Source organism: Nocardia heshunensis (assembly GCF_054782115.1).
In genome coordinates, this window is record NZ_BAAGTC010000005.1 from 57,672 (window position 1) to 912,375 (window position 854,704).

The window sequence follows — 854,704 nt, forward strand, 5'->3', positions numbered from 1 at the left end:
GCCGCCGCGGGCGACACCGTCGAGGCCGACCCGCTGGTTCCCGCCGGTCCGGTCGCGCCCGTGCGGGTGGGCCGCAACTCCGCCACCGGCGTGCGGGACATCCCCAATTCGGCTCTCGCGCCGGTGGATCAGAGCAAGCTGCACCAGCCCGATCCGCTGTCCGCACCCGAGGTCGCGCCCATCGCCGCGCCCGAGGGCAAGCTGCGCTTCGGTGACACCCAGATCGACATTCCGACCTGGATGACGCCCGATCAGGCCGCGGAGGTCAATGCGGTCGCCGCGGGTGCGGAAGCCGATCTGGCCCGCACCTACGACTCGGCCGGTTTCGAGCCGAGCCGTTCGGACCGCATGGCCGCGCAGACCGTCGGCACCGCTGCCGTCGGCGCCGCGGTGGGCGTGGGCGTCGCCGCTCCGCTCGAGATCGCGGGCGGGGTCATGGGCGGATTCATCGGCGCGATGGCGGGCACGCCGTTCGCTCCGGCGGGCTGGGTCTTCGGCCCGGCCGTGGGCGCGACCGCGGCCGCCAGCCTGATCGCGGTGCCGGCAGCGACCGCCGGAGCCGTCATCGGCGGCGCGGTGGGCGCGGTGAACGGGTATCTCGCACCGGCCGCACCGGTCGGACAGGTCGATGCCCCGGCTCCGGCCGACGCGCCGGTTGCCGATGCGGTAGCTACCGAAGGCTGATGGTTGCGCTAGCGAGGCCGGAATCCCTCACCAGGGATTCCGGCCTCTTCGGCGTTGACCTACCGACGAGTTAGCTAATTTTCAGTTATGGCAACGATTTTCATCGGTCCGTTTCCTCACCAATCCGGGTGACCGGTGGGTTCGAATGTCGAGCGTCCGATGTTCACCTACAGAAAGGTCCTCATGGCCGCAGGTAAGCACCGAGCACTGAACCCCCATCGCAACAAGGTCGGCAATGTGGTGGCGGCAGGCGCGGTTCCGCTAGTTTTGGCGATCGTCGGATCGGGCGCAGCCAATGCCGCCCCGGCCGAGGTCGCTCCGGTGGCGCAGCACGACGATGCGCCCAAGCCCCAGTGGCCCGCCGCCGATTCCCCGAATGTCAATCCCTATGAGGGCCTGCACATTCCGGGCGACACCAAGAGCTCCATCCAGTGGTCGCGGCAGGCTCCGGACAAGAGCTACCTGGCCCCCGTCGGCGTGCTGCACCCGCCCGCCCCGGTTCCGGCCGTGCCTCCGATCGCGCCGCCCCCGGGCATGTTCCGGTTCGGCGACGTGCAGGTCCCGGCTCCCGACTGGATCGACAAAGAACAAGCGATCCAGATCAACGACAACTCCGCTCAGGTCGAGGCGAATCTCGCCACCTTCCTCGACTCGATCGGTATGGAGCGCAGCCGCTCCGACCGGATCGCGGGGCAGACCATCGGCACCGCCGCCATGGGCGCTGTCGCCGGAGCCGCCACCGCCGCCCCGATCGAGCTCAGTTCCGCCGCCGTCGGCGGTGTGCTGGGTCTGGTCGTCGGCGCCGGACTGTTCCCGGTCGGTCTGGTCGCCGGTCCCGCCCTCGGCGCTGCCGCGGGTGCCGCGGTGATCGCCGTTCCCGCGGCCGTCGCGGGTGCCGCGGTCGGTGCCGCGGTGGGTGCGGTCAACGCGTTCAACGCACCACCTCGCGTCGTCGGCGACTGATAGCCCCTCTTGTAATTCCTACGACGACAGCCGCTTCAGCCAGCAGATGTGCGCTCGCGGCGGGAACCGGCGGTGAGGTCCGTTCCCGCCGCGCACGCGATCGGCGTGCGCGGCGGAGTCCGGTTCGGGGCCGCCGAGCGAAGGCTTGCCAAAGATGTGCTGGGAGCACAATTTGTGATCCCGAGGCGGCGGCAGTCAGCCATTGACGTGATGCAGAACCGATGGTAATCAGGACATTTGTCCGTTCAGCGCAAGACATTTGCTCCGTAATGTCCACAGCATGGACATACCTTCCGCGAACCGTAAAGGGCTGAGTCTCTTCGCCCTGATCATGATTGGCATTGGTTCGATCTTCGGATCGGGCTGGCTGTTCGGCGCCGGGCAGGCGGCGCAAGTCGCCGGACCCGCCGCGATCCTGGCCTGGGTGATCGGCGCGGTGTTCATAGGCTTGATCGCCATGTCGTACGCGGAAGTGGGCGCGGCCTATCCGTTCCCCGGATCCATGGCCCGCTTCGGCGCCATCTCGCACGGCCCGGTGCTCGGCTTCATTACCGGCTGGGCGGTCTGGGTCGCCGTCGCCGCCCTGATTCCCATCGAATCCATTGCCAGTACGCAGTACATGTCGTCGTGGAGCTTCTCCTGGGCACAGGGTCTGATGAAGGACGGCTCGCTGACCCTCGCGGGCATGGGCATGGCGTTCGTGCTGACCGTGGCGCTCTGGCTGTGCTGCTACTGGTCCGTGGGCCTGCTCGCCAAGATGAACAACCTGCTGACCGCGGTCAAGTTCGGCATTCCGGTGCTGGCCGTCGTCGCCCTCATCGCGTCGGGCTTCCACACCGAAAACTTCACCGGCTACGGCGGTTTCGCGCCGAACGGCTGGTCCGCGGTGCTGACCGCGGTGAGTACCTGCGGTGTCGTGTTCGCCTTCAACGGTTTCCAGGCCGTGGTCAATCTCGGTGGCGCGGCGAAGAACCCGGGCAAGGCCATTCCGGCCGCACTCGTCGGCGCCCTGTCGATCGGCCTGGTCATCTACATGCTGCTGCAGATCGCCTTCATCGGCGCGGTCCCGCCGGAGCAGCTCGCCGAACACGGCTGGGTCGGAATCAATTTCAACTCGCCGTTCGTCGATATCGCCAAGCTCCTCATGCTCGGCTGGCTGGTGATCATGCTCCAGTTCGGCGCCTTCATCTCGCCGTCCGGCGCGAACATCGCGAACGTCGCCTCGGCGTCGTACATGGTGCAGAACCTGGCCGAGTCCGGCTTCTTCCCGAAGAAGCTGCGCGAGTCGCACCCCGTCTACGGCACTGCGCGCCCTGCGATGTGGCTGAATCTCATCTTCTCGCTGATCCTGCTGGTGACCGTCGGGCACAGCTGGCACGCACTGTCCGGGATCGTCTCCGCGGCCATGGTCATTTCCTATCTGATCGGCCCCATCGCGGTGGGCGTCTTCCGCAAGACCAAGCCCGAACTGCCGCGGCCCTTCCGGCTCCCGGCCGCCAATGTGATCACCCCGCTCGCCTTCACCCTCGCCGGTTGCGCGTTGTTCTGGACGCACTGGCCCAACACCGGCCGCATCGTGTTCATCACGCTGCTGTCCGTGCCGATCGCGGTGGCCGTGCTCTGGCGTCGTGGTGACCGCAGCATGGCTGCGCAGCTCGCACCGGCCTGGTGGATGATCGCCTTCCTGATCTTCATGGCGACCGTGTCCGCCCTGGGTTCGACCGAATTCGGTGGCAGCGGCCTGATTCCGGGCGGCGTCGATATCGCGCTCGTGGCCGTGGGCGCGCTGGCCACCTACTACTGGGCCGTGCGTGCCGGTGTGAAGGCACACGAGTCGGGCCTGCCCGGCCCGGATCCGGTGCTGGACGCCGAGCCCGAGAGCGAGACCGTGCCGGGTGACGACATCATCGGCACCGAGCGCGACCGCAATCTGCAGCACGCCTGAGTAATTCACCCTTCCCGCCCGAGCAGTCAAAGGTCTGGTCATGGCACTCTCTGTCTTCGATTTCTTCTCCATCGGTATCGGCCCCTCCTCCTCCCATACCGTCGGCCCGATGCGCGCGGCACAGTTCTTCGCCAACCGCTTGAAGGAAGACGGCCTGCTGAGCCAGACCGCCTCGGTCCGCGTCGAACTGTTCGGTTCGCTCGGCGCGACCGGCCGCGGGCACGCCACGCCCAAGGCGGTCCTGCTCGGGCTGGAGGGACACTCCCCCGCCACCATCGACCCGGATGTCGCCGAGACCGATGTGGCCCGCATCCGGCGCACCAAGAAGCTGCGGCTACTGGGCACGGAAATCGGTGACACCCACGAGATTCCGTTCGATGAGCCGACCCAGCTCATCCTGCACATGCGTCGGGCGCTGCCATACCACGCCAACGCCATGACGCTGTTCGCCTACGACCGCGACGGGGTGCCGTTGCTGGAGAAGACGTACTACTCGGTCGGTGGCGGGTTCGTCGTCGACGAGGATTCAGTGTGCGCCGATCCCGACAACGACGACACCACCCAGCTCGCCTACCCGTTCCACAGCGGGGCGCAGCTGCTGAAGTTCGCTCGGGAGACCGGGCTTTCGATCTCCTCGCTGATGCTGGAGAACGAGAAGGCGTGGCGCACCGAGGAGGAGATCCGCACCGGTCTGCTCGAGATCTGGAAGGTCATGCAGGAGTGCGTGAATCGCGGGCTGAATCGTGAGGGGATTCTGCCCGGCGGACTCGAGGTACGCCGTCGCGCCGCCACCTCGGCCCGGCAGTTGCGCGCCGAGGGCGACCCGATGATGCACCGCACCGAGTGGACCACCATCTACGCGATGGCCGTCAACGAGGAGAACGCCGCGGGCGGGCGCGTCGTCACCGCACCCACCAACGGCGCGGCGGGTGTCCTACCCGCGGTGCTGAGCCACTACGTGAACTTCGTGCCCGGCGCCAACGAGGAGGGCATCATCCGATTCCTGCTCACCGCGGGGGCGATCGGCATGCTCATCAAGGAGAACGCCTCGCTGTCCGGCGCCGAGGTGGGCTGCCAGGGCGAGGTCGGCTCCGCGTGCTCGATGGCCGCGGGCGCCTTCGCCGAGGCCATCGGCGGCACCCCCGAACAGGTCGAGAACGCCGCCGAGATCGGCATGGAACACAACCTCGGCCTGACCTGCGACCCGGTCGGCGGCCTGGTCCAGATCCCGTGCATCGAACGCAACGGCATGGCCGCCGTCAAGGCCGTCACCGCCGCCCGCATGTCCATGCGCGGCGACGGCAGCCACAAGGTCTCCCTCGACGACGTCATCAAGACCATGAAGGAGACCGGCGCGGACATGAGCGTCAAGTACAAGGAAACAGCACGCGGCGGACTCGCGGTGAACCTCACCGAGTGCTGAGCATCCTTCGGCGCTGAGAGCCCTTGCGACTCAGGCCATCAACAAGCGGGCGGTACGCGTGAACAGCGTGCCGCCCGCGGCCAGTGGCAGCGGTGGCGGTCAGCGGCCGAGCCCGGGCGGCAACCCGTCGCCCGTACCGACGATGGAATCGATCTCGGCGCGAACCGCGTGCACCGCGATTCGCACACGGTCCTGAAACTCATTCCATTCTCGGTCGTCGATGCCGGATCGACCCGGCTCCGACAGGATTCGGTCCACGTATTCGGTGACTTCGAACATCGCGTGTCGTGACTCGCGACCGAAGACCCAAAGTCGCACGGCCCGTGCCTCGCTCTCGATGACTGCCGGAAGGACGGTGTCTCGCCACCGCGTGGGATCGTCCAGCTTGAATGCCTGAGACAGCCGAATCAGCGCTTGAACCGCGTCGATCGTGGAATCGATGTCCAGCATTCGCCGCTGCTTGGCGAATTCCGTTGCCCGGTACCACCGTTGACTCCAGATAGCGCTGATCAGGGCAATGACGCTGGCAGCGATCGCGATCGATGGTGTCATGCGGGCCTCCACAATATTTCCTCGAACTCGAGATCGGGAAACGGACCGGTGGCCGATACTGCCGCACCGCCACCGGAGATCAAGTGCACCCAGGCCAGATTGCCCTTCGGCGTGAGCACGCACCACGCGGAGATACCGGGCTGCAGACGGCCGACCGCGGTCTTCCCATTGCCCCCTGTCCGCGCATCGTTCTCGCATGTCCCGGGAGTCGGGACCTTCCTGTCGCTCGTGCCGAACGCCTGGTCCGCGGGTGTCTTGTGGCCCTTGCCGTTGTCGTACCCCGACGCACGGTCGACGCCGTCCCGATCGTATTTCAAGCCGCTACCAGGCTGTATCCCTCGGCCGAAGGAGAAGGTATCCAAGTCAGCCGTGGACAACTGGCTTTCGGCGTTGGGACCCAACAAGGTGAGGTCCGTGGGATCGGTGCGCACCTGCACCCATCGCACGGACTGCCCCTGGGGCCACGCGAGCCAGACCACGAAAGCGATGACAGCCACAATGACGACACCCGCCGTCAGTGCCGACAGTAATTTCTTCCAGGAGAAGTGATTCCGCGACGGACCACCTCCAGAACCACCAGAATTCGGTTGTTGCAGCAAACTCGGTGTCGACCTGTTCATTTCACCGCTCCGGCATGGTGGGTGGTCATGACAACTCGTGGATACCGGCGCCACTGCCAGGCCACAGATCGAAAGGCATATCGGGTGAATCCTATTCAGAGCCGCGGCATCAGGCTATGAAATTTCCCCGAGATATCGAATGTCGCTCGCCGCCTCGTGAACTGCAGAAACGCGTGCCCACAACCCGAAATGCCGTCAAACAGGCAGACACGATGAGCCCACGCGCGCACATGTCAGCATTGCGCGGAAGCTGTTGGCGTTCAGCAGGTCAGTAGACGCGCGGTACGCGTGAACAGCGTGCCGCCCGCGGCCAGTGGCAGCAGGGCCGCGTCCAGGCCGGTGACCTCGACGGTGCGGGCGTCGGGGTAGGTGAGGACGCTTTCGGCGGCGCGTGGGACGGTGAGGGCGTCGTCGGTGACGGCGTCGGCGCCGAGTTCGAGGCGGTGGCGCAGCAGCGGTGTCTCGCCGACGTCGGCAGTAAGCTCACCGCTCCAGTAGCCGTGGTCTTCGCCGGTGCGGCCGATCTGGACGCGCTCCCGAAGTCGCAGGCGTGCACCCTGTTCCAGACTCACCGTGGTGAAGGTCTCGTGTTCCGCGCCGCCTGCGACGACGGTCGGTTCCGGATCGAAATCCAGTTCGCCGCCCGCGGCCACTTCGAAGCGCCAGTGCGCCACGGACTTGCGGGTTTCGCGGCCCGGGAGGGCGATGGTGGCGGCTACCGAACGGACGGCCAGGCGTGCGCCTTCCCCCACGGAGACAACGATATCCAGCACGTCGCCGCCCAAAGGGGTGGCGGCGGTGCCGATCAGATGCACCGTGTCGACGCCGGTGTGGCGCGCCGCCAGGCCGCCGACCGCATGAATGTGCGGCAGCGTCCCGACGGTCGCGGTGATGCGGAGCTCAGTGCGAATGGGCACTGCCCGCCGTATTCGAAGCCGAATCGTGTTCGGCCGCCAGCCGCAGCTGCTCGCGCACCCAGGTCAGCACCGGGGTCGCGGCCGGATCCTCGGTGAGGGAGGTGAAGACGAACGGGCGGCCTTCGCGCACCTTGGTCGAATCCCGGTCCATCACCGACAGATCCGCGCCGACCATCGGGGCCAGGTCGGTCTTGTTGATGACCAGCAGGTCCGACCAGGTCACGCCGGGACCGCCCTTGCGCGGCACCTTGTCGCCACCGGCCACGTCGACGACGAAGATCTGCGCGTCGATCAGGCCCGAGGAGAAGGTGGCGGTGAGATTGTCGCCGCCGGATTCGACCAGGATCAGATCCAGCGGCGGGTTCGCCTCGATCAGATCGTCGATCGCATCCAGGTTTGCGGTGATGTCGTCGCGGATCGCGGTGTGCGGGCAACCGCCGGTCTGCACGGCGGTGATCCGCTCGTCCGGCAGCACCGCGTGGCGGCGCAGGAAGTCCGCGTCCTCGGTGGTGTAGATGTCGTTGGTCAGTACGGCCAAGGACAGTTCGTCGCGCAACTGTCGGCACAGTGCCGCGGTCAGAGCAGTCTTCCCCGATCCGACCGGTCCCCCGATCCCGATTCGCAGCGGCTCGCCGGGCGTGCGCTCGCGCTTGGGACGGTCATGGCTGTGGTCGTGCGGTTCACCATCAATGAGGTGCGGTGGCATGTTCGGCTCCTTTCACCCCCATCCTTGCCCAGCGGTGTAAACCGAGTGTTACTCGCCCCGTGACCGGCTAGGACGCGAACAGTGGTAGCTCGCGGCGCAGATGGCGTTCGGCGAGCACGTCCTGCAATGGGTCCGAGAGGGCCGCAAGGGATTTCACGGCCTCGAGGGCGGTCGCATCACATACCGGGGCGAGCCGGATGGTGCAGGCGGCGATCGCGGCGGGGTCCAGGGCCAGCAAGCGCTGAGCGGCCGTGGCCGCGCCGGTCATGGTGGTGTAGACGATCACCGAGGCGATGTCCCCGGGCGAGGCGTCAGCGGCGATGGCGACCAGCCCGAAGACCGTGGACAGATGCGGGCGGGCGCCCACCGCACGCCAATCGGCCTGCGGCCAGACCTGTTTGGCCAGGCGCAGCAGTCCGCGGCCCTGGGCACGGGAGGCTACGCGGGCCGACGGGGACGGGGTACGGGCGTCGGCCTCGAGTTCGGCTCGGCCGGGGTCGAGTGTCCCGGCGGCGACGGCCGCGGCGAGCGAGGCCGCCACCAGACCGGAGGTGCGCACGCGCCGACGCAGATACAGCTCCACCGACGGCACATCGCGCAGCAGCCCGGAGGCGACGGCCTCCTCGACCCCACCGGAATGCACGTGCCCGCCGATCGGCAGGCGCGAGTCGGCGAGCGTGAGCAGGGTGGCCAGGCTCATCGGCGTCCCTCCGCGTTCCACATGGCCCCGATCCTAGGGCCCGGGGTAGGCACGCCGTGCCCAGGCACCGCGCGGCCCTGGGTAGGGCGGCACGCTCGCCGCAGGATTGATCCCGTCACCGATTGTTTGGTCGATCACGAAGGACGAAACACCATGTACCACATCGCTGTCAGCTTCGATGTTCCCGCCGAGCGTCGCGACGAGTTCATCGCCGCGGCCCTCGAGGACGGCCGCAACTCCGCCGCCGACGAGCCCGGCACCCGCCGCTTCGAGCTGATCACCGACGCCGACAACCCGAATCGCTTTTACCTCAACGAGGCCTACGACGACGAGGCCGCCTTCGACATCCATGCCAAGGGCCCGCACTTCGCGGCCTTCTTCGCCATCATCGAATCCTTCGCCGACGGCCCGACCTGGCTGATCAAGGGCACCCGGGTCGAGGATCCGCACGCCTGACCTTTCCGCTCTGATCGCCGCGCGCCGGGGCCGATCCGGCTACGGTGGAACCCGTTCGAACTGGAACGTGTTTCAGTGCGGGTCGCGGATGGAATGGAGACAGGTATGGCTGACGAGGCCGGGCGGTTCGGTGGACGGGTGGCCGTGGTCACCGGAGCGTCCTCGGGGCTGGGGCGCGCCGTGGTGGACTCACTGCGGGCGGGCGGGGCGAAGGTGTTCGGGGTCGGGCGAGACAAGGCCCGGCTGGCCGAGGTCCTCGACGGGTCCGAAACCGGTTGGCTGGCCGCCGATCTCACCGATCCGGCCGCGTCCGACGCGGTGGTGCGGGCCTGCGTCGAGCAGTTCGGCGGCGTCGACATCCTCGTCAATGCGGCCGGAGCGCACACCATGCGCCACACCGCCGACGTCACCGACGCCGACTGGCAGCACGAACTGGCCGTGAATCTGAGTGCGCCGTTCTTCTTGTCACGAGCCGCGCTGCCGTCGCTGCTCGAGCGCGGCGGGTGCATCGTGAACGTCTCCTCGATCGCGGGGCTGGAGGGGCAGGCGTATTCGGCCGGATACTGTGCGGCCAAGCACGGTCTGATCGGGCTCACCCGGGCCATGGCGCTCGAATTCGACAGCCGCGGAATCCGGATCAACGCGGTCTGCCCCGGCGGCATGACCACGCCGATGGTGCAGAACTTCACCTTCCCCGAGGACCCCGACTACACGCTGATCATGAAGATCGCGGCCGCACGCGGGCTGATGGAACCGGCCCAGGTCGCGAATGTCATCGCGTTCCTGTGTTCCGACGACGCCTCCGCGGTGCACGGCGCGATCTACAGCGTGGACAACGGCAAGATGGCCTGACCCGGACCTACACCGAACCCGGTGCGGCTCAGGAGTTTCCGGCCCATGCCAGCAGCTTGTCCACCGGCCAGGTGTTGACGACCCGGTCGGCGGGCACGCCGCAATCCAGGGCCCGTTGCGCGCCGTAGCCGAGGAAGTCGAGCTGGCCGGGAGCGTGGGCGTCGGTGTCGATGGAGAAATCGCAGCCGATGTCGAGGGCCAACTTCAGCAGGCGGGTCGGCGGGTCGCGGCGCTCCGGGCGGGAGTTGATCTCGACGGCGGTGCCGTGGTCGCGGCAGGCGGTGAAGACCTGCTCGGCGTCGAAGCGGGATTCGGCGCGGGTGCCGCGATTGCCTTCGACGAGGCGGCCTGTGCAGTGGCCGAGCACGTCGGCGCGACCGTCGGACACCGCGCGAATCATGCGCCGGGTCATGGCAGCCGAGTCCATGGCCAGCTTGGAGTGGACGCTCGCCACCACGATGTCGAGGCGGTCGAGCAGTTCAGGCTCCTGATCGAGGGAGCCGTCGTCGAGGATGTCGACCTCGATGCCGGTGAGGATCCGCATGGGCGCGAACCGGTCGCGCAGTTCGTCGATGACGTCGAGTTGTTCGCGCAGGCGATCGGGCGAGAGGCCGTTGGCGACCGTCAGCCGGGGCGAGTGGTCGGTGAGAGCGCAGTATTCATGGCCCAGCGCGGCCGCGGCTCCCATCATCTCCGCGATCGGTGCCACCCCGTCCGACCAGTTCGAGTGCACGTGCAGGTCGCCGCGCAGCGCGGCCCGCAATTCGCCGCCGCCCAGGTCTTTCGCGGCGGTCCGCAGTGCGACCAGCGCGTCCGGTTCGCGACCCGCCCAGGCCTGCGCGATCACCGCGGCGGTCTTCGGGCCGATACCGGGCAGCGACTGCCAGCCGTTCGAGCGGCCCAGCTGTGCGCGCTGCGCGTCGTCGAGGCGTTCGAGAATGTCGGCGGCATTGCGGTAGGCCATCACCCGCCGGGTGTCCTCGCGGGCGCGGTCCTTGTAGTACGCGATCTGGCGCAGAGCGGCGACAGGATCCATGCCTCCAGTCTGCCTCGGCCGCCGCCCGCTACCCCATCGATTTGCGGATCGACCACAGCACCGCCGCCAGGCCCGCCACGATCAGCAGGCCGTAGTGCCCGGCGGATCGCGAGTAGTCGTAGGTCGATACCGCGACGACGATCGCGATCACTAGGAACAGTAGGCGTTTCAACGTTGACTCCTGCGGGCTCGATCACACCGTAGAAGATCGAATTCACCTGCGCTACAGGCGAATAGGTGACTGGCAGCACAGTGGCGACGAGACGGCCGCAATGGTAATGCGCCGGCGGCTGTTACCTTTTCGCGCTCTCCCGCGTCATATCAGCGACGGCCGAAAACTGCGGTCGCCGACAGCGGCGAATGGAGGACAGCATGCTGACCGATGTCATGTACGTGACGGTGTACGTCACCGACCAGGATCGGGCGTTGACGTTCTATACCGAAGGGCTCGGGCTCGAGAAGCACATCGACTACGCCGGACCGGATGGCCGCTTCCTCACCCTCAAGGCGCCCGGCAATGCCTTCGAGATCATTCTCTGGCCGCATCCCCCGGCCGCCGGCCAGCCCGCCGAGGCCGAGAATGTGCCCGCGCCGGGTCCACTGATTCTCGAATCCGATAATTTGCGAAAGGATTTCGAGGTGCTCCGGGACCGGGGTGTGCCGTTCCTCGACGACGCACCCGAGGAGTACGCGTTCGGGATGCGCATCGAGGCGGTGGATCCGGACGGCAATCGGATCTCGTTGCGCCAGCAGCGGCCGCGGGAGGCGAGGTGATGCGGACCATGCCGGAGAGCCCGGTGGCCACGCAGTTCGAGGCGCAGCGGGACAGGTTGCGCATGCTCGCCTTCCGGATGCTCGGGTCGTATGCCGATGCCGAGGACGTGGTCCAGGAGGCGTGGATGCGGCTGGCGCACCAGGACCCGGCCGATATCGAGAACCTGGCCGGTTGGCTCACCACGGTCGTGGGGCGGATCAGTCTGGACCTGTTGCGGTCTCGCAGCGCGCGGCCCGAACAGTCCTATGACGACGGCAGGTCCGAGATCGTGGTCACGGATGACACGTTGGAACCCGAGGAATGTGCCGCACTCGCCGATGCGGTCGGGCTGGCCCTGCTCGTCGTGCTGGATTCGCTGGGTCCGAGTGAGCGGCTGGCGTTCGTCCTGCACGACATGTTCGCGGTGCCGTTCACCGAAATCGGCCAGATCCTGGGTAAATCCGCCGATGCCACCAAGATGATCGCCAGCCGCGCCCGCCGCAAGGTGCAGTCCACCCAGCCCCCGACACCTGCCGCGCGGGCGCAGCGCGCCGTCGCCGAAGCCTTCCGCACCGCCGCGGTCGAGGGTGATTTCGAGGCACTGCTGCGCGTGCTGGACCCGAATGTCAGTCTCACCGTGGACACTCCCGGCGGCACCTTCGTCACCCTCGGGGCGACCGAGGTGGCGGCCCGCGCGCGGACGTTCTCCGGTGCGGTCGCCCGTCACCAGCGGGTGTTGGTCGACGCGCTGCCGGGCTATATCTCCTGGCGCGAGGACGCGACCCCGCTATCGGTCATGTCGTTCACCATGGCCGACAACCGGATCCTGGCCATCCACATGATCGCCGATGCCGCACGGCTCGCGGCGATGGAACTGCCCGGCCGCACCCTGCAGCCTTACCGGCAGATGCCCTGATGCAGCTGACTGACCTGGGGGCATCTACTCGTTTCCCGCTCAGAGCGCGACGAATTCCACCCAGTTCGGATTGCGGCCGACCGGGCGGCGGTCCACGGCGGTCAGGGCACCGGTCTCCGGGTCGATGGCGTAGGCGGTGACGGCGTGCGACTGCTCGCCAGCGGCCAGGAGATAGCGGCCCGTGGGGTCGATTCCCATTCCGCGCGGGCAGTTTTCGGTTGCGGTGTGGCCGAGTGGAGTCAGCGCGCCGGTGCCGGGATCGACCCGGAATCCCGCGATGGTGCTGGATCGGCGCTCGGATACGTACAGCAGGCGGCCGTCGGGAGTGAGTTTCAGCTCGGCCGTCCACGGGTCGCCGATGCCTTCGGGCAGGACCGAAACGATGTCGAGGGGGGTGAGATGGCCGGTGCTGGAATCGAACTCGTAGCTGCCGACGGTGCCGTCCAGTTCGTTTGCGACATACACGAAGTGGCCCTGTGGATGGAACATCAGGTGCCGCGGCCCCGCGCCGGGCTTGGTGGCGACGAACGCCGGGCTGTTCGGGACCACCCGCCCGGTCCGTGGATCGAATAGGTACTGCAACAACGCATCCCCGCCCAGGGCCGCCGCGAACAGATACCTGTCGGAGGGATCGGTGATGATCGAATGCGCGTGCGGCGGTGTGGCCAGCACCGCGGTCGGGTCGGCGACCACGATGCCGTCCGCGCCGATCGCGTTGATCGAGATCGCGTTGCCGGTGTAGGACGCGGCGAGCAGGTAGCGCCCGCCGTGGTCGGTGGACAGGTACGCCGTGTTCTCCGGCAGCGGCACCGTCGACTGGCGACGCAATTCGCCCGTGCTGGAATCGATCTCGAAGCAGACCACCGACCACGGGGCCGAGCGGACCGACGCGTAGAGGTGGCGGCGGCCGGGCCCGACCGTCAGCGGCATCACCGTGCCGCCGACGGCCGCGGTCTGCACGGACGACAGCGTGCCGTCCGCGCTCAACCGCAGTACGGAGATGTCACCGCTGCCTGCATTGGACACGTACGTGACGACGGTCATGCCATCCGCCCCGCGCGCGCCCGCAGGTCCAGTTCGATCTCTTCCAGGCTGCGCCCCTTGGTCTCCGGCACGTACCGCCGCACCAGCACGAACAGCACCACACTCACCGACGCGAAGATCCAAGCCGAATAAGCGAGGCCCAGATGATTCGGATCGCTCATGACCGGGAACAGGAAGGTGATGGCGAAGGTGGCCGCCCACAACACCGTCGACGCGGTGGCCGTTCCGATGCCGCGCACCCGCAGCGGGAAGATCTCCGCGATCATGACCCATACGACCGCGCCCCAGCCGAGCTCGTAACCGACCCAGTAGAGGTTGAGCACGATGAGACTGACAATGCCGGTGCCCGTGCCCTTTCCCATGGTGAGCACGGTGAGGCCGAGCAGGAACAGCGACAGCGCCATGATCACATTGCCCAGCAGCAGCAACGGCTTTCGGCCCCAGCGGTCGACCATCAGGAACACCCAGGCGGTGAAGATCAGCTTGACCGTGCCCATGATGGTGGAGGCGAACAGCGCGTTCTGAGTGCCGAAACCCAACTGCTTGAACATATCCGGCGCGTACAGGTTCACCGCGTTGGTGCCCGCGAACTGCTGGCCGACCGCCAGGATGAGCGCCACCACCAGCGCCGGGCGGGCCCAGCGAGTGGTCAGGTCGCGCAATCGGCCGCGTTGCTCGCCGTCGAGGCGCAGCACGTCGCGGATGCTGTCGAGCGCGGCGTCGGGGTCCTCGTCGCGGTGCGTCTGTTCCAGCACCAGGCGGGCCTCCTCGTCACGACCGGCCTTGACCAGCCAACGCGGGGTTTCCGGCAGCGTGAACAGGCCGAAGAACAGGATCACCGCGGGCACGGCGGCCAGACCGAACATGAGCCGCCAATTCCCGGAGCCACTCAGCGCCCAGTCGACGATGTAGGCGATCAGAATGCCCGACACGATCATCAGCTGGTTCAGCGTGGACAGGGCGCCGCGCACCCGGGTCGGCGCCAACTCGGACAGATACATCGGCACCGTCGCCGATGAACAGCCCACCGCGATGCCGGTAATGAACCTGGCCACCACCATGATCGGGTAACTCGGCGCGAAAGCGCACGCCAGCACGGCGGCGGTGAAGATCACCGCGGCCACCATGATGGTGGGGCGACGGCCGTAGCGGTCGGCGAGCCGACCGGCCATCATGGCGCCGAACACCGCGCCCGCCGCCAGCGAGCCGCCGATCACGCCCTTGGCGAAAGAGTCCAGATGCCAAGGCTTCACGATGAACAGCAGGACCCCGGAGATGACGCCGAGGTCGTAGCCGAACAGGATGCCGCCGAGCGCTCCGAAGAAGTACAGGGAGGAGACGTTGATCCGCCGTCGCTGGGCGGGCGTCGTGGCCGATTGCTGCATGGGTGATGCTTCCTTTACTGCCAATCGAGTGTGCCCAGGCTCACATACTCGATGGGCGAACACCATACAGATTCCGATGCATGTTCGGTATCAGCTCATGCGTTCACGAATGTGAATGATCAGAGCGGGTTCGCTTGTCCCAGCGGGGTTTCCAGGAAGCCGCCTCCGATGTGTTCGGGCAGCTCACCCGGCGGCACCCGGTCCGCGAAACGCTCGGCGTCGTCGAGGCTGCGATAGCCGATGGCCTCCGCCTCCCGCAGTGACACCACGGACCGAGTGTTCGCCGAAACACCCCACATCACGCGGTATCCGGGCTCCGCGGTGGCCAGGCAGGCTTCCAGCAGCCGGGCGCAGTCGTCCGGCGACATCCACAGCGACAGCTGTCGCACGTCGGCGGGTTCGTCGAAGCAGCTGCCGATCCGCAAGCAGGACACGTCGATTCCGAAGCGCTCGTGGTACAGGCTGCCCAGCGCCTCCAGCGCGGCCTTGCTCACGCCGTAGTAGGTGTCCGGCCGCGGCGTGCTCTCGCCGGGCAGACCGTCGGGCCCGGCCTCCCCGATCCGGCGATAGCCGACGGCGTGATTACTGGAGGCCAGCACCACTTTCGGCACCCCGGCTGCACGGGCGGCCTCGAGCACGGTGTGCGTGCCGTCGATATTGACCTCGAGGATGCGGGCCCAGTCGTCCTCGCGACTGATCCCACCCAGGTGAATGATGGCGTCGACACCCACACAGGCCGCGGCCATCACCTCCGGGTCGTTGAGCGAACCGGTGACCAGTTCGACGTGCTCTCCGGGCACGGGCGGATCCAGCGGCGCGAGATCCAGTAGCCGCAGCACCCGGTCCGGGCGGGCCAGGCGCGGGCGCATGAGCCGCCCGAGATTGCCCGCGGCGCCGGTGATGAGGACGCGGTGAATCGACATGTGAACTCCTCGGTCAGGGGAAAGATGTTCGTGATCAGCGGATTCCGGCCTGCCGCAGGTGGCGGGCCAGCAGTCCGGCGGCGTCGTGCACCAGCGCGCCGACGCGGTGTTGCTCGGCTTCGGTGGTGCGGCTCAATGGCATCGAGCAACTCAGGGCGTCGGTGGCCGGAAGTCGGTAGGGCACCGCGGCGGCCGCGCACGCCACCCCGGCGGTGCCCTCCTGCCATTCGGTCGCGTAGCCGCGGTCGCGAATCACCGTGAGCTCCGAGAACAGCACTTCACGGTCGGTCACGGTGTGTTCGGTGCGTGCCGGCAGCGTGGCAGGCAGCAGGTCGGTCAGCTCGCCGTCGGACAGTTCGGCCAGCAGCACCTTGCCCAGCGCGGTGGCGTGGGCGGGCAGGCTGCGGCCGACCCGCGAGATGAGATGGTCGGAGCTGCGCGATTCCCGGGTCTCCAGGTAGACCACCTCGCTGCCCGCCAGCCGGGCGTAGTGCACGGTGAATCCGGTTTCCTCGCGCAGCTTTTCGAGGGTTTCGGTGGCGTACGGGATGACCGGATCGCGGTCGAGGTAGGCGGTGCCGCAGACCAGCGCCCGCATGCCGAGCCGGAATCGGGTACCGGTGTCGTCGGTGTCGATCCAGCCCGCGTCGCGCAGGGTGCGCAGCAGGCCGTGCAGGCTCGAGCGCGGAAACCCGGTGGCCTCGTGCATTTCGGCCAGCGACAGCCACGACGTTCGGGCCGCGAACACCTCGAGCACCGCGATCGCCCGGCGCGCGGACTTCACTCCGTTGGCCGTCTCGTCGCGGTCGGTTCGTTCCGCGGGACCACGACCTTGCATGACACTCCTGAATTCACTCGGCATTCCGCTTCCCGATCGTATTCAGATACATGAACTTTCGTCCGATGCTTTCTCGGCATCACTTGATGCTCAACAGATGTTGGACGGGTATCAGACGCAGGCCCTAGCCTGCTGGAAACACGATCCGCGACAGCGGGGTACAGGAGAGCCCATCCGATGACCGGCGACGGCAGACTGACGGCCTTGTTGTCCCTGGAACAGGTGCGCGGATTCGTGGTGGTCGCCGAGGAGGGCAGCTTCCGCCGCGCGGCCGATCGACTGCAGATGACCCAGCCGCCGCTGAGCCGCCAGATCCAGAAGCTCGAACGCGATATCGGTGTGCTGCTGCTGGATCGGACCCAGCGGCAGGTGGAGCTGACCCCCGCCGGCACGGTGTTCCTCGCCGAGGCCCGGCGACTGCTGGCCCTCGCCGAGGCGGCCCCCGCCACCGCGCGCCTGGTGGCCGACGGGCAGACCGGCACGGTGCGCATCGGATTCACCGCCACCGCGGGTTTCGGCTTCCTGGGCGGCTTCCTCAATCAGCTCTCGCTCGCGCTGCCCGCGGTCGAGCTGGTGCTCAGTGAACTGGTCAGCGCCCTGCAGTTCGACGAATTGTCCAGCGGCAAGCTGGATCTGGCGATCGCCCGCCCGCCCTTCGACCGGGTGGAATTCGACGGTCGGCCGGTGCATCGCGATCCGCTGGTGCTGGCCGTGCCCGCCGGGCACCGGTTGGCCGCGGGCGGTCCGCTCGCGGTGCGCGAGCTGGAGGGCGAGCGGATGCTCATGTACGCGCCCGGGCCGGCCCGCTATTTCGCCGAGCTGATGAACCGGGTGCTGGCGGGCGTCTCCTACGACCCTGCGGACCGGGTCACCCAGGTGCACACCATGCTCGCGCTGGTCGCGGCGGGCCGTGGGGTGGCGCTGGTCCCGGAGGCGGCGAGCCATCTGCACCCAGACGGCGTGCGCTACCGGCACCTGTCGGGCGTGAGCGAGCGCGCCGAACTGTACGCGGTCTGGCGGCGGCATCCGGCCAATCCGGCCCTGCGCCGCGTGATCGACCTCTTGGAGACCTGGCCGGACGCCTGAGTAAGGAGAGAGCACTGTGCCCCCGATGTCACCAGACACCATGGCGCCCCGAGACCTTGGACCGGTTTTGGGTCGTGGCCTGTTGTCGTTCCCCGTCACCCACTTCGACGCCGAGTTGAATATCGACGAGGCCGCCTGCCGCGAGCACATCGCCTGGCTCGCCCAGTACGACGTGGCCGGGCTGTTCGCGGCGGGCGGCACCGGCGAGGGTTTCTCGCTGACCACCGCCGAGATCGACCGGGTGGTGCGCGCCGCGGTGGCCGAGACCGCCGGGCGGGTGCCGGTGCTGGCCCCCGCCACCGCCGGGACCGCCGTGGCCGTCGAGCAGGCGCGCAATGCCGAAGCGGGCGGGGCGCAAGGAATTCTGTTGCTGCCGCCGTATCTCACCGAGTCGGGGCCCGAGGGTCTGCTCGAGCATGTGGCGGCGGTGTGCGCGGCCACCTCGCTGGGGGTGATCTTCTACAGCCGCGCCAATGCCCGCGTCGATGACGTGACCGTGGCCCGGATGGCCGAGCGCTGCCCGAATCTGATCGGATTCAAGGACGGCGTGGGCGATATCGAGACCATGACCCGGATCTACGCCCGCCTGGGCGACCGGCTCACCTATATCGGCGGGCTGCCGACGGCGGAGACGTTCGCACTGCCGTACACCGAAATGGGTGTCACCACTTACTCGTCGGCGATCTTCAACTTCGCCCCCGAGTTCGCGCTGGCCTTCTACAAGGCGGTGCGGGCGCACGACCGCGAGACGGTGTACGCGCACCTGCGCAACTTCGTCCTCCCCTACCTCGACATTCGCGACCGCACACCGGGATACGCGGTGTCGATCATCAAGGCCGGGCTGACCGCGGTGGGCCGCCCGTCGAGCCGGGTCCGCCCGCCGCTGACCGATCTGGACGCCACCGAACTGGCCGAACTCACCGCGCTGGTGGAAAGGATTGCCTGACATGGCCTCTCCCGCCGTGCTGGACCGCATCACCGGGGTGCGGATCTCCTCGGTGACACTGCCGCTGCCGGGCGGCATCAGCGACGCCAAGGTGCTGACCGGTCGGCAGCGCCCGATGACCGAGGTGGCCGTGCTGTTCGCCGAGATCACCACGGCCGCCGGGCTGGAAGGCATCGGCATCGGCTACTCCAAGCGCGCCGGTGGTCCGGGCCAGTTCGCACACGCCCGAGAGCTCGCGCCGCTGCTGTTGGGCGAAGATCCCAGCGATATCGCCCGGCTCTGGGACAAACTCATGTGGGCGGGCGCTTCGGTGGGCCGCAGCGGCCTGTCGGTGCAGGCGATCGCCGCCTTCGATGTGGCGCTGTGGGATCTCAAGGCCAAGCGAGCGGGGTTGCCGCTGGCCAAATTGCTGGGTGCGCACCGGGATTCGGTGCGCTGCTACAACACCTCCGGCGGGTTCCTGCACGCCCCGATCGAGGAGGTGCTGGATCGGGCGACGGCATCGCTGGAGTCGGGCCTCGGCGGCATCAAGATCAAGGTCGGGCATCCGGACCCGAGCGTGGATCTGGCCCGGGTCACGGCCGTGCGCGAGAAGATCGGCGATGGCGTGCCGCTCATGGTGGACGCGAACCAGCAATGGGATCGACCGACCGCGCAGCGCCTGTGCCGCGCCCTCGAACCGCTGCAACTGACCTGGATCGAAGAGCCGTTGGACGCTTACGATTTCACCGGGCACGCGCGCCTCGCGCAGACCTTCGACACCCCGATCGCCACCGGCGAGATGCTGACCAGCGTCGCCGAGCACGGCGAATTGATCAGGGCGGGAGTCGATATCGTGCAGCCGGACGCGCCCCGTGTCGGTGGCATCACCCGCTTCCTCGACGTCATGGCGCACGCGAGCCGCGAACAGCTGCAACTGGCACCGCATTTCGTGATGGAGGTACATGTGCACCTGGCCGCCGCGTACCCGCTGGAGCCGTGGGTGGAGCATTTCGAATGGTTCGATCCGCTCTTCGAGGAGCGGCTCGAGATCCGCGAGGGGCGCATGCACCTGTCGGGGCGGCCGGGCCTGGGTGTGACGCTCAGCGGCCAGGCGCGGGCCTGGACCGTCGCCGAGTACGAGGTCCGGGCGTGACGGCCCGCCCGCCGACGTATCAATCCAATGCTGTGATGTGGAGGACCCGATGATCGCGGACACGCCCCTCGACCGGATCGACGACATCGTCGCGGCCGCGACCCGGGCCGCCGGGCAGCTGGCGGAATCCACTCCGGCACAACGTGCGGCCTGGCTGCACGCTGCCGCGGACGGACTCGACAAGGCCGGTGACGAGCTGATCGCACTGGCCGTCAAGGAAACACACCTGCCCGAGCAACCACGCCTGCGATCCGAACTGGCGCGGACGGTCTTTCAACTGCGCTTGTTCGCCGAGGTGCTGGACGACGGCGAATTCCTGCGCGCCACCATCGATCACGCCGACCCGGCCTGGCCGATGGGACCGCGCCCGGACATCCGGCGCACGGTGGTGCCGCTCGGGCCGGTGTTGGTGTTCACCGCCAGCAATTTCCCGCTGGCGCTCAGCGTGGCCGGGCACGACACCGCCGCCGCGCTGGCGGCGGGCTGCCCGGTGATCGTGAAAGCCCATCCCGGACACCCGGAGTTGTCCGCGCGCACCCGCGATGTGCTGGTGGCAGCGCTCGCCGCGGCCGGTGCGCCGGAGGGTGTGTTCGAGAACATCTACGGCGTCGACGCGGGGACGACCGCGCTGCGGCATCCCGACATCCAGGCCGCGGCCTTCACCGGATCGGTGCCCGGCGGGCGGGCCCTGTTCGATATCGCCAATGCCCGACCGCGCCCGATTCCCTTCTACGGTGAACTCGGCAGCTTGAATCCCGTGGTGGTGACCGCGGGTGCGGTGGCCGCGCGCGGCGCGGAGATCGCGCGGGGCTTCGTCGGATCCTTCACCCTCGGAGCGGGACAGTTCTGCACCAAGCCCGGACTGTTGCTGTTGCCGGTCGGGCACGGGCTCGAACAGAACCTCGTGGATGCCATTGCGGCGGTGCCCGGACAGCCAATGCTCAACGACCGGATCGCGGCGGGTTACCGGGCCGGGGTCGCGGAACTGCGCGAGCAGTCAGCGGTCGAGCGGCTCTCACCGGACCCCGCGTCCGACGATGACTCCGGTTTCCGGCCCACGCTCCTGCGCGTCCGCGCCAGCGACTTCCTCACCGACCGTGAGATTCTGGACCGCGAATGCTTCGGCCCGGAGTCTCTGATCATCGAATACGACGGCGAGGAAGAACTGCTCGCCGTGCTCAACGCACTGGAGCCCGGTCTCACCGCCACCGTGCACGCGGAGGAATCCGAGTACGAACAGGTCCGGGCGCTGCTGCCGCTGCTGACCCGGCTGGCCGGACGGCTGCTGTGGAACGGCTGGCCCACCGGCATCACGCTGTCGTGGGCCCAGCAGCACGGCGGACCCTATCCGGCCACCACCAGCCCGCAGTTCACCTCCATGGGCGCGGCGGCCATCGAGCGCTTCCTGCGCCCGGTCGCCTGGCAGGACTTCCCCGACGCGCTGCTGCCCGCCCCACTGAGAGAGGCCAATCCGTGGCGACTGCCCCGCCGCGTCGACGGAAAACGCTGACTCCCCTACCGATTCCGGCACTCCGACAGGACCCCGTAGCGATGACCACCGCCCTCCCGACCATCACCGATGTCCGGCTCACCCCCATCCTCATCTCAGACCCGCCCCTGCTGAATCTGTCCGGCGTGCACCAGCCGTACACGCCGCGGCTGATCGTCGAGATCATCGCCGACGGCGGGATCGTCGGCGTCGGCGAAACCTACGGGGACAGTGCGTATCTGGTGCGGGCGCGCGAACTCGCGCGGGACTTGGTCGGGCTGCCGGTAGGTGCAATCAACACCATCGCCGGGCTGGGCCGGACCGAGAGCACGCTCATCGACGCCGCACCGGCCGCCAGCGGGCTGCGCGGCGCACTGACCACCGACAAGATCCGGCTTTCGGTGGTGTCGGCGTTCGAGGTCGCGGCGCTCGACGCGCTGGGCAAGCAGCTCGGCGTCCCCGTACACACCTTGCTCGGCGGCAAAGTACGTGACCGCGTGGAGTATTCGGCCTACCTGTTCTACAAGTGGGCCGAGCACCCCGACGACGACGTCCCGGCCGATCGGTGGGGTGCCGCCCTCGATCCCGACGGCATCGTGGAGCTGGCCCGGAAGTTTCTGGTGCACGGCGGTTTCCGCTCGTTCAAGCTCAAGGGCGGCGTCTTCGCACCGGAGGAGGAGATCGCCGCGATCAAGGCGCTGGCACAAGCCTTCCCCGGTGCACCGCTGCGGCTGGATCCCAATGGCGGCTGGTCACTGGACACGGCGCTGCACGTGGCCGAGGAACTCGCCGGCGTCGTCGAATACCTCGAGGATCCCACCGCCACCATCGCGGACATGGCCGAGGTGCACCGGCGCAGCGGAATCCCGTTGGCCACCAATATGATCGTCACCTCCCTGGCCGAGGTGAAACCCGCCTTCGACCTGGACGCGGTGCAGATCGTGCTGTCCGATCACCACTTCTGGGGCGGCCTGCTGGCCACCCGCGACCTCGCCGCCGTCTGCCGCGCCTACGGCAAGGGCCTGTCGATGCACAGCAATACGCACCTGGGCATCAGCCTGGCCGCCATGACCCACGTGGCCGCCACCGTCCCGGACCTGGCCTACGCCTGCGACACCCACTACCCGTGGCAGTCGGAGGACGTCATCACCGAACGCTTCGCGTTCACGGCCGGCGCCCTCGATGTGCCCGAAAAGCCCGGCCTCGGTGTGGATCTGGACCGCGACGCCCTCGCCCGCCTGCACGAACGCTGGAACACCATGCCCGCGATGCGTGAGCGCGACGATATGGCCGCTATGCGCCGGGCCCGTCAATCGACGACGCGGTGAAGGTTGGCCTCCTCGAAGACGGTCATCCATTCCGCGCCGACCGCCCGGTAGTGGACCTGGGGCCCATGGCCGGCAATGGGGCCCGAAATGCCCCGATCGCTGTCCCAGGAATTGTATGCGGCAGCGGCGGTTCGCGGGATTTGACCTCAACCAATAGTGAGGTTGCAAGGTGGAGTCGAACGGAGATCTCTAAGAGAGGAGTTGTCGTGCGAGCCATTCGACTTCACGAGTTCGGAGCGGCGGAGAACCTGCGGTACGAGAGCGTCACGGACCCGGAGCCCGGCCCCGGGCAGGTGCGCATCGTCGTCGAGGCGGCGGGGGTGCATCTGCTGGATACCTCGCTGCGGCAAGGGATCGTCAGCGGGCCGATGCCCTTGCCGCAGCTGCCGACCATCCCGGGGCGTGAGGTGGCAGGCACGGTCGACCGGGTCGGGCAGGGCGTCGAGCAGAGCTGGATCGGGCGGCGGGTGGTCGCTCACATCGGGCAGGTACCGGGCGGGTATGCCGAACTGACGGTGACCGAAGCCGAACGGCTGCACGAGATCCCAGCGGGTCTGAGCGCGGGTGCGGCCGTGGCCATGATCGGCACCGGGCGCACTGCCCTGGGCATTCTGGGATTCGCCGATATCGGCCCGGAGACGGTCGCGCTGGTGCCGTCGGCGGCGGGCGGGATCGGCACACTGCTGGTGCAGTACTTGGTGGCGGCGGGCGCGACGGTGATCGGGCTCGCGGGCGGCAAGACCAAGGCGGATCAGGCGTACGAGAACGGCGCGGATCTGGCGCTGGACTACCGGGATCCGGCGTGGCCGGAGGCGGTGCGCGCCCGCTACGGGGAGCGACCCGCCACGCTGTTGTTCGACGGTGTCGGCGGCGAGGTCGCACGGGCCGGAGTCGATCTACTGGGCAAGGGCGGCGTGCGGCTGGTGTTCGGATGGTCGGGCGGACAGGTCGAGTTCGACGAGCAAGCATTGGCCGAACAGGGCGTGACCTCGCAGATGGTGCTCGGTCCGCCGATGCTGGCGCGCGGTGGCGGGTTGCGCGCCTTGGAGACTCGGGCGCTGGCGGAGGCCGCGGCGGGCAGGCTGCGGCCCGCGGTGCACAGCTTCCCGCTGGCCGAGGCCGCGCGGGCACATCGGGCGCTCGAGCAGCGGGAGACCACAGGAAAGGTGGTGCTGATCCCCTGAGCGGTTCGCGCCGATCGTGAGCGCCCCGCGCTGAGCGCAGCCCGGGGCGGCGTTATTCGCCTGCGCGGCGGCCCAATCCGCGTTCCATGAAGCGTTGCGCGGCCCCGCGCCGCAGATCCGACAGGGCCTGGACCGGGCCCGTCCACCAGGGCGAGATCTCCAGGGGCCGCGCGACCACGGCATGGCAGATGAGGTTGGCGGCCTCGTCGGCGGTGAGGCCGGGCACGCCGGAGAAGTCGGTCGGTGCGCTCATCCGGGTGTGGACCAGCGGCATGTACACCGAGGTGGTCGTGACGCCGTCCGCGGCGATCTCCGTTGCGACCGTCCGCAACCAGATATCGAAGGCCCCCTTGGACGCACCGTAAGCCGACCAGCGCGGGGCGGGCGGCATGCGCAGCCCCCAGGTGGAGATGTTGACGATGTGCCCGCTGCCGCGTTCGCGCATGCTCGGCAGCAAGGTCAGTAGCAGCCGGACCGGACCGAGGTAATTGACGTCGATGGTCCGGGTGAAATCGTGGAAGCGCTCATAGGATTCGTCGAGCGGCCGCCGAATCGAGCGGCCCGCGTTGTTGATCACCACATCGACGTGCCCGTGCTCGGCCAGCAGCGCCTGCCCCAACTCCGCCACGGCCTCGAATTCGGTGATGTCGGAGACGTAGACGTGCGCGATGCCGCCCGCCGCGCGAATATCGGCGGCCACCGCCTCCAGATCCTCGGCGGAGCGCGCGATCAGCAGCATGGTCGCGCCCGCCGCACCGAGCTTCTTGGCCGCGGCCTTCCCGATGCCGTGGGAGGCGCCGGTCACCAGGATGACCGTCTCGGAAACGGCCTCGCGCAAGGCTTTCTCGCGTGGTCGTGAGGTCGGATAGAAGATGCGGGTCGCCACGCGTTCGGCGAGCGGGCGGCCGTTGGACCCGGATTCGTTCGTACCGTTCGGAGCATCGTGCTCAGCCACGACTCCGAGCGTAACCGGAAGCCCGGTATGGGAACGGGAACTGAGTGGAAATACCCTGGCCGCGAGGCCGATTCCCCGGCGAGGATGGGAGCCGGTACTCGGGGGAAGGACATCATGACGACGCAAGCGCCGGAACGGGCGACGCCGCAGCACGTTTCGATCTGGGGGTGGATCGCGCGGGGACTGGTCCTGGTGATCTTCGTCCCGCCGCGGCTGGTGTGGGAGGCGATGAAGGCGATACCCCGCCTGATCGCCGCGGCATTCCGGCTGTTCACCGAGCATCTCGCCAAACCGTTGGCGATCTTGTTCCGGGACTGGGTGTTCCGGCCACTGCGCAACTTCGTGCGCAACTACCTGTGGCATCTGCTGATCCAGCAACTGCTCTTCGGCGTGATCCTCACCCCGCTGGGTGCGTTCCTGCTCGCCTACCTGCTGCGCCCGATCCAGCATGCGATCGAGGACTGGCTGTGGCGGCGAGTGCTGAAACCGGGCAGCCGGTGGGTCTTCCGCCACCTCATCCTCCCGATCGCGGTCGGGATCGTGCGGATCGTGACACTGGCCTGGACGTACGTGATCGAACCGATCGGCATCGCGATCACGTTCCTCGGCCGCTGGCTGATCGTCTGGCCGCTGCGGCAACTGTGGCGCTGGATCCTACGTCCACCGTTGCTCGCGCTGGTCGCGGTCGTGGTGTTCGGCTGGCGGGTCGCCACCACCGTGGTGGCCGTGACGGTGGTGGCGCCCTGCCGCTGGATCTATCGCACTGTCCTGCAACCGCTGTTCGCGGCGATCGCCCGCGCCTGGCGGGCCCTGATCGCGCCGGTGCGCTGGGCCTACCGGAATGTGGTCATGCCGTGGCGGTCTCGTGCGGCCGAGGTGTGGACGCTGATCTTCGGCCGCTGAAGAACGCGATCGCCGCCATGGTGGCCAGCAGGGCCGCGCCCGCCGTGGTGGCGACGTGCATGCCGTTGACGAAGGATTCGCGTGCCGCATCGATCTTGGCGGTGTCGCCTGCGGCCTCGGTGAGGGTTTCGCCGAGGGTCGGGCCGAAGTCGCCGCCGGAGCGGAACACCAGCGCCGCCAGCGATCCCAGCAGGGCCAGGCCCAGCCCGTTGCCGAGCTCGAAGCTGGTCTCGGAGATGCCGACCGCGGATCCGGCTCGCTCGGGCGGGACCGAGGACACCGAGACCTCCGACACCAGCGTGAACGCGATGCCGAAGCCCGCGCCCGCCACCACGGAACCCGCGATGTACCAGCCGATTCCGCCGTCCACACCGACCCCGAGCAGCATCAGGTTGCCCAGTGCGGCGGTGCTCAGCGCGAGCACGAAGGTGGTCTTGGTACCCAGGGCCCGCCCGATCCGCGCGCCGCTCATGGAGAACACGAACACCACCACGGCACTGGGAATCCCGAGCAGCGCGGATTGCAGTGCGTCACGGCCGGTCACCGACTGCAGGTACACGCTGGTCAGGTAGCTCATACCGGCCAGCGACAGCATGCCGACGGTGCTCGAGCCGATGGCCACCGAGAACAGTCCGCGCCGGAACAGACTCAGATCCAGCAGCGGTTCGGCCAGGTGCCGTTGCCGCCGGATGAAGGCGGTCAGCAGCAGCACGCCGAGGATTCCGATACCGATGGACGGCAGGTCGATGCCCTCGGCCGCGCAATGTTTGATGGCGTAGACGATCGGCAGGATGCCGCCGATGGACAACAGCACGCTGACCCAGTCGAGGGGTCCGCGCCCGGCCTCGCGATGTTCGGGCAGCAGCAGCGGCCCGAAGACGAGCAGCACCAGCAGCACCGGAGTGTTGATCAGAAATACCGAACCCCACCAGAAGTGGTGCAGCAGCACGCCGCCGATGATCGGGCCGACCGCCGACCCGCCCGCGAAGAACGCGGTCCACACGCCGATGGCGGTCGCGCGGGCCCGGTCGTTGGGGAACAGGGTGGAGATCAAGGCCAGGCTCGAGGGCAACAGCGTCGCGCCGCCCATGCCCATGAGCGCGCGGGCAGCGATGAGCACGCTCGCGCTCGGCGCGAAGGCCGCGAGCACCGAGGCGATGCCGAACACGGTGGCGCCGGCCAGCAGAATATTGCGACGCCCGATCCGATCTCCCACATTGCCCATGGTGATGAGCAGACCGGCGATCATGAAGCCGTAGATGTCGAGGATCCAGAGCTGTTGCGTGGCAGAGGGATCCAGGCTCTGGGTCAGCGTCGGCATGGCCAGATACAGCACCGACATGTCCATCGACACCAGCAGGACCGGCAGCAGCAGCACGGCCAGTCCGGCCCAGGCGCGGCGCGGCGTCTTCGCGTCGGGGCGCGCGAGGGTACTCGTCATGACCTATCCTTCGGCTGATTTGGTGCGGACAATTGCTTGACTTGGTGCGGACAATGCTTCGTTCGTCTCACGGGCCGCGCGTACGGCGTACGCGCGACAACGGGTACAGTGTACGCATACCGGTGCGGGAAGGAAACAATTCGTCCGATGACCGAGGCCAAGCTCACCCGGGCCGCCATTGTCGACACCGCCATCACCCTGGCCGACGAGTCCGGGCTCGACGCCCTGTCCATGCGACGCATCGCCGAACGCATGAACGCCGGGGCCATGTCGCTCTACCGGCACATCCCCAACAAGGACACCCTGCTCGCGGCCATGACCGATGAGGTCTCGCGACGCAATCCCTACCCCGACGCCACCGGCCAGGACTGGACCTGGCGCGATCGGGTGCGCATTGCCGCCGAGGTGGATTGGCGGCTCTACCAGGAACATCCGTGGGTGCTGTTCACCTTCGCGGTACCGCGCTACAACTTCGGCGAGCACAGCCTCATCGTGCTGAACTGGCTGGTCGAGGGCTTTCTGGAACTGGGGGTCGACGCCCGCGAGGCCACCCGTATGTCGCTGTCGGTGTGGAGTTACATCGCCGGGGTCGCCCTGCAGGAGGTGAGTGTGCGGCTGCTGCAAGGGCGCGACGCCCAGGCCGAGGAGCGCTCGGGTCTGACCGCGCTGCTCGACGGCGACCCACACTGGCCGACCCCGCCCGCGCTGGCCGCGCTCGAGGGCACCGGCGACACCTCGCTGCTGAATCCGGAACACCTGCTCGACACCGGGCTGGCCGCCCTCTGCGACGGCTTCGAGGTCCGCACCCGGCGCTGATCCGGGCGGCGGCCTCCGCCGATCAGATCGATCACTCCCCCGAATCCCGCCCGCGGGCACCGATGAATCCGCCGACGCGGCGTCGTCTGCATCTTTGCAGCGGCTGTAACCCTGCGGCGTCTGCGCACGTGCACCGAGAGTTCTGGACGAGGAGACCGTATGCCCGCCGACCCCATCCCCGGCACGCCCCGCTGGTTCGACGTCAGCGCCCCCGACATCGCCGCCACCGCCGATTTCTACACCGCGCTGTTCGGCTGGACCGCAACCGATCTCGGCCCCGAGGCGGGCCACTACACCGTGCTGTCGCAGGACGACGCGCAGGTGGCGGGCATCGTGTCCGCCGAAAACCCCGACGGCACGGTCAAACCCGCGGTGTGGCTGCCGTACTTCGCTGTCCCCGACACCAAGTCGACGGTGACCGCCGCCGTCGAAGCGGGGGCACAGGTGTTCGTGCCGCCGACGGATGTGTTCGGCCGCTTGGAGTTCGCCATTCTCACCGACCCGGACGGCGCGCCCTACGGCGTCTCACAGCCGTTCACCGATCCCGGCACCGAGCGCTGGGCGCAGGTCAACAACCCGACCTGGGTCCAGTACGCGGCGGTGCGCACTCCCGCAGACGCCATGGCCCACTACGCGGAAGTGCTGGGCCTGACCTACCGCAATGCCGCGTGGGAGACCGCGACCGAGAACGCCTATCAGGCGTTGTCCGCGCCCGGCACCGGCGAATTCGGTGGCGCGCACCGCGCCGCACCGGGCGAACCCGCCCCGTTCTGGTCGCTGGTCATCCGGGTGGCCGACGCGGACGCCATCGCCGAACGCGCGGTCACGTTGGGCGGCAAGATCGTGCAGGAACCGCACGACAATCCCGGACCGTCCCGCCTGGCCGTGCTCGCGGATCCCGCGGGCGCGGTCTTCTCGATCATGTACGTGGGCTGATCAGTCCTCGATATCCCCGTCGAGGTACACCCACGCGCCGTGGTCGCGGCGGAATCGGCTGCGCTCGTGCAGCTCTCCCGCCGCGCCCCCGGCGCGATAATGCGCCCGGAATTCCACCCTGCCCTCGGTATGGAACGGCCCGCCGGTGGCGCTGAGGATCTCGAGCCGGTCCCAGCGCAGGGCCGGATCGAATTCCACGTCGGCGGGCCGGGTTTCGGGGTCCCAGCTGCGCAGCAGGTACGCCTCGTCGTGAACAGCGAAGGCGCTGAACCGCGAGCGCATGAGCTGTTCGGCGGTACTCGCCGCCGCCTCACCCCGGTGCAGCCGCCCGCAGCAGTCCGTGTAGGTCGCGGGCAGCCCACACGGGCAGTCCGCGGGCAGCGGCGGTGGGACGGGGCGGCGGGCGGCGGCATTGCGGCGCTTGGACATGGGCTCAAGCGTAGAAGCTGCGCCCGACGAGCCCGCCGGACACCGACCACACCTCGATGATCTGCCCGTTCTCGAACTTCAGGATGTCGGTGCCGCTGAGGTCGCGCGCCACCGCGCCGTCCGCGCCGACGATCCGGGCCCCGTAGGGCCGGGCGATGAATCCGGTTCGGGCGTCGGTCATCTCGACGACCGGCTCGCCCTGGGAGCGGAACTCCAGGCCGGGCACCTCGCCCCGAAACTTGTCGATCTGAGCCGCGAATGCGGCCGGGGTGTGGATGTCGTCGTAGATTTCCGCGCCCGGCTGGGCGTAGCGCAGGGTGAATTCTCCGGCCATGATCTCGTCAGCCAGGGCGAGGTCGCCGTTCCACAGGGCCGTCCAGCGCTCGAACAGGTCGATGGCGTAGTCGCGCATCCCAACTCCAATAGTCTCATTGATACCGTCTGACGGAGACCAATGTATAGTCTCAGCGATATGGTGTCAACCGGATGTCGATCGAAAGGGGTTGCCGGATGGCCGAACTCGGGCCGCAGGACCACATCGTGCTGGGTCTCATCGCCCGACACGGCCCGCTGACGCCCTACGACCTCAAGGTTCGCCTGGAGGAGAGCGTCGACATGTTCTGGCCGATCCCGCACGCGCAGCTGTATCGCGTGCCGCCGCGGCTGGCCGAGCAAGGACTGCTACGCGAGGAGGCCGAGGAGGGTGGGCGTCGCCGCCGCGTCTTCCACCTCACCGACGCCGGCCGCGCCGAACTCGGCCGCTGGCTGGGCAATCCGGCCGCGCCGCAGCCGGAGACCCGCGATCCCGCACAGTTGAAACTGTTCTTCGCCGACCTGGGCGCACCCGGGGACGTGGCGGCGCTGGCCCGCAATCAGGCTGCCGAGCACCGGCATTGGCTGGAGAAGTATCGCGAGCTGTACGAGGAGATCGATCCGGAGGACCGGGTGCGCGCGGTCTCGCGGGCGCGGTTGCTGCGCCTGGGCATCATGCACGAGCAGGCGTACGTGGACTACTGGGAGGAACTGGCCGCCGACCCCGGGAGGGGACCCGGAACACCGTAGGTCGAGACATTCGCCCGCTGGTCGGAGTCGGAATCGATAGGTCGCGGATGTTCGCCGCGATAGATGACGACCGCGAGCACACCGACCATGACGACCAGTCCGGCGACCGGGGCGACCACGAAGGCACCGCGCCGCAATCGCGTAAGCAAACCCGGGGTCGGGGTCGGCGCGGCTTCCTGCGGGGCCATAAAGGAGGGCGGCGGGAAGGTCGGGCCGTACGGATCGCTCATCTGTACGACCGTATTGTTCGGCCCGACCGATGCCAAGCAACCTTTTGGCAATCAGAGCGGTATCGGGTGAGCCGGGCGGTATCCGCCCAGCTCATCCCCAGTGAGTGAGCTCCGACTCAGTCGTCGTCCCCCAGCACGACCGCGTACGCGAGCCCGTCCCAGCCCTTTCCGCCAACCGTCTGCAACACCGTCCCGTCCAGGCGCGGTTCGGCCCCGATCAATTCGATGACCTCGCGGCTGGCCCGCACCGCCGAATCCGCCGAATCCGCGTTAGCGATGCCGCCGTTGCGGACCACATTGTCGACGATGATCACCGAGCCCGGCCGGGTCAGCCGCAACGCCCAGCGCACGTAATTGGAGTTGTTGACCTTGTCGGCGTCGATGAACACCAGGTCGAACGGCTCGGGCTGCTCGTCGGCCAGCACCGGCAGCGAATCCAGCGCCGCCCCGACCCGGATCTCCACCCGCTCCCCCACACCAGACCGATCCAGATTCCCCCGCGCCACCTGGGCGTGCTTCGGCTCGAATTCGAGCGTCACGACCTGACCGGACTTCCCGACGGCCCGCGCCAGCCACGTGGTGCTGTACCCACCGAGCGTTCCGATCTCCAGCACGCGCCGCGCCCGCACCGACTTCGCGATCAGATACAGGAACTTGCCCTGCGGCGGCGACACATCGATGGCGGGCAGCCCCGCCGCGGCGTTCGCCGCAAAGGTCTCCGAATCCCCGTCCCCCACCAGGGTTTCCACGAGATAGCGGTCAACATCGGCCCACTCGGAACTCGTCATGACCCCACTCTGCCACCGCGCACGACACACTCCCAGCGTTGTACTCGAGCCGAGAGATTTCGCACTCAGGAGTTGACCGCGTCGGCCAGCCGGGGCAGTTGCCGCAGCGGATTGTGGTGTTCGACCTCCATGCGTGCGTCGGCGTCCAAGATGTCGCTGAGCCCGGGGGCCGGATCATGGGAACCGGTCTGCGGCAGGGTGAGCGCGCTGAAGGGCCAGTCCGAGCCGAAGACAATATGGTCGCGTCCGGTCACCTGCAACACGCTCGCCATCGCGGCGGCCGAACCGCTCAGCGCGGTGTCGTAGTAGAAGCGCGAGATCTGATTCTTGGTGTCCAGGACCGACGGTTTGGGCAGATCGTCCGGCCACAGCTGGCCGAGCACCGACTGCGACGCGAGAGAGATCCGGTGCGACAGGAACGGCACGGTGCCGCCCGCGTGTGCGAGCTGGAAGCGAATGTCCGGGTACCGCTGGGTCATTCCGGTCACCATCATCATGGTGGCCGCGCGGGTGGTGTCGAAGGTGAACTCCTCCAGGAAGTCTGGCAGCGGGAGTCCGGGTTTGGCGTTGTCGGGGATGGCGGCCGGGTGCACGAACACGTAGGCGCGACGTTGGTTCAGGGCGATCATCAGCGGTTCGAAGCGCGGGTCGCCGAGGTAGACGCCGTTGTATGCCGACAACAGGATGACGCCGTCCAGGTGCAGTTCGTCGAGGGCGTAGAGCGCCTCGGTGATCGAGGCCGCGATATCGGGCATGGGCAGCACCGCGAAGGCGCCGAAGCGCTTCGGGTTCGAGGTGAACAGTCCGGCGGCGTAGGTGTTGCAGTAGCGGGCCATGTCGGTGGCGTCCTTGCCTCCGAGGAACGACACACCCGGGTCCGACACCGAAAGCGCCTGTGCCTGAATGCCGTAGTAGTCCATGAACGCCAGCGCCTGCTCCGGCGACCAGTCCGGGGTGGGATAGCCGCCGATGGTGAGGTGGCCGTGTTCGAGCAGGGCGGCCCGGTAGTCCGGCGGCAGGAAGTGCGCGTGCAGGTCGATGCGGTAGGTGCCGGTCGGCGCGGGCTGCTGGGCTCGGGCGGGCGCGGTGGGGCCGACCGGCAACGCGGACGCGGCCAGGCCGAGCGCCCCGGCCAGGCCGCCGCCCAGGGCACTGCGGCGGTTGACGACGGTGCGGGAACCGGGGCGGAAGTGGGTCACGGCGTTCGCCTTTCGATCATGATCGAAATCGCTTCTGATACTTTCGTCAGAGACGATTTCGGTGACGGTTTCGAGGGAGTGAGGAGCCGATGGCGGCAGAGGTGGGAGCGGCTGGATCCGGGACCCGGACCGACCGCCGACGCGAACGCACCCGCAACGCACTGCTCGGCGCAGCGCGGAAGTTCCTGTCGGAAGGGCGTTCCGCGGTGAGCATCCAGGAGATCACCGACGCCGCCGATGTCGGATTCGGGTCGTTCTACAACCACTTCAAGTCCAAGGACGAGCTGTTCGACGAGGTCGTGCGCTCGACGCTGGGCATCTACAGCGAGCTGCGCGACGGCATCGTGGCCCGCTACAGCGATCCGGCCGAGGTGTTCGCGGTCAGCTTCCGGATGACCGGGCGGCTGCAACGGCAACTGCCCGAAGCGGTCCGGGTGATCCTGAACTCGGGCACCTCCATCCTGCTGCGGGACGAGGGCCTGGCCCCGCGCGCCCGCCACGACATCGTGGCCGCGCAGGAATCCGGTCGCTTCGAACCGATGGACCCGGACATGGCGGTGATGGCGGCCGGCGGTGCGCTGCTCGGGCTGCTCCAATTGCTCGACGCGCGACCGGAAGCGGACGCGGATGCGCTCACCGACGAGATGACCTTCCACGTGCTGCGCATGTTCGGCATGAGCAAAGCGGCCGCCGAGAAGCTCACCAGCGGCGAGTTGCCGCCGCAGCCGCAGCTGTGAGGCGCTCATCGACCCGCGGCCACGAGGTCGAGGGCGATATCGGTGAGCAGGTCCTCCTGGCCGCCGACCAGTCGGCGGCGTCCGGCCTCGACCAGTAGCGTGCGCACGTCGACTCCGTAGGTGGCGGAAGCCTTTTCGGCGTGGCGCAGGAAGCTCGAGTACACGCCCGCGTAGCCGAGGGTGAGGGTCTCGCGGTCCACTTGGACCGGGCGTTCGAGCAGCGGCCGGATCAGGTCGTCGGCGGCGTCGGTGAGGGCGTCGAGATCCGCGGTGTGCTGCCAGCCGGTCAGATTCGCGACTGCCACGAAGGCTTCGAGGGGTGTATTGCCGGCTCCCGCACCGAGCCCCGCCAGCGAGGCGTCCACGCGGGTCACGCCTTCCTCGACCGCGACCACGCTGTTGGCCACCGCGAGGGAGAGATTCTGGTGGGCGTGGATGCCGATCTCGGTGTCGTCGCCGAGCACCGAACGGTAGGCGCGCACCCGGTCGCGAACACCGGCCATGGTGAGACGTCCGCCGGAGTCGGTGACGTAGACGCAGTGCGCGCCATACGATTCCATGCGCCGTGCCTGCTCGGCGAGCCCGTCGGGGCTGTTGCGGTGGCTCATCATGAGAAACCCGGAGACATCCATCCCCAGCTCACGGGCGCACGCGATGTGCTGGGCGGCGATATCGGCCTCGGTGCAATGGGTGGCGATCCGCACCGAACGCACGCCCAGGTCGTGGGCGCGGCGCAGATCGGCGATCGTGCCGATGCCGGGGAGCACCAGCGTGGTCAGGCGGGCATCGGTGAGCGCGCCCGCGGCGGCTTCGAGCCATTCCCAATCGGTATGGCTGCCAGGGCCGTAGGTGAGACTGCCGCCGTGCAGGCCGTCGCCGTGGGCGACCTCGATCGCGTCCACCCCGGCCGTGTCCAAGGCTCTCGTGATGGTGGCGACCATGTCCGGGGTGATGCGGTGCCGGAGTGCGTGCATGCCGTCGCGCAGGGTCACGTCCTGGAGGAATACGCGGGTCATCGGGCGGGCTCCGGGGTCGGGGCGGGCGGGATCACGGTTGGGATCGCTGCCGCGGCAAGGCATTCGGCCACTCGCAGCGCGGCCGAGGTCATGATGTCGAGGTTTCCGGCATAGGCCGGGAGGTAGTGGGCCGCGCCCTCCACCTCCAGGAACACCGACACCTGATGAGTGACCGGCGCATCCCCGGTCAGAGTGTGCAGGGCCGCGTCCGGGGCGAGCGGAGTGATCTGCACGTCCTGTTTGAGCCGGTACCCGGGCACGTACGCGGCCACCTCGGCGACCATGACGTGGATAGATTCCCGAACGGCCGCTTCATGTTCGGAGTCCGGGTCGTTGATCAGCACCAGCACGGTGTCGCGCATGACGAGCGGTGGTTCAGCGGGATTGAGCACGATGATCGCCCGTCCCCGCGCCGCCCCGCCGACGACTTCGAGGGCACGCGAGGTGGTTTCGGTGAACTCGTCGATATTCGCGCGAGTGCCCGGACCGGCGGACTTCGACGCGATCGAGGCCACGATCTCGGCGTAGCGCACCGCGGTGACCCGGGTAATGGCGGCGACGATCGGGATCGTGGCCTGCCCGCCACACGTCACCATATTCACGTCGACGGCATCGAGGTGAGCGTCCAGGTTCACTGCCGGGACCACGAACGGTCCGACAGCGGCAGGCGTCAGATCGATCAGCCGCTTGCCGTAGGCCGCCAGCGCGGCCGAATTGGCGTGGTGTGCACCGGCGGAGGTCGCGTCGAACACGATGTCGATCTCGCCGAAATGCGGCATGGCGATCAAGCCGTCCACCCCGTCGGCCGTGATCGGCACCCCCAGCCGGGCTGCCCGCGCCAGCCCGTCGGAGCCCGCATCGATGCCCACCATGGCGGCCATCTCCAGCGTCTCCGACAGCCGCAACACCTTGATCATCAGATCGGTGCCGATATTGCCCGACCCGATCACCGCCACCTTCGTGCGGCTCATTGTTCCTCCAGCATGAATTCGACGGCTCCGAGAAGCCCGGCACCATAGGACAATTCGGATCGCACCCGGCAGCCCGGACGCAACGCCACCATCGGCCCGAGCGCGCCGGACAGCACGATCTCCCCCGCCCGCAGCGGCTCCCCCAGCTCCCGCACGGTCCGTGCCAGCCAGGCCAGCGCCTCGAGCGGATCTCCCAGACAGTCGGCCCCCGTTCCGGCGGAAACGATCTCCCCGTCCACCGTCATCACCATCGCGATTTCCCGCGGCTCGAACTCCCCGAGCGAAAGCCGCTCGTCCCCCAGCACGAACCACCCGCTCGACGCGTTGTCGGCGACAGTGTCCGCAAAGCTGATGTCCCAGTCCACGATCCGGCTGTCCACGATCTCCAGCGCGGCCACCGCGTAGTCGACGGCCCCGCGCACGCTGATCGCGTCCAGCCGCTCACCATCGAGATCGGCCCCCAGCACGAGGGCCAGCTCGGCTTCGATCTTCGGCTGCAACAACCGGGGCCGCCGCTGTGCCGGTGTCGACGTGACATTCATATCGTCGAACAACACCCCGAAGTCCGGCCGGTCGACGCGGAGCTGGCGCTGCACAGCCGGGGATGTCAACCCGATCTTGCGACCCACCAGGCAGGCTCCGGCCGCCAGCCGCGCCTGAACTCCGATGCGCTGCACCGCATAAGCCACCGCCGCATCGCCTGCTCCGATCAGATCCCGCACCGGTGCCACCGGCTCACCCCGCCCCACCGCCCCGGCCAACCGCTCCGCCGCCACCCGCACCACCGGTGAATCAACCGCGTTCGACGTCATCACGCCTCCTCACCATCTCGATACCCATCCCTCGAGCCGTCCGCCCCAACAAGCGACCCCGACTCCACGCCCCGCCCCACGTCGGATTCTTTCGACGGCCCGACATCTGCGACGGCCGATGGAGCTCGGAGCAGCCCGCGCGATGCCGCCGGTCCGTGGAGTTGGGTGCGGAGCGCATTGATCAGGTGTGCGGTGTGTTCCGGTGTGCTGCTGCCGAATACGAACCGGTCGGGGCGGAGCAGGGTCAGGCTGCCGGCACGTACGCCGCCCTTGGCCAGCCACTTGGTCAGGACACCCGTGTGGTCCTCGACGTCGAAGACTTCGTCATCGTTGCCGGCTTCGTGCGAGCGGCGCTGTGGTCGCCCGCCGAGCGGGAAGACCGTGACGAAGCGGGCGTTCAGGGCGCGCAGGGTTGCCAGGTCTTCGGCGGAGAGTCCGGCGCGGGGGTCGACCGTGTGGCCGAGCAGTGTGAAGTTCAGGCCGAGGGCATCATCCAGGCGGAGGGTGCGGCCGTCGTGGGTGCGGACTTCCGGTTGCGGCGCAAGTGTTCCTTCGAGGCCGCGCCAGCCGTGACGCGGGAGGCCCAGGTAGGCACCGCGGCGGAAGCGTGGGGACGGTTTCATTTTCGCGGCGCGGATCCAGGCGCCCAGGCCGGGGAGGCGCACGGCGGCGGCGAGGCCGAGGTCGCGGGCGGTGGCCAAGAGTGGGTTGGCGAGGGAGACCAGGTGTTTGTTGAACACCGAGAGGTCGATCATGGCCTTGGTGTGGGGGCGGCGTTCGGACTCGTAGGTGTCCAGGATGGTCTGGGCGGCAGCGTATTTCAGGATGGCGGTGAGTTTCCAGGAGAGGTTGTCGGCGTCGCGGACGCCGGAGTTCATGCCCTGGCCGATGAATTGGGGGGTCATGTGGGCGGCGTCGCCCGCGAGCAGGACGCGGCCGTCACGCCAGCGGTCGGCGATGACGGCGTTGAAGGTGTACACGAGTTTGCGTAATACCTCGACTTGGTCGGGGTCGACGAAGCGGGAGATGTGGCGGCGCACGGTGTCCGGGTCCTCCATCTCGGCCTTGGTCTGGGTGTCGGTCAGCATGAATTCGAAGCGGTGGTGTCCGCCGGGCTGCGGGCAGGACACGATGGGCAGGTCCGGGTCGCAGACGAAGTCGAAGTAGGGCAGGTGCCGGAAGGCGTCCGCATCGGGGCGGGATTTCAGGTCCACCACCAGCCAGCGTTCGGGGAAGCTGGTGCCGCTCATGCCGATTCCGAGTTTGGTGCGCACCATGCTGCGGCCGCCGTCGCAGCCGACCAGGAATCGTGCCCGCACCCGTTCGGTACCGGCGGGATCGGTGTCCGTGTCGCCGCTGCCGTAGCCGGTGCCGAGGCACCGTGCGTGCTCGACGGTGACGCCGTCGGCGTCCTGGGTGAAATCCAGGACCTCGCGACCGCGTCGCACGGTGACATGCGGATACCGTTCGAGCGCGCGCTCGAGACCCGTTTCCAGGTACGGCTGGTACAGGAAGTTCACGACCGGCCAGCCGAACGGCCGTGCGGTGCTGTGGAACTGGACCAGCACCCGCCCGTCTCCGCGCACCCATTGCACGGTCGAGTCGACGTTCATGTCGGCGGCGAGTTCGTCGGCGGCACCGGCGGTTTGGAAGATCCGCATGCCTTCGTCGTCGGTGTAGACGGCGCGGGCCAGGCCGTAGAACTCGGGTTCGCGTTCGAGCACGAGCACCCGGACGCCACGACGCCCGAGCAGGTTGGCCAGGGTGAGGCCGGTGGGGCCGAGGCCGACGATCACGACCTCGTAGTCGGTGGTCACGATGGTCCTCCGGTGAGCTGTGGAACGGTGATTTCCGGGGTGCCCGCGCTGCGCAGGGCTTGACGGAACTGCCCGAACTTGGTCAGCACCGACTCCCCCACCGCGCTGTGCCCCCACACGCTGATCCCCCGATACGTCGATGGCTCCCAGGTGGATTCGAGTTCCGGGCCGATCACCACGGGGTTCCAGCCGACCTCGAGTTCGAAGCCGGACGGGGTGACGCAGTAGAACGACAGTTCCCGGTCATTGGTGTGCTGCCCGACCGACCACTGCATGCGGAACCCCTGCTCGGTGACCCGTCCGAATGCCGCGAGCATGTCGTCGAGGGTCGCGGACTGGATATTGATGTGCTGTACCCGGGTGCGCAGCGGATCGATCGGGATGCCGCGAATATTGGCGATGGCGATCGAGTGGTGCCGCTCGTTGACCCGCAGGAACCGGATCTTCATCCGCAGCCCGGAGATGTTCTCGTCGATGTAGTCGGTGAGGCGGGAGTCGAAGACGGTCCGGTAGTAGTCACGCATCGCCTCCGGTGCGCGCGACACGATCGCCACGTGCCCCAGCCCGGCCTCGCCGGTGACCCAGCCGGTACTGAGCATGCGCAGCGGCTGCGCAGTGGTGACAGGCCTGGTGAAGATCTCCTGCGCAATGCCTTTCGGCCCGGCGAACCGCCACAGCCGCTCCACCCCGCGCAGCGCGGCGTCCTCGGCACTGCCCTCGGCGACCGGGACTCGGCGCGAGGTGACCCGGGCCAGGATGCGGTCGAAGGTCTCGTGATCGTCGACCTGCCAGCCCAGCGCGGTCACGTCCTCGGCGGATCCGCGCTGGATGAGGAATCGGCAGGCGTGGTCGTCGAGCCGGAAACGCAGTGCACCGCCGTCGATCTCGTCGACATGCAGGCCGACGGCGTCCGCGCCGAAGCGCCGCCACTCGGCCCGGCGATTCGACTGCACCACCACGTATCCCAGATGCACCGCACCGAAAACCGATGTGGCCCCTGGTCGAAGGGACTCGGTCACGTCTCAGCCCTCGAGGAAGGCGGTGGCCAGGGCGTTGAACAGCTCGGCGCGTTCCCACTGCACCCAGTGCCCGGTATTGGCGGCCACATACAGATCGCAGTCGGGCATGACGCGGGTCAGCATCGGCCCGCCGTCGGGCCGGTTGACCTTGTCGTCGGCACCCCAGATCACCAGGGTGGGGTGGGAAACCTTGCGCAGCTGCGGATCCCGGGTGAAGTCCGTCCGCCACAGGGTGCGCAGCGCCAGCGGCCCGGAGGGTCGACGCAGCGGCGGATTCGCGATCACCGCCGGGTCGATGCTGGCTTGAAACCGCTGCTCGACAAGTTCCTCGGGCACACTCGCACCGTCGAAAACCAGGTAGTCCCGGATGAACCGGCGGATCTTCTCCCGGCTCGGCCCCTCACCCCGGTAGTAGTCCAGCAGCCCATTGAGCCCGGCCGTCGGCAGCGCCCGCGTGGTCCCGATCCCGCCCGGACCCATCAGCACCATCCGCCCGACCCGCGCGGGCTGCTCGATGGCCAGCCGCAGCGCGGCCGCGCCACCCAACGAATTGCCGACCAGATGCGCGGACTCGACTCCGAGTTCGTCCAGCATTCCGGCCATCGATCGCGCGAGATACCCGAACGGATCGGACTGATCGATCCACTTCTCCGACCGCCCGTACCCCGGCATGTCCGGCACGATCACGCGGAATCGCCGCGCGAGCGGACCGACATTGCGCGTGTAGTTCGACATCCCGCTCGCGCCCGGCCCACCGCCGTGCAACAGCACGACCGCCGGACCCGATCCGGTTTCGCTGACGTGGATCTCGCGCCCGCCGACTCGAACCGTCCGCGCGGTCACGCTCTCCTCGATGCTCGTCACAGCCACCTCCATGCCCGTTATTGATGAAATCATCAATTACGATCACTTCCCTTGTCAAGGCGTAAATGATGAAACCATCAGAAATGGGGTCGGCTTGCGGGCACACGAAAAACGCCGATGCCCTGCTGGGGCACCGGCGTTATCGGGACTGGGTCAGGTCAGAACAGGAAGTAGCGCTGCGCCATCGGCAGTTCGGTGGCGGGCTGTTCGGCCCAGACCTCGCCGTCGATGCGGACGGTGAAGGTGTCGGGGTCGACCTCGATGCGGGGCATGGCGTCGTTGTTGGGCATATCGGCCTTGGTACGACGGCGAACATTGGCCACCGGCACCAGTTTCCGGTTCACGCGCAGCCGGTTGGCCAGGCCGTCCTCGATGGCCTGCTCGGACACGAAGTGCAGCGAGGTGCCCGCCGCGACGGTCGGGGCGGCCCCGAACATGGGTCGCGGCAGCACCGGCTGCGGGGTCGGGATGGAGGCGTTGGCATCGCCCATCGCGGCCCAGGCGATGGCACCACCCTTGAGGACCGCGTGCGGGCGGACCCCGAAGAAGGCGGGCTCCCACAGCACCAGGTCGGCCAGCTTGCCGACCTCGATCGAGCCGATCTCGTGGTCGATGCCGTTGGCGACCGCCGGGCAGATGGTGTATTTCGCGACGTAGCGCTGTACGCGGTTGTTGTCGGCGGCCCCGTCGCCGGGCAGGGCGCCGCGGCGCCGCTTCATGACGTGCGCGGTCTGCCAGGTGCGCATCACCACTTCACCGATGCGGCCCATGGCCTGGGCGTCGGAGCCGATCATGGAGATCGCACCCAGATCGTGCAACAGGTCCTCCGCCGCGATGGTGGAGGGGCGAATCCGGCTCTCCGCGAAGGCCAGATCCTCCGGGATGGACGGGCTCAGGTGGTGGCACACCATGAGCATGTCCAGGTGCTCGTCGAGGGTGTTGACGGTGTGCGGGCGGGTCGGATTGGTGGAGCTGGGCAGCACATTGAGATACGAAGCGACGGTGATGATGTCGGGTGCGTGGCCGCCGCCCGCACCCTCGGTGTGATACGAGTGGATGGCCCGGCCGCGAATCGCGGCCAGGGTGTCCTCCACGAATCCGGCCTCGTTCAACGTGTCCGAGTGCAACGCCACCTGCACGCCCGAGGCGTCGGCGACATTGAGGCAGTGATCGATCGCGGCCGGGGTTGTCCCCCAGTCCTCGTGCAGCTTGAAACCGCCCGCGCCGCCGCGCAACTGCTCCCACAGCGCATCCTCGCGCACGGTATTGCCCTTGCCCAGCAAGAGAATATTGACCGGCCACCCGTCGGTGGCTTCCAGCATGCGGGCTAGATGCCAGGAACCGGGCGTGACGGTGGTGGCCTTGGAGCCTTCCGCCGGACCGGTGCCACCGCCGACGAGCGTGGTGATGCCACCCGCCATGGCCTCGTCGAGGATCTGCGGGCAGATGAAGTGCACGTGGCAGTCGATCGCGCCCGCGGTGACGATGCGGCCGTTGCCCGCGATGATCTCCGTCGAGGGCCCGACCACCAGGTCCGGGTGCACCCCGCTCATGGTGTCCGGGTTACCGGCCTTGCCGATGGCGGTGATGCGGCCGTCGCGAATACCGATGTCGGCCTTGATGATTCCCCAGTAGTCGACGATCACCACACCGGTGATGACGGTGTCCGGGGTGCCCTCGGCGCGGGTGGCACGGGCCTGACCCATGGATTCACGCAGCACCTTGCCGCCACCGAAGACGGCCTCGTCACCGGCGAGACCCGGTCCGCCACTGCGGTCCTCGGTGATCTCGATGAGTAGATCGGTGTCCGCCAGCCGGATTCGGTCGCCGACGGTGGGCCCGAACAGTTCGGCGTAGCGGGCGCGGGATAGTTCGGCCATCAGGCATCCAGCTTTCCGGGTGGGGTGAGGCTGATTCCGTGCACTTCGCGGTCGCCGCCGATCGGGACCAGCGAAATCCGCTGTCCCAGGCCCGGTTCGAAGCGGACGGCGGTACCGGCGGGGATATCGAGGCGGCGGCCGTGGGCGGCCTTGCGATCGAAGTCCAGGGCGGAGTTGGCCTGCGGGAAGTGGACATGCGAGCCGACCTGCACGGGACGGTCGCCGGTGTTCACCACATCCAGTTCGATGCGGTCGGCACCGGCGTTGAGCTCGATAGTGCCCTCGGCACAGAGGTATTCACCAGGAATCACGTCGTCATCCGATCGGGTGGTGGACGGTGACGAGCTTGGTGCCGTCCGGGAACGTGGCCTCGATCTGGACGTCGTGGATCATCTCCGGGATGCCGTCCATGACGTCGGCACGGGTGAGCACGGTGCGGCCGGAAGCCATCAACTCCGCGACGGTCCGCCCGTCGCGCGCCCCCTCGAGCACGTGATCGGTGATGATCGCGATGGCTTCGGGGTGATTGAGTTTGAGTCCACGGGCCTGTCGCCGCCGGGCCAACTCGGCCGCGTAACTCAGCAGCAGGCGCTCCTGCTCGTGCGGCGACAGTCGCATTCGGACTCCTCGTCGAATCGCGGGGACGGATCGTCGGTCATTTTGGCACGACCCGCGTTACCAGCATGTTTCGGCGACATCGGGCCTGCGCGCCCGCGCGGGTTCAGTTCTGCGCGTACAGGTTCTGCAACCGCACCTGGCCGCGCGCCACCGTGCGCCCCTGCTCGTCGGTGATCACCACGACCCACAGCTGCTGCGAGCGCCCCCGGTGGATCGGGGTCGAAACGCCCGTCAGCTTGCCCTCACGCACCGCGCGCAGGAAGTCGGTGTTGTTGTTGACCCCGACCACCGACCCCCGATCCCCCAGCCAGGCCCCGGCCGCCACACTGGCGAGAGTCTCGATGACCGTGCAGTACACACCACCGTTGACGATCCCGGCCGGCTGGAACTGCTGCGGGGTGACCACCCATTCGGCCGTCACGCCCTCACCACTGAGCTCGGTGAACTTCAGCCCGAGCAGATCGGTGAAGGTGCCCTCGCTGAGCTTGTTCATCAGGTCCGGGGTGATATCGGCCATGGACTTGACCGAGGAGAAGGCATCACTCATGCCTCCACGTTCGCACGTGTGATCACGATACGAAGCGGCGGGCTCCCCCAAACTCGGGGAAGCCCGCCGCGGCAGTGGACCGGGGATCACGGCAGCCCTCCGGATCATCGCTCGGCCCTGACGCCGATCACGAGTGTAGGTCAGGCTTACCTAACAAAGCAAGTCCTTCCCTCGACTCCGCGAGTGGATGAGCCTAAGCCGAATCGGCGACCCAGTCGATCACCGTCTGCGCGTAGAGCTTCGGGTCGGTGGAGTGCATGGCGTGGGAGGCTTCGGGGAAGGAGCGGTAGGTGATCGGTTGGCCTGCGGCGGTGACGAGGTCGCGGACGCGGGCGGCTTGGAGGTCGGACATCGCACCCAGGAGGCGGCCGGTGGATTCGTCGATATGGCGGACGTGGTGGGTCAGGAGGACCGGGACCTTGACGTGGGCGAGCATGTTGGCGTGGTCGCAGGCTGCGGTGGCGGTGCCGGTGGCGAAGGCGCGGCCCCATTCGGGGTCGTATTCGCGCAGGGATTGGAAGGCTTCGGGTGGGGGTGCGCCCTCGGTGTCGCGGGGCATCATGCGGGCCAGGCCGGCGAGCAGTTCCGGGGGCAGGTCGCGGGGCATGGCCTGCATCAGGCCCTCGACATTGCCGATGGACCATTGGTCGCCGAGCCATTTGTTCCAGAGCAGGAACATCGGGGCCAGGCCCTGGCGGATCGATTGGCCGACGGCCGGATTCGCCTCGGAGGCGAACAGGGGCGGGTCCTCGTAGATCGCGGCGCGGATCTGGCCGGGTTCGGCGAAGGCCGAGAGCCAGGCGGCGATGGTGCCGCCGGAGGAGAGGCCGCTCACGATCGTGGGCCGTGCGATGACCGTGCGGATGAAACGGACCAGGTCATTGCCGAAGTTGTCGAGGGTGTAGCGGCCCGGGGTCCAGGTGGAGCGGCCCTGGCCACGCAGGTCGACGGCGAAGACCTGGAAGTGCTCGGCCAGCAGGGGCATTGCCTGTTCGTAGCCCCACCAGGATTCGGACTGCGCCGGAATCAGCAGCAGGGCAGGGAGATTCGGGTCGCCGGTGACGGCGTAGTTCATGCGGATCTCGCCGAGGTCGACGGTCCGTTCCGGAAAGGCATGCGGCACAAAGATGTCCGCGCGATCTTCGGCTTCGAAGTATTTCATGATGCCACCCAATTCGATGGGACTTGGTCCCATCACTGTAGCAGCGTGATGGGACCAAGTCCCGTGACTTATCCTTCTCTCTATGGGTCGATGGGAGCCGGACGGGCGGCAGCGATTGGTGCGGGCGGCACTGGACCTGTTCGGCGAGCAGGGCTACGACAACACCACGGTGATCGAGATCGCCGAACGCGCCGGACTCACCAAGAGCACCTTCTTTCGCCACTTCCCCGACAAACGGGAAGTGCTGTTCGTCGGCCAGAACACCCTGTGCGAGCTGCTCACGGTGGGAATCGCCGAAGCACCCGAGACCGCGACACCGCTCGAGGCGATCGCCTTCGGCTTCGACTCCGCCGCATCCGCTTTCACCCCCGAACGACGCGGCTTCGGCCCCCGGATGGTCGCGATCATCGCCGACCACCCCGAGCTCCAAGAACGCGACGCCCTCAAGCGCCGCGCGTTCGCCGTGGCCATGACGCAGGCCCTGCACGCCCGCGGCGTGCCGGATCCATCCGCCCGCCTCGCCGCAGAACTCGGCGTTCTCGCCTTCGGCGACGCTCACACCCGCTGGCTGGAACCGGCCAATCGGCGCGAGTTCAACGAACTCGCCCGTACGGCACTGCACGAATTGCGAGAGGCGACAGCGGAACTGCGCTGATCCCGCGCTACCGCTACCGGGGCAGCGGCCCGGAGGTGCGTGCGCCCGTGGCGGGTTCGAGGGCGGTGAGCGCCTGCGCGTAGAGGTCCGCGATGTCGGCGCGGCCGTCGGAGGCGACCCAGGCGTGGGTGGCGGCGTCGACGGTGGCGAAAACGGTGGCGACCAGCGCGCGAGGCCGGGGATCGACCGGGTCGGAGACGGCCATCCGGCGAGCGATCAGCGGGACCAGATCCTCTTGCCAGCGCAGCCTTTTGGTCACGTAGGCCGCATACAGCGAAGGTGTGCCGACGATCAATCGGGTCAGCCGCAGGGCCTCCGCCGCCGAATGGTTCGCGGTCAGGATCGCGGTGAATCCGGCTTCCAGCGCACCCCGGGGCGAGACGTCGTCCGGCTGGGATTCGACGGTTTCGCGCAGCAAGCGGCCGAGCGCCTCCTGATCACCGCAGACCAGGTCCTCCTTGGTGCCGAAGTACCGGAACAGCGAGCGCTCGGAAACGCCTGCCTCCCTGGCGATCTGAGCGATCGTGGTGACCTCGTAGCCCTGTTCCTCGAACAATCGGACCGCGGTGTCGAGGATCTCCCGCACGGCCAGTTGCCGCGAACGCTCCCACAGGGTCGGTTCCTTGATCCGCTTGCTCACCCCCTCAGGATAGTCGGAAGCTGCCCACTTGGCAGAGATAACATATCTGGCAGTCACTGACAGATTGACGTAGCCTGACGGGAGACATTCCGGCACAGGAGGATTCGATGACCGCACTCGACTACCACGGACGCACCACCCTGATCACCGGCGCGAGCGCCGGCATCGGCGCGGAGTTCGCACGTCAACTCGCCGCGCGCGGCTCGGACCTGGTCCTGGTGGCACGCCGCGGCGAACGCCTGGCAGCCCTGGCGGCGGAACTCGCGGCCGCACACGGCATCGCCGCGCACGCACTGCCTTTCGATCTGGCCCGGCCCGGTGTCGGTCCCGAGTTGGCCGAGGCGATCGAGCACCTCGGACTGCCGGTCGACGGGGTGATCAACAATGCCGGATTCGGCACCTTCGGTCCATTCCACACCGAGGACCTGGACCGGGTCCGCGCGGAGATCGCGCTCGATATCACCGCCGTCGTCGAAATCAGCCACGCATTCCTGCCGCGCTTGCGTGCGGCCGGCGGCGTGCTGGTCAATGTCGCCAGCATGGCCGCCTATCAGCCCACCCCCCGCATGGCGGTCTACGGCGCGGCGAAGGCGTTCGTGCTCAACTTCACCGAGGCGCTGTGGGCCGAGTCGCGCGGCACTGACCTCCGCGTACTGGCCGTCTCCCCCGGCGCGACCGAGACCGAGTTCTTCGACGTCGCGGGCACCCGGGCGGCCGCGGGCGGCACCCGACCCGAGTCTGCCGAGAGCGTGGTCGCGACCGCCCTCGCCGCCCTCGACCGCCGGAATCCGCCGCCGAGCGTGGTGTCGGGCCGCCGCAATCGAATCGCCGTCGCCATCTCGCGACGCCTCGCCACCCGCCGCCAGCTCGTCACGGTGATGGACCGCATGACCGCGAATTCCGCTGCGGCCGAGACGGAAACCGTCACCGCATAGCCACGGTGCCCGCGTCGAGAGGCCGCACCGCCAGATCGATATTGTCCTCGACCCAGTTGCGCAGGTGGTTGAGCGGCACCGCGGCGCTGTGGCCGAGCGGCGTGAGCGCGTATTCGACATGCAGGGGTACCGCCGGGTAGACCGTCCGATCGACCAGTCCGAAATCCTCCAGGCGGCGCAGGGTTTGGGTCAGCACCTTCGGGCTGACGCCCTGCAGCAGGCGTTGCAGTTCGCCGAATCGTTGCGGACCGTCCTCCAACACCCCGATGGCGAGGGCCGACCATTTGTTGGCCAGCAGATCCAGCATCGCCCGGCACGGGCACTGCGCGGCGTACACGTCATGGTGGGCGTGCTGGCCGGTCGGACAGCTGGTCGTCATTCGCGATCTCCTGACCAGCGCACTTTCCCCGAGGAAAGTTGGCGCTCTTGATGGTAACCACCCCTGCGGGGCTAGCTTCCTCTCCGTCAACAGGGAGACCGGTCCCGGTCTTCCGGATACGGAGAGGTGGAAAACATGTCCACGGTCACGATGCGCGCTGTGACGCAGGAAGTTTTCGGCGGTCCCGACGTGCTGCGGGTCCGCGAGGTGGCCCGGCCGGAGCCGTTGCCGACCGAGGTGCTGGTGCGAGTCCACGCGGCCGGGGTCAATCCGGTGGATTGGAAGACCCGGGCCGAGGCCGGCATGGCGGGCGTTCTGGGGAAGCCACCGTTCATCCTGGGCTGGGATGTCTCCGGCGTGATCGAGGCGGTCGGATTCGGCGTCACCACACTGCAACCCGGCGATGAGGTGTACGGGATGCCGTGGTTCCCGCGCGCGGCAGGCGGTTACGGCGAGTACGTGACCGCTCCGGCACGTCAGTTCGCGCACAAGCCGCGCAGTCTCGACCACGTGCACGCGGCGGCGGTGCCGCTGGCCGCGCTCACCGCCTGGCAGGCCCTCGTCGACACCGCCCGGGTCGAGGCCGGGCAGCGGGTGCTTGTGCATGCCGCCGCCGGTGGGGTCGGGCATTTCGCGGTGCAGATCGCGAAACACCTGGGCGCGCAGGTGATCGCGACAGCGAGCGGGCGAAATCACGAGTGGCTCACCGAGATCGGCGCCGATCAGGTCATCGACTACACCGCCGGCCCGTTCGAGCAACAGGTCACCGATGTGGACGTGGTGATCGACCTGGTCGGCGACGGCCACCGGCAGACCTCGACCCGCTCGTTGGAGGCGTTGCGCCCGGGTGGGCTGCTGGTGGCGATCCCGGCCGGGGTCTCCCCCGAGCTGGCGGCCGCCGCCGAGCGGCACGGGGTGCGGGTCAGTCCGTTCCTCGTCGAACCCGACGGCCCGGCGTTGACCCGCATCGCCGAGCTCATCGACGACGGCCACATCGAGGTAACTGTGGCCGAGGTCTTCCCGCTGGAGCAGGCCGCCGAGGCCCACGCGCAGGGCGAAAAGGGCCGTACGCGCGGCAAACTCGTGCTCCGCGTGGCCTGACCTCCACCTATTCACCAGCCAGAGAACGGACTACCCGTGTTCTACGAGATCCGCCGCTACCAGACCAGGCCCGAGCGCCGCGCCGACTGGGTCCGCTACATGGAGGAGGTGGTCGTGCCCTTCCAGTCCGGACTCGGCATGCACGTCATCGCCTCCTTCGTCGACGAGGACGACGCCGACGGCTACGTCTGGATCCGCCGCTTCGAAAACGAAGACGAACGCGCCGAGCTATACCGCGCCGTCTACGAAAACGACCGCTGGACCGGCGAAATCGGCCCGGTCGTGCGCACGCTGCTGCTCACCGAGCAGTCCGTCGTCACCCGGGTCGTCCCGACCCCGGCTTCCCCGCTGCAGTAACTCACTCCAGGAGACCGTTCCCATGACCACTCGCACCCAGCTGTCGGCCCCCGCCCCGTCCATCACCCGCACCGCGGCCGCGACGCTCATCGCCGCCGTGCACACCGCCGCCGCGGAGCTCGGCTTCGACGCCGCGGTCGCCGTCACCGACACCGGCGGGCATCTCAAGGCGTTCGAGCGTCCCGACGACACCCCGTTCCTGGCCGCCGAGGTGGCCGTCGACAAGGCATGGACCGCAGCGTCTTTCCGGCTGCCCACGCATGTCTGGAACGATTACGTCACGGGTCCGCAGGTCGCGCCGCTGGCGCACCATCCGCGGCTGATGGCCGTGGGCGGCGGCTTCCCGATCGTGGAGAACGGCCGCTGTATCGGCGGTCTGGGCATCTCGGGCGGCACCGCCGAGCAGGATCGGCGCGCCGCCGAGATCGCCCTGACCGTAGTGGGTTTCGACGGCCCGGCATGATCCGGGCCGTCGCTCGACCACGTCCCCGGTTCAGGCGGCCGTCAGCGCCGGGGACGTGGTCAGGTGCAGGCTCGGCAGCCCGCGCCGCCGGATCATGAACTCCGCGACCACCAGATTCGGCAGCCAGCACAGGAACGGCAGTGGCGCATAGGCAGTGGCGGTGATGGCGGACATATCGGCGGAGCCGTGCACGAAGGGCAGTTGCACCAGGATCAGCGCCCCGAACTCCAGGCGCAAGGTGACGGCGGCGTAGGTGAGCGCGAAACAGCGGATCATCCAGGCCTGATGCGAGGCGATATCGCGCTCACGGATGGCGCGGTAGGCGCGCCACCCGGTCCACATCCAGCAGGCCGCGAGGGCGCTGAATCCGAAGAAGCCGATCATGGCGACGGAACTGAACGGCGCCATGATCAGCGCGGCGATCCCGCCGATCAGCACGGCGAGCAGGTAGGCCCGCCCCACCGTGCGGTGTATGCCGAGGTGCCGCAGGCGAATCCGCCGGGAGAACTGCCACGGACCGAGCGCCAGTGCGAGTCCGGCGAAGACGATGTGGAAGTAGAAGGCGACCTGGATCGGCCAGGGTCGCGCGGCATAGGTCGGCGCGAGGCCGGTATGCGAGTGCGCGAGCGATTCCAGGGAGCCCTGCGCGTACTGGCCCACGAAATACGCGGCGATCGCCACGGCGGAGAAGGTCATCCAGGCCCAGCTCCAGCGGGATCGGGCGGCGCGGGTGCGCGGTGGACGGGGCGCGGCAGTTGTCATGGCAGCCATCGGATTTCCTCGACTCAAAGGATGTAAGTAGTTCTAACATAGCAGGATGTTAGAGTCACTTACATGCCGAAGGCGACATATCACCACGGAGCGCTCCGTCAGGCGCTCATCGACGGGGCCCGAGAGATCCTCGCCGAACGCGGCCATGACCGGTTCAGCCTCAACGAGGTTGCCCGCCGGGTCGGAGTCAGCACCGCCGCGCCCTACCGGCATTTCGCCACGCGGGAGGAGCTACTCGGCGCGGTCGCCGTCGAAGGCTATGGCCTGCTGTACGACACGCTGCGCGCCGCCGCGGCGGAAACCGACGAACCCCGCGCGCGACTGCTCCGCATGAGCGGCGCGTATGTCCGCTTCGCCCATGACCATCCGGACCTGTTCCTGACGATGTTCCACGACCAGCGCGGCGACGAACCGATCGGCATGGAATCGTTCGATCTGCTGACCAGCGCGGTGGCGGCCGCGCAGCAGGCGGAAGTGCTGTCCCCCAAGGCTTCCGAGACGATCATGGCCCGCTCCATCTGGGCGGCCCTGCACGGCATCACCGAACTCATGCTGCGCCGGCCGCACCCGAGCTTCGGCCTGGACGCGCCACCGGAGGAACTGGCCGTCACCACGGTGTCCACCCTGCTCGGACTCGAATGACACTGGGTGCATTGAAGATTCGCCCCAGAAAATTTCGGGCATAGAGACCGAACCGGGTGAGTCGGGTTGACCGCCGAGGCACCGGCGAGCAACCATGGTTCATGCCATCAACCGATGAGGTCAGACAGCTCGAGGAACTGACCGACCGGCTCGCAACCCGGTTCCCGGCAATCACCACTTGGACCATCACCACGATCGTGCGCGAGATCCACCGCGGCTTCGATGGCCGCCCGGTCCGCGAATTCGTCCCGCTACTGGTCGAGCGGGGTGCCGCGCGAAAGCTGGTGTCGGCCATTCGCTGATCGGAGTGTCCCGCGGGGCACACCGGGCGTCCCGCGGGCACACCGCCGCTTTCAGCGATCTCTCAGCGACCGGATGCCAGACTCCCCCATGCCAGCTCAGCCGCCCATGGAAAGGGATTCGCGCATGACCTCCGCGCCGCCGCGCAGCGACTACAAGCTTCCTCAGGTCACCGTACTGTTCTGGATTCTGAAGATCGCCGCGACGACGCTCGGCGAGACCGGCGGCGATCTGCTCGCCCAAACCCTGCACCTCGGCTATGCCGCCGCGTCGATCCTGTTCCTCACCCTCTTCGTCGTGAGCTTGCTCGCCCAGCTCAAGGCCCGTCGCTTCCATCCGGCCCTGTACTGGACGGTCATCGCGGCCACTTCCACCGCGGGCACGACGATCTCCGATCTGATCAATCGCGGCCCGGGATCGGGGACTTCCACCGATGGTGGGCTCGGTTACGGCGCGGGCGCCGCCCTGCTCATCACCGGCCTGGCCCTGGTCTTCGCGATCTGGAAGGGCACCGGCCAGAGCTACGACGTCACCACCATCACCAACTTCCGTGCCGAAATCCTGTACTGGACAGCGATTCTGCTGTCCAACACCCTCGGCACCAGCCTCGGCGACTATCTCTCCGACAGCTCCGGTCTCGGTTACGGCGGCAGCGCGATCCTGATCGGGGCGTTGATGATCGCCCTGCTCGCCGCGCACTACCTCACCAAGATCTCGGGTGTCCTGTTGTTCTGGCTGGCCTTCATCCTCACCCGCCCGCTCGGCGCGACGGTCGGTGACCTGCTGTCCAAATCCCACGCCAAGGGCGGTCTCGGATTCGGCACCTACGGCACCACGGCCGCGCTGCTGTTGATCCTGGTGGCCGGAATCGCCTACAGCCACACCGTCACCCAGCGCCGCACCACGCCCACCGAACGCCAGACCGTATTGGACAACGCCTGACCGGCGGTATCTTCCTTGCATGGCTACCGAGATCACACTGTCCGATGGCGATGTCACGGTGCGTCTTTCGCCCGAGAACGGCGGCCGGATCGCGGGGCTCACGATCGGCGGGACCGAATTCCTCCGGCAGGGTGACCATTACGGGTGCTTCCCGATGGCACCGTGGTGCGGCCGGTTGCGTGACGGCCGGTTCACGGTGGACGGGGTCGATTATCAGATGCCGTTGACCGCGCCGCCGCACGCGATCCACGGCATCGCGCGCGACGGCGCATGGGATGTCGAGGAGAGCTCGCCGACGCATGCCGTCATCAGCCGGGCCCTGGTCGCGCCGTGGCCCTTCCCGGGCCGGGTGACCCAGCATTTCCGGTTGTCGCGCGACCAGCTGGCGATCGGCATGACGGTGTCCTCGGACGCGGATCGCTTTCCCGCCCAGGCGGGTTGGCATCCCTGGTTCCGGCGGCAGCCCACCCCCGACACCACCGCGCAGGTGAGCTTCCACCCGGCTTGGCAGGAGCTGCGCGGACCGGATTATCTGCCGACCGGTGAGCACATCGCCCCGACGCCGGGCCCGTGGGACGACTGCTTCGGCATGCCCGACGGCGTGGACGCCACCGTCGAGTGGCCGGGCCTGCTGCGCTTGCGGGTGCGCAGCCCCCAGCAGTGGGTCGTGGTCTACGACATGGACCCCGAAGCGGTCTGTGTGGAGGCGCAGTCGGGGCCGCCCGACGGGCTCAACACTCTGCCGGTCCTCGTCACGCCCGCAGCGCCGCTGCGGATCGAGGCGGTGTGGAGCTGGGAACGGTTGCTCTGAGATCACAAGATCGGCGAGCCAGCACATCGGCAGCTATCTTCCGTGTTGTACTCGGACCCTGTGCTCATTCAGCGGATGCTGCTGGTGAAAGGGGTTGCGGAGGATGGGCGGGACTAACGGGGCCGGACCCGGGGAAACGGGAGCGCTACTACTTCGCTCGGCACGCTATTTCCGTCCCGGCAAACCCTCGGCCGACCTGCACAGTGAGGAGATCGTCGGCGGTCGCTCCGGCGATGTCTTCTATCGCGACCGCTGGAGTCACGACAAGATCGTCCACTCCACCCACGGGGTCAACTGCACCGGATCGTGCCGGTGGAAGGTGTATGTCAAGGACGGGATCATCACCTGGGAGACCCAGGCCACCGACTATCCGTCGGTAGGACCCGATCGCCCCGAATACGAGCCGCGCGGATGCCCGCGCGGCGCTTCTTTTTCCTGGTACACCTACTCCCCGACCCGAGTGCGCTACCCGTATGTGCGCGGCGTGCTGCTGGAGATGTACCGCGAGGCCCGCCACCGCCTGGGCGATCCGGTGCTGGCGTGGGCCGACATCCAGGCCGACCCGGAGCGCCGCCGCCGTTATCAGCAGGCCCGCGGCAAGGGCGGGCTGGTGCGCTCGACCTGGGACGAGGCGATCGAGATCGCCGCCGCCGCGCATGTGCACGCGATCAAAAACTATGGGCCCGACCGGATTGCGGGCTTCTCGCCCATTCCCGCCATGTCGATGGTGTCGCATGCCGCGGGTGCCCGGTTCATGGGTTTGATCGGCGCGCCGATGCTGTCGTTCTACGACTGGTACGCCGACCTGCCCGTCGCCTCCCCGCAGGTCTTCGGCGATCAGACCGATGTGCCGGAGTCCGGGGACTGGTGGGACGCGGCCTATCTGATCATGTGGGGTTCGAACGTTCCGGTGACCCGCACCCCGGATGCGCACTGGATGACCGAATCCCGGTATCGCGGGCAGAAAGTCGTGGTCGTGGCCCCCGACTACGCCGACAATGCCAAGTTCGCCGACGAATGGCTGCACCCGCATCCGGGCACCGATGCCGCGCTGGCCATGGCGTTGGGGCACGTGGTGCTCAAGGAATGCTTCGTCGACAAGCAGGTGCCGTTCTTCACCGACTACGTCAAGCGGTTCACCGATCTGCCGTTCCTGGTGACGCTGACCGAACGCGACGGCGCGTATGTGCCGGACAAGTTCGTGCGCTCGGCCGATATCGGCGATACCGGGGAGGGCGCGGCCTGGAAGACGGTGCTGCTGGACGAGAAGACCGGCGCGGCCGTGGTGCCCAATGGTTCGCTCGGGTTCCGCTGGACCGAATCCGGTGCGGGCCGTTGGAATCTGGACCTGGGCGAGATCGAACCGACCTTGACGCTGCACGGGCAGGGCATGGGTGTCGAGGTGGAGTTGCCGCGCTTCGACACCGAGGGCGGCGAGCACGGCCAGGGTCGCGGCGAAACGGTGCGCCGCGGTGTCCCGGCCCGGCAACTGGGCGACAACGGCCCGATGGTGACCACGGTCTTCGATCTGCTGCTGGCCCAATACGGTGTCGCGCGAGACGGTTTGCCCGGACAGTGGCCGGACTCGTACGCCGACACCGACACTCCCGGCACGCCGGCGTGGGCCGAGCAGATCACCTCGGTCCCGGCCGCGCGCACGATCAAGATCGCTCGCGAATTCGCTTCGGTGGCAGAGGAATCCAAGGGACGCTGCATGATCCTGATGGGCGCGGGCACCAACCACTGGTTCCACTCCGAGACGATCTACCGCGCCTTCCTGTCGCTGTTGCTGCTCACCGGCTGTCAGGGCCGCAACGGCGGCGGCTGGGCGCACTACGTCGGGCAGGAGAAGTGCCGCCCGGTGACCGGGTGGGCGACGCTGGCCTCGGCCAACGACTGGTCGCGGCCGCCGCGTCAGATGATCGGCACCGCATGGTTCTTCCTCAATACCGACCAGTGGCGCTACGACCAGTTCAGCGCGGATGTGATGGCCTCGCCGCTGGGCACGGGCCGCTTCGAGGGCATGACCGGGGCCGATGTGCTGGCTCAGTCCGCGCGCCTGGGCTGGATGCCGTCCTACCCGACCTTCGACCGCAATCCCCTCGACATCGTCGATGAGGCGAAGGCCGCGGGCAAGGAGCCTGCCGCGTACGTCGTGGACGAATTGCGCAGTGGCCGTCTGCGTTTCGCCAACGAGGATCCCGACGCCCCGCAGAACTGGCCGCGCGTGATGACCCTGTGGCGGTCGAATCTGTTCGGTTCCTCGGCCAAGGGCGCGGAGTACTTCAGCAGGCATCTGCTGGGCACTCATTCCTCGCTGCGTGCGAAAGAGGCCGAGTCGCAGGTGCGTCCGCGTGACGTGGTCTGGCGAGAGGAGGCTCCCGAGGGCAAGCTCGACCTGCTGCTGACCCTCGATTTCCGCATGACGTCCTCGACCATGCTCTCGGATGTCGTGCTCCCTGCGGCGACCTGGTACGAGAAGCACGACCTGTCCTCCACCGACATGCACCCGTATGTGCACTCCTTCGCCCCGGCGGTGGATCCGCCGTGGCAGGCGCGCACCGACCACGAGGCGTTCTACGATCTGGCCTCGCGCTTCAGTCAATTGGCGGCCGGGCATCTCGACACCCGCCATGACCTGGTGGCGACCGCGCTGCAGCACGACACCGCCGCCGAGACCGCGCAACCGGGCGGCATCGTGCTGGATTGGCGTGCGGGAGAATGCGATCCGATTCCGGGCCAGACCATGCCGGGCCTGGCGGTGGTGGAACGCGACTACACCGCGATCGCCACCAAGTTCGCGTCGCTGGGTCCGCTGGCCGACAAGCTCGGGTTGCCGTGCAAGGGCATCATGCTGCACCCGGACGAGGAGATCGACTACCTGCGCGGCATCAACGGCGTAGTGGCCGAGGGCATCGCCGAGGGACGTCCGGCGCTGGACACCGCGATCAAGGCCGCCAACACCATCCTGGCGCTGTCGGGAACGACCAACGGCCGCTTGGCGGTTCAGGGTTTCGAAACCCTCGAACGGCGCACCGGGCAGCACATGGCGCACCTGGCCTCGGAGAAGGAAGGGGTGCGGATCACCTACGCCGACACCCAGGCCGCCCCGCAGCCGGTCATCACCTCGCCGGAGTGGTCGGGCAGCGAGTCGGGCGGCCGCCGGTACGCACCGTTCACGCTCAATACCGAGCATCTCAAGCCCTGGCACACCCTCACCGGCCGTCAGCATTTCTTCGTCGACCACGACTGGATGCACGAGCTGGGTGAGGCGATGCCGGTGTATCGCCCGCCGCTGGATATGAAGCGGCTCTTCGGCGAACCGGCGCTCGGGCCCAACGGGCAGCAGGAAGTGACGGTCCGCTACCTGACCCCGCACAACAAGTGGTCGATTCACTCCGAGTACCAGGACAACCTGTTCATGCTGTCGCTTTCCCGTGGCGGACAGGCGATCTGGATGTCGGTGGAGGACGCCGAGTCGATCGGGGTCGCCGACAACGACTGGATCGAGGCGGTCAACCGCAACGGCGTGGTGGTGGCCCGCGCCATCGTCTCGCCGCGCATGCCGCGCGGGACGGTGTACATGAACCACGCGCAGGAACGCACCGTCAACGTGCCGAAGTCCGAGACCGACGGCCGCCGCGGCGGCATCCACAATTCGCTCACCCGGGTCCTGCTCAAGCCCACGCATCTGATCGGCGGTTACGCCCAGTTGTCGTGGGCTTTCAACTATTTCGGCCCGACGGGCAATCAGCGTGACGAAGTCACGGTGATCCGCCGCCGCGCCCAGGAGGTGACGTACTGATGCGCGTGATGGCTCAGATCGCGATGGTCATGAATCTCGACAAATGCATTGGCTGCCATACCTGTTCGGTCACCTGCAAGCAGACCTGGACCAATCGCCAAGGCATGGAATACGTCTGGTTCAACAATGTCGAGACCCGCCCCGGCCTCGGCTACCCGCGCCAGTACGAGGACCAGGACAAGTGGAAGGGCGGCTGGGAGCTGACCCGCCGCGGCAAACTGCGTCTCAAGCAGGGGTCGCGCGCGTTCAAGCTGGCCAGCATCTTCTCCAACCCGGTGATGCCGACTTTGCGCGACTACTACGAGCCGTGGACCTACGACTACCGCAACCTCACCGACGCGCCGCTGGGTGACGACTATCCGGTCGCGCCGCCGCGCTCGCTCATCACCGACAAACCGATGCAGGTGGAATGGTCGTCGAACTGGGACGACAACCTCGGTGGCGCAGCCGAATTCGGGCCCGAGGACCCGAACGTGGTGAAGATGCGCGAGGAGGTGGGCGAGCGGATCCGCTTCAGCTACGAGCAGAGCTTCATGTTCTATCTGCCGCGCATCTGCGAGCACTGCCTCAACCCGGCCTGTGTGGCGGCCTGCCCGTCCGGGGCGATCTACAAGCGCGCCGAGGACGGCATCGTGCTGGTCGATCAGGATCAGTGCCGCGGCTGGCGGCAGTGCGTGACCGGCTGCCCGTACAAGAAGATCTACTTCAACCATCAGACCGGCAAGGCCGAGAAGTGCACGTTCTGCTATCCGCGCGTGGAGGTCGGGCTGCCGACCGTGTGCTCGGAAACCTGCGTGGGACGGCTGCGGTATCTCGGCGTCATGCTCTACGACGCCGACAAGGTCACCAAGGCCGCGCAGACCAAGGACGAAAAGCAGCTCTACCAGGCGCAATTGGAGGTCTTCCTCGATCCGGAGGACCCGGAGGTGGTCCGCGCGGCCGAACGTGCAGGCATTCCCCACGATTGGGTCGAGGCCGCCAAGCGCTCACCGGTGTACGCGCTGATCAGCAAGTACCAGGTGGCGTTGCCGCTGCATCCGGAATATCGCACCATGCCGATGGTCTGGTACATCCCGCCGCTGTCCCCCGTCGTCGATGCGGTCGCCGACGCGGGGTACGACGGTGAGAGTGCGGGCAATCTCTTCGGCGCGATCGACGCCCTGCGGATCCCGGTGGAGTATCTGGCCGAACTGTTCACAGCCGGTGACCCCGAACCGGTGCGCGCGAGCCTGGAAAAGCTCGCCGCCATGCGTTCCCACATGGCCGACATCAACCTCGAGCGCGTCGTCGGCGAGGAGACCGCGACCGCGGTGGGCATGACCGCCAAGGAACTCGAGGATATGTTCCATCTGCTGGCCATCGCGAAATACGAAGACCGGTACGTGATTCCGACCGCCGCCATGGCGGATGCGCAGCGGCTCGAGGAGTCGGCGCTGCCCAGCGAATGCAGCCTCGACTACGACGGCGGGCCCGGCATGGGCGCGGACGGTCCGCTCGGCGGCGGATCCGGGCGCAAGTCGCTGCCGCTGGTCACCATCGAAAGTTTCCACGCCATGCGCAAGCAGCAGACCGCCGACGAGGTCGAGGAGCCCACCCGATGACGCCGATCAGCGACGAGATCGCGGTCGTGTATCGCATCGCGGCGGCCTGCCTGGCCTACCCGGGGGACGAATTCAACGAATCCCTGCAAGGTTTCGACACCATCGCCGCTGCGTTGCGCCATCCAGCGAGCGGACCGCTGCGTGAATTCCTCACCTGGACAACGCGACTGTCCGAGGCCGCCCACACCACCGCCTACGTGGAGACCTTCGATTTCACCAACCGGCACAGCCTGTACCTGACCTGGTGGACCGATGGCGACACCCGCAATCGCGGCATGGGACTGGTGCGGTTCAAGGAGCACTACCGCGCGCACGGTTTCGACTTCGACGACTCCGAACTGCCCGACTTCCTGCCCGCCGTCCTGGAATTCAGTGCGCTCTCCCGCACCAACACGCTGTTGAGCGAGCATCGGCCCGCCCTCGAGCTGCTCCGAATCGCCTTGGCGGAGAAGAACAACGAGTACGCGCTCGTGCTCGCGGCGGTGTGCGCCACCCTGCCCGGGGCCTCGCCCAAGGATCGCGCGCAGGCCAAGGCCATGGCGCGCAGCGGCCCGCCTCGCGAAACCGTGGGCCTCGAGCCCTACGGCCACCTCGGAATGCTTCCCCTGCTGACTGGAGACCGTCGATGAGCATCTTTCTGTGGGGCGCACTGCCATACGTCGTGATCGGGCTGCTCGCCAGCGGGCTGGCGTGGCGCTACCGCTACGACAAGTTCGGCTGGACCACCCGCTCCTCGGAACTACACGAGTCCCGGCTGCTCAATATCGCCTCGCCGATGTTCCACTACGGCATCCTGTTCGTGTTCCTCGGCCACATCATGGGCCTGTTCATCCCGCAGGAGTGGACCGACGCGGTCGGCCTGAACGAGCATGCCTACCATCTGATGTCGCTGTTCGCGGGCACCGCGGCGGGCATCCTGGCGATCGTCGGCATCGCCATGCTGATCTATCGCCGCCGCACCAATGCCGGGGTCTTCCACGCCACCACCACCAATGACAAGGTCATGTACGTGGTGCTGGTCGGCGCGATCTTCATGGGCCTGTGGGCCAAGCTCGCGCACGCGAACATCCACGAGGGCTACAACTATCGCGACACCATCGCGCCGTGGGCGCGCAGCATCTTCCTGCTGCGGCCGCGCGTCTCGCTCATGGAGTCGGTGCCGGTGCTGTTCCAGGTTCACGCCGTCATCGGCATGGCGCTGCTGGCACTGATTCCCTTCACGCGGCTGGTCCACATGTTCAGTGCCCCGGTGCAATACCTGTTCCGGCCCTACATCGTCTACCGCAGCCGCGACCCCAAGCAGCTGTCGGAGCGCCCGGCGCGGCGCGGTTGGGAACGCATCGACGCCGGGCGCTGACCGGTCGCACTCAGTCTTGACCGGTCGTACTCAGTGCGGCCAGCTCCAATTCGCGACCTCGGGGATGTCCTCGCCGTGTTCACGGGTCCAGGTGCGGGCGGTCCAGCGGGCGTCCACCATGTCCTGACGCAGTGCCGCGGCTTGCTGACGCAGGCCCGGGACGCGGTCGATGACATCCATGACCAGGTGGTAGCGGTCGATGTCGTTGAGCATCACCATGTCGAAAGGCGTTGTGGTGGTGCCCTTCTCCTTGTAGCCGCGCACGTGCAGACCGGCGTGGTTGGTGCGCCGGTAGGCGAGGCGGTGGATGAGCCACGGGTAGCCGTGGAAGGCGAAGATGATAGGGCGGTCGGTGGTGAACATGGTGTCGAAGACACGGTCGGACAGGCCGTGCGGGTGCTCGCCCTCCGGCTGCAGGCGCATCAGGTCGACCACGTTGATGACGCGAATCCGCAACTGCGGCAGCCGTTCCCGCAGGATCGAAGCGGCTGCCAAGGTCTCCAGTGTGGGCACGTCACCCGCGCAGGCCAGCACCACATCCGGGGTGGTGCCGGGATCGTCGTTGTGCCCGGCCCATTCCCAGATCCCCGCGCCGCGCGCGCAGTGCACCGCAGCCTGCTCGACCGTGAGCCAATCCTCCTGCGGCTGTTTGCCCGCCACCACCACATTCACGTAATGGCGTGAGCGCAGGCAGTGATCGTAGGTCGAGAGCAGAGTGTTGGCGTCCGGCGGCAGGTAGACGCGCACGATCTCGGGCGACTTGTTGAGCACCACATCCAGGAATCCGGGGTCTTGATGGGTGAAGCCATTGTGGTCCTGCCGCCAGACATGCGACGACAGCAGGTAATTCAGGCTCGGAATCGGCAGCCGCCACGGCACCGCCGAGCTGGCGTCGAGCCATTTGGCGTGCTGGTTGAACATGGCGTCGACAATGTGGATGAACGCCTCGTAGCAGGTGAACACGCCGTGGCGGCCGGTCAGCAGATAGCCCTCCAGCAGACCCTGGCACATGTGCTCCGACAGCACCTCGATGACGCGACCGGTGCGATCCAATTTCACGTCGTACTCACCGATTTCGGCCTGCCAGTCGCGGCCGGTCACGGAGAGGATGTCCTGCAGCCGGTTGCTGGCCAGCTCGTCGGGGGCGAAGGTGAGGAAGTTCTCGGGGTTGGCGGCGGTGACATCGCGCAGCCAGGCGCCCAGCACCCGGGTCGCCTCGTGCTTGGACGCGCCGGGGCTCGCGACCTCGACTCCGTACGTCCGCCAGTCCGGTAGGCGCAGATCGCGCACCAGCGTCCCGCCATTGCTGACCGGGTTGGCACTCATCCGCCGAGTGCCGACCGGCACCAGCTTCAACAGCTCCGGTACCGGTTGCCCCGCCGCGTCGAACAGCTCCTCCGGACGGTAGGAGGCCAGCCATTGTTCCAGCACCGCACGGTGTTCCGCGTTGGTGCGGGCCCCGGGCAGCGGCACCTGGTGGGCGCGGAAGGTGCCCTCGACCGGTTCCCCGTCGACCACCGGCGGACACGTCCAGCCCTTGGGGGTGCGCAGCACGATCATCGGCCAGCTCGGGTGCGCGCCGTCGGTGCCCTCACGCGCGGCGCGCTGGATTCCGGCGATCCGGTCCAGGCAGCGGTCCAGCGCGGCGGCCATCTCCTGATGCACCGCCGCCGGGTCGTTCCCGGAGACGATGACCGGGTCGTAGCCGTACCCGCGGAACAGCGACAGCAGCTCGGATTCCGGAATGCGCGCCAGCAGCGTCGGATTCGCGATCTTGTATTCGTTGAGCGCGAGAATCGGCAGCACCGCGCCGTCCCGCACCGGGCTGAGGAATTTGTTCGAATGCCAACTGCCCGCCAGCGGACCGGTCTCGGCTTCACCGTCGCCGACCACGCAGAAGACGGTCAGGTCCGGATTGTCCAGGGCCGCACCGAAAGCGTGCAGCAGCGAATAGCCGAGCTCGCCACCCTCGTGGAAGGAACCGGGCGTCTCGGGCGCGCAATGGCTCGGGACACCGCCGGGGTAGGAGAACTGCGCGAACAATGCGGCCATGCCCTCCGCGTCGCGGGGAATGTGGCTGTAGAGCTCGGAATAGGTGCCCTCCAACCAGGCGCAGGCGTTCGGTCCGGGCCCGCCGTGGCCGGGCCCGGCGACGAAGACGGCGTCCAAGTCCCTCGCCAGAATCGCGCGATTGGCATGCGCCCACACCAGATTCAGGCCGGGGACGGTGCCGAAATGGCCGAGCAGACGCGGTTTGATCTGTTCAGGGGCCAGCGGCATGCGCAGCAAGGGATTCGACCGCAGATAGATCTGCCCGACCGCCAGGTAGTTCGCGGCCCGCCACCACGCGTCGATGGTGGCCAATTCGTCCCGGTCCAGCGGGCCCGCGCTGTCGTCCAGCCGATACGGGCGCGGTGGGAGCGTTTGCCCGCCGGAGCCGCCCACATTGTCGGCAGAGGTGTCTTCCGCACTGGTCAACCGGGTCATCGGCCGCTTCTCCTCACGTTTCGGGACATCGCTTCGCGGGACCTTCGACTGTGGAGCCGACGCCCACGCTACCCGTGCCGCCGAACCGCTTCGAGACCGAGCGGTACGGGTTTAGGCTGGCAAATACTTCGTAACCACAATCCAGCGGACCCGGACGGAGCGTTATGGGATACCGACGGGGTGTAGGGGTGGTGTGCGCGGCCGTGGTGTTGACGGTTGCGATGGGGTGCGGGTCATCGACCTCCGATAAATCGCAGGAGCCCGCCTACGCGGCGACGTTGCGGCCCATCATCGAGAAATTGATGAAAGACAACGTGATTCCGGGCGCTGTAGTGGTGGTGAAATCACCCAAGGACGGAAATTGGACCGCCACGTTCGGAACCGGGACGATCGGCAAGGACGTCCCGATAACCGTGGACGACCACTTCCGATTCGGCAGCAATACCAAGACCATGACCGTCACGGTGCTGATGCAGCTCGCGCAGGAAGGCAAGCTCGCCCTCGACGATCCGATCGCCAAGTATTGGCCGGGCGTGCCCAACGGCGACCGCATCACGCTGGCCGAGCTCGCCGAAATGCGCAGCGGCCTGTTCAGCTACACCTTCGACGAGCCGTTCAACGCCTCTCTCGACAATGACCCGCAACGGGTGTGGACCCCGCAGCAACTGCTGGACATCGCGTTCTCGCATCCGGTCAACTTCGCACCCGGCGCACAGTTCGAATACTCCAACACCAATACGATCCTGCTCGGGCTCGTCATCGAGAAGGTCACCGGCAAGCCGGTCGCCGACAGCTTCAAACAGCGCATCTTCGACCCGCTCGGGTTGACGCACACGTCCTTCCCGGCGGCCACGGACAACTCGATTCCGGATCCGCACCCGCAGGGCTACGCCTTCGGCACCAATATCTCCACGCTCAAGACTTTCGCGTTGCCACCAGATCAGCAGGCCGCGGCGCTGGCAGGCACGTTGCTGCCGAGCGACCAGACCACCTCCAGTCCGTCGTGGACCTGGACCGCTGGCAGCATGATCTCGACGGTCGACGACATGACCACCTACGTCCAAGCCATGGTCGACGGCAAACTCCTCGACCCGCAAATGCAGAAGACCCGCATCGACAGCATCCAGCCGATCGACCCCGCCAACCCGGCCATGGCCGGATACGGCCTCGGCATAGTCCGTTTCGGCGCCCACCTCCTCGGCCACGACGGCCAGATGCCGGGCTTCATGACCTTCATGGGCACCGACCCCGACTCCGGCCTCACCATCGTGGTCGCCACCAACCTGGCCACCGTCCCCAGCGGCGAAGGCTCAGCCCTGGTCCTGGTCAAGGGCATGCTCCCAACCTTCTACGGCGCCAACGCCGTTCCCGGCGAGGACCCGGCCCAGCGAGCCACCACCGAAACGCCCGCGCCCACGCCGACGAGTTAGGCGCTACCGGGTGTGGCGCTGTTCAGTAACCGGTGCAGGGTGGCCCGGTCGGATGTGGACAGGGTGCCGAGGGTGTCGGCCAGGATGTCGTCCATGATCCGACCACCCGCGCGAAAACCCTGCTCCCCCTCGGCCGTCAGGCGGTGACGGATTGCGCGGCCCGGCCCGGGCGCGCGTTCGAGGAGGCCGCGGTCGATCATGCGCGTGGCCAGGGTGCCCATGGATTGGTCGGTCTGAAAGGTCAACTGCGCCAGCTCGTGTAGTGAAGCGTCGGGGTGATCGTGCAGGTTGCGGAGGACGTCCCATTGGGCGAGGGACAGGCCGGTCTCGGCGAGGCGGCGGTTGGCTTCGCGGTGGTGATGCCATTGCAGGCGCTTGACCGCCTGGCCGAGTTGCCGGAGGGAAGGTTCCACGGCGCCAGCATAGCTCCAAGAATCATCTTCCTTATATAAGGTTCCTGATATAAGGTTGCTTACATAGCGGGAGCTCTTCCAGCTCCCGCGGATTCGGAGATTTCGATGACTCCCACCCACTCCCCCGTCGTTTCCGGCGAGCGCGTCGCACTGACCGTGGACGACCGCGGTGCCGGGCGTCCGATCCTGCTGCTGCACGGCGGCGCGGGACCGGTATCCGTCGGCGGGCTCGCCGACGCGCTGACCGACCGCTTCCGCGTGCTCACCCCGACCCACCCCGGCTTCGAGGGCACGCCCCGACCCGAAACACTCACGGACATGGCCGATCTGGCCCGCCTCTACACCGCGCTGCTCGACGACCTGGACCTGACCGACGTCACGGTGGTCGGCAATTCGATCGGCGGCTGGATCGCCGCCGAACTCGCCGTTCTCGGCAGCCCCCGGATCACCGGCGTCGTGATCGCCAACGCGGCGGGCCTGGATCTCCCCGAGACCCCGATCGCGGACTTCTTCTCCCTGACCCTCGACCAGGTCACCGACCTGAGCTACTGCAACCCCGACAACTTCCGCATCGACCCCACCACCATTCCCCCGCAACGCCTTTCGACCATCGCAGGCAACCGCGCCGCACTACAGATCTACGGCGGCACCACCATGACCGACCCGACCCTCCTCGACCGCCTCCCGACGGTCGCCATCCCAACCCTCGTGGTCTGGGGTGCCTGCGACCGCATGATCCCCGTCGAACACGGCCACGCCTACGCCACCGCAATCCCCGGCGCCCGCTTCGAACTCATCGAAAAGGCCGGGCACCTCCCGCAATTGGAGACACCCGACCTCTTTGCCCGGCTTATCGCGGACCTGGCCGAAACTCGCTGAGACGCGATCAGACGCCGAGTGCCTCGATCACGAGTCACGCAGCCGCGGCACTGGAGTATTCGCGGGCCATCCGTCATCCCTGTGCTCACGGCAGAAAGTGGACAACCTCCCAGAGGTGACCGTCGGGGTCGCTGAAGTAGCCGGAGTAGATCCCCCAAGGTCGCTCGTGGGGCGGGCCCGGGATCGTCGCACCGGCGCGGGCGGCGGTATCGAGAATGCCGTCCACCTCCTCGCGGCTGTCGACCGTCCAGCCGAGACTCATGGCCGAACCGCCCAGTTGCTCGGGCACGAGGTCGGCGTCCTTCGCGAGTTCGGTGCGCGGATAGAGGGAGAGCACGAGGCCGTCGTCGAGCGTGAACATGGCGACCGCACCCGCGGGAGTCGTGTCCCCGCCGGGAAATTCGGTGCCGATGATCCCCGGCGACGACAGCCCGAGACCCCGATAGAAACGCAGCGCACGCTCCAGATCACTCACCGCGAGCGTCACCACATTGATACGGGCTTTCACCTTCGATCTCCCTTGTTCGGTATTCGCCACGGGCGGCAGCACCTGCCACCCATTCCACCGTGCCGAGAACGAGAAGTCTTGAATGAATCGGACAGTATTCGAAGCCGTGGCCCTAGGTTTGTTGCCGACGGCACACGCCGCTATGACGCAGATCACCAAATCGCGGAGGATTCCCCGGTGGGCGCGTGCGATCCCGGCAGCGGAGAGGGGACCTCCGGGTGGCTAATTGGTCATATGTCCAGTTAAGGTTGGGTTACCGAACTCGGGCGAGACGCCGCGAGGACGATTCACCGCCGAGGCTCCGCCACGCGAGATCTGCCAGAAGGGGCTGCTGACATGAGAATTCCGCGCATCGCGACCGCATCGATCCTGGCGGTGTCCCTGATCACCCTGGGACACACCGGCATTCGCGCCGCCGCGGAAACTCCAGCCGAATCCTCGGAGCTGCAGCGCTGGCTCGATTCGCTGGTCCCCGCCCCACGATGGGGAGACGCGGCGACCGGCCCGGGTGCACCGAGCGGCCTGACGCCCGAGCTCGCGCAATTGTGGCGCGCCGTGCAGCCCACTCCGTCCGGAGACCCGTTCTTCGACACCTGGCCTTCCGACCTGGACCGGATGATGCCGGGCGCGGTCATCCAAGCCCGTGATGTCACCGAAACCGCTGCACCCCAGGCGATCACCCCGATCCAGCGCGCGGTGCAACTGAAGTACCGGACCACCGATGCCGCCGGACTACCCTCGTTCGCGACCGCCACCCTGCTGGTGCCCGCCGCCGAATGGACCGGAGACGGTGCGCGTCCCGTACTGGCCAACGCCCTGCCGATCAACTCGCTCGGCATCAGTTGCACGCCCGGTTACGCCATGGCACACGGTGATTCGGGCCAGCTCAACGGGCTGGGATTGATTCCGCCGACCAACAGCGTGGCCCTGGCGCGCGGTTACGCCGTGCTGGTGCCCGACCACGAGGGCCCGCGGATGGCCTACGCCGAACCCACGGTCGCCGGGCACGCCGTCCTCGACTCGGTGCGCGCGGTCCGTGCACACTTCGGAACCGAGTTCGGCGAGAGCCGATACGCGATCAGCGGTTATTCCGGTGGTGCCATCGCGGCGGTGGGAGCCGCCAAGCTCGTCGACGAGTACGCACCCGACCTGAAGTCCGCCATCGTCGGCGCGGCGGTCGGCGGCCTGATCAACGACTTCCGGGAGATCGCCGCATCCTTCGACGGCGGCATCGAATCGGGGATCCTGCTGTCGGTGGTGTTGGCCTACGCCCGCGAACATCCCGAGATCCTGGGCGCGATGAACAATCTCGCACAGCACGTCGCGGCCTCTCCGCTCAAGGACATCTGCGGATCCAGCCAGGGCATTCTCGGCGCGATCGGCATTCCCTTGGAAATCGGTGCCACGCTGGCGAATCCGCTCGATACACCGATCGCCGACACGATCTTCGAGCGAGTCGACCTGCGGGACAAGACCTCCGGTGTCCCGCTCTACATCTACCACGCGACCCACGACCTATGGATCCCCGCCGAAGGCGCCCGGGACCTGCACCGCGAGCAGTGCTCGCGCGGTGTGCCGTCGGTGCTGCGACTCGACCCGGGCGAGCACGTGACCGGACTGATCACCACCTTCCCCGGCGCGATGAGCTGGCTCGACGAACGCCTGCAGGGCCACGCCGCGCCCAGCGACTGCTGACCTAAGTCGCCGCCGCCTCGTACGGGATGGTCCGGCCGACCCCGTCGGCGGGTGACCAGGGCAGCACCTTGCCGAAGCGGACCAGTTCGCCGTACTGAGCCGGGTCGAGAGGCGCGTCGACGAGGTCGAGAAGGGCGGTCGCCGCGTGGGCGGGGGTCGGGGCGTCGGCGACGTTCCACCACAGGGCCGAGGTGGGGGTGTTGATCATGCCGGGACAGACGGCGGCCAGGAGGATGCCGCGGGCGAGGTCGGTGTCGCGGCGCTGGGCGGCGAGCGTGCGGACAGCGGCGACCTGGGCGATCTTGGAGGGGATGTTGACGAAGCCGGGCCAGGCACCGGAGCGGGCACTGCCGTCGGCGACGGCGTCCCGCCAGAGCGCTACCTGATGGTCGACCTCGGCTAAGGAGTCCAGGGCGTCGAAGTGGTTGTGCAACACCGGGGCCAGTTGGTGCAGGGTGCCCAGGGAGCTGGCGACGATGAGCAGGCGGGCGTTGTCGCGCAGGAGCGGGGCGAAGGCGCGCAGCAGGCGGGTGGTGCCGAAGTTGTTGACCTCTACGTAGTCTCGGACGATCTGGCGCGGGTCGTCGTCGGGGCCGACGCGCATCACGGCGTTGCCGATCACGATGTCGATGCCGCCGTGGCGGGATTGCAGTTGCGCGGCAAGGCGTTCGGCGGCCGTCGGGTCGGCGACGTCGAGGAGTTCGCCGCGCACACGCGCACCACCGGCGGGCATGGCCTCGACCGCCTCGTGCACACGATCCAGATTCCGGCCGGTCAGATACACGGTGTCCGCGGGGCCCAGCCGCTGGGCCAAGCCTTCGACGAGAGCCAGACCGAGCCCCTGGGTCGCTCCGGTGACGAGTGCGACTCTGTTCGTTTCGCTCATCCCCTCACGCTAGGAGCCGCGAGCCCATGACGGCAGCGAAAGATACTCACATCTGGTATGCGTAAATGTCATGACCTTCAGTGATGCGTCGCTGACCGCACTGCGCGTGTTCCGCGAAGTGGCCGAGCGGGGCACGCTCACCGCGGCCGCCGCCGCGCTCGGCTACACCCAGTCGGCGGTGTCGCGGCAGATCGCGACCCTGGAACGTGCCGCCGGCACCCCGCTGCTGCAACGCCGCCACGACGGAGTGGAGCTCACCCCCGCCGGGCGCGTGGTGGCCCGGCGGGCAGCGGCGGTCGTCGACCAGATCGACGCCACCGCAAGGGAATTGGCGGGTCTGCCCGACGAGCGGGCCACGGTGCGGCTGGGCTGGTTCGCCAGTGCCGGTGCGGCCGTGGTGCCGTCGGGCCTGGCGCGTCTGCGGCGCACCCATCCCGGCATCACCGTCGTCGGCCGCGAGGGCAGCACGCCCGCGCTGGTGCGGGCGCTGCGGGCGGGCACCCTGGACCTCGCGCTGGTCGCCTCCGCCCCGCCCTACCGGCCGCTGGACGCGGAGACGCCCGCACTGCAGGTGCAGATCCTCACCGACCGTAGTCTGCGGGTCGCAGTCCCGGCCGATCATCCGCTGGCACGCGGCGAGCACATCGATGTCGCCGATCTGCGCGGGCAGGCGTGGATCGCGAGTCCAGGCGAGGATCACGCGATGGGCGTCTGGCCCGGCCTCGACGAACGGCCCGTGATCGCCCACACCGTCCGCGACTGGCTGGCCAAACTGCAACTGGTCGCCGCGGGCTGTGGTCTCACCACCCTCCCTGCGAGCCTCGCACCGGCCTGCCCGCCCGGAGTCCGAGTCCTGCCGGTCCACGGCGGGCCCAGCGAACAACGCCGCCTCCTGCTCGCCCGCCTGCCCGGCCCGGTCTCGGAACCGGTTGCACGCGTGGCCGAATCCCTGCGCGCCGTAGCGATCGAATCCGCGCGACCGCGATGATCGAGCCCGCGACAGGTGAGCACCGCGCCCGCTGACTAAAAACCCGGCGACGCTGCGCACGGCGTTTGCGAGGATGGCGCGATGACCGCGACCGCACCCCCGACCTTCCACGGCGACTTCGAGGCACACCTGACCGTGCGCGCCGAGGATGCCGCCGGGCTCGAACGGTACGCCGCCGCAGCGGGATTGAAGTTCGTGCACATCGTGCTCGACCGCGGCCGAACCCCCGTGCAGCCGATGCTCACCATCCGGGAGACGGGAGCGTTTCCCGCCGTGCGTGATTCGATCGCCGCACTCACCGCCCGGCTGGAGCAGGCCGGATTCCCGGTGGTGCGCGCCAAGATCGAGGCCACCCCGTGGGCGGCCGGTGTGCCCACGACCGACGCCGAGGCCCTCGCGCTGGGCCCGCACTACTACTTCGAGCACCACATCAAGCTGCTGCTCGCCCCGGACAGTGGGGTACCCGCCTTGACCGATCTCGCGATCGCGCACGATGCGCACCTGTCCGCCAATGCCCGCCGCACCCGTGCCGACGGTCGCAGCGAGCGCTTCGTCACCCAGCGCTGCCGCCACGTCGGCGACGCGACCGCCGCCGCACGACACGCTGGGCTGCTGAACGCGTTGCGCACGGCCGAGTTCGAAATCCTCTCCGCCGAGCGGGAATTCGTCGTCCTCGACAGCGACGAGTCCATCGACGCCGGGTGGATCACCGAGAAGGAGCGATCATGACCCCGACACCGTGGCGCAGACTCGGTCGCGGCCCATGGAAATCCACGGCGGTGGTGCCCCAGTCGGTGCCGACGGATCAGGAGCGCGCGGCCGACGGCCTGCCGCCGACCCTGCGACCGGTGGTGAGCGAGGGCGTGCTGCAACGCCCGGTCTTCGATCCGGCGACGGCCGAACACCGCATGGGAATGCGGTTGAGCGAGCCGCATTTCGAGGATGCGCGACTGGCCGCCGCCTGGTTCTACGCCCGGCGCGCGGCCATGGACGTGGTGCTCGCGGCGATCGCCGACTCACCGTGGCGCGACGAATTGATGCTGCGCGGCAGCGTCCTGCTCAGCACCTGGTTCGGCGAGGCCGCAAGGGAACCCGGTGACCTGGACTTCATTGTGCTGGACCAGGACTGGGAGTTCCACAGCGAGCGAACAGATACCTTCCTGGCCGATGTCGCCACACGGGTGGCGAAGGCCGCCCAGGATTCACCGACGGTCGACTTCCGCGCGTCGGACGCGGTGGACGACGACATCTGGACCTACGATCGCGTCCCCGGCCGCCGCCTGATGCTGCCCTGGACCGCCACGGATCCCCGAATCCCGTCCGGCACCGTGCAACTCGACTTCGTCTTCAATGAGACCCCGCAGCAGCCGCCGATCTGGACCGAGATCGCCCGCCGAGGCAGCGCCGGTCCCCCAGCCTGCCTTCTGGCCGCGACTCCTGAACTGTCACTGGCATGGAAGCTGTTGTGGCTCAGCACCGACCGCTTCCCCGAGGGCAAGGACCTCTACGACGCGGTACTGCTGGCCGAGCACTGTTCCCCTACTCCTGAACTGTTGCAGGAGGTCAGCCCGGAGGCGTGGTTCTTCCGATTGCCGTCGCTCGGGCTCGATGCCGACTGGGAGGAATTCGTCAAGGATCGCCCGGATCTGGCCGACCAGGTCGACAGCCTCGCCTGGCGGCTCACCGTGGCACTCGCTCCGGCCTATCCCGACGGCGTACGCACCTTCTGCGCCGACATCGCGGGGCGCGTCGAAAGTACGAGGAAGCGGGCCGATGACAGCCGGGACATATCCCGGGACCTTCCGGTCGAGGACCGCATCGAGCGAGTGTCCTACTCGCTGACCGTCTATCGACTGTTGGCCGTGCAAGGCGACTACGGGTGCTCGCTGTCGAAGGCCGCCGATCTCACGATGGCGGCACGGCGGCGGAACCCCGACGTCCCGGGCATTGCCGAGCGCGTGGACCCGTATGCGGTGGCCGAGGTCCTGCAAAGCTGGTGCGACTCGCCGAACGGGGGCTGAGGCTCCCGGGTCGTCGTCGACTCGGCAGATAATGCAAGGCGGTCCATCGTGTTGCTGAATCCAGCCGAAGGAGCAGTGTGCGAGCAGGAATTGCCCTCCCGATTTTGGCGGTCGCCCTCCTCACAGCATGCGGCAGCTCCGACGAACCGGCCGCCACTAAGCCTGCTTCGCCCGGCGCCTTGATGAGCAAACGGCCGCTCGAGCATCTCGATCCGGCGCTGTCGGCGGCGGCCGGGTCCTCGACCTATATCCGCTACGAATCGACCTCGCCCGCAGGCAAACCGATCGAGGTGTCGGGCGCGGTGTTCCTGCCGCCCGGCGACGCCCCCGCGGGCGGCTGGCCCGTGGTGGCGTTCGCGCACGGCACCTCCGGCGTCGTGAATCGGTGCGCCCCCACCAATTCGCCGACCCTGTTCGGTTCCGCCCCGGCGGTCGAGCAGTTCCTGGCCGGACATCGAGCGGTCGTCATGACCAACTATCAGGGCCTCGACGGCCCCGGCGACGCACCGTATTTGGACACCCCGTCCTCGGGTTACGACGTACTGAACTCGGTGCGAGCGGCCCACTCGGCCGGTCTGCCCCTGTCCTCGGACATGGTGCTCGTCGGCGCCTCACAAGGCGGGCGCGCAGCGGAATCGGCGGCCGAAACCGCGAAATCCTATGCGCCGGAACTGAAAATCCACGGCGTCGTGCTGATGTCCCCCGCCCTGGAGCTGCGATTCCTCGACGCGGTCCACGACCGCGCCCTCAATGCCCCCGACCAGTACCTGGTCCTGCCGTATCTCGTTGCGGCCGTGCGCTACAACCAGCCCGACTACCGCTACGACCAGGTCGCGCACGGCAAACTGCTCGATATCGCACCGCAATTGGAAGCCCAGTGCACCGGCGAAACGACGCCCGACGAGCTCGCCATCGCCTCGGCGGGCACCCCCGACGAGGTGAGTTACGTCGACGACGCGGCCGCACAACCGTTCGCGGACCTGCAATCCCGCACCAATCTCCCCAAATCAGCCACCACCCTGCACACCTACATCGTGCGCGGTGACGCCGACAAACTGGTCGACACGGCCTGGTCCAGCGCCGCGATCACCGAAATGTGCACCCTCGGCACCCCGGTCCACGATCTGGTGGTCCCCGGCGGCCACGATGCCCCGGCCGCCGTCGCCGATCAGTGGCTCGGCTGGATCTCGGACCTGTTCGCCGACAAGCCCTTCAGCCAGACCTGCCCGCACTGACCCGCGCCGGTCGAGACCGGGGACGGTCTCGACCGATGCGACGTCGAACGGCCTAGCGGGTGACGCAGACCCGGCGGACCGGTAGACCCCGGTCCTCGAAGGCGGCCAGCAAGGCTTGACCGCGGCGGGCCCCATCGGAGGACGAGGTGCGGGCCAGCACCGGAACGTAAGTGGCCGCTCCCACAATGGATTCGGCGACCAGTGACCAGAAGCGGCGGCTGCCCAGTCCGGCGCAGCGCGCCATCGCCTCCTGGATCAGGCCCAGCGCGGGAATGCAGCGATGCGCCAGCCAGACATAAAGCGCCGCCTCGCACGGGAGCGCGACGATGCCGTCCTGCCCGGTCAGCAGATCGCCGTCGACCACCCGAATCGTGGTGTCGGACAATCCCGCCCAGTCGATGCCACCGTCATTGTCGGTGTGGATCCACAGATTCTCCAGGCCCGGATCCCAGGCCCGGCCCTCCGACACCACCATGGCCATCACCCGGCCCACCACCGCGTGGATCAGCGCGGTGGCCACCACCTCGGCGGCGATATCGGCATTGCTCATCTCGGCCGCGTGGCGGCGGTACATCAATTCGATGCGGCCCTCACGGATCCCGTCGGACAGCCGCCACCAGCGACGCTTGCCCTGATCGGCCATGGCCGCGACGGCGTACACGCGGGGGTGTTCGGGTTGCAGCGCGCGCAGGCGGTTGCCGGCCAGCCCGAAGGCCAGGCGGGAATCGCGCGGCGGGCACACGGTTACGGGTTCGAGCATCGAACCTCCTCATTCATCGACTATTCGGCCAATGCGAGAACTGCATGGACAACGAGAACGGAAAGATAGGTTAGGCTTACCAGACTTGTCGAGCAATGAAAGCGTCAGGAGTAGTTCGTCACCGTGCCCGCCGTAGTCACCACCAGACGGCGACGTCTGTCCGGACTTCTCGTTCTCGCCGTGATTCTGCTGTGCGCAGTAGCGGCGAGTGTCGCTCTCGGATCCCGGAATCTGAGCCTCGGCACCGTCTATGACGCCCTCGTCTGCCCTGGTGGACTGCCACTTTCGTGCCCGGCCGACGGCTCGGCCGCGCAGATCGTGCGCGAATTGCGGCTCCCGAGAACCGGACTCGCCCTGCTGACCGGACTCGCGCTCGGCATGGCCGGGGCGCTGATCCAGGGCTACACCCGAAACCCGCTGGCAGACGCTGGATTACTCGGTATCAACGCGGGCGCGGCCTTCCTGGCGGCGTTGAGCATCCATCTGCTCGCGCTCACGACACCCGCGCAATACATCTGGTTCGCCTTCGCGGGTGCACTGCTCGCGGGACTGGTCGTCTTCGGCGTCTCGGCCCTCGGCGGCGGCAAGGCAAGTCCATTGAGCCTCGTCCTCGCGGGCGCGGCCGTCACGGCGTTTCTGCAGGCCATGACCAATATCGTTGTACTGCTGGATGGCACCGCCCTCAACACCTACCGGTACTGGGTGGTCGGCGACGTGGCCGGACATGACGCCTCGGTCCTCGGCCAGATCCTGCCGTTCCTATTCGTGGGCGCAATCCTGGCCCTGGCCGCCGCACCCGGCCTCAACCTCCTCGGACTCGGCGACGATGTGGCCCGCGGCCTCGGCGTGAACCTCACCCGCAGCCGCATCCTCGGCCTGGCGGCCGTGGTCCTCCTCGCGGGCGCGGCCACCGCCGCCGTCGGCCCGATCGCCTTCCTCGGCCTGATCGTCCCCCACCTCGCCCGCGCCGTCACCGGCCCCGATTACCGCTGGCTGCTGCCCTATTCGGCCCTCATCGGCGCGATCGTCCTCCTGCTGGCCGACACCGCCGGCCGCCTCATCGCCCGCCCCGGCGAACTCCAGGCAGGCATCACCCTCGCCGCGCTCGGCGCCCCCTTCTTCATCCTGTTGGTCCGCCGCCGAAAGCTGGTGACCCTGTGACTCTTCCGACACCTCCCACGGGAACCCGCACCCTGACACGCCCCGGCGACACGATGGCAAACCCCTCCGGCACCACAGATTCGATCGTCGGGCGGCGAGTGGTTCGGGTGGCCGGGTTCTCGGCGCAGGTGCGGATCGGGGCGCTGGTCGCCGTTATCGTGCTCGCGGCCTTGCTGTTCGGGTTGTTCGCGCTCGATATCGCAGTGGGCGAGTTCCACATTCCACTCGGGCGGGTCCTGGATGTGCTGGGCGGCGGGGGAACTCGGGCGCAGCGGTTCGTGATCATGGATTCGCGGTTGCCGCGGGCGTTGACGGCCGTAGTGGTCGGGGCGGCGTTGGGGCTGGCAGGGGCGGTGACGCAGTCGATTCTGCACAATCCGCTGGCCAGTCCGGATCTGCTGGGGATCACGTCGGGGGCGAGCTGCGGGGCGGTCGCGGTGATCGTCGGGATGGGCGGGATCGGCACCGGTACGGCTGCGGCGCTCGGGGTTTCGGCGGCGGCACTGGCGGGCGGGCTGCTGACGGCGGTGCTGATCTATCTACTCGCCTGGGGGCGCACCACCACCGGGGACAGCGGAGTCATGGGATTTCGCCTGGTACTCATCGGCGTCGGGGTGAATGCCGCACTCCTGTCGGTCGTGAGCTGGCTGCTCACCCGCGCCACCCTCACCGACGCTTCGCACGCGCAGCAGTGGCTCACGGGATCGCTCAATGCCGCCGACTGGTCGGCACTCATCCCCGCCGCGCTCGGACTGGGTGTCGCACTGCTGGTCACAGTGATGTCGTCACGGTCGTTGGCGGCCCTGCGTTTCGGCACCGACACCACCCGCATGCTCGGCGTGCGCATCCAGACCCAGCAGGCGATTCTCCTGGCCGCCGCGGTGGGTTGCGCTGCACTGGCCACGGCCGCGGTCGGCCCGCTCGGCTTCGTCGGCCTGGCCGCACCCCAGATCGCGCGGCGACTGCTACGCACGCCCGGAGAACCGCTCGTCGCCTCCGCGCTGGTCGGGGCAATCGCCGTCGTCGGCGCGGACCTGCTCGCGCGCACCGTCTTTCCCGTCTCCCTGCCGGTCGGTGTGGTCACCGCGGCGGTCGGCGGCCCGTTCCTGCTGTTCTTGCTCGTGCGCACCAACCGGAAGGCGACCCTGTGACTCTCGCTGCGGACAACATCACCCTCGGCTACGGCGACCGGGTCATCGTGGACGGGCTGTCGGTCGCCATCGAACCCGGCCTGATCACCACGGTCATCGGACCCAACGGCTGCGGCAAATCGACACTGCTGCGTTCACTGGGACGGCTATTGCGCCCCAAGTCCGGTCGAGTCCTGTTGGACGGCAAGGCCATCTCCACCATGAAGACCAAGGACATCGCCCGCATCGTCGGCATGCTCCCGCAGACCCCGATCGCACCCGAGGGCCTGACCGTCACCGATCTGGTTGCGCGCGGTCGGCATCCGCATCAGTCGTGGCTGCGGCAGTGGTCGGCCGACGACGAGACCGAGGTGGCCGCGGCACTCGAACAGACCGGCATCGCCGATCTCGCGGGCCGCACCCTCGACGAACTCTCCGGCGGACAGCGGCAGCGGGCCTGGATTTCCATGGCCCTGGCTCAGGGCACCGACATCCTGCTGCTCGACGAGCCCACTACCTACCTGGATCTGGCCCACTCCCTCGAAGTCCTCGATCTCGTCGATCGGCTGCACGACGAGTTCGGCCGGACCGTGGTCATGGTGCTGCACGATCTGAATCTGGCCATCCGCTACAGCGATCGGCTCATCGTCATGCACGCCGGACGGATCGTCGCCCAGGGCCGTCCCGCCGACATCATCGACACCGATCTCTTGCGCGACGTTTTCGGGCTGCGCGCGGAGGTTCTCGAGGATCCGGTGTCCGGCCGACCCATGATCGTGCCCATCGGCCTGCGACATGTGCACCCGTCCGCACTCGAAGATATGCCGGTCGACGCGGGGGTATGACGAATCCCACACCAGCTACCACCCGGTTACGACGACCTGTAGTACGCATTCCTGTCGTTGTCTCCGTAAACTTGTGGGATGGCAGGTCTTGGTGAACTCGAGAAAGCGGTCATGGACCAGTTGTGGTCGGCCGACGAACCGCAAACGGTCCGGCAGGTCCATGAAGCACTCGCTGAGCGTCGTGAACTCGCGTACACCACGGTGATGACCGTTCTGCAGCGCTTGGCGAAGAAGAATCTGGTGGTCCAGCAGCGTGACGACCGCGCGCATCGCTACGCCCCCGTGCACACGCGCGACGAACTCGTCGCCAGCCTGATGTTCGATGCGTTGCAGCAGGCCGACGAGGTCGGCAGCCGGCGAGCGGCCTTGGTGCACTTCGTCGAACAAGTCGGTGCGGACGAGGCTGCCGCATTGCGCGACGCACTCGCTAAGCTCGAAGCCACCGAGGTCGCGCGCAAGGACAAACCCGAGTCCAAGTAGCTGTAACCTCGGCCCGAGCCCCACAACGCAGTGAGCTGAGGTCATGGACTGGACAGCGCCGGTATTCGCCGGTCTCGCCTTGTTATTGGCGGGACCGGTACCAGCGCTGCTCGGACGCGCCACCTGGCCCTATCGCAGTCCCCGTGCCGCACTGGTGCTTTGGCAGGCCATCGCGCTCGCGGCCGTGCTCAGCGCCTTCGGTTCCGGACTCGCCATCGCCTCGCGATTACTGGTGCCCGGCGCGGACGGCCGCCCGACCACCACGCCTTCCAAAGAGATCGCCGCGCTCGGGCTGCCGCTGTGGCTGGCCCTGGTGCTGGTCTTCGCGCTGACCCTGCTGGTCGGGGCGCGGCTGATCTGGTCGGTGATCCGCGTCGGCATTCACACCCGTCGCCGCCGGGCCCGCCATCGCATGCTGGTCGACCTGCTCGATCAGTCCAGCGTGCAACGGCAGGCGGCCGATATTCGCGTGCTGGCCGCGGCCGAGCCGATCGCCTACTGCCTGCCCGGCATCCGCCAGCGCGTGGTCCTGAGTCAGGGCACCGTGACCAACCTGTCCGACGAGGAACTGACCGCGATCGTCAGCCATGAGCGCTCGCACCTGCGGGCGCGGCACGACCTGGTGCTCGAGGCGTTCACCGCGGCGCACGAGGCGTTCCCGCGGGTGGTGCGCTCCAAATCCGCGCTGGACTCGGTGAAGCTGCTCATCGAACTGCTCGCCGACGACTCCGCGGTCAAGGTCACCGGCCCCACTCCCCTGGCCCGCGCCCTGGTGGCCTGCTCCAATTCCCCTGCCCCGCAAGGCGCGATGGCCGTCGGCGGACCCACCACCCTGATCCGCATCCAACGCCTGGCCGGACCCATCGGCGACCTGCGCATTGCCGTCGCCGCCTACCTGGTGGCCGCCGCCATCCTCGTGGTCCCCACCCTCGCCGTCGCCATCCCGTGGCTCGTCGAGGTCAGCCGCCTGGTCAGCCGTGCCTGATCCGCACCCGCCCGTCCCCGAATCCGACTCGGGCGCGGCGGGTTCCGCCATGCCCGCACACCCAGCCCAGGAGGCCACCATCCACACCGCCCCGTCGCCCGATTCCTCGTCGCTCACGGGCCAGGTGCGCTTCGGCGATCTGGGGCTGCCGCCGGTGCTGGCGCAAGCCTTGCGACGCAGCGGGATCGACAAGCCGTTCCCGATTCAGGCGGCGGTGATTCCGGACATTCTGGCCGGGCGGGATGTGCTGGGGCGGGCGGCGACGGGATCCGGGAAGACCCTGGCGTTCGGGCTGCCGATGTTGGTGCGGTTGTTCGGTGCGCCGAGTGCGCCGAAGCGGCCGCGCGGGCTGATTCTCGCGCCGACCCGGGAATTGGCTCTGCAGATCGAGACCGCGTTGGACGAGCCCGCGCTCTCGCTCGGATTGCGGCTGGCCACGGCGGTCGGCGGGCTGCCGATCAAGAAGCAGGAGGAGCGGCTGGCGCGCGGGGTGGACGTGGTCATCGCGACGCCCGGGCGGTTGACCGATCTGCTCGGCCGGAAAGCGGTACAGCTGGCCGATATTCGCGTGGTGACCGTCGACGAGGCCGATCACATGGCCGAACTCGGATTCCTGCCGCAGCTGACAGCCCTGCTCAACAAGGTTCCGAAGGACGCGCAGCAGCTGCTGTTCTCGGCCACCCTCGACGAGACGATCGACGGTCTGGTGCAGCGGTATCTGCGCGACCCGATCCGGCACACGGTCGGTAATGCCGCCGAAGAAGCCGCGGCCGCAGATCGGGAATCCGGTGCGTCGGGCGCGGAGGTCGCCGAACCGGCCCTCGATTCCCCTGGTAATGCCACGGATTCGAGCCCCTCGGTAGCCGAGGCCGGGCAGCGTCGGGCTGCGGCGGTGCCCGATATCGCGCATTACGCGCTGCATGTCCGGCGCACCGACAAGCGCCTGGTCGTCACCGAGATCGCGGCGCGCGCCGGGCGCACCCTGCTGTTCGTGAAGACCCAGTACGGCGCGGACAAGCTGGCCCGCAAACTGCGGGAAGAGGGCGTCGGCGCGGTCGCCTTGCACGGCGGCAAGGCGCAGAGCCAGCGCACCCGGACCCTGGCCTCGTTCGCCGACGGCACCGCGCCGGTGCTGGTGGCGACCGATATCGCCGCGCGCGGGCTGCACATCGACGACGTCTCGCTGGTCGTGCACGTGGACCCGCCCGCCGACCCGAAGGACTACCTGCACCGCACCGGCCGCACCGCCCGCGCGGGCGCTTCGGGGACCGTGGTCACCATCGTCACCCCCGACAACCGCGACGAGGCCGCTCAGCTGGCCCGGCTCGCCGGTGTCACGCCCACCGATGTGGAGGTGCGGCCGGGTGATCAGCGGCTCACCGAGATCACCGGTGCACGTCGACCTTCCGGCCGCCCGCTCCCAGACCCGTCGACTCCCCCGGCCGCCCAGGCCGATTCGCGGGAGCAGCCGCGAGTGTGGACGCGCCCCATGGGCGAAAGCCGCCCCCACAACAAGAAGCGCAAGCCGGGCGCGGCCAAGCGTTCGGCGCGCTGACGCCGACACGTTTGGATGTTCCTACGGACACGCGCGGGAATCTGCCCGCAATTTCCGGCAATTCGGACGAGATCGAGTTAACTCGAAGCCCCTTCCGGACGATAGCAATCGTCTAGCAACCGATGTTGGGAGTCTCTATTCCCTGCACATCGCCGTCGGACCCACCATTCCCCGCAGGGAATCGCGGGTCCGTCCGGGCTCGACGAATATCGACCTCATGATCAACCCAAACATCCTGCGCTACACCGTGATCGAAGCCACCGAGGACGGCGATTCGATCTTCGTCGATGCCGAGATCCCTTTGACGGAACGAATTCTCGCGACCGGCGTGCCCGCGATGTCGGTCGGCGGGCTACCCTCGGCCGCGGGAGTGTCGTACCTGCGCAGCACCGAATTCGACAGTGCCCCACACCCGGCCCCCGCCAGACAGTGGGTTGTCATGCTGCGCGGCACGATCGAGGTGACCACCTCCGACGGCGAGCGCCGCCGCTTCGTCCCCGGCGATCTCGTGCTGGCCGCCGACACCGACGGCCGCGGCCACACCACCGTCGCCGTGGGCCACCCGCCCTTCGAGGCACTGTTCATTCCGACCACATCCTGACCGTCGCGAATTCACACCAATCGCCCCAATGCGCCGCGAACTCTCAGCATTCAGCTACCATGGGACAACGTGCAGTTTCTTCCCGGGCAGACTCCGCCCTACGACCTGACCTACGACGACGTCTTCCTCGTCCCCCGCCGGACGGATGTGGCGTCCCGGTTCGATGTCGATCTCTCCTCCACGGATGGGACCGGCACGACCATTCCGCTCGTGGTCGCCAATATGACAGCCGTCGCCGGCCGCCGCATGGCCGAGACCGTCGCCCGCCGGGGCGGCATCGTGGTGCTGCCGCAGGATCTTCCGATCCCCGCGGCCGCCGACACCATCGCCTTCGTCAAGAGCCGCTCGCTCACGGCCGACACCCCCGTGGTGCTGGATCCGGAGCAGTCGGTCTCCGACGCGCTGGCCCTCATCCACAAGCGCGCCCATGGCGCGGTCGTGGTGGTCGAGAACGGGAAGCCGGTCGGTGTGGTCACCGAGGCGTCCTGCTCGGATGTCGACCGCTTCGCCCGCCTGAGCACCGTCGTCGACACCGACTTCGTCTCGGCCCCGGCCGACGCCTCGCCGCGTGAGGTCTTCGGCCTGCTCGAGGCCGGTCACCGCAACGTCGCCGTGCTGGTCAACCCCGACGGCAGCCTCGCGGGCGTGATGACCCGTACCGGCGCGATCCGCACCGGCATCTACGCCCCGGCCGTCGATGCCAACGGTCAGCTGCGCATCGCCGCGGCCGTCGGCATCAACGGTGACGTGCCGGCCAAGGCCAAGGCCCTGGTCGACGCGGGCGCGGACGTGCTGGTGATGGACACCGCGCACGGCCACCAGCTCAAGATGCTGGAGGCGCTGCGCTCGGTGGCCAGCCTGGATCTGGGTGTGCCGCTGGTCGCGGGCAATGTCGTGGCCGCCGAGGGCGTGCGCGATCTGATCGAGGCCGGCGCGGACATCATCAAGGTCGGTGTCGGGCCCGGCGCCATGTGCACCACCCGCATGATGACCGGTGTGGGCCGCCCGCAGTTCTCGGCCGTGACCGAATGTGCCGCGGCCGCCAAGGAATTCGGCAAGCACGTGTGGGCCGACGGCGGCGTGCGCCACCCGCGCGACGTGGCCCTGGCCCTCGCGGCCGGCGCCTCGAACGTGATGATCGGTTCCTGGTTCGCCGGCACCTACGAGTCGCCCGGTGACCTGCGCACCGACCGCGACGGCAACCGCTACAAGGAGTCCTTCGGCATGGCCTCCAAGCGTGCGGTGGCCGCCCGTACCGCCACCGATTCGGCGTTCGACCGGGCCCGCAAGGCCCTGTTCGAGGAGGGCATCTCGTCCTCGCGCATGCGCCTGGATCCCGAGCGTCCGGGTGTCGAGGACCTGATCGACCACATCACCTCCGGTGTGCGCAGCTCCTGCACCTACGCCGGGGCCCGCACGCTCGCGGAGTTCCACGAGCGCGCCACCCTGGGCGTGCAGTCGGCCGCCGGCTTCGCCGAGGGCCGTCCGCTGCCGTCCGGTTGGTGATCGACCACTAGTACTGCACAACCCGAAACCCGGCGGGTCCGCCTCGGATCCGCCGGGTTTCGCATGTGCCGGTGTGATTCGGCCGGACCCCGCGATGTGATGCGGCCCCGCCGTTCGGAATCCGTAAAAGCCAGCCGGTAATATGACGTGACCGGACCCTGGAGATGGGTATCCGAAGCGAACATCCGCTAGCAACCCCTGCGAAAGGAACCAGTTGTCACCCGCGTCCGAGGGCGCTTCACAGGAGGGCTCCTCTACCGAGCCGGGTGACAAACCCGGCGCCCACGCAATACCGGCATCGCGAACGGCCAGGTGGTACTGACCGTGTCGGCGTTGTTCACCGTTCTCAGTCTGCTCGGATTCATCGCATTGACCGCCGGCACGGCCTTGTTCGTCGCCGCCGAGTTCTCGCTCACCGCCCTGGAACGTTCGACCGTGGAGGCCCACGCCCGTGAGGGCGATCGCCGGGCCCGCCAGGTGCGCCACGCGCATCGCACGCTCTCGTTCCAATTGTCCGGGGCGCAGCTGGGCATCACCATCACCACCCTGATCACCGGTTATATCGCCGAGCCCGTGCTGGCCCGGCTGCTGGAGCCGATCTTCCACGCCTTCGGCGTGAGTGCCGGTACCACGCACGGGATTTCGCTGGCGCTGGCTCTGATCATCGCGACCTCGCTGTCGATGATCTACGGCGAGCTGGTGCCCAAGAACATCGCCATCGCCGCACCGCTGTCCACCGCGCGACTGACCGCCGGGCCGATGATCGCCTTCTCCACCACCTTCAAGTGGATGATCAGGTTCTTGAACGGTGCCGCCAACTGGGCGGTGCGCCGGGTGGGCATCGAACCGGCCGAGGAGCTGCGTTCGGCGCGCTCACCGCAGGAATTGGGTTCGCTGGTGCGGACTTCCGCGCTGCACGGGGCGCTGGATCAGCGCACGGCGCAGGTGGTGGATCGTTCACTCGAGTTCGGTGAGCGCACCGCGGAGGAGCTCATGACTCCGCGCATGACCATCGAAACCCTCGATCAGGACTGCACTCTCGCCGATCTCATCGACGCCGCCCGGGAAACCGGATTCTCGCGTTTCCCCGTCATCGAAGGCGACCTCGACAACACGCTCGGGTTCGTGCACGTCAAGCAGGTGTTCGTGTATCCGGCCAAGGACCGCCGCAATATCAAGCTGGAGTCCATCGCCAAGCCGGTGCCGATCGTGCCCGCGTCCCTCGACGGTGACGAGGTGCTCGAGCGGGTGCGCCGCGACGGCATGCAGGTGGCGCTGGTGGTCGACGAATACGGCGGCACCGCGGGCATCGTCACCATGGAGGACCTGATCGAGGAGATCCTCGGTGACGTCCGCGACGAGCACGACGAAGAGGAAGTCGATGTGCGCCGCACCCCGAACGGCTGGAACTGTTCGGGTCTGCTGCGCGTCGACGAGGTCTCCCGCGCCACCGGATACGACGCCCCCGAGGGCGAATACGAGACGCTCGGCGGCCTGGTACTGACCCGGCTGGGCCGGATTCCCGAGACCGGCGACGAGGTGCTGCTGCCGCAACCGGGCAATCATCAGCTCGAGCAGACCCCCTCCAAGGGCGGCTGGATCGCCAAGGTGGAGCGGATGGACGGCCGCCGCATCGACCGGGTGCTGATCCGCCCCGTAGACGCCGAGGAACTCGCGATCTGGGAGCACGACCATGGGTGACCTCTACGCCGTCCTGCTCACGCTGGTGTTGTTGTTGGGCAACGCGTTCTTCGTGGGCGCGGAGTTCGCGCTCATCTCCGCGCGCCGTGATCGGCTGGAAGCGCTTGCCGCGCAGGGCAAGCGCAGCGCCAATACGGTGATCGAGGCGGGCCAGAACCTGTCGATGATGCTGGCGGCCGCACAGCTGGGCATCACCATCTGCTCGATCCTGCTGGGTCGCGTGGGTGAGCCTGCGGTGGCGCATCTGCTCGAGCAGCCGTTCGATCTGCTGGGTGTCCCCGATTCGCTGTTGCACCCGATCTCGTTCGCGCTGGCACTGACCATCGTGGTGATCCTGCACATCCTGCTGGGCGAGATGATCCCCAAGAACATCGCGCTGGCCGGGCCGGAACGCTCGGCGCTGCTGCTGGTTCCGCTGCATCTGGCGTGGCTGCGGCTGGCCAAGCCGTTGATCGCGATCTACAACTTCGCAGCCAATATCACCTTGCGGGCGTTGCGGATCGAGCCGAAGGACGAGCTGGATTCCACCGTGTCGTCGGTGGAGCTGGCGGAGATGTTCGGTGAATCCCGTTCGGAGGGACTGCTCGACGAGGAGGAGCACCGCCGTCTGACGCAGGCGCTGGGTTCCAGTGACCGTATCGTCGCCGATGTGATGGTGCCGCTGGCTTCGACCCGGTCGGTGCCGCTGCGTGGTGACGGCACCACGCTCGGCGATATCGAATCCGCCGTCGCCGAAACGGGTTTCTCGCGGTATCCGGTGCGTGCGGCCGACGGTTCGCTGGTCGGCTACCTGCACGTGAAGGATGTGCTGGACCTGACCGCCGACGACGACGCGGGCCCGGGGACACCGATCCCCCGCACCGATATTCGCCCGCTGCCGACGCTGAGCATGGGCACGACCCTGTTCGAGGCGCTGGCCCGGTTGCGGCGCACCAATTCGCATCTGGGTCGCGTGGTCGACAGTCGCGGCAATACCGTCGGCATCGTGGCCCTGGAAGACCTGGTGGAGGAGTTCGTGGGCACCGTCCGCGACGCCACCCACCGTCTCGCCGAATGATGAACGTGCGCACCGAGTCCACCGTGCTGTCCGGCCCCGCTTGGCGGGGCCGGGCGGCCGCGCACCGCGACCGGGTGGACGCCCTGGTCGGCCCATATCTCGAACGACGGGCCGCAGGGTCGAAGCATCCCGTGGTCGATTTCTTGTTCACGTACTACGGTCACAAGCCCGCCCAGCTCAAGCGCTGGCATCCCGGGTACGGCGTGGTGCTGGCCGAGGCCGAGGGCTACGCGGGATTCCGTGGGTACCACCGGGTTTCGGTCGATGACGACAACGCGGGCTGGACCGCCGACCCGGAGTTCCTCGAAAAGCGGCGCGACACTGTCGAATTCGTGGCCCGCCTGCTCGCCGCCACCGCCACCCGACCGGCCCAGCTGTCCTGTTTCGGCCTGCACGAATGGGCGATGGTCTACCGCACCGACGATGTCCGCCACCAGCAGGTCCCGCTGCGGCTGGGCAACCAGGGCACCGACGAGGTGGTGGAGTCGATGCAGTTGCGCTGCAGCCACTTCGACGCGTTCCGCTTCTTCACCCCCGAGGCGGTCCCCCGCAATATCGAGCCGCTCACCCGCGAGCTACAGGTCGACCGCGAGCAGCCCGGCTGCTTGCACGCCAATATGGACATCTACAAGTGGGGTTTCAAACTCACCCCGCTCATTGGCTCCGACCTGCTGTTCGACGCCTTCGAGTTGGCGTGCGCCGCCCGCGAACTCGATATGAAGGCCAGCCCGTACGACCTGCGCGACTTCGGCTACGAGCCGATCCGGATCGAAACCCCTTCCGGCCGCGCCGAATACGTGCGCGGGCAGGCCGAGATCGCCGAACGCGCGGCCGTCCTGCGCACCCGGCTGCTGGACGACTGCCGCGCACTGCTCGCGCTGTAGCTCACTCCTTGCGGGTGGGTCGGCTGACCGGCAGTGAATTGCCGGTCTCCAGGAGCGATTTCAGGTCGCTGAGCATGAACGGGTAGCCGCCGCCGAAGCCTTCGGATTCCAGGTCGCCGGAGATGATGACCGCGATGAGCGGGGCGCCGGCCACCTCGTGGATGACGGTCAGGGCGCAGGTCTCGTCGCCGCGGTCGCGAATCTCGTAGCGCAGGTAGGTCTCCGGTTCGGCGGCGAGGTTCTCGTCGCCGAGGAAGCGGATGCGCGCGCCCAGGAGTCGCGGCGGGTCGTAGTCGGTGACGGTGCCCTGGATGATGATCGGCGCTTCGCTGTCGATCGGCCGCGGGCCCGAAGGCGCGAAGACCGTGAATGCGCCGCCCACCCGGGGTTCGATTACGCTGCGGCCGCCGAAGCCGTAGCGCACGGTCCACTCGGGATCGGTGACCGCCGCCCAGATCCGGGCGGCAGGGGCGGCGATGATCACGCGATGGATCTGCCGCGACTCCGGGCGAGCCTGCGCGCGGATACCGTCGAGGCTCACGATTCCAGGTCCTTCTTCAGGTCGGTCAGGGCGGTGAGCCGCTGTTCGGTGAACTTGTCGATCCAGCGATCGTGGATCTGCCGGATCGGCACGGCATTGAGGTAGTGCAGCTTCTTGCGGCCGTCCCGGACGGTGGTCACCAGACCCGCGTCCTCGAGCAGACGCAGGTGTTTGCCGATCCCGAAACGGGTCATCTCCAGGCCTGATTCCAGCTCGGTCAGGGTCTGACCGTCCCGAACGAACAGTGCGTCGAGCAGATATCGCCGGGTGGGATCGGCCAGCGCCTTGAACACCGCATCCTCGTCCACGCCCCCACCTTATACGAGACCAGAAGGTCACATGACCGTTGACATGTGACCATTTGGTCACCTATTGTCGGCGGCATGAACCGATACATCGTTCTCTACCTCGCACCCCTGTCCGTCGCCGAACGATTCGCCCAGGCCACGCCCGCCGAAGCCGCGAAAGGCATGCAGTTGTGGGCAGATTGGAGCAACCGCCTCGGCAGCGGCCTCATCGACGGCGGCAAGCCGCTGGGTAACGCGCGCCGCATCACGCCGACGGGCATCACCGAAACCGACAGCGGCATCATCGGAATGTCGATCCTGCAGGCGACTTCCATGGACGAGGCCCTGAAGATGGTCGACGATCACCACCATCTGCACTGGGCCGAACAGTGCGAGATCGTCGTTCTGGAAGAGCAGCCGATCCCCGAATTGCAGCGGTAGACCCAGGCCGAGCCGGACTGTCACAGACAATTCCGCCCCAACCCCTACCGGCCAGTCAGTTTATGGGTTAGCGTTTCGAGACGTAACCGTGACCACATCGGACAACCTGCTGTGCGGTGGGTCACCGAGCTTGTGTTTCGAACGAAGACGGGGGTACCGCGATGAGGCGGTTCACGCGAGTGCGCCGGTCCAGGCCGGTGACGGTGCTGGCGGTGGCGCTGCTGGGGGCAGCCGTACTGCCGATGCACGGGGCGGGCGCGGATCTAGGGTCCGATCTCGCCAATCAGGTGCAGCAGTTCCTGGACGTGGGGCGGACCTCCGTGCCGCGGGCGGACTGCGGGGACGACGCGCTGCCGGAAACCGGTATCCAGGGCGATGTTTCGGCCGACGATCGCAACAGCGGGCGCAGCACACTGGGGTATCGCTGCAATCTGTCGTTCGTCGGCGGGTATGTCGGCAAGGGCGCGGGCATCACCTCCACGACCTACGACCACTGCTCCTACACCGGGTCGCTGTTCCCGGGCAATGTCCTCGGGCCCGCACAGGGTGTGCAGGTGCTCGATGTCTCCGATCCGGCGAATCCGGTGGTCACCGGCAGCCTCACCGAACCGGCCATGCTGGCGGGCACGTGGGAGTCGCTCAAGGTCAATGCCGAGCGGAAACTGCTGGTGGGCACCGGTGTTCCGGTCGGCGAGGGCGCGGGCTACCTGTCGGTCTACGACATCTCCGACTGTGCACACCCGCGACTGCTGAACACGGGCGCGGGCACGAATCTGCTGATGCCCCTACCGATCACGACCCACGAGGGCGGGTTCTCGCCGGACGGCCGCACCTATTGGGCCTCTGGCATCGCGCCCGGCTTCGTGAGCGCGGTCGATCTGACCGATCCGGCGAATCCGCACGTGATCTGGCAGGGCCTGACCGGCATCGAGGCGCACGGGTTCGGTATCAGCCCCGACGGCAATCGCATGTATCTCTCGGCGCTGGCCGGATTCACGGTGCTGGATATCAGCGCGGTACAGCGGCGCGACCCGAGTCCGCAGGTGAACCATCTGGGACGGGTGTTCTGGACGGACGGCATCGCAACCCAGCACAGCATTCCGGTCACCTACGACGGCAAGCCCTATCTGTTCACCGTGGACGAGGGCGGCGCGGGCGGCGTGAAGCTCATCGATATCTCCGACGAGACCAACCCGAGCGTCGCCGCCAAGATCAAGCTGGAGATCAACCTGCCGGAGAACCAGGATTCGGCAATGGCCTCGGCCATGGGCGGCTCGGTGTTCTCCTACGATGCGCACTACTGCGCCGCCGACCGCCCGACCAACCCGACCGCGCTGGCCTGCGGCTGGGAGGAGTCCGGCATCCGGGTGTTCGATGTGCGGGATCCGTTCCACGCCAAGGAGATCGCCTACTTCAACCCGCCCGCGCGCAAGGGCCGCAATCTGGAATTGTGGAACTCCCCGCACGCGCTGGCTTCCCTGATCGGTGTGCCGCTCATGGAGTTCCCGTCGGCCGCCCGCGCGGTCCTGGAGGGCAAGTTCGATCCAAACCAGGCGCTGTCGTCTCGGACGGGCATGGTGGCCTTCGGCGACCTGTCCACCGACTGGTGCTTCTCACCGCCGGAGTGGCACGGCAGCCAGCTGTGGGCCACCTGCAATGACAACGGGTTCATGGTGTTGCAGCTCGCCGACAATGTGTACACGCCGCCGGCCGATCAGCAGTCCGTGGTGGGCTCGTGACGGCAGGCAACCTGCGTAATCGCCTGCGCGCGGCCGGATATCGCTGGCGACGACCGGCCGGGTTCGCGGTGCTGATGCTGACCGTGTTCACGGCGGGATTCCTGGTGCGGCCCTTGGCGATCAGTTATGGGAGCTCCACTGCTTCGGTGCTGAATTCCGTCGAGATCGGCTTCAGTCAAGACATGACCTCCCACCACGAGCAGGCCCTGATCATGGTGCTGCGCTTGGATTCCGGCGTGGATCCGACCGTGCGGCGGTTGGCCCAGCAGATCGGCGACAGCCAGCGCATGGAGATCGGCACCATGCTCGGCTGGCTACGGCTGGCCAATGCCGCACCGGACTCGCGGCATCCGATGGCGTGGATGAACACCGCCGCCGCGCAGCAGCATTCCATGACCGGAATGTCGACCATGACCAGCGCGAACGGCACCAGCATGCCGGGCATGGCCACTCAGGCCGAGCTGGACGCCCTCGCCACCGCCCGCGGCCAGGACGCGGAAGTGCTGTTCCTGCAACTCATGCTGCGTCATCACCGCGGTGGCGTGGCCATGGCGAAGGCGGCCGATGAGCTGCTGGCTTCGGGCCCGGTGAAGGAGGCGGCGCGGGGCATGATCACCGCCCAGTCGCAGGAGGCAGGCCTGATGACGGTCATGCTCGCGCAGCGGGGCGCGCAACCGCTGTCGTGAGGCACCCGGTTCCCGCGGTGTGAAATCTCACGGGAACCGAGGTCACGGCCCTGGGTATGGTCGAAAGGTCGATCGGCCATGGCGGCCGGGAAAGGCTGACCTCCACCATGACCCAGGCGGAAGCGCTCACCATCCCCGCGCACATCCACGGCTATCCGGAGCTTGCGTTCGGCGGACACCTCGCGGGGCTGCTGGCGGGGCGGCTCGACGCCGACACCGTGCGCGTGGATTTCCGGCGCCCGGTCACCGTCGACACCCCGATACTGCTGTCGCGTCCCGAGTCCGGCCGCGCCACCCTCACCACCGTCGAGGACACCCTGCTGGTCGAGGCGAGCCCGGCCGCGCTCACCCTCGACCCGATCCCCGCGCCCTCCTGGTCCGAGGCGAAGTCCGCGCTCGATGCGGCCCTGGCCTCCCCGTCGCGCCGCATCACCGACTGCTACGGCTGCGGCGCGGCCTGCCCGCCGGGGCGCGGCCTGCGCCTGTTCCCGTGGCGGGTGCCCGGCACCGAGATCATGGCCACGGCCTGGACCCCCGATCCGGGCTTGGCCGACGAAACCGGCGAACTGCCACCGGAAGTCGTGTGGTCGGCCCTCGACTGCCCCGGCGGCCTGGCCGGTTTCGTCTTCTCGAGGATGGGTCAGGGCACGTTCACCGCCGCCCTCACCGCGACCCAGCATGCGCCGGTCTTCGCCGGAGCCGACTACATCTCGCACGCCTGGGTGATCGCTCGCGACGGCCGCAAACACACTGTCGGCGTGGCCCTTTCCACTCCCGACGGTGACCTGTGCGCGCTGGCTGAGGCCCTCTGGATCGAGCCGCGCGAGTCCTGAGCGGGATGCCGCCGATCATGACAAACTGACCGCGTGGCCGAATCGCCCTCGCCGAGCACCGGGCCGAACCCCTCGCCCGACACCGCATCGAACCCGTCATCCAAGCCCGAGACGAGCCCGCCCGTCGCTGCACCGAATCCGCCATCCCCACCCGTCAATCGGGCGGGACGGTCGTCGCCGACGGCTCAGACCGACGCGATGGCCGCGGTCATCGACTGGGCGGCGGTAGGCCCTGCGCTGCACAGCTTCTGGTCGAGCACCTACGGCCCCGAGGTCGCCAACACCGACCGTCTGACCGGCAGATTCCGCAGTTGGGGTCAGTTCCTGCGGTTCATCGCGCTCGCCGCCAGCGCGATCGTCACCGGCCTGGCGGGTTTCGAAGGCTCCCTCATCCGGGCCGCCACCGCCCTGGCGGGCGGCATCGCCGTCGTCGCCACCGGCAGCCCCAGCATCTTCCGCACCGACCAGCGCGTGGCCACCAACCGAGCCGCCCAACAGTCCCTGCTGACCGAAGGCTGGCAATTCGTCTCCGGCGCAGGCACCTACAAGGTCCCCCCAACCCAGGAAACCGCCACCGCCTTCATCACCAACGTCGAACAAATCCTCGTCTCGTACACCAACACCTACATCAAGACGATCGACGAACCCGCCCCCACCACCAACCCCAACTAGCCATCGAGTGGCACATCGTGGAGGGGATTCGTCCGAATCCTCCGCCAGGATGTGCCACTCGACGCGGTTTCAGAGGTTGGCGATGGTGTGTTCGAGGCGGTCGGCGACGAGTTGGCGGGCCTGCTCGCGGAGGGCGGGGCGGTAGCCGGACGGGTATACCGGATCGGCTGGGGCGTAGGACTTCAGGACTTCCTTGGCCAAGGTGATCTTGTGAACCTCGGTGGGGCCGTCCGCGATTGCCATGATCTGGGCGTAGGTCATCATGTCGGTGAAGGGGAGGTCGGTGCTGACGCCGATTGCGCCGTGCAGGTGCATGGCGCGTTGGGCGATGTCATGCATGACCTTCGGCATGGCTACCTTGATGGCGGCGATGTCGTGGCGGACCTTGCGGTAGTCCTGTTCCTGGTCGATGCGCCACGCGGTGCGCAGGACGAGTAGGCGGAACTGTTCCATTTCGATCCAGGAGTCGGCGATCTTCTCCTGGGTGAGCTGCTTGCCGCCGAGCACGCCCTTGCCCATCGGGCGGGAGACGGCGCGTTCGCACATCATGTCGAAGGCCTTGCGCACCAAGGCGACCGTGCGCATGGCGTGATGGACGCGACCACCGCCGAGGCGGGTCTGGGCGACGATGAAGCCGAGGCCCTCCGCGCCGAGGAGCGAGTCGGCGGGGATGCGGACGTCGGTGAAGCGCAGGTGGCCTTCGTGTTCGCTGAAGCCGGGGACGGTGAAGTTCTTCACCACCTCGAGGCCGGGGGTGTCGGCGGGGACGATGAACATCGAAAGGCGCTGGTGCGGGGGCGCTTCCGGATCGGTGACGGCCATCACGATGTGGAAGGTGGCGAATTCGGCGGCGGAGTTGAACCACTTCTCGCCGTTGATGACCCAGGAGTCGCCGTCGCGGACCGCACGGGTCTGGAAGGCGGTCGGGTCCGAGCCACCGGTGGGTTCGGTCATGACGTAGCAGGAGCCGATCTCGCCATCGAGCAAGGGCTGCAGGTACTTCGCCTTCTGTTCGGGGGTGCCGAAGTGGGCGAGGATCTCGGCATTGCCGGAATCCGGTGCCTGGCAGCCGAACACGAGCGGGGCCCACATGGAGGTGCCGAGCACCTCGTTGAGCAGCGCGAGTTTCAGCTGCCCGTAGCCGGGTCCGCCGAGTTCGGGGCCGAGGTGGCACGCCCACAGCTGCTGGTCTTTCACCTGCTGCTGCAGCGGTTTCATCAGGGCCCGGATCTCCGGGTTCTGGCGGTCGTAGGGGTTGGGGTAGAGCAGGTCGAGGGGTTCCACCTCGGTCCTGACGAACTCCGCGACCCAGTCGAGTTTCTTCTGGTAGTCCGGATCGGTGCCGAAATCCCAAGCCATGATCAGCCTTTCGTGCTCTTGCGGGGTTGGATGAGTCCGTCCAGGACGGTGGTGCCGAGAATGTCGGCGATTTCGTCGGGGGTGTGCTTGCCTTCGGCGCGGTACCAGAAGGTGACCGAATTGAGCATGCCGAGAATGCTGTTGGTGACGACGTGGTCGGCGGTGCGCAGGACGCCGGAGGTCTTGCCCGCGTCGATCACCTGCTGCCAGATCTGTTGGATGCGGTCGCGCAGTTGCTGTAGTTCGCCCGCGCGTTCACCGGTGAGCGCGGCTCCGTCACGCAGTTGGATGGCGACGGCGGCGCGGTTCTCGATGATCAGCCGCACATGGCTGTGGATCAGCTTGCGCAGCTTGGTGACCGGGTAGTCGGTGCCGCCCGCGATCTGTTCGGCCTCGGTGAGCATGAGGCGGGTGTAGTCGCCGAGGATCTCCCACAGCAGTTCCTCTTTGGAGCCGATGTGGTAGTACAGCGCGCCGCGCTGCACGTCGGCGCGGTCCCCGATCTCGGCGACGCCGGTGCCGTGGAAGCCCTTCTCCGCGAACAGTTCCAGGGCCGCGCGCACGATCCGCTCGCGGGTCTCCCCCGGTGCGGCGGCGGACGCCGGCGGGCGGCCGCGGCGGCGGGCGGGGACCTCGGCAGTCACCGGAATCCACCGTCCAGGGCCAGGGTCGAGCCGGTGCAGAAGGCCGAGGCGTCGGAGGCGAAGAACAGCGCGGCCCCGACGATGTCGGCGGGTGCGCCGATGCGGCCGAGTGCGGTGTGCCGGGCCAGTTCGGCGGCGAGTCCCTCGGGCCATGCCTTGGAGATGTCGGTGGCGAAGGGGCCACAGCGGATGGTGTTCACTCGCACGCCCGGCCCGTAGGTGTGCGCCAATCCCACGGTCAGTGCCTCCAGACCGGCCTTGGCGGCGGCGTACGGGACGGCCATCGGTTCGGGGTGCGCGGCCTCGATCGAAGATATATTCACGATCGATCCGCCGCCCGCCGCGGCCATGCGGGTGCCGATGAGCGCCGAGAGCCGGAACGGCCCCTTGAGGTTGGTGGCGATCACCTTGTCGAACATGGCCTCGGAAACCTGGTCCAAGCTGGGGTAGAGCAGTGACATCCCGGCATTGTTGATCAGTACGTCGACCGTGCCGAACTCGCCGTAGGCCGCCTCGACGAGCGTCTCGCACTGCGCCCAATCCCCCACGTTGCAGGCCACCGCGAGGGCCCGTCGCCCGGTCTTGGCGCGCACGTCGGAGGCTAGTTCCTCACACGCGTCGAGCTTGCGGCTGGCGATGACGACGTCGGATCCGGCCTCGGCGAGGGCGAGGACCATCTCCCGGCCCAGCCCGCGACTGCCGCCCGTTACCACAGACACCTTGCCCGACAAGGGATTTCCCATGAACTGCACCTTCGTGACGACCCGGCGGAAAATGTTCCACCCAGTACATTAAATGTACCGATCGATACAATCAAGACCCATCACCCGAGGCCCCAACCCCCGGGCCGGGAAATACCGCCCGGTAACCGCGAGTAATATGACGCGCGTACTTTTTCCACCCGGCTTCTCGAAATGAGGCAGTAGATGACAGAGCGGATTCAGGTCGGCGGGCTGCAGGTTGCCAAGGTTCTCCACGATTTCGTGGAGAACGAGGCCCTCCCCGGCACCGGTGTTGATTCCGCCGCGTTCTGGTCGGGTGCCGAGGGCGTCATCAATGACCTCGGTCCCCGCAACCGCGCACTGCTGGCGGAACGCGACGACATCCAAGCCAAGATCGACGAGTGGCACCGCGCCAACCCCGGCGCCGGCTACGACAAGGCTGCCTACAAGCAGTTCCTGACCGAGATCGGCTATCTCCGTCCCGAACCGGCCGATTTCCAGATCGGTACCGAGAACGTGGACGCCGAAATCGCCACCCAGGCGGGACCGCAGCTGGTCGTGCCGGTGATGAACGCCCGCTTCGCCATCAATGCGGCGAACGCGCGCTGGGGCTCGCTGTACGACGCCCTGTACGGCACCGACGCCATCTCCGAGGCCAATGGCGCGGAGAAGGGTAAGGGTTACAACAAGGTCCGCGGTGACAAGGTCATCGAGTGGGCGCGCAACTTCCTCGATGACGCGGTGCCGCTGATCACCGGCTCGCACGTCGGGTCCACCAAGTACTCGATCGAGGACGGCGAACTGGTCGTCGGGCTCGAGGACGGCACCGAGATCGGCCTGGCCGACAACACCGCGCTGGTCGGTTACCTGGGCGACCCGGCTGCGCCGACCTCGATCCTGCTGAAGCACAACGGCTTGCACATCGAGATCCAGATCGACCCGTCCTCGCCGGTCGGCTCGACCGACACCGCCGGTGTCAAGGATCTGGTGCTGGAGTCCGCGGTCACCACGATCATGGACTTCGAGGATTCGGTCGCCGCGGTGGACGCCGAGGACAAGGTCCTCTGCTACCACAACTGGCTGGGCCTGATGAAGGGCGATCTGGCCGAGACGGTCACCAAGGTCGGCAAGACCTTCACCCGCACCATGAACCCGGACCGCGTCTACACCGCGCTCGACGGCAGTGAGCTTGTGCTGCACGGCCGTTCGCTGCTGTTCGTGCGCAACGTGGGTCACCTGATGACCTCCGACGCGATCATCGACGCCGCGGGCAACGAGGTCGGCGAGGGCATCATGGACGGTCTGGTCACCGTCCTGATCGCCAAGCACGCCCTCAACGGCGACACCGCTCTGAAGAACACCCGCACCGGCTCGATCTACATCGTGAAGCCGAAGATGCACGGCCCGGACGAGGTGGCCTTCACCAACGAGCTGTTCGGCCGCATCGAGCAGGTCGTGGACCTGCCGGTCAACACCCTCAAGGTCGGCATCATGGACGAGGAACGCCGCACCACGGTGAACCTGAAGGCGTCCATCCACGCCGCCAAGGACCGGGTCGTGTTCATCAACACCGGCTTCCTGGACCGCACCGGCGACGAGATCCACACCTCCATGGAGGCCGGGCCCATGGTCCGCAAGGCCGAGATGAAGGCGCAGCAGTGGATCAAGTCCTACGAGGACTGGAACGTCGACACCGGTCTGGCCACCGGCCTGCCCGGCAAGGCGCAGATCGGTAAGGGCATGTGGGCCATGCCCGACCTGATGGCCGACATGCTGGTGCAGAAGATCGCCCAGCCGAAGTCCGGCGCGAACACCGCCTGGGTGCCGTCCCCGACCGCCGCCACCCTGCACGCCACCCACTACCACCTGGTGGACGTGTTCAAGCGGCAGTCCGAGATCGCCAAGGGCGGCCCCCGCGCCACCGTCGACGAGATCCTCGAGATCCCGCTCGCCCCCGACACCAACTGGTCCGCCGAGGAGATCCAGCAGGAGCTGGACAACAACTCGCAGGGCATGCTCGGTTACGTGGTGCGCTGGATCGACCAGGGCGTCGGCTGTTCGAAGGTGCCGGATATCAAGGACATCGGCCTCATGGAGGACCGCGCCACCCTGCGCATCTCCTCCCAGCTGATGGCCAACTGGCTCCGCCACGGCATCGTCTCCGAAGCCGACGTCATCGCCTCCCTCGAGCGCATGGCCCCCGTCGTAGACCGCCAGAACGCCGGCGACGCGTCCTACTTCCCCATGTCCCCGGACTTCAACGCCTCCATCGCCTTCCAGGCGGCCAAGGAACTGGTCCTCGAAGGCACCAAGCAGCCCAACGGCTACACCGAGCCCATCCTCCACCGCCGCCGCCGCGAGGCCAAGGCCTTCAACAAGTCGGTGTAGGACACATCCGCTCCACCTCGTGAAACGAATCCCCGGTCGACGCTTGTCGATCGGGGATTCGCTTTAGACTGGCGAACGTTCCCGGACGAAAGGACAGGAGCTGGTGAGTGCCGCCATCGAGGACGGATACGGCTTCGGGCCGTACACCGTGGAAGATCTGCACGGCCTTCCCGACGAGGGCAAGGCGCACGAACTCGTCGATGGCTGGCTGATCGAGTTGTCCCCCAGCACCCGCCACGATTATTTGGCCAAGTCCTTGGCACGCATCCTGGAGCGTGCGGCCGAAGACTCCGGGGCCAGCGTCTATGTTCAAGCGCCCATGGATATTTCGACGCCGTCCGGTGCCCGAAAGCCAGATGTCGCAGTCATGAGCGCAACAGCCGCCCGTAGTGCCCGCGATCTGGGACTTTCGCTGTACCCCGGCCACGATGTGCAGCTTGCCATCGAGGTCGTTTCGCGCGGCTCAGGCAGCGAGCGAGAAGACCGCCACCGCAAGGTGATCGAGTACGCTCGCACCGGCATCGAACAGTACTGGCTGATCGATTTCGATCCCCGCCCGCGAATCCAGATTCGCACCCTGAACGGTGCCGCCTACGGTGATCCGATCATCCTCGAGGAGTCGGATGTCCTCGACGTCTCCGCTCCCTTCCCGATCTCGTTCCCCCTGTCCCGCTTGGCCGACTTCTCCTGATCGCGACGGCCATACGGCTCCAATGAGCACCGATGAGTTTCGATGCTGGAGGAGGTCTAGAGGTTATGAGGACATTGATTTATGGGCTCGGTGTGTCTGTGGACGGCTACATCAATGACCGCGACGGCGGCATCAACTGGACTGTTCCGGACGAAGAGTTGCATCAGTTCCACAACGACAGGTTCCGGGGGCTCGAGCTCGCGCTCAATGGGCGCCGGGTGTACGAGCTGATGGCTGCCCACTGGCCGTACGTTCCGGAGGACGCGTCGCCGATCGAGCGGGAGTTCAGCAGCCTCTGGATGGCGAAACCCAAGGTTGTCTTCTCTCGAACTCTTACCGAGGTCGGGTGGAACAGCACGCTGGTGGGTGCGAACGCCGTGGAGGAAGTCCGGAGACTCAAATCCGAAGGCGACGGCCTCATGGAGGTCGGCGGCGCGATCCTCGCCGCCTCTCTGATCCCCCACAACCTGATCGACGAATACCACCTCTACGTCTCCCCCGTGATTCTCGGCGGCGGCACTCCGTTCTTCCCCGACCTGGAGAAACGCATCCGGCTCCGCCTCACGGAGACAAGGCAATTCAACACCGCAACGATGCTCCGCTACCGCGTCGACTGATGCCCAGGCTCGAAGTCATGTCACCTCATGGGGATTGGGCATCGAGGGCTTCGAGGGCGGCGGTTTGGGTGGCGAAGTTCGGGGGGTCGTCGGGTTGTGGGAGGGGTTGCCAGCGGAAGCCGTATTCGTCGTCCACACCGGTCAGGGCGTTCGCTTGACGGTCCAGGAATTCGGCGGTGGCGACGTGGGAGTGGCCGGTGTTCAACAGTTCTCGGTAGGAGAGGGCGAGGACGCCCTTGAAGACTTCGGCGTCGTGGCAGGCGGGACCGGGGCAGTCGGTGGCGGCGGGCTCCCAGAGCACCCCGTCTCGGAGGAATGGGGAGCCGGGGGCCGTGGCTGACGCCGCGATCGTATCGGCGGCGGTGACGAGTTCGCGGGTTCCGGTGGCTCGGTACAGGGCTACCAGTGCGCTGATCATGACGCCTTGGTCGTAAGTCCACCGGGTATCGCGATCGGCGATAGCGCAACTGTTGTCGGCTGCGTTGGTATCGAGGTGGTCGTCGATCAGGCCGGAGGGGTCGAGGAGCGGGTGGCCGGACCGGTGGGTGAACCATTGCCAGACCTGAGCGGCACGGGTGAGATAGCCGGGGCGGCTCGGTGATTCGACCCTGGTGCTCAGTAGGGCCGTGACCGTCATGTACAGCGCGTTGGTGATCGTGTTGATCTGGGTCCACGGGTGGAGTTGTGGGTCGATTCCGGTGCGGGCCCAGCGCACGCCGCCATCGCAGGAGGCGGCGCGCTGCGTGTCGGCTCGGTCGGCGATGGCACGCGCGGCATCGAGATAGCGGTGCTCGCCGGTGAGGTCGAAGGCTCGGATCCAGGTCCAGGCCCACCACAGTTCGTCGTCGTTGTAGCCGGTGTCCTTGGGAACGCCTGTGCGCGAGACTGTTCCGTGTCGGTAGGTCACGTCGAGATAGCCGAGATACTGCCGGTCGCCGGTGCGAGCCATGTAATCGACCACCGCGCCCAGCGCATCGGCGCTCCGCCAGGTACTGGCGTCGTTCTCCCACAGTCCGGTCGCGTGGTCGTAGCGATCCAGTAGCCGTTCCAGCGCCCGCATTCGACGGTCCGGCGGTGCGTCCTGCGCGTCGCTCCAGCGTGAACACCGAATCTCGGGCCGGTCGGCGACTTTTCCGCACGCACGCAACGCACTGCCCGCGTACGAGTGTGGCGGCGTGTTCGCCGCTGTCGCGCCCGGTGCCACCGTGACGGTTTCGAGCTTCACCGCGGTGCCGTCGAGATCACTGCGGCGGTCGAGCCAGACGCTGTCGCCGGGTCCGCCGTTGCCGATTGTCGCTGTCGCCATGCCCTCCACGGCGTTCAGCGCGATCACCCGCGACCATTGCCGAACCTGCGGCGTCATGGTCACCGCGGCATCCACCGTCCTTGCCGAAAACGGCTGCAGCACGAGCAGACTCGCCGACACCACGAGAACGAGGCCGACGACGCCCCACCTCACCCGCCCGCGTCTGCCCACGACCGACACCCTAACCGCCCGAGAGGCCAACGAGGTGTGGTGGTCAGGCTGAGGAGTAGGCCGCAGGTGGTGAGTGCGGCGGCGGCTAGGTAGAGGAGGGGGAGGCCGGCGCTGGAGTCGGTGACGAAACCGCCGAGCAGGCCTGCGCAGGCTGCGGCTACTTGGTAGGCGGAGGCGTTGACTGCCATGGACAGGGTCGGGGCTTCGGAGGCGGCGCTCATCACGCGTGCCTGCATGCCGGGGATTATCGCGAAACCGAGTCCGCCGATCACCACGATCGCTACGGCGGCCGGTAGCGGGGAGCGGGCTGCCGGCCAGCTCGCCGCCAGGACGAGCACGAGCAGGCCGAGCAGCGCGGGTTGCGAGGTGCGGGGGTTCCTGTCGTACAGCGCGCCACCGATGAGATTGCCTACCGTGGCGCCAATTCCGTAGCCGACCAGCAGTATCGGCAATCGGGTGCTCGGATGGCCCGCAAGCGTGGTGAGCAGGGGGGCAATGTAGGTGAAGACCATCAGTACGCCGATATTGCCGATCGCGGTGGCGGCCAGCGCCAGCAGCACCGGTCGTCGCCGGATGACGCGCAGTTCGGCCATCGCCGATCCGCGCGATTCCTCCGGTGGTGACGTGATCAGCCCGGCCACCAGTGCCAGGCAGACCAGACACGCGAGACCGACGGCCAGAAACGCTGCCCGCCAACCCCATTGATGGCCGATCGCCGTGCCCACGGGTGCGCCGACGATCATGGCGAGGTTCATTCCGAACGCCAGCCGGGCCACGGTGGTGCCCGCCCGTCCGGGCGGTGCGGAGCGAACCGCGACCACGATGGCTTGGGCGAAGAACGTCGATGTCACCAGTGCCGTCACGACACGCGCACCGAGCAACGGCACGAACCCGGAGGCGAATCCGGAGAGCACATTGCCGATCACGGCGACCGCGAGCAGCGCCAGCATCAACCGCTTCCGGTCGATGCCCGCCGTCACGGCGGTGAGAATCGGGCCCCCGACGATCATGCCGACGGCGTATGCCGTCACGACCAACCCCGCGGTTCCTACCGGCACCCCGAGACTTCCGGCCACCTCGGGCAGGATGCCCGCGACCACGAATTCACCTGTGGTGATGCTGAATACGCAAGCCATCAAGATTACTAATCGAAGCATCCCGCTACGCTAAAGTCTGACACCGGTGTGAGAGTCAAGCAGCGATGTGCAGGAGATGTCGATGAAGATCGGTGAGCTGTCGACCCGAACCGGCGTCAGCATCCGCGCGCTGCGCTACTACCAGGAGAAGGGTGCGCTGCCCGCGAATCGGACGCCCGCCGGATACCGAATCTTCGATGACACCGCCGTCGACACCGTCGCCCACATCCAAACCCTGCTGTCCGCCGGTCTCGGCATGGACCTCATCGCGGAGATCCTCACCTGCCGATCAACCGGCTCGCCGCTGCTCGACGGCTGCCGGGAACGCCTCCTGCACGAGCGTGGCCGCATGACCACCGACATCGATCGAATCACCACGGCACGAACGATTCTCGACCACCTGCTGGCCGACTCCGCTCGGTGAGAACGGCAACGAACCCGCGTCGCGATTGCTGCGGCGCGGGTTCGTCGAGGTTGACAGTCAGAGGCTGGTGGAAGCCGTGGCGAATTCGCCCGCGGTGGCCAGGGCCGCGTCTTCCTCGACCTCGTGGGCGGTCAGTCGACGGCCCGACGAAGTCAGCCCGAAGGCTGCCAGCAGCGCCGCGACGGCGAAGAAGGCTGCGCCGGTGATGAATGCGATGCGGTAAGCACCCTCGGCGGGAAGCGCGATGACCGCGCCGGTGGGGAGCTTGTGGGCGAGGGTGTCGCTGGTGAGGATGGTGACCACCAGCGCGCTGCCGATGGCACCGCCCACGGTCCGCATGATCGAGTTGATGGAGTTGGCGATCCCGGTTTCATGGGGCGCCACGTTCGCGACCAGCAGGGCGGGCATGGCGGCGTAGGCGATGGCGATCGCGGAGTTCGCGACGATCAGGGCCGCAACGACTTCGGCACTGGAGGTGTGCAGCACGGCCAGGGAGGTCAACGCGCACAGGCCGATGACGCTGGCCAGCAGCAACACATAGCGAGCCCCGATCCGGCCGACCAGGCGACCGGCGATCGGACCCATCAGGACCGAGGCCACCGCGCCGGGCAGCATGAACGCGACGCTGGTGCGCAGCACGGAAGCGTCGAAGCCGAACCCGGCCAGCGCACGCGGCGTCGCCACGAAGTAGGTGGCGCCGAGGAACACGCTGAACATGGCGAAGCCGACGCAGAAGCTCGCCAGATTGGTGACCGCGACGGGCCGATGCGCGAGCAGCGAGGTGGACACCAGCGGCGAGCGCAGCTTGGACTGCAACACCAGGAACCCGGCGAGCACGACGACCGAAGCGATGAACAGTCCGATCACCTTGGCGCTGCCCCAACCCCATTCGTGGCCCTGCGAGATCGGCAGCAGCAGGCAGACCAGCCCGAGCCCGAGCACCGCCGCGCCCAGGTAGTCGACGCGACCGCCCTGTCCGGCCCGCCGCGGCAGCGTGAAGAACGCCAGCGCCAGCACGACCACGGTCAACACGACGCACAGCCAGAAGATGCGACGGTAGTCCGCGCCGCCCTGCGTCAGCAGACCGGTCGCCACCAGCGCGACACCGCTACCCACGCCGAGCGTCGACGCGGTGACGGCCAACGCCCCGGTCAGCCGCTCGGTGGGCAGCTCGTGCCGCAGCACGCTGATCGCCAGCGGGAACAGTCCGAAACTGGCTCCCTGCAGGGCCCGTCCGACGATGAGCAGGTCGATGCTGTGTGCCGAGGCGGCGAGCAGGCTGCCGGCCAGGGTCACGACCAGCGTCGCGAGGATGACGGGCTTGTGCCCGTAGACGTCACCGAGTCGCCCGAGCAGCGGCGTCAGTGCGGAGGCGGCCAGCATGGTCGCGGTGGTCACCCAGCCGACGGTCGTCGCGGAGACGCCGAGCTGCAGACCGATCTGGGGAAGCGCGGGCACGGGCAGTGTCTGCGCCATGGCCAGGAGGAACACGGTGCTGGCCATGGTCAGCACGATCGCGGTCGGCGACGCGGTACGCCGATGCTCGAGCGGGGAGGTCATTGCTGGGACTCTACGACGGAATCGACACAGTGTCGATTATGATAGACGCCACGTCCACAGCGGGAATGGAAAGCGCTCTATGGTGAGGTCATGGCACAGAACGGCGGACCCAAGGTGAACCAGGCCCGAGGCACGACCGAGGGAGTCCGACGCCGCGGCGCCATGTCCAAGGGCGATCAACGTGAGAGCCAGATCCTGGACGCGACCCGCCACCTGCTGACCAAGAAGTCGATGGCGCACCTGACGGTCGACGACATCACCAGTGCGACAGGCATTTCGCGCACGAGCTTCTACTTCTATTTCCCGTCCAAGCAGGCGGTGCTGGCGCGGCTGATGGAGGACGTGAGCGACCGCTACGCCGAGACCCACGTCTGGCTGCCCTCCGCGGGTCCGCAGCGGGACCTGCTGCGCGCCCAGCTCACCGGAGCGGCGGAAGTCTGGCACGACAACAACGCGATCCTGGTCTGTTCCCTCGAGGGCTACGACAGCAGCTACCCGCCCCTGACGGAATTCATCGCCGCCATCCAAACCCGGTTCACCAGCGGCCTGGCCGCCAAGATCGAGCGCGACCGCGCGGCAGGCTTGGCCCCGGAAGGAATCGACTCCGCCACGCTGGCCGCCCTGGTCACCCTGATGCGCGACGGCCGCCTCTCCCAGCTGTCCGCGGCGCCCCGCGAGGACATGGCCGCCGATGTCGACGACCTCACCGAAGCGATCCTGCGCCTGATCTACGGCCGCCTGGACTGATCCGAGATGTCGGCGTACCGCCGGGCCATCCCCGCGATTTCGGCGGCGACGCGACGGCGAAGTTCCTCGGGGGCAAGAACTTCCGCGCCCGCGCCGAGCCGCAGGATGTCGGGGACCGCGCGATCCAGGGATTCGATGGGCATGCGCACCTCGAACGACCCGTCACCGGCCGGGTCGGTGACCGAGTCCTGCGCGGCCTGGGCGGCGGCCGCGTCGAGGAGTTCGGGCAGCCGGTCGAAGGTTTCCGCGGTCAGGCGCAGGACGGCCCAATCACGGTGGCGGCGGCGGTCGAAGGAGTCGAGGTAACCGGCCCAATAGGCGGCCAGATCGAAGTCCGGTGGCCGGGTGACGGGCGTGTCGAGAACCTGGAGCTCCATGATGCGCGAGATCCGGTAGGTGCGCAGCTGTGTGTCGCGGTGTCCGACCAGATACCAGTTGCCGGATTTCAGGATCAGCCCGAGCGGCTCGGTGGTCCGGGTCACCAGATGCGGTGTGGCCCAGCGAATGTAGTTGAAGCGCAGGGCGCGCTCGTTCCAGACCGCGTCGGCGACGGTGGTCAGGTAGGGCGTCGGCTCGGCCGCGCTGTACCAGCCCGGCGCGTCGAGGTGGAAGCGTTCGGCGACCCGGCCCGCACGGTCGCGCAGTTCGGGCGGGAGCGCGGTCATCACCTTCAGGTTGGCGGCGGTGACGATCGAACCAAGCCCCAGATCGGCTGCGGCACTCGGCAATCCGGACAGGAACAGCGACTCGGCCTCGTCGGCGGTGAGCAGGTTGAGGCGGGCGCGGAAGCCGTCGAGCAGCCGGTAGCCGCCGTCGTGGCCCGGGTCGCCGTAGACGGGGATGCCCGCCACGGACAGCTGTTCCATATCCCGGTAGATGGTCCGCACCGAGACTTCCAGCTGCTGCGCCAGCTCCTGCGCGGTCACCCGATCGCGCGTCTGCAACAGCAGCAGGATCGACATCAGACGGCTGGCGCGCATGAATCCGATTCTCCCGCAATCCACTGACACTAGATGTCAGTGAAGCGCCCTTACCTTTCTCCGCGTTCCGAACACCACGAATGAGGAGTCACCGCAATGCCTTTCATCGAAACTCGCACCGGCACGTCGCTGTTCTACCGGGATTGGGGCACCGGTCGGCCGGTGCTGTTCCTGGCCGCCGCCGGAATGGACAGCATCGAAGCGCGGGGCGTCATGGCCGATCTGGTCGCCAACGGGATGCGGGCCATCGCGCTGGACCGGCGCGGCCACGGCCGCTCGGATGATCCGGGGCTGGGCTACGACTACGACACCCTGGCCGACGATCTCGCGGACCTGATCGAGCATTTGAATCTGCACGGACTGGTGCTGGTCGGCCATTCCATGGGCGGCGGCGAGGCCGTGCGCTACCTTTCCCGCTACGGCAGCGACCGGATCGAACGCGTCGTGTTGATCGCCGCGGCACTGCCGTTCCTGCTGGCGACTCCCGACAATCCGGACGGTGTGCCGGTGGAGGCGGCCGACGCGCTGCGGGATTCGTGGCGGCATCACCAGGATGTCTGGCTGCGCGCGAACACCGACGCGTATCTCGGTGTGGGCCTGCCGGGTTGCGCGGTCGACCAGATCGCGCGTGATCGGGTGCAGGCGTCGATCGCCTACGACACCTCGTTGCAGGCCATCCTCGAATGCAATCGCGCGGTGGTGGAGACCGACTTCCGCGCCGAACTCCGCACGATCGACGTACCGACCCTGATCATCCACGGCGACGCCGACGCCTCGATCTCCCTGGACGTCGGTGGCCGCCGCCAGGCCGCGCTCATCCCCGGCAGTGAACTGGTCGTCTATGAGAACGCCCCGCACGGCATCTATCTCACCCACGGCCCGCGCCTGACCGCCGATCTGCTGGCATTCCTCGACAATTCCCAGGTGGAAGCATCCGAATATGCTGTGCTCCAGAGGAATTCCTCAGGATCCTGAGCCGCCGCCACGCTAGGTTGGTGGGCGTGTCAGAGATTATCGACCCGGCGGCGACCACCGGCGGGACCACTGAGCGCTCCGGCGAGGCCGCCACCCTGCCTCGCCGGAGACGCCGGAAGCGCCAACGCAAGAAACGGCCGTTCTGGCAGGAGTTGCCAGCCCTGATCGTGATCGCCGCGGTGGCGGTGGCGCTGGTAGTCAACTTCATCGGCCGCCCGTACGTGATCCCGTCGCAGTCGATGGAGCCGACCCTGCACGGCTGCCCGGGTTGCACCGGCGACCGAATCTATGTGGAGAAGCTCAGCTTCGACTTCGGCGACCCGCAGCCCGGCGATGTGATCGTGTTCAAGGGTCCGACCTCGTCCTGGGATCACACCTGGACCTCGCACCGGTCGGGCAATGCGGCCGTGCGGGGGCTCGAGAACGCGATCGCCTTCTTCGGTCTGCTGCCGCCGGACGAGAACGATCTGGTCAAGCGCGTCATCGCGGTAGGCGGTCAGACCGTGCAGTGCTGTGATGCGCAGGGCCGGGTGCTGGTCGACGGCAAACCCCTGGATGAGCCGTACGCCCATTACCTCCTGCCGTACCGGCCGGGCCTGGCGTACACCGGAAGTGCCGGTACCGGACGCGAATTCGGTCCGATCAAGGTGCCGGACGGCAATGTGTGGGTGATGGGCGACAACCGCAACGAGTCCGCCGATTCGCGCGCCCATGTGGAGGACGCGTATCAGGGCACTGTCCCGCTGTCCGACATCCGGGGCAAGGCGGTGTTCAAGATCTGGCCGCCGGGCCGCATCGGCCCGATCCACTCGCAGAAGCCGTGATCCGGTTCAGCTCACCACGATGACGGACTTGCCCCGGGAATGCCCGGCGGCGAGGTGGTCGATGGCCGTGGCAGCGTCGGGCAGCGCGAAGGTGCGGGTCACGCGCGGGGCCAGGGCGCCCGCCGTCGCGAGTTCGGTGACGGCGCGCAGGCTTTCGGGCGTGGGCAGCGACAGCAGCGCCCGCAAGCGCTGACGCACGAAGGGCGAGAGCAGTTGCGCGGAAGCGGATCTGCCGAGCCCGCCGAACCAGCGGCCGCCGTTCTCACCGCCGCCGAGGACGAGCGCGCCGGTCTCGGTCAGCAGGGCGCGCAACACCGGTAGCGGCCGGTTACCGGCCATGTCGAGGATGAGATCGTAACGGCCGCTGAGCTCTTCGCTCGTGTAGTCGATGACGTGGTCCGCACCCAGGTCGCGGACGAACGCGACGGATCCGCCGGAACACACGGCGGTGACCTCGGTGCCGAAATGCTTGGCGAGCTGCACGGCCAGGTGCCCGACCCCGCCTGCCGCGCCGATGATCAGGACTCGCTGCCCGGATTCGATGTGCCCGGCGTCGCGCAGCCCGATGAGCGCGGTCATGCCCGAGATCGGCAGGGCCGCCGCCTGTTCGAAACTCAGGTTGACGGGCTTGCGCTGCAGTTTCCCCGCGGGCGCGCAGGCGAATTCGGCGAAGCTGCCGGGTGCGGTGCCGAAAACTTCGTCGCCGGGCCGGAATTCGGTGACCTGCGGGCCGACTGCCTCGACAATGCCCGCGACATCCCAGCCGCGCACTCGTTCCCGGGGTTTGCGCGGGCCCAGCGCCAGGCGGGCAATGCGGGGTTCGCCGGTCATGAAGTGCCAGACGCTGGGGTCCACCCCGGCGGCCCGCACTCGGAGCAGCACCCCGTCCTGGCCGACTTCGGGGGTGGGAACGTCACGGTAGGAGAGCATTTCGGTGGTGCCGTAGGCGTCTTGCGCAATAGCCTTCATGGCTGGTCTTCTTCCGGATATTCGAAGATCTCGTCCAGCGGTGCACGGAACACCCGGGCGATCTGGAATGCCATCTCCAATGATGGCGAGTACTTGCCCTGTTCGATGGCGTTGACGGTCTGCCGGGTCACGCCGAGCCGATCGGCCAGGTCGGCCTGGGTCATCTCGCCGTGGGTGAACCGCAGGGCGCGAATATTGTTGGTGACCCGGGTTGGTTTCACCATGGCCACATCCCCTGCCGGTAGGCGACGAGTTTGGCGGCCGCGCCCACCACCGCGGACAGCGTGAAGCCGAGGTAGATGACGTTGGCGATCCAGAATCGGTCGCCGTCCGCCATGGCCAGCGCCAGCGCCGCGACCGCGCCGAGCACGACGAAGCCGTTGCCGACCAGGGTTCCGCGCCGGTCGATTTCGCGGTCGCGCTGATCGCGCCGATCACGGTCGCGCGATCCGATCGAGACGGCGATGCTGGCCATGATCGAGACGACGATGGACCCGCCGACTGCCCACAGCAGCGGCCCTACATACGCAACGTCCGGTAGGGCGGTGTGCCGGGACCGGGTCAGCACGACGATCAGGTAGATCGCATACGAGACACCGGACGCGACCGCCAGGATCCAGGTTCGCTTCTCCTCGTAGGACACGAGTTCAGTGTAAAGAATTTTCGACATGATGTGAAGAATCTTTTACATTCAAAATCGGGACAGCAACCCCGTCGTACCATTCGTCCCGCGAATTGCCCTGTCTCCCAGCCGGTTCCCTTCTCTCTTCGGACCCGATAGCGTCGAAGGCATGGCCGATCTCGAAGCTCCGGACCGTATCGAATCCCTGGGAGCGGATTTCTTCGCCGACCCGCACGCCCATTACCGCCGCTGGCGGGCGGACGGCGCGGTCCGCCAGGTCCGATTCCCCGACGGCGTGGTGCGCTGGGTGGTGCTCGGTTACGCCGAAGGCCGTGCCGCCCTGAATGATCCGCGGCTGCGCAAGAACGCCGAGCACGCCACCGCGCTGCTCAATGACAAACGCGGCCTGCCGCCCGCCACGGCCGGTCATATGGCGCTGCTGACCAACATGCTCAATACCGATCCCCCGCACCACACCCGGCTGCGCAAGCTGGCGACCCGCGCCTTCACCCCGCGCCGGGTGGCGGCGCTGCGCCCGCGCATCGAGGAGATCACCGCCGGTCTGCTCGACGCCATGGCCGCCCGCGCCGAGGCCGATCTGCTGCGCGATTTCGCGGAACCGCTGCCGATCACGGTGATCTGCGAACTGCTCGGCGTTCCCTTCGAGGATCGTGCCGACTTCCAGCGGTGGACCCGCGCCATCGTCAGCGTCTCCGGCGAGAACGACGACGCCTACGCGCAGTCGACCGCCGACATGGGCGCGTACCTGTCGCGCCTGGTCGCGGCCAAGCGCGCACAGCCCACCGCGGATTTGCTCTCCGCGCTGGCGGATCCCGCCGACGACGGCGACGCCCTCACCGATCGGGAACTCGTCGGCATGGGGTTCCTGTTGTTGGTCGCCGGTCACGACACCACCGTGAATCTGATCGCCAATGGCACGCTCGCCCTGCTGCGCGATCCGGATCGGCTGCACGCCCTGCAGTCGCACCCGGAGGCGATTCCGGACGCGGTGGAGGAGTTCCTGCGCTACGACGGCCCGGTCAATATGTCGACCCTGCGCTACACGGCGGAACCGGTCACCATCGCCGGGACCGTGATCCCGGCGGACGAATTCGTGCTCATCGCCCTGTCATCCGCCAACCGTGACCCCGAACGCTATCCCGAACCCGAGTCCCTGGACCCCGATCGCGACGCGACCGGTCACGTGGCCTTCGGTCATGGCATCCACTTCTGCGTCGGCGCGCCCCTGGCCCGCTTGGAAGCCCAGACGGCGTTCGCGGCCCTGCTGTCCCGCTTCCCGAACCTGCGCCTCTCCCCCGCCGCCGACACCCTGACCTACCATGCCAGCACCCTGATGCGCGGCCTGACCGCGCTGCCCGTGCTCCTCGAGTGAGGCCGCTACCGGCGGCTGAGCGCGACGGGAAGGGCGTTGGGCGACAACACGAAATCGCGGTTGGAGGCGCGCACCCGATGCCCGGGCGTCGGGGTCAGCCGCCAGCGTGAGAGCAGGGCCGCCGAGGCGAGCGCGATCTCGAGCAGCGCGAAGTGATCGCCCAGGCAGCGCCGCCGACCCACACCGAAGGAGATCATGGCCTTCTTGGCGGTGTCGGCGGCGTTCTCCGCGTCCCAGCGGTCCGGATCGAAGGTCTCCGGGTGGGTGAACCAGCGGGGATCGTGCTGAACCATGTAGGGGCTGAACATGATCGCGGCCCCCGCCGGAATGGTGACGTCCCCGATCGGCAGGTCGGCGCTGGCATTGGCGGCGCTGATCCACGGCCCCCAGAAGCGGATGGTCTCCGACACCACCTGCTTGAGGTACGGCATCGAGGCCAGGTGGTGCGGGCGCACGTCGCCGGTGCCGACCACGGAATCCAGTTCCGCGTACAGCTTTTCGAGGATGACCGGGCGCAGGCTCACCTCGTGCCACAGCCAGCCGGTCAGTGACGCCATGGATCCGACGCCACCGGCCAGCATGAGAATGGCCTCGTCGATGATGTGGTCATCGGACAGTCGTGCGCCGGTCTCGGCGTCGGTGTGGCGGATGAGCGCGGACACCACATCGTTGAAATCCTCGTCGCGCCTGCGGTATTCGCTGACGACCGCGCCGACCGCGGCCCGCAGGTGCCGGGATTTACTGCGCCACCGGTAGTTCGCGATCACCCGCAGGCGCCGCAACTGCGGCGGCAGCGCCGTGCGCACGATGACCTGGCTGAGCAGCCACGGCACGCTGTCGCGGATCTCACGGCGCGCGCTGTCGCCGAACTCGGCAGTGAACAGGGTCGCGGAGACGGTATCGAGCACCAGGCCGTGCGCCTCGTCCATCAGATCGACGCGGGTATCGGCCGGGAGCCCGTCCGCCCAGGCATTGGCGATATCGGCAGCGGCTTCGGCATATTCGGCCAGCCGGGTCTGCCGCAGCGCGGGCGAGATCATCCGGCGGCGCAACCGATGTTCGGAGCCACGCAGCACATTGACCGCGCCACCCGCGATATCGGCGATGGCTTCGCGCAGATCCTCACGTTCGAATTCGGCGTCGCTCAGGTTGACTTCACGCAGCAGGTCGGGGGTGGTGAGCACATAGCCGGTCTGGCGGCCGAAGTGCACGCGCACGATCGGTCCGAGGGCGGGCAGCGAGGTGACGAAGCCGGGCGCGTCGGTGAGGGCGCGCAGGCTGTGCCCGAGCACGGGAACGCTGCCCGGTGCGGTCGGGATGTCGGCGAGAGTGCGCGGCATGGGCGAGGGCAGCGCGCTGGCCACTGCCGCACCGGCGTCCCGGTACACCTCCACTAGCTGTGCGATCTGCCGGGATTGGCGCACGGTGTCGGCCTGCCCGGCGAGCTTCGCGCGCAGTTCGGTCAGCATCGAACGATCGGCCACCAGTTTGGCGAGGGTCTCGGCCATGGCCTCGATCGACGGGTCCTCGGTGCGGATGCCCGCGGGGACCGATTCGGCGAGGTCTGGATCGCAGTAGATCACCGGCAGTCCCACGGCAGTGGCTTCCAGCAGCACCATGCCTTGGGTGTCGAATCCCATGGACGGGAACAGCAGTGCGTCGGCGGCGGCCATGGCGTCCAGGACGGCGGCTTGAGTGACCCTGCCGTGCAATCGAACCCGGTCGCCGAGGCGGCGTTCGACGATGCGTCCGACGGCCGCGCCGTAGAGGTCACCGTCGCCGTAGACGTCTAGCACGCAGCCTTCGGTGCGCCGCACCGCTTCCAGGGATTCCAGCAGCCGCTTCTCCCCCGACAGCCGCCCGCACCAGACCAGCCGCAGCGGGCCACCGTCCGGGCGCGGCACCTCGGTGTCGGCGTCGAGTAGCTCGGTGCGCCCGTCGAGGAGAGCGTCGTCGACGCCGTTGGAGATGACGCTCACCGGTCGCGTCATCCCGTGTGCGAGTAGCAGATCCGCGAAGTGCCGGGTCGGCGCGATCACCCGGTCGGCGGCCTGCGCCTGTCCGGTGATGGTCTGCCACGCCTGCCGGGCCGCCGCCGATTCCCCGGGCCGGCGCGAGGATCGGGTGTGCGGGACGTAGCGCCCGTGCAGCAGTCGCAGTGCCAGCGCGGTGGGATACGGGGCGGGCGAGGTGTGTTCGATGAAGGCGTCGTCGCGGCTCTGTGCGGTGTGCACCAGGGGAATGCGGTGGCGCCGAGCGGCTTTCATTCCGGCGATGGCGACGCCGTAGGTGGTGTGGGTGTGCACCAGGTCGATCGGCCCGCGCGCGGCGAATTCGGCGTCGATGAGCGCGGCATTGCGGCGGGTCGGCGCGACCACCGCGAAACCGTTCACGGCGGGGATCGACAGTGGCTGCAGGGCAACGACATCCGGGTCGGACGTGGTGGCTCGAGCTGCGGCGTCCGGGTCGGGCGCGACGAACAGGGTGACCCGGTGACCGGCGTGTTCGAGCCCGCGGCGCAGCGCGGTGACCGCGGTCTGCACCCCGCCGAGCGAGGCCGGGTGATAGTCCACGAACATCGCGATGTGCATCGGTGGAACCCTAGTCCCCACAGCCCCGCTGTGAAATGCCCACATTTCTTCGGTCTGGACGGCGGTGGCCCTATCGCCCAGTGTCTACTGTTCCCACCATCTGTGTCGAAAGAGGCCGCATGCGCATCGCGATACCGCTGACCGGAACCCGAGGCGACGTCCACCCGGTCGTCGGTCTCGCGGTCGAGTTGCGGCGGCGCGGTCACGAGGTGTTATTGGGCGCGCCGCCGAATCTGGTCGACTTCGTCACCGCCGCAGGACTTCCCGCGCAGCCCTGCGGACCGGATGTGCAGCAGCTCTACAGCTCCGAGGAGGGGCAGCGGGCGCTGGCGGCCGGGAATACGCTGCGGCTGATGCAGTTGGTGGGTCAGCAGATGGCCGAGTACGGCGAGCGGATGAACCGCGAGGTCATCGAGGTGTGCTCGAAGGCGGAGCTGATCGTGTCGAGCACGGTCACCGAGGACCGCGCGTCCTCCGTCGCCGAGGCCATGGGGGTACCACTGGTCAGCCTGCACTATTTCCCGTGCCGAATGAACAGCGCCTACCCGTTCCCGGGATTGCTTCCGGCGCATTGGAATCCGCCGGGCCTGGTCAATCGGGCGACCTGGGCGGTGGCGGAGAATCTGCGTCGCGTGGTGTTCCTGCGCTACCTCAACCAGTTGCGCGGCACGCTCGGGCTGCCGAGGTCCTACACCGGTCCGGCCGCGGCGCTGGCACGCGCACGGGTCCCGGAGATCCAGATCTATGATCCGGCACTGGTTCCCGGCCTGCCCGAGCAGTGGGACGAGCGTCGCCCCTTCACCGGTTTCCTCACGCTGGATCGGGCCACCCGGGCCGCGGTGGGCGAGCTTTCCGGCAATCACGACGAGCTGCTGGCCTGGATCGGTTCCGGTGCGCCGCCGGTGTTCTTCGGCTTCGGCAGCATGCCGATCCAGGATGCCGCCGCCGTATTCGCCATGGTGGAGCAGGTGTCCACTCGGCTCGGTGTCCGTGCCCTCGTGCATGCAGGCTGGAGCGATCTGGATGTTGCCAATACCGTGACCGGCGATCGAATCAAGCTGGTCAGCACCGACTTCGCCTATGACCAGATCTTCCCGCTCTGCGCGGCGGCCGTGCACCACGGCGGGATCGGCACGCTGTTCGAGGGCCTGCGGGCGGGCCTGCCGACCGTGGTGTGCTCGGTGACATTCGAGCAGCCCATGTGGGGCGGCCAGGTCGAGAAGCTGGGCGTGGGCGCGCATCTGCCGTTCACCACGCTGACGGCCGAGCGGCTGGAACACAAGCTCGCCCCGCTGCTGACCGACGAATGCCGCTCCCGGGTCAAGGCTTTCGCCGCCACCCTGCGGACCACCGGCACCGTCGAACGCGCGGCCGATCTCATCGAGGCCGCCGCCCGGTGACCGCTCCCGTCCGCTATCTGGTCCCCGACACCCTGGTCATGTTCCGTCGGTCTGCCCGCCGCACGCTGCGCAGCACCGACACCTTGGTGATCTCGCTGTCCATGCCGATCCTGATGATGCTGCTGTTCACCTACGTCTTCGGTGGCGCGATCGAGGTCGGCGGCTCCTACCTGAACTATGTAGTGCCCGGAATCATGCTGTTGTGCACGGGTTTCGGCGCGTCCATCACGGCCGCGAGCGTCTGCACCGATATGACCCGGGGCAGTATCGACCGTTTCCGCACGCTGCCGATGTTCCGTCAGGCGCTGGCCGCCGGTCACCTGACGGAGGGGTTCGTCCGCACCATGGCCGCCATCGCGATTGCGGTGGGTGTGGCCGTGACACTAGGTTATCGCCCCGGTTCTGGCCCGCTCGGCTGGCTGGCCGCCACCGCGGTCATCGCCCTGTTCGTCATCGCGATCACCGCGATATCCGTGGCGTTGGGCATGGCCGCCAGCAATCCCGAGGCCGCCGGCGGGCTCACCTACGCGATCACGTTCATCCCCTACATCAGCAGCGCGTTCGTCCCGACCCACACCATGCCGAGTTGGCTGCGTCCCTTCGCCGATAATCAGCCCGCGACGCCGGTCGTGGATGCCATCCGCAGCCTGCTCGACGGCACCGGACCCGCCAGCACCCTGTCCGCGGTGCTGTGGTGCGCGGTGCTCGCCGCCATCGGATTTCTCAGTGCGGCAGTCTCTTTCCGCCGCCTGTCCTTCCGCTGAGGTCAGCCGCGGGTCGCCACCACCGCCTGGGCGATGAGCGTCAGATAGAGGGTGAGAACGAACAGGACAGCGGGCAGAATCGGGTAGTCCTCGTCACTGGAGCGCAGGAAGCGGGCCGTGCCGACGGCCGGAATGATCGTCAGCGCCACTGGGATCCAGCCGACTACCGCGGCCGCGCCGTGGCGGGTCCACGGCTCGGCCAGTACCGTCTCGCACCCGGCTGCGGCCACTGCCAGGAGCACGATCGCGACGGCGCTGCCGGTGTAGCCGAGCGCGTTCGAGTAGTACATCTCCCCCGGCCGGGTGAGACGTGATGTCTTGCGGGCGAATTCGAATTGCAGGAAGGCCCCCGCGAAGACCACCGCCGCCCACGCCACCCGGCCGTGCGCGGCGGCCTCACCGGTGTCGATGGCCGACAGCACCACGTAGAGGGTTACCAGCAGCTGTACCGGGTAGGTGACCAGCAGGTTCAGCAGGATATTGGTGCGGACGGTTTCGGAGAGCTGTTCCAGGCCCCACAGGATCAGCCCGTAGGCCAGCACCGCGGCGATCGCGAGTGCCGAACGAATCGACAGCGCAAGACTTCCCACGATCGCCACGACCGCGATCACCGTCATCGCGCCGCGCAGTTCGAGGGCGCTCACCGCCCCGGTGACCAGTGGTCGGTCCGGATTGTGCACGCGGTCGTAGTCGAGGTCCTTCTGCTCGTCGACCATGCGCAGGTAGAGCAACACGATGGCGACGACGCCGATGCGGGCCGCCGTCGCGCCGGTGGGATGCCAGGCGTGGCCGGGTGCGGTGAGCAGCGCGGCGGTGCCTTCGAGGGCGAACACCCAGAGGATGCCGTAGAGCAGATAGTGCGGCTTGTACATCACCTTGGTGAAGTGGGCGATCCTCCCGGCCGAGGTGAGAAGCCCGGCGCGGACCGGGCTTTCGGCGAGATCGGTCATCGGGGCGCACCGTCCGGTTCGGCCGAGGTGGCCCACCCGTCCCAGCCGGTCACGTCGGCAGCGGGTGTCCGGCGCACGGCCCGATCGGAGCCGGGCAGCAGGTGCGCGACCGGGAGCATGGCCACCTGGGTGACCTCGTCGAACGGGATGCCGAGCAGCTCGGCGATCTCCCGCTCGTAGGCCAGGTGCGCGGTCGTCAGCGTCGTGCCGAGACCCTTTGCCCGCAAGGCCAATTGCAGACTCCAGACCGCCGGATAGATCGACCCGTAGAAGCTGGCCAGCCGCAGCGCCGACGGTTCGGCGGGCGGGCGGCCCAGTGAGCACACTACGATCAGCGCCGGCACCTGCCCGAGATGGTCGGCCAGGTGCTGCCCCGAGGCCAGATCGGCGAGCTGATCGGGCCGCGGAGTGCGGCCGGAGAGGTTGGCGGCGAACGCCTTGCGGTAGTACTCGCCGATCCGCGCCTTGAGTTCTGGGTCGCGGACCACCACGAACCGCCACGGCTGCCGGTTCGAGCCGCTGGGCGCGTGTACCGCGATATCCAGGCAGTCGCGAATGTCCTGCTCGTCCACCGGCCGGGTCAGGTCGAGGCGTTTGCGGACCGCGCGGGTGCCGGTCAGCAGGTCGGTGTTCATCGGTCCTCCGGTGTCGCCGCGGCGAATTCGAGGTCGATGCGGGCGGCCACGCCCCCGGCCTGCCGGATCTCACAGCGCACCACGGTGGCGTCGACCTCGGATTCGGTGCGTTCGGCAACGCACACGCTCGGCAGGTCCAGTTCCACGAACTGGTCGAAAGCGCTGGTCACACTGACCAATCGGCGCGGATCGGCGCCCAGGGTGGTGAGGGCGGTCTGGCGGCACGCCTCGATGAGCAGGTTGCCGGGCACGTGATCGAGCTGATGGTCGAACAGGATCGGGTGGGTGGTGTCGGCGATGACCGCGGCCCGGGCCCGGCCACCCGTGATCTCCGGGACGCCGATCACGACATTGCGGGGGTTCTCGCGGCCGACCAGCGCGGCCGCGGCGCGCGGTCCGGCCGAGGCCGGGGTCTCGAAGGGCCCGAGCCCCAAGTGTTTACGGTATCCGCCGCGGATCCCCGCCCACTGCCGCGGGCTGACCCAGGAGAACGAGCCGTCGACGGTTCCCATGGTGACCCCGGCACTGGAGATGTCGAGCACCAGATCCAGTCCCTCGAGCGCCGTGCCCCGCCGATGCGCGCGCAGCGCCCGCACCCGCAGTTCCAGGTCGGCGGGCGCGGACCCGATTTCCCAGGCGAGACTGTCGATTCCGGTGCCATTGAAGGTCCGCACCAGGAACGCGCTGTCGGTGGGCACGTCGTAGAACTCGTGGGTGACCGCGATCGAGGCTTGCCGCGCGGCCTCCATCACCGCGATCAGGTCGTGGTACTCGGCCAACACCCCGGCGTGGTCGCCGTAGTGGCCGTGCATGCGGGGCAGTTGCGCCCCCACCACGAAGCTGTCGTCGGACTCGGCGTCCAGGGAGGTGACGAAGACCTCCGCGACCGCATGCCGGTGCGCGAGGGCGCGCGGCACGGTGCGGACGTGGCTGGCGCGCACGCCCGTTCGCACGGGTGCGGCCGGTGGCACCGGCTGGGTGATTCTGAGGGGCTGTGTGGTGGTCACGGTCTTGCCTCCAGCCATTCGGTCGCGCCCACGGGCCGCAGCGTCTGTGCTCCGGATCCGGTGCGCATGGGTAGAACGTAGGAACCCAGCACGATCAGCGACCACGGATCGAGCGGGCGGCCCGCGGACCAGGCCGCCTCGAGCAGCGCGGCGTGGGCGGCGTCGGGTGCGGCGGTGGAGGTGCTGTGATCCAGCGCTTCCGTTGCCGCCGCACCCAATTCGGCGCACAGCCGGGCGACGGCGTCGGCGCGCTCGAAGCTGCGGGCGGGGGTTTCGGCATAGAGCTCGCGGCCCAGTGCGGCGGCATGCTCGCGGCGGTCGTCACCCGCGAGGGCGCGGGCGAAAACCTCGGCGCGAGTGGGCTCGTCGAAGTAGATGGCGAGTTCGCGCAGCACATCGGCCGGGTCGTCGGGCGAGTGCACGAGGTTGAGCAGATAGTTGTGACGGCCCAGCAGGTAGCGCAGGTCGCCGGGCTGCCGCTTGCGCGGGTCGGTCGCGCCCTTGGCTTCGGCCAGCCGCACCGGCGTCGGCAGCAGCGCCGCGGGGCCGCGCACGACCAGCACCAGTACGTCCGAGATGCCGACCAGCAGGTCCGCGAGGCGTCGGCGTTCGGGGGAGGCGATATTCCAGGCGAAGTACCACAGTGCGCGCGCCACATGCCGATCCACGACGACGCGGCGGGCATCGACGACCTGGAAGTCGTTCTCTGCCAGCCAGGTCAGGGTCGGTTCGACCGCGCGCGCGACGATGGCGTCGGGTTTGAGCAGCAGCAGGGAGTGTTCGTAGGCGAAGTTCTCGGGGTCGATGCCGAGCCGGGTCGCCTGATCGACGGTCTCGAGCACGTAGGTGTCGGCGAGGTACGCGTCGACCTTGGCCTTGGACGGGGTCAGCTCGTCGAGCAGGCCGCGCAGGGTGTCATCGGTCACGGCCGTGCCCCCGTTCCGCCGATGGCGGTGCGCGCCAGCATTTCCTCGATGGAGGGCAGTGGTGCGCCCAGGTAGCCCGATTCCAGGCAGTGGTCCAGCAGCAGGCGCAGGTAGTCCTTGCCGGTGCGGGGTGGCAGGCGGTCCAGCAGGCGGTCGGCGGTGCTGGTGTCGAAGCTCAGGCGACGCTGGAAGTAGCTGGTGTAGAGGACGCCGATGCGTTCGTAGTACTCGCGCTCGATCGCATCCAGATCGCTTGTGCGGAAGGAGGATTCCGGCACGAACGTAGCGACCTCGAAGGACGGGTACTCGGCCAGCACGTCGGAGACCTCGCGCAGCGACAGCGTGTCGCGGCCGACCGCGTGCAGGGTGGATCCGGCCACCTTGTCGAAATCCGTGACCGCAGCGGCGATCACGTCGGCCACGTGATCGACCGGTGCCAGCGCGAGGGTCGCGTCGTAGCGGCCGGGCAGGGTGCGCAGCTTGCCCTCCACCATGAGTTTCACGACGGTGTAGAGGTTCTTGTATTCGCGGATCGCGCCGTCGGTCAGTGCGCCGGTGACGATGCCGGGACGCACGATCGCCCACCGCAGGCCTCGCTCTCCGGCCGCGTGAACGAGCTGTTCGGCGCGCAATTTGCTCTGCTCGTAGCCGTTTCCGAAGGATTGACCCGCGTCCAGCTCGTCCTCGCGGATGACGCCGTGCCGCAGGCCGCACACGTAGGCGGTGCTCACGTGCACCAGCGGCACATTCCAGGCCAGAGCCAGCTCGATCGCGTTTCGCGCTCCGGCCACATTGAGTTCGTCGTAGGTTTCCGGTGCCGCGTCGAAGGCGGTGGTGGCCGCGCAGTGCACGATCAGGCCGACCTGACCGGCAAGTCCGGCATCGGAGTCGATGCCGAATCCCGGCTGCCGGATGTCACCGGTCACCCGCAGGTCCGCCTCGTACGGGGTGCCGTCGTTGCGTCGGATCTCCGAATTGCTGTGCAGCACAGCCGCTACGGGCCTCCCGTTGGCGGTGAGCCGGGCGGCGACCTCCGCGCCCACCAGCCCGCTGGCCCCGGTCAACAGCACGGTGTCGCTCATGCGCTCACCTCCAGGGTCCGGGTGATCAGCTCGACGACCTGGCCGACGCGCAGTACGCCCAGGAGTTGTTCGGGCCGGTAGCGCGGCAGTTCGAAGGCGCGCTCGAGGACGACGGTCAGTTCCATCAGCCGCAGCGAGTCGTAGCCGAGGTCCTCGATGAGCCGCAGCTCGTCGGTGAGGGTGCCGGCCGGTCGCGGCGCCATGGCGGTGACGAGCTGCCGGATACGCTGCGCCACGGTGTCTTCGGTGGTCATGACTGCTCGCTCTCTCGCAGATGGGGCTGCTGGCCGCCGCTGGCCAGCAGATCGCGGGCCTCGTCCAGCGGCAGCGTGGCGTCGAGATAGCCCGCCAGCCGCAGCCAGTCGTAGCCGAGGGTGAGGGTGCGCTGCCACTGCTCCCGGGAATCGAAGGAGGCGGGGAACTCCGGGCCCGCATCCGCGGCCACCCGCCGCACCGCGGTGACGAGGGCATCGACGATAGAAAGATCGTCGAGCGCATCGCCACCGTTTCGCAGGGTCACCGAGAACCGCACGCGGCCAGCGGTTTCCAACGCGGCAAGCAACGCTTCCCGCTCCGTCGCCTGCCGCGGCACCAGCCGGGCGACGGTCCCGACCGCATCCACATCGGCGGGCAACGGGTGAATGCCGTACGCGCTCAAAAGCACTCGCACACTCATGGCGACCAGGCGATGCGCCGCGATATCCGCGACCTCCCCCTGCCCGTCCTTGATCGCCCCGACGAGATCCTCCCGGGCGTTCTCCAACACCACGTTCGACCACACCAGATTCAGCCCGGCCCCGATGAACCGCGCCGCGGGCAGCGCCGACAGCGTGGCGATCCCACCGTCCCGCGCCGCCCCGGTCACCCCGAGCGCGGGCACCGCCACCACCGGCACCGGCGTATACGCCTGCACCGCCTTACACATGGCCAACGCCGGTTCCAGCACCTCTCCCCCACGCCACTGCAACCCGACAAACCCCAACCGCACGAACTCAGCCAACTCGGCCCCGATATCAGTCGCGGCCCGCGCCAACACATCCCGCACCGACTGCCGGAACACCACCGACCGCCACGCCACCGCCCCCGCATCCGACAGCACGAAAACCTCACTGTCCGAACGCAACACATGCAACCGCCCGGCCAGCGGCCAGGTCGTGACCGCCGGACGGCGAGTGAAGATCAACGAGTGTGGATCATCAGCGACCCCATCCACCCCCAGGTCGGCTGCCAGCGCCAGCAACGCCTTCCACCGGGCATCGGGATCGGCCGTCGAATCCGCGGTCACCGCGCCCGGCACGCTCACCGCCGGAATCCGCACCGCCTGATCCGACCCGTGCGGGTCGCCGGTGGTGTCGCTGAGCGCACGGAAGCGGTCGATCAGATCGTCGGCTCCGACCCGATCCAATTGGTGGGGAAGCCATTTGGTCTCGAGGTAGGTCTCACCGCGCGAGGCGAGCCAGCCCTTCATCCCCTGGACGAGGCCATCCTCTGCCCAAGCCATCGCTTCGTGGTCAGCGCCGAAGGCGCGTAGTGCGACCGCGTAGCGCAGCGCATGGCGGGCACGCCCGGTCCACCACTGCGCAACCTGGTTCGCGAAGGCGTCAGCGGCCAGCACGCCGCGCAACTCGTCGAGATCCACATCCCCAGTGCGGATCACGCTCGCATGCAGGAAGCGCTGGCAGCGGTTGAGGACATCCTCATCGGGCGCGGAAACGGCCTGTTCGAGCTGCCGCCGCACCTGCGCGACCGATCGGGTGCGCACCTCCACGCGTCGTCCGTCGACGAACAGCACGGTGGGCAGCGTGGGCAGTTCATCCGCTCCGGGAGCCACCACGAGAAAGTCGATATCGGAACCCGCATTGCCGAAACCTTCGGCCAGCGAGCCCTCGAAGAGCACCGCGGCTTCTGCCGGAACCGACACCGCCCCCAGTGCGGCGTCCAGCAATTGCCGCACCCGATCCAGCGGCATCGCCTCAACTCCAGCCGGACTCGCCTCGGCTCCTGCCGGACTCACCTCGGCGGTGGACGGCTTTGTCACGGTGTCGGCGACTTCGTGCAGTACCGCCCCCGCCAAGGCCCCGTCACGCAGGAGCTGCCACATGTGGCGGCGGCGGGGTTTGCCGCTGGAGGTGCGTCGGATCAGGCCGCGGGGTCCGGTGACGATGTGGACCGACTGGGCCGGTCCGAGGTGTCCGCGGATGATCGCTCGCGCCTCGGTCATCCAGTCGCCGGGGGCGGTTTCGGCGAAGAGGGCGACGCCCTGGACGCCCGCTTCCACGATGCCGACGGCGGCGAGTTTGCCCTTGGTGAGGCCGGTTTCCTGGGCTACCCGGGATTCGATGTCCTCCATGAAGACCGAGCGGCCGCGCACCTTGATGCTGGTGCCCATCCGGCCGAGCACGAAAACCTCACCGCGGTAGAGGAATCCGGCGTCGCCGGTGTACAGGGTGCCGTTCTCCAGGCGGGTCGAGGAGCCAGTCGTGGGGTTGCCGGAGTAGCCGAGGGCCACCGAATCGCCGGTGACGACCATTTCGCCCAGGACGCCGTCGGGCAGCAGGCGGCCCTCGTCGTCGATGACGGTGACGGTGGATTCGGGGGTGGAGAAGCCCAACCCGGTGATCCAGCCCGCACCTTCGACCCGGTGGGTGTCGTCGAGGATGGCTTCCTCGAGCACCGGAACGGGTTCCCCGAAGCGCAGTTTCGGGTTGTCCAGCCGCAGCGCCGTGATCGGCCGCCGGGTGGGCGAGGAGGTCACCATCAGCGTCGCCTCGGCCAGGCCGTAGGCAAGGGTGAACGACCCCATCGAGAAGCCTTGCGGCCCGGTCAGTTCCGCGAAGGACTGCAGATCCGCCACCTCGACCGGCTCGGAGCCGATGGCCAGGGTCCGCCAGCCGGACAGATCCAGGTCGGCGATGTCCTCCGGCCGCACCCGGTGCGCCACATACCCGAGCGCGAACGACGGCGACGGCGAGTGCTGGGCGTGGGTCATGGCCCGCAACCAGCGGATCGGGTCGCGCACGAACTGATCGGGGCGCATGAGATACAGCTCGGCCTGATTGGTGACGCCATTGAGGAACGCGCCCACCAGACCCATATCGTGGTAGAGCGGCAGCCACGACACCATGGTCTCGCCCGGCTGCCAATCGATGAGCGTGGAGATCATCCGGATGTTGTTGGCCAGGTTGTGCCAGCTCACCTGCACGCCGCGCGGTGCACCGGAGGATCCCGAGGTGAATTGCAGCAGCGCCACTTCCGCGGCCTCGGCGAATTCGCGATAGACGGGTGCGGCGGGCAGGGTAGCGGCGTTCACGACCAGCGGCTCGTCGGTCCGCCCGGCCGCCACCGCCGCCGCGCGCACGAACGTCTCGAATTCCGGGGAGGTCACCACCAGCTTGGGCGCGGCCTGCTCGAGAATGCCCGCAATGTGCGCCACGATCTGCTCGAGATCACCGAACATGGGCGGCGCGACCGGCGTGAACACCCCGCCGCACGCCCACACCGCATAGAACGCCGCGAAACATGGGAACCCGGTCGGCATGATCACGCACGCCCCGTCCCCGCTGCTCAGCCCACCCGCCCGCAACAGCGCGCTGATCGACCAAACCTGCTCGGCCAGTTCGCGATAACTGCGGTACTCCCACCCATCGGCCTCGTCGGCCAAATGGATGCCGGTATCCGCGGACGGCACCAACAGCCAATGCCGAACGGCCGCTTCATCGTTCACAGGTGCGTTCACTGTTCTCCTCCGGGCGACACGCCCTGGTCGTTCTCGGGCGGCACGCTTCGGTCGCCGGGCAGCAAGCTCTGGTCGTCATCCGGCAGCACCGTGACGGTGCCGGCGGCGCCGTCGACGCGCAGGCGCATGCCGGTGCGCAGGCGGCGGGTGAGGTCGGGGATCTGCACCACGGTCGGCACGCCGAGTTCGCGCGCCACGATGGCGACATGGGTGAGCGGGCTGCCCCGCTCGATCACCAGGGCCGATGCCGACGGCAGGGCCGCCACCCAGCCCGGGTCGGTGCGGTAGGCGATGAGGATGCCGCCGGCGACATCGCGGGGCTCGTCCACGATCACTGCCGCGCCCTCGACAATGCCTGCGGCGGAAGGTGTTCCGGTCAGGACGGTGCCGGGTGCGGCCGCATCGGTCGCGGTGATGGGTACCCAGCCCTGGGCGGCCAGTTCGGCATTGCCCAATCGCGGACCGACAGTCGCGAACCGTGCCGGGGCGACCAGCGTGGAGTCCTTGGCGCGCAAGGACTTCCGACCGGCCACCACCTCGCGAAGCACGCCGGTGTCGGCGCCCTCGTAGCAGCCGCGCAGTTCCTCGACGGTCAACTGGAACACGTCGTCGAACTCGTCGAGCACCCCGCGTGCCACCAGATCCCGGCCCATCACCCGGATCATGCGCTTGACCATGCCGAAGGCCCGGGTACGGCAGAAGCGCAGCCGTTCCCGGTGCGCGGCACAGCGATTCACCTTGGCGCGCAATCGTTCGTACACGCGTCGCCGCAGCCCGTGCCCGAGATGTTCATCGAGGTAGGCGTCAGCCTCGCCGCCCCGATCCGCGGTGACGGTGTCACCGACCCGACCGACCGCGCTGCGCAGCATGACGAACAGGTTGGCCGGGTTCTCCCGCAGGTCCGGGGTCTCCAGCTTCAGTTCGTCGAGGCTGCGGTAGCCGTAGCGGTCGAGATAGTCGTCCACGGCCGCCAGGAATTCGGTGCGTCCCGCATCGCGCAGCGCGTCGTGGATCTTCTCCGGCGCGGTCGAATTCACGAGTTCGTTCAATTCCGGATCGGCGCGCACGAGTCGCGCCAGCTCGGTCATGGCGCGCGCAGGTTCCGCGGATTCCACGTCCGCGCCCGGCCCGACCACGGCGTAGAGGAACCATTCCGGCGCCTTGGGCAGGAACAGCTTGGTGAGCAGGAACATCAGGCCGGTGGTGGTCAGCAGGATGGCGTCGAGCACCATCAGCGGACCCCAGCGCTCCACCAGGTCGCGGTCCACGGTCCGGTAGTTGCGGTAGGCCTGCTCGCCGGTGAGGGTGCGGTAGTCGAGGGTGTCGTATTCGTCGTAGACGCGATAGAACTCCGCGCTGAAGCGCTCCATCATGTCGTCGATGCCCAGCAGCCGTCGCACATAGACCGCGGTGGTCAAAGCCCGGGAACGCAGCCGTGCCACCGGACTGTCGAATTCGAAGGGCCGCAGGGTTTTCGCGATCTCATCCGGCAGCGGTTCGGCCACCCCGAGCGCGGCCTCGAGCACCCGCCGATTGAGCGGGTAGCCGGGCGCGATGCCGACCATGCGATACCAGTGCAGCAGGTTGTAGTAGACGCGACCGTGGAAGGCGCCCAACAGCACCGGCGTCCACGCGTCGGTTTGCCGCAGCTGGTGCGGCGGGACCCGCAGGGAGGCGGCATAGCCGCGGTACACGCGGCCGTAGATGTCGGCGGCGGTGGTGAAGGTGAGCGGGGAGGTGATGCCGCTGAAGCTCTCGATGATGTTCGAGTTGTCCCAGATCCGCTGCTCGTCCGCGCCGACCTGTTCGCCCGCGCCACGCAGTTCGACCGAGCGGGCGGGCGCGGCCGCGGTGGCGGTGATCGGGCGGGTCTGTAGCAGCCACACGCCCGTGTCGTCGATGGCCCATTCGATGTCCTGCGGTGCGCCGCTCGCGCTTTCGATCGTGCGCGCCAGCTCCGCGAGCTCGGCGACCTCGGCGTCCGTCAGCACCCGGGCCGTGCGCAGGGCGTCGTCCACGGGGACCGTCTCACAGCCTTGATCATCCCCCGCGTCGACGCGAATATCCTTGTCCCCCACGGTGATATCCAGCAGCGCGCCCGTGTGCTTGTCCAGGATCAGCGAGTCGGCGTCGACCGCGCCGGACACCAGCCCCTCCCCCAGCCCGTAGACGGCGCTGATCACCAGCTCGTCCTCCGCGCCGGTCATCGGATTGCGTGTGAACACCACGCCACTTGATCGCGCGACGATCAATCGCTGCAACACCACCGCCGGTGCGAAGCTGCGAGAAATCCCGTGCGCGAACGCGTATCGCACCGCTCGCTCGGAGTATGCCGAGGTCCAGCAGTCGCGCACCCGTTGCGTGGCCGCATCCGCACCATGCACATTGAGGTGCGAGTCGAACTGTCCGGCGAAGGAGTGTTCCGCGCCGTCCTCGGCCGACATGGACGACCGCACCGCGATCGCGTCCGGCCCCAACCGTTCCCACGCCTGCGCGATCTCCGCCTGTGCGGTCTCCGGCACCGGGGCGGCCGCCACTGCGGCGCGCAACCGCTCGGCCGCCGTCACCGCCGCCTCCACGTCGCTCAGCGCGGCGAACTCCACGAGCGACGCCGTCAGACCCGCCGCGGCCGCGAACTCCTCGAAGACCCCCGTCCCCAGCACCACCCACTCCGGTACCCGAACCCCCGACTCCCCCAGCGCGTGCAACCCCCGAGCTTTCCCGCCTCCGTACGCGGCGACATCTGCCGAATCCGACCAAGGGCCGAGCAACTGCACAACCTCTCCCATCCCCCTGAGGCCAGTCACATCCCAGCGGACGCCGGAGCAAGATCAGGGGTGTTACTTTGGATAACCCACGTTTCAAACACGCACCAGCCCAAGCTTCTTGGGTCTGCCCTACCCCGGCCCGGTCGTAGAGTATCTGCGAGGCGAAACACGCACCGTGCTATTCACATTTCGAATGGCGCACGGCATGACATGGGGAAATCCCTTGCGGCCCGGACTACTCGGGCGGCGGCTCCCAGCCCAGCACCGAATCCAGGGCGCGCAGCATCGCCGAGGACGGCGAGAGCCGGATCACGCTGTCGCGCACCATCGTTGCCGGAGCCCACGACCATTGCGCCACCGCGCCGATCAATCGTGAGCGCCGCACGATGGCGGCGGTGCGTGGCCGCCGCAGCCGATCGTAGGCCGTCAACGCCGCTGGCACCGGTGTCGCATCGAGCACGGCAGCCAGCGTGACCGCATCCTCGAGCGCTTGATTCGCGCCCTGCCCGAGGTTCGGGGTCATGGCGTGTGCGGCATCGCCGAGCAGCGCCACCCGACCGCGGGCGAAGGAGTCCAACCTCGGCAGGTCGTAGATGTCGTGGTGCAGGACGGTCGCGGGGTCGACCCGGTTCAAGACCTGCGGGATCGGTGCGGGCCAGTTCCCGAATCGGCGCTGAACCTCCGCGAACTCGCCGTCGGGATGCCGCTGCCCGGCCTTCGCGTCGGCCACGGCGAACAGGTACGCGCAGCCGTCCGGGAGCGGGACGACGCCGAAACGCTCACCGCGGCCCCATATTTCGCCGCCGTCCGGCGCGAAATCCAGCGGCCCGGTGATCATCCGCCAGGCGGTGTATCCGGCGTACCGAGGGGCTGTGGCGTCCGGCCACAGCAGGTCTCGGATCGTGCTGCGGATGCCGTCCGCGCCGATCACCAGATCGGCCTCCGAGACACCTGCGGTATGGGTGACCTTCACCCCCTCCCCCAGATCCTCGACCCCGGTCACCGCGACGCCCGGACGCAGCACCTGCACCGGGAGCGCCTGCGCCAGAATCGAGAACAGGTCGGCCCGCCGGATCGCGACCAGCGGCCCGTGACGTCGCGCCAACTCCGCGGTATCGGTTCTCGACAGCCAGCGCCCACGCCGATCGCGAATGCCGCCCTCGGCCTCCACCAGCCCGGCCGCGCGCACCGCCGCACCCGAACCCAGCGTATCCAATGCTCGAATACCGTTGGCCCACAGTGAGATACCGGAGCCGGCCTCGCCGACTTCGGCCGCCCGTTCGAGCACTTCCACCTGCCATCCGCGGCGATACAACGCAATGGCGGCCGCCAGCCCGCCGATACCACCGCCGACCACGATCGCTTTCCCTGGAACGTCCACGATGACCTCCACTACAGCTGTAGTACTGTTCGACTACAGTTGTAGTCCCACCCGCCGAGGAACGGAAGACATGGTGACCGAGACCGCAGACCGCCGCACCCGACTGGCCGACGCCGCCATCGACACCCTCGCCGGAGCCGGCCTGCGCGGACTGACCCACCGGGCCGTCGACCAGGCCGCGGGCCTGCCGGAGGGATCCTGCTCCAATCACTTCCGAACCCGCGAAGCCCTGCTCGCGGCCGCCGTCGAGCGCCTCGCCGAACGCGATGCCCTGGAATTGACGCTGGCCCTGCCCGAGTCCGCCGACCCCGACGAGCTGGCCCGCCTACTCACCGATGTAGTGATCACGCAGACCACCGTCAACCGTGCCGCACTGCTCGCCCGCTACGAACTCTCACTGGAGTCGACCCGCCGCCCGGCCCTACGGAAGGCGCTGCGCCAGAGCGGACTTCGATTCCGCGTCAGGGCCGCCGAGCTGCTGGCCGGCCTGGGCGTCGACAAACCCGAACTGTGCGCCGACGCCTTCGTCGCCTGCCTGGACGGTCTCATGTTCGACCGCGTGGCGGGTGCCGGTGAACCCGACACCCGCCAGATCCAGCGAACCCTGCGAATCCTGTTGGGCGGCTATCTGTCCTGATCGGCGGCAGGCAGCAGATGCCGTTCGAAGCGCCGATATCAGTCGCGGGGACGGACCTCGAGCAGCCCTTGCGCGAGGGCCGCGGTGACGGCGGCGGTCCTATCGGTGACATCGAGCTTGCCGAACGCGCGTTGTAGATGTGTCTTCACCGTCGCCTCGCTGATGTGCAGGAGCTGGCCGATCTCGGTGTTGGTCAGTCCCTGCGCGACCTGCCCGAGCACCTCGGCTTCCCGCGCCGACAGCTGCACCTGCGGGTCGCGGCGGCGACGATGCAGCCGGGCGCTCACGGAGGGCGCGAGGACGGTCTCACCCCGGGCGGCGGCGCGGACAGCGGCGGCGAGTTCGGTGCGGGAGCTGTCCTTGAGCAGGTAGCCGCAGGCCCCGGCCTCGACGGCGCGCAGGATGTCGGTGTCGGTCTCGTAGGTGGTGACCACGACGACCCGGGTGCCGGGGCAGACGGCCAGGATGCGTTCGGTGGCGGTCGCGCCGTCCACGTCGGGCATGCGCAGGTCCATCAGCACCACGTCGGGTCGCAGCGCGGTGGCGACCGTGACGGCTTCGGCGCCGCCCGCCGCTTCGGCGAGCACGGTGAGATCCGGTTCGCGCGAGAGCATTCCGCGCATGCCCTCCCGCACCACGGGATGGTCGTCGACGAGCAGGACGGTGATCATGCGGGCACCTCGATCTCCACCCGGGTGCCCGTGCCGGGGCCGGTCGTCACGGCGACCGTCGCACCGATCTCACGGGCGCGGCTGCGCAGTCCGGCCAGGCCGAAGCCGTCGACGCCGTCCGCGTCGAAGCCGATCCCGTTGTCCGCCACCGAGAGCCGGACACCGTCGGGTGTTCGGGTGAGGTCGACGCGCACGCTGTCGGCGCGGGAATGCCTGCGCACATTCGCCAATGTCTCCTGCGCGGCCCGCAGCAGGACGACCTCGGTTCCAGTATCCAACGGTGGCACAGTCGAATCCACGTGCACGGCCACGTCGATGCCGGTCTCGTCGGTGAGGCGGCGGCAGCGGCGGCGCACCGAATCGGCCAGTGAGCCGCCGCTCAGGTCCGGCGGGGTCAGGGTCTCCACCATGGTGCGGGCCTCGATGAGGTTCTCGCGCGCGGTGGCCTCGATCAGCGCGAGGTGGCGGCGAGCGGCGGCAGGGTCGGCGTCGAATTCGGAGTCGACCGCCTGCGCCAGACCGGCAATGCCCGCGAATCCCTGGGTCAGCGTGTCGTGGATTTCCCGGGCCAGCCGCGTGCGTTCGGCCGCCGATCCCGCCTCCCGCGACAGCCGTTCGACATCGGCACGACTGCGTTCCAATTCCTCCAGAAGGACGGCCAGCTGTTCACCCCGGTCGATGGCGAGGGTGATGGTCGACCCGATCGCCGGGTTGAACACGAGCGCAACCAGCGACATAACCACTCCGAGAGCCACATCCGTGTGCGTCACCAGCGCAGCGAGCAGCGGCGCGAAGCTGACCGGAGCGGCGACCAGGATCGCCGCCCGCACCGGTAGCGACATGTAGATGAGCGCGTACACGACCAGGATCGCCGTGACGGCCGACTGCGACCACCAGATGGCCGCCAGGAAGAACACCAGCGCACCGGTCACGAAGGTCACCGATGTCCGGTTCACCGAGCGGCGGAAGAACGCGTCCGGATTGCTCAGTCGCGGCGCCAATTGCGCACACCACAGCAGCAGACAGCCCAGTGCCGCCGAGGCCGCCCACACATCGGCGCGATCCTGGCGGCGCATCACGATCACCAGCACCTCGGTCGCGACGCAGCCGCCGATCACATAGGCGCACCAGATCCGGTACCAGAAGACCCACCGTTCGGGCGCGGAGGCAGGCGACAGCATGCTCCGACGATAGCCCCCGAGCGCGGTCACGCTGTCCCCCGAACGGTTGACGCGACCCCCCGCCCACCGTGCCTACGCTGCAACAAAAGGCCACGCGAACAAGGGGATTCGCCATGACGACCACTTCGGTCACACCCGATTCGACCCTCTATCCGCCCCGCTGGCAGCCCGCGCCGCTGCGCTGGCACCGCACGCGGGTGTCGTGGTGGCAGTCCTGGAAGCTCGCGGCCGGGGTGATACCGCGCATGCGGGACAGCACCATCGCCGAGTACTACGGCACGCTGCTCCCCGGCCAGGACGACATCATGGTGGCACGAATGCCCTTGCTGCGCTTCGTGCTCGTGCGCAGCCCGGAGCTGGCGCGGCACGTGCTGGTCACCAATCAGGACAACTATCCCAAGAGCGCGGAGTACGAGATGCTGGCCGTAGCATTCGGGCGGGGGCTGGTCACCGAGCTCGACGAGCAACGCTGGCAACGGAATCGACGCCTGGTCGCGCCGGTGTTCAGCAAGCGCAATATCGCCACGCTCGCGGGTCCGATCACCGACGCGGCCCGCGACTGCGCGCAGCGGCTGGCCGCGCTCGGCGCCGACGGCACACCCGTGGATGTGAGCGCGGAAATGAACCGGCTCACGCTGGATGTGGTGGCCCGCACCATGTTCGGGGTCGATCTGAGCGGGCCGATGGCAGAGGTGACATTGTCGCGGATGCTGCGCTTCTTCGGCGTCGGCTTCGTCAGCGGAACCTCCCGCCCGCTGCGCACGATCGCCGACCTCACCCACCGCCGCGGTCTGCCACCCGCTGTTCTACGTGCGACCAGCTGGATCCTCGCACCCCGCATGATGACCGACCTGCGGCACGTGGAGGACATCGTCGACCGTCTCATCGCCGACCACCGCAACGGTGTGATCACCCGAGGCGACAATCTGCTCGCCCTGCTCATGGAGGCCCGCGACCCAGAAACCGGCCACCGCTACACCGACGCCGAAATCCACGACGAGCTGATGACATTCCTCGGCGCAGGCATGGAAACCACCGCCACCACCCTGGCCTGGACCTGGAAACTCCTCGCCGAACACCACGAAGTCCGCGACCGCCTCCACACCGAACTCGACGAGGTCCTCGCCGGCCGCACCCCCACCCCCGCCGACCTCGACCACCTCCCCTGGACGAAAGCCATTGTCGCCGAAACCATGCGCCTCTACCCACCCATCGCCGGCCTCGCCCGCGTAGCGAAATCCTCCGACCTCCTCGGCGACTACCCCATCCCCGCCGGCACCACCGTCTCCATCAGCCTCCACGCCCTCCACCACCACCCCGAAATCTGGCCCGACCCCACCGCCTTCAACCCCACCCGCTTCCTCCCCAACACCCTCACCCCCACCCAACGCCACTCCGCCCTCCCCTTCGGCGCCGGCAAACGCATGTGCGTAGCCCACACCTTCGCCAACACCGAAGCCACCCTCGCCCTGGCCACCCTCGCCCAATCCCTGACCCTCACCCTCGCCACCAAAACCCCCATCCACCCCCAGTTCTCCTTCACCGGCGGCCCCAAAGGCCCCCTCCCCATGCACATAACGCCCAGAACCCCCACCCGAGCGCACTGATCAGTTGTTGGCGCGTTGGATGGAGCGGCGGACCAGGGTGCGGAGGCCGGGGAGTTGGATGGCGCGGAGGGCTAGTTCGGCGGCCCAGACGTGGGTGCGGGTGGGTGGGGCGAAGCGGCTGATTCCTTTGCGGGCCAGGGCTTGTCGTTTGGCTACTTCGGGGCGCAGGGATGTTTCCCAGGTGGCGAGGGCGGCGGGGAGGTCGGCGTCGTGTGCCGCCAGTGTGGTGCCGAGGCGGTCGGCGCCGTCCAGGGCGAGAGCGGCGCCGTAGCCGGCGAATACCGTGACGCACCAGGCTGCGTCGCCGAGGAGGACGACTCGGTCGCGACTCCAGCGGTCCATCACGATCTGGCCGACCGAGTCGAAATAAGCGGTGGCGGGGTCGAGTTGACGGAGGGCTTCGGCGACGCCGCCGTCTAGGTCGCCGAAGGCTCGGGTGAGGGCGGATTCGGCGCCGAGGCTCAGTTCCGCGGCCGGGTCGGGGCAGCGGTAGGTGAAGAACGCCGAGGAGCGTTGTGGACCGAGGTTCATGACCGCTGCGGTGCGGCCGGGGGCGATGTGGGTGGCGCCGATGCCTTCGGGGATCTGTTCGGGAACAGTGTGCAGCGGGAATGCGCCGACCATGTGGCCCAGGTCCACGAAATATTCGGGCTCGGGGCCGAAGACGAGTTCGCGAACTCGGGAGTGCACACCGTCGGCGCCGACGAGAAGTTCGGCGTGCAAACGGGTGCCGTCGCCGAGGGTGACTTCGACTCGCCCGGGGGTCTGGACGATCGCCTGCGGCGTGGTCCCGAAACGGATATCGGCGAAGTCGGCGACGGCGTCGTACAGCACCGACTCCAAGTCGCCACGGAACAAGGTCAGCGCCCTTTTCCCCACCGCAGCCTCGGTGACATCGGATGGGAGCCTGAACTTTTCGCGGCCATCCGCGTGCACGAGTACCGACGTGAAGAACCCGATATCACGCTTGGAGAGCTCCGGGATCAGCCCGAGCCGCTCGGCGGCGGCATATCCGGGTCCGTGCAGGTTCAGCAGGTAACCGCTACTGCGTCGACTCGGCGCGCGTTCGAGTACGACCACGTCCCAGCCTTGCTGATGCAGTCGCAACGCGGCAGCCAGACCGGCGATCCCGGCACCGACGATCAGTGCCCTCCGGCCCGATGCCTCGGAATTCTGATGTGCAGCGCTCTCGAAAGCTTCCATTGCGACTCCTGGATCGATGTGTTGTCGGCGAAGGCCATCCACGAACCATCACCACATCGTCAACTAGTAGTTGACTCGAAGCCATTCGTCAACTGCAAGTTGACGCAGGGTCGGCTATTCCGCGTCCGTTAACGTTTCCTGCCCCTGCGCGGATTCACCTCTCGATCTTGTTGTTTCGACGTTCGATGGGAAACCCGCAGTGAGAGTGGTTGTTTCAACGTTTGCCGCAGTACTGGCCGGCACCGTGGTCCTGCTGACCGCCGGGTGCAACGACCAAGGAAACGGGGCGCAGCCGGTTTCACCGGGGCCGACCTCGGTTCCGATTGCGAGCAACGCGCCCGCCCCGAGCGTTGCGCCGACTCCCAGCAGCGCACCGACCCCCAGCACCACTCCCGCGCAACCGATTTCCGGCGGCGGATCGGATTCCGGCGGCGATACGACCGTGCCTCCGACACCGACCGTCGCACCGATCTCGGAATGCGCGAACGGCCAGATTCGAGTCCGCGCCGAAGACATGCCGCCCACGACCTTGAACTACACCGGCACCCGACTGATCTTCGAACTGACCGGCGACACCCCGTGCTGGCTGAACGGCTACCCCGGCGTCGACATGTGGGCCCCCGGCGACAAGTGGGTGCACGCCTACCGCCTCGACGCCAGCGCCGCCTACAGCACCAACCCCGACCACAGCCTGCCCGGCCCGCAGCAGATCACCATCAAACCCGGCCAGCCCGCCCACGCCATCGTCGAAAACCTCATCAACGACAACGGCCACCCCTGCGCCGTCTCCCACACCCTCAAAGTCACCCCACCCGATATGACCGCCATGCAAGAGGTGGAAACCGGTGTGATGCACCCCTGCTCGGTCAACGTCCACGCCATCACCCAGTAGACAGCCGGTCGATCCGGCAGACACGAACCTGTGAGTTCGAGCATCGACGTGCGAAAGGTACGGCCATGAACTAGTTTCAGTCGACTGCAGGGGGCAGTCATCTCGAACTCCGGGGGGAGCGAGCGTGCTCGAGCTCGATCAATTCAGCCATGGGTGGGTCACACCGACACTGGCGTACGCGATGTCGGTCATCGGATCGATGTTGGGGCTGCGGTGCGCCGCCCATGCGCGGACGTCCCCGAAACCGGACGCGTGGCTCGCCACGGGAGCAGTGGCGCTCGGCGGAGCAGGCATCTGGGTCATGCATTTCACCGCCATGCTCGGGTTCTCCATTCACGGCGCCACTATTCGATATGACGGCGTGGTGACACTGCTCAGCGCGGCGATGTCGATTGTGGTGGTGTGGATCGGGTTGTCGATCGCCGTGCGCGGCACACGCAAGGCGGTCGCCCTCCCACTCGGCGGGCTGGTGACAGGGACAGGCGTAGCCGTCATGCACTACCTGGGCATGTACGCGATGCACGCCACCGCGCACATCGAATACCGATTCCCTTTGGTAGCACTGTCTTTCGTCATCGCGGTGGTGGCGGCGACGGCAGCACTGTGGTTCGCCGTCACAGTTCGCGGCCTGCGCGCAAGCTTCGGCGCCGCGCTCGTCATGGGGCTGGCGGTGTGCGGGATGCACTACACCGGAATATCGGCGATGCAGGCCCACATGTCCGAAGACATGTCGCCGCCGGAAGGCTCACAGGCAGTGCAGTTGGTAACGCCGCTGTTCGTCACGGTCATCGTGGTCACCATGACACTGATGCTGGTCGTGGGTCTGGCCGAAGTCGATGAGCGCAGCAAGTCAGAAGGGTGAGCCGACCAGACCAAGGCCGCGAGTTCCAATGGGCCGCTTGGGATTTCATCACGTCCAAGGTGCATTGTTGCGGTGGGGCGAGAACCCCGCACATCACGGAAGCAGGTCCGGCGGCGATGGTCGCGCGGGATGAAAACTCTGCGGCCAACGGCGGTGCGCAGGTGACGTTCGACGTCCGCAGAGGTGTTATGTCCAGGTGGACGGGGCTGTAGGACAGCACATTGACGTCGGAGCCATCCGAATGATTCATCTTTCAGATAGCGCGAGGCTGGGTAGGCTGCTCGACCCAGGCACGGTCGAGTTCAGACTCCAGCCGGCCAGCCGGGCACCGGTGGCAGCGCAGGAAGTGGCTGGTCCAATGTTTGGGGAGTAGTGGTCCGCAGCTCCGCAGGAACAGGGTTCTCCGGCGACGCCGAACACCGGTCGACGAATTGTTGATCGGCGCGTCCGACGGCATTGAAGCTCCAGCCGCCGAAGACATCCGTCGAGGGGTACCGCGCTGGCCCCGCACCCACTGACGTTTGTTGTGCGCCAGCGTTTGTCGGCACCCGCAACTCGATCCAGTCAGCTCGAGGAATCAAGCTCGCGGCACCGTCACTGGTCGTATAGCGGTCGCCCTTGGGGTAGCTGAGACCGTTGTCCCAGGAGCACACCGTGATGCGCCGAACATCGTTCTTCGGCTCGACGTCCATGACCCGCCAGTAATAGGTCCCGTACGCAGTCACCATCTGTTTCGGGCTGTCGTAGTAGAAGAGCGATGCAGGCATGGTGTTGTCCGGGGAACGAATAAGCGATGACAGTTTCGCTTCATACCCAGGATAGGCAGCACCGGTCCCCGCCTGCATCGAAATATCCCACGACTCGAAGAATGCTCGCGCGACAACAACTTCGGGCGAGGTCAGTGCGAAACCATCACTCGCCGACCACACATAGTTGTACCGAATTCCTTCAGGCAGTGAATATTTCGTTGCCCCACTGTCACCACGAGAGCAGCCGGGCAGCGCAAAAGCAACCAATGCGGCGATCACACCAAGAGCAAGAACAGCACCTCGACGCATTCTCGTTGCCTCACCAGTTCGATCGAGTTGGATTGGTAGCCTGCTGCCACAGATCGTCATACTTCGTGAGACCTTGACCGATCACCGCACTGTTCAGCAGGTCTCGCTTGAACCTGGGGTACAAGCCCACCGGATTCGACCCACCGATCGCATCGAACGACTTGACTCCGCCATCCGGCGTCAGGTACGGCTGCAGCGAGGGATCGGCAAGTACGCTCGCGCGCTCCGGGCTATCGGTCAGTCCTCGGAGGATGTTCCAGTACTGACTTGCCCCCGAGGTATGCGGATCGGCCGCCCCGCCATAACCACCCGGCAGTGCCATCTCGACCAACTGCCGCTGCAACTGCACCTTCCCCTCGGACCACCCGGCATCGAGCCCCTGCGTCAGCAACTTCGTGAACTTGGCACCGGGCAACTCTTCGATGCCCGCTTTCACCAGCGGCTTCAACGAGTCGAAGAAGGCCCCGGTACCTTCCTTGAACTTTGTCTTGTCGAAATCACCGCCGAGAGCGTCATCCATCCCGTACTGCGCGGCCCAGTCTATGCGGGAAGCGAACTCACCGAGCTCCAGCTCTTTTGCCCCACCCAGCCCGAACTCGTAGTCCAGTTGCCCTACCGCCGAATAGGCGGCCTTGTTGAAGTAGACAGCCGCATCATGATCGGTGTCGATTACCGCGAAGACATTCCGAGCCTGCCTGCTCGAAAGCGGATCGAATCCGCCGGTATTCAGGCCGCCGTCGAATCCGACCATGCTCGGAATGTAGTTTCCGATGGTGTGGCTCAGCGCCCTCGCGATTTCCGGGTTGGCCTCGCCGAGAGAACTTTTCGGGAAATCACCGAGCGGCCCCTGCGAGCCGCTCAGGCTGAAGAGCTTGCCCTTGTGGTCGCCGAGGTACTGCGCGAGGGCGTGCGCCGATTCGCCCGCCTGAACCTTCTGGAACTGGTTGGTGGACGCGGCATCCTGACCGGCTGCCTCGATGAAGGAGACGACACCCTTGTCGTGGCCGACGTAGTAGCGGTCGAGGAGATTGCCGATGTGGTCGGTCGGGTCGTAGTGATGTCCCGAATTGACTGTCACATCCATGTTTTGGCCCGTCAGGGCGTCGTGCACGGCGATGTGGTCACTCTTCGCGACATCGAGGATATTGCTCACGATGTCTCCGGCGGACCGGATCGTGATGGTGTTCGAGTCGAGGCTGGTGCCGTCCTGCCGTGTCGTCGTGAGCCGCGGATCCTTGGTGGCTCCGGCGATTTCGGATGCCTGTTTGATCAAACCCCGGTTCAGGTCCGAGCCTTGGGCCACGCCCTGGTCGCCATTGCCCAGCAAACGGGTCAGGGCCTCCATATCGGCCGAGCGTCCGAAATATGCTCCGCCCCAAGGGCCTTCGCGGACCAGTTTATCGGTGAGGAGGCTTTGAACGGAGGTCGGAAGGGCCGCCATTCCGCCGTGGGTTCCGTCGATCGGGGCACCGTCGACGGTGGCGGCGTGGACATTCGGGTCGGAGATGATGCGCAGTGCGTCGGCGATGCCGCCGGTCACCGCATCGCGTTGGCCGCCGGCGAGTTTCGAGCCGATGCCGGCGATGTCCTGGACACCCATATCCTTCATGCCGTCCATGAGCCCACCGAGATAACCGTATTGCGGGAGGGCGGCCGTCTTGCCACCGGCGAGGTCGGTGCGGTCCTCATCGGCCAGGTCGGTGGCCAGGCGCAGTCGAGCCAGCGCTTCGGGGCTCGCCGTCCCATCGCGCCAGTCCGCAAGATCCTTTCGTGCACGGTCGGGGGTCAATTCCGCAAATGGGGATTTGTCCAGATGAGCAGCGAGGATGGAGGCGACCGCCGACTCGGGTGCGAATGTTCGAAGATCGCCGATTGCTTTGCTCATCGCGGCGGCGAACTTGTCGTCGTCGGCGCCGAGGGTGGTGGCCAGACCTTGTAGACGCGCCGTCTCGTTGGCCGCTCGCTCGGCCTCCGCGGCATCGACGTGCTTGACGGTGAAGTCTTCGCCGACGGTGAATCCGTCTTTGTGCAGAAGACCGACGCCGGTCCGGATATCCGTGACTACGTGGTCCATGCTGTCGAAGGCTTGCCTGCAGGCATTCCCGAGCTGGTCGTACGCGCCGGCAAGGGTACGAACCTGGGTGCGTTCACGATCGGCTCGGTCGGTGGCCGCGTTCGCCGCCAGGCCCGACCAGTCCAGATTGTGGATGGTCCGATTCATACTCTCCGCGGTCGCATCGACCGCGGTCACGATCGTGCCGCAATCGGTGGCGATGTCGGCAAGCGCTTGCAGATTCCACCGCATGACCTGGGACAACGTGGGTGTCGGCATCGGCTACCGCACCGAGTTCAGGTCGCCGAGACCGTGCAGGGCTTCGGCCACCTCCACGTCGCTGTCGTGATATGTCTTGGCGGCGTTGAACAATAGGTTGGCCATCGCGTCGTAGCGGATATGCAGGACCTTCTTGGCCTGGGTACTCGCGTCGTCCGCTGTCGCCAGCGCGGCAGCGATGGCGGAACCGCTGACACCGTCGACCCCCCGAGCTGCTCCCAGGTGAGGTACTCGCTCGGTGTCGTTGATATCTTCTCCGGCTCGCCCCAATTGAGTTGCCGCGTCGACCAGCGATTGTGGCGTTACTTTCATCGTTCAGGCCCCCTTACCGGCCGAAATCCCACTCCCAGCTACCGCACAGGCACTATATCGGCTGGTGCGGAGGAATCGGCATTGCCACGGCCATCGCCCACAGACGGAACGAACGCAATACGATGCCCGGGCTCTGGAGATCGATGTGTTCTAGCGGGCAGCTTCCAGGAGCAGCTCGCCGAGTTCGACGGGCATGGTGATCATGCAGTCGTGCCCGGTCGGCAACTCCCGGACCCGTGCGGGAGAACCGTTGGGCTGGATCGCTGCGACCGGCCGTCTGGCGATGCCCTGCGGTTTCGCGCCGACGCAGTGAATGTGCGTGCGCGCCACGGCGTCTGCCGCCTGGTTGTCGAGGTGGACCGGTTGTTGCAGGCAGCGCACCGGATGATCCGACAGCATCGTGCGCATCCACGCGATGTCGGCCGGGTCGGTGACTCCGAACAGGCCCAACGGCGCCGGGAGTTCGGGTAGCGGCGGGATCCGCCAGCCGATGCCGGTGTCGGCGGCGGCGTCGATCAGCTGCTGGGTGAAGGGTTGGACATCGACGGCGGTCTCGCCGTCGCGCGGGACCATCGCGTCGAGATAGACCAAGTGCGTGATCCGTTGCGGAATCTCGTTGGCCACCGAAGAGATGACCAGGCCCGCATAGCTGTGTCCCACCAGGACGACGTCGGTGAGATCCTCGTCCTTGATCAGCTCGACGATGTCGGCGACGTGGGTGTCCAGGCCCACGTCGGGTCCGAGCAGATGTGCCTTGTCGCCGTAGCCGCTCAGCGAGGGCGCGTACACCCGATGCCCGGCCGCCTCCAGTAGTGGGACCACTCGATCCCAGCATCGGCCACTGTGCCAAGCGCCGTGGACCAGCAGAAATACAGACATGTTCACCCCTTGTCGATCTGTGCCGAGGCGCCCCAGCCGAGCCGGTTACTTTTGATGCCTCGGTACACTTCAGGAACCACTGCCAGTGTGGTGCGCTCGATCCGAATCGGGCAATACGGCACATTCGTGTGCCTCGGTTCCCCGGAGGTAACCATGAACGTCGAGCCCGGCGAGTTGCCGCAGAGCGCGGGCGACGCGTGCCGGACACGGGAAGTCCTCGACATCGTGGGCGACAAATGGTCGCTGCTGGTCGTACGCCACCTCAGCCAGGGATCTCGTCGCTTCACCGAACTCAAACGCGATATCGACGGCATCAGTCAGCGCATGCTCACCGTCACCCTGCGCACCCTGGAACGCGACGGCATCCTGACCCGCACCGTGCGCAGCGTCATGCCGCCCCACGTCAGCTACGCCCTCACCCCGATGGGCACGAGCCTGCGCACCGCGACATTGCCACTGCTGGAGTGGAGCATCGCGCACGTGCCCGACATCGACGCCGCCCGAGCACAATTCGATACCCGCACCGAACCCGGCACCTAGCCTCACGGCGGACGCCCGGATGAAGAACACGTCGTCGCGACCTACCGATCGATGTCAGCCGGGGCCGGGCGCTATGTCCGCGGGGCGTCGCCGCTGATGATGCGGTGGGTCGCCAGGGTGAGCATGTCGATCCGCTGGGAGATGTCCTCGGCCGGCGCGAGCGATCAGGCCTGTCGCGCGGCAGTGACGAGCGCACACAGCAGTCGCAGGTGGTCGGCATCGGCTTGACGGGGGAGCAGGAAGCGGCGGCGGAGGAAGGCGTAGGACAGCTCGTGGCGTGGGTCGACCAACGCCTGTTGTCCGCCTGCTCCGCTGTGGCCGAACGCGCCGGCACCGAGGACCGGGTAGATCTCCGACGACGCGTGGAATCCGACTGCCCATGACTTGGGCTGTTGCAGGACCAAGTCGAAGCCGTTGGACTGGATCTGGCCGAACGACGACGCGGTGGCCGGTTCGAGCAGTGGGTCGACGCCGTCGACCGGTGACACGAGCGCCGAGTACAGCTTGGCGAGGCTGCGGGCGGTGCCGATGCCCCCGAACGAGGCTGGTCCGCGGGAGCGGACGACCGCAAGGTTGGGCAGTTCCCACACCTCCCGGTTGCGCGGATGGTGGCGGTTGAAGGCGATGCCGCTGAGACTGTCCGGGGAGGCCGCGGTCGCGGCGAGTTCGCGCAGCCGTTCCGGGGTCGCGGTCATCGGTTGCGCGCTGAGGAACCGGTCGTCCTGGCTCGCGGGCAGGCCCAGGTGCAGGTCGAGCTTCAGCGGAGCCTGAAGTCGTGTGGCGAAGTGTTCCTGGGCGGTGCGGCCGGTGGCGCGGCGCACGAGTTCTGCACTCAGCGCGGCCATCACCAACGCGTGGTATCCAGTTGCCCTGCCTGGTCGCCAGAACGCGCGCTGCGCGCCTAGTCGTTCGGCCACGAGCTGGTCGTCGGCAAGTTCCTCCATCGTGAACCCGTGCGTGGCACCGACCAGACCGGCCTGGTGGGCGAGTAATTCGCGCACCAGGAGGTCCTGTTTGCCCTCGACCGCGAACCCAGGCCAGTAGTGGCTTACCTTCTGGTCCAGGTCCATCACGCCGTCCTGGACCAGCAGCGCCACCACCAGGTGGGTGACTCCCTTGCTCGCCGAATAGATCCCCATGATCGAGTCGGCGCTCGTATCCGGCCCGGCCCACAGGTCGACCACCTTTTCCCCGCGGTGATAGGCCGCCACTTGGACGTCGAGTTCGCTACCCTCCGCGGCCAGCAGTGCGGCGAACTGCTCGCGCACAGCCTCGAATCCCGGCGCGACCGCGCCTTGGATGCCGACCGTGTCCTCGGTTGGTTCTCTCATGGTGCCTCCTGCTGTCTCGGTGACGGCCGATCTGTCGAGCACGACCAAGCCTAACCGATTAGTGACCATTGGTCACTAATAGTGGCGGGGTGCTGGTGCCGGCGTTTGTCGCACATGGCGGCCCACGACGGTGCCGCGTCCTGGCTATCGTCTGATTCATGACCGACGAAGTGGCCGAGCGGCGACGTCCGGGCCGTCCCGCCCAAATCAGCCGGGACAAGATCGTCGAAGCGGTGTCGCTGGCCGACAACATCGACACGCTGACCATGCGCGAGCTCGCGGCTCGCCTCGGCGTCGGCCACAGCGCGCTCTACCGGTGGGTCAAGAACCGCGACGAGCTCTTCGATCTCCTCAGCGAGGTCGTCGTCGAGCGAATCCTGCTGCGGGCCGACGCCGGGGACCTGGAATGGCGAACCTGGCTCGCCCGGCTCGCGTGGGCGATGCATGACGAATTCCTTGCCCTGCCAGGCTATGCCACGCGCCTGTCCCGGCCACACGAGCACAACGCACACGCCCTCGACCGGCTCAAAGGTGGGGTCGGCGCCGTTCTTCGCCGGTCTGGCGTCACCGACGAGATGGCCGAGCACAGCTGGCAGATCTTCATGACCTGTATCGTCGGCTGGCTGGCGGCAACCGAGAATCCCCTTCACCTCGGCGCAGCTGTACCGAGATTCGACCTGTTCCTCGACACGCTATTGCGTGGCCTGCCCGCCCGTGAGCCCGGCACCGTACGACCGTGAACCGTGTTCGCGTGACGGTTGACCGGGTTGTCAGGTTTCGAAGCGCAGCTAGTCGCCGAGGAAGGCGTGCAGTGTGTCGAGAAGTTCGGTGACGCGTTGCGGCCCAATGGAATCGAGACGCCGACGCAGTTCCGGTCGAATACGCCCTGCGATCAGCTCGGCGATCCGAAGTCCTTCGTCGGTCGGGGTCACCGTCAAGCGCCGTGCATCGGACGCGGCGCTGGAGCGCTGTAGCAGGCCGGCGCGCACGAGGCGGGTGATGGTGCGGCTGGTCGCGCTCGGGTGAGTGCTCAGTTGCTGCGTCAGTTCCGCCGGTGAGATCGCTGCCTGGGAGGCGGCGCGCAGCACCATGAACTCGCTTACGTCCAGATCCGAGACCTCGGCAATGTGCTGGCGGGCGTCATCGACGATCAGCCGATTCACCCGATACAGCACCTCGAGGAAATCGAGCACCGGACCATCCGTCACCATGCGGAGTATGTTATCAGGTGTCAATAATTAACAAGTGCAAAGTATCGGAGTGATCATGCAACGATTCGATGTGCATGCGCATGCGGTCGTGTCGGGAATCGATGCCGCATCCCAGGCGGCAGCCCAGGCCCTGATGAAGGACGAAGGTTTCGCCGGCAGCGTCCCGGGTGCTGGTTGGAGTGTCGAGGGGGCGCTGCGCTTCATGGACGAGCAGGGCATCGGGTTGCAATTGCTGTCGATGCCGGGCGCACTGGATGCGGAACCGGCGAGGAGGTGGAACGAGTATGCCGCCGGTGTAGTGGCGGCGCATCGCGATCGGTTCGGGCTGCTGGCTGCACTACCGATGTCCGAGCCCGACCGTGCCGTCGCCGAGATCCGGTATGCGACCGAACATCTGCACGCCGACGGGTTCGCTCTCGCAACCAATTACGGCGGCGCGTATTTCGGCAACAACCGTTTCGACGCGGTATTCGCCGAACTCGACCGACATCGGCTGCCAGTGTTCGTGCACCCCGCGCTGCCACCGGGCTTCGACCGATTGGGGCTCGGCCGACCCGGCCCGCTGATCGAGTACCCCATGGACACTGCCCGCACCATCGTCGACGCCATCTTCGCCGGAGTGCTGCTGCGATACCCGAACCTCCGGTTCGTCCTCGCCCACGCCGGCGGCGTACTCCCGGCCCTGCAGAACCGCATCGCCCTGCTCGCAGGCGAGTCCTGGGTCGCCAACCCGCTGGAGCTGACCTCCGGGCAATTGACCGAACAACTCCGCAGCCTCTATCTGGACACCGCAATCGGCGGAGGGCCCGCCGACATCGTTCCCGCCCTCGAGATGGTGGGCGTGGACCACCTGGTGTTCGGCACCGACTATCCACCGGCAGGCGCCGCGACGATCGCCGCGACGTCCGAAAACCTCCGCACCACCCTCGACCGCGCCGCGCAAGAGCAACTCAGCGCCACCTTCGCCGGCCTGTTCCCGAACGCGGCCGCCCGCGCGATTGCCCCGGACGCGGTCCCGACCACGTCGGCGGGCCGAGATCGGCTGGCATGAAGGAGAATTCCGCACTGCCGCCTGCCACTCCGACCCAACGACGAAGACCCCGCCCGGATCATCGGATCCGGACGGGGTCGTGTCCCCCGGGCGAGCGGGTCGCCGGGTCTCTCACCCCTACTTGGCGGGGGTGAAAGGCTGGTTGATGGTGGTGAAGTATTGGATGGCGGCGGCTATCGCGATGGGGGCGGTGACGAAGAGTTGGCCGGCGATGGTGCCCATGAAGCCGACGGTGGAGGCGCCGATGAGGCAGCCTGCGACGGGGCCGATGCCGAACATGGTGGCGAGAGGGGCTGTGGCGGCGGCGAATACGACGCCGCCGATCACGCAGCCGAGGGCAGCGCCGCCGAGGCCGCCGACCAGGGTGCCGAGGGCGGCGCCCACGGAGATGGTGTCGCGGAGGCGGCCCCAGGCGGCCTGTTCGCGGTCGTAGGGGGTCTTCCAGGGGGCCTGGTCCTCGTAGGGCAGGGCGACCGGCTGGTAGACGGCGTGGGTTTCGTCGAATTGGGGGGTGAGGGTGGCGGTGTGGCCGGCGATGTCGGCGGCGATGGGGAAGACGAAATCGTCGACGCGGAAGGACAATTCGGTGCCCGCCAGGGTGGTGCCGTCGGCCGCCTTGATCTTGAAGACGCCGTTCTCGACGCTGAGCGAGCCCGCGTCGGTGCGGATGATGGCGGCGGTGTCGGTGGAGTCGGCGGTGTAGTTCACGGGGGCGGGGGTGTCGGCGCTCGCCGGGCCGGTGACTGCGGCACCGAGGCTCAGCGACGCGGTGAGCAGCACGGATGCTGCGGCGGTTTTCCTCATCCTGGTTTTCTGCCTGATTCTTTCGATCCGGTGGGATGATCGCCCGCTGATCGCCGGGCGTCGCGATCACCGTGTCCGACGCCCTCGCCGCGAGCGCGGCCACGCGCGGTTCTCGATTCGTGCGATAGGCATTGCCGATCGCCACGCCATCGACCCCGCTCCCCCGCCGAGACTGAGCTCAGTCCGGCGGAAGGAGAGCAGTGGCCCGGCTGCAGATCGATGCGGTGTCGAAACGATTCGGCCCCGACCACGCGGTGCGCGAGGTGAGCCTCGACATCGCCGATGGCGAATTCCTGGTGCTGCTCGGCCCGAGCGGCTGCGGCAAATCCACCCTGCTGCGCATGATCGCGGGCCTGGAGGAACCCAGCGACGGCCGAATCTTGCTGGACGGCATCGATATCACCGACTCCGCACCGCAGCAGCGCAACCTGGCCATGGTCTTCCAGAGCTATGCCCTGTACCCGCATCTGACGGTCGCGAAGAACATCGGCTTCCCGCTGCGCAGTAGACGTCACCGGCGCGCGGAGATCGCGGCTCGGGTCGCGGAAGTCGCGGCCACCCTGGAGCTGTCAGCGTTGCTCAACCGCCGCCCGGCCGCGCTGTCGGGCGGTCAGCGGCAGCGAGTCGCGTTGGCGCGCGCCATGGTTCGCGATCCGGGCGCGTTCCTCATGGACGAACCGCTGTCGAATCTGGACGCCAAACTGCGCAGCGCCACCCGCGCCGAACTCATCGCCCTGCACCGCCGCCTGGGCGCGACCTTCCTGTACGTGACCCACGATCAGGTGGAGGCCATGACCATGGCGACCCGCATCGCCCTGCTCAACGCCGGCCGCGTCGAACAGGTCGGCACCCCCGAAGATCTCTACGACCGGCCCAGCACCGCCTTCGTCGCCGGATTCCTGGGCGCGCCGCCCATGAATCTGTTTCCGGCCGAAGTGGTTTCGCGTGACGGCGGCCTGCGGGTGCAAGCGGAGGGAATCGACGTGCCACTGGGCATCGACGCCGAATCCCATTCCGGCACCACAGTTCTCGCCGGAATTCGCCCCGAACGCCTGCGCATCGACGCCGACGCCACCGCGGTGCGCGGCCGCGTGAGCATGGTGGAGAACCTCGGCAGCGAGGAACTCATCCACCTGGACACCGCCGGATGCTGCGTCCGCGCCGCCCGCCCCACCGGTGTGCGAGCCGGTGATGATCTGCGACTTCGTTTCGCCCCCAACGACATTCACCTTTTCGACCCCGATTCCGGTCGCCGCCTCGTCTGGCAGGAGCCTGAAATCACCCCCGAGTTCCGCGACGACGCGGCCGTGTCCGTCGCCTGACCCCCGAGGAGAATTCCCGTGAAACGCACCGTGCCCCGACTGGGCCTGGTGTTCGCCGCCGCCCTGGCCCTGTCCAGTTGCGGTCTGGGCGGCACCGTCACCGACAGCCCCGCCTCCGCCGGCCAGGTCCCGGAATTGGCTCCCGACCAGAAGGTTTCGATCGTTTTCGAGTCCTACAACTACGGTCTCGCGGGCGCCTGGACCGACACTTTCAACACCCTGATCGACGGCTTCACCAAGAAGTTCCCGAATATCAAGGTCACCGCGCAGAAGCCGCAGGGCAACAGCCCGAACCCGGCGACGGACACCATCTCCAGCATCCAGAACCAGATGGTGGCCGGTCACCCGCCGGATATCGCCCAATTGGGTTTCAGCGACCTGGATTTCACCATCCACCAGTTGCAGGCGAAACCCCTCGACGAGTTGTTCGGCAAGCAGGCCGTGCAGGCGAACTTCGACGGCACCCGCTTCCACTATCACCCGCGCGCCCGCACCCTCGACGACTGGGACGGCCACACCTACGGCGTCCCGTTCGTCTTCTCCACCCCTGTCTTGTACTACAACGCAAGCCTTTTCAACGCCGCCGGACTCGACCCGGCCAAGCCGCCGGTGACCTGGCAGCAGGTCGCCGACGACGCCAAGGCCATCAACGCCAAGACCGGTCAGGGTGGCGTCTACATCGACTGCCTCACCAAGTCGGCGAAGGACTGGTGCTTCCAGTCCCTGGTCCGCTCCGATGGCGGCCGCGTCATCTCGGAGGACCGCCGCAGCCTGACCTACGCCGACGCCCCGGCCGTCGAGGTCACCAAGCTCGCGCAAGACCTGGTCACCACCGGAGCCATGCCCAAGCTCGCGCAGAAGCAGGGTTATGAAGCCTTCGCCCGCGGCGAGGTCGGCATGATCCTGGAAACCAGTGCTATCCAGGGCACGTTCGTGACCGGCGCCAAGGACAAGTGGGATCTGCGTGCGGCCCCCATGCCCCGCTACGGCGACAAGCCCGCCGTCCCCACCAATTCCGGTGCGGGCCTGCACATCCTGACCAGCGATCCGGCCAAGCAGCGTGCCGCCTGGGAGCTGATCAAGTACCTCACCAGTGAGCAGTCCTACGTCAAGATCTCCCAGAACATCGGCTACCTGCCGCTGCGCTCGGAAATGATGACCGACCCGGCCGTCCTCGGCTCCTGGGCCGCCGAAAACCCGCTGCTGGCACCGAATGTCGCGCAACTGGCCACCATGGAACCCTGGGTCTCCCTGCCCGGCAACGACTATCTGCAGATCCGCGACGGCATGATGGACGCCGTCGAATCCATCGTCTTCCAGGGCAAGGATCCCCAGTCCACGCTGACCGCCGCCCGCGCCGAAGGCGCCAAACTCCTTCCCGCGTCATGACTCCCACGACCGACCTGACCCTGGTCCAGATCACCGATACCCACCTGCGCCCCAAGGGCGAACACGTCCTCGGCGCGGTCGACACCCACGCCGTACTGACCCACATCCTCGACAAGCTGCGCACCGGCGGCCGCCGCATCGACGCCCTCATCCTCTCCGGCGACCTGGCCGACACGGCTGCTCCCGAGGCATACCAGCGTCTGCGCGCCGCCGTGGAGCCGGTCGCCGCCGAACTCGGCGCGCAGGTGCTCTACGTCATGGGCAACCACGACGAGCGCGCATCCTTCGGCATCGAATTGTTCGGCCGCAGCCCCGATTCCGCCGCCATCGCACCGTACGACCAGGTCCTCGACGTCGACGGCCTGCGCATCATCGGCCTGGACTCCACCACCCCCGGACGCCACGACGGCTACCTGGAAGCCGAGCAACTGACCTGGCTGGCCGATCAACTCCGCGACCCCGCACCCCGCGGCAGCCTACTGGTCCTGCATCACCCGCCCCTCCCCTCGGCCATCCCCGCCGCCGAATACCTCAAGCTACGCAATGCCGATGAGCTCGCCGCGGTCCTCTCCGGCACCGACGTCCGCATGATCCTGTGCGGCCACAACCACATGACCGCCGCCTCCGCCTGCGCATCCATCCCGGTCTGGGTCGGCCCGGCCCTCGCCTACCGCATTGACGCCATGGCACCCAGCGGCCGCCAATACGGCCTCGCCGGATCGGGTTTCACCCGCATCGATGTCCTGGAGACGGCCATCATCGCCACCGCGGTCGAGACCACCCCCACAACCCGCCTCTACGACAAATCCGAGAACGAGGTCCAAGAACGCCTCGAAGCCCTCGCCGCGGAACAGAGGTAACGATGTTCGTCCTCGCCACCGCACAGAGCGACCCGCCCGAACCCGTCCGGCAGGAACCGAATTCGGCTCCGGGTGAGCCGACCTCGGCGAGGACGAACACCGTTGCCGGCCTCGAGCAGTTTCCGGACGGTCATGACCCCGAGCCGCAGCCGAATCATCGCGGCCCCGAGCGCCTTTTGGGCCGTCGCCTGCTGCGCCGCCTGGGCCGCAAGGCGGTCCCGTACCTGTATCTCGCGCCCGCCTTGTTCCTGCTGGTGGTGTGGACGTATCAGCCGTTGGTGCAGGCGGCGCAATTGTCGACGCTGTCCTGGAATCTGCTGCCGACCTCGCCGATGCGGTCGGTGGGTGGGGCGAATTATGAGCGGCTCGTGCATCTTCCGGCGTTCTGGTCCTCGCTGGGGCGGACCGGGGTCCTCATCGTCGGACTGCTGCCGTTCACCGTCGGGCTGCCGGTGCTGATCGCACTGGCCAGCCGACGGGTTCGGCCGCGAGCCCGGACCCTCTATCACGCACTGATTTTCGCGCCGTTTCTCATCGCGCCGGTCGCCGCCGCCGCGGTGTGGCGGTGGCTGCTGCATCCACGCACGGGATTCATGGATCGCCTCCTGGGGTCGGATCGCAACTGGGTTTATGACGCCGGTACCGCCCACGCCGTCATCATCGGGGTAACCGGCTGGCAGTTGCTGGGGTTCGCGACGTTGGTGGTGTGGGCCGGATTGGCCGGTATCAGTGGTGATTACGACGAGGCGGCCCGGGTGGACGGTGCGTCGCCGGGGCAGATCCGCCGGTGGATCACGTTGCCACTCTTGTCGCCAACCCTGCTGTTCCTGGTGCTGACCACCGTGCTGCTCTCCCCCACCCTCACTTTCCCGCTCATCGACACCATGACCCAGGGCGGTCCCGCGCAGTCCACCACGAACATCTATTACCTGCTGTGGGAGTACGGCTTCCACACCTTCGATGCCGGGCTCAGCGCCGCCGCGGGCATCCTGCTGTTCGTCGGCTTCGGCTCGGTGGCCGCCTTGCTGGTCTGGATCTCGGAAAAGGTTGCCTTCCATGACGACTGACGCCCCGCCGCATCACGTGCGTTCGTCCCTGAGCGATCGTCTCGGCGACGTGGGCAGCCGGGTGCTCCTCACCGCCACCGCGCTCGTCTGTGTCTTCCCGATCTACTGGCTCTTCGCCACCGCCCTGCGCCGCCCCGAGGACGTCGCCTCCCTGTCCCCCATCCCCTGGCCGCTGTCGCTGCGCAACTTCTCCGACGCCGCGCACGAGGTCGACATCCCCGGCCTGATCGCCAATACCTTTGTGGTCGCGGCACTCTCGGCGATCGGCCAGCTGCTCATCGCACTGCTGGCCGCCTACGCCTTCGCCGTCTACACCTTCCCGCTGCAACGACTGCTGTACCTGGCGTTCGTCGGCACCTGGTTGGTCCCCTTCCAGGTCACCATGCTGCCCAACTACATCCTGCTGACCCGTCTCGGCCTGCTCGACACCCTGGTCGGCGTGGTGCTGCCGACCCTGTGCTCGGCGCTGGCGATCCTGCTGCTGCGCCAGCATCTGGCCGCGTTCCCCAAGGAGCTCATCGCCGCCGCCCGCATCGACGGCCGCTCCTCCTGGTCGATCCTGTGGACGGTCGTGGTCCCCAACCTGCGCCCGGCGCTGGCGGCCCTGGGCATCCTGCTGTTCATCAACGAGTGGAACGAATACTTCTGGCCCGCAGTGGTTCTGCGCCGCTCCAATGCCGTCCTGCAGCTGGGTCTGCGCAGTTTCATGGGAACCGAGGGCGACCAGTGGGGTCCCATGATGGCCGTGGCCGGCCTGGCGTGCCTGCCGGTGCTGGTGCTCTACCTGCTGCTGCAGCGCCACATCGTGAACGCCTTCGTCCGCTCGGGCCTCAAATGATCACAGCCCGAACACCCGTCGCGCATTGCCTTCCAGATACAGCTCCGTCGTCTCGGCATCCAACCCCAGCTTGTCGAGCCCGTCGAGAGCATGCTGCGGCAGGATCATCGGATAGTTGGTGCCGAACAACACCTTCCGCCGCCCACTGCCGGTCTTCATGTACGACACCAGTTCCGCCGGAATCCGTTTGGTCGTGTACGCGGAGGTATCGATGACGACATTCGGATGCTTGCGCGCGACCGCGATCATCTCCTGCGTCCAGGGGTAACCGATATGCCCGCACACGATCGTCAACTCCGGGAAGTCCAGTGCAATCCGGTCGATGTAGGGAATCGGCCGCCCCGGCTCCGACGGCCGCAACGGCCCGGTGTGCCCGACCTGCGTGCAGAACGGAATCCCCAGATCCACGCACGCCGCATACAGCGGATAGAACCGCGCGTCCGTCGGCGGCACCTCCCACAGCCACGGCAGCACCCGCAACCCCTTGAACCCCTCGTCCCGCACCCGCCCGCGCAATTCCCGCACCGACTGCATCGGCCGCCGCAGATCCACCGAGGCGATCCCGATCAGCCGCTCCGGCTCCTGCGCGACCCACTGCGCCACTTCGTCATTGGAGATGAGCACCCCCTCCGGCGCACACCACGCCGACAGCAGCGCCCGATCCACCCCGCCCGCGTCCATGGCGGCCAGCGTCGCCTTCAGCGGAATCTCGTCGCTCGGAATGACATTCCCCGTCCACCGCCGCAGCGAGTCGAAGATGTCACGCTCGAGAAAGCGACCCGTCGGATGCTGTGCCCAGACGTCGATCGTCATAGTTGACTGCCCCTTCGCTGTCCGGACCGTCCAGACATTCCAGGAACGCGGTCACCGCCGGATTGGTCTCCTCGCTGCGCCACACCGCGTACAGATCCAGTGTGGGCACCGGATCCACGATTTTCACCGCAACCGACATACTGCCCGGACCACCCATCCCCATCGAGATGGCGCGCGGCAGCGAAGCGAACCCGACCAGCGGCCGCACCGACACCATGTGCGCGGTCGCCCCCGGATCATCGGCATACTGGGTGACGTTCAACGCGATCCGGGTCTGCGCCGCCGCCCGGAAGATGTTGTCGTACATGGCCGGACACTGCTCGCGCGCGAACAGCACACACTCCTGCCCCTGCAGTTCCGCGAACGGCACGCCCGCCCGATCCGCCCATCGATGCCGCTTGCCCACCACCGCCACCAGCGGCACCCGGTGCAGCAGCCGCCGATACCGGAATTCCGGGGTGCTCGGATGCCCGTACACCATGGCCACATCCAGCGCGCCCTCCGTCAGCGCCGTCAACTGCGGACCGGTCCGCTTCTCCCACAGCGACACCTCGATATCGGGATACCGCTCCGCCATCCGATGCAGCGTGTCGGGCAGCACGTGGCGGCTCGCGGGCAGGTTGTAGCCGACATTCACCGTCCCGACCCGCCCCTCGGCCAGTGCCCGCGCCGACCGTGCCGCCCGGTCGAGCTGCGCGACGATCTGCCGTGCCTGCACCTCGAATTCGCGCCCGGCCGGAGTGAGCCGCACCTCATGGGAATTGCGTGCGACCAGCGTCACCCCGATCGATTTCTCCAGCTTCTGCAACTGTGCGCTCAGACTCGGCTGCGTCAGATGCAAACGCTGCGCCGCCCGCCCGAAGTGCAGTTCCTCGGCGAGCGTGATGAACGAGACCAGATGCCGCAACTCCATGACCGCCTCCTTCCGGGTAACAACCACGCTAGCCACGGCGAATAACCGGTGATGAATTCCGGCGCACCCCGGAACAAATCCTCGATGGCCTTCGTTGTACAACCAGCGCTCCGACTCCGCACGCCGGCGGGACTCCGGGGCCGGGGGCGAGATTAATCCCGTCGCGTACGGCACCAGCGTTGTGCCACCATATGTTTCACCGAGATCAGCCGACCGTTTGCCGGTCGTGACCAGCAGGAAGGAGGAGACGGCAATGAATCCGACGGTCCCCGAACAGCATCCGAGTTCGATGGGACAGCGCACCCTACTCGTGCGCATCGGCAAGCGCAGCCTGCGCAGCGATGACCGGTCCATCGGCCGTCTCCAGGCCCGCGCGTAAAGCCCGCCCTTCTCTTCCTCTGTTCGATTCTGTTCATTGAAACAGCCCAGTATGAAACATGGTGACCCCCATGCTGTTCCGTCATGCCGAAGACCCGGAGATAACCACCGACAACTGGATACACGCGGGAGTGCTGCTGCTCAATGCCTCCTACGAGGCGCTGACCACGATCCGTGCCGACCGCGCCGTGGTGCTGCTGCTCAGCGGTGCCGCCGCGACCGTCACCGACCGGCAGCCGCACTTCCCGATCCGTTCGAAGCACCTGGAACTGATGCTGCCGGAGACCATCCGGCTCGAGCGCTACATCTACCTCGAGCACCGGATCCTCGTGCACGACGACAACAGCCGCGCCACCCTGCCCGCGATCCTGCGCCGTGACCGCTACCGCTGCGGTTACTGCAACGGCTGGGCTCGCACCGTCGACCACATCCGCCCGCGTTCCCGCGGTGGGCCCAATACCTGGGCCAACCTCATCGCCGCGTGCGGTCCCTGCAATTCGACCAAGGCGGACCGGACTCCGGAGGAGGCCGGGATGCCCCTGCTGTGGGAGCCCAAGGCGCCCAATGACAGAGAGCGCGCGCAGCGTCAGGTCTGGAAGGAACTGGCCGCTTCGTGAACTCCCCCATCGATTGAACAGAAGTCATCCATCACGCGTGATCGGACATGAAAGGAGCGAGATCCGATGACGAACACTGCACTTCGGGAGCAGACCCTGGCTGATCTGCTCCCCATCTCCGACTCGAAGGACTACTGGCAGCACGCCGCCTGCAAGGGTGACCCGAACCACGAAGCGTGGTTCCCGTACCCCTCGCAGGACTTCGACTACGCCCGCGGCATCTGCACCGGATGCCCGATCCGCCGCGAATGCGGCGCCTTCGCCTCCCGCACCGGCCAGTCCGGCGTCTGGGGCGGGCACGAGTACGACCGCGGCAAGCTGATCCGCGATTGACCGGATGCGGCGGCGACCTCCTCCAGGGGTCGCCGCCGTTTTCGTGCCGGTCGGATTGCGCGTAACCGCCTGGAACAGGTGGCTATCTGGTCGTCAACATAGACTGGTCGATCGTGGGTACTCATCGCGCCGCGGGCGGGTCACGAGGTGTCAGCAAGGGACCAGTTATCGCAATTGCCGCGGTGATCGTGCTAGCGCTGGCCGTTGTCGGCTGGGCTTGGTTGTCGGATCGGTCCAAGGAGCGCGACAGTCGCGCGGCCGCCTCCTGTGTGGAGGGCACCGCCGCCTTGAATGTGACGGTCGATCCGGACATTCTCACCCCGGTGAAGGCGGCGGCCGACCGGTTCAATGCCACCAAACCGCACGTCCGCGACCACTGCGCGCAGGTGAACGTGACCGCGCAGCCGTCGGCGGCGATGGTCGCGGCGTTCACCGCGAACAAGCCATGGGATCCCGCGCTGGGTCCGCAGCCCGCGCTCTGGATCCCGGAATCGTCCCGGTCGGTCGAGCAGATGCGGGTGCCGGGTCTGATCGCCGGAACCCCCGCGCCCATCGCGGTCAGCCCCATCTCCCTGGCCGTACCCGATGCGCTGCGCGCCGCACTGGAGACCGGCAAGGTGCACTGGGCGGATCTGCCGAAGCTGCAACAGGGTTCGCTCGCCGACATCGGCCTCGCGCCGTGGGGCAAGCTGCGCCTGGCCATGCCGTCCGGTGACGCCTCCCTCGCCATCGCGACCGCGGTCGGCTCGGGGGTGTCGGGCACCGACCCGCTCGATGACAAGGCGGTCGCCACCGGGCAGGTCATCTCCGCCGTCTCGCTGCTGGCCGCGGGCGCACCGGCGGCCAAGGATGTCGCAGGCGCTCTCACCGACCTGGCCGCCGCCACCGATCCCAATGCGCCGATACACGCGGTCGCCGCCACCGAACAGCAGATCCGGGCCCGCAACGGGCTGACCGCCTTCCGTCCCGACGGCGCCGGACCCGTCGCCGACTTCCCGGCCGCCCAGCTCACCGGATCCTGGGTCGACCCGACCCAGAACCTGGTCGGCAGCCTGTTCGCCGACTTCCTGCGCGCACCCGACCAGTCGAAACTGTTCACCGACAACGGTTTCGGCGCGGCTCCCCCGGCCGCAACCCCGGTCCCGGCGAAGGCCGTGCTGGACAAGGTGACCGGGATCCTCGCCCACCCGGTGCTCGGCGTGCAGGCCACCGTGCTGCTCGACGTCTCCTCCTCGATGTCCGCGCCCGAGGGTTACGGCACCCGGCTCGCGAATGCCGTTGCGGCACTGGAGTCCACGATGGGCGTGATGCCGCCCGACTTCGGGCTGGGCGTCTGGGAGTACTCCAAGAACCTCGACGGCAACAACCCCTACAAGGTGCTCACGCCGACCGCGCCGCTGACCGATGCGCAGCGCACCGCGCTGAGCCAGTCACTCACCACCGTCACCGCGAGCCCCTCCAAGCCGGACCGCACCTATCCCACGCTGGAGGCGGCCTACAAGAACACGCTCGCCAACTACGCGACGGCCCGCACCAATTCGATCCTGCTGATCACCGACGGCCCCGAGGACGACTCCAATGTCACCGGCGACCAGCTGCTCGCCGATATCGCGGCCGCCAACGACCCGGCCCATCCGGTGCGCATCGACGTCGTCGTGATCGGCGGCGCGGGAACGCAAACCCTGCAAACCCTCAGCCAGCGCACCGGCGGCACCTACACCAAGGTGAGCACCACCGCGGATCTCCCGTTCGGCACCGCGGTCTCGCAGGCGCTGACCACCCCCTGACAACACGAACCCGCCGCTTTCCCGATTCAACAGCAAACCCGTGGCATATTCGGCAAATGGCACACAGTACTGGTCCTGAAGCGACCTTGAAGCAGGGCTTGGCAGCCGGAACCTCGATCGCGGCGGGCATCCTGCTGATCGTGATCGGCGTACTGTCGATCCTGCAGGGCATCTCCGCCGTCGCCGCCGACGACCTGCTCGTCGTCGGCTACGACTACATCTACAAACTCAACACCACCGGTTGGGGCTGGATCCACATCGTCCTCGGCGCCATCGAGATCGGCGTGGCCATCGGCCTCCTCAAGGGCACCACCTGGGGCCGCACCGCCGCCATGCTCCTGGCCGCCCTCTCCATCGTCGAGAACTTCCTCTGGATCCCCTACTACCCCGCCTGGTCCCTGCTCATCATCGCCCTCGACGTCGTAGTCATCTGGGCCATCGCCACCTACAAGCCCGCCACGGCGTAAGCCACCAGCGCCCCACCGGTCACCCAGACCGCTGGGGCGCTCGTCTGCCAACGAGCAGGCGCTCCGATCAATCGGCAGTCAGGGCGGTGAACGCGGTGGGCCAGTCGGCGGCGGTGGTGGCGTCGTACAGTTCGAAGGTTTTGCCTTGGGATTCGGGGTGCAGGAGAGCCGCTACCGCTGTGCGAGCGACGGTTTCGCGGCTGACCTGGCCGTCGCCGTGGTCGCCCTGTTCGAGGCGGACGCCGGTCGCCGGGGAGTTGGTGAGCCAGCTGGGGCGGAGGATGGCGTAGGGGGTGCCGCTGTTGCGCAGGGCCTGTTCACCGGCGCCGCGGGCCCGGATGATGCCCGCCATGTCAGGGTGTTCGGCGGCGCGGGTGATGTAGATCTGCGAGACCAGGACGATCGGAACCTTCTGCGCGGCAGCCAGTTCGGCGAGCCTGCCTACCCCGATGTGCATGACCGCGTCGGACGCCGCATCGTCCACGGGCGGCTCGACCGAGACGATGACGCCGTCGATGCCGGTCAGCAGGCGGGGGTCGAGGGTGGTCGCCAGGTCGACGGCGATGCTCCGGTCGTCGCGGGGATGGCGGGTGCCGACCACGACCTCGTGGCCTACCTCGCGCAGCAGGTCGACGGCTTGGCGGCCGGTGCGGCCGGTGCCTCCGATGACCAGGTACTTCATGACTCTCCTCTGGTGCGGATGTTCGTCACCACGGCAGGGGGTTGCCGTCGCGGAAGAAGCCGCCGGTGGGGCCGGAATCGGGCAGCGTTGCGGCCCAGACGATTCCGGCCGCGCCCTCGGCGACGGGGCGGCCGCCGGGGCCGCCCATGTCGGTGGCCACCCAGCCCGGGCAGATCGAGTTGACCAGGATGCGATCGGAGCGCAGTTCGGCGGCCAGCATGCGGGTCAGCGCGTTGAGGGCCACCTTGGTCGTGGTGTAGGCGGGAGTCCCGCCGCCCATCCCGGTGAGGGAGGCGGCTTCGCTCGAGACGTTCACGATGCGGGGATGAGAGCTCCTGCGCAGCAACGGCAGGAAGGCTTGGACCATCCGCCAAGGGCCGTAGAGATTGGTTTCCGCGGCCTCACGCACGACCGCCAGGTCCGCGGTCTCGGCGCGCTGCCAGGTGTCGTAAGTGATTGCGGCACTGTTGATCAGGACGTCCAGACGTCCGTGCAGGTCCGCCACTGCCGCGGCGGCCGCCACGACACTCGCATCGTCGGCGACGTCCAGCAGCAACGGAAGCGCCCCCACTGCTGCGGCCGCGGCCTGCCCGGCTTCCTCCGATCGCGCCCCCAGCAACACGGTGAAGCCGCGTTGCACCAGTTGCCTGCATACTTCGCGGCCGATCCCTCGGTTGCCGCCGGTGACCAACGCGATGTCGCTCATGATCATCGATCTTGCCGTCGAATCGCCGAGTCGTCGAGTCGCTGAACCGGCGGGCGCCTGCGTGTTCGGGGTCAGACCGGCGGCATCAGGTCGCTCGCGCTGATGGTGTAGGACAGCGGCGGGCAGACGAAGTCTGTTTCGCGGTTCTCGCGGCGGCGCAGTCGGTAGAACTCGCCCTGCTGCTCCTCGTCGGCCGCAGTGAGGCACGCGCCGTCCGGGAGGTACGCGCGGCCGTCGCGATACCGGAGAGAGGTCTTCGAGGTCCGGAAGGTCACGCCCAGCCACTCGTTGTCGGCCGCCCCGGCGGGCGCGTCCAGGACGATCTTGTGTTTCAGCAGCCGATTCGACGCGACGGAGAACACGACGAAACCGTGGTGGGCGAGCGGGATTTCGAACTTCTCGCCGGACTCCTTCGCCTCGAAGATCAGCTTCCTGGGCGGGACCGCTTCCAGATCCCGGTAACAGGAGAAGACGGCGATGCACGACTCGTCGGCCAGATCGAGGGCTTGATCGGAATGAAAACCCATGGTGGCGTACGCATTCGAGTAGATCTCAATGAGCGCGTTGTCGAAGCCGAGCGAGAGTCCCGCCCGCTCCTGAATCCGCTCCGCCAGCCGATCGTGCACCGCCCGAAAATGCTGTGCCGGACAACCGTATCGAGTGGTAGTGCGGACGAGCGGAACACCGCCCGCGGCATCGGTCTTGGTGAGCGTGGCGCCGCGTCGGCCTTTGCCCAGTTCTTCCCACAGCACCGACGCGGAAAGCTCCGCGAAGAGATCATCCTCGCCCGGCAGGTCGTAGGTGACCACCTCATTCGAAATGTCAGGCACGAGGGGCAATGTAGTCCCCCGTGTTCATGCTGAAGGGAAAGCGGTCACCGTAGTCGATGTAGGACGAGGTTCGGTTCTCCTCGGCGTAGAGCCGACGCAACTCGTCCATGCCGTCCTGCGTGGGCGGCCCCAATTTCACCAGGCCACCGGCCTTTTCGAGAAATGTCTGCCCGTCCTTGTGCACGGCTTCGGCGCTCGAACAACGCACCACGTACCCCAGGCGGGTCGGCAGCAACTCGGCGTCCAGCATCGAGGCCCGGATCTCGTGGGTGTAGAGCCGGTTGGCCGTCAGCGGCATGAAGAAGACGGAGCCGGGATACAGGGTCAGGCTGAACTGCGCGGGGAATCCGTCACTCGGTTCGACCGAATCCTTCAGGCGGAAGCGGAGTTTGGTCAGCCCGCTGACGTTCTTCAGGCCGTAGTCGAAGCCATCGCCGGTCAGCGGCCGCAGCTTGTCGAGCCCGTCATAGAAGGTGCAGAAGGCCATGACGCCGTTGCGCGGCATGTCCTTTGTCTTGTCCGCATGGGCGGAGATCTTGGCCTTCGCCTGCTTGCGCTCGGCCGCGGCCGGCGTGTTGTGATAGATCTGGGCCAGCACATGATTCAGCGGCGCCCGATCCCGGAACACGGTGTCAGCCTCACGATTCAGAGCCTCGACGATGCTCGTATCGGTCGCCCGGAAGTTCTCGGTCGGCCCCGAGAGGTTCGTGGAGCAACGCAGCAGGCGGAAACGCAACTCCTCACCGGTGCGCGTGACGGGCGTCAGATAGATCCCGCTGCGATGCGCCGACCCCGGTTTGGTCGACTCGGTCAACGACTGGAACGTATGCTCCGCGCGAATCCGCCCGAAATGGTCATCGCCGAGCCCGAAGAACCGGCGGTAGTACACCCCGATCCCGTGCACACGAACGGGAACCCGCCCGAGTTCGATGAGGGTCCACGGTCCCTCGCCGTCCTCGTCGTAGCCGTGCGACAACTCCTGGATGACGAACGCCCGGGCAGCCGCCCGCAACAGTCCCGCATCGATCGCCGACACCTCACCACCGAGGAAGACGTGTTTGCCCGCAAGGTCGAGCGAACCGGACCGAAACTCCTCCGGCGTGACCGTGATCCCGAAGAAGTCCCTGATCAACTCGGCATCCCGCAACCCCGCAGGCACCACCAGGACATTGCTCGTGTCGTCGATGCGGGCGTCGATGCTGTCCATCAGGGTTGGGCTTTCGGTCGGGAGGCAGGAAACAGACGCTCGACAGCGGTGACGATCGCGGCTCTGCGCGTCGCGAGAAGGGACGCACGCTCGCGCGGATCGTCCGGCAGGAACAGTTCTGGTTGCCCGGCCCAGGTCATGGCGAGCTGATTGACGAACATCAAAACGTCGACCGGCTCCCAGGACGGGTCGAGGTGACCGTCCGCTTGCGCCTGACGGAGTTGCTCGGTCTTGCGACGCATTATCTCGACGGCCGGGTTTTCGGCACTGCCCCCGCCCAATTCGAGTTGCCCCCAGCTCATCAGCCTGGATCGATCGGGGTGAGCGATGAAGTAGTCGTGGATCCGGCCCGCGTAGCCGGGGAGGTCGGTGGGGTCGATGCGAGTGGCCTCCGCGATCGCCGCCAACTCCTCGGCGGCGACGATGCCGTAGAGGTTCTCCTTGCTCCGGAAGTACGCGTACACGCGTTCCTTGCTGGTCCTGGCGTTCTTGGCGATGCGATCGACCCGCGCGCCCGCGATGCCGTAGCCGGAGAACTCGGCCTTGGCGGCGGCGAGGATTCGATCACGGGTCGAGTCGGCGCGAGGTTGGGAAGCCACCCCGACAGCCTACCAAACCAAACTGTTTGGTTTGACGAGCGAGATACCCGGGCGTAGCGTCAAACCAAACAGTTCGGTTTGACCCGGAAGGGATAGCGATGCAGCACAGAACGCTCGGCAACCAAGGACTGACCACCTCGGCCATCGGATACGGGTCGATGGGGATCTCCATGGCCTACGGCCCCGGCGATGCGCAGGAGGGCATCGCCACGATCCAGCGCGCGTACGACCTGGGCGTCACCCACATCGACACCGCCGAGCTCTACGGGTGGGGCGAGAACGAGAAGATCGTCGGCCGGGCCGTGGCGGGATTTCGCGACAAGGTCGTGATCGCCACCAAGTTCGGGTTCACCCGCGACTACGGCACCGACAGCCACCCCGGGCATATTCGCGAGGTCGTCGACAACAGCCTGCGCAACCTCGGCGTGGATCACCTGGACCTGCTCTACCAGCATCGCGTGGACCCGGCCGTCCCGATCGAGGACGTCGCGGGCACCGTGGCAGAGCTCGTCGAGCAGGGCAAGGTCACCTATTTCGGCCTGAGCGAGGCTGGGCCGCAAACGATTCGGCGCGCCCACGCTGTGCTGCCGGTGTCGGTGTTGCAGACCGAGTACTCCCTGTTCGAACGCGATGTCGAGCAACTGTTCCCGACCCTGGACGAGCTGGGCATCGGCTTCGTCGCCTACTCTCCCTTGGGCCGCGGATTCATCACCGGCGCCGCCAAGCCCGCGGGCGAATACGACCCCACCGACATGCGCAATGTCGACCCGCGTTGGCAGCCCGGCAATTTCGAGAAGAACGTCGACGCCGTCCACCGCCTGGGCGAGCTCGCGAGGGCCAAGGGAATCACCGTGTCCCAGCTCGCTCTGGCGTGGCTGCTCACTCGCGGCGAGCACATCGTGCCCATCCCGGGCACCCGCAACTCACGGCGCGTCGAGGAGAACATTCTCGCCACCGAGGTGGTCCTCACGGCGACCGATCTCACCGCGATCGATCAGATACTGCCGAACGGCGGGTTCGGCTCCCGCTACGCCGAACACGCACTGCCGAACTGGATCTGAACCGAGCCGCACCCGCCGAAACGACGAGCGCTCCAACGATTCGAGAATCGTTGGAGCGCTCGATATTCGGACTGTCAGGTGCCGATCACTCCGCGTAGGCCTCCAGCGGCGGGCAGGAGCAGACCAGGTTGCGGTCGCCGTAGGCGCCGTCGATGCGGCGCACGGACGGCCACACCTTGGCGCGGCCGTGCTTGACGCCCTGCGGGTAGACGGCCTTTTCGCGGCTGTAGGGGTGATCCCACTCGCCGACAAGGCATTCCGCGGTGTGCGGGGCACCGCGCAGCGGGTTGTCCTCGACGGGCCAGACGCCCGCGGCGACCTGGTCGATCTCGCCCTTGATGGCGATCATGGCGTCGATGAAAGCGTCCAGCTCTTCGAGGTTCTCGCTCTCGGTGGGCTCCACCATGAGGGTGCCCGCGACCGGGAAGCTCATGGTCGGAGCGTGGAAGCCGTAGTCGGCCAGGCGCTTTGCCACATCGTCGACGGTGACGCCGGTCTGCTTGGTGATCTCACGCAGATCGAGGATGCACTCGTGCGCGACCATGCCGTTGTCGCCGGTGTAGAGGACCGGGAAGTGCGGATCCAGCTTGCGGGCAATGTAATTGGCCGAGGCGATCGCGGTCAGGGTGGCGCGGCGCAGGCCGTCGGCGCCCATCATGCGGATGTAGGCCCAGGTGATCGGCAGGATCGAGGCCGAACCGTACTTGGCCGCCGATACCGCGTGCGAACCCTTCTCCATCGGATCGCCCGGCAGGTACTGCGCCAGGTGCTCACGCACCGCGACCGGACCCACGCCGGGACCGCCACCGCCGTGCGGGATGCAGAAGGTCTTGTGCAGGTTCAGGTGGCTGACATCGCCACCGAACTTGCCCGGACGTGCCAGTCCGACAAGGGCATTGAGGTTCGCGCCGTCCACGTACACCTGGCCGCCCGCCTCGTGCACCAGCCCGCACAGCTCGGCCACCTCGTGCTCGTACACGCCGTGCGTGGACGGGTAGGTGATCATGATGCAGGCCAGCCGCTCAGCGTGATCGGCGATCTTGGCGCGCAGGTCGTCGAGATCGATATCGCCGTTGGGCCGGGTCTTGACGACCTCCACCCGCATGCCGACCATGGCGGCCGAGGCCGCGTTGGTGCCGTGCGCGCTGGACGGGATCAGGCAGGTATCGCGGTGCGAGTCACCACGATCCAGGTGGTAGCGGCGGATCGCGAGCAGGCCCGCGTACTCGCCCTGGCTACCGGCGTTGGGCTGCAACGAAACCCGGTCGTAGCCGGTGACCGCACACAGCCAGCCCTCGAGATCCTCGATCAGCTTGATCAGGCCCGGCGCGTCCTCGACCGGCGCGTACGGGTGCACTCGGTTGAAGCCGGGCCAGGTGATCGCCTCCATCTCCGCGGCCGCGTTCAGCTTCATGGTGCAGGAGCCGAGCGGAATCATGCTGCGGTCCAAGGCAATATCCTTGTCCGACAGCGCGCGCAGGTAGCGCAGCATGGCGGTCTCGGTGCGGTACTTGGTGAACGCCGGGGCGGTCAGGTACTCCGAGGTGCGGACCTCGATGTGCGGGCGCTGCTTGCCGTGGAACAGCGCACCCTCGGGCCCGACCGGGATCTCCGCGCCGAAGCAGTCCAGCACCGCGACCACGTGGGTATCGGTGGTCACCTCGTCGCAGGCGATGGCGACGTGATCGGCGTCGACGAGCCGCAGGTTGATCCCGTGCCCCTTCGCCTTGGTCACAATGGCTTCCGCACCGCCGGGCACATTCACCAGCACGGTGTCGAAGAAGGTCTGGTGCACGACCGCATCGCCGAGCCCGGCGGCCAGCCACTGCGCATGCCCGTGCACGCGGCGCGCGAGCGAACGCAGCCCGTCCGCGCCGTGGTACGAGGCGTACATCCCGGCCAGGATGGCCAGCAGCACCTGCGCGGTGCAGATGTTCGAGGTCGCCTTCTCCCGGCGAATGTGCTGCTCACGCGTCTGCAGCGCGAGCCGGTAGGCCAGATTCCCGTCCGCGTCCACGGACACACCGACCAGTCGGCCCGGCAGCTGCCGCGCATGCGCCGAATGCACCGCGAGGTACCCCGCGTGCGGCCCGCCGAAGCCCAGCGGCACACCGAAGCGCTGCGTGGTCCCGAAGCACGCGTCCGCGCCCTGCTCACCCGGCGGCGTGATCAGCGTCAGCGCAAGCAGATCCGCGCCCACCGCGACCAGCGCGCCCCGCGCGTGCGCGGCCTCGATGACCGGAGCCCAGTCGACGATCCGCCCCGACGCACCCGGCTGCTGCACGATCACGCCGAAGAAGTCGCCCTCCGGGAGCGCCTCGTCGGCCAGGTTCGCCTCGACGATCTCGATGCCCATCGGCTCGGCGCGCGTGTACAGCAGCGTCCGGGTCTGCGGGAACAGATCGGAGTCGATGAGCAGCCGCACCGACTTGCTCTTGCGGTTGGCCCGCTGCAGCAGCGTCATGGCCTCGGCCGCCGCGGTCGCCTCGTCCAGCATGGACGCGTTGGCGACCTCCATCGCGGTCAGATCCGCGACCATGGTCTGGAAGTTGAGCAGCGCCTCGAGCCGTCCCTGGCTGATCTCCGGCTGGTACGGCGTGTACGCGGTGTACCAGGCCGGGTTCTCGACGAGGTTGCGCAGCAGCACCGGCGGCGTGTGGGTGTCGTAGTAGCCCAGCCCGATCATGGAGGTGGCCACGGTGTTCGAATTCGCCAGCGCCGCAAGCTCGGCCAGCGCCTCGTGCTCCGACAGCGCCGGGGGCAGCGCATCGAGGCCATTGCCCGCGGGCGCGTCCAGAATGCTGGCGGGCACGGCCTTGGTGGCGAGTTCGTCCAGCGACTCGACGCCGACGGTCTCCAGAATGCGGCCGGTTTCGCCGCTGTCGGGGCCGATGTGGCGGTCGGCGAAGGATCGAGTCCAGATCACGTCTGCTCCAGGGGGTGGGCGGGGGCCGGTCCGGGACCGACACTGCTACTGCCCTCCCCCTCTGTCCTCGATGCCTGAGAGATTCGGGCCACGACCTTGCGGCCGTTGCCCTTTCACCATGGGCGGGCGACGCGAGGTCACCACTTTCCAGAGGCGTCGAAACTCCGCACGGTCCCTTGTGCCTGAGAGATTGACGGGGAGGTGCTGCTCCTTCGGCGTCCGAGGCTACCCCCGGAACTCTCCCGCACGGCTGCGACGCACTCGCTAGTTTAAGCGGCGCCACGTTACAGATATGTTGCCTGGGCTCCGTTTCACATCACGGGCCGAGACGGGCAACGAAAATGCGCGCCACCCAACGGGTGACGCGCATCGTGAAAAGACTGTCTAACCGGTCTTGCTCATCCGGGCCTTGCGGCGGAAGGAGAGCTCATCCTCGGGACGCTCGGACGTGCTGCCGCTCTCGGCGCGCTCGGCCGGGAAGTTGGCGATGGCCCCGGTCAATTCGCGCATCGCGCCGCTGACGGCGATGCCGAACACGCCCTGACCACCCTGCAGTAAATCGACCACCTCCTCGGCGGAGGAGCACTCGTAGACGGTGGTGCCGTCGGAGAACAAGGTGATCCCGGCGAGGTCTTCGACGCCGCGGCTGCGCAGGTGATCCACGGCGATGCGGATGTTCTGCAGCGAGATGCCCGCATCGAGCAGACGCTTGACGATCTTCAGGACGAGGATGTCCTTGAACGAGTAGAGGCGCTGGCTGCCGGAGCCGGTGGCACTGCGGATGGACGGGACGACCAGTCCGGTGCGAGCCCAGTAATCGAGCTGGCGGTACGTGATGCCAGCCACCTGGCAAGCGCTGGGCACGCGGTAGCCGACGAGTTCGTCCGGCACCGTGTCATCGGGGAACAGCCCTGGCTGCACCACATCCTGAGGTTGCGGTTGATCTCCCACTGACTACTCCCTTACTGCTTGCCTATCAGGGCTGGGCTCGTGTCTCGAGGACGTCTGGAGCGTTGGCCTATCAATCGAGGCTACTCCCCTGATTGTTGCCGGAGAATCGGCACCGTCCAAGCATGAACGGGCGCGTGTTTTTAACCCTAAACCTGAGGTAGAGACACTGTTTTGTCTCTTTTGGAAATCAACCCGGAATCATCGCCAGGTCAGGAACTGGTCAGCTGTCCGTGGCCTTGAAGTCATCCGGAGATACCGATTCGAGAAACTCCTTGAACTTCTCGACCTCGTCCTCGCGCTCGTCCGGCATGACCAGCCCGGCCTCCTCGAGCACCGGCTCCTCGGCATAGATCGGGCAGCCCACCCGCAGCGCGATGGCCACCGAATCCGACGGCCGCGCGGAAATCCGCAGATCGTTCTCGAAGACCAGATCGGCGTAGAAGGTGCCCTCCTGCAGATCCACGATCCGCACTTCCTTGAGGGTGTGGCCGAGCTCCTTGATCAGAATCTTGATCAGATCGTGGGTGAGCGGACGGATGGGCGTCACGCCCTCCTGCTCCAGCACGATCGCGGTGGCCTCGGCCTGCCCGATCCAGATCGGTAGATATCGATCCCCGGAAACCTCTCGAAGCAACAGCACGGGCTGATTCTGTGGCTGTTCGACACGGATGCCGATCACTCGCATTTCGCTCATCGCACTGCCTCCCAAATCCCACACCGGCCGCCAGCCCCCGGCTGTAATACCGAGTCTAGGCGAAGATTTCAGCCCCCGAGGGAAGCGCGCACAGAGGTCTTCACCAGGCAGGTGTGCAGCGTCAGCGACAGTGCCGCCAACTCCCGGACCGTCTCCTCGGCACGCGCGCGGGCGTCCGCGTCACGGCTCTTGGCGATCGGGGCGGCGATCTGCGCGACCATGGCGGCCTCGCGATCGGCGGCCAGCTTGAAGGCACGCAGATGCCTTGCCTCCAAACCGAATTCGCTCAGCGCCTTGGCGGTGCGCGCCAGCGTGACGGCATCGCCGTCGAAATAGCCTGCCGCGCCGGGGGTAATGAGATTGGCGCGGATCAATTCGGTCAAAAACTTCTCGTCGATGCCCGCCTGTTCGAGCAGATCCGCCCGGGTGATCCGGATTTCGTGATCGAACCGGAGCTCCTCGGGCGACACCTCACCGGGCACCGCGTTCAACCTGCGCAGGCGGCCGCCGCCGTTGGCGGCGAGACCCTCTGTCGAATCGGGCATGGCCCCGACCCCTCCCACGGCGTTCGCCCGGGCCCGGGCCTCCCGGACCCCGAGCGTCGCCGCCCCACTGTCGATCGCTTCGAGCTGTTCCTTGATCACCTTCAACGGCAGGTACTGATCCCGCTGTGCGGTCAGCACGAAGCGCAGGCGCTCGACGTCCGCCACATGAAAACGGCGGTACCCCGAGGGCGTGCGCTCCGGGCTGATCAGACCCTCCGATTCCAGGAATCGGATCTTGGAGATGGTGATATCCGGAAAATCCGGACGCAGGAGATCCAGCACGGAGCCGATCGACATGCCTCCGCGCGTCCACTGCGCTGCGCCAGTCATTCCGCTCGGCCCTATAGCGCCGAATCGGTTGCGGCAGACTTGGGACCGGTCAGGAAGACGAGGCGGAACTTGCCGATCTGCACCTCGTCACCGTTCTGCAGCTCCGAAGAGTCCACCGGCTCCCGATTGACGTAGGTGCCGTTGAGGCTGCCCACATCGACCACCTGGAAGGTGTCGTCGTCCTGACGGAACTCCGCGTGGCGACGGCTGACGGTGACATCGTCCAAGAAGATGTCGCTATCGGGGTGGCGACCCGCCGAGGTGGTCGGCTGGTCGAGCAGGAAGCGCGAACCGGCATTCGGACCACGCTTGACCACCAGCAGGGCCGCGCCCGTCGGCAGCCCCTCCACTCCCGCTACCGGCTGCTCGCCTGTCTGCTCGGGGCGCGACGTGTCGACCTCGTTCAGGAAGTCGGCGCGGAACACCGAAGTGGTCTCTGCTGCCGTTTCCTGGTAACCCGGGTCCTTGTTCTCGCTCACCCTTGCTCTCCTCCTCGAACCGAATAATCCATGCAAGCAGTTGATGCCCTCAGCGATGCGGCACTCCGGCCGCTCCCCGCTTCGGGTAGGTCCGGAAAATCCGGGCACCGGCTGCGCGCACTTCTGTTGGCATTGACCGTACCCTGCCAGGGCGTACCCGTGCAGGTAGAACTGTGAAGGCTGCTTCAGCCTCCGATAACTCCTTGATAACCTGCGGCATCCAGGAGCTTTCCGAGTGCGGCGTCGAGGGCTTCGGCGGACTCCGCCTCGACCTCGAAGAGCCATCCGTCACCGTAGGCGTCGGAGTTGACCGTCTCCGGTGCGCCGTCCAGAAGATCGTTCACCGCAACGACTTTGCCCGCCAGCGGAGCGTAGATGTCGGACACGCTCTTGGTGGATTCGATCTCGGCGATGCTGTCGCCGTTGGCCACATCGGCGTCCACCGCGGGCAACTGCACGAACACGACGTCACCCAGCTGCGATTGCGCGTAATCGGTGATGCCCACCCGCACGCGGGTCGGACCGATCTTGCTCACCCACTCGTGCTCTTCGGAGTAGCGCAAATCATCGGGTACTGCGGTCACTGGCAGTGTCCTTTCAACGGGCGTTCCTCTCGGGATCGTCGTCGATCCGTCGGCCACACCCTATCGGGAGTGATCATGGTGTGGCACGGGCGGTATCGCTCGGGACACTGCGATGGCCTTGCCGAGATAGAGGATTCCGGTCCAGACGTAGGTCGCCGTGCCCCAGATCAAGAATGCCCCACCGAAGGCCCGGCCGAAACCCGCGGCGGCCCAGTCCATCTGCCCGGCCAGCAGCCACGGCAGCGCGGCCATGAGCGCGAAGGTGGCCGCCTTGCCCAGGTAGATGACGTCGGGCGGAGGTAGGTCGCGGCGGCGGTAGACGCGCAGCGTGAGCGTCAGGATGGCGTCGCGGCCGATCAGGATGACCACCACCCACCACGGCAGGATGCCGCGAATCAGGAAGCCGCCCAGGGTCGCCAGCAGATAGAGACGGTCCACCAGCGGGTCGAGGATCGCGCCCAGTTTGGACGACTGGTCCAGCAGCCTTGCCAGCTTGCCGTCGAGGAAGTCGGTGAAACCACTGACCACCAGCAGGGTGAAGGCCCAGCCGTCGGCCTTCTCGGCCAGCAGCAGCCACAGGAACACCGGGACGCCGATCAACCGGATCACGCTGAGCACATTGGGCACCGTGAGGATACGGTCGCTGTAGACCGGTTCGGCGTTCTGCTCGGTTGTCACCACTCGATCCAACCCCAATCGCTCGCGCATCTCCATCCGGGCACGCCAGCTACTGCGTGAGAGAGTTCTGTGCAATCCTTCTCAATAGGTGGTTGAGCAGCGAGAGGAAACACCATGCCCGACTTCGACTATGACGTCGTCGTTATCGGTTCCGGGTTCGGGGGGAGCGTCAGTGCGCTGCGCCTGAGCGAGAAGGGCTACCGGGTGGCCGTGCTGGAGTCCGGGCGGCGCTGGAACGCCGAGGACATCCCGAATACCAACTGGAATGTGCGCAAGGCGATCTGGGCGCCGCGGCTGGGACTGACCGGTACGCAGCGCATCAGCATTCTCGGCAAGTGCGCGGTGTTCTCGGCCGCGGGCGTGGGCGGTGGGTCGCTGATCTACGGCAATACCCTCTACGAGCCGCTGCCGGCCTTCTACACCGACAAGCAGTGGGCGCACATCACCGACTGGCGGGCCGAGCTCGCGCCCTATTACGACCAGGCGCAGCGCATGCTCGGGGTCGCGCCGAATCCGCGCATGACCCCCGCCGACGACGTGATCCGTTCGGTGGCAGCCGATCTGGGCGTGGCCGACACCTTCCACGCCACCAATGTGGGCGTGTTCTTCAACGAGTCCGCGCCGGGCGAGGAGGTCGACGACCCGTACTTCGGCGGGGCGGGACCCAAGCGCAATGGCTGCATCCACTGCGCGCGCTGCTTCACCGGCTGCCCGCACAACGCCAAGAACACCACCCCGAAGAACTACCTGTACCTGGCCGAGCAGGCGGGTGCGCACGTGTTCGCGCTGACCACCGCCGACAAGGTACGGCCGATGACCGGCGGCGGCTATGCCATCGAGACCTCTCGATCGGAGCGCTGGGTTCGCAAGGGGCGCAAGGTGTTCACCGCCGAGCAGGTGGTGTTCGCCGCGGCCGCGCTGGGCACCCAGAAGCTGCTGCACAAGATGAAGGACGAGGGTGTGCTGCCGCAGCTCTCGCCGCGCCTGGGCGAGCTGACCCGGTCGAATTCCGAGGCGATTCTGAACGTGGTGAGCAAGGCCCGCGACGACTTCGCCGAGGGCATCGCCATCACCTCCTCGATCCATCCCGAACCCGACACCCACGTCGAGGTGTGCCACTACGGCAAGGGGCAGAACGGTCTGTTCCCGCTGTCGGTGCCGCTGGTGGACGGCGGCGCGTTCCGATTCCTGCGGTTCCTGCTGGCCATGGTGCTGCATCCGGTGGTGTTCGCGCGCAGCCTCAATGCGCATCGGGCCTCGGAGAAGTCGGTGATCCTGCTGGTCATGCAGTCGCTGGACAATTCGCTGACCTCGTTCCGGCGCTGGGGGCAGCTCAAGACCAAACAGGGCACGGGCAAACCGAATCCGACCTGGATTCCGCTCGCCCACGATGTCGGGCGGCGCTTCGGGTCGAAGGTCGACGGCGATGTGCAGATGCTGGCCATGGACGTGTTCAACATTCCGGCCACGGCGCACTACATCGGCGGCTGCGTGATCGGCGAGGGGCCGGAAAGCGGTGTGGTGGACCCGTATCAGCGCGTGTTCGGGCATCCGGGGCTGCACATCGCCGACGGTTCGGCGGTGACCGCGAATCTCGGCGTGAACCCGTCGCTGACCATCACCGCACAGGCCGAGCGCGCAATGGCGTTCTGGCCCAACCGAAACGAGGCCGATCCGCGTCCGGCGCTGGGTTCGGCGTATCGCCGCATCACTCCGGTCGCACCCAAGCACGCGGCGGTGCCGGACTTCGCGCCGGGCGCGTTGCGGCTGCCCATCTTCCCGACCGACTACCCGACCGATCCGGCGCTGCCCGCCAACCACTGAGCCACACCCCGCAATCGATCCCCGGACCCGCCGCACAATTGCGCGCAGCGGCGTGCCCGGCGGTAGTTTGGGCCTTGTGCCCGTACCATTCCCGGTATCGATTCGACGAGGAAGGTGAGAGCCGATGCTCGTCCGAGTGCAGAACGCCGCCGGCACCCACGCCGAGAAGGTGCTCATCGACTGGCTGCGCACCTGGAAGGGGTCGACCGACCCCAAGGGCGTCGCGACCGTGAATTGCAGTCTCTTCCACGGTGATCGGCTGTATCCGTTCGACGCCGTGGTGTGGACGCCGACCAGCTGCGTGGTGATCGAGGCCGAGGCGCTCTCGGAGAAGATGAGCGGCGAGCTGGAGATCCCCGTCAACGGGCCCTGGCGCGTCGGCGACAAGATCCTCAACTTCGACGGCGGCGACAAGCGCAATCCGCTCGACAAGTCCCGCGATCACACCTTCGCACTGCAGAACTGGCTGGCCGAACGCGGTTTGGGGCAGCGGGTCATCCACGGCGTCGTGCTGGTGGTGCCGCCGCCCGGCTCGGATCTGCGAGTGACGCAGCTGTGGAACGATCCGAGCTTCCAGGTGCTGCTGGGCGACGAGCGGGGCCTGCGCGACCATTTCACCGCGCTGCTCTCGCGCGGGCGGCCGCAGTGGTCGGCCAACGATGTGGCCTGGGCGTTCCGCGGGCTGGGCATCCTGCCGTACCTGCCGGGACCGCAGGACCTGATCAACGAGGGTTTCCTCGGGCCGGTGGATGTCACGCTGTGGCACGGTGGCCCGCAGCAGGCGCAGGCCGAGGCGTTCGCCGAGGAGCAGGCCCGACTCGAGGCCGAGCACGGGTCGGCGGGGCGCGGACTGTCGATTCCGGCACCGTGGTTCGCGCCGTGGAAGTTGTATCCGCGCCGCAGCGACCGGCTCGAGCTGCGTCGCGGCTTCATGCGGGTGATGCTGAGTCTGGGCTTCCTGGTGGCGGCGCTGTGGGGATTCTGGTTCATGGCCGCCGTGATCTTTTCGTACTGAGCGGCCGATCGCAGCGCGCTATCCGCGTGTTGCCGTGAAGTAGCGGAACGGCAGATAGAGGGCGGAAACGAGCGCGATCGCGGCCGCGGTACCGCCGAGCACATCGGTCGGATGGTGGTATCCGAAGCCGACCATGCCGATCATGACGGCCGGGAGAACGACCGCCATCACGATCACCGACACCGTCCGCACACGCTTCGATTCGCTCACCAACGCGAAAGCCGTGACGACCGCGACCAATTGGACCGTGTGGCCGCTCGGGTAGGCCAGGTAGTGGTCCAGCTTGCGATCCCAGAACGGTTTGAGCGCATAGGTATTGATCGCCACCACCAGTTCGGGGGCGATCAGCGCGAAACCGGCTGCCCACCACTGCCTTCGGTAGGCGTACCAGGCGGCGAACACGACCAGCATCGGCAGCACCACGTAGCTGTTGCTCGGGAACACCAGCACCCGATACACCCAGGTGTGCGCGTCGAACGCGCTGTGAATGCGGTGTTCCAGGCTCGAATCCACGCTCGTGGACCCGCCGTCGGGCGGAAACGACAGGGGCACAAGCACGGTCACGATCACCCCGGCCAGGATGATCACGGGCAGGGCCGCCCGGCGGATCCACGGATCCGGTCGGGTCGGGGCGGGAGTGGTCGCAGTGCTCACGCCTGCACGATAGTCACTCGCGCAGGCCGACCCGTTCGAGCAGGGGGCGCGATCGGGTCGGGGCCCACCAGTTGGCGGTACCCAGGAGGCGCATGAAGGCGGGCACCAGGATCATGCGGACCAGGGTGGCGTCCATCAGGACGGCGACCGCCAGGCCGACACCGAGCATGCGGTTCATGGTGACGCCGCTGGCGGCGATGCCCGCGAACACGACCGCCATGAGCAGGGCGGCGGCGGTGACGATGCGGCCGGAACGGGCGATACCGAAGGCGACCGCGGTGTCGTTGTCTTCACGGGTGCGGTCGGAGCGTTCCCATTCCTCGGTGAACCGGGCCAGTAGGAACACCTCGTAGTCCATCGAGAGACCGAAGGAGACGCAGAACAGTAGGACCGGCAGCGTGCCGATGGTGTATCCGGTCGCGGTGGTGCCGAATCCGCCGAGGTGGCCGTCCTGGAAGATCCACACCAACGCGCCGAAGGTGGCCGACAGTGAAAGCACGTTGAGGACAAGGGCTTTCAAAGGCAGCACCACGCTGCCGGTGAGCAGGAGCAGCAGCACGAAGGTGGTGATCGCGATCCAGGCCACGGTTTTCGGGAAACCTTGCGCGATGCCGAGCTGGGCGTCGGCGGTCTGCTGGGCCTGGCCGCCGAACAGGACCGGGGCGGGCGTGTCCACCGCCCGCAAGGCGTCCAATTGTCGTTGTGCCGCCGCCGAATACGGGTCGAGACGGGTGGCGACGGCCAAGTGGACGCTGTCGGGTCCGGCCGCCGTGGGGTCCGCCGGACCTGCCAAGTGACCGTCGACGAAGGTTCCAGTCGGGCCGACGACCGCGTCCACGTCGGGCACCTGGGACAGGGCGGCGGCATAGTCGGTCGGGTCCGTACCTGGCGCGCGCACGATGAGGTGCACGGTCCCGGTGGCCTTGTCGTCGAACCGATCTCGCAGCAGGTCGCCGACCTGCCGCGACTCCAGCCCGGCGGGCAGCACCCGATCGTCGGGCAGCCCCAGCTTCAGCTGGAGGATGGGCGAACCCAGCACCAGCAGCAGCGCCAGCACCGGCAGCGCCCACACCGCGGGCCGTCGCTGAACGGCGCGCGCGACGCGGTAGAGCACACTGTGCTCGACCGGTGCGGCCTCACGCAGCGGTTTGCGGTTGATGCGGTCGCCCAGTAGTAGAAGCAGGGCGGGCACCATGGTCAGGGCCAGCAGGATCGACAGCGCCACCACGGCCAGCCCCGCCGAGGCCAGGGAACGCAGGAATGCCATGGGGAAGAACAGCATTCCGATCAGCGCGATGCCGACGGTGAGACCGGAGAAGGCGACCGCGCGGCCGCCGCGCCGCATGGCGATGGTCAGAGCTTCGGTGCGTTCGCGGCCGCGGGCGATCTCCTCGCGATAGCGCCCGATGATCAGCAACGAGTAGTCGATCGCCAGGGCCAAGCCGATAGCAGTGGTGATATTGAGCGCGAAGATCGACAGGTCGACGACGAAACTCAGCAGATACAGCACCGCGCTGGCCCCCGCGATGGCGACGACCCCGGTCACGAACGGAATGAGCGCCGCGACCAGGCTGCGCAGGAACCACACCAGCAGCAGGAACGTCAACGGCAGTGCGATGGCCTCGGCGATGGTGAGATCCCGCTGCGTCTGCTGCCCGGTCTCGTACCAGACCATGGCCTGTCCCCCGGCATGCACGCTGACACCGTCACGGCTGCCGCTGAATTCGCTCGCCAGCTCATGGGCGATACCGGGCGCGGAGTTCTCATCCCCGCGCACACTCGCGACGATCAGGCCGATCTTCCCGTCCCGGCTGCGCAGAGCACCGGCAAGCTGCGGGTCGGTCCACAGTGAAACGGTCTTCGACAGCCGCGGGTCGGTGCGCAGCTGCTGGGCGATCTCCTTGCCCCGGGCAGCGGCCGCCGCATCCTGTGCGCCGCCGGACGATTCGACGGTGAGCACCAGCTGCATGCCTGAAATGCCGTAGTCGCGATCGAGGATGTCGGCGACGCGGGCGGACTCCGAGTCGGTCGCGACGAAGCCTCCGTTGGACAGTCGCGCCGCCGCCTGCGAACCGGCCGCCCCGCACAGCAGAAACGCGATCCCGACGAGGATCAGCAGCAGTTTCGGCGTGCGCAGCGCCGGCGCTATCAGTTTGTCGATCATCGCGGTGCCTCGTCGTCGTGCGGTCGATGATCCGCCCGCCCGGGCGGATCTCGGTCACATCTTGGGGTCCGACGGTGTGTAGTAGAGGTGGGTGTGTGCAACCTCTCAACGATGCACGGAGGCAATAGGGTTCAGTGTGCGCGATGTCCCGGGTCAGTCGAGCATGGCGGCGCGCAGGACGCCTTCCGGGACGCCGAGTCCCTCGATGAGGGTGAGCGCCTGTGGGCGGAGGCGGTCGACGAGTTCGTTGACGCCGCGGCGGACCGCCTTGGCGCGTTCCACCGACATGAACCGGTGCATGATGTACCAGGCCTGGTTCTGTTCCAGAGTCCAGTAGACGTAGAGGTCGCAGACGGTGTCGGCGAGGGCTCGCGCCTCCGGGTCGGCGATGTCGGCGATGCCGTCGATGAAGGCCTCCAGCACCATTCGCTCGATATGGGCGGTACCGGCGGCGAGGATGTGGTCCTGGGCGTTGTTGAACGCTTCGAACGGACCGGTCTCCTTGGCGCGGGCGCGCAGCCGGTGGGCGGCGGTGCGGACCATGTAGTCCTCGCGGTCGGCGAAGAGTTGCAGTTGCACCGAGCGCCGGGACAGGTCGCCCTCGTCCACACTGTCGTCGCCGCGGTCACGCAGGCGCTGGATCATCTGGCGCACGCCGGAACGCTCACGCACCACATCGCGGGCGGTGGTGGCGGCGAAACGCACCCAGCCGAGCGCGTCGAGGTCCCGCACTTCTTCGGCATAGGCGGTGAGCAAGTCCTTGGCCACCAGCTGGGTGAGCACCACGTTGTCGCCCTCGAACGTGGTGAACACATCGGTGTCGGCCTTCAGCGTGACCAGGCGGTTCTCGGTCAGATAGCCCGCGCCGCCGCAGGCTTCGCGGCACTCCTGGATAGCCCCCGTCGCATGCCGGGTCTGGGCCACCTTGAGACCGGCCGCGCGATTTTCCAGCGCACGCTGAGCGCGCGGGTCGAGATCCTGGCCGGTCTGCACCAGGTGCATGCGGCGCACCAGCTCGTTCTGCGCGAAAGCCAGTGCGTAGGAACGGGCTACGAGCGGCAGCAGGCGACGCTGATGGCTGCGGTAGTCCAGCAGCAGCGTCTCCTCGCCGGTGTCCGGGTCGGAGAACTGGCGGCGCTGCTCGGCGTAGCGCACCGCGATACTGAGTGCGACCCGCGCCGCGGCGGCGGCCGCGCCACCGACGCTGACCCGCCCGCGCACCAGGGTGCCCAGCGTGGTGAAGAAGCGGCGGCTCGGGTTCTCGATCTCGGAGGCGTAGGTGCCGTCCGGGTCGACGTCGGCGTAGCGGTTGAGCAGGTTCTCGCGCGGAATTCGCACCTGGTCGAACAGGATTCGACCGTTGTCGACGCCGGGCAGGCCGCCCTTGATGCCGCAGTCGGAGGTGGTGACGCCGGGCAGATCGCTGCCCGCCTCGTCGCGGATGGGCACCAGGAAGCAGTGCACGCCCTTGCTCTCGCCGCCGGTGATCAACTGCGCGAAAACCGCTGCCATGCGGGCGTGTTCGGCCGCGCCGCCGATGTAGTCCTTGCGCGAGGACGGAGTCGGGCTGTGCACCACGAACTCTTGGGTGGCCGGGTCGTAGGTGGCGGTGGTCTCCAGGTTGGCGACGTCGCTGCCGTGGCCGGTCTCGGTCATGGCGAAGCAGCCGAGCAGGCGCAGCGAGACCAGGGCGTCGATGTAGGCGCGATGCCTCTCTGTGCCGAGGTTCTCGACTGCGCCACCGAAAAGTCCCCACTGCACACCGCTTTTCACCCACAGTGACAGATCGGTGTAGGCGAGCATCTCCAGGGCGACGACCGCGCCGCCCGGATCGCTGGGCTTGCCGTCCACGTGCCGGAAGCCGCGCGCCACCCAGCCGTAGGACTCGACCAGGTGCATTTGTTCCAGGACCCGGGCCCGCGCCGCCTTGATATCGAGGGCGGGGTCACCGAAGAGGCGGTCGTCGTCCAGACTGCCGCGGGCCTCTTCGCGCACCTCCCGCCAAGGACCGTCGAGTGCCGCGCGTAGCTCTTCCGCAATCGAAACGCCGCTCGTCGCCATACTCCAAAACACTACTGCCCTCACACCACTCACCCCGGTGATCCAGCCCACCCGTGTACGTTTGCCGTGTGACCGACCAGTTGGCTACCGACGAGCAAGCAGGAGCTCGCGCCGGGCTGCGCGCCCGCTGGCAGCGGCTGCTGACCGGCACGATGGACCGGGTCACGGCCGACCATCGTGCCACCGCCGACACCGTGGTGGATATGCCCGCGCCGGTGCGGCCCATCGATCTCACCGATGACGCGGCGGTGACCGAGGTGCTGGATCTGGCCGAGCGGGTGGGCGAGGTGGTGCTCGCGTCGGGAACCGCGGTCATGGATACCACCACCCAGGTCGAATTCATCGCCGCCACCTACGGATTGTCGAAATGCGATATCGACGTCACCTACAACTCGATTCGCATCTCCGCCGACCGCGGCCCGCGACTACCGCCCGCCAGCACGATGCGCGTGGTGCACTATCGCTCCCTGGATTTCACCCGCCTGGCCGCCGTCGATCGGTTGACCCGGCGCATCCGCACCGAACTAGTGCCGCCGGACGAGGCGCTCGCGGCGCTCGACGAGATCACCTCCGCGCCACACCCGTACCCGCGCTGGTCGGCGACGGCCGGCTGGGCGCTGATGGCCGCGGGCGTGGCGCTGCTGCTCAACGGCGGCTGGCTCGTCGCGCTGCTGAGCTTCGGCACCACCATGCTCATCGACCGCACCAACCGGCTGCTGAATCGGCGCGGGCTGCCGTTCTTCTTCCAGCACATGATGGGCGGGGTCATCGCGGCCACGCCCGCGGTGCTGGTCTCGACCTACGGCGAGGGCCTGCATCTGGATCCCGCGTTGATCATCGCCGCGGGAATCGCGGTGCTGCTGGCCGGTTTACAGCTGGTCGGCGCGGTCGAGGACGCCATCACCGGGGCACCGATCACCGCCTCGGCCCGCATGCTCGAGGTGATCATGATGACCGGCGGCATCATCGCCGGTATCGCGCTCACGCTGCGGGTGGCCGAGGTGTTCGAGGCGTCGGTGCCGACCGTCGATATGACCAATGCCCGCGACCTGACCAATCTGCCGTTGAAGCTGCTCGCCGGTGCCGTCGTCTCGACGGCGTTCGCGCTGGCCTGTTATGCAGAGCAGCGGGCGCTGGCCGCGGCGGCGTTCAGTGGTGCGGCGGCGACCGTGGTCTATCTGGTGGTTCAGCACTTCGGGTTCGGGCCGATCGTGGCGTCGGGTGGCGCGGCGACGGTGGTGGGTCTGGCCGGTGGTCTGCTCGCGCGCCGGGCGCTGACCCCGCCGTTGGTGGTGGCGGTCGCGGGCATCACTCCCCTGCTGCCGGGTCTGCGGGTCTATCGCGGGCTGTACGCGTTGCTCAATGACGAGATGCTGATCGGTTTCAATCAGCTCTCCGGTGCGTTCGGTGTGGGTCTGGCGCTGGCGGCCGGTGTCACGCTCGGCGAGTGGATCGCCCGCGACCTGCGGCGACCCCGGATCGTGAAGCGGATCGGCGATATCCGCAAGCCACGGTTCGTCTCCAGTTGAACATCGTCGCGTTCGTCGGCTACCGTTCGGTCCGCTCGACCGAAGTTGGGGGCAGATGTACAGCGAGAACGAGGACCTCTCGAACCATCCGGATCTGATGGGGTCCGAATGGGCGAACCGGATCGCCCGCATAGAGAAGCAGCATTCGCGGCGGCAGCGGTGGTCGGGGCGGAACCGGCAGGTGCGCAGGTGGTTACCGGTGGGCGCGGTGCTGGTGGTGGTGCTCGGCGGGTGGATTGCGTTCAATCATCCGAATTTCGGGGGCACGGTGGCGGTGCAGAAGTCGGCGGCACCGACGACGACCGCGACGCAGCGTGCGGCCGAGACCGCTCGGGTGAATCTCAATATGCCGTTTCTGAACACTCCGGCGGCGGGGTGGGCGGACGGTGCGGGCGGATTCGTGGCTCCTGCGGCCGCGCCCGTCGGGGGTTATGATGCGGACACGGTCGCCTCGGCGTATGAGCGCACGCGGCAGTTGCTGATCACGCAGCGGGTGGATCGCGCGGCGATCACCGGCAACGACACCTCTCGGGTGTTGAGTCAATTGGCGCCCAAGATGCGGGAATTCGCGGAGGGGGAACTTCGCGACAAGCCGGATTCGACCACCGGTTTCTACGTGACCGCGATCGCCCCGGGCCAGGTGTTGCTGCCCGCGCAGCCGAAAGTCTTCGGCAGCATGCAGGCTCAGCTCAATGAAGAGGGCGAGTTGGCGATCCACACCAACTATGTGGTCGCGTACGCCTTCGATCCCGGCGATCCGCAGCGGGTGCACCGGGCCATGGACATGATCGTGGTGCAGCGCTGGGAAGTGGACTACACGTTCGCCAATGCCACCGACGCCAACGGGCGGCGCTGGGTCGAGGGCACCCAGGGAATCTGGTTGCGCAACGCCAAGGCGCACACGTATTCGGGGGAATGCTCGTGGGGCAACAAGGGATTCCTGGCTCCCGCCTTCGCCAAGAACCAGAGTCTCGGTGGCGCGCCGCCGGAACACGATGCCGATTACTACTTCGATCCCAGCCATCCCATCCCGACCGGCGACAATTGCCACTGATTCAGAAATAGCCGAATTGCATTGCCATGCAACGCTTTTCATTCATTCCGACCGAGACTGATACCGTGCATTATGACCAGCCGCCCGCGTGACCGCGATGTCTTCGCGCTATGGGGAAAACTCGTAGCCCACCACCGCTTTCTCGTCCTCGGTTTGGTCGCGGCCGGGCTGCTGGCGCTCGGCGGCTACGCCTGGGGATTCGAAGGGCGTCTCAGCGCGGGCGGGCTGGACGATCCGGGTTCGGAATCCTCACAGGCGGCGAATCTGGCGGCGGCGGCGTTCGGTGCGGATCATTCCGCGGATGTGGCGGTGCTGTACACGGCGCCCGAGGGGATGACGGTCGACGATCCCGATCTCGCGGCGGCGGTGGCCGAGAATCTGAACGGGCTCACGCAGCGGTTCCCGAACGAGATCACGGGGGTGAACGCGGCGTACTGGTCTGCCGTGCACACCACGAAGGGCAATTCGGCGAAGCTGGCCACGGATGACCGGTCGCATGCGCTCGCGTTGATCGCGCTCAAGGACTATGGGGCGCAGGACTATACGACGGTCAAGGACGCGTTCGCGGTGCCCGGGGTCAAGGTGCAGGTGGGTGGGTTGCAGCCGGTGTCGGTCGCACTGACCGACACCATTGCCGCCGATACCCATCGCATGGAGTTGCTGGCCATTCCGGCGGTGGCGATTCTGCTGTTCTTCATTTTCGGTGGTGTGGTCGCCGCATCGCTGCCGCTGCTCATGGGTGTGCTGACCGTGCTGGGCGCGAACGGGATCGTGCGGTGGATCACCAACTTCACCGAGGTGAATTCGTTCGTGGCCCCGGTGGTTTCGATGATCGGGCTGGGGTTGGCGATCGACTACGCGCTGTTCATCGTGAGCCGGTTCCGGGAGGAGGTGGCGGCCGGATACGACACGTCGACGGCCGTGCGCCGGACAGTGACGACCGCGGGTCGCACGGTGTTGTTCTCGGCCACCATGATCGTGGCGAGTCTCGGCGGGATGCTGTTGTTCCCGCAGGGGTTTCTGAAGTCGATCGCCTACGGTGCGATCGCGACCGTCACGCTGGCCGCATTGACCGCGGTCACCATTCTGCCCGCGATGCTGGCGATTCTGGGGCCGCGGGTGGATGCGCTGGGTATCAAGCGATTCCGGCGCGCCGATTCGGCTCGTGATGTGGAGAACGGTTTCTGGGGTCGGTCGACGTCCTGGGTGATGCGGCATCCGCGGAAGATCACGGCGGTGCTGATTCTCGGGCTGCTGGTGTTGATCGTGCCGGTGCGCAATATCGCCTTCGGCGGGTTCAGCGAGAAGTATCTGCCGCCGGACAATGCGATTCGGGTGGCGCAGCAGCAGATCGACGCGAACTTCCCGTACCGCAAGTCCGACCCGATCGAGTTGATCATCGTGTCGAAGGACAGCACGCAGGTCGGGCCGCTCATCGCGCAGGCGAGTCAGGCGCCCGGCATCCTGCCCGCCGGTTTCGAGATCCCGAGCCGGTCGCAGCTGCAGCCGGACGTGTTCCGCACCGCCGCGTATCTGGTCGATTCCACCAAGTACGACAAGACGATCGACTGGCTGCGGCAGCTGCCGGTGCCCGACGGGGTGACCATGATGGTCGGCGGGGTGCCGACGGTGCAGCACGACGCCATCTCCGCGCTGCTCGATCGACTACCGCTGATGATCCTGCTGGTGCTGGCGTTCACCACCCTGCTGATGTTCCTCACCTTCGGTTCCCTGGTGCTGCCGCTGAAGGCCGCGTTCATGAGCGTGCTCGGGCTCGGCTCCACGCTCGGCATCCTCACCTGGATCTTCACCGAGGGCCACGGTTCGGGCCTGCTCGACTTCACCCCGCAGCCGATCCAGGCCAACATCCTGTTCCTCATCATCGCCATCATCTACGGGCTGTCGACGGACTATGAGGTATTCCTGTTGTCCCGCATGGTCGAAGCCCGCGCCGCCGGGGCGACCACCGAGGAGGCCATCCGCTCCGGGACGGCCCACACCGGGCGGATCATCACCGCTGCCGCTCTCATCCTCCTTGTCGTGACGGGCGCGTTCGCGTTCTCCGACCTGGTCCTCATGCAGTACATCGCCTACGGCATGATCTCCGCCCTGATCATCGACGCCACCGTCCTGCGCATGCTCCTCGTCCCCGCCACCATGAAACTCCTCGGCGACTACGTCTGGTGGGCCCCCCGCTGGATGAAACGCATCCAACGCCGAATCGGCCTGAGCGAACCCACCCTCACCGAAGAACCCGAAAACCTCCGCACCCCCGAATTAGCCGAAGCCCGAAGCTGATTCGACTGTCACTGGACTCCGGTGCCCCGTCGTGAGTGTCGGTAGGCTCGCGGTATGGAGACTGTCGATGGAGTGGCCAGCGAAACCGTCAGGCGTTCGGTTGTTCTCGCCGGGGGCGGCGTTGTTGGGACCGCGTGGATGTCGGGGCTCGCCGCCGAATTACGCCGCCGAGGAATCGATTTGGGAGCGGCCGAGTCGATCGTCGGCACGTCCGCAGGCGCGATCGTCGGTGCCGCGCTCGTAGTCGGCAGAGATTTGGACTCCTTCGCCGACGATCCCCGGCCCCCGGGCTATGCCGGACCTACCGGGCAGGGCGGAACCACCCTCCGGGCTGAACCTGGAGTTGCTCGGGGCCGTCTCCGCGGTAGTGGCGGACCGGACACTGGATCGGGATACAGTGCTGCGCACGGTCGGCCGGATGGCGATGGCCGAGGAGCCTGCCCCACCGTCGGACATCGCCGAGCTGGAGTGGCTTGTCGGCGGCAACGAGTGGCCGGATCACCGGCTACGCGTGGTCGTGGTGGACGCGGAAGTCGGCCAACGTCTGGTGTGGGACAACAGCTCCGGCGTGCCCTTGGCGGCCGCTGTCGCCGCGAGCCGCTCCTTCCCGGGAGCCTGGCAGCCGGTCGTCATCGGAGATCGCTACTACATCGACGGCGGAATCTGGTCCGCCGCCAACGCGGACGTAGCCGCACCGTCGAACATCCTGCTGGTCGTCGAACCGCTGGCACACAGATTCCCACCCGAACGGCTACAAGCCGAACTCGCGACAACCGCCGCCGACACGGTCGTACACTTCCACCCCGACGCCGCGACCATCGACATATTCACCACGTTCGCAACCAACCCGAACCCCCTCGCGAGCTGGCCCCACGCCTTCCGCGCCGGCGTCCGCCAAGCAGAGGACCTGGCAAAACAATTGATCGACGCAGGCTGGTAGCCACCGCACCACCTGACAGCCCGTATCGATCTACTACGGCGGCAGCCGAGGCTGGGATGCAAGGATTCGAACCTCGATCGACGCAGCCAGAGTGCGTAGTCCTGCCGTTGGACGACATCCCAATAGTGCACTGGGGCAGGAGGACTCGAACCTCCACCGACCGCTTCCAAAGAGCGGTGTCCTACCGTTAGACCATGCCCCACCATGCGTGATCACAGTGCCACTCACGCTGCACTCACCGCAACGGATTAACCGGTCGGCGAACCGGGCGATCGCCGCCGCGGCGTCACCGATCAGAAAGCATTCACGCCTTGTCGAGGGTGCGCCTTCCGATGGCTGCGCTCAGCGCGTCGAGTTCTGCCAGTACATCGGTGGCTGCCCAGATTTGGTTGCGCTTGCTCTCGGAGAGGAGTTCGAGGATCCCGGCCTCGGTCAGTCGCCCCAATGCCCGATAGGTGCTGCCGTCTGTGGTTCCGGCGATGCGTTGCGCGGTGTCGGCGTTGAAGATCGGGGTTTCGAGGAGGGCGGCGAGGAGAGCTTCGTCCGCCGAGTTCGCCCGCGGGCGAACAATGTCACGCCAGCGTCTGGGCAGGTCGGCAAGTACCAGGGCAGAGTCCTGTGCGGCCTCGCTCGCATTGATCGCGCCGAGGGCAAGGTATTCGACGAAAGCGTCGACATCGCCACTGCGAAATCGGTTGAGGTGCAGGAAGTATCGGCCGGTATCGGCCAGCATGACCGATGCCAGAGGTACCGTCACTCGATGAGTCAGGCCGCGGCGGCGCAGGACCGCGCTGATCAGCGCCCGCCCGACGCGGCCGTTCCCGTCGGTGAACGGGTGAATGGACTCGAACTGGGCATGCGCGATGGCGGCTTGCGCAAGAATCGGCAAATCGTCGCGATTGACGAATACCAGTAGGTCATCGATCAATTCGGCGACAAACTCGGGGGGCGGTGGCACATGTGAGGCATTGATCGGCGTGTAGTCGCTGCCACCGATCCAGTTCTGAACATCCCGCAGTTGCCCCGCATCCAGCGCGGTGTAGAAATCGACGTTCATCAATAGCCGATGCGCTTCGAGAAAGTCATCCAGCCCGATACTGCCCGAACCGGCCGCGTCGACCATCGCGATCAGAGCCTTGACCGCTGCTAACTGTGATTTCGCCTCGTCACTGGCCTTACCTCCAGCAACAGCCTTGCCGAAAGCCCGCCAGCCCGCATCGATGTGTTCGATCTTCGATGATGCGACCGACTCGCTGCGGAGCAAGAAGTCCGCCAGCGGGGCCAGATGCTCGCCGAACCCTGCTTCGAGACGGGCAATAGCGATCACAGCCGCTTCGTGGGCGCGGGCCACGGGTCCGGTCGGATCGTAAGAGAGCTCGCCGATTCTGGGCGGAATCGCAACAGTGATGCGCTCGAGCATCCGGTCCGCGCGCGAGCCTTGTCGCTGACGCGGGCTCCAGCTGCGCTCTTCAGTTCGGTGTGATGGCCAGTTCACGCGGACTTCTCCAGGTAAAGTCGACTAACGCTCCGGTTAGCTTACTTTATACCCACAAAACACAGTTAAGGTTGGGGTTGGCGTACTTTTCTACCCTTCGGGCTCGTCGCTCCTGGTCCCGGGAGAACCGAGCCAGCTAGCCGGGGACCAGGCCGATGCTGCGGCCGATGTCGGCGAGGGTGGAGTCGAAGAGGACGTCGGGGTGGGAGATCTGGATGGGGTAGTTGTTGAAGACTTCCAGGGTTACGTGGCCGTAGAGGCGGGCCCAGAATTGGATCATTACGTAGCTGACGCCCAGGTCGAGCTTCTCCGCCGGGAACTTCTGGCCTGAATCTGCAAGGACGGCAAGGAGTTCCGTTTGGAACTTGATGAGGTCGTCGCGGAGCTCCGGCGGGATGAGATCCAGTGGGGGCGTGACTACTTGGTATTCCGTCAGAAGGCGGCCTGCGGCGCCGAGGAAGATGCGGCCTACCGGTTCGCCGAATTGCTGCATGGCGCTGGTGATTCCGGCGGTGACCGGGGAGGCGAAGACCAGAGTGAATTCGCGGGAGTGGGTCAGCGCCCAGTGGCGGAAGCCGCGGCAGATCGCGAAGAAGCGCAGGCCGGCGTCGTCGGGGAGGTCGGCGATGGCGGCTTCGAGGTCTTTGGCGAGGTCGGCGCACACGTCGGTGCGGACGGTGGCGAGCAGGTTGTCGCGGGAGTCGTAGTAGCGGTAGAGCGCGGGAGCGGTGATGCCCAGCTCCCGCGCGATGGCCCGCAACGTCATGGCGTCGGGGCCCTGATCGACCAGCAGTGAGCGCGCGACGCGGCGGATGTCGGCGTCGTTGACCGCGGGCATCCGGCCTCGTCGGCGAGGTTCACTCATGCTGATCGATTCACTCCGCATCCGTGTCGAATGATTGGGGCCCTAGGTGGTTATGGCAAGTTACCGCCTTCGGGCCCGAATCGCTCACTCGTACGCGACCTGCCAGCTCTTGATGCCGTTGAGCCAGCCGGAACGCAGGCGCACCGGCTCGGAAACCTGGTGCAGGTTCGGCATCACGTCGGCGATGGCGTTGAAGATCAGATCCAGCTGCAGGCGAGCCAGATTCGCGCCCACGCAGTAGTGGGTGCCGGTGCCGCCGAAGCCGACGTGCGGGTTGGGGTTGCGCAGCACGTTGAACTTGTACGGGTCTTCGAAGTAGTTCTCGTCGAAGTTGGCGGCACTGTAGAACATGCCGACACGCTGGCCCTTCTGGATCAGCTGGCCCGACAGCTCGACGTCCTCGACCGCGGTGCGCTGGAAGGCGATGACCGGGGTGGCCCAGCGGACGATCTCGTCGGGCGCGGTGCGCGGACGCTGCTCCTTGAACAGTTCCCACTGGTCCGGGTTGTCGACGAACGCCTTCATGCCGTGCGTGGTGGCGTTGCGGGTGGTCTCGTTGCCGGCGACCGACAGCAGGATCACGAACCAGGCGAATTCGTCGGAAGCCAGTGCGTCGCCGTCGATGTCGGCGTGCAGCAGGGTGGAGGCGATGTCGTCCATCGGGCAGGCGCGACGCTGTTCGGCGAGGTTCCAGGAGTAGCCCATGACCTCGGCGGTGGCGACCTTGTGGTCACCGTTGAACTCCGGGTCGTCGTAGCCGATCATCTGGTTGGACCAGTCGAAGATCTTGCCGCGGTCTTCCTGCGGGATACCGATCAGCTCGGCGATGGCCTGCAGCGGCAGCTCGGCCGCGACCTGCTCGACGAAGTTGCCTCCGCCGTTCTTCTTGGCCTCGTGCACGATTCGCTCGGCACGGTCACGCAGGGCGTTGCGCAGCGACTCGATCGCGCGCGGCGTGAAGCCCTTGGAGATGATCCGGCGCAGCTTGGTGTGCCGCGGCGGGTCCATGTTGAGCAGCAGGTACCGCTGTACCTCGATCTCTTCGCGGGCGATGTCGCCGTAGAAGCGGATGACGGCGGTGTTCTCCTCGGCGGAGTACTGCTCCGGGCTCTTCGAGATCTCCTTGATGTCATCCATCTTGGAGACGGCCCAGTAGCCGCCATCGTCGAAGCCGGTGAGGCCGTTGGCCTGCGGCACCCAGAAGGGCTTGGCCTGCGTGCGGAGAGCTGCGAATTCCTCGACGGGCAGACGCTGGGCCAGCAGGTCGGGATCGGTGAAGTCGAAACCGGTGGGGATGGACGGCGCGGACACGGAACCTCCTTTGGAACACGTTCCGCTCGAGTGTGCCACGCCACACCCCGGTTTGTGAACACCTATTACTAAATAGCGTTCATTTGATGGGTGCCAGCACGCGGGATAGCTTCTGCCCCATGGGGGTCGAGGCGGAAAACCCGCAGGCCGGGGCCGGAGTCGGTGGGTACCGATGCGAAGTCGCTGCTGGACTCGGACTGGCCCGATCCCTCCACGACACTGTTCAGCGCCGGGTCGGCGAAGTAGGTCGGCAAAGGCGCTCCGGCGGCTCGCGGACGCGAAGAAGAGGGAGGACTTCGCGACCGAAGCTCGCCTACAGCCAGAGGCGCAGGGAAGGTGCGCGGAGGAGGTAGCGGAGGTAGCGGCGGCGGTGTTGGCGCATGATTTTTCGGGAGTCGCTGCCGTGGAGGGCGGCGATTTGTTCCCAGCCCCAGCCGGTGGTGCCGAGGGCGTCGACCAGTGTCAATTCGACGAGGTCTACTGCCATTCGGTGTTCGTGTAGTAGTTGGAGTGCGGCGGCCACGTCCAGGCGGGGGACGTCGCCGCCGGTGGGCATTCCATCTCGCAGCCAGGAGTCGGAGGAATTCGTCTCGACGGCCGCGGCTACGGCGGCGATATGGTCCCAATCGCTCTCGATGCGGTCATCGAGTAGGTATCGGGTGAGCTGATCGTGGATCGGGGTACGCGAGGAGTTCTCCTGCATGAATCTGAAACGTAGGCGCTTAACGCGGCGGAGTCGCGTCGCCACGCCGGTCCGCGGCCAACTCCGCGCGTAGCGCCTCGTCTGCGATGTCGGACAGCAGTTGCGGGTCGAAGCGGGCGACGACATCGAGGCCTGAGTACCACGGCCCGATGCTCCACATCTCGGCGAGCAGTCGGCGTATTTCGCTGCGAGCGGCATCCTGGCTCGCGGGCGGGAGGTCGACCGCGGCCCGCACGTGGGTATCCGCGATTCGGGCCAGTGCCCTCGCACGCCGCTCCCCCTCGATGCCGTGGGCCAGGTCGAGCGCGTATTCGATCTCGCCGATGGTGAGTGCCACCTCGACCAGCTCGGCGGTGGCACGGTCGCGGGCATCGACGTGTGGGATCGCCTCCAGCACCGCGACCGCCGCATGCAGTGTCGTGCGGGCAGCCGCCACGCCGGCGTTGTCCGCCACGGCGGGAACGGCCGTGGCCAGCGCGCGAATTCGCTCGTCGGCCAGGGGAATTCGATCGGCGAAGGCCACCGCACGCGACTCCTGCCCCGCGCGCACGAGCGCGGCGACCACCTCCCGGTAGGCGACGGATCGTTCGTACTCGTCCGAGACGGCCCCGGCGATCATGGCCGCCTCACCGAGCGGTCCGGTCCGGGCGCGTGCGGTGGCGAGCACCGAATACACGTGTTGCGGGTCGAGTTCGAGCGGTGAGAGCCCGTCGACCAGCCTGCCGATTCGGTCGGCATCGCCGAGTGCCGCTGCCAGCAGCACCAGATCCACCCGATCCTGCAGCGTGTCACGGTAATTGGCGGCGACGACGGCCTTCTCGATGTCGTCGAGCAGCGGTTGCACGATCGGCGCGGCGAGCGCGATGCCCGCCTCCTCGACCGTGCACCGCATGACCGTCAGGCGGTGCCCGCGCCCGGCGACCGCCTCGAAAACGCCGAGCACGCAGTCGGTCTGGCCCAGAAGCGCGAATGCGGCTGCCAGCCGGCCCAATTCGTGATCGAGCAGTTCGAGGGGCTGCGACCAACTCGAATACAGGAAGGTGAACCGCCCGGCCAGCCCGGCCGCGCTGTCGATCGCGCCCGTCGAGACCAGGCCGCGGGCCAGCTTCGCCAGTGGAGCCGGTGCCGCGCCGTCGTATTCCGGGCGGGCCGCGGGGAACAGTGCCCGGGTGAATTCCCAGGACGCCTTGTCGTCACCGCTGCGCACCCGGTCGAGCAGCGCGCCGAGCGTGCTCACGGCGCGGGCGAGGAAAGCCGAGGCATGCTCGGCTGTTTCGACGTCCCGGGTGCCGAGGTGGGTGTAGGCGAGGAACCGGCAGCCGGTGTCCTCGATGCGTTCGGCCAGTGCGCGCGCCTTCGGCAGGTCCGCGGCGATGACGAGTGCGCGCAGCACCGAGTACAGCGCGAAGCCGCGCTCGTACGGATCGGTCGTCTGATAGGAGGTCCGCTCGATCTCGCCCGCGAGCCGTCGGGCGGTGGCGATCCGATCCGCCCGGATCAAGACCGGCAGCACGCTGGTCAGGATGTCGAGTCCCGCTGTCCCCGTGGCGAATCGCCGTCCGAGAGCGAGCGCGCGATCGGCGTCCCCGAGTTCGACCAGGCATTCGACCAGCCGCTCGACGACCGGCACTCGGGCGAGCCGCGGATATCCGGCGAGACGCGCCTCGACCGTGTCGACCGCTTCGCGAAGTTCGGCGCGGAATCCACCGGCCACCAGGTCCGGGGCGATCCGTGCCAGCAGCCCGGACCAGTCGGCCAAGTCGGCGTGCCCCTGGGCGATCGCCAGCGCCGACCCCACGCACATGGCGGCGGGCTCGGGCTCTCCCTGCAGCGCCATGGCCCGGGCGATACGGGCCAGCGCCACGGCCTGGAAATCATGACCTTCGAGCATGCGGCCCCGCGCGAACGCCTCCTCGAAGTCGCCGACGTCCGCGAAAGCGCCGATGGCGCAACACACCATCTCGTCGCGGTGCGGAGACCCTTTGACCAGCAGCGCGTGCCGGTTGATCTCGGTGAGCGCGTCGTCGACCGCCGTGCGCGGCCCTGATTCGCACCACGCCGAAACCAGGCGCGCGAGCACGTGGACCCGTTCGCGGGGCATGGTGATTTCCTTCGCGAGTTCCGCCGCGCTCTCGCTGTCCCCGGCCCCGATGAGGGCGACGACCAGTCGGCGGCGGTCGTCATCGGTCAGGGTGCGTGGTGTCGATTCGCGCAGCCCGTCGATGAGCGAGCGATTGTGCTGCGGATCGCCCGCCGCGAATTGCACCGAGACCAGGGCGATCTGAGCGCGCAACCGGCGGCCCGACCGCAGGATGCCGTCGGCCAGACTGCGCGCTCGCGACAGATCGCCCAGCAGCGCCATCGCGGCGGGCAATCGCACCGGAATGTTGGTGCCGCGCTGGGTCAGCCGCCGACGCCGCATGGCGAGCTTGCACACGGCAAGCAGATTCGGATCCGACCGCCCCCGCCAGAGTTCGGTGACCGTGGCGATCTCGGTCCGCGCTATCCCGTCGCCGCCGGTCAGATCCAGCAGTCGATCGTGCCGCGCGGTGTCGAGCGCCAGGTCGGTCATGCGTGCGACGTCGTCGAGGCGGCGCAGCATCGAGAAGTATCGGGTGAGCAGGTAGGTCGGGGTCCAGGTCGGCCAGCCTTGCTCGCGATAGTGCAGAGCCCAGATATGGATGCGATGGCGGTACTCGCCCAGCAGGATTCGCCCCAGGGCGGCCTCTGCCTCCTGTTGCAGCGTTTCGTGGGCGAGCAGGTTGATCTGATCGGCGGCATACCGGCTGGAGTAGGTCCGGAAGGTACGCCCGGTGACGCCCGACAGGATGGTGTCGATCCGGAAGGGCGGCTGACCGGTGAGATCCTCGAGCTCGCTGCCGGTGAGACCGTGTGCGGCCGTGACCAGTCCGAGCACTTCTTGATCGACGACGGAGCGGTCGAGCAGTCCCCGCAGCTCCAGCCGCGCCGCCCGGCGGATGTCGAAGGCCGTTGCGGCGGGGGTCAGTTCCCGCCGTCGGCAGTCGTGGAGCGGATGTACCGGGACGACATCCAATGGCAGCCCGGGGGTTCCGCGCCCGGCGACGATGACGCGCAGCCCCGGCCCGGGCCGCTTCGGCAGCAGCGAGGCGATGCTGGGTCTGCCCCGATCCTCGTCGAGCCCGTCCACCAGCAGCACGATCCGTCCACCGCTCTCGGCGGCCCGCTGCGCGGCGAGTTCGAGCAGGTGCATCCGGACCGAGTCGCGGTTGCCCGTGGCATGCGCTGCCGCGGCGGCCTGATCGGGCAGCAGGGCCGAGAGTTGTTCCAGCACAGCGTCGGTGAAGGCGTGGTGGTCGTCCTGGGCGGCCAGCCGCGAGGTGATGAAGAACGACACCAGTCGCACGCCCGGCGGTGGGTGCAGGGCGAACCAGGACATCAGCGCGGTCTTGCCCGCCCAGGGTCCGGCCTGCCACCAGACGTACGGCTCGTCGCCGACGCAGAATTCGGCGAGTTCGACCAGTTCGGCGGCACGGTCGATGAGCCCGTGTTCCGGTGCCAGGTCGCGGATCTGCGTCGTGTAGGCGGTGTCGACGGCGGTCGGCAGTACCGCGGACGGAGTGCGGCCGGAGCGTCCGGCATTCTCCGCCAGCGCCACCCGGCCCGCCGTACCACGTTCCAGCGCTTTGGGTTTGGGTAGTGCGGCGGCGGGCAGGCGGTCCCGCAGTTCGCGGTAGAGCATCGACATGGTCAGGTATCGATCCTCGGTCGCGACCCCGGTCCCCAGGACGTCGAGCATCATCCCCGTGAACGCGGTGCGGCCGCCATTGCCCTGGGCAACAGCGAATTTCGACTTCTCGTCGGTGGCCGTCAGCACGAAGGCGCCGTCGATGTCGGTGGCTTCCCTCAGCACCTCACCGTCCGGTGCCAGCACGCCGCCGCCGAAGGCTTTACCGCTGTGGCAGCAGTCCAGAATCATCACGACCGCACCGCGCGCATCCCGCTTGATCCGCGAGCGGAGGACCGAGTAGGGCAGCGCCGTCACATCCGCGTCGTCGGCCCGAGATCCGCTGTGCGTCAGGTGCAGTTGGTTGTCGACGACGGTCCCGTGCCCGACGTAGTAGACCAGCAGCAGCCCGCGTGCCGCCCGCGCGGCCGCGGTGATGGTGGCCGCCACCCTGGTGCCGTCCGAGGGATCGAGCACCACGTCGATGTGCCGATCCGGGATGCCGGTCGTGGTCCGCAGGAATTCGGCGAAATCTCGCAGGCTGCGCTCGACTTCCGGGAACGAGTCGAAACCCGAATCCTCGGCGTAATGGGCGGTGCCGATGAGGACGGCGCGGGTGGCTTCCGGATCAGGAAGCGTCATCCCGGGTCCCACGTACCCGATCGATAATGTCGAGAATTTGCACCTGCTCGACGGCTTGCGTTCCCGTGGCGTCGATTTCGGCGGTGGCACCGTCGGGGCCGGTGAAGGTCATGCGGAGTTTGGGCCGTCGCATGCGCAGCCAGGCGACCACACAGGTCGACAGCGCGGTGCAGAGCGCCGCGGAATCCACGACTATGCGGATGACTTCCTCCGCACCGAGCGTCCCGCCTCGCTCGCCCCCGGCGGCAAGTGATTTCCGGGCGACCCTGAGCTCGTCGTCCTCGACCAACGCCTCGAACAGCGAATGCAGTTCCTCGACATCATCCTCGGATGCCTCGACGGCGAGCACCAGTTCCACAGTCGTCCTTCCCCCGTACGGCGTATTCGGAGCAGTCTGCCACGCAACCAGAACCCGTGACACACCAACCGCTGCCCTCGACTGCAGGGCGGTCAGCACCGAACGATCATGTCAGCCTTCAGCTTTCCGATACTCGTCGCGGGCCACGCATCTCCCTTTTGCCTATTGCGAGGCCGGGGGCAGGAGTCGGCCGCTGAGAACGGGACGATCGTTGAGGTCCGCCACAGGCAACCCGGCGCCGAGATTCTCCGCGAGCCTGTAGAACATTCCGAGGGACGACCTCGACGGGCCGTATTCACATTCTTCGGGTCGAGCGCCGAAGGCCTGCATCTCGGTGTCGAAGCGATGCGGCTCGATGCCCGTCCGCGCGAAGCCGTCCGTGGTGCTGAGTTCCGTGACGAGGCGACCGTTCTCGGCATACCGGAACACCGCCCCCGGCTTCTCGTTGGAATGCAACGCCAATGCCGCGGTGCCGATCGAAGCACGCAACACCAGCCTCCGGTCCTCCAAGCCTTTCCAACTACCGTGCTCCCACGCCCAAGCCCAGCTCCGGTAATGACCGGCACTGACCACATATCCATCGGCTGCGTAGAGGAGACCACCCAGCTCATCCCGGAATTCATCCGGCCCGCGCACGGCCACGGTATTTCGGTCGACACCCATCCGCTCCAACAACTCCCGAGCGTTGATCTGCCGCGCGAAGGTGATATTGACCAACGGCAGATCCCTGCCATACATCCACCCCAGGCCACCATTCACGGTGTTCCCGTCATCAGCTGAACCAGTCACAGCGCCGACACTGCCACGTGTCACCGACATCCATCGTCGAGCCCAGCTCCAGGCATGATATTCGCAGCGGTGCGGCCATTTGCCTGGAACCTGGGGGCGCCCGCCGAATGCACTGAACTGTCGAATTGAGTGTGTTCAGCGGATGTTTCAGCCTTCTTGCGCTGCCAGTACCGCGGTCGTCAGGGTGAGGTGTCGAATCAGGATGTCGGCGGCGGTGTCCGGGTCGCGGGCCAGTGTCGCCTCCTCCAATCGGCGGTGCTCGTCAATGCCGTCGCGTTCCGGGTTGCGCTGTGTCGACCAGCGGCGGGCCAGCTCGCTCGCGACCCACAGTCGGTCGAAGGCTTCCAGTAATACCGGGTTGCCGCAGCCTTCCAGGAGGGTGCGATGGAAGACCCGGTGGGCCTCGGCCCATTCTTCGCTGTAGTACTCGCCGTCCTGCTGGGTGAATGCCGGTGTGCGCGCCAAGCGGTGGTGGGCAGCTCGCACGTCGCCTTCCCAGTGGACGTCACCACGTTCGATCGACATGCGCAGCAGGACCGGTTCGAGGGTCCGGCGGGCCTCCCCGACCTGTTGCCAGCGCTGAGCGGACACGGCCGGGACGGCGAAGCCGCGATTGGTGAGGCGTTCGGCCAGGCCCTCGCCGACCAGCCGCACGAGTGCCTCGCGCACCACGGCCAGGCTGACACCGTGTTGCCTGGCTAGATCCTGCGGCTTGAGCGCGTCGCTGGGCGCGTACTCGCCGCGCATGATCGCGTTCCGCAACAGCGCGTAGACCTGCTCGGAAAGCATCTGTTTCGCGGGCTGGGCTGGGGTGGGGGTCGTCCGAGTCACCACCAGATCATAGATGATTCGACAAATAATCGATTATTAGTGCTATCGTCGATTCTGCACGCTCGGTACGACTCGAAAGGCACGACACGATGAGCGCAAACGATCCCTTCGCCCGCCTCCCCGAGGCAGCCGCGTTCACACTGACCAGCACCACCGTGAGCGACGGCGCCGCCTGGCCGCCCGCGCAGTGGTCCTCCGGTGCCCCCGGCGGCAAAGACGTTTCCCCGCAATTGAGTTGGAGCGGCGCACCGGCAGGCACCAAGAGCTATGCCGTGACCGTGTACGACCCCGATGCCCCCACCGGCTCCGGGTTCTGGCACTGGGCCGTCGCCAATATCCCGGCCACCACCATGACCCTGCCCGAGGGCGTCGGAGACGACGCGGGCAGCGGCCTGCCGGTCGGCTCCTTCCAATTGCCGAACGACGCGCGCCTACCTCGATACATCGGCGCGGCGCCGCCGGCCGGACACGGAGAGCACCGATACTTCGTCACCGTCCACGCTCTGGACGTGGATGACATCGGCATCGCCTCCGACTCCACGCCGGCTCTGCTCGGGTTCACGATCGCCGGACACATCCTGGGCCGAGCCACGCTCGTCGCCACGGCGGAGACAAGGCAGTGAATTCGATTCGAATCGCCGGTTCCGCCGCGAACGCCGACTCGGCGTGGATGCCCGAGTCTTTCCCCTGCGATGTCGAGATCGTTCGCCACGCACGGCGCGACGGCGACTCCATCGCCCGCTGGGTCGAGGTCATCGTGAACGGCATGCCGATGTCGGCCAGCGGCGAGCCACGGGTCGTACACACGCCCCTCGGTACGCATGTCGCGCTCGACCTGACCGCCACTTCGGTCAGAATCCGAACCGAGGACGGGACATGAGAATTCAAGGAAATGCTATGAGCGACAACGATATCGACCGTATGGACGATCGAACCGTGTTGATCACGGGTGCGACGGACGGACTCGGCCGCGAACTCGCGGTGCGGCTCGGCGCAGCGGGGGCCCGGCTGATCCTGCACGGCCGCAACCCTGATCGGGCCGCAGCGGTCGCCGACGAGGTAACCGCCGCGAGCGGACACGCTCCGCTGATCATCCTGGCCGACCTGTCGCGACTGACGGAGGTGGACCGGTTGGCTGACGAGATCATCACCCGCACTTCGCGATTGGACGTACTCGTAAACAATGCCGGCACCGGCGGCCGGTCCGACAGGAAACGCGGACTCAGCGCCGACGGCAACGAATTACTGTGGGCGGTCAACCATTTGGCCCCGTACCGGCTGACGCAGCGGCTGCTTCCGCTGCTACGAGCCTCGGCTCCGGCGCGGGTGGTGAACGTAGCCTCCGCCGGCCAGCAGGAGATCGACCTCGACAATCCAACCCCCGAGCACGACTACAACGCGTACACGGCTTACTGCCGATCCAAGCTGGCGATGATCATGGCGACCATCGAGTGCGCCCGCGAACTCGACGGAACCGGCGTCACCGTGAACGCCCTACACCCGGCCACCCTCATGGCGACAACCATGGTGCGCGAATCCGGCGCCACCCCGATCAGCACCATCGCCGAAGGCGCCGACGCAACCCTCCGACTGATCTCCGATCCGAGCCTGTCACAGACAACAGGCCAGTATTTCAACGGCACCAGAAACAGCCATCCGCACGCACAAGCCGCCGATCCGAAGGCACGCCGCCGCCTACTCGAAATCAGCGACACCGCAGTAATTTCGACGGTGGGCCGATAGGCCACGTGGGTCGGTAGGTGCGCGCCACGCGACCTATCGGCCCACCACCAGAATCAGCAACGCACGAACACCCGCTACTGCCGCGTGGGGGCGAATCCGTTGATCTGGCGCAGCGGAAGATCAACGGGCCCAAGTCATCTCGGCCCACGAAACGCACCGAAATGCCGAGTTGTGTGCGTCCAGCTGCGGAGTCACCGCAATAATTCGTTGGCGGACGACTGCGACCATTGCTACCTTTCCGGTGGCCGTGCCGGAGAACGAGGAGGTGGTACCCGTGAACGCAGTATCGACGTGGGTGCTCCCCTCCGGGGTCACGGTCGGGCGATAGGGGTCGTCCGGGAGCGCCGTTTGAGCACTCCCGAAAGGCACTACCGTGCAAATCATTACCGAACAGCGCCTCGACAACGACATCCTCGAGCGCGAATTCATCCTCGGCGAGATCCCCGGCATCCTGTGGACACCCGCGTCCGCCTCCATACCGATGCCGCTGATCCTGGTCAGTCCCCCTCCCTTCGGGCTGCGCAAGGCGTACCCGCGACTGCTGACGCGGGCCCGGCACTCGGTAGCAGAGGGTTACGCCGTGGCAACCATCGAGCTCCCGTGGAGCGGTGACCGACCCCGTTCGGCCGCTGCCGATCAGGCCGTCGCCGACCTGCATCGGGCGCTGGCGGCGGGTGGGCCGGTTGACGACGAGATCGTCGACCGGCTGGTCCTCCCTCTGGTCGACAAGGCGGTCCCGGAATGGCAGACCGCTCTGGACGCCCTTCTCGCGCTGCCCGAAATCGGCGGCCCGGTCGGCTACTCGGGCGGGGTGATCTCGATCGGCACCCGGCTGGCGAGGGTCGAGCCACGCATCTCGGCCGCCGTTCTGTTCGCCGGGAGCTTCGTTCCCCGCAGCATCATCGAGGAGGCCCGACAGGTCACCATTCCGCTGCATGTTCTGTTGCAGTGGGACGACGAAGGAAACGACCGGCAGATGGCCCTGGATCTGTTCGACGCCTTCGGCTCCAAAGAGAAGACGCTGCACGCCAATATGGGCGGGCACACCGGCGTCCCGCAGCACGCCGGCGAGGAGGCGAACCGGTTCTTCACCCGGCACCTGAGGTGAGGCCGGACCGCCGGGCCGGTTACCGACAATAGAGCCGTTGGCCGGTGCGCCGCTATCGAGGAAGGTTCCGGCCCTCCTCGATAGCGGTGGTCGCCGCCGACGCACTGTCCTGCCGCTGATCGCTCGGCTCGAAACGGCCAGCCGTTGAAGATCAACAGGCTGAGGTCATCTCGGATGCCAGCCGGTCTGACGGGTATGCGGAAGCTCCGCACAATCACGGCCCGGCCTCACCGGCCAGCCGGGAGGAATAGTGCAGCAATCGAATAACCACCGTCCGCCAGGCGAACAGGCGGAAATAGCTGTGAGAGAAGCGAACTCGGCCCTATCGACCACCCGACACCATCGACATCGAAGCCGACGGGCCGTGTGCGGAGAAGCGCACGCTTTTGCCGACCCGAAGCAGTCCGTTCGAGCTCGGGGTCGTCTCCGGCTACGGCTCGGCACATAGGTAGCTCGAATGGAGCTTTCGAACGTGCCGGGACTGTCCTCGTCAGAGGTATTTCTTGATGCTGTCCATGACGTAGTTCTTCTCCAGTTCGCTCGGGTCCGTGGCGTTGAGATGGATACCCACACCGACGAGGACTCGTTTGATCGCCTCCTTGCTGGAGGCGTACAGCATCTTGCTTTTGATCTTGGCCGTGTCCGGAGACCAGCTGATGAACACAATCTTCGAGCTCGGACGGCCGTCGCTCGTGGGGACTTCCAGGTCGATCAACGCGTATCGGCATTCGTGCTTGATCGCCGCGAGGGTCTCGTAGAACTTTTCGTAGTTCGCCTCGAGCGGTGCGGTGGACTCGATCACGATCTGCGAGTCGTTCTCGATCTTGTAGATGAAGTAGCGGTAGTTGCGCGGGGGCCGCTTTAGCTTGAAGTCGTTGAACTGGGTGACGACGTCATCGTGCACTGCGACACCTGATGCCACGAGGCCATCCTTTCGAGGCGGCATCGCACCAACCCGACCGTCGGACGGATCGACGCGGCTACCGGGATACATTGTCGTAGAAATCATTTCACGCCCCGCTGTCCGCTGTGGCCGGAAAAGAGCCAACTCTCACGAGTCCCCGATAGCATCCGCGGTATGCCTTACCGGCTCGGTACCGACCGCACTCTGCTCGATATCGAGACTGTGTGGGCGCACCTGTCGACCGGTACCTATTGGGGCGGGTCACGGACCCGCGATGAGGTCGAAGACGAATTCGCTGCGGCTTGGCGCGTGGTCACCGCGCACGATGGTGTCACCGGTGCGCTGGTCGGGTTCGCCAGGGCGATGTCCGATGGCTCGAGCCATGCCCGCACCTCAGGGTTTGCAGGCCGGGCGATTCTGCCCGCAGCACTGATCGAATATTATTGTGGTGCTGTCGAGTTCGCCTGTTCACCTGGCGCACGGTTACGCCCTGTCATGCCGAGTGCCGAGTGGCACATCCTGGAGGACAGATCAGGAATTCACCTCCAGAATGTGCCACTCGGCGGCGAGATGTGTTCTGGTGCTCGTGATTACGACGTTGGTATTGGTGGGGGCGGGGTGGGGGCGGGGGGCCAATGCTCGAGCATCCGGAACTGCCGCATCCCGCGCGGTCGGTGACGGCCAGGGCGATCTGGCTGTGGTGTCTCATGAGGTTGGTTCCGTGGCTGTAGGTTCGAAGCAAAGGAGGGAGATGCCGATGCGGAGAACACTTCTCGTCGCGATGGCGCTGGTGGCTGCCACCGGCGGGCTCACCGCGGTTGCCGGTACGGCGGGCGCGGTCGAGGATAAGGCGACCTGCGCCGCCGTCGACTCGGCGTGGACCGATTTGGTTACGCGCATCGGAGCACTCGGCGGCAGGGGATCGATAGCGGACCTGCGGCCGATATATACCGACGCCGCAGCGGGATTCGACGCAGCCGCGGCCGTCGCGGACCGGGGCGCGCTGAAGGACGCACTCGATATCGCTGCGGTACAGCTGAATCGACTCGCAACGACGGAGGACCTCGACGATTTCGACAAGGTGACGCGGGACACCGTCTTCACCGCGGCCATACACGCGGTCGGCGACTCCTGCGGATTCTGACCTCGCCGTCGAGATCACCACCACGGCATCAACCTCATGAGATCGGCGGAAGATCAACCGGCCGTGGTTGTCCGGGGCCTGCGGAGCATCCGCTGCTGCCGATTTGGATCTGTACCGATGGTGTGAGCTCGCTGATCGGCCGCCCGTTTCCGGTGTCGGCCGATGCGGCGTGTTGGGTGCGTCTAGTTCTTCACTGTGTAGCGCAGTTGTGCGAAGCCGCCGCCGAGGTCGGCGGCGGAGTCCAGGTGTAGCGAAACGTCTTCGGGTAGTTCACCGAAGAGGCGGAAGCCGGTTCCGATCAGGACCGGAGCGACGCTGATGATGAACCGGTCGACGCGGCCGGCGCGGAGGAAGGTTTGGATGAGGCGGCCGCCGTCGGGGTAGACGTGGGTGATTCCGCGTGCCTCGAGATCGGTGATGACGCTGTCGATGTCGCGGTAGACGGTGATGCGAGGGTCGGCGTCCGCGGGCAGGGTGGTGCTGAGCACGCCGACGTGGCGGTTGCCGTAGTGCCAGTTCTCCTCGCCGAAGCCGATGACCTTGTCGTAGGTGCTGCGGCCCATGATCACGGCATCGACCGAGTCGAGGAACTCGAAGAAGCCGAGATCCCCGGCGTTCTCGCCGCGTGAGGTCAGCCATTCGATGTCGTTGTCCGGTCGGGCGATGTAGCCGTCGAGGCTGGTGCCGATGAATACGGTGGCCGAGAAGGTCATTCGGTTCTCCTGGGTACGGCGGGTCACGGTCGGGTGAGCAGGTGGTCGAGGTCGTCGCGTAGCAGCACGGCGGGATCGCCGTCTCCGGTGAGGGCCCACCGCAACAGCGAACCGTCCATGGTGATCTTGACGGCGCGCGCGAGCCGCGGGACGTCGGTATCGGATGGAAGTTCGCCTCGCGCAACGGCTTCGGTGATCAACTCCTGCAATGCGACGTCGATCGCCCGGGTGTGGGTGGCGGCGTGCGCGCGGAAGTCGGGATCGGACAGGTCGAGCTGGAGCATGCCCAGCTGATTGGCCATCACCTCGGGAGTGGGTATGAGACGGGCGAACTCGTCGGCGACGATGTACAGCGCCGCCAGCGGTGAGTCACTCGTTTCGCGCGCTCGTCGATAGGGGTCCGCAGCGGTTTCGGCAGCGTCCGCGGCGAAGGCCAGCAGTAGCCCGCGCTTGGAGCCGAAACGCTGCGACAGCGTGGCCGGAGAAACTCCCGCTTCGGCGCCGACGTGAGCGAGGGTGAGCTTTCCGGGACCGTGAGCGCCGATGGCGCGTCCGGTCGCGGCGAGGATGTCGGTGTCGCTGGTGGTGCGTGGTCGGGGCATGAGGTCCTCCTCTCTTGATCGGCACGTTTATAAATGACTGTTCATTTATAAACGGGAGGGTGTCCAAAGTCAACCGTCGGGTGGGGCGTCAGTGACAAAGTCAGGGAGCACTCAGCGAGGGGCACGTTCGCCGAACGTACGCCACGGCGCTCGGCGGGAGGTGTCGGTGCGGCGCGATAGCGTGCACTTCGTTGGATGAAGACTGCGGGGAGGTCGTGATGGGGTTTACGTCGAATTGGCTGTTGTTCCGAGGGGTTACGCCGGAGGCGGTGTATCGGGGGTTGAACGTGCAGCCGAGTGGGATTCGGACGGATTGGCCGCAGGAGCCGTTGGCGGGGGCCAGGTTTGCGGATGGTTCGGTTCTGGTAGTGGAGAGCTCGGCCGAGGAAAGTCCGGAGGGGACTTGGGATTTGGCGGTGTTGTCGCGGGGCTGTGAGGTTATTGCCGCTGGGGAGATCGATGGGGCGGGGCACAGTGAGGTGGGGGTGTGGCGGGACGGGCGGAAGGTTTGGAGTGTCACTTCACCGTGTGATGAGGACGCGCCCACGCTGGTCGGTGATGTGCCTGCCGATGTCGTTGCGGGGTTGCACTACGTACTGACGGAGACCATGGCCGATGAGGACTGGGATCCGGACGACGGCGTCGACTACTTCAACGCGATCTTGAATCTGGCCGAGCATCTGACGGGGTACGTCTGCGGGAACGGGGCGCGGAGTGCGGGATTGGAGCACTTCGAGGTTCTCGAATCGACGGGTGAGGCATACATCGCGGCGATGTTTCCGGGCGCATTGACGGCAGCGTTGGCTGCCAAGGGTTTTCGGCTGGAGTACCCGGCCGAGGATCGCAAGACGGGCTACGTCGTCGATGTCTACACCACGGAAGGCATGCTTGCGGGGCTGACGAACGCCGTGAGGATAACCGTGGAGCGCGGGCGATACGGAGGCATCGTGGTCGGCGGTGGGGTGTCGATCCGGTCGGCAGCGGCGGCCGAGTTCAACGCGGGACTGCCCGAGGAGGCGTTGGCCGAGGGGTGGGAGGACGCCGACCGTGGGGAGATCGAGACGTCGCCCTTCGATCGGTCTCCGCATCCGGCCTATTGGGATACCTACTGCATGCGAGGGGCCGAAGACATCGACCATGGGGTGCAGTGGGTTGTGAAGTATCTCGACGGGCCGATGGCGAAATGGTTCGCCGAGCACGACAGCGTCGGCAAGCTCGCCGTCCAAGCGAGGCAACCGCATTGGATCAGCAAGCGGTTCCATCCGGTCAAATTCCGCGCCACCGTCGCATACCTCGCGACGCACGGTCACTTCGAGCACGCCGCGGAACTCGTCGCGTGGTACCGGAGGCTCGGCGAGTACAACTCTGATTCGATCGAGCGCGTCACGGCATTCGACGCAGCACTGCGCGAACGCTTTCCGGATTACGCGGCGCAACGCCGGGACTAGCCGAGGCCGCCGGGGGCGCTCACTCACTCCAAGCTCTGGAGAACCTGGCCATACCTGGCGCTAAACCTCGGGAATCAGGCTGACCTCTCGAGCATTCCGCCCGCCACGCCTGCAGTGAACGCATCCCACTCCCCCGCCGTGAAGACGAGCGCGGGGCCGGTCGGGTTCTTCGAGTCGCGGACGCCCACGTTGCCTGTGGCGAGGAAGGCCACCTCGACGCATTGGGAACCGGTTTCGCTGTAGCTGCTCTTGAACCACTCTGCTCCGGTCAGGTCAACGGTCACGGTCGAACTCCCTTGCTGCCTGGCGGATCAGGTCTCGCGTTCGTACTTCGTCGAGGGTTTCGGCTCGAATGGCCTCGGCCAGTTCACTGTAACGCTGCACGTCTTCATGTCTCTCTACGTACAGGTCACTGGTCAGTCGGCCTTCTACGTAGACGACCGGTGGCTCGATCGCGTGGTTTCGCGGGTCGGTGCCGAAATCGAGCAGTACGAACGGGCCGTGCTGGAAGCCCCATGTGTAGCCGGCCGCGAAGGGCTGAACTCGCACGGTCACGTTGGGGGTGGTGCTCAGATCGGCGAGCCGTTTGAGTTGTGCGGACATCACGCGCCTGCTGCCGACGACCCGATGCAGTGCCGCCTCGTGCAGGAGCACGTCGATCATCAGTGGGTTGGCTTTACGGGTCACGATCGCTTGACGCTTGAGCCGGATGTCAACGCGCCGTTGGATGTCCTCGTCGTTCTCGAAGCCCGGGAAGCAGCGGTACACGGCACGGGCGTAGTCCGCGGTCTGCAGGAGCCCGGGTATCTGCTCTTGGTAGGTGGTCAGGCGGCGGGCGGAGCGTTCCATGCCGACGTACATGTTGAACGCGTCGCTGAAAAGCCCTCCGAGGGAGAAGATCCCATCCTCGTCCTTGGCGGTCGCAGCGCGGTAGGCCAGGCCGACCGCCTTCTCGGTGTCGTCAGTGGCGACCTCGTAGAGCATGCACAACTCCCGGACGTCCTGCCGTCGCGGCTTGACGGTTCGTCCGGCCTCGAGCCGCTGTAATGCGTTGAAGCTGAGCTGGACTTGGACGGCTGCCTGTTCGAGAGTCAGGCCGGTCGCCTGGCGTCGTTCGCGCAGGAACCTTCCCAGTTGCCGCCGCAGCAGGGTCGGCGACTCGTCCGCTGCCATCGATGCTCTCCCCTGAAAGTGAATCCACTCGAGAACAGAATCTGAATGTTGTGTCACGGCGGATTTGAGTCTCACCGTGGGCTTTCAGACTAGCTGATCTGAATATTCAGATTGCTGCTATTCACAAATCGAGTCGGTGATGTGCTGGGGCGACAGCGATTTCACGGAGGTGAACGATGTCCAGCAGCAACCAGTGGTCGGTGCAGGCGATCATCGACCGGGTCGAACGGGAGAAGACGCAGGTTGGGAACGCAGAGTTGTGGTGGTGTTGCACTGATCCGCGTAGAGAACCGAGCTGTTCGGTACGGAGATCGCGGCGGTCGGTGTTCACTGCGGTTGGGATGGCCGTTTCCCGTTGGGGTGCAGGGATCTTCGGGGGTCGACATGTCTTGCGATGATGCGGATTCGATCGAGATTCAGGTTGTTCAGGACATTCTCGAGGTGGTCGAGGCGCGGCTGCGGGAGTGGGAGGGGTGTGGGTGGTGGTTGAGCGTGCCGCGGTGGCGGGTCTTTGCTGTTGTGCTGCATGCGGTGATCGTCAGTGCGCGGGAAACTCATGGCTGCCGAGCCACACTCGATCGCGCCCAGGTTCTGGATGCGATCTTCGACGGGGTTGAGTCACCGAATGGGGCGAATGTTGCGAACCCGGTCGACTGCGTGATTCGTCGCCACGGGGTGAACGCGAACTGACGAGGTCAGTAGGCGGTTTCGCCTCGGGTGATGGTGCCGATGGTTTTGGCGATGAGGAGGAGATCCAGGACCATGGACCAGTTTTCGACGTAGGAGAGGTCGAGGCGGGTGGCGTCTTCGGGGGTGGGGGTGGTGCGGCCGCGGACTTGCCAGAGGCCGGTGATGCCGGGTTTCACCAGGAGGCGGCGGCGGGTTACGCCGTCGTAGGTGTCGACTTCGCGCTGGATGCGGGGGCGGGGGCCGACGATGCTCATGTCGCCGCGCAGGACGTTGAGGAACTGTGGCAGCTCGTCGAGGGAGTATTTGCGGATCAGCTTGCCTACCGGGGTGATTCGGGGGTCGGCGCGGATCTCGAGGGTGTCGCCTTCGATGAGGGCGGTGAGATGGGTGTCGGTGTCGTCGTACATGCTGCGGAACTTGAGCATGCGGAACGGACGGCCGTCGCGGCCGATGCGTTCGGAGGAATAGAGGACGGGACCGGGGCTGGTGAGCTTGACCGTGAGGGCGAGCAGGGCCAGGGCGGGGGCGATGGCCAGCAGGGCGGTCAACGCGAAGCAGAAGTCGAAGACGTCCTTGCGAACGGATTTGGCGCTGTCGTATTGCGGCTTCTCGACGTGCAGCATGGGCATGTCGGCGACCACGCGGTGCGTGAGGCGGGTGCCCGCGATATCGACGAGGCCGGGAGTCACGATGAGTTCTGCGCCCAACTCGTCCAGTTCCCAGGCCATGCGCCGGAAGTCGGCGGGTCCGAGGTTGTCGGTGGCGGTGACCGCGACGGTGTCGGCCCCGGTGCGGCGCACGGCGTCGATCACGCCGTGATCGCTTGCGACAATGGGGATTTCGCGACCCCCTACCTCCAGGAAGCGTTCGGCGACCGACTCCTCGTCCCGGGTGCACACCCCGATCACCTGGTAGCCGGAGTCACGGTCGCGAGAGAAGGCTGCCACCATGGCGCGCGCCGCCGCGGGACTGCCGACCACCAGCATGGCGATGCGATAGCCACCGTGGGCGCGGCGGGTGGCCACCCAGCGTCGCCACAGCCGCCGTTCGGCCATCAACCCGGCCATGCCCAGCGGCAATGCGATAGCCAGATATCCGCGGGCGATGTCGATCCGCAGCAGCAGCGACACGATGGCGATGCCACCGAACAGTCGCAGTGACGCCACCACCACGCGCCGGTATTCCTCTGTACCGCAGCCGATTACCCGAGGCGAGCGGGTACCACTGAGCGTGAGCGTGGCCGACCAGGCCAGCACCAGCACCGCCGACACCACGGTGTAGCGAACTTCCATCGGTAGCTGGGCGGTCAGTGGCGACGCCGCGCCGGTGCTGCCGAACCGAACAAATTGCGCAACCGCGACGCAAATTCCCAGCACGAATAGGTCGCTGACAAATAACCGACGCGCGTAATCCGCTTGCCAGCGTTCACGATCCGAACGCGGCTCCGGCTTCGGTGTCCGGTTCCCGCGCACGGGACGACCGGCGGAAATGGGGTAACTCATGAAACGAACGCACCTCCCCCACGGGAGAACTTGGTTCCGATCCCCGCTGATCAGTTCCACGAACGGGCAGACGCCGGTTTCCCAAGGGCTTTCATGGCCATGACAACCGATCTGACCGCCGCGTTTTTCGGCGGACAGATGCCGAATGTTACACACCGGAGGTGGCGTTCAGGCTGTATCCCGCACGCGCTCAACGTTTCCGGAAAGTAACGGGTTCGAAGGCAACCGGTCGGCCTCCTCAACCCCCTAATTTTCCCCTATTCGCAAAATCGCAGGTCGCGCACCCGCGACACACCGTGTGAGCTGGGCGAAACCCTTGTGCCGCAAGGCTCGAGCGGTTGCCGACCGGACGCCCCGTTCTGCGAGTCGCAGAAATCCAGTTGTTTTGGCACTATCCGTCACCGGATCGACCCGGTGGCGGCGCTCAATCCTGTTGTAACGTAAGGCCGGACCGAGCCGACCACAGGTCATCCGATGCTGCGAGGGGCAGCCGGGCTCGGTGAAAGGTGGGGAAGTTTCGTGGAATGTCGTCTATGTGATTCGCGGAGTTTGATCTCCGTTCTCGACCTGGGTGCCACACCGCCGTGCGAAAAGTTTCTCACCGCGGCGGAGTTGGACCTGCCGGAACCGACATATCCCCTGAATCTGCGCCTGTGCGAAAACTGCTTGCTGCTGCAGATTCCGGCCCTGATCACTCCGGAAGAAACCTTCACGGAATACGCCTATTTTTCGTCATTTTCGGATAGCTGGGTTCAGCATGCAAAACTCTTCCTGGATGACGCGATCACCCGGCTCGATCTGAACGACAGCAGTTTCATTGTCGAGGTGGCCAGCAACGACGGCTACCTGCTGCAGCACGCCGTGGCCGCGGGCGTGCCCTGCCTGGGCATCGAGCCCTCGGTGAATGTCGGTGCGGCAGCACGGGACAAGGACGTCCCCACCGAGACCGCCTTCCTCGACGAGGAGCTCGCAGCCCGCGTGCGAGCCGAGCACGGCCCAGCAAATCTGTTGGTGGCCAACAATGTATACGCCCATATACCCGATCTGCGCGGCTTCACCCGCTCGCTGCGGACCCTGCTGGCCGACGACGGCTGGCTGTCCATCGAGGTGCACCACGCGCTGAACCTGGTGGCGCTGGCTCAGTTCGACACCATCTATCACGAGCACTTCCAGTACTACACACTGTTGTCCGCGCAACGCGCCCTCGCCACCGCGGGTCTCGAGGTCGTCGACTGCGAGATGATCGGCACCCACGGCGGTTCACTGCGCGTCTGGGCGCGCCCCGAAGGCGTGGGCACACCGACCGCGCGTGTGGCCGAGGTACTGAAGCTCGAGGCCGACGCCGGTCTGCACGAGGTGGCGGGCTATCTCGACCTGCGCCCCGACACCGAACGCGTCCGCCAGGATCTGCTGCGATTCCTGTTGGAGGCCAAGGCATCCGGCAAGCGCGTGGTCGGCTACGGCGCACCGGGCAAGGGCAATACCCTGCTCAACTACTGCGGCATCCGCACCGACCTGCTCGAGTACACCGTCGACCGCAATCCCTACAAGCACGGCCGATTCACACCCGGCACCCGGATTCCGATACACGAACCGGAGCGCATCGACGCCGATCGCCCCGATGTGGTGCTGGTGCTGCCCTGGAATCTGGAGCGCGAGATCACCGCGCAGCTGAGCCATCTGCTCGCTCGGGGGACCGAGCTGGTCTATCCCCTCCCCCACCTCCACCATGCGACGTTCGACGATGCCGCCGCACCCGATCATGCGGAAAGGCAAGCGAAGTGAAGGTTGTACTGTTCTGCGGCGGCTACGGCATGCGGATGCGCAACGGCACCGACGACGCCATCCCCAAGCCCATGCAGATGGTGGGCCCGCGCCCGCTGATCTGGCACGTCATGCGCTACTACGCGCACTACGGGCACAAGGACTTCGTGCTGTGCCTGGGCTACGGGGCCACCCACATCAAGAATTTCTTCCTGACCTATCAGGAGTCGGTGTCCAACGACTTCGTCATCCACGACGGCAAGGTCGAACTGCTGCAGTCCGATATCAGCGACTGGACCATCACCTTCGTCGACACCGGGGTGGAGTCGCCCATCGGTGAGCGGTTGCGCCGGGTGCGCGGCCACCTCGAGGGTGAGCCGTACTTCCTGGCCAACTACGCCGACGTGCTCACCGACGCCCCGCTCGACGAGATGATCGGCAAGTTCCAGACCTCCGGGGCCGCGGCGTCGATGATGATCGTGCCGCCCGCCTCCACCTTCCACTGCGTGAATGTGAACTCCGCCGGGGAGGTCAAGACCATCACCCCGGTCACCGAGCTGCCGCTGTGGATGAACGGCGGCTATTTCGTGCTGACCCCGGAGATCTTCGACCACATTCCGCCCGGCGGTGACCTGGTGGCCGACGGCTGCGGCGCGCTGGCCGAGCAGGGCCGGTTGTTCGGCTATCAGCATCACGGATTCTGGAAGCCCGCCGACACGTTCAAGGAGCGCGCCGAGCTCGATTCCGGCTATCAGCAGGGTGATCGGCCCTGGATGGTGTGGGAGCGTACCGGCGTGCGTGGCGCATGATCCGACTCGACACCGCCGCGGTCACCGAGATCGCACTGCTGGCCGCCCATTGCGATGATCTCGCCATCGGGATGGGCGGGACACTGCTCACGCTGGCGAATACCGTTCCGGGACTGCGGGTCCGGGCGCTGGTGCTCTCCGGCGCGGGCACCGAGCGGGCCGCGGAGGAGCGGGCTGCGCTCGAATCCTTCTGCCCCGGAGCGGAACTGGATCTGCGCATTCTCGACGTGCCGGACGGTTACGCGCCCGCGCACTGGGGCCGGGTCAAGGACGCCGTTGCCGCACTCCGTGACGGCAGCGCCGCGGACCTGGTGTTCTGCACCCAGCGCGGGGACGCCCACCAGGATCATCGACTGCTGGCGGAGTTGGCCCCCACCGTGTTTCGCGACCACCTGATCCTCGGCTACGAGATCCTCAAGTGGGAGACCGACACCCCGCAGCCCACGGTGTTCCACCCGCTGCCGACCGACCTCGCGCAGCGCAAGGCCGAGCTACTGATGAAACATTATCCATCCCAACGGGATCGGGACTGGTTCGACGAGGAGTCCTTCCTGGCCCTGACCCGGCTGCGCGGCGTGCAGTGCCGTGCCCGCCACGCCGAGGCCTTCCTGCTCGACAAGGCCACCATCACTTTCGGAGGTGCATAGTCATGCGCGTGCTCGTCACGGGGCATCAGGGGTATCTGGGCACCGTCATGGTGCCGTGGCTGCAACAGGCCGGTCACGACGTCACCGGTTTGGACATCGGCTATTTCGCCGAATGCGTGCTCGGTGACGCACCGCCCGCGCCACCGACCATCAGCGTGGACCTGCGCGATGTGACCGCCGAGCAGCTGGCCGGATTCGACGCGGTCGTGCACCTGGCGGCGCTGTCGAACGATCCGCTCGGCGCGCTGGCCCCGGAGATCACCTACGACATCAATCATCACGCCTCGGTGCGGCTGGCCCGGCTGGCCAAGCAGGCCGGGGTGCGCCGATTCCTCTACGCCTCCACGTGTTCGGTGTACGGGGCGGCCGGGGACGGCCTGGTGGCCGAGGGCGCGCCGCTGCGCCCGCTCACCCCCTACGCCGAATCCAAGGTGCGGGTCGAGGACGATATCGTCGCCCTCGCCGACTCCGGCTTCTCCCCGGTCTCGCTGCGCAATGCCACCGCGTTCGGCTTCTCGCCGCGGCTGCGCGCCGACATCGTGCTCAACAACCTGGTCGGCTACGCGGTGCTCACCGGCGAGGTGAAGGTGCTCTCCGACGGCACGCCGTGGCGGCCGCTGGTGCACGCCCAGGACATCGCGGCGGCCTTCGCCACCTGTCTGGAGGCTCCCCTCGAGGCGATTCACTGCCGGGCGTACAACATCGGCACCGAAGCCAACAATCTGACCGTGGCGCAGATCGCGCAGGCGGTGGTCGACGCGGTCCCGGAATCCACGTTGCTCATCACCGGCGAGAGCGGCGCGGATCCGCGATCGTATCGGGTCGATTTCTCCTACGCCCGAAAGGAACTCGGCTTCGAGGCGCAGTGGAGCATTCCCGACGGCGCGGCCGAGCTGTACAAGGAGTACATCGCGCGCGACCTCACCGCCGACGCCTTCTTCCAGCGCTTCACCCGGCTGGCGCACCTGACGTCGCTGAAGGAGGCCGGGGTGCTCGACGACGAGCTGCGCCGCCTCGGGACCGGGGCGTGACCTCGGTGCGCATCGAGACGACCGACCTCGCGGATGTGCTGCTGCTGACCCCGCAGCCGCATCGTGACGACCGCGGCCTGTTCACCAGGACCTTCGACGCCGAGGAGTTCGACGCCCACCTCGGCACGCCCGGGACGTCCGCGAGCTTCGTGCAGGATTCGCAGTCGCGCTCCGGGCGCGGGGTGGTGCGCGGCATGCACGGGCGGTCGGGGCGCGGGGAGGCGAAGCTGGTGCGCTGCGCGCACGGCGCGGTGCACGATGTGCTCGTCGACATCCGCCCGGAGTCGCCGACCTTCGGGGTGCAGCAGGCATTCCTGTTGGACGACACCGATTTCCGGCATCTCTACGTCCCGCCGGGGTTCCTGCACGGCTTCCAGGCGCTGACCGAGGTCGCCGATGTCTGCTACCGCATCGACCGCCCGCACGACCCGGCCGAGGACCTGGGCGTGGCCTACGACGATCCGGAGCTGGCCATCGCCTGGCCGCAGCCGGTGACCGTGGTGTCGGCGCGGGACGCGGGCGCGGGGTCGTGGCGCGAGTTGCGCGCCGCGCTGGGGGCCTCCGCCTTATGAGCGGCGAACCGCTGTACGGGTGCCGCGGCTGCGGGCTGGGACCGCTGGTGCGGGTGCTGGACCTCGGGAAAATGCCTGCGGCGGACCACTTTCCGCCGTTGAAATCGGTTGATTCGGGTACCGAGTCGACGCATCCGCTGGCCATGGATCTGTGCGCCATGTGCGGGCTGGCGCAGCTCGCCCAGGACGACACCGTCACCGCCGAACCGCGCGGGGTGGAGCCGCAGGCGCTGCGGGACCAGGCCGCGGACGCGGTGTCGCGGGTGGCCGCGGCGGGCTGGCTGCCCGGCGAGGGCACGGTGCGCGAATTCGGCAGCCCGCACGGCGGCAGTTGGCTGCCGCTGCTGACCGAGCGCGGCTACACCGCGACCGCCCGGCCCGCCGACGTGGTGATCGACTGCTTCGGGATCATGCACGAACCCCATCAGCGGGTGGCCTTCGCACAGCGGGCGGCGGCCACCGCGCCGGGCGGGGTACTGCTGCTGCAGTTCCATTCGTTACACGCCATCGTGCGGCACGGACAGTGGAATGCGTTGCGGCACGGACATTTCGCCTACTACTCGCTCGACGCGCTGCAAGCCCTGTTGCGCTCGGCGGGGATGGTGGCGGTGACCGCGTGGGAGTTCGGGCTCTACGGCGGCACCGTGCTGGTGGCGGCCGTGCACGCACCCGCCGAATCCGATCCGGTGATCGCGCGCATCCGCGCGACCGAGGCCGCGGTCGCCGACCCGGCCGTGGTGCGCGGGCTGCAGGAGGCCGCGGATCGGCAGGCGCGGGCGCTGCGGAGTTGGCTCGAGTCCGAAAACGCCTCCGGCCACCGGGTTTACGCGTACGGTGCGGCATCACGGGCGGTGGCGCTGCTGCATCTGGCGGGCGCGCACCGGGGCCTGCTGGCCGGGGTGGCGGACGCCTCCCCCGGTAAACAGGGCCGCCGCATGCCGGGCACCGACATTCCGATCATGTCACCGGCCGAACTCGTTGCGGCGCAGCCGGATCGAGTGCTGCTGACGCTACCGGACCTATTGCCCGAGGTCGCCGCGCGGTGGCCCGAACTCGAAGGGAGGTGGATAATCGACGTGCCCGAATCACTATGAGAGCCAGCAGATTTGACCTGGCACACGCATGATCGAGCCGGGTATGCGGATTCATCGGCCTGTGATTGCGATCATGCGATTGCGCTCACACCCAGGACAATCGAGTGGGATAGTCTCAGCGTGGGGCCGATTATCGGCCGAGGGGGACGTATACCCACGTTCCAGCACCAACTGGGGAATCATCAAACACGCGTAGGCAATACGCTGCAACACCTGATGAGGGAATGGGATTCATCATGCGCAACACCAAGACCGCGCTTTCGCGCACCGCGGCAGTCGCCGCCGCCGGCACCGTCGGACTCGTGCTCAGCGGTGGCACCGGCGCCGCCGCGGTAGACGCCACCAACCAGATCGTCGATCAGCAGGGGCGGACCGTCGAGGCCATCTCGGCGGATACCAGGATCGATTGGGTGCCGCCGCTGGACGGCAATCCGCTCACCCGGGAGTGGTTCCACAACGGCAAGGCGTGCTTCCACGTCGACGCCCCGGCCGACACCCCGTGGAACGGCCACATCACCATCGGTTACCAGGTCGGCTATCCGGCAACGCTGTCGGGCAAGATCTCCTTCCAGTACCAGACCCCGGGCCTGGAACTCGAGCTCGGCGCCAACCACGCCCAGGCCGACGTCTTCAATCTCATTCCGACCCTGGGCATTCAGCTCGATGTCGGCTTCGGTCCCGGCATCCAGTCCGTGGACGCCGCCGGTGGCGACGTCTCCGGCACCGACGGCTGCATCACCATGTCGGGCTTCCACGGCACCGTGACCGGTGTCCTGGGCACCACCACCATCCGCCCGTTCGTGCGGCTGGTGAGCGGCAGCGGCGATACCGTCGTCGCCTACGGTCCGCTGTCGAGCATCTGAGCATCGGGTCCGCGCGGGCGCGTTCAGGCGCCCGCCGGACCCGCTCAGCGCCTACCGGATCGGCTCAGGCAGGTTCCGCGAGAACGGTTGGGGCACTGCGCCCCCGGAGAGTGACGGTGTCCGCATCCCGCCACCGCCGGGCTTCCTGCGAATCGGCGGCCAGCACCGCCTCGGTCGCGGCGAGCACCCGCCCGGCCCGGGATTTGGCCAGATCCGACAGTCGCGCCGACTGATTCACCGCATCACCGATCACGGTGTACTCATACCGTGCTTCCGCGCCGATATTGCCCGCGAACACCGGGCCGTGCGCGACACCGATCCCGAAGTCCAGCATGCCGGGCACCTCGTCGAGCGCTGACCGCAGCTCCCGGGCCGCCCGCAGCGCCGCCCCCGCCGGATCCAGATGCCCGACCGGCGCACCGAAGATCGCCAGCGCCGCATCGCCTTCGAACTTGTTGATGAAGCCGCCGCACTCGTGCACGGCGGTGACCACGAGGCGGAAGAAGTCGTTGAGCATGCCCGCCACCAACTCCGGCTCGTGGGTGGCCGCGAAGCTCGTCGAACCGGCCAGATCGATGAACAGCACCGCGACCGTGCGCACTTCACCGGTCAGCCCGCTGTCGTCACGCAGTGCCCGGCTGGCCACCTCCCGCCCGACATGCTTGCCGAACAGATCGTGCAGCCGCTCGCGCTCCTCGACCGCTGCGGCCATGGCATTGAATCCGGCCTGCAGCACTCCGGTTTCGGCGGTGTCGTAAACCTCCACCCGAGTGTTGAGCCGCCCCGCTGCGATGGCGGCCATCGCCTTGGTGACCTCACGCAGTGGGTCCGAAACGGACCGCGCCGCCAAGGTACTGCCGAACGCGCCCGCATACAGCCCCAGCACCGCTGCGGCGAGCACCGGACCACGCACATCCCGCACAACGATCAGGTGCGATCCGAGATACTGATCGACCACCAGCACCACGATCAGAATGTACGAGGAAGCCCCGAACAGAAACCAGCTGACCAGCATTCGATTCGCGACCCCGTGCCGCGGCACCGGCAGCGCCGGCTGCCCAGCCAACGCCACCGCCCGAATCGGCCGCATGATCCGCTCCCCCACGAGGTAACTCGCCAGGCTGGACACGGCCCCACCACTCACCGCGGCCACTACGATCAGATACTGCATCCGCCACGACGAATCATGCTGCAGCACAACCAACACCAGCCCGAGCACCGCCCACGCGAGCGCCTGCAACATGGCGACCTGCGCAGGCAACCGCATCGCCTGCAACCGTTGCCGTGCATTCGGCTCGGCTGCGGCCGTGAACCATTGCCAGGTCGGCCGAATCACCAGCACCGTCAGCACGACCTCCGCGACAGCCGCCACCGCAACCACGACGGAGGCCGCCACCACTCGGAACTCCGGACCGCCGAGCAGCCGTATCACCACGACGGCAGCAGGCATCCGCAACAGTGCAGTGCTGCCTACATAGCCGGGCCAGAGCACCGCGCTCCCGGGACGGAGCAGCACACTCCGGCGGCTCCTTGTCGCCTCCGCTCCCGGCTCACCGGAGGTTTCGACGCGTGGCTCGCTGGTCATCGGCGTGCGCGCCCCGTCGGGATCCCGGTCTGTTCGGTCCGTTCAGGCCCGAAAGTCCTTGTGGTCATGGGCCTGTTGCCGGTCAGTGCAGGGGTGCGGGGCGGCGGAGGGCGGTGGTCAGGGTGCGGACGCTGACTCGTTCGGCGGCGGCGCGGGCGAGGCGGAGGTCGCCGCTGAGGACTGTGGCGCGGCCTACGTATTGGGGGTATTCGGCGGCGAGGCGGTGGTATAGGCGGAGCAGGTCGGTCAGTTTGGGGGCGGTGAGAGGGTCGCCGGTTGGCGCGGCGGTGGGATCTCGGTGGGCGGCGAGGGTTTCGGGCATGCCGTAGAAGGCACCGAGGAGGCAGAGGCGGGCGATGAGGTCTGCGTTCATCGGGTAGCCGGGGTCGCCGCGGAAACCGCCGACGCGGTCGAAGTCCTGGCGGCGGAAGACCGTAGCGGCGGTGGGGCCGAAGTCGGCGGGGCCGCGTTGGACGAGGGCGCGGAGCACGGCGCGGGCGTCGCGGCGGCCCAGGAGGTTGGGCAGGCCGAGATCGGTCTGCCGCACGTGGCCGCTTGCATCGAGGACCTGGTATTTCGCGGTGCACAGCGCAATGCTGTTGTCGCCCAGGACTTCCAGCTGTCGCTCCAGTGCCCCGGGGAGCAGGGTGTCACCGGGGCAGACGACCTTCACGAAGCGGCCGGTGGTCAGCGAGACCGCCTTGTTCCAGTGCTCGCCGACGGGCAGGGCTTCGACATTGCGGTGCACGTGCACGCGGGGGTCGTCGAAGGCGTGCGTAAGGGCGGCGGTGTCGTCGGTGCTCGCATTGTCGAGGACGATCACCTCGACGTCGGTGTCCTGCTCGAGGAGCGAGCGTAGTGTCGTGGCCAGTGTCGGCCCCGCGTTGTCGGCCGGGACGCACACCGAGATGTTCTTCATTCATGCCCCCTGAACTGGTTCGGCGATCTTGCCGGGCAGGCGCTCACCTCCCGCCACGAGCCCGTACACCCGATCCAGACCCGCGCGCCCGACATCGATCTGCTCAACTGCCCTCTGCTGCAGCGTATCCCGCAATTCCGGTGCGGATTCCCACAACTGCCGAATCGCCCGTGTCAATTCGGTGTCGAGGTTGTCCGCATCCAGGTGCACGATCCGCAGACCGGCCGCGTCGGCGTCGGCGCCGAACATGTCAGCCAATCCATAGAATTTGTCGTCGTAGTACTGGGAGGCCGTTACAGCGACGGCCGGAATGCCCTGGGAGAGCGCGAATACCGCGAGGTGGTAGGCGCTGGTCACCAGCACCCGGCAGCGCGAGACCTGCCGCACCACCTCCTGGGCGGTGCCCGCGCGGCCGATGGCGGGCCGGGTGCGGGCCGCGCCGCTCACCAGCGGCAGGGTGTGGCGGCGGTCCTCGTCGTCGTGTTCGGAGACGATCAGCGGGGCCAGCGCGCTGTCGAGGGCGGCGGCTTCGCGGCGCAGCACCGTGCCGAGGGTGTCGCGGGCCGAATCGCTCACCTTGGTGCTGTCCGAGATGCGCAGGGACACACCGAGATCGGTGCCGATGCCGGGGCGGCGCAGCCGGTAGGCGAATTCGACCGCGTCGTCGCCGGTGATCATGATCCGGTCGTCGGGCACGCCGAGTTCGGCCAGCAGACGCGGCCCGTTCCGGCGCTCGCGCACGGCGATCAGGTCCGCGCCCGGCAGCACCTCCGCGGCGCGACGCCGCAGTCTCGGATCGCCCATCGGGCCCAGGCCCTGGCCGATCAGCACATTCGGAATGCCCCGGCGCTGAGCGGCTTCCAGCAGTTCGAGGGTGCGGTGCGCCTGGTGGCGGTTGCCGTCGTTCAGGTAGCCGCCGCCCAGGGCGAGCACCAGATCCGCGTCGGCGACCGCGCCGGGCACCGGCGGCAGGGCGGTGGGCTCGGGTTCCGCGGTGGCGAACCGGCGCACCTCCTTGCGCGCCCAGTCCGTGACGCCGCGCAGACGGCGCATTGGGACCTCGGTTGCGGCACGCCATTGCGTGGCGGCCGGGCCGAGCAGGTGGATACCGGCCTGCTCGTCCAGCAGGCCCGCCAATCCGCTTCTGCCCCAATGCCCGCCGGTGTTCGCGACCACCGGTTCGGCGTGCGGCACCACCCCGCGTAGCAGGTGTGGCGCGTCGGTGAGCAGGCCGACGCGAGCCTGCGGCCAGTATGCGCGCAGGCGTTCGACCGTCATCACCATCATCGCGATGTCCCCGCGATTGCGGAGTCCGTACTCGCCGTTGTCGACGAGCACTCGCACTGTCCCGGCACCGTCCCCCGCGCCAGAGTTCCCCACGCTCGATTCCTTCCGATGGGCGGCCCGAGCAATTCCGAGCGAATGTATCGCACGACCAGCAGGGAGCGCTACACGAGTGCGGACCGCCCGCTACGCGAAATCGGTTCGTTCACACACTGATCCGAGGACGGCGCTCAGCCCGTCAGACCCGGAACGGAGATCTTGCTGCACAGCCAGTGGCCGTCCACGTAATCCATGGCCATCGGAATGGTCTGGGTGCGCTGGTTGGCGTCCTTGCCGTTGACCGTGTCCACCAGGTCGAAGACGCCGCTGAGTTCGTAGTGGGTGCCGCTGCCGCTCGTCACGGTGCATTTGCCGCTGGGTGAGCGGGTGGGCGTGCCGGATTCCACCAGCAGTCGCAGGACCGGTAGGTAGGTCTGCGCCTGGCTCTTCCACGCGCCGGTGGCGCCGTCCTCGACCTTGGTCTGCCAGGCGTCACCGTTGCTGTAGTCGTAGGTGTTGAGCAGTTCGCCGTAGGCGCAGGCCGCCTTGGTGGCGGCGTCCTGGGAGGCGTCCGCGGGGATGGGGGCGCTTCCGCTGCCCGGTGCGGCGGCGCCCGGCTGTGGGGTGGCGCCGAAGCGGAGATTGATTGCGCCGGTGCCGAATCCGATGCCGAGCCCGCCGGCGACCACGATCAGGGTGACGAAGGCCGCGATGAGCGCGGTGCGCCGACGGCGGGGCCGGGCGGCCGGGGCGGGGCTCGGCGGCGTGAACCGGTCCGGCGCGGCATCCACCGGATGGGGTCCGCTACCGGCCGGGCCCGGAAACGTCGCGGCGGGGACGTCCGGCTGCGAGAAGTACTGCCACAGCGGGCCGATCTGGCCCGGCTGCGTGGTGAACTTTCCCCCCGACGCATCGGACGGGCCCGGCTGAGATACGAATTGTCCCGGCTGGGAATTGATCTGTGTCGGCAGCACACCGGACGGACCGGTCACGATGTCGGGTCTCCGGGTGCCGGGCCCGCTCGGTAGACCCGTTTGGATGGGGACGCTGGGTCTGGTGATCTCACCGGTGAATTCGCTGGGGTTCAAGCCCGGGTGCGAGGCGGGTGCGGCGAGATTCATCGGTCCGGTGATCGGCCGGGCGGGTGTCTCGCCGCGCCCCCACGGGCCCGCGGTGCCAGGCGCGGCGGTAAGGGCCCGCGCGGCCGCGACCGCGAGTTCGCCGCAGCTGCCGAAGCGCTGATCGCGATCCTTGGCCAGCGCGTTGCGGATGACATCGTCGAAGGCGGCGGGCACAGCCGGATTGATTCGACTCGGCCGTGGGATCTCCGCACCCAGGTGGGCGGCCACCAGTTGCGCCGTGGTCTCCCCCGGATAGGGCAGCTGCGCGGTCAGCATGTGAAACAGCGTGCAGCCCAGGGCGTACACGTCGGCGCGCTGATCGACGTCGGTGCGTAGCTCGAACTGTTCGGGCGCGGCGTACTGGAAGCTCGCGTACATCTCACCGGTGCGGGTCAGCGCGCTGGTGTGGTCCACCGCCTTGGCGATCCCGAAGTCCGCCAGGTACACATGCTGATCCGGCCCCCACTCCAGCAGGATGTTCGCCGGTTTCACATCCCGGTGCAGCACGCCCGCCCGATGCGCGTGATCGAGTGCCCGCGCGGTCTCGCCGATGATGCGCACCGCGTGATCCGCCCGGAGCGGCCCGTCGCGCAGCACCGCGGACACATCGGTGCCCTCGACGTATTGCATGGACATCCACAGCCGGTGCTCGTCGTCGCCGCGGGCATACACCGCAACGATATTCGGGTGCGAGAGCCGGGCCGCGGTATCGGCCTCGCGCAGGAACCGGGCGCGCACCTCCGGATCGTCGGCCTTCCCCACGCCCAGCAGCTTCAACGCGACCGGCCGCGGCAGATCCCGGTCCCGGGCGAGGTACACCTCGCCCATTCCGCCCACGCCCAGCAGCCGTTCCACGGTGTACCCCGCGAATACCTGCCCCTGCGCGAGTGTCCGCCCCACTGCCTACCCTCCGACCACGTCCTGGTGCCGCTCACCGTAACGCAGATCCCCGGAGACGGTAGTTCCGTTAACCGGCCCCCTCCACGGCGAACCGTAGATCGGTGATCTGCCCCGGATCATCGCAGCGAATCTTGCGCAGCCGCACCCGCATATCGCCGTCGAACAAGCGCACGCCCTGCCCGAGCAGCACCGGCACCAGGTGCACCACGATCTCGTCGATCAATCCCTTCGCCAGACACTGCCCCGCCAGATTCGCCCCGAACACCCCGACTTCCCGATCCCCGGCCGCCTGCCCGGCGATCTCGACCGCTTCGGCCACCCCGCACGACAGGAACGTGACGGCCGGATCCTCCGGCACGTCCTCGATCCGATGCGTCAGCACGAACACCGGACCGGACCACATGCCGCCGTACGTCTTCCGTTCCCCACCGTCCGGCTTGTTCCCCAGGTCGTAACCGCGTCGCCCGGACAACACGGCCCCGGTCCGCTCCATCGTCTCGACGCCGAGCGGCCCCGCCGCCCCATGCCCGAACATCCACTCCACCGAATCATCCTCCGGCGCAATGAACCCATCCAACGACATCGTGATATGCCACAGCACTTTCGTCATACCTGAACAGACGGACAATCCATGCCGAAATCATCGGCCGACAGGCGAATCGCGGACATTGTGTCGCGTATTTCACGCTGACCGACTATGCATGGAATCCGAAGGGATTCGAGCACAGTGGAACAGGGTGAGGCAGTGGGTGGTGGCGGGGCCGGTGGGGCTTTGGTGACCGGCGGGGCGGGGGATGTCGGGCGGGCGGTGGCGCGCCGGCTGGTGGCGGCGGGGCAGCCGGTGTGGGTCGCCGATGTCGACGCCGAATCCGCGCGGGACTACGCGCAGGAACTGGCGGCGTACGGCGCGGAGCTCGGGGTGCGCACTGCCGCACTGGAACTGGATCTGACCCGCGAGGACAGCATCGAGGCGGCCGTGCGGGCGGTGGGCGGGCAGGTGTCGACGGTCGTGCACTGCGCCGGGGTGGCGGTGGTGGAACCGTTCCTGGACAGCGGAACCCTGGCCTGGGATCTCATGTTCCAGGTGAACCTGCGCGGGCCGATGCGGCTGACCCAGCTGCTGCTGCCCGGCATGCTGGATGTCGAGTCCGCGCGCATCGTGTTCGTCGCCTCCGACGGCGCTCGCGCCGGGGCGTCCGGTGAAACCGTCTACGCCGCCTCGAAATCCGGACTGTTCGGTTTTGCCAAGTCGCTGGCGCGCGAAGTGGCCCGCCACCGCATTACCGTCAACGTGGTGTGCCCCGGTCCGCTCGAGGGTCGAATGGTCGCCCGCGCCATGGCCGATCATCGTGACACGCTCGCCGCGCTCGAGAAAGCCATCCCCCTCAAACGCCTCGGTCGACCGGACGAAGTAGCCTCCCTCATCGCATGGCTCGCAAGCCCGGAAGCCAGCTATGTCACCGGCCAGCTGATCAGCGTCAGCGGCGGCATCACCATGCAATAGGAGTTGCAGACATGCCCACCGTGCCCATCGTCGACGCCCACATGCACCTGTGGGACACCGGCTCTCACGCCTGGTATCCGGGCCTGGCCCGGTTCGTCGACGCCGGAAAACCCGAGATCGCACGCAATTTCCTCCTGGCGGACTTCGATCGGGGGGTGGGCGAGGTCGAGGTGGGCGGGCTCGTGCACGTGTCGGCGACCACCGCGCCACAGGCGTATCTGGACGAAACCCGTTGGGTGGACGGCATTGCCGAGACCGACCCGCGGCCGTTCGCGATCGTCGGCGCGGTCGACGCGCGGCTGCCGCGGGCGGAGATGCTCGACCATCTCGAACAGCAGGCACGCACCGAACGATTCCGCGGGGTGCGGGTTTTCGAGGGACTGGCGCCGAATACGCCTGCGGCCGAGACCATCGCGAGCTGGCTGCAGGAACGCGACGGTGTCTTCGATCTGGTGGCCAAGCCGGAGGAGATCCTCGACTGGATCGACTTCCTGGCGGGGTATCCGCAATTGCGCGTCGTGCTCGAACATCTCGGGTTTCCGCAGGGCCGCTCCTCGGAGAAGCGGGCAGTGTGGCACAACGCGGTCTCGTTGGCGGCCAAGGAGACCCAGTGGCTGTGCAAGCTGTCGGGGTTCGGGCTGATCTGCCCGGATCTGGCGTGGCCGACGCTGGAGTACTGGCTGGAATCCAGTGTGTCGCTGTGGGGGTGGCGGCGGTTGATGTTCGCGTCGAACATGCCGGTGGATTCCATGGCCGGGACCTACACCGAGTTGGTGTCGGCGATCGACCACATCGTGGGCACCGATGCCACCGATCAGGAGGCGGAGTTCTTCTACTCCACCAACGCGATCGACACGTATCGATTGGGGTAGCCGCATCGGCGACCGGCTGGGTGCCGGTCGCCGATGCAGCGGGTCGTCAGTTGCGGTAGCGGAACAGGATTCGGCCCCTGGTCAGGTCATAGGGGCTCAGTTCCACCAGGACCCGGTCCTCCGGCATGATCTTGATGTAGTTCTTCCGGATCTTGCCGCTGATGTGTGCGAGCACCTGATGACCGTTCGGCAGCTGCACCGTGAAGGTGGCGTTGCGCAGGCAGTCCACCACGGTGCCCTCGATCTCGATTCCCTTGCCTTTCTTGCCATCCGTCATCGCAGCACCAGTTCCAGGTTGCTGCGCACGGCTCGCGCGCCGATGCCCTCGAACAGGGCGGTGGCGGCGAGATTGGAGTCCTTGACCTCGGCCGTCGCGGTATCGATGCCGCGGTCGTGCAGGACGCCCAGGGTGTGGGCCAGCAGGGCGCGGGCGATGCCGCGACGATGCCGATCCGCTTGGACGGCAAGTAAGCCGAGGCGTGGCATTCGGCTCACCTGCACCACGCGCAGCAGACCCACGTAGCGATCCGACTCGGCGGCCGCCACGTATTTCGACGGGTCCACGATGGTGTCGCCGGGGCCGCCGAGGATTTCGACGGGCATGTCCTGCCAGCCCGGGCCCGCCTCCACCTCGTCGCGGATGATGCGGTCCACCGCACGCAGCGGGCCTTCCGCGGCTCGACCGGCGGGGACGATCGTGACGCCCGGCGGGGGTTGCACCGCGTGCAATCCGGTGATGGCGGGATCGGTGGGTACCAAGTACTCCCATTCACGTCGGCGCGTCACGAAACCGGCTCGCTGCCAACACGACAGCAGGTCGGTGTCGTCCGCGTCGACGACGGTGTGCAGTGGCCTGCGCAGGGTGGCGAGCATGGCGGCCGCGATCCGGTCGAAGACCGCGTCGTGCCAGGCGTCGATGCTGACGAACAGGCGTCCGTCGGGCCGGTGGGAGACGTCGCCGTTGCCGACCACGCGATCGTGGTCCACGGCCTGCCAGTGGGTCAGTGCGACCCGGGTGACCTGCACGGCGGAATCGTCCGTGTGCGAGGTGATATCCGAAGTGTTCATTGTCGTCGCCTTTCGGGATGCCTTGTCAGGCAGTGGCTCCCGGCGACGGTGCGATCGTGCGCCTACCCGTGACGGCGAGAGGGAGCCCCAAACATCGGTGCTGTGTACATGGGTCTCACCTCCTTGCGGTGTGTCACGGTCGGGCAGCAGGCTAACAGACCTTCCGGATGTCGCGACAATTGTTTTTTGACCAGGGGTTTCACTGGCTACCGTCGGTAGTAGGCGACGCGGACCGGAGCGGCAGGCCATTTCGTGCCGGTCGCGCCCGGGGTGGGCTGCGGAGTGCCGGTGGTCAGTTCCAGGTCGAAGGCCGCGAGCACCCGGCACAGGATGACCAGCATCTCCGCCTCGGCGAACGGCTTGCCCAGGCAGCGATGTGTGCCCGCACCGAAACCGAAGAGCGAGTTCAGGTTCGCCTTGCCATCCTCCCCGAGGAAGCGGTCGGGGGCGTAGCCGAACGGGCAGTTGAGGCCGTCGGTCATGCGGTGGGTCTGCGCGGGTGCGGCCAGCACCAGCGTGCCCTCGGGAATCAGGTACTCGCCGACCTGGATGTCGGCGGTGACGCGGCGGGCCAACATCGGGGCGATCGAATGCTGATTCTCGCTCTCCTTCATGCAGGCGGTCAGCACGGTCATCCGATCCAGTGCGGCGCGATCGAGCCTGCCGTCCTTGACGATCCGGTCGGCTTCCTCGCGGGCACGGGCCAGGGTTCCGGCCTCGAGCAGCAGGTCGGTGAGGGTCCAGGCGAGCTGACCGGCGGTCGTCTCGTAGCCCGCCCAGGCCAGCAGCAGCACCATATCGACCAGGATTTCGTCCGGGACCGGGGTGCCGTCCTCGTAGCGCTGGGTGACCAACTGCTGCAGGAAGTCCGGTTCCGCCAGCGGGCGGGTGCGGCGGCGCTCGATCATCGCTCCCAAGGCGGCCTTGAGTCGGACCGCGGCGCGCTGGCTGCGCACATTGCGCGGAGTCTTCACCCAACGCGGCACGAAGGTCATGCCGTCGGAGAAGTTGCGGAACTCGCGGTAGAAGTCGGCGCCCATCTCCTGGGCCACCTGTTCGCCGAGGAAGCAGGTGGAGGCGATCCGGAAGACCAGGGGGCCGAACTCGGCCGTGAGATCGAATTCGCCCTCGTCCCCGAGGGATTCGAGGAAGGCGTCGGTTACCGCCTCGATGGTCGGGATGAACCCGGTGATCTGGGCGCGCTGGAACAGCGGGATCAGCACGCGCTGCTGACGGCGGTACTCGGATTCGGGAGCGAGGCTGTAGAAGCTCGGTGAGAACATCTTCTCGAAGAATGGTGTCGCACCCTGGGTGGAAAAATTCTTGCTGTGGAAGAAGATCCACGAATTCTCCGCCCCGAGCATCACCACCGTCTCATTGCCGAACATACGCATGCGAAAGGTCTGCCCGTGTTCGTCGAGCCCGCGCTGAAAAACTCGCTCCGGGTTTCGCATGAACTCGGGTCCGAGTCCGACCAGGGGCAGACCACCGGAAACCATGGGCGGCAAGGCATTCACAACTGTCATGGATCAACGCTAGAAATCCCGCCCCCAAACCTCCATCCCCCACCCTCGGAGGTCGATCATCCCCGCCGGTCACAGCCCCACACCGGATTTCCGGTCCGGAAATCCCACTGATCACCGATTGACGACTCCGCCACCGGCTGGCAATGTCGCGGGCGACGAACGGATTCGAGAGGGGTAATCGATGCCGAAAAACGTCGAATCAACTGTCGCCGCCGGAGCGAACAGAATCTCCACTGTGCTGGGCCCACGCACGATGCGCCGCCTCGCACGCTTCAACAAGCGAGTCACCAACCCGATCCAACTATTGTGGGCCACCCGCTTCTCCCACTACAGCGTCCTCGAACACGTAGGCCGCAAATCCGGCACCCCCGACACCTATGCCCTGACCGGCACACTGACACCGGTACATGCACCCAACCCCTGAGATCCCCACAATCAGCGGTCTGGTCCGGGGTAGCCATGAGCACGGTCTCGCGGTATTCCGTGGGATTCCCTACGCCGAGCCCCCATTCGGTCCACGACGCTTCCGCGTGCCGATACCGGCGAGGCCATGGAACGGCGTCCGCGAAGCCCTGACGTTCGGTCCCGCCGTACCGCAACGAGCACACCCCGGCGCGGTCATGACCGCCGAATCCGGCTGCCCCACCGACGGTTCCGACAACTGTCTCACCCTCAACATCTGGTCACCGGATCTCACCGCCCGGCTGCCGGTGATGGTGTGGATTCACGGCGGCGCGTACCTGGAGGGTTCCGCCGCCAATCCACACTACGACGGTGCCGCGCTTGCGAGCTGCGGCGTCGTGATGGTCAGCCTCAACTACCGCACGGGGTTCGAAGGATTTGCCCATATCTCCGGTGCGCCCGACAATCGCGGCATTCTCGACCAGATCGCTGCCTTGCGCTGGATACGCGACAATATCGCCGCATTCGGTGGCGACCCCGAAACCGTCACGGTGTTCGGTCAATCCGCGGGCGCGGGATGCATCGCGGCTCTACTCGCTATGCCCATGGCCCAGGGCCTGTTTCGACGCGCGATCATTCAGAGCCTGCCCGGGACCTACTTCTCGCCCGAACTGGCCGCCGCGATCTCGGAGACCATTGCCGACGAAGTCGGTACCCGTCCGACCCTCGACGATCTATCCCCCGTTCCCCCGCGCGCACTCCTCGACGCGACCTACGCGGTCATCGACCGCATGCCCGGGCTCGTCGACCTCTGGGGCCCGATGGCCCTGACCCCGACCCCCTTCTCCCCCATCGTCGACGGCACCGTCCTCCCCCAATCCCCCTGGCGCGCACTCGACAGCGGCGCTGCCCGCGGAATCGACCTCCTGATCGGCCACACCCGGGACGAATACCGGCTCATCGCAACCCATTGCGGCACCGAAGTCACCGACGCGAATCTCAACCAATCCCTTCACCATCTCGCCCCCATTCCACACGGTGCGACCGCCTATCGAGCTGCCCACCCCACGCTGTCCCCCGCCCTACTCCACGAACTCCTGCACGCCGACTGGCTCTTCCGCATGCCCACTCTCCACTTGGCCGTAGCCCACCACCCCTCGCCCACCTGGCTCTACGAGCTCACCTGGTCCTTCAACGAAACCGAGGGCGCATCCCACAGCCTCGACTTTCTCCTCCTCTTCAACACCCTCACCCCCGCCGACATTGGAAAACACCTCACTGCCCACGCCTCGGCACCCGCCGAGTTCGCCCACCTCGCCCGCGAAATCCGCACCGCCTGGACCGCTTTCGCTACAACCGGAAACCCCGGATGGCAACACCACACGCCCACCGACCCGCTTACTCGCGTCTACTCGGCCACCCCCACCACCGCCCTCTACCCAGAGGCCCGCTCCCACGACATCTGGAAAGCGCACCGCTTCGACACCCTCCCGCTCCCGCCTTCGCATGGAGACGCGGCGATAGGCTGAGCAGGTCGGTGGTGACGGCGCGCGAACGGGAGGGCTGCTGTGGAGCTTGGAACGGTGCGGCGGGGATTGCGGATGGCTTCGGTGCTCGCGGTGGGGGCGCTGGTTGTGGGTGGGTGTTCGGGTGGGTCGACGACTACCGCGACTACGACTGGGCAGGCGGGTGGGACTACTGCTGTGACTGTGACGGCGGGGCCTCAGCCGACTGGGGCGCAGGGGAATTCGAGTTCGGCTGCGCCGGGTGTGACCACTTCCGCGCCCGCTGCCATGTCTGGGTGTAGGACTGCGGATTTGACCGTGGCGTTGGGGCGGGGGGATGGGGCGGCGGGGAGTACTTATGTGCCGATCGTGTTTACCAATAATGGGGCGCGGGCGTGTTCGCTGACCGGGTATCCGGGGGTGTCTTATACGCAGGGGGCGGAGGGGGAGCCGGTGGGGCCGCCTGCTTCGCGGGAGGCGTTCGGGGGGAATGATGGGACCGAAGTGGTGGTGCTCGCGCCGGGTGGGCGGGGTGCGGCCACCTTGCGGACCGTTAATGATGTGGGGGTTTACCCCGCTGATAAGTGTGATCCTGTGGCCGTGGCGGGGTTGCGGATTTATCCGCCGGACAATACCGAGTCGGTCTTTATTGCTATGGCGCGTCAAACCTGCAGCAAGATAGGGATTTTGACGATTCGGGAAGTGGTCGCATACAACGGTTGAGCCGCGCGCCGCGGATGGATTGTCCGCGGCGCGGGGCATGGGGGTCCGCTATTCGGCAGCGGCGCGGATGATTTCGGCTACGGCGGTGGGCTGGGAGACGTAGATGGCGTGGCTGCCGGGGGTTTCGTGGACCTTGGCGCCGATGCGTTCGGCCATGGACTGCTGGGCGGCCGGGGGGATCATGCGGTCCTCGGTGACGTGCAGGTACCAGCTGGGCTTGACGCGCCAGGCGGCCTCGGTGATGGGGCCGGCCAAAGCTTCTACGCCCCAGGGGACTTGGGAGTCGGCGAGGAAGGCGCCGTCGGCGGGCGAGAGGTCGCCGGCGAAGGAGGCGTGGAACTTGGCGCGGTCGAGGAAGAGGTAGCCGTCGACGGGCGGCAGGATGGGCGGCTGGGGGCCGTCCTGGGGGAAGGTGGCGAGCAGGCTGTTCACCGATTCACCCTGGTCGGGGGCGAAGGCGGTGATGTAGACGAGGGCGGTGACGGACTCGTGCAGACCGGCCTCGGTGATGACCGCGCCGCCGTAGGAGTGGCCGACCAGCACCACGGGGCCGTCGATCTCGTCGAGGATGGCCTTGGTGGTGGCGGCGTCGTCGGCCAGCGACTTGGTGGCGTTCTGCACGACGCGGACGCGGAAGCCGTCGCGGGTCAGTTCGTCGTAGACGGCTCGCCAGCCGGAACCGTCCACGAAACCGCCGTGGACGAGGACGACGGTCTTATCGGTTGCGGGCATGTCATTGCTCCTTCGAGTCGACGCTGGTCTGACACGAATGAACCTAGGCACGCTGCGGCCGTACGTAATCCGTCAGATGACGTACATCAGCCCTGCCGCTCCAAGGCGTCGCGTAGTGCGCCACGGCGGGTGATGCCGAGCTTGTGGAAGATCCGCTGGAGGTGGGTGGACACCGTTCGCGCCGAGACGAACAGTTGAGCGCCGATCTGCTTGTTGGTCAGCCCCGCGGCCGCCAGGTCGGCGACGGCTCGCTCCTGCGCGGTCAGCGGCGACGGCCCGGACCCGCTCGCCGCTCCCCCGGCGGCCCGCAGTTCGGCCTGCGCCCGCCGGGTCCAGGGATCGGCTCTCAGCTCGGCGAAAACTGTTGCGGCCGAAGTCAGATGAACTCGAGCCGCCGCGGTGGCGCGGTCGCGGCGCAGTTGTTCGCCGTAGAGCAGTTCGATGCGAGCTCGGTCGAAAATCCACCGCTCGGTGCCGGGCGTGGCCAGCGCCACCTCGAACAGCGATACCGCGTCCTCCGGATGCGCGAGCGCCCGTGCGGCCGCGGTGACCATGGCCAGTCGTGGCGAGAACTCTTCCAGCGCAGCCGCTTCGGCCGCATCGGCGTGGGCCCGCGCCTCGGCGAGTCGTCCGGTGCGCGCCGCCGCCTCGGTGAGGTCGAGCACCGTCCACAGCGCCTGCGGGGTGTGCCGCAGGAAGGTTCCGGGCGGGTTGATGGCCGCGGCGTGGCGGTAGGCGTCGGCGAAAGCGGAGGTGGCCAGGGCGTGCGCGCAACGAATGTGGGAGGCGTACTGGGCCAGCGCGAGCAGATTGCGTGGCGCGGCGAACATCAGCAACTGCTCGCTGATCCGCTCCATGGTGTCGATGTCACCCCGCGCCGCCGCGACCATGCCGCGCAGGAACTTCCCGGGCCCCGCGGTGGTCAGGTAGCCGAGGTCATCGCACAACCGCAGGCCCTCCTCGGTCACCTCGAGCAGGTGATCCCAACGGCCGCAGAAGTAGTCGTCGTTGCCGAGCAGGAACAGCGCATCGATGCCGCGGGCCACGGCACCCCCGTCACGACCATCGTCGATCACCCGCTGTAGCGGTTCCCGCACCCGCCAGATCCGATCCAGGTACGCGCCCGCCGTCGCGACCCGCACGATGTGCACCGGGTCGGCGGAGAACCGCAGCCCGTCCAGCGCGGAGTCCAAGTCCCCCAGCACCTTCGGACCGGTGTACACCGGATCCACGAACGGACCGCTCAGCAGCGTGAGGGTATCCGTCGGTTCCGGCATGACCGGTTCCATCGCGGCCGTGATCGCGGGCCACAGTTCCGCCCGCCCGCTGTAGAAGCCGATGTAGAGCAGCGTGTGCAACGCCTCCACCACGGTCTCCGGATCATCCTGCGCCGCATCGTCGTCGCGCAACGCTGCCAGCAGCAGGCGGCTCGCGGTCGCGACATCGCCTTCGGCATTGAGCAACTGGAACGCGGCGGCCAACGCCACCGCGAGTGACCGGCCTCCGGTCACGGATTCCGTTGTGGCACGTAGCAATCGGCCGGTATCGGAGAGATCGCCGGTCAGCAGCGAACCCAGATACGCCGCCCGCGCAGTCCGGCGCGCCCGGTCGGCGGCCGCCGGGGAGAGTTCGGCGGCCCGCAGCATGGTCGCGGCGGCGCGCACGCTGTCGCCGTCGTGCAACATCCGCTGCGACACCGCCTCGAGCAGACCCGCCACATCCTCGTCGACGCCGGTGGCCGCCTGCCCCAGATGCCAGGCCCGCCGCTGCGGTGACCGCGCGAACTTGTCGGCCAGCAGCAGATGCGCGGCCCGCCGCTCCGCACTCGTCGACAGCTCCACCACGGCCGACCGGATCAGCGGATGCCGGAACTCCAGGCGGCCCGTACCCGGATTGACCCGCACGATCCCCGCCCGTTCGGCAGGTGCCAGCGCGTCACCCCCGGCAGCGACCGGACCGGCATCCGCTCCGGCATGCTCATCCCCCACTCCGAGCGCGGTCGGATGCTGCGCCAACCCGTTCGAACTGTGTTCTGCGCCTGCGAGAACGAGGAGCAGCAGGGTTCGGCGGGTCTCTTCGGGCAGGGCCTCGAGGCGGGCCGCGAACAAGCGCTGGAGGCGTCGGGTCAGCGGCAGGACCTCCGGCAGACGGCCACCGGGACCGGGTGTTTCGAGGGCGATGGGTAGTTCGAGGAGGGCGAGGGGGTTGCCGCGCGCATCGGCGCGCAGGCGGCGTCGGATGGTGTCGGGCAGCGCGGGAAACTGGGATTCCAGGAGTTGTTCGGCGCTGTGGTCGTCGAGGGCCGCGACCTCGTGCACGCGGAATCCGCTGCGGGTGAACGCATCACCGGAGTCCGGGCGCACCGCGGCCAGGAGTCGGATGGGTGTGTCGTCCAGGCGGCGCAGCGCGAAGATCAGCGCCATGCTGCTGGACAGGTCGAGCCATTGGACATCGTCCATGACCAGCAGCACCGGAGTGCCCTGTGCGCGGGCCCAGATCCGTAGCAGCGCAAGCGTTGCCGCGCCCGCCAACAGGGTCGACGGCAGGCTGCCAGGCTCCGACCCCATGATCACCCGCATGGCCGCACGCCGGGGTGCGTCGAGTTCGTCGACGAAGCCGGTCATCGGCTGCAGGAGTTGATTGAGCGCCCCGAACTGCAGGTCGGCCTCGAATTCCAAGGCGGCGGCACGTAATACCCGCCACCCCCGCCCGTGCGCGGTCTCCGCCGCCGCATCCAGCAGCGCGGTCTTGCCGACCCCCGCCTCACCGCTCAACACCAGGACGGTCTCCGCGCCGCCCGCGAGGAACGCGGACATCACCTCGACCTCCACCGCACGCCCGAAAAGCATCCACCACCGCATTCGTCCCGACCCACACATCCTCGCGGTTCATTCTCACCACGCCGCGAATCCCGATGCGTCCGAAATGCCGAACTTCCGCGGAAGAGACGCCCGCCACTCCCATGCCCGACACGCACGAATGTGACGTTCGTCCAGTTCAACGACGGTATACCAATTGGTATATTAGAAATGTTTGCCGGGCGGGCCCGGACGTCCCGTCCACTCTCGATCGGCCCTGGCTGGACTACCTGGAGGGACGATGAACCACTTTCGAACGATGGTTGCCGGTGTGCTCGCGGGCGCGGCCCTGACCGTGCCCGCCGCCGCTGTGGGCGCGGGCGTCGCCGTCGCCGATATCCCCGATGCGTCGCAGTGCCAGACCGGTCAGCGGATGCCCACCGGCGACCCGCACACCTATGACTCCTGCATTCACGACGAATGGGGCAATCTCCGCCAGTGCCCCGCCTTCACCGTGGTGATCCAGGCCCCGGACGGCGACGTCCGCTGCATCCCGCAGTAACACCACCCGCTCAGCGCGGGCATGCCGACGGCAGGTCCCGGCCCGGATAGCGGGCGGCGAGCTGCGCATCGACGGTCTGGCGGGTCAACCGGCAGATGCGATCCAGCGCGTGATCTGGATTCAGATCCCAGATCCGCAGCACCCGTTGTCCCCCGCACCGACCAGGTATCCGCCACCCGGGCGATAGGCCAGATGCCATACCGCCGACACCGGCGGCGTGATGGACAGCCCCTCCTGCACCGGGCGCGCAGGATCGGTGAAGGCCCACAGCCGGACCGTGGCATCGGTGCCGCCGGTGGCGAGTTGCCCGCCGTCGGGGCTGATATCGACCGAGGACACCGACACGCTGCTCGCGGCGACCGGATCCCCCAGGGGCGCTATGTGTTTCGGGTCCGAGATGTCGAAGACCCGGATGGCGCCGGCCTCCCAGCCCGCGACGACGGTATGCCGATCGGGGGCGGCCGCCAGCCCCATGGCCGAGTAGTCCGCGCGGTCGGCGGCCACCTCACCGACGGGGCTGTGCGGGCCGTCGAGGGTACTGAAATCCCAGACGGCCAAGCGGTCGGTCAGGACGGTCAGCAGTTCCGAGCCGTGCACGGGCGCGATCTGGACACCGGAGGCGGACAGGTGATGCGAGGTGTCCGCAAGCGCGGGCCCACCGCGACGAACCGGGTCGGCAGGATTCGAATAGTCCCACAGCGTCATCGCGGGCGACGGCAACGGCGTCAGCGCGCCCAGCACCGAGCGCATGGAATCGAACGTGACCGCCGCGACACCCGGAAACTGGTGTACCGCAACCGGGTTGGCCGCATCGGTGATATCCAGCAGCGTCATGACGCCGTGCAGGATCAGCGCCACATAGCGGCCGTCGTGGCTGATGGCCGGAAATCCGGTGATCGGCACCGAGATCAGCGCGACATCGGGTTTGTCGATCCGGCCGATCGGGCGGGCCGCCTCCGGATCACTGATATCCCAGATGCGGGCGTCCGCGCCCGGCGACAGGGTGACCATGCGCTTGCCGTCGGCGCTGATCGCATTGCCCAGCGATTCGATCTGCCCGGCCTGCCCGGCCAGCACGGCACCCGGAAGCTCCCACTGCTGAATCACGCTGCCGGTCAACAGGATCGAAAGGTAGCGATGGTCGGGACTGAAGCGCAGCGCGGTCGGCACGGCCGTGCACTGCACATCGGCGGGGCAGCCGACCGAGCTGCCCGCCAGCGGCGAACCCAGCACCGACGGGTGCGCCGGATCCGCGAGATTCCACAGGGTGGTCCCGGAATTGGTGCTGGTGGCCAGGATCGTGCCGTCGGCGCTGAGCGCAACCCCTTGCAGGTAGAACACCGACCCGACCGGCAGCGGCGGCGCGACGGTCTGCGGCTGACCGCTGGAATCGACACGCAGGAAACGGATCTCGCTGTCCACGGGTCCCGACACGCCCTGCACCGTATTGTCGCCGAGCACCACCAGATCGTCGGTGGTGGTGAGCTTCATGTAGCCCGGCGACCGCGCCATTTCGGCATTGCGCCCGGTGCCGACGTCCCAGGCCAGCACGGTGTCCTCGGAGGCGAAGGTGTCGATCGTCTTGCGGGTCACCGTGACGAGGGTGTGGCCGTGGGCGGTGAAGGCCAGCGACTGCAGGCCACCGTCGAGCGGGATCCGGGTCGAAAGCAGCTTGGGCGCTGCATGATCCGTCAAATCCCACAGGGTCGCCTCCCCCGCATGCCCGACCGCGAGGGTGCGGCCGTCGGTCGAGAGCGCCAGGTGCGTGATCGGTGCACCGGTATCGACCTTCGCCACCGTCGCCGGGTGCTTCGGATCGGTGACCTCGTGGATGCGCAGCAAGTGATCGGAACCGCCCGACACCAGCAGCGCTCCGGCTCCGGTCAGCGCGGTCACCGGTCCGGCCGGTAGGGCGACGGCGGCCTGCGATCCCATACCGGTGGGGGTGTCGGCGGACCACAGCCGGATGGTGTGGTCGTCACCGGCGGTGGCCAGGACCCCGCCGTCGAAGTAGACGGCCCCGAGCACCGCGCCGCGATGATCGGTGAATGTCGCTGCCAGCGCGAGGTTTTGACTGCTCAGCAGCCGGGAGGCAACCCCGGCGTCGTCCGGGTGCATGCGATGCGCCAGCGCGGTCAGTTCCGCCGACAGGGTGGGGTCACTGTTCTGCAGCCGGTCGGCGTCGGTCAGCACCGATGCGAAGAACTGCTCGTCGCGCTGACGGTGTGCGGCATTGCTGGAGACGTAGCCGGTGAACGCGGCCACCAGCAGCACCACCAGCCCGATCGCCACCGCCGCCTGCACCACCAACAGCCGCTGCCGCGCCCGCACCGATTCGGAGACGAATTCGTCTGCGGCCGTGGCGAGCCCGCGCCGATGTTCCCGCGCCCGCGCCAGCCGCGTGCCTCGATACAGCAGTGCGGTACTGCGATCGGCGGCCACCCACTCCGCGGCATCGGCGGTGACGCGCTGGCGGGTGAGGTGGCCGTCGCGATCGGCGTCGATCCATTCGCGCAGCCGCGGCCAGACATCGATCACCACCTCGTGGGCCAGGGCGGCCCGGTCGGCGTCGAGGGTGATCAGCCGGGCGTGCGCGAGGATTTCCAGCGCCGTCACCGTCGCATCGGGATCGGTGGCGGCGGAAAGCAGTTCGTCCCGCGACACCTCGCGACGCGTGTCCCGGGTGCCCTGCCCGACCACCACCATCGCCAGCAGCAGCTCACGCGCCGCCGCCTGCTCCGCATCGTCCAAGCGCTGCCACGCGGCCTCGGCGGTAGCGGCGACCGACCCCGCCACCCCGCCCGCCTCCCGATACCCGGCCAGGGTGAGCCGAGCGCCGTCGCGGCGCGCCCAAACCTGTTGCAGCACATGGGAGAGCAGCGGCAGGTTCCCCGCACCCTCCGGCCCGGCCGGCCCACCGAGCCCGATCAACTCGGCGATGATCACCTCGACCAGCCCGCTCTCGGTCCGCAGCCCGGCCCGCCGCGCCGGTTCGAGCACCACGTCGGTGAGCTCGTCGCCCCGCATCGGCCCCAGCACATAGCTGCGCCTGGTGCACGGCTCGGCCAGCACCGGATGCTCGAGGCAGCGCGAGAAGAAGTCGGCGCGCACCCCTATCACCACGGTCGCACCCGCCTCGGCAGACCGCTGCAGCCGCTGCGGAAGCTCTTCCCGCCCAGCCGATTCCCCCGGCACGGCCGGTTCCCCCGAAGTCCCGGATCCAGCCTCGGCCCGGGCGAACCATTCCTCGAACTGATCCACGATCACCAACCGCCGCCTCCCGGATTCGGGGGTGGGCTGCGACGAATCCGGTACGGGCTGAACCGAATCGAGGATTGGTTCGGATGGGTAGTGGGATGGGGTGCCTCGTTCGATGTGCCAGTCTGCGCCGAGGGCTGGGACCAGTCCGGCTGCCAATAATGAGGACTTGCCCGCACCGGACGCTCCTACCAGGACGACGATTCCGCCACCGTCCGCGGCAGTGCGGCGCACCAGGTCGGCCAGTTCGGCGGTGGCTCGGGCGCGACCGAAGAAGCGGTCGGCGTCGGTGCTGGCGTAGGGGGCCAAGCCCAGGTAGGGACAGTGGGTGTCGGTGTCGGGGGTCCAGGCGGCGGTGTCGAGCCAGAGGTTCTGCCAGTACCGGACGGTGAGGAGCGGGCCGGTTCGGCCGTCGGCGTTGCGGGCCAGGTCGATGAGGGCGAGGACGACCGGGCGCAGGGATTCGAAGTGGGCGGGGATATTGTCGCCGCGCCGCCAGGCGCTGATGCGCTGCACGGTGATGGTGCCGCCGCGCTTGCCCGCGGCGCGTTCGCCGCGTACCTCACGCACGTGCTGGTTGGCCAGCCGCGCCACCCTTTCCAGGGTCGGATTGCCCGCGTGCGACCACAATTCACGCAGGGCGTCGGCGAAGGCCGCACGCGGCGTGGCCGCGCGATCTCGATCCACCACGTCCCCGGACATCGGACCTCCCCCGTGTCTTCGACACCGGCACAACACAATCCGGCCAAGACGATGATCCCGCGTCGGGCTCAGTTCGGGGTGAGTTCGGAGACCAGGCGACTGCCGGTGAGTTTGTAGTCCTCACCCACGAGCTCGTACATGCTGACGAACCCGTCGAGGTCGTCGCTGTCGTGATCGCCGCGCACGATCCAGAAGTGCGGGATGCCGAGCATTGAGTACACGCGCAGTTTGTCGATGGTCTCGCGCACCTGATCGGGCTGCCAGACGGCTTCGATCACCGCGAACAGCGCGGCGGGCGCGTGCGTGGTGCTGTGTTTGTCGGGCCGGTGGCCGGGCTGGAACACCACGCCGTCGGCAATGAAATTGTGCTGGCCGATATCGCCGCGTGCGAATCCGCTGTCGGCCACGTATTGGTCGCCCGCGATTTCGTAACCGTGCCCGCGCCAGAAGTCGAGCACCTGGAACACGATCCGGGAATACCAGAACGTGACGGGCATGAGGCTGAGCTCCAATCGGCCGGATCGCAATTCCCAGGCCCAGCCGCGCGGGACCGCCGGCAGGGTGTCGAATTCGGCCCGGGTGCGCACGCCGCTGCGGGGCAGGTCGAGCTGGTGGATGGCCGACCCCTTCCACGGTCCGGTGCCGATAAGACTGGAACACCCTAACCTCACTTCGCGCGCACGAGGCGTTCACCAGCACCTTTGCCGCTCAACCGGGCGATTCGGACAGAAAGGACATGGGGATCGGGCGGGCAAACATCGAGAGATCAAACAAGTGAGCGCACGCTCAGGGCAATTGACCAGTAGCTGATGAATTGCCAAGTGCGCCCGATGGTTACACCAAACCCCTTGTCACACATATCAACTCGGATAGCCCCGAGGTGACCAGTCACACAGCGCCGAAATACCCGTTCTGGTTGAACGGCCAACTCGCGGTCCGTAAAGTTACTCACTAGTTAGGCACGAAGGTGTTCCTACCTCGGCCCGACATTCTGCTAGGGGGCTAGCAATCACCGTCCGCATCCACCGACGCATGTCGGACGAACACCGTTGGGTACCAACAGGTTCGTTATTAAGGAGGGGACGATGGTTTCGTACATCGTCACGGGTGGCACCGGTTTCCTGGGCCGCCGCGTCGTCGCGGCACTGCTGCAGCGCGACCCGGAAGCCGTTGTCCACGCACTGACCCGCGAGGCGTCGGTCGCCAAGCTGCGCGAGATGGCCGACGGCTGGGGCGCCGCGGACCGGGTGTTCCCGCTGGTCGGCGATCTCGCCGCACCGGGATTGGGTCTCACCGGCGGCTACGCCGAGGCCCCGCGCGCCGATCACGTCATCCACCTGGGCGCGGTCTACGACATGACCGCCGACGAGGACGTCACCTACGCCGCCAATGTGGCGGGCACCCGCGCGGTCATCGACCTGGCGCTCGAACTCGGCGCGGTGCTGCACCACGTGTCCTCGGTCGCGGTCGCGGGCGATCACAAGGGCAAGTTCTTCGAGGACGATTTCGATCTGGGCCAGGGCCTGCACTCGCCCTACCACCGCACCAAGTTCGAGGCCGAGAAGATGGTGCGCGAGGCCACGGGCCTGCGCTGGCGGGTCTACCGCCCGGCCATCGTGGTCGGCGATTCCCGCACCGGCGAGATGGACAAGATCGACGGTCCCTACTACTTCTTCCCTGCCATCGCCGGGCTGGCGGCGCTGCCGTCGGAGCTGCCCATGCCGATCCCGGACCTGGGCGCCACCAATGTGGTTCCGGTCAACTTCGTGGTCGACGCCATGGTCGAGTTGATCGGCCGGCCGGGCCTGATTGGGCGGACCTTCCACCTGACCAATCCGACACCGCAGCCGTTCGCCGAGATCTACAACGCGCTGGCCCGCGCGGCCGGTGCACCGACCGCGATCGGCACCGTGCCGGGCTCGCACACCGCGCTGCACGCCCTGGGCGGGCTGCCGGGCGTCCCCGCGGTGCGCGATTTCCTGTTGGAGCGCTTCGGGATTCCGGCCGAGGTCGCCCCGCACACCTCGTTCGAATCGACCTTCGTCTCGGAGTCGACGCAGGCGCAGTTGCGCGGCACCGGCATCGAGGTTCCGGCGTTCGAGGATTACGCCGAGACGCTGTGGAACTACTGGCGGGCGAACCTGGATCCCGACCGCGCTCGTCGCAACGAAGGCGAACAGCTCGAGGGCCGCATCGTGCTGATCACCGGAGCGTCCACGGGCATCGGGCTGGCCACCGCGCACGCCGTGGCCCGCCGCGGCGCGACCGTGCTCATGGTGGCCCGCACCGAGGAGGACCTCGAGGCCGCAGCCGCCCAGGTGCGGGCGGAAAGCGGTGCCGCGCAGGCGTACGTCTGCGACATCACCGATGAGAAGTCGGTGGAGCTGCTGGTCAAGCAGGTGCTGGCCGATCACGGGCACGTCGACTACGTGGTCAACAACGCGGGCCGTTCGATCCGGCGTTCGGTGCTCAACTCCACCGACCGCATGCACGATTTCGAGCGGACCATGGCGGTCAACTACTTCGGCGCGGTGCGGTTGATCCTGGCGCTGCTGCCGTCCATGCGGGAGCGTCGCTTCGGGCACTTCGTGAACATCTCGTCGATCGCCGTGCAGACCAAGGTGCCGCGCTTCGCGGCGTACGTGGCCAGCAAATCGGCGCTGGACAACTTCAGCGAGATCGCCGCGGTCGAGAACGCCGACGCCGGAATCACGTTCACCTCGGTGCGTATGCCGCTGGTGCGCACCGCGATGATCGCGCCGACGGATCTGTACAAGTCGATCCCGGTGCACAGCACGGAGCAGGCCGCCGACATCGTGGTGCGGGCGCTCGAGCACCGGCCCAGCCGCATCGACACCCCGATCGGCACCTTCGCGCAGTTCGTGGACACGGTCATGCCGTCGGTGAAGCGGGCCATCCTGCACCAGGGCTTCCGCATGTTCGGTGAGTCCAAGGCCGCGCGCCCCGAGCACCCGGCTGCCGCCGAAACCGCTGCCGCCGAACCTGTTTCGGCCAAGGCGGAGTCCCGTAGCGCCCTGATGGCACTGGCCCCGATCGTGCAGCCCCTGATGGGCCTGCCCGCCCCGGCGGCGCGTTTCACCAACCGGATCCCCGGCCTGCACTGGTAATCCCCTCCCCCGCAACACAGTTCGGCCCGGCGTGGGACAGCACGCCGGGCCGAACCCGTTCGATACCCGCGGCCGGGGTGGGCAGGGGCCCCAAGTGCCCTGACGCCTGACGCCCCTTCCGGCCGCGAGTACCCGGACCCCGCCCTGGGGTTTCGGATGTGTCCGTTCGAAACCGCCCGAGGGCCGGGCCCTTTCCCCTCCCCGGGGTCAGAGGTGATCCGCGGCGAAGTTGGCCGCATCCACCAGGTCGCTGCCGTAGGCCACGTGGGCGTTGGCATCGACACCGGAGCCGCAGACGGGATCGCCTCCGGTGCACCAGTCTCCGGTGCGGCCGAGGAACTGGCCGGGGACCGTCCAGCCGAGGCCGCGCACGGGATCACCGAAGAGCAGGACCGCGGCGACGCGGCCGTCGATCCAGTCGGGCAGCTGCACGCGGCCCGGGTACCAGGACACCGCGCCGGTGCCGAGCGCCGCCTGCACGACCGCCGCGCCCTGCGAGTAGCCGACCAGCACGAACTGCTGGCCGGGGCAGGCGGCGGCCTGGGCGACCATGTGCCCCACCAGATCCGCGGTGCCCGCGCCGACATTGAAGCTGTAGTCGGCCGGGTAGTTCACGCGGTACGCGGTGGTCGACAGTGGTAACCGGTCCTGCAACATGCCGAATAATGGGTCGCCTATCTCGTCGCCGAGCCAGCCGGGTTCGCCTGTGCCCCTTGCCACTACGACGTCCACGGCGGAGCATCCGTCCGCGTGGGCCGTCGATGGTGGAATGAACACCGTCGCCGCGATGGTCACCATCGCCGCGAGACCCCATGCCGTACGCCATTTTCCAGGCAGCAGTACCTTCCGGTCGCCCATTGTCCTCACCTCACGTCGTTGTGAGAAGCCCGGTGACTCTTGTCATTGACTAGAGACTGATCACCGGGCTATGTGACCCAAGGTAGGAATGGTCCGGGCGGGCGGCAACGAATTCTACTGGAGAGTCACCTAATTGGTACCCAACCGTTTCATCATGAAACTTGTTATCTACGTGCAATTTTGGGGCTACGAAATGGCATCGGACGGGATTCGAAGCACACCGCGAACGCCGCGCAAAATGGAACTAGTTCTCATAGTGTGTTGGTATGGAACGACTTACCGGGCTCGACGCGAGCTTCCTCTATCTCGAAACAGACACCCAGCTGCTGCACGTCTGCGCAATGCTGATACTCGATCCCGCCGCCGAGGGGGTGAGCTACGAACACGAGGCCTTCAAGGCCGAGCTCGGGCGGCGACTGCACCTCATCCCCGTCATGACGCGGCGGCTACACAGCGTGCCGCTCAACCTCGATCATCCGGTGTGGGTGCGGGATTCGAACTTCGATCTCGACTACCACGTCCGGCGGCTGGCGCTGCCGCCCGGGGCGGGCGACGCGGGCCTGGCCGAATTGGCCGCTGACATCGCCGGACGTCCCCTCGACCGGAACCGGCCGCTGTGGGAGATGTGGGTCATCGAGGGCCTGCCGCACGGCAAGGTGGCGGTGGTCTCCAAGTACCACCACGCCATCGTGGACGGCATCACCGGCACCAACATGATGATGCACCTGTGCGATATGGCGCCCGGGGTCTCCTACATCCCGCCCGCACCCGAAACCGAGACGGCCGAAACCGAACCCAATGATCTTCAGCTCGCCGGTGAGGCGCTGCTGAAACTGCCGGGTCGGCTGGGAATGGTCGGCATGGTGCCCAAGACCGTCGGCATTCTGGGCGGTCTGGTGCAGCGGCGGCGCGAGAACGGCAGCCGCGGCATGCCCTTGCCGTTCACCGCGCCGCGCACCCCGTTCAATCGAGCTATCACCCCGCATCGCGCCATCTCCTTCGTGCAGACCGAGCTGTCGGATATCAAGGAGATAAAGACCGCCTTCGGCGTGAAGGTCAACGACGTGGTGCTGGCCGTGGTCGGCGGGGCGCTGCGCAGCTACCTCGAACTGCACGACGAGTTGCCCGAAAGCTCACTGGTGGCCTCGGTTCCGGTGTCCACGCACGAGACCTCGCGGCACGAGGAGGGCACCAACAAGGTGTCGACCATCTTCGCGCGGCTCTACACCGATATCGAGAATCCGGTGGCGCGGATGCTGGCCGTCGCCGAGGACAATCGCGGGGCCAAGGAGGAGCACAACCTGATCGGTGCGGACTTCCTGCAGGATTGGGCACAGTACGCCCCGCCCAACACCTTCCAACTGGCCGCGCGGGCGTACTCCTCGCTCAAGCTCGCCGAGCACCACCCGGTGGTGCACAACCTGGTGGTGTCGAACGTGCCGGGACCCAACTTCCCCATGTATTTCCTGGGGGTGCGGGTGGCGTCGATGTATCCATTCGGGCCGGTGTTCCACGGCGCGGGCCTGACCGCCACCGTCATCTCCAACAACGGCCACCTGGATTTCGGCTTCATCGCCTGCCGGGAACTGGTGCCGGATGTGGGCGCGATCGCCGACGCCGTCCCCGAGGTGATCACCGAACTGCTCAAGGCCGCCCGCGAAAAGGGCTGAGCTACAAGCGCTCCACCACCGATTGAACGGCCTCGAGGAACACCGGGACAAAGACGTCCGCCTCGAGTGCGCAGGCCGCGTGACCGGCCTTGGCGAGGAAGATCTCCGCTCCCGGAATCGCTTTCGCCATTTCCAGCTGACGGAAGACGGGCAATGCCCGATCCCGCGTGGTGATCACCACCGCCGTCGGCACTTTCAACGTCGAGATCCATTCCGACGAATCGAATTGCCCCAGCACCACGAGCGCCTGCGCGAGCGCCCAGCCACTGGTGGCCCGCAATTCCGCCATCGCCCAGCGATCCATCCGGCCCACCGGCCACGAGGATTCCGGCAGGGTGGGGAGTTTGTCGCGGCGCAGTTCCGCACGACGGAAAGACCATTCGGAGAACAGCGTTGCGGTGGCCGCCCAGCTGCGGTGGAAAGCCCGCTCGCGCCACTTCTCCTGGAAGCGGTAGGTGGTAGCGGCCAGCACCAGCCCGCCCACCCGTTCCGGATTGCGGTGCGCGACCAGTTGCGCGACCACGCCGCCCATGGAATAGCCCGCCAGGATGGGCCGTTCGACGCCCACCGCGTCGGCGACCACGACCACGTCATCGGCCAGATCGTCGAGATCGAAATGCTCGGAACGGATTCCGTGGCCGTGCCAGCGCTGGTCGAACAGCACCACCCGGTAGCGCTCGTTGAGTTCTTTCAGCGACGGGAACCAGTTGAGCATGGCGGTGGTGGCCATGCCGTGCAGCAGGAACACCACCGGTGCGTCCGGGGACGGGCCCGCCAGATCCACCACGTAGGTGCTGCCGCGACCGGGTAGCTCCACCATGTGCCCCTGCGGCACCTCGGTCAGTCGCGAGATGCGCGGGGACAGGCGTCGGCCGCGGCTGGGTGCGGCGGTGGGCGCGGTCGGATTCCAGCTGGGGTTCGTCATCGAAAGGCCTCCCGGCACACCGCTGCGGCGGTCGAAAATGGAACACGTTTCACTTGATGATGCCATACCGGGCCGGGAGGGGCCGGTTACGGCTTGCAGGGGGCAGGGGCAGCGACCACCGTGGTGACGACCACCGGCGCGGTCGGCGGGGGCGGGGTGGCGGGCGGCTCGGCCGGGATCTCGTAGAGGCGAATTCCGGTGTGGCGCAATTGACCCGGGGTGATGGTGACGCCGGAGATGAAGGCGGCGTGGCCGTAGACGTCGGTCACCTCGGCGGTGAAGGGTCCGGGGCCTGCGCCGGAAATGCTCCAGTAGTTGTCGTTGCCGCGCCGCAGCGGCAGGTAGTCGCCGCCGGAATCCGGCTTCAAGGAGACTTGCGCAATGGGATTCCCGGTGCCGGAGAACAGGATTCCGATCCAGCTTACCGAGGAGCTCGGCTCCACACGGTACACCAGTTCCGGGGCCGGATTGGGGTCGCGGACCGCGCCGATGCGGACCTGCGCGACACCGTCGGTGGTGTTGGCGATCGCCTCGAAAGCCGAACGGCTCAAATCGTATTGGTTGGGGCCGCAGCCGGGGCAGCGGTCGACAACCTCGGCGCGGACGCTGCCGAGTGGGCCGTCGATGTCGACGTAGGAGCCACACGGGGCGGAACCGTTGTATTGACCGGTCGGGACGCCGACGTAGTAGCCGTCCAGCGGCAGATCCGGCAGCGAGCAGGCCACGCCCTGACTGAAGGCGTAGAAGCGGGCCTCGCCCGGTTGGGGCGCGGGTTGCGACTCCGGGGGCTGAATCTGCTGGGGAGTAACCGAACTCGGGGCCGGTGCGGCGGGAAGCGTGATAACGGTTGTGCTGGGTGTGGCGGCATTGCAGCTGAGTGACTGCGGGCGGATCCACCAGGTGGCCAGCCCCACCACCACCGCTCCCGCTAGGATCGTCCACAACCACGGCCTGCCAGAATGGATCTCTTCGAGCCCCGTGCGGTGCATGGCTGCTCCCCAACCCTCCGAATTGTGTTTGCTGAAGCGATGCTGCCCGTCACATCAGGAAAGCAGTCGCCGCCGTTACGGCGGGCTCGAATCGGAAACTCGGACTGAAAAACACGGCGTGTTGGCGGTGTGTCATGGATGTAGAACCGGCGGCGGCTCCGCCTCGTATGTCCTGGTGTCCACCCCTATCGCGCCCGCGGATGTCGGCCCGCCCCAGGAGAGTTCCGCCATGGCCCAGCTCGCACCCTTCTACCGGCAGGTGCAATCGCACTACGACCTGTCCGACGATTTCTACGCCCTGTTCCTCGACCCCTCCATGACCTACAGTTGCGCGTTCTTCGAGCGCGCGAGCATGAGCCTGGAGGAGGCGCAGCAGGCCAAGATCGACCTGGCACTCGGCAAACTCGGGCTGGAGCCGGGGATGACGCTGCTCGATGTCGGCTGCGGCTGGGGGTCGACCATGATCCGCGCGGTGCTCACCTACGGAGTACGTGTCATCGGACTCACCTTGAGCCGCAACCAGTTCGACCATGTCAACCGTCAGCTGCGGGAGCTCGGCGTCACCGAAGCCGAAGTGCGCCTACAGGGTTGGGAGGAATTCGACGGCACCGCCGACCGCATCGTGAGCATCGGCGCGTTCGAGCACTTCCGCAAGGAACGCTATCCGGCGTTCTTCGCCCGCTGCCACCGTCTGCTGCCGTCCGACGGGCGCATGCTGCTGCACTCCATCATCGGCCGCACCCTGGCCGAGTTGCGCGCCAACGACATTCCCGTCACCCGCGCGGACGCGCTGTTCCACATCTTCATGAAGCGCGAGATCTTCCCCGGCGGCCAACTCCCCCAGCCCGACACCGTCACCGGCAATGCCGAACCCGCCGGATTCCGCACCACCCGCATCCAATCCCTGCGCCCCCACTACGCCCGCACCCTCGACCTGTGGGCCGAGGCCCTGCAAGCCCATCACACCGAAGCCGTCCGCCTCACCTCCGAGGAGGTCTACCAGCGCTACCTGAAGTACCTCACCGGGTGCGCCCACTACTTCCGCGCCGGGCACCTCGACGTCATGCAGTTCACGCTGCAGAAGTAGGCACCGGGGCCGAGACGATCATTGGGCTCGCTCGAAGACGAAGAGGTCGCGGCCGCCGAAAGGCAGTGGTAGTCGATCCGGCTCGAAGGCGATCTCGCGCAAGCCCGCCGCCTGTGCAGCGGTGCGTACGTCGTCGCGGGTCAGGACCCGGCGCGCGTGCAAGGCCACGCCCGTCGCCATGCCCGAGTCGATGAGCCCGACCAGCCGCGAGGCCTGGAATGCCAAGCGGCCGAGCACGAATCCGCGCACCACGAGTGCCGCGCGGCCGAGCGCTCCGCCGGTGGTGGACTGCAACACGAGCACCCGCGGCGCGACCCGTGCCGCCTCGGCGAGAACGGCCGTCGGATCGGCCGGGAACTGCAGCACGTGCAGGACCACCGCCGCGCCGAACGCGTTATCCGCGAACGGCAGTACTCCGTCCGCACACAACATCGGTCCGACTCCGACCACGTGCATATCCACAACGTCGGTCTCGACCACCTCCACCCCGGCGACGCGGCGTAGCGCGTCGGCATTGTGACCGGTCCCCGACCCCACGTCCAGCACCCGGCCGCCATCCGGCAGATGCCGCCGAATCCGCCCCGCGATCCGAAGCGCCCGCTCCCACGCCGATCGCCCTCCCATCGCCCGAACATAGCACCGCCCGGCGACCGTCCAGTCCACCCGCGGAGCCTCGCGAACTCGGTGAGATCTGCCACTGAACGGCCCCGGAGATCTGTGGTACGGAAATGTTCCGGCTTTGTATCTACACAATGTGGGGCGCGGTTCCAAATCGTCACCGGTGGAAGTCGATTCCGATCGTCGATCACGTCGTGTAGCTGCGCCCGCGATACCATTCGCACCCTTATCTCGGCCACTGACATCTTGTGCCAATGCCGTTTACGCAACCGTCCACGCTCGTTAACTGGAAAGGAACACGAGCGCAGGTCAGCGGGTCAGGGACGGCTTCCGGAGATCCTTCGATGGGTGACGAAACACACTGAGCTGCACAGTTGTTCGACACCGATCCAGATTGACACCGCGCCCCCGCGACGCTAGCGTGTCGCCATAACGTTGCCGGTCAGATGACCAGCAGCGCAGAAGGGTCGGGAAAGTTTCTCGTGAACGGTTTTTCCACACGGCCAGCGTTTTCCAAGGCCGATATCACTTCATTCGACAGCAAGGCAATTCCGTCGGTAATTGCCGCCGTCGTAATCGATGAACTCATTCGCAATGGCGTGAAATGGTTTGTCTATTGCCCGGGTTCGCGCAACGGTCCCTTGGGATTCGAACTCGCGCGTCGTGCGCGGTCCGGTGAAATCAATTTCCAGGTCCGGCTCGACGAGCGTTCGGCGGCCTTCGTGGCACTGGGTATCACCAAGGCGAGCGGGCAGCCCGCGGCGGTCGTGACAACCTCCGGCACCGCGGTCTCCAACCTGCTGCCCGCCGTCACCGAGGCGAACTACTCCGATCTGCCGCTGGTGCTCGTCACCGCCAATCGGCCGCCCGAGGTGCTCGGCACCGGGGCATCGCAGACCGTCGAGCAGACCGCGCTGCTCACCTCGCAGACCCGGCACGTGCAGCAGGTCTGGTCCGGCGAGTCGTTCGGGCCCGAGGCGAACGGCATCCTCCGCTCGCAGGTGTGCCGCGCCCTGGGCATCGGGACCGGGCGGCTGCTCGGGCGTCCCGGCCCGGTGCAGCTCGACGTCCCGCTGTCGTCCGGCCTGCCGCCGAGCGGCGAAATCGATTGTCCCGCCGGGCGATCCGACAATGCCCCGTGGATCCGCATGCCCGATGTGGCGCGTTCACGCACGAGCGGCACCGAGACGATCGACCTGCGCCGCCCGACCCTGATCATCGCCGGTGACGGCACCGATCCCGCCGCCCTGCCGCCGCGGCTGCCCGTCATGGCCGAGCCGACCGTCGACCTCGGTGACCGCAAGCGCCTGCACCCCTGGGTGCTCGACTACGTCGACCCCGAGCAGGTCGTGATTTACGGCCGCCCGACCCTGCACCGCAATGTCGGACGGCTGCTGGCCCGCGACGGCGTGCGCGCCGTACTGGCCGGTGGCCCCGGCGACTGGGTGTACGCCGCGCCCGATATCGAAGTGCTGTCCGGCAATCCGCAGTTCCACGGCGAAGCCGTCCCGGCATGGACCGAGGAACTAGAGCTCGCCGACGGCATCGTGCGCGGGCAGTGGACCCGGGTCATGAACGAGACCGCCGATCGTCGCATCGGCCTCGGGGTCGCCCGCGCGGTACTCGCCGGGCTGCAGTCCGGTGATGTGTTGTGGCTGGGTGCGTCCAATCCGATCCGCGATGTGTCGCTGGCGGGTGTGGTGCCCGCCGGTGTGCGGGTGCTGTCCAATCGTGGCGTCGCCGGGATCGACGGGAATGTGAGCGCCGCGATCGGCGCCGCGCTCTCCGCGCCCGATCGCACGGTGGTCGCACTGCTGGGCGATCTGACCTTCGCCTACGACGCCTCGGGATTGCAGAGCGGCCGGCTCGAGCAGGTGCCCGACAATCTGATCCTGGTGGTGTCCAACGATTCCGGCGGCGGCATCTTCGAACTGCTCGAGCAGGGCGACGCCCGCTATCGGCAGGAGCCGTACGGCGACACCTTCGAACGGATCTACGGAACCCCGCAGCGCGTCGACATCGCGCAGCTGTGTGGTGCTTACGGTGTCGCGCACCGCCGCGTCGAGCTCGGCGATCTCGGGATCGCGCTGCGGCAGGAGCGCTTCGCGCAACGCCTGTCCGTGCTCGAAATCCCGGTCGCGCGAACGTCTTTACGCGATGTGCACGCCACCGCTCGGCAGGCGGTCGACGCCGCCTTCGCCTCGACCTCGTTCGAGACCACCGACACCGCCGACGCCGCCCTCGAACTGGAATTGCAGTCCCCAGAACTCTCCGGAAACCTCGAATACTCCTGATGCCGAACACCATGACTTCGATTCCGCTGACGCCGCTGCTCGTCCCGGACGAGCCGGACGTCGCCGTCGCGACCCTGCAAGACGCCCTCGAGGCGGTCCACCGCGGCGATCGCGCCATTGCCCCGATCACCGAGCCCGGCCAGGCGGCCGGGCTGCCCGAGCAGGTTCCGGCCGGGACCGCCGCGGTGCTGTCGACCTCCGGTTCCAGCGGCGTACCGAAGCGAACCGTATTGTCCCGCAGAGCCTTACGCGCCTCGGCCACGGCCACCTCGGAGCGGCTCGGCGGCGCGGGCGACTGGCTGCTGTGCCTGCCCGCCGGATTCGTGGCGGGCTTCCAGGTGATCTCGCGGGCGGTGCTCGGCGGCACCCGGGTCGCGACGCTGCGCGGCGGCCACTTCGATCCGGCCGGGTTCGCCGCCGCCGCGCGGCGCATGCCCGCCGGCCGCCGCTACACCTCGCTGGTGCCGACCCAGGTCTCGCGCCTGCTCGCCGACCCCGAATCCCGTGACGCGCTGGCGCTTTTCGACACCGTGCTGATCGGCGGGGCGCGCCTGGACGAGGCGACCGATCGCCGCCTGCGGGAGGTGACCGACGCCGTGGTGACCTACGGGATGACCGAGACGTGCGGCGGCTGCGTCTACGACGGGGTCCCACTGCGCGGGGTCGAGGTGCGCATCGTGGACGACATCATCCACATCGGTGGTGAGGTGGTCGCCGACGGTTATCTGGAATCGCCTGCCGACCAACCCTTCTACGCCGAAGGCGATGCCCGCTGGTACCGCACCGCCGACCGGGGACGGTTCACCGACGGCGTACTGGTACCGACCGGCCGCATCGACGACCTGATCAACACCGGCGGGGTCAAGGTCTCCGCGGTCGCGATCGAAGCGGCCCTCGCCGAGGAACCCGGCATCGCGTCCGTTGTGGTCATGGGTGTCCCCGACCCCGAATGGGGCGAACTCGTCGGCGCATATGTCGTTCCGCGGCACGGTGTTCCGCTACCGGACCAGGAGCTGCTGCGCGAGCGCGTGCGCCAGCGGCTGGGCCGCGCCGCGGTCCCCAAGCGCTTCATTCTCGGCAGCGAACTGCCGCTGCTGCCCAACGCCAAAATCGATCGCCGCGCCGTCCACGCCCGGCTGACAACCGGAACGGAGCATGCGCATGCGTGAACCCGTGCGATTTCGCCTCAGCGGCGCCAACGGCCCGGTGGGCCTCGAGGGCCCGCTGATCTGCTACCACAGCCTCGCCGAAGCCGAGGCCGCGGTTCGCGCGGGCAACTACGGCAATGTCGTCGCCGGGTCCATCCCGTTCGACGACGACGGTGCCAATCATTCGCTGTACCTGGGCTGGCGCACCGCCGACCGGCACGGCGGCGACGCGAAGGCCAACGCGGCCGCCCGTTTTCGCGCCGACATCGACTTCAACGACACCTCGATCGCGAACTATCTGCGGCTGATCGACGACGCCCTGTCGCTGCTGCGGTCACCGGACGCGGCGCTCGAGAAGATCGTCATCGCGCGCTCGGAGCGCTACTTCTACGACGGCGCGGTGGACCCGGTCGGGCTCTTCGAGCGGATCGCGGCGCTGTACCCGAACGCGCGCAGCTACTTCGTCGAACATCTCGAGCATCCGGGCATCTACACGATGGGCGCGAGCCCGGAGTTGTTCCTGCGCAAGACCGGCTACACGATCACCATGACGCCCTTGGCCGGTACCGTCGCACGCGACACCCGGCTGCCCGAATCCGAGGATCGGGCGCGCGCCAAGGCGTTGATGTTCGACGAGAAGTACCTGGCCGAGCATCGGCATCTGGTCGACTTCATGGTCAAGGGTCTGGCCCCGTTCTGCGCGGACCTCGACTACCCGGACGAGCCCGAGCTGGTGACCGCGCCTGGCCTGTGGCACCTGGGCACCCCCATCACCGCGCGGCTGCTCGATCACGAAACGCCGGTCGCTGACCTGGTCGCGACGCTGCATCCCTCCCCCGCCGTCTGCGGCGTCCCGCAGGAGGAGGCCCGGCGCATGATCGCGAGCTACGAATCGGCGCGGGAGTACTACGGCGGACTGGTCGGCTGGCTCGACGCCGAGGGCGACTGCGAATTCCATATGGCGCTGCGCGGTCTCGAACTCGATTCGCACCGTGGGCATCTGACGCTACGGGCAGGCGGCGGCGTGGTCTCGCGCAGCCGCATCGACACCGAGTTCGCCGAGACCTCCGCCAAACTCGCCACCATGCGCCGGGTGCTGGGGATCCCCCGATGAGCCCGCGCGACGCGGTCATCGTCGCGGCGGTGCGCACTCCGGTCGGACGCGGCAAGCCGGGCGGCGCGCTCGACGGCGTGCACCCGGTGGATCTGATGGCACACAGTCTGCGCGCGGTCGTGGCCGAGGCGGGCATCGAACCCGGGCTCGTCGACGAGGTGATCGGCGGCGTGGTCAGCCAGGTGGGTGAGCAGGCCACCAATGTCACCCGGCGCGCGGCGTTGGCGGCCGGACTACCGGAGTCGGTGCCCGCCAGCACCATCGACCGTCAGTGCAGCGCGAGTCAGCAGGCGTTGCGCTTCGCCGCGCACGCGGTGATCGCGGGCGACTGTGAGCTGGTGATCGCGGCCGGGGTGGAATCGGTGAGCCGGATTCCCATGGGCACCAGCCTGCTCGACGCCGACAACCTCACCGGCTCGGCGTTCCTGGAACGGTATCCGCAGGGCGTGCCCTGGCAGGGCATCAGCGCCGAACTCATCACCGCGCGTTGGGGATTCAGCCGAGCCCAGCTCGACGATTACGCGCTGGAGAGTCACCGCCGCGCCGCCGAGGCCACCAAGAACGGCCTGTTCGACGCCGAACTGACGCCGCCGATCAATCAGCTCGCCCTCGACGAGGCCATCCGATTCGACGCCAGCGCAACGGGTCTCGGCGCGCTTCCCGCCGCCTTCCGCAACGAGGCGATCGCGGCCCGCTTCCCCGAGATCCGATGGCACATCACGGCGGGCAATGCCAGCCAGCTCGGTGACGGCAGCGCCGCGGTCATGGTGACCACCAGCGAGAACGCCCGGCGGCTCGGCTTGACGCCGCTGGCCCGCATCCGCAGCCACATCGCTGTCGGCGACGACCCGTTCCTCATGCTGACCGCGGTCATCCCCGCGACCGAGAAGGTGTTGAAGCACAGTGGACTTCAACTCTCCGACATCGATCTGCTCGAGGTCAACGAGGCGTACTCCAGCGTCGTGCTGGCCTGGGCGAAGGAAACCGGGGCCGACCTGAGCAAGGTCAATGTGCACGGCGGCGCGATTTCCCTGGGTCACCCCCTCGGCGCGAGCGGCGTCCGCATCACCGCCACCCTGCTGCACGCCATGCGGGAACGTGGAGCCCGCTACGGCCTGCAGACCATGTGCGAATCCGGCGGCCAGGCCAATGCGATGATCCTGGAGACACTCTGACATTCAGGTCGGAGCGAGGGCGGTGCGTAGGAACGCGACGGACTGTTCGCGGACGCGGTCCTGGGTGAGTCCGTCGGAGCCCGCACGCAGGGCCGACAGCAGGGCCGAGACCAGCACCGAGAGCAGCACTTCGCCCGCGATATGCGGGTCCAGGTCGGGGGCGAGGTAGCCCGCGGCGATGCCGTGCCGGATGCGTTGCACCGACTGCGCGCCGTAGTCGCGGGCATTGTGCATGCAGCGCTGCAACACTCGATCGTCGATGGCGGAGGCTTCCAGCAGGAAGAAGTTCACCAGGCCGGGCTCGGTGGCGACCAGGTCGTAGCAGCGGTCGATGACGCGGCCGTAGCGGGCGCAGAAGGCTTCGAGGGAGGCGGGCGGATCGTCGCCCTCCGGGCCCAGCACCCGGTCACGCAGCAGGGTGAAGGAGTGGTCGATGACGGCGTCGAGGATGTCGCGTTTGTTGGTGAAGTAGTTGTAGAAGGTGCCGTGGCTGACCCCGGCTGCGGTGGCGATATCGTCCACGCCGATACCGCGGAAGCCGCGGGTCATCACCAATTCGTAGGCCGCCGCGATCAATTCGTCGCGGCGGCGCTCGGTGCGGGTCCGGCCGCCAGCGGCCGCAGCGTCTTCTCCACCAGATCGAACGCCACGGTCATGCTGCGCGCGCGGATGGCCGGAGTGCCCGCGCCCAGCAGCTCCCGCATGATCCACGGACCGACCAGGGTGAGGATGATGTGCCCCAGCACCTCCGGGTCGATATCGGGACGGATCCAACCTTCCTCCATGCCACGTGTCAGTTCCCCCGTGATCAACAATGCCGTCATCGCCTCCAGTCCGAAGAGACGATGCGAGAGTTCGGGATCGATGGCCCCCGCCTCCACCACCAGCAGCCGCAACACCCGCGGCTCCCGCTCCAGCAGCACGTAGAGCCGCTCCACCGCCCCACGCACCGCCGCCACCAGCTCACCGACGTCGCCCGAGGCCCCGAACACCCGGTGCAACTCCATGGCGTCGGTGACCTTGCCGACACCGAGATCGATGACGTGGTCCAGGATTTCGCGCTTACTGCCGAAATACCGGTAGACGGTGCCCTGGCCGATGCCCGCGCGGGCGGCGACCTGGGAGATGGCGGTGGCCTCGTAGCCGTTGGCGGTGAAAACCTCGAAGGCCGCTTCGATGATCTGCTGCCGCCGCCGCGACGGCAGCTCGGCCTGGCGCGGACGCCCGATCCGTCCCGAGCTTATTTCGCGGCCCCGCTCTTCGCGCCGACATCCTTGGGACCGTAATCGGTGACCACCCAGTCGCCGCCGTCCTTGGCCACCGTCAGCACCAGCAGGTTGGGCACCGTCGCCGGATCCTGCTGCTGCACGTTCTGGGTCTTCTGGGTGGCGTAGACGGTGACCGTGTACTGGTCGTTGCCCTTGGCCTCCACCGAGGTGCCGACCACGTCACCGGTCGCCACCACCTGGGCATCGGTCATGATCTTGGCGAGGGTGTCGTGGACCTGGGTGTAGCGGCCGCGCAAGGCATCCGAGGTGCCGCGCTGCACGCCGTCGAAGAAGGCCGGCAGGTTGCGGTAGTCGTAGGTCAGCGAGCGCAGGGTGTACTCCTTGGCGATCTCGGCGGCCCGATCCCGGTCGGACTGACTGGATTTCAGGGCGTCGTAGTCGCCGGACGAGTTGTGCCAGAACACCCCGAACACCACGGCCACGATCGCGAACAGCGCGGCGGCAGCGGCGGCGAACGGGAAGGCACGCTCGCCGAAGCTCTTGGCGGGCAACGGCTTCGGGACCACTATCGGCCCGGCGTCGAACTTCGGGACGGCAACTGGCTCGGCGTCGGATTTCGGGGCCGCGATCGGCTCGGCATCGACGTAGGCCGCCGGCTCGGCCGGCACCGGCGGCTGCGGGATCGCTTCGGTGACCTGCTCGATGGTGTCGGTCTCACTCATGACGGTCTCACTCATGAAATGCCTTCTCTCTAGCGAGGAGTTTCGATGGCCACATGGGCGGCGCCGTCGCCGGGGAACACCGTGGCCAGCAGGTCCACGATCGATCCGGCGTCGACCCGCAGCGGCTTGATGGCGGTGGTGGCGGGCTTCAGCACCGTGGCGATATGGCTCAGATCCGGCCCGATCAGCTTCAGGTAGTCGTTGATCTTGTCGACCAGCGGTCCGATCGGGTCGTCGAAGATCTGCTGGCCCACATACGAGTAGTTCTGGAACGCCCCGATGATGTGCAGCAGCTCCGGCAGCGCGGAGTCGATGTCGCCCGCGGAGGCGCTGAGGGTCGGCGCGCGCCCGTCGAACTTGTCGCCCAGGTTCTGCACGTTCGAGTACAGCCGTGCGATGGCATCGTGCTTGTCGCGCAACAGGTTCGCGGTATCGATCAGGGTGGTGGTCAACTTCGCCACGTCGCCGTCGCGGCCCTCGAATCCGGCCGCCACCGTGGACGCCAGATTCTGCAGCTTGGCCGGATCCAGTTGCGCGGTCAGCGCATCCAGCTTGGCCAGCGCGTCACCGACGGTGGTGGCGATCTTGACCAGCCGGTTGGGGACGATGCTGCCGTCGCGCAGGTACGGGCCCGCGGTGCCGCTGGGCCGGAAGTCCACGAACTGCTCACCGGCCGCCGACAGGTTGCCGATCTGCACCACGCTGTCGACCGGGATCTTGTACTTGGCGTCGTATTCCAGCGTCACCGACAACCCGCGCCCGGTCGCGCCGATATCGCGCACCTTGCCGATTGGCAACCCGCGCAAGGTCACCTGGGAGGTCTTCATCAGACCGCCGGAGCTGTCCAGCAGCACGGTCACGGTGTTGTTCTGGCGGCGCGGGTCCAGGTTGAGCACCCCGACCGCCATGTAGCTGCCGCAGACCAGCGTCAGGATCAGCAGCAGCACCAGCGAAACCGGCCCGGAGAGTGAGAGTTTCATCTAGGGCACCATTCCGATCGAGCGCAGGGTGGTGATCAACTGGTCGGCCTGCACATCGGCGGAGATCTTCTGCACCTTCACATCCGGCGACTGCAGGAAGGGAATGATCTTGTCCCGCAGCAGGGCGTGCAGGGCGTCGAGATCCGAGCCCAGGGTGAGGTCGGCATACCCGGCGGTCACCGCGGTGGGCGCGAGAATCGCGACGATGGAACGGAAGTCGCCGACGTGCGGCAGCAGCAGGTTGCCCGCGTTGCCGGCCAGCGCACCGCCGCTGATGATCAGATTGACCACCGCCAGCAGCACATCCGATAGGCCCGCGGCCCGATCCGGGCCGACGGTGAGGATCCGGTCCAGCGAACCGCGCCCGGCCCCCAGCTTGGCGGTGATCGCCTGCGCCGAGGTGAGGATACGGTTCAAATCGTCGGTGTGCGCGGCCATGTCGCGCAGGGCCGCGCGTCCGGCATTGTTGATCCGGTCCAGCTCGGCCGGATCCGACGGGAACGCCGCGTTCACGTCCACGACCATCTTCTGGATATCGGTCCAGCGCCCGCCGGTGATGATGTTGGACAGCGCCCGCAGAATGTCCTCCACATTCGTGGCGGGAATGGTCTGCGACGCCGGGATCACATCACCGTTGCCCAGGAACGCGGCATCGGAGTTCTTCGGGGCCTCGAGGGCGATGTGGATATCGCCGAGGATGGTGTCCTGCCGCAATTCCGCCGTGGTGGTCTTGGGCAGTTTGGCGTCGGTGTGCAGTTTCACCGTGGCCACCGCGGTGGTGCCGATCAGGTCGATGTGGTCGAGCATGCCGATCTCGACGCCGTCGGCGATCACCTTGGCGCGGTCGGGCAGGTTGAGCACCGAACCGAATTCGATACGCACCGTGTAGGTGTCACCGCTGGGGTAGGTGCCCGGGATCGGAATGTCGGTCGCCTTCACGCCGCACCCGGTCAGCACCAGCGTCGCCGCCGTGATAATCGGTAGCAGTCGGATTACCGTACGTCTCATTTCGCACCCACCTGCGGTAGCTGGGCGGCCAGCGGCGGCAGCGCCGCCAGCAGCGAATCGATATCGCCCTGATGCTGCTGGATCAGCGTGTGCGCCTGCGGCAGTACCGAATCCAGCAGTCCGTAGATCTGACTGTCGTACTTGCCGACATTGCGGGCGATCACCGGCAGGAATTCCACCGCGATATCCACCGCACCGGCGAACTCGGCCGAGAAGTCCCCGATCAACTTCAAGCCGTTGCGCAGATTGTCGAGCACCTGCGCCATATCGGGCCAGTTGGTCACGAACATGGTGGTGAGCTGATCCAGATTGTCGACCAGCCGCCGGAACACGGCGTCCTTCTGGGTGGGATCGCCGATGGCGGCAGAAAGCCGCTGTAGCAATTGATTCCACTGCTGACCGGTACCGTCGATCGCATTGTTGGCGGCGGTCAGTGTGTCGTCGAGCAGCGTGTCCGGCTTACCGCCCGGACCCGTGCCGCCGGTCAGATCCCCCGCCAGTTTGCCCATGGCGTCGAGGGCCTCGCTGATGCCGATCGGCGTCTTGGTGTGGTCGAGCGGAATGCATTTCGACGTGTCGTAGCGCGCCCCGCCGGTGTACGGCTTGGTGAGCTCCACATGCCGATCGGTCACAATGGAACTCGACATGGTGACGGCCTGGATATCGGCCGGGAGTTTCACCGAATCCTTGACGTGCATGGTGACCCGCATACGGTCACCGAGTGCCTCGATCTTCGATACGGTGCCGATCTCGACACCGAGCATGGTCACACTGTTGCCCTCGTAAAGCCCTACGGTGTCGGTGAATTCGGCGCACAGGCTCTGCTTCGGATCGCGGGCGGTGTTCGCCCACGCCACCCCCACCGCACCGGCGGCCACCACCGCGACGGCGACCCCGGCGGCGAGTGCTGTTCTACCCCATCTCATTCAGCACGCCTTGCCTTCGTAGGGAATGCACAACTGGACGCCGGCGGCCGGTGCATCGACCTTCACCTGGTTGCCCAGCAGGCCGTTGAGCTTGGTGATCACATCGCGCAGGCCGTTGATCACGGTGTCGATCTTGTTCGGGTCGTCGACGAGCTTGGAGAACAGCTGCTCGGCCTGGGTGACCGACGGTTCGATGCTGTCGCCGTAGGCCATGATCGGCCGGTCCAGCACCACCAGCAGCCGCTTGACCAGGTTGAACAGGCCCACAATGTCGTTGCGGCGGTTGCCCAGCCGATCGGCGACCCCGCCGAGCTGCTTGACGAAATCCGCCAGCACGGTCTTGTCACCCGCAATGGCGGCGATGTATTCGTCGGAGACGTTGAGCGCGGTATTGAGCTGATCGGTGCGCTGCGCGAGCATGCCGGTCAGGTCGTTGGCATTGCCGATCACGCTGCGCAGCGCGTCCGGCTGGCCCTGCAGGGCCGTGTTCAGCTGCCCGATGGTGTCGCGCATGGTGGAGGCGTCCACCTGGCCGAAGATCGGGGTGCCCTTGTCGAGAATGTCGCTCAGCTCGAACGGCGTGGCGGTGCGGTCGGGGGGAATGTGGCCCGCGCCCAGGTTCTTGTCACCGGCCGGGGCCAGCGCCAGGTAGTGGCCGCCGATCGGGGTCAGCATCTTGACCTCGACCGCCGACCGATCCCCTACCCGCACATCCTGATTCACGGTGAAGGCGACCTCCACGTGATCGCCGACCAGGTCCACGCTGCGGATCTTGCCGACATTGATGCCCGCCACCCGCACCTCGTCACCCGAGCGAGCCCCGCCCGAGATCTTGAAATCGGCGGTGTAGGTGCGCTGCCCGAACGGGATGACATACAGCGCCCCGGCCACCGCCAACGCGATGACGCACACCACGACACCGGCCATGCCCCAACGCAATTGGGTGTTCTGGTCGCCGCGCCCGGCGACGATGTCGCGAATCAGCTCGCCGACATAGGTGATCAAACCTCGCATCAGTTGCACACCACCAGGTTCTGGCTGGACAGGACGGCGCCGACCACCGCGGGCAGCGTCGCCTCACCGTTGGAGCAGGCGATCCGCGGCTTGTAGCCCTGGCCGGGGGTCGACTGGTTGAGGCCGGTCACCAATTGCGGTGTGAGGGCCAGGATCTGGGTGAGCTGATCGGTCTGCGGCACGATGCGCCGCAACAGCCCGTCGATCGGGCCGTAGCCCTGGTCGTAGGCGTCGCGGGTCTGTTCGAGCAGCGGGATCAGCGGGCCCAGCACCGAATTGGCGGTGTCGACCGCGTTGAGCATGGTGTCGGTCTTGGAGGTGAACTGGTGCAGGATGCCCGCGAGCTGTTGCACCAGATCGCCGACGGCTTGGGATTTGCCGCCGATGGCGTCGGCGACTACGCCCAGATTGCGGATCAGCAGCACGATCACCGCCTCGCTGTTCTTGGCATGCCGGGTGAGCGTGTCGACATCGGCGAGCACCGGGCCGATGCCGGAACCGTCGCCCTGGATGACGCGCAGCAGATTGGTGCCCAGCTGGTTGAGCTCGGCGGGATCCAAGGTGTCGAACATCGGCTTGAAACCGTTGAACAGCTTGGACACGTCGAAGCTGGGGATGGTGCGCTCCACCGGAATGGTCGCTCCCGCAGCCAGTTTCGCGCCGCCCGGACCGTCGGTGAGCAATTCCACGTAGCGCTGCCCGATGAGGTTCTGATAGCGCACCGCGGCCTTGGTGTTGTCGTAGACCGGTCGGGTCTTGTCGACGGTGAAGTGCACGCGCGCCTTGGTGCCGCCGTCCAGGTTCACCGCCTCGACCTTGCCGACCGCGACCCCGGACATGCGCACCGAGTCACCGGTGAAAAGCCCGGAGACATCGGTGAACACGGCGTCGTAGGTGACCTTGTCGCCGGGGATCGGGGTGCGCAGCGCGGTCACGATGAACGTCGTGCACGCCGCCACGATCAGCAAGAACACGGTGAGTTTGACGGCGGACTTGGTGATATCGCTCATTTCGTCCCTCCCGCCAGCGAATCCGCCAGGTACGGCATGGTTTTGGCGATCAGCTCGAGTTGCAGCTGCACGTGGCCGTCCACCACCGGCATCGCGTCGTTCATGGCGGCCAGCAGATTCGGGATCCGGTTGTAGGCCGGGGCCACCGAACCGATCGAGACGCTCAGCGGCACCGCCAGATCCAGCACGCCGTCGAGAATCTTCTCCAGGTCGGGGTTGTTCTGCTGCAACAGATTCGAGATCCCGATCAGCACCGCCTGATCCACGCCGGTCGTGGCCTTGTTGGTGCGCGCCCGGTTGTCCGCATCACCGAAGTAGGCGCTCTGCTCGAGCACCGCCAGGATGGCGTGCCCGGCCGAGGGGGTCAGGTCCCGGAACGCGCCGGTCAGGTCCCCGCCGATGCGCAGGTAGTGCGAGAGCGTGTTCTGCTGGCCGTCGGCCAGGGTCTTGGCGGTCTCGAAGAACGACTGCAGCACCGGGCCCAGGCTGGCGGTGTTGTCCAGCAGCAGATCGAAGAGCCGATGCACCGACGCCGAATCCAGCACCTGGGTCAGGCGCGCGGCCCGGCGGAAGACACCGGCCACGGTCGCGTTGGTGGCGTTCTCGCCGATCTGCAGGATGGCGTGTTCCTTCAGCTTGCGACCACCGGTGCCCGGCACCAATTCGATGGCGCTGGAACCGAAGACGTTGGACGAGGTGAAGCGCGCGGTGATGTCGTCGGTGAGCGCGTCGGCCTGCCGCCGCTCGATCTGCAGCGAAATGCGCTGATGCCCATAGCCGATGGTCTGCACCTTCTGGACGGTGCCGATGGCGTAGCCGCGGAACTTCACCTCCGCGCCCGGCGCGAGCCCCTCACCCAGCGTCGACGCGTCCACGGTGACCTCGAAGCGGTCCGCGAAACTCCCACGCGCATAGGAACTCACCACGATCGCCACGACGACCAGCACGACGGCCAGTACCAGTCCACGCACCCGCAGCATCCACGGCCCGGCGCTACGCCCGGAATGATCCTTGAAAATGGCCATGATTCACCCCGAGATCCGGATGCCGACATCCAGGCCCCAGATCACGATCGTCAGGATCATGTCCAGGATGACCACCAGCACCAGGCTGGCGCGAATGGCGCGGCCCGAGGCCCGGCCCACGCCCTCCGGGCCGCCCGAGGCGTAGAAGCCCTGGTAGCCGTGGATGAGAATGATGGCGACCACGAAGATCGTCGCCTTGATCAGTGAGGCGACCACGTCGCCGGGTTGCAGGAAGGCGTCGAAGTAGTGGTAGTAGGTGCCCGAGGACTGCCCGTGCAGCACATTCACCACGGTCGCGCACGACAGGTACGACAGGATCAGGGTCAGCAGGTGCAGCGGCACGATGGTGATGACGCCCGCGATGACACGGGTGGTCACCACGAACGGCATCGGCCGAATGCCGATGGCCTCGAGCGCGTCGATCTCCTCGGCGATGCGCATGGCCCCGATCTCGGCGGTCATGCGGCAACCCGCCTGTGCCGCAAAGCCGATCGCGGCCACCATCGGCGCCATTTCGCGGGTGTTGGCGTAGGCGGAGACGAACCCGGTGAGCGGGCCCATGCCGACCATGTTCAGTGCGGTGAAACCCTCCACGCCGATCGACCCGCCGACCGCGATACCCAGGAACGCCAGCACCGCGACGGTGCCGCCGCCGACGATGATCGCGCCGGAGCCCCAGGTGATGTCGGAGAGGATGAGCATGGTCTGACGCCGGTAGTACTTCAGCGTGTGCGGGATGGCGGCGAGCACGTCGATCACGAAAGTCGCCTGGTGGCCCAGGGATTCGAAGACGGTCATGGGCGCTTGCGCGGTCTGCCCGATTACCCGGCCCGCATGGCCCAGCGGTGTGTATCTGGCCGGTACCTGAGTCATCAGCCCACCTGCGTCGGTATGAACATCGAAACCAGCTGCGTGATAACCAGATTCACGCCGAAGGCCGCGATCACGCCGATCACCACCGCCGCGTTCACGGCATTGGCGACGCCGCGCGGACCGGCCGTGGCCTCGAGGCCGCGCTGACACGACACGATGAGCACGATGATGCCGAAGATGACGGCCTTCACGATGGCCACCCACAGGTCGCTCATCTTGGCGAAGGCCGCGAACGCCGACAGGTAGGAACCCGGTGTGACGCCCTGGAATCCGACCGCGATCACGTAGCCGGTGAACACGCCCATGAAGATGATCAGCATGCACAGCAGCGGCGTGAGCACGATCATGGCCGCCAGCCGCGGGGCCACCAATCGGCGTACGGGATCGATTCCCATGACGCGCAAGGCATCCACCTCGTCGCGAATGGTGCGCGCCCCCAGATCCGAGGCGATGGCCGAACCGGCCGCGCCGCCCAGCAGCAGCGCGGTCACCATCGGCGCGCCCTGGCGGATCACGCCCAAACCGCCGGCCGCACCCGAGACCGAGCTCGCGCCGACCTGCTGGGTCAGGCTCCCCACCTGGACCGCCACGATGACGCCGAACGGAACCGACACCAGCACAGCGGGTATCGCGGTCACGCTGACGATGAACCAGCCCTGCTGTAGCGTGTCACGCCACGGATGGCGCAGCTTGACGATGTCGACGATCAGGTATCGGAACGCGGCGATCGCCAGCTGAATCGTCCGCCCGAATGTCCGCAGTCCCGAAAGTACGAATTCGACGGCCTGTCTCACTAATGGATCCGGCCCTCGAACAGCCTTGTCGACCAATGTTCACCACCCCACAGCCCCACTGATTTGGTCGATGCCGACCGGTCCCTCTGTTGACCGGTTCCGACTGACCGAGACAGTAATACACATTTCGGACTGACGTGTCAGTCTTCACGGAAATATCTGCGGGCTTGACAAGGGTCGTCGATGCGGTGAAAGATGCGCGCGCCGCGCAGATAGCACCTTCTACCAGCGGTTTTCAGCAATGCGTCGGCAAATGCGAAAAGCCGCCAGACCAGTTGGTAGGTCTAGCGGCTTTTCAGATTTAGCGGGCGGTTAGCTCAACTGCTGGCGCGTGACCTCACGACTGTCCGGACAGTTCGAGCAGTGCGGCCAGCGGCCGCGACTCATCGGCGCACACGACCCGATCCACCAGCGCGGCACGGCCGATCAGGTCCCGGGCCGCTCGGAACTCCGCCGGGCGCGCAATGCTCACCACCCCGGTCGCCACACCCTCGCGCACGGCCAGCACGGTCGCATCACCCTCCTCGACGCGACCCCGCACCACCAGCTCGTCCGAGCTCTGAATAGTGCCAGCGAACTGGATGTTTCGGCCATACTGCAGCGACCAGCCCCACGGCACCTCGCCCGGCACCGGCGGCAGTCCGAGCATGGAACGAGCGGCCCCGGCCCCCTGCGCCTGAGCGCTGTTCCAATGCTCGTCCCGCCGGTACTCCCCCGCCACCGCGTCGAATCGGCTCGCCGCGTCCCCGGCCGCGTATACCCCAGCGGCCGAGGTGCGGTAGCCCGAATCCACCCGGATACCGTCCGAAACAGCCAGTCCCGCGGCCTCGGCGAGCCGAGTGTCCGGGACAGATCCGATCGCGACCAGCGCAACGGCCGCATCCCAGCGGGATCCGTCGGCCGCGACCGCGACGACCCCCTCGCCGTCCTGCGCGAGATGACTCAGCCGGACGCCGGTGTGGATGGCGACTCCGTGCTCCGCGTGCAGCGTCCGCACGTACTCGCCCACCACCCCGGGCGCGACCCGCTCCACCGGGACGGCCGCGGCATCGAGCACCGTCACCTCCGCACCGAGTCCCCGAGCGGTTGCCGCGACCTCGCACCCGATGAGCCCCGCCCCGACGATCAACAACGACCCACCGGCTTCGAGCGCCGCGCGCAGCGCCTCGGCATCCGCCCGGCCACGCAGGGCGTGAATGCGCCCGTCGGCACCCATATCACCGAAACCGCCACGAACCGTGGCACTTCCGCCGCCTTGGGCGAGACTCAGCGTGCGCGGGCAGGCGCCCGGGGCGAGCAGCAGACTGTCGTAGCCGATGGCGGTGCCGTCGGCGAGCCAGACCAGGCCGGAGACCGGGTCGATGGCGTCCGCCATCGTGCCCGGCCGCAGGTCGATGTTGTTGGCGTCCCAGAAATCACTGGGCTGCAACAGGGTTCGGCGGTCCTCGACCGAGCCCGCGAGAATCTCCTTGGACACCATCGGGCGGCGGTACGGGAGAACGGGTTCCGCGCCGAGCAGGACGATGTCGCCGGTGTAGCCCTCGGCACGCAGGGTGCGGGCGGCGGTCGCGCCCGCGACGCCCGCGCCGACGATGACGATGCGGCCGGTCACGCGCGGCTGACCTCGACCATGTCGAAGTCGCTCTTGGCGGCACCGCAATCCGGGCAGGACCAGTCCTCGGGGATGTCGGCCCAGCGGGTGCCCGGCGCGATGCCGTCCTCGGGCCAGCCCAGGGCCTCGTCGTATTCGAAGCCGCACTGCACGCACTGGAAGAGTTTGTAGTCGGTGGTCATGGCAGGTCCTGTCTAGGTGGTTTCGAAGTCGAGTTTTTCGCGGACGCCGCAGTCGGGGCAGCACCAGTCGTCGGGGACGGCGGTCCAGGCGGTGCCGGGCGGAAATCCTTCGCGGGGAGCGCCTTTCGACTCGTCGTAGACGTAGTCGCAGACCGGGCAGCGGTAGGCGGCCATCACGCCACCCCGTACTTCGCCAGCACGCGCGCACGCTTGCGGGGCTGGATGTTCACGCGGGTGATGTCGCCCGAATAGTGCTCCAGCACGCGGTGATCCATCACCCGGCGCCACAGTGGCGGGAAGTACGCCAGCGAGATCATGCTCGCGTAGCCGCTCGGGAGGTTCGGCGCGCCGTCCATGCTGCGCAGGATCTGGTAGCGGCGTGTGGGATTCGCGTGATGATCGCTGTGCCGCTGCAAGTGGTAGAGGAAGATGTTCGTGACGATGTGGTCGGAGTTCCAGCTGTGCTCCGGTGTGCAGCGCTCGTAGCGGCCGGTGGCGGTCTTCTGCCGCATCAGCCCGTAGTGCTCGAGGTAGTTGACCGTCTCGAGGAGGGTGAAACCGTAGATCGCCTGGATCACCAGCCACGGCAGGATCGACGGGCCGAACGCCGCGACCAGCGCGCCCCACAGCACCAGCGTCATCAGCCACGCGTTGAGGACGTCATTGCGAATCGTCCACGGCCGCTTGCCGAGTCGCTCGAGCCGCTTGGCCTCGAGCTCCCACGACGAGCGCAGGCTGCCCCACACGCTGCGCGGCAGGAATGCCCAGAAGGTCTCGGCGAAGCGGGCGCTGGCCGGGTCCTCGGGGGTGGCGACGCGCACGTGGTGGCCGCGGTTGTGCTCGATGTAGAAGTGCCCGTAGAACGTCTGGGCCAGCGTGATTTTCGAGAGCCAGCGCTCCAGTTCGTCCTTCTTGTGGCCGAGTTCGTGCGCGGTATTGATGCCGACGCCGCCCATCACGCCCATGCTCAGCGCCAGCCCGAGCTTGGAGACGACGCCCAGGCCGCCGTCGATGCCCAGCCAAGACAGGTCGCTCGCCGTCCACAGGTAGCAGGCCGCGGTGAGGCTCAGCAGCTGGAAGGGGATGTAGGCGTAGGTGCAGTAGCGGTAGTACTTGTCGTTCTCGAGGTACTCCATCACCTCGTCGGGCGGGTTCTGCCCGTCGGGTCCGAAGAACCGGTCGAGAACCGGCAGCAGGCCGTAGACCAGCAGCGGGCCGATCCACCACCAGACCGGAGCGACCGCCGAGAGGCCGAGTTCGTTGAATGCCCAGATCAGGGCGACGGCCAGGAACAGGGCGGTCGGCGGGATCAGGCCGAACAACCACAGATACCGCTTGCGATCACGCCACGGCGCGGCCGGTACCTCTCCGCTGCGTATGACCCGGGAACGAGACGTCGTCATTGCCGTACTCCTAGCATTTACACTTTCCGAAGAACTGTATTCATTAGATACACAGTGACGTAGTCTGTCAATGACGGGACGAAAGGCGAGCTCATGTACGATCGGGGCGTGGTTGAAGCGCCGAACTTCCAGAACGAGATGCGGCAACTGTTGCGCGAGCGGATCGTCGACGCCGGACGCCGCATCGTTGTCACCGAAGGCTGGGGCGCGGTGAACATGTCCCGGCTGGCCAAAGAGGTGGGCGTAAGCCGCCCGGTGCTCTACAAGGAGTTCGGCAACAAGCACGAGCTGGCCGAAGTGGTGATCCGCCAGGAGGTCGACACGTTCCTGGGCGGCGTCGCCGAGAGCCTGGCCGCCCATCCGGCGGATGCGGTAGCGGGCTTTACAGCGGCGGTGGAATTCACGCTGCGAACGGGCGCCGACAACACTTTGCTCAAGGCGGTGCTGGCCGGGCGGTCGGCGACCGACACCGCCCTGCTGCCGGTGCTGATGACCGAGACCGAGCCCGTGCTCGGGCGCGCGATCAGCGCCCTGACCGCCGCCATTCGCGCGCAGTACGGGCTCGCCGAGCTGGACGATGCCGGACTGGCCTCGATGACCGAGGTGCTGGTCCGGCTCGCCCTGAGTCATCTGTTCCAGCCGACCGGGCCCGTGGATCGGGCGGTCGAGCAGATCCGGCTGGTGATCTCGGCGACGTTCGGCGCGGCCCTGGGGTCGATATCAGCCGCGCCGCAACGGGATTAGCTCACTGCAGTCTGGCGGCGAGCCGGGTCGCGTTCATGTAGGCGATGGCCTCGATGCTGATCATCGGGTTCACGCCCGAGGCGGTCGGGAAGCAGGAGCCGTCGGCCACCACGATATTCGGCACATCCCAGGTGACACCGTCGGGATTGGTCGCCGAATCCGCAGCCGAGCCGCCCATGCGCGCGGAGCCCATGATGTGCAACGCGCCCATGGAACACCGGCCCGGCGCGTACCCGGCCTCGGCGGCCCGCTGCGCGAATTCCTCGTGCGATCCGCTCACGCCCGGCTCGTAACCGACCCCGGCCTGATGACCGGAGAAGATCTTCTGCGCGCCCGCCGCCTCCAGAATGCTTGCGGCATTGACGATTCCGGTATGCATGTGGGCGGCGTCGCGGGCGGCGAGGCGATAATGCACCACGGCCTCCCCCACCCGATCGGTCTCCACCGAACCATGGTCGCGGTCACGGGTGATGACGCCGACGGCGACGGTGTTGGCCAGCCTCAGCATCTGATCGCGGTGCGCCGCACCGCCGGTCCACGCCTGGAAGCCCACCGACATGCCCGGGGTCATGGGCCCGGTCTCGTAGATGACGCCGTACCCGTTGCCGTCCAGATCCCGGTCCTGCTTGGAGTAGCGGGTCTGCATGCCGCCCTCCCACGGGCGGATGTCCTCGTCGAAGACGCCGAAAACCGCGGTGGCCGGGTGCAATCGGAGGAAGTCGCCGATATTGCGATTGCTCAGACCCGAGCGGCGCAGCAGAGCGGGGGTCTGCACCGCACCGGCCGCGACGACCACCGCACGGGCGCGCACCCACACCGAATGTCCGTCCGCGGTCACGGCTTCCACGCCGGTGGCGCTGCCATTGCTGACCACGATGCGGCGCACGTCGGTGCCCACCAGCAGTCGGGCGCCCGCCTCGGCGGCGTCGGCCAACCAGGTCTTGACCACCGACTGCTTGGCGCCGACGCGGCAGCCGAAACCGCAGCGACCGCATTCGATTCCGGCATCGCAGGCGGCCCCGACGTTGCGCGGCAGCGGTTCGACATGCCAATCCAGTTTGCGCAGACCGCGTTCGAGGATCTCATCGCGATGCGAGGCCGGTGAGTGCTCCTGGTTCACCCCGAGGCGTGCGACGACGGCGTCCAGCGCGTCGGTGTACTCCTGTTCGGCGAACTGCCCGGCACCGAGTCCGGCCCATTCCGCGCGCACGTCGTCGGGGGTGCGGAAGGATGTGGTCCAGTTGACGACGGTGCCGCCGCCGAGCGCGGTCCCCGCCACGAGTCCGAGTTGTCCCTCGGCGGTGGTCGCGGGCCCGGGCGCGTAGAGCCGCAGGAAGCCGTCCTTCTCACCGGTGCCGAAATCCGGGTCGTCGTAGTAGTTCCCGCGTTCCAGCACAACGACTTCCAGCCCGGCCTTGGCGAGGACCGCGGCGGCCGTGCCGCCGCCCGCGCCCGAGCCGATGACGACGACATCGCAGACCACCGTGGTGTCGGCGTCGGGCCGTTCCGGGGTCAGTCCGCGGGACGCGCCCTCGACCGGGCCGAAGGCAGGCGGGATGCCCATCCGATCCCATACCGGGTTGGCGCCGGTCGGTCCGGGCGTCAGATAGTAGGAGGTGACCGCCGCGCCCTTGAGCGCCTGGAACAGTGCCCGCTTCTTCTCCAGCCGGGAGTTGGCCATCCCCAGCAGCCACCGCTCGCGCTGTTCGGGGGTTAAGCGCGAGAACTTCTTGAACCCCGCCCCGTTCAGCGCACCGAAGAGCCGGGTGTCCCAGATCCGCATGAGCAGTTCGAACTGCCGACGTTCCGCCGCGCGGGGATTGCGCCCGAGCAATTCGGTCACGGTATCGACGACGCCCAGCTCGGAGGCAGTCGCGAGGTCACCGCCGTCCCCCGGCGTGAAGCTGTCACAAATCATTCCGAGTGCGGCACGCCCCGCCGCGTTTGAAGCCATGCCGTCATCATGCGCCACACCCTCGACCCTGTCCCACCGATTGCGGTACACCGCCCTCACTTGGTTGCGCGGCAGTGTCCGAGCGAAGGCCGCGATGGGGGTCGAAAGTCCTTCGCAGGTTGGCACAATTCGGCACTTCTCTCGGGGCGTCGTCCGTGCGACAGTGTCTCGGCGACAAGCGCGGCGTTCGGCGGTGTGAGGTGTGGGCATGATGATCACGGTGTGGGTGGTGTTGCCCTATGCGGCCGTGGCGGCGTGCCTCGCGGGCCACGTCTGGCGGTATCGGCACGACGGCTTCCTGGGGTACCTGTACGGCCCGCACATCGATCGGGTGCAGCGGGTCGGGATTCGGGCGGTGCGCGCCGGACTGCCGGTGGTGTTCGTGGTGCGGCTGGTGGAAATGCTTGCCTCCGGACCGCATTCGCGTCCCGAGCACGGTATTCAGGTGCTGCTGGCGGTGGTCCAGGTGATCGCGGTGCCGATCACCATCGCCGGGGTGGCGCTGATCCTGATCCCGCCGCTGATCGCCGCCGACGTCCGGCACCGGGTGACGCCGCTGGATCGCCTCACCCTGCCGTTGACGGCCGCCGCCCTGCTGTCGGCGGTCCTGGTCACCTTCGACGGCGGTTCCACCGACACCCGATTCCGCACCGCCGAAACGCTTTTCGCCTGGGTTCGTTCCCTGGTGGCCATGCATCCCGATCCGCACGTCATGGCGCACGCCCCGGCGGTCTACCAGTTGCGCGGGCTGATCCTGGTCGCGCTGATCGCGCTGTGGCCCTACACCCGGCTGGCCGGGATAATCACCGTCCCGGCCGTGCGGCTACTGCGGCAACTGGTCCCCGCTCCCTATCGGTCCGTGCCGACCGGGTAGCGGCGGGGCAGTAGGGCGGGTCCACCGCTGGTACGGGCACGGCCCGGCCGAACACCGTCGCCTGCACCAGCGCAAAAGGGCCGCGCTCCACTAGAGTCGGTGACCGATTGGTTCGTCCAACACATCCCCTTCGGATGGGAGCCACCGTCATGCACGATGATCGCCGTTTGATCGAGGATCGGCTCGGGCGGGTGCTCGGCGGCCGCATCGTTCCCGCCATCTATCCCGAATCGGTGCCGCTGCGGGCGTCGATGTGGGTGGCGCCGGATGAACCTGTCAGTGTCGCAACGGGTTTGGCCGCGCCACGCACGCCGGTGGAGCCGGGGACCCGGTGGGGTGCGCCGTGGGGCACCAGCTGGCTCACCGTCGAGGGGACGGTGCCGGAGTCGTGGGCGGGCAAGATCGTCGAGGCGATCATCGACCTCGGCTTCGACAGCGGCATGACCGGGTTCCAGTGTGAGGGGCTGGTGTATCGGGCCGACGGGTCACCGGTGAAGGGCCTGCATCCGCAGAACCGGTGGGTGCGGGTGGCCGCCCCCGCGGTCGGCGGTGAGCAGGTGCTGTTGCATGTCGAGGCGGCATCCAATCCGCAGATCCCGTTCTTCGGGCCGACCATGCTCGGCGACAAGACGACGGCGGGCAGCGATCCCCAATACCGTTTGGGCCGCATGGATCTCGTCGTCTTCGACGAGCAGGTGTGGCAGCTGGTGCAGGATCTCGAGGTGCTGGGCGAGCTCATGCACGAGATGCCGGAGGATCCCGCGCGCCGCTACGACATCGTGCGCGCCATCGAACGTGCCCTGGACACCGTCGACCTGAAGAATGTGAACGGGACCGCCGCGGCTGCGCGCGAGTGCCTGACCGAGGTGCTGGCGCGACCGGCCATCGGATCGGCACACCGCATCTCCGCCGTCGGTCACGCGCACATCGACACGGCGTGGCTGTGGCCGCTGCGCGAGACGGTCCGCAAGGTGGCGCGCACCGCCGCCAATATGACCGCGCTGCTGGATGACGAGCCGGACTTCATCTACACCATGTCGCAGGCGGCGCAGTTCGATTTCATCAAACAGCATCGGCCCGAGGTGTATTCGCGGGTCAAGGAGGCGGTTGCGGCGGGCCGTTTCGTCCCGGCGGGCGGCATGTGGGTGGAAGCGGACACCAATATGCCGGGCTCGGAGGCGATGGCGCGGCAGTTCGTGCACGGCAAGCGGTTCTTCCTCGAGGAATTCGGCATCGACAACGAGGAGGCGTGGCTGCCCGACACCTTCGGGTTCGCGGCCGGACTGCCGCAGATCATCAAGGCGGCCGGGTCGAAATGGCTGCTGACGCAGAAGATCTCCTGGAGTCAGACCAATACGTTCCCGCATCACACCTTCCTGTGGGAGGGCATCGACGGCACCCGGATCTTCACCCACTTCCCACCCGTCGACACCTACAACTGCTCCATGCAGGGGCGCGAGATCGCCCATGCGGCACGCAATTTCAAGGAGAAGGGGCGGGCGTCGCGCTCGCTCGCGCCGACCGGGTGGGGTGACGGCGGCGGCGGGACGACCCGCGAGATGGTCGCCAAGGCCGCCCGCATGCGCGACCTGGAGGGCTCCCCGAAGGTGGTGTGGGAGCGGCCCGCCGACTTCTTCCGCGCCGCCGAGGCCGAGTATCCGCAGCCCGCGGTGTGGGTGGGCGAACTGTATCTGGAGTTGCATCGCGCGACCCTGACCAGCCAGGCGCGGACCAAGAACGGCAATCGGCGCAGTGAGCATCTGCTGCGCGAGGCCGAGCTGTGGGCGGCGACCGCGACGGTGCGGACCGGGCTGGAGTACCCGTACGCGGATCTGGACCGGCTGTGGAAAACCGTGCTGCTGCACCAGTTTCACGACATTCTGCCCGGATCATCGATCGCCTGGGTGCATCGGGAAGCCGCTACGACCTACGCGACGGTGGCTGCCGAGTTGTCCTCGCTCATCGAGCGCGCGCAATGGATGCTCGGCGGGCGGGAATCCGGGCCGCACGTGTTCAACCCAGCCCCGCACGCGTGGCGCGGCATCCCCGCCGGGGGCGCGGGACCGGAGGCCGCCGGGCAGCGGTGCTCGGTCACCGAGCGCGCGGGCGGCGGTTTCGTGCTCGCCAACGAACTGCTGCGGGTCGAGGTGGACGGGCGGGGTCTGGTGGTCTCCCTGACGGATCTGGTGCACAACCGTGAGACGCTGCCGCCGGGCGCGGCCGCGAATCTGCTGCAACTGCACCCGGATCTGCCGAACTCGTGGGACGCCTGGGATGTCGACCGGTTCTACCGCAATCGCGTGAACGATCTGACCGACCTGGATTTCCTTGCCGCGGAATCGGATTCACCGGCGGTGGCAGTGCGGCTGACGCGCTCCTTCGGGTCCTCCACCGTCGAGCAGACCCTCACCCTGCGGCCCGGCTCGCCTGCCCTCGAGATCGCGACCACCGTCGACTGGCACGAGACCGAGAAATTCCTCAAACTTGCCTTCCCCCTGGATATTCACGCCGACCGCTACGCCGCCGAAACCCAGTTCGGCCATCTGTATCGGCCGACCCACACCAATACCAGCTGGGAGTGGGCGAAATTCGAGGCGTGCAATCACCGTTTCGTGCATCTGGCCGAGCCCGGCTGGGGCGTGGCCCTCACCAATGACTCGACCTACGGCCACGACCTCACCCGCACCGTCCGCCCCGACGGCGGCACCACCACGACCGTGCGTGCCTCCCTGCTGCGCGCCCCACAATTCCCCGATCCCGACACCGACCACGGCACCCACCGGTTCCACCACGCCCTGATCCCCGGCGCCAGCATCACCGACGCCGTCCGCGAGGGCTACCGCATCAACCTGCCGTCCTTCACCCCCGGCGTCGCCACTCCCGTCGAACCGCTGTTCACCCTCGACAACGACGACATCGTCACCAGCGCGGTCAAACTCGCCGACGACGGCTCCGGCGACGTCATCATCCGCGTCTACGAGGCCGCCGGTGCCCGCACCACCGGCCTGCTAACCCCCGCATTCGACACCACCGCCCACCACACCTGCGACCTGCTGGAGCGCCCGTCCCCCACCGACGCCGCCACCCCCGAAGGCCACCGAATCCGCCTACGCCTCCGCCCTTTCCAACTCCTCACCCTCCGCTTCACCCGCCCCGGCCAGTAGCTCTTCGTAGCGGGTTTCCTTCTCCACCAACATGGCTCGGGCCTGCTGCAGGTGCGCGATGTTCGCATCCAGCACCGCGAGATACTCGCGAATCGTGGCCAGCCGCTCGGGCACGGTGTCCGGGCCCTGACGGGCCAGGTCGGCGAAGCGTTTGATGTCGGCGATCGGCATGCCGGTATCGCGCAGGCACCGCAGCAGGCGCAACCACAGCACCGCCTCCTCGGTATACCGGCGGTGGCCGTGCACGTCCCGCAGGACGGTGTCGCCGAGCAGCCCTTCGGACTCGTAGTAGCGCAGGGTGTGGGCCGTGATGCCGAGGCGCTCGGCGACCTGACTCACGGTGAGCGCCTCAGTCATTGATCGCCCGCAGCTGCCGGTAGGTGTCCTCGCCGAAGACGTAGGCGTCCGGGTCGGCGAGCGGGTTGGCCCGGCGCTGCTCGTCGAGGGCGTCGATCGCGCGCATGTCGGCGATGCTGAGCTCGAAGTCGAACAGGTCGGCGTTCGCGCGCATGTGGGCGGGGGTGGTCGAGCGGGGGATCACCCGCAGGCCGTGCTGCAGGTGCCAGCGCAGGATGATCTGCGCCGGGGTCCGGTCGTGTGCCTGCGCCAGGTCGGTGAGGACCGGGTGGCCCAGCAGCTCGCCGCCTTGCATGAGCGGACTCCAGGACTCGATCTGAATGTCCTGCGCTGCACAGTATTCCCGCATTCCGGCCTGGCTCAACCGGGGGTGCAGCTCGACCTGATTCACCTGCGGGCGCACCCGCGCGCCCGTCAGCAGCTTCTCCAGGCGGGCCTGCGAGAAGTTCGAGACGCCGATGGCGCGCACCAGGCCCGCATCGTACAGATCCTCGAAGGCGCGCCAGGTCTCGGCGATCGACTCGTCGAAGGGCCAGTGGATCAGATACAGGTCCAGATACTCCAGGCCGAGCCGGTCCAGGCTGGCCCGGCAGCTGTCGACGGCGTCCGAATAGCCTTCGCGGCTCACCAGTTTCGTCGTCACGAACAGTTCCGAGCGGTCGAGTCCCGAATCGCGGACGGCCCGGCCGACCCCACGCTCGTTGCCGTACGCGGCGGCGGTGTCCACGCTGCGGTAGCCCGCCGCAAACGCCTCCCCCGCCGCCCGCTCGGCAACCTCGTCCCTCAGCTGCCAAGTCCCGAAACCCAGGGCAGGAAAGGCGATTCCATTGTTCAGAGTCAGCATGCGATCTGTCATCTCGAACCCTCTCGTCGTAACCGCAGCCGACGTTAGAGGTTCGAGTGGACTCTAAGGCAAGTCAGTTGCGTGGATCAGGCCCCGCGGCATCGCCGGTCTGTTCGCCGAGGCGAGCATGGAGCCGGTCGCGGACCTGTTCCGGGGTGTAGGCGCGGCGTTTGCGTTCCGACCGCACGATGACCACTCCGGTCGCGGCGACACCCGCGGCCCCTGCCAAGCCGAGCACCTTCCACCATCGCATGCGCCTAGGCTAGTCCTCGTGCCCCACGAAGCCCTCTCGAGCATCACTCTGGACAAGGCGGTCGAGCTCACCCGCACCGGCGACCTGTGGTTGTTCCGAGGACATTCCGGTGCCGATCGCGCCATCCGCGGCCTCACCAACAGCCCCGTCAACCACGTCGGCATGGCCCTGGTGATCGACGACCTCCCGGCCCTGATCTTCCACGCCGAACTCGGCAAGGCCCTCCCCGACGTGTGGTCGGGCAACCATCATCGCGGCGCCCAACTCCACGACCTCCGAGCCGCCGCCCTACGCTGGGCCAACACCTACGGCCAGCAAGCGTGGCTACGCCAACTGAACCGTCCGGTCACCCCCGAGATGGAGAACGCCGCCCTCCGCGCAGTAGCCCGCCTCGACGGCATGCCCTTCCCCTCCACCAGCGCCCTCGCCGGACGCTGGTTGCGAGGCCGCGTTCCGCTGCCCAACCGACCGAAAGCCCTTCCGACCGAAGCGGATCTGGAAACCGCCTACTGCGCCGAAATCGTCGCCATGACCTACCAGTCCATGGGCCTCCTCCCCCAGAAACGCCTGAACCACTACGACCCCGGCAGCTTCTGGAGCGGCGACCACCTCCGCCTCCTCGACGGCTACGAACTCGGCGGGGAAATCGAGGTCCAGATCCCCGCCGCCTGATCGATCACGCGACTATCTCGAACTTGTCGAGCATCTCGCGGTCGAAGTCGATGCCCAGGCCCGGGCGGTCGGGGATGTGGACGTGGTTGTCGGCGTAGTGGAGTCGGGATTCCGGGGTGAGGAGGAGTTCGAAGTTGTAGATGCCCTTTTCGAGGGCGAAATACTCGACTACCAAGGCGTTGGGGATGGCGCCGCACAGGTGGACGTGGAGGTTGTGGTGCCAGTGGGGGGCCATCTGGAGGCCGAAGGTGGCGGCGGTGTTGGCGATACGGAGCCATTCGGTGACGCCGCCCGCTACTCCGGCGTCGCATTGCAGGACCGGGATGCCCGCTTCGATGAGAGGGCGGAATTCCCAGCGGGTTTGGTGGATCTCGCCGGTGGCGACGGGGGTTCGGATGGTGCGGGAGAGTTCGGCGTGACCGGCGATCGCTTCGGGTGAGAGGGGCTCCTCGAACCACCACAGGGGACGGTCGCCCGCGGCGCGTTCGAAAGCCTCGATGGCGGTGCGGGCTTCGGCGACCGAGCGGTAGGCGTTGTTGGCGTCCAAGGACAGTCGGCCGGTGTCGCCGATCGCGGCGACGGCGGCGGCTACGCGGCGGGCGTCCTCGGCGACCGGCAGGCCACCCACTTTGATCTTGTGGTCGGTGAAGCCCTGCGAGGCGTTGAAATCGATCTCGCGCATCACCGCGTCGGTCCAGGAACCCTCGTCGGGACGGTAGTAGCCGCCGGAGGCGTAGGACGGCAGCGGGTCGGTCGAGCCGCCGAGCAGGCTCACCAGTGGCAGGCTCGCCCGCTTGGCACGCAGGTCCCACAATGCGATATCCAGCGCCGACAGCGCGCGAATAACCGTGCCGCGCCGCCCTTCCAACAGCGTCTCCTGGTACGCCCGCTCCCACAGGCTCGACACGTCGTTCTCGTCCGCGCCCAGATACACCGGCGCGAGCAGACTGTCGGCGGCCAGCTTGGCCAGTGGCCCCGCACCTGTCCCGGCGTAGGTGTAGCCGACACCGGTGTGCCCGTCGGCTTCCACCTCCACCAGCAGGTAGTGGCGAACATTCAACTCGCGGTTGGACATCCGGGTCGGCTTGTCGACGGGGACGGCGACCGCGCGGGTGCGGATCTTGGTGATGCTCACGGGTGGCTCCTCGAGGTCGCGGCGCAGCGCACCGTCTGAACGTTGGCGAATTCGGTGACGCCGTAATGGGATAGCTCGCGGCCATAGCCGCTGGCCTTGACGCCGCCGACGGGCAGGCGCGGATCGGATTCGGAAATGCGGTTCACGAACACCGAACCGGTGTGCAGGCGGCGGGCAATGCGGTCGATGGTGTCGCGGTCGGCGCCCCACAGCGAGCAGCTCAGCCCGTACACCGAGTCCTCGGCCGCGGCGACGGCCGCCTCCTCGGAACTCACCGCGAGCACCGCGCCCAGCGGACCGAACGTCTCCTCCCGGAAGGCGGTCGCGTCGGTGTCGCGCACCTGCACCAGGGTGGGCGGGAACCACGCCCCCGGCCGGTGATCGGCCTTGCCGCCGAACAGGATTCGCGCCCCCGAGGACACCGTCGTATCCAGCTGACGGCGCAATTCGTTGCGCAGGTCGACGCGCGCCATCGGCCCCACATCGGTGCCGGACTCGGTGGGCGCGCCGTACACCAACTTGCCCAGCTCGGTCACCATCGCCTCGACGAAATCGCCGAAGACCCCCCGCTGCACGATGATTCGCTTGGCGGCGATGCAACTCTGCCCGGCATTCAGGAACCGGGAACGCACGGCGGCGGCCGCGGCGGCGGACACATCGGCATCGTCGAGCACGATGAACGGATCCGATCCGCCCAGCTCCAGCACCGACTTCTTCACGGCCCGACCGGCGGTCGCGGCCACCAGCGCACCCACCCGATTGCTGCCGGTGAACGCCACACCCGCGATCACCGGATGCTCGATCAGCGGGGCGACCCGATGCGGCGGCAGCACCACATGGGTGAGCACCCCGTAACCGAAGGTCTCGTCGAACAGCGACTGCAGCACCTTCGCGCACCCGGTGACATTGTCGGCATGCTTGAGCACCACCGCATTGCCGACCGCGATGGCGGGCAGCATCGCCCGAATCACCTGCCAGAACGGGTAATTCCACGGCATGATCGCCAGCAGCACACCCAGCGGGCGCAACCGCACCTCCGCGACATCGGGTGCGACGTCCACCCGTTGCGGGGCGAGCAGTTCGGCCATGGTGTCGGCGTAGAAGTCACACGCCAGCGCGCACTTGTCGATCTCCGCCCAGGACTGGCTGATCGGCTTACCCATCTCCACGGTCATCAGCAGCCCGAGATCTTCGCGGCGCTCCCGCAGCAGCTGCGCGAGGATCCGGAACTCCGCGATCCGATCATCGATCGGGCGTTCGGCATTCATGCGCACCGCGGAGTCGGCACGCCGCAGCCGCAGTTCCAGCTCGCGGTCGGAGGTGAAACGGTAGGTGTCCAGGGTGCGTCCGGTGGTCGGATCGACGGTCCCGATCACAGCAGCACCTCCGCCGCCGCGGTGAGCTGAGCGCCTTCCTGTGTGGAGACGCGATTGCTCAGCCAGTCCTGGAAACGGCGGCCGATGATCACCGGATCCTCCAGCAGCTTGGGCACATTCGTCGCGTTCCCGGCCTCGAGGTGGACGTGCAGCAGCACCGGTCCGGGCAGCTGCGTCACCTCGCGCATCACGGAGTGCAACTCGTCGGGGTCGGCGGCGCGCCGCACCGTCCACCCGCTCGCCTCGGCCAGCAACCCCAGATCGATGTCCTCGGCATAGGTGGGCAGATTCGCGGTGGCCCCGTAGACGGCATTGTCCAGCAGCACCATCACCAGCTTGTCCGGCCGCAGAAACCCGCCCGTGGCAAGCACATTCGGGTTCATCAGTAGTGAGCCGTCGCCTTCGATGACGAGCACCTTCGCCACCGGGGTGTCGTCGAGAGCCATCGCAATGCCGGTCGCGACCGAACCCGCCAGCCCCATGGAGTCCAGCAGATACAGGTGATTGGGCCGGTCCGCCACGGCCGCCAACTCCCGGCTGGAGGCCGCGCAGGTGACCACCACGGGCAGTTCGGCGCTGTGGTCGGCCAGTATTCGCAGGGCGTCGATGCGCTTCACGCTCAGGCCGCCTTTCCGTCGGTGTTCCAGAAGTGGGCCAGCACGATCGCGGGCCGGAAGGTCATGCGCGCGTGCACGCCCGCCTCGGTGACCACCTCTTCCCAGTCCGAAGCCGCACTGCGCCGGTCGATTTCGAAGACCGGCAGCCCGATCTCGCGCAGCAGCGCGGGCGCGTACTGACTGAACGTGTGAATCATCGAGTTGTATTCGCCCAGGCCGCCCCGGGTGTTGGCCACGATCAGCAGCGGCAGATGGTAGGCGATGTTGAAGGTGGTGAGGGCGGTCAGCGCATTGCCGAAACCGTTGTCCTGCATGACGATCGCGCCGAACTTCCCGGCCAGCGGGAGCGCGCCGAGCACGCCCGCCGCCTCCTCCTCGCGGGAGAGCGGGAAGACGGTGCGCGAGCGGCCGGCGCTGCCGCCGCTGGTATCCACGAGCGCGGAGATGACGGGGGCGACGCTGACCGAGGGAACGTATCCGACCAGATCGACCTGCGCCGCCCAGATCCCCCGCGCGATCGATGCCGCATATGAATTGGGGTCCACAGCATGTCCTTTCACAGGGACCAACTGCCGAGTGGCAGTTCAATAACCACTCACAACATACTAATTAGGGTGAGTAGCATGCAACTGATTGATAAAAGTTAACTGAATCCGGCCGAACCTGGCTTGCCGGAGACGCGGTCAGTAGGTGGAGCGCTAGTAGGTGATCTGCTCGCCCTCGGGCACCGAGACCGACACCCAGCGCCGCCATTCGGCCACCAGGCCGCGATCGTTCTCGCTGCTGTGCGCGACCAGCAGATCACCCGAGCGCACCAGATGCTTGCGCATGGCCCGCTCAGCGGCCGCGCCGTCGCGTTTACGCAGCGCGTCGATGATGTCCCAGTGATCGCGCAACGCGGTCTCGACCGGCTGATAGCGCGGAACGCTATGTCGTCCGTCCAGGGTCAGCGTCTGACGCAATTCGCGAACGGTCTTGGCCAGCCGCAGATTTCCGCTCGCGGCCAGGATCAGCTCGTGCAGCCGTTCGTCGGCGGCGAAGTACTCCGCGCCACCGTCGGCCGTGCGCTCCATGATCTGGTACTCGGTCAGCATGGCCTCGTCGTCGCGGCCGGTCATGACCGCGGCCGCACTGCGACACGCGGGCGGCTCCAACAGCACTCGCATGCTGCACAGCTCCACGATGCCGCGCCCGTCCTGCCCGACCACCCGCGCCCCGCGATTGCGCTCGATGCGCACCAGGCCCAGATCGGCAAGCTTGAGCAGCGCCTCGCGCACGGGAGTCCTTGACGCGCCGAACATTTCGCCCAGCTCACGCGAGGAATAGAGCAAACCGCGCTGCAGCCGGCCCTGCCGGATGGCGTCGCGGATCTCCTCGGCGATCACCTCGGCTTTGCTGTCAGCCGGCACATCCTGCGACACGAGACCTCTTCGGGGAGCGAGCAACGACGGACCGCCCGCGGCAGCTGCCACGGGCGATTGCCCAGCTTAGTAGGTGCCCGGTCGAACTCTTACGCGCCCACGCCGGGCGCCGGCTCGGGCAGCGGGGCCCGCCGGGTCCGGGCGCGGCTCGCCAACGCGGCCAGTACCAGGAGTGCACCGATATTCGCGAAGATCATCACGCCCATGGACAGTCCGGTGTCGCCGTGCGTGGCGTCCTGGATCCAGCCGAAGGCGTACGGGCTCACGAAGCCCGCGGCATTGCCCATCGAGTTGATCAGCGCGATACCGCTGGCCGCGCCGACCCCGGCCAGATACGAGGTCGGCACGGCCCAGAACAGCGGTTTCGCGGTCTGCGCGGCCATGGTCGCGACGGTGATGGCCGCGAATGCGATGGTGGGAACGGACAACTCGACCGCGGTCACCACGAACGCCACCACCGAGACCGCCAGCGCGATCAGCACCGGCATCGAGGAGCGCTCATTGCGAATCGCACGGCCGGTCAGGTACATGCACACGGCCGCGAGCAGGAACGGGACCGCCGAGAGCCAGCCGACTTGAAAACTGCTCAGCCCGTGCCCGGCCTTCTTGATCACCGACGGCATCCAGTAGGTCAGCGGATACGCCCCGCACAGCAGCAGGAAGTACGCGACGCACAGGGCGATGACGCGGCGATCCTTGAGCGCGGCCCGGTGCCCGGTCGGCGCGGCGACGGCGCGCTCGGCGTCCTCGGCCGCCAAAAGTCCCGTCAGCCAGGCTTTTTCGCTGTCGTTGAGCCAGCGCGCCTTCTGCGGCGTATCGGTGAGGGTCAAGAAGAACAGCACGCCCAGCACGATGGCGGGCACCCCGCCGACCACGAACACCCACCGCCAGCCCGCCAGCCCCAGCGCCCCGTCGAAGGAATCCAGGATCCAGCCGTTGAGCGGCCCGCCGAGCACGCTGGCCAGTGGGATCGCCACCATGACCGTCGAAATCACCTTGGTGCGCTGGGCATTCGGATACCAGCGGGTCAGATAGACGATGATGCCGGGGAAGAACCCGGCCTCGGCCACGCCGAGCAGGAACCGCAGCACGCACACCGTGGTGAAGTTGGGCGCGAAGGCGGTGGCGGCGGCAATGATGCCCCAGGTCACCAGGATTCGACTCAGCCAGACCCGGGCGCCGACCTTGGTCATGGCGATATTGCTGGGCACCTCGGCCAGGATGTAGCCGACGAAGAAGATGCCCGCCACGAACCCGTACTGGGTCGCACTGAGGCCGAAGGCCTTGTCCATCCCGAACTTCGCGAAGCCGATATTGATCCGGTCGACGTAGCTGACGATGTACCCGATCACCAGTAGCGGCACCAACCGCACGGTGACTTTGCGTAGGACGCTCGAGCCGAACGGCGAATCTTCCGGTCGGACTGCGACTTTGTCCATCTTTCCTCCACATGGACCTCGAACCGGCATGCCCGCTCAGATGTGTGGCATGCCGTAAAGAACGAGTAGCATGCTACTCATTCTGTGACGCGGACCACAAGGGTTTCGAAGAGATGAAGCGGCGCGGACCTGACAATCCGCGCCGCCCCTGGAACTCAACCCCGAGCCGCTGCCAACATGCGTTCCTTGCCGGCTAGGACATGCGCTTCCATCAGCTCGCCCGCGCGCTCGACGTCACCGGCCGCGAGGCAATCCAGGATCTCGGCGTGCTGCGTGTTCGAGATATGCCGGGCTGCAGCGGTTTCCAGGCCGTGGCGGCGGAACAGGTGCAGCTCCTTGGACACCGCGTCGTAGAGCTCGGCCAGGCGCGGATTTCCGGCCAGTGCCATGAGATCCCGATGCAGGTCGACATTGCCGGGGTAGTACTCATCGGTGCTCGCTTCGGCGGCCGTCAGCGCGGCCACCTTGTCCCGCAAGCGGGTCAGATCCGCGGTATCCACCCGGGCGGCGGCCAGCTTGCCCGCCAGCCGGAACAGACCGGCCCGGATGTCGTAGAGCTGCGCGGCTTCCTCGACCGAGATCTCGCGTACGAACATGCCCCGGTTGGTGCGGAATTCGACCAGGCGACTGCGCTCGAGCTGGCGGCACGCCTCGCGCACCGGCCCCCGGCTCACCCCGAGCCGCAGCGCCAGCGAGGACTCGTTGATCCGGTCGCCGCCGGTCAGCACGCCGGAGATGATCATCCGTTCCAGCTCTTCGACGATCAGTTGGGGCAGCGAGTTCGCCTGCCGCTCGGCCAGCCGTTGCTGCAGAGCCGACATCGCCTCGGGTTCCTGAGCCATGACGCCGCAGTATCCCGGATCGAATTGTCAATTGCAAATCGTTGACAGTTGACAATCGAGCCGCGCACACTCGGTCCACCGGACAGCCGGAGCCACCGGCGACCGGAGCCGAGGGAGGCATTGCCATGAGGATCAAGGACATTCGCGCCAGCGTGCACACCACCTCGATCGAGGTGCCGCTGCTGGACGGACGGGTCCGCGGCTACGGGCGGGAGGAGCAGAAGGACTTCGTGTTCTGCGAGGTCGAGACCGACGAGGGCCACACTGGCGTCGCGGTGACCGGCCACTTCCTCGCCCACGCCGTCGTGGTCGCCCTCGAGAAACACTTCCTACCCGCCGTCCTCGACCTCGACCCGCGCGAAATCGAGGCCGTGCACCAGCGGGTGTGGCAGCGACTCAACCCGCGCACCATGACCGGGGTGGTGTCGAGCGCGCTGTCGTTGCTGGACATCGCGCTGTGGGACATCAAGGGCAAGGATGTCGGGCGCTCGGTCGCCAGCCTGCTCGGCGGCGCCCGCACCGAGGTGCCGGTGTACGTGACCTTCGGCTTCCCGCAGTACGACCGCGAAACCCTCGCCGCCGCGGCCCGCCTGCACGTCGACCAGGGCTTCACCGCCCTGAAATCCGTTGTGGCCGTGGACCCGAAAGGCTGGCGCGAGGACGCCGCCCGGGTGCACGCCATCCGTGCCGCAGTCGGCGACGACATCGACCTGATGATCGACGCCAATTACCTGTTCACCCCCACCGAGGCCGCCATGCTCTGCCGCGAAATCGAGGACGACCACCTCACCTGGTTCGAGGAACCGTTGCAGCAGAACGACGCCCGCGCCCTCGCCGACCTCCGCAACCACACCCGAATCCCCATCGCCGCAGGCCAAATGGAAGGCCACCGCTGGCGTCTACGCGAACTCGTCGAACACCGAGCCGTCGACATCCTCCAACCCAACGCCTGCTACTGCGGCGGCTTCACCGAACAACGCAAGGCGGCCTACCTCGCCCAGACCTACAACCTCCCCCTGGCCCACGGCGGCGGCTGGCCCCTCTTCAACCTCCACGCCCTGGCCGGCCTCATGAACGGCTGGCTCCTGGAATGGCACGTAGGCATGGCCCAAGTCGGGCAGTTGTTGTTCCCCGACTCCCCCCGCCCCATCAACGGCCGCCTCACCGTCCCCGACCGCCCCGGCCTCGGCCTAACCGTGGACCGAGACGCCTTGCGCGACACCCTCGTTCCGCAGCGATGAAGGTACGGCGAGTGACATGGACACCCAAGGGCCTGCGGGCCTGCCCGCCGCCGAGACACCCGCGCGGCACACTGAAACATCCTCCGGACATACCCAACCGCCCAACTCACACGGCGGAACCGCGGCCCCATCACCCGGCACCGACGGCTCGGCCTTCAGCACGGCTGAGCCACCAACCGGGAGCACTACGACACCGTCAGACATCGCCACACCACGCCCCGACTCCACCGAGCGCCGATCCGGCACCACCCAGCAGACAGTCGATCCTGTCGAGCCGAAGCCGCGGTGGCGGCGGCTGATCGCGAGTACCAGCCTTCAGGTGCTGGTCGCGGCCGTGGCTGCGGCCGTATTCGGCATAGCCGCACCGCATTACGCGGCTGGGATGCAGCCGTTGGCGAATATTTTCATCTCGCTGGTGCAGGTGGCTATCGCGCCGATCGTGTTTCTGGTGATCGTTACCGGGATCATGACTGCCGGGGAGTTGAAATCGGTGGGGCGGGTGGCGCTCAAGGCGCTGGTGTACTTCGAGGTTGTCACCACTGTCGGGATGCTGCTCGGGCTGGTGGCGGTGAATCTGCTGCGGCCGGGTAGCGGGGTGCCGACGCCGAAGCATGCCTCCGATCAGCTTTCCAGTTACATCAGCGCCGATCAGCACAACACGTCGTTGACCTCGTTTCTGTCGAAGTTGGTGCCCAGCAACGCTGTCGGCGCGTTCGCTACCGGCGGGGTGTTGCAGGTGTTGATCTTCGCGGTGTTGTTCGCGCTCACGCTGTTGGCGCTGCCGAGGACGATCTCCGCGCCTGTTACCGCGGCGTGCGCCACGTTGAGCACCGTCTTCTTCAAGATGATCGCGCTCATCATGCTGCTCGCACCGATCGGCACCTTCGGGGCGGTGGCCGCGACCGTCGGCAAGTACGGGCCCGAAACCCTCACCGCGCTGGTCAAATTGGTGCTGGTCTCGATCCTGGCGCTGGTTGTGTTCGTCCTGCTGGTGCTCGGGGTGGTGGCGCGGCTGGCGGGTTTCCGGCTGTTGCGGCTGATTCGGGTGCTGCGCAAGGAACTGCTCGTCGTGCTGGGCACCGCCTCTTCCGAAGCGGTACTGCCCCAGCTCATGGAGCGGCTCGAGACGGTCGGCTGCCGCCGCAAGGTGATCGGCCTGGTGGTGCCCGCCGGGTTCTCGTTCAACCTCGACGGTGTCGCGGTGGTGGTGCCGATCTGCGTGGTGTTCATCGGGCAGGTCTACGGCGTTCCACTGTCCGCGGGCCATCAACTCACCCTGTTCGCCGTCTTCCTGCTGCTGTCCAAAGGCACTGCGGGCGTGTCCGGTTCGGCGTTCGTAACCCTCGCCAACACTGTCGCCGCCACCGCGCTGGTGCCCATCGCCGGCCTGGCACTGGTGCTTTCGGTGGACCGCTTCCTGTCCATGGCCCGCGCGGCCACCAATGTCCTCGGCAATGCCGTGGCCACGGTGGTGGTGGCGCGCTTCGAACCCGACGGCCTCGACCGGGTGGTAGCGGCCCGCGAGATCGGTATGACACCCGCCAAAACCCATGTCCCCCAACCCGAACAACTCTGAGGAGCTCACCGTGCCCCGCATACTCGCCATCCACGAAGGCGCCGTCCCGATCAGCTCGTCCATGAGCAATGCCTTCATCGACTTCAGCGCCATGGACTGCTCCATCGTCGCCGTGGTCAGCGACGTGATCCGCGACGGGCGGCCCGTCGTCGGCTACGGCTTCAACTCCAACGGCCGCTACAGCGCCGGGGAGATCCTGCGCCGCCGCGTCATCCCCCGACTGCTCGCCGCCGACCCGGACGCCCTGCTCACCGCCGACGGCCTCGCGGTGGATCCGGTGAAAGCCTGGGATGTCATGACCCGCAACGAGAAACCGGGCGGCCACGGTGAGCGTTCGGTCGCCGTCGGCGTGGTCGATATGGCCCTCTACGACCTGGCCGCGAAGCTCGCGGGTGTCCCCCTCTACCGCTGGCTGTCGCAGCAGTACGACCTCGGCGACCCCGACCCGGACGTGTTCGTCTACGCGGCAGGCGGCTACTACGCCCCCGGCAAGAGCTTGCACCAGCTCCAGGACGAGATGCGCGCCTTCCTCGATCAGGGCTACGACGTGGTCAAGATGAAGATCGGCGGCGCGGACCTGGCCGAGGACGTCAAACGCGTGGAGGCCGTCCTGGACGTGCTCGGCGGCGACGGGTCCCGGCTGGCCGTGGACGCCAACGGCCGCTTCGACCTCGACACCGCCCTCGACTACGGTCGCGCCCTCGCCCCCTACGACCTGCGCTGGTACGAGGAGCCCGGCGACCCCCTGGATTTCGCGCTGCACGCCACCCTGGCCGAACGCTATCCCGGCGCGCTGGCCACCGGCGAGAACCTCTTCTCCCGCATGGACGCGCGAAATCTGTTGCGCTACGCGGGTATGCGACCCGATCGCGACATCCTGCAGTTCGATCCGGTGCTCGGCTATGGGCTGGTGGAATACCTCCGCATTCACGACATCCTGCGGCAGCAGGGCTGGTCGTCACGCCGCTGCATTCCGCACGGCGGGCACCAGTTCGCGTTGCATATCGCCGCTGCCCTGCATCTGGGCGGCAATGAGTCCTATCCGGGAGAATTCCAGCCCACGGGCGGGTTCGCCGACAGTGCCGTCATCGAGCACAGCCGAATTCGATTGTCGGACACGCCCGGTATCGGATTCGAGGACAAGGCCTTGCTGTACAACGTCTTCCGAGCCCTGCACGACTGACCAGTACTGCACGGATATCTAGTGGTTCACGAAAACCCATGTCCCCCATCGAGCATGGGTTTTCACTTCGTCCGCACATAGCTGAAGCGCGCACTGTTCTCATCCAGAGAGCGGAAGCTCGCAACCTGCGTTCCGGGCGCCGGACATACGAACGTCACGCTCTTGACCATCGACGTCGCGGCACCACCCCCGGTCATGCGCATGGCCGCCGAGAATCCACCTGACGGAATGACGGCGTAAATACCCTCACCCGCGCCCGAGCGCGCGCTACGGAATGCGATACCGCCCGCACCGTCGAATGCCAGCACATTCGCCGAATCCTCGGCCGCGGTGAATTCACCCTGATAGTCCCCCAGCGCCGAACCACATCCCCCGATCGCGTCCGCGAAGGGCGCCTGCACCGTCACCGCGGCACAAACCGCCAGCGTAAGGGCCCCACCCGCGGCGATCCTCGAACCCGGTCCAGCGCTCATCCGACTCCCTCCCGATGCGTTCGTTCCCGGGTAGTCGACCGCAGAACCGGACGAAAGGGTCGCAGACACGCCCTTTCGTTACCGAAACGTGTGCTGGCACAGTGCATAACACAATAATCTGAAACGGCTTTATCCGACCGATTGGTTTGGTTGCGCCGCAAGCGAATTCGCGCACCTGTACAGGCGATCAGCAGGTCGCGACATTCCGGGCAGACACGCATCCCACGAATTACGTTGAGCTGGTTGTACCGTCGTACTCCATGACACGAAAGAAAGTCATCGGCCTGCTCGTCGGTGCATTCGTTTGTGCCGCCGTACTCACCCTCAACCCGTCCTCGGCCTGGGGCTCCGGCGAAATTACGCCGCCCGCCGCCCCCGGCGCTCCACGGGCCTCCACGCCCGCGGGCAGTGGACCGGGAGCCGGGGCACCGGTGGCCCCGGAAAGGATTGTTCCCGTGCCACCCCCCAGCGGCGGATTCCTCTGCCCCACCCCGTGACAATTTCCGTCGACGAAGCCGGAATTACTAACTCCCAGAATGCGAACTGCGATGCTCAGGCCGCGAGCACGGACGACAATCCGTGCAACACGGTCTGGGCATCCTCTACATCGACCACAATGCGGGTGATATCCGACCCCGCCAGATCGATCAGCACGGCCTGACCGTCGAATCGCGTATCCCAGAATTCCTTACGGCCCTTACCCCGGAAGATGCCCGCCGCGATCACGCCCGGAAAGAACGTGCCCGGCGCCCGCACCCACGGCGGCCGCAGATCCACCGGCGCGGGACCCAGCCGCTTGACCTGCGAGAGATCGAAGCTCACATGATCCCGCAGCGCGAGGAATCGATGCGACCCGGTGACCCGCACGGTCACAGTGGTTCCGGTGACGTCCAATTCGACCATTCCGCACCTCACACGCTCGCCCGACACTGTCTCCTGCTCTCCACAGTGCCGGGCGATTCTGGCCGTAGCCTGAAAATTTCCTGGCCGTACTCTCAGGCTTTCGCCCGCAGGTCGGCGGCGAGCCGGGCGGCTTGCTCGCGGAGGTCGGCGCGCAGCTGGGCGGCCTGGGACTTGGCCTCGGCGCGCAGCTGCTTGATCTCGGCCTTGCTCAGGTGCTCCGGGGTGGTGCGCTCGGCGGCCTTCTCGTGAGCCTTCGCCACCTGGGCGTGGGCCTTCACCGCCGCCGCACGCATGATGCGTTCGGATTGGGCGCGGGCCTTGTCGGTGTGGGTGGTGATCAGGTCGGCGAGGACGTTGTAGTTCGACATCGTTCTTCTCCTTGTGCTGGACCGGAGTGGTTTCCGGCTGTGAGAAGAACGATGACGGCCGCCGCCGACAGCGCACCGATAGTGCACCGACAGCGACGGCCGCGAACCCTGTCAGTCGACCGGCAGGGTGACGCCGTTCTCGGCGGCCTTGGCGGCCACCTCGGCGGGGAAGATATTGCGGAACAGGTAGAGGTCGCGGCCGAGTTTCCAGCCGGGGGCCAGGGCGACGGCGTAGCGCTCGAAGTAACCGAGCTGCTTGCCCATCAGCACCAGCTGCTGCGGGCCCGACGCCCCACGACGCTTGCCGAATTCGAGCAGCCGCGCCGAGACCACGCCCAGATCGAGCTTGTCCAGGCTGCCGGAGAGCACCGGGCCCAACGCGACCGCGAGCTGGCGGCCGATGGTGGCGTCGTCACCGCTGTCGTCGGAGACCAGGTCCAGCTTGCGCAGCGCACGAGCGACCGGACGGAAGTCGTTGTCGATGGAACTCGCGAAGAACAGCGCGCGCACGAAGTCCCGCCATTCGCTCTCCATACGACCGACGATGCCGAAGTCGAGCATGGCCACCCGGCCGTCGTCGAGCAGCCAGAGATTGCCCGCGTGCACATCACCGTGGAAGAGACCGTGCACCGCAACCGATTCCATCCACGCCTTGACCAACCGGCGGATCAGCATCTCGGGTTCGGGATGCACGGAGCGGATGTCGTCGAAGCGGTCCAGCGGCATACCCCGCATGCGCTCCATACACAGCACGCGCGGCGCGCAATACTCCCAATACACGTCCGGCACAGCCACATTGGTGTTGTCGCCGAACGCCGCCAGGTGCTCGCGGGCGCGGGTCTGGTTGTCGGCCTCGATGAGGAAGTTCAGTTCGGCGACCGTGGCCTCGTACAGATCCCGCACCACCGCTTGAGTATTGGCGACGCGGGCGTTCTCCGAACGCTTCTCCAGCGTGCGCGCCAGCCGCATGGCCGCACGCAGATCCACGATCATCCGCCGCGCGATCTCGGGCCGCTGCACCTTCACCACGGCGGGCCGCCCGTCGGCGAGCACGCACGCGTGCACCTGCGCGATGGACGCCGCCGAGAGCGGCTCATCGTCGAATTCGCGGAACAGCTCCGAGATCGGCTTGCCCAGATCGGCTTCGATGATGGCGCGGGCATCCGCCGCCGGGAACGGCGGCACATCGTCGAGGCAGCGCAGGCAGGCGTCGGCCAGTTCCCGCGGGAACGCGCCCGGCGAGGATGCGATGAGCTGGCCCAGTTTCACGAACATCGGGCCCAGCGTCTCGAAGCCGTCGACCACGCCCTCGGCCGCCGCGCGCTTGCGCTTGGACGGGCGCAACCCGCCACGCACCACGCTCTTCACGACCGATCCGCCCAGCACCACACCGACCATGGCGGTCCGCCGCCACTCCGAGAACCCGAAGGTGTCGAGGTCCGGCCGGATCACCTCGGGCGTCCCCGCTCGCACAGTCATAGGTGAGCTCACCCGCGGCAGTGTATCCCCGACCTTGCTAACACCGCGGCACAGGTTACCGACACGTTCAGTGGTTCGGGTTCGAGGCCGCACGGTACCGTGGGCGGTTCGAGTCGCGATCCGGCTCGGCACGGGCGCGTCGAGCCCCGACTCGATGAAGGCGAAAGGCAAGACCGAGGTAATGACGGGTACAGCGGAAAAGCTGGCGGAACTGCGCAAGCTCCTGGAGATCGCCGAAGAACCCACCGGTGAGAAGGGTATCCAGAAGCGTCTGGCCAAAGGCGTAGCCAGTGCCCGAGAACGCGTCGACATGCTGGTGGACCCGGGCAGCTTCGTCGAGATGGGCGCGCTCATGCGCTCTCCCGGAAACCGCAACGCCCTCTACGGCGACGGCGTGGTCACCGGTCGCGGCAGTATCGACGGTCGCCCGGTCGTGGTCATCTCGCACGACTCGGGCGTGCAGGGCGGCTCGGTCGGTGAGACCTTCGGTCGTCGCGTGCGCATCGCCATGGAGTTCGCGTACAACAACGCCTGCCCGGTCGTGGTCATCAACGACTCCGGCGGCGCGCGCATCCAGGAGGGCGTGACCGCGCTGGCCTGGTACGCCACCATGTGCCGCCTACAGGAAGACCTGTCCGGCTACGTGCCGATGGTCGCGGTCATGTTCGGCAAGTGCGCGGCAGGTTCGGTGTACGGCCCGGTCAATATGGACGTGATGATCGCGACCGACGACTCGTACATGTTCGTCACCGGTCCCGAGGTCATCAAGGGCATCACCGGCGAGGACATCAGCGCCGAGGAGCTGGGCGGCGCGGCCGTGCAGGCCCGCAACGGCCTGCTGCACCATGTGGCCAGGACCGAGCGCGACGCCCTGCAGTGGGCGCGCGAGTACCTCAGCTATCTGCCCAGCAGCTGCCTCGAGCAGCCGCCGATCGTGAACCCGGGCCTCGAGCCCGAGATCACCGACTCCGATCGCGAACTGGACCGGATCATTCCGGACTCCGATCGGCAGGGCTACGACATGCACGAAGTGCTGCTCCGCATCTTCGACGACGGCGCGTTCCTCGAAATGGGTGAGGCCGCCGCGCAGAACCTGATCACCGGCTTCGCCCGCGTCGACGGCCGACCGGTCGGTGTCATCGCCAATCAGCCGATGCAACTCGGCGGCGCGCTGGACGCGGCCTGCTCGGACAAGGGCGCGTACTTCATCCGGCTGTGCGACGCCTTCAACATTCCGCTTGTTTATGTCGTCGACACCCCGGGCGTGTTGCCGGGCGTCGAGGAGGAGCGCAACGGCGTCATCAAGCGCGGCGGCCGCATGTTCCGCGCGCTCATCGAGGCGACGGTTCCGATCGTCACCATCGTGACGCGTAAGGCGTACGGCGGCGGCTACGCGGTCATGGGCTGCAAGGAACTCGGAGTCGATATCAACTTCGCCTGGCCGACCGCGCGCATCGCGGTCATCGGCGCGGAGGGCATGGTCACCGTCACCGGTAAGAAGACCCTGGCCGCAACCCCACCCGAGCAGCGCGAGACCGTGCGTAAGCAGATGGTGGACTTCTACAACGCGCTGCTGGACAACCCGTGGGTGGCGGCCGAGCGCGGCTACATCGACGCGGTCATCGAGCCGTCGTCGACCCGCCTCGAGATCCGCAAGGCGCTCAAGCTGCTGCGCGACAAGGACGCGGTGCGCAAGCACAACCCGCGCAAGCACAACCTCTTCCCCATCTAGTTCGGGATCTTGTTGCCCGCGTTCAACATTCGTTGGGCGCGGGCACGCCCCGCAGTCGCTGATCCAACCAGTCCAGCGACTCCGGATACCCGGTGACCGCCGCGACGAAGTGTTCGCCGAACACGCTGCGGTACACGGCTTTCACCCCGAGCGAGCATTGCTCGGCGTACAGGTTCTTGGCCCCGGCCGCCGGGACCCAGAACTCCTGTTCGCCGTTGAAGATGAACAGCGGTACAGGCGACTTCTTGCCGTCCATCCGCGTGATGGCGTAGATCTCGTGTGCCAGATCGCTGTTGAGCGGGTCCGGGATATTGGCGGCCAGGTCGATGGGCAGTTGCAGCAACCCCGGCACCGAGAACACCTCACTGCACTGACTGTTGAGCACCGACACCGCCGCCCAGTCGGCCAGATGGTTCATGTGCGCCAGGATCTCCGGCCGTTCGCGGCCGATGCCGAACACGGCCCCCAGGAACACCCCCGAGGCCAGATTGGCGTTCATGGATTTCGCCAGCAGGCTGAAATCCGCGGGCACCCCGCCCAGCGCCGCCCCGACGACCACGTCGGACAGCTCCGGCGCGTACTCCGACATCAGCTTCACCGCACCATTGGTAGCGATGGCCCCGCCGGAGTAGCCGATCATCCCGAACTTGCTGTCCCCCAGCTCATCCGGCAGCTGATTGCGCACCGCGCGGATGGCGTCGAGGATGGCGTGCCCGGCCACGATCGGCTCGGCGTACGCCATGCGCGGGCCCTCGTGATCGGTGATCAGCACCGCGTAGCCGCGCAGCAGCGCCAGCTGGGTAGTGGGCAGGATGTAGCCGGTGAAGTTCGAGGCCCGCGAGAAGCCGTGCGCCATGGTGTAACTGGGGTTGCAGTCGCGGCCCAACGCGTCGATCGGCAGATTGTTGACCACCACCGGCCGCTCCCCCGGCCCGGGCCAATCGCCCACCGGCAGTACCAGACTGGCGATGCCGTAGGAGGCTTCGTCGTGAGAGTCGTTGGTGCGGTACTTGACCTGCAGCACCTGCCGCACCGGCACGATCAGCGTGGGTGCGGCGGTGGCGGTCACGTCCCGCACGGACACGATCGCGCCCGGGTCGTAGCCGTCGAGCCCGTCGGGCCAGTCGTCGACGAAGGAGTCACCGATGGCCGCGGGCATGGCGGCGGCCCGCAGGGCCGCCAAATCCGGTGGCAGCTCCGCGGTGTCGACCAGGGGCGAATCCGCCTGCGCCGGTGTGAGAGCCGGTGCGGGGATCACCTGGTCGATCCAGCGCTGAATGTCGGGCAACGAAATCCCGGGTGGCCCCGGCGGAATCGACGGCCCACTGTCCGGTGGTTGCGCGAATGCCGGTGCGGCACCGTATCCGACGATCGCAGCGCATCCGATCATCAAGGCACCGGCGATATTTCGCAGGCGACGCAGCACAACACCCCCACGGATCAGTTTTGTCGGCGGTCGGGCAGCTCCTCATCTCTCGCGCGCCCGAGCCTACTGGGACACCCCGATCCGACACTCCGGACTCGACGGTTCGAAGCCACATCGAGACCGGGTCGTGTCCTGCCGGGTGCCGCTCACTGCCGGCGGCGCATCACCATGTCCAGCTGGGCATTGCTGATCTGCCGTCCGGCGTTGGACAGCGAGGTCACCATGCAGCTGCCGAAGGATCCGTCGCGGTCGAAGAGGGTGGCCACGCCGACCGCCATGCCGCGCTCGCTGAAGTGGCTGTCGGCCTCGACCCCGATCTCGGTGCCGACCGGCAGCCGCGAAAGGCCCAGCGTCATATCCGTATTGATGAAGCCGATGCCCTTGTCGCCCCAATTGGTCATCATGCTGGTCGCCTCGGCCACGAGCGCGACCCGGACGAACGGGGTGAGCTCCTCGCCGGTGATCACCCGAATGGGGTTCTGCCAGGTCCGCTTCCGGGAGTTGTTCTCGTGATCGGTGGGCACCGAGTTCCAGTGCGAAGGGTCCTCGTTGCTGTTGAACAGCGGCACCAGGGGCAGCGCCGAGGGCGGGGCGAGTTCCAGCGACGGCGGCTGCGGCTCCCGCTCGCGGTGCCACAGCTCGCCGGGCGGCTGCTCCGAAGGCTGCAGCAGCACCGCCGAGGCGCGCGCGGCCACCGTGCCGCCCTGCACGACGCTGACGTCGGCGACGCGGATGCGGCGGCCGTCGCGCACCCGCACGCTCGGGGTCAGGGTGTGCTCGAAACGGGCCGCGCTGAACAGATCCACCGTCAGGCGCACCGGCACGAATCCGTCGGTGGCGTGCTCGCGTTCGAGCTCGCGGGCCAGCAGACCGGTCAGCGCCGGGCCGACCAGCTGCGCCTTGGACCATTCGCTGGCCGCGTGCGGAGTCGGTGCGAACCCGCCGTCCACCTCATCGAAATACGCGGGTACTTCCACCACGACACCGGCTCCCGTCCACTCAGGTTGATAGATCCACCGTTTCCATGGCTAACACAACCGCGAAACCCGTTTCAATTCAGGGTCCGGTAGTCGGGTCGTATTCTGACCGCATGTTCGAGGTGACCAGTGATACCACCGCGGACCCGGTCCGCGCCTGGACCGCCCTCATGACCGTCGCCGACTGGCCCCGCTGGACCGAGTCGATGACGGCCGTGCAAGCCCTGGACCCCGGCCCGCTCGCCCCCGGCAGCCGGGTGCGCATCACCCAGCCCGGGATGCCCCCGCTGGTGTGGACCGTCACCGACTTCCAGGAGGGCGTCGAATTCACCTGGGCCGCAGCCTCGGCCGGGGTGCGCACCCTGGCCCGCCACCGCCTCGACGCGACTCCCGGCGGCACCCGCATCACGCTCGGCATCGAGCAGAGCGGAGTTCTCGCCCCGGTGGTGCGCGCGCTGCTGGGCCGCCGCACCGAACGCTACGTGCGGATGGAGGCCGCCGGTCTGGCGGCCGCCGCGGAACAGGCGCGCGCCTAGCCGGTCGCTCGAACAGCCGCTCGTGCAGATAGCCGATCGTGCGCACCGCGGGTCGTGCACGGCCCGCGGACCCGGCGGTTCGCACCGAGCCCACACGGGTACGCCATCGGTATGGTCCCCGCGATCGACCGCCTGCTGGGCACCCTCACCCTGGCCGTGCAGGTGCTGCGGGACAACGAAATTCCCTGCGCCGTCACCGGCGACTGCGCGGTGTACGCCCGCGGCGGCCCGATCTTCGACGGGTACTCCGAGGTGGATCTGCTGGTGCGGCCCGCCGACGCGGCCCACGGTTGCGGCGCGCTGAGCGCCGCAGGAATGCGGCCGCCACTGCCGGTCATCGATGCCGAGCGAACTACCCTCTACGACCACGACATTCGCCTCGATCTGGTGTTCGCGCCCAACTACCGGCCCGTCACCGACGAATTGCTCGCCCGCGCCGAGACGCTGCCCATCGGCGCCATCGTCGCGCCGGTGGTCACCATCGCCGATCTGCTGGTGGCCGAGCTCGCCGTGGCCGACCCGCACCGGGTGGATTTCACCCGGCTGCTGCACATCGCACGGGAATTGCGGGCTCAGGTCGATTGGGCGCGCGTGCGGGCCGAAACGGCGGCCTCACCCTACGCGCGCGCGTTTCTGGGCCTGCTGGACGATCTGGGCATCACTGACGGCCCCCGCGATCGCGGCTCCAGGACATCACTGTGAACACGGCTCTACAGCAGTGTGATTCGTGTGTACCCGCGCGGGTATCCGACTGATATAGGTTCTGCATTACCCCCGGAGAAAGGCCAGCGATGATGCCTGTCGCTCCGAACGCCGCCGATGAGGTGCGCAACTTACCCGGCCCGATTCTGGCCGCCGCCGGAATCGTCGCGTGCGCATTGACTTTGACCGCCGTCGGCTACGGCTCGCTCACCTGGAGTGGCCTCGGCGCGCTCGCGAGTGTGCTCTGTCTGCGTTTCGGAATCGGCCTCATGGTCGTCGAACATCGCCGGGTCAAAGCCGCGAAGTGGGCGGATTCCGCCCGTCACGGCGGTATTTGATCTTCCTTTGCGGCCGAGTTTGATCTTCCGCTAATTCCTGGATAAAGCGGCGCGGTCCGAGCGTCTCCGTAGTTTCGTTCGGAAATACCTAGACAGGTCCGTTCGCGTGGATTGCAACCTTTTGCCAACCCTTGTTTCGCAAACTCATAGCATCCCGAAAAGTGCTCTGACGCTGGGAATTCGATGTTGCAGATGTACTTGCATCTGCGCAATGCACGGTCATAGACTCGTCGTGCAAGGCACCAATAAGGGGACAACCAGAGAGCCGAGCGGTGAATCACCGGCGATTCTTCGCCCACGGTTAGCCGTCGGCCTGGCGTCAGGGGCGTTCGAATGAACCAGCCAATCAACCTCAGCCGACTCGGGTTTGCCGACAGAAGTCAGCCGGAGCAAACCTATTCACGTGAGACGGCAACCGCTTTCGTTATCCGCCAGGTCGAATCCACTGGAGCGGCCACTCGGTACGATTTCGACATCGAGCGGATCGTCACCACGGCGCATGCCATGGTGAACGATTGGGATCTGCACACCATGCAACCGGAGGCATTTTGGCGTATCGCCTCCAGTTTCATCAGGCAGTAATCCGACTCCGGCCGTGCCACAGGCCGACTCGTCCGACCCAAGGCACGCTGATAGGGGCCCCGTGAGGGGCCCCTTATCCGTATGCGGGGACCTCTAGTCGAGGTCCGCAGCTATCCGCGCCAGCTCTTTGCGGGACCGCTCCGGCGGCTCCGCCTGCACGCTCAGCTGATCCATGACCTGGCGGTAGAGCTCCAGATCCTGGCGGCGATCCAGATACAGCGCGCTCGTCAACTGCTCCAGATACACGATGTCGGGAAGTTCGGGCTCGGCGAAGCGCAGCATGGTGAACGAACTGCCCGCTGCCGCATGGCCGCCCGCGGCGTAGGGCAGCACCTGAATGGTGACGTTCGGCAGTCGGGACATCTCGATAAGGTGCTCGATCTGACCACGTAGCACTCCCGGCCCACCGACCGGTCGGTGTAGCACCGCCTCGTCGAGCACGGCCCAGAAGCTCGGCGCACCGTCGCGGGTCAGTAGCTCCTGACGCCGCCGACGCAGCGAGACGCGGCGCTCTCCATCCGCGTCGTGCCCGAGGGCCACGACCGAGCGGGCATAGTCGGGGGTTTGCAGCAACCCCGGGACCAGTTGCCCCTCATAGGTGCGAATGGATTTCGCCGCGTGCTCGAGTCCGAGATAGGTTTCGAACCAGGGTGGCAGCAGATCGCTGTAGCGATGCCACCAGCCGGGCTGATTCGCCCTGCGAACCAACTCGAGGAACTGCTCGCGCTCGCCGGGATCGTCAACGCCGTACAGCGCCAACAGATCCCGGATGTCGCGCTCCTTGAATCCGGTCCGCCCGAGTTCCAGGCGACTGATCTTGGCGTGGGAACCCCGGATGTGATCGCCCGCGGCTTCCCGTGTGATACCGCTGAGTTCCCTCAGCTTGCGTAGCTGGCTACCGACCGCGATACGCAGTGCAGTCGGGCCACGTTCGGCGACAGCGGAATCCGCCCGATCGTGGGCAACGGGTTCTGCGATCATGGGGTCCACTCCGATGCTCGGGTTTGCCGGCAGTGGACTCACAACCGTCTGTCGCGAACCACCGCGCCGATTGCCAATGCTACCGCTCAGCGCGCGAGGTCGTCGAATTCTCCGCTCTTCGCGCCGCGCAGGAAGGCATCGATCTCCGGCCGCGTGTACACGATCAGCGAACCTTCGGGGTCGCGCGAGTTGCGTACCGCCACCTGCCCGTCGGCGAGCGGGGCCATCTCCACGCAGTTACCACTGGGATTGCTGAAGGTGCTCTTGCGCCACAACAGATTAGAGCGATCGAAAGGGGTTGCCGAGATGTCCGTCATTTCAGACTCCTTGCCAGTACCGCCCGCAGACGGTGGTCCCAGTACTTGCAAATGTTCGATCAGGTGTACTTACAGTTGCAACCGCAAGCACGACGATAGCACGCAGATTGCCCGGTATCGATGGCTCGAAGCTGGCACATCGTTTGCAACACAACAGGTTTGATCTTGATCAGGCGAAAGCCCAAGCGAAGTTGCGAAGTATTTCGGACAATCCCGGCCCGTCGGTCCCATACGCCCGATACGTCCTGGACTACCCGCCCGAAAAGTCACGTGACACCGAAATGTCCGATCCGAACCTCTCGGCTATCTCTGCGGCCGACCGGAATTCGCGCCGCGCCACCCGGTGCATCCGCTCAGCGACACCGGACGCGAGCGTGCAGATGTGCTTGCATCTGCACGATCCGTCGCCCTAAACTCGGTGCACCATTCCCCATCGGCCAGAGGCATCCCATGACGCAGATGCTCGTCCGTTCCACTCATTCCCCGGTCGCCAGTGCCGGCAATCGGGCAGGTACCGCCGGCGATCGGCCGGAGAATGCCGGCGACTGCGAGGTCGAGCCCCGCGCTCTCACCTATCGCCAGGCCCGCGCCATCCTCCGCGCCCACGATCAGCACTTCGCCTGTCGGCAGTACCTGGCGGCCGTAGCGTACCTGTCGGCCGACAACGACGTGGACTGACCGCGCCCATCGTGCGCATGATTGCGTTCGCGCCCCGCACGTAAGGCGGCTTGCGCGATACGCGGTTTCCCTTGTGCACCAAGCCCTTGCGTGCCGACGGGTGCGGCGGGTACTCCGGAAGGAGAACAGCCGACACGCGGAAGAGCGCAGAGATGCTGACAGTCACGCACGAGCTGCTGACCCAGATCCAGCACGCCCAGATCTTCAATCCGACGCCCGAGACCCCGCCGGTGGCCGACAAGCTGCTGCGGCTGGTCCGCTACTTCACCTGGTTCGTCCTGCTCTCCGGGGTATTGGCGATCACCTACGCGGGCGGCCGGTTCGCCTGGGAGAAGTGGAGCGGCAGCGGGGTGCAGGCACCCAAGCAGGTGGCCGGCGCGCTCATCGGAGGGATCCTCGCGACGAGCGCGGGCACCATCATGAATGCCGTGATCGGACAGTAGATTCCGTCAAGTGGGGTTGTCTGAGACGAAACCGAATAGTCGGATTTGAAACAGACGTGAACGCCCCACCGCGGTCGCTAGGCCGTCGCGGCATGCCCCGTGATCTCGGCCGCGGACTCCGCCGGAGCCGCTCCGACCAGTTCCTCGAAGCGCGCCACCACCTTCTGGTGGTACATGCCGAACAGATCCTCGAACAACGCCAGCTGCGCCTGACTCGGCCCGCCGTCGGACTCCCACACCGCCACCAACGCCCGCCACACCAGCACGTGCAGGTCCGGTGAGACCGCGAAGTACGCCTCGACCGCCTCCGGCACCTCCAGCACCATCTCGCCGATGGAGTTGAGCACCGCCCGCTGCACCGTGTGCCCGAGCGCGGTCAGCAGCCGCCGCAGCAGCCCCAGTTCCAGGCTCAGCATCCGGTGCGGATCCGGATCCGCACCGCGCGCAAGGGTTTCCAAGGCGTCGATATCGTCCTTGAGGACGGCCGGATCCAGGCCGCGCTCACTGCCGGTGTACTCGAGCAGCGCCTCGAGCGCGATGCCGCGCTCCTCGTCCACGATGTGGCCGAACATGTCCGCGGCAAGCTCCGGATCCGGCATGGACAGCCGGAACAGCCGCCGGTACACGTCCACACCACCCTCCGCGCGCACATCGCGGATGACGAATCCCTTGCCCCGGTAGGCGTCCACGAAGCCGTAGGACTCCAGCCGGCCCAGAATCAATTGCGCCGTGGCGCGATTGAGGTCGAATTCGTCGGCGACCTGGCGGACGGACGGCATCAGACCACCGGGCTCGTACTCCCCGGATGCCACGCGGCGTGCCAATTCATCGGCAACGTCGGCGACGACCGTCCGGTCTCCCATCGTGTCACCTCTCCTCAAATTTCATGGTCTACGTCCCAGACAGTCTAGGTGGTTGTTGGATCAACTGCACAAGTCTCGAGAGCTGCAATGAGAAGCACCGAACTCTTAGGTATCTTTACGAAATCCATACGGCATGTGGTCCGGATTCATACGGTTTTCGCCCATAGGCTCCCGAACGTGGTTTCACCGATCGACGTCGCCAAACGACTGGTACTCGGGCGTCCGTTTCGCAGCGATCGGCTCGGCGAGACGCTGCTGCCCAAACGACTCGCGCTGCCCATCTTCGCCAGTGACCCATTGTCGTCGGTCGCCTATGCCACGCAAGAGATTCTGCTCATTCTCACCCTCGGCGGGCTGACCTACCTGCACTTCACGCCCGTGGTGGCGGGCGGTGTGGTGGTGCTGCTGGCGGTGGTGGCGCTGTCGTATCGGCAGGTGGTGCAGGCCTATCCGTCCGGCGGCGGGTCGTATGAGGTGGTCGCGGAGAATCTCGGGGCGCTGCCCGGGCTGGTGGTGGCCGCGGCGCTGCTGGTCGACTACGTCATGACCGTCGCGGTGTCGGTGGCCGCGGGCGTGGACAACATCATCTCCGCGATTCCGGAACTGAATCCGTATCGGGTGGCGGTCAATCTCGTCTTCATCGTCTTCCTGACGGCCATGAATCTGCGCGGGGTGCGGGAATCGGGGCGGGCGTTCGCGATTCCGACCTACGGCTTCATTCTCGGGGTCTTCGCGTTGATCGCGGTCGGGCTGGGCCAGACACTGCTCGGGCACACGCCGGTGGCCGAGAGCGCGCATTACGAGATCCACGCCGAACAGGTCGGGCTGTCCACCGCCGGCGTGGCGTTCCTGCTGCTGCGGGCCTTCTCCTCCGGCTGTACGGCACTGACCGGCGCGGAGGCGATTTCCAACGGCGTGCCCGCCTTCCGCAAACCCAAGGCGCTCAATGCCGCCCGCACCATGACCGCGATGGGCGTCATCGCCATCGTCATGTTCTCCGGGGTCACCGCACTGGCCATGATCACCAAGACGCGGGTGGTCGAGAACGCCTGCGATTTGATCGGATTCCAGGGCGACTGCCACAACGACGCGCAGAAGACGGTCATCGCGCAGATCTCTGCGGCGGTGTTCGGCGGGCACAGCCCGGCCTTCTACTACTTGATGGTGACCACGGCGCTGATCCTCATCCTGGCCGCCAATACCGCCTACAACGGCTTCCCGCTGCTGAATTCGATTCTCGCGCAACGCCGCTACATGCCGCGGCAGCTGCACACCCGCGGTGACCGGCTGGCCTTCTCCAACGGCATCATCCTGCTGGCGGTGGTCGCGGGCGTGCTGATCTACGCCTTCCACGGGTCCACCACGCGGCTCATCCAGCTCTACATCCTGGGTGTGTTCACCTCGTTCACGTTGTGCCAGATCGGCATGGTGCGGCATTGGAATCGCGAATTGCGCACCGCCGACAACACTTCGGATCGGCTGCGCATCCATCGGGCGCGGCTGATCAATGCCTTCGGCGCCTGCTTCACCGGGGTGGTGCTGGTGGTCGTCATGATCACCAAGTTCACCCACGGCGCGTACCTGGTGGTGATCGCGATCCCGGTGCTGGTGGCGCTGATGTGGCTGATCCACCGCCACTATTCGTCGGTGCGGGCGGAGCTGACCATCGATCCCGACGATGTCGAGACGCTGCCGGGGCGGGTGCACGCGCTGGTGCTGGTGTCGGGGTGGCACAAGGCGACTCAGCAGGCCGTCCAGTTCGCGCGCGCCACCCGACCGGACACGCTGACCGCGGTGACAGTGAACGTGGATGACGACGACACCCGACAGCTCGCGCGCGACTGGGACAAATTCCACGTCGGCATTCCGCTGAAGGTGATCGAATCGCCCTACCGCGAAATCACCCGGCCGGTCCTGGAAGAGATCAAACGCCAACGCAAATCGCGCCCCCGCGACGTGGTGAGCGTCTTCATCCCCGAATACGTCGTCGGCCGCTGGTGGGAAAACCTCCTGCACAACCAGAGCTCCCTACGCCTGAAAGCCCGTCTCCTGTTCGAGCCGAGCGTCATGGTCACCAGCGTCCCCTGGCAACTCCGCTCCTCCCACTCCCGCAACCCCCTCCGCATCGAACACTCCCCCGGCGAAGTCCGCCGCGGCATCACCGGCTCCGGCGACGCCGCCTGACCTTTTCCAGCAAGTCCTACGAGTCGTCCGATTCCGCGGCGTGCTCGAGGTTGCCCGCCCAGCGTTCGGACCATTGCCATACCGGTTCCAAAACGTGGCCCAATTCGATTCCGGCAGTGGTCAATTCGTAGGACTTGTCCGGCTTCTTGTCCACCACGCCGGCTTCCGCGAGGCGTTGCAGGCGGACCGAGAGCATGCTCGAGGAGCAGTTGCCCATGCGGCGGCGCAGTTCCAGGAAGCCGAGGGGGCCGGGTTCGAGTTCCCAGATCACGCGCAGCATCCAACGCTGACCGAGTAGGTCCATGGCGGCCAGTAGCGGGGTCGCCGAGGCGTCGGCGCGGCTGTTGGCGGGCGGGGGCTGGCTTGCGCTTCTCATTTCGAACCACCATATTGGTTCTAAATCAGAAGCACTCGATCGGGCCGGAGGAACGGGTATGACAGCAACGACGGACAGCGGCGCACCGGGCGGGCAGCGGCGAATCGTGCTCATCACCGGGGCGTCCCGCGGCATCGGCGCGGAGACCGCGCGGGTGCTGGCGGCCCGCGGCGACCACGTGGTCATCAACTATCGCGAGAAACGCACCCGCGCACAGACCCTCGCCGCCGAGATCGTGGCCGCGGGCGGCAGCGCGTCGATCGCGGGCGCGGACATCTCCGACCCCGACAGCGCGCGTGCGCTCATCGACACCGTCATCGCCGAGCAGGGCCGCCTCGACGTGCTGATCCTCAACGCCTCCGGCGGCCTGGAACGCGACGCCGCCCCCGACTACGCCATGCTCCTCAACCGCGACGCCCAAACCCGCCTCACGCGACTAGCGCTGCCCCACCTCCCGGTCGGTGGCCGCCTCGTCTTCGTCACCAGCCACCAGGCCCACTTCTCCCCCACCCGTGAGGTCCCGCCCGGCTACGAACCCATCGCCGCCAGCAAGCGTGCCGGTGAGGACGCGTTGCGCGCGATGACCGACGAATTCGCCACCCGCGGAATCGGTTTCACCATCGTCTCCGGCGACATGATCGACGGCACCATCATCGTCCGCCTCCTGGAACGCCGCGACCCCGACGCCGTCACCGCCCGCCGCGACCACGGCGACCTCCCCACCGTCGAAGACTTCGCCACCGCCGTCGCCGACGCCACCACGGTCGACGCCCCGCTCGGCCACACCATTTACGTTGGCGGACAGGACTATTTGGCCGACACCGCAACGGCTTCGGGGTCACGAGACCGCTGAACCGAAACACCCGGGCCGAATCCGCGGCCCGGCCCGGATACCGGACCGGCAACGGAGGCCTGTCTGCTCGCCGAGAGCCCCGGCACGCAATTCGCTGTGCCGCCGCGACATTCGTCGACACATCGGATTCTGGGCGGGTATTCGGTTCCTTGGAGCGTCGCCGAACTCGATGTGCCACCGCGCGGGCCGCGTGTTTCTTCTGAACACGCCGGGAGGGGTGCGAAGTCGCGGCGACTAGGGAATTCCGCTGGCCGGGTGTGGTGAGCGCGTGTCAGCATCGGGGGATGCCGCATTGGATTCAGGTTCTGCCCGCATTCACCCTCGCGTGCCTGATCTTGGCCGCGATTCCGGGTCCGGCTACGGCGCTGTTTCTGCAGCGGTCGGTGCGGGATGGGCGCGCGGCGGGGCTGGCGGCGGTGGCGGGGAATGAGATCGGGGTGTTCGGGTGGACGCTGGCGGGTGGGGCGGGGTTGTCGGCGCTGCTGGTGGCCAACCGCGCTCTGAACCTCGGGATTCATCTGCTCGGTGCGGTTGTGCTGGTGTGGCTGGGAATTCAAGCGTGGCGGGGCGCGCGGGGCGACGATGCGTTCGGGTCGGCCCTCACTGCTGCGCTGCCGGGCGGCCGCACCCCGGCCGCAGCGTTCCGCGCATCCCTGATCTCGATCGCCGCCAACCCGAAGGCGGCCGTCTTCGGCCTGACCATCCTGCCGCAATTCCTGCCCACCAGCGGCCCGGTCCTACCGACATTTCTGATTCTGGCCCCGATCCAGCTCGTCATCGACACCGCCTGGTGCGTGGGCGTGGTGCTGGCCGCCGACCGGGCCGGAACCTGGCTGCGCCGCACCGGCATTCGGCGCCGTATCGAGCGCACCCTCGCCGCGATCCTGGTCGCCCTGGGCCTCGGCCTAGCCGCCGACGCGCGCTGACCCGGTCGGCGCCGATATCGCGGTACGGGGCTGCGGCGTGGCGGTGGGCCGGATACGCGACGACCATGGTGGTATCGGTTCGAGCCGGACGGCAGCGATGAGGTGTGCGCATGGTGAACGACGTGGAGAAGCGGTGGAACGATCCGTCGATGCTGCGCCACGCCACCCAGTACGTGCTGGCGGTGTTGGGTGTGACCGCCGTCGGTGCCGTTATCTCCGTGGTGTGGGCTTCGGCGCGGCCTCGGTGCTTGAACGCCGATTCGATGCTGTGTGATGCCACCTCCCGGGTGGTGGTCGGACTGGTTCCGGGCGGATTGCTGCTGCTCGGCGGGATCGGCGCGTTGGTACTGGCTTTCCGCGCGTGGCGGGATGAGCGAGCCTGGCCGATCTGGCAGGGCGTGGGCTGGTTCCTGTTCACGCTCATGGTCGTGTACTTGAGCATTGTCGGAACCCAGGGCTGACCGGTCAGATCGGGCAGCGTGGGGTGTCGGCGGGTGCGGTGGCAGAGGTGTCGTGGTGGTCGAACGGGGTGCCGCGGATACCGACTTTCGCCGCGAGGTAGCGCGCGATGCGGGTGTTGCGGTCCCACATGGGGTCGATGTGGCGGGCGCGGCGGATCATGCGGGTGCGGGCGCCGGGGAGGCGATCGTCGAGGGCGCGGACTCGGACCTCCGTGGTGGCGGCCAAGCCGACGAGGCGGGAGTACGGGCGTAGGGGAACCGATTTCAGCGGGGTGTCGGCCAGGAGGGTGCGGACGAGTGGCTCGCTGCTGTAGTAGGCGAGGGCGCCGAAGAGGGGTGCGGTGGCGGCGATGCGGAGGCGACCGGTCGGTGTGGCGTCGTTGAAAGAGCGGGTGGCGGCACCGGCCATGGTCGCCGTCCACTGCGGGGCCACACCGGCGGTGGCCACCATATAGTCGGCCTGTTCCATTCCTTCGGCGGCCGAGCGCGGGATCAGTTCCTCGGCTACGCCGAAGACATATGCGATGTAGGCCCAGTAGTGCATGACCGCGTCGAGTTGCGCGGTGGTACAGCGGCGTCCGTGGACGTGGTCGAAGCACATGGGCGAGAGACCGAAGGTGACGGCCGCGCCCATGGTGGTCGCGTTGGAAATGGGATTGCCGTGCAGAGCGAAATGTTCGTCACCCCAGGTGCGGCGCAGCATCGCCCGCACCTGGGCGTGCATGAGTCTGACCCGGATGGTGTCGTGGAAGATCGGGTTGGTGCGTTCCAACGCCCGCGGCGCGGTGACGCTGCGGAACCAGACCGACGATTCCAGGTTGCGGCGGTAGGGATCTCGCACGAATCGCCCGGTCTGCCCGACGGCGGAGGCGACCTCCGCGCCGACGAAGGTGCCCATGAAATCCTGCACGCCCATCGCCATCTTCCCGGCGAGCGAGACGTTGATCCAGAGCCGCCGCCCGTTTTCCCACAGGTCGGGGTCGTACCACTCCGGTGGATTGTCCAGCCGCGCGAACAGATTCACCATCTCCGGCAGCGGATCGTCGAGGCTGTCGATGCCATGCGCCAGTGCCTGGTTCAGCATGCGCCGCCCGCTCGGGGAGCCGAGTCGCCGGAATGCCGCGACCAGTTCGTCCATGGGTTCGTCACCCTGCCACAAATGGTCGGCCATGAGCCGGGTGCGTGGTGTGTCGATGGGCTCGCGGCGCACGTCGATCCACGGTCCCAGCATGGCTTTTCGCGGTTCGAACCACAGGTCCGAGGCCACGGCGCGCGGAGGTGGCGGGCGCAGCGGCAGGCCGGGGCGGTAGTAGTAGTCGTAGGGGTGCGGCCGGGTGGCTTCGAGTTCCTGCGTCATGGCGTCAAAACCCTGTCAGCTGGCGGAATCTGGTGATCGAGTCGGTGCCGCGGTCGGCGTGGACCGGGCAGTAGTGCTTGTTCTCGGCGCGGTGTTCGCCTACCGGCCACAGCATTTCGGGCGCTTCCGGCGGGGCCAGCCGGGCGGGCCGCCGACCGGTGACGCGGCGGCGGGCGGCGTGGATGCGCGGGAAGAAGTATTTGATCCCGTCGGGTGTCACCCGATTCATCGCCGACAGCGTCCGGCACAGGCGGTCGAAGCGACGCTGATCGCGGGCGGTCCAGGTGAAGCCCATGGTGCGGCGGATCTCCGGGTCGCACATCCCGATGGTGACGAACTGGTAGAACTGGCCTCCGGCGGGCCGGATCAGGTTCTCCCACAGGGGTTTCGGCAGCTGCCGTACCAGCGGGAACGGCGGCACCGGCACGGTGTCGACGAGGTGGAAGACGTCGCGGGCCGCCCGGGTCGCCTCCAGGGTGTCACGGCACATGACCTGCCAATAGCGTTGGAAGGCCGCCCAACTCGGCGGCACGACCCGCATGCTCATGCCGTACATCTCGTACCACTGGTAGTGCTCGCGCCAAAGTTGTTCGCGCTCGGCCTCGTCGAGCCCGCCCATGAACAGGTCCGCAGCCCGCAGGTTCTGCATGAAGAACACCGCGTGCGCCCAGTAGAAGGTGCCGGGATCGAGGGCGTGATAGCGGCGGCCCTGCGCGTCGACGCCCTTGATGTCGCGGTGGTATCCGACGATGTCGCGGGCCGTCTGCTGCGCCCGGTCGCCGTCGAACACAACGCCGTAGATCGGGTACAGCGAGCGCAGAATCCGTGGATAGAACTCGTCCTGCAGCTCGGAGTGGAATTCCACCCCCGCCCCGAGTCCCGGGTGCATGTTCTGCACCATGCCGACGAACAGGGCGCTGGGCAGAAAGTAGAGGGATCCGAAGGTTTTCCAGGTCAGCGACTCCGGTCCCAGTGGCACCGGATCGTGGTGGAGGTCGCGCGCCGTTGCGCTGTGTGTCACCATGAATCCCACGCTGACACGAATATTTGCTCGCATTCAATTCGCATCCCGAATCTGGTCCGAATCGCCATGACATCGAAACGCCGCACCCCGAAACCCGCTGCCGCGCCGCCCCGCCGGACCCCGCAGCAGGATCGTTCGCGGGCCATGGTGGTCCGCATTCTCGACGCCGGGCAGCGGGTGCTCATCGCCCACGGCTACGACGGGGCGTCGACCAATCGCATTGCCGCGGCGGCGGATATCAGTCCGGGATCGCTGTATCAGTACTTCCCGAACAAGGACGCGATCGTGGCCGCGGTGATCGAGCGCTACACCCGCGAGGTGACCGAGCGGGTGCGCGCTCGGGTGTTGACGTATGTCGGCACGCCGCCCGAAATCGCCGTGCGGGAATCGATTTCGTATCTCATGGATGCGCTGGGCAACGATCGCGAGCTCCTCCGCGCGGTGGTCGAGCAGACCCCGCGGCTGGCCGCCGACGGTCCGGCGGCCGCCTTCGAGCAGCAGATCGGCGAGCTGGCGAGGGTCGCACTGTCCATGCGCAAGTATCCGACTCCCGCCGATATGGACGCCGATGCCGCGGCCTGGATGCTGGTGCGCACGGTCGAGCACCTGACCATCCGCTACCTGCTCGACGGCCCACCCATCCCGCGGGAACGCTTCCTGACCGACATCACGCGGCTCATCCTCAACTTCTTCCGCGAGCCTGCCGCGCGAGCAGAACGCGAATAGTTCGACCGGTCGGTCAAACTGACGACGCAGCCCGGTCTGTCAGTGGCTCACAGTCGAGTGATTGGCGCTCGGCTGTACTGCGGGCAGGGCCAGTAGGAGGTCGACGGCGCGCGCCGCGCTCTGGGTCGCGCTCTCCATCGTGGCCGACCAGTCGGTGCGGGTCCAGTCGCCGGCCAGTACCAGGGTGGGCACGGATGTCCGTTGTGGAGGTCGCAGGCTGTCGGTGCCGACGACCTGGGAGAAGGTCGCGCGGGGCATCGGAACCACCTGCGCGTGCAGGACTTTCGCATCTTGGGCCGCCGGGTAGTATTCGCGCAGCAGGGCCATCTGCTCGTCGACCACCGCGTGGTGCGGCTTGTGGATCTGCTCGTACGCGCCACTGGTGGTCAGGCAGTAGAGCCAGCCGTTGAGGGTGCCGCGGCCGTGCATGCGCTGGCGGTCGAAGACCTCGTCGATGACGCCCGCGCCGCCGATGAGGGCCTCCATCGCGGCCTGCGTGCCGAGGGGGCGATCGAGGTAGAGGTTGGTGCTGACGATCGGGGTGTAGCCGAGTTTGTCGGCGGCGGAATAGATCTCGTCGTGCTCGGGTAGCTCGTCGAGGAGTCCGCCGATGTAGGAGTTCGGGACTGCGCACACCACCGCGTCGGCGGGCTCGACCACGCCGTCGGCGAGTTCGACACCGGTGACGGCACCGTCCGCGACGCGGATGCGCCGGGCCACCGCGCGGTGTTTGACCGTCACCCCGTGCCGCTCGAATACCCGCTGCGCGCCCGAGACCAACAACGTGTCCAGGTCGGTGGTCGGGTAGCCGATGGTGACCGGGCGCAATCGCTTGACGCCCAACCGGATTCCGGTGGCCATCACGTCGGCGAAGACTTTGGCCGATTCCTGCCGCACCGGTTCGGCGGCAATGCCCAGGGCCAGCCAATCCCACAGTGCTTCGCGGGCCAGATCGGGCATGCCCACGCGGCGCAGCCATTGATCGGTGGTGAGGTCGGCGAGGTCGCCGGGCTGGCGCAGGCACTGCCAGCCCAGGCGCAGGGTGGCCGTCGCGGCCCGCATGCGGTCGGCGGCGGTGGCGTCCGGATGGGCCCCGAACAGTGCGCGCACCGCGGGAAATCCCTTGGTGCCCATGGTGACCGTGCGCCCGCCCGGCCAGCGCAGCACGCCACGCTGCGGGAAACTCACGTACTGGCGGGTGCCGACGCTGGTCAAATACCGGAACAGATGCTCATATCCGCTGGCGATCACATGCTGCCCGTTGTCGGGCACGTCCCGCAGCGGCGCGACTTCCAAAGCGTGGGTGCGACCGCCCAACCGGCCGCGCCGTTCCAGCAGTATCACCTGTTTGCCCGCCTCGGCCAGCCAGACCGCGGACGCCAGTCCGGCCAGTCCGCCGCCGATCACCACATACCGTCGCGGATCGTTCATGTGCGCCCCTCGAACCAGTGCCTGCATCAAGCAAGCTACGCTCGCCGCGCCCGTCACAGGCGCGAATGCGGTTACCGCACACAGGGAATGCCGCCGGTGTCCATTTGAGACAGGTCGGTGGCGGCGGGCGCGTTCGCGCCGGGGGCGGTGGCCGAGACCGGCGCGGGCGGGGTGGTCGAGCTGGTCGGGGCGGTGGTCTTGGCGGCCGAGGTGCTCGGATCGGATTGGTCGGCCACCAGATTCGCGATGGGGCCGGTGCGTGCGTCGGCGCCGAGGGTCAGCTGCACGGTCTGCTCCTCCACAGAGGTCGACTTGGTGGCGGTGAGACCGAGCTGCTCGGCCAATGCGGTGGCGGCAGCATCCGCGCCGGTGCCGTAGGTCAGGGTGGTGGTGTCGCGGGCCGCCCCGGTGCCGGTGGTGCCGCGCGTGAAACCACGGGTGGCCAGGGCGGTTTGGACCTGCGCGGCTAGGCCGTTCATGCCGGAACTGTTGACTACGTTGAGCACAATGCCCGAGGCGGCCGGGATGGCGGTGGTCGTGGTCGGCGGTGTCGTGGTCGTGGCGCCCGCATCACCCCCGAGCAGGTTCGCCACGATGCCGTGGATCTCGCCGGTGTCGACGATATTGATCGATTCCCCGGCGTCGTCGGTGCCGAAGTCCTTGACCGGCAGCGTATACAGCGAGACACCCTCGCTGAACAGCGCCGATGCCCGCTGTGCGAACGCCAGCGGATCCAGATCCTTGTCGATGGCGGTGTTCTGCTTGGTGATGTCGAGCAGGGCCCGCAGCTTGCTGGGACTGTTGAGCGTGCCGCCGTCCTGCAGCTGCCGCAGCAGCGACACGATGAACGCCTGCTGCCGACGGGTCCGATCCAGATCGGTGAACAACGGCTGATCCGGGTCCCGGCGCTGGCGCACGAACGCCATCGCCTGCGACGCGTCGATCTGCTGCTTGCCCTTCTTGAAATCGGCCCCCGAATAGCTGTCCTTCGTGTCCTCGTTGAGGCACACCGTGATCGGCTGCACCGCCTGCGCGATCTGGAAGAACGCGGCGAGGGTCACCTCGACGAAGTGATCGACCGGAACATCGCCCAGAAACTTGCCCACCGTATTGCTCTCCGCCAGCCGCCCCGCATCCCGCGACTGCTGATCCAGCGTCAGCGCGTCCTTGACCCCCGACGCGGTGAGCTTGTCCTTCTCCCGCGCATACGCAAACCCGTAGGCCTGCTTGATCTTTCCTTTGCACGGCGAGGTAGCGCACGACGCCGGATCGAGCGTGACATAGTCGTCGCGCGGAATGGATATAGCCGTAGATTTCGAGCCGTCCCCCGGAATGTGCACGAGAATCAGCACATTCGAATTGAACCCACCCTCACTGTCATCCCCCGCATGCAACGCGTCATACATCTCCTGCGGCAACGGATTCCCATGCTCATCCAGCCGACTGTCCAACCCCATGATCAGAATATTCTGCGTCTTCCCACTCGATTTCGGCCCACCCGGACTCACCCCCGAAATCGTCAACCCACTCAACTCACGCTGATACTGCCGCCACGCCGTCCCCGTAGCCACCAACACCCCAACCGCCACCAACGCCATCACCGCCCGCCCCGCCACCATCGCCCTTCCCGCCCTCGGTGGGCGCTCCCGAGGACGTCTGGCAACGGGCGGGCGGGGTCTGGACTGCCGCTGCGGCCGCTCCGCCCGTAACGGCACCGTCTCAGGATCAAACCCGCCCGAACCCCTCCCCCGACGATCCCGAGCATGCGTCATGCCCACCGAGCCTAGCCGCGCACCCCCACGGGCAACACCAGAAACCGTGGCGCATCAAGACAATCGAGGGATTGACCTGGCACCAGACCACTATTCGGATCGAGGATCGCAACCTCATCTACCAGGTTGAATGTCCAACCCAATTCATCCGAGCTGCACAACATCCCATAGGAGGACATCCCCCGATAATTCCGCCGCCGCATCTTCTTCCGCCCCGGTAGTCGAGCACCCGGCGGAGCCGCCGGGACCAACTCACCCTCCATGTCCGGCCGCTGACCACCGTAAACAACCTGATGCTTGGAACCATCGCCTAGGTCGACAGTGGCCAACCAGATGCGCTCAGCATTTGGATGCGGCCGTACTTCCAAGACACGCGCGACGACAACGCCGCGCGTAAGTTCTTCGCAGGTTGGGTCGTTCATTCACCGGTGACTTTCTTTGCTTTGCGGGTCAGTCGATCAAATGTCGCCGACGCGAGGGCGCGATGGCGTTTGTTCATCAGCGAGACTCCAACATAGTCCGAGTTCGGCGACTCGGTGAAACCGATCCAGCCGTCACTGCCGATGTATTCTTCGACGTACTGATACAGGATCGGACTCTGTTTGCGCAGCTGTTCGACATCGAGTTTGAACAGGCAGAATCCCGCATAGAAGCCTTCAGCTGCAACACTGAAAGTGCATCGATCGATCTTCGACTGGCTCAACCCCTGCTGTTCGAGCAGGGCTCGGAACTGTTCCACATAATATTGCTGCTCCGGCATCTCATACGAAAGCACGAACTGATAATGGCGATCCCGGGCCAGATTCTCCGCGACGACTTTCAGAAAATTGCCCGCCGCCACACCCTGCTCGATGCCGCCTTCTACCGTGACGAGATCCTCCGCAAGATCCATTGCGGCAATGAGACTCAGCTCGCTGAATTGCTCCAATTCGAGAGCTTGATAATGATCGAGCATCCCAGCGAACGTGAGCGAACGCTTCGCCGCGTCCTGCGCCGCCATCCCGATGCGCTGAGCGAGGATCGTGCCGATCTTCGCGACAAAAGCAGACTGCACGGCCGCATCGGCGCGAGCCGAAGCGAGACTTGCCTCCATGTAGCGGGCTATCGGTCCGTAATCGAGTGTCCCACCTGCTCCCGCAACGCTGTCCTCGCCGAACATCAAGTAGTCCAACGACACTCCGAACAGCTCGGCGATCGCGACCAGCTTGTCCACACTGGGGTTGTTCTGCCCCTTCAGGTACTGAGACAGTGCGGCTGTCGTAATCCCAAGATCGATACTGAGCTGCTTCCGGTTTCCGCTGTAGTCGCCGGCCTCGATGAGATGCTTAAGTGTCGCTGCAAATTTGATCTCGCGCATGGCCACCTCTCCCCGGTCCCCCATGATAGCTGCCACGCTGGTAGCAAGGATATTTCGCGTGAACCGCGTTCAGCGTGCACCGGCAGAGAATCGCCCGAAGACTTAAGCAATACTTTCTCATAACGAATTTATTGCCAAGTCCGGCTTGATGATTCAAGCGTTACTTGACAAGATGCACCCTCCGCGCCAATCTCAATTGCATCGGCAACAACTGAAAGACCGTCATGCCATACGACATTCGACACTGCCCACAGTGCGGCAGCCCACTCACAGCGGAGCCATTCCCGACAACCATTCGCTCGATGCCCATTCCGCCGACTCCCGCCGAGCGCGAATGGAAATCGGGGCGCGGTTCGATCACTGGCCGGGTGGTCGGGACGCCTGATCGCATCATAATGCCAGCCCTGCAGCCCGTTTGGTTCACGCTGCTTGCACTCACACTGATGTGCGAGCAATCGCTCATTCCCGGTTCGGTGTTGCCGACCCTTGGAGCGATGATCGTTGCGGCCGGAGCGCAACACCGGCTCGTCCACAGTCGATACCGCAAGGCAGCACGGTTCTTTCGGTGGATTTATCCAGTGGAATACCGGCAGGGAATGCTTTTGCGGCTTGTCGACGACGACGGCAGGAAATGGCAATCGAAGTTCATGCCGGTCATGGCAATGGAAGTGTTGGCGAACGACCTGGTTTTCACAGAGGGACGAGTCACTCGACGTGGGGACCTGTCGATCTGGGGCCTCACGAATATTCGGACCGGGACGCATCGCACCAGCCGCATGCTGGCGGTTTGGCCGATTGTCGTTGTCAGCGTGGCGATCATCGCCTGCACGGCTGTCGCGGTGTTGTGAGGGCCGATGAAACGCCGATGGTGTAATCGCCGCTGGGGGGTGACGATTACACCATCGGTTTATCCGGAGGGGAGAAAACCGCTGCTAGGCAGCGGTTTTCGTATGCTTACGGGAGAGCAGGGGGTAGCCGGCGCAGACCAGGACGCCCCAGGCGACGCCTACCGCGAGGGCACTGCGGCCGTCTTCGGTGAAGAAGAGGAGGACTACGACCAAGGCGAGGAAGGCCAGGGCGAGAGCCGTGGTGAAGGGGGCTCCGGGAAGGCGGTAGTCGCTGGCGGGGAGTTCGCCGCGGTTGACTCGGAGGCGGTAGAGGAGGTGGCAGACCAGGATCATGCCCCAGACGAAGATGATGCCCATGGTGGAGACCGAAGTGATGTAGCCGAAGGCCTTCTCGGGGGAGAAGTAGTTGACGGCTACGCCGATCACCATGACTGCCGCGGAGACGGCGATGCCGACGGCCGGGACCGAGCGGGGGCTCAGGGCGCCGAGGGCGGCGGGGGCCTCCTCGCGTTGGGAGAGGCTGCGCAGCATGCGGCCGGTGGAGTAGATGCCGGAGTTGCAGGACGACAGGGCCGCGGTCAGCAGGACGAAGTTGATGATGCCCGCCGCGCCGGGGATGCCGATCTGTTCGAAGACTTCCACGAACGGGCTGCGGCCCGCGTGGAAGGTGCGCCAGCTCGACACCGACATGATGACGATGAGCGCGCCGATGTAGAACAGGCCGATGCGGAAGGGCAGGGTGTTGATGGCCTTGCGCAGGGTGCGTTTCGGGTCGCGGGCCTCACCGGCGGTGACGCCCACCAATTCCACACCGACATAGGCGAATACCACGATCTGCAGCGCGAGCAGCGCCTGTCCGACACCGTTGGGGAAGACGCCGCCGTCGTTCCACAGGTTGGTGACGGTCGGGTTGGTGGCGTGGCCGAAGTGGAAGATGAGCACGCCGATGCCGATCACGATCATCGCGACGATGGCGGTCACCTTGATGGCGGAGAACCAGAATTCGCCCTCGCCGAACAGTCGCACCGACACCAGGTTGGCGATGAACATGATGCCCAGCACCACCAGCGCGGTGACCCACTGCGGGATGTTGAACCAGTACTGGACGTACTTGCCGGCCACGGTGATCTCGGCCATGCAGGTCGCGACCCACACCGCCCAGTAGGTCCAGCCGGTGGCGAAACCCGCGAAGCGGCCCAGGAATTCGTTCGCGTATTCGGCGAAGCTGCCGGTGACCGGGCGGTAGGTGAGCAGTTCGCCCAGCGCCCGCATGATCACGAAGATGGCCAGGCCCGCGGCCAGGTAGCAGAGGATGAGGGCGGGTCCGGCCTTCTGGATGGCGCCGCCCGCGCCGTAGAACAGGCCGGTGCCGATCGCGCCGCCGATGGCGATCATCTGGATGGTGCGCGGCGACAGGCCGCGCGAGTACCCCTCGTCGTCCGTGGGGTTCGTACCGGTGTCCGGTAGTTGCCTTTCCGAGGCTGTCAAATGCGGTTCCTCTCACGTGCGTGCGGCCGGAACCCCAGCATTGGTGATCGGGAGATGCCGGCCGCACCGAGCTTGCCGACGGATTGCCGTGCTCGGTCCAACGGCGTGTCACGCTACCTGAGAGGTATTCGGCGTCACAGTCACCGGCGCACGTGGCGAGCTTCGAGGTTGCGGCTGGAATTGCCGGGGATGTGCCCCGACCTCGCGCCGAGTGCTCAGCCCGCGGCTTCGTCGATGAGTTCGAGGCCGGTGACGACCTCGGCCTCGATGCGGATGACATGATCCATCGGCAGATTGATCCACGGATCCAGCAGCGTCTCGTAGCGCTGCACCTGTTCGGGATCCATGACCACCCGCGCGACCCCGGTGACGATGACACTCCAGCCCTGACGGGTGTGCTCGTCGAAGGAGTCGGCCTCGTAGGCCACCACCTGGCCGTCACCCCGCAACAGGCTTGCGCCCAGATGCGCGCGCACCACGACGACGTCCTCTTCGACGATGTGATTGACCGGTCTGATGATCGGAAGTCCACGGCGCGAGTACACAATTCGCCCGTATTGCGCGCCCGCCAGCCGTTTCAGTGCATCGGCAGCCGAGAGCTCGCGCAGCTTTCGTGCCCCTACGCCGCCCATGATTTCGATTGTGGTCCTTCCGCCGCGAATACGCCAATTGCCTTGTCGTGTGCCATGGTTCATGGTCAGCATCGACCCGGCCGTGCGGGAGCATCAGCGCAGCGGCGGCACCGCAACCACGGCGGGCGGTTTATCGGTGCGCAACCCCTTCCAGCTGGGCATGCGCAGTCTCTCGCCGGAGAATTCGCGGTATTCCACGTCCCCGACCAGGATCGGCTCGACCCAGTGCCAGCCGCCCGCACCGGCTTCGGGCGGGGACTGCTCGAAAGGGCTTGCGGAGACTTCGATCTCGTCGAGCGCGCCGCGCAGGATCCGCCGCGTGGCATGGGTGAACCCGGTGCCGACATTGCCGATGAAAACCAGTCTCCCGGTGTCGTCGTGCGCGCCCAGCACCAGGGATCCGAAACTCGCGCCGAACGCGCCGGAGCCGGGTGTCCAGCCCGCCACCACCACCTCGGTGCGTTGCCGCAGCGGCGTCTTGATCCAGGCGGGTGAGCGCCGGCCCGGCAGATACACCGAATCCGTCCGCTTCGACACGATGCCTTCGATGTGATGCTCGCGCGCCACCTCCAGCAACCTGTCGGCATCCATGTCGACCCAGTGCGGCGGCACCGACAACGGCGCAGGCAACTCCAATTCCGCCAGCCGCGCCCGCCGCTCGAGATACGACTCCCGCATGATGTCGACCCCGTCGACGGTCAGCAGATCGAACACGAAGAACCGCACCGGCACCTCCCCCATCAACTGCTCGGCAGGCCGCGCCACATGCATCCGCCGCTGCAACAGCCCGAACGACGGCGCCCCATCCCGATCCAGGGCCACGATCTCCCCATCGATAACCAGAGATTCCTTGCCCGGCAACGCTTTCAGCGCGGCCACCACTTCCGGATACGCGGCACTCACATCGTTCCCATTGCGACTGAACAACTGCCCCTCCCCACCACCCGCAATCGCGATGATGCGAACCCCATCCCACTTCATCTCGAACGCCCACCCCGGCCCATCGGGCGGCCGACCCCCGGTCGCCAACATGGGCGACGGGCCACGACGCACGGACGCGGCCACCGAGGCCGCTACCCGCGCCGACTATCCGGCATTACGGACATGCCCTGAAGTTTGCTATCAGATAGCCATCATTCGAACGTGGCGCGCCGATCACCCACGAAACCGCCAAGCTCACCGACCAAACCGGTACACAAGCTGACAGTCTGTCGGCGCAAACTCGACAACGGCGACGGCCCCTGGACCCCAACCACGGGAGGTCGCCAGCTGTCCAGATGACCGAAACCCGATAGGCCACAAACCGCCGCAGCAGAGTTCAGCCCGAGTCGCGGTCGCAACCATGGACCGCTAAAGAGACGGCCCTACTTGCCAAGTTGCTTGCGAGCAACGGCCGCCAATTTGCTCACCCCGTCAGGTGTCCCGTACCTGGCTTCAACCGCCGCGATTCCCCTCTGCCAATCATGAAAAACGATCGGCACGTACCCTCTGTTAGATGCGGCTGACCCGCGAACGTGCCAGGAAACTTTGTACCTGGTACGGGTGCTGTATCCGTGCGAGCCCTTACCAAACCCCCATACAGTTCTGCTCTTGCCGACCTTCGAACTGTGTGTGGCCACCGCTCCAATCTCTGGAACGTAGAAGTCGTCGTCAGCGAGAGGCCACCCGTAGCCAACAATCTGATACGAGATCGTTTGGTAGGTCTTTCTCTTGTTGAACAACGCAGTGCGCCGGTCGATGATCTCCTCGACCACTACTCTGCTCGGAACGTGATGCTTCTGCATTAGTTCAATGAACTCGCGAATCACTGGCTGCGCTTTGCTTCGAAGGGCGGCCTGCTCCGCGGCCCTCTGTGCCTGGTCGGCCTGTCGTCGCGATTGAGCCGCAGCATCGTGTGCTTCCGCCCGCCGGATCGCATCGTCAAGATCGCCCATGATCAACTCTTTCTGGCCACATCGGCCACGCGTTAGCTGGGTACCGTAGCTCGCCGCCGGACGGACCAATTGTCGCGCACCCCAGTGACCTCGGTGAGCGTTTCGCATCTGTCGGTTGTCGTACAAGCATCCGCAATCTGCTCGAGAATCGCCGTCGAAGCGAAGGGTGAGGATCCCCAGGCACGACAAGAGCTTTCCGACCTCGTTTCCGAGATCGCGGCGCGGCAAGAGGCTCAAGGCCCCGGAGGATGTTCTGGCTCAGGAGATTCAACGCATCGAAGTCCAGGAGCGCCGCTGGCAGATGCGCAAGTCGTTGCTGGACCGTGAACCTGCCGCCGTATTGATCGGCGGGCTCCTCCTGTTCACCCTGAGCGTTGGCCTCATGATCGCCATGTTCACCCACACCTGCCTCAGAGGGTGCTGACGAGCGCGTTCCTGCTGATCTTGGGGTTTTTTTTCGGCCAAACCACCAGTAGCAAGCCCGCAAGTACCGGGGCAAGGGATTCGATGAGAACCAGGCGCGGGATGTCATGCATCAAACCTGGTTTCGGTACAAATGCATTGACGTCATCTGTAGCGCCGAACTCCGCACTGCCGCCTTGGCATACACGACCCGGCTGAACGAAGTGGTCTGGGGTTACTCACAAGAATGCCAGACGGCCTGGGACCTTATGAAGGAACTTCGTGAACCGTTCTTAGATGCCGCGAGAGCAGAGCTCGATGCCTCAGATCTGGGTATCGTCCGCAAGCGACTGAGATTTCTCCGTCGTAGCGCACTCACTTCAATCGCGTTGCCCGGCCCACCGTAGTGCCCAGGTCTGTCGACTCGATCAGCGTCGACCAAACCACCAGCAACCATCGCGAATCCGGAGATACTGAGCGATGTCGTGAGTAGCTTCCCACAGCTGGGGAGGCCTTACTGATGCTGTCCTCCAGGTGATCGCTACCTTGTAAGCCGGGTCGCTGCGACTGTCTATGACCCTCACTAACCTCGTACTGATTTGGTCTCAAAGCGCTTCATTAGTTGAGGATCAGCGCAATTCAGCAGGGGTACCTTCCGTCGGGGTTCGCTTCTAGCGCGCCGATACCGACAAGTACCTCCCTGACATGCGATCCGTCATATGGGGTGTCGGACCCGACGTCGCTCGACGACGTTCCGCTGTAGAGGTTGAACTCGGCCTTGTCTGCGTTCCTCCATGTGGGGTTGATGCTCGCCACTATTTTGGCGAGGGTGTCGGAGTGATACTCGATGCTCTTGCAGGTGCCGTTCGAAACCTTTGACCAGTCCGGGTTCTGGCCTTGAACCTGTCGGAGTTCGTTTGAGTCGTCGGGGAGGAGTTGGAGCGCCGCTCGGGTCGCAGTGTTCGCATCAACGGGGGTAGCGAAGTGGAGGTGACCATTGATGAGGTGGCCCTGCCACGTTGTGACGGAGTTTGGGTCGAACGCACAGAACAGAACGCTGGGCGTAATCCACCACCCGACACCGGATCCCAGGTTGTCTTCACCCTGGTCAAGACAGTCGCCTTTGGTGGCCTTGGTAAACCTTTGGTCCCAGTATGCAGTCACCGACATGATGCCGCGGGTACCGTCCCGCGCCGGGGGCGAAGGCTCGGGCGTTGGCGTGGCCGTCGAGATGAGTGTCGTAGTGGTTGGTGGATCCGTCGTCACGGTCGGTTGCGGCGTAGTGACGGTCGGTTGCACAGCGACCGCGGTCATTGTGACGGTGGCTGATTTCGCTTCGGTTTTCGGAACTGGATGGGTGACAGCCCATGCCGTGAATGCGACAGCGCCGACGGTGGCAATCGCTCCGGTGACCACCCCTCCCGTGGCCGCTCCGGCTGGGGCGCCGGCCAGCTTTGCCTGCGACCGGCCGAGGAGACCCACGATGATGGCGGCGACTCCGAAGACGATGCCGCCCAATACTGTCCAGAATGACAGCAAAGCACCGATGCCGAGGAAGAGCGCGACTAGCGACATCTTGCTCTGGGGCGGCTTTGACTGGGAAGGCTGCACAAATGGCGGCATCGTCATTTCACAATCGTATGGTTAGGTTCGATCGGGCGCGGCCGATCGACCATCAGCGGTATAGCCTCTCAGGCAATGGATTTCGTGACGCTCGGCGTCGCAGTCTCCCGTCGCCGGAGGTCGGATGTGACGAAGGCCTGGCTTTTTGGATCTGCCCAAGTGGACCTCGGTCGCGGCGTAGCACTCCTGCTACTTGTTCTTGCGACACAAGAGGTCGACTTCGGTGTCGTAGGAGACTGTCGAACCCGGAGTGAGATTCATTCCGATAACTGTCCAATGCGACTCCATGATCACCATCTTGCCGCCCTCACCGACAGGCATTCGGTGATCGAAGCCCGCCTGACAGAGGGCATCCATGGCGTCGCTCGCGTTCCAGCCGACGATATCGGGAACGGTCCGCAGTGAAGTATCCCCCTTCGAACAGGTCGCCAGCGCGGTTGTGGTCTTGGCGGTTGTGGTTAGCGGGACCTCTGTTGTGGGCGCTACCGCCGGGATGGTTGTTGCGGCTGGCGGGACAGCAAACGGCTGCTGCGTCGTGACGGTCGCAGAGTAGGCCGTAGTCGATGAGGACGATTTGCTGCTGGCGCCGACCGCTATTCCGCCGAGCCCACAGACCACAGCCACACCGATGATCACAAATATCAAAGGGTTCGGGCTGTTCTTCTTCGGTGGCGGCGCCTGGAACCCGATCGGCGGAATCCCTCGAGGGCCATGGGCTGAGTGTGGGCCGTGCGAAGGGTACTGCGGGTACGTCACGAACTTCCCCCGGTTGTTTTGAACGGAATGCACGCGGTCGGGCTGCTTCCCCTGCTGCGGCCAAGCGAAGCTAGCACTGCCTGCCAACGCCATCCAATGACACAGCGTGCCAGATAATTTCGCCTGGCTCGGGATCTCACCGCGAGAGGAAGGGGCGATTCGTTCTGCAGTTCAGGAGATGTTCGATTTGGCGATGCGTCCTGCGGCTGCCGCAAAGGCCGTCTCGTACGTGTGGCGGCTGCGAGGTGCCCTGGGGCCTGATCTGACCGCCCTGAGTGGTCATCCGCCGCCGTTATTTACCTCAGCCGATACTCAGATGCTATTGCCTGGCCGAATCCTAACTTGGACAAGCTATTTGGCTTATTCAGCGCGAGTAGTTGCCTGGCGGTGGCGGAGGTGGCGCAACTTGAACATGCTGTGTCCATTGGATGCCATCCCACCACCGGAGCTGCCCCGGATAGCCAGGGTCGACATACCAGCCGGGTGGAGTGGGGCTCGGGCGCATTGCCTCGCGGACATTCGCGTGATCGAGTGCAGCGAGCTGCTTACGCTGCATCTCAAGCTGCATTGCGTTCTGAGCAACCTGAGCCCGCGCGGCATTACGCGTTTGCCGCGCATATTTGGCAGCCCGCTCTCCAGGCTTGCTCCAGCTCACGAGCCCCATTGTGGAAAGGCTCGCCGTCTTCCTGATCAGCCCCATCGAACTCCCACTCTCATCGTCGCCAGGGGGCGCCTGGCAGGGTGCACGCTAACACGGCATCCACGAAACATGCTCGCGTACAAACAATTTGGCCACATCATCTTTAGACCGTCAGGTTTCATTCAACCTGCGATACACGCCTCGCTGTGTTCATTCTGCAATCTCCCAAATGCGTGCGATTCAATTCGGTGGAGACAATTCGCTCGATAGTCGCGGACAGCAGCGCGCTCGATGTGGACCTCCGCGCCGCCGAAGCGGCACGTCGCGCTTCGACCCGATTGGCGAAGCCCGCAGACTACGGGCCAGGAAACGGAGCCATCATTCGAAGGCGGCGCGCCGAACGTCCACGAACCCGCCGAGACTCACCGGCAACCCGCCGTTGCGTGGGTTTGGGCCGGGGAGCAGGGGGCATGTCCGGGATATGTTGACAATCATCGGGCTCATCGCTCTGTTGGGTGCTGTGACGGTGGGGGTGGCCGGCGTGCAGGCCAACAGCGGTGGCAGCCATAACCTGGCCAATGGGTTCACCGTTTTCGATCACACCTATGGGGGATCCACCGGATTGTTGTTCGCCTACGGGATTCTGGTCGGGGCGATCGGCACGGCGGGGTTCATCCTGGTGCTGGCCGGTGTCTGGACCACCTCCCGCCGGGGTGTGGTGGCGCGGCGCGAGCTGCGGCATTCGAGGCGTGAAATGGCCGCGGCACGAAAGGAACTCGCAAAACCGGGACCTGCGGCCAAGCCTGCGCGTAGCGTGGATTCGCCCCGGCAGCCGGTGGTTCCCATGACCAAGACGCCGCAACGCCGCTTCACGTTGCCGACCTGGTCTGCCAACCTCTTCCGCAAGAGCCCGGGCACACCCGCCAAAACCGAATCCGCCGCCAAATAGGACCCCAGGGTCCGTCAGAGGACACCGCATGCTCGCCGTGCTCGGCCTCGCATTACTCGATGCCGGCTGGCTGCTCGCCACCCCGGCCTGCACCTCGCTCGGAATCATCGTGCTGACCGTGGCTTTCATCCGTTGGCTGCTCGGCGCGCCCGCCCGGTATCTGGCCCATCCCCGCTATTGACTCCCGACCGCGCCGACCGGCCTTCGACCGGTCGGCTAGCGTCGAAGTCATGACGGTGACGGTGCTGGTTCCCGACGAACACGGTTTCGCGGCGGTCTCGCGGCTGGAAGGTGCGCGGGCGCTGCGCTATACGCTCGGCGAGCCGCTGCCCGCCGGAGCCGACGAGGCGGAAGTCTTCGTGCCTACTTTCCTGGCCGCCCGCCCTGAGACGGTGGCGCTGGCGCGCTCGCTGCCGAAACTGCGCCTGGTGCAACTGCTCACGGCGGGGGCCGAGATGTGGGTGGGCAAGCTGCCCGCCGAGGTGATGATCTCCACCGGCCGCGGTGCGCACGGCGCGAGCACCGCCGAATGGGCGATTACCGGATTGCTCACGGTCTATCGGGAATTCACCGAGTTCGCGGTGGCCCAGCGTGAGCACCGGTGGACGCAGCATCGCACCGATACGTTGCACGGCAAGCGAATCCTGATCATCGGCGCGGGCGATCTGGCCGTCGAGCTGCGGCGGATGCTGGCGCCCTTCGACACCACCGTCGAACTGGTCGGTACTCGTGCCCGGGATGGCGTGCACGGCGTCGACGAAATCCCGCAGCTACTCCCCCATTTCGACGCGGTCGTGCTCATGGTGCCGGTCACCTCGGACACCGTCGGCATGGTCGACGCCGAGTTCCTGTCCCGGATGCCCGATCACGCCATCCTGGTGAATGCCGCCCGCGGCCCCGTCGTGCGCACCGACGACCTGCTGCGCGAGCTGGAATCCGGCCGCCTGCGCGCCATTCTTGACGTCACCGACCCCGAACCGCTGCCCGCCGAGCATCCGCTCTGGGACGCTCCCGGCCTGCTGCTCACCCCGCATGTCGGCGGCAGCAGCAATGGCAACCTGAACCGCGGCTGGAGCATCGCCACCGCCGAGATCGCGCGCTACGTGGCGGGCGACCCGCCCCTCAACCTCATCCGCGGCGAATACTGAACTGCCGCTCCGGAGTAGCTATAAATCCTTGCCGATCGGCCGGTTGATGCCCCGCCATTCGCGTTCCCAGCGCGCATAACGCCGGGCATCGAACACCGTCCCGGTGAACCACACCGACGCCGCCGCCGCGCACCAGGTTTCGACGAGCACGGCGAGCCCCGTCCCGATCCCTTCCGCGGCCGCGGCCCCCGGCCGGGACGGCGCCAGCGTCGGCTGCCCGTCCTTGACCCATAACGCCACCGTGGCCCCCGTGGCCTGCGGGCCCGGCACATCCACCGTGGCCGTGGCGGTCTTACCGTCGATAACCCATTGCACCGGAGCCTGATACCGCTCCGGATGCCCGGCATACCGGTCGGAATCCGGCACCTGCACAGCATCCGCAGTCTCGGTCGCGCTGACCCGCGCCTTCCCCGCATCCTGCGCCGCGATCCGAGCCTGCGCCCCCGTATAACTCACCGTCCCGATCGCCCCCGAGACCGGCACCGCGGCAGCCACCACAACCACCGCCACCGCCCGCAACACCACCTCGACCCGATCCGAGACGCGCATCAGCGAATTCGTGTTCCACGGCCGCACGCGCCACAACCGCGTCGGCAAAGGGGGACGCATCGACACCTGGACCGCCTCTCTCCACGCGTCGTCTTACCGACTACATCGGTAGCTGTACCCACTCTGATACGCCACTAACAGGGGGAACGTCAAGGTCACAGCGTTGCGTCTTCATTACGCGGCCTCCAGATTCACACTTTGCTCACGTTTTGAGGGTCGCAGCGGCTCCATCGCCACCACGTTGTCGACCGCTGGACGGGTGTATCCCTCGGGGTCGATGTAGTGCACGGTCGCGATCGTGGACGCTTCCCGGTGCCCCAGTTGGGCACTGGCCCGCAGCGGATCGTTCGTCTTGCCCGTCACGTGCGTCGCGGCGGTGTCCCGGAGGTTGCCGTACTGCACCCATTCCAGGGCAGTGCCCCGAACCACCTTCTGCAGCAGCTGATCCGCGGCGGCTGTGGACACCAGGCAACCCCGCTTGCTCACCAGAACATGAGTGGTCTCGTCGACATCACCGGCCTGCCGCCGCCATTCACGCAGCTCGACCGTGAGCCACCTGGGCAGTGTCAGGTAGTAGAACCTCCCGTTGTTCTTACGCTTCTCCTGGCGTACGTAGCCGCGGTCGGCCTTGATGACAGTGCCGCAGACATGGATGACCGCGCACTCGTCGCCAGCCCGCAGATCGACGTCCATCCAGCGCAATGCGAGTGCCTCACCGATCCGCAGACCGGTCCCCAGCAGGAGCAGGAACAGCATCACGCGATACGTCGTGCGCTGGGCACGAGCGATGAAAAGCTCATACAGCGCTTCACGTTCGGCCAGCCTCAGCGCCCGCTGCTGCCCTCCGCGTGCCGAGGGGTTGGCTACGGGCAGCATCGGGCTGTACTTGTACGGCCCGCTGAGGACGAGCCGCTTGAAGATCGCCGAGAGGATCGTGTAGTGCTGATGCGCTATGCCCGGTGCGACAGTGACGATGTCGTCCAAATAGTCGGCGAGGTAGGCCGAATCCCCTACTTCCCTCAGCGTCAGATCACCCATCTCGGTCTCCAGCCGGATCGCGTCGTCCTTGGATCTCGGCCCGTCGGAAACGTAGATCATCCGGCGGTAGATCTTGACCGTCTGCTGCTTGATCTCACCCTTCGCCACGCGTTTCTCACACAGGTCGATAAACCAGTCGAAGACATCGATCATCTTGTCATCGAGGGTAAATCGTCTCGAGGCAGTGTTGTTGCGGCGCTGCCGAACCGAGCCCTTTTTTCGGTTGATCTCGAATCGTTCCTCCCAGTCTTCGAGACACTCGTCGCGTGTATACCCAGACCCGCTCGTGGTGGTGTAGCCGCCGTTGAATGTCCGATGCCGAATGCGATCCAATCGCCAAACACCATCAGGCCCCTTCTTGGGGGTCAGCTGAGCCTTTGTCGGCCGACCTCCCGGTACCAGCCTGTCCCTGGACAAGGCAGTTACTCCCTTCTCTGCGCTACGGTTCGATTTGTGTCCGCTCCCACGCGAAGTAGTCCTCGCTGGGATACCGGACTCGCCCACCTGCGAGCCGAATGCACCTCGGGCCCTTACCGATTGACGCCCAGTTCGCCAGCGTCTTCGGGGCCAGCTGCAACCGGTGCGCCACTTGCGCCCGGGTCAGATACGCATCGATGGTGGACATGTCGAATCTCCTTGCCGAAGTCCGGGAGTTCAAGATCACCAAAGTTTGCCCAGCGATAGCCGGGTTTGAACTCGGGATCCGGTTCGTCTTGCCTGCTCACGGAGGCACAGATCTTCTGGAATACGCGTTGGTCCATGCGCTGCTCGCCCACGAACATTTCGCGTCATCAGGGCTGCCAACACAGACCCTGGCTATCGGGTCGATGACTATCCGACTTACTGCGGATCGCATCGAGTAAACGTCAGAGTATGCCGCGGTTCACATCCAGGCAATACGCCTTGTCGATATACAGCGAACGGACGAATGTTGTGACAGACCATTGAAATTCAGGGTGAAAACAACATTCGGCCCACCCTTGCGGATGGGCCGAGATCGATGACCTACGAGCGAGGGCGACCACCGGACGCGTCTTCGCGGATCACGAGCAATCGCGGACGTTGACAACCGTCGGCAGCCGCGGGAGCGAAGTATTCACCGGTATCGGCATCGACGACCTGCGTCCACTTGAGCAGCTCGCGGACTTCCTCTGCAGCCAGGTGCTCGCGACTGGGTATGACCAGGATGTCGGCGCGCTCGTTGTAGACGAGGTTCATCAGACGGACCAGCAGAGTGTCACGGTCCTCATCGGCTCCCCCGTACTTCACCAACGTCACGACACCACCAAGACGCTCAGCGACAGCGACGATTTGCACGTAATCGTCGAGTTCGTGGTTCCCCGAGATCTCCCGCCGCAGGAACGCGACCACGGTCCGCTTCATGAGGTGACCTCCACATCGAGGACGGCCCGGCCGCGCTGAGTGGTCGTGTACCGAATGCCGCTGTGCGTCAACATCCAGACGTTTCTGCGCGGGCCGATGCCGCCGACTGCAAAGCCTCGTCGCTTGAGCGCCTTGGCATTGGTCCGCACACTGCGGACCGAAATGCGGGCGTCCCGAGCGATCTGCTCGACGGTGAGCTCTCCACCAGGCGCGAGAACCCGGAGTATCCGCGCTTCGGTCAGGGTCACAGCCATGGAAGTCCCTCTCGAATCCTCGTGCGGTGAACAGCTTTCAGTGGCTGACCACCGCCGACGGACGAGGGCACGAGCGCGATCGGCGGCGGCCAGCCGCCCCTATGGGGCGCCGCTCCATCAGGAGCTATCAATACAATCCCACCAACGAGTGGCCGGAAGTGGGCCATTCAATCGGCCATATACCGGCCAAATTTTGGCCGATCACGTTGTTTGCGTCCGGTATCGCGCTAGCCTCGTAGGCATGACGTCCACCGACAACTCCCTACGGTCGGCCCGGATTCAGCGCGGTTACAACTCGCAGGCCGCACTTGCCGCCGCCCTCACCGACGCCGCGCGCAAATCAGGTCTACGCATCTCCATCAGCGAACGGACTGTGCGCCGCTGGGAGTCGGACACGCCGACCTGGCCGCGGTCCGAACACGTCAACGTGCTCCAGGACTTCTTTCAAATGCCGCTCACCGAACTGGGATTCAGCGCTGCTCGTCGCCCCGCCGACAAGCTGTCGCAGACGCCACCTGTCGGCGGACGCCGCGAGACGTGGGCCTCGAGGCATTCCGGTTCGGGAGTGGCCGAGCTGCCTGCGTCGCTGGCGACCGACTTCATGTCGCTGACCTCAGCTCACCGCCGCATGTATTGGTCAGTCCCACCGGCACGTCTGCATCCCACGGTCGCCGACCATGCCGCCCTGGGCTGGGATCTACTCCCTCATGTGCCCGGATCGGCGAAACAGTCGATGGCGCGGGCGGTCGCCGAGTCCGCGCTCATTGCCGGGCGGCTGGAGTTCTTCGATCTGCAACAGCCCGAGTTGGCGAGGCCGAGCTTGATGCTCTCGCTCCAAGCCGCGAGCATCGCCGACGATTCCCTGCTCGGTGCGGCAGCACTCGCGCACATGGCCTTCGCGCCCGCGTTCGCATATGACGGCGACCCGAAGCGCGCCGAGGACGCGCGCGACAAGCTCCGTGGCGCATGGACATTCGCGCGGCGCGGTGGCGCGAACGCAGAAATGCAGGCATGGCTCCTTGCGGTCGAGGCCGAGGTGGAAACCCGCCTTGGCGAGACGGGCCGCGCGCTCGAGCTGATCGAACAAGCCGAGACCGCCTACCACGAGTTCGACCCGGATCTGGATCCGAGTCCGCTGTGGATGGACTGGTTCTCTCCAGCGCGTCTTGCTGGATTCAAGGGCAACACCCTTACCGCCGCTGGCCGAGGAACGGAGGCCAGGAAAACCCTGCAGCAGGTGCTCTCGGATCTCCCTGCCGAAGCAATCAAGCAGCGTGCGGTCGTTCTCGCTGATCTAGCCGCAGCGGCAGTCCTCGAGCATGAACCAGAGCAGGCATGCGACCTCCTGGACGAGGCGCTTCAATTGCTCGGCGAGCATTGGTACGCCACTGCCATGGACCGCGTGAAGTCAGTCAGGCAGTCGCTACGCGAATGGGATTCGCTGCCGCAGGTGCGCGCGCTCGACAATCAGCTCTACAGCTGGCACACGATGATCAAGTCGCTGACGGTCTAACCGTTCTCTGCCGCAGCGATTTCCGGCAGCTCATTGAGGTCGTGGATCTTCCAATCGGACAGCTCGGCGACCTCTGGACTATCCCGCTGGATCCAGCCCCAAGGACCTCGCTGGATATAGGCGGTTCGCATACCAACTGCTTTCGCCGGTGCGATGTCGTTCTCGATGCGGTCACCCACGTACACGATCTCGTTAACCGCACAGGGCGCCACCTCGACCACCTTCTCGAAGAACGCGGTCGACGGCTTCTCCACACCCCAATCGTCCGACGTCGCAATGAAGTCGGTCGGTAGTTCGAGGCTGCGGAGGATCTTGCCGGAGCGCACCGTCTGGTTGCCGACGATCCCCACCCACACGCCCATGCCCTGAAGCTTCGAAAGCGCCTGCCGTACGTCGGGGTAGAGGTCCGCCTCGCCGTAGCTCTCCGGCTGGCCAGCGTCCGCACGCGCCTCACGTTCCTTGGCGAGGTCGAAGCCGGGCCGAAACACCTGGAAAGCTTCGCGGTAGTCCTTGCCCTGCGCGATCGTGGCCCCGAAGACCGAGACGAACGTATGCCGCGGCACGCCAAGCCAATCCGCCCACGTTCCGTACTCGCGCGTCTCGTCCACCAGCGTTTCGCCGACATCGAACACAACAGCCCCGATCATGCAGCACACGCTACCTGGCGATTCGAAAGGCATTCCGGCCCGTCAACCGGAGAAGATCGTCACGGCAGGACCGGAGGAGCAGGTTCGCATGAAATTCGCGTGCAACGACAGCGACGTCCTGATTCTGTGGGATGTCGACGACACGCTCATCGAGACCCGCGGCGTCGGCCGCGCCACCTTCGCCGAGGCGTTCGCATAGGTGACAGATCAGCGGCTGGAGCAGATGCCACACATCACTGGCCGCACCGAACCTGACATCTACGTCGCCGCCGCGGCCTGGCACGGGATCACAGCAGAACGGGCACTCGCACGAAGCTCGAAACGTTCAGGCTGCTCCTGCATCTCGATCTGGGGATAGGTGCGTACGGTGACGACAACCACCACCGCCCAGCCCTGGTTGACATAGCCCAACATCGCGCTGCCGACGTCGGCCCCAGGACTGTCGACCAACAGCGCACCGTGCTGATCGCCGACAGTCCCGCAGACATCGACACCACCGGGTGCCGTGGCGCTCGAGTCAACGCGGTCGCGGCGGCCGGGACGTCGCCGGAGGAGTTGACGGACGCAGGTCTGCTCGATCTGTGTGACACCGGATTCCTGACGCACACCAACCGCGCGCTCGCGAATGCTCAGCAATGCTTTCTTGCCTCCTATCTTCCACCCCTGGCACGCCATTCCCGCGAGTTCCCGTTACTTCCCGCGAAAAGCCTTGTGCCCATACACACCTCATGCACTATTGTGAATTTTCGGTCACAGCCATTTCCCGCGTGCATGTTTCGCACCTACCGTTGATCTTGTGATGACCATCCACGCGATCCATGCAGGCGATGGCTACACCTACCTCACGCGGCAGGTCGCCACCGGCGACCGCATCTGTGCCGCCGACAAATCGTTCACCGATTACTACACAGCAACCGGCACTCCCCCAGGCCGTTGGTGGGGTCGCGGCGCGGAGATTCTCGGCGTGAACGAGGAAGTCTCCCAGGACCAGATGCGGGCGCTGTACGGCGAAGGCATGCACCCGGATGCCGACCGGATCATCATCGACGCGCTCGCCGTCGGCAAGACCGACCGTGAAGCCCTCACTACCGCCGCACTCGGCAGCGGGCTGCACGCGCGAGGTCACGGCACAAGCGAGATCCAGGCCATCTACCAGCGCGACAGAACCGCCATGCTGGCCACCCTGGGCCGGGCGCTGACCCAAGAAGAATGGGCCCAACTCCGCGTCGGTGCCGCCCATCAGCACCTCAGCAGCGAGTTGGGTCGCGAACCGTCCGCCGTCGAGATCGAGGGTGCACTGGCGGAGGAGAAACGGCGGTTGAGCAAGTCGGTCGCCGCCTACGACTGCGTCTTCACCCCGCAGAAGTCGGTGTCGATCCTGTGGGGTTTGGGCGATGACGCGCTGCGCGCCGAGATCGCGCAATGCCACCGCGAAGCGGTCGAGGAGACCTTGGGCCGGATGCAGTCGGAGTTCGCACTCGCCCGCCGCGGCGCGGGTGGCGTGCGCCAGATCGACGCGGACGGAATGACGTTCGCGCTCTACGACCATTGGGACAATAGGACCGGCGATCCGAACCTCCACACGCATGCTGTGGTGTCCGCGCGGGTGCTGGGTGCGGATGGGAAGTGGTGCGCGCTGGATGCGCGATCGCTGTATGCGGCAACGGTTTCGCTGTCGTGCCAGTACAACGCCGCGATCACCGGCAAGCTCAAAAGACACCTCGGACTACGGTTCGAACCCCGCTACCGCGGCGGGCTGGGCAAGGCACCGGTCTACGAAATCGCCGACGTCCCAGAAACCTTGATCACCCACTTCTCGCGGCGCCCGAACATCGTGCGTGCCACCGAGAAACTGGTCGCAGAGTATCGCGCCAAGCACGGCCGAAACCCCAGCAAAGCCGTGCAGATCCGCCTCGCCCAAGCGGCCACCCTCGCCACCCGTGGCGCCAAGCCGCTACCGCGCACGCTGCGCGAAATGGTCGAGGAATGGGCCGCCGACACCGAACACTTCCTCGGCGACGGCCGCACCGCGGCGCAGTTGGTCGAGCACGTCCTGGCGCTGTCCCTCAACCCGAATGCGCTGCGCGACTACGACGCCCAGCACGCTGCCCTCGCCGCCGCGGTCGTGCTCGCCACCAGGGTGGCGGAACTCGCCGATTCCACGCCGGGGCAGCGGGCCGCCGCCGTGCGGCAGGCCCTGCAGCGCTACGAGTTCGGTACCGAGAGCGACCGGTCCATGGCCGCCGACGAGGTGGAACAACTGCTGGATCCCGAGCACGACAACAACCTCCTGGACCTCGCACACCGGATGGTCGGGCATATCGGCCGTGAGGTCTACGACCGCGATCGGATTGCCGCCCAAGTCGCCGACACGGTGTCCCGCCGCCGTGCGACCTGGACCGAAGTGCACCTCCGTGCCGCCGCCGAAGACCACGTATCGGCCTGCGACTTCGCCAGCGACGCTGAGCAGGCGGCAGCGGTCGCCGAGATCGTAGAAGCGGTGCGCGCAGCCAGTATTCAGCTGACCATCGATCCCGAACCAGTGCCCGAAGCACTGGCTCGAAAGAGTGGACAGAGCGTGTTCTCCACCTGCGCGGCCACCACTGTCCGCTTCACCAACCAGGCCGTCCTCGACGCCGAAACCGCGCTACTCGACGCCGCGCACGCGCCGACTGCCGAGTTCGTCACCACCCGCGTGGTCACCGCCGCGGTCGCGGCGGTCGAGGCCGAGACTGGTAAGACTCTCAATGCCGGGCAGGTGCGGATCGTGCGGCATCTGTGCACCTCCGGGACGAGGTTGGCGGTCGCGATCGGGCCCGCCGGCACCGGGAAAACCACCGCCATGCGCGCCGCCGCGCGCGCCTGGATCGACGACGGGCGAGAGGTGCTGGCGCTGGCGCCGCAGAAGTCCTCCGCCCGGGTACTCGGTGACGACATCGGGGTCCCGGCGCGCACGATCGAGGCCCTGCTCACCCGCGCCCGCAAGACCGGCGACCCAGGTATCGAGCCCGGCACCATGCTGCTGGTCGACGAGGCAGGCATGGCGGCCACCGCGAATCTCGCCGAGCTCCAAACCCTCGCCGACGCCCACGGTGCGGTGGTGCGATGGATCGGCGATCCCGCCCAACTCTCCGCCGTCGAGGCTGGCGGTTGCTTGCGCCTGGTCGCCGCCGACACTAGCGCGCCGGAGCTCGATACCGTGGTCCGATTCGCTGATCCGGAGGAAGCCGAGGCGTCGCTGCGGGTGCGCGACGGCGACGCTCCCGGGGCGTGGGAATTCTACGATTCTGCGGGTCGGATCGTGTCCGGGATGGTCGACGAACTACGCGAGCAAATCCTCACCGCGCATCTGGCCGACCTCGACGCTGGTGTGCCGAGTCTGATGATGGCCGCCACCCTCGAGGACGTCCATCTGCTCAACGGCGCAGCCCAGGCCGCGCACGCGCAGGCCGGACACGTCGTCACCAGCGGGCCCGGCGCGGCACTCGCCGACGCGCATACCGCGTATGTCGGGGACATCGTGGTCACGCGTCGCAACACCAACCGGATCCGTATCACCGGCGGCATGCGGGCCGGGGATCCGATCGACAACGGCGAGCAATGGCGCGTCCGCAAAGTTCACGCCGACGGGGCACTCACGATCGTCGGGATCACTCACCGCGGGCACGTTCTGCTGCCCGCTCGCTACGTCGCCGACAACACCGAACTCGGGTACGCCAGCACCGTTCATCGTGCGCAGGGAATGACCGTGCAGCGGGCCTACCTGCTAATGGGCGCGGCTTTGGGTCGTTCGTTGGCGTATGTCGGGCTCACCCGGGGCAGCGACTACAACGGCATCTTCCTGGCCACGGACACCCTGCCCGACCCCGCCCTCGACCACGCTCCCGCCGAAGCCCGCACCGATTTCGAGGTGTGGTGTCGCGAGCTCGCCCGCGAGGACGACAACGTCACCGCGACCGAGATTCTGCGTCAAGAGCTGGCGGCCGCCGACGATCCCGAGCGGCTGCGCGAGATCTACGACCATGCCCGCGGCCTGCTCGTGCACGACCGCATCGACACCCTCCTCGCCCACGCCCTGCCTGCCAGCTTGTATCAGCAGGTCGTGGCGTCGCCGCACTACGAGACCTTGGTCGAGACCCTCGATCGCACCGAGCAGTTCGGCCTGGATCTGACCACCCTGGTCGGACTCGTGGCCACCGACCGGTGGCGTGCCACCGCTGATCCGATCGAGGACACCGACGACCCGGCCGCGGTCCTGCGCTCTCGCGCCGACCGCCACATCGCCCGCCAACTCGGCCTGCCCGCCCAAGGCACCGAAGGCAAGTTCCTTGCGATGCGTGATCTGCCCGCCCCGGAACTGGCGACGTTGCCGCCGCGGTTCGCGGGAATCGATGCCGAGCTCGCCGATTACGCCAGGAACCTCTACGCCCGGCTGAACGACGTCGACCAAGCGGCTGTGGTCGCCGAGGGGGGCGCCGAGATCGATGCGTTCGCCGAGGGCCTCCACAGCCCCAAAGGGGCCGAACTGCCTGTACGGCTGGCACGCATCCGCGCCGACTACGAACACACCGTCAAAGCCCTGGGCCGCGACTGGGCACGCCACCAACTCGGGCAGCATCTGCCGTCCGGGCTGCGCCGCCATATCGAAGACGGCCGCGACTACGAGTACGTGCTCGACCTGGTCACCGAAGCGCACACCGCCGGCCTGGACGCGCGCGAGTTCATCGCCGAAATCACCCGTACCGACCAGCCGCCGATGACCCGCACGGCCGCCGCCTCCAGCGTGCTCGCCGCCCGCGCCGAAGCCGCCCTCGACTGCCACCGCCATGCCCCCACCAAATCACTGCACCCCGAACCAACACCGCTGCCGCCCTCGCATCCCGACATGGACCGCGACCTCGCGACACACGCCACCGCGTTGCGCGAGCAACTCCATGCCCTGCACGACCTCGAGCTCGTGGCCGAGCTGCAGGCTGATCCGCTACGGGGTCTCGACGGCCGTGACCTCGACGCCCGCATCCGTGCCCTACGCGCCACCCTCAATCGACCAAAACTGTTGGCAGCTAACGAACCTGGTGTCACCGTTGCGGCCGTCGAAGCCGAGCACATCCAGCTCCGCGCCCAAGCCGACCTCGTCCGCACCGCCCTAGCCGCCCAAACCGACGCCGACACTGTCGAATCCGAGTTCGAGGCCGCAGCCACTACGCTCATCCACACCCAACAGAAACTCAATTCGGTACCCGCCTATCGGGTCGGCACCCGCCGCGAAAACGAGGCCGAATGTGTTGCGGCACAGCAGAAACAATCCATCCTGCGCACGCAAGCCCACCACGCCCGCCAACTCGCCGACGCCGCCCGCGTGGAAGCCGTCACCGCCGGAGCCGCACCTCAGCACTGGTCGGCCATCCTCCACCGCGACGCTGACACCGATGGCCAGCGCGCCGAACTCGCTGCCGCCCACCGCGCCGACACCCGCACCGCCGACCTACAGGCCCGACAGGTCAAAGCACACACCAAGACCTCGACCAGCCTCGAAAAGGCCATAGCCGAACGTAACCGCCGTCGCAATCTCTCCCCCGCCGCTGCGGCCAGCGAACAACGGCTACGCGCCCAACACACCGCAGCATCGGCTGCTGAATACGGACCAAATCACGACCCGCAACTCCCTGAAACCAGCCCTACCGCCGAGCACAACCTAGGCGCTGAGCCATGCTGACCCTCTCCTTCTTCATCATTTCGTAGAACACCCCAGATCGCGCGCTGACCTGGCAGGCTCACCGAAACCGGCGGAACAAGCGCAGGTCACCACACAAACCGCAGGTCCTCGTCGACCAGCTCGAACGCGCCGGATTCGTGCAGCGGGTCCCGGACCCCACCGACGCGCGAGCACGACTGGTGCGCCTCACCGATCGCGGCCTCGGCATGGCGCGATACGCCAACAGCGTCTCCACCGCAGTCGAATCCGAGTGGTCCACCCCAGCATCGACCCCCGGCGTTTCCTCGTATGCCTATCGAAAGTCAACCGCTCGTGGCACGAACCTGTGCAGACCTGAGAGGCGAACCCGACGAGGCAGCCTGCGCGCACCCCGTCGGCCGTCGCCGTCACTATCCACATCGGACTGTCGGAATGCGTCATGACAGCGTCGAACATGCGCGGAATGCCTCGGGAAACACCAGACACAGACACCTCCGATGACGATTTGAGAACTCGGCGTTGGCTCGCCGCCGTGCAGGCTGCGAAATCGCCTGCTGCCGAACGGGGTTCATCGCGTTTCATGCTCTGCGGTCCGGGTACCGCCGTGGGACAGTCGAGGCCGATGCCCGAGGAGGTCCCCGTGTCCAGGTTGCAAGTGTCCGCGGCCGATCTGCCACTGTCGCATCGCGACCATCCCGTCCCGATAGGCACCGTGATGCGGGGCACCGTCGTGTGGTTCGACGCCCCCAAGGGTTTCGGATTCATCACGCCCGACGGGCAACCGGAACGTGCCGTCTTCGTCGAGCATTCCTGTATCGACGAACCCGGCTACCGCACTCTCCTCGAGCATCAGGCTGTCATCTTCACGTTCGAGCGAGACGCGCGTGGCGCGCAAGCCACGTGGGTCCGCCCCCGATAGCCCGCTCTCCGAACCCGAGCCTCGCTGCTAGCGGCGCACCTGGACTCGCAAGTGCAGGAGCAGAAGTAATCGGCCGCGCATGGATCATCGCCCCTGCGGAAGGCGGGAATCACCATCCTCATTCGCGGCACAACCGTTTCCGGTCCCATCCGTAGGGTAGTCGCTTCCGGAACGCCTCCCACGAGGAACGCAGGATCCGCAGGAGGCGTTCGGCAAGCCATGCGTTGGGCTCGCGACCACTGCGCTGCGCCGACCCGGCACCCACACCTGCTCACCGTTGAGCCGAATGGGTGATTTGCCCGAAAACAGTACAGCACCAACAAGATTACGCCCGGCCACGCGGTCCAGGAGCCCACAGACGCGCTCTGTCAACGGCACGGAAAAGGTTCCCGGATCGGCGCGGGGAGCGCAGCGACCCGTCAGCGGTCGCCGTGGCTGTGGTGACCACCCTCTGCTTTCGCTTCGGTCGGCTGCGCCTTGGCACCCTTACGACCGGCTTCGTGCGGGTCGGCCGAATTGGGCTCGCCGAAGCTGCCGCTACTGGCCTTGCCGCCCTTACTGGCCTGCTCCTTGGTGTCCGGGCGGTTACCGAACTGACCGGGGTTCTTCGGATCGGGCATGACGAAACGTCCTTCCGGTATGACTTCATTTCGAATGCGGGCGATCTTCCGCCGCCCACGTTTCCGCGATACCCACACGGCCGATCACTATTCACCGGCACGTTGCTCTATACGGGATACGTGTTACCGTGCCGCCGAATTCACGGGTACGACGGCGCCTTCCATAAACCGGAAACGCGGGCGTACGGGGGGGAGCCCAACGGCATCGGCGATCAGAAGTCCTGACCGAGCATCAGATCGCCGGGCATACTCCGACGCTGGCCGGTGGCCAGCACCGCCCACACCACTTTGCCGGTCGGCCACCGCGGTGCGCATCCCCAACTGCGCGCCAGCCGGGCGACGAGATGCAGCCCGTAGTGCCGAGAGCCGCCCGCACCGGGTTCGCGCAACAGGGCTTCGTGCGGGTCGTCGTCACCGACCGCGATGGTGAACAGCTGGTTGCGCAATTCCAGGCGCAACTGCATATCACCATCCACGGCGCTGTGCAGGAACGAATTCTCGACCAGCTCAGTGGCAATCAGCAGAGCATCACCGCGCGCTTCCGCTACGTGCCAGCGTTCACATGTCGCGTCGACGAATCGACGCGCCCGCTGCCCGCAGCTGGCGGCGCGCACCAAATTCACGATGGCGCGCCGGCGAGGCGGCTGGTCGGCCAGCCCACGCATCGCCTCGGGGACGTCGGCGCAGACGGGAATGAAGCGATGTATCGCGCTGGCATGCAGCAGCTCTCGGCGCGACTCGGTGCTTACGACCAGCCGGATCGGTACCCCCGGCCAGTCGCCCACGCGCATCCACGCACTGGCGAAAGCGGTGTAGAGCGGCTCGGACTCCACCCGCAGCTCATCGACGACCACAACCAGGGCGCGCGGCTCTTCCACCGCGAATTTCACCAGGCTGTCGGTGAAGTCACGGTAGGACATCGGGGTCAGATCACCCTGCGGATATACCACCGAACAGCCCTGCCGCTCGGCTATACCCCACTGTATCTCGGTGCCGCCCAGCACTTTCCATCACCTCTCTAGTCACGCACAGTCCTCCGGGAACCGTGCCACCAATCCCAGCAGGACAGCCATGCCCAGCACCTGCACCGGCTTGGTCACCATCGGGTGCGCTGCCACCGAGACCAGACCGACATCGCGCGCGGTGCAGCGTTCACACGCTCGGAGCAATCCATTCAGTCCTGCCGCGCCGAGAAACTCGACCTTTTCCAGATCCACTATCAATCGGGCACCCGGCTCGGTGATCTCGGTTGCCGCCCGCAACGCGGTGTCGAACTGGTCCGCGGTGGACAGATCGATCTCTCCCGCAACCTGGACGACCACATCATCGCCCAGCGAATCCCAGCTCACACGTAGCGGAGATCCGGTACAGCCGAGAACCTCACGGTCTCGCTGATTCATGCGAATCACGGTAGATGAATACCCGGATCCGCGAATCGAAATCACGATGTCGATCACCCATCAAATTGAGTGAAATCGCAACTAGTACAATGCGTTTCACGGGCGTACCCGTCCACGGGTACGCCCGCTACCGACTTGTTCCAACATCCGGCGGCGACACTTCGAGCATGGTCGGATACAGCGCATTCTTGCGTTTGACACCCGTGGCTGCGTGCCTACCCCGCTCGCATCCCCCTCAGCCAGGTCCGCCGAACCATCGTCTTGACGCCTGCGGCCGATACCGCTGCGGGACCAGTGGCGTTGCAGTGACGGACGGGATCGACCTGATAGAGCGCATAGGCCGCGCGGATGACCAAGGCGTAGATGTCACGGGGTTTCGCCACGCAGGGTGTCGGGCACCGGGAAGTAGTGGGTGATGGCTAGCCGGAGTCGGAGTGCAGGCCGCCCAGGGCGTTTCACAGGGACTCTACGAGAGTCGTTGTGCGCCTGAAGCACTCGCGCATCAGTTGTTCGCCGAATGCGCTACCGGAATGCCCCGTGAAACCGCCGCCGAAGCCGAAGGTGCCAGCGAACACTCGCCCACGTCGACCGTGACGGTTGACCCTTCGTGCACGAGAACGCCTCGTTCACACTGTGTTTCGGCGATCCGTTCGGACACGTCGCCGTGGTGGTCGTGATTGCCGAGAACGGCCATCACCGGGACGTCGAGGCCGCCGAACTCCTCCGCGCATCCGCGCGCTCGGCCAAGATCCGCCAGTGCCAGGCGGAACAGGCCCTGCGATTCGGTGCTGAGGTGGATGTCTCCGACGGCCGCGATCCTCATTCGCCCAGGGTTTCCACGACCCGCGGCCGGGTCGGCGGCAGCACCTGGATCTCGTTGTGTACCGCGAAGCCCGGCAGCGCCTCGCGGACCACCGCTTCAATGTGGCCGCGGCTCTCGGCGCTGCTGACCCGTCCGGTCAGCGAGACGACCAGCCCGCTGACCATCACCTCGATGCCCGATCCGGCGGTGTGGGCGTCCTGGTGCAGGACTCGGCGCAATCGGGCGATGAGGTATTTGCCGCCGTCGTTCATGCTGTCTCCTCGATCACGTGCAGATCAGCCGGCAGGCCGAGAATGGCTCGCGCATAGCGCGGGTGAGCGCGTGCAACTGTTCGTCGATCGTGGCGGCCATCGGGTTGCGCCTACCTTCCGCCGGGATAGCGCTGCCGGGTCAGCAGTTGAGCCAGGTGTGCGGTGTTGCGGGCCAGCGTGTCGATCGTGCGGGCCACCGGTGCGGGCTGCTCCGGCAGGTCAAGGTAGTCGGTATCCCCCATCGCCTGGCCGTTCCAGTAGGCACAGCCCTGGGCCGGGATGGTGAAACCAATGTCGTTGAGCCCTTGGAAGAGATCGGCGACGATCTTGTGCGCGCCATCCTCGTTACCCACGACAGCGACGATGGCCACCTTGCCGGTCATGGCCGGGCGTCCCGCGGCATCGCGGTGCGAGAGTTCGGCGTCGAGGCGTTCGAGCGCCCGCTGCGCGACAGAGGACATGTGGCCCAACCAAGTCGGTGTCGCGATCAACAGGATCTCCGAGGCGAGAATCTCCTGCCGGATCGCCGGCCACTGATCGCCGTCGCCCTCGTCGGCGCGCACGCCCGGTCGAATATCGTGGTCCACCAAGCGAATCGACTCGCCACCGATGCCATGCACCGAGAGGCGATCCAGGATCTGCAGCGCGAGCAGGTCGCTGCTGGAATCCGCGGGCGAGGATTGCAGCGTGCACACCAGTGCGACGGCATTGAGTTCCGCCATGATCGTCCATGCCTTCCGATATCAGTCCTTGCCGCCGCGATACCCGGCGCGACCAGAGGCAAACACGCCCTCACTTCACTGCGTGGGAGCCACGGGCGGTGGCTCACGATATGCCGCGGCCGTGGCCGCCAGCCGCATGCCGTGGCCGTGCGGGTCGGCCGCATTCCCGTTGCCGCGCGGCGCGATCCGGCCGTCGTCGACCTTCGGTGCGCCATCCACCAGCAGGGATTCCAGGCGGGCATGATCGGCGAACCATTCGACGTGCCGCAGCCGCCGCACCGAGGCCGCCACGCTCGCGTGCAGGGCGGGCGCACAGTGCGCGGAGATGTCGCGGTGATGGGCGGCAGCCAGCGTGGCGGCGCGCAGAAATCCGGTGTACCCGCCGCATCGAGTGACGTCGAGTTGCAGGCAGTCGACGGAGCCGATGAGTCGCAGGGCGTCGGTCTCGGTGCAGATGTATTCGCCCGCCGCGACATCGCAGCGCACCGCTTCACGCACCGACTGCAGACCGGCGGGGTCGTCGCTGGTGACCGGTTCCTCGAACCAGGTGACGCCGAGCCTGTCGAGTTCGTGGCCCATGCGCCGTGCCTCGCCCGGGCTGTATGCGCCATTCGCGTCCACCATGATACGCGTGTCCGTACCAACCAGCTTGTCCACCAGCGTGATTCGCTCGAGATCGCGCCGCTGATCGATACCGATCTTGATCTTCACCGCGGTGCAGCCCTCTGACTGCCAGCCCAGCACCTGCTCGGCCAGTTGATCATCGGTGAGATTGACGAAGCCGCCGGACCCGTAGACCGCCGTCGCCTCTCGCACCTTCCCGAACAGCGTGGGCAAGGTCAGCCTCAACAGGCGCGCCTTCAGATCCCACAGGGCGATATCGACCGCACTGATGGCGTGTGCGGCCACGCCGGACGTGCCGATATTGCGGCACGCCTTGTGCATTCGCCCCCAGGCGTCGGTGACATCCTCCGGGCAACAGCCCAGCAGAACGGGAGCGAGATGCCGCTCGACGACGGTGGCTGCGGCCGGGGAGCCGTAAGTCCAGCCCAGTCCGTATTCGTCCCCAGCCGACACGGTCACCACCACGGCGGTGGTGGCGTCCCAGGTCAAGGTCCCGTCAGCCTCGGGTTGCGGGTTGGGGAATCGGTAGACCTCGACCGAGACGCCGTCGATGGTGGGGATGCTCATGGGGTACCGCCTCTGAGGGCTTCGGCCAGAACTTCGGCCGTGTGTCGCGGCCGGATCCTGGGCAGGAGATGACCGATCTGCATGCGGACAGTCACGGCTCCGCTGCCGCGCGGGTACCCGCTTGCCCGCGACCTACGCATCAATTCGCGACGTCCTCGCCGAACATGCAGTGCTGCGGCTGTTTCGACCTCGACCGCGCGGGTAGGTCCGAGGCGTCCCGCACATCGCTACAGGAGGTACATCCCCATGGCTGACCAGAACGGCACCGACGTCATCGATCTGCTGCTCGCGCAGCACGGTCAGATCAAGCACGCCCTCGAGTTGGTGCGCACCTCCAGCGGACCCGAGAAGCAGCGCGGCTTCGCGGATCTGGTGCGACTGCTAGCGATCCACGAGGCCGCCGAAGAGGAGGTCGTGCATCCCGCGGCCCGCCGCCACGCGGTCAGCGACGAGATCGTCGACACCCGCCTGCGCGAGGAGAACGAGGCCAAACACACGCTGGCCCGGCTCGCCGAGCTCGGTGTCGACCACGCGGACTTCGACACCGGATTCCGCACCTTCGCCGAAAAGGTGGTCGACCACGCGGAACTGGAGGAGAAGGAGGAATTCGCGCAGTTGCTCATCCACGCGTCCCCGGAGGAACGCGTGCGCCTCGCACGGGTGGTCCACTTCGCCGAGACCCTCGCCCCCACCCGCCCCCATCCGGGTGTCGGCGAGTCCGCGACGGCCAACCTGCTCATCGGCCCGCCGCTGGCGGTCTTCGACCGCATCCGCGATGCCATCCGGGACTGGCGTCGCCAGAGCGGCGACGCCTGAGAGTCGAACGGGCCGGTCGTCGATGACGTCACCGGCCCTTCCGAATCGATCGACTTCATTACATGGGCATGGACGGGAACAGCATGTTCCACACGTCGCGCAGCATCTCCATCGTCTGCATCCACATGGGTGACATCGCGATTCTCACCTCCTGACCTTCTGCTCGCGGGGACTCATCCGCTGTACCCACAAGAAGGAATCTCACGACACCGCAAACCCACGGATCCGAATGCTTCGCCCGACAGCTGAATACCTCGGCGGGGGCCGGGTAAAGCCGTTCGGCGGGGGAACGAATAGGAGGACAGCGATGACGATCGCAGGAGATCACCCACACACCGGAAGTCAGAGCGGGACAACCGCTCGCGACATCATGACGCCCGACTGCCAGTGTGCACGAGCCAGCGACTCCGTGCTCACGGCCGCGCGCCAGATGGTCGACCTGGAGGTCGGCGCGCTGCCGATCTGCGGGGAGGACGGCAAGCTCAAAGGCATGCTGACCGATCGGGACATAGTGGTGAAAGTTGTTGCGCAACGCCAGGATCCGAACGGGGTGAAGGTCAGCGACCTGGCCGAGGGAATACCTGTCGTCGTGCAGGCCGACGATGACGTGCGGCGAGTGATGGAGCTGATGGCGGCCCACCGGGTACGCAGACTACCGGTGATCGACCAGAACCGGTTGGTGGGCATCATCGCGCAGGCCGATATCGCACGCCTCTTGGAATACCGGGCCTCCGGTGAAGTCGTGGAAGCGATTTCGCAGAAGTAATCCGGTGTTCCGCGGTTACGGGTGCGACCGGTACTCGGTCCGGCCGCACCCGCGCGGCATGCGTTTCGAGGCGCGGCGGCCGGGTAGGCGGTCGACAACGGGAGTGCCGCACAACAGGAGTGTCATCATGGCGACGATCAATCCGATTCAGCTGCAGAAGTTTCTGCGCGGAGCCGACTATCCGGCCAACCGCGACGACCTGGTCCGCCTCGCCGGGAAGAACGGGGCAGACACCACCATCCTCGACCACCTGCGTCAACTCCCCGACCGCGAGTATGAGGGACCGCACGCCGTGAGCCGGGCTGTAGCCCGCTGACATGGCACATCGTATGGCGGAGCTGGGCTTGCCGGACGCTATCGCTGCAGCATTGTTCGATCTCGACGGAGTGCTGACCGGTACCGCGGCCCTGCACGAGCGCGCCTGGAAGCAGGTCTTCGACGAATTCCTGGCCGCGCGGTGCGGTGCGGGATTCGAGCCATTCTCCCTCCGTGACTACGAAGCACATGTCGACGGGCTGCCTCGGCTGGATGGTGTGCGCGAGTTCCTCAGATCACGGAATATCACTGTGCCGGAGGGAAACAGCGATGGCGCCGGCGACCGTTGGACGGTGCGCGGGATCGGGGACCGCAAGGATCGACTGCTGAAGTCCATGATCGACCACGACGGCGTACGCGCCTATCCCGGATCGGCGGAGTACCTGTCTGCCGTACACGCGGCCGGATTGCGGATCGGGGTGGTGTCCTCTTCGGCGAATGCGGCAGCGGTACTCGGGGCCGCGGGACTGTCCGGATTCATCGAGGTACGCGTCGACGGGAATACCCTCGCCGAGCGGAATCTGCCCGGCAAGCCCGCACCGGACGGGTTTCTCGCCGCCGCGGCGGCGCTCCACGTATCGCCCTCGCACGCGGCGGTTTTCGAGGATGCGGTGGCCGGAGTTGAGGCCGGGCGCGCGGGCGCGTTCGGATTCGTGGTCGGTATCGAGCACGCAGGTGATCAACGGCAGATCACCGCGCTACGGAACGCGGGCGCGGATATCGTCGTATCCTCCTTCTCCGACTTGAGCCGCTCATGAACGGTGATAACGGATTCCGGATCGAACCCTGGGAATTACGCTGGTGCGGAGTGGATCTGGACGACCTGCATCGGACCGAATCGATCTTCGCGTTGTCCAACGGCCACCTCGGATTGCGCGGCACCCTCGAGGAAGGGGAACCGGTCGGCCTGCCCGGCACCTATCTCAACGGCTTCTACGAAACTCGGCCGCTTCCCTACGCCGAAGCCGGATTCGGCTATCCGGAGCTGGGACAGACCGTGGTGAACGTGACCGACGGCAAGATCATCCGCTTGCTCGTGGAGGACGAGCCGATGGATCTGCGCTACGGGCACACCGAGGCGCACGAACGGGTGCTGGACTTCCGGTCCGGCACCCTGCGCCGCCAGACCGTGTGGACCTCACCGACTGGCCGGCGTGTCAGGATTCGGTCGGAACGGCTGGTATCGTTCACCGAGCGAGCGGTGGCCGCGATCCGATACCGTGTCGAACCCGTCGACGAGGACCTCGCGCTCGTCGTGCAATCGGATCTGCTTACGAACGAGCCCATTTCGCCGCCCGGGGGTGATCCCCGGCGGGCCGCCGCCCTGGACCGACCGCTGGTCGCCGAGCATCGCGGCGCGGGTGAGCTCGGCGCGGTGCTCGTTCATCACACTCGGCACTCCAGGCTGCGGATGGCGGCCGGCATGAACCACGAACTCGAGGTCGGAGACGAACCCAGCTGCACAGTGCATGTCGAGGACGACCTGGCCCGAGTGACCATCGCCGCCGATGTGGCGCGCGGAAACGACCTGTGCCTGACCAAGTTCCTCGCCTACGGCTGGTCCGGGCGGCGTTCCGGGCCCGCGCTGCGCGCGCAGGTGGAGGCCGCGCTGGCGGTGGGCAGGGAGATCGGCTGGGCCGGTCTGCTGCAGCGGCAGCGCGCCTACCTCGACGAGTATTGGGCGCACGCCGATGTCGAGCTCGCCGGTGATCCCGAACTCCAGCAGGCGGTGCGGTTCGCGATGTTCCACGTTCTGCAGGCGGGTGCTCGCGGTGAGGCGCGGGCGATTCCCGCCAAAGGCTTGACCGGGCCCGGCTACGACGGCCATGCGTTCTGGGACACCGAAACCTATGTGCTGCCGGTGCTCACTTACACGATGCCGCGGGCCGCCGCCGACGCGCTGCGCTGGCGACACGCCACCCTGGACCAGGCCCGGCGACGGGCGACCGAACTCGGACAGGCGGGGGCGATGTTCCCGTGGCGGTCCATCAACGGCGACGAAGCCTCCGGCTACTGGCCCACCGCCACCGCCGCCGTCCACGTCAACGCCGACATCGCCGACGCGACCGCACGCTATCTCACCGCGACCCGCGACGAGCAGTTCGAAACCGATTGCGGTGTAGAGCTTCTCGTCGAGACTGCACGACTGTGGCCGAGTCTGGGGCACCACGAATCCGACGGTTTCCGCATCGACGGCGTCACCGGACCCGACGAGTACTCCGCACTCGCCGACAACAACCTCTACACCAATCTGCTGGCCCAGCGGAATCTGCGGGAGGCCGCGGCGGCCTGCCGACGCCGCCCCGACGTGGCCCGGCGGCTGGCAGTGGACGCGGGCGAGATCACCCGTTGGTGTGAGTGCGCCGACGCCATGATGCTGCCGTTCAACAGCGAGCTCGGTGTGCACGAGCAGGCCGAGGGCTTCACCCGCTACGACAGCTGGGATTTCGACGCCACACCGCCGGAGAAGTATCCGCTGCTGCTGCACTATCCCTACTTCGACCTCTACCGATTGCAGGTCGTCAAACAGGCCGATCTGGTGCTGGCGATGTACCTGTGCCCCGATGCCTTCGACCCCGGACAGAAGGCCCGCGACTTCACCTATTACGAGGGCCTCACCGTTCGCGACTCCTCGCTGTCGGCCTGCGTCCAATCCGTGGTGGCCGCCGAGATCGGCGATCTCGACCTGGCAGCCGACTACTTCGCCGAAGCCGCGCTCACCGACCTGCACGACCTGTACGGCAATGTCGACGCCGGACTGCACATCGCCGCCCTCGCCGGTACCTGGCTCAGCTGCGTAGGTGGCTTCGGAGGCTTTCGCGACCACGACGACCATCCCGCCTTCGCACCCCGCCTACCCGTATCGATCGACCGACTTTCCTTCCGAATCCGCTGGCGCACAACCGATATCGCCATCGATATCACAGGACCGGCCACCACCTACCGCCTGCTGTCGGGCGACCCGCTGCCACTCACCCACCACGGCACCGTGCACAAGCTCACCGACACCCCGCTCAGCCTCGCCAACCCACCTCCGCCGCCTCGGCCGGCGATCACACAACCGCGAGGGCGCGCGCCCCGGCCGCGCCTGCCGCATTTCGAATGAAAGTTCCAGCCCTCATGCAGGACGACCAAGGGAAATTCGATCTCGGTTCTGCTGCTGCACAACGTCGATGGCGCGCCTTCGTCGTGAGGTCCCATAAGCCATGCGTCTCACCGAAGCATCGAAATCGTTTGCAGCGCAAGGTTTCGAACTCTGGTTCGGGGTAGTCGAACGGTGGTGCAGCGTTGCGCCGATCCATCGCAACCCGTCGAAGGACGATAACCATGAGCACACGTGACACCACATCCCTGCTGACGCAACTGCGTGCGGTCCGCGACCTGACCAATACCGAGATACAGGTCGCAGAGGCTCGAATCGCGCAGGCACGCACGGACGCAGTGCGCCGCGAGCTATCGGAGAACGCCGCCAACGGCCGCGCCCGCGCCGAGGTCATCGAATCCGCCATCCGCACACTCGGTGGCGTACCGGCGGTCGTCGGCCCCTTCCTTGGGCGGGTCATCGCCGCGTTCAAGGTGTTGGGCGAACAGGGCCGGCCGTTCGAGGAAGCCCTACTCGGTGACCTGTCCCTCGAGCACCAACTGCTCGACCGGTCCCGCTACATCAAGGCGCTCGCCACCGACGGGAAGCAATCCGATGTGGCGGCCCTGGCCGAACGGCTGATCAAGGCGCATACCGCGACCGTGGACTGGCTGACCACGGTGCTGGCCGAGGACGCGCTCGGCGGTCCGGCAGCGTTGCGTCGCACACCGCTTCAGGTCGTCACCGGCACCGCGATGAAGGTGGCCAATATCCCGATGTCGTGGTCCGCCCACGGCATCGACCGGGTCCTCGATACCTTCCGTGCCGCGCCTCCCGCGCTCGAAGAGCTGCTGGCCCGGGGCGCGCACGCCCGGGATATCGCGGCCAAGACCCTCGGTGCCTCCCGGGACGCCGCGCTGCAGACCGCCGAACAGGTCACTCGACGGGAAGGAGCCGAAGCGACGGCCGACATGTTGCGTTCGGTCCGCACCGCGACCGGCGTTCTGGAACCCAGCGAACTGCCCATCGAGGACTACGACGAGCTGAACGTGTCCCAAACCGTCTCAGCGATCAAGGAATTGGATACCCCCGCCGAACTCCGCGCGATTCTCGCCTACGAGGAGGCGAACAAGAACCGGCACGGCGTCGTATCGGCCTCCCAGACCCGCCTCGCCGCGATCGCGCCGGAAATCACGGGACTGAATTGACCCCCGATGCACGGAGATCCGACAGCGGCCTGATTCGTGGGCGTAGTTGCGGGTAGCCGGAGAACGTCGGTGCCCGACGGAGCATGGACCGAAGGTGCCGATGTGATGCATTGCCCGCCCACCCCGGCATGGTGCGCCGTCCCTTCGCGCACTACAGGGCGGGCAATGCCCACCTCCACCGGCGATCGCTGATCGGACGCTAGGAGAATCTCTTGAACTCTGCCGAAAGAAACCTTTTCGCTTCGGCTTTCGCAGCCCTCGTGCTCCTCGGCCGGATGGTTGACGGCGAGACATCAGCGGACGCGGAGGATGGACTGCCGGTCGATATCCAGTCCACTCTGACGCGTCTCGAGCTCGCGCTGATAGATCTACGCGGCCGCCTCGCGGCCGGCCCCGACGATATCGAGGCGGAATTCCACCTGAACAACCGAAACTGCCGAGCGCTGGACTCTTTTCCCGTGTCGCCCGCGGTAATCCGCTCCCTGCGCGTAGGTGGAAGCGGAAGGCACCCCCGAAGAAGGCGCGACACCCGCCGCCCCCCACATGGCCGCCCGATCTCCGCGCCGCCGCGGCCATAGCGCGCCGAACCTGCATCGGATTCGGGCGCTGACAATCCCACCGGCGTGGCTGCGGCGCTCGGAAATACGGCCGCCGTGGTGCGCGCGTCCTGCGTCGATCCCCGGGTGGTCCGGGCGGAAGTAACCCGCCCGCCGAACGTTTCAGGGCGGATCGTTCGGTTACTCGACCGACTGCCGACGATCCGATCGGCGCACAGGACAGCGGAAGGAAATCCCATGCTGATGCTCACTCCCACTGCCGCAGCGGCGGTTCGCGATATCACCACCGGTGCGGGCGCACCGCCGCAGGCAGGTCTGCGGATCACCACCACGAACGATGCCGAGAGCTTCCACCTCGCGGTAGCGGCCGCACCGTCCGAGGACGACGAGGTGTTCAACGCCGAAGGCGCGCGGGTCTTCCTCGACCAGAAGTCCGCCGCCTACTTCGACGACAAGATTCTCGACACCGGTCTCAACCCCAAGGGCGACCCCACGTTCGTGGTCGGACCACAGGCCCTCACCGAATAGACGCGGTCGGGACATGTCCATGAATCTCGCCCGCACTCTGATCACTTCGCATCTGGTGTCCGGCACGATGACGCCGGGTGCGGAAATCGCGCGCAGGATCGATCAGACGCTGCCCCAGGACGCCACCGGCACCTTGGTGATGCAGGAACTGGAGGCGCTAACCTCGATCGCGCCCGGACCGAGGTGAGCGCCCAATACGTCGATCACAATCTGCTCCAGACCGACGAGCGCAACGCCGAGGATCACGAGTACCTGCGGACCGCGGCCCAGCGCTTCGGACTGTGGTTCTCGAAGGCGGGCAATGGCGTGTCCCATCCGACCCACATGCAGCACTTCGGCATCCCAGGCAAGTTGTTGGCCGCTTCCGATTCGCACACCTGCGCGGCGGGCGCGCTGAGCATGCTGGCCATCGGCGTGGGCGGACTGGAAGTGGCGCTGGCGATTCCGGGCGACCCTTGCATATCCGGATGCCCCAGGTATGGGGCATCCGGCTGGAAGGCGAACTGCCGCACTGGTGTTCCGCCAAGGACGTGATACTCGATGCTGCGCCGCCACGGTGTCAGCGGCGGGATCAACCGCATCATCGAGTATCACGGCCCGGGTCTGGCGTGCTTGTCGGCGATGGACCGACATGTGGTCGCGAATATGGGCGCCGAACTCGGCGCCACCACCACGGATTCGACTGTCGTCTCGGCAGGTACAAGACGCGCTGGCGGGCGGTCTCATACCTCGCGTGGCTCAGCAGGGTTTCGCCTCGTCCCGAGAGGTTATAGCCAGAGCATGACACCGGTCTGGAAGATCGATACCCCGGCCCGGCTGCGGGTGACATCGGGACTGCGCTACGACGTGGTGGTCATCGGCGGCGGCCTCACCGGCTTGGTCACCGCATTGCTGTTGGCCGAGAACGGGATCGAGGTTGCGGTACTGGAAGGCCGCCGTATCGGCGATGGCACCACCGGCGCGAGCACCGCCAAAATCAGTCTGTTGCAGGGCATCAGGGGCCAGCGCATCAGGCATCGCCACGGCGCTTCCACGCTGCGTACCTACCTCGACGCCAGCCGGGCCGGACAGCAGTGGCTGCTGGAGTACTGCGCTGGTCACGGTATCCCCCACCAGGTTGCCGACGCCTTCACCTACGCGCAATCCGAGCGCGAACTTGCCTTCGTCAGACGGGAATTGCGTGCATTGCGGGAGGCGGGGCTCCCGGTCGAATTCACCCGCGACGTCGATGCGCCCTTTCCAGCGCTGAGCGGGGTGCGGCTCGCACAACAGGCTCAGGTGAATCCGATGTCGTTGTTGCAGAACCTCGCCGCCGACGTGGAATCGCACACAATACCCATCTACGAATCGAGTCTCGTGGAAGGCGTGAGCGTCGCGGCCACGGGCGACCATCTCATCGCCACCGAGCACGGCACGGTGCGCGCGGGCACGATCATCCTTGCGACGGGGACGCCGATTCTGGATCGGGGCGGATTCTTCACACGGCTGGTTCCGCTCCGGTCGTATCTCACGGCTTATCGACTGCCGCACCCGGTTTCGCAGGCCATGTACATCACCGCCGGTGAGCCGACGAGGTCCATCCGCACCGTGCCCGATCCAGATGGTGACGTCTTGCTCGTCGGCGGCAACGGCCACGTGGTCGGGCGCGAGGATCACACCGACGACCAGGTCGCCGAGCTGCGCGGCTGGACCGCACGCTGGTTTCCCGCAGCGACGCATCTGGCCAGTTGGTCCGCACAGGACTATCTGCCGATCGGCGAACTTCCCTACGCGGGGCCGTTGCTCCCGGGCCAGGACGGAATCCTGCTCGCCACCGGATACGCAAAATGGGGCTTCACCAATGCGGTGGCGGCCGCGCACGTTCTGGTCGGGCGGATCACCGGCAAGTCACCGGACTGGGCCGACGTGTTCGCCACCTGGCGGCCGGACGAACTGCGATCCCTGCCCGCCGCCGTCCGCACGAACGCGGCCGTCGCCCTGGAATTCTGCGCCGGCTGGTGGCATCTGACCCGCCCCGCGACCGATCCATTGCGCACGCCCGAGGGAACCGGACGCGTCGAACGCCGCTTCGCCCGCCCGACCGCAACCTGCACCAAGGGCGGCACGACCACCTCGGTCTCCGCGATCTGCCCACATCTGGGCGGCATCGTCCGCTGGAATCCGGCCGAAAAGTCTTGGGACTGCCCGCTGCACGGCTCTCGCTTCGCGGCCGACGGAACACGCCTGGAGGGTCCCACCACACATTCCCTGACACCGCTGTCGACAACCATTACCGGACAGGAGACACCACCATGACATTGATTCAGCCGAACCAACCCGAGCCCGATTCTGCGGCCTATGAACTGGCCGGCATCGTCGCAATCGTGACAGGAGCCGACACGGATCTCGGCCGCACCGTCGCCATCCTCCTCGCCCGCGCCGGAGCCGACGTCGTGCTGGCGTACCAGGGTGATCGCCAGGAGGCCGAGCAGACACGGAAACAATTACTCGAGCGCGGCCGACGAGTTGTGCTCGTGCACGGCGACCCGACCGACGCCAGCGCGACGATCGATGCGGCGTTCCAGCAATTGGGTCGGATCGATGTAATCGCGTCTACGATCCCGAGCCAGCACTGACCGGAGAGAAGTCCCCCATGACGACCGATCCGAATGAAGTGGAGCGAACAACCGGCCGCACAGGTGCTGCGCCGCCAACCGGATGGCGAAGGTTACGCCGACGGCATGCTGGAGAGGGAATCGAGGACGGTGTCAACGTGCTCGGGGCCGTGCTGTGTGGACTGGGTATCGTCGCACTGGCTTTGGCGCTGGTCGCCGGTGGATATGGATTCGGTATCTGGTCCGCGGTGGCCGGTGTCGTCTGTGTGGTGCTGTTGGCCGCAGGAGCCACGGTGATCGTTTGGGAATGGCGACGTCGGCGCACTCGAGACCCAGCGGGAGCCGCTGTGCGACAAGGCCATTGACTCCGCGATGTCTGATTCATCGGCGGCGGAACCCCGAACGGACGACAGCGGCCGGCGCGAAACGGAAGCCGAACGGCTGGACCGCAATTGGACCAGCCTGATGCAGGAGCTCCGTGTCGTCGAGACCGGCGTTCAGCTGTTGACCGGCTTTCTGCTGACCTTGCCGTTCCAGAACCGCTTCGCCGACTCGTCGCATGCCCTGCGAATGCTGTACCTGCTGATCGTCACCGCGTCGATCAGCGCGACGGTGTGCCTGATCGCGCCGGTGGCGGCGCATCGAATGTTGTTCCGCCGCCATCGGATTGCGAGCGTGGTGGTCACGGCGCACCGTTACGCCATCGCCGGGCTGGCGCTGCTGGGCATCGCGCTCACCGGCGTCGCGATTCTGATCTTCGATACCGTCGCGGGTCCGCTGCCCGCCGGCGTGGCAGGCGTGTGCTTCGGGCTGTTCTTCGCCGCGGTCTGGGTCATTCACCCGTGGCGGCAACGTCGGGGGCTGGGCTCGCGGCAGTGATACACATGCTCGGTCTCAGGCAGGGACGGTGGCGGTCAGTCGATCCCACACCCGATGCTGGGCAAGCAATTCCGCGAACGATTCCAGGAAGTGGTCGAGCACTCCGCCACCCGCGGCGGCGGTGAAGAGCACACCGTGACGCTGGACGAATTCACTGTCGGCCGGGACATCGGGCAGCACACCGGCGATCCGCAGCAGAATGACTCCGGCGCCGAAGCCGCCGATCGGCTTGGCATGCTTGAACGCCTCGAGGACGAAATGCAGGACGGCGCCGTCGGCCGCCAACGTATCCGCCGCGCCTGGTCCTCCTGCGACGAGTACCCCGTCGTAGAGCACCGATGACACTGTCGCCAGCGCATGGTCGACCTCCAGCGGTTCTCTCTCCGCGATGTCCGCACGGACCGAACCCCCGTGCGGAGCAATGATTTCGACGATCACTCCCTGGTCCGACAACCAGGATCGCAGTCGGCGCACGCCGATCGAGTCGACACCGTCGGCAACCAGAATGGCGACCTTGCGCGTGACGATCATGTCGGTACGGGCGGGCACGATCGACAGCGCAGGCGAGACTCCGACCTCGGGAGCGTCCGATTCACGTGCTATGACCCGCATGCCAAGCTCCTCGGCGACGCGGATCGCGAGATCCGGATCGACGCCAGTGAGGTGGTCGAGAACGCGCGCGCGAATCGCGGGACGCTGCACCTTGCCCAACTCGAATCCGTAGGCCGCCACGATGTGGTCGCGCTCGGGGGCTGACATGCTGTTCCAGAACATGCGGGGCTGCCGGTAGTACTCGCGGAACGCATCGCCCCGCCGTCGAGCGGGTACCCCGTATAGCGGCTCGGGGTAATGCCCGAGGGCGCCGTCGCCGCCGAGGGCCGGACAGCCGCCGCCGATGGTGTTCTTCGTATACGCGGCCTCGCCCGTGGGAATGGTGTGCTGTGCGAGACCGTCCTGTTGATGGTTGCGCACCTCGGCCAATGGCCGATTGATGGGCAGTTGAGCGAAGTTCGGGCCACCAAGCCGGGTCAGCTGGGTATCGAGGTAAGAGAAGTTGCGCATTTGGAGCAGCGGATCATCGGTGAAGTCGATGCCCGGCACCAGGTTCGCGGTATGGAACGCCACCTGCTCGGTTTCGGCGAAGAAGTTGTCCGGATTGCGATCGAGCACCATCGAGCCGACCGGGATCACGGGGATCTGTTCCTCCGGAACGAGTTTCGTCGGATCGAGCAGGTCGAAGTCGAACGCGAATTCGTTCTCCTCCGGGATCAACTGCACGCCGAGTTCCCACTCCGGGTACTGACCGGCGGCTATACAGTCCCACAGGTCTCGCCGGTGGAAGTCGGGGTCCTGGCCCGCAATCTGCTGGCACTCGTCCCACAGCAGGGAGTGCACGCCCAGCTTCGGCTTCCAATGGAACTTCACGAAAGTCCCCAGCCCGTCGGCGTTCACGAGCCGGAAGGTGTGCACGCCGAACCCCTGCATCATGCGGTAGCTGCGCGGCAGTGCGCGGTCCGACATCAGCCACATGATGGCGTGCAGGGTTTCCGGCTGCTGCCCGACGAAGTCCCACAGGGTGTCGTGGGCGGAGGCGGCCTGCGGAATCTCGTTGTGCGGCTCGGGCTTGACCGCGTGCACGAAGTCGGGGAACTTGATGCCGTCCTGGATGAAGAACACCGGAAAGTTGTTCCCGACCAGATCGTAGTTGCCCTCGGCGGTATAGAATTTGGTCGCGAATCCGCGCACGTCCCGGACGGTATCCGCGGAGCCTCTGGACCCCGCGACGGTCGAGAATCGCACGAACACCGGGGTTTCCACGGCCGGGTCGGTGAGGAAGTGAGCCACCGTGTGCTCGGCGAGCCACTCGTCGTAGGGCCGGAAGTGCCCGTAAGCCCCCGCACCTCGCGCGTGCACCACACGCTCGGGAATGCGTTCGTGGTCGAAGTGCGTGATCTTCTCTCTGGCGTGGAAGTCCTGGAGCAGCGTCGGACCGCGCTCGCCGACCTTCACCGAGTCGTCGGTGTTGTCGACCCGGACACCTTGCTGGGTCGTCAGAAAGCCGCGTTCGCGATCGACGCGATAAGCGTCCAGTTGCCGTTGCTTCTCGTCGAATACGTCATCCATCAGTGCTGCCTCTCGGATCTGCGGGTGAACGTGGTCGAGAGTGAACCCACCACGTCTCGCAGCTACCCGCAGCGGAGGGGCGCAAACCCGCTTCGCGCATGGATGCAGCGACCCGATCGGTAGTGTCGATGAGGTGAGCGGCGGGTTGCGGCACAAGTTCTACCGGATCGGGCGTTTCGATCGGGCAGTGACCGCCGCGGTCGCGAAACTGCCGGACACCAGGACAGACCGGGAGCTTATCCGCCTCACCCGAAGCGCGGACTTCAGCGTGTTGTGGCTGCTCCTGGCCGCTGTCCTGGGTACCCGCAAGGGGACATCGCGACGCGCGGCTGTGCGCGGCGTGGCGTCCGTGGCCGGCACGAGCCTCCTCGTCAATGCCGGGCTCAAGACGCTCATCGCACGCCGGAGACCAGCCGCCGAACTGCTGCCGGTCCATCGCAGACTGGTTCCGGCACCCACCTCGTCGTCATTCCCCTCCGGGCACAGCGCTGCCGCGGCCGCGTTCCTGACCGGCGTGGCACTCGAAAGTCCGCGCTCCGCACTGGTTCTCGCCCCGCTCGCGGCGACGGTGGCCTATTCGCGGGTGCATACCGGCGTGCACTGGGGCAGCGATGTCCTCGCCGGTGCGGCCATCGGGACCGGTGTCGCCATTGCGACTCGGCGCTGGTGGCCGGTCCGCACGACCGACGAAGCCGAGGCCCGGCTCGTCCGGGACGCACCAGCCCTGATCCGGGGCAAAGGGCTGCTGGCACTGGTCAATCCGGCCGCCGGAAACCCGGGCCACGACCCCACCGCCGATATCGCCGCCGCGTTGCCCGACGCCACTCTGGTGCGCTGTGATCCGGATGTCGAGGTGACCGAACAGCTCGAACGCGCACTGTCCGACCACGCCGGACCGGTGCTGGCGCTGGGCGTCGCGGGCGGCGACGGCACCGTGGCCGCCGCCGCGGCGGTGGCCCTGCACCACGATCTGCCTCTGGTTGTCATACCCTGCGGCACCCTCAACCACTTCGCCCGCGATCTCGGCGTGTACGACCTGCGCGAAGTCCTCGACGCCACCGGCACCGGCGAAGCCGTCGCCGTCGATATCGCGGCCGTCGAATACCACGACGAACAGGGCCTGCGCACAAGGCAATTCATCAACACGGCCAGCCTCGGCAGCTACTCCGACATGGTGCGGCAGCGTAATCGATGGCGGCCGCACCGAGGTCGATGGCTCGCATTCGCGGCCGCCGCCGTGACCACGCTAAGGCGCGCCGAGCCGATCGAGATCCGCATGAACGGCCGCCGACAGCGAGTCTGGTTCCTGTTCATCGGCAATGGCGCCTATCAACCGCTCGGCGCGGTACCCGCGTTTCGTGACCGGCTCGACACCGGCCTGCTCGATATTCGATGGCTGCGCGCCGACCTGCGCTGGTCTCGGACCCGCGCGGTGATTGCCCTGTTGCTGACCGCAGTCGGCCACAGCAAGGTCTACGGCGAACGCCTGGCCACCGAACTGACCGTCGAGCTACCCATTCGCGAACCGCTGGCCGCCGACGGCGAAATCGTGGGCTCCGCCCACACCGTCCGCTTCCACATCGCAGGCCGCCTCACCGCCTATCGGCGCGACGAATCCAACGACCTCTGGATCAACCGCACCCGCCCACACCATCGCGGGTAGGCCGCAACCCGGTTACAGGCCCAGGGAACTTGGATTCCGGCGGCGAGTGAACTGCACGATCACTCGATATCCGGGAAGTTCGCCGTCGAACGCTTCGCAGACCGACTCGATCGAGTCGGTCAGGGTGTACAACAACCCGCGACCGAAGCCGTCCTCGGCCAACGCCACCCGTACATCGGCAACCACATCGAGAGTGAAATCCGCTGTCAGCAAAACGGTTTCGGCCACCGCACGCAACATCGGCAGGCGGGCCGGTTCGGCGGATCCGCGCGCGTACCTCGGCGTTGCGGTGCCGTCGTCAGTGACGTGCGCGTGGGTCACAGCCCTACGACCCGGGCACGAGCTCCGGACCGGGCGTTGTAGTCGGACACTCGTCGCGTACCCCGACCGGCAGCAGCCAACCGGATTCACTACGGCATCAGCGAACTTCGACGAACGCGCCGCGAATGGTGCGGCTTACGATGGCAGTTCGGCCGGGTGCCGGTGACAACCCTCCAGTGTGGCGTTCGTCAATTCGGTAACCACATCGCCGACCTCTCGATGCCTGCGGAAGGCGTCGAGTTGTCGGCGTGCGCCGTTGCCGCGGGTGAGGACGGCCTGGATCGCGTCAGTGACGAATGCGCGGTCTCCCAACTCCTCGAGGGCTGCCCCGACATGATCGACCAGTTCGGCCAGCAGAGCGGGCACCGGTAAGACACGGCCATCCACCGGGTGCACACCGCTGCCGTCGATCCCTGTTCGCGCGGCCTTCCAGTAGGCCGCGCGCAGCATCTCGTCCTGGACCTGTGGTGCGATATGCCCTTGCTCCAACGACATTCGCGCGGTCATGACGGTGGCCCGCACCAGAGTGGCCAGCAGCGCGGTCTCCTCGACAGTGGCCGGGACATCGCTGACCCGAATCTCTACGGTGGGATAGTTCATCGACGGGCGGACATCCCAGTACACCATCGTCTCGTCGAGGATGCTGCCGCTGGACACCATCATGGCGACCAATGCGTCGTATTGCTCGGTCGAGGCGAAATAGGGTGGCGGGCCCGCGCTCGGCCAGCGTCGCCACAGGATGCTCCGCCAGCTGGCGAACCCGCTGTCGGCGCTACGGTAGATAGCGGAATTCGTGGTCAGCGCCAGGAACAGCGGCAGCCAAGGCCGAAGATAATTGCTGACCTGCAGCGCGGTTTCGCGATCCGGCACCGCGACGTGGACGTGAGCGCCGCAGAGGCCCTGCTCGTGTGCGAGCATGCCGAACCCCTCGGCGATGCGCCGATAACGTGCCGTGTCGGTGACCGGGAACTTGTGCGGGACCGTCGGTGGAATCGCCACCGCGAGCAGGCGAGCGCCGTTCTGCTCAGCGCAGGACGCCACACCGAGACGCAACGCGCGTAGCTCCGCCAGCAGATCCGCGGTGTTCGAGTGCACGCGGGTATTCGTCTCGACCTGGCATCTGGTCAGTTCCAGCTGCAGATCGATCCCGCCCGCTGCGGCGGTTCGCGCCACCTCGGCGTTCTTCGCGGCCGGCGCTCCCGTCACCGGGTCCGCAAGCAGGAACTCTTCCTCAACGCCGACGGTCGACGAGGCCGCGTCCATTGCTCTGAGGCTACTCGCCGAGTGGTCGGACAAGCCCACAACGCCCCTCCCCCGCAGCCCGACACGCGGTCCGGAAGGACCGTTTGAGCATGGATGCACAGGGAACTGCGGGACTGTCGAACACGGCCAGGCCAAGGCTATCGAAGGAGCCTCCACCATGACCCACAACGGTATTCGTCGAATCCTCGCACTGGCTTCCGCCACCGCGGCGGCCGTGCTGGTACTCGGCGCCTGCGACCAGGCGCAGGAAGTCGTGAACAAGGGGGGCGATACGCCGTGCAGCGAATTCACCACCCAGGACCAGAACAAACAGCGGATCACGGTCCGCAAATACCTCGACCAGGACACCAAGGTCACGCCGACGGCGAACCCGGACACCGTCGACGCGTCCATCGCGGCCATCACCGTGATGTGCCAGGCGCAGCTGAATCCCGACACCCCGATCCGTGATGCCGACCTGACCGGCATTCTCGTACCGAAGAAGTAGCGGCTCGGACCAACGTTCCTCGAAAGCGTTGCTTACCCAGCTGAATTCGACGCCACCAAGGACCATGCCAGAGCCTTCGAAGGCGGGAGATCGCCGATCCGCAGCGGCATATGGATCCGCCGCGGACCAGACGGTCACCCACCGATCAACAGGTACTTCGGCTGGCCAGCCGGTCTCGGCGGCCGATCGATGTGCCGCCGGACCCGGTCGGTTCAGCATCTTGGTCGAGGGCCTGTTCCCGCAGCCGCTCGAGCGTTCTGGACAGGATTCGCGATATCTGCATCTGCGAGACACCGAAGCGCTCGGCGATCTGAGACTGCGTCTGCGATTCGAAGTAGCGCAGAATCAGAATCTGCCGCTCACGGGCGGGCAGCTGAGCGATCAACGGCCGCACGGTCATCGCGTCCACGGTGAGCTGGTAGCAGGGTTCGTCAGCGCCCAGAGTATCGAGGACCGCGGAGGGCGTGCTCTGTTCGTCGGCCTGCGAGAGCCGATCGAGCGATTCGGCACGAAAGGCGTTGCGCGCGACCAGCGCCTGGGTCACGGTGCGCAGGTCGACCTCCAGTTCCGCGGCTAGCTCGCGCGCGGTCGGCAAGCGCCCGAGCCGCTGCGACAGCGCCTCGGTCGCGGGTCCGAGCCTCCCGTGAATCTCCTTGAGACCGCGAGGAACTCGCACCGCCCAGGCGTGATCGCGGAAGTGGCGGCGCACCTCTCCCATGACAGTCGGTACCGCGAAGGCCAGGAACGTACTGCCACGGCCGACGTCGAACCGATCTACGGCCTGAATCAACCCGAGCCGTGCGACCTGCTGCAGGTCGTCGTACTCCTCGCCACGGCCGGCGAACCGGCGGGCGATATGGTCGGCCAGCGGCATACACAACTGCAGGATCGTGTCCCGCAGGGCGCGCCTGCGGGGATCACCGCACGCCAATCCGGCGAGTTCACCGAACCGTGGCTCGATATTGTCGTAGCTGTCGGAAGTGGTCGATTTCGGTTTCGTCCGCTCTGAAAGAGCTGCTGTCGAGCTCATCGGGCAACCTCGATTGTGAATTCGACTCGGGCGCAAACCGATTGCCCGAGTGATCAAATCGTGACTCTGCCGCTTGCTGGACAAGTCGCCACGGCTATCGCTGATCACGCTCCCTTCCGGGATGCGATCTCGAGGCGCACCGACGACCTAGTCGGACCGGCTGATTACCCGGCTCCACGCAGCTCGTGTTCGGTCGCGCACCTTCCGGCAGCGATATCCGACCGATAACAATGATGTACCCGTTTCGTGCCGTGCTAACCATTCGGCCCGAACACCGCAGGTCAGACCGCTAACGCTCGTCGAGCGAGGGCAGCACGGTCTCCCGGATGACCAGCAGCACCGCAGCGGCGACGGGGATCGACAGCAGTGCCCCGACGATGCCGAGCAGGGCACCGCCGAGCAGCACCGACACCACGGTCACCAGCGCTGGCACCTCAACGGTTCTGCCGATGATCCGAGGCACCAGGACGTAGTCCTCGACCAGGCGCAACACAATGAAAAAGACGATCGTGGCGATGGTGACCGGCACCGACACCGTGAGCGCCACCAGCGCGACGATGATCCCGGCCAGGCTGGAGCCCACCACCGGAATCAAGTCCAGCAGGGCCACCAGGACGGCGAGCAACAGCGGGTAGGGCACCCCGAACGCAATCAGCCACACGAACGTCAGCACCGCCGTGATCACCGAGATCAGCAGGTTCCCGAGGATGTATCCGCCGACCTTGGCGAAGATCTCGTCACCGATCAGGATGGCGCGCGGCCGGCGCGAGCGCGGGAACAGGCGGTAGAGGGCCGCTCGGACATGAACGAAATTGGCCATGAAATAGCCGGTCAGCACCGCGACGATCACGGTTCCACTCACGACGCTGAAGACCCGCCGACCCGCCGTCACGATCCCGCCGGCCAGGCTCCCCTGACCCGAGTTGAGCGAGCTCACTACTTTGTCCCGCAGGTGGAATCGATTGTCCAGAGCGCCGATTGCCGGATATCGCTGTGTGAGGTGGTCGGCATACGCCGGGGCATTATGGAGAAGGGCTCCGCCTTGCGTGACCAGCGGTGGGATCGCGGCAGCGAGGAAACCGGCGAACAATCCGATCGCCACCAGGAACACGACCGTCACCGCCGCCCAGCGGGGAAACCATGGACGTACCAACCAGGACACGGCCGGTTCGAGACCGATCGCCAAGAACAACGCGATGACGATCAGAATCAGCACCTGCCCCACCGCGATCACCGCTTGGATGGCACCGTAGGTCACCGCCACGCCCGCCGCCCCGGCCATCCCGATCATGAACGGTGAGCGTCGGTCGAACCGTCGGCCGGGAATGCCGAGCGGATGCTGCGCGGTACTGGCCTGCGCCGCAGCGGCTTCGGCGGCGAGCATCGGACCGCCTTCCTCGCCACCGTGCGGCTGAGCTACCGCCGCCTTGTGACCGGAATCCGGTGCGAGAGGAGGGTTCTCGCCCGCATTCGAAGTGTCATGGCGCATCGCGCGAACCATACGCAGCATTCCCATCAGACCACTCGTTTCGACCGCAGAGTATGTCGGAGCCATACCCTGTCTCGGGCGAAATACCCACGCACCGATCTTGGAAGGAACGGTTTCGCGCTGCGGCTGATGCGGGCATTCGGATGGTGGGACAATCCACGAGTGCGGGAGCCATCGAAGAACTCACCACCCGACCAGGGTGCGGCGAGCGCCGCGGGCAAGTCGCCGGAGCGGCAAACCCAAGTGGTCGGCGGCTTCCGCTTCTGGTTCGTGGGCCAACGCTGGGAGTGGTCCGACGAGGTGGCCCGGATGCACGGGTACCAGCCGGGGACAGTGGAACCCACCACCGAACTGCTGATGTCGCACAAACATCCCGACGATCGAGCGCACGTGCAGGACATCCTGGACTACGCGCTGCACTCGGGTGACTCCTTCTCCAGTCGGCATCGTTTTCTCGACACAACCGGGGCGATCCACAGCGTGCTCGTCGTCGCGGATCGGATGTTCGACGAGTCCGGCGCGGTGGTCGGAACCTCCGGCTACTACATCGATCTCACCGACACCATCGCGGAATCCACGCAGGAAATGCTCGATGAGACCCTGCTGGAACTGTATGAGGCCCGCGCTCTGATCGAGCAAGCCAAGGGCGCACTCATGCTGGTGTACCGGATCAGTGCGAATCAGGCATTCCAGGTCCTGCGGTGGCGCTCGCAGGAAACGAACACGAAACTACGCGCATTGGCCGGGCAGTTGGTCGCCGAGCTGGAAACGATTTCGTTCACCTCCCCCGCCGCCCAGAATCGCTTCGACCATGTGCTGCTCACGGTGCACGAACGCGTACCACCGGACCCGCCGGCCGGTGACAGCCCGACTACGGACCCGCCCCACCGGGCACACAAAGCTCCCCGGCGCCCAGAGGGCCGTCGGTGAAATCAGTTATGAACCATGAGATTTCGGTACGGATCTGCGGATGAATCGACTGCTGGTCGACCGCGGCCGCCCATCCCGCGCGGCTGCTCGTCGTCGACCTGCGACGGGTCGCCTACGGCAGCGCCGGATTGAATGCCGTGCTCGATTGCCATGCTCAGGGCGCGGCCGTGGGAACATCGGTGCGGTTGGTCTCGCCGACCAGCGCCACCAGGCCGGTCGGCGCTTTCCTCCGAAACGGCTCTAGCGCAGCCGATTTCGCGGCCAGCCCCTAAGGGTGCGTTTACGGGCTGGGTTGCGGTGCGTTGACGTGGCAATCGGCGACCTTCGGGTTCACGCCAAGATAGTTCAGCGGGCCCGCGATGATGGTGACCGCGACGGTCGACGTGCTCGCGCAGTTGGTCGGCGCACTGTCGTAGTAGTGCCGCTGCCCAGCGGCAACCGCGCCGACGAGCAGCCACACGATCAGCAGCACCGCGACGATGCCGCCGATCCCCACCGACGATCGCCGGGCGCCGCGTGTTCTCCACTTGTCGTTCGTGTACATTTTCTGATTCCAATCTTCAGTTGAATTATGCAGTGCTGGTTCAGCTTTGGTCGGCATGCTCGACTCCCGAGCCGATGCCCGACCGGGTCAGTCCGCCGCGATACCGCCTTCCCGGATCACTGCGAGCACCTCGTTGTAGGTGAGAGTCGCTGTTACCGTGACGGTTTCGGAAGGCATATCGACATCCACGTATTCGATCCCATTGAGCCCTTTCAATCGCTGCTCAACCGCCGTTGCGGCTTCACGCGTCACGTTGGGCAGGGTGATGGTGTAGGTCATGTCCAGCGCGTAGCACCGCAGCGCAGGTTCAAACATGGATCCAGCAAGGGGTTTGAACGGACGTCGGCGAGGCATTGCCGAGGAGACCCGACTGGCTCGTCGAAGGAGGTTCGGGTGTCTACTACAGGTTGGACGATTGTTGTTGTGGCAGTGTTGATTTTGATCGCGGCTACCATTGTGTTCTTGCGGCCGATGCTGCGCAGGCGACGCCTGCGCGACAGGTTCGGACCCGAGTACGACCGCGTCGTCGAGGATTCCGATCACCGGCGAAACGCGGAACGTGAGCTGACCGACCGCGAGCGCAGGCACGCCGATTTCGACCTGCGTGCGCTTTCTCCCGATCGGCAAGCGCATTACCGCGCTCAGTGGGCCGGCATACAAGAACAGTTCGTCGACAATCCAGCCGATGCCACCCAAGACGCGGATCGCCTGGTGACCACGGTCATGGCCGAACGTGGATACCCAACCGACAACTACGACCAGCAGCTCGCCGACCTGTCCGTGGAACATGCGACGACCCTCGGCCACTACCGCGCCGCCCACGGCATCGCGACGCGCCCGGCCGGCACGGCCGTGTCCACCGAGGACAGGAGAACGGCGCTCGTGCACTATCGGGCGCTGTTCCGGGACCTGCTCGATGGCGATTCCCCCCACCAGCACAAGTAAGGAAACACAATCTCATGAGTACCGAACACGACCGGTCAGCCCATCGAAGCGTGAACGCCGAAGTGCCCGTGAACGACCCGGACTTCTCGACGGGCGATTTGGAAGGCCAGCCGATCGACAGTCGACGGGAATCGATGCACGCGGATGAGCCAGCCCACACGGGCATCGACCGCGAGGAGGGCACACCGCTGCTCGACCAGCACGACCTCGACCGCTTCCGCACACAGTGGCAAGAATTGCAGGGCGCTTTCGTCGACGACCCCAAAGAGGCCGTCACGAAGGCGGATTCATTGGTCAGCGAAACCCTCGAACAGCTCACCACCACCTTCGCCCAGCGCAAGAAGAAGCTGGACGAACAATGGTCGCGCGGCGAGGACGGTGACACCGAGGACCTGCGCCACGCTTTGCGCGGCTACCGCGACTACTTCGACCGATTGCTGACAATCTGAACCCACCGAGGGTATTTCGGCCCGCCACCACCGTTCACCGGTGGTGGCGGGCCGAAATCCGAATCCGTCTCACTGGTCGCGTGCGGGAAGCATTTCTTGGACTTTGGTTTTCGCGCCCTGCGTGATCAGGTGCCAGCCGCCGGGGTCGCCCCGCAGGATCGCTTCGGCGGTGTCCTTCATCTGTTCCCAGGTGGCGTGCGGCGGGATCGGCGGCACCTCGGGATCGGTGCGGATGTCGAGGAGGAAGGGGCGGTCGGCTGCCAGGGCTGCCTCCCAGGCAGGGCCGACGTCATCCGCGGAGTCGACAGCGATGGCGGCCAGGCCAGCGGAACGCGCGACATCCGCGTACGAGATGTCCGGAAGGGTTTGGGATTCCTCGAATTTCGGAGCACCACCCATGGCGCGCAGTTCCCAGGTGACCTGGTTGAGATCGTTGTTATGGAAGACGCACACGATCAAACGAGGATCGCTCCAGCGATCCTGGTAGCGAGCGATGGTCAGCAGTTCGGCCAGGCCGTTCATCTGCATAGCGCCATCGCCGACCAGAGCGATGGCGGGGCGGTCCGGGTGGGCGAATTTCGCGCCGATGGCATAAGGAACGGCCGGGCCCATGCTCGCGAGCGTTCCGGACAGTGAGCCGCGAATGTCGCCGCGCATCCGCAGGCATCGCGCGTACCAGTTGGTGGACGACCCCGAATCTGCGGTGACGATGGCGTTGTCCGGTATGCGCTGCGACAGCTCCCAGACGACCCGCATGGGGTTAACCGGCTTCGCCTCGAGCATGGACTGCCGTTCGATCGTCTGCCACCACCGGACGACATTCTCTGCGATCTCGAGCGGCCAGGCCCGATCCGGTTTCGCATGTACCAGCGGAATCAGTTCTGCCAGAGTGGCTTTGGCATCACCCACCAGATTCACCTCGGTCGGGTAACGCATGCCGATCATGGTGGGGTCGATGTCGATCTGAACAGCGCGCGCCTGTCCGAACTTCGGCATGAACTGCGCATAGGGGAAATTGGATCCGATGATCAGCAGTGTGTCGCAGTCACGCATCAGTTCATAACTGGGGCGAGTACCGAGCAGCCCGATAGAACCTGTGACATAGGGCAATTCGTCCGAGAGAACGTCCTTGCCGAGCAGTGCTTTCGCCACGCCTGCCCCGGTAAGATCCGCCAGGCGCTGAACCTCCAGCGCCGCGCCGCGCGCACCCTGACCGATGAGAATCGCCACGCGCGAACCCGCGTTCAATATCTCTGCGGCACAATCGATCTGATCCTGCGATGCACGGACCATCGGTGCGGCCACAGGCCCCGGAGAGCTCGACGGCACCTGCTTGAAGTCATGAGTCGGCGCATCGTACGGCTCCTCCTGCAAGTCGGATGGGATGATCACTGCGGTCGGCGCGCGCCGGGCGGCGGCGATGCGAAAGGCTCGGTCCAAGGCGTTGGGCAACTGACTGGACACGTTCACCTCCACCAGATAGTCAGAGGCGACATCCTTGTACAGACTCTGCAGGTCCACCTCCTGCTGGTAGCTGCCGCCCATCGCGCTGCGCGCTGTCTGACCGACGATCGCCACTACCGGCACGTGATCGAGTTTGGCGTCGTAGAGCCCGTTGAGCAGATGGATCGCGCCCGGGCCGGAGGTCGCGAGACAGACTCCCACCTTGCCGCTGAATTTCGCGTAGCCCGTTGCCGCGAACGCCGCCATCTCCTCGTGCCGGACCTGGATGAAGGCGGGATGATTGGCGGCGCGGCCGAAAGCCGCGATCAGGCCGTTGATCCCGTCCCCGGGATAGCCGAAGACCTGATCCACCCCCCAATCGCGAAGTCGCTCCACCACATGATCACCGACTTGTCGCGTCATGTTCGCTCCTGTTCTCCAGCCCGGTACTTGTCGGCCGCCGGATACCCGCAACGGCTCCCGGCAATCACGTCGTTTGCCGGGTGATGCCTCGGGTACCGCACGAATGTGCTGTCAGCACTGCCATTCCGGGCGCGTCAGTTCGCGCCCCGTTCACGTCAGGAGGAACCATGCCCAAGGAATGGACCAGCAAGCAGGAACGCCAGTACGAACACATCAAGGACTCGGCCGAGGACCGCGGCGCGAACACGAAACGGGCGAAAGAGATCGCGGCCCGCACCGTCAACAAGAACCGCGCCCGGGCCGGGCAGACGAAAACCGCCAGCCCCACCTCGTTGCAAGGCAAGTCCCCACAGCAACGCGGCGGGCAGCGCTCCGGACGGAACGGACCCAAGGGGCTGACCCGCGACCAGCTGTACAACGAGGCCCGGCAACGAAACATCAAGGGCCGCTCGACCATGACCAAGGCACAGCTCGCCGAGGCACTCGGCAAGAACTGAGACTCCACTGCTGCGCTGTTTGGCTCGTCCGCCCGGTGGTACCGCTGCGCTACCCGGTTCACGACCCCAGGAGTCTCCGATGAACTCTGCCGAATCCCGTCTGGCGGCCTCCGCCCTCCTCACCGTTCAGCTGCTGCGGCAAGCCATGGAGCGCGAGATGACTTGCAGCGCTCTGGATTTCGCCGGAGGAGACGAGACAATACGTCCGGACACCCGCCTGATCTTCATCAACCTCGAGAACGCGATGACCGACCTGCGTGTCCACTTCGATCTGCACCCGGACGACATCGACCTGGATTTTCACACGGGCGTCCTGCCGCACCCGCCGGTGGAGCCTCCTGAACCGGTGCCCCCTCGGCCGCCACTCGAACCCGTGCCGGTGCCGCCTTCACCGCTGCCGCCCGTACCTGAACCCCCGCAGCCCTTTCCGACTCCGCCGTTGCCCGGCAAACCCGATCCGGAGCCCGGACCCACGCCGATCCCTCAGATCGCGGGGCGGCTCGGCTGACAGCGGTACGAGACGGCTGGGACCGGTCGGGTGGACCATCGCAGGCACCGCCTCGATACTCGCGACCGGCATGAACGCGCTCATCTCTTAACGGTGGAGATAATGATCAGACGAAGAATCGACCGGCCTGCAGAGTTGTTCTGGAGAGGCTGGTTCGAGGCCGCGAGAAGGGTTTTCGCGACCGTTTGGTCGAATCGCCTTACCGACTGGGCCGCAGCACTCACCTATTACAGTGTGCTGTCGTTGTTTCCGGGCCTGCTCGCGCTGACGGCCGGCCTCGCACTGTTGGATCCGGCGGCGATCGATTCGCTGGTCTCGACCATCCGCGACCTCGGACCGAGTAACGGCACCGGCCTGCTGATCGACAGCCTCGGCCAATTGCGTGGTGCGCATGCGTATTCCGGGCCGCTAGCGGCAGTGGGTCTGGCGAGCGCGGTATGGACGTCCTCGGGCTATATCGGTGCTTTCATCCGGGCCTCCAACGCGCTGTACGGCGTCGAAGAAGGACGTGCGGTGTGGAAAACGCTGCCGCTGCGCCTGGGACTCACCATCGCGGTCGGGTCTGCGGTCGCGGTCTGCGCGATCGGCTTGGTCGTCACCGGCGGTATCGCGAACCGGGTGGGTCGCTGGATCGGCGGCGGCAATGCCACCGTGTCCATCTGGAACATCGTCAAATGGCCGGTGCTGGCGCTGCTGGTGAGCCTGGTGTGCGCACTGCTGTACTGGGCAGCACCCAATGTCCGCCAACGCGGGTTCCGCTGGCTGACTCCGGGAAGCTTCCTGGCGGTACTGATCTGGGCGGCCGCCTCGGCCGGATTCACGGTATACGCGGGCCATTTCAGTTCCTTCAACAAGGTGTACGGCTCACTCGGCGGCGCCGTCGTCTTTCTCGTCTGGCTCTGGCTCACCAACCTGGCAGTGCTGCTGGGCGCCGCGTTCGATGCCGAATTGGCACGCGGCGCCCTGATCGCCGAAGGGCACTCACCGACCGAGGAGCCTGTCCTGCCACCCCGCGATGCACCCGGCTGAGCGGCTCACCAGCGGTACCACCGCCCGCGACCACCGGCGGCATCAGCGCCGCGGAACACGAACCCGAGCACCCAAATCACCAACACCGCGATGGCGACCCACCACAGGACCTTCACCAGGAAACCCAGCCCGGCGAACACAACGGCGAGCAGTAGCACCAAAAGTAATACGGCCATTTCGATCAACCTCCTGCCCACCGCTTACCCGCATCACTCCAGCTGTAACGCACACGAGCCACACCGTTTCGAGGGCGAACGGCCGGGCATCCGCGGGTTATGACACCTCGTCGAATCCGCCGCGCCTCCACTGTGAGTCGACTCGCCGGACTGCAAGTAGCGATCATCACCACGAACGTGGGCGTAGAGCACGACGAACTTGTCATTCCGCGGGATGGGCTGCGCGAACGCGGGGCTTCGGTGCTACACGCCTCGTCGAAAGCCGAACCCGTGCTGACCTATCGGCACGACCTCGAGCCAGCCGAAATCATCGATCCCGACACCACCCTCGACAGCCTCGACCCAACCGAGATCGACGTTCTCATCATCCCGGGAGGCACGGTCAACGCGGACCGACTCCGCACGAACCCGCACGCCCGCGCCCTCGTGCAGGCCCTCGCGACCGTGGGCGTGCCGATCGCCGCCATCTGCCACGGGCCATGGCTGCTGGTCGACGCCGAGGTGATCGCGGGCAAGACGCTCACCTCGTACCCGTCGCTGCGCACCGATATCGGCAATGCGGGCGGCTGGTGGGTCGACGAGGCAGTCGTCCGCAGCGACGAGAACGGCTGGCCCTTGATCACTTCCCGGACTCCGGCAGACCTGGCCGCCTTCGTGGACACCATCACCGCGGCCTTGACCGACCGAGCTTGAGAGCAGGAAGCCCGTGCGCCGACCACTGCTCGCCATACCACTGTGCGCCCTTGCCCTCGCAGTCCCCGCGTGCGACTACACCAACGGCGGCACCACATTCCCGGGCACGAGCACGATCAGCCGACCCTCGGACTCACCCTCCGAAACCACCAAAGACCTCGTGCCCCCGCAGAATTCACGATCGGTATCGGTGCCCGCAGCCATCTCGCCCGCCGAACTGCGGCGAAAGACATGCGCAGACCTCGTGCCCAAGCTGAACAAGATCCGCCAGGACTCCGGGCAACAGGAGGTGGACCGCACCGTCGACACCACCATCTCCGGCTACCCTTCCTCACCCGATTGGGCGGTGCTCACCGACGAGCAGCGCCAGGCAGCCATCGACGGCACCCGTGATGCCGCCACCGGCCGGTGCCCGGCGGGCTGACGCGATCGACCTGGTTCGGCGCTACCGTCTCGGAATATGCAGGCGCCCAGCAATTTCCGGCAGCTCATGTCTCCGATGCGTACAGATGTCGATCCTTGCGACCAGAGTTGTTTGGCCACTGCCAACCAGGGAACAGCGGATTTACCAGATCCATCTACATCGAGGAATTGACATGATCATCTTCGGGCTCATCCTGCTCATCGCCGGAATCCTGCTCGGCATACCCATTCTGACCACCATCGGGGTCATCCTGCTCATTGTGGGAGCGATCCTGCTGGTCCTGGGGCAGGTGGGCCGGCCGGTAGGCGGCCGAAGTCACTACTTCTGATCACCGCTTCCAATCCGATTATGTGGGTGCGGCCGAACAGCCGCACCCACATCCATAACAGGAGCAGATCGGTTTAGAGACGTCGACGTTGGAAACCCTAGGGGGGACGCACAATCCGAGGAGGTCGAGATGCAACAACTGAGATTGCGTCTGAAGTCCGCCGCTGCCACGGCGGAACGACCGTTGAACCTCGAGAACGCAAACAGCCTGCGGCGGCGGGTGCGAGCGTTGTCGGTTGAATTCGACAGAAGTCGTCTTCCCGAGACGGAACATTCCGAGCTGGGACGGCTGCGCAACGAGGCTGTCCGGAAGGCCGAACTGGCTGTTCAACGCGCCGACGACACCCGACCGGGAATCCCACCCAGATAATCACGGTTTGATAACGCCCCGGATGGGTAACTCCATAGTCATGGCAACAACACGGAAGCACCATTTCCAGTTGGCCGAAACAGACCGCGGCACCGCACTTTTAGCGGGTTCGATCTGCGCGATCCTTATCAGCGGCGTAGCAATCATGACGCATTCCGTCATCGCATCCGCCGCCGCTGGCGCGGTCCTTCTGATCGGCCTGGCTGTAGCGCGGAGCATGCTCCCCGATCACTAGCGCGCCGAAACAGCCCTGCAATTGACCGCCGTCTCAGCCGTCGCCCCCTTTGACATCGACCAATCCGTCAAACAGCTCACCCACGCCCGCCGAGGGCGACCGCCCTGGAAGACGTAGCTGATCAGACTGGAATGCCGCCGTAGGTCCGGCGCCAGCGTGCCTCGAGGAATGAGAAGCCGCCGAAGGCGATCAATCCCAGGGCGACCAGGATGAGAAGCCATGGCCCGAAGGCGGTCTGCGCGAATTCACGCAACACGGCATCGACGCCCTTGGCTTGGGCCGGGTCGTAAGTGAGAGCTGCTACCAGAGCGGCGATTCCGATCCCGACGACGACAACGGCGCGCGCGACATAGCCGATGCGGCCGAGCCACACCACCAGGTCCTGCGTGGATCGTGTCATCCACCCCATGCGCAGGTTATCGGTGAACTCGATCCGCAGACCGCGCCGCGCCAGCACGATCCCGGCGGCGACGATAGCGAGGCCGATCAGCGCGAGGACCACCTGCCCGCCGTCCCAGCTGAGCACTCGGGCGGTGAGGTCGTGGGCGGTGGCGTCGCCGGAGTCGGGCGTACGACCGTGCACGACGAACATGAGAGTGCTGAAAAAGATGATGGCGTAGCCAATTCCGGCGGCCAACGCATAGAGCCGATGTCCGTTCGACTGATGCAGCCGCGCGGTGGCTGCCTGGGTCAAGCGCCAAATGGCCAGCCCCGCGAAGCCGATGACCAGAATCCACAGCAGCAGGTAGCCCAGCGGCTTGGTTGCGATCGCCTGCAGGGCTCCGGAGCGTTCGGGCTCGTGCCGGGCGACGCCGAACGCCAGCATCAGTCCGATGATGCCGATCACGATGTAGGCGATTCCCCGAGCGATGAAGCCGATCCGCGCGAGATTCTCCAGCCCGCTCGATCCGCCGACTCTGCGTGTGAGTGAAGGACTTTGGCGCCGAGTCCACGTCGGGCGTCTACCCCATCGTGACCGTCGTCCTCGTGTGGCCTCCGTGCTGTAGCGGTTCCGGCGCCGGTATCTGTTTCGTATGAGGCTCATCGGCCTGCTCCCACTTGCTTGTCTTCGGTGAACGAATCATTCACCGGTGGTGCGAGTTTCGGTGTCGGCATCGATCGGGCATCAGATCGGCTTTGGCCTGATCGGCTTTGCCCCGGTCACAGTGTCGGTCCACTCCCCGCATATCCCGATGAGCAACAACCAAACAACCGGCCGATGCCGGCTTCAGCCTCAGCAGTCCCGCCCCGATGCTGCGCAGAACGCGAACTGACGTCCCTCGAGGTCCTATCAGAATTGGCGTCCACCGCGAAGGGGGCGCGGCCGCCCATCCGGATCGTAGATCCTCTGATAGACCGGAGTGGCCCAGGCCCGGGTCGCCCAACCGAGACGAGGCGGGGCATGCGGGCGCAGGCGGCCCGGCGGTCGCGGTCCCTGTCGGCCGTCGGTGTGCCAGGCCTGCAAGGTCTTTGCGCCAGCGGCGAATGCGGCGAATGCGGAGCGGGGATCGAGGAGGTCGGCATCATCGCCGGGCGCGCGATCGAGGTGCTCGCGCCCCAGGGCAAGTCGCAGTTCCCGGGCGAACACGCGGGCACCGTCATCGAGGCAATCCACCGATCGGGGGTCACGACGATCGCGCACTTCGTCGATGACTGCGCAGGACAACTCGGAGTCGTACGTCCAGGATCTGCGATTGACGTTGTCCGATCCGACGGAGGCCCACACATCGTCGATCACACAGACCTTGGCGTGGACGTAAATCGGTGTCCCCGCTCGGTTTTCGATACCGTAGATCGCGACGCGATCACCGCCCGCCGCGTGCAGGCGATCGAGTGCCTGCTCTGCGCCGACCAGATTGGGCGGCAGCGAGAACCTTCCGTCCTGATCCGGATGGTGTGGCAGCACCGCGATCAAACGCAGTTCCGGAGACTCGCGTAGCGCGTCGGCAAAGCACTCGGCCACCTCCGCCGACCACAGGTACTGGTCTTCCAGGTAGATCAGGTTCCTGGCCAGTGCCAGGACCTTCCGGTAGGCACGAGCGATGCTCCGTTCCCCATCGGGTGCGAACGGGTATCCGGGACGCCGCATCGGGTACGTACGCAGCACCTGCACGAGCTGGGAGCCTCTCGGGTCCGGGTCCGGCAGCTGTTCCGGCAGCGGGTCGGCGCTGGTGTCCTCCTTCCGAAGGGAATCGATGACGCGGTCGAAGGGATTGCGGCTCAATGGTGTCGGATCTTCCCAGCGCTCCCGGAACACGGTTTCGACATCGCCGACAGCGGGTCCGCGTATCGCCAACTGGATGTCATGCCAGGGCGGGTGAGAGCCGTACACCGCGGCCATCGCCTGCGGCTGAGGGTCACCGCGGTGGTCACTATCGTCGCGCCGGCTATGACACAGGTCGATGCCGCCGACGAACGCGACATCGAGCCGCGGCCGATCGGGATGACGGAGCACGATGAACTTCTGATGGTGGGACCCGCACGCACGCACCCGCATATCACGCAGACATTCACCTCCCGCGGCTCCGACATCCTCACCGAGGTGGCGGTTCTCCTGCTCACTGAAGGTGAATATGTCCAGGTGCGAACGCCACACCAGCCCCTTCACCACGACGCCACGGGCCGCGGCCGAACAGAACATTCGGGAAACCTCGAGGCCGTCCTCGTCCATCGCCTGGTCTGGATCGCCCCGCCAGTCCGTGAACAACAGCAGATCACCGCTCCGCATCGCACCCACACAACTGCGCAGCTCGGCGAAATATGTCACCCCGTGCACGAGCGCGCGTACTTCATTGCCGGCAGACCAGGCCAGCCCGTTCCTGTGCCGTCGGTCCAGCCGGGTCGCGGGATTGCCGCGCTCACCGACGCTCAACAGCCAGTCCGGAACACTCATCACAACCTCGATGCACCCTCAACGGAAGGATAGGTCCCGGAGGATTGCGATGTCTGGCGGCCAGAATAACTTCATCTCTGCCGCAACCGATTTCGGCACCGCAACGCTGCCACTGACAGCGCGAGGCTGGTTATTCCGTAGATGGAGCAGCAGTTTCGCCGTCGCCAGCCACCGGCGACCGCCCTGCGTGCATGACCCGATCCCACCATTCGCTCAGTGGACTCGGATCCGGCCACACCGCGACGATTTCGGCGGCTTCAGGTCTGGATCCGCGGAGACCGCGTTTGCTGGATATCATCACGCTCAGGTACTACCCAAGAGTTGTTCATCGAATCCCCCACCACACGGGGTTGAAGTCCGAGCACCGGGTAACCGTCGGGCATGGAACAGTTGGTGATTCTCGCGCTGGTGGCTTTGCCGCTGGCAATCTTATTGCTCATTGCGCGTGGTCTGCTGCGCGGTCCCTCCGACTCCGTTCCCCCGCAGGATCCGCCCGAACCGACCACGCCCGGATCTGATCACGGCTGGTATCTGGATCAGCTCTTTTCCGACCGCCGCCCGCCGCGGTGAGCGACGCCGATCAGTCCGCGCGCAAAAAAGTACGAAAGATCCTGCAGCACAACCAATCATGCCGTAAGCGGCAGATAATCACGGCCGCGCCGAGCTCAACCTCGTTTGCTGGCACTCAGCAGGGGTAGGCGGAGAAGACAGTCACGAACCATAAACCCGAAGGTCTGCAGTCATGAACATCGAACGAGGCACCCGTTTGGTGCCCATTCACGACAACACGGTCACTGCGTCGATTCTCGTCAAAGCGGTGAGACACCAACCGATTTCGTACGCCGAGATCCAGCCCTTCGGCGGCGGCCGACGTCGAGTCGTATCGCTGAATGATCTCGAGAGGGACTTTCTCATCGTGCGCGAGGGAGCTTCGGTCACGCCGCACGTCGCCCGGCCTCCCCGTGCACGGGTACCGGAGGGCATCAGGTCAACAGGGAAATGAACGACCCAGTTCGGGTCAGCGATTCCCGGCTCGACCTGGAACCGCGAGGGGCTGTTGGCATCCCTCGGGAGCCGGCTGGACCGGTGCCGCTCGGCGACCGTGTCTCCCCCGGATGTCCGCACCCGGGGGCTCGTCGGTGTTCATCAGTGAGGCTGTCCGAACCAGTGGCCCAACGCCGATTCCAACCCCTCGGTGTCGTGTCCGGTGCGAGCGGTCCAGCACAGGTAGCCGTCGGGGCGGATGAGCATCGGTTCGATCGGGTCGCCCTCGCCTGCGTGGTCGACGCGATCCGTGTAGGGGGCGGCGATTTCGGCGAGAGCGCCGGACGGGTCGAGCAGGACGCCACGACCGGTGCGCAGCAGTTCGTGGAGCCGGGTCGCGCCGACCTTGATATCCGGTGCCGGGAGACCGACGAGGGGCTGGTCGTCGCTGCCGGGCATCGGGTAGCGAATTCCCATCCCCGACAACATGTCGTCGAGGTGGTATTGCACCTCCGGCAGTTGAGCCAGGGACGCGAACAGGTCCCTGGCTGCGCTCACGTCGGGGTCGCGGGTGCCTTCCCAATCCATCAGCAGACTCTGCGCCTGCACATTGCGCAGGACGGCGGCCGCCACCGGATACCGTTCGGTGTGGTAGGTGTCCAGCAGCTGCTCGGGAGCCCAATCATGTACGGCGGCAGCGAGTTTCCAGCCGAGGTTGAGCGCATCCCCGATTCCGGTGTTCATGCCCTGCGCGCCGATGGGCAGGTGGGTGTGGGCGGCATCGCCCGCCAGGAACACCCGCCCGTGCCGGTATCGGGCAGCTTGACGGGCCGCGTTGGTGATGCGGCGGGCATACCGCAGTTCGAGCAGTCGCACCCGGGAGCCGAACACGCTGGCCAAGCCGGCGCGGATCTCGTCCTCGGTGACCGGGACGTCCCTGGACAGGGACCGGCCCGGTCCACCGAGAGCGAGTCGGTGCAGTGGCCGGCCCTGCGGGTCGGTGCCGAGTGGGAATACCTGCGCCCAATGGCCGTCTTCACTCCAGCTGTGGCTCAGCGCGGGGGCGTCGCCGTCCAACCGCACGTCGGCAGCAACAATGGTTACCGTTCCCGGACGGCCGGGGAATTCGGCGCGCAGCAGTGACCGCACCGTGCTGTGGGCGCCGTCGGCGGCCACAACGTATGCGGCCTCGATGGTGACATCATCGGCGAAAGTCGCGGTCACCCCGCGCTCATGCTGAGTCAGGTCGATGAGTTCGTGGTCGCGCCGGACGTGGATGTCGTGTGCGGCCAGGTGCTGTTCGAGGCAGCCCTCGATGACCACCTGCGGTATGGACCGCCACGGCTGAGGGTGCCGGTCGCGGGTGAGCGGGAGCGGGATACCGGCGAAGTGCGCGGTGCTGATCTGGTGGTTTCCGGTGGCCAGCAACGGTTCCAGCAGACCACGCTGATCGAAGGCCTCCTGGGCGCGCGACTGCAGACCGCCGGCCTTGGACAACTGGCTGCGCTGCGAGAGCTTGTCGACCAGTACGGCCGACACCCCCGCGACCCGCAGCTCGTTGGCCAGGGTCATCCCGGTCGGGCCGGCGCCGACGATCAGTACCTCGGTGTCCATCGGTTTCTCCTTCTGCCGCAATGGTTTCGGTCGTTTCGACCGGACACGGCAACAATGCGGGCCGTCGGCACCACCGGACCAGTAACCGGGCACATTGTGTCGATATCCGACATTGACTACCGTTCGATCGGTGGGATTCGACTTCGACGAGCTGGATCGTTGCCTCGTACACGCCTTGCAGATCGACGGCCGGGCCGCTTTCAGCACCATCGCCGAGGTTCTCGGTGTGTCGGATCGCACCATCGCCCGCCGCTACGCCCGACTACGGTCGGCGGGGGCGGTGCGGGTGATCGGCGGCGTCGACCCGGCAGCGCTCGGCGCCGCGACCTGGTTCCTGCGGATCCGCTGCTCACCCGCCGCGGCGGTCCCGGTCGCCGAGGCGCTGGCCCGGCGACCGGACACCTCATGGGTGAGCCTGTGCTCCGGCGGCACCGAGATCACCTGCGCGGTCGGTATCGAGAACGACGCCGACAGCGAGGCACTGCTGCTGGACAAACTCCCCCGCACCTCCCGCGTGGAGGGAGTCACCGCGCATGCGGTGCTGCACGTCTTCTACGGCGGCTCGGACAGCCTGATCACCAAGCTCGGCGTGCTGAGCGACGAAGAGATCGCAGTGCTGCGCCCACCCCCGACACCGCATCGGCCGGGGCCGGTGCACCTCGACGACGGCGACCGGAGACTGCTTGCCGCTCTCGCCGAGGACGGGCGCACCAGCGTCGAGCAGCTGGCCGTGGTCACCGGCTGGTCGCCGACGACGGTCCGGCGGCGCATGACCGAACTCCGCGAACGTCGGGTGCTGTATCTCGATCTCGACATCGACTGGCGTCAACTCGGGCTCGGCACTCGCACCCTGCTCTGGCTCAGGGTCGCCCCCGCACACCTGCAAGAGACCGGAGCCGCACTGGCCCGTCACCCCGAAATCGCTTTCGCCGCAGCGACTACCGGGCCGACGAACCTCTACGCGACCGCCGTGTGCGCCGGTCACAGCGAGCTGTACCGGTACCTCACCACGCAGGTCGCGGCGCTCCCCGCTGTCACGCATCTGGAAACCGCGCCGGTGATCAAAACCATCAAACAGGCCGCGAACCAGCCATGACGGCGGCGTCCAATCACACGGCATCCGAACCGCTGATGGCATTGAATGCAGTGCTCGGCGCTCACGCCGCTCAGGTGTCGAGGAACGCAGGGATGAAGATGTCCTTGCTGGTCAGCAGGTGCTTGGAGAGGCCTTGTTCGTGGTGGTAGCGCAGGAACGTGTCGATGGCCTTGTGGTTCGCGCCGACCCCGTAGGGCCACCAGTCTTCGCCGAGCAATGTCCGGTTCTGTTCGAAGTGGCTGCTGAACCAGGGGGTGACCAGGCCCATATGCTGCTTCGTCGCGCCGTGGCGGTACTTCTGCTGGGCGAGGTCCTTGGCCTCGGCGAACGCACGGTAGATCGAGGTCAGGACGTCGGTGTGGTCGACCAGTTCCCTGCGGACCGCGACGATGTGCATCTGCGGGAAGATCCCGGTACGCCGGTAGTAGTCGCGTTCCACCGTCTCGTAGTCAGGGAAGAGCCGGGCGATCTTCGTCGAGCCGTTCAGCAGAGCCTGAGGAACGTCGACAGAGAGGAGCGCGTCGATCTCACCGGCTTCGAGCATCGTGCCCAGGGTCTCGCCGTCCGCGGCGTGGCGCACGTCCACCCCGTCCGGCACCGGCTGCGGGATCCACTCGAACGCGGGAATGGGATGGTCGGTGCCGCCGATGACCCAGCGGGACTGGTCGGGGGTCAGGCCGTACTCGTCGGCGAGGATGCCCTTGAGCCACACCCCCGGATCGTGGCCGTACAAAGCGAATTCACCGATCGTCTTGCCCGCGAGATCCTGCGGCTTCTCGATACCCGTCGCAGTGTTCACGAACATCGCCGAGTGCCGGAAGTTGCGGTTCGGGAAGATCGGCAACGCCAGGAACGGGGCGGCCGCAGAGTTGAAATCGGCGATGCCGGAATCTGCGGCGTCGAGACAGCGCAGGAAGTAGGTCAGGCCGAACTCCGCGACGTCGTAGCGGCCTTCGACCATGCCGCGGAAGATATCCGAGACCAGCGACGCCGACTCGAGGGTGGCGTCCACCCCGTCTATGGTGACGCGGCCGTCGAACAGTGCCTCGGTGTGTTCGTAGGTATACGTGGCGATACGCAAGTTCATCGTGCGTCCTCGTTTCCGTGAATGACCTTTCACTATTAGAGTGAGCTCCACGACGGCTGCTCGTCAAGATGAATGGCTATTTACGTTGAAGGAGCTTGTTATGCCACGCATCACGCCCGAGCATCGCGAGGCCAAGCGAGCGCACATCGTGGCCGCGGCGCGGCGCTGCTTCTCCCGCAACGGTTTCCACCAGACCTCGATGCCCGATATCGCCGCCGAGGCCGGAGTCTCGGCCGGGGCGCCCTACCGCTACTTCGCGAGCAAGGAGGAGATCATCCTTGCCATCGCCGGCGACGCCTTCCGTCTGATTTTCGAACCGGTCCAGCGGCTGGCCGCCGACAGCGACGCCGCCTCCGTCGCCGATCTGGTGGCCGCATCACTCGACGCTTTCAACGCCGAGACCGTCACCGATGCCGCAGGCAACCCGGTGCCCGTCGAGGAGCTATTGCGTTGCGCGGTGCAGACCTGGTCGGAGCTGCTGCGCAACGACGCCGTGCGCACTCGCGCGATGGAAGGATTCCAGTCCGTGCACCGCAGCATCGCCGATGCGCTCCGCCGCGGCCAAGCTGCAGGCGCGGTAGCGCCCGAGCACGGCGCAAGGATGGTGATGGGCCTGTTGCACGGGTTGCTGCTGCAACGGGTGGCCTTCGATCTGACTGACGCGGCCGGATTCACCGACGATATGCGGGTACTGCTCGCGGGCCCGGGATATTAGGAAACGCGCTTCATGGGTGCCGGTCGACAGCCGACGCTCTCTGAGTCCCGGCGACGAGATCGCGCTCGATTCGGCTCATCCCCGGTCGAAAGCGACTCGCATGCAGAGCAATTCGACCGCCGTGCGGTATCCGGAACAACTTCCGTCGAAGGGCAGCCGCACCGCGTGCACCGTGTCCGTCAAGTCCTGTACGACAGGCCAGCACAGGTTCCGCTGCGCCAGTGCGTCTTCCGATCGGGTCACCGCGGAGATCTGGACGATCATGCAGCGATCGTCGTAGGCGAACCGGCAGTCCACGATAGCGCCGGGCACCGCATCCAAGATCAGCCCGGTAGCGATCTCGTCGAGCGCCATCCGCACGTCGGTCATCTCGCCGATCCCGAAGTCGGCAATCAACCCAACAGTGTCGGCCAGCGCGCGCAGCATGGTCAGCTCCGATAGCTCGGCCGAGACCTGGACTCCGACCTCGGTGCGGCTAGGCATCGAGCGCCGCCCGCATCGAGTCGTACCAGCGGAAGAACGACCGGATCCCCGTAACCTCCAGTGCGCGTTCGACTCCCCGATGGCCGGCGACGACTCGCAGATCCCCGCCGTGGAGGAGCGCGTAGTCACGGGCCGCGCCCAGCGCGATCGCGGTGCGAACGCTCATGAAAACGGTCTCACGCAGATCCAGGACCACCGCATGGCTCGGTGTTCGCATCGCCCGTGCGAGCAACTCATCGAACTCGGGGTACGCCGCCGCGTCGAGTTCACCCTGCACCCGCAGCACCACACAATGATGGCGGCGGTCTACTCGATGAGCCCAGAGGCGATGGCGACGGTTCACCCTCGGCTCGCTGTTCGGCATTGCGTGCGTGCTGTATTCCGATACGGGTCCAATGGACATGACCCAACCTCCCAGGACAAGCGAAATCTCTTGCTTCACTGCGCCTTCAAGCGCTGCGACAGGCCTCCGCTGGTCATTGCGGCGAGTTGACAAGACGCGACGGCTATCGCTGATCGCACATCTTCCGACAGCGATATCCGACCGATACCCATGGCGTACCCGTTTCGTGCCGGAGCAACCGTTCGGCCCGAACATCGCAGGTCAGACCGCCCCCACTCCCAGGGAGTGAGGGCGGTGACAAACCAGGCGGTACCGCGTCAGTGGCGGAAGGCGTCCTTCACCTTTTCCGCAGCGTCCTTGACGTTCGCCTTGGCCTGGTCGACCTTGCCTTCGTTCTCCTTGCCCGGATTGTCGGTCGCCTGGCCGAACTTCTCCTTCGCCTTGCCGGCGAGATCGTCGGCCTTGTTCCTGGCCTTGTCCGTGGCGCTCATAAGCGATCCTTCCGTTGTGGTCGACGTCGGATACAGCCGACCCATTCACGGCATATCCCGTTGTGCCACAACCAAACTCACCCACCAACCCAATTCTGGTTCAGTACCGGGGCGGGCCGGCGGAAGGCCAAACGATCGGCTCGTCGAGATCGGTCCGCACGATCGTTCGTCCATGACGTTCGAGAGCGATCAAGAGCGTTCCGCCTAGGACGGCAACGGCTGCAACCACCGTGGCGACCAGCCCGAGGCTCGACTGATTCAGCCACAGCGCGATGAACGCGACGGCAGTGGCGAGTACGCCGAAGAACAGCAACCCATATCCCACCCAGTTCTTGCTGTCCGCCAGCACTTCTCCCGGCTGTGCCGGTGTCGAGCGGGAGAAGTCCGCGGCGCCGTCGAGTGGTGGAATCTCCGACGCCTGTCCCGTGGTCATTGTCATTACCTCACATCTGGCCGGGTGATCTACCCGATGCCTGCTGTTCGATGGGTACCCGCCGCCGTGGAATCAAACGGGCACGGCGCGAGCATGAACAGGACAGACCGGGGTAAGCGGCAGAAAAGTGATCCGATCAAACCAAAGGAACATCATGATCGTCATCATCGGACTCGTCATCCTGATCGCCGCGGTGGTCGTCGGACTCGCGGGCGTGCTTGCCAACGGCGGCAGCACCCACGCTCTGACCGACAACTTCGCCGTGTTCGGCTACCACGTCACCGGGTCGACCGGCCTGCTGTTCCTCTACGGCATCGTGGTCGGCGGTATCGGATTGGCCGGACTGTTCATCCTGCTGGCCGGTGCGCGCGCCACCGCGCGGCGCGGGGCCGGCGCTCGGCGCGAACTCGAGGCATCACGCCGCGAACTCGAGGCTTCGCGGCAGCATGCGGCAGTCACCAATCCCCGTCTGGCCGCACCGATTCCGGCGGGAACTCCGCCGCCGGGCGTGCCCACGCAGTACACCGGGACCACCGATGCCGCAGTCGGCGAACCTGTCACCTTCAGCCCGCCGGTGGTTGACGGCCCTGGCCGCTCCGCCGGTCCCATGTCGACCGGCCGCCCCCAGAGCGACAGCCGTCGATAGCCGAAGCGCGCGGTGGGACGCCTTCGGATCCGCGGTTTCGGCACTCGAGAACGGAGGACCGAACCGTGGCCTCGCACCCGAAAGCGGCAGCGGCGCTGCCTGATTCGCTGGGCTACCGACTGAAGCGCCGACTACTCGGGCCACCGCTGGTCACCGGGAAACTCAGCGATCAAAAGCTGTCCAAACCGATCGCGCTGGGTGTGCTGTCCCCGGATTGCATCTCCTCCTCCGCCTATGGCACCGAGGAGATGCTGCTGGAACTGCTTCCCGTGTTCGGTCTGCTGTCGTTCACCATCGTGCTGCCGATCACCGGGGTCGTCCTGCTGATCCTGATCCTGGTCACCCTGTCCTATCGCGAGATCGTGCAGGTCTACACGAAGGCGGGCGGATCGTATGTGGTGGCCAGGGAGAACTTCGGTCCCCGCGTCGCCCAGATCGCTGCGGTGGCACTGCTCATCGACTATGTCGTGACCGTCGCCGTGCAGGCTGCGGCGGGAACCGTGGCAGTCGCCTCCGCTATCCCGGCGCTGGGGCCATACAGCGTCGTGATCACCGTCGGAGTCGTCATTGCGATCGCCTACGGCAACCTGCGCGGCCTGCGAGAAGCCGGGCGCGCCTTCGCGTTTCCCACCTATTTCTTCATCGCCGCCATGACAGCGGTGATCATCGTCGGCGTCACCCGAGGGCTGCTCGGTACCCTGCCGACCTACGATCCGACCGCGACGACCGGAACCGTGCCGGTCCACCAAGTCTCCGGTCTCGCCCTCGGTGTGCTGGCCCTGACCTTGCTTCGTTCGTTTGCCAACGGCGGGTCCTCACTGACCGGATTGGAGTCGATATCCAACGGAGTCAGCTCGTTTCGCGCACCGGCAGGGACCAACGCCCGCATCGTCCTGGTCACCATGGCCGCCATCCTGGGCTTCCTCGTCGCCGGGGTGTCCTGGCTGGCTCACCTCACCCGCGCGGCCCCACACCTGAGCGGATACCCCTCGGTGATCTCGCAGGAGGCGCGCGCAGTCTTCGGGCACGGAGTGATCGGGAATATGCTCTATGTCGTCGTGCAGGCGGCCTCCGCGCTGATCCTCTACACGGGGGCGAACACCAGCTTCAACGGATTCCCGTACCTGGCGAATTTCGTTGCGGGCGACTCGTTTCTGCCCCGTCAATTGACCAAACGCGGCCATCGACTCGTCTTCTCCAACGGAATCATCGTGCTCGCCGTGACTTCGGTGGCACTGCTGCTGGTCACCGGAGCGAAAGTCAATGCCCTGGTGCCGTTCTACGCCATCGGCGTGTTCACCGGCTTCACCATGGCCGGCTTCGGGATGGCCAAATACCATCGCGCACAACGAGAGCCCGGCTGGCGGCGAAAGCTGGTCGTGAATGCGACAGCCGGGGCGCTCTCGCTGTTGGTCGTAGCGATCTTCGCGATCGTGAAGTTCACCGAAGGTGCCTGGCTGGTGGTCGTGCTGTTCCCGATCCTCGTGGTCATCCTGATCAGGGTCAATCGCCGATACCGCGACGAGGAGGCCGCACTGGCGGTACATGCACCGGTCCGCGGTACCAACCCCGGCCATGAACGGCACACCGTGCTCTTGTTCGTCGGCGACTTCGACCTGGCCACCCTGCGGGGCTTGCGCTACGCCCGCGATCTGACGCCGGACAGTTTGCGTGCCGTGCACTTCGTCCTCGACGACGCCCATGCCCGGCGACTGGCCGCCGCGTGGAAGACCATCGAGCACAGCGACATTCAACTCGAACTAATCCCATGCCCCGACCGTCGCCTACGCCACGCCGCAGTGCAGCTGGCCACCGGCGCGGCCACCGGTCCCGACACCGACGTCACCATAGTGCTGCCACGCCGCGCCTACGGCCCCGTCTTCGGACGACTTCTGCACGACCACACCGCCGATCATCTTGCCGCAGCGATCAGCGGCCTCCCCAATGCCGCGGCGACCATCGTGCCGTTCGACGTCGAACGGTCCGTCAAGCTGCTCATCCACGACCACGAAGGCCCGTAGGACATGACACGGCGCCCGCAGCTTGAACACCGCGGGCGCCGTCGTGCCACCTCGGCTCATCGACTACCGGTCCTCGAACCTGTCGGCTACGCGTCGGCGAATCAGTCCGGCCCATTCGCCGCCGTTCTGTTTGACCGTCTCAGCGATGTCACCGGCGTGTTCCTTTGCCGTGCCGGTGATTTCGGCCGCATGTTCTCGAGCCGCGACGGCGAGCTCGGTGGCGTGATCCATGGCCGTCTCGGCGAATTCGCCGCCCCGGACCTGAGCCGTCTCGGCAAGTTCGGCGCCCTTGGTGGCCGCCGTCGCCGAGAGCGCCCGCATCTGCTCGACCGCGTCGTGCGCCCGCTCACGCAGCACGTCGCTCGAACCCGCCGACGCGCCGATCGGCAACGCGGCCGAGATGGTGGCCCCGGCACGACGCGCGGCACGGCGGCCGCGCCAGCTCAGTGATGGCCGGCCCGCTGTGTCACCGCTGGCGATGAGCAGACCGCCCAGCAGGCCCACATCCTTGAGGAACGCGATCCGCTTGGCCGCCTTGCGGTCCGGATCCGGTTCTGCCCAGAAGTCCTGTTCGGTGACGGCCGTGGGGATCACGGTCACCGCGAGTACGAACGCGGCCGACCGTGGCGCCTTTCCGAATATGAGCAAGGTCCCGGCCAGCACCTGGGCACCGGCGTTGACCCGCACCACGGTCTCGGGATCGACGTTCAACTTGCCCGCGGCCGAGTCCGGCAACCTACGCCGGCCCTGTTGCACCAGCGCATCCGCCGCCTTCAGGCGTGGACCCGGATCCATGCAGGCGGTGACCCCGTCTACAACGAACGGCGCGGCCAGTAGTGGGCGCGCGATCCGACGCATCAGCATGACAACTCCCTTTCCTCGGTTCTCAGCGGGCGGATGCCCGCAGCCTCGGTGATGAAACGTCGGAATCTCAGGTGACCAAACCTTCGTGGCGTCCTCTCGCCGTTGAGGGGTCGTCGCCGTTGACGTTGCCAGTGGGGCCTACACATTGGCGATACCCCACCGGAAGCGGACAAACCCGGAATTGCGTTGTCTGCCAATGGGCAGACCGCTGCGGTTCGGAATTACTCGATGGCGGGAAGACCGATGCAGGCCGCGTCCGCGCGGCGACGGACCATATCCGCGGTCGTGCGGAAATGGGCATAGAGCGAATCCTGCTCCGCGCCGGCGGCCGAATCGCTGTACCCGGCCCTGCACAACCGCGCGGCAGAGTTGCGCACGAAGTGCGCGAAAGGTGCGGGCCAGCTCGTATGACGCACCGCCCGGACAACTCCGGTATTGCCGTCGACGAGGGTGATCCGCAGCATCAGACGCCCATCGGCGGCACAGGTTCCGCCGCTGCCGTCGACGGCGGCTTCGAGGTTCGGCGTGTAGGGAGCGTCCGACCAGTCGAGGCCGTCGTCGAAACGAAAGGCCAGCAGCGCCACGCGCTCGCTGTCCACCCACGCGAACCGAACTCTGCCCGATTCCACCGCACTGATCTCGATTTCAAGCGGCCCTGGAAGAACCAACAGCAATTCGCCGTGGCAGCCATCCGATTCGAGGCACAGCTGTGCCATCTCCGGCCACAACGATCGGCCTGACTGATAAATGGTTCCCACGGTGCATCCACTCGGCCGCCGGACATCGGCGCTATTACTGGGCATACCTCCCGCGTTCCCCCACTCCGGCAAACAAAACGCATCAGGACCGATGCCGTGGTCGGCATCGGTCCTGATCACAGTGTGCGGATTGCTCCGCCGGTGTCAGCGGTTCTGGTGCGACCGCTGACGCTGCTCATCCAGCTCGGCGGCGACGCGCTCCTTCTCGGCCTGCGCTTCCTTCTTCGCGGCCTCACGTTGCGCCTCGGCCTTGTCCTGCTGGGCCCGGCCCTCGCCGCGCAGGTTCTCGTCACCGACGACCGCGCCCGCGACCTCCTTGGCCTTGCCCTTCACGCCTTCCGCCGCGCCTTCCAAACCCTCTCGAATGCCACTCTTCTCATGCTCGGACATGCGATGCTCCTCCAAATCGGAATCAACAGGGACATCCCTGACCTACCCGGGCTTTCTTGCCCGAAACAGCCTGAGCCTCAATGTGATTCAGGTCTCTACTCGCCATTGACGTGGCAGTAGCGGACACGCTTTACCGGCGATTTCCGCAACGCTGTCGCCCGGCTATCGCATAGCGTTCGCCGCCGTCACCACGCGCGCGATCCGGCTGCACCGGATCGCCTTCCCCCGGGCGGCCCACTTCGGAACCAGGACCGCTACCGCATCCTCAGCTGGAAATTACATCTCTGCATCTGGCTCCTCGTCGGTGACCACGCGGCGCTCGAGTGACATCTCCACCGGCTCGTCATCGGAATCCGGGATGTCTACTTCGGTGGGCTGCCAGGCGTCGGCAAAGCCCGGGCCGTCCTCGAGGAGGTCCGGAGTCAACGATTCTCCATCGCGGTGCCTGGATACCTGCGAGACGTCGTCGGATTCGGACTGACCGGTCGGTGAATCTCGGTAAGGGTTCACACTCGCCCGAGTTGCCCCGTCAAGACGGTTCAAACAGTCCCTGCACGATGTTCTCCGATCGACTGCCGACTACACCAGGGACACGTGCATGTGCAGGGTGGTTCCGGCATCATCCGTATGAACGCGCACCAGGTCCGCAAGCTGATTGACCAACAGCAAGCCGCGGCCGCCGGGAATGTGCGGGGGCGCGGGAAGATGACCCGCGAGCGGACTGTCGAAATGCCCCGAATCCCGGACTTGGCAACACAACTGCGCGTCGTCCCGCCACAATGCGAGAGTTCCGCTGCCACCACCGTGCACCACCGAGTTCGTGGTGGTCTCGCCGATGATCAGTGCGAGATCTGCGATGCGCTCGGACGTCATACCCGCGAGCCTGGCGTAGTCCGTCGCACGGTGCCGGGTAGACCGTAGTGTCGCGGTATCGAATGCGAGCACTACAGCGGTCGTCGGCGGATCCGCAGGCGGCAGGTTGTAGGCCGCCACCATCAAATCGGGATCATAGGCGGGACTCACACTTTCGCTGTCGCCATCGATCACCACCGGGTGCGTGCCGTAGGCGTCGGCCACCGCGACGAGACCTAGCTCGGCCTTGTTGTACGGACACAGAATGGTGACCTCACGACCGCTGAAGGCCGCGTTGATCAACGCTTCATGCTGCACACAAGCGGCGTATTCCAGCTCTGACCGACCCGCCCAGATCGGCTCGCCGATGATGCGTACCCGTCCGACCGGGTGGGCATCGGCGAACGCCCGCAACACCCCCGGAATGATCCGGCCGGGATTGCGGCCCTCGACCGTCATGTCCATGAGGCGGATCGTGTCCGCATCCGACCCCAGCTCGGCACGCAGCAATGCCAGGTTCGCGGTAGGAACAACGACCGCCACCGGCTCCCCGGCTGCCAAGCCTCCTCGTATGAATCCGATTGTGCCGCTCAGATATTCAGCGCTGTCACGATACAACAGCGCTTGGTGCGCAAAAGGGTTCGCGCCACCGCCTGCCACGTCGACACTCGTCATCGCTGCGCCTCTTCAATCGCCGCGGAACCACAGTCACCCACGTCCATGAGGCCCTCCTGACCCTGTGTCCACCATTCGTCGCGAGCAGTACCCACAAGTTCACGGCTGAATCAGCGAATTTCGCACGGCGACCGTTGATCATGGCGGCGCGTCCGTCCGGCCCAGGTGGATGCCGATAACGCAGGCGTCGTCGTCGGTATCGGCGTCGCTGTTGTCCAGTAGGTAATCCAGCCGATCGTCGAGGTTTCCGGCGAAACCGGCCGAGAGCGTCAGCAGTCGTTGTGTGCAATCGTCGAGGCTGCGGCTGCGGCGCTCGATGAGGCCGTCGGTGTACAGGAGCAGGACGTCATCCGACTCCAGCTGCAGGTCGGCCTCCTCGTACCGAGTCTCGGACACGGCACCCAGGAGAATGCCGCCGAGTTCCGGCAATGCCGATGCGGACCCGGCACGAACCAGTACCGGTGGCGGATGACCGGCCCGCGCCCAGCACAGGACACCGGTTTCCGGGTCGTAGACACCACAGATCGCGGTGGCGAAGATCGTGTCGGCAGGGTTGTGGGCGACCAGGTTCAGCCAGGTGAGCATCTGTCCCGGTCCGGCACCGGTTGCGGCCAGGCCGCGCAAGGCGTTGCGCAAGACCACCATTCCGGTCGCGGCTGCGATCCCGTGGCCCGCGATGTCGCCGATCGACACCAGAATCTTCTTGGACGGCAGCACGACCACGTCGTACCAGTCCCCACCCACCAGGTGATCCTGCTCGGTCGGCCGATATCGCACCGCCATCCGCAAACCGAACGCCTCGATCGGCGGCTGGGCGGCGGGCATGATGGCCTGCTGCAGTTGCCGAGCCAGCAGGCTTTGCTCGGCGGTTCGCTCCTCGGAATGGGTCAGCCGGTCGTGCGTGGCCGACAAGGCGATCTCGGTCCAGTGCTGTTTCGAGGCATCCTGGTAGACGCCGCGTACCGCGAGCAGGTTCCCCGCGACGTCGAGTACCGGTTCGGCGACGACCCGAACGTGGCGAACGGTTCCGTCGGGTCGAATCAGCCGGAAAGCCGCCGAAGCCACTCGCCGATAACGCAGGACGGTTCGCAGAAAGCCTTGCGCGGCTTGCGATTCGGACTCGTGGACATGTAGGGGCAGCTGCGCGAGAGGGATCGGGACCGCGGCCGACGCCAATCCGTGCACCGTGAAGAGCTGACTGGTCCAAGTGATCTCGCCGGTCGCGGCATTCTCTTCGAAGGCTCCGACGCCACCGAGACGGTGCGCGTGCTGCAGCAGCGCCGCCATGCGAGCTGCTTCGTCGTGCACCCGCCACACCAGGAGTACGGCGTCACCGTGGCGGCTGATGGCGAGTGCGGCTGAAACGGGCGGCAATGCTTGACCGATCAGTTCGGTCAGTATCACCGGGTCGGCCCGGTAGCTCTCGCCGGTGGCGAGAACCTGCTCGACCCGTTCGAACAGGCGGCCCTGGCCCACCGACATCGGGTACGCCTCGAGGAGCGATGCGCCCTGGATCTGTTCGCGAGTCCGACCCGCCGGGTCCGCGAAGCAGGGATTCACGTGGTCGATGCGGAAATCCGCGAGCCCGCCGTCGGCGTCCAGGTGAGGCAGCAACAGCAGGGCCGAGTCGAACAGGTTGTCGGCCAGTCGTTTCAGCTCGGCGGAGCTCATCTCGCCCGAGCTCGATTCCGAGGCCGGATCCGACTCCAGGGTGTGCGCGCAGATGTCTGCCAGCACCTCGAACTGCCGTCGCACCTGGGGCGGTTGCGCCTCGATGGGTTGCGGCCAGCACACCTCGAGGACACCGAGCAGCTTGCCGCCGCTACCGATCGGGATCGCCGCCCGTCCGCCGGCCGGGCCCGCGATCGACGGCAGGCCCAGGGCGCTCAGATCTGTGATCCACAGCGAATCACGTTGTGCCAGAGCCTGTCCGGCGAGCGTCGCCACACCCGGCGGGACGTGATGCCACCGCTCGGCCTCGCACCGGCCGATGCCAGCGAAGCCGCGCAGTGACAATGTTCCGTCGTGGCCCGTGGACCAGACCGCGACCACCGTCGCACCCAAGGGCGCGACCGCGTGCTCGAGCACCGACTGCGCCACCCGGTGTGTGTCTCCGGCCGCCAGCATTCCGCTCTCCGCGACGCGCGGACCGACGAACACCGCGTTGTCCTGCGGGTCCGTCGCGTTCCGCAGGGTCTCCCCGACTGCCACGCTGAGTTCGTCCCGGGCAGCTTGGTTCACCAGGTCCGCGGCGAACTCCAGACTGGTCAGGCCGACCCGCTTCGACAGCGCATCCAGCTGCTGCGCAGCCTGCGCCGGTCCGCATCCGAGCCTTTCGACGAGCACTCCCTTGGCCAGCTCGATCAGCGCTCGCCGGTCGGCGGTGGCATGCGCGTGCTGGATCTCGCCTCGTAACCTCTCGACCGTGGCTGCGAGACGGGTGATGTCGGGCCCGCTCGCCGAGACGCCTTGCGCCGGAGTCGGTTCAGCCATGGAATCCGCCATCAAACACGCAGCCAATGCTGGATGCTGGCAAGCAGCACGTCCGCATCGACCGGCTTGGTGACGTAGTCGTTCGCACCCGCCGCGAGGCTCTTGTCCCGGTCCCCGAGCATCGCTTTGGCCGTCACGGCGATAATCGGCAACTCCGCGTAGCGCGGGATCGCCCTGATCGTCTCGGTCGCGGCATACCCGTCGAGCTCTGGCATCATCACGTCCATCAGCACCAGGTCGACCTCCGGATGACCGACCAGCTTGTCGATACCTTCGCGGCCGTTCTCGGCATGGACGACGCTGATCCCGTGCAGTTCGAGAATGCTGCTGAGCGCGAACAGGTTTCGAGCGTCATCATCGACGATGAGTACCGTGCGTCCGGCCAGCTCGTCATTGGGCGGCTGGGCCGCCGAGACCGGAGCCTCCTCACGGCGCACCAAAGGCAGTACATCCCCGGGTGCCTCCGCCGTGACATGCAGCGCGATCCGTTCACGCAACTCGTCGAGGCTGGACAGCAGCTCGAGCGAGGTCCGAGCGACCCGCCGCTGCACTGCCTGCTCCTGCTCGCTGTCGAGGCGTCGGTTGTGCACCAGGACAGGTACAACACTGAATGTCGGGTCCCCGTCCATGATTTCGAGGAACCGCAGGGCGTTGTCGCCGGGCATGTCGAGTTCCAGCACTACGCAGTGGAACGTCTCGGAGGCCATGGCGGCCGCCGCTTCCTGCGCCTCGACCGCGCTCACGACCTGCACCGGCCCCCGGGGATCGTTGCGGTCGGCCAGATCGGCGACCGCGCTCTGGGCGACCATCGACAGCAAACCCTGGGAACGTTCTTCCAGAACCAACAACCGGCGCGGAGGCTGCGGCACAGCGGAATTGGTGCGCTGTTCGATTCTGCTTCCACCGGGTGCGTCATCGCGGTCGGCCTGCGGCGCGTCTTGAAAGTCCGGGCGCGCGACCGGAAGGTACAGGGTGAAGGTGCTTCCCTCATCGATCACGCTTTCAGCGGTGATGGCACCACCGAGCAGGTAGGCGATTTCGCGGCTGATCGACAGTCCCAGCCCGGTGCCGCCGTACTTGCGGCTGGTGGTGCCGTCTGCCTGCTGGAAGGCCCCGAAGATCGATTCGAGCTGATGCCCGGCGATTCCGATCCCGGTATCGACCACCCGGAAAGCGACGGCCGGGCCGTGACGGCGGACGGCTGCGGGCAGTTCCTGCGTGTTCGCCGGGCCGATCCGCAGTTCGACGGACCCGGTTTCGGTGAATTTCACCGCGTTGGACAGCAGATTTCGCAGGACCTGCCGCAGCCGGGAGTCGTCGGTGAGCAGCTCCCCCGGCACGCCCTCCCGGGTCGTGATCCGGAATCCGAGGCTTTTCTGCGTGGTCAACGGCCGGAAAGTGGCGTCGACGTAGTCCAGCAATTTCTGCAGTGGAACCCGCTCCGGGGCGATATCCATCTTCCCGGCCTCGACCTTCGACAGGTCGAGGATGTCATTGATCAGCTGCAGCAGATCCGAACCCGCGGAGTGGATGATGCCCGCGTACTCGACCTGCTTGGGAGTGAGGTTCCGATTCGGATTCTGCGCCAGCAGCTGCGCCAGGATCAGCAGGCTGTTGAGCGGCGTGCGCAGCTCATGGCTCATATTGGCGAGGAACTCCGACTTGTACTTCGACGTGAGCGAAAGTTCCTGTGCCCGGGTCTCCAGTTCCTGCCGCGCCTGCTCGATCTCGAGGTTCTTGGCCTCGATATCGCGGTTCTGCATGGCCAGCAGAGCCGCCTTCTCCTCCATCTCGGTGTTGTTGCGCTGCAACTCTTCCTGCCGCACCTGCAGTTCCTGGGAGCGAGCCTGCAGCTCAGAGGTGAGCCGCTGCGATTCGACCAGCAGTTCATCGGTACGGGCGTTGGCGATGATGGTGCTGACGTTGACGCCAACCGTCTCCATCAACTGGTCCAGGAAGTCACGGTGGATGCGCGTGAAGCGGTGCAGCGACGCCAATTCGATGACTCCGAGCACCTGATCCTCGACCGCAATCGGCAGTATCAGCAGGTTGAGCGGAGCCGTCTGCCCGAGGCCGGAGGAGATGGTCACGTAGGTGCCGGGGACATCGTCGACGGCGATCGTGCGGCGACTGCGGGCGGCCTGCCCGACCAGCGACTGACCGAACGTGAATTTCGTTGTGCCGCCGGATGATTCCGGGCTGCCGTAGGCGCTCAGCAATCGCAGCTCCGGCGGCTGGGCGGTCTCGTCGGCCAGGTAGAACGCGCCGTATTGCGCAGATACCAGCGGAACCAGCTCGTCCATGATCAATTCGGCGACCACGTGCAAGTCCCGCTGCCCCTGCATGAGACTCGAGATGCGGGCCAGATTGGTCTTGAGCCAGTCCTGATCCTGGTTGGCGCTGGTGGTCTCGCGCAGCGATTCCACCATCGAATTGATGTTGTCCTTGAGGTCGGCGACCTCGCCGGACGCCTCCACGGTGATGGAGCGGGTCAGGTCGCCCTCGGCGACCGCACTGGTGACTTCGGCGATGGCGCGCACCTGGCGGGTGAGGTTGCCCGCGAGTTCATTCACGTTCTCCGTCAGTCGTTTCCACGTGCCCGAGACTCCCTCGACCTCCGCTTGGCCACCGAGCCTGCCTTCGGATCCGACCTCCCGGGCGACGCGGGTGACCTCGGCGGCGAACGCCGAGAGTTGGTCGACCATCGTATTGATCGTGGTCTTGAGTTCGAGGATCTCGCCGCGGGCGTCGACGTCGATCTTGCTGGTCAGATCGCCCTGCGCCACCGCGGTGGTGACCTGAGCGATATTGCGCACCTGGTTGGTCAGGTTGTTCGCCATCGAATTCACATTGTCGGTCAAGTCTTTCCAGGTGCCCGCCACGTTCGATACCCGGGCCTGGCCGCCGAGCATGCCCTCGGTGCCGACCTCGCGGGCGACCCGGGTTACCTCGTCGGCAAACGCGGACAGGGTGTCGACCATCGTGTTGATCACGCCGGCCAGTGCCGCGACTTCGCCCTTGGCCTCGACCGTGATCTTCTGACTCAGGTCTCCGCGCGCGACCGCGGTGGCGACCTGAGCGATCGACCGCACCTGACCGGTCAGGTTCGATGCCATGACATTCACGTTGTCGGTCAGGTCTTTCCAGGTTCCCGACGCTCCCCGCACGGTCGCCTGTCCGCCCAGATTGCCCTCGGTGCCGACTTCGCGGGCTACGCGAGTCACTTCGTCGGCGAAGGACGACAGCTGATCGACCATCGTATTGATGGTCTCCTTGAGCTCGAGGATCTCCCCGCGCGCGTCCACCCGGATCTTCTGGGTCAGATCACCGTCGGCTACCGCCGTGGTGACCTGCGCGATCGAGCGCACCTGAGCGGTGAGGTTGTCGGCCATGACGTTCACCGACTCGGTGAGGTCCTTCCAGGTTCCGGAGACCCCCTTGACGTCGGCCTGTCCCCCCAGTCGACCGTCGGTGCCGACCTCGCGCGACACCCGGGTCACCTCGTCGGCGAAGGACGAAAGCTGTTCGACCATCGTGTTGATGGTGTTCTTGAGCTCCAGGATTTCCCCGCGCGCGTTCACGGTGATCTTCTGGGTCAGATCTCCCCGCGCGACAGCGGTCGCGACCTGGGCGATCGAACGCACCTGCGCCGTGAGGTTACCGGCCATGAAGTTCACCGAATCGGTCAGATCACGCCAGGTCCCCGAGACGCCTTTCACATCGGCCTGCCCGCCGAGCGCACCCTCGGTGCCGACTTCACGCGAGACGCGGGTGACTTCGTCGGCGAACGACGACAGCTGATCGACCATCGTATTGATGGTGTTCTTGAGCTCCTGGATCTCCCCGCGCGCGGTCACGGTGATCTTCTGGCTCAGGTCACCTCGTGCGACGGCCGTCGTCACCTGGGCGATATTGCGGACCTGGGCGGTGAGGTTGCCCGCCATCGCGTTCACCGAATCGGTCAGGTCCTTCCAGGTCCCGGAAACGCCGGGAACCTCGGCCTGGCCGCCCAACTGCCCTTCCGAGCCCACCTCGCGTGCGACGCGGGTTACCTCGGAGGTGAACAGCGACAACTGGTCGACCATCCCGTTGAAGACCGTCGCGATCTCGCCGAGCAATCCCTCGGTGTCGGTCGGCAGTCGGGTGCCGAAATCGCCGTCCCGCACCGCGGTCAATCCTGCCAGCAGTTGTCGCAGCTCGACCTGGCCAGCCGCTCCATCGAGCGGCTTCGCTGGACGGCGTGGTGCCGCCGCATCCGTCATTGCACCCTCACTCTGACCGCTCGATCACAGGCGCGATGCACCGAAGCGAGCTGGACGTAACCCTGAACGACGCCGGATAGAACCGGGTCATGAACGGGCGGTGAGGTGCTGGTTTGTGAACACCCGACCGTTACTGACTCTACGGGCCGCCGTGTCGGGACGTCAGCCTATCCGCCGCCGCTGTGCGCGTCGGCAGGCCGATGATCATTTCGGGGGCTGCGAGATCGCGTCTTCCAGGGTGTCGAACAGGGCCAGCACGTTGTCCAGGCCGGTCATCTCGATCGGTCGTCGCACCTGAGGCGACGCCACGACGCGTACCTGCTGAGAGTCTGCCGTGTCTGTGGCGACCAATAGTGTTGTCAGCCCTACGGATCCGATGAAATCGACCCCGGACAAATCAATGATCAGCCTCGGGGCGGTCGGCACCGCCGCTTCGAGCGCTTCGCGCAGCTGCCCGGCCGAGTTGATGTCGATTTCCCCGGTAGCCGACACCACGATGGTCTCACCCACCCGGCTCTGTGACACTGTCAGCAACGGAGGAATCCCGCTCTCGGTCACACTCGCTCCTAGACGATCTGTGGTTGCCACCTGGTCAGACGAGCGGCGAATCGAGTCTACGACAACCCGGGTTACCATCTCGGCGTTGTAGAGATCGACCGACGAATCGCCCCGGAATGTGTCCTGCCGGTCACCATCCCAGATCACTGGTTCGGCGACGATCGAACTGCACAACCATCCGGTATGCATCCTGATTCTCGTCGGCACGGTAGTCGATACTCAGCGCGTCGACCATCGACTCCAGTAAATGTCGGCTCAAGCTGTTCTTCGGCAGGACGTCAGCGGTTCGGGTGGGTGCGGACATCCGGACCTCGACCCGACGTCCGTCGTATTGAAGAGCGCAGGCAACTTCGTCTCCCACCTCAGCCCCCACCACCAGCGCGGTCACGACCTCGTCGATCGCCACTCGAACGTCGGCGACTACATCCAACGTGAAATCCGCTGTCAGCAAGACAGTTTCGACAACCGATCGCAACATGGGCAGCATGTCGGCCCGGGCGGCGACCGTCACCCCGATCGCTCCCGTGTGCGAGTCCGCCGACCCCTCCGAACCGTTGCCCGAGATGGCGGACCTGCCATTGAGCGGTAGACCGAAATCCGGGATCCAGTCATCCGCACCGTTTTCGCGTGGCCTTCCGTGCATCGTGCTCCGCCCTCCTGCCACGCGCGTGAAGCCTGCCGCTACCGCTTCCCACTGATTAACCCACAGAGGGCGGGACTAACACACTGCCGCGGACCGAATTGCCTGCGCCTCAACACGAGGACGCTACTCAGGCAGTACCACTCCAACGCACAATCAATCCATGTCCTGGTCCGGGATGCGGTCATGCAGGGTGAGCAGGATGTGGTCGAAAGCCAAGACGGTCGACCGCGGCGGGGCAGGAATCGTCGGGAGCTCGTCGATCAACTGCTGGGCCAGCGACCGCAATTTCACGTTCGTCTCCTGCGAACGCCAGATGAGTACCTTGAAGGCTTGATCGGCGTTGATGCGGTACATGCGCATCAACACGCCTTTCGCCTGCTCGATAACGGCGCGCGCCTGTACCAGTTCGGGTAGCCGCTGCTCCAAGGTGTCGCGTTCGGCGGCGGCAAGAGTGCCCGAAAGGTCGATATAGAACCCGGCCGTGCCGACCACACGGCCCGCCTCGTCGAGGATGCGATCCGCGACCACCATGACCTGATGCTCCTCGCCGACGGTATCGATGAATCGATGCCGGCTCGAGAACGGCTCGCCCTGGTCGATGGACCGAGCGATGGCTTCGGCGACATGCTCCCGATCGTCGGGATGCTTGTGCGCGAGCAGCAATTCGGTGGTCGGCTCGATCTCACCAGGAAGGTAGCCGTGCATGCGGTACACCTCGGGAGACCACTCCCACCGTCGGCTCTCGAACCAGAAGCGAAAACTTCCGGTGGCGGGGCCGCTGGTGGCAGCGGCCAACTCGATCGGCTCGTCATCATCATCGCGGGCCGGAGGCAGTTCATCAAAGGAACGAGAGTTCATGTCGGCAGCCTGGGTCATGACTAGTGGTGGACAATTCCCATCGACCGGCTGAGAAAATCTCTGCCTAGTGACTGAGATTAGATGTACCAGTGTCTACCAGTGATCGCAAGCACACTGAACAGGTAATCTAAGGCAGTTACCAGCGAGGAGAAGGATGAAACCTGATCCGGACCACCACCTGCCCGAATCGGACCACGCGGTGTACACCATCTCGGTGGCCGCCGAGTTGGCAGGGATCGGCGCACACACTCTCCGCCTGTACGAGCAGCATCGCCTGATCACTCCCGCCCGGAGTGCAGGCGGTACCCGCCGCTACAGCGGTGATGACCTCGCACGGCTACGCCGCATCGCGGCCCTCGCCGGGCAAGGGGTCAACCTCACGGCCATTGGGCGCATCCTGGAACTCGAAGACGCCAACGCCGCCCTGCGCGACACCAACACCGCACTCACAGCCGAGCGTGACGCCCTGAGCGCACCGCAGGCTCGGCAGCGAAAAGGGCTGCGCTCCTGAGTGATTCCCACATTGGCCGAGCCATCGGGTGGTGCGATGTTTCGGGCCGCACCTAGTTCGCTGCTGACCAATCGAGCCCCGGACCGTCTGCAACGGTTCAGGGCTCGCTGGGGATAATCGCCCACGTTGATCGCTCAGCATGTTTGACGAATCAGGACTCTACAAATCTCAACGATTGCCTGTGCGCTAGCTATGCCTTGAAGGAATGCGGCCTTCCCAGCGGCTTCCCTTGGCGCACTCCGCCTGCCGCACTCCGACGCACGGAAAGCAGATATGAGACGTTCTGCTGGGACATGCCCGAGAGGTCAGCCAAGCGGTCTTGCGTGTAGTAATCAGGATCAGCGGCACGGAGTCTTCGAAGCAAGCTCAGGCGGGCCTCCTTCGCTTTCTCAGCGGCAACGATCAGCCGGTTGTACTCCTGGAAGTGCGCGCGGATCAGTGAGTCGCGGTCGTCGTCATTCATCGCGCCGCCGCTCACCAACAGTTTGTACAAGGCGTTCAGGCCAGCGGTGCGTGAGAGACCAGGACCCGAACCACACAGCACCCCTTGTACAAACGATTTGTAGACCACCACCATCCACCGGCTCGAGCTGGTCCGGGCCGACGGCCAGACGCCGCAGACCCGAACCCGACGATCCGCAGTTGCCAGCGAAGGTCGTCGTTTGCCACCAGTTTGCCGACTCGGAAATCCCGTCGGCTGGTCGTGATTCAACACGCCGATCACCTGCTGGCGAAGAGCATTGGCGATCGTAGCCACTAGCAGCGACGGCTGCGTTGTGGAAGGCGGACGCCCCACTCCCGAAACCCTTGCCTCCGGCCCGGTCCCGCTGCGCAACAGCGCGGGAACAGCTGGGAATCCGACTCCAGTTTTCGCTCCATGTTTCGCAGCCAGAATCCAGGAATCCCCAGGAAAGCGCGGGAACTCCGGGGACATCGTCACAGGACGAAACCTGCAGGGCCAGAGGTAATTCCAGCCTCTGACGGCTCTTCCAAGAACAAGATCGATGTACCCAGGTTGATACGCCTTGAACCCGGGGAACGTCAAGGTCACAGCGTTGCGAGTGCATTACGCAGCCGCCGGACTCACACTTTGCTCACGTTTTGAGGGTCGCAGCGACTCCATCGCCACGACGTTGTCCACTGCTGGACGCGTGTATCCCTCGGGGTCGATGTAGTGCACGGTGGCGATCGTGGAATGCCGTAATCGCCTGGTGCGATTCGTGACTGGAAGATCGCCAGCCGGTCGGCGTTCGAGGCCCCCGGCTCAGACCGAGGGCCTCGAATCAGGATGGGCCGCAGCCGAGCACGGGCTGCGCGGTCCACCTTTCCTGCTGTGCGCCGTACTCGATGTCGACGACCGACAGCGGCTCGACGTCGATGATTTCGGTGAGGAATCCGGCGGCCTCCAGCGCGTCGAGATCGTGCCGGGCGACTGTGAGGAGATCCTCGACGGTGATCGGAGGCCCGATCCATCCGTCCTCGGCGACCGGTGCCCACGAGCCGTCCTCGTATTGCAGCCAGGCGGCCGGTCGCTCGCCGTTCAGGACCGCCAGCACCCCTTGAATGGACATCGCACGCCCTCAGCTCGGCCGCGGAGTCCGAGCCGTCGTGCTGCCAGGCGACACCGTGATCACGGTCGCGACCGCAAGTAGATCGGCTGGTATGTCGTGACCGTCGAAATGCGCAGTGCTGGGCACGATTACGGCATCGACGCCCAGCCGGTCGATCGCAACACGCAAACGGTGCGCCCGGTCTTCGGTGCGGTCGCTGAATACGAGCGTCTTGCGCAAGTCGTAGCCAGTCCGTTTGGCAGCTCGCATGATCTGCAGTTCGTCGCGCGGCTGGTTCAAGCCGGACACATCACTGCGCAAGAACCCGACAGCGGAAGGGAGCAGGCCCATCGTCACCACCCCCGGCTGATCGGAACATAGTTATGGGCTGGCTCGGCGGCAAGCCGTTGCTGTATGTCGTGAACCGTCGGCCGTCGGTGTTCGTCGTGACGTTGCAAGCCGGGCAACGCGATTCGCGCGGTGCACAGGAGTACTAGCGCGGCGAGGGTGAGAGCAACGATGATTTCCATGTCGGGTGTTCTCCATGTCCGTGCAAGGTGTTGGAGGGCACCCGACGCCGAGACCTCGGCTAGCGTCCCGACGTCGTGTGCAACTTCAACGTTCCTGCTCAGGAGCCCTCGAAAGAAGTGACCGGCCGGGTACTGCGCGGGTACTCTCGGTGCACTTACCGGCACAAGGGAACCGATGTGAGCATTTGCCCGCGGTGGACAGGCGCCGAAACGAAGGCTCTCCGTGACGCGCTGCGCATGACCAAAGAAGAGTTCGCAGCCCATATCGGCGTCTCGTACGACGCCGTGAAGAAGTGGGAACGCCGACTCGAAGACATCACGCTCACGCCCCACTACGCCGAGCGCCTGGACCAGAAGCTCGGCACTGCGGATGTAGCTGCGGTACAGCGATTCTGGGCGATCCGAAATGCGCCTGCCCCTGTCGAATCCGACGTGCAGCCGACTGTCAGTCGGGGGCCCGGATCCGGTGTCGACAAGGACGATTGCGTGATCGTGTCTGCCCGTACGCTCACCGGGGAGGTGGTGTTGGTGGCCGTGTCACGCCGCAGTCTCGTCCTCGGAATCGGTGCCGGGGTGCTCGGATCCGCAGCGACCTCAACGCTCGCCATCGGCCGAAACGCCTCCGGCAGTATGGCCTTGGCCTCGATGTTTGCCAACACCTCGATCGATCATCTCGTGCATTTCGACACGATGCGGATGTCGCTGATCGAATCCGACAACCTCTATGGCGCGGCCCGGACCTTGCCGCATGTCCTCGACAGTCTGGCTCTGCTCGGTGAGCTGCGGCGAGGCAAGGTCGGCGACGCTCGCGGGATGCTCCGGATGCAGGCCATGTTCGCCGAAACCGCTGCGTGGCAATACCAAGACCAACGTGACTTCGTGAACGCCCAGCATTGGGCCGCGAAGGCTCTGCAGTGGTCCCATCAGCTCGCGGACGACTACTACATCGGACTGTCGCTGGTTCGCATGAGCCAGCTCGCCTGCGACCAGGGCGATGCGAGCGAGGCAGAGGAACTCGCCGACGCCGCACACCGCAGCGCGCCACACGACTCGCTGTTCTCCGCCGCCGCCCTGACATTCCGGGCCCATGCTCAGGCACTGGACGGAGGTTCACCAGAAAGCGCTCGCACCTATGATGCCGCGCGGGCGATCGTGGCGATCGCCACCGATGACCCGAAATGGGGCATGTTCCTCGACGACTCCTACATCGACGCCTACCAGGCACACACCTTCGCCGAGACGGGCGAACACTCCCGAGCCACACGACAATTCACCGATGCATTGACTCGGATGCAGCCGGGATACCCACGCGACAGGGGCGTCTACCTCGCCCGCACCGCGGTCTCCCACATGGCAGCCGGCGAGATCGAGCCAGCAGCCGTGGCGGGGCGATCCGCCCTGGAGATCGGTATCGGCACCAGGTCGGCTCGCATCCTCCACAAGGTCCGCGAACTGTCGGGCATGATCGATCCCGACAGCAAGCAAACCGGCGTCGCCGAGTTCCGCGACGCCTTCACCGCTTGGAAGGCGGAAGGTTGGCTCGACCATACGTAATGCTCTCCGTCGCCGTCAGCCTCGACGGCTACATCGACGACACCATCCCCGAACGCCTCTACCTGTCCAACGATCGGGATTTCGACGGCGTCGACGCCCTGCGGGCCGAATGCGACGCCATCCTCATCGGAGCCGAAACAGTACGCCGCGACAACCCACGGCTGTGGCTGCGCAGCGAGGAACGCCGCGCCACACGGGTCTCCGCGGGCAAGCCCGCCAATCTGCTGAAGGTGACCGTCACCCGATCCGGCGATCTCGACCCGGCGGCACGCATGTTCCATCACCACACCGAGGCTGGAAAACCGTTGGTGTACACCACCATCGAAGGCGCAGAGAAGATCGGTAACCAACTGAGCGACGTCGCCCAAGTCGTCGCGATCACGGAACCGGAATTCTGGCCAGCTGTGCTCGACGATCTCGGCCGACGCGGGATCGAGCGCCTGATCGTCGAAGGCGGGACACACATCCACACAGCCTTCCTCTCCGAAGGGCTCGCCGACGAGCTGCGCTACGCGGTAGCGCCACTGCTAATCGGTCAAGCGGACGCACCGCGATTCGTCAACCCCGCCCAGTTCCCCGGCGGCACTCGACGACGCCTGGAATTCGTCGACGCCACAGTGCTCGACGACGTCGTGGTCCTGCAATATCGCCCGAAAGCAACCAGTACAACCGAGCCTGGTCATTAGAAAAATGAGCATGACTCGTATCGGTATTACGGGGAGGTCGATGCCGTCCTGGCGGGCCGCGCGGCCACCTACGACGACCTCCCCAAGCTCGAACTCACCGGCCGGATCCTCACCGAAACACTCCGCATCACCTCACCGGGTTGGATCTTCACCCGCACCACGACCGCGGACACCGAAATGCACGGCCACTCCATCCTCACCGGCACGACAATCGTCTACAGCCCCTACCTCATTCACCACCGACGCGATCTCTATCCAGACCCCGACCGGTTCGACTCCGATCGATGGACACCCGAGCGGGCCACCGCACCAGCCCGCGCCGCGCTCATCCCGTTCGCCGGTGGACCTCGCAAGTGCATCGGCGACACCTTCGCGATGACAGAAGCAACACTCGCACTGGCCACCATCGCCAGTAGATGGCGACTGAAAGCGCTGCCCGGCAACAATGTACGTACCGCCCTGGCCACTGAATTGCGACCCCGCAGTCTGCGGCTGCGTGCCGTCACGCGAGCATAGAAGCCAACCAGCCCGATGTCACCAGCCGAACGAATGCCCCCGGGTGAACACCACCCCTGCCGCACCCCGCATGCGGCCGTGCCCAGCCCCGATGTGTCACAGCGTGTGTCATTGAGCCGTGTCCCCGATCAGAGTGATTCCTGAGCTGGACTCGGTCATCCAGGTCGTGGACGGGCTCTGAACAGTGTTGCGGTGATAGCGAATTCGCTGATCGGACCGGATCACTGATCGTTGTGTTGATCCCATGACATATTCGGGAGTGGTGAAGGTCGGCGGCCCGGCAGACGTGCAGGAGCTGACCGATGTGGTGATCTCGAAAGTGGCGGTGGGCCCGATGGACAACAACGCCTACCTACTGCACTGCCGCACGACCGACGAACAATTGCTCATCGATGCTGCGGCGGAACCACACACCCTGCTGACCCTCATCGGAGACAGCGGTATCGCGTCGGTGGTGACCACCCATCGGCATCCCGACCATTGGGGTGCGCTGCGCGAGGTGGTCGACGCGACCGGTGCGCGCACCTATGCCGGACGCTACGACAGCGACGGCATCCCGGTCCCGACCGACGTACCGGTGGAAGACGGCGACAGCATCACCGTCGGACGAATCGAGCTGACCGTGCGGCGGCTGGTCGGCCACACCCCCGGCCGCATCGCCTTGATCTACGACGACCCGCACGGCCACGGCCACGTCTTCACCGGCGACTGCCTGTTTCCCGGGGGCATCGGCAATACCAACAATGACCCAAAGGCGTTCGCCAGCTTGCTCGGTGACGTCGAGACCAAACTCTTCGGCCAGCTGGCCGACGACACCTCGGTCTATCCCGGCCACGGCGCGGACACGACCCTGAGCGCTGAGCGTCCGCATCTCGAGGAATGGCGAAAGCGCGGTTGGTAACCGCCGTCCGCCACTAACCCAATTGACAAGCCCGGCCAGGCCCGCTTCCGCCGCTAGGCGCGCGGGCCTTGGCCGTCTCCCGACCTGGTCGGAGACCGTGAGGCACACGCACGTGGATCTTTCAGCACCCCGCGTCGGACGCTTCGGCCAACGCGGGAAGCGGCTAGTTAGAGACTGGTGTCAGGCTTGGATCCCGGCCAGGATTTGATCCAGGTGCCCGGTGGGGTGCTCCCTATATGCGGCTGCCCAGAGGGGTGCCAGATGAGGACGTTCGCCAGCCTCAGCGGTTTGGGCTTTCCAAGCGCATCAAATAGCCAAGCCGCGAGATCCCCGAAGCGAACATGCCAGCACCAGCGATGAGGCCGAACGACACCCACCACGGGATGACCCGAACTGCCGAGAGCACGAACGCGGGGACCAAAATCGCTGCGTAGGTGGCCGTAAAGAGCCTCCACGAGAAGGGGGCTCCGATGCGGACGAACAAGTCGTAGGGCCTGACCTGACCCAAACGTGAGTGCACACCCGAGCGGGCACGAGCCACCCTGATCGCGATCCAGAAGCCGACGACGCATAGCAGCGGCAGAACGACTATCAAGAGGAGCGCTCCGACTGTGTTGTCCATAGTCAGCTTCCTGATCGGCGAGGTTCACGGGATAGCGCGAACGTGACGTTAGGGCCAACCGACTGGCTCTCGTCCTAACAACACGCCAATGGCTTTCCCCTCCCCGGAAACGTGCGGTAGGCACATCCCGAACGGCTGGCCGCGCCGTTCGGGATGCTCTGCATTCGACAGTTCAGTGTGTTCGTCGACGGCGGATCGTCACGGCCACTTGATCTTCCGCCCAAGCCGCGCTGGCCGATTCGGATAGCGCGGCGGGGCGTCCGATTCCTGGTCGTCCACCTGGCGCACAGGTTCGGCGAATCCGTGCACCCTCGCGATCACAACCTCAGCCGCCGCGCCGGATCAATGCCTTCCGCCACCGAGACGCGTCGCTGGTCGAACGGTCGCGACTGCCCGCGCCATTGCGGGTCATACGGGACGGAATCCGGTGCCGACCCCACCGGCGGCATCGATGGCCGCCAGGATCTGGTCAATGGGCCGGAACCGTTCCGGCTGATGCACCGGCATCGCGGCGTCCACACAGGGCAGGTCCACTCGGACTTGTCCGTATCCGGTCAGCCGTCCCAGGTTCACGCCGACCAGCTGATCCCCCACCGTCACCGGGCCGCCTGAATCACCTGGCATCGAGCAGGATTGAGTGAGCACCTGCCCGTCCATCGAGCCCCATACGACTCCGCAGTCGAATCCGCTCGAGCGGCCGTTGGCGCACACCGTCCCCCCGGACCCGGTGTCGCTCCGATCCCCGCGATGGTCGTCGCACCCACGCTGCGCACGGGCGTCACCCTCGCCGCGTCGAACTCCACGACCGCGTAGTCCAGGTTGGTGCCACGATCGGACATCGCGACAGTGCCGACCACCCCGACCCCGAGGCCCTGCTCGGCACGCACCTCGGTACCCTCGGACGCGCAATGTCCCGCGGTGAGCCCGACCAGGCGACCGGCTCCGTCATAGCCGATCGCGGCCAGCGAACATCCCGACGAGGCACCGAGCACAATGCCCGAACTGCCGCCCAGCAGTGCGGTCTCCGGCGCGGCATGCCCAACGGCGATCCCTGCCCCGATCAGACCGGCGGCGAGGATGGTGGTGAGTGCGATTCGTATGGTGATCATGTCTTCACCTGTTCCTTCGTGAAGTAAGGCGTCTGTTCCTTCGTGAAGTAAGGCGTCGGATTTCTGCAGTGTTGTGAACCTGACGATGACCGGGACGCGGAGTCGACCGAACCCGGCCGCGGGGCTGATCCCCACAGCCCTGAGGCTGTGCTCGGTACGACCGCTTGCTGTGGGTCGCACGATCGTTCGATCGGACGTCTGTTCTCCTGCGCCGGGATTCAGTACTGGCGCATTTGGACGACGGTGCCATTGTATTGGCCGGGGTCGGTGAGCCAGAGGTCTACCGAACCGTCAGGGTGAGTGGCCGCTTCACGCCATAGCTGGGCGAAGGAGTAGCCGCTGTACCAATTGCCGTACGAGTCCTGGAATAACGGGCTCGTCGAATACCAGGCAGGGTCGGCGAATTGATGCTGTGGCGTGGAGGTCTGATCGATCCAGTCGGGAATTCCGGTGTTCGAGAGGAAGGCGGTTTCGTTGTGGTCGAGGGCGATATACACATAACCGTCGTCGGGATTCACCGACCATTCGGCCGCTGACGCCGACCCTGCACCGAGCACCGCGGCGGTCATTGCGATCGCTACTCCGCCACCGATGGTCCACTGTCGTACGTTCATTTCGATACCGCCTTTCCGGCTCGTTTCCAGAGCTTGCTGTGGGTACCGATAACTAGAGCTGGAACACCACTGGCAACGGAAGCGGTGTGCCTGTCATACCGGATCGCCAACCCTTGTCACACGAGGGTTGCCACCGGTCACAGCCACGAGAACAAGCTGAGCCCACCCACGTGTGCTGCGTCACTCCGGGATGCGAGACGGGGGCAGGAGTGGGCCTGATACAGGCTCGTGACCAGCGTGATGACCAAAGGAGTGTGAGTCCGGCAGCCATCAAAGGGGTGACAGCGCCGGAAGGTGACCGATGGCGAGAACCCCTCAATCACGAGCCGCAACAGACCTGCCCACACCCCGCCGCCGGCCAGCAGTAACCCCGGCTCGCTGCCTGGACAATCGACGCGCCCGATTCAAGATCCTTCACAACCCGATCCCGGTGCACCCCGAATCTGGGGGTCAGTGTGACGTTGGGGTGCACCCCACTTCGGGATCGAGTTCTGGAATATTCGAGTGGACAGTGGGCTGTTATCGTTGGGAAAGAAGCCAATCGAGGAGGATCACCGCGCCGTAGACGGGGATGATTGCCATTCCGGCGAGAAATCGGATGGTGCCGTGGCTGACCCGTTGAGGACGATTTCGTAATTTCACCACAACAACAATCACCGTATACAAACCCAACGCGATAATTGGTCCGATCGCGGTGGCGGCGGTGAACAGCAATGGGGCCGCGGCGAGCACGCTGACCACTGTCAAGATCGCGCCGGCACATATGCCGAGTAGCAGTTGAGCGCCGTCGCGAAGCCACTTTTTGACGATCACATTCTCACTTCGCCCATCGATCACCGTAGTGTGCCTCCAGCCCGTAGATGACCAGGTTGTTCATAAATCGCTGCCAGGGAAAGGTGCTGATGAGGTTGTAGAGGGTGCGGGCGGGGCCTCCGCCGAGCGAGCCCAAGCCTCCGACGATTTTCCCGATGACCTCTAGTGATAGTTCGCCATTGCCGTTCTTGAAGATCCGAAAGTGGATAGTCGAACCGTACCCATCGGGATGCCCTTCACCCAGGGTCATGTATTCGATGTTGATCTCTTTGCCGTCGTAGTCCATCTGGGTGACCTCGACCGGAAAGGGCTGGTTCATGGGGGCGTGCCCACCCGCTCCAACACTCAAGTCGAGCCGATCGCCGACCTTGGGCATCTGCTGCGGCGCACCGCCGATCGGGAAAACACAACTGTAGCAACGCTGTAACGCGGCCCATGCGTCAGCGACCGTGACGATCTGCGACGCCTTGCCGACCGCCGTGGACGATGCCTGCGCACCGGGCTGAGAGAAATACTTACCCGTAGACGGATCCCAGAGCACATATGTGTTCGCGAGATCGCCATTCACGGTGTAGGTGTCGTCGTAAACCCACGGTTCGGATCCGCCCGGAATGTCGCTGACCTGCTGTAGCCCCGGCCGGAATCGTAGCGCGGGAGCAAGGAACGCTGCCGCGCCGACCAGCAGTAGCAGCGGCACTCGAGGATCCGGCCCGGGCTCGTGGGACCCGGATGGAGCCGTTGATTGAACGGTAGGCGCCGCAGGGGCAAAGGGCACCACCGATACCGGATTCTGTGGTTGGGGAGTTACGCTCGGCGCAGGAGCATCGACCGGTGGGGGCACCAGCGCTGGGTCCGGCGCAGGCGTTACTGGGATCTGTTGCGGAGCGGCCGGAGCCGGAGCCTGATTTCCGGGTTGCGCGGGGGTCTGTGCACCCGGCACCGGCACTATCGGCGTTCCGTTGCCCGGGGGGATCGGTGGCGGCGTGAGCGCGCCTGCCCCGACGCCGCCTCCGCTGCCTTGCTGGGAGGGCATGCCCGGAGCCTGCGAAGGCAGCGGAGGTGGGGTGGAAACCGTCGGCGGGCCGCCCGGCGGCACGGTCGGGGTGTCGATGCAGGGCCAGCCCGGGTGCATGGCCTGCCACTGCTCACAAGGCACATATCCCTGCGCAGTCGCCTTGGGCGACCCGGCAAAGACTGCGGCTCCAACCCCGAGGCTGAGCGCACCCAGGGCCAGAACGAGCGCTGTGCGCTGCACGAGCCCCGCCCTCATCGCCGCTCCCGGCGGGCCTTGATCTGTTCCCGCAGGCTGTCGATAGCCCACCAGGTCAGTCGTCCGGCGATGGACATATAGAGGAAGAACGCCAGGTACACCAGGACTGCGCCGTAGTCGTCGGCCCAGCCGGGCATCCGGTTCAGGTTCGCGAACGCAACGATCAGCAACAACAGACCCAGCGCGACGGAGCCGGCCGCGATGGCGGTCGGGTTGAGGGGTTGTGGTGCGGATGCAGGCCGCTGGTTGGTGGTGGCGTGGGTCATAGTCGATACTCCTTGGTTCCGAAGGACCGGTGGTGTCTCGGGATTCATGGAAAGCACCGGTATAGAGCTGGGGTCAGAGCCAGATGGGGTCGCCGTAGACGGTGACGGTGTTGTCCGCGGTCGGCGTGGAGATGCGGGCGGTGGCGTAGGAACGCAGGGTGACTGGGCCCATGCAGGCGTCGATTTTGACTTCGACCTGGTCGGCGGTGATCGAGGCGCGGTTGGTGGCCAGGGGTTTGGAGCCGAAGTCGATGGTGGCGATGGAGCCGGGGCGCAGGGTGGTGGAGATGTTGGGGTTGATCGAGGCCTGCCCACCGACGGTGACGCCGGGGAACTGGGAGATGGTGACCGAGGCGTTGGGGCCGATGGACAATCCCATGCCCAGGGTGAGGCCGCTCGAGACGTCGACCTGACAGCCGATCTGATAGCCCAGGGTCACGGTGCCCGCGGTGATCGGTTGCGTCCCGGTACCTCTGATCTCGGCCACCGCTTTCAAGGCAACGAAACCTTCGCGGGTGAACATGGTGGCGGCCAGGTTCGGATAACGGTCGAGGTTCTCGCTGGTTTTGGTGATGGACAGTTGCCAGCCGTCGTCGGTGTCGACCACACGATTCTTGTCCGGCACCGTGTCGGCCGAGCCTGTGCCCGCAGTCAGGGCCAGCAGGGCTGCGGCGGCCGAGGCGGTGAGCGCGGTGGCGAGTGTGGTGTGCGAGGTGACCATGTTTGCTCCCTGCCCCTTCCTGGAGTTGCGGGTCGATGGCTTCGATGCGGCAACTAGAGCTGGAAACTCACTGTCAACGGAATCGGCGCACCTGTCACACCCGGATGTAAACGCCTGTCACACCCAGGGTTTCCACAGGTCAAAACACACAAATGGACCAAGAATCGCCGCAGTGATCCGCGCCACCGTGACAGCGCGGCCCCTAGAATTCACACTCGTGAACCACCGCGAGCAGGGCCGTGAAGCGTTGGCGCAACGCCTTAAGCAATTGCGTGGCGAACATTCGGCGTTGAGTTTGCGGACGATCGGGCAGCGTGCGCAGGTCAGTCACACCACGGTCTCGCGGGCGTTCTCGACCGAGGGCAAACTGCCCTCCTGGGGTTCGATCGCCGCGATCACCCGGGTGCTCGGTGGCACCGGCAGCGAGGTCGAACCGCTGTGGCTGTGGGCATCGACCGGCGCACTACCCGCCGTACCCGGAACCGACGAGCGCGTCTATGAAGCCGACGCGACGAGCACCATGCATCGCTGGTTCATTCCCGTATGCGCGGTCGCGACCATCGGGCTGATCATTCTGGCAATCGCGCACAACGCGATTCCAGCGCAATCGAGTGCCGACCGTTGGCTCGGTGACGTCATTCAAACCGTGTTCGCCGCCGCAGCCACCATCGCCTTCGGCATTCGCGCGCGGCGTATGACCGGGAGCGAACGCCGGTGGTTGTGGTTGGCCTGCCTGGCCTGCGGTTGCTGGACCGTGGCCATGATGTGCTGGATCGTCGTGCACGAAATCGAAGGCAGCCACCATCGTGGGGTAGTTCTTGCCGAGGCCGGCTTCCACGGCTACTCGCTGCTCATGCTCGCCGCGCTGTGGCTGCGTAACCTGACCCCGACCCGAGTTCCCCGAGCGAGCGTCGTGCAGACCGTCGCGCTCATCGCCGTGACCGCACTCTCGGTACCCGCCTCGGTGTGGATTCTCACCGTCCTGATCGACACCGACCGCACCGACACCGACACCACCCTGATCCGGCTGACCTACCTGTATCCCATCGCGGACGGCGCCATGCTCGCCATGGCCGTGTTCGCCTCGCTGAGCGGCGTCCGCATCATCCAATCACGCTTGCTCGCAACCGCATTCGGTGCCCACGCGATCGGCGGCATCCTCGCCACCACCTACCGCAGCGCCAGCGCCTCCGCCGACCTGGTCGCCAGCGCGGAATTCGCCTTCACCACCTTCGCCGTGCTGCTGGCCCTGGCCGCCCTCGCGCCCACCGACCACCGCACCCGGCCCGCGTGGCACCTTCACATCGTCATCCGCGTCCTGCAAGCGGTGGGCTTGATCGCGATCACGATCTACACCCTCACCCTCGCCACCGGCAACCTTCCTCCGGCCATCACCCCCTACACCGCCGCTGCTCTCGTACTCCTGCTGATCGCGGCCCTCATCGCCAGCCTCCCCCATTCGACCGAAGCCCGGCGAGATTCTCACCAACGGGATGATGTAGTTGGCAAGAACTAGGCCCGATCATGCGGTGCCCAAACCATTCCCGGGCGACGACTGCGACCCAGAAATTGCCGTCGACTTCACGGTCTTTCTTGTGCCGCTGTCAAGTAGAGGATCACCGGGGTTTGAAGGTTGTTGCGCTGCCGGTGTCGGTTTGGCCGAGGCTGTCGGCGGCGGATTTTTGGCCCTTCGTGAAGCCGGCGAAGGTGTCGGCCATGGATTGGGTGCCTTTGAGGAGGTTGTCTCGCATGGTGAGGTACCCAGGCTTACTATCGGCGTCGTCAGCGAATTTGTGGCCGTAGTTGTCGTTGCCCCACGGGGAGTTTCGGCTGTCGAGGTGTGCTTTCAGGGTGGCGAGGGCGGTGGTGATCTTTTGTTCGATCGCCGCGGTGCGGGCGGCCGCCTTGCGTAGCTGCCCAGGGTCTACTTCAAGTCTGTCGGTCATCGGTACTCCTGTTCGGCGTCCAGGGTGCGGAGGATGTGGTTGAGGTGGTGGTCGATGCGGAGGGCGAGGGCGGTGGTGGTGGTGCTCGTGGCGGTGGGGTGGTCGTCGAGTTCGATGACGTAGCGACCGTCGCCTGCCAGGTCGCGCCACAGTAGTCGGGACTCGGTGATGCCGCGGGGGCCGAAGCATGACCAGCCCTGGCGGACAGTGATCATGCCCTCCCATTCCGCTGGCGTGGAAGCGAAACTGCGGCATCGGGTTTCGGGGGTCTCGTCGTCATCCTCGTCGAAGAACATGGAGTTGGTGCCGCGCCGGCTTTCTTGCGTCTCCCCATCGCCGATGAGCGGAATGTCGGGTCCGGCACCGGCGGCGGCATTCGGCAGATGCCTTGTCAAGGACATCGATAGGTCGTGGGGATCGCATTCGGTGAGGATGAATCCGCCGCTGTGCCAGGGTGATTCACCCGGCAACTGGGTCATGAGGCAGGCGCGCGCACCCCGGCGTGCGCCGTGGAGGCGAACGTGTTCGGCCGGGTCGTTCGGGGCGGCGGACCAGCCGTGCACGGTCACGAATACATCTGGCCTGGCCACGGTTTCGAATATCGACGTGAACGCAGGATCCAGGCGATTTCCCAATTGTTCACGGGTATCGCGCAGTTCGCGCTCGAAGTCATCCTGGTATTCGGTCTCGCTGGTGAAGGTGAAAGGTTCCGGTAGCACGCCGTCGGAATGCCAGTCGCACAGCACCTTGAGCTCGACATCGGTGAAGGTCCAGTTCACGGCTCGATCACCGGCCTCGTCTTGGCGGGCGATGAACCCAGGGCCTCGCCCAGATGCGATGCGGAATCCAGGTACTTCGCCCGCCGATACTCGCCCTTCGACCCGCCCGCAGCGCCGCCGCCCATCGGGCCGCCCATGGGGGCTCCCGCCATGCCGCCCGATCCGGCGGAATCCACTCCCGCACGGGGGAACAGGCGCGAGTTACCAGTTGCGGCCGAACCATTCTCGCTATCCGATGCGACATTCGCGAGCGCCGTCTGAGGCTGCGGGGCCGCAGCCGGAGTGCCCGCGGCCGGTACCCCGCCGCTCGGGACTCCGCCACCGGGTGCTCCGGCGCCGGGCCGGTCCGGTGTCCCGGCAGACGAGTCCGCTCCGAGCAGTTGCGCCAGCTCGTCGAGCTTGTCCGGTGACCGTTGAATACGGGACAACGCCTGGTCCACCGTGTCTTTCGGAAGTCCCAGCAGCTGCGCGAGTTTGGTCGAATCACCCGTCTGCAAGGCGGAATCCAGCTGCTCCAGCACCGACGACAATTGTCCGGTGCCACTCGCGCTCGACCCCAGCAGCGTGCTCAGGGTCGTACCCCCGGTGGTGGAATTGGTGGTGGGCGTACTGGATCCACCGGCTCCGCCGAGCAGGGAGCTCAACAGACTGCTCAGCGGCGAAGTGGCGCCGCTGTTGGATACGGCCGAACCGGTTCCGGTGGAGCTGCTCAGTGGTGTGTACACCGGACTGGTCGAGTTGGGTGCCGACGCCGAGCCGGTGCCCGACGAGCTCGGCGCGGCAACCGGTCCCGGATCGCCCACCGGAGTCGAGGAGGCGCTGAACGACGGCATCGACGGCGCGGGCATCGGCCGGGCGGCCGGGCCTGCGGGCGGCACGGATGCCGGTGGCGGTGCTGTCGGCTGCGGCGAGGGCAGCTGCGCTGAGGTCGGCTGTCCGGGAACAGGATTCGGTGGCGCCCCCGAATCAGGGCTCGATGCCGGCGGTGCCGCGTTCGGTCCCGGCGGCGTCGGCGGCTGTACCGTCGGCCCCGGCACCACCGGCATCACGGACACCGAATTCTTCACTCCGGCCGCGTAATACTTGTCGTAGTACCCGCGGTACTTCTCCAACTCCGCCACGCTGTCGACGCCCGCGACGACCGCCATACCAGGCATGAAACTGGACGGCTTGTCCTGCGGCGGGTCGGCGCGATTCGGCATCATGTGCGCGGTGTCGTACATCCACTCCGAGGTGTAGGTGAGGTTCGCGCCGATCACCTTCATGGTGTCGATCAGCGGCTGTACATCGCCCGCGTACTTCTTGACCGCGTCCGCCGCCGCGGACGCGCCCGATCCCGTCCAGGCGTCACCGAAGGACGACGCCGTATTGGCGAAGGCGCCCAACCGATCCGAGAGCTGACCGGCCATCCACGTCCATACCGCGCCCGCCTCGGCGACCGGGTCGGGTCGCATGGCCTGCCCGAGGTCATAGAGTTGCCCCCACAGCCGCGACTCCTTGCTCTCCACCGAGATGGTCACGGTCTCCTTGCTGCCCGCGAAGTTCTTCACCGAGTCCGGGAAGTCCTTGCCGCCCGATGCTTTCGTATCCGCCGGAGCCGCACCGACATCCGAGGGCTGCTTCGGAACGGTGATCGAATCCAGTTTGTCGAACTCGGCTTTCGACGCGTGGTCCGTCTCCAGATACCGTTTGCCCGCGGCACGGAAGGTGTCGGCCATGTCGGTCAGCACATTGATGTGGATGTCGAGCACATCCCGCATAGCGCCACCGCGATGAGTGAACGCCTGCGCGAGCAGCAGCCCGGACGTCTGGCTGCCAATCTGATCCATGTGGTCGAACTTGTTGTCCACCAATATCTTTCGATAGGCACGCAGCGCCCCCACCAGATCCGCAGCGGCCTGCGCACCCTGCTGAGCCGCATCCGGCGTGAATTTCAACGTCCCGAGCTGAGCCTGTTCCTTCAGGTCCGGCCAGCCGGTGCGATCGGCGGTCGGATCGTCGGGCTTGGCATCGTCAGTTGCCATCGGTACCTCCCGATGCGCCGGATGACCTGGGCGAATCGTTGGTCATGGTGAATGGTTTGTCGACACTCCCAGGCCGCCAGATACCCTCGTCCGGAGCCGCCGCGGCCTCGAACTCGTTCGGCCACTCGGGGTTCAGCCACAACTGCTTCGGCCTGGTCTTGCCCTTCATGTCCTCTGGCTTGCCCAGGAACGGCGGATCGGAACGCTGACCATCGGCGGCAGGTGCCGATACGGGGCCCGGGCTGGATGCGGTCGCCGGAGCTGACGCGGGCACCGAGGCCGGCTCCGGTGGAATTCCGGCCGCACCCACGCTGCCTCCCACCGATCCCGGTCGCGATGGCGCGGGCGACACACTGCCCGCCGCCGGACCGCCGTGATTACCCGCCGAAGTTCCCGAATTACTCGATGCTGCAGGCGCATTCGATGCCGCCCCGGCCGCTGGCGGAGATACAGGGCGCGAGGAAGCGGCCGCTGGTTCGGCCTGGCCGGTCTGGGAACCGCCCGCCGCAGGTTGAGCCGAATGAGCACTGCCGCCGCCGGGCTCGGAACTACCCGAACCGCCGCCACTCGAGTGGACGGAAGGCGTTGTGTGCGAACTATTGCCGGCAGCATTGGCGCGCACCGCTTCTCCGTCGACCGAGGACGCCCACGAGGTGTGTGCCGGTGAACTCGTCTGGGCTTGGGGCGTTCCTGCCCGGCTCGGCGCGGACGCGGAGCCGCCGCGGTTGGAGGCCGGTGCGCCACCCTCGATCGTGTGCATGCTGTGGGCTGAACCGGCGGCCCCGGGCTCGCCGGTCGGCCACCGCCCCTTGGTAAACGGCCGCGATCCGCCGCTGGGCACCTGGTCGAGTCGGAATTGGCCGCGTGCGGCGCCCGCGATGCCGCCGCGCGCCAGACCACCGACCCAGCTCTCCGGCTTGCTCAAATCGATCTTGTGGGTCACGATCGCGGCGCCGAGCGTGCTGGTGACATTGCTGACGAGACCCGCACCCGCACCGATCAGAAAACCGCGCCCGGCTGCGCCGACGGGCATCTTCGCGAACGCGGACCCGGCCAGTTTGTCGAGGCCACGGCCCGCCCATTTCGCGAATTCCCGGCCGAACGGCGTGGAGACTACCGACCCCATCACGGACGCGCCGAATTCGGTGCCGTTGAAGCCACGGCGTTCTCCGGCAATGATCTGCCCGGCCTGCACGCCACCGTCCATCGCCATCGAGATCAGCGCCGCCTCACCCATCTTCACCGCATAGGTTCCGATGAAGTCGGCGACTCCGGCGTGTAGCCCCCATTGCGCCAGTCTCGACCCGATGGCCTTGGTCAGCCGATCTTCGATCACTCGCAGGATCGATTTGGTCGTCGCGATGGCGGCTTCCTCGGCGAAGGCCGCCGTCGCCGGGAAGACCCATGCCCACATGATCTCGATGGCGAGCGCTGCGACGGAAGCGATAGCCGAAGCCTTGGTGGCCTGGATATCGGTGGCGGTGTCGAACACGCTGGTCGATACCGCATCTATGGCGTCGATCAGCGCCTGCAGCGAATGGTCACCGGTCCGGACCTCATCGAAGGCCGCCGTGATGGCCTCGATGCCCTGTCCGGACGGATAGGCCGCCAGCGCAGCGGCTTTGGCGTCATCGATCTCGGTCAGCAGTGCATGCAAGGCGGTCGATGCGTCCTTCCAGTCGTCGGACATGAAGAACATGTGCTGTTCGTCGCCGTCGGGCCAACTGGTGCCCACGATCCACCACAGCCAGCGCAGCGCGGGTGGCCACTGCATCGTCGGTGTATATGACATGACGAGGTCCGCTCACCAATCCTCGTCGGACACAAGGGAGCCCGAGCGTTCACCCGCAGACGTCAGATCGGGGGCGACCACTCGCGCTTCCGTCCGCGCGAGCGGCGGAGGCGGCACCAGGAAGCCGAAATCCGGTGCACCCTCGACGATTTCCGACAGCTTGGGCAGCTGCGCGCGCTCCGTGCGCAACGGCGCGAGCAATTCTTCGGTCCGCTTTCGGACCTCGATCGCCGCGGCCTGAACCGCCGCGGTCATGGCCGAGGCGATCTCCGAATACGGGACATCGGCGATGTCGTCGGCGAACTCGGTGGCAATCAGCAGCCCATCGGCATTGACCGTCACCCGAATCCGCTTGTCGCAGGCCGTCACCGAGGCCGTCAACTCGGCCCGCCGTCGCTGAGCCTCGGCAAGACCCAGCAACTGCCGCTTGAATCCGTCGAGCATTGTCGCCGCGTCGCCGCGTGGCCCGTCGTTGACCACAGTCACCTCCACTGTTCGCTGTCGCGAGAGCCAGCACAGCCCGGGTCGGTGAACGTCAGGAGAACAAGGTTCCGGATCGAATCAAGAACCCATCACGTCGAGATCTATCGCGCTTCCCTGCGATCGCCGACATGCTTCGGATCGGTGCCACCGGCCCTGTTGCGTCGAGGTCACGACCGCGCGGCCGGGCCGGGTCGGGCCCAGATGGCGGCTGCGGGTGTGGTGATGTCAGTTGCGGAGTTGGCGGAAGAAGGCTCGGATGTCGTCGACGAACAGGTTGGGGACTTCGAAGGCGGGGAAGTGGCCGCCTTCGGGGTGGTCGCGGAAGAAGGCGATGGTGTCGCCGGCCCCGAGGACCCTGCGGACGAATGGGTCGCTGTAGAACAGGGATTGGCCTTGGGGGACGGTTGAGGTGTCGCCCCAGCCGGGGTTTTGGGCGTGGGTGAGTTCCCAGTAGAAGTCGGCGGCGGCGGGGCCGGTGCGGGTGAACCAGTAGAGGCTGGCGGTGATCAGGACGTTGTCGCGGCTGATCGGGGTTGCGGGGTTGGCCCATTCGACGAATTTTTCCGCGATCCAGGCCAGTTGCAGGATCGGGGAGTCGGCCAGGCCCGCCGACAGGGCGTTGGGCTCGGTCGAGTGCAATACCTTGTAGCCCTTCATCTGTGACCAGGTGTATTGCGCTTGCTCGAGTTGCTTCAGTTCGTCGGGGTCCAGGTCGGCGGGAACCGGTAGGTCCTCGCCGACCATGCCGACCTGAAGGCGGTCGCCGTGGGTGTGGGCGCCGATCACGCGCTCGGGCAGCAGCGTTGCCACCCGGCCGGTGACCCCCGCGCCGAGGTCGCCGCCTTCGACGCCGAATCGCTCGTAGCCGAGCCGGGTCATCAGCTCCCCGAACGCGAGCGCGGTGCGTTCCATGTTCCAGCCGCGCGCGGAGAGCGGGCTGGAGAAGGCGAAGCCGGGCAGTGACGGGATGACGAGGTGGAAAGCGTCGGCCGGGTCGCCGCCGTGGGCGCGCGGATCGGTCAAAGGTCCGCTCGCGGCGAGGAATTCGACGAACGAGGTCGGGTAGCTGTGGTTGAGCAGCAACGGCGTCGCATTCGGTTCGGGCGAGCGCAGGTGCAGGAAATGGATGGTCTGCCCGTCGATCTCGGTCACGAACTGCGGGTAGCGGTTCAACTCGGCTTCCTGGGCGCGCCAATCGAACCCGTCCGCCCAGTAGGCGGCCAACTCGCGCAGGTAATCCGGGGCGATGCCGTGGTCCCAATCCGAGCCGGTACCGGGGATCGGGTGCGGTGAGCGGGTGCGGGCCAGGCGGTCACGCAGATCATCGAGCTCAACCTGCGGGATCTGGATCCGGAAGGGAATGATGTCAGCGTTCATGCCGATCAATCTAGGATCTGGGCAGGTCAGAGTCTGTCCTAGTTCACACGTCCGCGGTCGTGTCGCCCGCCATACCGCACCATAGGGAAGACTTTCTCGCATGAGTCTGGCAGCACATCTGGAGCAGATCGGTCGTCCCTTGGTCGATGAGCAACTCGCGCACCCGACCGTAGTGGGGATCGCGAAGGGCGACCTCGCCGAGCCGGTGTTCCGGTCCTGGCTGGAACAGGACTATCTGTTCCTGCTCGACTATGTCCGCGTGTTCTCCCGCCTCGCCTGGCAGGCGCCCGCCGCCCACCTCGGCGACCTGGTCGACCTCGCGCACGCCACCTTCCACGACGAAATCTCGCTGCACCGCGGCCTGGCCGCGGAGTTCGGCGCCGATCTCGACGGCGCGGTCAAGGGCGAGCCGTGCACGAAATACACTGCGTTCCTGCTGGATTCGGCCGCGAATTACGCCGACGGTCTGGCGGCCCTCTACCCCTGCATGTGGGGCTATTCGACGCTCGGCGCCATCCTCGCGCAAAACCCACCCGCCGACCCCCGCTACCAGCGCTGGATCGACACCTACGCCGACCCCGGCTTCGCGGCCCTCACCGCCCGCTGCGCCCAGATGCTCGACGAGGCGGGCGGTGACCACGCGGAGGAACTGTTCCTGACCGGCATGCGTCACGAACTCGCGTTCTGGGATGTGCCGCTCGGCCGCAGGTGAAGCGGTGGGTACCGGGGAGCACGGCTTGGGCCACCGGTAGCGATCAGCTGGTTTCGATGGACTCGCGCAGTGCGCGGAATTCCGTGGCGAGGGCGTCGAGGGTGTAGTGGGCGTTGAGCCCGCTGGGGTTGGGCAGCACCCAGATCGCGGTGTCACCGATCCGCTCGGGTTGCGGTCCGATCGTGCTGCGCGGCCGACCGAAGGCCGTGCGGTAGGCGCCGATCCCGAGCACGGCCAATACCCTCGGCCGATACTGCTCGACGCGCTCGACCAGGGCGCGTCCCCCGACACGCAGTTCCTCGGAAGTCAGTTCCTCGGCCTTGGCGGTCGTCCGTGCGGCCACATTCGTGATCCCCAAACCCATCCCGAGCAGCTCCCGCTGTTCCTCGGGCCGCAGTTGACGCGGCGTGAACCCGGACCGATGCAGTGCGGGCCAGAACCGATTCCCCGGACGAGCGAAGTGCATTCCGGTAGCCCCGGACCACAGACCCGGATTGATTCCGCAGAACAGCACCCGCAAGCCATCCCCGATCAGATCGGGGATGGTCTTGTCCTGCGCTGCAGCCAGATCCGCTGGCGACGGCCGAGTTGACGAACCAGAACCCATGCCCTCAGTCTGCCGGGTACTGGGCCGCCCCCATGCGCACGGGTACCGACAGGAGCAGAAGTATCCGGAACGGGCTGCGGTGGTTGTGGCTATCCCAGGCTGCGGGCGAGGAAGTCGGCGATGGTGGTGCTGACGATTTCGGGGTGGTCGCCGACCTGCCGGGTGGCGGCGATGTTGACGTCGGTGTGGGTGTAGTTGTCCAGGTAGACGGTGTCGGCGGGGAAGATGGATTTGGCGACGCCGATCCAGGATTTGGTGCCGACGGTGGTCAGGACGGGGCGGTTGCCGATACGGTCGCCGTATCGGATGGGGGCCAGGTCCCCGATTCTGGTGCCCGTGAAGGCGGATTGGATGTCGATGAGAAACCGTGGGGCGAAGTAGGGGTCGAGGAAGCCGACCGACTCTCCGGGCGCGGCGGCCAGGGCACGGGCGAGGTCACGGATGCTGACCACTTCCGATCCTGGTGCGGCGTAGTCGATTCCGTCGAGTTGGTCGTAGTCACGCCAGGTGTACAACGCCTTCTTGTCGGTGGGAACCACGCGCGGGCCCCGGCCGGTGACGGAGCTCAGCGGCGAGGCCGGGTCGTCTGGCCAGGGCACGGTCTTTTCCTGTACCGGGCCGCCGTCCAGAGCTCCGATCCCGAATTGCATCGGTCCGACGTTGAGGGTGTGGTCGCCCAGCAGCATGCCGAGCAGAGCGGCATTGGTGAAGCGGTAGTCGCGCAACGAGTTTCCGCCGCCGAGCAGATCGGCGTAGGTCCCCGCGAAGGCGAGGCGGGTGGATGCCTCGGCGATCAAGTCGGCGGGCAGGCGGCGATGCAGGTCGGTCTCCTCGTCCGGGGCGTACTCGGCGGCTGCGCCCAGCACCGCGAGCAGCGTGTAGAAACGTGGTTCCACATAAGGGATTCCGGTGAAACTCGCCGGGAGGATCCCCGCGTGCATGGCTGCGATCTGAGCCGAGTACGACAGGCCGCTGCCGATCCCGGCCAGTTCGCGAACCGCCGGAACCGCTTGCAGTGCAAGTGGATCGGTGGAGATCAGCGAATCGATGCCCAGGAACCCCGCGCACTGCTTGTATCCGGCGGCCTCGTCATCACCGCCGAAATCCCAGGCCGCGAACGCCCCCGCGATCAGGCCGCCGTCGGAGGTGCCGCCGCAGAATGCCTTCGCGCGCCGCACATTCGGGTCGGGCAGTTCGCGGGTGAGTACGGTGTGCATGTCCTGCACGTAGCGGGCGAGACCGATGTCGGCGAGCCAGCCCAGTTCGGCGTTCGAGGGGAATCCGGCGAAGCGGTGCCCGTCGACGGTCTTGTCGCCGTAGTAGTAGTCGAAGGCGACGCGGCCATCGCGCGCGTCGGCCGCGGCACGTAGGCCGGTATCGTCGAACAGGCACGTGGTGCGCCGCGGCTGCGACCACCATTCGACGTGCTTGCCGCGGTCGCCGAGCGCATGGATCGTGTTGCGCGCCACCAGGTCCATCGAGCTGGCTCCCAGCCAAGCGCCGACCTGCGACAGGATCACTGCGTCCGCCTGCTGTGGGTCGGCGGGCCCGGAAGAGGGCCGGTAGCGCAGGTATTCGACCCAGTCGCAGGCGGCCGGATGTGGCGCGGTGCCGGCGGGCAGCGGATCGTAAAGCCGGACATGGCTGACGGTGAGATCCGCGTCCGCCTCCACGACCGTCTCGGTGCGCGCCGGGTCGGCGACCGGCGCGGCGGTCGCATGGATCGGCAGCAGCGACGCGCACAACGCGGGCATCGCCCAGCGCGCGAATCGTCTCTTTCGGATGACCATGGTTCCTTCACTGTCTTGCTCAGCGGTGGGTCAGTTCGACCAGCGCATCGGCGGGGGTGGGACTGCCGTCGTTGGAGGGGGCGCCGCTGAACGGGAAATCGAGGTGCCGGTAGTCGGCGAGATAGGTGGTCGGCTCGGCGTCGATGCCGAAGATCGAGGCGAGTTGCCAAATGCCGCTGGCCAGCCGGACATACGGCACCTGGGACAGATACTCGGGATGTTTCAACCCGGCAAGATCCCCGGTGTTGGTGCCGAGCAGGGCGTAGGCGATATCGACCGCCGTGCGCACCGTGTCGTACGGCGAGCCCACGGCGAGTTCGCTGCCGCCGAAGTAGTAGGCGAGCTGCTCGATATCGGCGACCTTCTCCTGCGGTGTGGCGAACGGTTGACCGGAGGCGTCCGGGGCTGCCGGATCGCTTGCGAGAGTGTCGTAATTTCGCCAGCCGTTGAGCCGTCCGGCCGGATCCGCGGGCACCACCTGCGGCCGCACGATCGGCTTCACCTGCGGGCCGATCATCGGCAGATCGGTGAACAGCGAAAGTGGCACGGGCATAGTGCGTTCGACGACCGGGCCGTCGTAGCTGCCGAGACCGGCGGAGAACGGTGTCGGATTGGTGTTGCTGTCGATCAGCGACGCCAGCATCGCCTCGTTGGTGAGCCGCCAGGTGCGGAAGTCCGGGTTGACCGGCTGCAACAGATCCCGGGAGTACAAGGCGGACAATCCGATATCCCATCCCAGGGCTCGGGGAAGGTTCCGTGGCACGTCACTCTCCGCCTTCGGCTCGAATCGGGCGGCGATGCCCGCGATGCTCACCAGTTGGAACAGGGTGTTCGTTTCGAGCCCGACCAGACCGAGGTTCACGGCGTACGGCAGCAGGCCGGAACCCAGCAGATCCGTGACGGCTTGATAGGTCATCCCCGTGGTGCGGTCGACGATCCATTTCAGCGCGGGCACTCGGGCGAGGTCGGCGACATCGAGCTGCATCGGCGCGTCCAGCACCCACATGCCCGCGATCTCGTCGTATCCCGCGTGCCCGTCGAAATCCCAGGCCGCGAAGTACGCGGTGAGCGGGCCACCCAGGGAGTGTCCGCCGAGGTAGATCTTCCGTTTACGCATTGCGGCATCCGGGATCTCCCGGGCATTGATGTACTGCCAGTCCTCCACAATGGATTTGACGCCGAGGTCCTTCAGGAAAGCCTGCTGGCCGACCGGCACGACACCGTCGTATCGGTGTCCGTCGACGGTGCCGCCGTGGAAGTAGTAGTCCAGTGCGACCCGGTAGTCCTGTCGATCGACGGCGGCGACCATCCCGCTCCGATCGTCCAGACAGCTGGGGCGGCGCTGCATCGACCAGAATTCCCCGTGCTTCCCGGTCCGGGCCAGCGCACGCAAGGTGTTCTCGGCGATCGGTCCCAGTGATCGAGGGCCGCCGATGTAGCCGGGCTGGCCGGAGTAGATGACATCCGCGTCGGCCGGGTCGGTCGGCCCGTCGGCCATTCTGAGCCGCAGATACGACAGGGTGTCGCAGCGCGCCGGATGCGGCCCGGCCGACGCCGGAAGCGGTGCGGCCCAGGTCACTTCGCTGATGGCGATGTCACCGCGCCGATCCAGGACGGTCTCCTGGCGGTCCGGCGACCGTTCGGGTTGCGCCTGTGCCACGGACAGGGCGGAGGCTGTCATGCTCGCGACGAGAAAAACGATCGCAACGGTTGCGCGCATCTGTGTCCCCTTCTCTCAGTGCCCGCCCGAGCCGGAACTACGCCCGTCGTCGGAGCTGCCGGTGACGCCGAGCGGCAAGAGATTCGGCGGATCGGAGCTGCCGAACGCCGGTGGCGCCCCGCTCCCCCGTTCCTGCCCGGGCGGGGTATTCACCATGTCGGTGATGTAGCCGGTGATCCGGGAGCTGTACGGATCGGGTTGACCGTTGTTCTGTACCGGTGCGGCACTGCCGATGTCGTAATGCACCGGGCCCTCGACGAAGACGGTGTTGTTCGGAAACAGCGGCGACAGCAGCGCACCTTCGAGGCTGTCGCGGGACCAGATGGTCAGCGACGGCATGGCATTCGCCTCGTCGACGTGTTTGACATCCGACAGGTCCTGGCTGCGCGCGCCGAACCAGATCATGATCTGATCCGCGGCCGTCCACTGCAGCGCCATGTACGGGTTGGCCCAGCCGAGCGGACTGCCGACCTGCCGCGCGAAGTAGTCGATGTCGACGAAATGCTTGGATGGATCGGCATACGGCAGACCGTCCAGCTCGTTGAAGCGACGCCAGGTGTAGAGCACGGAGTGGTCGGTCGGGCCGACGCGGTTGGTGGTGCTCGTAATGGTGGCCAGGTACTTACCGAGCACCGGAATGTTCGGCAGCACGTCACCGGGCAGGGGTGCTTGTTTGGGGACGACCGGCCCACCGTCCAGCACGCCGAGACTGTACGGCGGGTAGGGAATGTTCACGGCCGTGTTGCCCACCAGCTCACCGAGGAAGGCCCGGTTGGTGAAGCGGAACGTGTCGATTCCGTTGGTGCCCAACAGGATATCAACCCAGTTGTTGGGGAAGTTGACGCGCAGGCTGATGTTCAGGAATATGTCGCGCATCGCCAGCTTGTTCAGGTCGGTCTCCGCGTCCGGCTGGTAGGTGGCCGCGATTCCGGCGATCGAGACCAGCGTCCACCAGCGCGGGCTGAACATGAAGCCCAACGTCGGCGTCGTCGGGAACAACGCGAGTCGATCGCCACCGGGCAGATCGACGCCCAGGTGGAACAACGCCCGGAAGACGGTGTAGGTCACGGTCGCGACCGCGCCCACGATCTCGCGGGCGACCGGAATCTGTTGCAGCCCGGTCGGATCGACGGTGGGCAGGGCTTCGGGGGTGATCAGCGCCCGACACTGCTGGTAACCGGGGTCGCCGTCGAAGTCCCAGGCGGCGAACGCGGCCTGCCACAACCCGCCGTCCGAGGTGCCCAGGCAGAAGGCGCGGTCCTTGCGGAAGGCGGGATCCGGCAGGTCCCGGGTCATGATCGTGTACTGGTCCCGAACCGTCTGGGCGAGCGCCATATCGGAGACCTCGGGCATGTCCCAGTCGGCCTTGAAGCCACCGAACTTCTTGCCGTCGATCTCCTTGCCCTCGAAGTAGTAGTCCCAGGCGACGTGGTAGTCGTGGGCGTCGTTGGCGGCCTGCAGCCCGGCCCGATCGAACATGCAGATGGTGCGGGGGTGGATGGCCCAGAACTCGGCCTTCTTTCCGGTGTCGCGCAACTGGTGTATGAGGTTGCGCGCCAAGCCATCCAGGCTGTATCCGGCCATCAATGCGGCCGGCTGGCCGATGATCACCGTATCGGCCTGCTGCGGATCGTCGGGTCCGTCCGCGAGTCGGTACCGCAGGTAGCTGATGTAGTCGCAAGCCGCGGCATGCGGTGCCGCGTCGGGCGGCAACGGTGAATACCGCGTCACCTCACTGACGATCAGCCCCTCACCGGTCTGCACCACCCGCTCGGTGCGCTCCGGCGGATCCGACTTCGCCTGCGCCGCCGTGATCGGCAGCAGCACCGCCGCAAGCAGCAGGATGGAGAACTTCCGCATCGATTCCTCCGGGGCGACAAAGCGTTCGACAGTCGCTGTGGGACAACAGCAGTCAGGCGAGTGGCCGGACAGCCGGTGCAATGACCGTAGAAGGTGCACTCGTCTGCAGGGTTGTCGAGCACGGCCAGAAGGTCGACCTTTTCCGACACACAGAGCTGGTTTGCGGCGATAATGGGACCGAGCTCTTCTCCGCAGGCCGATGACCCATAAGGAGATCTCTGATGAATTTCCTCGAATCGGATCACGCGTGCACCACCGAATACAATGTTGCCGCGCATCGGCAATGGACCATGGCGCTGTGGCATGCCAGCAGAGTGGGTAAGAGTTCGGCGCTTCCGATCGAGTCGGAGGCATTCCGCTATGTGCCACAGGATGAACGGGATTTCCTGGATGAATTCTTCGAACGGTACGACCGGCGATTTCTGTCCGCATGGCCGCACGACAAGAGCACGCTGAAGGATCAGACCTACCTGACGATCCTGGCCTTCCCGGAGGTGCGGGATTTTCAGCAGCTGAGCACCATCAACCACGGCATGCTCTTGATCTTCTACGTCGACGACCATCGGCGGGAGCTACGACTGGACAGGTTGCTCGACGACACCGATGCCGACAGTGGCGTCCAGATCCTCACCCATCACATCGAACGCGAAATACCGGATAGTTACGACCACTTTCGAGAGTTGTTTCGCGAGTTCTGCACCGCCAGCCTGCTTCAGGGCAAGGTGCGGACCAGCAAGTCGCTGTACTTCAGGGTCAAATCGAAAACCATGGGCATTGTGCCGGTGCATTTCCTGCTGTGGGCGTTGCGCGGGCTGCCGCCGGAAAAGTTCGGCAGCATGGAAATGTACGACTACGAACACTAATCGTACAAAACGATGATCGACGAGAACTACGGCCGCCTCATCCGAATAGCGCGGTGAGGCGGCCGCTCCGATCACGATCGCCGGCGATGCGGCGCTCCCTCCGTCAGACGTACCAGTGAACGGTCCGCAGTCCCTCGTACACCCGGTCGAAAAACCGGGTGTGCCGGGCGCGGAAGCCGTGGATCATGCGGTCGGGCACGCCGAATCGCGCGGCGGTCGGCAGCACTACGTGGTCGCGCACACCCATGTGGGCGGTCTGGATGCCCGTGATGCCCGCGCTGGCGGTGTGGTGCAATCCGTCCACCAGGCGCCAGAGCTGACGGATCGGTGCGGGTAGGCGTTCCATTCGTTCGGTAATCTGCTGGCGGAACAGCGGTTTCGGCATGTGTAGTCTCGTCTTCTCTCAGTGCGCGACGCGATCGAGCGCGTCGACATTGGCGGATTCCGGATCCGGGGATGCCGACATCCGGCCGAGGAGGGCTGTGGTCTGGCGAATCCGCTTGTGGCTCATGGTGAGACCCGCCAGACCCCGAATCAGGCCGGGTGACAGGCGGGAGCCGAAGTAGATCAGCCAGGATTCGGGGCGGACCGGAACGATCGCCCAGTTGTAGCGGACCGAGCGCACGATGGCCTCGGCGATGTGGTTCGGACCGAAACCCATTGTGGGCCCTATGGTTTCGACCATTCGCGAGATGCGGTCACGCCACTGATCCATGTGCGGCTGGTCGGCGTCGCCGACCAGCGCGGTGCCGCCGACGATGCCGGTGGCCACCGCGCCCGGGCAGATCACCGTGACGCCTATGCCCTCGCCGGCGAGCTCGATGCGTAAGACCTCCGACAGCATCTTCACCGCGGCCTTCGACACCGAGTAGGAGGGAATGAATGCCATCGGCAGGTAGCTGCCCACGGAGGAGATGTTCACGATGTGCCCGCCCTGACCACGGCGCACCATCTGTCTCCCGATGATCCGGCAGCCGTGGATGACACCCCACAGGTTCACGCCGAGCTGACGCTCCCAATCGGATGCCGATTGCTCGAGCACGGTGCCGACGATGGCGATACCGGCATTGTTGACCAGGACGTCCGGCGTTCCGTACAACTCGGCCACCAACTCCGAAAGCTGCTCCCACGCAGCAGGCTCCGAGACATCCAGGCGGTAGCCGTGTGCGGTCCCGCCGTTGTCGATGATCCGCTGCGCGGTATCCACAGCCGTCGACTCGTCGATATCGGTCACGATCACCGTCGCACCCAACTCGGCGAATCGCAGGCAGGTGGCCCGGCCGATCCCCCGGCCTCCGCCGGTGACCAGTACCAGGTGCGGATTCTTCAATCCTCTGAACATGATTCGGCCTCAGGCATTCAGCTGCGCTTGGACTCGGGGGCGGATCGCATTCGCCAATCGCGCCAGCCCGGAACCGATCCCGGTCACTATGGCGGTTTTCATCGCCTACCGTCCCGCTCGCGCCTTGGCGAAGTCGATCCAGCGCTGGGGAATGCGGTCCCCTACGAGGGCGGCACCGCGTTCCACGCGTTCGGGCGCCAGCAGCGCCGCGCCCGAACGCAGCAGGCCCGGGGCGAGCCGGTGCAGTCCGTACATCAGCCACGACTCCGGCCGCACAGGCACGACGCCCCAGTTGTGCCGTGCCGCACGGACTATGCCGCGCGCGATGTAGTCCGGCGAGGTGAGCAGCGGGCCGTATTTCTCGGCGAGCGCGCCGAGCACGCCGCGCAGTTCGTCCTTGTTCGACTCGTCGAGTCCGTCGATGTCGGCGACCAGCCGACCATTGCTCAGCAGCTTGGTGCCGCCCACCATGCCGGGGCAGATCACCGTCACGCCAACGCCTTTCGGGGCGAGCTCGCTGCGCAGGCATTCGCTGAACATCCGTACCGCGGCCTTGGAGGTGCAGTAGGAGGGTGTCATCGCCAAGGGGATGTAACCCAGTCCGGAGGAAATATTGACAATCTGGCCGCTGCCGCGTTCCGCCATGAGCGGGGCGAAGGCCCGGCAGCCGTTGACCACGCCGTCCAGATTCACGGCCAGTTGCCGGTCCCAGTCGGCCTTGGTGTGGTCGAGAAACCCGCCCGCGATACCGAATCCGGCATTGTTCACGAGAAGGTCGGGCACACCGTGGTTTTCGGCGACCTGAGCGGCCAATTCCTGCCAGGCATCATCGTCGGTGACGTCGAGGACGTACACCTCCGCGCGACCGTGCCGGGCGCGAATCATGTCCGCGGTGGCCTGTGCGGTCGCACCGTCGATATCGGTGACGATCACGGTCGCACCCATACCCGCGTAGCGCAGGGCGGTGGCGCGGCCGATCCCGCTGCCCGCGCCGGTGATCAGGGCCAGACGCGGGTCGGAATTGGTTGCAGTGAACATCAGAGTGCCGCCCCCACAGTAGATTTCGTAATGTTCGGGGCGGTCTTACCGGCCGAGTAGTGGTAGACGTCGTGCGGGAAGAATCGGCTCTGCCACCACATGGTTGCGTGGGATTCCGGCCGGATCAGCGCCACATCGCCCTGGTAGTTGATGTAGTAGGTGTTCGAGCCCGAACACAGGTCGACGTATCCGATCCGGTCCACCTTGTCGCGGCACTTGCGGGTATAGGCGTCGTGCGCTTCCCGCGTCACCTCGCAGACTTGCGCACCGCGGCGCATCGTCTCCTTGATCGCGCGGGCGGTGTGCGCGGCGGTCGCTTCCACGAAGCAGTGGTAGGAACTCGGCGCGTACCCGTAGGGGCCGACGATGGTGAACAGATTCGGGAATTCGGGAACACTGACACCCTGGTAGGAGGAGAAACGGTTCTCGTGCCAGAACCGGCCCAGCTCGAGGCCGCCGCGCCCGAAGGTCGGGAACGCGGGGGTGGTGCCCTCACCCATGACCGCGAAGCCGGTGGCACAGACGATGGCGTCGAAATCGCGGGCGGTGCCGTTGCGTGTGGTCAGCCCGGTCTCGGTGCCCCGGTCGATGAGATCGGTCTCGAGCGTGACGTTCGGGCGGGTGAACGTCTTGAAGTACGTGTTCGACATCGATGGGCGTTTGCAGCCGAAAGGGTAATCCGGGGTGAGCTTTTCGCGCAGCTCGGGATCGGGGATCTGAGTGCGCATCCACACGCGCAGCGCGGCCTCGGCGACCTTGAGCGCCGGTAGCGCCCGCTGCCCGGCAATGAGCGCACCACCGGTTCCCGCAGAGACACCCACACCGACCGCCGCACGCACCGGAGCGCGAAACAGCTTGTTGCGCAGGAGCGCCTGGGTCAACGGCCCGGCTTTCCAGTCCGGTTTCGGCGCGATCCAGATGGCGCGGCGCTGAAAGACCGTCAAATGGTCAACTGCGTCGGCGATCGTCGGAATGAGCTGCAGCGCAGACGCTCCCGTGCCGATCACCGCGACCCGCTTACCGGTCAGGTCGTAGTCGTGGTCCCACTGCGAGGTGTGCATGACCTTGCCGGTGAACGATTCCAGCCCCGGGATATCGGGCAGCTTCGGTACCTCGATGCCGCCCAACGCAGGCACCAGGAACCGCGCCGTGTACACGTCGCCCCTGTCGGTGGACACCCGCCAAAGACTGTTCGCCTCATCCCATTCGGCCTCGGTCACCGCGGTACCCAGCCGCACCTTGTCGCGCAGGCCGTGCCGGTCCACCACCTCGTTGGCGTAGCGCTTCAGGTCCGCGCCCGGCGCGAACACCCGCGACCAGTCCGAGCGCTGATCGAAGGAGAAGCTGTAGACCATCGACGGAATGTCCACCTGCACACCGGGATACGAGTTGGCGTGCCAGGTCCCGCCGACGCCGTCGTGCTTGTCGATCATCACGAACTCGGTGACACCGATCCGCTGCAGCGCCACCGCCGCCGCGATGCCACCGAATCCGCATCCGACGATCACCGCCTGAAAGTCCGGCTCCGTGAGGGTCTTTGCGGCGGCCTTGCGCGCGCTCGAACGGGCCATGATCCGTCTCCATCCACATCGTCGCTGATGCATCTCCGCTTCGAGATCCAGCGGGTAAGAGAACCGTATAGCGGCGCTATATGAAAAGCAAGTGGTGTCTGGGACGGTTGCCGCATGGCAAACTTACCGATACATACCGCCTAGCGAGAAGGACGATCCGACCAGTGAGGTCAGCCCGAGCCCAGAGCCAGGCGCAGACACAGGAAGCCGTACTCGACGCCGCCGAGGAACTCTTCCTGACCCAGGGCTTCAACCGAACGACCATGGCCCAGATCGCCACTCGCGTCGGCCGATCCCAGGGCTCGATCTACGGCAACTTCCCCGGCAAGGAAGCCCTGTGCCAAGCCGTGCTGGAACGCCACTACGCGCGCACGTTCACCGAGATCCTCACCATGGGCACCGGCCCCGACACCACCGTCGAGGACCGCATCGGCGCGGTGACGACCTGGTGGCGGCAGCTGGGAAGCGACGACCGGCTCACCATCCTGCTCGCCGAATACACCCTGGCCGCCCGCCACAAACCCGAACGCCTCGCCGAACAGGTGACCCTGCTGACGGTCGTCCGGCAGATGCTCCACGCATTCGCTGCCGAGCTGGCCACCCCGGCAGCCGACGACACCGACCCCCTCGTCGACGAGGCCACCATGGGCGTACTCGCGACCGGAACGGGCCTGGCCATCGCCCACGCCATCGGCATGGTCGACATCGACCTGTCCGCAAAGATTCTCAACGAGACGATGCACCAGTGGGCGAATCGCCTGCGATCGCGCTAACCGGCGAATCCCCTGCCCAGGGCTCGTAGTGCGAGATCCAAGTAGGCGGTGAGGTCGCCGTCCGGGTCGATGACCCAGCGGTCGAAGGCGGCACGGCAGACTGCGAGGGTGGCGCGGCCGATTGCCAAGGGGTACAGGGCATCTGCCGGCTCACCCAATTTGCGGGCGGCGAATTCGCTGACGGTTCGTTCCCAGGCGTCGTAGTGGGGGCCGGTGGCGGCCTGGGCGCCGGGGGCCGTGCCGAGCAGGTGCATGCGGGCACGTAGTTGGGGGGCGTCCTGTGCGAGATAGACGTTGGCGGCCACTACGACCTGGCGGATGGCGTCCATGAGGTCGACGTCGTCGGGCACCTGGGTGAATGCCTCGCGCAGGCGCGCTACTTCGCCGTCGAACTGGTACCAGAGCACGGCGGATTTGGATTCGAAGTAGCGGAAGAACGTGCGGCGGCTGATTCCGGCCTCGGCGGCGATCTCTTCGACGGTCGTCTCGTCGAAGCCCTGTTCGGCGAACAGGCGGATCGCGATCAGCTCTACGGCGCGGGCCGTCGTGCCCGGCGGTCGGCCGCGGCGCGCCTGTGCGGGGTCCTGCTCGTCGAGGGTCACTGGGAGTCCTTTTCCGGTGGGGGTCTTGATTCTGTCACACGGTGTCGTTAATCTTCGAAACCATATTTGTCACACAGTGTCGAAAATGGCACGGAACTCGAAGGAGTTGACAGTTGATCGACGAATCCAGTTACGGGACAACAGTTCCCAGCAATGAGTCCACCGAGGACGTCATCGTCGAAGAAGTCCTGGTCGAAGAGGTCTCCATCGATGGCATGTGCGGTGTCTACTGACGCCGCGCCGGCGGGGTTCGACCTGGACGGCCGCTGGGGGCTGCACGCCAAGGTGTCGATCCGGCCGGAGCGATTCGGCGCGCTGCTGTATCACTTCGACACCCGGCGGCTGTCGTTCCTGCGCAGCCCCACGCTGCTGCGGGTCGTCGAGCACCTCGGCACCGAGCCCAGCGCCCGTGCGGCCTGCGCCGCCGCCGGTGTCGCACCGCGGCAGCTGAGCGCGTACACCAATGCTCTTGCCGCGCTGGCCGATTCGACGATGATCTGCCCACGATGATGAAAGGCCGACAGCCATGACCTTGGCCGCGGACCCCACCGGATCGCTTGTCGATCACTTCCACTTCGGCCTCACCGCCCCCATCTGCCTGACCTGGGAATTGACCTACGCCTGCAATCTCTCCTGCGTGCACTGTCTTTCCAGCTCGGGGCGGCGGGATCCGCGCGAGCTGAGCACCGCGCAGTGCAAGGCCGTCATCGACGAGCTCGAACGCATGCAGGTCTTCTACGTCAATATCGGCGGCGGCGAACCCACTGTGCGCCAGGACTTCTGGGAGCTGGTCGACTACGCCACGGCACACCACGTCGGAGTGAAGTTCTCCACCAATGGAATCAAGCTCTCGCCGGAGGTGGCGCGGCGCCTCGCGGACAGCGACTACGTCGATGTGCAGATCTCGCTCGACGGCGCTACCGCCGAGGTCAATGACGCGGTGCGCGGACCGGGCTCGTACGCCACCGCATTGCGCGCCATGGGGAATCTCGCCGCTGCCGGATTCCGCGGGTTCAAGATCTCGGTGGTGATGACCAGGCAGAATATCGGCCAGCTCGATGCCTTCAAAGCCCTCGCCGACCGGTTCGACGCGCAATTGCGGATCACCCGCCTGCGGCCGTCGGGCCGAGGCGCGGACGTTTGGGACGAACTGCATCCGACCGCCGATCAGCAGCGGGAACTCTACGACTGGCTGCTCGCGCACGGCGAACAGGTGCTGACCGGAGACTCCTTCTTCCATCTGGCCGGGTACGGCGAAGCACTGCCGGGACTCAACCTGTGCGGCGCGGGTCGAGTGGTCTGCCTGATCGACCCGGTCGGTGACGTGTACGCCTGTCCGTTCGCAATCCACCAGAACTTCCTGGCGGGCAATGTGCTCGATGCCGGTGGCTTCGAAACGGTGTGGCAGAGTTCGGATCTGTTCACCGAACTGCGCGGGCCGCAGACCGGGGGCGCGTGCACCTCGTGCTCGGCCTTCGACGCCTGCCAGGGCGGGTGCATGGCCGCGAAGTTCTTCACCGGGCTGCCCCTGGACGGCCCGGATCCGGAGTGCGTCAAGGGTTTCGGTGTGACCGCATTGTCGATGCCGAGCCTCCCTGATCGGCCGCGGCCGTCGCTGGATCATTCGCACCGAACTCGTAAAAGCGTTCCGGTACAACTCGGTTGGGGACCGCCGGAGCACAGCATCCCGGATCGTGCCTGTGACGAAAGCCCGCTCGCCGGTTTCACCCCGCCCCCAGTTGCGCAGGGCGGCCGGTGATGGCCCGGCTCGCCGCGCTGACGTGGCCGGAAATCGAAGCGCGCGCGGCTGATTCGGTGCTCGCCGTCCCGATCGGATCAACCGAACAGCACGGCCCGCATCTGCCGCTGTCGACCGATACCGATATCGCCGTGGCCCTGTGCGAACGACTCGCCGCCGCCCGTGACGGCGTGCTGGTCGCACCGGCCCTGGCCTACGGCTCGTCCGGTGAGCACGCCGGATTCCCCGGCACCCTCTCGATCGGCCAGGCCGCGGTGGAACTGCTCGTCGTGGAGCTGTGCCGCTCCGCCTTCGACACGTTCGACCGGGTACTGCTGGTCTCCGCGCACGGCGGCAATCACGAGCCCCTCACCCGCGCCATGCGCCTGCTGCGCGCGGAATCGCGTGCGGTGCAACTGTTCTGCCCGAGCTGGGACGGCGACCCGCACGCCGGTCATCACGAGACATCGATGATGCTGGCACTCACCCCCGAGCACGTGCGCATGGAGCGCGCGGTGCCCGGTGATCTGCGCCCGCTCGCCGAGATCATGCCCATGCTCCGCACCGGCGGTGTCCGCGCCGTCACCGACACGGGCATCCTCGGCGACCCCACCCACGCCGACCCGGCGATCGGCCGGCAGTTGCTCGAATCCCTCGGTGCCGCACTCTTGCACGAGTTCACCACCTGGCTGCCCTCGGAGCCATCGTGACCGCCCCGGTGGCGGTGGTCACCGGGGCGGCACGCGGTATCGGCGCGGCCACGGTGCGGGCGCTGATCGCGGACGGCTGGTCGGTGTTGGCCGTCGACTGTGTCACCGACGACCCGGCGTTGCCGTATGCGATGGCAGCACCGGCCGATCTCGCCGAGGTCGTCGCGCAGAGCAGGGTGTTCGGCAGGGACCGAATTCACCCCTACCGCGCGGACGTTCGTGATCCTGATGCCGTCGAGGCCGCAGTCGCCGAGGCGCAGCGCAGGTGGGGCCGGGTCGATGCCGGAATCGCCTGCGCCGGTGTCGTCGCGGGCGGCGTGCCCTTGTGGGAGATGTCGCGAGTCCGCCAGCAGGCGGTGCTCGACATCAATCTGGGCGGAGTGATCACGCTGGCCCGAGCGGTGATTCCGGCCCTGCTCGAGCAGCCCGAACCGCGCTGCGGCCGGTTCCTGGCCGTGGCCTCGGCCGCCGCGACCAGAGGATTGCCCATGCTGGCGGCATACTGCGCGGCGAAAGCGGGTGTCGCGGGACTGATTCGGGCGCTGGCCGTGGAGCTGGGCGGCACCGGAATCACCGCGAACGCGGTCAGTCCGGGATCGACCGACACACCGATCCTCGCCGAGAGCGCCCGCCTCTACGACCTCTCGGGACCCACCGACTTCGCGGCGCAACAGCCACTCGGGCGGCTGTTGGAGCCACGAGAGATCGCCGCCGCGCTGGCCTTTCTGGCCTCCCCCACTGCCAGCGGGATCACCGGTGCGGTGCTCCCCGTCGACGGAGGGCTCGCGCTGTGACTCTCGCACTGCCACAAGGCTTTCGCATCGCGATCGATAGACATACCGTGCAGGTCGATCCCAGCACCCTGCGGGGTGGTTCGCCTGCCAGAGTGCTGCGGCTGTCGTCGGCCGGACGCGTCGCCTGGACCGAATTGCGCAGTGGGCCGGTCTGTTCCGCCGCGGGCGGAGCGTTGGCGCGACGACTCACGGATGCGGGCTTGGCGCATCCCCGGCCCCCGGCACCGACCGCCCGGCCCGAGGTCACGGTGGTCATCCCGGTCAAGGACCGGGCGGACCTACTCGGACGATGCCTGCGCTCACTGGGCGGCAGCCATCCCACCGTGGTGGTCGACGACGGCTCGCGTGATCGAGAGGCGCTGGCGGACATCGCCGCTCAGCACTCCGCCACCCTGCTGCGGCGTCCGCGCTGCGGCGGTCCTGCGGCCGCCCGCAATACCGGCCTGACCGTGGTGGAGACCGACCTGGTCGCCTTCCTCGACAGTGATTGCCTCGCCACGCCGCACTGGCTCGACGAACTGCTCCCCCACTTCGCCGACCCACTGGTGGCGGCCGTCGCGCCACGCATCGTCACGCTCGCCGGGACGAGCTCAGCCGGGCGCTACGGGGAGGTCGCGGGGAGCCTGGACATGGGTGCGGTCGAAGGCCTGGTAGCTCCCGGCACGCGGATCTCCTACCTACCCTCCGCCGCGCTCGTCGTGCGCCGGGATGCCTTGCGCGCCATCGGAGTATTCGACGAGGGCCTGCGCTACGGCGAGGATGTCGACCTGATCTGGCGGCTGCATGAGGCCGGTCTGCGCATCCGGTACGAGCCCGCGGCGCGGGTGTACCACCGGGAGCCGCAGGGCTGGCCGGAGTTGCTGGCGCGGCGCTACCGCTATGGAACGTCGGCAGCCCCACTGGCACAACGACATCCGTCGGCTGCGACTCCACTGGTCGTGCATCGATGGCAGGCGGCGACCGTGCTCCTCGCACTGGCGGGGCATCCCGCTGTGGCCGCACTGACGTTCGGGCTGTCGGCGTTGGACATGAGACGGACGCTGCGCGGGGTCGCGTTGCCGACCACCGACACGCTCACCCACGTCACCTCTGGGCTGTGGCAGACCTGGCTCGGTCTGGGCCGCTTCATGATTCAGTTCGCCGGTCCCCTGCTCGTGGTGCTGCTACTCGCCCGCGCGGGCCGCCCGACGCGACGCCGAGTTCGCCGCGTCTCCGCCGCCTCACTGCTGTTGGGAACGCCGGTGACCACCTACTTCCGGGTGCACCCAAGGCTGGACCCGATTCGATTCGTGCTCGGCCAACTCGCCGACCACACCGCCTACGGCGCCGGGGTCTGGGCGGGTGTACTGCGCCATCGCACCGCTGCCCCGATCACCCCGAAGTTCGCCCGGCGGCCGTCATCTTCATCGAAAGGATCCGAGTAATGGCCAACCCCTGGTTCGAGACGGTGGCCGAGGCGCAACGCCGCGCCGAACGCCGCTTGCCGAAATCGGTCTACGGCGCATTGATCGCCGGTTCAGAAGCCGGAGTGACCTTGCAGGACAACATCGCCGCCTTCGGCGAACTGGGCTTCGCGCCACATCTGGTCGGTCAGACCGCTGACCGTGACCTGTCGACCACGGTCATGGGACAGCGAATCGGCCTGCCCGTCCTGATTTCTCCGGTCGGTGCCCAGGCAATTCACCCCGACGGCGAGGTGGCCGTTGCGCGGGCGGCGGCGGCCCGCGACACCCTGGTGGGGCTCAGTTCGTTCGCGGGGAAGTCGGTGGAGGAGGTCGCCGCCGCGAATCCCCGTACGCTGCTGCAGATCTACTGGTCCGGCAGTAAGGATCAGCTGATCCAGCGCATGGAGCGCGCACGGGACGCCGGTGTCGTCGGGTTGATCGTCACCCTGGATTGGTCGTTCAGTCACGGCCGCGATTGGGGCAGTCCCGCCATCCCGGAGCGGATCAACCTCGAAGCGCTGATCCGTTACGGCCCCCAGGCGCTCACCCATCCACGATGGCTGGCGAGCTTCGTCAGGTCGGGGCGCATCCCGGATCTCACGGTCCCCAATATGGGCGTCCCGGGCCAACCTGCACCGACGTTCTTCGAGGCGTACGGGGAATGGATGCAGACCCCGCCGCCGACCTGGGACGACCTGCGCTGGCTGGTCGAGCAGTGGGGTGGCCCGGTCATGCTCAAGGGCGTCATGCGGGTCGACGACGCCAGGCGCGCGGTCGACACAGGCGCCACCGCTCTCTCCGTTTCCAATCACGGCGGCAACAACCTCGACACCACACCAGCATCCATTCGCGCACTGGCGGCGGTCGCCGAGGCAGTGGGCGATCAGATCGAGGTCGTGCTGGACGGCGGCATCCGCCGGGGCGGTGACGTGGTGAAGGCCCTCGCGCTCGGTGCTCGCGCCGTCATGATCGGCCGCGCGTACCTCTGGGGTCTGGCGGCCGCAGGTCAGCCGGGAGTCGAGAACGTGCTCGACATCCTCAGCGGCGGTATCGATTCCGCGCTGCGCGGTCTCGGCCGCGGCAGCGTACGGGAGTTGACGCGAGCAGACCTGGTCATACCGCCCGGATTCGGGCGAGAACTCACCACATCGACATAAGGATCGACAAACGCATGGCCAGAGCACATTTCGAGGTCGCGATCATCGGGGCCGGACCCGGTGGCATCACCGCCGCCCATTACCTGCAGCGGGCGGGCATCACCGACTTCGTCATCCTGGAGCGGGCCGACGATTTCGGCGGCAGCTGGCGGGACAACTTCTATCCCGGACTCGCCGTCGACGTACCGACCCTGTTCTATCAATTCCCGTTCGCGCGAAAACCGGACTGGTCCAGGCTGTTTCCCGACGGTCCCGAGATTCAGCGGTACAACCGGGATGTCGCGCAGCAACTCGGGCTTTACGCCCACTTCCGTGGCGGTTCCGAAGTACAGCGCGAGGTCTGGGACGAGGCGGACCAAGTCTGGGTGCTGGATATCGCAGGCCGGGAATCGGTGACCGCTCGCTTCGTCATCAACGCAGTGGGCGGCTATATCAACCCCAAACCCACCAAGATACCTGGGACCGCGGAATTCACCGGCACCATACTGCGGCCCAACGCCTGGGATCCCGAATACCGCTGCGCCGGAAAACGAGTCGCGCTGATCGGCACCGGATCGAGTTCGGTGCAGATACTCTCCGCGATCGCCGACGAGGCCGCGAGCGTCGATGTCTATCAGCGGACACCGGCCTGGATCCTGCCCAAGCCGGACGCCGCGCTCTCGCCCCGGGTGCACCGGGTGCTGGCGCTGCCGGGCGTCGTCGCGGCACTCAACGGCACGGTGCTGGCGCTGATGGAATTGCCCTTGCAGCTCATTTGCACTGTGCTGCCCAGACTTCCGCGATCGGTACTCGCGGCGATCCTGCCGCAGTACGACAAGATTTGGCGGGCACTGTATCGACTACTGCTGCGCAGACAAGTTTCGAACCCGGCCGACCGGGCCGCACTCGTCCCCGGTTACGGGATCCTCGCGAAGCGCCCCATCCTCAGCAGCGGCTTCTTCCCGGCACTCGAATCACCCACGGTGTCGCTGATCACCGACCCGATCCAGCAGGTCACCGCCGACGGAATCCGGACCGAGGACGGGGTCGAACGGCCCTACGACCTGATCGTCATGGCCACCGGCTACGAACTGTTCACCGACCCCGAGACTTACCGGCTCGGGCGCATCGTGGGCGAGTCCGGACAGGATCTGGCCGCGGATTACCACCGAAATGGCTTGCGCAGCTACGGCGGTAGCGCGCATCCCGGATTCCCCAACCGATGGTCGCTGGTGGGTCCGCAGGGCTATGTCGGTGTCGCCTGGCACACCTTCATCGACCTGACCGCCCGCCACGCCGTCCGCCTCATCGCCGAAACCACCCGGCGCAACGCCACGGTCGCGCAGGTGCGCCCAGCGGCCTTCGACCGCTGGGTCAGCCGAATGCGCCGCAACGAGAAGCTCATTCGGACCTACACCGTCGACTGCAACCCGGGACTGCGCACCTATTTCGTCAACTCACAGGGCGATGCGCTCTACTACCGTCCCCAAACCATCAGCGGCGCCTGGTGGTTCAGCCGGTATTCACCGCTCGGCGACTACGAATTCGCACGTGACAGCCGAAAGCCCTCCCCCACAACGCAAACCGATCGACACGAGAACGAGGCAAGTGCATGACCGAGAAGACACTGACCGGCAAGGTCGCCTATATCACCGGCGCGGCCCGCGGACAGGGCCGATCCCACGCCCTCGCCCTGGCCGCAGCCGGGGCCGACATCGTCGCCGTCGACGCCTGCGCGAACACGAAATTCAGCGGATACGCGATGGCCGAACCGGAGGATCTCGCGGAGACCGCTCGTCTCGTCGAGGCCGCGGGCGGCAAGGTCCTGACCGCGCAGGTCGATGTCCGCGATCTCGAGGGGCAGCAGCGCGCGGTGGCCGAGGCCGTCGACCGATTCGGGCGGCTCGACATCGTGGTCGCCAATGCGGGCGTGTGCAATTGGGGCCGGCTCTGGGAGATCTCGGCCGAGCAGTTCGCCGAGACCATCGACGTCAATCTGACGGGCGTCTGGAACACCATCAGGGCAACGGTTCCCGCCATGATCGAGGCCGGGAACGGTGGCTCGATCATGACCATCAGCTCGTCGGCCGGGGTCAAGGCACCGCCCGGCTGCGGGCACTACGCCGCGAGCAAGTTCGGCGTGGTGGGCCTGACGAAGTCGCTGGCGATCGAACTCGGCGAATACGGTATCCGGGTCAATACCCTGCTCCCGTACGGAACCAATACCCCGCTCGGGAACGACACCTCGATGTACAAGATGTTCGAGGAGCACCCGGACTACGTCTACAGCTACACCCCGACCCTGCTGAAGACCGACGGGCTCGTAGAGCCGGAAGAGATCTCGGATGTCGTGGTATGGCTGGCGGGGGCCGGAGCCGGGGTCATCACCGGCGCGCAGATTCCGGTCGAGAAGGGTTTCCTCGCCCGATGAAAGTCCCACGCCCGCAGGCGATCCGGAACTTCGACGTGGTGATCGACGGCCAGACCCTGGATCCCGGCCTGCGGCGGGCCATGGCGCTGTTCAGCCTGATGGATCGAAAGCCCATGCACGACATACCTCTTCGCTATTCGAGGGCGGCGATGAACCTCGCCGGCCGCCTGCTCGGTCGCGCGATACCGCAACGCCGGATCGAGGACCTGGAGATCCCCGGCGACGGGGGTCCGATCCCCGCCCGGCGGTACGACCCGAAGACGTCGACCGACTCCGGCGCACTGATCGTGTTCTTCCACGGCGGCGGTTGGACGGTCGGCAGCATCGACGCTTGCGACAACGTGTGCCGCTTCCTCGCCGATCGCTCCGGAATCCCGGTGCTCTCGGTCGGATATCGACTCGCGCCGGAGCATCCGTTCCCCGCCGCGGTTGACGACGCGATGGCGGCCTACCGATTTGCCCGTAGCAACGCCGAGCGACTGGGCGGGCGGCCCGACCGCATCGTCGTCGCGGGCGAGAGCGCGGGCGGCAATCTGGCTGCCGTCATCGCCCAGCAAGCAACCGCCGCAGGCATTCCGCCGGCCTTCCAACTGCTGTTCTGTCCCATCACCGACCTGTCCCGAAAACGCCGCTCCTACAAGCTGTTCTCCGACGGCTACGTACTGACCGAGGCCCACATGGACTGGTTCCGCGACAACTACCTCGCGAACCCGGCCCAAGCCACCGACCCCCGGGCCTCCCCGCTGCTGGCATCCAGCTTCACCGACCTGCCCCCGGCCTACATCGCGGTATCCGGATTCGATCCACTTCGCGACGAAGGAGAAGAGTACGCACACCAACTCCAACAGGCAGGCGTCCCCGCAACTCTGCGCCGCCACGCCACACTGATCCACGGCATCATCTACGCCACCGCCTTCGGCAACTCGGCCCGCATCGTCCTGCTGGATGCCGTCAGCGCGCTACACGTCGCGTTGGCACAGCACGGCGTGCGTCAGCTGTAGCGGCGGCTCACGAAACCGTCGGGGCGGACCAGGACCGTCCCGTACGGCCAGCCGTCCACGATGTGCACCGGAACATCGGCCGCTACCTCGGGATCGGCTGTGAATACGCACCATTGGGATCCGACGAGGTCCAGCGTGGATACCCCGTCGGCCACCCACATGTGCGGGAGGCGGGATCCCGGTGACCCGTCGAGGTTCAGGGCGACGTCTTCGGTGGAGGGCAGTTCCGCGCCGCCGTAGCGGTAGCCGAGATGCACCACTGGCGCGTTGATGGCCCCGGCTGCTTTGCGCGCCTCTTCCCTGTCCTTGCCCCAGTGCAGAGATGGATCGTTGAATCGCAAGCGCGCCTGCTCCATGGTCATGAGGGCCACCGGATGTCGTTCTGCGTGATAGGTCTCCAGCAGTTCGGGTCCGGCCTCACCGCGCAGTACGTGCGCGAGCTTCCATGCCAGATTGTGCGCGTCGGCGATGCCGATGTTCAGCCCGAACGCGCCCAGCGGCGGAATCGCGTGCGCCGCATCGCCGACCAGGAAGACGCGCCCGACGGAGAGCCGATCGGCCACCTGGCCACGCCCCCGGAACTTCTGGACACTGCGGATCTGCACCTCGATCGACGGGTCGCCGAGCGCGGTGCGAAGGAGGTCGGGCGTGGGCTCGGTGTCGACACGGGTGAGGAACACCCACTCGCGTACACCGTCGATGGTCACCAGCAGGCCGGTCGCGTCCGGGTGCTCGATATTGCACATGGCGAACGGCTCACGCGGACGCAGCTCCGCATCGAACAGCACACTCGTCGTCTCCCCGCCCATCGGTCCGGGACCGGTGACACCGATGCCGAGGAGCTGTCGAACCCGGCTGCGCACACCGTCGGCCGCCACCAGGTAGCGCGCTCGCACGGTTCGCCCGTCGGACAGGGTCGCGGTGACGCCGCCGGAATCCTGTTCGAACGAGTCGAGCGCCACGCCGAACTCCACCTCACCGGCCCTGGTGATGGTCACGCGGTCGAGCCGGTTCTGCGCGCAGGTGCCGCGGATCCGGGCCGGTGTGTAGGTCGGCTCGGTTTTCGCTTGCCACTCGGCGCTTTCCGCGAAGTCGGCCTCGGCGAGCGTGCGCCCCCTGATCTTGCCCGCCCGCAGGTCGACCGCGGCCTCGTTGACCGCTTGCTCCAGACCGACTTCGCGCAGAATCTCCACCGACCGCGCCCCGATACCGGTGGCCCTGGGGTGGGGCGAGAGCTCCGACTTCTCCTCGACGACAAGGGATTTGACGCCGTGGTGACGCAACAGCACCGCGAGCATCAACCCGACGGATCCGCCGCCGACGATCAAGACATCAGTGGGAACAGTGTGCCCGTTCATGGGAACACTGTACCCAGATCGGTAGACTGCCGTCCATGTCGCTGATCTGGGACCGTGACCCGTACCGGCCGAAAGGCCAGGGCCTGAGCGTGGAACGCATCGTGGACGCGTCCGTCGCCATCGCCGACGCCGAGGGGCTCGACGCGCTGTCGATGCGCCGCGTCGCCGCCGAACTCTCGACCGGCACCACCACGCTCTACCGCTACGTGGACAGCCGCGACGACCTGCTCGACCTGATGGCCGATGCGGTCCAGGACGCCCATGCCCCGCTGACGGGAGACTGGCGCACCGACCTCGAATCCTACGCCCACCACGAGCGCGCACTGTGGCTACGACACCCCTGGCTCGCCCCGCTACTGGCCACCCGGCCATCACTCGGCCCGAACTGGTTGCGCGGCTTGGAACACGCCCTCACCGCAGCCGCCCCACTCACCCCCGACATCACCGAAGCCGCGTCGGCCGTCGGCCTGATCCGAGACTTCGTGCGCGGCGCGGTCATGCGCGAACTCGCCGAGAAAGAGACCCAGCGCCGCACCGGCCAAACCGAAGACGAGTGGCGCGCCGCCGTCGCCCCCTATCTGCGCAAGGTCATCGACAGCGGCGCCTTCCCCCACGTTGCACTCTTCACCGAATCCGCCGATCAGACTGCGGCCGAACAGTTCTCGAACGGCCTACACCGCATCCTCACCGGAATCGCGGACTCTCAGCGAACAGCGACCTAACCGCCGGGCTGTCGCCGATGGTCCATGCAATGGCGACCACGGTCATGGGGAGGCGGGTGCTCGGTTCTTACGGTTGATGAACCCGCGCGATGTCGCATGGGTAATCCGACACGGGGGTATCGATGAAGAGCATGCGCCGCGTATTCGTCCGGATGACTACCGCCGCCGTAACGATGGTGTTGGCGTTCGGCGTGGTGAATCCTGCTGCCGCCGAACCCTATCCGGCGCCGCAACCACCTGACCCCACTTATCCGTTCGCCGAGGTCTTGCAGCTGTTGACCGGCACCGAGCACGACCTGTCCATGCCGGGTGCGTTGGACTATTGGCTCCGGTCGGCCGCACTCGTGAATCTGGCAAATGCCGGTTTGCCGTTCCAGGATCTGCTGCAGCCGGAGACCTGGTCGGGACCCGATGCCGCACAACGACAATTGGTGGCGGCGCAGAAGATCATCGACGGGGTGTTGCACCTGCCACCCCTCGGGCTGGCCGCGCCGGTGAACCCGGCGTACGTCCCGAATTGGAGCCACGACGGCAACTTCACCAACAATGTCACCGACGCGGTCCTCGAGGACGACTACGAGAACCCCGCGGCGCAAGAAGCGAAGTTCCGCTATCCGTGCGTCCAGCCCAATGCTGATGTGCTGTTCGAGAACACCGATGGCGTGTGCGTGCCGGGTACCGAACCCGGCCAGGTTTTCAAACTCGGGACGGTCAAGAAATTCCAGTTCGTCAACAATCGCGGCATCAAGCTGGGCGCGAAGATCTTCTTCCCCGAGGGCGCCGAGGACTCGACCACGAAATTCCCGGTCACCGTGATGCTCCCGGGCGCGGCCGAAAAGCAGTCCGACGTCAACAGATACACGCTGAGCGCGGTGCGTAAAGGCTTCATCGGAATCTCACTCGCCTACTCGGGCAACGCCGCCGGCACCGGAGGCACGATCGCCGATGTCTATCTGCCGCAGCTGAAGAATCCGCACCTGAACTTCCCCGGCTCGGCCCGCGACGTCCAGGACTTCATCCGCTGGCTCAACCGGGCCCCGATCACGCCGATCGTCGATCTGAACGGCGACGAACTCGGCAATCTGGAACGCGGTGAGATACCGAGACTCCAGCGCTACAACCCCGCCTACGCACCGGCGGGCGACAACCAACTCAACCCGTGGGCCGACCTGATGGACCTCGACCACGTCAACCTGTGGGGTCAGTCCTTCGGCTCGGGCGGAATCACCAGCTACGGCTTCTGGCAGGGCCTCGGCCAAGGTTTCGACGGCAACCCTCTACCCAAGGTGAGCTCGATCGTCGGAATGTCCGGATTCTCCTACACCACAGCCGATATCCCGATCCAGCTGCAAACCGCCGACTTCGACATCCCGGTACCCAACGGCTACCTGATCACCCCGCAACCCAACGGCCTCGCCGACGTCACCGACGGCCCGATCGGGGTCAAGGAGTACTACGACAACATCCGCCGCGAGGCCCACGGCAACAGCCCGTTGATGTTCCTCACCTACGAGGGCGGCTTCCACACCGACTCCTTCAACCTCCTCGGCGTCCCCTACAACGTGAAATCGGCCTACCTATCAACCACTTCGGCGCTCAACTGGTTCCAGTGCTACGGCCGCGCCGACACCGACGAAAGTGCATGCGCAGCCCTACGCGAACCGATCGCCGGAATGTCCCGAGCCTTCGCCACCGAATACTCCCCCGACGGCCCCACCGGCCCGAACCTGTGCGTCACCATCCCCGACCGCGCAACCCTGATCCAAGCGGTCTACCGCCCCGACGACTTCCGCCAGAACAACTGGGGCCCCGCCAAATACGACTGCACACCACAGCAGAGCTAGCACTATCGCTCTCTGTGTGACTCGCCGAAGGTGGTGAGCGCCTCGTGGATCAGCGCGCGGGCCTGGTCGCCGTAGGCTGCCTGGTCCGCCAGTGCCGCGAATGCTCGTTCGTACAAGACAAGTTCGCGCGGTTGCCTGATGGACAACTCGGCACTGATCGTCTCCACCTGCACGAGCTTCGTGTCATAGAACAAGAAATTCGTTGTCTCGTAGAAGAACTCAGCAGTGTTGGGCACTACTCCGACGATGAGGCGGGACAGGCGCATCAAGTCGAGAAGGTGGTGGAGTTGCGCTTGCCGAATCTGGTCGTCGCCGACCGACGTGTACAGCGCTGACTCGCCGATGAGGAAGTGGAAGCGGTGCACTCCCTCGCGAAGGACGCGCTGACGTTCCATACGCATTTCCAGGGCTTCGCCGATGTCGTCGGGGCCGCCGAGGAATCGAATGCACCGGGTGAGTACGGCTTCGGCATAGTCGCGGGTTTGCAGCAGGCCCGGCAGGAGCAGGCAGTCATACCCGCGAACAAGACTCGACGCACCCTCGGTCTGGATGCTCTGCCGCTGCCGTCGCGCGTGACCGGTCGCCGCGATCCGCCGCCACTCCAGGTAGGCGGCGTTCACGTTCCGCAGGGTGGCAGCCAAATCCGGTAGGGCCAGGTTGTTGTCCGTGATGCGACACCAAGCGGTGAGGTCGTCCTCGGACGGCAACTGTTTGCCATGCTCGATCTTCGAGACCTTCGACGGCTCCCACCCAGCCTCTCGAGCCAAGGCCCGACCGGTAATACGGGCCGACACTCGGAGCTCGCGCAGGCGAATTCCGAGTGCCAGCCGCGCATCATCAACCTTGGTCACGGAGATACGTTTCGAACTCAATGCCCAGGGGCCACAGCCGATCTCGGACTTGCACGCAGCGGCCTACCAGTGCGGAATCCTCGGTGATCGCGCCGCCTGCCCACTCGCCGTCAGGCGTGAAGATCGAGAAGGCCAGCACGGCGTCATCGAACAGCCACCAGTCATCGACCGTGTAGGCGTCGCTACTGACGTTCTGGCGTGGCAGGTAGCGCACGTGCTCTCCGGCCGCGACATTGCGGTCGGTGTGGTGCAGCAGGAATCGCGTGTAATCGCTGTGTGGTTCGGTCACGACCCGAAGACGCTGGATGCTGGTCCCGGCGTCGGTCACTTCCTTCACGAACGCGTCCCACTGCTGCCAATCCTCGGGATAAGTCGTCGGTTCGCCCGCGAGGAAGCGTTGCAACTGTTCGTTCTCGGACGCTACACCGTAGGAGTCCTGGACTTCGAGATGAAAGGCGCGCGTGTAGGTGCGGTACAGGTCATCGAACTTGGGCCGATAGAGCATGCGGGTAGCTCGCTTTCACAACATCGACTTCGATCGCGGTTTCGTGTGGCGGAATTGCCATGGTGGCCAGCACATTCGGGTCGGTGACCGGTCGGCCCGCGAGAGTGAAAGTACCCCTACCGGAGTCACGGAGCGCCGCGTCCAGGAAAGTGCCCAGCTCGAGATAGCCGAGTAGCTGGTGCGGGATTTCCACGTGGCCAGGTTCGCCGGTCGGCCATCCCTGGATGAGGTCGGTGCCGTGGTCGGTCGCCCAGACACGAGGTGAGCCATTGCCCCCTGTAGGTCCGCCAAGTAGCTGAATCTTCATAGGAATTCATCCCTTGCCGAGTGTAGCTATCAGACAGTCCAAGTATCGCAGCTCAGAAGCTATTTCAAACCTGCCTTCAAGCAATCTGAAGCAACTTCGTCGCGCTCGAAACATCCCGTACCTTAGCGTCGGTGGTGACGTTCGGGGTCGGTCCGGTCATCCCGGTCCCGGATCGCCTCACCAGCGAGGAAGGGGCAGCCATGACCGACGAACCAGACGCAACGCAGGCCACATCACGCAGACAGCTGTTCCAATTCCCCGGCGGCGTACTCGAACTCCAGAACACTGGTCGAGACCCCTCCGAGGACGACGGCGGCTTCTACCTCCAATTCCACGACTCCGTGGCCATCGACGGCCACGACGATCAAAGGGCGGTCATGCGGTACACACCCACCGCGCTCGGTTATCTGCGCACCGATGTCTCCGGGGTCTCCCAACAATGGGACGAGAGCGAGATCCGCAGGCTCGCAGCGCGATACGGCTACGATCTGGCTGAAATTGTGGTCTACGACCCCTGCAGTGGTCGGCCACCGTTTGCGCGGTTGAAGACGCAGGCCACGCGACTGGATGCCGAGGCGGTGTTTGTGCCGTCGCTCGAGCATTTCGAGAACGGCGACGTACCAAGTTTGTTGGTGCGGCGACTGGATGTGGTGACCGTGCATCCGGAATCGACGTATTCACGGGGGACGGTGCTACCACTGGTGCTCACGTAGTTCGGAGTCGCTGCGACGCGGCGTCCAGTAGATGCCGGTTGGGGCTCCACAGGAGTGCTGTCTCCCGGCGATGCGGTAGGTCTATGAGCAGGGTGACACCGATACCGCGCATCGCCGCTCGGCGTGGTCGGCCTTCCTTGGTGCTGAGCGCGAGGTGCGACGGAGGTTCGGTCGGTACTTGCCATGCGTAGAGCCAGCCCTGGTCGCTTTCGTCCAACTGTGGTCCGGCTTCGATCAGTTCCTTTGGGCTCAGGCAAATGTCGAAGCGGATTCGCCGAATTGTTCTGGTTCGGATCGACTCCGGGTTGCCAGTCAATGCCATCGGAAGGATGTGCCATCCCGGGGTGACCGGAGAATGGCCTTCGATCACAACGTATGGCAGTTCGGGGTCGAAGGCTCGGACCAGATCGGAGGGTCGGGCACCGTGGACGGCGACCGACCAACTCCCATCCGGTTGTTCCGAGGGCGAATCAATGTGCACACGCACAATTTACCGAGGGCGATTCGGTCAGCTGTGCCATGCGGTATTACAGGTCCGCGAAGAAACTCCTCGCACGACCGTTTTCGACGATGTAGGCGCCACTGGTGATGGGGGCGTGGCCGTAGGAATCGTCCTCGTAGGTGGCCCGGACCAGGTGCTGGAAAAGCATGATCTGTTGCGGGTCGAGGTCGAAAGGAACTGCCATCAGGCAGGTTCGGCGCGGGACGGCGACCAGGAGTTTGTCCGTGCCCAAAGCCTGATGGGCCCGGAGCATGTGCTGCGGGTCGAGCACCTTCTCGGCCGAGAAGTCCTCACCGGAGGATGTGGCGATCGGGAGGCTGTGGAGCTCCGAGACCTCCCAGTCGTATTCCAGGGCAGCGAGATTCGCCATTGCTTCGGCCAGCAGCGCATCGCTGTCGACGTCGTCGCCGAAACCCTCCACTTGGTAGCCGGAGTCGGTGTCGACGGCGAGCACGATGATCGGGACGGTGCCCGCCGTGGTGGCCCAATGGGTGATCCCGTGACGGTGTTCCCAGTCGGCGGGCTTCAGCAACGGGTACCACGGCCCTTCCGGCGTCTCCGACTCGTCGGCGACGGTGGCGGGCGGATACGTCGCGACCTGGCAGTCCCAGTCCTCGTCGACGATCATGCGCACGTACTGAACCCGAATTCGCCCCGACGCCGCGCCTTCCTGCAGGTCGGGCCGTCGGGCGGCAAGATCGGGATCAGCCTCGACCACGGCGAACAGCTGGTCGTGTCCCATCTCGGCGGCATCGACCTGCAACGACGGATAGTCCGCCGTTGCCTCGATGTCGAGATAGACGTCGATCACCACCAGCAGATCGGGTTCGGCGAGGGCGATGATGTCGGCGGTCCGGTCGCGCACCGGCCAGATGTTGTCACCGCCGGACAGCACCTTGTACCCCTGGTGGTTGCAGTAGCGCAGGGCTGCGTCCATCCGCGCTTCGTGCGCCTGCTTCGCGAACGCGACCTTGGCGGCGATGTCCGCACGGCGCGCCTGCAGGAACTCGCTGATTCGTTGCGGCCCTTGCTTGTTCAGATCTTCGCGATTGAGCAAGCCCGCCAGTCCGCCGGTGTCGAGCTCTTCATCGGTACCGTCGACCCAGCCCACGGCCGCGGTTTCGACGGCGAGCCCCAATCCGAATTCGCTGCGGAGCACCGCCGCCACGACGTTCACCAGGCTGTTGTATGCGTCGTGTCGGATCGGCCACGACAAGACCTGGAGCCAGGTCTCGGGGTGATCGGCCGCCGGGTCCGTCCAACCGTTCGCCCGGAGGAAATCGCAGCCCTGGGGCGAGAATTGACGCGAGCCGCTGACCAGTTCACATCGAAAACCGTCGTGACCCCAGCCGAACAGGGCATATCGGACGCCGGTGCCGTCCAATGCCACCCGTCCGGAAGGCGGCGTCGTGAAGAACAGCCACGTCAGTTCCTCGGCGAACCACTGCCACGACTCTGCGGCCACACTCGGCCACATCTCCGGCGCGTCGCGCGCCATGCTCCGCTGTCCCCGCCACCCGTCGCCAATCCCCATGCCACGCTCCAAACAACTCATGCGAACACCGAAATCTACATGATCATCTCGAGATTCCCTGGACCCATGGCGCGGTCAGTCTTCGAACTTCGCAGTCCTGCAGTCTTTTCGGGCGCGTATGGCTTCGTCGAAATTGTCGGTAGTGAGGAACCAGGTCCCACTATCCATCGGAAGGGGGACCGACGGACCACAGCCGTAGTATTGATCCTGGCTACCGTGGCGTGGCCGAATGAGCGGACGGTGGAGGCGAAGCATGACCGACGAGGAGATCATCGTCGCGTTTGCCCTGACCAGACTGGATAACGCGAACAGCGAACTCGATCTGGAAGATGTTGCCGCCCTGGTGGTGCGCCGCCTGACCCCCGATCAGATGCTCGACCTCGCCACCCGCAACCTCGCCACACGAAATGAGCTGCGGGGAGCGCTGTTCGAGTCCGCGGTCGAGCACGTGCTCAGGATCGTCCTGACGGCCCGAGGGCCTGTCGACTGACGAATCGACGCAACAGCCAGTAGCGACCCCATCCCACTCGTATGCCGGGGGCGAGGACTACACGCGCTCGCCGAGCGTGGCGACCAGAGTCGAGTCTCCGGCCCGGGTGTACAGGCCGGCGATGCCCTTCGCAGTGATCTCCGACGCCGGAACGACCCGCGGGTCGACGAGCTTGTAACGCTTGCCGCCCCGCTGAATCTCGCCGCCACCCGCAGCCAGCAGGTTCTTGACCCAATGGCTCTGCGGCCCATAAAGAATCGGGATCGCGAAGCCCTCCGGAGTATTGAACCCCACCACCGGCGTCCGGAACGCGCGGCCCGATGACCGGCCCGTGTGATGCACGACCGCCCACGGCGGGAGCACCCACGCCCAAAGACCCTGTATGTGGTTGGTGACGTACTTGTTGAACGTCGCGATCGAACGACGGAGCCGCATGGCGCTGACACTACCGCCGACAAAGCACCACTGCCGGGGACAGCCGCAACTATCCCCGACGCACCTTCGGCGCGATGGCCCGGACTACCGGGAGTCCGCTACAGGCTGCCGCTTGTAGAAGGACTCCTCCAGGTAGGCGGCCTCGTGCGGCTGATAGGGCTCCTCCAAGTAGGCGGCCTCGTCGTCGTCGAGTTCGACGTCCACCGCGGCGACCGCGTCGAACAGTTGGGCCGGCTTGGTGACCCCGACGATCGGCGAGGTCACCGCCGGGTTGCGCATGGTCCAGGCCAGGGCAACCTGGGCCGCGGACAACCACGCCTGCCCGCGATCTCGTGGACGCGCTCGACCACCGCCCGGTCCCCGTCGCGGTAGAGGATCGTGCCGCCCGCGTCGGTCTCGGCACGCGCCGTGGCCGTGTCCCAGGCCCGCGTCAGCCTGCCCCGCGCCAGCGGACTCCACGGGATCACGCCGACGCCCTGGTCGGCGCACAGCGGGATCATCTCCCGCTCTGCTTCCCGGTGAATGAGGTTGGAGTGCTCCTGCATCGACACGAACCGAATCCAGCCGTTCAGGTCAGCCAGGAACAAGGCCTTGGCGAACTGCCAGGCGTACATGGAAGAGGCTCCGATGTAGCGGACCTTCCCGGATTTGACCCCGTCGTGCAGCGCCTCGAGGGTTGCGCTCACCACCCCGATCCGGCTCGCCGAAACTCATACAGCCCAACGTAATTGCCGAGACTTCCAATCCGGTCGTTCCGAGCTTGACGTATCGGATACGCCCGAACCTACGAGTTGGAGTGCGCTCCAACACAAATGCGTCCCGGTCCGGAATTCAGACGCGTATGGCATGTGCCGACACTGCGACGGCCCCGAGATGGCCCGGGGCCGTTGACCTTCAGGCAGGTCGCATGACCACCAAGCGATCAGCGGCAGTTCCGGATGCTCGAGCATTGGCCCCCCGCCCCCACCCCTCCCACTAATACCAACGTCGTAATCACGAGCACCAGAACATATCTCGCCGCCGAGTGGCACATTCTGGAGGTGAATTCCTGATCTGTCCTCCAGGATGTGCCACTCGGCACTCGGCAATTCAGTGCGTTCGCGGGCCGAGATGACACCGGGCCGTTGATCTTCCGATGCGCCAAACCGAACCGTCCCTCACGCCGCGATGTAGTGCGCTCGGTGCGAGCGTTCCGGTGGCTGACTTGCCATGAACTCGTGGTTGTTTCGGGGCGCTGGGGTGTCGGTGGGCGGGGTTAGGGTGCGTCGTGTTGTTGCGGAAGGACTGAGGATCGGTCATGGGCTATTCGTCGAATTGGATTGCGTTTCACGGTCTCGCAACCGAGGAGGTGCACCAGCGGTTGGGATTGGCGTCGACCGATCTCTGGGTGGGTTCTCCGGTCGAGGCGTTTGTCGGAAGGTCGTTGTCGCACGGGCGATACCTGGTCGTCGAGGACAGATCCGAGGAGGAGGTCGCTGATACTTGGGATCTCGGGGAACTCTCGCGTGGTGGTGGCCTGTGGGCGGTTACGGAGGTCGACGGCGCCGGCTACGCCTATCTGTCGGGTTGGCGCGACGGTGAGCAGCAGTGTCAGGTGTCCAGCCTGGATGGTGAGTGGTCGCAGGAGGGGGAACTGCCCGCGGCGTTCGATACCGAGGTAGACGAGTTGCGGGCCGCGGAGGCTGCCGGCGCGGAGATCGATGCGATGAATCTGATTCTGTCGATCGCCGAACGCCTGACCGAATATCAGTGTGGCACCGGCTCCTTGGACGAGCGGCCCTTCGAGCTGCTGGCGCCGACACAACAGGCAACCGTCATCCACCACTTCCGGGCCGCGGTCACCGATGCGCTCGGTATCCGCGGGTTCGCCCCGATCGAACCCAACGGCGGCATCTGCTCGCTCTGGTTCGTAGCACCAACGCCTCTCACCGGCGTGCAGGTCGCACTCGAGGTGGACGTGGACGTGGCGGTCTCGGCCGGCGTTCGATTCTCTTGGAAGGCTTACCTTTTGTCGCAGTCGGTCACGGAGTTTCTGCGAGCCTTGCCTGCGACGGTCGAACTGCTCGACCCTGATCGGTACTCACGGGTGGTGTCGATCGCGGAATTGCGCGCCTACCCGGACCAGTCCCTCGTCATCGTCGATCCGAATCAGATCGCTGACGGTGTAGGGCAATTCATCGAGTTCGTCGACGGCCCCCTCGCAGACTGGCGTGCCTCCCGGACGACGCGCGCCGAACTGGTCGCTGCGGCGAAACAACCCCAGGGGCGGCCGTGGGGAATGGGTATCAACTCGCGGCTGGCGCAATCCGTCGCAGTGCTGTGCGCACTGCAAGGCGACAGCGCCATCGCCGCCGACCTGATGGCATGGTTCCTCACCACCTACGAATTCAGCAACGACCGAATGCGGCACGAGGCAGAAAACTTCGACCAAGCTGTCCGCGAACGAATCCCCGCCTACCGAGCCGCACGCACCTAAGCGACTGCGCTCCAACACGATCGATTCGGACCACCCCGGGAATTTTTATCGAGTTCTAGGCGCCGGGGGCAGGCCCGCTGGCGAGCGCGCGAACGGCGGAGGAGACGGCTTCGCGGAGCTGTTCCGGCGTGTAGTCGGGACCGAGGATCATGCGGCGCAGCTGTGGCATGGCCAGGCTCCAGCCGACGATACCGAGGGTGAAGAACAACAGGGCATGCGGATCGTCGCGTCCCTCCGTTGCGGTTTCGGCGGCGCTGATTTTGTCGAGGTAGTGCTGGGTGCGAGCTTGTTCGTCCGGCACCGGGCCCTCACCCATTTCGAGCGCTTCCCACAACAGCAATCGCAAGGCTTCGGGATGGGCGCGGTGGTAGTCGAATAGGGCTGCGGCGTAGGCGCCCAGGTCGGCATCGTCCCCGGGTGGCACCGCTGCGGCCAAGTCGGCCATCAACCGTTCCAACACGACGGCGAAAAGTGCCTCCTTGGCGCCGAAGTAGTCGTAGATGGCTCGTTTGTTGGCTTTGGCGCTGGCCGCGATGCGATCCACGCGGGCCCCGGCGACACCGTGCGCGGCGAATTCTGTTGCCGCCGCGATGAGGATGCGTTCCTTGGTTGCCGCTGAGTCATATGCCACGTCCGCGATTCTAACGAACCAGTTCGTTTGACAGGGCCGACGGCCGCTCCTAGCATTCCGAACTAACTAGTTCGCTCGCTTATGGAGATGACGATGACCGCTACCGACGAGCAGCAACCCGACCAACTCTCCGCAGCCGGCACGTTGCGTGTGCGCCCACTGTTGTTCGCGGTGATGGCGATCTGCAGCGGCGTGACGGTGGCCAATGTGTATCTGGCACAACCGCTTCTGACGTTGTTCGCCCGAGGGTTCGGTGTCGCGCCCTCCGCAGCCGGATTGGTGGTCACCTGCGCGCAGTTCGGGTACGCGGCGGGAATTCTGTTTCTGGTGCCGTTGGGCGATGTCCGGCGCCGACGGCCGCTGCTCATCGTCATGCTGACCGCCACGGTGATCGCACTACTGCTCGGGGCGGCCACACCCGGCCTGTCGTTGCTGGCGGCAGCCGCCGCGCTGGTGGGTGGATTCACCGTCATCCCACAGGTGCTGGTGCCGCTGGCTGCCGAACTGGCCCCGCCACAGCGGCGAGCCTCGGTCGTCGCCGGAGTTCAGATCGGACTGATGACCGGCATCATCGGTTCTCGCGTGATCGGCGGCGCGGTAGGCGAGGTCTTCGGTTGGCGCGCAGTGTATGTGCTGGCCGCCGTGCTCACCGCAGCATCCGGGCTGCTGACCGTAGCCCTGATTCCGCGTGAGCCCGCCCGCACGACCACGATCGGCTACGGCCGCGTACTCGCCTCGCTGCCACGACTGGTGCGGACCGAACCGGCCCTGCGGCACTCGTGCCTGCTGCACGCGAGCCTGTTCGGCGCCTACAACGCCACCTGGACCTCGCTGGTGCTGGTCCTCACCCACGATCCGTATCACTTCAGCGCCGCCGCCGCGGGTTTGTTCGGGCTGCTGGGGCTGGCAGGCGCGGTCGCCGCGCCGTGGGCCGGGCGGTTCATCGACCGACGCGGCCCGTTGCCGATCATGACCGCCGCGTTGGTGCTGACCCTGCTCTCGGCCGGTGCCTACGCACTCGGCCGCACCATGGTGGCCTTCATGATCGTGGCGATCATTGCGGTCAATGTCGCAGTGCAGTGGAGCCAGATCGCCAACCAGGCCCGCATCTTCGCCTACCTGCCCGAGGCCCGCAGCCGCGCCAACACCGTCTATATGGTCGCGGTCTTCCTCAGCGGCGCGATCTGCGCCGCCATGGCCGCGGCCGGCTACGCGGCCTTCGGCTGGCCCGGAGTCTGCGCCCTGCAGGCCGGGCTGGCCATTGCCGGCCTGGCGGTGCTGCCCTTCGCTCGCCGCTACGACCACCGGCACCACACCGCGGTATCCGACTGAGCCCCAACGACATTCCCGAAACCACCGTCAATACCACCAACGCAAGGAGATCACCCATGACCATGCCCGCGATGCCCGCCGCCGTGATGCAGTTCTTCACCGCATCACAGTCCGGTGATGCCGACGCCTGGGCCGACGCCTTCGCCGCCGACGGGATCTTCCACGACCCGGTCGGTCAACCGCCGATCGTCGGCCGACCCGCCATCCGCGAGTTCATCGCCTCGGTGCTGCCGAACTTCGATCCCTTCCTCGGCCTCACCCCACGCGAAGCCCATACCGTCGGGAACGCGGTCGCGGTTTCGTGGACCGGCGCGGCGGTCACCGACACCGGCAACCCGGTGAACTGGTCGGGCATCAATATCTATGACCTCGATGACAACGGCCTCATCCGAGAAGCTCGCGCCTACTTCAACCGCGCAATCTTCCAAGCCCAACTCGACCGATAGTTATGGCTCGAGTTTCAGTTCAGTAGGCGGCGACTGCTCCGTTGAGTGCGGATTGCAGTTCGTCGCGTGCGAGGCGGGTGATGTCGGCGGAGTTGGAGGGGAGGTCAGGGAGTGGCGTGGTGAAGTAGAAGCTGGCGGAGCGGACTTCGGGCTTGGTCAGGGTGGCGGCGGGGTCGGGGCGGGGGCCGTAGCTGAGGCCGAGGCTTACCAGGACCGGGGTGGCGCCGAGTTCGGTTGCGCGGCGGGCGATGTGGCCGATGCCGGCTCCGAGGTCGAGGACTCGGGTGTGGTCGGTGTAGTTGCAGGTGCCTTCGGGGAAGAGGGCGATGCTGTCGCCTCGGGACAGGCGGAGGGCGCAGGTTTCGATCAGGCGTTCCGAGGCGGCGTTGACCGGGGAGTTTTCGTGGTCTTTGCTGCGGAAGACCGGGAGGCCGCCCATCATGTCGAGGGTGCCTCGGCGTTTTCGGTCGGCGAATACTTCGTGCTTGGCCAGGACTCTGGTGCGGCCGATGACGGGGCGCAGTGGGCTGCGGGCCGCTGCTCCGCTCACCGTGTACGGGTCCATTTCCGACAGGTGATTGATGGACAGGAGTAGCGGTCGGCCGTCGGAGATGAAGTTCCGCAACGCCTTCTCCGCACCCGGTGCGAAGCTCACCCGCGGCTTGAATTGACGCCCGAGCAACCAGTAAGCGGCCTTCGCTTTCAACAGATTCTGCCGATGATCGCGGTAGTAGTCGTATACGGCGTCATAGTTGTCGAGGGTGACCTCGGGCGGTTCCATATCGACAGCGTATATCCAGCAAATAAGAGGGCGTCAGCTTCCAGACTCGCCAGATCGCAGCGAATTCCAAGCACATTCACAGGATATGGACGGGGCTCCCGACCATATGATCGTGCGGCGATTGCATCTCGAGGCGTGAAGGGTCAGTGCTGGGTTGAATTCGAGAAGAGAAGGCCGACTGGGGATTATCGGCCTCGGCCTCGCAGTGCTCATGCTCGGACCGGCCGTCGCGCATGCCGATGCGGTGACCGCGCTGCCCGATGGGGAGCAGGCGCTCACGACCGCCACGGGTGTGGATGTGGATCTGACGCGGACCGGTGAGCAGGCGATCGTGTCGCCGTCGCTGGCCGCGAACGGGCTCTCGCGCTCGGCGAGTGTCACGGGGGTGGTGATGGCCAAGGTCGCGCATGCCACCAAGGGCACCTTGGTGACCGGTTATCTGGTCGGCTGCCAGGTGGATCTGAGTGGCGGGCTGTCGTTGAGCGGGGATGCGTACATCTCGCCCAGTTCGATCACTCCGGAGGTCGCGCCCAGCATCAGTCTGGTGCCGGGCGGTGTGTCCCAAGTCGTGCTCGATACCAAGCAACTCGATCCCACGGCCGGTGCGGTCGGCATCGCCTATGCCGGGCGCGGCATCCAATTGTCGGGATGCGCCGGATACGCCCAGGCGCGGGCGTTCAGCACCTTGACGGTGATCAATGACCAGGGTTCCACCGAGGTGTCGTTGTACGGGCAGCCGTTCAGCGTCGGATGAGAGACAGCCAGATGCGGATTTCGACCGGGTCGGCGATCACGATCGCGGGCCTCATGACCACTGTCCTGTTCACCGCCGCTCAGGCCGATGCCGATACGCAGGTGCCACTGCCCGGCGGGACCGGCCAATTCACCGGCCCGGACGGCGTGGTGGTGCAGCTGACGCGCAGCGGTGAGCAAGCCGATATCTCGGGATCGATGGCGGCGAGCCCGCTTTCGCGCAATGTCATGGTGTCGGCGGTGGCGGCGGTCACCGTGACCGCACCGCCCGGCGTCACCGTCACGGGTGGTCGCATCGAGACCGGCTATCTGGTGGGCTGCCAGGTCGATCTCGGCAGCAAGTCGACGGTCGAAGGCAGCGGAAACAGCGCAGGCAACGACAATTCCAAACAGGGCGGCGGCAACCAGGCGCCCGGTGGCGACGGCGGCGGCAATGCCGGAGGCAACGGCGGCGGTAATGGCGGAGGAGGCTACGGCGGCGGAGGCGGCGGCGGATTGACCGTCGGCACCGGCGATCTCGGTGCGGGCATCTCCCCCACCGGCGTCACCCCGTATGCCGACCCGTCCATGTCGCTGACGCTCAAGCCGGGCAAGGTCGGCACCAAGGCGATCCAGACCTACAACTTCACCGGCACCTCCGGCGTCACCCAGTATGTGGGCCACGACCTGACCATCGACGGCTGCGCCGGATACGCCGAAGCACGCTCCTACACAACGGTTCTGGTGCAGGACAACGTCATGGACATCACGCAGACCCTGTGGGGCCAGCCCTTCAGCATCGGCTGACCGGCACGGGCCATCGAAGCGGTCAAGCCGCCGACGCCAGGGCGCGGGCGGGGCCGAGGCGCGGGACGCTGGTCACCGCGACGCTGATGCGGGCGAGGCTCACCGATGCGCCCAGGGTAACCGGCAGCACCACGAGATCGCGGGGCGCTTCGGCGACCAAGGCCAGCAGCGTGATCAACAGGGTCGCGTCGATGAACGTGACCGCCGCCGCGGTGACGAGCAGGGCCTTGGCGGCCAATCGCGGTGGGAGGCGCACGAATCGGCTCGCACGGCCGGTCGAGGCGATGGCGAGGACGGCGAACGGCACACCGACGAGCACGGCGAGGGCCATCAACACGAGACCGAAGACCGTCAGCGACAGCGGTACCGCGCTGAACGAGCCCAGCAGCGCCGCGGTGCCCCACAGCAGCCCGATCACCGGGCCCATGGAGGTCAGGGTGCAGCCGTAGCGGTGAATCCGCTTGCTCGACAACACCGTTGCGAAGCCGTCGGCGACCTCATCGGGCCCGCCGAATTCGTCGACGGCAGCCATTGCCGCATGCTCGGGTGAAAGTCCCTGTGTGCGATGATATTCCGCAGCCTCGCAGAGGCCATCGCCGATCTCGGCGAGGATCGCCTGTCGTTCCCACCAGGTACCCGTCAGATGGGCACGCAGGTCATCGAGATAATCGTCGATCACAGTGCGGGGCATGGCTGTTCCCCCATTCCGGCAGTCCCCTCCATCAGTCCGCCGACGGCCGCCACGAAGTCCCGCCAGGACGCCCGCTCGATCCCGAGGCGGCGGTGACCGGCGGCACTGAGCGTGTAGGTGCGCCGCCGCCGGCCGCCTTCACTGGACCAGGTGCCGTCGATCAGCCCGGCTTGTTCGAGCCGGTGCAGCGCCGGATAGATGGTGCCCTTCGGCAGGTCGAAGTGCCCGCCGGTGCGAAGGCGCAGCGCGTCGATGACGCCGTAGCCGTGGCGCGGGCCGTCGGCGAGCACGGCCAGGATCATGCCGTCCAGGTGCCCTTTCAGCACTTCTGCGCTCATGGGTAGCAAGCCTACCCTTCGAGGGGAAAGTCGCCTAGCCTATGGGTAGCGTCCCTACCCATAGGAGGTTTCCGGTGCGCTTCAGGATCGCGAGTGTAGTGGTCGCGTTCGTCACCGCCGGGGTGCTCACCGGCTGCGGATCGGGAGGTCTGCCCGATGCCGGGCTGATGATGCGCGATGCCGCGATCGCCGCCGGCGCAATGGGTTCCGCGCATGTGGTGCTGCAGGCCGAGGGCACGGTGCCGGGTTTCCCGCTGCGCACGCTCGAGGCCGACGTGTCCAAGAGCGACGGGGGCAGCGCGAGTGGTGCGGCGACGCTGCCCACCGGGGCAGTGACCCGGTTCGTCGCCTCGCAGGGCAAGGTATTCGGCAAGTCCGACAAGGGCACCCTCGTCCCGATGCCCGCGGGCTTTCCCAGCCCGAGCGCGATGATCGGGCGCGACGGCGGGCTGGCGCAGCTGCTGCGTTCGCTGCGCGACCCCGAAACCGTTGGGCGCGAACAGTTCGACGGTGTCGACGCGTTCGAGATCCACGCGGTCGTGCCCGCCCGATCAGTCGCGTCGTTGCTGCCGGGCACGACCGAGGACGCGACCTTGACGGTCTGGGTGCGAGTGCGCGGCGCCCACCTCCCGCTGCGGACCGTGCTCGGTTTCTCGCAGCACCCGGACGCGCATCTGACCGTCACGGTGTCCAAACCACAATCGGCCTCGGTGCCGGGCATCGAATCGTGAAGGGACCCGAAATGCCGGACAACACCATCGAAGTCGTCGATCTCAATGTCAACCGCGGTAAGCAGCAGGTGCTGCACGACATCGGTTTCGCGCTGCCGCCGGGCAGTGTGACCGGGCTGCTCGGCCCCAGCGGATCGGGCAAGACGACGCTGCTGCGCGCCATCGTGGGCGTGCAGCGCATCCGCTCGGGCAGCGTCACCGTGCTGGGCCGACCTGCTGGGTCGGTCGAGTTGCGCAGGCAGGTCGGCTATGTGACGCAACAGCCTTCGGTCTACGGGGATCTGACCATTCGCCAGAACGCCCGCTATTTCGCGAAGATCCAGGGCACCGGGGCGGCGTCCGCCGATGCCGCGATTCGCGATGTCGGACTGGACGATATCGCCGACCGGATGGTGGACGCGCTCTCCGGCGGCCAACGCGCCCGCGTCTCCCTGGCCTGTGCGCTGCTCGCGAATCCCGCCGTCCTGGTGCTCGACGAACCGACTGTCGGACTGGATCCCGTACTGCGACGCGACATCTGGGCGCAGTTCCACGAACTCGCTTCGGCCGGAACAACTTTGCTGGTGTCGAGTCATGTCATGGACGAGGCGGATCGCTGTGAACGCCTGCTGCTGTTGCGTGACGGGCGACTGCTCGCCGACGAGACGCCCACCGGTCTGCGTGCCGCCACCGACGCACCCGACCTCGAAGAAGCCTTCCTGCGCCTGATCCTGCGACAGGCCGACACCGCCGACGGCCGAAAGGTGTTCGCCTGATGTCTGTTTCGCTCACCCTCGCCACCACGCTGCGCGTGCTCACCCAGGTCCGCCACGACCGCCGCACCATCGCCCTGGTCATCACCGTCCCGAGCCTGCTTCTTGCGCTGCTGCGCTTCATCTTCGACGACCGGCTCGACATCTTCGATCAGATCGGCCTGATGCTGCTCGGCATCTTCCCCTTCACCTCGATGTTCCTGATCACCAGCGTCGCAATGCTGCGCGAGCGGGTCAGCGGCACCCTCGAACGCCTGCTCAGCACTCCCCTGCACAAACTCGATCTGCTCTTCGGCTACGCCATCGCCTTCGCCATCCTGGCCGCCATCCAAGCGTCCCTGGCCTGCGCCGTCGCCTACGGCCTGCTGAACCTGCGTACCCAGGGCAATATCGCAACGGTCCTGCTCATCGCCGTCAGCACCGCCATCCTCGGTTGCTGCACCGGCCTTTTCACCAGTGCCTTCGCCCGCACCGAATTCCAAGCCCTCCAATTCATGCCCGCCATCGTCTTCCCCCAGATCCTGCTCTGCGGCCTGATCTGGCCCCGCGAGGAAATGTCGACAGCCCTGCAGATCGCCAGCGATGCCATGCCTTTGCGCTATGCGGCCGAAGCCATGAGTGAGGTCGGCACGTTCCCGCTGCCAACCACCCGCCTCTGGCTGGACCTGCTCGTCCTGGCCGCCTTCGCCGTAGCAACCCTTTTCGCCGGTGCGGCCACCTTGCGCAGGCAGAGCAACTGATCGCCCCGGCTAGCCGATGATCGCTTGTCCGGGTATCCCGCAGGTGGAGGTTGCCGGTGCGCCGCCGAACCGCTGGCCGATCCAGTCGAGGGCGGCGGGGCTACCGGCGACATTGCCGGTGAGGTGCTCGACCACCGGGTACTTGTGGTAGGTGACGTCCACGCCGCGGGCGCAGTAGTCGCCGACGAGCCCGTCGGCGTCGGCGACGGGCGCGACTTCGTCGTTCAGTGCGTGGTAGAGGTACAGCGGTGCCGACGGCGTCCCGTACGCCCCGGGCCCGCAGCGTGCCGAGAACCGTTGCGATGGTCGGAATGTCGAGCAGGCTGACGCCGCCCGGCGTGGCCGTGTGGTCGCGCAACCGCATCATCGGGTACGCGGCCTCGAGTTGCAACAGGCACACGCCGCCGACGGTATTGCGCAGTCCGGCATCGGGAAAGTACGACTCGATCCCGAGCTCGGGATAGGCCCGGCCGATGCCCAGTGCCGCGGCCGCCGCAATGGGCCCGGAGAAGGTGCCGTCGATCGCCCGCGCCGTCGACGAGATATCCACGGTCACACCGCCTGCCGCCACGCCCCGCAGATTCAGCTCCGGTGCGTAGGCGGCCGCGAGTTCCGCCGCGAACTCACTGCCGCGCGCGCCACCGGAGTAGCCGAAGATCGCGACCGGCGTCGCCGAACCGGAAAGCCCTGCGGGCGCGAAGTTCTCGGCCGCCCGGATCGCATCCAGGGTGTCCCGTCCCTCCACATACCCGGCCGCGAACTCACCATCGGGCCCGAGATAGTCCGGAACCACAACCGTCCATCCCCGCTCCAACGCCCGAGCGAGATAGAGCATGTCGAATTCCATGACCCCACTGGTCGTCTGCGCCGAAATCCCCGCCTGCAGCTGAGCCGACGGAAAACACTGCGGCGCAAGCGCATCGATGATCGCGTCATACGCCAACAACACCGGCGGCTCCACCCGAGCCACCGGCCGCAACACCGTCGCCACCGTCGTCCAAGCCCCACCCTGCGTGTTCTGACTGACATACCGCACCTGCCACGCCGAAAACGCAGCCCCGGTAGGAATGCTCGGAATCCCCACCGAATGCGCCTCGACCACATCCCCATCCCGCCGCTGTCCGCAGCAGATCGCCCCTCACCCACCGGCGCCAGCACAATCACAGCCATCAACACCGCGGCAGTCAAAACGGTACCCAGCGCAGCACGAACAGCTCGCAAGACAAACCTCGCAATTCATCACAGGTGTGGACTAGGACCGGGAACGAAATGCAGGCGACCAAGATCTCGACGCGAGACTAACAAGCCCCACCGAATTCGACGGGAACCTGGCTGCAATTTTCGGATCCGTGTGTGGCTCGACGCGGGCAAACGGACAGCGGCGCGGAAGGCCCAGTCCGGCAGACTATTTCGGACAAAATCCCGGATCACCCCGCGTATCGTCGAACAGGAATCGTGGAAACGGAAGGAAGCGCGGGTGAGGGGCGCACTCGACCCGGGGCACGTGTTCGCCGGATACGAGATCGAATACCTGCTCGGTTCGGGCGGGATGGGTGAGGTGTATCTCGCATCGGACCGAGACCTGCCTCGCAAGATCGCATTGAAGGTGCTGCGACCATTGGCGAGCATCGATCCGGACTCGCGAAAGCGATTCGCGCGCGAGGCGAAGGCCGTGGCGGCCCTGGTTCATCCGAACATCGTTCCGATTCACGCGGGCGGGGAAGAAAACGGGCGGCCGTGGATCGCCATGGCCTACATCGACGGCCCCGATCTCGAGTGGGAGCTACAGAGCGGCCCGCTCGAGCTGGAACGGTCGGTTTCCATCATCACCGATATCGCGGAGGCTCTGGATTACGCACATCACAGCGGGATTCTGCATCGGGATGTGAAGCCCGCCAATGTGCTACTCACCAAGGGCCCGCGAGAACGAGCGATTCTGAGCGACTTCGGTATCGCCAAAGCGACGAACGACACCAGTCAACTGACCACGACCTCCAACATGATCGGCTCGTTCCGGTATGCGGCACCTGAACGCTTCGATTCGAATGCGGCTGTTGACGCGCGGGCCGATGTGTACTCCCTCGGTTGCACGCTCTACCAGTTCCTGACGGGCGTTCCTCCCTACCGGGGTGATGCCATGCAACTCGTCGCGGCGCACGCCAACGCCCCCATCCCGGCACCGAGCAGTGAAAACCCGACCGTGCCAGGCGACTTCGACGACATCGTTGTACAGGCGCTTTCCAAGCTTCCAGCTGGTCGTTTCGGCAGCTGTTCCGAGCTGGCGACGGCTGTCCGGCGAGCATTCGAATCCTCCCCACGGCCACTGCATCGGCTGCAGCAAATAATGGATGCCTGGCCGGACATCCGGGCAAAGACCAGAGAGTATGGGGCGGCCGTCCAGGCGATGCTGACCGGCGCGTCGATCATCCGGATCGAAGGCACCACCATCGTCTTCACCCATGTGCACACGCCGCTGGCACGCCGACTCGAGCAACCGCAGAACCTCGAGGCGCTCCGGTCTGCGGTCCGGTCGGTACTGCGCAGCGATGACTACGAGATTCGATGGGAGGTTGGGACATCCGCGCCTCCGCTGCGCCACGGCCCGCGAACGCCACCGGCCGCCGGCGCTCCGCGATCTCGTGTGCGCCCGCCGACAGCGCCTTCTCCGTAGCCGCTGCGCACGAGTGAACGCCGTTGCTGGGCAACGGCGTTCACTCGCTATTGGGTGCCGACTTCGGTCAGGGGATGGTCAGGATCTGGCCGACGTTGATCATGTCCGGGTTGTCGAGGCCGTTGGCTCGGACGATGTCCATGAAGCGGTCTCGGCTGCCGAGTTCGCGTTCCGCGATGGATTCGAGGGTGTCGCCGGGCTCGACGGTGTAGGGGTGGGGGCCGCCTGCCGGTTGGGTGGCGGGGGTGGTTTGTTCGGTCGCGGTCTTGGTGGACCAGATGCCCTTGTCGCCCGCGTACAGGACCACATTGCGGTCCGGTTGCAGGGTTAGGCGGGTTGCGCCTGTGCCGTTGGTGCCGGTGGACCAGGCGGGGGTGCCGTCGGATTTGTAGAGGACGAAGTTGCCGTCGTCTTGCATGGTGGCTCGTTGGACGTCTTGGCCGTGGGTGCCGGACGCCCAGACTTCGGTGCCGGCTTCGGTCAGGACCAGATTTCCGTCGTTCTGCAGGGTCAGGGAGTAGCCGCCGTTCTGTAGCGAGCTGCCCAGACCGAGCTCATCACCGATCTGCAAGGTGTCGCTCACGATTGTTCCTTTCGGAGAAGGTTCATTCGCTGTCGATCAATCACCTAGTACGCGGTCATGCACCCGGATCGACGATACGCCGGTGGCTACGCACGGCATTGCGGCGGTTCCCGCAGGTGGACCGCTCAGCCCGGTCCGCCGTTGGCGAAGACGGCGCTGGCCCGCACGATTCGTTGTCCGTCGATGGACAGGTAGCAGTTGGCGAAGCCGAGGCGATTGCCGATCTTCTGGATATCGGTGGTCGCGACGACCACGTCGCCTTTCGCCGCGGTGCCGACGAAGTCGACGGTGAGGTTGGCCGTGACCAGGCGCAAGGGTGGCTCTTGCGCAAAGGCGCTCGCATAGCCGAGTGCGACGTCCGCCAGCGCCGCGAGCACGCCACCGTGGGCGAATCCGCGCGCATTGACGTGGCGGTTGTCGATGGCGAGGGCGAATTCGAGGCCGTGCTCGTCACTGCGGGACCACAACGGACCGATCAGGTCGAGGAACGGGCTCGTCCGGGGGTACACCGAGAAACCGGGCAGCGGCGGCTCCATGTCACGACCTGCTTTCCCGAGAGGATCGGACCCGATGATGTCACGTCTCACAGAGCGGCAGAACCGCTTTGATCAGGGCCGCCTGGTGCAGGGCGTCGGCGTGGGTCGCCTGCACGGTGGTCAGGACACTGTCGGCGAGTTGAACAGTGCAGGTGGGTTGCGCCAGTTCGGTTCGGTCGCCGGCCAATTCGTCGATGATCTCGGCGTTGACGCGGTCGATGATCGAACGGACCGGGGCGAGGTCTCCGGTGGTAGCGGTGGGTGGGAGGAGGTTGTAGCGCCATTGGGTGACGAGGCCGCGTTGGACGATCTTGTTCGCGTCGATCTGGGCGGCGAAAACCTGCCGGACCCAGTCGGCCGGTAGGGACTTGTCCGCGCCCAACTTCGCCATGGAGTCGTAGACCTGGGCCTCGCGGACCGGGTCGTCGATGGTCGGTTGGGTGCCGTCGGCGAGCGAGGCCGCCCATTTGACGGCTGCCACGGTGTCCGCGGTCTGGAGGCGTTCGGCCACCAGACCGACCAACCGGTCCAAGGATGCAGGGTCGGCTTGGGCCGCACCTGCTCCGGTGGCCGGTCCGCCGAGCACGACGATCGACGAGAGTGCCGCTACTACTACGCCCTTCACGCGAAGATCATGAATCAATTTGTGTGCCGCCACCATTCGAGGAAGTGGATGAGAGTGGGTGTGGGGGTTTCGGGGCCGTGTAGCCAGGCCAGTTGGATCGAGATTGTCGGGGGGTCACGGTCGAAGGGGATGACCACGACGTTCTTGTGGGCGATGCGGGTCGCGCGTTTGCGGTCGAGGATGCTGATGCCGACGCCGGTCGAGACCGAGTCGAGGACTTGTTCGGCGTCGGTTTCCTCGGCGACGAGACGCGGCGCGCCCTCGCCCCAGATGTGGCCGATCAGTTCGTCGTAGAACTCGGGGCCCGCGCGGCGCGACCACAGCACGATGGGTTCGTCGACGATATCGGCAATGCAGACCGTCGGGCGCTCGGCGAGCGGGTGCTCGCTGGCGACGACGACGGCGGCCTCCTGCATCGCGACCACGCGGGTCGCGATGCGCGGATTCGCAATGCTGCCGCGCACGAATGCCACATCGATTTCCCCGGATTCCAGCAGGTCGAGATTCCACGACGTCCAGCCGGTGATGGTGGAAACCGCGATTTCGGGGAATTGCCGCCGAAATTCCCTGATACGCCGGGAAATATCACTGTCGGTGCCGGAACGGGTGAATGCGATCTTCAATTCACCGGCGGTGCCGGTGGCACGGGCGCGCACGGTGCGTTCCAGATCGGCGGCGACAGCGAGGAGTTGCTGTGCGCCGTCCCGCAGCGCGACACCCGCCGAGGTCAGGGCGAAGGAACGGCCGGTGCGGGCGAGCAATTCGACGCCCAGCTCCTTCTCCAGCGTCTTGATCTGCTGCGACAGCGCGGGCTGGGTGATGTGCAGCGCCTCGGCCGCGCGCCCGAAATGCCGGTGCTCGGCGACTGCCAGGAAGTAACGGATACGACGGAGGTCGTCCACGGCCACAGCCTAATCGAGGGGACCACGCCTGGCGCGCCGACGGTTGCGGGCACCGTCGGATCGGAGCCTGACCACCCCGGATAAGGGGTCCTTATCGGTAGCAAGCAAGAACGAATTGGACCGGGACCGGGCAGCGCTTCAAGACTGGATTCATGCCTTCCACCGTCGCCACCGCCATCGCCGAAAGCCTGCGAGCCCGAGGAATTTCCGAATTCTTCGGGCAAAGTCTGCCGTCGCTGCTGGTGTTGGCGGCCGAGGATCTCGGTATTCGCCAGATCGTCTATCGCACCGAGAACGCGGGCGGCGCGATGGCGGATGGTTTCGCCCGGGTCGCGCGGCGCTGCTCGGTGGTCGTCGCCCAGAACGGTCCCGCCGCAACGCTTCTGGTGCCGCCGCTGACCGAGGCGGCGAAGGTGTCGATTCCGGTGGTCGCCTTCGTCCAGGATGTGCCGACCTCGGTGCGCAACCGGAATGCTTTCCAGGAGATCGACCACCGCAGCCTGTTCTCCGGCTGCTGCACGTGGTTCGACCGGCTCGACGATCCCGCGCGTGTGCACGACTATGTCGACGCGGCTTTTCGAGCGGCGACCAGCGGCAGGCCGGGTCCGGCGGTGCTGATGCTGCCCAAGGACATCCTCGAGCAAGCTGCTCCCCCGGTACCGGTCGCTCGTGCGATCGGGTCCGCGCACTTCCCGCTCGACCGTGTCCGCCCACCCGCCGCGGCCGTGCGTGCCGCGGCGGAACTGCTGGCCCGAGCCGATCGGCCGCTGATCGTGGCGGGCGGCGGCGCGATCTCCTCCGATGCGGGCGCGGCCGTGGCTCGGCTCAGTGAGCTGGCGTCGCTACCGGTCGCCACCACTCCTATGGGCAAGGGCATCGTCCCGGACACCGCCGCCCTCAGCGTCGGCGTGATCGGGAACTACATGGGTCCACACGGTGTCTCGCACGGCCTGCGGGACTGGATCGCCGGAGCGGACGCGGTACTGCTCGCCGGGACCCGGACCAACGAGAACGGCACCGACGGCTGGAGCCTGTTCGCGGCGGACGCCGACTTCGTCCACCTCGATATCGATCCCACCGAGATCGGACGCAACTACCCGTCGCTGCGCCTCGCCGGTGATGTTCGCACCGGCCTGGAAGATCTCATCACCGCCCTCGGCGACCTCGACCTGAGCAAGCGCACCGCGCAACGACCGTCCGTCACCGATCGGATCGCCACGGCCCGCACCGAATACGAGACGACCACCGCCGCCGTCCGCACCACCGACCGCACCCCGCTGCGTCCCGAACGCGTCGCCGACGAGATCAATACCGTGCTCCCGGACGACGCCATCGTGGTCGCCGACGCCAGCTACTCCTCCATCTGGGTGGCCAACTACATCCGCGCCACCACCGACACCCAGCGCTTTGTGCTGCCGCGCGGGATGGCCGGGCTGGGTTGGGGCCTGCCGCTGGCGCTCGGCGCCAAGGCCGCACGCCCGGGCTCGCCGGTCATCTGTGTGGTCGGCGACGGCGGATTCGCCCACTGCTGGGCCGAATTGGAGACCGCCGTACGCGAACACCTCGACATCGTGGTCGTGGTGCTGAACAACGCGATCCTCGGCTTCCAGAAACACGCCGAGATCGTGCAGTTCGGGCGGCCGACCTCGGCCGTCGAACTCGGACCCGTCGATCATGCGCAGATCGCGATCGCGTGCGGCGCACGCGGTCACACCGTCCACACCGATGTGGAACTGCGCGAGCACCTGTCCAAGGCGCTCGTCGATCCGGTGACCACCGTCCTGGACGTGATCACCGACCCCGACGCCTATCCGCCCATCACCGGCTGGGATACCGCAACGACGCTGACCACCCACCTCGCCGGCCGTCACTGATCACCGCACGCCGAAAATACGGAGACAGCAATGGCTTTCGATTACACCGCCCACTTCGAGAAGAAGATCCACGATATCCGCGCCTCCGGCCAGTACCGCACCTTCGTCGAGATCGAACGCCTGGCCGGGCGATTTCCCCAAGCGGTGCACCACCATCCGGACGGGCTGCGCGAGATCACCGTGTGGTGCAGCAACGATCACCTCGGCATGGGCCAGTTCCCGTCCGTGGTCGAGGCCATGCACCGGTCGATCAACCGCTCGGGGGTGGCCGCGGGCGGATCCCGCAATATCTCCGGCAACAACCACACCCACATTCAGCTGGAACGCGAAGTGGCACAACTACATCGCAAGGAGGCGGGACTCACCTTCATCACCGGTTACGCGGTCAACGACGCCGTGCTGGGTGTGCTCGGCAAGCAGTTGCCCGGGGTGGTGTTCTTCTCCGACGAGCAGAATCACGCGTCCATGATTCTCGGCATGCGTTCCTCGCGCGCCGAGCGCCGCATCTTCCGCCACAACGATCCCGCCCATCTCGAGGAGTTACTCGCGGCCACCGATCCGGACCTGCCGAAGGTGGTGGCCTTCGAATCCATCTACTCGATGGACGGCGATATCGCGCCGATGCCCGAACTGTGCGCTGTGGCAAAGAAATACGGTGCGCTCGTGTTCGTGGACGAGGCGCATTCGGTGGGCATGTACGGCCCCGAGGGTTCCGGGATGGCCGCCCAGCTGGGATGCGCGGATCAGGTGGATCTGCTGATGGGCACCTTCGCCAAGGGCTACGGCACCCTCGGCGGCTATGTCACCGGTCCCGCACCGATTCTGGACGCGGTGCGCAGCTTCGCGCCCGCGTTCATCTTCACCCTCGCCATGCCGCCCGCCCTGGCCGCCGCCGCACTGGCGAGCGTGCGCCATCTGCGCGACTCCGACAACGAGCGCATCCTGCTGCACCACCGCGCCCACCTGATGCAGACGCTGCTGCTCGATGCCGGAATTCCCTTGGTCTCCACCGAAAGTCACATCGTCCCGGTGCTGGTCGGTGACCCGCACCAGTGCAAGCGGCTGGCCGACATCCTCCTGGAAGAACACCTTCAGTACGCGCAGCCGATCAATTTTCCGTCGGTCGCGCGCGGCACCGAACGACTGCGGATCAATCCCTCGCCTGTGCACAGCCCCGCGGCGGTGCACAGGTTCGCGGAGATCGTGGATTCGGTGTGGACGCAGCTGGGGCTGCCGCGGCGTTCGGGGCGACCGGCCGCCGCGCTCGAGGTGCGGGAGAAGGTCTCGGTATGAGTGTCGGCACCACTCGGCCCCGGGCCTCGACTACGTTGCCGGAGAGCGGGTCCGAGACGCCGTGGGCGCAGCACGTCCTGCTCTACGCGGTGTTCTTCCTGATGGGCGCGGAGATGTATCTGGTCGCGCCGATGCTGGGCGCGATCGCCGGTTCGCTGCACGCTTCGGTCGCTGCGACGGCGACCGTCGTCACCTCGTACGTTCTGGTCTACGCGGTCGCCGGTCCCCCGTTCGGCATCCTGGCCGATCGCTATCCGCGACGCTGGTCGATTCTGCTCGGCTCGCAGGTGTTTCTCGTCGGCAATCTCGTGTGCGCCCTGTCGAATTCGCTGCCGATGCTGGTGACCGCCCGCGGCGTGACCGGGCTGGGCGCGGCGATCGCCGCCCCCGCGATCTGGGCGTACCTGGCCGAACGCACCCCGCAGCGGCAGCGCGGCCGGGTGATCTCGCTGGGCGCGAGCGTCTATTCGCTCGGGCAGGTGCTCGGCGTCCCGCTCGGCGCGGCGCTGGCGTCGTTCACCAGTTGGCGTTGGCCGTTTCTCGCGGTCGGCGTGCTCATGGTGGTGATGTCGGCGGTGCTGTATGCGCGGCTCGATCAGCTGCCGGTGACCGGCTCGGCACGTGGCTTCCGGGCGCTGGCGGCACCGTGGACGCAGCCACGCATCAGCCTGGGCCTGATCGCGACACTGCTGCTGCAGGCGGGCCGCCTCGGCGCGTACACGTTCATCGGCGTGCTGTTCACGCGGCGATTCGGATTCGACCTCACCGCACTAGGACTCGTCGGACTGCTCGTCGGCGCGGGATCGCTGATCGGATCACTCAGCGCCGGAACGATTCTGGATCGTCTGCACCGCCACGGTGTGACCGGACTCTGGGTCTCCGTGATCGCCGCGGCGGCGTTCGTGCCCTGCGCGGTGGTGGCCGTGAGCTCCTCGACCATGGTGGTCGCGCTCGCCGCCCTCACCCTGTGGTGCGTGTTCGGCGGCGCGTTCTACTCCAGCCAGCAGGCGTATCTCTCCTCGGCCGATCCGACCCAGCGCGCCTCGGTCGTTGCCTGGAACAACTCGATGATGAACGCGGGCATCGCGATCGGCACCACCGTGCTCGGCACCCTCGCCGTCGGTGGCGCCGGGTTCGCGAGCGTGACCGGGCTGCTGAGTGTCGCCGCCACCGCGGTCTCCGTGGCCTTGCTCCTGCTCGTTCGAAAGGATCGTCAGCCGGTATGACTTCCGCTCCGGCCGCCGTCGCGGCTCCCCGCGTCACCCTCCCCGTCGCCGTAAAGGCGCAGGGCCCTTACATTTTCGATGAGGAAGGCAAGCAGTATCTGGACGGCTCCTCCGGTGTCCTCAACGTCAATATCGGCCACTCGCATCCGCGCGTACTGCGGGCCATGGAGGCGCAACTGCAGCAGCTGACCTTCGTGCACCGCACCCACTTCCGCAATGATCCCGCGCGGCGGCTCACCCAGCGCCTGCTCGCCATCGGCCCCGCCGGGACGGCCGCCGTCGAATACAGCAACTCCGGCTCCGAAGCCAATGAATGCGCGCTGCGGCTGGCCTTCGCCTACCAGTACCGTCGCGGCGAGACCGGACGCACCGTCATTCTGTCCGAACAGCCCAGCTACCACGGGATGACGGCCGGGGCGCTGTCGGTGACCGGCAGCCCCGGCAAGCGCGACCCCTCGGTCGAACCGCTGCTCGCAACGCCAGCCGGTCACCGAATCCTGGTGCGCCCCAAGCCGGGACGACGCCGCGCGACCCACGAGGAATGGGCACAGGCCATCCTGGCCGCCGGACCGTCGCGGATCGCGGCCATCCTCATCGAACCACTCGGCGGCGCGTCCTCCGGTGCCGCGCCCATCGACCCCGAAACCATGTACTGGCTGCGCCAGGAGACCGCGCGCAACGGGATCGTGCTCATCGCCGACGAGGTCATGTCCGGCTTCGGCCGCACCGGACGCTGGTGGGCCGCCGACCATTCCGCCGTCGCCCCCGACCTGCTCACCTCCGGCAAGGGCGTCACCGGCGGCTACACCAGCCTCGCGGTCACCTTTGTCGCCGAAACCGTGACCAGGGCGATCGGCGAACCGCTGGGGCCGATCGCCCTGGGCCACACCATGTCCGCCAACCCGCTCGCCTGCGCGGCCGCCGACGCGGTGCTCAGCGTCCTCGAGGACGAGGCATTGTTGGCCAACGCCGCTGCGCGCGGTAACGAACTCGCGGCGGCGCTGACCGGATTGTGCGACCGCTACCCTGGGCTGCTCACCGATCAATCCGGGATCGGGTTGATGCGAGCGATCCACCTCGACCCCGGCCGACCGGCTGACACCAACCAGCGAATCCTGGCCGCCGCCAAGGACAACGGCCTCATCCTGTGCACGGCGGGCATCGACGCCACCACCCGCTCGGTTCTGGTGGCACCGCCGCTCAACTGCACCTCCGAGCTGATCACCGAACTCGCCGCCCGCCTCGACGCCGCGCTAGGCCAGGTTGGGGCGGGATTGGTCGATCAGCTTCGGGCAGGCTCCACCGACCGCGCTTCGACCACGGCATCGATCTCCACCGGCGTGCGGTAGCTGTAGTCGTCGCGGTCGAAACGGACTGCCTTGCGGTAGGTCTTCAGCAGCGACCAGGGCCGGATGTACGGGGATTTGCCCTGGGAGTTGATAAAGTAGCTGTTGGAGCCCTCGCAGCGAGTTTCCAAGTAGTAGGCCAGGTTTCGGCCGCTGCGCAGGATCTCCCGATGGAACCGCTCCTGGGCTTCCGCGCGTACTTCCACGATGGTGGCGTTGCGGCGGCGGGTCTCGTCGATGACGGCGGCGATGTGCCGCATGGCGTTCTCCACGAAGTAGTGGAACGCGGTGCCGGTCCAGGAGTACGGCCCGATCATGATGAACCGGTTCGGGATACCCGCGACCGAGGTGCTGTAGTAGGCCTTGAGCTCGTCGGTGTTGTAGAAGACCCCGAGGTCGAATCCGTCACGGCCGATGACGGTTCCGGGCTTGTAGCTCTCCGGGTCGGAGAACACCTCGTAACCGGTGGCGACCACCAAGGCGTCGATCTCTCGCTCGATGCCGTCGGCGCTGCGGATGCCGGTCGGGGTGATCTCCGCGATCCCGGCGGTGACAAGCTCGACATTGTCGCGGTTGAGCGTCGGCAGGTAGTCCCCGCCCGCCCCACCGCGGATGCACACGATCCCGAAATCGGGACGCAGTTGCTTGCGGATCTCCTTGTCGTCCACCTTGTAGCGCACCCACCCGGCATAAGCGTTGCGGCCCACGAAGTCGACCAGCCGAGCCCCGGATCGCCACAGCGGCGCGGGCGTATAGATCGCGACCCGCAGCATGGTGTCGACCACGGTCTGCGCGATGCCATTGGCGACGGCGGAACCGCCGGGCAGGGCGAGCAGTCGCTGCATCCACGGGCGCAGCACGAAATCCGGTTTCGGCAGGTACACCTGCGGGGTGCGCTGGTAGATGTCGAGCCGCTCGACCTGGGCGGCGAGCTTGGGCGCGATCTGCATGGTGCTGGCGCCGACGCCGATGATGCCGACTCGCTTGCCGGTGAAGTCGTAGTCGTGATTCCACTGCGCCGGATGCATGGAAACGCCGGTATAGGAGGCCAATCCGGGGATGTTCGGGGTGGTCTTCGCATTGATGTACGCGCCGACGGCACTGATGACGAAGCGTGCGGTGATGATCTCCCCGGAATCGACGTGCAGCCGCCACAACGCGTGCTCGTCGTCCCACTCCTCGCGAACGATGCTGGTGTCGAAGCGCATGCGGCGCGGCAGATCGTAATCGGCCGCGACCTCACGCAGGTACTCCAGGATCTGGTCACGCTTGGCGAACAGCCGATCCCAATCGGGTTTGCGCGCGAAGGAGAACTGGTAGGTGGTGCTGGGGATATCGCAGCCGGCGTCGGGATAACTGTGGCTGTACCAGGTGCCGCCGAGCCCACCGACGCGATCGACGATCAGGAAGTCCTCGATCCCGATCTCCTGGAGTTTCACTCCTGCACAGATGCCGCCGATTCCGGCACCGATCACGACCACCTCGTGCTGCGGCGTGTCGGCGATCGTGCGCCGAGATCCGTTGCGGCGGCTCACTTGACACCTTCCTCGGCACGCAGGGTGCTCGGCACGACCGAGGCACTTCCGTTCGTGGATGCCGGTGGCGGCGTGATTGTGCGCGCCACCTCCGCGACCCGGCGACGGAACAGCGGGCCGATCCCGACGAGCCGGTAGGCGCCGCGCCACAGCGGCGGGAACCAGGTGGAGAAGCGCAGCGGCAGTCGCGGAGTGACCGCGATCGTCCAGACCACCTTCGAGCGGCCGTCACCGAGATCGGCGAAGGTCATGTCCTCGGCATACAGGCGCACCAGCAGAAACTGACTCCAATTCCCGCTCACCACACCGAAGGTGATGCGCTCGTTCGGCACGTAGCGCCAGAATTTCTCGCGCTCCACCCACACGGACCGCAGCGGCGCGAAGACCGAACCCATCTCCCGCACGACACCGACACCGCGCGCCTCGGACGGGTAGATCACTCCGACGCAGGGCGCGGGCAGCCAGCTCCAGGCGCGATCGTCGTCGATGGCGGTCCACACCGCCTGCACCGGTGCGTCGAAGACGCCTTCGACGGTGATAACCAATGCAGCGGTGTCGAAGACGGTGTCATCGACCGCCGGTTGCGCGGCGGGCCGCTGGGTGTGCAGGAACGAGGTCACGGTCATGGTCGTCTCCAGTCCGGGGTGATCACTGTGCGAATGCGGCGAGCCGCGTCGTGCTGTAGCGGTAGTGGTCCAGCGGGAAATGCCGGTTGCTCCAATACATTCCGGCTTGGGTCGTCGCCCGGAACGCGGGCCCGTCGCCCTGGTAGTTGATGTAGTAGGTGCGCGAATCCGCGCAGCCCTGCTTGAACAGGTAGGTGTTCTTGTTGCGGGCGTACATGCGAGCGAAGTACGCGTCGTGCGGCTCCCGGCGAATCTCCACCCGGGTCGCGCCCCGGCGCAGCGTCTCCTTGATCGCGCGGGCACTGTGCGCGGCGGTCGCCTCGATGAGCGGGATCACCGAACCCGGCGCGTACCCGTAGGGCCCGAAGATGTGGAACATATTGGGGAACGCGGGCACCGAGACGCCCTCGTACGCCTGGTACTTGTTGGCGTCCCAGAACTCACCCAATTCGACTCCGCCACAGCCGTATACGGGATACGGCGGGGTCGCGCCGCGGTCCATGACCTGAAATCCCGTGGCGGTGACCACCATGTCGAATTCGCGCAGCGCACCGTCCTCGGTGGCGATGCCGTCCGCCGTGAACTTCTCGATCGGCGTGGTCACCAGCTCGACGTGCGGGCGCGTGAAGGTCCTGAAGTAGGTGTTCGAGATCGAGGGCCGCTTGCAGCCGAGCCGGTAGGTCGGCGTGAGCGCGCGGCGCAGTTCACCATCGCGAATCCGGCTGAACAGGTACGCCTTCAGCGCCGCCTCCCCCGCACCCAGCACGGCCGAGGTCAGGCGCGGATAATCCGACAGCGCGAGCCCGATCCCCAGGAAGGCGTTGACCGCGACATTGCCGATCCCGCGCACCGCCTGCTGCGCGGGCGGGAAGTCGAGCACCCGATTGCTCCACGCGCCCATCCGGAAATCGGGTTTGGGCGCGACCCAGATGGCGGTGCGCTGGAAGACCGTCAGCTGTTCGACCACGTCGGCCAGCTGCGGAATCACCTGTAGCGCAGTCGCTCCGGTGCCGATCACCGCGACGCGTTTGCCGCGGAAGTCATAGGAGTGATCCCAGCGCGCAGTGTGCATCAACTGCCCGGAATAGCTGTCGATGCCCGCGATCGCCGGCGGCTTGGGCTGTTCGAGCGCGCCGACCGCGCTCACCAGGAATCGAGCGGTGATCTCGTCACCGGCCGTGGTGCGCACCCGCCACAGGTCCGCGGCTTCGTCGAAGCGCGCGTCGACCGCCCCGCAACCCAGCCGCAGCTTGTCGCGCAGGCCCTGCCGGTCCACCACTTCCTCGGCGTAGCGCTGGATCTCGTTGCCGGGCGGGAAGAATCGCGACCACTGCGAGCGCTGCTGGAACGAGAAGTTGTAGATCGGCGCGGGCACATCGACGGCCACGCCCGGATAGGTGTTGGCGTTCCAGGTGCCGCCGACCCTGTCCCACTTGTCGATGATCAGAAAGTCGTCGATGCCCGCGCGGCGCAGCGCCACACCGGTCCCGATCCCGCCGAATCCCGCACCGATGACGAGCACCTCGAACGACGGCGTGATTACTCCCGGACTCGCCTGCGCCATAAATCGACTCCCCTGTCGTGAACGCCCACCCGCCGCGAATAGCGCACTGACCTGTGCACAATTAGCAGATGAAGATGTCATCAAAATAAACCGTCCCAGACAGATGCGCAAGAGCAGGCGGCGAACCGCACGGTCCACGGCGGCGGATCGGCGCCCGCCTACGATGTGCTGGATGACCGAACCAGCCAAGCGCGGCCGCGGACCCGGCCGGCCGCGCGACGAGCAGAACACCGAGCGGCGACGACGCGAGCTCATCGAGGCCGCCTACCGGGTGTTCACCACCAAGGGCTACGCCGCGGCCTCGGCCGCGGACATCGCCGCCGAGGTGGGCGTCGGTTACGGCACCTTCTACCGCTACTTCGACAGCAAGCGCGCGATCCTCGACGATGTCGTGGACTACGGCCTGGATCGGCTGCTCACCGAAATCGCCGGTGGCGTCTTCGAACCCGCGACGCTGGATCACGAGGTCACCCTCGAGGAGCTGATGGCCACCTGGTCGGGTGCGGTCGAGCGGATGTGCCACATCGCCGAATCCGATCCGGCGCTGATGAACGCCATGCTGTTCGAAATGCCGGGCATCGACGAGGAACTCAACAGCCGCATCCTCGGTCTCGGCGGCATCCTCGCCGCCACCGTCGACCGATTCCTGTCCCGCGCGGTCGATTCCGGGCTGCTGCGCGACGACGTCGATACCGACGATGTCGGCTGGATGCTGCTGGCGCTGACCATTCCGCCGGTCATGCGCGCATTGCAGGGCCGGGGCGCGGCGGACCGGCAGCGCTACATCGACACCGCCCTGGCCGTGCTCGGTCCGGGACTGCGCAGCGCGCAAACTCCCAATTAGCCGACGCACGCGTCTGCTAATCTCGGCTCAGCGTCGCAGGGAGGCGGTCGATGGTGAAGGACCTACCGGTATCCCGGGCCCGCCGCGGGGCGCAGGTGGGCAAACTCATTGCCGGTCAAGCCGTTCGAGGCGCCGGGGTCACCCTGGCGATGGTGCGCGACACCGAGGAGGAACACCTCGCTCGCACCGAGCGCGCGCTCGTCGCGGCGGCCGAGGACATCGTCACCGTGCTCGGCAGCATGAAGGGCCTGGCCATGAAGGCCGGACAGCTGCTGTCGATGTTCGATCTGCTCAGCGTGTTCACCACCGCGCGCCTGTCCGCGCACCAGCGGGAACGCTTCCAGCGCAAGCTCACCGCGCTCTACGACCAGTCCGCACCGGTGCCGTTCGCGCAGCTGCGCACGGTCATCGAGGGCGATTACGGCCGCCGGATCGAGGAGGTGTTCGCCGAATTCGACGAATCCCCCATCGGCGCGGCCTCGATCGGCCAGGTGTATCGGGCTCGCCTGCACGACGGCCGTGCGGTCGCCGTCAAGGTCCAGTACCCCGGCATCGATGTCGCCATCCGGGCCGACATCAAGAATCTCGCGTTGGTGGTGCGCATGCTGCGCGGGGTCGCGCCCGCGCTCGCCGATCACGCGATCCTGCGCGAACTCACCACCCGGTTCGCCGAGGAGATCGACTACCGCACCGAGGCCGCCAATCACGCGACCATGGCCGAGATGTTCGCGGGCCATCCGTTCGTGCGCATCCCCGCCATCGTGACCGAGCTGTGCACCGCGCGCGTGCTGGTCACCGAACTCATCGACGGGCAGCGCTTCGAGGAGATCGCGGCCCTCCCCGATGCCGAGCGCAATCGGGTCGGCGAGATCCTGCTGCGCTTCTACCTGGGCACGATGATCCGGGAACGGCGTTTCACCGGCGATCCGCATCCGGGCAATATCATGCTCGCGCCCGACGGGGCGGTCGTCTTCCTCGACTTCGGGCTGCTCAAGCACATGGACGATGCCGCCGTGGAATTCGAACTCGCCTGTGTCCGTGCGGCCGCGGAGTACCGCAGCGCCGACCTGCGCGCACTGTTCGTGGATTACGGCCTGCTGGAACAGGATTCAGCGGCCACCGCGGACCTGTGCCTGCGGCTGGTGCACGAGGTCTCGGGCTGGCTGCTGACCGACGCCGAGATTCGCGTCGCCGAGGAGGCCGCCGCGGCCGCCCTGTTCACCTTCGTCGATCCGCGGCGCGGCTATTTCGAGCACTGGCGTCGCGAATACGCGCCCGCCGAGCACGCTTTCGCGCGGCGGGTGGAGTACGGCACGCTGGCGCTGCTCGGCAAACTGCGCGCCAGCGGCAACTGGCATCGGATCGGTCGCGAATGGTTCTACCGCGAACCACCACGCACCGAACTGGGTGTGCTGGAACAGCATTGGCTGGACCGCCGACCCGCGCTCGGGTGACGCCAATCACTCGCCGTTTGACGCGTTTGCCCGAGGCTGACGCGTTTCACCCTGGCCGTGCGGCGATTATGTAGCAACACTTGGTGTTCGAACCACACCGAAGGGTATGGCGAGTGCGAGGAGACACCTTGTCGTTTTCCCGAGACGGGTCTGTTGCCTATTCCCGAGACGGCGCTGTTGCCTACGTGATCGAGGCTTTGGAAGCCAAGGGCACGGCCAGCCGCGACGACTTCGATGTGCCCGGGATCGTCGCCGCATCCCACGCGATCATCGAGGACTGGGACTTCACGGTCATGGAGCGCTCCCTGTTCTGGGGCATCGCCTCCGTCTTCATGAAGGTGTGACACCGGCTCGCGGCGCGTGCCCGCGGGTGACCACGGCCCAGCGCAACGCCACCCGGCGCATGGAAGCCGGATCCGCGTAACCGAGCAGTTCCGCCTGTCGACTCCGGCTCACCGGGCCACCGGTCGACGCCGCGGCGAGACGCGCCGAGCGCGCCCGATCCAACTCACGCCGCCAGGTCGTGCCCGCATCGGCCAAGCGGCGCTGCAGGGTTCGCGGGCTGGTGGCCAGCCTGCGCGCGACCCGATCCAGCGACACGTCACCGTCATCGAGTGCCTCGGCCACCGCCACCGCGACCCGATCAGGCCATGCGGACGACAACGGCGGAGGCGGCGGCAACGCCTCGGCCAGCGGACGCAGCACGGTCGCCAGCACCGGATCGGCCGTGGTGAGAGGCAGATTCATGTCGGTGGCTCGGAAAACCATCGCGTCGGTATCCGCCTCGAATTCGATCACCGCGTCCCCGAACACTTCCCGGTACGCGTCGAGCTGACGCGGGGCGGAACGTCGCAGTGACACCCGGACCGGATTCAGTGGAGCGTCGATGATGCGCCGGGCCCTGGTCAGTACCGCGGTCAAGCCCCACAGCTGGGTGTGGTCGCGGGTCGCGTCGCCGCCATCGACCATGTCGAGGGTCAGCGCCGGGCCATGTGGGGTGTCGACAAGATCGAAGCGATGGTTGGTGGTGACGGCGCTGACGTAGGGACCGCAGGTCGCCAACCCCGCACCCAGTGTGGGCGCGCTGCTGAACAGATAGTCGTAGAGCCCGGTCGCCTTGAGCTGGTAGCGGCTCGCGACCCGCAGCGCCACATTCGGATCGCCCAGCTGCTTCGCCCCGACTTCCCACAGCCGCCAGAAGGATTCGCTGGGCACATGCACCCCGCCGCCGGTCAACGTCCAGTCCGGCACCCCGCATTCGCTGATCAGGCGACGCCGATCCAATCCCATCGCCGTTAGCTGGGAGATCACGAACCGATGCAACAGAGTCTGATCCGTACCCAAAACGCCCCTCCTGCCGCCTCATCCACCCGGACGGCAAGGCTATACCGTGCGGGCCGTGCGAAACCTGGCAATGTGCGCGAGGTTCGGCGGCGGATCAGATTCCCGAGCGCGCCTGGGCCCGGTCCGCGGCAGCGACGTGGCTGCGCAGGGCCGGTGCTATTTCCGTGCCGAGCCGGTGGACGGACTCCGCGACGAGTTCCCTCGGCAGTCCACCCCAGTCGACGAGAGCCTGGACGCGATCGAAGTGCAGGGCGTCGTACAGCTCGGCGAGTTTGGCGATGACGTGCTCGCTGGTGCCGATCATGAGGTGTCGGCCCGGGTGCAGACCGAGCTGGAATTGGCCCGGGGTGACGGTGAATCCGCCGCCGCCCTGATGCTTGGGGCGCAGGAAGTCGTAGTAGTACGGGTAGGTGGCCGCCGCGGCTTCCATGGTCGGTGCGCCGAAGTAGTGCAGGGCTACCCCCAGTCGCAGGTTGTCGGTGTTGCCGGATTGCGCACCGGCTTCCCGATAGATGCCGGCCAGGGTTTGCAGGCGGTCGGGTGAGCCGCCGATGTAGCCGAGGATCATGGGCAGGCCGAGGTATCCGGCGCGAGCCGCGCTGCCGGGCGTGCCGCCGACGCCCAGCCATACGGGCAGCCGATCCTGTACCGCGCGTGGGGTGATGGCGGCGTCCTCGAGATCCGGACGGAATTCACCGTGCCAGGTGAGGGACGGATTGGCGCGGACCTGGAGCAGTAGGTCGAGCTTCTCGGCGAAAAGCTCGTCGTAGCGGCTCATGTCGGCACCGAAGAGGGTGAACGGTTCCGGATAGGCGCTGCGGCCCACGGTGATCTCGGCGCGGCCGTGGCTGATCAGATCGAGGGTCGCGAAGTCCTGGTAGACGCGGACCGGATCGAGAGCGCCCAGCGTGGTGACCGAGCTGGTCAGGCGAATCCTGTTGGTGCGGTTGGCGATCGCCGCCAGCACCACCGCCGGAGAAGAGACCACAAAGTCGGTGTTGTGATGCTCCCCCAGCCCGAAATGATCCAGTCCCAGCCCATCGGCCTGCACCCCCAGCGCCACGATCTGTTCGATCCGCTCGACGGCTGTGCGCGGACTGCCGTCCACGGTGACCGGCTGCAGATCGGCCAATGACGCGATGCCGATATCGATCCCGGCTGTGGATTGTGCTGTGGCGGTGGTGATCTCACTACTCATGCCTAGTACGCTATAGATTTTATAGTGCGCTATCAATTGTGATAGTAACTACGTCATGAGAAGGAATAACCGTGGGTGAGGACACCAAGCCCGACTTCCACTCTGCGATCGAATTGATCGGCAAGCGGTGGACCGGGTTGGTGCTGTGGCAGCTACTGGGCGGCCCGCTGCGCTTCAACGAACTACGCGAGCGCATTCCCCGCATCACCGACGCGATGCTGTCGCAGCGGCTGAAGGAACTCGAGGGGGCCGAGGTGGTCGAGCGGCTGGTGACGGTCGCTCGCCCGGTCGAGGTCCGCTACGCGCTGACCCCCGTCGGCACCAAGCTCGAGCCGGTGCTCGACGCCGTGCTGACCTGGAGCAGGGAGTGGGCGGCGGCGCATCGGCCACCGGGGTGACCGGAAAACCAATCGAGCCCCGGACCGGTCTGCGACGGTACGGGGCTCGCTGGTTTGTCGCTCATGATGATCACTCAGCGTGCTCGACGGCTCAGGACGCTACAGCGCCCGATGCATGCGCGTCCGCTGGTTGTGCGTTGCAACACGCACACTGTCCAGTGGCTGTTGCGCAGCCCCGGCGGGCGGCGGGTTCGGCGGGGGAAGTCGTCGATGTCGGTGGGGCTGGGTAGCGTTCGGGGTTGTGGAGACTGGGGAACACATTCAGCAGCTGGCCGACCGGATCGTGGCCTTGCGCGACGCCTACTACCAGGGATCGCCGCTGGTAGCGGACGCGGACTATGACGCCGTCGAAGACGAGTTGCGCGGGTTGATCGCGGCGCATCCGGAACTCGCGCCCGATCCGAATCCGCTCGAGCAGGTCGGCGCGACCTCGGTGCTGCATGCGCCGGTGCGGCATTCGCGGCCGATGCTGTCGCTGGAGAAGTCCACGACGGCCGAGCAGGTGGCCGCGTTCTTCGACCGGTTCCCGGGGCAGTCGGTGGTGGTGATGCCCAAGCTGGACGGCTTGTCGCTGGCGCTGGTCTACGAGGACGGTCGGCTGACGCGCGCGGTGACCCGGGGTGACGGCACCACGGGTGACGATGTGACGCCACTGGTCCGCGCGCTGGTCGACGGTGTGCCCGAGCGCATCGAGTCGGCGGGCCGGGTCGAGGTGCGCGGTGAAGCGGTCATGCTGCGTTCGACTTTCGACGCCTACAACCTCGCGCATCCGGACAAGCCGCTGATCAACCCGCGCAATGCCGCGGCGGGCACGCTGCGTGCGAAGGATCCGGCCACCGTGGCCGAGCGGCGTCTGCAGTTCTTCGGTTTCGATCTGGACGCCCCGGCCGACGCCGCCCTGGTCGATCTCGAGGACGGGCTGCGCGCACTGGGATTCACGGGCGCGACCATGCGGCACTGCGACGACGCCGAGCAGGCGCAGGCCGCGATCGGCGCGATCGAGCAGGGCCGCAACGATCTCGACTACGACCTCGACGGCGCGGTGCTGCGCCTGGCCGACCGCGACGCCTACGCCGCGGCCGGGACCCGCTCGAACTCGCCGCGCGGCGCGCTGGCCTACAAGTTCGCTGCCGAGGAGAAGACCACGATCCTGGCCGATGTGGTCTGGGATGTCGGCAAGACCGGCAAGATCGTTCCGGTCGCCTGGCTGGAGCCGGTCTTCGTCGGCGGCACCACGGTCACCAAGGCCACGCTGGCCAATCAAGAGGTGATCAAGGCCCGCGACATCAAGATCGGTGACACGGTGCTGGTCCGCCGCGCCGGGGATGTGATCCCGTTCGTGGCGGGCGTGCTCGACGCCGCTCGGCGCACGGGCACCGAACGCGACATCGTCGCGCCCACCGTCTGCCCGTCCTGCGGGCAGCCGGTGACCGAGCAGGGCAACAGCCGGGAACTGTTCTGCACCAATGCTTCCTGTCCGGCGCAGACGGTACGCCGCCTCATCCACTGGTCCTCGCGACCGGCGGCCGACATCGACGCCATCGGCGGGGTGTGGATCGAAAGGCTCGCCGACGCGGGCATTCTGAACAATCCGTCCGACTTCTACCTGCTGACCAAGGAGCGGCTGCTCGAATTCGACGGCATCGGCGAGGTTTCCGCGCAGCGCATGATCGACTCGATCGACGCGAGCCGCGACGTCGGTCTGCGGCGCGCCCTGATCGGCCTGGCCATTCCGATGGCGTCGGAGGGCACCGCCGCGCGGCTGGCCCGCTCGGGATTCGGCTCGCTCGAGGAGGTCGCCGACGCGGGTGAGGAGCGCCTGGTCGCGGTGGAGGACATCGGCACGAAGGTCGCCGCCTCCCTGACCGCGCACCTGACCCGCCTGCGCCCGGAGCTCGAACGCCTACGCGCGGCGGGTGTTTCGCTCGATGTCCGCGCGGAGGATCTGCCCCCGGTGGTCGCGGCCGGTGCGCCCCTGGAGGGCAAGACGATCGTCGTCACCGGCGCGATCAGTGATCCGCGTTCCGGCGAGAAGGTCGCCCGGCCGACCTTCGTGCGCCTGTGCGAGAAGGCGGGCGCGACCGCCGCGTCCTCGGTTTCGGCCAATACCGATCTGCTCATCACCGGTGCGGGTGTCGGCGACGCCAAGCTGACCAAGGCGGAGAAGCTCGGTGTCGAGGTGGTCGATCAGAACGAGATCTGGAACCTGCTGATCGAGGCGAATATCGTCTAGCGGCTAGCGCTTCCGGTGCGGCGCGATCACCCGGACTTCCAGTCCGGCGTGGTTGTGCCGCAGCGTGAGTCGCGATTCCCGGTCCCGGGGGTCGGGCAGGACGTCCGGGACGGTGGGGCGCGGGGCGATCTCCATGACCGCCTCGGCGACCGCGAGGCGCACGCCCAGCCGCGGCGGATTACGCAGGCCCGAATCACCGTGCAGCAGTAGGCGAATCGCCGCCCACGGCAGGTTCACATCGGCGAAGGCGGTGTGGAAGAGTCCGGCCGAGGGTCGCGGATTGGCTTCCAGCAGTACCAGTTCGCCCGCGCGGTGCCGCAATTGCACATTGGTCAGATAGGCCAGTTCGAAATGCCGGACCAGTTGGCGCGCGATGGCGACCGGGGCCGGGTCGTCCAGCAGGTCGCGGAAGCGCCCCTGCTTGGCGCGCGGAATCCCCACCAGCAGTTCGCCTCCCACCGTCGACAGGCAGTCGACGCTGATCTCCGGGCCGTCCAGGTAGGGCATGACGAGCAGTTCGGGCACCGTCTCCCCCGCGTCGGCGGCCCGGCGCATCGCCCCGGCCACCGCCTCGACCGCGACCACCGGTTGCGGTTCGGCGAGCAGTTGCGCCATGGCGAGGGGACGGTCGTCGAGGATGCGGAATCCGAAGGCGGAGTATTCGCCACTCGGCTTGAGGCACAGGCGTTCTCCGGTACCCGAAAGGTCCGCGACGGCCGCGCGCAGCCCGTCCGCGTCCGAGGCCACCCGCCACGGCGGCACCGGGATTCCGACTGCGGCGGCGGCCTCGTAGGTGGCCACCTTGTCGGTGAGCGTCCGCACCGCGGCCGGTGGCGAGCACATCAGCGCGGTGCCGACCTCCGCGAACTGCGCGTCCCGACCGGCAAGCGCGGCGAGACGACGCGGCGGGATGAGCACGTCGATGCGGTGGCGGCGGCAGAAATCGAGTGCGAACGCGGCGTATTCGTCGTCACCGACGTAGCGGGGTTCGACCGCCGAGACATCGCACGCCGACAGCGCGGTAGCCTCCGGATCCACATTGCTGGCATAGACGCTGACATCGACCCCGTCGGGGTTCTGCCGGAGCAACCGCATGATCTGAACGGTCGCCGCGCCGGCACTGCTCAGCCAAACCCGAAGCGTGATGGCGACGGTCCTTCCCTAGCTCCCCCGCGGACGCCGATCGTAGCCCCGCCCGGTCACGCCCGCATGTCGATCACCCGGCGCTCAGCAGCGCCTCGACATCGCTGAAATAGTCCAGCAGGTCGGCGATTTCGGTCAGCGGTACGCCCGCCCCCTCCAGTGTCCTGATCTGCACCAGTCGCAGCAACTGCGCTGGCCGGTAGCGGCCGGGTGTGTGGCCGTCGCATTCCGGCGCGGAAAGCAGTCCGCGGCACTGGTATCCGCGCACCATCGCCACCGAGACACCGGCGAAGGCCGCCGCCCGCTCGAGCGTGAATTCAGCCGATGCGCCATTCGTCGACATCGTCGATCTCCTTCCCGCAGCTGTGCCGCAGCCCACCGCGCTCGCGCTACTCAGTAACACTGAGTACTAGTACATAGTATCACCGAGTACCGCACGCACAACCCCACGTTTCCGCCCCCGTGGCCGGTGACGCCGAACATACCGGCTGGTTTGCGCACCGGATGCTGGTTACGCTCGCGCGATGTTCGAAGGCACCATTCCCACGCGCACTGCCGCGCTCGTGTACACGGCCGCACTGCGAATGGGTGTGCCGCAGGCCGAGATCGGTGCCACCTCCGGGCTGGATCCGGCACTGTTCGAGGAGGAGCTGCTGCGGATCTCGTCACGATCCGTCTGGCGGATCTGGGAACTCATCGAAGCGACCGGCGGGTCCCGGGGCGGGCAGTTCACCGCGGCGCTGGCCGACCGAGGGACGCTCAGCGTGTGGGACTACTTGTTCGCGAATGCTCCCACGCTGGCCGAGAGTATGCGCACCGTCATGGAGTTGCGGCCGGTCGTGGGCAATCCGACCAGCGGTGGCGCCGTGCTCGAAGACGGTGGGCTGCTGACGATTCGCGACACCGCGTCACTGTCGACCGCGCAGGTGATTCCCGCGCACGAGGTGTTCACCTTCTCGCTCATGCTGCGGCGTATGCGGGAGGCGACCGGCGTGCACCTGAGCCCGGTGCACATCGCGCTGACCCAGTCCGCGCCGGTCTGCCATCGGCATCTGGCCGAGGAATTCGGCACCGGCCGCATCGAATTCGATGCCCCGGTGTCCACCATGACGTTCGTCGACGCCGGACAGCTGCCGACCGGCAGCGATCCGAATCAGGCCCGGATTCACCGGCATTACGCGCAACTGCTGATGTCGTCGATGCACGTGCGCGGCGACCAACTCAGCGACCTGCGCCATGCCATCTACGAATCCCTGCATCACGGCGAGCCCGATTTGATCCGCGTCGCCCGCCGACTGTCCGCCAGCCCCCGCACCCTGCAACGCCGCCTGCACGCGCACGGCACCACGTGGCGCGACGAATTGGATTCGGTGCGCAGCGAGCACGCCGTCACGCTGCTGCGCGAGACCGATCTACCCGTCGACTCCATCGCCGCCCGCCTCGGCTACTCCGATGCCCGGGCCCTGCGCCGCGCCTTCATTCGCTGGAAAGGCGTGCCGCCCACCACTTTCCGCCAGGAAAGAGCACCGGCGAGGCCGGGAAACGAAGCGACCGGGGACCCGTCGCCGCCGAGGGAGCGGTGACGGATACCCGGTCGTCCGTGCGGACCGCACCGCCGAAGAGGGAGGCCCGCCGAACCAGGGTGGTGCGACGGGGATCGGCGTTGCGGTCGATCGTGGTGGCCTGCCTCAGGCGGCGGGCCAATCATTTTCGGTCTGGGCGACCTTGTTGACGTAGTTGGTCAGGGTCTGCAGCGCGACCAGGGCGACGATCTCGAGCACCTGCTCCTCGGTCCAGCCCGCGGCCAGCGCGGCGGCCGGGTCGGCCTTGCCCCGGCTCTCGGTCAGCTCGCGCGCGAACTGCACCGCCGCAGCCTGTTTCGGATCCTCGGAGGTGCCCGCCTTGGCGGCCTCCACCTCGGCGTCGCTGAGCTTGGCGACCCGCTTGCCCGCGAAGGTGTGCGCCGCGACGCAGTAGCCGCACTCGTTGGAGGCACCGACGGTCAGCGCGATGCGCTCCGAGGTCGGGCCGGGCAGCGTGCCGCCCTTGAGCGCGCCCATCAGTCCGAGGTAACCGCTCAGCACCGCATCGGAATTCGCCATCACCTTGGTCATGTTCGGCACGCGCCCCATGCGCTGCTGGACCTGCTCGAACAGCGGGTGTTCCTGCACCGGTTCAAACATTTGTTCACTCACTCTCTGCTTGCCTTGTCCAACAATCGATTCGGGCGGCGCTACTGCCGGGCGGCGCGCGCGGCGTTCAGGGTGACCGCGGCGGCCTGCCAGATCGCGTACACGGTCACCGCGTACGGCACCCAGGTCGGGTGATGCACGCCGAGCAGCACCACGGTGGCGATACCGAGGGCGACGGCGCGAATCACGATCCCGTTGTGCGCCAGGCTGCGCAGCACCGGGATGAGCAGTGGTTCGGAAGTTTTGATCGATGACACGTAAGGAACCGTAGGATCCGGGCCGGCCGCATCCCAGGGACACAACACGCCAACAACCAGGTTTTCGGCGCCATCGGTTCCGAACGGAGGTACCTTGACGTGGTTAAGCGGAAGTGATTAATTCGTGAAAAGAGGCGCACCATGGGCAAGTTCAGCCGGGCGGAACTCGAGTCAGCGCTGCACCACTACAGCCAGGTGGTCGACACCTGTTCCGAGACCGGGGACTGGGCGCCGTTCGCGGACCTGTTCGTCGAGGACGTCGAATACATCGAGCACGCCTACGGCACCTTCCACCACCGCGAGGACGTGCGCGCCTGGATCGTCGAGGTCATGAAGCCCTTCCCGCACATGCGTTTCCCGCACGACTGGATCGCCTACGACGAGGACAACGACGCCATCGTGGTCGGTATCAAGAACCTCCTCGACCACCCCACCGAACCGGGCGTCGAATTCTGGTTCCCCAACACGACCCGCCTGGTCTATGCGGGCGACAATCTGTTCGCCAGCGAGGAGGACATCTACAACCCGGCCCGCGACGCCGCCCGCGTCATCGGCGAGTGGATCCAGGCGGGCGGCGTCATGCGCGCCGCCCCTGCCGTCCAGATGAAGTACGTCGTGATGGGCGACGTGCAGTAGCGATCAGTCCGACCCCGAACTCCCAAGGTGGGCCAGCGCTTCGGCGCGGTTCTCGTAGATGTGTGGGGCTACGCCGCGCCCGGCGAGGTGGTCGCGCAGCTTGAGCCGCATGAAAGAACTTGTGCTGTAGCGGCTCACCGACAGGTAGAACCGTTCGGCGAAGTCGCGGATGGACTCGGCGTAGAGGTCGCGCAGGTCGGCGGGGAGGGTGAAGTTGTCGTAGTTGGCAACGAGATTGATCTTCCGGCCGATCTGGAGCAGCCGGGATTCGATGGCCGCGCGGATGGTTTCGACCTCCTCCGGGGTCGCGGGTGCCAGCCCCTCCATGTTCAGGAAGAAGATGTTGCGCTGGTCGTCGTAGGACATGCGGGCCTGCATGGGGACCGCCAGCAGCCGGTCCTTCAGGCCCATCGGCTCCGGGGCGAAGAGCCGAGCGTCCATGAGCGCCGGGTCGCCCTCGCTGAGCGGCTTGAACGGCATGTGCGCGAGGATGTCTCGCTCGATGTCGATTCCGGGCGCGACCTCCGTGAGCAGCAGGCCGTCGGCGGTCAGGCGGAAGACACACCGGTCGGTCACGTACAGCACCGGCTGCCCGGAACGCACGGCCTGAACTCCGCTGAAGGTCCGTTGTTCCACCGCGTCCACGAACTTCGCGAGGGCGGGCGCGTGGTCGACGACGACCCGCCCCTCCGCCACCGTGGTCCGGCTGGGCGCGAGGAAGGTCCCCAGGAAGAACACCTGTTTGGCGTTCTGGCTGATGTTGATGAACCCACCCGATCCCGCCAGCTTGGCCCCGAACCTGCTGACATTGACGTTGCCGTCGCGATCGCATTGCGCCATGCCGAGGAACGCGGCGTCCAGTCCTCCGCCGTCGTAGAAGTCGAACTGGTACGGCTGGTCGAGCACGGCCTGGGCGTTGACCGCCACCCCGAAATCGGCTCCCCCGGCGGGCATTCCGCCGATCACGCCGGGTTCGGCGGTCAGCGTGAGGTAGTCGACGACGCGTTCCTCGGTGGCGACGGCGGCAATGCCCTCCGGCATGCCGACACCCAGATTGACCACGCTGTTGGCCCGCAGTTCGAGGGCTGCGCGGCGGGCGATGACCTTCCGGTCGGTGAGTGGCAGCGGCGCGAGATTGTGCACCGGAACCCGCCGCAGTTCCCCGCTGTAGGCGGCCGAGTACGGCGTGCCGAAGGTCTGCCAGTGCTGCTCGGGGTCGGCGACGACCACGCAATCCACCAGTACGCCGGGGATTTTCACGTCGCGGGGGCCGAGCGAGCCCGCCTCGGCGAGCCGTTCCACCTGCACGATCACCAGTCCGCCCGCATTGTGCGCGGCGGTCGCCATGGCCAGGGTCTCGAGGGTGAGCGCCTCGCGTTCCATGGTGATATTGCCGTCGGGGTCGGCGGTGGTGCCGCGCAGCAGCGCCACGTCCAGCGGTAATGCCTTGTAGAACAGGTATTCCCGGCCGCCGATCGAGATCAGCTCGACCAGTTCCTCGGTGGTCCGCTCGTTGACCTTGCCACCGCCCGAACGCGGATCCACGAACGTGCCGAGCCCGACATGGGTGAGCAGCCCGGGCTTTCCGGCGGCGGTATCGCGGAACAGCTGCGAGAGCACCCCCTGCGGCAGGTTGTGGGCCGCGATCTGATTGCTCACGGCCAGCCGCTGGATGCCGGGGCTCATCCCCCAGTGCCCGCCGATGGCCCGGGAGAGCAGTCCGGGATGGCAGATTCGATCCAGCCCGCGGCCCCGCCGATCCCCTTGCGCCACCGTGAAGATGATGCCGAGGTCGCGCGGTGTCCCGGTGGCGAGGAAGCGCGCCTCGAGGGCGAGGGTGAGTGCTTCGGGGAAACACTGTCCCCCGAAGCCTCCGATGGCGATCGAGTCGCCGTCACGCAGCAGCCGGACCGCGTCCGCGGCGGTGACGACCTTGTCCCGGCCGGGCATTACGCGAACGCTCCGATTCCGGTGATGTCGCGGCCCACGATCAGGGTCTGCATGGTTTCGGTGCCCTCGAAGGTGTGCACCGCTTCGATGTCGGCCATGTGTCGCATGACCTGGAAGTCGAGCAGAATACCGTTGCCGCCCAGCAGGTCTCGCGCGGTGTGCAGGACGGTGCGCGCGGTGCTCGTATTGTGCATCTTGGCCAGCCCGGCCAGCGTCGGCTGCAGGCGGCCCTCGGTGGCGAGAGCGCCGATCTGCAGGCAGTACAGCTGCATGGCGGTGACGTCGGCGAGCATCTTCACCAGGCGGTCCTGCACGATCTGGAAGGACGCCAAGGGTTTTCCGAATTGCGTGCGCCGCTTCGCGTAGGTGAGGGCGGTGTCGAATCCGGCGATGCCGTGCCCGAGCGCCATCCAGGCGCAGGCGCTGCGGGTGCCGACCAGCACCTTGGCGCAGTCCTTGAATGAATTCGCCCCGGGCAGCTTGTTCTCGGCGGGAATCCGCACCCCGCTGAGCTGGATCTCGGCCTGCCACACCGCCCGCAGCGCGCCCTTTCCGGTGATGACCTGCGCGTGATAGCCGGGCGTGCCCTTCTCGACCAGGAAGCCTTTGACCTGACCGTCCTCGGTGTCGCGGGCCCACACCACGATCACATCCGCGATGCTGCCGTTGCCGATCCATTTCTTCGCGCCGTCGATGACGTAGCTGTCGCCGTCGCGGCGGGCGCGGGTCTCGAGTCCGATGGAGTCCGAGCCGTGTTCGGGTTCGGTGAGCGCGAAGGCCCCGATCTTGTGCAGCCGCGCCATATCCGGCAGCCACCGCTGTTTCTGTTCCTCGGAACCGCATTGGGCGATGGATTGCATGGCCAGCCCGGCCTGCACCCCGGCGAAGGTGCCGATGCTGCCGTCGCCGCGGCTGAGTTCCATGTAGGCGAGCCCCACCGAGATGGGGTCCAGGTCCGGGCAGCCGTAGCCGACGATGCCGTCGCCGATGATGCCGACCTCGCTGAGCTTTTCGACCAGCGGGAACGGGAATTCGGCGCGCTCCCAGTAGTCGTTGATGACGGGGCGGACTTCCTTGGCGACGAATTCCCTGGTGCGCAAAAGGACATCGACCTGGGCGCTGGTGAGGCGTTCCTTCAGGAAGAAATAGTCGGTTCCGAGAGCGTCGGCGACACCGATCTGTAGATCCATTGCGGACTCCATGTGCGAGGGTTCATTTCCGGAAGGTTTCGATCACGGGCGCGAGCGCCGCGGCGTCGACGATGAGTTCGACGTGCCCGCCCGCATGCAGGTGCAGGCTCGCGTGCGGCAGCAGCCGGGTCATGATGCGCGCGTTGACGACCGGGATGATCGGGTCGTCGGTCCCGGCCACGATGAGGGTGCGCTGGCGGATGAGCGGCAGCGCGAACAGGCTCGTCCATACCGATCCGGCCAGTAGTTGATGCAGATATCCGATGCGCGAGCCCGCCATCAGCTGCCGGTCGAAGAGCTGCTCGACGATGGTGGCGTCGCGGCGGACACTGCCGCCGTAGAGTTCACCGGCGATGCGCGCGGCGTAGCGATGGTCGAGAAACCGTTGCGGGGTCAGCATTTTCAGCAGTGCCCGCGGCCGTCCCGGGACCATGAGCACGCCGGTCCCGGTCGACACCAGGATCAGTCGACGGCATTGCCGCGGGTACTGGAACGCGAACTGCTGGGCCAGCGCCCCGCCCCACGACAGGCCGAGCACGTCGACCTGCCCGCGCACGCCGATCTTCCGCAGCACGCCGTGCAACACCGCCGCGAGGTACGGAAACCCGTACGGCAGCGGCGAATCCGGTGATCCGCCGGTGCCGGGAACGTCGAACCGGATCACGGTGGAGGCAGGGTCGAGCGCGGCCACCAACGGGTCGAAGACCTCGTACGCGGCCCCGATCCCGTTGCACAGCACCAGCGGCACCCCGCTGCCCCAGCGCACTGTGACCCGGATCTGTTGTCCCAGCACGGGTATCAGCCGCTGCTCGACTCCGTCGGCGGGCATCGGCGCGCTCACGGATACAGCACCACGACGTCGGCGACGCAGGCCGGACGGGTGCCGCCGTCGATCTCGTAGGTGAGCCCGAAGACCGCCTCGACCCCGGAGGTCTTCTGCTGCGCGGCATTCAGCGTCACCACCGCCCGGATCTTCGAGCCGACGGGCACCGGTGCGGGGAAGCGCACCTTGTTCAGCCCGTAGTTGAGCGCGGCGGTGAGTTCACGGATCTCTAGCGCCTCGGCGATGGCCACCGGCGCGAGCGAGAGGGTCAGGTAGCCGTGTGCGATGGTGCCGCCGAAGGGTCCGGCGGCCGCCCGTCGCGGATCGGTGTGGATCCATTGGTGGTCGCCGGTGGCGTCGGCGAACTGGTCCACCTGGGCCTGGGTGATCTCGATCCAGTCGGTCGCGCCGAGCTGCCGCCCGGTCAGGCCGATCAGGTCGGCGGGTGAGTCGAGTCGGGTTGTCATGGTTGTCCTTTCAGCGTCATGCCTCAGTGGGTGCGCACGTACTGCCCGGGCGCGGCTTCCAGGGGCGGCAGGTCGACGGAGCCGAGGGTGGCCGGGGCGTCGCGCTGCGGGCCGCTGCGATCGGCGAGCCAGTCGGTGAAATCGGTCCACCACGAACCCCGCTGCGGCGCTGCCGATTCCACCCAGGCGGCCGGGTCGGCATCGTCCGTCACGCCGGTCCGGAAGGCGGCCTTGGGGTTTCCCGGCGGATTGACCAGGGCGGCGATGTGCCCGCTGGTGGACAGTACGAACCGCAGGTCCTTGCTGCCCAGCAGCCGCGCGCTGCGATAGCAGGCCTGCCACGGCGAGATGTGGTCGGTCAGTCCGGCGACCACATAGCTGTCCACGGTCACCTTCGACAGGTCGACGGGGGTGCCGAGCATGTGCACCGAGTTCGGGACGGTGAGCGCGTTGTGCAGGCCCAGCAGCACCATGTCGCGATGCAGGGCGGCGGTCATGCGGGTGGTGTCGGCGTTCCAGAACAGCACGTCGAACGGGGCCGGCTCGCGGCCCTGCAGATAGTTGTTGATCCAGTAGCGCCACACCAGATCTGTGGGCCGCAGCCAGGCGAACATCTCCGCCAGCGACGCACCGTCGAGGTAGCCCTTGCGCGCGGACATGGCGATGGCCAGGTGCGCGGTCTCCTCGTCGAGCGCGGCCGCGGCGAAGCCCGCGTGCGACTGGTCCAGCACGGTCACCATGAGCGTCAGGCTCGCCAGCCGGTCCTGCTGGCCGATCTCGGCGAGATGCGCGGCGGTCATGGCCGCGAGGATCCCGCCGGAGCAGGAGGCTTGCAGGTGCGTGCGGTCGCTGCCGGTGATGCGCTCCACCGCGGCGAGCGCGTCGAGGATCGCCTGTCCGTAGCTGTCGAAGCCCCAGTCCCGTTGCGCGGCGGCCGGATTGCGCCAGGAGATGGCGAACACCTGCTGACCCTGCGACAGGAAGTACTCGATCATGCTGCGGCCCGGCGCGATGTCCATGACATAGAACTTGTTGATCACCGGCGGCACCATGAGCAGCGGCACCGTCCGCACCCGCTCGGTCACCGGCGTGTACTGGATGAGCTCGAACGCGTCGGTGCGCAACACCACCGATCCCGGTGTGACGGCGACGTTCTCGCCGACGGTGAAGGCGTCCGACTCCACCATGGCGGGGATGCGTGGTGCGGCGGCCATGTCGCCCAGGAAGTGCCGCAGCCCGCGCACCGCGCTCAGGCCGCCGGTGTCGATGAGCGCCTTCCAGCCCAGCGGGCTGAGCAGCGGGTTGTTGCTGGGTGCGAGCGCTTCGATCGCATTGTCGACGACGAACCGCATCCACACTTCGTCGCGCCAGTCGAGATCGGCATCCGACAACAGGGTTTCGGCGGTGCCGCCGGCGGCCAGGTACGCCTGCATGGCGCGTTTCAGCAGCGGATTGCTCTGCCAGGCGGGATCGGCGAAGCGCTTGTCGGCCTTGGCCGGTGCCCGCTCGGAACGACCACGCGCGATATCGACCAGTTCCCGTCCCAGCGCAGAAGCCCGCTTGCCGACCACTCCCGGGCGGCGGGCCAGGTTGACCCCGAGCCTGCTCCACGAGTTATTGGGCAGCATGCGGCGTCCCATGCCGATGGCCGAACTGGTCAGCAGCAGATCCAGCGGGGCGGCCAGTTCGTCGGCGTAGTCGATATCGGTCACCATGTGCTCACTTCTCCTGTGGTCGGGATCGGTTTCTGCCGCCGATCTCCATGGTTGGGCCCGCCGAGATCGGAGTCGATGTGGTGGCGGACAATGTCATTGCCGCGACGGTGTACGCCGCGACAGCGTTCACAGCAGCCGCCGGTGCACCTCGAAGGCGAAGCACAGTTCGGCCAGATCCCGTGGCCGCGACAGCGATCGCCCGGTGCGCTCCTCGATGCGGTGCAACCGGTAGCGGACCGTATTGGGGTGGCAGAACAGCAGTTCGCCGGTGGCGCGCAGGGATCCGTCGTTGGCGACCCAGACGCGGAAGGTCTCGAACAGCACCTCCCGCTCCTCCGCGGCCAGCTCGTCGAAGGAATCGAACAGCGGCGCAACGAGTCTGGTGGTCACTTCGGGTGCGCTCACGGCGGCGCTGCCGAGTATCGAGCTGTCGAAGACCGAGACGAGTTCACCCGGTTCCGCGCGGCCGCGCAGGGCGACGCGGGCGTAGCGCAGCGCCTGGGCGGTGTCGCGGAGATCGTCGAAGCGGGGGCTCACCCCGGCCCGCGCGGTCGCGGTGCGCGCGAGCAGGGCGAGCACAGTGGTCAGTTGTGCGTCGGTGCGGAAGCTCAGCAGGCCGATGCCGAGTTCCGGCAGTCGCCACCAGGCCGAGAAGACGTCCAGGCTGCGCAGTTTGGGTGCGATCTCCGGCAGCGCCTCGGCGCCGAGGGCGGGTGCTTGCGCGGCGACGACCACGAACGGGCCGGTGACCGGCAGGCGCAGCTGGTCGGCGAGTTCCCAGACGCTCCACCGGTCGAGCAGACCGCCGTGCAGCAGTGCGTCCATGACGGTGTCGTGGGCGGCGTGATCGCGGCGCAGGCGGCGGGTGCGCTCGTCGCGGTACCCGGTGGCCATGGCGTCGATGTAGAGGCCCTGCGCGGTGAGGACGGTCGCGGTCAGCGCCTGCGTCACGGCGGCGTCGGCGGGCTCCGCCGCGCCGAGCAGAGCCTCCCAGAAGCGGTGGAAGCCGACGCGATACGCCTCCAGGACGGCGGCGAGGGGGATGTCATCGCGGGCGCGTTCGACGCCGACGGCGGTCGCGGGCGCGGTGTCGAATTCCGCGCCGGTCGCCAGTCCCGCCAGCAGCGCGCCCAGGTGGTCGGCTACGGCGGCTACCACCGTGTCGAATCCGACCGGGGCCGAACTCCCGTAGAGCACAACCTCTTTCGCGATGGCCCGACTCAACTCCACCGCCAGTTGGTCGGCGCGCTCGGCCAGCGCCCGGGCCGCCGTGGCGATCTGCTGTACTGGTCCGCCGGTGTTCATGGCGAAAAGGTAGGCCGCGGCCGAGGGCTTGCCATTGTCTCGCGGAGACGAAGAACCCGACGGGCATTGTCTCCGCGCCGGTCAAGGTTTGGGGTCGGTCCGCAGCACCGCCGGGCCGTACCAATGACAGACCAGCAGGGCCAGTTCCACGTCGAGCCGATCCTCGGTGATCGCTCGGCCGCGCCGCGCGATGGCCCGCCCCACCCGATACTTCACCGAGTTGAAGTGCAGATCCAACTCCCCCGCCGCCGCCTTGAAACTCGACCCGGCCCGCAGAAACACTCGCAACGTCTCCCGCAACCGCTCGTCGTTCTCGCTGTCGCGCGCCAGCTCCCCGAGCACTTCCTGCACCCACGCCCGCGTCTCGTCGAGGTTCTCGCCCAGCAGCGCCGCCGTCGCCAGCCCCGGATCCGACGCGGCCACAATCGGATTCGCCGCACCCCGCGCCCGCGCCACCGCCTGCGCCCGCTCGGCCTGCCGATGCGACCCCCGAAACCCCGCAACCCCCGACCCGGCCGGGCCGATCGCGATGCCGACGGTGGATGGCGCGGACCGCAGGTAGGGGGCAGGGTCGGGTGGGGTGGCGCGGTAGGGGAGCCAGGCCCAGGCGCAGGTTGGGTCGGCGGCGATGAAGAGGGGGGCGGCGTCGGTGGCGAGGTGGTCGGCTAGTTCGCGGACGAACTGTTGGAGGCGGGGGATCTGGTCGTCTTCGGTGTCGGGGAACCAGAGGATGAGGGCGATGTGGTGCCAGCGTAGGGGGTAGCTGATGGTGGTGGAGGCGGTGTCGGGGTCGACGGGTTTGCGGGTGGTGAGCAGGTCGCGCACGCGCAGGGCGCGCAGGCTGTTGCGGGTTTCGAGCCAGCGTTCGCGTTCGTCGTCGTAGACGGTGACGACCTGTTCGGTGATGCGGTCGATGTACTCGAACAGGATGGCGGTGATGCGTTCGATCGCGGTGATGCGCTGGTCGGCGGGGATCTGCATGGCGCGTAATTCGTCGAACACCATTTCGGTGAGGCGGCGCTGCCCGAGCCGGTAGGCACGGACCAGGGCATTGGCCGGAATTCCTTGCTGGGCAAGGCGTCTGGCGTATTCGACGGCGGCGGGCGGGGCCTGGATGCGGTCGACGGGGATGTCGTGGCGCAGCGCGTGCAGCAAGGTGTCGACATTGCCTTCGACGCTGGCCCCGAGTAGCTCGGCGGTCCTGGCGTCACCGCGCAGATCGGCGATGTCGTCCTCGAGGGCGAGGCGGATGGCCGCGCTCAACTGCGTCACCCTGGCATTCATCCGGGTGGCGATCGCCTCCACATAGCGGCCCACCGCGACTTCGCCGTCGCGCCGCGCAACCGTCACTCCCCCACGGTAGTTCCGCGTGCGGGCGGCGGCAGGCGATTGGGCTTTGTCTTCCGGCGACAACGCTCGTCCCGAACTTCGTGCACGGACGACGGTGGCAGGCGGGCCGCCGATTCCTACCGTGGTCGCCATCGCTTTTCCATCCCGGCAAGGACTCCCCATGCATCTCGCCTCGTTACCGGACCGCCGCGCCGCCGCCGACCCGGATTCCCCCGCCCTCGCCGACGACCGTGTCGAGCTGACCAACACCGGCTTCCGCGCCGCGGTGCGCCGGGCCGCGACCATCCTGAGCGCCCACGGCATCGGGTCCGGCGATGTGGTGGCAGTGATGCTGCCCAATACCGCGGATCTGGTGGTGTCGCTGTTCGCCGCGTGGCGGCTGGGCGCGGCGGTGACGCCGGTGAACCCGGCGCTGACCACCGATGAGATCACCTTCCAGCTGACCGACGCGGGCGCGAAAGTCCTGATCGCCGATCGCGTCTTCGACAGTCCAGCGCACACCGTGCTGCCCGTGGACGAGTTGCACACCGCGCCGATCGAGGCGGCGGTCCCTGTCGACGACTCGGTCCCGTCCGACATGGACGCCCTGGCGCTGCTCATCTACACCAGCGGCACCACCGGCCAACCCAAGGGCGTCATGCTCGATCACGCGAATCTGCTGGCCATGTCCGGCATGGTGATCGACGCGCTCGAACTCACGGCCGCCGACCACAGTCTGCTGATCCTGCCGCTGTTCCACGTCAACGGCATCGTGGTCGGTGTGCTGTCGCCGCTGCTGGCGGGCGGGCGCACCACCGTGGCGGGCCGTTTCGACGCGGCCGGATTCTTCGGCCGGATCGAGAAGTCCCGCGCCACCTACTTTTCCGCGGTCCCCACCATCTACACGATGCTGGCCGACTTGCCCGCGGACGTGCGCCCGGACACCTCCGCGGTCCGCTTCGGCATCTGCGGTGCCGCACCGGCCAGCGTGGAACTGCTGGCGAAATTCGAAGCCCGCTACGGGTTTCCGCTCATCGAGGGCTACGGCCTGTCCGAGTGCACCTGCGCCTGCACCATCAATCCGATTGCCGGACAATGGAAGCCTGGAACGGTCGGCGTACCGATGCGAGGCCAGCAGCTGCGGATCCTGACCGCCGACGGCTCCGACGCGCCCACCGGGGAGAGCGGCGAGGTGCTGATCTCCGGCCCGAATGTCATGCGCGGCTATCTGAATCGTCCCGAGGCCACCGCGGCCACCGTGGTCGACGGCTGGCTGCACACCGGCGATATCGGCCGCTTGGACGCCGACGGCTACCTCACCCTGGTGGATCGGGCCAAGGACATGATCATTCGCGGCGGCGAGAACATCTATCCCAAGGAGATCGAGACCGTCGTCTACCGGCTGCCCGAGATCGCCGAGGCCGCCGTCGTCGGCCGCCCCGATCCCGTCTACGGCGAGCAGCCGATCCTGTTCGTCGCCCTCGCGGCCGGTGCGGCGCTGGACACCGACGCCATTCGCGAGCACGCCCGCGCGGGATTGGCGAAATACAAACTGCCGGTGTCGATTCGGATTCTCGACCAGCTGCCCAAGAACCCCGTCGGAAAGATCGACAAACCCGCGTTGCGCCGCCTCGACGCCCGAACCCGCTGAACCCCAACCCTATTCATCAGTCAGGAGAACTGTCATGGGCTTCACCACCCCCGATCTGCCCGCCCTCGAACCCGAGAACTTCCTGCGCCTGCCGCTCATGGAGCGCATGCGGATCCTCGCGGTCAACTGGGTCGAGCACGGCTTCGGCTCACCGCGCATGGTGCACACGATCTACATTCTCAAACTGATCGTGCTGTACGCCCTCGGCGGCGTGATCGTCGCGACCACTACCTCACACCTGCCCGCGTTCTGGCACGTGAGCCAGTGGTGGAATCAGCCCATCGTCTATCAAAAGGCGATTCTGTGGACCGTGCTGCTCGAGAGCATCGGCATCGCCGGATCGTGGGGGCCGTTGGCGGGCAAGGTGAAGCCGATGACCGGCGGCATCCTGTTTTGGGCGCGCCCGCGCACGATCCGGCTGCGGCCGTGGAAGTGGGTGCCGTTCACGAGCGGGGATCGCCGCGATTGGTTCGACATCGGAATGTATGTGGCACTGCTGATCACCGTGGCCGTCGCCTTGTTCGCGCCCGGCGTGCACAGTGCTTCGCTCTCGACGGCCCTGCCCGGCAACACTTCCGGACTCGTGAACCCGGCACTGCTGATCGCGCCGATCGTGCTGTTGATCCTGAACGGCCTGCGGGACAAGACGATCTTCCTCGCCGCTCGCGGCGAGCAGTATCTGCCCGCGCTGTTCTTCTTCGCCGTGCTGCCGTTCGTCGACATGATCATCGCGCTCAAACTGCTGATCGTCGTGGTGTGGGTCGGCGCGGGAGTCTCCAAGTTCGGCAAACATTTCGCGCTGGTCGTACCGCCCATGGTGAGCAACAGCCCGTCGGTGCCGTTCGCCTGGATCAAGCGCGCCCACTACCGCGACTTCCCGCGCGATCTGCGGCCGTCGCGGATCGCGGACCTGATGGCGCACGCGGGCGGCACCACCGTCGAGATCATCGTGCCGCTGACCCTGCTGTTCTCGCGCAACCACTGGCTCACGGTGGCGGCCGTGGCAGTCATGGTGGTGTTCCACCTGTTCATCGTGTCGACATTCCCGCTGGCGGTGCCGCTGGAATGGAACGTGCTGTTCGCCTACGCCTCGATCTTCCTGTTCCTGGGCTTCCCGAATCAACACGGTTACAGCGTCTTCGACCTGTCCTCGCCGTGGCTGGCCATCGCGCTGATCGCCGGGCTGCTGTTCTTCCCGATTCTCGGCAACTTCCGGCCCGACAAGGTGTCGTTCCTGCCGTCCATGCGCCAGTACGCGGGGAACTGGGCGTCGGCGGTGTGGGCCTTCACTCCCGGGGCGGAGGGCAAACTGGATCGGGTGACCCGTACCGCGCGCAATCAAGTCGACCAGTTCGTCGAGTTCGGTTACGAACCCGAGTGGGCCGAGGTGACCATGCAGCAGGTCACCGCCTGGCGCACCATGCACAGTCAGGGCCGCGGGCTGTTCTCGGTGCTGCTGAAGAACCTGCCCGACATCGACTCCCGCACCGTGCGCGAGGGCGAGTTCCTCTGCAATTCGCTGATCGGCTTCAACTTCGGCGACGGCCACCTGCACAATGCCGACTTCATCGCCGCCGTGCAGCGCGAGGCCCGCTTCGAACCCGGTGAGGCCGTGGTGGTCTGGGTCGAGTCGCAGGCGTGGGGCAGTCCGGTGCAGCACTATCAGGTCATCGACGCCGCGCTGGGCGTGATCGAGCGTGGCACGTGGGTGGTGGCCGATGCCGTGGCCGAACAGCCCTGGCTGCCCAACGGCCCGATCCCGTTGCAGGTCACCTGGACCGCGGCGACCACCGTGAACGAGCAGGACCACGGCCACGGAGCGCTGGCATGACGACCGCGACCGTCGTGGGCGGCGGGCCCAATGGACTCGCCGCCGCCGTTGCCCTGGCCAGAGCGGGCGTACAGGTCACCGTGCTGGAGGCCGATCACGAGGTCGGCGGCGGCACCCGCACCGTGGAGGGCATTGTGCCGGGCCTGCTGCACGATCAGTGCTCGGCGGTGCATCCGATGGCCGTGGGCTCGCCGTTCCTGACGGAGCTCGGGCTGGAGCAGTACGGATTGTCGTGGCGCACACCGGAGATCGACTGTGTGCACCCCCTCGAAGACGGGCAGGCCGGGGTGCTGCACCGGTCGGTCGAGCACACGGCCGCCGGGCTCGGCCGTGACGGGCGCATCTGGCGGGCCCTGTTCGACCAGCCGTCCGCCCGCTATGACGCACTGGCCGAGGACATCCTGCGCCCACTACTGCGGCTGCCCCGGCATCCGTTGACGCTGGCCCGCTTCGGCGCACCCACCCCGCTGCCTGCGTCGACGCTGGCCCGCGTCTTCCGCACCGAACAAGCCCGTGCCCTGTTCGGTGGGGTTGCGGCCCACGCCTTCCGGCCGCTGCACCTGCCGATGACCTCGGCGATCGGGATGGGCATCCTCACGGCCGGACATCGGTACGGGTGGCCGGTGGCGGCGGGCGGCTCGCAGTCGATCACGCGGGCCCTGGCGGCCCTGCTGACCGATCTCGGCGGCAAGATCGAAACCGACGTCCTGGTCACCACCGCCACCCAACTGCCGGACGCGGATGTCACCCTGTTCGATCTCGCCCCCGAGGCGGTCGCCGACATCCTCGGCGACCGCCTCCCACCCCGAGTTGCCCGGGCATACCGCGACTTCCGGCGCGGACCGGGTGCATTCAAGGTCGATTTCGCGGTGGCCGAGGGCGTTCCCTGGACCAATCCCGATGCCCGGCGCGCGGGCACCGTGCACCTGGGCGGCCCGTACGCGGAGGTCGCCGCGGCCGAACGCGCCATCCACGCGGGCCGCCTCCCTGATCGTCCGTTCGTCTTGGTCGGCCAGCAATACCTGGCCGACCCCCAGCGGTCCGTGGGCGACGTCCACCCCGTCTGGACCTACGCCCACGTCCCCCACGGCTACACCGGCGACGCCACCGAGGCGATCATCGCCCGCATCGAGCAGTTCGCACCGGGATTCCGCGACCGCATCGTCGGCCACACGGTCCGCACCACCACCGAATTGGCCTCTCACAACCCCAATTTCACCGGCGGCGACATCATGACCGGCGCCAAAGACATCCGCCAACTCGTCTTCGGCCCCCGAATCACCCTGTCCCCCTATGCCACCGGGATACCGGGGATGTACCTCTGTTCGGCCGCGACCCCGCCGGGTCCGGGCGCGCACGGAATGTGCGGAGCCAACGCCGCACAGCTGGCCCTCGACCGTCTCGCCCGCTGAGCCCGGCCCCCGCTGTTCCGCAGGGTTTCAAGATCTAAATCACCTGCCGGTCAATGACTTACAGTGCCACGAGCTCACAAAAGGGAGATCCGGTACGGCGCGCGGGAGGACGATGACGACATGACGACATCGACCACACCGAGCATCGTCTTCGCCCATGGGCTGTGGGCCGACGGCTCGTGTTTCGGCAAGGTGATTCCCGCACTGCGGGCGCAGGGGCACGAGGTGGTGTCCACCCAGAACAGTCTCGACACGCTGGAAGGCGATGTCGCCGCGGTGAAGCGGGCGCTCGGTCGCGTCAGCGCCCCGGCGATTCTCGTCGGCCACTCCTACGGCGGCACCGTCATCACGGCGGCGGGCATGGACGACCGGGTTGCCGGGCTCGTCTATATCGCCGCCCTCGCACCGGACGCTGACGAGACCTCGCAGAGTCTGCAGGCCAAGTTCCCGACGACGGACGTCTTCGGCCACATCGAGGTAGCCGAGGGGCGAATCTGGTTGCGGCCCGACGGTATCGAATGCTTCGCGGGCGATCTCTCCGAGCAGGAACAGCAGCTCGTGTACGCCACCCAGGGCGTGCCCGCGGTCGACCTGTTCGATCAGCAGGTGCCGGGTGTCGCTTGGCGGTCGAAGCCGAGCTTCTACATCGTCGCCAGGAACGACCGCACCGTGCACCCCGACCTGGAGCGTTTCTGCGCCGACCGCATGAACGCCGAAACCTACGAGGCCGAGAGCAGCCACGTGCCCATGCTGTCGCAACCTGGTTTGGTCATCGACGTGATCCTGGCCGCCGCGAAATCGTCGCAGGGGGCGTGACCTCCGAACAGCGGTAACACCTTCCGGCGACCGTTTGACATGGAATTCAAACGGCTGCTTGACTTTCTCTGTGCGTGAGCAGAAGACAGATCTCAGGAAAGAGGCCGGACAGCGGACGCGGGAGCGGCTGCTGACGGCGGCGCTGGAGCTGCTCGCGCGCCGGGGACAGCAGGGGGTGTCGCTGCGGGAGATCACCGAGAATGCCGGGGCCAATGTCGCGGCGGTGAAGTACCACTTCGGATCGCTCGAGCAACTCTGCGACGCGGCGATCGAACTGGCCCTGGAACGGTACCTGGACGCCCAGATCAGGGAGCTCGCCGCCGTGGAATCCACTGCCACACTCCAGGATCTGGCCACAGCCTTCGCCCGTCCCATGATTCACGCACTGGCCGCCGGCGGCCCGGACCTGACTGTCATGCGCACGGTGGCGCGCGCCGGTATCGATCCGCCACGCGGCTGGGACCGGCTCGACGCGAAGTTCGATCGAAGCCGCGCCGAGATCCTGCGCGTCCTTGCGACCCATCTCCCCGAGGTGGACGAGCCGGAGTTGATCTTCCGAACCCGCTGCGCGGCCGGACTTCTGAACTGGCTCGCGCTCGCCCCGATCGGCACCGAACTCGCCACGGACCCCCACGCGGAGATCGAACGACGGCTCGTCCCCGTGGTGGCCGGAGCCTTCCACGGCCACGCCGACTGACCAGTCGGAATCCCCTCTCCCGCAAACAGTTCAAACGATCGCTTGACATGATTCCTTGTCCGGCAGACTATTTAATCAATCGTTTGATTTTTCTGAGGAGACCACCATGACCGCCAACGCCGAAGACATCGTCCGCGCCGCCTACCGTGCCGCCGAGGGTCCCGTCCTGGATGTCCCGGGCTTCATCGACCTGTTCACCGAGGACGGCGTATTCAACAATGTCGTCGCCGGGGAGTCCTACCGCGGCGAACACCTGGGCGACCTGGTCGTCTTCATGGGCCAACTCGCCCCCGACATCCACCGCGACCTGCACCGAATCCACGTGGCAGGCAACGTCGTAGCCATCGAACTGACCATCGAGGGCACCTTCACCGGCCCATTCCAAACCCCGGCCGGAGTCATCCACCCCACCGGCGGCAAACTCTCCATCCCCACCGCCGACTTCTGGTACATCGAAAACGGCAAAATCAAGGAATTCAACTGCTACGTAGGCGTCAGCGTCATGCTCGCCCAACTCGGCATCCAACCCGACTTCGCAGGCGCGGTAGCCGCCTCCGCCGCCACCGTCGGCTGAATCCCCTTCCGCTCAGGACAGTTCCGCGAGCGCACCGGTGATGACGGCCGCGACCTCCTCGGGGTGGGTCTGCATCACCAGGTGCGGCGCGTCCAGTTCCACCACCTTCCGCAGCCCGGCCCGCTGATACCCGAAGCGCTCCACCTCCGGATTGATGGTGCGGTCGGCGGCCGAGACGATCCCCCAGCCGGGCTTGGTCCGCCACGCGGCCGCCGAGGCGGGCTCGCCGAACGCGGCGGCCGACAGCGGTCGCTGCGAGACCGCGAACACCCGGGCGCGCACCGGATCCACGCCCGCGGCGAAAACCGCCGGGAAGGCGTCGATCTCGACCGAGACATCGGTGCCCGGTTCGGCGGCCTCGACCGGAAACGGGGTGTAGACCAGATGAGCCGCCAGGTCGGAATCCGGGAAGCCGCCCTGCAATTGCCCGAGGCTCTCCCCCTCCGCGAGCGCGTAGCCGGAGACGTAGACCAGGCCGATCACATTGTCGGCGACCCCGGCCACAGTGATGACCGCGCCGCCGTAGGAATGACCGGCGAGCAGCACCGGGCCCTCCACATCCTCGGCCACGGCGCGAATCGCCGCCGCGTCCGCGGCCAGGCTGCGGTTGTAGACCGGCGGGACCAGAACCGGAATGTCCTGGGCCAGCAGGCGTTCGGTCACCGGGGACCAACTGGAGGCGTCGGCGAAGGCGCCGTGAACCAGGATGACCGTCGGGGTGGGCATGCGATTCCTCTCGTCGTGACACGCGGATGGTCCGGTGCCCCTTCGAGTTTCGAACCGTCGACGCGTCGGCCGCCCCGCCCGGCGCGCCAGAAATCCGCCGGATCAGGACACTGCGGGCAGGGGGTCGTCGGTGGGGACGGCGGTCATCGAACCGGTTGAGCGGAAGCGCTGTTGGTACTTGCGGGGCGAGATGCCGAGGCGGGCGATGAAGGCGCGGCGGAGTGCCTCGCTGTTGCCGTAGCCGGCGGCGAGGGCGGCTTCGGTGACGGAGTGGCCGGCGTGCAACAGGTCTCGGGCCGTGGTGAAGCGGACGAAGCCCAGGTATTCGGCGGGTGAGTGTTCCAACTCGGTGCGGAACAAGCGGGTCAGATGACGTGGACTGACCTGCGCGTGCGCGGCCAGCGTCGTCACGGTGTGCGGGTAGGCGGGGTCTGCGCAGATCAAATCCACCACGCGGCGCACCAGCGCGCTGCGCGGGGCCGGGCCCGACAGCGAGGCCGAGAACTGCGATTGCCCGCCTGCCCGTTGCATATAGACAACCAGCGACTGCGCCACCCGCCGCGCCACGTCGGGCCCGTGATCCTCCTCGACCAGGGCCAGCGCCAGATCCACGCCCGCGACCACGCCCGCCGAGCTGTAGAGGTTGCCGTCCCGCACGAAGATCGCGTCGGGGCGGACGTCGATTCCCGGGTAGCGGTGTGCCAGCTCGCGCACGAACTTCCAGTGCGTGGTCGCGCGACGGCCGTCGAGCAGCCCGAGTTCGGCCACCACGAACGCGCCGCTGCAGATCGACGCGAAACGCCGGGTCCGCGACGAGAGCGAGCAGGCCGCGGCCAGCACCTCGGCGGTGACGAACCGGGCGGGCGGCAGCTCACTGCCCGGGATCACCACGGTGTCGAAGCGGCCGGGATCGGTCGCCGCACCGTTGACCTCCATGCGGGTGCCGATCGAGGTCTGCACGGCACGCCCGTCCGGTGAGAGCAGCACCACCTCATAGTCCGGGACGGTCTGATTGGCCTCCACGAAAACCTCGGCGGGGCCGACGAAGTCGAGCATCTTGACACCGTCGAAGAGGAGGAAGCCGATACGCCTGCGCGGTGTCGCCGCGAATGAGGACATGTCACCATCATTCTGGAGTCACGCCTCCAGAACAAGCCCTGTGGGCATCGTCGCACGTAGATTGGTACGGTGGCCGCCATGGGACGGCCGAGACAGTTCGACGAATCGAACCTGCTCGACGTCGCGATCGAGCGTTTCTGGTCCAACGGCTTCGACGACACGTCGGTGGAGGACGTCTCGCAGATCGCCGGCGTCGGCAACGGAAGCATCTATGCCGCGTACGGGAGCAAGCGCGGGCTGTTCCTGGCCGCGTTCGCCCGCTACTGCGACAAGCGCGCCGCCTTCGTCCGCGAGACCGTGCTCGCCGCACCGGGATCCGCCCACGCGGCGGTCCGCACGCTGCTGCGGGCCATCATCGACGACTGCGCCGCGCAACCGCACCGGCGCGGCTGCCTCATGATCAACAGCGTGGCCGCCCTGGGCGCGCGCATACCCGAGGTCGCCGAACTGGGCGCGCGGACCACGACCGCCATGGAAGACGGTGTGGCCGAACGACTGCGACTGAGCGCGCGCGAGGACGAACTCGCGGCGGTATCGGCGCTCAGCGCCCACGTCATCCTGGTCTCGCAGGGTCTCATCCAGCTCAGCCGCCTCGATGTGCCCGTCGCCCGCCTGCACGAGATCGCCGAGATCTCGCTGGCCACGCTGCCCGCGGCCTGGGCCGAGGAGACCGGGGCCCGGGCCGGGGAGACCGGGGCGCGAAAGACGCGGGCGCGCTAGCCGATTGCCCGCCGTGTCCCGAATTCAGGGATTCCTGGCCGGTGAGGCGGGGCCGTCCGGTGTCGTCGCCGCGAAGACTGAGGGGGCGTGCGGGGTGCCGCGCGCTTCGACGCGACGATAGGGACATCGACATGGCAGGCAACCCGCACAACATCTCCCTCGAACCCGCCGCCCAGGCGTTCGTGGACGCGACCTCGGAACCGCCCTTCCTGTACCAGCTTTCGCCGGAGGAGGGCCGCAAGACCGTCGACGGCGTGCAGGACTCCCCGATCTTCAAGCCGGAGATCGACGAGGAGTGGATCACCGTCGAGGGCGGGCCGACCGGGCAGGTGCGGGTGCGTATCGTCAAGCCCAAGGACGCCACCGGCACACTGCCGGTGATCATCTACACCCACGGCGCGGGCTGGGTTTTCGGCGATGCGCACACCCACGACCGCCTGGTGCGCGATCTCGCGGTCGGCGTGAACGCGGCCGTGGTGTTCCCCGAATACGACCGCTCCCCCGACGTGCACTACCCCGTCGCCAACGAGCAGTCCTACCGGGTGGCCCAGTGGGTCACCACCGACGGGGCATCGAAGGGCCTCGACACCACCCGCATCGCCATTGCCGGTGACTCGGTGGGCGGCAATATGGCCATCGCCCTGACCTTCATGGCCAAGGAGCGCGGCGACGTGAGCTTCCGCCAGCAGGTGCTGTTCTACCCGGTCACCGACGCCAACTTCGACACGCCCTCCTACCGGAAATTCGCCACCGGCTACTTCCTGACTCTCGAAGGCATGCAATGGTTCTGGGATCAGTACACCACCGCTGAAGCCGACCGCGCCCAGATCACCGCGTCGCCGCTGCGGGCCTCCCTCGACCAGCTCACCGGCCTGCCGCCCGCCCTGGTCATCACCGCCGAGAACGACGTGCTGCGCGACGAGGGCGAGGCGTACGCCGCCAAGCTGCGTGCCGCCGGTGTCGAGGTGACCGCCGTCCGCTACGGCGGCATCGTCCACGACTTCGTCATGCTCAACACCCTGCACGACACCAACGCCGCCAAGGCCGCGGTCGCGCAGGCGGTCAGCGTCCTGACCCAGGCCCTGCACGACTGATCCAGGTTTGCACGACCGACCCCGCCGGGACACAATGCGAGGCCGACCGTAGGGAGAGACGAACACGATGGACCGTGCGGCCTTGACGGTGGTGCCGGAAGCGGCGACGACGCACCAGCTTCCGCGAGCAGAGCGGGTGAACGCCTTCCGCGCCTTGGAGTCACGCCCGTTCCGGCTCTACTTCGCCGGGCAGATCGCCTCCGCCAGCGGCACCTTCGTCCAGGCCACCGCGGTCGGCTGGCTGGTGCTGCAGTTGACCGGATCGCCCGCCTCCCTGGGACTGGTGCTGGCGGCGGGCGGGGTGCCGCCCCTGCTGTTCGGCCCGTGGGGCGGGGTGATCGCCGACCGGGTCGATCTGCGTCGGCTGCTGATCGTGACGCAGGTGATCTACGGACTGCTCGCGGCGCTGTTGTGGGTGGCGGCGCTCACCGGGCGGGCCGGGATCGCGCTGGTCATCGCGGTGACCGTGGTGGGCGGGGTGGTGCAGATCGTGGATTCGCCCGCGCGGCAGGCCTTTGTGCCGCAACTGGTTCCACCCGCGGACCTGGCCAGCGCGGCCAGCGTCAACGGGGTGGTGATGAACAGCGCCCGGGTGGTGGGGCCCGCCCTGGCCGGGGTGCTGATCGCGGCCGTCGGCACCACACCGTGTTTCGCGGTGAACGCGATCTCCTATCTCGCGGTGGTCGCGGCCCTGGTCGCCATCCGTCCCGGCGCGGCGGCCGCGCCCGCTCGCACCGACACCGGCGGAGTGTCGTCCGCGCTGCGCTACGCCCGTACCCGGCAGCAACTCTGGCTGCCGCTGACCATGATGGCGCTGGTCGGACTGCTCGCCTTCAACTTTCCGGTGATCCTTCCGGTGCTGGCGGAACACACTTTTCACGGCACCGGCGGCACCTACGGTCTGCTGTCGACCGCACTGAGCATCGGGTCGGTGGGCGGTTCGCTCGCGGTCGGGCTGGTGCGGCATCCGCGCCGCACCTACCTGGTGGCGACCGCGACCGCCTTCGGTATCGCGCTGGCCGCGACGGCCTTCGCACCGAACCTGGTACTCGCGTGTGCGGCCCTGGCGGCGACCGGGTTCGCGGGCTTCGCCTTCGTCACCCTGGCATCGACCGCCCTGCAACTGCACGCGGATCCGAGCTATCGCGGGCGGATCATGGCGCTGTGGGTCTTCGTCTTCCTGGGCACCACCCCCATCGGCAGCGTGCTCACCGGCTGGATCCTCGACACCTCCGGCCCGCGCGCGGCACTGCTGGTGGGCGCGGTCTCGTGCCTGGTGGCCGCCGCGGTCGCGGCCCGCGTGCACACCCCGCCGCATCCCGACGAGCCCGCCGGCGCGCCGACAGTACTATCGTGAGCGAACGTCGAATCAGCCCCTGCGGCAACGACTTCGACGCAGGTACATCGGAAGGACACCCGTCATGAAAACCCGTCTCAGCTGCCCGTGCGGCGAATACATCACCGGCGTCGACGAGGACGATCTCGTCGAGAAGACCAAGGCGCACCTCGCCGCCAACCATCCCGGGCACGACTACAGCCGCGACGAGATCCTCTTCATCGCGCACTGACCGCGACCACCCGGGCCCCGGAGCTGTGGTCGGGGTCGGCCACAGCCGATAGGGTGCGGCGGTGGATACAGCGGAGTTCGTTCAGCGAGGCAGCACGATCGTGGATCGGCTGACGACCACGCAGGCCGCGCCACCGTGGCAACTGGTGGTGGGGACGGGTGTGGTGGCGCTGGTGCTGGTGGTTTTCCATCCGACGTGGCGGGTGTTGCGCAATGCGGTGACCATCGCGCACGAGGGCGGACACGCCTTCACCGCGCTGCTGACCGGTCGGCGGCTCAACAGCATCCGATTGCATTCGGATACTTCCGGACTCACCGTGTCCAGCGGAAAGCCGTACGGGCTGGGCATGATTCTGACCATGGCCGCGGGCTATCCCGCGCCCGCACTGGTCGGGCTGGGGTATGCGGCGCTGCTGGGCGCGCATCGGATCACCTTGATGCTGTGGCTGACCATCGCGCTGCTGCTGGTGCTGCTGATCAAGGTGCGCAACTTCTACGGTCTGCTGTCGCTGCTGGTCACGGGCGGAATCGTTTTCGCGGTGTCGTGGTTCGGCACCGATACCGCCCAGGCAGTGCTGGCGTACTCGGCCGCCTGGTTCCTGCTGCTGGCGGCGGTGCGGCCGGTGATCGAGCTGCAGCGCAATCGCGCGCACGAACCCAATTCCGACGCCGATCAACTCGCGCGGCTGACCCGCATCCCCGGACTGTTCTGGGTGCTGGTGTTCGGCGCGATCGCCGTGTGCTCGCTGGTGATCGGCGCGCGACTGTTGCTGGCCGATGTGACGGGAGTGTGTGTTCCGGCGTTCACGCACAGCACCTGCACGACCTCCCCGGCGCCGTGATGATTGCCGCACTTGTGCGCGAGATTGGTATCGCTGCAAGGATTCTGGTGAACGGCGACTAACATTCGGGGTGCACCGTCCGGGTGCTCGGCAGGAGGGTTTCGGGATGGAAAGACCGGCATGGGCCCCGGAGGGCGTGGACATGAACCGGCCCAGCCCGGCGCGGATGTACGACGCGCTACTGGGGGGCTCACACAATTTCGAGGTCGACCGTCGCGCCGCCGAACAGGCCAAGGTGCTGGTCCCGGATCTGCCGCGGCTCGCGTTGAGCAATCGCGCGTTCCTGCGGCGCGCGGTGCGGTTCCTGGTGGATTCCGGTGTGCGGCAGTTCCTCGACATCGGTTCCGGGGTCCCGACCGCGGGCAATGTGCACGAGGTCGCCCAGGAGATCGACCCCGAATGCCGGGTGCTCTATGCGGATATCGATCCGGTGGCCGTCGCGCATGCCCGCGCCATCCTCGCGGGCAATGACCGCGCCACCGCCATCGAGGCGGATCTGCGCGAACCCGCCGCACTGCTGGAGCAGGCGCGCGCGACCGGCATCATCGACTTCGACCAGCCGATCGGCGTACTCCTCATCGCAGTCCTGCACCTGATGAGCGACGACTTCGCACCCGTGGACAAGGTGAACGGCCTCTACGACGCGGTGCCCGTCGGGAGCTTCGTCGCCATCTCCCATCTGACCTCCGCCAACCGCCCCGAGGATGCCGCCAAGCTGGCCAACAACTCCGCGCACGTCAGCAAGATCGGCTTGCAGTTCCGCTCGCGCGCGGAGATCACCGCGCTGTTCGGCAAGTGGCAGCCGATCGAGCCCGGTGTGGTGGAATTGCCGTTGTGGCGGCCGGAATCCGACCGCGATCAACATGAGGAACCGGGGCGTTCGCTCGGTCTGGCGGGTGTGGGCCGCAAGGACTGAGACACACGGGTCAGGGGCCCGGACGGTGAATGGTCGACAGGCAGGGGGTCAGTGGTGGAGGCAGGTGAGCTGGCGGTCCGGTGGGCCGCCATGCTGGACGGCGCGGTCGCGCCGACGCTCACCCGCACCCAGGTGGAGCAGTTGCTCGAAAGCTTCAGCGCCCGCCTGATCGCGGCGGTCCGCGGCACCGCGGACATGACGGTCGCCCGCGAGGCGGCCGCCGCCCTGGTCGCCGCCAACTACCGCGACCCACTGGCCGTGCACCGCTCGGTGTTGGTGCTGTGCAAGGACCTGGTGGAGGCCGTCTGCCCGGAACTCGACTGCAAGGACTACTGGCCCGTCCGCGAACGCGCCACCGATCTGGCCGCCGAGTTCGCGGCCGAGTTCACCGCCGGACTGCGCAATGCCGCACTGGCCGAACAGGAGACGACGCTCAGCGCCGCGCTCACCGCGGCCCGCGAGGCCGAGGCCCGGCGACATCTGTCGGAGGCACGCTTCCAGGCCATCTTCGAGGGCGCGTCGGTCGGCATCGGCACCGTGGACATCAATACCGGTACCGTCGTCGACGTCAACAACGCCATGGCCGAAACCCTCGGCGTCCCGGCCGATCTCATGCCCGGCCGGTCGGTGGCCGACATTCTCGGACCGGCCAATATCGGCGAGGCGTTCGGGCTGTTCCAGCGGCTCATCTCCGGGGAGATCGATCGCTTCCGCTTCGAGACCGACCACACCAAACCCGATGGCACGCACACCATCATCGACCTCTCGATGACGATCGTGCGCGATACCGACGGCCGCCCGCGCTTCCTGATCGGCGTCACCGTGGACATCACCGACCGCAAGCAGCTGGCCGATCAGCTCTGGTACGACGCGCACCACGATTCGCTGACCGGACTGCCCAATCGGATGCTGTTCTTCGACCGGCTCACCGCCGCCTCCGGTCAGGTCGGGGTCTGCTATCTGGATCTGGACGGCTTCAAGGAGATCAACGACCGGCGCGGCCACACCGCCGGGGATCGCGTGCTGCGCGATGTGGCCCAGCGGCTGCAGGCCGCGCTGCCACCCAACGGCGTGGTGGCGCGCCTCGGCGGCGACGAGTTCATCGTGCTGGTCGAGAACTGCACGGGCCAGGCCGAATTGGACACCGTGGCGGAGAATCTGCTGGCCGCGCTGCGGGATCCGTTCGACGTGGCCGGGCTGCTGGTGACCGTCGGGGCGAGCATCGGCACCGCGCTGGTCGACACCGACGCCACCGCCATCGACGAGCTCATGCACGCCGTCGACACCGCCATGTACCGGGACAAGGCGGCTAGATCACGAACGGCACCAGCGCCTTTCGCTCGGCCGGGTAGTCGCTGAACTTCTCCCGGTACCAGCCGTGGGTGGCGAAGGCGCGCGGCACCAGGTTGCCGAAGGTGATGAGGAAGATGACCACGCCGGGCAGCGCCCAGGTGAGGATCGCGAATCCCGCCCAAGCGACCAGCTCGCCGAGATAGGTGGGGCTGGTGACGAATCGGAATCCCAGACCGTACGGAATCTTGTATTCGGTTGCGCCCGGGTTGTTCTTGTCGCGCAGATTGCGCACGATCCCCTCCGAGCTGACCAGCAGCGCGAAACCGATGAGGTAGACGATCAATCCGATGATGAAGCGCGGATCGGTCAGCCAGCCCGTGCCGTACTGCCCCAGGTAGTCGTGACTGAACAGCGCGCCGTTGAGATAGCCGTGCAACGCCGTCACGAACATGCCCATGCCCATGACCGAAACGTTGAAACTGCTGGTCTTGCCGGGCACCTGGCGAATATTGAGGGGGAAGAACCAGCCGCGATTGCCGTAGTGCAGAATCCAGATGGCCGCCAGCACCAGGGAAGTCGGCTCGAAGCGGCGTGGACCCGACAGGTACGCGACCGCGAAGACCACGGTGGCCGGAATCTCCATCAGCCACCAGCCGAGCTTCGGATTGAGGTTGAGTCCGAGCTTGGTGGTGGCGAAGCGGCCGTAGGGGCTCTGCCCGAACAGGCCGCCGATGAGCACGAACGCGGCGAACGCGAAGGCGATCGTCAGCACGGTGTCGTAGACGGTATTGCCGGTGTACCAGTTCATTCGAAGGTCCTTCAGGTGGAAAACTAGAACACGTTCTATCACGGCTGGCATGCCGACCGGTACCCATCGGCGGACACGGCGGGTGACCGGCGGGTAGGTTTACCAGAACCCGGAGGGAGGCACGGTGGGTTCGCAGGGATGGGATGCACTGCTCAAATGGATGCCGTTTTTTCTCGAGGAGGACGAGGACGCGGACGAATCCGGACTCGGATGGAACCCGCGGTTCATCCAGGTCCGTGACGAACTCACCGGCCGCCGAGCGCATTTCGCGCAGCAGGGCACCGAGATCGAGGTGATCGTGGCCGTCCCGGAGCAGAACGCCGCCGCCGAACGACTACTCGCGGTACTGCGCGAGCAAGCCGACGGCACCTGGGATCCGGTACCGCTGCCGTCCGAATCCGATGCCACCGCACCGGATCCGCAATGGCGGGCCATGCAGCGGGTGCATCAGCAACCGCGGCTGGCGCGCGAGTGGAGCACCGGCTGGCAGCGCGGCGAGGCCGTCGACCAGCGCCGCGCCACCGCCGAATCCGTGATCGCCGTGCTGCGCGACGGCCTCGGCATGCACGGCGACGAACTGCGCTTCACCACCTGGAGCATGGACGCGCCCGGCACCGGCAGCTACGGCCTGCCCGCCGACCGGCCCAGCGAGCGCGAGGCGCCCGCGGTGTGTGCGGACTGGGCCGATTTCGAGGCCCGACTGGACTGGGCGCTGACGACACTCCCCTGGGACGGGGTGATCAACCTCAGCACCCCGCACCCCGGACCCGACCCCTGCTTCGTCCAATTCCTGCACGGCCGTCAGCTTTTCAATGAGGCCAGCGGCTGGGACGTGGCCGGACTCGGCTCGGGCGAATTCGACCGGCGCATGCGCGATCTCGGCTGGAGCTTCGCCCCTCACAGCGTCCCCGGCGGCGCGGCCCTGATCTGGGAGGGCCCCCTGGCCAAGGCCGGATTCAACCCCAGCCTGTGCGACGCCCCACGGCGGACCGTGGCCACCTTCACCGAGGTGTTCACCGTCGGGCATCCCCAGGATCTGGTCTTCCGCGCCTTCCGCAACGGCCAGCGCCGCGACGCGGAATTGCGCTATCTGGACATCGAATTGGGCATCCCACGCGACGTCAGGTAGGGCGACCATCCGACGACGCCTCCGTCATTCCGGCGTGCTCTTGGCCGGAATCCAACGCAGTGAGTGTGGATCCCGGCCAAAAGCACGCCGGGATGACGAGGATTTGTATAGTTCACAGTCGCCGTAGGTGAATGGGCAGACCGTCGGCGGGTGACGGTCCGGTGCCCGCGACGAGGGGGACCCGGTAGTCCGACGGCACGCTCCAGCGGTAGTTGAGCAGCATGCGGTGCATGGTGGCCTTGACGGTCATGCCGCCGAAGTAGCGGCCGATGCATTTGTGGGCGCCGCCGCCGAAGGGGGGCCAGGCGTAGCGGTGCGACTTGTCCTCGGCGCGGGCGGGATCGAAGCGTTCCGGGTCGAAAACGTCCGGATCGTGCCAATATTCCGCATTGCGCATCATTGAGTAGGGCCCGGCCATGACCAGGGTGCCCTTGGGGATGAAGAAGCCTGCGATGTCGGTGTCCGCCAGCGTTTCTCGCACCATCTGGCCGACCGGGGCGTACATGCGCAGTGTCTCCCGGAAGGCCAGTTCCATACTGGGCAGCCGGTCCAAGTCGGCGTAGTCGAGGGTGGGTTTGCCCAGCGCCTCGGACTCCTTACGCAGGCGCTGCTGCCACTCCGGGTTTCGCGCGAGCTCGTAGGCGAGCATGGAGATGGCCAGGGTGCTGGTGTCGTGGGCGGCCATCATCACGAAGATCATGTGATCGACGATGTCGGCGTCGGTGAAGGATTCGCCGTCCTCGGTCTCGGCGTGACAGAGCACGCTGAAGAGGTCCTCGCCGTCGCCTGCGCGCTTGGCAGGCAGCTCGCGACGGAAATAGTCCTCGAGCACCCGGCGGCCCCGCAGGCCCCGATTCCACACTCCCCCGGGCATATTCGTGCGAATCATGGCCGTACCGCCGTGCACGGCGGCCTCGAAGGCACGCGACAGGGCGGTGGCCTCGGGCCCGAGTTCCGCGCCCGCGAAGACCACGGTGGCCTGTTCCAGCAGCATCCGCTTGACATGGTCGTAGAGCGGGAAATCGGTGGCGGGCAGCCAGGAGTCGACCCCGCGCACTATGCGCGGCGTGGTCAGATTGAGATAGCCGATCAGGCGCGGGCGGGTGAAGGCCTGCTGCAGAATGCGGCGGTGGTAGGTGTGATCGTCGAAGTCGCGCAACAGGATTCCGCCGCGGAAGAACGGGCCGATGAGGAATTCCCAGCCCTGCTGCGCGGAGAAGACCCTCTTGCGGTCCAGCAGAAATTCCTCGAAGGCCGCCGGGCTGCCGAGGCCGACGATCCTCCGACCGAACAGCCCCATCCATTGGACCGGGCCGTAGAGCTGCTGACGCTCGCGGCTGAAGCTCAGTGGATCGGCCAGCGTAGAGATCATGTGGCCGATGCCCGGCGGGCCGGAGTCACCCATCACCGGTTTGAGCCCACTGCCGGGCGGCGGATCCGCGAGCGGGCGCGGCACGCGCGGATAACGTTCCAGTACCCCGGCGGCGCGGCACTGAATTCGGTGATTCAGCACGGCTTTTCGAACAGCCATGTATCCACGGTAGCGGAAACGGAGATATCCGTAAACGGTCGTTTCCCGATTTCTGTGCCAAGCTGTCAGGGTGACGCGAGCTTTCAACGGGACCTATCGCGGCACCTCGACCGATGAGCGTCGCGAACAGCGCCGGCAGCGGCTTCTGGACGCGGCCCTCGAGATCGTCGGGACGCAGGGGCTGGCCGCGCTGACCGTGCGCGGGGTGTGCGAACAGGCGAAGGTCGGGCCGCGATTCTTCTACGAATCGTTCACCGACCTGGACGCTTTGGCCGCCACCCTGCTCAACGAGGTGCAGGGCGAGGCGCTCGAGCGCGCCCGCACCGCCATCACTGAAACGCCGGGCACGCCCGAGGACAAGATGCGCGCCGGGGTGGCCGCGCTCATCATCGCGGTCACCGACGATCCGCGGCGCGCCAATATCGCCTTCGCCCAGGCCTACGGCAGTGAACTGCTCATGCGGCGCCGCTTCGAGGGCATGCGCGAGGTAGCCCAGGTCCTCATCGAACAGACCCGGGCGCTGCTCGACATTCCCGAGGGCGAGGACACCGCCCTGATGGCGCTGGCCCAGCTGATCACCGGCGGCGCCGCGGAACTGACTCTGGTCTGGCTCGACGGCGGCCTGAAGGTGGAGCGCCCGGTGCTCATCGACATCGTTGCGGATTACGTTGTCGCCATGGTGGATCGACTACCCGGGATGACCGAGAAACTCGACTGAGTACCCGGTTACGTGGGGGAACGCCCGACGCCGCTGGCCAGGATCTCCTCGACCACGAGTTTGGCGGTTTCGGCGCAGGCGGTGGTGCCGCCGTTGGCGTACTCCTTGACCGCGTCGCCGACATTCCACAGGTTCGCAATCGGGGTGTTGTGCGGCAGGTCGTAGCCGGCGACGGCGCGCTGGGGTGGCCAGTCGTCGCGGGTGACGGCGATCGAGAGGATGCGGGCCTGCTCGAAGTCCGGGATCTCCTCGCGCAGATCCTGCAACACCAGCGCGGTGTCTGCGTCGGAGTCGAAGTCGCCGACCGAGGGTTTGGGCACGCCCGCGCCGACATAGAGGTGCCAGCCCGGCGGGGCCATCTCCGGGCAGGTGGCGGTGAAATTCGCGACGTAGCACAGCCGCCGGGTGCGGGCGAAGCTGAGCAGGCCGGGCGCGTCGATCAGGGGTTCGCGGCTGGCGAAGTTGACCGAGATCATCGCGGCGGGCAGGTCTCGTTGCAGCACCGAGCCGACGTAGTCGGACGGAAAGTGGTCTGGGCCAACGAGATCCAGGGTGGCCGACGGACCGACATCGCTGACCGCGAAAGCACAAGTCACATCCACGGTTTCACCGTCGCGCCGGATCCGCGCACCGCTGACGCGGCCGTCGGCGATGTGGAGCTGCTCCACCTCGCCGCCCAGCCAGACCTGTCCCCCATTGCGTTCCACCACATCGGCGAGGGATTTCCAGATCCCGATGGTGCCCTCGGGGCAGAAGCCGAACTTCTTGAACGCCGACTTGCCGGTGATGTAGGTGAAGAACACGCGGGCCGGGAGTTCCTCCGAGCCGACGGCGAAGATCGAGCCGCACATATTGCGGAAGATCCCTTGCACCGCATCATTTTTGGTGTAGCGGCGCACCCAGTCGGCGATGGAGAGCTCCCGATCCGGTGGCCCGGACGCCTCCCCCGGACCCGCCAGCAGCTGCGCGCCGTGGCGGGTCAACTGGGAGATGAGCAAGCCCCAGCCGCCGCTCGAGATATCGACGTCACGACCGTTGATCCGGTAGAGGATCGGCGGATCAGCCGGGCGCACTTCGAATTTGGCGCCGACCTCCGCGAAGGTCTGCTCGGTGATGCCGCCGGTCTCGACGACCACCGCGCCGGTGTTTATCTTGAATCCGTCGATATCCTCGGTGGAGGCCCGGCCCCCGACTCGGTCCAGTCGTTCGACCACCAGGGTGCGGTAGCCGTGGTGCGAGAGCCGGGCGGCCGCGCACAGCCCGCCCGCCCCCGCTCCGACAACCAGTGCGTCCCACGTGTTCTCGCTCATGGCGAGGCTCCTCGCGCAGGCTCAGCCCGCTGGATTGACCCCCGGCTGAGCGTCGGACATATCGGTAATACGACTCCAATTCTCTCGCACCTGGTCCAGCGTCGGGACCTCACTGAACAGAACGGGCTTGTTGGCGAACAACTGCAGTCGCTGCACCGAGCCGCCGCCGACCACCAGCACCGTGCCCGAGTCCTGGTTCTCCTCGCTGACCAAGTAGCCGACGATCGGGGCGACCTGGGCGGGCCCCAGCTTCGCGAGCATCTCGGCGGACATGAGGTCCTCCGTCATGCGGGTGGCGGCGATCGGAGCCACCGCATTGACCTTGATGTCGTACTTGCGACCCTCGTAGACCAGGGTGTTCATCATGCCCACCATGCCGAGTTTGGCTGCGCCGTAATTGGCTTGGCCGAAGTTGCCGTACAGGCCCGAGGTGGAGGTGGCCATCACGACGCGGCCGAAACCCTGCTCGCGGAAGTGGCCCCAGGCGGCGTGCGTGACATTGAACGCGCCGAACAGGTGCACGCGCTGCACGGCCTCGAACGCCTCGGGGGTCATCTTCGCGAAGCTCATGTCGCGCAGGATGCCCGCGTTGTTGACCACGCCGTGCACTGCGCCGAAGCTGTCGAGCGCGGTCTGCACCAGCGCCTGTGCGCCCTCGGTGGTGGCGACGCTGTCGTAGTTGGCGACCGCGGTGCCACCGGCCGCGCGGATCTCCTCGACCACCGTGTCGGCCATATTGTGGCCGGACCCGCTGCCGTCGCGCGCGCCACCCAGGTCGTTGACCACGACCAGCGCGCCCTCGCGGGCGAGCAGCAGCGCGTACTCCCGGCCCAGGCCGCCACCGGCTCCGGTGACAATGACGACTCGATCGGTTACACCAGGCATGAGTTCTCCTTGCCGAAACTAATTGCTCTTTCGGAACGTAGCAGGAGGGCCCGCGCGGGTTTGTGCTGCCCGCCACACTCGTCGCGGAACTGGTCAGTCGATAGGGTTGGTGTGATGACTCCGCACCTGCACCAGCGTTATCCCGAACTCGCGCGGACCCTGCCCCATGTGCGGCTGGGCGCCACCCCGACACCGGTGCGGCGGCTGGCGGCGCTCGACACGATCGGCGCGGACATCTGGCTCAAGGACGACAGCGTCTTCGGGGACGGCGGCTGGGGCGGCAACAAGGTCCGCAAACTGGAATGGCTGCTGCCCGACGCGCTGCGGCAGCGACGCACCACCATCGTGACCGTGGGCGGGCTGGGCACCAACTGGGGATTGGCGACCGCGCTGTACGGGCGCGAGCACGGGGTGAAAACCGTTCTGGCGCTGATCGATCAGCCCGAGGACGATCATGTGCGGGCGCAGTTGAAGCGGCTGCGGGACTCCGGCGCGGAACTGCATTTCACGCATTCCAAGGCGCGGACGATCGTGAGTGCGCCGTGGCTGCTGGCCCGCGGCTGCACCGGGTGGCGGCCGCCGTATTTCCTGCCCGCGGGCGGATCCTCGGCGGTGGGTGCGCTCGGATATGTCGAGGCCGCAATGGAATTGGCGGAGCAGGTGCGGGCCGGGGAGTTGCCGGAGCCGAGTCACATCGTGATTCCGGTGGGGTCGGGCGGGACGGCGGCGGGGCTGTCGCTCGGCTTGCGGCTGGCGGGGCTCGCGACGCGGGTGGTCGGGGTGGTCGTGAACGACACTTTGAAACTCGACGGGCCGACCCTGGCCAAGCTGGCGGGGCACACCGCACGGCTGCTGCGCAAGCGCGGGGCTCGGCTGCCCGAAAACCTCTCACCCCTCGGCAATCTCGACCTGGTCACCGAGTACCTCGGACCCGGCTACGGGTATCCGATGCCCGAAGCCGCTACCGCACAGGCTCTTTCGGCCGATCGCGAACACATGACGCTGGAGCCGGTCTACACCGCCAAGGCCATGGCCGCACTGCTGGACATGAACGCGCACGGGCGTTTCGGCGACGGTCCGGTGGTGTACCTCAACACCAACGGACCGCGCTGAGACCCGTTCGCTTCATGCCGTGGCGAGCTTGGCGGCCAGGAAGTCTTCCCAGGTGCGTTCGCCCACCGCGTGATCCGGGGTCAGGTTGCCGCCCGCGGCGTAGGCGCGCGACGCCTTGCCCGGAGCCTTCATGGTGACGACCGGTCGACGCTTGCCGGTGGCCTGCAGGTAGCTGCGCTCGAGCTCCTTCATCGTGTAGATGGTGGGGCCGCCGATCTCCTCCACGTATCCGGCCGGTTCGTCCAAGGCCAGTTCCACCAGACGCGTTGCGACCTCGGCGGTTTCGATGGGCTGGAAGCGGAAGTCGAAGACCGGCACCACCGGCATCTTGCCGAGCGCCGACACCATGGTGAACAGCAGATCGTGGAATTGGGTGGCGCGCAACGTGGTCCACGGCAGACCCGAATTCTCCACCACCAGTTCGGCATCGCGCTTCGAGGCCATGTAGGCCATGGTCTGGCGGTCGATGGCGCTCTCCACCGGAATGCGTTCCGCGCCGACCACCGAGATGAAGACCAGGTGCGGGAATTCGCCCGCCTCCTTGATTCCGTCGACGAGGGCCTGGGCCTTCGCGCCGTCGCCCTTCTGGGTGCCCGCCAGGTGCAGCACGGTGTCGACGCCGGCCACCGCTTCCGCGATGCCCGCGCCGGTTTGCAGATCACCGGCCACGTAGTCGATGCCGTCCGCGCCCTGGCGGGTGGTGCGGCTGAGCACCCGCACCCGCACTCCGGCCTGCCGCAGCAACGGGGTGACCAGCTTGCCCAGGGTGCCGGTGCCGCCTGTGACCAGAACCGTCTTCGCCATGGTGACCATCTCCTTCATCGAGTCGGTGCCAGCGCCGTGTGGCGTCTCCGCACTGCCGCCGTGGTGGCGTTCTGCCCTGTTGACGAGACGGCTCCTGCGGATGTGACATCGCGTGACCGAGGCCACCATTCGTCCTCGTCGTAGGCTGGCTGCATGCCCTATTCGGTCCCCGCGTCGCAGCTCGACCGCCTGCCCGCCACGGTCTCCAACCAGCAGTTCGACCGCCTGCTGGAACTGGTGTCCGGGCGCCGCCTGGCCGTCCTCACCGGCGCGGGCATCTCCACCGACAGCGGCATCCCCGACTACCGCAGCCCGAACTCACCCCCGCGCACCCCCATGACCTACCAGCAGTTCGTCGGCGATCCTGTCTTCCGCCAACGCTATTGGGCCCGCAACCACCTCGGCTGGCGCTTCATGGACGCCGCGCGCCCCAACCCCGCCCACCGCGCCCTCACCCGCCTGGAACGCGCAGGCCTCATCACCGGCATCATCACCCAAAACGTAGACCTCCTCCACACCAAAGCAGGCCACCGCCAAGTCCTCGACCTCCACGGCGTCTACGCCCGAGTCCGCTGCCTGACCTGCAACGCCCTAACCTCCCGCATGTCCCTGGCCGACCGCCTGGAAGCCGCCAACCCCCACTTCACCGACACCCTCCCCCGCACCGGCATAGAAGTAGCCCCCGACGCCGACGCAGTAGTCCCCGAAACCCACACCTTCACCATGGTCAACTGCACCACCTGCGGCGGCCTCCTGAAACCCGACATCGTCTACTTCGGCGAATCCGTCCCCAAACCCCGAGTCCAAGCCGCCTACGACCTCGTCGACTCCTCCGATGCCCTCCTGGTCATCGGTTCCTCCCTCACGGTCATGTCCGGCCTCCGCTTCGCCCGCCACACCGCCAAATCCGCCCGCCCGTTGATAATCCTCAACCGCGGCACCACCCGAGCCCACGACCTAGCCACCCTCACCCTCGACGCCCCCTGCGCCCCACTCCTCACCGCCCTCGCAGACACCCTCGCCCCCAACTGATTTCAGCGGGCATTTCGGGAGTTTCCGGACACGTATCCCCCAAATCGACTGCACACCAATCATTATCGAATAGCTTCGAACACATGGCCGAGTCGCCAACAAACCCGCACGACGCGTACTTCCGGCATGTGCTCGCTCGCCCGGCCGATGTGACCGGCGAGCTTCGGGAGGTGCTCCCGAAAGAACTAGCGGCGAAACTGGATTGGACAGCCCTCACCCTGCAACCTTGCAGCTTCGTGTCCCAGCACTTACGTTCACGCTTCAGCGATCTACTGTTCCGCACCCGTCTCGGCGGACACGATGCATACATTTACTTGCTGATCGAGCACCAGAGCCGACCCGACCGGTGGATGCCGGTCCGAATGCTCGAATACCAGATCGCGATCTGGAATCGCTATGTGCGCGAACATCCCGACTCCGAAAAACTGCCGGTCATCGTTCCTTTGGTCGTCCATGCCAGCCCCGACGGACGCCGCTGGAACGTTCCGACCGAACTCTCGGAGTTGCTGGACATCGACCCGGCAACCCGTGCCGCACTCGGCGACCACCTGCCACAATTCCGCTTCCTGCTCGATGACCTCACCAAGCTCGAGCTCTCCGCACTGCTCGACCGGAACCTGACGTCGCCGACCCGAGTCCTGTTCGTCCTGCTCAAGATCGCCTCGGGCAACAAGCACCTGGGCGAGGACCTCTTGCCGCTGGTCGACGACCTGGAAGCAATGCTGGCCGGCCCTGACGGCGAGGCGGACTTCGAGTGCGTAGTGACGTACATTCTTACTGTCGGCGAAACCAGAAAATCCGACTTGGGACCGCTCATAAACCAGCTCGGTCCCCGAGCCCGGGAGATCATGATGACGACTGCGGAACAACTCCGCGCAGAAGGCGAAGCGCGTGGTGAGACCCGCGGACGCGCCGACAGCCTGATCGAGCAGTTGGGGTTGAAGTTCGGCGAACTGTCCGCCGACACGACCTCGATCATTCGTGCCGGAGATCTGCAGCAGCTGCGAACCTGGGCCGCCAAGGTTCTCACTGCCGACACCCTCGAAGACGTCTTCGCCGAGTAATCCGTCCCTGAAACTGGCGTCGCGGCGCTCAGCGGGATTGGGGGCGCAAGGCGTCGAGGATGATGGTGGCGAGGTGGGGGCGGCCGGTCGGATCGGCGGGGGTGGTGGTGTGTTGGATGGCGTGGAAGGCGCCTGCTACCAAAGCCATCGCATCCTGGGCTGTGACGTCGTTGCGGGCCAAGCCGGCGGTGCGGGCGCGGGTGAGCAGGGTGGTGACGTGGTGGGTTAGGTCGTGGGCGAGGTCTGGTGCGGCGGTGCGGAGGTCGAATTCGGTGGCTGCGAGGGCGCTTTTGACCGTGGCGTTCTCGACGCCGTTGGCGATCATCCGCGACAGGAGGGTGAAGAGGGCTGCGGGGTCGTTGGAGGCGGCCAGGGCCGACGCTTCGGCGCGCAGGTGTTCGAGTTGATCGATCGAGACCGCCAGGTACAGCGACTCTTTGGTGGGGAAGTGGCGGTGGACGGTACCCGGGCCGACGCCGGCGCGGCGGGCGACCTCGTCCAGTGAGACGGCGAGGCCCTCGGTGGCGAACAGTTGCTGTGCGGCGTGCACGACGCGATCGCGATTGCGGCGGGCATCGGCGCGCAGCTCACGACTGCGGATCGTGGATGCCTCGGGGGTCGGGATGGGTTCGCGCGGAGGGGGATTCATGTCGTTACCGAGCATAACCGGGGCGGCGCACCGTATGCTGGCCCGATAAACGGGGCGGCGCACCGCTTAGTCGGATGGTCGTCCCGATCGACCATCCGAGGAGTGCAGATCGATGACCACAGGCGACCCGGGTGCGCTGGTTCGGCGCATGCAGGAATGCTTCAATACCCGGCAGTTCGACCGCGCCGATGAGCTGTTCGGCCCGGAATTCTTCAGCCACACGCTGGGCACCACCGGATTCGAGGCGGGTAAGGCGGCGTGGCGTGGGCTCGTCGCGCGGTTCCCCGATATTCGCGTCGTCGCCGATGATGTCCTGGTCGACGGGGACAGGGTTGCCGTGCGCTCGTCCGTCGAGGGAATCCCGGTGTCGGACAGCGGCCCACGGCCGATGATGATCGAGATCTTCCGCGTCGAGGGCGGTCGGATCGTGGAGAACTGGGCGCTGGGGCAGGGGCTGCCGTACAGCGCGGAGACGCTGCGATAGCTCCACCCTCCCGGTCGGTTCGTACGGTGTAGGTTGTCGGGAACGTTAGGTTCGGACAGAAGGTGCTGGGATGTCTACGGTGGAGCGCAATTACTTTCCGGCTTGGTTCGATCGGTTTCAGTCGAAGTACATGAATCGAGCCGTGCGGCCGATTGCGCCTTATCTGCCGGGGTTCGCTGTCATCGGACATCAGGGGCGCAAGTCGGGGAAGGCCTATTCCACGCCGGTGAATGCTTTCCGGGCTGACGGCAAGTTGTTCGTGGCCATGGGGCATGGGCGGACCGATTGGATCAGGAATACGCTCGCGGCGGGAGAAGGGGACGCGCGCTACGCGTTTCGGCGGTTCCGGCTCGTGAATCCTCGGGTGATCGCTCGTGGCGAGGCAGGTGCGGAATATCCGCTGGTGGCCCGAATCGCCGGGCGCAGTCTTCCCTTGTTCGTGGCGGACACCGTCTCCAACTGACCGCGATCGGCCCTCAGCCGAGGGCGGCGTTGAGGCGGTCCAGGTAGTGATCGACGGGGGCGAGGGCGAGCAGACCTGTACCGGCACCCGCTAGTTCGCCTGCGGCGGAGGATAATTGATCACGCACTCGGCGCATGACGGCATGCTCGGTGAGAGCGAGGGCGGCGTGCGCCAGCAGCGCCAGACGCAATTCCAGCAGCAGGTCCGGAGGCGGGTCCGAGAGGGCGAGCAGGGCAGCGCGGGCGGCGTCGACGTCGCCGCTGTCCAGGTGCAGTAGCGGGCGGATCCAGGGTTCGTGTGGTCCCCAGTCGGTATCCGGTTGGGCGGCAAGCGGTTTGCCGTGGCGCAGGCGCAGGCACAGTAGAGCCATGGGCAGCAGGCCGTGGTGGAGGCCGGGCATGGCGGTGCCGGGGTGGGCGGCGGAGGCGGAGCGGTAGGCGGCCTCGGCCTGTTCCAGGGGCGCGGTCACGGAGGTGCGTAGGGCCGCGTACCAGGTGGTGAAGAAGGGGACCAGGGGCAGGCCATAACGGTCGGCGAGAGCGTCGACGACGCGTACATGATGGTCGGCTGCATCGAACTCCGCTGCGGCACTGAGTGCTTGGATGCGGATGAGGTGGCCCAGGACCTCGAAGGTGACCAGATCATGAGCCTGTGACAACTCGATCAGCCGGGTTCCCACGGCGGCACGTTCGGGTGCCAAGCCCGTCCGGTGGAAGGTCTGCATGAAGCGGGCATTGAGAGCCAGGGCGAGCAGGGCCGGGCGATTCAGCTGGGCCGCAAGGCTTTCGGCCTCCTCGGCCGCCGCGCGCCCACGGAGGGTATCGGTGGCGCGCAGTTCCAACGCGATGGTGATGAGTAGGCGGCACCGCATCTCCAGGTCGGCAGCGTCGCCGGTGGTAAGGGTCTGCGGGGTGGCATCCGAGAGCGCATGCGGGGCGGAGCCGGTGAGCGGCAAGGCATGAAGGGCACGTTCGGCGGCGGTGACGACCAGGCGCGCCAAGGCCGGGTCGTCGGTGTCGGTCCAGAGGGCGGGGACATCGAAGGCCACGATCAGGCGGGCGGTCAGTGCGGGGTCGCCGAGCCGCTCGGCGGCCCGAATCGCTTCTGCGCGGCGGATTCCGGCTTCGGGGAGGCGGCCGGTCAGTGCCAGGGCACGCACCAAACCCATGGTCGCTTCGAGAGCGGAGCGCACGTCACCTGCACGCTCGTAGGCGGTCACGGCATCGCCCCATAGCCGCGCGGCCTCGTGCGGTGCGAACACCCGCTCGGCAGCCGATGCCGCCGCACGGGAGTATTTTCCGGCACGGCCGGCGGTGGCAGTGGTGGCGGCGCGGACGAAATGGTGTGCCAGCGTGGCGGCGTCGGCGGTCCCGGCCGCCTCCAGTAGCGTGCCTGCCTGCGCATGCCAGCCGGATCGGCGCGGGGCGGGAATGTCCCGGTAGACGACATCGCGAACCAGTGCGTGCGCGAAAGCCACTCCGGTCGAACCTGATTCGCTCAGAAACCCGGCGCGCAGGGCCGCCGCCACCGCCGCGTCGGCGAGCTCACCGTCCCCGGACAGCTCGACCAGCAGCTCGAAGTCGACCTCGGATCCGATCACCGCGGCCTGCCGCAGCACCCGCCGCTCCGCCTCCGAGAGCCGCTCCAGCCGGTGCCGCACCACATCCCGCACACCCACCGGCACCGCATCCAGCCCCGGCTCCCCCTCATCCCGCCACAGCCGCGCCAACTCCCGCGTATAGAACGGATTCCCCTGCCCCCGACCATGAATCCGCCCGACCGCCGCGGCCCCGATTCCGGCTCCTGCGACCGCGCGTACCAACTCCCCCGTCTCCTCCACTCCCAGGCCACCCAACTGCACACGCACCGGCTCTACCCGCGCCAGCCGAGCCAGCGCCGCGGCCAACCCGGCCTCCACGTCGGTGCCGCGGTAGGTACCGACCAGCAAGACCGGCCCCGCCACCGGCGTCATCGCCAGAGCGGTCAGCAATTCGAGTGTCTCCTCCCCCGCCCAGTGCAGGTCGTCGAACACCACGAGTACCGGCCCACCCCGCGCGACCGATCCCAGAAACTCCACCGCCGCCCGCTGCGAATGAAACCGCGCCACAGCGGGATCCGAGCTGAGACTCCCCACACCATCGAGGGCCGGCCGATCCGCATGCACCGCCGACAGCGCCGCCGAGATCCGCGTCCACGGCCAGTTCGGCGGCGCACCTCGCTCCGCCGGGCTGGGGCCCCAGGCGACCTTCCACCCCTGCTGGGCCAGCTCCACCGAAAGAGCCTCGGCAAGAGCGCTTTTCCCGGCACCTTCGATTCCGGAGACCAGTACCGGCACGGCACTCCCGGTCTCCGCGACGCGTTCGGCGGCCGCGCGCATCCGCGCCAGCTCGTCGAGACGCCCGACGAAAGGGTTTCCGGCAGGCTGGCCCCCGGCTGACGATCCGGCGGCGACGCCAGCGTGGACGGGCTGCCGGGGCGAATACACCACTGCCGGAGGAGTTTCCGTGCCCGGGCCGGTTCGCGGCGGCGCGACCGCCAGCTGCGGCGACTGGGCCAGAATGTCGGATTCGAGGTGGCGGAGGTCGAGGCCGGGGTCGACGCCCAGTTCGGAACGCAGGTTGCGGCGGATGGCGCGAAGGGCGGCCAGGGCGTCGGCTTGGCGACCGGCGCGGTAGAGGGCCAGGGCGAGGGTGTGCCAGGCGGGTTCGCGGAGGGGATGCGTGTGGAGATGGGACTCCAGGGCGGCGACCGCTTCGGTGTGGCGGGACAGGGTGGTGAGGATGAGGGCTCGCTGTTCGATGGCGAGGGAATGCAATTCGTCGAGGCGGGTGATTTCGGCGCGGGCCCAATGGTCGTGGGAGAACTCGGCGTAGGCCGGACCGCTCCAGAGTGCCAGGCCGAGATCCAGATTCGACAGCGCGGCTTCCAGATCCGGCACGGTTACTGCGACATCCAGGGCCACCTCCCGCCCCGACATGGCGACGGCCGAAACGGGCCGAGCGGCCGCCGGGGGTGCGGGCACGACCGCGGCGCGAACCAGGGATTCGAAGCGGTCCGCATCGACCTGGTCGGTGTCCACGTGCAGGGCATATCCGGGTGCGGCGGTGACGAGGACGCGGGCGGGTTGGCGTGGGCGGCGGTCGGGTTCGAGAATGCGGCGGATGTCGGAGACGAAGGTCTGGATGGTGCCGTGCGGGTCGCGGGGCGGCTGCTCCCAGAGGTCGTCGATGAGCTGGGTGAGCGGGACCACGCGGCCGTGGGCGATGAGCAGCCGAGCCAGCAGGGCGCGATGCCGCGGGCCCTTGAGGGCCAGCGGTACGCGCTCGTCCTCGGCCCGCAGCGGGCCGAGGACCTGGAAGGTCACCACGTCGGCCGACTCTATCGGCTGCGGCGGATACGGCCGGCCCGCCCGCACCGAGTGAGTGCTCAGTCGATGCTGACCGATCACTGAGCGGTGCCGCGCATCCTCGTCCGGTACCCGGCACTACCTGGAGAGGAACACTCATGAACCCGCGCATCCCCGGATTCGACTACCAGCGCGTCACCGTCGCCGACGGCGTCACCCTCAACGCGGCGGTGGCCGGTTCCGGCAGCCCGATCGTGCTGCTGCACGGCTTCCCACAGACCCATCTCATGTGGCGACATGTGGCAGCGGATCTGGCCGCCGATCACACCGTCATCTGCCCGGATCTGCGCGGCTACGGCGACAGTGACAAGCCGGTCGACACCGACGGCGAGACGTATTCGAAGCGCACCATGGGCAACGACATCGTCACGCTGGCAAAGGCTTTCGGGCATGAGTCCTTCGCCCTGGCCGGGCATGACCGGGGTGCGCTGGTCGCCATTCGCACCGCCCTCGACCATCCCGAGCACGTCACCCACCTGGCGTCGCTGGATGTGCTGCCCACCCTGGACATGTGGGAGGTCATGCACGGCCTGACGGGCGCGATCGGCTTCCACCTGTACCTGATGGCCCAACCGGTCGGTCTACCCGAGCAGCTCATCGGCGCCAGCCCCGACGCCTTCTTCGGCTACTTCCTCGATGGCTGGACCAAGAACCCCGACGCCATTCCCGCCGAGATCCGCGACGCGTACCTCACGGCCAGCCGCCACGCCGTCCCCTCGATCGTGGCCGACTACCGAGCGTCCGCGAACATCGACGTCGAACACGACCGCGCCGACCGCGCGGCAGGCACCACCCTCCGCATGCCGACAACCGTCCTCCAACAGGACTGGGGTTCGGCCCTCGGCTTCGACGCCGAAGCACTCTGGCGAGCCTGGGCCCCCGACCTGAAGCACGAGACCGTCACCTGCGGCCACTTCATGGCCGAGGAATCTCCCACCGAAATCATCCGGGCGATCAGGGAACTCGTGCGCCGCTAGTCACGCGGCGGCGAACCAGGCCCGTATACCACTTGCTGGTTGTACAACCCGGAGGTAGGGTTCGGGTGTGGAAGCGACCTTGCGGGCGCTGGCGGAGCCCAATCGCAGGCATATTGTCGAGCTGTTGCGGGATGGGCCGCGGTCGGTGAACGAGATTGTGGAGCGGCTCGAGCTCAAGCAGCAGTTGGTGTCGAAGCATTTGCAGTCGTTGCGTGAAGCGGGGCTGGTGAAGATGCAGCCGATTGCGCAGCGGCGGGTTTATGCACTGCGGGCCGAGCCGTTCCGGGAGCTCGATGCGTGGCTGCAGACCGTCCGGCAGGTCTGGGAGGAACGGCTCGATGAATTCGATAGCTACCTGCAGGTCATGAAGGATGATCATGGACGCTGAAATCACGATTGCCCGTCTGCTGCACGCGCCACGGGATCTGGTGTGGGACGGGTTGACCAGTCCCGAGCACATCGCCCGGTGGTGGGGGCCGAAAGGCTGGACCACCACGGTCTATCGCATGGACGTTCACCCCGGCGGGGTGTGGCACTACTGCATGCGGCCCGATCATGATGCGACGGAAGAAGTCTGGGGTCGAGCGGTCTACGAGACTATCGAGAAGCCCTCGCAGCTCACCTATCTCGAAACCTTCTCCGACCCCGACGCAAATATTGTCGGCGACAGTCGGCGCACGGTCACCCTGGAACTGCACGATCGCGGAGAACACACGGATCTGGTCGTACGCACCCGGTTCGACACCGTCGAGGAGCGCGAAGCGATGGAAAAGCTCGGTATGGCAGCAGGTTTCAGCATGACGCTCGATCGATTCGACGACTGGTTGACCACCTCCACTGCGAAAGGATCGGCGACATGAGCACCGAAATGGCGACCGTGATTTCGAAGGACAGCACCGCCATCGCCTACGAGCAGTCCGGGACCGGACCGGCGATCATCGTGGTGTCCGCGGCCTTGGCCGATCATTCGGGCACCGCCAAGCTGGCCGCATTGCTGGCGCGGAACTTCACGGTCCTCAACTACGACCGCCGCGGTCGCGGGCAGAGCGGCGACACCCCGCCGTATGCGAAGGACCGGGAAATCGAGGACATCGCGGCGCTGGTCGACGTTTCCGGCGGGTGCGCCTTCTTGTTCGGCAGCTCCTCGGGCGCGGTGCTCGCGCTCGACGCGGCCGCCGAACTCGGCGCGCGCGTAGGTGGCGTCTTGCTCTACGAGCCGCCGTTCATCATCGACGGCAGCCGGCCCGCGATGCCCGAGGGGCTCGCCGACGAAGCCGCGCAACTGGTTTCGGCGGGTCGCCGCAATGACGCGGTGAAGCTGTTCTTTACCAAGGGCATGGGCATGCCGTCGGTCGCGGTGACGATGATGCGGCTGTTCATGCCCGGCTGGTCCAAGATGGCCGCGATCGCACACACCATCCCCTACGACCTGACCGTTCTCGACGGCACCCAAACCGGCAAACCGCTACCCGTCGACCGATGGTCAGGGGTGGAGGCGCCGGTGCTGGTCGCCGTCGGCAGTAAGAGTCAGCCCTTCTTCCACGACGGCGCGAAGTCGATCGCCGAGTCCCTGCCCGGCACCACCTACCGCTCGCTTGCGGGCGACAGTCATGCCTCGGTCATGATGCGCCCCAAGGGTATTGCCGAAACAGCCCGGGAATTCCTCCTGGCCTGAAAACGCACTACTCCCGCAATTCGAGGCGGCGCACCAGGGCGACCAATGCGCTGCGGAGGGCCTCGGGGTTGTCGGTGTCGGCGCCGAGAATCATGCGCACGACTTGGGGAGCCGCGAACCACCAGGCGGCCAGGGCGGCGACCGCGTAGAGGAGGTAGCCGGGAGCCACATCGTCGGGGAGGGTCCCGGCGCGTTGAGCGGTGGCCAGGGCGGCGACCTTGTCGGCGTAATGGGAGGCACGGGCCGATTCGGCAGGCAGTTGGCCGTCCTGGGGTTGCAGCCCTTCCCAGTACATCAACCGCAGGAACTGCGGGTGGGTGTGGTGGAAGTCGAAGACATGCCCGGCATACTCGGCCAGATCTCCGGCCTTGTCCGCGGTCAATGGGCTGGCCGCCGCCAGTTGTTCGAGCTGGTCGGTGAGGACCGCTTCGAAGAGCCCGCGTTTGTCGCCGAAGTACTGGTAGATGCGTTCCTTGTTGATGCCCGCGCGAGCGGCGATGGCATTGACGCGCGCGCCGTCGGGGCCACGTTCGGCGAACTCGTGGACGGCTGCCTCGAGTAGCAGCCTTCTGGTCCGCTCGGTATCCCATGCCATGGGTCCATCCAACCATCTCCAACCGCACGGTTGCGGATCGACTCCCGCCTATGGCAAACTCCAACCACACGGTTGCAACCATTTGGTTGTGGATCCGCTCGCGACGAGGAGGAGGTGGCATCGTGCCCGAGTTGCGCTCCCGCACGGTCACGCACGGACGGAATATGGCCGGGGCTCGCGCCCTCATGCGGGCCAGCGGGGTTCCGTCCGCCGATATCGGCCGCAAGCCGGTCATCGCGATCGCGAACAGCTTCACCGAGTTCGTGCCCGGCCACACCCATCTACAGCCGGTCGGCCGCATGGTGTCCGAGGCGGTGCGCGAGGCGGGCGGCATCCCCCGCGAGTTCAATACGATCGCCGTCGACGACGGAATCGCCATGGGACACAGCGGCATGCTGTATTCGCTGCCCTCGCGGGATCTGATCGCGGATTCGATCGAGTACATGGTCAATGCGCACTGCGCCGACGCACTGGTGTGTATCTCCAACTGCGACAAGATCACTCCGGGCATGCTGATGGCCGCCCTGCGCCTCAATATCCCGACAGTGTTCGTCTCGGGCGGCCCGATGGAGGGTGGCACCGCGGTGCTCGTCGACGGCACCGTGCGTCGCCGTCTCGATCTCATCGTCACCATGGCCGAGGCCGTGAACCCCGCCGTCGCCGACGAGGATCTGGCCCTCATCGAGGAAAACGCCTGCCCTACCTGCGGTTCCTGCGCGGGCATGTTCACCGCCAATTCGATGAACTGCCTCACCGAGGCGCTGGGACTGGCTCTGCCCGGCAATGGCACCACCCTGGCCACCCACACCGCGCGCGCCGACCTGTACCGGGCGGCGGGCCGGACCGTCATGGACATCACCCGCCGCTACTACGACGAGGACGACGCCTCGGTCCTGCCGCGGAACACCGCCTCCCGCAACGCCTTCGACAATGCGATGGCCCTCGATCTGGCGATGGGCGGCTCCACCAACACCGTGCTGCACCTGCTGGCCGCCGCTCAGGAGGCCGGGCTGGACTACAATCTCACCGATATCGAGAAGATGTCGCTGCAGGTGCCGTGCCTGTGCAAGGTCGCGCCCAACGGCGACTACCTGATGGAGGACGTGCACCGCGCGGGCGGTATCCCCGCACTGCTGGGCGAGCTGAATCGCGCCGGCCTGCTGCATCGCGATGTCCATGCGGTGCACGCGAGTTCACTCGACGCGTGGCTGGCCGAATGGGATGTCCGCGCCCCCGAGCCCTCCCCCGCCGCGCTCGAACTGTTCCACGCCGCACCCGGCGGCCAGCGTTCGGCCACCGCGTTCTCCCAGTCCGAACGCTGGCACACCCTGGATGTGGACGCGGCGGCGGGCTGCATTCGTGATGCCGCCCACGCGTATTCGCGGGACGGCGGCCTGGCGGTGTTGCGTGGCAACCTGTCCCCGGACGGCGCGGTGGTGAAGTCCGCCGGTGTGGCCGCGCACATGCACACTTTCACCGGCCCGGCCGTCGTGGTGGAGTCGCAGGAGGACGCGGTCGAGGCCATTCTCAGCAAGCGCATCAAGTCCGGTGACGTCCTGGTGATCCGCTACGAGGGCCCGCGCGGCGGACCGGGCATGCAGGAAATGCTGTACCCCACCTCGTATTTGAAGGGTCTCGGCCTGGCGGGCGAGTGCGCGCTGATCACCGACGGCCGGTTCTCGGGTGGCTCGTCGGGCTGCTCGATCGGTCACATCTCCCCCGAGGCCGCCGCCGGTGGCCCGCTGGCCCTGGTCGAAGACGGTGACATCATCACCATCGACATCCCGTCCCGGACCCTCACGATGGATGTCGGTGACGACGAATTGGCCGCCCGCCGTGCCGAATTGGAGGCGAACGGCGGCTACCGGCCGCGCAATCGCGACCGTCAAGTCTCCCTCGCCCTGAAAACCTATGCGCTGCTGGCGACCTCGGCCGACAAGGGCGCGGTCCGCGATCCGGCCAAGCTCGCGGACTGATCCTCAGCCGTCCACGGTCTCGACCACGAAGCTCGCGACCGTGGTGGTGCTGCCGCCGATATTGACGGTGCCGTAGCGGCGGGCACCGGGAAGTTGGTAGTCGCCCGCCTGGTCGGTGACCTGTTTGTAGGCGTCCAGCAGCATGCGGACGCCGGTCGCGCCGACCGGGTGGCCGATTCCCAGCAGGCCGCCGCCCGGGTTGATCGGGAGGCTGCCGTCGCGGCCGATCGTGCCGGATTCGATGGCCTTCCAGCTCTCGCCGGGCGCGGTCAGGCCGAGATGGTCGATCGCGACGTACTCGGACATGGAGAAGCAGTCGTGCACCTCGACACCGTCGAGTTGATGGACGTCGGCCAGGCCCGCACGGCCGAGGGCGTCGAGAACGGCGGTGCGGACGTGCGGGAAGACGTAGGGCTCCGCGGCAGAGACCCGGAACTTCTCGTCGAGGGACAGCCCGACGGTGCGGTGTCCCCAGCCGGAGATGACCGCGGTGGCACGGATATCGCTGTGCTGCTGCAGGAATCGATCCGAGACGAGAATCACCGCGGCCGCGCCGTCGGTCATCTGACTGCAATCCTGGCGGCGCAGCACACCGGTGACCGGCGGGTTCGCGGTGTCATCGGTCGTGAAGCTGTCCTCGGTGTAGGACCACTCACGTGTCTGAGCAAGCGGATTCAGTCGCGCGTTGGCGATATTGAGTGCGCCGATCGCACGCAGATGCGCGGGATCGAGACCGTAGCGGCGGTCGTATTCCTCAGCAATCGCCGCGAATTGAGTGGGCCAGACCAGGTCGGTGTCCCGCGCCTCGTGCCCGGCCCAGGCGGCCGCACCCATGTAGGCGGCGGCCTGCGCACCGGGCACGGTCTTCTCCAGTTCCGCGCCGAGCACGAGAGCGCAGTCGTAGCGCCCGGATTCGAGGTCGGCCATGGCGGCGAGAGCGGCCATGCTGCCGGAGGCGCAGGCCGCCTCGTGACGGGCGGCCGGAACACCCCACAGCTCGGGATGCACGGTGGCGGGCATGCCACCGAGATGCCCTTGGCCGGTGAACAATTGACCGAATGCGTTTCCGACATGCACGACCTCGATGTCCGCGGCGTCCAGCCGAGTGGCCGCAAGCGTCGCTTCCAACACTTCGCGGAAGAGGGCATCGAATTCGAGACCGGCGCGATGCCAGTTGACGGCGAAATCGGTTTGGCTGCCGCCCAGGATGTACACGGACACGGGATGCTCCAAGGGAATGAGAGGGTCAGAGTCGGGAGCGCAGTTCGCGGCGCAGCAGTTTGCCGACCGGATTGCGCGGGAGCACATCGGCGAGCTCCAGGCGCTCGGGCAGTTTGAAGGACGCGACCTCGCGGGCTTGCAGGTGCGCGACCAGATCCGTCAGGGTCACCGTGGCCCCGGCGGCGGGAACGACCACGGCACAGCACTTTTCGCCGAGAACGGCGTCCGGGTAACCGATCACCGCCACGTCCGCGACCGCCGGATGGTCGATGAGCAGGCCTTCGATCTCCGCGGGCGCGATATTCATGCCGCCGCGAATGATGATCTCCTTGACCCGGTCCACGAAGCGCAGGTACCGGCCGCCGTCACCGCACAGCTCGAAAACGTCACCGCTGCACAGGTATCCGTCGTCGTCGAACGGCTCCGAGCTAGCCGTACCCGGTAGGTATCCGGCGAAGACGGCGGGCCCGCGCAGCCGCAGTTCGCCGCGCCCGCCGATCTCCGTGACGGTCTTCCCGCTGACGACATCGACCAGCTTCACGTCGGTCCGTGCGGCCAGCCGCGTCGTCCAGTGCACCCCGGCCGCCCCGTAGTGCGGCAGATGTTGCGCTCGCACAGTCGGATCCGGGATGTCGGCGGGCGCGCCCAGCAGGCTCACGCCCTCGTTGGAGCCGAAGAAGTTGAGCACCGAGATCCCCAACTCTTCCTGCCAGCGCGCCACGACCGGCGGCGGCAATGGCGCGCCACCCGACCCGACCGTGCGCAGTGACGACAGGTCGGCCTGCGCCCGCAACGCCTCGTTCTGCAACAGCATGGTGAGCAGGGCGGGCGGCATGCTGGTGTGCGTGACCCGATGCTCGGCGATCTGCCGGAAGAACACCGGCAGATCCAGCGGATGATGCTGCACCAGATGCCCGCCCGCCAGCAGCCACGGCAGGAACGAACCCGCGAACCCGGCCATGTTCACCATGGGAAAGGGGTTGAGCACCACCGAATCCGGTGTCACTCCCAGCCCGTCCTGCACCCCGCCCGCCACGGCCAGCCAGTCGCCGTGACAGCGGGGAATGCCCTTGGGTGCGGCCTCGGTGCCACTCGTCCAGCAGATGGTGACGCGGTCGTTCACGGTGACTTCGAGCCCGGAGATGTACTCGCTCAACCAGTTACGGACATCTGCGGGCACCGCTTCGCCGATTGGCACCGCATCCGGCGGAACGTCCGGCCCGAACGCGAAGACGGTCTGTGCATCGTCGACCACCCCGAGCGCCTCCGTCGCGAGCTCCCGATCCCCCAGCCGCCCAACGGTAATGACGGCCGACGCACCTGTCGCCGCGATAATGCCGGTCAGCTCGTGCCGCCGGTACGACACCGGCATGGGCGTCGCCACCGCACCCAGCCGCCACAGCGCCAGGTACACGGCGGTCAGCGCCACACTGTTCGGCAGCTGCACCGCCACCGTCGAGCCCTGCCGAATTCCCTTGTCCAGCAGCACCGCCGCGATATCGCCGACCTGCTCGTCGAGCTCACGCCAGGTCAGCGTGCGCGGCACCGCACCGGTCAACTCCGCCAGATTGGCCGGATCGCTGATCGCCGCGGCATCCGGAGCCGCTTCGACCCGCTGCCCGAACACCTCGGGAATCGTCTCCGCCTGCCACCAGCCCCGCTCGAGATACCCGCGCACCGTCTCGTCCGGGTGGCAGCCGTCGACGGTACGGCCGGTGGAAGCGGTTGCAGTCGAGGATGTTTCGACCATGATGATCCTCTCGGGTCAGGTGATACGGCGGAGCACGATGGCCGAGCCGAGTCCGAGTGCTGCGGGGATGGTGACCAGGGCGTATTCGCCGTCGCGGCGGCGCAGTTCGTCGAGGGCTTGGGCGATGAGGATGCCGCCGGTCGCGCCGAGCGGGTGGCCGACGGCCAGTGCGCCGCCGGACGGGTTCACCCGCGCCGCATCCACGCCGAGACCGCGGGCGAGCAGCATGGGTGTGACCGCGAAGGATTCGTTGACCTCGACCACATCCAGTCGCGCGGCCGAGATCCCGGCCCGTTGCAGGGCTACCCGCGCCGCGCTCATCGGCGCGGTCAGCAGTGGCGACCGCACCGCCGTCTGCGCGGTGCCCACGATCTGCGCCACCGGCGGGCGACCGAGGATGTCCGCCGCACGCCGATTACCCAGCAGCAGCGCCGAAGCACCGTCCGCGAGTTGCGGTGCGGTGGCGATCGTGTGCAGTCCGTTCACTGGTCGCGGCAGATCTGGCAGCCGCCGCGCGACCCGCTCCCAGGAGGGATCGGACGCGAACAGCGTCGGCAGCGACGCGAACGCCGACACACAGGCGTCGGCCCGCGCGCCCTCGTCGGCGGCCAGCACCACGGCCCCGCCCTTGCGGACCGGGATCACCGAGTCCGAAGCGACTGCCGCACTGGCCTTCCGATGCGAGCGCACCGCGTACGCGTCCAGCTCCGCCCGGGTGATCCCGTGCGCGGCGGCGGTCAGATCCGCGGACACCCCGATGGTGACGAATCCGGTCCGCTCCCCGAGGTCGGCGTCGGTCGCGATGGCGGGCCGATCCGACAGCATCGGCACCCTGGACATCGACTCCACGCCCCCGGCGACGACCAGATCCGCGAACCCCGCCGCCACCCGCGCGCCGCCGCTCTCGACGGCATCCAGCCCCGAGCAGCACAGTCGCGAAATCACCGCGCCCGGAACCGAATCCGGCCACCCTGCCCAGAGCAGCGCGGCCCGACCCACATCCCCGCCCTGCTCCCCGACCGCAGTGCTCACCCCCACCAGCACGTCATCGACGGCCTCGGGCGGGCACCCCCGCGCCTCGAGCGCCGCCAGCAACTGCCCGAACAACTCATAGGGCGGCACGTCGGCCAATGTCCCCCCACCCTTGCGCACCCGCCCCCGCGGCAACCGCACCGCGTCGTAAACGAATGCCTCACTCACAGATCCGGCCCCCGATCCGAAGCAGCCGCGACGATCGCGGTTCGAACAGTGGTCTGGGTGGCAGTGTCGCGACAGGCTCAGTGGTCATCGGCGAGTCCCCGTGCAGCGTCCTGGATTCCGGCCAACGTCTCGAGGGTCCGGCGGCCCGCGGGATCGTCAGCGGTGGTGACGGGGACGATGACGAGCTCGTCGACACCGGCGTCGCGGTACTGCTCGAGCCTCGCGGTCAGGGTCGGCGTGTCGCCGAACATGCCTACGGCTGCCGGCAATTCATCGGGAATGGCGGCGAGCAAGTCACGCGGGTGGGCACCGCTGTGGGCGAGGCGCACCACGTCTCCGAATCCTGCTTCCGTGAACATGGCGTCGTATCCCGGCGCACGCAGGTAGGCGACGACGGCTTGGCGGACGGTGGTGAGCATGTCGGCGTCGGGTTCGAAGGCGGCGGTCACCCATACCGAGACCGGTGGTGCGGGGCGGGCCGATCGGTCGGCGAATTCCTTGATGGCCGTGATGCATCGGGCGACCTGGGCAGGAGTCACCAGGTTGAGCACGACGCGATCGGCGCAACGAGCAGCCACCTCGAGGGCGCGATTCCCGAAGGCCGCCACCACGATTTCGCCACCGGCACTCGGCCTTCCGACAGCGGCACTCTCACCAGCGGAAACTGCTTGCCCGTTGTGCGAGGCGGCACCGTTGGACGCCGCCCGGCCGTGCGTGTATCCGACACTGGCGAGGCCGAATTCGGCCGCGCCGGTGTCACCGAGAACTGTCGTGGACAGGCTCGAGCGGAGGGCGGGTAGGCGTAGTCGGAAGCCGCGGATGCGTTCGATCAAGCCCTCGTATTCGACCTTCTCACCGGCCAGCAGGGCGCGGACGATGCGGGTGGACTCGTCCAGATGCCGTGCGGTGCGGTGTCTTCGGCGGCCGTGCCAGTCGCGGACCACCACGGTGCTGGAGGTACCCAGCGCCACGTCGACCGGTCGGCCGGTGAGGGCGGCGACGGTCGCCGCACCCAGGGCGATGGTGGCGGGGCTGCGCACGCCGATCGGCAAGGGGCCCAGACACAGTGGCATGCGACCCGCAGATTGCCCGATCGCGGTGGCGAGGGCGAAGGCATCGAAGGTGGCCATCTCGCCGACCCAGAGTCGGTGGTAGCCGAGTTCCTCGGCGGCCGCCGCCACCTGGATCGCATCCAGCGGTGGCCGATTCTGCCAATAGGGAAGACTGACGCTCAAGTGTGGAACAGTCACGCGGACAACCTATTTCATGGGACGTTACCGGGATCAGGAAACCGGGCGCGCAGCCGCACGCATGCGCTCACCGCTCACCCAGGTGGCGTGGAAGCCCAGCGGGACGCGGACGGGCAGGCCGAGGCGGCACACCGGGCCCGCGGTGATATCGGCGGCGTCGTAGATCCAGACTTCACCCAGGCCGGTGTGGTTGTTGTGGGCGAACATGGTGAGCCAAGCGTCGTCCTCGGCGCCGCCCGCCCGCGGGACAACGGTGAGCTCACTACCGAAGATGCCGTCTCCGAAGGGCGCGGTTTCCTTTGCGCCGGTGCGAATGTCGTACTTCATGATCGCGTCGAAGATCATGGTGCGATCCACCGACAGCCGCATCTGATACGAGTACCGGCCGCCGTGACCCGTCAAACCCTGGTCGATGGCCGGGAATTCGGTATTGACGTCATCCATCGGCTCTTCGACGGTGGCACCGGTGCGCAGATTGAAGCGGTACCGGTGCAGCTTCGCCTCCGGCCGCAGATACGCCAGCAGCTGCGCGAGCGGATGTGCGCGGTCGGACACCGGGCTGGGCTCGGAGACCCGGCACACCACCAGGACGATCTCCTCACCCTCCTCCCACGAGTTGACCGTGTGATAGATGTAGCCGGATTCGCCCTCGAACCATTTCGCCTCCGCCCCTTCGCCATAGCGCGGCAGCACCGCGAAACGGCTGGGCAGCGTGCGATCGAAGAAGATCTTGAAACGTCCGGCGACGGCCGCGCGCGGATCGTTGTAGAGCGGCAGATCCATCAGGATCGAATGGTTCTCGGTGATGGCCATATCGTGCGGCAGCCGCGGCCCGGGCAGTTCTAGACCGGTGTAGTGCTTGACCGTGCCGTCCGGGTCGGCGACGCCGTAGCGCAGGTACGGCGCATGGATGCCGTAGTCGAAGAACAGCAGTTCCTCGGTGCGCTCGTCCACCTTGGCGTGCGCCGAAACCTCCCCACGCAGGGTGCCGTTGAAGGTGTCGACCCCGCGCGTCTCGAGGCTGATCGGATCCAGCGCGTACGGCTTGCCCGCCCGGTACCACAGGGCCAGCAGATTGCCGTGGTGGTAGACGAGATCGGTATTGGCCGAATTGCGTTCGCGCCGATCACCGGCCGGATTGCCGTCCCACGGCTCGATCACGCCGCGCCACAACGCCGTTCCCGCCGCGTGCTCGGCGTCGAATTCGGCGGTGCGAATGAAACGGTTGCGGTAGGTGGCCCGGCCGTCCTCGAAGTGCACCGCGTGCAGCATGCCGTCGCCGTCGAACCAGTGGTAGCGGCCCAGCGGCGCGAACTGCGGATTGGGCCCGTTGCGCACGTAGACGCCGTCCAGATCGACGGGCAGCTCCCCGTGCAGCACAGTCAGATTGGTGGCGGTGACCTCCTGCGCGGTGGCCGCGTAGGGACCTTCCAGGTACGGGTTGGTGAGCGCCTCCGCGGCGGGCGCGATGAGTTCTTCGTTGAGCGGCATGAGAAGCCTCCAGCAACCGGGGCAGCGAGCGCCCGGCGAAGTTCACTACAGTTAATGAAGTGATACGCGTCTCAGTGGAGGCTGTCAAGAGCCGGACGCGGCGGCGAGGGCTCGAAACGTACGTCCCGGCGGCCCAGCTCCGCCCCGCAACCCCGGCAGCGCAGCGCCGGGACCAGCACGACCCCGCATTCCTTGTGCCGGATACGCAATCCGGATTCCGGTGAGTCGGGATGTGCGCGTTCGGACCATGCAAGCAGAAATGCGAAGACACCGAACAAGGCTCGACCCCGCGGTGTCAGCCGGTAGTCCCGTCCGCCCGGCTCGGGCCGGTGCAGAATCCCCGCGTCGACCAGCCTGCTCAGCCGCTCGGTCAAGGTCGTCGGCGACATGTCCAGCGCCGCACGGAATTCCGAGAACCGCCGCACCCCCGCCAGTGCCAGCCCGGTAACGGCCGCGCTCCACCGGTCGCCGATGGCCTCCATGATCTCGTCGAACCGGGCATCGTCGCCTGCCGGAACGGGGCGCGCGGAACGGCGACGCCCGGAAGTCAGCTGCCACAACACATCCCGATCCAGCTCGACCTCGGTGTCATGGGCGGTGACATCGCGCCCGCAACCGCGGCACATGACCACCGGCGGCCCGCGATGCCCGCACGCGGTGTGGGCGAACTCCGGCAGCAGCGCCCATTCCCCGGTCCACTCCCGCTGCCAGGACCATACGCACACCAGGATCTCCCAGGTCGCCAAACCCAGGTCGGTGAGCCGGTATTCGCTGCGCTCGCCGCTGCGCCCGGCGAGCGGGACCCGCTCGAGCACCCCGGCATCGACGAGCGCCGCCAGCCGTGCGGTGAGCACGGCGGGCGGCGCTCCGGTGCGGTCGGCCCACTGGGTGAACCGGCGAGTGTGATCGACGAAGGCGTGCCGCAGGATCGTCAGCGTCAGGCGATCACCGAGCAGATCGAAGGTCGCGGCCACCGCATTCGTCACTTCACTAACTGTAGTTCATTCCGTGCGCACCGGCTCTCCCAGCGTGGCCAGTTCGCGCTGCACCGCCTCGTCGTGCTCCGCCGCCTCCGCGGCCGCCTTCTTCGGGCTCCAGTGCCCGGCCATGATGAACACGAACGGGATGAAGCAGATCTGCGCGATCAGGCAGATCCACCACCAGCGCTTCCACTGCTTGGGCGAATCCGCCTGCGCCTGCGCCACATCCTGACCGTGCGCGGACAGGTAGGCCAGATCGTCGGCGGGCATGGCGCTCACCGCTTGCAGTTTCGCGCTCGCCGCGGTCAGCGCGGGACCGGTCTGCGAGGCGACGGCCAGCTGATCGACCGGCACCTTCTGCGCGGCGGTGATCCGGGCGATGGCCTGATCCGGCGGGATCTTGAACTTCGTGGCGACCTGGGCGACCGCGGTCGCCGCACTCGCCTGATCGTTCGGATTCGTCAGCAGCTTCACCAGCACGCCCGAATCGATCGCTTGCAGGGTGGCCAGCTCGTCGGGGTATTTGGCGTTGAGTTCGACGGTCGTCTTCACGTCCGCCGGTGCGTCGCCGGTGAGTTTCACCAGCGCCGCGACTTGCGCCGTTTCGTCATTGGGATTCTTGCCCAATGCCGTCAACGTGTCCGCGCCGACGGTCTGGATGGTGGCGATCTCGTTGTGGTACTTGGCATTGATGGTCTGCAGCCGTGGCCCGTAGTTGACCAGCGTGCCCGCCGCGGTGACCACGAACAGCAACCCCAGCAGCACGAACGTCACCACGGTCCGCAGCACGCCACCCCAGACCGCGAGCCCGACCGCGGTGGCGGCGGGATTGCGCTTCTCCACCGTCTCGGTGAAGCTCGCCATCCAGGTCGAGTAGGCGATGCCGCTGCCGATCGCGGTGAAGCTCATGACCACCGCGAAGGTGTAGTAGTCGGTGCCGGGTCTATCGGTGTAGCTGAGGAATACGTAGCCGCCGATGATGCTGACGATCGCGCCGAAGACCATGAAGGGTTTTCGGACCTTCATGGCGTCGGAGACGATCCCGGTCAACACCAGCGAGATGGCGCTCGCGATCCAATACCAGTTGCCCAGCGAATTCGCCTGCGCCGCAGTGAATCCGAAGTTGGTCGCCATATAGACCGGCAAGAACGAGACGATCGTGTAGAAGAACGCCAGGAAGATCGAGATCGCCAGCGCCGAGCCGACGATGTCGAGATGCATCATCTGCTTCCACTGATTGCGTTCCAGCGCATCGACATCCAGCCCGCGCGCCCGCGCCTCGATGAGCGCCTTGTCCCGCAGCGAGACCATGATCTGGTCGCGCAGCCGGGGACTCAACTCGCGCAATCCGATCAGGCCGACGATCGAGATCACCAGGCAGATCACGCCCGACAGCCGGTAGTGGTACTGCCAGTCCGGGTGCGCGTCCAGGGTGTGGGTGGAGATCTCGGTGGTGACCAATGCGCCGAGCACCGGGCCCAGCGTCCAGAACCCCATCGCCGACGCGCGGTCCAGCTGCGGCGAGAAGTCGCGCACCAGCGCGGGGGTGGCCACCAGCACCGCGCCCTCGACAATGCTGATCAAGCAGTAGACCGCGAGGTAGGCCTCCTTGCTCGTGCACTGCGGTTGCGCGAACAGCGTGAGCAGCGAGGTGACGACCGTGCCGTAGGCGACGATATTGGCTCGCCCCCAGCGGTCCAGCACCCCGGTCACCACCGACGCCACCGCGCCGAACGCCGCGCCGACGATGAAGATGCCGACGAAGTAGGCGAAGGTCAGGTGGAAGTAGGCGATCAGCTGATTGCCCACCGCGCCCGAGACGAACAGCTGGTAATACAGCGCGACCGATACCACCACGACGAGGAATAGGTACCAGGACCGGGCGGGCGTTTCCGGATAGCGCGGCAGCTTCCGCTGCCACAGCCCGGTGACCAGCGTCGGCGGGGGAAATTCCGCGGCAGGGGGCACCGCGGTCGGAATGCTACTCATGTTCGAGACGCCTTTCTGTCCACGGCATTTCGCGTGACCGGACGACCCTTCGTCGAGCAGCACGAGCAGCCGGGTGAAAACAGGGTAACTGTCATGAGTGACTTGAATCACTGTTACCGAAATCAGGACTGGACAGTTGCGACAAAATGCGCCAATCGGGCATCCGCAACATTCCTGCCACCCGGTTCGTCCGGGCGGTGACCAGCGAACTCGATCCTGTCGGCCCGGACTGCAATCATGTTGTCCGACAGGTGAGTTGCCGGGGTGATCGGATGTTCGATGAGTGACCGGGAGTGGTACGAGTTCGCCTCGGGGTTGGCGGCGCTGTTGATCTACAGCCCGCACGAGACGGTGTTGATCCTGGAGTTGACCGGGGTCGAGAATTTTCTGCAGTTCGCCAAGCAGCCGGGCTGCCTGGTGCTCGAGGTGTCCGACGACCTGTCGGACGCGCAGCGTCAGGTGCTGGCCGACGCCGGGTGGGGTCCGCCGGGCGCGTACGGGCCGCTGTGGCACTACGGGATCTGGGACAACACCCACACGACGCCGAACGCCGACGATTGCCGGGAGATCACACTCGTGGCGATCGAGGTGCTCCGCGACCTGCTATCGGTCGCCTCACCACTCGAGGTGCACGCCAAGGGCTGGGTCGACGGCCCGGGCGAGGTACTGCTCGAGGAGCTGATCCCGCAACCACCCGAACCCGCGACCGACACGATCCGGACCCTGCTGTCCATCGCGGAACTGCTCATGCCCGATCACCCCTGGCCCGTGGCCACGGTCCATGCTGCCGTGGCCCACCCCCTCCAAGCCCACCGCTCCGGCCCCTGGCGCGGTCTGCTCACCACACTCGGCGAACCCTTCTTCGGCGGACTCGGCATCCTCGGCCAATTCGACTGCAAGGAAGACGTGGACGACATGCAGAGGGCGCTGCAACGCTTACCGTCCTGCCCACCCGCACTGTCCTGGGAGTGGTACCCCGCCTTCGTAACCGCGACGGCCGACTGGCACGCCAACGACCGCGCCGAAGCCTTCCTGAAGCACGTGGGCGAACACGCTCAACACACCGGCAGCGTCCTCGTCTCCCTGGAAACCGATGGCGACGACTACGCGCTCACCTTCCTCCCGACCGACCGCCTCGACCCGTTGCGCGCGTCGACCGCCGAATTCGGCAAGCGGGTCGAGGTGCTGGGCTGAGCCGAGTCGTGTTGCGGAAGGACTCAGTCGGCGTTGCGGAAGTAGAGGGTGTTGGCGCCGTGGGCGGAGAGGGGGCCTGCTTCGGCGGCTTGGCGGATGCCGCTGCCGGGGAGGCAGGTGAGTTTGGTGAACATGGTGGTGTTGCCGAAGGCGGAGCGGACCTGGGTTTCGGAGGCGTAGTCGGCGCCGTAGTCGGAGAGGGCCTTGAAATCCAAGGGGGCCAAAGGCTTTTCGAGGGGGGTCTGGGCGGCGGGGAGGCCGAGTGCGGCGTACTGGGTGGCGGCGCCGCCCTCGTACCAGCACAGTTCGTAGGAGATGTTCTCGGTGGTGGTGACGCTGACCACCGGCCATTCCTGGGACAGGCGCAGGGCCACCGGGTGGCGGCCGACGGGGGCGACCTCCCAGTTCAGGCTCTTGACCGAGACCCAGTGTTCGGAGACCTTCTCGATGAGGACCACGTCCTCGCCCAGGCGTTCGGCCGGGTTCGATTCGGGTTCCGGTGTGCTCCAGTGCTTTTCGTCAACACCCAGGTAGGCCGTGCTGGGCACGGCGGACGCGCCGTCGGCGGTGTAGGCGGCCAGTAGAGCGGCCCGGACCAGGGTGACGGCATTGCGGCTGGAGCAGCGCACGGCCAGCGCGCCGAAGGAGGTGCTGATCTCGACCGGCTTGGAGGGCTGGTCGGGTAGTGCGCCCGCAGCGATCGGCTTGAGGCCGACCAAGGCCAGCTGCCAGTTCACCTCTTCGATGGTGGCCAGGTCACCGGCCGTCTGATAGAGGATCTGCTGCTGGGTCAGGTAACCCGCCCGCTCCAGGGTGGCGCATTCGAGCTTGCGCAAGGCGGTGACGGTCTTGCTCATGAATCCGATGTCCTCGACCCGGATCTCGCGCAACCGCTGCGTCATAGCCGGGGTGGTGACACCCGCATAGCATTCGCGGTACATGGCCAGCGCCTGCTTGCGCTGCCGACCCACCATGAGGGTGCGCAGCAGGGTGTTGAGGGAGGCCAGGTACCGGTTGGCCTGATCCGGGTCGGCGGCGAAGAGTCCGGCGCGAATGCGCACCGCGTCCTCACCCGCCGCCACCGCCGCCTTCGGATCCAGGCGGCACAGCCACACGCTGCACTTGGACAGCGCGTCCGCCGACGCCCCCGCCGCGAGCGGATAGTTCTGTGCCACATGCCGATACGCCTGACAGGCATTGCGGATGGTGGAGGTGGCGAGCTCCCGGTGACCGATGGTGCGGGCGGCCAGTTCGAACAGCCGCAGCGCCTCGGTCACCTCCGCGGCGAAGGGTGCGGTGACATGCCCGGCCGTGAGCCAGCGCAGCCGGATGAGCACCGCCTCCTGCGCGGGCTCCAGCGCCGACGGGGAGCGATCCCGCTGCGCCGGGTCGGATTTGGTGGCCATCAGGCCACGTGCCAGTTCACACAGGGAGGTCGCCAGGGCCAGCTCGGCTTCGGGCGTCCGGTCCCGCGCGGCCCCGCGGTCCGTGGCCACCTGGCGCTCGATGGCGCTGAGATCCATTGCGACCTTCAAACTCCCGTAACTGAACCCTGACATCGCAGGCCACCGAGGCCATGCTGGGTTTGCGCCGAGTCTGCCACAAATTCGGGCCCCCGGTCACCCAAGTGGAGGTTTGCCCGGATCGACTCGCCGCTGCATACGACCGGTGCGATCAACTCCGCCCGGTGTGGCGCAACTGCCGCGCTTTGCCCTGCTCGAGCTCCGCGTGACCCGAGAGATGCTGCGGCACACCCACTTCCCACCACGCACCCGCCTCGGTCCACGACGACGGCTGGGTACGCACCACCACGACCGCGGGCCGCTGTTGCGCGACGGCCGCCTCCCGCGCCCCGCCGTACGCCACGCGGAAGTCCGCAAGTTCGCTCGCAGTGAACACCGGGCACCCCAGCGCCCGCGCGTGCGCCGCGAAGTCGACCCGCGGCGGCTCGGCGTGATTGGTCCGGCAGTCGGCGTAGAAGTTGTTGAACGGCTCCGCCCCCTGCCCCTCCTGCAATCGTGCGATGACGGCATACCCATCGTTGTCGCACACCACCGCGACCAGCGGATGCCCGGCGAAAGCCGCGGAGAACAACTCCGAGTTCAACATCAGATACGAGCCGTCCCCGAGCAATGTAGTGACCAGCCCCTCCGGCTGCTCCTGGGCCACCCCCACCGGACGCACCGCGGCCCACCGATCTCGCCGCGCGGCGGCGCGCGTGGCGGCTGACCGGGCGATCGCCGCGCCCCAGGCTCCGGCGAGTTCGTATCCCATACAGGAGAAGCCGTACTCGACATCCATGGTCGGTGGGGCGGTGGGGGCGCGCCAGCCACCGACAAGTTCGCCAGGAAGACCGCCGGAGGCGGTCATGACGTAGTCCGCGGCAGTGCTGAGTTCGTTGACCACGCCGACGATCTGGGCGTACGTGGGCGGGCCGGGGGTGGGGGCGCGGAGTCTGTCGATGTGGGCGTCCCATTCCGCACGCACCGCTGCCGCCCGGACCGTCCAGTCCGAATCCACGAGCCAGCCGCCGAGTTCAGGCTTCGGTTCGATCAGCATCGCGTCGAGGTCCTGCAGCGTCGCGGCGGCGTCACCGACCACGGCGAGTGCACCGTGCTTGACCGCATCGAAGCGCGCGGCGTTGATGTGCACGATCCGCACCTCCGGTGCGAAGACCGTCCAGGACGCGGTGGTGAAGTCCTGCAGCCGAGTGCCGACGGCCAGCACCACGTCGGCGGCCGCGGCCAGGGTGTTGGCCGACGCCGCGCCCGTGATGCCGAGCGGACCCGCATACAACCGGTGATGGTGGGGCACGAGAGTGCGCCCGGCCGTCGTCTCGGTGACCGGAATGCCATACCGCCTGGCGAATTCCAAGGCGACCCCGGTGGCACCGGAGTAGCGGACTCCCCCGCCCAATACCAGCAGCGGGCGTTGCGATTCGCGCAGGACTCGTGCCGCCTCGGCGAGCGCACCCCGATCGGGACGGGGGCGCGGCACCCGGTGCACCACGGGTTCGAACAGCGCGTCGGGGAAGTCGTAGGTTTCGGCCTGCACGTCCTGCGGCAGCGCCAGCACCACCGGGCCGGTGTCGGCGGGGTCGGTGAGCACGCGTGCCACCTGCGGGAGCGTCGCAATCAGCTGCTCGGGCCGGGTGATTCGATCGAAATAGCGGCTCACCGGACGGAACGCGTCGTTCACGGTGATGGTCGGGTCGCCGAAGTGCTCGACCTGTTGCAGTACCGGGTCCGGGGCGCGGCTGACGAAGGTGTCGCCGGGGAGGAGGAGCAGGGGCAGCCGGTTCGCGTGTGCCACACCGGCGGCCGTCACCATGTTCAGTGCGCCCGGGCCGATCGAGGAGGTGGCGACGCCCACCTGACGGCGATGGGTGGCTTTGGCCAGCCCGACCGCTGCCAGGGCCATGCCTTCCTCGGTATGGCCGCGCCAGACCGGGATCTCGTCGCGGCGCTCGGCCAGTGCGGTGCCCAGCCCGAGCACGTTGCCGTGGCCGAAGATGGCGAAAACCGCTGGGAACAAGGGGACTTCGCGGCCGTCGAGGGTTTGTGAGCGTTGCGCGATCATCCACGCGACCAGCGCTTGCGCGGTGGTGAGCTTCATCCGAGGCGTCCTTCATGGGAGGTGACCGGGCAGCGCGGATCCACTGGCTGATCGGCCCATGCCGCTCGCACCCAGGCGTGCGCGGGGTCGTCACAGAAGGCCATGGATCGTTCCGGCGCGGGTCCGGCCAGCACGTTCAGGTAGTACATGGGGTAACCGGGGGCGGCGATGCAGGGGCCGTGATAGCCGTGCGGCACCAGGAACACATCTCCGTCGCGGACCGCAACGTTCTCGTCGAGCGCCCCGTCGGTCGTGTAGGTCCGGTGCATGCCGAATCCTTCACGCCCCGGGGTGATTCCGTCCCGCCCCGCGATCCGGAAGTAGTAGATCTCCTCGTTCACGACCTCGCACTCCGACGCCTCGTCGTGCTTGTGCGGCGGATACGACGACCAATTCCCGTCCGGCGTAATGAGTTCACAGGCATTCAGCTTGTCGGCGTGCTCCCACACTCCCGGCGACCCGAAGTTCGTCACCTGCCGCGTAGCTTGCCCTGCCCCGCGCACCTCCACCGGAACCTTTTCGGCCGGGCCGTATTTCGGCTCCAGCCGACGTCCGCATCGCGCCATCGGCAACGCCACTTCGATCCCGCCCACGGTGGATATCTCCACCTCGGCATCCCGTGGCACATACGCGAAGTCGGTGACCCGCGTGAAAACCGAGTCCCGCCCGGCGAGTTCGAACACCGCCCCGTCCACCCGCACCGTGCAAGCCCCCGCCAACGGCAGCACGAAAGCCTCGAACTCCCCGGTGTCGAGGACCCGCCGCTCCCCCGCCGCCAGCCGCAGCACCCGCAACCCGGTGTACGACCATCCCGCATCCTCCGGGGTCAGCAGCACGGGATCGGCTGCGCTGCTCAATGTTCCGTGCGGTCGATGCAAGTCCTTCATCTCGCAGCCTCCAGGACGCGAGCCGCCGCCTGCACCGCGCCCGCGACGTCTCCGTCGGGTGGGTAGAGCAGGCTGCGACCGACGACCAACCCGCGGGCGACGTCGTGGCGCAGGGCCGCACCCCAGGAGGCGAGGTCGGCTTCCGGGTCACCGGAGGGTGCGCCGCCGAGGACCAGTACCGGCAGGGTGGTGGCGTCGAGGACCGAGACCTCGTCCGGGGCAGGGATTTTCAGCCAGGTGTAGGCGGAGGTGATACCCAGGCCGGAGGCGACGGTGATGGCCCGCTGCAGGGAGGCGGCGTCCTTGTGCATTTCCAGCGCACCCGTCGCGTCGCGCGCGTACGGCAGCGGTTCGACCATCGCCATCAGCCCGTGCTCGGCCAGTTCCGAGACCGCGCGGGCGCAGGCTTCCAGGGTGGGGATGGTACCCGGGTCCGAATCCACCAGGCGCAGCAGCATTTTGCCGCCGTCGAGGCGGTACTTCACCAGGGATTCGGCGTCGTAGCCGGTGAAGCGGTCGTCGATTTCCCAGTCGGCCCCGGCCAGGCCGCCGCGGTTCATGGAGCCGATAACGATCTTCTCGTGCACGGCGTCGAGCAGCAGCAACTCTTCGACGATGTCCGGGGAGCCGAGCACGCCGTCGACGGCCGGATTGGCCAGGGCGATGAGCAGCCGCTCCAGCAGGGTGCGGCGGTCGGCCATGGCGGTGCGGTCCGCACCGACGCCGAGCGCCCCGCGCGCCGGATGGTCGGCGGCGACCAGGAACAGGGTTCCCTTGTCCGACAGCATGTTCGGACGTCGACGCCGGTCGGCGTACGCCCTCCGCACCGCCTCGGGGTCCGTGGCGCGGGTGTGCAGTAGGTCGTACCAGCGCGCGTCGGTCAGGTGCACAGCATCTCCTCGATTTCGGCATCGGTCGGCATGGCGTCGGCGCAGGCCAGGCGCGAAGCCACCAGCGCGCCGGCGGCATTGGCGTAGCTGGCCAAGCGGTGCGGGTCCCAGCCGGACAGCAGTCCGTGGATGAGCGCGCCGCCGAAGCCGTCGCCCGCGCCCAGCCCGCACACCACCTCCACCAGGCACGGCGGCACCGTCCAGCGCTCGGACTCGGTGGCGATGAGCACGCCCTCCGCGCCGCGCTTCACCACGGCCAGCCGGACGCCGCGCGCCAGCAGGCGGTCGGCGGCCTCGTCGGGATCGGCGGTGCCGACGGCCACCTGCACCTCGGTGCGGTTGCCCACCACCACATTCACGTGATCGACCATCCAGCCGATCTCGGCGCGGGCGGTCTCGACATCCGGCCAGAACATGGGGCGGTAGTCCAGATCCAGCACGGTGTGCCCGTGCCGGGCGCGGCGTTGCAGGATCGCGCGTTGCGTGGAGCGGCCGGGTTCGGCGCTCACGCCGGTACCTGTCACCCACAGCAGCGGCACGGAATCCACCACAGCCCAGGGGATCTCGTCCTCGGAGAGGGTGAGATCCGGTGCGATGGGCGCGCGATAGAACAACAATGGCGGATCGGCGGGCGGGTTGAGTTCGCAGAACACCACCGGCGTCTGCAGATTCGCCGCCGTCCCCACGTACCGGGCCGAAACCCCGAACCCCTCCAACGCGTTTCGCACGTAGTCGCCGAACCCGTCGGGCCCCACCTTGGTGAGGACCGCGGCGCGGCGACCCAGCCGCGCCGCCGCCACCGCTACATTGGTGGCCGTCCCGCCGAGGAATTTCGCGAAGGTCGACACCTCCGCGAGCGGCACCCCGCTCTGTTCGGGGTACAGGTCGACGCCGACCCGCCCGATGGTCAGAACTTCCAGCTCCGTCACGACACCCGCTCCCTCATGACACCGGTTCTCTCACGACTCGACCCGCTCCAATTCGTGTTGCAGCGCTTCGAGTTCCGCACCGCCGGACATCTGCCGGGTCAGCTCGGTGAGGTCGATCTGCGACTTCTCGTAGCTGCCGAGCATGGCCCCGCGTTTGAGCAGCAGGAACCGGTCACCGACCGGGTAGGCGTGGTGAGGGTTGTGGGTGATGAGCACGACGCCCAGCCCACGATCACGCGCCTGCACGACATAGCGCAACACCACACCAGCCTGCTTCACACCCAGGGCAGCGGTCGGCTCATCGAGGATGAGCACCTTGGCCCCGTAGTGCACGGCCCGGGCGATGGCCACGCACTGGCGTTGACCGCCCGACAGCGTGCCCACCGGCTGCTCCAGATCCGGAATGTCGATCCCCATGTCCGCCAGCCCTTTTCGGGCGATGTCCTGCGCCTGCTTACGATCCAGCAGTTCGAGCGGGCCGTACCGCTTGACCGGCTCGGAACCGAGCACGAAGTTGCGCCACACGCTCATCAGCGGCACGACCGCCAGATCCTGGTAGACCGTGGCGATGCCCAGGTCCAAAGCCGCACGCGGCGAGGCCAGTCGGGTGGGCTGCCCCTCGATCCGCAGCTCCCCGTGGTCGTGCTGGTGCACGCCCGCCAGGATCTTGATCAGCGTCGACTTGCCCGCGCCGTTGTCGCCCAGCACGCAGGTGACCTCGCCGGCATTGACCACCGTCGACACGTCGCGCAGCGCCACCACGCCGCCGTAACTCTTTCCGATGCCCACTGTTTCGATCAGCGGCACCACAGCCGGTTCGGTCATCGCCGTACCCTTTCCGCCCGCTTCTTGAATGCGTTGTTGACCAGCACGGCCGAGAACAGCAGCACGCCGAGGAACAGCATGAACCAGTCGCTGTTCCAGCCCGCCAGCACGATGCCCTGGCGCGCCATGCCGAAGATGAGCGCACCGATGGCCGCACCCACCACCGAGCCGAAGCCACCGGTGAGCAGGCAGCCGCCGATGACCGCGGCGATGATGTACTGGAATTCCAGTCCCACACCCTGATTGGCCTGCACGCTGGCGAAGCGCATGAGGTTGCACGCACCCACGATCCAGCCCGCGAAGGCGGTGGTCATGAACAGCAGGATCTTGGTGCGGGTGGCGGGCACGCCCACCGCCCGCGCCGTCGGCAGCGAACCGCCGACCGCGAAGATCCAGTTGCCGAACCGGGTGCGCACCAGCACGAGCGCCGCGACCGCGGTCACCACGATCCACCAGACCACCGACGCCTGGATGCTGGCGCTGCCGATCTTGGTGGTGGAGGCGAAAACCCAACCGGCGGACTGATATCCGTCCGCGGACCGCACCCCCGACACCTGCACGGTGCCGGTGGCCCAGCGCGTCACACCTAGGTTCAAGCCCTGCAATGCCAGGAAGGTGCCCAACGTGACGATGAAGCTCGGCAGGCCCGTCCGCATCACCACCCAGCCGTTGAGCGCGCCCACGGTGAGCGCGAAGACCAGCGAAACAGCCAGTCCCAGCCACACATTCCAGCCCGCGTGCACCGCCAGCAGGCCGGTGATCAGCGCGGTCGAAGCCGTCATCACACCGGTCGAGAGATCGAATTCGCCGCCGATCATGAGCAGGGCCACCGCCACCGCCATGATGCCCAGCGTCGAGGCGTCGTCCAACCAGGTCGAAATACCCAGCGGCTTCACGAATTTCGTCGTGATGGCGGTGAAGAAGAGGAACACCACCACCGCGCCCAGCAGCGCGCCCACCTCGGGGCGGGCCACCAGCCGGTTGAGGATGGCCAGCCGGTCCGGCGGCGGGGTCACCGCGGGTTCGGTCGTTGTCGTAGCAGTCATTTCATTCACTCCCGGCCCGCTCACCGTGTGCCCTGGCCGACGAGTGCGGCGACGGCATCGACATTGGACTTGTCCACGAACGCCGGACCGGTCTGCACCGGATGGCCGCCGCCCACCGTGTTGAGGTTCGACTTGTAGAGCTTCAACATGACGACCGGCAGATAGCCCTGCTCGTACTGCTGCTGATCCACCGCGAACAAAAGAGTTCCCGCCCGGATCGCGCTCACCACATCGGAATTCAGGTCGAAGGTGGCGATGGTGGCCTTCGAGGCGGACTCCTTCACCGCGTCCACCGCGCGGGCCGCGATCTGCGAATTCAGGGTCAGCACGGCGTCGATGGACCGATCGGCCTCCAGCGCGCCCTTGATACGGGACTGCACGTCGGTGGGATTGTTGATGTCCACCTGCAGCGTGGTCGCGGTGCCGAAGCCCTGGGTGGCTCCCGCGCAACGCTCGTTGGCGCCGACGTTGCCCGCCTCGTGAATGACGCACAGCATCTTGTGCTTTCCGGCGTCGGCGAGGCGTTTACCGGCGGATTCACCGGCCATCCGCTCGCTCTGCCCGACGTGGCCGATGGCGCCGAACTTCACGCTCTCGTCCTCGCCGGAGTTGATCGTCACCACGGGAATGCCCGCGGCGATGGCCTTTTCGACCGAGGGCTGCAGCGCGTCGGGATTGGCCATGGACACCACCAGCCCGTCCACGCCCTGGGCCACGGCATTGTCGATGAGCTTGGCCTGCTGGGTCGGATCGCCCGAGGAGTTGTACTCCACCCGGACACCGAGATCCTTACCGGCGGCCTCGGCACCGTTCTTGACCACATTCCAGAAGGCGTCACCGGGCGAACCGTGGGTCACCACGGCCACCGATTTCAAAGAGCCGACCGCGGCCGGAGCCTGAGTGGGACCGGTGACATCGGCACCCGGGCCGCTACAGGCGGCCAGCACGGCAGCCGCCGCCAGCCAGGGCGACAGGCGCAGCCAACTCCGGCGAGAATTCGCCGACCGGCGCGAGCGAGGATTCGCGGACGGGCGTGGCCGGGGATGCGGCCACCCGCGCGAGAAGGGATTCGCGGACATCGTCGTCTTCACCTCCCCACTAAATCCGAGCCGCGGCGAGACCAGCGCCGATCTCGGCCAGGTGTCGCAGACTTTCTCGAGCATCCCGCGTCGGAGCCTCGGCGGTGTCGCCGGGACGCAGCGACGTGTCCTGCTCGATCACGTACCAGCCGCGGTATCCGGCGGCGTGCACCGCGCGGATCAGGGCCGCGATATCGACGTCGCCGGCGCCCAGCGGGACGTAGAGCCCGCGGCGCACCGCCTCGCTGTATTCGATACTGCCGCCGCGTACTTCGGCCGCCAGCTCTTCGCGCACATCCTTGAGGTGGATGTGGCCGATGCGGTCGGCGTGGTGAGCGGCCAACTCGACCGGGTCGGTGCCGCCGATGAGCAGGTGCCCGGTGTCCAGGCACAGGTCGAGGTCGGAGTCGGCCAGGAAGCGCGCGACCTCGTCGGCTGTCTCGACATGGGTTCCCACATGCGGGTGCAGGGCGACGCGCAGGCCGTGTTCGGCGGCGATATCGGCCACGGTGGCGGCGGTGTCGATCAGGGTCCGCCATTCGTGATCGTCGAGCGGCGTGCGGGTGTCGTACCCGTCGCTGCCGGTGGCGGCGGCCAGCACGAGAATCTCGGCACCGGCCGCCTTGAAGAGGGCGGCCGTTTCGCGAGCGGTGGCCAAGGCGCGGCCGGGTTCGCGGTGCAACGCCAGGGCCAGGAAGCCGCCAACGGGTGCGATCCCGTGGTCGCTCAAGCGTTTCGATAGTTCGGCCGGATCGTCGGGTAGGTAGCCCGGTGGCCCGAACTCGGTGGCGGCGAGGCCGAGGCCCGCCATCTCCTCCAGGACCGTTGCGGGCTCGAGGACATGGCCCCAGCCCGGAACTTCGCAGACTCCCCAGGAGATCGGCGCGGCGGCGATACGCAGTGGATGGATCGATTCGGTCATCGGCACTTCCCAGACCCGTCGTATGTACTCAGCATTGGAGCGCTCCAACAATGTAACGTGGCTCACTCCCATGTCAAGAGCCCATCGTGCACCGAAAACCCATGTGTATCCATGGAAAACAGGGTCTTGCAGGGCAAACGAAGGCCAGAATTCGTGTCCCGAATATCCGATTAGAGCGCTCTATTGCCAGTGCCCGCGGCAACGCTGTAGCGTGCGACACACACCGATCCGAATGCCCGGAGGCGAGCATGACCAGACCGACCATGGAGGACGTCGCCGCACGGGCGGGCGTCTCCCGGGCCCTGGTTTCGCTGGTCATGCGCAACTCGCCCAAGGTGAGCGACCATCGTCGGCGGGCGGTGCTGGAAGCGGCCGCCGAACTCGGCTATCAGCCGCACGCCATGGCCCGTTCGCTAGCCAGCCGCACTTCGAACATCGTCGGTGTCATGGTGTCGGACTTACGGAATCCGTTCTTCGCCGATGTGGTCGAGGGCATGGACGAGGCCGCCCAGGAGGCCGGGCTCGAACTCATCCTCAATACCGGCCGCCGCAGCGCAGGACGGGAACGCACCGCGCTCGAGAGCCTGCTGGCGTTCCGGCCCGGCGGCATCATCCTGCTGTCGCCGGTCCTGCCCGCATCCGCGATTCGCGATGCGGCAGGGCGCTGCCCGATCGTGTTGGTGTCACGCACCTCCACCAGCCCCGCGGTCGACACCGTCAACGACGACGGCGAACTCGGGGCGGCGCTGGCCGTGGATCATCTTGTCGCCCTGGGACATCGGCGCATCGTGCACCTCGACGGCGGCGCGGCCTTCGCGGCCCCGCCCCGACGCAAGGGCTACACCGCGGCCATGACCCGATACGACCTGGAACCCATGGTGATTCCCAGCGAGCACACCGACGAGGCCGGGGCGGCAGCGGTTCGTAAACTGTTGAACCTCTTCTCCCCCAGTACCTTTCCCACCGCGCTCGTGTGCGGCAACGATTTCAACGCCGTGGGCGCGATGGCCGCACTCGACCAGGCCGGGCTGCGTGTCCCCGAGGACGTCTCGGTCGTCGGCTACGACAACACCTCGCTGGCGGCGCTGCGGCACGTCGCGCTCACCACCATCGATCAACCGCGAAAGAGTATCGGCCAGTTGGCTGTTCGCGCTCTCACCGAGCGGCTGCGTGACGAGCGCACCGAACCGGTGCGCAAACGCCTGGAGCCGTCCCTGGTCGTCCGCTCGACCACCGCCCCACCCCGCGACTGACAGGAGCCATCATGTCCGCCCCGATCACTGTGGGCCTCGCCGGCACCGGCCGCATCGGCACCTCCCACGCCGAAACCCTGAAAACCCTGCCCGGCGTGGGCACGGTCATCGTCACCGATGCCGACACCGAACGCGCCCGCGCCACCGCCGACAAGCTCGAGGTGGACTTCGCGCCCGATATCGAGGCGCTGCTGGCCGCCGATATCGACGGCTTGGTCATCACCACCGCCACCGATTCGCATCCCGCGCTGATCACCGCCGCGGTGGATCGCGGCATCCCGGTGTTCTGCGAAAAGCCCATCGCCGCAGACATTTCCGGCACGCTGCGGGTGGTCGAGCGGGTGGAGCGGTCGCAGGTTCCGGTGCAGATCGGCTTCCAGCGGCGCTTCGACGCCGGATATCGGGCCGCGCGCACCGCCATCGCGGCCGGGGATCTGGGCTGGATCCACACCCTGCGCGCCACCACCCTCGACCCGGCACCGCCACCGGCGGAATACATTCCGCGCTCCGGCGGCCTGTTCCGTGACTGCGGCGTCCACGATTTCGACATCATCCGCTGGGTCACCGGCCGGGAAGTCGTGGAGGTGTACGCCACCGGAGCCAACCGCGGCGAACAGTTCTTCGCCGACGCGGGCGACGTCGACACCGCGGCGGTGATACTGCGCCTCGACGACGGCTGCCTGGCCACGGTGTCCCTGACCCGCTACAACGGCGCGGGCTACGACGTACGCCTGGAAGCGCTGGGCGCACTCGGCAATGCGGTCGTCGGCCTCGACGACCGTGCCCCTCTGCATTCCGTGGAACCCGGCTACCCGCCCTCCGCGCTGCCCGCCTACCCCGGCTTCATGGACCGCTTCCACGGCGCCTACACCGAAGAACTCGCCACTTTCCTGAACGTGATCACCGGCACCCAGCCCAACCCGTGCCCACCCGCCGAAGCCCTGGAAGCCTTCTATATCGCCGAGGCATGCGAACTTTCACGCCACCAGGGCAAGCCCGTCCAACTCTCCGACATCCGCCGCTCCTGAAACTTCGGCTACCGCGCGGCGGTTTGCCCGTTTATCCTCCGTTTGCCCGGTGATCACAGCGGGAACACCGAACGAGAGCTATTGGGATGAGCGGGAATCCGATACCACCGGGCTATCAGCCGAACGACGAACTGTGGACGCAGAACACCGAGGTGTTCGCCGCGATCCAGGACGACTACGAGCCCGAACCCCGCCGCCCCAAGATGTCGCAGGGCAGCAAGTACGCCATCATCGGCCTGACCGCCACCATCGTGGTCTCGGTCCTCGCCATCGGCGGCCTGCTGCTCTCGCGCGGCAGCGGCTGGAACGCCGCCCCCAACGCGGCCACCGGACCCAACACCCCACACGTCGTCCTCACCCCGCCCCCGTCGACCTCACCCACCGTGACCACCACCCCCTCCTCGGTCTACGAGGGCACCGACGCCATCCCCTCCAGCTCGTCCCCGACGACCACCACAACCGCCACCACCACGACAACGGCGGCCGCGGTGGTCCACGGCACCTGCACCACACCCGGCCAGTCCACCGTCGCCGACGACGGCACCGTCCTCACCTGCGACGTGGCGAGCGGCGCGACAAGCTACTCCTGGCTCCCGGTCAGTCACCCCGCCGTCGGCTACCCCTGCAATGCCGCCGAAGCCGGAACCTTCGGCTACGCCACCAACGGCACCCAACTCGTCTGCGCCCGCCGAGCCGGCAGCACCACCCCCTCCTACGTGTGGGACAGCCCCGGCACCCTCACCACCGGCAAACACGACCCCGGCCAACCCTGCAACCTCCGCAAAGACGTCATAGCCCAATCCTCCAGCGGCCGAGCCGTCTACTGCCAACCCCAATCCGGCAGCGCCAACCCCTACCTCGGCGCCTGGCGACTCCCCTCCTGACCTGGTTTCCCGGTAGCTAGGTCAGCAGCAACGTGGCAGCTAGGGCTGTCATGACGAGAGCGATGACGGAGTCGAGGATCTTCCAGGCCTTGGGTTTGGCGAAGACGGGGGCCAGGAGACGCGCGCCGAAGCCCAGGGACAGGAACCAAATGAGGCTGGCCGCAATCGCTCCGGCGGTGAGGAACCAGCGGTCGGGGGTGGCGTAGGTGTTGGCGAAGGAGCCCAGGAGGACGACGGTGTCGAGGTAGGCGTGGGGGTTGAGCCAGGTGACGGCGAGGCAGGTGGCGATCGCGGCGCCGAAGGCGATGGGGGCGCCGCCGCCCGCGGAGAGGCCCGAGGCGGAGAGGGCGCGCTTGGCGGCGAGGAAGGCGTAGCCCAGGAGGAAGGCCGCGCCGGCGTATTTGGCGATGGTCATCAGCATGGGGGCCGCGTCGACGATGGTGCCGAAGCCCGCGACGCCGAGGGTCATGAGGATGACGTCGGAGGTGATGCAGACCGCTACCACCGGGAGGACGTGTTCGCGTCGGATGCCTTGGCGCAGCACGAAGGCGTTCTGGGCGCCGATCGCCACGATGAGGGAGAGTCCGAAGCCGAGTCCTGAGATGGCCGCCAGGGCCGCCGATGATGCGTTCACCGTTCGAAGTTAGGACGAGCGTCCATGACCAGGCCAGCTAAAGATTCTGACGTACCATTACGCTTTCTTAATATGGACCTGCAGCTGGATCAACTGCGCGCCCTCGATGCCGTCATCAGCGAGGGCACCTTCGACGCCGCCGCCCGCAAACTCAGCGTGACCCCCTCGGCGATCAGCCAGCGCATCAAGGCGCTCGAGGACGCAGCCGGGCGGATCCTGGTGCAGCGCACGAAACCGGTGCAGCCCACCGAATCCGGGCTCACCGTGCTGCGGCTGGCCCGGCAGATCCAGCTGCTCACCGGCGACACCGCCCGCGAACTTGGCGACGCCCACCAGCCCACCGACCGACCGGTCGTGATTCCCATTGCCGTCAATGCGGATTCACTACAAACCTGGGTCATCGACGCGCTCGGCCGCGCCGCTCCCGGCCTCTGTTTCGAAATCCACCGCGAGGACGAGGAACACACCACCCGCCTGCTGCGCGACGGCACGGTGATGGCCGCCATCACCTCCACCGCGGCCCCGGTCCAGGGTTGTTCGGTGCGGCGACTCGGCGCGATGCGCTATCGACCCATGGCCCAGCCACAATTCGCGCGCACCTGGTTCCCGGACGGCGCGAATGCGAAATCCTTCGCCCACGCACCCGTGGTGCTCTTCGACCGCAAGGACGATCTGCAGTTCCGGCTCATGCGCCACTACACCCGCAAACAGGTCGATCCGCCGCGCCATTACATCCCGTCCTCGGCCGGATTCAACGATGCCGTCCGGGTCGGTCTGGGCTGGGGCATGATCCCCGACATCATGATTCGCCCGGAGGACGATCTGATTCCGCTGGACGACAAGGTATTCGTGGACGTTCCGCTCTACTGGCAGCAGTGGAAGCTGGATTCGCCCGCGCTCAGCCTGGTCGCCGCGACCATTGCCGAGGGCGCCGCGCGTACGCTCTTGTGATAAGCCACAACCGGATTCGTTCTGTGTGACCCCGGGTACTAGATGACGTGGGCGAACTCGCCTGCCATAGTCGAAGGCATTGCGGTCGGCCAGGAAGGAATTTCGTTGTCACAAATCGTGCGCGGCGTCATCGCACGCTCCAAGAACGCTCCCGTGGAAGTCACCGATATCGTGATCCCGGACCCGGGTCCGGGGGAAGCGGTGGTGAAGGTGCAGGCCTGCGGGGTCTGCCACACCGATCTGCATTACCGCGAAGGCGGCATCAACGACGAATTCCCCTTCCTCCTCGGGCACGAGGCGGCGGGCATCGTGGAATCGGTGGGCGAGGGCGTCACCGATGTCGAGCCCGGGGATTTCGTCATCCTCAATTGGCGGGCGGTCTGCGGATCGTGTCGCGCTTGTCGTAAGGGCAAGCCCTGGTACTGCTTCTCGACCTTCAATGCGTCGCAGCCGATGACGCTGACCGACGGCACCCCACTCACCCCGGCCCTGGGTATCGGCGCGTTCGCCGAGAAGACCCTGGTGCATGCCGGGCAGTGCACCAAGGTGGATCCGAGCGTCTCCCCCGCCGCCGCGGGCCTGCTGGGCTGCGGTGTGATGGCGGGCCTGGGCGCGGCCATCAACACCGGCGCGGTCAGCCGCGGCGATTCGGTCGCGGTGATCGGCTGCGGCGGTGTCGGCAATGCCGCGATCGCGGGAGCCCAGCTGGCGGGCGCCACCACCATCATCGCCGTCGATCTCGACGAGCGAAAGCTGGAGTGGGCCACCGGTTTCGGGGCCACCCACACCGTGAACGCCTCGAAAGAGGATGCGGTGGAACGGGTTCAGGAACTCACCGACGGTTTCGGCGCGGATGTCGTGATCGATGCGGTGGGCCGCCCGGAGACCTGGAAGCAGGCCTTCTACGCGCGGGATCTGGCGGGCACCGTGGTGCTGGTGGGCGTCCCGACCCCGGACATGTCCCTGGATATGCCGCTCATCGATTTCTTCTCGCGCGGTGGGTCTTTGAAGTCCTCGTGGTACGGCGACTGCCTGCCCTCGCGGGATTTCCCGTACCTGATCGAGCTCTACAAGCAGGGCCGCCTCGACCTGGACGGCTTCGTCTCCGAGACCATCGCGCTCGGCGAGGTCGAGGAGGCCTTCACCAAGATGCATCACGGTGATGTCCTGCGTTCGGTGGTGGTGTTCTGATGGCACACATCGACCACACCGTCACCGTCGGCACCTTCAGCCTCGACAACGAGACCTTCGATGTCGACAACAATGTCTGGGTGGTGGGCGACGATCTGGAGTGTGTCGTCATCGACGCCCCGCACAATGTCGCGGCCATCCTGGACGTGATCGGCACCCGCACGGTGAAGGCCATCCTGGTCACCCACGCGCACGACGATCACATCCGGGTGGCGCCCGAATTGTCCAAGGCCACGGGCGCTCCGGTGCTCATGCATCCCGAGGACATGGTGCTGTGGCAGCAGACGCATCCGGATGTGAAGCCGGACGGTGAGCTGTCGGACCAGCAGGTGATCGCGGTCGGCGGGACGGAACTGCACGTGCTGCACACGCCGGGTCACGCGCCGGGCGCGGTCTGCTTCCACTCGCCGGATCTGGGTGCGGTCTTCACCGGTGACACCCTGTTCCACGGCGGCCCGGGTGCGACCGGTCGGTCGTACTCGGACTACGGCACCATCGTCGATTCGATTGCCGACCGCCTGCTGACCCTGCCGCCGGAGACCCTGGTGCACACCGGTCACGGCGAATCCACCACCATCGGTGCGGAATCCCCGCAGCTGGAGGAGTGGCGCCAGCAGTAGCTGAGCCGATCAACGGTGGTCCGGTCCCTGACCTGCGGCGGACCGGACCACTGTCAAGCTCCCTAACGATCCCCCCACTTCGGCGCGCCACCGGGGAACACGCCGGATTCGCCGGTTTTGCAAGCTCATTCACAAGATTTTCCCAGCGAATCCGCGCCTAGAGTTGTCCATGAGAAAAGCTACAGCCGCGCTGGCTCTTTCGTTTGTCCCGCTCCTCGCCGTGGGTTGCTCCGCCAGCTCCGGATCCGGGGCGGTCACCAAGACCGATGTACAAACCAAGGTCAGCAGCTTCTACAAGGACAAGTCACACGAGGACGCGAAGACCGTGTCCTGCGACGGCGATCTCGCCGCCAAGGTGGATGCCACCCAAACCTGTACCGCGACCGCCGCCGACGGACAGAACTGGGTCATCACCACGAAGGTCACCAAGGTCGACGGCAAGGACGTCTACTACGACCTGAACTTCAACGACAACTACGTCTCCCCCGAGGACGTCGCCTCCAGCGTCTCGAACTACTACGTTCAGCAGGTCGGCAGCGCCCCGCAATCCTCCACCTGCAACGGCCTGCTGCGCGGCGCCACCGGCGCGAGCATCCGCTGCGTGGTGACCGAAACCGACGGCACCCGCTGGGGTGTCACCGCCAAGACCACCAATGTCGAGGGCACCAAGGTCAACTTCGACATGATCCTGGACTCGCAACCGATGCCTTGATCCCAGATGCCGGACGGGTGCTCAGGCTGGAATCTGCGATTGTCACCGTGATGTGTTTCAATACGTCGGTTTCCAGCTCCACCCAGGGGGATCGTCAGCTTGTCCATGCCCGAATCGCCGTTCGGCACAACCCAATCCGCGCCGAACCCGCATCAGGCCGCCCAATTCGCCCAGGCCAACGGCGTCTATTGCAACTATTGCGGTGCCACTCCCGCAATAGATCTCGACTTCCGCGCACACCGCGGCATGATCTTCATCATGAGCTTCCGGAAGCTGCCGGGCCCGTACTGCCGTGATTGCGGACTGGCCTCCTTCCGGAAGATGACCGGCGAGAGCCTCGTGCAGGGCTGGTGGGGGCCGATCTCGGCGATCATCGCCAACCCGGTCACGCTCTTGATCAATACGGTCAATCGCGCACGGTTGCAGCAGTTGCCGCCGCCCATCCCCGGTGCGCCCAGGCTGCCGATGGATCCGGGCCGCCCGCTGTGGCAGCGGCCGACGATCATCGGGCTGTTGATCCCGATCATCGCCATCGCGTTCGTCGCGTTCGGCAGCAGCAACAGCAGCGGTACGTCGGCCAATCGGAACAGCTACAACTACAACTACACGCCGACGACGAGTTACTCGATGCCGTACGTGCCGGTCGTCCCGTCGGTCGCGCCGACCACCCAGGCTGCCCACGATGCCAAGTCGGCCAAGGTCGGGGACTGCGTCTACGACAGCAACGGCGATATCGCCAAGGACAATCGGCCGAAGGTGCAGGTCGTGGACTGCTCGGATCCACGCGCCCGGGCCACGGTGCTGGCCAAGCCGACCGGTCTGGCGGCCGACAAGGAGTGCGACAACAACTACCCGGCCACCGACGTGGTCATCACGCACTCGACCAGCTTCAACGGCGGGCCGGAGCTCATGGACTTCGCGCTCTGCCTGCAGCTGAAATAGGTCCGGCTACCGGCAGCCGTCCAGGGTCGCCGTGGCGAGCTCGCCCACCACATCGCCGAGCGCGCCGCGGGCCCGGAAGGCATTCAGCTGGCGGCGTGCCCCGTTGCCCCGCAACAGCAGCGCCGCGACGGCCTCGGTGACGAACCCGAGGTCGTCGAGCTGTTCCAGCGCGGGCCGGATGTGCTCGATGAGCCGGTCGAGCAGCTCGCGCACCGGTACCGTGCGGCCGTCGAGGGGATCGATGGCCGCACCGTCCAGGCCCTCGTGCGCCGCTCGCCAATAGGCCGCGCGCAGTACGTCTTCCGCGATCACCGGCACCAGATCGGTGGTGCGGGCGGTCATTGCGCAGGCCCGCACCAGGCTGGCCAGCAGCGCGGTCTCCTCCACGGTGGCGGGCACGTCGCTGACGCGCACCTCCACCGTCGGAAAGGTGATCGACGGCCGCACATCCCAATACACCATCTTGCGATCGAGGATGACGCCCAGCGACAGCATGGATTCCACCGCCGTGTCGAAGGCTGCGACCGAGTCGAAGTGCGGCGGCGGACCGGCGCTGGGCCAGCGCCGCCACAGGATGTTTCGCCAACTGGCATAACCGGTTTCGCCGCCTCGGTAGATGGCGGAGTTGGCGGTGAGCGCCAGCAGCAGCGGCAGCCAGGGCCGCAGGAAGTTGCTCACCTGCAGCGCGGCGGCGCGGTCGGGGACCGCCACGTGCACGTGGCAGCCGCACAGCCCTTGTTCGTGCGCCAATCTGCCGAAGTTCTCGGCGATTCGGTGATAGCGCGGGGTCGAGGTGATGGACAGTTCGTCGGGAATGGCCGGCGGCACAGCGGCTGCCAGCAGCAGCGCGTCGTTCTTCTCGGCGGAGGCCGCGGCACCACGCCGCAGTTCCCGCAATTCCTGAAGTAGCTCACCGGTATTCGTGTGCACGCGCGTGCTGGTTTCCACCTGGCACCGCATGATTTCCAATTGCAGGTCCATGCCGAAATCCGCTGCGGTGCGGGCGACGTCGGCATTGCGGCCGACCGGCGCACCGGTGAGCGGATCCACGAGGAGGAACTCCTCTTCGACACCGACGGTCGGCGGGGCATCCACCAACAACGTGTACCTCACCCGCGACCGGCCCACACCTGCCGGAGCGGTCTCTCCGGACCGCCCCGCGCCCCAGCCAGCCGACGGCTATCGGGCCCGCCGCCGAGCGGACCTGTCGGTGGCATGGGTCACAATGCGGGTATGGCATACGACGAGACACTGGCCGACCGGATCCGGGACGCACTCGGGCCGGAACTGCCACACATGGTCGAAAAGAAGATGTTCGGCGGCCTGGCCTTCCTGGTAGGCGGCAATATGGCGGTCGCCGCCAGCGGCAAGGGCGGCCTCATGGTCCGCACCGACCCCGACACCTCGAGCGCCCTGCTGCAGGCGGGTTCGGTCGAGCCGATGGTGATGGGCGGCAGGCAGATGAACGGCTGGCTGCGCGTCGCCACCGAGGCCGTCGCCGACGACGACGTCCTCGACGAATGGATCCGCCGCGGGGTCGATTACGCCAGGTCACTACCACCCAAGTAGCGATTCCGGCCGAAGCTGCCGCCGGCGAGCGAGCTCAGCGCGCCCGCTGTCCTTGCGTGGTCCAACACCCTTGCGCGCCATGGCGAATTCGGATGCGCCCTCGCATTCGTGACCGGCATTGCGCCCCTCGCGATCGGTGCCGCGGTTCGCCCGGCGAATCAGCCTCCGCGTCGTGCAAATACTGTGCTCCGGGGCACAGCTCTCGAGCGAGTGTGGCTCGGTTCACGCAATCCTGTGCTGCCGCAAGCTAATTGTCGGATTCCGTCACCGGGTCTTTACACCGCACCACCGTGCGGAAATCTTGCTCGCGCACTGTGGTGAATATGAGGCAAACCGAGATTCACGCGCTGGCGTGCGAAGTGTGCGGTCGACTGCCCCATCCTCCGCGTACCCGGATGGCGCTGGCCAAGCTTGCCGCGGCGCTGCCGGTCGAGCTGGCGCTGCACGCCTTCGTCATCCACCTCGAATTACCTTTTCTGGCAACGGTCTCCATTCTCGCCGTGGCCGCGACGATCCTGGTCATCTGGGTCGTCGAGCCGGGCGCGATGCACTATCTGGGTCGCTGGCTGCACGGCCGGGAGCTGCGGAACCGGCATCGGCTCGACAGTGCCGAGCAGCTCTGGCGCATCCGGGTGCGCCTGGACAACAAGCCCGGCCGCCTGGAGCTGCTCGCCAAGCAGCTGGCCGACCGGCGGGCCAATATCCTCGCCGTGCACGTGCATCACCTGGAGAACGGCGTGCTCGACGAACTGGTGGTGTCGGCACCGGCGGAGGTCGGGTCATCACGGCTGACACACGCCATCTCCCGGGCGGGCGGTATCACGGTCGGCATCTGGCCCGCCTCGGCGCTGACCCTGGTGGACGGCCAGACCCGGGCGCTCGGGCTGGCCGCGCGGGTCGCCGGTGACCCCGCCGAACTACCGCTGGTGATCGCGGAACTGCTGGGCGCGCAATACGTCCCGGATCCCGACCCGGACCGGGTCCCCGGCGGCACCCTGCTGGAGATCGATCCGCCCGACCACCTGACCCCGATGACCTTCCTGCGCACCGGGGAGCCGTTCACCCCCGCCGAGATCGCCCGCGCCCACCGCTTGACCGATCTGGCACTGGTAGCCGCCCGGCAAACCTGAGGCCCGGCGAATCCTCCTCCGCTTTCCCAGCATTCGAGATGGCCGTACCGCTGCGTCCAAGACTCCGTACCGCCGGGTTTCACTTCGTGGCACACTTCCTTGATGCGCACGTGATCGGCAGGCGCACAAGGGGTTGGTATATCGATGAGTTTTCGGCGCAGCGGTGCTCGACGAGGAGATGCCGACGTCGGCGGGAATCCGCCCGCCCGCAAGGCAGTTCGCACGGCCAAACTGGCCAGCGTGCCGATCGCCTTCGCCGGGCGGCGGGTGGCCGGGGCGAGCAAGCGGGCGCTGGGGCGACCGGCCGACGAGGTGGATCGCGAGATCCAGCTGCGCACCGCCCAGCACCTGGCCGATGTGCTGGGCGAATTGAAGGGCTGCGCCGCCAAACTGGGACAGATCCTGGGCATCTATGAGCTGGCGCTGCCGCCGGAGCTGGCCGGACCGTACCGTGCGGCCCTGAGCGAGCTCCAGGATTCGGCCCCGCCGATGCTGCCGCGCACCGTCCACACCGTGCTGGCGGAGTCGATGGGCCCGGACTGGCGGGACAATTTCCGCGAATTCGACGACCGCCGCGCCGCCTCGGCCACCATCGGGCAGGTGCACCGCGCGATCTGGCACGACGGCCGTCCGGTGGCGGTCAAGGTGATGTATCCGGGCGCCCGGGCCGCGATCGACAGCGATCTGCGGCAGCTGCGCGGATTGTCCTGGCTGGCACCGGTTTTCGTGCCGCATACCGATGGCCCGGCGGTGATGGACGAGCTCGCCGAATGCCTGCGCGCGGAATTGGATTTCGTGGCCGAGGCGGAGAATCAGCGCCGTTTCGCCGAGGCGTACGCCGATGATCCCGATTTCCGGATCCCCCGGGTGCTGGACCAGCGCGGTGATGTGATCGTCAGCGAATGGCTGGACGGCATTCCCGTCTCGCGCGTGATCGCCTCGGGCGCCCAGGCGGAGCGCGACCGGGTGGGCATGCTCGCGATCCGGTTCTTCTGGTCCTCGGCGCCCCGGACCGGTCTGCTGTACGGGGATCCGCATCCCGGCAATTTCCGGGTGCTGCCCGATGGCCGGCTGGGCGTGGTGGATTTCGGGGCGTGCCCGGTGTGGCCGCCGGCCCAATTCCCGGCGCTGGTCCACGATCTCGCGGATGCGCTGATCAACGGCGGCCCGGCGGAACTCGACACGATGGCGCGCCGGCACGGATTCATCGACGGCCCCCGCGGTCTGGACAGTGCCGCGCTGGCCGCGAAGCTGCTGCCGTTCACCGCGATCCTGCGCGACGACACCTTCCGGGTGGATATCGAGTGGCTGCGCGGCCGCACGCTCGACGCCGTGAGCCCGAAATTGAGCAATGCCTATCGGCAACTGGGGGTGCCCGCCTATCTGATGCCGTTCCAGCGAGCCCTGGTCACGCTGTTCGGGCTGGCGGCCCAACTCGAGACCACCGGGCCGATGCGCGATGAGATTCTGCGCTGGTCACCGGAGTTCCGCGCGGTGATGGACCGCTACCGATTGCGCACCGACGAGCCGGACGCGAATCGTCCGACCGATCTGGCCGCGGTGCGACGGCGGCGCGCGGGCGCCCTGACCTCGGATGTCGCCGCGGGCTGAGGACACCGGGCGCGTCCACCGGCCCCGTCGCGAGATCATTGCTGCCACACCGGGTCTTGATCACTGTCCCAGACAGACTTACTCTGGTGGAACAGGCGCAGCGCAGCGCCGGAGTCTGTCCGGAAGGTCCCACGTCGTGACCACTGCATCCAATGACACAACCAAGCTCCCGGCCCCGGACCACGAGGTGGCCGTCATCGGCGCGGGGCCCGGCGGCATCGCGGCGGGCGTCAAGCTGAAGCGGGCCGGGGTGCGCGACTTCGTCATTCTGGAGCGGGCCGACGAGGTGGGCGGCAGCTGGCACGAGAATCACTATCCGGGACTGGAAGTCGATATCCCGTCGCTGGCCTACCAGTACTCCTTCGCCCGAAATCCGGACTGGAGCAGGCTGTTCGCCTCCGGCGCGGAGGTGAAGCGCTATCACATGGCGGTGGCGCGCCGCTTCGGGCTGTATCCGCACATCCGCTTCGGCACCACGGTCTCCGGTGAGGAGTGGGACGAGGACAACCACTGCTGGAAGCTGCACCTCGAGGGCGGCGGGGTGACGACCGCACGGTTCGTCATCAGCGCGGTGGGCGCGTTCATCAGCCCCAAGGTGGATCCGGGCATCGCAGGAATCGCGCAGTACCGCGGCAAGATTCAACGCCCCTCCGACTGGGACGACAGCTACGACCTGCTCGGCAAGCGGGTCGCCATCATCGGCACCGGGGCCAGTTCCGTGCAGATCACCCCGGCCATCGCGGGCACGGTCGGCAGTCTCGCGGTCTACCAGCGCACCCCGGTGTGGTGTGTGCCCAAACCGAATCCGCGGATCCCGCGCGCGGTGCGGGCCGTGCTGCGCGTGCCAGGCGTGCAGGCCGGTGTGCACGGTGCGGCCCTGGTGGTGGTCGATGCTGCGCTGCGAACCATGTCGAACGCGCCCATGCCGGTGGTCCGGCCGACCATGCGTGCCATCGACGCGACGGCCATTCGCGGGTATCGCGGGTTGCTGCGACTCATGGTGCGCGACCCGGAGATTCGCGCGGGCCTCACCCCCGACTACGGCCCGATCGCCAAACGGCCGACCGCCAATACCGGGTATCTGCTGGCCTTCAATCGCCCCAATGTCGATCTGGTGACCACGCCGATCGAGCGGTTCACCGAGTACGGCATCCGCACCACCGACGGCGAGGAACGCGAGTTCGACATGATCGTGCTGGCCACCGGCTATCACGTCTTCTCCGATCCGGAGACCTACACGCCCGGCATGGTGCTCGGTCGGGACGGCCTGGATCTCGGCAAGTACTACACCGAGCAGGGTTTGCAGGCGTACGAGAGTGTCTCGCTGCCCGGCCTGCCCAACCGGTGGACGCTGGTGGGCCCGTATTCCTGGTCGGGCAGCGGCTGGCATGCCTTCGTCGAGATGACGGCCGACCATGCGGTGCGGGCGATTTCGGAGGCGCGCCGCCGCGGCGCCACCTTCGTGGCGGTCCGGCAGGAGGTCGCCGACGCCTACCACCGGCGGATCTACCGGCACGGTGCGGCCATGCGCTTCTACCTGAGCGAATTGAACGCGCACGTGCCGACGTACTACCGCAATTCGCAAGGCGACAGCACCTACATCCGTCCGACGGGCTTCTTCTCGGCGCGCCGCGCGCATCACCGATTCCCGTTCTCGGACTACGAATTCGACCGTCTGACCGCCTGAACGCCCGCTCGACAAGGAAGTCGTGCCCCATGATCGAACTGCCCAAGTCCGTCCGGATCGCGCTGGGCGCCACCGGATACGGCATCAGCGACCGCCGCCTGGCCCCGGCCGTGACCGGCAAGGTGATCCTCGTGACCGGCGCGTCCTCGGGCGTCGGCCGGGCCACCGCGCTGCGGCTGGCCGCCAATGGCGCGACCGTGATCGCGGTCGCCCGCCGCACCGCCCTGCTCGAGGAATTGCGTTCGGAGACCGCCGATCTCCCGGGTTCGATGCACCCGTATCCGGCGGATCTGTCGAACCCCGATACCTGTGCCGCGTTGATCGATCGGGTGCTGGCCGATCACGGCCGGGTGGATGTGCTGGTCAACAATGCGGGCAGGTCCATTCGCCGCTGGCTGTCGGATTCGCTGGACCGCTGGGACAATTTTGACGACACCGCGCACATCAACTATCTGGGCCCGGTGCGCTTGGTGCTGAGTCTGCTGCCGTCCATGCGGGCTCGACGCCAAGGCCACATCGTCAATATCAGCACCGCCGGTGTGCACGGTCCGGCCGTCGGTTGGACCGCCTACATCGCCTCCAAGTCGGCGTTCAACTCCTGGTTGCGCGGCGCGGCACCGGAATTGCGGGCCGACGGCATCCGCGTCACCAGCGTGCATCTGCAACTGGTGCGCTCGGAGATGCTGGGGCCGTACCGGATCTACCGCTACACCCCGAGCATGTCGACCGAGGAGGCGGCGGGCCTGGTGTGCCGGGCCATCGTGGATCGGCCGCTGGCGATTCGCCCGTGGTGGGAGCGGGCGAGCGCGCCACTGTCGTATGCGCTGGACAATTCCCGTGCGGCGCAACGCATGCTGACGATCTACGCCAAGGCGGGCAACTGGAACAACCGTCCCGTGGACTGGGCCGGGCCGATCGGGCGGGTCGAACAGGCGGTGAATCTGCTCGACGACGCGGTGACGGTGGCGGGCTGGATCCCGGCCAGTGGGGCGTTGACCCTGCTCCCACCCACCCGGATTCCGCAGCTGGCCTGGTCTTTACGCGGCGGCGTCGGATTGGCGACCGCGCTCTCGGCCTTCGCGGCCCGGTTTCCGGACCGCCCGGCCGTCATCGATGACGATGGTCCGATCACCGCGGCCGAACTGGATCGCCAGGTGCAGCGGCTCGCGGCGGCGTTGCGGGCGCGCTGGGGTGTGCGGCGCGGGCAGCGGGTCGGGGTGCTGTGCCGCAATCATCGCGGGTTCGTGCTGGCGGCCTATGCGGCCGCGCGGCTTTCGGCGGATCTGGTGCCGTTGAACTACGGGTTCGCCGGGCCGCAGATCGGCGAGGTGCTCGACCGCGAACGCGTGGAGGTGCTGCTTTACGACGGCGAATTCCACACGGAGATCGAGAAATCCGGGTACGGCGGACACCGGGCGGTGGTGCGCGGCGCGGCGGGCGGGCTGCCGACGGTGGCGGAGCTGGTCGGGGCGGGCGGCCCGCCGGTGCGCGAACCCGCGGCCGGGGGCTCGCTCATCCTGCTGACCGGCGGCACCACCGGGGTGCCCAAGGGCGCGCCGCGGCCGATGGGTGTGGGCGCGGCCGGGCCCATGCTGGCCGGGCTGCATCCGCGCATGGTGCTGGCGCTGGCGGATCTCGCTCGGGTCGAGCCGATTCCGCGGCTCGGGCAGCCGATGGTGATCGCGCCGCCGCTGCATCACACCTACGGTTTCCTGGCGCTGGCCGCCGCGTTCCTGCTCGGTTCCACCGCGCTGGTGCACGAACGGTTCGACGCCGAGACGGTACTCGCCGATATCGAACGCCACAGTGTGCAGATCGCCTGCCTGGTGCCGACCATGCTCAAACGCATCATGGATCTGCCGCCGCGTGACCGCCACGGCTATCACGTGGAGAGCCTGCGCATGGTGATGTGCGGGGCCGCGCCGCTGCCGCCGTGGCTGGCCACGGCGTTCCAGGACGAGTTCGGTGAGGTGCTGTTCAACGGTTACGCCTCCACCGAGACCGGGGCCGGAACCCTGGCCACGCCAGCGGATCTGCGGGCCGCGCCCGGCACGGTCGGCCGCCCGATGACGGGGATCGTGGATATCCGCATCGTCGACCGCGACGGCCGCGAGCTGCCGCCCGGGGTGACCGGCCGCATCATCAACAAGAACCCGAGCATGTTCCACGGCTACAGCGACGGCCGCACCAAGGAGATGGTCGGAAAGCACATGGACTCCGGCGATCTCGGGCATTTCGACACCGAAGGCCGGCTCTATATCGACGGCCGCTCCGACGACATGATCGTCTCCGGTGGCGAGAACGTTTTTCCGCAGGAGGTCGAGGAGGCGCTGCTGGCGCATCCGGCCGTCGCGGACGCCGGGGCGGTCGGGGTGCCCGACGACGACTTCGGGCAGCGGCTGGCGGCGGCGGTCGTGCTGAAGAACGGGTCGCGCACGAGTGTCACCGCGCTGCAACGGCATATCAAGACCACCCTGGCCAATTACAAGGTGCCACGCGAGATCGTTTTCGTGCCCGAGCTGCCGCGCACCACGGCGGGAAAGCTGCGGCGGCAACAACTTCCGGAGGTCATCGCGCAGGCGACGGCCCCGGTGCTCTGAACCGATCGATCCTGGATTCGAGGTCTGCATCATGAGTTCCACCAACGGTTCTCGCCATGGCTCCGCACCGTCACCGACCCACGAGGTCGTGATCGTCGGTGCGGGTCTGGGCGGTATCGGCGCGGGTGTCGCGCTGCGCCGGGCCGGGGTCGAGAATTTCGTCCTGATCGACAAATGGGACCGGGTCGGCGGGACCTGGCTGGCCAATACCTATCCCGGCGTGGCCGTGGATGTGCCGTCGCCGGTGTACAACTTCTCCTTCCAGCCGCGCTCGCAGTGGTCGCGGTTGTTCGCGCCCGGCGTCGAATTGCAGCGCTACGCCGAGGAAGTCGTCGACAAGCAGGGGCTGCGCGACAAGCTGCGGCTGGGGTCGGGGGCGGTGCGGGGCGTGTTCGACGAGCAGCAGGATCTGTGGCGGATCGGGCTCGAGGACGGGTCGGAGCTCACGGCCCGGTATGTCATCGGCGCGGTCGGCGGGCTCGAGCAGCCGCACAAACCGGAGATCGCCGGGATCGACGAGTACACCGGCAAGATCATGCACAGCTCCCGCTGGGATCACGACTACGACTATCGCGGCAAGCGGGTGGCGGTGATCGGCACCGGGGCGACGGCCTTGCAGGCGATTCCCCAACTGGCCAAGGATGTTTCGCAGCTGACGGTCTATCAGCGCCGCGCCATCTGGATCGGGCCGAAACCGGATTTCCCCATGGGCGCCACGGCCAATGCGGTGCTGAATTTCGCGCCGCTGCAATATCTCATCCGGACCGTCGGCAATGTGGGCGTGAATGCCGGGCTGGGTGCGGGGCTGGCCATCTCGAATTACCCGCGCATCACCTCCGCCGGGCTGACGGTCGCCGAAACCGCCATGAAAGCTTACCTTTTCAGTCAGGTGCGCGACCGGGAGCTGCGCCGCAAGCTCACCCCGGACTATCGCTTCGGCTGCAAGCGGCCCTCGATCTCAAACGACTACTTCAAGACGTTCACGCGTTCCCACGTGGATCTGGTCACCGACGGCATCGAGCATTTCACGCCGACCGGCATCGTCAGCGCCGACGGGCGCGAGCGGGAATTCGATATGGTGTTGTGCGCCACCGGATTCAAGGTCATGGAGAAGGGCTTCACGCCCCCGTATCCGATCTACGGGCGGGACGGGCTCGAACTCGGCGAGTTCTGGGATGCCAATAGATTCCAGGCGTACCAGGGTGTTTCGGTGCCGAAGTTCCCGAATGCCTTCCTCATCGTCGGCCCCTACGCCTACGCACCGGGTTCCTATATCCCGCTGATCGAATCGACCTCGGCGCATGCCGCCCGTGTCATCAAGGAGGCACGGCGGCGCGGCGCGACCCGGGTGGAGGTGCGGCAGGAGCCGCACGATCGGTACTTCGCTCGCATGGACGAACGGGCCAAGAAGACCCACCTGTTCACCCAGGGCTGTGTCAGCTCGAACACCTACTACATCAATTATCAGGGCGACGGCGCGGCGTTCCGGCCCTCGACACAGCTCGAAATGTACTGGGAAAACCGGCATTTCCCGCTGAGCGACTACCGGTTCACCACCACCTCCGTGCGAGTGCTTCAGGACGCGACGTCCTGAGCGCCACCGAATTCGGGGACCCATTTCTCGACCAGCTCGAGGAATGGGCCCTGCGCGTCGAGTTGGGAACAGATGCCGACGATGCCGCCGAAAACGCGGGACAGCATGGCGTATTCGGGCCGGTCGGCGGGGACTCTCAGAGCGCGGGCATTGGTCAGGGAGATGTTCTCCGGCTCCAGTGAGCGCGCCACTTCCTCTTGCAGGAATGCCCGGCTGAAGTGGAAGTCGTGGCCGTCGACGCGCTCACGGATCGGTTCGATGCGGCGCGCGATGACCGCCATGTCGATGGGTGCGCCCGGTTTCACGAATCCTTCCGCACGCAGCACCGCCTCCAGCGCGTCGTAATCGCCCGCCAACGCGCAGCGGGCCAGGCGTCCGACCGCGCGCGGAATGCCGTCGGGGGTTTCGGTGCAGGCGCCGAAATCGATGACGCCCAAACGATTGTCGGGCCGCAGCTGGAAATTGCCGGGGTGCGGATCGCTGTGCAGCGCGCCGACCCGGGTCGGTGTGCAGAGCGCGAATTCGGCCAGCAGCAGTCCGGCCCGGTCGCGGTCGGGCCGTGATCCGTCGGCGATGATGCGCGAGAGCGGGGTGCCGTCCATCCATTCGGTGACCATGACCTTCGGGGCCGCGGCCACCACGCGCGGCACGAAAAACCTTGGGTCACCGGCGAATCCCTTGGCGAAGCGGCGCTGGTAGGCGGCCTCTAGCCGATAGTCGAGCTCATCCTCGGTGCGGGCCAGGAACTCCTCGATGAGCTGCCGGGCATTGGTTCCGGCCAGGAGCGTGTTGAACGCACCCGAAACCATCTGCAGCATCTTGAGATCCGCGCGCAGTGACTCCTCGGCCTCCGGATATTGGACCTTGACCGCAACGTCGCGGCCGTCGTGCCAAGTGGCCCGATGTACCTGTCCAATGCTGGCGGCGGCCACCGGCACCTCGTCGAATCGGGTGAAGCGCCTACGCCATCCGGTGCCCAGTTGCAGATCCAGCATGCGGTGGGTGTCGGCCACCGGCATGGGCGGGGCCTCCTGCTGCAGCCTGGTCAGCGCCTCCCGGAAGTGGTCGGCGAAGCGCGGCGGCACCCCGGCCTCGGCGACGCTGAGCGCCTGGCCGAGTTTCATCGCCCCGCCCTTGAGTTCGCCGAGCACGGCAAAGACCTGGTCGGCGGCATTGTCGAGCATCTCGTCGGTGATGGATCCGCGTTCGGCGCCGGCCAGCAGGCTCTTGCCGGTGGCGGCGACCCGCTGCGCCATGAGCGTCGCGGGAATGCTCGCCACCTTCGCCATCCGGGCGATGCCTTTTCTCCTGAGTCCGGCCACGTCGGCGATCCTTCCTACCGAGATCCCCACCCCGTCTCAGACAGTTTAGAAGTTTCGGCAGGCCAGGTCGATCACGCCGAGGTCCCGATCAGCAGGCCGGGACCGGGCGGCTCACCCCTTCTCCGCCAGCGCCGCAAGGCGATCCAGCGACGCGAACAACATCTCCGGGGTGGTGGCCCGCGCCCGCAGCAGCCGCTTCTCGTCCCGCAGGTTGGTCCAGTCGTAGGTGTGCCGGACCCGAGTCAGGTTGTCCCCCAACGGCTCCAGCTCCCACCGCCACAGATGCCCCGGCGGCTGCGCGCCCGGTTCCGCGGGCAGCCAGGCGATCCGCCGCGCCTCCTCGAACTCCACCACGTGATTCTCCCGAACCACCCCATTGGTCAGCACCATCTCGAACACCTCCCCCACACCCCGAACCCGCTGCCCCGCTGCCGCGCTCGCCAGATTGTCGTTCCCATCCCACCGAGGCTGTTCGGCCGGATCTGCGATCAGCCCGAAAATCGCCCCGGCCCCCACCGGAACCTCCCGCTGCACCGACACAATCGTCCCTTGCCCGCTCTCACTCATGCCTCCGATCGAACCACCGAACCCACCTCCCGGGCCAGTAGCGGCCTGCCGGACCGGTGTTAGCGTGAGGCCCGAAGGAGGCCGGTCCGCTGCCGGGTACGGGGATGATCTACGAGGAGCGCTACGGCTTCACTCCAAAAGCGGTTCTGGTGCTGCTGATCGCGGCCGGGTTCACGGCGGCGGCGATCGCCATTCCCGATATGCCCGTGCTGATGCGCATCGGCAGCCTCGTGCTGTTCGGTCTGAGCGGTCTGCTCCAACTCGCCACGGTGCTGTCACGCAAGGTGGCCCTGCGGGCCGATGCGTCCGGCATCACGCTCGGCGGTCAGTTGCTCCGGTATCGGGCGGCCACCAAGCACGTGCCGTGGTCCGAGGTGGAGGCGATCGTGCTGTGGCGGCAGTACTCGGCTTCCAACATCCCCTGGCTCGGTGTGCTGCGGCGGGCCGACGCGCCGCCCCTGTACACGCCCAAGTCCGAGAGCGGGCGGGCCGTGCAGTCGGCCGCCTCGGCGTTGAGCGGCGCACCCGACAGGCGACTCCTGCAGTGCGCCAAGAACATCAGCGGCTGGAAGGTCGACCTGGACCGGCTGACGGCGGCCTTGGCGACAATCGCCCCGCACGTACCAACCGCTGACCCGTAATCCATTTGCCTCGCGGGGCAGAATGGGGCGGGTGACGAGTCGACAGATTGTTTCTTCGGGTGCGGCGTGGGAGCCGGTTGTGGGTTACTCCCGGGCGGTCCGCGTGGGGCAGTGGGTTTCGGTGGCCGGGACCACGGCGGCGAACCCCGAGGGTGGGGCCGTGGGTGGGGAAGATATCGGCGAGCAGACTCGGGAGGCGTTGCGGCGCATCATCGCTGCCCTGGCCGAGGTGGGGGCCGGGGTCGAGCATGTGGTGCGGACCCGGATGTTCGTCACCGATATCAGCCGGTGGGAGGAGGTCGGCAAGGCGCACGGTGAAGTGTTCGCCGATATCCGCCCGGCCGCCAGCATGCTCGAGGTCAGCGCCTTGATCGACCCGGCGCTGCTGGTCGAGATCGAGGTCGACGCGATCGTGGAGTGACGCCGCTCAGTCGGTCGCGGAGGTCCTGATCCAGGGACCACCGGCGGTGGTGCGGGTGCTCTCGGAGCCCGGTTGCATATCCAGCACGGCCATGAGGGTGGGGTCCTCGTCCACGGCGTGGTAGAGGTGGCCGATGTGGCCTTCGCTGGCCGCGTCGCTGGTGCCGATCAACTGCCAGAGGTCGTCATCGTCGTCATTGCTGACGTAGAGAATCGGCTCCCGCTGCTCGAAGACTTCCGGGGTCTGAATGCAGCGGGTCCCCAACAGCCAGTGCCGCATCCACCATGCGCGCGGGTCACGCTGCATGACATTGTCGACGACCCACCAGATGAACGGCAGATCCTGATGGGCGCGGGCCTGCTCGGCGGTGAAGTCGGGGCCGCCCTGCGGCACCTGCTCGAACGGGTCGTCCACGAGGGCGAAGGCATGCGTGCCCTCGTGCTCGAACACCACCGCGTGAAAGGTTGCGCCACCAGGATTCCCGGCCCCGATTCCGACGCTGAAGCGACCCGCATGCGGGTCCGCGCCGGTGGTCCAGCCGAAGGCATAGGACGCGAGTTCGCCTCCGGGACCGATGAACTCGCCGAAGGCCCGGCGGTCCATTCCGGTCACGTCCGCGGTCGGGACTTCGAGCAATCGGCCGGGAATGACTTGCACGTTCACCCGGCCGACCCTAGCGGCATACCCCGACACGTCCGCCGTTCGCTCGATCGATCAGCTGCCGACGTACCGCTTCAGGATGCCCTGCAGCGAGTTGGGGTCGACGATATTGACTGCCAGGGAGGCGGTTTGGGCGCCCTGGGTGGCGGTGAGGGTGTAGTTGCCTGCCTTCTGCGGAGTCCAGATCACGCCGGAGAAGCCGCCACAGCAACTGCCGGGGAGCGTGATCGTGCCGAGAGAGGCACCATCGACGGCGACGGCGATGGGCGTCGACCAGTCGGTCAGGTTGCCGACCGAGACACGGCAGGACTCGCCTGCTAGTTCGCAGCCGTAGACGTCGGCAGTGGCACTCGACGTCTGGACGGTGAAACTGGCTGCGGCGGTGGCGGTTCCGGTGGCCAGTGGGACGACGGCGGCCAGTGCGGCCGCCGCGGTCGCCGCAGGACGCACGACCTTGCTCATCGTGATCAATGCACATCACCCGAGATACAGCCCGCAGAGCCCGAGACCGAGCTCGTCCGACCGGATCCCGTATTGCAGATCAGCCCGGTGACGAAGTTCTCGAATCGCTTGGTGACCGCCTCCGGACCGTTGTTGTCGATGATACGTACGGTGATCGACTGGTTCTGGGTGCCCTGTTGCATGCTGACGACGTGTGAGCCAGCGGTCTGCGGGGTCCAGACGGTCATGAACTTGCCGGGTTCGATGGTGCCGGAGCTGGCCACGGGAGCGCCGGTGGCCAGCGCCTTTCCATCCACGCTGAGGGTCACGGGGGTGGACATGTCATAGACGTAGGCGGTCAGGTCGCAGGCTTGCGCCGTCGCCTCGCAGGCCAGGAGATCCGGGCCCCCACCCACCCAGATGTTGTCCTGTCCCGGGCCGTTGTCGGTTCCCGATGCGGCCGTGGCCGTTCCGATCGAAAGCGGGATCATCGCTGCCGCCAGTGCTGATCCGATCGCAACGTAGCGAGTGGTCTTCGTCGTGCTCATGGCCGAAAGTATTTGTGAGGCATTGCTGTTTCACAAGACTTTCGGGGACCCAGTTTTTCGGGGCTACACCCGCAGGTCCTCGATGCGCTGACGCAGGTGATCGAGCAGCTTGTCCGGATCATCGAAGTCGGCGGGGTCGATGGCCGCACCGAAGTGAATGGTGACCGGGTGGCGGCGATCGAAAGCGGGACCGTCGCCGCGCGCCCGCCGGGTGGGCAGCACTCCGTCGGTACCCGTGGTGGCGACCGGAATGATCGGAACACCGGTGGCCAGGGCCAGTTTCGCGACCCCCGGCTTGTAGGGCTCGCGCTCACCGGGCGCGACCAGTCGCCCCTCCGGGTAGATGATCAGCACTCCGCCGTGGCGCAGAATTTGCTCGGCCTGCGCGGTCGCGGCCCGACCCGACTCGGAATCGCGGCGCACCACCGGAATCTGACCGAGTCGGCGAACCAGCCAACCGACCACGGGCCACGACCACAACTCGGCCATGGCGATCGCGACGGCGCGGCGGCGCAGCGCTCCCCAGAGGAAGACGGCATCGAGCATCGAGAGGTGATTGCTGGCCACGATGGCCGCGCCGGAGGCCGGCACGTGCTCGCGTCCGATCACGGTGACGTGCACAAAGTTCGACCAGGCCAGGGTGCGCAGGATGCGGCGGACCAGATGGGTGGCGACCCAGGCGCGCTTGCCGAGCCCCTTCGGGCGTCGCGGATTGTCGTTCATCATGCTCCATATCGGCCGTCCGGCAACGGGTTCCATCCTTGTCGCACGGCGGGCATGGCACCACCGCAGAACTACTCAGGTGAACATCGAGCGACAAATAGATAGCCGTTAGCTATCACGACATTTCGGGCGTAGCCTGGGTGTTGCGGTGATCACCGCACCTCGGAAAATCACTCGGTAATAAAGGCTCGCGTGCTGCCATGGCCGGAAACTGGTGGCGGAACACCATTCTGTATCAATTGTCTCGATCGCCGACCAGCGCGGCGGTCATCTTCCTCGCTCTCGACGACGGTAGCGAGGTCATCACCTTCCCCAGGCTCAACTGGGGCATCGTGGCCACCGCCGCCGCAGCGGTGCTGGGCACCGCCATCGGACTCATGGTCCTGGTGAGTTCCGCCCACTTCGACGAGCCTCCGAGTCCGGTCCCCACTCCACCGGCGTCGTGTGCGCCGTTCTGCCCCGCACCGACACCGTAGTTCGCTATTCGGGGAAGGTCAGCGTGAAACACGTACCACCGGAATCTGATTCGACGGTGATCTCGGCATCGTGGAGTCCGGCGACCTGCGCCACGATGGCCAGCCCGAGACCGTGCCCCGGCGTCGCCCGCGCCGCGGGCGAGCGGTAGAAGCGATCGAAGATGTGCGCTTGGTCCTCGGCCGGAATCCCGGGGCCCGCATCGCGCACCGACAGTGCGCGATCGGCGACGCCGAGCCGCACCGTGCCGCCCGGCGGGCTGAACTTGGCGGCATTGTCGAGCAGATTGGTGATCGCGCGCGACAGTCGCGCGGGCGCGCCCAGGACGGTCACCGCATTCAGGTCCGCCTCGAATTCGAGTGCGGGCCAATGCCGTCGCGCCGTGGTGAGGCAGTCGGCGGCCAGCCGGTCCAGGCGCAGATCCTCGAGGGTCTCGCGGACCGCCTCCGGGTCGTCGGCGCGGGCCAGGTCGATGAGGTCGGTGACCAGGCCCGAGAGTTCCTCGGACTGCACCCGCAGCGCCGCCACGGTCGCCTCGAGATCCGCGGGCGGCATGCGGTCGGCGCGGCGCAGCAGGTCGATATTGGTGCGCAGGGCCGTGAGTGGGGTGCGCAGTTCGTGCGAGGCGTCGGCGACCAGCCGCTGCTGGGCGGACCGCGCGTCGCGCTCGGCGGTCAGTGCCGCGTCGAGTTCGTCGAGCATGGTGTTGACGCTGGTCGCCAGCCGGGCCAGCTCATCGGATCCGGAGACCTCGATGTGATGCTTGGGATCTCTTGTGCGAGCTACTCTTTCGGCCGCCTCGGTCAAGGTGACCACGGGGTCGAGGGCCCGGCGCGCCAGCACGATGCCGAGGACGGCGGCCAGCGCGAGCCCGGCCGCCGCTGCGGCCAACAGGGCAAGGCCGACTCGGCGCTGTCCGGTGTCCACCGAGTCCGCGCGCTGGGCCACCTGCACCGCACTGCCCGGCTCCAGCTGGATGGTGTACATCCGCATGGGGTAGCCGTCGAGGCTGAAGTCGGTGAAGAAAGGATCAGCGGATCCCGCTGCCACAGAACGGGTTTGTGCATCGACCGGCAGTGACTGATCGGGTATGTGTTCGGAGCGAATGCTGCCGTCCGCCGCGACCACCTGCACGCAACTCGGCGCAGCCAGGTACTGACACGAGCCGGAGATCGCCGCCACCGAGGGCTCGGCCGGGAACTGCCGCGCGATGCGCGTTGCCTGCCGCCGCAGGCTCAGATCGAGGGTGCTGTTCAATTCGTGCCCGACCACGAAGTAGGCGGCCGCCGCCATCCCCGCCAGCGCCAAACCCATGGCCAGCACGAAGAATACGGCGATTCGCCCGCGCAGCCCGAGCCGGTTGCGCGCCCCCGGACCCGATGAGGTCACGACGGCCCGACCCGGTAGCCGACCCCGCGCACGGTATGGATCAACGCGGGCTCCCCGTCGACCTCGAGCTTGCGCCGCAGATACCGGATGTACACCTCCAGCGAGTTCGACGAATTGTGCCCCCACACCCGGTCGATCAGGGTTTCGCGCGGCAGCGCCTGTCCGGCATTGCGCAGCAGCACCTCGAGCAGTGCGAATTCGGTTCGGCTGAGCTCGATTTCGCGGCCGCCGCGCCTCACGGTGTGAGCGGTGGTGTCCAACACCAGGTCCACACTGGAGAGCACCGCCCCGTCCTCGGGGTAGGTGCGCCGCAGCAGCGCCCGCACGCGGGCCAGCAACTCATCGAGATCGAACGGCTTCACCAGGTAGTCGTCGGCACCCGCGTCGAGCCCTTCGATCCGGTCGGCGACCGCGTCGCGCGCGGTGAGCATGAGGATCGGGGTGCGGTCGCCGCGCCCGCGCAGGGTGCGGCAGGCGGTCAGGCCGTCCATGAACGGCATGGCCACATCCAGCACCACCGCCTCCGGCTGCCAGCGGGCAATCTCGGTGAGCGCGGTCGCGCCGTCCCCGACGCCGCGGGTCTCATAGCCTTCGGAGGTGAGGGCGCGCACCAGCGCCTCCCGCACCGCGGCTTCGTCGTCGACCACCAGTACCCGCATCCCACGGATCATACGGACGACCACCACCTGCACTTTCTCATCCAACTCTCATTTCGTTCGGTGAGCGTGGCTGGCATGAGACTTCGGATATCGCATCGCGCCGCGGCCGTCCTGGCCGTGCTCGGGATCGCCGCGGCCGGGCTCACGGCCTGCGACCGGAACCCGAACCCGCCGACGCCGCGCGTCAACGGCAAGTACGTGGTTATCCCGGTCGAGGGTGGCTCCGCCCAGGTGGACACCACGACGCTGGGCGTCACGGCGAACGCCGCGGGCACGAGCTACGAGCTGACCGCACCCGTCGGCGAGGCCCTCGGCACGACCGGGCCGGTGAAGGTGGCGGACGCGACCGCGACCTGGACCTACCCCGATCGCGGGCTGACCGTGTCGGCCGCCGCCGAGGACGGGCGGCTGCGGGTGACCGTGCACAGCGACCGGGACGGCACGCTGCGCTGGCCGATCACCGGCCGCGACGAGGCGGCGGCCGCCCTGCAGATTCCCCGTGGCGAGGGCCTGTCGCTGCCGGTCCGCGACCCGTTCTGGAACGGCCCCGACACCGGCCTGGTCGGCGAATCCCTGCCGCTCACCTCGGGATTGACCATGCCGTTCTGGGGCTACCGGATCGGGGCGCGCGGGGCCGGGTACATCGTGCCGACCGATATCGGCAGCAGCCTCACCGTCAGCTCGGATGGCGGGCGGCTGATCGCTTCGGGCACACACGATTTCGCGCCGAGTGCGGGCACCGGCGACTATACCGTGGATTTCGCGCTCACCGACGATTCGCCCGTGGCCGCCGCGCAGGACTACCGCGCCTGGCTGATCCGGCACGGCCAATTCCGTTCCCTGCGCGACAAGATCCAGCAGAACCCCGAGATCGGCAAGCTGTTCGGGGCGTTCCACGCCTATTTGTTCGGCGACGCGAAGCAGCCCGATACCGTCCGGCGGTTGCACGAGCTAGGCCTGTCGAAGATGTGGCTGGGCTACGACTCCGGGGACGACCCGATGTCCGCCGCCGCCATCGCCGCGGCGAAGGACGCGGGATACCTTGCCGGCCCCTACGATTCGTGGGCCAATGCCCAGGAACCCGCCACCGCCGACAATCCGTCCTCCCGCTGGCCGGGTACCGTCTGGCCGCAAGGGTGCGTCCACGCCGCCGATGGGACCCCGGAAACCGGGTTCGGCAATCGCGGCTGCTATCTGAGTTCCGAGGCGTTGAAACAGGATCCGGCACTGTACCGGGACCGCTATGCCGCCATGACAGCCAATGGCGCGAACAGCTATTTCCTCGATGTGGATGCCGCGGGTGAGTTGTTCGACGACCACTCGCCCGCCCATGCGATGACGCAGGCGCAGGACCGGGCCAATCGCCTGGACCGGATGCGCTGGCTGGCCGAGGACCGCAAGACCGTGCTCGGTTCCGAGGCGGCCGGTGCCTGGGCCGCGCCGGTGCTGGCGTTCGATCACGGTGCGCAGAACCCGATTTCGGATCGCCTGTGGCGCCTGCAGCGCGACCGGCAGAGCTGGGGTGCGTGGTATCCGGAGACCGCGCCCGGCGTGTTCTTCAAGCCGGTCGACCTGCCCGCCGACCTGGTCACCGCCATGTTCGACCCGGTCTATCGGGTGCCGCTCTACGAGACGGTGCTGCACGATTCGCTGATCAATCTGGATCGCTGGGAGCTGTCGTATTACAAACTGCCGCAGCAGGAAACGATGCGGGCGTTGACGGCCGTGCTGAACAACACGCCCCTCAACTTCGTGCTGGACGGTGCCACGGTGGCGCAGCACGGTCCCGAAATGGCGCGGCTGCAACAGTTTTTCGCTCCCCTGCACGAGCGGGCGGGCACCCTGCCGATGACGGAATTCCGTTGGCTGACCGACGATCATCTGGTGCAGCACAGCGTCTTCGGCGACGGCGAGCTCACCGTCACCGCCAACTTCGGCACCATCGACCACGACGGGTTGCCCGGCGGCTGTGTCGACGCCCAGTTGAAGGGTGATTCCGCGCCCCGGCGATTGTGCCCGGCCCGATGAGACGCGCCGGAACGCTCGTATTCGTTGCCGCGGCAGCACTTCTCACGCTGCTGCTGGCCGCCCACGATCGGATCCCGGACGTGTTCGGGCTCGGCGTTGCGCTCGACACCGCCGCACCTTGGCTGATCGTGCCGGTTCCGGTGCTGGCGGTGGCGGCCGTCGCGTGCCGCCGACCGGCCGGGGCCGCGGCCTGTATCGCGCCGCTCCTGGTCTGGGCCTACACCTTCGGTGGCTGGTGGGCTCCGACGGCGAGGGCGGCCACGCCGGGTGCGGGAACGGTATCGGTGGTGTCGCAGAACCTGTTCGCCGACAACTCGACTCCGGAGGCGACCGCGCGGGCACTCGCGGCGACGGGTGCGGATCTGCTGGCCGTGCAGGAGCTCGGCGGCACCGATCGCGCACCCGTGCAACGGGTCCTGGATGCCGTCTACCCCTATCGCGAGGAACGCGGCACGGTGGCGTTGTGGAGTCGCTACCCGACCTCGGATACCACCGTCGCCGATGTCGGGATCGGCTGGCAGCGCGGTCTGCGCACGCATGTGGCGACGCCGTCGGGTGATCTGGTCGTGTACGTCGTGCATCTCCCGTCGGTCCGTCCGGCCGATACCGCCACCCGCAATCGGGGATTGCGGATCCTGTCGGGCCAGCTGGCTTCCGACCCCGCGCCGCACATTCTGGTTGCCGGTGATTTCAATACCGCGAGCACAGACCGCGCGTGGCGGTCCTTCGCGCCCGGCTACACCGATGCCCGGCCGGATGTTGGACCGGGGTTCACCTGGCCTGCGGCGTTCCCGGTGGCGCGGCTGGATCACCTACTGCTGCGGGGCCTCACGCCCACCGGTGCCGCGGTGCTGCGGTTGCCCGGCCCGGATCACCGGGCCGCGACCGCGACCTTCGCGTTTCCCGTCCGATGACGGATTCGGTGACCGGTCGTCTATCGCGGGCCGGGCGCGCATACTCCCGTTGTAGCGTGTGAAACGACCGCTGACGGCGAGCTGAGAAACAGGGTGGTGCGACATGGCTCGGTGCGACTTGGTAATTCGCGGGGGCACGGTCTTCGACGGGAGCGGCACGCCGGGCGTGCGCGCCGACGTCGGGGTCACCGACGGCAAGGTCGCGGTCATCGGCGGCGAGGTGCCGGAGGGTGCGCGCACCGTGGATGCCACCGGGAAATGGGTCATGCCGGGCATGCTCGACGTGCACACGCATTACGACGCCGAGGTGCTGGGCAATCCGGGTCTGGGCGAATCGGTGCGGCACGGGGTGACCTCGGTCGTGCTGGGCAACTGCTCGCTCTCCACGATCTATGCCGAGGCCGAAGACTGCGCGGATCTGTTCGCGCGGGTGGAGGCGCTGCCGTGGGACGCGGTGCACTCGGCCGTCAAGGAGCACAAGGACTGGGACGGGCCGCATGCCTATGCGAAAGCCCTCGCGGACCGCCCGCTCGGCGCGAATGTCGCAGCGTTCCTGGGGCATTCGGATATCCGGGTGACGGTGATGGGTCTGCAGCGAGCCGTCGACGCGGAAGCGCGGCCCACCGATGCGGAGCTGGCACGCATGGGTGCGATGCTGGAGGACGCGCTCGATGCCGGATTCCTGGGCCTGTCCACCATCCGCAGTTCGTTCTCCAAGTTGGAGGGAGTGCGGTTCCCGACCCGGCAGCTGCCGTCGACCTACGCCACTTGGCGGGAATATCGGGCGCTCAACGCGATTCTGCGCCGCCGCGGGCGGGTGCATCAGAGCACGCCCAACCTCAACACCCGCGCCGAAATCGCGCGGTATTTCGCCGAGAGCGCCGGGCGAATCCGTAAGCCGCTCAAGACGACCCTGATCGCGGGCATGGATGTGAAGGCCGATCGCACGGTCGCACTGGCCGCGACTGCCGCCGCCTGGATCGTGAATACCGTTGGCGGAGCGCAATTCCGGTGGCAGCATCTGCCGGTGCCGTTCGAGGTGTATGCCGACGGCGTCGATCTTGTGGTGTTCGAGGAATTCGGTTCCGGCGTCGCCGCGCTCAATATTCGCGATGTCATGAAACGTGGCGAACTGCTGGCCGACGAGGACTATCGCAGGCGTTTCCGCACGGATCTGGCCAAGAAATTCGGTCCGCGCGTGTGGAATCGGGACCTCTACGACGCGATCATCGTCGACTGTCCCGAAGCCGACGTGATCGGCAAATCCTTCGGCGCGGTGGCCGACGAGCGCGGCATCCATCCGGCCGACGCGCTGCTGGATCTCACCGTGGCCTACGGTTCAGCGCTGCGCTGGCGCACCGTGATCGCCAACGATCGCGAGGAGGTGCTCGACCGTCTGCAACGCTCACCCATGATGCAGGTCGGTTTCGCGGATTCCGGTGCGCACCTGCGCAATATGGCCTTCTACAACTTCGGGCTGCGGCTGCTCGAACGGGCGCACAAGCGCGGGTTCCTGCCGCTGGAGCAGGCCATCCACCGGGTCACCGGAGAGCTGGCCGACTGGTACGGGCTCGACGCCGGGCGGCTGGCGGCCGGGGCGCGCGCCGATATCGCCGTCATCGACCCGGCCGGTTTCGACGGGTCCAGCAGCGAGTATGCCGAGGCCCCGTACCCGGGGGTGGCGGGGCTGTCGCGCATGGTCAATCGCAATGACCGCGCGGTGGCCGCCACCGTCGTCGGCGGCCACGTCGTGCACGAATACGGTGAATTCGCACCGGGATTCGGCACCACCCTGCACGCGGGCACCTTCCTGAGCGCGACCGGGCGCTGAGCGCTACACCAGTTCGGGTACCCGGGCGCGTTGCCCGCGCGCCCGGTACTCCTGTGGCGGGCAGCCCTTCCAGCGTCGGAAGGCGCGGATGAAGGAGGCGGCCTCCGCGTAGCCGAGGCGGGCGGCGACCTGCTCGGTGGTCATCGGGGTGTGGTCGAGCAGTTCCTCCGACAGGGCCTGGCGCACCTCGTCGAGCAGGGCCCGGAAGGAGGTGCCCTCCTCGTTGAGCCGCCGCGACAGGGTGCGCGGGCTGACGAACAGTTCCGCCGCCACCGCCGCCTGATCGGGGATCTCACCGGGGTTGCGCACCAGCAGATCTCGGACCGCGCCCGCGACGCCGGTGCGGGCGTGGCGGCGGGCCAGCAGGTCGCGGCACATCTGTTCGCAGGTGCTGCGCGCCCACTCATTGGCCTGTGGCAGTGGCACATCCAGGTAGGCGGCGTCGAAGACGAGTTCGTTGATCCCGGCGTCGAAGGTCGGCTCGATCTCGAACACGGCCCGGTAGCGGGCGGTATCCGCCGGGCCACTGTGCCGGAAGCTCAAGCGTCGCATCGGAACACCGACCGAGAACAGTTCGCGGCCGATCATCTGTATACCGGTCATGACACGCTCGGTCAGGAAGGGCCGCACATCCTCGGGCACCTCACTGTCGTCGTAGCGCAGGAAGCCCTCGCCCGCCTTCTCCTCGAAACTCAACTGGCCGAACACGAACGCCAATTCCACATAGCGCAGCGCGATGTCCACCGCGTCGCGCAGGGTGCGGCTGGCCAGCAGCGCCAGCCCCCACGGCCCGTACAGCGAGATGTGATAGCGACTCCCGGCCTCCACCCCCAATCCTGGCTCATCACCGAAGCGCGCCAAGAGATTCCGTACCACGGTGACCTCTTGGCGGGCGGTGACCTCGGCATTCGAGTCGATCACCGCCTCCGACGGCAGTCCGGCTCCCGCCAGACAGTCCCTCACCCGCATGCCTCGTTCCTGTGCGAGCTGCGTCATGACGTGGACGCTGGCGGTATTTCTGACTAAATCCCAGTCGAACATGTGCGCGGTCCTCTTCGACTTCTCCCGACCGATGTCTGTTCCCCATCGGGTTGGCGCAACATATCAACGGGAGACCGTCCGGTGTGGCGCATCCGACAGAATTGGGTGTTGCGCGTAGTCACGGACATTTCGCGACTTCGATCACGCCGCTGCGGTTTTCGCCCCTGGCCGCGATTCGTCACGTAACAGCCGGGCCGCCCGTGCGATTCATTCACATCCGGTCTGGACGACGACCAGCAATCGAGGTCACCCCACCATGAGTTCCACCGCCATCCTGCTCATTCCCGCACTGGCGGCCCCCGCTTTCGGTTTCGGCATCTGGCTCGGCGTCCGATCGGTTACCGGCGAGTCGGCCGCGCGCCGCCGCCACACCCGCTGCACCCCCGTCCTGCGTTCCTGGCCCGAACTGCCGCACCGGCCGGGCTCCTGGCCACCCACCCGCCATACCCGATAGCGTGCTGCCATGAGCAGCAATACGACTCGCACCGTCGTGGTGACCGGCGCGTCCAGCGGCATCGGCAAGGCCACCGCGGCCGCCTTCGCCGCCCGGGGGCACAAGGTGATCGGCACCAGCCGCAATCCGGACACGCTGGCCGAGGCGGATCGGATCCCCGGCGTCGAATACCGCGCCCTCGACCTCACCGACGCGGCGTCCATCGACCGGTTCGCCACCGAACTCGGCGCGGTGGATGTGCTGATCAACAATGCGGGCGAGAGCCAGGCCGGACCGCTGGCCGAACTGCCCGGCGATGCCATCGAAAGACTGTTCCGGCTCAACGTTTTCGGCGCGATCGCCCTCACCCAGGCGGTCCTGCCCGGCATGCGTGAGCGCCGCTACGGCCGCATCGTCATGGTCGGCTCCATGCTCGGCAGCTTCCCCATGCCGTACCGCTCCTCCTATGTCGCCACCAAAGCTGCGCTGCGCGGCTTCGCCACCGCCGCGCGCTTCGAGGAATCCCCGTTCGGAGTGTGGATCACCACGGTGGAGCCCGGTCAGATCGACACCGGCCTGAGCGAACGCCGCACCAAATACCTGGCCGACAACTCGCCTCACACCGCCGAATTCACCAAGTTCATGTCCGTCCTCGACGCCCGCATGAGCAAGGGCATCCCGCCCGCCAAGGTGGCGGAAACCATTGTCGCCGCGGCAGATTCGCCCCGCCCCCAGCCCCTCTACGCGGTCGGCAGCAACGCCCCGCTGATGTTCGCCATCCGCCGCCTGCTCCCCCGCACCGTCATGGAACGCCTCATCGCCTCCAGCTACGGCCTCAAACGCTGACAATCGTCGTAGGGTCGGGGCCATGGCGATTCAGCGAATGGACAACGTGCTCATCGTGGTCGAAGACCTCGACACCGTGATCGAGTTCTTCGTCGAACTGGGCATGGAACTGGAAGGCCGCGGCCCGGCCGAAGGCCCCTGGGTAGAACGCATCATCGACGTACCCGACGTCCGCCAAGAAGTCGCCATGCTCCGCACCCCCGACGGCCACGGCAAGGTCGAACTGGCCATGTTCCACACCCCACCCCCCATCACCCCCGACCCCAAAATCGCCCCCTCCAACACCCTCGGCCTCCGCCGAATCATGTTCGCCGTAGACAACATCGACGACACCGTCACCCGCCTAGTCGCCCGCGGCGCCTCCCTGGTCGGCACCATCGAACAATACGAACACCTCTTCCGCCTCTGCTACCTCCGCGGCCCCGAAGGCATCATCATCGGCCTAGCCGAACAACTCGCGTGACCATCCCCGCCGAGTCGCTCTACGGTCGAATCTTGTGAAGATCGAACGTAACCCGCAGGAAGTCCATGCCCCCGTGGCGGCGTACTCCCACCAGATCGAAGTCGGCCCCGGAGGTCGCTGGCTGGTGCTGTCCGGCCAAATCGGCATGCGCATCGACGGCTCGGTCCCCGAGTCCCCCATCGACCAGATCGCGCTAGCGCTCGACAACGTACGCCACAACCTGTCGGCGGCAAACATGACCGTCACCGACCTGGTAAAGCTGACTATCTACCTCGTCAGCGAAGTAGACAACACCCTCCGCCGCACAGCCCTCTCCGACTTCCTCGGCACGCATTCACCCTGCATGACCCTGATGTACGTGAGCGCCTTGGCTTCCCCAGCACTTCGCGTGGAAATCGATGCCATGGCCTGGTCTTCCGATGCCGACACTCCACAAACCCCACGTCGGGACTGACTCGGGATAGGCACTGCCCACAGAGGGTGATCGACGTTGCGATTGTGAAGGGCCGGAATGGGATTGGCGTGTCCGCGGTAGCGTGGGCGGCAGCGAGGATCGGCTCGCAACCGTACGAAGGTAGTACCTGTGAAACTGCTTTTCCGTGCGACTCCGGCCTACGGCCATGTCTTGCCGCTGGTTCCGCTCATGCGGGCGGCCGTCGATGCCGGCCACACCGTCGGGCTGCTTTCGAGCGCCGGATTCCGCACCACGATCACCGACGAACTTCCCGGCAACGTCAAGTTCTTGGCGGCCGGGGCGAGGTCGCGGGCGAAATCGCCCAACGCCCCGACCCCACGACGGTGATCGCGGAGATCACGAGCCCCTAGCGCTGCGCCGATCGCTTCGTCCGGAACGCCGCGCTCGGCCCGAAACCGCCGTCGACTACCTTCATCGCGTAGTCATCGGGCCGGTTCGGGAGGTTTCGCACGTGGAGGGGTCGCATACGACCATTGCCGGTTACCTGCGGGAGCGGCGAGAGGCGGCGCGGTTGACCCGGGCCGAGCTCGCCCAGAAGGCGAAGGTGTCCGAGGCGCTGATCCAGAAGCTCGAGCAAGGCACCCGGCCACCCACCTCCACCTCGCTCGGCGCATTGTTCCGCGCCCTCGATGTCCCGGTGGCCTACCGCGAGTACGCCGCAACCGTGCTGCAGCCCGAGCTGACCACGGTGACCGGCGGCGAATCCGGTCCCAGCCGCGGCGAACTGGCGTTCCTGGCCAGCCTGCCGTATCCGGCGTGCTATCAGACCGCGCCCGCCCTGGACTTGATCGCCGCCAATTCCGCCTACCGACAGGCGTTTCCGGGGCTGGAACCCGGTGGCAACATCATCGCGTGGATGCTGCTGGACCCGCGTGCCCGCCGGGTGGTCGAGGACTGGGACCGCGAGGCACACATCATGGTGCAGGCGTTCCGGCACATGGCACCCGGCCTCACCGCACCGGAGCGCATCGACCAGATCACCCGGCAGTGCGCGCGATCACCCGACTGGCAGCGACTGTGGTCGACCGATATCGATCCCACACGGATGGACTGGCAACCGGTCCGCATCCGCCCGGCCGACGGCGGTGAGTGGACGAGCATGCACGTCCAACTCCTGCGCTGCGAACAACCCCGCCGCGACTGGTACGTGTACTCGATGGTCCCCCTCGAACCGGAGGACCAGCACCAGCCCTAGTCCTGCTTCATCATCGTGCTGGAATCAGCGGATACGGATACAGCCGGTCTCACCGCGCCTGGGCTGTGAGCACATCGATTTCGCATCCCGGGGCGGTGGGGTCGAAGCCGTGCTCGATGAGCCAGCGCACACCGCGCAGGCTTCGCAACGACCACCAACCCCGGATTACCTCGAGGTCCACGGCAGTGCCGTAGCCGGACACCACATCTCGCAGGCGGTCCGGGTGCCCGAGGGTCAACGTGGCGAGGTCGTACATGGCATCTCCGGGAGCCGCTTCGGACCAGTCGAGCACGCCGGTGATCGTGTCTGCATCGACGAATACGTGCGCGACTTGTAGGTCACCGTGGGTGAACACCGGCGTCCACGGTCGCAGTGCGACTTCGGCGATGCGGCGGTTGCGCGCGATGATGTCCACGGGGAGAACGTTGTTCGTCACCAGCCATGCACACTCGGCATCGAGTTCCGCTGCGAGCTGATCCGGGGTGCGACCGGACCGCCGTGGCAACGGTGCCTCGTGCAGCATTCGCAGGGCTGCCCCTGCCGCCGCCCACGCCGCCGCGGATGCCGACGACGGCTCGCCCAGCCTGCCGAGCGCCGTTCCGGGCAGAGCGGCGAGAGCGAGCACGGATGGCTTGCGCCACAAGATCTTTGCCGTCGGAACCGGGGCCGCCGCCATCGCCTCGACCTCGGCATCGATCCGCGCCTGATCACCGTCGATCTTCAAGAACACGTCACCGACCCGCACGGTCGCGCGTTCGCGATGGGTGACGACGATCTCGACATCTTCCACGCCGACCAGTATCTACGTGCCGTTCGCCTATCCATCCCGGAACTTATGGGGGGTCATTGTCGGCCGTCTTCGATTCGCGAAACCAGGCGTAGACAACGTGGACGGGCAGGCGGTGTCAGCCGGCATCGGCGAATGTCTGGAGGACTGGTCGTCGCGGGTCGTAGGTGGCCCACCCAGGGTCTCCCGTTTTCGCGAAAGCGACCCAGGCGGAATGCATCTGGGTTGCGAGGCCGACCGGGACGTCGCCGGGACCGAGCAAGCCGGTGTCCCCGCGAAGCCGCGGATCGTCGATCGCGTCGAAGACGAAGGGCAACTCGACGGTGTGGGCGGCGCCGAGCCGCCCGGCCAGCGCTGTCGAGCGGAACCCGAAGGAGTAGACGTGCGTGCGGCCACCCGAAATCCGTGCGTGCGCCTGCACCATCCGGGCTGAGCCGGCCCCGAACAGGGCGGCGCTGAGCACCGCGGAGCGCAGTTCGCCCGGTACTGCGTCCGGCTGTTGCACGCGAAGCGCGCCGAGCGCTGTCTCCGGTTCCGCGTACACGCGGTCGGCGACAGCGAGTAGGTCGGCCTCGGTGGTGGACTCGAGAGTTCCTGCGGGCACGACGTAGAGACGCCCCTCCTCGGTGTTGGTGCCGATCAGCAGCGCGACCTCGCTGGCCGGGCCGTGGGCCAGATCGTCGGCGGGTTGAACGGGCAGTACCAAGCTGAACGGGCTGAGACCGACCAGCGGATCCGTCGCAGTGGGGGTGCGCAGATCCAGCCCACTCAGTGCGGGCAGTATCGCCAGAAAACGCTCGTCCGGAATGGCGGCGAACGCCTCGACAGTCGGTTCCACTCCCAGCGCAGCGGCCGCCGCCGCGGTCACCCACCGTGCCTGCTCCGGCGTGAAAGCACCTATGCCGTTGCCACTTTGGATGATCGCTCGACGGAACAAACCTTGCGCCTCCGGCGCGGCGAGGAGCGCGCCGACCAGGGTGGCACCCGCGGACTGACCGAAGATCGTGACATTCTCCGGGTTTCCACCGAACGCCGCGATCGTGTCGCGCACCCAGCCGAGCGCGGCGAGCACATCGAGCAGCCCACGATTGGCCGGAACGCCTTCCAGATCGAGGAAACCGGGAATGCCGAGGCGGTAGTTCACCGTCACGAGGACGACTCCGTCGCGCGCGAAGGCGCTACCGTCGTACAGCGCGGCGCGAGTCGAGCCGGTGACGAACCCGCCGCCGTGCACGAAAACCATGACGGGTCGTTTCCCGCTGTCCGCGGCGGGCGTGCGGACATCGACGGTCAGGTACTCCGCGCCCCGCACCCAGCCCGGTCCGAAGTAGGGAATCATGTCGAGCTTGCCGAAATCGCGGGCGGGTTGCGGAGCCGTCGGCCCGGACCGGGTGCCGTCGCGGACGGAGGACCAGCCCGGATGCCGCGTCGGCGACGCGAAACGGCGGGTACCGGTCGGGGCCGCCGCATAGGGGATGGCACGGAAGAACTCCCCGGACTCGTCACGACCGCCGCGCACGGCGCCTGCCGGGGTTTCAACGACCGGGTCTGGATTTACAGACATGGGAAAACACTTCCTGTCCAGGAGAATTCAGGAGATGCGGGAGAAACCCGCCCACTCTTTGATCGAGAACTTCGACCCGGTGCGCTCGACCTGCGCCGCACCCTGGCCGCCGAAGTGCGCGGGTAGGAGGAGCGCGTTGGTCTCGGCGGCTCGACCGAGCAGCTTGCGCCGGGTGGCGCTGGCTGCGGCCGGGTCCTCGCAGAAGCAGGAGTTGGTTTCCGGCTCCACGATCTGTAGCGGGGTGTGCAGCAGGTCCCCGACGAACAGCGCCCGATCGGTGCCCGACTCCAGGGTGAGCACGGACGAGCCCGGCGTGTGCCCGGGCGCGAGATCGAGTCGCAAGTTCTTGTCGATCCGATACGACCCGTCCCACAAATGGGCCAGCCCCGCCTGCTGGATCGGCGCGACGCTGTCCTCGAAGACGTTCTGGTTGCCGCGGCCGAACACGGTCTCGCGCTCGTTGGCCGGATCCCAGAACTCGAAGTCCCGCAACGGCATCAGATAGGTGGCGTTCGGGAAGGTCGGTATCCAGGTGCGGCCGTCGAGGCGGGTGTTCCAGCCGACGTGGTCGATGTGCAGGTGGGTGTTGATCACGATGTCGACGTCCTCGGGGCGCACCCCGGCGACGGCGAGGTTGTCGAGGTAGTTGGTGTCGAGGCGACTCCACACCGGTGCGTACGGCCGGTCCTTGTGGTTGCCGACGCCGGTGTCGACGAGGATCGTGCGCCCCTCGCTGCGCAGTAGCCAGGTCTGCAGCGCCGAGTGGCACTCGTCGGTTTCGAGGTTCCAGAAGTCGGGGGCCAGCCAGCCGCGGTGTTCGTCCCAGGAGCCGTCGGGGCTGTCGGGGAAGAACTGATCCGGGCTCATCTCGACCGTGCCGTAGAACTCTTTGATTCGGGTGACGGTGACGTCGCCGAGGGTGATCTGTTCCATGTGGTCGAGCCTGGACATCAGGAGGCGGACCAACCACTCCCGCTTTGTCCTACCACCGGCAGGGTGTGGCTGCGCCCGATCCGTCCCCGAATACTGGAGCAATGGACGGACCCGGACCACTCGGCGACTTTCTCCAGGCCCGACGAGCCCGGCTGCGGCCGGAGGACGTCGGCCTGCGCGAGACCGGACCCCGCAGGCGGGTCAACGGTCTGCGGCGCGAAGAGCTGGCCCAGCTGGCGGGAGTCAGCGTCTCGTATTACGCACGGCTGGAACAGGGTACGTCGCGCGGGGCCTCGGCCGAGGTACTCGACGCGGTCGCGCGCGCACTGTTGCTCGACGACCACGAGCGCGCGCACCTCGACCGCCTCGCCGATGCCGCTCGCCACACACCCCGGGTGCGGCGCCCACGCCCCGAGAAGCTCGTCGACGAAACGCGCGATCTGCTCCGCGCCGTCGACGGTGTCCCGGCGCTCGTGCTCGGCCGCCGCACGGACGTGCTCGCATGGAACACTCTCGGACACGCCCTGCTCGCCGGGCACCTGGACTTCCACAGCCCGGACGACCCGGTCCGTCGGCCGAATATGAGCAGGCTGGTCTTCCTCGACCCGCACAGTCGCGAGCTGTACGCGGACTGGAAACGCAAGGCCCGCGCCGTAGTCGGCAACCTGCGCATCGCCGTCGGCAAGTACCCCGACGACCCGCTGCTCGCGGAGCTGATCGGCGAGCTGACGATGAAAAGTCCGGAGTTCGTGACGCTGTGGGGCGACCACCGCGTGACCCCCTGCGACGCCACCTCCTACGAACTGCACCATCCGGTCGTCGGCACGACAACGGTGACGCAACAAACCCTCTCGATCGCCCGCGCCCCCGACCAGGCACTGATCGTGTGCACAACCCCCGCCGGGTCCCCCGCCGAGGAAGCCCTCGCCTTGCTCCGACAGGCAGCCGAGGGCCGCATCTCAGCGAGCGGCATGAAATACCCGGTCGCGCACGAGATTTAAGCTGAGCCTTCAGAGCAGGTCAGAGGACTGAACGCCATGTCCGCACGCGCTCGCTCATCGGCAGCTGCGGACGTTCCGTCGACCTTGGATCGGCTTGACCCGTTGATTTAGTAAGTGCGGGAGTTGGTGACTGTGGTGTTCGCCGACCTGATTTCGCGGGCCGCTCGCCGCTGCAGTTTTCGGATCACGAAGTCGCCCAAGGGGATGTCGGGGTGTTTCCGCCATCTTCGGGTGTCCCACACCGATCTCGTCGAACGCAGCTTGATTTCCGCTCGAGCGGGAACCTCGGCTTCGACGGCGCCGGTCGCGGTTGCCATGATCTGGCGACCAGACCGCCGGTCGGCGCGGTTCGGCAGCCGCTTGTTGCGCCGGATGGCTTTCCTCGAACTCTTGTCATTCTCGCCGTAGTCGTTGCGGCGATCCTTTGCATAGCTGAGAATCTTCTTCTCCTGCGGGCTCTTCCGCATCACCGTGACCTTGCTTCCCGTCGAGTGAACGAGTCAGGTTACGGATCGATCCGACTGTTCGTCACGGGGTTTTCTCGCGTAGACGGGGTCAGTTGCTTGCGGGCGCGGTCGACGCGGCGTTCGACACCGTCGAGGTGGCTCTGCGCATGCTGGAGGGCCTCGCGCGCCGAACGCTCGGTGGCGGCGGTGAATCGGTGGCGGTGTTCGGCTTCGGTCAGCTCGCCACGGAGGGCTTCGATGCGGTCGTTGACATCAGTGAGATCGGCGGCCGCGCGATCGTGGTCGGATCGGGCGGAAGTTACGGCGGCGCGGGCGGATTCGACTTCGGCGAGCATCTCTTCGAGCTCGCGTCGCACCTCAGCCTGCGGATCCGGGGAGGGAATGTCTGGAGCGGTGGAATCGGCTGTTGCCGAGCGTGTTCCGGCGCTGCGGTGCCCATCACTGGGAACGGCGGTCAGCGCGGCGGGGCCGAATCCCTCGTAAGTGGCTGCGGCGGTGAGGGTTCCGGCTCGCAGCCCGTCGGCGACCGAAGGATCCGCCAGGGCCGCCTGCAAGCTCGCACTGACATCGCGTACGACAGATTCGGTCAAGCGCTGACCATGACCCGAGGCCAGCTCGACGACCTTGTGCGTGACAGCGTTGATTACTTTCTGCCGCTGCGTACTGAGAACACGCAACTGCTCAGCCGACAATCGCCGCTGGGCATCGCGCAGAGCGTCACCCACCTCCAGCAGCGCGCGCACATCATCGTTCGCCTCACGAGACAGCAGATTCAGCGCCCACGCAGCCACCGTCGGCCGCCGCAACTTGCCGATCGCAGCGGCCAGCGCCTTGTCCCCGGCGTCACGCGCCTGCCCCACCCGCTGGGTACGAGCAGCCACGAACTCAGCAGGCGAAAGCCCATAGAGTTCGGCCACGACCTCGTCGAGCGTCATGCCACCCAAGCCTACGTGCACCCTCGCCACCCACCCCGCAGGACGCCATAGCCAGAAAATTGACATCCCCGAAAGCCGACCCGCAACCATCAGCCCCGCCACCGCTCAGCCCGACCACGAATCGACTGCCCTGCCGCAACGCACCATGCCCGCCCTCCTGTTCCCGCATCGTCGACCAAACTGACTGGCCGTCCGGCCGAGGATGTGGTGGTGTGCACAAGTGACCAGACGCGTTTCGCCTCAACAACTATGGGATCGGATGTCGCCACAGGCCCGAGCCGAATTCGACGATCTGATGATGTCGGGCAAACCCGTTCATGCCATCCGCTCGGCCCGTGAACATCTCGGGGAGCCGCTTCCACATCTTCACGACTGCATGGACCTACTCGCCCTACGCGCCGATGAACTCGGCTGGCGACCCCCCGCCCGCCCAGACCGAATCAGAACCAGCTGTGGAAATGTCTCAGCCGCAACCTATCTTGACTAGACGGCAGTACCACCCGTGATCTCGCTCCGCACCGTCTCCGCGATGCGGGACAGTGCGGTGGCGAGGTGGCGGCGTTGTGCGGCCGTCAGGGGGTCGAGGACGAGGCGGCGGACCTGGGCGACATGTCCGGGCGCGCTGTCGATGACCTTCTCTCTACCCAGTTCGGTCAGGGTGGCGAGGGTGTAGCGGCCGTCGCTCGGATCGATTCGGCGCATGATCCACTCCCGCGCCTCGAAGCGGTCCATCAGCTTCGACAGTCGCGGCAGTGCGCTGTCGCAGTCGCGGGCCAGGTCACTGAGCCGCATGGTGTCCTGATCCGCCATCGACAATCGGGCGAGCACGCTGTATTCGAAGTTCGACATGCCCGCGTCGCGCTGCAATTGACGATCCAGCGCCGGGGGCAGCGCGATTACGACGGTGAGCAGGTCCTGCCAGAGTGCCTGTTGCTCGGCGTCGAGCCACGGTGACGGTTCGTCCATGCCTCACACCTTACTTGCCTGGGAAACAGATCTCCATTGCCCAGGCAAGTCGAAACGGCTACCTTGTGAGTTGCCCAGGAAAGTAAAAAACGATCAAGGGAACGTTCGATGATCAAGCTCAGCATCTTCTTGACCCGGCGCGCGGACCTCAGCCACGAGGAGTTCGTGGACTACTGGATGAACAAGCACACCCCGCTGATCGCGAGCGTGCCCGGCGGCGAAGTCCCGGTCCGGCGCTACGTCCAACTGCTGCCGACCGACGATGAGATCCCGGGCGTCACCAGTGTCTTCTACGACGGTGTCGCCGAGGTGTGGGTCGACGACATCAGCGACGCCGCACGCTGGTTCACCTCCGACACCTACACCACGACCATCGCCGCCGACGAGGAACAGTTCATCGATCGCTCGCTGACCCGGTTCCTCTACAGCACCGAAACGCCGATCTTCGGCTGAGCCCCCGAAGCCGGGCGAACCGGCGACCCGTTCGCCCGTCAGGGTTGAATCAGGCTGCGGGAGATGATTTCTCGCATTATTTCCGAAGTGCCGCCGTAGACGCGGGTGATGCGGGCGTCGGCGGCGGCTCGGGCTATGGGGTATTCGCGCATGTAGCCGTAGCCGCCGAAGAGTTGTTGGCAGCGGTCGATGCAGCGGAATTCCATTTCGGAGGACCAAAGTTTGGCCTTGGCGGCGTCGGCGGGGGTGAGGCGGCCCGCGTTGAGTTCGAGGACGCATTTGTCGACGAAGGCTTCGGTGACCGAGACTTCGGTGGAGACGTCGGCGAGGGTGAATTTGGTGTTCTGGAACGCGGCGATGGGTTGGCCGAAAGCCGTTCGGGCGGTGACGTATTCGAGCGTGGTCTGCAGGGCTACGCGGGCACGGGCAAGGCAGGCTACGGCGATCTGCATGCGTTCCTGGGGAAGGTTGCCCATCAGGTATTCGAATCCGCGACCGACTTCGCCGAGCAGGTTGGCTTTCGGGACTCGGACGTCGGTGAAGGTGAGTTCGGCGGTGTCCTGAGACTTCAGGCCGAGCTTTTCGAGATTGCGGCCGCGTTCGAAACCGGGCATGCCGCGTTCGAGGACCAGCAGCGAGATGCCGCGGTGCCGTTCGGCTGACGTGCGTACGGCGGTGATCACCAGATCGGCGTTGATTCCGTTGGTAATGAACGTCTTTGCGCCGTCGACCAGGAAGTGATCGCCCATATCCACCGCGGTGGTGCGGATTCCGGCCACATCCGAACCCGCACCCGGTTCGGTCATGCCGATGGCGGCGATCAGGGTGCCCGCCACGAATCCGGGCAGCCAGCGGTCGCGCTGCTCCTCGGTGGTGAGGTTCACCAGGTAGGGCGTGCAAATGTCGTTGTGGAGAGCGAAATTCAGGCCGACCCCGGCGCAGTCGCCCGCCATGAACTCCTCGATGAGGATCTGGTTGAACCGGAAATCCGACACCCCGAGCCCGCCGTAGCTCTGCGGCACCGCGAATCCGAGCAGTCCCAGCTCCCCCGCCCGCGCGAACACCGACCGCGGCACGATCCCGGCCGCCTCCCAGTCGAGATAGTGCGGCGCGACCTCCTTGCGGACGAAGCCGCGCGCCAGTTCCGCGAATGCCCGATGGTCGTCACCGTAGTGCCCACGTTCCATGGAGCTCATGGTCCGGGACGAAGCACGTCCCGGACCAGACAATCCCGGCCAGAATCAGTTCTTCAACAGCTGTTCCGCGACGAGCTTGCCGAGCGTGTACTGATTGTCGAGCGCGATCTTGAACCCGCCGCTGGTCTGGTCGAGGTGCTGCACCACCGACTGCCCCGGATACGGCTGATCGAAATTGCTCATGGTGCGCAACGACAGGTAGCGCCCCAGATAACCGTGCGCCTTCAAAGCTGTCACGGTGGCGTTGTCCTCCATCTGCGTCGTGCAGTAGACGCCCGCCCCCTTGGTGCGCTGCGACATGATGTAGCCGGCGGTGTCGGAGAGCTGCTTGCCGGAGTAGAAGTCGTCACCGGTCATGGTGTCGCACTTCATAACCGAAGGCGTTCGGCCTTCCTGCCCCGGGTACTGCGCGCGCTCGGCGGCCGCATCCGGGCTGTCGGCGAGCTTCACATCGCGGGTCCAGGCGACGGCCTTGTCCACGAGCGACTCGTCGAGTTGATAAGCGGCGGTGTTGTACTCCTCGACCGGCCGGTAACCGAACGGCACATCGGGCGCAGAAGCCGGGTCCAGGTGATTGCCCAGATCGAAGTCGACGACCCACCGCGCCCACGCCGCACCGCCGAGAGTTCCTTGCTCCGGCGGTGTTCCGGCGATCCCGGCGGTGAGGAAGTACGCCTTGCTGAAGTCGAACTTATCGCTGCCGAGGATCGCCATCATCGTGGTGGCGGCATTCGACTTACCCTGCCCGGTCTCGGCCACACACAGCTTCTCGGCATTGCAGCGCACCGGCTTGAACGCGCCGGGCACCTCGACGGTGGTGGGCAGCTGCTCGTGCTGCAGCCACACGTCGTGCTCCGGATCGAACATGGTGATCACGAGGACCCCGACATCGATCTTGTCGGAGTCGCTCTTCGCGTTCGAGGAGCAGCCGGTGAGGGCCAGCGCGGCCACGCCCAATGCAACAGCAATTTTCTGGCAACGGGTGGTCATGGCGAAACAATAACGACATTTCGGCCGAATACGGGAATCCCGGCCCGAGCACGAGGCTCGGACCGGGATCGAACACCCGACGGGTCAGCGCGACCTAGTCGACGCTCAGCACCGTCCCCGCGGCGACCGTCAGGTTGCCCTCACGCACCGCGAAGCCCAGTCCCGGCTCCAACGGCACCGCACGGTCCAGCGTCACCGCCAATTCGACGGTGTCACCAGGAAACGCCCGCTCCGCCGGGAGCACGACATGACCGGACACGTCCCCGGTGCGCAGGAAGAACTGCGGCCGGTACCCGCTGGCGATGGGCGTGCGCCGCCCGCCCTCGGCCGCGCTCAGCAGCCGCACGCGCGCCGTGAAACCCGTGTGCACCGCGATGCTGCCCACCGCCGCGACCACCTGACCGCGCGCCACCTGACCGCGCTGCACCCCGCGCAGCAGCAGCGCCACATTGTCCCCGGCCTCCGCCGATTCCATTGTCCGGCCGAAGGTTTCGAGGCTGGTGACGACCGCATCGAACATGCCGCCGAAGCCGAGCACCGATACCCGATCCCCGGCCGTGATCCGCCCGCGCTCCACCGCACCGGTCACGACGGTGCCGCGTCCGGTAATGGTGAGCACGTTCTCCACCGGCATCAGGAACGGCGCGTCGGTGTAGCGCACCGGCATCGGCACGTACTCGTCGACGGCGTCGAGCAGCCGCAGCAGCTGCCCGGCCCAGTGCTCGTCGCCCTGCAGCGCGCGCAGCCCGGAGACCGGGATGACGGGAGCGCCGTCGCCGTCGTATCCGTTGGCGGACAGCAGCTCTCGCACCTCGAGCTCGATCAGCTCCAGCAGTTCGCCGTCGGCGACGTCGGCCTTGTTGAGCGCGACCACGATGTGCTCGACGCCCACCTGCTTGGCCAGCAGCACGTGCTCACTGGTCTGCGGCATGACGCCGTCGTCGGCGGACACCACCAGGATCGCCCCGTCGAGCTGCGCCGCGCCGGTGATCATGTTCTTCACGAAGTCGGCGTGGCCGGGCATGTCCACATGCGCGTAATGCCGTGTGGCCGTTTCGTATTCGACGTGTGCGATATTGATGGTGATGCCGCGCTCGATCTCCTCCGGCGCCCGGTCGATGCGGTCGAACGGGACGAAGGCCAGCCCGCCGCGCTCGGCCAGCACCTTGGTGATGGCGGCGGTGAGGGTGGTCTTGCCGTGGTCGACGTGACCCATGGTGCCGATGTTGACGTGCGGCTTGGTGCGGATGTAGGCCTGCTTGGCCATGATGAATCTCCAACCGGGAGTACAGATGTCGAGGGACCTCAGCAGCGAGCCGACCTTCCCCGTCTGAGGTCCGGGACGTCCCGGAGAAGGTCAGCTTCGTGCGCCGTCGAATGCGGCAGCCAGGGCTGCGGCTGCACCGGTGAGGGCAGCAACCATCGCACCCGCGACTGCGGGGTAGGAAGCGATGGGCTGCGCGAACATGCCAGTGATGGTGCCGGGCCGAACCCGCTTCGCGCCACCTATTTTTCGGCCGGTGCCACGGCTATTTCCCGGTAGGTGCCACCGCATCGGGGGCGCGCCCACCCCGCGTCCAAGCGTGCAGCAGTTCCGCCGAGATGAGCAGCCACACCACTCCTGCCACCGCGAGCAGCACCCGGCCCAGCACCCGCGCCCACCCGAGATCCAGTGCGGCACCGGTCGACAGCACCGCGACGGCGGTCATGCCGAGCGGGAACACGGTCGCCCAGCGGCGCACGTTGTAGCCCGGCCGGAAGCGAACCACCTCGGCCACCACGAGAATCACATAGAACGCGAGGTTGACGCCGACCAGCGCCAGGGACATGATCCGCAGGATCGAATCCAGCGAGCCGGCCCACCAGTGCCAGCCGACGAGTTTCGACCCGGCCAGCGCGGAAATGGCCAGCGCCCCGGTCATGACCCACTGATCACCGGCTCCCCGCCAGATCTGGGTGAGGTCGAAATGCGTGAATGCCAACGCGTACAACAGGATTCCGAGCACGAAGCACACCAGGGCCGCGGTCATGAGCCACTCCCCCACCCCGGCGCGCGCCAGCGTGGCCCCCAGGACCGCCAGTCCCTCGGTGGCCACGCAGACCAGGAACACCGCGCCGGGCATGCGCCTCTTCCAGTGCGCAATGACCAGGGTGACCAGCACCGGCCACAGGATCGCCGCGATCACCAGCAGCGCGGTGGCCACGAAATGCCAACCGAGCAAGGCGATTCGGGTGCCGAGCACGGTGGTGGCCGCGACCGCCGTCAGCGCCGGTGGGGTGTCGGCCTCGCCCTCCCAGCGGGTGTGCGTCCACAGCAGCCGGGACACGAAGTCGGTGGCCAACGCGAGCCACACCACGGCCGCCAGCGCGAGCGCCGCCCGGGACAACGGTTCGAAACCGGTGAGATGCAGTCCCACGGAAAGGATTCCGGTCGCCATCACGAAAGCGCCCATGGCCGGGGGTAATTCCCGCCACCACTGACCGGAGTCGCCCGGATCGCTCAAAGTCAATGCCGACAGCACTGCCGCGGCCAGGATCATGAACGCCGAAACCTGTAGCGCCACATCGAGTCCGTGATGGAAGGCCACGGTCCCGGTCGCGAGCGCCTCGGGCACCTTGGAGGCGTACTTGAGCATGGTCCCCAGGTCGATGCCCGACGGGATCCGACCGCGCTCGACCGCGTCGATGGCGGTCGGCTGCAACTCGGGAGGCAAGCCCAGCTCAGTGAGCTTCGTCTTGAGATCCGCGGTGAGAAACCCGTTCACCAGTGACCCGAGCACCGCGACCCCGACCGCCGCGCCAACCTGTCGCATGGTGTTGGTGGCCGCGGCCGCCATACCGGAATGCTCGGCGGGCACCCCGCTCAGCACGGCAGAAGTCAACGGCACCACGGCAATACCGAACCCGAGCCCGGCGACCGCCAGCGTGGCCGACAGCTCCCCGAATCCGATGGTGCCGTCCAGGGAATGACGAGTGAGCAGAATGCCCACCGCACTCACCACACACCCGACGATCATCGGTGTCCGCGCATCGGTACGGGCCACCCAATACCCGGCGACCAGCGATCCCACCACGATCGCCGCCGCCATCGGCGCGAAAACCCCGGCCGTGCGCAACGCCGAATAGTGGATCATCACCTGCAGATACAGCGCGGTGAAGAAGAAGATCGAGAACACCCCGAAGTAGACGGCGAACGCCACCCCCAGCGCGGCACGCACCGGCGGCAGCCGCAGATACCGGAAATCGAAGACGGGATTGCGAACTCGCGACTCGACCGCCAGGAACCCGAGGCAGGCCAGTCCCCCGACGATGAACAGCGCCACCACCGACGGCGAGCCGTAACCGTGGTTCTCGCCCCGGATCGCCGCATAGATCACCGTGGCCAGCGCGAGGGCACCGAGCAGCGAACCGGCCCAATCCATCGCCCCCGGTTGTGGATCGGCGCTCTCGGGCACGTACGGCAGCGCGGCCGCGAACACCACGACCCCGATCACCACGTTCAGCCAGAAGATCGACCGCCACCCGTACGCGTCGACCAGCACCCCGCCCAGCACCGGCCCCGCGGCCAGCGCCAGACCCGACACCGCCGACCACACGCCCAGCGCCTTGGCGCGCTGCTTCGCGTCCGGAAACACCTGCCGCAGCACCGAGAGCGTGCCCGGCTCGGACGCCGCCGCGCCGATACCCATGATCGCGCGCCCGGCGATGAGGGCGGGCACGCCGTCGGCCAGCGCCGAAATCACCGATCCCGCACAAAAGATCGCCAGCCCGGCGATCATCACCCGCTTGCGTCCCCAGCGGTCGCCGATCGATCCGGCGGCCAGCATGAGCGACGCGAACACCAGTGTGTAGGCGTTGACGACCCACTGCAGCAGGGTCACGTCGGTGCTGAAGTCGGAGCGGATGTCGGCCAAGGCGACGCTGACGACCGTGGTGTCGAGGAAGGTGACGAACAGGACCGCCGTCACCGTGGCCAGGGCGATCGCGGGTCGCGCCGCACCCGCCGTTCCGATGCCCCCTGGGCGCGACGTGTCACCGATGGTCGCCACGGCCTCAGGGTACGGCGCGGATGCGGGCCTGCGCCTTATCAACTCGGTACCGCCTCGGGATCAACTCGACAGCACGTCGAACAGGCCCGGCTTCAGCTGTGCCTGCAGCGCCGACCACGGCACGGTGATGTCGATGGCGCCGGCGACCTCGGTGCCCACCTGCCCCTGGTCGAAATACACATGCATGCCTTGGGGTGTCGCGGTCAAGGACCGGTAGTTCTCGGCGGTGGCCGCGCTGCCCCGCTTGTTGTAGCCGTCACCGGCGCGGGTCGCAGGCAGCAGCTTGGCAGCCTCCGCGGAGAGCAGTTGCAAGCCCTTGGTCTCGTCGGTGAACACATCCCCCAGACCCAGCTGGGCCGAGGTGTCGGCATTGATGACGCAGGTGGATTGGACGATCTCCGGGTGTGCGCCACCGCTGTAGACGCTGACCCACATCAGTCCGCTGAGCACATGCTTGCCGATGTGCTCGACCTTGGAGTACTTGCTCGGGTCGGTGATCGTCTTCGCTTGGGCGTACTGGGTGAAGAAGGCGTTCGCGCGCAGGTTCATGCAGCTGTTGAAGGCCCGGGCCGCCTCGAAGTTCACGCCCTTGCCCTCGACGCCGATTCCCGGAACGTCGATGTCGTAGCTCAGCGACCCCTTGGTGTCCTTCAGTTCACCCTGGCTGATGATCACGAACCGTCCGGAGTCCTGCGCCCCGGTCGGCTGCGCGCCGGTGGTCGGGGTGACGGTGACCGGAGCGGTGGGCGTGATCGTGGCGGGCGTCGACTGCGGATCGCAGGCCGCCAACCCGAAGGACACGGCGCAGAGTGCCAGAACGGCGGCCGATTTCGCCCGCATGGGATGCCTCCAGGATGGTCGGGGCATCGACTCCCTGCGATGCCTGCGACCAGCTTCGGACCGGCCGCTTGGCGACGACCAACGGTGCACCAACGGCCGGCATCGCGACGCGCCGGTGAGCTGCGTTCCGGCACCGGCGGATTGACGGTCCCGGACATCCGGGCCGATGTTCCACGATGGTGGACGCGAATCGGTGCAGGATAGTCGGCGAATCGTCGCGAACTTCGTCCCTCTACACTCCCGAACGGGGAGGTCGGTTTTCTTGAGTGTTGCGGTGTTGAGGTTTGCCGTACTGGGCGAGGTCCGCGCCTGGCGTGGGGACACGCCTCTGGACCTGGGTCCGCCACAGCGGCGCGCCGTGCTCGCGGCGCTGCTGCTGCGCGACGGCAAGGCGGTCACCGCCGCCGAACTCGTGGAAGGCATCTGGGGCGAGGACCCGGTGCTGCGCGCGGTGCCCGCCTTGCGCACCCATGTCGCCAAGCTGCGCCGCGAACTCGAGCCCGACCGTGTCAATCGCGGGCCCTCGACGCTGCTGATCTCGATCGGAGACGGCTACGCGCTGCGATTGCCGCAGGGCCGCACCGATATCGACGAGGTCGCCGAGCAGGTCGCCGAGGCCGAACGACTGCGCGCCGACTCGCCGGTCAAGGCCCGCGACACTCTGGAGTCGGCGTTGGCCCGCTGGCGTGGCGCGGCCCTGAGCGGACTGCCCGGCCCTTACGCCGAGCGGCAGCGCGCCCGGCTCGAGGAATGGCGGCTGTCCATCCTCGAGGACCGGCTGGCCCTCGATATCGATACCGGCCGCAGCGGTGAGGCGGTCGCCGAACTCGGCTCCCTCATCGACGAGCATCCGCTGCGGGAACGCTTCCGCGCGTTGCTGATGACCGCGCTGTATCACTCCGGCCGCCAAGCCGAAGCGCTCGAGGAGTACGGCCGCGCCCGCCGCGCATTGGTGGACGGTGTCGGCGTGGAACCCGGCCCCGAACTCAGCGAGGTGCACGCCCGCATCCTGCGCGCCGACGTGACGCCGGTGCTACGCCCGGCCCGCACCGTGGCCACCCCGGCCCAATTGCCGCCCGACATCGCCGATTTCACCGGTCGTTCGAAGGTGGCCGACGAGCTCGCGGCCCAGCTCACCGGCGGCGGACCGGCGGTGGCCATCTCCGCGGTCGGCGGGATGGGCGGGGTCGGCAAGACCACCCTCGCGCTGCACGTCGCCCACCGGCTGCGCGACCGCTTCCCCGACGGGCAGCTGTATGTGAACCTGCGCGGCGTGGACCCCGAACCGGTGCCGCCGGGTGACGCGCTGGGCGGATTCCTGCGCGGGCTCGGGGTGGCCGAGGGCGATATCCCGCCCGCCGTGGACGATCGGGCCGCGCAGCTGCGAACCATGTTGAGCGACAAGCGGATTCTGGTGGTGCTCGACAACGCCCGCGACAGCGCCCAGGTGTCGCAACTGCTGCCGGGCACGCCCGGCACCGCGGTACTGATCACCAGCCGTTCCGCGCTCACCGAACTGCCCGCGGTGCGCCGCACCCGCCTCGACGTGCTCGAGCGCGAGGAGGCCATGACGCTGCTGACCCGCATCCTGGGCACGGAACGGGTTGTGGGAGAACAGGATGCAGCCTACGCACTGCTCGAGCAGTGCGCCTACCTGCCGCTGGCGGTGCGCATCGTGGGTGCGCGGCTGGCGGTCCGGCCGCAGTGGACCATCGCCTCGCTGGTGGAGCGGCTGGCCGACGAGAGTAAGCGCATCGAGGTGCTGCAGACCGGCGACCTCACCCTGGAGACGGCCTTCCGCCTCGGCTACGGGCAGTTGAATCCCGAGCAGGCCAGGGCGTTTCGCACCCTGGCCCGCGCCGACGTGCCGGACTTCCCGGTGGACGGCGCGGCCGCACTGCTGGGTGTGCCGGTACCCCAGGCGGAACTGCTGTGCGAAGCGCTGGTGGATCTGAGCCTGCTGGAGACGCCCGCGCCGGGCCGCTACCGCTTCCATGACCTGCTGCGGTTGTTCGCGGCGCGGCTGGCGGGCAGCACCGAGGGCCGCGACGCCAGCGAGAAGGAATCCGAGATCGTGGTCCGGCTGCTGGACTACTACCTGGCCAGCACCAAAAACCTGCTCGGCGCACTGGATTACAGCAACACCACGCTGCTGCTGGTGCCCACCAAGGCGGCCGGGCACAGCTTCGCCGACGGCGCGGAGGGGCAGTCCTGGAACGATGTCGAGCGGCCGGTGATCATCGCCCTGCACCGGCAGGCGGCGCGCATCGGCGGGCGGGCGGTGGCGCTGGCCGCCGATCTGGCCTGGGTGATGTCGGAGTTGATGGACACCGGCAGTCGCGCCCGCGAGCTGGCCGACGGCTTGGAAGCGTTGCTGGACACCGCGATTCGTATCGAGGATCACGCCAGTGCCCGGCGCATCCGGGTGGCGCTGGGCGCGATGATGCAGATCGGGCTCGGCGAGGTGGAGGCGAGTCTGCAGTTCCTGCAACCGATCTCGCAGCCCGCGGACGACGCCGAGCGCCGGTTGCAGGTACTGGCGGAGATTCTGCTCGGGGTGGCGGATCGGCGCGTCGGCAATACCAAGGACTCGCATCGGCATTACGCCAATGCGATCGCCTGGACCCGGTCGCTGGACGATCGGTCGCTGGAGGCGTGGATTCTGGCGCTGGCCACCCGCACGCTGTGCGAGTCCGGTCAGTACGCGGAGGCGGTCGCGGTGGCCGAGCGCGCCATCACGCTGGCCCGGGAGTCCTCGAACGCGGTCGCGCTGGGGTGGGCCACGCACGAATTGGCGGCCACCCGTTCGATGCTCGGGGAGCATGACCTCGCGCTGTCGCTGGCCGAGGACGCGGTGGCGATGACCCACCGCAACGGGGTGCGGCTGTGGGAGGGCTGGGCGCGCACCCGGCTGGCCCAGATCCATCTGCGGGCCGAGGACCACGCGGCCGCAGAGGACGAGGCGACCCAGGCGCTGCGACTGCTCAGCAAGGCCGCCGATCCCCTCGACCGGGCCCGTGCCCTGTCGCTGCGCGCGACCGCTCGCGAGGCCCGCGGCGACAGCGAGGCGGCGGCCCGCGAACACGCCGACGCCGCCGAGATCTTCCGGCGGGCCGGACTGCCCGCGCCCACCCTCGCGACCCTGTTCGCGCCGGGCCCGGCTACCTCATAGAGAACGTTTATTCGATATTTATCGGGCCGTGGGAATGTCCCTCCACGTGGGTGCCCCGGGGCTGCAACCTCCGGGGCGCACACGTGATGAGGTCATGAAGCGTTTGCGTACGAGGGGTGTGCACACGGTTCATGCAGGTCCGGAAGCCGTCGCCAGGGTGGGCGGCGGTGTATCCGGCTTCACGATGCGGCCCTGTCCAGCGAGCCGCCCAGGCGGCGCAGTTGAGTGGTGGCCGTTCCCGATTCGAATTCGCCGCGTTTGGCGGCGGTGAAGTAGCGCTGCATCGGATAGTCGAGGTAGATGCCGGTGCTGGCGTGGATGTGCACGGCGGTGTGGGCGACCCGGTGGCCCGCCTGCGCGGCCCAGAATTTCGCGACCGCGATCTCCGACTCCGCCGGTAGACCGTGGGATTCGCGCCAGGCCGCCTGCCAGAGCGTGAGACGGACGGCTTCGACGTCGATGTAGGCGTCGGCCAAGCGCTGCCGGACGGCCTGGAAAGAGCCGATGGGTTTGTCGAATTGCTTTCTGGTGCGGGCGTATTCGCAGGTCATGTCCAGGGCCCTGGTGAGGACGCCGAGTTGGTGGGCGCAGGTGGCGAGGGTGGCGCGCCGGGCCGCGAAGGCCGGTGCACCGGGCGCGGTGAGCGCGTTCTCGGCAGGGACCGAGACGTTGCGCAGTTCGAGCAGGGCGGCGTCGGTGCCGTCGACGGTGTGCTGTGCGGCGACGGTGACGCCCTCGGTGTCCCGATTCAGCAGGAGCAGTATCGAATTCGCGCCAGTATGGGCTTCCAGGAGATAACTGTCGGCGAAAGCCGCTGCGGCGACGGCCGACTGCGTGCCGTCGACCCGCCAGCCCTGATCGTCGCGCTCGGCCTCGAAGGCCACGTAATCGCGGGACAGGACGGGAGCCAACGTTGTTTCGCCGCGTACCAGCGGCGCTGCCCAGCGCTCGAGTTGGCTGTCATCACCGAATTCGGCGAGGGTGGCCGCGCCGATGGCGATGCTGGTGGAATACGGTGCGGGGGCGAGGGCCGCGCCGATCTCGGTCAGAACGGCGCACTGTTCGAGCAAGCCGTAGCCACCGCCGTGCACGCGTTCGGGGAGCGCGGCCTCCAGTAATCCGGTGCCCGCCATGGCTTTCCACAGTTCGGGATCGAACCCGGTGTCCGTGGGCCGGGGATTGCGCTGCGCCCAGTCCCCGAGCAGTTCACGCGCCAGACCCGCGAGTTCCCGCTGCGCCTCGGTGTATTCGAAATCCATTGTGCTACTCCTGTATTCAGCGGGTGACCGGCAGGCCCAGCGTGGTCTTGGCAATGATGTCGCGCTGCACCTCGTTGACACCGCCCCCGAAGGTGAGGATCAGCGCGGCGCGGTGCAGGCGTTCGATGCGGCCCTGCAACAGCACTCCCGGAGCATCGGCGCGCAATACCGCCTCGGCGCCCAGCACTTCCATGAGCAGCCGATACCCCTCGGTGGCGAACTCGGTGCCGAAGACCTTGGTGGCCGAGGCGTCCGCGGGACCGAGTTCGCCGCGGTCGGCGGCCCACGCGGCGCGCCAGTTGCGCAGCTTCAGGTATTCGGCGTGCGCGTGGACGCGTGCCAGATGCAGGCGCACCCATTCGGCGTCCATCACCCGGGTGCCGTCGGGCAGCACGGTGCCGCGGGCCCACGCGGTCACCTGCCGCAGCGATTCTTGAAGGGGCGCAGCCGAAGCGAGCGCGATGCGTTCGTGATTGAGCTGGTTGGTGATCAGCGACCAGCCCTGGTTCTCGCCGCCCACCAGGCTGGTGGCGGGCACCCGGACATCGGAGTAGTAGGTGGCGCTGGTGCCGACCCCGGCCATGGTGTGCACCTTTGTCCACGAGAATCCCGGAGTGGAGGTCGGGACGATGAAGATAGACAGTCCGGCATGCTTGCCCGCCGTGGGATCGGTGCGGGCGGCCAGCCAGATGTAATCGGCGTATTCGATGAGGCTGGTCCACATCTTCTCGCCGTTGATGACGTACTCGTCGCCGTCGCGAACCGCACGGGTGCGCAGCGAGGCGAGGTCGGTCCCGGCACTCGGCTCGGAGTAGCCGATCGCGAAATGCAGCTCCCCACGCGCGATCCGGGGCAGAAAGTACTCCTTCTGCGCCTCACTCCCGTACCGCATGATGGTCGGCCCCACGGTATTGACCGTGAGATACGGCAGCGGCACCCCCGCCGCCGCAGCCTCGTCCAGAAAGATCAGCTGATCGAGCATCGAACGACCCTGCCCACCATGCTCTTCCGGCCACCCCAGCACCAGTCGGCCGTCCCGCCCCAGCTGCCGGACCACTTCCTTGTAAACACTCCCGTCCCCATGCTCCCCACCGGGCCCCGCACGCAGCCCGTCCCGAACCTCCGCCGTGACAAGCCCGGCGAAATACTCCCGCAGTTGCTGACGCAATCGATCCTGGTCTTCGCTAAAACTGATGTGCATGAGCCGAACCTACGAATCGGCAAGCCCAGATCCGCCCGCATGGCAGCAACCTGCCAATCCCGCGTGCGGCTCCGGTGCGATGTCACGATGGGGGAAGTGATGGAGCAGAACCGCACCGGCAGCCCGGCCACCGGGATCGTCCGGTTCAGCCAGGAAGGCCAGTGGGACCGGGATGTTCACCGGCTACTGCGTCGTGCCCGCCGTGAGGCGGTGGTGGCGGTATCCAATCCCGCACCCTCCAGCGATCATCTGCGGCTCGGGCAGGTGGTGGTCGACGATCTGCTGACTGCGGGCACACAGGTGCGGCTGCTCTACTCCCCCGATTACCTCGAGACCCGGGATCGGCAACCGCTGCTGCGACATTCCGCGCGGGGCGCACAGATCCGCGTGACCGACAACGAGTTCCACAACGCGCTCATCATCGATCGGACCGTCGCGGTGCTCTGGAGCGGCGCGGGCGCGCGCAATCCATACGCCTACCTGGTCCGCGAACCTGCCTTGCTGAGCGCCCTGCACCAATTCGCCCTGCTGAGCTGGCAATCCGGACACGGACTCGCCGGACCGCCGGAATCCGTGGCCATCGACGACACCGACCGCGCCATCCTCAACACCCTCAACCTCGGCCTGATCGACGAGACCGCCGCCCGCCGTCTCGGCCTCTCGCTACGCACCTACCGCCGCCATGTCGCCGACCTGATGACCCGGCTGGGTGTGCACTCCCGCTTCCAGATCGGTGTCCGCGCAGCCCAACTCGGTCTGCTGGACGATCCGGGCTGCCGCTAGAGTTCGGCAATGCCCGAAAAGATCCTCCGCAACACGTTCACCATCACCGCCCCCGCACAAGCGGCGTACGACCACCTGACCCGGCCGGAGAACTACATCGGCCTGTCCCCGCTGGTGGTGGCGGTCGAGGACGTGCAGGACGGCTCGTACGTGGCAGTCGAACGCTTCCGCCTGCTGTCGCTGAAGTACGACAACCGCATTCGAGTCTCGCTGCAGGGCACCCCCGCCAGTTCCGTCTGGGGCGAGGTCAACAGCCCCGGCGGCGTCCACATGGCCTACCGCTTCGACCTCACCCCCACCCCCGAAGGCACCCGCGTCGACGACGAACTCCGCCTCCGCACCCCCTTCGGCCTCATGTCCTTCGCCTCCGGCCAAGCCCGCAAGGTCCAACTGGCCCGCGCCACCATCCTCGCCGACCGCCTCACCGCGAACCGACGCTGACTCGACGGACCAGAACACCAGGACCGCAACGGGTTCCGAGCACGGGACCGGAATCGACGCAATTCCGTCAGGCGGTTGAGCACCTCGCCACGATCCGGTACTACGGGTTCGCCCGCGACATGCTCCGAGAGCCGCTGAAGCAGCCACCGACCTGTATGCGCAGCAATGTCCGTAGCCTGAGCCAGCGAGTAGGCATTCGCGCCCAGGTCGTGTCTCGAGCGGGTGAGGGCGGCATTCGTCCGCCGTCATTCGCGCCGTGACCATTGGTTGATGCCGGGGCCGACCAGCCTGGATGGACACCAACCTCAACTAGCCATCATCCGCTCGTGATCGAATGCGATCGGGTCGTCCATAGTGCGAGCGTGCCATGGGATCACCCATGGAGTTCGAAGCTCGTGCGGCTCGTCAGCTCTGGCTGTGCTCGTGTGGGCCGTGGTGCGGTAACCAGATCTGCTCGGCGCGGATGCTGGCCTGTGGAGTGAAGTAGTCGCCGGTCCCGAGGTCCTGCAATAGCGTTGCGTGCTTCGGTTCCCACTTCAGGAGCGCCTGGGTGTGTTCGCTGGAGACGGGCACGTCGAGGGAGAAGAATCTGGCCAGGAACGGGTTTCCGAGATGTGCGGCGGCCTGTTCGAGGGTCAGTGAAGCGGTGGGAATGGTGAGCATCTGGGCGATCTGCTCCGCGATGGTCTTGATCGTGACAGCGCTTTCGCCGGCACCGTGCAGCACGCTCCCGGCGGGAGCCTTCTCCAACGCCAACCGGAACAGGACCGCGGCGTCGGCGCGGTGGACTGCTGGCCAACGATTGGCGCCGTCACCGATGTAGGCCGAGATGCCCGCTCTGCGCGCGGCTGCGATGAGAGCGGGAATGAACCCGTAGTCGCCGGGGCCGTGCACGGTCGGTGCGAGTCGCACGACGCTGGATCGGACCCCTCGATCGGCGAAGCCCAGACATGCCTGCTCGCCTGGAATGCGAAAAGCGGCAATCGAATCGGGATCCGGCGCGTCCTGTTCGGTGCTGACCCGCCCGGCCCTGGTTACCAATGTGCCCGAGGTGCTGACGAACGGTTTACCGGATCCGACCAGCGGCTGACCGAGCGCCTCGATCGCGGCGCAGTCGCGGCGGATGCGCTCGTCCGGATCGGCGTAGTCGCCACCGTGGGCCATGTGCAGGACACCGTCGGCGGCTCGCGCACCGCGGCGCAGGCTGTCGAGGTCGTCGAGGGACCCGTGATGAGGTGTGGCACCCAGCGATTCCAGCCGCGCGGCGGCAGCAGCCGAGCGGGCCAGGCCGGTGACGGTGTGACCGGCCGCGACAAGCTCGGCGACGACGGCGGGGCCGGTCTGGCCAGAACCACCGGTAACGAAGACGTGCATGGACACTCCCCTTTACGCCATGGACTGGCGCTAAGTAGCGCCAGTCACTGACTCTACGCGTAACGCCAGTAACTGGCGCAATGTGACGCCAGTCACTGACATATTGCGGTAGCCTCGCCACATGCCACGGAGCGGAGCAGACGCACGTCGCCGCCTTCAACAGGCGGCCCTGGACCTGTATCAGGAACAAGGGTTCGACCAGACCACGATCGCGGAGATCACCGCCCGGGCCGGGGTCAACGAACGCACCTTCTTCCGGCACTTCCCCGACAAACGTGAGGTGCTCTTCGACGGCGAAGCCGACCTACGCGCCGCGCTGATGCAGACCATTGCCGAAGCGCCCGAGGGACTCGAGCCGTTCGAGACACTGCTGTGCGCCTTCGGTGAATCCGCACGGAACCTGGAGAACAACCGCCCGTTCTCCGAACCACGGCGGAAAGTCATCGCGGCGACCCCGGCGCTGCGCGAACGCGATCTGGCCAAACACGCGTGGCTCACGGACGCCGTCGCGGAGGCGTTGCGACAGCGCGGTGTCGGCGACGGGTTGGCCGACCTGGCCGCCCGAACCGGCTGGGCCACCTATCGGCATGCGGTCCAAGCCTGGATCGACGACCCCACGCAGGATTTGGGCGCACATCTCACCCAAGCCTTCGACGACCTACGCACCCTCGCCACGGCCACGCTACCGACCCACGCAGGCCCCGAACACTGATACCGCCCGCCTGCGGTCACTGACCGTTACTACTGAACCGCGTCACGAATGCAACGCCCGGAGCCTGTGAACGAAATAACCTCTCATCGGCAATGCAGTGTGTTTGGTCGAAGTGTCCGGATTACTCGGCAACGTGTGTTCATCAGGAGGTTTGCCTGCCGTGTGGGTTGACGTCAGCGACGCCGGGTGACCAGCACGCCCTTGCCCGGACGCCAGTGCTGGATTACCAGCAGCTCGGCCGCCGGATCGACGGAGGTCAGAACTGCGTCGGTGAGGTCGAGACGGAAGTTGTGGACATCCGGTGGAGATTCGAGGGCCGCTTTCGCCGGTCCGGTGAGTTCGATTGCGACACCCATTACTTTGGCGTCGCCTTCGCCGGGGTGGGCGTGGATCGCACACCGTCCATCGCGTCGTAGGTCGGCCGCTTTCACGGCGGCGGGCATGGAGCCGAACAGGAGATCCGGACCGATGAACTCCACCTCCGATCCACTGACCCGAGGGGCGCCGTCTCGACGCAGGGTTGCCAGCACGTGGGTCTTGTGAGCCTCGAACCGCTGCCTCACCTGCGCCGCCAATTCCGGTGCCTCACTGCTGAAGTCCAGCCATGTCGCCATGGGATCACGATGCCAGCACCCTCCGACAGTCCGGGTTACGCAGCAAATGCGTAGGCGCACAGTTCTTCTGCCGAGCACGCCGCTGATACTCGGTTCGCGCACCTGGACATCACTGCTGAACGCTCGCCCTCACCTCTGCAGTAGCGGACGTCCTGCGAGAGCAATCGGGTCCACCGAAACGTGCAGCAATTCGAAGGCTCCCAACCGCCGTGTTCTCTGAGATCGTTATGGTGCCTCCGGCGCGGCGGTACACCTGGCGGTGGTACCGCGCGTCGGGTGGGTCCTCTCGGTGGTGGCGCTGGGCCGGTCGTGTCAATCGTTGGGGTATCGCGGGTTATTGCTCAGTGGCGCTGCGGCATTCGATATTGGCGGGATGAACGTGGTGGCGGCGCTTCGGCTCAATATGACCAATGTCGATGATTTCGGGGGCGGGCATGGGGAGAGGTATCGGGCGGCGTTGGATATGGCCGCCTATGCCGATGGGTGTGGGTTCTCCGTGGTCAACTGCGAGGAGCACCATGGGTCGGGGACGGGGTGGCTGCCTGCGCCGTTGTTGATGGCGGCGGCGGTGGGGGCTTGTACGGCTCGGATGCGGGTCAGTATCGGGGCGCTGTTGGTGCCGTTGTACGAGCCGGTGCGGTTGGCCGAGGATCTGGCGGTGCTCGACAATTTGTGTGGTGGGCGGCTCACCGTGGTTGCCGGAATCGGGTATCGGCCTGAGGAATACGCGGCGTTGGGGCGGGATTTTCGGCGGCGGGGGCGGCTGATGGACGAGGCGCTGGAGATCATGTTCGCGGCGTGGCGGGGCGAGACGGTCGGGCGGGGCGAACAGCGGCTCCGGGTGACGCCCAGGCCGTTTACCGCGCCGCATCCACAGCTGCTCATCGCCGGAATGAGTGCGGCTGCGGCGCGGCGGGCTGCCAAGTTCGGGCTGCCGTTGTCGCTGCCGATGGCCATGCCGGAAGTCGAAGAGCTGTACTACGCCGAGCTACAGCGCTGCGGCACCGCCGGATTCGTGCACAAGCCGGAGCCGGGCAGCAAACTCACACTGCTGCACCATGATCCGGACGCCGCCTGGCAGCGCTACGCGCCCCACATTCTCACCGAGATCCGCGAATACGCCTCCTGGAAGCGCGACGGGGTGCCCCGTCCGCACGACACCGACACCGACACCGGCTCGGTCGATGCGGTACGTGCACACGGCTACTTGGAGATCCTGACCCCCGAACAATTGCGCGACCAGATCGCCTGCGGGCGAACCGAAATCCTGATGAATCCACTGATCGGCGGGCTGCCCCTCGACGCGGGCTGGGCGAGTCTGCGCCTGCTCGGCGAGGTGCTGGCCCAGGCCGGGGTCGAGGCGACCCCGGTGGCCGGATGAAGCCCAACCGACATTCCCCTACTCCGAGGACGACCATGACCGAACCGCGCCCCGGGCGGCTCACCGCCGCCGCACGCAAATTCCTCACCTGGGATGAGAATCCCGCCATTTTCGGCATCACCATCCCTTGCCCGGTGCCGGTAGCTATGGGACCGGAAGATGCTGCGCGCCTGCTGAATTCGCTCATCGACACACATGAGGCGCTGCGCAGCCGCTACAGCTACGGCGAGGGCGCCGGTTGCGTGATCGAACCGCCGTCCGGTGGCGTCCTCGATCCGGCCCGCATCGACGTGCGGGTCGTGGATATCGAGGGCATGGATCCCGGTGCGCTCATGGCCGTGATCGAGGAGGAGTCGGCGAAGGCGAATCTGCGGTTGGAGCCGTCGGCGGGGAAGATCCTGACCGCCGCGCTGCTGACCCGCTCCACCGACGTGAACATCCTGCTGCTGACCGCCCATCACGTCGCGATCGACGGGGTCGCCATGTGGGTGCTATGGGACGATATCGCCACCTATGTGCGGCAATGGGAAGCGGGCGAGGCGATTTCGCTGCTGCCCGAGTCCACCACCGGGTCGGAGTGGGCCGAATTCCTGGAAGGTTACGCGCCCGAGCGGGTCGGCGAACTGGAGTACTGGCTCGCGGCCAGCGACAGCGTGCCGAATCAGCTACCCCGTGCGGCCACACCAGAATCCGCGCACATTGACGGTGTTATCGACGGCTCGCTCGCGCAGCGACTGCTGGTGGAGTTGCCGGAGCTGCTCGGGGCCAGCTATACCCGGATCCTGCTGGTCGCACTGGGTTTGGCGGTCGAGGACGTGACCGGGGAGGCCCGGCCCATTCAGGTGCAGAAGCACGGCCGCTACAGTCGCCTGCGGCCGGGCACGGACCTCTCGCGCACGGTCGCTTGGATATCCGACGACTACCCGTGGGCGTTGCGCCCCATCACGGGCGACCTGGACGGGCGCATGGCCGACGCCATCGCCACCTACCCGCCCAATCCCGAAGACTTCACCCTGCTGTGCTGGCATCACCCCGAAAGCTGGCAGCGTTTCCTGAGTTTCAACTTCCCGAAGTACTACTTCAACTTCCTCGGCGACGTGGGCGTGTGGATCCCGGACGCGCAATCGCGCGAGCAGTCACGGCTGACCATGTTCGATCTGAGCACGTTCCTGGGCACCAGCAAGCCCGATGGCGTTGAGCAGGTGCACTATTCGGTGCATTCGCCCGAGGGCGGCCTCGGCGACCGCACGCTCGGCGATATCGTGCGCCGGTGGCTGTCGATCCTCGAGACGGTGGAGCCGCGATGAGCCGGATCGTGCTCGTGGGCATCGGCAGCCGCGGCGATATCGCACCCCTGACCGGTCTCGGTGTGGGCTTGCGCGAGGCCGGGCACGAGGTGGTGGTGGCCGCGCATTGGATGTTCGCCGAGCAGATCACCGGGTGCGGGCTGGAGTTCCGGGAGATGCCGATGAATCTCGACATCGACACCAGCCCCGACGTCAATCGACTGGCGGCGGGCTGGAAGTTCTCCTCCCCCAACGGTGTTCGCACCATGGGCCTGGGCATGATCGAGGCGCTGCGCGACGAGCCCGCCGACCTGCTGTTGCTGCCGCCACCCACCGAGTACGCGGGACTGCCGCTGGCGGAGGCCAAGGGCATTCCCTCGATCGGACTGCGGTTCCAACCGCTGTCCGCGACCGCCGCCCACGCCCCGGCGGCGCTGGGCCCCTACGACTTCGGTGGTCGCAGCAATGTCCTCGCCGCCGACTTCGGGGCCTGGTTCAACGACAGCTTCTACGCCGGAACCGTTGCCGCATTGCGCCGCGAACTCGGCCTGCCGCCGCTGTCGGTACGTGCGGCACGTCGGCAACGCACTGCCGAACAATGGCCGATTCTCAATGGCTTCTCACCCAGTGTCGTTGCGCGCCCGGCCGATTGGCGACCGGGATTGGAGGTGACCGGCTACTGGTGGCCGCCGCGCCCCGAACAGTGGGAGCCGCCCGCCGAGCTGGTCGACTTCCTCGACGCCGGAGAGCCGCCGGTCTTCCTCGGCTTCGGCAGCATGGTCGACAATGCCGCGGGCAGCGCCCGCACCTCGGAGATCATCGCGAAGGCGGTGCGGCGGGCCGGGGTCCGCGCCGTCGTGCAGCCGAACTGGATGGGCCTCGAGGTCTCCGGCGCGGACGTGCTGACCATCGGTGAGGTTCCGCACGATTGGTTGTTCCCGCGTGCGGCCGCGGTGGTCCATCACTGCGGCGCGGGCACCACGGCGGCGGGCCTGCGCGCGGGCGTGCCCGCCATCGGGGTGCCGGTCTATGCCGATCAGCCGTTCTGGGCCCGGCGGCTGGTCGACCTCGGCGTCAGCCCGACGACCATCCCCTACGGGAAGCTGTCGGAAGACCTCCTCACCGACGCACTCGTCCAGGCCACGACGCAACACTCGTACCGCGACAACGCGATTCGACTGGCCGCCCGCATCGGCGCGGAGGACGGCGTCGGCCTGGCCGTGAAAGCCATCGAGGCGCACCTGACCGGATAGCGGGGCGTTACCGGGATCGGCCGAGGGCGGCGAAGATTCGGGAGCAGCGCTCGGTCATGTCGCCGGGCGTGTGGTCCGGGTGGTCGCTCCACCACGCGATGGTGGTGGTGACGATGCTGAACCACAGCGACAACACCAGCGAATGATCCGTCGGATCGCCGATCCCCGCTTCGGCCAGGACCTCGGTGACACCCTCGGATCCCATGGCGTTGAGCGCGTTCTGGTAGTGGCGTGCCGTGTCGAAGGGCGCACCCGGACGGGGCAGCGTGGCGTCGTAGATGATCCGCCAGTTCTGGGTGTGCCCGTCCAGAGCGGTGAAGATGCCGGTCAGGGTGGCGAGGGCCTTGCCGGGCGCGCCGTGCACGGACTGAGCCTCGGCAACGGCGGTCACCAGTCGCTCCCCCGCGCGGTGCACGCAGGCGGCGTGCAGGCCGTCGCGGGAGCCGAAGTAGGTGTAGATGAGCGGCTTCGAAACCCCTGCCGCCGTGGCAATTTCGGCGATCGAGGCATTGGCATAGCCCCGGTCACCGAATTCGACCGTGGCGATATCGAGAATCTGCTGTTCGCGTTGCTCGCGCGGAACGCCCTTGGTGCCGGCGCGACTCACCGGGCCGCCCCGGCGGAAACCCTTGCGGCAGGGTCGATCAGGACGCCGGGATTCAGGATGCCGGCCGGATCCAGGGCCGCCTTCGCCGCCCGCAGCGCGACCGCGAACGGTTCCGGCCGCTGCCGGTCGTACCACGGGCGATGGTCGCGACCGACCGCGTGATGATGCGTGATCGTCCCGCCCGCGTCCGAAAGCGCCTGCGACACCGCGGCTTTGATCTCGTCCCACTGTTCGACCGTGCGACCCCACTCACCGGCGGCGTAGATCCCGAAATACGGTGCGGGACCGTCCGGATAGACGTGGGTGAACCGGCAGGACACCACACCGGTCACCCCGAGCGACTCGAACGCGCCCGTCGCCGCCGCCTGCACCGCAGCCCGCAATTCCTCGAAACGGTCCCAGGTGCAAGCGGTTTCGAACGTCTCCACGATCATCGACTGGGCGGCCAACGCATCACGCTGATACGGCATGCGCAGGAACGACGACCGCCAGGTGTCGGCCGCGCCCGCGCGCGTCACCGCTTCCTGCTCGGCATCGGTGGAGCGCACCCCGTCCGGCACCGTGCCGCCGTGCTCGCGGCAGATGCGCAGCGCCCACGACATCGGTTCGTCCACCGGATGATCGGCGGATTCGAAGCCCAGCACCAGCACGCCCCCGGCGCTGGCGGTCCCGGCATTGAGGAACGCCTCCACCGGATCCAGCAGGCGGCAGTTGGCCGGGAAGATTCCGGCCTGAGCGATCTCGCGGGTGGCGGCAACCGCGGCGGTGTAGTCGCCGAACAGCACCGAAGCGCCGGTGCGCCAGCGCGGCCGCTCCTGCACCCGCAGCCACGCTTCGGTGATCACGCCGAGCACGCCCTCCGAACCCAGGAACATCCGATCCGGCGACGGGCCCGCCCCGGAACCGGGCAGCCGCCGCGACTCGCTCACTCCGACCGGGGTGACCACGCGCATCGACTCCACCATGTCGTCGATGTGGGTGTAGACGGTCGCGAAATGCCCGCCCGCGCGGGTCGCCAGCCAGCCGCCCAGGGTGGAGAACTCGAAGGACTGCGGAAAATGCCGCAGCGTCAACCCGTATGGCCGCAGCCCCGCCTCCACCGCGGGCCCGAGCAGTCCCGCCTGCATGCGCGCGGCGCGGCTGACCCGGTCGACCTCCAGCACCCGGTCGAGCCCGCCCAGGTCCAGCGACACCACGCCCGGGTAATCGGCCATCCCGCGCGGCTCGACCCCGCCGACCACGGAAGTGCCGCCACCGAACGGGATCACCGCGATCCCGGCGCTGCCGCACCAGTCCAGAACATCCACCACGTCCTGTTCCGAGCGAGGGCGCAGCACCAGATCCGGAACGTGCTCGACCCGGCCGAGCAAGGCGCGCACCACATCCCGGAACGCCTGTCCGTGACCATGCGCCACCCGGTCACCGAGTTCGCCGGAAGCCAACGCCGCCAACGCATCCGGAGCCTGGATACGCGGGGCGGGCACCGACAGTTCCGCGAGCGCGGGCGGCTCGTGCACGGTCAGATCGGCCTTGGGCATGAGTTCACCGATGCGCCGGGTCAATGCGGCGCGTTCGGCACCGGTCACCGCGTCCTCGACATTGCCCCATCCCCACCACGACCGTGTCACAGCTGTCTCCATCAGATCCGGGAAGTTAATTGACTCGACGGTAAATTACCTCCCGGTCAATCGCAAGGGTCACCGCCGAGCCTCGCCCGGAGACCGGGGCCGCCGGTCGGGCGGCGCGAATGTGATTAGATAGCGCGCAGTTTCGCCTGGTGTTTGCTGTGCATCGAACCTATTGGCTGTCTGATCAGCGGTGGAGGCGGGCTCTTGAACGTGCTGCGCGGGCGCAAGACCTTGGTGGGAAATCTGGCTCTGGTGGTGCTGCTACTGATCGGAGCCGCTTATCTGGCATTCGACGTGGCACGGGTGAAGGGACCGGGCGGCACCTACGCGGTGACCGTGCAGCTGGATCGATCCGGTGGTTTGCAGGCGGGTAACGATGTCACCTGGCGCGGGTTCCGGGTGGGCTCGGTCAAGGCCGTCGACCTCATCGACGGCGGCGCGGGGGTGGCGGCGGTCGCGGAAATCGATAAGAGCTACCGGATTCCGGCCGACACCGAGATCCACGTCGGCGCGCTGTCGGGGGCGGGTGAGCAGTACCTCGACTTCCGCCCGCGCACCGACCAGGCCCCGTTCCTGCACGACGGGCAGCTGATCAAGTTCGATCCCGCGCAGATCACCACGCCAACCCCGATCTCGGAGACACTGGCCGACAGCAATGCCCTGATCGCACAGATCGATCCGGACAAGTACGCGGTCATCCTCGACAACCTCAACACCGCGCTCAGCGGTGGCCCCGACCAGCTCAAGGGCCTCATCGACGGATTGAGCATCGCCACCACAGGATTGGACAATCGGCTGCCGCAGACGGTCAGCCTCATCGAGAACCTGCGGGTCATCGTCGGCACCACCTCGCACGCACAGCCGGATCTGGGCACGCTGACCCGCAATTCGCACGTGCTGCTCGAGCAGGCCGACATCGCCAATGGCGAACTGCGGCAACTGCTGGACAACGCGCCCGGGGAGATCGGTGTCGCCGACGCCGTTCTCGACCGGAACATGGATCCGATCCAGAGCCTGGTCACCACCCTGAGCGCCATCGTGCGGGCCGCGATGCTGCGACTTCCGGCCGTGCGGGCGCTGTTTCCCGCGCTGGTGATCGGCACCAACGCCATGGGCGTGCCCGCCCACGACGGCGAGTTCTACACCATCACCGATGCCTGGCCGCGGCCCTGGTGTCTGTACCCGACCCGCAATATCGCGCCATTCGTGGTGTCGGAGCCCACCTTCGGACGCTTCAACTACTGCGACAGCGCACCCGCCGATCAGCAGATCCGCGGCTCGGCCAACGCCCCGCGCCCGAATGTCCCGAACAACGGCGCGCACATGCCGACCGGTGTCGATCCCAATGAGCGCACGCTGCCGCCGGTTCGGTGATCACGCGGGCATCCCGCCACACCCGGCCGCGCGGTAGTACCGGCGTGCCCGCAGAATCCGTCAGGCGTGTCGGCGCGCCTGTCGGTGTTTATCCCGCGAATCTCGATTCGCACCCGTCAGAATGATCACCGGTACCCAGTGGTTCCAGCTCGTTTCAAGCACGCTCGTTCCAACCATGCTCGTTCCAATGCAGAGATGTCCCCTCGCCCTGATAGGCGGCAAGACCAGGGCGGCGGGCCAAGGCTAGGAGAGGGTCGAGACTCGATGATGAGCAGAAGTTCCCTCGGCTTGGCGGCGCGGTCGGCGGTTTTCGCCGGCATCGCGGTCGCGAGTGTCGCGGCGGCGCCCGCGCAAGCCGATCCATTGTGGCCCGGTGGCCCGGACGTTCCCGGTGTCCCGGCGATCGTTCCCGGCATCGCCCCCAGCGATGTCACCGCGCCGTGCGCGACGGCGGGTGCCCGCGCCTGCCTCAAGCTCACGACCAATGAGGCGTGGCTGATGGACAACGGCAAGGTCGTCTTCGGCCCCACCCCCATCTCACACGGCATGCCCGGCTTCGAGACCCCGCCCGGCGTGTTCCACGTGTCGTTCAAGAAGCCGTTCCACTGGAGCACGATGCACAACGCTCCGATGGAGTACGCGGTGTTCTTCAACGGCGACATCGCCTTCCACATCGGCCCGGTGGACAAGAAGTCCCACGGCTGCATCCGGATGACCCCGGACGGCGCGCGCGAGTTCTTCAATTACCTCAACCCCGGCGACATGGTCGAGGTCGTGCCGTAAATCGTTCCCATCGTGCGTGCCCCCTCGGAAACTTTCCGAGGGGGCTCGCTCGTTTCCGGCTCACCGCAGATACGACGCCCCGTTGACATCCAGCACGGTGCCCGAACTCCAGATCGCCTCGGGAGAAGCGAGATAGGTGACGGCGGCGGCGATTTCGGCCGGTTCGCCGACCCGCCCGAACGGACTCTGCGCCCGAACGGCATCGGTCACCCGGTCCGCCACCCGCTCGGTCGCCACGAAACCCGGCGCGACGGACGCCACCCCGATTCCGTAGGGGCCCAACGACAATGCGAGGGACTGGCCGAGCGCCTGCACCGCCGCCTTGGTCGCGCCGTAGGCGGGATGATCGGGCTCACCCCGGAAAGCGCCCCGGGAACCGATATTGACGATGCGACCGGCGATCTTGTTGTCGATCATGTGCCGAGCCGCACAGTAGGAGACATTCGCGGTCCCCAGCAGATTCACGTCGACCGTCTGCCGCCAAACCCGTTGCCATTCCAGATAATCCGTCGAAGGCAGCGGGTGCGGCAGGTTGATTGCGGCATTGTTCACCAGCACCTGCAGGGTGCCCAGCGACGCCACCGCCTCCTCGACGATCCGGGCGGCCTCACCGGCATCGGACACATCTCCACCGACCAGCGAGTGCCCGTCCCCGACCAGCACCCCCAACGTCTGCTCCGCATCGGCTCGCCGGGAGGAGTAATGCACCACCACCCGATCCCCCTGCCGCGCGAACGCCTCGGCAATCGCCCGCCCGATCCCCCGCGAAGCCCCCGTCACCAACACACCCCGACCAGTCACCATCCCCCCACCCTGCCACTCCCCCCGAGTGGCACACCGTGGAGGCCGATTCGGGCAAATCTCCGCCAGGGTGTGCCACTCGGTGAACGTCAGGCGGGGCAGGAGTGGAAGGCGGTCAGGAGCCAGGTGTTGTCGCGACGGATGAGGGTCCAGGTGGAGCGGACCCAGCGGTCGGCGGGGGGTTCGGATTCGCCGGACATGAGGATGGCGTCGCGGCTGATGACCACGGCGGCGTCGGGGACGGGGAAGCGGACGAGTTCCGGGTTGGTGAGGACGCGCGAACCATGCAGGGGGCCTGCGAATCCGGCGGCCATGCGGGCGCGGACCGCGTCGCGGCCGTCGCTGTAGACGCCGGGGAGGACCGAGGTGGAGTGCGGGTCGTAGTTGGCCACGAAGGCGTCGGCGTCGTTGGCGGCCCAGGCGGTGTAGACGCCGGTCAGGACGGCGAGGACGGCGTCGCGGTCGGTGTGTACGGCGGTGTCGGTCATGGTTTCCTCCTCGGATGGGGGCCGCGGTGAGCGGCTCACGAGTACCTACCGGCGGGCCCTGCGCGATTCATCGCTCGCGGTGTAGAAAGTTCGGCAGGGGCCGATTCGAGGAGCTGAGCCATGTCGGAAGCACTGGTCGATACGGACTTCGCGGCGCGCACCGACGGGTATCGGCGGGAATTGCTCGCGCATTGCTATCGCATGCTCGGATCGGTGCAGGACGCCGAGGATCTGGTGCAGGAAACCCTGCTGCGGGCTTGGCGGGCGCGCGCGGACTTCGACGAGACCCGGGCCGGACTGCGGACCTGGCTCTACCGCATCGCCACCAATGCCTGTCTGACGGCGCTCGAGCAGCGGGGGCGGCGGCCGATGCCCGCCGGGCTGGGGCACGCGCCCGGCGACGATCCGCGCGAGGCGCTGGTCCACGGTGGGGAAATCCCTTGGCTGCAACCGATTCCGGATTCCATGCTGGCCGACCCTGCCACCGCGGCACTCACCCACGGCAGCCTGCGGCTGGCCTTGGTGGCGGCCATGCAACTGCTACCCGCTCGCCAACGCGCCGTACTGGTGCTGCGCGAAGTGCTCGACTGGCCCGCCGCGCAGGTGGCACAGGCCCTGGACATGAGCCCCGCGGCTGTCAACAGCGCCCTGCAACGAGCCCGGAAAACCCTGCGCGACAATGGCATCAGCGAAGACGACGTCACCGAGAGTGCCGCCCAGCGAGCCGTGGTCGACAACTACGCCACCGCCTTCCGCAACGCCGACCTCGCCGCCCTGGAGAAACTCCTCGCCGACGACGTAACCATGGAAATGCCCCCCATGCTCAATTGGTACCTCGGCCGCACGGCCTACCTCGGCTTCATGGCCCGCGTCTTCGACACCCGAGGCACCGACTGGCAATTGCACCCGACCGCCGCGAACGGCCAGCCGGCTCTGGCCGCCTACGTCCGCGACGGCGAAGGCGCCTACGTCCTGCACACCCTGCAGGTCTTCACCATTCGCGACGGCCTCGTCGCCAACATGATCGCCTACCAGGTCGAAGAGATCTTCCGAATCTTCGACCTGCCACCCCGACTCCCTTGAGCCCCAACCCCTGTCGTCTGCAGTCGCGCTCATGCTCCGTCGCCGCCCGCGAGCCCAGCCGGTCTCAGCGGCCTGAGGTTGCCGCCATCGAACCCTGGCCTGCCTTGTCGGTCACGGGGCCACGGAGGCGTCGTAGGCGCTGAGCCTCAGGCGGTTTCGGTTGCTTCCACCAGCAGGCCGTGTTGGTGGGCGAAGGCGGCGGCTTCGGTGCGGCTGGCTACGCCGAGTTTGGTGAGGATGCGGGAGACGTGGACGCCGGCGGTGTTGGCGCTGATGAAGAGTTCGGCTGCCAGGCCGCGGTTGCTCAGGCCCTTGGCTACGAGGCGGAGGACGTCGAGTTCGCGGGGGGTGAGGCCGAAGCGGGTGGAGGGGTTGCTGCCCTGGGGTTTCGGGGTGTGGCCGTTGGTGGTGGCGGATCCGGGGGCGGATCCGTCGAGGGGGATGCGAGCGCGGTCGGCGACGGCCCGCGCGGCCTGCCGGAGCGGGGTGGCACCCAGGCGGGTGGCGATGTCGATCAGTTCGCGGAGCGCGTGTGCGGCGTGCGGCCGGTTTCCTTCGACCGCAGCGGATTCCGCGAAGCCCAGCAGGGAGGCGGCGATCTCGTAGGGTCGTTCGACCGCACGCCACGCGGCCACGGCCTCGGCCCAGCGGGCGGCCGAACCCGCAAGGCGCGCGGAGAACACGGCGCGGTACGCGATATCGACCGGCGAGGCGGTGGGCAGGGTGTCGCCCAGGGCGAGCAATTCCACCGGCGCTCCGGCGGTTCGGGCCGCCTGCACCACCAGCGGCCAGGCGTCGTGCGGATGCGCGAAAAGGGTTGCCGCGCCGTCCTCCGGCGCAAGCAGACCGGTGAGATCCGCTGCCGCAGTGGCCTCTTCGCCCGCCTCCAAGGCCAGTTCGCACCGGAGTGCGACGAGTTCGAGCCGGTATTGCGCGGCCCAGCGGCTGTCTCCCAATAGTCGCGCCACCCCGCCCGCCGATACGCGCGCCGTTGCCGAATCGCCTTCAGCCAGTGAGATTCGCGCGAAACACAGCCGCATGGCGGCCTGGCTCAAGGGCGGCAATTCCTCGAACTGGGTCTCGTCGACGACCGCCCGCGCCTCGTTCCACCGCCCCAGCGCCGAGAGGGCCTGCGCCCATTTCACGTACAGGATGGGGGCGGACTCGGAGAACCGGAACGACTCGTGCGCTGCCCGCAGCCCCTGCCGCACCGCCGCGATGGCGGCCTCGTAGCGTCCGGCGGCCACCAGGACCGCCGATTCCCACGTCGCCACATCCACCACGATCCGCGCATCCCCGGCCGCTGCGGCCGCGCGATGCGCCTGAGCGAAATGTGCCAGCGCCCAATCGGTTTCACTCGGTCGTGGCCCGCCGGATCCCTCCACCGCGGCCATGCCCGCCACTTCCACCTCGAGCGCGGCCGACCCCATGGCCGCCACCTCGGCCGCGGCCGCCCCGGCCAGTCCGAGATGCGCGTGCGCCCGGGCCACGAGCGCGTCGATTCCCAGTCGCTGCGCGATTGCCAGCGCCGCCCGCGCATCGGCCGCCGAGCCCACCGCATCGCCTCGGAAGATCCGTGCGGACGCCGATTGCACCAGCGCCTCTGCCCGTTCCGCCCCCGGCGATTCCGACCGCAGCAGCGCCAGCGCCCGCGTCAGATCCTCGCCGGGTCCGGCGCCGGTGGTGCCGCGCAGATAGGCCCGCCGCCGGTACAACCGCGCCAGGCGCTCCGGTTCGGCCACACCCGATCCGGCGACGCCGGTCGCGACTGCCGCGTCACCGTCCGGATCAAGAATGGACAGGGCGGCATCGGCGGCGGCGATGCCGCGTTCGGTCGCACCGATGGCGACGGCCACGTCCACGATCTGTTCCAGGACGGCGAGTTTGGTGGTGGGAATGCGGGATTCGGGTTCCTCGACTCGGTCCCAGAGGGTGAGGAGCTGTTCGAGCAGGCGTAGGCGTTCGGGGTGGGTCGGAGGGGTAGCGGTGGCGGCCGACCAGGTCGCGGTGAGTGCTTCTGGGAGATCACCGGCGGCTTGGGTGTGATGCGCCAGTTCGGCAAGGGAATCTGCAGTGGGAGTAGCGGTTTCGGCACGTAGGGCCGCAGCCAGACGAGCGTGCAGGCGGGTGCGTTCGACGGGCAGCAGGTCGTCGTGGATCGCCTGACGAATCAGAACGTGGCGGAATTCGTAGCTGGTCTCTGTGGGGAGCAACAGGTGGCGGTCGACGAGTTCGCGTAGCGCCCCGTGCAATTCGTCCGCCGATAGCTCGACGGCGGCGGCGAGCAGATCGTGGCGGACCGGGGAGCCGATGACGGCGGCCAGCCGAACAGCGGTGTGCGCGTGCGAGGACAGCCCGGTCTGGAAGCCGAGCAGCAGATCGTTCAGCCCGGCGGGCACCTCCCCCGGCGCGCGGCCCAGCGCCTCCACGAACAGCGGATTGCCACCGCTACGCTCGAAAATCTGGGTGATGAGCCCTGGTTCGGGTTCGCGCCCGAGCAGCGCCGCAAGCTGACGGCCCACTTCGTGGCGGGTCAGCGGATGCAGATCCAGCACCCGCACACCCGGATTGCGGCGCAGTTCGGCGACAAGTCCGCGCAGCGGCCCGGCCTCGCCGGGCCGATAGGTCCCGACCAGCAGGGTATCCGCGTCGGTCAGGTTGGCGGCCAGGAAGCTCAGCAGATCGCGGCTGGCGTCGTCAGCCCAGTGCAGATCCTCGAGCACCAGCACCACCGTGCGGGTGAGCGCCAATTGCTCCAGCACCGTGAGGATTTCACCGAAGAGCCGAATCCGGTCGGCCTCCGCGGCCGCCCCGCCGGTGTGAACGGCCAACTGTGGCAACCAGTTCGCGAGTGCCGGGCGCGGCGGCAGCAGTTCCGCCACCGCCTCCACCCCGAGTTTGCGCACCAGCGACCGCAATACCGCCAGGAACGGCGCGAACGCCACCCCGGCCGTACCCAGCTCCGGACACCGCCCGAGCAGCACCAGCGCCCCGGGGTCGAGTCGTTCGCCGAACTCCCCCACCAGCCGGGATTTGCCGATTCCGGCCTCACCGGCGATCAGCACCGTGTGCGCCCCGGGATCCCCCACCGCCTCGACAAGGACGGCCACCTCAGCGGCCCGACCGACCAGGACGCTACTGCCGGGAAAACTCACCACCCCATGATCATGCCGCGACACGGGTAAAGCGGACACCCGAGTCGCTGAATAACGAATTGTCGTGATGTGGGGGCACCGTCTTTATCGGAAGACTCAATGTCATGAGCAGCACAGAGAACGCCCTGATCAGCACCGAAATCCACCCCTTCCGCATCGACATTCCGCAGGCCGATCTGGACGACCTCCGCGACCGCCTGACCCGCACCCGCTGGATCGACGAGATCCCCGGCACCGGCTGGGAACGCGGCGTGCCGACCTCCTATCTGCGCGAGCTGGCCACGTACTGGGCCGAGAAGTTCGATTGGCGGGCCGTGGAAGCCGAGCTGAACGCCTACCCGCAGTTCACCACCACCATCGACGGCCAGAACCTGCACTTCCTGCACATCCGCTCCGAGCAGGCCGACGCCACGCCGCTCCTGCTGATCCACGGCTGGCCCGGCACCCCCGCCGACTTCCTGGCCATGATCGGCCCGCTGACCGACCCGGCCGCGCACGGCGAGCCCGACGCCCCGGCCTTCCACCTGGTCATCCCCACCCTGCCCGGCCACGGCTTCTCCGGCCCGCTCACCGAGACCGGTTGGGGCGACGGCAAGGTCGCGGCCGCGCTGGCCGAGCTGATGGCCCGGCTGGGCTACGGGCGCTACGGCGTGCAGGGCGGCGATCACGGCGCGTTCGTGGCACCGCGCCTGGGCCGCGAGCACAGCGAGCACGTGATCGGCGTGCACGCCAACGCCCTGGTCACCTTCCCGACCGGCGATCCCGCCGATATGGCCGCGCTCACCGAGGCCGAGAAGCAGCGGCTGGCCGCCATGAAGCAGTGGCAGGACGACGGCGCGGCCTACATGAATCTGGCCGGGTCACGGCCGAACACGATCGCGCAGTTGCTCGCGGATTCACCCGCCGGACAGCTGGGCTGGATCGTGGAGAAGTACAAGGAGTGGACCGACGCGGCGCACGAGCTGCCCGAGGATGCCATCGATCGGGATCGGATCCTGACCACGGTGAGCATCTACTGGCTCACCGATACCGCGCGCAGCGTCGCGAACTATTACTACGAGCGGTTCCACGACTACACCACCTTCGCGCCCAAGCCGAAGGGCACCGTGCCCACCGGTGTCGCGGTGTTCACGACCGCGGACTTCGCGATCCGCCGCTTCGCGGAGAAGGCCCACAATGTCGTGCACTGGTCGGAGTTCTACTCCGGCGGCCACTTTCCGGCGCTGGAGGTGCCCGACCTGCTGGTCGGTGACATCCGGGAGTTCTTCGCCGGTCTCGCCCGCTGAACCCGATCCCGGCCGCCCCGCGTACCTGGGCGGCCGGGGGAGTTCACAGTGTGGCCCCGGGTATGGCGGCCCCTGCCTCCGCGGCCGATAGGGCTGTCCCGGCGGTGTGTCGGGCGTGTCGGCGGGACGAAGGCACCCACCGCGCTGGCGGGATCGGTCAAGCATATTGCCGCGCAAGGTGACCCAGGCTACAGTTACGCACCAGTAGGAACGCTGGCGTTCCCAGATTGGCTGTGGAGGGATCGACATGGTGAAGGCAATGAGTTCGGCGGGGAATACCCGGCATCCGCTCGCCCCGGCCGGATCCGCCGAAACCGCGACGGCCGCACCGATCTCCGATCCGCTGCGTGATGTCCGCTCGCTCTCGACCACGCTGGTCGCGCATTTCGCCGAGCACGTGGCCCGCTGCGGCACACTGCCCGGTGACGCGTTGCGCGGCGAGGTGACCGCGGTCACCCGGACCTGCTTGGAGCTGGCGGCCGCGGTCCTGGAGGGCCGTGAAGTCGGCGCGAAAATCGAACGGCTGCAACGCGCGGGCGCGGACTGGGCGCGCGAAGGCATTCCCATCGGGACCATTCATCGCGCCGTGCACGACGGTTTCGCGCTGGGTTTCGATCTCATCGTCGACGCCACCGGTCCCGAGGACTATGCGCGGCTTGCGGTGACGGCACGCCGACTGTTCGAGGTACTGGCCATGGTGGATTCGGCCTTCGCCGTGGCCTATGTTCGTGAGCATCGGGCGGTGGTGGCCGAGCATCACACGGCGGTGCACACGGTGGCTTCGGCGCTGCTGGCCGGGCATCCGACCTCGACCATGGCACGCGCGGGCGGCCTCGAGATCGACGAGTCGTATTACATTCTGGCCCTGAGCATTCCGGCGCACGCGGGCGAATCCGACCCGCGCGTGGACGGCGAGGTGGTGGCCCGGCGCAAGCTGCGGCGCGTGCAGTCGGAGCTGGCCCGCCGCGCCGAGGGCCGGGCCCTGTCGCTGCTGAGCGCCGACGGCGGGACCGTGCTGCTGCCCGCGAGCGAGGTCGGCGCCGCCGACATCGGCGAGCTGATCGCCGGATTGTCCACGGCCGCACAGGTTCCGCTGACCGCCACCGTGATCCACGCCGAGACGTCGCGCATTCCGGAGGCCGCCGAGCACGCGCACGAACTGCTGGACATGGTGCACCGGCTGGAATGCGCGCCCGGACTGCACCGCTTCGACGATCTCGCCATGGAGTACCAGCTCACCCGACCGGGTCCGGGCCGCGAATACCTCGGGACGCTGTTGGATCCGCTGGACGAGTACCCCGAACTGCTCGAGACGTTGCGCCGCCACATCGGTAACGATCTGAGCCGTCGGCATACGGCGCGACTGCTGGGCGTGCACACCAATACCGTCGACAATCGGCTCAAACGGATCGGGCAGCTGACCGGATTCGATCCGGCCCAGCCGTCCGGATTGTGGTATCTGCGTTCGGCATTGGTGGCGCGCAGCTACCGCAAGGCCGAGCGGGTTCGGATCGGACGGCCGGACAGCATGGTCGCCAGCAGCGCGATGAAGTGACCGTGCTCGGCCAGCGCGCGCGGCGAGACGGCCACCGACCAGACGGTGCGGACCTCCGACGGCGGCAGTGGACGGTCGGCGAGTCGGTCGGCCAGCCAGTCGACCATGACCGGCGTCGCCAGGAACTGCAGCGGCAGATGGGTACTGAGGCGATCACGCAGGTAGCGGACGTGCGCGCCGCGGGCCCGGTAGCGCTGGACGTGGGCGTCGACATCGGCGACGGCGATCACCTCGTCGTTGACACCCTGGACGACCAGCAGCGGCATGGCGGGCGCCTGCCCCGCGGGCTCGATGTCGTCGAGAACCTGCCGCATGGCGGGGCGGGTCAGCAGCGCGCCGAGCCCACCGCGGATGTGCCGGTGGGCATTTCGACCGGCGTAGCGGGCCAGCAGGGGCAGGGTGGCGATGGATTCGGCGCGGTCGAGCAGCTCGAGGTACTCGGTGGAGACGATGTCGCGCACGGCGTCGTCCAGGTGCGGGTAGGCGCGGCGCAGCCCCGCGGTGAAGACCATGGCGAAACCCGCGAAGGGTGAACCGTTGAGCCGCACGAAGGCCGCCGCCGGATCGCCGACCGGCGAGCCCGCGACCGCACCGGCGATATCGAGTTCCGGGGCGTAGCTCGCCGCGAGTTCCGCGGCCCACGCGGTGGCCAGGCCGCCACCGGAGTAGCCCCACAACCCGATTCGGGTGCGCGGGTGCAGGCCCAGCGGGGCGAATCGCAGGGCGGCACGCAGTCCGTCGAGGGCGCGGTAGCCGGGTTCGCGGGCCGCGCCGAAATGGCCGCCCTGGCCCTCGTGATCCGGCACCGAGACTGCCCAGCCGCGTGCGAGGGCGGCGGCGATGAGCGGGAATTCGATCTGCGGGATCGCACCCAGGGCGCGGGCGCGATGCTGTAAAGCGTAGGAGGGGAAGCACTTCGGGGCGACCGCGTCGATGGCGCACTGGAACGACACCAGCGGGCGGTCCGCGGACGGATCGGCGTCCCAGGGCAGCAGGACGGTGGTCACCGCAGCTTCCGGATTGCCGTTGAGATCGGTACTGCGGTAGAGTAATTGCCACGCCTTGACCCGCTGCGGGATGCTCCCGAGCAGTCCGAGCCGCACCGGCCGCGAGCGCAGGATCGTTCCCGGCGCAACGGAACTCGGGTCGATCGGCGAACGGTAGAACGGGTCCAGGCCGGGCAGCAGCGGCCGCGCGCCGGGTGTGCCGAAATCTTCTGTGAAATCGACAGATTCGATCGATTCGCCGATCGTCATAGCGTTCCTTTCGTCGAGCGGGCAGAGACAACAGCAGGCTAGATGTGGCCGGAGCCGCCGATGATCCAAGGATTGAACGTGCACACGAGGTTCGGGTAGGCGGTCGGATCGAGGGCGTGCAGCGCGATGGATGCCGCGCGGGGCGAATACATGATGGTCAGGTGGTCGGACACGTCCTCGGGGCAATCCTGTTGCAGCGTGATGTTTTCCACGGTGGCGTCGGGGCCGGGCGTGAGGAAGGTCCAGTCGTAGGGGTTGGAGATTTCGTCGTGGGTGGTGCCGACGGCGGTGTACGCGACGCCCGGCACGGTGTCGCCGCTGGAGTTCAATTTCGCGTAGAAGTCCGAGCCCACAACCTGTTCGGTATTGGCCTGCCCGATCAGCGGCTGATAGAAGCCGAGGATATCCAGGCCGAGATTGGTGATGAAGCGTCCCAGGCTCGCGATGCCCAGCAGCGAGGTGCCGTGCGTGGTCGCGCCGAAGCTGATCACCTTGCCGACTTTCCCCTGCCCGCCTTCGAATTTCAGGTACTGGCTGGTGACCGGCCCGCCCTGGGAGTGCGCGAGCACGTCGATGGCGGGCGCGCCGGTCGCGGCCAGCACCCGATCCACGAACTGGGCGAGCTGCCGGGCGGAGTCCTCCATCGGGCCGACGCCGTAGCGGCCGGGCAGGATCGGGCCGATCCCGCCACCACTCAACGGGGTCTCGCGGCCGAAATTGAAGGCGAACACGCAGAATCCGGCGCGGGCGACCTGGGGGGACAGGAACGAGAAGCTGTCATAGGTATTGAGCCAGGTGCCGTGCACCAACACCACCGGACGCGGATGTTCGGCGGTGGGTTTGCAATTCCAGTCGTTGGATCCGGGCGGCGCGGCATCCGGATGGGCCAGGCCGTAGGCGAAGGCCGCGAGGTAGGCCGACATCTCGGGGCCGACGCCGACCGTGTCCGAGGCGGTGCTGACGATCGCCGAGCCGGAACTGCTGCCGGTGTCGGCGGGTTCGGCCACCGCGGTCGAGCAGGCGAGAGCCACGGCGGTGGCGCCGGCGAACACGGTACTGCCGAGGGTACGGATGGTCGGCCTCATGAAATCTCCTACTGCCTCACGCGGATCGGACCGAATGCGTCGAATCCGCTTGCGACCGTAGGATCAGGCTGTGGCCTGTGTCACCGGCGCTGTGTCAGGTGACAGTGCCCCGCGCCGAGGGCGGTCGGGGGTTGTGGCGACCAACAGCCCGCGTTCAGGATTCGCGGGCGGGTGTGGAGGCCAGTGCGATCGCCGAGCGGGTGAACAGCGGCACCAGTTCCGGCAGCGCCTGGGCGCCCTTCTGGTGCAGGCAGGCGCGCACACGGTCGTCGATGCCGCCGAGCAGCATGTCGATCAGCTGGCGGTCCGGTTCGGCGGACAGATCACCGTCGCGCACGCCGACATTCACCACGGCCATGATGTAGTCGGCGAAGCGCTCGTGCACGCGCAGCCGGTGTTCGATCAATCCCGGTCCGGCCGCGAGGGTTTCGACATACAACGCGCGGGCCGCCTGCGGTTGCATGGCGAGCACATTGAGATAGATCTCGAACGAAATCCGCACGCGGTCCTCGAAATTCACGCCTTCGAGGCCGGTGACGGTCTCGCGGAGTTGTTCCAGGGCCGCGCCGACCGCGAGATCATAAGCGGCGCCGAAGCATTCGTCCTTGCTGCCGAAGACCGCGTAGAAGGTGCGGCGCGCCACCTGTGCCCGGGTCACGATATCGGCCACCGTGGTGGCCGCGAAGCCCAGTTCCCCCACCGCGTCCAGCACGGCGGTGCACAACCGCGCGTACTGTGACGCCTCCACCTGCTCGCGAGTCAGCCCGTGTCGCCCACGCGGCAACGGACCCTGCTCACCGACGGTTTCCACACTCACGCCCTCAGAATAGGTTTCCACGTCACCGACGACTAACGGTCCGGCCAATACCAGGCCGGTTCTTCCAAGCGTCCCTGTCCCGCCACCGTTGTCGCTCCCTCCCGTTTCACCAATTCGATCATGTTCGCGTCGGTGTATTCGTCGATGACACCGATCAATTCGTCGGAGTGGCTGACCACCACGACCTGGGTCTCCTTCGCGGCCCGCGCGATCAACCGTCCCAGCGGGTCCAGCAACTCCGGATGCAGGCTGGTCTCGGGCTCGTTGAGCACCAGCAGCTGCGGCGGGCGCGGGGACAGCAGCGCGGCGGCGAGCAGCAGGTAGCGCAGGGTGCCGTCGGACAGTTCGGGGGCGGCCAGCGGGCGGAACAGCTTGGGCTGGTGCAGCAGTAGCTCGAAGCGGCCGCCGTCGCCGACGATCTCGAGGCGACTGCCCGGGAAGGCATTGTCCACGGCCTCGGCCAGGGCCGCGGCGTCGCCGATCTCGAGGATGGTCTGCAGGGCGGCGGCCGCGTCCGCGCCGTCGTGGGCCAGCGCCATGGTGCGGGTGCCGAGCTGCGGTGTGCGGGCGGGCGCGGCGACATCGGTGCGCAGGTGGTCGTAGAAGCGCCAGGAGCGAATGCGTTCGCGCAGCACCAGCAGGTCGGGGGCGCGCTGCGGGTCGGCCAGCTCGGAGAGCATGGAGTCGTAGGGCTTCACGGTGTGCGGGACCATGCCCCAGCCGCCGGCTTCCTCGCGCAACCGCACCACCGGTCCACCGCGATCGGCCAGCAGGGTCGAGGGCCGCAGCACCGGTCCGGCCCAGGCCGCCTCGGCCTTGATCTCCGGGTCGAGATTGAACATCGACTCCCCGGGAATCGGGATGCCCAGTTCCGCCGCGTATCCGAAGTCCTCCCCCGCGAACCCGATCCGCAATCGCAGCGGCGTGCTCGGCCCCGAGCGTCCGGGCCCGGCGAAGAAGGTCGACTCCAGCCCGCCCTCCCGAGCCAGTCCCGCGACCGCGCCATTGTGCGCGAAATCGGCCAGCAGCCGCAGCACTCGATACAAACTCGACTTACCGCTGCCATTGGCTCCCGTGACCACATTCATCCGCCCGAGCCGGACCCGCAGATTGCGCAGGGACCGGTAATTCTCCACGGCCAACGTGGTCAGCATGCGAACCAGCTTATCTACCGACCAGTCACCACGAATTGTCGTGCGCTAGTCGGTGTGGCGGGCTTGCCATTCGCGATAGGCGGGGCGTGAGCAGACTGCGCAGGGGCGGTAGCCGGAGGCGATGGCGGTGGCCTCGTCGGCGAAGAAGACTCGGTGGGTGGCGTAGCCGCCGCGGGCCAGGGCGCGGAGGGCGGCTGGGCAATCCAGCCGACCGTAGATGCGCAAGCGACGGTGGCCGCCGAAGGTGCCGGGGGTGTGGCTGGGGTAGAGGCCGTTCGGGCCGAGCAGGGTGTAGGGCGGGTCAGGCATCGTGGAAGACCAGGCCCAGGGTGTGGCGTTGCCCGGATCGGACGGTGCTGACGCCGTGGCGCATGGGTGCGGCCGACCAGCCGCGGGCACCCTGTACCGGGCGGTCGCGGGTGGTGAAGATGAGGCCGTGGCCCTGAGGCAATGCCATTGCCGCGCCGCGGGATTGGGCGCGGGGGCGCTGCTCGACCATGAGGAACTCGCCGCCGGTGTAGTCCACGCCGGGTGCGTCCAGACCGATCACGACCTGGAGAGGAAACACCATGTCGCCGAACAGGTCTCGGTGTAGGGCGTTCCAGTCGCCGGGGCCGTAGCGCAGCAGGATCTGGGAGCTCTTCACCTGCCCGGCGCGATGGCAGCGGTCGATCCACTCGTCGAGGGTGTCGGGCCAGGTGCCGGGGCGGCCCAGGCGGGCGGCCCAATCCCGGGCGATGGGAAGGAGTTTCGGGTAGAGGGCGGCGCGCAGCTCGGCCACGATGCGGGGCAGCTCGTGGGTGAAGTAGCGGTACTCGCCCGAGCCGAACCGGTGGCGGGCCATGTCGATCGTCGAGCGGAAACGCTCCGTATCATCGTAAAGACCGGCGAGGGTGCGACATTCGTCGGCGGTCAGCAGCTGGCCGAGCAGGGCGTGGCCATGCTCGTCGAGTTCCGGGGCGAGGGCCGCCCAGTCCTGCTGGGCGACCCGCCCGGCCCACACCGAGGGCAGGGTGCCGGTCGTCACGCGACCCGCTCCAATTCCAGGAGTTGCTGCTTGCGTTCCACTCCCCCGGCGTATCCGGTGAGTGACCCGTCCGCGCCGATCACGCGGTGGCAGGGCCGCACGATGAGCAGCGGATTCGCGCCGATCGCCGAGCCGACCGCCCGCACCGCGGCCCGGGAGGCCCCGATCCGGCGGGCGATCTCCCCGTAGGTGGTGGTACTGCCGTAGGGGATCTCCTCCAGCGCCTGCCACACTCGCCGCTGGAATTCGGTGCCACCGTCGGCGAATCGGAGGTCGAAGCCGGTACGCTCGCCCACGAAATAGGCGGTCAGCTGCGGTACCACGGCCGCGAACGCGGCCGCGTCGTCGACCCAATCCGGTTGCACCAGAACACTCTTCGACCCGGCCATCGACACCGCGGTCAGCACCAACTCGCCCTCGCGCAGTTCCCCGGTGAGCAGCAGTTCTCCCACCGGGCTGCTCATTGTCGTGTACACGGTCATCGCTTCCTCCTCGATCGCTCGTTCCTTGTCCATCACCCACTCTGGCGGACCGGAAAGGCGATCACCGGCGGAAATCAGCCATGGCATTTGGCGGTATTCGGACGGGGTTCCGGTGCGGGGCGTCACGTGGGGTTGACTGGCGATCGGGCATTGCGGGTGTGGGGTGGTTGTCAGGTTTCTAGACTCTGCGGCATGGGTGTGGCCTGGCCTGATGCCGTCGACGAGGTGCTCGGGGGCGATTTGACCTGCGCGCTGGGGATCAATACCGATGCGGGCGGGGTGGTCGTTTCGACCCTCGCGCCGATCGGGTTGCGGGATCGGGAGCGCGGGACGGTGGGTGTGACGACCTCGCTCGGGTTCGGGCGGAAGTTGTTGCGGATCAAGAAGGATCCGCGGGTCGCACTCGCATATCACACCCGCGCCCATGGGATCGGGGATGCGGCGAATCAGCGGTACGTGCTGGTTCAGGGCATCGCTGAGTTCGATCCGACACCGGATCAGGACGCGCTCGACAGCATCGGGGAGCAAGCGGCACCGTATCTGGGCGCGCTGAAGCGGGGGCCGTTCTGGGACCGGTGGCTCAGCGCCTATTACGCCGACCGGGTGCTGGTCACGATCGAAGTGCGGCGGATCATCGTGTGGCCGGATCTGGCGGCGGCCGGGGAGCCGGAGGTGTTCGGGGACGCCTTGAAGGCGGAAGATCCTGCGGCGCAACGGGCTCCGGGGAAGGGCACCAGTCCGCGCGTCGATGTCGGCAAAGCTGCTAAGAGGGCCGGGAAACTGCCGCATCACTTGCTCGGATATCGGCAGGCGGATGGATTTCCGGTGGTGGTGCCGTTCGAGTTGGGAACCGCAGATGCAAACGGCCTGCGGGTGTCCGTACCAGCCGGAGTACCGGACGGTGGTCGGCGCGCGGGGCTGCTCTCCCACGATTACCGGCCCGCGCTCATCGGTTTGGAGACGCGCCAGCACACCGGCTGGCTCGACGTATCCGACGGACAGGCCGTATACGCGCCCCACACGGCATCGGGATTCGTTGCGCCACCGAACAAGACGCTGCTGTTGCTGGCCAACGGATATCTCGCGCGGCGGGGCGTGCGTCAGGCAACCGCGTCGGGTCTGCTCGACGCCCTCTCCTGACCTCCGCGAAATCCACTGGCTGCGGGCCGATGAGGAGTGGGGGGCAGCGGCAAGACTGCGGAAACACGGGCGGGAATGGTCCTGCGCTACCCCGGGCTGGATGTCTCGCACTGGGCATAATTAGACAGGTAAACTTGCAAGTTTGACTGCGATTGTGGCAGGCTGGCCTGGTGAGCGCGAACCAGGAGTCCAGAGCCACGGCCGAGGTGGCCGCGGCGGCCGGTGAGCTCCGGGTGGTGGCCAGCCGGTTGTTGCGGCAGCTGCGCGCGGCTCGCGGTGCAATCGAGATGACGCCCTCGCAAGCCGTCGTGCTGAGCCGTCTCGGCACCGAAGGCCCGATGTCGGTGGCCGACCTCGCACGCGCCGAACGCGTCCGACCCCAGTCGATGCGCACCACCCTCACCGCCCTGGAAGAACGCGGATTGGTGTCCCGCGCACCGCATCCCACCGATCAGCGCCAGGTCCTCAGGTCCCTCAGCGAGACGGGCCGCGCGCTGCTGCGCCGCGCCCACGACGCCAAGGAGGACTGGCTCGCCACCGCGATCGTCACCAAACTCTCTGCCGCCGAGCAGGATTCGCTGATCGCCGCGATCCCCCTGCTGTCCCGGCTGGTCGAGGACTGACCACCGACCTTTCGCAATCCCCCGAACCGATTTCACCGCCATCCGAAGGGAACAGCCCATGACCACGGACCTGCTCGACCCGAAGACCGCCCTGGTACTCATCGACCTGCAGCGCGGCATCGCCGCCATGCCCACCGAGCCGCACACCGCCGCCGAGGTGATCCAGCGGGGAGCCCAGCTGGCCAAGGCATTCCGCGAACAGCACCTGCCCGTGGTCTTGGTCCGCGTCTCCTTCTCCCCGGACGGCGCCGACATGCCCCCCGGCCGCACCATGCAGCCCCGGGGCGCCAGCGGCGCCCTGCCCCAGGGCTGGGACGAACTCGTCGACGAACTCGACGTCCAGCCCTCCGACGTCCGCGTCACCAAACATCAGTGGGGCGCATTCCACGGCACCGACCTCGACACCCAGCTCCGCCGCCGCGGCATCACCACCATCGTCCTGGCCGGCATCGCCACCAGCATCGGCGTCGAATCCACCGCCCGAGCCGCCCACGAACACGGCTACCACGTCGTCATCGCCACCGACGCCTCCGCCGACCGAGACCCCGCCTCCCACACCCACTCCATCGAAAAAATCTTCCCCCGCCTCGGCACCACCGCCACCACGGAAGAAATCCTCGAAGCGGTCGCCACCCTCCCCACCGGCGCCTGATCCACCGACACGGGCAATTCGGAGCAACAGGGCGGGTCCCAGCAATTCAGAACATACGTTCGATGCGACGGCTACCGTCGGCCAAGTGCCCTCGATCCGCCACGAGATTCCACTGCAACTGCTCCGCCACCGCCCCGAGGTCGCGTCTCTGATCGCCCGCACGGTACTCGGATTGTCGGTTCCTGATCTGCCGTGCTGGCGTCCGGGCCCGGAGACGGTCACCCTGCTGTCCCCGGGCGAACTCCACCTCGACGTGGTGCTCGTCGGAATCGACGCGGACAAGCCCTAATTCGCGATCGTCCACGAGGTGCAGAACTCATGCGGCGCAGCCGACCTCGAACGCATCGCACTGAGCTGGCCCGCTTATGTCACCCACGTCCGTCAACGATTGGGCTGTCGAGTGCTGCTCCTCGCCTTCTGTCCCGACGAGCCGACGGCACGCAAGGTGGCCACCCCGATCGACACCGGCCACCCCGACTTCATCTTCCGACCCCGCACCTATTGACCCGGCATGCTGCCCGCCATCACCACCGTGGCTGAGGCCGATCAATGGCCCGAACTCGCCCTGCTCTCCGCACCTGGCCACCTCGGCGACACCGAGCGCCGAGCCGTTCTCGCCATGGCGCTCGAGGCAATGCAGCACCTCGAGCCGGACTGGCGTGTCCACTACCATGACTACATCAGCAAATGTGTACCTGCCCGGTACCGGAAAGAGTGGGAGCGGCTCGTGGCCATGGCAATCGAGAACTACCACTGGGAAAGCGACTTTGCACAGGAACACCAGGCCATCGGCCGGGCCGAGGGGAAGGCCGAGGGGCGGGCGGAGGCTCTCGCGGGGTCTGTTCTGCGGGTGCTCGATCGGCGGGGGCTTGCTGTCACCGATGAGATTCGCAACCGGGTCAACGGTTGCTCGGACCTTGATGAGCTGACGCGCTGGCTGGACCTGGCACTAGTAGTTGACCGCGCCGAGCAGATCCTCGACTCCGGCGCAGCGAGCTGAGTAGACCGCTGGTGACCTGAGCGCCCCGACCGGCTATCTCGCTCGAGCGTAAGCACGGGACCACAAGGTCGGCCAGCCGCCGGTGGGGAGCCAGGTGGTGGGGATCAGTAGGCCGTGGTCGGCTAGGTGGGTCCAGAAGTGTTCTCGGTCGGGGCCGAGATCGGTTGGAGTCAAGCCCAGTTCGAGGGTGGCGGGCCAGGCGGTGTGCCACGGGCCCTCGGGGTCGTCGAGGGTGGTGGTGGGGAAGCCCGGGATGGTGAGGGCTCGGGGTGGGGTGATCTGGGTGAGCGGGATGTGGTGGGGCGGTGCGCATGTGGTGGCCAGGATCAGGGGGCAGAGTAGGTCGGGGGTGGGGTGATGGGTGAGGGCGTGGGCCAGGGCGGGGTCGTCTCGGCGGGCTAGGCGGCCGATGGCTGCTCGGATGCGGTGGGCGATCAGGTCCATCGAGCGGGCGGTGGCGATGTCGGGGTCTTTTACCAAGGCGCGCAGGGTTTTCGAGGGGATCGGGGCGTCTGTGGTGATGGTGCGCAGGCGTGGGTGACGGGTCAGGAGCGGCGGGTCGAGGGAATCGACGGCGTGTGCGAGGGGGCGGGTGGCGGTGGCGGACCACAGGAGTGGTAGGTCGGCGGGCTGGGCGGTGAGGTGATCAGCGCACAGGCGCGTCAGGCGGTCGGCGGGGGTGCGGCGTAGGGCGGTCAGGATTTTGGGGTCGCCGTGGAGGTTGCCGGTCAGGGCGGCGAGGGTGTGGAGGGCGGGTTCGGCGTCGATCATTGCTTTGCGGGCTGCCTCGTGCAGGGCGGGGGCGACCTCACGGATCGGGTTCGAGGCGGCGCGGCGGCGGGCTCGGGCTGGCGGGGTGGCGGGGTCCGGTTCGGGCGGTTCTGAGTTGGATTGTTCGTGGCGCAGGGTGGCGGCCCAGCTTTGGAGTGCCTGGCGCAGTGCGGGATCGGCTTCGTTGTTGAAGCGGCCCGCCATTTCGCGGACCGTCCAGCCGTGGCCGGTGCGTCCGAGTTCGGCATTGGCCGCGATGACGTCGTGCTCGTCGCGCAGGGCGAGGAGGATGCTGATGCCGCGCGAGGCGTGGTCCTGATACCACTGTCCGGCAATGCAATTGCCCATGAAGTCCGACCACTCGGCGAGGCGGGACGCGCCACGCGCGATCTGCAGGCGCACGGTGGTTCCCGGCAGGATCGTGCCGTCGTACGCCAATACCGTGTCGTCCACATCGAATTCGCTGGTGAGCGCCGACGCGATGACACCGCTGTCCACGAGTGCCGCGCACAGCCCGGCCCAGTCCCGGCAGCGGGCAGGCGAGGGCGCGCCGAGCGAGAGCAGCTGGGCGGCACCGGCCACCGCGAGCGGGATCGAGTCCGAGCGCGGTGTCAGCGGGTCGGGCTGCGGCCGTGGCGGATTCAGATCGAATTCGGGGACCCGGTAGTAGGGCTCGACCGTGGCCGCCTCGTGCCCGCGTGCTCGGGCCACCGCGTCGGCCAGGTCCGCCAGCCACAAGAGATCCGACGCCTGCTCGCCTGCCTTCGACCCCGAGGCTTCGGAAGTGCCCTCCGCCGCATCACGTGTCTGCGCCACGTCACCGGTCTGTTCGGTGTCGGCGGCTTCCACTACGGCGATGCGCTCGGCCTCGGCGAGGCGGGTGGCGAGGTTGGGGCGGGTGTGGCGGACGAGGGGTTCGCAGTGCCAGTGCTCGGGTGCGCGGTAAGGGGTGTGGCCGATTTCGGTGCGCCAGGCGCGCAGGGATTTCGAGTCCCATTCCTCGGGGAGTACGTCGTAGGGAATTTCGTGGACGAACAGGCTGCGACAGCGGGTGTGGACGACGATGCCGTAGGCCAGGGCGGTGCGGAGACGGGTGCGGACGAACTTGCCGAAGGCGGGGCCTTGCGGCTCGTGTTGGCGTAGCCAGACGTCGATCTCGCGGATGTGGACGATGGGGCGGGCGGGCAGCGACGTTCCGTGGGGTGTCGGGACATTGTCCGTACGGAGCGCTCGTCGGACCTCGGCGCGGGTGAACAGTGCTGAGGTGGCGGCAAATTCATCGCGGACCTGCGCGATACCCGCGGCTACGCCGAGTTCGTGCACCGCCACGGCAGCGCGCAGCAACACCGTTGCTGCCAGCGCATCCTGGATCGCCCGCTCGACGGAATGCCGCCACAGGCTGTGCCAGGTGGGCCGGAAGTGGATGGCGCTCAACAGGGTCAACGGGCGGGATGTCGAATCCTGGGCCAGTTTGATGACTTCCGCCTCGTCGAACTGCCGATAGCGCTCGGACAACGCCTCCCGGCTCGACAGGTCGTGGCTGGCGATCAGGCGTTCGCGGTCCGCGTCGGCGAGCTGTCGGGCGCAGACCTCGGCCCACAGGTCCAGCACCAACTCCAGACGCCGCCGCGGCGAGTACGGTTCGAGTACCCGGAGAAGGTTGGCCGCCAGCACCGAGGGCGCGCCGTCCGGAATCGGATCGACCCCGTCGGGCGCGCGCAACGCGAGCACGCGCACCAACTGTTCGGGACCGAGCAGGTCGGCAGCCGCCGATGCCAGAATCACGGTGGCCCAGTGTCCTTCGCCGATGGCCTGCTCGGCCGCAGCCCCTACCGGCTTGGTGGCGGTGACGCCGAAAAGTGCGACGAGCGTGGCCCCGCGCTCCCCCAGCCGCCACGCGCCGCCGAGTTTCAATACCCGCAGCGCGGCCAGCACGGCGTCGCGGCGGTCGCCGGGCGCACCGGCCAGCCGGGCGGAGACGAACCCTTCGCCGAGATCGATTCCGGCTCCGGCGATCACGGTGCCGCCGAGTTCGATGAGTCCGGCCAGATCGGCGCAGGCGATGGCCACTCGCGCCGAGTCACTGTCGCGCGGACCGAGGACGACGGCCGCACCGGCGGGTCCGTCGTGACCGATGGGCTCCCCTGTGTCGACCAGCCAGGCTCGCCGATCCCGTTCGGCAACCATGCCGAAGGCCAACCGCACTGCCAAAAGTGAACTCCCACCGCCGAATTGCCGTACGCCCGACGCACAACAGAACTCCCGCCCCGGCCATACGGCCGGGGCGGGAGCAGTGGCAATCACTTTTCACACCGATCACAGTCGGCGTGCGTCGATCATCCAGATCTGTATATTGGCGGCCTCGTGATTGGATCCGATCGATCCGATCATGCGGACCAGATCGGTGACATCCTCTGTCCGGGCGAGCAATTCGACGCGCAACCCGGCGGAGACATCGGTTTCGAAACGCTGTCCGCGATAGCTTTCGACGCGGTTGTCACGGTCGTCGACCCGATAGATCTGGGTGACGACCATGCGCCGGACGCCGAACGCGGCCAGGGCCTGTTTGATCTGATCGAACAGGCCGGGCGGCAACACCAGCGTCAAGAGTTTCGCGTCCGCGCCGCCGCCCGCGTCCATACCGTGGTATCCGATCATGCCGCCCAACTGCAGCGGCGCCGACATCAGGATTCCTTGGCCGGAATCTCCGCTCCATCCTGTTCCGCGGGCGCGCGCACGGGCGGTTTCTTCAGCACCCCCGATTGCGCGTGCACGAGCGTCTCATCGGGGTAGGCCTCCTCTTCGTGCGCCCCGACGTCACCGGTCTCGAGCACTTCGTCCGGCATTCGCAGACTCATGAACAGACTCAATATCTTCAGGATCGCGAACGTGATGAACGCGTCCCACACGATGACCGTGCCGGCCGCACCCGCCTGCCAGAGCAAGAGTTTCGGATTGTGCCCGTAGAGCCAGCCGCCGTAGGTGGAATCGGCCGCGCCACCGGTGCCCAGGTACACCTTGATATTCGGATCGGCGAGTACGCCGACGAGCATGCCGCCCGCCAGGCCCGCCACGCCGTGCGTGTGGACCACACCGAGGGTGTCGTCGACCTTGCGGAACAGTCGGGTGCGCCCGAGCTTGTTCCACGACAGCCACACCAGGGTCGAGGCGATGAGCCCGATCACCATGGCGCCGAAGCTGTTCACGAAACCGGCCGCCGGGGTGATGGCGACCAGGCCGGCGATCATGCCGTTGACCGCGCCGAGGAAGTTGGGCTTCCGCGACGGACCGGCGAACATGTCCCAGAGCACCCAGGTCAGCACCGCGACCGCGGTGGCCAGGTTGGTGTTGATCACCGCGAGTGAGGCGTCGGACCCGGAGAAGTACGGGTCACCGCCGTTGAATCCGTTCCAGCCCAGCCACAGGATGCCCGCACCGGCCGCGGCCATGGGCAGGTTGTTGGGGACCGCACGTTCTCGATCACGCGCGAGCCGTGGCCCGATGACCGCCGCGGCCACGAATCCCGTAGTACCCGCGGCCAAGTGGATGACGTACCCGCCGGAGTAGTCGAGCGCGCCCATCTGTGACCACCAGCCGCCGCCCCAGATCAGGAAGGCATTGACCGAATAGGCCAGCGTCGACCAGAGCGGGACGAAGATCAGCCACACCTTGAAATTGATGCGCCCGATCACGCTGCCCAGGAACAGCAACGGGGTGATGGCCGCGAAGACGAACTGGAAGTAAGCCAGCGTCGTCTCGGAGAACCGGAACTTGGGCATGAGCCCGTCGAGGAGCGGAATCACCGCCTGCTCTTGATTATTCGAGCCGAGAATGGTGTGTGGCTTGCCGATTGCGGCCCGCAGAATTCCTGGGCCGAGTTTGATGGGTTCGCCGAACCCCATCTTGAAGCCCCACAGCACCCATACGACCAGGACCAGCGAGAATCCGGTGAATGCCATGAGCATGGTATTGACGGCCCATTTGCGTTGCACGATACCGCCATACAAGATCGCGATACCGGGAATGCTCATGAGACCGACTAGAGTGGCGGCAACCAGTTGCCAGGCATTGTCGCCGGGGTTCAGCCAGTCGGGATACGGTGACATTGTTCAGCGCTACCTCACCGCGGAGCAGGCAGGCACCATACCTACTCCAGCACTAAATTACGTTGTGACATAAGGTGTCTGGCGTCACATTGGGTGAACCAAGTGTTGTGCCGTAACGTTTCCCGACGATTACCTACGGTTAAATCTGGATTTCGCGGTTCGGTCACGAATGCACGTGCATTCGAAATGAACGGCTCACCAATAAATTCCGACCAGTTGGAACTCGATCGACAGGGTGCGATCACTCCCGTACGATCTGGCTACGGGGAGCACCGGCCGGTTCGAACGGGGGAAACGGAGTTGAGGAGTCGTCTACCGACGACCATGCGCAATGCCGCGCAATGGACGCGACGTTTCGTGCGCACCGCGCCGGGCGTCATCGGTGCGGTGGGCGCTGCCCTCGCACTCTTGGCTCTGATCGCCGGTCTGGTTTCGGAGAGCGCGCAGAGCGCCAAGATCACTCGCCACGACACCGTGCTGGCGCATACCGAACCCCTCGCCAATGCTTCGCAGCGGTTGTACGTGGCGCTGTCGACCGCCGATGCCGCGGCCTCCACGGCCTATCTCTCCGGCGGTGTGGAATCTCACGAGGTGCGCACTCGCTACGAGAACGCGCTCACCGATGCGGCCGCCGCCCTCGCGGAGGCCACCACGGGCGCCTCCGACAGCGAGACGCGCGCCATCCTCGGCCGGATCGCTGCCGAATTGCCCAGTTACACCGGCGATATCGAGGCCGCGCGAGCGAACAACCGCCAGAACCTGCCCGTCGGTTCCGCGTATCTGCGACAGGCTTCGGCGCTCATGCAGGGCTCGATCCTGAAGGACGCGAAGGAACTGCAGACAATCCGGGTGACGCAGCTGCACGACGATCAGGACGCCATCACCGGACTGCCGTGGTGGAGCACCGGGATCCTGGTGCTGCTGCTGGCCGCCTGCGGGTACGGCTCGTGGATCCTGTTGCGCCGCACCAACCGCTGGGTCAACTCGGGCGTGATCACCGCCGCCGGGCTGACCGTGGTGGCGCTGCTGTGGATCGTCGCCACCACTATCGCGGCCTCGGCCGCCATCGACACCGGGGCCACCGCGCGCTTCGAGAAGCTGGCGGACGCCCGCATTCTGGCTCAGCAGGCGCGCAACGAGGAAACCCTGCAACTGGTCACCCGCACCGATATCGATGCCAGCGATGGCCGCTTCAAAACCGACTCCGACAAGCTGCGGGCGGACCTGGCAGGTCTGGTGAGCACGGATTCTGCCGCCCAGAACGCCTTCTCGAGCTGGCAGGACGGCCACACGCTCGAAGTCGCCGCCTACAAGAGCAATGACTACAGCGGCGCGGTCACCCAGTCGGTCAAGACCGACGGCAAGGGCTCGGCCGCTCAGTTCAGCGCACTCGACAATGCCTTGAAGGCCGAACTGGACCGCACCCGGCAGGAAGTGCGCGACGATGTGAACACGGCCGGAAATGCCCTCACCCTCAGCCCCTGGGGCACGCTGGTGCTGCTGTTGGCCGCGGCGGTCGCCATCGTGGTCGGGGTGTGGCCACGGTTGAAGGAGTTCCTGTGAAGACGCGCATGCGCATGCTGCTGCTGGCAGCCGTGGCACTGCTGGCGGGCGCGTGCGGATCGACGCCGGACGCCGCGCCCTTCCAGCTGCCCGCGGAGAACCGATTGCCCGCGGGCGCAACGGTTATCGCCACCGCCCCGCCCCCGCAGCGCAATGACAAGTCCTGCGGCGAACCGACCGCGAGCCTGCGCCCCAAATCCGACAGCATCTCGGCGCCGTCGGTGGCGGCCATTCGGGCCAGCGGCAAGATCCGTATCGGCGTGGACCAGAACCAATTCCTGTTCGGCTTCCGCAATCCGAGCACCGGTCAGCTCGAGGGCTTCGACATCGATCTGGCCCACGAGATCGCGCGCGACCTGCTCGGCGACCCCGACAAGGCCGAACTGCACCCCATCGACTCCTCGCACCGGGCGGCGGCGCTGACGAACAACGAGGTCGATCTCGTGGTGCAGGACTTCACGCCGACCTGCACGCGCCGCAAGGACATCCAGTTCTCCTCGGTGTACTTCTCGACCGATCAGCGGGTGCTGGTCACCAAGGGGTCCGGCATCAACTCCGCGGCCGATCTGGGCGGCAAGAAGGTGTGCGGCATCCCGGGCTCGACCACCTTGGACGCGGTGTTCGCGTTGCCGGACAAGCAGCGCCCCACCGTGATCGGCATCGAGAACTGGCTGGACTGTCTGACCGCGCTGCAGCAGGGTGAGGTCGATGCCGCGAGCACCGACATGCCGCTGCTGTACGGGTTGAAGATCCAGGATCCCAACCTCGACATCGTCGGACCCCCGATGGCCACCGACGTGTATGCCGTCGGCGTGCAGCAGAAGAACACCGATCTGGTGCGCTTCGTCAACGGCGTCCTCGAGCGCATCCGCAACGACGGCACCTGGCAGCGTATGTACAACGACCGGCTCAGCGTGATGGGCCCGTCCAACGGTCCCCCGGCCCCCCTCTACAGCGATTGAGCCAGGCCATGCACGGGAATCCTGGGCACATTCTCAGCGTCGCCGAAATAGATCGTGAAATCGCCGAGCGCGCACGCGAAATCGAGACCATCGCCGCGACCCTGGTCGAGCTGGACAAGCATCCCGGACTGGTGCTGCTGCGCCGGTTCCCGCCCACCGGGGCCACCGAGGCGCGATGGGCTCCGGCGCGAGCGGCGCTGGAGTTGATGTGGGAGGACTTCGGGCGGCTGGGCACGGTGCTGGATCAGGCCAAGGCGACGCGCGCCCGGCGGCGGCTGGACGCGCTGGACCGCGAGGAGCTGACCCGGCTGCTGCACGGGCAGCCGGTCGAGGTGGCGCGGCACACGATTCCGATGTCGCAGCGCTCACTGAGCGGTCCGCGCGAACAAGTGGAGTTGATCGGCATCACCGAGATGCTCGATCGCATGCGCGCGGCATTCCCGTCCGTGGTGGCGGTGCTCGACGCCGTCGAGGCGGTCAACAACCGGGTCATCGCCGATATCGCGCCGCTGCGTGCGGAATTGGATCGGGTCGGCGACTCGGTGCCCGAATTGCACGCGCTCGCCGCCGATATCGACGCGCTCGCCACGCAGGTCGCCACCGATCCGCTCGCGCTCGGTCCCGACTATCTCGACCAGCGGCTCGCCGACCTGTCGCGGCGCATGCGCGCGGCCACCGCCGTGCTCACCGAACTGCGTGCCATGTCGACGGATTGGGACGGCGCGGTCGAGCGGGTGCGCTCGCGCATCGAGTCGTTGCGCCGCACCTACGAGCGCGCCGATCACGCCCGGGTCGAAGTGGAGCGCACCATTCTGGCCGCGCCCTTGCCGCGACCGGTCGACGACAGCGCCGTCTACGGTGCGGAATTGACCGCGCTGGAAGCCAATCCGCCCGCGCCCTCGGCACTGTGGGAGCTGCATCGGCGGCTGGGTGACGCGGTCGGCGCGGCCCAGCACACCGAAGCACTGGCACAGGGCCTGCTCGACCGGCGGGTGGAACTGCAGGGCCGTTTCAGTTCCTACCGCGCCAAGGCCGCCCGCCTGGGCGTCAGCGAGGACCAGGATGTGCTGGCCTCCAGCCGAATTGCCGCGGGCCTGCTCTCCCGCAGACCCTGCGACCTGGCCGCGGTCACCCGCGCCGTCACGGACTACCGCCAGCTCATCACGCAGAAATCGGGGAGGCGATCATGAACTGCACCGAACCCGGCTGCACCGGGACCATCGAGGACGGATACTGCCTCGTCTGCGGCACCGCCCCGAGCGCGGCACCCGCAGCCTCGACCCCGGCCTCCGCGCCCGCAGGTTCGGCCGCCGCGCCGAACTCGGCTTCCGCACCGGCCTCGGACCGCTGCGCCGAACCCGGTTGCGGCGGAACCATTTCCGACGGGTACTGCGACACCTGCGGTAGCGCGCCTGCTCCTGTGTCGGCCATGGCCACCACCGCGCGCGAGAGCGGACGGGCCAGCGGTGCCGGGTCCACCGTGCGCAGCGGGGCCTCTCGCAGTGGTCGTTCGGTGCGCACCGGACGCTCGGGCTCGACCGGCGGCAGTCGCGGGCGGTTGGGCGCGGGCATGGTCAAGGTGCCGTCGGTGCCGCGCAAGGATCCGGCCGAGGCCGTTCTCACCGATGCCGAAGTGCCGGAGAGCCATCGCGATTGCGGCAAGTGCGGACGGCCGGTCGGCCGTAGCCGGGACGGCAAACCCGGTCGCGCCGAAGGGTTCTGCCCGCACTGCGGGACCAAGTTCTCCTTCACCCCCAAGCTGGGTCGCACCGATGTGGTCGGCGGCCAGTACGAGGTGCTGGGCCCGCTGGCGCACGGCGGCCTGGGCTGGATCTACCTGGCCGTGGACCACAAGGTCGACGACCGGCCGGTGGTGCTCAAGGGCCTGCTCAATACCGGCGACGTGGACGCCATGCGGGCCGCGGTGGCCGAGAAGCGCTTCCTGGCGCAGGTCGATCACCCGAATATCGTGCGGATCTACAACTTCGCCGAGGACACCGGCCCCGACGGCAAGCCGGTCGGCTACATCGTCATGGAGTACGTGGGCGGCAAATCGCTCAAACAGCTGCTGCGCGAACAGCGCACGGCCGATCAGCGGTATCTGCCGCCCGCGCGCGCCATCGCCTACATCCTCGAGATGCTGCCCGCGATGGAGTATCTGCACGAACGCGGACTGGCCTACTGCGATTTCAAGCCCGACAACGTGATGCAGACCGAGGAGCAGCTCAAGCTCATCGACCTGGGCGCGGTCATCAGCCTGCACGATCAGAACGAAACCATCTACGGCACACCGGGATACCAGGCCAAGGAGATCGCCGAGACCGGGCCGACGGTGGCGTCGGAGGTGTACACCGTGGGCCGCACACTGGCCGCGCTGATCATGCGGATCCCGCCGGTGAACAACGAACTCGGGCCGCTGCCTGGCCCGGACACCGAACCGCTCATGGCCAAGCACGAATCGCTGTACCGATTCCTGGTGCGCGCCACCGACGCCGACCCCGATGCGCGGTTCACCTCCATGACCGAGATGAGCGATCAGCTCACCGGCATCCTGCGCGAGGTGCTCGCCGACGAGGACGGGCGGCCGCGGCCGGGTCTGTCCACCCGGTTCGGGCCGCCGCGTGCGGTTTTCGGGGTCGGCGATCGGCTGCCGGATGATCCGCGGGCTATCATCGCCGCCCTGCCGGTGCCGCTGGTCGATCCCGGCGACAGTGGCGCGGCCCTGCTCGCCTCCACGAGTGCGGGTACGCCGGCCGATCTGGAGCGGGAGCTGACCGCGGGCCTGGCGTCGGTGGTCACCGGGCAGGGCGAATCCGTGGAGATTCCGCTGCGATTGATCAGGGCCGCACTGGAATTCGGTGATCCCGACGATGCGCTGCGGCGGCTCGACGAGGTCGGTGACGCGCTCGGCGGGGATTGGCGGTTGACCTGGTATGCCGGTCAGGCCCGGCTGCTGCAGCGCGATTGGCCCGCCGCCGCAGCCGAATTCGACGCCCTCTACAGCGCATTGCCCGGTGAGGCCGCCCCGAAGCTGGCACTCGCGGTGACCGCCGAACTCATGGCGGCCGCCGCCGAGATGCTCGCCGTCGAACAGGAGCAGTCGGCCCCGAACGGCAAGCACGCAGTGCCCGCAGTCCCGATCCCCGGGGCCGATCCCGCCCCCGCGCGCGAGCGCGCCACCCGCTACTACGACATGGTCTGGGGCACCGACCGCACCTTCACCAGTGCCGCCTTCGGCGCGGCGCGCATGCGGCGCGCGGTCGGGGATCGAGGCGGCGCGGTCACCGTCCTCGACCAGGTGGACACGGCCTCCGCGGTGCATCACGAGGCCGGGGTGACGGCGGTGGAAACCCTGCTGGCCGTGTCTGATTCGAGTCAGCTCACCGAACAATTGGTTCGCGATGCGGGCAAGCGCATCGATAGCCTGACCCTGGACTCGAAACGCCGTGCCGCGCAAGCCCGCATGGGAGTGCTGGACGCGGCGTTGCGCTGGCTGCAACTGGGCAGGGTGCCCGCCGACCACTCCCCGCTGCTGGGGGTGGCGCTCGATCAGCAAGGGGTACGCACCGGTTTGGAACGCTGTTATCGCGACCTGGCGCACGAGACCGACGACATGTGGGAACGCATCGCCCTCGTGGAGCAGGCCAATGCGGTGCGCCCGAGGACCCTGCTGTGACGGCCCGCTGCCCGCACTGCGGCGCCTTCGCCGCCGACACCGACCGCTTCTGCGAGGAATGCGGGGCGAAGCTCGGCATGCGGCAGATCGCCTTGCCGCCCACGGAGTTCCGGCCCGGCTCCGGATCCACCGTGCCGGTCGCCGCGGCCGCCCGCAATGCGCGGCTGGATCCGGTCACCGGCACCACCGCCACCTTCGAGTCGAGTCCCGCACCGGACTGCACCGGTTGCGGGGCAACGGAATTCGATCCGGACGGCTACTGCGCCAGCTGCGGTGAGCTCGGCCCCGAACGCGATCGCTTCGAGGCCGACTTGGGCGCGGCCTACCTGATCACCGATCGCGGACTGCTGCATGCCCGCAACGAGGACTCGGTCGCGGCCGCCATCCTCGACGGCACCGCGCCCGAGCGACCGGCCGCGGCCGTGATCGCGGTCTGCGACGGCGTGTCCACCTCCGAGGACCCGCAGGCGGCCTCCGGCGCGGCCGTGCGGGCCGGACTGGAGGCCTGCCTGACCGCGCTGGCACAGGATCTTTCCCCGCACGACTGCGTGATGGCCGGGCTCACCGCCGCCGCGGAGGCGGTCAAGGCGGTCGGGACGCCGGACGGCAAATCCCCGTCCTGCACCTATGTTTCGGCCCTCGTCCAGTTCGAGGACGACGGCGGCGCGGCCATCACCGTCGCGAATGTCGGTGACAGCCGGGCCTATTGGCTGCCCGCCGGAGACCCCGGTCGGGACGGCTCGGATCGGCTCACCGTCGACGACACCCTCGCCCAGGCGATGGTCGACCAGGGCCTGCTGGACCTCGAGACCGCCATGGACGGCCCGCACGCCCACGTGCTCACCCGCTGGCTGGGCGCCGACAGCGAAGGGCAGTGGTCACCCAACTGTGTGCGATCACTGCACACCGACGCGCCCGGGGTGCTGCTGCTGTGCAGCGACGGGCTGTGGAACTACCTGCCCGAGGCGGCGGCGCTGTCCCGCTTCACCAGCACGCTGCCCGCGCTGCCCGCGGCCCGCGCCCTGGTCGAGCACGCGCTGGGGGCGGGTGGCAAGGACAACATCACCGTCGCCCTCGTACCTGTTCCGTCCCGTACACCCTCAGGAGACACACCGTGACTTCCGCTGAGCACAAAGGCCTTTCGGTCGCCGTAGACCAGAACGAATACCTCGCCGACGGGGCCCGCACGGTCGACGCCATCGTCACCGTCGAGGCCACCGACGAGCTGGCGGTGGCCGCGCCGCCGCAGGATCGCGTCGAGATCCTGATCATCGACACCTCCGGATCCATGGGCGGCTCCGACAAATTCGGTGGCGCGCGCCGGGCCACCCTCGCAGCGCTGGACGTGATGCCCGACGGCACCCGCTTCGCCATCGTCGAGGGGACCGACAAGGCGCAGGTGGTGTATCCGCGACAGGGGGCCTCGGCGATCGCGAGCCGCGTCGAGCGCACCAATGCCCGGCACGCACTGGATCGGCTGTCCCCGCACGGCGGCACCGCCATCGGCACCTGGCTGGGGTTGTCGCGGCTGATCGCGCAACAGCATCCCGGGGCGATGGTGCATGCCATCCTGCTGACCGACGGCAAGAACGAGCACGAGAAGCCGGAGCGGCTGGCCGAGGAGATCCGGCTGTCGCAGGGCGTGTTCACCTGTGACTGCCGCGGTGTCGGGGCGGACTGGGAGCCGAACGAGTTGCGTGCCATCGCTTCCGCACTGCACGGAACCGTCGACATCGTGAAGACCGCCGACGGGCTGGCCCAGGATTTCGCGGCCATGATGACGACGTCCATGGAGAAGACGATTCCCGAACTCACGCTGCGGATGTGGACGCCGGTGGGTGCGAAGATCGTGTTCGTCAAACAGGTCGCGCCGTTCATCGAGGAACTCACCGCGCGGCGCACCGAGGTCGGGCCGCAGGTGGGTGAGTACGCGCTGGGCTCCTGGGGTGCCGAGGATCGCGATTATCACGTGCAGCTCGAGGTGGAACCCGCCGCGCCGGATCGGGAGAAGCTGGCCGCGCGAGTGAGTGTGCTTGCCGACGGCGAGATCCTGGGCCAGGGGCTGGTCAAGGCCACCTGGACCACCGATACCGACAAGTCGGCTCGTATCAGTCGCCGGGTCGCGCACTACACCGGGCAGGCCGAACTCGCGCAGACCGTGCAGGAGGGGCTGACCGCGCGCAAGCAGGGTGATCTCGCCACTGCCACGGCCAAACTCCAGCGGGCCTACCATCTGGCGACCGAGTCCGGCAATGAGAACACCGCCAAGCTGCTGCTCAGCGTGGTCGATGTGGTGGATGAGCGGACCGGTACCGTCAAGCTGCGCAACAAGGTCGATCCCGTCGACGAGATGGCACTCGACGTGCGGTCCTCCAAGACCGCACGCGTCCGCAAGGAGCCGTGATGGCGCGTTGCACGGAGGGACACGAGTCCACCGCCACCGACTACTGCGACGTCTGCGGCGCGCCGATCGGGAGCGGATTCGCCGCTCCCGCACCGTCATCCGCATTGTGCCCGGCCTGCGGGGCGCCCTCCGAAGGGCGGTTCTGCGAGAACTGCGGGCATGATTCGGCGCTGCCACCGCCGCCTGCCGCGCCGCCGGTTTTGCCTGATACGGAAGGCGAGACCCGCAACATCAACAGCCCGGCAGCGACGGTGCTGAACAACGGTTCGGGCCCGGTGTGGGTCGCCACCGTGACCGCCGACGCCGCGCACTATGCGCGGATGCAGGCGCAGAAGGGGCCGGATGTGGAGCGGGTTGATTTCCCCGACTACTACCCGGATCGGCGAATTCCGCTGCTGGGGCCCAATATTCTGATCGGCAAGCGCAGTGCCTCGCAGGGGTTGCACCCGGATATCGATCTGTCGGTGGCTCCGGCGGATATCGCGGTGTCGCGGTCGCATGCGATCCTGCACATCACCGGGGGCGGGGTGACGGTCACCGATCTGGGGTCCACCAACGGGACCTGCCTCAATGACAGTGCGGAGCCGATTCCGCCGAAGACGGCGGTGGCGTTGCAGCCTGGCGACCGGATCCATGTGGGCGGGTGGACGACGATCACGCTCACCACCGAACAGGATTGAATCGCACACAGGGTTAAATCGGGCAAAACGGCGATCTTGGTCTCTTGTCCAGGTTAGGCTCCCCGCTCTATGAGCTTGACCCGGCGGGACTTCGCCCGCACGACCTTGGCCGCCGCCGTCGGTGCCGCCGCCACGGCCCTGACCTCCCCTGCCGCCCAGGCGTTTCCGCACCTGCGGACCACCGCCGCGCCGCCGCAGTCCTGGATGTCGGCGCTGCCGGACGCCACCTCGATGCTGCGACTGACCATCCCGGGCACGCACGATTCCGGCTGCACCAGCGCGGCCAACGGCACCGAATGGGTGCACACCCAGAACTGGTCGCTGCCCGACCAGTTCGCGCACGGCATCCGCTTTCTCGACATGCGCTGCAACGGTTTACAGGACCACACCGCTGATTCGTTCGGCATCTACCACGCCCAGTTCTATCAGGGCATCACCTTCGACACCGTGCTCGACCAATGCCGCACCTTCCTGACCCGCAACCCCGGCGAGGTCCTCATCATGCGGGTGAAGAAGGAAGACGGCACCAACAACGACGTCGGCGCGAACTTCGAAAAGATCTTCAACGGCTACCTCGACACCAAGGGCTACCGCCCACTCTTCTTCCTGGACAACCGAATCCCCACCCTCGGCGAAGCCCGAGGCCGCATCATCCTCATCGCCCAATTCGCCAACTCCCTGGGCTGCCTGCAATGGCCCAGCGGCGACAACGGCGTCTTCACCAACGACCACTTCTACCTCCAAGACCGCTACAAAGACGCCGGCCTAGCCGGCCTGACCTCCGGCACCTCCAACTTCGGCTCCTCCGGCGGCGACAAATTCAGCTACGTCAGCGCCTGCTTCGACCGCGCCGCCGCCGACCCCACCAACACCCTCCAATACATCAACTTCACCAGCTTCGCCGACAGCGCCTGGCCCAAAGACAACGCCGCCGCCATCATGCCCAAAGTCGCCACCTACCTCTCCGCCCACAGCTCCCAACCAGCCCACTACGGCATAGTCCCCATGGACTTCCCCGACCAATACCCAGACGTCCTGAAGCTCCTACTGGACAAGAACAACGCCTGACCCCACAAGGTCAGGAGTACTCAGCGCGGGGAAACGGACAGAATTCCGCGGTGAGTACTCCCTGATCTTGGTTGCCCTCAGTTAGGCGAGGACTGCGGGGGCTAGGGTTTGCTCGCACCAGGTGCGGAAGGTGGTGGGGGTTGTGGTGGCGGGGGTGCGGGGGATGGCGTTGTCGAGGCCGTGGTTTTTGGCGTGCATCATGGCGATGTAGGCGGTCACTATTTCGGGGGAGGCGCCTCGGGCGGTCAGGTGGGCTTGGAAGGTGTCGAGAGATTCCTGCTCGTAATGGATTTCGCGGCCCAGGACTTCGGAGAGGGTGTGGGCCATGTCGGTGGGGGTCAGGTCTTCGGGGCCCAGGAGGGGGACTTCGGCGGTGCCGGTCCAGGTGCGGTCTAGGAGGAGGGAGGCGGCTGCGGCGGCGATGTCGCGGGTGGCTACCAGGGGGGCTGCGTAGTCGGCGGGTTGGGTGCCGGTGAAGATGCCGGATTCGCAGATCGAGTGTGCCTGCCAGACAACGTTGTCCATGAACGAGGGGTTGGTCAGGGCTCGGTAGGAGACGCCGGTGCTCGCGATGAGGTCGTCGACGGCCAGGGTGGCGGTGACGTGACCGGCGTGGGCTGCGACGGGGGTGCCGCGGCCGAGGGCGGAGACGCCTACGACGTGGCGGATCCCATGGGTGGTGAAAGCCTTCGCGGCGGCCCGGGTGAAGTCGGTGTAGACGGCGTCGATGCTGGGGGCGGAATGGTCGGGCGGGATCAGCCAGAAGACGGCGTCGGCGCCGGTGAAGGCGCGGTCCACGACGTCGGGGTCGCCGTGCGAGCCGGTGACGATGTCGACGCGGTCGCGGACCGTCTCCGGGAGCTTGGCGGGGTCTCGCACGATGACACGCAATTCGTCACTGCGAGAGGGCGTTTCGAGCAGGATCTCCAGCAGCTGGCTGCCGATGTGGCCGGTGGGAGCGGTGATGACGATCATGCTTCGAGTCTGTCGAGGGCGCGACTCGGCGTCCAAGACCCTTTCCGCCGATTGATACCGTGGAGGTATGGATCTGGATCTGCGCAAGCTCCGCTACTTCGCCGCGGTGGCCGAGCACCGGCATTTCGGACGGGCGGCGGAGAAGCTCTATATCGCCCAGCCGGTGCTGAGCCGTCAGATCAAGGCGTTCGAACAGGAACTGGATTGCGCGCTGTTCGTGCGGACCACCCGCACGGTCGAATTGACGGCCGCCGGTGAGCAGCTGCACGAGGAGGCGCAGCGGATTCTCGCGACCGTCGACGCGGCGGTGCGGCGCGTGCACGAGATCGACCGCGGGGTGCGGCGACTGGTGATCGCCTTCTCCCCCGGCCTGCACATCTCCGAGGCATTGAAGGAATTCGCCGCCCGCCACCCGGACATCCAGACCGACATCGTCCCGGCCCAGTGGTGGGAACCCGCCGCACCCCTGCACGACGGCCGCGCCCAAATCGGCTACCTGCGTAGACCTTTCGACGATTCCGGCTTGCGCACCACCCCCGTCGGCCACGACCCCCGCGTCGCCTGCATGCCCGCGACGCATCCCCTCGCCGCCCGCACCCAACTCTTCCGCGCCGACCTCGACACCGAACGCATGCTCGACGTCGCAAACCGCCGCACCTCGACCCTCGAGGAAAAGTTCGAACTCATCGCCTCCGGCCACGGCCTCGCCCTGGTCCCCCTCAGCGTGGTGCGCGCCTACGTCCGCCCCGACATCGTCTACCGCCCCGTCATCGACGCCCCCGGCGCCGAAACCTGCCTGGCCACCAGGGACCACCCCGACAAACTCGTCCGCGAATTCCTCGACATCGCCACCGCCACCCTGCGGTCGTGACCGAACCCCGCCGACAATCCGCGGGTCAGCGGAGCAGGTTCACGAGTTGGCGGTAGGCGGCTCGGGTGGGGGGTGCGAGTTTGCGCCAGCTGACGGGGTTGCCGGAGCCGAGGTGGGAGTCGTAAGGGATTTCGGCGACGGCACGGACGACATCGCCGAGGTATTTGCGGACGTGTTCGGTGACGAGGGGGCCGTCCTTGGGGTGTTGGCGGGTGACGACGATGACCGCTTCGGCCAGGTGGTACTGGCTGTAGTTGTCGTCCAGCCAGATCAGCGCGGGCTTGAGCCGGTTCACCGCGTCGGGGCGCGCGGCGAGCGTGATCACCAGGGAGATACGGGAATCCGATAGCAGCGGGGCGACCATGCGATTGGTGACCGGCGCGCCGCCGTCGTAGACGGGCAGGCAGCCCGCCTCGACCAGATCACGATGCACCGAGGAGTAGGTCTCGCGACGCGGGAGGGCTTCGGGCCCGCGCGGCAAGACGCCGACGCCCGAACTGTTCTCACCGCAACTGTCGATCACGGTCGAGGGCAGACTGCGGTGGCTCATGTTCAGCCAAGACTGCACGGTGCCGGCCGCGTCGATGGTGTCGCAGCCGCGGGCGGCCAGGTCACCGCCGGTGGTGGTGGCGTCCACCACGATCGGCGAATGCTCGCCGTAGTCGTAAGCGGCGGCCCCCGCGATACCGAGCGCGGTCGTGGTCGCGCCGGAACCACCGGAACTGCCCAGCACAAGCACGGGCGGAAGATCGGCCCACAGCAGAAAACCGTTGCGCGGGTGCATGCGCACCACATCGGTCGGCGCTCCGGGCGGCGACGGACGCAGCAGCACGGACAGGTCTGTGGGAGTAGCGGACAGGGCAGCGGGATGATCCGGGAAATTTTCGGACACGCGAGATTCCTTATGGTGCGAGCGGCAGCAGCGGGCCCGAGTCATTTCGCCGTCAACACCCTCACCGTGCCGACGAACAGCCCCTGCGCTTCGACAACTTCGCTGAAGTTTCTCTTCGTTCGTCTTCCCCCGAAACCCCCTACCCATGGATCCACGCATTGCAAAAAGGTTGCTGTGCAGCCCCTTTCAATGCGGCAAGATAATACCTGATCTTGTCAGGTAAGCAGCGGAATCCAAAGCCGAGGCGAAACTCCGGCACGCTATGTCAGCGCACCGCCCGAATCGGCAGTACCGCGGCCGCTCCCAAGATCGACAGCAGCCCGCCCACGAGGAAAAGCGGCGGATAGCCACCGAGACTCACCACCGCCGACGCCACGAAAGGCCCGATGATTTGCGGACCCGCATTGGCGATATTGAGCACCCCCATATCGCGGGCGGCATCCTCGGCCTTGGGCAACACCAAGGTGACCAACGCGGTGTCCACCGCCATGAAACAGCCGAAAGCCAAACCGTTTACCGCCGCGAACGCGACCATGCCAGGCCAGGTCGGCGACAGCAGCGGAATCACCTGCGCGCCCGCTGCCAGCGCAGCCGACAGCCCCACGAACAGTTTGCGCCGATTCAACCGATCGGAGAGCACGCCACCGAGAACGGTCGAAATCGCCATGGCCACAGCGGAAATGGGCGTCAGCACCGCCACCGCCCGCGACGGCTCCAATCCGGCGGGCAGGCTGATGTGATCCTGCAAGATATACAACTGATAGCCCGTGACCGCGAAGTAGCCCAGCACCAGCAACGCCCGGCCGATGAATGCCCACCGGAAATCGTGCTCGCGCAGCACCGCCAGGAAGGCGGCCGCCTGGACACGCAGTGGGACAGGCTGTTTCGCGGGCATGCGCCGTTCGCGAGCGGCCGAGGTGAACAGCACCGCCGCCGCGGCCACCAGCACACCCAACACCAGATATCCGGTGCGATAGTGCTGCGAGAACGCCGAAGCCAGCAACACCCCGACGGTGGAGCCGACCGGCAACCCTAACCCCACCGCCGCCGACGCCACCCCACGGCGATCGATCGGAATCCGGTCGGGGACAACGGAGGTCAGCGCCGACTGGTAGATGTTCATCACCGCCTGCCCCAGGCACCAGCCGATCGCCACCAGCAGCACGGTGTGCACGCTGCCGAGCACAGCCATGGCCACAATCGCGGCGAGTCCGCCGCCGAGGATCCACGGATTGCGGCGGCCCGAACGGTCCGACAGCGCACCCGCCACCGGGTTGAACACGGTCGCGAAGATCGCCGCGACACCGCCCACCAGACCGAGATTCGCGACCTTGGCCGCGGCGTCGATGTGCTCGATCTGCAAGGGCAGCAGCACGCTGCCGACGCCGATGTACAGCACGTACATGGCCGCGTTGCCCGCGAACAGCAGCGGCAGCAGGCCACGGGTGGTCGCGGTGGAAGTCGGCCGATCGGCGGCTTCGGGAGGTGCCACAGGGGATCCAAGACGTGCGGAAGACACGGATTCCGGCCGTCACCGGCCGGAATCCGTTGTCGTCGAGGTGAATCAGCCGATCTCGGCCGTGAGCGGAAGAGCGAGCACCGAGGTGCCGACGTGCAGGGTGAAGGAGCCGGGTTCGATGGCCCAGCCCTGATCGGTCCAGTGCTGGAAGGACCGCTTCGGCACTTCGATGGTGGCGGTGACGGATTCACCCGCGCCCGCCTCGACCACCGCGAACCCTGACAGCCAGCGCACCGGGCGATCGACCGTGCTGCCCTCGCGTGACAGGTAGGCCTGCACGACCTGGCGGCCGGGCCGATCACCGGTATTGGTGATGGTCACGGTGGCGGTGCGACCCGACACCGTCAGGTCGTCCAGCGACCAGCTGGTGTAGCCGAGCCCGTGACCGAACGGATAGGCCGGGGCCACACCGGATTTCAGCCACGCCCGGTAACCGATGTGAATGCCCTCGGTGTACGGCAGCGCATTGTCCGCGCCCGGCTTGGTGTCCAGCACCGGCACGTCGGCCATGGTCTTGGGCCAGGTGGTGGGAAGTCGTCCGCCCGGTTCGGTGGCACCGGTGAGCACATCGGCCAGGGCCGCACCGAATTCCTGTCCGGGGAACCAGGTGAGCAGCACCGCCGCGACATCGTCGCGCCACGGCATCTCCACGGGCGAACCGGAATTCACCACCACGATGGTGCGCGGATTGACCGCGGCGACGGCGGCGACGAGCTCGTCCTGACGGCCGGGCAACGCCAGGCTGGTGCGGTCGAAGCCCTCGGACTCGATCTGCTCGGTGGTACCCACCACCACAATCGCGACCTCGGAGGTGCGCGCCAATTCGACAGCGGCGGCGAACTCTTCGCCGGCGGCGCGACGCGGGCGGCCGACCGCGTAGGTAATGCCCATGGCGGGGAAACCACCGCCCGGCACCAACCGCACCAGCACGTCGACTTCCTGCCCCTCGGCGAGGGTGCGGGTGACGAAGCGCTGCGGCGGATTCAACAGCATCTCGACCGGGTCGGCGCCCGCGGGCAACACCGACTCCTCGAGCGCCTGCTCGCCGTCAAGAGTCACGCTCAGCGTGCCGACCCCGGCGCAACCGATGCGCCACTCCCCCGCCATGTCGGCGCGCAGCCGGCCACGCAGCTCGATGGCCTTGGCCTGCATGGCATTTGGATTGCCGAACAGCATGAGGCTGCCCGCGCTTCGATGCTCGGTATCCAGAACGGTGTCACCGTCGAGATAGGTCAGCGACAGCCCCGGAGTGCCTGTCTCGGGATCGGTGACCAGGTCCATCGGGACCGGAATCATGTTCTCGCTCAGGTGCACACCGGGCGTGTAAGCGACCGGCAGCACCTCGGAGAGACCCTCCAGCGGCGAGGTGGTGTGCCCGGGAATGACTGTCGCGCTGCCGCCACCCATGAAACGCGGTTCAGCAGCGGCGGATCCGAGCAGCGCCACGCTGGCGGGCGCGCGCAGCGGCAGCGTGCCGTCATTGCTCGCCAGCACCATCGCCTTGGCTGCGGCCGCGCGGACCACCCCGGCGGCGGCCTCGTCGCTGAAAGTAGGGACAGGCTGCGGCGTCCCGTTCAGCGCGCCCACACGAACGGCGAATCGCAGGATGCGCCTGACCTTTTCGTCAATAGCTGCCTCGGGCACCTCACCCTTGCGAACCGCCTCCTCCAGCGGCGCGCCCCACAGTTCCCACGGTCCGGGCATGGCCAGGTCGTTGCCCTTGGCCGCGCCCGCGGTGGAGCGCACGGCGGTCCAGTCCGAGACGACCAGGCCGTCGAATCCCCACTCTCCCTTCAAGGGTTCGTCGAGCAAGTCGTTCTCGGTCATGGTGACGCCGTTGACCGAGTTGTAGGCGGCCATGATCATCCACGCGCCCGCCTCGACGGAACGCTCGAACGGGTACAGGTACAGCTCGCGCAGCGTGCGCTCGTCGGCCACCACATCGGCGGTGAAGCGTTCGGTCTCGGAGTCGTTGGCCACGTAGTGCTTCGGGCACGCGCTCACCCCGTGCGCCTGCACCGAACGGACATACGCTTCCGCGATCTCGGCGGTGAGTAGCGGGTCCTCGGAGAAGCATTCGAAATGCCGTCCGCCGAGCGGGGATCGATGCAGGTTGATGGTGGGGCCGAGGACCGCGTACACGTCCTTGCGGCGGGCCTCGGCGGCGATCAGGGCGCCGATCTCGGTGAGCAGGTCACGATCCCAGGTGGCGGCCAGCGCGGTGCCCGAGGGCAGGCTCACCGACGGGTCGCGCTCGTCCCACTGCTCGCCGCGGACCCCGGAAGGGCCGTCGGAGACCGGCATTTCGGCCAGGCCGATGCCGGGTTCGCCCGCGAAACGGAAGAAGTTCGCACCCGAGATCAGGCGGATCTTGGCGGGCAGATCGAGCTTGGCGAGTAGGTCGTCGATATCGGTCATGCCTGTTCCTTCCAGAAGGTCACCAGATCGGCGGACACGTCGGCGGGGACGTCCTCGTTGGGCACATGGCCGGATCCGGGATACACGGCGGTGCGCGCGCCGAGTTGCCGCGCGAACTCCTCGTGCACGGCCGGGGCCCACAGATCATTGGTGTCGCCGTACGCGACCAGGATCGGGACGCCCGAATCACGCAGCGCGGCAGGGTCTTTCAGCGGCGGCTCGGTCATGCAATTCAGAATCCCGATGATGTTGGCCTTCTTGGTCTCCAGGATCCGCCGATGCAGGAATTCCAGGCGCTCCGGCGTGGGCCGTTGGTCGGCCATGGCCATGGCCGCGTTCAACTGCTGCCAGATGATCTCCTGCCCACCGGCTTCCACCGCCTGCGCGACCAGCGCCGGGGGCGGGAAGTTGATCTCCTCCACCGAGGACGGGCCCGAGGCGAGCAGGGTGAAGCTGCGGAAGCGCGCGGGCCGTTCGACGACCGCGACCCGGGCGACATAGCCGCCGAAGGAATGCCCGACCAGATGCACGGGTGCGTCCGGCGAGATCTGATCGACGACGCCCTGCAGGTCGCCGACGAAATCGGCCATGGTGTAGCCGGATACCTCGTCGGGCCCCTCGGACTGCCACTGACCGCGCTGGTCGTAGGCGTAGGTCCGGTACCCGGCGGCGGCGAGCATGGGCAGCAGGTCGGTGAAGTCTTCCTTCGAACCGGTGAAGCCCGGCACCAGCAGTGCGGTGCCGCGCGCTTCGATGCCCGCGGGCGGCTCGGCCACCCAGCCTGCCAGTTTTCCGGCCGCGCCCTGCAGCGTGATCGGCGTGATCGGGGCCTGACTCATCGGCATTCCCTTTCCTCGTACTGCCCTGTACGGCTGGCACGAGTGTGCCAGTGGAATTCCAGTTTACCGAGTGGTTAGTAGGTACTGTTATCTACTCGTTACCTCAGATGGATTTTGCCTGGTCGAGCCGCTTCACTAGTGTCCCATTGCATGACGCCCCACCCCCGACGCCGCCGACGGGGCGAAGACCGCCGCGAGCAGATCATCGACGAAGCGCTGAAAGCCTTCGCCGACAACGGCTATCACAACACCTCCGTCGCCGAGATCGCCGAACGCTGCGGCCTGTCGCAGCCAGGACTGCTGCACTACTTCCCCAACAAGCCCGCACTGCTGTCCGCTGTGCTCGACTACCGCGACCGGCTCGACTACGACCGGCTCGGCTTCGATCAGCAGTTGCACGGCAAGGACGCGCTGCTGCGCCTGGCCCAGCTCGTCGACCACAATATGCACGTCCCTGGCCTGGTCCGGCTGTTCACCGTGCTCACCAGCGAGGCCGTCACCGCCGACCATCCCGCCCACGAGTGGGCGCTGCGCCGCTACCGCGACCTCGAGACGTACCTGTCCGGCGCGCTGCGCGCGGGCATCGCCGACGGCAGCATCCGCGCCGAGATCGATCCGGCGGTGGTGGCCCGCCAGGTGTTCGCCATGATGGACGGCCTGCAACTGCAGTGGCTGGTGGACCCGGACACCGTGGACATGTCGGCCCTCTTCCGCGCCTACATCGACGAACTCATCACCTATATCTCCTGAAACCGCGCGGGATTCGCCCGCCTCGTTTCGCCCTCGGCCTCCACCGCGATATTCATGCGACGGGGAGGTGGCAGTTGGTCAGCACGCTCAAGCCCGGCGAGTATTTCGCCGGATACCAAATACTGCGCAAGCTCGGGGCCGGGGGCATGGGCGCGGTATACCAGGCACGCGATCGCGACCTGCCGCGCTTCGTGGCGCTCAAGCTGCTGACCATGCCCGACGGCGGTGAAGCCGACCACCGGATCCGCTTCCGGCGCGAAGCGGATACCGTTGCGCGGCTGTCACATCCGAATATCGTCACCGTCTACGCGCGCGGCGAGGACGACGACCGGCTGTGGATCTCCATGACCTTCGTCGACGGCAGCGACGTCGCGCGGGCACTGCGGGACGGCGCCATGCATCCCGCACGGGCGGTCCGCATCATCACCGAGACCGCCGCCGCCCTAGACCACGCGCACGAAACCGGGATCCTGCACCGCGACGTCAAACCCGCCAATATCCTGCTCACCGACGGGCGACGGGAACGCGCCCTGCTCACCGACTTCGGCATTGCCAAGGCCCTCGACGAGAGCCGCGAGCTGACCCGGCGCGGCGAGATCCTGGCCAGTTTCCAATACTCCGCACCGGAACGGCTGACGCAGCCCGGCGACGTCGATCCGCGCGCGGACGTGTATTCGCTGGGCTGCACGCTGTTTCATATGCTGACCGGGGAACCGCCCTATCCGGGGCAGAGCGTCAGCCGCATCATCTACGCGCACGCCTACGATCCGGTTCCGCTGCCATCGCATCGAAACCCCGCCCTGCCACGAGGATTCGACGAGGTCATCGCGCGCGCCATGGCCAAGCAGCCCGCGCAACGCTACGACACGTGCACACAGCTGGCGTGGAATGCGGCGCAAGCCCTGAAACAGCCGACTGGCCCCCACTCCGGACCGATGGCCCGAACCGCCGACCGGGTCGGTGCGCCCGGCACCACCCGCACCGCACCGCCGCGTCCGAATGTGCAGGCGCACACCACCGGTCCGCCCGTCAACACCGGACCACCCGCCCACACGGCCACGGCCAGGCCGCAGCCCGCCACCGGACGCCAGGTCGCTGCCGGGCCGCACGCCGCCACTGGGTCGTCCGGCCGCACGATGCCGCCACGAACCTTGGTGGCGCCGACGGGCCCACCCCCGACCCTGATCGCGCCGCCCGAGACCGTGCCGGTGATCGCCCCGCCCGATCGGACCGGACCCCATGACGCCGGAATCGATAGCGGCCCGGTCGAATCCGGCAGACGCAGTACTGTCACCCGGATAATCATCGGGTTGGCGCTGGGGACGGCGCTCGCCCTGATCGTGTATTTCATCGTTCGCGTCGGCGACAGCCATCAGCCGCCTTCAGCGGTCACCACCACGACCGTGGTGCCGATCACCACGACCACCGTGCCGGTTACCACAACGACCGAACAACCAACGCCGACCACCACCAGCGAACAACCGACCACGACCGTGACCAAGGTGCCCCCGAAAACCGTCGCGGTGCCCGAGGAGATCGGCAATACGGTCGCCTACGCCAAGGCGGAACTCGAGAAGGCCGGATTTGTCGTGCAGGAGGCGCAGCGCGAGGACAAGCGAGCGAAAGGCACTGTGGTAGCCCTGGATCCGGCGGCCGGAACATCCCGTGCGATCGGGTCCACCGTCACCGTCTACGTTTCCACCGGCACCACCACGACCACCGTCACCGTGCCGAATCTGGTCGGCAAGGCGTACACGGACGTGGCCGCGATCCTGCAGGCGCTCGGCTGGAAGGGCACGCTCAAGCAAACCACGGTGAAGGTCACCGACTCCGGCAATGTCGGCAAGGTCATCGACCAGAATCCGGCCGCGGGCAACGCCATTGCCACGGATGCACCGATCACCCTCGGCGTCGGAGCCCTCGGTCCCTCGACCTCGGCCGTCACGAGCCCGGTCACTCCGACCACCACGCCTGCCCCGTACAACTGACTCCGCGCGATCGACGCTCCAGCCACATCGGACCGGCTCTACGGCGTTTCGCGGTGCCGTTGACCAGCGTTGGAACCCTAGAGTGGCGATCATGTCGCCTACCGCGCGCACCACGGCCCAGCGATACCCCGAACGAGTCACCTACGACCGGGACGACGCTTATGCCATCCTCGACGAGGCACTGGTCGCGCACGTGGGGTTCACGACCCCGGACGGGCCGGTCGTGGTTCCGGTTCTGCATGTGCGCGAAGGGGATCGGCTGCTGCTGCACGGGTCGATCCACGGTCGGTTCATCCAGACCGTGACCACGGGCTCGCCCATCTGCGTCACCGTCACCCAGGTCGACGGCCTCATTCTCGGCCGTGCCGCTTCGCACCATTCCGCCGCCTATCGCAGCGTCATGATCTTCGGAAATGCCACGGCCGTGGAGGATCCGCAGGAGCGGGCCGACGCGTTGGGGCGCATTGTGGAGGGCATCATCCCTGGACGGCTGTCCGGACCGCATGCGGCGCGTCGCCCGAATGTGGAGGAGGCGGGCTACACGGCCGTGCTGTGGCTGCCCATCGAGGAATTCTCGATCAAGACCCGCAGTGGCTTCGCCCGCGATGAAGCCAAGGACGATGCGGTCGAGGCGTGGGCCGGGCACATCCCGCTGAATCTGACCGCGGGTACTCCCGTTCCCGACGCAATCACGGGCACCAGGTTCCCCGCCCCCGACATCGCCGCCCTGCGCTCCCTCTGACACCCTTCGCGAGAATGCACTGGCGCACACACCTTCTCGGCGTTCAGCTGCACCAGCGCATTCTCACCAGGATCCGATGACTGCTTCGCGGAAGTGGTCGGCAAGGTCGAGGGATTTCGCCTCGTCGGGAGTGACCCAGGCGTGGTCGTCATGCTCGTCGGGGTTGAGGGTGACGGGCCGTGGGTCGTGCTCGGCCACTTCGTATACCCGCGCGTGAATCCGCAGGGGGCGACCGGCGACGTCCATCCAGGAGTGCGCTGACCGCTCGGCGAGCACCTCGACCGACAGCCCGGTCTCCTCCCCCACCTCGCGCACCGCCGCCGCCTCCGGTCGCTCGCCCGATTCGACGCCACCGCCGGGCAACTCCCATCGCCCGGCCAGGAACACACCGGCGGCGCGCCGGATTACCAGGACGGCTCCGGCGCGTTCGATTCGGCAGTACACCAAGTGCTTTTCCTCCACCCGACGATCATGGCACGGTCGGTTCGAGGGGCCCGAGAGCGTGGGCGGTCAATCCCAGACGCCGCTGTCGACCTCCCAGATGCCCTTGTCGCCCTTGGTGGCGGGCTGGATGAGGTGCAGCGAGACCTTGCTGCCGTCCTGGTTGGTGACGAACACGACCATCGGTGCGCCGGTGCTGGTCTGCACGTTGGTCCATCCGAATCGGCCCTGCACGAACGCCTTCGCCACCGACACGGTGTCCAAGCGCCACGGCTGATGGCCGTTGTCGACCGCCTGCTGCTCGGCGGTGGCCTGCGCGGCGGTGAGGCCCTCACCGGTGAAGGTGGTGCCGGGCGGCGGATTCGGATTCGGCGTGGTCGGGCTTACCGGGGGCACGGGCGTGGTGACGGTCGGCGGAGGCAGTTCCGGTCCGGTCGGGGCCGGGGGCACCGGCACCTCGGTCGTCGGTTGTGCGCCACCGGTTCCCGTCGGTGCGGGTATGCCGGTGGCCGACGTGGAGGTCGGCGTCACGACCGGGGTAGTCGGCGGCGCCGAGGTCGGGCCGGGTGACGATGAGCTGGAACAGCCGCTCAGCACGGCGACACCGGTGGCGATACCCAGGAGCGCGACGGCGAGCCGCCGCGAGCCCGGGACACGCGATGCTGGATCGAAGGTGGTGGTACGCATGGGAATCCTCCTCGAGCAGGAATCGATACCCCGACGGCGATGCGAAATGATCGCAGTCTTGATTCGTACCACCTCGGCCGATCGTTAACCGCCGGAATGTTCGAGATACCACGCCAGCAGGGCGGGATCGTCGACGGCGGTCGGGTCGATGACGCGGGCCGGATCCGCGCCCTGCAGCAAGCGTTTCAGGGGTACCTCGAGTTTCTTGCCGGTGCGGGTGTGAGGAATCCCGGGGGCGGCGATGATCTCGTCCGGGACGTGGCGGGGCGAGAGTTCGACGCGGATCGCCGTGGTGATCTTCTGCTTCAGCTCGTCGGTCAGGGCCAGGCCGGGCGCGAGGACGACGAACAAGGGCATCCAATACCCGGCATCGGGCTGTTCGATACCCAGGACCAGGGATTCGGCGATCTCGGGGAGCGCCTCGACCGTCTGGTAGATGTCGGCGCTGCCCATGCGGATGCCATTGCGATTGAGCGTGGAATCCGAGCGGCCGTGAATGGTGATGCCGCCGTGGGCCGTTCGGGTGATCCAGTCACCGTGCCGCCATACGCCGGGGTAGATGTCGAAGTAGGCGTCGCGATAGCGGCTGCCGTCGGGGTCGTTCCAGAAGGCGACCGGCATGGAGGGCATGGGCTTGGTGATCACCAGCTCCCCGACCGCGTCGCTAACCGGGCGACCGGACTCGTCCCAGGCTTCCAGCGCCACACCGAGATACGGGGCCGAGAGCTCGCCGGGACGCACGGGGACGGTGCGGACGCCGCCCATGAACGCCGACACCACATCGGTGCCGCCGCTGATCGAGGACACCGGGATGTCACCGACGTTGTCGCGCAACCAGATCGACGATGTCGCCGGGAAGGCCGAACCGGTGATGCCGATCTGACGCAGGGCGGTCAGGTCGTGTTCGAGGGCAGGCCGCGCGCCCACCTTTTCGCATGCGAGCACATAGCCGGGGCTGGTACCCAGCACCGTGGTTCGCGTGCGGGAAGCCAAGTCCCACAGGGTATCCGGAGCCGAATAGGTGGGGCTGCCGTCGTAGCAGACGATCGTCGCGCCCGCCAGCAGCCCGGAGACCTGGAAGTTCCACATCATCCAGCTCGGGCTGGTGTACCAGAAGAAGGTATCGCTGGGACCGATATCCGACTGCAGGGCAATCGCTTTCAGGTGCTCCAGCAGGACGCCGCCGTGGCCGTGCACGATGCCCTTGGGTTTGCCGGTGGTGCCGGAGGAGTAGAGCACCCACAGCGGATGCTCGAAATCGACCGGTTCGGGGACGAGCGGCTCCCCCGGGTGGTCGGTGACCGCATTCCAGTTCAGGGCATCCGACAGGCTCCCACCGATCCGAGACACCAGCACGGTCGCCCGCAGCGAGGGCAAACCTGCTCGCAGCGTGGCGATCTCACCGAGCTTGTCGTGCGCTTTGCCACCGTATCGGTAGCCGTCGGCGGTGATGAGCACGACCGGCTCCAACTGACCGAGCCGGTCGAGCGCGGCCGAGGCGGTGTAGTCCTGCCCGCACGCGCTCCAGACGGCACCGATACTCGCGGCGGCCAGGAAGCCGATGACGGCCTCGGGGATATTGGGCAGGTAACCCACGACCCGATCGCCGGGACCGACACCGAGATTCCGCAGCGTACGAGCCAGACCCGCGGTGCGGGAGAGCATCTCGGCCCAGGACACCTCCTGCTGCGCGGTTTCCTCGCTCAACCCGAGGATCGCGGGCCGGTCGGTGCGCGCCTGCCGGATCACCCGGTCGACGTAGTTGACCTTGGTGTCGGGAAACCAGCGCGCACCCGGCATCTCGGTACCCGCGAGCACCTCGACCGGGGCCTCACCCAGGTCGAAGTACTCCCACACCATCCACCAGAACCCGGCGATATCGTCGACCGACCACTGCCACAGTGCGGTGTAGTCGTCGGTACGAATCCCGTAGCGTCGCTCCACGAATCGGGCGAAGTCGGTGATCCTGGCCGCCGCGATATCCGTCTCGCCCGGCACCCATTGCGGCGCGTGCGCCGCCTCGGCGACCTCGATCATCGGGCGCTCCATCCGCCGTCCATGGTGTACGAGGCACCGGTCACCATGCGGGCGGCGTCGGAGGCCAGCCAGGCCACCAGCGAGGCGACCTCGTCCGGCTCGATGAGCCGCTTGATCGCGTTGTCGGTCAGCATGATTCGCTCCACCACCTCCTGCTCGGGAATGCCGTGCGCGAAGGCTTGATCGGCGATCTGCTTGTCCACCAGCGGTGTTCGCACATAGCCGGGGTTGACGCAGTTGCTGGTCACCCCGTACAGCCCACCCTCGAGGGCCGTCACCTTGGACAGCCCTTCGAGCGCGTGCTTGGCGGTGACATACGCCGCTTTGAACGCCGAGGCCCGAAGTCCGTGCACCGACGAGAGATTGATGATCCGGCCGAACCCCTGCTTGTACATGTGCGGCAGGGCGGCGCGGGTGAGCAGGAACGGCGCTTCCACCATCAGCGCCAGCATGCCGCGGAAGCGCTCGGGCGGGAACTCGGTGATCGGGCTGACGGTCTGCACCCCGGCGTTGTTGACCAGGATGTCGGTGCCGAGGGTGAGCTCTTCGAGCGCCGTCACCTGCGACAGATCCACCTGCCAGGTGTGGCCGCCGAATTCGGCGGCCACCTTCTCCGCGCCCTCGCCGTCGATGTCGGCGACGGTCACCTCCGCGCCGCGGGCGGCGAGCTCGCGGGCACAGGCCGCCCCGATCCCGCTCGCGCCGCCCGTCACCAGTGCCGTCCGCCCGGATAGTTCGCCGAGCAGGGGTCCCTGAGTCATGCCACCTTCACCTTCGCATCCGTCACCGTCGAATTTCCCTGCGCCGCCATGCTTTCCGCGTCCGCTCGGTCGATCGCCTCCAGCTCCACACCCTTGGTCTCGCGGACGAACAGCACCGCCACCGCGGTCACCGCGGCCGCACCCGCGAGATACCAGGCGATCGGCACCGAGGACTTGTAGTCCTCCAGCAGCCGCACCGCGATGATCGGGGCCAGCGAACCCGCCACCAGCGAGGTCACCTGATAACCCAGGGACACACCGGAATACCGCATGCGGGTGGGGAACATCTCGGCCATGATCGCGGGCTGCGCGGAATACATCATGCCGTGGAAGATCAGGCCGATCACGATGGCGGACAGGATGATCGCGTTGTTCTTGCTGTCCATCATCGGGAAGGCGAAGAAGCCCCAGGTGCCCGCCAGGATCGCACCCACCAGGTAGACGGGCTTGCGGCCGAAGCGATCCGAGACCCGCCCGACCTGCGGAATGACCAGGAAGTGCACGGCGTGCGCGACCAGCAGCCACCACAGGATCACCTTGGTGTTCGCCCCCACGTGCACCTTGAGGTACGTGATCGAGAAGGTGACCACCAGGTAGTACATGATGTTCTCGCCGAAGCGCAGACCCATGGCGGTGAACACGCCGCGCGGATACCGCTTGAGCACCTCGAGCGCGCTGATCGAGGCCGCCTTCTCCTGCTCCGCAAGTTGTTGCGCGGCAAGGAAAATCGGCGCGTCGGTGATCTTGGTGCGCACGTAGTAGCCGATCAGCACCACCACCGCCGACAGCCAGAACGCCACTCGCCAGCCCCACGACAGGAACGCCGCGTCCGACAGCGTCGAGGTCAGCGCCAGCAGCACCACCGTGGCGAGCATATTGCCCAGCGGCACCGCCGCCTGCGGCCACGACGCCCAGAACGCGCGACTCTTGCTCGGACTGTGTTCCGCCACAAGCAGAACCGCGCCGCCCCACTCTCCGCCGATGGCGAAGCCCTGCACGAAGCGCAGCACCACCAGCAGCACCGGGGCCAGGTAGCCGACCTGACCGAACGTCGGCAGGCAGCCCATCAGGAAGGTGGCCGCACCCACCAGCACCAGGCTCAGCTGCAGCAGCTTCTTGCGGCCGTGCTTGTCGCCGTAGTGCCCGAAGACGATGCCGCCCAACGGCCGGGCCGCGAAACCGACCGCGTAGGTGATGAATGCGGCGAGAATGCCGTCGAGGTCATTGCCGCCCTGGGCGAAGAAGACCTTGCTGAACACCAGCGTGGCCGCGGTGCCGTAGAGGAAGAATTCATACCATTCGACCACTGTCCCGGCCATGGACGCGGCGACCACGCGCCGCAATCCGGCCAGCCCGCCGCCCGCTCCCGGCGCGGTATCCCGGACGCTCATCGAGTTACTCCTTCACGCTCGGGCCGCCTCACCCTCATCTGTGATGCGGCCCACAAACTTCGATGCCAAGGAGTATTCGTGCACACAGAGATCGCTGCAATGACCAGTTCCGCAGCCACAATCTGCAAGAATGCAGAAATGAGCGTGACCTCCACCACAGGTGGATCCGGGCCTGTCATCAATCGCCCCGGGGCTACAGCCAGTGGTCCCGGCGCGGCCACCGATCGACCCGGGCCTCCCGCCGATCGCCCCGCACCCGCCGCCGATCGAGCAGGCTCCGCCGCGATCCAAGGCAGCTCCGCAGCAAGTCGATCGGGCCCCGTCTCCAGTCGGCCGAGCCCCGACGATCTGCTGGTGTTGCTGGCGGTCGGCCGGACCGGTCGGTACGTGTCGGCCGCGGAGGAACTGGGGATCAACCACACCACCATCTCGCGGCGCATTACCAGCCTCGAACAGGCGCTGGGCGGGCGGGTTTTGATCCGCGGCGCGGGTGGCTGGGAACTCACCGATCTGGGGCGTGAGGCATTGACCGCGGCCGAAGCCATCGAATCGGCGGTCCGCTCACTCACTTCCGATACCCCGACACTCGAAGGCGTGGTCCGCATGTCGGCCACCGACGGGTTCAGCGCCTACCTGGCCGCGCCCGCCATCGCCGGAGTGCAGCGTCGCCATCCCAAGCTCACCGTCGAGATCGTCACGGCGACCCGGCTGGCATCCCTGCAACGCTCCGGCTTCGATATCGAAGTGGTGGTGGGCAAACCGCAGTTGCGCCGGGCGCGCGCCATCGCGCTGGGCGACTACACGCTCGGCCTCTATGCCTCCCACCGGTATCTCGCCGACCATCACGCCCCGAGCAGCCTCGAGGACCTGGCCGATCATCCGCTGGTCTACTTCATCGACTCCATGCTGCAGGTCGACGACCTGGACCTGGCTCCCACGTTCGCGCCCATGATGCGCGAATCCCTGTCCTCCACCAATGTTTTCGTCCATGTCGAGGCCACCCGCGCGGCCGCCGGGCTCGGCCTGCTCCCCTGCTTCATGGCCGACCGCCACACCGATCTAGTCCGGGTCCTGCCCGAAATCGCGGTCCGGCTGACCTATTGGCTGGTCAGCCGTGCGGAAACGCTGCGCCGCCCCGAGGTCGCCGCCATCGTCGAGGCGCTGCGCGATCAGGTCGACACCCATCGAGACATGCTCATGGGCGCCAACTGAGCGGGATCCGGAACTCTCAGCTGGGACATAGCCAGGACCCATCACCACCCAATGCGCGGAGCTTTGGATGGAAGTCACGGCAGGCCGAACGGCCAGCTTCCCTCCGAGAAAGGTTCCGCGCCTTGAATTCCTCCTCGCAGACCCCCTCCCGCATGCGCCGCATGACCGTCCGCCTGGCCGTAGCCGGTGCGCTGACCGTGGTGCCGCTCGCCGCCCTCGCCATCCCGGCCACCGCCGCCACGCCCGACAACGGCGTCCCGGTGGTCACCCAGATCGCCGACCCCGATTGGAACCACGACCGCGGCGGCGACGATCACCGCGGCGACCAGGACCACCGCGACCACCCCGGCGACCACGACCGCGGCCCGGACCAGCAGCAGCCCGACCAGCAACCCGCCCCACTGCCCTCAACCGGCTCCTTCGGCTGACCCAGACCCCAGCCGCCCCGACCCAGGTCCGGCAGCTCGCCTCAGCTCAGGCCGCTGAATTCAGGTCGGGCGGCTCGGTCCAAGTCGGGCCGCTCAGTTCAGTTCGGGCTTGGTGGCGGGGAGGTGCACGGTGAATTCGGTTCTGCCGGGCTCACTTTCGAGGGTGATGTCACCGCCGTGTGCCTTCACCACTGCCGCTACGATGGCCAATCCCAGGCCGGTGCTGCCTGCTCGGCGTGATCGGGACGAGTCACCGCGGGCGAAGCGCTCGAAGACCTCGGGTTGCAGTTCCGCGGGGATGCCCGGGCCGTTGTCGGTGACCCGCCATCGCGCCCCGCCCCGGCCGTCGCCGGTCAGGGCGGTGGTGACGATGGTGCCGGGGCCGGTGTGGATTCGGGCGTTGGTCAGCAAATTGGCCAGGACCTGATGCAAGCGCGCGGCGTCGCCGGTGACCTCGATCGGTTCGGGTGGTAATTCCAACTGCCACTTCAGTTCCGGACCGGCGATGTGAGCGTCGGCCACCGCGTCCACGGTCAACTGCGTGAGGTCCACGGTCTTCTGTTCGAGCCCGCGCCCGGCATCCAGGCGGGCCAGCAGCAGCATGTCCTCGACCAGCGTGGTCATCCGCCGGGATTCCGAATCGACCCGACTCATGGCGTGCGCGACCACCTCGGGCACCGAATCACGCTCCCGCTGAGCCAGTTCCGCGTAACCGCGAATGGACGACAGCGGGGTACGCAACTCGTGGCTGGCGTCGGCCAGGAAGCGGCGGATGCGGGTTTCGCTGGCATGGCGGGCCTCGAGCGCGCTCGCGATGTGGTCGAGCATGCGGTTGACGGCCGCGCCGAGCTGCCCCACCTCGGTGCGCTGGTCGGCGTCGGCGGCCGGAACCCGGACGGGGAGAGTCACTTCCCCGCGATCCAGCCGCAGATCTGCGACCCGCGCGGCGGTCCCCGCCACCCGATCCAGGGGAGCCAGCGCGCGGCGGACCACCCAGATACCTGCGGAGATCGCGACCGCCAGTACACCGGCGGTGACGATGAGCAGCACCAGGAACACCCGCATCAGGATGGCGTCGACCGGGGCTAGCGGCAGGGCGGCAATCACGGTCTGGCCCGACCAGGTCGGCAAGGCGAGCACGCGATAGTGGCCCTCACCCGAAATGGTCAGGGTCACCGGCTTTCCCGTGGGAAGGGCCGCGAGTTCCTTACGGGCCGTATCCGACAGCAGCGACTGGTTTCCATCGGAATGGACCCGGGCCGCGCTGATCGATCCACCGGATTCGACCAGTGCGCCGATCGTATTCGGTTGAATGCTACGACGATTCAGGAAATCCGGGCCTGGCCCGTAGTCCTCGGCGCTCACCGGGGGCGGCGGCCCGTGCTGATCGGGCGGCCGCGGTCCCAGGGCCGGGCCGCCGCCGGAATCGCCGAGCGCCCGTTTGGCCGTCTCGGCCAAGCTCACATCCACCTGGTGCACCAGGAACTGTTGCAGCGCAAGCTCGGTCGCGATGCCGATGCCCGCGACCGCGATCACCAGCAGCACTACCTGCCCGACCAGCAGCCGGGCCCGCAGCGACCAGCGACGACGCGGGGACGGCGAGAGCGGGGTCGGTGGCTCGGGGAGATCCGGCGTTGCGGGTCCAGGCATTTCGTCGGACGGCTTCGTCTCGACGCGGACCGTCTCAACGGGCGGGTTTGAGGACATAGCCGGCCCCTCGCAGTGTGTGGATCATCGGTGCACGACCGCTGTCGATCTTCTTACGCAGATAGGAGACATACAGTTCGACGATGTTGGAGCGGCCGCCGAAGTCGTAGCTCCAGACCCGGTCCAGAATCTGCGCCTTGCTCAGCACGCGGCGCGGATTGCGCATGAACAGGCGTAGTAGCTCGAATTCCGTTGAGGTGAGCACGATGTCGACGCCATCGCGGCTGACCTCGTGGCTGTCCTCGTCGAGCTCGAGGTCGCCGACCACCAGCCGCGAGCAACTGTTCTCGGTGGCGACGCCCGCGCGCCGCAGCAGCGCCCGCAACCGCAGCACCACCTCCTCGATGCTGAACGGCTTGGTGACGTAGTCGTCGCCGCCCGCGGTCAACCCGGCAATGCGGTCCTCCACCGAATCCTTGGCGGTCAGCATCAGCACGGGCAGCTCCGGCCGCAGCTGCCGCAATCGCTCCAGCACCTGCAGCCCGGTCATATCCGGCAGCATCAGGTCGAGGACAACCACATCGGGCCGCGACTCCCGAGCCTTGGCCACGGCCGTGCGCCCGTCCAGCGCGGTCTCGACCGTCCACCCCTCGTAGCGCAGCGCCAAACCCAGCAACTCCGCCAGCGCCGGTTCGTCGTCCACCACCAGCACCGTGAGGGGACTCCCGTCGGCACGCCGCAGGGCGGCTCGCTCGATCGGGGTGTTTCCCGAGGTCACCACAGACATCTGTACAGCGTCGGTGAACCGACTGGGGCGTAGCTGGGCCGAACCTATGTGTCAGCTGTGAGAGCTGTGCGCGCGCTGTGCCGACGCAGCGCGGGAGCAACTGATCTAACCCCCGAGGGGTCGATTGCGGGCGTGAAACGTTGCCCCCAGAAACGGGGGCGTGCGACCGGTCGGCGATCGGTGAACAGTGCGATTCGCAAATGGTCGATCCGCCCCAAAAGCGTTGCCGAATCGAGAATTACCGCATCATGAGTACCCGGACATCAGCTCGCACCCTCGCCGCGGCCGGTATCACCGCCGCCGCCTCCGCCGTCACCGCGCTCAGCGCCGGCCCCGCGGCCAACGCCGACGTGGCAGGCACGGGAATGACCTTGCAGGGCAGCAACTTTCAGGTCGGGCAGACCTACAATGTCGTGGTTCCGGTGTCCGGGTGCGTGAGCGGGGGGCTGTCGGACACCTCCGGCGGCGTGATCATCCGGTCCGCGTGGACCTCCACAACGAGCCTGCCGGCAGGCGCCGGCTGCAGCGGCACGACATCCACCTGGACCTTCCAGTGGACCCCGCTGACTCCCGGCACGCATGTGCTGGGCTACGGATACGGCAACGGCAACCCGAACCTCCCGCCGTACACCGACCGGGGCACCGCCACCGTCCAGGTCGGCGGCGGCACGAGCACGGACCCCGAGGCGTGCGGCGAGTCATCGGTCTGCACTACCGTCCACGGCAGCCCCGAGGTGGGCTGCGCGCTCACCGTGACCATCTCGAAAATCCCTGCCTCACAGGCGGCTTCATCGGGCTCGGCCATGCTGTCGAGCCTGAGCGGAGGATCCCCCGCCGCACGCAACGCGTGGGTGTCCGACAACGGGACGAGCACCGGCACCACGACCATCGGCGGCAACACCGTCACCATCAAATGGACTCCCACGACGGCCGAATACCACCACCTGGTCGGCCAATTCGACACCGGCGCGCAGCCCGGCTTCCCCGACGGCATCGTGCTGCCCGGCTGGGCCGGTGAGATGTGGATTCCGGTAACAGCCGCCGGAACCCAGCCCTGCGCCTAACCCGCACCGACCGCGCCTGATCCCGGTGATTCGGGCGCGGGCTTTTCCACGGTCGAGGGTGACGCCGCGCGCCAGCACGTCACAGCGTGCGCCCGACGTCGGCCGCGACCAGACGGTCCAGGGCGCGTTCCGCGATAGCGGCGATCGTCATGGACGGGTTGCAGGCCGCGGTGTTGCCTGGCATGAGCGCACCGTCCAGGACATAGAGGCCGGACTGGCCCAGAACACGCCCCTCCAGGTCGCAGACGGTGCCCACGCTCGCGCCGCCGAGCGGATGCCACGTGGAGGGGAACACGGCATTCGTGTCGAGCAAGGTGCTCGTCTCGCCTGCGATGCGGCGGACCGTGGGGCCGATGTGATTGTCCTGGATGGCCGAATCGCCGTCGACGGGCCAGTGCAGGGTCGCGGCGCCGGCCTTCGCGTCGTAGCGGAATTCGCCGCGGCCGGTGCTGACGCCGTAGCCGACGAGCATGGTGCTGTGCGCGTCGACCGACAGCGGTGGAATGGACGCCTGGATGACGGTGTGGGCGGTGGCGGGGTCATCCCAGTTCAGGCTGCCGTAGACGACGGGGCCGCCTTGGGCGAGGCCGAATTCCTGTGCGGGGTCGGTCCAGACGTAGATGCGGTCGGCGTTGGTGCCCCAGCCGCGTCCGAGATCGTCGGGGAGGTCGGGGATTTGGCCGGTGGCGGCCGCGCGAACCAGGAGCTTGGTGGTGTTGAGGCTGCCCGCGGCGAGCACCACCGCGTCGGCGGTGAGGATCTTGTTCTCCAGCACGGTGCCCGTGGTGTCGGTGCGGTCCACGTGCACGTTCCAGCGGCCGTCGGCGGCTCGCGCGAGATCGGTGACCTCGTGCAGGGTTTCGACGGTGACGCGGCCGGTGGCCTCGGCGGCGGCGATATAGGTGACGTCGACGGTGTGCTTGCCGCCGTTGTTCACGCCCAGCGAGCCGTCGCCGTTGGTGTAGGAGGGGGTCATTTCGCCACGCAGCTCGGCGAGGGCGTAGTTCCAGTCGATGGGCATGGGGATCTTCGACACCGGTAGACCGGCCGCACGGGCATGGTCGGCGAAAGCCCTTGCGGCCGTGTAATTCCTCGTGTCGATCAGCTCATCGGGGGCGACGGCCAGGCCCAGCATGCGGGCCACTCGCGGGTAATAGACCCTGTCGAGGGCCTGCCAGTCGAAGCCGTCCGGGAAGTGGGTACGGAATGCCGCTTCGGTGGGCTGCAACGACATGCCCTGGTAGACAAGCGATCCGCCACCCAGACCGGCGGCACACAGGGCGGTCATATTCTCGCCGGGCACGGCCTCGACCAGCCCGGTGTAGGCCTCGAAAGCGACCGGCCTACCGAACAATTCGGGGCCGGAGCGATGCCACAGCATGCGCTTGTCCGGCGCGGTGGCCCGCGGGAAAGTCTGCGCGTTCGGTCCGGTCGGCCAGCGCATGCCGCGTTCGAGCAGCAGCACCGGGACACCGGCCTCCGCGAGGCGCAAAGCGGTGACGCCACCGCCGAATCCGGAACCGATGACGATTACTCGATGGTCTTCTCGGGTGAGCTCGACCCGGTTGACCCGCGCGGCGATCGCGGAGCCGGCGCGAGCCAGCGGCGCGGACGCGAGCAGCGCGGCGGCTCCGGACAGCAGGGAACGACGCGAGATATCTGACATATCACACCTTGAAAAGGGAACGGATTCTTGAAGATTCAGTCGATGGCACAGCCGGAGAGCGGCTTGTCGTTCAGCCGATCCATCAGATAGCCGATCGCATTGTTGGTGCCGAATCCGTCGATGATTTCCGGACCGAAATGATTGGGGATCGTGGTGCCCGCAAGAATGGGCGGCAGTTCATCGGTCCGGAAGGTGACCGTGGCCCCTGAGGCGCACCAGTCGGTCGCCAATTGCCGAGCCTGACCGTAGGGAACGGTGTCGTCATTGCGGCCGCTGGTGATGAATACCGGGCTGGAGGGTGTCAGCGATCCGATGCGTTGCTGCCGCAATATGGTTTGGATCGCAGGGATTTCACGCATGTGGTCGACGAGCGGCCTGCCGTCGACGGTGAATGCGTTGGTGCGCAGGAACGGATGCAGGGCGATCACATCGCCGATGCATTCGTTCGACAGTTCCTGCAACAACTGCTGCCCCGCAGGCGTCACCCGGGCATTGAATTCCGGCCGCAAGTCCGGATACCGATCCAGGAATCCGTTCAGCGCGAACCCGACCGCGCCGCCGATCAGACTCCCCTCGATCCGGTCCAGAATGGCCGAGAGATCCGCGGTCGGCGCACCCGCCCAGGTCCCCTTCACATTCAACTCCGGCGCGTACCCCGGTTGCATCTCCGCTGCTGCCGCGCTCGCACCACCGCCCTGCGAGTAACCCCAGAACGCGAGCGGAGTCCCGGTCCCGCTGCCCGCCAATCGGTTCGCCGCGCGGGCCGCGTCGAGCACGGCGTGGGCCTCCTCGATCCGGTTGGCGTAGGTGTGAATTCCCGGCGTGCCCATCCCGATGTAGTCGGTCACGAACACCCGCGCACCCAGCGCGTTCCACGCGAACGCGGACAGCGCCTCCTGATTGGCCGAGAACGTGGGCGGAGTGAGGCTCGCGTAGATCCCCGTCGGGAATGCCAGCGACAAGGCGCACTGATCCCCCTGCCCGACCGTGCCCGGCGCGATCAACACCGTCGGACGGGGGACACTCCCCTGCCACGGCCGCGTCGAATCGATGAAGGTCCCGGTCACGGCCACGGGCGCGTCGTCCTGGGTGCGCGAGGTGTACATCACCCGCTGGGCCGGGAGCGGCCAGTTGCCGTCCGACCCGGGAGCCGCGGCGTACACCGACATCGGCTCGGTCTTGATCACCGCGCCCGGCGTCGCATCGAATTGTGCTGGCGGGTAATAGAAATCGTTCACCGGCTCGGCGGCAGCCGGCGTGGCCGCGAGCGCGGTCGCCGCCACGGCGAGGCAGGCGGCAGCCCCCGCCACGGCGGTTCGGAGCAGGGGTGAAGCGGACAGGTGCTGCTGACGAGGCATCGCGATCTTTCGCTACGGACTTCCATCACACGAGTTGAGTAACCGGGTTACCCAAGTAACGGCGTTACCGTAGCGGTATGGCCAGGGAAACGGAAGAGGCACTGCGAGCGCGAATCCTCCACGAGGTGCGCGCCCTGCTGGAATCCGACGGCTACGACGCCGTCCAACTGCGCGAAGTAGCCCGCCGCGCCCGCGTCTCCCTCAGCACCATCTACAAACTCTTCCCCACCCGCGACGACCTGCTCGTCTCCGCCATCGAACTCTGGATGGAAGAAAACACCTACCTCCCGATGGAACCCCCCACCCCCGACGAATCCCTCCACGACGGCCTCATCCGAGTAATCCGCCACGTCTTCTCCCCCTGGGAACGCCACCCCATCATGCTCGAGGCCTACCACCGAGCCCGCACCAGCTCCTCCACCCGCCTCGACAACCACGGCCTGGACGCCGTCTTCCCCATAGCCGCCGCCGTCCTCTCCGGCGCCAACCCCGCCTACCTCTCCGACATAGCCGTAATCCTCTCCAACATGACCTACTCCCTCCTCGCCCAATGCGCCGACGGCACCCTCAAGGTCTCCCAAATCCTCCCCATCCTCGAACGCACAGTGCACCGCCTAACCACCAACAACGAACCCGAAGCCACCGCCGCCACCACCCACCGCCCACCCACCCCCTCTTCCCCCCTCAGCCCCGACATAGCCGCCCCCTTCATCCGCACCCCGGATTCCCCTGCGCCAGAACAACCCTGAGCGGCCCCCGTCGCCCTCTCCAACCCCCGCCACACGCCGATAACCAGCCGATTTGGATGTTGAGGGGGGTACTGGGGTAATCTCGTCGAGCACGAGCGAGAGCAAATGCAACGGGCTGTGGCGCAGCTTGGTAGCGCACTTGACTGGGGGTCAAGTGGTCGCAGGTTCAAATCCTGTCAGCCCGACCAAGAAAAATCCCCTCCGACCTCGGTCGGAGGGGATTTGCTTTTATTTGATCAGCCGTAGATGGTGGCCGTTTGGGCGCTTCGAGGTGCAGGGACAGCAGATCGCCGGCTTTCTGCAGCGCGGTGATGTTCGGATGCAGATACAACTTGGTGACTCGAGGGTCGGCGTGGCCGGCGATCTCCTGGAGCAGATGTAGCAGAACGCCGGCGTCGGCGAACCACGTCAGCCCGGTGTGCCGAAGGGTGTGTCTGCGGAGGTGTTCGTAGCCGAGTTCGGCGACCACCTCATCCCAGTGGGTTGCGCGACGGAGAACCGTGATCTGGATCCGTCCGCCGCGAGGCCCTAAGAACAGTCGCTCTTTTCGGTACGCCTCGGCGCGGGTGGCCGCATCGGCGTTCCTCATCGCGGGTCCGCGTCCACGCGGGCCCGCGCGCGAGCGATCGCTCTCAGGACGATCGGCCGAAGTTCTTCGATGATCGGAACCTTGCGAGCGCGTTTACCTTTCGTGCCCTTGTCCAGGAGGCCACCCGGTCCCGGCGTCGTCTGTCGCCGCAATATCCACAGCCAGGTGTCGATATCGATGTCCTCGACCAGGCAGCCGGCCACCTCTCCGATGCGGGCCGCGGTACATGCCTCGAAGATGACGACTTCGCCCCAAACCTCGTACTGCTCCCAGGATCTGGCGACCAAGGCATCGGCTAGCGCCGTGAGGGTCTGCCAGTCCGGTAGCGCCAGTGCGCGAGGGTTGTTCAACTCATCCTCGTGCCGTGCGTACTGCCGTTGCCACCCGGGCACTTCCACCCGGTTGCGGTCGATCACCTCATCGCGCACGGCCTGGTCCATGATCCGGCCGAGCGTGGCCAACGTGTTCTTGATCGTGGATCGGCCGTGTCCCTCCGAGATCCACATGCCGACCGCACGATCAGCGACTCCTGCCGTGATCATGGTGATCGGCAGATGCCCGAGTGTGGGCACGATCCGCCGACGCCATCCCGCCCGGTATGGGTCCAGGGTCTTGGGTTCGACACCCCGCATGGCGATGTCCCAGTCCGCGTCTCCGTAGTCCTTCAGGGTTGCGGTCGCCATCTTCGGGTCGACGCCGCGGGCCGCGGCGTTCTTGATCCGCTCGATCCAGGCTTCGGCTTCGCCGCGTTCCTCGAAGGCCTGCGACTTGCTGTCCCGCTTTCCCGTCGCCGGATCGGTCCACCGGACGCGGGCCAGAAAGGGTTTGGCGCGCTTCCGTTCTTCGATGCTGCCGCGGATTTCTACACCCAGCGGCACCATGCTGACCGAGTCGCCCATCAGGCCACCGCCGGATCGATCCGCCGGCGCATCAGGTAGGCGATCACGTCGGCACCGCGGTAGCGGGTGATGCGGCCGGAGATCTGAACGAACGGCGGCCCTTGCGGCGGCCGTGCCGTACGCCAGCGTCGCAGGCTCGATGGATCGACCTTCAGTTCAGCGGCGACCTCCTCGGTTGTGTACCAGCCAGTTTCAAGGATCTGTTCCGGGCTCATTCGGTCCATTGCAGGGTTCCTCCTTCCGCTCCGTCGATGTGGTTGCGGGCCGCGGTGAGGGTTCGGGTGACTGCCGAGGAACTGAGCTCGACGTGTTCGGCGATCCGCGAATGTGACCAGTTGTCTTCGAATTTCAATCGCAGGATGGTCGCGACCTTGTCGGGGTCGCGGCGGCCCGCGGGGTCGGCATGACAAACCGATTCCGCAATTGTGGCCCACCGATCCTGCGCACCAGCGGCCTCAAGCGCCACCGGCTCACCCGATCCGATCTCACTCATCACTAATCCGGGCCGGAGTTCGGTTGCGGTGGATCGGGTCTCGGTGTGGATTTCTCGCACCGACGTGGTGCGCACGGTGTCGGCGGTGCGCACCGGGTCGTAATCGGTGCGCACCACCTCGTTGCCCGGTGTGTTGTCGCTGCGTGGGCTGCGGGCCAGCACGGGCAGGGCGATAGTGGCCTGTGTGATGGCGCCGTCGATGATCAACGGCACCAGCGAGGCGAGGTGGGGCGCAAGCCCCCACTTTGTGGTCACCGTTTTGTGGTCCTCCTTCTTGTGGTCTCTCTTTCTCCCATCGCATTTCGATTCCTCTTGTCTACCAACTGGTTTGTATTGGTTGCTGGCTCGCATGGCCAACATTCACCTCAGCGAAGCGGGGGTGAATGTTGGCCATGCGAGCCAGCAACCCTGCGCCGAAGGCGCAGGTAGGCAGAGGTTTTCAGGGCATGCTGATGCGATTCTGATCGGACGACGAATCCGATCAGGTCCGCATCAAGTCCGCATCGGACCTCGCGGAACTTTGCTTCCTCGGAGTGTCTGGAGCGTTTCGTGCAGAACAGATCCGATGACTGTCCACTTGAGCCAGGATCGCTTGTCCCATAGGGAATCAACGATCCGGCCGGCTCAGGACCGTGCGATGAAGGCGAGGTCCTTGCTCGTCCAGGTCATGAAGATACTGTTCATGGCTGTCCAATCGTTAACCGACACAACAGATCCCGTGTGGACGTATATTGTGGTCCGTGCCTTGGGGAGTTATCGCAACAGCTAGTGTCGGATCCGCTGGTGCCATCGCGGCAATCGTCTTCGGATGGCTGACGGCACTTCGGGCTCAGTACGATCGGGTGTTGAATGTCATTGACTACGTCGCATCAGACCGGGTTGCGGAGGCTCGGCACCAACTCGGTTCCGTGCTTCTCGATCGCCGTGGCGTTGTCTTACCGGAAGAGCGGCGCACCACCCTTGAGAATCTCTTTGTGATCTTGTGGGCCATGGGCAGAATCGACGCAGTCCGAGCAACGTTGCCGCAACGCAACGGACCCTGGTCGCGGCCTCATCGATTGCTGCGAGACAGCACCGAAGGGCTCGTGAGGTTTTGGATTCAGAACTATGAGTCCGTCGCCGACCAGGTCGGTGCCGATACCGCAGGTTCTGACCATGGGCTGATCCGGCTAGGTATCGCCTGGGATCTAACCAATCGAACAAGAGATGACTTCCTGGCCGCGACCCGTGCACGCCTAGCCAACGTCGCCGCGTCTCTTTTGACTAGCGAGGATGCGATCGCTGGGCTCCCCGAGGGTGAGCAAGGGAGGAACGGATACAGCAGCGCCACCTTCCAGGTCCTGCACCCGTCGCCCCGACCACTGCCAGCCCCTCCAATACCGTTGGGGCCCGTTGGACAAGCAATCTATGAGGAAGGTAGCGAGGAGTAGGTGGTCGTGCGGTAGGCAGATGATCAATCCACCGGACAGCCTCCAATGAATGGGTGTGTCCTGAGCCCCTGTGCGTCCGTACGAATTCTCCGGTCAGTGCGTGCATCTGCGCCGCCAGCGTCTCAAGGTCTGCCAGGGCCCAATGCCCGCAACTAGCCACCTGGGTCGAAGACGCGATGGCTTGGACCTGAGAGCGATCGCCAGGCCGTTCGATAACCGATGTCCCTAATCCGTGTTCGGATGCCTCGAACCAGCCCGCGGTTCTCAAGGCGCTTCAGGCTTCTGTAGACGGCCTGAGTCTCGCTGTCGTTCGGGGGATCGCCATCGTCCTCATGGAAGATCTCCATGGCGATCTCGTAAACGGTAGCGGCCCAATCTTCCTGATCCAGGTACTCAAGCAGTGCCGTCTGTAGAGGGCCCAGACCACGGGTGCTGCCACCGTTCACGGTCGGTCCCCGAGTCGAAGAATGTCGAGTGCTCGGGGGGCTGATCGATGCGCAGGTTACCAACTGGCTGTCGCTTCCTTGTGGTGATCCGAAAGCGCCTTGATGTAGCTTCCGGTAGCGATCGGGAGTCCTTCGAGGACAGCGTAATTGGCATACTTCTTGAGCATTGGCGCCACAACGACAGTCAGAGATACAGGGTCAATGGCGATCTGTCCGGCGTCGAAAAGACTATGGATATCAGATCTGAGTAGTAAGCCCTCATCTACATCGTGGACGGCATGTGTGGCGAAAGCCCGCAGGTGAGCGGCTTCCAGGGCTTTGGCAGGACAAGGCCCCGTCACTGCACACACCAGACCGTATCGCTCAAGCAATTGCTGACGAAACTTTGCTTGCCCGTTGCGAACCCGCACCATTGCGGTCCGATGGCCACTTGTCGGAGTCGTCGGCTTTCCCGCAGCCAACGGGGTGTTGTGAACGGTCACCGAGACCCGATCCAGGAGCTTCTTCAGTCCGTCAGAATCGCACCGACGGATGGCGTTCTGCTTCGACTTATCCAGCAGCAGTTCAAGTTCCGCCGCGGGAACGGCACCGTCAAGGGCTTGCCACTCAGAGCCGTAGCTGGCAACGTACAAGGTCACCGGGTCACTGACGGTGAGAGGAACGTCGAACTCATGTCGGCATCCTTCGTGCCGGCACAGATAGACCGTCGGCTTACCGCTCTTCCGGAACGACAGGTCCGCCTTCCCGCATTTCGGACACTTGTGCCGAACTTTCGTGCCCTGGGTCGAGGTCAGTCCGTCAACGCGCGACACACCATAGACATAGTCGGTATCACGAAGGACCACTTGGTGTCCGACCTTGACCTGTAGATGGTTCGCCACCCCGCTGTCGTAGGCATAGTGCGAGCCGAGTGCATCCGGATAGCCCTCGTTGCTCACCCACGAGTGGCCACCCATCTTCGTCAACAGCGACCACGCCCGCATCTCATACCCTCCACCAGCCATGAAGCCTCCGACCTACGCCACGACCAATTACAGCCTACGAAGGAGCACCGACACACTCTCTCCGACAGGCCAGCGTCCTTGTGAGCGACGAGCGCATTGTGGCGCGGTGTGGACGGCGCTGAGGGCGCCGATCTCGGGCTTCTAGGAGCGGAGAAAACATATGCCCACATACGATTGGACGGTACGGCAGCTGTAACGCCTGCCACTGTCTGGGGCGACGTATCAACGACCGCGGGACACCCTTCCCACCCGGTGTTGGTGCGTGACTGGCAGATTGAAACTCGTTGACATACAGGTGATCCGGGAAGGAACTTCCTCCGAGTGGTAGTCGAAACCGACGTAGTGGACATCATCCGGCTCGAGCCCGATGCTGGCCTGGTGAAGAGCCTCGGTGCTCATCACACGTTCAAGTCAGCGATCGCCGATCTGGTCGACAACTGCATGGACGCGGAAGCCACCCGGATCTCGATCCGGCTGCTGACCAAGAACGATCGGCTCGTCCAGGTCGAGGTAGTCGACAACGGCAAGGGGATGGACGCGACTGTGGCCGATAGGGCCATGACCCTTGGTCTGCAGCGCGACTACTGCGACAACGACCTAGGCCACTTCGGCGTGGGCCTCAAGGCCGCGTCCTTCAGCCGCAGTGATGTGCTGACCGTGTGGTCGAGTAAGCGTGGTGCCGTTCCCATCGGGCGACGGATTCGTCGGGCGGACTTCTCCAAGGATTTCTCCTGCGAACGATTGTCGGAGGTCGCGGCAGCCGCTGCGCAGGAGAAACGCAGACGGATGATCGACTCCCCCTGGGGTACGACCGTCGTCTGGTCGGAACTGCGCAGCACATACCGTGGAGCCAACATCGAGGAAGCCCGTACATGGATGGCCGAGACCGAACGGACGTTGTGTTCGCACCTGGGCGTCACCTTCCACCGGCTCATCGAGAAGAACGCCCTCGAGATCGATATCCTCGTCGACGAACTTGCACAGGCGGACGAAGCTATCGGCGCACCGGTCAAGGCCATCGACCCGTTCGGGTATGCCAGTTCCGGGAGATCGGGCTATCCCAAGACCATCGTGGCCAGCGCAGGCGATCAGCAGGTGTCGCTGCGGTGCTGCGTCTGGCCAGCCAAGACCGATATCCCAGGCTTTCGGATCGAAGGTAAACCGGGCGAAATGTTCCAGGGCTTCTACATCTACCGACGAGACAGGCTGCTGCAGGTCGGCGGCTGGTCCGACGTGGCGAACCCGTCGCGTCAGCGTCAGCTGGCCCGGGTCATTATCGATGACGCATCGGCTATCGGCACCCTGCTCACGATGAACCCAGAAAAGGCTGGACTGCGCTTCGAGCCCCGTTTTCGAGACGCGTTGGGGCGGGCTGCGGCCAAGGACGGGACGACGTTCGACCAGTTTCTCGCCGACGCCGAGGACACCTACAAAACCGGTAACAAGAAGATGAGCAAGCGTCAACCGGTCATCACTCCCGGCAAGGGGTTCGCACCGGCTGTTCGCAAGCAGATCACGACCGAGTTGGGCGTGAAGAAGTTCGATACTCTGGATGTCCGGTGGACTCGACTCGCGCAGGGGCAGTTCTTCGACATCGACTTCATCGACAGCACCCTCCTGCTGAATCAGCGCTACCGCCACCTCCTGGCCCCGAACGGGGGCAGCTTGAACGATGCGCCGCTCGTCAAGGCGCTGATGTTCCTACTCACCCATCAGATATTCGAAGGTTCCTATCTCGGCTCGAAGGACAAGGACAATGTCGCCCTCTGGAGCGCAATTCTCGGCGCCGCAGTCGAAGTCGAAGCAGAGATGCGCCGCGGTGACTGAGCAAGTCGACGACGCACGCCACTACTCGCTGGCCAACGTCGATGCGTTCTGGGACGCCGGAAACCCTGTCCTGCTGCCTATTTCGGGCACACCCGAGTGCGTCCTCGATCTCGACCCCGCCAATGAAACGATCGCGCTCATCACGCCCTTCTCGCCGCCAGAGCCGGACGTCTCGAAGTGGCGGAATATCGCACTAAGGATCGTCGCGTCCGACGGCGAGGATCTCGCTGAGCTCAGCGTGGCAGTCGAGGAGAATCTGCATGGCGCTTACGGACTTCTGACCAGTGCCGCAGACCAGCTTCAGCTCGAGAAGGCGCCCCTGGCCGTCGCCATTGCGACCGCAATCACTAAGCATCGCAACATGTTTGCAAGCAATATTGGCTTGAGTCTGGACAGGGAGATCGGCCTCTACGGTGAACTGCTGGTCCTTGAGTATCTCATCGACAAGCTTGGTGTGGGGCCTGCGATCGAGTCGTGGCTGGGGCCGCTCGGCGAAGAACACGATTTCGTCTTCGGCGAGATTCACCTCGAGATCAAGACGACGTCCACGGAGCGGCGAAGGCACACGATCCACGGATTCACGCAGCTGGTTCCCCTCCACGGGGTTCCCCTGAGCCTGATCTCAATTCAGCTCACCCGCAGCAATCACGAAGGCGGGCGGACTCTTTCGCAGATAGTCTCGCAGCTTCGTGCCAATTCCCGGGGACACCGGGCAAAGGTCGATGCCGCGTTGGCGGCGTGCGGCTGGAACGAGGAGCACGCCGCGCTCTACACGACCTTCTGGGCAAAGCGGAAACCACCGCGTGCCTACAGTGTCGACGACCGCTTCCCGGCGCTGACCTTCGACCGACTCGCCCAGGTCATCACGAATATGACTGCCGTGAGCGATCTTTCGTACCGAGTCGATGTCACACACTTCGCCCACCAGCCCCTTCCCGGCACCTTGGCCGGCTTTGTTGAAGTCCCGGAGGAGACCGTATGAGCCTCGACGCCCTCATCCTGTCCCAGCCCCTGAAAAATCTGCTCCAAGGGCTAGGCGAGCAGGACCCGGCGCCGCTGCTGCCGATTCTGGCTCTGTTTGCGCAGCGCCCGGTCTCGGAGGCGGAGTTCCTCGCCTTTGTCGACATGGCGCCGCCGAACGACGGCGGCATGATCCAGCTACGACTCGCGTTCGCCAAATGGGATGCCAGCGAAGACCTCAAGCTCTGCGATCCACACGGCAAGGAGACGGTGTCGGGCACGACTGCGCGGCGAGTCGCCGTGGTCCACGCCCTCGGGCTCAGCGAACATGCCGAGGCGGCTTTGCGGGAGACGATCCGGGTGCACGTGCAAGACACCATTGTCATTTCGAAGGAGTTCGAGCCCTGGTACGAACAAGCGCGCCACGAGCGCAGCACGCTCTACTGGGACGACTACAAGCAGTACCTGACGCAGGTGAAGAAGTTGCCGGCATCGTCGATCACCACCCTCGATCAGAGCACCACCGATGTCGTCGAGCGATTAACCGACCCCGTCCGCGTTGACGTAAAACAGACCAAAGGCCTTGTGGTGGGCTATGTCCAGAGTGGAAAGACAGCGAATTTCACCGGCGTGATCGCCAAAGCCATCGACGCCGGCTACCGCCTCGTGATAGTCATGACCGGCACAATCGAGATCCTTCGCGCCCAGACACAGCGGCGAATCGATATGGAGCTGATGGGCGTCGAGAACGTCCTCGCGGGCCAGGATCCAGACGATCTGGACGTTGCTGAAGGGCTGGATTACCAACAGGACGAGGATTGGCTCGCCAACAGGTTCGTCAAGCACACTCAGGTCGCGCTCGACCAACCCGGTGTGGCCCGGATCCGACGGGTCACCACACACAAGGGAGATTACAAGAGCCTTCCCCACGGGATGTCGCAACTGCGGTATGACCGGCTCGACAAGACTAAGACACTAAACGCGGCCGAAAACCTCTTCCACACTGACGCTTACGTCGTGATCATCAAAAAGAACTCGGCTCCCTTGAAAAAGCTCATCAGGGACCTCAAGCCGATGCAGGCCATGCTCAAGGAGCTACCGGCACTGGTCATTGACGACGAGTCAGACATCGCCTCGATCAACACAAAGGACCCCAAGAAGTCCAGCAAGCGCACTGAAATCAACGAACGAATTACCGAAATCCTCAAGATCGTCCCCCGGGCGCAATACGTAGGGTACACCGCGACACCATTCGCAAACGTATTCATCGATCCGGACGACGAAACAAACCTGTTTCCATCAGATTTCGTGCTGTCGCTACCTCGCCCAGAAGGCTATATGGGCGTCCAAGAGTTCCATGATCTCGACGCAGATTGGGACACGATTCCGAAGACGGTCGCAACCTCTAACGAACTCGCTTACGTGCGGGCCGTCAAGGGCGATCCAGATCGCGATCCCGACCTTTGGAAGGAAGAGCTCGGAAAGGCGCTCGATGCCTGGGTGCTCAGCGGCGCCATCAAGAAGTACTGTGAAACCAAGACGGGCAGGGTCTTTCGACACCACACGATGCTCGTTCACGAGAACGTTGCCAACAGTGTTCAGCTCAAATCAGCTGTCGTCGTCCGCAGTCTCTGGAACAGCGGGAAGTTCACCTCCAGCGAGGGATTGGCTCGCCTGTGCAGGCTCTTCGACGACGATTTCCTCGAAGTGATGCGGGCCCGAGCCAAGCGCGAACCCGTCCCGGAGTCATTCGACCAGGTCAAACCGTATGTGCGAGAAGCAATTGCCGAGATGACCAGTGCGGGTGCCGATCCGGTACTGATCGTCAATTCAGATGCGAACATCCAAGCCCAACAGCAGGCGCTTGACTTCGACAAGGGCAACGTGTGGAGGGTGATCGTGGGCGGGACCAAGGTCAGCCGCGGCTTCACAATCGAGGGCCTCACGATCTCGTACTTTCGACGCAAGGCGAATCAGGCCGACACGCTTATGCAGGCTGGTCGTTGGTTCGGGTTTCGAGACGGCTACCGTGATCTCGTTCGCCTATATATTCGCCGGGACCGCAAGGTGGACCTCTACGAAGCCTTCGAGGCGCTACTTCTCGACGAAGAAGCATTCCGCGACGAGATTGGCAAGTTCGCCGGACTCGACGAGGATGGCAAGCCAATCATGGTGCCCCACCAGATCCCTCCGTTGGTCAGTCAGCACCTTCCATGGCTGAAGCCAACGAACCGGAACAAGATGTTCAACGCGGTCGTGAAGGCCCGCGCCTCCGTTGGAGCATTCCATCAGCTGTCCTCAATCCCGAACCGGGAGGAAAAGAGCAAGCACGAGGCGAATCTCAAGCACGTTGTGCTGCCGCTACTCGAACTCGCTACGAAATCAGTCGCCCTTCCGTATTTCGATCAAGCAGATGGCAAGACGAAACATCAGCAAGCTCGTGTCGGAACGATTGATGGGCGGCACTTTCTGGACCTGTTCGACATGCTGACGTGGCATCCGGACTACAACCAGGTCATCACACCTCTTCGGACTTTCATCGCGAACGCCACGGAGAAGCAAAGGATCAAAGACTGGGCGATCATTTGGCCACAGCGTCAATCTCCCGGACGGATGCTCTGGTTCGACGAACTCGGCCTCAAGGCCCCCGTGTGGAAGCGCACACGACGGCGGCCTCCGCGTATTGACTTCACCGGAGAGAACAAGCGTAACATCCTCTCCGCCAACCCTGTACCGGAAGGCGCGGACGTCGAGGGGCTCGGGAGAAGCGACACACGGGGCGTCATAGTCATCTCGCTCATAGCCGACCAGGAAGAATCCAATGAAGCTGCGCAGGTGATCCGAGACAATGTCGTTGGTCTCATCTCATTACGAGTTCCCGACAAGTCAATCCGGAGCAAGCGCGAACTCATCCAGTGGGAGGTCAAGAGGTCTGACAAGGCAAACGACGTCGTTGTTGTTGACGACCGCGTAGTCCATGACGGAACTCTCCCAGTCATCAACAACTGAGCACAAGACTGTACTTGCGCGCGAAGCCTGTTCGGCTGGTTCGGTCCGGATTCTGAACCAGATGCATCGTTACCGGCCAGAGTAGGCCGAGTTCGGTTGACCAATCATGTCCCGCCCAAACCGGACCAATGCAGACCGTGGTGGCATGATCACTCAGATCCTCGCCACGATCGGCGCAATCGTCCTCGCCTTCAACGCCGCTACTCACGTGCCCGGCGCTGTCGTTTCTAGGACTGGTCTCCGCTCTGGAGGTGTCCGTTGGTGATCGCGGATGCAGCGATAATCGTGGACTTTCCAGCACTCTCCGTGAGCACCTCAGGAGTGTCGTGAGTGATGCCAATGGTGTAGCGAACGACCTCTCGCCGATGTGCAATGACGTCCTCCAGTGGCAGTTCCAGGAGAATTCCGGCATTCTCAAGGAACGTTGCGACCCGTGCGAGCTCTGCCGGAAACCGTTCGGTGCCAATGCTTTCGGTGACCCAGCCACCGAATGTTCGTGTCGGCACCGAGACCTCGTCGACCTTACGTAGCGCCCGTCCGAGCGTGTTGGGAGCTCCTACCAGAGCGGCTACCAGTAGAGCGACCGCGGCGGCGTTGTAATCGAGCCGTGCCAGGCGTGCCCGTACCACGATGTAGATGGTCAAGAACCGCTTGGCTCGCCGCGGTGTCGTTGCGACCAAGACAGCGAGTTGGTCGAGGACCTCACAGTCGTCATCGGTAATGTCGAGCGAGCTGATCACATATTGATCGACCGGCGACGAATCTTGCTCGTTGGATCGTGCGACAGGATCTGTGCCCGTCGCCTGCTCAGCCGGAGAATCCGACGGTGATCCGGCACCTTCGACTGCTTCACCGGGCACCGGTTCGGAGTCGGGTTCCGTAGTTGCCGAAGAAATTTCGAGTTCGATGCGGGCGGGGCGGCGTTTGATGGCATCACGAAGGACTGCGCGACACCCATCCGGCGTCATCGGCGGCAATGTGTAGGTCAGTTGGAAGATCTTCTCCAGGTAGTCCGACGGCGCCAAAGCGTTGGCTTCGGCGGACAGCAACTCACCATGCGCGCCCCGCAGGGAGTTCTCCAGACTGCGATGGTCGACGCCAACGATCACCACGAACTGCGGCAGCGCCAAGAACAGATGCACGGCCTCCAGAACGGCCATCACCGTCGGTGCTGCACACCGATCGAGGTCGTCGATGTACAGCACCACACGCTTGAAGGGCGATGCCTCATCCTCGAGCGCATCCTTGAGGCATTCGCTCAGTTCGTGCAGGTCCCGGTGGATCCGCGTGACAACACCGAGGTGCTCGTCGTACTCGGCGGTCGCCGCACGTTCTGCGATGAACCGCTTCAGAATCGATCCGGGTTTCAGATCATCACGCTGCCGCTCGGCCTTGTCGAGCTCGCCTTCCTTGGCGGCTTTCTTCTTCTCCACCTCCGCGACCGCTTGGTCGGCCGTGGTCAACTTCGTCTGCAGCTTCTCGATCTCGGCTTGGTCCTGTGCGCGTTTGGTCTCGAGGCGTTGTTCGACGAGAGACTGGAGATCCTCGGCCGGCTGAATGACCTTGCGCACCAAACGGATCTGCTTACCGACTGCGGTAGCCATACCGGTCGCCAGCGAGGCAACTACCCCGATCGAGGTTCCCATCGCCCTGATGGGCCCTGCAGCCCAGTAGCCGAGACCCACCGTCACCGCCAGCACGATCAGCGTGGCGAGAGCGGCCCCCATCAGAGGCGACGACCACCACCCCCAGCGGCCCGGCTTTCCCAGGAACTTGATTCGCTCCTTGAGTGCGTCGACTTCACGGGCCGTGCCCAACAACTTCAGCACGCTGTCTTGCAGGTCGTGCAGACCCAGGTCCTTCATAGTCTGGTCGAGCCATTTCCGCACTTCAGGGTTGGACCTGGCGTCGTTGACGATGTCCTGAATGGTGACCGATTTCAAGAGTTCGTTCTCGTCGTCTTGCTCGGACCGAACTTCGTCGATCTTGTCCTGGATGCCCTTTCGCTTCTTCTGCGCAGCCTCGACTTCACCACCGATGGTTTTGATCTCGTCCTGGAGTTCTGTGATCGTCTGGTTGGCTGCTGTGCGTTCTCGCTCGAACCGCGGCCCCTTGACGTCGAGGGCCTCGAAGATCTGTTGATGCAGACTGGCCATCAGATGGCCGCGTTCGTAATGCCACGCCTTGAAACGAATATGGGCGGTGCCGGGCTGGAAAACCTGCCCGGCTCGGTCGCTGGCCCCGAACTGCTTGATATGCCGCTCGACACTGTGCATGAAGTAGGATTTCCCGCTGCCCCACTCCCCGTAGAGTGCAATCGCAAGCGGGGGGACAACCTGCTTGGCTGCAATGACCGTCGCCAACGCCCGCGCATCCGCATCGATATCGAGCATGTCGGGTCCGTCGACATCGTCATCGGTCACCGAGGGCAGTACTACTGTGCGGGTCAGTGAGATCTCGCCCCCGGCAACCATACGGACTTCAACGGTCGCTGAGATTGCCCCCTCACTGCCTGCCAGAGACGAGCGCTGCTGCTGAACGGTTCGCTGTGGCACGTCCGATTCGGTGAGGGCCTCCGGATCTCCGAAGTCGACGCCACGCAATTCACACTCGTACAGCAACTCGAGCATCTCGGCGATATGCGCGATATCGAGGTCGAGAGCCACCGTTTCAAACATCGCGAACGACCTGTACCGGTAGGCGTGAACGTTGCCGACCTGGTAGGCACGCCCGAGCTTCTGCTTCGCATTGAGGTCGAGATCATCGAACACCGACTGCAAACCCGCCCAGGTGAGGAGCTTCCGAGCCGATTGTGCACGAGCCTGCAGATCGCTGTCGGATCGGAAGATGAAGTCCTTCTTCTCTGGACTCCAGGTCGTCGTTCCCTGGTTGAGTGACAGGTAAACCGCCTCACCGGAGGCACTGAACAAAAAGACGGCATACCAACCGACGCCCGCCTTGGTGCTCAGTTCGGGGTCGAAAAACCGGGTCCACGGTACCTCTGCGGGCGTACCTTTCCCGCCGCTACCCTCCGCCTTCCACTCCGGATTCACCTCACGGAGAATGCGTTCCAGCTCTCGGGGAATGACTCGCTCGACCAACTCCTTGCGGCGCTGCATCATCGGGTCCTTGGGATCCGAGGTGCGATCGGCCTGAATGCTGAGAACCTCGGCGAGGTCGTCCCCCAGTGACATGGGAGCAATGTACACACACGAACCGACAGCTCCTAGTCCTTTGAGTAGCAGAGGATTTCGTGTCACATACCGGGCCCAAGTCGACTCCAGGACCGCATGAAATCCAACCCTGCACCCCACGTGGGAGCCGGATGGGATCGACCACCGTCCAACCCGAACGCGATGAACAGCGACGATGTCTCGTCCCTGTCGGCAAGGATCTCTACGACCCCTATCATGGTGGCCATGTGGTGGCCACACGGCATTCGTCGCGGCGAACAACGCCTGATCGCCTGGGATCTCGGCAAACACGATCGGCGTGTCTGACGTGCGCAAACGATCTAGATGCGAAGCTGGGGGTCAAGTGGTCGCAGGTTCAAATCCTGTCAGCCCGACAGATGAGTAGAGCCGGTCCTCGGACCGGCTCTACTCATATCTCCAAGTCGTCCGCTCGACTCCGCTCGATCGTCACCGGTGGTTACCATCGCCATGGCGACCAAGAACCAGGAGCCCCGATTAGCCTCCACTACCAGCTCGTGGAGATAGCGGCGGGCATGGACGTACCCGAGGGATTTCGCGCACACGCACAAGGCGAAGTGATCGTGGTGTCCCCTCGGCGGCCGGAACACTGGAACATCATCCAGGAGATCGCCTTTCGAGTCCGGCTCGCAGACGCCGCACTAGTGACCACCTCGGACGTGAAGATCGCCGGCACCGGAGAGAACGACAAGGCCCCCGACGTAGCGATCTTCCGCAAGGGCGAGCCCCTGCACGCGAACAACGCGCTGGCCTTCTTCGAGGGCGTCTCCCCCAGCAGCGTCGAGGCCGATTACATCGACAAGGCCCGCATCTACGCCGAGGCCGGAGTGGTCGAATACCTCATCGTCGATCCCTTGCGGGAAACCCGGACCCTCCACTCCAGCCCAATCGATGGCGAATACCAGGTCACATCGACAAAGCCGATCATTACACCGGTAGAGGTCGCCGGTATCGAATTCGAACTCTAGCCGCCAATCCGAATAGAAGCTGCGCGTGCCCAACTAGTCCGAGCGGGGATCCTGGCATAGGCAAGCTGCCACAGCAACCAGTGGTCACCACCCGGCATCGGATTAGCTTCTTCCACGAAGTGCCGCGACGGTCAGTGTCACGCCCTGGTTCCTCACGTCGTTCAAATGAGCCTGCTCTGATGTGTTGTAGACGGTCAGCATGTTTCGGGACGTTCGCCGTCAGTCCTGCTGTCCACTCGGAAGCCTGACCGACTCAATCCTCTTTACCGGAAGATGGCGATCTAGATCCACAGGGGTGGGACTCAGATCAAGCTCTTTGAGAGCGCTGATTGCTAGAAGCCGATCCCGCAAATCTGAATCTTGGATCTTTGCGATCTGTTTGGACGCTCTCTCGTACGCGAGGTCAGCCTTCAGTTCGTCACGAACTCGATCTGTCTGTTCGGTCGCGTGCTGGCGCGCCCTATTCGCCTGAACGGTGAATGCCCCTCCGCTGGCGGTGATTGCTATGCCAGATAGTGCAGTAATTATCCCCGGATAGTTGGATTGGGGGTCACCTGCATGCGCTACAGCAAGCCAAGCGCCTATCAATAGGATGACTGACCCGGCTGTCGTGATGATCATGCTCAACGCGAAGGTGATCGTTGACTGCCAGAGTGAGTGATTCAAGAAGCGGAAGGAGTAACGGACTTTCTGCGTTGCTGCATCTTCCCGTTCCTCAGGTTGCTTTGCTGGCTCGGTATAGACGTTTACCCGGGCGTTATTTCCCGCCACCGACACAGTTGGGCTCGGAGGACGCTGAATTGGAGGTGTCGAATTAGTAGGGCGTGGAGCCGAAGGGCGAAAGATAAATATCCTGCGGCGAGCATCAAACCATGGGCCGTAGTCTTTCACTGCAAGTGCTCCGAGAACGGATTGGAAACACGCCCTCTGCGGGATGAAATCGCCTGCAAGCATACTTGCCACTGAAGCTATTGGAAGATCGCATTGTTTGGCGATCTCCTCGTCACTGACACCAAGGCGTAGTTGTCGTTCTTTGAGCGCCGCCGCAAGTTGGCTGATCGAATCGGCTCGCTTGATCGCACGCAACTCCTGGGCCCTGACTTCCCGAGACATCCGCTTGTCCGAATCGTCCGAGTTACTCATCTGTCCCCCACGAGTTGTGTCCAACCGCTGCGTGCTGCTTGCATAGCCCGGGTGGTTCATAGCAAAGCCGCCATGTGACTCTACGCCGCGAAGGAGGGTGTAGTCACTGGTCCCTGCATAGGAACCGGACCTGAACCAGAAACAAGAACCGGGCAAACTCGTAACCGTGAACGAGGTGTGACGACATCTGCCCTGAACTCTGGCCGCATTGACTACGGCAGTTCGGTTCCGCTGAGGTTGCTGATCTCAACTCCCTGCGGGGTAAGCGTCAAAATCGCTGGAGAGTCGCGATAATCGACACAAGCACGGATGAATTGTCTGATCATCAAGTCAGCGACCGTGCGCGTGGACAGCCCGGTTACGAGGGTCCGACTATCGGTGTCGTGGGGGAACACTTTCACGTCGATCTGGCACGACGCTGGCCGACCGCGGACATCGGCGGGTCTTTCGTGGACACGCAGCGCGATGATCTGATCGGCGCGGACTACCTCTTCGGGTGCACCCAGTCGGCCGGGAACGTGAACCCACAACGCATGAGACATGCCGAACCACCAATCCTGTTGTCAGGCAATCTATATCGATGTCGAGTGTCTCATCGGTGACTGACAACAGTGAACCCAAGGCCCCTGAGGCCCAGTGCTGACCGTCCGAGAGGCAGTCCTGGGGGTACAGCGATCGGTGCCTTGCGCGTTCAGGAAGTGTCCAGAGACAGGCGCGTCGCTGGCATTGCGAGCGCAAGCACGGATGGTCCGGAGTTATTGTCTAGTTCGTTGTCTCGCGGCACTGCAACGTCCTTCGTCACTCTACGGCCACCGTAGGTTGCATCTCGTAGCCATCAATCAACGAGCCGGGCTTGTCCAGGCGGCAGTCGTCTGCGGCGTCTCGCTTACAGACCACCTCGCTTCCAGAGTCTCTGCCCCACTGCTGCCCGCGCGAACGATCGGATCTCGGCTCGCCCAATCCTGCGCGATCTTCGGGCGGGGTCTGTCGCGGAATGCGAGCCCAACGTCGCAAACCGCATCCAGGAGCTCGGGGGCATCGCTACGGCGCTCCGGCCTCGACCGCGCACCATCGATCTTGTCCACGAATTCGCGGATAGGCCTGTCAAGTCGTCGGAGCGGGCAGCTGGGTGCCTCTCAGTTGACGGTGTTGCCTCGTGAGATCTGGGCTCACCTTCAGGTGAGCAGGGCCGCGGTACATCCACGACTGCATGATGAAAGATCCAGCCGAAGGACTTGCACAACTTGAGGTTCCACGAAACTTGGGCGCTGGCAGGTGCTGAATCTCGCTAGCCTGGACAGTGTGGCGGGGATCTTCGAAGCAGTCGTGGCCAGTAGCAGCGCGGTTTCCGTAGCCCTCATCGGTGGCGCCTTTGCCATCCGAAACGCTCGCAAAACACCCCACGAGAACCTCAAATCCCTGCTTGAACTCCTAAAAGACCCCGACATCCATGCTGGCGACCGCAATGTCCTGGACAAAGCCGTTCACCGCGAAATCAGCCGCATCGGGCTACTCAACGACGCGAGAATCCAAGGCTTTTGGGCCTATCAGCGCGCTCGGTACCTCGGCAGCATGTCCTCGTACACTCAGCGAGCGCTGTACACTGCAATCGTCTTGCCCCCCTTGAGCATTCTCACCACGTGGGCGTGGCCCGTCCAGCACTCCGACTTTCGCCCCCCGCAGCTCGCCGATCCGCCAGCAGTCGGTTTGAAGGGAAACTTCCCTGACGCCATCAAGCTAAATGACTATGAGATGGAGATGCCGTATCGGTGGCGATTGGGAAGCGATTGGAGTCCGCAGTACCTATTCCACAAGTACACTGGCCTGCTCGACTACCATCCCTGGTGGCTAGCGGGGACTGCTTACGCGGCAATCATTCTTGTACTTGTACTCGTAGCCCGTGTTGCGAAAGCCGCTGCACGAATTAGTCTTTTAAGTGCCTGGGCCAACTTCGCGGCGATACTTCTGCCCGCCCAGATAATCACGTACGTAATCTACCGCTCGGCCGGCCAGCTGACTTCGCAGCCCATCGCCTGGTATTACTACGTGTATTCCGGTCCTTGTGAAGGCGCGCTTGACTCTCGCCGCCTTGAAACTGCCCCGGGGCAATCGCCCAAATATGAGTGCATTCAGGTGGGAACGAGTCGGTTTGATACATTCCATCTTATTGGCGACACGTGGGTCCAACCCGCCGCCCAGCTCGCAATGCCGGTTTTTCTCGTCACTGTCGTCATTCTGCTTTCCCTGCTCATCCGCTACGGTCCAATAGCCCTCCGTGTCCGGCGTCGGTGGATCCGCCCCCGCGACTGGCTGCGCCGGTTTCGAGGCGCCCCGCCACCTGCAGCACCCGCCCCCTAACTGTGGCTGTCGGCAGCGCGGCTAGTCTAGTGCGCTCCAGCATCACTGCCTCGCGGCCTGTCGGTGGAAGAGCGGAGCCGAAAGCTATCTCGGTCCGGCCCGTTTGTGTCAGCGCATGCAGATAGTCTCTGAAGGCAGGACACCAATCCATGCTGCGCAAAGGAGAAGGCACAGTGGGGGCAACGGCACGATGGGGGCAATTAGTAAGTCCATGATCGTCTCCCTGTTCATCGGTCAGTGCCGAAAATTGCGATCAACCTAATCCCCAACAGATCCGTTCACGATTCTCGCTCCATAGCGGACCGAACATGGAATTGAACATTTCAATCAACACGGAACCATCAACAAGCTCGAGACGGGGATCGTTCTTTTCGAGCTCTCGCGCCCCGCGCGTAAACTTCCCGATTGTTATCAGCACACCCCGATTTGCGCCGCTATGAATCCATCGGCGCAGTCACTCACTCGCGATCGTCGTCAAGCTCGAGGAGTTCATTGCGGCCCGGAAGCTCCTGAATGCTCACGGCTTCCACGTCGATCACGGTCACGCCCAGGGCCGCAAGGGATTCCATGTCCGATTCCAGTTCGTGAGCTGTGCACGATAGGTGCCCATGGCGACAGGCCCGCCGTCGCGGCCGACTAGCGACCACGAACCGTCCGCGTGCTGGAGGTACTTCACCTCCGCCCCGATACGACGGGGTGCGGATCGCCGTGCGGGCCGGGGCTTTTCGGGAGTCATTGTGCGTACCGCCTGAACTTCGTGGACCAAGCCACGCGGCCTCGCGGGGTGATCGACCAGCGGGAGGCGTGTGGCGTTGCCATGATCAGGCCGCGTGATTCGAGCTGACCTATTGCCCGGCGGGTTGACCACCCGGTGATTTGGGCCTGTTCGCTGATCTGTGCGGCGGTCAGCATCCCGCCCGGTGCGAGCACACACAGCACTGCGGCCTCCGCCGTGGTCCCGGTCGCCATGTTGTCCCCCTTGCCGATCGCGTGCGCGCTGTGGGCCGACACCCGCCGCTCGGATCTGTTCGGCGCGGTAGTCCGCTGCCGGCGGGTGCCCGAAATCCACGCTAGGCGGGGTATTTACGGCTACACGGGGATACGGTGTTGACAACGTGTTTGCCGGTCGGCCGAGGCTGGAGAGGACGCATGGAATCGGGCGCGCTGTTACGGGCCACGCGTGAGGCGGCGGGAGTGGGACTGCGTGAAATCGCACTGCTCACCCACTACAGCCCCTCGTATCTGTCGCTCATCGAATCCGGGAAGCGGCCTGTTCCCGCCGATGTCGTCGCTGCCTATCAGTCCGCTCTAGGTGAGTCGGCGGACGGGGAACGGGCGGGGGCGGAATGGATTGTGCGCGTTGCCGCCTCGGATATCGGGGGCGACGCTCTCGACCGCCTGGAGGCGGCGGTCGACGACTTGGCATCGGCCTATCCGACGACACCGCCCGCGGTGCTGCTGGTGCGCATTCGTCAGCACCTCGGGTATGCGTCCCGTTTGATGGAGAGCCGCAAGACCTTGACCCAGCATCGCCGCCTGCTCGTCACGGTCGGATGGCTGTCGCTGCTCGCGTGCACCTGTCATATCGACCTGGGCGAGACGTCCTCCGCCGCGGCGCGCGGCCACGCGGCGCGGGACATCGCGCAGGAGGCGGGCCACCAAGAGATATCGGCGTGGTGCCTGGAGACCCGCGCGTGGCAGTTGCTCACCGCTGGTGACTTCCCCACCGCCGCCAAACTGTCCCGTGCGGCGCAAGCCGTTGCCCCGCAGGACAGTTCGGTGTTCATTCAGGCCACCGCGCAGGAGGGCCGCGCGCTGGCGCGGTTGGGAGACAGCAAGGGCACATACGGGGCGCTGCGGCGGGTCGCGCGGCTGGTGTCCGGGCTCAGCGTTCCCGAGCGGCCGGAGCATCATTTCCGCTACGACCCCGCCAAGTCGGATGCCTATGTGGCGACAACGCTGGCCTGGCTCGGTGATCCGGCGGCCGAGTCCTACGCCCGGCACGTGCTCGCCGAGCTGGCGGGTGCTGCGTCGGTCCGGCCGCGCCGGATCGCTTCGGCGAACCTGGATCTGGGTCTGGCGCTGGTCGCCGCCGACAAACCCGATGAGGCAGCGGACGTGGCGTTGCGGGCCGTGGAGTCCGGACGGCTGGTCCCGTCAAACTACTGGCGCGTTGCCGAAGTGGTCTTGGGGATCGAGGACCAACGCGCGCCGGACGCTGCCGTGGTGCGCGAAGCGTTCCGCGATACGTATCCGGTGTGAGTCATGAGGCCCACCCGACCGACCACCGTCGCATGAACCTCGTGTCTACACTGTAGGTATACAGTAGTGAACTACGGTGGCTCATACAACCACTCCGGCAACGAATGGGCGCGCGTCCAGCGGAGGTAGTGCGCGACAGCGTCGGGGTGCCGGCGCGACTTCGCCGACAGAGTCAGTAGCTAGGAGGATCGAATGCCCCGAAAGCCATTCAACGATTCCACCGGGAATGCCAATCACACCCTCCTATGGCCCGACCCCAGCCCACTGAGCAGTTGGTGGGACAACGTCATGGAGTTGCCGCACGGGGATCCCGTGCCGAAACCTCAGACCAGGGGCGCGCACGATCTGTAAAAACGGACGACCCTAGAGCCTGGCGATTGGTTCAGTGCCACCGCGACGGTCACCTTTTCCTGCGCCCTGTGGGCCAGCCTCCAAGGGCGACGGCAGATCTCGATGGCCCGCGATCACACGCGGGGAGGCGTCTGAACAATGGTCTCGCAGCGATGGCTGGCAATCGTGGTCCGGGGAACCGTGGCTAGAAGTGGCCGGACTGGTTGAGGGCTTGTTGGGCCTGGTTTGTGGCGTGGCGTTTGGCCTCTTCTCGGTCCCAGGCATCCAAGCCCTTGGTTTCGAAGAGTTTGTCGCATTCGGCGGCGGCGAAGCCGGCGATCAACTCTTTGGCCAGGGCGTGGGAGGCGGGCTTGCCGTTTGCGGCGCAGTGCTGCTCGTAGGCTTTCATGGCTTCGAAACCGGCTGCGCCGCCGATCAGTTCGTGGGACAGCTTGGCCTTGTGGTCTTCGTTGTTCGGGTCGATGTTGTAGACCTGGTCACGCTTGGCGCTGTCGTTGTCGAAGAAGTCGAACAGGCCCATGGGTTCCTCCTGAGCGGTCCAGCTGCCGGTGCACTGCTGCATCAGAGACTCTTTGGAAGGTAACACCGTTGGGGAGACGGCTCGCCGGTTTCCTTGGGGGACAACGCCATTAGAACCGACCGGTTGGGGATACGCTCGGTTGGGTAACTCGACGGGGGAAGGGGGTGGAGTTGATGATGCGCTGGTTGGGGCGCCGGTTCTGGGAATCGGTTCGGGAGGGCGAGCGGGATCCGGAGATCATGGAGAGCGTGGTCGCGATCGTGCGGCGGTTCGCATGGGCGGGGCCACTGGCGGAGCTGAACCTGGCGTACGCACTGGAGAAGCTCTCATCGGCGTTGGCGGAGAACGGGCGGGCCACGGACGCTTGGAGCGTTGTCGAGGATGCCATTGAAATCTGTCGGCAGCACACGGGATCTCGGCTGGTTGGCTATCGCATCGAGTTGATCCGCACGCTGTGTATGCAGGCGGATATTCTCATGGACCTCGAATGCCCCAACGCGGCAGCGGGTTCCGCCGTGGAGGCATTCAAGTTGTGTCACGCTCAGCTGGGTCGCGACCCTCGCCGGTTCGGGCCGATGCTCGTCGTCGCGCTCGACAGTCTCGGCCGGGCATTCTTCAAATCCGACAATCCACGGGACGCCCGTGTCGTCGCCGAGGAACTCGTTCGAATCCTGCGGGCTGTCGCGGCCCGTCGGCCCGCATACGAGCCCGCCCTCGCGACAGCACTACACCAACTCGGGACTTACGCATTCAATGCGAAGCAAACCGAAGAGGCCTTGCGCGCAATGAACGAGTCCGTCGATGTGTATCGGCAACTCGCGGAACAGCAGCCGGAGCGATTCGCCGAGCGCCTGGCAGCGGTGAGCGGCAGCCGGGACGTGATCCTTCGGTTTCTGGAGGAATGGGGACCCTAGCGGGATGCCGTCAGGTTGCCGTGCCGTCCATCGTCGGCCGCGAGCCCGACAAATGCTCGGCCGCATATCGGGCGATGGTGCTGGCTTGGCGGGCTTGGGCTTCCGGGTGGGCGGTGTGTTGGTCCAGGGCCACATGAATCCGGTCGAAGGCGGCGGCCGCGTTGGTTACCGTGCGGCGCAGATTGGCGATGTAATCGATGAGGTCGGCGATTTCGTCGGTGGTGAAGGTGAGGTGTGGGTGGTCGTCGCCGGTCACGATCGCTTCGGCGGCGGACTCCGCCCAGCGGGAGTGCAGTACGTCGAGAATGTCGGTCACTCGGGATCCCCTTCCACGCGAACGCGCCGTCGTAGACAGATCTAAACGAATACGTACGAGTAACCCCCTATCGGGGTGGTCACTGCACCGGGCGACGGTGCAGACTACCCGGGACCGGCAGTCGCAACGTTGCCCGACCGGGTCAAATGCGACGCTATGGAGGGAGCAGGCGGTGTTCAGCCGTATTGCCATTGTTAACCGCGGAGAGGCCGCGGTCCGACTGATTCATGCTGTCCGAGATCTCGCAGCCGAGACCGGACTTGCGATCCAGACGATCGCCCTGCACACCGATGTCGATCGGAACGCGACCTTCGTGCGCGAGGCCGACATCGCCTACGATCTGGGACCCGCATCCGCGCGGCCGTACCTGGATCTGAAGGCACTCGAGCAGGCGCTGAAGGCGACCAAGGCCGATTCCGCATGGGTTGGTTGGGGTTTCGTCGCCGAGGATCCGGCGTTCGCGGAGCTGTGTGAGCAGATCGGGGTGACCTTCATCGGTCCGAGCCCCGACGCCATGCGCAAGCTGGGCGACAAGATCGGCGCGAAGCTGATCGCCGAAGAGGTCGGGGTGCCGGTCGCGCCGTGGAGCCGCGGCGGCGTCGACACCGTCGAGGCCGCGGTGGCCGCCGCCGAGGAGATCGGCTACCCGCTCATGCTGAAGGCGACCGCCGGTGGCGGCGGACGCGGTATTCGCATGATCACCAACGAAGCCGAGCTGGTCGACGCCTACGAGCGCACCCGGCAGGAGGCCGCCCGCGCCTTCGGCAGCGGCATCGTGTTCCTGGAGCGCCTGGTCACCGGCGCCCGCCACGTCGAGGTGCAGGTGATCGCCGACGGTCAGGGCACCGCGTGGGCGCTGGGCGTGCGCGACTGCTCGGTGCAGCGGCGCAATCAGAAGGTCATCGAGGAATCCGCCTCGCCGGTGCTGCGTCCCGAGCAGGTCGCGGATCTGAAGGCCTCGGCCGAGCGGCTGGCGATCGCGGTCGGATACTGCGGCGCGGCAACGGTCGAATTCCTGTACCACCCCGGTGACGAGTTGTTCGCCTTCCTCGAGGTCAACACCCGTCTGCAGGTCGAGCACCCGATCACCGAGTCCACCACCGGTTTCGACCTGGTGCGCGCACAGTTGATGGTCGCCTCGGGCCACAAGCTCGAGGGTGAGCCCCCGGCCGAACGCGGCCACGCCATCGAGGCCCGGCTCAACGCCGAGGATCCCGACCGCGACTTCGCGCCCGCCCCCGGCCGTATCGCCCGGCTGGATCTGCCCGCGGGCCCGGGCATTCGCGTCGACACCGGCGTCAGCGAGGGCGACACCATCCCCGCCGATTTCGACTCCATGATCGCGAAGATCATTGCCTACGGCCGTAATCGCGACGAGGCGCTGGGCCGACTGCGTCGCGCGATGGCCCAGACCCGGGTCGTCATCGAGGGCGGCTCGACCAACAAGAGCTTCGTGCTGGATCTGCTCGATCAGCCCGAGGTGATCGACGGCAGCGCCGACACCGGCTGGATCGACCGGGTGCGCGCGCAGGGTCGCCTGGTCTCGCACCGTCATTCGGCGATCGCGGTGGCCCTGGCCGCCATCGACGCCTACGAGGAAGAGGAGCAGGTCGAGCGCGAGCGCCTGCTGTCCACCGCCGCCGGTGGCCGTCCCCAGGTGCAGCACCAGAGCGGTCGCCCGCACGAGCTGAAGCTGCGCGGCGTGAGCTACCGGGTGCGGGTTGCCCGCATCGGCGCGCACCGCTTCCGGATCGGCATCGAGGCGGGCGGCGAAATGCGTGCCGCCGATGTGGATCTCGAGCGTTTCGACCGCCACACCGGTCAGATCGTGGTGAACGGCAGCCGTTTCCGCGTGGTCGCCGACACCCACGGGCCGGTGCACCTGGTCGACGTGGAGGGCGTGACCCATCGCATCAGCCGCGACGAGGGCGGCGTCGTCCGTTCCCCCGCGCCCGCGCTGGTGGTCGCCACCCCGCTGCAGGTCGGTGACGAGGTCGAGGCGGGCGCTCCGGTGCTGGTGCTCGAGTCCATGAAGATGGAAACGGTACTGCGCGCGCCGTTCCGGGCCCGGCTCAAGGAGTGCGCGGTCTCGGTCGGCTCCCAGGTGGAGACCGGCGCGCCGCTGCTGCGGCTGGAACCGCTGAGCGACGACGACGAGGCCGAGGACACCGCGGCGACCGGTGCGGTCGAGCTGGATCTGCCGGGCGTGCTCGCGCCGATCCGCCCGCAGGAGGCGTTGACCCGCAGTCTGCAGGACCTGCGCAGCATGCTGCTGGGCTTCGATGTGGACCCGCACGAGGACCAGCGGGTGCTCGAGGACTACCTCGCCGTGCGTCAGGGCGCGATCGCGGACAACCGCCGCCCCCTCGCCGAAGAGATCGAACTCGTGCAGGTGTTCGCCGATCTCACCGAACTCAGCCACAACCGCTCGTGGGACGACGACGGCGTGCACGGCCACGTGCACAGCGCCCGCGAGTTCTTCCACGGCTACCTGCAGAGCCTCGATGTCGAACGGGCCGGCTTGCCGGAGTCCTACCGCGCCAAGCTCGCCACGGCGCTCGCGCACTACGGCGTCACCGAACTGGATCGCTCCCCCGACCTCGAGTCCGCGGTCTTCCGGATCTTCCTGGCCCAGCAGCGTCCCGCCGACACCGCCACGGTCATCGCCGCGCTGCTGCGCGAGTGGCTGACCGAGCCGGGACCGGACCGCGCGCTGCGGGAGCCCGTCGGCTTGGCGCTGGAGCGTCTGGTGACCGCGACCCAGGTGCGTTTCCCGGGTCTCGCCGACCTGGCACGTGGTGTGGCGTACGCCTGGTACGCGCATCCGCTGCTGCGCCGCAACCGCGCCCGTGTGTACACCACCGTGCGCAAGCACCTGAGTTTCCTTGACGCGCACCCGGATACCACCGAGCGCGCCGAGCGGATCGCGGACATGGTGCGCGCCACCGAACCGCTGGTGCGCCTCCTCGGCCAGCGCTTGGTGCGCGGGGCTGCGGACAACACCGCCGTGCTGGAGGTGCTGACCCGCCGCTACTACGGCAACAAGGATCTCGCGAACGTCCGCACCGAAGAGGCTGCCGGGCACACCTTCGTCGTCGCGGAGCGCCGCGGTGTGAATCTGGTGTCGGCCGCGGTGAGCTTCGACGAACTCGAGGCCGTCGTGAGCGGTCTGGCGCAGGTGGCGCACGGCGCCGCGTCGGTCGAGGCCGACATCTACCTCAGCTGGGAGAAGCAGCCCGAGGACTTCGAGGCGATGGCGGCGGCGCTGCAGGAAGCGCTTGTCTCGCACCCGCTTCCGGATCAGGTGCACCGGATCACGTGCACGGTGGCGGGCAGCGGCGGTGCGGTCATGCACCACCACTTCACCTTCCGTCCCGCAACCACCGGCATGACCGAGGAACGGCTCATCCGGGGTCTGCACCCCTATATCGCCCAGCGCATGCAGATGCGCCGGCTGCGCAAGTTCGACCTCACCCGACTGCCGTCCTCGGACGACGAAGAGGTGTACCTGTTCCGCGCGGTCGCCAAGGAGAATCCGAACGACGACCGGCTCATCGTGTTCGCGCAGGTGCGTGACCTGGCCGCGCTGCGCGAGCAGGACGGCCGCTTGCTGGTGCTGCCGAGCGCGGAGAGCACCATCGCCACCTGCCTGGACTCGCTGCGCCGCGCGCAGGCACAGCGGCCGTCGGCCAAGCGCTTCAACACCAACCGGATCGTCATGTACATCTGGCCGGTGGTCGACGTGACCCGCACCGAGCTGGAGAAGGTGATCGGCGGGCACGTGCTGCCGATGACCCAGGGCGCGGGGCTCGAGGAGATCCTGCTCATCGCGCGGCAGCGCGACCCCGAGACCGGGGAACTGACCAAGATCGCGGTGCGGATCTCGTTCGACACCACCGGCTCCATTGTCGTGAGTGTCGATGAGCGGACCGATGATCCGGTCGAGCCGCTCGACGAGTACCGGCAGAAGGTGCTGCGGGCCGGTAGCCGCAACACCGTCTACCCGTACGAATTGACCGGTCTGCTCGGTGATTTCACCGAATACGACCTCGACGAGAACCACGCGCTGGTGCCCGTCGATCGCCCCAAGGGCAACAACAAAGCCGCGCTCGTGGCCGGTGTGGTCACCACTGCGACCGCCCAGCATCCGGGCGGTATCCAGCGCGTGGCGCTGCTCGGTGATCCGACGAAATCCCTTGGCGCGCTGTCGGAACCGGAGTGCCGCCGGGTGATCGCGGCCCTGGATCTGGCCGAGCAGTTGCAGGTCCCGCTGGAGTGGTACGCGCTGTCCTCGGGCGCGCGCATCTCGATGAAGTCGGGCACCGAGAACATGGACTGGGTGGCGGCCGCACTCAAGCGGATCGTCGAGTTCACCCAGGACGGCGGCGAGATCAATATCGTCGTCAACGGCATCAATGTCGGTGCGCAGCCGTACTGGAACGCCGAGGCGACCATGCTCATGCACACCAAGGGCGTGCTGATCATGACGCCGGAATCGGCGATGGTGCTGACCGGTAAGCAGGCGCTGGACTTCTCCGGCGCGGTCTCGGCGGAGGACAACTTCGGCATCGGCGGCTACGACCGCGTCATGGGCCCCAACGGCCAGGCGCAGTACTGGGCGCCGAATCTGCTTGCCGCACGGGACATCCTGATGGCCCACTACGACTACACGTATGTGGCGCCGGGTGAGTCGGGTCCGCGGCGGGTGCGCTCGGCCGACCCGCTGGACCGCGACGTCTCCGATTTCCCGCACGTGATCGCGGACAGCGATTTCAAGACCGTCGGCGAGATCTTCTCCGCGACCCACAATCCGGATCGCAAGAAGCCCTTCGATATTCGCACCGTGATGCGGGCGCTGGCCGACCAGGACCAGCAGGTGCTGGAACGCTGGGCGGGCATGGCCGATGCCGAGACCGCAGTCGTCTTCGACGCACGCCTGGGCGGAATTCCGGTGTGCCTGTTGGGCATCGAGTCCCGCAGCGTGCCGCGGCGCGGCTTCCCGGCCACCGACGGCCCGGACACCTACACCGCGGGCACCTTGTTCCCGCAGTCGTCCAAGAAGGCGGCCCGGGCGATCAACGCGGCCAGCGGCAACCGCCCGCTGGTGGTGCTGGCCAACCTGTCCGGCTTCGACGGCTCGCCGGAGTCGATGCGCAAGGTGCAGCTGGAGTACGGCGCCGAAATCGGCCGTGCCATCGTCAATTTCGACGGCCCGATCGTGTTCTGCGTCATCTCCCGCTACCACGGTGGCGCGTTCGTGGTCTTCTCCAAGGCCCTGAACCCGAACATGACGGTGCTCGCGCTGGAAGGCTCCTTCGCCTCGGTCCTCGGTGGCGCGCCCGCCGCCGCGGTCGTGTTCTCCGGAGAAGTCAACGCCCGCACCGCCTCCGACCCGCGGGTGAAGGATTTCGAGGCCCGCGCGGTCACCGCGTCGGGCACCGATCGCGCGACCATCACCGCCGAACGCGACGAACTGCGCTCGTCGGTCCGCGCCGAGAAGCTCGGTGAAGTGGCCGCGGAATTCGACCGTGTTCACAACATTCAGCGAGCGGTCCAGGTGGGCTCGGTCGACGCGATCATCAGCGCCGCCGAATTGCGCCCCCGCATCATCGAGGCCATCGAAACCGGCCTCACCCGCTGACCCGGCTCCACCATCGGCAACGCCCCGGCTGGATTTCCTGCCGGGGCGTTGCCCTTTGTCTGCTCTAGGCCGTGAGGTGGGCGGTGATCGCCGGGGTGAGACGGGCTACGAGAGACTCGATCGGTTCGGAGGCAATGGGTTCCACCTTCAGGATGTAGCGCAGGTAGGCGGTGCCGAGGAGTTGGGACATGGCCAGATCGATGCGTAGTTCCGCGTCGGGGGCGGGCAGGGCGGCGGCCAGGAGTTGATAGAGCTGGCCTTGGATGAATTGGCGGGCCAGGGTGGCGGATTCCTCGTGGGTCGCCGCGCCGCGCAGGATCGCCTCCAGGCGGCCGCGGGATTCCGGTGCGTCCCAGAGGGTCAGGAAAACCCGGGTCAGCCGTTCGCCGACGCCGTCCAGCTCGCCGTCGACGATGCGGGCGGCCAGGGCCTCGGGGTCGAAGGGCCAGCCCATGGTGGCGCGGAACAGGCCCTCCTTGTTGCCGAAGTAGTGGCGGATGAGGGCGGGGTCGACCCCGGCCGCGACGGCGATGTCGCGGACCGAGGTGCGGTCGTAGCCGGTCTCCGCGAAGCGCTTTCGCGCGGTGTCGAGGAGGACCGCTCGGGTGTCGGCGTGGCCGGGGCGGCGTCCTATCGGTGGCATGGTTCGAGAAACTCTACACTCGTTGACTTTCCCGAGCCGCCGGGCTTACCGTGGAGAGACAAAATTCCACAAGTGAGGAGTTTCCCTCATGGCCATGCCACGCTGGATCGCCCAGGCCAACAAGTACAGCCTCAACCAGATCACTCGCTTCCTCGCCCCGTGGCTGCCCGGCTGGGCGCTGGTGGTCCACCACGGTCGAAAGTCGGGACGCACCTTCCGGACTCCGCTGTGGGCCTTCCGCCGCGGCGACGACTTCGTCATCGCGCTGACCTACGGCAGCAAGTCCGATTGGGTGCGCAATGTGACGGCCGCGGGATCATTCGAACTGGTGCACCTCGGTCGCCACATCGAGCTCACGAACCCGCGCGTTTACCACGACCCCACCGCCGCCGATATGCCGCTGCCGATCCGGCTCATGCTGCGGTACGTGCTCAATGCCACCGAATTCCTGCGCGCCACCAAGACATCCGCCGTTCTCAAGGCGGCGTGAACGTCGAATCACGGCCCAACCCGAAAGCCCCTGCGCCGCAAGAACTATCCGGCGTGCTTCTCCGAGAGTTCGGCACGGAACTCCCCGGGCGTCTGCCCGGTCCACCGATGGAAGGCGCGGCGCAAGGTCCTGGCGTCGGTGTAACCGGCTCGGGCAGCGACGGATTGGACCGAATATCCGGTGTCGCGCAACAGATGGGTGACCTGATCGCGCCGGACCTGCTCGACCTCGGCACGCCAGGTGCTGTCGACTTCCCGCAGGCGGCGTTGCAGGGTGCGGGGGCTGATCGCCAGGCGGCAGGCGATGGTGTCGAGCCCGAGGTCACCGCGCGTCATCGCATCCGATATCGCGTGATGCAGTTTGCCGCGCCAATCCGGCACCGTGCGCGAGGCCTCGAGTTGCAGTTCGGCGTAGTGGCAGAGCATGTCGCCCAGCATCGGATCGTCGCCGGTGGGCAGCATGCTCACGTCGAGGAAGGTGATCTCGGAGAACGGTGCGCCGAAATCGACACAGCTGGTTCCGAATTCGTCGATCATCTGCGGGTAGCGGTGCGTGACGCGGTGGGTGAAGGCGACCCGGACCGGGATGACGTGCTGCTTGGTCGCGGCGCGGACGCGCTGCAGGATGATCGAGAGTACGAACTCCTCGACCGGGATGAACAGCGGGTCGGACTCCTCGGCGACGCCGACGCGGACAGTGAGCAGCCGATCGTCCTCGAGCACCTCCCACACGACGGTGGGATCGGTGACCGCGGAACGGAATTCCATCACCGTGCGCAGACTGTCGGCCAGGGTCGCGCGGCTGGCGAACAGGTAGTCCCAGACCCCGAGGGACCCGTGCTCGGCGGTGGCCGACACACACAGGCCCGCCCCGGGGCCGCCGACCGAGCCGATCAGTTCCCACATCCGCCAGGCCGACTCGATCGGCACCCGCAGCTGCTCCCGGTCTGCGGTGGACTCCTCCACTACCGATAGGCTGGCGATGTGCCCCTGTGATGCACCAACTCTCAATGCCGCGTCCTGGAGCAGGACGGCGGTTCGCATCGGGATAGTGCCGGCAATCATTCGGCGAGCCTAACAAGTTACATACCTGTCAGCCTGTTTAAGGCTGCCCCCAAAGACGTGGTCAACCGTCGACAGGAATCCGCAACTTCGCCGAAAGAGCCGAGTCGACCGCCGCCCGCGCGAATCCCGGCCACTCCGCGACAAGAGCGTCAGCCGTCGCGACCTGTACCAGGTACGGCGGCAATCCACCGGAGGTAGAAGGATATGCGGCGAACATATCCCGCAACACCGGTGCGGTGAAAGCAGACCCGGCTCCCTGAACACCTCGGAGCGTCCACCGGCGCGCCGGTGACACCATCACGCCCTCCCCCGGGATCTCGCGCCCCTCCGCCACCGAAACCCGCAACAAGCCGGACAGCAGATTCCCACCGGCGGAATCACCCAGCACCGCAACAGAGTTCGCCGCAACACCGACCTCATCCAGCAACCAGCCCCACACCCCGGCCAGTTCCTCCACGGCCCAACGGTACGAATACCCGGACAGCATCCGCGACTCACACCACAAAACCCGCCGCCCGGTCGCGAGACCCGCAGCCACCGAAAGCCTCCGGTCCCCGCCCACAGACACCACGACCCGATCCCCCTGCACGCCACAATCACCCAGCCACGACGCCGTCAGGAAGTCGCCGACGGCGATCGTGGAAACGACGGGTTCTCGTGAAACGTCGATATAGCTGGTCATATCCAGCAAACTAGGCGCAGACTCCGCAGCCGCTCAGGGCAATTCACGCCGCGCATGGGACCCTCGACGCCACGTCCCACCAGCGCACCGGACTCTGGTAGACCCGGATGGGTCGACACCAGGGAGGTTGGCCCATGCCCGAAGGCACTGCTCAGCTGCCGGAAACCCACGATTGGCACATCGACGACCGCGAGTATGCGCGGCACGAAGCGCGTCGAGGCCGCCGCTTCGCCTACCCGCACCTCGATCCGCGCCGGACCGCGCTGGCCGTGATCGATATGGTGCCACTGCATGTCGACGAGAATCCTTACTGTCGCGCGATCGTGCCCAATATCAACCGGCTGGCCGCGGCACTACGGGCGGCGGGCGGGACCATCGCCTGGGTGCTGCCCGCGACCGGGGCGGCCACCGCGCGGGCGATCGAGTTCTTCGGCCCGGCGACGGCCGAAACCTACAGTAGTCCAACGATTTCCGGCCCCTTGCCGACCCGGCTCTGGCCCGACCTCGCCGCCCGCGACGACGACCTGTTCGTCGACAAATCCGCCTACAGCGCCTTCTTTCCCGGCCGCTGCGACTTGCCGCGCCTCCTCGAGCAGCGCCGCATCGAGACCATCCTGATCACCGGAACCGTCACCAACGTCTGCTGCGAATCCTCCGCCCGAGACGCCTCCACCCTCGGCTTCCGAGTACCGATGGTCGCCGACGCGAACGCCGCCCGCACCGATCGGGAGCACAACGCCACCCTCCACACCATCTACCGCTCCTTCGGCGACGTCCGCCCTACCGCGGAGGGACTGGACCTGATCAACCGAAGCTGACCTCGTTGGGGCTTTCGCCCAACCCAGCTGCCGAACGGTCGATGGGATCTTGGAGGATTCGCGGCTGCGCTATGGATGTGACGGCGATTACATTTCCGTTCGAAACGTATTGCTTGCCGACTGGGGAAATGCCGTGTTCGAAATCGATCTCACGCGAAGGTCCATCGCGCGCGGCGGAACATGGCTATCCCTCATCGCAACCCTCGCCGCACCCCTGTGCGTCCTGGTCATCCTCATCTGTCACGCCATGTGAAGAGGACCCCTGTCAGGGGATCGGCCGATCAGTGGAGCAGACCTGCCAGCCGTTCCCGCCGAGTTCGAGCCTGAAGCCCACATTCTGTGAGCCGGGTGCCGAGGAAGTCCGCAATTCGGTGTCGGCGACTGCGGTTTGATCGGACACACGGATGTCGGTGAAACGCTCCACTTCGATCCGGCGGCCTCGGCCGGGGCCCTCCCACCAGATCATCAGGTCGGAAAGTGGCCCGAAGTCACGGAAGTCCTCCGCGACCGCCCCGCATGCCGAGTTCCGTAGCGTGACCACATCCCCGGCGTTCAAGGCCTCGACGTGCCGACGAACCGCCTGCTGCACAGCCTGTTCGACATCGGTCGGCGCATCCGCATGAGCTTCGACCCCGGCAAGGGATACGGCCAGCATCACTGCCATCGGAAAAACCACTCTGAGCGACATGGTCAGTTACCTCCACTCAGCCCACCCAGGAAGTTTGCTGGAAAATTACTGTGGCTGGAATTGTGCCTCGCATCGGACCCGGAATGAAGACTTCGCGATCTATCTCACGTCCACCCTCGAGGTGAGATCCGGCGATTCTCCCCCTGTGGTAGCGGGCAAGCACGCAATCACGTTGTCCAAGTGCTTGATTGGAGAACGCGTGGCCGGTTATCCGGCGCTGCCGCGGGCTTCCCGCAACAGGTCCTCGAATTCGGCTTCGGCGTGCTGCTTGAAGCCGATGAAGAACCGGTTCGCCAGTGGCACAGCCCATCTGCTGCTCCGCGCGGCGACGTTGTAGATGCGGTAGGTGACCTTCGTCTGTCCGGCAACCTCGGCCACGTCGTATTCGCCGCGGAACCACCAACCGCCTTGGTAGGCGACGCTTCCCCGCTCATGATCGATCTCGACGCCGTGTTTGTCCGCGCCCGGAATGGCCGCGAAGCGACGCGCGGCGAGTTCGAGCACGCGGGTCGGCGAGGCATCGACGACATCGGATAGTTCGAGCATCGGCTTGTTCACGGTATCCCCCACCCTGCCAACGTATCTCGCCCAGATTACGCGTCACGCAGGTTGCGTTCCATGGCTTCCCACACTTCGCGCAGTGTGCGGGTGGTGGGGATGTCGTTCTTCGTGACGCGGACGCCGAAGGTCGTCTCGAGTTCGGCGATCAGTTCGGCGCAGCCGACGGAGTCCGGGGCGTGGGGCTCGACTCTCATGGCGCGGAGACCGCCAGGGTGCGGTCGATGAACGCCACCATTTCCGCGATCGCCAGCCGGGATTCGGGGACAACCAGGGCCGCCGCCTGGAAGACATGCACCTGCCGCAGCCACACCTGGAATTCGCAGGGCACACCGTACTCGGCGAGTCTGGTGGCCAGGAGTTCGGCGTCGGGGAAGGTCATTTCCGTCGAGGTCGACTGGATCAGGGTGGGCGGCAGGCCGGTCAGGTCGCTGTCGACGGGTGAGAGCAGCGGTTGCCGACCGTTGGCGCGCTGCGCGTTCCGGGTGAAGATCGGCACCGCCGAAATCGGGAAGACATCGCAGGTCGCGGCGGTCAGGGCGGAGGTCATGCGCGTGGTGTCCCAACCGGTGAGTGGCGACATGGCGGTGATGGCCCCGGGGAGTGGGAGACCTTCGTCCCGGGCGGTGAGAGCGGTCGCGAAGGCGAGGTAGCCACCGGCCGAATCACCCATGAAGACAATGCGTTCGGGTTTCACGCCCAGGGCGAGGAGATAGCGGTAGGCGGCCAGGCAGTCGTCGATGGCGTCGGCGACCGAGTGCCTCGGCAGCATCCGGTAGTCGACGCTCAGCACAGGCGCCGACAGCGCTTTCGCGTACCGGCCCACGAGTTGCCGATGCAACCACCTGCCGCCCACGTAGAAGGCGCCGCCATGGAAGTAGAGCACCACGCGATCCCCTCGGGGCTGGGCCGGTTCGACCAGTTCGGCCCGGCAGTTCGCGAGGGTGATCCACTGCCGGGCGAGTCCGCGCGGCGACCACAGGAACCTGCCGAACTGGTCGGCCGTGCGGTACGGCCAGGGTAGGCCCGAGGACCTCGCCCACAACCACAACAGCGGTTTCAGCGTGTACCGCACCGACCGGCGGACGATCCGCGACTGCCAACTGCCGCCCGGGAATTCGGCGTAGACGACCTGCTCGCCCCGGGCGACATCCTGTTCATTGCCTCGCGCTGAGCTCACGTTCTGTCTCCACCCCGGCGATCAGTTCGTCACTTACTCGAAAGAGAGTGCACAGCAACCTCGATGATGAGGAAAACAGTAACGTACCCCACTCGTCGCCGCCACCGATGTGAGAGCACGGCGGGATTCCATTGCTACCGTGGTCGGATGAGTGTTTCGGCCGACGTGGACCGACTACCGCGGGGCCCGCACGGGCTGACCCGCGAGGAAGTCGCCGATTCGCAGTTGGCGCGGCTCTACACCGCGATCATCGACGCTGTCGCCGAGCACGGGTATCACGCCGTCAGTGTTGCCGAGCTGGTGTCGCGGGCCAAGATTTCCCGCCGCACCTTCTACGAGCTTTTCGATTCCAAGGAAGCCTGCTTCGCCGCGGCCTTCGAGGTGCTCGTCGAGGTGGCCACCGGGCGACTCACCGCGGCCGTCCAGCCCACGGAACCCTTCGATTGGCAGCAGCTCGTCCGCGATTCGCTGGCGGGCTACTTGAACATCCTCGTCCAGGAACCCGCCGCCGCGCGCGCCCTGCACATCGAGGCGACCATCGCAGGCCCGATCATCGCGGGCTACCGGCGGCGACTCATGACGGTCTTCGCCGGCCGCATGCGCGCGGCCCGCGACATCGGAGTCCAGCAGGGCGTCCTGACCGGCACCCTGCCCGACGAGGTCTACGACTTCCTGCTGGGCGGCATCGACGACCGCATCCGCGACTGCCTCCAAACCCTCGGCCCGGCAGCCCTTCCCGACCTCGAACCGACCCTCTCCTACGCCGCCCTCACCCTGCTGGGCTCGACAGTGCTCGACAGCGAGTGAGCGGACGTCAGCCGACCGCGGGTTTGACGCAGGTGAATTGCATGACGTCGATCAGACCTGAGCGGAAGCGGTCGGCGCAGCCGGTCAGGTAGCGCATATAGGTGTCGTAGGTTTCGTTGCCGCACAAGGCGATTGCTTCGTCGCGGTGTTGGCTCAGGCCGGCTGCCCAGTGATCGAGGGTGCGAGCGTAGTGCAGTTGCAAAGCGTGGATGCGCTCGACTTCGAAGCCACCTGCTTCGGCGAATTCTTTGACGCCCCCGAAGGCGGTGCTGGCCGGGAAGGGCAGGCAGCCGTTGGGGAAGATCTCCTTGCGGATGAACTTCAGGAACTCGACATCCGCACGGGTGTAGGTGATTCCGCGGTCGTGCAGGTCGCCCTGGGTGTACATCACGATGGTGTGCAACAGCATTCGGCCGTCGGCGGGCAGCGCCGCGTAGGCGAAGTCGAAGAAGTCGGGGTAGCGCTCCTTGCGGAAGTGCTCGAAGGCTCCGATGCTGACGATGCGATCGACTTGGCCGTCGAATTCCTCCCAGCCTTGTAACCGGACCTCGGCGTGACGGCCGCCCGGTGCGCGCCGGTCGAGCTGTCCACGGATGTAATCGTGCTGATTGCGGCTCAGGGTCAGGCCGATGACATTGAGGTCGTAGGCGTCGAGCGCGCGCAGCATGGTCGAACCCCAGCCGCAGCCGACGTCGAGCAGGGTCATGCCGGGCCGCAGGTCGCATTTGCCCAGGGCGAGATCGATCTTGGCGCGTTGCGCCTGTTCGAGGGTGTAGTCGGGGCGTTCCCAGTAGGCGCAGCTGTAGGTGCGGGAGGGGTCGAGGAACAGCGCGAAGAACTCGTCGGACAGGTCGTAGTGGGCCTGGATGTCGTCGAAGAACGGGGCGTGACGGGTCACGAGTTTCGGACCTCCGGTGTCGTGTGAGCACACATCGATTACCGGATAGTCGGTGCGCTACCGGTCGGCGATGGGCCGCTCGAGTGTGATCTGAATCACTCCACAGATTCGCCTCAAATTAAACCAACCGGTCACCAAACCCTCCGCATCGCCTACACGAAGCCCTGTCCAAGTTCGCTGCTCCACCTTCTGCTGTGTCCGTGCACCAACGAAGGATCGATCGCGATGACCATTTCCGCGTGCCTCCCCGAGACCGAACTCTCCCACCGCTTGGCAGGTCTGCTCACCGAGGTGGGCCGCGGCGACAGCGACGCCTTCACCACGTTCTACCGGCTCACTCATAAACGGGTGCTCGGCTTCGCGGGCTGGGTACTGCATGACAGATCGGCTGCCGAGGACGTCGCGCAGGAGGTATTCCTTCAAGTCTGGTCGCAGGCCGGGCGCTATGACGCGTCCATGGCCAGCCCCATGGGGTGGATCAAGATGCTGACCCACCGCCGCGCCGTGGACCGCGTCCGCAGCGAGTGTTCGGCCACGCGCCGTGACGTGCTCTACGGCGAGACCCATATCAACCGCGACCACGACGCCGTGCTCGAAGTCGTCGAACAGCACCTCGAGGAACGCGAGGTCGCCCGCTGCCTCGACGAATTGACCCAGCGCCAGCGCGAGAGCATCGTCCTCGTCTACTACGGCGGGCAGAGCTACGACGAGATCGCCGACCGCCTCGGAACCCGGGCCTCGACCGTGAAAACCCGCGTCCGCGATGGCCTTCGCCGACTGGCGTCCCGCCTGGAGGACTCGAACAATCGGTAAAACCCGCGGGCGACCAAACCGCCCCGGGCCGCATGTCGAAATCCGCGTATGGGTGTGAATGAACAGCGGCGGGGCGGCCGATGAGCGATGTGCGCGGCGGTCACGATGTCGCGGTGATCGGCAGCGGGGTCGCCGGATTGACGGCCGCCTACGTGCTCGCGCTGACCGATCGGGTGACGCTCTTCGAGCAGGACGATCGACTCGGCGGCCACGCGCACACCCACGAGGTGGAGTTCGCGCCGGGCCGGCGGGTGCGGATCGACTCCGGATTCATCGTCCACAATGACCGGACCTATCCGACGCTGCTGCGGCTGTTCCACGAATTGGGTGTGCACACCCGGGACACGGACATGTCGATGTCGGTGCGCGCCGATGCCACCGGGCTCGAGTACGCCGGCGCCAAGGGCCTGCCCGGACTGTTCCCGACCGCTCGCGCCCTGACCCGTCCGCGCTACCTCGGGATGCTCGCGGAGGTGCCTCGATTCCATCGCGCCGCGCGGGAACTGCTGCGGCAGCCCGATTCCGGGATGCCGCTCGCGGAGTTCCTGCGCCAGCACCGGTTCAGCCGGTACTTCCGGGACAACTTCATGACGCCGCTGGTGGCGGCCGTGTGGTCCTGCGATCCGGGCCTGGCCGACCGGTATCCGGCGCACTATCTGTTCCGGTTCCTCGACCACCACGGGATGTTGAGCGTGTACGGCTCCCCCAGCTGGCGGACGGTGGTGGGCGGATCCGGCCGGTACGTCGACAAGATCGCGGACCGGATCGATGAGATACACACCGGGACAGCGGTATCCGGCGTCGCCGAGCGTGACGACGGCGTGCTCGTGACGACATCGGGCGGCACGCGGCGCTTCGATGCCGTGGTCATCGCCACCCATCCGCACCAGGCGCTGGCGATGTTGACCGAGCCGAGTGATCTGACCCGGTCCGTGCTGGGAGCCATGCCGTACTCGGTGAATCACGCACGGCTGCATACCGATGCGTCCTTACTGCCGCAGGCCCGCCGGGCACGGGCATCCTGGAACTACCTGATTCCCGCGCAGCCGGGCGACGGCGTCATCGTGACCTACGATCTCACCCGGCTGATGGGACTCGACCACGTGACGGATCGACGCTTCCTGGTCACCCTCGGTGGAACGGATCGGATCGCAGCGGAACACGTGATCGCGGAGATGACCTACGAGCACCCGATCTACACTCCGGAATCCGTTGCGGCGCAGCGCTACCTGCCCACCATCGATAGTGATCGGCTGGCGTTCGCCGGGGCCTATCACGGCTGGGGTTTCCACGAGGACGGCGCACGCTCGGGTCTGCGGGCCGCGGAGCGGATAGGCGGACGGTGGGAGTCTCGGCCGGAAGTGCCGACTCCTCGGGTGGCCGCGCGATGACCGCTCCCCCACCGGCGCTCTACTTCACTCGGATCCGTCACGTGCGGCGGGCGCCCGTGCACCACGAGTTCGAATATCGCAGCTACAGCTGGTATTTCGATCTGGACGCGCCGCCGCGGCTGCCGATGCCGTTGCGGCCGCTGGGCTATTTCCGGGCCGCCGATCACCTGTCCGGCCCCGGCACCGATCTGCGGTCCCGGGTCGACAGTCTGCTCGCCGAGCACGACATCGATTGCGCGGGTGGGCATGTCACCGGCCTCATGTCGGCGCGGGCACTCGGGTACGGCTTCGATCCGCTCAGCGTCTTCTGGTGTCACGGTCCGGACGGACGGCTGCGCTGCGTGATCGCCGAGGTGCACAACACCTATGGCGGCCGCCACGCCTACCTGCTGCGCCCCGACTCCGAAGGCCGGTCGGTCACCGAAAAGCGTTTCTACGTCTCGCCGTTCAATCCGGTGCAGGGCCGCTACGAGCTGCGGCTCCCCGAACCGACCGAGGACCTGGCGCTGCGGATCGTGCTGCGCCGCGACGGTGAGCAGCCCTTCTTCGCCTCGGTGACCGGCCATCGAGTTCCTGTAACCACCGGCACCATCCTGCGTGCGCAATGGCGTGCGCCCCTGTCGCCCTGGCTGACCGCGGCCCGCATCCGCCGGCACGGCATCGCCCTGTGGGCGCGGGGAGTTCCGATCGTCCCGCGCACCTGCCGCCCCGAATCCGTAAGGAGCACCCCATGACCGGATCCTGCCTCGACACCGTGGGAACCGGACTGATCCCGCCGGTCCCGAGCGGAGTGCGGTCGCGACTGCTCGCCAACGGTTGTGCGCTGCTCTTCCGCCGGGCGGTAGCGCGGCTGGCGGTGCGGGTGGAGTATCCCGACGGGACCGTCCTGGGTGTCGGCGCGTGCACCGAGCCGCTGCCCCGGATGATCCTGCGCGATCCGGACGCCTTCTTCGCTCGGGTCGGCACGCAGGGACTGATCGGATTCGGTGAGTCCTATCTGGCGGGCGAGTGGACCTCGCCGGACCCGACCGCCGTGCTGACGGTGCTGGCCGAGCGCCTGCCGCGCCTTGTTCCCGCCCCGCTGCAGCGCCTGCGGTTCGCCTTGCTGCCGTCACCACCGGCGAGCGATCTCGGGACGACGGCGAACGCGCGCAGCAATATCGAGCACCACTACGACCTGTCCAACGAGCTGTTCCAGCTGTTCCTCGATGAGACCATGACGTATTCCGCTGCGCTGTTCGAGGATTCGGCGATCGCGACATGGGAGCAGTTGGCCGCCGCGCAGCGGCGCAAGGTCGATCGGCTGCTCGACGACGCAGGGGTGCGCGCGGGCAGCCGCGTGCTCGAAATCGGCAGCGGCTGGGGCGAATTGTGTGTTCGGGCCGCTGCGCGCGGCGCTACGGTGCACTCGGTGACCCTGTCGACAAGGCAGTTGGAGCTGGCCCGAATCCGGGTGGCGGCGGCGGGATTCAGCGAGTCTGTCGTGCTCGAACTGCGCGACTATCGCGATATCCGCGGTGAGTACGACGCCATCGTGTCGGTGGAGATGATCGAGGCGATCGGCTACCGGTACTGGCCGGTGTATTTCGATCTGCTCGACCAGCGGCTGGCGCCGGGCGGGCGGGTGGCATTGCAGGCGATCACCATGCCGCACAACCGGATGCGCGCCTCCCGCCGCACCCACACCTGGATCCAGAAGTACATCTTCCCCGGCGGATCGCTGCCTTCCACCCGGGCGATCGAGGCCGCGGCGGGCCGCACCCGGCTGCGAGTCCGCGAACGCCGTGGTCTCGGTATGCATTACGCCGAGACCCTGCGCCTGTGGCGGGAGCGATTCGACAGTCGCGCACCGGAAGTCGCGGCGCTGGGCTTCGACGCGACCTTCCGGCGGCTGTGGCAGTTCTACCTCGCCTACTCCGAGGCGGGATTCCGGTCCCGTTACCTCGATGTCCAGCAGATCGTTCTCGACCGGCCCGAGGAGCACCCGTGAACGTCGCCACCCGACTCGAATCCGCCCTGCGGCCGCTGCTGCGCGGGCCGCTGCCGGTGCGGCTGACCGCCTGGGACGGCAGCGGTGCCGGGCCGCTCGGCGGCCCGGAGGTCGTGCTGCGCAGTCCGCGTGCCTTGCGCCGAATCCTCTGGCATCCAGGCGAACTCGGGGCGGCGCAGGCGTATGTCACCGGGGAGCTCGACGTGGACGGGGATCTGGGTGAGACCCTGAGCACCGTCTGGCGGACCGTCGCGGACCGTCGCATCGGGCGTCCGCGGCCTGCGGATCTCGCTCGCCTGCTCCTGGTGTGCGCGCAGATCGGCGCGCTCGGGATCCGGCCGCCCGCGCCGTCCACGCAGGCACGGCTACACGGGCGGCGGAACCGGCAGCCGCGCGACCGCGCCGCGATCAGCCATCACTACGACGCCTCCAACGACTTCTACCGGATGCTGCTCGACCCATCGATGGCGTACTCGTGTGCCTACTTTCCGGATGGCGCGCCCGACAGCCCCGATAGCGACGAGCTCGCTCGGGCACAGCAGGGCAAATTGGATCTGGTCTGCGACAAGCTGGGGCTGCAACCCGGCATGCGGCTGCTGGACGTCGGCTGCGGCTGGGGATCACTGTCGCTGCACGCGGCGGAGCACTACAGCGTGGAGGTCGTCGGCATCACGATCTCGCGTGCGCAGCAGCAGTACATCGAAAACTGTGTCGCGCAACGGGGACTCACCGGGCTCGTGCAGGTCCGGCTGCTGGACTATCGCGACCTCACCGACGGCGGTTTCGACGCGGTCGCCTCGCTCGAAATGGGTGAGCATGTCGGCGAACGCAATTACCCGCTGTATGCGCGGGCCCTGCACGAGGCCGCCGCTCCCGGCGCGCCGGTGCTGGTGCAGCAGATGTCGCGGCGCGGACGACACCCCGGGGGCGGCCCGTTCATCGAATCGTTCATCGCACCCGATATGGCCATGCGGCCGGTGGGTGACACCATCGCCCGGCTGGAGGACGCCGGGCTGGAAGTGCGTGACGTGCAGGCGCTTCGGGAACACTACGTGTGGACGGCGCACGCCTGGCTGCGGCGGCTCGAGGACCGCTGGGAGGAGGCGGTGACACTGCTCGGTGTGGAGGGCGCGCGCACCTGGCGGTTGTATCTGGTCGGCGGAGCGCTCGCCTTCGAGCAGGGGCGCATGGGGGTGGATCAGATCGTCGCGTATCGACCGGCGGCCACGCACGCGGGTCGGTATCGGCCGTCGAAGGCGGTTGTGTCGTCATGAACTGGGATGCGGCGCTGAGAGTTTCGCTGCTGTCGGCCTTGGTGCTGATGGTGCTGCAGGTCGGGACGTATCTGGTCGGCAGGCGGGCCGGACGCTACAACGTGGTGGATGTGATTTGGGGGGTGGGCTTCGCGCTCGTCGCCGCGGTCGCGCTGGTGGTCGGTGACGGGTCGATGCTGCGCCGGGTCGTGCTCTTCCTGCTCGTCCTCATCTGGGGGACGCGGCTGAGTTGGCATCTGGCGCGCCGGACCTCGGGGCATGGCGAGGATCCGCGCTACAGTGCGCTGCTGGATCGGCACGGTCGGTCGCCGGGAGTGGTGTTCGTCCGGATCTTCCTCACCCAGGCCGTGGCGCAATGGGTGATCTCGCTGCCGATTCAGGTGTCCGCGGCCGCCGGGGAAACTCGGGGCCTGGCGTGGTGGGTCTTCGCGGCGGGGGTGATCGGGTGGATTGTCGGGGTGCTGTTCGAGGCGGTCGGGGATTACCAACTCGCCCGCTTCAAGGACGATCCGGCCAATCGCGGTCACATCATGGATCGTGGGCTGTGGGCGTGGACCCGGCATCCGAACTACTTCGGCGACTTCTGCGTGTGGTGGGGTCTGTGGCTGATCGCGGCGTCGGCTTGGCCGGGGGTGTTGACGGTCTTCGCACCCGTGATCATGTCCTATGTCCTGATTCGCGGCACCGGCGCTCGACTACTCGAACTGGTGATGCGCAGTCGGCCCGGCTATGCCGAATACCAAAGTCGCACAGCTTATTTCTTTCCTCGTCCGCCGAGTTCGTCACCGAAGAAGCATAATTCGCCTAATTCCGACAAACCATCGTAGTGAAACAATCGAATTCAGCGGATATCCCAACGGATCCACAGCGGGCAAGTACCGTTTCCTGGCAGCCCAGAATTGCGTGGAACCGTGAGGAATCCCTTGTCTGAATCCGAGAGATCGTCAATGTCCTTTCCGCCCGCCGAGCCGCCCCCGTTTCCCGACTCCTCTTCGGAGCGGACGGTTTCCAGGCGCAAGCTCGCGGCCATCGCCGGGGTACTGCCGCTGAGCGCGCTCGCGGTCGGCGCTGCGGTCTGGTCCGGAAATGACGACGGTCCCCGCAATACCGCGAGCAAGGGCACTGTCACCAGCACGACGAAACCCGACTCGATTCCGACCCGGACCGAACCCGCCGCCGGTCTCGCTCCCGAAATCGCCAAGATCGGCAGCCGCCATATTGCCGCGCTGCACGCCATACACCTGCATTTGAGTCACATCTCCACCTACGACCCGCAATCGCTGGACGACTATTTCGCGGGTTCCCTGGATGCGACGACGGGCGCCTATCGGCAGCAACTGATCGACACCCACCCCGCCACCCATCAATACTTCCTCGCCACCAACAGTCGTAGCGAAGTGCTCGAATTCAATTGCGGCCTGCGCGCGATCACCGGTACGACAGCGCTCGGTGTCGGATACGTCAAACAATCCACCACCACCGATCTCGCCCCCACCCCCGCCGTCACCCTCACCGCCTGGGTGGTGACCGCCGAGGAACAACCCGACGGCCGCTGGCTGATGAGCGACGCCAAGCGCATCTCCACCTGACGCGAAGTGCCTACCCTGCCGTAGGGTAAGCATCGTGCACGATGAAGTCACCGTCCAGATGGCCGCCCCCGCCCAGCAAATCTGGGACCTGATCAGCGATGTCACCAACGTCGGCCGCTTCAGCCCCGAAACCTACGGCGCCGAATGGGTCGGCGGCGCAACCGGTCCCGTAGTCGGCGCCAAATTCCGCGGCAAGGTCAACCGCAACGGCTGGGGCCTCAAGTACTCCACCATCTGCCGAGTCACCGCCGCCGACCCCGGCCGCGAATTCGCCTTCACCGTCCTCGGCCCCGGCGGCACCCCCATCAACACCTGGCGCTACCTTCTCGAACCCACCCCCACCGGCACCGCCGTCACCGAATCCTTCCACCTGGCCAACAACCTCCCCCTCCGCCTCTACTGGCTCCTAGCCGGCTGGGCCCGAGGCAAAACCAACCGCAAAGGCATGCAGCAGACTCTCGAACGCATCAAGGCCGACGTCGAATCCACTCGCTGACTCAGCACCACGGAGTCACGACCGTCCGCGCCAGACACAGCGAACGTCCGGTTCTTGTTCCTCGTTTCGGCGGCCGTCGGTCAGCTCGACCTCGATGAAACCGTGTCGGGCGTAGAAGCGCCGAGCTGGCTTGTTGACCTGAAAGGTCCACAGCTCCAGACCATTCGGGCGGCGGCGTTTGGCCAGCTCCATGAAGCGGTCGCCTAGCCCCTGCCCCTGCCTGGGTGGGTCGAGATAGAGCTGCTCGAGTTCGTCGTCGGCCAGGACCAGGAGGCCGAGGATGGTGTTGTCGGCCTCGGCCAGCCAGGTTTCGTGGTGTGGGACAACAACGTCGGCGAACCAGCGCCGGACGGTATCGTCGTCGTGGGCTCGACGGACTGCCGGTAGCGCTGCGGAGTAGGACCGCAGCCACACATCGGCGAGTGCGGCGGCGTCGGAGTCGTCTGCCCGTCGGAAGAGAGGATCCACCGCACCAACGTTAGACACCGGCACCCACGGCGGGCCTCAGTGTCAGGATTGCGGTGGGGTGATCCGGGCTCGGGCCGCGGGCCACGGTAGCGGGATGTCCGCGGTCGAGCCGGTCGTTTCGACGAAGTTGGGGTTGCCGATGCGACCGGCCATGTCGGCGAGCATCTTCGCGTGGGTGCCGGTGTGCGCGAACTCGTCCATGGCGGCCTTGTCCGACCATGCGGACAGGGTCCAGAAGGTCTTGTGGATGAGCTTGGCGTCCAGGGCGAAGCCTACGCAGCCGGGGGCGGACTTCAACTGGGCACGAATCCGCATGGTCCAGTACAGGAATCGGGGCACGTCGCGGTAGTTGGTCAGTGGCAGACGGGAAGTGAGCACGTGTAGCGCGGCGCCGTCGGCGGGCTGGTGCGGTCCCTTGGTCCAGGGCAGAGCGGGCATGACGATCTCCTTGTTTTACGGGGGTGGATGACGGGCTTTCTCGCGACTATGAGGCGGTTACCACCGGTTCGGCGGCCGGTGCGGTGATCTCACCGTCGGACTCGTGGATGCCGTGGCGCTCGTAGAACCGGCGCAGCGGGCCGGGAGCCCACCAGCCGATGTGGCCCAGCAGCCGCATGATGGCGGGCACCAGCAGGATGCGAACGACGGTGGCGTCCAGCACGATCGCCACCACCATGCCGACGCCGAACAGGATCATGGTGAGCACCTGGCTCGACGCCATCGCCGCCAGCGGCACGCACATGAGCAGCGCGGCACTGGTGATCAAGCGGCCGGTGCGCTGGACGCTCGTGGCCACCGCCGCGGTCGGGTCACCGAGCAGGTCGTACTGCTCGCGCACCCGCGACAGCAGGAACACCTCGTAGTCCATGGAGAGGCCGAAGATCAAGGCGAACAACATGATCGGCATGTTGGGTTCGATATTGCCGGTCGGTGTGAAGCCCAGCAGGTTCGACAGATGGCCGTCCTGGAACACCAGCACCAGCACACCGAAGGTAGCCGAGAGCGACAGCAGGTTCATCGCGATCGCTTTGAGCGGCAACAGGACCGATCCGAAGGCCACGAACAGCAGCAGGTAAGTCGCGACGGCGATGTAGAGCAGCATCCCGGGCAGCGCGTCACCGAGCCGGTTGAGGGTGTCGTCGTAGGTGGCCGTCTCGCCACCGAAGTACACCTTGGCACCGGCGGGCTTGGCCTGATCCTCCAAGCGGTGCAACAGTTCCCGGCTCGGCTTGGACACCGCCGCGCCCGAGTAGGTCACCGAAACCCGCGCGACGTTGCCGCCAACGCCGGTGATCTCGGCCCGCTGCGCGCCCGGGACATTCCCGAGCCGCGTCGCGTATTCCGACAGTGCCACTTGCTGATCCGGCCGATCGGCGGCGGCAGGCAGTTCGAGCACCGCGTCGATGGTCTTGGCCGCACCGCTCGGGAAGTCCTTCTCCAGCATGGTGAAGACCTGACGACCCTGCGCCGACTCCGGCAGCTGCCGGGCGTCGTTCACGCCGAACTCGATGCGCAGCACCGGCGCTGCCAGCACCAGCAGCAGCGCGATGGCGGCGGTGGCGACGAGCACCGGGCGGCGCATGACGCCCTGCGCCAGCCGGTACCAGAACCCGGTGGCGCAGGGGATCGCCGAGCGCTGCTTCCACAGCGACAGCGCATTGATCCGATGCCCCAGCAGCGCCAGCACCGCAGGGAGGGCGACCAGCGAGAAGAACATCGACAGCAGCACGGCCGCGACGCCGCCGTAGGCCATGGACTTCAGGAACACGAAGGGGAAGAAGCTCATCGACGCGAGCGCGACCGCCACCGTGATGCCCGAGACCGCGACGGTGCGCCCGGCGGTGGACAGGGTGCGGGCGAGCGCGTCCGCACCGGTGTGGCCCTGTTCCATCTCCTCGCGGTAGCGGCTCACGATGAACAGGCCATAGTCGATGGCGACCGCCAAACCCAGGATCGTCACCAGGCTCATGGCGAAGACCGAGATGTCGGTGAACTGCGCGAAGATTCGCAGGACCGCCATCGAGCCCAGGATCGACAGGCCGCCGACCGCCAGCGGCAGACTGGCCGCGACGAAGCCGCCGAAAACGATCACGAGCAGGATGAACAGCACCGGGAACGACAGCCCCTCGGCCATCCCGAGGTCCTTGCCCACCTGGTCTCCGGCCTCGTATCCGGCCGGGGTGTTGCCGCCCCGGAAGGTCTGCAGGCCCGGAGCCGCGAGCTTGTCCTTGATCTTCAGGTAGCTGTCCTGCTTGGCATTGTCGTCGCCGCCGACGAAGTTCAGCAGCACGTAGGTGGCGTGCCGGTCGTGGCTGACCAGCTCGGCCAGGTTCGTCTGCCAGTAGTCGACGGAACCGGTAACCGACGAATTCGGCAGGGCCGCAATCGTATCCGTCACGGCTGCGCGAAATCCGTTGTCATCCACGGTGCGGTCGGCGCTGCGGTAGACGATGACCGCGTCGGGGCTGCGCTGGGCGAAGGATTTGTCGGCCAACTCGGCGGCATGGCGGCTGTCGGAGCCGCGCGCCTCGAACCCGTTGGGCACCATGTCGCCGAAGACACCCAGGCCGTAACTGCCGGAGAGGATCGCGAGCACCGCGGTCACCGCCAGCACGGACAGTCGCCGCCGGTGTACGAAATATCCCAGTCTTTCGAACACTGCCTTACCCCTTTCGGGCAGCAAAGATCCACGCGCAGTGGATGTTTCGGCCACCGCGGAGTTCTACAGAAAGTCGATGAGGTTATTCGGTGCCGTCGGGATTCAGCAGATCCAGATCCAGCACACTCGTGACATTCAGCAGCATGCCCTGCGCCATGAAGTCGAACGCGCCATCGGCGTCACTGCCGGACAGCTCCTTCACCACCCGATACAGGCTGTGAAAACGTTCGCGCGCGAGGGCACGGATCTCATCGTCGAGAGCCGACGCCGCGTACACCTGCAGCTGAAAGGTGAGCGACTGGCGGTCGCCCAGCAGATCGATATAGGCCTCGGCCATCGAATCCAGCCGAGACTCCTGAGCACTCCGCTCGGCGGCCCCGCGGAAAGCGTTCTCGACAGCGTCGAAGCCCTGGTCCGTGGCGGCCAGGAACACCGCCTTCTTGGTCGGAAACAACCTGAACAGATAGGCCTGCGAAATCCCGGCCCGCCGAGCGATCGACTCCGTCGTCGTCGCCGCATATCCACCGGCCGCGAACTCGGCGATGGCCGCAGCCAACACCTGTTCGCGTCGCGCACTCGCTGACATCCGCGCCCGAGCAGGTGAACTCATACACCTTAGTTTAGTGAGCACTCACCTAACTAATCAACAGCACCACAGCATCAGGCAAATATTTCCCATGAGCAATGTTGCCTATGGGCAATATTTGCTACGGTGCTCGTGTGACGGACGAACCCGGGCTCGGTCTGCGCGAGCGGAAGAAGATCGATACACGTCAGGCAATCAGTGATGCCGCTTGGGAATTGCTCGCCGAGCGCGGGGTCGAGGGCTTGCGGCGGGAGGAGATCGCGGCCCGGGTTCGGGTGTCGGTGCGGACCTTCAACAACTACTTCACGACCAAGTACGACGCGTTGGCCTATCGGCAGGTGGAGCGGTTGCGAAGCAGCACAGCGGCATTGCGCGCCAGGCCGGCGGATGAGCCCTTGTGGGAGGCCATCGCTGCGGCGTTCATCGACCGGCACGAGCCGGAGCCTGCGCGCGAAACTCGGATCCCGAGCGGTGATCGCCCCGCGGTGCTGCGCGATCTGCTCGCGAGACCACAGATGCGGGCGGCGGTGTCGAAGGTGTGTTTCACCGATGAGGAATTGGTCGCGGTGATCGCCGAGCGCAGCCGGACCGATCCGTCCCGGGATGTGTACCCGCGACTGGTGGCCGCGGCGATCGGCGCGGCGTGGCAATCCGCAGCCGAGGTCTATCTCCAGGCGAGCCCGCCGATTTCTTCCCAGGCATTGCTGCAGAAGGCATTCGACCAGATCAAGGCGGGCCTGCCGGATCCGTCGGTAGGGAGCACGATATGACGAGACCGGCGACCCAGCTGGAACTGCTCATCGAATTGGAACCGGTCGCTGCGCAGAACCTCGATCGGCATCTGTCCATGACCAAGGACTGGCATCCCCACGACTACGTGCCCTGGGATGAGGGTCGAAACTTCGCGGCGCTCGGCGGACAGGACTGGGATCCAGCGCAATCCAGGCTCGGCGAGCTCGCCCGGGTCGCGATGATCACCAATCTGCTGACCGAGGACAACCTGCCGTCCTACCACCGCGAGATCGCCGAGAACTTCTCCCAGGACGGCGCGTGGGGTACGTGGGTCGGGCGCTGGACCGCGGAGGAGAATCGGCACGGCATCGTGATGCGGGACTATCTGGTGGTGACGCGCGGTGTGGATCCGGTGGCTCTCGAACAGGCCCGCATGGCACACATGACCGCCGGCTTCTCATCGATGAGCATTGCCCGGGACAAGGGCGCGGACGCCGAAAGTCTCACCGGCAGGGGATTTCTGCACTCCATTGCCTACGTGACATTTCAGGAGCTGGCCACCCGGGTCAGCCACCGCAACACCGGCAAGGTGTGCCACGACCCGATCGCCGACCGCATGCTGCAACGCATCGCCGCCGACGAGAACCTCCACATGATCTTCTACCGCAACCTCTGCGACGCAGCCCTGGACCTGGCGCCCGACCAGGCCATCGAGGCAATCACGCTCATGCTGAAGAACTTTCAGATGCCGGGCGCCGGGATGCCGAACTGGCGCCGCAATGCCGTGTTGATGGCCAAGCACGGGATCTACGATCCGCGGCAGCACCTCGAAGAGGTCGTCCTGCCGGTGCTGCGTGCCTGGAAAATCTTCGAGCGCAACGACTTCAGCTCGCACGGCGACCGGATCCGCAACGAGCTCGGCGAGTATCTCGACAAACTGCGGATCGACACCGCGCGATTCGAAGAACAGCGTGACCGCGCACTCGCGAGAGCGGCTCGACGCGGATAAGGGTTCGATGGATTCAGCCTGCGGGGAGGCCGATGCGGTCGCGTTCGAGGGTGGCGCGTAGGAGTGAGAAGAACTGCGCGACAGTGGAGAGTGACGGGGTGGGGGCGATGGGGGCGAGTCTGTCGGTCAGCTGTTGGGCGAAGGTTTGTTCTGCGGCTTCCAGGAGGCGGGTGCCGTCGTCGGTCAGTGAGAGGAGGGAAGAGCGACGGTCTGCGGGGTTTGGTTGGCGGGATACCCAGCCCTGTTGCTCCAGGCGGTCGACTCCCTTGCTCATTGCGCCGACGCCGGCGGCGAACTCGTTCGCTAGGTCGGCTACCCGGGCGCCGGGGTGGTTGCGTAGGTAGCGGAGGGATTCGAACTGGGAGGTGAGGAGGCCGTGTTGTTCGCGGAGGCGGTCGTTGAGGGCGTTGTAGAGGCGGGTTTCGCAGCGGACCAGGTCGGCGAACAAGGTTGGGAGGTCGACGGCGTCGGCCGGTGTATATTCCATGGCATATATTGTAGTGGAAGATACTTCCCAGGAAGGTTGATATGAGCAGGGAGCAGCGGGCGAAGGTTGATGCACTACTTCGGCAGCCGCGGGCCGGCGGGCCTCGGTCGGTGGAGGACCTGCGGGCGGGATTCCGGGCGCTGATGGCGCAGATGAACGTGCCCAGTGAGATACGGACCCGGAGCATGACGCTCGGGGACCGGCCCGCTGTGCATGTCGAAGCGAGCGAGACTTCGACGCCGGGGACGATTTTGTACTTCCACGGCGGCGGGTTCGTCTTCGGGTCGCCCGAGACGGCCATGTCGCTGACCGCGAATCTAGTGACCCGCACCGGGATTCGCGCGTTCTCGGTGGACTATCGGCTAGCACCCGAGCACCCTTTCCCGGCGGGTCTCGACGACACGGTGAGTGCTTACCGGGCGCTGCTCGACGACGGCGTACCTGCCTCGGACATCGTGTTCGCGGGCGATTCCGCCGGGGGTGGGCTGGCCGTCACCACCTGTCTCGCGGCGCGTGATGCGGGTTTGCCGTTGCCCGCCGCGATCGTGGCGTTCTCCCCCGGGCTCGACATGACCCGCACCGGCGAAAGCATGGACACCAGAGCCGAGTTCGACCCAATTTTCACTCGGGAGGCCGTCGAGCGCACCGGCGCCATGTATCTCGCCGGACAGGACCCTCGCCAGCCGCTACTCAGCCCGGCGATCCTCGCGGATCTGAGCGGCTTCCCGCCGATGCTGCTGCAAGCGGGTACGAACGAATTGCTGCTCGATGACTCCACTCGGCTGGCTACCCGTGCCCGGGCCGCGGGGGTCGACGTCATTCTCGACATCACTGCCGACGTACCCCACGTCTTCCAATCCTTCACCGGCGTGCTCGACGAAGCCGACCAAGCCCTCGACCGCGCAGCCCTCTTCATCAGCCAGCAGCTCCACCGCGCCGCTGTCTGAAGCTCGTAAGGTGAACGGGCTCGACCGAACGTTTTTCTTGCCCGTGCGATCACCGCAACGACAGGAGCGCCCGTGAGTACTGTTTCCCCGAACAACACCGTTCTGCTCATCGGCGCATCGCGCGGACTGGGTTGTGCGATCTCCGCAGAATACGTCGAACGGGGTGCGCGGGTGGTGGCGACCGTGCGCGGGTCCGGCCGCACACCGCTGCACGAATTGCGGGACGCCGTCGGGGATCGGCTCGAGATCGAACAGGTCGATATCACTGCGCCAGAACAGGTTCGGGCGCTTCGGGAGCGTTTGGGGACGCACACATTCGAGCTGTTGTACGTGAATGCGGGCGTCACCAACGACCCGGACGAAACCCCGGCGACCATCGCCACCGAGGAATTCAACCGCCTCATGGTCACCAACGCCCTCAGCCCGATGCGCGTCATCGAAACCCTCGGCGACCTCGTCACCCCCGACGGCACCATCGCGATCATGTCCTCCGGCCAGGGCAGCATCGCCAACAACGAACGCGGCGGTTTCGAGATCTACCGCGCCAGCAAATCCGCCCTCAACCAACTGATGCGCAGCTACGCCGCTCGCAACCGCGAAGGCAAACGCACCCTGCTGTTGCTCGCCCCCGGCTGGGTCAAAACCGACGTCGGCGGCCCCGACGCCCCACTCACCATCAGCGACAGCATCCCCAACCTCGTCACCACCATCGACGCCCAGCACCGCCACCCGGGCCTGCAATACCTCGACTACCTCGGAAAAACCGTCGCCTGGTGACAGCCCCTCCTACGCCTGGCTGATCGAAAGACTGAGCAGGGGAATGACTCCCACCTGTTCGGTGGTGTCGAGGGCAGCCTGACTGTCGGCCACGAGCCAGCCGGGCAGGGCGGCAACAAACCCCTGCACGGCCGGAACGGCCATATGCGTGTCGAGAGCCTGCTGATCGGCGTAGCGCTCGAGGATCAGAAAGCGTTGCGGCGCAGTGCGATCACGCCAAATGCGGTAATCGAGAACCCCGGGTTCGTAGAATGCGGCTGCAGCGAGTGCGTCCACAGTCCGCTCGAACTCGCCGACGAACTCGGCACGAACATCAATCACCGCCGACAGCTGAATATTTGGCATACCTGCACGTTAGGGGCACGAGCACCGGTTCGAGAAAGCCGGATTCGCTCTGAACTCAGCGCCGATCGTTATCAATCCCGCAACACGGTCTCCGGAATAGTCGAGGAGGTGGGCCGGTTGGGTTCGATGGTGAACTTCGTCTTGATTCCCGGTGGCTGGTTCGGTGGATGGTGGTACTCGGATCTGGCAAGCGAGCTTCGTCGACGCGGGCATGCCGTCTATCCGGTGACTCTCACAGGAGTTGGGGAGCGTAGCCATTTGCTCTCGCCCACAACGAATCTGGATACCCATATCCAGGATGTCGTGTCGGTCTTGGAATTCGAGCAACTCGACAATGTTGTGCTCGTGGGACACAGCTATGGCGGCATGGTCATCACCGGTGTCGCGGACCGCGTTTCCGAACGGATCGCCGCATTGGTCTACTCCGACGCCTACGTGCCTGTTGACGGCCAGTCGTGCTTCGAGCTCACCTCCCCGCTCTTCCAGCAGATATTCCTCGACGGAGCGGCCGACGACGGGATCACCGTGCCCGTTCCCGCGGGCGTGGACCCACGCGCCACCGGTCATCCCCTCGCGTCGTTCCTGCAACGGATCCGGCTCACGCGCGAGACGCCGCCGGATGCCCTGCGCGAGTACATCTACCTCAGCAAATGGGAAGGCACCCCGTTCACTGCGGTCTACGAGAAACTCCAGCACGACCCGTCGTGGCGCACCCACAGCCTCCCGACAAGCCACAACGTGCTGGCCGACGCCCCCGACGAGTACCTGAAGCTGCTGCTCGACATCGCCGCCCACGCAACCTCCTCCCACGGTGTCTCGCCGTAGTCGGAATCGCTTGTGGCATAGGCTCGGCGTGTGGACAAGCCGCCGCTGTATCGGAAGGACAACACCACCGCGCGGGGGTCGCGTCCACGTGGTGGTGAGTACCGGCATCGGCGCAACACCAAGCAGGCTGCGAAATCCGATGTGACGCAGGAGGGTATGGGGCGGGCGCAGGGGCGCGGACGTGATTACACGCCGCTCTTTCGGTTTCTCCTGTCGCGGGTCGGCTCGGATTGGGAGGCGACCTTCGCGGAGGCCGAGTCTCGGCTCGATCGGAGTGAACCGATCTTCTGGCTGGTGGCGGTGCAGGAATCCGACCGTAGAGATTATGTGCGGATCGGTGAGTCGACCTATTACAGCGGACTGTATGTCGCCTCCGATGGAACGCTGCAGGTCGTGAATCCGGACATCGATGAATCGAGTCTGGACCCAATGTGTGCGTGCTGTACCTCCACGTTCAACGGCATTCGATTCACCAGGCCCGCTCCGAGCTAGCCGTGCGGAGTGGGTGCCGTGGCGGTATAGAAGGGGTATGGCTCGTGTCGGTGTCAGCGGGCAGATGAATATCGTTGAGGACGGTGCTGCCCGCGCATGAGCGAGGACGAATACGACGGCCGGTACGCATGGTCGGGTGTGGCGGACCGGGGTGGGGATGGGGTCGACTTTCGGATCCATCGGCATTTGCGGGCAGATGAGCAGTTGCTCTGGCTGGGTGGGCCCGACCCTGACGCGCGGTTTATCGTGACCGATTTCTTCGAGATTCCATTCGGGCTGCTGTTTGCGGCGGGGTCGACAGCTCCACTGGCAGTGGCGTTCTCAGGGGGTCCGGTGATCCCATTCGGGGTGGTGGGGCCACTGTTCTTGTGCGCCGGGCTGTATGCCGCGGGTGGCCGGATCTTCCGCAAGCGGTGGCTGCGTCAGCGCACCAGATATGCGATTACCACGAAGCGTGCGCTCATTGCCGTCGGGACGCGGGCGCTGCGGGAGGCTCCGCTGCACACCCTGCCGATGTCGTTCCGGCACAGCCGCGATGGACGCCACGTCACCGTAATCATCGGTGGCAACGGCAAACCCTCGCCCCTCGACGAAACCAGCATGCTGAGCAAGAGAAAGGACGTCTTCGCCCTCTACGACGTCCCCACTCCCGATGCCTTGCTCGCCGCGCTCGCCACTGCCGAACTCGAATAACCCGGCTCCGGTCAGTCGGCGGTGGCTTGGAGCCAGCGGGTGGCGAGGTCGGTGATGGCGGGGAGGTTGGTTTCCAGGGTGGAGGGGTCCTGGAATTCGATGATTCCTCGGTCGGGGGCGAGCCAGCGGATGAGGCCGGTGGGGTCGTCGAAGGTGAAGGGGTCGGAGGGGGAACGCTTTTTGGCGCCGCGGTGGAAGATCAGGTCGAGCACGTTCTTGGGTTGCAGGCGCATGGTGATGCGGTCTTCGCCGTCGAGGCCGAAGCTGGGGGCGTTCCATTTGATTTGCTCGGTGATGCCCGGGGCGGCGCCGAGGAGCGCCTTGCGGAGTTGTTCGATCTCGGGTTTGCGGGGGTGGGACAGATCGGCGAGGTACTGGTCTACGGTTCCGTTGCTCGACTTGGCCATGCCCGCCACTCTACTGCCAGCGAATATTCCTTGACATGAATATTCGCCTATGGGAATGTGTTGGGCATGGAGGAGATCGCGGCGGCGCTGGGTGACGATGCTCGGTGGCGGATTGTCGAGTTGCTGGCCGGGCGACCGCGGTCGGTGGGTGAGATCGCGGAGTTGACCGGGTTGCGGCAACCGCAGGCGACCAAGCATTTGCAGACGTTGGCCAAGGCGGGGCTGGTGACGGTGTCACCGCTCGGGCAGCGGCGGATCGCGGCGCTCGAAGTGGCGGCATTGGATGCCTTCGCGCGGCGGTTGACCGAACTGGTCGAGCTCGCCGAATCGACCGTGGGCGAACTGGATACGATCGAGAGGTATCGCAACGCGCTGGCCGCCGAGGCCGCGCGCGCCGACCGGGATCGGTGGGCGGACGGCCGGAGCTTCGGATTCGAGCGCGTGTTCACCGCGGCTCCGGAGACCGTGTGGCGATACTGGGTGGATCCGGCGCTGCTCGAATCCTGGTGGGCCCCACCGTCGATGACGATCACCGACTGCCTGATCGAGGCGAGGCCGGGTGGTCGGGTGATCCTCGATTACCGCGACGCCGAAGGGCGGTACCACTCCGCCGGGCAGGTGCGGGTCGCCGACGAACCCGCGCATCTCGAATTCGACATGTCACTGTTCGATCCGGCCGGTGCGGTGCTGTTCACCGGCCGCTACGACGTCACCTTGACCGAGATCCCCGAGGGCACCCGGCTGCGGCTCGACCTCGGCATCACCGACACCGTCATCACCGCATCGGATTTCATCGCCGGCATCGAAACCGGCTGGGGCCAGGTCCTCGACCAGCTCGCGCACGAAATCACCTCGTAGACAAAGGAAGTAGGACAATCATGACCACCTCCGAGCAACGCATCGTGGCCGCGAATATCGTGCTGAGCCTCGACGGCTACTATCACGGCGCGGGCGGCCCCGGCGATATGGGCGCGATCGTCCCCTACGCCAGCACCGAGACCGCGCGAAACCACCTCGGCCGTATTCACGAGAACGCGACGACCGGCGTCCTGGGACGCAGCAACGCGGAGGGTTTCCTCGGCTACTGGTCCACGGTCGCCGTGGACGACAACGCCGATCCTCGCGATCGCGCCTACGCCAAGTGGCTGCTCGACACCGAGAAGGTCATCTTCTCCACCACCGTGACCGAGATGCCCTGGGAGCATGTCCGAGTCGTCAACGGACCCATCCCCCAGATCATCGCCGAGCTCAAAACCGTTGGCACGGGCGAGATCTTGGTCAATACCAGCCCGACCATCACCAAGGCCCTGCTCGCGGCGAACCTGGTCGACCGTCTCTACCTCCTGATCACCCCCGAAATCACCGGCGGCGGAGAGCGACTCTTCGTCGACGGCCTCCCCGCCTCGCACTGGCAGCTCACCAGCCAGACGGTCGGCGAACTCGGCGAGCTCGCCGTGGTCTACGACCGCAAGCGCTGAACATGCCGATGCCCCGCCCGGCTGAACCGGACGGGGCATCGCTGTTGCAAGGCACGTATTCGCGAAAGCCATTCGGCGGCAGCGAGATCGAACCGGGTCAGTGGCAGTTGGAGGGGGCCGGTCGGCCCGCGAAGCGGTCAGCCAGGTAAGTGATGGCGTTGAGGGCACCGGGGAGCATGGCGGTGGCGTGGTCGGCGCCGGGGATGATGTCGAACTGGACGGGGGTGCCCGCGGCGCAGTAGCGGGCGGTGGTGGCGGCTACCTGGTCCAGGGGGACCTGGTCGTTGGCGCCGTGCCACTGGTAGATCGGGGCGCGGGGGATGCCGGGGAAGACTTCCAGGGCGTTGGCGTGCATTGTTTCGACGGTGGCGGATTCGGATTCCATTCCGGCGGTGAAGAATTCGCTCAGCGAGTGGCCCGCGCCGATGGAGACGATGTCGTCGGCGCAGGAGTTGGCCAGGCGGTCGCGCAGCGCGAAACCGGCCGGGGTGAGCGCTCGATCGAGCGGCAGCGTGTCGGGGTATTCGCGTTGCAGGCCGACGGCGACGGCGAAGCCGAGGCCGAAGAGCGGGTGTGGCTTGTCACCGATCTCCAGGGCCATCTTGCCGGGGTTGGCGGGCAGCCCGCCCTGTGCGACGCCGACGATCGGCAGTTCCGGCGCGTAGTCCGGGGCGAGCGCCGCCGCGAAGCCGGTCGACATCGCGCCACCGGAGTATCCGGCCAGCCCGACCGGCGAATCCTGCAGTCCCGCAGGCGCGAAGCGCTTGACCGCACGAATTCCGTCCAGGGTGATCTGCCCGCCCAACCGCGCCGCCCCGTACGCGCTCGACGGTCCGAGATGATCTGGCACCGCCACCGCCCAGCCGCGGGCCAGCAGCAGATTCACCCCACCCGCCTCCCGGATGCCACCGTTGAACAGCGCGTGCGACGGCGCGCATTGCAGACCGAGCGAATTCTCGAACGGCTGATACGACAGCAGCGGACGGGGACCGGATCCCGGGGTGAGCAAGGTGGTGACCGCCGCAATGGGCGCACCGGTCGAATTCGTCGACCGGAACAATAGTTGCCAAACGGTTGCGCCCGGCCAACTGCCTGCATCGAGCTGACGGGAACGCAGCACATCCCCGGGCGCGGCGGCACCGATATCGCCGGGCGCGGAATAGAACCCGTCGGGGTCTGCCGCCGGATAGACGGGCCCGGCGTGCGCGGCAGGCATGCCATAGGCCGCGACCATCACCGCGGCGGCGGCACCGACGGCTCCGGCCAGGGTCCGCCGCAGCGCGGGGCGCGGGTCGATCGCAGAACGTAGGTCCACGGTCACTCCATTCGGGAAGGGGGTCTTCCCGAAGGTTCGCTAGGAGTGTGCCGGAGGTTTGGTCGGTGCGCGAATTACCTCACCGCAGCTCGATACTCGCGATCGGCACGGTCGTCGGTTGCGGCGAGCCGCCCGTCGGTTCCACGGTCACCACCAGCCGGTCCGCGGCGCCGAAGGGGGTGATCAAGGGCTGGCGGGGTACCGCGTCGAGGATCGCGGTCGAATGCGGCAGTCCGCCGTTGGCCACCAGCCAGACCTGATACACCCGATCCGGCGGCGGGGCACCGAGTCCGTCGAAGGCGACGGTCATCGCCGACAACGCGGGGGCGGCGGCGATGTGCACAGTGCCACCGCCGATGATCGGGGCCGACCGGGTGACGGCGTCGGGCTGGGCGGCGATGACGCTCGCGGTCAAGGGCTCGGGCACGCCCGGCCGATGCGTGCCGACCAGGACACCCACGCCGATCGCGATGGCGACCAAAACACCTGCGGCAGCCATCCATTCGAGCCGCGGGCCGCGACGTGTACCGCCGCCGGGCAGCTCCAGTGTGCGCCGACCGGCGGCACGAATCGCCTGGTCCACGGCACGCATCAGCCTCGCCTCGACGCGTTTCGGCGGTCGACGGCTGTCGACGGCGGCGAGCTCGGCGAGCGTGTCGTACAGCTCCGCCACCACACCGTCGAATTCGGCGACGGTCAGCCGATCCGCGCGTTCACGCCGCCGTTCGATGCCACGGCGTTCCCACTCGGTGACCGCGTCCAGCGCGTACGGGTAGGCGAGGTCCAGTAGTTCGACGTCCGGGCCGCCGGTGGTCATCGTTGACCACCTCCTTTCAAACAGGCCCCGAGCCGCTCGAGGCCGCCGCGAATACGGGATTTCACCGTCGCCAGGGGCGTTCCCAGGCGATCGGCCACATCCGGGTAGGTCAGTCCGCCGTAGTAGGCGAGGCCGATGCTCTCGCGTTGCAGGTCGGTGAGGGTGTCCAGACAGGTCAGCACCGCCCGGCGGTCGGCGCGCTGCACCACGGTATCGACCACCACGTCGCGGTCGCGTTCGAGATGGACTCGGCCGTAATGGTTGTCGCGGCCGAGGCTGGATTGCTCGGCGCGCAGGCGGTCGACGGCGCGGCGGTGGGTCAGCATCATCAGCCAGCCCATCGGGCCGGCGAGTTCGCGGTCGTAGCGTCCGGACTGTGACCAGGCTTGGAGATACACCTCCTGGGTGATCTCCTCGGCCGAGCCGCGATTGTTCAGGATGCGCAGCGACAGCCCGTACACCCGGTGACTGGTCCGGCGATACAGCTCGGTGAAGGCTTCCCGATCCCCGTCGGCGGTGGCGACGATGAGTTCGGCGAGCCCATCGGCGTCCCGGTCGCGGTCGCCGCGGACCGGGCAGGTCGTCGGTGTCAGGTCCGCGAGGTCGGGTTCCCGCACCAGCCGCAGTATTCGCGGATCGTGGTCGTTCATCGCGAAATCACCTGTGTTTCCTCCTGTTCGGTCGGTCAGCGGACGGTGATCACCCGGTTGTGCCAACCGGTGGAGCCGTCCGGGAACGGCGGGGTGCGGTTCTGGTCCTGTAGCGCACCGGCGCCGTCGGTGGCGCGGACCCGGACGGTGTGGGTGCCCGTGGTCGCCTGCCAGCGCCAGATCCATTGCCGCCAGGTGTCTTTCGAGTACTGCGATGCCAGTTCCGCAGGCTGCCAAGGGCCGTCGTCGACTTGCACCTCGACGCTCGCGATGCCGCGATGCTGCGCCCAGGCCACGCCCGCGACGATCACCTCGCCCGCGTCCACGGTGGTGAAGGCGGCGGGGACGTCGATGCGGGAGGCCGTTTTGATCGGGCCGCGTTCCGACCAGCCGCGTTGTGTCCAGTAGGCGCGGGCGCGGTCGAAGCGGGTGACCTCGAGGTCGACCACCCATTTGGTGGCCGACACGTAGCCGTAGAGGCCGGGGACGATCAGGCGGGCCGGGTAGCCGTGCGCCACCGGCAGCGGTTCGCCGTTCATGCCCACCGCGAGCAGGGCGTCACGGCCGTCGGTGACGGCGGAAAGCGGTGTGCCCGCGGTGAATCCGTCGATGCTGCGGGACAGCAGCAGGTCCGCGTCCGGGTGCGGTCCGGCTTCGTCGAGCAGGTCGGCGAGCGGGTAGCCCAGCCAGCGGGCCGTTCCGGCGAGGTCGCCGCCCACCTCGTTGGAGACGCAGGTGAGGGTGATCAGGCTTTCGACGGCGGAGCGCAGGCGCAAGCGGTCGAAGTCGAATTCCACTGGGTGGTCGACCATTCCGTGGATTCGCAAGCGCCAGTCGCCGCTGGTGAGGGCGGGCAGTTGCAGTGCGGCGTCGACCCGGTAGAAGCGGTCGTTGGGGGTGACGAAGGAGGTCAGGCCGGGCACGCTGGGCGCGGACTGGGCCGTCACGGCGGGTGCGGTCCGGACCGGGCGGGGCAGCAGGAAGCGGGCGCGGTCCGCGGTCACATCCCGCAACCGGGTTGCAAGCGTCTGCCCGAGTGCGGCCGCACCCAGTGCCAGTGCGCCCACGCTCGCGGCGGAGATCAGGAATCGGCGGCGGGAGACGCCCTGATCAGGCTGCCGAAAACTCGGTCGCCCCACCGTCAGCACCCGCAGGACCACGATGCCCGCGAGCACACCCACCACCGCCGGTATCGCGAACCACCAAGCGGCCGTGGGTCTTTGTAGTGCCGCGAACACGGTGACGCCGCCGAGCGCCACCAGCAGGGCGCTGCCCAGCGGACGCCGACGCTCGAGCACTCCGGCCACGACCGCACCCAGGACCATGACCGCCGCCATGGAGGCGAACAGGGCCTGCTTGTCGTGGCTGCCGAAGCGGCGGATCGCGGCGTCCTTGAGCTGGTGTGGGGTGTGATCGACCATGGTCGCGCCGAGTACGAAGAACGGTGAGGATGCGGGATCGATCAGGACGGCGACGAGATGGCCGACGCCCAGGACGGTCGCCGCGGCGAGCACACCGGCCGCCGCCGCGTGCGACCAGCCGATCGCCGCCGCGCGCGGCCGTTCCTTCGAAGGCAAGCGTGAATTCTGTTCGCACGCAGCGGATTCGGAGACAACTACGGGTTCGGGCACAGCTACGGGTTCGGGCATGACAGCGTCGGCATCAGGCGGGCGGCATGAGCACGGTGTCGATCATGTAGACGGTCGCATTGGCCGTCTGCACGCCACCGCAGATCACCGACGCGTCGCCGACCTTGATGGTGTCCCCGTCGCGGGTGACGGAAACGTCCGCGCCCTCGACGGTCTTGTGGGTTCCGGCGATCTGATCGGGTGCGATCCGGCCCGGCACCACGTGGTAGGTCAGGATCTTCGACAGCCCGGCCGAATCGGTCTTCAGCGAATCCACGGTCGCGGCCGGGATTTTCGCGAACGCGGCGTCGACCGGGGCGAAGACGGTGAACTGCCCGCCATCGAGGGTGTCGACCAGGTTCACCTGCGGGTTCAGCTTGCCCGACACCGCCGCCACCAGCGTGGTGAGCAGCGGATTGTGCGAGGCCGCCACCGCGACGGGGTCCTGTGCCATGCCGCTGACCGAGCCCGCGCCGGTCGGTACCTGCTTTGCGTAATCTGCGCAGCCTGGGCCGACCAGGGCAGCAGCCGCCGCGGCCGCCGAGGAGCTCGTCATGGTGGTGGAGGAGGTGCCGGAGTCGGACTTGGTGCTGGAACAGGCGGACATGCCGACCGCGGTGGCCAGGGCGATGGTGACGACAGCCGTGCGTCGAACGAGTTTCATGATCGGATTCCTTCCGAGGGATTGGTGGTCAGAGGTCACCGGCCGTGGGTCGGGAGACTTGGATCGGCCGGTGACCGTTCTGCCGTGGGGCGGCTCTGGGCCCCGGGCGACGCTCCGTCATATCCGAGATGAGCGCCGCATGGGTTTCGCGCAGCTCCCCGGAAGGGTTTGGTCACCGCTTCCACCAAACCGAATCGGCTCGCATATCGAAATCGAGGTATGTCCTGGCAGACACCGCTAGCCTCGGAGGCGTCGGCAGCACCGAGTCATCCCTACATACGGAGACACAGCGCTATGGCGGATGAACGCCGCATTCTCTCGATCGACACGGGTAACGACGGCACGACCGGTCCCGGCGGGGAAGCCTGCCCGTCGCCGCGCGTCGGACCCGATGCGGAGGCGGCGCGGCTGCTCGCGGGACTGCTGCACGAGATCGCGGACGGTGATCGCGCGGCGTTCACACGGTTCTATCGTTCGACGCACGACCGGGTGTTCGGGCTCGCGCTGCGCATTCTGCGGCGGTCGGCACCGGCCGAGGAGATCACCCAGGAGGTGTATCTCTACGTGTGGAACGCTGCCGCGCAATATGATTCGCGGCTGGCCAGTCCGATCGGCTGGCTGATGATGCTCACCCATCGTCGCGCGGTGGACCGGGTCCGGGTCGAATCATCGGCCGCCATCCGGGATCTCACCTACGGGCAGCGGCAGTTGGGCCGCGATCACGATGTCGTCGCCGAGACCGTGAGTCAGCGCTCCGAGGAGCGGGCGGTCATCCGCTGCCTCGACACGCTCACCACCACGCAACGCGAAACCGTCGCGCTCGCCTACTATGGCGGCCGGACCTACGCGGAAGTGGCCGAGCACCTGGGTATTCCGCTCAATACCGTGAAGACGAGAATCCGGGACGGCCTCAAACGTCTCCAGAGCTGCCTGACAGGATCGGTGCGCGATGCCTGACATCCAACCCCCCGCCGACCTGATCGAGCTGGCCTACCCGTACGCCCTCGATGCGCTGTCCATCGCCGAGCGCCGCAACGTCGAGCAACTGCTCGACGGCGCCGACGAACCCACCGCCGCCGAATTCCGTTCCACCGTGCACGATCTGCGCGAAACCCTGGCCTCGATGACCCTGGTCGACGCCGTGCCCGCGCCCGCCGAGGTGGAATACGCGATCGACGCGGCCCTCGACGCCCAACTCGCCACCCCCGCCGCCGACGTCGCCTCGATCGATGTCGCCCGCGCCGCCCGACGACGCCGTCTGCGCCTGTACGCGATCGCCGCCGCGGCCGCGATCATCATCGCCATCGGCACGGGAATCGCGGTCTACCGCAACCCATCTCCCACCCCCGGCGACCTGACAGCGCAACAGGTCGTCACCCACGACGACGCCCGCCAGCAAACCATCCCGGTGGCCACCGGCGGCACCGTCACCGTCGACGCCTCCCACCAACTCGGCGCAGCCGTCCTCTATTTCGACGCCGTCCCCGCCCCACCCCCCGACCACACCTACCAACTCTGGCTCATCTCCCCCACCGGCCACCCCCGCTCCGCCGGCGTAGTCCCCACCCTCCCCACCAGCACCACGCCGCTCCTCATGCGCCTGGGCGACGCCACCCAACTCGCCCTCTCCATCGAACCCACCGGCGGCTCCCCCGCCCCCACCACCACCCCCATAGTCGGCGTCACGCTCTCCTGACCGCAGTTGGCCCGCAACGATATTGGCTTGCCCACCGCCCGCGGGCTGCGGTTCGATCAGGGTGGGAAACTGTTCCCACCCGAGGGGGAGCGTGCACATGTCGGAGCCCGAACAATTCGTCGCGAACTTCATCGACTTCTGGAAAAACCCATCCACCCAACGACTCCCGGAGATCCTTCATCCCGACGTCGTACTGACCCAGCCCCTGGCCGCCCCGATGCGAGGCATCGAAGCCGCACAAGAAGAGTTCGAACGAATCTGGCGCTTCCTCCCGGATCTCCGCGCCCACGTAGACCTCTGGCGAGGCGACTCCGAGGTCCTCTTCATCGAGTTCCGCCTACGAGCAACGCTGGGCCACCACCAACTCGAATGGCCGAACATCGACCGCTTCCACCTCCGCGACGGCAAAGCCACCATCCGAACCAACTACTTCGACCCCCTCCCCGTCTTCGCCAAAGTAGCCACCCACCCCACCCTCTGGTGGCGCTGGTGGACCTCCGGCACCTCCCGCCCCTGGCGCTCCGGGCACACCATCACCACCTACACCCCCCTCATCCCCCAGTGATCAGGTTCTCCAGGGCACCGGCGGTCCTAAGCCACTCTCGTCGTTGGCCTTTCGCATGCGAACGCTAGTCGTCGCCGGTGTTTCGAGCGGGGTGCACCTGTCGTCCTCCGCCGCCCGGTAACAGGGTCAGGAAGTAGCGACCTGTCTCACGGGCGCGGCGACTGTTGTGCTCCATGAGCCGCAGCTGCCCGTCGACGTAGTCGGCGAACGTGCCCGCGATCTGTCTGTCCTCGTCCGGCTTCCCATCGGTCCACCGCATGACCGGGCCGTCGAACCCGCCGGTCGCGCGTACATAGTCGAACGTGTAGCCCTGATGGGTGAGCACAATGGCCGCGTCCGTGGGCATGGTCCAGGTGCCACCGACTTCGTCGACTATCTCCCGGGCATCCTCCCGTAGACGATCGAAGTCGCGGATGCCTCCACGGTCGCTGCCCCGGAACAGGTCCCCGCACGCCTCCCCCAATTCCAACAGGTACTCACGAAACACCGCCGGAAACCGTCCACCCACCCGCGCCTCAACAGCTTCGAGTTCCGCGTCGTGACACCCACCGAAGGTGATGAGCCAAGCACGATGCTCGTCGATCACCTCCTGCGGCGTATCCCGAAAGACGTACTCCGGATTGTCCGCAAGCACGACCAACCGCGACTTCCACCCCGCGACAATCATTTCAGCGGACACCTGTGGACCCATGCCCCGATCGTGACACACCGCCTCAGACCAATCCAGGCAGGTGGAACGAAACGGCCTGACGCCGCGTCTCGCCGGAATGGGCTGGGGCGGTGGCGATCGCGGAGGCGGAGGTTGGGTGAGTCATTGTGGTCTGGGTCACATCGCTGAGGGGTGGTGGTCGGTAGGATCGGGCGGGTCTTCGAGTGTTTGGTGCGGGCGGGCCCACATGTGCGGGTCATCGGGTTAATTCGTGGGTAGGTCGTCCTATCGAGGCGTAGACCATGGCCGACAGTCGTTCTCTGCTGGTGGGGTGGTGGCGTGATCGGGCCGATTATCAGGGGTTGGTCGGGGCTCTGATGGGATCGGCCGCGTTGCCGCTGGTTCGGTTCATCGTGGGGTTGGGCGGGGTGGTTTTGTGTGCGATCACGGTGTTGACGATGTTGTCGCCGGCGGGGCCGAGCGGCGCGGGCGCGCGGTGGGTTTTCGCGGCGATCGGGGTGCTGGCGGCGGCGTGGACGTTGCGGTGGTGGCTGGGGCCGTGGCCGTGCGAGACCGAGTCGCTGTTGTGGGTGGCTGCGGCGGATCTGGCGATCACCACGGCGGGGATGCTGGACAGTGACCGGGTCTACGGTGCGGTGGGCGCGATCCTGCTTGTGGTGACAGGGGCCTATCTGAGCCTGTTCCACAGTCCGAAAGCTCTTGCCGTGCACACCGTCTGGTCACTGGTCTCGATCATGGCGCTGACCGGACGGATCGCGCACGGCAGCGCGAACGGCGACACCACGTTGGCGGCCGCGATCGTGCTGACCATGGTGGCGGCGACCGTACTGGTGCTGCCGACGCTGCAGTTCTGCACCTGGCTGATGCGTGTCGACACCCTCACCGACCCGCTGACCGGGCTGCTCAATCGCCGCGGTCTCGACTATTACCTGCCTGGTTTCCTGGCCGCGGCCCGATCCGGGGACATCTGCGTGCTGTCGGTCGATCTCGATCGGTTCAAGGCGGTGAACGACACCTTCGGGCACAGTGTCGGCGATGACGCGCTGGTGCGCACGGCCGCCGAACTCGACGCGGTGGCGGGTGAATTCCTGATCGCCCGCACCGGCGGGGAAGAGTTCGCCCTCATCGGGAGACTGTCGCCGACCACCTGCGCGGACGCCGCCGAGGCGGTGCGGCGCGCCATCGAATCGATCGAGGATCTCCCGGTCCGTCTCACCGCCAGTGTCGGTGCCGCCCTGCTGAATTCGGCGCACCTGGACCGCTGCGGCCGCGAGTATCTACTCACCAGCCTGTTGCGGTCCTCGGACGCAGCGATGTACCGGGCCAAGCGCAAGGGCGGCAACACCGTCGTCTTCGCCGCCCGCGTCACCCCCTCCGCAGGTTCCTAAGTATGTTAGGTTTCTTCCTAGGCAACATAGGAAGGAAGCTTGTGATGACTCCCGACACGGGAATCAAGTCCGATACGCTGCGTGTTCCCGGCGCGACCCTGTTCTACGAAATCCGCGGTGCGGGACCGCTTCTCGTGTTTCTGCCCGGGGGCGGTGGTGACGCCGGAACCGTCGATCCGCTGGCCGAGGTGCTCGCGCAACACTTCACCGTGGCCGCCCTCGATCCGCGCGGCTACTCGCGCAGCACACTCGACGGCCCGCAGGTCACCCAGCGCGTAGCGGTGCAGAGTGACGATGCGCTACGGCTGATCGACCACCTCACCGACGAGCCCGCGTATGTCGTTGGCGGCAGCGCGGGCGCCATCGTCGGACTCGACCTGTTGGCGCGCCACCCCGACCGAGTGCGCCGACTGGTGGCGCACGAGCCGCCGTGCTTCGCCGTGCTGCCCGACGCCACTGCGCAGCGCACCATGATCGAGGAGGTGCACACCCTGTTCCGGACCGACGGCCTAGCCGCAGCGTCGGCGCGGTTCCTGGCGGGCATCGGACCGGCGATGAAACCCGCGCCCGAGCCGAACGAGTTGTCGCCGCGCGCGGCCGCGATGTGGGAGCGGCTGATGGCGAACGGCCCGCTCATGCTCGAGCACGAATTACGTGAATTCACTTCGTACATACCCGATTACGAGAAATTGCGCACGAGCGCGGAGAGGCTGACCCTCGCCGTCGGCCGAGAGACCCGGGGTGCGCTCCCCTATCGGCCCGCCGTGGAAATCGCCACTCGTCTCGGCTTGACGGTCACCGAGTTTCCAGGCGCGCACAATGGAATGCGCACCGACGCCGACGCATTCGCACACCAGCTGGTCGAACTACTCAGTGCCGAAACCCATTCGGCCCGTGGCTGAGTCGCCGCAAGGCAAGTTCGGCGTACAGCGCGGCGCCATCGGCCAGCACTGACTCGTCGAACTCGGCCAGCGGCGAATGATTGGCCGGGGCCCGATCCGGTTCCGCGACCGCCGCCGGGGCGGCCCCGAGCAGCAGCATCGCTCCCGGGACGGCCGCCAGCACCCGGGAGAAGTCCTCGGACCCCGAGGCCGGGTGCGGCGCCCAGTCGAATCGATGCTCGCCGAAAAGTTCGACGGCGGTCGCGGCGGCGAATTCGGCCTCGGCCTGGTCGTTCACGGTCACCGGATACATCGGTTCATAGTCGATCTCGGCGGTGACGCCGTGCGCCTGCGCCAGCCCCCGGATCATCCGCACGATGCCGTCCTGCGCCCGGTTGCGGGCCGGATCGGAATAGCTGCGCACGGTGGCCTCGAACGCGGCCTCGTCGGGAATGACATTGCCCTGCGTGCCGCCGTGGATCGAGCCCACCGTGATGACGACGGGGTCGTGGATGTCGAAGCGTCGGGTCACCAATGTCTGCAGGGCGAGCACCATTTCGCAGGCCACGGGAATCGGGTCCAGAGCTTGATGCGGCATGGACCCGTGACCGCCGGCACCGCGCACAGTCACCCGCACCGTGTCGGAGGCGGAGAGGAACGGGCCGCCGCGGGTCGTGATCCGCCCCGTCCGCAACATGCTCAGCACATGCAGTGCGTAGGCCGCGACCACCCGGTCACCAGAGGCGTCGAGCACGCCTTCCTCGACCATGTGCCGCGCGCCGTCGTACCCCTCCTCCCCCGGCTGGAACATGAAAACCACATCGCCGGATAGCTTTTCGCGATGCGCACAGAGCAGCCGGGCCGCCCCGGCGAGCATGGCGACGTGCAGGTCGTGCCCGCAGGCGTGCATGCGATCGACCGGTGCGGCAAAGCTGAGACCGGTGCGTTCGGTGACGGGCAGCGCGTCCATATCGCCGCGCAGCAGCACGGCCGGACCGGGCGACGCCCCGCGCAGCACCGCGGTAACCGACGAGAGTGAGGCTCCGACAGTCACTTCCAACCCGAGACCGTCGATCGCCGCCAGTACCTGTTCCTGCGTCCGCGGCAGCATCAACCCCAGCTCCGGCTCCCGATGCAGACGGCGGCGCAACTCCACCATTTCACCCTGGATCTCCCGGGCATCTTCACGAACCGACATCACTGTCCTCCCCCTTCCGACCTGCCTGCGCAGCGGCAGTCTGATTCGACGATCCATCGGGCATCCGGGCGTCAGGGCTCCTTCCCAGTGTGTGTCGCGGCGCAGCGGAGCGCGGCGAATTCGCGCGCATCACCGCACGGTCACTATCCACCCGCGCAGGTTGCCAAACGATTGCTCGTCTGATGGTGTTGAGCGATCGCCCACCACTCCGGGAGGTATCGACATGAGTGTTCGGATTGCCACCGCGTTCGCGGCAGGAATCGGAGGCATCGCGCTGATCCTCGGCGGGAGCGCGCCGGCACAGGCGCAGGAGATGGCCGCGGGCCTGAACTGCGACGGGCTGACCTGCACCAACGACGGCGACGACTCGTATGTGGTCTCGGGCGTCACCTACTGCCTCACCAACCCCGCGACCACGCCGCAGACCCCAGGCCAGCTGCCGTCCTCGCCGACGCCGTATCAGAATTCGTTCAGCGGAGTCGTCCCGCCGCACGGGTCCGTCGCACTGACGCCCATGTGCCGCGGCGGCGACAGCATGACCGGCTGGGCCCTGACCGGAGCCGCCCCCGGCACCGGGATGCCCGGCACCGGCTCCGGGTAGCGCCCGACTCACATCCCCACCCACCGGTCGAGAACCAGGCAATTGCTGCGCCCCTCCGTGCCGCGGTCTCGATCGGTGAATTCGCCGTCCGAATACGGGAATTCAGCTGCGCATTTACGAAATTCCTACGGCCACTTTGCCGATTCTCCTGTGACAGAGCGAACAGAGAAAAGGCGTAATTGCCGGTCGAGGTTTCCGGAAACGTGATCTAGATTCGGGTTCTGCGGCGAATTCAATGATGATCGGTCCGCTTTCACACCAACCACTCCAAATGCTTGCGAGGGCGCGGTATGTGCAGCAATTCGATTCCAGTGAACGCGAAACCGATTTCACCACGGCTCGGAGTCGGAGCCTTGCGCGGACTACCGCGAGATGTCACGCGGCCGCCCTTCACACCCGGACTGCTGGGGACCGGGATCGTGCACCTGGGCTGCGGGGCCTTCCACCGCGCACACCAGGCCTTGATCACCCAGCACGCCATGACCGCCACCGGCGATCGGAACTGGGGTATCGCGGCGGTCGCGATGTCCAGCCCCGACGTGGTCGGCGCGCTGCGGGCGCAGGACAACCTGTACACCACTCTGCTGCGAGATGAGAGCGCAGTACGGGCGGAGGTTGTCGGCGCGATCACGGCGGCGGTGCACGCGCCGTCGGATCGGATCGGCGTGGTGCGCCGGGTCGCCGATCCCCGGGTTCGAATCGTCACGCTCACGGTCACCACCGGCGGGTATTGCCTGTCCCCCACCACGGGACGGCTCGATTCGGGCAGCGACCCGGTGCGGCACGATCTGCGGTGCACGGCAAAACCGTGCACCGCGATCGGCATGCTGGTGGGCGGACTCGCGGCGGTGCGGCGTCGCGGCGGAACCCCGCCGGTGGTGCTCAGCTGCGACAATCTCGCGGCCAACGGACGCCAATTACGCAGCGCCGTCACCGATTTCGCCGCCCTGCGCGACGACCGGCTGGCGACGTGGATCGACCGGCACGTGCAGTTCCCGTCCAGTGTCGTCGACCGCATCGTGGCCTCCGACGACAGCGAAGACGACGCGGCGGCCCGCTCCCGGCTCGGCGGCGTCGACGACCGAGCCCCCGTCTCCGCCGAACCGTTCATGACCTGGACCATCGAGAACTTCGACGGCGAGCGTCCCCGCTGGGACCTGGCGGGCGCGAACTACGTCGCCGACGTCTCCGATCATGAATTGGCAAAACTGCGGCTGCTCAACGGAACTCACCTACTGCTGGCGTATCTGGGTGCGCTCGCCGGGCACCGGACCATCGCCGAGGCCGGAGCGGATCCGATATTGCGGGCGCTGGCACGGCAATTCATGCTCTACGAGCAGGGACCGACCGTGCGACTGCCCGACGCCGAGTTACGGCGCACCGTCGAGGATCTGCTGCGCAGATTCCGCAATCCCGCCATCCGGCACGAGATGACGCGGGTGGGCCGCAACGGTTCGGAGAAGATGTTGCCGCGGGTGGCCGCGGCCATGCGCGAGAATCTCGCCACGGGTCGCCCGACGCCCGGGGCGGCGTTGTTGATAGCGGCCTGGATCCGCTGGTTCGACCTGTGTGGAACAGCGGGTGCGGCAATGGAAGTCGTCGATCCGCGAGCGCCGGAACTCGCTCGGCTGGCGGCGATCCCCGATCCGCACCGGCGGGCCCGAGCGTTCCTGGCACGCACCGATATCTTCGGACCGCTGCCGCACCTGGGCCACATTCAGCAGGAGGTCGGCGACGCCTTGACGGAATTGATCAACGACAATGTCACCGAAGTGATCAGCCGCAGACTGCGGCCCGAGTCGGAAGGGCGGGTGGCATGAGAACTGAGGAACGCGAAAAGCCGGTTCGGGCCGTCGTTTTCGATATGGATGGGCTGCTGCTCGATTCCGAGCGGCTGGCGGTGGAGTCGCTGGGGCTCTCCGGGCAGGAGCTTGGGTACGAGCTGTCGGAACAGTTCCGTCACAGCCTCATCGGCATGCCCGCCGATACCTGCCGCGCGATGGCCGTCACCGCCTTCGGCCCGGACTTCCCTCTGGAGGAGTTCTTCCGCAGGCACGAGACCGTGATCGCCCGGCTGGTCGATGACGGTCGCCTCACCGTGAAACCTGGTGTCACCGAACTGCTCGACGAACTGGATCATCGCGGAATCCCGCGGGCGATAGCCACTTCGTCCAACCGTGTTCGCACCCGCCATCACCTGGGTGCCGTCGGCCTCGCCGACCGCTTCGACGCCATCGTCACCCGCCAGGACGTCCACCACGGCAAACCCCACCCCGAGCCGTACCTGACAGCGACCGCGGCCTTGCGCGCCGACCCGGAGTTCACCCTGGCCTGCGAGGACTCACCCAACGGCCTGCGCGCCGCCCACGCCGCGGGCCTCCGCTGCCTGCTGATCCCCGACTTGATCCCAGCCACCCCGGAAACCACCGGCCTGGCCCACCGCGTCTACCCGACTCTCTATGACGCCATCGACTACATCACCACCGCCAACACCACAGAAAACTGTCGCACCGCTACGCCATAACCCTTAGGTCATCGCCTCGCGCATTCGCCGTCATGCCATGGGGAGTCCGTTCTCGAGGTAGGCCGGGGTGCCTGCCCGCCGGGCGCGGAGGGCTTGGGTTACGCGGCGGGCCATAACCTCTGGGAGGCGGGCGGCCGTTTGGGACTCGTCAGACCAGGACCAGCTTCGAAGTTCTTCGCGTTGGAGGACGATCGCTGCGGTTTGGTCGGGTTCGAGGATGCCTCCGTCGAAGATCAGCATGAGGCCGTCGTCGGGGTAGAGGCCGGGGGCTACCCAATCGACCACTAGCAGGCGGCCCAGGGGGATGGTGAGGCCCAGTTCTTCGCGGACCTCTCTCACCACGGCTGCGCCGGGTGATTCGCCTGCTTCTACTACGCCTCCTGGGATTTCCCAGTAGTCCTTGTAGGTTGGCTCGACCAAGAGGGCTCGGGCTTGGTCATCGACGAACAATGCTCCTGCGCCCATTCGTTTGCGGGGCAAATTGGCTATGTAGTCGGACAATTCGGATTCCATGGGACATAACACTTCCAGGAGGGTCATTGAATTGTTCTGAAAACCTTTATATCACAATGGAATTCGCTTCGAATGTGCGTTCGAATCGGGTAGAATGGAGGCATGACCAGCGGCGCAACGGTTCTCGACGACATCACGATCGCAGACGCGATCGCGATGCTCGCGCGGGTTACCGACACGCTGCTGTGCGAGCCGCTCACAACCCTGTCGGATGACGAGTTCGTGGTGGTGATGCGGGAGTACGAGACCAGCAAGCGTCGCCTCGCCGGGTTCGAACACCGGTTGATCGACGGGGTCGAAACCCGGTGCCTGCCACAGAAAGCCGGATGGAAGGCACGCACCGACAAGTACCTCGAAGACACCCTGCACCTCAGCCACGCCGACGCCACCTCACGCGTGCGGGCCGCCGCACTGCTCGGTGCCCACCAGCACGACGGCCAGGCCCTGCCGCCGGTGCTGGCATCGACCGCCAACCTTCAGGAACAAGGCCAGATCTCGGCTGATCACGCGCGTGTGATCGCCAAGCTTGTCGACCGCATCCCGGAGAAGATCAACCCGGCGCAGCGCGCCAAGACCGAAGCGGAACTGGCCGATCTCGCTACCCGCTCCACCCCGGATGACCTGCGCACCGCCGCCGCGCGGGTGCTCGACCGCCTCGACCCGGACGGGACCGCCACCACCGACGCCGACCGTCAGCGTCGCCGGGGCGTGATCCTGGGCAAGCAGGGTATCGACGGCATGTCCACCATCAGTGGGGAGTTGACTCCGACCGCGCGAGCGCTGCTCGACCCGATCTTCGCCGATCTCGCCCGCCCCGGCATGTGCAACCCCGCCGACCCCGAAAGCCCGTGGCGCGCCGAAGGAATCGACCCCGCCGTCATCGAAGCCGCCGCGCAGCGCGACAACCGCACTGCCGCGCAGCGTCAGCACGACGCCCTGGTAGCGTTCCTGCGCCCCGAACTCGGGCCCACCAACCTCGGCCAGCACCGCGGCCTGCCCGTCTCGGCCATCTTCACCATGACCCTCGCCGAGGTCGAAGCCGCCGCCGGTGTCGCCACCACCGCTTCGGGTGGCACGGTGCCGCTGGAAGAGGCGCTCGCGCTGGCGGAGAAGGCCAAGCCGTTCCTGGCAGTCTTCGACCACCACAGCCGCCCCCTGCATCTCGGGCACAGCAAGAAGAACCGCCTCGCCAACACCGCACAACGTTTGGCGTTGATCGCGGCCGAGCGCGGCTGCACGCGCCCGGGCTGCAACGCGCCCGCCACCCTCACCCAGGTCCATCATGTGACCGACTGGGCCAAAGGTGGAGCGACCGACATCGAAAACTTGACCTTGGCTTGCGATGCCTGCCACTCCCTCATCGGAGACGGCCCGCAAGACTGGAAAACCGTTGTAATGCCCGCGGATTCCGAACACGCCGGACGCATCGGCTGGATCGCACCCCGCCACCTGGATCCGACCCGGTCCCCGCGAGTCAACGACCGCCATCACGGCGGCGAACTAGCGGTCGGCCGCTGGTTACGTCCCTAATTCGAGTGGCAGCCTCACCCACAGGTGGGGCCCCTCGGGTTACTTGCAGACCGGCTGCTCGTCATCGCGGGCGTACGCAGAACTGAAAAGAAGAAGTGTGGGCACGTCGCCTGCCCTACCGGACCTGAGCTGACGCGACCCAGCAGCCGCCACCCGGCGATCCCAGCCCCCAGACCGCACGCATCACCTTCTCGAGACAAGACAAACGAAAAACCAAGAACCTCACAGACTCCCGCAGATTCTGTTCCTTTGGTCTTTGACAATTCCACAGAGACGATGAACGGCCGAGCGGTGAGGTGGCTGGAACCGTCGGCAGGCCAGCCGAACCCAGCCACCTCCTATCTCCTCCTCCAGGCCGCTTTTATCTTTTCAGCTTTTATCTCTTGTTCTTTCAGCTCTTGTTCTTCCAGGTCTTGTCTCTCAACGCCCAGGCACTGTCACCGGATTGAGGCAACTGGACGGCAGGTCCTGGATAGAGCAGAGAGCGGGCGCTCGGGTAGGAAGGTAGCCGCCTGGAACACCACCGGTGGCGATGATGTCGTGGTAGGCCGGAACCGCCGCAGTCGGCCGCCGAGACAAGGACGAATCAGAGGTCACGTCAACGGTGTACAGCCCGAAACGTGGCGAGTAGCTGCCCCATTCGTAGTTGTCGGTGATGCTCCAATAGTTGAACCCGATGACGTTCATACCGTCAGCCTTGGCCCGCTGAACCCAGTAAACGGTGTCACGGAGATTGTCTTCGCGAGTCATGCCATCGGTGGTCGGCGAGCCGTTGTCGGACGGCATGCCGTTCTCGACGACATAGAGCGGACGCCCAGGGAACTTCTGGGCGTATCTGCGCAGGGCGTAATAGATGCCGTCGGGCTCCAGGATCAGACTGGAGGGCTGGTTTGTCAGCTGCGCAACCACATTCGGCGGGTTACTCAGCGATCCACCGTAGTAGTAGTCGATTCCGACGTAGTCGAGTTTGTCGGCGATCCGGTCGATGAAGGAGGCGTCGGCCGTCGCCTCACCCATGGCCGCGTAGGCGATGTTGCTGGTGACCATGGCACCGGGCTGTACAGCGTGGATGTGGTCGTAGATCGCACGGTGCGCCGTGACCATTCGATCGATCATGGGGGCGACATCGAGCGCGCCGAGGTCCCCGATCTCCTGCTCTTTGCTCGAGTAGTTGAGCGGCTCGTTGAAGGTGACCCACAGCGGATCGAGATGCGCGTAGCGATCCACTACCGCACGGGCATTGGTCAGCCAGTCGTCGACCATGCCGGGATTGCGCCAACCGCCGCGATCGAGCGCCCAGCCGGGAAAGACCCAGTGGTCCAGGGTGATCATCGGCTGGATGCCCGCAGCGCGAATCCGCGCGAGCATCCCGTCATAGAACGAAAAGTCCCAAACGCCCGGACTGGGTTCAACCCGTGCCCATTCCACACTCACCCGGTAGACACCGACGCCGAGATCGGCGGCATTGCGGATGTCCTCGTCGTAGCGATGCAGGAAATCGACCGAGTTTCGATAGTCCGCTCCGGCGTGGCGGCTCCAATTGCTGTCGGGTGCAAAGCCTTCGCTCTGGAAGCCGGAACTGGAGACACCCCACAGGAAATTGCCGCCCACCGATGGTAGCCCGGCGTCAGCTGTGGCAGCCCCGGGCGTGACGACCGCACACCAAGCCGCCAGAACGATACAGGCAAACGCGAACACTGCACGATGTCCCATCTCATCGAGATTAGCGCGCCCAGAGCGGGTTCCGAGGCGATACGACGCAGAGACGCAAAACCCATTGCGCGGTAACGTGTTCCAGAAATCAGGTCGCGCCCGGAGGGATCGGGGCGGCCTCGGAGGAGGAAAATCCGCGTGACCACGCATACCGAAGTCCGCCAGTATCCGTTCGGCGAACCGGTCCGACTGGACCCGCACCCGATGGCCGCGAAATTGCTACGCGAGGAACCCATCTCCCGTATCCTGCTGCCCTTCGGCGGCGAGGCTTGGTTGGTCACCCGCTACGCCGATGTGCGTTCGGTGCTCAGCGACGCGCGCTTCAGCCGCGCGGCCACCGTCGGCCGCGAGGATGTGCCGCGGGTCCGCGAAACCCCTGCCCTGCCCAATATTCCGACCAGTATGGATCCGCCGGAACTGACCCGCCTGCGCAAGCTCACCATGACCGCGTTCACCGCGCGGCGCGTGCAAGAGTTGCGGCCGCGGGCCGAGCAGATCGTCGACGACATGCTCACCGCCATGACGGCGGCAGGCTCCCCCGCCAACCTGGTGAACGCGCTGGCCCTGCCCATGCCGGTGACCATTATCTGCGAAATGCTCGGCGTCCCAGCAGAACATCAGCATCGTTTCCGCGACTTCGCCGACGCGATCATGTCCACCACCGCCTTCACCGACGAAGAACGCGGCGCCGCCTACCTCGCCGTCGCTGGATACCTCACCGAGCAGATCGCCGAGCGCCGCGCCCACCCCAGCGACGATCTGCTGGGCGCCCTGGTGGCGGCCCGCGACAACGAGGATCGGCTCAGCGAGGACGAGCTCATCACCCTCGGCATCACGCTGCTCGTCGCCGGGCACGAGACCACCGCCAATCAGATCGCCAACTTCGTCTACGTGCTGCTCACCACCGACGGCGAGTGGACCCGGCTGCACCGGGATCCGAGCCTCATCCCGACCGCCATCGAGGAACTGCTGCGCCGCACCCAACTCAGCAACGGCGGCGCGTTCCCCCGCATCGCCACCGAGGACGTCGAACTCTCCGGCACCCTGATCCGAGCCGGTGAGGCGGTCTTCGTCGATCTGCAGACCGCCAACCGCGACGAGACTGTCTTTCCCGACCCGGAAACCCTCGACCTGACCCGACACCACAACTCGCACTTGACCTTCGGTCACGGGTTCCACCATTGCGTGGGCGCGCAACTGGCCCGGCTGGAATTGCAGGTCGCGCTCACCGCGCTGCTGCAACGTTTCCCGGACCTGCGCCTGGCTGTCCCCGCCGAGGATGTCGAGTGGAAGACCGGCATGCTGCTGCGCGGCCCGAAGGCTCTACCGGTTGCCTGGTAGCCGAGGCGCAGATCACCCGGACCCGGCACGTAATTACCGGCATCGTTACAGCGGGCGGTGCCGTCGATAGCCTGGATTCATGGACGCGACTCGCTGGCGCGGGTTTTCGCTGGCAGAACTCGACGAGATTCTGCACCGGAATCAACCATGGAAGACGATCGAGGAAGGCGCGTGCCCGCACTGCGGGCACGCCAGTCTTCGCACCTATCTCCACGGTGCCGACCGCGGCGATACCCCGATGACCCTGACCCATTTCTGGTGCCCCGACTGCCGCCACTACACCGGTTGGCCGCACCGCGGCAAGAAGGCTTCTGGTTCAGCGATCCGCTGGCCGACACTTCGTGGAACCGGTTCCTGTCGCTGGCACGCAGCGAGGACGTGTTCTTCGACACCCTCGACGAGCTATGGGCCACTACCGAACTGCCACAGCGGGTCCAGTATCGCTGAATCCGACTATTGGCTCGGCTGCGGAATTTTCACGTCGCAGTCGTGGATCTTCGGGTTCACACCCGCATAGTTGAGCGGTCCGGCCAGAATGGTGACCGCCACGGTTCCGGTGCTCGCGCAATTGGTCGGCCGATTGTCGTAGTAGTGCCGCTGCCCGGCGGCCACGGCACCGATGATCAGCCAGATCACCACGAGGAGCATGAACCCTCCGCTGTATTGCACGCTGCTACCGCGATACGCCCGTCGGTCGTTGTAAATGCCCATCGTCCTGCCTCCATCGGATCGGAAGTTATTGCGGGGTCCGCATATCCGGCCCACTAGGCGCGATACCCGGGACCCCCGCACCTAAACAGGACGTGACGAGGGGTTCTGACAGCAGCAGGGTTACGACGCCTTCGGGTCGAGGACGGTGCGCAGCGGGTCGACGGCGTCGGTGAGGGCGGTGCCGCCGGTGGTCCAGGAGGTATCGGCGGGCTGCGTGGTGAGGATGACGACGGCGTAGCGCAGCGGCTGTCCGGACCCATTGCCGACCAGGCCGGTGGTGTCGAGCGTGGTGGAGGAGTCGAGGGTCATCCAGCCCTGCTTGATCGCCCAGGTGTCACCGGTCAGCGCGTCCGGAATGCCGAAGTACTGGTCGGTCCCGTCGGCGGCGGTCTGGTCGGCCGCGCCGAGCGCGTTCATCAGAATGCCCCGCGACGGCTGCGGCACCACCGTAGTGATGTAGTGGTAGATCGCCACCACATCCTGTGGGGTAGTGAGGGTTTCACCCCACTCGTCGGGGTCGGCGGGCGGCTGGGTGTCCTGCAACCCGATCAGATCCACCATGCGCGTCACGATGTCGTTGCCGCCGTTGGCATCCCAGAAGGCGTCCGCGATGTCGTCGTCGCTGGCCGAGAGCATCTGCGACATCTGGTCGGCGACCTCCGGATCCGGTTGCCAGCCTTGGCCGTTGAACTCGTCGAGGGCGATCAGCAGCTTCACCACCGACGCGGTGTAGAACTGCTGCCCGGTGTTGAGGCCGACCAGGGTCGCACCGGTGGTGGTGTCGGTGACATCGATGCCGACCTGGCTGCCCGGCGACACGGACTGCACCGCCGCCTGCATGGTCTGCGCGAGCTGGGCCGCCGCGGCCGCGCTCAGTCCCGAAGATGGCTGCGCATTCGCCGGCTTCCCGGTCGCCGCGGGCGCCGGGGCGACGGCCGGGACGGACTCCGGCTTGTGCGCGTGCGCGAGGGCCGCGGGCGCGCCCAGTACCGACGCCCCCGCGACCACGGCCACACCCATCCCCACCAGCAGACGACGCATCATCTTGGCCCCCGCAGCGCGCTCTCGATTCGGACTCATATCCATTAGATCGGCGCGAGACTGCCTGCATGCCGCGAGGCGACTGTGAGATAGCTGTGAGCTATAACTTCCGGGTTCAGTCCCGGAGCGCGGCCGTTCGCAGGCCGGTCAGGGTCCGGTTCAGGATCCGGGAGACGTGCATCTGGGAGACGCCCAGCCGGTCGGCGATCTGCGCCTGAGTCCGGTTCTCGAAGAACCGCAGCACCAGCACCTGCCGCTCCCGCTCGGGCAGCCGCTCCACGTGCGGCCGCACCGCCAGATACTGCTCGACGAGCTCGTAGGCGGGATCCTCCTCACCCAGGGCATCCAGCAGCGACAGCGGTGTGCTCATGCCACTGTCGGGCATCGACGCCTCGAGCGAGGAACTCTGATATGCGTTGGCGGCCAACATGGCCTGGGTGATCTCGGCCCGGTCGACACCGAGTTCGATGGCGATCTCGCCCGCGTTCGGCATGCGTCCCAGTCGCTGGGCCAGCGTCTCCATGGTGGCCGCCAGCCGCAGTTGAATCTCCTTGACGCGGCGCGGAACTCGCACCGCCCAGGTGCTGTCGCGGAAGTGGCGGCGCACCTCGCCCATGATGGTGGGCACGGCGAAGGACAGGAACCGTGACCCGCGGGTCACGTCGAAGCGGTCGATGGATACGACCAGCCCCAGCCGCGCCACCTGCAGCAGGTCCTCGTAGGGTTCGCCGCGGCCGGAGAACTTGCGGGCGATGTGTTCGGCCAAGGGCAAACAACGGTCGATTGCCTTGGTGCGCAAGGCGTCCTGCTTCGGATCGCCCCGTTCCATCGCTGTCGCAAGCTCTTTCAGCAGCGGCTCGATATCGTCGTAACTGTCACCCGTCATCGTCCTCACTCCGTAGTCGGCTCAGGTGCACAACTACCGGGTACCCACCCGGCACGGCATCGAAAGCCCCTGCGGCGATTTCGAACGAATCTGTCAAGGTTTCCAGGAAATCCCTACCGAAACTGTTACCTTCCAATACCCCGTCGGTCTCCAGCACCGACGCCACCCGCACGGCCATCCGCCGGGTGTCGTAGCGGAAGGCACAGTCCACGGCAGCTCCGGGAACCGCCGACAGGATCAGGGTGGTGACCACCTCGTCCAGGGCGATACGCAGGTCGATCACCGCGTCGATGGTGAAATCCGCTGTCAGCATGATGGTTTCGACCAGGGCGCGCAGCATCGACAGTTGGTCCAAGCGCGCCGGGAGCCGCAATTCGAGCTCACCGGACCGCGCCCGCAGCTCCGGTTCGGAACCGTCGAGGTACCTGTCCACTTCTCTATCGTGCATCGGCCACACCACCATTCGGCTCTGTTAGCCGCGATCAAGTTCCATTGGCCGCGTACCCCAACGGCCTGCCGAGTAACCCGGCGCGTCAATCCTGTTGCACGCGTTCATGGACGGTCAGCAGCAGATGATCGAAGCGGGGACGCACCGCGGCCGCGGAATCGGCGAGGGTGCGCAATTCCGCCATCAATTGCGTGGCCAGCAGCCGCAATTTGGTGTTGGTTTCCTGCGACCGCCAGGTCAGCAGCCGGAAAGCCTGGTCGGCGTCGATGCCGTAGATGACGATCAACGCGCCCTTGGCCTGTTCGATGGCGGCCCGCGCGGCGTACAGCTCGGGCAGGGCCGCGTCGAGGGTCTCCTGCCGCTGCTGTTGCAGGGTGCCGGTCACGTCGATGTAGTAGCCGGCGGTGCCGACGACCAGATTGTCGTCGTCGGTCATGGTGTCACCGACCACGATGACGTCGTGGATCACGCCTGCGGTGTCCACGATCCGGTGCCTACTCGAGAACGGCTCGCCATTGTCCACCGACCGCGCGAGGATCGTCGCGACCTGTTCACGATCCTCGGGATGCTTGTGTGCCAACAGCAGTTCGGTGGTGGGCTGCACGGCGCCGGGCAGATGCCCGTGCATCTGCGCGACCTCGTCGGACCACTCCCAGCGCCGGTCGGCGAACCAGAAGCGAAAACTGCCCACTCGCACCGGATCTCCCGTGCCCAGGACCTGTTCGAAGGCCCGCGCGTCATCGGAGAAGTCGTCCGCGTCCGTTGTCACCCACAGAGTATCCACTCCCGGATGGCACCCCAGGCGAGGAACGGACACCCCGCCGGTCACGACGGGCGTGCTGCCACCATCCGCTCGTTCCGCAGGCCCGCACCGGTGATCTCCAGCACGCGCCGCACCTGGCTATGCCGGGTCAGCAGCCGCATCTCGATGTCCGCGACCGCGGCCTCGTCGATGGCCTCCGCCAGCGCGACGGCATTGCGCAGGCTCAGAAATCGCGCCTCACGCAGATCCACGACTATCGTGGCCGGGGTGCGGGAGAGCGCGACCGCGAGTGCCCGGCGGAAGGTGTCGAGCCCGGTGATATCCAGCTCGCCGTCCACCCGCACGACCACGCACTCCGACGATCCGAGGTAGTGGTCGGAAGAACCAGGGGAAATGGAAATGGTTGACATGACTGACCTCCCACCATCGGGGGGGGCGGCTGCGTTCTCAACCTGCCCTCCAGTCTGGCACGAGACCGCGACCACGGCCAACCCGGCCCCGCCCGACCGAAGGTTTCAGCCCGCGCCCACCGGCTATTGCGGTGAGGTCGAATCCCTTCCCCCAGCAGAGTTCTCATGATCATCCTGGGCCTACTACTGATCGTCCGCAGGCAAGTTCCGTAGTGCGATCCGTGGTCGGCACGGATGTCCAACCGGCCCAGCGTATCTAGCGTTATGGGCATGGAAATCAGCACTGACATCAGCACCGCACTCACCGTCCACCTCGAGGTCGCCGATCCGGATGCCGCGGCCGCCACCTACGACGCCGCCTTCGGATTGGGTGACCGCCTGCGGTTCCGGGCCGGACAGCAGCCCAGCTCCGGATTCCGCGGATTCCTGCTCGCACTCGTCGTCTCGCAGCCCAGCACGGTCGACAGCCTCATCGGGACCGCGGTCGAGGCCGGGTTCACCGTTCTCAAGCCCGCCAAGAAGACCCTCTGGGGTTACGGCGGCATCATTCAGGCGCCGGAGGGCACGATCTGGAAGATCAGCACCTCGCAGAAGAAGGACACCGGGCCGTTCACTCGGGAGGTCGACGATGTGGTGCTGCTGCTCGGGGTCGCGGATGTGAAGGCCACCAAGCAGTTCTATGTCGAGCGCGGGCTGACCGTGGCCAAGAGCTTCGGCGGCAAGTACGCCGAGTTCGCCACGCCGGGGTCGCCGATCACCCTGGCCATGTACCCGCGCAAGGCGGCGGCCAAGGAGGCCGGGGTCTCCCCGGAGGGTTCGGGCTCGCATCGCGTGGTCGTCGGCGGCACCGTCGGCACCTTCACCGATCCGGACGGATTCGTCTGGGAGACAACGGGTCTGTGAGATCGGCGCCAGCCTCCTATGCCTTGGAGTCGCGAACCCACTTGGGCAGCGCCGCGATGCGATCACGGTGGCTGATCTGGAGTTCGCGGCTTCGAGCGAGGAAGTCGGTGATGGTCCGCAGTTCGGCCTCCGAGTATCCCGCCATCTCCGCGGTCCCCTCCTCGGCGATCGGGCCGTAGATCTCCCAGGCCTTGGCCATGGCGGCGGGGGTGATCCGGACCAGCACCTTGCGGCGATCACCGGGTTCCGGTTCGCGAGTGACGAGACCGAGTTTGGCCAGCCGGTCGAGCATGGTGGTGACGCTGCCGCTGGTCAGACCCAGTTCGACGGCGAGCGCACCGGGCGTGGACTCGCCGCCGACCAGCACCTCCAGACAGCGCAGATCGGTGCGGTTGACGCCGAACACGGTGGCGGCGGCCTGGTCGACGTCATCGACCGCGGCCTGCAGCCCCTGAGACTCCCGGCCGACGCGGGTACGCAACTCGGCCAAATTTTCTCTTGACATTCAAACCTCTTGATCGTCAAACTATTGATGTCTTGATAATCAAGATACAGCACAGCCAAGAGAATCCCGAGGAGACTCCCATGAAGAAGGCACTGGTCATCGGCGGCGGCATCGCCGGACCCGTCACCGCGATGGCACTGCAGCGGGCCGGATGGGACGCCGTCGTCTACGAGGCCCACCACGACGCCGCCGCCGAACAGATCGGCGCGTACCTCACCGTCGCGGTCAACGGTCTGTCCGCACTGGCCGAGATCGACGCGCACCGGATCGTCATGCAGACCGGTCACGCCACCGACACGTTGTCCTTCCACACCAGCGGCGGCAAGCACATCGTCGACATGCCGATCGGCGGCACGCTGCCGGACGGCACCGTCACCCACAGCGTCAAGCGCCGCGACCTCTACCGGGCGCTCAATGCCGAGGCCGTCGCGCGGGGCATCCGCTACGAATTTGGCAAGCGGCTCATCGATGCGCAGCCGCTGCCCGGTGGTGGGGTGCGCGCTATGTTCGCCGACGGCACCGTCGCCGAGGCGGATCTGCTCATCGGTGCGGACGGAATCCATTCCCGCACAAGGGAGATCATCGACCCGCAGGCCCCGAAGGCGCATTATCTGGGCATCTACGGGCTGGGCGGTTTCGTCGCCGAGCCGGGCCTGCACCGCGAACTCGGCCTGCGGCCCGGCGTCTACAACATGATCTTCGGCAAGAAGGCGTTCTTCGGCTACCTGGTCGCACCGGACGGCGAGATCTGGTGGTTCGCGAATATGCCGGGGGCGCAGGAGCTTTCGAAGGAGACACTGGCGGCGACGAGCATCACCCGGTGGCGGGAGCAGCTGGTGGCGATGCTCGAGGCGGACCGCGGCCCGGCCGCCCGCATCGTGGCCGCCACCCCCGATGCCGGGTTCGTGGCCGGGTTCAATCAGTACGACATGCCCTCGGTCACACAGTGGCACAACGACGCGATGGTGATCCTCGGCGACGCCGCGCACGCAGTGGCCTCATCGTCGGGGCAGGGCGTGTCCATGGCCGTCGAGGACGCGGTCACCCTCGCCGTCTGCCTGCGCGATCTGCCCGACACTCCCACGGCCCTGGCCGAATTCGAGCGCCGCCGCCGCGACCGGGTCGAGCGGGTGGTCGAGCACGGTGCGAAGACCAGCGGTGACAAGTCCCAGAATGGCCTGGCCCGCTTTCTGGTTCGGCAGCTCACCCCGTTCTTTCTCAAGAAGGCGGCCAAGGAAGGCGTCGGCGGTCTGGGCTGGATGTTCGATCACCGGATCAGCTGGTCGGGCGAGACTGCCGAGCAGCCGGTCCGATAGCCGCGCGAACCATGGTGTGCCAGTGCTGTTCCGCCGCGCGCAGCACATCGTCGCCCAGCGCTTCGAGGAAGCGACCCGACAGTTCGAGGCGGGTCGCGGCGAGGGAATCGGGGCCGAGCAGGCTCGCCCCGCGGCGGACGGTCGCGGCCAGTCGCCGGTTGGCGGTGAAACCGATCAACGCCGAACGGTATCCGGCCTCCTCGTCGAGGGTGTAGCGGTGCCGGCGCGACCCGGCGTCGCGGGTGCGGCACACCAGGCCCTGCCCCATCAGGAAGTGCACGGCGTGGGAGATGGTGGCGGGACTGACGCGCAGGCGGCTCGACAGTTCGAGGGCGGTCGCGCTGGCGGATTCGGCGGTGAACAGGTGCGCGAGGACCCCGGCGGCGGTGCGGGGCATGCCATTGTCGATGAGCACGGCGGTGAGATCGGCGACGAATTCCGCGGGCACGCCGGGATTCTCGGGCGCCTCGCTCGAGTGCGCCGCGGGCGGACGGGGTGTGCGGCGGGCCCGCTGCGCGGTCGCCAACTGGGCGAGATCCGCGCGATAGCGGCCGGGACCACCGTTGCGGGCGACCTCCCGGGTGACCGTGGAGGTGGGACGGCCCAACCGCCGGGCGATCTCGGCATGGTCCAGGCCGCGCGCCAGCCCCGCGCCGATCAGGTCCCGATCGGCTCTGCTCAACCTGCTGCCCGGCATCGATCCCTCCGCATGGTGCTATCTCGCCAGTATGCGCAGGATGCGGAACCCGGTGCAACGCAGCGGCTCTCGCGGGCATTGAGCGGCAAGGTCATTGCAATCACCGATTCCCGGGCTGGCCAGCGCCGATACCGCACCGGCAGACCGTGATTCCGTTGACCGGCCATCGGCTCGAACCTAACGTCGGGCCCATGCGAGCCAGAGGAATCACCTATGACACCGGCTTCACCCCGGGCGGCCGGAGTACGCGGCCCGACTTCGATCCCGACGCCGTGCAACGCGAAATACGCACCATCGCCGAGGATCTGCAGTGCGACGCCGTCCGGATCACCGGCGGCGACCCCGAACGCCTGACCGTCGCGGCTCGCCACGCCGTCGATGCCGGGCTCGAAGTCTGGTTCTCGCCCTTCCCCAGCGAACTGTCCTCGGACGAACTACTCCCCTACTTCGACGAGTGCGCACAGCTGGCCGAATCGGTCGGAGCGCAGGTCTTCGTCACCGGTTGTGAGCTCAGCCTTTTCGGGCCGGGGTTCCTGCCCGGCGACGACAGCTTCGCCCGCATCGCAACGCTCACCCAGGGTTTCGGTGAGACCGCGGCCGAACTCGAGCGGGCCGCCACGACCCTGAACGAGCTGCTGGCGCGGATCGTGGCGCGCGTCCGGGAACGCTTCAGCGGCAAGGTCACCTACGCGTCCGGCGTCTGGGAGTCGATCGACTGGACGCCCTTCGACATCATCGGCGTCGACGCCTACGGCGATCCCGCCGACCCGGCCTACCGGGCCGGGGTGCGCGAACTACTGAAGCTGGGCAAGCCGCTGGCCGCCACCGAGGTCGGCTGCTGCACCTATCGGGGTGCGGCCGAACGCGGCGGAATCGGCTGGGACATCCTCGATTACGAGGCGGAACCGCCGCGGATCAAGGGCGACTACCTACGCGACGAGGACGAGCCGGTCCGCTACATGCGTGCCCTGTTCGAGCTCTTCGACGAGGAGTCGGTGGATACCGCATTCTGGTTCACCTTCGCCGGATACACCTACACGCACCGGCCCGACCCGCACTACGACCTCGACCTCGCCTCATACGGGGTCTGCGCGGTCCAGCCCGACGGCACCCTCACCCCCAAGCGCGCTTTCCACGCGCTGGCGGAGATCTGCGGCAAGGGAATTCAGCCCGCTAGCGCCTCCGGCGGCGCGGCCAGCGCGGGATAGTGCCGGCGCAGGCGATCGAGCTGGTTCTCGACGGCGCGCAGGTCGGCGCGTTTGCGGGCCTGCGCATCGGGGCGAGTCACGTACTGCAGCTCGCGGTTCAGCATGTCGGCGTGGGAGCGGAGTTCCTTGACCAGGACTCGGGCTTGGGCGAGTTCGGGGTCTTCGCTCATGGGGGACTCGCTTTCGCAGTCTCAGGGGTGCGCGAAGTATGTCATGTTTCGTCCACCTTCGCTTCACCGAAGATTCAGCGAATCGTTCCACCCAGCAGCCGGTCCAATCCGCCGATGAGGAAGATCACTTGATCCTCGTAGAGCGCGGTCAGTTCCGGCTCGGGCGGCGGGGTTGTGCCGGGATGCCATTCGTCGGCCCGGCTCAGGGCCTGCAGAAATCCCATGAGGGCGATGGCCCAGCGGGCTTCCAGGCGGGCCGGATCCGAATCCGGGAACGCGCGGCGGAGCTGCACGAGCAGCAGGTCGGGCAGGTCGCCTTCGGCGGCGGTGAGCGCGGGGTGGGCGTGCAGCGACAACCGGGTGACGATCTTGATCCAGCGCATACCGCGAGTGCGGTGCCGCAGCAACAGGTCCCGATAGGGCTCGGTGACCGCCCGCACCAGAGACTCCGCGGTGGGCGGGGTTTCGTCGGCCGCGAGCCGCTCGGCATTGGCGCGAATGCGATCGCGGACGGTCGCGCCGAGATCGAGCAGCACGGCCGCGATCAGATCGTCCTTGGTGCCGAAGTGGTAGTTGACCGAGGCGGGACCGAGCCCGGCGGCCGCGTTCACCGCACGCACCGACACCGCGTCCACCCCGTGGGCCGCGAAGAGACGCTCGGCGGTCTTCACCAGCCGGGTGCGGGTCGCGGCGCCCTGGCGATTCTGGGTCGGGACGGTCATGTCCACGAGCTTGGCACACCGGGCATATCGCCTCGTCGGGCCGTCTCCCACTCACCGGGACCGACCAACTTATGGATCACTTGATCCAGTTTTACTCGGGGTACCGCAGCGGGCGACGAAGCCCGGTGCACTCGGGTAAGGAGATCCACGGTGTGGACCGCTGATTCGATGAAATTCGGGGCCTTCCTCGCGCCCTATCACCCCCTCGACGCCGATCCCGCGCTGCAACTGCGCCGCGATATCGATCTCATGGAGCACCTGGACCACCTCGGGTTCGACGAGGCGTGGATGGGCGAGCACCACTCCACCGGAGCCGAAATCGTGCCCGCGCCCGATGTTTTCATCGCCGCGGCCGCCGAACGCACGCAGCGGATTCGCTTCGGCACCGGCGTGGTGTCGCTGCCGTATCACCATCCGCTGGTCACCGTGGACCGCATCACCCAACTGGATCTGCAGACCCGCGGGCGACTCATCTTCGGCACCGGGCCCGGCAAGATTCCGCTCGACGCGCACATGATGGGCATCGACCCCTCCGATCAGCGCCGCCGACAAGGTGAGGCCCTGGAAGCGATTCTGGCGCTGCTGCGCGGCGAGGTCGTGAACATGACCACCGACTGGTTCACGTTGCGTGACGCCCGCGCCCAGCTGCCGACCTACGACCCGGCGGGCATCGAGGTCGCGACCGCGTCGACCATCTCGCCCAACGGGTCGGTGCTGGCGGGCACGCACGGGCTGTCGCTGCTGTCGCTGGCGGCCAGCTCGCCCATGGGATTCGAAGTGCTGGATCGCAATTGGGGCGTGTACGAGAAGGTGTGCGCCGAAAACGGTTACACCGCCGATCGGTCGCGGTGGCGGCTGGTCAACCCGATCTTCCTGGCCGAGACACGGGCCGACGCCGAGCGCGCGGTGAGTCGCCGCATCGGATCCATGGCGGCGTACGTGAACCGGCAGACCGGTGAACAGCCCGCGTGGGCCGACACGCCCAAGGGCATCATCGATCAGTGGCGCAATGAGAACCTCGGCGAATTCGGGCAGGCCATCATCGGCACGCCCGACGAGGCGATCGCGCGGATCGAGGCGCTGATCGAGAAGACCGGCGGCTTCGGCACCATGCTCGTGCTGCACGTGGACATGGCCAGCTGGGAGGACACCAAGCGCAGCTACGAGCTGTTCGCTTCGGAGGTGATCCCGTATTTCAAGAACCGCAATCGGCGGCGCGAGGACAGCCTGCAGTACGCGGCCGACAATCGGGAGCTGCTGATCGGGCAGCTGGTCACCGCGATCACCAAGGCGCACACCGACTACTACGGCGGCGCTGCCGCGACGGGAGCGTGACCCCATGCGCGCCACACAGTTTCTGAACGGCCGTTTCAGCGCCACCGAGGTGGCCGACCCGCCCGCGCTGGGTCCCGGGCAGCTGCGCATCGCGGTGGCCGCCTGCGGCATCTGCGGCAGCGATCTGTCGATGTCGAAGGATCCGTGCCGGTTCGTGCAGGTGGCCGCCGGCAGCGGGTATCCGCTGGCCACCTTCGATACCGACCGACCGGTGGTGCTCGGGCACGAGTACGCCGGAATCGTCTCCGAAATCGGGCCGGGGGTCACGGATTTCGCGGTCGGGGATCGGGTCGCCGGGATCGGGCTGGCGACCGAGCAATCGACCGGCATTCCGACCATCATCGGGTATTCGAACGAGTATCACGGGGCGTTCGGGGAGAGCATCGTCGTCGACGCCTTCTGGGTGCGGCAGGTTCCGGACGGTCTGTCGCTCGAGCACGCCACCCTGGCCGAACCGCTGCACGTGGGTGAGATGCACGTGCAGCAGTCCGGGCTCACCGCCGCGGATTCGGCGCTCGTGATCGGCTGCGGGACCATCGGACTCGGGGCCATCATCGCGGCCAAGGCGCACGGGGCGCGCCTGGTCGTCGCGTCGGAGCCCTCGCCCAAGCGGCGCGAGTTGGCGCGGGCGGTCGGCGCGGATCTGGTGGTGGATCCGAACGAACAGGATCCGATCCAGGCGTGGGCCGAGGCGGTCGCGCAATCGGACTCGGTGGTCGGGCAGTCCGGCACGGGCATTCTCATCGCCTACGAATGCAGTGGTCGCGCGGGCATTCTCGGCACGCTCATGCGGACCATGCCGTTCAATTCGCGCATCCAGGTGCTGGCCGCGCCGTTCGACGACGAACCGATCATCCCGGTGGTCGGCCAGTTCCGGCGCATCGCGGTCAATTTCGGGCACGGGCCGTACGAGAACGCCTACGACATCACGCTGCAGCGGCTCGCCGACGGCGAAATCGATGCCGAGGCACTGATCACCGGCCGAGTCGGCCTGGACGGCGTGGCCGACGCCTTCACCGTACTGCGGCAACCCGACCAGCACGTCAAGATCATCGTCCTGCCCGGTCAGTAGTCCGGAGCCGGTCGTCGAGTGGCACATCGCCGAGGGGATTTGTCCGAATCGCCCGGTGCCGGTGTGCCACTCGACGACGTGTCGCGAGGCAGGGGCGAGTTTCTCGTGAGGGAGGACTCAGTGGCTGGGTTCAAAGGAAACCGGTTGCCACGGGTTAGGGTGGCTAAATGTTGGCAAACAATCCAGGCGGCGCGGCAGGGCAGGCCCGGGTGATTGCGCTGTGCAATCAGAAGGGCGGGGTGGGTAAGACCACCTCGACGGTCAATCTGGGTGCCGCGCTTGCCGAGTTGGGGCTGAAGGTGCTGCTGGTGGATCTCGATCCGCAGGGGGCGCTGTCCGCGGCACTGGGGGTGGCGCACCATACGCTCGAACTGACGGTGTACGACCTACTCGGGCGCAATGCGCCGCCGATCGATGACGTACTCATCAAGTCCAGTGTGGCGAATCTGCATCTGCTGCCCAGCAATATCGATCTGTCCGCGGCGGAGATCCAACTGGTCAACGAGGTCGGGCGGGAACATTCGCTGCGACGGGTGCTCGATCCGATCCGAGACCGCTACGACTACATCCTCATCGACTGCCAGCCGTCGCTGAGCCTGCTCACCGTGAACGCGCTCGCCTGCGCGGACGGTGTCATCGTTCCGATGGAATGCGAATACTTTTCGCTGCGCGGGCTGGCGCTGCTCAACGACACCATGGACAAGGTGCGCGAGCGGCTGAATCCCGGCCTGGAACTCTCGGGCATCGTGGTCACCATGTACGACCCGCGACTGCTGCACTCGCGGCAGGTGCGCGATCGGGTCGCCGAATCCTTCGGTGAGCTGCTCTACGAGACGGTGATCTCGCGGACCGTGCGGTTCCCCGACTCCACCATCGCCGGGGAACCGCTGACCAAGTGGGATCCGAAATCTCGTGGCGCCGAGCAGTACCGCGAACTGGCCCAGGAATTCCTGCGCCGCTCCGACCAGCCCGGCAGTCAGTTGATGATGTCCTCGATGCAGTAGCTCTGCGCCCCCGCGCGCAGGGTGAAGGTGACGATCGTGGTCATGGTGGACGAATTCGTCACCGGGACGGTCACTTCCGCGCCACCGTCACCGGTGCGCCGCGCGGCCATCCGATCGTTGTCGAAGGATATTGTGCCGGTGAGTTTTCCGGGATTGTTCGCCAGCACCGAACCGGTGCAGACCAGGGGATATCGACCCTCGGTGTCGTCGGGCAGCAGGGGCTGGCCGACCCAGCGCGAGAGGTAGCGGCGAACCGTATAGCGCGCATCGTCTTCGGTGAAGGCGGGTGCGGCGCTCGGCGCAGCCGCGGAAGTCACCGGTGTCGCCTCGGGGGTGGTGGCGCCCAGGGTGTCGAGGGAGCCGACCGGCTTCGGTAGCGCCTGATCGGCGGCCGGGGCATGGTTCGCGGACTGCGAACAACCAACGGCCAATACGCACCACGCGACGGTGCACAACACTTGCGGCACACGGATTCCAAGGCGGGTCACGCGCCCACCCTAGCCGTGTTCGTCATATCCGCCACGCCACGGAGAGATCGAACGTACGCTCGTTGAGCGGACCGGACGTCCGCTTCAGTCGATGTTGCCGGGGTGATCGCCGATGCCTGCCGTGGTCCTCGAAGCCGAGTTGCTCGAGAAGCGGTACGGCGGCGTGGAAGCATTGCGGGGAGCCAGCTTTCAGGTCGGGCCCGGCGAAGTCGTGGCGCTCATCGGGGACAACGGGGCGGGGAAATCCACGCTGGTCAAATGCCTGTCCGGGGCCGAGCAGCCCGATGGCGGGCGAATCCTGCTGGATGGCAAGCCGGTTCGGATGGCGTCACCGGTGGCGGCGCGGCGGCTCGGGGTCGAGACCGTCTATCAAGACTTGGCCGTGGCTCCCGATCTCGACCCGGCCGCCAATCTGTTTCTCGGACGCGAACTTCTGCGCGCGGGGGTGCTGGGCAGGCTCGGGATGCTGGACCGGAAGGCCATGAGAAGCCAGGCCGCCGAGCACTTTCAGCGCCTCGGCGTGGTGTTGCCGCGCGATGATGTGCCGATCGGATCGCTCTCGGGTGGACAGCGACAGACGGTTGCCGTTGCGCGAGCGGTCATGTGGGCCAGCAAGGTCGTGTTCATGGACGAGCCGACGGCCGCGCTCGGGGTAGTGCAGCGCGAGCGGGTGCTGGATGTCGTTCGGCGGGTGCGGGATCAGGGCATCGCGGTGGTGTTGATCAGCCACAACATGCCGGAGGTGCTGGCGGTCGCCGATCGGATCGAGGTGCTGCGGCTGGGGCGGCGAGTGGCGCGCTTCAGCGCCGCCGATGCCACCCTCGAACAACTCGTGGGGGCCATGACCGGCGCGCTGACCACGGAGGACGAATCGTGACAGCCCTGCGTACGGCCGTTCCGTCGACGCTGCGGCGGATCGCCTCGACCGGCACCTTCTGGATCGGGTGCGTGCTGGTGGTGCTGTATCTGGCGTTCAGCATCGCGCGGCCCGACGCCTTCCCGACCCGATTCACCTTGCAGACCTTGCTGATCGAGACCTCGGTGTTGCTGGTGCTGTCGGTCGGCATGACGTTCGTGATCATTACCGCCGGGATCGATCTGTCGGTCGGGATGGTGCTGATCTTCTCCGGCGTGCTCGCCGCCAAGACCATGGAATGGCTGAGCCCGGGCGAGGACGCCAGCCACGCCGGGTGGGGCATCATCCTGCTCGGACTGCTGATATCGCTTGCAGGCGGGGCTATCTGGGGCCTGGTCAACGGATTCCTGGTGGCCAAGGCCAAGATTCCGCCGCTCATCGTGACGCTCGGCTCGTTCGGCGCGGCACTCGGCGCGGCGCAGTTGATCACCGGTGGTGTGGATACCCGCACGGTGCCCGGAAAGCTGCGCGACTCACTGGGTTTCGGCACGGTGCTGGGCGGGATTCCCGATCTGGTGCTGGTGGCGGTACTGGTCACGGTGTTCGGGGCGTGGCTGCTGCACACCACCCGCTTCGGGCGCTACACCTATGCGATCGGGTCCAGCGCGGAGGCGGCACGACGCTCCGGGATCGGTGTCACGCGGCATTTGATCCTGGTCTATCTGATGGCCGGAATGCTCTCCGGCCTGGCGGGTTTCATGAATCTCGCCTACTTCGGCACCACCACCATCGCCGGGCACGGTACCGACAATCTCGACGCCATCGCGGGCGTGGTGATCGGCGGCACCAGCCTCTTCGGCGGGGTCGGGTCGGTGCTGGGCACCGTGATCGGGGTGTTCATCCCGTCGGTTTTGCGCAAGGGCTTCGTCATCGCGGGGGTGCCGGTGTTCTGGCAGCCCATCGCGGTGAGCGTCGTGCTCGTGGCGGCCGTGTGGTTCGACCAGATCCGCAGGCGGTCCCGGGACCGGAAATAACACAATGCAGTTCGAAGGTGAGGGCCTGATGATGAGGACAGGACGGGCGGCGATAGTGGCCGCCGTGGCCGTGGCGGTGGCCGGGCTAGTGGCGGGATGCGGTGGCTCGGTGAGCAGTTCGGGCGGCACCGACGCGAAAAAGCTCGTGCTCATCCCCGGTGTCGCGAACGAGCCCTTCTACATCTCCATGCAGTGCGGTGCGCAGGACGAGGCCAAGAAACTCGGCTACACCCTCGACACCCAGGCCCCCACCCAATTCGACGCCTCGATGCAGACGCCCATCGTCACCGGCGTGATCGCGAGCAAGCCCGGCGCGATCCTGATCGCGCCCACCCACGCGCAGGCCATGGCCAGCCCGATCAAGCAGGCCAAAGACGCGGGCATCAAGGTGATCGAGGTGGATACCGCGTTGGAGGACACCACGATCGCGCTGTCGTCCATCTCCTCCGACAATGTCAAGGGCGGGGAGCTGGCGGCGCAGACCCTCTCGAAACTGGTGGGCGACAAAGGATCCGTGTTGGTGATCAACACCAAGGCCGGAACCTCCACCACTGATCAACGCGCCCAGGGCTTCGAGGACGAACTGAAGAAGAACCACCCCGGCATGACGCCACTCGGCGTGCAGTACAACAACAATGAGGCCGCCCAGGCCGCCTCCATCGTCACCGCCACCCTGGCCGCCCACCCCGACCTGGCGGGCATCTTCGCCACCAACCTCAGCTCCGCCGAGGGCGCCGCCACCGGCCTGCGCAACGCGGGCAAACTCGGCCAGGTCAAGGTGGTCGGCTTCGACGCCAGCCCCAAGCAGGTCCAGGACCTCAAAGACGGCACCGTCCAGGCCCTGATCGCCCAAAACCCCGGCGACATCGGCAAACAGGGCGTAGACCAAGCCGCCGCCGCCCTCGACAGCAAGCCGGTCACCCGCACCATCCAAACCACAATGATCGCCATCACCCAGGACAACATGTCCACCAACGATCAATACTTCTATAAGTCCAAATGCTGACGGTCATCCGAAACCCGTTGTCCGCCACCAGATCCAGGAGTAACCCATGTTCCGCAAAATAGCCGCCACCACCATCATCGCCGCGGCCCTCACGGCCACCGGCACCGGCCTCGCCTCCGCCGTAGCCACCGACCCCGCACCCGTGGCCACCCCCGTAGCCGCGGTCACCCCGGTCGCCGCAGGCCAAACCCAAGCCCTCGCAGGCGGACAGATCGGCGGCGTAGTCGGCGGCGTCGCGGGTGCAGCCGTCGGCATCGTCGTAGGCGGCGCCATCGGCTGCGTAGTAGCCGCCCCCGTCTGCCCCGCCACCGTCCTCATCGGCGCCGGTATCGGCGGCGTAGCCGGCGCCGCCATCGGCGCCCCCATCGGCGCCGGCATCGGCAGCGCCCTCGGCGCCCAGATCCCGGGCTGACACCAACGAAATGCCGCCTCGGCCAGTCGGTTCCGAGGCGGCATTCGTTGTGTCAGAGGCGGAGTGGCGGGTAGGCGATGCGTTTGACCGTGCGGAGGATGGGGGCGGTTTCGATCCGCTGGATGCCGGAGGTGTCGGCGAGGCGTTCGGTCAGGTAGGTGTAGAGGGCAGTGTGGTCGGGGCAGAGGATGCTGGCCAGGAGGTTGGTGGGGCCGGTCGTCGCGGCCACGAAGGCTACTTCGGGGTGCGTGGCGAGAGCTTCGCCGAGGGGGCGGGTTTCGGTCGGAGCGCAGGTCAGCCACAGGAGGGCTCGGACAGCGAGACCTAGAAGGCGCCAGTCGAATTCGACTTCGTAGGTGAGAGCTCCGGCGGCGCGGAGGGCATGGAGGCGGCGGCGGATGGCGGATTCCGGGCGGCCGGTGGCGGTGGCGAGATCGGTGAGCGGGGTGCGACCGTCGGTGGACAGGGCAGTCAGGAGCGTGTGGTCGGTGGGGTCGAGGGTGAGGCGAGTGGGGGTCCGGGTGAGAGCGGGGCGGAGGGCTTCGATCTGTGCGGGGTCGAGGTGGCCGAGCTTCATGACCAGGGTGTCGGAGGGGGCGACGAAGCCGTGCAGGACGTAGTGGGCGGTGACGGATTCGACGCGGGCGGCCCGGGGTAGGCGGCGCAGCAGCGTGTCGCCGTCGGCGGGGTCGGAAACCTGGACCATGCAGGTGATCTCGGTGCCAGCGGAGGTGAGGCTGACCCAGGTGGTGTCGGGACGGCGGGCCAAGGAGTCGGCGATGGCTTCCGCGGCCGAGGGAACGCAGCGGACACGCAAGAACCAGACCACTTGGTCCAGGGTCGAGGGATCGAACACGCCGACCACGCGCAGCGCCCCGGAGGCGCGCAGGCGGACGTAGCGGCGGGCAATGGTCTTGTCGGAGACGCCGAGGACGGCGGCGAGCTTGCTCAATGGTGCGCGGCCGTCGATGTGCAGGGCGTGGACCAGGAGCCGGTCGAGCTCGTCGTAGCGGTCGAAAATCGGCACCACACCAGCCTGACATGTCGAATTACGGCATTCCACAAGGTTTTTCGTGACGGTAGCGGACGACGGCGGGACCGTGGTCGAGGTAAGCACCGAGGGTGAAGGAGCGCCTCATGAACACCGATGTACTGATCGCCGGAGCAGGTCCGACCGGCCTGATGGTGGCGGCCGAGCTGCGGCTCGCGGGTGTCGACGTACTGCTGGTCGACCGGCTCGCCGAGCCCGATGCCCTGGCGCGGGCGGCCGGAGTCCATTCCCGCACACTGGAAATCCTCGACCAGCGCGGACTGCTGCGACCGCTGCTGGCCACCGGCGACCATCCCCGCAATCCCGGTAACTTCGCCGGGCTCCCATTCCAGGCCGACCTGATCGACGAACGCCTGACCGGCAGGTTCATCCCGCAGTACATCGTCGAGGCCACCCTGGAACAGCGACTCCGGCAACTGGGTTCACGGGTCCACCGGAGCCACGAATTGACCGCTGTCACCAGTGATTCCGAAGGCATCGTAGCCACGGTCGCGCACGACGGTCACACTCGAACCATCCGCGCCGCGTACCTCGTGGCCGCCGACGGCGCGCACAGCACGGTGCGCACCGCACTCGGCATCGACTTCCCGGGCACCCCCGCCCGGTACACCACCGCCGTCGCCGACGTATGGCTGGCCGGGCGCCCCTTCGAAGGCAGCGGGTCCCAATGGCGTTGGGCGCCCGAAGGCGACTGGGCCACCCTGATCCCCTACGGCGACCACTTCCGGTTGGGTCTGGGCGGTCCCTCCCAGCCCCGGGATCGCCGGGTTCCGGTGTCGGAGTCCGAGATCCGCGCGGGCCTGGCGAGCCTGTTCGGTCTCGAGCCCGAGCGGATCGGCTACCGGTTCCGCATCACCGACGCCGCCCGGCAGGTGCGCGACTACCGCCACGATCGCGTCTTCCTCGCCGGGGATGCCGCTCACGTCCATCTCCCGTTCGCCGGTCAAGGCATGAACACCGGCATCCAGGACGCGTTCGATCTCGGCTGGAAACTCGCTGCCGCCGTGCACGGCTGGGCCGCGCCCGGCCTGCTGGACACCTACCACAGCGAGCGGCATCCGGTCGGTGCGCGGGTGCTGGCCAATGTGGCGGCCCAGAAGTCGCTGCTGGGGTGGACCGATAGCGTCGCGCCCACCGAACTCCGCGACCTGTTCGCCGAGCTCATGCGGCTGCCCGGCCCCGCCGGTTACCTGGCGGGAATGATCAGCGGGCAGGACATCCGCTACGACATGCCCGGCGCGCCCGCGCATCCGCTGCTCGGCCGTGCCGCACCGGACCGGCCGCTCCCGGACGAGACCGGCCGCCTCTATCACCGATTGCGTTCCGGCCGAGCGGTATTGCTGGCCGATCCGGAACTCGCCGAGGCGGCCGTCCCCTGGTCGGATCGCCTCGACATCGTCCCGGCACCGGACGCGGAAAGGCTGCTCATCCGGCCCGACGGGTACATCGCCTGGGCCACCGGGACACCGGAAACCCTGCGCTCCGCCCTCACCCGGTGGTTCGGTGTCCGGGCGGGCGTCGTCGTCCGGGCGTGACTATCATCGCGGAATCACACGCCATGAAGGGTTCCGGATGAGTTTGTCGAGATCGGTCGGTCGGTGGGGCCGGGCGACGGTCATCGGATTGGCGATCGTGGCGGCGGCGACTGCCTGTGGCGGACAGGACAAGCCGGGAACCGCGGTCGCCTTCCTCGGGCGCAATGCGGACGGCGGGATTCCGTCGGCGGGGACCATGGATCAGGCGCGGCAGACCGTGGAGAAGCGGGCCGAGGGGTTGGGGCTCGGGAAGACGACGGTCAGCGTCGACACCGACATGATGACCATCGTGGTGGCCGGGGATGACGGCAGTGTGGCCCGGCTGCTCGCCAAGACCGGACGGGTATTGCTGCGACCGGTGTTGACCAGCAAGCCGTTTCAGGTGGCCACACAGCGGATCGTGCCGGGCCGCGACGCCCGGCAGAGCAACGATCCGGCAGTGCAGACGGCCACGATGGCCGGGATCGACTGTCGGTTGCCCGATCCGCTGCTGGGCGGCGACGACGCCACGCAACCACTGGTGACCTGTGCCAATACTGCCGATACCGTCTATCTGCTGGGACCGGCGGTCGTCGACGGGCGCGAGATCTCCGACGCCAAGGGCGCGATGGACACCCGCACGGCGCGCTACGGGGTGAACGTGACCTTCACCGATACCGGGGCCCGGCAGTTCGCGCAGTACACCGCGGCGAATCTCGGCAAGCAGTTCGCCTTCGCCGTCGATTCCCAGGTGGTGTCGGCGCCGGTGATCCAGAGCGCCGTCACCGGAGGTCAGGCGCAGATCGTCGGGAACTTCACCAAGGAGGCCGCGGACAATCTCGCGGCGGCCCTGCGCTACGGTGCGCTCCCGACGATCCTCACGCCGCAAGGGTGATTCACACCCCGCGCTGATTCACACCCGCGCCAGCGCGCGCTGTACCTCGACCGCCTGACGGGTCTCCTCGGCCACCAGATCGGCATTGATCTGCGCCCCGGCCATGGCACCGGCCGCCGCGGCGGCACCCACCTGCGCGGACAGGTCGCTGACGTTTCCGGCGGCCCAGACCCCGGGAATCTCGGTGCGGCCCATCGGATCGGCCGGGATGTATTCGCCTGCGCCGGTGGGGTGTTGGGTCGGTACCAAGCCCAGGTCCGCCAGGAATCCGGCGCGCGCCACCATGCGGGTGGGCGCGGCCAGCACGCCGCGCGCGACCACGGTGCCGTCGGCCAGCCGCACGCCGGTGAGCCGGTCCGCGCTCACCTCGACCGCCGCGATCTCCCCGTCCACGACCCGAATTCCCCGGGCCGCCAACTGCTCCGCTTCCTCCTCGGTCGGCGGGGTATTGGTGTGCGCGAAGTAGACGACGTCGGGCGTCCACTGCCGGAACAGCAGCGCCAAATGAATGCCCATGGGCCCCAGGCCGAGTACGCCGATGGGCTGATCGCGCACCTCCCAGCCGTGGCAGTACGGGCAGTGGATAACATCGTTGCCCCAGCGCTCGCGCAGCCCGGGGATCGGCGGCAGCTCGTCGACCAGGCCGGTGGTCACCAGCAGCCGACGCGCCCGCGTCGACTGGCCGTCGGCCAGGGTGACGACGAATTCCTCACCCTCCCGGACGATTCCACTCACTTCCCCCGACACCACGACGCCCCCGTACTGCCGCACTTCCTCGCGCCCGCGCGCCACCAGTTCCGAGGGCGCGACGCCCTCACGGGCGAACAATCCGTGCACCGCGTGCGCGGGCGCGTTGCGCGGGCTGCCCGCGTCGATCACCGCCACCGAGCGTCGCGCCCGGGCCAGCATCAGTCCTCCGTTCAGTCCCGCGGCTCCACCGCCGACTACCACCACGTCATAGCTGCTGTTCAGCTGATCGGTCATCGATGACCACCTCCTGACTTCGAAGATGCCGCGCCCACGACCAAGCTGGCAACCTTGTTTGCCGATATGGCAAACTCGGATCATGACCTCCGACCTCGACCGAGCCCTGGACGGTGTGGGCCTGCGCCTGCGTGAACTGCGCAAACAACGGGAAACCACGCTCGCTGAGCTGTCCGCCGAGACCGGCATCTCGGTCAGCACCCTGTCCCGCTTGGAGTCGGGCGCCCGCCGCCCGACCCTGGAACAGCTGCTCCCCCTGGCCCGCGCCCATCAGGTCACCCTCGACGAATTGGTGGACGCCCCGCAGACCGGCGACCCGCGCGTGCACATGCGCCCGATCACCCGGCACGGCATGCAGATGCTGCCGCTGACCCGGCGCGTCGGCGGGATTCAGGCGTTCAAGATCATCCTGCCGCCACGTTCCGGCCGGACCGAACCGACACCGCAGACGCACGAGGGCTACGAGTGGCTCTACGTCCTCAACGGACGGTTGCGGTTCGTGCTCGGCACCCACGATCTGATCCTGGAGCCCGGCGAGGCCGCCGAATTCGATACCCGGGAACCGCACTGGTTCGGCTCGGCCGACGACGAACCGGTCGAATTCCTCAGCCTCTTCGGCAAACAGGGTGAGCGCGCCCATTTCCGGGCGCGTCCCCGCAACGACTGATCAGGCCCGGTAGCGCGGCCCGACCAACGCCAGCGCGGTTTCGACTGCCACCCCGATGATTTCGGTGACATCGCGCCCGTCCTCGACGGTGGAGGCGATGAGTTCCCGGAACCCACCGAACAGGATCGTCGCCATCTGCCGGTTCGGCGGGTGCAGCCCTGCCGATTGGAATTCCGGTGTGGCCGTGAGGTTCTGGATCAGCGCGATGAACGCCTCGGCGGCGTCGCGATGCAACTGCCGGGCCCGCTCCCCCAGTGCCGGGGTGTCGCGGATCCAGGCCAGCGTGATGGAGGTGTCGTCGCGCGACGCCCCGATCCACGACTCGATCGCCTGATGCACCTGCACATCCCAGGGTGCGGTGGCGTCGACGGCCGCATAGATCTGCTGGATGGTGTCGTTGTTGCGTTCGGTGAGCAGTGCCACGAAACAGTCCTGTTTATCGGCGAAGTGCTCGTAGAAGGTGCGCCGCGAGGTGCGGGCCAGCCGCACCACATCGGCGACGGTGGTGTCCTTGTACCCGCGCTCGCGAACCGCGTCGGCCATGGCGTCCAGCAGGCGCCGCTGGAATCCCGAGTCGACGGCGGGTTCGGAGTCGGCCCTCGCGGTGGGTTCGGCACGGGTCACGAGCATCAGCGTAGTTTCTCGGATCTCTTGGAGCGCCGCGGCGGGTCTCCGTGCGCGCCGCGGCGTGTCGGGTTTGACGCGCCGCGGCTCGGCGGGTGCCCGCTCAGGCGGTGACCTGTTCGGGGTCGGTGGTGGCCGCGGCGGTGGTGTGCGCGCCGCGATAGCCGAAGCGGATGGTGCCGTCCTCGATTCGCCCGTGCCGCAAGGTGATCACGTCCTGGGCGTAGTTCATGCCCAGCCGCCACGGGGCCCGCGATCCGGCCTTGGGGAAGCGGTCCATGGCGCGCAGCACGTATCCGGCCTGGAAATCCAGCAGCGGGCCGCCGGTGATGCTCGGGTCCGGCCACGGCGTGGCGCGGTCGTAGCCATGCGCGTCCATGTGCCGCAACAACCGGCAGACGAATTCGGCGACCAGGTCGGCCTTGAGCGTCCACGAGGCATTGGTGTAGCCGATGGTGAAGGCGAAATTGGGGACGCCCGAGAGCATCATGCCCTTGTAGGCCATGGTGTCGGGCGGCTCGATCTCGCGACCATCGACGGTGAGCGCGACGCCGCCGAGCGCCAGCAGATCCAATCCGGTCGCGGTCACCACGATGTCGGCGGGCAGTTCCGCGCCCGACTCCAGCCGGATCCCGTCCGCGGTGAACCGCTCGACGCGATCGGTCACCACCGCCGCCTTGCCCGCGCTGATGGCCCGGAACAGATCCCCGTCCGGCACCAGGCACAACCGCTGATCCCACGGGTTGTAGGTGGGCTTGAAATGCGTGTCGACGTCGTAGCCCTCGGGCAGCTGCTTGATCGCGAGATTGCGGAAGAACTTGCGCATCATCTGCGGTCGACGCTGGCTGAGCTGATAGATGAGGGTGCTGACCGCCACGTTCTTCCACCGGGTGATCGCGTACGCGCGCCGCGTGCCGAGCTTTTCGCGCAGCTTGGTGGCGATGCCGTCGATGGTCGGCACCGACAGGATGTAGGTCGGGGACCGCTGCAGCATGGTCACCTGGGCGGCGGTGTCGGCCATGGCGGGCACCAGGGTCACCGCGGTCGCCCCGCTGCCGATCACCACGACACGCTTTCCGGCGTAATCGAGTTCGGCGGGCCAGTGCTGCGGATGCACGATCTGCCCGGCGAAGTCCTCGATGCCGGGGAACTCCGGCGTGTAGCCCTCGTCGTAGCGGTAGTAGCCGCCGCACACGTAGAGGAAGTCGCAGGTGATGGTCGAGGCGGCCCCGTCGTGGGTGTAGCCCACCGTCCAGCGCGCGTCGTCGGACGACCACGATGCCCCGGTCACCTTGTGCCCGTACCGAATTCGCCGATCGATGCCCGCCTCGGCGGCGGTGTCGCGAATGTAGTCGAGGATGGCGGGCCCGTCGGCGATGGCCTCGGCGGCCACCCACGGCCGGAACCGGTAGCCGAGGGTGTGCATATCGGAGTCCGAGCGCACGCCGGGATACCGGAACAAATCCCAGGTGCCGCCCATGGCCTCGCGTGCCTCGAGAATGGCGTAGCTGCGCTGCGGGAACGCCTCCTGAAGATGGTGTGCCGCACCGATTCCCGACAGTCCGGCCCCGACGATCAGCACGTCGACGTGTTCGGTCATCGTCTCGCTCCCTTCGCGGCCCGGCCGCGGGCAGCGCCCATCACGACCGACACGATGTCGTAATAGTGGGTCGGGCTCACCCGCGTGAGAATGTCGAACATGTAGGCGTCCGGCCCGACCAGAATCCGCGCCTTGCCGTTTTCGACTCCACGGCAGATGATTTCGGCCGCCTTCGCCGGAGTGGTCATGGCGATGGCCTCGAATTCGTCGGCGATCTGCTCGTGTGTGCGGCCCCGGCCCTCGGGGTCTTTGCGCACCCGCCCGTTGCGGGCGATATTGGTCTTGATGCCGCCCGGATGCACGGTCACCGCGGAGACGCCGGTGCCCCGAAGTTCCTGCCGCAGTGCGTCGGTGAACCCGCGGACCGCGAATTTCGCCGCACAGTAGGCACTCTGGTTCGGCATCCCCGCCAGCCCGAACACGCTGGAGGTATTGACGATCGCGCCGCTGCCCTGCTCGACCAGGATGGGCAGGAACGCCCGCGTCCCGTTCACCACCCCGTCGAAGTTGATGCGCCGCAACCATTCGTCATCCTGCGGCACGCTTTCGATGACCGAGGACGACACCGCGACACCGGCATTGTTGAACACCGCAGCCAGCGGTGCCGGCAACCATGCCCGCACCTCGTCGGCGAAGGCGAGTTGCTCGGCAGCATCGCTGACATCCAGCACCCGGGTCAGTACGGGACCATTCAGCCCGGCCGCAGTCTGCTTGAGCCCCTCGGCGTCGATATCCGCGATGGCAACGGGCGACCCACGACGGGACAGCAATTCGGCCAGCCCCCGGCCGATTCCGGAGGCCGCGCCGGTGATCATGACCGGGCGGCCCGACAGTGGCCTAGACGTTCGGGGCATCGGAACTCCTGGATTCGGCGGTGCGGATGTGGGTGTCGACGAGGTCGGCGAGGGTGGGCCAGAGCGCCTCGGGCAGATCGTGACCCATACCGGGCAGGGTGTGGCGGCGCGCGCCGCGCACGGCCGCCGCGGTGACCTCGCCGCCGGTCGGATTCACCATGCGGTCGCGGTCGCCGTGCAACACCAGGGTCGGCGCGGTGATGGTGCGGACCTCCGCGGTCCGGTCTCCCGACTTCATGATTCCGGCCAGCTGCCGCCCGACTCCGGCGGCCGGGCGCGGGTCCCGATCCCAGGTGGTCCCGGCGGTAGCCCGAATCCGGTTCTCGTCGAACGGATATCCGGCCGAGCCGATGTGCCGGTACATCTTGACCGCTGCGTCGGTGTGCTCGTCGCGGGTGCTGGCGGGCTTGCCGAACATGCGCGCCCAGGTCGAGAGCGCGGGCCGACCCACCCGGGCCGCGCCGGTGGTGGAGAAGATCGAGATCAACGACGACACCCGGCTCGGATACCGGGCCGCCACGGTCTGCGCGATCATGCCGCCCATCGACATGCCGACCAGATGCGCGCGGTCCCAGCCGAGGGTGTCGAGCAGCCCGAGCGTGTCCAGGCCCAGATCGCCGAGATCGTATTGCTGTGGGTCCCAGCGTTTCCGGAGCATGTCGAGCGGCCCCGGCGGCCGGAAGCGGGCGTGCGTGGAGCGGCCGACATCGCGATTGTCGAAGCGCACGACGTCGTAGCCGCGGGCGGCCAGCAGCGCCAGCAGCCCGTCGTGCCATTCGTGCTTCTGTTGTCCGAGTCCGGCGATCAACAGCAGCGGGATCCCGCCGCCGGTCCGGTCATAGGTCAGCTGGATGTCCCGGCCGACCTCGGCCACCTGCTCACTCATGCCGTCACCTGTTCGCCACGCGCGCTGTCGTTGTCGCCGGTCTCGGTCTCCACCGTCGCGACCGCCACGGGTCGTGCCGGACGCCGGTACACCACCGCCCGCCCCTTCTTCGCGGGAACCAGTGCGACACCACGGAAGTGCGCACGCTCGTCCGGATCGTCGGTGGTATCCAGGGTGAAATCGCGCAGCAGTACGCGCAAGACCACATTCATCTCCATGGTCGCGAAGGCCGCGCCGATGCAGCGGCGCGCACCGCCGCCGAACGGAATCCAGCTGAAGGTGCCCGGCCGGACACCCAGGAAGCGGTCCGGGTCGAAATCCCTTGGGTTGGGGAACAATTCAGGATTGTCGTGCATCAACCGGATGCTGACCATCACACCCTGCCCGCGCGGCAGCGTCCAGCGCCCCAGTTGCAGCGAGTCCGCCCGCACCTTGCGTGCGGTGGCGTCGATGACCGGGCGCACGCGCTGGGTCTCGAGCAGGACCGCTTCGCGCAGTGCGGAACCGCCCGCGTCGGCCTCGGCGACCAGCCGCTCCAGAATGTGCGGGTGCCGCCGCAGTCGTTCGATGGTCCAGGCCAGCGAGGTGGCGGTGGTCTCGTGCCCGGCGGTGAGCAGGGTGAGCAGTTCGTCGGCGATCTCGCTGTGGGTCATGGCCGAACCGTCGTCGTAGCGGGCCTGCAGCAGCATGGCCAGCACGTCGTCGCGCTCGCTCAGCTCTGGATCAGCGGCCGCGCGCTCGATCAGCCGGAGCACGATCCGGTCGTACTCGGCACGATGCTGGGCGAAGCGCGCCCAGGGTCCGAAGCGCCCGAACAGCTTGCGCGGCACCGGAAGCGCCGCCAGTGCGGAGCCGACCAGCACCAGTTTCGGTAGCAGCGTGCGCAATTGGTCGAACTCAGCGCCCTCGGCCCCGAAAACCGCGCGCAGGATCACGTTCAGCGTGATCCGCATCATCGAGTCCATGGTCGCGAACTCGCGTCCCGAGGGCCATCCGGCCAGCTCGCGGACGGCCTCCTCCTCGATCAGCGATTCGTAGACCGCCAGCCGCCGCCCGTGGAAGGGCGGGGTGAGTAGTTTGCGTTCCTTGCGATGCTCCTCGCCGCGCAGCGCGAAAAGCGAACCCGGGCCCAGGAATTGGCCCAGGTTGGCGTCGATGTTGTCGACGAGATCGGTGTGCGTGGTGAACAGCGCCTTGACCTCGGACGGCTCCGACAGCACCAGGGTCGGTCCGAAGCGCGGCATGTTCACCATGAACGCCGAGCCGTAGCGCTCGTGCAGTCGCCGCCACGCGCGGGTGCGTCCGGCCAGGATCTGAACGCCCTGGACGAAGGCCGGCGTGGTGGGTCCATCGGGCAGTGTCACTGTGGTCATGCGCCATCTCCCAGCCTGGTACCTCTGCGTACCACTCGGACGGTACGCGCGTGTACCGCCGTGTGGCAAGGGTCACTTTTCAGGCCGGGAAGTGGTGCGACTCCCCCGACGGAGGTTGCCGTCAGTGAACCGGCGGCAGCACCGTGCGGAAGGGGTGGGCGGGATCGAAGATCGAGATCGGCGGATCCTCACCGGCGGGATGCACCTGCAACTTGCCGGTGTCATCGATGAGGACGCGGCGTCCCGGATAGGTTCGTCGGGCGATCTCCGCGTCCCGCTCGTCGAACGCATCACAGCCGGTGAAAACCAGTACGCCGTAATGCAATTCGGTCGCGTAGCAACTGGCGGGCCAGCGATGCAGCCAGACGTCGAGGTCGAAGAGGGATTCAGGCTTGGGCAGGTCGGTGCCAACCGTCATTCGCGCATCGTAGTCCCGTCACGAGCCGGTCGGATCGAGTTCGGCGAGCGCGTCGCGCAGAGTCCCCGTATGGATTGCGTCAAGGTCGCGCGTTCATTCACAGGGTCCTCTTATTGCAGTCAGACTGCAATAACGCGTAGGGTCGAGACATCACCCGATACCGAGGAGATCACCGATGACCACCGAGCCCACGGAACCCACCGCCCCCATCATCGCCGCCCACCAGCGCGCCCTGTCGACGCTGCCGTTCGCGGACACCGCCGACTTCGAGGACGCCGCCCGCGGCCTGATCGCGCGCCGCGAACCCGGCGCGATCACCGATGAGAACGGAAAAGTGGTGTGGGACGGGGATTCCTACGACTTCCTCGGCGGCGACTGCCCCTACTCGGTGCACCCGAGCCTGTGGCGGCAGTCCGAACTCGCCTCGCAGCAAGGGCTTTTCGAGGTGGTGCCGGGCGTCTACCAGGTGCGCGGCTTCGACATCTCCAACATGACCCTCATCGAGGGCGAGACCGGCGTCGTCATCATCGACCCACTCACCACCGCCGAGACCGCCGCGGCCGCACTCGCTCTCTACCGCGACCATCGCGCGCATCGCCCGGTCACCGGGCTGATCTACACGCACTCACACATCGACCACTTCGGCGGCGCGGAAGGCGTCATCACCGCCGAGGACGCCGCCGAGGGCCGCTGCCCGGTCATCGCGCCGGAGGGCTTCCTCGAACACGCGGTGGCCGAGAACATCTTCGCCGGGACCGCCATGGCGCGCCGGGCCGGGTACATGTTCGGCAACGGCCTGCCGCGCGACGTCAAGGGCACGGTGGGAACCGCACTGGGACAAACGATTCCGGTCGGCACCGCCGGAATCATCGCGCCCACCGTGGATATCGCCGACAGCGGTGAGGAGATCACCGTGGACGGCGTGCGGCTGGTGTTCCAGCTGACCCCCGACACCGAGGCACCGGCGGAGATGAACATCTTCCTGCCCGACCATCGCGCACTGTGCATGGCGGAGAACGCCATTCACACCATGCACAATCTACTGACCCTGCGTGGCGCGCTCGTCCGCGACGCCCACAACTGGGCCAAGTACCTCACCGAGGCGATCAACCGCTACGCCCGCAACGCCGATGTGGTGTTCTCCTCGCACCTGTGGCCGACCTGGGGCACCGAGCGCGTCGTGACATTCATGTCGTTGCAGCGGGACATGTACGGCTACCTGCACGATCAGACGCTGCGCAAGCTCAATCAGGGGCTGGTCGGCACCGAGATCGCCGAGGACTTCCCGCTGCCGCCCGCACTCACCGACAGCTGGCACACGCACGGGTACTACGGCACCGTCAGCCACAATGTGAAGGCCATCTACCAGCGCTACATGGGCTGGTACGACGGCAACCCCGCCCACCTGTGGGAGCATCCGCCGGTCGAGAACGCCACGCGGCACGTGGAATTCATGGGCGGCGCCGACGAGGTCTTGCGCAAGGCCCGAATCGCCTATGACGCAGGCGATTTCCGGTGGGTAGCGCAGGTGGTCAACTACGTGATCTTCGCCGATCCGGCCAACGAGCAGGCGAAGGCGTTGCAGGCGGCCACCTTCGAACAGCTCGGCTACGGCGCGGAGGCGGCCACCTGGCGCAATGCCTACCTGTCCGGCGCGTACGAGCTGCGCAACGGCGGCTTCGGTACCCCGACCAAGTCCAGCTCGGCCGCGTCCATGCTCTACGGCCTGACCGTCGAGCAGATCTTCGACGCCATGGCGCTGCGCGTGGACGGCCCCAAGGCGTGGGGGCTCAAACTCGTCGTGGACTGGACGATCACCGATCAGCGCCGGACCCACCGCGTCGAGATGAGCAACGGCCTGCTGGTGCACTACGACCGCTTCACCGGCGACGGCCTGCCCGACGCCGACGCCACCTTCGAACTCTCGCACCCCACCCTGATCCGGATGCTGCTCATGGACCGGGACGTTCCGGGCGCGTTCGCCCGCGGCGAGCTGCGGGTGCACGGCGATCCGAACGCCTTCGGCGAGCTGGTGGCCGCACTGGACGAACCGAACCCGGACTTCGCTATCGTCACTCCCTGACAGCGGCGACGGGAGGTCTCATCGTGGAGGCCGGTTCGGAACAATTCATCGATGCCTGGCAGGACCGGGCGGTAGCGCTGATCGCGAACTTCGCGGTCGGCGCGCCGCCGTATGACGCGCTGCCGACATCGATGATGGACGCGGACTTCCTGCCCGCCGCCCAGCTCAATATCGACCTGTTCTTCCGATTCCTGCGCACCGGGGACGAACCCGGCGAGGTCGACACCGAACCGCTGGTGGCGCGGGCGGTGTCGCTGGTGCGCGACGGGATGCCGATGTCGGAGGCGCTCACCAACTATCGGGTCGGGCTGACCTTCGTCTGGAATCAGGTGATCGGCACACCCGCCCCCGAGGCCGCGGTCACCGCGGCGGCCAGTGCGTTCCGGCTGGCCCAGTACGTGGCGCTGATGACGAGCCGGATCGCGGACGCCTGCGTCGACGATGTGCGCCAATCCCGCTACGACCGCATCGAACAGCACCGGGCCATCGCCGAAGCCCTGCTCACCGGCCGCGATCCGTACGAGTGGGCCGAGGACGCCGCGGTCACCCTGGTGGACAGCTATGTGGTGGCGGTGATCCGGCTCGGTGACGCCGCGCCCGGCATCCTCACCGAACTGCGGCGGCGGCTGGGCGGCATCGCGGGGAGCTTCCTCTACCGCGACAGCGGCGGCTGGACGACCCTGCTGCCGTTGCGCGCGGCCGCCGACGAGAGCGCCGCCATCGACAGCCTCACCGAGATCCTGCAGCCCCGCAATCGCGCCGCGAAATCCGCGCTGTGGGTGGGCGTTTCGGCCGCGCCGACCCGCGATCTGCTACCAGCCGCCTTCACCGAGGCGCGGGTGCTGGCCGAGACCGGGCGCGCCCTGCGGCGGCCCGCCATGATCTGCCGCCGCGAGGACATGGTCTTCGAGTACGCCATCGCCACCTCGGGCGCGACCGCCAACCTGACCCGGGTGCTCGATCCCCTCGACGCGCAGCCGGTGCTGGCCGAGACCCTGGAGGTGTTCATCCTGCAGGACTTCAACCAGAACGGCACCGCCCGTGAGCTTTCCGTGCACCGCAATACGGTGACCTACCGGCTCACCCGCATCGCCGAACTGACCGGTTACGACCCGCAAACCCCGGCCGGGATCTCGACGCTCATGGGCGCGCGGGTGGCCCGCCAACTCGGCGAGCCCGGGCGCTGAGTCCGGGAATCAGTCGGCGGCACCGACAAGCAGGCCGACAATGAATTGCACGAAGCCCTCGATCCGCTCGCGGGGATAGGCGTCCGGATCGCTCACCGCCAGGCGGCCCAGCATCTCCGCAATGGTCAGCAGCGAGTTCGTCAGCAAGCCGGAATCGATTCCGGCCCACCGTGGATCGGCGATCAGACCCATCCGGACCACCGCCTCGGCCTGGTCGAAAATACCCGCGCGGGAACTTCGGATGGCCTCCCGGTACTCATCGGGGGCATTGCCTGGACCCGCGAGCAGCAGTCGCCAGCGGGTCGGATTGCTCAGCGCCACATCGACGAACGCCCGCACGGTCCCGGACGCCGCCACCACCGGATCCGCACCCAGCAGATCGGTGGGCAGCGTGTCGGCGACCTGGTCGAGGGCGCGTTCGCGTTCGCGTTCCAGCAGCGCGGTGACCAGGTCGGCGCGGGTCTTGAACACGGTGTAGAGCACCGGCTTGCCGACTCCGGCCTCGGCGGCCACGGCCTCCATGCTCAGCTCGTGCAGTTCGGCCTTCTCCAGCACGGCGAAGGCGGCGTCGAGCAGTTGGGCCCGGCGTTCCTCCGGGGGTAGCCGGGGCGCGTAGCGGCGGCGTGGTCGATCCGCGGCCGTGCGGGCGCTCGCTGCCGTCGCAGGGGGTTTGCTCACTGCCACTCCACCTTCACCGGCCCATTCTGTCATCCCGGTTCCCGAGGTCACGCGTCTGTCCGAACTAAAGCTACGCGCCCGTTGTATTCAGCGCCAGCAATTGCTACGGTTGCGTCATATTGCATGGGATCGAGCCCGTAGAGGAGCCCCAGTGAACTTCGATCCGACCAACCTCCGCCGAACCGATTACGGCTTCTTCGGCCCGGATTCGCCGAGCTGGAAGGTGTGGACCTCCCCCACGGCGGTGATCGGCTTCCAGCGCGCAGTCACCCTGGAGTTCTTCGATCCCTTCCTGACCGCGTCGGTGGCCGACACCGGCAAGATCTACGCCGACCCGCGCGGCCGCCTCGACGCCACCTTCGCCTACTTCCTGATCGTGGCGATCGGCGACTCGAAGACCGCGATCCAGGCCTCCGAGCACCTGATGGGCGTGCACGCCAAGAGCACCGGCATCGAGCCGATCAGCGGCAAGCGCTACAGCCCCAACAACCCGGAAACCCAGCTGTGGATCCACATCACGGGCTGGCAGTCGGTGCTCAAGGCCTACGAGATGTTCGGTCCCGGACTGACTCCCGAGGAGGAGGCCCGCTACTGGCAGGAGTGCCGCATCGCCGCGGAACTGCAGACCTGTGACCCCGCGGACGTGCCGGTCACCCGCGAGGGCATCCGCGAGTACTACGCGAATGTCCGTGCGCGCCTGTGCAGTTCGGAGCGCGCCGAGTCCGGCATGCACCAGATGCTGTTCACCTCGCCCAAGCACGGCGCGGGGGTGACCTACGCGCTGGGTGCGCGACTGCTGTCGTTCGCCTCCATCGCGACGCTGCCCAAGTGGATGCGTCACCTCGGCCGCTTCGACCGGCCCCGCGTTGTGGACCTGCTGGTGAAACCCGCTGCGCGCATTCTGGTCTGGCTGTTCACCCTGTTCAACAAGGCGGGTCTGATCATGGCCGCGCCGATCGTCGCGCCGATGGCCGGGCAGATCCTCGAACAGCACCTGAAGTTCGAGGTCCCGGAGCTGGCGGAGACGGTGACCCCGGCCGCGGCGCGGGAGCTGTACGGCAGCCGGGGTCACCGAAGCGTTTCCGCCGCAGGCTGATCCGGCCGCTACCGGCAGGTGAGATCGGCGGCCGGGCGGGTGCCGTCGAGCAGGAATCGCTCGACGGCGTCGTTCGCGCAGGCGAGCGGGGACGGATATGCGCCATGACCACCGGCGTCGATCGATACCATCCGGGCCCGATCACCGTAGGCGCGGCGCAGGTTCAGCGCACCGCTGTAGGGCGTGGCCGGGTCCCGGAGGTTCTGCACCAGCAGCACATTCGAGGGGCCCGAGGAATTCACGACCGTGCGCGGCGCGGGCGGATACGGCCAGTTCGCGCACGGTGAATAGCCGTGCGGCATACCGGCGGTGAGCGGATAGCGGGCGCGATCCGCGGTGACGGCGGTCGCGTAATCCGCGACGGCGGTCGGCCAGGCCACGTCATTGCACAGGGTGGCGACCAGGACTGCGGTCGATCGCTGGGCGGGTTCCTCGGGCGGTGCGGGGCGGGCGGCGGGCAGCGGTGCCGACGCGGCGGCGGCATTGATCACCTGGGCCACCCGGGGGAAGTTGTGGTCGTCGTAGAGTCCGTCGAGGAGGATCTGGCGTAATCCGTTGCCGCTCAGCATCGACAGCTCGGCCCCCTGCCACGGCAGTGGACCGCGATCTAGACGGGCTGCGAGAGTGAGGAATTCGTCGCGCACCGCCTCGGGCGTGGCGGCGACCCGGTCGGGGTTGCCGTCGGTGGATGCCCAGCGGGCGAAGTCGGGGAAGCGATCCTCCACGCCCACGGCGTAGTTCGCCTGCCAGCCGCGCTCGACCATGTTCGGGTCGGGGTCGTCGTTGCTGTCGGAGAGCACGCGGTCGGTGCGATCGCCGAACAGGGTCGTGTAGACCGCCAGCACGTAGGTGCCGTACGACTCGCCCCACGCGGATATCTTGTTCTCCCCCAGCGCCTCTCGGATGCGGTCGATATCCCGGGCCTCGGTCCGGGTCCCGATCGACCGGACCAGAGCGCCGCCGTTGCGCACACAGTTCTGCGCGACCCGCTGCTCGATCTCGACATTGCCCGCGATGCCGCCGTCGGCGTCGGGCCACGACCGCAAGCGCTCCACGGCCAGATCCTGCGGTGCCAGTTGGCAATTCGCGGCCGTGCTCGCGCCCACGCCGCGCGGGTCGAAACCGATCAGGTCGTAGGCGTCACGGACGGACTCCGGCAGCTTCGCGCCCCGGGTCGACGGCAGTCCGAGGCCGTTCCCGCCCGGGCCGCCCGGAACCAGGAGCAGGGCACCGCGCCGCTTGTCCGGGTGCGGGCTGCGGATGCGGGAGACGGCGAGGGAAATCCGTTCACCATCGGGCTTCTCGTAGTCGAGGGGTACCGAAACCGTCGTGCACTGCTGGCGCGGATCCAGCCCGCTGCCCTGGCAGGCCGTCCACGCCGGGCTCGCCCCCGATGACCTCTCACACGCGGTCACCGCGGACAGCAGCAGCCCGGCCAACCCGAGCGTCACACCCAGACGCACTCTTCGCTTCATGCCGCCGACGCTAGGAATCCGGGGCGCTGGCGGACATCACCCCACGGTGGGGGTCACTGCTCCCCCTACGGTGCCACGGCCAGGAAGACGAACGCCGCCAGCAACGACAGATGGACCGTGCCCTGCAACATCGTGGCCCGGCCCGGAACCACGGTCAGCAGGCCGACGACCACTGTCAGCGCGAGCAACACCATTTCGGTCGCACCCAGGCCGAGCAGCAGCGGGGTGTCGATCCAGATCGATGCCACCGCGATCGCGGGAATGGTGAGACCGATACTGGCCATGCCCGAGCCGAGGGCGAGGTTCAAACCGACCTGCACGCGACCGCCGCGCGCGGCCCGCACCGCGGCCAGCGCCTCCGGCAGCAACACCAGCAGCGCGATCACCACGCCGACGGCCGATCGCGGCAAACCGGCTGCCTCGACACCGGATTCGATGGCGGGCGAGATCGCCTTGGCCAGGCCGACCACCCCGACCAGCGCCGCGATCAGCAGACCGGCGCTGCCGAGAGCGGCGCGGGTGGTCGGTCGGTCGTGCTCGTTCGCCTCGACCGCGCCGGGCTCGACCGCGAGGAAGTCCTCTTTGTGCCGGATGGTCTGCATGGCCACGAAACAGCCGTACAGCAGCAGGGACGCCACCGCCGCGAAGGCCAGCTGCGCGGGTGAGAAGTGCGGTCCCGGTTCGCTTGTCGTGAAGGTCGGCAACACCAGACTCAGCGTGGCCAGGGTCGCCACGGTGGCCAGCGCCGCGCCGGTGCCTTCGGCATTGAAGACCGCGACGCGGCGCCGCAACGCACCGACCAGCAGTACGAGGCCGAGGATGCCGTTGCAGGTGATCATGACCGCCGCGAAGACGGTGTCGCGGGCCAGCGACGCCGACTTGTCCCCCGCCGAAATCATCAGCGTCAGAATCAATCCCACTTCGATGACGGTCACCGCGATGGCAAGTACCAAGGCGCCGAACGGTTCTCCGACCCGATGCGCCACCACCTCGGCGTGGTGGACGGCCGCCAGGACGGCGGCGAGCAGCAGAGCGAATATCGGGATGTCGGCCAGCAGGGATAATTCGCGCCCCCAGACGGTGGCGAGCACTACGACGGCGAGCAGGGGTACGGCGACGGTCCAGCGAATTCTCTGCATATGCTTTCCAGCATAGAGAATCGGTGCAATATTCTCGAATCAGTGCGATCCAATATCGTTCCACGCGGTTGCTCGTCAAACCGATGATCCGCCGGTCGAAGCGGTGCATCGGGGGAATCTGTGATCGCTACCACGTGGAACGACATTGGTTTAGAGAACACTTCCGTCGCTCACATCAGCGGCGTGAAGTCCCGGCTCGCCAGATACTCCGGTCGCGGATACGGTGCGGCGAATGGATCCAGCAGCGTGTTCTCCACGCTGTTGAACACCAGGAACAGATTCGAGCGCGGGAACGGGGTGATATTGCCCGCCGAACCGTGCATGAGATTCGAATCGAACAGCAGCGCCGAACCCGCGGTACCCGTGAACTGGGTGATGCCGTGCTTGCCCGCGAGATCGGTGATCGCCTGCTGTGAGGGGACGCCGATCTCCTGCTCGCGCAACGACTCCCGGTGATGATCCGGCGGCGTCTCCCCCTGACAGGGCACGAACGTGCGGTGGGAGCCCGGCATGAGCATGAGACTGCCATTGAACGGGAAGTTGTCGGTCAACGCGATCGACAGGCTCACCGCGCGCGGCGCGGGCATCCCGTCCTCGGCATGCCAGGTCTCGAAATCCGAATGCCAATAGAAGCCGTTACCGGTGAAGCCGGGCATGTAGTTGACCCGGGTCTGGTGCAGGTACACCTCCGAGCCCAGGATTTGGCGGGCCAGTCCGGCAATGCGGCTCTCGCGCACCAGATCCGCGATCAGGGTGCTGAGGCGATGCACCTCGAAGATCGAGCGCACCCGGTGCGAGCCGCGTTCGAGGATGACGCGCTCGTCCAGCATCAGCTCGGGATCGCCGGTCAGCCGGTCGATCTCGGCGACGACGTCGACCACTTCGTAGCGGTCGAGCAGGTCGTCGAGGATCGCGTAGCCGTGGTCGTCGAACTCGGCCAAACCGGCCGTGCCGATCTCACCCCAGACGGCCGGGTCGTCGCGATCGATGGGCGGCGTGCCCGCGACGGTGCGGGTGCGATAGCGGTCGATTCTTTCGGGGTTGGCAAAGCCGTCCTCAGACAACACCATTCAGGACCTCCTCGTCCACGGCGACCAACGGGTACACGCCGTTCTCGTCGTGCACCTCGCGTCCGGTCACCGGCGGATTGAACACGCACAGCATGCGCATGCGGGTGCGGGCGAACAGGCGGTGGCGCTCGTGGCCGTTGAGCAGATACATCGAACCCGGGCCCAGCTCGTAGGTGACCCCGGTCTCGAGATCGACCAGGGTGCCGTCACCCTCGACCAGCCACACGGCCTCGATGTGATGCTGGTAGTGGAACTCGTGGACCGTGTCGGCCTCGATGGTGGTCTCGTGGAAGGAGAATCCCACCCCGTCGCCGCCGAGCACGATGCGCTTGCTGCGCCAGCCCGAGCCGGCGACATCCCGGTCGGTGCCGGTGATCTCGTGGGTAGTGCGCACGATCATGTCAGCGCCCTCCGCCGACGACGGCGTCCATCGACGCTGCCAGCAGTTCCAGGCCGTGATCGAGTTCGGTGTCGGTAATGGTCAGCGGCGGAAGCAGTTTCACCACTTCGTCCTCGGGACCGGAGGTCTCCACCAGCAGTCCGCGCTGGAAGGCGGCCGCGCACACCTTCTCCGCCTGCGAGGCGTCGTCGAAGGCGATGCCGTGCACCAGGCCGCGGCCGCGGGTGCTGATCCCGTCGAAGGCCGAGACCATGCCGGTGAGGGCGCGGTCGAGACGGTCGCTCTTGGCTCGGGTGGCCAGCTCCAGCGCGTCATCCGACCAGTAGTGCTCCAGAGCCGTACGCGCGGTGACGAAGGCCGGGTTGTTGCCGCGGAAGGTGCCGTTGTGTTCGCCCGGCTTCCACAGGTCCAGTTCGGGTTTGAACAGCACCAGCGCCATGGGCAGGCCGTACCCGCCGATGGATTTGGACAGCGTCACGATATCCGGTGTGATGCCGGCCATTTCGAAGGAGAAGAACGGGCCGGTGCGGCCGCAGCCCATCTGCACGTCGTCGACGATCAGCAGAATCTCGCGGGCGGAACACAATGCGGCCAGCTTGCGCAGCCATTCGACGCCGGCGATATTGACGCCGCCCTCGCCCTGCACGGTCTCGACGATCACGGCGGCCGGGCTGTCCAGACCCGAGGAGGCGTCGTCGAGGACGCGTTCCATCCATTCGAACGAATCATCTTCCGTGCCCGACAGATAACCGTCGAACGGCATCGAAGTGGCGTGCTGCAGCGGCACTCCCGCACCCGCACGCTTGGCGGCATTGCCGGTGACCGACAGCGCGCCCAGCGTCATGCCGTGAAAAGCGTTGGTGAAGTTGAGGATCTCGGTGCGGCCGGTCGCCTTGCGCGCCAGCTTGAGCGCCGCCTCGACGGCATTCGCGCCGGTGGGTCCGGGGAACTGCACCTTGTAGTCGAGGCCACGCGGCCGCAGGACGCGATCGCGCAGAGTCTCCAGCAATTCCCGCTTGGCGACGGTGGACATGTCCAGGCCGTGGGTGAGTCCATCACCCGAGATGTATTCGAGCAGTGCCTGTTTGAGCACCGGATTGTTGTGGCCGTAGTTGAGCGCGCCCGCGCCCGCGAAGAAGTCCAGGTACTCGCGGCCGCTCTCGTCGCGCAGCCAGGCGCCGGAGGCGGTGTCGAACACCGTCGGCCAGGAGCGGCAGTAGCCGCGCACGTTCGATTCGAGCTCCGCGAAAACCGTCATGTCGGGGATAGTCAACGCCATACCTCCTGAGGGGTGATCGGTGCGATGCGGTACAGGTCCTCGGGCTGGTGTCCGTCCGGAAACTGGTCCGCCGTGAACAGCGGGGTCCGGGTGAGCGCCGCGCCGCGGCGGCGCGCCACGGCCGAGAACATGGCAACCGAGGCCGGATTGTCCGGGGAGACAGTGGTTTCCAGCTGCGTGATGCCCTGTGCCGCACAACGGTCCAGCAACGCCTCGAGCATGGCCACGGCCAGGCCGCGCCCGCGGTGCGGATGATCGATGGCGACCTGCCAGACGAACAGGGTGTGCGGCCAGGCGGGCCGGGTGTAGCCGATGACGAAACCGGCTACCTCGCCGTCGATCTCGACCACCCGCGTGGTGTCGGTGAAGTCCCGGCACCACAGCAGGTAGGCGTAGCTGGAATTGGTGTCGAGCACCCGGGAGTCCGTGGCGATGCGCCACATATGCGCGCCGTCGGCGAGCACCGGTTCCCGGATATCGAGTGTTTGCTGGGATATCGCGTCAAATTTGCTGATTGGGATCTGCATGACTCCCTCAGCCTGACGACGAATCTTTGTGGTCGACCGTGCGAACTCATTGCGATCTCATGACGATCCCGTGACGCGGCACCGTAAGGAGGGCTATTTCGGCATGTCGAGGCGATATCCCAGACCGCGGACGGTGACCACGATGCGCGGCTCGGAGGGATCGGTCTCGATCTTGGTGCGCAGCCGGCGCACATGGACGTCGACCAACCGCTCATCCCCGAAGAAGCCTTCGTCCCAGGCGCGTTCGAGCAGCAACGGGCGGCTCAGCACCCGGCCGGGATTGGCGGCCAGTTCGCACAGCAGCCGGAATTCGGTGATGGTCAACGGAACCGTGTCGTCGCCGCGGCGCACCACGCCGCCGTCCGGCGAAAGCACCAGCGGGCCATGATCATCGGTGTCCAGCACGATCTCGGCGGGCGGTTCGGCGACCGGATCCTCCGGCAGCGCACCCAGGTGCGGGCGGCGGCGCAACGCGCGGATCCGGGCGCTGATCTCCTTGGTCTCGAACGGCATCGTCACGAAATCGTCCGCGCCCGCTTCGAGGGCGGCGACCACGTCGTGGGTGTCCTCGGTGCCACTGACCACCAGGATCGGCACCTCGTGCGCGCGGCGCACCTCGCGAATACAGGTGAAGGCGTCCATTTCACCGACCAGCAGGTCCACGATCATCACATCGGGCGCGCCCTGGGCTCGCAGCCGCTCCAGCGCCACCTCGGCGGCGCCGATCCCGTCGACGTCGTACCCTTCCAGCTCCATCGCTTCTCGCAGGGCGCTGGGGACACGGTCGTCATCCCCCACGATCATCAGGCTCGCGGCCATTAATTCATATCCTTCCGTCCGGAGGACGCCCCGATACGTCCAGCGGACAATCACCGCAGTGCGGTGATCGTGTTCGACTAGGTCGAATACCCGAACCTTAGTTCAGCGAAACATTTCGCATTTCGGAGTGTGCGAATCGATAGCTCGCACACATCGGCCGGATTGCCACTTCCACCGTTTCTTGCTGCGGGCGCATTTGCGACATTGTGAGAACCGGCACAGGCGAATTCGCGTGCGGGATCAGTTCTTCGCGGCGCGCACCGCGATGTCGATGACCGGGCCGCGCGCGGGATCCAGCCAGCGCATGACCTCGTCCAGTTCCGCGCCCGGCAGGGCGACACAGCCCGCGGTCGGATTACCGTCGCCGACGTGCAGGAAGTAGGCCGAACCCGCACCCCGGACCACGGGCGAGCGGTTGTAGTCGATGACCACCGCGTGATCGTAGGCCGGACCGGCCGTACCCAGGTCCTCACCTGCTGCTTCGTTGAACGGGCAGGTGCCGGGCGCGCAGGAGTAGTGGGTGTTGTAGTACTGCGAGTCCACGTCCGAGACCCACCAATCCGAATCGGTCACGCGCCGATACGGCAGCCGGGTGCCGTTGTTCGCGGCGATGCCGAATGCCTCTGTGAGAGGCCAGATTCCGGCCGGGGAGCGGGTCGCCGTCTCACTGGTCGGGCCGACACCCTGCGCGCCGACGTCGGCACGGAAGGGTCCGATCGCGCGGACCCAGCCGCTGCCGGACCCGGTGTCGCTGCGATTCCAGGCGGTCAGCGTGGCCGAGGTGGCGGTGGCCGAATCCGCGATCACCGTGATGAGCTGCTCGGCGGGTCCCGTGTAGGACGGCTGTTCCGGCGGTGTCACGGGCTTCTGGGCGCAACCGGCGGCTGCGGCGAGGACGGCGGTGGCCATGATCGCGGATACCAGGCGGCGGCGGGTGCGGGGCATAGTCCTGCCAGTCTGCCGTACCCGGATAAGCTGCAATCCTTATGGCCTTGAACTCGACCATCCACACCGTCGCCATCCACCTGGCGGACGTGGACCGCAATGTCTACGAAGAGCTCGAGCTTCGGGTCGCGCGGCATCCCTCCGAGACCGCCGAGTACATGCTCACCCGGATCCTGGCGTACTGCCTGGAATACACCGAGGGCATCACCTTCAGCGACGGCGGCGTGTCCTCGGCCGACGAGCCGCCGGTCGTCATCCGCGACCTCACCACCCGGCTCGTCGGCTGGATCGACGTGGGCGCTCCCGACTCCGACCGCATCCACCGCGCCAGCAAGCTCGCCGATCGAGTCGCCATCTACACCCACCGCGACCCGGTGAAGGTGCTGGCCGCCTTGCCCGCCAAGCGGATTCACCGCGCGGCCGACATTCCCGTCTACGCCTTCGACCGCGATTTCATCGCCGACGGAGCCGCGGCCTTCGACCGCCGCAACGAACTGACCCTCTCGGTCACCGACCGCCACCTCTTCCTCGAGGTGAACGGCGTGTCCCTGTCGACCGATATCGAGGAGCATCGCCTCGAGGAGCCGCAGAACTAGGCGTCGAAACGACCTGTCGCCATGGCGGATTCGCGCAGGCGCGGCGGGAAGCCCGGGCCCAGGCGGGCGGAGATGTCCTCGTGCCGAAGGGGTTCGCGGCAGTGGGAGCAGACGACTTCGGCGTGGGTGTCGTGGTCGCAGGTGGTGTGGTGCAGGACGATCGGCTTGCCGGTGTCGGGGGCGAGGTAGCGGTCGCCCCAGGCCATCATGGCCGCGATGACCGGGAAGAAGTCGCGCCCCTGATCGGTCAGCCGGTACTCGTGGCGGACCGGGCGGTCCTGGTACGGAACCTTGGTCAGCAACCCGGCCTCCACCAGGCGGGTCAGTCGCTGGGTGAGGATATTGCGGCTGAGACCCAAGGCTGCTTCGAAGTCGTCGAAACGCTGTGCGCCGTAGAAAGCTTCGCGCAGGATCAGTGGCGTCCACCAGTCACCCAGCAGGTCGACCGTGCGGGCCACGGTGCACGGCCAGTTCGCGAAACTCGTTCGTTTCATGCGGTCACGGTATCCAGGCGGGCGGGGACGTACTTGTGCCAGGGGGTGCCGACCCATTCGTCGCGGGAATCGAAGGAGGTCAGCTCGTTCGGGGCGGCGCCGGTGGTGACGGGGGTGCCCGCGGCGTCCTCGACCGACAGGCCGAAGCCGTTGGGCAGCGACAGGTGACCCGGGCGCATGCGGTCGGTGGGTTCGACCGGGACCTGGGCGGAGCCGCGCCGGGTGGTCACCTGGACCAGGTCACCGGCGGCCAGGCCGAGGCGGTCCGCGTCGGAGGTGCTGATCCGCAAGGTTCCGGCCGCATCGCGCTTGCGCCAGGCCGGATCCCGGAAGATGGTGTTGGCGGTGAAGGCCCGGCGTTCACCGGCCGAGAGGATGAACGGCCAGTCGCCGCCGTCGTCCGGGGCGTCGGGCAGGGTGGCGATCACGTCCAGGAGTTCCGGGATCTCCAGGCGGATCACCTTGTCACGCAGCCTGTTCCAGGTCTCGGCGTAATCGTCCTCGGAGATGACGACACCATGCTTGCCGGTGAGGATGGCCTCGAACAGCCGCTCCCCCGCCGCCAAACCCGTTCCGTACCCGGCACGTTCGACGCTGGCCGGGAACCTGCGGACCATGTTGTAGGCCGCCGCCCACAGCAGTGCGGCCGAGGCGGCACCATCGGGCAGCGTCTCGCCCAGCGTGCGGTACAGCAGCACGGGAGCCAGTTTCGAGCGGACCGGATCGCCGAGGACGCCCAGGAAGGCCATGGCGAACGCTTCGCGGCCCTGCGCGAGCGCGGCCCGCAGCGGCGCGTAGTCGGCCTCGCCCACAACCCCGGCGGCCTCGGCCAGCCGGGCGTGGATCTCAGGTTCGGGCAGTACCCCGTCCGGTGCCGGGAGCACCGGGTGGCGCAGGTGGAAGATATTGCGCGGGAAGTCGAAATTGAAGAACGTGGCCTCGTATTTCTCGAACTGGGTGGGGGCGGGCAGCACGTAGTCGGCCAGCCGGGCGGTCTCGGTCATCGCGACGTCGATCACCACCACCAGCTCCAGCGCCTCCAGCGCTTCGCGCATACGCGCCGAATCCGCCAGCGAGTGCGCGGGATTCGCGCTCTCGACGATCATGCCGCGATACCGGGCGGGGTGATCGGTCAGGATCTCCTCGCTGATCACATTGCAGGGGACCAGGCCGCTGACGATCTGCGCGCCGACCACGGGGCTCTTGGGCCCCTCCCCCGCCGGATGCCCGCGGTCGTGACCGAGATTGGTCAGGCCGGTGAAAGCGTATTGGGTGCCGGGCTTTCCGACATTGCCGGTGAGCACCCAGACCAGCTTCTCGACATAGCTCACCACCGTCGAGTACCGGTTCATCTGCACGCCCAGATCCTCGAGCGCGGCAACGGACTCGGCCCGCGCCAGGCGGTGCGTGGCGGCCGTGACCAGGTCGAGGTCGACATCGGCGATGGCGCAGTACTTTTCGATCGGGACCGCGCGCAGTACCGGCAGCACCGCATCCAGGCCGGTCGCATGCTCGGCCAGCCACTCCTCGTCGATCAGGTTGTCGCGCACCAGGATCGCGGCCATCGCCGACAGCAGATAGACGTCCGTGCCGGGGCGCAGTTGCAGGTGGAAGTCCGCCAGCTCGGCGGTCTCGGTGCGCACCGGATCCAGCACGATCATCGACCGGGCGGGATCCTTGGCGATCTCCTTGAGCACGGTGCGGGCCCGCGGAAAGCCGTGCGACTGATACGGATTCTTGCCGATGAAGAACGCCACCTCGGCATGCTCCACATCGGCGCGCATCGGGTGTCCGGCCATGCGCGCGCCCACCCAGAAGTCACCGGTCTTCTCCTGCGCCAGCGCGCTGGACCGGTACTTGATGCCGTAGGCCGCCATGGTGGCGGGCGCGTACGCACCGCCCAGGTGATTGCCCTGACCGCCGCCGCCGTAATAGAAGATCGATTCCCCGCCGAAGTGGTGGCCGAGCTCCAGTAGCCGGGCCGAGACCTCGGAAATCGCGGTGTCCCAATCGATTTCCTCGAAGCTGCCGTCCGGCCGCCGCCGCAGCGGCGAGGTCAGCCGCCCGGTGTGCCCGTTCTGGTAGCGATCCAGCTGCAGCGCCTTGTTGCAGGTGTAGCCCTCCGAGGCGGGATGCAGTTTGTCGCCGCGAATCTTCTCGAAGGTCCGGCCGTCCGGCCCGAGCAGCACCTGGATGCCGCAATTGCACTCGCACAGGATGCATGCCGTGGGCTGCCACTCCGTCATGTGAGGAGCGTAACTCGAGTCAGTTCACTTACGCTACGGACTAGAGATCCTTGACCGTGATTCCGAAGGTGTGGGCGAAGACGGGGGCCAGGTCCAGGAGCTGCATATTGGTGATGACCGCGCCGGAGAGCGATTCCACGCCGCCGGTGATGCCGAGCGAGCGGGCCTCGCGCAGGTCCACGTTCTTCAACTTGGCGTTGCGCAGCGTCAGCCCGGAGATCTCCGTGCCGGGGAAGCTCACCGAGGTCAGCTTGGCGTCGGTGACATCCAGATCGCGCAGCACGCAGTCCACGAACTTCACCTCGTTGAGCACCGCGCCGCGCAGGTTCACCGAATCGAACTTGCAGTTGTGGAAGCTCACCCGCCGCAGCGTCGACCCGAACGCCTCGACACCGGACAGGGCCGCGAGGACGAATTCCACGTCCATCCAACTGGTTTCGGACAGATCGGTGCGAATCCAGCGGGTGCTGCCCAGCCACACATCATTGAATCGCGAATACCGGAAGAAGCCGCCGGTGACCGTGGTGGCCGATACCGCGCATTCGGTGAACGTCACGCCGCGCACCTGCGGATCGTCGAGCGAGAGACCGTCGAAGTGCGCGCAGTCGTAGGCGCCCGCACTCTCTATTTCCTCGCGCGGCTCCAGAAATCGCGCGAACGGTAGATCGGCCAACTCCCGTGGCATATCGCTTCCTTACCGGGTCGAAATGAGCGGATCGACAACGAGCGTCACCGACCGTACTCCCGGCCCCGGACAGGCCCGGGCGACCACCCCGCGCGATCGAGCGGACCCGGCCTGCTACTCGGGGCGCGGCACGTCGTCGCCGACCAGGGTGGCCAGCAGATCGCGCAGGGCCTGGCGCTGATCGGGCGAGAGGGCGGCGAACATCTCCCCGGCGGCGTCGCGGCGGGCTTGTGACATCTCGGCCAGGACCTTGCGGCCCGCGGCGGTCGGGGTGACCAGGGTGGCGCGGCGGTTGGCCGGATCCGTTTCGCGCGCAACGAGTCCGGCGGTGACGAGGGCGTCGACCACGGTGGTCGCGGAGCGGGGGACGATGCCGAGATGCTCGGCCAGCGCCGACATGCGCAGGGGTTCGTCGGCGTGCTCGTCGAAGCGGCCGATGATGCGCAGCGCGCGAGCCTGCGCGGGGGTGAGGCCGAGGGGTGCCAGGCGGGCCGATTGGGCTCGGCGCAGTCGCTTGGTGCTGCGGAAGAAGAGTTCGGCCAGGTCGTCGTCGCTCGCCATGATCTAGAGCATAACTCATTGTCCCGGGAACAATTATGAGTCAGACTCAGTTACAGCGCATGACTCCGCATCGAAAGGAGGCGCTATGGCTTCGAACCAAGCAGAGAAGACCTCTCAGACAGAACTCGGCCGGATCGTCCGGCTCTTCCAGCCCTACCGCGGCCGCCTGGCCCTGGTCGGGGCCCTCGTCGGTCTGGCCTCGCTGGCCGGGCTGGCCTCACCGTTCCTGCTGCGCGGGATCATCGACGACGCCCTGCCGCACGGTCGCACCGGACTGCTGACCCTGCTGGCCGTGGGCATGATCGCGGTGGCCGCGCTCAACAGCGTGTTCGGTGTCCTGCAGACCTATATCTCGACCGCGGTCGGGCAGAACGTCATGCACGATCTGCGCTCCGCGGTGTACGCGCGGCTGCAGTCCATGCCGCTGGCGTTCTTCACCACCACCCGCACCGGCGAGGTGCAGTCGCGCATCGCCAATGACATCGGCGGCATGCAGTCCACGGTCACCTCGACCCTTACTTCCCTGGTCTCCAACTTCACCTCCGTCGTCGCCTCGGTCATCGCCATGTTCGCGCTGGATTGGCGGCTCACCCTGGTCTCGCTGCTGATGCTGCCGCTGTTCGTGTGGATCAGCCGCAAGGTCGGCTCCGAGCGCCGGCGCATCACCGGTGAAAAGCAGCGCAAGCTGGCGGGCATGTCGGCCATCGTGGAGGAATCGCTGTCGGTCAGCGGAATCCTGTTGTCGCGCACCATGGGTCGCGCGCCCGCCCTGGTCGACGATTTCACTCACGAATCGCGCGGGCTGGTGGATCTGGAGATCCGTTCCAGCATGGCCGGGCGTTGGCGGCAGTCGACCATCTCGATCGTCATGGCGGCCATGCCCGCGGTGATCTACTGGGCGGCCGGAATGACCGTCGCCTCCGGGCATCCCATGGTGTCGATCGGCACCCTGGTCGCGTTCACCACCTTGCAGAGCGGACTGCTGCGGCCGACCGTCATGCTGCTGTCGACCGGTGTCGACATCCAGAGCTCCCTGGCGCTGTTCGGGCGGATCTTCGAATACCTGGATCTGCGACCGGATATCACCGAGCCGAGCAAGCCCGCGAAGCTGCCGAAGCAGGTGTCGGGTGCGGTGCGGTTCGAGCATGTCGGATTCGCCTACGACTCCGATCGAGACGTGTTGAGCGACATCGATATCGACGTGCCGGCCGGAACCAGCCTCGCCATCGTCGGCGAAACCGGTTCGGGCAAGACGACTCTCGGCTACCTGGTGGCCCGGCTCTACGACGTCACCTCGGGGCGGGTCACCGTCGACGGTGTCGATGTGCGCGACCTGTCCTTCGCCGACCTGTCCAGCGCCGTCGGCGTGGTCTCGCAGGAGACCTACCTGTTCCACTCCTCGGTCGCGGACAATCTGCGCTTCGCCAAACCCGAAGCGACGGACGCGGAACTGCACGAGGCGGCCCGCGCCGCGCAGATCCACGACCACATCATGAGCCTGCCCGACGGCTACGACACCAAGGTCGGCGAACGCGGCTACCGCTTCTCCGGCGGTGAGAAGCAGCGCCTGGCGGTGGCCCGCGCCATCCTGCGCAATCCGCCGATCATGGTGCTCGACGAGGCGACCAGCGCGCTGGACACCCGCACCGAGCGGGAGGTGCAGGCGGCCATCGACGCCCTGTCGGCCAACCGGACCACCATCACCATCGCGCACCGGCTGTCCACCATCCGCGACGCCGATCAGATCGTGGTGCTGGATCAAGGCCGGGTCGTGGAACGCGGCACGCATCGGGAACTGGTGGAGCGCAACGGCTTCTACGCCGATCTGCTCGCCCGTGACACCTTCGAGGACGAGAAAATAGCTGCTATCGAGATTGTTGATGTAGTCGAAGAACTTGAATCCTCGCCCACGTGAGGCGGGCGATTTCTGGCTCAAACTGCCTGGTCGTTCAGCAAACGCACAGGTCTGACGTTCTCAGCACCAGCAGGGGCGAAACCAGCCCTGTTTAGAACAACGCGCGCAGCGTTGAGGTCGCGATTCGAAATCTGCCCACAACGAGCGCAAGTGTAGGTACGCAAGGATAGTGGCAAGTGGTGTTTGGTTCTCGCACCACATCTCCCACAGTCCATTGTGCTGAATTGCGGAGGCACGAAGGCAATCTCGCGACCATGTTTGCGAGCCATCGCTGTCAGTGCCAGCTTGCTGGCGCCGATTGCAGCGTCAGCGGCCTTACGCGCCATCTTCGAACCTGCCAGAAAGCGGGGTCGGAAGTCCTCGACCGCAATCCGATCGAAGTCCCGCACCACGGCTTTGGCCCACTTGTGAGCCGTATCGCGACGCTGGCGTGCGACCTTCATGTGCAGCCGAGCGGTCCGAATCTTGGCCCGCCGGTAGCCAGCGGAAGCAGAAGTCCCGCGCGCCGGTCGACGGCGCGCCATCGCTCGCTGGCAGTGGCTCAATCGCGCGGCTGAGGTCCGCCCATACTGAGGATGAGCGAGATCGTGAGTGGTACTTGTAGTCGTCGCGATCGTAGCCACGCCCCAGTCGATGCCAATCGCCGAACCAGTGCTGGCGAGCGGATCCCGGGGCGCTGCAACCACAAATGACGCGTACCAATGCCCGAGCGCGTCACAGTAGATGCGGACACTCGACGGTACGCCCGGCAAGTCGCGCGACCACACCACCCGCACCGAGATACCGCCCGCCAGAATCAGCGCGCCATCGATGAGTCGATGGCCACGCAGGGTGTAGTTCATCGTCGGTCGTGCGAGGTGCTTCTTCTTGAATCGCGGCCATCCAGCACGGCGCCGCAGCGGCACTCGATTCGCAATGTCGGCCATCGCCTTTCGTCGTGAACGCGAAAAGTCTCGGATGACTTGCTGCTGCGGCACCGATGAACCCGCGCGAAGCCAGTCATGTTCGGCTCGCCATTCCGTGAGCATCCGACACAGACCAGCGAAGCTGATGGAGGTGTTGTTTGCGTGCGCAATCCGCGATTGCGCCACGCATTGATTCCACACCCACCGGCACCGATCCCACTCAGCCAGTATCGCCTTACGAGCTGTGCTCGACATGCGCAGTCGGTACGTGTATCTGACTTGCACTTCAGCGGCCAGACCGCTCATGCGTTCGACGATAGCGCGGAATCTTCACCGCCACAGGCGAATTACGGGAACACCTTGTGGTCAATTAGGTACCACTCGTTTCGAATGCTCGAATTTCCCTCATTCAGAGAGCATTACGCCACTGCCTGCTTCACCAGAGCGAGCCCGACTGAGACCGATTTACCCCAATTTGCCGGAATAGACAGTTCGGCGGCCTGCAGCTGGTTGATGGCCGAGTAGGAGATGCCGGACATGCCGACCTTGCCGTCCGACCACGGCTGCTGCGCGGCCCAGTCGATGACCTCGGCGCTGTCGCGCTGTTCGCGCTCCTGGAAGACCTGCCAGACGCCCTCGGAGAAGCCGGTGCCGCGCACGTCGGCGACGACCTGGGTGTAGCCGGACTGGATCAGCTTGCGGTCGGCGGTGAAGACCCGGGCCGCCCCGCCGGGGAGCGTCTTGACCAGGTCGGAGAGGCCGCCGAGACCGACACCGGACAGGTCGAAACCCTGCAGGAAACCCGACAGCGTGTCCGACAGTCCCGGAATCGACAGCGCCGAATCCGCGATCATGGACACGAGTTTCGTGTACGGGGTGAGGTTCACGATGGTGGGCAGCGGGGTGTCGACGATGTGCCCGGCGGCGTCCATGGGCCGATACACATTGGCCTTCAGGACGGTGCCGTCGCTCATGGTGATCGGCACATCCCAGTCGATGTGCACGCCCGGATACTGCGGCGGCGCATCGGCGGTGGCGGTCCAGCCCGCGCCCAGCGCTCCGGCGTCGGGTTCGGCCGTGGCCAGCGGCTGGACCATCGCCCCGACGGTCACGGCCGTGGCCAGCAGTGCGAGCGCGCCCAGCGTGCGGGCCCTGATCTTCCGAAGTCTCATCCCATCCCCATGGCATCGTTTGGAAACAACCGCGTACCCAACGGTCGGACTGTAACGGCCGACACTCTCGTACGCAAACGTGCCCCGTGTCATAGGTTGGCCGAATGAGCACAGCAACAGGCGAATTGGCGGGACGGGTGGCGCTGGTGACCGGCGGCGGACGCGGGATCGGGCGGGCCATCAGCCACGCGCTGGCCGCGCGCGGGGCGGCGGTCGCGGTGAACTGGGCACGGGATGAGAAATCGGCCGAGGAGACCGTGGCCGAACTGCGTGCGACCGGTGCGAGCGCGCTGGCCGTGCAGGCTCCCGTCGACGATCCGGACGCGGTGGCCGCCATGGTCGATCGGGTGAGCGGTGAGCTCGGACCGATCAGCGTGCTGGTCCACAATGGCGGCATCGCCAGCCGCGGCCGGTCGGTCGCGGACACCGATCCCGCCGAAGTGGAACGGCTGCTGCGCATTCAGGCCATCGGGCCGCATCACCTGAGCGGGCTGGTGTTGCCGGGAATGCGCGAGTGCCCGCGCGGCGACATCGTCATGATCAGCAGCGTGGCCGCGCACGGTCTCGGTGCGAACGGCGCGCCCTACAACATGGCGAAGGCCGCGCTCGAGGCGCTGGCGCACACCCTCGCGAAGGAGGAGGCCGCCAACGGGATTCACGTCAATATCGTCGCGCCGGGTCTGGTCGCCTCGGATATGGGCGACCGGCTCACCAAGGCGCTCAGCGGCGGCGCCGTCGCGCGGGCCGCGGACCTCGACGCGAGTTCGCCGTTCGGTCATGTCTGCCGTCCGGAGGAGGTCGCCGACGTGGTGGCGTTCCTGGTCTCCCCCGCCGCCGGATACCTCACCGGCCAGCGGATCGTGGTCGACGGCGGGGCCTATCCGCACCGCGCGTGAGAGCGGTCGGCGAGTCGTCGGCGAAGGTTCAATATCAATTCACGACCGGTCGGTATTACGAGTCCGGAGGACCGGGAAGCGTGGTTAGCTGACCATGCGCCTGCCCTCCGACAGGCCCACACCGACCGTTCTCGGGAGGATCCCATGCCCACAACCGACAAGCCTTGGCCGCAAGGAACTCCGTGTTGGGTCGACTGCTCCGTCGACGATCCCGCCGCCGCGCGGGACTTCTACTCCCAGCTGCTGGGCTGGGACGTGCTCGACAGCCCGCCGGAGGCCGGCGGCTATCTGATGGCCATGCTCGACGGCCGCCCGGCCGCCGGCATCGGGCCCAAGATGGGTCCGGGACCGATGCCCTCGGTGTGGACCACCTACTTCGCCGCCGACAGCGCCGACTCGGTCGCGGGCGCGGTGCAGGCGGCGGGCGGCATGGTGTTCATGCCGCCCATGGACGTCATGGACGTCGGCCGCATGGCCATCGCCGCCGACCCCGGCGGCGCGGTGTTCGGCGTCTGGGAGCCCAAGGCGCACACCGGAGCCGGGATCTTCAACGAACCCGGCGCGTACTGCTGGAACGATCTGCACACCACTGCGTACGCGCCGTCGCAGGAGTTCTACCGTCAGGTCTTCGGCTGGTCCTTCGAGGAGATCGGTGGCGGCGGCATGACCTACTCCACCTTCGCCGGAGCCGACGGCCGTCCCATGGGCGGCGCGGCCGACACCACCGGCCAGCCCGGACCGGACGCCAACTACTGGCTGACCTGGTTCCAGGTCGCGGGCACCGACGCCGCGCTGGAGAAGGCCAAGGAGCTGGGCGCGACGGTCATGATGGGGCCGGACGACAGCCCGTTCGGGCGGATGGGCATCGTGGCCGGACCGCAGGGTGAGGTCTTCGGACTCATCGACACCACGGTCACCATCGGCTGAACCGACTTGCCTCGACAAGGCCGAGCGGCGTTGCGCCACTCGGCCTTTCCCATGTCTCGGGTCAGGCGAACAGGCGCGCCACGAACGGCACGCTGTCGGCCAGCGACGCGATCATCGCGCCGCTGTGATCCTTGCCCGGGTACACGTGCACCTCGGGATGCGTTCCGGCAGCGGCCATATCGGCCACCAGCTTGGCGGTCAGCGGCGCGGGCACGTCGGTGTCGTTGGTGCCCTGACCGATGAACAGCGGACGGTCGTAACCGGTCAGCGGCACATCCATGACCGTGCGCGCGACGGGCACGAAGTCGCCCTCGGACAGCGGCTTGGACACCAGCTGGTTGAGCGAGATACCGGTGGCGCGGTCGGCCATATCGGCGAAGCAGAGCGTCTGCCCGTCGGTCACCAGCTGCTTGCCGAGCGGGGTGAGGTAGCTGTCGAGATCGAAGTCGGGGCGCGCGGCCTTCAGGCCGTTGAGTACGTAGGTGGCGTACGCGGTGATGTGCGAGGAGCCGATGGGCGGCGTGTTCGGGCCGATCAGGGTGGCGGCGTCGACGATATTGGAGGCCGGGCCGGTGGCCACCGCGCCGCGGTAATCCAGTTCGGGCGCATAGGAAGTCGCGAGCGAGGCGGTGAAAACCGTTGCGCCGCCGCCCTGTGACTGGCCGATGGCCACCCATTTCTGGGCGAGGGTGTCGTTCACCGCGTGCGCGGCGCGGACCATGTCGATGGCGGCGTGCGCCTCGGCGCGGCCGTCGAGGTAGGCGTGGATGCCGGGGGTGCCCAGCCCGATGTAGTCGGTGGCGACGATGGCGTAACCCTGCTTCAGCCAGGTGGCCAGGAAGCCGTTGTCGCGGTCGGAGCGGCCCGTCACCGAGGGCGCGCAGTCGTCGCCGATGCCGACGGTGCCGTGCTCCCAGGACAGCACCGGCCAGCCGCCGGGCGGCGGGGTGCCCGCGGGGGTGAACACCACACCCGTGGACAGGGCGGGCTGATCGGAGGAGTCGCGGGTCCAGTAGGTCAGCTTGCGGGCCGAACCCGTGCCGTCGAGCCATAGGTTCTCCGGTAGCGCCTCGTCGCCGATCACGACTCCCGGGGCCTGCCCGGTGCGGGCGGGCGGGTCGGCCAGGGCGGTGGCGGTCACCGGGCCGGTGGCCAGCAGTGCCGCCGAGACCAGCGTGATCACGGTGCGTCGGGTCATCGGTGGGTCCTCTCGTACTCATCTCGCCTTGGTGTCACAGTGAGACACTTCGGTCAGACTATCCTGTGAAGTGTCACATTGAGACACCAGGGTGGTCGACACGACGACGAGAGGACGGGATGACGGCACCGACCGGGCTGCGGGAACGGGAAAAGGCCAGGGTGCGCGGCGAATTGATCGACGCCGCGCTGCTGCTGTTCGAACACCGCGGCTTCGAGCAGACCACCGTGCAGGAGATCGCCGACGCCGCCCACGTCTCACGCCGCACCTTCCACCGGCATTTCCCGTCCAAGACGGCCGTCGTGTTCGCGCACGAGGAGGACGTGATGGCGCATCTGCTGGCCGCGCTGGACCTGCGCCCGCCCGGCGAGGCGGTGTTCGCCGCGCTGCGAGCCGCGCTGCGTGATTTCCTGCTCGACGATTCCCAGGCCGAGTTGCGCCGCCGCCAGGCCGACACCGCGCGGCGGGCCCGCCTGGTTCTGATTACCAATCCGCAACTGCGCCAGGAGAATTTCACCGGCGCTTTCGGCCGCCGCGACGCGCTGGCCCGCAATTTCGCCCACCGCGGCGGACTGGCCGAGGACGATCTGCGCGCCAAACTCGCGGCCTCCACCTGCTTCTCGGCGTTCGGTGTGGGCCTCGACCACTGGGTGACGCAGCCGGATCCGTCGGTGCGCGGGCTCTACGAGATTCTCGACGCCACGGTGGCCGCCCTGCAGCACGGACTGGAGATCGCCTCGGCGACAGGCGATCCCGAGTCCTGAACCGCAGGACGGTCACCGCGTTGGTCAGCGGTGGACCGGCTCCGATATCGCCGCGCCGTCACTGATGTGGAGGATGACGTCGGTCCGCTCGAGCAGGTCCGCTGTCAGCGGGAAATGGCCGTGCGGAACGGCATCCGTGCGGGGGTGGCCGGTTCCGGCCTGGTAGGCCGGGGTCAGGCCCCAGGTGTGAACGTGGGTGTCCAGCAGGCCCTCGTAGGTGTCCGGGGCGGGTGCGCCCAGGCCGATAGCCGCACTGCGGCCGAGGCTTCCGGCGATGACCGTGTAGTCGATATCGCCGAGGGCGTCGATGATCGCGCCCGCGCTGGACCAGGTGTGGTCCTGGCCGGGCAGGGACATGGTGCTGGAGGTGCGCTGCAGGTGCAGGTTGTGGGAGAAGACCAGGGTCGGGCCGCGGCGGGACTCCAGACGGCGGATGGCGAGCAGGTTGTGGGCCATGAGCGTGTCGCGGATGGCGAGCAGCGGGGTCACGCGCACGGCCGCCGGGAGGGGACGGGCGCACTGGGCGTGGTAGCGGAGCAGGCCCAGACCGGCGGTGAGATGCGTTTCGGCCCTGAACCATTGGCTGCGGGACGTGGCGGAGATCAGCTCGGGGGCGCGGCGGTGGAGTTCGAAGAGCATGTCCTCGCCGAGGTCGTGCAGTTGCCGCGCTTCGGGGGTCGCGCCCGGGGACATGGCCGGGTCCAGGACGGATTCCGGGCGGCTCCACCGGTGGTCGTCTCCGGCGAGGCGCGCCACATCGTGGTCGAGGCCCAGGTAGTCGCGGGCGAATTCGAGGTAGGGGCGGGGGCTGGGGGCACTGTAATTCTCTGTGGGAGCGTCGAATCCGTGGAAGGTGACGCGATCTTCCGGTGGCCGGGTGCGGTTGTGGTCGCGGATCCAGGCGATCAGCTGCCGGTTGGTCTCGCGTTCGCCCCATTCGTGGGAGAAGCCCGCGCGGACAACCTGTTCGAGGTCCCCGGGGTCGCCCTGGACGTAGTCGTTGACGGTCAGCGCGGCGACGCGGTCGATCTCGAGGGCGATGGAGCGGAAGCCGTGATCGACCAGCGTGGCGAGGAGTTCATTGCGGAGCCGGCTGAAAGCGGGGTCCTGGTGGTTCGGCTCCCCCAGGCCCAGCAGCTCGCAGGAGGCTGGGACGAAGTCTCGAATGTCCTGAGTCATGTCCATGAATCGTATCGTTGAAACGTCCGTTTGCAGTTGGTGCGATATCTGCCCAGGTTGTCTTCACGATCTCCTAGTAAAGTCTCAAACCGATGTCCAACCTGCGACCCACGGATCTAGCCCGCACACACGGTCTATCGGCCCAAGCCGTGCGCAACTACGAGGACGCCGGATTCCTGCCGCCCGCCGCCCGCACGGCCAGCGGCTACCGGATCTACACCGAGACGCATGTTGCCGCGCTGGACGCGTTCCTGGCGCTGGTGCGGGCCTACGGGCATGCGACGGCGGGCCGGATCATGACCGCCGTCCACGAGGACGATCTGGACACCGCCCTGCTGCTGATCGATCGCGGCCACGATCAGTCGCTGCGCGATCGCGACACCCTCGACACCGTCCGCCGGGCCGTGCACCACCTGACCGCCGAAACCGACGGCACCGCAGCGACTTCCGAGACCACCGCCTGGAGCATCGGCGAACTGGCCCACCATCTCCAGGTGACCGCGGCGACGCTGCGGAAATGGGAGCGGGCCGGAATCCTGCTTCCGGCAAGGGAATCGGGCACCGGCTACCGCAGCTACACCGCCGACGACCGCCGTGACGCCGAGCTCGCGCACCTACTGCGCCGCGGCGGCTACCCGCTCGGGCGGATCGCCACCGTTGTCGTACAGGTGCGCGCGGCGGGCGGCACCGATTCCCTGGCCCGAGCTCTGGAGGATTGGCGTGACCGGCTGACCGCGCAAAGCCTGGCGAGGCTCGACGCGGCCGGTCTGCTCTCCCGATACCTGCGCGAGCGTTAGAGCAAGCCGCGCAAGCGTAGGTCCGTCACGTACTTGTCGATGAGTTCCCTTGTCAGGTGCGGGATGTCGCCGTTCGGCCCGAGCTTCGCCTGCTGGACCGCGGCCTGGAACCGTTTGGCCGGAAGCAGCGAGCCCGCGATGGGGTGGCCGGGGCGGTGGTAGGCGTGCAGTAGCGGCTGGACCGAGGCGGTGCGCTGGTGTTCGGGCAGGGTGCGCAGGGCGGTGTCGAAGCGGGTGAACCAGTCGCCGTAGTCGTCGATGCGGTCGATGGGGTGGCCGGATTCGATGAGCCAGTCCATGAATTCGTCGAGGGAGATGCCGTCGTCGTGCGGGTTGAGGACGTCGTAGGTTTCGAAGCCTTCGGTGACGCGCGTACCAAGGGTGGTGATGGCGGCGGCGGTGAAGTCGGCTGGTAGGCCGTCGTAGTGGGCGCGACGGCGGTTGCCGTGGGAGTCCAAGGCGTAGAACGACTTCGGGGCCAGGCCGGTGGCGAGCACGCTGAGCAGCAGGCGGGTGAACATGTCGGGCAGGTTGAACTGTCCGGCGAAGTCGCTGTGCGCCAGGATCATGTCCGAGCGGAATACAGCCACCGGCAGCCCGCACAGGTCGTGCGCCTCGCGCAGTAGTACTTCACCGGCCCACTTGCTGTTGCCGTAGCCGTTGGCGTACCCGTCGTCGAGACTGCGCACGGCGCTGATCTCGCGGATGTCGCCGTCCTCGGTGAACACGGCCGGGTCGATCTGGGCGGCGACCGCGACGGTGGACAGGTAGGTGACCGGTTTGCGCGTGGTGGTGAGGGCCAGGCGGATGACCTCGGCGGTGCCCACCACGTTCGGGCCGAACAGTTGGCCGTAGGGCAGGACATGGTTGACCAGTGCTGCCGGGTGCACGATGAGGTCGACGGTGTCGGCGAGCTCCTGCCAATCCGCTTGGCTCAGGCCGAAATTCGGCTCGCCGATGTCGCCGGGAAGCACCTTCAGCCGCCGCTGGGCCAGCTCGCGGTAGTGGGCGAGCAGCGCGGGATCGCCGCTGTCGAAGACCTCGTCCAGCCGTCGGCGTGCGGCCTCGGCGTCCCGGCCGCGAATAATGCAGACCAGCGTGCCGTCGATCTCATCCAGGCGCTGTAGCCATTCCAGGCACAGGAAGCGGCCGAGGTAGCCGTTGGCACCGGTCAGCAGCACCGTGCGGGGCGGCTGCGAGGCGAGCGGCAAGGTGGGCGCGGCCGCCAGGGTCGGCGCGTCGACGAACCGGTCGAGGGTGAGGTCGGTGGCGCGAATCTCGGTGCCGCCGTGGATGGTTGCCGCGGTCGGCCGGGTGCCGCCGGAGTCGCGTTCGGTTTCGATGTGCGTGGCGAGCTGGGCCAGTCCGTTGGCGGAGCTGACGATGACGCCGACGGGCACCTCGACGTCGAACAGCTCGCGCAACAGCGTCGAGAACGACAGCGCCGAGAGCGAATCCCCGCCCAGGTCGGTGAAATGCGCGTCGGGCGCGGGCTCTTCGCCACCGAGAATCGCGCGAGCGGCCCGGCGCACCGTTTCGAGCACCGGCAGGTCGGCCGCCGCGGCACGCAGGGCGGCCAGCTCGTCGGTCTGCTGTTGCGCCAGCTCGGCGTACAGCTCGTCCAGGCGTGCGCCGTAGCGTTCTTTCAGCTTGGGCCGCAAGTGCTTTCCGATGCCGGACAGCAGCCCGTTCTCCTGGGTGAACGGCTCGTCCTCGAGCAGGAAGGCGCGCGGGATCTCATAGGATTCCAGTTGCGACGCCTTGGCGATGTCCTGCAGCGACGCGGTGATGGCCGCGGCGCGCGCGTCGGGTTCGAGTGCGCGGGCGGCCTCGGTCGGCACGATCACCGCGAGCAATTGCGCTCGCTCACTGGAGCCGTGCACGAAGATCTGCGCAATGAGCGGGCTGGTGGCGTAGGCGGCCTCCAGCTTCGCCACGGCGACGAACTCGCCCTGTGACAGCTTGAGCACGTTGTTGCGGCGGTCCACGTAGACGAGGTAGTCGGGCCGGACCTCGGCGACGATATCGCCGGTGCGGTAGAAGCCGTCCGCGTCGAAGATCTCCGCGGTCACCTCGGGGCGTTTGAAGTAGCCGGGGATCTGCATCATGGTCTTGACCAGCAGCTCACCGCGCGGATGCGGCTTGTCGGTGGAGAAGTAGCCGAGTTCGGGCACATCCTCGAGCCGGTAGTCGATGACCAGTGGGCGGCGGATCTCATTGTCGATGAGGATGCCACCGCCCGCCTCGGTGGAGCCGTAGCCGTCGATCATCGGCTGCCCGAGCACCGAGTTCATGAACTCCTTCATCTCCGCGGAGATGGGGGCGCTGCCGACCATGACGCGGGCCAGGCGACCACCCAGGAACTCTTCGCGCAGTGCGGTTTTCACGGCCAGGTCGGCGTCGGCGGCGGATTCACCGGCTGCGCGGCGGCGGGCGGTGTCGCTCTGGTAGCGCTGGAACACCATGTCGCACACGCGCGGTACGAAGAAGATCTCGGTGGGGCGGACCAGGGCGATGTCCTCGAACAGGGTCGACATATCGCTGGAGGCGGCGAAGTAGGCGGTGCCGCCGCGGGAGAAGGTGCCGTTGAGCACCATGCGCCCGGCCACGTGGCTCAGCGGCATGTAGCAGAAGTTCACGACCGGGGCCGGAATCATGGTGGGGCCCAGCCACATTCCGGCCACCAGCCGGTGCGGGTACATCGCGCCCTTCGGGGTTCCGGTGCTGCCGGAGGTGTAGATGAGCAGGGCGAGCTCGTCCCCGTCGGCCGCGACGTGCAGCGGGACGTCAGGCAGCGTCGCACCCCGATCTGCCACGGCGGCAAGTGATTCCACGGTGACGAGGCCAGACTCCTCGGCGCGACGCTGCGCGGCGGCGAAGGTCTCGGCCTGCCGGTCGTCGGCGGGTTCGAAGTCGAACACCACGATCGAGGTGACCGGGGTGCCGCTCAGCACGCAGTCGAGGGCGGGTTCGAGCAGTTCCAAGCTCACCGCCAGTGCCCGCGACGCGGTCTCGGTGATGATCGAATGCCATTGCGCGGCAGAGGCACTCGACTGCAGCGGCACGGTGACCAGGCCCAGCCGGACGGCGGCGAGTTCGACGGCTGCGAAATCACCGCTGGCGAAGCCGAGCACGGCCAGGAAGTCCCCGGCGCGCAAAGGATTACGGTCCCCGTGATGCAGACCGGCGGCGATCCGACCGGCATGCGACCACAGCTCGCCGTAGCTGGTGGTCTCGTATTCGGGCAGCAGCCGCCGGGTGCGCCGCCCCTCGGGGTCGACGACGATCTCGGCGGCGCGTTCGCCGATGGCCGGACGCTCGGCATAACCCTCCATGAGGGCCGCGGCGATCTGCGCCAGGCCCAGGCCGGACTGCTGCGCCGCGGCGCTCACCTCGGGTTTCGGCACGGCGACGCGAATCTGTTCGTCGGCCATCAGGCGCTCGAAGCGCTTGGCGACCTCGCTCTGTGCGAGCCTGTCGGCGATCTGCTGGGTCATTTGCGCGCGTGCGGTGTCGTCGACCATGAACTGCCTCCCTGGATCCGCGCCGATTCGGCTCGCGCAGCCATCATGAGTCGCGAGTTGCGTTCCGGCGACCGGATTTCACCCGTCAATTAGCGTTGCTAACTATTCCACGATGCGCGGGCGGAGGGAGAAAGTCAAGAACCCCGCGACGCATCCCTGCCAGGATGCGCCGCGAGGCGACAGCGTGCTAGTTGTAGCCCAGATCGGCCACCGCGGCATCGATCAGATCGGCGATGGCCACCGGCTGCGAGGCCAGCGAGGCGTGACTCGCGGCCAACTCGACGGTCCGGCGCGGGTTCATGCGCTCGGCCATGCGGCGCTCGTTGTCCGGGTTGATCATGCGGTCCTCGGTGGAGACCTGGTACCACGACGGCTTGGACCGCCAGGCCGGGTCGGTGACGGTGTCACCGAAGGTGGACCCGAGCGGGGCCTTCTGGGTGACGGCCATGACCAGTGCCTCGTCCTCAGGCAGGTCCTGGCAGAAGCCGCCGTGGAACTTGTCCTGGTCGATCCAGAGGTAGCCGTCGGAATCCGGGGCGATGACATCGACCGCGGCGGGCGGCAGCTGCTCGGTGAGCTGACCGGGGCTCTCCCCCGCGTCCGGCGCGAACGCCGCGACATAGACCAGACCCTCGACATTGGGCTCGGTTCCAGCCTCGGTGATGACCGCGCCACCGTACGAATGCCCCACCAGCAGTACCGGTCCCGCCACCTGCCGCACCATCTTGCGGGTGCGCTCGGCGTCGTCGGCCAGGGAGGTGAGCGGGTTCTCCACCGCATGCAGCGACTCGTAGCCACGCTTGCGCAGTTCCACGATCAGCTTGGCCCAGTGGGCCGCGCCACCCCAGAATCCGTGCACCAGAACTATCGCGGGCTTATCCGCCATGGCGTATCTCCTCTCATAGTGCTGATCCGTCTTCGCTTCCCGGGTTGCCGGATTTACGCTAGTCGGATGATGAGGCAAAGACCATGACGGAATCGCCGCGAAATTTTGCCGATTCACCGGAAATCGGGGATTTGGATGCGCTCTCGGAGATCCTGGAGACGGTGCGGCTGCGGGGGCGGGGCGTCTCCCGCCACACCGCCGGACCCGGTGCGCCGGTGCGGGTTCCGGCCGGGCGGGTGCTGCACATCGTGGAGCGGGGCACGGTGCGAGTACGGGTCGAGGGCGAATCAGCCGACACCACAGTCGGTTCCGGGGACATGGTGGTGCTGGCCCGCGGAGACGCGCACGAGCTCGAGGCCGTCGACGGCCCCGCCGCCTGGGTGACCGGGTCGTTCCTGGTGGACGAACCGCAGGCGGCGCCACTGCTTTCCGTGCTCGCACCCGCGATCGTCATCTCCGGACAGGGTCCGGGCCGGGAGTGGTTGCCGCTCAGTCTGGATCTGCTGCTGGTCGAGGTCATCGAGCCCAGACCCGGTGCGGCCGCGATGATCTCGCGCATCCTGGATCTGCTGTTCATCCACGCGCTGCGGGCCTGGTCGACCGATGCGGCCGCGCCCGGATGGCTCACCGCCGCACTCGATCCCGCGCTCGCGCCGGTGCTGACCGCCATCCACCGCTCCCCCGCGGCCCCTTGGTCGGTCTCGGATCTGGCCGGCCTGGCGGCCATGTCGCGCACCACGTTCACCGATCGATTCACCCGCCGCATGGGCCAGCCGCCCGCCGCCTACCTGGCCGACCGGCGGCTGGCCCGCGCCGCGACCCTGCTGCGCACCACCTCGATTCCGGTTGCCGCCCTGGCCCATCAGGTCGGCTACGACTCCGAGGCGGCGTTCAGCCGCGCCTTCCGCCGCCGCTACGAGGTGCCGCCGCTGCGCTACCGCAAAGGCGACGGGCAGCTGAATTAGCGCCACCTGGCGAAGGCGGCGGCTGCCGGTCAGACCAGCGCGTCGTCGGCTGCGCTGGGTTCGGCGGCGGGCCGGTCGGTGCGCAGCAGCAGGCCGCAGCCGAGGGCGGCCAGCACCATCACGAGCGCACCGGCCACGGCCATGGTGTTCATGCCCGAGGTGAAGGCCGCGCGAGCGGCGGCGAGCAATGTGTCACCGGCCGCACCGGGCAGGGCGGCGCTGACACCCACTGCGCCGCCCAGGGTTTCGTGGACGGTGTGGGCCGCGGCGGCGGGCAGGTCGGCGGGAACGGCTCGGTCCACGTGGTGTTCGTAGACGGCCGCGCCGATGCTGCCGAGCACCGCGATGCCCAGCGCACCACCGAATTCGCCTCCGGTCTCGAGCACCGCGGAGGCGGCACCGGCTCGCTCGGGGGCGACCGTGCCGATTGCCAGGTCGGTGACCAGGGTCATCACCATCACCAGGCCCGCGCCAAGCAGTCCTGCCGCGATCAAGACCAGCACCAGCGAATGCACGCCCACCAGGGCCATGACCGCGAAACCCGAAGCCGCGACGAGGAATCCGGCGGCGACCACCGGACCCGGGCCGACCTTCGGCGCGAGCGCGGCTGCCAGCGGCGCGGCACCGCCCACCAGGACGGCAGGGGCCAGGCTCCACAGGGCCGCGATGAACGGGCTCAAGCCGAGGACCGACTGCAGATACTGGGTCACGAACACCGCGTTGCCGACCAGCGCGAACATGCCGAGCAGCTGCGCGGCCACCGACACCGAGTAGGCGCGGCGGATGAAAAGCGCTGCATCCAGCATGGATTCGGGCACCTTGCGTTGCCGGATCGCGAACACCACGCCGACTGCGAGACCGGCCAGCAGGATCAGCAGCCGCGCCGGGGTGAATCCGTTGGCGGCCCACTCTTTCAAGCCGTAGATGACCGGGAAGACCGCCGCCAGCGACAAGGCCGCGCTCGGCCAGTCGAAGCGCTCCGTCCGCGCCCCACGGAATTCCGGCAGCAGCGCCGGGGCCGCGACCAGCAGCACCACCATCGCCGGGATATTGATCAGGAACACCGATCCCCACCAGAAGTACTGCAGCAGTGCGCCGCTGAGCACCGGTCCGATCGCGACGCCGCCCGTCATCACTCCGGCCCACACGGCCATCGCCTTGGTGCGGTCGCCGTCGTGGGTGAAGATATTGCGGATCAGCGCCAGGGTGGACGGCATGAGCGTGGCCCCCGCAATGCCCAGCACCGCGCGAGCCGCGATGAGCGACTCCGCATTCGGTGCGTAAGCCGCCGCGAAGGAGGCCACGCTGAACCCGACCGCACCGATCAGCAGCAGCCTGCGGCGGCCGATGCGGTCACCGAGCGCGCCCATGGTGAGCAGCAGTCCGGCCAGCACGAAGCCGTACACATCGAAGATCCACAGCTGCTGTGTCGCACTGGGATCGAGATCGCGGACAATGAACGGCACCGCGAAATACAGCACCGAGACGTCCATGGAGACCAGCAGCAGCGGCAGGATGAGGACCGCCAGCGCGACCCATTCCCGCCGACCCGCACGCCGGATTTCTTCGCTGTTCATCGACTGTCGTGACTTTCGTTCCGGGAGAGGCGAACCGGCGTCAGCCTGCCCGAACCGCCTGGCAGCCCCCTGGTACCGGCTTGCCAGCCCGCTGCCAGCAGGTCGGGACACCATGACCGGTCGAGCTCCGTTCAGCCAGGCTGGGCTACGTCCGAACCGCACCCGCACAACCCGTCCACTCCGGCTCCGCCCGGCCACGCTGTCCACACCAGGTCCGCGCAGGCTTCATCCCGTCCATCTGAGCTACAGCCCGTTCGCTCCGAGCTGATTTGCGCGCCGAGCGCGTGGTGATCCGATGGGTCACACTCGAACACGCACACATCCGACGAATTGCCCGAGGAACCATGCCCAACCTCCCCGACGACGCACTACGCGTCGAAACCCCTGCGCGTTACCGGATCTCGAATGCGGCGGCCTTCTGGCTGCTGGCGGTCGCGCTGGGGTTGTTGCTGTTCGCGTCGGCGGCGCCGTCGCCGATGTATCCGGTGTATCAGCAGATGTGGCATTACTCGTCGCTGGTGTCGACCGGGGTGTATGCCGCCAATGCCATTGCGCTGCTGGTGACCTTGCTGTTCGCCGGGTCGCTGTCGGACCACATCGGGCGGCGGCCGGTGCTGGTCGCGGCGGTGCTGGTGGAGTTGGCCGGAACGCTGGCCTTCGCCGAAGCGCAGTCGGTGACCTGGCTTTTCACCGCCCGCATCGTGCAGGGTATCGCCACCGGCCTGGCTACGGGCGCGATCACCGCGACCCTGATCGACCTGCAGCCCGCCGAATCCCGGCTGGGGGCGCTGATGACGAATGTGGCGGCGGGCGGCGGGCTTGCGGTGGGCGCGATCAGCTCCGGGCTGCTGGTCGCCTACGCGCCCGCGCCGACTCGGCTGGTGTATTGGCTGCTGGCGGCGGCGTTCACCATCATCGTGGTCGGCGTGCTGCTGATTCCGGAGACGGTGCGGCCCGACGGGCAGGGAATGGCGTCGCTGAAGCCCAGAGTGTCGGTGCCGCAATCGGTTCGGGCGGCCTTCGTGAGCCTGGTGCCGTCGATCACGGCCACCTGGGCGTTGGGTGGGCTCTACCTCGCGCTCGGCGGGGCGCTGATGCGGGTGCAGTTCCACGTGTCCACGCCGCTGGCGGGCGGGCTGGTAGTCGTTGCGCTGCAGGGCACGTCGGCGGTGACCGCACTGCTCGCCCGGGACTGGACCATCGATCAGGCGTTGCTGCGCGGGCCGATTCTGCTCATGAGTGGTGTCTCGGTCGCGTTGTTGGCCGCGGCGACGCATTCGGTGTGGCTGTTCTTCGCCGCCAGCATCGTGGCCGGGATCGGGTTCGGGCCGTCGTTCTCGGGGGCGCTGCGCATGCTCACCGGGCTGGCGCCCGCCGAGGCGCGCGCGGAGGTGGTGACAGCCATCTACGTGGTGTCGTATCTGTCGCTGAGTGTTCCGGCGGTGATCGCTGGGCTGTGCGTGCTGCGATTCGGCTTGGCCGCCACCACCTACGGGTACGGGTTCATCGTGATCGCCCTCGAAGCGGTCGCCATGATCGGGTCGCTGCGGCATCGTTCGCCGCACACCGCGATGGCCGGGCATCTGTGCCCCGCGCCCTGCCCGGGTTCGGTCGCGCCCATGCCGCGGGTGGTGTCCGCGCATCCGTGACTGTCGCGCCACGCTGGTGACATATGCCCTGGGCCGAGCCTGACCCGTCTTGTTAAGGTGGACAGATGAATTCCACCCGTCAGGCTTGGCGTCGGCTGCTCTAGCAGCCCGATCAACCATGACCACGGGCTGTACGCAGCCCGTTCTCCTGACCGGACCCGGCAGCGCGTGCAGTCCTCGATGAAACTTCAGGAGTTGTACGGTGACCACCCCTTCGGATTCCTTCGCCGCCACCCGCGACCGCAGTGACGAACTGGCCGCCGAGGTAGCCGCCCACCCCGACCGCTTCCGCGTCCTCACCGGCGAACGCCCCACCGGCAGACTGCATCTGGGCCACTACTTCGCCACCATCCGCGAGCGCGTCCGCCTCCAGAATCTCGGCGTCGACCTCTGGGTCATCCTCGCCGACTACCAGGTCATCACCGACCGCGACAGCCTCGGCGCCGTCCGCGACAACGTCCACAGCGCCGTCCTCGACTACGCCGCCGCCGGCATCGACATGACCCAAGCGACGATCTTCACCCACTCCGCGGTCCCCGCCCTCAACCAACTCATGCTCCCGTTCCTAAGCCTGGTCACCGAGGCCGAACTCCACCGCAACCCCACGGTCAAAGCCGAACTGGCAGCCTCCGGCCGAGCCTTGAGCGGCCTGATGCTCACCTACCCCGTCCACCAGGCCGCCGACATCCTCTTCTGCAAAGGCAACCTGGTCCCGGTAGGCAAAGACCAACTCCCCCACCTGGAACTAACCCGAGTAATAGCCCGCCGCTTCAACGAACGCTACGGCCACGTCTTCCCCGAGCCCCAAGCCCTACTCACCTCTACCCCCGACATCCCCGGCCTGGACGGCCGCAAAATGTCCAAGAGCTACGGCAACGCCATCTCCCTCTCCATGACCGCCGACGAAACCGCCGCCGTGATCCGCCGCACCCCCACCGACTCCACCCGCACCATCACCTTCGACCCCGAATCCCGCCCCGGCGTCTCGGCCCTGCTCACCACCGCCGCCCTCTGCCTGGGCAGCGACGAACAAACCCTCGCAGACAAAATCGGCGACGCCGGCAGCGGCGCCCTCAAAAAACTCGCCACCGAAGCGGTAAACGACTACTTCGCCACCCACCGAGCCCGCCGCACCGAACTAGCCGCCGACCCAGACTTCGCGAGCACGATCCTCCGCGAAGGCAACCACCGCGCCAACGAATTCGCAGACCGCACCCTGTCCGAAGTCCGCACCGCCATGGGCACCCTCTACTAGCCCCCCACCAAGATCAGTCCTCCAGGGCGGTGTAGACGGTGGTTAGGAAGTCGGCGCCTAGGGGGCTGCGCCATTCGGCGGCGATGATTATGTTGGCTGATTGGACGAAGAGGAGGGTTACCAGGGCTTTTTCGGGGTCGGCGTACCAGTCGGTGCCTAGGCCGCCGGGCCAGGAGAGGGTGCCTACCGAGGGGACGCCGCCGTTGGGTTCTGTTTGGAGTTTGACGCCGTAGCCGAAGCCTTGGTCTGTCCAGATGGCTTGGCCCAGTGGAGGGTTGAACGGGGGGTTCGCGTGCTGTTCTGGGGTGAGGTGGTCGCGGCTCAGGGCTGCGAACAGGTCGGGGGACAGGATGCGGACGCCGTTGAGTTCGCCGCCGTTGAGGAGCATGTGGGCGAAGCGGGAGTAGTCGTCAACGGTGGAGACTAGGCCTGCGCCGGCGGAGGGGAAGAGGGGGTTGGTGGACCAGGCGGTGGTGGCGGGCCGGTCCAGTTCGGTGGAGTCGGGGCCGTAGAGGACGCTGAGGCGGGCTCGCTTCGCTTCGGGCACTGCGAAACTGGTGTCCACCATGCCCAGGGGGTTGAGAACGCGTTCGCGGAGAACGGTTTCCAGGGGTTGGCCGGTGATGCGGGTGAGGAGGATGCCGAGGACGTCGGAGGCGGTGTGGTAGCGCCAGAGGGTGCCGGGCTGGGCGATCAGGGGGAGTTCGCCGAGCTTGCTCAGCCACTCGTCGGGGGAGAGTTTTTCGGCGTTGGGGACGCCGATGGCGCTGGCGATGGGATCGGCTGTGAGGGCGAACAATTGGGGGGCGAGGCTGGAGGTGCCCCAGCCCAGGCCGAAGCGGTAGGTGAGGAGGTCTTCGAGGGTGATGGGGCGGTCGGCGGGGACTACGTCGTCGAGGGGGCCTTCGGGGTCGCGCAGGACGGTGCGGTTCGCCAGTTCGGGGAGCCACGGGTCGATGGGGTCGTGCAGGTCGATGAGGCCGTCCTGGACCAGGGTCAACGCGGCTACCGCGGTAATGGGTTTGGTCATGGAGGCGATGCGGAAGAGGGTGTCGCGCTGCATGGGGAGGTCGGCGGCGCGGTCGCGCCAGCCGACGGCGTCCACCTGGGCGAGCTCACCGTGGCGGTAGATCATGGCTACCGCGCCGGCCACTTCGCCGCGCTCGACGTAGCCCTCGAGGACTTCGCTCACCTTCGCCAGGCCGTCGGCCGAAAAACCGTTCACCACAATCGCTCCCTTCACATCGGCAGTCACCATCAACCGCCGGCGGCCACCGATATTCCCGGCCACGGAAGTGGGGGCATCACGGCGGTCGACAGCGGTTCTACAGTTCGATGACGGGACAAGCATTTCGGCAATTCGGAAGGACGAGCACGTGGACACCCCGAACCCCGCACTGGCCAATACGGTTTCGTCGCAGATCGCCCGCGTGGTGCTGGATACCGCGGTGGCGTGCGGCATCGACGCGGCCAAGGCGGCGCGGGCCGGAACGATGGATCCGCACCTGCTGCACGACGACCTGGTTCGGGTGCCCTCGGCCAACCAGTACCGGCTGTGGCTGCTGATGCATCACGTGCACGGCGACCAGATCGGGGTGCGGGCGGCCGAGGTGGCCGAGCCGGGCCGGCTGGGCGCCTGGGACTATCTGCTCGCCCATGCCCCGACACTGCCGGAGGGGCTCCGCGATGCTGCGCGTTTCGCGGCCGGGCCGTGCGATCCCCGAGTGCGGCTCCAGGTGCACGAGCAAGGCTCGATGCTGACGGTCACCCACCACGGCAGCGGCTACGGCGAGATCGGCGGTGTCGTCAGCGAATTCGCGATGATTCTGCTGACCACCCGCGCCCGTGCCGCCTTCGGAGACCAAGCCGCGCCGGTCCGAGTCGATTTCGCGCATCCCGCGCCCCGCGACCACCGCGTGCTGGCCGCCGCCCTCGGCACCGACGAGGTGCACTTCGGGCAGCGTGCCGACAAGATCCACTACCGGCTCCCCGTACGTCACGCCGATCCCCGCCCGCACGATCCCTACCTCCGCCGGATCGTGCAGGTGTCCGCACAACGCGCCATCGACGAGGCCCGCCCGATCCGCGGCTGGCTCGAAACCTTCCGCGCCACCCTGCGTCTGGAGGCGGCCCGCGGGCACGCCGTGCCGGTCGCCGCCCTCGCCACCCGGCTCGAGATCGGCGACCGCACCCTGCAACGCCGCCTGTCGGAGGCCGGTACCTCCTGGAGCGCGGAGCTGGCCGCGGTGCGCCGCGACCAGGTCACCCATTTGCTGCGCAATACCAGCCTGACCGTGCAGACCATCGCGCTGCGCACCGGTTACAGCGATGCCCGCGCGCTCAGTCGCGCTTTCGACGGCTGGACCGGCCAGTCCCCGAGCGCCTATCGCCGCGCCCACCGCGAGACGAACTGAGCAGCACGAATCCGACCTGCCCACCCCAGAGGGTGAGGCTGTCGAAGGCGATCCGCTCCGACACCCCCGCACCAAGGCCGAAATGGCCTTTGGCGAACAGAAATACACTACCGACCACCGAAAGCGCCACGGCAACAACGGTGCCGACGGCCAGCGCGGGGTGTCGGCGCGCGACCTCCCGCGTGATCAGAGCCATCCCGAGGAGCTGCACCAGCCACTGCACCACCGCGATGGTGTCGTGCGCCGGCCCCCGAATATCCCAGGGCGCCAACCCGATTCCCGCGATTCCGAGACCGGCGAGCGCCAGCAGCACACAGCCGATCCGGAATGCCCGGCCCCGCCACCACCGTGCCCACCCCAGCGCACCGACGCACATGAGCACCCCGGTCAGCACGAACATCACGTTCTGCGCCAGGTGATCCGGTGAGCACACCGACCGCGATAACCCGTCACGATCGGCGTAGTCACCACAGCGAGTGATCCCCAGATCACTGATGTAGTTGTCCGACAGGCTGTATCCCTCCGGCCACGCATGCGCCACCGCGAGCGAGACCGGGAAATACACCAGCGTCAGCAACCAGCAGACCGAGGTCACCCAGTGCAGCCGAGTGCGTTCGGCCGCGACCGGAGGCGATGTCAGGTCCGAGGACACGATCAGAACATCGCGCCGTTGGCGCGAATCGTCTGCCCCGACACCCAGCCCGCCTCATCACTGACCAGCCAGCCGACCACGGGCGCGGTGTCCGACGGCAGCCCGAGCCGCCCGTGCGGATTGTGCAATGCCGCCGCCGCAATGGATTCCGACGTCTCGGCACCCCGGAAGAAGTCGTCGTCGACCGGCCCGGGAGCCACCGCGTTGACGGTGATCCCGCGCGCGCCCAGCTCCTTGGCCGCCGCGACCACCATGCGCTCGACGGCCGCCTTCGACCCCGAGTACAGCCCGTAGGTGCCGGTCATGATCGAGGTGAGCGTCGTGGACAGCACCACGTACCGCCCGTTGTCGGCGAGGTAACGCGCGGCCGCGCGCAGCGTATTGAACGCGGTGCGGGTGTTGCGCACGATCAGCTGATCGAAGTCGTCATCGGTGGTGTCGGCGATGGGCTTCTTGATGACCCGACCCGGCACGTGCACAACAATGTCCAGCTTGCCGTGGCGCGCAACGACATCCGCGAACAGCGCGTCGACCTCGGCGGCCACGGCGGCGTCGGAGCGCTGGGCCTCGGCGGTCGCGCCGAGCTGCTCGAGTGACGCCAGCGTCTGCTTGGCCGCCTGCTCGTCGCCCTGATAGGTGACGATGGTGACCGCGCCGCGCGCGGCGATGGTGCGCGCGAATTCCGCACCCTGATTGCGCGTGCCGCCGATGATCAGCGCCACTTTGCCTTCGAGGTCCCGAGTACCCTGCGACATCAGTCGGTTCCCTTTTCTCTCTGCGGTTTTCGAACCTCGCCCATCCTGTCATCAGCGACAGGTCGGGCCCAGGACCGATCACGTCAGCAGGTAACCGAGAACGTCACGGGTCGCGAAAGGCTAAGGCGCGGCGGAGCAGAAGGGCTGGCAGGTGGAGGCGGGTGCGGGCGCCTTCGGGGCCGGATCGTGGAACTTCGCGTGACTCACCAGCACCGCGAGGCCGATCACGCCCAGCAGGATCAATACGGCACTGATCCAGGCCACCGCCCAGTTCTGACGGCGGACGGTGACCAGGATGGTGCCGTCGTCGCCCATCAGTACCGTGCCGAGCGGTGGCCCGGATAGCGGACCGAAGAACGAACTGCCCCAGTTGAATCCGAGAGTCGGAGGCACGGCAGACCCCAATCCTGAGCATGTACGGGCTTGGACATACAGCGGCCCAGAGTACGCTCCGACCCAATTAATAGCTATAGGCTATTTAGGCAGATTATCGGTTGTTTTTACCGTTTTGTCCGATGTATGCGGACAGGTGCTCACCGGTCAACGTGGACCGCGCCTGCACCAGATCGGCGGGCGTGCCCTCGAAGACGATCCGGCCGCCGTCGTGACCGGCCCCCGGACCGAGATCGACGATCCAGTCCGCATGCGCCATCACGGCCTGATGATGCTCGATGACAATGACTGATTTGCCGGAATCCACCAGCCGGTCCAGCAATCCGAGCAAATTCTCCACATCCGCCAGATGCAAACCCGTGGTCGGCTCGTCCAAAACGTAGACGCCGCCCTTCTCCCCCATATGGGTGGCCAGCTTCAGCCGCTGCCGCTCACCGCCGGACAGCGTGGTCAACGGCTGCCCCAGGCTCAGATACCCCAGCCCGACCTCCGAGAGATGCTGCACAATCTTGTGCGCCGCAGGGATTTTCGACTCGCCGGTGTCGAAGTACCCCAGCGCGTCGTCGACCGGCATGGCCAGCACCTCGCTGATATCCCGGCCGCCGAGCTTGTACTCGAGCACCGCCGCCTGGAACCGCTTGCCCTCGCATTCCTCACACACGGTCGCGACCCCGGCCATGATCGCCAGATCCGAGTAGATCACGCCAGCGCCATTGCACGCCGGGCAGGCACCCTCCGAATTCGCGCTGAACAGAGCAGGTTTCACGCCATTGGCCTTGGCGAACGCCTTACGAATCGGATCCAGCAGCCCCGTATAGGTGGCCGGATTGCTGCGCCGCGAACCGCGAATCGAGCCCTGATCGACCGAGATCACACCCTCCCCCGCCGGAATCGACCCGTGCACCAGCGAACTCTTGCCCGACCCCGCGACACCGGTGATGACCACCAGCACCCCCAGCGGAATATCGACGTCCACCTTCTGCAGGTTGTTGGCCGTGGCCCCGCGAATCTGCAACGCGCCCTTGGCCTTGCGCACCGAATCCTTGAGCGCGGCCCGGTCGTCGAAGTGCCGCCCGGTAATGGTCCCGCTGCCCCGCAGCCCCTCGACCGTGCCCTGGAAGCACACGGTGCCGCCGCCGGATCCCGCCCCGGGCCCGATGTCGACGATGTGATCGGCGATCGCGATGGTCTCCGGCTTGTGCTCGACCACCAGCACCGTATTGCCCTTGTCGCGCAACTGCAGCAGCAGATCGTTCATGCGCTGGATGTCGTGCGGGTGCAGCCCCACGGTCGGCTCGTCGAACACGTAGGTGACATCGGTGAGCGCCGACCCGAGATGCCGGATCATCTTGACGCGCTGGGCCTCTCCGCCCGACAGCGTGCTCGACGACCGATCCAGGCTCAGATACCCCAGCCCGATCTCCACGAACGAATCCAGCACCCCTTGCAGCGACTCCAGCAGCGGCGCAACGGATTTGTCCTTCAGCCCGCGCACCCAGTCGGCCAGATCGCTGATCTGCATGGCACACGCATCGGCGATGCTGATCTTCTTGATCTTCGAGGACCGCGCCAGCTCCGAGAGCCGGGTGCCGTGGCATTCCGGGCAGATCTGGAAGGTCACCGCGCGCTCCACGAACGCCCGCACATGCGGCTGCAGCGAGTCGACGTCCTTGGACAGGAACGACTTCCGGATCTTGGGGATCAACCCCTCATAGGTCAGGTTGATGCCCTCGACCTTGATCTTGGTGGGTTCCTTGTGCAGCAGGTCCGCCAGCTCGCGCTTGTTGTACTTCTTGATCGGCTTGTCCGGATCGAAGAACCCGCTGCCGATGAAGATCCGCCCGTACCACCCGTCCATGCTGTACCCGGGAATGGTGAACGGCCCCTCCCGCAGCGACTTGCTGTCGTCGTAGAGCTGGGTCAGATCGATGTCGTTGACCGCACCGCGCCCCTCACAGCGCGGGCACATGCCGCCGGTGATCGAGAAGCTGCGCCGCTCCTTGACCTGCTGCCCGTTCTTCTCCACGGTGACCGCGCCCGCCCCGCTGATGGAGGCCACATTGAACGAGAACGCCTGCGGCGAACCGACATGCGGGCTGCCCAACCGGCTGAACAGAATCCGCAGCATGGCGTTGGCGTCGGTGGCGGTGCCGACCGTGGACCGCGGATCCCCGCCCATGCGCTGCTGATCCACGCTGATCGCCGTGGTCAGCCCCTCCAGCACATCGACCTCCGGCCGCGCCAGATTCGGCATGAACCCCTGTACGAAGGTGCTGTAAGTCTCGTTGATCAGCCGCTGCGATTCCGCTGCGATGGTGTCGAACACCAGCGAGCTCTTCCCCGAACCGGACACGCCCGTGAACACGGTGAGCCGCCGCTTGGGCAGCTCGACCGAAATGTCCTTGAGGTTGTTCACCCGCGCACCGACCACCCGGATCAGGTCGTGACTGTCGGCGGTCGGTGCTTTCGGGGTGGACTTGCTCGTGGCCATGCGGGTCTCCATCTGTGTCGGGCGTTCCGGTCGGGGCGGCTCGGAGCGCAGGTCAGGCGACCTGCTGGATGCGGACGAGGTTGCCCGCGGGGTCGCGCACGGCGAAGTCGCGCACGCCGTAGGGCTGGTCGGTGGGTTCCTGCACGATCTCGACGGCGTCGAGGCCCTGCAGCGATTCGAAGGCGGCGTCGGCGTCTTTGGTGGCCAACAGGATTCCGCCGTAGGTGCCCTTGGCCATCATCTCGGTGATGAGCTTGCGCTCGTCCTCGGTGATGCCCGGGTCGACGGCCGGCGGATGCAGCACGATGGAGGTCCCCGGCTGATCGGGCGGACCGACCGTCAGCCAGCGCAGCCCGTTGTAACCCACATCCTTGCGAAGTTCGAAGCCGAGCGCGTCGCGATAGAAGGCCAGGGCGGCATCGGCGTCGGTATGCGGCAGAAAGCTCGCGTTGATGGTGATATCCATGCTGATCAGGCTAATTGCGGAGAGCTTGCCGGGGCTTCTCGATTCCTGATCGGTCTGGTCACCTGTTTCTCCACGCACGACGGCAGGCCCTCGGGCGCATCGGCCATCTGCTGCTTGTAGACGCTCGGCGGCACCCCGACCAGTTCGGCGAAACGGGTGCTGAAGGTACCCAACGAGGACGCACCCACCGCGAAACAGACGTCGGTGACGCTCATTTCACCCATGCGCAGCAACGCCATGGCCCGCTCGATGCGCCGCGTCATCAGATACGCGTACACCGATTCCCCGTAGGCGGCCTTGAACTGGCGGCTCAGATGCCCGGCCGACATGTGCGCGTCGCGGGCGAGCGCCTCGACATCCAACGGCTGCGCGTACTCCCGGTCGATGCGATCGCGCACGCGCCGCAGCCGCGCGAGATCGCTCAGACGCTGTTCCTCGGCGGGCCTACTGGTCACTTGACGATGGTCCCACGCTGCACCGACGCCGTCGCGACAGGCGTGCCCGGCATTTTCGGGCTACCGCTCGAACGATCTTTCCGGTAACAGTTTTGATCAAACATGAGACAGTACGTGTCGGGGAGGCCGGTTCGTCCGGAATCCGACCACCATCCACTAGCTACTGTGGCCGAGCGTGGCCCGAGGGACTGGAACCACCAACTCTGATGAAGCTCTCAGCACTACGTAACAGGACCGCGCTGCGGACCGCCGCCGTCGCGCTCTCCGCGGCCCTGTCGGTGGCGCTGGCCACGGGCACCGGCTCTGCCGACCCGGACGCCGCCAAGCCTTCGGCGATCAGCTCGATCACCAAGGACGGCAAGGCCTGGCATCTGAAGGTCTACTCCGCCGCCATGGGCCAGGACATTCCGATCGACGTGCAGCGGCCGGTCGACGAGTCGCAGCCCGCGCCCAACCTGTGGATGCTCAACGGGCTCGACGGTGGCCTCGGCTCCGCCAGCTGGACCGCGCAGACCAATGCCCTCGGCTTCCTGGCCGACAAGCAGGTCAACGTGATCCAACCGATCGGCGGCCGCGGCAGCTACTACACCGACTGGATCAAGGACGACCCGCAGCTCGGGCGCAACAAGTGGACGACGTTCTTCACCCAGGAACTGCCGCCGCTGCTCGACGCCGCGCTGGGCTCCACCGGTCTCAACGCGCTGACCGGTCTGTCCACCTCCGGCACCTCGGTGCTGCAGCTGGCCGAGGCCGCCCCCGGGCTGTGGAAGTCGGTGGCCGCCTACAGCGGTTGCGCGCAGATCGCCGACCCGATGGGCAAGCAGTTCCTCAAGTTCGCCGTGGAGACCTGGGCGGGCGGTAAGACCGAGAACATGTACGGTCCCGACGACAGCCCGCTGTGGACCGCCAACGACCCGGTCATCAATGCCGAGAAGCTGCGCGGCACCAACCTTTTCATCTCCAGCGGCAGCGGCATCCCGATGATGAAGGACGTGCAGTACTACACCAGTTCCGCGCCGGGCCCGCAGGGCGACATCAACCTGGCGCTGGGCATGGTGATCGAGGGCGGTGTGGACAGCTGCACCCACAACCTCAAGAACAAGCTCGACTCGATCAATATCCCGGCCACCTACCAGTTCGACCCGGTGGGCACGCACTACTGGCCGTACTGGGAGAACGCTCTGCACAACTCGTGGCCGATGCTGGCCGCGGGCATGAACGTTCCCGCCTGACACGGTGAATCAGAGCGCCGCATCTCCTTTCGGAGATGCGGCGCTCTTGTCATTTCAGGCTAGCTGCTCATTCCGGGCGGGCTGCGTTCATTCCGGCCGGGCTTCGGCGTGGGCCGAGTCGCGGACGCTGACCGGGGTGCGCGAGATGCGGCCGCCGAGGCGCTCATTGACCGCGAAGCCGTGTCGACGGCACCAGGTGGCCAGGCGCGGCACCGCCGAATCATCGTCGCGGAAGGTCGGTACGAGCTGCCCGACGATGTAGAGGTGATGGGCGTCGGCGGCCCGGCACAGCTGCTGCAGCACCGCGGTACCCAGGCCGGTGCCGCGCAGCTCCGGATGCACGGTGATGTTGTCGAGTTTCACGGTGTCGGCGTAGATGTCGAAGACCACCTCGACGAGCTGGTCACTGCGATGCAGGGCGGCGATATCGAACGGAACCGGCCGCAGCACCCCCGGCAGATGATCGGAAAGCCGTTGGCGCGCGGCCTCGTCCGGGGCCGTGCGGGTGAGGTCCAGGAGTTCCTCGGTGAGGTCGGCGACCACGACCCGATCCCCCACGGCGGCCAGCGGGCGCGCCGTCTCGGCGGCCGTGCGCAGCGTCTGCGCCTGGCGCGTCCAGTGCGGGGCGGTCGGCTCGTGGCGCTCGATCAGCTCGGTGAGGGTGTCCTCGAGGCAGAGGGCGGTGCCGAGGCTGCGGACGTACGCGCCGGAGAGCGCACCCCAACGGTGATCGTCCGCGCCGACGCCGTGCACCGCCAGCGCGCGGATCAGGGCGTCGCGACGGCCGGTGGCGCGCGAGACCGGGGAGCCGGGCAGCAGTTGCAGCCAGCGGTGCCAGCCACCGAGATTGGCGCGGATGCGGGTGCCCGCGATATCGGCGCTGGCGTCGAGATAGTTGCACAGAGCTTGCCGTCGCTCCCGCAACAGCTCACCGGCACGCTCGTCCGCGGACTCGGTGGACGGCGTCTGACCCTCGCTCATAGCGACCTACGCTAGCGTCCAGTTCACTCGGTGCTGGTCACCGGCACGCAGAAATCGCGCTACCAAGGATTGTGGACGTGCACCCCGCCGGGAACCGCACCCGGTCCCGGGCCGAAACCATCGGGAATCGGAGTTTGCTGTGGTGCAACCAGATCGAGATCGGTGACCCGGTCCAGCAGTGTCCGCTCGTACCGTTTGGCCTGTTGCCGCGGCCATCCGGTCGAATGCCGTAGCGCGGCTCGGGCCTTGCGGCGGCGGTGATAGGTGAGCAGCGGTGCCAGCCCGGCCTCGCTGCCCACGCTGCGGGCGGCCGGTCGCGCGATGAGCTCACGGAACCAGCGCCGCTCGGTCTGCAGCACCCAGGCGTACGCGAGGGCGAAGATGACCAGATCGATGAGGATCGGCAGATAGGTCGACAGCAGGGCCGGGCCGGGCGGGCGTGGCGCGTCGAAGAGGAAGTGCATGGTGAACGCCAGCGCGTAGAACAGCCCGAAAACCCCGATCCGCCAACCCCACGACCGGTCGGTACGGATGAGCAGCAGGACGATGCCGACCCCGGCCAGCGCCGACATGGCCCAGTGCGACGTCAGCGCGGTGACCAGTCGCAGCACCGCCACCAGCAGCACGTCGACCACCGGATCCTGCGGCGAGGTCAGCGCGGTCTGGGTGCTGTAGAGGCAGTCCTCGGCGATCTGCGCACCCAGCCCGACCGCCGCGCCCAGCAGCAGTCCGTGCATGGGCCGGGTCAGCCGGGCCCGGAACAGGATGGCCACCACCGCGATTCCGGTGGCCTTGATGTACTCCTCGTCGATGGGCGCGGTGATGGCCGCGCTCCAGCTGATGGCGAAGCGGTCGCCGAACAGATTGGTGATGGTCCGGCTGAGGTGGTCGTTGGCCCACATGGCCAGCCCGGTCCACACTGTGGCGCCCCAGATCGCGCCCATGACCATCGGGGCCACCAGGTGGCGGCGGGCCCGGAAGGGGTCCAGCGCGAACAGGATTCGCCCGATCACCAGCAGCGTGGCCGCGGTGATCGGCAATGCGGCCAGGGCGGGCGCGCCCGCGAACCACACCTGCCCGGCCGCCTGCAGCACGAACAGCAGCGGCCCGACCACGACGGCCAGGCAGTACACCCAGAACAGCAGCGAGCGCGGTTGGAACCAGGTCATGCCTCGACCGCCTTCGCCGAGGTGAGCACGTCGGTGATCAGCTGGATCCCGGCCTCGCGGGTGGACCCGGTGACCGTCACGGTGACCGCCACGTCCCCGCTACTGGCGACCGCGCACACCCCGCCGGTGCTGTCGGGCAGCACGCAGGTGAGCCCCTGGAAGTCGCCCGCGTCCACCGCACCGCCGTCGAATCGCACGGTGACCCCGGCCGCGCGCAGCGGCAGCAGCAGTCGCGGTGCGGCGGTACCGAAGTCGGTGATGCCGTCGGACACCGACACCGACATCCGCTCGTCACCGACCTTCAACACCGCGATGGATTCATCCCCGGTCGCGATCCGCCGCATCTGCTCGGGCACCCGGAACACCACCGAGTTGGCCGGATCCGTCCCCCCGTGCACGGCCCCGATCCCGGTGGCGTTCAGCGTGATACTCGTCCCCGCCGCCACGTCCGTCTCCCGGGTCGGTACCGCCGACGACAGCAACGGCGGCACCACCAGCGCCACCGCCAACGCCCCCACCGCCCCGATCGCGGGCCCTACCGAATAAACAAGGCGCACCATGTCTTCCACCCTCTCGGCTCCCTGACGCAACGTCCAGGAACGCGCAGGCGTTCCGGCTCCCGACATCGAAACCGGGCACCCGTCCACCCACCGCTTGCCGCGAGTTAACCACAACCCCACCACCGAACGCGGCCGCAGCGCCGGGCCACCCTCGGGGCGTGACCCGGCAGCGGACAGGCGTTCGCATCGGTCGCCGCGTCGGCGACCGGGTCAGGCGGTGCGGGCGATCACCGAGTCGGCGATGCTGCGGAGGCCGGAGACGGCGGGGGGCGGGAAGGGGGCGCGGGCCAGGGTGCGCTGGACCAGGAGCCAGCGGTCGCGGATCATGCGTTCCACCTTGGGGCGGGCGGTGGTGGCGAGGATGCGGCGGCAGGTGGCGGCACCGTGGGAATCCAGGCGGGGGTTGCCGATCAGGGCTTCGAGTTGAGCGCGTTGTTCAGGGTCGGCGTAGTGCAGGGCCAGGGCGAGCAGGACGGTGTGTTTGCCGGAGCGGAGGTCGTCGACGATGGATTTGCCGGTGCGGGCGGGGTCGCCGAAGACGCCGAGGAGGTCGTCCTGGAGTTGGAAGGCCTCGCCGAGCGGGGTGCCGTAGTCCGAGAGTGCCCGGGACACTTCGGGTCCCGCGCCCGCCAGGGCCGCGCCCAGTTGCAGCGGCCGCACCACGGTGTAGGCGGCGGTCTTGTAACGGATGATCTCCAAGGCTTGCTCGAGGTCGCGGGTGGGGCGCCCGGTGGTGAGCAGATCCAGGTATTGGCCGTAGTTGACCTCGGTGCGCATGGCGTCGAGAACCGTTGCGGCAGCGGCCATCCGGTCGGGTGGCAGACCCGCGGTGTGCAGCAGTTCCTGCGACCACACCAGCCCGAAATCGCCGATCAGCAAGGCGGCGTGGGTGCCGAAGCGCGCCGCGGTGCTGTGATCGCGGGCGGTGCCGTGGTCGCGGGACCCGCGGCGGTCGGCCACCGAGCGGTGCACGGTGGGCTGATCGCGGCGGGTGTCGCTGTCGTCGATGATGTCGTCGTGAATGAGGATGGCGGCGTGGAACAACTCCACCGCCGCGGCCACCCGCACCACCGAATCCGGCAGGTCGACCCCGCCGCCCGCATGCCAGCCGAGCACGCAGAACAGCGGCCGGATCCGCTTGCCGCCCGCGAACAGGAACGACCGCACCGCGTCGACCACCTCGCCCGGCAGTCCGGCCGCGGCCGCGGATTCGGCCTTCTCCCCGAGGAATTCGTACAGCGCGGCCTCGACGCGCACGCGCATGGCGGTGCGGTCCAGCGATGACACGGCGATCGTGGGGGTACTCATGGGGGTGTCCTCCGATCGGGCGTTCGCGGCGGGACGGTGGATCGGGGGCACGCAAAAGTGCGAAATGTGTGTGATCGAAATGGATAGACGCCAATGCGTTTCATCGCCGCGCCGGATCACGCGGACCCAATCCCGTTAGCCCTCAGCCAATGAGCAGAAATGGAAGCTGAACTGAGAGAAGTGTAATACGCGCCCTCGCCGCGGGTAAAGCGTTAACTCTCAGCATCGAGCAGAAGATGCCCGCACCGTCACACAACGATGCCGGGCGCGGTCCCCCAACCACGCCCGGCATCGGTCTATTGCTCGGTGCTCGAAACCCGCTGCGCCCTAGAGCAGATCGGCCAGACCCTTCAACGGTCCGGGCAGCGCGGCCACATGCTTCTTGATGCCCGCCGCCACCGGGTTGGGCGTCTCGGCGCGCAGCCGGTCCAGCTCGGTCTGCATGACATCCACGGTCTGCGTGTAGTACCCGTCGACGAGATCGCCGTCCTCGGCGTCGCCGGGCTGGGTGGACCAGTCCAGCGCGGGCAGGAAGCTGACCGTCACCGAGGCGGGCAGCGGAATCTGCGGCAGGATCGGCGCGACGCCGAAGGGCAGGCCCAGGGTGTACGGAAACACCTTGGCCCGCACCAGTTTGTCCAGCTGCAGCAGGCGCGCGGTGCGCTCGCCTCGGCTGAGCACGAAGATGGAGTCGTGGCCGCCGTTGGCGACCGCCGGGATGACCGGCACACCCGCTTCGAGGGCCAGCCGGATGAAACCCTTGCGGTCGGCGAAGTCGATTTTGCCGCGGTCGGTCCACGGGCGGCACGCCTCCCAGTCACCGCCCGGGTAGACCATTACCGCGCCACCGTCCTTGAGCCCCTTGGCCGCCGACTCCTTCGAGGCCGCGATGACGCCGAAGCCGCGCAGGCTGTCGCCGAGAAACGGTGCGCGCAAAAGGATGTCGTGCGCGACGCCGTAGCTGGGCTCACCCGGGCGGCGATCCAGCATGGCCATGAAGGTGATCCACACCTCCGGCGCCCAGTAGATCGAAGAGTGATTGCCGATGACCAGCGCCGGTCCGGACGCGGGCAGATTCTCCAGCCCGGTCACGGTCGGGGTGAAGTAGTCGGTGTAGGCCCGGGCCAGCGGCAGCAGCGGGTGGTTCGGGTCGGGGATTACCGTGTTCTCGGTTTCGGTCATGAGCCATTCCTGTCGATTGCTTTGCCGGGGACGGGCGGCACGCAACGACATCTCACGACGCTTCGAGATTCCCACAACATTTCGAATCACCGTCGAGCCGAATTGAATTGCCCCCGGGTCACATCCCCATTGATAGCTCCGACGGCCGCGCATGCGCGGTCCTGCTCAGCGTACGGACGTCGCTGCGTTGCGACAGATGCCCGTCACCGTCCTCCTGCAGCATCGACGTTATCAACCCAAGCGTTTGCTTGTTAGAGAGTGTGCGAAACCCAACATTCATCTCATTGCTTCGTGAAGCGTTGCGCGCCTCGACCTAAGATGGCCGATCCCCGCGCAATCCCGGGTTCGAGACATACCGTGCGGCATAATTGCCCGCAATCAACTGGACCCGCAATCGGTGTGCCGGCACCACGAACTTCCCGCTTTTCCCTGGTCACTGTGGCGAAGGGTATGCGTGTGCGCGACAACGGATTCGACCGACGAATCAATCGCAGGACGCTGTTCGGGCTGAGCCTGGCGGCGGTGGCCACGGCGGGATTGCCCGGCTGCTCGACGACGAGCGGATCGTCGGGCAGCTCCGCGACGAGCCCGAATGCCGACGACCCCAAGGCCATTGCCGCCGACGCCTACCTCTTCGGCTACCCGCTGGTCCTGATGGACGTCACCCGCGCCGCCGCGGGCGGGACGAATCGCTTCCAGCACGCCCAGAACCTACCCACCAGCAGCGACCGCTCGATGGTGCGCACCAATCTGGACACCCTCTACTCCAGCGCATGGCTCGACCTCGGACCCGAGCCATTGGTCTTGCAGGTACCTGCCATGCCGAGCGGCCGGTACTGGCTCATGCAGCTCATGGACGCCTGGTCCAATACCGTCCAGGACCCGAGCAGCGTGAATCCACAACTGGCCGAGGGGCATTCGGGTCCGCCCTACACCTACGTGATCACCGGGCCCGGCTTCTCCGGCCCCTTGCCGGACAATCTCACCCGCCTGCCCATGCCGACCTCGAACGCCTGGCTCCTCGGCCGCATCCAGGTCAACGGCGAGGATGACCTACCCGCCGTGCACACGCTGCAGCAGGGGCTGAAGCTGATGCCGCTCAGCGCCTGGACCGCGGGAAAGCCCGCCCCCTCCGGCAGTCTGCCGCGCCCCCAGGGCGATCCGGCCCCCGATCAGGTGGCGGCCATGGACGCCACCACCTTCTTCAACCGGCTCTGCGCGGCACTGACCACCAATCCGCCCGCACCCGCCGACGCACCGATGATGAAACGCATTGCCGCCCTGGGTATCACGCCCGGCGGACAGGTGAACGCGCAGCCCGCCGACCTGCTCGCCGCGGCGGTCACCGACGCCCAACACCGGATGGTCACCTACAAGAATCCCGAGAGCAAGGACAGCAACGGCTGGAAGTACGCCACCAATCTGGGCACGTACGGCACCGACTACACGCTGCGGGCCAATGTGGCTCATTTCGGGCTGGGCGCGAATCTGACGCGAGACGCGTTGTACCCCAGCATCGTCGACACCGCCGACGACCACGGCATCCCGCGCCGGTTCCGGCTGAAGTTCCCCGCCGACCACCTGCCACCCGCCGACGCCTTCTGGTCGCTCACCGCGTACACCGCCGACAGCTATCTGGTCGAGAACGACGCCGACATCTACACGGTCGGGCATGCCATCCCCGTGGTGCCCGGAGCCGACGGCTCGGTGGAGCTTGCCATCCAGCACGATGATCCGGGACCGGCTGTGCCCAAGGGTAATTGGCTGCCGATCCCCGCCGCCGGCGAGTTCTCCCTCACCTTGCGGCTCTATGCCCCGAAGCCGGAGGCCGTCGACGGCACCTGGCGGCCACCGGGTTTGACCACCGTCCCGGCGAGCTGAACGAGCTCCGCCCGCGAGGTTCGCTGGAACGAACCCCGCGGGCGGGTATTCAGACATGCGCGACATTTATGCCTTAATGCGCATATCGGCGTATAGATATCTCAGGCGTTCGACCGGCGGCTGAACAGGATGCCCGCGCCCAGGTATCCGACCAGGGCCAGCCCCGCACACCAGGCCAGGGCCGTCGGTGCGGAATCCCCCACCGAGGTGTCCATGAGCAGGCCACGCATGGTCTCGGTGACCGAGGTGACCGGCTGATGCTCGGCGAAGCCGCGCATCCAGCTCGGCAGCGTGTGGACCGGGACGAAAGCGCTGCTGACGTACGGCAGGAACATGAAGATGAACATGAAACCGTTGGCCGCCTCGGGGTTCGCGACCAGCAGACCCAGCGCCGCGGCCAGCCACGACAGGGCCAGCACATAGCAGGCGAGCAGGCCCGCCACCCCGAGCCAGCGCAGCGGATCGGCGGTCGGGCGGAAGCCGATGGCCACCGCGACCACGATCACCAGCCCGGTGGTGATCAGATTGCGCAGCACACTCTCGAACACATGCCCGGTGAGCACCGCGGTCCGCGAGACGGCCATGGCCCGGAAGCGATCCACAATGCCGGTGTGCATATCGCTCGCCACCGCAACCGCGGTGCTGCCGGACCCGAAACCCGCGCACAGCAACAGGATTCCCGGCACCACGTAGTCGATGTAGGAGCCGCCCACGTTCATCGCGCCGCCGAAGACGTAGACGAACATGAGCAGGATGGTCACCGGGATGGCGAAGGTCATCAGCATGGTGTCCGGGCTGCGCAGCGTGCGGCGCAGATTGCGGCCCACCATGGCGGCGGAATCCTGGGCGGCATAGGCGAGAGTGCTCATCGCACGGCCTCTTTCTTGGCTGCACCGGTCAGGGCGAAGAAGACATCGTCGAGATCCGGTGTGTGAATGGACAATTGGTCGATGCTCACGGCGTGATCGTCGAAATGGTCGAGCAGCTTGCGCAGATCGTCGACGCTGCCGTCCGAAGGCACCTGCAGCGCAAGCTGTTCGGCGTCCACCTCCCCCATCGGCACCGCCCGCGCGGCGGCGGCCAGGCCGTGCTCGTCGGCGAAGCCGAGGCGGATGTGGCCGCCGGGCACCAACCGCTTGAGTTCCTCCGCGCTGCCCTCCGCGACGATGCGACCGTCGTCGAGCACCGCGATGCGATCGGCCAATTGATCGGCCTCTTCCAGATATTGGGTGGTCAGGAAGATGGTGACGCCGTCGGCGACCAAGCCCCGGATCACCCGCCACAGCTCCCGGCGACTGCGCGGATCCAGCCCGGTGGTGGGCTCGTCCAGGAAGACGATGCTCGGCTGCCCCATCAGGCTCATGGCGATGTCGAGGCGGCGGCGCATGCCGCCGGAGTAGGTGCCCGCCCGCTTACCCGCGGCCTCCACGAGTTCGAACTGCTCCAGCAATCGGGTTGTGCGCCTGGCTGTTTCGCGTGAGCCGAGGTGCAGCAGCCGCCCCATCAGCCGCAGGTTCTCCACGCCGGTGAGCACCTCGTCGACCGCGGCGAACTGCCCGGTGACGCCGATGAGCGCCCGCACCGCGTCCGGTTCCCGCAGCGGATCGTGACCGCCCACCTGCACCACTCCCCCGTCGGGACGGTTCAGCGTGGTGAGGATGCGGACCATCGTGGTCTTGCCCGCGCCGTTCGGGCCGAGCAGGGAGAAGACGGTTCCGGCGGGCACGACGGCGTCGATGCCGCGCAAGACCGGCTTGTCGCCGAAGGATTTGGTGAGCCCGGTGACCTCGATCGCCGAGCCGGTGTCGGATGCCGTCATGGCAACTCCATTCGAAAACTGTTTATGCCGTACACTCTGTTTATAGGCTACACAGTTTTCGGGATGACGCAAGATAGGTGCGGGGAGACGACAGGAGGTCGCAGTGAAGACGCCCGACGATCGGGTCCTGCCCAAAGCGGTGAAGCTGATGTGGGATCTGGAAAGTGCGAGCACGCGCGGGCCCAAGCGCGGGATGAGCCTGGAGCAGATCCTCGACACCGCCATGACGATCGCGGACGCCGAGGGTTATGCCGCGGTATCGATGGCGCGGGTGGCCAAGGAACTCGGCTTCACCACCATGTCGCTCTACCGGTACGTCGACAGCAAGGACACCCTCGTCGAGCTGATGCACGACCGCATCTTCGACATCCGCCCGGAGCTACCGCAGCACGACTGGCGCGGGGCGATGGAAGCCTGGGCCTGGGCCGAATTCCAGGCCATCCGCGCCCACGACTGGTGGCTCGACATCCCCATGACCTCGCCGCCGCTCGGCCCGAAGAACATGGCCTGGCTCGAGGCCGGCATGTCCGCGCTGTCCTACCTGGCCATCCCGGAGGCGCTCAGACTGCAACTGCTGGTGAACCTTTCGATATACGTGATCGGCCGCACCCGATTCCTGCGCGACACCATCCAGTCCGACAAGGAGGACCGCGACTACGGCGCCATCCTCACCGCGGTCCTCGACCCCGAACGGTTCCCCGCCGTCACCAGCGCGATCGGCAATCGCGCCTTCGACGATGACGATATGGACTGGGAGGAAGCCGATTTCACCTTCGCGCTGGATCGGCTGCTGGACGGCTATCAGGTCTTCCTCGACAAGCTCGGCGGGCAGTGACGCGCGTCTCGTCGATCATGCTGGCCGGTAACGGAAACGGTCCGGGTGTCAAGGCTTCGTAAACACTGCGATAACCGCCGCCTGCCGCCTTGACCTGGGGCGTTCCCACACGCCACCATGTGCGCACGGCCACTCGATCGAGCGACCGCGAACCAGGGGGAATTCCTTCTCGCAACTTCGTGGCGTTCGAATGCTGGTGTGGTGGCCGGGTTTTGATCGAGGAGTTCGCCATGGCCGCAGTCACCGTCCCCATCCGTTCCGCGCTCGCCGCGGGGGCCATGGTTCTCATTCTCGGCGGCATGGTCGCGGCGTTCGTCTACGGCGCGGTGCCCGCCGTCGCCGGACCGGCCGAACCGTTGCCGGCGCTCGTCAAGGTGCACACCGACACTCCGGTCACGCTCCCGGCCTGTACCGAGATCACCGAGGACAGTGTCGATCCCGCGTGTACGGATGCGCCCGCGGACCCGGCTCCGGTGAACTCGACGCCCGACGACCAGCCCTAGCGAGCCCGGCCACCAGGAGCGCGGCCGGGACGAACAGCACTCCCACGCAGGCCACCAGCCCGATCCAGCCGCCCGCGGCATAGGCGATGCCCGCCGCGCTGCCGATCACGGCGCTGCCCAGGTAGTAGGCGAACATGTAGAGAGACGATGCGGCGCCACGGTTTTCGGCCAGCGTGCCCACCCAGGCGCTGGCCACGGTGTGCGCGCCGAAGAAGCCGGTGGTGAACAGCAGGATGCCGAGCAGCACCGTGGTCAGGTGATCGGGGATGGTCAGCAGCACGCCGAGGGCCATCAGGGTGAGTGCGGCGACCAGAATCCGATGGTGGCCACGACGATCCGCGAGCCGCCCCGCGTACGCGGAGGCGACCGTGCCCGCGAGGTAGAGCACGAACACCGAACCGGCCAGGGCCGCGGGCAATTCGAATGGGCGATGCGTCAGGCGGTAGCCGAGGTAGTTGTAGACCGACACGAAGCTGCCCATCAGCAGAAACGCCAGCCCGAACAGCGCCAGCAGATCGCGCCGCCGCACCTGCCGCGCGAGATCCCCGGCGAGCGTGCCGAATCCGGCCGGACGCGGCGTGAATCCACGCGAGGGCGGCAGCGCCCGCGCGAACCACACCGTGCACACGGCGGCCGCCACCGATACCGCCAGTTCGGCCCACCGCCACGACGTCAACCCCAGAGCGATCGAGGGAATCAACCGACCCGCCAGCCCACCGATCGTGGTCCCCGCGATATAGACCCCCATGGCCGCCCCCAGCCCGGCCGCCCCGATCTCCTCCGCCAGATACGCCATCGCCACCGCGGGCACCCCCGCGAGCGCCATCCCCTGCACCGCACGAATCACCAACAGCACGTCCATGTTCGGCACCAGCGGCAGCAACAGCCCCAGCCCCGAAGCCAGCACCGCCGACCCGATCATCACCCGCGTCCGCCCGATCCGAGCCGACAACACCCCCGCCGGGATGATGGCCAGCGCAAGGAAACCGGTGGTCAACGAGACAGCGAGAGCAGCATGCGCAGGCGTCGCCCCGAACGCCGCCGACAAACTCGGCAGCAGTGACTGAGTGCTGTACATGGCAGCGAAGGTGGTCAGCCCGGCCGCGAACAGCGCGACCGTAACCCGCTTCTCGTGCGGCGACTTCACCCGAGCCTGGGCAGCGGCCTCCTGGAGGGTGGTCATCGGATCCTCTCCGGTCGGTCGGGTGGGCGTAGTCCAGGGTGATGCGCCGCCACTTAGAACGGAAATGCATGATTAGTGGGTTGCTCATGCGATGAAGACATATAGCGAGGAGGCGGTGTGCTCGGGGCGGATCTGGAGTGGTTCACGACACTCGCGGAAACGGAGAACGTGTCCGTCGCCGCCGAGCGGCTGCATCTGGCGCAGCCGACGCTCTCGCGGATGCTGGCCCGGTTGGAGCAGCGGCTCGGGGTGGCGTTGTTCGATCGACACGGGAAGCGGATTCGGCTCAATGACTACGGGCGGCTCTATTACGAGCACGCGCGCCGGGCTCGCGCCGAGTTGCGGGCGGGTGAGCAGGCGGTCGCCGATCGGGTGAATCCGGCCAAGGGGGTGGTGCGGCTGTCGTTCCTGCATTCCTTCGGCGGGAGCCTGGCACCGCAGTTGATCAGCGAGTTCCGGCGGGCGGCGGGGCGGGTCGATTTCACGCTGTATCAGGGTGCGGCCGAGGTGATTACCCGGCAGGTGCTCGAGGGCGAGGCGGATCTGGCGCTGGTGTCGCCGCGGCCCGGCACACCCGGGATCGGGTGGCGCACGCTGTTGAATCAGCCTGTGGTGCTGGCGGTTCCGGCCGATCATCGGCTGGCCGGCCAACGGCAGGTGCGGCTGGCCGAGCTCGCCGACGCCGAATTCATTGCCATGCATCCGGGTTTCGGCATGCGGCGGGTGTTCGACGAGCTGTGCGCGGCGGCCGGGATCGGGCCGCGCATCGCCTTCGAATCCAGCGATCTGGTGACCGTGCGCGGGCTGGTCGCGGCGGGGCTCGGGGTCGCGCTGGTGCCCGCGGAAGATCCGCTGCCACCCGGCGTGGCCCTGGTACCGCTCGCCGACGCGGGCGCCTCGCGCGATGTCGGATTGATCTGGTCGGCGACCGCGACCGGCTCGGAGGCGGTGCGGCACTTCCGCGACTTCGCCACCGAATGGGCGGCCCGCCGCCACACCCGCTGAGGCCGCCACCCCCGCGCTGTTACGGTGACCGGTAGGTAACTGACCGTTCACTCAGACCCTGGGAGCTGCCCGTGCAGCGGTACCGTCCGGTCCTCGACACCCTCGGCGCGGGCCTCGCCGCCGCCGTCGGGTGCCTGGCACTCATCGTGCCCGTCGACACCGGCTGTGCCGCCGACTCCTCGGCGCTGCAGATGACGCTGCTGACCATCACCGTGCCCCGCGCCACCGCGGCGGGCGCGGTGATCGCGGTGCTCACCGCGGTCTGCGTCGCCATGTTCGGCACCCGCGCGGCCTGGGGTACCGCCGCGGCCGCGGCCCTGGTCCTGGCCACCGACCATTTTCTGGTGACCTCGACCTCGACGAGCCTGGCCACCGCCAACTTCGTGGATTCGCTCGCGGCCGGTGTGCTGCTGGGCGCGGCCGGGGCCGCCGCGCTCGACTATCGGCCACCCGCACTGAGTTATCTGTTCGGGGCGTTGACCGGCATCCTGGTCGGCGACCACCTCGAGAACGTCATCGGCAACGGGACCAGATCACTGCTCGAACGGGCCTTCATGGATCTCCCGCCGAGCTGGTTGACCGTCCCCGCAGTAGTGTTGCTAACCATTTGCTTTCTGATCTCCCGTCGCCCCGGCGTCTACCCGACCACCTTGAATCTGCCCTTCGGTCCGGTGCTGGGCGCGGCCGTCGTGATCACCACCATCACCGTCGTCTCCGAACGGCTGGCACCGTCCACGGCAAGCATCGGCGCCATCGTGGGCGGGGTCCTCGCCATCGCCGCGGCCACCTTCCTGGGCGCGCTGCTGCTTCCCGGCCGCGACGGCACCCTCACCCTGCTCATGGTGGCGCTCGCGGCCAGCGGCAGTTCCATCAGCTATGGGGTGCAGCATCATTGGCAGGTCGGCCCGATGCTGCTGGCCATGACGCTCGGACTCGGCGCCGGCCTGCTCCGCCCGGCTCCGCTGGCCGCGGCCGTGGCGATCCTCGCGCTCGGGTTGTTCGACCTGTTCACCCCCGCCGCCGGCGACGCGGGCGCCGGGGTCGTCTTCCTCGGCAGCTGTGCCGTGGCCGCCATCGCCGGCTACAGCTTCGGCGCGATCACCACCCGCAGCGCCCCGGGAATCATTCTGCCGCTGGGCATCCTGCTGATCCCCTCCGCGGCGCTGACGCTGGGCTACCGGGTCTGCGGTCCCACCCCCTGGTTCCGCCACGCCGGCTCCGTCACGGGCAATCGCCCCGCCTGGTTCGCGCTCACCCTCGGAATCGGTGCGCTCCTGGGCATTCTCGCCCTGCGCCGCCTGCGGCCCGACCCCGTGGCCGTGGACTCCTAGGAGATCCGATACAGCCAGACCCGCGGATCGGCGGGCTCGCCGGTGGCGGTCCAGCCGTAGGAGTGGCCGATGCCGTCGGCGTGGTACTGATGCAGGTAGGTCCGCAGATCCGTGCGCTGCGCATTGCCGGACACGATGCCGCGCAGGACGATCGCGGTGAGGTCGTAGCCCTCGACGGCGAAGTTGCCCGCGTCCTCACCGGTCGCGGCCTTGTAGTCGGTGAGGAAGCGGTTCGTGGCGGGCGCGCACGAACAGTCCACGATCGTGCCGGGCCCGGCGGATCCCGCGGCATTGCGGAAGGCCGAATCGTAGTCACCGTCGCCGAGCACGAAAGGCGCTGTGACACCCGCGCTTCGGAGCTTGGTCAGCAGATCACCCGCACGCTGGGGGTAGCCCGAGTAGAACACCGCGTCCGGATGCGCCGCCGTGATGGTCTGCACCGCCGCGGCCGGGTCGGCGCCCTTGTCGATGCCGACCTGGCAATCCGGCAGGGCGGCCTTGCCCAATCCGTCGACAACCGCCGGTGTCAACGCGATCTCGTAGCCGTCGATATTGTCGCGAACCACGCAGACACGGGAGTAGCCCGCCGTGGCCAGATAGCGCCCCAAAGCCGGTCCCTGCACATTGTCGTTCGCCACGCCCCGGAAGAACCCGGACCAACCCTGTTGTGTCAGTACCGGATGCGACGCCACCGGCGAGAGAAACGGCAATCCCGCATCGTCGAGGATGTTGCCGGCCCCGATCACCTCCTGGGAGAGCGCCGGGCCGATCACCGCCACAATGGATTTGTCGGCGGCGATCTTGCGGGCCACCGGTGCGGCCGTCGTCGCGTCGCCGCCCGTGTCGAACTGTTTGACCGTGACCGGGCAGACCCGGCCCCCGCCCTGAACGAACTGGGCGACAGCCAGTTTCACGCCGCCCAGGATGCTCTCCCCCAGGGCGGAGTTGTCGCCGGAGAGCGGCAGCGCCGCCGCGATGGACACCGGCGAGCAGGGCAGGCGGCCGTCGTTCACCGGATCCTCCACCGAGGCCGGGGCGGCAAGGCTCCTGCCCTGCATATCGATCTGGGTGAGCGGGTCGAATCCGGTCAGCACCGCGGTCTGCGGAAGTTCCCCGGTGGCCGGATGCGCCGCCTTGGGTGCCGGTGCGGCGGAATCGTGTGCCGTCCAGATGATTCCGGCGGCGACTGCCAGCACGACAGCGGCAGCGGCCGCACCGGCGGCCAACCAGCGACCGCGACGGCGGCGCACCGGCGAGTTCACCTGCAGCCGTGAGGTATCCACTTCGGTGAGATCCCCGGGATCGGGCAGGGTGGCCACCAGCGCGGCGGTACCGGCCGACCCGGCCGGTCCGTCGTCGCGGGCCGCCAGCACGCGCGTCGTCTCCGACCGGCCGACGACTGCCTCGCGCGGCGGCGGCAACGTAGGTTCCGAGACATCCGAAAGCGCCTGGGCCGCAGCCTCGGCGAAGGCTCGGCACGATTCGAAGCGGGCGTCCGGACGTTTGGCCAGGCCGCGTGCCAAGACCGCGTCCAGGGCGGCCGGGAGTTCGGGTCGACGGTCGGCGAGCTTCGGGGGTGGCTGTTGCAGATGGCCCGCGATGACGGCGGCGACGGTCTCGGCCTGGAACGGTGTCGACCCGGTGAGCAGTCGAAACAGCGTGCACGCCAAGGAATACTGGTCCGACCGCTGATCCAGCGCCGCACCCGAGAGCTGCTCGGGCGAGGCGTAGGTGATGGTCGCCGCCAGCATGCCGGTGCGGGTGATCTGCGCCGAATCGTCGCGCAGCCGCCCGATCCCGAAGTCGGTCAACAGGATCCGGCGCTCCTGCCCGGCGGGCGGGCGGGTCAGCAGAATATTGGCGGGCTTCACATCACGATGGACCACACCCATCGAATGCGCGTAGTCCAGCGCCTTCGCCGTTTCGGCAATGATGTGCACGGCCTCTTCCGGCGGCAGCGTGAACGGATCCAGCGACGAGGCGTCCCCGCCGTCCACATACTGCATGGCGATCCACAGCCGCCCGCCCTCGACGCCGCGATCGTGCACGGTCACGATATTCGGGTGATCGAGCCGCGCGATCAGCTCGGCCTCCCGCTCGAACCGCGCGCGAGTCTCCTTCTCCGAGGCCAACTCCCGAGCCAGCACCTTGATCGCGATCAGCCGCGGCAGCCGCGGATGGCGGCCCAGATAGACCTCCCCCATCCCGCCCCCGCCGAGCCGCCGCTCGATCAGATATCCAGCGAATTCCTCGCCCGCACGCACCATTCGGCCCCTCGCACACAAAAACCATTCGAACCCTACCGCTTCCGGCGCGCATCGCGCTCGCCCCCGCAGCCCGCGGACATGTCACCCGGGTGGGTTAGCGTCGCTGCCATGAGGAGAGTTCCGGTGCGGGTGGATGTCGAGGGCCTGGTCCAGATCGTGCGAGCGGCAAGGGCATTCGACTGGACGTGGACTCCGGGTGACACCGAGAGGTTCGCCCGGACCTGCGGTTGGACCGCGCCGGATCGGATCGAGGAGGCCGGCGAGTACGCCCGCTTCGCCCGCACCTCTGTACACGTGTGGGATCCGTCGGCGATCTTCTGGCACGACGACGAGGGATTGCGGCAGGTGCACGTCGGAATCTCCGACAGCCCGAATCATTTCAAGCCCGAGCACACGGAATTGCTTGCCGCAGCGATGGATACCGCGGCCACCGCGCTCTCGGCCGAGTGGGGCGCGCCGACCGGCTCCGCTATCGGCGGCGACCACGGACCGGCATGGGAATTCGACGAACTGGCCATCGGCCTCACCAGCGTCCGCGACACCGTCGAACTGATGCTGCTGAGCTCTCGGACACAACGGTTCTGGGATGAGCGCCGCCAGCGGCGCGCGAGCCTGCGGGCCGGGCTGACCGACTGGGATCGATACGCCGAGTCCCTGGCCGACTACCTGGACGATCTGTACTCCGACTCCGTTCTCATCGTCGGAGCACCCGGCGGGTTCTATGCCCAATTCGCCAAGAGCGACGACCAGCTCTACGCCGAACTCAGCCAATCCGCCTTCGTCGACGAGGACCGTCGCTACGGCCCCGAGGTCGATCTGATTCTCGCCGCGGACGGATGGGCACCGCCCGGCCCATCCACCTCGAATTGGCAACGCAGCTATGCGAAACCGATCCGGACAGCCGACTACAGCCAACTGGCGTGGCGGGTCGTGGCCGGTCTGCACGCCATGGGCGTGACGGTACCGACCGACCTGCAAGCCACGGGGTGGCGCGCGGGCAACCGCGACCTCGACACAACGGCATTGCGCTGCGCGGACGATTCGCCGTGGGCGGCGGTGCGCACCGACGGCTCACACGAGGTGCCCTCGGAGCCGGAACGCCGATCCTGGTCGGACGAACTGGAACTCGATGTGCCGGGCACCCTGGCGGTGATCGAAGCCGCGTCGACCTTCGACTGGACGTGGACCCGCGCCGATGTGGAACGCTTCGCCGAACATGCGGGATGGCAGCAGCTTTCGGACCTGAAACTCGACAGGATGATCTACGGGCGTACCAGCCTCGCCCTGAGCTATCCGAAGGTCATCTTCTGGCTCGACGGCGATGCGCTGGAGCACATCCAGGTCACCATCAGCTCCGACGTATCCGACTACGACCTCGAAAGCGACTCGTACGCATACCTGAAGGACGAACTGGAGCTCACCTTCCGGGCCGCCACGCAGGGATTGCGGGACGCGCTGGGCGACCCACTGCACGGCACCCTGCGCTTCGGCAAGAATCTGTGCTGGGACCTCTCCGACGCCACGGCCGGCGTGGTCCACAACCACGACTCGATCGTCCTGGAACTCGTCGGCCCGGCCAACCGGGACAGCAGCAGTCGAATCTCTTTGCGCCACACGGTCGAACAGATCCAGCGCACCGCATGGAATCAGGCGACAGAAGACCTGGGCGCGATCATCGCGACGCTGCCGGTCGGATCCGCGCTCACCGTCACCGGAGCCGACCACTGCTCGGCCCGCTTCACGGCACTTCCGGGCCACCTCGAACTAGAACTGGACTTCCCAGACGACGCGAAACCGCCGAGCGACAGCACCGCGAAACACATGATCGGACACCAGGGCTGGACACCCCCGGACGACACCGACCCGCGCTGGCGCAAGACCCTCCCCTCCCCCGCGATGCAGCGCGACCACCACGACCTCGCCTTCAACGCGATCTGGTTCCTGCGCACGAAAAGTACCGCCGCCCCGCGAGACCTCACCCTCCGCACACATCCCCACGCCGCCATCGCCCCCGCCGCGTGGCCCTGGAGTTGAGCATCAAGATCAGGGAGTGCTCAGTGCGGGAATCTGTCCGATTTTCCTCCGTGAGTACTCCCTGATCTTGGTATTACCGGGGGAGGGTCAGAGTTGGCAGGTGGTGCTGGGGTGGAGGAGCCAGCAGATGATGGAGCCGGGGCCGGCGGAGCCCGAGTCGGCGGAGCCGGTGGTGGCGATGGGGGCTGGGGATTGCGGGGCCGCGGAGGCGGTGGCGGGGGTGGCGAGCAGGGCGGCGCCGACGGCGAGGACGCCTGCGGCGGTGCGGATCGGGTTGATAGTCACGCCAGGGACTTTAGGGACGCAGGGGGGACGCCAATATCGGGTGAATGCCCTAATTCGCAGTAGGGCAGTCGATTCCGGCTGATCAGGGGTGCGGGAGGCCCATCGCGTTCGCGGCTGCCGATTCGATTCCCTTGCGCAGCTCTGGTTCCGGGACATCTTGCAGGCCGGTGGCGAAGCGTAGGAACGGTTCGAAGAGCTGCCAGCCGAGTACCAGGGCCAGGGCGTTGGCGGCGGCGAGGTCGGCGCTGCGCTCGTCGGGGTGGTGCAGGCGGGCCTGTTCGACGACTCTGTTGACGGTCGGGAAGTGTTGCTGCAGTTCGCCTACCGGGTAGCCGTCGAGGATGGCGCGGGCGAGGACGGTCCACTGGCGGCGCATGGTCGGGTCGCCGGGTGACACGGGACCGGCGGCGACCCGCAGGGCGGTCTGGTCGGCCAGGTGATTGAGGACGGCGGCGACCAATTGTTCCTTCGCACCCAGGTGACGGAAGACCAACCCGTGGTTGACGCCCGCCCGCTTGGCGATGTCGCGGATCGAGGTGGCCGCGGGGCCGCGCTCGGCGAACAGATCCGCGGCGTGCTCGAGGACCGCGGCGACGACCGCGTCGCGGCCGATCGGGCCCTCGTTCGGGTCCGGCGAAGTTTCCGTTGCCGAGTCTGTAGTCACGCGACTACACTAGCGCATCATCGACTGTAGTCAGCTGACTACACCAGTGTTTCGACCCCACGAAGGAGCACGCGAATGACCGTCACCACCACCCCGGAAGCCCCCGCGGCCAACCGCCCGCGGTCCATGCGACTGCCCGGATACGCCGTGCGAACCGGACCTTTCACCCACCTCCTCGATGAGCACACCCGGCTGGCCGGACTCACCTGGCAGCACTTCGAGGCCCGGCAGGTCGGCGCGACCCTCGGCGCCGAGATCTCCGGCATCGACCTGACCGCCGAACTCCCCGATGCCGCGATCGACGAGATCCGGCGCGCGCTCCACGCCTACAAGGTGCTGTTCTTCCGCGATCAACCACTGACCTCGGCCGCGCACGTCGCCTTCGCCCGTCGCTTCGGCGATCTCGAGGTACACCCGTTCCTGCCGGGCAACACCGAGCTGCCGGAGCTGGTGCGCTTCGAGAAGAGCGCACAGATCGCGGGCTTCGAGAACTCCTGGCACCACGACGTGACCTGGCGCGAAACACCGTCGATGGGTGCCATCCTGCACGCCATCTCCGTCCCCGAGATCGGCGGCGACACCCTGTTCTCGGACATGTACGCCGCCTACGAATTCCTCGACGACGACACGAAGGCGCGGATCGAAAACCTCGACGCCGTCCACGATTACACGCGCGCCTTCGGCTTCGCGCTCGGCCCGGAACAGCAGGCGGAGATGCGCGCGAAATTCCCCTCGGTCCGGCATCCGGTGGTGTGCACCCACCCCGCCACCGGCCGCAGACACCTCTACGTCAACCGCGTCTTCACCGACCGGATCGAGGGTCTCGCCCCGGACGAGAGCCGCGCACTGATCGACGAACTGTGCCGCGCCGCCGACTCCCCCGAACACCAGGTCCGCCTGCACTGGCAGCCCGACACCATCGCGTTCTGGGACAACGCCGCCGTCCAGCACTACGCAGCCAGCGACTACTGGCCGCAGGTGCGAATCATGGAACGCGCCTCCATCATCGGCCCCCGCCCGGCACGCTGAGCACGGCGCATCGGCAGCGCCGGGTGGTACGGCGAAGATGCCCGTTCAGCGACCGGGTGGACTGAGGGTGGTGAACACCGCCAGCGCTCCGGACGTAGCCAGCGCGGCCTTTCCTCGGCCATATCCCGGGCGGGGCGGGCACCGGCCCGCCGCAACTGATGCTTTTCGCGTGAGCAGGATGTCACCAGACGACCGGACCGGCCCGACGCTGCACCAGCCGGGCCCGGGCCCGGGCCCGCGAAAAGCGTTGTGCGCCGGGATCAATCGCTGACGCCCGGGTGGCTGCACCCGCAGACGAGTCGGCCCGGGACACGGTTTCGTGTCCCGGGCCGAAGCGTACGTGGGTCGCGCGCTACTTCTTCTTTTCCCGCTTCTCGCGGACGCGCACGTTCACGCGCACCGGGGAACCGTCGAAGTTGAACTCCTCGCGCAGCTTCCGCTCGATGAAGCGGCGGTAGCCCGCCTCGAGGAAGCCGGTGGTGAACAGCACGAACGTCGGCGGGCGAGTGGACGCCTGGGTGGCGAACAGGACACGGGGCAGGCGGCCGCCGCGCATCGGCGGCGGAGTCGCGGCGATCACCTCCTTGAGCCAGTTGTTCAGGCGGCCGGTGGAGATGCGCTTGTCCCAGGAATCCAGGGCGAGTTCCATGGCGGGAACCAGCTTCTGGACGGCACGGCCGGTGTGCGCGGAGATATTGACGCGCTGCGCCCAGCGGACCTGGACCATCTCGCGGTCGATCTCGCGTTCCAGCATTTCCCGGCGGTCCTCGTCGACCAGATCCCACTTGTTGTAGGCGATGACGAGGGCGCGCCCGGCCTCGGAGACCATGGAGATGACGCGGATGTCCTGCTCGGTGAGCGGCTGGGAGGCGTCGATCAACATGACCGCGACCTCGGCGGCCTCGATGGCCCCCTTGGTGCGCAGCGAGGCGTAGAACTCGTGGCCCGAGGCGGTGCCGACCTTACGACGCAGGCCCGCGGTATCCACGAAACGCCAAGGCTTGCCGCCCAATTCGACCAGCGAGTCGACCGGGTCGACGGTGGTGCCGGCGACATTGTGGACCACCGAGCGCTCCTCGCCCGCCAGGCGGTTGAGCAGCGAGGACTTGCCGACGTTCGGCTTGCCGACCAGCGCCACACGACGCGGGCCACCACTGAGACCCGTTCCCTCGCGGGGCGTTTCAGGCATCACCTCGAGAATGCGATCCAGCAGGTCACCGGTGCCGCGACCGTGCGCGGCCGAGACCAGCTGCGGCTCACCCAGACCCATCGACCACAGCTCGGCGGCGTCGGCCTCGAGCTTCTGGTTGTCGACCTTGTTGGCGACCAGGATGACCGGGGTCTTGCTGCGGCGCAGCGTCTTCGCGACCGCCTCGTCCGCCGACGTCGCGCCGACGGTCACATCGACCACGACCACGACCGCGTCGGCGGTCTGCATGGCGACCTCGGCCTGCCGGGCCACCGACTGCTGCAGCCCCTTGGCGTCGGGCTCCCAACCGCCGGTGTCCTGCACCAGGAATCGGCGACCGGCCCAGGTGGCCTCGTAGGAGATGCGGTCACGGGTGACGCCGGGGATGTCCTCGACGACGGCCTCGCGGCGCCCCAGAATGCGGTTCACCAGCGTGGATTTGCCGACATTCGGGCGGCCCACGATCGCGACCGTCGGCAGCGGAATGTGTTCCGCGTCCTGCTCGCCCGCGAATTCGGCGATGTCCCAGTCGGATTCGTCCGACCAGATGCCGTCACCGGCGAAGGTGTCCTGGGTCACTGCGCGCCTCCAGCCGAAATTCGTTCGGCCACCACGCGGTACAGCTCGTCGATGACCTCGTCCTTGTTCAGATCGCTGGTGTCGACCAGCACGGCGTCCGTGGCCGGACGCAGCGGCGACACCTTGCGGGTCGAATCCAGATTGTCGCGGCGCTGCACATCGGCCAGCACGGCCTCGAAGTCGTCACCGCGACCCTCGGAAATGTTCTGGGCATTGCGGCGGAACGCGCGGGCCTCGGCGGATGCGGTGAGGTAGATCTTCACATCCGCCTCGGGCAGCACCACGGTGCCGATATCGCGGCCCTCCACCACGATTCGACCGGCCGCACCGGCGATATCGCGCTGCAGGGCGACGAGCTGCTCGCGCACCTCGGCCACCGCCGACACCGCCGACACCGCCTTGGTCACCGCATTGCCGCGGATCTCGGCGGAGACATCCTCACCGTCGAGCAGGATGACCTCACGGCTCGGATCGGTGCCGATGGTCAGCGGCAGTTCCTTGACGGCCACCACGATCGCCTCGGCGTCGTCCAGGTCCACGCCGCTGCGCAGCACGCGCAGCGTCGCCACCCGGTACATGGCGCCGGTGTCGAGGTAGCTGGCCTCGAGCCGGGTCGCGAGCTGACGCGACACGCTCGACTTGCCGGTGCCCGACGGTCCGTCCATGGCGACGACCAACTGCGCGGAACCGGTCAGTGCGCCGGTCTCGATCAGACTTCCCACACCGTTCACAACGACACCGCCTCGTAGAGCTTCCCGATTTCGTCCCGACCCAGTACACGCAGCGTGCCCGGCCGCTGATCACCCAGCGCGACCGGCCCGATATGAGTGCGCACCAACGCGATCACCGGGTGGCCGACCGCGTCCAGCAGGCGGCGCACGATGTGCTTGCGACCCTCGTGCAGCACCACCTTCACCAGCGACCTACCCTGGCCGACCTCGAGCACCTGGAAGCGGTCCACCGCGGCGGGGCCGTCCTCGAGCTCGATGCCGTTCTTGAGCAGCTTGCCGACGTCGCGGTTGTTGACCTCGCCGTTGACCGTGGCCAGGTAGGTCTTGGACACCTCGAAGGACGGGTGCATGAGCCGGTGCGCGAGATCGCCGTCATTGGTGAGCAGCAACAGGCCCTCGGTGTCGGCATCCAGGCGGCCGACATGGAACAGGCGCTGCCCGGCCGCGATCCGCTCGGCGACGATATCGCCGACACACGGGCGGCCCATCTCGTCGGACATGGTGGACTGCCAGCCCTTCGGCTTGTTCAGTGCCAGGTACACCTGCTCGGCGCGAATCACCACGCGCACACCGTCGACCCGCACGACCGCGGTCTCCGGATCGATGCGCAGGCCCTGCTCCTTGACGATCTTGCCGTCGACCTCGATACGACCGGCGTCGATCATCTCCTCGGCCGCGCGGCGCGACGCCACACCGGCCTTGGCGAGCACCTTCTGCAAGCGCTCACCCTCGCCCCACGGCAGCTTCTTCGGGCCCTGGGCCTCGACATCCACATGCTGGCGACGAGCCGGCTTGGCATTGCTGATCAGTACCGGCTGCACGGCCTGCTTGACCGGCTTGACGGTCTTCTTCTTGGCCGGAGTATTGGGCGAGGTGTGCGGGGCCAGCGGGCTACCGCCACCGATCCGCCCGCGCGAGGCATTACGGTCCTGGCCGAAACCGGCACGATCCGAACCGAATCCGGTCCGGGCTTGCCCGCCACGGCTGTCACCGCGCGCGGCATTCCCGTAGGAAGAGCCACCACGCGAACCGGAACCCTCACCGCGCGAACCGGATCCGCCGCGTGCGCCATAACCCTCGCCGCGCGGGGCGTAAGAGCCGGAGCCACCACGAGATTCGCCGTACGAGCCACCGCGGGAATCGCCACGCGAACCGCCGGAGCGCGAGTCGTACGACCCGCTGCCACCGCGGCCACCGCCGAACGAACCGCTACCACCGCGCGAATCGCCACCACGGCCGCCGCCGAACGAGCCACTTCCACCACGCGAGTCACCGCCACGGCCACCGCCGAACGAGCCACTTCCACCACGGGAATCGCCACCACGGCCACCGCCGAACGAGCCGCTGCCGCCACGGGAGTCACCACGTGAATTGCCGCCCCACGAGGAGCCGCCACGCGAGTCGCCGCCACGCGAGCCACCGGAGCGCGAGTCGGACCCGCTGCCACCGCGGCCGCCACCGTACGAACCGCTGCCGCCACGCGAGTCACCGCGAGAATTGCCGCCCCACGAGGACGAACCGCCGCGGGAATCGCCGCCACGTCCGCCGCCGTAGGAACCACTGCCACCGCGGGCGTTGCCGCCACCACGGGAATCGCCGTACGAGCCGGACCCGCCGCGCGAGTCGCCGTACGAGCTGCCACCGCGGGAATCGCCGCGGGATCCGGCGGAACCTCCGCCGTAAGAGCTGCCGCCGCGGGCGGACCGATCGTCTCCGGTCTTGCCTCGCGCGGCCCGGGAACCGCCACTGGGCGGTTCGCTGCCACGTTTCCTACGTTCCGGTGTGCCATCTCGGCGAGCGGGTGTATTCACGTTGTCCTATTTCAGTCATCGGTGCCGAGGTCGATATCCGCCTCGGCCGGTTTCTTCAGCCTGGTGTACCGGGGGTCGGTGTCCAGGCTCTCGTTGATCTCGTCGATCAGATCGACGCCCGGGAGCAGGGGGGCCAACGGCGGCAGATCCGCCAGTGACGCAAGCCCGATCCGTTCCAGGAACAGTTCGGTGGTGATGTACAGAGTGCCGTTGGTCTCCGGGTCCGCTCCGGCCTCCGCGATCAGGCCCCGCGCCAGCAGGGTCCGGATCACGCCATCCACGTTCACGCCGCGCACCGCACTCACGCGTGCTCGGGTAACCGGTTGACGGTACGCGATCACCGCCATGGTTTCCAAAGCGGCGCGTGTGAGCTTGGACCGTGCGCCGTCCAACAGCATACGTTCCACATAGGGGGCGAATTCCTGCCGCGTGTAATAGCGCCACCCATCCCCCACGAACCTGAGATCCATGCCACTGCGCCGCGCGGTCAACTCCGCCGACATCTCCCGCAGCGCCGTCTCCACCCGAATCGGATGCGCCCGCATCGCCGACGACAACAACTCCACCGGCGCAGGCGCATCCACCACCAACAACATCGCCTCGAGCGCGGAGCGAAACTCCTCCTCGCTCAACTCCTCCTCATCCTCATCGAGCTCCACATCACCCCCGCCCCGCACGGAGACATCCGACACGTCCGCGGCGAACTCCGGCTCACCCGAGCCCTCATCCACTTCGGCCACACCCACACCGGTGCGCGCCTCATCCGCAGGCGCTCCTGAGTCAACCGGTGCCGCCGTGTCCGCAGGAACTGCCGCGACCTCGGCCTCTTCAGCGACCGGTTCGGTCGCAGCCGATCCGGAATCCTGTGCCACGACATCGAGGTGCCCGGCCGATTCGCTCGTGCGCATCAGCACGGCGGGCACGGCCTGTGTCTTCGCCGCTGCAGCCGCTTCGGCGATGATCTGCTGGGCCGGGGTGAGCGCGGGCGGGTTGGGGGCGACCGGGTCCTGCCTGTCGTCTTCCGGGTTGTGCACCTCGGTCACCCGTAGTCCTCCTCGATCAGCACCGGTTGTGGGGGTAGGTTTTCCAGCTCGCCGAGCCAGCTGACGGACAGTGGGCCCAGCGGGTCGGGCTGCTCGAACTCGATGGTCTTGCCCCGGTAGAGCTCGAGCAGCGCCAGGAAGCGGGCCACGATCTGGATCGGGTGCTCGCAGTCGACGCAGATTTCGTGGAAGGTCGTCCATCCGCCCGGCCCACGGCTTTTCAGCATCTCGAGCACGAGCGCCGCCTGTTCGGCGATCGAAATCGAGTGGGCGTGGATGTGATCCAGCCCCACCCGGGGTTTCGGACGCGGCCGGAACACCGTGGCGGCGACCTCCGCGAAGCCCGCGGCGTCCACCCCCAGCGTAACCTCGGGCAACAGCGCCAGATACCGGTCCTCCAGCGAGACCGCGCGCGGATACCGTTGCAGCGCGGCCGCCTCCAGCTCGCTGAGCAGCTCGGCCACCTGCTTGAAGGCCCGGTACTGCAACAGCCGCGCGAACAGCAGGTCGCGGGCTTCGAGAAGTTCCAGATCCTCCTCGTCGGACATCTCGCCGGACGGCAGCAGCCGGGCCGCCTTCAAATCCAGCAGGGTGGCGGCGATGAGCAGGAATTCGGTGGTCTGGTCGAGGATCTTGTCGGCGCGCAGCCCCTGCTCACCGGACAGGGCCGCGGTGAGTGCCTTGGTGTAGGCGATGAATTCGTCGGTCACCTTGTGCAGCGCGATCTCGGTGACATCGAGTCGGCGCGAGCTGATCAGCTGCAGCAGCAGATCGAAGGGGCCCTGAAAGTTGGCCAGGTTCAGGTGAAATTTGCCCGTCGAGTCCGAATTGTCCGATGCGGCGGCCTGGTTCGGGACGGACGCGGTCTTCGGCGCCGGGGCAGTATCCGCAACCGGGACAGCAGCCGGGACCGGGACAGCGCTCTCCTCCGGCACGACCGTGCCGGAATCGGCGATATCGCCGAGCACGTCACCGCCCCCGGGCAGCGCCGTATCCGCGTCCGCCGGGTCGTGCGCGGACGCCGTGTCGAAAGAATCGCTCAACGGCCCGACCGCTGGATGACTTCCCGCGCCATCGCCCGATACGCCTCCGCACCACCGGATTTCGGAGCCCAGGTGGTGATCGGCTCACCCGCGACACTGGCGTCCGGGAAGCGCACGGTGCGCGAGATGACGGTGTCGTACACGAGGTCGCCGAACACCTCGACCACGCGCGTCATGACCTGACGCGAATGCAATAGGCGGGCATCGAACATGGTGACCACGATGCCGTACAGCACCAACTCGGGATTCAGCCGGTCCCGCACCTTCTCCACGGTGTCGTTGAGCAGCGCCAGGCCACGCAGCGAAAAGTATTCGCACTCCATCGGAATGACGACACCGTCGGCGCAGGCCAGGGCATTGATGGTGAGCAGGCCCAGCGAAGGCTGGCAGTCGATGAGGATGTAGTCGTAGCGATTGCGCAGCGGCGCGAGCGCCCGGCCCAGCGTCTGCTCGCGCCCCACCTCGTTGACGAGCTGGATCTCCGCCGCCGACAGGTCGATATTCGACGGCAGCAGATCCATGCCCTCGACCTTGGTGTTCATCAGCACGTCGTCGACATTGACCTTGCCCGGCCCGACCAGCATGTTGTGCACGGTGACATCCAGATCATGGTGCGCCACACCGAGACCCGCCGACAGCGCGCCCTGCGGATCCAGATCCACCAGCAGCACCTTGCGCCCGTACTCCGCCAGCGCCGCACCGAGATTGATCGTCGAGGTGGTCTTGCCGACGCCGCCCTTCTGATTACACATGGCGACGATCAGCGCCGGCGCGGTGTGATCGGGCTCGGGCGGCTCCGGAATCTCGCGCAACGGGCGACCCGTGGGACCGACCTGCTTGCTGTCGTGCACCACATCGGGTGCCTCCCACAGCGTTTGCGCGGCGGTTTCGATCCGCTGGCCCGCACCACCGGTAGTCGTCACGTCCGCTGCTCCTTCGACGTTCCTGCCCTTAACCCCCGCCCACCGACCTGCCGTGGACGACGCGCCCGGCCGCGTGTGCGAACCGGTCCATCTAGACGCTACCGCCTGTTCGCGCCGGACCAACGCTCGGACACGCACTGTAAACCTGCACTTCAGGGCTGGTAAGGGTGTCCTAGCTCAGCCGTCTGACCAGGCCCGGACACTCTCGCGTTGTGGGACAGCAGATTACGGGTTCCCAAGCATGTTCCCAGCAGATCAGACCAGATACCCCCGATTCCGTCCCAATCACGCCGAATCCACAGCCACCGACCTTGGATACACTCCGCCCGTTCAAGACAGCGATTCTCCGGGGGGCAAGATGTCCAAAGGCGTTCGGATCGTCGGCGCGTTGTTCGGCGGACTGATCGGCGTCGGGTTGATCGCCGGCGGCGGGATCGGATTGCGGCACAGCGCTCCGGCGCCAGCGTGCGACGCGGGCCGAGATCGTCGATGAGATCAACCGCATGCCGGCGCCCGCCGGAACTACCCTCAGCGTGCTCGGCCCCACCGATACGCCCTCCTGGCGTGAACCCGCATCCTGGGCGGGAATCGGAGTCGGAGCACTCTTCGTATTCACGTCCGGTGCAATGGCTTTCGCAAGATCGCGACGTACCCGGGAGCCCGGCGGATACCCGGCCGCATTCAAGAGCCTGGGCTATCCGCCACCGGGCTATGTCGGGTCCGGCTCTCAGCCTTTCCCTTCCGATGCACCGCCGAGCCAGGGACGCTGATCCCCGTCAGTACTCCCCGATGAGATGGAATAGACCGAGGTTGGGGGTGGCGAAGGTTGGGGCGACGGTCAGTCGTTGTTGGAAGCGGGGGTCGCCGGTGGCGGCGGTCCAGGCTTCGGGGGTGTCCCATTGGGCGATATTGATCAGTTGAAAATGAGTGGTGGCGTCGAGGGCACGGTGGAGGCGGTTGGCTCGGAAGCCCGGCGCGTTGCTCATGTGTTCGGCGCGGTCGAGCCAGTTGGGGACGAAGTCGTCGATTCGGTCGGCCGGGATTTCGAAGGCGTTGACGAAGGTGATGCCTGGGCCGTCACCGAAATTACCTGTTGTGGAGTGGAATTCGGCCGCCACCTCGTAGCGGCCGCCATGCACGGTGACGTCGTCAGGCGCGAAGGCCGCCAATCCGGTGAGGCCGCGATCCGCGAGCGCCTTGTCGTGGGCTTCGACGCTGTCCCACTGCGCGACGACGACGAGGCCGAGCCGGGAATCCGGCGACAATCGCCGGTGTATCCGGGCGTCGCGGAATCCGGGAGCGGTGTGGATGAGAGCGATGCGCTCTCGCAGGTCCGCGATGGACTGCTCGATGCGGTCCTCGGGTAGTTCGAGCGCGCCGATCAAGGTGATTCCGGTGTAGGTCATTTCCTCATCGTGAAACCTCAACCACGCTGTAGGTCAACCCTTTTCGAGACGGTATCGGCCTGTCGGTCATTTCTGCGAGGCGTGTCGTTGGATGAGTTGGTAGGTGCGCGCGGGGTCCTCGAGTTGCATGTAGTGGCCGAGGCCCGGGAGGCGGGTCAGTTCGGCCGCGGGGCGCAGGGCCAGAACGGCTTGCAGAACGGATTCGGTGCAGATCGGGTCCAGCTCGGCCCAGCCGAGCTCCAGCCGACCCGGCCAGGAGCGCAACGCGTGGTGCCAGCGCTCGGAGGTGGGCGGGGTGACCCGCTCGTGGTTGTAGTAGATCAACTTGTCGAGCATGCGATGACCGTCGTTGTGCCGCAACAACGCCCACTGGTCGGCCGCCTCCTCGGCGGTGAGCGGGTGGGCCTTGGAGAAGATGCTCCCGAACGAGCGGCGGAAGGACATCTCGCTGACCAGCCGCGCGAAAACCGGTCCGACTCGACTGAGCAGCAGCTTCTGCCCGATCAGCAGACTGGCCTGTTCGCGGACCAGGCTCGCGTTGAACACCAGAGCGGATTTCAGTGCGAACGTGAGGGTCCCGTCGATATCGCGGGCCAGCAGTTCGGTCGCGACCGAGCTACCCATGTCGTGCGACACCATGACGACCGGTTCGTCCCCGAACCGCCGCGCCACGGCCTCGGCGATATCGGCCTGAATCCGCAAGGAGTACAGCTCATCCCGCGGCTTGTCCGACAGCCCGAACCCGAGAAAGTCGAACGTGAGCAGCCGATGCCCCTCGATCCGCTCGAACGCCTCGCGCCAGTCGTAGGAGCTCGACGGGTATCCGTGCAGCAGCAGCACCGGCGGCAGCTCTGGATCGCCGTCGCGCTCGCGCACGAAGATCCGATGGCCGCCAACATCTTCGACCGTGCCCGATCGCTGCCAGTCCGCGACTCGCGAAGTCAGCGCCGCCATATTTCCTCCCGGAGCTCGTGTACGAATCCCACGCTAAACAATTTGCACCTCTGATGCAAATATCTCCGACACGCCCTCGCCGACCGGGATGGCGTCGGCGTGGCTGCCATGGCGAACATAATGCGCTGATGGAGGTGATCGCGGCGTGGTGCGGATTTCTCGGCGCGTGGGTGCTGGTGGCCGGGCCCATGTATCAGGGCGCCGTCGAACTGGGTGAGCTGGGCCGGGGTACCGCCCAGATCAGAAATCAGATGAACGCCATCCCGCATCCCCGCGTCTCGCCGTGGTGGTGGCTGCTGCCACCGGTCGCCTACCTGCTCACCAGACGCAGCGAAAGCGCCTGGCAGCAGCGGGTATTGGAGTCACTGACCCCGGAGCAGCGCACCGAGTTCGTGACCTACTCGAACAAGGCCGCCGGATGGTTCGTGGTCGGCGGCGGTGCCGCGCTGATCGGCGTCAAGGAGGCCGTCGAACTGGTCGAGATCCTCGAATGGCCGACCCCGGTCGCCTTCATTCTGATCGTCGCCGCGGCCGCCATCGCGCTGGTATTCACGGTGCGCCGCATGCAACTGACCGACCGCGTCCTGCACCTCGACGCCCCCGCCTAGCCGATTCCATTACCGGGCACGGGGATGCGCGGTCGCCCACACCTCGTGCAGCGTCCCGACCGTCACCAGCGTGTAGATCTGCGTCGTGGTGACCGAGGCATGCCCGAGCAACTCCTGCACGACCCGCACATCCGCCCCGCCGTCGAGCAGATGCGTCGCGAACGAATGCCGCAGCGTGTGCGGTGAGACCTGCGCGGCGATACCCGCCCGTTCCGCCGCGGATTGCAGCACCTGCCAGGCGGTTTGCCGCGACAGCCGCCCACCGCGATGGTTCAGGAACAGCGCGCTGTTGCCCCGCCCGAGCGTCGCCAACGCCGGACGCCCGCGCACCAGATACGCGTCGACCGCCGCCAGCGCGGGCCGACCGATCGGCACCATGCGCTGCTTGCCGCCCTTGCCGCGCAACACCACCGCGCGCTCCGCGGTATCGATATCGTCCACATCCAGGCCGATGATCTCCGAGATCCGGGCCCCGGTGGAATACAGCAGTTCCAGCAGCGCCCGATCCCGCAATCCGCGTGGCCCCTCGGCGATATCGCCGCCTGCGGCCTCGAGCAGTCGCGAAACCTGGTCGTAGGGTAGCGCTTTGGGTAGTCGCCGGGCGGGCGTGGGCGGTTTCACCGGATGCGCCACATCCGCGTCGGTGATCCCTTCCGCCGTCGCGAACCGATGCAGTCCGCGCACCGCGACCAGGGCCCGCGAGGCCGAGGAGGCGGCCAGCGCCGGATGCTCGGTATCCCCGGACCGCAGCGCGATCATGTATTCCGCAATATCCGATTCCGCCACGCGCGCAAGCGTTTCCACCCCGCGGCCGGTCAAAAAGTGCTGGTAGCGGCCGAGATCGCGACGATAGGCGCTCAGCGTGTTACGCGCAGCGCCGCGCTCGACCGCCATATGGTCGAGGTACGCGTCGATCTGCCGCTTCAGCACGGGTCACATCATTGCAGCCACCACCGACGAACTCGGCCAGCCGAAGCACGCGAATCGAACAAGTATCCCAATCGGGATCTCCCACTACTGAGACGCGGAATTCTCCCGCGCCTTACGCTCGAGGAAGGCCGTCGGCATACCCGGCCACGGCGCGTCCGCCGGACGCAGCGCCGCACCGCTGGCCCGCGCCGTCATCAGCGCGGTCACCCCGGCAACCGCTGTGGCATTGGTGATTTCGCCCGCGAGCGCGGCCCGCACGGCTTCGGCCAGCGGCACCCGCAGAATCTGCAGGTCCGCCTCCTCCAATTCCGGCTCGGGCCGGTCGGTTTCGTAGAGCCCCGTGGCCAGATACACCCGCAGCGCCTCATCGGTGAACCCCGGCGACAACGCCACATCCACCAGCACCGACCATTCCCGCGCCGCCAGCCCCGTCTCCTCGGCCAACTCCCGCTTGGCCGCCTCGAGCGGATCCTCCCCCAGCTTGTCCAACAACCCCGCTGGCAACTCCAGCAACCGCCGCCCGATCGGATGCCGATACTGATTGATCAACACCAGATTCTCGTCCTCATCCAGCGCGGCAACGGCCACCGCCGCATGATGCTCGACCACCTCCCGCTCGGCCGTCCGCCCACCCGGCATCACCACCTGATCGAGCCGCAACGCCAGAATCGCCCCCGAATACACCGTGCGACTGGACAGAACATCGAACTCGTGCGCGCCGGGCACCGAACCAGAAGACGTCATCCGCAAACCCTAGCGCGCCCCAACACCCACCCACCGCACACCATCGCGCACCCCAACACCACACCCAATTCGTCGCCGACTCCCGATGCCGGAATCGTCGAGTGGCACAGGGCGGAGGGGGATCCGGCGACTCGCCTCCAGGATGTACCGCTCGGCGGGCGGAACCGGGGTGAGTGTGGTGGGGCCTTGGGGATGTGGCGTGAACGCGATCCGCCCGCGCACTGGGTGTGTGCGCGGGCGGATCGGGTTATGGCAGGTGGTGAGTTACTTGGAGACCTTCTCCGCCTCCGCCGGGACCCCGTTGGGGATCTCGACCGGAAGCCGTTCGGCGGCCTTGTAATCCAGTGCCGCCGAGATCAGGGCCGCGAAGAGCGGGTGCGGCCGGGTCGGGCGGGACTTGAGTTCCGGGTGGGCCTGGGTGGCCACCAGGAACGGGTGCTGGTCGGCGGGGTACTCGACGAATTCGACCAGGTGGCCGTTCGGGGAGACGCCGCTGAACTTCAGGCCGCTCTTGGCGATCTTGTCGCGGTAGGTGTTGTTGACCTCGTAGCGGTGGCGGTGCCGCTCGGAGACCTCGGTTTCGCCGTAGGCGGCGGCCACCAGGGAATCCTTCTGCAGCACAGCGGGGTACGCGCCCAGGCGCATGGTGCCGCCGAGATCGGCCTCACCGGCGACGATCTGCTCCTGGTCGGCCATCGTCGAGATGACCGGGTACTTGGTGTCGGGCTCGAATTCCGCCGAGTTGGCGTCCTTCAGGCCCACCGAGCGCGCCGCCTCGATGACCACGCACTGCAGACCCAGGCACAGGCCCAGCAGCGGAATCTTATGCTCGCGGGCGTAGCGGATCGCGCCCACCTTGCCCTCGATGCCGCGAATACCGAACCCGCCCGGGATCAGGATCGCGTCGACGTCGGCCAGGTGCGACCGCGCGCCCGCCTCGGTCTCGCACTCGTCGGACTGCACCCAGCGAATGTTGACCTTGGCCTTCGATGCGAACCCGCCCGCGCGCAGCGCCTCGGTGACCGACAGGTAGGCGTCCGGCAGGTCCACGTACTTGCCGACCAGCGCGACGGTGACCTCTTCGCGCGGGTTGTGCACGCGATCCAGCAGATCACCCCAGACCGTCCAGTCCACGTCCCGGAAGGGCAGACCCAGGCGGCGAACGACGTACGCGTCCAAGCCCTCCCGGTGCAGCACCTTCGGAATGTCGTAGATCGACGGCGCGTCCGGCGTGGAGATGCAGGCGTCCACATCCACGTCGCACATGAGCGCGATCTTGTTCTTCAGCGGCTGCGGCACATCCCGATCGCAGCGCAGGATGAGCGCGTCGGGCTGGATACCGATATTGCGCAGCGCCGCCACCGAGTGCTGGGTCGGCTTGGTCTTGAGCTCGCCCGAGGGGCCCAGGTAGGGCACCAGCGTGACGTGCAGGAAGAAGCAGTTGTCGCGACCCACCTCGTGACGAATCTGCCGCGCCGCCTCGAGGAACGGCTGCGACTCGATATCGCCGACGGTGCCACCGATTTCGGTGATCACCACATCCGGAGCCTGGCCGTGCAGGTCGGGACCCGCCATGGCCTGGATGCGGCTCTTGATCTCATCGGTGATGTGCGGGATCACCTGCACGGTGTCACCGAGGTATTCGCCGCGACGCTCCTTGGCGATCACCTTCGAGTACACCTGGCCGGTGGTCACATTGGCGTCCGCGGATAGATCGCGGTCCAGAAAACGTTCGTAGTGGCCGACATCGAGATCCGTCTCAGCGCCGTCCTCGGTCACGAAAACCTCTCCGTGCTGGAAAGGATTCATGGTGCCCGGATCGACGTTCAGGTACGGATCCAATTTCTGCATCGTGACGCGCAAACCGCGCGACGTAAGTAGTTGACCGAGGCTGGAGGCGGTCAAACCCTTACCGAGTGAAGAGGCGACACCGCCGCTGACGAAGATGTGTTTCGTGGCCGCGCGCGCCGGAATCCGTGAATTACCCACGGGACTTCACGGTAACACGGATCGGTGAAGCCGATCGAATGCCACGCACATCGGTTGCCCGCGATTGGCTCGCCTCGGAGTGTCGAAAGCGTCGATTCTGCGTGTCGCGGGCGATCTTTCCCGTGTCGGCCGGGTCTTCGGGTCAGCGCGGCAGGGCGGCGAGTGTGAGCGAGGTCGCCTTCGCGCCGGTGCCGTACCGGCCGGTGCCGCCGTTCATCTGCTCGGTGAGCCCGAGCACCGTGGTGATCCGCCCGATCTCGCGATCCACATTGTCGACGGTGGTGACCGTGGCCAGCCCGCCCTCGGACCGCGTCACCGCAATGGCCCCCGGCCCCTCGGCCGCGCCGTAGCGACCCGCCAGCACCACCCCGGCACTGTGAGAGCGCAGCCCGCCGGCGAAGCGGGCGATGATGGTGCCGCGATTGTTCTCGTCGGCTCGCGCGCCATCCCCGGTGACCACCACGGCCAGCTGTGCGGGCTGGACGTCCGCGAAGGTCAGGAAACCGCCGCCGCGCAAAGTCTCCAGCGCCAGGCCACGTTCCTGCGCGGTCCCGCGCGATTGCCCGTTGGCGGGATCGTCGAGCAGCACCTGACCGAGCAGGTCCCCGGCGAGGCTGCCCTGATCGACGGCATCGATCTTCAACTGCGCACCCGCGGGCACCACGTTCACCAGCGCGGTGCGCAGGCGGTCGCCCTCCGAGGAGTCCGTGAACGCGCCGGTGAGCCCGACCCGGCCGGTGACCGTGGCCCCGGCGGTGGTGAGCGCGGCGGTGACCGCGTCCGCGTCGCCGCTGTCCGCGTCGGGGGTGGTGAAGAGGAGTACCGACCGGTTGGCCAGACTGCCCGCCAGCAGCTTCCCGGCCGCACCCGACAGGAACGCGTCGGAGGCCTTCACCTGTTCGCTCAACCGTGCGTTCTCGGCGCGCAGATCGGTGACCTGCTGCCGGTCGCCCGCGCCGGGGAACAATCCGTTGCCCTGGGTGCGGGTGCCCAGCACCACGCCGACCGCGAGGGCCAGGAATACCGCGGCGATCGAAATCGCATGGTGGCGAAAGGAAATCATGAGTCCCTCTACTTTTGCCGGTCCAATAGCCCCTGTACCCAGTGCGATCCGCGATGCCAGGTGTCGGTGGCCCAGGTCAGCGCATCACCGCCCATGTGGGTGGCCAGCAGCGCGACGACCAGCGCGACCAGCGCGGCCAAGACCACCAGCGCGACCGCCCACCCCGAACCCCGGTGACGGTACAGCGCCGCAACGGCTTTCGCATCCATCAGTTTGGTGCCCATTTTGAGGCGTGTCAGGAAGGTTGCCGGATTCGAATCGCGGCGACCGCGGTCGAAGAAGTCGTCGAGGGAGGCCGCCGCGCCGACGGTGACGATGAGCGACGCGCCATGGTGATCGGCCAACAGCAGCGCCAGATCCGCGGGTGCGCCCGAGGACGGGAAGGTGGTCGCGCCGATGCCCAGATCCTGGATGCGCTCCAAACCCTTGGCGTGCCCGTCGGTATCGGCGGGCAGGATCACCTCCGCGCCGGACTTGAGCGTGGTGGCGGTGATCTCCTCCGGATCGCCGACGATCAGGTCGGGCCGATATCCATTGCGGGTCAAGGTATCCGCACCGCGGCCGACACCGATCAGGATGGGCGCGTACTCCTTGATGAACGGCTTGATGCGCTTGAGATCCTCGATGTGTTCCGGGCCGTCGGCGACCACCACGACATGCCGCCGCTTCATGTCGATTTCGACGTCCGGCACCCCGATTCCATCGATGAGCAGCGAGGATTCGGTGCGGATGAACTCGATGGTGTTGCCGGAGAACGCTTCCAGATGATCGGCCAGCCCGTTGCGGGCCTCGATCATGCGCTCGGCGATGGCGGCCTCGGTGAGCTCGATGCCCTCGACGAGCGCCTCGGGCTCCTTCTTCGAGAGCTTGTCGGCGTAGACCACGCCGTCCTCGACGCGGACCCGGATGCCGTCCTTGATCTTCTTGAAGACGTCCGAGCTGACCGCGTCCATCAGCTGAATCCCGTTGGCCACCAGTACTTCCGGGCCCAGGTTGGGATATCTGCCGGAGATCGAGGGCGAGGCGTTGATAACCACCGCCACCTGGGCTTCGACGAGCCGGTCGGCGGTGAGCCGATCCAGGTCCATCTCGTCCAGGACGACGACGTCGCCGGGCCCCACACGCTGCAACAACCGCCTCGTATTCCGGTCCACCCGGGCCATGCCGGTCAGACCAGGCAGCGTTTCGGTTGTGCGCGAAAGCAGGGCCAGCATCTTCATAACGATCGATGATTACCGTAAAGTCTCAACCAATGGTGGAGGCGCGCCGGTCAGCCTGACGATCCGTCACAGTGATGCCATCGGCCTACAGGGAATGTCCCATTCGCGCCTATCTTCTTACTAGCCGGTAAGGATATGCTCCCGTCATGGCCAGTACCACCGTGGACACCGTCCTTCCCGCCCCGCGCGAGACCGTCTACAAGCTCTTCACCGAGCGTGACAGCATCAATCCCTATGTGCCCATCAAGGTCTCGCTGAAGAAGCCGGGCATCGGCGCGCCGAATGGCGTCGGCGCCCAGTACCACCTCGGCATCGGCGGCATCGGCCCCACCGAGGAGACCACCGAACTGGTCCCCAACGAGCGCATGGTCTACCGCGTCATCGCCGGCGCCCCCGTCAAGCGCCACGTCGGCACCGTCAGCTTCTCCGACGCCCCCGGCGGCACCCGCGTGGTCTACACCATGGAGTCCGAGCCGAGCCTCCCCATCCCGGACGCCGTCCTCGAGCCCGGCCTGCGCGCCCTCACCAACCAGCTCATCGGCGCGGTCCGCAAGGCGCTGAAGTAGCCGAACGGCAGACTCCGGGCCGCCGCGCACACTGCGGCCACCCAAAAACCGGCCGGACCCCATTGGGGTCCGGCCGGTTTCGTTGCGGCCTATTCGCCGCCGACGGCGGCGCCGACCTTCTCGGCGTCGGCGGTGGTGAGGAGTTCCCAGGCGTGGGCGCGGCCGGTTTCGGTGTCGCCCATGCCCGCCAGCATGCGGGCGAGTTCGACGACGCGTTCGTCCTGGGTCAGCGCCTTGACGCCGGATTTGACGGCCTTGCCGTCATCGAGCTTGTCGACCACCAGGTGGGTGTCGGCGAAGGCGGCCACCTGCGGGAGGTGGGTCACCACGATGACCTGGTGGGTGCGGGCCAGACGGGCCAGGCGACGGCCGATCTCGACCGCGGCGCGACCGCCGACACCGGCGTCGACCTCGTCGAAGACCATGGTGGTGCCGTGTTCGGAGCTGGCCAGCACCACTTCGAGCGCGAGCATGATGCGCGAGAGCTCACCGCCGGAGGCGCTCTTGCTCAGCGGCAGCGGGTGCGCGCCGGAGTGCGCGGCCAGGCGGAACTCCACCTCGTCGACACCGGTGGAACCGGCATGCAGTTCCTTGCCGTCGATGACCAGCGGGGCCGAATCCTGAACGCCCGCAGGGACGGGACCGACACCGACCTCGAGCCGAGCCCGCCCCATAGCGAGACCGCCCAGTTCGGTGCTCACGGCGGAGGCCAGCTTGCCCGCCGCCTTGCTACGTGCGGCCGTCAGCTTGCGGGCCGTCTCGCGCACCTTCTCCGCGGCGGTCTCGACATCCGCAGCCAGCGCCGCGAGCGCCTCCTCGGAAACATCGAGCGAGTCCAACCGCATGCGGGCCTCGTCGGCCCACTTGATGACCCCGTCGATATCGGGCGCGTACTTGCGCGTCAGCGTCTTGAGCTCGGCCTGCCGGGTCAGCATGGACTCCAGCGCACCCGGATCCGACGGCAGATCCGACAGATAGGAACTCAACTCGGTAGCCATATCCACGACCACCGAAATCGCCTCGCCCAGACGGGGACCCAGCCCCGACAGCTTCGGGTCGTCGGAGGCTTCGATGCGGGCGCGGGCGGTGCCGAGCAGGTCCAGCGCGCCGGAATTCTCCCCGGGCGAGTCGGCGGGCCCGGCCAGCGCGTCGTGCGCGGTCGAGGCGGCCTCGCGCAGCGAATCCAGATCCGAGAGCCTGCGCACCTCGGCCACCAGATGCTCGTCCTCACCGGGTTCCGGTGCGACGGCGTCGATTTCGGCCAGCGACTGGGTCAGATGGTCGGCCTCGAGGGCCAGTTCCCGGCTGCGCGCGGTTCTTTCGAGCAGCTGATTGCGCTTGTCCAGCCAGGCTTTCCGCGCCTTCTGATACTTCGCGAGTAGCGGTGCCACAGCGTCCGCGGCGAACTGGTCCAGCGCGTGCAACTGCTGATCCGGCCGCTGCAACCGCAACTGGTCGTTCTGCCCATGCACGGTGAGCAGCGGGGTCGTGAAATCCGAGAGCACCGAGGCGGGCACACTGCGCCCACCCAGATGCGCCCGCGAGCGACCGTCGCTGCCAACGGTCCGCACGGCGATGATGCTGCCATCGTCATCCCGTTCGGCCCCCGAGGATTCCAGTACCTCCTCGACCTCGCCTAGCGCCCCGTCGTGCACCGCGTCCACGGTGAAGCGGCCCTCCACCACGGCCCGCGACGCACCCAACCGGACCCGCCCGGCGTCGGCGCGCGCACCACTGAGCAGGTGCAGGCTGGTCACCACCATGGTCTTGCCCGCGCCGGTCTCACCCGTCAGTACGGTCAGCCCTTCGTGGAATTGCGCGGTGGCGGTGGAAATTACGCCAAGCCCGTCAATCCTGATCTCTGTCAGCACTCGTGCTCTCCGTCCGTCGGCCTCGCCAGCCTGTCACGGGCAACTGGAATTTGCGCACCATCCGGTCGGCGAACGGCGCGGAATCCAACCGCACCCATCGCACCGGTTCGGCCCCGCGGACCGTCTCGACCCGGCCGCCCCGCGGCAATGCGAGGGTGCGTCGGCCGTCGAGGAAAACAATGGCATCGTGGCCCGTCGCCACGGTTTCCACCGCGATTCGCGAATCCGGGCTGGTCACCAGGGGTCGCGCGAACAGGGCGTGGGCATTGGACGGAATCACCAGCAGCGCTTCGAGATCCGGCCACACCACCGGCCCGCCCGCCGAGAAGGCGTAGGCGGTTGATCCGGTGGGAGTAGCGATCAGCACACCGTCGCACCCGAAGGACGACACCGGCCGGTTGTCCACTTCCAGGACCACCTCGAGCACGCCCATGCGCGCCGCGTTCTCGATGCTGGCCTCGTTCAACGCCCAGCCGCGCTCGGTGACCGTGTCGTCGACGCGCACGGTGACATCGATGGTCATCCGCTCCTCGACGACATAGTCGCGCCGCACCACCTGCGACAGCGCCTCGTCCAGATTCTCGGCCTCGGCCTCGGTCAGAAAACCGATGCGGCCCAGATTGATTCCCAGCACCGGCACCCCCGCGCTGCGGGCCAGTTCGGCCGCGCGCAGGAAAGTGCCGTCGCCGCCGAGAGCCAGCACCATCTCGGTGCCGACCGCGGCGTCCGGATTGTGGGCCATGACCCGCGCCGGATATCCGTCGGCCACGCCGTCGTCGTCGACATCGAAACGAGTGCTGTACGCCTCGTCCTCGAGCACGCGCAGCCCGATCCCGGCTCCGCACAGGATCTTCGCCACGCGATGCGCGGTATCGGTGATCTCCGGCCGTCCCGGATGCGCGACCAGCAGTACTTCTCTGGCCGGGCTAGCCGCGTTCACTGTGGACCCTCCTGCACCGCACGATCGATCAACGTCGCAACACGAGACGCCTCGTCTGCATCGTAGGCGTCCCCACCGACGCTTGCGCCGTCACCGGGTGTGACGCCGGTTTCCTCCGGTTCACCGACCGGCCCGCTTTCCTTGCGCAACCACAGGAAATACTCGACATTGCCGGACGGCCCGGGCAGCGGACTGGCCACCACGCCGCGCGTCCGCAGGCCGAGTTTCGCTGCGGCGGCGGCGACTTCGCGCACCACCTCGGCGCGCAACGCCGGATCCCGCACCACGCCACCGGCACCCACCCGGTCCTTGCCCACCTCGAACTGCGGCTTCACCATGGGCAGCAGATCCGCGCCCGGCGCCGCGCAGGCGGCCAGCGCGGGCAGCACCAGGGCGAGGGAGATGAACGACAGATCGGTGACCACCAGATCGACTGTGCCGCCGATGAGTTCGGGCGTCAGCGCCCGGACATTGGTGCGATCGTGCACCAGGACCCGGTCATCGTTCTGCAGCCGCCAGATGAGCTGGCCGTAACCGACATCGGCGGCCACTACTTCCTTCGCACCGCGCGAGAGCAGCACATCGGTGAAGCCGCCGGTGGACGCGCCCGCGTCCAGGCAGCGCTTACCCTCGACCGACACGCCCAGCGGCTCGAACGCTTCCAACGCGCCCAGCAGCTTGTGCGCGCCGCGCGAGGCCCACTGCACCTCGTCGGGCTCGTCCCGCACCAGCAGCGGGGTACTCGTCTCGACGCCGGTCGCCGGTTTGGTGGCGACCGACCCATTGATCAGGACGCGGCCCGCGTTGATCAGCTCGACCGCGTGCTCTCGCGATCGCGCCAATCCGCGGCGAACCAGTTCCGCGTCCACCCGTGCGCGCCTGGCCACCTCAGATCTTGTCCACCGTGGCCAGGGCCTGCACCAGCACATCGTGCGCCTGCTCGAGAATCTTGGCCCGCCGCACGATATCGGTGCCCTCCGAGTGCACGCTGGGTGCGCCCGGAAAACCCGGATTCGGTGCTCCCGCCGACAATTCGGCCAATAACGCGTCCACGTCCGCGCGCACCCGCTCGGGGTCGGCGAACTCCTGATTCGCACCCGCCAGATGCTGACCGGGTAGCGGCATCCCGGGACGCGGACCTTGCGGTCCCGGCATCCCCGAATGCGGCCCCGGCGCGGGGATCTGCGGATGAGGCATGGGCGTAGTCATGGTGGCGACAACGCTACCCGAACTCGCATTCGAACACACGTACCCCACCGCATCCGGATTCCGCACCGACCGGCCTCGGCGTGGCGCTGCCGGTCGCGCGTCCGCGTGGCGGCGAAAACCGCTTGCGGGCGGCTGACAGGATGGGGCAAATGGACAGCGACTTCGAACATCTGATCGCCGAGGCGGGGGCGGTTTCGGTAGCGGGCTGGGACTTCTCGTGGCTCGACGGCCGCGCCACCGAACAGCGGCCGTCCTGGGGTTATCAGAAGCGGCAGGCGCAGCGCCTCGCCACCGCTCGCGCCGCCCTCGATATCCAGACCGGCGGCGGCGAGGTGCTCGCCGAGGCCGAATCCTTCCCGCCGACCATGGTCGCCACCGAATCCTGGCCGCCCAATCTGGACAAGGCCACCCGGCTGCTGCATCCGCGCGGCGTGGTGGTGGTCGCCGATCCGGACGAACCGCCACTTCCGTTCGCGGACGCCGCCTTCGACCTGGTGACCAGCCGCCACCCCGCCACCATCTGGTGGGACGAGATCGCCCGGGTGCTGGCACCCGGCGGCACCTACTTCGCACAGCACGTCGGACCGGCCAGCGTGTTCGAGGTGGTCGAATACTTCCTCGGCCCGCAGCCGGAAGCCCGCCGCGGCCGCGATCCGGAAACCGAAGCGGCGCAGGCGCGCGCGGCCGGTCTGGAGATCGTGCAATCCCGCACGGAGCGACTTCGCATGGAATTCAACGACATCGGCGCGGTCGTCTACTTCCTGCGCAAGGTGATCTGGATGGTCCCCGGCTTCACCGTCGCTGCCTACCGCGACCGCCTGCACGACCTGCACCGGCAGATCACTGCCGACGGGCCGTTCGTCGCCTACTCCGCCCGCACCTTGATCGAGGCGCGAAAACCGCGCTGAGACCGGGGCGAGCGCGGCTCACACCGGGACGGACAGGACGGCGATCGCCCGGCCGGGGGCCTTGCGCAGCCGGGCCGCGATCTCCTCCGCGATATCGCCGTTGCCCGGCACCACCGGATCCAGTTCGGCGACAGGGTGATTGAGGGCGTCGAGCGATTCGGCGACATAGGTCGGCAACCGGTCGGCGGGCTGGGTGCGCAGATCCTCGAGGGTGCTCACCCCGGTGAGGACCATCAGCGATTCCAGTCCGGTGGTGTGCGCGCCGTCGATGTCCGTATCGAGCCGGTCGCCGACCACCAGCGCGTCGCGAGTGCGGGCCCGCTCCAGCGCATCCTCCATCAGCGGTGCGAACGGCTTGCCCGCCACGATCGGTTCGAGGCCCGACGCCTGCCGCAGCGCCGCCACCATGGACCCGTTACCGGGCGCCAGACCGCGTTCGGTGGGCAGCGTGGCATCGGTATTCGCGGCGACCCACAGGGCGCCCGAGCGCAGCGCATAGGCCGCCTCGGCCAGATCCGCCCACGCCGTCTGCATCGAATGGCCCTGGATGACCGCGCTCGGCGTGACACCGTCGAAGCGCCGGACCGCCTGCAGACCGACGTTCTCCACCTCGGCCATCAGATCGTCGGTGCCGACCACCAGCACGGTGGAACCGGGCGCGACCCGCTGCTTCAACAGCCGCGCGGCCGCCTGCGCGCTGGTCACCACCTCGTCCTCGGAGGCGGTGAAACCCAGCTCGCGCAGGTGCAGCGCCACCGCGTCGGCCGAACGGCTCGCATTGTTGGTGACATACATGAGGCGCTGCTTGGATTCACCTGCCGAAAGCGCTTCCGGCGCACCCGGAATCAGCTCGTGGCCGCGGAACAGCGTGCCATCCAGATCCAACAGCAATGCCTCGAAGCGGTCCCGCAGTCGCATTACGCCGTCCCTCTCATCCCTTGCGCTGAAAATACCGTGCCCGCAAACGAAAACGACCGTGCGACTGCGCTGAAGCGCGGCCGCACGGTCGAAATCACTTGTCTGTCCTCAGTTCTCGTTCTCGCCGTCGGGCTTTGCGGCCGGCTCGGGAGCGGCGGCGGAGTCCTGCTCGGCAGCCGGAGCGTCGTCGCCCTCGGCGTTCTCCTCGTCCGCAGCATCGTCGTCCGAGTCTTCGTCTTCGTCGAACGCCTCGGTCCAGTCCGAACCGTCGCCGCCCTCGGAGAGGTCGGCCGCACGCTCCTCGGCGTCGGTCTCACCGTCGAGGTCCGCGGACGCGGCGTTCATGAACCAGGTCAGCGCCTCCTCCGCCCGATCGGCGGCCAGCAGCGCCTCGGCGTAGGCGTAGAACAGACGCGCCGCGGACGAACCGGTGCGTGCCGGATCCAGCTCGGCGGTCTGCAGGGTAACCACGGCCTGGTCGTGCTGACCCAGATCCATGCGCGCCCCGGCGACCACGATGCGCAACTCGGTGGCCTCGTCGCCCTGCAGGGCGCGGGCCTCGTCGCTACGACCCAGTTCGATGGCCCGCTCGGGACGGCCCAGACCGCGCTCGCAGTCGGCCATGACCGCCAGCAGGCCCGCACCACCGGACATCCGGCGCGCCGTCCGCAGCTCGGACAGCGCCTCGGCCCACTCACCCGCGTGGTAGGCCGCGACACCGGCGGTTTCACGGACCACCGCGATGCGCCCGGCCCGCTGTCGTGCCGCCCGGGCGTGCTCCAGCGCCAGCTCCGGATCCTCGTCCAGCAACTGCGCCACCATCACCAGGTGCCGGGCCACGGACTCGGCATTGCTCTTGTCGAGGCTCAGCAGATCGCGCCGGACGGCCGGCTCGAGATCCGCGGCCTGCACATCGTCGGGCAACGGCGGCTCATCGGGGCGACCCGACTTCCGCTCGGGCGACTGCCCACCGCCGAACCGCGAACCCTCGCCGCCGCGGCGGCGATCACCAGCGTCGAAACTCCGCGCGCCCGAATCCTTCCCGGCCCGGTCGAAGTCCCGGCGATCGCCCGGGTTCTCCCGCTTTTCATCCCCGAACCCGTTGCGCCCGAAGCTCTTCCGCTCCTCCGACGCCCCACGATCCCGGTCGAATCCCCGTCCGCCGCCACGGTTCTCACCGCCACGGTTGAACCCGCCTTCACGGCGCTCGCCACCGCCGCTGCGGTTGAACCCGCCCTCACGACGGTCACCACCACCGGAACGGTTGAACCCACCTTCGCGACGATCACCACCACCGGAGCGATTGAACCCGCCCTCACGACGGTCACCGCCACCGGAGCGATTGAAGCCACCTTCACGACGCTCGCCGCCACGATCGAATCCGCCCTCGCGACGCTCACCGCCACCGGAGCGATTGAACCCGCCTTCGCGACGCTCACCGCCGCCGCTGCGGTTGAAGCCACCTTCGCGACGGTCGCCATCACCGGAACGGTTGAACCCGCCCTCACGACGGTCGCTGCCACCACGGTTGAAGCCGCCCTCGCGACGCTCGCCACCGCCGCTGCGGTTGAAACCGCCCTCACGACGGTCACCGCCACCGGAGCGATTGAACCCGCCTTCGCGACGCTCACCGCCACCGCTGCGGTTGAAACCGCCCTCACGACGGTCACCACTGCCGGAACGGTTGAAGCCGCCTTCGCGACGCTCGCCACCACCGGAACGGTTGAAGCCGCCCTCACGGCTGCCGCCACGGTTGCCACCGTTGTCGCGGTCGCCGCGGTTGAAACCGCCACGGCCACTGTCACGTTCGGATCCGCCACGACTGCCCTCGCCGCCCCGATAGCCGCCGCGATCGCGGTCGCCTTCGGAGCGGTTGTAGCCACCGCGGTCGTTGTCGCGGCCGCGGTTGAAGCCGCCGCCCTCACGATTGGATCCACCGCCGCGGTTGAAGCCGCCCTCGCGGCTGCCGCCGGTGCCGCCACCGTCACGACGCGGACCACCGTACGACGACCGTCCCTGATCGGACCGTCCCTGATCGCGCTTTTCGTTGTCCTCGCGTCGGCCGTAGCCGCCCTGTCCGGTCCCACCGCTGTTGCGACGGAAGGGTTTGCGGTCGTCGTTCTGCTCCGCCACGGTGATCCCTCTCTGTTCTTGTAGCCTGCGGTACCCGGCCACGGCGCTGGACGGCGCGTGAGGAGGGCGGGTGGGCGATACCACTTACCCCAAATTCAATCACGCGCCCCTGAGCGACCTCGCGGCACAGGTGCTGAAACGACGAAAGGGGACCCAGTGTTGGGTCCCCTTTCGTGAAGGATGTTCCGGCGGTGTCCTACTCTCCCACACCCTGTCGAGTGCAGTACCATCGGCGCAGGTGGCCTTAGCTTCCGGGTTCGGAATGGGACCGGGCGTTTCCCCACCGCTATAGCCGCCGTAACTCTATGAAACTGTCACACAGAGAGCCAGGTTGCGAATCCCCTTGCGAGGGTTCGTCTCCCGTCTTCCTGTATCTGTGTGTTGTTTCAGATACTGCACAGTGGACGCGTAGCTTCTTTGTTGGTAAGTCCTCGGCC

The 854,704-nt window shown here is 67.1% G+C and carries 833 protein-coding genes, 3 tRNA genes, 1 rRNA gene, 10 pseudogenes and 1 riboswitch (1 of these 848 running past the window's edge); of the genes and pseudogenes, 383 read left to right on the forward strand and 464 right to left on the reverse strand.

All coding sequences use genetic code 11. From position 1 onward, the window contains the following. From ACYVN4_RS18850 to ACYVN4_RS18865, 4 genes are all read left to right on the forward strand, one after another. Positions 1 to 684, forward strand: partial view of a hypothetical protein gene (locus ACYVN4_RS18850; RefSeq protein WP_460722863.1) — the 3' portion only. 339 nt of this gene lie to the left of the window's left edge; only the last 684 of its 1,023 coding nucleotides appear in the window; its start codon lies off the left edge, out of view; it ends in the stop codon at positions 682 to 684. Positions 685 to 843: 159 nt separating this feature from the next. Continuing rightward, on the forward strand, positions 844 to 1,647 hold the full coding sequence (locus ACYVN4_RS18855) for a hypothetical protein (protein WP_460722865.1): 804 nt from the start codon (positions 844 to 846) through the stop codon (positions 1,645 to 1,647). A gap of 280 nt (positions 1,648 to 1,927) precedes the next feature. Further along, positions 1,928 to 3,592, forward strand: a complete 1,665-nt coding sequence (locus ACYVN4_RS18860) for an APC family permease (protein ID WP_460722867.1) — start codon at positions 1,928 to 1,930, stop codon at positions 3,590 to 3,592. Between the two features lie 40 nt (positions 3,593 to 3,632). Further along, on the forward strand, positions 3,633 to 5,015 hold the full coding sequence (locus tag ACYVN4_RS18865) for an L-serine ammonia-lyase (protein WP_460722869.1): 1,383 nt from the start codon (positions 3,633 to 3,635) through the stop codon (positions 5,013 to 5,015). A 99-nt stretch (positions 5,016 to 5,114) separates the two neighbouring features. Here ACYVN4_RS18865 and ACYVN4_RS18870 read toward each other — a convergent pair whose 3' ends face one another. The 5 genes from ACYVN4_RS18870 to ACYVN4_RS18890 all read right to left on the reverse strand — a co-directional run bounded on the left by ACYVN4_RS18870 (position 5,115) and on the right by ACYVN4_RS18890 (position 8,510). Then, positions 5,115 to 5,567: a hypothetical protein gene (locus tag ACYVN4_RS18870; RefSeq protein WP_460722871.1), complete on the reverse strand. Its 453-nt coding sequence runs from the start codon at positions 5,565 to 5,567 to the stop codon at positions 5,115 to 5,117. Then, positions 5,564 to 6,187, reverse strand: a complete 624-nt coding sequence (locus ACYVN4_RS18875) for a hypothetical protein (protein ID WP_460722873.1) — start codon at positions 6,185 to 6,187, stop codon at positions 5,564 to 5,566. Before ACYVN4_RS18875 ends, ACYVN4_RS18870 begins: the two co-directional genes overlap by 4 nt. A 260-nt stretch (positions 6,188 to 6,447) precedes the next feature. Continuing rightward, positions 6,448 to 7,098: an urease accessory protein UreD gene (locus ACYVN4_RS18880; RefSeq protein WP_460724037.1), complete on the reverse strand. Its 651-nt coding sequence runs from the start codon at positions 7,096 to 7,098 to the stop codon at positions 6,448 to 6,450. Beyond that, the gene (ureG, locus tag ACYVN4_RS18885; RefSeq protein ID WP_460722875.1) at positions 7,088 to 7,810 is read right to left on the reverse strand and encodes an urease accessory protein UreG; all 723 of its coding nucleotides are present in this window, start codon (positions 7,808 to 7,810) and stop codon (positions 7,088 to 7,090) included. The genes ACYVN4_RS18880 and ureG overlap by 11 nt, the downstream gene beginning before the upstream one ends. Positions 7,811 to 7,877: 67 nt before the next feature. Then, positions 7,878 to 8,510, reverse strand: a complete 633-nt coding sequence (locus tag ACYVN4_RS18890; protein WP_460722877.1) for an urease accessory protein UreF — start codon at positions 8,508 to 8,510, stop codon at positions 7,878 to 7,880. A gap of 153 nt (positions 8,511 to 8,663) precedes the next feature. On the opposite strand from ACYVN4_RS18890, the gene ACYVN4_RS18895 reads away from it, so the two are divergent. Further along, on the forward strand, positions 8,664 to 8,966 hold the full coding sequence (locus ACYVN4_RS18895; RefSeq protein ID WP_460722879.1) for a putative quinol monooxygenase: 303 nt from the start codon (positions 8,664 to 8,666) through the stop codon (positions 8,964 to 8,966). 105 nt (positions 8,967 to 9,071) lie between these two features. Next, on the forward strand, positions 9,072 to 9,818 hold the full coding sequence (locus ACYVN4_RS18900; RefSeq protein WP_460722881.1) for an SDR family NAD(P)-dependent oxidoreductase: 747 nt from the start codon (positions 9,072 to 9,074) through the stop codon (positions 9,816 to 9,818). 28 nt (positions 9,819 to 9,846) lie between these two features. On the opposite strand, the gene ACYVN4_RS18905 is transcribed toward ACYVN4_RS18900, so the two are convergent. Continuing rightward, positions 9,847 to 10,854, reverse strand: a complete 1,008-nt coding sequence (locus tag ACYVN4_RS18905; RefSeq protein ID WP_460722883.1) for a PHP domain-containing protein — start codon at positions 10,852 to 10,854, stop codon at positions 9,847 to 9,849. Between the two features lie 28 nt (positions 10,855 to 10,882). Further along, the gene (locus ACYVN4_RS18910) at positions 10,883 to 11,026 is read right to left on the reverse strand and encodes a hypothetical protein (RefSeq protein ID WP_460722885.1); all 144 of its coding nucleotides are present in this window, start codon (positions 11,024 to 11,026) and stop codon (positions 10,883 to 10,885) included. 200 nt (positions 11,027 to 11,226) lie between these two features. Here ACYVN4_RS18910 and ACYVN4_RS18915 point away from each other — a divergent pair, with 200 nt between their 5' ends. Then, a complete protein-coding gene (locus ACYVN4_RS18915) occupies positions 11,227 to 11,628 on the forward strand; it encodes a VOC family protein (protein WP_460722887.1) in 402 nt (133 codons plus the stop codon). Further along, on the forward strand, positions 11,628 to 12,524 hold the full coding sequence (locus tag ACYVN4_RS18920; protein ID WP_460722889.1) for a sigma-70 family RNA polymerase sigma factor: 897 nt from the start codon (positions 11,628 to 11,630) through the stop codon (positions 12,522 to 12,524). Before ACYVN4_RS18915 ends, ACYVN4_RS18920 begins: the two co-directional genes overlap by 1 nt. 39 nt (positions 12,525 to 12,563) lie before the next feature. On the opposite strand, the gene ACYVN4_RS18925 is transcribed toward ACYVN4_RS18920, so the two are convergent. The 4 genes from ACYVN4_RS18925 to ACYVN4_RS18940 all read right to left on the reverse strand — a co-directional run bounded on the left by ACYVN4_RS18925 (position 12,564) and on the right by ACYVN4_RS18940 (position 16,714). Continuing rightward, positions 12,564 to 13,568 carry a lactonase family protein gene (locus ACYVN4_RS18925; protein ID WP_460722891.1) on the reverse strand — a complete coding sequence of 335 codons (1,005 nt, stop codon included), beginning with the start codon at positions 13,566 to 13,568 and terminating at the stop codon, positions 12,564 to 12,566. Further along, positions 13,565 to 14,953, reverse strand: a complete 1,389-nt coding sequence (locus tag ACYVN4_RS18930) for a sugar porter family MFS transporter (protein ID WP_460722893.1) — start codon at positions 14,951 to 14,953, stop codon at positions 13,565 to 13,567. Before ACYVN4_RS18930 ends, ACYVN4_RS18925 begins: the two co-directional genes overlap by 4 nt. A gap of 119 nt (positions 14,954 to 15,072) precedes the next feature. Continuing rightward, complete coding sequence (locus ACYVN4_RS18935) at positions 15,073 to 15,876, reverse strand: NAD-dependent epimerase/dehydratase family protein (protein ID WP_460722895.1); 804 nt, start codon at positions 15,874 to 15,876, stop codon at positions 15,073 to 15,075. A gap of 34 nt (positions 15,877 to 15,910) precedes the next feature. Next, the gene (locus tag ACYVN4_RS18940) at positions 15,911 to 16,714 is read right to left on the reverse strand and encodes an IclR family transcriptional regulator (protein WP_460722897.1); all 804 of its coding nucleotides are present in this window, start codon (positions 16,712 to 16,714) and stop codon (positions 15,911 to 15,913) included. A gap of 177 nt (positions 16,715 to 16,891) precedes the next feature. Here ACYVN4_RS18940 and ACYVN4_RS18945 point away from each other — a divergent pair, with 177 nt between their 5' ends. The 6 genes from ACYVN4_RS18945 (at position 16,892) to ACYVN4_RS18970 (ending at position 23,882) form a co-directional block, all read left to right on the forward strand. Beyond that, positions 16,892 to 17,800: a LysR family transcriptional regulator gene (locus tag ACYVN4_RS18945; protein WP_460722899.1), complete on the forward strand. Its 909-nt coding sequence runs from the start codon at positions 16,892 to 16,894 to the stop codon at positions 17,798 to 17,800. A 25-nt stretch (positions 17,801 to 17,825) separates the two neighbouring features. Continuing rightward, positions 17,826 to 18,746: a 5-dehydro-4-deoxyglucarate dehydratase gene (gene kdgD / locus ACYVN4_RS18950; protein ID WP_460722901.1), complete on the forward strand. Its 921-nt coding sequence runs from the start codon at positions 17,826 to 17,828 to the stop codon at positions 18,744 to 18,746. Between the two features lies 1 nt (position 18,747). Next, a complete protein-coding gene (locus tag ACYVN4_RS18955; protein ID WP_460722903.1) occupies positions 18,748 to 19,881 on the forward strand; it encodes an L-talarate/galactarate dehydratase in 1,134 nt (377 codons plus the stop codon). 49 nt (positions 19,882 to 19,930) lie between these two features. After that, positions 19,931 to 21,391 carry an aldehyde dehydrogenase (NADP(+)) gene (locus ACYVN4_RS18960; protein WP_460722905.1) on the forward strand — a complete coding sequence of 487 codons (1,461 nt, stop codon included), beginning with the start codon at positions 19,931 to 19,933 and terminating at the stop codon, positions 21,389 to 21,391. A 41-nt stretch (positions 21,392 to 21,432) separates the two neighbouring features. Beyond that, entirely contained in the window at positions 21,433 to 22,698 is a 1,266-nt protein-coding gene (locus ACYVN4_RS18965) for a glucarate dehydratase family protein (protein WP_460722907.1), read from the forward strand. Between the two features lie 206 nt (positions 22,699 to 22,904). Continuing rightward, a complete protein-coding gene (locus ACYVN4_RS18970; protein WP_460722909.1) occupies positions 22,905 to 23,882 on the forward strand; it encodes a zinc-binding dehydrogenase in 978 nt (325 codons plus the stop codon). Positions 23,883 to 23,934: 52 nt separating this feature from the next. Here ACYVN4_RS18970 and ACYVN4_RS18975 read toward each other — a convergent pair whose 3' ends face one another. Continuing rightward, a complete protein-coding gene (locus ACYVN4_RS18975) occupies positions 23,935 to 24,837 on the reverse strand; it encodes an SDR family NAD(P)-dependent oxidoreductase (protein WP_460722911.1) in 903 nt (300 codons plus the stop codon). A gap of 114 nt (positions 24,838 to 24,951) precedes the next feature. On the opposite strand from ACYVN4_RS18975, the gene ACYVN4_RS18980 reads away from it, so the two are divergent. Next, on the forward strand, positions 24,952 to 25,740 hold the full coding sequence (locus ACYVN4_RS18980) for a hypothetical protein (protein ID WP_460722913.1): 789 nt from the start codon (positions 24,952 to 24,954) through the stop codon (positions 25,738 to 25,740). Here ACYVN4_RS18980 and ACYVN4_RS18985 read toward each other — a convergent pair. Beyond that, the gene (locus ACYVN4_RS18985; RefSeq protein ID WP_460722915.1) at positions 25,685 to 27,181 is read right to left on the reverse strand and encodes an MFS transporter; all 1,497 of its coding nucleotides are present in this window, start codon (positions 27,179 to 27,181) and stop codon (positions 25,685 to 25,687) included. The two genes, ACYVN4_RS18980 and ACYVN4_RS18985, sit on opposite strands and share 56 nt — an antisense overlap. Before the next feature lie 147 nt (positions 27,182 to 27,328). On the opposite strand from ACYVN4_RS18985, the gene ACYVN4_RS18990 reads away from it, so the two are divergent. Both ACYVN4_RS18990 and ACYVN4_RS18995 read left to right on the forward strand, forming a co-directional pair. Continuing rightward, a complete protein-coding gene (locus tag ACYVN4_RS18990; RefSeq protein ID WP_460722917.1) occupies positions 27,329 to 27,997 on the forward strand; it encodes a TetR/AcrR family transcriptional regulator in 669 nt (222 codons plus the stop codon). A 159-nt stretch (positions 27,998 to 28,156) separates the two neighbouring features. Continuing rightward, positions 28,157 to 28,933, forward strand: a complete 777-nt coding sequence (locus ACYVN4_RS18995; protein WP_460722919.1) for a VOC family protein — start codon at positions 28,157 to 28,159, stop codon at positions 28,931 to 28,933. On the opposite strand, the gene ACYVN4_RS19000 is transcribed toward ACYVN4_RS18995, so the two are convergent. Together ACYVN4_RS19000 and ACYVN4_RS19005 are read right to left on the reverse strand one after the other, a co-directional pair. Further along, a complete protein-coding gene (locus ACYVN4_RS19000; RefSeq protein WP_460722921.1) occupies positions 28,934 to 29,362 on the reverse strand; it encodes a YchJ family protein in 429 nt (142 codons plus the stop codon). It abuts the gene before it with no gap. 4 nt (positions 29,363 to 29,366) lie between these two features. Then, on the reverse strand, positions 29,367 to 29,774 hold the full coding sequence (locus ACYVN4_RS19005; RefSeq protein WP_460722923.1) for a nuclear transport factor 2 family protein: 408 nt from the start codon (positions 29,772 to 29,774) through the stop codon (positions 29,367 to 29,369). Positions 29,775 to 29,872: 98 nt separating this feature from the next. Between ACYVN4_RS19005 and ACYVN4_RS19010 the strand changes: the two genes are divergently transcribed. Beyond that, on the forward strand, positions 29,873 to 30,424 hold the full coding sequence (locus ACYVN4_RS19010) for a PadR family transcriptional regulator (RefSeq protein WP_460722925.1): 552 nt from the start codon (positions 29,873 to 29,875) through the stop codon (positions 30,422 to 30,424). Here the strand turns inward: ACYVN4_RS19010 and ACYVN4_RS19015 are convergent. From ACYVN4_RS19015 to ACYVN4_RS19025, 3 genes are all read right to left on the reverse strand, one after another. Continuing rightward, the gene (locus tag ACYVN4_RS19015) at positions 30,373 to 30,654 is read right to left on the reverse strand and encodes a hypothetical protein (RefSeq protein WP_460722927.1); all 282 of its coding nucleotides are present in this window, start codon (positions 30,652 to 30,654) and stop codon (positions 30,373 to 30,375) included. The genes ACYVN4_RS19010 and ACYVN4_RS19015 overlap by 52 nt on opposite strands. 116 nt (positions 30,655 to 30,770) lie before the next feature. Further along, complete coding sequence (locus tag ACYVN4_RS19020) at positions 30,771 to 31,442, reverse strand: O-methyltransferase (RefSeq protein ID WP_460722929.1); 672 nt, start codon at positions 31,440 to 31,442, stop codon at positions 30,771 to 30,773. A 65-nt stretch (positions 31,443 to 31,507) separates the two neighbouring features. Beyond that, positions 31,508 to 32,641, reverse strand: coding sequence for an amidohydrolase family protein (locus tag ACYVN4_RS19025; RefSeq protein WP_460722931.1), 1,134 nt, complete (start codon positions 32,639 to 32,641; stop codon positions 31,508 to 31,510). Between the two features lie 89 nt (positions 32,642 to 32,730). Here ACYVN4_RS19025 and ACYVN4_RS19030 point away from each other — a divergent pair, with 89 nt between their 5' ends. After that, the gene (locus ACYVN4_RS19030; protein ID WP_460722933.1) at positions 32,731 to 33,378 is read left to right on the forward strand and encodes a TetR/AcrR family transcriptional regulator; all 648 of its coding nucleotides are present in this window, start codon (positions 32,731 to 32,733) and stop codon (positions 33,376 to 33,378) included. A gap of 5 nt (positions 33,379 to 33,383) precedes the next feature. Here the strand turns inward: ACYVN4_RS19030 and dmpG are convergent, their stop codons facing one another. From dmpG to ACYVN4_RS19085, 11 genes are all read right to left on the reverse strand, one after another. Beyond that, complete coding sequence (dmpG, locus tag ACYVN4_RS19035) at positions 33,384 to 34,394, reverse strand: 4-hydroxy-2-oxovalerate aldolase (RefSeq protein WP_460722935.1); 1,011 nt, start codon at positions 34,392 to 34,394, stop codon at positions 33,384 to 33,386. Continuing rightward, on the reverse strand, positions 34,391 to 35,365 hold the full coding sequence (locus ACYVN4_RS19040) for an acetaldehyde dehydrogenase (acetylating) (RefSeq protein ID WP_460722937.1): 975 nt from the start codon (positions 35,363 to 35,365) through the stop codon (positions 34,391 to 34,393). The genes dmpG and ACYVN4_RS19040 overlap by 4 nt, the downstream gene beginning before the upstream one ends. Beyond that, the gene (locus tag ACYVN4_RS19045; RefSeq protein ID WP_460722939.1) at positions 35,362 to 36,177 is read right to left on the reverse strand and encodes a 2-keto-4-pentenoate hydratase; all 816 of its coding nucleotides are present in this window, start codon (positions 36,175 to 36,177) and stop codon (positions 35,362 to 35,364) included. The genes ACYVN4_RS19040 and ACYVN4_RS19045 overlap by 4 nt, the downstream gene beginning before the upstream one ends. Further along, positions 36,177 to 37,994: a bifunctional 3-(3-hydroxy-phenyl)propionate/3-hydroxycinnamic acid hydroxylase MhpA gene (mhpA, locus tag ACYVN4_RS19050; protein WP_460722941.1), complete on the reverse strand. Its 1,818-nt coding sequence runs from the start codon at positions 37,992 to 37,994 to the stop codon at positions 36,177 to 36,179. The genes ACYVN4_RS19045 and mhpA overlap by 1 nt, the downstream gene beginning before the upstream one ends. After that, entirely contained in the window at positions 37,991 to 39,013 is a 1,023-nt protein-coding gene (locus tag ACYVN4_RS19055) for a VOC family protein (RefSeq protein WP_460722943.1), read from the reverse strand. The genes mhpA and ACYVN4_RS19055 overlap by 4 nt, the downstream gene beginning before the upstream one ends. Positions 39,014 to 39,016: 3 nt before the next feature. Then, entirely contained in the window at positions 39,017 to 39,868 is an 852-nt protein-coding gene (locus ACYVN4_RS19060; RefSeq protein WP_460724038.1) for an alpha/beta fold hydrolase, read from the reverse strand. Positions 39,869 to 40,035: 167 nt separating this feature from the next. Beyond that, positions 40,036 to 41,757: an urease subunit alpha gene (locus ACYVN4_RS19065; protein ID WP_460722945.1), complete on the reverse strand. Its 1,722-nt coding sequence runs from the start codon at positions 41,755 to 41,757 to the stop codon at positions 40,036 to 40,038. Beyond that, positions 41,757 to 42,068 carry an urease subunit beta gene (locus ACYVN4_RS19070; protein WP_460722947.1) on the reverse strand — a complete coding sequence of 104 codons (312 nt, stop codon included), beginning with the start codon at positions 42,066 to 42,068 and terminating at the stop codon, positions 41,757 to 41,759. Before ACYVN4_RS19070 ends, ACYVN4_RS19065 begins: the two co-directional genes overlap by 1 nt. Before the next feature lie 4 nt (positions 42,069 to 42,072). Beyond that, complete coding sequence (locus ACYVN4_RS19075) at positions 42,073 to 42,375, reverse strand: urease subunit gamma (RefSeq protein WP_460722949.1); 303 nt, start codon at positions 42,373 to 42,375, stop codon at positions 42,073 to 42,075. Between the two features lie 103 nt (positions 42,376 to 42,478). Then, positions 42,479 to 42,922, reverse strand: a complete 444-nt coding sequence (locus ACYVN4_RS19080) for a PaaI family thioesterase (protein WP_460722951.1) — start codon at positions 42,920 to 42,922, stop codon at positions 42,479 to 42,481. A 193-nt stretch (positions 42,923 to 43,115) separates the two neighbouring features. Beyond that, positions 43,116 to 44,084: an alpha/beta fold hydrolase gene (locus ACYVN4_RS19085; RefSeq protein WP_460722953.1), complete on the reverse strand. Its 969-nt coding sequence runs from the start codon at positions 44,082 to 44,084 to the stop codon at positions 43,116 to 43,118. Between the two features lie 82 nt (positions 44,085 to 44,166). Between ACYVN4_RS19085 and ACYVN4_RS19090 the strand changes: the two genes are divergently transcribed. Next, positions 44,167 to 44,739 carry a TetR/AcrR family transcriptional regulator gene (locus ACYVN4_RS19090; protein WP_460722955.1) on the forward strand — a complete coding sequence of 191 codons (573 nt, stop codon included), beginning with the start codon at positions 44,167 to 44,169 and terminating at the stop codon, positions 44,737 to 44,739. 13 nt (positions 44,740 to 44,752) lie between these two features. Here ACYVN4_RS19090 and ACYVN4_RS19095 read toward each other — a convergent pair whose 3' ends face one another. Continuing rightward, a complete protein-coding gene (locus ACYVN4_RS19095; RefSeq protein ID WP_460722957.1) occupies positions 44,753 to 45,379 on the reverse strand; it encodes a TetR/AcrR family transcriptional regulator in 627 nt (208 codons plus the stop codon). Between the two features lie 107 nt (positions 45,380 to 45,486). Between ACYVN4_RS19095 and ACYVN4_RS19100 the strand changes: the two genes are divergently transcribed. Beyond that, the gene (locus ACYVN4_RS19100) at positions 45,487 to 46,314 is read left to right on the forward strand and encodes an SDR family NAD(P)-dependent oxidoreductase (RefSeq protein ID WP_460722959.1); all 828 of its coding nucleotides are present in this window, start codon (positions 45,487 to 45,489) and stop codon (positions 46,312 to 46,314) included. On the opposite strand, the gene ACYVN4_RS19105 is transcribed toward ACYVN4_RS19100, so the two are convergent. Further along, positions 46,304 to 46,693, reverse strand: coding sequence for a winged helix-turn-helix transcriptional regulator (locus ACYVN4_RS19105; protein ID WP_460722961.1), 390 nt, complete (start codon positions 46,691 to 46,693; stop codon positions 46,304 to 46,306). The genes ACYVN4_RS19100 and ACYVN4_RS19105 overlap by 11 nt on opposite strands. Positions 46,694 to 46,828: 135 nt before the next feature. Between ACYVN4_RS19105 and ACYVN4_RS19110 the strand changes: the two genes are divergently transcribed. Genes ACYVN4_RS19110 through ACYVN4_RS19120 form a run of 3 tightly spaced genes read left to right on the forward strand, consistent with a single transcriptional unit; the run spans position 46,829 to position 48,614 of the window. Further along, positions 46,829 to 47,794 (forward strand): NADP-dependent oxidoreductase, encoded by a 966-nt coding sequence (locus ACYVN4_RS19110; protein ID WP_460722963.1) that lies wholly within the window; start codon positions 46,829 to 46,831, stop codon positions 47,792 to 47,794. 36 nt (positions 47,795 to 47,830) lie between these two features. Continuing rightward, positions 47,831 to 48,151: an NIPSNAP family protein gene (locus ACYVN4_RS19115; RefSeq protein ID WP_460722965.1), complete on the forward strand. Its 321-nt coding sequence runs from the start codon at positions 47,831 to 47,833 to the stop codon at positions 48,149 to 48,151. A 22-nt stretch (positions 48,152 to 48,173) separates the two neighbouring features. Next, positions 48,174 to 48,614 (forward strand): GlcG/HbpS family heme-binding protein, encoded by a 441-nt coding sequence (locus ACYVN4_RS19120; RefSeq protein ID WP_460722967.1) that lies wholly within the window; start codon positions 48,174 to 48,176, stop codon positions 48,612 to 48,614. Between the two features lie 30 nt (positions 48,615 to 48,644). Here ACYVN4_RS19120 and ACYVN4_RS19125 read toward each other — a convergent pair whose 3' ends face one another. Next, positions 48,645 to 49,385, reverse strand: coding sequence for a DUF2306 domain-containing protein (locus ACYVN4_RS19125; protein ID WP_460722969.1), 741 nt, complete (start codon positions 49,383 to 49,385; stop codon positions 48,645 to 48,647). Positions 49,386 to 49,448: 63 nt separating this feature from the next. Here ACYVN4_RS19125 and ACYVN4_RS19130 point away from each other — a divergent pair, with 63 nt between their 5' ends. From ACYVN4_RS19130 to narI, 8 genes are all read left to right on the forward strand, one after another. Continuing rightward, positions 49,449 to 50,027, forward strand: a complete 579-nt coding sequence (locus ACYVN4_RS19130) for a TetR/AcrR family transcriptional regulator (RefSeq protein WP_460722971.1) — start codon at positions 49,449 to 49,451, stop codon at positions 50,025 to 50,027. A 101-nt stretch (positions 50,028 to 50,128) separates the two neighbouring features. Continuing rightward, entirely contained in the window at positions 50,129 to 50,329 is a 201-nt protein-coding gene (locus ACYVN4_RS19135; RefSeq protein WP_460722973.1) for a three-helix bundle dimerization domain-containing protein, read from the forward strand. A 124-nt stretch (positions 50,330 to 50,453) separates the two neighbouring features. Next, positions 50,454 to 51,269: a COG4705 family protein gene (locus ACYVN4_RS19140; RefSeq protein WP_460722975.1), complete on the forward strand. Its 816-nt coding sequence runs from the start codon at positions 50,454 to 50,456 to the stop codon at positions 51,267 to 51,269. A gap of 19 nt (positions 51,270 to 51,288) precedes the next feature. Next, the gene (locus ACYVN4_RS19145; RefSeq protein ID WP_460722977.1) at positions 51,289 to 52,080 is read left to right on the forward strand and encodes an aldose epimerase family protein; all 792 of its coding nucleotides are present in this window, start codon (positions 51,289 to 51,291) and stop codon (positions 52,078 to 52,080) included. Between the two features lie 103 nt (positions 52,081 to 52,183). Next, the gene (locus ACYVN4_RS19150; protein WP_460722979.1) at positions 52,184 to 55,885 is read left to right on the forward strand and encodes a nitrate reductase subunit alpha; all 3,702 of its coding nucleotides are present in this window, start codon (positions 52,184 to 52,186) and stop codon (positions 55,883 to 55,885) included. Further along, positions 55,885 to 57,486: a nitrate reductase subunit beta gene (gene narH / locus ACYVN4_RS19155; RefSeq protein WP_460722981.1), complete on the forward strand. Its 1,602-nt coding sequence runs from the start codon at positions 55,885 to 55,887 to the stop codon at positions 57,484 to 57,486. The genes ACYVN4_RS19150 and narH overlap by 1 nt, the downstream gene beginning before the upstream one ends. Next, positions 57,483 to 58,115, forward strand: coding sequence for a nitrate reductase molybdenum cofactor assembly chaperone (gene narJ, locus ACYVN4_RS19160; RefSeq protein WP_460722983.1), 633 nt, complete (start codon positions 57,483 to 57,485; stop codon positions 58,113 to 58,115). The genes narH and narJ overlap by 4 nt, the downstream gene beginning before the upstream one ends. Then, positions 58,112 to 58,843 carry a respiratory nitrate reductase subunit gamma gene (narI, locus tag ACYVN4_RS19165; RefSeq protein WP_460722985.1) on the forward strand — a complete coding sequence of 244 codons (732 nt, stop codon included), beginning with the start codon at positions 58,112 to 58,114 and terminating at the stop codon, positions 58,841 to 58,843. Before narJ ends, narI begins: the two co-directional genes overlap by 4 nt. 30 nt (positions 58,844 to 58,873) lie before the next feature. Here narI and ACYVN4_RS19170 read toward each other — a convergent pair whose 3' ends face one another. Next, positions 58,874 to 61,330, reverse strand: coding sequence for a phosphoketolase family protein (locus tag ACYVN4_RS19170; RefSeq protein WP_460722987.1), 2,457 nt, complete (start codon positions 61,328 to 61,330; stop codon positions 58,874 to 58,876). 164 nt (positions 61,331 to 61,494) lie between these two features. Here ACYVN4_RS19170 and ACYVN4_RS19175 point away from each other — a divergent pair, with 164 nt between their 5' ends. Further along, a complete protein-coding gene (locus ACYVN4_RS19175; RefSeq protein WP_460722989.1) occupies positions 61,495 to 62,760 on the forward strand; it encodes a serine hydrolase domain-containing protein in 1,266 nt (421 codons plus the stop codon). On the opposite strand, the gene ACYVN4_RS19180 is transcribed toward ACYVN4_RS19175, so the two are convergent. After that, on the reverse strand, positions 62,757 to 63,173 hold the full coding sequence (locus ACYVN4_RS19180) for a MarR family winged helix-turn-helix transcriptional regulator (protein ID WP_460722991.1): 417 nt from the start codon (positions 63,171 to 63,173) through the stop codon (positions 62,757 to 62,759). The two genes, ACYVN4_RS19175 and ACYVN4_RS19180, sit on opposite strands and share 4 nt — an antisense overlap. A 105-nt stretch (positions 63,174 to 63,278) precedes the next feature. Here ACYVN4_RS19180 and ACYVN4_RS19185 point away from each other — a divergent pair, with 105 nt between their 5' ends. After that, the gene (locus ACYVN4_RS19185; RefSeq protein WP_460722993.1) at positions 63,279 to 64,052 is read left to right on the forward strand and encodes an alpha/beta fold hydrolase; all 774 of its coding nucleotides are present in this window, start codon (positions 63,279 to 63,281) and stop codon (positions 64,050 to 64,052) included. A gap of 85 nt (positions 64,053 to 64,137) precedes the next feature. Here ACYVN4_RS19185 and ACYVN4_RS19190 read toward each other — a convergent pair whose 3' ends face one another. Then, a complete protein-coding gene (locus tag ACYVN4_RS19190; RefSeq protein WP_460722995.1) occupies positions 64,138 to 64,560 on the reverse strand; it encodes a VOC family protein in 423 nt (140 codons plus the stop codon). Positions 64,561 to 64,896: 336 nt separating this feature from the next. On the opposite strand from ACYVN4_RS19190, the gene ACYVN4_RS19195 reads away from it, so the two are divergent. Then, positions 64,897 to 66,255: a lipase family protein gene (locus ACYVN4_RS19195; RefSeq protein ID WP_460722997.1), complete on the forward strand. Its 1,359-nt coding sequence runs from the start codon at positions 64,897 to 64,899 to the stop codon at positions 66,253 to 66,255. A gap of 1 nt (position 66,256) precedes the next feature. Here ACYVN4_RS19195 and ACYVN4_RS19200 read toward each other — a convergent pair whose 3' ends face one another. Then, positions 66,257 to 67,141 carry an SDR family NAD(P)-dependent oxidoreductase gene (locus ACYVN4_RS19200; RefSeq protein ID WP_460722999.1) on the reverse strand — a complete coding sequence of 295 codons (885 nt, stop codon included), beginning with the start codon at positions 67,139 to 67,141 and terminating at the stop codon, positions 66,257 to 66,259. 70 nt (positions 67,142 to 67,211) lie between these two features. Here ACYVN4_RS19200 and ACYVN4_RS19205 point away from each other — a divergent pair, with 70 nt between their 5' ends. The 4 genes from ACYVN4_RS19205 (at position 67,212) to ACYVN4_RS19220 (ending at position 71,385) form a co-directional block, all read left to right on the forward strand. Next, on the forward strand, positions 67,212 to 68,129 hold the full coding sequence (locus tag ACYVN4_RS19205) for a LysR family transcriptional regulator (protein WP_460723001.1): 918 nt from the start codon (positions 67,212 to 67,214) through the stop codon (positions 68,127 to 68,129). 81 nt (positions 68,130 to 68,210) lie between these two features. Continuing rightward, positions 68,211 to 68,858: a hypothetical protein gene (locus tag ACYVN4_RS19210; RefSeq protein ID WP_460723003.1), complete on the forward strand. Its 648-nt coding sequence runs from the start codon at positions 68,211 to 68,213 to the stop codon at positions 68,856 to 68,858. Beyond that, entirely contained in the window at positions 68,855 to 70,150 is a 1,296-nt protein-coding gene (locus ACYVN4_RS19215) for a nucleotidyl transferase AbiEii/AbiGii toxin family protein (RefSeq protein ID WP_460723005.1), read from the forward strand. The genes ACYVN4_RS19210 and ACYVN4_RS19215 overlap by 4 nt, the downstream gene beginning before the upstream one ends. A 182-nt stretch (positions 70,151 to 70,332) precedes the next feature. Further along, a complete protein-coding gene (locus ACYVN4_RS19220) occupies positions 70,333 to 71,385 on the forward strand; it encodes a lipase family protein (protein WP_460723007.1) in 1,053 nt (350 codons plus the stop codon). Positions 71,386 to 71,437: 52 nt separating this feature from the next. Here ACYVN4_RS19220 and ACYVN4_RS19225 read toward each other — a convergent pair whose 3' ends face one another. Next, the gene (locus ACYVN4_RS19225; RefSeq protein ID WP_460723009.1) at positions 71,438 to 72,145 is read right to left on the reverse strand and encodes a hypothetical protein; all 708 of its coding nucleotides are present in this window, start codon (positions 72,143 to 72,145) and stop codon (positions 71,438 to 71,440) included. Positions 72,146 to 72,268: 123 nt separating this feature from the next. On the opposite strand from ACYVN4_RS19225, the gene ACYVN4_RS19230 reads away from it, so the two are divergent. The 11 genes from ACYVN4_RS19230 to ACYVN4_RS19280 all read left to right on the forward strand — a co-directional run bounded on the left by ACYVN4_RS19230 (position 72,269) and on the right by ACYVN4_RS19280 (position 84,050). Next, positions 72,269 to 73,306 (forward strand): FecCD family ABC transporter permease, encoded by a 1,038-nt coding sequence (locus ACYVN4_RS19230; protein WP_460723011.1) that lies wholly within the window; start codon positions 72,269 to 72,271, stop codon positions 73,304 to 73,306. Positions 73,307 to 73,359: 53 nt separating this feature from the next. Continuing rightward, a complete protein-coding gene (locus ACYVN4_RS19235; RefSeq protein WP_460723013.1) occupies positions 73,360 to 74,457 on the forward strand; it encodes a FecCD family ABC transporter permease in 1,098 nt (365 codons plus the stop codon). Next, positions 74,454 to 75,281: an ABC transporter ATP-binding protein gene (locus ACYVN4_RS19240; RefSeq protein ID WP_460723015.1), complete on the forward strand. Its 828-nt coding sequence runs from the start codon at positions 74,454 to 74,456 to the stop codon at positions 75,279 to 75,281. Before ACYVN4_RS19235 ends, ACYVN4_RS19240 begins: the two co-directional genes overlap by 4 nt. A gap of 78 nt (positions 75,282 to 75,359) precedes the next feature. Further along, entirely contained in the window at positions 75,360 to 75,761 is a 402-nt protein-coding gene (locus tag ACYVN4_RS19245; protein ID WP_369636422.1) for a BlaI/MecI/CopY family transcriptional regulator, read from the forward strand. A gap of 43 nt (positions 75,762 to 75,804) precedes the next feature. Further along, positions 75,805 to 76,746, forward strand: a complete 942-nt coding sequence (locus tag ACYVN4_RS19250) for a M56 family metallopeptidase (RefSeq protein WP_460723017.1) — start codon at positions 75,805 to 75,807, stop codon at positions 76,744 to 76,746. A 49-nt stretch (positions 76,747 to 76,795) separates the two neighbouring features. Further along, a complete protein-coding gene (locus ACYVN4_RS19255; RefSeq protein WP_460724039.1) occupies positions 76,796 to 78,301 on the forward strand; it encodes a DEAD/DEAH box helicase in 1,506 nt (501 codons plus the stop codon). 217 nt (positions 78,302 to 78,518) lie between these two features. Continuing rightward, positions 78,519 to 78,902 (forward strand): cupin domain-containing protein, encoded by a 384-nt coding sequence (locus ACYVN4_RS19260; protein WP_460723019.1) that lies wholly within the window; start codon positions 78,519 to 78,521, stop codon positions 78,900 to 78,902. A 69-nt stretch (positions 78,903 to 78,971) separates the two neighbouring features. Then, the gene (locus tag ACYVN4_RS19265) at positions 78,972 to 80,408 is read left to right on the forward strand and encodes a GuaB1 family IMP dehydrogenase-related protein (RefSeq protein WP_379352977.1); all 1,437 of its coding nucleotides are present in this window, start codon (positions 78,972 to 78,974) and stop codon (positions 80,406 to 80,408) included. 324 nt (positions 80,409 to 80,732) lie between these two features. Then, complete coding sequence (locus tag ACYVN4_RS19270) at positions 80,733 to 82,109, forward strand: hemolysin family protein (RefSeq protein ID WP_460723021.1); 1,377 nt, start codon at positions 80,733 to 80,735, stop codon at positions 82,107 to 82,109. Continuing rightward, a complete protein-coding gene (locus ACYVN4_RS19275; protein WP_460723023.1) occupies positions 82,102 to 83,166 on the forward strand; it encodes a hemolysin family protein in 1,065 nt (354 codons plus the stop codon). Before ACYVN4_RS19270 ends, ACYVN4_RS19275 begins: the two co-directional genes overlap by 8 nt. Then, positions 83,163 to 84,050 carry a 3-methyladenine DNA glycosylase gene (locus ACYVN4_RS19280; RefSeq protein ID WP_460723025.1) on the forward strand — a complete coding sequence of 296 codons (888 nt, stop codon included), beginning with the start codon at positions 83,163 to 83,165 and terminating at the stop codon, positions 84,048 to 84,050. Before ACYVN4_RS19275 ends, ACYVN4_RS19280 begins: the two co-directional genes overlap by 4 nt. A 1-nt stretch (position 84,051) precedes the next feature. Here ACYVN4_RS19280 and ACYVN4_RS19285 read toward each other — a convergent pair whose 3' ends face one another. Continuing rightward, on the reverse strand, positions 84,052 to 84,591 hold the full coding sequence (locus tag ACYVN4_RS19285) for an SRPBCC domain-containing protein (RefSeq protein ID WP_460723027.1): 540 nt from the start codon (positions 84,589 to 84,591) through the stop codon (positions 84,052 to 84,054). Next, positions 84,588 to 84,899 carry an ArsR/SmtB family transcription factor gene (locus ACYVN4_RS19290; RefSeq protein WP_460723029.1) on the reverse strand — a complete coding sequence of 104 codons (312 nt, stop codon included), beginning with the start codon at positions 84,897 to 84,899 and terminating at the stop codon, positions 84,588 to 84,590. The genes ACYVN4_RS19285 and ACYVN4_RS19290 overlap by 4 nt, the downstream gene beginning before the upstream one ends. Positions 84,900 to 84,974: 75 nt before the next feature. Here ACYVN4_RS19290 and ACYVN4_RS19295 point away from each other — a divergent pair, with 75 nt between their 5' ends. The 5 genes from ACYVN4_RS19295 (at position 84,975) to ACYVN4_RS19315 (ending at position 89,249) form a co-directional block, all read left to right on the forward strand. Further along, complete coding sequence (locus tag ACYVN4_RS19295) at positions 84,975 to 85,319, forward strand: YciI family protein (RefSeq protein ID WP_460723031.1); 345 nt, start codon at positions 84,975 to 84,977, stop codon at positions 85,317 to 85,319. 161 nt (positions 85,320 to 85,480) lie between these two features. After that, complete coding sequence (locus ACYVN4_RS19300; RefSeq protein ID WP_460723033.1) at positions 85,481 to 87,058, forward strand: LVIVD repeat-containing protein; 1,578 nt, start codon at positions 85,481 to 85,483, stop codon at positions 87,056 to 87,058. 74 nt (positions 87,059 to 87,132) lie between these two features. Continuing rightward, positions 87,133 to 87,744 carry a DUF305 domain-containing protein gene (locus ACYVN4_RS19305; RefSeq protein ID WP_460724040.1) on the forward strand — a complete coding sequence of 204 codons (612 nt, stop codon included), beginning with the start codon at positions 87,133 to 87,135 and terminating at the stop codon, positions 87,742 to 87,744. Between the two features lie 107 nt (positions 87,745 to 87,851). Further along, positions 87,852 to 88,577: a PaaI family thioesterase gene (locus ACYVN4_RS19310; RefSeq protein ID WP_460723035.1), complete on the forward strand. Its 726-nt coding sequence runs from the start codon at positions 87,852 to 87,854 to the stop codon at positions 88,575 to 88,577. Between the two features lie 198 nt (positions 88,578 to 88,775). Then, entirely contained in the window at positions 88,776 to 89,249 is a 474-nt protein-coding gene (locus ACYVN4_RS19315) for a DUF4231 domain-containing protein (RefSeq protein WP_460723037.1), read from the forward strand. Between the two features lie 69 nt (positions 89,250 to 89,318). Here the strand turns inward: ACYVN4_RS19315 and ACYVN4_RS19320 are convergent, their stop codons facing one another. The 3 genes from ACYVN4_RS19320 to ACYVN4_RS19330 are packed head-to-tail and all read right to left on the reverse strand — an operon-like array spanning position 89,319 to position 91,995. Beyond that, positions 89,319 to 90,608, reverse strand: a complete 1,290-nt coding sequence (locus ACYVN4_RS19320; protein WP_460723039.1) for an acyl-CoA dehydrogenase family protein — start codon at positions 90,606 to 90,608, stop codon at positions 89,319 to 89,321. 2 nt (positions 90,609 to 90,610) lie between these two features. Beyond that, positions 90,611 to 91,252 (reverse strand): TetR/AcrR family transcriptional regulator, encoded by a 642-nt coding sequence (locus ACYVN4_RS19325; RefSeq protein WP_460723041.1) that lies wholly within the window; start codon positions 91,250 to 91,252, stop codon positions 90,611 to 90,613. Continuing rightward, the gene (locus tag ACYVN4_RS19330) at positions 91,249 to 91,995 is read right to left on the reverse strand and encodes an SDR family NAD(P)-dependent oxidoreductase (RefSeq protein WP_460723043.1); all 747 of its coding nucleotides are present in this window, start codon (positions 91,993 to 91,995) and stop codon (positions 91,249 to 91,251) included. The genes ACYVN4_RS19325 and ACYVN4_RS19330 overlap by 4 nt, the downstream gene beginning before the upstream one ends. Before the next feature lie 183 nt (positions 91,996 to 92,178). On the opposite strand from ACYVN4_RS19330, the gene ACYVN4_RS19335 reads away from it, so the two are divergent. The 3 genes from ACYVN4_RS19335 (at position 92,179) to ACYVN4_RS19345 (ending at position 95,670) form a co-directional block, all read left to right on the forward strand. Next, on the forward strand, positions 92,179 to 94,362 hold the full coding sequence (locus ACYVN4_RS19335; protein WP_460723045.1) for a malate synthase G: 2,184 nt from the start codon (positions 92,179 to 92,181) through the stop codon (positions 94,360 to 94,362). A gap of 103 nt (positions 94,363 to 94,465) precedes the next feature. Then, complete coding sequence (locus tag ACYVN4_RS19340; protein WP_460723047.1) at positions 94,466 to 95,053, forward strand: Uma2 family endonuclease; 588 nt, start codon at positions 94,466 to 94,468, stop codon at positions 95,051 to 95,053. 65 nt (positions 95,054 to 95,118) lie between these two features. After that, the gene (locus ACYVN4_RS19345) at positions 95,119 to 95,670 is read left to right on the forward strand and encodes a dihydrofolate reductase family protein (protein WP_460724041.1); all 552 of its coding nucleotides are present in this window, start codon (positions 95,119 to 95,121) and stop codon (positions 95,668 to 95,670) included. Positions 95,671 to 95,695: 25 nt separating this feature from the next. Here ACYVN4_RS19345 and ACYVN4_RS19350 read toward each other — a convergent pair whose 3' ends face one another. Together ACYVN4_RS19350 and ACYVN4_RS19355 are read right to left on the reverse strand one after the other, a co-directional pair. Beyond that, positions 95,696 to 97,147 (reverse strand): glycoside hydrolase family 76 protein, encoded by a 1,452-nt coding sequence (locus ACYVN4_RS19350; protein WP_460723049.1) that lies wholly within the window; start codon positions 97,145 to 97,147, stop codon positions 95,696 to 95,698. Beyond that, complete coding sequence (locus tag ACYVN4_RS19355; protein ID WP_460723051.1) at positions 97,126 to 98,304, reverse strand: MFS transporter; 1,179 nt, start codon at positions 98,302 to 98,304, stop codon at positions 97,126 to 97,128. The genes ACYVN4_RS19350 and ACYVN4_RS19355 overlap by 22 nt, the downstream gene beginning before the upstream one ends. A gap of 61 nt (positions 98,305 to 98,365) precedes the next feature. On the opposite strand from ACYVN4_RS19355, the gene ACYVN4_RS19360 reads away from it, so the two are divergent. After that, the gene (locus tag ACYVN4_RS19360) at positions 98,366 to 98,707 is read left to right on the forward strand and encodes a MerR family transcriptional regulator (RefSeq protein WP_460723053.1); all 342 of its coding nucleotides are present in this window, start codon (positions 98,366 to 98,368) and stop codon (positions 98,705 to 98,707) included. A gap of 57 nt (positions 98,708 to 98,764) precedes the next feature. Here the strand turns inward: ACYVN4_RS19360 and ACYVN4_RS19365 are convergent, their stop codons facing one another. Next, positions 98,765 to 100,267 (reverse strand): MFS transporter, encoded by a 1,503-nt coding sequence (locus ACYVN4_RS19365; RefSeq protein ID WP_460723055.1) that lies wholly within the window; start codon positions 100,265 to 100,267, stop codon positions 98,765 to 98,767. A gap of 90 nt (positions 100,268 to 100,357) precedes the next feature. Here ACYVN4_RS19365 and ACYVN4_RS19370 point away from each other — a divergent pair, with 90 nt between their 5' ends. Next, positions 100,358 to 101,014: a TetR/AcrR family transcriptional regulator gene (locus ACYVN4_RS19370; RefSeq protein ID WP_460723057.1), complete on the forward strand. Its 657-nt coding sequence runs from the start codon at positions 100,358 to 100,360 to the stop codon at positions 101,012 to 101,014. On the opposite strand, the gene ACYVN4_RS19375 is transcribed toward ACYVN4_RS19370, so the two are convergent. After that, positions 100,996 to 101,994: a helix-turn-helix transcriptional regulator gene (locus ACYVN4_RS19375; RefSeq protein ID WP_460723059.1), complete on the reverse strand. Its 999-nt coding sequence runs from the start codon at positions 101,992 to 101,994 to the stop codon at positions 100,996 to 100,998. The two genes, ACYVN4_RS19370 and ACYVN4_RS19375, sit on opposite strands and share 19 nt — an antisense overlap. 96 nt (positions 101,995 to 102,090) lie before the next feature. Here ACYVN4_RS19375 and ACYVN4_RS19380 point away from each other — a divergent pair, with 96 nt between their 5' ends. After that, positions 102,091 to 102,969: an alpha/beta fold hydrolase gene (locus ACYVN4_RS19380; protein WP_460723061.1), complete on the forward strand. Its 879-nt coding sequence runs from the start codon at positions 102,091 to 102,093 to the stop codon at positions 102,967 to 102,969. A gap of 26 nt (positions 102,970 to 102,995) precedes the next feature. Next, a complete protein-coding gene (lepB, locus tag ACYVN4_RS19385) occupies positions 102,996 to 103,793 on the forward strand; it encodes a signal peptidase I (protein ID WP_460723063.1) in 798 nt (265 codons plus the stop codon). A gap of 6 nt (positions 103,794 to 103,799) precedes the next feature. On the opposite strand, the gene ACYVN4_RS19390 is transcribed toward lepB, so the two are convergent. From ACYVN4_RS19390 to ACYVN4_RS19400, 3 genes are read right to left on the reverse strand one after another with little or no spacing between them, the layout of a single operon-like run. Beyond that, positions 103,800 to 104,762, reverse strand: a complete 963-nt coding sequence (locus tag ACYVN4_RS19390) for an NAD(P)-dependent alcohol dehydrogenase (RefSeq protein ID WP_460723065.1) — start codon at positions 104,760 to 104,762, stop codon at positions 103,800 to 103,802. Next, positions 104,759 to 104,986, reverse strand: coding sequence for a helix-turn-helix transcriptional regulator (locus tag ACYVN4_RS19395; RefSeq protein ID WP_460723067.1), 228 nt, complete (start codon positions 104,984 to 104,986; stop codon positions 104,759 to 104,761). The genes ACYVN4_RS19390 and ACYVN4_RS19395 overlap by 4 nt, the downstream gene beginning before the upstream one ends. Further along, complete coding sequence (locus ACYVN4_RS19400; RefSeq protein ID WP_460723069.1) at positions 104,980 to 105,405, reverse strand: hypothetical protein; 426 nt, start codon at positions 105,403 to 105,405, stop codon at positions 104,980 to 104,982. The genes ACYVN4_RS19395 and ACYVN4_RS19400 overlap by 7 nt, the downstream gene beginning before the upstream one ends. Before the next feature lie 148 nt (positions 105,406 to 105,553). On the opposite strand from ACYVN4_RS19400, the gene ACYVN4_RS19405 reads away from it, so the two are divergent. After that, entirely contained in the window at positions 105,554 to 106,777 is a 1,224-nt protein-coding gene (locus tag ACYVN4_RS19405) for a cytochrome P450 family protein (RefSeq protein ID WP_460723071.1), read from the forward strand. Between the two features lie 5 nt (positions 106,778 to 106,782). Here ACYVN4_RS19405 and ACYVN4_RS19410 read toward each other — a convergent pair whose 3' ends face one another. After that, the gene (locus ACYVN4_RS19410) at positions 106,783 to 109,368 is read right to left on the reverse strand and encodes a cytochrome P450 (protein WP_460723073.1); all 2,586 of its coding nucleotides are present in this window, start codon (positions 109,366 to 109,368) and stop codon (positions 106,783 to 106,785) included. Positions 109,369 to 109,487: 119 nt separating this feature from the next. On the opposite strand from ACYVN4_RS19410, the gene ACYVN4_RS19415 reads away from it, so the two are divergent. Both ACYVN4_RS19415 and ACYVN4_RS19420 read left to right on the forward strand, forming a co-directional pair. After that, positions 109,488 to 110,768, forward strand: coding sequence for a glycosyltransferase (locus ACYVN4_RS19415; RefSeq protein WP_460723075.1), 1,281 nt, complete (start codon positions 109,488 to 109,490; stop codon positions 110,766 to 110,768). Continuing rightward, positions 110,765 to 111,532, forward strand: a complete 768-nt coding sequence (locus tag ACYVN4_RS19420) for an ABC transporter permease (RefSeq protein ID WP_460723077.1) — start codon at positions 110,765 to 110,767, stop codon at positions 111,530 to 111,532. The genes ACYVN4_RS19415 and ACYVN4_RS19420 overlap by 4 nt, the downstream gene beginning before the upstream one ends. A gap of 2 nt (positions 111,533 to 111,534) precedes the next feature. Here ACYVN4_RS19420 and ACYVN4_RS19425 read toward each other — a convergent pair whose 3' ends face one another. The 9 genes from ACYVN4_RS19425 to ACYVN4_RS19465 all read right to left on the reverse strand — a co-directional run bounded on the left by ACYVN4_RS19425 (position 111,535) and on the right by ACYVN4_RS19465 (position 124,017). Continuing rightward, entirely contained in the window at positions 111,535 to 112,482 is a 948-nt protein-coding gene (locus tag ACYVN4_RS19425; RefSeq protein ID WP_460723079.1) for a UbiA prenyltransferase family protein, read from the reverse strand. Then, positions 112,479 to 113,117 (reverse strand): nitroreductase family protein, encoded by a 639-nt coding sequence (locus tag ACYVN4_RS19430; RefSeq protein ID WP_460723081.1) that lies wholly within the window; start codon positions 113,115 to 113,117, stop codon positions 112,479 to 112,481. Before ACYVN4_RS19430 ends, ACYVN4_RS19425 begins: the two co-directional genes overlap by 4 nt. Continuing rightward, the gene (locus ACYVN4_RS19435) at positions 113,114 to 114,124 is read right to left on the reverse strand and encodes a ScbA/BarX family gamma-butyrolactone biosynthesis protein (protein ID WP_460723082.1); all 1,011 of its coding nucleotides are present in this window, start codon (positions 114,122 to 114,124) and stop codon (positions 113,114 to 113,116) included. The genes ACYVN4_RS19430 and ACYVN4_RS19435 overlap by 4 nt, the downstream gene beginning before the upstream one ends. Continuing rightward, positions 114,121 to 115,050, reverse strand: coding sequence for a nucleoside-diphosphate kinase (locus ACYVN4_RS19440; RefSeq protein ID WP_460723083.1), 930 nt, complete (start codon positions 115,048 to 115,050; stop codon positions 114,121 to 114,123). Before ACYVN4_RS19440 ends, ACYVN4_RS19435 begins: the two co-directional genes overlap by 4 nt. Then, entirely contained in the window at positions 115,047 to 116,132 is a 1,086-nt protein-coding gene (locus ACYVN4_RS19445) for an SDR family oxidoreductase (RefSeq protein ID WP_460723085.1), read from the reverse strand. The genes ACYVN4_RS19440 and ACYVN4_RS19445 overlap by 4 nt, the downstream gene beginning before the upstream one ends. Continuing rightward, the gene (locus ACYVN4_RS19450; RefSeq protein ID WP_460723087.1) at positions 116,129 to 116,386 is read right to left on the reverse strand and encodes an acyl carrier protein; all 258 of its coding nucleotides are present in this window, start codon (positions 116,384 to 116,386) and stop codon (positions 116,129 to 116,131) included. Before ACYVN4_RS19450 ends, ACYVN4_RS19445 begins: the two co-directional genes overlap by 4 nt. Further along, the gene (locus tag ACYVN4_RS19455) at positions 116,383 to 119,868 is read right to left on the reverse strand and encodes an AMP-binding protein (RefSeq protein ID WP_460723089.1); all 3,486 of its coding nucleotides are present in this window, start codon (positions 119,866 to 119,868) and stop codon (positions 116,383 to 116,385) included. The genes ACYVN4_RS19450 and ACYVN4_RS19455 overlap by 4 nt, the downstream gene beginning before the upstream one ends. Continuing rightward, on the reverse strand, positions 119,865 to 122,657 hold the full coding sequence (locus ACYVN4_RS19460; RefSeq protein WP_460723091.1) for a phosphoenolpyruvate synthase: 2,793 nt from the start codon (positions 122,655 to 122,657) through the stop codon (positions 119,865 to 119,867). The genes ACYVN4_RS19455 and ACYVN4_RS19460 overlap by 4 nt, the downstream gene beginning before the upstream one ends. A 214-nt stretch (positions 122,658 to 122,871) precedes the next feature. Further along, entirely contained in the window at positions 122,872 to 124,017 is a 1,146-nt protein-coding gene (locus ACYVN4_RS19465; protein WP_460723093.1) for an FAD-dependent monooxygenase, read from the reverse strand. Between the two features lie 70 nt (positions 124,018 to 124,087). Here ACYVN4_RS19465 and ACYVN4_RS19470 point away from each other — a divergent pair, with 70 nt between their 5' ends. Beyond that, positions 124,088 to 124,654, forward strand: coding sequence for a TetR/AcrR family transcriptional regulator (locus tag ACYVN4_RS19470; protein ID WP_460723095.1), 567 nt, complete (start codon positions 124,088 to 124,090; stop codon positions 124,652 to 124,654). Between the two features lie 38 nt (positions 124,655 to 124,692). Here the strand turns inward: ACYVN4_RS19470 and ACYVN4_RS19475 are convergent, their stop codons facing one another. Continuing rightward, positions 124,693 to 125,325 carry a response regulator transcription factor gene (locus tag ACYVN4_RS19475; RefSeq protein ID WP_460723097.1) on the reverse strand — a complete coding sequence of 211 codons (633 nt, stop codon included), beginning with the start codon at positions 125,323 to 125,325 and terminating at the stop codon, positions 124,693 to 124,695. After that, a complete protein-coding gene (locus ACYVN4_RS19480; protein ID WP_460723099.1) occupies positions 125,322 to 126,506 on the reverse strand; it encodes a sensor histidine kinase in 1,185 nt (394 codons plus the stop codon). Before ACYVN4_RS19480 ends, ACYVN4_RS19475 begins: the two co-directional genes overlap by 4 nt. Before the next feature lie 113 nt (positions 126,507 to 126,619). Here ACYVN4_RS19480 and ACYVN4_RS19485 point away from each other — a divergent pair, with 113 nt between their 5' ends. After that, entirely contained in the window at positions 126,620 to 128,113 is a 1,494-nt protein-coding gene (locus tag ACYVN4_RS19485; RefSeq protein WP_460723101.1) for a cytochrome P450, read from the forward strand. On the opposite strand, the gene ACYVN4_RS19490 is transcribed toward ACYVN4_RS19485, so the two are convergent. Further along, complete coding sequence (locus ACYVN4_RS19490; protein WP_460723104.1) at positions 128,114 to 129,316, reverse strand: FAD-dependent oxidoreductase; 1,203 nt, start codon at positions 129,314 to 129,316, stop codon at positions 128,114 to 128,116. A 442-nt stretch (positions 129,317 to 129,758) separates the two neighbouring features. Between ACYVN4_RS19490 and ACYVN4_RS19495 the strand changes: the two genes are divergently transcribed. Both ACYVN4_RS19495 and ACYVN4_RS19500 read left to right on the forward strand, forming a co-directional pair. Next, entirely contained in the window at positions 129,759 to 130,208 is a 450-nt protein-coding gene (locus ACYVN4_RS19495) for a DUF4232 domain-containing protein (RefSeq protein WP_460723106.1), read from the forward strand. 124 nt (positions 130,209 to 130,332) lie between these two features. Beyond that, on the forward strand, positions 130,333 to 131,070 hold the full coding sequence (locus ACYVN4_RS19500; RefSeq protein ID WP_460723107.1) for an MHYT domain-containing protein: 738 nt from the start codon (positions 130,333 to 130,335) through the stop codon (positions 131,068 to 131,070). 302 nt (positions 131,071 to 131,372) lie between these two features. Here ACYVN4_RS19500 and ACYVN4_RS19505 read toward each other — a convergent pair whose 3' ends face one another. The 4 genes from ACYVN4_RS19505 to ACYVN4_RS19520 all read right to left on the reverse strand — a co-directional run bounded on the left by ACYVN4_RS19505 (position 131,373) and on the right by ACYVN4_RS19520 (position 135,651). Then, positions 131,373 to 132,098: a hypothetical protein gene (locus ACYVN4_RS19505; RefSeq protein ID WP_460723109.1), complete on the reverse strand. Its 726-nt coding sequence runs from the start codon at positions 132,096 to 132,098 to the stop codon at positions 131,373 to 131,375. A 40-nt stretch (positions 132,099 to 132,138) separates the two neighbouring features. Further along, positions 132,139 to 134,433, reverse strand: a complete 2,295-nt coding sequence (locus tag ACYVN4_RS19510; protein WP_460723111.1) for a WXG100 family type VII secretion target — start codon at positions 134,431 to 134,433, stop codon at positions 132,139 to 132,141. Positions 134,434 to 134,463: 30 nt separating this feature from the next. Then, positions 134,464 to 134,772 carry a type VII secretion target gene (locus tag ACYVN4_RS19515; protein WP_460723113.1) on the reverse strand — a complete coding sequence of 103 codons (309 nt, stop codon included), beginning with the start codon at positions 134,770 to 134,772 and terminating at the stop codon, positions 134,464 to 134,466. A 150-nt stretch (positions 134,773 to 134,922) separates the two neighbouring features. Then, a complete protein-coding gene (locus tag ACYVN4_RS19520) occupies positions 134,923 to 135,651 on the reverse strand; it encodes an alpha/beta fold hydrolase (RefSeq protein ID WP_460723115.1) in 729 nt (242 codons plus the stop codon). Between the two features lie 153 nt (positions 135,652 to 135,804). Between ACYVN4_RS19520 and ACYVN4_RS19525 the strand changes: the two genes are divergently transcribed. After that, a complete protein-coding gene (locus ACYVN4_RS19525) occupies positions 135,805 to 136,191 on the forward strand; it encodes a winged helix-turn-helix transcriptional regulator (RefSeq protein ID WP_460723117.1) in 387 nt (128 codons plus the stop codon). A 164-nt stretch (positions 136,192 to 136,355) separates the two neighbouring features. On the opposite strand, the gene ACYVN4_RS19530 is transcribed toward ACYVN4_RS19525, so the two are convergent. Then, positions 136,356 to 137,522 carry a serine hydrolase domain-containing protein gene (locus ACYVN4_RS19530; protein WP_460723119.1) on the reverse strand — a complete coding sequence of 389 codons (1,167 nt, stop codon included), beginning with the start codon at positions 137,520 to 137,522 and terminating at the stop codon, positions 136,356 to 136,358. Between the two features lie 158 nt (positions 137,523 to 137,680). Here ACYVN4_RS19530 and ACYVN4_RS19535 point away from each other — a divergent pair, with 158 nt between their 5' ends. Next, positions 137,681 to 138,262, forward strand: coding sequence for a TetR/AcrR family transcriptional regulator (locus tag ACYVN4_RS19535; RefSeq protein ID WP_460723121.1), 582 nt, complete (start codon positions 137,681 to 137,683; stop codon positions 138,260 to 138,262). 48 nt (positions 138,263 to 138,310) lie between these two features. Here ACYVN4_RS19535 and ACYVN4_RS19540 read toward each other — a convergent pair whose 3' ends face one another. Further along, positions 138,311 to 138,733 carry a MarR family winged helix-turn-helix transcriptional regulator gene (locus ACYVN4_RS19540; protein ID WP_460723123.1) on the reverse strand — a complete coding sequence of 141 codons (423 nt, stop codon included), beginning with the start codon at positions 138,731 to 138,733 and terminating at the stop codon, positions 138,311 to 138,313. A gap of 55 nt (positions 138,734 to 138,788) precedes the next feature. Between ACYVN4_RS19540 and ACYVN4_RS19545 the strand changes: the two genes are divergently transcribed. Continuing rightward, positions 138,789 to 139,784, forward strand: a complete 996-nt coding sequence (locus ACYVN4_RS19545; RefSeq protein ID WP_460723125.1) for an amidohydrolase family protein — start codon at positions 138,789 to 138,791, stop codon at positions 139,782 to 139,784. A 117-nt stretch (positions 139,785 to 139,901) separates the two neighbouring features. On the opposite strand, the gene ACYVN4_RS19550 is transcribed toward ACYVN4_RS19545, so the two are convergent. After that, positions 139,902 to 140,588 carry a hypothetical protein gene (locus ACYVN4_RS19550; protein WP_460723127.1) on the reverse strand — a complete coding sequence of 229 codons (687 nt, stop codon included), beginning with the start codon at positions 140,586 to 140,588 and terminating at the stop codon, positions 139,902 to 139,904. A 200-nt stretch (positions 140,589 to 140,788) separates the two neighbouring features. On the opposite strand from ACYVN4_RS19550, the gene ACYVN4_RS19555 reads away from it, so the two are divergent. The 5 genes from ACYVN4_RS19555 to ACYVN4_RS19575 are packed head-to-tail and all read left to right on the forward strand — an operon-like array spanning position 140,789 to position 146,064. Next, positions 140,789 to 141,910 (forward strand): ABC transporter ATP-binding protein, encoded by a 1,122-nt coding sequence (locus ACYVN4_RS19555; RefSeq protein ID WP_460723129.1) that lies wholly within the window; start codon positions 140,789 to 140,791, stop codon positions 141,908 to 141,910. Between the two features lie 18 nt (positions 141,911 to 141,928). Further along, the gene (locus ACYVN4_RS19560; protein WP_460723131.1) at positions 141,929 to 143,299 is read left to right on the forward strand and encodes an ABC transporter substrate-binding protein; all 1,371 of its coding nucleotides are present in this window, start codon (positions 141,929 to 141,931) and stop codon (positions 143,297 to 143,299) included. After that, positions 143,296 to 144,159: a metallophosphoesterase gene (locus tag ACYVN4_RS19565; protein ID WP_460723133.1), complete on the forward strand. Its 864-nt coding sequence runs from the start codon at positions 143,296 to 143,298 to the stop codon at positions 144,157 to 144,159. Before ACYVN4_RS19560 ends, ACYVN4_RS19565 begins: the two co-directional genes overlap by 4 nt. 2 nt (positions 144,160 to 144,161) lie before the next feature. After that, complete coding sequence (locus tag ACYVN4_RS19570; protein WP_460723135.1) at positions 144,162 to 145,226, forward strand: carbohydrate ABC transporter permease; 1,065 nt, start codon at positions 144,162 to 144,164, stop codon at positions 145,224 to 145,226. Beyond that, positions 145,216 to 146,064: a carbohydrate ABC transporter permease gene (locus tag ACYVN4_RS19575; protein WP_460723137.1), complete on the forward strand. Its 849-nt coding sequence runs from the start codon at positions 145,216 to 145,218 to the stop codon at positions 146,062 to 146,064. Before ACYVN4_RS19570 ends, ACYVN4_RS19575 begins: the two co-directional genes overlap by 11 nt. Here the strand turns inward: ACYVN4_RS19575 and ACYVN4_RS19580 are convergent, their stop codons facing one another. Both ACYVN4_RS19580 and ACYVN4_RS19585 read right to left on the reverse strand, forming a co-directional pair. Next, positions 146,065 to 146,877, reverse strand: coding sequence for an amidohydrolase family protein (locus ACYVN4_RS19580; RefSeq protein WP_460723139.1), 813 nt, complete (start codon positions 146,875 to 146,877; stop codon positions 146,065 to 146,067). Continuing rightward, positions 146,825 to 147,790 carry a LysR family transcriptional regulator gene (locus tag ACYVN4_RS19585; protein ID WP_460723142.1) on the reverse strand — a complete coding sequence of 322 codons (966 nt, stop codon included), beginning with the start codon at positions 147,788 to 147,790 and terminating at the stop codon, positions 146,825 to 146,827. The genes ACYVN4_RS19580 and ACYVN4_RS19585 overlap by 53 nt, the downstream gene beginning before the upstream one ends. A gap of 253 nt (positions 147,791 to 148,043) precedes the next feature. Between ACYVN4_RS19585 and ACYVN4_RS19590 the strand changes: the two genes are divergently transcribed. The 5 genes from ACYVN4_RS19590 to ACYVN4_RS19610 all read left to right on the forward strand — a co-directional run bounded on the left by ACYVN4_RS19590 (position 148,044) and on the right by ACYVN4_RS19610 (position 151,372). Next, positions 148,044 to 148,169, forward strand: a complete 126-nt coding sequence (locus ACYVN4_RS19590) for a hypothetical protein (RefSeq protein WP_460723144.1) — start codon at positions 148,044 to 148,046, stop codon at positions 148,167 to 148,169. A gap of 70 nt (positions 148,170 to 148,239) precedes the next feature. Continuing rightward, the gene (locus tag ACYVN4_RS19595; RefSeq protein ID WP_460723146.1) at positions 148,240 to 148,785 is read left to right on the forward strand and encodes an HNH endonuclease; all 546 of its coding nucleotides are present in this window, start codon (positions 148,240 to 148,242) and stop codon (positions 148,783 to 148,785) included. A gap of 66 nt (positions 148,786 to 148,851) precedes the next feature. Beyond that, complete coding sequence (locus ACYVN4_RS19600) at positions 148,852 to 149,118, forward strand: WhiB family transcriptional regulator (protein WP_460723148.1); 267 nt, start codon at positions 148,852 to 148,854, stop codon at positions 149,116 to 149,118. Between the two features lie 113 nt (positions 149,119 to 149,231). After that, entirely contained in the window at positions 149,232 to 150,905 is a 1,674-nt protein-coding gene (locus ACYVN4_RS19605) for a VWA domain-containing protein (RefSeq protein WP_460723150.1), read from the forward strand. Positions 150,906 to 150,961: 56 nt separating this feature from the next. Continuing rightward, complete coding sequence (locus ACYVN4_RS19610) at positions 150,962 to 151,372, forward strand: DUF7144 family membrane protein (protein WP_460723151.1); 411 nt, start codon at positions 150,962 to 150,964, stop codon at positions 151,370 to 151,372. A 67-nt stretch (positions 151,373 to 151,439) separates the two neighbouring features. On the opposite strand, the gene ACYVN4_RS19615 is transcribed toward ACYVN4_RS19610, so the two are convergent. The 5 genes from ACYVN4_RS19615 to ACYVN4_RS19635 all read right to left on the reverse strand — a co-directional run bounded on the left by ACYVN4_RS19615 (position 151,440) and on the right by ACYVN4_RS19635 (position 155,396). Further along, positions 151,440 to 152,054, reverse strand: coding sequence for an SDR family oxidoreductase (locus tag ACYVN4_RS19615; protein WP_460723152.1), 615 nt, complete (start codon positions 152,052 to 152,054; stop codon positions 151,440 to 151,442). Between the two features lie 25 nt (positions 152,055 to 152,079). Further along, the gene (locus ACYVN4_RS19620; protein ID WP_460723153.1) at positions 152,080 to 152,760 is read right to left on the reverse strand and encodes an SDR family NAD(P)-dependent oxidoreductase; all 681 of its coding nucleotides are present in this window, start codon (positions 152,758 to 152,760) and stop codon (positions 152,080 to 152,082) included. A 71-nt stretch (positions 152,761 to 152,831) separates the two neighbouring features. Next, positions 152,832 to 153,590: an alpha-ketoglutarate-dependent dioxygenase AlkB family protein gene (locus tag ACYVN4_RS19625; RefSeq protein ID WP_460723154.1), complete on the reverse strand. Its 759-nt coding sequence runs from the start codon at positions 153,588 to 153,590 to the stop codon at positions 152,832 to 152,834. Then, positions 153,583 to 154,797, reverse strand: a complete 1,215-nt coding sequence (locus ACYVN4_RS19630) for a hypothetical protein (protein WP_460723155.1) — start codon at positions 154,795 to 154,797, stop codon at positions 153,583 to 153,585. Before ACYVN4_RS19630 ends, ACYVN4_RS19625 begins: the two co-directional genes overlap by 8 nt. Further along, positions 154,797 to 155,396: a TetR family transcriptional regulator gene (locus ACYVN4_RS19635; protein WP_460723156.1), complete on the reverse strand. Its 600-nt coding sequence runs from the start codon at positions 155,394 to 155,396 to the stop codon at positions 154,797 to 154,799. The genes ACYVN4_RS19630 and ACYVN4_RS19635 overlap by 1 nt, the downstream gene beginning before the upstream one ends. Before the next feature lie 98 nt (positions 155,397 to 155,494). Here ACYVN4_RS19635 and ACYVN4_RS19640 point away from each other — a divergent pair, with 98 nt between their 5' ends. Beyond that, positions 155,495 to 156,457: an aldo/keto reductase gene (locus ACYVN4_RS19640; RefSeq protein WP_460723157.1), complete on the forward strand. Its 963-nt coding sequence runs from the start codon at positions 155,495 to 155,497 to the stop codon at positions 156,455 to 156,457. Between the two features lie 85 nt (positions 156,458 to 156,542). Here ACYVN4_RS19640 and gcvP read toward each other — a convergent pair whose 3' ends face one another. The 7 genes from gcvP to ACYVN4_RS19675 all read right to left on the reverse strand — a co-directional run bounded on the left by gcvP (position 156,543) and on the right by ACYVN4_RS19675 (position 163,674). Further along, positions 156,543 to 159,383 carry an aminomethyl-transferring glycine dehydrogenase gene (gene gcvP, locus ACYVN4_RS19645; protein WP_460723158.1) on the reverse strand — a complete coding sequence of 947 codons (2,841 nt, stop codon included), beginning with the start codon at positions 159,381 to 159,383 and terminating at the stop codon, positions 156,543 to 156,545. A 159-nt stretch (positions 159,384 to 159,542) separates the two neighbouring features. Beyond that, positions 159,543 to 159,638: riboswitch (glycine riboswitch) on the reverse strand. Positions 159,639 to 159,767: 129 nt separating this feature from the next. Then, positions 159,768 to 160,334 carry a MerR family transcriptional regulator gene (locus ACYVN4_RS19650; RefSeq protein WP_460723159.1) on the reverse strand — a complete coding sequence of 189 codons (567 nt, stop codon included), beginning with the start codon at positions 160,332 to 160,334 and terminating at the stop codon, positions 159,768 to 159,770. 220 nt (positions 160,335 to 160,554) lie between these two features. Further along, positions 160,555 to 161,028, reverse strand: coding sequence for a bifunctional nuclease family protein (locus ACYVN4_RS19655; protein WP_040807814.1), 474 nt, complete (start codon positions 161,026 to 161,028; stop codon positions 160,555 to 160,557). Between the two features lie 68 nt (positions 161,029 to 161,096). Then, the gene (gene ftsR, locus ACYVN4_RS19660; protein WP_460723161.1) at positions 161,097 to 161,870 is read right to left on the reverse strand and encodes a transcriptional regulator FtsR; all 774 of its coding nucleotides are present in this window, start codon (positions 161,868 to 161,870) and stop codon (positions 161,097 to 161,099) included. 44 nt (positions 161,871 to 161,914) lie between these two features. Beyond that, entirely contained in the window at positions 161,915 to 162,382 is a 468-nt protein-coding gene (gene garA / locus ACYVN4_RS19665) for a glycogen accumulation regulator GarA (protein ID WP_460723163.1), read from the reverse strand. A gap of 185 nt (positions 162,383 to 162,567) precedes the next feature. Then, complete coding sequence (gcvH, locus tag ACYVN4_RS19670; protein ID WP_460723165.1) at positions 162,568 to 162,966, reverse strand: glycine cleavage system protein GcvH; 399 nt, start codon at positions 162,964 to 162,966, stop codon at positions 162,568 to 162,570. Positions 162,967 to 163,026: 60 nt separating this feature from the next. Further along, positions 163,027 to 163,674 (reverse strand): CDP-alcohol phosphatidyltransferase family protein, encoded by a 648-nt coding sequence (locus ACYVN4_RS19675; RefSeq protein WP_460724042.1) that lies wholly within the window; start codon positions 163,672 to 163,674, stop codon positions 163,027 to 163,029. Positions 163,675 to 163,758: 84 nt separating this feature from the next. On the opposite strand from ACYVN4_RS19675, the gene ACYVN4_RS19680 reads away from it, so the two are divergent. Both ACYVN4_RS19680 and ACYVN4_RS19685 read left to right on the forward strand, forming a co-directional pair. Then, the gene (locus ACYVN4_RS19680; protein WP_460723167.1) at positions 163,759 to 165,468 is read left to right on the forward strand and encodes a GMC oxidoreductase; all 1,710 of its coding nucleotides are present in this window, start codon (positions 163,759 to 163,761) and stop codon (positions 165,466 to 165,468) included. A gap of 124 nt (positions 165,469 to 165,592) precedes the next feature. Next, the gene (locus ACYVN4_RS19685; RefSeq protein WP_460723169.1) at positions 165,593 to 166,483 is read left to right on the forward strand and encodes a nuclease-related domain-containing protein; all 891 of its coding nucleotides are present in this window, start codon (positions 165,593 to 165,595) and stop codon (positions 166,481 to 166,483) included. Between the two features lie 18 nt (positions 166,484 to 166,501). Here ACYVN4_RS19685 and ACYVN4_RS19690 read toward each other — a convergent pair whose 3' ends face one another. The 3 genes from ACYVN4_RS19690 to ACYVN4_RS19700 form a co-directional block, all read right to left on the reverse strand. Beyond that, positions 166,502 to 167,137 (reverse strand): phosphatase PAP2 family protein, encoded by a 636-nt coding sequence (locus ACYVN4_RS19690; protein ID WP_460723171.1) that lies wholly within the window; start codon positions 167,135 to 167,137, stop codon positions 166,502 to 166,504. A 13-nt stretch (positions 167,138 to 167,150) separates the two neighbouring features. After that, entirely contained in the window at positions 167,151 to 169,301 is a 2,151-nt protein-coding gene (locus ACYVN4_RS19695) for an MMPL family transporter (protein ID WP_460723173.1), read from the reverse strand. A 153-nt stretch (positions 169,302 to 169,454) separates the two neighbouring features. Then, on the reverse strand, positions 169,455 to 171,362 hold the full coding sequence (locus ACYVN4_RS19700; RefSeq protein ID WP_460723175.1) for an acyl-CoA dehydrogenase family protein: 1,908 nt from the start codon (positions 171,360 to 171,362) through the stop codon (positions 169,455 to 169,457). 152 nt (positions 171,363 to 171,514) lie between these two features. Here ACYVN4_RS19700 and ACYVN4_RS19705 point away from each other — a divergent pair, with 152 nt between their 5' ends. From ACYVN4_RS19705 to ACYVN4_RS19725, 5 genes and pseudogenes are all read left to right on the forward strand, one after another. Next, entirely contained in the window at positions 171,515 to 172,891 is a 1,377-nt protein-coding gene (locus ACYVN4_RS19705; RefSeq protein ID WP_460724043.1) for a threonine/serine exporter family protein, read from the forward strand. 55 nt (positions 172,892 to 172,946) lie between these two features. Continuing rightward, positions 172,947 to 173,945, forward strand: a complete 999-nt coding sequence (locus ACYVN4_RS19710) for a hypothetical protein (RefSeq protein ID WP_460723177.1) — start codon at positions 172,947 to 172,949, stop codon at positions 173,943 to 173,945. A gap of 72 nt (positions 173,946 to 174,017) precedes the next feature. Next, entirely contained in the window at positions 174,018 to 176,243 is a 2,226-nt protein-coding gene (locus tag ACYVN4_RS19715) for an MMPL family transporter (protein ID WP_460723179.1), read from the forward strand. Between the two features lie 54 nt (positions 176,244 to 176,297). Beyond that, positions 176,298 to 176,501: pseudogene (locus ACYVN4_RS19720) on the forward strand (patatin-like phospholipase family protein); the annotation flags it as partial. Positions 176,502 to 176,535: 34 nt separating this feature from the next. Further along, a complete protein-coding gene (locus tag ACYVN4_RS19725) occupies positions 176,536 to 177,183 on the forward strand; it encodes a patatin-like phospholipase family protein (RefSeq protein ID WP_460723181.1) in 648 nt (215 codons plus the stop codon). A 51-nt stretch (positions 177,184 to 177,234) separates the two neighbouring features. Here ACYVN4_RS19725 and ACYVN4_RS19730 read toward each other — a convergent pair. From ACYVN4_RS19730 to ACYVN4_RS19775, 10 genes are all read right to left on the reverse strand, one after another. After that, positions 177,235 to 177,305: transfer RNA gene (locus ACYVN4_RS19730), tRNA-Gln, on the reverse strand. Between the two features lie 8 nt (positions 177,306 to 177,313). Next, positions 177,314 to 177,385, reverse strand: a tRNA-Gln gene (locus ACYVN4_RS19735). A 102-nt stretch (positions 177,386 to 177,487) separates the two neighbouring features. Further along, positions 177,488 to 178,678, reverse strand: a complete 1,191-nt coding sequence (locus ACYVN4_RS19740; RefSeq protein WP_460723183.1) for a Fic family protein — start codon at positions 178,676 to 178,678, stop codon at positions 177,488 to 177,490. A gap of 136 nt (positions 178,679 to 178,814) precedes the next feature. Then, entirely contained in the window at positions 178,815 to 179,516 is a 702-nt protein-coding gene (locus ACYVN4_RS19745; RefSeq protein WP_460723185.1) for a TetR/AcrR family transcriptional regulator, read from the reverse strand. A 111-nt stretch (positions 179,517 to 179,627) separates the two neighbouring features. Continuing rightward, the gene (locus tag ACYVN4_RS19750) at positions 179,628 to 180,854 is read right to left on the reverse strand and encodes a cytochrome P450 (RefSeq protein WP_460723187.1); all 1,227 of its coding nucleotides are present in this window, start codon (positions 180,852 to 180,854) and stop codon (positions 179,628 to 179,630) included. Positions 180,855 to 181,167: 313 nt separating this feature from the next. Next, positions 181,168 to 181,557, reverse strand: a complete 390-nt coding sequence (locus tag ACYVN4_RS19755) for a hypothetical protein (RefSeq protein ID WP_460723189.1) — start codon at positions 181,555 to 181,557, stop codon at positions 181,168 to 181,170. Positions 181,558 to 181,576: 19 nt separating this feature from the next. Further along, positions 181,577 to 185,905 carry a caspase, EACC1-associated type gene (locus ACYVN4_RS19760; protein ID WP_460723191.1) on the reverse strand — a complete coding sequence of 1,443 codons (4,329 nt, stop codon included), beginning with the start codon at positions 185,903 to 185,905 and terminating at the stop codon, positions 181,577 to 181,579. Then, positions 185,892 to 186,362: an effector-associated constant component EACC1 gene (locus ACYVN4_RS19765; protein ID WP_460723193.1), complete on the reverse strand. Its 471-nt coding sequence runs from the start codon at positions 186,360 to 186,362 to the stop codon at positions 185,892 to 185,894. The genes ACYVN4_RS19760 and ACYVN4_RS19765 overlap by 14 nt, the downstream gene beginning before the upstream one ends. Before the next feature lie 63 nt (positions 186,363 to 186,425). Next, positions 186,426 to 186,980: a DUF6461 domain-containing protein gene (locus tag ACYVN4_RS19770; RefSeq protein ID WP_460723195.1), complete on the reverse strand. Its 555-nt coding sequence runs from the start codon at positions 186,978 to 186,980 to the stop codon at positions 186,426 to 186,428. A gap of 219 nt (positions 186,981 to 187,199) precedes the next feature. After that, on the reverse strand, positions 187,200 to 187,883 hold the full coding sequence (locus ACYVN4_RS19775) for a GntR family transcriptional regulator (RefSeq protein WP_460723197.1): 684 nt from the start codon (positions 187,881 to 187,883) through the stop codon (positions 187,200 to 187,202). Positions 187,884 to 187,972: 89 nt separating this feature from the next. Between ACYVN4_RS19775 and ACYVN4_RS19780 the strand changes: the two genes are divergently transcribed. The 4 genes from ACYVN4_RS19780 to ACYVN4_RS19795 all read left to right on the forward strand — a co-directional run bounded on the left by ACYVN4_RS19780 (position 187,973) and on the right by ACYVN4_RS19795 (position 190,734). Then, a complete protein-coding gene (locus ACYVN4_RS19780) occupies positions 187,973 to 188,506 on the forward strand; it encodes a YbhB/YbcL family Raf kinase inhibitor-like protein (RefSeq protein WP_460723199.1) in 534 nt (177 codons plus the stop codon). After that, a complete protein-coding gene (locus tag ACYVN4_RS19785) occupies positions 188,503 to 188,763 on the forward strand; it encodes a hypothetical protein (RefSeq protein WP_460723201.1) in 261 nt (86 codons plus the stop codon). The genes ACYVN4_RS19780 and ACYVN4_RS19785 overlap by 4 nt, the downstream gene beginning before the upstream one ends. 17 nt (positions 188,764 to 188,780) lie before the next feature. Next, a complete protein-coding gene (locus ACYVN4_RS19790) occupies positions 188,781 to 189,626 on the forward strand; it encodes an SDR family NAD(P)-dependent oxidoreductase (RefSeq protein WP_460723203.1) in 846 nt (281 codons plus the stop codon). 373 nt (positions 189,627 to 189,999) lie between these two features. Beyond that, entirely contained in the window at positions 190,000 to 190,734 is a 735-nt protein-coding gene (locus ACYVN4_RS19795) for a dienelactone hydrolase family protein (protein ID WP_460723205.1), read from the forward strand. A 490-nt stretch (positions 190,735 to 191,224) separates the two neighbouring features. Here the strand turns inward: ACYVN4_RS19795 and ACYVN4_RS19800 are convergent, their stop codons facing one another. Continuing rightward, positions 191,225 to 191,656, reverse strand: coding sequence for an actin-binding ADF family protein (locus ACYVN4_RS19800; RefSeq protein ID WP_460723207.1), 432 nt, complete (start codon positions 191,654 to 191,656; stop codon positions 191,225 to 191,227). A gap of 243 nt (positions 191,657 to 191,899) precedes the next feature. Continuing rightward, a complete protein-coding gene (locus ACYVN4_RS19805; RefSeq protein ID WP_460723209.1) occupies positions 191,900 to 192,022 on the reverse strand; it encodes a hypothetical protein in 123 nt (40 codons plus the stop codon). 373 nt (positions 192,023 to 192,395) lie between these two features. Between ACYVN4_RS19805 and ACYVN4_RS19810 the strand changes: the two genes are divergently transcribed. Continuing rightward, a complete protein-coding gene (locus ACYVN4_RS19810) occupies positions 192,396 to 192,782 on the forward strand; it encodes a hypothetical protein (RefSeq protein WP_460723211.1) in 387 nt (128 codons plus the stop codon). A 182-nt stretch (positions 192,783 to 192,964) separates the two neighbouring features. Here the strand turns inward: ACYVN4_RS19810 and ACYVN4_RS19815 are convergent, their stop codons facing one another. After that, positions 192,965 to 193,495, reverse strand: coding sequence for a dihydrofolate reductase family protein (locus ACYVN4_RS19815; RefSeq protein WP_460723213.1), 531 nt, complete (start codon positions 193,493 to 193,495; stop codon positions 192,965 to 192,967). 23 nt (positions 193,496 to 193,518) lie between these two features. Continuing rightward, positions 193,519 to 194,097 (reverse strand): TetR/AcrR family transcriptional regulator, encoded by a 579-nt coding sequence (locus tag ACYVN4_RS19820; protein WP_460723215.1) that lies wholly within the window; start codon positions 194,095 to 194,097, stop codon positions 193,519 to 193,521. A gap of 608 nt (positions 194,098 to 194,705) precedes the next feature. On the opposite strand from ACYVN4_RS19820, the gene ACYVN4_RS19825 reads away from it, so the two are divergent. Beyond that, positions 194,706 to 195,545 (forward strand): hypothetical protein, encoded by an 840-nt coding sequence (locus ACYVN4_RS19825; RefSeq protein WP_460723217.1) that lies wholly within the window; start codon positions 194,706 to 194,708, stop codon positions 195,543 to 195,545. A 74-nt stretch (positions 195,546 to 195,619) separates the two neighbouring features. On the opposite strand, the gene ACYVN4_RS19830 is transcribed toward ACYVN4_RS19825, so the two are convergent. Together ACYVN4_RS19830 and ACYVN4_RS19835 are read right to left on the reverse strand one after the other, a co-directional pair. Continuing rightward, positions 195,620 to 195,829 (reverse strand): DUF397 domain-containing protein, encoded by a 210-nt coding sequence (locus ACYVN4_RS19830; RefSeq protein ID WP_460723219.1) that lies wholly within the window; start codon positions 195,827 to 195,829, stop codon positions 195,620 to 195,622. Beyond that, positions 195,819 to 196,718, reverse strand: a complete 900-nt coding sequence (locus ACYVN4_RS19835; RefSeq protein ID WP_460723221.1) for a helix-turn-helix domain-containing protein — start codon at positions 196,716 to 196,718, stop codon at positions 195,819 to 195,821. The genes ACYVN4_RS19830 and ACYVN4_RS19835 overlap by 11 nt, the downstream gene beginning before the upstream one ends. A 384-nt stretch (positions 196,719 to 197,102) precedes the next feature. Between ACYVN4_RS19835 and ACYVN4_RS19840 the strand changes: the two genes are divergently transcribed. Further along, positions 197,103 to 197,408, forward strand: a complete 306-nt coding sequence (locus ACYVN4_RS19840) for a hypothetical protein (protein ID WP_460723223.1) — start codon at positions 197,103 to 197,105, stop codon at positions 197,406 to 197,408. Positions 197,409 to 197,413: 5 nt separating this feature from the next. Here the strand turns inward: ACYVN4_RS19840 and ACYVN4_RS19845 are convergent, their stop codons facing one another. Next, positions 197,414 to 198,910 (reverse strand): sugar transferase, encoded by a 1,497-nt coding sequence (locus tag ACYVN4_RS19845; protein ID WP_460723225.1) that lies wholly within the window; start codon positions 198,908 to 198,910, stop codon positions 197,414 to 197,416. A 519-nt stretch (positions 198,911 to 199,429) separates the two neighbouring features. On the opposite strand from ACYVN4_RS19845, the gene ACYVN4_RS19850 reads away from it, so the two are divergent. The 7 genes from ACYVN4_RS19850 (at position 199,430) to ACYVN4_RS19880 (ending at position 205,690) form a co-directional block, all read left to right on the forward strand. Next, on the forward strand, positions 199,430 to 200,695 hold the full coding sequence (locus ACYVN4_RS19850) for a class I SAM-dependent methyltransferase (protein WP_460723227.1): 1,266 nt from the start codon (positions 199,430 to 199,432) through the stop codon (positions 200,693 to 200,695). Beyond that, positions 200,692 to 201,483, forward strand: coding sequence for a sugar phosphate nucleotidyltransferase (locus ACYVN4_RS19855; RefSeq protein WP_460723229.1), 792 nt, complete (start codon positions 200,692 to 200,694; stop codon positions 201,481 to 201,483). Before ACYVN4_RS19850 ends, ACYVN4_RS19855 begins: the two co-directional genes overlap by 4 nt. Further along, entirely contained in the window at positions 201,480 to 202,130 is a 651-nt protein-coding gene (locus tag ACYVN4_RS19860; protein ID WP_460723231.1) for a PIG-L deacetylase family protein, read from the forward strand. The genes ACYVN4_RS19855 and ACYVN4_RS19860 overlap by 4 nt, the downstream gene beginning before the upstream one ends. A gap of 2 nt (positions 202,131 to 202,132) precedes the next feature. Then, the gene (locus ACYVN4_RS19865) at positions 202,133 to 203,161 is read left to right on the forward strand and encodes an NAD-dependent epimerase/dehydratase family protein (protein WP_460723233.1); all 1,029 of its coding nucleotides are present in this window, start codon (positions 202,133 to 202,135) and stop codon (positions 203,159 to 203,161) included. 5 nt (positions 203,162 to 203,166) lie between these two features. After that, the gene (rfbC, locus tag ACYVN4_RS19870) at positions 203,167 to 203,733 is read left to right on the forward strand and encodes a dTDP-4-dehydrorhamnose 3,5-epimerase (RefSeq protein ID WP_460724044.1); all 567 of its coding nucleotides are present in this window, start codon (positions 203,167 to 203,169) and stop codon (positions 203,731 to 203,733) included. Then, positions 203,730 to 204,827, forward strand: a complete 1,098-nt coding sequence (locus tag ACYVN4_RS19875) for a class I SAM-dependent methyltransferase (RefSeq protein ID WP_460723235.1) — start codon at positions 203,730 to 203,732, stop codon at positions 204,825 to 204,827. The genes rfbC and ACYVN4_RS19875 overlap by 4 nt, the downstream gene beginning before the upstream one ends. Before the next feature lie 236 nt (positions 204,828 to 205,063). Further along, positions 205,064 to 205,690 carry an MspA family porin gene (locus ACYVN4_RS19880; RefSeq protein WP_460723237.1) on the forward strand — a complete coding sequence of 209 codons (627 nt, stop codon included), beginning with the start codon at positions 205,064 to 205,066 and terminating at the stop codon, positions 205,688 to 205,690. 64 nt (positions 205,691 to 205,754) lie between these two features. On the opposite strand, the gene ACYVN4_RS19885 is transcribed toward ACYVN4_RS19880, so the two are convergent. From ACYVN4_RS19885 to ACYVN4_RS19905, 5 genes are all read right to left on the reverse strand, one after another. Then, on the reverse strand, positions 205,755 to 207,206 hold the full coding sequence (locus ACYVN4_RS19885; protein ID WP_460723239.1) for an adenylate/guanylate cyclase domain-containing protein: 1,452 nt from the start codon (positions 207,204 to 207,206) through the stop codon (positions 205,755 to 205,757). A gap of 151 nt (positions 207,207 to 207,357) precedes the next feature. Beyond that, positions 207,358 to 208,194, reverse strand: coding sequence for a glycosyltransferase family 2 protein (locus ACYVN4_RS19890; RefSeq protein ID WP_460723241.1), 837 nt, complete (start codon positions 208,192 to 208,194; stop codon positions 207,358 to 207,360). Next, positions 208,195 to 209,574, reverse strand: a complete 1,380-nt coding sequence (locus ACYVN4_RS19895; protein ID WP_460723243.1) for a polysaccharide pyruvyl transferase family protein — start codon at positions 209,572 to 209,574, stop codon at positions 208,195 to 208,197. It abuts the gene before it with no gap. A 134-nt stretch (positions 209,575 to 209,708) separates the two neighbouring features. Beyond that, a complete protein-coding gene (locus tag ACYVN4_RS19900) occupies positions 209,709 to 211,538 on the reverse strand; it encodes a serine/threonine-protein kinase (protein WP_460723245.1) in 1,830 nt (609 codons plus the stop codon). A 67-nt stretch (positions 211,539 to 211,605) separates the two neighbouring features. Next, positions 211,606 to 212,148: a dihydrofolate reductase family protein gene (locus ACYVN4_RS19905; protein ID WP_460723247.1), complete on the reverse strand. Its 543-nt coding sequence runs from the start codon at positions 212,146 to 212,148 to the stop codon at positions 211,606 to 211,608. A 117-nt stretch (positions 212,149 to 212,265) separates the two neighbouring features. On the opposite strand from ACYVN4_RS19905, the gene ACYVN4_RS19910 reads away from it, so the two are divergent. After that, complete coding sequence (locus tag ACYVN4_RS19910; protein WP_460723249.1) at positions 212,266 to 213,042, forward strand: SDR family NAD(P)-dependent oxidoreductase; 777 nt, start codon at positions 212,266 to 212,268, stop codon at positions 213,040 to 213,042. A gap of 11 nt (positions 213,043 to 213,053) precedes the next feature. Beyond that, positions 213,054 to 213,914 carry an amidohydrolase family protein gene (locus tag ACYVN4_RS19915; protein ID WP_460723251.1) on the forward strand — a complete coding sequence of 287 codons (861 nt, stop codon included), beginning with the start codon at positions 213,054 to 213,056 and terminating at the stop codon, positions 213,912 to 213,914. Between the two features lie 46 nt (positions 213,915 to 213,960). On the opposite strand, the gene infA is transcribed toward ACYVN4_RS19915, so the two are convergent. The 3 genes from infA to ACYVN4_RS19930 form a co-directional block, all read right to left on the reverse strand. Next, complete coding sequence (gene infA / locus ACYVN4_RS19920; protein ID WP_460723253.1) at positions 213,961 to 214,191, reverse strand: translation initiation factor IF-1; 231 nt, start codon at positions 214,189 to 214,191, stop codon at positions 213,961 to 213,963. Beyond that, positions 214,188 to 214,982 (reverse strand): GNAT family N-acetyltransferase, encoded by a 795-nt coding sequence (locus ACYVN4_RS19925; RefSeq protein WP_460723256.1) that lies wholly within the window; start codon positions 214,980 to 214,982, stop codon positions 214,188 to 214,190. Before ACYVN4_RS19925 ends, infA begins: the two co-directional genes overlap by 4 nt. 206 nt (positions 214,983 to 215,188) lie before the next feature. Then, a complete protein-coding gene (locus ACYVN4_RS19930; protein WP_460723258.1) occupies positions 215,189 to 216,508 on the reverse strand; it encodes a cytochrome P450 in 1,320 nt (439 codons plus the stop codon). A gap of 181 nt (positions 216,509 to 216,689) precedes the next feature. Between ACYVN4_RS19930 and ACYVN4_RS19935 the strand changes: the two genes are divergently transcribed. The 3 genes from ACYVN4_RS19935 (at position 216,690) to ACYVN4_RS19945 (ending at position 219,138) form a co-directional block, all read left to right on the forward strand. Then, positions 216,690 to 216,932 (forward strand): hypothetical protein, encoded by a 243-nt coding sequence (locus ACYVN4_RS19935; RefSeq protein WP_460723260.1) that lies wholly within the window; start codon positions 216,690 to 216,692, stop codon positions 216,930 to 216,932. Next, positions 216,916 to 218,439, forward strand: a complete 1,524-nt coding sequence (locus tag ACYVN4_RS19940; protein ID WP_460723262.1) for a carboxylesterase/lipase family protein — start codon at positions 216,916 to 216,918, stop codon at positions 218,437 to 218,439. Before ACYVN4_RS19935 ends, ACYVN4_RS19940 begins: the two co-directional genes overlap by 17 nt. Before the next feature lie 264 nt (positions 218,440 to 218,703). Next, positions 218,704 to 219,138, forward strand: coding sequence for a DUF4232 domain-containing protein (locus ACYVN4_RS19945; protein ID WP_460724045.1), 435 nt, complete (start codon positions 218,704 to 218,706; stop codon positions 219,136 to 219,138). A 48-nt stretch (positions 219,139 to 219,186) separates the two neighbouring features. On the opposite strand, the gene ACYVN4_RS19950 is transcribed toward ACYVN4_RS19945, so the two are convergent. Together ACYVN4_RS19950 and ACYVN4_RS19955 are read right to left on the reverse strand one after the other, a co-directional pair. After that, positions 219,187 to 219,870 (reverse strand): alpha/beta fold hydrolase, encoded by a 684-nt coding sequence (locus ACYVN4_RS19950; RefSeq protein WP_460723264.1) that lies wholly within the window; start codon positions 219,868 to 219,870, stop codon positions 219,187 to 219,189. Between the two features lie 86 nt (positions 219,871 to 219,956). Then, positions 219,957 to 222,719, reverse strand: coding sequence for an AAA family ATPase (locus tag ACYVN4_RS19955; RefSeq protein WP_460723266.1), 2,763 nt, complete (start codon positions 222,717 to 222,719; stop codon positions 219,957 to 219,959). 250 nt (positions 222,720 to 222,969) lie between these two features. On the opposite strand from ACYVN4_RS19955, the gene ACYVN4_RS19960 reads away from it, so the two are divergent. Then, entirely contained in the window at positions 222,970 to 223,230 is a 261-nt protein-coding gene (locus ACYVN4_RS19960; protein ID WP_460723268.1) for a hypothetical protein, read from the forward strand. 10 nt (positions 223,231 to 223,240) lie between these two features. On the opposite strand, the gene ACYVN4_RS19965 is transcribed toward ACYVN4_RS19960, so the two are convergent. The 3 genes from ACYVN4_RS19965 to ACYVN4_RS19975 form a co-directional block, all read right to left on the reverse strand. Next, entirely contained in the window at positions 223,241 to 223,372 is a 132-nt protein-coding gene (locus ACYVN4_RS19965) for a hypothetical protein (RefSeq protein ID WP_460723270.1), read from the reverse strand. After that, the gene (locus tag ACYVN4_RS19970; RefSeq protein WP_460723272.1) at positions 223,351 to 227,190 is read right to left on the reverse strand and encodes an nSTAND1 domain-containing NTPase; all 3,840 of its coding nucleotides are present in this window, start codon (positions 227,188 to 227,190) and stop codon (positions 223,351 to 223,353) included. The genes ACYVN4_RS19965 and ACYVN4_RS19970 overlap by 22 nt, the downstream gene beginning before the upstream one ends. Positions 227,191 to 227,258: 68 nt before the next feature. Next, positions 227,259 to 227,861, reverse strand: coding sequence for a Uma2 family endonuclease (locus ACYVN4_RS19975; RefSeq protein ID WP_460723274.1), 603 nt, complete (start codon positions 227,859 to 227,861; stop codon positions 227,259 to 227,261). Positions 227,862 to 228,275: 414 nt separating this feature from the next. On the opposite strand from ACYVN4_RS19975, the gene ACYVN4_RS19980 reads away from it, so the two are divergent. Continuing rightward, positions 228,276 to 230,318: an SDR family oxidoreductase gene (locus tag ACYVN4_RS19980; protein ID WP_460723276.1), complete on the forward strand. Its 2,043-nt coding sequence runs from the start codon at positions 228,276 to 228,278 to the stop codon at positions 230,316 to 230,318. 207 nt (positions 230,319 to 230,525) lie between these two features. Here the strand turns inward: ACYVN4_RS19980 and ACYVN4_RS19985 are convergent, their stop codons facing one another. After that, positions 230,526 to 231,176 (reverse strand): cutinase family protein, encoded by a 651-nt coding sequence (locus ACYVN4_RS19985; RefSeq protein ID WP_460723278.1) that lies wholly within the window; start codon positions 231,174 to 231,176, stop codon positions 230,526 to 230,528. A 266-nt stretch (positions 231,177 to 231,442) separates the two neighbouring features. On the opposite strand from ACYVN4_RS19985, the gene ACYVN4_RS19990 reads away from it, so the two are divergent. Beyond that, positions 231,443 to 232,846: a WS/DGAT/MGAT family O-acyltransferase gene (locus ACYVN4_RS19990; protein WP_460723280.1), complete on the forward strand. Its 1,404-nt coding sequence runs from the start codon at positions 231,443 to 231,445 to the stop codon at positions 232,844 to 232,846. A 1-nt stretch (position 232,847) separates the two neighbouring features. On the opposite strand, the gene ACYVN4_RS19995 is transcribed toward ACYVN4_RS19990, so the two are convergent. Together ACYVN4_RS19995 and ACYVN4_RS20000 are read right to left on the reverse strand one after the other, a co-directional pair. Continuing rightward, entirely contained in the window at positions 232,848 to 233,771 is a 924-nt protein-coding gene (locus tag ACYVN4_RS19995) for an alpha/beta fold hydrolase (protein ID WP_460723282.1), read from the reverse strand. An 86-nt stretch (positions 233,772 to 233,857) separates the two neighbouring features. Beyond that, the gene (locus ACYVN4_RS20000; RefSeq protein WP_460723284.1) at positions 233,858 to 234,715 is read right to left on the reverse strand and encodes an expansin EXLX1 family cellulose-binding protein; all 858 of its coding nucleotides are present in this window, start codon (positions 234,713 to 234,715) and stop codon (positions 233,858 to 233,860) included. A gap of 274 nt (positions 234,716 to 234,989) precedes the next feature. On the opposite strand from ACYVN4_RS20000, the gene ACYVN4_RS20005 reads away from it, so the two are divergent. Then, positions 234,990 to 235,847, forward strand: coding sequence for a cyclopropane mycolic acid synthase family methyltransferase (locus ACYVN4_RS20005; RefSeq protein WP_460724046.1), 858 nt, complete (start codon positions 234,990 to 234,992; stop codon positions 235,845 to 235,847). Positions 235,848 to 235,865: 18 nt separating this feature from the next. Here ACYVN4_RS20005 and ACYVN4_RS20010 read toward each other — a convergent pair whose 3' ends face one another. Beyond that, entirely contained in the window at positions 235,866 to 236,471 is a 606-nt protein-coding gene (locus ACYVN4_RS20010) for a class I SAM-dependent methyltransferase (protein WP_460723286.1), read from the reverse strand. A gap of 436 nt (positions 236,472 to 236,907) precedes the next feature. After that, entirely contained in the window at positions 236,908 to 237,054 is a 147-nt protein-coding gene (locus ACYVN4_RS20015; protein ID WP_460723288.1) for a hypothetical protein, read from the reverse strand. Between the two features lie 10 nt (positions 237,055 to 237,064). On the opposite strand from ACYVN4_RS20015, the gene menD reads away from it, so the two are divergent. The 4 genes from menD to ACYVN4_RS20035 are packed head-to-tail and all read left to right on the forward strand — an operon-like array spanning position 237,065 to position 242,196. Beyond that, a complete protein-coding gene (menD, locus tag ACYVN4_RS20020) occupies positions 237,065 to 238,759 on the forward strand; it encodes a 2-succinyl-5-enolpyruvyl-6-hydroxy-3-cyclohexene-1-carboxylic-acid synthase (RefSeq protein WP_460723290.1) in 1,695 nt (564 codons plus the stop codon). Continuing rightward, positions 238,759 to 239,928 carry an AMP-binding protein gene (locus tag ACYVN4_RS20025; RefSeq protein ID WP_460723292.1) on the forward strand — a complete coding sequence of 390 codons (1,170 nt, stop codon included), beginning with the start codon at positions 238,759 to 238,761 and terminating at the stop codon, positions 239,926 to 239,928. Before menD ends, ACYVN4_RS20025 begins: the two co-directional genes overlap by 1 nt. Then, complete coding sequence (locus ACYVN4_RS20030) at positions 239,921 to 241,021, forward strand: isochorismate synthase (protein WP_460723294.1); 1,101 nt, start codon at positions 239,921 to 239,923, stop codon at positions 241,019 to 241,021. The genes ACYVN4_RS20025 and ACYVN4_RS20030 overlap by 8 nt, the downstream gene beginning before the upstream one ends. After that, entirely contained in the window at positions 241,018 to 242,196 is a 1,179-nt protein-coding gene (locus ACYVN4_RS20035; protein ID WP_460723296.1) for a thiolase family protein, read from the forward strand. Before ACYVN4_RS20030 ends, ACYVN4_RS20035 begins: the two co-directional genes overlap by 4 nt. A 3-nt stretch (positions 242,197 to 242,199) precedes the next feature. Here the strand turns inward: ACYVN4_RS20035 and ACYVN4_RS20040 are convergent, their stop codons facing one another. The 16 genes and pseudogenes from ACYVN4_RS20040 to ACYVN4_RS20115 form a co-directional block, all read right to left on the reverse strand. Beyond that, on the reverse strand, positions 242,200 to 242,745 hold the full coding sequence (locus ACYVN4_RS20040; protein ID WP_460723298.1) for a TetR/AcrR family transcriptional regulator: 546 nt from the start codon (positions 242,743 to 242,745) through the stop codon (positions 242,200 to 242,202). Positions 242,746 to 242,768: 23 nt separating this feature from the next. Then, positions 242,769 to 243,203, reverse strand: a complete 435-nt coding sequence (locus ACYVN4_RS20045; RefSeq protein ID WP_460723300.1) for a hypothetical protein — start codon at positions 243,201 to 243,203, stop codon at positions 242,769 to 242,771. A 48-nt stretch (positions 243,204 to 243,251) separates the two neighbouring features. Beyond that, a pseudogene (locus tag ACYVN4_RS20050) lies at positions 243,252 to 243,497 on the reverse strand (helix-turn-helix domain-containing protein); the annotation flags it as partial. After that, entirely contained in the window at positions 243,437 to 244,162 is a 726-nt protein-coding gene (locus tag ACYVN4_RS20055; protein WP_460723302.1) for a hypothetical protein, read from the reverse strand. The gene ACYVN4_RS20055 and the pseudogene ACYVN4_RS20050, both read right to left, overlap by 61 nt. A 14-nt stretch (positions 244,163 to 244,176) precedes the next feature. Continuing rightward, complete coding sequence (locus tag ACYVN4_RS20060; RefSeq protein WP_460723303.1) at positions 244,177 to 245,127, reverse strand: MlaD family protein; 951 nt, start codon at positions 245,125 to 245,127, stop codon at positions 244,177 to 244,179. Further along, positions 245,128 to 246,135 (reverse strand): MlaD family protein, encoded by a 1,008-nt coding sequence (locus ACYVN4_RS20065; RefSeq protein WP_460723305.1) that lies wholly within the window; start codon positions 246,133 to 246,135, stop codon positions 245,128 to 245,130. Next, the gene (locus ACYVN4_RS20070) at positions 246,132 to 247,061 is read right to left on the reverse strand and encodes an MCE family protein (protein ID WP_460723307.1); all 930 of its coding nucleotides are present in this window, start codon (positions 247,059 to 247,061) and stop codon (positions 246,132 to 246,134) included. Before ACYVN4_RS20070 ends, ACYVN4_RS20065 begins: the two co-directional genes overlap by 4 nt. Further along, positions 247,062 to 248,075, reverse strand: a complete 1,014-nt coding sequence (locus ACYVN4_RS20075) for an MlaD family protein (protein ID WP_460723309.1) — start codon at positions 248,073 to 248,075, stop codon at positions 247,062 to 247,064. After that, positions 248,075 to 249,085: an MCE family protein gene (locus ACYVN4_RS20080; RefSeq protein ID WP_460723311.1), complete on the reverse strand. Its 1,011-nt coding sequence runs from the start codon at positions 249,083 to 249,085 to the stop codon at positions 248,075 to 248,077. The genes ACYVN4_RS20075 and ACYVN4_RS20080 overlap by 1 nt, the downstream gene beginning before the upstream one ends. Continuing rightward, complete coding sequence (locus tag ACYVN4_RS20085; protein ID WP_460723313.1) at positions 249,082 to 250,110, reverse strand: MlaD family protein; 1,029 nt, start codon at positions 250,108 to 250,110, stop codon at positions 249,082 to 249,084. The genes ACYVN4_RS20080 and ACYVN4_RS20085 overlap by 4 nt, the downstream gene beginning before the upstream one ends. A 3-nt stretch (positions 250,111 to 250,113) precedes the next feature. Then, a complete protein-coding gene (locus ACYVN4_RS20090; protein WP_460723315.1) occupies positions 250,114 to 250,983 on the reverse strand; it encodes an MlaE family ABC transporter permease in 870 nt (289 codons plus the stop codon). Next, entirely contained in the window at positions 250,983 to 251,813 is an 831-nt protein-coding gene (locus tag ACYVN4_RS20095; RefSeq protein WP_460723317.1) for an MlaE family ABC transporter permease, read from the reverse strand. Before ACYVN4_RS20095 ends, ACYVN4_RS20090 begins: the two co-directional genes overlap by 1 nt. A 301-nt stretch (positions 251,814 to 252,114) precedes the next feature. Next, positions 252,115 to 253,389 (reverse strand): NAD(P)/FAD-dependent oxidoreductase, encoded by a 1,275-nt coding sequence (locus ACYVN4_RS20100; RefSeq protein WP_460723319.1) that lies wholly within the window; start codon positions 253,387 to 253,389, stop codon positions 252,115 to 252,117. Next, positions 253,386 to 253,571 (reverse strand): rubredoxin, encoded by a 186-nt coding sequence (locus tag ACYVN4_RS20105; protein ID WP_460723321.1) that lies wholly within the window; start codon positions 253,569 to 253,571, stop codon positions 253,386 to 253,388. The genes ACYVN4_RS20100 and ACYVN4_RS20105 overlap by 4 nt, the downstream gene beginning before the upstream one ends. 12 nt (positions 253,572 to 253,583) lie before the next feature. After that, complete coding sequence (locus ACYVN4_RS20110) at positions 253,584 to 253,745, reverse strand: rubredoxin (protein ID WP_460723323.1); 162 nt, start codon at positions 253,743 to 253,745, stop codon at positions 253,584 to 253,586. Next, positions 253,745 to 254,974, reverse strand: a complete 1,230-nt coding sequence (locus tag ACYVN4_RS20115) for an alkane 1-monooxygenase (RefSeq protein WP_460723325.1) — start codon at positions 254,972 to 254,974, stop codon at positions 253,745 to 253,747. Before ACYVN4_RS20115 ends, ACYVN4_RS20110 begins: the two co-directional genes overlap by 1 nt. A gap of 108 nt (positions 254,975 to 255,082) precedes the next feature. Here ACYVN4_RS20115 and ACYVN4_RS20120 point away from each other — a divergent pair, with 108 nt between their 5' ends. Next, the gene (locus ACYVN4_RS20120) at positions 255,083 to 255,718 is read left to right on the forward strand and encodes a TetR/AcrR family transcriptional regulator (RefSeq protein WP_460723327.1); all 636 of its coding nucleotides are present in this window, start codon (positions 255,083 to 255,085) and stop codon (positions 255,716 to 255,718) included. A 1-nt stretch (position 255,719) separates the two neighbouring features. Here the strand turns inward: ACYVN4_RS20120 and ACYVN4_RS20125 are convergent, their stop codons facing one another. Then, positions 255,720 to 257,672: a GMC family oxidoreductase N-terminal domain-containing protein gene (locus ACYVN4_RS20125; RefSeq protein WP_460723328.1), complete on the reverse strand. Its 1,953-nt coding sequence runs from the start codon at positions 257,670 to 257,672 to the stop codon at positions 255,720 to 255,722. A 208-nt stretch (positions 257,673 to 257,880) separates the two neighbouring features. Here ACYVN4_RS20125 and ACYVN4_RS20130 point away from each other — a divergent pair, with 208 nt between their 5' ends. Continuing rightward, on the forward strand, positions 257,881 to 258,546 hold the full coding sequence (locus ACYVN4_RS20130; protein WP_460723330.1) for a respiratory nitrate reductase subunit gamma: 666 nt from the start codon (positions 257,881 to 257,883) through the stop codon (positions 258,544 to 258,546). Between the two features lie 149 nt (positions 258,547 to 258,695). After that, positions 258,696 to 261,710, forward strand: a complete 3,015-nt coding sequence (locus ACYVN4_RS20135; protein ID WP_460723332.1) for an alpha-mannosidase — start codon at positions 258,696 to 258,698, stop codon at positions 261,708 to 261,710. Here the strand turns inward: ACYVN4_RS20135 and ACYVN4_RS20140 are convergent. The 3 genes from ACYVN4_RS20140 to ACYVN4_RS20150 form a co-directional block, all read right to left on the reverse strand. Next, positions 261,654 to 262,067, reverse strand: coding sequence for a MerR family transcriptional regulator (locus tag ACYVN4_RS20140; RefSeq protein WP_460723334.1), 414 nt, complete (start codon positions 262,065 to 262,067; stop codon positions 261,654 to 261,656). The genes ACYVN4_RS20135 and ACYVN4_RS20140 overlap by 57 nt on opposite strands. Beyond that, positions 262,060 to 262,923, reverse strand: coding sequence for an aldo/keto reductase (locus ACYVN4_RS20145; RefSeq protein WP_460723336.1), 864 nt, complete (start codon positions 262,921 to 262,923; stop codon positions 262,060 to 262,062). The genes ACYVN4_RS20140 and ACYVN4_RS20145 overlap by 8 nt, the downstream gene beginning before the upstream one ends. Positions 262,924 to 262,984: 61 nt before the next feature. Further along, on the reverse strand, positions 262,985 to 263,164 hold the full coding sequence (locus ACYVN4_RS20150; RefSeq protein WP_460723338.1) for a hypothetical protein: 180 nt from the start codon (positions 263,162 to 263,164) through the stop codon (positions 262,985 to 262,987). 18 nt (positions 263,165 to 263,182) lie between these two features. Here ACYVN4_RS20150 and ACYVN4_RS20155 point away from each other — a divergent pair, with 18 nt between their 5' ends. Then, complete coding sequence (locus ACYVN4_RS20155) at positions 263,183 to 263,836, forward strand: hypothetical protein (protein WP_460723340.1); 654 nt, start codon at positions 263,183 to 263,185, stop codon at positions 263,834 to 263,836. A 4-nt stretch (positions 263,837 to 263,840) separates the two neighbouring features. Here the strand turns inward: ACYVN4_RS20155 and ACYVN4_RS20160 are convergent, their stop codons facing one another. From ACYVN4_RS20160 to ACYVN4_RS20190, 7 genes are all read right to left on the reverse strand, one after another. Further along, positions 263,841 to 264,971, reverse strand: coding sequence for a mandelate racemase/muconate lactonizing enzyme family protein (locus ACYVN4_RS20160; protein WP_460723341.1), 1,131 nt, complete (start codon positions 264,969 to 264,971; stop codon positions 263,841 to 263,843). Continuing rightward, a complete protein-coding gene (locus tag ACYVN4_RS20165; protein ID WP_460723343.1) occupies positions 264,968 to 266,347 on the reverse strand; it encodes an aldehyde dehydrogenase family protein in 1,380 nt (459 codons plus the stop codon). The genes ACYVN4_RS20160 and ACYVN4_RS20165 overlap by 4 nt, the downstream gene beginning before the upstream one ends. Then, positions 266,344 to 266,964 (reverse strand): thiamine pyrophosphate-dependent enzyme, encoded by a 621-nt coding sequence (locus tag ACYVN4_RS20170; RefSeq protein WP_460723345.1) that lies wholly within the window; start codon positions 266,962 to 266,964, stop codon positions 266,344 to 266,346. Before ACYVN4_RS20170 ends, ACYVN4_RS20165 begins: the two co-directional genes overlap by 4 nt. 2 nt (positions 266,965 to 266,966) lie before the next feature. Continuing rightward, positions 266,967 to 267,509, reverse strand: a complete 543-nt coding sequence (locus tag ACYVN4_RS20175) for a thiamine pyrophosphate-binding protein (RefSeq protein WP_460723347.1) — start codon at positions 267,507 to 267,509, stop codon at positions 266,967 to 266,969. Positions 267,510 to 267,662: 153 nt separating this feature from the next. Next, positions 267,663 to 268,385 (reverse strand): GntR family transcriptional regulator, encoded by a 723-nt coding sequence (locus ACYVN4_RS20180; RefSeq protein ID WP_460723349.1) that lies wholly within the window; start codon positions 268,383 to 268,385, stop codon positions 267,663 to 267,665. Between the two features lie 89 nt (positions 268,386 to 268,474). Further along, positions 268,475 to 269,824, reverse strand: a complete 1,350-nt coding sequence (locus ACYVN4_RS20185) for an MFS transporter (RefSeq protein WP_460723351.1) — start codon at positions 269,822 to 269,824, stop codon at positions 268,475 to 268,477. A 155-nt stretch (positions 269,825 to 269,979) separates the two neighbouring features. Continuing rightward, on the reverse strand, positions 269,980 to 270,666 hold the full coding sequence (locus ACYVN4_RS20190; RefSeq protein ID WP_460723353.1) for an FCD domain-containing protein: 687 nt from the start codon (positions 270,664 to 270,666) through the stop codon (positions 269,980 to 269,982). 125 nt (positions 270,667 to 270,791) lie between these two features. Here ACYVN4_RS20190 and ACYVN4_RS20195 point away from each other — a divergent pair, with 125 nt between their 5' ends. Genes ACYVN4_RS20195 through ACYVN4_RS20205 form a run of 3 tightly spaced genes read left to right on the forward strand, consistent with a single transcriptional unit; the run spans position 270,792 to position 274,666 of the window. Next, positions 270,792 to 271,907, forward strand: a complete 1,116-nt coding sequence (locus ACYVN4_RS20195; protein ID WP_460723355.1) for a mandelate racemase/muconate lactonizing enzyme family protein — start codon at positions 270,792 to 270,794, stop codon at positions 271,905 to 271,907. A gap of 16 nt (positions 271,908 to 271,923) precedes the next feature. Then, positions 271,924 to 273,483, forward strand: a complete 1,560-nt coding sequence (locus ACYVN4_RS20200) for a cation:dicarboxylate symporter family transporter (protein WP_460723357.1) — start codon at positions 271,924 to 271,926, stop codon at positions 273,481 to 273,483. 10 nt (positions 273,484 to 273,493) lie between these two features. Then, entirely contained in the window at positions 273,494 to 274,666 is a 1,173-nt protein-coding gene (locus ACYVN4_RS20205) for a mandelate racemase/muconate lactonizing enzyme family protein (RefSeq protein WP_460723359.1), read from the forward strand. 62 nt (positions 274,667 to 274,728) lie between these two features. Here the strand turns inward: ACYVN4_RS20205 and ACYVN4_RS20210 are convergent, their stop codons facing one another. Continuing rightward, positions 274,729 to 275,073, reverse strand: coding sequence for a hypothetical protein (locus ACYVN4_RS20210; RefSeq protein ID WP_460723361.1), 345 nt, complete (start codon positions 275,071 to 275,073; stop codon positions 274,729 to 274,731). Between the two features lie 326 nt (positions 275,074 to 275,399). On the opposite strand from ACYVN4_RS20210, the gene ACYVN4_RS20215 reads away from it, so the two are divergent. After that, on the forward strand, positions 275,400 to 275,636 hold the full coding sequence (locus ACYVN4_RS20215; protein WP_460723363.1) for a hypothetical protein: 237 nt from the start codon (positions 275,400 to 275,402) through the stop codon (positions 275,634 to 275,636). A gap of 55 nt (positions 275,637 to 275,691) precedes the next feature. On the opposite strand, the gene ACYVN4_RS20220 is transcribed toward ACYVN4_RS20215, so the two are convergent. From ACYVN4_RS20220 to ACYVN4_RS20230, 3 genes are all read right to left on the reverse strand, one after another. Further along, positions 275,692 to 276,042 carry a hypothetical protein gene (locus ACYVN4_RS20220; protein WP_460723365.1) on the reverse strand — a complete coding sequence of 117 codons (351 nt, stop codon included), beginning with the start codon at positions 276,040 to 276,042 and terminating at the stop codon, positions 275,692 to 275,694. A gap of 92 nt (positions 276,043 to 276,134) precedes the next feature. Further along, positions 276,135 to 276,410: a hypothetical protein gene (locus tag ACYVN4_RS20225; RefSeq protein ID WP_460723367.1), complete on the reverse strand. Its 276-nt coding sequence runs from the start codon at positions 276,408 to 276,410 to the stop codon at positions 276,135 to 276,137. A gap of 111 nt (positions 276,411 to 276,521) precedes the next feature. After that, positions 276,522 to 277,901, reverse strand: coding sequence for an ABC1 kinase family protein (locus ACYVN4_RS20230; RefSeq protein ID WP_460723369.1), 1,380 nt, complete (start codon positions 277,899 to 277,901; stop codon positions 276,522 to 276,524). A gap of 169 nt (positions 277,902 to 278,070) precedes the next feature. Between ACYVN4_RS20230 and ACYVN4_RS20235 the strand changes: the two genes are divergently transcribed. Beyond that, the gene (locus ACYVN4_RS20235) at positions 278,071 to 279,621 is read left to right on the forward strand and encodes an acyl-CoA carboxylase subunit beta (protein WP_460723371.1); all 1,551 of its coding nucleotides are present in this window, start codon (positions 278,071 to 278,073) and stop codon (positions 279,619 to 279,621) included. A 22-nt stretch (positions 279,622 to 279,643) separates the two neighbouring features. On the opposite strand, the gene ACYVN4_RS20240 is transcribed toward ACYVN4_RS20235, so the two are convergent. Together ACYVN4_RS20240 and ACYVN4_RS20245 are read right to left on the reverse strand one after the other, a co-directional pair. Further along, positions 279,644 to 280,909: a lipase family protein gene (locus ACYVN4_RS20240; protein WP_460723373.1), complete on the reverse strand. Its 1,266-nt coding sequence runs from the start codon at positions 280,907 to 280,909 to the stop codon at positions 279,644 to 279,646. 284 nt (positions 280,910 to 281,193) lie between these two features. Continuing rightward, positions 281,194 to 282,027 (reverse strand): acyl-CoA thioesterase domain-containing protein, encoded by an 834-nt coding sequence (locus tag ACYVN4_RS20245; RefSeq protein ID WP_460723375.1) that lies wholly within the window; start codon positions 282,025 to 282,027, stop codon positions 281,194 to 281,196. Positions 282,028 to 282,137: 110 nt separating this feature from the next. Here ACYVN4_RS20245 and ACYVN4_RS20250 point away from each other — a divergent pair, with 110 nt between their 5' ends. The 4 genes from ACYVN4_RS20250 (at position 282,138) to ACYVN4_RS20265 (ending at position 284,182) form a co-directional block, all read left to right on the forward strand. Then, the gene (locus ACYVN4_RS20250; protein WP_460723377.1) at positions 282,138 to 282,560 is read left to right on the forward strand and encodes an SRPBCC family protein; all 423 of its coding nucleotides are present in this window, start codon (positions 282,138 to 282,140) and stop codon (positions 282,558 to 282,560) included. 111 nt (positions 282,561 to 282,671) lie between these two features. Then, positions 282,672 to 283,262 (forward strand): nucleotidyltransferase family protein, encoded by a 591-nt coding sequence (locus tag ACYVN4_RS20255; RefSeq protein ID WP_460723379.1) that lies wholly within the window; start codon positions 282,672 to 282,674, stop codon positions 283,260 to 283,262. 92 nt (positions 283,263 to 283,354) lie between these two features. Next, positions 283,355 to 283,600 (forward strand): hypothetical protein, encoded by a 246-nt coding sequence (locus ACYVN4_RS20260; protein ID WP_460723381.1) that lies wholly within the window; start codon positions 283,355 to 283,357, stop codon positions 283,598 to 283,600. Positions 283,601 to 283,933: 333 nt separating this feature from the next. Then, entirely contained in the window at positions 283,934 to 284,182 is a 249-nt protein-coding gene (locus tag ACYVN4_RS20265; protein ID WP_033089065.1) for a hypothetical protein, read from the forward strand. Between the two features lie 93 nt (positions 284,183 to 284,275). On the opposite strand, the gene ACYVN4_RS20270 is transcribed toward ACYVN4_RS20265, so the two are convergent. Next, positions 284,276 to 285,163: a helix-turn-helix domain-containing protein gene (locus ACYVN4_RS20270; RefSeq protein ID WP_460723383.1), complete on the reverse strand. Its 888-nt coding sequence runs from the start codon at positions 285,161 to 285,163 to the stop codon at positions 284,276 to 284,278. A gap of 86 nt (positions 285,164 to 285,249) precedes the next feature. Beyond that, positions 285,250 to 285,480 (reverse strand): DUF397 domain-containing protein, encoded by a 231-nt coding sequence (locus tag ACYVN4_RS20275; protein ID WP_452397530.1) that lies wholly within the window; start codon positions 285,478 to 285,480, stop codon positions 285,250 to 285,252. A gap of 450 nt (positions 285,481 to 285,930) precedes the next feature. Here ACYVN4_RS20275 and ACYVN4_RS20280 point away from each other — a divergent pair, with 450 nt between their 5' ends. Continuing rightward, positions 285,931 to 286,158, forward strand: coding sequence for a hypothetical protein (locus tag ACYVN4_RS20280; protein ID WP_460723385.1), 228 nt, complete (start codon positions 285,931 to 285,933; stop codon positions 286,156 to 286,158). Between the two features lie 152 nt (positions 286,159 to 286,310). After that, entirely contained in the window at positions 286,311 to 286,601 is a 291-nt protein-coding gene (locus tag ACYVN4_RS20285; RefSeq protein WP_460723387.1) for a hypothetical protein, read from the forward strand. Positions 286,602 to 286,678: 77 nt separating this feature from the next. On the opposite strand, the gene ACYVN4_RS20290 is transcribed toward ACYVN4_RS20285, so the two are convergent. Beyond that, entirely contained in the window at positions 286,679 to 287,464 is a 786-nt protein-coding gene (locus tag ACYVN4_RS20290; protein ID WP_460723389.1) for a GntR family transcriptional regulator, read from the reverse strand. A gap of 177 nt (positions 287,465 to 287,641) precedes the next feature. Between ACYVN4_RS20290 and ACYVN4_RS20295 the strand changes: the two genes are divergently transcribed. Further along, a complete protein-coding gene (locus ACYVN4_RS20295; protein ID WP_460723391.1) occupies positions 287,642 to 289,648 on the forward strand; it encodes an APC family permease in 2,007 nt (668 codons plus the stop codon). 16 nt (positions 289,649 to 289,664) lie between these two features. On the opposite strand, the gene ACYVN4_RS20300 is transcribed toward ACYVN4_RS20295, so the two are convergent. Continuing rightward, the gene (locus ACYVN4_RS20300; protein WP_460723393.1) at positions 289,665 to 290,024 is read right to left on the reverse strand and encodes a winged helix-turn-helix transcriptional regulator; all 360 of its coding nucleotides are present in this window, start codon (positions 290,022 to 290,024) and stop codon (positions 289,665 to 289,667) included. A 58-nt stretch (positions 290,025 to 290,082) separates the two neighbouring features. Here ACYVN4_RS20300 and ACYVN4_RS20305 point away from each other — a divergent pair, with 58 nt between their 5' ends. The 3 genes from ACYVN4_RS20305 (at position 290,083) to ACYVN4_RS20315 (ending at position 292,264) form a co-directional block, all read left to right on the forward strand. Beyond that, on the forward strand, positions 290,083 to 290,877 hold the full coding sequence (locus ACYVN4_RS20305; RefSeq protein WP_460723395.1) for an SDR family oxidoreductase: 795 nt from the start codon (positions 290,083 to 290,085) through the stop codon (positions 290,875 to 290,877). Between the two features lie 284 nt (positions 290,878 to 291,161). Continuing rightward, positions 291,162 to 291,803 (forward strand): LysE family translocator, encoded by a 642-nt coding sequence (locus ACYVN4_RS20310; protein WP_460723397.1) that lies wholly within the window; start codon positions 291,162 to 291,164, stop codon positions 291,801 to 291,803. Positions 291,804 to 291,913: 110 nt separating this feature from the next. Next, a complete protein-coding gene (locus tag ACYVN4_RS20315) occupies positions 291,914 to 292,264 on the forward strand; it encodes a hypothetical protein (protein WP_460723399.1) in 351 nt (116 codons plus the stop codon). Positions 292,265 to 292,268: 4 nt separating this feature from the next. Here ACYVN4_RS20315 and ACYVN4_RS20320 read toward each other — a convergent pair whose 3' ends face one another. Both ACYVN4_RS20320 and ACYVN4_RS20325 read right to left on the reverse strand, forming a co-directional pair. Next, on the reverse strand, positions 292,269 to 293,621 hold the full coding sequence (locus tag ACYVN4_RS20320; protein WP_460723401.1) for an oxygenase MpaB family protein: 1,353 nt from the start codon (positions 293,619 to 293,621) through the stop codon (positions 292,269 to 292,271). A 4-nt stretch (positions 293,622 to 293,625) separates the two neighbouring features. Further along, complete coding sequence (locus tag ACYVN4_RS20325) at positions 293,626 to 294,645, reverse strand: oxygenase MpaB family protein (RefSeq protein WP_460723403.1); 1,020 nt, start codon at positions 294,643 to 294,645, stop codon at positions 293,626 to 293,628. A 66-nt stretch (positions 294,646 to 294,711) separates the two neighbouring features. On the opposite strand from ACYVN4_RS20325, the gene ACYVN4_RS20330 reads away from it, so the two are divergent. Further along, a complete protein-coding gene (locus tag ACYVN4_RS20330; protein ID WP_460723405.1) occupies positions 294,712 to 295,371 on the forward strand; it encodes a TetR family transcriptional regulator in 660 nt (219 codons plus the stop codon). A gap of 39 nt (positions 295,372 to 295,410) precedes the next feature. Here the strand turns inward: ACYVN4_RS20330 and ACYVN4_RS20335 are convergent, their stop codons facing one another. The 4 genes from ACYVN4_RS20335 to ACYVN4_RS20350 form a co-directional block, all read right to left on the reverse strand. Next, the gene (locus ACYVN4_RS20335; protein ID WP_460723407.1) at positions 295,411 to 296,802 is read right to left on the reverse strand and encodes a hydroxysqualene dehydroxylase; all 1,392 of its coding nucleotides are present in this window, start codon (positions 296,800 to 296,802) and stop codon (positions 295,411 to 295,413) included. A 71-nt stretch (positions 296,803 to 296,873) separates the two neighbouring features. Further along, a complete protein-coding gene (locus ACYVN4_RS20340; RefSeq protein WP_460723409.1) occupies positions 296,874 to 298,259 on the reverse strand; it encodes an LCP family protein in 1,386 nt (461 codons plus the stop codon). 326 nt (positions 298,260 to 298,585) lie between these two features. Next, the gene (locus ACYVN4_RS20345) at positions 298,586 to 298,996 is read right to left on the reverse strand and encodes a hypothetical protein (RefSeq protein WP_460723411.1); all 411 of its coding nucleotides are present in this window, start codon (positions 298,994 to 298,996) and stop codon (positions 298,586 to 298,588) included. Further along, on the reverse strand, positions 298,993 to 299,967 hold the full coding sequence (locus ACYVN4_RS20350; protein WP_460723413.1) for a helix-turn-helix domain-containing protein: 975 nt from the start codon (positions 299,965 to 299,967) through the stop codon (positions 298,993 to 298,995). The genes ACYVN4_RS20345 and ACYVN4_RS20350 overlap by 4 nt, the downstream gene beginning before the upstream one ends. A 266-nt stretch (positions 299,968 to 300,233) precedes the next feature. Here ACYVN4_RS20350 and ACYVN4_RS20355 point away from each other — a divergent pair, with 266 nt between their 5' ends. Further along, complete coding sequence (locus tag ACYVN4_RS20355; protein ID WP_460723415.1) at positions 300,234 to 300,779, forward strand: hypothetical protein; 546 nt, start codon at positions 300,234 to 300,236, stop codon at positions 300,777 to 300,779. An 84-nt stretch (positions 300,780 to 300,863) separates the two neighbouring features. Here the strand turns inward: ACYVN4_RS20355 and ACYVN4_RS20360 are convergent, their stop codons facing one another. The 4 genes from ACYVN4_RS20360 to ACYVN4_RS20375 all read right to left on the reverse strand — a co-directional run bounded on the left by ACYVN4_RS20360 (position 300,864) and on the right by ACYVN4_RS20375 (position 304,833). Then, the gene (locus ACYVN4_RS20360) at positions 300,864 to 302,267 is read right to left on the reverse strand and encodes an amino acid permease (protein WP_460723417.1); all 1,404 of its coding nucleotides are present in this window, start codon (positions 302,265 to 302,267) and stop codon (positions 300,864 to 300,866) included. Positions 302,268 to 302,482: 215 nt separating this feature from the next. Beyond that, positions 302,483 to 302,899: a pyridoxamine 5'-phosphate oxidase family protein gene (locus ACYVN4_RS20365; RefSeq protein WP_460723419.1), complete on the reverse strand. Its 417-nt coding sequence runs from the start codon at positions 302,897 to 302,899 to the stop codon at positions 302,483 to 302,485. A 93-nt stretch (positions 302,900 to 302,992) separates the two neighbouring features. Continuing rightward, on the reverse strand, positions 302,993 to 303,931 hold the full coding sequence (gene ligD / locus ACYVN4_RS20370; RefSeq protein WP_460724047.1) for a non-homologous end-joining DNA ligase: 939 nt from the start codon (positions 303,929 to 303,931) through the stop codon (positions 302,993 to 302,995). 332 nt (positions 303,932 to 304,263) lie between these two features. Beyond that, positions 304,264 to 304,833, reverse strand: a complete 570-nt coding sequence (locus ACYVN4_RS20375; protein WP_460723421.1) for a hypothetical protein — start codon at positions 304,831 to 304,833, stop codon at positions 304,264 to 304,266. 166 nt (positions 304,834 to 304,999) lie between these two features. On the opposite strand from ACYVN4_RS20375, the gene ACYVN4_RS20380 reads away from it, so the two are divergent. After that, positions 305,000 to 305,257: a hypothetical protein gene (locus ACYVN4_RS20380; protein ID WP_460723423.1), complete on the forward strand. Its 258-nt coding sequence runs from the start codon at positions 305,000 to 305,002 to the stop codon at positions 305,255 to 305,257. Between the two features lie 617 nt (positions 305,258 to 305,874). Here ACYVN4_RS20380 and ACYVN4_RS20385 read toward each other — a convergent pair. The 3 genes from ACYVN4_RS20385 to ACYVN4_RS20395 all read right to left on the reverse strand — a co-directional run bounded on the left by ACYVN4_RS20385 (position 305,875) and on the right by ACYVN4_RS20395 (position 308,314). Next, positions 305,875 to 306,864, reverse strand: coding sequence for a hypothetical protein (locus tag ACYVN4_RS20385; RefSeq protein WP_460723425.1), 990 nt, complete (start codon positions 306,862 to 306,864; stop codon positions 305,875 to 305,877). Positions 306,865 to 307,047: 183 nt separating this feature from the next. Next, positions 307,048 to 307,494: a PASTA domain-containing protein gene (locus ACYVN4_RS20390; RefSeq protein ID WP_460723427.1), complete on the reverse strand. Its 447-nt coding sequence runs from the start codon at positions 307,492 to 307,494 to the stop codon at positions 307,048 to 307,050. Positions 307,495 to 307,978: 484 nt separating this feature from the next. Continuing rightward, positions 307,979 to 308,314, reverse strand: coding sequence for a DUF2510 domain-containing protein (locus tag ACYVN4_RS20395; RefSeq protein WP_460723429.1), 336 nt, complete (start codon positions 308,312 to 308,314; stop codon positions 307,979 to 307,981). 421 nt (positions 308,315 to 308,735) lie between these two features. Here ACYVN4_RS20395 and ACYVN4_RS20400 point away from each other — a divergent pair, with 421 nt between their 5' ends. Genes ACYVN4_RS20400 through ACYVN4_RS20410 form a run of 3 tightly spaced genes read left to right on the forward strand, consistent with a single transcriptional unit; the run spans position 308,736 to position 310,351 of the window. After that, positions 308,736 to 309,203: a hypothetical protein gene (locus ACYVN4_RS20400; RefSeq protein WP_460723431.1), complete on the forward strand. Its 468-nt coding sequence runs from the start codon at positions 308,736 to 308,738 to the stop codon at positions 309,201 to 309,203. 28 nt (positions 309,204 to 309,231) lie between these two features. Beyond that, entirely contained in the window at positions 309,232 to 309,384 is a 153-nt protein-coding gene (locus ACYVN4_RS20405) for a hypothetical protein (RefSeq protein ID WP_460723433.1), read from the forward strand. Between the two features lie 49 nt (positions 309,385 to 309,433). Next, positions 309,434 to 310,351 (forward strand): 2-hydroxyacid dehydrogenase, encoded by a 918-nt coding sequence (locus ACYVN4_RS20410; protein WP_460723435.1) that lies wholly within the window; start codon positions 309,434 to 309,436, stop codon positions 310,349 to 310,351. A gap of 108 nt (positions 310,352 to 310,459) precedes the next feature. Here the strand turns inward: ACYVN4_RS20410 and ACYVN4_RS20415 are convergent. From ACYVN4_RS20415 to ACYVN4_RS20435, 5 genes and pseudogenes are all read right to left on the reverse strand, one after another. Next, positions 310,460 to 310,960, reverse strand: a pseudogene (locus ACYVN4_RS20415) (hypothetical protein); the annotation flags it as partial. A 114-nt stretch (positions 310,961 to 311,074) separates the two neighbouring features. Then, positions 311,075 to 312,091, reverse strand: coding sequence for a tyrosine-type recombinase/integrase (locus ACYVN4_RS20420; protein WP_460723437.1), 1,017 nt, complete (start codon positions 312,089 to 312,091; stop codon positions 311,075 to 311,077). 286 nt (positions 312,092 to 312,377) lie between these two features. Next, a complete protein-coding gene (locus ACYVN4_RS20425) occupies positions 312,378 to 312,563 on the reverse strand; it encodes a helix-turn-helix transcriptional regulator (protein WP_460723439.1) in 186 nt (61 codons plus the stop codon). Between the two features lie 380 nt (positions 312,564 to 312,943). Continuing rightward, on the reverse strand, positions 312,944 to 313,321 hold the full coding sequence (locus tag ACYVN4_RS20430) for a hypothetical protein (protein ID WP_460723441.1): 378 nt from the start codon (positions 313,319 to 313,321) through the stop codon (positions 312,944 to 312,946). Further along, positions 313,318 to 313,575 (reverse strand): hypothetical protein, encoded by a 258-nt coding sequence (locus tag ACYVN4_RS20435; protein ID WP_460723443.1) that lies wholly within the window; start codon positions 313,573 to 313,575, stop codon positions 313,318 to 313,320. Before ACYVN4_RS20435 ends, ACYVN4_RS20430 begins: the two co-directional genes overlap by 4 nt. 241 nt (positions 313,576 to 313,816) lie before the next feature. On the opposite strand from ACYVN4_RS20435, the gene ACYVN4_RS20440 reads away from it, so the two are divergent. After that, positions 313,817 to 315,088: a hypothetical protein gene (locus tag ACYVN4_RS20440; RefSeq protein WP_460723445.1), complete on the forward strand. Its 1,272-nt coding sequence runs from the start codon at positions 313,817 to 313,819 to the stop codon at positions 315,086 to 315,088. Here the strand turns inward: ACYVN4_RS20440 and ACYVN4_RS20445 are convergent. Further along, complete coding sequence (locus ACYVN4_RS20445; protein WP_460723447.1) at positions 315,085 to 315,735, reverse strand: HAD family hydrolase; 651 nt, start codon at positions 315,733 to 315,735, stop codon at positions 315,085 to 315,087. The genes ACYVN4_RS20440 and ACYVN4_RS20445 overlap by 4 nt on opposite strands. Before the next feature lie 258 nt (positions 315,736 to 315,993). Continuing rightward, a complete protein-coding gene (locus tag ACYVN4_RS20450; RefSeq protein WP_460723449.1) occupies positions 315,994 to 316,371 on the reverse strand; it encodes a hypothetical protein in 378 nt (125 codons plus the stop codon). A 163-nt stretch (positions 316,372 to 316,534) separates the two neighbouring features. Between ACYVN4_RS20450 and mobF the strand changes: the two genes are divergently transcribed. Both mobF and ACYVN4_RS20460 read left to right on the forward strand, forming a co-directional pair. Continuing rightward, positions 316,535 to 321,451, forward strand: a complete 4,917-nt coding sequence (gene mobF, locus ACYVN4_RS20455) for a MobF family relaxase (protein WP_460723451.1) — start codon at positions 316,535 to 316,537, stop codon at positions 321,449 to 321,451. 619 nt (positions 321,452 to 322,070) lie between these two features. After that, a complete protein-coding gene (locus tag ACYVN4_RS20460) occupies positions 322,071 to 322,349 on the forward strand; it encodes a cold shock domain-containing protein (RefSeq protein ID WP_460723453.1) in 279 nt (92 codons plus the stop codon). Between the two features lie 419 nt (positions 322,350 to 322,768). On the opposite strand, the gene ACYVN4_RS20465 is transcribed toward ACYVN4_RS20460, so the two are convergent. The 7 genes from ACYVN4_RS20465 to ACYVN4_RS20495 form a co-directional block, all read right to left on the reverse strand. After that, positions 322,769 to 322,969, reverse strand: a complete 201-nt coding sequence (locus ACYVN4_RS20465) for a hypothetical protein (RefSeq protein ID WP_460723454.1) — start codon at positions 322,967 to 322,969, stop codon at positions 322,769 to 322,771. A gap of 212 nt (positions 322,970 to 323,181) precedes the next feature. After that, positions 323,182 to 323,889 carry an ATP-binding protein gene (locus tag ACYVN4_RS20470; RefSeq protein WP_460723455.1) on the reverse strand — a complete coding sequence of 236 codons (708 nt, stop codon included), beginning with the start codon at positions 323,887 to 323,889 and terminating at the stop codon, positions 323,182 to 323,184. 102 nt (positions 323,890 to 323,991) lie between these two features. Beyond that, positions 323,992 to 324,369, reverse strand: coding sequence for an STAS domain-containing protein (locus tag ACYVN4_RS20475; RefSeq protein ID WP_460723457.1), 378 nt, complete (start codon positions 324,367 to 324,369; stop codon positions 323,992 to 323,994). Between the two features lie 502 nt (positions 324,370 to 324,871). Further along, positions 324,872 to 325,192: a hypothetical protein gene (locus ACYVN4_RS20480; RefSeq protein WP_460723459.1), complete on the reverse strand. Its 321-nt coding sequence runs from the start codon at positions 325,190 to 325,192 to the stop codon at positions 324,872 to 324,874. Next, positions 325,189 to 325,443: a BON domain-containing protein gene (locus tag ACYVN4_RS20485; RefSeq protein ID WP_460723461.1), complete on the reverse strand. Its 255-nt coding sequence runs from the start codon at positions 325,441 to 325,443 to the stop codon at positions 325,189 to 325,191. The genes ACYVN4_RS20480 and ACYVN4_RS20485 overlap by 4 nt, the downstream gene beginning before the upstream one ends. Before the next feature lie 110 nt (positions 325,444 to 325,553). Beyond that, complete coding sequence (locus tag ACYVN4_RS20490) at positions 325,554 to 326,165, reverse strand: flavodoxin family protein (RefSeq protein WP_460723462.1); 612 nt, start codon at positions 326,163 to 326,165, stop codon at positions 325,554 to 325,556. Positions 326,166 to 326,240: 75 nt separating this feature from the next. Next, complete coding sequence (locus ACYVN4_RS20495; RefSeq protein ID WP_460723464.1) at positions 326,241 to 327,356, reverse strand: enolase C-terminal domain-like protein; 1,116 nt, start codon at positions 327,354 to 327,356, stop codon at positions 326,241 to 326,243. Positions 327,357 to 327,602: 246 nt separating this feature from the next. On the opposite strand from ACYVN4_RS20495, the gene ACYVN4_RS20500 reads away from it, so the two are divergent. The 12 genes and pseudogenes from ACYVN4_RS20500 to ACYVN4_RS20555 all read left to right on the forward strand — a co-directional run bounded on the left by ACYVN4_RS20500 (position 327,603) and on the right by ACYVN4_RS20555 (position 338,101). Further along, positions 327,603 to 328,172, forward strand: coding sequence for a hemerythrin domain-containing protein (locus ACYVN4_RS20500; RefSeq protein ID WP_460723466.1), 570 nt, complete (start codon positions 327,603 to 327,605; stop codon positions 328,170 to 328,172). 370 nt (positions 328,173 to 328,542) lie between these two features. Continuing rightward, complete coding sequence (locus ACYVN4_RS20505; protein ID WP_460724048.1) at positions 328,543 to 328,938, forward strand: CBS domain-containing protein; 396 nt, start codon at positions 328,543 to 328,545, stop codon at positions 328,936 to 328,938. A 127-nt stretch (positions 328,939 to 329,065) separates the two neighbouring features. Continuing rightward, a complete protein-coding gene (locus ACYVN4_RS20510; RefSeq protein ID WP_460723468.1) occupies positions 329,066 to 329,254 on the forward strand; it encodes a DUF2795 domain-containing protein in 189 nt (62 codons plus the stop codon). A gap of 1 nt (position 329,255) precedes the next feature. Then, positions 329,256 to 330,011, forward strand: coding sequence for an HAD family hydrolase (locus ACYVN4_RS20515; protein WP_460723470.1), 756 nt, complete (start codon positions 329,256 to 329,258; stop codon positions 330,009 to 330,011). Beyond that, positions 330,008 to 332,359, forward strand: a complete 2,352-nt coding sequence (locus ACYVN4_RS20520) for a glycoside hydrolase family 65 protein (protein WP_460723472.1) — start codon at positions 330,008 to 330,010, stop codon at positions 332,357 to 332,359. The genes ACYVN4_RS20515 and ACYVN4_RS20520 overlap by 4 nt, the downstream gene beginning before the upstream one ends. Positions 332,360 to 332,580: 221 nt before the next feature. Further along, positions 332,581 to 333,543, forward strand: a complete 963-nt coding sequence (locus tag ACYVN4_RS20525) for a ferritin-like domain-containing protein (RefSeq protein WP_460723474.1) — start codon at positions 332,581 to 332,583, stop codon at positions 333,541 to 333,543. A 794-nt stretch (positions 333,544 to 334,337) separates the two neighbouring features. After that, the gene (locus ACYVN4_RS20530) at positions 334,338 to 334,628 is read left to right on the forward strand and encodes a hypothetical protein (RefSeq protein WP_460723476.1); all 291 of its coding nucleotides are present in this window, start codon (positions 334,338 to 334,340) and stop codon (positions 334,626 to 334,628) included. Between the two features lie 19 nt (positions 334,629 to 334,647). Further along, a complete protein-coding gene (locus ACYVN4_RS20535; protein WP_460723478.1) occupies positions 334,648 to 334,815 on the forward strand; it encodes a hypothetical protein in 168 nt (55 codons plus the stop codon). Further along, positions 334,812 to 335,240 (forward strand): annotated as a pseudogene (locus ACYVN4_RS20540) (aconitase family protein); the annotation flags it as partial. The gene ACYVN4_RS20535 and the pseudogene ACYVN4_RS20540, both read left to right, overlap by 4 nt. Before the next feature lie 168 nt (positions 335,241 to 335,408). Then, positions 335,409 to 336,923: an FAD-dependent oxidoreductase gene (locus ACYVN4_RS20545; protein ID WP_460724049.1), complete on the forward strand. Its 1,515-nt coding sequence runs from the start codon at positions 335,409 to 335,411 to the stop codon at positions 336,921 to 336,923. After that, positions 336,920 to 337,243, forward strand: a complete 324-nt coding sequence (locus tag ACYVN4_RS20550) for an SDR family NAD(P)-dependent oxidoreductase (RefSeq protein ID WP_460723480.1) — start codon at positions 336,920 to 336,922, stop codon at positions 337,241 to 337,243. Before ACYVN4_RS20545 ends, ACYVN4_RS20550 begins: the two co-directional genes overlap by 4 nt. Before the next feature lie 351 nt (positions 337,244 to 337,594). Further along, on the forward strand, positions 337,595 to 338,101 hold the full coding sequence (locus tag ACYVN4_RS20555; RefSeq protein ID WP_460723482.1) for a DUF6328 family protein: 507 nt from the start codon (positions 337,595 to 337,597) through the stop codon (positions 338,099 to 338,101). A 15-nt stretch (positions 338,102 to 338,116) separates the two neighbouring features. Here the strand turns inward: ACYVN4_RS20555 and ACYVN4_RS20560 are convergent, their stop codons facing one another. Then, positions 338,117 to 340,225 carry a catalase gene (locus ACYVN4_RS20560; protein ID WP_460723484.1) on the reverse strand — a complete coding sequence of 703 codons (2,109 nt, stop codon included), beginning with the start codon at positions 340,223 to 340,225 and terminating at the stop codon, positions 338,117 to 338,119. Between the two features lie 133 nt (positions 340,226 to 340,358). Between ACYVN4_RS20560 and ACYVN4_RS20565 the strand changes: the two genes are divergently transcribed. After that, positions 340,359 to 341,888: a phosphatase PAP2 family protein gene (locus tag ACYVN4_RS20565; RefSeq protein ID WP_460723486.1), complete on the forward strand. Its 1,530-nt coding sequence runs from the start codon at positions 340,359 to 340,361 to the stop codon at positions 341,886 to 341,888. Between the two features lie 12 nt (positions 341,889 to 341,900). On the opposite strand, the gene ACYVN4_RS20570 is transcribed toward ACYVN4_RS20565, so the two are convergent. After that, complete coding sequence (locus tag ACYVN4_RS20570; RefSeq protein WP_460723488.1) at positions 341,901 to 342,116, reverse strand: hypothetical protein; 216 nt, start codon at positions 342,114 to 342,116, stop codon at positions 341,901 to 341,903. Positions 342,117 to 342,344: 228 nt separating this feature from the next. Continuing rightward, complete coding sequence (locus ACYVN4_RS20575) at positions 342,345 to 343,472, reverse strand: glutamate--cysteine ligase 2 (RefSeq protein WP_460723490.1); 1,128 nt, start codon at positions 343,470 to 343,472, stop codon at positions 342,345 to 342,347. 157 nt (positions 343,473 to 343,629) lie between these two features. Here ACYVN4_RS20575 and ACYVN4_RS20580 point away from each other — a divergent pair, with 157 nt between their 5' ends. Next, entirely contained in the window at positions 343,630 to 343,959 is a 330-nt protein-coding gene (locus tag ACYVN4_RS20580) for a hypothetical protein (RefSeq protein ID WP_460723492.1), read from the forward strand. 145 nt (positions 343,960 to 344,104) lie between these two features. Here ACYVN4_RS20580 and ACYVN4_RS20585 read toward each other — a convergent pair whose 3' ends face one another. Continuing rightward, positions 344,105 to 344,989 carry an RNA polymerase sigma factor SigF gene (locus ACYVN4_RS20585; RefSeq protein ID WP_460723494.1) on the reverse strand — a complete coding sequence of 295 codons (885 nt, stop codon included), beginning with the start codon at positions 344,987 to 344,989 and terminating at the stop codon, positions 344,105 to 344,107. 289 nt (positions 344,990 to 345,278) lie between these two features. Then, positions 345,279 to 346,478: an AI-2E family transporter gene (locus tag ACYVN4_RS20590; protein ID WP_460723496.1), complete on the reverse strand. Its 1,200-nt coding sequence runs from the start codon at positions 346,476 to 346,478 to the stop codon at positions 345,279 to 345,281. Between the two features lie 243 nt (positions 346,479 to 346,721). On the opposite strand from ACYVN4_RS20590, the gene ACYVN4_RS20595 reads away from it, so the two are divergent. After that, positions 346,722 to 347,408 carry a PAS and ANTAR domain-containing protein gene (locus ACYVN4_RS20595; RefSeq protein WP_460724050.1) on the forward strand — a complete coding sequence of 229 codons (687 nt, stop codon included), beginning with the start codon at positions 346,722 to 346,724 and terminating at the stop codon, positions 347,406 to 347,408. 280 nt (positions 347,409 to 347,688) lie between these two features. Here ACYVN4_RS20595 and ACYVN4_RS20600 read toward each other — a convergent pair whose 3' ends face one another. After that, a complete protein-coding gene (locus ACYVN4_RS20600; RefSeq protein WP_460724051.1) occupies positions 347,689 to 347,952 on the reverse strand; it encodes a hypothetical protein in 264 nt (87 codons plus the stop codon). A gap of 87 nt (positions 347,953 to 348,039) precedes the next feature. Further along, on the reverse strand, positions 348,040 to 348,231 hold the full coding sequence (locus tag ACYVN4_RS20605; protein WP_460723498.1) for a cation transporter: 192 nt from the start codon (positions 348,229 to 348,231) through the stop codon (positions 348,040 to 348,042). A 114-nt stretch (positions 348,232 to 348,345) separates the two neighbouring features. Between ACYVN4_RS20605 and ACYVN4_RS20610 the strand changes: the two genes are divergently transcribed. Both ACYVN4_RS20610 and ACYVN4_RS20615 read left to right on the forward strand, forming a co-directional pair. After that, the gene (locus tag ACYVN4_RS20610) at positions 348,346 to 348,897 is read left to right on the forward strand and encodes a hypothetical protein (protein WP_460723500.1); all 552 of its coding nucleotides are present in this window, start codon (positions 348,346 to 348,348) and stop codon (positions 348,895 to 348,897) included. A gap of 14 nt (positions 348,898 to 348,911) precedes the next feature. Further along, positions 348,912 to 349,346 (forward strand): hypothetical protein, encoded by a 435-nt coding sequence (locus ACYVN4_RS20615; protein WP_460723502.1) that lies wholly within the window; start codon positions 348,912 to 348,914, stop codon positions 349,344 to 349,346. A 69-nt stretch (positions 349,347 to 349,415) separates the two neighbouring features. On the opposite strand, the gene ACYVN4_RS20620 is transcribed toward ACYVN4_RS20615, so the two are convergent. Next, positions 349,416 to 351,212 (reverse strand): thiamine pyrophosphate-requiring protein, encoded by a 1,797-nt coding sequence (locus ACYVN4_RS20620; protein WP_460723504.1) that lies wholly within the window; start codon positions 351,210 to 351,212, stop codon positions 349,416 to 349,418. A gap of 167 nt (positions 351,213 to 351,379) precedes the next feature. On the opposite strand from ACYVN4_RS20620, the gene ACYVN4_RS20625 reads away from it, so the two are divergent. The 3 genes from ACYVN4_RS20625 to ACYVN4_RS20635 all read left to right on the forward strand — a co-directional run bounded on the left by ACYVN4_RS20625 (position 351,380) and on the right by ACYVN4_RS20635 (position 353,246). Beyond that, complete coding sequence (locus tag ACYVN4_RS20625; protein ID WP_460723506.1) at positions 351,380 to 351,709, forward strand: plasmid stabilization protein; 330 nt, start codon at positions 351,380 to 351,382, stop codon at positions 351,707 to 351,709. A 79-nt stretch (positions 351,710 to 351,788) separates the two neighbouring features. Beyond that, positions 351,789 to 352,217 (forward strand): hypothetical protein, encoded by a 429-nt coding sequence (locus ACYVN4_RS20630; protein ID WP_460723508.1) that lies wholly within the window; start codon positions 351,789 to 351,791, stop codon positions 352,215 to 352,217. A 30-nt stretch (positions 352,218 to 352,247) separates the two neighbouring features. Continuing rightward, a complete protein-coding gene (locus ACYVN4_RS20635; RefSeq protein WP_460723510.1) occupies positions 352,248 to 353,246 on the forward strand; it encodes a YihY/virulence factor BrkB family protein in 999 nt (332 codons plus the stop codon). Between the two features lie 5 nt (positions 353,247 to 353,251). Here ACYVN4_RS20635 and ACYVN4_RS20640 read toward each other — a convergent pair whose 3' ends face one another. Then, positions 353,252 to 353,422, reverse strand: coding sequence for a hypothetical protein (locus tag ACYVN4_RS20640; RefSeq protein WP_460723512.1), 171 nt, complete (start codon positions 353,420 to 353,422; stop codon positions 353,252 to 353,254). Between the two features lie 99 nt (positions 353,423 to 353,521). Here ACYVN4_RS20640 and ACYVN4_RS20645 point away from each other — a divergent pair, with 99 nt between their 5' ends. From ACYVN4_RS20645 to ACYVN4_RS20655, 3 genes are all read left to right on the forward strand, one after another. Next, a complete protein-coding gene (locus ACYVN4_RS20645) occupies positions 353,522 to 354,115 on the forward strand; it encodes a type 1 glutamine amidotransferase domain-containing protein (protein ID WP_460723514.1) in 594 nt (197 codons plus the stop codon). Positions 354,116 to 354,305: 190 nt separating this feature from the next. After that, positions 354,306 to 354,539, forward strand: coding sequence for a hypothetical protein (locus tag ACYVN4_RS20650; RefSeq protein ID WP_460723516.1), 234 nt, complete (start codon positions 354,306 to 354,308; stop codon positions 354,537 to 354,539). Positions 354,540 to 354,711: 172 nt separating this feature from the next. Then, positions 354,712 to 354,867 (forward strand): DUF6131 family protein, encoded by a 156-nt coding sequence (locus tag ACYVN4_RS20655; RefSeq protein WP_460723518.1) that lies wholly within the window; start codon positions 354,712 to 354,714, stop codon positions 354,865 to 354,867. Between the two features lie 725 nt (positions 354,868 to 355,592). Here ACYVN4_RS20655 and ACYVN4_RS20660 read toward each other — a convergent pair. Further along, the gene (locus ACYVN4_RS20660) at positions 355,593 to 356,369 is read right to left on the reverse strand and encodes a DUF1206 domain-containing protein (protein ID WP_460724052.1); all 777 of its coding nucleotides are present in this window, start codon (positions 356,367 to 356,369) and stop codon (positions 355,593 to 355,595) included. A 393-nt stretch (positions 356,370 to 356,762) separates the two neighbouring features. Beyond that, positions 356,763 to 358,364, reverse strand: a complete 1,602-nt coding sequence (locus ACYVN4_RS20665; protein ID WP_460723520.1) for a phospholipase D family protein — start codon at positions 358,362 to 358,364, stop codon at positions 356,763 to 356,765. A gap of 381 nt (positions 358,365 to 358,745) precedes the next feature. On the opposite strand from ACYVN4_RS20665, the gene ACYVN4_RS20670 reads away from it, so the two are divergent. Then, positions 358,746 to 358,934: a hypothetical protein gene (locus tag ACYVN4_RS20670; protein ID WP_460723522.1), complete on the forward strand. Its 189-nt coding sequence runs from the start codon at positions 358,746 to 358,748 to the stop codon at positions 358,932 to 358,934. A 576-nt stretch (positions 358,935 to 359,510) separates the two neighbouring features. On the opposite strand, the gene ACYVN4_RS20675 is transcribed toward ACYVN4_RS20670, so the two are convergent. Continuing rightward, positions 359,511 to 360,962 (reverse strand): FAD-dependent monooxygenase, encoded by a 1,452-nt coding sequence (locus ACYVN4_RS20675; RefSeq protein WP_460723524.1) that lies wholly within the window; start codon positions 360,960 to 360,962, stop codon positions 359,511 to 359,513. A 130-nt stretch (positions 360,963 to 361,092) separates the two neighbouring features. On the opposite strand from ACYVN4_RS20675, the gene ACYVN4_RS20680 reads away from it, so the two are divergent. Continuing rightward, positions 361,093 to 362,058 (forward strand): Lrp/AsnC family transcriptional regulator, encoded by a 966-nt coding sequence (locus tag ACYVN4_RS20680; protein WP_460723526.1) that lies wholly within the window; start codon positions 361,093 to 361,095, stop codon positions 362,056 to 362,058. Positions 362,059 to 362,128: 70 nt separating this feature from the next. Here ACYVN4_RS20680 and ACYVN4_RS20685 read toward each other — a convergent pair whose 3' ends face one another. Next, complete coding sequence (locus tag ACYVN4_RS20685; protein ID WP_460723528.1) at positions 362,129 to 363,145, reverse strand: substrate-binding domain-containing protein; 1,017 nt, start codon at positions 363,143 to 363,145, stop codon at positions 362,129 to 362,131. 100 nt (positions 363,146 to 363,245) lie between these two features. Between ACYVN4_RS20685 and ACYVN4_RS20690 the strand changes: the two genes are divergently transcribed. Next, complete coding sequence (locus ACYVN4_RS20690; protein ID WP_460723530.1) at positions 363,246 to 363,860, forward strand: TetR/AcrR family transcriptional regulator; 615 nt, start codon at positions 363,246 to 363,248, stop codon at positions 363,858 to 363,860. Positions 363,861 to 363,935: 75 nt separating this feature from the next. Here ACYVN4_RS20690 and ACYVN4_RS20695 read toward each other — a convergent pair whose 3' ends face one another. From ACYVN4_RS20695 to ACYVN4_RS20710, 4 genes are all read right to left on the reverse strand, one after another. After that, positions 363,936 to 364,286 carry an anti-sigma factor gene (locus ACYVN4_RS20695; RefSeq protein ID WP_460723532.1) on the reverse strand — a complete coding sequence of 117 codons (351 nt, stop codon included), beginning with the start codon at positions 364,284 to 364,286 and terminating at the stop codon, positions 363,936 to 363,938. 49 nt (positions 364,287 to 364,335) lie between these two features. Next, a complete protein-coding gene (locus tag ACYVN4_RS20700) occupies positions 364,336 to 364,941 on the reverse strand; it encodes an STAS domain-containing protein (RefSeq protein ID WP_460723534.1) in 606 nt (201 codons plus the stop codon). Between the two features lie 62 nt (positions 364,942 to 365,003). Further along, positions 365,004 to 365,177 carry a CsbD family protein gene (locus ACYVN4_RS20705; RefSeq protein ID WP_460723536.1) on the reverse strand — a complete coding sequence of 58 codons (174 nt, stop codon included), beginning with the start codon at positions 365,175 to 365,177 and terminating at the stop codon, positions 365,004 to 365,006. A 100-nt stretch (positions 365,178 to 365,277) separates the two neighbouring features. Then, positions 365,278 to 365,610 carry a hypothetical protein gene (locus ACYVN4_RS20710; protein ID WP_460723538.1) on the reverse strand — a complete coding sequence of 111 codons (333 nt, stop codon included), beginning with the start codon at positions 365,608 to 365,610 and terminating at the stop codon, positions 365,278 to 365,280. Positions 365,611 to 365,764: 154 nt separating this feature from the next. On the opposite strand from ACYVN4_RS20710, the gene ACYVN4_RS20715 reads away from it, so the two are divergent. Beyond that, on the forward strand, positions 365,765 to 366,256 hold the full coding sequence (locus ACYVN4_RS20715; protein ID WP_460723540.1) for a hypothetical protein: 492 nt from the start codon (positions 365,765 to 365,767) through the stop codon (positions 366,254 to 366,256). A 65-nt stretch (positions 366,257 to 366,321) separates the two neighbouring features. Continuing rightward, a pseudogene (locus tag ACYVN4_RS20720) lies at positions 366,322 to 368,247 on the forward strand (APC family permease); the annotation flags it as partial. A 93-nt stretch (positions 368,248 to 368,340) separates the two neighbouring features. Here the strand turns inward: ACYVN4_RS20720 and ACYVN4_RS20725 are convergent. From ACYVN4_RS20725 to ACYVN4_RS20770, 10 genes are all read right to left on the reverse strand, one after another. Beyond that, complete coding sequence (locus ACYVN4_RS20725) at positions 368,341 to 369,141, reverse strand: DoxX family protein (RefSeq protein WP_460723542.1); 801 nt, start codon at positions 369,139 to 369,141, stop codon at positions 368,341 to 368,343. A gap of 221 nt (positions 369,142 to 369,362) precedes the next feature. Continuing rightward, a complete protein-coding gene (locus ACYVN4_RS20730; RefSeq protein WP_460723544.1) occupies positions 369,363 to 369,899 on the reverse strand; it encodes a hypothetical protein in 537 nt (178 codons plus the stop codon). 144 nt (positions 369,900 to 370,043) lie between these two features. Next, positions 370,044 to 370,289 carry a microaggregate-binding protein 1 gene (gene mbp1, locus ACYVN4_RS20735; protein WP_460723546.1) on the reverse strand — a complete coding sequence of 82 codons (246 nt, stop codon included), beginning with the start codon at positions 370,287 to 370,289 and terminating at the stop codon, positions 370,044 to 370,046. 276 nt (positions 370,290 to 370,565) lie between these two features. Then, positions 370,566 to 370,715 (reverse strand): hypothetical protein, encoded by a 150-nt coding sequence (locus ACYVN4_RS20740; RefSeq protein WP_460723548.1) that lies wholly within the window; start codon positions 370,713 to 370,715, stop codon positions 370,566 to 370,568. Between the two features lie 153 nt (positions 370,716 to 370,868). Beyond that, on the reverse strand, positions 370,869 to 371,801 hold the full coding sequence (locus ACYVN4_RS20745; RefSeq protein WP_460723550.1) for an anti-sigma factor RsbA family regulatory protein: 933 nt from the start codon (positions 371,799 to 371,801) through the stop codon (positions 370,869 to 370,871). Between the two features lie 153 nt (positions 371,802 to 371,954). Further along, positions 371,955 to 374,309 carry a SpoIIE family protein phosphatase gene (locus tag ACYVN4_RS20750; protein ID WP_460723552.1) on the reverse strand — a complete coding sequence of 785 codons (2,355 nt, stop codon included), beginning with the start codon at positions 374,307 to 374,309 and terminating at the stop codon, positions 371,955 to 371,957. Between the two features lie 11 nt (positions 374,310 to 374,320). Next, on the reverse strand, positions 374,321 to 378,571 hold the full coding sequence (locus tag ACYVN4_RS20755) for a HAMP domain-containing protein (RefSeq protein ID WP_460723554.1): 4,251 nt from the start codon (positions 378,569 to 378,571) through the stop codon (positions 374,321 to 374,323). A gap of 204 nt (positions 378,572 to 378,775) precedes the next feature. Then, the gene (locus tag ACYVN4_RS20760; protein ID WP_460723556.1) at positions 378,776 to 379,129 is read right to left on the reverse strand and encodes an STAS domain-containing protein; all 354 of its coding nucleotides are present in this window, start codon (positions 379,127 to 379,129) and stop codon (positions 378,776 to 378,778) included. 130 nt (positions 379,130 to 379,259) lie between these two features. Further along, positions 379,260 to 379,640, reverse strand: coding sequence for a hypothetical protein (locus ACYVN4_RS20765; RefSeq protein ID WP_460723558.1), 381 nt, complete (start codon positions 379,638 to 379,640; stop codon positions 379,260 to 379,262). Between the two features lie 285 nt (positions 379,641 to 379,925). Next, the gene (locus ACYVN4_RS20770) at positions 379,926 to 380,630 is read right to left on the reverse strand and encodes a PAS and ANTAR domain-containing protein (RefSeq protein ID WP_460723560.1); all 705 of its coding nucleotides are present in this window, start codon (positions 380,628 to 380,630) and stop codon (positions 379,926 to 379,928) included. Between the two features lie 154 nt (positions 380,631 to 380,784). On the opposite strand from ACYVN4_RS20770, the gene ACYVN4_RS20775 reads away from it, so the two are divergent. Further along, a complete protein-coding gene (locus ACYVN4_RS20775) occupies positions 380,785 to 381,141 on the forward strand; it encodes a MerR family transcriptional regulator (protein WP_460723562.1) in 357 nt (118 codons plus the stop codon). A 190-nt stretch (positions 381,142 to 381,331) separates the two neighbouring features. Here the strand turns inward: ACYVN4_RS20775 and ACYVN4_RS20780 are convergent, their stop codons facing one another. Together ACYVN4_RS20780 and ACYVN4_RS20785 are read right to left on the reverse strand one after the other, a co-directional pair. Beyond that, the gene (locus ACYVN4_RS20780) at positions 381,332 to 381,718 is read right to left on the reverse strand and encodes a hypothetical protein (RefSeq protein ID WP_460723564.1); all 387 of its coding nucleotides are present in this window, start codon (positions 381,716 to 381,718) and stop codon (positions 381,332 to 381,334) included. A gap of 706 nt (positions 381,719 to 382,424) precedes the next feature. Continuing rightward, positions 382,425 to 382,712, reverse strand: a complete 288-nt coding sequence (locus tag ACYVN4_RS20785) for a hypothetical protein (protein WP_460723566.1) — start codon at positions 382,710 to 382,712, stop codon at positions 382,425 to 382,427. Between the two features lie 96 nt (positions 382,713 to 382,808). On the opposite strand from ACYVN4_RS20785, the gene ACYVN4_RS20790 reads away from it, so the two are divergent. The 5 genes and pseudogenes from ACYVN4_RS20790 (at position 382,809) to ACYVN4_RS20810 (ending at position 386,878) form a co-directional block, all read left to right on the forward strand. Continuing rightward, complete coding sequence (locus ACYVN4_RS20790) at positions 382,809 to 383,072, forward strand: hypothetical protein (protein ID WP_460723568.1); 264 nt, start codon at positions 382,809 to 382,811, stop codon at positions 383,070 to 383,072. A 386-nt stretch (positions 383,073 to 383,458) separates the two neighbouring features. After that, the gene (locus ACYVN4_RS20795) at positions 383,459 to 384,775 is read left to right on the forward strand and encodes a hypothetical protein (RefSeq protein ID WP_460723570.1); all 1,317 of its coding nucleotides are present in this window, start codon (positions 383,459 to 383,461) and stop codon (positions 384,773 to 384,775) included. Continuing rightward, a complete protein-coding gene (locus ACYVN4_RS20800; RefSeq protein ID WP_460723572.1) occupies positions 384,775 to 385,461 on the forward strand; it encodes a RibD family protein in 687 nt (228 codons plus the stop codon). Before ACYVN4_RS20795 ends, ACYVN4_RS20800 begins: the two co-directional genes overlap by 1 nt. Before the next feature lie 39 nt (positions 385,462 to 385,500). After that, a pseudogene (locus ACYVN4_RS20805) lies at positions 385,501 to 385,977 on the forward strand (cytochrome P450); the annotation flags it as partial. A 244-nt stretch (positions 385,978 to 386,221) separates the two neighbouring features. Further along, positions 386,222 to 386,878 carry an MBL fold metallo-hydrolase gene (locus ACYVN4_RS20810; RefSeq protein WP_460723574.1) on the forward strand — a complete coding sequence of 219 codons (657 nt, stop codon included), beginning with the start codon at positions 386,222 to 386,224 and terminating at the stop codon, positions 386,876 to 386,878. A gap of 280 nt (positions 386,879 to 387,158) precedes the next feature. Here ACYVN4_RS20810 and ACYVN4_RS20815 read toward each other — a convergent pair whose 3' ends face one another. The 8 genes from ACYVN4_RS20815 to ACYVN4_RS20850 form a co-directional block, all read right to left on the reverse strand. Then, positions 387,159 to 387,500 (reverse strand): hypothetical protein, encoded by a 342-nt coding sequence (locus tag ACYVN4_RS20815; RefSeq protein WP_460723576.1) that lies wholly within the window; start codon positions 387,498 to 387,500, stop codon positions 387,159 to 387,161. Between the two features lie 408 nt (positions 387,501 to 387,908). Further along, a complete protein-coding gene (locus tag ACYVN4_RS20820; RefSeq protein ID WP_460723578.1) occupies positions 387,909 to 388,100 on the reverse strand; it encodes a hypothetical protein in 192 nt (63 codons plus the stop codon). Then, entirely contained in the window at positions 388,097 to 388,609 is a 513-nt protein-coding gene (locus ACYVN4_RS20825; RefSeq protein WP_460723580.1) for a chymotrypsin family serine protease, read from the reverse strand. The genes ACYVN4_RS20820 and ACYVN4_RS20825 overlap by 4 nt, the downstream gene beginning before the upstream one ends. A 218-nt stretch (positions 388,610 to 388,827) precedes the next feature. Beyond that, the gene (locus ACYVN4_RS20830) at positions 388,828 to 389,178 is read right to left on the reverse strand and encodes a hypothetical protein (protein ID WP_460723582.1); all 351 of its coding nucleotides are present in this window, start codon (positions 389,176 to 389,178) and stop codon (positions 388,828 to 388,830) included. Between the two features lie 564 nt (positions 389,179 to 389,742). Then, positions 389,743 to 390,036 carry a hypothetical protein gene (locus ACYVN4_RS20835; RefSeq protein ID WP_460723583.1) on the reverse strand — a complete coding sequence of 98 codons (294 nt, stop codon included), beginning with the start codon at positions 390,034 to 390,036 and terminating at the stop codon, positions 389,743 to 389,745. Positions 390,037 to 390,040: 4 nt separating this feature from the next. Beyond that, positions 390,041 to 390,733, reverse strand: a complete 693-nt coding sequence (locus tag ACYVN4_RS20840) for a hypothetical protein (RefSeq protein WP_460723585.1) — start codon at positions 390,731 to 390,733, stop codon at positions 390,041 to 390,043. 569 nt (positions 390,734 to 391,302) lie between these two features. Continuing rightward, positions 391,303 to 391,572 carry a hypothetical protein gene (locus ACYVN4_RS20845; protein WP_460723587.1) on the reverse strand — a complete coding sequence of 90 codons (270 nt, stop codon included), beginning with the start codon at positions 391,570 to 391,572 and terminating at the stop codon, positions 391,303 to 391,305. 73 nt (positions 391,573 to 391,645) lie between these two features. Beyond that, positions 391,646 to 392,293: an MspA family porin gene (locus ACYVN4_RS20850; protein ID WP_460723589.1), complete on the reverse strand. Its 648-nt coding sequence runs from the start codon at positions 392,291 to 392,293 to the stop codon at positions 391,646 to 391,648. Between ACYVN4_RS20850 and ACYVN4_RS20855 the strand changes: the two genes are divergently transcribed. Then, positions 392,292 to 393,809, forward strand: a complete 1,518-nt coding sequence (locus ACYVN4_RS20855) for a helix-turn-helix domain-containing protein (protein ID WP_460724053.1) — start codon at positions 392,292 to 392,294, stop codon at positions 393,807 to 393,809. The two genes, ACYVN4_RS20850 and ACYVN4_RS20855, sit on opposite strands and share 2 nt — an antisense overlap. 100 nt (positions 393,810 to 393,909) lie before the next feature. Here ACYVN4_RS20855 and ACYVN4_RS20860 read toward each other — a convergent pair whose 3' ends face one another. The 6 genes from ACYVN4_RS20860 to ACYVN4_RS20885 all read right to left on the reverse strand — a co-directional run bounded on the left by ACYVN4_RS20860 (position 393,910) and on the right by ACYVN4_RS20885 (position 400,694). Further along, positions 393,910 to 394,239, reverse strand: coding sequence for a hypothetical protein (locus ACYVN4_RS20860; RefSeq protein WP_460723591.1), 330 nt, complete (start codon positions 394,237 to 394,239; stop codon positions 393,910 to 393,912). Beyond that, on the reverse strand, positions 394,236 to 395,018 hold the full coding sequence (locus tag ACYVN4_RS20865) for an ESX secretion-associated protein EspG (protein WP_460723593.1): 783 nt from the start codon (positions 395,016 to 395,018) through the stop codon (positions 394,236 to 394,238). The genes ACYVN4_RS20860 and ACYVN4_RS20865 overlap by 4 nt, the downstream gene beginning before the upstream one ends. Further along, complete coding sequence (locus ACYVN4_RS20870) at positions 395,015 to 397,042, reverse strand: hypothetical protein (protein WP_460723595.1); 2,028 nt, start codon at positions 397,040 to 397,042, stop codon at positions 395,015 to 395,017. The genes ACYVN4_RS20865 and ACYVN4_RS20870 overlap by 4 nt, the downstream gene beginning before the upstream one ends. Beyond that, the gene (locus tag ACYVN4_RS20875) at positions 397,032 to 398,816 is read right to left on the reverse strand and encodes a WXG100-like domain-containing protein (protein WP_460723597.1); all 1,785 of its coding nucleotides are present in this window, start codon (positions 398,814 to 398,816) and stop codon (positions 397,032 to 397,034) included. Before ACYVN4_RS20875 ends, ACYVN4_RS20870 begins: the two co-directional genes overlap by 11 nt. 30 nt (positions 398,817 to 398,846) lie before the next feature. After that, entirely contained in the window at positions 398,847 to 399,314 is a 468-nt protein-coding gene (locus tag ACYVN4_RS20880; protein WP_460723599.1) for a YbaB/EbfC family nucleoid-associated protein, read from the reverse strand. Between the two features lie 228 nt (positions 399,315 to 399,542). Next, positions 399,543 to 400,694, reverse strand: coding sequence for an epoxide hydrolase family protein (locus tag ACYVN4_RS20885; protein ID WP_460723601.1), 1,152 nt, complete (start codon positions 400,692 to 400,694; stop codon positions 399,543 to 399,545). 100 nt (positions 400,695 to 400,794) lie between these two features. Between ACYVN4_RS20885 and ACYVN4_RS20890 the strand changes: the two genes are divergently transcribed. Beyond that, the gene (locus ACYVN4_RS20890) at positions 400,795 to 401,406 is read left to right on the forward strand and encodes a TenA family protein (RefSeq protein WP_460723602.1); all 612 of its coding nucleotides are present in this window, start codon (positions 400,795 to 400,797) and stop codon (positions 401,404 to 401,406) included. 43 nt (positions 401,407 to 401,449) lie between these two features. Here the strand turns inward: ACYVN4_RS20890 and mug are convergent, their stop codons facing one another. The 4 genes from mug to ACYVN4_RS20910 form a co-directional block, all read right to left on the reverse strand. Then, positions 401,450 to 402,013 (reverse strand): G/U mismatch-specific DNA glycosylase, encoded by a 564-nt coding sequence (gene mug / locus ACYVN4_RS20895; RefSeq protein ID WP_460723604.1) that lies wholly within the window; start codon positions 402,011 to 402,013, stop codon positions 401,450 to 401,452. An 89-nt stretch (positions 402,014 to 402,102) separates the two neighbouring features. Beyond that, the gene (locus ACYVN4_RS20900; protein ID WP_460723606.1) at positions 402,103 to 403,803 is read right to left on the reverse strand and encodes a hypothetical protein; all 1,701 of its coding nucleotides are present in this window, start codon (positions 403,801 to 403,803) and stop codon (positions 402,103 to 402,105) included. Between the two features lie 19 nt (positions 403,804 to 403,822). Next, positions 403,823 to 405,484 (reverse strand): hypothetical protein, encoded by a 1,662-nt coding sequence (locus ACYVN4_RS20905; protein ID WP_460723608.1) that lies wholly within the window; start codon positions 405,482 to 405,484, stop codon positions 403,823 to 403,825. A gap of 54 nt (positions 405,485 to 405,538) precedes the next feature. Then, positions 405,539 to 407,383, reverse strand: a complete 1,845-nt coding sequence (locus tag ACYVN4_RS20910; RefSeq protein WP_460723610.1) for a hypothetical protein — start codon at positions 407,381 to 407,383, stop codon at positions 405,539 to 405,541. A 221-nt stretch (positions 407,384 to 407,604) separates the two neighbouring features. Here ACYVN4_RS20910 and ACYVN4_RS20915 point away from each other — a divergent pair, with 221 nt between their 5' ends. Continuing rightward, on the forward strand, positions 407,605 to 408,246 hold the full coding sequence (locus ACYVN4_RS20915; RefSeq protein ID WP_460723612.1) for a hypothetical protein: 642 nt from the start codon (positions 407,605 to 407,607) through the stop codon (positions 408,244 to 408,246). 103 nt (positions 408,247 to 408,349) lie between these two features. Here ACYVN4_RS20915 and ACYVN4_RS20920 read toward each other — a convergent pair whose 3' ends face one another. From ACYVN4_RS20920 to ACYVN4_RS20935, 4 genes are all read right to left on the reverse strand, one after another. Next, on the reverse strand, positions 408,350 to 408,631 hold the full coding sequence (locus ACYVN4_RS20920; protein WP_460723614.1) for a hypothetical protein: 282 nt from the start codon (positions 408,629 to 408,631) through the stop codon (positions 408,350 to 408,352). Between the two features lie 18 nt (positions 408,632 to 408,649). Further along, positions 408,650 to 409,588: an SDR family NAD(P)-dependent oxidoreductase gene (locus tag ACYVN4_RS20925; RefSeq protein ID WP_460723616.1), complete on the reverse strand. Its 939-nt coding sequence runs from the start codon at positions 409,586 to 409,588 to the stop codon at positions 408,650 to 408,652. 105 nt (positions 409,589 to 409,693) lie between these two features. Then, positions 409,694 to 410,626, reverse strand: a complete 933-nt coding sequence (locus ACYVN4_RS20930; RefSeq protein ID WP_460723618.1) for an SDR family NAD(P)-dependent oxidoreductase — start codon at positions 410,624 to 410,626, stop codon at positions 409,694 to 409,696. Continuing rightward, complete coding sequence (locus ACYVN4_RS20935) at positions 410,626 to 412,197, reverse strand: flavin-containing monooxygenase (protein ID WP_460723620.1); 1,572 nt, start codon at positions 412,195 to 412,197, stop codon at positions 410,626 to 410,628. The genes ACYVN4_RS20930 and ACYVN4_RS20935 overlap by 1 nt, the downstream gene beginning before the upstream one ends. Positions 412,198 to 412,361: 164 nt before the next feature. On the opposite strand from ACYVN4_RS20935, the gene ACYVN4_RS20940 reads away from it, so the two are divergent. Next, a complete protein-coding gene (locus ACYVN4_RS20940; protein ID WP_460723621.1) occupies positions 412,362 to 412,970 on the forward strand; it encodes a TetR/AcrR family transcriptional regulator in 609 nt (202 codons plus the stop codon). On the opposite strand, the gene mftR is transcribed toward ACYVN4_RS20940, so the two are convergent. Next, positions 412,967 to 413,572, reverse strand: a complete 606-nt coding sequence (gene mftR / locus ACYVN4_RS20945; protein WP_460723623.1) for a mycofactocin system transcriptional regulator — start codon at positions 413,570 to 413,572, stop codon at positions 412,967 to 412,969. The genes ACYVN4_RS20940 and mftR overlap by 4 nt on opposite strands. Positions 413,573 to 413,688: 116 nt before the next feature. On the opposite strand from mftR, the gene mftA reads away from it, so the two are divergent. Genes mftA through ACYVN4_RS20995 form a run of 10 tightly spaced genes read left to right on the forward strand, consistent with a single transcriptional unit; the run spans position 413,689 to position 422,827 of the window. Next, on the forward strand, positions 413,689 to 413,805 hold the full coding sequence (gene mftA, locus ACYVN4_RS20950; protein ID WP_460724054.1) for a mycofactocin precursor MftA: 117 nt from the start codon (positions 413,689 to 413,691) through the stop codon (positions 413,803 to 413,805). Continuing rightward, a complete protein-coding gene (mftB, locus tag ACYVN4_RS20955) occupies positions 413,783 to 414,082 on the forward strand; it encodes a mycofactocin biosynthesis chaperone MftB (RefSeq protein WP_460723625.1) in 300 nt (99 codons plus the stop codon). Before mftA ends, mftB begins: the two co-directional genes overlap by 23 nt. Positions 414,083 to 414,098: 16 nt before the next feature. Continuing rightward, positions 414,099 to 415,331 (forward strand): mycofactocin radical SAM maturase, encoded by a 1,233-nt coding sequence (mftC, locus tag ACYVN4_RS20960; RefSeq protein ID WP_460723626.1) that lies wholly within the window; start codon positions 414,099 to 414,101, stop codon positions 415,329 to 415,331. Further along, complete coding sequence (gene mftE, locus ACYVN4_RS20965; RefSeq protein ID WP_460723628.1) at positions 415,331 to 416,020, forward strand: mycofactocin biosynthesis peptidyl-dipeptidase MftE; 690 nt, start codon at positions 415,331 to 415,333, stop codon at positions 416,018 to 416,020. Before mftC ends, mftE begins: the two co-directional genes overlap by 1 nt. Then, the gene (locus ACYVN4_RS20970) at positions 416,017 to 416,814 is read left to right on the forward strand and encodes a mycofactocin-coupled SDR family oxidoreductase (RefSeq protein ID WP_460723630.1); all 798 of its coding nucleotides are present in this window, start codon (positions 416,017 to 416,019) and stop codon (positions 416,812 to 416,814) included. The genes mftE and ACYVN4_RS20970 overlap by 4 nt, the downstream gene beginning before the upstream one ends. Then, a complete protein-coding gene (mftF, locus tag ACYVN4_RS20975; RefSeq protein ID WP_460723632.1) occupies positions 416,811 to 418,238 on the forward strand; it encodes a mycofactocin biosynthesis glycosyltransferase MftF in 1,428 nt (475 codons plus the stop codon). The genes ACYVN4_RS20970 and mftF overlap by 4 nt, the downstream gene beginning before the upstream one ends. Next, positions 418,238 to 419,416, forward strand: coding sequence for a pre-mycofactocin synthase MftD (gene mftD / locus ACYVN4_RS20980; RefSeq protein ID WP_460723634.1), 1,179 nt, complete (start codon positions 418,238 to 418,240; stop codon positions 419,414 to 419,416). The genes mftF and mftD overlap by 1 nt, the downstream gene beginning before the upstream one ends. Before the next feature lie 14 nt (positions 419,417 to 419,430). After that, positions 419,431 to 421,011, forward strand: a complete 1,581-nt coding sequence (locus ACYVN4_RS20985; protein WP_460723636.1) for a flavin-containing monooxygenase — start codon at positions 419,431 to 419,433, stop codon at positions 421,009 to 421,011. Next, a complete protein-coding gene (locus ACYVN4_RS20990; protein ID WP_460723637.1) occupies positions 421,008 to 421,826 on the forward strand; it encodes a mycofactocin-coupled SDR family oxidoreductase in 819 nt (272 codons plus the stop codon). The genes ACYVN4_RS20985 and ACYVN4_RS20990 overlap by 4 nt, the downstream gene beginning before the upstream one ends. Then, on the forward strand, positions 421,823 to 422,827 hold the full coding sequence (locus ACYVN4_RS20995; protein ID WP_460723639.1) for an alpha/beta hydrolase: 1,005 nt from the start codon (positions 421,823 to 421,825) through the stop codon (positions 422,825 to 422,827). The genes ACYVN4_RS20990 and ACYVN4_RS20995 overlap by 4 nt, the downstream gene beginning before the upstream one ends. Here the strand turns inward: ACYVN4_RS20995 and ACYVN4_RS21000 are convergent. Beyond that, positions 422,818 to 424,185: an FAD-dependent monooxygenase gene (locus ACYVN4_RS21000; protein ID WP_460723641.1), complete on the reverse strand. Its 1,368-nt coding sequence runs from the start codon at positions 424,183 to 424,185 to the stop codon at positions 422,818 to 422,820. The genes ACYVN4_RS20995 and ACYVN4_RS21000 overlap by 10 nt on opposite strands. 35 nt (positions 424,186 to 424,220) lie before the next feature. Here ACYVN4_RS21000 and ACYVN4_RS21005 point away from each other — a divergent pair, with 35 nt between their 5' ends. Next, positions 424,221 to 424,907: a TetR/AcrR family transcriptional regulator gene (locus ACYVN4_RS21005; RefSeq protein ID WP_460723642.1), complete on the forward strand. Its 687-nt coding sequence runs from the start codon at positions 424,221 to 424,223 to the stop codon at positions 424,905 to 424,907. A gap of 122 nt (positions 424,908 to 425,029) precedes the next feature. Continuing rightward, complete coding sequence (locus ACYVN4_RS21010) at positions 425,030 to 426,751, forward strand: hypothetical protein (protein ID WP_460723643.1); 1,722 nt, start codon at positions 425,030 to 425,032, stop codon at positions 426,749 to 426,751. 2 nt (positions 426,752 to 426,753) lie between these two features. Here the strand turns inward: ACYVN4_RS21010 and ACYVN4_RS21015 are convergent, their stop codons facing one another. Together ACYVN4_RS21015 and ACYVN4_RS21020 are read right to left on the reverse strand one after the other, a co-directional pair. Further along, positions 426,754 to 427,602, reverse strand: a complete 849-nt coding sequence (locus ACYVN4_RS21015) for a helix-turn-helix domain-containing protein (protein WP_460723645.1) — start codon at positions 427,600 to 427,602, stop codon at positions 426,754 to 426,756. Then, positions 427,589 to 428,107, reverse strand: a complete 519-nt coding sequence (locus ACYVN4_RS21020; RefSeq protein WP_460723646.1) for a DUF6879 family protein — start codon at positions 428,105 to 428,107, stop codon at positions 427,589 to 427,591. Before ACYVN4_RS21020 ends, ACYVN4_RS21015 begins: the two co-directional genes overlap by 14 nt. 507 nt (positions 428,108 to 428,614) lie before the next feature. Between ACYVN4_RS21020 and ACYVN4_RS21025 the strand changes: the two genes are divergently transcribed. After that, positions 428,615 to 429,127 carry a hypothetical protein gene (locus tag ACYVN4_RS21025; protein WP_460723648.1) on the forward strand — a complete coding sequence of 171 codons (513 nt, stop codon included), beginning with the start codon at positions 428,615 to 428,617 and terminating at the stop codon, positions 429,125 to 429,127. A 527-nt stretch (positions 429,128 to 429,654) separates the two neighbouring features. On the opposite strand, the gene ACYVN4_RS21030 is transcribed toward ACYVN4_RS21025, so the two are convergent. Further along, complete coding sequence (locus tag ACYVN4_RS21030; RefSeq protein ID WP_460723650.1) at positions 429,655 to 431,163, reverse strand: TY-Chap domain-containing protein; 1,509 nt, start codon at positions 431,161 to 431,163, stop codon at positions 429,655 to 429,657. 253 nt (positions 431,164 to 431,416) lie between these two features. On the opposite strand from ACYVN4_RS21030, the gene ACYVN4_RS21035 reads away from it, so the two are divergent. Then, the gene (locus ACYVN4_RS21035) at positions 431,417 to 431,653 is read left to right on the forward strand and encodes a hypothetical protein (RefSeq protein ID WP_460723651.1); all 237 of its coding nucleotides are present in this window, start codon (positions 431,417 to 431,419) and stop codon (positions 431,651 to 431,653) included. Between the two features lie 57 nt (positions 431,654 to 431,710). On the opposite strand, the gene ACYVN4_RS21040 is transcribed toward ACYVN4_RS21035, so the two are convergent. From ACYVN4_RS21040 to ACYVN4_RS21050, 3 genes are all read right to left on the reverse strand, one after another. Continuing rightward, positions 431,711 to 432,088, reverse strand: coding sequence for a nitroreductase family deazaflavin-dependent oxidoreductase (locus ACYVN4_RS21040; protein WP_460723652.1), 378 nt, complete (start codon positions 432,086 to 432,088; stop codon positions 431,711 to 431,713). Between the two features lie 84 nt (positions 432,089 to 432,172). After that, the gene (locus ACYVN4_RS21045) at positions 432,173 to 432,367 is read right to left on the reverse strand and encodes a hypothetical protein (RefSeq protein ID WP_460723653.1); all 195 of its coding nucleotides are present in this window, start codon (positions 432,365 to 432,367) and stop codon (positions 432,173 to 432,175) included. Continuing rightward, a complete protein-coding gene (locus tag ACYVN4_RS21050; RefSeq protein WP_460723654.1) occupies positions 432,349 to 432,774 on the reverse strand; it encodes an aldo/keto reductase in 426 nt (141 codons plus the stop codon). The genes ACYVN4_RS21045 and ACYVN4_RS21050 overlap by 19 nt, the downstream gene beginning before the upstream one ends. Before the next feature lie 611 nt (positions 432,775 to 433,385). Here ACYVN4_RS21050 and ACYVN4_RS21055 point away from each other — a divergent pair. Further along, positions 433,386 to 434,564, forward strand: coding sequence for a hypothetical protein (locus tag ACYVN4_RS21055; RefSeq protein WP_460723655.1), 1,179 nt, complete (start codon positions 433,386 to 433,388; stop codon positions 434,562 to 434,564). A 55-nt stretch (positions 434,565 to 434,619) separates the two neighbouring features. Here the strand turns inward: ACYVN4_RS21055 and ACYVN4_RS21060 are convergent, their stop codons facing one another. After that, a complete protein-coding gene (locus ACYVN4_RS21060) occupies positions 434,620 to 435,195 on the reverse strand; it encodes a TetR family transcriptional regulator (RefSeq protein WP_460723656.1) in 576 nt (191 codons plus the stop codon). A gap of 93 nt (positions 435,196 to 435,288) precedes the next feature. Between ACYVN4_RS21060 and ACYVN4_RS21065 the strand changes: the two genes are divergently transcribed. Next, positions 435,289 to 436,527, forward strand: a complete 1,239-nt coding sequence (locus tag ACYVN4_RS21065; protein WP_460723657.1) for an MFS transporter — start codon at positions 435,289 to 435,291, stop codon at positions 436,525 to 436,527. Positions 436,528 to 436,583: 56 nt separating this feature from the next. Next, positions 436,584 to 436,973, forward strand: a complete 390-nt coding sequence (locus ACYVN4_RS21070) for a nuclear transport factor 2 family protein (protein WP_460723658.1) — start codon at positions 436,584 to 436,586, stop codon at positions 436,971 to 436,973. Positions 436,974 to 436,992: 19 nt separating this feature from the next. On the opposite strand, the gene ACYVN4_RS21075 is transcribed toward ACYVN4_RS21070, so the two are convergent. Then, positions 436,993 to 437,754 carry a lysophospholipid acyltransferase family protein gene (locus ACYVN4_RS21075; RefSeq protein WP_460723659.1) on the reverse strand — a complete coding sequence of 254 codons (762 nt, stop codon included), beginning with the start codon at positions 437,752 to 437,754 and terminating at the stop codon, positions 436,993 to 436,995. 154 nt (positions 437,755 to 437,908) lie between these two features. Between ACYVN4_RS21075 and ACYVN4_RS21080 the strand changes: the two genes are divergently transcribed. Then, positions 437,909 to 438,508, forward strand: a complete 600-nt coding sequence (locus ACYVN4_RS21080; RefSeq protein WP_460723660.1) for an MspA family porin — start codon at positions 437,909 to 437,911, stop codon at positions 438,506 to 438,508. 11 nt (positions 438,509 to 438,519) lie between these two features. Then, positions 438,520 to 439,293, forward strand: coding sequence for an MspA family porin (locus ACYVN4_RS21085; RefSeq protein WP_460723661.1), 774 nt, complete (start codon positions 438,520 to 438,522; stop codon positions 439,291 to 439,293). Between the two features lie 22 nt (positions 439,294 to 439,315). On the opposite strand, the gene ACYVN4_RS21090 is transcribed toward ACYVN4_RS21085, so the two are convergent. Together ACYVN4_RS21090 and ACYVN4_RS21095 are read right to left on the reverse strand one after the other, a co-directional pair. Next, the gene (locus tag ACYVN4_RS21090) at positions 439,316 to 439,984 is read right to left on the reverse strand and encodes a permease prefix domain 1-containing protein (protein ID WP_460723662.1); all 669 of its coding nucleotides are present in this window, start codon (positions 439,982 to 439,984) and stop codon (positions 439,316 to 439,318) included. Continuing rightward, a complete protein-coding gene (locus tag ACYVN4_RS21095; RefSeq protein WP_460723663.1) occupies positions 439,969 to 440,322 on the reverse strand; it encodes a PadR family transcriptional regulator in 354 nt (117 codons plus the stop codon). Before ACYVN4_RS21095 ends, ACYVN4_RS21090 begins: the two co-directional genes overlap by 16 nt. 74 nt (positions 440,323 to 440,396) lie before the next feature. Between ACYVN4_RS21095 and ACYVN4_RS21100 the strand changes: the two genes are divergently transcribed. From ACYVN4_RS21100 to ACYVN4_RS21110, 3 genes are read left to right on the forward strand one after another with little or no spacing between them, the layout of a single operon-like run. After that, positions 440,397 to 441,053 (forward strand): LppX_LprAFG lipoprotein, encoded by a 657-nt coding sequence (locus ACYVN4_RS21100; protein WP_460723664.1) that lies wholly within the window; start codon positions 440,397 to 440,399, stop codon positions 441,051 to 441,053. An 11-nt stretch (positions 441,054 to 441,064) separates the two neighbouring features. Continuing rightward, positions 441,065 to 441,808: an ABC transporter ATP-binding protein gene (locus ACYVN4_RS21105; RefSeq protein ID WP_460723665.1), complete on the forward strand. Its 744-nt coding sequence runs from the start codon at positions 441,065 to 441,067 to the stop codon at positions 441,806 to 441,808. After that, positions 441,808 to 442,545, forward strand: a complete 738-nt coding sequence (locus tag ACYVN4_RS21110) for an ABC transporter permease (protein ID WP_460723666.1) — start codon at positions 441,808 to 441,810, stop codon at positions 442,543 to 442,545. Before ACYVN4_RS21105 ends, ACYVN4_RS21110 begins: the two co-directional genes overlap by 1 nt. Before the next feature lie 9 nt (positions 442,546 to 442,554). On the opposite strand, the gene ACYVN4_RS21115 is transcribed toward ACYVN4_RS21110, so the two are convergent. After that, positions 442,555 to 442,791 carry a lipase family protein gene (locus tag ACYVN4_RS21115; protein ID WP_460724055.1) on the reverse strand — a complete coding sequence of 79 codons (237 nt, stop codon included), beginning with the start codon at positions 442,789 to 442,791 and terminating at the stop codon, positions 442,555 to 442,557. Between the two features lie 217 nt (positions 442,792 to 443,008). Then, positions 443,009 to 443,392, reverse strand: a pseudogene (locus ACYVN4_RS21120) (lipase family protein); the annotation flags it as partial. Positions 443,393 to 443,896: 504 nt separating this feature from the next. Between ACYVN4_RS21120 and ACYVN4_RS21125 the strand changes: the two are divergent. After that, a complete protein-coding gene (locus tag ACYVN4_RS21125) occupies positions 443,897 to 445,216 on the forward strand; it encodes a serine/threonine-protein kinase (RefSeq protein ID WP_460723667.1) in 1,320 nt (439 codons plus the stop codon). A 67-nt stretch (positions 445,217 to 445,283) separates the two neighbouring features. Here the strand turns inward: ACYVN4_RS21125 and ACYVN4_RS21130 are convergent, their stop codons facing one another. From ACYVN4_RS21130 to ACYVN4_RS21145, 4 genes are all read right to left on the reverse strand, one after another. Next, positions 445,284 to 445,799, reverse strand: coding sequence for a LysM peptidoglycan-binding domain-containing protein (locus ACYVN4_RS21130; RefSeq protein WP_460723668.1), 516 nt, complete (start codon positions 445,797 to 445,799; stop codon positions 445,284 to 445,286). A 125-nt stretch (positions 445,800 to 445,924) separates the two neighbouring features. Continuing rightward, positions 445,925 to 446,335, reverse strand: coding sequence for a PaaI family thioesterase (locus ACYVN4_RS21135; RefSeq protein ID WP_460723669.1), 411 nt, complete (start codon positions 446,333 to 446,335; stop codon positions 445,925 to 445,927). Positions 446,336 to 446,375: 40 nt separating this feature from the next. Further along, positions 446,376 to 446,960 carry a gamma subclass chorismate mutase AroQ gene (gene aroQ, locus ACYVN4_RS21140; RefSeq protein ID WP_460723670.1) on the reverse strand — a complete coding sequence of 195 codons (585 nt, stop codon included), beginning with the start codon at positions 446,958 to 446,960 and terminating at the stop codon, positions 446,376 to 446,378. A 14-nt stretch (positions 446,961 to 446,974) separates the two neighbouring features. Further along, positions 446,975 to 447,862 carry a LysR family transcriptional regulator gene (locus tag ACYVN4_RS21145; protein WP_460723671.1) on the reverse strand — a complete coding sequence of 296 codons (888 nt, stop codon included), beginning with the start codon at positions 447,860 to 447,862 and terminating at the stop codon, positions 446,975 to 446,977. Between the two features lie 152 nt (positions 447,863 to 448,014). On the opposite strand from ACYVN4_RS21145, the gene ACYVN4_RS21150 reads away from it, so the two are divergent. The 4 genes from ACYVN4_RS21150 to ACYVN4_RS21165 are packed head-to-tail and all read left to right on the forward strand — an operon-like array spanning position 448,015 to position 453,604. Beyond that, the gene (locus tag ACYVN4_RS21150) at positions 448,015 to 449,736 is read left to right on the forward strand and encodes an acetolactate synthase catalytic subunit (protein ID WP_460723672.1); all 1,722 of its coding nucleotides are present in this window, start codon (positions 448,015 to 448,017) and stop codon (positions 449,734 to 449,736) included. 30 nt (positions 449,737 to 449,766) lie between these two features. Further along, positions 449,767 to 451,029, forward strand: a complete 1,263-nt coding sequence (gene hemA, locus ACYVN4_RS21155; protein ID WP_460723673.1) for a 5-aminolevulinate synthase — start codon at positions 449,767 to 449,769, stop codon at positions 451,027 to 451,029. Further along, on the forward strand, positions 451,026 to 452,255 hold the full coding sequence (locus ACYVN4_RS21160) for an MFS transporter (protein WP_460723674.1): 1,230 nt from the start codon (positions 451,026 to 451,028) through the stop codon (positions 452,253 to 452,255). Before hemA ends, ACYVN4_RS21160 begins: the two co-directional genes overlap by 4 nt. Beyond that, positions 452,252 to 453,604, forward strand: coding sequence for an aminotransferase family protein (locus ACYVN4_RS21165; RefSeq protein ID WP_460723675.1), 1,353 nt, complete (start codon positions 452,252 to 452,254; stop codon positions 453,602 to 453,604). Before ACYVN4_RS21160 ends, ACYVN4_RS21165 begins: the two co-directional genes overlap by 4 nt. Here the strand turns inward: ACYVN4_RS21165 and ACYVN4_RS21170 are convergent. From ACYVN4_RS21170 to ACYVN4_RS21180, 3 genes are read right to left on the reverse strand one after another with little or no spacing between them, the layout of a single operon-like run. After that, positions 453,538 to 455,136: a flavin-containing monooxygenase gene (locus ACYVN4_RS21170; RefSeq protein WP_460723676.1), complete on the reverse strand. Its 1,599-nt coding sequence runs from the start codon at positions 455,134 to 455,136 to the stop codon at positions 453,538 to 453,540. The genes ACYVN4_RS21165 and ACYVN4_RS21170 overlap by 67 nt on opposite strands. Further along, positions 455,133 to 455,762, reverse strand: a complete 630-nt coding sequence (locus ACYVN4_RS21175) for an SRPBCC family protein (protein WP_460723677.1) — start codon at positions 455,760 to 455,762, stop codon at positions 455,133 to 455,135. The genes ACYVN4_RS21170 and ACYVN4_RS21175 overlap by 4 nt, the downstream gene beginning before the upstream one ends. 22 nt (positions 455,763 to 455,784) lie before the next feature. After that, positions 455,785 to 457,326 (reverse strand): flavin-containing monooxygenase, encoded by a 1,542-nt coding sequence (locus tag ACYVN4_RS21180; protein ID WP_460723678.1) that lies wholly within the window; start codon positions 457,324 to 457,326, stop codon positions 455,785 to 455,787. A 172-nt stretch (positions 457,327 to 457,498) separates the two neighbouring features. Here ACYVN4_RS21180 and ACYVN4_RS21185 point away from each other — a divergent pair, with 172 nt between their 5' ends. The 3 genes from ACYVN4_RS21185 to ACYVN4_RS21195 all read left to right on the forward strand — a co-directional run bounded on the left by ACYVN4_RS21185 (position 457,499) and on the right by ACYVN4_RS21195 (position 459,968). After that, positions 457,499 to 458,170 (forward strand): TetR/AcrR family transcriptional regulator, encoded by a 672-nt coding sequence (locus tag ACYVN4_RS21185; protein WP_460723679.1) that lies wholly within the window; start codon positions 457,499 to 457,501, stop codon positions 458,168 to 458,170. 50 nt (positions 458,171 to 458,220) lie between these two features. Further along, a complete protein-coding gene (locus ACYVN4_RS21190; RefSeq protein WP_460723680.1) occupies positions 458,221 to 459,624 on the forward strand; it encodes an ABC1 kinase family protein in 1,404 nt (467 codons plus the stop codon). A gap of 128 nt (positions 459,625 to 459,752) precedes the next feature. Beyond that, on the forward strand, positions 459,753 to 459,968 hold the full coding sequence (locus ACYVN4_RS21195) for a hypothetical protein (RefSeq protein ID WP_460723681.1): 216 nt from the start codon (positions 459,753 to 459,755) through the stop codon (positions 459,966 to 459,968). On the opposite strand, the gene ACYVN4_RS21200 is transcribed toward ACYVN4_RS21195, so the two are convergent. Both ACYVN4_RS21200 and ACYVN4_RS21205 read right to left on the reverse strand, forming a co-directional pair. Continuing rightward, complete coding sequence (locus tag ACYVN4_RS21200; RefSeq protein WP_460723682.1) at positions 459,955 to 460,935, reverse strand: AraC family transcriptional regulator ligand-binding domain-containing protein; 981 nt, start codon at positions 460,933 to 460,935, stop codon at positions 459,955 to 459,957. The genes ACYVN4_RS21195 and ACYVN4_RS21200 overlap by 14 nt on opposite strands. Before the next feature lie 127 nt (positions 460,936 to 461,062). Next, complete coding sequence (locus ACYVN4_RS21205) at positions 461,063 to 462,166, reverse strand: LLM class flavin-dependent oxidoreductase (RefSeq protein ID WP_460723683.1); 1,104 nt, start codon at positions 462,164 to 462,166, stop codon at positions 461,063 to 461,065. 71 nt (positions 462,167 to 462,237) lie between these two features. On the opposite strand from ACYVN4_RS21205, the gene ACYVN4_RS21210 reads away from it, so the two are divergent. Together ACYVN4_RS21210 and ligA are read left to right on the forward strand one after the other, a co-directional pair. After that, complete coding sequence (locus tag ACYVN4_RS21210) at positions 462,238 to 462,564, forward strand: winged helix-turn-helix transcriptional regulator (RefSeq protein WP_460723684.1); 327 nt, start codon at positions 462,238 to 462,240, stop codon at positions 462,562 to 462,564. A gap of 241 nt (positions 462,565 to 462,805) precedes the next feature. Next, complete coding sequence (gene ligA / locus ACYVN4_RS21215; protein WP_460723685.1) at positions 462,806 to 464,797, forward strand: NAD-dependent DNA ligase LigA; 1,992 nt, start codon at positions 462,806 to 462,808, stop codon at positions 464,795 to 464,797. Positions 464,798 to 464,800: 3 nt separating this feature from the next. Here the strand turns inward: ligA and ACYVN4_RS21220 are convergent, their stop codons facing one another. Together ACYVN4_RS21220 and ACYVN4_RS21225 are read right to left on the reverse strand one after the other, a co-directional pair. Further along, positions 464,801 to 465,943 (reverse strand): ATP-grasp domain-containing protein, encoded by a 1,143-nt coding sequence (locus tag ACYVN4_RS21220; protein ID WP_460724056.1) that lies wholly within the window; start codon positions 465,941 to 465,943, stop codon positions 464,801 to 464,803. A 70-nt stretch (positions 465,944 to 466,013) separates the two neighbouring features. Further along, positions 466,014 to 466,283, reverse strand: a complete 270-nt coding sequence (locus tag ACYVN4_RS21225) for a MerR family transcriptional regulator (protein ID WP_460723686.1) — start codon at positions 466,281 to 466,283, stop codon at positions 466,014 to 466,016. A gap of 181 nt (positions 466,284 to 466,464) precedes the next feature. Between ACYVN4_RS21225 and ACYVN4_RS21230 the strand changes: the two genes are divergently transcribed. After that, positions 466,465 to 467,523, forward strand: a complete 1,059-nt coding sequence (locus ACYVN4_RS21230; protein WP_460723687.1) for a helix-turn-helix domain-containing protein — start codon at positions 466,465 to 466,467, stop codon at positions 467,521 to 467,523. 105 nt (positions 467,524 to 467,628) lie between these two features. Here ACYVN4_RS21230 and ACYVN4_RS21235 read toward each other — a convergent pair whose 3' ends face one another. Together ACYVN4_RS21235 and ACYVN4_RS21240 are read right to left on the reverse strand one after the other, a co-directional pair. Next, on the reverse strand, positions 467,629 to 468,123 hold the full coding sequence (locus tag ACYVN4_RS21235; RefSeq protein ID WP_460723688.1) for a carboxymuconolactone decarboxylase family protein: 495 nt from the start codon (positions 468,121 to 468,123) through the stop codon (positions 467,629 to 467,631). Between the two features lie 50 nt (positions 468,124 to 468,173). After that, on the reverse strand, positions 468,174 to 468,389 hold the full coding sequence (locus ACYVN4_RS21240) for a hypothetical protein (RefSeq protein WP_460723689.1): 216 nt from the start codon (positions 468,387 to 468,389) through the stop codon (positions 468,174 to 468,176). A gap of 141 nt (positions 468,390 to 468,530) precedes the next feature. On the opposite strand from ACYVN4_RS21240, the gene ACYVN4_RS21245 reads away from it, so the two are divergent. Then, on the forward strand, positions 468,531 to 469,025 hold the full coding sequence (locus ACYVN4_RS21245) for a nuclear transport factor 2 family protein (protein ID WP_460723690.1): 495 nt from the start codon (positions 468,531 to 468,533) through the stop codon (positions 469,023 to 469,025). 3 nt (positions 469,026 to 469,028) lie between these two features. On the opposite strand, the gene ACYVN4_RS21250 is transcribed toward ACYVN4_RS21245, so the two are convergent. The 7 genes from ACYVN4_RS21250 to ACYVN4_RS21280 form a co-directional block, all read right to left on the reverse strand. Next, on the reverse strand, positions 469,029 to 470,975 hold the full coding sequence (locus tag ACYVN4_RS21250) for an acyl CoA:acetate/3-ketoacid CoA transferase (RefSeq protein WP_460723691.1): 1,947 nt from the start codon (positions 470,973 to 470,975) through the stop codon (positions 469,029 to 469,031). Continuing rightward, the gene (locus tag ACYVN4_RS21255; protein ID WP_460723692.1) at positions 470,975 to 472,165 is read right to left on the reverse strand and encodes an acyl-CoA dehydrogenase family protein; all 1,191 of its coding nucleotides are present in this window, start codon (positions 472,163 to 472,165) and stop codon (positions 470,975 to 470,977) included. Before ACYVN4_RS21255 ends, ACYVN4_RS21250 begins: the two co-directional genes overlap by 1 nt. 22 nt (positions 472,166 to 472,187) lie before the next feature. Further along, the gene (locus ACYVN4_RS21260; RefSeq protein WP_460724057.1) at positions 472,188 to 472,994 is read right to left on the reverse strand and encodes an alpha/beta fold hydrolase; all 807 of its coding nucleotides are present in this window, start codon (positions 472,992 to 472,994) and stop codon (positions 472,188 to 472,190) included. Between the two features lie 8 nt (positions 472,995 to 473,002). Then, positions 473,003 to 473,455, reverse strand: a complete 453-nt coding sequence (locus ACYVN4_RS21265) for a MaoC family dehydratase (RefSeq protein ID WP_460723693.1) — start codon at positions 473,453 to 473,455, stop codon at positions 473,003 to 473,005. A 23-nt stretch (positions 473,456 to 473,478) separates the two neighbouring features. Further along, positions 473,479 to 475,170 (reverse strand): PHA/PHB synthase family protein, encoded by a 1,692-nt coding sequence (locus ACYVN4_RS21270; protein ID WP_460723694.1) that lies wholly within the window; start codon positions 475,168 to 475,170, stop codon positions 473,479 to 473,481. Between the two features lie 126 nt (positions 475,171 to 475,296). Beyond that, entirely contained in the window at positions 475,297 to 476,475 is a 1,179-nt protein-coding gene (locus ACYVN4_RS21275) for a PucR family transcriptional regulator (protein WP_460723695.1), read from the reverse strand. Between the two features lie 81 nt (positions 476,476 to 476,556). Next, positions 476,557 to 477,825: a PucR family transcriptional regulator gene (locus ACYVN4_RS21280; protein ID WP_460723696.1), complete on the reverse strand. Its 1,269-nt coding sequence runs from the start codon at positions 477,823 to 477,825 to the stop codon at positions 476,557 to 476,559. Positions 477,826 to 477,985: 160 nt separating this feature from the next. Here ACYVN4_RS21280 and ACYVN4_RS21285 point away from each other — a divergent pair, with 160 nt between their 5' ends. From ACYVN4_RS21285 to ACYVN4_RS21310, 6 genes are all read left to right on the forward strand, one after another. Further along, positions 477,986 to 479,455, forward strand: coding sequence for a class I adenylate-forming enzyme family protein (locus tag ACYVN4_RS21285; RefSeq protein ID WP_460723697.1), 1,470 nt, complete (start codon positions 477,986 to 477,988; stop codon positions 479,453 to 479,455). Positions 479,456 to 479,489: 34 nt separating this feature from the next. Beyond that, positions 479,490 to 481,286: a DUF3556 domain-containing protein gene (locus ACYVN4_RS21290; protein ID WP_460723698.1), complete on the forward strand. Its 1,797-nt coding sequence runs from the start codon at positions 479,490 to 479,492 to the stop codon at positions 481,284 to 481,286. Then, positions 481,283 to 482,698 carry a phytoene desaturase family protein gene (locus tag ACYVN4_RS21295; RefSeq protein ID WP_460723699.1) on the forward strand — a complete coding sequence of 472 codons (1,416 nt, stop codon included), beginning with the start codon at positions 481,283 to 481,285 and terminating at the stop codon, positions 482,696 to 482,698. The genes ACYVN4_RS21290 and ACYVN4_RS21295 overlap by 4 nt, the downstream gene beginning before the upstream one ends. A 120-nt stretch (positions 482,699 to 482,818) precedes the next feature. Continuing rightward, positions 482,819 to 483,514: an alpha/beta fold hydrolase gene (locus tag ACYVN4_RS21300; RefSeq protein WP_460723700.1), complete on the forward strand. Its 696-nt coding sequence runs from the start codon at positions 482,819 to 482,821 to the stop codon at positions 483,512 to 483,514. Between the two features lie 70 nt (positions 483,515 to 483,584). Further along, complete coding sequence (locus ACYVN4_RS21305) at positions 483,585 to 484,211, forward strand: TetR/AcrR family transcriptional regulator (RefSeq protein WP_460723701.1); 627 nt, start codon at positions 483,585 to 483,587, stop codon at positions 484,209 to 484,211. Between the two features lie 106 nt (positions 484,212 to 484,317). Next, positions 484,318 to 484,785 (forward strand): nuclear transport factor 2 family protein, encoded by a 468-nt coding sequence (locus ACYVN4_RS21310; RefSeq protein WP_460723702.1) that lies wholly within the window; start codon positions 484,318 to 484,320, stop codon positions 484,783 to 484,785. Between the two features lie 12 nt (positions 484,786 to 484,797). Here ACYVN4_RS21310 and ACYVN4_RS21315 read toward each other — a convergent pair whose 3' ends face one another. Further along, on the reverse strand, positions 484,798 to 485,511 hold the full coding sequence (locus tag ACYVN4_RS21315; protein WP_460723703.1) for an alpha/beta hydrolase: 714 nt from the start codon (positions 485,509 to 485,511) through the stop codon (positions 484,798 to 484,800). Between the two features lie 102 nt (positions 485,512 to 485,613). Continuing rightward, complete coding sequence (locus ACYVN4_RS21320; RefSeq protein WP_460723704.1) at positions 485,614 to 486,630, reverse strand: GlxA family transcriptional regulator; 1,017 nt, start codon at positions 486,628 to 486,630, stop codon at positions 485,614 to 485,616. Positions 486,631 to 486,708: 78 nt separating this feature from the next. Here ACYVN4_RS21320 and ACYVN4_RS21325 point away from each other — a divergent pair, with 78 nt between their 5' ends. The 7 genes from ACYVN4_RS21325 (at position 486,709) to ACYVN4_RS21355 (ending at position 493,128) form a co-directional block, all read left to right on the forward strand. Further along, complete coding sequence (locus ACYVN4_RS21325; RefSeq protein WP_460723705.1) at positions 486,709 to 487,350, forward strand: TetR/AcrR family transcriptional regulator; 642 nt, start codon at positions 486,709 to 486,711, stop codon at positions 487,348 to 487,350. Between the two features lie 131 nt (positions 487,351 to 487,481). Beyond that, positions 487,482 to 488,444, forward strand: a complete 963-nt coding sequence (locus ACYVN4_RS21330) for an alpha/beta hydrolase (RefSeq protein ID WP_460723706.1) — start codon at positions 487,482 to 487,484, stop codon at positions 488,442 to 488,444. A gap of 67 nt (positions 488,445 to 488,511) precedes the next feature. Next, positions 488,512 to 489,801: an MFS transporter gene (locus ACYVN4_RS21335; protein ID WP_460723707.1), complete on the forward strand. Its 1,290-nt coding sequence runs from the start codon at positions 488,512 to 488,514 to the stop codon at positions 489,799 to 489,801. A gap of 64 nt (positions 489,802 to 489,865) precedes the next feature. Beyond that, positions 489,866 to 490,012, forward strand: coding sequence for a DUF1059 domain-containing protein (locus tag ACYVN4_RS21340; protein ID WP_460723708.1), 147 nt, complete (start codon positions 489,866 to 489,868; stop codon positions 490,010 to 490,012). Between the two features lie 61 nt (positions 490,013 to 490,073). Further along, positions 490,074 to 490,853 (forward strand): M50 family metallopeptidase, encoded by a 780-nt coding sequence (locus tag ACYVN4_RS21345; RefSeq protein ID WP_460723709.1) that lies wholly within the window; start codon positions 490,074 to 490,076, stop codon positions 490,851 to 490,853. Between the two features lie 106 nt (positions 490,854 to 490,959). Next, the gene (locus ACYVN4_RS21350; protein ID WP_460723710.1) at positions 490,960 to 491,769 is read left to right on the forward strand and encodes an SAM-dependent methyltransferase; all 810 of its coding nucleotides are present in this window, start codon (positions 490,960 to 490,962) and stop codon (positions 491,767 to 491,769) included. Positions 491,770 to 491,823: 54 nt separating this feature from the next. Next, complete coding sequence (locus ACYVN4_RS21355; protein WP_460723711.1) at positions 491,824 to 493,128, forward strand: diguanylate cyclase domain-containing protein; 1,305 nt, start codon at positions 491,824 to 491,826, stop codon at positions 493,126 to 493,128. On the opposite strand, the gene ACYVN4_RS21360 is transcribed toward ACYVN4_RS21355, so the two are convergent. Further along, the gene (locus tag ACYVN4_RS21360; protein ID WP_460723712.1) at positions 493,079 to 493,870 is read right to left on the reverse strand and encodes a phosphatidylethanolamine N-methyltransferase family domain-containing protein; all 792 of its coding nucleotides are present in this window, start codon (positions 493,868 to 493,870) and stop codon (positions 493,079 to 493,081) included. The two genes, ACYVN4_RS21355 and ACYVN4_RS21360, sit on opposite strands and share 50 nt — an antisense overlap. Before the next feature lie 124 nt (positions 493,871 to 493,994). On the opposite strand from ACYVN4_RS21360, the gene ACYVN4_RS21365 reads away from it, so the two are divergent. Continuing rightward, the gene (locus ACYVN4_RS21365) at positions 493,995 to 494,999 is read left to right on the forward strand and encodes a TY-Chap domain-containing protein (protein ID WP_460723713.1); all 1,005 of its coding nucleotides are present in this window, start codon (positions 493,995 to 493,997) and stop codon (positions 494,997 to 494,999) included. 112 nt (positions 495,000 to 495,111) lie between these two features. Here the strand turns inward: ACYVN4_RS21365 and ACYVN4_RS21370 are convergent, their stop codons facing one another. Beyond that, positions 495,112 to 496,530: a cytochrome P450 gene (locus ACYVN4_RS21370; protein WP_460723714.1), complete on the reverse strand. Its 1,419-nt coding sequence runs from the start codon at positions 496,528 to 496,530 to the stop codon at positions 495,112 to 495,114. Between the two features lie 70 nt (positions 496,531 to 496,600). On the opposite strand from ACYVN4_RS21370, the gene ACYVN4_RS21375 reads away from it, so the two are divergent. Then, on the forward strand, positions 496,601 to 497,248 hold the full coding sequence (locus ACYVN4_RS21375; RefSeq protein WP_460723715.1) for a TetR/AcrR family transcriptional regulator: 648 nt from the start codon (positions 496,601 to 496,603) through the stop codon (positions 497,246 to 497,248). Positions 497,249 to 497,256: 8 nt separating this feature from the next. On the opposite strand, the gene ACYVN4_RS21380 is transcribed toward ACYVN4_RS21375, so the two are convergent. Both ACYVN4_RS21380 and ACYVN4_RS21385 read right to left on the reverse strand, forming a co-directional pair. Beyond that, the gene (locus ACYVN4_RS21380) at positions 497,257 to 498,558 is read right to left on the reverse strand and encodes a phytoene desaturase family protein (RefSeq protein ID WP_460723716.1); all 1,302 of its coding nucleotides are present in this window, start codon (positions 498,556 to 498,558) and stop codon (positions 497,257 to 497,259) included. A 21-nt stretch (positions 498,559 to 498,579) separates the two neighbouring features. Then, positions 498,580 to 499,443, reverse strand: a complete 864-nt coding sequence (locus tag ACYVN4_RS21385; RefSeq protein ID WP_379364991.1) for an SDR family oxidoreductase — start codon at positions 499,441 to 499,443, stop codon at positions 498,580 to 498,582. A gap of 114 nt (positions 499,444 to 499,557) precedes the next feature. Between ACYVN4_RS21385 and ACYVN4_RS21390 the strand changes: the two genes are divergently transcribed. After that, a complete protein-coding gene (locus ACYVN4_RS21390; protein WP_460723717.1) occupies positions 499,558 to 500,556 on the forward strand; it encodes a 1-aminocyclopropane-1-carboxylate deaminase/D-cysteine desulfhydrase in 999 nt (332 codons plus the stop codon). A 12-nt stretch (positions 500,557 to 500,568) separates the two neighbouring features. Here the strand turns inward: ACYVN4_RS21390 and ACYVN4_RS21395 are convergent, their stop codons facing one another. Next, positions 500,569 to 501,360, reverse strand: a complete 792-nt coding sequence (locus ACYVN4_RS21395; protein ID WP_460723718.1) for an SDR family oxidoreductase — start codon at positions 501,358 to 501,360, stop codon at positions 500,569 to 500,571. A 153-nt stretch (positions 501,361 to 501,513) separates the two neighbouring features. On the opposite strand from ACYVN4_RS21395, the gene ACYVN4_RS21400 reads away from it, so the two are divergent. Together ACYVN4_RS21400 and ACYVN4_RS21405 are read left to right on the forward strand one after the other, a co-directional pair. Beyond that, entirely contained in the window at positions 501,514 to 502,392 is an 879-nt protein-coding gene (locus ACYVN4_RS21400; protein WP_460723719.1) for an NAD-dependent protein deacetylase, read from the forward strand. 83 nt (positions 502,393 to 502,475) lie between these two features. Further along, on the forward strand, positions 502,476 to 503,456 hold the full coding sequence (locus ACYVN4_RS21405; RefSeq protein ID WP_460723720.1) for an Rpn family recombination-promoting nuclease/putative transposase: 981 nt from the start codon (positions 502,476 to 502,478) through the stop codon (positions 503,454 to 503,456). Positions 503,457 to 503,484: 28 nt separating this feature from the next. On the opposite strand, the gene ACYVN4_RS21410 is transcribed toward ACYVN4_RS21405, so the two are convergent. Further along, positions 503,485 to 504,105 carry a TetR/AcrR family transcriptional regulator gene (locus tag ACYVN4_RS21410; protein ID WP_460723721.1) on the reverse strand — a complete coding sequence of 207 codons (621 nt, stop codon included), beginning with the start codon at positions 504,103 to 504,105 and terminating at the stop codon, positions 503,485 to 503,487. Positions 504,106 to 504,217: 112 nt separating this feature from the next. On the opposite strand from ACYVN4_RS21410, the gene ACYVN4_RS21415 reads away from it, so the two are divergent. Both ACYVN4_RS21415 and ACYVN4_RS21420 read left to right on the forward strand, forming a co-directional pair. After that, positions 504,218 to 504,589 (forward strand): ester cyclase, encoded by a 372-nt coding sequence (locus ACYVN4_RS21415; protein WP_460723722.1) that lies wholly within the window; start codon positions 504,218 to 504,220, stop codon positions 504,587 to 504,589. A 70-nt stretch (positions 504,590 to 504,659) separates the two neighbouring features. After that, on the forward strand, positions 504,660 to 505,052 hold the full coding sequence (locus ACYVN4_RS21420) for a nitroreductase family deazaflavin-dependent oxidoreductase (protein ID WP_460723723.1): 393 nt from the start codon (positions 504,660 to 504,662) through the stop codon (positions 505,050 to 505,052). 13 nt (positions 505,053 to 505,065) lie between these two features. On the opposite strand, the gene ACYVN4_RS21425 is transcribed toward ACYVN4_RS21420, so the two are convergent. Continuing rightward, positions 505,066 to 508,419 carry a BTAD domain-containing putative transcriptional regulator gene (locus ACYVN4_RS21425; RefSeq protein ID WP_460723724.1) on the reverse strand — a complete coding sequence of 1,118 codons (3,354 nt, stop codon included), beginning with the start codon at positions 508,417 to 508,419 and terminating at the stop codon, positions 505,066 to 505,068. Between the two features lie 137 nt (positions 508,420 to 508,556). On the opposite strand from ACYVN4_RS21425, the gene ACYVN4_RS21430 reads away from it, so the two are divergent. From ACYVN4_RS21430 to ACYVN4_RS21445, 4 genes are all read left to right on the forward strand, one after another. Next, positions 508,557 to 509,435 (forward strand): alpha/beta fold hydrolase, encoded by an 879-nt coding sequence (locus ACYVN4_RS21430; protein ID WP_460723725.1) that lies wholly within the window; start codon positions 508,557 to 508,559, stop codon positions 509,433 to 509,435. Between the two features lie 67 nt (positions 509,436 to 509,502). Next, positions 509,503 to 509,823 carry an ArsR/SmtB family transcription factor gene (locus ACYVN4_RS21435; RefSeq protein WP_460723726.1) on the forward strand — a complete coding sequence of 107 codons (321 nt, stop codon included), beginning with the start codon at positions 509,503 to 509,505 and terminating at the stop codon, positions 509,821 to 509,823. Further along, positions 509,813 to 510,295 (forward strand): SRPBCC domain-containing protein, encoded by a 483-nt coding sequence (locus ACYVN4_RS21440; RefSeq protein ID WP_460723727.1) that lies wholly within the window; start codon positions 509,813 to 509,815, stop codon positions 510,293 to 510,295. Before ACYVN4_RS21435 ends, ACYVN4_RS21440 begins: the two co-directional genes overlap by 11 nt. After that, entirely contained in the window at positions 510,292 to 511,110 is an 819-nt protein-coding gene (locus tag ACYVN4_RS21445; protein WP_460723728.1) for an alpha/beta fold hydrolase, read from the forward strand. The genes ACYVN4_RS21440 and ACYVN4_RS21445 overlap by 4 nt, the downstream gene beginning before the upstream one ends. 7 nt (positions 511,111 to 511,117) lie before the next feature. Here the strand turns inward: ACYVN4_RS21445 and ACYVN4_RS21450 are convergent, their stop codons facing one another. Beyond that, the gene (locus ACYVN4_RS21450) at positions 511,118 to 511,705 is read right to left on the reverse strand and encodes a TetR family transcriptional regulator (protein WP_460723729.1); all 588 of its coding nucleotides are present in this window, start codon (positions 511,703 to 511,705) and stop codon (positions 511,118 to 511,120) included. A 122-nt stretch (positions 511,706 to 511,827) separates the two neighbouring features. Between ACYVN4_RS21450 and ilvD the strand changes: the two genes are divergently transcribed. After that, the gene (ilvD, locus tag ACYVN4_RS21455; protein WP_460723730.1) at positions 511,828 to 513,681 is read left to right on the forward strand and encodes a dihydroxy-acid dehydratase; all 1,854 of its coding nucleotides are present in this window, start codon (positions 511,828 to 511,830) and stop codon (positions 513,679 to 513,681) included. Between the two features lie 3 nt (positions 513,682 to 513,684). On the opposite strand, the gene ACYVN4_RS21460 is transcribed toward ilvD, so the two are convergent. The 7 genes from ACYVN4_RS21460 to ACYVN4_RS21490 form a co-directional block, all read right to left on the reverse strand. Then, positions 513,685 to 514,914 carry an acetyl-CoA acetyltransferase gene (locus ACYVN4_RS21460; protein ID WP_460723731.1) on the reverse strand — a complete coding sequence of 410 codons (1,230 nt, stop codon included), beginning with the start codon at positions 514,912 to 514,914 and terminating at the stop codon, positions 513,685 to 513,687. 13 nt (positions 514,915 to 514,927) lie between these two features. Next, positions 514,928 to 516,652 (reverse strand): class I adenylate-forming enzyme family protein, encoded by a 1,725-nt coding sequence (locus ACYVN4_RS21465; RefSeq protein WP_460723732.1) that lies wholly within the window; start codon positions 516,650 to 516,652, stop codon positions 514,928 to 514,930. Between the two features lie 15 nt (positions 516,653 to 516,667). Then, positions 516,668 to 517,852, reverse strand: coding sequence for an acetyl-CoA C-acyltransferase (locus tag ACYVN4_RS21470; protein ID WP_460723733.1), 1,185 nt, complete (start codon positions 517,850 to 517,852; stop codon positions 516,668 to 516,670). 77 nt (positions 517,853 to 517,929) lie between these two features. Continuing rightward, positions 517,930 to 519,102 carry an LLM class flavin-dependent oxidoreductase gene (locus ACYVN4_RS21475; RefSeq protein WP_460723734.1) on the reverse strand — a complete coding sequence of 391 codons (1,173 nt, stop codon included), beginning with the start codon at positions 519,100 to 519,102 and terminating at the stop codon, positions 517,930 to 517,932. A gap of 33 nt (positions 519,103 to 519,135) precedes the next feature. Further along, a complete protein-coding gene (locus ACYVN4_RS21480) occupies positions 519,136 to 520,593 on the reverse strand; it encodes a carotenoid oxygenase family protein (RefSeq protein WP_460723735.1) in 1,458 nt (485 codons plus the stop codon). A 71-nt stretch (positions 520,594 to 520,664) separates the two neighbouring features. Further along, complete coding sequence (locus ACYVN4_RS21485; protein WP_460723736.1) at positions 520,665 to 521,579, reverse strand: winged helix-turn-helix transcriptional regulator; 915 nt, start codon at positions 521,577 to 521,579, stop codon at positions 520,665 to 520,667. A gap of 15 nt (positions 521,580 to 521,594) precedes the next feature. Further along, positions 521,595 to 523,562, reverse strand: a complete 1,968-nt coding sequence (locus ACYVN4_RS21490; protein WP_460723737.1) for an MFS transporter — start codon at positions 523,560 to 523,562, stop codon at positions 521,595 to 521,597. Positions 523,563 to 523,841: 279 nt separating this feature from the next. On the opposite strand from ACYVN4_RS21490, the gene ACYVN4_RS21495 reads away from it, so the two are divergent. After that, positions 523,842 to 524,756 carry a DUF6630 family protein gene (locus ACYVN4_RS21495; protein ID WP_460723738.1) on the forward strand — a complete coding sequence of 305 codons (915 nt, stop codon included), beginning with the start codon at positions 523,842 to 523,844 and terminating at the stop codon, positions 524,754 to 524,756. A 23-nt stretch (positions 524,757 to 524,779) separates the two neighbouring features. On the opposite strand, the gene ACYVN4_RS21500 is transcribed toward ACYVN4_RS21495, so the two are convergent. The 9 genes from ACYVN4_RS21500 to ACYVN4_RS21540 form a co-directional block, all read right to left on the reverse strand. Then, entirely contained in the window at positions 524,780 to 526,315 is a 1,536-nt protein-coding gene (locus ACYVN4_RS21500) for a hypothetical protein (RefSeq protein WP_460723739.1), read from the reverse strand. Between the two features lie 115 nt (positions 526,316 to 526,430). Continuing rightward, entirely contained in the window at positions 526,431 to 528,371 is a 1,941-nt protein-coding gene (locus ACYVN4_RS21505; RefSeq protein WP_460723740.1) for a thiamine pyrophosphate-dependent enzyme, read from the reverse strand. Next, entirely contained in the window at positions 528,368 to 529,258 is an 891-nt protein-coding gene (gene iolB / locus ACYVN4_RS21510) for a 5-deoxy-glucuronate isomerase (RefSeq protein WP_460723741.1), read from the reverse strand. The genes ACYVN4_RS21505 and iolB overlap by 4 nt, the downstream gene beginning before the upstream one ends. Then, positions 529,255 to 530,148 (reverse strand): Cgl0159 family (beta/alpha)8-fold protein, encoded by an 894-nt coding sequence (locus ACYVN4_RS21515; protein ID WP_460723742.1) that lies wholly within the window; start codon positions 530,146 to 530,148, stop codon positions 529,255 to 529,257. Before ACYVN4_RS21515 ends, iolB begins: the two co-directional genes overlap by 4 nt. Continuing rightward, the gene (gene iolC / locus ACYVN4_RS21520; RefSeq protein WP_460723743.1) at positions 530,139 to 531,077 is read right to left on the reverse strand and encodes a 5-dehydro-2-deoxygluconokinase; all 939 of its coding nucleotides are present in this window, start codon (positions 531,075 to 531,077) and stop codon (positions 530,139 to 530,141) included. Before iolC ends, ACYVN4_RS21515 begins: the two co-directional genes overlap by 10 nt. Before the next feature lie 30 nt (positions 531,078 to 531,107). Continuing rightward, complete coding sequence (locus ACYVN4_RS21525; protein ID WP_460723744.1) at positions 531,108 to 531,902, reverse strand: ATP-binding cassette domain-containing protein; 795 nt, start codon at positions 531,900 to 531,902, stop codon at positions 531,108 to 531,110. Further along, positions 531,899 to 532,948 (reverse strand): ABC transporter permease, encoded by a 1,050-nt coding sequence (locus ACYVN4_RS21530; RefSeq protein ID WP_379365046.1) that lies wholly within the window; start codon positions 532,946 to 532,948, stop codon positions 531,899 to 531,901. Before ACYVN4_RS21530 ends, ACYVN4_RS21525 begins: the two co-directional genes overlap by 4 nt. A gap of 20 nt (positions 532,949 to 532,968) precedes the next feature. Beyond that, positions 532,969 to 534,027 carry a sugar ABC transporter substrate-binding protein gene (locus ACYVN4_RS21535; RefSeq protein WP_460723745.1) on the reverse strand — a complete coding sequence of 353 codons (1,059 nt, stop codon included), beginning with the start codon at positions 534,025 to 534,027 and terminating at the stop codon, positions 532,969 to 532,971. 19 nt (positions 534,028 to 534,046) lie between these two features. Further along, positions 534,047 to 534,949 (reverse strand): TIM barrel protein, encoded by a 903-nt coding sequence (locus tag ACYVN4_RS21540; RefSeq protein WP_460723746.1) that lies wholly within the window; start codon positions 534,947 to 534,949, stop codon positions 534,047 to 534,049. A gap of 248 nt (positions 534,950 to 535,197) precedes the next feature. On the opposite strand from ACYVN4_RS21540, the gene ACYVN4_RS21545 reads away from it, so the two are divergent. The 3 genes from ACYVN4_RS21545 to ACYVN4_RS21555 all read left to right on the forward strand — a co-directional run bounded on the left by ACYVN4_RS21545 (position 535,198) and on the right by ACYVN4_RS21555 (position 538,114). After that, positions 535,198 to 536,202 (forward strand): LacI family DNA-binding transcriptional regulator, encoded by a 1,005-nt coding sequence (locus ACYVN4_RS21545; RefSeq protein ID WP_460723747.1) that lies wholly within the window; start codon positions 535,198 to 535,200, stop codon positions 536,200 to 536,202. An 11-nt stretch (positions 536,203 to 536,213) separates the two neighbouring features. After that, complete coding sequence (locus ACYVN4_RS21550; RefSeq protein ID WP_460723748.1) at positions 536,214 to 537,230, forward strand: Gfo/Idh/MocA family protein; 1,017 nt, start codon at positions 536,214 to 536,216, stop codon at positions 537,228 to 537,230. Positions 537,231 to 537,316: 86 nt separating this feature from the next. Continuing rightward, complete coding sequence (locus tag ACYVN4_RS21555) at positions 537,317 to 538,114, forward strand: hypothetical protein (RefSeq protein WP_460723749.1); 798 nt, start codon at positions 537,317 to 537,319, stop codon at positions 538,112 to 538,114. A gap of 16 nt (positions 538,115 to 538,130) precedes the next feature. On the opposite strand, the gene ACYVN4_RS21560 is transcribed toward ACYVN4_RS21555, so the two are convergent. Next, positions 538,131 to 538,748 carry a LysE/ArgO family amino acid transporter gene (locus tag ACYVN4_RS21560; protein WP_460723750.1) on the reverse strand — a complete coding sequence of 206 codons (618 nt, stop codon included), beginning with the start codon at positions 538,746 to 538,748 and terminating at the stop codon, positions 538,131 to 538,133. A gap of 72 nt (positions 538,749 to 538,820) precedes the next feature. Here ACYVN4_RS21560 and ACYVN4_RS21565 point away from each other — a divergent pair, with 72 nt between their 5' ends. The 5 genes from ACYVN4_RS21565 (at position 538,821) to ACYVN4_RS21585 (ending at position 543,164) form a co-directional block, all read left to right on the forward strand. Then, positions 538,821 to 539,699, forward strand: a complete 879-nt coding sequence (locus tag ACYVN4_RS21565; RefSeq protein ID WP_460723751.1) for a LysR family transcriptional regulator ArgP — start codon at positions 538,821 to 538,823, stop codon at positions 539,697 to 539,699. A 105-nt stretch (positions 539,700 to 539,804) separates the two neighbouring features. After that, positions 539,805 to 540,890 (forward strand): S-(hydroxymethyl)mycothiol dehydrogenase, encoded by a 1,086-nt coding sequence (locus ACYVN4_RS21570; protein ID WP_460723752.1) that lies wholly within the window; start codon positions 539,805 to 539,807, stop codon positions 540,888 to 540,890. Next, a complete protein-coding gene (locus tag ACYVN4_RS21575; protein ID WP_460723753.1) occupies positions 540,890 to 541,510 on the forward strand; it encodes an MBL fold metallo-hydrolase in 621 nt (206 codons plus the stop codon). Before ACYVN4_RS21570 ends, ACYVN4_RS21575 begins: the two co-directional genes overlap by 1 nt. 169 nt (positions 541,511 to 541,679) lie before the next feature. Beyond that, positions 541,680 to 542,222, forward strand: a complete 543-nt coding sequence (locus ACYVN4_RS21580) for a DUF4333 domain-containing protein (protein WP_460723754.1) — start codon at positions 541,680 to 541,682, stop codon at positions 542,220 to 542,222. A gap of 105 nt (positions 542,223 to 542,327) precedes the next feature. Continuing rightward, a complete protein-coding gene (locus tag ACYVN4_RS21585; RefSeq protein WP_460724058.1) occupies positions 542,328 to 543,164 on the forward strand; it encodes an LppU/SCO3897 family protein in 837 nt (278 codons plus the stop codon). 6 nt (positions 543,165 to 543,170) lie between these two features. Here ACYVN4_RS21585 and ACYVN4_RS21590 read toward each other — a convergent pair whose 3' ends face one another. Beyond that, positions 543,171 to 544,259, reverse strand: a complete 1,089-nt coding sequence (locus tag ACYVN4_RS21590) for a glutamate--cysteine ligase 2 (RefSeq protein ID WP_460724059.1) — start codon at positions 544,257 to 544,259, stop codon at positions 543,171 to 543,173. Between the two features lie 138 nt (positions 544,260 to 544,397). Here ACYVN4_RS21590 and ACYVN4_RS21595 point away from each other — a divergent pair, with 138 nt between their 5' ends. The 6 genes from ACYVN4_RS21595 to ACYVN4_RS21620 all read left to right on the forward strand — a co-directional run bounded on the left by ACYVN4_RS21595 (position 544,398) and on the right by ACYVN4_RS21620 (position 553,355). Next, a complete protein-coding gene (locus ACYVN4_RS21595) occupies positions 544,398 to 544,733 on the forward strand; it encodes a TfoX/Sxy family protein (protein ID WP_460723755.1) in 336 nt (111 codons plus the stop codon). Between the two features lie 323 nt (positions 544,734 to 545,056). Beyond that, positions 545,057 to 545,863, forward strand: coding sequence for an amino acid-binding protein (locus ACYVN4_RS21600; protein WP_460723756.1), 807 nt, complete (start codon positions 545,057 to 545,059; stop codon positions 545,861 to 545,863). A 144-nt stretch (positions 545,864 to 546,007) separates the two neighbouring features. Continuing rightward, the gene (locus ACYVN4_RS21605) at positions 546,008 to 547,474 is read left to right on the forward strand and encodes an ABC1 kinase family protein (RefSeq protein ID WP_460723757.1); all 1,467 of its coding nucleotides are present in this window, start codon (positions 546,008 to 546,010) and stop codon (positions 547,472 to 547,474) included. A 136-nt stretch (positions 547,475 to 547,610) separates the two neighbouring features. Next, positions 547,611 to 549,161, forward strand: coding sequence for a flavin-containing monooxygenase (locus ACYVN4_RS21610; protein WP_460723758.1), 1,551 nt, complete (start codon positions 547,611 to 547,613; stop codon positions 549,159 to 549,161). A gap of 29 nt (positions 549,162 to 549,190) precedes the next feature. Beyond that, positions 549,191 to 551,761, forward strand: coding sequence for an SDR family NAD(P)-dependent oxidoreductase (locus ACYVN4_RS21615; RefSeq protein ID WP_460723759.1), 2,571 nt, complete (start codon positions 549,191 to 549,193; stop codon positions 551,759 to 551,761). A gap of 31 nt (positions 551,762 to 551,792) precedes the next feature. Beyond that, positions 551,793 to 553,355: a flavin-containing monooxygenase gene (locus ACYVN4_RS21620; protein WP_460723760.1), complete on the forward strand. Its 1,563-nt coding sequence runs from the start codon at positions 551,793 to 551,795 to the stop codon at positions 553,353 to 553,355. On the opposite strand, the gene ACYVN4_RS21625 is transcribed toward ACYVN4_RS21620, so the two are convergent. Together ACYVN4_RS21625 and ACYVN4_RS21630 are read right to left on the reverse strand one after the other, a co-directional pair. Continuing rightward, on the reverse strand, positions 553,337 to 554,677 hold the full coding sequence (locus ACYVN4_RS21625; RefSeq protein ID WP_460723761.1) for an ABC1 kinase family protein: 1,341 nt from the start codon (positions 554,675 to 554,677) through the stop codon (positions 553,337 to 553,339). The two genes, ACYVN4_RS21620 and ACYVN4_RS21625, sit on opposite strands and share 19 nt — an antisense overlap. Positions 554,678 to 554,788: 111 nt before the next feature. After that, positions 554,789 to 555,244 carry an SRPBCC family protein gene (locus ACYVN4_RS21630; protein WP_460723762.1) on the reverse strand — a complete coding sequence of 152 codons (456 nt, stop codon included), beginning with the start codon at positions 555,242 to 555,244 and terminating at the stop codon, positions 554,789 to 554,791. A gap of 104 nt (positions 555,245 to 555,348) precedes the next feature. Here ACYVN4_RS21630 and ACYVN4_RS21635 point away from each other — a divergent pair, with 104 nt between their 5' ends. After that, the gene (locus tag ACYVN4_RS21635; protein WP_460723763.1) at positions 555,349 to 555,885 is read left to right on the forward strand and encodes a hypothetical protein; all 537 of its coding nucleotides are present in this window, start codon (positions 555,349 to 555,351) and stop codon (positions 555,883 to 555,885) included. Positions 555,886 to 555,916: 31 nt separating this feature from the next. Continuing rightward, a complete protein-coding gene (locus tag ACYVN4_RS21640) occupies positions 555,917 to 556,306 on the forward strand; it encodes a RidA family protein (protein WP_460723764.1) in 390 nt (129 codons plus the stop codon). A gap of 6 nt (positions 556,307 to 556,312) precedes the next feature. On the opposite strand, the gene ACYVN4_RS21645 is transcribed toward ACYVN4_RS21640, so the two are convergent. The 4 genes from ACYVN4_RS21645 to ACYVN4_RS21660 all read right to left on the reverse strand — a co-directional run bounded on the left by ACYVN4_RS21645 (position 556,313) and on the right by ACYVN4_RS21660 (position 558,678). Further along, positions 556,313 to 556,969, reverse strand: a complete 657-nt coding sequence (locus tag ACYVN4_RS21645) for a hypothetical protein (RefSeq protein ID WP_460723765.1) — start codon at positions 556,967 to 556,969, stop codon at positions 556,313 to 556,315. Positions 556,970 to 557,020: 51 nt separating this feature from the next. Then, positions 557,021 to 557,428, reverse strand: coding sequence for a hypothetical protein (locus ACYVN4_RS21650; RefSeq protein ID WP_460723766.1), 408 nt, complete (start codon positions 557,426 to 557,428; stop codon positions 557,021 to 557,023). Positions 557,429 to 557,433: 5 nt separating this feature from the next. Then, positions 557,434 to 557,955, reverse strand: a complete 522-nt coding sequence (locus ACYVN4_RS21655) for a hypothetical protein (RefSeq protein WP_460723767.1) — start codon at positions 557,953 to 557,955, stop codon at positions 557,434 to 557,436. Positions 557,956 to 558,018: 63 nt separating this feature from the next. Continuing rightward, complete coding sequence (locus tag ACYVN4_RS21660) at positions 558,019 to 558,678, reverse strand: lysophospholipid acyltransferase family protein (protein ID WP_460723768.1); 660 nt, start codon at positions 558,676 to 558,678, stop codon at positions 558,019 to 558,021. 239 nt (positions 558,679 to 558,917) lie between these two features. Between ACYVN4_RS21660 and ACYVN4_RS21665 the strand changes: the two genes are divergently transcribed. Then, positions 558,918 to 559,154, forward strand: a complete 237-nt coding sequence (locus ACYVN4_RS21665) for a hypothetical protein (protein WP_460723769.1) — start codon at positions 558,918 to 558,920, stop codon at positions 559,152 to 559,154. A gap of 4 nt (positions 559,155 to 559,158) precedes the next feature. Here ACYVN4_RS21665 and ACYVN4_RS21670 read toward each other — a convergent pair whose 3' ends face one another. Then, complete coding sequence (locus tag ACYVN4_RS21670) at positions 559,159 to 560,541, reverse strand: HAMP domain-containing sensor histidine kinase (protein ID WP_460723770.1); 1,383 nt, start codon at positions 560,539 to 560,541, stop codon at positions 559,159 to 559,161. Beyond that, on the reverse strand, positions 560,538 to 561,200 hold the full coding sequence (locus ACYVN4_RS21675) for a response regulator transcription factor (RefSeq protein ID WP_460723771.1): 663 nt from the start codon (positions 561,198 to 561,200) through the stop codon (positions 560,538 to 560,540). Before ACYVN4_RS21675 ends, ACYVN4_RS21670 begins: the two co-directional genes overlap by 4 nt. Positions 561,201 to 561,275: 75 nt before the next feature. Here ACYVN4_RS21675 and ACYVN4_RS21680 point away from each other — a divergent pair, with 75 nt between their 5' ends. The 3 genes from ACYVN4_RS21680 (at position 561,276) to ACYVN4_RS21690 (ending at position 565,973) form a co-directional block, all read left to right on the forward strand. Continuing rightward, positions 561,276 to 563,228, forward strand: a complete 1,953-nt coding sequence (locus ACYVN4_RS21680; RefSeq protein WP_460723772.1) for a glycoside hydrolase — start codon at positions 561,276 to 561,278, stop codon at positions 563,226 to 563,228. Beyond that, the gene (locus tag ACYVN4_RS21685; RefSeq protein ID WP_460723773.1) at positions 563,225 to 564,142 is read left to right on the forward strand and encodes an endonuclease/exonuclease/phosphatase family protein; all 918 of its coding nucleotides are present in this window, start codon (positions 563,225 to 563,227) and stop codon (positions 564,140 to 564,142) included. Before ACYVN4_RS21680 ends, ACYVN4_RS21685 begins: the two co-directional genes overlap by 4 nt. Before the next feature lie 103 nt (positions 564,143 to 564,245). Beyond that, positions 564,246 to 565,973 (forward strand): N-acyl-D-amino-acid deacylase family protein, encoded by a 1,728-nt coding sequence (locus ACYVN4_RS21690; protein ID WP_460723774.1) that lies wholly within the window; start codon positions 564,246 to 564,248, stop codon positions 565,971 to 565,973. Positions 565,974 to 565,976: 3 nt separating this feature from the next. Here the strand turns inward: ACYVN4_RS21690 and ACYVN4_RS21695 are convergent, their stop codons facing one another. Next, a complete protein-coding gene (locus tag ACYVN4_RS21695) occupies positions 565,977 to 566,969 on the reverse strand; it encodes an AraC family transcriptional regulator (RefSeq protein WP_460723775.1) in 993 nt (330 codons plus the stop codon). A 301-nt stretch (positions 566,970 to 567,270) separates the two neighbouring features. On the opposite strand from ACYVN4_RS21695, the gene ACYVN4_RS21700 reads away from it, so the two are divergent. The 6 genes from ACYVN4_RS21700 to ACYVN4_RS21725 all read left to right on the forward strand — a co-directional run bounded on the left by ACYVN4_RS21700 (position 567,271) and on the right by ACYVN4_RS21725 (position 570,426). Next, a complete protein-coding gene (locus tag ACYVN4_RS21700; protein ID WP_460723776.1) occupies positions 567,271 to 567,468 on the forward strand; it encodes a hypothetical protein in 198 nt (65 codons plus the stop codon). A gap of 9 nt (positions 567,469 to 567,477) precedes the next feature. Beyond that, a complete protein-coding gene (locus ACYVN4_RS21705; protein ID WP_460723777.1) occupies positions 567,478 to 568,293 on the forward strand; it encodes an SDR family oxidoreductase in 816 nt (271 codons plus the stop codon). Between the two features lie 22 nt (positions 568,294 to 568,315). Further along, positions 568,316 to 568,756: a VOC family protein gene (locus ACYVN4_RS21710; protein ID WP_460723778.1), complete on the forward strand. Its 441-nt coding sequence runs from the start codon at positions 568,316 to 568,318 to the stop codon at positions 568,754 to 568,756. 34 nt (positions 568,757 to 568,790) lie between these two features. Beyond that, entirely contained in the window at positions 568,791 to 569,210 is a 420-nt protein-coding gene (locus ACYVN4_RS21715; RefSeq protein ID WP_460723779.1) for a RidA family protein, read from the forward strand. Between the two features lie 129 nt (positions 569,211 to 569,339). Continuing rightward, positions 569,340 to 569,558, forward strand: a complete 219-nt coding sequence (locus ACYVN4_RS21720) for a hypothetical protein (RefSeq protein ID WP_460723780.1) — start codon at positions 569,340 to 569,342, stop codon at positions 569,556 to 569,558. A gap of 124 nt (positions 569,559 to 569,682) precedes the next feature. After that, positions 569,683 to 570,426, forward strand: coding sequence for a helix-turn-helix domain-containing protein (locus tag ACYVN4_RS21725; RefSeq protein WP_460723781.1), 744 nt, complete (start codon positions 569,683 to 569,685; stop codon positions 570,424 to 570,426). Positions 570,427 to 570,475: 49 nt separating this feature from the next. Here the strand turns inward: ACYVN4_RS21725 and ACYVN4_RS21730 are convergent, their stop codons facing one another. The 3 genes from ACYVN4_RS21730 to ACYVN4_RS21740 all read right to left on the reverse strand — a co-directional run bounded on the left by ACYVN4_RS21730 (position 570,476) and on the right by ACYVN4_RS21740 (position 573,710). Then, positions 570,476 to 571,216, reverse strand: a complete 741-nt coding sequence (locus tag ACYVN4_RS21730) for a phosphotransferase family protein (RefSeq protein ID WP_460723782.1) — start codon at positions 571,214 to 571,216, stop codon at positions 570,476 to 570,478. 115 nt (positions 571,217 to 571,331) lie between these two features. After that, positions 571,332 to 572,777 carry a carboxylesterase/lipase family protein gene (locus ACYVN4_RS21735; RefSeq protein ID WP_460723783.1) on the reverse strand — a complete coding sequence of 482 codons (1,446 nt, stop codon included), beginning with the start codon at positions 572,775 to 572,777 and terminating at the stop codon, positions 571,332 to 571,334. A 27-nt stretch (positions 572,778 to 572,804) separates the two neighbouring features. Then, a complete protein-coding gene (locus ACYVN4_RS21740; protein ID WP_460723784.1) occupies positions 572,805 to 573,710 on the reverse strand; it encodes an MBL fold metallo-hydrolase in 906 nt (301 codons plus the stop codon). Between the two features lie 101 nt (positions 573,711 to 573,811). Here ACYVN4_RS21740 and ACYVN4_RS21745 point away from each other — a divergent pair, with 101 nt between their 5' ends. Beyond that, complete coding sequence (locus tag ACYVN4_RS21745) at positions 573,812 to 574,711, forward strand: helix-turn-helix domain-containing protein (protein WP_460723785.1); 900 nt, start codon at positions 573,812 to 573,814, stop codon at positions 574,709 to 574,711. Positions 574,712 to 574,818: 107 nt separating this feature from the next. On the opposite strand, the gene ACYVN4_RS21750 is transcribed toward ACYVN4_RS21745, so the two are convergent. From ACYVN4_RS21750 to ACYVN4_RS21760, 3 genes are all read right to left on the reverse strand, one after another. Further along, on the reverse strand, positions 574,819 to 575,178 hold the full coding sequence (locus ACYVN4_RS21750; RefSeq protein ID WP_460723786.1) for a hypothetical protein: 360 nt from the start codon (positions 575,176 to 575,178) through the stop codon (positions 574,819 to 574,821). A gap of 38 nt (positions 575,179 to 575,216) precedes the next feature. Further along, the gene (locus tag ACYVN4_RS21755) at positions 575,217 to 576,113 is read right to left on the reverse strand and encodes a hypothetical protein (protein WP_460723787.1); all 897 of its coding nucleotides are present in this window, start codon (positions 576,111 to 576,113) and stop codon (positions 575,217 to 575,219) included. A 483-nt stretch (positions 576,114 to 576,596) separates the two neighbouring features. Next, positions 576,597 to 577,079, reverse strand: coding sequence for a MarR family winged helix-turn-helix transcriptional regulator (locus ACYVN4_RS21760; RefSeq protein WP_460723788.1), 483 nt, complete (start codon positions 577,077 to 577,079; stop codon positions 576,597 to 576,599). A gap of 108 nt (positions 577,080 to 577,187) precedes the next feature. Between ACYVN4_RS21760 and ACYVN4_RS21765 the strand changes: the two genes are divergently transcribed. Beyond that, positions 577,188 to 577,532 (forward strand): EthD domain-containing protein, encoded by a 345-nt coding sequence (locus tag ACYVN4_RS21765; RefSeq protein WP_460723789.1) that lies wholly within the window; start codon positions 577,188 to 577,190, stop codon positions 577,530 to 577,532. A gap of 38 nt (positions 577,533 to 577,570) precedes the next feature. On the opposite strand, the gene ACYVN4_RS21770 is transcribed toward ACYVN4_RS21765, so the two are convergent. From ACYVN4_RS21770 to ACYVN4_RS21790, 5 genes are all read right to left on the reverse strand, one after another. Further along, positions 577,571 to 578,719, reverse strand: coding sequence for an acyl-CoA dehydrogenase family protein (locus ACYVN4_RS21770; RefSeq protein ID WP_460723790.1), 1,149 nt, complete (start codon positions 578,717 to 578,719; stop codon positions 577,571 to 577,573). A 54-nt stretch (positions 578,720 to 578,773) separates the two neighbouring features. Next, entirely contained in the window at positions 578,774 to 579,718 is a 945-nt protein-coding gene (locus ACYVN4_RS21775; RefSeq protein WP_460723791.1) for a purine-nucleoside phosphorylase, read from the reverse strand. 94 nt (positions 579,719 to 579,812) lie between these two features. Beyond that, positions 579,813 to 580,985 carry an elongation factor Tu gene (gene tuf / locus ACYVN4_RS21780; protein WP_460723792.1) on the reverse strand — a complete coding sequence of 391 codons (1,173 nt, stop codon included), beginning with the start codon at positions 580,983 to 580,985 and terminating at the stop codon, positions 579,813 to 579,815. Positions 580,986 to 581,247: 262 nt separating this feature from the next. After that, complete coding sequence (locus ACYVN4_RS21785) at positions 581,248 to 583,767, reverse strand: MFS transporter (protein WP_460723793.1); 2,520 nt, start codon at positions 583,765 to 583,767, stop codon at positions 581,248 to 581,250. A gap of 60 nt (positions 583,768 to 583,827) precedes the next feature. Beyond that, positions 583,828 to 584,607, reverse strand: coding sequence for an RsiV family protein (locus ACYVN4_RS21790; protein WP_460723794.1), 780 nt, complete (start codon positions 584,605 to 584,607; stop codon positions 583,828 to 583,830). Positions 584,608 to 584,881: 274 nt separating this feature from the next. Here ACYVN4_RS21790 and ACYVN4_RS21795 point away from each other — a divergent pair, with 274 nt between their 5' ends. Continuing rightward, complete coding sequence (locus ACYVN4_RS21795) at positions 584,882 to 587,779, forward strand: AfsR/SARP family transcriptional regulator (protein ID WP_460723795.1); 2,898 nt, start codon at positions 584,882 to 584,884, stop codon at positions 587,777 to 587,779. A 179-nt stretch (positions 587,780 to 587,958) separates the two neighbouring features. Here ACYVN4_RS21795 and ACYVN4_RS21800 read toward each other — a convergent pair whose 3' ends face one another. Both ACYVN4_RS21800 and ACYVN4_RS21805 read right to left on the reverse strand, forming a co-directional pair. Continuing rightward, positions 587,959 to 589,038 carry an acyl-CoA dehydrogenase family protein gene (locus ACYVN4_RS21800; RefSeq protein WP_460723796.1) on the reverse strand — a complete coding sequence of 360 codons (1,080 nt, stop codon included), beginning with the start codon at positions 589,036 to 589,038 and terminating at the stop codon, positions 587,959 to 587,961. Positions 589,039 to 589,054: 16 nt separating this feature from the next. Then, positions 589,055 to 590,239 (reverse strand): acyl-CoA dehydrogenase family protein, encoded by a 1,185-nt coding sequence (locus ACYVN4_RS21805; RefSeq protein WP_460723797.1) that lies wholly within the window; start codon positions 590,237 to 590,239, stop codon positions 589,055 to 589,057. A gap of 96 nt (positions 590,240 to 590,335) precedes the next feature. Between ACYVN4_RS21805 and ACYVN4_RS21810 the strand changes: the two genes are divergently transcribed. Further along, positions 590,336 to 591,022, forward strand: a complete 687-nt coding sequence (locus ACYVN4_RS21810) for a hypothetical protein (RefSeq protein ID WP_460723798.1) — start codon at positions 590,336 to 590,338, stop codon at positions 591,020 to 591,022. Between the two features lie 9 nt (positions 591,023 to 591,031). Further along, positions 591,032 to 591,463 carry an SRPBCC family protein gene (locus ACYVN4_RS21815; RefSeq protein ID WP_460723799.1) on the forward strand — a complete coding sequence of 144 codons (432 nt, stop codon included), beginning with the start codon at positions 591,032 to 591,034 and terminating at the stop codon, positions 591,461 to 591,463. A gap of 405 nt (positions 591,464 to 591,868) precedes the next feature. Here the strand turns inward: ACYVN4_RS21815 and ACYVN4_RS21820 are convergent, their stop codons facing one another. Beyond that, a complete protein-coding gene (locus ACYVN4_RS21820; RefSeq protein WP_460723800.1) occupies positions 591,869 to 592,837 on the reverse strand; it encodes an SDR family oxidoreductase in 969 nt (322 codons plus the stop codon). A gap of 121 nt (positions 592,838 to 592,958) precedes the next feature. Between ACYVN4_RS21820 and ACYVN4_RS21825 the strand changes: the two genes are divergently transcribed. Continuing rightward, positions 592,959 to 593,549, forward strand: a complete 591-nt coding sequence (locus tag ACYVN4_RS21825) for a TetR family transcriptional regulator (protein ID WP_460723801.1) — start codon at positions 592,959 to 592,961, stop codon at positions 593,547 to 593,549. A gap of 173 nt (positions 593,550 to 593,722) precedes the next feature. On the opposite strand, the gene ACYVN4_RS21830 is transcribed toward ACYVN4_RS21825, so the two are convergent. Continuing rightward, positions 593,723 to 594,163, reverse strand: coding sequence for a pyridoxamine 5'-phosphate oxidase family protein (locus ACYVN4_RS21830; RefSeq protein ID WP_460723802.1), 441 nt, complete (start codon positions 594,161 to 594,163; stop codon positions 593,723 to 593,725). 373 nt (positions 594,164 to 594,536) lie between these two features. Between ACYVN4_RS21830 and ACYVN4_RS21835 the strand changes: the two genes are divergently transcribed. The 3 genes from ACYVN4_RS21835 to ACYVN4_RS21845 are packed head-to-tail and all read left to right on the forward strand — an operon-like array spanning position 594,537 to position 598,083. Continuing rightward, positions 594,537 to 595,544 carry an LLM class flavin-dependent oxidoreductase gene (locus tag ACYVN4_RS21835; protein ID WP_460723803.1) on the forward strand — a complete coding sequence of 336 codons (1,008 nt, stop codon included), beginning with the start codon at positions 594,537 to 594,539 and terminating at the stop codon, positions 595,542 to 595,544. A gap of 35 nt (positions 595,545 to 595,579) precedes the next feature. Beyond that, positions 595,580 to 596,851, forward strand: coding sequence for a condensation domain-containing protein (locus ACYVN4_RS21840; protein ID WP_460723804.1), 1,272 nt, complete (start codon positions 595,580 to 595,582; stop codon positions 596,849 to 596,851). Further along, positions 596,848 to 598,083, forward strand: a complete 1,236-nt coding sequence (locus tag ACYVN4_RS21845) for a glycosyltransferase (RefSeq protein ID WP_460723805.1) — start codon at positions 596,848 to 596,850, stop codon at positions 598,081 to 598,083. The genes ACYVN4_RS21840 and ACYVN4_RS21845 overlap by 4 nt, the downstream gene beginning before the upstream one ends. A 7-nt stretch (positions 598,084 to 598,090) precedes the next feature. Here the strand turns inward: ACYVN4_RS21845 and ACYVN4_RS21850 are convergent, their stop codons facing one another. Both ACYVN4_RS21850 and ACYVN4_RS21855 read right to left on the reverse strand, forming a co-directional pair. Beyond that, positions 598,091 to 598,690 (reverse strand): TetR/AcrR family transcriptional regulator, encoded by a 600-nt coding sequence (locus ACYVN4_RS21850; RefSeq protein ID WP_460723806.1) that lies wholly within the window; start codon positions 598,688 to 598,690, stop codon positions 598,091 to 598,093. Beyond that, positions 598,687 to 600,330, reverse strand: coding sequence for an FAD-binding oxidoreductase (locus tag ACYVN4_RS21855; RefSeq protein ID WP_460723807.1), 1,644 nt, complete (start codon positions 600,328 to 600,330; stop codon positions 598,687 to 598,689). Before ACYVN4_RS21855 ends, ACYVN4_RS21850 begins: the two co-directional genes overlap by 4 nt. Before the next feature lie 198 nt (positions 600,331 to 600,528). Here ACYVN4_RS21855 and ACYVN4_RS21860 point away from each other — a divergent pair, with 198 nt between their 5' ends. Beyond that, the gene (locus tag ACYVN4_RS21860; RefSeq protein WP_460724060.1) at positions 600,529 to 601,692 is read left to right on the forward strand and encodes an MlaD family protein; all 1,164 of its coding nucleotides are present in this window, start codon (positions 600,529 to 600,531) and stop codon (positions 601,690 to 601,692) included. A gap of 267 nt (positions 601,693 to 601,959) precedes the next feature. Then, a complete protein-coding gene (locus ACYVN4_RS21865) occupies positions 601,960 to 602,475 on the forward strand; it encodes a L,D-transpeptidase (RefSeq protein WP_460723808.1) in 516 nt (171 codons plus the stop codon). A gap of 60 nt (positions 602,476 to 602,535) precedes the next feature. Here ACYVN4_RS21865 and ACYVN4_RS21870 read toward each other — a convergent pair whose 3' ends face one another. Together ACYVN4_RS21870 and ACYVN4_RS21875 are read right to left on the reverse strand one after the other, a co-directional pair. Further along, positions 602,536 to 603,279: an SDR family NAD(P)-dependent oxidoreductase gene (locus tag ACYVN4_RS21870; protein WP_460723809.1), complete on the reverse strand. Its 744-nt coding sequence runs from the start codon at positions 603,277 to 603,279 to the stop codon at positions 602,536 to 602,538. Positions 603,280 to 603,365: 86 nt separating this feature from the next. Then, positions 603,366 to 603,764, reverse strand: a complete 399-nt coding sequence (locus tag ACYVN4_RS21875; protein WP_460723810.1) for an SgcJ/EcaC family oxidoreductase — start codon at positions 603,762 to 603,764, stop codon at positions 603,366 to 603,368. 120 nt (positions 603,765 to 603,884) lie between these two features. Here ACYVN4_RS21875 and ACYVN4_RS21880 point away from each other — a divergent pair, with 120 nt between their 5' ends. Further along, on the forward strand, positions 603,885 to 604,847 hold the full coding sequence (locus ACYVN4_RS21880; RefSeq protein ID WP_460723811.1) for a sigma-70 family RNA polymerase sigma factor: 963 nt from the start codon (positions 603,885 to 603,887) through the stop codon (positions 604,845 to 604,847). Between the two features lie 146 nt (positions 604,848 to 604,993). Here the strand turns inward: ACYVN4_RS21880 and ACYVN4_RS21885 are convergent, their stop codons facing one another. Then, on the reverse strand, positions 604,994 to 608,005 hold the full coding sequence (locus tag ACYVN4_RS21885; protein ID WP_460723812.1) for a helix-turn-helix transcriptional regulator: 3,012 nt from the start codon (positions 608,003 to 608,005) through the stop codon (positions 604,994 to 604,996). A 101-nt stretch (positions 608,006 to 608,106) separates the two neighbouring features. Here ACYVN4_RS21885 and ACYVN4_RS21890 point away from each other — a divergent pair, with 101 nt between their 5' ends. Beyond that, on the forward strand, positions 608,107 to 609,288 hold the full coding sequence (locus ACYVN4_RS21890) for an epoxide hydrolase family protein (RefSeq protein ID WP_460723813.1): 1,182 nt from the start codon (positions 608,107 to 608,109) through the stop codon (positions 609,286 to 609,288). A gap of 259 nt (positions 609,289 to 609,547) precedes the next feature. Further along, entirely contained in the window at positions 609,548 to 610,843 is a 1,296-nt protein-coding gene (locus ACYVN4_RS21895; protein ID WP_460723814.1) for a PucR family transcriptional regulator, read from the forward strand. Here the strand turns inward: ACYVN4_RS21895 and ACYVN4_RS21900 are convergent. From ACYVN4_RS21900 to ACYVN4_RS21930, 7 genes are all read right to left on the reverse strand, one after another. Beyond that, entirely contained in the window at positions 610,774 to 612,099 is a 1,326-nt protein-coding gene (locus tag ACYVN4_RS21900) for a lipase family protein (protein WP_460723815.1), read from the reverse strand. The genes ACYVN4_RS21895 and ACYVN4_RS21900 overlap by 70 nt on opposite strands. A gap of 38 nt (positions 612,100 to 612,137) precedes the next feature. After that, positions 612,138 to 613,184 (reverse strand): esterase/lipase family protein, encoded by a 1,047-nt coding sequence (locus ACYVN4_RS21905; protein ID WP_460723816.1) that lies wholly within the window; start codon positions 613,182 to 613,184, stop codon positions 612,138 to 612,140. Positions 613,185 to 613,338: 154 nt separating this feature from the next. Next, on the reverse strand, positions 613,339 to 614,001 hold the full coding sequence (locus ACYVN4_RS21910) for a TetR/AcrR family transcriptional regulator (protein ID WP_460723817.1): 663 nt from the start codon (positions 613,999 to 614,001) through the stop codon (positions 613,339 to 613,341). 32 nt (positions 614,002 to 614,033) lie between these two features. Further along, on the reverse strand, positions 614,034 to 615,155 hold the full coding sequence (locus ACYVN4_RS21915) for an AAA family ATPase (RefSeq protein WP_460723818.1): 1,122 nt from the start codon (positions 615,153 to 615,155) through the stop codon (positions 614,034 to 614,036). Between the two features lie 45 nt (positions 615,156 to 615,200). Continuing rightward, positions 615,201 to 615,464, reverse strand: a complete 264-nt coding sequence (locus ACYVN4_RS21920) for an Ada metal-binding domain-containing protein (protein WP_460723819.1) — start codon at positions 615,462 to 615,464, stop codon at positions 615,201 to 615,203. Continuing rightward, positions 615,457 to 616,182 carry a 2OG-Fe(II) oxygenase gene (locus tag ACYVN4_RS21925; RefSeq protein WP_460723820.1) on the reverse strand — a complete coding sequence of 242 codons (726 nt, stop codon included), beginning with the start codon at positions 616,180 to 616,182 and terminating at the stop codon, positions 615,457 to 615,459. The genes ACYVN4_RS21920 and ACYVN4_RS21925 overlap by 8 nt, the downstream gene beginning before the upstream one ends. Continuing rightward, complete coding sequence (locus ACYVN4_RS21930) at positions 616,179 to 616,664, reverse strand: methylated-DNA--[protein]-cysteine S-methyltransferase (RefSeq protein ID WP_460723821.1); 486 nt, start codon at positions 616,662 to 616,664, stop codon at positions 616,179 to 616,181. Before ACYVN4_RS21930 ends, ACYVN4_RS21925 begins: the two co-directional genes overlap by 4 nt. Before the next feature lie 192 nt (positions 616,665 to 616,856). Here ACYVN4_RS21930 and ACYVN4_RS21935 point away from each other — a divergent pair, with 192 nt between their 5' ends. The 6 genes from ACYVN4_RS21935 (at position 616,857) to ACYVN4_RS21960 (ending at position 620,079) form a co-directional block, all read left to right on the forward strand. Then, complete coding sequence (locus tag ACYVN4_RS21935; RefSeq protein ID WP_460723822.1) at positions 616,857 to 617,804, forward strand: pyridoxamine 5'-phosphate oxidase family protein; 948 nt, start codon at positions 616,857 to 616,859, stop codon at positions 617,802 to 617,804. Positions 617,805 to 617,974: 170 nt separating this feature from the next. Then, the gene (locus ACYVN4_RS21940) at positions 617,975 to 618,427 is read left to right on the forward strand and encodes a MarR family winged helix-turn-helix transcriptional regulator (RefSeq protein ID WP_460723823.1); all 453 of its coding nucleotides are present in this window, start codon (positions 617,975 to 617,977) and stop codon (positions 618,425 to 618,427) included. A gap of 58 nt (positions 618,428 to 618,485) precedes the next feature. Then, positions 618,486 to 619,079: a hydrolase gene (locus tag ACYVN4_RS21945; RefSeq protein WP_460723824.1), complete on the forward strand. Its 594-nt coding sequence runs from the start codon at positions 618,486 to 618,488 to the stop codon at positions 619,077 to 619,079. 85 nt (positions 619,080 to 619,164) lie between these two features. Next, positions 619,165 to 619,368: a hypothetical protein gene (locus ACYVN4_RS21950; RefSeq protein WP_460723825.1), complete on the forward strand. Its 204-nt coding sequence runs from the start codon at positions 619,165 to 619,167 to the stop codon at positions 619,366 to 619,368. Positions 619,369 to 619,386: 18 nt separating this feature from the next. Further along, entirely contained in the window at positions 619,387 to 619,584 is a 198-nt protein-coding gene (locus ACYVN4_RS21955) for a hypothetical protein (RefSeq protein ID WP_460723826.1), read from the forward strand. Between the two features lie 6 nt (positions 619,585 to 619,590). After that, positions 619,591 to 620,079, forward strand: coding sequence for a hypothetical protein (locus ACYVN4_RS21960; RefSeq protein WP_460723827.1), 489 nt, complete (start codon positions 619,591 to 619,593; stop codon positions 620,077 to 620,079). Between the two features lie 33 nt (positions 620,080 to 620,112). On the opposite strand, the gene ACYVN4_RS21965 is transcribed toward ACYVN4_RS21960, so the two are convergent. The 3 genes from ACYVN4_RS21965 to ACYVN4_RS21975 form a co-directional block, all read right to left on the reverse strand. Then, positions 620,113 to 623,061 (reverse strand): hypothetical protein, encoded by a 2,949-nt coding sequence (locus ACYVN4_RS21965; protein WP_460723828.1) that lies wholly within the window; start codon positions 623,059 to 623,061, stop codon positions 620,113 to 620,115. A 105-nt stretch (positions 623,062 to 623,166) separates the two neighbouring features. After that, positions 623,167 to 623,535 (reverse strand): hypothetical protein, encoded by a 369-nt coding sequence (locus ACYVN4_RS21970; protein ID WP_460723829.1) that lies wholly within the window; start codon positions 623,533 to 623,535, stop codon positions 623,167 to 623,169. Next, positions 623,535 to 624,956, reverse strand: coding sequence for an ammonium transporter (locus tag ACYVN4_RS21975; RefSeq protein ID WP_460723830.1), 1,422 nt, complete (start codon positions 624,954 to 624,956; stop codon positions 623,535 to 623,537). The genes ACYVN4_RS21970 and ACYVN4_RS21975 overlap by 1 nt, the downstream gene beginning before the upstream one ends. Before the next feature lie 300 nt (positions 624,957 to 625,256). Between ACYVN4_RS21975 and ACYVN4_RS21980 the strand changes: the two genes are divergently transcribed. From ACYVN4_RS21980 to ACYVN4_RS21990, 3 genes are read left to right on the forward strand one after another with little or no spacing between them, the layout of a single operon-like run. Further along, complete coding sequence (locus ACYVN4_RS21980) at positions 625,257 to 626,519, forward strand: hypothetical protein (RefSeq protein ID WP_460723831.1); 1,263 nt, start codon at positions 625,257 to 625,259, stop codon at positions 626,517 to 626,519. After that, positions 626,516 to 627,481, forward strand: a complete 966-nt coding sequence (locus tag ACYVN4_RS21985) for a glutamate ABC transporter substrate-binding protein (protein WP_460723832.1) — start codon at positions 626,516 to 626,518, stop codon at positions 627,479 to 627,481. The genes ACYVN4_RS21980 and ACYVN4_RS21985 overlap by 4 nt, the downstream gene beginning before the upstream one ends. A gap of 8 nt (positions 627,482 to 627,489) precedes the next feature. Continuing rightward, positions 627,490 to 628,671, forward strand: coding sequence for a hypothetical protein (locus ACYVN4_RS21990; protein WP_460723833.1), 1,182 nt, complete (start codon positions 627,490 to 627,492; stop codon positions 628,669 to 628,671). Here ACYVN4_RS21990 and ACYVN4_RS21995 read toward each other — a convergent pair. Then, positions 628,643 to 629,104: a hypothetical protein gene (locus ACYVN4_RS21995; protein WP_460723834.1), complete on the reverse strand. Its 462-nt coding sequence runs from the start codon at positions 629,102 to 629,104 to the stop codon at positions 628,643 to 628,645. The genes ACYVN4_RS21990 and ACYVN4_RS21995 overlap by 29 nt on opposite strands. Here ACYVN4_RS21995 and ACYVN4_RS22000 point away from each other — a divergent pair. From ACYVN4_RS22000 to ACYVN4_RS22020, 5 genes are all read left to right on the forward strand, one after another. Then, complete coding sequence (locus tag ACYVN4_RS22000; RefSeq protein WP_460723835.1) at positions 629,070 to 631,157, forward strand: serine/threonine-protein kinase; 2,088 nt, start codon at positions 629,070 to 629,072, stop codon at positions 631,155 to 631,157. The genes ACYVN4_RS21995 and ACYVN4_RS22000 overlap by 35 nt on opposite strands. Beyond that, positions 631,154 to 632,275, forward strand: coding sequence for a PP2C family serine/threonine-protein phosphatase (locus tag ACYVN4_RS22005; RefSeq protein ID WP_460723836.1), 1,122 nt, complete (start codon positions 631,154 to 631,156; stop codon positions 632,273 to 632,275). Before ACYVN4_RS22000 ends, ACYVN4_RS22005 begins: the two co-directional genes overlap by 4 nt. Further along, positions 632,272 to 633,561: a vWA domain-containing protein gene (locus ACYVN4_RS22010; RefSeq protein ID WP_460723837.1), complete on the forward strand. Its 1,290-nt coding sequence runs from the start codon at positions 632,272 to 632,274 to the stop codon at positions 633,559 to 633,561. The genes ACYVN4_RS22005 and ACYVN4_RS22010 overlap by 4 nt, the downstream gene beginning before the upstream one ends. Further along, a complete protein-coding gene (locus ACYVN4_RS22015) occupies positions 633,561 to 634,241 on the forward strand; it encodes an FHA domain-containing protein (protein WP_460723838.1) in 681 nt (226 codons plus the stop codon). Before ACYVN4_RS22010 ends, ACYVN4_RS22015 begins: the two co-directional genes overlap by 1 nt. Positions 634,242 to 634,310: 69 nt before the next feature. Beyond that, entirely contained in the window at positions 634,311 to 635,309 is a 999-nt protein-coding gene (locus ACYVN4_RS22020) for a phosphatidylinositol-specific phospholipase C (RefSeq protein ID WP_460723839.1), read from the forward strand. 81 nt (positions 635,310 to 635,390) lie between these two features. Here ACYVN4_RS22020 and ACYVN4_RS22025 read toward each other — a convergent pair whose 3' ends face one another. After that, positions 635,391 to 636,284: an NAD(P)H-binding protein gene (locus ACYVN4_RS22025; protein WP_460723840.1), complete on the reverse strand. Its 894-nt coding sequence runs from the start codon at positions 636,282 to 636,284 to the stop codon at positions 635,391 to 635,393. 67 nt (positions 636,285 to 636,351) lie between these two features. On the opposite strand from ACYVN4_RS22025, the gene ACYVN4_RS22030 reads away from it, so the two are divergent. Continuing rightward, on the forward strand, positions 636,352 to 637,155 hold the full coding sequence (locus ACYVN4_RS22030; RefSeq protein WP_460723841.1) for a LysR family transcriptional regulator: 804 nt from the start codon (positions 636,352 to 636,354) through the stop codon (positions 637,153 to 637,155). A gap of 25 nt (positions 637,156 to 637,180) precedes the next feature. Here ACYVN4_RS22030 and ACYVN4_RS22035 read toward each other — a convergent pair whose 3' ends face one another. The 4 genes from ACYVN4_RS22035 to ACYVN4_RS22050 all read right to left on the reverse strand — a co-directional run bounded on the left by ACYVN4_RS22035 (position 637,181) and on the right by ACYVN4_RS22050 (position 642,823). Beyond that, a complete protein-coding gene (locus ACYVN4_RS22035) occupies positions 637,181 to 638,047 on the reverse strand; it encodes a MinD/ParA family ATP-binding protein (protein WP_460723842.1) in 867 nt (288 codons plus the stop codon). 265 nt (positions 638,048 to 638,312) lie between these two features. Beyond that, a complete protein-coding gene (locus ACYVN4_RS22040) occupies positions 638,313 to 639,539 on the reverse strand; it encodes an MFS transporter (protein ID WP_460723843.1) in 1,227 nt (408 codons plus the stop codon). A gap of 72 nt (positions 639,540 to 639,611) precedes the next feature. Beyond that, positions 639,612 to 641,984, reverse strand: a complete 2,373-nt coding sequence (locus ACYVN4_RS22045; protein WP_460723844.1) for a beta-glucosidase — start codon at positions 641,982 to 641,984, stop codon at positions 639,612 to 639,614. Next, positions 641,981 to 642,823: an alpha/beta fold hydrolase gene (locus tag ACYVN4_RS22050; protein WP_460723845.1), complete on the reverse strand. Its 843-nt coding sequence runs from the start codon at positions 642,821 to 642,823 to the stop codon at positions 641,981 to 641,983. Before ACYVN4_RS22050 ends, ACYVN4_RS22045 begins: the two co-directional genes overlap by 4 nt. Before the next feature lie 150 nt (positions 642,824 to 642,973). Here ACYVN4_RS22050 and ACYVN4_RS22055 point away from each other — a divergent pair, with 150 nt between their 5' ends. The 3 genes from ACYVN4_RS22055 (at position 642,974) to ACYVN4_RS22065 (ending at position 646,303) form a co-directional block, all read left to right on the forward strand. After that, entirely contained in the window at positions 642,974 to 643,573 is a 600-nt protein-coding gene (locus ACYVN4_RS22055) for a TetR/AcrR family transcriptional regulator (protein ID WP_460723846.1), read from the forward strand. A 74-nt stretch (positions 643,574 to 643,647) separates the two neighbouring features. Next, the gene (locus ACYVN4_RS22060; protein WP_460723847.1) at positions 643,648 to 645,561 is read left to right on the forward strand and encodes a protein kinase domain-containing protein; all 1,914 of its coding nucleotides are present in this window, start codon (positions 643,648 to 643,650) and stop codon (positions 645,559 to 645,561) included. Between the two features lie 91 nt (positions 645,562 to 645,652). Then, complete coding sequence (locus tag ACYVN4_RS22065) at positions 645,653 to 646,303, forward strand: pyridoxamine 5'-phosphate oxidase family protein (RefSeq protein WP_460723848.1); 651 nt, start codon at positions 645,653 to 645,655, stop codon at positions 646,301 to 646,303. A gap of 63 nt (positions 646,304 to 646,366) precedes the next feature. Here the strand turns inward: ACYVN4_RS22065 and ACYVN4_RS22070 are convergent, their stop codons facing one another. The 5 genes from ACYVN4_RS22070 to ACYVN4_RS22090 all read right to left on the reverse strand — a co-directional run bounded on the left by ACYVN4_RS22070 (position 646,367) and on the right by ACYVN4_RS22090 (position 651,620). Continuing rightward, positions 646,367 to 646,765 (reverse strand): NUDIX domain-containing protein, encoded by a 399-nt coding sequence (locus ACYVN4_RS22070; protein WP_460723849.1) that lies wholly within the window; start codon positions 646,763 to 646,765, stop codon positions 646,367 to 646,369. 48 nt (positions 646,766 to 646,813) lie between these two features. Beyond that, positions 646,814 to 647,431, reverse strand: coding sequence for an acyl transferase (locus tag ACYVN4_RS22075; protein WP_460723850.1), 618 nt, complete (start codon positions 647,429 to 647,431; stop codon positions 646,814 to 646,816). 84 nt (positions 647,432 to 647,515) lie between these two features. Beyond that, complete coding sequence (locus ACYVN4_RS22080; protein ID WP_460723851.1) at positions 647,516 to 649,468, reverse strand: acetoacetate--CoA ligase; 1,953 nt, start codon at positions 649,466 to 649,468, stop codon at positions 647,516 to 647,518. Beyond that, positions 649,465 to 650,229, reverse strand: a complete 765-nt coding sequence (locus ACYVN4_RS22085; protein WP_460723852.1) for a 3-hydroxybutyrate dehydrogenase — start codon at positions 650,227 to 650,229, stop codon at positions 649,465 to 649,467. The genes ACYVN4_RS22080 and ACYVN4_RS22085 overlap by 4 nt, the downstream gene beginning before the upstream one ends. Beyond that, positions 650,226 to 651,620 (reverse strand): MFS transporter, encoded by a 1,395-nt coding sequence (locus ACYVN4_RS22090; protein WP_460723853.1) that lies wholly within the window; start codon positions 651,618 to 651,620, stop codon positions 650,226 to 650,228. Before ACYVN4_RS22090 ends, ACYVN4_RS22085 begins: the two co-directional genes overlap by 4 nt. 138 nt (positions 651,621 to 651,758) lie before the next feature. On the opposite strand from ACYVN4_RS22090, the gene ACYVN4_RS22095 reads away from it, so the two are divergent. Both ACYVN4_RS22095 and ACYVN4_RS22100 read left to right on the forward strand, forming a co-directional pair. Continuing rightward, entirely contained in the window at positions 651,759 to 652,832 is a 1,074-nt protein-coding gene (locus tag ACYVN4_RS22095; RefSeq protein ID WP_460723854.1) for a LysR family transcriptional regulator, read from the forward strand. Positions 652,833 to 652,954: 122 nt separating this feature from the next. After that, the gene (locus ACYVN4_RS22100; RefSeq protein ID WP_460723855.1) at positions 652,955 to 653,260 is read left to right on the forward strand and encodes a hypothetical protein; all 306 of its coding nucleotides are present in this window, start codon (positions 652,955 to 652,957) and stop codon (positions 653,258 to 653,260) included. Between the two features lie 93 nt (positions 653,261 to 653,353). On the opposite strand, the gene ACYVN4_RS22105 is transcribed toward ACYVN4_RS22100, so the two are convergent. Together ACYVN4_RS22105 and ACYVN4_RS22110 are read right to left on the reverse strand one after the other, a co-directional pair. Then, a complete protein-coding gene (locus ACYVN4_RS22105) occupies positions 653,354 to 654,967 on the reverse strand; it encodes a sensor histidine kinase (RefSeq protein ID WP_460723856.1) in 1,614 nt (537 codons plus the stop codon). Next, the gene (locus ACYVN4_RS22110) at positions 654,945 to 655,694 is read right to left on the reverse strand and encodes a response regulator transcription factor (RefSeq protein WP_460723857.1); all 750 of its coding nucleotides are present in this window, start codon (positions 655,692 to 655,694) and stop codon (positions 654,945 to 654,947) included. The genes ACYVN4_RS22105 and ACYVN4_RS22110 overlap by 23 nt, the downstream gene beginning before the upstream one ends. Before the next feature lie 248 nt (positions 655,695 to 655,942). Here ACYVN4_RS22110 and ACYVN4_RS22115 point away from each other — a divergent pair, with 248 nt between their 5' ends. Continuing rightward, positions 655,943 to 656,758: a hypothetical protein gene (locus ACYVN4_RS22115; protein ID WP_460723858.1), complete on the forward strand. Its 816-nt coding sequence runs from the start codon at positions 655,943 to 655,945 to the stop codon at positions 656,756 to 656,758. Between the two features lie 79 nt (positions 656,759 to 656,837). Here the strand turns inward: ACYVN4_RS22115 and ACYVN4_RS22120 are convergent, their stop codons facing one another. Together ACYVN4_RS22120 and ACYVN4_RS22125 are read right to left on the reverse strand one after the other, a co-directional pair. Next, positions 656,838 to 658,424, reverse strand: coding sequence for a GMC oxidoreductase (locus ACYVN4_RS22120; RefSeq protein ID WP_460723859.1), 1,587 nt, complete (start codon positions 658,422 to 658,424; stop codon positions 656,838 to 656,840). A 35-nt stretch (positions 658,425 to 658,459) separates the two neighbouring features. Beyond that, entirely contained in the window at positions 658,460 to 659,782 is a 1,323-nt protein-coding gene (locus tag ACYVN4_RS22125; protein WP_460723860.1) for a lipase family protein, read from the reverse strand. Positions 659,783 to 659,859: 77 nt separating this feature from the next. Between ACYVN4_RS22125 and ACYVN4_RS22130 the strand changes: the two genes are divergently transcribed. Beyond that, positions 659,860 to 660,531 carry a TetR family transcriptional regulator gene (locus ACYVN4_RS22130; protein ID WP_460723861.1) on the forward strand — a complete coding sequence of 224 codons (672 nt, stop codon included), beginning with the start codon at positions 659,860 to 659,862 and terminating at the stop codon, positions 660,529 to 660,531. Positions 660,532 to 660,642: 111 nt separating this feature from the next. Then, a tRNA-Pro gene (locus ACYVN4_RS22135) sits at positions 660,643 to 660,719 on the forward strand. On the opposite strand, the gene ACYVN4_RS22140 is transcribed toward ACYVN4_RS22135, so the two are convergent. The 5 genes from ACYVN4_RS22140 to ACYVN4_RS22160 all read right to left on the reverse strand — a co-directional run bounded on the left by ACYVN4_RS22140 (position 660,698) and on the right by ACYVN4_RS22160 (position 665,392). Beyond that, positions 660,698 to 661,120 (reverse strand): tyrosine-type recombinase/integrase, encoded by a 423-nt coding sequence (locus ACYVN4_RS22140; protein WP_460723862.1) that lies wholly within the window; start codon positions 661,118 to 661,120, stop codon positions 660,698 to 660,700. The two genes, ACYVN4_RS22135 and ACYVN4_RS22140, sit on opposite strands and share 22 nt — an antisense overlap. Next, entirely contained in the window at positions 661,117 to 662,019 is a 903-nt protein-coding gene (locus tag ACYVN4_RS22145) for a site-specific integrase (protein WP_460723863.1), read from the reverse strand. Before ACYVN4_RS22145 ends, ACYVN4_RS22140 begins: the two co-directional genes overlap by 4 nt. Then, entirely contained in the window at positions 662,019 to 662,234 is a 216-nt protein-coding gene (locus tag ACYVN4_RS22150) for a helix-turn-helix transcriptional regulator (protein WP_460723864.1), read from the reverse strand. The genes ACYVN4_RS22145 and ACYVN4_RS22150 overlap by 1 nt, the downstream gene beginning before the upstream one ends. Then, a complete protein-coding gene (locus ACYVN4_RS22155; RefSeq protein WP_460723865.1) occupies positions 662,231 to 662,767 on the reverse strand; it encodes a sigma-70 RNA polymerase sigma factor region 4 domain-containing protein in 537 nt (178 codons plus the stop codon). Before ACYVN4_RS22155 ends, ACYVN4_RS22150 begins: the two co-directional genes overlap by 4 nt. A 1,677-nt stretch (positions 662,768 to 664,444) precedes the next feature. Next, a complete protein-coding gene (locus ACYVN4_RS22160) occupies positions 664,445 to 665,392 on the reverse strand; it encodes an HNH endonuclease (RefSeq protein WP_460723866.1) in 948 nt (315 codons plus the stop codon). Between the two features lie 321 nt (positions 665,393 to 665,713). On the opposite strand from ACYVN4_RS22160, the gene ACYVN4_RS22165 reads away from it, so the two are divergent. The 3 genes from ACYVN4_RS22165 to ACYVN4_RS22175 are packed head-to-tail and all read left to right on the forward strand — an operon-like array spanning position 665,714 to position 671,188. Then, complete coding sequence (locus ACYVN4_RS22165) at positions 665,714 to 667,219, forward strand: ATP-binding protein (RefSeq protein WP_460723867.1); 1,506 nt, start codon at positions 665,714 to 665,716, stop codon at positions 667,217 to 667,219. Continuing rightward, a complete protein-coding gene (locus ACYVN4_RS22170) occupies positions 667,212 to 668,201 on the forward strand; it encodes a PD-(D/E)XK motif protein (RefSeq protein WP_460723868.1) in 990 nt (329 codons plus the stop codon). Before ACYVN4_RS22165 ends, ACYVN4_RS22170 begins: the two co-directional genes overlap by 8 nt. Next, complete coding sequence (locus tag ACYVN4_RS22175) at positions 668,198 to 671,188, forward strand: Z1 domain-containing protein (RefSeq protein ID WP_460723869.1); 2,991 nt, start codon at positions 668,198 to 668,200, stop codon at positions 671,186 to 671,188. Before ACYVN4_RS22170 ends, ACYVN4_RS22175 begins: the two co-directional genes overlap by 4 nt. A 227-nt stretch (positions 671,189 to 671,415) precedes the next feature. Here ACYVN4_RS22175 and ACYVN4_RS22180 read toward each other — a convergent pair whose 3' ends face one another. Next, a complete protein-coding gene (locus tag ACYVN4_RS22180; protein WP_460723870.1) occupies positions 671,416 to 674,382 on the reverse strand; it encodes an MrcB family domain-containing protein in 2,967 nt (988 codons plus the stop codon). Positions 674,383 to 674,915: 533 nt separating this feature from the next. Between ACYVN4_RS22180 and ACYVN4_RS22185 the strand changes: the two genes are divergently transcribed. Then, entirely contained in the window at positions 674,916 to 675,368 is a 453-nt protein-coding gene (locus ACYVN4_RS22185; protein ID WP_460724061.1) for a Uma2 family endonuclease, read from the forward strand. A 219-nt stretch (positions 675,369 to 675,587) separates the two neighbouring features. Here ACYVN4_RS22185 and ACYVN4_RS22190 read toward each other — a convergent pair whose 3' ends face one another. Then, complete coding sequence (locus ACYVN4_RS22190) at positions 675,588 to 676,511, reverse strand: TRADD-N-associated membrane domain-containing protein (protein ID WP_460723871.1); 924 nt, start codon at positions 676,509 to 676,511, stop codon at positions 675,588 to 675,590. Between the two features lie 1,302 nt (positions 676,512 to 677,813). Here ACYVN4_RS22190 and ACYVN4_RS22195 point away from each other — a divergent pair. Beyond that, the gene (locus tag ACYVN4_RS22195; RefSeq protein WP_460723872.1) at positions 677,814 to 678,869 is read left to right on the forward strand and encodes a hypothetical protein; all 1,056 of its coding nucleotides are present in this window, start codon (positions 677,814 to 677,816) and stop codon (positions 678,867 to 678,869) included. A gap of 253 nt (positions 678,870 to 679,122) precedes the next feature. Here the strand turns inward: ACYVN4_RS22195 and ACYVN4_RS22200 are convergent, their stop codons facing one another. Continuing rightward, positions 679,123 to 679,323, reverse strand: coding sequence for a restriction endonuclease (locus ACYVN4_RS22200; RefSeq protein ID WP_460724062.1), 201 nt, complete (start codon positions 679,321 to 679,323; stop codon positions 679,123 to 679,125). 695 nt (positions 679,324 to 680,018) lie between these two features. Here ACYVN4_RS22200 and ACYVN4_RS22205 point away from each other — a divergent pair. Then, positions 680,019 to 681,131: a helix-turn-helix domain-containing protein gene (locus ACYVN4_RS22205; RefSeq protein WP_460723873.1), complete on the forward strand. Its 1,113-nt coding sequence runs from the start codon at positions 680,019 to 680,021 to the stop codon at positions 681,129 to 681,131. A gap of 192 nt (positions 681,132 to 681,323) precedes the next feature. Continuing rightward, on the forward strand, positions 681,324 to 681,482 hold the full coding sequence (locus ACYVN4_RS22210; RefSeq protein WP_460723874.1) for a hypothetical protein: 159 nt from the start codon (positions 681,324 to 681,326) through the stop codon (positions 681,480 to 681,482). 184 nt (positions 681,483 to 681,666) lie between these two features. On the opposite strand, the gene ACYVN4_RS22215 is transcribed toward ACYVN4_RS22210, so the two are convergent. Continuing rightward, a complete protein-coding gene (locus ACYVN4_RS22215) occupies positions 681,667 to 682,002 on the reverse strand; it encodes a DUF3759 domain-containing protein (RefSeq protein ID WP_460723875.1) in 336 nt (111 codons plus the stop codon). A gap of 248 nt (positions 682,003 to 682,250) precedes the next feature. Here ACYVN4_RS22215 and ACYVN4_RS22220 point away from each other — a divergent pair, with 248 nt between their 5' ends. Then, on the forward strand, positions 682,251 to 682,916 hold the full coding sequence (locus tag ACYVN4_RS22220) for a tetratricopeptide repeat protein (RefSeq protein ID WP_460723876.1): 666 nt from the start codon (positions 682,251 to 682,253) through the stop codon (positions 682,914 to 682,916). Between the two features lie 10 nt (positions 682,917 to 682,926). On the opposite strand, the gene ACYVN4_RS22225 is transcribed toward ACYVN4_RS22220, so the two are convergent. After that, entirely contained in the window at positions 682,927 to 683,232 is a 306-nt protein-coding gene (locus ACYVN4_RS22225; protein WP_460723877.1) for a hypothetical protein, read from the reverse strand. A gap of 172 nt (positions 683,233 to 683,404) precedes the next feature. Between ACYVN4_RS22225 and ACYVN4_RS22230 the strand changes: the two genes are divergently transcribed. Further along, complete coding sequence (locus ACYVN4_RS22230) at positions 683,405 to 688,873, forward strand: ATP-binding protein (RefSeq protein ID WP_460723878.1); 5,469 nt, start codon at positions 683,405 to 683,407, stop codon at positions 688,871 to 688,873. A gap of 64 nt (positions 688,874 to 688,937) precedes the next feature. On the opposite strand, the gene ACYVN4_RS22235 is transcribed toward ACYVN4_RS22230, so the two are convergent. Then, positions 688,938 to 689,516, reverse strand: a complete 579-nt coding sequence (locus ACYVN4_RS22235) for a TetR/AcrR family transcriptional regulator (protein WP_460723879.1) — start codon at positions 689,514 to 689,516, stop codon at positions 688,938 to 688,940. An 88-nt stretch (positions 689,517 to 689,604) separates the two neighbouring features. Between ACYVN4_RS22235 and ACYVN4_RS22240 the strand changes: the two genes are divergently transcribed. Beyond that, entirely contained in the window at positions 689,605 to 690,006 is a 402-nt protein-coding gene (locus tag ACYVN4_RS22240; RefSeq protein ID WP_460723880.1) for a nitroreductase family deazaflavin-dependent oxidoreductase, read from the forward strand. A gap of 44 nt (positions 690,007 to 690,050) precedes the next feature. Here ACYVN4_RS22240 and ACYVN4_RS22245 read toward each other — a convergent pair whose 3' ends face one another. Both ACYVN4_RS22245 and ACYVN4_RS22250 read right to left on the reverse strand, forming a co-directional pair. Then, the gene (locus ACYVN4_RS22245; RefSeq protein ID WP_460723881.1) at positions 690,051 to 690,971 is read right to left on the reverse strand and encodes an AraC family transcriptional regulator; all 921 of its coding nucleotides are present in this window, start codon (positions 690,969 to 690,971) and stop codon (positions 690,051 to 690,053) included. A 160-nt stretch (positions 690,972 to 691,131) separates the two neighbouring features. Beyond that, positions 691,132 to 691,752, reverse strand: a complete 621-nt coding sequence (locus ACYVN4_RS22250; RefSeq protein ID WP_460723882.1) for an alpha/beta hydrolase fold domain-containing protein — start codon at positions 691,750 to 691,752, stop codon at positions 691,132 to 691,134. A 134-nt stretch (positions 691,753 to 691,886) separates the two neighbouring features. Between ACYVN4_RS22250 and ACYVN4_RS22255 the strand changes: the two genes are divergently transcribed. Further along, entirely contained in the window at positions 691,887 to 692,570 is a 684-nt protein-coding gene (locus tag ACYVN4_RS22255) for an isochorismatase family protein (protein WP_460723883.1), read from the forward strand. Positions 692,571 to 692,835: 265 nt separating this feature from the next. Here the strand turns inward: ACYVN4_RS22255 and ACYVN4_RS22260 are convergent, their stop codons facing one another. From ACYVN4_RS22260 to ACYVN4_RS22275, 4 genes are all read right to left on the reverse strand, one after another. Next, entirely contained in the window at positions 692,836 to 693,234 is a 399-nt protein-coding gene (locus ACYVN4_RS22260) for an Rv0361 family membrane protein (protein ID WP_460723884.1), read from the reverse strand. A 231-nt stretch (positions 693,235 to 693,465) separates the two neighbouring features. Next, a complete protein-coding gene (locus ACYVN4_RS22265) occupies positions 693,466 to 693,828 on the reverse strand; it encodes a hypothetical protein (RefSeq protein WP_460723885.1) in 363 nt (120 codons plus the stop codon). A gap of 23 nt (positions 693,829 to 693,851) precedes the next feature. After that, the gene (locus ACYVN4_RS22270; RefSeq protein ID WP_460723886.1) at positions 693,852 to 694,013 is read right to left on the reverse strand and encodes a hypothetical protein; all 162 of its coding nucleotides are present in this window, start codon (positions 694,011 to 694,013) and stop codon (positions 693,852 to 693,854) included. Then, positions 694,010 to 694,996 (reverse strand): alpha/beta hydrolase, encoded by a 987-nt coding sequence (locus ACYVN4_RS22275; RefSeq protein ID WP_460723887.1) that lies wholly within the window; start codon positions 694,994 to 694,996, stop codon positions 694,010 to 694,012. The genes ACYVN4_RS22270 and ACYVN4_RS22275 overlap by 4 nt, the downstream gene beginning before the upstream one ends. A gap of 147 nt (positions 694,997 to 695,143) precedes the next feature. Between ACYVN4_RS22275 and ACYVN4_RS22280 the strand changes: the two genes are divergently transcribed. Next, positions 695,144 to 695,803, forward strand: coding sequence for a TetR/AcrR family transcriptional regulator (locus ACYVN4_RS22280; RefSeq protein WP_460723888.1), 660 nt, complete (start codon positions 695,144 to 695,146; stop codon positions 695,801 to 695,803). 7 nt (positions 695,804 to 695,810) lie between these two features. Here the strand turns inward: ACYVN4_RS22280 and ACYVN4_RS22285 are convergent, their stop codons facing one another. Further along, entirely contained in the window at positions 695,811 to 696,701 is an 891-nt protein-coding gene (locus tag ACYVN4_RS22285; RefSeq protein ID WP_460723889.1) for a cyclopropane mycolic acid synthase family methyltransferase, read from the reverse strand. Between the two features lie 225 nt (positions 696,702 to 696,926). Here ACYVN4_RS22285 and ACYVN4_RS22290 point away from each other — a divergent pair, with 225 nt between their 5' ends. From ACYVN4_RS22290 to ACYVN4_RS22325, 8 genes are all read left to right on the forward strand, one after another. Next, entirely contained in the window at positions 696,927 to 697,514 is a 588-nt protein-coding gene (locus ACYVN4_RS22290; RefSeq protein ID WP_460723890.1) for a sigma-70 family RNA polymerase sigma factor, read from the forward strand. Between the two features lie 80 nt (positions 697,515 to 697,594). Further along, complete coding sequence (locus ACYVN4_RS22295) at positions 697,595 to 698,905, forward strand: NAD(P)/FAD-dependent oxidoreductase (protein ID WP_460723891.1); 1,311 nt, start codon at positions 697,595 to 697,597, stop codon at positions 698,903 to 698,905. Further along, a complete protein-coding gene (locus tag ACYVN4_RS22300) occupies positions 698,902 to 699,639 on the forward strand; it encodes a DUF1365 domain-containing protein (RefSeq protein WP_460723892.1) in 738 nt (245 codons plus the stop codon). Before ACYVN4_RS22295 ends, ACYVN4_RS22300 begins: the two co-directional genes overlap by 4 nt. Continuing rightward, positions 699,636 to 700,895, forward strand: a complete 1,260-nt coding sequence (locus ACYVN4_RS22305) for a class I SAM-dependent methyltransferase (protein WP_460723893.1) — start codon at positions 699,636 to 699,638, stop codon at positions 700,893 to 700,895. The genes ACYVN4_RS22300 and ACYVN4_RS22305 overlap by 4 nt, the downstream gene beginning before the upstream one ends. Next, complete coding sequence (locus ACYVN4_RS22310) at positions 700,892 to 702,169, forward strand: class I SAM-dependent methyltransferase (protein WP_460723894.1); 1,278 nt, start codon at positions 700,892 to 700,894, stop codon at positions 702,167 to 702,169. The genes ACYVN4_RS22305 and ACYVN4_RS22310 overlap by 4 nt, the downstream gene beginning before the upstream one ends. Then, entirely contained in the window at positions 702,166 to 702,996 is an 831-nt protein-coding gene (locus tag ACYVN4_RS22315) for a DUF1295 domain-containing protein (RefSeq protein WP_460723895.1), read from the forward strand. Before ACYVN4_RS22310 ends, ACYVN4_RS22315 begins: the two co-directional genes overlap by 4 nt. 120 nt (positions 702,997 to 703,116) lie before the next feature. Continuing rightward, positions 703,117 to 703,758, forward strand: coding sequence for a hypothetical protein (locus ACYVN4_RS22320; protein WP_460723896.1), 642 nt, complete (start codon positions 703,117 to 703,119; stop codon positions 703,756 to 703,758). Positions 703,759 to 703,816: 58 nt separating this feature from the next. Next, a complete protein-coding gene (locus tag ACYVN4_RS22325; protein WP_460724063.1) occupies positions 703,817 to 704,254 on the forward strand; it encodes an SRPBCC family protein in 438 nt (145 codons plus the stop codon). Positions 704,255 to 704,269: 15 nt separating this feature from the next. On the opposite strand, the gene ACYVN4_RS22330 is transcribed toward ACYVN4_RS22325, so the two are convergent. From ACYVN4_RS22330 to ACYVN4_RS22345, 4 genes are all read right to left on the reverse strand, one after another. Continuing rightward, the gene (locus ACYVN4_RS22330; protein WP_460723897.1) at positions 704,270 to 704,722 is read right to left on the reverse strand and encodes a GNAT family N-acetyltransferase; all 453 of its coding nucleotides are present in this window, start codon (positions 704,720 to 704,722) and stop codon (positions 704,270 to 704,272) included. A 42-nt stretch (positions 704,723 to 704,764) separates the two neighbouring features. Continuing rightward, positions 704,765 to 705,160, reverse strand: coding sequence for a hypothetical protein (locus ACYVN4_RS22335; protein ID WP_460723898.1), 396 nt, complete (start codon positions 705,158 to 705,160; stop codon positions 704,765 to 704,767). 46 nt (positions 705,161 to 705,206) lie between these two features. Then, on the reverse strand, positions 705,207 to 707,381 hold the full coding sequence (locus tag ACYVN4_RS22340) for an MMPL family transporter (protein ID WP_460723899.1): 2,175 nt from the start codon (positions 707,379 to 707,381) through the stop codon (positions 705,207 to 705,209). An 82-nt stretch (positions 707,382 to 707,463) separates the two neighbouring features. Then, a complete protein-coding gene (locus ACYVN4_RS22345) occupies positions 707,464 to 707,991 on the reverse strand; it encodes a TetR/AcrR family transcriptional regulator (protein WP_460723900.1) in 528 nt (175 codons plus the stop codon). A 110-nt stretch (positions 707,992 to 708,101) separates the two neighbouring features. Here ACYVN4_RS22345 and ACYVN4_RS22350 point away from each other — a divergent pair, with 110 nt between their 5' ends. Beyond that, positions 708,102 to 708,737, forward strand: a complete 636-nt coding sequence (locus tag ACYVN4_RS22350) for a TetR/AcrR family transcriptional regulator (protein WP_460723901.1) — start codon at positions 708,102 to 708,104, stop codon at positions 708,735 to 708,737. Further along, positions 708,734 to 709,708 carry an acyl-ACP desaturase gene (locus ACYVN4_RS22355; RefSeq protein ID WP_460723902.1) on the forward strand — a complete coding sequence of 325 codons (975 nt, stop codon included), beginning with the start codon at positions 708,734 to 708,736 and terminating at the stop codon, positions 709,706 to 709,708. Before ACYVN4_RS22350 ends, ACYVN4_RS22355 begins: the two co-directional genes overlap by 4 nt. A gap of 13 nt (positions 709,709 to 709,721) precedes the next feature. On the opposite strand, the gene ACYVN4_RS22360 is transcribed toward ACYVN4_RS22355, so the two are convergent. Further along, positions 709,722 to 710,195 carry a MarR family winged helix-turn-helix transcriptional regulator gene (locus ACYVN4_RS22360; protein ID WP_460723903.1) on the reverse strand — a complete coding sequence of 158 codons (474 nt, stop codon included), beginning with the start codon at positions 710,193 to 710,195 and terminating at the stop codon, positions 709,722 to 709,724. Between the two features lie 185 nt (positions 710,196 to 710,380). On the opposite strand from ACYVN4_RS22360, the gene ACYVN4_RS22365 reads away from it, so the two are divergent. After that, positions 710,381 to 711,142 (forward strand): alpha/beta hydrolase, encoded by a 762-nt coding sequence (locus ACYVN4_RS22365; RefSeq protein ID WP_460723904.1) that lies wholly within the window; start codon positions 710,381 to 710,383, stop codon positions 711,140 to 711,142. 72 nt (positions 711,143 to 711,214) lie between these two features. After that, on the forward strand, positions 711,215 to 711,919 hold the full coding sequence (locus ACYVN4_RS22370) for an SDR family NAD(P)-dependent oxidoreductase (protein ID WP_460723905.1): 705 nt from the start codon (positions 711,215 to 711,217) through the stop codon (positions 711,917 to 711,919). 9 nt (positions 711,920 to 711,928) lie between these two features. Here ACYVN4_RS22370 and ACYVN4_RS22375 read toward each other — a convergent pair whose 3' ends face one another. After that, entirely contained in the window at positions 711,929 to 712,264 is a 336-nt protein-coding gene (locus ACYVN4_RS22375; protein ID WP_460723906.1) for a putative quinol monooxygenase, read from the reverse strand. A 126-nt stretch (positions 712,265 to 712,390) separates the two neighbouring features. Here ACYVN4_RS22375 and ACYVN4_RS22380 point away from each other — a divergent pair, with 126 nt between their 5' ends. The 3 genes from ACYVN4_RS22380 to ACYVN4_RS22390 all read left to right on the forward strand — a co-directional run bounded on the left by ACYVN4_RS22380 (position 712,391) and on the right by ACYVN4_RS22390 (position 714,274). Then, positions 712,391 to 713,089, forward strand: coding sequence for an alpha/beta fold hydrolase (locus ACYVN4_RS22380; protein WP_460724064.1), 699 nt, complete (start codon positions 712,391 to 712,393; stop codon positions 713,087 to 713,089). 30 nt (positions 713,090 to 713,119) lie between these two features. Further along, positions 713,120 to 713,581: a hypothetical protein gene (locus ACYVN4_RS22385; RefSeq protein ID WP_460723907.1), complete on the forward strand. Its 462-nt coding sequence runs from the start codon at positions 713,120 to 713,122 to the stop codon at positions 713,579 to 713,581. Positions 713,582 to 713,677: 96 nt separating this feature from the next. Continuing rightward, positions 713,678 to 714,274, forward strand: coding sequence for a hypothetical protein (locus ACYVN4_RS22390; protein ID WP_460723908.1), 597 nt, complete (start codon positions 713,678 to 713,680; stop codon positions 714,272 to 714,274). Between the two features lie 11 nt (positions 714,275 to 714,285). Here ACYVN4_RS22390 and ACYVN4_RS22395 read toward each other — a convergent pair whose 3' ends face one another. After that, positions 714,286 to 714,681, reverse strand: coding sequence for a DUF1801 domain-containing protein (locus ACYVN4_RS22395; protein WP_460723909.1), 396 nt, complete (start codon positions 714,679 to 714,681; stop codon positions 714,286 to 714,288). Positions 714,682 to 714,747: 66 nt separating this feature from the next. Here ACYVN4_RS22395 and ACYVN4_RS22400 point away from each other — a divergent pair, with 66 nt between their 5' ends. Next, the gene (locus ACYVN4_RS22400) at positions 714,748 to 715,539 is read left to right on the forward strand and encodes a metalloregulator ArsR/SmtB family transcription factor (RefSeq protein ID WP_460723910.1); all 792 of its coding nucleotides are present in this window, start codon (positions 714,748 to 714,750) and stop codon (positions 715,537 to 715,539) included. 20 nt (positions 715,540 to 715,559) lie between these two features. Then, entirely contained in the window at positions 715,560 to 716,159 is a 600-nt protein-coding gene (locus ACYVN4_RS22405) for a dihydrofolate reductase family protein (RefSeq protein WP_460723911.1), read from the forward strand. 97 nt (positions 716,160 to 716,256) lie between these two features. On the opposite strand, the gene ACYVN4_RS22410 is transcribed toward ACYVN4_RS22405, so the two are convergent. The 5 genes from ACYVN4_RS22410 to ACYVN4_RS22430 all read right to left on the reverse strand — a co-directional run bounded on the left by ACYVN4_RS22410 (position 716,257) and on the right by ACYVN4_RS22430 (position 721,233). Then, on the reverse strand, positions 716,257 to 717,393 hold the full coding sequence (locus ACYVN4_RS22410; protein ID WP_460724065.1) for a lipase family protein: 1,137 nt from the start codon (positions 717,391 to 717,393) through the stop codon (positions 716,257 to 716,259). 160 nt (positions 717,394 to 717,553) lie between these two features. Further along, the gene (locus ACYVN4_RS22415) at positions 717,554 to 718,291 is read right to left on the reverse strand and encodes an anti-sigma factor (RefSeq protein WP_460723912.1); all 738 of its coding nucleotides are present in this window, start codon (positions 718,289 to 718,291) and stop codon (positions 717,554 to 717,556) included. Further along, positions 718,288 to 718,941 (reverse strand): sigma-70 family RNA polymerase sigma factor, encoded by a 654-nt coding sequence (locus tag ACYVN4_RS22420; protein WP_460723913.1) that lies wholly within the window; start codon positions 718,939 to 718,941, stop codon positions 718,288 to 718,290. Before ACYVN4_RS22420 ends, ACYVN4_RS22415 begins: the two co-directional genes overlap by 4 nt. 35 nt (positions 718,942 to 718,976) lie before the next feature. Next, positions 718,977 to 720,590, reverse strand: coding sequence for a molybdopterin-dependent oxidoreductase (locus tag ACYVN4_RS22425; protein WP_460723914.1), 1,614 nt, complete (start codon positions 720,588 to 720,590; stop codon positions 718,977 to 718,979). A 13-nt stretch (positions 720,591 to 720,603) separates the two neighbouring features. Then, a complete protein-coding gene (locus ACYVN4_RS22430; RefSeq protein ID WP_460723915.1) occupies positions 720,604 to 721,233 on the reverse strand; it encodes a fasciclin domain-containing protein in 630 nt (209 codons plus the stop codon). 294 nt (positions 721,234 to 721,527) lie between these two features. Between ACYVN4_RS22430 and sigK the strand changes: the two genes are divergently transcribed. From sigK to ACYVN4_RS22445, 3 genes are all read left to right on the forward strand, one after another. Continuing rightward, positions 721,528 to 722,190 carry an ECF RNA polymerase sigma factor SigK gene (gene sigK, locus ACYVN4_RS22435; RefSeq protein WP_460723916.1) on the forward strand — a complete coding sequence of 221 codons (663 nt, stop codon included), beginning with the start codon at positions 721,528 to 721,530 and terminating at the stop codon, positions 722,188 to 722,190. Next, positions 722,183 to 722,929 (forward strand): anti-sigma factor, encoded by a 747-nt coding sequence (locus ACYVN4_RS22440; RefSeq protein WP_460723917.1) that lies wholly within the window; start codon positions 722,183 to 722,185, stop codon positions 722,927 to 722,929. Before sigK ends, ACYVN4_RS22440 begins: the two co-directional genes overlap by 8 nt. Before the next feature lie 97 nt (positions 722,930 to 723,026). Continuing rightward, positions 723,027 to 723,494, forward strand: a complete 468-nt coding sequence (locus tag ACYVN4_RS22445) for a nuclear transport factor 2 family protein (protein ID WP_460723918.1) — start codon at positions 723,027 to 723,029, stop codon at positions 723,492 to 723,494. Between the two features lie 64 nt (positions 723,495 to 723,558). On the opposite strand, the gene ACYVN4_RS22450 is transcribed toward ACYVN4_RS22445, so the two are convergent. Continuing rightward, positions 723,559 to 724,185, reverse strand: a complete 627-nt coding sequence (locus ACYVN4_RS22450) for an SMI1/KNR4 family protein (protein WP_460723919.1) — start codon at positions 724,183 to 724,185, stop codon at positions 723,559 to 723,561. A gap of 260 nt (positions 724,186 to 724,445) precedes the next feature. Here ACYVN4_RS22450 and ACYVN4_RS22455 point away from each other — a divergent pair, with 260 nt between their 5' ends. Beyond that, positions 724,446 to 725,552 (forward strand): GGDEF domain-containing protein, encoded by a 1,107-nt coding sequence (locus tag ACYVN4_RS22455; protein ID WP_460723920.1) that lies wholly within the window; start codon positions 724,446 to 724,448, stop codon positions 725,550 to 725,552. 44 nt (positions 725,553 to 725,596) lie between these two features. Then, entirely contained in the window at positions 725,597 to 726,454 is an 858-nt protein-coding gene (locus ACYVN4_RS22460; protein ID WP_460723921.1) for an alpha/beta fold hydrolase, read from the forward strand. Here ACYVN4_RS22460 and ACYVN4_RS22465 read toward each other — a convergent pair. Continuing rightward, on the reverse strand, positions 726,423 to 727,631 hold the full coding sequence (locus ACYVN4_RS22465) for a M20 metallopeptidase family protein (RefSeq protein WP_460723922.1): 1,209 nt from the start codon (positions 727,629 to 727,631) through the stop codon (positions 726,423 to 726,425). The two genes, ACYVN4_RS22460 and ACYVN4_RS22465, sit on opposite strands and share 32 nt — an antisense overlap. A 223-nt stretch (positions 727,632 to 727,854) precedes the next feature. Between ACYVN4_RS22465 and ACYVN4_RS22470 the strand changes: the two genes are divergently transcribed. The 3 genes from ACYVN4_RS22470 to ACYVN4_RS22480 all read left to right on the forward strand — a co-directional run bounded on the left by ACYVN4_RS22470 (position 727,855) and on the right by ACYVN4_RS22480 (position 730,756). Continuing rightward, positions 727,855 to 728,232, forward strand: a complete 378-nt coding sequence (locus ACYVN4_RS22470; RefSeq protein WP_460723923.1) for a hypothetical protein — start codon at positions 727,855 to 727,857, stop codon at positions 728,230 to 728,232. Positions 728,233 to 728,585: 353 nt separating this feature from the next. After that, a complete protein-coding gene (locus ACYVN4_RS22475) occupies positions 728,586 to 730,052 on the forward strand; it encodes a mannitol dehydrogenase family protein (protein ID WP_460723924.1) in 1,467 nt (488 codons plus the stop codon). Then, positions 730,049 to 730,756 carry an HAD family hydrolase gene (locus tag ACYVN4_RS22480; RefSeq protein ID WP_460723925.1) on the forward strand — a complete coding sequence of 236 codons (708 nt, stop codon included), beginning with the start codon at positions 730,049 to 730,051 and terminating at the stop codon, positions 730,754 to 730,756. The genes ACYVN4_RS22475 and ACYVN4_RS22480 overlap by 4 nt, the downstream gene beginning before the upstream one ends. 30 nt (positions 730,757 to 730,786) lie before the next feature. On the opposite strand, the gene ACYVN4_RS22485 is transcribed toward ACYVN4_RS22480, so the two are convergent. Next, positions 730,787 to 731,236: an NUDIX domain-containing protein gene (locus ACYVN4_RS22485; protein WP_460723926.1), complete on the reverse strand. Its 450-nt coding sequence runs from the start codon at positions 731,234 to 731,236 to the stop codon at positions 730,787 to 730,789. A 135-nt stretch (positions 731,237 to 731,371) separates the two neighbouring features. On the opposite strand from ACYVN4_RS22485, the gene ACYVN4_RS22490 reads away from it, so the two are divergent. Continuing rightward, complete coding sequence (locus ACYVN4_RS22490) at positions 731,372 to 732,799, forward strand: HNH endonuclease signature motif containing protein (RefSeq protein ID WP_460723927.1); 1,428 nt, start codon at positions 731,372 to 731,374, stop codon at positions 732,797 to 732,799. A 420-nt stretch (positions 732,800 to 733,219) separates the two neighbouring features. Here the strand turns inward: ACYVN4_RS22490 and ACYVN4_RS22495 are convergent, their stop codons facing one another. Continuing rightward, positions 733,220 to 734,512, reverse strand: a complete 1,293-nt coding sequence (locus ACYVN4_RS22495; RefSeq protein ID WP_460723928.1) for a family 1 glycosylhydrolase — start codon at positions 734,510 to 734,512, stop codon at positions 733,220 to 733,222. Positions 734,513 to 734,650: 138 nt separating this feature from the next. Here ACYVN4_RS22495 and ACYVN4_RS22500 point away from each other — a divergent pair, with 138 nt between their 5' ends. Continuing rightward, the gene (locus ACYVN4_RS22500; RefSeq protein WP_460723929.1) at positions 734,651 to 735,853 is read left to right on the forward strand and encodes a cytochrome P450; all 1,203 of its coding nucleotides are present in this window, start codon (positions 734,651 to 734,653) and stop codon (positions 735,851 to 735,853) included. 258 nt (positions 735,854 to 736,111) lie between these two features. Continuing rightward, positions 736,112 to 736,300: a hypothetical protein gene (locus ACYVN4_RS22505; protein ID WP_460723930.1), complete on the forward strand. Its 189-nt coding sequence runs from the start codon at positions 736,112 to 736,114 to the stop codon at positions 736,298 to 736,300. A 6-nt stretch (positions 736,301 to 736,306) separates the two neighbouring features. Here ACYVN4_RS22505 and ACYVN4_RS22510 read toward each other — a convergent pair whose 3' ends face one another. The 6 genes from ACYVN4_RS22510 to ACYVN4_RS22535 all read right to left on the reverse strand — a co-directional run bounded on the left by ACYVN4_RS22510 (position 736,307) and on the right by ACYVN4_RS22535 (position 740,112). After that, positions 736,307 to 736,501, reverse strand: a complete 195-nt coding sequence (locus tag ACYVN4_RS22510) for a hypothetical protein (RefSeq protein ID WP_460724066.1) — start codon at positions 736,499 to 736,501, stop codon at positions 736,307 to 736,309. 183 nt (positions 736,502 to 736,684) lie between these two features. Further along, positions 736,685 to 737,644: a serine hydrolase gene (locus ACYVN4_RS22515; protein ID WP_460723931.1), complete on the reverse strand. Its 960-nt coding sequence runs from the start codon at positions 737,642 to 737,644 to the stop codon at positions 736,685 to 736,687. 76 nt (positions 737,645 to 737,720) lie between these two features. Further along, entirely contained in the window at positions 737,721 to 738,491 is a 771-nt protein-coding gene (locus tag ACYVN4_RS22520; protein ID WP_460723932.1) for an RNA polymerase sigma factor SigF, read from the reverse strand. Beyond that, the gene (locus ACYVN4_RS22525) at positions 738,481 to 738,924 is read right to left on the reverse strand and encodes an anti-sigma factor (RefSeq protein WP_460723933.1); all 444 of its coding nucleotides are present in this window, start codon (positions 738,922 to 738,924) and stop codon (positions 738,481 to 738,483) included. Before ACYVN4_RS22525 ends, ACYVN4_RS22520 begins: the two co-directional genes overlap by 11 nt. Positions 738,925 to 739,024: 100 nt before the next feature. Further along, entirely contained in the window at positions 739,025 to 739,708 is a 684-nt protein-coding gene (locus ACYVN4_RS22530) for a PAS and ANTAR domain-containing protein (RefSeq protein ID WP_460723934.1), read from the reverse strand. A 56-nt stretch (positions 739,709 to 739,764) separates the two neighbouring features. Further along, positions 739,765 to 740,112 (reverse strand): STAS domain-containing protein, encoded by a 348-nt coding sequence (locus tag ACYVN4_RS22535; RefSeq protein ID WP_460723935.1) that lies wholly within the window; start codon positions 740,110 to 740,112, stop codon positions 739,765 to 739,767. 270 nt (positions 740,113 to 740,382) lie between these two features. Here ACYVN4_RS22535 and ACYVN4_RS22540 point away from each other — a divergent pair, with 270 nt between their 5' ends. After that, positions 740,383 to 741,015 (forward strand): VOC family protein, encoded by a 633-nt coding sequence (locus ACYVN4_RS22540; protein WP_460723936.1) that lies wholly within the window; start codon positions 740,383 to 740,385, stop codon positions 741,013 to 741,015. A 16-nt stretch (positions 741,016 to 741,031) separates the two neighbouring features. Here the strand turns inward: ACYVN4_RS22540 and ACYVN4_RS22545 are convergent, their stop codons facing one another. Then, positions 741,032 to 741,520, reverse strand: a complete 489-nt coding sequence (locus ACYVN4_RS22545; protein ID WP_460723937.1) for a MarR family winged helix-turn-helix transcriptional regulator — start codon at positions 741,518 to 741,520, stop codon at positions 741,032 to 741,034. An 80-nt stretch (positions 741,521 to 741,600) separates the two neighbouring features. Between ACYVN4_RS22545 and ACYVN4_RS22550 the strand changes: the two genes are divergently transcribed. Continuing rightward, entirely contained in the window at positions 741,601 to 742,836 is a 1,236-nt protein-coding gene (locus ACYVN4_RS22550; RefSeq protein WP_460723938.1) for an FAD-dependent oxidoreductase, read from the forward strand. Here ACYVN4_RS22550 and ACYVN4_RS22555 read toward each other — a convergent pair. Both ACYVN4_RS22555 and ACYVN4_RS22560 read right to left on the reverse strand, forming a co-directional pair. Beyond that, a complete protein-coding gene (locus ACYVN4_RS22555) occupies positions 742,796 to 743,233 on the reverse strand; it encodes a MarR family transcriptional regulator (RefSeq protein WP_460724067.1) in 438 nt (145 codons plus the stop codon). The two genes, ACYVN4_RS22550 and ACYVN4_RS22555, sit on opposite strands and share 41 nt — an antisense overlap. Positions 743,234 to 743,401: 168 nt before the next feature. Continuing rightward, positions 743,402 to 743,533: pseudogene (locus tag ACYVN4_RS22560) on the reverse strand (helix-turn-helix domain-containing protein); the annotation flags it as partial. A 191-nt stretch (positions 743,534 to 743,724) separates the two neighbouring features. Between ACYVN4_RS22560 and ACYVN4_RS22565 the strand changes: the two are divergent. After that, positions 743,725 to 744,741, forward strand: coding sequence for a hypothetical protein (locus ACYVN4_RS22565; protein WP_460723939.1), 1,017 nt, complete (start codon positions 743,725 to 743,727; stop codon positions 744,739 to 744,741). Here ACYVN4_RS22565 and ACYVN4_RS22570 read toward each other — a convergent pair. Both ACYVN4_RS22570 and ACYVN4_RS22575 read right to left on the reverse strand, forming a co-directional pair. Next, positions 744,699 to 744,911, reverse strand: a complete 213-nt coding sequence (locus ACYVN4_RS22570; protein ID WP_460723940.1) for a hypothetical protein — start codon at positions 744,909 to 744,911, stop codon at positions 744,699 to 744,701. The genes ACYVN4_RS22565 and ACYVN4_RS22570 overlap by 43 nt on opposite strands. 74 nt (positions 744,912 to 744,985) lie before the next feature. Beyond that, positions 744,986 to 745,633 (reverse strand): TetR/AcrR family transcriptional regulator, encoded by a 648-nt coding sequence (locus ACYVN4_RS22575; protein ID WP_460723941.1) that lies wholly within the window; start codon positions 745,631 to 745,633, stop codon positions 744,986 to 744,988. A gap of 150 nt (positions 745,634 to 745,783) precedes the next feature. Here ACYVN4_RS22575 and ACYVN4_RS22580 point away from each other — a divergent pair, with 150 nt between their 5' ends. From ACYVN4_RS22580 to ACYVN4_RS22590, 3 genes are all read left to right on the forward strand, one after another. Then, the gene (locus ACYVN4_RS22580; RefSeq protein ID WP_460723942.1) at positions 745,784 to 746,968 is read left to right on the forward strand and encodes an LLM class flavin-dependent oxidoreductase; all 1,185 of its coding nucleotides are present in this window, start codon (positions 745,784 to 745,786) and stop codon (positions 746,966 to 746,968) included. Positions 746,969 to 746,972: 4 nt separating this feature from the next. After that, entirely contained in the window at positions 746,973 to 748,040 is a 1,068-nt protein-coding gene (locus tag ACYVN4_RS22585; protein ID WP_460723943.1) for an alcohol dehydrogenase catalytic domain-containing protein, read from the forward strand. Between the two features lie 167 nt (positions 748,041 to 748,207). Beyond that, on the forward strand, positions 748,208 to 749,044 hold the full coding sequence (locus ACYVN4_RS22590) for a ParA family protein (protein WP_460723944.1): 837 nt from the start codon (positions 748,208 to 748,210) through the stop codon (positions 749,042 to 749,044). Here the strand turns inward: ACYVN4_RS22590 and ACYVN4_RS22595 are convergent. Further along, positions 749,017 to 749,532, reverse strand: coding sequence for a hypothetical protein (locus ACYVN4_RS22595; protein WP_460723945.1), 516 nt, complete (start codon positions 749,530 to 749,532; stop codon positions 749,017 to 749,019). The two genes, ACYVN4_RS22590 and ACYVN4_RS22595, sit on opposite strands and share 28 nt — an antisense overlap. A 112-nt stretch (positions 749,533 to 749,644) precedes the next feature. Here ACYVN4_RS22595 and ACYVN4_RS22600 point away from each other — a divergent pair, with 112 nt between their 5' ends. The 4 genes from ACYVN4_RS22600 to ACYVN4_RS22615 are packed head-to-tail and all read left to right on the forward strand — an operon-like array spanning position 749,645 to position 752,840. Beyond that, the gene (locus ACYVN4_RS22600) at positions 749,645 to 750,409 is read left to right on the forward strand and encodes an ATP-binding cassette domain-containing protein (RefSeq protein ID WP_460723946.1); all 765 of its coding nucleotides are present in this window, start codon (positions 749,645 to 749,647) and stop codon (positions 750,407 to 750,409) included. Continuing rightward, complete coding sequence (locus tag ACYVN4_RS22605; protein ID WP_460723947.1) at positions 750,406 to 751,422, forward strand: ABC transporter permease; 1,017 nt, start codon at positions 750,406 to 750,408, stop codon at positions 751,420 to 751,422. The genes ACYVN4_RS22600 and ACYVN4_RS22605 overlap by 4 nt, the downstream gene beginning before the upstream one ends. Positions 751,423 to 751,450: 28 nt before the next feature. Beyond that, positions 751,451 to 752,428 carry an ABC transporter substrate-binding protein gene (locus ACYVN4_RS22610; protein WP_460723948.1) on the forward strand — a complete coding sequence of 326 codons (978 nt, stop codon included), beginning with the start codon at positions 751,451 to 751,453 and terminating at the stop codon, positions 752,426 to 752,428. Positions 752,429 to 752,474: 46 nt separating this feature from the next. Then, positions 752,475 to 752,840, forward strand: coding sequence for a hypothetical protein (locus ACYVN4_RS22615; RefSeq protein WP_460723949.1), 366 nt, complete (start codon positions 752,475 to 752,477; stop codon positions 752,838 to 752,840). A gap of 52 nt (positions 752,841 to 752,892) precedes the next feature. Here ACYVN4_RS22615 and ACYVN4_RS22620 read toward each other — a convergent pair whose 3' ends face one another. Further along, positions 752,893 to 753,867: an Lrp/AsnC family transcriptional regulator gene (locus ACYVN4_RS22620; RefSeq protein ID WP_460723950.1), complete on the reverse strand. Its 975-nt coding sequence runs from the start codon at positions 753,865 to 753,867 to the stop codon at positions 752,893 to 752,895. A gap of 110 nt (positions 753,868 to 753,977) precedes the next feature. Here ACYVN4_RS22620 and ACYVN4_RS22625 point away from each other — a divergent pair, with 110 nt between their 5' ends. Together ACYVN4_RS22625 and ACYVN4_RS22630 are read left to right on the forward strand one after the other, a co-directional pair. Then, a complete protein-coding gene (locus ACYVN4_RS22625; protein WP_460723951.1) occupies positions 753,978 to 755,426 on the forward strand; it encodes an FAD-dependent monooxygenase in 1,449 nt (482 codons plus the stop codon). A 37-nt stretch (positions 755,427 to 755,463) separates the two neighbouring features. Next, positions 755,464 to 756,300, forward strand: coding sequence for a SecDF P1 head subdomain-containing protein (locus ACYVN4_RS22630; protein WP_460723952.1), 837 nt, complete (start codon positions 755,464 to 755,466; stop codon positions 756,298 to 756,300). 18 nt (positions 756,301 to 756,318) lie between these two features. On the opposite strand, the gene ACYVN4_RS22635 is transcribed toward ACYVN4_RS22630, so the two are convergent. Continuing rightward, positions 756,319 to 757,284: an NAD(P)/FAD-dependent oxidoreductase gene (locus ACYVN4_RS22635; RefSeq protein ID WP_460723953.1), complete on the reverse strand. Its 966-nt coding sequence runs from the start codon at positions 757,282 to 757,284 to the stop codon at positions 756,319 to 756,321. An 82-nt stretch (positions 757,285 to 757,366) separates the two neighbouring features. Between ACYVN4_RS22635 and ACYVN4_RS22640 the strand changes: the two genes are divergently transcribed. After that, on the forward strand, positions 757,367 to 757,951 hold the full coding sequence (locus ACYVN4_RS22640) for a helix-turn-helix domain-containing protein (RefSeq protein ID WP_379363739.1): 585 nt from the start codon (positions 757,367 to 757,369) through the stop codon (positions 757,949 to 757,951). Here ACYVN4_RS22640 and ACYVN4_RS22645 read toward each other — a convergent pair whose 3' ends face one another. The 6 genes from ACYVN4_RS22645 to ACYVN4_RS22670 all read right to left on the reverse strand — a co-directional run bounded on the left by ACYVN4_RS22645 (position 757,952) and on the right by ACYVN4_RS22670 (position 763,706). Beyond that, positions 757,952 to 758,575, reverse strand: a complete 624-nt coding sequence (locus ACYVN4_RS22645; protein ID WP_460723954.1) for a TetR/AcrR family transcriptional regulator — start codon at positions 758,573 to 758,575, stop codon at positions 757,952 to 757,954. It lies immediately after the preceding gene. 103 nt (positions 758,576 to 758,678) lie between these two features. Continuing rightward, on the reverse strand, positions 758,679 to 760,175 hold the full coding sequence (locus tag ACYVN4_RS22650) for a flavin-containing monooxygenase (protein WP_460723955.1): 1,497 nt from the start codon (positions 760,173 to 760,175) through the stop codon (positions 758,679 to 758,681). Next, positions 760,172 to 761,029: an SDR family NAD(P)-dependent oxidoreductase gene (locus tag ACYVN4_RS22655; protein WP_460723956.1), complete on the reverse strand. Its 858-nt coding sequence runs from the start codon at positions 761,027 to 761,029 to the stop codon at positions 760,172 to 760,174. Before ACYVN4_RS22655 ends, ACYVN4_RS22650 begins: the two co-directional genes overlap by 4 nt. Next, complete coding sequence (locus tag ACYVN4_RS22660) at positions 761,013 to 761,915, reverse strand: alpha/beta fold hydrolase (RefSeq protein WP_460723957.1); 903 nt, start codon at positions 761,913 to 761,915, stop codon at positions 761,013 to 761,015. Before ACYVN4_RS22660 ends, ACYVN4_RS22655 begins: the two co-directional genes overlap by 17 nt. Continuing rightward, entirely contained in the window at positions 761,912 to 763,288 is a 1,377-nt protein-coding gene (locus tag ACYVN4_RS22665) for a cytochrome P450 (RefSeq protein WP_460723958.1), read from the reverse strand. The genes ACYVN4_RS22660 and ACYVN4_RS22665 overlap by 4 nt, the downstream gene beginning before the upstream one ends. Positions 763,289 to 763,409: 121 nt before the next feature. Next, a complete protein-coding gene (locus ACYVN4_RS22670; protein ID WP_460723959.1) occupies positions 763,410 to 763,706 on the reverse strand; it encodes a hypothetical protein in 297 nt (98 codons plus the stop codon). 175 nt (positions 763,707 to 763,881) lie between these two features. Here ACYVN4_RS22670 and ACYVN4_RS22675 point away from each other — a divergent pair, with 175 nt between their 5' ends. Together ACYVN4_RS22675 and ACYVN4_RS22680 are read left to right on the forward strand one after the other, a co-directional pair. Then, positions 763,882 to 765,789 (forward strand): alkyl/aryl-sulfatase, encoded by a 1,908-nt coding sequence (locus ACYVN4_RS22675; protein WP_460723960.1) that lies wholly within the window; start codon positions 763,882 to 763,884, stop codon positions 765,787 to 765,789. A 23-nt stretch (positions 765,790 to 765,812) separates the two neighbouring features. After that, entirely contained in the window at positions 765,813 to 766,976 is a 1,164-nt protein-coding gene (locus ACYVN4_RS22680) for a PucR family transcriptional regulator (protein WP_460723961.1), read from the forward strand. A 9-nt stretch (positions 766,977 to 766,985) separates the two neighbouring features. Here the strand turns inward: ACYVN4_RS22680 and ACYVN4_RS22685 are convergent, their stop codons facing one another. Further along, entirely contained in the window at positions 766,986 to 767,654 is a 669-nt protein-coding gene (locus tag ACYVN4_RS22685; RefSeq protein WP_460723962.1) for a TetR/AcrR family transcriptional regulator, read from the reverse strand. 151 nt (positions 767,655 to 767,805) lie between these two features. Here ACYVN4_RS22685 and ACYVN4_RS22690 point away from each other — a divergent pair, with 151 nt between their 5' ends. Beyond that, positions 767,806 to 768,750, forward strand: coding sequence for an oxygenase MpaB family protein (locus ACYVN4_RS22690; RefSeq protein WP_460723963.1), 945 nt, complete (start codon positions 767,806 to 767,808; stop codon positions 768,748 to 768,750). 8 nt (positions 768,751 to 768,758) lie between these two features. Here the strand turns inward: ACYVN4_RS22690 and ACYVN4_RS22695 are convergent, their stop codons facing one another. From ACYVN4_RS22695 to ACYVN4_RS22730, 8 genes are all read right to left on the reverse strand, one after another. Further along, a complete protein-coding gene (locus ACYVN4_RS22695; RefSeq protein ID WP_460723964.1) occupies positions 768,759 to 770,225 on the reverse strand; it encodes an alpha/beta hydrolase in 1,467 nt (488 codons plus the stop codon). 65 nt (positions 770,226 to 770,290) lie between these two features. Beyond that, positions 770,291 to 771,364 carry a calcium:cation antiporter gene (locus ACYVN4_RS22700; RefSeq protein ID WP_460723965.1) on the reverse strand — a complete coding sequence of 358 codons (1,074 nt, stop codon included), beginning with the start codon at positions 771,362 to 771,364 and terminating at the stop codon, positions 770,291 to 770,293. A gap of 170 nt (positions 771,365 to 771,534) precedes the next feature. Further along, on the reverse strand, positions 771,535 to 772,434 hold the full coding sequence (thpD, locus tag ACYVN4_RS22705; protein WP_460723966.1) for an ectoine hydroxylase: 900 nt from the start codon (positions 772,432 to 772,434) through the stop codon (positions 771,535 to 771,537). Continuing rightward, positions 772,421 to 772,834, reverse strand: coding sequence for an ectoine synthase (locus tag ACYVN4_RS22710; protein WP_460723967.1), 414 nt, complete (start codon positions 772,832 to 772,834; stop codon positions 772,421 to 772,423). Before ACYVN4_RS22710 ends, thpD begins: the two co-directional genes overlap by 14 nt. 1 nt (position 772,835) lies before the next feature. Then, positions 772,836 to 774,092: a diaminobutyrate--2-oxoglutarate transaminase gene (gene ectB / locus ACYVN4_RS22715; RefSeq protein ID WP_460723968.1), complete on the reverse strand. Its 1,257-nt coding sequence runs from the start codon at positions 774,090 to 774,092 to the stop codon at positions 772,836 to 772,838. An 11-nt stretch (positions 774,093 to 774,103) separates the two neighbouring features. Further along, the gene (ectA, locus tag ACYVN4_RS22720; protein ID WP_460723969.1) at positions 774,104 to 774,640 is read right to left on the reverse strand and encodes a diaminobutyrate acetyltransferase; all 537 of its coding nucleotides are present in this window, start codon (positions 774,638 to 774,640) and stop codon (positions 774,104 to 774,106) included. Positions 774,641 to 774,733: 93 nt separating this feature from the next. Continuing rightward, positions 774,734 to 775,459, reverse strand: a complete 726-nt coding sequence (locus ACYVN4_RS22725) for a response regulator transcription factor (protein WP_460723970.1) — start codon at positions 775,457 to 775,459, stop codon at positions 774,734 to 774,736. A 240-nt stretch (positions 775,460 to 775,699) separates the two neighbouring features. Then, positions 775,700 to 776,404: a L,D-transpeptidase family protein gene (locus ACYVN4_RS22730; protein ID WP_460723971.1), complete on the reverse strand. Its 705-nt coding sequence runs from the start codon at positions 776,402 to 776,404 to the stop codon at positions 775,700 to 775,702. A 41-nt stretch (positions 776,405 to 776,445) separates the two neighbouring features. On the opposite strand from ACYVN4_RS22730, the gene ACYVN4_RS22735 reads away from it, so the two are divergent. Further along, positions 776,446 to 777,000, forward strand: a complete 555-nt coding sequence (locus ACYVN4_RS22735) for a YaeQ family protein (RefSeq protein ID WP_460723972.1) — start codon at positions 776,446 to 776,448, stop codon at positions 776,998 to 777,000. Here the strand turns inward: ACYVN4_RS22735 and ACYVN4_RS22740 are convergent. From ACYVN4_RS22740 to ACYVN4_RS22755, 4 genes are all read right to left on the reverse strand, one after another. Continuing rightward, entirely contained in the window at positions 776,997 to 777,494 is a 498-nt protein-coding gene (locus tag ACYVN4_RS22740; protein WP_460723973.1) for a winged helix-turn-helix transcriptional regulator, read from the reverse strand. The two genes, ACYVN4_RS22735 and ACYVN4_RS22740, sit on opposite strands and share 4 nt — an antisense overlap. Beyond that, positions 777,491 to 779,740 carry a molybdopterin-dependent oxidoreductase gene (locus ACYVN4_RS22745; RefSeq protein ID WP_460723974.1) on the reverse strand — a complete coding sequence of 750 codons (2,250 nt, stop codon included), beginning with the start codon at positions 779,738 to 779,740 and terminating at the stop codon, positions 777,491 to 777,493. The genes ACYVN4_RS22740 and ACYVN4_RS22745 overlap by 4 nt, the downstream gene beginning before the upstream one ends. Positions 779,741 to 779,780: 40 nt before the next feature. After that, positions 779,781 to 780,425, reverse strand: a complete 645-nt coding sequence (locus ACYVN4_RS22750; RefSeq protein WP_460723975.1) for a pentapeptide repeat-containing protein — start codon at positions 780,423 to 780,425, stop codon at positions 779,781 to 779,783. A 114-nt stretch (positions 780,426 to 780,539) separates the two neighbouring features. Continuing rightward, a complete protein-coding gene (locus ACYVN4_RS22755; RefSeq protein WP_460723976.1) occupies positions 780,540 to 780,986 on the reverse strand; it encodes a MarR family winged helix-turn-helix transcriptional regulator in 447 nt (148 codons plus the stop codon). A gap of 85 nt (positions 780,987 to 781,071) precedes the next feature. Here ACYVN4_RS22755 and ACYVN4_RS22760 point away from each other — a divergent pair, with 85 nt between their 5' ends. Beyond that, positions 781,072 to 782,901 (forward strand): ABC transporter ATP-binding protein, encoded by a 1,830-nt coding sequence (locus ACYVN4_RS22760; protein WP_460723977.1) that lies wholly within the window; start codon positions 781,072 to 781,074, stop codon positions 782,899 to 782,901. Positions 782,902 to 782,918: 17 nt separating this feature from the next. Here ACYVN4_RS22760 and ACYVN4_RS22765 read toward each other — a convergent pair whose 3' ends face one another. Next, positions 782,919 to 784,112 (reverse strand): RNA-guided endonuclease InsQ/TnpB family protein, encoded by a 1,194-nt coding sequence (locus tag ACYVN4_RS22765; protein WP_460723978.1) that lies wholly within the window; start codon positions 784,110 to 784,112, stop codon positions 782,919 to 782,921. A gap of 113 nt (positions 784,113 to 784,225) precedes the next feature. Next, entirely contained in the window at positions 784,226 to 784,978 is a 753-nt protein-coding gene (locus tag ACYVN4_RS22770) for a CocE/NonD family hydrolase (RefSeq protein ID WP_460723979.1), read from the reverse strand. A gap of 104 nt (positions 784,979 to 785,082) precedes the next feature. On the opposite strand from ACYVN4_RS22770, the gene ACYVN4_RS22775 reads away from it, so the two are divergent. Both ACYVN4_RS22775 and ACYVN4_RS22780 read left to right on the forward strand, forming a co-directional pair. Then, entirely contained in the window at positions 785,083 to 785,874 is a 792-nt protein-coding gene (locus ACYVN4_RS22775) for an SDR family NAD(P)-dependent oxidoreductase (protein WP_460723980.1), read from the forward strand. Between the two features lie 144 nt (positions 785,875 to 786,018). Then, the gene (locus ACYVN4_RS22780) at positions 786,019 to 786,801 is read left to right on the forward strand and encodes a VOC family protein (protein WP_460723981.1); all 783 of its coding nucleotides are present in this window, start codon (positions 786,019 to 786,021) and stop codon (positions 786,799 to 786,801) included. A gap of 61 nt (positions 786,802 to 786,862) precedes the next feature. Here the strand turns inward: ACYVN4_RS22780 and ACYVN4_RS22785 are convergent, their stop codons facing one another. Further along, complete coding sequence (locus tag ACYVN4_RS22785) at positions 786,863 to 787,999, reverse strand: lipase family protein (protein WP_460723982.1); 1,137 nt, start codon at positions 787,997 to 787,999, stop codon at positions 786,863 to 786,865. Between the two features lie 119 nt (positions 788,000 to 788,118). On the opposite strand from ACYVN4_RS22785, the gene ACYVN4_RS22790 reads away from it, so the two are divergent. After that, entirely contained in the window at positions 788,119 to 788,763 is a 645-nt protein-coding gene (locus ACYVN4_RS22790; RefSeq protein WP_460723983.1) for a TetR family transcriptional regulator, read from the forward strand. 24 nt (positions 788,764 to 788,787) lie between these two features. Here the strand turns inward: ACYVN4_RS22790 and ACYVN4_RS22795 are convergent, their stop codons facing one another. Then, positions 788,788 to 789,942 carry an erythromycin esterase family protein gene (locus tag ACYVN4_RS22795; protein ID WP_460723984.1) on the reverse strand — a complete coding sequence of 385 codons (1,155 nt, stop codon included), beginning with the start codon at positions 789,940 to 789,942 and terminating at the stop codon, positions 788,788 to 788,790. Positions 789,943 to 790,034: 92 nt separating this feature from the next. Between ACYVN4_RS22795 and ACYVN4_RS22800 the strand changes: the two genes are divergently transcribed. Then, a complete protein-coding gene (locus ACYVN4_RS22800) occupies positions 790,035 to 790,739 on the forward strand; it encodes a MerR family transcriptional regulator (protein WP_460723985.1) in 705 nt (234 codons plus the stop codon). On the opposite strand, the gene car is transcribed toward ACYVN4_RS22800, so the two are convergent. Together car and ACYVN4_RS22810 are read right to left on the reverse strand one after the other, a co-directional pair. Further along, positions 790,736 to 794,263: a carboxylic acid reductase gene (gene car, locus ACYVN4_RS22805; protein WP_460723986.1), complete on the reverse strand. Its 3,528-nt coding sequence runs from the start codon at positions 794,261 to 794,263 to the stop codon at positions 790,736 to 790,738. The genes ACYVN4_RS22800 and car overlap by 4 nt on opposite strands. Positions 794,264 to 794,450: 187 nt before the next feature. Next, complete coding sequence (locus ACYVN4_RS22810) at positions 794,451 to 795,149, reverse strand: alpha/beta hydrolase (RefSeq protein ID WP_460723987.1); 699 nt, start codon at positions 795,147 to 795,149, stop codon at positions 794,451 to 794,453. 83 nt (positions 795,150 to 795,232) lie between these two features. Here ACYVN4_RS22810 and ACYVN4_RS22815 point away from each other — a divergent pair, with 83 nt between their 5' ends. Then, positions 795,233 to 796,114 carry an AraC family transcriptional regulator gene (locus ACYVN4_RS22815; protein ID WP_460723988.1) on the forward strand — a complete coding sequence of 294 codons (882 nt, stop codon included), beginning with the start codon at positions 795,233 to 795,235 and terminating at the stop codon, positions 796,112 to 796,114. A 29-nt stretch (positions 796,115 to 796,143) separates the two neighbouring features. On the opposite strand, the gene ACYVN4_RS22820 is transcribed toward ACYVN4_RS22815, so the two are convergent. Then, positions 796,144 to 797,691 (reverse strand): MFS transporter, encoded by a 1,548-nt coding sequence (locus tag ACYVN4_RS22820; RefSeq protein ID WP_460723989.1) that lies wholly within the window; start codon positions 797,689 to 797,691, stop codon positions 796,144 to 796,146. 344 nt (positions 797,692 to 798,035) lie between these two features. Here ACYVN4_RS22820 and ACYVN4_RS22825 point away from each other — a divergent pair, with 344 nt between their 5' ends. Both ACYVN4_RS22825 and trpS read left to right on the forward strand, forming a co-directional pair. Next, the gene (locus ACYVN4_RS22825; protein WP_460723990.1) at positions 798,036 to 799,340 is read left to right on the forward strand and encodes an MFS transporter; all 1,305 of its coding nucleotides are present in this window, start codon (positions 798,036 to 798,038) and stop codon (positions 799,338 to 799,340) included. Positions 799,341 to 799,542: 202 nt separating this feature from the next. Continuing rightward, a complete protein-coding gene (trpS, locus tag ACYVN4_RS22830) occupies positions 799,543 to 800,595 on the forward strand; it encodes a tryptophan--tRNA ligase (protein WP_460723991.1) in 1,053 nt (350 codons plus the stop codon). Positions 800,596 to 800,608: 13 nt separating this feature from the next. Here the strand turns inward: trpS and ACYVN4_RS22835 are convergent, their stop codons facing one another. Then, complete coding sequence (locus ACYVN4_RS22835) at positions 800,609 to 801,820, reverse strand: serine hydrolase domain-containing protein (RefSeq protein WP_460723992.1); 1,212 nt, start codon at positions 801,818 to 801,820, stop codon at positions 800,609 to 800,611. Between the two features lie 151 nt (positions 801,821 to 801,971). On the opposite strand from ACYVN4_RS22835, the gene ACYVN4_RS22840 reads away from it, so the two are divergent. Further along, positions 801,972 to 803,009: a helix-turn-helix domain-containing protein gene (locus ACYVN4_RS22840; protein ID WP_460723993.1), complete on the forward strand. Its 1,038-nt coding sequence runs from the start codon at positions 801,972 to 801,974 to the stop codon at positions 803,007 to 803,009. On the opposite strand, the gene ACYVN4_RS22845 is transcribed toward ACYVN4_RS22840, so the two are convergent. The 6 genes from ACYVN4_RS22845 to ACYVN4_RS22870 all read right to left on the reverse strand — a co-directional run bounded on the left by ACYVN4_RS22845 (position 802,936) and on the right by ACYVN4_RS22870 (position 808,221). Further along, positions 802,936 to 803,661 carry a DUF998 domain-containing protein gene (locus ACYVN4_RS22845; protein ID WP_460723994.1) on the reverse strand — a complete coding sequence of 242 codons (726 nt, stop codon included), beginning with the start codon at positions 803,659 to 803,661 and terminating at the stop codon, positions 802,936 to 802,938. The two genes, ACYVN4_RS22840 and ACYVN4_RS22845, sit on opposite strands and share 74 nt — an antisense overlap. A gap of 2 nt (positions 803,662 to 803,663) precedes the next feature. Then, the gene (locus ACYVN4_RS22850) at positions 803,664 to 804,416 is read right to left on the reverse strand and encodes an SDR family oxidoreductase (RefSeq protein ID WP_460723995.1); all 753 of its coding nucleotides are present in this window, start codon (positions 804,414 to 804,416) and stop codon (positions 803,664 to 803,666) included. Between the two features lie 120 nt (positions 804,417 to 804,536). After that, positions 804,537 to 804,809: a hypothetical protein gene (locus tag ACYVN4_RS22855; protein WP_460723996.1), complete on the reverse strand. Its 273-nt coding sequence runs from the start codon at positions 804,807 to 804,809 to the stop codon at positions 804,537 to 804,539. 94 nt (positions 804,810 to 804,903) lie between these two features. Further along, the gene (locus ACYVN4_RS22860) at positions 804,904 to 807,300 is read right to left on the reverse strand and encodes an ATP-binding cassette domain-containing protein (protein ID WP_460723997.1); all 2,397 of its coding nucleotides are present in this window, start codon (positions 807,298 to 807,300) and stop codon (positions 804,904 to 804,906) included. A gap of 52 nt (positions 807,301 to 807,352) precedes the next feature. Beyond that, entirely contained in the window at positions 807,353 to 807,766 is a 414-nt protein-coding gene (locus ACYVN4_RS22865; RefSeq protein ID WP_460723998.1) for a VOC family protein, read from the reverse strand. A 5-nt stretch (positions 807,767 to 807,771) separates the two neighbouring features. After that, positions 807,772 to 808,221, reverse strand: coding sequence for a helix-turn-helix transcriptional regulator (locus ACYVN4_RS22870; protein WP_460723999.1), 450 nt, complete (start codon positions 808,219 to 808,221; stop codon positions 807,772 to 807,774). 206 nt (positions 808,222 to 808,427) lie between these two features. Between ACYVN4_RS22870 and ACYVN4_RS22875 the strand changes: the two genes are divergently transcribed. Then, positions 808,428 to 809,453 carry an alpha/beta hydrolase gene (locus ACYVN4_RS22875; protein WP_460724000.1) on the forward strand — a complete coding sequence of 342 codons (1,026 nt, stop codon included), beginning with the start codon at positions 808,428 to 808,430 and terminating at the stop codon, positions 809,451 to 809,453. 87 nt (positions 809,454 to 809,540) lie between these two features. Here the strand turns inward: ACYVN4_RS22875 and ACYVN4_RS22880 are convergent, their stop codons facing one another. The 5 genes from ACYVN4_RS22880 to ACYVN4_RS22900 form a co-directional block, all read right to left on the reverse strand. Continuing rightward, complete coding sequence (locus tag ACYVN4_RS22880; protein WP_460724001.1) at positions 809,541 to 810,434, reverse strand: GNAT family N-acetyltransferase; 894 nt, start codon at positions 810,432 to 810,434, stop codon at positions 809,541 to 809,543. Between the two features lie 59 nt (positions 810,435 to 810,493). Beyond that, the gene (locus tag ACYVN4_RS22885; protein WP_460724002.1) at positions 810,494 to 811,603 is read right to left on the reverse strand and encodes a PrsW family intramembrane metalloprotease; all 1,110 of its coding nucleotides are present in this window, start codon (positions 811,601 to 811,603) and stop codon (positions 810,494 to 810,496) included. Beyond that, the gene (locus ACYVN4_RS22890; protein WP_460724003.1) at positions 811,600 to 812,163 is read right to left on the reverse strand and encodes a hypothetical protein; all 564 of its coding nucleotides are present in this window, start codon (positions 812,161 to 812,163) and stop codon (positions 811,600 to 811,602) included. Before ACYVN4_RS22890 ends, ACYVN4_RS22885 begins: the two co-directional genes overlap by 4 nt. 210 nt (positions 812,164 to 812,373) lie before the next feature. After that, a complete protein-coding gene (locus ACYVN4_RS22895; protein WP_460724004.1) occupies positions 812,374 to 813,471 on the reverse strand; it encodes a polyprenyl synthetase family protein in 1,098 nt (365 codons plus the stop codon). 327 nt (positions 813,472 to 813,798) lie between these two features. After that, positions 813,799 to 814,653 carry a lysophospholipid acyltransferase family protein gene (locus tag ACYVN4_RS22900; RefSeq protein ID WP_460724005.1) on the reverse strand — a complete coding sequence of 285 codons (855 nt, stop codon included), beginning with the start codon at positions 814,651 to 814,653 and terminating at the stop codon, positions 813,799 to 813,801. A 456-nt stretch (positions 814,654 to 815,109) separates the two neighbouring features. On the opposite strand from ACYVN4_RS22900, the gene ACYVN4_RS22905 reads away from it, so the two are divergent. After that, positions 815,110 to 816,534 (forward strand): DUF1254 domain-containing protein, encoded by a 1,425-nt coding sequence (locus tag ACYVN4_RS22905; RefSeq protein WP_460724006.1) that lies wholly within the window; start codon positions 815,110 to 815,112, stop codon positions 816,532 to 816,534. Between the two features lie 101 nt (positions 816,535 to 816,635). On the opposite strand, the gene ACYVN4_RS22910 is transcribed toward ACYVN4_RS22905, so the two are convergent. Further along, entirely contained in the window at positions 816,636 to 817,403 is a 768-nt protein-coding gene (locus ACYVN4_RS22910) for an ABC transporter permease (RefSeq protein ID WP_460724007.1), read from the reverse strand. Then, positions 817,400 to 818,353 carry an ATP-binding cassette domain-containing protein gene (locus ACYVN4_RS22915; protein ID WP_460724008.1) on the reverse strand — a complete coding sequence of 318 codons (954 nt, stop codon included), beginning with the start codon at positions 818,351 to 818,353 and terminating at the stop codon, positions 817,400 to 817,402. Before ACYVN4_RS22915 ends, ACYVN4_RS22910 begins: the two co-directional genes overlap by 4 nt. A gap of 103 nt (positions 818,354 to 818,456) precedes the next feature. Here ACYVN4_RS22915 and ACYVN4_RS22920 point away from each other — a divergent pair, with 103 nt between their 5' ends. Then, entirely contained in the window at positions 818,457 to 819,188 is a 732-nt protein-coding gene (locus ACYVN4_RS22920) for a TetR/AcrR family transcriptional regulator (RefSeq protein ID WP_460724009.1), read from the forward strand. Between the two features lie 230 nt (positions 819,189 to 819,418). Then, the gene (locus ACYVN4_RS22925; RefSeq protein WP_460724010.1) at positions 819,419 to 819,691 is read left to right on the forward strand and encodes a hypothetical protein; all 273 of its coding nucleotides are present in this window, start codon (positions 819,419 to 819,421) and stop codon (positions 819,689 to 819,691) included. Here the strand turns inward: ACYVN4_RS22925 and ACYVN4_RS22930 are convergent. After that, a complete protein-coding gene (locus ACYVN4_RS22930) occupies positions 819,606 to 820,874 on the reverse strand; it encodes an MFS transporter (protein WP_460724011.1) in 1,269 nt (422 codons plus the stop codon). The two genes, ACYVN4_RS22925 and ACYVN4_RS22930, sit on opposite strands and share 86 nt — an antisense overlap. A gap of 117 nt (positions 820,875 to 820,991) precedes the next feature. On the opposite strand from ACYVN4_RS22930, the gene ACYVN4_RS22935 reads away from it, so the two are divergent. Next, on the forward strand, positions 820,992 to 821,879 hold the full coding sequence (locus ACYVN4_RS22935) for a LysR family transcriptional regulator (RefSeq protein ID WP_460724012.1): 888 nt from the start codon (positions 820,992 to 820,994) through the stop codon (positions 821,877 to 821,879). Positions 821,880 to 821,950: 71 nt separating this feature from the next. Continuing rightward, a complete protein-coding gene (locus ACYVN4_RS22940) occupies positions 821,951 to 823,210 on the forward strand; it encodes a hypothetical protein (RefSeq protein WP_460724013.1) in 1,260 nt (419 codons plus the stop codon). On the opposite strand, the gene ACYVN4_RS22945 is transcribed toward ACYVN4_RS22940, so the two are convergent. Next, entirely contained in the window at positions 823,207 to 825,477 is a 2,271-nt protein-coding gene (locus ACYVN4_RS22945; RefSeq protein ID WP_460724014.1) for a bifunctional serine/threonine-protein kinase/ABC transporter substrate-binding protein, read from the reverse strand. The two genes, ACYVN4_RS22940 and ACYVN4_RS22945, sit on opposite strands and share 4 nt — an antisense overlap. 108 nt (positions 825,478 to 825,585) lie before the next feature. Here ACYVN4_RS22945 and ACYVN4_RS22950 point away from each other — a divergent pair, with 108 nt between their 5' ends. Next, positions 825,586 to 827,511 carry a DUF6301 family protein gene (locus tag ACYVN4_RS22950; protein WP_460724015.1) on the forward strand — a complete coding sequence of 642 codons (1,926 nt, stop codon included), beginning with the start codon at positions 825,586 to 825,588 and terminating at the stop codon, positions 827,509 to 827,511. Between the two features lie 87 nt (positions 827,512 to 827,598). Here ACYVN4_RS22950 and ACYVN4_RS22955 read toward each other — a convergent pair whose 3' ends face one another. Together ACYVN4_RS22955 and ACYVN4_RS22960 are read right to left on the reverse strand one after the other, a co-directional pair. Next, positions 827,599 to 827,796 (reverse strand): hypothetical protein, encoded by a 198-nt coding sequence (locus ACYVN4_RS22955; protein WP_460724016.1) that lies wholly within the window; start codon positions 827,794 to 827,796, stop codon positions 827,599 to 827,601. Between the two features lie 82 nt (positions 827,797 to 827,878). Further along, on the reverse strand, positions 827,879 to 828,460 hold the full coding sequence (locus tag ACYVN4_RS22960) for a TetR/AcrR family transcriptional regulator (RefSeq protein ID WP_460724017.1): 582 nt from the start codon (positions 828,458 to 828,460) through the stop codon (positions 827,879 to 827,881). 75 nt (positions 828,461 to 828,535) lie between these two features. On the opposite strand from ACYVN4_RS22960, the gene ACYVN4_RS22965 reads away from it, so the two are divergent. Continuing rightward, positions 828,536 to 829,489 (forward strand): TauD/TfdA dioxygenase family protein, encoded by a 954-nt coding sequence (locus tag ACYVN4_RS22965; protein WP_460724018.1) that lies wholly within the window; start codon positions 828,536 to 828,538, stop codon positions 829,487 to 829,489. A gap of 352 nt (positions 829,490 to 829,841) precedes the next feature. Here the strand turns inward: ACYVN4_RS22965 and der are convergent, their stop codons facing one another. From der to ACYVN4_RS23005, 8 genes and pseudogenes are all read right to left on the reverse strand, one after another. Next, positions 829,842 to 831,257 (reverse strand): ribosome biogenesis GTPase Der, encoded by a 1,416-nt coding sequence (gene der / locus ACYVN4_RS22970; protein WP_460724019.1) that lies wholly within the window; start codon positions 831,255 to 831,257, stop codon positions 829,842 to 829,844. After that, the gene (gene cmk / locus ACYVN4_RS22975) at positions 831,254 to 831,922 is read right to left on the reverse strand and encodes a (d)CMP kinase (protein WP_460724068.1); all 669 of its coding nucleotides are present in this window, start codon (positions 831,920 to 831,922) and stop codon (positions 831,254 to 831,256) included. Before cmk ends, der begins: the two co-directional genes overlap by 4 nt. Positions 831,923 to 831,984: 62 nt before the next feature. Then, positions 831,985 to 832,797, reverse strand: a pseudogene (locus ACYVN4_RS22980) (pseudouridine synthase); the annotation flags it as partial. 1,013 nt (positions 832,798 to 833,810) lie between these two features. Continuing rightward, the gene (gene scpB / locus ACYVN4_RS22985) at positions 833,811 to 834,707 is read right to left on the reverse strand and encodes an SMC-Scp complex subunit ScpB (RefSeq protein ID WP_460724069.1); all 897 of its coding nucleotides are present in this window, start codon (positions 834,705 to 834,707) and stop codon (positions 833,811 to 833,813) included. A 131-nt stretch (positions 834,708 to 834,838) separates the two neighbouring features. Continuing rightward, complete coding sequence (locus tag ACYVN4_RS22990) at positions 834,839 to 835,777, reverse strand: segregation and condensation protein A (protein ID WP_460724070.1); 939 nt, start codon at positions 835,775 to 835,777, stop codon at positions 834,839 to 834,841. 104 nt (positions 835,778 to 835,881) lie between these two features. Then, a complete protein-coding gene (locus tag ACYVN4_RS22995) occupies positions 835,882 to 836,778 on the reverse strand; it encodes a ParA family protein (RefSeq protein WP_460724071.1) in 897 nt (298 codons plus the stop codon). 806 nt (positions 836,779 to 837,584) lie between these two features. Then, the gene (locus ACYVN4_RS23000) at positions 837,585 to 838,214 is read right to left on the reverse strand and encodes an antibiotic biosynthesis monooxygenase family protein (RefSeq protein WP_460724020.1); all 630 of its coding nucleotides are present in this window, start codon (positions 838,212 to 838,214) and stop codon (positions 837,585 to 837,587) included. 66 nt (positions 838,215 to 838,280) lie between these two features. After that, positions 838,281 to 839,168, reverse strand: coding sequence for an alpha/beta fold hydrolase (locus tag ACYVN4_RS23005; RefSeq protein ID WP_460724021.1), 888 nt, complete (start codon positions 839,166 to 839,168; stop codon positions 838,281 to 838,283). Positions 839,169 to 839,296: 128 nt separating this feature from the next. On the opposite strand from ACYVN4_RS23005, the gene ACYVN4_RS23010 reads away from it, so the two are divergent. After that, positions 839,297 to 839,776, forward strand: a complete 480-nt coding sequence (locus tag ACYVN4_RS23010; protein WP_460724022.1) for a hypothetical protein — start codon at positions 839,297 to 839,299, stop codon at positions 839,774 to 839,776. 9 nt (positions 839,777 to 839,785) lie between these two features. Here ACYVN4_RS23010 and xerD read toward each other — a convergent pair whose 3' ends face one another. The 5 genes from xerD to steA form a co-directional block, all read right to left on the reverse strand. Continuing rightward, positions 839,786 to 840,706: a site-specific tyrosine recombinase XerD gene (gene xerD, locus ACYVN4_RS23015; protein ID WP_460724023.1), complete on the reverse strand. Its 921-nt coding sequence runs from the start codon at positions 840,704 to 840,706 to the stop codon at positions 839,786 to 839,788. 84 nt (positions 840,707 to 840,790) lie between these two features. Further along, complete coding sequence (locus ACYVN4_RS23020; protein WP_460724024.1) at positions 840,791 to 841,450, reverse strand: NUDIX domain-containing protein; 660 nt, start codon at positions 841,448 to 841,450, stop codon at positions 840,791 to 840,793. 264 nt (positions 841,451 to 841,714) lie between these two features. After that, positions 841,715 to 843,439: a CTP synthase gene (locus tag ACYVN4_RS23025; protein WP_460724025.1), complete on the reverse strand. Its 1,725-nt coding sequence runs from the start codon at positions 843,437 to 843,439 to the stop codon at positions 841,715 to 841,717. A 142-nt stretch (positions 843,440 to 843,581) separates the two neighbouring features. Beyond that, positions 843,582 to 844,502, reverse strand: coding sequence for a copper transporter (locus tag ACYVN4_RS23030; protein ID WP_460724026.1), 921 nt, complete (start codon positions 844,500 to 844,502; stop codon positions 843,582 to 843,584). A gap of 8 nt (positions 844,503 to 844,510) precedes the next feature. Then, positions 844,511 to 845,722 carry a putative cytokinetic ring protein SteA gene (gene steA, locus ACYVN4_RS23035; RefSeq protein ID WP_460724027.1) on the reverse strand — a complete coding sequence of 404 codons (1,212 nt, stop codon included), beginning with the start codon at positions 845,720 to 845,722 and terminating at the stop codon, positions 844,511 to 844,513. Positions 845,723 to 845,868: 146 nt separating this feature from the next. On the opposite strand from steA, the gene ACYVN4_RS23040 reads away from it, so the two are divergent. Then, positions 845,869 to 846,288: an SRPBCC family protein gene (locus ACYVN4_RS23040; RefSeq protein WP_379363897.1), complete on the forward strand. Its 420-nt coding sequence runs from the start codon at positions 845,869 to 845,871 to the stop codon at positions 846,286 to 846,288. Between the two features lie 89 nt (positions 846,289 to 846,377). Here ACYVN4_RS23040 and recN read toward each other — a convergent pair whose 3' ends face one another. Genes recN through ACYVN4_RS23060 form a run of 4 tightly spaced genes read right to left on the reverse strand, consistent with a single transcriptional unit; the run spans position 846,378 to position 850,308 of the window. Beyond that, positions 846,378 to 848,159 (reverse strand): DNA repair protein RecN, encoded by a 1,782-nt coding sequence (gene recN / locus ACYVN4_RS23045; RefSeq protein WP_460724028.1) that lies wholly within the window; start codon positions 848,157 to 848,159, stop codon positions 846,378 to 846,380. Then, on the reverse strand, positions 848,137 to 849,099 hold the full coding sequence (locus ACYVN4_RS23050) for an NAD kinase (RefSeq protein ID WP_460724029.1): 963 nt from the start codon (positions 849,097 to 849,099) through the stop codon (positions 848,137 to 848,139). Before ACYVN4_RS23050 ends, recN begins: the two co-directional genes overlap by 23 nt. Then, the gene (locus ACYVN4_RS23055) at positions 849,096 to 849,986 is read right to left on the reverse strand and encodes a TlyA family RNA methyltransferase (protein WP_460724030.1); all 891 of its coding nucleotides are present in this window, start codon (positions 849,984 to 849,986) and stop codon (positions 849,096 to 849,098) included. The genes ACYVN4_RS23050 and ACYVN4_RS23055 overlap by 4 nt, the downstream gene beginning before the upstream one ends. Before the next feature lies 1 nt (position 849,987). Then, complete coding sequence (locus ACYVN4_RS23060; RefSeq protein WP_452400217.1) at positions 849,988 to 850,308, reverse strand: hypothetical protein; 321 nt, start codon at positions 850,306 to 850,308, stop codon at positions 849,988 to 849,990. A 149-nt stretch (positions 850,309 to 850,457) separates the two neighbouring features. Here ACYVN4_RS23060 and ACYVN4_RS23065 point away from each other — a divergent pair, with 149 nt between their 5' ends. Then, a complete protein-coding gene (locus ACYVN4_RS23065) occupies positions 850,458 to 851,216 on the forward strand; it encodes a class I SAM-dependent methyltransferase (protein WP_460724031.1) in 759 nt (252 codons plus the stop codon). An 18-nt stretch (positions 851,217 to 851,234) separates the two neighbouring features. Here ACYVN4_RS23065 and ACYVN4_RS23070 read toward each other — a convergent pair whose 3' ends face one another. From ACYVN4_RS23070 to rrf, 3 genes and pseudogenes are all read right to left on the reverse strand, one after another. Continuing rightward, positions 851,235 to 852,134 carry an HAD-IIA family hydrolase gene (locus ACYVN4_RS23070; protein WP_460724032.1) on the reverse strand — a complete coding sequence of 300 codons (900 nt, stop codon included), beginning with the start codon at positions 852,132 to 852,134 and terminating at the stop codon, positions 851,235 to 851,237. A 279-nt stretch (positions 852,135 to 852,413) separates the two neighbouring features. Continuing rightward, positions 852,414 to 853,352 (reverse strand): annotated as a pseudogene (locus tag ACYVN4_RS23075) (hypothetical protein); the annotation flags it as partial. Positions 853,353 to 854,450: 1,098 nt separating this feature from the next. Next, positions 854,451 to 854,567, reverse strand: a 5S ribosomal RNA gene (gene rrf, locus ACYVN4_RS23080). Positions 854,568 to 854,704: the final 137 nt, after the last annotated feature.

Excerpts from the sequence above, each read along its gene's own strand:
- ACYVN4_RS19335 (WP_460723045.1), top strand. The coding sequence starts at position 92,179 with ATGACAGAGCGGATTCAGGTCGGCGGGCTGCAGGTTGCCAAGGTTCTC.
- ACYVN4_RS19390 (WP_460723065.1), bottom strand. The coding sequence starts at position 104,762 with ATGAAGGCTATTGCGCAAGACGCCTACGGCACCACCGAAATGCTCTCC.
- ACYVN4_RS21800 (WP_460723796.1), bottom strand. The coding sequence starts at position 589,038 with ATGGATTTCGAATACACCGAGGCGCAGCGGGAACTCGCGGGTCTGGCG.
- ACYVN4_RS20010 (WP_460723286.1), bottom strand. The coding sequence starts at position 236,471 with ATGGGAGGGCGATCGGCGTGGGAGCGGGCGCTTCGGATCGCGGGGCGG.
- ACYVN4_RS19305 (WP_460724040.1), top strand. The coding sequence starts at position 87,133 with ATGCTGACCGTGTTCACGGCGGGATTCCTGGTGCGGCCCTTGGCGATC.
- ACYVN4_RS22250 (WP_460723882.1), bottom strand. The coding sequence starts at position 691,752 with ATGACCAGCTATATCGACGTTTCACGAGAACCCGTCGTTTCCACGATC.
- ACYVN4_RS20850 (WP_460723589.1), bottom strand. The coding sequence starts at position 392,293 with ATGGTCACCTCGCACACCACACTCGCCACCGCGCTCACCGCCTCGGCC.
- ACYVN4_RS19150 (WP_460722979.1), top strand. The coding sequence starts at position 52,184 with ATGGGCGGGACTAACGGGGCCGGACCCGGGGAAACGGGAGCGCTACTA.
- ACYVN4_RS20405 (WP_460723433.1), top strand. The coding sequence starts at position 309,232 with ATGCTCGCCGTGCTCGGCCTCGCATTACTCGATGCCGGCTGGCTGCTC.
- ACYVN4_RS20725 (WP_460723542.1), bottom strand. The coding sequence starts at position 369,141 with ATGCTGATGCGTCGGATCGCGCGCCCACTACTGGCCGCGCCGTTCGTT.
- ACYVN4_RS22420 (WP_460723913.1), bottom strand. The coding sequence starts at position 718,941 with ATGAACGACCACGATCCGCGAATACTGCGGCTGGTGCGGGAACCCGAC.
- ACYVN4_RS22965 (WP_460724018.1), top strand. The coding sequence starts at position 828,536 with ATGACCGTCACCACCACCCCGGAAGCCCCCGCGGCCAACCGCCCGCGG.
- ACYVN4_RS22140 (WP_460723862.1), bottom strand. The coding sequence starts at position 661,120 with ATGAGGAACGCCGATGCGGCCACCCGCGCCGAGGCGTACCGAAAAGAG.
- ACYVN4_RS20615 (WP_460723502.1), top strand. The coding sequence starts at position 348,912 with ATGAGTACCGAACACGACCGGTCAGCCCATCGAAGCGTGAACGCCGAA.
- ACYVN4_RS22945 (WP_460724014.1), bottom strand. The coding sequence starts at position 825,477 with ATGGTGCGTGCGGGCGAGGAATTCGCTGGATATCTGATCGAGCGGCGG.
- ACYVN4_RS20030 (WP_460723294.1), top strand. The coding sequence starts at position 239,921 with ATGCGTGAACCCGTGCGATTTCGCCTCAGCGGCGCCAACGGCCCGGTG.
- ACYVN4_RS21165 (WP_460723675.1), top strand. The coding sequence starts at position 452,252 with ATGACTTCCGCTCCGGCCGCCGTCGCGGCTCCCCGCGTCACCCTCCCC.
- mftD (WP_460723634.1), top strand. The coding sequence starts at position 418,238 with ATGGCCAACCCCTGGTTCGAGACGGTGGCCGAGGCGCAACGCCGCGCC.
- ACYVN4_RS21945 (WP_460723824.1), top strand. The coding sequence starts at position 618,486 with ATGACCACGGACCTGCTCGACCCGAAGACCGCCCTGGTACTCATCGAC.
- ACYVN4_RS19580 (WP_460723139.1), bottom strand. The coding sequence starts at position 146,877 with ATGACGATCGACGTCTGGGCACAGCATCCGACGGGTCGCTTTCTCGAG.
- ACYVN4_RS19630 (WP_460723155.1), bottom strand. The coding sequence starts at position 154,797 with ATGGACAGCATCGACGCCCGCATCGACGACACGAGCAATGTCCTGGTG.
- ACYVN4_RS21030 (WP_460723650.1), bottom strand. The coding sequence starts at position 431,163 with ATGGGGATTGGCGACGGGTGGCGGGGACAGCGGAGCATGGCGCGCGAC.
- ACYVN4_RS22415 (WP_460723912.1), bottom strand. The coding sequence starts at position 718,291 with ATGACCACCGGCGGCCCGGACGTCGAACTACTGGACCTCGCCTACCCG.
- ACYVN4_RS19615 (WP_460723152.1), bottom strand. The coding sequence starts at position 152,054 with ATGAAGTACCTGGTCATCGGAGGCACCGGCCGCACCGGCCGCCAAGCC.
- ACYVN4_RS19810 (WP_460723211.1), top strand. The coding sequence starts at position 192,396 with ATGCGGAGAACACTTCTCGTCGCGATGGCGCTGGTGGCTGCCACCGGC.
- ACYVN4_RS20825 (WP_460723580.1), bottom strand. The coding sequence starts at position 388,609 with ATGATCACCATACGAATCGCACTCACCACCATCCTCGCCGCCGGTCTG.
- ACYVN4_RS21090 (WP_460723662.1), bottom strand. The coding sequence starts at position 439,984 with ATGCCCCGCACTGTGATCGACGATTATCTCGATGACCTGCGTGCCCAT.
- ACYVN4_RS20125 (WP_460723328.1), bottom strand. The coding sequence starts at position 257,672 with ATGGCTTCAAACGCGGCGGGGCGTGCCGCACTCGGAATGATTTGTGAC.
- ACYVN4_RS21180 (WP_460723678.1), bottom strand. The coding sequence starts at position 457,326 with ATGGCGCAGGCGAGTCCGGGAGTAATCACGCCGTCGTTCGAGGTGCTC.
- ACYVN4_RS21740 (WP_460723784.1), bottom strand. The coding sequence starts at position 573,710 with ATGGAACAGATCACCCTCGGCGACGTCACCGTCACCCGAATCAAAGAG.
- ACYVN4_RS21765 (WP_460723789.1), top strand. The coding sequence starts at position 577,188 with ATGATCAAGCTCAGCATCTTCTTGACCCGGCGCGCGGACCTCAGCCAC.
- tuf (WP_460723792.1), bottom strand. The coding sequence starts at position 580,985 with ATGGCCAAGCAGGCCTACATCCGCACCAAGCCGCACGTCAACATCGGC.
- ACYVN4_RS20600 (WP_460724051.1), bottom strand. The coding sequence starts at position 347,952 with ATGTACACGAACGACAAGTGGAGAACACGCGGCGCCCGGCGATCGTCG.
- ACYVN4_RS20885 (WP_460723601.1), bottom strand. The coding sequence starts at position 400,694 with ATGAACGCTGACATCATTCCCTTCCGGATCCAGATCCCGCAGGTTGAG.
- ACYVN4_RS20310 (WP_460723397.1), top strand. The coding sequence starts at position 291,162 with ATGCCGCATTGGATTCAGGTTCTGCCCGCATTCACCCTCGCGTGCCTG.
- ACYVN4_RS22320 (WP_460723896.1), top strand. The coding sequence starts at position 703,117 with ATGTCCTTTCCGCCCGCCGAGCCGCCCCCGTTTCCCGACTCCTCTTCG.
- ACYVN4_RS23040 (WP_379363897.1), top strand. The coding sequence starts at position 845,869 with ATGGCCAGTACCACCGTGGACACCGTCCTTCCCGCCCCGCGCGAGACC.
- ACYVN4_RS22315 (WP_460723895.1), top strand. The coding sequence starts at position 702,166 with ATGAACTGGGATGCGGCGCTGAGAGTTTCGCTGCTGTCGGCCTTGGTG.
- ACYVN4_RS20085 (WP_460723313.1), bottom strand. The coding sequence starts at position 250,110 with ATGGCCATTTTCAAGGATCATTCCGGGCGTAGCGCCGGGCCGTGGATG.
- ACYVN4_RS21395 (WP_460723718.1), bottom strand. The coding sequence starts at position 501,360 with ATGGCGAAGACGGTTCTGGTCACAGGCGGCACCGGCACCCTGGGCAAG.
- ACYVN4_RS19215 (WP_460723005.1), top strand. The coding sequence starts at position 68,855 with ATGACCCCGACACCGTGGCGCAGACTCGGTCGCGGCCCATGGAAATCC.
- ACYVN4_RS22460 (WP_460723921.1), top strand. The coding sequence starts at position 725,597 with ATGACTCCCGACACGGGAATCAAGTCCGATACGCTGCGTGTTCCCGGC.
- ACYVN4_RS22065 (WP_460723848.1), top strand. The coding sequence starts at position 645,653 with ATGTCGCCTACCGCGCGCACCACGGCCCAGCGATACCCCGAACGAGTC.
- ACYVN4_RS20105 (WP_460723321.1), bottom strand. The coding sequence starts at position 253,571 with ATGACCACCGACTACAAACTCTTCCAGTGCGTGCAGTGCGGCTTCGAA.
- ACYVN4_RS20005 (WP_460724046.1), top strand. The coding sequence starts at position 234,990 with ATGGCCCAGCTCGCACCCTTCTACCGGCAGGTGCAATCGCACTACGAC.
- ACYVN4_RS19195 (WP_460722997.1), top strand. The coding sequence starts at position 64,897 with ATGAGAATTCCGCGCATCGCGACCGCATCGATCCTGGCGGTGTCCCTG.
- ACYVN4_RS22650 (WP_460723955.1), bottom strand. The coding sequence starts at position 760,175 with ATGACCGAACACGTCGACGTGCTGATCGTCGGGGCCGGACTGTCGGGA.
- ACYVN4_RS19985 (WP_460723278.1), bottom strand. The coding sequence starts at position 231,176 with ATGGGCGACCGGAAGGTACTGCTGCCTGGAAAATGGCGTACGGCATGG.
- ACYVN4_RS22375 (WP_460723906.1), bottom strand. The coding sequence starts at position 712,264 with ATGCCAAATATTCAGCTGTCGGCGGTGATTGATGTTCGTGCCGAGTTC.
- ACYVN4_RS21735 (WP_460723783.1), bottom strand. The coding sequence starts at position 572,777 with ATGTCTGTAAATCCAGACCCGGTCGTTGAAACCCCGGCAGGCGCCGTG.
- ACYVN4_RS23020 (WP_460724024.1), bottom strand. The coding sequence starts at position 841,450 with ATGACGTCTTCTGGTTCGGTGCCCGGCGCGCACGAGTTCGATGTTCTG.
- ACYVN4_RS18930 (WP_460722893.1), bottom strand. The coding sequence starts at position 14,953 with ATGCAGCAATCGGCCACGACGCCCGCCCAGCGACGGCGGATCAACGTC.
- ACYVN4_RS19300 (WP_460723033.1), top strand. The coding sequence starts at position 85,481 with ATGAGGCGGTTCACGCGAGTGCGCCGGTCCAGGCCGGTGACGGTGCTG.
- ACYVN4_RS22180 (WP_460723870.1), bottom strand. The coding sequence starts at position 674,382 with ATGTCACTGGGGGACGACCTCGCCGAGGTTCTCAGCATTCAGGCCGAT.
- ACYVN4_RS19210 (WP_460723003.1), top strand. The coding sequence starts at position 68,211 with ATGACCGCGACCGCACCCCCGACCTTCCACGGCGACTTCGAGGCACAC.
- ACYVN4_RS22900 (WP_460724005.1), bottom strand. The coding sequence starts at position 814,653 with ATGACCGAAACCGAGAACACGGTAATCCCCGACCCGAACCACCCGCTG.
- ACYVN4_RS19995 (WP_460723282.1), bottom strand. The coding sequence starts at position 233,771 with ATGACGAACCCCAGCTGGAATCCGACCGCGCCCACCGCCGCACCCAGC.
- ACYVN4_RS22380 (WP_460724064.1), top strand. The coding sequence starts at position 712,391 with ATGGTGAACTTCGTCTTGATTCCCGGTGGCTGGTTCGGTGGATGGTGG.
- ACYVN4_RS22390 (WP_460723908.1), top strand. The coding sequence starts at position 713,678 with ATGAGCGAGGACGAATACGACGGCCGGTACGCATGGTCGGGTGTGGCG.
- dmpG (WP_460722935.1), bottom strand. The coding sequence starts at position 34,394 with ATGACCCGCGTATTCCTCCAGGACGTGACCCTGCGCGACGGCATGCAC.
- ACYVN4_RS21750 (WP_460723786.1), bottom strand. The coding sequence starts at position 575,178 with ATGCGGAAGAGCCCGCAGGAGAAGAAGATTCTCAGCTATGCAAAGGAT.
- ACYVN4_RS21055 (WP_460723655.1), top strand. The coding sequence starts at position 433,386 with ATGGGCTATTCGTCGAATTGGATTGCGTTTCACGGTCTCGCAACCGAG.
- ACYVN4_RS22015 (WP_460723838.1), top strand. The coding sequence starts at position 633,561 with ATGGCGCGTTGCACGGAGGGACACGAGTCCACCGCCACCGACTACTGC.
- ACYVN4_RS22325 (WP_460724063.1), top strand. The coding sequence starts at position 703,817 with ATGGCCGCCCCCGCCCAGCAAATCTGGGACCTGATCAGCGATGTCACC.
- ACYVN4_RS19510 (WP_460723111.1), bottom strand. The coding sequence starts at position 134,433 with ATGCGGTGGAATCTGCAAGCGCTTGCCGACATCGCCACCGATTGCGGC.
- ACYVN4_RS21350 (WP_460723710.1), top strand. The coding sequence starts at position 490,960 with ATGGAAAGACCGGCATGGGCCCCGGAGGGCGTGGACATGAACCGGCCC.
- ACYVN4_RS22400 (WP_460723910.1), top strand. The coding sequence starts at position 714,748 with ATGGAGGAGATCGCGGCGGCGCTGGGTGACGATGCTCGGTGGCGGATT.
- ACYVN4_RS21690 (WP_460723774.1), top strand. The coding sequence starts at position 564,246 with ATGGCTCGGTGCGACTTGGTAATTCGCGGGGGCACGGTCTTCGACGGG.
- ACYVN4_RS20305 (WP_460723395.1), top strand. The coding sequence starts at position 290,083 with ATGACAGCAACGACGGACAGCGGCGCACCGGGCGGGCAGCGGCGAATC.
- ACYVN4_RS21010 (WP_460723643.1), top strand. The coding sequence starts at position 425,030 with ATGAAGAGCATGCGCCGCGTATTCGTCCGGATGACTACCGCCGCCGTA.
- ACYVN4_RS22700 (WP_460723965.1), bottom strand. The coding sequence starts at position 771,364 with ATGCAGAGAATTCGCTGGACCGTCGCCGTACCCCTGCTCGCCGTCGTA.
- ACYVN4_RS19090 (WP_460722955.1), top strand. The coding sequence starts at position 44,167 with ATGGGTCGATGGGAGCCGGACGGGCGGCAGCGATTGGTGCGGGCGGCA.
- ACYVN4_RS19330 (WP_460723043.1), bottom strand. The coding sequence starts at position 91,995 with ATGGGAAATCCCTTGTCGGGCAAGGTGTCTGTGGTAACGGGCGGCAGT.
- ACYVN4_RS21770 (WP_460723790.1), bottom strand. The coding sequence starts at position 578,719 with ATGGAACGTGGGCACTACGGTGACGACCATCGGGCATTCGCGGAACTG.
- ACYVN4_RS21970 (WP_460723829.1), bottom strand. The coding sequence starts at position 623,535 with ATGTCGGCGCCGCTGCAGTTGGGCGGCATGATCGGATACCACGGTATG.
- ACYVN4_RS21065 (WP_460723657.1), top strand. The coding sequence starts at position 435,289 with ATGACCGCTACCGACGAGCAGCAACCCGACCAACTCTCCGCAGCCGGC.
- ACYVN4_RS21440 (WP_460723727.1), top strand. The coding sequence starts at position 509,813 with ATGGACGCTGAAATCACGATTGCCCGTCTGCTGCACGCGCCACGGGAT.
- ACYVN4_RS20330 (WP_460723405.1), top strand. The coding sequence starts at position 294,712 with ATGACATCGAAACGCCGCACCCCGAAACCCGCTGCCGCGCCGCCCCGC.
- ACYVN4_RS21400 (WP_460723719.1), top strand. The coding sequence starts at position 501,514 with ATGCCCTATTCGGTCCCCGCGTCGCAGCTCGACCGCCTGCCCGCCACG.
- ACYVN4_RS20075 (WP_460723309.1), bottom strand. The coding sequence starts at position 248,075 with ATGCGAGGTTTGATCACCTATGTCGGCGAGCTGATTCGCGACATCGTC.
- ACYVN4_RS21205 (WP_460723683.1), bottom strand. The coding sequence starts at position 462,166 with ATGAGTAGTGAGATCACCACCGCCACAGCACAATCCACAGCCGGGATC.
- ACYVN4_RS20755 (WP_460723554.1), bottom strand. The coding sequence starts at position 378,571 with ATGACGGATGCGGCGGCACCACGCCGTCCAGCGAAGCCGCTCGATGGA.
- ACYVN4_RS22365 (WP_460723904.1), top strand. The coding sequence starts at position 710,381 with ATGACGCTCGGGGACCGGCCCGCTGTGCATGTCGAAGCGAGCGAGACT.
- ACYVN4_RS19595 (WP_460723146.1), top strand. The coding sequence starts at position 148,240 with ATGCTGTTCCGTCATGCCGAAGACCCGGAGATAACCACCGACAACTGG.
- ACYVN4_RS21085 (WP_460723661.1), top strand. The coding sequence starts at position 438,520 with ATGCGGATTTCGACCGGGTCGGCGATCACGATCGCGGGCCTCATGACC.
- ACYVN4_RS19415 (WP_460723075.1), top strand. The coding sequence starts at position 109,488 with ATGCGCATCGCGATACCGCTGACCGGAACCCGAGGCGACGTCCACCCG.
- ACYVN4_RS20900 (WP_460723606.1), bottom strand. The coding sequence starts at position 403,803 with ATGGTCATCCGAAAGAGACGATTCGCGCGCTGGGCGATGCCCGCGTTG.
- ACYVN4_RS20470 (WP_460723455.1), bottom strand. The coding sequence starts at position 323,889 with ATGTCCTACCGTGACTTCACCGACAGCCTGGTGAAATTCGCGGTGGAA.
- ACYVN4_RS22760 (WP_460723977.1), top strand. The coding sequence starts at position 781,072 with ATGGCTTCGAACCAAGCAGAGAAGACCTCTCAGACAGAACTCGGCCGG.
- ACYVN4_RS20140 (WP_460723334.1), bottom strand. The coding sequence starts at position 262,067 with ATGACTGAGGCGCTCACCGTGAGTCAGGTCGCCGAGCGCCTCGGCATC.
- ACYVN4_RS19585 (WP_460723142.1), bottom strand. The coding sequence starts at position 147,790 with ATGGAGTTGCGGCATCTGGTCTCGTTCATCACGCTCGCCGAGGAACTG.
- ACYVN4_RS19990 (WP_460723280.1), top strand. The coding sequence starts at position 231,443 with ATGGAACGACTTACCGGGCTCGACGCGAGCTTCCTCTATCTCGAAACA.
- ACYVN4_RS20410 (WP_460723435.1), top strand. The coding sequence starts at position 309,434 with ATGACGGTGACGGTGCTGGTTCCCGACGAACACGGTTTCGCGGCGGTC.
- ACYVN4_RS19220 (WP_460723007.1), top strand. The coding sequence starts at position 70,333 with ATGAGCAAACGGCCGCTCGAGCATCTCGATCCGGCGCTGTCGGCGGCG.
- ACYVN4_RS22610 (WP_460723948.1), top strand. The coding sequence starts at position 751,451 with ATGATGAGGACAGGACGGGCGGCGATAGTGGCCGCCGTGGCCGTGGCG.
- ACYVN4_RS22925 (WP_460724010.1), top strand. The coding sequence starts at position 819,419 with ATGGCCGCAGTCACCGTCCCCATCCGTTCCGCGCTCGCCGCGGGGGCC.
- ACYVN4_RS19840 (WP_460723223.1), top strand. The coding sequence starts at position 197,103 with ATGTCTTGCGATGATGCGGATTCGATCGAGATTCAGGTTGTTCAGGAC.
- ACYVN4_RS19805 (WP_460723209.1), bottom strand. The coding sequence starts at position 192,022 with ATGGCTCGAGCCATCGGACATCGCCCTGGCGAACCCGACCAGCGCACC.
- ACYVN4_RS22335 (WP_460723898.1), bottom strand. The coding sequence starts at position 705,160 with ATGCCCGCTCTGCCCTGGACCAAGGGACCGCACCAGCCCGCCGACGGC.
- ACYVN4_RS22465 (WP_460723922.1), bottom strand. The coding sequence starts at position 727,631 with ATGTCGGTTCGTGAAGATGCCCGGGAGATCCAGGGTGAAATGGTGGAG.
- ACYVN4_RS20995 (WP_460723639.1), top strand. The coding sequence starts at position 421,823 with ATGAAAGTCCCACGCCCGCAGGCGATCCGGAACTTCGACGTGGTGATC.
- infA (WP_460723253.1), bottom strand. The coding sequence starts at position 214,191 with ATGACGGATGGCAAGAAAGGCAAGGGAATCGAGATCGAGGGCACCGTG.
- ACYVN4_RS20200 (WP_460723357.1), top strand. The coding sequence starts at position 271,924 with ATGGACACCCAAGGGCCTGCGGGCCTGCCCGCCGCCGAGACACCCGCG.
- ACYVN4_RS22565 (WP_460723939.1), top strand. The coding sequence starts at position 743,725 with ATGCGAGCCAGAGGAATCACCTATGACACCGGCTTCACCCCGGGCGGC.
- ACYVN4_RS19705 (WP_460724043.1), top strand. The coding sequence starts at position 171,515 with ATGGACCGGGTCACGGCCGACCATCGTGCCACCGCCGACACCGTGGTG.
- ACYVN4_RS19790 (WP_460723203.1), top strand. The coding sequence starts at position 188,781 with ATGAGCGACAACGATATCGACCGTATGGACGATCGAACCGTGTTGATC.
- ACYVN4_RS21290 (WP_460723698.1), top strand. The coding sequence starts at position 479,490 with ATGGGCTTCACCACCCCCGATCTGCCCGCCCTCGAACCCGAGAACTTC.
- ACYVN4_RS22890 (WP_460724003.1), bottom strand. The coding sequence starts at position 812,163 with ATGGTGCGCCTTGTTTATTCGGTAGGGCCCGCGATCGGGGCGGTGGGG.
- ACYVN4_RS21505 (WP_460723740.1), bottom strand. The coding sequence starts at position 528,371 with ATGAAGCTCACCACCGCGCAAGCGCTGGTCGCGTGGATGATCGCGCAA.
- ACYVN4_RS21545 (WP_460723747.1), top strand. The coding sequence starts at position 535,198 with ATGACCAGACCGACCATGGAGGACGTCGCCGCACGGGCGGGCGTCTCC.
- ACYVN4_RS22660 (WP_460723957.1), bottom strand. The coding sequence starts at position 761,915 with ATGAGTGAGCAGGTGGCCGAGGTCGGCCGGGACATCCAGCTGACCTAT.
- ACYVN4_RS22535 (WP_460723935.1), bottom strand. The coding sequence starts at position 740,112 with ATGTCAACCATTTCCATTTCCCCTGGTTCTTCCGACCACTACCTCGGA.
- ACYVN4_RS22910 (WP_460724007.1), bottom strand. The coding sequence starts at position 817,403 with ATGAGCACTCTCGCCTATGCCGCCCAGGATTCCGCCGCCATGGTGGGC.
- ACYVN4_RS20815 (WP_460723576.1), bottom strand. The coding sequence starts at position 387,500 with ATGGACAACACAGTCGGAGCGCTCCTCTTGATAGTCGTTCTGCCGCTG.
- ACYVN4_RS19525 (WP_460723117.1), top strand. The coding sequence starts at position 135,805 with ATGAACGTCGAGCCCGGCGAGTTGCCGCAGAGCGCGGGCGACGCGTGC.
- ACYVN4_RS21300 (WP_460723700.1), top strand. The coding sequence starts at position 482,819 with ATGACGACATCGACCACACCGAGCATCGTCTTCGCCCATGGGCTGTGG.
- ACYVN4_RS20480 (WP_460723459.1), bottom strand. The coding sequence starts at position 325,192 with ATGAGGATCGCGGCCGTCGGAGACATCCACCTCAGCACCGAATCGCAG.
- ACYVN4_RS21110 (WP_460723666.1), top strand. The coding sequence starts at position 441,808 with ATGTCTGTTTCGCTCACCCTCGCCACCACGCTGCGCGTGCTCACCCAG.
- ACYVN4_RS21230 (WP_460723687.1), top strand. The coding sequence starts at position 466,465 with ATGTTCGAAGGCACCATTCCCACGCGCACTGCCGCGCTCGTGTACACG.
- ACYVN4_RS20045 (WP_460723300.1), bottom strand. The coding sequence starts at position 243,203 with ATGGAGTTGCACCGGGTGTTCGGGGCCTCGGGCGACGTCGGTGAGCTG.
- ACYVN4_RS19450 (WP_460723087.1), bottom strand. The coding sequence starts at position 116,386 with ATGACCACCGAAGACACCGTGGCGCAGCGTATCCGGCAGCTCGTCACC.
- ACYVN4_RS22770 (WP_460723979.1), bottom strand. The coding sequence starts at position 784,978 with ATGAGACTTCGGAAGATCAGGGCCCGCACGCTGGGCGCGCTCGCACTG.
- ACYVN4_RS21580 (WP_460723754.1), top strand. The coding sequence starts at position 541,680 with ATGAGAAAAGCTACAGCCGCGCTGGCTCTTTCGTTTGTCCCGCTCCTC.
- ACYVN4_RS21430 (WP_460723725.1), top strand. The coding sequence starts at position 508,557 with ATGAACCCGCGCATCCCCGGATTCGACTACCAGCGCGTCACCGTCGCC.
- ACYVN4_RS19550 (WP_460723127.1), bottom strand. The coding sequence starts at position 140,588 with ATGAGGAAAACCGCCGCAGCATCCGTGCTGCTCACCGCGTCGCTGAGC.
- ACYVN4_RS21540 (WP_460723746.1), bottom strand. The coding sequence starts at position 534,949 with ATGACCGAATCGATCCATCCACTGCGTATCGCCGCCGCGCCGATCTCC.
- ACYVN4_RS18895 (WP_460722879.1), top strand. The coding sequence starts at position 8,664 with ATGTACCACATCGCTGTCAGCTTCGATGTTCCCGCCGAGCGTCGCGAC.
- ACYVN4_RS19445 (WP_460723085.1), bottom strand. The coding sequence starts at position 116,132 with ATGAGCGACACCGTGCTGTTGACCGGGGCCAGCGGGCTGGTGGGCGCG.
- ACYVN4_RS19935 (WP_460723260.1), top strand. The coding sequence starts at position 216,690 with ATGCCGAAAAACGTCGAATCAACTGTCGCCGCCGGAGCGAACAGAATC.
- ACYVN4_RS19535 (WP_460723121.1), top strand. The coding sequence starts at position 137,681 with ATGACCGACGAAGTGGCCGAGCGGCGACGTCCGGGCCGTCCCGCCCAA.
- ACYVN4_RS22095 (WP_460723854.1), top strand. The coding sequence starts at position 651,759 with ATGAGCGTGACCTCCACCACAGGTGGATCCGGGCCTGTCATCAATCGC.
- ACYVN4_RS21360 (WP_460723712.1), bottom strand. The coding sequence starts at position 493,870 with ATGAACTGGTACACCGGCAATACCGTCTACGACACCGTGCTGACGATC.
- ACYVN4_RS19960 (WP_460723268.1), top strand. The coding sequence starts at position 222,970 with ATGAACCACTTTCGAACGATGGTTGCCGGTGTGCTCGCGGGCGCGGCC.
- ACYVN4_RS22850 (WP_460723995.1), bottom strand. The coding sequence starts at position 804,416 with ATGTCGCAGGGTACTCGGGACCTCGAAGGCAAAGTGGCGCTGATCATC.
- ACYVN4_RS21250 (WP_460723691.1), bottom strand. The coding sequence starts at position 470,975 with ATGCCCGGCCGGGACAAGGTCGTCACCGCCGCGGACGCGGTCCGGCTG.
- ACYVN4_RS20795 (WP_460723570.1), top strand. The coding sequence starts at position 383,459 with ATGACCAAAGAAGAGTTCGCAGCCCATATCGGCGTCTCGTACGACGCC.
- ACYVN4_RS21490 (WP_460723737.1), bottom strand. The coding sequence starts at position 523,562 with ATGAGTAGCATTCCGACCGCGGTGCCCCCTGCCGCGGAATTTCCCCCG.
- ACYVN4_RS22280 (WP_460723888.1), top strand. The coding sequence starts at position 695,144 with ATGAGTGTTTCGGCCGACGTGGACCGACTACCGCGGGGCCCGCACGGG.
- ACYVN4_RS19570 (WP_460723135.1), top strand. The coding sequence starts at position 144,162 with ATGTTCGTCCTCGCCACCGCACAGAGCGACCCGCCCGAACCCGTCCGG.
- ACYVN4_RS20490 (WP_460723462.1), bottom strand. The coding sequence starts at position 326,165 with ATGGCGGAACTCAATGCCGTCGCACTGGTGTGCACGCTGCAATCCTCG.
- ACYVN4_RS21650 (WP_460723766.1), bottom strand. The coding sequence starts at position 557,428 with ATGAGCAAGGTCGTGCGTCCTGCGGCGACCGCGGCGGCCGCACTGGCC.
- ACYVN4_RS18915 (WP_460722887.1), top strand. The coding sequence starts at position 11,227 with ATGCTGACCGATGTCATGTACGTGACGGTGTACGTCACCGACCAGGAT.
- ACYVN4_RS22175 (WP_460723869.1), top strand. The coding sequence starts at position 668,198 with ATGAGCCTCGACGCCCTCATCCTGTCCCAGCCCCTGAAAAATCTGCTC.
- ACYVN4_RS22075 (WP_460723850.1), bottom strand. The coding sequence starts at position 647,431 with ATGCGTACCACCACCTTCGATCCAGCATCGCGTGTCCCGGGCTCGCGG.
- ACYVN4_RS19365 (WP_460723055.1), bottom strand. The coding sequence starts at position 100,267 with ATGACCTCCCCGCTCGAGCATCGGCGTACCGCGTCGCCGACCGCGATC.
- ACYVN4_RS21920 (WP_460723819.1), bottom strand. The coding sequence starts at position 615,464 with ATGCCTGACCCGCCCTACACCCTGCTCGGCCCGAACGGCCTCTACCCC.
- ACYVN4_RS21040 (WP_460723652.1), bottom strand. The coding sequence starts at position 432,088 with ATGCGGCTCCGTCGTTCGATCGCGACGTTCAACAAGTACGTCACCAAC.
- ACYVN4_RS22480 (WP_460723925.1), top strand. The coding sequence starts at position 730,049 with ATGAGAACTGAGGAACGCGAAAAGCCGGTTCGGGCCGTCGTTTTCGAT.
- car (WP_460723986.1), bottom strand. The coding sequence starts at position 794,263 with ATGGTCGACGACACCGCACGCGCGCAAATGACCCAGCAGATCGCCGAC.
- ACYVN4_RS21405 (WP_460723720.1), top strand. The coding sequence starts at position 502,476 with ATGGCCGAGTCGCCAACAAACCCGCACGACGCGTACTTCCGGCATGTG.
- ACYVN4_RS18935 (WP_460722895.1), bottom strand. The coding sequence starts at position 15,876 with ATGTCGATTCACCGCGTCCTCATCACCGGCGCCGCGGGCAATCTCGGG.
- ACYVN4_RS21150 (WP_460723672.1), top strand. The coding sequence starts at position 448,015 with ATGCCTTCCACCGTCGCCACCGCCATCGCCGAAAGCCTGCGAGCCCGA.
- ACYVN4_RS18960 (WP_460722905.1), top strand. The coding sequence starts at position 19,931 with ATGATCGCGGACACGCCCCTCGACCGGATCGACGACATCGTCGCGGCC.
- ACYVN4_RS22150 (WP_460723864.1), bottom strand. The coding sequence starts at position 662,234 with ATGAGCCCGGAACAGATCCTTGAAACTGGCTGGTACACAACCGAGGAG.
- ACYVN4_RS19700 (WP_460723175.1), bottom strand. The coding sequence starts at position 171,362 with ATGGCGACGAGCGGCGTTTCGATTGCGGAAGAGCTACGCGCGGCACTC.
- ACYVN4_RS23060 (WP_452400217.1), bottom strand. The coding sequence starts at position 850,308 with ATGACTACGCCCATGCCTCATCCGCAGATCCCCGCGCCGGGGCCGCAT.
- ACYVN4_RS20890 (WP_460723602.1), top strand. The coding sequence starts at position 400,795 with ATGAGTCTGGCAGCACATCTGGAGCAGATCGGTCGTCCCTTGGTCGAT.
- ACYVN4_RS20215 (WP_460723363.1), top strand. The coding sequence starts at position 275,400 with ATGACACGAAAGAAAGTCATCGGCCTGCTCGTCGGTGCATTCGTTTGT.
- ACYVN4_RS19845 (WP_460723225.1), bottom strand. The coding sequence starts at position 198,910 with ATGAGTTACCCCATTTCCGCCGGTCGTCCCGTGCGCGGGAACCGGACA.
- ACYVN4_RS20465 (WP_460723454.1), bottom strand. The coding sequence starts at position 322,969 with ATGCCCGATCCGAAGAACCCCGGTCAGTTCGGTAACCGCCCGGACACC.
- ACYVN4_RS20700 (WP_460723534.1), bottom strand. The coding sequence starts at position 364,941 with ATGTTCGGGCCGAACGGTTGCTCCGGCACGAAACGGGTACGCCATGGG.
- ACYVN4_RS20870 (WP_460723595.1), bottom strand. The coding sequence starts at position 397,042 with ATGGCAACTGACGATGCCAAGCCCGACGATCCGACCGCCGATCGCACC.
- ACYVN4_RS21265 (WP_460723693.1), bottom strand. The coding sequence starts at position 473,455 with ATGACAACCCGACTCGACTCACCCGCCGACCTGATCGGCCTGACCGGG.
- ACYVN4_RS19540 (WP_460723123.1), bottom strand. The coding sequence starts at position 138,733 with ATGGTGACGGATGGTCCGGTGCTCGATTTCCTCGAGGTGCTGTATCGG.
- ACYVN4_RS20645 (WP_460723514.1), top strand. The coding sequence starts at position 353,522 with ATGACACCTCGTCGAATCCGCCGCGCCTCCACTGTGAGTCGACTCGCC.
- ACYVN4_RS19110 (WP_460722963.1), top strand. The coding sequence starts at position 46,829 with ATGTCCACGGTCACGATGCGCGCTGTGACGCAGGAAGTTTTCGGCGGT.
- ACYVN4_RS20280 (WP_460723385.1), top strand. The coding sequence starts at position 285,931 with ATGACGCAGATGCTCGTCCGTTCCACTCATTCCCCGGTCGCCAGTGCC.
- ACYVN4_RS21875 (WP_460723810.1), bottom strand. The coding sequence starts at position 603,764 with ATGACCGACACCGCCGTACACACCGACCGCGACGCCGTCCTCGCCGTC.
- ACYVN4_RS22430 (WP_460723915.1), bottom strand. The coding sequence starts at position 721,233 with ATGAAACTCGTTCGACGCACGGCTGTCGTCACCATCGCCCTGGCCACC.
- ACYVN4_RS22405 (WP_460723911.1), top strand. The coding sequence starts at position 715,560 with ATGACCACCTCCGAGCAACGCATCGTGGCCGCGAATATCGTGCTGAGC.
- ACYVN4_RS22810 (WP_460723987.1), bottom strand. The coding sequence starts at position 795,149 with ATGGCGGATAAGCCCGCGATAGTTCTGGTGCACGGATTCTGGGGTGGC.
- ACYVN4_RS19405 (WP_460723071.1), top strand. The coding sequence starts at position 105,554 with ATGGCCGATCTCGAAGCTCCGGACCGTATCGAATCCCTGGGAGCGGAT.
- ACYVN4_RS19820 (WP_460723215.1), bottom strand. The coding sequence starts at position 194,097 with ATGCCCCGACCACGCACCACCAGCGACACCGACATCCTCGCCGCGACC.
- ACYVN4_RS19140 (WP_460722975.1), top strand. The coding sequence starts at position 50,454 with ATGACCTCCGCGCCGCCGCGCAGCGACTACAAGCTTCCTCAGGTCACC.
- mobF (WP_460723451.1), top strand. The coding sequence starts at position 316,535 with ATGACCATCCACGCGATCCATGCAGGCGATGGCTACACCTACCTCACG.
- ACYVN4_RS19925 (WP_460723256.1), bottom strand. The coding sequence starts at position 214,982 with ATGAACACTTCGGATATCACCTCGCACACGGACGATTCCGCCGTGCAG.
- ACYVN4_RS20375 (WP_460723421.1), bottom strand. The coding sequence starts at position 304,833 with ATGGGCGATCTTGACGATGCGATCCGGCGGGCGGAAGCACACGATGCT.
- ACYVN4_RS21605 (WP_460723757.1), top strand. The coding sequence starts at position 546,008 with ATGAGTTTTCGGCGCAGCGGTGCTCGACGAGGAGATGCCGACGTCGGC.
- ACYVN4_RS21635 (WP_460723763.1), top strand. The coding sequence starts at position 555,349 with ATGATCTACGAGGAGCGCTACGGCTTCACTCCAAAAGCGGTTCTGGTG.
- ACYVN4_RS20485 (WP_460723461.1), bottom strand. The coding sequence starts at position 325,443 with ATGAACGACGGCGGCAAATACCTCATCGCCCGATTGCGCCGAGTCCTG.
- ACYVN4_RS19655 (WP_040807814.1), bottom strand. The coding sequence starts at position 161,028 with ATGAGCGAAATGCGAGTGATCGGCATCCGTGTCGAACAGCCACAGAAT.
- ACYVN4_RS20845 (WP_460723587.1), bottom strand. The coding sequence starts at position 391,572 with ATGACCCACGCCACCACCAACCAGCGGCCTGCATCCGCACCACAACCC.
- ACYVN4_RS18870 (WP_460722871.1), bottom strand. The coding sequence starts at position 5,567 with ATGACACCATCGATCGCGATCGCTGCCAGCGTCATTGCCCTGATCAGC.
- ACYVN4_RS22820 (WP_460723989.1), bottom strand. The coding sequence starts at position 797,691 with ATGAACAGCGAAGAAATCCGGCGTGCGGGTCGGCGGGAATGGGTCGCG.
- ACYVN4_RS19395 (WP_460723067.1), bottom strand. The coding sequence starts at position 104,986 with ATGGTGAAACCAACCCGGGTCACCAACAATATTCGCGCCCTGCGGTTC.
- ACYVN4_RS18905 (WP_460722883.1), bottom strand. The coding sequence starts at position 10,854 with ATGGATCCTGTCGCCGCTCTGCGCCAGATCGCGTACTACAAGGACCGC.
- ACYVN4_RS18865 (WP_460722869.1), top strand. The coding sequence starts at position 3,633 with ATGGCACTCTCTGTCTTCGATTTCTTCTCCATCGGTATCGGCCCCTCC.
- ACYVN4_RS22710 (WP_460723967.1), bottom strand. The coding sequence starts at position 772,834 with ATGATCGTGCGCACTACCCACGAGATCACCGGCACCGACCGGGATGTC.
- ACYVN4_RS21820 (WP_460723800.1), bottom strand. The coding sequence starts at position 592,837 with ATGCACGTCTTCGTTACCGGTGGTTCTGGCCAGACCGGCCCCGCCGTC.
- ACYVN4_RS19205 (WP_460723001.1), top strand. The coding sequence starts at position 67,212 with ATGACCTTCAGTGATGCGTCGCTGACCGCACTGCGCGTGTTCCGCGAA.
- iolB (WP_460723741.1), bottom strand. The coding sequence starts at position 529,258 with ATGAAGGACTTGCATCGACCGCACGGAACATTGAGCAGCGCAGCCGAT.
- ACYVN4_RS23005 (WP_460724021.1), bottom strand. The coding sequence starts at position 839,168 with ATGGCGGCGCTGACTTCGCGAGTCGCGGACTGGCAGCGATCGGGCACG.
- ACYVN4_RS19675 (WP_460724042.1), bottom strand. The coding sequence starts at position 163,674 with ATGCGCGAGCGATTGGGGTTGGATCGAGTGGTGACAACCGAGCAGAAC.
- ACYVN4_RS20920 (WP_460723614.1), bottom strand. The coding sequence starts at position 408,631 with ATGCCGAAACCGCTGTTCCGCCAGCAGATTACCGAACGAATGGAACGC.
- ACYVN4_RS21260 (WP_460724057.1), bottom strand. The coding sequence starts at position 472,994 with ATGCCCGCCGACGGAGTCGAGCAGCGGCTGATACCCGTGCTGGGACAA.
- ACYVN4_RS20625 (WP_460723506.1), top strand. The coding sequence starts at position 351,380 with ATGCCCAAGGAATGGACCAGCAAGCAGGAACGCCAGTACGAACACATC.
- ACYVN4_RS21185 (WP_460723679.1), top strand. The coding sequence starts at position 457,499 with ATGACCGAACCAGCCAAGCGCGGCCGCGGACCCGGCCGGCCGCGCGAC.
- ACYVN4_RS20425 (WP_460723439.1), bottom strand. The coding sequence starts at position 312,563 with ATGTCCACCATCGATGCGTATCTGACCCGGGCGCAAGTGGCGCACCGG.
- ACYVN4_RS20135 (WP_460723332.1), top strand. The coding sequence starts at position 258,696 with ATGCACGATGATCGCCGTTTGATCGAGGATCGGCTCGGGCGGGTGCTC.
- ACYVN4_RS22790 (WP_460723983.1), top strand. The coding sequence starts at position 788,119 with ATGACGGCACCGACCGGGCTGCGGGAACGGGAAAAGGCCAGGGTGCGC.
- ACYVN4_RS21930 (WP_460723821.1), bottom strand. The coding sequence starts at position 616,664 with ATGACCGTGTACACGACAATGAGCAGCCCGGTGGGAGAACTGCTGCTC.
- ACYVN4_RS22440 (WP_460723917.1), top strand. The coding sequence starts at position 722,183 with ATGCCTGACATCCAACCCCCCGCCGACCTGATCGAGCTGGCCTACCCG.
- ACYVN4_RS22515 (WP_460723931.1), bottom strand. The coding sequence starts at position 737,644 with ATGAGTCCGAATCGAGAGCGCGCTGCGGGGGCCAAGATGATGCGTCGT.
- ligD (WP_460724047.1), bottom strand. The coding sequence starts at position 303,931 with ATGTTGGCGACCGGGGGTCGGCCGCCCGATGGGCCGGGGTGGGCGTTC.
- ACYVN4_RS22450 (WP_460723919.1), bottom strand. The coding sequence starts at position 724,185 with ATGGGTCCACAGGTGTCCGCTGAAATGATTGTCGCGGGGTGGAAGTCG.
- ACYVN4_RS19515 (WP_460723113.1), bottom strand. The coding sequence starts at position 134,772 with ATGAAAGTAACGCCACAATCGCTGGTCGACGCGGCAACTCAATTGGGG.
- ACYVN4_RS22875 (WP_460724000.1), top strand. The coding sequence starts at position 808,428 with ATGAAGCTCTCAGCACTACGTAACAGGACCGCGCTGCGGACCGCCGCC.
- ACYVN4_RS20515 (WP_460723470.1), top strand. The coding sequence starts at position 329,256 with ATGGCACATCGTATGGCGGAGCTGGGCTTGCCGGACGCTATCGCTGCA.
- ACYVN4_RS20670 (WP_460723522.1), top strand. The coding sequence starts at position 358,746 with ATGGAACAGTTGGTGATTCTCGCGCTGGTGGCTTTGCCGCTGGCAATC.
- ACYVN4_RS18940 (WP_460722897.1), bottom strand. The coding sequence starts at position 16,714 with ATGCAAGGTCGTGGTCCCGCGGAACGAACCGACCGCGACGAGACGGCC.
- ACYVN4_RS21270 (WP_460723694.1), bottom strand. The coding sequence starts at position 475,170 with ATGGTGACCGATATCGACTACGCCGACGAACTGGCCGCCCCGCTGGAT.
- ACYVN4_RS23065 (WP_460724031.1), top strand. The coding sequence starts at position 850,458 with ATGGACAGCGACTTCGAACATCTGATCGCCGAGGCGGGGGCGGTTTCG.
- ectA (WP_460723969.1), bottom strand. The coding sequence starts at position 774,640 with ATGCAGATCCCAATCAGCAAATTTGACGCGATATCCCAGCAAACACTC.
- ACYVN4_RS22270 (WP_460723886.1), bottom strand. The coding sequence starts at position 694,013 with ATGAGAGTCGAGCCCCACGCCCCGGACTCCGTCGGCTGCGCCGAACTG.
- thpD (WP_460723966.1), bottom strand. The coding sequence starts at position 772,434 with ATGGTGTTGTCTGAGGACGGCTTTGCCAACCCCGAAAGAATCGACCGC.
- ACYVN4_RS18965 (WP_460722907.1), top strand. The coding sequence starts at position 21,433 with ATGACCACCGCCCTCCCGACCATCACCGATGTCCGGCTCACCCCCATC.
- ACYVN4_RS21105 (WP_460723665.1), top strand. The coding sequence starts at position 441,065 with ATGCCGGACAACACCATCGAAGTCGTCGATCTCAATGTCAACCGCGGT.
- ACYVN4_RS19345 (WP_460724041.1), top strand. The coding sequence starts at position 95,119 with ATGAGGACATTGATTTATGGGCTCGGTGTGTCTGTGGACGGCTACATC.
- hemA (WP_460723673.1), top strand. The coding sequence starts at position 449,767 with ATGGCTTTCGATTACACCGCCCACTTCGAGAAGAAGATCCACGATATC.
- ACYVN4_RS18995 (WP_460722919.1), top strand. The coding sequence starts at position 28,157 with ATGCCCGCCGACCCCATCCCCGGCACGCCCCGCTGGTTCGACGTCAGC.
- ACYVN4_RS22575 (WP_460723941.1), bottom strand. The coding sequence starts at position 745,633 with ATGACCGTCCCGACCCAGAATCGCCAGGGCGCCGCGACCCGCACCCGG.
- ACYVN4_RS20115 (WP_460723325.1), bottom strand. The coding sequence starts at position 254,974 with ATGACGACGTCTCGTTCCCGGGTCATACGCAGCGGAGAGGTACCGGCC.
- ACYVN4_RS20015 (WP_460723288.1), bottom strand. The coding sequence starts at position 237,054 with ATGAGTTCATCGATTACGACGGCGGCAATTACCGACGGAATTGCCTTG.
- ACYVN4_RS22665 (WP_460723958.1), bottom strand. The coding sequence starts at position 763,288 with ATGACCACAGTGACACTGCCCGATGGACCCACCACGCCGGCCTTCGTC.
- ACYVN4_RS20550 (WP_460723480.1), top strand. The coding sequence starts at position 336,920 with ATGACATTGATTCAGCCGAACCAACCCGAGCCCGATTCTGCGGCCTAT.
- ACYVN4_RS22555 (WP_460724067.1), bottom strand. The coding sequence starts at position 743,233 with ATGCCCCGCACCGCCGCCGGGGTCCTCGCGCACCTGTTCACCGCCGAA.
- ACYVN4_RS19120 (WP_460722967.1), top strand. The coding sequence starts at position 48,174 with ATGACCACTCGCACCCAGCTGTCGGCCCCCGCCCCGTCCATCACCCGC.
- ACYVN4_RS19725 (WP_460723181.1), top strand. The coding sequence starts at position 176,536 with ATGCCGGACCTACCGGGCAGGGCGGAACCACCCTCCGGGCTGAACCTG.
- sigK (WP_460723916.1), top strand. The coding sequence starts at position 721,528 with ATGGCGGATGAACGCCGCATTCTCTCGATCGACACGGGTAACGACGGC.
- ACYVN4_RS20770 (WP_460723560.1), bottom strand. The coding sequence starts at position 380,630 with ATGAACTCTCGTTCCTTTGATGAACTGCCTCCGGCCCGCGATGATGAT.
- ACYVN4_RS20395 (WP_460723429.1), bottom strand. The coding sequence starts at position 308,314 with ATGGGGCTGATCAGGAAGACGGCGAGCCTTTCCACAATGGGGCTCGTG.
- ACYVN4_RS20810 (WP_460723574.1), top strand. The coding sequence starts at position 386,222 with ATGACATATTCGGGAGTGGTGAAGGTCGGCGGCCCGGCAGACGTGCAG.
- ACYVN4_RS19275 (WP_460723023.1), top strand. The coding sequence starts at position 82,102 with ATGGGTGACCTCTACGCCGTCCTGCTCACGCTGGTGTTGTTGTTGGGC.
- ACYVN4_RS22360 (WP_460723903.1), bottom strand. The coding sequence starts at position 710,195 with ATGGAATATACACCGGCCGACGCCGTCGACCTCCCAACCTTGTTCGCC.
- ACYVN4_RS21415 (WP_460723722.1), top strand. The coding sequence starts at position 504,218 with ATGACCACAGGCGACCCGGGTGCGCTGGTTCGGCGCATGCAGGAATGC.
- ACYVN4_RS21380 (WP_460723716.1), bottom strand. The coding sequence starts at position 498,558 with ATGAGCGAGAACACGTGGGACGCACTGGTTGTCGGAGCGGGGGCGGGC.
- scpB (WP_460724069.1), bottom strand. The coding sequence starts at position 834,707 with ATGCGCACGAGCGAATCGGCCGGGCACCTCGATGTCGTGGCACAGGAT.
- ACYVN4_RS21815 (WP_460723799.1), top strand. The coding sequence starts at position 591,032 with ATGCCCGAAAAGATCCTCCGCAACACGTTCACCATCACCGCCCCCGCA.
- ACYVN4_RS19315 (WP_460723037.1), top strand. The coding sequence starts at position 88,776 with ATGGCCGCGGTCATCGACTGGGCGGCGGTAGGCCCTGCGCTGCACAGC.
- ACYVN4_RS21975 (WP_460723830.1), bottom strand. The coding sequence starts at position 624,956 with ATGTCACCGTATCCCGACTGGCTGAACCCCGGCGACAATGCCTGGCAA.
- ACYVN4_RS20690 (WP_460723530.1), top strand. The coding sequence starts at position 363,246 with ATGCCACGCATCACGCCCGAGCATCGCGAGGCCAAGCGAGCGCACATC.
- ACYVN4_RS19185 (WP_460722993.1), top strand. The coding sequence starts at position 63,279 with ATGACTCCCACCCACTCCCCCGTCGTTTCCGGCGAGCGCGTCGCACTG.
- ACYVN4_RS22950 (WP_460724015.1), top strand. The coding sequence starts at position 825,586 with ATGAGGAGAGTTCCGGTGCGGGTGGATGTCGAGGGCCTGGTCCAGATC.
- ACYVN4_RS19125 (WP_460722969.1), bottom strand. The coding sequence starts at position 49,385 with ATGGCTGCCATGACAACTGCCGCGCCCCGTCCACCGCGCACCCGCGCC.
- ACYVN4_RS22550 (WP_460723938.1), top strand. The coding sequence starts at position 741,601 with ATGAAGAAGGCACTGGTCATCGGCGGCGGCATCGCCGGACCCGTCACC.
- ACYVN4_RS22915 (WP_460724008.1), bottom strand. The coding sequence starts at position 818,353 with ATGACGGCATCCGACACCGGCTCGGCGATCGAGGTCACCGGGCTCACC.
- mftC (WP_460723626.1), top strand. The coding sequence starts at position 414,099 with ATGACCTTGGCCGCGGACCCCACCGGATCGCTTGTCGATCACTTCCAC.
- ACYVN4_RS20520 (WP_460723472.1), top strand. The coding sequence starts at position 330,008 with ATGAACGGTGATAACGGATTCCGGATCGAACCCTGGGAATTACGCTGG.
- ACYVN4_RS21790 (WP_460723794.1), bottom strand. The coding sequence starts at position 584,607 with ATGCGGGCGAAATCGGCCGCCGTTCTGGCACTCTGCGCCGTGTCCTTC.
- ACYVN4_RS20025 (WP_460723292.1), top strand. The coding sequence starts at position 238,759 with ATGCCGAACACCATGACTTCGATTCCGCTGACGCCGCTGCTCGTCCCG.
- ACYVN4_RS19410 (WP_460723073.1), bottom strand. The coding sequence starts at position 109,368 with ATGCACATCGCGATGTTCGTGGACTATCACCCGGCCTCGCTCGGCGGG.
- ACYVN4_RS23010 (WP_460724022.1), top strand. The coding sequence starts at position 839,297 with ATGGAGGTGATCGCGGCGTGGTGCGGATTTCTCGGCGCGTGGGTGCTG.
- ACYVN4_RS19040 (WP_460722937.1), bottom strand. The coding sequence starts at position 35,365 with ATGAGCCGCACGAAGGTGGCGGTGATCGGGTCGGGCAATATCGGCACC.
- ACYVN4_RS20275 (WP_452397530.1), bottom strand. The coding sequence starts at position 285,480 with ATGACGGACATCTCGGCAACCCCTTTCGATCGCTCTAATCTGTTGTGG.
- ACYVN4_RS20345 (WP_460723411.1), bottom strand. The coding sequence starts at position 298,996 with ATGAACGACCCAACCTGCGAAGAACTTACGCGCGGCGTTGTCGTCGCG.
- ACYVN4_RS21600 (WP_460723756.1), top strand. The coding sequence starts at position 545,057 with ATGAGGCAAACCGAGATTCACGCGCTGGCGTGCGAAGTGTGCGGTCGA.
- ACYVN4_RS23070 (WP_460724032.1), bottom strand. The coding sequence starts at position 852,134 with ATGCGACTGCGGGACCGCTTCGAGGCATTGCTGTTGGATCTGGATGGC.
- ACYVN4_RS18855 (WP_460722865.1), top strand. The coding sequence starts at position 844 with ATGTTCACCTACAGAAAGGTCCTCATGGCCGCAGGTAAGCACCGAGCA.
- ACYVN4_RS21325 (WP_460723705.1), top strand. The coding sequence starts at position 486,709 with ATGGGACGGCCGAGACAGTTCGACGAATCGAACCTGCTCGACGTCGCG.
- ACYVN4_RS18955 (WP_460722903.1), top strand. The coding sequence starts at position 18,748 with ATGGCCTCTCCCGCCGTGCTGGACCGCATCACCGGGGTGCGGATCTCC.
- ACYVN4_RS21615 (WP_460723759.1), top strand. The coding sequence starts at position 549,191 with ATGATCGAACTGCCCAAGTCCGTCCGGATCGCGCTGGGCGCCACCGGA.
- mbp1 (WP_460723546.1), bottom strand. The coding sequence starts at position 370,289 with ATGTCCGAGCATGAGAAGAGTGGCATTCGAGAGGGTTTGGAAGGCGCG.
- ACYVN4_RS22630 (WP_460723952.1), top strand. The coding sequence starts at position 755,464 with ATGAGTTTGTCGAGATCGGTCGGTCGGTGGGGCCGGGCGACGGTCATC.
- ACYVN4_RS22695 (WP_460723964.1), bottom strand. The coding sequence starts at position 770,225 with ATGAAGCGAAGAGTGCGTCTGGGTGTGACGCTCGGGTTGGCCGGGCTG.
- ACYVN4_RS21705 (WP_460723777.1), top strand. The coding sequence starts at position 567,478 with ATGAGCAGCAATACGACTCGCACCGTCGTGGTGACCGGCGCGTCCAGC.
- ACYVN4_RS21450 (WP_460723729.1), bottom strand. The coding sequence starts at position 511,705 with ATGGCATGGGATACCGAGCGGACCAGAAGGCTGCTACTCGAGGCAGCC.
- ACYVN4_RS19170 (WP_460722987.1), bottom strand. The coding sequence starts at position 61,330 with ATGACCCGGTTGACCAGTGCGGAAGACACCTCTGCCGACAATGTGGGC.
- ACYVN4_RS21175 (WP_460723677.1), bottom strand. The coding sequence starts at position 455,762 with ATGACCGTGACCTCGTTCCTGCACACCCAGCGGCCCGCCGCGCAACCG.
- ACYVN4_RS22090 (WP_460723853.1), bottom strand. The coding sequence starts at position 651,620 with ATGAGCGTCCGGGATACCGCGCCGGGAGCGGGCGGCGGGCTGGCCGGA.
- ACYVN4_RS22030 (WP_460723841.1), top strand. The coding sequence starts at position 636,352 with ATGGATCTGGATCTGCGCAAGCTCCGCTACTTCGCCGCGGTGGCCGAG.
- ACYVN4_RS22780 (WP_460723981.1), top strand. The coding sequence starts at position 786,019 with ATGCCCACAACCGACAAGCCTTGGCCGCAAGGAACTCCGTGTTGGGTC.
- ACYVN4_RS20705 (WP_460723536.1), bottom strand. The coding sequence starts at position 365,177 with ATGAGCGCCACGGACAAGGCCAGGAACAAGGCCGACGATCTCGCCGGC.
- ACYVN4_RS20855 (WP_460724053.1), top strand. The coding sequence starts at position 392,292 with ATGTTTGCTCCCTGCCCCTTCCTGGAGTTGCGGGTCGATGGCTTCGAT.
- ACYVN4_RS20935 (WP_460723620.1), bottom strand. The coding sequence starts at position 412,197 with ATGGCCCGTTCGAGCGCGCGCAAGGCCGCCGCAAAGACCCTCACGGAG.
- ACYVN4_RS22735 (WP_460723972.1), top strand. The coding sequence starts at position 776,446 with ATGGCCTTGAACTCGACCATCCACACCGTCGCCATCCACCTGGCGGAC.
- ACYVN4_RS21330 (WP_460723706.1), top strand. The coding sequence starts at position 487,482 with ATGGCAGGCAACCCGCACAACATCTCCCTCGAACCCGCCGCCCAGGCG.
- ACYVN4_RS20535 (WP_460723478.1), top strand. The coding sequence starts at position 334,648 with ATGAATCTCGCCCGCACTCTGATCACTTCGCATCTGGTGTCCGGCACG.
- ACYVN4_RS21865 (WP_460723808.1), top strand. The coding sequence starts at position 601,960 with ATGAGCAGAAGTTCCCTCGGCTTGGCGGCGCGGTCGGCGGTTTTCGCC.
- ACYVN4_RS20065 (WP_460723305.1), bottom strand. The coding sequence starts at position 246,135 with ATGAGACGTACGGTAATCCGACTGCTACCGATTATCACGGCGGCGACG.
- ACYVN4_RS20780 (WP_460723564.1), bottom strand. The coding sequence starts at position 381,718 with ATGGTGGTGGTCTACAAATCGTTTGTACAAGGGGTGCTGTGTGGTTCG.
- ACYVN4_RS19355 (WP_460723051.1), bottom strand. The coding sequence starts at position 98,304 with ATGCTTCGATTAGTAATCTTGATGGCTTGCGTATTCAGCATCACCACA.
- ACYVN4_RS21710 (WP_460723778.1), top strand. The coding sequence starts at position 568,316 with ATGGCGATTCAGCGAATGGACAACGTGCTCATCGTGGTCGAAGACCTC.
- ACYVN4_RS20655 (WP_460723518.1), top strand. The coding sequence starts at position 354,712 with ATGATCATCTTCGGGCTCATCCTGCTCATCGCCGGAATCCTGCTCGGC.
- ACYVN4_RS22445 (WP_460723918.1), top strand. The coding sequence starts at position 723,027 with ATGTCGGAGCCCGAACAATTCGTCGCGAACTTCATCGACTTCTGGAAA.
- ACYVN4_RS20290 (WP_460723389.1), bottom strand. The coding sequence starts at position 287,464 with ATGGGAGACCGGACGGTCGTCGCCGACGTTGCCGATGAATTGGCACGC.
- ACYVN4_RS21905 (WP_460723816.1), bottom strand. The coding sequence starts at position 613,184 with ATGAGGCCGACCATCCGTACCCTCGGCAGTACCGTGTTCGCCGGCGCC.
- ACYVN4_RS19245 (WP_369636422.1), top strand. The coding sequence starts at position 75,360 with ATGGCAGGTCTTGGTGAACTCGAGAAAGCGGTCATGGACCAGTTGTGG.
- ACYVN4_RS21990 (WP_460723833.1), top strand. The coding sequence starts at position 627,490 with ATGCACGGGAATCCTGGGCACATTCTCAGCGTCGCCGAAATAGATCGT.
- ACYVN4_RS22115 (WP_460723858.1), top strand. The coding sequence starts at position 655,943 with ATGAGTACCCGGACATCAGCTCGCACCCTCGCCGCGGCCGGTATCACC.
- ACYVN4_RS21310 (WP_460723702.1), top strand. The coding sequence starts at position 484,318 with ATGACCGCCAACGCCGAAGACATCGTCCGCGCCGCCTACCGTGCCGCC.
- ACYVN4_RS19590 (WP_460723144.1), top strand. The coding sequence starts at position 148,044 with ATGAATCCGACGGTCCCCGAACAGCATCCGAGTTCGATGGGACAGCGC.
- ACYVN4_RS19225 (WP_460723009.1), bottom strand. The coding sequence starts at position 72,145 with ATGCTCGAACCCGTAACCGTGTGCCCGCCGCGCGATTCCCGCCTGGCC.
- ACYVN4_RS19780 (WP_460723199.1), top strand. The coding sequence starts at position 187,973 with ATGAGCGCAAACGATCCCTTCGCCCGCCTCCCCGAGGCAGCCGCGTTC.
- ACYVN4_RS19640 (WP_460723157.1), top strand. The coding sequence starts at position 155,495 with ATGCAGCACAGAACGCTCGGCAACCAAGGACTGACCACCTCGGCCATC.
- ACYVN4_RS20500 (WP_460723466.1), top strand. The coding sequence starts at position 327,603 with ATGGCTGACCAGAACGGCACCGACGTCATCGATCTGCTGCTCGCGCAG.
- ACYVN4_RS19835 (WP_460723221.1), bottom strand. The coding sequence starts at position 196,718 with ATGGCAGCGGACGAGTCGCCGACCCTGCTGCGGCGGCAACTGGGAAGG.
- ACYVN4_RS22300 (WP_460723892.1), top strand. The coding sequence starts at position 698,902 with ATGACCGCTCCCCCACCGGCGCTCTACTTCACTCGGATCCGTCACGTG.
- ACYVN4_RS20510 (WP_460723468.1), top strand. The coding sequence starts at position 329,066 with ATGGCGACGATCAATCCGATTCAGCTGCAGAAGTTTCTGCGCGGAGCC.
- ACYVN4_RS19460 (WP_460723091.1), bottom strand. The coding sequence starts at position 122,657 with ATGGGAGAGGTTGTGCAGTTGCTCGGCCCTTGGTCGGATTCGGCAGAT.
- ACYVN4_RS19310 (WP_460723035.1), top strand. The coding sequence starts at position 87,852 with ATGACCCAGGCGGAAGCGCTCACCATCCCCGCGCACATCCACGGCTAT.
- ACYVN4_RS19130 (WP_460722971.1), top strand. The coding sequence starts at position 49,449 with ATGCCGAAGGCGACATATCACCACGGAGCGCTCCGTCAGGCGCTCATC.
- ACYVN4_RS21275 (WP_460723695.1), bottom strand. The coding sequence starts at position 476,475 with ATGAACACCGGCGGACCAGTACAGCAGATCGCCACGGCGGCCCGGGCG.
- ACYVN4_RS20220 (WP_460723365.1), bottom strand. The coding sequence starts at position 276,042 with ATGGTCGAATTGGACGTCACCGGAACCACTGTGACCGTGCGGGTCACC.
- ACYVN4_RS19685 (WP_460723169.1), top strand. The coding sequence starts at position 165,593 with ATGCTCGTCCGAGTGCAGAACGCCGCCGGCACCCACGCCGAGAAGGTG.
- ACYVN4_RS20445 (WP_460723447.1), bottom strand. The coding sequence starts at position 315,735 with ATGATCGGGGCTGTTGTGTTCGATGTCGGCGAAACGCTGGTGGACGAG.
- ACYVN4_RS22120 (WP_460723859.1), bottom strand. The coding sequence starts at position 658,424 with ATGTCAGATATCTCGCGTCGTTCCCTGCTGTCCGGAGCCGCCGCGCTG.
- ACYVN4_RS22490 (WP_460723927.1), top strand. The coding sequence starts at position 731,372 with ATGACCAGCGGCGCAACGGTTCTCGACGACATCACGATCGCAGACGCG.
- ACYVN4_RS21620 (WP_460723760.1), top strand. The coding sequence starts at position 551,793 with ATGAGTTCCACCAACGGTTCTCGCCATGGCTCCGCACCGTCACCGACC.
- ACYVN4_RS19370 (WP_460723057.1), top strand. The coding sequence starts at position 100,358 with ATGGCACAGAACGGCGGACCCAAGGTGAACCAGGCCCGAGGCACGACC.
- ACYVN4_RS20525 (WP_460723474.1), top strand. The coding sequence starts at position 332,581 with ATGAGCACACGTGACACCACATCCCTGCTGACGCAACTGCGTGCGGTC.
- ACYVN4_RS21935 (WP_460723822.1), top strand. The coding sequence starts at position 616,857 with ATGGGTGTGGCCTGGCCTGATGCCGTCGACGAGGTGCTCGGGGGCGAT.
- ACYVN4_RS19470 (WP_460723095.1), top strand. The coding sequence starts at position 124,088 with ATGGTGACCGAGACCGCAGACCGCCGCACCCGACTGGCCGACGCCGCC.
- ACYVN4_RS21960 (WP_460723827.1), top strand. The coding sequence starts at position 619,591 with ATGCTGCCCGCCATCACCACCGTGGCTGAGGCCGATCAATGGCCCGAA.
- ACYVN4_RS23030 (WP_460724026.1), bottom strand. The coding sequence starts at position 844,502 with ATGATTTCCTTTCGCCACCATGCGATTTCGATCGCCGCGGTATTCCTG.
- ACYVN4_RS20060 (WP_460723303.1), bottom strand. The coding sequence starts at position 245,127 with ATGAAACTCTCACTCTCCGGGCCGGTTTCGCTGGTGCTGCTGCTGATC.
- ACYVN4_RS21500 (WP_460723739.1), bottom strand. The coding sequence starts at position 526,315 with ATGTCAGGGTTCAGTTACGGGAGTTTGAAGGTCGCAATGGATCTCAGC.
- ACYVN4_RS22755 (WP_460723976.1), bottom strand. The coding sequence starts at position 780,986 with ATGGCGAGCGACGACGACCTGGCCGAACTCTTCTTCCGCAGCACCAAG.
- ACYVN4_RS22930 (WP_460724011.1), bottom strand. The coding sequence starts at position 820,874 with ATGACCACCCTCCAGGAGGCCGCTGCCCAGGCTCGGGTGAAGTCGCCG.
- ACYVN4_RS19880 (WP_460723237.1), top strand. The coding sequence starts at position 205,064 with ATGCGCAACACCAAGACCGCGCTTTCGCGCACCGCGGCAGTCGCCGCC.
- ACYVN4_RS21045 (WP_460723653.1), bottom strand. The coding sequence starts at position 432,367 with ATGCGCAACCCGGCGGTGACCTCGCCGATCGTCGGGGTCACCAAGCCG.
- ACYVN4_RS21595 (WP_460723755.1), top strand. The coding sequence starts at position 544,398 with ATGGCATACGACGAGACACTGGCCGACCGGATCCGGGACGCACTCGGG.
- ACYVN4_RS20130 (WP_460723330.1), top strand. The coding sequence starts at position 257,881 with ATGATGATCACGGTGTGGGTGGTGTTGCCCTATGCGGCCGTGGCGGCG.
- ACYVN4_RS20505 (WP_460724048.1), top strand. The coding sequence starts at position 328,543 with ATGACGCCCGACTGCCAGTGTGCACGAGCCAGCGACTCCGTGCTCACG.
- ACYVN4_RS22730 (WP_460723971.1), bottom strand. The coding sequence starts at position 776,404 with ATGCCCCGCACCCGCCGCCGCCTGGTATCCGCGATCATGGCCACCGCC.
- ACYVN4_RS21525 (WP_460723744.1), bottom strand. The coding sequence starts at position 531,902 with ATGACCGAACCGGCTGTGGTGCCGCTGATCGAAACAGTGGGCATCGGA.
- ACYVN4_RS21585 (WP_460724058.1), top strand. The coding sequence starts at position 542,328 with ATGCCCGAATCGCCGTTCGGCACAACCCAATCCGCGCCGAACCCGCAT.
- ACYVN4_RS21245 (WP_460723690.1), top strand. The coding sequence starts at position 468,531 with ATGGGCAAGTTCAGCCGGGCGGAACTCGAGTCAGCGCTGCACCACTAC.
- ACYVN4_RS22130 (WP_460723861.1), top strand. The coding sequence starts at position 659,860 with ATGGCCAGGGAAACGGAAGAGGCACTGCGAGCGCGAATCCTCCACGAG.
- ACYVN4_RS19485 (WP_460723101.1), top strand. The coding sequence starts at position 126,620 with ATGACGACCACTTCGGTCACACCCGATTCGACCCTCTATCCGCCCCGC.
- ACYVN4_RS21495 (WP_460723738.1), top strand. The coding sequence starts at position 523,842 with ATGAGTGACCGGGAGTGGTACGAGTTCGCCTCGGGGTTGGCGGCGCTG.
- ACYVN4_RS19545 (WP_460723125.1), top strand. The coding sequence starts at position 138,789 with ATGCAACGATTCGATGTGCATGCGCATGCGGTCGTGTCGGGAATCGAT.
- ACYVN4_RS20400 (WP_460723431.1), top strand. The coding sequence starts at position 308,736 with ATGTTGACAATCATCGGGCTCATCGCTCTGTTGGGTGCTGTGACGGTG.
- ACYVN4_RS21565 (WP_460723751.1), top strand. The coding sequence starts at position 538,821 with ATGGACCTGCAGCTGGATCAACTGCGCGCCCTCGATGCCGTCATCAGC.
- ACYVN4_RS21915 (WP_460723818.1), bottom strand. The coding sequence starts at position 615,155 with ATGCTGACCACGTTGGCCGTGGAGAATTACCGGTCCCTGCGCAATCTG.
- ACYVN4_RS20385 (WP_460723425.1), bottom strand. The coding sequence starts at position 306,864 with ATGACGATGCCGCCATTTGTGCAGCCTTCCCAGTCAAAGCCGCCCCAG.
- ACYVN4_RS22410 (WP_460724065.1), bottom strand. The coding sequence starts at position 717,393 with ATGGTCGCGGCCTATGGCATGCCTGCCGCGCACGCCGGGCCCGTCTAT.
- ACYVN4_RS20285 (WP_460723387.1), top strand. The coding sequence starts at position 286,311 with ATGCTGACAGTCACGCACGAGCTGCTGACCCAGATCCAGCACGCCCAG.
- ACYVN4_RS19295 (WP_460723031.1), top strand. The coding sequence starts at position 84,975 with ATGAACCGATACATCGTTCTCTACCTCGCACCCCTGTCCGTCGCCGAA.
- ACYVN4_RS21900 (WP_460723815.1), bottom strand. The coding sequence starts at position 612,099 with ATGACGATCGGCGAATCGATCGAATCTGTCGATTTCACAGAAGATTTC.
- ACYVN4_RS22305 (WP_460723893.1), top strand. The coding sequence starts at position 699,636 with ATGACCGGATCCTGCCTCGACACCGTGGGAACCGGACTGATCCCGCCG.
- ACYVN4_RS19080 (WP_460722951.1), bottom strand. The coding sequence starts at position 42,922 with ATGAGTGATGCCTTCTCCTCGGTCAAGTCCATGGCCGATATCACCCCG.
- ACYVN4_RS19010 (WP_460722925.1), top strand. The coding sequence starts at position 29,873 with ATGGCCGAACTCGGGCCGCAGGACCACATCGTGCTGGGTCTCATCGCC.
- ACYVN4_RS21335 (WP_460723707.1), top strand. The coding sequence starts at position 488,512 with ATGGACCGTGCGGCCTTGACGGTGGTGCCGGAAGCGGCGACGACGCAC.
- ACYVN4_RS22520 (WP_460723932.1), bottom strand. The coding sequence starts at position 738,491 with ATGACGGGTGACAGTTACGACGATATCGAGCCGCTGCTGAAAGAGCTT.
- ACYVN4_RS21530 (WP_379365046.1), bottom strand. The coding sequence starts at position 532,948 with ATGACTGCTACGACAACGACCGAACCCGCGGTGACCCCGCCGCCGGAC.
- ACYVN4_RS21340 (WP_460723708.1), top strand. The coding sequence starts at position 489,866 with ATGAAAACCCGTCTCAGCTGCCCGTGCGGCGAATACATCACCGGCGTC.
- ACYVN4_RS19945 (WP_460724045.1), top strand. The coding sequence starts at position 218,704 with ATGTCTGGGTGTAGGACTGCGGATTTGACCGTGGCGTTGGGGCGGGGG.
- ACYVN4_RS20905 (WP_460723608.1), bottom strand. The coding sequence starts at position 405,484 with ATGACAGCCTCCGCCCTGTCCGTGGCACAGGCGCAACCCGAACGGTCG.
- ACYVN4_RS19145 (WP_460722977.1), top strand. The coding sequence starts at position 51,289 with ATGGCTACCGAGATCACACTGTCCGATGGCGATGTCACGGTGCGTCTT.
- ACYVN4_RS21385 (WP_379364991.1), bottom strand. The coding sequence starts at position 499,443 with ATGCCTGGTGTAACCGATCGAGTCGTCATTGTCACCGGAGCCGGTGGC.
- ACYVN4_RS20620 (WP_460723504.1), bottom strand. The coding sequence starts at position 351,212 with ATGACGCGACAAGTCGGTGATCATGTGGTGGAGCGACTTCGCGATTGG.
- ACYVN4_RS22795 (WP_460723984.1), bottom strand. The coding sequence starts at position 789,942 with ATGACTCAGGACATTCGAGACTTCGTCCCAGCCTCCTGCGAGCTGCTG.
- ACYVN4_RS22590 (WP_460723944.1), top strand. The coding sequence starts at position 748,208 with ATGTTGGCAAACAATCCAGGCGGCGCGGCAGGGCAGGCCCGGGTGATT.
- ACYVN4_RS21235 (WP_460723688.1), bottom strand. The coding sequence starts at position 468,123 with ATGTTTGAACCGGTGCAGGAACACCCGCTGTTCGAGCAGGTCCAGCAG.
- cmk (WP_460724068.1), bottom strand. The coding sequence starts at position 831,922 with ATGGACGGACCGTCGGGCACCGGCAAGTCGAGCGTGTCGCGTCAGCTC.
- ACYVN4_RS21655 (WP_460723767.1), bottom strand. The coding sequence starts at position 557,955 with ATGAGCACGACGAAGACCACTCGCTACGTTGCGATCGGATCAGCACTG.
- ACYVN4_RS20785 (WP_460723566.1), bottom strand. The coding sequence starts at position 382,712 with ATGTCCATTCAAGGGGTGCTGGCGGTCCTGAACGGCGAGCGACCGGCC.
- ACYVN4_RS19600 (WP_460723148.1), top strand. The coding sequence starts at position 148,852 with ATGACGAACACTGCACTTCGGGAGCAGACCCTGGCTGATCTGCTCCCC.
- ACYVN4_RS22020 (WP_460723839.1), top strand. The coding sequence starts at position 634,311 with ATGAGCTTGACCCGGCGGGACTTCGCCCGCACGACCTTGGCCGCCGCC.
- ACYVN4_RS21480 (WP_460723735.1), bottom strand. The coding sequence starts at position 520,593 with ATGCCGCTCAACGAAGAACTCATCGCGCCCGCCGCGGAGGCGCTCACC.
- ACYVN4_RS20630 (WP_460723508.1), top strand. The coding sequence starts at position 351,789 with ATGAACTCTGCCGAATCCCGTCTGGCGGCCTCCGCCCTCCTCACCGTT.
- ACYVN4_RS20430 (WP_460723441.1), bottom strand. The coding sequence starts at position 313,321 with ATGAAGCGGACCGTGGTCGCGTTCCTGCGGCGGGAGATCTCGGGGAAC.
- ACYVN4_RS19030 (WP_460722933.1), top strand. The coding sequence starts at position 32,731 with ATGGCGGCAGAGGTGGGAGCGGCTGGATCCGGGACCCGGACCGACCGC.
- ACYVN4_RS21160 (WP_460723674.1), top strand. The coding sequence starts at position 451,026 with ATGAGTGTCGGCACCACTCGGCCCCGGGCCTCGACTACGTTGCCGGAG.
- ACYVN4_RS22895 (WP_460724004.1), bottom strand. The coding sequence starts at position 813,471 with ATGAGTACCCCCACGATCGCCGTGTCATCGCTGGACCGCACCGCCATG.
- ACYVN4_RS19045 (WP_460722939.1), bottom strand. The coding sequence starts at position 36,177 with ATGACGTCGAACGCGGTTGATTCACCGGTGGTGCGGGTGGCGGCGGAG.
- ACYVN4_RS22725 (WP_460723970.1), bottom strand. The coding sequence starts at position 775,459 with ATGGCCGCGAGCCTGATGATCGTGGGGGATGACGACCGTGTCCCCAGC.
- ACYVN4_RS22800 (WP_460723985.1), top strand. The coding sequence starts at position 790,035 with ATGTCCAACCTGCGACCCACGGATCTAGCCCGCACACACGGTCTATCG.
- ACYVN4_RS19955 (WP_460723266.1), bottom strand. The coding sequence starts at position 222,719 with ATGCTTTTCGGGCGTGCGGTGGAGGTCGAGGTGATGTCCGCGTTCCTC.
- ectB (WP_460723968.1), bottom strand. The coding sequence starts at position 774,092 with ATGACGGTTTTCGCGGAGCTCGAATCGAACGTGCGCGGCTACTGCCGC.
- ACYVN4_RS19260 (WP_460723019.1), top strand. The coding sequence starts at position 78,519 with ATGATCAACCCAAACATCCTGCGCTACACCGTGATCGAAGCCACCGAG.
- ACYVN4_RS22190 (WP_460723871.1), bottom strand. The coding sequence starts at position 676,511 with ATGAGTAACTCGGACGATTCGGACAAGCGGATGTCTCGGGAAGTCAGG.
- ACYVN4_RS18990 (WP_460722917.1), top strand. The coding sequence starts at position 27,329 with ATGACCGAGGCCAAGCTCACCCGGGCCGCCATTGTCGACACCGCCATC.
- ACYVN4_RS19020 (WP_460722929.1), bottom strand. The coding sequence starts at position 31,442 with ATGACGAGTTCCGAGTGGGCCGATGTTGACCGCTATCTCGTGGAAACC.
- ACYVN4_RS20875 (WP_460723597.1), bottom strand. The coding sequence starts at position 398,816 with ATGCAGTGGCCACCCGCGCTGCGCTGGCTGTGGTGGATCGTGGGCACC.
- ACYVN4_RS20190 (WP_460723353.1), bottom strand. The coding sequence starts at position 270,666 with ATGGCTCAGGAACCCGAGGCGATGTCGGCTCTGCAGCAACGGCTGGCC.
- ACYVN4_RS20420 (WP_460723437.1), bottom strand. The coding sequence starts at position 312,091 with ATGATCGATGTCTTCGACTGGTTTATCGACCTGTGTGAGAAACGCGTG.
- ACYVN4_RS22510 (WP_460724066.1), bottom strand. The coding sequence starts at position 736,501 with ATGCTCCTCGTGGTGATCTGGCTGATCATCGGTGCCGTGGCCGCCGGG.
- ACYVN4_RS20260 (WP_460723381.1), top strand. The coding sequence starts at position 283,355 with ATGCCTGTCGCTCCGAACGCCGCCGATGAGGTGCGCAACTTACCCGGC.
- ACYVN4_RS21070 (WP_460723658.1), top strand. The coding sequence starts at position 436,584 with ATGACCATGCCCGCGATGCCCGCCGCCGTGATGCAGTTCTTCACCGCA.
- ACYVN4_RS22765 (WP_460723978.1), bottom strand. The coding sequence starts at position 784,112 with ATGAGCGGTCTGGCCGCTGAAGTGCAAGTCAGATACACGTACCGACTG.
- ACYVN4_RS22345 (WP_460723900.1), bottom strand. The coding sequence starts at position 707,991 with ATGAGTTCACCTGCTCGGGCGCGGATGTCAGCGAGTGCGCGACGCGAA.
- ACYVN4_RS22205 (WP_460723873.1), top strand. The coding sequence starts at position 680,019 with ATGGAATCGGGCGCGCTGTTACGGGCCACGCGTGAGGCGGCGGGAGTG.
- ACYVN4_RS20475 (WP_460723457.1), bottom strand. The coding sequence starts at position 324,369 with ATGAATCAGCGAGACCGTGAGGTTCTCGGCTGTACCGGATCTCCGCTA.
- ACYVN4_RS20235 (WP_460723371.1), top strand. The coding sequence starts at position 278,071 with ATGACGGGTACAGCGGAAAAGCTGGCGGAACTGCGCAAGCTCCTGGAG.
- ACYVN4_RS21840 (WP_460723804.1), top strand. The coding sequence starts at position 595,580 with ATGACCGAACCGCGCCCCGGGCGGCTCACCGCCGCCGCACGCAAATTC.
- ACYVN4_RS19255 (WP_460724039.1), top strand. The coding sequence starts at position 76,796 with ATGCCCGCACACCCAGCCCAGGAGGCCACCATCCACACCGCCCCGTCG.
- ACYVN4_RS19015 (WP_460722927.1), bottom strand. The coding sequence starts at position 30,654 with ATGAGCGATCCGTACGGCCCGACCTTCCCGCCGCCCTCCTTTATGGCC.
- ACYVN4_RS20675 (WP_460723524.1), bottom strand. The coding sequence starts at position 360,962 with ATGGACACCGAGGTACTGATCGTCGGCGCCGGCCCGACCGGGATGACC.
- ACYVN4_RS20270 (WP_460723383.1), bottom strand. The coding sequence starts at position 285,163 with ATGATCGCAGAACCCGTTGCCCACGATCGGGCGGATTCCGCTGTCGCC.
- ACYVN4_RS22740 (WP_460723973.1), bottom strand. The coding sequence starts at position 777,494 with ATGAAACGAACGAGTTTCGCGAACTGGCCGTGCACCGTGGCCCGCACG.
- ACYVN4_RS22615 (WP_460723949.1), top strand. The coding sequence starts at position 752,475 with ATGTTCCGCAAAATAGCCGCCACCACCATCATCGCCGCGGCCCTCACG.
- ACYVN4_RS21685 (WP_460723773.1), top strand. The coding sequence starts at position 563,225 with ATGAGACGCGCCGGAACGCTCGTATTCGTTGCCGCGGCAGCACTTCTC.
- ACYVN4_RS21630 (WP_460723762.1), bottom strand. The coding sequence starts at position 555,244 with ATGAGTGAGAGCGGGCAAGGGACGATTGTGTCGGTGCAGCGGGAGGTT.
- mftB (WP_460723625.1), top strand. The coding sequence starts at position 413,783 with ATGGCATGTGCGGTGTCTACTGACGCCGCGCCGGCGGGGTTCGACCTG.
- ACYVN4_RS20055 (WP_460723302.1), bottom strand. The coding sequence starts at position 244,162 with ATGAGTGAGACCGTCATGAGTGAGACCGACACCATCGAGCAGGTCACC.
- ACYVN4_RS22395 (WP_460723909.1), bottom strand. The coding sequence starts at position 714,681 with ATGGCCAAGTCGAGCAACGGAACCGTAGACCAGTACCTCGCCGATCTG.
- ACYVN4_RS20585 (WP_460723494.1), bottom strand. The coding sequence starts at position 344,989 with ATGAGCTCGACAGCAGCTCTTTCAGAGCGGACGAAACCGAAATCGACC.
- ACYVN4_RS21295 (WP_460723699.1), top strand. The coding sequence starts at position 481,283 with ATGACGACCGCGACCGTCGTGGGCGGCGGGCCCAATGGACTCGCCGCC.
- ACYVN4_RS20255 (WP_460723379.1), top strand. The coding sequence starts at position 282,672 with ATGGTCCCCGCGATCGACCGCCTGCTGGGCACCCTCACCCTGGCCGTG.
- ACYVN4_RS19375 (WP_460723059.1), bottom strand. The coding sequence starts at position 101,994 with ATGCGCGCCAGCCGTCTGATGTCGATCCTGCTGCTGTTGCAGACGCGC.
- ACYVN4_RS19860 (WP_460723231.1), top strand. The coding sequence starts at position 201,480 with ATGATCCGACTCGACACCGCCGCGGTCACCGAGATCGCACTGCTGGCC.
- ACYVN4_RS18980 (WP_460722913.1), top strand. The coding sequence starts at position 24,952 with ATGACGACGCAAGCGCCGGAACGGGCGACGCCGCAGCACGTTTCGATC.
- ACYVN4_RS20605 (WP_460723498.1), bottom strand. The coding sequence starts at position 348,231 with ATGACCTACACCATCACCCTGCCCAACGTGACGCGTGAAGCCGCAACG.
- ACYVN4_RS19380 (WP_460723061.1), top strand. The coding sequence starts at position 102,091 with ATGCCTTTCATCGAAACTCGCACCGGCACGTCGCTGTTCTACCGGGAT.
- ACYVN4_RS22125 (WP_460723860.1), bottom strand. The coding sequence starts at position 659,782 with ATGCCTCGTCAGCAGCACCTGTCCGCTTCACCCCTGCTCCGAACCGCC.
- ACYVN4_RS21005 (WP_460723642.1), top strand. The coding sequence starts at position 424,221 with ATGTCGCTGATCTGGGACCGTGACCCGTACCGGCCGAAAGGCCAGGGC.
- ACYVN4_RS19620 (WP_460723153.1), bottom strand. The coding sequence starts at position 152,760 with ATGAGCGACATCGCGTTGGTCACCGGCGGCAACCGAGGGATCGGCCGC.
- ftsR (WP_460723161.1), bottom strand. The coding sequence starts at position 161,870 with ATGTCGATCGGCTCCGTGCTGGATCTCCTGCGTCCGGATTTTCCGGAT.
- ACYVN4_RS21755 (WP_460723787.1), bottom strand. The coding sequence starts at position 576,113 with ATGACGCTCGACGAGGTCGTGGCCGAACTCTATGGGCTTTCGCCTGCT.
- ACYVN4_RS21285 (WP_460723697.1), top strand. The coding sequence starts at position 477,986 with ATGCATCTCGCCTCGTTACCGGACCGCCGCGCCGCCGCCGACCCGGAT.
- ACYVN4_RS20715 (WP_460723540.1), top strand. The coding sequence starts at position 365,765 with ATGATCGTCATCATCGGACTCGTCATCCTGATCGCCGCGGTGGTCGTC.
- ACYVN4_RS20545 (WP_460724049.1), top strand. The coding sequence starts at position 335,409 with ATGACACCGGTCTGGAAGATCGATACCCCGGCCCGGCTGCGGGTGACA.
- ACYVN4_RS21420 (WP_460723723.1), top strand. The coding sequence starts at position 504,660 with ATGTCTACGGTGGAGCGCAATTACTTTCCGGCTTGGTTCGATCGGTTT.
- ACYVN4_RS20185 (WP_460723351.1), bottom strand. The coding sequence starts at position 269,824 with ATGGACAAAGTCGCAGTCCGACCGGAAGATTCGCCGTTCGGCTCGAGC.
- ACYVN4_RS21695 (WP_460723775.1), bottom strand. The coding sequence starts at position 566,969 with ATGACGCAGCTCGCACAGGAACGAGGCATGCGGGTGAGGGACTGTCTG.
- ACYVN4_RS19520 (WP_460723115.1), bottom strand. The coding sequence starts at position 135,651 with ATGTCTGTATTTCTGCTGGTCCACGGCGCTTGGCACAGTGGCCGATGC.
- ACYVN4_RS18875 (WP_460722873.1), bottom strand. The coding sequence starts at position 6,187 with ATGAACAGGTCGACACCGAGTTTGCTGCAACAACCGAATTCTGGTGGT.
- ACYVN4_RS21575 (WP_460723753.1), top strand. The coding sequence starts at position 540,890 with ATGGCACACATCGACCACACCGTCACCGTCGGCACCTTCAGCCTCGAC.
- ACYVN4_RS19105 (WP_460722961.1), bottom strand. The coding sequence starts at position 46,693 with ATGACGACCAGCTGTCCGACCGGCCAGCACGCCCACCATGACGTGTAC.
- ACYVN4_RS19280 (WP_460723025.1), top strand. The coding sequence starts at position 83,163 with ATGATGAACGTGCGCACCGAGTCCACCGTGCTGTCCGGCCCCGCTTGG.
- ACYVN4_RS22860 (WP_460723997.1), bottom strand. The coding sequence starts at position 807,300 with ATGGCCACGAGCAAGTCCACCCCGAAAGCACCGACCGCCGACAGTCAC.
- ACYVN4_RS19360 (WP_460723053.1), top strand. The coding sequence starts at position 98,366 with ATGAAGATCGGTGAGCTGTCGACCCGAACCGGCGTCAGCATCCGCGCG.
- ACYVN4_RS21190 (WP_460723680.1), top strand. The coding sequence starts at position 458,221 with ATGGTGAAGGACCTACCGGTATCCCGGGCCCGCCGCGGGGCGCAGGTG.
- ACYVN4_RS21315 (WP_460723703.1), bottom strand. The coding sequence starts at position 485,511 with ATGCCCACCCCGACGGTCATCCTGGTTCACGGCGCCTTCGCCGACGCC.
- narJ (WP_460722983.1), top strand. The coding sequence starts at position 57,483 with ATGACGCCGATCAGCGACGAGATCGCGGTCGTGTATCGCATCGCGGCG.
- ACYVN4_RS19480 (WP_460723099.1), bottom strand. The coding sequence starts at position 126,506 with ATGCTGTCGCCTGCCTCCGCGCCCGAACGGTGGGTCTTCTGGTACCGG.
- ACYVN4_RS22885 (WP_460724002.1), bottom strand. The coding sequence starts at position 811,603 with ATGACCTGGTTCCAACCGCGCTCGCTGCTGTTCTGGGTGTACTGCCTG.
- ACYVN4_RS19710 (WP_460723177.1), top strand. The coding sequence starts at position 172,947 with ATGTACAGCGAGAACGAGGACCTCTCGAACCATCCGGATCTGATGGGG.
- ACYVN4_RS22825 (WP_460723990.1), top strand. The coding sequence starts at position 798,036 with ATGCCCAACCTCCCCGACGACGCACTACGCGTCGAAACCCCTGCGCGT.
- ACYVN4_RS22675 (WP_460723960.1), top strand. The coding sequence starts at position 763,882 with ATGACCACCGAGCCCACGGAACCCACCGCCCCCATCATCGCCGCCCAC.
- ACYVN4_RS21680 (WP_460723772.1), top strand. The coding sequence starts at position 561,276 with ATGAGACTTCGGATATCGCATCGCGCCGCGGCCGTCCTGGCCGTGCTC.
- ACYVN4_RS22110 (WP_460723857.1), bottom strand. The coding sequence starts at position 655,694 with ATGTCTGTGGTGACCTCGGGAAACACCCCGATCGAGCGAGCCGCCCTG.
- ACYVN4_RS20775 (WP_460723562.1), top strand. The coding sequence starts at position 380,785 with ATGAAACCTGATCCGGACCACCACCTGCCCGAATCGGACCACGCGGTG.
- ACYVN4_RS21830 (WP_460723802.1), bottom strand. The coding sequence starts at position 594,163 with ATGGCGACATGGCTGGACTTCAGCAGTGAGGCACCGGAATTGGCGGCG.
- ACYVN4_RS20990 (WP_460723637.1), top strand. The coding sequence starts at position 421,008 with ATGACCGAGAAGACACTGACCGGCAAGGTCGCCTATATCACCGGCGCG.
- ACYVN4_RS22185 (WP_460724061.1), top strand. The coding sequence starts at position 674,916 with ATGGACGTACCCGAGGGATTTCGCGCACACGCACAAGGCGAAGTGATC.
- ACYVN4_RS21135 (WP_460723669.1), bottom strand. The coding sequence starts at position 446,335 with ATGGAGCCGCCGCTGCCCGGTTTCTCGGTGTACCCCCGGACGAGCCCG.
- ACYVN4_RS20435 (WP_460723443.1), bottom strand. The coding sequence starts at position 313,575 with ATGGCTGTGACCCTGACCGAAGCGCGGATACTCCGGGTTCTCGCGCCT.
- ACYVN4_RS22470 (WP_460723923.1), top strand. The coding sequence starts at position 727,855 with ATGAGTGTTCGGATTGCCACCGCGTTCGCGGCAGGAATCGGAGGCATC.
- ACYVN4_RS23000 (WP_460724020.1), bottom strand. The coding sequence starts at position 838,214 with ATGACCTACACCGGAATCACCTTGATCGGCGCGCTCGAACTACCCGAG.
- ACYVN4_RS21835 (WP_460723803.1), top strand. The coding sequence starts at position 594,537 with ATGAACGTGGTGGCGGCGCTTCGGCTCAATATGACCAATGTCGATGAT.
- ACYVN4_RS20495 (WP_460723464.1), bottom strand. The coding sequence starts at position 327,356 with ATGAGCATCCCCACCATCGACGGCGTCTCGGTCGAGGTCTACCGATTC.
- ACYVN4_RS20340 (WP_460723409.1), bottom strand. The coding sequence starts at position 298,259 with ATGGGGTTGGACAGTCGGCTGGATGAGCATGGGAATCCGTTGCCGCAG.
- ACYVN4_RS19970 (WP_460723272.1), bottom strand. The coding sequence starts at position 227,190 with ATGTCCGGGGACGTGGTGGATCGAGATCGCGCGGCCACGCCGCGTGCG.
- ACYVN4_RS18920 (WP_460722889.1), top strand. The coding sequence starts at position 11,628 with ATGCGGACCATGCCGGAGAGCCCGGTGGCCACGCAGTTCGAGGCGCAG.
- ACYVN4_RS19825 (WP_460723217.1), top strand. The coding sequence starts at position 194,706 with ATGGCCGATGAGGACTGGGATCCGGACGACGGCGTCGACTACTTCAAC.
- ACYVN4_RS22105 (WP_460723856.1), bottom strand. The coding sequence starts at position 654,967 with ATGTCCTCAAACCCGCCCGTTGAGACGGTCCGCGTCGAGACGAAGCCG.
- ACYVN4_RS20355 (WP_460723415.1), top strand. The coding sequence starts at position 300,234 with ATGCCCATTCCGCCGACTCCCGCCGAGCGCGAATGGAAATCGGGGCGC.
- ACYVN4_RS21445 (WP_460723728.1), top strand. The coding sequence starts at position 510,292 with ATGAGCACCGAAATGGCGACCGTGATTTCGAAGGACAGCACCGCCATC.
- ACYVN4_RS19695 (WP_460723173.1), bottom strand. The coding sequence starts at position 169,301 with ATGATCGACAAACTGATAGCGCCGGCGCTGCGCACGCCGAAACTGCTG.
- ACYVN4_RS19175 (WP_460722989.1), top strand. The coding sequence starts at position 61,495 with ATGGGATACCGACGGGGTGTAGGGGTGGTGTGCGCGGCCGTGGTGTTG.
- ACYVN4_RS20225 (WP_460723367.1), bottom strand. The coding sequence starts at position 276,410 with ATGTCGAACTACAACGTCCTCGCCGACCTGATCACCACCCACACCGAC.
- ACYVN4_RS20575 (WP_460723490.1), bottom strand. The coding sequence starts at position 343,472 with ATGGACGCGGCCTCGTCGACCGTCGGCGTTGAGGAAGAGTTCCTGCTT.
- ACYVN4_RS20265 (WP_033089065.1), top strand. The coding sequence starts at position 283,934 with ATGAACCAGCCAATCAACCTCAGCCGACTCGGGTTTGCCGACAGAAGT.
- ACYVN4_RS21035 (WP_460723651.1), top strand. The coding sequence starts at position 431,417 with ATGACCGACGAGGAGATCATCGTCGCGTTTGCCCTGACCAGACTGGAT.
- ACYVN4_RS21760 (WP_460723788.1), bottom strand. The coding sequence starts at position 577,079 with ATGGACGAACCGTCACCGTGGCTCGACGCCGAGCAACAGGCACTCTGG.
- ACYVN4_RS21890 (WP_460723813.1), top strand. The coding sequence starts at position 608,107 with ATGAGCAGCACAGAGAACGCCCTGATCAGCACCGAAATCCACCCCTTC.
- ACYVN4_RS19755 (WP_460723189.1), bottom strand. The coding sequence starts at position 181,557 with ATGCAGGAGAACTCCTCGCGTACCCCGATCCACGATCAGCTCACCCGA.
- ACYVN4_RS21550 (WP_460723748.1), top strand. The coding sequence starts at position 536,214 with ATGTCCGCCCCGATCACTGTGGGCCTCGCCGGCACCGGCCGCATCGGC.
- ACYVN4_RS20710 (WP_460723538.1), bottom strand. The coding sequence starts at position 365,610 with ATGACCACGGGACAGGCGTCGGAGATTCCACCACTCGACGGCGCCGCG.
- ACYVN4_RS21880 (WP_460723811.1), top strand. The coding sequence starts at position 603,885 with ATGTCGGAAGCACTGGTCGATACGGACTTCGCGGCGCGCACCGACGGG.
- ACYVN4_RS22080 (WP_460723851.1), bottom strand. The coding sequence starts at position 649,468 with ATGATCGAGGTCGCCGAGGCGGCGCACGCGCCGCAATGGGTGCCGGGC.
- ACYVN4_RS20555 (WP_460723482.1), top strand. The coding sequence starts at position 337,595 with ATGTCTGATTCATCGGCGGCGGAACCCCGAACGGACGACAGCGGCCGG.
- ACYVN4_RS20925 (WP_460723616.1), bottom strand. The coding sequence starts at position 409,588 with ATGTTCAGAGGATTGAAGAATCCGCACCTGGTACTGGTCACCGGCGGA.
- ACYVN4_RS22785 (WP_460723982.1), bottom strand. The coding sequence starts at position 787,999 with ATGACCCGACGCACCGTGATCACGCTGGTCTCGGCGGCACTGCTGGCC.
- ACYVN4_RS19000 (WP_460722921.1), bottom strand. The coding sequence starts at position 29,362 with ATGTCCAAGCGCCGCAATGCCGCCGCCCGCCGCCCCGTCCCACCGCCG.
- ACYVN4_RS22235 (WP_460723879.1), bottom strand. The coding sequence starts at position 689,516 with ATGCCACCGATAGGACGCCGCCCCGGCCACGCCGACACCCGAGCGGTC.
- ACYVN4_RS21535 (WP_460723745.1), bottom strand. The coding sequence starts at position 534,027 with ATGTCCGCGAATCCCTTCTCGCGCGGGTGGCCGCATCCCCGGCCACGC.
- ACYVN4_RS20695 (WP_460723532.1), bottom strand. The coding sequence starts at position 364,286 with ATGCTGCGCGCGCTGGCCGACACTGTTGGGTTGATTGCCGACTTCGGG.
- ACYVN4_RS22495 (WP_460723928.1), bottom strand. The coding sequence starts at position 734,512 with ATGGGACATCGTGCAGTGTTCGCGTTTGCCTGTATCGTTCTGGCGGCT.
- narH (WP_460722981.1), top strand. The coding sequence starts at position 55,885 with ATGCGCGTGATGGCTCAGATCGCGATGGTCATGAATCTCGACAAATGC.
- ACYVN4_RS21745 (WP_460723785.1), top strand. The coding sequence starts at position 573,812 with ATGGACGGACCCGGACCACTCGGCGACTTTCTCCAGGCCCGACGAGCC.
- ACYVN4_RS22025 (WP_460723840.1), bottom strand. The coding sequence starts at position 636,284 with ATGATCGTCATCACCGCTCCCACCGGCCACATCGGCAGCCAGCTGCTG.
- ACYVN4_RS20580 (WP_460723492.1), top strand. The coding sequence starts at position 343,630 with ATGACCCACAACGGTATTCGTCGAATCCTCGCACTGGCTTCCGCCACC.
- ACYVN4_RS21000 (WP_460723641.1), bottom strand. The coding sequence starts at position 424,185 with ATGAACGGGCACACTGTTCCCACTGATGTCTTGATCGTCGGCGGCGGA.
- ACYVN4_RS19610 (WP_460723151.1), top strand. The coding sequence starts at position 150,962 with ATGGCACACAGTACTGGTCCTGAAGCGACCTTGAAGCAGGGCTTGGCA.
- ACYVN4_RS21410 (WP_460723721.1), bottom strand. The coding sequence starts at position 504,105 with ATGAATCCCCCTCCGCGCGAACCCATCCCGACCCCCGAGGCATCCACG.
- ACYVN4_RS22455 (WP_460723920.1), top strand. The coding sequence starts at position 724,446 with ATGGCCGACAGTCGTTCTCTGCTGGTGGGGTGGTGGCGTGATCGGGCC.
- ACYVN4_RS22570 (WP_460723940.1), bottom strand. The coding sequence starts at position 744,911 with ATGAGCGAAGACCCCGAACTCGCCCAAGCCCGAGTCCTGGTCAAGGAA.
- ACYVN4_RS20195 (WP_460723355.1), top strand. The coding sequence starts at position 270,792 with ATGAGGATCAAGGACATTCGCGCCAGCGTGCACACCACCTCGATCGAG.
- ACYVN4_RS21255 (WP_460723692.1), bottom strand. The coding sequence starts at position 472,165 with ATGGATCTACAGATCGGTGTCGCCGACGCTCTCGGAACCGACTATTTC.
- ACYVN4_RS19940 (WP_460723262.1), top strand. The coding sequence starts at position 216,916 with ATGCACCCAACCCCTGAGATCCCCACAATCAGCGGTCTGGTCCGGGGT.
- ACYVN4_RS19530 (WP_460723119.1), bottom strand. The coding sequence starts at position 137,522 with ATGAGAGAACCAACCGAGGACACGGTCGGCATCCAAGGCGCGGTCGCG.
- ACYVN4_RS21225 (WP_460723686.1), bottom strand. The coding sequence starts at position 466,283 with ATGTCGACGAATGGCGCATCGGCTGAATTCACGCTCGAGCGGGCGGCG.
- ACYVN4_RS19135 (WP_460722973.1), top strand. The coding sequence starts at position 50,129 with ATGCCATCAACCGATGAGGTCAGACAGCTCGAGGAACTGACCGACCGG.
- ACYVN4_RS19930 (WP_460723258.1), bottom strand. The coding sequence starts at position 216,508 with ATGACAGTTGTGAATGCCTTGCCGCCCATGGTTTCCGGTGGTCTGCCC.
- ACYVN4_RS20910 (WP_460723610.1), bottom strand. The coding sequence starts at position 407,383 with ATGCGGAAGTTCTCCATCCTGCTGCTTGCGGCGGTGCTGCTGCCGATC.
- ACYVN4_RS19760 (WP_460723191.1), bottom strand. The coding sequence starts at position 185,905 with ATGACGCTTCCTGATCCGGAAGCCACCCGCGCCGTCCTCATCGGCACC.
- ACYVN4_RS19200 (WP_460722999.1), bottom strand. The coding sequence starts at position 67,141 with ATGAGCGAAACGAACAGAGTCGCACTCGTCACCGGAGCGACCCAGGGG.
- ACYVN4_RS21095 (WP_460723663.1), bottom strand. The coding sequence starts at position 440,322 with ATGAGCGCAGAAGTGCTGAAAGGGCACCTGGACGGCATGATCCTGGCC.
- ACYVN4_RS22240 (WP_460723880.1), top strand. The coding sequence starts at position 689,605 with ATGGCCATGCCACGCTGGATCGCCCAGGCCAACAAGTACAGCCTCAAC.
- ACYVN4_RS19815 (WP_460723213.1), bottom strand. The coding sequence starts at position 193,495 with ATGACCTTCTCGGCCACCGTATTCATCGGCACCAGCCTCGACGGCTAC.
- ACYVN4_RS18985 (WP_460722915.1), bottom strand. The coding sequence starts at position 27,181 with ATGACGAGTACCCTCGCGCGCCCCGACGCGAAGACGCCGCGCCGCGCC.
- ACYVN4_RS21370 (WP_460723714.1), bottom strand. The coding sequence starts at position 496,530 with ATGGCTGTTCGAAAAGCCGTGCTGAATCACCGAATTCAGTGCCGCGCC.
- kdgD (WP_460722901.1), top strand. The coding sequence starts at position 17,826 with ATGTCACCAGACACCATGGCGCCCCGAGACCTTGGACCGGTTTTGGGT.
- ACYVN4_RS20560 (WP_460723484.1), bottom strand. The coding sequence starts at position 340,225 with ATGGATGACGTATTCGACGAGAAGCAACGGCAACTGGACGCTTATCGC.
- ACYVN4_RS19490 (WP_460723104.1), bottom strand. The coding sequence starts at position 129,316 with ATGGAAGCTTTCGAGAGCGCTGCACATCAGAATTCCGAGGCATCGGGC.
- ACYVN4_RS20070 (WP_460723307.1), bottom strand. The coding sequence starts at position 247,061 with ATGAGATGGGGTAGAACAGCACTCGCCGCCGGGGTCGCCGTCGCGGTG.
- ACYVN4_RS22355 (WP_460723902.1), top strand. The coding sequence starts at position 708,734 with ATGACGAGACCGGCGACCCAGCTGGAACTGCTCATCGAATTGGAACCG.
- ACYVN4_RS22880 (WP_460724001.1), bottom strand. The coding sequence starts at position 810,434 with ATGAGCGAGGGTCAGACGCCGTCCACCGAGTCCGCGGACGAGCGTGCC.
- ACYVN4_RS20365 (WP_460723419.1), bottom strand. The coding sequence starts at position 302,899 with ATGGGCGGCGTAGGGGCACGAAAGCTGCGCGAGCTCTCGGCTGCCGAT.
- mug (WP_460723604.1), bottom strand. The coding sequence starts at position 402,013 with ATGGGTTCTGGTTCGTCAACTCGGCCGTCGCCAGCGGATCTGGCTGCA.
- ACYVN4_RS20335 (WP_460723407.1), bottom strand. The coding sequence starts at position 296,802 with ATGAACGATCCGCGACGGTATGTGGTGATCGGCGGCGGACTGGCCGGA.
- ACYVN4_RS21700 (WP_460723776.1), top strand. The coding sequence starts at position 567,271 with ATGAGTTCCACCGCCATCCTGCTCATTCCCGCACTGGCGGCCCCCGCT.
- ACYVN4_RS21895 (WP_460723814.1), top strand. The coding sequence starts at position 609,548 with ATGAGTTCGGCGGGGAATACCCGGCATCCGCTCGCCCCGGCCGGATCC.
- ACYVN4_RS19980 (WP_460723276.1), top strand. The coding sequence starts at position 228,276 with ATGGTTTCGTACATCGTCACGGGTGGCACCGGTTTCCTGGGCCGCCGC.
- ACYVN4_RS20040 (WP_460723298.1), bottom strand. The coding sequence starts at position 242,745 with ATGACCCGCGGCTTCCGCGGTATCGGCGTGGACGATATCGCCACCGCA.
- ACYVN4_RS20110 (WP_460723323.1), bottom strand. The coding sequence starts at position 253,745 with ATGGCCGCCTACCGCTGCCCGGTCTGCGACTACGTCTACGACGAGTCG.
- ACYVN4_RS19915 (WP_460723251.1), top strand. The coding sequence starts at position 213,054 with ATGCCCACCGTGCCCATCGTCGACGCCCACATGCACCTGTGGGACACC.
- ACYVN4_RS22045 (WP_460723844.1), bottom strand. The coding sequence starts at position 641,984 with ATGACCGATATCGACGACCTACTCGCCAAGCTCGATCTGCCCGCCAAG.
- ACYVN4_RS21675 (WP_460723771.1), bottom strand. The coding sequence starts at position 561,200 with ATGCGGGTACTGGTGGTCGACGACGAAGCCGCGGTGCGGGAGGCGCTG.
- ACYVN4_RS22640 (WP_379363739.1), top strand. The coding sequence starts at position 757,367 with ATGACCTCCGACCTCGACCGAGCCCTGGACGGTGTGGGCCTGCGCCTG.
- ACYVN4_RS19890 (WP_460723241.1), bottom strand. The coding sequence starts at position 208,194 with ATGAAGAACATCTCGGTGTGCGTCCCGGCCGACAACGCGGGGCCGACA.
- ACYVN4_RS21465 (WP_460723732.1), bottom strand. The coding sequence starts at position 516,652 with ATGGTCGAAACATCCTCGACTGCAACCGCTTCCACCGGCCGTACCGTC.
- ACYVN4_RS19950 (WP_460723264.1), bottom strand. The coding sequence starts at position 219,870 with ATGCCCGCAACCGATAAGACCGTCGTCCTCGTCCACGGCGGTTTCGTG.
- ACYVN4_RS19085 (WP_460722953.1), bottom strand. The coding sequence starts at position 44,084 with ATGAAATACTTCGAAGCCGAAGATCGCGCGGACATCTTTGTGCCGCAT.
- ACYVN4_RS19235 (WP_460723013.1), top strand. The coding sequence starts at position 73,360 with ATGGCAAACCCCTCCGGCACCACAGATTCGATCGTCGGGCGGCGAGTG.
- ACYVN4_RS20150 (WP_460723338.1), bottom strand. The coding sequence starts at position 263,164 with ATGCGATGGTGGAAGGTGCTCGGCTTGGCAGGGGCCGCGGGTGTCGCC.
- ACYVN4_RS19005 (WP_460722923.1), bottom strand. The coding sequence starts at position 29,774 with ATGCGCGACTACGCCATCGACCTGTTCGAGCGCTGGACGGCCCTGTGG.
- ACYVN4_RS20440 (WP_460723445.1), top strand. The coding sequence starts at position 313,817 with ATGACGTCCACCGACAACTCCCTACGGTCGGCCCGGATTCAGCGCGGT.
- ACYVN4_RS22260 (WP_460723884.1), bottom strand. The coding sequence starts at position 693,234 with ATGGCAGTGATGCTGGCCGTATCCCTTGCCGGGGTCGAAGCTCATGCG.
- ACYVN4_RS21855 (WP_460723807.1), bottom strand. The coding sequence starts at position 600,330 with ATGGAGACAGCTGTGACACGGTCGTGGTGGGGATGGGGCAATGTCGAG.
- ACYVN4_RS21805 (WP_460723797.1), bottom strand. The coding sequence starts at position 590,239 with ATGCACATCAGTTTTAGCGAAGACCAGGATCGATTGCGTCAGCAACTG.
- ACYVN4_RS22635 (WP_460723953.1), bottom strand. The coding sequence starts at position 757,284 with ATGACCGATCAGCTGAACAGCAGCTATGACGTGGTGGTAGTCGGCGGT.
- ACYVN4_RS22050 (WP_460723845.1), bottom strand. The coding sequence starts at position 642,823 with ATGAGTCAGGCCCCGATCACGCCGATCACGCTGCAGGGCGCGGCCGGA.
- ACYVN4_RS22160 (WP_460723866.1), bottom strand. The coding sequence starts at position 665,392 with ATGGCTGGTGGAGGGTATGAGATGCGGGCGTGGTCGCTGTTGACGAAG.
- ACYVN4_RS22145 (WP_460723863.1), bottom strand. The coding sequence starts at position 662,019 with ATGGGCGACTCGGTCAGCATGGTGCCGCTGGGTGTAGAAATCCGCGGC.
- ACYVN4_RS18945 (WP_460722899.1), top strand. The coding sequence starts at position 16,892 with ATGACCGGCGACGGCAGACTGACGGCCTTGTTGTCCCTGGAACAGGTG.
- ACYVN4_RS21870 (WP_460723809.1), bottom strand. The coding sequence starts at position 603,279 with ATGGTGACTGGTCGGGGTGTGTTGGTGACGGGGGCTTCGCGGGGGATC.
- ACYVN4_RS20590 (WP_460723496.1), bottom strand. The coding sequence starts at position 346,478 with ATGCGCCATGACACTTCGAATGCGGGCGAGAACCCTCCTCTCGCACCG.
- ACYVN4_RS18925 (WP_460722891.1), bottom strand. The coding sequence starts at position 13,568 with ATGACCGTCGTCACGTACGTGTCCAATGCAGGCAGCGGTGACATCTCC.
- ACYVN4_RS22255 (WP_460723883.1), top strand. The coding sequence starts at position 691,887 with ATGCCCGAAGGCACTGCTCAGCTGCCGGAAACCCACGATTGGCACATC.
- ACYVN4_RS22540 (WP_460723936.1), top strand. The coding sequence starts at position 740,383 with ATGGAAATCAGCACTGACATCAGCACCGCACTCACCGTCCACCTCGAG.
- ACYVN4_RS18890 (WP_460722877.1), bottom strand. The coding sequence starts at position 8,510 with ATGAGCCTGGCCACCCTGCTCACGCTCGCCGACTCGCGCCTGCCGATC.
- ACYVN4_RS19430 (WP_460723081.1), bottom strand. The coding sequence starts at position 113,117 with ATGAACACCGACCTGCTGACCGGCACCCGCGCGGTCCGCAAACGCCTC.
- ACYVN4_RS20640 (WP_460723512.1), bottom strand. The coding sequence starts at position 353,422 with ATGGCCGTATTACTTTTGGTGCTACTGCTCGCCGTTGTGTTCGCCGGG.
- ACYVN4_RS21845 (WP_460723805.1), top strand. The coding sequence starts at position 596,848 with ATGAGCCGGATCGTGCTCGTGGGCATCGGCAGCCGCGGCGATATCGCA.
- ACYVN4_RS22745 (WP_460723974.1), bottom strand. The coding sequence starts at position 779,740 with ATGACGGAGTGGCAGCCCACGGCATGCATCCTGTGCGAGTGCAATTGC.
- narI (WP_460722985.1), top strand. The coding sequence starts at position 58,112 with ATGAGCATCTTTCTGTGGGGCGCACTGCCATACGTCGTGATCGGGCTG.
- ACYVN4_RS20300 (WP_460723393.1), bottom strand. The coding sequence starts at position 290,024 with ATGAGAAGCGCAAGCCAGCCCCCGCCCGCCAACAGCCGCGCCGACGCC.
- ACYVN4_RS20830 (WP_460723582.1), bottom strand. The coding sequence starts at position 389,178 with ATGACCGCCGCGGTGCTCGGTGCAGGGTCGGCGTCAGCGGCCGAATGG.
- ACYVN4_RS21775 (WP_460723791.1), bottom strand. The coding sequence starts at position 579,718 with ATGACCACCCGTTGCCAGAAAATTGCTGTTGCATTGGGCGTGGCCGCG.
- ACYVN4_RS18860 (WP_460722867.1), top strand. The coding sequence starts at position 1,928 with ATGGACATACCTTCCGCGAACCGTAAAGGGCTGAGTCTCTTCGCCCTG.
- ACYVN4_RS22210 (WP_460723874.1), top strand. The coding sequence starts at position 681,324 with ATGCCCCGAAAGCCATTCAACGATTCCACCGGGAATGCCAATCACACC.
- ACYVN4_RS22775 (WP_460723980.1), top strand. The coding sequence starts at position 785,083 with ATGAGCACAGCAACAGGCGAATTGGCGGGACGGGTGGCGCTGGTGACC.
- ACYVN4_RS21075 (WP_460723659.1), bottom strand. The coding sequence starts at position 437,754 with ATGGAACCGCCCGAGGTCACCCTCGACAACTATGACGCCGTATACGAC.
- ACYVN4_RS22750 (WP_460723975.1), bottom strand. The coding sequence starts at position 780,425 with ATGCCACGGGAGTTGGCCGATCTACCGTTCGCGCGATTTCTGGAGCCG.
- ACYVN4_RS18900 (WP_460722881.1), top strand. The coding sequence starts at position 9,072 with ATGGCTGACGAGGCCGGGCGGTTCGGTGGACGGGTGGCCGTGGTCACC.
- mftE (WP_460723628.1), top strand. The coding sequence starts at position 415,331 with ATGGCCCGGCTCGCCGCGCTGACGTGGCCGGAAATCGAAGCGCGCGCG.
- ACYVN4_RS21390 (WP_460723717.1), top strand. The coding sequence starts at position 499,558 with ATGACTCCGCACCTGCACCAGCGTTATCCCGAACTCGCGCGGACCCTG.
- ACYVN4_RS19905 (WP_460723247.1), bottom strand. The coding sequence starts at position 212,148 with ATGACGAAAGTGCTGTGGCATATCACGATGTCGTTGGATGGGTTCATT.
- ACYVN4_RS20035 (WP_460723296.1), top strand. The coding sequence starts at position 241,018 with ATGAGCCCGCGCGACGCGGTCATCGTCGCGGCGGTGCGCACTCCGGTC.
- ACYVN4_RS22670 (WP_460723959.1), bottom strand. The coding sequence starts at position 763,706 with ATGACGGTTGGCACCGACCTGCCCAAGCCTGAATCCCTCTTCGACCTC.
- ACYVN4_RS22425 (WP_460723914.1), bottom strand. The coding sequence starts at position 720,590 with ATGCCCGAACCCGTAGCTGTGCCCGAACCCGTAGTTGTCTCCGAATCC.
- ACYVN4_RS22600 (WP_460723946.1), top strand. The coding sequence starts at position 749,645 with ATGCCTGCCGTGGTCCTCGAAGCCGAGTTGCTCGAGAAGCGGTACGGC.
- ACYVN4_RS22085 (WP_460723852.1), bottom strand. The coding sequence starts at position 650,229 with ATGACTCAGGGACCCCTGCTCGGCGAACTATCCGGGCGGACGGCACTG.
- ACYVN4_RS20315 (WP_460723399.1), top strand. The coding sequence starts at position 291,914 with ATGGTGAACGACGTGGAGAAGCGGTGGAACGATCCGTCGATGCTGCGC.
- ACYVN4_RS22625 (WP_460723951.1), top strand. The coding sequence starts at position 753,978 with ATGAACACCGATGTACTGATCGCCGGAGCAGGTCCGACCGGCCTGATG.
- ACYVN4_RS19075 (WP_460722949.1), bottom strand. The coding sequence starts at position 42,375 with ATGCGACTGTCGCCGCACGAGCAGGAGCGCCTGCTGCTGAGTTACGCG.
- ACYVN4_RS19575 (WP_460723137.1), top strand. The coding sequence starts at position 145,216 with ATGACGACTGACGCCCCGCCGCATCACGTGCGTTCGTCCCTGAGCGAT.
- ureG (WP_460722875.1), bottom strand. The coding sequence starts at position 7,810 with ATGCCACCGCACCTCATTGATGGTGAACCGCACGACCACAGCCATGAC.
- ACYVN4_RS21320 (WP_460723704.1), bottom strand. The coding sequence starts at position 486,630 with ATGTCCTCATTCGCGGCGACACCGCGCAGGCGTATCGGCTTCCTCCTC.
- ACYVN4_RS20800 (WP_460723572.1), top strand. The coding sequence starts at position 384,775 with ATGCTCTCCGTCGCCGTCAGCCTCGACGGCTACATCGACGACACCATC.
- ACYVN4_RS21020 (WP_460723646.1), bottom strand. The coding sequence starts at position 428,107 with ATGCTCTATCGGCCCAAGTTCGATGACCTGTACCGCACCTACACGCGC.
- ACYVN4_RS19065 (WP_460722945.1), bottom strand. The coding sequence starts at position 41,757 with ATGGCCGAACTATCCCGCGCCCGCTACGCCGAACTGTTCGGGCCCACC.
- ACYVN4_RS20145 (WP_460723336.1), bottom strand. The coding sequence starts at position 262,923 with ATGACAGATCGCATGCTGACTCTGAACAATGGAATCGCCTTTCCTGCC.
- ACYVN4_RS19745 (WP_460723185.1), bottom strand. The coding sequence starts at position 179,516 with ATGCCCGCGGTCAACGACGCCGACATCCGCCGCGTCGCGCGCTCACTG.
- ACYVN4_RS21555 (WP_460723749.1), top strand. The coding sequence starts at position 537,317 with ATGAGCGGGAATCCGATACCACCGGGCTATCAGCCGAACGACGAACTG.
- ACYVN4_RS19475 (WP_460723097.1), bottom strand. The coding sequence starts at position 125,325 with ATGATCACCGTCCTGCTCGTCGACGACCATCCCGTGGTGCGGGAGGGC.
- ACYVN4_RS20930 (WP_460723618.1), bottom strand. The coding sequence starts at position 410,626 with ATGTTCACTGCAACCAATTCCGACCCGCGTCTGGCCCTGATCACCGGC.
- ACYVN4_RS19715 (WP_460723179.1), top strand. The coding sequence starts at position 174,018 with ATGACCAGCCGCCCGCGTGACCGCGATGTCTTCGCGCTATGGGGAAAA.
- ACYVN4_RS20080 (WP_460723311.1), bottom strand. The coding sequence starts at position 249,085 with ATGAGCGATATCACCAAGTCCGCCGTCAAACTCACCGTGTTCTTGCTG.
- ACYVN4_RS22055 (WP_460723846.1), top strand. The coding sequence starts at position 642,974 with ATGACGCCCCACCCCCGACGCCGCCGACGGGGCGAAGACCGCCGCGAG.
- ACYVN4_RS19320 (WP_460723039.1), bottom strand. The coding sequence starts at position 90,608 with ATGGCTTGGGATTTCGGCACCGATCCGGACTACCAGAAGAAACTCGAC.
- ACYVN4_RS20665 (WP_460723520.1), bottom strand. The coding sequence starts at position 358,364 with ATGAGTGTTCCGGACTGGCTGTTGAGCGTCGGTGAGCGCGGCAATCCC.
- ACYVN4_RS20325 (WP_460723403.1), bottom strand. The coding sequence starts at position 294,645 with ATGGTGACACACAGCGCAACGGCGCGCGACCTCCACCACGATCCGGTG.
- ACYVN4_RS21825 (WP_460723801.1), top strand. The coding sequence starts at position 592,959 with ATGCCACGGAGCGGAGCAGACGCACGTCGCCGCCTTCAACAGGCGGCC.
- ACYVN4_RS19865 (WP_460723233.1), top strand. The coding sequence starts at position 202,133 with ATGCGCGTGCTCGTCACGGGGCATCAGGGGTATCTGGGCACCGTCATG.
- ACYVN4_RS20915 (WP_460723612.1), top strand. The coding sequence starts at position 407,605 with ATGAATTTCCTCGAATCGGATCACGCGTGCACCACCGAATACAATGTT.
- ACYVN4_RS22865 (WP_460723998.1), bottom strand. The coding sequence starts at position 807,766 with ATGGATATCACCATCAACGCGAGCTTTCTGCCGCATACCGACGCCGAT.
- ACYVN4_RS22815 (WP_460723988.1), top strand. The coding sequence starts at position 795,233 with ATGACGGAATCGCCGCGAAATTTTGCCGATTCACCGGAAATCGGGGAT.
- ACYVN4_RS19250 (WP_460723017.1), top strand. The coding sequence starts at position 75,805 with ATGGACTGGACAGCGCCGGTATTCGCCGGTCTCGCCTTGTTATTGGCG.
- ACYVN4_RS22655 (WP_460723956.1), bottom strand. The coding sequence starts at position 761,029 with ATGCCCCGAACGTCTAGGCCACTGTCGGGCCGCCCGGTCATGATCACC.
- ACYVN4_RS20685 (WP_460723528.1), bottom strand. The coding sequence starts at position 363,145 with ATGAACTTGCGTATCGCCACGTATACCTACGAACACACCGAGGCACTG.
- ACYVN4_RS20090 (WP_460723315.1), bottom strand. The coding sequence starts at position 250,983 with ATGACTCAGGTACCGGCCAGATACACACCGCTGGGCCATGCGGGCCGG.
- ACYVN4_RS20860 (WP_460723591.1), bottom strand. The coding sequence starts at position 394,239 with ATGACCGACAGACTTGAAGTAGACCCTGGGCAGCTACGCAAGGCGGCC.
- ACYVN4_RS20985 (WP_460723636.1), top strand. The coding sequence starts at position 419,431 with ATGGCCAGAGCACATTTCGAGGTCGCGATCATCGGGGCCGGACCCGGT.
- ACYVN4_RS21660 (WP_460723768.1), bottom strand. The coding sequence starts at position 558,678 with ATGAACGACAATCCGCGACGCCCGAAGGGGCTCGGCAAGCGCGCCTGG.
- ACYVN4_RS22290 (WP_460723890.1), top strand. The coding sequence starts at position 696,927 with ATGACCATTTCCGCGTGCCTCCCCGAGACCGAACTCTCCCACCGCTTG.
- ACYVN4_RS20750 (WP_460723552.1), bottom strand. The coding sequence starts at position 374,309 with ATGGCTGAACCGACTCCGGCGCAAGGCGTCTCGGCGAGCGGGCCCGAC.
- ACYVN4_RS22295 (WP_460723891.1), top strand. The coding sequence starts at position 697,595 with ATGAGCGATGTGCGCGGCGGTCACGATGTCGCGGTGATCGGCAGCGGG.
- ACYVN4_RS21025 (WP_460723648.1), top strand. The coding sequence starts at position 428,615 with ATGACCGACGAACCAGACGCAACGCAGGCCACATCACGCAGACAGCTG.
- ACYVN4_RS19565 (WP_460723133.1), top strand. The coding sequence starts at position 143,296 with ATGACTCCCACGACCGACCTGACCCTGGTCCAGATCACCGATACCCAC.
- ACYVN4_RS20320 (WP_460723401.1), bottom strand. The coding sequence starts at position 293,621 with ATGACGCAGGAACTCGAAGCCACCCGGCCGCACCCCTACGACTACTAC.
- ACYVN4_RS19875 (WP_460723235.1), top strand. The coding sequence starts at position 203,730 with ATGAGCGGCGAACCGCTGTACGGGTGCCGCGGCTGCGGGCTGGGACCG.
- ACYVN4_RS22215 (WP_460723875.1), bottom strand. The coding sequence starts at position 682,002 with ATGGGCCTGTTCGACTTCTTCGACAACGACAGCGCCAAGCGTGACCAG.
- ACYVN4_RS20250 (WP_460723377.1), top strand. The coding sequence starts at position 282,138 with ATGTTCGAGGTGACCAGTGATACCACCGCGGACCCGGTCCGCGCCTGG.
- ACYVN4_RS20530 (WP_460723476.1), top strand. The coding sequence starts at position 334,338 with ATGCTGATGCTCACTCCCACTGCCGCAGCGGCGGTTCGCGATATCACC.
- ACYVN4_RS19425 (WP_460723079.1), bottom strand. The coding sequence starts at position 112,482 with ATGACCGATCTCGCCGAAAGCCCGGTCCGCGCCGGGCTTCTCACCTCG.
- ACYVN4_RS22585 (WP_460723943.1), top strand. The coding sequence starts at position 746,973 with ATGCGCGCCACACAGTTTCTGAACGGCCGTTTCAGCGCCACCGAGGTG.
- ACYVN4_RS19100 (WP_460722959.1), top strand. The coding sequence starts at position 45,487 with ATGACCGCACTCGACTACCACGGACGCACCACCCTGATCACCGGCGCG.
- ACYVN4_RS22545 (WP_460723937.1), bottom strand. The coding sequence starts at position 741,520 with ATGTCAAGAGAAAATTTGGCCGAGTTGCGTACCCGCGTCGGCCGGGAG.
- steA (WP_460724027.1), bottom strand. The coding sequence starts at position 845,722 with ATGAAGATGCTGGCCCTGCTTTCGCGCACAACCGAAACGCTGCCTGGT.
- ACYVN4_RS19680 (WP_460723167.1), top strand. The coding sequence starts at position 163,759 with ATGCCCGACTTCGACTATGACGTCGTCGTTATCGGTTCCGGGTTCGGG.